The 922746-nt window shown below is 42.7% G+C and carries 621 protein-coding genes, 4 tRNA genes and 29 pseudogenes (2 of these 654 only partly in view); 308 read left to right on the top strand and 346 right to left on the bottom strand.

From position 1 onward, the window contains the following. The 10 genes and pseudogenes from AB9N12_RS05240 to AB9N12_RS05285 form a co-directional block, all read left to right on the top strand. A protein-coding gene (locus tag AB9N12_RS05240; RefSeq protein ID WP_369890292.1) for a fimbrillin family protein crosses the window boundary here: on the top strand, positions 1 to 421 show its 3' end. The gene continues 1190 nt to the left of window position 1, outside the view; only the last 421 of its 1611 coding nucleotides appear in the window; its start codon lies off the left edge, out of view; its stop codon occupies positions 419 to 421. Between the two features lie 81 nt (positions 422 to 502). After that, positions 503 to 1090 (top strand): hypothetical protein, encoded by a 588-nt coding sequence (locus AB9N12_RS05245; protein WP_369890294.1) that lies wholly within the window; start codon positions 503 to 505, stop codon positions 1088 to 1090. After that, a complete protein-coding gene (locus tag AB9N12_RS05250) occupies positions 1077 to 1643 on the top strand; it encodes a PepSY-associated TM helix domain-containing protein (protein ID WP_369890296.1) in 567 nt (188 codons plus the stop codon). Before AB9N12_RS05245 ends, AB9N12_RS05250 begins: the two co-directional genes overlap by 14 nt. Before the next feature lie 22 nt (positions 1644 to 1665). Further along, entirely contained in the window at positions 1666 to 2553 is an 888-nt protein-coding gene (locus AB9N12_RS05255) for an ABC transporter ATP-binding protein (protein WP_369890298.1), read from the top strand. A gap of 24 nt (positions 2554 to 2577) precedes the next feature. Next, entirely contained in the window at positions 2578 to 3246 is a 669-nt protein-coding gene (locus AB9N12_RS05260; protein ID WP_369890300.1) for a hypothetical protein, read from the top strand. Positions 3247 to 3281: 35 nt separating this feature from the next. Next, positions 3282 to 4316 carry a DUF4857 domain-containing protein gene (locus AB9N12_RS05265; protein WP_369890302.1) on the top strand — a complete coding sequence of 345 codons (1035 nt, stop codon included), beginning with the start codon at positions 3282 to 3284 and terminating at the stop codon, positions 4314 to 4316. Between the two features lie 264 nt (positions 4317 to 4580). Continuing rightward, positions 4581 to 5828, top strand: a complete 1248-nt coding sequence (locus tag AB9N12_RS05270) for a lamin tail domain-containing protein (RefSeq protein WP_369890304.1) — start codon at positions 4581 to 4583, stop codon at positions 5826 to 5828. Between the two features lie 77 nt (positions 5829 to 5905). After that, positions 5906 to 8362, top strand: a pseudogene (locus AB9N12_RS05275) (DUF4922 domain-containing protein). A 485-nt stretch (positions 8363 to 8847) separates the two neighbouring features. Continuing rightward, positions 8848 to 9732, top strand: coding sequence for an Rpn family recombination-promoting nuclease/putative transposase (locus tag AB9N12_RS05280; protein ID WP_369890307.1), 885 nt, complete (start codon positions 8848 to 8850; stop codon positions 9730 to 9732). Positions 9733 to 10186: 454 nt separating this feature from the next. Then, positions 10187 to 12622: a glycoside hydrolase N-terminal domain-containing protein gene (locus AB9N12_RS05285; protein WP_369890309.1), complete on the top strand. Its 2436-nt coding sequence runs from the start codon at positions 10187 to 10189 to the stop codon at positions 12620 to 12622. A gap of 133 nt (positions 12623 to 12755) precedes the next feature. Here AB9N12_RS05285 and AB9N12_RS05290 read toward each other — a convergent pair whose 3' ends face one another. From AB9N12_RS05290 to AB9N12_RS05325, 8 genes and pseudogenes are all read right to left on the bottom strand, one after another. Then, on the bottom strand, positions 12756 to 13847 hold the full coding sequence (locus AB9N12_RS05290; RefSeq protein WP_369890311.1) for a thioredoxin family protein: 1092 nt from the start codon (positions 13845 to 13847) through the stop codon (positions 12756 to 12758). Between the two features lie 21 nt (positions 13848 to 13868). After that, the gene (locus AB9N12_RS05295; RefSeq protein WP_369890313.1) at positions 13869 to 15464 is read right to left on the bottom strand and encodes a PKD-like family lipoprotein; all 1596 of its coding nucleotides are present in this window, start codon (positions 15462 to 15464) and stop codon (positions 13869 to 13871) included. Between the two features lie 8 nt (positions 15465 to 15472). After that, positions 15473 to 16387, bottom strand: a complete 915-nt coding sequence (locus tag AB9N12_RS05300; RefSeq protein WP_369890315.1) for a DUF4843 domain-containing protein — start codon at positions 16385 to 16387, stop codon at positions 15473 to 15475. A gap of 19 nt (positions 16388 to 16406) precedes the next feature. Further along, positions 16407 to 17960 (bottom strand): RagB/SusD family nutrient uptake outer membrane protein, encoded by a 1554-nt coding sequence (locus AB9N12_RS05305; protein WP_369890317.1) that lies wholly within the window; start codon positions 17958 to 17960, stop codon positions 16407 to 16409. Between the two features lie 17 nt (positions 17961 to 17977). Further along, complete coding sequence (locus AB9N12_RS05310; RefSeq protein WP_369890319.1) at positions 17978 to 20983, bottom strand: SusC/RagA family TonB-linked outer membrane protein; 3006 nt, start codon at positions 20981 to 20983, stop codon at positions 17978 to 17980. A gap of 556 nt (positions 20984 to 21539) precedes the next feature. Then, positions 21540 to 22106, bottom strand: coding sequence for an FKBP-type peptidyl-prolyl cis-trans isomerase (locus tag AB9N12_RS05315; RefSeq protein WP_369890321.1), 567 nt, complete (start codon positions 22104 to 22106; stop codon positions 21540 to 21542). Positions 22107 to 22117: 11 nt separating this feature from the next. Further along, positions 22118 to 23659 carry a glycine--tRNA ligase gene (locus tag AB9N12_RS05320; RefSeq protein ID WP_369890323.1) on the bottom strand — a complete coding sequence of 514 codons (1542 nt, stop codon included), beginning with the start codon at positions 23657 to 23659 and terminating at the stop codon, positions 22118 to 22120. A gap of 567 nt (positions 23660 to 24226) precedes the next feature. Further along, positions 24227 to 24388 (bottom strand): annotated as a pseudogene (locus AB9N12_RS05325) (DUF6078 family protein); the annotation flags it as partial. A gap of 89 nt (positions 24389 to 24477) precedes the next feature. On the opposite strand from AB9N12_RS05325, the pseudogene AB9N12_RS05330 reads away from it, so the two are divergent. Continuing rightward, positions 24478 to 24663 (top strand): annotated as a pseudogene (locus AB9N12_RS05330) (gfo/Idh/MocA family oxidoreductase); the annotation flags it as partial. A 147-nt stretch (positions 24664 to 24810) separates the two neighbouring features. Here the strand turns inward: AB9N12_RS05330 and AB9N12_RS05335 are convergent. Both AB9N12_RS05335 and AB9N12_RS05340 read right to left on the bottom strand, forming a co-directional pair. Beyond that, positions 24811 to 27765, bottom strand: coding sequence for a hypothetical protein (locus AB9N12_RS05335; RefSeq protein ID WP_369890324.1), 2955 nt, complete (start codon positions 27763 to 27765; stop codon positions 24811 to 24813). A gap of 29 nt (positions 27766 to 27794) precedes the next feature. Then, positions 27795 to 29693, bottom strand: a complete 1899-nt coding sequence (locus AB9N12_RS05340) for a hypothetical protein (protein WP_369890326.1) — start codon at positions 29691 to 29693, stop codon at positions 27795 to 27797. 341 nt (positions 29694 to 30034) lie between these two features. Here AB9N12_RS05340 and AB9N12_RS05345 point away from each other — a divergent pair, with 341 nt between their 5' ends. The 4 genes from AB9N12_RS05345 (at position 30035) to AB9N12_RS05360 (ending at position 34701) form a co-directional block, all read left to right on the top strand. Next, the gene (locus tag AB9N12_RS05345; RefSeq protein WP_369890328.1) at positions 30035 to 32680 is read left to right on the top strand and encodes a DNA gyrase/topoisomerase IV subunit A; all 2646 of its coding nucleotides are present in this window, start codon (positions 30035 to 30037) and stop codon (positions 32678 to 32680) included. Continuing rightward, positions 32680 to 33507: a DUF3316 domain-containing protein gene (locus AB9N12_RS05350; protein ID WP_369890330.1), complete on the top strand. Its 828-nt coding sequence runs from the start codon at positions 32680 to 32682 to the stop codon at positions 33505 to 33507. The genes AB9N12_RS05345 and AB9N12_RS05350 overlap by 1 nt, the downstream gene beginning before the upstream one ends. After that, complete coding sequence (locus AB9N12_RS05355) at positions 33504 to 34547, top strand: S41 family peptidase (protein ID WP_369890332.1); 1044 nt, start codon at positions 33504 to 33506, stop codon at positions 34545 to 34547. Before AB9N12_RS05350 ends, AB9N12_RS05355 begins: the two co-directional genes overlap by 4 nt. A 72-nt stretch (positions 34548 to 34619) precedes the next feature. Further along, positions 34620 to 34701: transfer RNA gene (locus AB9N12_RS05360), tRNA-Leu, on the top strand. An 844-nt stretch (positions 34702 to 35545) separates the two neighbouring features. Here AB9N12_RS05360 and AB9N12_RS05365 read toward each other — a convergent pair. Together AB9N12_RS05365 and AB9N12_RS05370 are read right to left on the bottom strand one after the other, a co-directional pair. Continuing rightward, the gene (locus tag AB9N12_RS05365) at positions 35546 to 35698 is read right to left on the bottom strand and encodes a hypothetical protein (RefSeq protein WP_369890334.1); all 153 of its coding nucleotides are present in this window, start codon (positions 35696 to 35698) and stop codon (positions 35546 to 35548) included. A gap of 1904 nt (positions 35699 to 37602) precedes the next feature. Then, positions 37603 to 38710, bottom strand: a pseudogene (locus tag AB9N12_RS05370) (glycoside hydrolase family 88 protein); the annotation flags it as partial. A gap of 577 nt (positions 38711 to 39287) precedes the next feature. On the opposite strand from AB9N12_RS05370, the gene AB9N12_RS05375 reads away from it, so the two are divergent. The 7 genes from AB9N12_RS05375 (at position 39288) to AB9N12_RS05405 (ending at position 53125) form a co-directional block, all read left to right on the top strand. After that, complete coding sequence (locus AB9N12_RS05375; RefSeq protein ID WP_369890335.1) at positions 39288 to 40724, top strand: alpha-L-fucosidase; 1437 nt, start codon at positions 39288 to 39290, stop codon at positions 40722 to 40724. Between the two features lie 24 nt (positions 40725 to 40748). Further along, a complete protein-coding gene (locus AB9N12_RS05380) occupies positions 40749 to 42857 on the top strand; it encodes a glycoside hydrolase family 2 protein (RefSeq protein ID WP_369890337.1) in 2109 nt (702 codons plus the stop codon). A 270-nt stretch (positions 42858 to 43127) separates the two neighbouring features. Continuing rightward, positions 43128 to 46445 carry a TonB-dependent receptor gene (locus AB9N12_RS05385; RefSeq protein WP_369890339.1) on the top strand — a complete coding sequence of 1106 codons (3318 nt, stop codon included), beginning with the start codon at positions 43128 to 43130 and terminating at the stop codon, positions 46443 to 46445. Positions 46446 to 46474: 29 nt separating this feature from the next. Further along, entirely contained in the window at positions 46475 to 48496 is a 2022-nt protein-coding gene (locus AB9N12_RS05390) for a RagB/SusD family nutrient uptake outer membrane protein (protein WP_369890342.1), read from the top strand. Between the two features lie 144 nt (positions 48497 to 48640). Beyond that, entirely contained in the window at positions 48641 to 51049 is a 2409-nt protein-coding gene (locus tag AB9N12_RS05395) for a M60 family metallopeptidase (protein WP_369890345.1), read from the top strand. A 40-nt stretch (positions 51050 to 51089) separates the two neighbouring features. After that, positions 51090 to 52214: a discoidin domain-containing protein gene (locus AB9N12_RS05400; RefSeq protein ID WP_369890346.1), complete on the top strand. Its 1125-nt coding sequence runs from the start codon at positions 51090 to 51092 to the stop codon at positions 52212 to 52214. Between the two features lie 104 nt (positions 52215 to 52318). Beyond that, the gene (locus AB9N12_RS05405; RefSeq protein WP_369890349.1) at positions 52319 to 53125 is read left to right on the top strand and encodes a DUF1565 domain-containing protein; all 807 of its coding nucleotides are present in this window, start codon (positions 52319 to 52321) and stop codon (positions 53123 to 53125) included. 141 nt (positions 53126 to 53266) lie between these two features. On the opposite strand, the gene AB9N12_RS05410 is transcribed toward AB9N12_RS05405, so the two are convergent. Both AB9N12_RS05410 and AB9N12_RS05415 read right to left on the bottom strand, forming a co-directional pair. Beyond that, the gene (locus AB9N12_RS05410; protein WP_369890351.1) at positions 53267 to 57310 is read right to left on the bottom strand and encodes a two-component regulator propeller domain-containing protein; all 4044 of its coding nucleotides are present in this window, start codon (positions 57308 to 57310) and stop codon (positions 53267 to 53269) included. Positions 57311 to 57388: 78 nt separating this feature from the next. Beyond that, positions 57389 to 59932, bottom strand: a complete 2544-nt coding sequence (locus AB9N12_RS05415) for an outer membrane beta-barrel family protein (RefSeq protein WP_369890353.1) — start codon at positions 59930 to 59932, stop codon at positions 57389 to 57391. Between the two features lie 613 nt (positions 59933 to 60545). Between AB9N12_RS05415 and AB9N12_RS05420 the strand changes: the two genes are divergently transcribed. Then, entirely contained in the window at positions 60546 to 62849 is a 2304-nt protein-coding gene (locus AB9N12_RS05420) for a RecQ family ATP-dependent DNA helicase (protein WP_369890355.1), read from the top strand. Further along, entirely contained in the window at positions 62846 to 63958 is a 1113-nt protein-coding gene (locus AB9N12_RS05425; protein WP_369890357.1) for a DNA-processing protein DprA, read from the top strand. Before AB9N12_RS05420 ends, AB9N12_RS05425 begins: the two co-directional genes overlap by 4 nt. Positions 63959 to 64344: 386 nt before the next feature. Here the strand turns inward: AB9N12_RS05425 and AB9N12_RS05430 are convergent, their stop codons facing one another. The 3 genes from AB9N12_RS05430 to AB9N12_RS05440 all read right to left on the bottom strand — a co-directional run bounded on the left by AB9N12_RS05430 (position 64345) and on the right by AB9N12_RS05440 (position 67205). Further along, on the bottom strand, positions 64345 to 65496 hold the full coding sequence (locus AB9N12_RS05430; protein ID WP_369888970.1) for an IS4 family transposase: 1152 nt from the start codon (positions 65494 to 65496) through the stop codon (positions 64345 to 64347). Between the two features lie 453 nt (positions 65497 to 65949). After that, positions 65950 to 66792 (bottom strand): IS3 family transposase, encoded by an 843-nt coding sequence (locus AB9N12_RS05435; RefSeq protein WP_369889013.1) that lies wholly within the window; start codon positions 66790 to 66792, stop codon positions 65950 to 65952. Positions 66793 to 66827: 35 nt separating this feature from the next. Next, positions 66828 to 67205 (bottom strand): hypothetical protein, encoded by a 378-nt coding sequence (locus AB9N12_RS05440; RefSeq protein ID WP_369889012.1) that lies wholly within the window; start codon positions 67203 to 67205, stop codon positions 66828 to 66830. A 207-nt stretch (positions 67206 to 67412) separates the two neighbouring features. Here AB9N12_RS05440 and AB9N12_RS05445 point away from each other — a divergent pair, with 207 nt between their 5' ends. Beyond that, the gene (locus AB9N12_RS05445; RefSeq protein WP_369890360.1) at positions 67413 to 69524 is read left to right on the top strand and encodes a BT4734/BF3469 family protein; all 2112 of its coding nucleotides are present in this window, start codon (positions 67413 to 67415) and stop codon (positions 69522 to 69524) included. 153 nt (positions 69525 to 69677) lie between these two features. Here AB9N12_RS05445 and AB9N12_RS05450 read toward each other — a convergent pair whose 3' ends face one another. Continuing rightward, the gene (locus AB9N12_RS05450; protein WP_369890361.1) at positions 69678 to 71243 is read right to left on the bottom strand and encodes an ATP-binding protein; all 1566 of its coding nucleotides are present in this window, start codon (positions 71241 to 71243) and stop codon (positions 69678 to 69680) included. A 191-nt stretch (positions 71244 to 71434) separates the two neighbouring features. On the opposite strand from AB9N12_RS05450, the pseudogene AB9N12_RS05455 reads away from it, so the two are divergent. After that, a pseudogene (locus AB9N12_RS05455) lies at positions 71435 to 72800 on the top strand (AAA family ATPase). 73 nt (positions 72801 to 72873) lie between these two features. On the opposite strand, the gene AB9N12_RS05460 reads toward AB9N12_RS05455, so the two are convergent. From AB9N12_RS05460 to AB9N12_RS05475, 4 genes are all read right to left on the bottom strand, one after another. Further along, positions 72874 to 73737, bottom strand: a complete 864-nt coding sequence (locus AB9N12_RS05460; RefSeq protein ID WP_369892812.1) for a DNA/RNA non-specific endonuclease — start codon at positions 73735 to 73737, stop codon at positions 72874 to 72876. An 81-nt stretch (positions 73738 to 73818) separates the two neighbouring features. After that, positions 73819 to 75954 (bottom strand): choice-of-anchor J domain-containing protein, encoded by a 2136-nt coding sequence (locus AB9N12_RS05465; protein WP_369890363.1) that lies wholly within the window; start codon positions 75952 to 75954, stop codon positions 73819 to 73821. A 20-nt stretch (positions 75955 to 75974) separates the two neighbouring features. Further along, positions 75975 to 76817: a DUF5689 domain-containing protein gene (locus AB9N12_RS05470; RefSeq protein WP_369890365.1), complete on the bottom strand. Its 843-nt coding sequence runs from the start codon at positions 76815 to 76817 to the stop codon at positions 75975 to 75977. Between the two features lie 47 nt (positions 76818 to 76864). Beyond that, the gene (locus AB9N12_RS05475; RefSeq protein ID WP_369890367.1) at positions 76865 to 79393 is read right to left on the bottom strand and encodes a TonB-dependent receptor; all 2529 of its coding nucleotides are present in this window, start codon (positions 79391 to 79393) and stop codon (positions 76865 to 76867) included. Positions 79394 to 79593: 200 nt separating this feature from the next. Here AB9N12_RS05475 and AB9N12_RS05480 point away from each other — a divergent pair, with 200 nt between their 5' ends. Then, positions 79594 to 80619: an endonuclease/exonuclease/phosphatase family protein gene (locus AB9N12_RS05480; RefSeq protein ID WP_369890369.1), complete on the top strand. Its 1026-nt coding sequence runs from the start codon at positions 79594 to 79596 to the stop codon at positions 80617 to 80619. Further along, complete coding sequence (locus tag AB9N12_RS05485; protein ID WP_369890370.1) at positions 80616 to 81770, top strand: DNA/RNA non-specific endonuclease; 1155 nt, start codon at positions 80616 to 80618, stop codon at positions 81768 to 81770. The genes AB9N12_RS05480 and AB9N12_RS05485 overlap by 4 nt, the downstream gene beginning before the upstream one ends. A gap of 194 nt (positions 81771 to 81964) precedes the next feature. Here AB9N12_RS05485 and AB9N12_RS05490 read toward each other — a convergent pair whose 3' ends face one another. From AB9N12_RS05490 to AB9N12_RS05510, 5 genes and pseudogenes are all read right to left on the bottom strand, one after another. Next, positions 81965 to 82198 carry a hypothetical protein gene (locus tag AB9N12_RS05490; RefSeq protein WP_369890372.1) on the bottom strand — a complete coding sequence of 78 codons (234 nt, stop codon included), beginning with the start codon at positions 82196 to 82198 and terminating at the stop codon, positions 81965 to 81967. Positions 82199 to 82300: 102 nt separating this feature from the next. Next, positions 82301 to 83593, bottom strand: a complete 1293-nt coding sequence (locus AB9N12_RS05495; protein WP_369892814.1) for an MgtC/SapB family protein — start codon at positions 83591 to 83593, stop codon at positions 82301 to 82303. 58 nt (positions 83594 to 83651) lie between these two features. Further along, the gene (locus AB9N12_RS05500; RefSeq protein ID WP_369890374.1) at positions 83652 to 84119 is read right to left on the bottom strand and encodes a CYTH domain-containing protein; all 468 of its coding nucleotides are present in this window, start codon (positions 84117 to 84119) and stop codon (positions 83652 to 83654) included. Positions 84120 to 84488: 369 nt separating this feature from the next. Further along, positions 84489 to 85605, bottom strand: a protein-coding gene (gene prfB / locus AB9N12_RS05505) for a peptide chain release factor 2 (protein WP_369890376.1) whose coding sequence is annotated in 2 segments (ribosomal slippage) — positions 84489 to 85541 and positions 85543 to 85605 — 1116 coding nt in all. Because the reading frame shifts where the segments join, the coding sequence is not laid out codon by codon here. Positions 85606 to 85666: 61 nt separating this feature from the next. Next, a pseudogene (locus AB9N12_RS05510) lies at positions 85667 to 87473 on the bottom strand (long-chain fatty acid--CoA ligase). A 110-nt stretch (positions 87474 to 87583) separates the two neighbouring features. On the opposite strand from AB9N12_RS05510, the gene AB9N12_RS05515 reads away from it, so the two are divergent. Beyond that, positions 87584 to 88651 carry a M20 family metallo-hydrolase gene (locus AB9N12_RS05515; protein ID WP_369890377.1) on the top strand — a complete coding sequence of 356 codons (1068 nt, stop codon included), beginning with the start codon at positions 87584 to 87586 and terminating at the stop codon, positions 88649 to 88651. Positions 88652 to 88956: 305 nt separating this feature from the next. Here AB9N12_RS05515 and AB9N12_RS05520 read toward each other — a convergent pair whose 3' ends face one another. The 16 genes from AB9N12_RS05520 to AB9N12_RS05595 all read right to left on the bottom strand — a co-directional run bounded on the left by AB9N12_RS05520 (position 88957) and on the right by AB9N12_RS05595 (position 103045). Continuing rightward, a complete protein-coding gene (locus AB9N12_RS05520) occupies positions 88957 to 90108 on the bottom strand; it encodes an IS4 family transposase (RefSeq protein WP_369888970.1) in 1152 nt (383 codons plus the stop codon). A gap of 127 nt (positions 90109 to 90235) precedes the next feature. Continuing rightward, entirely contained in the window at positions 90236 to 90859 is a 624-nt protein-coding gene (locus tag AB9N12_RS05525; protein ID WP_369890379.1) for a DUF2059 domain-containing protein, read from the bottom strand. Positions 90860 to 90913: 54 nt separating this feature from the next. Next, on the bottom strand, positions 90914 to 92101 hold the full coding sequence (locus tag AB9N12_RS05530; protein ID WP_369890381.1) for a redoxin domain-containing protein: 1188 nt from the start codon (positions 92099 to 92101) through the stop codon (positions 90914 to 90916). Between the two features lie 115 nt (positions 92102 to 92216). Then, complete coding sequence (locus tag AB9N12_RS05535; RefSeq protein ID WP_369890383.1) at positions 92217 to 93827, bottom strand: hypothetical protein; 1611 nt, start codon at positions 93825 to 93827, stop codon at positions 92217 to 92219. Positions 93828 to 93848: 21 nt separating this feature from the next. Continuing rightward, on the bottom strand, positions 93849 to 94109 hold the full coding sequence (locus AB9N12_RS05540; RefSeq protein WP_369890385.1) for a hypothetical protein: 261 nt from the start codon (positions 94107 to 94109) through the stop codon (positions 93849 to 93851). 195 nt (positions 94110 to 94304) lie between these two features. Continuing rightward, positions 94305 to 95774 carry an O-antigen ligase family protein gene (locus tag AB9N12_RS05545; protein ID WP_369890387.1) on the bottom strand — a complete coding sequence of 490 codons (1470 nt, stop codon included), beginning with the start codon at positions 95772 to 95774 and terminating at the stop codon, positions 94305 to 94307. A 530-nt stretch (positions 95775 to 96304) separates the two neighbouring features. Beyond that, entirely contained in the window at positions 96305 to 96664 is a 360-nt protein-coding gene (locus AB9N12_RS05550; protein WP_369890389.1) for a hypothetical protein, read from the bottom strand. 1 nt (position 96665) lies between these two features. Further along, positions 96666 to 96968 carry a hypothetical protein gene (locus AB9N12_RS05555; protein WP_369890391.1) on the bottom strand — a complete coding sequence of 101 codons (303 nt, stop codon included), beginning with the start codon at positions 96966 to 96968 and terminating at the stop codon, positions 96666 to 96668. An 11-nt stretch (positions 96969 to 96979) separates the two neighbouring features. Then, positions 96980 to 97939, bottom strand: coding sequence for a hypothetical protein (locus AB9N12_RS05560; protein ID WP_369890393.1), 960 nt, complete (start codon positions 97937 to 97939; stop codon positions 96980 to 96982). An 11-nt stretch (positions 97940 to 97950) separates the two neighbouring features. Further along, positions 97951 to 99018, bottom strand: a complete 1068-nt coding sequence (locus tag AB9N12_RS05565; protein ID WP_369890395.1) for a DUF1573 domain-containing protein — start codon at positions 99016 to 99018, stop codon at positions 97951 to 97953. A 264-nt stretch (positions 99019 to 99282) separates the two neighbouring features. Beyond that, positions 99283 to 99516 carry a hypothetical protein gene (locus AB9N12_RS05570; protein ID WP_369890396.1) on the bottom strand — a complete coding sequence of 78 codons (234 nt, stop codon included), beginning with the start codon at positions 99514 to 99516 and terminating at the stop codon, positions 99283 to 99285. 203 nt (positions 99517 to 99719) lie between these two features. Then, positions 99720 to 100403: a TlpA family protein disulfide reductase gene (locus AB9N12_RS05575; protein ID WP_369890397.1), complete on the bottom strand. Its 684-nt coding sequence runs from the start codon at positions 100401 to 100403 to the stop codon at positions 99720 to 99722. A 75-nt stretch (positions 100404 to 100478) separates the two neighbouring features. Continuing rightward, positions 100479 to 100994 carry a hypothetical protein gene (locus tag AB9N12_RS05580; RefSeq protein ID WP_369890399.1) on the bottom strand — a complete coding sequence of 172 codons (516 nt, stop codon included), beginning with the start codon at positions 100992 to 100994 and terminating at the stop codon, positions 100479 to 100481. Positions 100995 to 100998: 4 nt separating this feature from the next. Continuing rightward, a complete protein-coding gene (locus AB9N12_RS05585) occupies positions 100999 to 101535 on the bottom strand; it encodes a hypothetical protein (RefSeq protein ID WP_369890401.1) in 537 nt (178 codons plus the stop codon). A gap of 84 nt (positions 101536 to 101619) precedes the next feature. After that, complete coding sequence (locus tag AB9N12_RS05590; RefSeq protein ID WP_369890403.1) at positions 101620 to 102654, bottom strand: DUF1573 domain-containing protein; 1035 nt, start codon at positions 102652 to 102654, stop codon at positions 101620 to 101622. Between the two features lie 22 nt (positions 102655 to 102676). After that, positions 102677 to 103045, bottom strand: coding sequence for a DUF1573 domain-containing protein (locus AB9N12_RS05595; protein WP_369890405.1), 369 nt, complete (start codon positions 103043 to 103045; stop codon positions 102677 to 102679). Between the two features lie 488 nt (positions 103046 to 103533). Here AB9N12_RS05595 and AB9N12_RS05600 point away from each other — a divergent pair, with 488 nt between their 5' ends. Continuing rightward, positions 103534 to 104184 carry a hypothetical protein gene (locus tag AB9N12_RS05600; RefSeq protein WP_369890407.1) on the top strand — a complete coding sequence of 217 codons (651 nt, stop codon included), beginning with the start codon at positions 103534 to 103536 and terminating at the stop codon, positions 104182 to 104184. A 275-nt stretch (positions 104185 to 104459) separates the two neighbouring features. Here the strand turns inward: AB9N12_RS05600 and AB9N12_RS05605 are convergent, their stop codons facing one another. The 17 genes and pseudogenes from AB9N12_RS05605 to AB9N12_RS05685 form a co-directional block, all read right to left on the bottom strand. Beyond that, positions 104460 to 105260: a hypothetical protein gene (locus AB9N12_RS05605; RefSeq protein WP_369892815.1), complete on the bottom strand. Its 801-nt coding sequence runs from the start codon at positions 105258 to 105260 to the stop codon at positions 104460 to 104462. Between the two features lie 96 nt (positions 105261 to 105356). Beyond that, positions 105357 to 105992 carry an HU family DNA-binding protein gene (locus tag AB9N12_RS05610; protein ID WP_369890409.1) on the bottom strand — a complete coding sequence of 212 codons (636 nt, stop codon included), beginning with the start codon at positions 105990 to 105992 and terminating at the stop codon, positions 105357 to 105359. Between the two features lie 248 nt (positions 105993 to 106240). Then, on the bottom strand, positions 106241 to 107329 hold the full coding sequence (locus AB9N12_RS05615; protein WP_369890411.1) for an acyltransferase: 1089 nt from the start codon (positions 107327 to 107329) through the stop codon (positions 106241 to 106243). A gap of 26 nt (positions 107330 to 107355) precedes the next feature. After that, entirely contained in the window at positions 107356 to 109410 is a 2055-nt protein-coding gene (locus AB9N12_RS05620) for a beta-L-arabinofuranosidase domain-containing protein (RefSeq protein ID WP_369890413.1), read from the bottom strand. 142 nt (positions 109411 to 109552) lie between these two features. Beyond that, complete coding sequence (locus AB9N12_RS05625; RefSeq protein WP_369890415.1) at positions 109553 to 110683, bottom strand: aldose epimerase family protein; 1131 nt, start codon at positions 110681 to 110683, stop codon at positions 109553 to 109555. Positions 110684 to 110699: 16 nt separating this feature from the next. Then, positions 110700 to 112118: a glycoside hydrolase family 125 protein gene (locus AB9N12_RS05630; protein ID WP_369892816.1), complete on the bottom strand. Its 1419-nt coding sequence runs from the start codon at positions 112116 to 112118 to the stop codon at positions 110700 to 110702. A 47-nt stretch (positions 112119 to 112165) separates the two neighbouring features. Then, on the bottom strand, positions 112166 to 114457 hold the full coding sequence (locus AB9N12_RS05635) for a GH92 family glycosyl hydrolase (RefSeq protein WP_369890417.1): 2292 nt from the start codon (positions 114455 to 114457) through the stop codon (positions 112166 to 112168). A gap of 12 nt (positions 114458 to 114469) precedes the next feature. Further along, entirely contained in the window at positions 114470 to 116947 is a 2478-nt protein-coding gene (locus tag AB9N12_RS05640) for a glutaminase domain-containing protein (RefSeq protein WP_369890419.1), read from the bottom strand. A 57-nt stretch (positions 116948 to 117004) separates the two neighbouring features. After that, positions 117005 to 118264, bottom strand: coding sequence for a glycoside hydrolase family 76 protein (locus AB9N12_RS05645; protein WP_369890421.1), 1260 nt, complete (start codon positions 118262 to 118264; stop codon positions 117005 to 117007). A 230-nt stretch (positions 118265 to 118494) separates the two neighbouring features. Further along, a complete protein-coding gene (locus tag AB9N12_RS05650) occupies positions 118495 to 119961 on the bottom strand; it encodes a DUF4972 domain-containing protein (protein WP_369890423.1) in 1467 nt (488 codons plus the stop codon). A 25-nt stretch (positions 119962 to 119986) separates the two neighbouring features. Continuing rightward, entirely contained in the window at positions 119987 to 121129 is a 1143-nt protein-coding gene (locus AB9N12_RS05655) for a DUF4972 domain-containing protein (protein WP_369890425.1), read from the bottom strand. 24 nt (positions 121130 to 121153) lie between these two features. Then, positions 121154 to 122476 carry a glycoside hydrolase family 76 protein gene (locus tag AB9N12_RS05660; protein WP_369890427.1) on the bottom strand — a complete coding sequence of 441 codons (1323 nt, stop codon included), beginning with the start codon at positions 122474 to 122476 and terminating at the stop codon, positions 121154 to 121156. A 23-nt stretch (positions 122477 to 122499) separates the two neighbouring features. After that, on the bottom strand, positions 122500 to 124422 hold the full coding sequence (locus AB9N12_RS05665) for a RagB/SusD family nutrient uptake outer membrane protein (protein WP_369890430.1): 1923 nt from the start codon (positions 124420 to 124422) through the stop codon (positions 122500 to 122502). A gap of 11 nt (positions 124423 to 124433) precedes the next feature. Further along, positions 124434 to 127865, bottom strand: a pseudogene (locus tag AB9N12_RS05670) (TonB-dependent receptor). 158 nt (positions 127866 to 128023) lie between these two features. Beyond that, positions 128024 to 129232 carry a FecR family protein gene (locus AB9N12_RS05675; protein WP_369892817.1) on the bottom strand — a complete coding sequence of 403 codons (1209 nt, stop codon included), beginning with the start codon at positions 129230 to 129232 and terminating at the stop codon, positions 128024 to 128026. A gap of 102 nt (positions 129233 to 129334) precedes the next feature. Beyond that, on the bottom strand, positions 129335 to 129907 hold the full coding sequence (locus AB9N12_RS05680; protein ID WP_369890432.1) for an RNA polymerase sigma factor: 573 nt from the start codon (positions 129905 to 129907) through the stop codon (positions 129335 to 129337). A 78-nt stretch (positions 129908 to 129985) separates the two neighbouring features. Next, positions 129986 to 131002, bottom strand: a complete 1017-nt coding sequence (locus AB9N12_RS05685; protein WP_369890434.1) for a glycoside hydrolase family 43 protein — start codon at positions 131000 to 131002, stop codon at positions 129986 to 129988. Positions 131003 to 131145: 143 nt separating this feature from the next. On the opposite strand from AB9N12_RS05685, the gene AB9N12_RS05690 reads away from it, so the two are divergent. After that, positions 131146 to 132249: a family 43 glycosylhydrolase gene (locus AB9N12_RS05690; protein ID WP_369890436.1), complete on the top strand. Its 1104-nt coding sequence runs from the start codon at positions 131146 to 131148 to the stop codon at positions 132247 to 132249. A gap of 1 nt (position 132250) precedes the next feature. Here the strand turns inward: AB9N12_RS05690 and AB9N12_RS05695 are convergent, their stop codons facing one another. The 5 genes from AB9N12_RS05695 to AB9N12_RS05715 form a co-directional block, all read right to left on the bottom strand. Beyond that, entirely contained in the window at positions 132251 to 135199 is a 2949-nt protein-coding gene (locus AB9N12_RS05695) for a glycosyl hydrolase 115 family protein (RefSeq protein WP_369890438.1), read from the bottom strand. 27 nt (positions 135200 to 135226) lie between these two features. Further along, the gene (locus tag AB9N12_RS05700) at positions 135227 to 136009 is read right to left on the bottom strand and encodes a sulfatase-like hydrolase/transferase (RefSeq protein ID WP_369890440.1); all 783 of its coding nucleotides are present in this window, start codon (positions 136007 to 136009) and stop codon (positions 135227 to 135229) included. Between the two features lie 333 nt (positions 136010 to 136342). Continuing rightward, on the bottom strand, positions 136343 to 136456 hold the full coding sequence (locus AB9N12_RS05705; RefSeq protein WP_369892818.1) for a hypothetical protein: 114 nt from the start codon (positions 136454 to 136456) through the stop codon (positions 136343 to 136345). 206 nt (positions 136457 to 136662) lie between these two features. Then, positions 136663 to 138738: a glycosyl hydrolase 115 family protein gene (locus tag AB9N12_RS05710; RefSeq protein WP_369892819.1), complete on the bottom strand. Its 2076-nt coding sequence runs from the start codon at positions 138736 to 138738 to the stop codon at positions 136663 to 136665. A gap of 212 nt (positions 138739 to 138950) precedes the next feature. Continuing rightward, a complete protein-coding gene (locus AB9N12_RS05715; protein WP_369890442.1) occupies positions 138951 to 140225 on the bottom strand; it encodes a DUF6377 domain-containing protein in 1275 nt (424 codons plus the stop codon). Between the two features lie 340 nt (positions 140226 to 140565). On the opposite strand from AB9N12_RS05715, the gene AB9N12_RS05720 reads away from it, so the two are divergent. After that, positions 140566 to 142209: a DUF262 domain-containing protein gene (locus AB9N12_RS05720; RefSeq protein ID WP_369890444.1), complete on the top strand. Its 1644-nt coding sequence runs from the start codon at positions 140566 to 140568 to the stop codon at positions 142207 to 142209. Continuing rightward, positions 142202 to 143650: a hypothetical protein gene (locus AB9N12_RS05725; RefSeq protein WP_369890446.1), complete on the top strand. Its 1449-nt coding sequence runs from the start codon at positions 142202 to 142204 to the stop codon at positions 143648 to 143650. The genes AB9N12_RS05720 and AB9N12_RS05725 overlap by 8 nt, the downstream gene beginning before the upstream one ends. Positions 143651 to 143942: 292 nt before the next feature. Here the strand turns inward: AB9N12_RS05725 and AB9N12_RS05730 are convergent, their stop codons facing one another. The 13 genes from AB9N12_RS05730 to AB9N12_RS05790 all read right to left on the bottom strand — a co-directional run bounded on the left by AB9N12_RS05730 (position 143943) and on the right by AB9N12_RS05790 (position 159440). Further along, complete coding sequence (locus tag AB9N12_RS05730) at positions 143943 to 145508, bottom strand: IS66 family transposase (RefSeq protein ID WP_369890448.1); 1566 nt, start codon at positions 145506 to 145508, stop codon at positions 143943 to 143945. 78 nt (positions 145509 to 145586) lie between these two features. Further along, the gene (gene tnpB, locus AB9N12_RS05735; protein WP_369890451.1) at positions 145587 to 145955 is read right to left on the bottom strand and encodes an IS66 family insertion sequence element accessory protein TnpB; all 369 of its coding nucleotides are present in this window, start codon (positions 145953 to 145955) and stop codon (positions 145587 to 145589) included. Next, positions 145942 to 146319 (bottom strand): hypothetical protein, encoded by a 378-nt coding sequence (locus tag AB9N12_RS05740; RefSeq protein ID WP_369890454.1) that lies wholly within the window; start codon positions 146317 to 146319, stop codon positions 145942 to 145944. The genes tnpB and AB9N12_RS05740 overlap by 14 nt, the downstream gene beginning before the upstream one ends. A 68-nt stretch (positions 146320 to 146387) precedes the next feature. Then, complete coding sequence (locus tag AB9N12_RS05745; RefSeq protein ID WP_369890456.1) at positions 146388 to 146672, bottom strand: hypothetical protein; 285 nt, start codon at positions 146670 to 146672, stop codon at positions 146388 to 146390. 3 nt (positions 146673 to 146675) lie between these two features. After that, the gene (locus AB9N12_RS05750) at positions 146676 to 149975 is read right to left on the bottom strand and encodes a DNA methyltransferase (protein WP_369890458.1); all 3300 of its coding nucleotides are present in this window, start codon (positions 149973 to 149975) and stop codon (positions 146676 to 146678) included. A gap of 6 nt (positions 149976 to 149981) precedes the next feature. Beyond that, the gene (locus AB9N12_RS05755; protein ID WP_369890461.1) at positions 149982 to 153377 is read right to left on the bottom strand and encodes a helicase-related protein; all 3396 of its coding nucleotides are present in this window, start codon (positions 153375 to 153377) and stop codon (positions 149982 to 149984) included. 250 nt (positions 153378 to 153627) lie between these two features. Continuing rightward, a complete protein-coding gene (locus tag AB9N12_RS05760; protein ID WP_369888970.1) occupies positions 153628 to 154779 on the bottom strand; it encodes an IS4 family transposase in 1152 nt (383 codons plus the stop codon). Positions 154780 to 154971: 192 nt separating this feature from the next. Continuing rightward, positions 154972 to 156180: a phage integrase SAM-like domain-containing protein gene (locus AB9N12_RS05765; protein WP_369892820.1), complete on the bottom strand. Its 1209-nt coding sequence runs from the start codon at positions 156178 to 156180 to the stop codon at positions 154972 to 154974. A gap of 1 nt (position 156181) precedes the next feature. Further along, the gene (locus tag AB9N12_RS05770; protein WP_369890463.1) at positions 156182 to 156850 is read right to left on the bottom strand and encodes a hypothetical protein; all 669 of its coding nucleotides are present in this window, start codon (positions 156848 to 156850) and stop codon (positions 156182 to 156184) included. A gap of 2 nt (positions 156851 to 156852) precedes the next feature. Continuing rightward, positions 156853 to 157779, bottom strand: a complete 927-nt coding sequence (locus AB9N12_RS05775) for a relaxase/mobilization nuclease domain-containing protein (RefSeq protein WP_369890465.1) — start codon at positions 157777 to 157779, stop codon at positions 156853 to 156855. Further along, positions 157776 to 158153, bottom strand: coding sequence for a plasmid mobilization relaxosome protein MobC (mobC, locus tag AB9N12_RS05780; protein WP_369890467.1), 378 nt, complete (start codon positions 158151 to 158153; stop codon positions 157776 to 157778). Before mobC ends, AB9N12_RS05775 begins: the two co-directional genes overlap by 4 nt. 208 nt (positions 158154 to 158361) lie before the next feature. Further along, on the bottom strand, positions 158362 to 158919 hold the full coding sequence (locus tag AB9N12_RS05785) for a DUF3408 domain-containing protein (RefSeq protein ID WP_369890469.1): 558 nt from the start codon (positions 158917 to 158919) through the stop codon (positions 158362 to 158364). A gap of 227 nt (positions 158920 to 159146) precedes the next feature. After that, the gene (locus AB9N12_RS05790; RefSeq protein ID WP_369890471.1) at positions 159147 to 159440 is read right to left on the bottom strand and encodes a hypothetical protein; all 294 of its coding nucleotides are present in this window, start codon (positions 159438 to 159440) and stop codon (positions 159147 to 159149) included. A 66-nt stretch (positions 159441 to 159506) separates the two neighbouring features. On the opposite strand from AB9N12_RS05790, the gene AB9N12_RS05795 reads away from it, so the two are divergent. Next, on the top strand, positions 159507 to 159818 hold the full coding sequence (locus AB9N12_RS05795) for a helix-turn-helix domain-containing protein (RefSeq protein ID WP_369890473.1): 312 nt from the start codon (positions 159507 to 159509) through the stop codon (positions 159816 to 159818). 48 nt (positions 159819 to 159866) lie between these two features. Beyond that, positions 159867 to 160172, top strand: coding sequence for a helix-turn-helix domain-containing protein (locus tag AB9N12_RS05800; RefSeq protein ID WP_117815081.1), 306 nt, complete (start codon positions 159867 to 159869; stop codon positions 160170 to 160172). A 186-nt stretch (positions 160173 to 160358) separates the two neighbouring features. Here AB9N12_RS05800 and AB9N12_RS05805 read toward each other — a convergent pair whose 3' ends face one another. The 5 genes from AB9N12_RS05805 to AB9N12_RS05825 all read right to left on the bottom strand — a co-directional run bounded on the left by AB9N12_RS05805 (position 160359) and on the right by AB9N12_RS05825 (position 164067). Beyond that, on the bottom strand, positions 160359 to 160538 hold the full coding sequence (locus tag AB9N12_RS05805; protein ID WP_369890476.1) for a hypothetical protein: 180 nt from the start codon (positions 160536 to 160538) through the stop codon (positions 160359 to 160361). Then, positions 160526 to 160900, bottom strand: coding sequence for a hypothetical protein (locus AB9N12_RS05810; protein WP_369890478.1), 375 nt, complete (start codon positions 160898 to 160900; stop codon positions 160526 to 160528). The genes AB9N12_RS05805 and AB9N12_RS05810 overlap by 13 nt, the downstream gene beginning before the upstream one ends. Positions 160901 to 160921: 21 nt before the next feature. Further along, positions 160922 to 162148 (bottom strand): tyrosine-type recombinase/integrase, encoded by a 1227-nt coding sequence (locus AB9N12_RS05815; RefSeq protein WP_369890480.1) that lies wholly within the window; start codon positions 162146 to 162148, stop codon positions 160922 to 160924. 41 nt (positions 162149 to 162189) lie between these two features. Further along, positions 162190 to 163422 (bottom strand): tyrosine-type recombinase/integrase, encoded by a 1233-nt coding sequence (locus AB9N12_RS05820; RefSeq protein WP_369890482.1) that lies wholly within the window; start codon positions 163420 to 163422, stop codon positions 162190 to 162192. Positions 163423 to 163713: 291 nt separating this feature from the next. Then, positions 163714 to 164067 (bottom strand): hypothetical protein, encoded by a 354-nt coding sequence (locus AB9N12_RS05825; RefSeq protein WP_369890485.1) that lies wholly within the window; start codon positions 164065 to 164067, stop codon positions 163714 to 163716. A 349-nt stretch (positions 164068 to 164416) separates the two neighbouring features. Here AB9N12_RS05825 and AB9N12_RS05830 point away from each other — a divergent pair, with 349 nt between their 5' ends. After that, positions 164417 to 166231, top strand: a complete 1815-nt coding sequence (locus AB9N12_RS05830) for a glycoside hydrolase family 2 protein (protein WP_369890487.1) — start codon at positions 164417 to 164419, stop codon at positions 166229 to 166231. A 175-nt stretch (positions 166232 to 166406) separates the two neighbouring features. Here AB9N12_RS05830 and AB9N12_RS05835 read toward each other — a convergent pair whose 3' ends face one another. From AB9N12_RS05835 to AB9N12_RS05850, 4 genes are read right to left on the bottom strand one after another with little or no spacing between them, the layout of a single operon-like run. Then, entirely contained in the window at positions 166407 to 167789 is a 1383-nt protein-coding gene (locus AB9N12_RS05835) for a sulfatase (protein WP_369890489.1), read from the bottom strand. Between the two features lie 34 nt (positions 167790 to 167823). Continuing rightward, the gene (locus AB9N12_RS05840) at positions 167824 to 169200 is read right to left on the bottom strand and encodes an arylsulfatase (protein ID WP_369890491.1); all 1377 of its coding nucleotides are present in this window, start codon (positions 169198 to 169200) and stop codon (positions 167824 to 167826) included. Positions 169201 to 169256: 56 nt separating this feature from the next. Further along, complete coding sequence (locus AB9N12_RS05845; RefSeq protein ID WP_369890493.1) at positions 169257 to 170627, bottom strand: sulfatase; 1371 nt, start codon at positions 170625 to 170627, stop codon at positions 169257 to 169259. Positions 170628 to 170645: 18 nt separating this feature from the next. Then, the gene (locus tag AB9N12_RS05850) at positions 170646 to 172238 is read right to left on the bottom strand and encodes an arylsulfatase (protein ID WP_369890495.1); all 1593 of its coding nucleotides are present in this window, start codon (positions 172236 to 172238) and stop codon (positions 170646 to 170648) included. Positions 172239 to 172467: 229 nt separating this feature from the next. Between AB9N12_RS05850 and AB9N12_RS05855 the strand changes: the two genes are divergently transcribed. Then, positions 172468 to 175029 carry a hypothetical protein gene (locus AB9N12_RS05855; protein WP_369890497.1) on the top strand — a complete coding sequence of 854 codons (2562 nt, stop codon included), beginning with the start codon at positions 172468 to 172470 and terminating at the stop codon, positions 175027 to 175029. Positions 175030 to 175325: 296 nt separating this feature from the next. Here AB9N12_RS05855 and AB9N12_RS05860 read toward each other — a convergent pair whose 3' ends face one another. Genes AB9N12_RS05860 through AB9N12_RS05880 form a run of 5 tightly spaced genes read right to left on the bottom strand, consistent with a single transcriptional unit; the run spans position 175326 to position 185570 of the window. Then, positions 175326 to 176345, bottom strand: coding sequence for a DUF4973 domain-containing protein (locus tag AB9N12_RS05860; RefSeq protein WP_369890499.1), 1020 nt, complete (start codon positions 176343 to 176345; stop codon positions 175326 to 175328). Positions 176346 to 176365: 20 nt separating this feature from the next. Further along, positions 176366 to 178414 (bottom strand): RagB/SusD family nutrient uptake outer membrane protein, encoded by a 2049-nt coding sequence (locus AB9N12_RS05865; protein WP_369890501.1) that lies wholly within the window; start codon positions 178412 to 178414, stop codon positions 176366 to 176368. A gap of 14 nt (positions 178415 to 178428) precedes the next feature. After that, complete coding sequence (locus AB9N12_RS05870) at positions 178429 to 181518, bottom strand: SusC/RagA family TonB-linked outer membrane protein (protein ID WP_369890503.1); 3090 nt, start codon at positions 181516 to 181518, stop codon at positions 178429 to 178431. Positions 181519 to 181530: 12 nt separating this feature from the next. Next, positions 181531 to 183030, bottom strand: coding sequence for an IPT/TIG domain-containing protein (locus AB9N12_RS05875; RefSeq protein WP_369890505.1), 1500 nt, complete (start codon positions 183028 to 183030; stop codon positions 181531 to 181533). A gap of 17 nt (positions 183031 to 183047) precedes the next feature. Further along, positions 183048 to 185570: a glutaminase domain-containing protein gene (locus tag AB9N12_RS05880; protein ID WP_369890507.1), complete on the bottom strand. Its 2523-nt coding sequence runs from the start codon at positions 185568 to 185570 to the stop codon at positions 183048 to 183050. 529 nt (positions 185571 to 186099) lie between these two features. Between AB9N12_RS05880 and AB9N12_RS05885 the strand changes: the two genes are divergently transcribed. From AB9N12_RS05885 to AB9N12_RS05925, 9 genes and pseudogenes are all read left to right on the top strand, one after another. Continuing rightward, positions 186100 to 187383, top strand: a complete 1284-nt coding sequence (locus AB9N12_RS05885; protein ID WP_369890510.1) for a tyrosine-type recombinase/integrase — start codon at positions 186100 to 186102, stop codon at positions 187381 to 187383. A 968-nt stretch (positions 187384 to 188351) separates the two neighbouring features. Continuing rightward, a pseudogene (locus tag AB9N12_RS05890) lies at positions 188352 to 188963 on the top strand (DUF1793 domain-containing protein); the annotation flags it as partial. A 33-nt stretch (positions 188964 to 188996) separates the two neighbouring features. Further along, a complete protein-coding gene (locus AB9N12_RS05895; RefSeq protein ID WP_369890512.1) occupies positions 188997 to 191804 on the top strand; it encodes a SusC/RagA family TonB-linked outer membrane protein in 2808 nt (935 codons plus the stop codon). Between the two features lie 4 nt (positions 191805 to 191808). After that, a complete protein-coding gene (locus AB9N12_RS05900; protein WP_369890515.1) occupies positions 191809 to 193563 on the top strand; it encodes a RagB/SusD family nutrient uptake outer membrane protein in 1755 nt (584 codons plus the stop codon). A 32-nt stretch (positions 193564 to 193595) separates the two neighbouring features. After that, positions 193596 to 196712: a SusC/RagA family TonB-linked outer membrane protein gene (locus AB9N12_RS05905; protein ID WP_369890518.1), complete on the top strand. Its 3117-nt coding sequence runs from the start codon at positions 193596 to 193598 to the stop codon at positions 196710 to 196712. A gap of 19 nt (positions 196713 to 196731) precedes the next feature. Continuing rightward, positions 196732 to 198441, top strand: coding sequence for a RagB/SusD family nutrient uptake outer membrane protein (locus AB9N12_RS05910; protein ID WP_369890520.1), 1710 nt, complete (start codon positions 196732 to 196734; stop codon positions 198439 to 198441). A gap of 34 nt (positions 198442 to 198475) precedes the next feature. After that, a complete protein-coding gene (locus tag AB9N12_RS05915; protein ID WP_369890522.1) occupies positions 198476 to 199417 on the top strand; it encodes a hypothetical protein in 942 nt (313 codons plus the stop codon). A 236-nt stretch (positions 199418 to 199653) separates the two neighbouring features. Beyond that, positions 199654 to 201012, top strand: coding sequence for a sulfatase-like hydrolase/transferase (locus tag AB9N12_RS05920; RefSeq protein WP_369890524.1), 1359 nt, complete (start codon positions 199654 to 199656; stop codon positions 201010 to 201012). A 12-nt stretch (positions 201013 to 201024) separates the two neighbouring features. Next, positions 201025 to 202710: an arylsulfatase gene (locus AB9N12_RS05925; protein ID WP_369890526.1), complete on the top strand. Its 1686-nt coding sequence runs from the start codon at positions 201025 to 201027 to the stop codon at positions 202708 to 202710. A 93-nt stretch (positions 202711 to 202803) separates the two neighbouring features. Here the strand turns inward: AB9N12_RS05925 and AB9N12_RS05930 are convergent, their stop codons facing one another. The 5 genes from AB9N12_RS05930 to dut are packed head-to-tail and all read right to left on the bottom strand — an operon-like array spanning position 202804 to position 210940. Then, on the bottom strand, positions 202804 to 206820 hold the full coding sequence (locus AB9N12_RS05930) for a two-component regulator propeller domain-containing protein (RefSeq protein ID WP_369890528.1): 4017 nt from the start codon (positions 206818 to 206820) through the stop codon (positions 202804 to 202806). Positions 206821 to 206841: 21 nt separating this feature from the next. Continuing rightward, positions 206842 to 208143 carry a murein hydrolase activator EnvC gene (locus tag AB9N12_RS05935; protein ID WP_369890530.1) on the bottom strand — a complete coding sequence of 434 codons (1302 nt, stop codon included), beginning with the start codon at positions 208141 to 208143 and terminating at the stop codon, positions 206842 to 206844. Then, entirely contained in the window at positions 208140 to 208715 is a 576-nt protein-coding gene (locus AB9N12_RS05940) for a DUF4292 domain-containing protein (RefSeq protein ID WP_369890532.1), read from the bottom strand. The genes AB9N12_RS05935 and AB9N12_RS05940 overlap by 4 nt, the downstream gene beginning before the upstream one ends. Further along, complete coding sequence (locus AB9N12_RS05945) at positions 208712 to 210484, bottom strand: tetratricopeptide repeat protein (RefSeq protein WP_369890534.1); 1773 nt, start codon at positions 210482 to 210484, stop codon at positions 208712 to 208714. Before AB9N12_RS05945 ends, AB9N12_RS05940 begins: the two co-directional genes overlap by 4 nt. 24 nt (positions 210485 to 210508) lie before the next feature. After that, the gene (gene dut, locus AB9N12_RS05950) at positions 210509 to 210940 is read right to left on the bottom strand and encodes a dUTP diphosphatase (protein ID WP_369890536.1); all 432 of its coding nucleotides are present in this window, start codon (positions 210938 to 210940) and stop codon (positions 210509 to 210511) included. Between the two features lie 125 nt (positions 210941 to 211065). Here dut and dgt point away from each other — a divergent pair, with 125 nt between their 5' ends. Beyond that, entirely contained in the window at positions 211066 to 212412 is a 1347-nt protein-coding gene (dgt, locus tag AB9N12_RS05955; RefSeq protein WP_369890538.1) for a dGTP triphosphohydrolase, read from the top strand. Here dgt and AB9N12_RS05960 read toward each other — a convergent pair. Next, on the bottom strand, positions 212384 to 213400 hold the full coding sequence (locus AB9N12_RS05960; RefSeq protein ID WP_369890540.1) for a GNAT family N-acetyltransferase: 1017 nt from the start codon (positions 213398 to 213400) through the stop codon (positions 212384 to 212386). The two genes, dgt and AB9N12_RS05960, sit on opposite strands and share 29 nt — an antisense overlap. 26 nt (positions 213401 to 213426) lie before the next feature. After that, positions 213427 to 214245 carry a 1-acyl-sn-glycerol-3-phosphate acyltransferase gene (locus AB9N12_RS05965; RefSeq protein ID WP_369890542.1) on the bottom strand — a complete coding sequence of 273 codons (819 nt, stop codon included), beginning with the start codon at positions 214243 to 214245 and terminating at the stop codon, positions 213427 to 213429. Positions 214246 to 214502: 257 nt separating this feature from the next. Here AB9N12_RS05965 and AB9N12_RS05970 point away from each other — a divergent pair, with 257 nt between their 5' ends. From AB9N12_RS05970 to AB9N12_RS06095, 26 genes are all read left to right on the top strand, one after another. Next, positions 214503 to 215006, top strand: coding sequence for an RNA polymerase sigma factor (locus AB9N12_RS05970; RefSeq protein ID WP_369890544.1), 504 nt, complete (start codon positions 214503 to 214505; stop codon positions 215004 to 215006). Between the two features lie 394 nt (positions 215007 to 215400). Continuing rightward, a complete protein-coding gene (mraZ, locus tag AB9N12_RS05975) occupies positions 215401 to 215871 on the top strand; it encodes a division/cell wall cluster transcriptional repressor MraZ (RefSeq protein ID WP_369890547.1) in 471 nt (156 codons plus the stop codon). Further along, complete coding sequence (gene rsmH / locus AB9N12_RS05980) at positions 215858 to 216772, top strand: 16S rRNA (cytosine(1402)-N(4))-methyltransferase RsmH (RefSeq protein ID WP_369890549.1); 915 nt, start codon at positions 215858 to 215860, stop codon at positions 216770 to 216772. Before mraZ ends, rsmH begins: the two co-directional genes overlap by 14 nt. A 6-nt stretch (positions 216773 to 216778) precedes the next feature. Continuing rightward, complete coding sequence (locus tag AB9N12_RS05985) at positions 216779 to 217132, top strand: FtsL-like putative cell division protein (RefSeq protein ID WP_369890551.1); 354 nt, start codon at positions 216779 to 216781, stop codon at positions 217130 to 217132. 76 nt (positions 217133 to 217208) lie between these two features. Continuing rightward, positions 217209 to 219335 carry a penicillin-binding transpeptidase domain-containing protein gene (locus tag AB9N12_RS05990; protein WP_369892821.1) on the top strand — a complete coding sequence of 709 codons (2127 nt, stop codon included), beginning with the start codon at positions 217209 to 217211 and terminating at the stop codon, positions 219333 to 219335. A gap of 29 nt (positions 219336 to 219364) precedes the next feature. After that, positions 219365 to 220813 carry a UDP-N-acetylmuramoyl-L-alanyl-D-glutamate--2,6-diaminopimelate ligase gene (locus AB9N12_RS05995; protein WP_369892822.1) on the top strand — a complete coding sequence of 483 codons (1449 nt, stop codon included), beginning with the start codon at positions 219365 to 219367 and terminating at the stop codon, positions 220811 to 220813. Between the two features lie 91 nt (positions 220814 to 220904). After that, positions 220905 to 222173: a phospho-N-acetylmuramoyl-pentapeptide-transferase gene (gene mraY, locus AB9N12_RS06000; protein ID WP_369890553.1), complete on the top strand. Its 1269-nt coding sequence runs from the start codon at positions 220905 to 220907 to the stop codon at positions 222171 to 222173. A gap of 114 nt (positions 222174 to 222287) precedes the next feature. Continuing rightward, complete coding sequence (murD, locus tag AB9N12_RS06005; protein WP_369890555.1) at positions 222288 to 223622, top strand: UDP-N-acetylmuramoyl-L-alanine--D-glutamate ligase; 1335 nt, start codon at positions 222288 to 222290, stop codon at positions 223620 to 223622. A gap of 32 nt (positions 223623 to 223654) precedes the next feature. Beyond that, complete coding sequence (locus AB9N12_RS06010; RefSeq protein ID WP_369890557.1) at positions 223655 to 224983, top strand: FtsW/RodA/SpoVE family cell cycle protein; 1329 nt, start codon at positions 223655 to 223657, stop codon at positions 224981 to 224983. Between the two features lie 31 nt (positions 224984 to 225014). Then, a complete protein-coding gene (murG, locus tag AB9N12_RS06015) occupies positions 225015 to 226136 on the top strand; it encodes an undecaprenyldiphospho-muramoylpentapeptide beta-N-acetylglucosaminyltransferase (RefSeq protein WP_369892823.1) in 1122 nt (373 codons plus the stop codon). Positions 226137 to 226220: 84 nt separating this feature from the next. Then, the gene (murC, locus tag AB9N12_RS06020) at positions 226221 to 227606 is read left to right on the top strand and encodes a UDP-N-acetylmuramate--L-alanine ligase (RefSeq protein WP_369890559.1); all 1386 of its coding nucleotides are present in this window, start codon (positions 226221 to 226223) and stop codon (positions 227604 to 227606) included. Positions 227607 to 227661: 55 nt separating this feature from the next. After that, positions 227662 to 228399, top strand: a complete 738-nt coding sequence (locus AB9N12_RS06025; protein WP_369890561.1) for a cell division protein FtsQ/DivIB — start codon at positions 227662 to 227664, stop codon at positions 228397 to 228399. 84 nt (positions 228400 to 228483) lie between these two features. Next, on the top strand, positions 228484 to 229941 hold the full coding sequence (ftsA, locus tag AB9N12_RS06030; RefSeq protein WP_369890563.1) for a cell division protein FtsA: 1458 nt from the start codon (positions 228484 to 228486) through the stop codon (positions 229939 to 229941). Positions 229942 to 229998: 57 nt separating this feature from the next. Beyond that, positions 229999 to 231312 carry a cell division protein FtsZ gene (gene ftsZ / locus AB9N12_RS06035; protein WP_369890565.1) on the top strand — a complete coding sequence of 438 codons (1314 nt, stop codon included), beginning with the start codon at positions 229999 to 230001 and terminating at the stop codon, positions 231310 to 231312. Between the two features lie 73 nt (positions 231313 to 231385). Further along, positions 231386 to 231835: a GatB/YqeY domain-containing protein gene (locus AB9N12_RS06040; protein ID WP_369890567.1), complete on the top strand. Its 450-nt coding sequence runs from the start codon at positions 231386 to 231388 to the stop codon at positions 231833 to 231835. A gap of 590 nt (positions 231836 to 232425) precedes the next feature. Then, the gene (locus AB9N12_RS06045) at positions 232426 to 234120 is read left to right on the top strand and encodes a tetratricopeptide repeat protein (RefSeq protein WP_369890569.1); all 1695 of its coding nucleotides are present in this window, start codon (positions 232426 to 232428) and stop codon (positions 234118 to 234120) included. 159 nt (positions 234121 to 234279) lie between these two features. Continuing rightward, complete coding sequence (locus AB9N12_RS06050; protein ID WP_369890571.1) at positions 234280 to 234657, top strand: DUF3244 domain-containing protein; 378 nt, start codon at positions 234280 to 234282, stop codon at positions 234655 to 234657. A 55-nt stretch (positions 234658 to 234712) separates the two neighbouring features. Then, positions 234713 to 236047, top strand: coding sequence for a hypothetical protein (locus AB9N12_RS06055; protein WP_369890574.1), 1335 nt, complete (start codon positions 234713 to 234715; stop codon positions 236045 to 236047). A 12-nt stretch (positions 236048 to 236059) separates the two neighbouring features. Beyond that, complete coding sequence (locus AB9N12_RS06060; protein ID WP_369890577.1) at positions 236060 to 237709, top strand: MAC/perforin domain-containing protein; 1650 nt, start codon at positions 236060 to 236062, stop codon at positions 237707 to 237709. A gap of 116 nt (positions 237710 to 237825) precedes the next feature. Next, positions 237826 to 238590: a hypothetical protein gene (locus tag AB9N12_RS06065; RefSeq protein ID WP_369890579.1), complete on the top strand. Its 765-nt coding sequence runs from the start codon at positions 237826 to 237828 to the stop codon at positions 238588 to 238590. Then, positions 238565 to 238915 (top strand): hypothetical protein, encoded by a 351-nt coding sequence (locus tag AB9N12_RS06070; RefSeq protein WP_369890582.1) that lies wholly within the window; start codon positions 238565 to 238567, stop codon positions 238913 to 238915. The genes AB9N12_RS06065 and AB9N12_RS06070 overlap by 26 nt, the downstream gene beginning before the upstream one ends. Positions 238916 to 238969: 54 nt before the next feature. Beyond that, positions 238970 to 239548 (top strand): hypothetical protein, encoded by a 579-nt coding sequence (locus tag AB9N12_RS06075; RefSeq protein ID WP_369890584.1) that lies wholly within the window; start codon positions 238970 to 238972, stop codon positions 239546 to 239548. Positions 239549 to 239580: 32 nt separating this feature from the next. Next, positions 239581 to 240306, top strand: coding sequence for a DUF5036 family protein (locus AB9N12_RS06080; protein ID WP_369890586.1), 726 nt, complete (start codon positions 239581 to 239583; stop codon positions 240304 to 240306). 210 nt (positions 240307 to 240516) lie between these two features. Continuing rightward, entirely contained in the window at positions 240517 to 240936 is a 420-nt protein-coding gene (locus tag AB9N12_RS06085) for a hypothetical protein (protein WP_369890587.1), read from the top strand. Positions 240937 to 241013: 77 nt separating this feature from the next. Next, complete coding sequence (locus AB9N12_RS06090) at positions 241014 to 241268, top strand: hypothetical protein (protein WP_369890588.1); 255 nt, start codon at positions 241014 to 241016, stop codon at positions 241266 to 241268. 185 nt (positions 241269 to 241453) lie between these two features. After that, entirely contained in the window at positions 241454 to 243109 is a 1656-nt protein-coding gene (locus tag AB9N12_RS06095) for an IS1182 family transposase (protein WP_369890590.1), read from the top strand. Between the two features lie 53 nt (positions 243110 to 243162). Here AB9N12_RS06095 and AB9N12_RS06100 read toward each other — a convergent pair. From AB9N12_RS06100 to recO, 3 genes and pseudogenes are all read right to left on the bottom strand, one after another. Further along, positions 243163 to 244187 (bottom strand): annotated as a pseudogene (locus tag AB9N12_RS06100) (acyloxyacyl hydrolase). A 7-nt stretch (positions 244188 to 244194) separates the two neighbouring features. Next, a pseudogene (locus AB9N12_RS06105) lies at positions 244195 to 245171 on the bottom strand (hypothetical protein). Between the two features lie 164 nt (positions 245172 to 245335). Further along, complete coding sequence (recO, locus tag AB9N12_RS06110) at positions 245336 to 246064, bottom strand: DNA repair protein RecO (RefSeq protein ID WP_369890591.1); 729 nt, start codon at positions 246062 to 246064, stop codon at positions 245336 to 245338. A 302-nt stretch (positions 246065 to 246366) separates the two neighbouring features. On the opposite strand from recO, the gene AB9N12_RS06115 reads away from it, so the two are divergent. The 6 genes from AB9N12_RS06115 (at position 246367) to AB9N12_RS06140 (ending at position 252186) form a co-directional block, all read left to right on the top strand. After that, positions 246367 to 247590, top strand: coding sequence for a tyrosine-type recombinase/integrase (locus AB9N12_RS06115; RefSeq protein ID WP_369890593.1), 1224 nt, complete (start codon positions 246367 to 246369; stop codon positions 247588 to 247590). Next, on the top strand, positions 247587 to 247976 hold the full coding sequence (locus AB9N12_RS06120; RefSeq protein ID WP_369890595.1) for a hypothetical protein: 390 nt from the start codon (positions 247587 to 247589) through the stop codon (positions 247974 to 247976). Before AB9N12_RS06115 ends, AB9N12_RS06120 begins: the two co-directional genes overlap by 4 nt. A 312-nt stretch (positions 247977 to 248288) precedes the next feature. Continuing rightward, positions 248289 to 249530: a primase-helicase family protein gene (locus tag AB9N12_RS06125; RefSeq protein WP_369890597.1), complete on the top strand. Its 1242-nt coding sequence runs from the start codon at positions 248289 to 248291 to the stop codon at positions 249528 to 249530. A 249-nt stretch (positions 249531 to 249779) separates the two neighbouring features. After that, a complete protein-coding gene (locus AB9N12_RS06130; protein ID WP_369890599.1) occupies positions 249780 to 250718 on the top strand; it encodes a toprim domain-containing protein in 939 nt (312 codons plus the stop codon). 167 nt (positions 250719 to 250885) lie between these two features. Further along, a complete protein-coding gene (locus AB9N12_RS06135) occupies positions 250886 to 251248 on the top strand; it encodes a MobC family plasmid mobilization relaxosome protein (RefSeq protein WP_369890601.1) in 363 nt (120 codons plus the stop codon). After that, positions 251245 to 252186 (top strand): relaxase/mobilization nuclease domain-containing protein, encoded by a 942-nt coding sequence (locus AB9N12_RS06140; RefSeq protein ID WP_369890603.1) that lies wholly within the window; start codon positions 251245 to 251247, stop codon positions 252184 to 252186. Before AB9N12_RS06135 ends, AB9N12_RS06140 begins: the two co-directional genes overlap by 4 nt. A gap of 271 nt (positions 252187 to 252457) precedes the next feature. Here the strand turns inward: AB9N12_RS06140 and AB9N12_RS06145 are convergent, their stop codons facing one another. From AB9N12_RS06145 to AB9N12_RS06200, 12 genes and pseudogenes are all read right to left on the bottom strand, one after another. Next, the gene (locus AB9N12_RS06145; RefSeq protein ID WP_369890605.1) at positions 252458 to 253210 is read right to left on the bottom strand and encodes a hypothetical protein; all 753 of its coding nucleotides are present in this window, start codon (positions 253208 to 253210) and stop codon (positions 252458 to 252460) included. Between the two features lie 75 nt (positions 253211 to 253285). Continuing rightward, positions 253286 to 254002, bottom strand: coding sequence for an ATP-binding protein (locus AB9N12_RS06150; protein WP_369890607.1), 717 nt, complete (start codon positions 254000 to 254002; stop codon positions 253286 to 253288). Further along, on the bottom strand, positions 253960 to 254772 hold the full coding sequence (locus AB9N12_RS06155; RefSeq protein ID WP_369890609.1) for a helix-turn-helix domain-containing protein: 813 nt from the start codon (positions 254770 to 254772) through the stop codon (positions 253960 to 253962). Before AB9N12_RS06155 ends, AB9N12_RS06150 begins: the two co-directional genes overlap by 43 nt. 3 nt (positions 254773 to 254775) lie before the next feature. Then, positions 254776 to 256518: a P-loop NTPase fold protein gene (locus AB9N12_RS06160; protein WP_369890611.1), complete on the bottom strand. Its 1743-nt coding sequence runs from the start codon at positions 256516 to 256518 to the stop codon at positions 254776 to 254778. A 22-nt stretch (positions 256519 to 256540) separates the two neighbouring features. Further along, positions 256541 to 259942 carry a type I restriction endonuclease subunit R gene (locus tag AB9N12_RS06165; RefSeq protein WP_369890613.1) on the bottom strand — a complete coding sequence of 1134 codons (3402 nt, stop codon included), beginning with the start codon at positions 259940 to 259942 and terminating at the stop codon, positions 256541 to 256543. A 3-nt stretch (positions 259943 to 259945) separates the two neighbouring features. Next, positions 259946 to 261070, bottom strand: coding sequence for a restriction endonuclease subunit S (locus AB9N12_RS06170; RefSeq protein ID WP_369890617.1), 1125 nt, complete (start codon positions 261068 to 261070; stop codon positions 259946 to 259948). Then, positions 261057 to 261932, bottom strand: coding sequence for a DNA damage-inducible protein D (dinD, locus tag AB9N12_RS06175; RefSeq protein ID WP_369890619.1), 876 nt, complete (start codon positions 261930 to 261932; stop codon positions 261057 to 261059). The genes AB9N12_RS06170 and dinD overlap by 14 nt, the downstream gene beginning before the upstream one ends. A gap of 10 nt (positions 261933 to 261942) precedes the next feature. Continuing rightward, positions 261943 to 263522, bottom strand: a pseudogene (locus AB9N12_RS06180) (N-6 DNA methylase). A gap of 2 nt (positions 263523 to 263524) precedes the next feature. Continuing rightward, positions 263525 to 263737: a helix-turn-helix transcriptional regulator gene (locus AB9N12_RS06185; protein WP_369890621.1), complete on the bottom strand. Its 213-nt coding sequence runs from the start codon at positions 263735 to 263737 to the stop codon at positions 263525 to 263527. Positions 263738 to 263926: 189 nt separating this feature from the next. Further along, positions 263927 to 265078: an IS4 family transposase gene (locus AB9N12_RS06190; RefSeq protein WP_369890623.1), complete on the bottom strand. Its 1152-nt coding sequence runs from the start codon at positions 265076 to 265078 to the stop codon at positions 263927 to 263929. Between the two features lie 526 nt (positions 265079 to 265604). Next, positions 265605 to 266840 (bottom strand): acyloxyacyl hydrolase, encoded by a 1236-nt coding sequence (locus AB9N12_RS06195; RefSeq protein ID WP_369892824.1) that lies wholly within the window; start codon positions 266838 to 266840, stop codon positions 265605 to 265607. After that, positions 266833 to 267777, bottom strand: coding sequence for a hypothetical protein (locus AB9N12_RS06200; RefSeq protein WP_369890625.1), 945 nt, complete (start codon positions 267775 to 267777; stop codon positions 266833 to 266835). The genes AB9N12_RS06195 and AB9N12_RS06200 overlap by 8 nt, the downstream gene beginning before the upstream one ends. A gap of 516 nt (positions 267778 to 268293) precedes the next feature. On the opposite strand from AB9N12_RS06200, the gene AB9N12_RS06205 reads away from it, so the two are divergent. The 4 genes from AB9N12_RS06205 to AB9N12_RS06220 all read left to right on the top strand — a co-directional run bounded on the left by AB9N12_RS06205 (position 268294) and on the right by AB9N12_RS06220 (position 272623). Beyond that, positions 268294 to 268365, top strand: a tRNA-Glu gene (locus AB9N12_RS06205). A gap of 41 nt (positions 268366 to 268406) precedes the next feature. Further along, a complete protein-coding gene (rpsT, locus tag AB9N12_RS06210) occupies positions 268407 to 268661 on the top strand; it encodes a 30S ribosomal protein S20 (protein WP_369890627.1) in 255 nt (84 codons plus the stop codon). 203 nt (positions 268662 to 268864) lie between these two features. Further along, positions 268865 to 270823, top strand: a complete 1959-nt coding sequence (gyrB, locus tag AB9N12_RS06215) for a DNA topoisomerase (ATP-hydrolyzing) subunit B (protein WP_369890629.1) — start codon at positions 268865 to 268867, stop codon at positions 270821 to 270823. A 441-nt stretch (positions 270824 to 271264) separates the two neighbouring features. Further along, the gene (locus tag AB9N12_RS06220) at positions 271265 to 272623 is read left to right on the top strand and encodes a transposase (RefSeq protein WP_369890631.1); all 1359 of its coding nucleotides are present in this window, start codon (positions 271265 to 271267) and stop codon (positions 272621 to 272623) included. A gap of 171 nt (positions 272624 to 272794) precedes the next feature. On the opposite strand, the gene AB9N12_RS06225 is transcribed toward AB9N12_RS06220, so the two are convergent. The 3 genes from AB9N12_RS06225 to gpmI all read right to left on the bottom strand — a co-directional run bounded on the left by AB9N12_RS06225 (position 272795) and on the right by gpmI (position 276425). Next, positions 272795 to 273946 carry an IS4 family transposase gene (locus AB9N12_RS06225; RefSeq protein WP_369888970.1) on the bottom strand — a complete coding sequence of 384 codons (1152 nt, stop codon included), beginning with the start codon at positions 273944 to 273946 and terminating at the stop codon, positions 272795 to 272797. Between the two features lie 315 nt (positions 273947 to 274261). Then, positions 274262 to 274843 carry a DUF3109 family protein gene (locus tag AB9N12_RS06230; protein ID WP_369890634.1) on the bottom strand — a complete coding sequence of 194 codons (582 nt, stop codon included), beginning with the start codon at positions 274841 to 274843 and terminating at the stop codon, positions 274262 to 274264. Between the two features lie 67 nt (positions 274844 to 274910). Beyond that, positions 274911 to 276425: a 2,3-bisphosphoglycerate-independent phosphoglycerate mutase gene (gene gpmI / locus AB9N12_RS06235; protein ID WP_369890636.1), complete on the bottom strand. Its 1515-nt coding sequence runs from the start codon at positions 276423 to 276425 to the stop codon at positions 274911 to 274913. Positions 276426 to 276598: 173 nt separating this feature from the next. Here gpmI and AB9N12_RS06240 point away from each other — a divergent pair, with 173 nt between their 5' ends. Further along, positions 276599 to 279049, top strand: a complete 2451-nt coding sequence (locus AB9N12_RS06240) for a TlpA family protein disulfide reductase (protein ID WP_369890639.1) — start codon at positions 276599 to 276601, stop codon at positions 279047 to 279049. A gap of 165 nt (positions 279050 to 279214) precedes the next feature. On the opposite strand, the gene AB9N12_RS06245 is transcribed toward AB9N12_RS06240, so the two are convergent. From AB9N12_RS06245 to AB9N12_RS06265, 5 genes are all read right to left on the bottom strand, one after another. Continuing rightward, complete coding sequence (locus tag AB9N12_RS06245; protein WP_369890641.1) at positions 279215 to 280747, bottom strand: DUF5723 family protein; 1533 nt, start codon at positions 280745 to 280747, stop codon at positions 279215 to 279217. A gap of 180 nt (positions 280748 to 280927) precedes the next feature. Continuing rightward, entirely contained in the window at positions 280928 to 281530 is a 603-nt protein-coding gene (locus tag AB9N12_RS06250; RefSeq protein WP_369890644.1) for a ribonuclease HII, read from the bottom strand. A gap of 919 nt (positions 281531 to 282449) precedes the next feature. Then, complete coding sequence (locus AB9N12_RS06255; RefSeq protein ID WP_369890646.1) at positions 282450 to 284009, bottom strand: O-antigen ligase family protein; 1560 nt, start codon at positions 284007 to 284009, stop codon at positions 282450 to 282452. Positions 284010 to 284051: 42 nt separating this feature from the next. Further along, complete coding sequence (locus AB9N12_RS06260) at positions 284052 to 284504, bottom strand: hypothetical protein (protein WP_369890648.1); 453 nt, start codon at positions 284502 to 284504, stop codon at positions 284052 to 284054. 16 nt (positions 284505 to 284520) lie between these two features. Continuing rightward, positions 284521 to 285864, bottom strand: coding sequence for a hypothetical protein (locus AB9N12_RS06265; protein WP_369890650.1), 1344 nt, complete (start codon positions 285862 to 285864; stop codon positions 284521 to 284523). Positions 285865 to 285932: 68 nt separating this feature from the next. Here AB9N12_RS06265 and AB9N12_RS06270 point away from each other — a divergent pair, with 68 nt between their 5' ends. After that, positions 285933 to 287084, top strand: a complete 1152-nt coding sequence (locus tag AB9N12_RS06270) for an IS4 family transposase (RefSeq protein WP_369888970.1) — start codon at positions 285933 to 285935, stop codon at positions 287082 to 287084. Positions 287085 to 287143: 59 nt separating this feature from the next. Here the strand turns inward: AB9N12_RS06270 and AB9N12_RS06275 are convergent, their stop codons facing one another. The 4 genes from AB9N12_RS06275 to AB9N12_RS06290 all read right to left on the bottom strand — a co-directional run bounded on the left by AB9N12_RS06275 (position 287144) and on the right by AB9N12_RS06290 (position 290306). Continuing rightward, on the bottom strand, positions 287144 to 287404 hold the full coding sequence (locus AB9N12_RS06275; RefSeq protein WP_369890652.1) for a hypothetical protein: 261 nt from the start codon (positions 287402 to 287404) through the stop codon (positions 287144 to 287146). Further along, the gene (locus tag AB9N12_RS06280; protein ID WP_369890654.1) at positions 287401 to 288096 is read right to left on the bottom strand and encodes a hypothetical protein; all 696 of its coding nucleotides are present in this window, start codon (positions 288094 to 288096) and stop codon (positions 287401 to 287403) included. The genes AB9N12_RS06275 and AB9N12_RS06280 overlap by 4 nt, the downstream gene beginning before the upstream one ends. Positions 288097 to 288206: 110 nt before the next feature. Continuing rightward, positions 288207 to 288464 carry a hypothetical protein gene (locus AB9N12_RS06285; protein WP_369890656.1) on the bottom strand — a complete coding sequence of 86 codons (258 nt, stop codon included), beginning with the start codon at positions 288462 to 288464 and terminating at the stop codon, positions 288207 to 288209. A 33-nt stretch (positions 288465 to 288497) separates the two neighbouring features. Next, positions 288498 to 290306 carry a transglutaminase domain-containing protein gene (locus tag AB9N12_RS06290; RefSeq protein WP_369890658.1) on the bottom strand — a complete coding sequence of 603 codons (1809 nt, stop codon included), beginning with the start codon at positions 290304 to 290306 and terminating at the stop codon, positions 288498 to 288500. A 219-nt stretch (positions 290307 to 290525) separates the two neighbouring features. On the opposite strand from AB9N12_RS06290, the pseudogene AB9N12_RS06295 reads away from it, so the two are divergent. Together AB9N12_RS06295 and AB9N12_RS06300 are read left to right on the top strand one after the other, a co-directional pair. Further along, positions 290526 to 290754 (top strand): annotated as a pseudogene (locus AB9N12_RS06295) (TonB-dependent receptor); the annotation flags it as partial. Positions 290755 to 290995: 241 nt separating this feature from the next. Further along, a complete protein-coding gene (locus AB9N12_RS06300; protein ID WP_369890659.1) occupies positions 290996 to 293185 on the top strand; it encodes an alpha-galactosidase in 2190 nt (729 codons plus the stop codon). A 224-nt stretch (positions 293186 to 293409) separates the two neighbouring features. Here the strand turns inward: AB9N12_RS06300 and AB9N12_RS06305 are convergent. The 8 genes and pseudogenes from AB9N12_RS06305 to rimP all read right to left on the bottom strand — a co-directional run bounded on the left by AB9N12_RS06305 (position 293410) and on the right by rimP (position 303877). Next, a pseudogene (locus tag AB9N12_RS06305) lies at positions 293410 to 294622 on the bottom strand (aminotransferase class V-fold PLP-dependent enzyme). A gap of 18 nt (positions 294623 to 294640) precedes the next feature. Continuing rightward, a complete protein-coding gene (gene sufD, locus AB9N12_RS06310) occupies positions 294641 to 295984 on the bottom strand; it encodes a Fe-S cluster assembly protein SufD (protein WP_369890661.1) in 1344 nt (447 codons plus the stop codon). 13 nt (positions 295985 to 295997) lie between these two features. Next, positions 295998 to 296750 (bottom strand): Fe-S cluster assembly ATPase SufC, encoded by a 753-nt coding sequence (gene sufC, locus AB9N12_RS06315; protein ID WP_369890663.1) that lies wholly within the window; start codon positions 296748 to 296750, stop codon positions 295998 to 296000. A 43-nt stretch (positions 296751 to 296793) separates the two neighbouring features. Further along, positions 296794 to 298293 (bottom strand): Fe-S cluster assembly protein SufB, encoded by a 1500-nt coding sequence (gene sufB / locus AB9N12_RS06320; protein WP_369890665.1) that lies wholly within the window; start codon positions 298291 to 298293, stop codon positions 296794 to 296796. Then, the gene (locus tag AB9N12_RS06325) at positions 298274 to 298801 is read right to left on the bottom strand and encodes a CvpA family protein (RefSeq protein ID WP_369890667.1); all 528 of its coding nucleotides are present in this window, start codon (positions 298799 to 298801) and stop codon (positions 298274 to 298276) included. Before AB9N12_RS06325 ends, sufB begins: the two co-directional genes overlap by 20 nt. Before the next feature lie 185 nt (positions 298802 to 298986). Further along, positions 298987 to 302025 (bottom strand): translation initiation factor IF-2, encoded by a 3039-nt coding sequence (gene infB / locus AB9N12_RS06330; RefSeq protein WP_369890669.1) that lies wholly within the window; start codon positions 302023 to 302025, stop codon positions 298987 to 298989. Positions 302026 to 302132: 107 nt separating this feature from the next. After that, on the bottom strand, positions 302133 to 303407 hold the full coding sequence (gene nusA, locus AB9N12_RS06335; protein WP_369890671.1) for a transcription termination factor NusA: 1275 nt from the start codon (positions 303405 to 303407) through the stop codon (positions 302133 to 302135). 2 nt (positions 303408 to 303409) lie between these two features. Then, positions 303410 to 303877: a ribosome assembly cofactor RimP gene (gene rimP, locus AB9N12_RS06340; RefSeq protein WP_369890673.1), complete on the bottom strand. Its 468-nt coding sequence runs from the start codon at positions 303875 to 303877 to the stop codon at positions 303410 to 303412. Positions 303878 to 304048: 171 nt separating this feature from the next. Here rimP and AB9N12_RS06345 point away from each other — a divergent pair, with 171 nt between their 5' ends. Continuing rightward, positions 304049 to 304444: a hypothetical protein gene (locus AB9N12_RS06345; protein ID WP_369890675.1), complete on the top strand. Its 396-nt coding sequence runs from the start codon at positions 304049 to 304051 to the stop codon at positions 304442 to 304444. 225 nt (positions 304445 to 304669) lie between these two features. On the opposite strand, the gene AB9N12_RS06350 is transcribed toward AB9N12_RS06345, so the two are convergent. The 9 genes from AB9N12_RS06350 to AB9N12_RS06390 all read right to left on the bottom strand — a co-directional run bounded on the left by AB9N12_RS06350 (position 304670) and on the right by AB9N12_RS06390 (position 315448). After that, positions 304670 to 305368, bottom strand: coding sequence for a SprT family zinc-dependent metalloprotease (locus AB9N12_RS06350; RefSeq protein ID WP_369890676.1), 699 nt, complete (start codon positions 305366 to 305368; stop codon positions 304670 to 304672). Positions 305369 to 305628: 260 nt separating this feature from the next. After that, entirely contained in the window at positions 305629 to 306108 is a 480-nt protein-coding gene (locus tag AB9N12_RS06355; protein WP_369890678.1) for a hypothetical protein, read from the bottom strand. Beyond that, positions 306098 to 306607, bottom strand: coding sequence for an RNA polymerase sigma factor (locus AB9N12_RS06360; RefSeq protein ID WP_369890680.1), 510 nt, complete (start codon positions 306605 to 306607; stop codon positions 306098 to 306100). Before AB9N12_RS06360 ends, AB9N12_RS06355 begins: the two co-directional genes overlap by 11 nt. Before the next feature lie 61 nt (positions 306608 to 306668). After that, the gene (gene argB / locus AB9N12_RS06365) at positions 306669 to 307442 is read right to left on the bottom strand and encodes an acetylglutamate kinase (RefSeq protein ID WP_369890682.1); all 774 of its coding nucleotides are present in this window, start codon (positions 307440 to 307442) and stop codon (positions 306669 to 306671) included. A 56-nt stretch (positions 307443 to 307498) separates the two neighbouring features. Beyond that, positions 307499 to 309391, bottom strand: coding sequence for a biosynthetic arginine decarboxylase (speA, locus tag AB9N12_RS06370; RefSeq protein ID WP_369890684.1), 1893 nt, complete (start codon positions 309389 to 309391; stop codon positions 307499 to 307501). A gap of 68 nt (positions 309392 to 309459) precedes the next feature. Further along, positions 309460 to 310530: a hypothetical protein gene (locus AB9N12_RS06375; protein WP_369890686.1), complete on the bottom strand. Its 1071-nt coding sequence runs from the start codon at positions 310528 to 310530 to the stop codon at positions 309460 to 309462. 9 nt (positions 310531 to 310539) lie between these two features. Next, positions 310540 to 312306, bottom strand: coding sequence for an HSP90 family protein (locus tag AB9N12_RS06380; protein WP_369890688.1), 1767 nt, complete (start codon positions 312304 to 312306; stop codon positions 310540 to 310542). Between the two features lie 9 nt (positions 312307 to 312315). Continuing rightward, the gene (locus AB9N12_RS06385) at positions 312316 to 314814 is read right to left on the bottom strand and encodes a hypothetical protein (RefSeq protein WP_369890690.1); all 2499 of its coding nucleotides are present in this window, start codon (positions 314812 to 314814) and stop codon (positions 312316 to 312318) included. Between the two features lie 106 nt (positions 314815 to 314920). Further along, entirely contained in the window at positions 314921 to 315448 is a 528-nt protein-coding gene (locus tag AB9N12_RS06390) for a shikimate kinase (RefSeq protein WP_369890692.1), read from the bottom strand. 167 nt (positions 315449 to 315615) lie between these two features. Between AB9N12_RS06390 and AB9N12_RS06395 the strand changes: the two genes are divergently transcribed. The 3 genes from AB9N12_RS06395 (at position 315616) to AB9N12_RS06405 (ending at position 319417) form a co-directional block, all read left to right on the top strand. Then, positions 315616 to 316767: an IS4 family transposase gene (locus AB9N12_RS06395; protein WP_369888970.1), complete on the top strand. Its 1152-nt coding sequence runs from the start codon at positions 315616 to 315618 to the stop codon at positions 316765 to 316767. 209 nt (positions 316768 to 316976) lie between these two features. Continuing rightward, a complete protein-coding gene (locus tag AB9N12_RS06400) occupies positions 316977 to 317612 on the top strand; it encodes a viroplasmin family protein (protein ID WP_369890694.1) in 636 nt (211 codons plus the stop codon). 29 nt (positions 317613 to 317641) lie between these two features. Then, positions 317642 to 319417 (top strand): ArnT family glycosyltransferase, encoded by a 1776-nt coding sequence (locus AB9N12_RS06405; protein WP_369890696.1) that lies wholly within the window; start codon positions 317642 to 317644, stop codon positions 319415 to 319417. Here the strand turns inward: AB9N12_RS06405 and AB9N12_RS06410 are convergent. Genes AB9N12_RS06410 through AB9N12_RS06430 form a run of 5 tightly spaced genes read right to left on the bottom strand, consistent with a single transcriptional unit; the run spans position 319404 to position 325439 of the window. Beyond that, positions 319404 to 321383, bottom strand: coding sequence for an LTA synthase family protein (locus tag AB9N12_RS06410; RefSeq protein ID WP_369890698.1), 1980 nt, complete (start codon positions 321381 to 321383; stop codon positions 319404 to 319406). The two genes, AB9N12_RS06405 and AB9N12_RS06410, sit on opposite strands and share 14 nt — an antisense overlap. 46 nt (positions 321384 to 321429) lie before the next feature. After that, entirely contained in the window at positions 321430 to 321849 is a 420-nt protein-coding gene (locus AB9N12_RS06415; RefSeq protein WP_148364179.1) for a GtrA family protein, read from the bottom strand. Then, positions 321833 to 322789, bottom strand: coding sequence for a glycosyltransferase (locus AB9N12_RS06420; protein WP_369890701.1), 957 nt, complete (start codon positions 322787 to 322789; stop codon positions 321833 to 321835). The genes AB9N12_RS06415 and AB9N12_RS06420 overlap by 17 nt, the downstream gene beginning before the upstream one ends. Further along, positions 322786 to 323589, bottom strand: coding sequence for a polysaccharide deacetylase family protein (locus AB9N12_RS06425; protein WP_369890703.1), 804 nt, complete (start codon positions 323587 to 323589; stop codon positions 322786 to 322788). The genes AB9N12_RS06420 and AB9N12_RS06425 overlap by 4 nt, the downstream gene beginning before the upstream one ends. 14 nt (positions 323590 to 323603) lie before the next feature. Next, a complete protein-coding gene (locus AB9N12_RS06430) occupies positions 323604 to 325439 on the bottom strand; it encodes an ABC transporter ATP-binding protein (protein WP_369890705.1) in 1836 nt (611 codons plus the stop codon). A 506-nt stretch (positions 325440 to 325945) separates the two neighbouring features. On the opposite strand from AB9N12_RS06430, the pseudogene AB9N12_RS06435 reads away from it, so the two are divergent. Then, positions 325946 to 327249: pseudogene (locus AB9N12_RS06435) on the top strand (ATP-binding protein). Between the two features lie 154 nt (positions 327250 to 327403). Here AB9N12_RS06435 and AB9N12_RS06440 read toward each other — a convergent pair. Further along, positions 327404 to 329423, bottom strand: a pseudogene (locus AB9N12_RS06440) (BT4734/BF3469 family protein). Between the two features lie 568 nt (positions 329424 to 329991). Here AB9N12_RS06440 and AB9N12_RS06445 point away from each other — a divergent pair. From AB9N12_RS06445 to AB9N12_RS06455, 3 genes are read left to right on the top strand one after another with little or no spacing between them, the layout of a single operon-like run. After that, on the top strand, positions 329992 to 331206 hold the full coding sequence (locus AB9N12_RS06445; RefSeq protein ID WP_369890707.1) for a site-specific integrase: 1215 nt from the start codon (positions 329992 to 329994) through the stop codon (positions 331204 to 331206). 15 nt (positions 331207 to 331221) lie between these two features. Continuing rightward, the gene (locus tag AB9N12_RS06450; protein ID WP_369890708.1) at positions 331222 to 331596 is read left to right on the top strand and encodes a hypothetical protein; all 375 of its coding nucleotides are present in this window, start codon (positions 331222 to 331224) and stop codon (positions 331594 to 331596) included. Beyond that, a complete protein-coding gene (locus AB9N12_RS06455) occupies positions 331584 to 331763 on the top strand; it encodes a hypothetical protein (protein ID WP_369890711.1) in 180 nt (59 codons plus the stop codon). The genes AB9N12_RS06450 and AB9N12_RS06455 overlap by 13 nt, the downstream gene beginning before the upstream one ends. Before the next feature lie 184 nt (positions 331764 to 331947). On the opposite strand, the gene AB9N12_RS06460 is transcribed toward AB9N12_RS06455, so the two are convergent. Further along, entirely contained in the window at positions 331948 to 332253 is a 306-nt protein-coding gene (locus AB9N12_RS06460; RefSeq protein WP_369890713.1) for a helix-turn-helix domain-containing protein, read from the bottom strand. A 48-nt stretch (positions 332254 to 332301) separates the two neighbouring features. After that, positions 332302 to 332613, bottom strand: coding sequence for a helix-turn-helix domain-containing protein (locus AB9N12_RS06465; protein ID WP_369892825.1), 312 nt, complete (start codon positions 332611 to 332613; stop codon positions 332302 to 332304). Between the two features lie 585 nt (positions 332614 to 333198). On the opposite strand from AB9N12_RS06465, the gene AB9N12_RS06470 reads away from it, so the two are divergent. From AB9N12_RS06470 to AB9N12_RS06520, 11 genes are all read left to right on the top strand, one after another. Further along, complete coding sequence (locus tag AB9N12_RS06470; RefSeq protein ID WP_369890715.1) at positions 333199 to 333666, top strand: DUF3408 domain-containing protein; 468 nt, start codon at positions 333199 to 333201, stop codon at positions 333664 to 333666. A 280-nt stretch (positions 333667 to 333946) separates the two neighbouring features. Further along, on the top strand, positions 333947 to 334369 hold the full coding sequence (mobA, locus tag AB9N12_RS06475) for a conjugal transfer protein MobA (RefSeq protein ID WP_369890717.1): 423 nt from the start codon (positions 333947 to 333949) through the stop codon (positions 334367 to 334369). 239 nt (positions 334370 to 334608) lie between these two features. After that, on the top strand, positions 334609 to 334848 hold the full coding sequence (locus AB9N12_RS06480) for a hypothetical protein (protein ID WP_369890718.1): 240 nt from the start codon (positions 334609 to 334611) through the stop codon (positions 334846 to 334848). A 49-nt stretch (positions 334849 to 334897) separates the two neighbouring features. Beyond that, the gene (locus AB9N12_RS06485; RefSeq protein WP_369890720.1) at positions 334898 to 335899 is read left to right on the top strand and encodes a helix-turn-helix transcriptional regulator; all 1002 of its coding nucleotides are present in this window, start codon (positions 334898 to 334900) and stop codon (positions 335897 to 335899) included. Between the two features lie 71 nt (positions 335900 to 335970). Then, complete coding sequence (locus tag AB9N12_RS06490; protein WP_369890722.1) at positions 335971 to 337986, top strand: N-6 DNA methylase; 2016 nt, start codon at positions 335971 to 335973, stop codon at positions 337984 to 337986. A gap of 2 nt (positions 337987 to 337988) precedes the next feature. Continuing rightward, a complete protein-coding gene (locus tag AB9N12_RS06495) occupies positions 337989 to 339005 on the top strand; it encodes a YhcG family protein (protein WP_369890723.1) in 1017 nt (338 codons plus the stop codon). 2 nt (positions 339006 to 339007) lie between these two features. Beyond that, the gene (locus AB9N12_RS06500) at positions 339008 to 340336 is read left to right on the top strand and encodes a restriction endonuclease subunit S (protein WP_369890725.1); all 1329 of its coding nucleotides are present in this window, start codon (positions 339008 to 339010) and stop codon (positions 340334 to 340336) included. Positions 340337 to 340354: 18 nt separating this feature from the next. Then, positions 340355 to 343909: a type I restriction endonuclease subunit R gene (locus AB9N12_RS06505; RefSeq protein ID WP_369890727.1), complete on the top strand. Its 3555-nt coding sequence runs from the start codon at positions 340355 to 340357 to the stop codon at positions 343907 to 343909. A gap of 3 nt (positions 343910 to 343912) precedes the next feature. Next, on the top strand, positions 343913 to 344746 hold the full coding sequence (locus AB9N12_RS06510) for a macro domain-containing protein (RefSeq protein WP_369890729.1): 834 nt from the start codon (positions 343913 to 343915) through the stop codon (positions 344744 to 344746). 1 nt (position 344747) lies between these two features. After that, positions 344748 to 345272: a molecular chaperone Tir gene (locus AB9N12_RS06515; protein ID WP_369890730.1), complete on the top strand. Its 525-nt coding sequence runs from the start codon at positions 344748 to 344750 to the stop codon at positions 345270 to 345272. Positions 345273 to 346272: 1000 nt separating this feature from the next. Further along, on the top strand, positions 346273 to 346884 hold the full coding sequence (locus tag AB9N12_RS06520; RefSeq protein WP_369890732.1) for an HU family DNA-binding protein: 612 nt from the start codon (positions 346273 to 346275) through the stop codon (positions 346882 to 346884). 91 nt (positions 346885 to 346975) lie between these two features. On the opposite strand, the gene AB9N12_RS06525 is transcribed toward AB9N12_RS06520, so the two are convergent. The 3 genes from AB9N12_RS06525 to AB9N12_RS06535 all read right to left on the bottom strand — a co-directional run bounded on the left by AB9N12_RS06525 (position 346976) and on the right by AB9N12_RS06535 (position 349806). Continuing rightward, on the bottom strand, positions 346976 to 348529 hold the full coding sequence (locus AB9N12_RS06525) for an ATP-binding protein (RefSeq protein ID WP_369890734.1): 1554 nt from the start codon (positions 348527 to 348529) through the stop codon (positions 346976 to 346978). Positions 348530 to 348574: 45 nt separating this feature from the next. Beyond that, positions 348575 to 348769, bottom strand: coding sequence for a hypothetical protein (locus tag AB9N12_RS06530; RefSeq protein ID WP_369890736.1), 195 nt, complete (start codon positions 348767 to 348769; stop codon positions 348575 to 348577). A gap of 164 nt (positions 348770 to 348933) precedes the next feature. After that, a complete protein-coding gene (locus tag AB9N12_RS06535) occupies positions 348934 to 349806 on the bottom strand; it encodes a glycosyltransferase (protein ID WP_367745360.1) in 873 nt (290 codons plus the stop codon). 380 nt (positions 349807 to 350186) lie between these two features. On the opposite strand from AB9N12_RS06535, the gene AB9N12_RS06540 reads away from it, so the two are divergent. The 3 genes and pseudogenes from AB9N12_RS06540 (at position 350187) to AB9N12_RS06550 (ending at position 352939) form a co-directional block, all read left to right on the top strand. Then, positions 350187 to 350693 carry a hypothetical protein gene (locus AB9N12_RS06540; RefSeq protein WP_369890739.1) on the top strand — a complete coding sequence of 169 codons (507 nt, stop codon included), beginning with the start codon at positions 350187 to 350189 and terminating at the stop codon, positions 350691 to 350693. A 975-nt stretch (positions 350694 to 351668) separates the two neighbouring features. Then, positions 351669 to 351884: pseudogene (locus tag AB9N12_RS06545) on the top strand (IS66 family transposase); the annotation flags it as partial. A 263-nt stretch (positions 351885 to 352147) separates the two neighbouring features. Next, positions 352148 to 352939, top strand: coding sequence for a family 6 glucosyltransferase (locus tag AB9N12_RS06550; RefSeq protein WP_367745358.1), 792 nt, complete (start codon positions 352148 to 352150; stop codon positions 352937 to 352939). A gap of 20 nt (positions 352940 to 352959) precedes the next feature. Here the strand turns inward: AB9N12_RS06550 and AB9N12_RS06555 are convergent, their stop codons facing one another. The 4 genes from AB9N12_RS06555 to AB9N12_RS06570 all read right to left on the bottom strand — a co-directional run bounded on the left by AB9N12_RS06555 (position 352960) and on the right by AB9N12_RS06570 (position 357392). Then, positions 352960 to 353871 (bottom strand): alpha-1,2-fucosyltransferase, encoded by a 912-nt coding sequence (locus tag AB9N12_RS06555; RefSeq protein ID WP_369890743.1) that lies wholly within the window; start codon positions 353869 to 353871, stop codon positions 352960 to 352962. Between the two features lie 118 nt (positions 353872 to 353989). Beyond that, positions 353990 to 354964: a glycosyltransferase family 2 protein gene (locus AB9N12_RS06560; protein WP_369890746.1), complete on the bottom strand. Its 975-nt coding sequence runs from the start codon at positions 354962 to 354964 to the stop codon at positions 353990 to 353992. Positions 354965 to 354975: 11 nt separating this feature from the next. Then, on the bottom strand, positions 354976 to 355956 hold the full coding sequence (locus AB9N12_RS06565) for a glycosyltransferase family 2 protein (protein ID WP_369890749.1): 981 nt from the start codon (positions 355954 to 355956) through the stop codon (positions 354976 to 354978). 284 nt (positions 355957 to 356240) lie between these two features. Next, positions 356241 to 357392: an IS4 family transposase gene (locus AB9N12_RS06570; protein WP_369888970.1), complete on the bottom strand. Its 1152-nt coding sequence runs from the start codon at positions 357390 to 357392 to the stop codon at positions 356241 to 356243. 185 nt (positions 357393 to 357577) lie between these two features. On the opposite strand from AB9N12_RS06570, the gene AB9N12_RS06575 reads away from it, so the two are divergent. Next, positions 357578 to 358516 (top strand): glycosyltransferase family 2 protein, encoded by a 939-nt coding sequence (locus tag AB9N12_RS06575; protein WP_369890750.1) that lies wholly within the window; start codon positions 357578 to 357580, stop codon positions 358514 to 358516. 96 nt (positions 358517 to 358612) lie between these two features. Here AB9N12_RS06575 and AB9N12_RS06580 read toward each other — a convergent pair whose 3' ends face one another. Further along, positions 358613 to 359617, bottom strand: a complete 1005-nt coding sequence (locus tag AB9N12_RS06580) for a glycosyltransferase (protein ID WP_369890753.1) — start codon at positions 359615 to 359617, stop codon at positions 358613 to 358615. A gap of 293 nt (positions 359618 to 359910) precedes the next feature. On the opposite strand from AB9N12_RS06580, the gene AB9N12_RS06585 reads away from it, so the two are divergent. The 8 genes from AB9N12_RS06585 to AB9N12_RS06620 all read left to right on the top strand — a co-directional run bounded on the left by AB9N12_RS06585 (position 359911) and on the right by AB9N12_RS06620 (position 367940). After that, positions 359911 to 360900: a glycosyltransferase family 2 protein gene (locus tag AB9N12_RS06585; RefSeq protein WP_369890755.1), complete on the top strand. Its 990-nt coding sequence runs from the start codon at positions 359911 to 359913 to the stop codon at positions 360898 to 360900. Between the two features lie 289 nt (positions 360901 to 361189). Next, positions 361190 to 362341, top strand: coding sequence for an IS4 family transposase (locus AB9N12_RS06590; protein WP_369888970.1), 1152 nt, complete (start codon positions 361190 to 361192; stop codon positions 362339 to 362341). A 208-nt stretch (positions 362342 to 362549) separates the two neighbouring features. Then, entirely contained in the window at positions 362550 to 363359 is an 810-nt protein-coding gene (locus tag AB9N12_RS06595; RefSeq protein ID WP_369890757.1) for a glycosyltransferase family 2 protein, read from the top strand. Positions 363360 to 363361: 2 nt separating this feature from the next. Continuing rightward, entirely contained in the window at positions 363362 to 364411 is a 1050-nt protein-coding gene (locus AB9N12_RS06600; protein WP_148364199.1) for a histidinol-phosphate transaminase, read from the top strand. Beyond that, the gene (locus AB9N12_RS06605; protein ID WP_369890760.1) at positions 364408 to 365139 is read left to right on the top strand and encodes an NTP transferase domain-containing protein; all 732 of its coding nucleotides are present in this window, start codon (positions 364408 to 364410) and stop codon (positions 365137 to 365139) included. Before AB9N12_RS06600 ends, AB9N12_RS06605 begins: the two co-directional genes overlap by 4 nt. A gap of 15 nt (positions 365140 to 365154) precedes the next feature. After that, a complete protein-coding gene (locus tag AB9N12_RS06610; RefSeq protein ID WP_369890761.1) occupies positions 365155 to 365967 on the top strand; it encodes a phosphorylcholine transferase LicD in 813 nt (270 codons plus the stop codon). A gap of 30 nt (positions 365968 to 365997) precedes the next feature. Beyond that, positions 365998 to 367131, top strand: coding sequence for a glycosyltransferase family 4 protein (locus AB9N12_RS06615; RefSeq protein ID WP_369890763.1), 1134 nt, complete (start codon positions 365998 to 366000; stop codon positions 367129 to 367131). Beyond that, complete coding sequence (locus AB9N12_RS06620; RefSeq protein WP_148364203.1) at positions 367128 to 367940, top strand: FkbM family methyltransferase; 813 nt, start codon at positions 367128 to 367130, stop codon at positions 367938 to 367940. Before AB9N12_RS06615 ends, AB9N12_RS06620 begins: the two co-directional genes overlap by 4 nt. A 4-nt stretch (positions 367941 to 367944) precedes the next feature. Here AB9N12_RS06620 and AB9N12_RS06625 read toward each other — a convergent pair whose 3' ends face one another. Continuing rightward, positions 367945 to 368856, bottom strand: a complete 912-nt coding sequence (locus AB9N12_RS06625) for a lipopolysaccharide kinase InaA family protein (protein WP_369890766.1) — start codon at positions 368854 to 368856, stop codon at positions 367945 to 367947. Between the two features lie 230 nt (positions 368857 to 369086). Here AB9N12_RS06625 and AB9N12_RS06630 point away from each other — a divergent pair, with 230 nt between their 5' ends. After that, the gene (locus AB9N12_RS06630) at positions 369087 to 370145 is read left to right on the top strand and encodes a glycosyltransferase family 9 protein (RefSeq protein ID WP_369890768.1); all 1059 of its coding nucleotides are present in this window, start codon (positions 369087 to 369089) and stop codon (positions 370143 to 370145) included. Here AB9N12_RS06630 and AB9N12_RS06635 read toward each other — a convergent pair. Genes AB9N12_RS06635 through AB9N12_RS06645 form a run of 3 tightly spaced genes read right to left on the bottom strand, consistent with a single transcriptional unit; the run spans position 370128 to position 372902 of the window. After that, entirely contained in the window at positions 370128 to 371204 is a 1077-nt protein-coding gene (locus AB9N12_RS06635) for a glycosyltransferase family 4 protein (RefSeq protein WP_369890770.1), read from the bottom strand. The two genes, AB9N12_RS06630 and AB9N12_RS06635, sit on opposite strands and share 18 nt — an antisense overlap. 57 nt (positions 371205 to 371261) lie before the next feature. Next, positions 371262 to 372293: a glycosyltransferase family 9 protein gene (locus tag AB9N12_RS06640; RefSeq protein ID WP_369890772.1), complete on the bottom strand. Its 1032-nt coding sequence runs from the start codon at positions 372291 to 372293 to the stop codon at positions 371262 to 371264. 3 nt (positions 372294 to 372296) lie between these two features. Then, positions 372297 to 372902, bottom strand: a complete 606-nt coding sequence (locus AB9N12_RS06645; protein ID WP_369890774.1) for a DUF4254 domain-containing protein — start codon at positions 372900 to 372902, stop codon at positions 372297 to 372299. 118 nt (positions 372903 to 373020) lie between these two features. Here AB9N12_RS06645 and pdxB point away from each other — a divergent pair, with 118 nt between their 5' ends. Then, positions 373021 to 374061 (top strand): 4-phosphoerythronate dehydrogenase PdxB, encoded by a 1041-nt coding sequence (gene pdxB / locus AB9N12_RS06650; protein ID WP_369890776.1) that lies wholly within the window; start codon positions 373021 to 373023, stop codon positions 374059 to 374061. Between the two features lie 72 nt (positions 374062 to 374133). Here the strand turns inward: pdxB and AB9N12_RS06655 are convergent, their stop codons facing one another. After that, a complete protein-coding gene (locus AB9N12_RS06655; protein WP_369890778.1) occupies positions 374134 to 374760 on the bottom strand; it encodes a phosphoribosylglycinamide formyltransferase in 627 nt (208 codons plus the stop codon). A 98-nt stretch (positions 374761 to 374858) separates the two neighbouring features. On the opposite strand from AB9N12_RS06655, the gene AB9N12_RS06660 reads away from it, so the two are divergent. Genes AB9N12_RS06660 through rnc form a run of 3 tightly spaced genes read left to right on the top strand, consistent with a single transcriptional unit; the run spans position 374859 to position 377265 of the window. Beyond that, on the top strand, positions 374859 to 375095 hold the full coding sequence (locus AB9N12_RS06660; RefSeq protein ID WP_004291965.1) for an acyl carrier protein: 237 nt from the start codon (positions 374859 to 374861) through the stop codon (positions 375093 to 375095). A gap of 15 nt (positions 375096 to 375110) precedes the next feature. Further along, positions 375111 to 376373, top strand: a complete 1263-nt coding sequence (gene fabF / locus AB9N12_RS06665) for a beta-ketoacyl-ACP synthase II (protein ID WP_369890782.1) — start codon at positions 375111 to 375113, stop codon at positions 376371 to 376373. After that, positions 376339 to 377265 (top strand): ribonuclease III, encoded by a 927-nt coding sequence (rnc, locus tag AB9N12_RS06670; RefSeq protein WP_369890784.1) that lies wholly within the window; start codon positions 376339 to 376341, stop codon positions 377263 to 377265. Before fabF ends, rnc begins: the two co-directional genes overlap by 35 nt. On the opposite strand, the gene AB9N12_RS06675 is transcribed toward rnc, so the two are convergent. Beyond that, entirely contained in the window at positions 377207 to 378217 is a 1011-nt protein-coding gene (locus tag AB9N12_RS06675; protein WP_369890786.1) for an ATP-dependent 6-phosphofructokinase, read from the bottom strand. The two genes, rnc and AB9N12_RS06675, sit on opposite strands and share 59 nt — an antisense overlap. Before the next feature lie 136 nt (positions 378218 to 378353). On the opposite strand from AB9N12_RS06675, the gene AB9N12_RS06680 reads away from it, so the two are divergent. Beyond that, entirely contained in the window at positions 378354 to 379901 is a 1548-nt protein-coding gene (locus tag AB9N12_RS06680; protein WP_369890789.1) for a GH3 auxin-responsive promoter family protein, read from the top strand. A 157-nt stretch (positions 379902 to 380058) separates the two neighbouring features. Here AB9N12_RS06680 and mnmA read toward each other — a convergent pair whose 3' ends face one another. Next, complete coding sequence (mnmA, locus tag AB9N12_RS06685; protein WP_369890790.1) at positions 380059 to 381216, bottom strand: tRNA 2-thiouridine(34) synthase MnmA; 1158 nt, start codon at positions 381214 to 381216, stop codon at positions 380059 to 380061. Between the two features lie 53 nt (positions 381217 to 381269). Here mnmA and AB9N12_RS06690 point away from each other — a divergent pair, with 53 nt between their 5' ends. The 3 genes from AB9N12_RS06690 to AB9N12_RS06700 all read left to right on the top strand — a co-directional run bounded on the left by AB9N12_RS06690 (position 381270) and on the right by AB9N12_RS06700 (position 389082). Next, positions 381270 to 384314, top strand: coding sequence for a DEAD/DEAH box helicase (locus AB9N12_RS06690; RefSeq protein WP_369890792.1), 3045 nt, complete (start codon positions 381270 to 381272; stop codon positions 384312 to 384314). A gap of 145 nt (positions 384315 to 384459) precedes the next feature. After that, positions 384460 to 387048, top strand: a complete 2589-nt coding sequence (locus AB9N12_RS06695; protein WP_369890795.1) for a DUF4955 domain-containing protein — start codon at positions 384460 to 384462, stop codon at positions 387046 to 387048. 21 nt (positions 387049 to 387069) lie between these two features. Further along, on the top strand, positions 387070 to 389082 hold the full coding sequence (locus AB9N12_RS06700) for a PL29 family lyase N-terminal domain-containing protein (protein WP_369890797.1): 2013 nt from the start codon (positions 387070 to 387072) through the stop codon (positions 389080 to 389082). 225 nt (positions 389083 to 389307) lie between these two features. Here the strand turns inward: AB9N12_RS06700 and AB9N12_RS06705 are convergent. Continuing rightward, a pseudogene (locus tag AB9N12_RS06705) lies at positions 389308 to 389451 on the bottom strand (AAA family ATPase); the annotation flags it as partial. A gap of 611 nt (positions 389452 to 390062) precedes the next feature. On the opposite strand from AB9N12_RS06705, the gene AB9N12_RS06710 reads away from it, so the two are divergent. Both AB9N12_RS06710 and AB9N12_RS06715 read left to right on the top strand, forming a co-directional pair. Further along, on the top strand, positions 390063 to 390440 hold the full coding sequence (locus AB9N12_RS06710; RefSeq protein WP_369889012.1) for a hypothetical protein: 378 nt from the start codon (positions 390063 to 390065) through the stop codon (positions 390438 to 390440). A 35-nt stretch (positions 390441 to 390475) separates the two neighbouring features. Further along, positions 390476 to 391336, top strand: a complete 861-nt coding sequence (locus AB9N12_RS06715) for an IS3 family transposase (protein WP_369890147.1) — start codon at positions 390476 to 390478, stop codon at positions 391334 to 391336. 651 nt (positions 391337 to 391987) lie between these two features. Here the strand turns inward: AB9N12_RS06715 and AB9N12_RS06720 are convergent. Beyond that, positions 391988 to 392287, bottom strand: a complete 300-nt coding sequence (locus tag AB9N12_RS06720; RefSeq protein WP_369890799.1) for an AAA family ATPase — start codon at positions 392285 to 392287, stop codon at positions 391988 to 391990. A gap of 259 nt (positions 392288 to 392546) precedes the next feature. On the opposite strand from AB9N12_RS06720, the gene cysS reads away from it, so the two are divergent. Further along, positions 392547 to 394028: a cysteine--tRNA ligase gene (gene cysS, locus AB9N12_RS06725; RefSeq protein WP_369890800.1), complete on the top strand. Its 1482-nt coding sequence runs from the start codon at positions 392547 to 392549 to the stop codon at positions 394026 to 394028. 153 nt (positions 394029 to 394181) lie between these two features. Here the strand turns inward: cysS and AB9N12_RS06730 are convergent, their stop codons facing one another. From AB9N12_RS06730 to AB9N12_RS06750, 5 genes are all read right to left on the bottom strand, one after another. Next, positions 394182 to 397043 carry a chondroitinase family polysaccharide lyase gene (locus AB9N12_RS06730; RefSeq protein WP_369890801.1) on the bottom strand — a complete coding sequence of 954 codons (2862 nt, stop codon included), beginning with the start codon at positions 397041 to 397043 and terminating at the stop codon, positions 394182 to 394184. A gap of 55 nt (positions 397044 to 397098) precedes the next feature. Further along, entirely contained in the window at positions 397099 to 398649 is a 1551-nt protein-coding gene (locus AB9N12_RS06735) for a sulfatase (RefSeq protein WP_369890802.1), read from the bottom strand. Next, on the bottom strand, positions 398642 to 399847 hold the full coding sequence (locus AB9N12_RS06740) for a glycoside hydrolase family 88 protein (RefSeq protein WP_369890804.1): 1206 nt from the start codon (positions 399845 to 399847) through the stop codon (positions 398642 to 398644). The genes AB9N12_RS06735 and AB9N12_RS06740 overlap by 8 nt, the downstream gene beginning before the upstream one ends. A gap of 180 nt (positions 399848 to 400027) precedes the next feature. Continuing rightward, a complete protein-coding gene (locus tag AB9N12_RS06745; RefSeq protein WP_369890806.1) occupies positions 400028 to 400903 on the bottom strand; it encodes a DUF3108 domain-containing protein in 876 nt (291 codons plus the stop codon). Further along, a complete protein-coding gene (locus AB9N12_RS06750; RefSeq protein WP_369890808.1) occupies positions 400848 to 402770 on the bottom strand; it encodes an Ig-like domain-containing protein in 1923 nt (640 codons plus the stop codon). Before AB9N12_RS06750 ends, AB9N12_RS06745 begins: the two co-directional genes overlap by 56 nt. Positions 402771 to 403109: 339 nt before the next feature. Here AB9N12_RS06750 and AB9N12_RS06755 point away from each other — a divergent pair, with 339 nt between their 5' ends. Continuing rightward, positions 403110 to 403718 carry a DNA-binding protein gene (locus AB9N12_RS06755; RefSeq protein ID WP_369890810.1) on the top strand — a complete coding sequence of 203 codons (609 nt, stop codon included), beginning with the start codon at positions 403110 to 403112 and terminating at the stop codon, positions 403716 to 403718. 210 nt (positions 403719 to 403928) lie between these two features. Here AB9N12_RS06755 and AB9N12_RS06760 read toward each other — a convergent pair whose 3' ends face one another. The 5 genes from AB9N12_RS06760 to AB9N12_RS06780 all read right to left on the bottom strand — a co-directional run bounded on the left by AB9N12_RS06760 (position 403929) and on the right by AB9N12_RS06780 (position 407424). After that, positions 403929 to 404966 carry a hypothetical protein gene (locus AB9N12_RS06760; protein ID WP_369890811.1) on the bottom strand — a complete coding sequence of 346 codons (1038 nt, stop codon included), beginning with the start codon at positions 404964 to 404966 and terminating at the stop codon, positions 403929 to 403931. Continuing rightward, a complete protein-coding gene (locus AB9N12_RS06765) occupies positions 404963 to 405700 on the bottom strand; it encodes an Ig-like domain-containing protein (protein WP_369890814.1) in 738 nt (245 codons plus the stop codon). The genes AB9N12_RS06760 and AB9N12_RS06765 overlap by 4 nt, the downstream gene beginning before the upstream one ends. A gap of 20 nt (positions 405701 to 405720) precedes the next feature. Next, positions 405721 to 406611 carry a hypothetical protein gene (locus AB9N12_RS06770; protein WP_369890816.1) on the bottom strand — a complete coding sequence of 297 codons (891 nt, stop codon included), beginning with the start codon at positions 406609 to 406611 and terminating at the stop codon, positions 405721 to 405723. A gap of 449 nt (positions 406612 to 407060) precedes the next feature. Beyond that, positions 407061 to 407246: a hypothetical protein gene (locus AB9N12_RS06775; protein ID WP_369890818.1), complete on the bottom strand. Its 186-nt coding sequence runs from the start codon at positions 407244 to 407246 to the stop codon at positions 407061 to 407063. A gap of 37 nt (positions 407247 to 407283) precedes the next feature. Further along, positions 407284 to 407424, bottom strand: coding sequence for a hypothetical protein (locus AB9N12_RS06780; protein WP_369890820.1), 141 nt, complete (start codon positions 407422 to 407424; stop codon positions 407284 to 407286). Between the two features lie 228 nt (positions 407425 to 407652). Between AB9N12_RS06780 and AB9N12_RS06785 the strand changes: the two are divergent. Then, a pseudogene (locus tag AB9N12_RS06785) lies at positions 407653 to 407917 on the top strand (hypothetical protein); the annotation flags it as partial. A gap of 277 nt (positions 407918 to 408194) precedes the next feature. Here AB9N12_RS06785 and AB9N12_RS06790 read toward each other — a convergent pair. The 6 genes and pseudogenes from AB9N12_RS06790 to AB9N12_RS06815 form a co-directional block, all read right to left on the bottom strand. Beyond that, complete coding sequence (locus tag AB9N12_RS06790; protein ID WP_369890821.1) at positions 408195 to 408659, bottom strand: RNA polymerase subunit sigma-70; 465 nt, start codon at positions 408657 to 408659, stop codon at positions 408195 to 408197. Positions 408660 to 409141: 482 nt separating this feature from the next. Beyond that, a complete protein-coding gene (locus AB9N12_RS06795) occupies positions 409142 to 410500 on the bottom strand; it encodes an ATP-binding protein (RefSeq protein ID WP_369890823.1) in 1359 nt (452 codons plus the stop codon). A 261-nt stretch (positions 410501 to 410761) separates the two neighbouring features. After that, positions 410762 to 412417 (bottom strand): RagB/SusD family nutrient uptake outer membrane protein, encoded by a 1656-nt coding sequence (locus AB9N12_RS06800; RefSeq protein WP_369890825.1) that lies wholly within the window; start codon positions 412415 to 412417, stop codon positions 410762 to 410764. Between the two features lie 8 nt (positions 412418 to 412425). After that, positions 412426 to 415197: a SusC/RagA family TonB-linked outer membrane protein gene (locus AB9N12_RS06805; RefSeq protein ID WP_369890828.1), complete on the bottom strand. Its 2772-nt coding sequence runs from the start codon at positions 415195 to 415197 to the stop codon at positions 412426 to 412428. Between the two features lie 27 nt (positions 415198 to 415224). Then, a complete protein-coding gene (locus AB9N12_RS06810) occupies positions 415225 to 417021 on the bottom strand; it encodes a RagB/SusD family nutrient uptake outer membrane protein (RefSeq protein WP_369890831.1) in 1797 nt (598 codons plus the stop codon). A gap of 11 nt (positions 417022 to 417032) precedes the next feature. After that, positions 417033 to 420159, bottom strand: a pseudogene (locus AB9N12_RS06815) (SusC/RagA family TonB-linked outer membrane protein). 392 nt (positions 420160 to 420551) lie between these two features. Between AB9N12_RS06815 and AB9N12_RS06820 the strand changes: the two are divergent. The 5 genes from AB9N12_RS06820 (at position 420552) to lpxA (ending at position 430652) form a co-directional block, all read left to right on the top strand. Beyond that, positions 420552 to 423659 carry a glycoside hydrolase family 2 TIM barrel-domain containing protein gene (locus AB9N12_RS06820; RefSeq protein WP_369890834.1) on the top strand — a complete coding sequence of 1036 codons (3108 nt, stop codon included), beginning with the start codon at positions 420552 to 420554 and terminating at the stop codon, positions 423657 to 423659. A 180-nt stretch (positions 423660 to 423839) separates the two neighbouring features. Beyond that, complete coding sequence (locus AB9N12_RS06825) at positions 423840 to 425015, top strand: efflux RND transporter periplasmic adaptor subunit (protein WP_369890836.1); 1176 nt, start codon at positions 423840 to 423842, stop codon at positions 425013 to 425015. A gap of 16 nt (positions 425016 to 425031) precedes the next feature. Further along, positions 425032 to 428460: an efflux RND transporter permease subunit gene (locus AB9N12_RS06830; RefSeq protein WP_369890838.1), complete on the top strand. Its 3429-nt coding sequence runs from the start codon at positions 425032 to 425034 to the stop codon at positions 428458 to 428460. 11 nt (positions 428461 to 428471) lie between these two features. Next, positions 428472 to 429863, top strand: coding sequence for an efflux transporter outer membrane subunit (locus AB9N12_RS06835; RefSeq protein ID WP_369890840.1), 1392 nt, complete (start codon positions 428472 to 428474; stop codon positions 429861 to 429863). 18 nt (positions 429864 to 429881) lie between these two features. Next, positions 429882 to 430652 (top strand): acyl-ACP--UDP-N-acetylglucosamine O-acyltransferase, encoded by a 771-nt coding sequence (gene lpxA, locus AB9N12_RS06840; protein ID WP_369890841.1) that lies wholly within the window; start codon positions 429882 to 429884, stop codon positions 430650 to 430652. A gap of 202 nt (positions 430653 to 430854) precedes the next feature. Here the strand turns inward: lpxA and AB9N12_RS06845 are convergent, their stop codons facing one another. Further along, complete coding sequence (locus AB9N12_RS06845) at positions 430855 to 431496, bottom strand: carbohydrate-binding family 9-like protein (protein ID WP_369890843.1); 642 nt, start codon at positions 431494 to 431496, stop codon at positions 430855 to 430857. 112 nt (positions 431497 to 431608) lie between these two features. On the opposite strand from AB9N12_RS06845, the gene AB9N12_RS06850 reads away from it, so the two are divergent. The 7 genes from AB9N12_RS06850 to AB9N12_RS06880 all read left to right on the top strand — a co-directional run bounded on the left by AB9N12_RS06850 (position 431609) and on the right by AB9N12_RS06880 (position 446163). After that, complete coding sequence (locus AB9N12_RS06850; protein ID WP_369890845.1) at positions 431609 to 435664, top strand: two-component regulator propeller domain-containing protein; 4056 nt, start codon at positions 431609 to 431611, stop codon at positions 435662 to 435664. A gap of 315 nt (positions 435665 to 435979) precedes the next feature. Continuing rightward, positions 435980 to 437515 (top strand): arylsulfatase, encoded by a 1536-nt coding sequence (locus AB9N12_RS06855; protein WP_369890847.1) that lies wholly within the window; start codon positions 435980 to 435982, stop codon positions 437513 to 437515. 157 nt (positions 437516 to 437672) lie between these two features. Further along, positions 437673 to 440831 (top strand): SusC/RagA family TonB-linked outer membrane protein, encoded by a 3159-nt coding sequence (locus AB9N12_RS06860; protein WP_369892826.1) that lies wholly within the window; start codon positions 437673 to 437675, stop codon positions 440829 to 440831. Between the two features lie 27 nt (positions 440832 to 440858). Then, entirely contained in the window at positions 440859 to 442631 is a 1773-nt protein-coding gene (locus AB9N12_RS06865; protein ID WP_369890849.1) for a RagB/SusD family nutrient uptake outer membrane protein, read from the top strand. A gap of 30 nt (positions 442632 to 442661) precedes the next feature. Further along, positions 442662 to 443762: a DUF5017 domain-containing protein gene (locus AB9N12_RS06870; protein ID WP_369890851.1), complete on the top strand. Its 1101-nt coding sequence runs from the start codon at positions 442662 to 442664 to the stop codon at positions 443760 to 443762. 143 nt (positions 443763 to 443905) lie between these two features. After that, on the top strand, positions 443906 to 444850 hold the full coding sequence (locus AB9N12_RS06875; RefSeq protein ID WP_369890853.1) for a tRNA-dihydrouridine synthase family protein: 945 nt from the start codon (positions 443906 to 443908) through the stop codon (positions 444848 to 444850). Between the two features lie 53 nt (positions 444851 to 444903). Further along, positions 444904 to 446163: a DcaP family trimeric outer membrane transporter gene (locus tag AB9N12_RS06880; RefSeq protein WP_369890855.1), complete on the top strand. Its 1260-nt coding sequence runs from the start codon at positions 444904 to 444906 to the stop codon at positions 446161 to 446163. Positions 446164 to 446258: 95 nt separating this feature from the next. On the opposite strand, the gene AB9N12_RS06885 is transcribed toward AB9N12_RS06880, so the two are convergent. The 5 genes from AB9N12_RS06885 to AB9N12_RS06905 form a co-directional block, all read right to left on the bottom strand. Next, complete coding sequence (locus AB9N12_RS06885) at positions 446259 to 449339, bottom strand: chondroitinase family polysaccharide lyase (protein WP_369890857.1); 3081 nt, start codon at positions 449337 to 449339, stop codon at positions 446259 to 446261. A 136-nt stretch (positions 449340 to 449475) separates the two neighbouring features. Beyond that, positions 449476 to 450036 (bottom strand): DUF4348 domain-containing protein, encoded by a 561-nt coding sequence (locus tag AB9N12_RS06890; RefSeq protein WP_369890859.1) that lies wholly within the window; start codon positions 450034 to 450036, stop codon positions 449476 to 449478. 708 nt (positions 450037 to 450744) lie between these two features. Continuing rightward, complete coding sequence (locus tag AB9N12_RS06895) at positions 450745 to 451587, bottom strand: IS3 family transposase (RefSeq protein ID WP_369889013.1); 843 nt, start codon at positions 451585 to 451587, stop codon at positions 450745 to 450747. 35 nt (positions 451588 to 451622) lie between these two features. Continuing rightward, positions 451623 to 452000, bottom strand: coding sequence for a hypothetical protein (locus AB9N12_RS06900; protein ID WP_369889012.1), 378 nt, complete (start codon positions 451998 to 452000; stop codon positions 451623 to 451625). Positions 452001 to 452285: 285 nt separating this feature from the next. After that, positions 452286 to 452459, bottom strand: coding sequence for a DUF6078 family protein (locus tag AB9N12_RS06905; protein ID WP_369892827.1), 174 nt, complete (start codon positions 452457 to 452459; stop codon positions 452286 to 452288). Between the two features lie 180 nt (positions 452460 to 452639). Between AB9N12_RS06905 and AB9N12_RS06910 the strand changes: the two genes are divergently transcribed. Genes AB9N12_RS06910 through AB9N12_RS06935 form a run of 6 tightly spaced genes read left to right on the top strand, consistent with a single transcriptional unit; the run spans position 452640 to position 459670 of the window. Then, a complete protein-coding gene (locus AB9N12_RS06910) occupies positions 452640 to 454445 on the top strand; it encodes a transglutaminase domain-containing protein (protein ID WP_369890861.1) in 1806 nt (601 codons plus the stop codon). A gap of 30 nt (positions 454446 to 454475) precedes the next feature. Further along, positions 454476 to 455528: a hypothetical protein gene (locus tag AB9N12_RS06915; protein ID WP_369890863.1), complete on the top strand. Its 1053-nt coding sequence runs from the start codon at positions 454476 to 454478 to the stop codon at positions 455526 to 455528. Positions 455529 to 455535: 7 nt separating this feature from the next. Then, positions 455536 to 457050 carry a hypothetical protein gene (locus AB9N12_RS06920; protein WP_369890864.1) on the top strand — a complete coding sequence of 505 codons (1515 nt, stop codon included), beginning with the start codon at positions 455536 to 455538 and terminating at the stop codon, positions 457048 to 457050. Between the two features lie 4 nt (positions 457051 to 457054). Beyond that, entirely contained in the window at positions 457055 to 457504 is a 450-nt protein-coding gene (locus tag AB9N12_RS06925; protein ID WP_369890866.1) for a hypothetical protein, read from the top strand. Between the two features lie 5 nt (positions 457505 to 457509). Next, the gene (locus AB9N12_RS06930; protein ID WP_369890868.1) at positions 457510 to 457956 is read left to right on the top strand and encodes a hypothetical protein; all 447 of its coding nucleotides are present in this window, start codon (positions 457510 to 457512) and stop codon (positions 457954 to 457956) included. Positions 457957 to 458005: 49 nt separating this feature from the next. Further along, positions 458006 to 459670, top strand: coding sequence for an O-antigen ligase family protein (locus tag AB9N12_RS06935; protein ID WP_369890871.1), 1665 nt, complete (start codon positions 458006 to 458008; stop codon positions 459668 to 459670). Between the two features lie 32 nt (positions 459671 to 459702). On the opposite strand, the gene AB9N12_RS06940 is transcribed toward AB9N12_RS06935, so the two are convergent. Together AB9N12_RS06940 and AB9N12_RS06945 are read right to left on the bottom strand one after the other, a co-directional pair. Beyond that, positions 459703 to 460131 (bottom strand): transposase, encoded by a 429-nt coding sequence (locus AB9N12_RS06940; protein ID WP_369892828.1) that lies wholly within the window; start codon positions 460129 to 460131, stop codon positions 459703 to 459705. A 6-nt stretch (positions 460132 to 460137) separates the two neighbouring features. After that, positions 460138 to 460458: pseudogene (locus AB9N12_RS06945) on the bottom strand (DUF4348 domain-containing protein); the annotation flags it as partial. A 793-nt stretch (positions 460459 to 461251) separates the two neighbouring features. Between AB9N12_RS06945 and AB9N12_RS06950 the strand changes: the two are divergent. Further along, positions 461252 to 461623, top strand: coding sequence for a hypothetical protein (locus tag AB9N12_RS06950; RefSeq protein WP_369890873.1), 372 nt, complete (start codon positions 461252 to 461254; stop codon positions 461621 to 461623). A gap of 641 nt (positions 461624 to 462264) precedes the next feature. On the opposite strand, the gene AB9N12_RS06955 is transcribed toward AB9N12_RS06950, so the two are convergent. Further along, the gene (locus tag AB9N12_RS06955; RefSeq protein WP_369890875.1) at positions 462265 to 463548 is read right to left on the bottom strand and encodes a DUF2851 family protein; all 1284 of its coding nucleotides are present in this window, start codon (positions 463546 to 463548) and stop codon (positions 462265 to 462267) included. 83 nt (positions 463549 to 463631) lie between these two features. Here AB9N12_RS06955 and dapB point away from each other — a divergent pair, with 83 nt between their 5' ends. The 4 genes from dapB (at position 463632) to AB9N12_RS06975 (ending at position 467614) form a co-directional block, all read left to right on the top strand. Beyond that, complete coding sequence (gene dapB / locus AB9N12_RS06960; RefSeq protein ID WP_369890877.1) at positions 463632 to 464396, top strand: 4-hydroxy-tetrahydrodipicolinate reductase; 765 nt, start codon at positions 463632 to 463634, stop codon at positions 464394 to 464396. 36 nt (positions 464397 to 464432) lie between these two features. Beyond that, complete coding sequence (locus tag AB9N12_RS06965) at positions 464433 to 465917, top strand: S26 family signal peptidase (RefSeq protein WP_369890879.1); 1485 nt, start codon at positions 464433 to 464435, stop codon at positions 465915 to 465917. A gap of 42 nt (positions 465918 to 465959) precedes the next feature. Beyond that, positions 465960 to 466901, top strand: a complete 942-nt coding sequence (gene lepB, locus AB9N12_RS06970; protein WP_369890881.1) for a signal peptidase I — start codon at positions 465960 to 465962, stop codon at positions 466899 to 466901. Between the two features lie 68 nt (positions 466902 to 466969). Further along, positions 466970 to 467614 (top strand): WbqC family protein, encoded by a 645-nt coding sequence (locus tag AB9N12_RS06975; protein ID WP_369890883.1) that lies wholly within the window; start codon positions 466970 to 466972, stop codon positions 467612 to 467614. A gap of 244 nt (positions 467615 to 467858) precedes the next feature. Here the strand turns inward: AB9N12_RS06975 and AB9N12_RS06980 are convergent, their stop codons facing one another. From AB9N12_RS06980 to AB9N12_RS06990, 3 genes are read right to left on the bottom strand one after another with little or no spacing between them, the layout of a single operon-like run. Next, on the bottom strand, positions 467859 to 468491 hold the full coding sequence (locus AB9N12_RS06980; protein ID WP_369890885.1) for a flavodoxin family protein: 633 nt from the start codon (positions 468489 to 468491) through the stop codon (positions 467859 to 467861). A 5-nt stretch (positions 468492 to 468496) separates the two neighbouring features. Beyond that, positions 468497 to 469036 carry a flavodoxin family protein gene (locus AB9N12_RS06985; RefSeq protein WP_369890887.1) on the bottom strand — a complete coding sequence of 180 codons (540 nt, stop codon included), beginning with the start codon at positions 469034 to 469036 and terminating at the stop codon, positions 468497 to 468499. A 12-nt stretch (positions 469037 to 469048) separates the two neighbouring features. Next, positions 469049 to 469432 (bottom strand): nuclear transport factor 2 family protein, encoded by a 384-nt coding sequence (locus AB9N12_RS06990; RefSeq protein WP_369890889.1) that lies wholly within the window; start codon positions 469430 to 469432, stop codon positions 469049 to 469051. A 167-nt stretch (positions 469433 to 469599) separates the two neighbouring features. Here AB9N12_RS06990 and AB9N12_RS06995 point away from each other — a divergent pair, with 167 nt between their 5' ends. Next, positions 469600 to 469953 carry a winged helix-turn-helix transcriptional regulator gene (locus AB9N12_RS06995; protein WP_369890891.1) on the top strand — a complete coding sequence of 118 codons (354 nt, stop codon included), beginning with the start codon at positions 469600 to 469602 and terminating at the stop codon, positions 469951 to 469953. Between the two features lie 114 nt (positions 469954 to 470067). On the opposite strand, the pseudogene AB9N12_RS07000 reads toward AB9N12_RS06995, so the two are convergent. Together AB9N12_RS07000 and AB9N12_RS07005 are read right to left on the bottom strand one after the other, a co-directional pair. Beyond that, positions 470068 to 470216 (bottom strand): annotated as a pseudogene (locus AB9N12_RS07000) (SGNH/GDSL hydrolase N-terminal domain-containing protein); the annotation flags it as partial. Continuing rightward, on the bottom strand, positions 470217 to 471437 hold the full coding sequence (locus AB9N12_RS07005; RefSeq protein ID WP_369890893.1) for a M16 family metallopeptidase: 1221 nt from the start codon (positions 471435 to 471437) through the stop codon (positions 470217 to 470219). Between the two features lie 105 nt (positions 471438 to 471542). Here AB9N12_RS07005 and AB9N12_RS07010 point away from each other — a divergent pair, with 105 nt between their 5' ends. The 5 genes from AB9N12_RS07010 (at position 471543) to AB9N12_RS07030 (ending at position 477425) form a co-directional block, all read left to right on the top strand. Continuing rightward, on the top strand, positions 471543 to 472076 hold the full coding sequence (locus AB9N12_RS07010) for a TIGR00730 family Rossman fold protein (protein ID WP_369890894.1): 534 nt from the start codon (positions 471543 to 471545) through the stop codon (positions 472074 to 472076). Positions 472077 to 472082: 6 nt separating this feature from the next. Continuing rightward, positions 472083 to 472688 carry an SIS domain-containing protein gene (locus AB9N12_RS07015; protein ID WP_369890896.1) on the top strand — a complete coding sequence of 202 codons (606 nt, stop codon included), beginning with the start codon at positions 472083 to 472085 and terminating at the stop codon, positions 472686 to 472688. After that, positions 472676 to 473596 carry a carbohydrate kinase gene (locus AB9N12_RS07020; protein WP_369890898.1) on the top strand — a complete coding sequence of 307 codons (921 nt, stop codon included), beginning with the start codon at positions 472676 to 472678 and terminating at the stop codon, positions 473594 to 473596. Before AB9N12_RS07015 ends, AB9N12_RS07020 begins: the two co-directional genes overlap by 13 nt. A 40-nt stretch (positions 473597 to 473636) precedes the next feature. Then, on the top strand, positions 473637 to 474800 hold the full coding sequence (locus tag AB9N12_RS07025) for a glycoside hydrolase family 76 protein (protein ID WP_369890900.1): 1164 nt from the start codon (positions 473637 to 473639) through the stop codon (positions 474798 to 474800). 696 nt (positions 474801 to 475496) lie between these two features. Continuing rightward, positions 475497 to 477425 carry a DEAD/DEAH box helicase gene (locus tag AB9N12_RS07030; RefSeq protein WP_369890903.1) on the top strand — a complete coding sequence of 643 codons (1929 nt, stop codon included), beginning with the start codon at positions 475497 to 475499 and terminating at the stop codon, positions 477423 to 477425. A 203-nt stretch (positions 477426 to 477628) separates the two neighbouring features. On the opposite strand, the gene AB9N12_RS07035 is transcribed toward AB9N12_RS07030, so the two are convergent. From AB9N12_RS07035 to ruvB, 4 genes are all read right to left on the bottom strand, one after another. Beyond that, positions 477629 to 479770, bottom strand: a complete 2142-nt coding sequence (locus AB9N12_RS07035) for a S46 family peptidase (RefSeq protein ID WP_369890905.1) — start codon at positions 479768 to 479770, stop codon at positions 477629 to 477631. 19 nt (positions 479771 to 479789) lie between these two features. Then, positions 479790 to 481145 (bottom strand): TIGR00341 family protein, encoded by a 1356-nt coding sequence (locus tag AB9N12_RS07040; RefSeq protein ID WP_369890907.1) that lies wholly within the window; start codon positions 481143 to 481145, stop codon positions 479790 to 479792. A 2-nt stretch (positions 481146 to 481147) separates the two neighbouring features. Then, positions 481148 to 482644 (bottom strand): polysaccharide biosynthesis C-terminal domain-containing protein, encoded by a 1497-nt coding sequence (locus tag AB9N12_RS07045; RefSeq protein ID WP_369890909.1) that lies wholly within the window; start codon positions 482642 to 482644, stop codon positions 481148 to 481150. A gap of 65 nt (positions 482645 to 482709) precedes the next feature. Further along, positions 482710 to 483741, bottom strand: coding sequence for a Holliday junction branch migration DNA helicase RuvB (ruvB, locus tag AB9N12_RS07050; protein ID WP_369890911.1), 1032 nt, complete (start codon positions 483739 to 483741; stop codon positions 482710 to 482712). 126 nt (positions 483742 to 483867) lie between these two features. Between ruvB and AB9N12_RS07055 the strand changes: the two genes are divergently transcribed. Further along, positions 483868 to 485100: a nucleoside recognition domain-containing protein gene (locus AB9N12_RS07055; protein WP_369890912.1), complete on the top strand. Its 1233-nt coding sequence runs from the start codon at positions 483868 to 483870 to the stop codon at positions 485098 to 485100. A 16-nt stretch (positions 485101 to 485116) separates the two neighbouring features. After that, the gene (gene ybeY, locus AB9N12_RS07060; protein WP_369890913.1) at positions 485117 to 485536 is read left to right on the top strand and encodes an rRNA maturation RNase YbeY; all 420 of its coding nucleotides are present in this window, start codon (positions 485117 to 485119) and stop codon (positions 485534 to 485536) included. On the opposite strand, the gene AB9N12_RS07065 is transcribed toward ybeY, so the two are convergent. From AB9N12_RS07065 to AB9N12_RS07100, 8 genes are all read right to left on the bottom strand, one after another. After that, positions 485446 to 485700 (bottom strand): hypothetical protein, encoded by a 255-nt coding sequence (locus AB9N12_RS07065; RefSeq protein WP_369890914.1) that lies wholly within the window; start codon positions 485698 to 485700, stop codon positions 485446 to 485448. The two genes, ybeY and AB9N12_RS07065, sit on opposite strands and share 91 nt — an antisense overlap. 59 nt (positions 485701 to 485759) lie before the next feature. After that, on the bottom strand, positions 485760 to 488969 hold the full coding sequence (locus tag AB9N12_RS07070) for a hypothetical protein (protein WP_369890916.1): 3210 nt from the start codon (positions 488967 to 488969) through the stop codon (positions 485760 to 485762). 26 nt (positions 488970 to 488995) lie between these two features. Next, positions 488996 to 491263 (bottom strand): hypothetical protein, encoded by a 2268-nt coding sequence (locus AB9N12_RS07075; RefSeq protein ID WP_369890918.1) that lies wholly within the window; start codon positions 491261 to 491263, stop codon positions 488996 to 488998. 6 nt (positions 491264 to 491269) lie between these two features. Further along, positions 491270 to 492862 carry a fimbrial protein gene (locus tag AB9N12_RS07080; protein WP_369890920.1) on the bottom strand — a complete coding sequence of 531 codons (1593 nt, stop codon included), beginning with the start codon at positions 492860 to 492862 and terminating at the stop codon, positions 491270 to 491272. Positions 492863 to 492874: 12 nt separating this feature from the next. Next, the gene (locus AB9N12_RS07085) at positions 492875 to 493774 is read right to left on the bottom strand and encodes a FimB/Mfa2 family fimbrial subunit (protein ID WP_369890922.1); all 900 of its coding nucleotides are present in this window, start codon (positions 493772 to 493774) and stop codon (positions 492875 to 492877) included. 72 nt (positions 493775 to 493846) lie between these two features. Further along, the gene (locus tag AB9N12_RS07090; protein WP_369890924.1) at positions 493847 to 495004 is read right to left on the bottom strand and encodes a hypothetical protein; all 1158 of its coding nucleotides are present in this window, start codon (positions 495002 to 495004) and stop codon (positions 493847 to 493849) included. A gap of 52 nt (positions 495005 to 495056) precedes the next feature. Continuing rightward, complete coding sequence (locus tag AB9N12_RS07095; RefSeq protein ID WP_369890926.1) at positions 495057 to 496541, bottom strand: DUF3868 domain-containing protein; 1485 nt, start codon at positions 496539 to 496541, stop codon at positions 495057 to 495059. Positions 496542 to 496554: 13 nt separating this feature from the next. Next, the gene (locus AB9N12_RS07100; protein WP_369890928.1) at positions 496555 to 497130 is read right to left on the bottom strand and encodes a DUF3575 domain-containing protein; all 576 of its coding nucleotides are present in this window, start codon (positions 497128 to 497130) and stop codon (positions 496555 to 496557) included. A 2229-nt stretch (positions 497131 to 499359) separates the two neighbouring features. Between AB9N12_RS07100 and mnmG the strand changes: the two genes are divergently transcribed. From mnmG to deoC, 6 genes are all read left to right on the top strand, one after another. Next, entirely contained in the window at positions 499360 to 501246 is a 1887-nt protein-coding gene (gene mnmG, locus AB9N12_RS07105) for a tRNA uridine-5-carboxymethylaminomethyl(34) synthesis enzyme MnmG (protein WP_369890929.1), read from the top strand. A gap of 50 nt (positions 501247 to 501296) precedes the next feature. After that, on the top strand, positions 501297 to 501827 hold the full coding sequence (locus AB9N12_RS07110; RefSeq protein WP_369890931.1) for an adenine phosphoribosyltransferase: 531 nt from the start codon (positions 501297 to 501299) through the stop codon (positions 501825 to 501827). 118 nt (positions 501828 to 501945) lie between these two features. Then, positions 501946 to 503787: an excinuclease ABC subunit UvrC gene (gene uvrC / locus AB9N12_RS07115; protein ID WP_369890933.1), complete on the top strand. Its 1842-nt coding sequence runs from the start codon at positions 501946 to 501948 to the stop codon at positions 503785 to 503787. Positions 503788 to 504003: 216 nt separating this feature from the next. Beyond that, positions 504004 to 504456 (top strand): D-aminoacyl-tRNA deacylase, encoded by a 453-nt coding sequence (dtd, locus tag AB9N12_RS07120; RefSeq protein WP_369890935.1) that lies wholly within the window; start codon positions 504004 to 504006, stop codon positions 504454 to 504456. A gap of 21 nt (positions 504457 to 504477) precedes the next feature. Continuing rightward, entirely contained in the window at positions 504478 to 504816 is a 339-nt protein-coding gene (locus AB9N12_RS07125; protein ID WP_369890936.1) for a nucleotide pyrophosphohydrolase, read from the top strand. Further along, complete coding sequence (gene deoC / locus AB9N12_RS07130) at positions 504803 to 505705, top strand: deoxyribose-phosphate aldolase (protein WP_369890938.1); 903 nt, start codon at positions 504803 to 504805, stop codon at positions 505703 to 505705. The genes AB9N12_RS07125 and deoC overlap by 14 nt, the downstream gene beginning before the upstream one ends. 130 nt (positions 505706 to 505835) lie before the next feature. On the opposite strand, the gene AB9N12_RS07135 is transcribed toward deoC, so the two are convergent. After that, positions 505836 to 506810, bottom strand: coding sequence for a polyprenyl synthetase family protein (locus AB9N12_RS07135; RefSeq protein WP_369890940.1), 975 nt, complete (start codon positions 506808 to 506810; stop codon positions 505836 to 505838). Between the two features lie 88 nt (positions 506811 to 506898). Between AB9N12_RS07135 and polA the strand changes: the two genes are divergently transcribed. The 14 genes from polA to AB9N12_RS07205 all read left to right on the top strand — a co-directional run bounded on the left by polA (position 506899) and on the right by AB9N12_RS07205 (position 527908). After that, complete coding sequence (gene polA, locus AB9N12_RS07140; RefSeq protein WP_369890942.1) at positions 506899 to 509745, top strand: DNA polymerase I; 2847 nt, start codon at positions 506899 to 506901, stop codon at positions 509743 to 509745. A 749-nt stretch (positions 509746 to 510494) separates the two neighbouring features. Continuing rightward, positions 510495 to 511400, top strand: coding sequence for a serine O-acetyltransferase EpsC (gene epsC / locus AB9N12_RS07145; RefSeq protein ID WP_369890944.1), 906 nt, complete (start codon positions 510495 to 510497; stop codon positions 511398 to 511400). Between the two features lie 14 nt (positions 511401 to 511414). After that, the gene (locus tag AB9N12_RS07150; protein ID WP_369890946.1) at positions 511415 to 512728 is read left to right on the top strand and encodes a class I SAM-dependent RNA methyltransferase; all 1314 of its coding nucleotides are present in this window, start codon (positions 511415 to 511417) and stop codon (positions 512726 to 512728) included. Positions 512729 to 512815: 87 nt separating this feature from the next. Then, positions 512816 to 515011 carry a DPP IV N-terminal domain-containing protein gene (locus AB9N12_RS07155; RefSeq protein ID WP_369890948.1) on the top strand — a complete coding sequence of 732 codons (2196 nt, stop codon included), beginning with the start codon at positions 512816 to 512818 and terminating at the stop codon, positions 515009 to 515011. Between the two features lie 59 nt (positions 515012 to 515070). Then, a complete protein-coding gene (gene purD, locus AB9N12_RS07160) occupies positions 515071 to 516345 on the top strand; it encodes a phosphoribosylamine--glycine ligase (RefSeq protein ID WP_369890949.1) in 1275 nt (424 codons plus the stop codon). A gap of 52 nt (positions 516346 to 516397) precedes the next feature. After that, positions 516398 to 517408 (top strand): hypothetical protein, encoded by a 1011-nt coding sequence (locus AB9N12_RS07165; protein WP_369890951.1) that lies wholly within the window; start codon positions 516398 to 516400, stop codon positions 517406 to 517408. Further along, complete coding sequence (locus tag AB9N12_RS07170; protein WP_369890953.1) at positions 517393 to 517872, top strand: YqaA family protein; 480 nt, start codon at positions 517393 to 517395, stop codon at positions 517870 to 517872. Before AB9N12_RS07165 ends, AB9N12_RS07170 begins: the two co-directional genes overlap by 16 nt. 66 nt (positions 517873 to 517938) lie before the next feature. Beyond that, a complete protein-coding gene (mnmD, locus tag AB9N12_RS07175; protein WP_369892829.1) occupies positions 517939 to 518661 on the top strand; it encodes a tRNA (5-methylaminomethyl-2-thiouridine)(34)-methyltransferase MnmD in 723 nt (240 codons plus the stop codon). A 37-nt stretch (positions 518662 to 518698) separates the two neighbouring features. After that, positions 518699 to 519652, top strand: a complete 954-nt coding sequence (locus tag AB9N12_RS07180; RefSeq protein ID WP_369890955.1) for a metal ABC transporter solute-binding protein, Zn/Mn family — start codon at positions 518699 to 518701, stop codon at positions 519650 to 519652. Between the two features lie 238 nt (positions 519653 to 519890). Beyond that, positions 519891 to 520715 carry a metal ABC transporter ATP-binding protein gene (locus AB9N12_RS07185; protein WP_369890959.1) on the top strand — a complete coding sequence of 275 codons (825 nt, stop codon included), beginning with the start codon at positions 519891 to 519893 and terminating at the stop codon, positions 520713 to 520715. 238 nt (positions 520716 to 520953) lie between these two features. Continuing rightward, entirely contained in the window at positions 520954 to 522669 is a 1716-nt protein-coding gene (locus AB9N12_RS07190) for a hypothetical protein (RefSeq protein WP_369890961.1), read from the top strand. Positions 522670 to 522685: 16 nt separating this feature from the next. Further along, positions 522686 to 523225: a hypothetical protein gene (locus tag AB9N12_RS07195; RefSeq protein WP_369890963.1), complete on the top strand. Its 540-nt coding sequence runs from the start codon at positions 522686 to 522688 to the stop codon at positions 523223 to 523225. Between the two features lie 631 nt (positions 523226 to 523856). Next, positions 523857 to 527270, top strand: a complete 3414-nt coding sequence (locus tag AB9N12_RS07200) for a DUF2723 domain-containing protein (RefSeq protein ID WP_369890965.1) — start codon at positions 523857 to 523859, stop codon at positions 527268 to 527270. A gap of 23 nt (positions 527271 to 527293) precedes the next feature. Next, positions 527294 to 527908, top strand: coding sequence for a polysaccharide deacetylase family protein (locus AB9N12_RS07205; RefSeq protein WP_369890966.1), 615 nt, complete (start codon positions 527294 to 527296; stop codon positions 527906 to 527908). A gap of 486 nt (positions 527909 to 528394) precedes the next feature. Here AB9N12_RS07205 and AB9N12_RS07210 read toward each other — a convergent pair whose 3' ends face one another. The 15 genes and pseudogenes from AB9N12_RS07210 to metK form a co-directional block, all read right to left on the bottom strand. After that, complete coding sequence (locus tag AB9N12_RS07210) at positions 528395 to 529693, bottom strand: ATP-binding protein (protein ID WP_369890967.1); 1299 nt, start codon at positions 529691 to 529693, stop codon at positions 528395 to 528397. A 124-nt stretch (positions 529694 to 529817) separates the two neighbouring features. Then, positions 529818 to 531059, bottom strand: coding sequence for a DUF4861 domain-containing protein (locus tag AB9N12_RS07215; protein ID WP_369890969.1), 1242 nt, complete (start codon positions 531057 to 531059; stop codon positions 529818 to 529820). Positions 531060 to 531154: 95 nt separating this feature from the next. Then, positions 531155 to 531958: a gluconate 5-dehydrogenase gene (locus AB9N12_RS07220; protein WP_369890970.1), complete on the bottom strand. Its 804-nt coding sequence runs from the start codon at positions 531956 to 531958 to the stop codon at positions 531155 to 531157. A gap of 40 nt (positions 531959 to 531998) precedes the next feature. Next, complete coding sequence (gene kduI, locus AB9N12_RS07225) at positions 531999 to 532841, bottom strand: 5-dehydro-4-deoxy-D-glucuronate isomerase (protein ID WP_369890972.1); 843 nt, start codon at positions 532839 to 532841, stop codon at positions 531999 to 532001. A 236-nt stretch (positions 532842 to 533077) separates the two neighbouring features. Further along, positions 533078 to 534142 (bottom strand): annotated as a pseudogene (locus tag AB9N12_RS07230) (transposase). Next, positions 534108 to 534494, bottom strand: coding sequence for a hypothetical protein (locus AB9N12_RS07235; protein WP_369890975.1), 387 nt, complete (start codon positions 534492 to 534494; stop codon positions 534108 to 534110). The pseudogene AB9N12_RS07230 and the gene AB9N12_RS07235 overlap by 35 nt, the downstream one beginning before the upstream one ends. 160 nt (positions 534495 to 534654) lie before the next feature. After that, positions 534655 to 534725: transfer RNA gene (locus tag AB9N12_RS07240), tRNA-Gln, on the bottom strand. A gap of 107 nt (positions 534726 to 534832) precedes the next feature. Next, positions 534833 to 536125: a tyrosine--tRNA ligase gene (gene tyrS / locus AB9N12_RS07245; protein ID WP_369890977.1), complete on the bottom strand. Its 1293-nt coding sequence runs from the start codon at positions 536123 to 536125 to the stop codon at positions 534833 to 534835. A gap of 86 nt (positions 536126 to 536211) precedes the next feature. After that, complete coding sequence (locus AB9N12_RS07250; RefSeq protein WP_369890979.1) at positions 536212 to 536889, bottom strand: TatD family hydrolase; 678 nt, start codon at positions 536887 to 536889, stop codon at positions 536212 to 536214. Between the two features lie 17 nt (positions 536890 to 536906). Beyond that, complete coding sequence (yidD, locus tag AB9N12_RS07255) at positions 536907 to 537137, bottom strand: membrane protein insertion efficiency factor YidD (RefSeq protein WP_369892830.1); 231 nt, start codon at positions 537135 to 537137, stop codon at positions 536907 to 536909. A 41-nt stretch (positions 537138 to 537178) separates the two neighbouring features. Next, positions 537179 to 537568 carry a ribonuclease P protein component gene (gene rnpA, locus AB9N12_RS07260; protein WP_369890981.1) on the bottom strand — a complete coding sequence of 130 codons (390 nt, stop codon included), beginning with the start codon at positions 537566 to 537568 and terminating at the stop codon, positions 537179 to 537181. Between the two features lie 5 nt (positions 537569 to 537573). Next, positions 537574 to 538320: a uroporphyrinogen-III synthase gene (locus tag AB9N12_RS07265; RefSeq protein ID WP_369890982.1), complete on the bottom strand. Its 747-nt coding sequence runs from the start codon at positions 538318 to 538320 to the stop codon at positions 537574 to 537576. A gap of 4 nt (positions 538321 to 538324) precedes the next feature. Further along, positions 538325 to 539159, bottom strand: a pseudogene (locus tag AB9N12_RS07270) (DUF4271 domain-containing protein). Further along, on the bottom strand, positions 539156 to 539743 hold the full coding sequence (locus tag AB9N12_RS07275) for a TIGR00730 family Rossman fold protein (RefSeq protein ID WP_369892831.1): 588 nt from the start codon (positions 539741 to 539743) through the stop codon (positions 539156 to 539158). Before AB9N12_RS07275 ends, AB9N12_RS07270 begins: the two are co-directional and overlap by 4 nt. Before the next feature lie 134 nt (positions 539744 to 539877). Next, positions 539878 to 541170, bottom strand: a complete 1293-nt coding sequence (gene metK, locus AB9N12_RS07280; RefSeq protein ID WP_369890984.1) for a methionine adenosyltransferase — start codon at positions 541168 to 541170, stop codon at positions 539878 to 539880. 221 nt (positions 541171 to 541391) lie between these two features. On the opposite strand from metK, the gene AB9N12_RS07285 reads away from it, so the two are divergent. After that, positions 541392 to 541580 carry a hypothetical protein gene (locus AB9N12_RS07285; protein ID WP_369890986.1) on the top strand — a complete coding sequence of 63 codons (189 nt, stop codon included), beginning with the start codon at positions 541392 to 541394 and terminating at the stop codon, positions 541578 to 541580. Here AB9N12_RS07285 and folK read toward each other — a convergent pair. The 20 genes from folK to AB9N12_RS07385 all read right to left on the bottom strand — a co-directional run bounded on the left by folK (position 541555) and on the right by AB9N12_RS07385 (position 561223). Beyond that, the gene (folK, locus tag AB9N12_RS07290; protein ID WP_369890987.1) at positions 541555 to 542040 is read right to left on the bottom strand and encodes a 2-amino-4-hydroxy-6-hydroxymethyldihydropteridine diphosphokinase; all 486 of its coding nucleotides are present in this window, start codon (positions 542038 to 542040) and stop codon (positions 541555 to 541557) included. The two genes, AB9N12_RS07285 and folK, sit on opposite strands and share 26 nt — an antisense overlap. Further along, positions 542040 to 543098, bottom strand: a complete 1059-nt coding sequence (queA, locus tag AB9N12_RS07295; protein ID WP_369890989.1) for a tRNA preQ1(34) S-adenosylmethionine ribosyltransferase-isomerase QueA — start codon at positions 543096 to 543098, stop codon at positions 542040 to 542042. Before queA ends, folK begins: the two co-directional genes overlap by 1 nt. 17 nt (positions 543099 to 543115) lie before the next feature. Next, complete coding sequence (gene truB, locus AB9N12_RS07300) at positions 543116 to 543838, bottom strand: tRNA pseudouridine(55) synthase TruB (RefSeq protein ID WP_369890990.1); 723 nt, start codon at positions 543836 to 543838, stop codon at positions 543116 to 543118. Beyond that, positions 543838 to 544692: an undecaprenyl-diphosphate phosphatase gene (locus AB9N12_RS07305; protein ID WP_369890991.1), complete on the bottom strand. Its 855-nt coding sequence runs from the start codon at positions 544690 to 544692 to the stop codon at positions 543838 to 543840. Before AB9N12_RS07305 ends, truB begins: the two co-directional genes overlap by 1 nt. A 2-nt stretch (positions 544693 to 544694) precedes the next feature. Beyond that, positions 544695 to 544937 carry a DUF3098 domain-containing protein gene (locus AB9N12_RS07310; protein ID WP_369890992.1) on the bottom strand — a complete coding sequence of 81 codons (243 nt, stop codon included), beginning with the start codon at positions 544935 to 544937 and terminating at the stop codon, positions 544695 to 544697. A 111-nt stretch (positions 544938 to 545048) separates the two neighbouring features. Then, the gene (locus AB9N12_RS07315) at positions 545049 to 545930 is read right to left on the bottom strand and encodes a cell division protein FtsX (RefSeq protein ID WP_369890994.1); all 882 of its coding nucleotides are present in this window, start codon (positions 545928 to 545930) and stop codon (positions 545049 to 545051) included. A gap of 3 nt (positions 545931 to 545933) precedes the next feature. Further along, positions 545934 to 546833 carry a methyltransferase domain-containing protein gene (locus AB9N12_RS07320; RefSeq protein ID WP_369890996.1) on the bottom strand — a complete coding sequence of 300 codons (900 nt, stop codon included), beginning with the start codon at positions 546831 to 546833 and terminating at the stop codon, positions 545934 to 545936. Positions 546834 to 547413: 580 nt separating this feature from the next. Beyond that, positions 547414 to 547878: a macro domain-containing protein gene (locus tag AB9N12_RS07325; RefSeq protein WP_369890998.1), complete on the bottom strand. Its 465-nt coding sequence runs from the start codon at positions 547876 to 547878 to the stop codon at positions 547414 to 547416. Between the two features lie 105 nt (positions 547879 to 547983). Further along, positions 547984 to 548505 (bottom strand): HYD1 signature containing ADP-ribosyltransferase family protein, encoded by a 522-nt coding sequence (locus AB9N12_RS07330; RefSeq protein WP_369891000.1) that lies wholly within the window; start codon positions 548503 to 548505, stop codon positions 547984 to 547986. Beyond that, positions 548492 to 550288 (bottom strand): RHS repeat domain-containing protein, encoded by a 1797-nt coding sequence (locus AB9N12_RS07335; protein ID WP_369891002.1) that lies wholly within the window; start codon positions 550286 to 550288, stop codon positions 548492 to 548494. The genes AB9N12_RS07330 and AB9N12_RS07335 overlap by 14 nt, the downstream gene beginning before the upstream one ends. Positions 550289 to 550461: 173 nt before the next feature. Next, positions 550462 to 550887 (bottom strand): barstar family protein, encoded by a 426-nt coding sequence (locus AB9N12_RS07340; protein ID WP_369891004.1) that lies wholly within the window; start codon positions 550885 to 550887, stop codon positions 550462 to 550464. A gap of 15 nt (positions 550888 to 550902) precedes the next feature. Further along, positions 550903 to 551619, bottom strand: coding sequence for a DUF4304 domain-containing protein (locus tag AB9N12_RS07345; RefSeq protein ID WP_369891006.1), 717 nt, complete (start codon positions 551617 to 551619; stop codon positions 550903 to 550905). 130 nt (positions 551620 to 551749) lie between these two features. Next, positions 551750 to 553603, bottom strand: a complete 1854-nt coding sequence (locus AB9N12_RS07350) for an RHS repeat domain-containing protein (protein ID WP_369892832.1) — start codon at positions 553601 to 553603, stop codon at positions 551750 to 551752. A 125-nt stretch (positions 553604 to 553728) separates the two neighbouring features. After that, positions 553729 to 557892 carry an FG-GAP-like repeat-containing protein gene (locus AB9N12_RS07355; RefSeq protein ID WP_369891008.1) on the bottom strand — a complete coding sequence of 1388 codons (4164 nt, stop codon included), beginning with the start codon at positions 557890 to 557892 and terminating at the stop codon, positions 553729 to 553731. Beyond that, a complete protein-coding gene (locus tag AB9N12_RS07360; protein WP_369891010.1) occupies positions 557889 to 558590 on the bottom strand; it encodes a hypothetical protein in 702 nt (233 codons plus the stop codon). Before AB9N12_RS07360 ends, AB9N12_RS07355 begins: the two co-directional genes overlap by 4 nt. Positions 558591 to 558689: 99 nt before the next feature. Continuing rightward, entirely contained in the window at positions 558690 to 558785 is a 96-nt protein-coding gene (locus AB9N12_RS07365) for a smalltalk protein (RefSeq protein WP_005681936.1), read from the bottom strand. Positions 558786 to 558790: 5 nt separating this feature from the next. Next, positions 558791 to 559318: an N-acetylmuramoyl-L-alanine amidase gene (locus AB9N12_RS07370; RefSeq protein WP_369891011.1), complete on the bottom strand. Its 528-nt coding sequence runs from the start codon at positions 559316 to 559318 to the stop codon at positions 558791 to 558793. A gap of 84 nt (positions 559319 to 559402) precedes the next feature. Next, on the bottom strand, positions 559403 to 559903 hold the full coding sequence (locus tag AB9N12_RS07375) for an HU family DNA-binding protein (RefSeq protein ID WP_369891013.1): 501 nt from the start codon (positions 559901 to 559903) through the stop codon (positions 559403 to 559405). Between the two features lie 121 nt (positions 559904 to 560024). Further along, the gene (locus AB9N12_RS07380; RefSeq protein WP_369891015.1) at positions 560025 to 560915 is read right to left on the bottom strand and encodes a DUF4373 domain-containing protein; all 891 of its coding nucleotides are present in this window, start codon (positions 560913 to 560915) and stop codon (positions 560025 to 560027) included. Next, positions 560903 to 561223 (bottom strand): hypothetical protein, encoded by a 321-nt coding sequence (locus AB9N12_RS07385; RefSeq protein ID WP_369891017.1) that lies wholly within the window; start codon positions 561221 to 561223, stop codon positions 560903 to 560905. The genes AB9N12_RS07380 and AB9N12_RS07385 overlap by 13 nt, the downstream gene beginning before the upstream one ends. Before the next feature lie 433 nt (positions 561224 to 561656). On the opposite strand from AB9N12_RS07385, the gene AB9N12_RS07390 reads away from it, so the two are divergent. Continuing rightward, positions 561657 to 562370, top strand: a complete 714-nt coding sequence (locus AB9N12_RS07390) for a helix-turn-helix domain-containing protein (RefSeq protein ID WP_369891018.1) — start codon at positions 561657 to 561659, stop codon at positions 562368 to 562370. Between the two features lie 123 nt (positions 562371 to 562493). Here AB9N12_RS07390 and miaB read toward each other — a convergent pair whose 3' ends face one another. Then, positions 562494 to 563867 carry a tRNA (N6-isopentenyl adenosine(37)-C2)-methylthiotransferase MiaB gene (gene miaB, locus AB9N12_RS07395; protein ID WP_369891019.1) on the bottom strand — a complete coding sequence of 458 codons (1374 nt, stop codon included), beginning with the start codon at positions 563865 to 563867 and terminating at the stop codon, positions 562494 to 562496. Positions 563868 to 564201: 334 nt separating this feature from the next. On the opposite strand from miaB, the gene AB9N12_RS07400 reads away from it, so the two are divergent. Both AB9N12_RS07400 and AB9N12_RS07405 read left to right on the top strand, forming a co-directional pair. Further along, the gene (locus tag AB9N12_RS07400) at positions 564202 to 564615 is read left to right on the top strand and encodes a ferrichrome ABC transporter substrate-binding protein (protein WP_369891020.1); all 414 of its coding nucleotides are present in this window, start codon (positions 564202 to 564204) and stop codon (positions 564613 to 564615) included. An 88-nt stretch (positions 564616 to 564703) separates the two neighbouring features. Then, positions 564704 to 566203 carry an acetyl-CoA hydrolase/transferase family protein gene (locus tag AB9N12_RS07405; protein WP_369891021.1) on the top strand — a complete coding sequence of 500 codons (1500 nt, stop codon included), beginning with the start codon at positions 564704 to 564706 and terminating at the stop codon, positions 566201 to 566203. A 169-nt stretch (positions 566204 to 566372) separates the two neighbouring features. Here the strand turns inward: AB9N12_RS07405 and dacB are convergent, their stop codons facing one another. Continuing rightward, entirely contained in the window at positions 566373 to 567779 is a 1407-nt protein-coding gene (dacB, locus tag AB9N12_RS07410) for a D-alanyl-D-alanine carboxypeptidase/D-alanyl-D-alanine-endopeptidase (RefSeq protein WP_369891023.1), read from the bottom strand. 516 nt (positions 567780 to 568295) lie between these two features. Here dacB and AB9N12_RS07415 point away from each other — a divergent pair. The 8 genes from AB9N12_RS07415 to AB9N12_RS07450 all read left to right on the top strand — a co-directional run bounded on the left by AB9N12_RS07415 (position 568296) and on the right by AB9N12_RS07450 (position 580011). Next, complete coding sequence (locus AB9N12_RS07415) at positions 568296 to 568817, top strand: N-acetyltransferase family protein (RefSeq protein ID WP_369891025.1); 522 nt, start codon at positions 568296 to 568298, stop codon at positions 568815 to 568817. A gap of 349 nt (positions 568818 to 569166) precedes the next feature. Then, positions 569167 to 570540: a hypothetical protein gene (locus AB9N12_RS07420; protein ID WP_369892833.1), complete on the top strand. Its 1374-nt coding sequence runs from the start codon at positions 569167 to 569169 to the stop codon at positions 570538 to 570540. A gap of 90 nt (positions 570541 to 570630) precedes the next feature. Next, positions 570631 to 571203, top strand: coding sequence for an RNA polymerase sigma-70 factor (locus tag AB9N12_RS07425; RefSeq protein WP_369891027.1), 573 nt, complete (start codon positions 570631 to 570633; stop codon positions 571201 to 571203). 105 nt (positions 571204 to 571308) lie between these two features. After that, a complete protein-coding gene (locus tag AB9N12_RS07430; RefSeq protein WP_369891029.1) occupies positions 571309 to 572475 on the top strand; it encodes a FecR family protein in 1167 nt (388 codons plus the stop codon). A gap of 27 nt (positions 572476 to 572502) precedes the next feature. Next, on the top strand, positions 572503 to 575814 hold the full coding sequence (locus tag AB9N12_RS07435; RefSeq protein ID WP_369891031.1) for a SusC/RagA family TonB-linked outer membrane protein: 3312 nt from the start codon (positions 572503 to 572505) through the stop codon (positions 575812 to 575814). A 12-nt stretch (positions 575815 to 575826) separates the two neighbouring features. Next, the gene (locus tag AB9N12_RS07440; RefSeq protein WP_369891033.1) at positions 575827 to 577470 is read left to right on the top strand and encodes a RagB/SusD family nutrient uptake outer membrane protein; all 1644 of its coding nucleotides are present in this window, start codon (positions 575827 to 575829) and stop codon (positions 577468 to 577470) included. Between the two features lie 15 nt (positions 577471 to 577485). After that, positions 577486 to 578307: a DUF4843 domain-containing protein gene (locus AB9N12_RS07445; protein WP_369891035.1), complete on the top strand. Its 822-nt coding sequence runs from the start codon at positions 577486 to 577488 to the stop codon at positions 578305 to 578307. Between the two features lie 36 nt (positions 578308 to 578343). Beyond that, positions 578344 to 580011 carry a PKD-like family lipoprotein gene (locus AB9N12_RS07450; protein WP_369891036.1) on the top strand — a complete coding sequence of 556 codons (1668 nt, stop codon included), beginning with the start codon at positions 578344 to 578346 and terminating at the stop codon, positions 580009 to 580011. A gap of 305 nt (positions 580012 to 580316) precedes the next feature. Here AB9N12_RS07450 and lpdA read toward each other — a convergent pair whose 3' ends face one another. The 4 genes from lpdA to AB9N12_RS07470 form a co-directional block, all read right to left on the bottom strand. Then, positions 580317 to 581660, bottom strand: coding sequence for a dihydrolipoyl dehydrogenase (gene lpdA / locus AB9N12_RS07455; RefSeq protein WP_369891038.1), 1344 nt, complete (start codon positions 581658 to 581660; stop codon positions 580317 to 580319). Positions 581661 to 581861: 201 nt separating this feature from the next. After that, the gene (locus tag AB9N12_RS07460; RefSeq protein WP_369891040.1) at positions 581862 to 582884 is read right to left on the bottom strand and encodes a hypothetical protein; all 1023 of its coding nucleotides are present in this window, start codon (positions 582882 to 582884) and stop codon (positions 581862 to 581864) included. Positions 582885 to 583816: 932 nt separating this feature from the next. Then, a complete protein-coding gene (locus AB9N12_RS07465) occupies positions 583817 to 587845 on the bottom strand; it encodes a two-component regulator propeller domain-containing protein (RefSeq protein WP_369891042.1) in 4029 nt (1342 codons plus the stop codon). An 8-nt stretch (positions 587846 to 587853) separates the two neighbouring features. Next, the gene (locus AB9N12_RS07470) at positions 587854 to 589287 is read right to left on the bottom strand and encodes a sialate O-acetylesterase (protein ID WP_369891045.1); all 1434 of its coding nucleotides are present in this window, start codon (positions 589285 to 589287) and stop codon (positions 587854 to 587856) included. Between the two features lie 266 nt (positions 589288 to 589553). Between AB9N12_RS07470 and AB9N12_RS07475 the strand changes: the two genes are divergently transcribed. Genes AB9N12_RS07475 through AB9N12_RS07505 form a run of 7 tightly spaced genes read left to right on the top strand, consistent with a single transcriptional unit; the run spans position 589554 to position 602226 of the window. Further along, complete coding sequence (locus tag AB9N12_RS07475) at positions 589554 to 592844, top strand: SusC/RagA family TonB-linked outer membrane protein (RefSeq protein WP_369891047.1); 3291 nt, start codon at positions 589554 to 589556, stop codon at positions 592842 to 592844. A gap of 30 nt (positions 592845 to 592874) precedes the next feature. Continuing rightward, the gene (locus AB9N12_RS07480; RefSeq protein ID WP_369891049.1) at positions 592875 to 594686 is read left to right on the top strand and encodes a RagB/SusD family nutrient uptake outer membrane protein; all 1812 of its coding nucleotides are present in this window, start codon (positions 592875 to 592877) and stop codon (positions 594684 to 594686) included. 20 nt (positions 594687 to 594706) lie between these two features. Further along, positions 594707 to 596521: a heparinase II/III family protein gene (locus AB9N12_RS07485; RefSeq protein ID WP_369891050.1), complete on the top strand. Its 1815-nt coding sequence runs from the start codon at positions 594707 to 594709 to the stop codon at positions 596519 to 596521. 21 nt (positions 596522 to 596542) lie between these two features. Continuing rightward, complete coding sequence (locus tag AB9N12_RS07490) at positions 596543 to 598474, top strand: heparinase II/III family protein (RefSeq protein WP_369891052.1); 1932 nt, start codon at positions 596543 to 596545, stop codon at positions 598472 to 598474. Positions 598475 to 598488: 14 nt separating this feature from the next. Further along, positions 598489 to 599670, top strand: coding sequence for a glycoside hydrolase family 88 protein (locus AB9N12_RS07495; RefSeq protein WP_369892834.1), 1182 nt, complete (start codon positions 598489 to 598491; stop codon positions 599668 to 599670). Positions 599671 to 599682: 12 nt separating this feature from the next. Then, positions 599683 to 600156 carry a hypothetical protein gene (locus AB9N12_RS07500; RefSeq protein WP_369891054.1) on the top strand — a complete coding sequence of 158 codons (474 nt, stop codon included), beginning with the start codon at positions 599683 to 599685 and terminating at the stop codon, positions 600154 to 600156. A gap of 30 nt (positions 600157 to 600186) precedes the next feature. Continuing rightward, positions 600187 to 602226 carry a hypothetical protein gene (locus tag AB9N12_RS07505; RefSeq protein WP_369891056.1) on the top strand — a complete coding sequence of 680 codons (2040 nt, stop codon included), beginning with the start codon at positions 600187 to 600189 and terminating at the stop codon, positions 602224 to 602226. Between the two features lie 957 nt (positions 602227 to 603183). Here the strand turns inward: AB9N12_RS07505 and AB9N12_RS07510 are convergent. Then, entirely contained in the window at positions 603184 to 604863 is a 1680-nt protein-coding gene (locus AB9N12_RS07510; RefSeq protein ID WP_369891058.1) for a SulP family inorganic anion transporter, read from the bottom strand. A 223-nt stretch (positions 604864 to 605086) separates the two neighbouring features. On the opposite strand from AB9N12_RS07510, the gene rbr reads away from it, so the two are divergent. Continuing rightward, a complete protein-coding gene (gene rbr, locus AB9N12_RS07515) occupies positions 605087 to 605665 on the top strand; it encodes a rubrerythrin (protein ID WP_369891060.1) in 579 nt (192 codons plus the stop codon). Positions 605666 to 605780: 115 nt separating this feature from the next. Here the strand turns inward: rbr and AB9N12_RS07520 are convergent, their stop codons facing one another. The 7 genes from AB9N12_RS07520 to nadB all read right to left on the bottom strand — a co-directional run bounded on the left by AB9N12_RS07520 (position 605781) and on the right by nadB (position 617726). Next, positions 605781 to 607058 (bottom strand): hypothetical protein, encoded by a 1278-nt coding sequence (locus AB9N12_RS07520; RefSeq protein ID WP_369891062.1) that lies wholly within the window; start codon positions 607056 to 607058, stop codon positions 605781 to 605783. Between the two features lie 28 nt (positions 607059 to 607086). Then, a complete protein-coding gene (locus tag AB9N12_RS07525) occupies positions 607087 to 607305 on the bottom strand; it encodes a hypothetical protein (RefSeq protein WP_369891064.1) in 219 nt (72 codons plus the stop codon). Positions 607306 to 607324: 19 nt separating this feature from the next. Then, positions 607325 to 608731 carry a RagB/SusD family nutrient uptake outer membrane protein gene (locus AB9N12_RS07530; protein ID WP_369891066.1) on the bottom strand — a complete coding sequence of 469 codons (1407 nt, stop codon included), beginning with the start codon at positions 608729 to 608731 and terminating at the stop codon, positions 607325 to 607327. A 13-nt stretch (positions 608732 to 608744) separates the two neighbouring features. Further along, entirely contained in the window at positions 608745 to 612068 is a 3324-nt protein-coding gene (locus AB9N12_RS07535) for a SusC/RagA family TonB-linked outer membrane protein (protein ID WP_369891068.1), read from the bottom strand. Positions 612069 to 612086: 18 nt separating this feature from the next. Beyond that, positions 612087 to 614390, bottom strand: a complete 2304-nt coding sequence (locus AB9N12_RS07540; RefSeq protein ID WP_369891070.1) for a prolyl oligopeptidase family serine peptidase — start codon at positions 614388 to 614390, stop codon at positions 612087 to 612089. Continuing rightward, positions 614387 to 615817, bottom strand: a complete 1431-nt coding sequence (locus AB9N12_RS07545; RefSeq protein WP_369891072.1) for a S8 family serine peptidase — start codon at positions 615815 to 615817, stop codon at positions 614387 to 614389. Before AB9N12_RS07545 ends, AB9N12_RS07540 begins: the two co-directional genes overlap by 4 nt. A gap of 334 nt (positions 615818 to 616151) precedes the next feature. After that, positions 616152 to 617726, bottom strand: coding sequence for an L-aspartate oxidase (gene nadB, locus AB9N12_RS07550; protein ID WP_369891073.1), 1575 nt, complete (start codon positions 617724 to 617726; stop codon positions 616152 to 616154). Positions 617727 to 617832: 106 nt separating this feature from the next. Here nadB and AB9N12_RS07555 point away from each other — a divergent pair, with 106 nt between their 5' ends. From AB9N12_RS07555 to AB9N12_RS07620, 14 genes are all read left to right on the top strand, one after another. Further along, complete coding sequence (locus AB9N12_RS07555; RefSeq protein ID WP_369891075.1) at positions 617833 to 618246, top strand: PH domain-containing protein; 414 nt, start codon at positions 617833 to 617835, stop codon at positions 618244 to 618246. Between the two features lie 44 nt (positions 618247 to 618290). Then, a complete protein-coding gene (locus AB9N12_RS07560) occupies positions 618291 to 618854 on the top strand; it encodes a sigma-70 family RNA polymerase sigma factor (protein ID WP_369892835.1) in 564 nt (187 codons plus the stop codon). Positions 618855 to 618918: 64 nt separating this feature from the next. Then, on the top strand, positions 618919 to 620052 hold the full coding sequence (locus AB9N12_RS07565) for a FecR family protein (RefSeq protein ID WP_369891077.1): 1134 nt from the start codon (positions 618919 to 618921) through the stop codon (positions 620050 to 620052). Between the two features lie 8 nt (positions 620053 to 620060). Further along, a complete protein-coding gene (locus AB9N12_RS07570) occupies positions 620061 to 623645 on the top strand; it encodes a SusC/RagA family TonB-linked outer membrane protein (RefSeq protein ID WP_369891079.1) in 3585 nt (1194 codons plus the stop codon). Positions 623646 to 623658: 13 nt separating this feature from the next. Beyond that, positions 623659 to 625257 (top strand): RagB/SusD family nutrient uptake outer membrane protein, encoded by a 1599-nt coding sequence (locus AB9N12_RS07575; protein WP_369891081.1) that lies wholly within the window; start codon positions 623659 to 623661, stop codon positions 625255 to 625257. Positions 625258 to 625280: 23 nt separating this feature from the next. Next, on the top strand, positions 625281 to 626351 hold the full coding sequence (locus AB9N12_RS07580; protein ID WP_369891083.1) for a hypothetical protein: 1071 nt from the start codon (positions 625281 to 625283) through the stop codon (positions 626349 to 626351). Between the two features lie 13 nt (positions 626352 to 626364). After that, a complete protein-coding gene (locus AB9N12_RS07585; RefSeq protein ID WP_369891085.1) occupies positions 626365 to 627516 on the top strand; it encodes an FISUMP domain-containing protein in 1152 nt (383 codons plus the stop codon). Between the two features lie 9 nt (positions 627517 to 627525). Next, on the top strand, positions 627526 to 628998 hold the full coding sequence (locus AB9N12_RS07590) for a DUF255 domain-containing protein (protein WP_369891087.1): 1473 nt from the start codon (positions 627526 to 627528) through the stop codon (positions 628996 to 628998). A gap of 44 nt (positions 628999 to 629042) precedes the next feature. Further along, on the top strand, positions 629043 to 630119 hold the full coding sequence (locus tag AB9N12_RS07595) for a redoxin domain-containing protein (RefSeq protein ID WP_369891089.1): 1077 nt from the start codon (positions 629043 to 629045) through the stop codon (positions 630117 to 630119). A 397-nt stretch (positions 630120 to 630516) separates the two neighbouring features. Beyond that, complete coding sequence (locus tag AB9N12_RS07600; protein ID WP_369891091.1) at positions 630517 to 630945, top strand: DUF3791 domain-containing protein; 429 nt, start codon at positions 630517 to 630519, stop codon at positions 630943 to 630945. Further along, positions 630942 to 631415 (top strand): DUF3990 domain-containing protein, encoded by a 474-nt coding sequence (locus tag AB9N12_RS07605; protein ID WP_369891093.1) that lies wholly within the window; start codon positions 630942 to 630944, stop codon positions 631413 to 631415. Before AB9N12_RS07600 ends, AB9N12_RS07605 begins: the two co-directional genes overlap by 4 nt. Next, entirely contained in the window at positions 631412 to 631642 is a 231-nt protein-coding gene (locus AB9N12_RS07610; protein ID WP_369891094.1) for a hypothetical protein, read from the top strand. Before AB9N12_RS07605 ends, AB9N12_RS07610 begins: the two co-directional genes overlap by 4 nt. A gap of 192 nt (positions 631643 to 631834) precedes the next feature. Then, entirely contained in the window at positions 631835 to 633208 is a 1374-nt protein-coding gene (locus AB9N12_RS07615; protein ID WP_369891095.1) for an ATP-binding protein, read from the top strand. A 139-nt stretch (positions 633209 to 633347) separates the two neighbouring features. Further along, positions 633348 to 634478, top strand: coding sequence for an ATP-binding protein (locus tag AB9N12_RS07620; RefSeq protein ID WP_369891096.1), 1131 nt, complete (start codon positions 633348 to 633350; stop codon positions 634476 to 634478). A 10-nt stretch (positions 634479 to 634488) separates the two neighbouring features. On the opposite strand, the gene AB9N12_RS07625 is transcribed toward AB9N12_RS07620, so the two are convergent. Continuing rightward, a complete protein-coding gene (locus AB9N12_RS07625) occupies positions 634489 to 635262 on the bottom strand; it encodes a radical SAM protein (protein ID WP_369891097.1) in 774 nt (257 codons plus the stop codon). 124 nt (positions 635263 to 635386) lie between these two features. Continuing rightward, positions 635387 to 637423: a helix-hairpin-helix domain-containing protein gene (locus tag AB9N12_RS07630; RefSeq protein WP_369891098.1), complete on the bottom strand. Its 2037-nt coding sequence runs from the start codon at positions 637421 to 637423 to the stop codon at positions 635387 to 635389. A 144-nt stretch (positions 637424 to 637567) separates the two neighbouring features. On the opposite strand from AB9N12_RS07630, the gene AB9N12_RS07635 reads away from it, so the two are divergent. Continuing rightward, positions 637568 to 638146 (top strand): DUF4294 domain-containing protein, encoded by a 579-nt coding sequence (locus AB9N12_RS07635; RefSeq protein WP_369892836.1) that lies wholly within the window; start codon positions 637568 to 637570, stop codon positions 638144 to 638146. Between the two features lie 97 nt (positions 638147 to 638243). Here the strand turns inward: AB9N12_RS07635 and AB9N12_RS07640 are convergent, their stop codons facing one another. Next, positions 638244 to 638771: an RNA methyltransferase gene (locus tag AB9N12_RS07640; protein ID WP_369891100.1), complete on the bottom strand. Its 528-nt coding sequence runs from the start codon at positions 638769 to 638771 to the stop codon at positions 638244 to 638246. A 500-nt stretch (positions 638772 to 639271) separates the two neighbouring features. Between AB9N12_RS07640 and nadA the strand changes: the two genes are divergently transcribed. The 9 genes and pseudogenes from nadA (at position 639272) to AB9N12_RS07685 (ending at position 657708) form a co-directional block, all read left to right on the top strand. Beyond that, complete coding sequence (gene nadA, locus AB9N12_RS07645; RefSeq protein WP_369891101.1) at positions 639272 to 640210, top strand: quinolinate synthase NadA; 939 nt, start codon at positions 639272 to 639274, stop codon at positions 640208 to 640210. A 446-nt stretch (positions 640211 to 640656) separates the two neighbouring features. Further along, on the top strand, positions 640657 to 643833 hold the full coding sequence (locus AB9N12_RS07650; protein ID WP_369891102.1) for a SusC/RagA family TonB-linked outer membrane protein: 3177 nt from the start codon (positions 640657 to 640659) through the stop codon (positions 643831 to 643833). 16 nt (positions 643834 to 643849) lie between these two features. Continuing rightward, positions 643850 to 645689: pseudogene (locus tag AB9N12_RS07655) on the top strand (RagB/SusD family nutrient uptake outer membrane protein). Positions 645690 to 645732: 43 nt separating this feature from the next. After that, positions 645733 to 648510: a SusC/RagA family TonB-linked outer membrane protein gene (locus AB9N12_RS07660; protein ID WP_369891103.1), complete on the top strand. Its 2778-nt coding sequence runs from the start codon at positions 645733 to 645735 to the stop codon at positions 648508 to 648510. A gap of 14 nt (positions 648511 to 648524) precedes the next feature. Next, positions 648525 to 650213 (top strand): RagB/SusD family nutrient uptake outer membrane protein, encoded by a 1689-nt coding sequence (locus AB9N12_RS07665; RefSeq protein ID WP_369891104.1) that lies wholly within the window; start codon positions 648525 to 648527, stop codon positions 650211 to 650213. 129 nt (positions 650214 to 650342) lie between these two features. Continuing rightward, positions 650343 to 651077 carry a hypothetical protein gene (locus AB9N12_RS07670; protein WP_369891105.1) on the top strand — a complete coding sequence of 245 codons (735 nt, stop codon included), beginning with the start codon at positions 650343 to 650345 and terminating at the stop codon, positions 651075 to 651077. An 18-nt stretch (positions 651078 to 651095) separates the two neighbouring features. Beyond that, positions 651096 to 652181, top strand: a complete 1086-nt coding sequence (locus tag AB9N12_RS07675; RefSeq protein ID WP_369891107.1) for an alginate lyase family protein — start codon at positions 651096 to 651098, stop codon at positions 652179 to 652181. Between the two features lie 23 nt (positions 652182 to 652204). Continuing rightward, positions 652205 to 653587 carry an alpha-L-fucosidase gene (locus tag AB9N12_RS07680; RefSeq protein ID WP_369891108.1) on the top strand — a complete coding sequence of 461 codons (1383 nt, stop codon included), beginning with the start codon at positions 652205 to 652207 and terminating at the stop codon, positions 653585 to 653587. An 86-nt stretch (positions 653588 to 653673) separates the two neighbouring features. Next, positions 653674 to 657708, top strand: a complete 4035-nt coding sequence (locus tag AB9N12_RS07685) for an ATP-binding protein (protein WP_369891110.1) — start codon at positions 653674 to 653676, stop codon at positions 657706 to 657708. Between the two features lies 1 nt (position 657709). Here AB9N12_RS07685 and AB9N12_RS07690 read toward each other — a convergent pair whose 3' ends face one another. Further along, positions 657710 to 659971 carry a glycoside hydrolase family 95-like protein gene (locus tag AB9N12_RS07690; protein WP_369891112.1) on the bottom strand — a complete coding sequence of 754 codons (2262 nt, stop codon included), beginning with the start codon at positions 659969 to 659971 and terminating at the stop codon, positions 657710 to 657712. Between the two features lie 267 nt (positions 659972 to 660238). Here AB9N12_RS07690 and AB9N12_RS07695 point away from each other — a divergent pair, with 267 nt between their 5' ends. Next, positions 660239 to 661477 carry a glycoside hydrolase family 88 protein gene (locus AB9N12_RS07695; protein ID WP_369891115.1) on the top strand — a complete coding sequence of 413 codons (1239 nt, stop codon included), beginning with the start codon at positions 660239 to 660241 and terminating at the stop codon, positions 661475 to 661477. Positions 661478 to 661496: 19 nt separating this feature from the next. On the opposite strand, the pseudogene AB9N12_RS07700 reads toward AB9N12_RS07695, so the two are convergent. From AB9N12_RS07700 to leuS, 5 genes and pseudogenes are all read right to left on the bottom strand, one after another. Then, a pseudogene (locus AB9N12_RS07700) lies at positions 661497 to 661589 on the bottom strand (flagellar motor protein MotB); the annotation flags it as partial. 207 nt (positions 661590 to 661796) lie between these two features. Further along, positions 661797 to 663155, bottom strand: a complete 1359-nt coding sequence (locus AB9N12_RS07705) for a transposase (protein WP_369891117.1) — start codon at positions 663153 to 663155, stop codon at positions 661797 to 661799. Between the two features lie 197 nt (positions 663156 to 663352). Next, the gene (locus AB9N12_RS07710; protein WP_369892837.1) at positions 663353 to 663934 is read right to left on the bottom strand and encodes a non-canonical purine NTP diphosphatase; all 582 of its coding nucleotides are present in this window, start codon (positions 663932 to 663934) and stop codon (positions 663353 to 663355) included. 49 nt (positions 663935 to 663983) lie between these two features. After that, positions 663984 to 664901, bottom strand: a complete 918-nt coding sequence (locus tag AB9N12_RS07715; RefSeq protein ID WP_369891119.1) for a YitT family protein — start codon at positions 664899 to 664901, stop codon at positions 663984 to 663986. Positions 664902 to 664917: 16 nt separating this feature from the next. Further along, positions 664918 to 667752: a leucine--tRNA ligase gene (leuS, locus tag AB9N12_RS07720; RefSeq protein WP_369891121.1), complete on the bottom strand. Its 2835-nt coding sequence runs from the start codon at positions 667750 to 667752 to the stop codon at positions 664918 to 664920. Positions 667753 to 668165: 413 nt separating this feature from the next. Between leuS and AB9N12_RS07725 the strand changes: the two genes are divergently transcribed. From AB9N12_RS07725 to AB9N12_RS07735, 3 genes are all read left to right on the top strand, one after another. Further along, on the top strand, positions 668166 to 670736 hold the full coding sequence (locus tag AB9N12_RS07725; protein WP_369891123.1) for a family 78 glycoside hydrolase catalytic domain: 2571 nt from the start codon (positions 668166 to 668168) through the stop codon (positions 670734 to 670736). A gap of 571 nt (positions 670737 to 671307) precedes the next feature. Further along, on the top strand, positions 671308 to 671685 hold the full coding sequence (locus tag AB9N12_RS07730; RefSeq protein ID WP_369889012.1) for a hypothetical protein: 378 nt from the start codon (positions 671308 to 671310) through the stop codon (positions 671683 to 671685). A 35-nt stretch (positions 671686 to 671720) separates the two neighbouring features. Beyond that, entirely contained in the window at positions 671721 to 672563 is an 843-nt protein-coding gene (locus AB9N12_RS07735; protein ID WP_369889013.1) for an IS3 family transposase, read from the top strand. A 527-nt stretch (positions 672564 to 673090) separates the two neighbouring features. Here AB9N12_RS07735 and AB9N12_RS07740 read toward each other — a convergent pair. Next, positions 673091 to 673933 carry an IS3 family transposase gene (locus AB9N12_RS07740; protein WP_369889013.1) on the bottom strand — a complete coding sequence of 281 codons (843 nt, stop codon included), beginning with the start codon at positions 673931 to 673933 and terminating at the stop codon, positions 673091 to 673093. A gap of 35 nt (positions 673934 to 673968) precedes the next feature. Beyond that, positions 673969 to 674346: a hypothetical protein gene (locus AB9N12_RS07745; protein ID WP_369889012.1), complete on the bottom strand. Its 378-nt coding sequence runs from the start codon at positions 674344 to 674346 to the stop codon at positions 673969 to 673971. A 227-nt stretch (positions 674347 to 674573) separates the two neighbouring features. Between AB9N12_RS07745 and AB9N12_RS07750 the strand changes: the two genes are divergently transcribed. Next, complete coding sequence (locus tag AB9N12_RS07750) at positions 674574 to 675449, top strand: DMT family transporter (protein WP_369891125.1); 876 nt, start codon at positions 674574 to 674576, stop codon at positions 675447 to 675449. A 458-nt stretch (positions 675450 to 675907) separates the two neighbouring features. Then, complete coding sequence (mutS, locus tag AB9N12_RS07755) at positions 675908 to 678496, top strand: DNA mismatch repair protein MutS (RefSeq protein WP_369892838.1); 2589 nt, start codon at positions 675908 to 675910, stop codon at positions 678494 to 678496. A 126-nt stretch (positions 678497 to 678622) separates the two neighbouring features. On the opposite strand, the gene lgt is transcribed toward mutS, so the two are convergent. The 5 genes and pseudogenes from lgt to AB9N12_RS07780 all read right to left on the bottom strand — a co-directional run. Continuing rightward, a complete protein-coding gene (gene lgt, locus AB9N12_RS07760; protein WP_369891127.1) occupies positions 678623 to 679453 on the bottom strand; it encodes a prolipoprotein diacylglyceryl transferase in 831 nt (276 codons plus the stop codon). A 49-nt stretch (positions 679454 to 679502) separates the two neighbouring features. Continuing rightward, entirely contained in the window at positions 679503 to 680411 is a 909-nt protein-coding gene (locus tag AB9N12_RS07765) for a ketopantoate reductase family protein (protein WP_369891128.1), read from the bottom strand. Between the two features lie 47 nt (positions 680412 to 680458). Further along, a complete protein-coding gene (ychF, locus tag AB9N12_RS07770) occupies positions 680459 to 681562 on the bottom strand; it encodes a redox-regulated ATPase YchF (RefSeq protein WP_369891130.1) in 1104 nt (367 codons plus the stop codon). Positions 681563 to 681628: 66 nt separating this feature from the next. Further along, on the bottom strand, positions 681629 to 682771 hold the full coding sequence (gene araJ / locus AB9N12_RS07775) for an MFS transporter AraJ (RefSeq protein WP_369891131.1): 1143 nt from the start codon (positions 682769 to 682771) through the stop codon (positions 681629 to 681631). A 205-nt stretch (positions 682772 to 682976) separates the two neighbouring features. Continuing rightward, positions 682977 to 683633: pseudogene (locus tag AB9N12_RS07780) on the bottom strand (acyl-CoA thioester hydrolase/BAAT C-terminal domain-containing protein); the annotation flags it as partial. A 135-nt stretch (positions 683634 to 683768) separates the two neighbouring features. Between AB9N12_RS07780 and AB9N12_RS07785 the strand changes: the two are divergent. From AB9N12_RS07785 to AB9N12_RS07835, 11 genes are all read left to right on the top strand, one after another. Further along, positions 683769 to 685295 carry a sulfatase-like hydrolase/transferase gene (locus AB9N12_RS07785; protein ID WP_369892839.1) on the top strand — a complete coding sequence of 509 codons (1527 nt, stop codon included), beginning with the start codon at positions 683769 to 683771 and terminating at the stop codon, positions 685293 to 685295. 113 nt (positions 685296 to 685408) lie between these two features. Continuing rightward, positions 685409 to 687079, top strand: a complete 1671-nt coding sequence (locus tag AB9N12_RS07790) for a hypothetical protein (RefSeq protein WP_369891133.1) — start codon at positions 685409 to 685411, stop codon at positions 687077 to 687079. Between the two features lie 12 nt (positions 687080 to 687091). Continuing rightward, positions 687092 to 687496: a hypothetical protein gene (locus tag AB9N12_RS07795; protein ID WP_369891134.1), complete on the top strand. Its 405-nt coding sequence runs from the start codon at positions 687092 to 687094 to the stop codon at positions 687494 to 687496. 19 nt (positions 687497 to 687515) lie between these two features. Next, positions 687516 to 689147 carry a DUF1735 domain-containing protein gene (locus AB9N12_RS07800; RefSeq protein WP_369891136.1) on the top strand — a complete coding sequence of 544 codons (1632 nt, stop codon included), beginning with the start codon at positions 687516 to 687518 and terminating at the stop codon, positions 689145 to 689147. Between the two features lie 35 nt (positions 689148 to 689182). Next, the gene (locus AB9N12_RS07805; protein ID WP_369891138.1) at positions 689183 to 690166 is read left to right on the top strand and encodes a glycoside hydrolase family 43 protein; all 984 of its coding nucleotides are present in this window, start codon (positions 689183 to 689185) and stop codon (positions 690164 to 690166) included. 140 nt (positions 690167 to 690306) lie between these two features. Next, on the top strand, positions 690307 to 693486 hold the full coding sequence (locus AB9N12_RS07810; RefSeq protein ID WP_369891139.1) for a SusC/RagA family TonB-linked outer membrane protein: 3180 nt from the start codon (positions 690307 to 690309) through the stop codon (positions 693484 to 693486). Positions 693487 to 693506: 20 nt separating this feature from the next. Next, on the top strand, positions 693507 to 695393 hold the full coding sequence (locus AB9N12_RS07815; protein WP_369891141.1) for a RagB/SusD family nutrient uptake outer membrane protein: 1887 nt from the start codon (positions 693507 to 693509) through the stop codon (positions 695391 to 695393). Between the two features lie 22 nt (positions 695394 to 695415). Beyond that, complete coding sequence (locus tag AB9N12_RS07820) at positions 695416 to 698499, top strand: SusC/RagA family TonB-linked outer membrane protein (RefSeq protein WP_369891143.1); 3084 nt, start codon at positions 695416 to 695418, stop codon at positions 698497 to 698499. 25 nt (positions 698500 to 698524) lie between these two features. Beyond that, positions 698525 to 700321, top strand: a complete 1797-nt coding sequence (locus AB9N12_RS07825) for a RagB/SusD family nutrient uptake outer membrane protein (protein WP_369891145.1) — start codon at positions 698525 to 698527, stop codon at positions 700319 to 700321. A 29-nt stretch (positions 700322 to 700350) separates the two neighbouring features. Next, complete coding sequence (locus AB9N12_RS07830; protein ID WP_369891147.1) at positions 700351 to 701253, top strand: BT_3987 domain-containing protein; 903 nt, start codon at positions 700351 to 700353, stop codon at positions 701251 to 701253. A 362-nt stretch (positions 701254 to 701615) separates the two neighbouring features. Further along, positions 701616 to 702962, top strand: coding sequence for an ATP-binding protein (locus tag AB9N12_RS07835; RefSeq protein ID WP_369891149.1), 1347 nt, complete (start codon positions 701616 to 701618; stop codon positions 702960 to 702962). A gap of 6 nt (positions 702963 to 702968) precedes the next feature. Here the strand turns inward: AB9N12_RS07835 and AB9N12_RS07840 are convergent, their stop codons facing one another. Next, complete coding sequence (locus AB9N12_RS07840) at positions 702969 to 706982, bottom strand: two-component regulator propeller domain-containing protein (RefSeq protein ID WP_369891150.1); 4014 nt, start codon at positions 706980 to 706982, stop codon at positions 702969 to 702971. Positions 706983 to 707470: 488 nt separating this feature from the next. On the opposite strand from AB9N12_RS07840, the gene AB9N12_RS07845 reads away from it, so the two are divergent. The 4 genes from AB9N12_RS07845 to AB9N12_RS07860 are packed head-to-tail and all read left to right on the top strand — an operon-like array spanning position 707471 to position 714048. Next, positions 707471 to 709018 (top strand): sulfatase, encoded by a 1548-nt coding sequence (locus AB9N12_RS07845; RefSeq protein ID WP_369891151.1) that lies wholly within the window; start codon positions 707471 to 707473, stop codon positions 709016 to 709018. A 25-nt stretch (positions 709019 to 709043) separates the two neighbouring features. Beyond that, a complete protein-coding gene (locus AB9N12_RS07850) occupies positions 709044 to 710174 on the top strand; it encodes a family 43 glycosylhydrolase (RefSeq protein WP_369891153.1) in 1131 nt (376 codons plus the stop codon). Then, positions 710171 to 711838, top strand: a complete 1668-nt coding sequence (locus tag AB9N12_RS07855; protein ID WP_369891154.1) for an arylsulfatase — start codon at positions 710171 to 710173, stop codon at positions 711836 to 711838. Before AB9N12_RS07850 ends, AB9N12_RS07855 begins: the two co-directional genes overlap by 4 nt. A 5-nt stretch (positions 711839 to 711843) precedes the next feature. Beyond that, positions 711844 to 714048 (top strand): glycoside hydrolase family 2 protein, encoded by a 2205-nt coding sequence (locus AB9N12_RS07860; protein ID WP_369891156.1) that lies wholly within the window; start codon positions 711844 to 711846, stop codon positions 714046 to 714048. Between the two features lie 434 nt (positions 714049 to 714482). Here AB9N12_RS07860 and AB9N12_RS07865 read toward each other — a convergent pair whose 3' ends face one another. Further along, positions 714483 to 714764, bottom strand: a complete 282-nt coding sequence (locus AB9N12_RS07865; RefSeq protein ID WP_369891158.1) for a hypothetical protein — start codon at positions 714762 to 714764, stop codon at positions 714483 to 714485. Positions 714765 to 714767: 3 nt separating this feature from the next. Beyond that, on the bottom strand, positions 714768 to 718067 hold the full coding sequence (locus AB9N12_RS07870; protein WP_369891160.1) for a leucine-rich repeat protein: 3300 nt from the start codon (positions 718065 to 718067) through the stop codon (positions 714768 to 714770). Positions 718068 to 718647: 580 nt separating this feature from the next. On the opposite strand from AB9N12_RS07870, the pseudogene AB9N12_RS07875 reads away from it, so the two are divergent. From AB9N12_RS07875 to cysK, 5 genes and pseudogenes are all read left to right on the top strand, one after another. Further along, a pseudogene (locus AB9N12_RS07875) lies at positions 718648 to 719755 on the top strand (IS5 family transposase). Between the two features lie 442 nt (positions 719756 to 720197). Beyond that, positions 720198 to 721520 carry an ATP-binding protein gene (locus AB9N12_RS07880; protein WP_369892840.1) on the top strand — a complete coding sequence of 441 codons (1323 nt, stop codon included), beginning with the start codon at positions 720198 to 720200 and terminating at the stop codon, positions 721518 to 721520. 225 nt (positions 721521 to 721745) lie between these two features. Beyond that, entirely contained in the window at positions 721746 to 722546 is an 801-nt protein-coding gene (locus AB9N12_RS07885) for an alpha/beta hydrolase (RefSeq protein ID WP_369891162.1), read from the top strand. A gap of 29 nt (positions 722547 to 722575) precedes the next feature. After that, a pseudogene (locus AB9N12_RS07890) lies at positions 722576 to 722915 on the top strand (cupin domain-containing protein). A gap of 123 nt (positions 722916 to 723038) precedes the next feature. Then, positions 723039 to 723986, top strand: a complete 948-nt coding sequence (cysK, locus tag AB9N12_RS07895) for a cysteine synthase A (protein ID WP_369891164.1) — start codon at positions 723039 to 723041, stop codon at positions 723984 to 723986. Between the two features lie 176 nt (positions 723987 to 724162). Here the strand turns inward: cysK and AB9N12_RS07900 are convergent, their stop codons facing one another. The 3 genes from AB9N12_RS07900 to AB9N12_RS07910 form a co-directional block, all read right to left on the bottom strand. After that, positions 724163 to 724642 carry a pyridoxamine 5'-phosphate oxidase family protein gene (locus tag AB9N12_RS07900; RefSeq protein ID WP_369891166.1) on the bottom strand — a complete coding sequence of 160 codons (480 nt, stop codon included), beginning with the start codon at positions 724640 to 724642 and terminating at the stop codon, positions 724163 to 724165. A 4-nt stretch (positions 724643 to 724646) separates the two neighbouring features. Next, complete coding sequence (gene rnr / locus AB9N12_RS07905; protein ID WP_369891168.1) at positions 724647 to 726803, bottom strand: ribonuclease R; 2157 nt, start codon at positions 726801 to 726803, stop codon at positions 724647 to 724649. Positions 726804 to 726951: 148 nt separating this feature from the next. Then, positions 726952 to 727839, bottom strand: a complete 888-nt coding sequence (locus AB9N12_RS07910; RefSeq protein WP_369891170.1) for a helix-turn-helix domain-containing protein — start codon at positions 727837 to 727839, stop codon at positions 726952 to 726954. A 241-nt stretch (positions 727840 to 728080) separates the two neighbouring features. Between AB9N12_RS07910 and AB9N12_RS07915 the strand changes: the two genes are divergently transcribed. From AB9N12_RS07915 to AB9N12_RS07935, 5 genes are all read left to right on the top strand, one after another. Next, a complete protein-coding gene (locus tag AB9N12_RS07915; RefSeq protein WP_369891171.1) occupies positions 728081 to 729208 on the top strand; it encodes an efflux RND transporter periplasmic adaptor subunit in 1128 nt (375 codons plus the stop codon). Positions 729209 to 729212: 4 nt separating this feature from the next. After that, positions 729213 to 732356, top strand: a complete 3144-nt coding sequence (locus tag AB9N12_RS07920) for an efflux RND transporter permease subunit (protein ID WP_369891173.1) — start codon at positions 729213 to 729215, stop codon at positions 732354 to 732356. After that, positions 732353 to 733720: an efflux transporter outer membrane subunit gene (locus AB9N12_RS07925; RefSeq protein ID WP_369891175.1), complete on the top strand. Its 1368-nt coding sequence runs from the start codon at positions 732353 to 732355 to the stop codon at positions 733718 to 733720. The genes AB9N12_RS07920 and AB9N12_RS07925 overlap by 4 nt, the downstream gene beginning before the upstream one ends. Positions 733721 to 734261: 541 nt before the next feature. After that, positions 734262 to 735269, top strand: a complete 1008-nt coding sequence (locus AB9N12_RS07930; protein ID WP_369891176.1) for an NAD-dependent epimerase/dehydratase family protein — start codon at positions 734262 to 734264, stop codon at positions 735267 to 735269. Continuing rightward, positions 735260 to 736225, top strand: a complete 966-nt coding sequence (locus tag AB9N12_RS07935) for a phosphatase PAP2 family protein (protein ID WP_369891177.1) — start codon at positions 735260 to 735262, stop codon at positions 736223 to 736225. Before AB9N12_RS07930 ends, AB9N12_RS07935 begins: the two co-directional genes overlap by 10 nt. On the opposite strand, the gene dusB is transcribed toward AB9N12_RS07935, so the two are convergent. After that, positions 736191 to 737192 carry a tRNA dihydrouridine synthase DusB gene (gene dusB / locus AB9N12_RS07940; RefSeq protein WP_369891179.1) on the bottom strand — a complete coding sequence of 334 codons (1002 nt, stop codon included), beginning with the start codon at positions 737190 to 737192 and terminating at the stop codon, positions 736191 to 736193. The genes AB9N12_RS07935 and dusB overlap by 35 nt on opposite strands. A 124-nt stretch (positions 737193 to 737316) precedes the next feature. Here dusB and AB9N12_RS07945 point away from each other — a divergent pair, with 124 nt between their 5' ends. From AB9N12_RS07945 to dprA, 3 genes are read left to right on the top strand one after another with little or no spacing between them, the layout of a single operon-like run. Beyond that, entirely contained in the window at positions 737317 to 738606 is a 1290-nt protein-coding gene (locus AB9N12_RS07945) for a peptidase U32 family protein (RefSeq protein ID WP_369891181.1), read from the top strand. 44 nt (positions 738607 to 738650) lie between these two features. After that, positions 738651 to 739052, top strand: a complete 402-nt coding sequence (locus AB9N12_RS07950) for an acyl-CoA thioesterase (RefSeq protein ID WP_369891183.1) — start codon at positions 738651 to 738653, stop codon at positions 739050 to 739052. Beyond that, positions 739049 to 740173 carry a DNA-processing protein DprA gene (gene dprA, locus AB9N12_RS07955; protein ID WP_369891185.1) on the top strand — a complete coding sequence of 375 codons (1125 nt, stop codon included), beginning with the start codon at positions 739049 to 739051 and terminating at the stop codon, positions 740171 to 740173. Before AB9N12_RS07950 ends, dprA begins: the two co-directional genes overlap by 4 nt. A gap of 596 nt (positions 740174 to 740769) precedes the next feature. Here dprA and AB9N12_RS07960 read toward each other — a convergent pair. Next, on the bottom strand, positions 740770 to 740982 hold the full coding sequence (locus AB9N12_RS07960) for a hypothetical protein (RefSeq protein WP_369891187.1): 213 nt from the start codon (positions 740980 to 740982) through the stop codon (positions 740770 to 740772). 332 nt (positions 740983 to 741314) lie between these two features. Between AB9N12_RS07960 and AB9N12_RS07965 the strand changes: the two genes are divergently transcribed. Further along, entirely contained in the window at positions 741315 to 743090 is a 1776-nt protein-coding gene (locus tag AB9N12_RS07965) for an oxaloacetate decarboxylase (protein ID WP_369892841.1), read from the top strand. 113 nt (positions 743091 to 743203) lie between these two features. On the opposite strand, the gene AB9N12_RS07970 is transcribed toward AB9N12_RS07965, so the two are convergent. The 19 genes from AB9N12_RS07970 to AB9N12_RS08060 form a co-directional block, all read right to left on the bottom strand. After that, positions 743204 to 743959, bottom strand: coding sequence for a succinate dehydrogenase/fumarate reductase iron-sulfur subunit (locus tag AB9N12_RS07970; RefSeq protein ID WP_008761731.1), 756 nt, complete (start codon positions 743957 to 743959; stop codon positions 743204 to 743206). A 36-nt stretch (positions 743960 to 743995) separates the two neighbouring features. Further along, positions 743996 to 745975 carry a fumarate reductase/succinate dehydrogenase flavoprotein subunit gene (locus AB9N12_RS07975; RefSeq protein ID WP_369891190.1) on the bottom strand — a complete coding sequence of 660 codons (1980 nt, stop codon included), beginning with the start codon at positions 745973 to 745975 and terminating at the stop codon, positions 743996 to 743998. 37 nt (positions 745976 to 746012) lie between these two features. Next, complete coding sequence (locus AB9N12_RS07980; RefSeq protein ID WP_369891192.1) at positions 746013 to 746717, bottom strand: succinate dehydrogenase/fumarate reductase cytochrome b subunit; 705 nt, start codon at positions 746715 to 746717, stop codon at positions 746013 to 746015. Between the two features lie 343 nt (positions 746718 to 747060). Beyond that, positions 747061 to 747432 (bottom strand): hypothetical protein, encoded by a 372-nt coding sequence (locus AB9N12_RS07985; protein WP_369891194.1) that lies wholly within the window; start codon positions 747430 to 747432, stop codon positions 747061 to 747063. A 274-nt stretch (positions 747433 to 747706) separates the two neighbouring features. After that, positions 747707 to 749284 carry a S41 family peptidase gene (locus AB9N12_RS07990; RefSeq protein WP_369891196.1) on the bottom strand — a complete coding sequence of 526 codons (1578 nt, stop codon included), beginning with the start codon at positions 749282 to 749284 and terminating at the stop codon, positions 747707 to 747709. 37 nt (positions 749285 to 749321) lie between these two features. Further along, positions 749322 to 749780, bottom strand: coding sequence for a pantetheine-phosphate adenylyltransferase (gene coaD, locus AB9N12_RS07995; RefSeq protein WP_369891198.1), 459 nt, complete (start codon positions 749778 to 749780; stop codon positions 749322 to 749324). Next, entirely contained in the window at positions 749777 to 751678 is a 1902-nt protein-coding gene (locus AB9N12_RS08000) for a DNA topoisomerase IV subunit B (protein ID WP_369891200.1), read from the bottom strand. The genes coaD and AB9N12_RS08000 overlap by 4 nt, the downstream gene beginning before the upstream one ends. Positions 751679 to 751687: 9 nt before the next feature. Continuing rightward, the gene (locus tag AB9N12_RS08005) at positions 751688 to 752824 is read right to left on the bottom strand and encodes a GNAT family N-acetyltransferase (protein WP_369891202.1); all 1137 of its coding nucleotides are present in this window, start codon (positions 752822 to 752824) and stop codon (positions 751688 to 751690) included. 62 nt (positions 752825 to 752886) lie between these two features. After that, complete coding sequence (locus AB9N12_RS08010) at positions 752887 to 753417, bottom strand: peroxiredoxin family protein (RefSeq protein WP_369891204.1); 531 nt, start codon at positions 753415 to 753417, stop codon at positions 752887 to 752889. A 53-nt stretch (positions 753418 to 753470) separates the two neighbouring features. Continuing rightward, positions 753471 to 753974 (bottom strand): HU family DNA-binding protein, encoded by a 504-nt coding sequence (locus AB9N12_RS08015; RefSeq protein ID WP_369891206.1) that lies wholly within the window; start codon positions 753972 to 753974, stop codon positions 753471 to 753473. Between the two features lie 340 nt (positions 753975 to 754314). Beyond that, complete coding sequence (locus AB9N12_RS08020) at positions 754315 to 756723, bottom strand: hypothetical protein (RefSeq protein ID WP_369891208.1); 2409 nt, start codon at positions 756721 to 756723, stop codon at positions 754315 to 754317. Between the two features lie 120 nt (positions 756724 to 756843). Next, entirely contained in the window at positions 756844 to 759207 is a 2364-nt protein-coding gene (locus AB9N12_RS08025; RefSeq protein WP_369891210.1) for a fimbrial protein, read from the bottom strand. Between the two features lie 48 nt (positions 759208 to 759255). Beyond that, a complete protein-coding gene (locus AB9N12_RS08030) occupies positions 759256 to 760191 on the bottom strand; it encodes a FimB/Mfa2 family fimbrial subunit (RefSeq protein WP_369891212.1) in 936 nt (311 codons plus the stop codon). Between the two features lie 312 nt (positions 760192 to 760503). Next, positions 760504 to 761331 carry a hypothetical protein gene (locus tag AB9N12_RS08035; RefSeq protein WP_369891213.1) on the bottom strand — a complete coding sequence of 276 codons (828 nt, stop codon included), beginning with the start codon at positions 761329 to 761331 and terminating at the stop codon, positions 760504 to 760506. Next, positions 761315 to 761680: a hypothetical protein gene (locus AB9N12_RS08040; protein ID WP_369891215.1), complete on the bottom strand. Its 366-nt coding sequence runs from the start codon at positions 761678 to 761680 to the stop codon at positions 761315 to 761317. The genes AB9N12_RS08035 and AB9N12_RS08040 overlap by 17 nt, the downstream gene beginning before the upstream one ends. Positions 761681 to 761723: 43 nt before the next feature. Continuing rightward, positions 761724 to 763514 carry a hypothetical protein gene (locus AB9N12_RS08045; RefSeq protein ID WP_369891217.1) on the bottom strand — a complete coding sequence of 597 codons (1791 nt, stop codon included), beginning with the start codon at positions 763512 to 763514 and terminating at the stop codon, positions 761724 to 761726. 45 nt (positions 763515 to 763559) lie between these two features. Continuing rightward, positions 763560 to 764114, bottom strand: coding sequence for a DUF3575 domain-containing protein (locus AB9N12_RS08050; protein ID WP_369891219.1), 555 nt, complete (start codon positions 764112 to 764114; stop codon positions 763560 to 763562). Positions 764115 to 764496: 382 nt separating this feature from the next. After that, the gene (locus tag AB9N12_RS08055; RefSeq protein WP_369891221.1) at positions 764497 to 765465 is read right to left on the bottom strand and encodes a tyrosine-type recombinase/integrase; all 969 of its coding nucleotides are present in this window, start codon (positions 765463 to 765465) and stop codon (positions 764497 to 764499) included. Between the two features lie 184 nt (positions 765466 to 765649). Continuing rightward, positions 765650 to 766630, bottom strand: coding sequence for a calcium/sodium antiporter (locus AB9N12_RS08060; protein WP_369891223.1), 981 nt, complete (start codon positions 766628 to 766630; stop codon positions 765650 to 765652). A gap of 118 nt (positions 766631 to 766748) precedes the next feature. On the opposite strand from AB9N12_RS08060, the gene AB9N12_RS08065 reads away from it, so the two are divergent. Beyond that, the gene (locus AB9N12_RS08065; protein ID WP_369891225.1) at positions 766749 to 768605 is read left to right on the top strand and encodes a mechanosensitive ion channel family protein; all 1857 of its coding nucleotides are present in this window, start codon (positions 766749 to 766751) and stop codon (positions 768603 to 768605) included. Positions 768606 to 768775: 170 nt separating this feature from the next. Here the strand turns inward: AB9N12_RS08065 and AB9N12_RS08070 are convergent, their stop codons facing one another. The 7 genes from AB9N12_RS08070 to AB9N12_RS08100 all read right to left on the bottom strand — a co-directional run bounded on the left by AB9N12_RS08070 (position 768776) and on the right by AB9N12_RS08100 (position 782155). Next, positions 768776 to 769714 (bottom strand): metallophosphoesterase, encoded by a 939-nt coding sequence (locus tag AB9N12_RS08070; RefSeq protein ID WP_369891227.1) that lies wholly within the window; start codon positions 769712 to 769714, stop codon positions 768776 to 768778. Positions 769715 to 769833: 119 nt separating this feature from the next. Then, entirely contained in the window at positions 769834 to 772644 is a 2811-nt protein-coding gene (locus AB9N12_RS08075) for a TonB-dependent receptor (RefSeq protein ID WP_369891230.1), read from the bottom strand. Between the two features lie 166 nt (positions 772645 to 772810). Then, on the bottom strand, positions 772811 to 774001 hold the full coding sequence (locus tag AB9N12_RS08080) for an SAM-dependent methyltransferase (RefSeq protein WP_369891232.1): 1191 nt from the start codon (positions 773999 to 774001) through the stop codon (positions 772811 to 772813). Positions 774002 to 774069: 68 nt separating this feature from the next. Further along, complete coding sequence (locus tag AB9N12_RS08085) at positions 774070 to 774849, bottom strand: M15 family metallopeptidase (RefSeq protein WP_369891234.1); 780 nt, start codon at positions 774847 to 774849, stop codon at positions 774070 to 774072. 211 nt (positions 774850 to 775060) lie between these two features. Beyond that, the gene (locus AB9N12_RS08090) at positions 775061 to 777937 is read right to left on the bottom strand and encodes a DUF6493 family protein (RefSeq protein ID WP_369891236.1); all 2877 of its coding nucleotides are present in this window, start codon (positions 777935 to 777937) and stop codon (positions 775061 to 775063) included. Positions 777938 to 777950: 13 nt separating this feature from the next. Then, positions 777951 to 780812, bottom strand: a complete 2862-nt coding sequence (locus tag AB9N12_RS08095) for a DUF6493 family protein (protein WP_369891238.1) — start codon at positions 780810 to 780812, stop codon at positions 777951 to 777953. After that, positions 780800 to 782155, bottom strand: a complete 1356-nt coding sequence (locus tag AB9N12_RS08100) for an SWIM zinc finger domain-containing protein (protein ID WP_369891240.1) — start codon at positions 782153 to 782155, stop codon at positions 780800 to 780802. Before AB9N12_RS08100 ends, AB9N12_RS08095 begins: the two co-directional genes overlap by 13 nt. Before the next feature lie 535 nt (positions 782156 to 782690). Here AB9N12_RS08100 and AB9N12_RS08105 point away from each other — a divergent pair. The 20 genes and pseudogenes from AB9N12_RS08105 (at position 782691) to AB9N12_RS08200 (ending at position 819437) form a co-directional block, all read left to right on the top strand. After that, positions 782691 to 783077, top strand: a complete 387-nt coding sequence (locus AB9N12_RS08105) for a hypothetical protein (RefSeq protein WP_369890975.1) — start codon at positions 782691 to 782693, stop codon at positions 783075 to 783077. Further along, positions 783043 to 784026: a transposase gene (locus tag AB9N12_RS08110; RefSeq protein ID WP_369891242.1), complete on the top strand. Its 984-nt coding sequence runs from the start codon at positions 783043 to 783045 to the stop codon at positions 784024 to 784026. The genes AB9N12_RS08105 and AB9N12_RS08110 overlap by 35 nt, the downstream gene beginning before the upstream one ends. 238 nt (positions 784027 to 784264) lie before the next feature. After that, positions 784265 to 784396: pseudogene (locus AB9N12_RS08115) on the top strand (acetate--CoA ligase family protein); the annotation flags it as partial. Positions 784397 to 784495: 99 nt separating this feature from the next. Then, the gene (locus AB9N12_RS08120; RefSeq protein ID WP_369891244.1) at positions 784496 to 788512 is read left to right on the top strand and encodes a two-component regulator propeller domain-containing protein; all 4017 of its coding nucleotides are present in this window, start codon (positions 784496 to 784498) and stop codon (positions 788510 to 788512) included. 503 nt (positions 788513 to 789015) lie between these two features. Continuing rightward, complete coding sequence (locus AB9N12_RS08125; protein ID WP_369891246.1) at positions 789016 to 792210, top strand: SusC/RagA family TonB-linked outer membrane protein; 3195 nt, start codon at positions 789016 to 789018, stop codon at positions 792208 to 792210. Positions 792211 to 792222: 12 nt separating this feature from the next. Further along, positions 792223 to 794145 carry a RagB/SusD family nutrient uptake outer membrane protein gene (locus AB9N12_RS08130; RefSeq protein WP_369891248.1) on the top strand — a complete coding sequence of 641 codons (1923 nt, stop codon included), beginning with the start codon at positions 792223 to 792225 and terminating at the stop codon, positions 794143 to 794145. Between the two features lie 19 nt (positions 794146 to 794164). Continuing rightward, complete coding sequence (locus AB9N12_RS08135; RefSeq protein WP_369891250.1) at positions 794165 to 795379, top strand: DUF5000 domain-containing lipoprotein; 1215 nt, start codon at positions 794165 to 794167, stop codon at positions 795377 to 795379. A 21-nt stretch (positions 795380 to 795400) separates the two neighbouring features. Beyond that, positions 795401 to 796075 carry a DUF4998 domain-containing protein gene (locus AB9N12_RS08140; protein ID WP_369891252.1) on the top strand — a complete coding sequence of 225 codons (675 nt, stop codon included), beginning with the start codon at positions 795401 to 795403 and terminating at the stop codon, positions 796073 to 796075. 275 nt (positions 796076 to 796350) lie between these two features. Continuing rightward, positions 796351 to 798165: a glycoside hydrolase family 2 protein gene (locus AB9N12_RS08145; RefSeq protein ID WP_369891254.1), complete on the top strand. Its 1815-nt coding sequence runs from the start codon at positions 796351 to 796353 to the stop codon at positions 798163 to 798165. A gap of 25 nt (positions 798166 to 798190) precedes the next feature. Further along, complete coding sequence (locus AB9N12_RS08150; protein WP_369891256.1) at positions 798191 to 799267, top strand: glycoside hydrolase family 88 protein; 1077 nt, start codon at positions 798191 to 798193, stop codon at positions 799265 to 799267. A gap of 48 nt (positions 799268 to 799315) precedes the next feature. Then, positions 799316 to 802402 (top strand): SusC/RagA family TonB-linked outer membrane protein, encoded by a 3087-nt coding sequence (locus AB9N12_RS08155; RefSeq protein ID WP_369891258.1) that lies wholly within the window; start codon positions 799316 to 799318, stop codon positions 802400 to 802402. Positions 802403 to 802424: 22 nt separating this feature from the next. Further along, entirely contained in the window at positions 802425 to 804275 is a 1851-nt protein-coding gene (locus tag AB9N12_RS08160; protein ID WP_369891260.1) for a RagB/SusD family nutrient uptake outer membrane protein, read from the top strand. A gap of 68 nt (positions 804276 to 804343) precedes the next feature. Further along, on the top strand, positions 804344 to 805582 hold the full coding sequence (locus AB9N12_RS08165) for a DUF2264 domain-containing protein (protein ID WP_369891262.1): 1239 nt from the start codon (positions 804344 to 804346) through the stop codon (positions 805580 to 805582). Between the two features lie 70 nt (positions 805583 to 805652). Then, positions 805653 to 806627 (top strand): metallophosphoesterase, encoded by a 975-nt coding sequence (locus tag AB9N12_RS08170; RefSeq protein WP_369891264.1) that lies wholly within the window; start codon positions 805653 to 805655, stop codon positions 806625 to 806627. A 29-nt stretch (positions 806628 to 806656) separates the two neighbouring features. Then, positions 806657 to 808087 (top strand): sulfatase, encoded by a 1431-nt coding sequence (locus tag AB9N12_RS08175; protein WP_369891266.1) that lies wholly within the window; start codon positions 806657 to 806659, stop codon positions 808085 to 808087. A gap of 17 nt (positions 808088 to 808104) precedes the next feature. After that, positions 808105 to 809313 carry a glycoside hydrolase family 88 protein gene (locus tag AB9N12_RS08180; RefSeq protein WP_369891268.1) on the top strand — a complete coding sequence of 403 codons (1209 nt, stop codon included), beginning with the start codon at positions 808105 to 808107 and terminating at the stop codon, positions 809311 to 809313. A 14-nt stretch (positions 809314 to 809327) separates the two neighbouring features. Further along, positions 809328 to 813962: a glycosyl hydrolase gene (locus tag AB9N12_RS08185; protein ID WP_369891270.1), complete on the top strand. Its 4635-nt coding sequence runs from the start codon at positions 809328 to 809330 to the stop codon at positions 813960 to 813962. 8 nt (positions 813963 to 813970) lie between these two features. Beyond that, positions 813971 to 815941, top strand: a complete 1971-nt coding sequence (locus tag AB9N12_RS08190) for a beta-L-arabinofuranosidase domain-containing protein (protein ID WP_369892842.1) — start codon at positions 813971 to 813973, stop codon at positions 815939 to 815941. Positions 815942 to 815985: 44 nt separating this feature from the next. Continuing rightward, positions 815986 to 818025 carry a hypothetical protein gene (locus tag AB9N12_RS08195; RefSeq protein ID WP_369891272.1) on the top strand — a complete coding sequence of 680 codons (2040 nt, stop codon included), beginning with the start codon at positions 815986 to 815988 and terminating at the stop codon, positions 818023 to 818025. Positions 818026 to 818045: 20 nt separating this feature from the next. Beyond that, positions 818046 to 819437 (top strand): FAD-dependent oxidoreductase, encoded by a 1392-nt coding sequence (locus tag AB9N12_RS08200; protein ID WP_369891274.1) that lies wholly within the window; start codon positions 818046 to 818048, stop codon positions 819435 to 819437. A 57-nt stretch (positions 819438 to 819494) separates the two neighbouring features. Here AB9N12_RS08200 and AB9N12_RS08205 read toward each other — a convergent pair whose 3' ends face one another. The 14 genes from AB9N12_RS08205 to AB9N12_RS08270 all read right to left on the bottom strand — a co-directional run bounded on the left by AB9N12_RS08205 (position 819495) and on the right by AB9N12_RS08270 (position 845360). Next, positions 819495 to 820922 (bottom strand): sulfatase, encoded by a 1428-nt coding sequence (locus AB9N12_RS08205; RefSeq protein WP_369891276.1) that lies wholly within the window; start codon positions 820920 to 820922, stop codon positions 819495 to 819497. 40 nt (positions 820923 to 820962) lie between these two features. Beyond that, a complete protein-coding gene (locus AB9N12_RS08210; protein WP_369891278.1) occupies positions 820963 to 823569 on the bottom strand; it encodes a DUF4962 domain-containing protein in 2607 nt (868 codons plus the stop codon). Further along, a complete protein-coding gene (locus tag AB9N12_RS08215; protein ID WP_369891280.1) occupies positions 823566 to 824861 on the bottom strand; it encodes a sugar MFS transporter in 1296 nt (431 codons plus the stop codon). Before AB9N12_RS08215 ends, AB9N12_RS08210 begins: the two co-directional genes overlap by 4 nt. A gap of 14 nt (positions 824862 to 824875) precedes the next feature. Then, the gene (locus tag AB9N12_RS08220) at positions 824876 to 825805 is read right to left on the bottom strand and encodes an ROK family protein (protein WP_369891282.1); all 930 of its coding nucleotides are present in this window, start codon (positions 825803 to 825805) and stop codon (positions 824876 to 824878) included. Positions 825806 to 825831: 26 nt separating this feature from the next. Next, positions 825832 to 827460, bottom strand: coding sequence for a Tat pathway signal sequence (locus AB9N12_RS08225; protein ID WP_369891284.1), 1629 nt, complete (start codon positions 827458 to 827460; stop codon positions 825832 to 825834). A 14-nt stretch (positions 827461 to 827474) separates the two neighbouring features. After that, positions 827475 to 829079 (bottom strand): sulfatase, encoded by a 1605-nt coding sequence (locus AB9N12_RS08230; protein WP_369891286.1) that lies wholly within the window; start codon positions 829077 to 829079, stop codon positions 827475 to 827477. 13 nt (positions 829080 to 829092) lie between these two features. Continuing rightward, positions 829093 to 831090, bottom strand: a complete 1998-nt coding sequence (gene hepC / locus AB9N12_RS08235) for a heparin-sulfate lyase HepC (protein ID WP_369891288.1) — start codon at positions 831088 to 831090, stop codon at positions 829093 to 829095. A 16-nt stretch (positions 831091 to 831106) separates the two neighbouring features. Beyond that, entirely contained in the window at positions 831107 to 832396 is a 1290-nt protein-coding gene (locus tag AB9N12_RS08240) for a DUF4995 domain-containing protein (protein WP_369891290.1), read from the bottom strand. 120 nt (positions 832397 to 832516) lie between these two features. Beyond that, on the bottom strand, positions 832517 to 834283 hold the full coding sequence (locus tag AB9N12_RS08245) for a RagB/SusD family nutrient uptake outer membrane protein (protein WP_369891292.1): 1767 nt from the start codon (positions 834281 to 834283) through the stop codon (positions 832517 to 832519). Between the two features lie 24 nt (positions 834284 to 834307). After that, positions 834308 to 837514 (bottom strand): SusC/RagA family TonB-linked outer membrane protein, encoded by a 3207-nt coding sequence (locus tag AB9N12_RS08250; protein WP_369891294.1) that lies wholly within the window; start codon positions 837512 to 837514, stop codon positions 834308 to 834310. 258 nt (positions 837515 to 837772) lie between these two features. Then, positions 837773 to 838216, bottom strand: coding sequence for a cupin domain-containing protein (locus tag AB9N12_RS08255; protein ID WP_369891296.1), 444 nt, complete (start codon positions 838214 to 838216; stop codon positions 837773 to 837775). A gap of 29 nt (positions 838217 to 838245) precedes the next feature. After that, entirely contained in the window at positions 838246 to 839367 is a 1122-nt protein-coding gene (locus AB9N12_RS08260) for an aldose epimerase family protein (RefSeq protein ID WP_369892843.1), read from the bottom strand. Between the two features lie 16 nt (positions 839368 to 839383). Beyond that, positions 839384 to 843424, bottom strand: coding sequence for a two-component regulator propeller domain-containing protein (locus AB9N12_RS08265; RefSeq protein WP_369891298.1), 4041 nt, complete (start codon positions 843422 to 843424; stop codon positions 839384 to 839386). A gap of 37 nt (positions 843425 to 843461) precedes the next feature. After that, complete coding sequence (locus AB9N12_RS08270) at positions 843462 to 845360, bottom strand: hypothetical protein (RefSeq protein WP_369891300.1); 1899 nt, start codon at positions 845358 to 845360, stop codon at positions 843462 to 843464. A 249-nt stretch (positions 845361 to 845609) separates the two neighbouring features. Between AB9N12_RS08270 and AB9N12_RS08275 the strand changes: the two genes are divergently transcribed. Further along, entirely contained in the window at positions 845610 to 847571 is a 1962-nt protein-coding gene (locus tag AB9N12_RS08275) for a sulfatase (protein ID WP_369891302.1), read from the top strand. A gap of 831 nt (positions 847572 to 848402) precedes the next feature. On the opposite strand, the gene AB9N12_RS08280 is transcribed toward AB9N12_RS08275, so the two are convergent. From AB9N12_RS08280 to xerD, 4 genes are all read right to left on the bottom strand, one after another. After that, on the bottom strand, positions 848403 to 849941 hold the full coding sequence (locus tag AB9N12_RS08280; protein WP_369891304.1) for a YifB family Mg chelatase-like AAA ATPase: 1539 nt from the start codon (positions 849939 to 849941) through the stop codon (positions 848403 to 848405). Positions 849942 to 849954: 13 nt separating this feature from the next. Beyond that, positions 849955 to 851028, bottom strand: a complete 1074-nt coding sequence (locus tag AB9N12_RS08285; RefSeq protein ID WP_369891306.1) for a DUF4369 domain-containing protein — start codon at positions 851026 to 851028, stop codon at positions 849955 to 849957. Between the two features lie 110 nt (positions 851029 to 851138). After that, positions 851139 to 852833, bottom strand: coding sequence for a tetratricopeptide repeat protein (locus AB9N12_RS08290; protein WP_369891308.1), 1695 nt, complete (start codon positions 852831 to 852833; stop codon positions 851139 to 851141). A 136-nt stretch (positions 852834 to 852969) separates the two neighbouring features. Further along, positions 852970 to 853929: a site-specific tyrosine recombinase XerD gene (gene xerD / locus AB9N12_RS08295; protein WP_369891310.1), complete on the bottom strand. Its 960-nt coding sequence runs from the start codon at positions 853927 to 853929 to the stop codon at positions 852970 to 852972. 63 nt (positions 853930 to 853992) lie between these two features. Between xerD and aroQ the strand changes: the two genes are divergently transcribed. The 20 genes from aroQ (at position 853993) to AB9N12_RS08395 (ending at position 885500) form a co-directional block, all read left to right on the top strand. After that, positions 853993 to 854412, top strand: coding sequence for a type II 3-dehydroquinate dehydratase (gene aroQ / locus AB9N12_RS08300; RefSeq protein ID WP_369891312.1), 420 nt, complete (start codon positions 853993 to 853995; stop codon positions 854410 to 854412). Between the two features lie 51 nt (positions 854413 to 854463). Then, the gene (gene pyk / locus AB9N12_RS08305; protein ID WP_369891314.1) at positions 854464 to 855921 is read left to right on the top strand and encodes a pyruvate kinase; all 1458 of its coding nucleotides are present in this window, start codon (positions 854464 to 854466) and stop codon (positions 855919 to 855921) included. Positions 855922 to 855939: 18 nt separating this feature from the next. Further along, a complete protein-coding gene (locus AB9N12_RS08310) occupies positions 855940 to 856578 on the top strand; it encodes an O-methyltransferase (RefSeq protein ID WP_369891316.1) in 639 nt (212 codons plus the stop codon). A gap of 12 nt (positions 856579 to 856590) precedes the next feature. Beyond that, positions 856591 to 856923, top strand: coding sequence for a 30S ribosome-binding factor RbfA (gene rbfA, locus AB9N12_RS08315; protein WP_369891318.1), 333 nt, complete (start codon positions 856591 to 856593; stop codon positions 856921 to 856923). Between the two features lie 17 nt (positions 856924 to 856940). After that, entirely contained in the window at positions 856941 to 858167 is a 1227-nt protein-coding gene (locus AB9N12_RS08320; protein WP_369891320.1) for an FtsX-like permease family protein, read from the top strand. A gap of 961 nt (positions 858168 to 859128) precedes the next feature. Beyond that, positions 859129 to 859671 (top strand): RNA polymerase sigma factor, encoded by a 543-nt coding sequence (locus tag AB9N12_RS08325; protein WP_369891322.1) that lies wholly within the window; start codon positions 859129 to 859131, stop codon positions 859669 to 859671. A gap of 143 nt (positions 859672 to 859814) precedes the next feature. Beyond that, positions 859815 to 860741, top strand: coding sequence for a FecR family protein (locus AB9N12_RS08330; RefSeq protein WP_369891324.1), 927 nt, complete (start codon positions 859815 to 859817; stop codon positions 860739 to 860741). Between the two features lie 147 nt (positions 860742 to 860888). Further along, complete coding sequence (locus AB9N12_RS08335; RefSeq protein ID WP_369891326.1) at positions 860889 to 862445, top strand: DUF4832 domain-containing protein; 1557 nt, start codon at positions 860889 to 860891, stop codon at positions 862443 to 862445. A gap of 56 nt (positions 862446 to 862501) precedes the next feature. Beyond that, positions 862502 to 865891 carry a SusC/RagA family TonB-linked outer membrane protein gene (locus AB9N12_RS08340; protein WP_369891328.1) on the top strand — a complete coding sequence of 1130 codons (3390 nt, stop codon included), beginning with the start codon at positions 862502 to 862504 and terminating at the stop codon, positions 865889 to 865891. Between the two features lie 17 nt (positions 865892 to 865908). Next, complete coding sequence (locus AB9N12_RS08345) at positions 865909 to 867633, top strand: RagB/SusD family nutrient uptake outer membrane protein (RefSeq protein WP_369891330.1); 1725 nt, start codon at positions 865909 to 865911, stop codon at positions 867631 to 867633. Positions 867634 to 867653: 20 nt separating this feature from the next. Further along, positions 867654 to 869297, top strand: a complete 1644-nt coding sequence (locus AB9N12_RS08350; RefSeq protein ID WP_369891332.1) for a SusE domain-containing protein — start codon at positions 867654 to 867656, stop codon at positions 869295 to 869297. A gap of 89 nt (positions 869298 to 869386) precedes the next feature. Continuing rightward, the gene (locus AB9N12_RS08355) at positions 869387 to 870985 is read left to right on the top strand and encodes a DUF4832 domain-containing protein (RefSeq protein ID WP_369891334.1); all 1599 of its coding nucleotides are present in this window, start codon (positions 869387 to 869389) and stop codon (positions 870983 to 870985) included. 21 nt (positions 870986 to 871006) lie between these two features. Beyond that, a complete protein-coding gene (locus tag AB9N12_RS08360) occupies positions 871007 to 872875 on the top strand; it encodes an FAD-dependent oxidoreductase (protein ID WP_369891336.1) in 1869 nt (622 codons plus the stop codon). 7 nt (positions 872876 to 872882) lie between these two features. Continuing rightward, on the top strand, positions 872883 to 874949 hold the full coding sequence (locus AB9N12_RS08365) for an alpha-galactosidase (protein WP_369891338.1): 2067 nt from the start codon (positions 872883 to 872885) through the stop codon (positions 874947 to 874949). 25 nt (positions 874950 to 874974) lie between these two features. Continuing rightward, the gene (locus AB9N12_RS08370) at positions 874975 to 876276 is read left to right on the top strand and encodes an acetylxylan esterase (protein WP_369891340.1); all 1302 of its coding nucleotides are present in this window, start codon (positions 874975 to 874977) and stop codon (positions 876274 to 876276) included. 28 nt (positions 876277 to 876304) lie between these two features. Then, positions 876305 to 878101, top strand: coding sequence for a glycoside hydrolase family 2 protein (locus tag AB9N12_RS08375; RefSeq protein ID WP_369891342.1), 1797 nt, complete (start codon positions 876305 to 876307; stop codon positions 878099 to 878101). 2 nt (positions 878102 to 878103) lie between these two features. After that, a complete protein-coding gene (locus AB9N12_RS08380; RefSeq protein ID WP_369891344.1) occupies positions 878104 to 879927 on the top strand; it encodes a DUF4886 domain-containing protein in 1824 nt (607 codons plus the stop codon). Positions 879928 to 879954: 27 nt separating this feature from the next. Continuing rightward, complete coding sequence (locus tag AB9N12_RS08385) at positions 879955 to 880809, top strand: DUF4886 domain-containing protein (RefSeq protein WP_369891346.1); 855 nt, start codon at positions 879955 to 879957, stop codon at positions 880807 to 880809. Positions 880810 to 880824: 15 nt separating this feature from the next. Continuing rightward, entirely contained in the window at positions 880825 to 883032 is a 2208-nt protein-coding gene (locus AB9N12_RS08390; RefSeq protein WP_369891348.1) for a glycoside hydrolase family 3 N-terminal domain-containing protein, read from the top strand. 14 nt (positions 883033 to 883046) lie between these two features. After that, positions 883047 to 885500, top strand: a complete 2454-nt coding sequence (locus AB9N12_RS08395; RefSeq protein ID WP_369891350.1) for a glycoside hydrolase family 3 C-terminal domain-containing protein — start codon at positions 883047 to 883049, stop codon at positions 885498 to 885500. Positions 885501 to 886217: 717 nt separating this feature from the next. Here AB9N12_RS08395 and AB9N12_RS08400 read toward each other — a convergent pair. Together AB9N12_RS08400 and AB9N12_RS08405 are read right to left on the bottom strand one after the other, a co-directional pair. Beyond that, positions 886218 to 887228 carry a 2-oxoacid:ferredoxin oxidoreductase subunit beta gene (locus AB9N12_RS08400; RefSeq protein WP_369891352.1) on the bottom strand — a complete coding sequence of 337 codons (1011 nt, stop codon included), beginning with the start codon at positions 887226 to 887228 and terminating at the stop codon, positions 886218 to 886220. 3 nt (positions 887229 to 887231) lie between these two features. Then, a complete protein-coding gene (locus AB9N12_RS08405) occupies positions 887232 to 889082 on the bottom strand; it encodes a 2-oxoacid:acceptor oxidoreductase subunit alpha (protein WP_369891354.1) in 1851 nt (616 codons plus the stop codon). A 203-nt stretch (positions 889083 to 889285) separates the two neighbouring features. On the opposite strand from AB9N12_RS08405, the gene AB9N12_RS08410 reads away from it, so the two are divergent. Next, a tRNA-Arg gene (locus AB9N12_RS08410) sits at positions 889286 to 889357 on the top strand. 169 nt (positions 889358 to 889526) lie between these two features. Here AB9N12_RS08410 and secDF read toward each other — a convergent pair. The 5 genes from secDF to AB9N12_RS08435 all read right to left on the bottom strand — a co-directional run bounded on the left by secDF (position 889527) and on the right by AB9N12_RS08435 (position 897477). Further along, positions 889527 to 892547 carry a protein translocase subunit SecDF gene (gene secDF / locus AB9N12_RS08415; RefSeq protein ID WP_369891356.1) on the bottom strand — a complete coding sequence of 1007 codons (3021 nt, stop codon included), beginning with the start codon at positions 892545 to 892547 and terminating at the stop codon, positions 889527 to 889529. 165 nt (positions 892548 to 892712) lie between these two features. Continuing rightward, positions 892713 to 894794, bottom strand: a complete 2082-nt coding sequence (locus AB9N12_RS08420; RefSeq protein WP_369892844.1) for a M3 family metallopeptidase — start codon at positions 894792 to 894794, stop codon at positions 892713 to 892715. Positions 894795 to 894826: 32 nt separating this feature from the next. Beyond that, the gene (locus tag AB9N12_RS08425; protein ID WP_369891358.1) at positions 894827 to 895912 is read right to left on the bottom strand and encodes an endonuclease/exonuclease/phosphatase family protein; all 1086 of its coding nucleotides are present in this window, start codon (positions 895910 to 895912) and stop codon (positions 894827 to 894829) included. Positions 895913 to 895916: 4 nt separating this feature from the next. Further along, positions 895917 to 896822, bottom strand: coding sequence for a rhomboid family intramembrane serine protease (locus AB9N12_RS08430; RefSeq protein WP_369891360.1), 906 nt, complete (start codon positions 896820 to 896822; stop codon positions 895917 to 895919). After that, complete coding sequence (locus AB9N12_RS08435; RefSeq protein ID WP_369892845.1) at positions 896803 to 897477, bottom strand: rhomboid family intramembrane serine protease; 675 nt, start codon at positions 897475 to 897477, stop codon at positions 896803 to 896805. The genes AB9N12_RS08430 and AB9N12_RS08435 overlap by 20 nt, the downstream gene beginning before the upstream one ends. A 222-nt stretch (positions 897478 to 897699) precedes the next feature. Between AB9N12_RS08435 and AB9N12_RS08440 the strand changes: the two genes are divergently transcribed. Then, positions 897700 to 897972 (top strand): HU family DNA-binding protein, encoded by a 273-nt coding sequence (locus AB9N12_RS08440; protein ID WP_369891362.1) that lies wholly within the window; start codon positions 897700 to 897702, stop codon positions 897970 to 897972. Between the two features lie 83 nt (positions 897973 to 898055). Next, positions 898056 to 899873, top strand: coding sequence for an arginine--tRNA ligase (gene argS, locus AB9N12_RS08445; protein WP_369891364.1), 1818 nt, complete (start codon positions 898056 to 898058; stop codon positions 899871 to 899873). On the opposite strand, the gene AB9N12_RS08450 is transcribed toward argS, so the two are convergent. The 3 genes from AB9N12_RS08450 to topA all read right to left on the bottom strand — a co-directional run bounded on the left by AB9N12_RS08450 (position 899862) and on the right by topA (position 903810). Beyond that, the gene (locus AB9N12_RS08450) at positions 899862 to 900788 is read right to left on the bottom strand and encodes a DoxX family protein (protein ID WP_369891365.1); all 927 of its coding nucleotides are present in this window, start codon (positions 900786 to 900788) and stop codon (positions 899862 to 899864) included. The genes argS and AB9N12_RS08450 overlap by 12 nt on opposite strands. A 72-nt stretch (positions 900789 to 900860) precedes the next feature. Continuing rightward, a complete protein-coding gene (locus AB9N12_RS08455) occupies positions 900861 to 901115 on the bottom strand; it encodes a hypothetical protein (protein ID WP_369891367.1) in 255 nt (84 codons plus the stop codon). 349 nt (positions 901116 to 901464) lie between these two features. Further along, the gene (gene topA, locus AB9N12_RS08460; RefSeq protein WP_369891369.1) at positions 901465 to 903810 is read right to left on the bottom strand and encodes a type I DNA topoisomerase; all 2346 of its coding nucleotides are present in this window, start codon (positions 903808 to 903810) and stop codon (positions 901465 to 901467) included. Between the two features lie 262 nt (positions 903811 to 904072). On the opposite strand from topA, the gene AB9N12_RS08465 reads away from it, so the two are divergent. After that, a complete protein-coding gene (locus tag AB9N12_RS08465; RefSeq protein WP_369891371.1) occupies positions 904073 to 907990 on the top strand; it encodes a two-component regulator propeller domain-containing protein in 3918 nt (1305 codons plus the stop codon). A gap of 540 nt (positions 907991 to 908530) precedes the next feature. On the opposite strand, the gene AB9N12_RS08470 is transcribed toward AB9N12_RS08465, so the two are convergent. From AB9N12_RS08470 to AB9N12_RS08505, 8 genes are all read right to left on the bottom strand, one after another. Then, the gene (locus AB9N12_RS08470; RefSeq protein WP_369891373.1) at positions 908531 to 909547 is read right to left on the bottom strand and encodes a glycosyl hydrolase family 18 protein; all 1017 of its coding nucleotides are present in this window, start codon (positions 909545 to 909547) and stop codon (positions 908531 to 908533) included. Between the two features lie 125 nt (positions 909548 to 909672). After that, entirely contained in the window at positions 909673 to 910794 is a 1122-nt protein-coding gene (locus AB9N12_RS08475; RefSeq protein ID WP_369891375.1) for a DUF4971 domain-containing protein, read from the bottom strand. 84 nt (positions 910795 to 910878) lie between these two features. Then, the gene (locus AB9N12_RS08480) at positions 910879 to 912360 is read right to left on the bottom strand and encodes a BACON domain-containing protein (protein ID WP_369891377.1); all 1482 of its coding nucleotides are present in this window, start codon (positions 912358 to 912360) and stop codon (positions 910879 to 910881) included. Between the two features lie 25 nt (positions 912361 to 912385). After that, positions 912386 to 913855: a BACON domain-containing protein gene (locus AB9N12_RS08485; RefSeq protein WP_369891379.1), complete on the bottom strand. Its 1470-nt coding sequence runs from the start codon at positions 913853 to 913855 to the stop codon at positions 912386 to 912388. A 31-nt stretch (positions 913856 to 913886) separates the two neighbouring features. Continuing rightward, the gene (locus AB9N12_RS08490; protein WP_369891381.1) at positions 913887 to 915608 is read right to left on the bottom strand and encodes a RagB/SusD family nutrient uptake outer membrane protein; all 1722 of its coding nucleotides are present in this window, start codon (positions 915606 to 915608) and stop codon (positions 913887 to 913889) included. Between the two features lie 22 nt (positions 915609 to 915630). Then, positions 915631 to 918411, bottom strand: a complete 2781-nt coding sequence (locus AB9N12_RS08495) for a SusC/RagA family TonB-linked outer membrane protein (protein ID WP_369891383.1) — start codon at positions 918409 to 918411, stop codon at positions 915631 to 915633. A 29-nt stretch (positions 918412 to 918440) separates the two neighbouring features. Next, positions 918441 to 920198: a RagB/SusD family nutrient uptake outer membrane protein gene (locus AB9N12_RS08500; RefSeq protein ID WP_369891385.1), complete on the bottom strand. Its 1758-nt coding sequence runs from the start codon at positions 920196 to 920198 to the stop codon at positions 918441 to 918443. Between the two features lie 11 nt (positions 920199 to 920209). Further along, a protein-coding gene (locus tag AB9N12_RS08505) for a SusC/RagA family TonB-linked outer membrane protein (RefSeq protein WP_369891387.1) crosses the window boundary here: on the bottom strand, positions 920210 to 922746 show its 3' portion. 637 nt of this gene lie beyond the right edge of the window; 2537 of the gene's 3174 nt are visible here — the last part of the coding sequence; its start codon lies beyond the right edge, outside the window — the gene reads right to left on this strand; it ends in the stop codon at positions 920210 to 920212.

Here is a 922746-nt window from a genome sequence, read left to right on the forward strand (position 1 = left end):
AGGTAATTCCAATGCAGCAGAAGGAGAAACCGGACAGCAATATAAAGAAGATGCACTCTTCTATGATAAGGATTATCAAGCCGCCAAAGTCCAATCATTTATCGATGCAGGATTTAACTATCCGATTTCGGGTGTACGTATGTCCACGGGGTATTCATCCACTCCAAGATATCAAACAGTTACTACGAACAGCACCAATTGCAGCAAAGAAGAATGGTATAACAAATGTACAACAACCTATTACATGACCTCAACAGCCTACAAAGTCGCTAAAAAAGCCGATGTAGTAAGCAATATTCAATATTTTTCACTCATGGGGGCATTTGCGAAGAATAATCCAGAGGGGAAAGTCTCAGTAAGTTTTGCCAGCATACTTTGCGGACAAGCAATTCGTTGCGTAAAAGATCAAGCCGGCAACTAAAGGATTCATATTTGTTTCATGCCGGGAAACGAAAAGAATCAAGAAGGTTATTACCAACTATATAAAAATGAAGCAAGAACAATGAAAACAAAAAAGCTAACAATCGTAATTGCCATCGTGGCAATGACTTTTATCGGAACCTCATGTGGTAACAAACAACAGAAAAGCGTATCAGAAACGACTACAGAACAGGCTGCATTTTCCGCCTTGGGAATCGACTCTCTTCTTGCCAATGCCGAAAGCCTTGTAGGACAAGAAGTGACCATTGAAGGCGTCTGCACACATACCTGTAAACATGGAGCCAAAAAAATCTTCCTGATGGGTAGTGACGATACCCAAATGATCCGTGTAGAAGCGGGAACCTTGGGAGCATTCGACCCTAAATGCATAAACTCCATCGTTCGTGTTACCGGAACACTCAAAGAACAACGCATTGACGAAGCTTATCTCCAGAACTGGGAGGCACAGCTCAAAGCACAAGCTACCGAGAAACACGGAACCGACAAAGCCGGATGCGATTCTGAAAAGAAAGCACGTGGCGAAACAGCCAACACCCCTGAAGCCCGCATTGCAGATTTCCGTGCAAAAATAGCCGACCGCAAGGCTGAAACAGGAAAAGAGTATCTATCTTTCTATTTCATGGAAGCTATCTCGTATGAAGTGGAGTAACAACATCCGTAAGTGGAGTCGACTCATACACCGTGACTTATCATTTTTCTTTTCCGGAATGGTATTGATATATGCCATTTCCGGAATAGTAATGAATCACCGTAATACGATCAACCCGCACTTTTCCATCACACGGAAAGAGTATAAAATAGCAGAAAAGCTACCGGATGAAGCAGATATGAACAAGGAAAAAATACTCCCCCTCCTAGAACCGTTGGGAGAAAGCGGCAACTATACCAAGCATTACTTCCCGAAAACGGACGTAATGAAAGTATTCCTGAAAGGCGGATCCAACCTCCTCGTCAATGTGAAAACGGGGGAAGCGGTCTATGAATCCGTCACCCGCCGTCCGCTTATCGGAGCAATGTCCCGCTTGCATTACAACCCGGGACAATGGTGGACTTACTTTGCGGATATTTTCGCTATCGCTCTTATGATCATTACGCTTTCCGGCATCATCATGCTGAAAGGGAATAAGGGTATAATCGGAAGGGGAGGAATCGAACTAATTGCCGGAATCTTGATTCCCATTCTTTTCCTTTTCTTCTTTTGAATAGAATAACAGATAAAATCAAATGGAGCATATTATCGAATGTAACAACCTGACGCATTATTACGGCAAACGGTTGATTTACAAAAATCTTAGTTTCACAGTACCCAAAGGACGTATCCTGGGACTATTGGGAAAGAACGGTACGGGCAAGACCACCACGATCAATATCTTGAGCGGTTACCTGAAACCCCATTCGGGAGAATGTCGCATTTTCGGACAGGAGATACAGACAATGGCACCGGCTCTGCGCCGCAATATAGGACTGCTCATCGAAGGTCATGTGCAATACCAATTCATGACCATCACCGAGATAGAGAAGTTCTATGCAGCTTTCTATCCCGGACAATGGAAAAAGGAAGCCTATTACGAACTGATGAATAAATTGAAAGTAGCCACCGGACAACGTATCTCGCGTATGTCCTGCGGACAACGTTCACAAGTAGCCCTCGGATTGATTCTCGCACAGAACCCGGAACTTCTCGTACTGGATGATTTCTCTCTCGGACTCGATCCCGGCTATCGTCGCCTGTTTGTCGACTATCTCCGCGACTATGCCCGTTCAGAAGGAAAAACCGTCTTTCTGACCTCGCATATCATTCAGGATATGGAACGGCTTGTTGACGACTGTATCATCATGGACTACGGAAAGATACTGATCCAGAAGCCAATCACCGAACTATTGGAAAAAGGCCGGCGCTATACCTTCACTGTTCCTGAAGGCTACGAACTTCCTGCATCCGATGATTTCTATCATCCTTCTGTCATAAGGAACCGGTTGGAGACCTTCTCCTTCCTTCAACCGGCAGAAACAGAAGCAAAACTAAAATCCATGTCAGTGCCCTACACGAATTTTCATAGTGAACAGGTCAATCTGGAAGATGCATTTATCGGCCTGACAGGCAAATACTAGAATCGTTGATAATTTATAAAAACAATGTACGCTATATTTTATAAAGAATGGATAAAGACACGGTGGTATTTTCTACTAGCCGTGCTCGCCACACTTGGTTTTACCGGCTACTGTATGCTCCGCATCAACCGGGTGATAGAGATGAAAGGGGCTGCTCATGTGTGGGAAGTGATGCTGCAACGAGATGTCATCTTCATTGATATGTTGCAATATATCCCCCTGATTACAGGAGTCTTGATGGCTATTGTACAATTTGTTCCCGAGATGCAGCGCAAATGCCTGAAGCTAACACTTCATCTGCCTTATCCGGAGTTGAAGATGACGGGAAATATGTTGCTTTCGGGGTTAGTATTACTACTTGTCTGCTTCGCTTCCAATTTTCTGTTAATGGAAATATACCTGAACGGAATACTTGCCCATGAACTGAAGAACCACCTATTGCTCACCGCTCTCACCTGGTATCTTGCCGGAATTTCCGGTTACCTGCTTGTGGCATGGATCTGTCTCGAACCGGCATGGAAACGTCGTATTCTGAATCTCATAATCGCAGTATTATTACTCAGAATCTTCTTTCTGTCGTCCACACCGGAAGCATATAACAAGTTCCTCCCTTATTTAGCGGTTTATACGTTGTTGACAGCTTCTTTCTCATGGCTTTCTATCGTACGATTCAAGGCAGGAAAACAGGACTAGGAACAAGTAAAGATTAAAAATAAAAAGATTGAATAATGAGACGTTTCAGTACTATATTATTATATGTAACCATCGCTTTTCTGCTTCTTTGGCAGTTGCCCTGGTGTTACAATTTTTTTGTCGTAAAACCGGAGAAGACTCCTTTTACCCTATACAGTTTCGTGATTGGCGATTTTGCGCAAATGGGACAGGAAGAGGGAAAAGGAACCGTACGTCGCGACCTGGCTGGAAATATTTATTCGGAGGCTGCTTTCGACAGTATCCTGCCGATGTTTTATTTTCGTCAGCTGATGTCCGATGAACGTTTTCCGGATACCATTCAAGGAATTGCAGTAACTCCTAAAATGGTACAGACGGAAAACTTCAACTTCCGTAGTGTGCCTTCGGATATCAATGCGCCTTCTATCGGACTTTATCCTCTGATGGAATCCCTGTCAGGACGTGTAGACCTGAAAATGCCGGACGATGTATTCCGCATCACCTCCCAAGGAATCGAATTTATTGACATGGCCTCCAACTGCGTGAAGGAAGACAAGAGCCACCAGTTTACCGAAGCTATGACTAAAAAAGGTTTCCACTTTCCCGCAACGGCAATTGCAGGAAATCCAACGGTAAAAAAAGAGTATGACGAAGGGTATCTTCTGCTGGATGCCAACCGCCGTCTGTTTCATCTGAAACAGGTGAAAGGGCGTCCGTATGTTCGTGCTATCACCTTGCCTGAAGGAGTGACACCGGAACATCTGTATCTGACAGAATTCAGAAACAAGAAGACACTTGCCTTCATGACCGATGTCAACAAGGCCTTCTATGTACTGCAGAACCGGACATACGAAGTGGTGAAAACAGGCATTCCGGTATTCAATCCCGAAACAGATGCCCTAACCATTATCGGTAATATGTTCGCTTGGACGGTACGCGTGACTACTCCGACCTCTGATAACTATTACGCATTGAATGCCGACGATTATTCATTGATTAAAAAATTAGAAAACAAATCGTCCACTTATTCCATGCCCGGCATTACTTTTACCTCTCATACAGATAAATATGTAATGCCACGTTTCGAATAGTATTCCAATATTGAATGTAACCGTTGCAAAGGGCTATCAAAAGTCAATCTATTAAATAGGACTTCGGATAGCCCTTCACTGTTTTCTTTCCCTACATTGATAAAAAACAAAAAGAATTATCATCTTTTTTCTGTAAGTATGCTCTTTTTCCGGCAAAAAAAATTATCTTTGTCCAATCATTCAACTTTTTAAGCCGCAATTGGTTCTGCATTATACATAAACAAATACGGTAAAATAAGAATAAAAACTAAAAATCAAAGCCGTATGAAAGTTTATAAAGTATTGGGTTCCCTAAGTCTCTTTGTGATGGTATTCTATCATTGTTCACTTCCTGCTGATGACGAAGAAAAAGGAGAAGATACGGCTACTTCCGGGCTTCCTTGGGAAGGAGAAACGGATAAGTTCACCATCAATTCTAAAGAAGGTGTTCATCTGAATGACCCACAACAAGATGCCGGGACGGCTTATCTCACCATACCGTCCACATCGGTGAAGAATACCCGTTGGGAATTTGGAGTGCATCTCACATTCAACCCTTCCGCCAACAATTATGCACGGTTTTATCTGACCTCTTCTTCCAAGGTACTTTCCGGTAAACTAAACGGCTATTATATTCAAATAGGAGGCTCCAAAGATAATATAGCCCTTTACCGCCAGAAGGAAGACGGTACCCAACTGCTGGCTTCAGGCAGAGAACTGATGAAAGGCAATAACTCACCGAAGCTATCCATCAAAGTAGAATGTGACAATAACGGTTACTGGACCTTCTGGACACGTCTCGAATCCGAGAATGAATATGTCAAAGAGGAACAAGTGAAAAATATGGATATACCGACTTCGCTCTGCTGCGGTATATACTGCATCTATACCAAAACCCGCTGTAAAGGATTTACATTTCCTCACATACGGCTATCTCATGACGTGGAAACGACCACCACACCCGACGAAACACCTGAAATACCGGATCATCCGGACACACCCGAATTACCGGAAGATGTGAGAGGCATGCTTCTTTTCAATGAAATAATGTATGACAATGCTACTGATGGCGCAGAATATATAGAAATCTATAATCCGACCGAAACAACGGTCAGCGTACCGGCCCTTTATCTATATAAAATGTATAAAGATGGCACCATATACAGCACTACTACCCTTCAAAATGAGAATACGTCCATCCCTCTTAACATTCCATCCAAAGGATATCTTTGTTTCACCAAATACGGCAACAAGGTAATTCAAAAACATAAAGTCGGAGGAGAAACGCTGATTATAATACCTAACTTTCCTGCTTTAAGCAATAAGGGAGGTTATCTGGCACTCTCAAGTAGTAAAAAGACAGCAGCAGGACATACTTTTGACACTTGCTGTTTCAGAGATGAGATGCATACATCAGAAAAGACAATTGGCATCTCACTCGAAAAGAAATCCCCGGAGCTGACCTCCCTCAATAAGAATTGGCACTCATCCAAACATACAACCGGAGGTACACCCGGAATAAAAAACATGTAAGAGTATGCATATCTATAATAAATTCCCTACATTTGTAGACATCCACTCTATAACAATCCTTTAATAATAAAATCAAGATGAAGAAAAAAATGAATTGCTTCATACCTTTCGGCACCCCGGAAGATACTATGCAGACAGTAAAAGAACTACAAGCATCAGAGCTGGTAAACAAAATCTATTTATTAAGCTCGGATCCCAGTAAGAGAGCTCTTCCGGGTTGTGAATATCTCTTTGTTATAAAGGATTATATTCCACAGACACAATGAGAACAATTGCAGCCAATGCGGACACGGAATATACTCTGCTCTACCTGAAACAAACTCCATTAGAACTGGGGCTATACGCCTTGGAACGCATGGTGCAGATTCTGGAGAGCGACAGAAAGAATGGAATGGTTTATGCCGACCACTACCAGCTGATTAACGGAGAAGTTAAACAAGCACCTGTCATTGACTACCAACTAGGAAGTGTCCGGGATGATTTCGACTTCGGATCCATGCTTCTATTCAGTTCTTCCGCCTTCACTAAAATAGCAGAGGTTGTGCAGGAAGAGTACAAATACGCCGGATTATATGCGATGCGTTTATTCATCTCTTACAAACACTCAATTGTACACATCAATGAATATCTGTATACCGAGATTGAAACAGATACCAGGAAAAGCGGAGAAAAACAATTCGACTATGTAAATCCCCAAAATCGGGAAGTGCAAATGGAGATGGAAGCGGCCTGCACCGAATACCTGAAATGTATTGATGCTTACTTCATGCCTACTTCTTCACGGCCTGTAAATCTTCACAGCGAAAGCTTTGAATTCGAGGCATCTGTCATCATCCCTGTACGTAATCGTGCTCATACAATCCGTGATGCTGTCAATTCGGCTTTGAAGCAACGGACTACTTTCTCTTTTAACATCATTGTCATCGACAATCATTCCACCGATGGAACAACGGAAATACTCCGGGAACTAAGCACTGATAACAGAGTGATCCATCTCATTCCCCAAGAAAATGATTTAGGTATAGGAGGATGTTGGAATAAGGCCATATATCACGAGAAATGTGGAAAGTTTGCTATACAGTTAGATAGTGACGATTTATATAAAGATGAATCCACTCTACAGAAAATTGTAGACACCTTTTACAAGGAAAGTTGCGCAATGGTCATAGGTACCTATCTAATGACCGACTTCCAACTGAACGAAATAGCTCCCGGTATCATCGACCACAAAGAGTGGACACCGGAAAATGGGAAGAATAACGCTCTACGTATCAATGGCCTGGGCGCTCCACGGGCTTTCTACACCCCTATTCTTCGCGATATTAAATTGCCGAATACCAGCTATGGGGAAGATTATGCCATAGGATTAAGAATCTCGCGGGAATATAAAATCGGACGTATCTATGATGTAATATACCTCTGTCGCCGTTGGGAAGGTAACTCTGACGCTGCATTAAGCACAGAAAAAGTCAATCGGAACAACTTCTACAAAGACCGAATCCGCACATGGGAAATGAAGAACAGAATCCAGATGCATACTATCGATCCAGAGTTTCAAGGAGTTGTAGAGGAAATGATAGAGAACCAAAAAGAAAACTGGGAACTTGCGAAAAGGAACTATAAAGCGTTGGAAGAAAATCTGAAAAAGAAAAAAGTATTGAAACTGAAGGAAGAAAATAGAGAGATGAAAGTCCGAATTTTCCCGAATCCCCAACGCATCCTTCTCGACTATGGCAAAAACAGACAGCCACTCCATCCAAGAAAGACCTTGTTTCTTATGCAGGAAAAGCCGCCCTGCAGAGCAAACCTATCTACCCTTCGGACATTACGAGATATGCCTCAACCCCTACCCCATTTTTCAGCGTCACTTGACAATCATCGACAAGGAACATACTCCACAAAGCATGAAAGGACGTTTTGAAGATATGCTTCATTTGGCTGAAAACCTGGATGAGTTCTATATACTCTATAACGGACCGGAGTGCGGTGCTTCCGCCCCTGACCACATGCATTTCCAGGCAGCCGGAAAAGAAGAAGAACTGTTTAACCCTTTTGCGCTGAATTTCATGGCGGATATATTAGAAAACAAAAGCGGCGCGATAACTTATGCAGACAATGTATTCACCACTTGCATAGGTATGACATCAGATCTGAAAGTTAACTTACTGCAACAATTTGAAAAGATCTACGAGAATCTTTCCATCATTTATTCGGATAAGGAACCTTTAATCAACATGATAACCTGGTATGGTCTCGATAAAATAAACCATTTCGGAGGTGATGAAATAGAAGTATGGAACTGCCTCATTTTCCTACGCTCAAAACATCGTCTCGATTGTTATTATGCTCCAAATGAAAAAGGGATATTAATAAGTCCGGCTGTTGCAGAGATGGGTGGTATACTCCCGATTGTCAGAGAAGAAGACATGGGTAAACTAAACACCCAAAAACTCACAGAGATTTACAAGGAGATCAGTTTATCTACCCAACAGTTAAATACTCTATGTGATCAACTATTCAAGAAGAAACAATGATAAAGTAGTACGCAAGTCCCCTGACAAGTGCAGTTTCGTGCCTTGAGACAAAGAGTTTTGTGCCTTGAAACAACGTGTTTCAAGCAATTGAACTGTCTTGTAACAAATCGGGCTCTCAAAAAATAGGCGGTGATAGATGACAGATGAGAGGCTGTCTAACAACCCAAAGTTAGTCAGTCTCCAGCCATTGACATTGAGTCCATCAAGGACAGGCAACTTAATTTGCTTTGAGTTATTTCGAATTCACGTTATTTAAAAATTTTCTAAGGCAAAACAAGGCTATTTTATCGTTTCTAAAAGCCTGCGGACGTTTTGCAAGCGTGCAAAATCGTTTCTAATGCGAATTCGATATATTGAATAAATATATCCCTGAATAAAAGAACTGTTTTAGTTAAAAAAAAGAAACAGGACCGCATGCTTCGGAAAATAGACTATCTTTGTTCCAATCGGATACACATTGTCTCGGATAAACTAAAAAAAATAGAATGGGAAACTTTATCAATCCGTTTACGGATGTAGGATTTAAAAAAATATTCGGGCAGGAGATAACGAAAGACTTGTTGATCGATTTCTTAAACGGATTGCTTGTGAACGAGAAGTGTATCACCGACATAACCTTTCTGGACAAGGAATTGCTTCCGGAATACATGGGAGACAGAGGGGTTATCTATGACATTTATTGTACGACGGAAAACGGTGAACAACTGGTTGTCGAGATGCAGAACAAGCAGCAGACGAACTTTAAGGAGCGTGCCCTTTTTTACCTGTCCCACACCATTGCCCGTCAGGGAGAGCGGGGTATTTTTTGGAAGTTTGACTTAAAAGCGGTGTACGGCGTATTTTTCTTGAACTTCAGCCTGCCTAACGGTTCCCACAAACTGCGTACGGATGTGGTATTGGCCGACCGAGACACGCATGAGACATTCTCAGACAAGTTGCGCTTTATCTTTATCGAACTCCCGTCTTTCAACAAGGAGGAGTCTGAATGTGATACGGATTTTGAACGTTGGATTTATGTATTGAAGAACATGGAAACATTGAAAAGAATGCCTTTCAAGGCACGGAAATCAGTCTTCGAGAAGTTGGAAAAGATTGTCGATATCGCTTCCCTGAGCAAAGAAGAACGCATGAAATACGATGAGAGCATCAAAGTGTTTCGTGACCAACTGGTTACTATTTCGTTTGCGGAAGAGGAAGGCATAAAGAAGGGTATGGAGAAAGGAATGAAGAAAGGCATAGAGAAAGGTCGGAAGGAAGGCATGAAAGAAAAGAGTTTGGAAATTGCCCGTAATCTAAAGAAACTAGGTATTCCCGTTACCACTATCTCGCAGGCTTCCGGACTTTCCATAGACGAGATTGAAAGAATCTGATAGCACTCGATTACCTTCACCTTCCAAACAGATTCACCCCCTATGCTCATCCTAGGAATCGAGGCGATTGGATATTACTATTGTTGTCATAAAGAACGATATTTATAAATTGAAATACAAAAATCAAGAGGCTGTCTAACAGGCCTCAGTAATTAGAAGGAGGGTGTGTCATAATGCCTAAATATAAAGATTCACCCCTGCCACAGATAGCTATAGCAGGGGTAATTTCCTCAAAAAGGGGATTTTGACACACCCTCAATCGTTAAAATAGGACTTGTTAGACAGCCTCGCTCTGTAAATACGATGAATAAAGAGTATCAGGGCGATGGTGATAGGTTGAAAGAGGATTTTCATTTTTATATATGGGGGAGTCGTGCTTCCAAGGTAAATTTAGTAACCGTTTTTTTTCATCTGTATTGGAAAATAAGCTACCTTTGCTACAAATCCATACAATATGAACAGAAACACTTTTTTTGTATTACTTCTATTAATAAGCAACCTTGTTTCAGGACAGGACCTGAAACTGTGGTATAGTCAACCTGCACAAAATTGGTCGGAATCCCTCCCTATCGGCAACTCCCGTCTTGGAGCCATGGTATATGGCGGAATCGAACGCGAAGAATTACAACTCAATGAAGAAACATTTTGGGCAGGTTCTCCCTACAATAATAATAACTCGAATGCCGTACATGTGCTACCGGTTGTACGCAAACTGATTTTCGAAGGAAGAAACAAGGAAGCGCAAAAACTCATTGACGCCAACTTTCTGACTAAACAACACGGTATGAGCTATCTGACATTAGGCAGCCTCTATCTGGAATTCCCGGAACACAAAAACGCATCCGGCTTCTACCGCGATCTGAATTTGGAGAATGCAACGACTACTACCCGTTACCAAGTGGATAACGTCACTTATACCCGCACCACTTTTGCTTCATTTACTGACAATGTCATTATTATGTATATCAAAGCAAGTAAAGCAAACGCACTGAACTTTACTATTGCATATAACTGCCCTTTAGCACATCAGGTGAATGTTCAGAATAATAAGCTGACCGTCACTTGTCAAGGGAAAGAGCAGGAAGGTTTGAAAGCCGCACTACGGGCAGAATGTCAAATCCAAGTAATAACGAATGGCACTCTCCGCCCGGCAGGAAATACGCTCCAAATAAATGAAGGAACAGAAGCCACCCTTTATATATCGGCAGCAACCAACTACGTAAACTACCAGGATGTCAGCGCCGATGAATCCCACCGGGCCAGCGAGTATCTGCAAAGAGTGATACAAACACCTTATGAAAAAGCTCTCAAAAACCATATCGCTTATTATAAAAAACAATTTGACCGTGTACACTTTACATTACCGGCAGGCAAAACGTCCCAACTGGAAACTCCCCAACGAATTGAAAACTTCGGAAATGGGGAAGACATGGCAATGGTAGCTCTACTTTTCCAATATGGACGTTATCTGCTGATTTCTTCTTCGCAACCGGGTGGGCAACCGGCTAATCTGCAAGGCATTTGGAATAACAGTACTCATGCACCTTGGGATAGTAAATATACCATCAATATCAATACAGAAATGAACTATTGGCCTGCAGAAGTCACCAATTTAAGTGAAACACATAGCCCATTATTCTCTATGTTGAAAGATTTATCCGTCACAGGAGCCCAAACCGCCCGAACAATGTATAACTGTCGGGGATGGGTAGCACATCATAATACCGACTTATGGAGAATCTGCGGGGTCGTTGATTTTGCTGCAGCCGGCATGTGGCCTAGCGGTGGTGCCTGGTTGGCTCAACATATCTGGCAACATTATCTTTTCAGCGGAGATAAAGAATTTCTAAAAGAATATTATCCGATACTGAAAGGAACCGCCCAATTCTATATGGACTTTCTGGCGGAACATCCTACCTATAAATGGCTGGTGGTGGCTCCTTCCGTATCCCCGGAACATGGTCCGGTCACCGCCGGATGCACCATGGATAACCAAATTGCCTTTGATGCGCTGTATAATACCTTATTAGCTTCACACATTGCAGGTGAAGCCCCCTCTTTCCAAGATTCTCTCAAACAAACACTAGAGAAGCTGCCACCTATGCAAATAGGCAAACATAACCAACTACAAGAGTGGCTTGACGATGTTGACAACCCCAAAGACAAGCACCGTCATATTTCACATTTGTACGGGCTATATCCGAGCAATCAAATTTCTCCATACTCAACCCCCGAGTTATTCCAGGCAGCAAGAAACACATTACTGCAACGAGGTGATAAAGCTACCGGTTGGAGCATTGGTTGGAAAGTCAATTTCTGGGCACGTATGCTGGACGGGAACCATGCTTTCCAAATCATCAAAAACATGATTCAACTATTGCCAAGTGATGACCTGAAAAAAGAATATCCGAACGGACGTACCTACCCCAATATGCTGGATGCCCATCCACCTTTCCAGATTGACGGAAATTTCGGTTATACAGCCGGAGTGGCAGAAATGTTGCTTCAAAGTCATGACGGTGCCGTACATTTATTGCCGGCATTGCCTGATGCCTGGGAAGAAGGAAGTGTAAAGGGGTTGGTGGCACGTGGAAACTTTACTGTCGATATGGACTGGAAAAACAATCTGTTAAATAAAGCGATCATCCGATCGAATATAGGCGGTACGCTCCGTATCCGGTCTTATACTCCCCTGAAGGGGAAAGGCTTAAAACAAGTGAACGGGAAAGAGTGCTCAAATAGATTCTTCGCCACCACTCCTATCAAGCAACCTCTTGTAGCTAAAGGGGTAAGTGCGCAATCTCCCAAACTGCAGAAGGTTTATGAGTATGACATCGAAACAAAGGCCGGTAAAACCTATGTTGTAAATACTATCAAAGGAGAGCAATAAGATATAAGGAGAGGTTAATCTTTTCTCATAAATGAAGAATCGTTTGCAGGGAGGCAGTCTAACAGGTCCTATTTTAACGATTTCGAGGGTGTGTCATAATGCCTAAAAGGGAATTTTGACACACCCTCGACTTCTATTTCTTGTTCATACGAGATTCAATATCGTCCAATGCACGGCTAGCAACAGAGATGCAGCTCGGTGCCATCTCACGCAAGTGTGTGCGTATGAATTCCGACATTTTCTTCAGGATAGCAGGGTCTTCCGTTTTAATCAAACGGGTTAGGTTCATAATCAACAGGCTACGGTCCAACTCTTCCAAACTATCATATTCCTTTGCACACATGGCTACGTAAGCATCATCGTCGCAGGTTAGTCTGCCTTCAATCAGACGGAACATCGGGGCATACTTGTATTTCTTATCCAAACCCAAGTCGAAGATTTCCTTCTTCAATGCCAGGTACTCCTCTTCCTTATAGAGGTTGGAACGCAACTGATAACCGGAGAAATACGTAACCGCCTTTGCCCGATACAGACGGGAAATTCTGTCTGCGATGTCTTCTTTTACCGATGCATCGAACTCGTTGCGATGCTCTACCATGAAGCGCGACTTCGGTTCGTCGATACTCATTGTATAACGGGTAAACAAGAATACATTGGCTTTATCCAACCGTTGCGCATCAGACAGCGAATTGAAATATCCATCGATAATCTCGAATCCTTCTTTCTCCTTGCGCTGCTCCATCATATGAAATGCATAGTTGTTTACCAGTTCAGGGGTACGTTCGCCTGCCTGATAGCGTTCCGCCATGCGTTCCGGTGAACATTCGGGATTCAGTCCTGCCTTTACCTTCGCTATAAATGTATCGCCATCCATGAATCCTTTCAGGTCTGCCTGCACTTTCTCGTTGGTATCCAGAATCACAAAGGTAGGATATGCCTTTACCTCAAAACGGGCGGCAAGTTCCTTGCCCTCTTTCTCGGCATTCAGTTTGAGGCAGACGAAGTTCTTGTTCATATATTCGCCGACCTTCTTTTGGGGGAATGTCTCGCGTGCCATCTTCTTGCAAGGTCCGCACCAGTCGGTATAAAAATCAATAAACACCATTTTCTGTTCCTGACGTGCCGCATTCACCGCTTCCTGAAAAGAGATGGAGCGGAAATCGGTTTGTGCCGGCACCGACAAAGACAAGCCCAATGCAAAGGCTGCTACTACTAATTTTTTCATTTTATTTTTCATGCTATAGTTTTATAAACTTGAATTACGATATTCTACTTTCACCACTTTCAGATCCGTTTTCCACGGATAACTTTTCGTAAGATAGGTGTGCTCCGTCACGATGATGTCATTCGGATTGTCCTCGATAGTATATTTGCGCACCGTGCCTTTTTTGTCATCGCTATAAGTGGCAACGATGAAATCGGTCGGCTTGTTGCTCGATGTGTGATCCATGGCAAGGTAAGTGATTTCTCCATCCATCGTCAGGACTTTCTTTGCCACATTACTTGTGTAGTTATAAGCCCACAGTTCTGCGCCTACGGCATAAAGCAGTATGGGCTGCATGGAAAAGAAAGCATAATGGCTTGCTTGGTCGAAATTCGTGGCTACAGACTTGTCAATCGTGCGCATCAATTGTTTTACTATTCCTGTCGCACCGTATCTGTTGACTTTGAATTTATAGATATAATAATCACCGTTCTCGTCGTTCATCAACGCATAAGAGTATCCTTGAGCATATCCGTTTTCACCATATACCATCTGACGGACAGGATCATAGTGGTTTTGATCTAACCAGAAAGGCGTTTCGGAATCGTTGCACGCCATAGTATGGGTGACACTATAGTATGCTCTATTCTGAATGGTAAAGCGATGATTGGTCTCGTCAAAGAAAGCCACCGCTGACACGCTAGGTGAATTGGCTTGATAAAATACATAAGGGAACGGTTTGTATAAATCCGGTGAATCGGCATCGTAACGGTTGATCGGATTTCCATAGGATTCTACCGAATACATATTCTTACAGAAGTATATATCTCCTTCAGTCATCAGTACCCTCCAACTGCGGGACCTATTCGTATTAGCCGAACTGTAAGGATGAGGAGCAATGTCGACCAATTTCAACGGGCGTGTCACTTCAACGGTAGGGAACACCATCTTGTCGAGAGAGACATCTTCCAATACTCCGAATTTCTCCAAAGAGGATGAATGTTCTAATGAATACGCTCCATTATCGGAGATCGCCCACAGGTTAACCGTATGGGGTAGTGAATGATAGAAACCGGTGAAGATGATATTCTTAGCCTTTTTCATGCCCACGGTATTGTCGAAAATACCCGCCATCACAGTGGTGTCGCGCCCTTCGATCATGCTCACAAAATCCAGACCGCAGGTGCCGTCCTCTTTATCTCCCCACAAATAAAAACCGCGAACGAACGGACTCAACACGGTCAGCGAAGAGACCTTCTCCCATTGCATGCCGGTCTCTTTGTCCGTAGCACGGAAATAGAGACGGTAGTTTCCGGAAGGGACATTCAAAGGGTAGCTCAAGTCCTTCTCCGTACCAATCACGGTGTGAACGTGTTCATTTTCCGACACCGCTTTGTTGCAAAGATACCACTGATAGTCGAATCGGCTTTCGTCGCTGCCGGATAGACTGCCTTTCAGCGTGACAGGAATCTCCAGTGTCTCCTTGTAACCTACGTTATAATATTCGTCTTCAATGCCGCTGATCTCCAGTTCGTTAATTGGCGACAGTGTATTGCAGCCTTCATCTTCCGCGCACGATGCCAGCCCCAACGCTGCAAACACGGCGCACAATATCTGTATTTTCCTCATTACTATCATATCTTTGTTTATTTAAAATAATCTTCCGGTTTCGTAAAAGCCCGCCAAGCACGGGTCCCCCCCAACGTTCCTACCGCGTCAACAAACATCATTGTACCGTCTTCATCCAGCACCACGGTCTCCCGCGATTTCGCCATCTCCAGCAAATAGATAGCTACCTGTTGTCCGATAGCCTCCGCCCTTGCACTAGGCATTACGGTTTTATTGGCATAATCTGCGACTGTCGTATTCGTCAATTCCATAATCAGACGGAATTTTTTAGGAGAGAAATTGCCGAAGAGCCCCAAACCATTACCGCCTTTATCATTTCCGTACCATCCTCCCGAAGAGGTCAGTCCATCGGCACCGCGAGGCATGGACAGTACGTCATAGAAGAAGAGGTTATGAATGGAAGCATCGTGATTACCCGAAAACGCCACATTGTCTGTCGGATCATACACTCCGGGATGGTCACCGTAGTTGTCATATTTCAAATCGAAATGTTCGTTGGGCAGCAATTGCAACTGCAACTGGAGGGTATCCTCATCCATGTGCCCGGTGCGATGCACGGTGAACTTCACTTCCGTGCTCGAAGCTCCCGCCTTAATGACATATTCGTCTTGCAATCCCGTAAAGTCAGTGCCACTAACGGCAGTCGTACTATCCTTATTGACACACAGACGGAACGAACGGTCGTAATCTTTCAATGTGCCCGAAGCCATCACTTTCAACGACAGTTCCACCTCGTCCTCCACGATAGTTCCAAAAGAGACATCCGTATAAAATTGGTGTCCCCACATAGAAGAAAGGATATGATTAGGTCCCCGGCGCACATCAAAGTAGAGACAGTCTTTTCCTTCGTATCCCATCAGATCTTTTTCACAACTTGCCAGCAGAGAAAGCATCCCCAGCAAAGCGCACCCTATTATCACATATTTTTTCATATAGCTCTTTCTTTTATAGTTATTCAGATGTTACACGTTTATCCATTTCCACTTCAGGCATCGGCCATACGTAATCCTGCATGTCCATCTTTACCGTACTCCGAACTGCATCACCGCTCCACCAGTCTTCTGAAAATCCGTTTCCTGCCAATATTTCAGGCATGGCATGACGCTTGTAATAGAAGAACAACTGGCCTTCGCCAATCACCTCACGCATGAACTCGTTGGTAATGTATTCCTGGATGCTTGCTTTCGTATCACTCTCTGTCAATTGCAGGTTCACACAGTTGCGGGCTGCCCGAATGGCATTCAGATGTCCGATGGCCTCTTCCAGATCGTCTGTACATTCGGCGGCTATCAAATGAATCTCACTCATACGAATCAGCGGAATCATATAGCGATAGGCGGCAGCACTCACTCCTTCGTATTTGTTCAAACACAACACCTTCTGCGAACTTACCGTCCCGCCTTCTTCACCACTTTGGTTGACCTCTTCCACCTTCCACATGCACTCTCTCCGCAGGTCGCCCATGTCATCAAAGTAGGAAGTCAGCTTGGATTCGGCGTTACCCTCTTCGAGCGTGGCACCCTGAAAACTGAGGATGGAATTCAAATTAACCGAACGGTTGAAGAACTGGTCGAACAGTTTCGTGCGCGACGTGTTATAAAGAGAGAATATTACTTCCGTCGAAAAAACACGGTCGGGATTATTCGTTGCTGTAACTGCCGACTTAGCCGTCCAGATGAATATTTCATTCTCTTTGTTCTCGGCTATCAGATCCGTAGCCAGTTGATAAGCCTTTTCTTTGTCACCGATCCACAGGTAGGCTCTTGCCAGCAATGCCTGTACCGCAAAATAGTTCATCCGATACTGGCGATAGCGGAAATTGACACTTTCATTCGGATTGTCCGACTCACCGTTCATGACTCCCTCTGTCCGTATCTTGTCGTCCTTCAGCAAGTCGGATGCCGCCTGTAGGTCGCGAATGATTTTCTCCATCACCGTCTTTGCCGGCAGCAAAGGCTGTATTGCCTTTGAAGAGGTCTCCGCGTAAGGAATAGTGATGGCGCCTGCCGTATTGTCGCGATAGATGGGACCGTAGATACGCATCAGGTCGAAATGCAGGAAGGCACGCAATGCCAGTGCCTCTCCCTTCACGTAGGGATAGTAGAGGGCACTCAAAGCCGAACCCGCTTCGTCGCAATGCTCCAACAGCGTATTCAGGTTGGCGATCAGTCCATACTGCGTAGTCCAAATGGAATTGGAAGTACTCTTAAACTGTTCCGGCTGAAAGTTGGCAAATGCATAATAGGTGTGGGTACTGTTTTTCGACACATCGTAATACTGTGCCATGACATCTATCGCCCCCATGGAGAGCGTCGTCGAGTAGTTCTCGTTCATTTTTGTATACACCCCGTTCAAAGAAGACAAAAAGCCTTCGGTCGACCCATACAGTTGGTCTTCCATGATGGAGTCTTCCATGTCAACGGCAAGCCAATCGGCACACGAAGAGAAAGACGCAGCCACTGCCAACGCCATCACTCCTATTCTAATCTTATTTTTTGTAATCATAACTCTTAATTAAACAGTTAAAAACGTAAGCCCAAAGAAGCGGAAATGCTTCTGGAGAAAGGATAATCGAGTCCGCGTTCCTCCTTGACTGTAGAGAGACGGAATATGTTGTTGGTATAGATACGGAAGGTCACCGATGACAAACCGGCTTTCCGAATCCAATCGGACGTAGTATCTTCGTAGCCCAACGAAATGCTGGCGCACTGCAACGTATTCTCATCGGCAATGAAACGGGAGGAGATTTTCGTTTCCGACGTATCGTTGATACGCTTGAACTTGGCAATGTCACCCGGTTTCTGCCAACGATCGTGCAAGGCACGTCTGTCTTGGTTGTAACGCACTGCCACATCATTGATATTTTCCACTTTGTTCAGCAAGGTCTGGAGAACGGTCTGTCCGCCCAAGCGATAGGTGAAGTTCATGCCGAAGGAGAATCCCTTGTAGCGCACCGTAGTGCCGAAGCTTCCCTGTACCTTCGGTGTAGAATCACCACATACAATTTCTTCCGACGAATCCCACTGGTAGGTATATGTACCATCCTTCTTCTGGAAAACCTCGTTTCCGGTCATCGGATCGATACCCATCGAGCGGATTGCCCACAATGCCGTAGAGCTGGCACCATCGTAATAACGGATCAGGGTTTGGCTTGCCCGTCCTTCCTGATTCAGTTTCTCGAGCAAGTCGCCTATATTATAATAGGTAGTGGTAGTATGCAGCAGATTGGCGGTCACCTTCCACAGCAGATCGCGCTGACGGAGAATGTCGTATCCGATTGTCATGGAGACATTCTTATTCTTGGTGGCACCGATATTCATCGGCACGGAGGAGGTACCGGTAGAGGTAGGTTGTTCTACGGCAATCAGTTCCGGGTCGGACTTACGCAGCGTGTAGTCGAGCGCCAATGACAGTCTGCGGTCGAACAGCGTGGCATTCACACCGATATTGTGCGTCAGCGTGCGTTTCCACTCCAAGTTCTTGTTCCCCCACTTGGTGGCGATAGCTGCCAGCCCGAACGGATTGGGATACTGCGTGTAATAGGTATATTCGTTGTTTGCCAACTTAGCATCCACATTCTGATTACCTGGGTTACCGAACGTATAGCGCAGACGCAATGTATTCACAAGCTTCGACTGACGGAAGAACTTCTCGTTGTGGATGTTCCATGCCACACCCAATGAGTAGGTCGTAGAGAATGGATTGTTCACACCGAAAACGGAAGCACCGTCCGAACGCACATTGAAGTCGAACAGATAACGCATGTCATAGGCATAGTTACCATTCAGATAGAAACTGGCGGAACGTGCCTTGACAACGGAAGAAGAAGGCTTGCTACCGTCGGGATAAGAGTTCGAGAAGTTGGGATTATAGAATTTGTCACTGATGTATCCCTGAGTCAGGTATGCGTCCATCGTGGTATTGTTCTCAGCAAGCTGGGCACCACCCACAAAGTTGTACGTATGCACTCCAATGGCATCACCGTAGCTGACAAGCAGGCTTCCGTCATAGTTGGTGCTGTTATTGTTGGTGTGCGAGTAGGTTCCTCTCTTCAGTTCTTCCGTATTGGCGAAAGAGGAGTCGAACGGTGACTTGAACACCTCCGTTTTCCCACGTGTGGTTGTGAAACCGAACTTTCCAATGATACGTAGCTTGTCGATGGGGCGGTATTCCACATTGAAATTATTATTCAATGTCAACTGGTCGCCTCTGTTGAAGCTCTTCTGTTGAAAATCCCACAAGGGGTTATAGACGTACTCAGTCCCGGTAAAAGTGGGGTACGACTCCAGCACCCTATACACCTCTCCGTTTTCATCGTATTTTCCGTAATAAGGATTCGCTCGTGAGAATTGCGAGAAAGACACGACGTTATTGTCGATCTTCGTATAGTAAACGTTCGTCTGATTCGAGAAGTTGAAACGATCGATACGATACGACAAGTTCACCGTTCCGTCGATGTTCTGTCTGCCCGAGTTCTTCATGACACCTTCGGCATTCTTATAGCGCAACGTCAGTCCATAACGGAATGCTGAGTCACCACCTTCGGCATTCAGACTATGGTCATGCATAAACGCTGTGCGTAGCGGTTCGTTCATCCAATAAGAATCCAGCCCGCCCACGATGTTGCGGTAGCGCGAATAATAGAGTTCGCGATTGACGTCCATCAAGATCTCTCCATTGGCATCAAGTGCGCCATAACGTCCCGACAATTTTTCAAATTCCAGTTTTTCTGCTGCATTCATCAGATTGTAATCGCTCAAATCCGCCCAGCTCACCTGATAGTTGCCATTGTAAGTAAAACGCAACCTGCCTGCCTCCGGTTTCTTGGTTTCCACAACCACCACTCCATTAGCAGCCTTCGAACCGTAGATAGCTGCGGACGCCGCATCTTTTAGGATGGTAATGCTTTCCACGCGGTCCATACTCAAATCGGAAATCCGTTCAAGCGAAGTTTCAAAGCCATCGAGGATGAAAAGTGGCTGGTTGGGGTCAGTGCCGTAGGTATCCGACAGTCCGGTGATGCTTGTCTTTCCGTTGATGCTGATGTCTAACTTGCTGTTGGGGTCGGCACCAGCGAGATTGTTCTCCGTAATCACGAACGAAGGGTCGAGGACACTCAAACTTTGAAGGATATTCTGATTACCAATGGCTTTCAGTTCTTCCACCTTGTATGTGGAGGCAGAACCGGTGAAGCTGTCCATGTTACGAGTATAGATACCGGTCACTACCGTTTCGCCCAACTGATGGGCATCCGCCAACATGCGCACGGTCATCTGTTTTCCCTCGCTCGCACGAACTTCCTGCGTCACCATACCGATGTATGAGAACACCAATATATGTTTTCCTTCCGGAATACTCAATTGAAAACGACCTTGTCCATCCGTAGTGACTCCCACTTGCTTGTTGTCTTTCAAAACTACATTCACACCAACCAACGGTAAATCGTCTTCATCGACTACCACACCTCTGTACACCACCCGATGCGAAGACTGAGTTGTTTTTTCACTCTTCGCCTGCTGGGCGTTCACAGTGTTTGTCGCAAAACTGCCTAACAAAATAAAAATCAAGCAGAAACATTTCATTCGGGCTCCCGAATAGAACGGAGACAAACACTTTACATTTGTTACTATCCGCTTATCTACATTCATAAAATCTAACAATTATATTTAATATAGCACAAAAGTACATATATAATTTTATAATCAAAAGAAATAAATAAAAAAGTTAATTCTGAAAAGTAAATAACATATTGGTATATTTTAAAGATAAGCATTGACATTGTGTCCATCAATACAGACTTTCTAATAAACATTAGTATATTTTCCTTGATCTTTCAGAGAGGGTAATTGCCAAAATAAAGTTTTTTATCTCCCCATGGGACCCCTATTTTACTTTCAAATATAATAGCTGTAATAATAATGGCTATGGAAACATGCAAGTGCTATAAAGTTTTATAATCGAAAAAGAACTCACATGAATGAAGCAGGCAGAATCACCTTGCAAAGTAAGTAGCATAAAAAACAATAGGTGCAGCATCTATACGATACAGCACCTATTTACTTTTATTCCTCTTTAATTATAAGACTATCGCTCTACAATCTTATCTAACTTTACATTATAGACTAATGCAGAATATGCCTGTAAAGATCCATCGTTGCCAGTACCAGAAGCATAACCACTTTGATAAGGAATATACAATGTCCAAAAATCACCAGCTTTCATTTCAACCAATGTATAAGACCAGCCGGAAATTACACCATCTAAAGAAAACTCTGCAGGAGAATCAAACTCTGTCGGCTCTGCCCCCGTAAAATTCTGCTGAACTACATCTCCATTAAAATAAGACATACGATAATGTGCACTTACCGTAGAAGTATATTTAGGAGATTCTTTACCTTCCCCCTTTTTTATCTTCTTTACATATATAGTCTGATTATTCGTCGGATCTGGGAAAGCATAAAGTCTTTCTTTTTCATCCGTCACCGGTATACTGCCATTTTGCTGTCCGACATATACGTTCGCAATAGAATCGATAAAGGCATCGCTACGTGCTTGCCAGTTATCATAGCGCCCTACTTCTTCCGTCTCACTGCAAGCAGTGAACACAAGCGCCAGCAATACTAAGGAGAATAAATAGATCTTTTTACTCATTCGTCAAAGGTTTATTGTAAAGTTTTCAATAGAGAAGTGATACTTACTCTGTCTGCGATGATATTATTCAGTTCAGAGATAGCGACACGTTCCTGCTGCATGGTATCACGGTTACGCAATGTCACGCAGTTGTCTTCTAATGTCTGATGGTCGACTGTTACACAGTACGGAGTACCAATAGCATCCTGACGGCGATAACGCTTACCGATACTATCTTTCTCATCATATTGGCAATGGAAGTGGAACTTCAAGTCATCGATAATCTCACGAGCCTTTTCAGGCAGACCGTCTTTCTTCACCAACGGCATGACAGCCAGTTTCACCGGAGCCAATGCAGCAGGTAATTTCAATACTACGCGGCTTTCACCATTTTCCAGTTGCTCTTCGCAATAAGCTGCGCTCATGATGCTGAGGAACATACGGTCAACGCCAATAGAAGTCTCAATTACATACGGAGTATATGATTCATTCAGTTCAGGATCGAAGTATTTAATACTCTTTCCGGAGAACTTCTCATGCTGTGACAAGTCGAAGTTAGTACGGGAGTGGATACCTTCCACCTCTTTAAATCCGAACGGCATCAGGAATTCGATGTCAGTAGCGGCATTGGCATAATGAGCCAGTTTATCGTGATCGTGATAACGATAACTTGCATCACCGAAGCCGAGCGCCTTATGCCATTTCAGCCGGATTTCCTTCCATTTTTTAAACCAGTCGAGTTCAGTTCCCGGTTTTACGAAGAACTGCATTTCCATCTGTTCGAACTCACGCATACGGAAGATGAACTGGCGAGCAACAATCTCATTACGGAAAGCCTTACCAATCTGTGCAATACCGAAAGGAACTTTCATACGACCTGTTTTCTGCACATTCAGATAGTTTACGAAAATACCTTGTGCCGTTTCCGGACGAAGATAAACCTTCATAGAGCCGTCGGCAGTAGAGCCCATTTCTGTAGAGAACATCAGGTTGAACTGACGAACTTCCGTCCAGTTCTTAGTGCCTGAGATCGGGCATACGATTTCTTCATCAATGATAATTTGGCGTAGTTCCTCCAGATTATTATCGTTCAAAGCCTTTGAGAAACGAGTATGAAGCGCATCGCGCTTTGCCTGATGTTCCAACACACGACCGTTGGTAGAGCGGAATTGAGCCTCATCAAAACTATCGCCGAATCTCTTGGCAGCTTTTGCCACCTCTTTATTGATTTTATCGTCATACTTAGCCAATTGGTCTTCAATCAGCACATCGGCACGATAACGCTTTTTAGAATCTTTATTGTCAATCAAAGGGTCATTGAATGCGTCAACGTGTCCGGAAGCCTTCCAAATAGTAGGGTGCATAAAGATGGCAGAGTCGATTCCGACAATGTTTTCGTGCAACAGCACCATGCTGTCCCACCAATATTTCTTAATGTTGTTTTTCAATTCAACGCCCATCTGACCGTAGTCATACACAGCGCCTAGCCCATCGTAGATATCGCTTGAGGGGAATACAAAACCGTACTCTTTGCAATGCGATACAAGCTTCTTAAAAACGTCTTCTTGTGCCATTTCTTCTATATCTATTAATTTGATTATGCTTTCTTCGTAAAAAGTGCCACAAAGATAGGGATTTATCTTATAAATAAGACAGGTAGGGTATTAATTTATCTTATTCCCGGTCTGTCTTCTTTCTATTTTCCGTCAGCGGACTTTCGGGCATATAATATTAATAAGGTATACAAGTACGTTTCATCTACAAGTGTTGGCTGTAACAAAATATCTACACAAAGTGTTTCGCGCCTTGGAACAAAGTGTTTTGCGCCTTGAAACAAAGTGTTCCACCGTATTGAAACAAAGTGTTCAACGTGTTGAAACAAAGTGTTCCACCATATTGAAACAAAGTGTTCACCATATTGAAACAAAGTGGTTCGCTGAAGTAACAAATACAAAATAACAAAGCATACGAGTTTACTTGTGAGATTGAAAGAGTAGTTTATCATGTTGTCAGACCATCATGAGCTAAAACAGATGTGTTGCAGATACTTGACCTGCAACATATCTGCAACAGGCATCTGCAACGCCATAAGCCATTATATTTCAATTAGATACAACAAAATTGTTGCAGATGGCAGATAATTACCACATATATTCTTCTGTGTAGGAATCGAATGCAGGTTCCTCCGGTATTCCTTTCTGACGAGAAATCCTACGAATATATTCCTGTTGTTCAAGCGACAAATATCTCTCTTTACGGTAAAAGCGGTAATACGTCCCGCATCCGAAAAAGATAATTGACTGACAGACAAACATCAACCAATTACCCGGCTCGCATTGGACCAGATAAGGGGCAGTATGGCTATATTTTTATCTTAAATGAAAAAGCCGTGTCATCCCTAAATTCAGGAATTGTAGATGCCTGTATCAGTGCCCAGTTAGTACAATTAGGCAATATCGCTCAGTGCGTCGGTCATTCATTACAAATCGATCCGGGAAGCGGTCGTATTCTTAATGATTTGGAAGCCAATAAACTTTGGGGAATAGAGTATGAAAAAGGTTGGGAAATACGGGTTTAAATCATTTCTTCAAAAAGAGGCTGTCTAACAGGTCTCAGTAATTAGAAGTCACCCCTGCCAAAGCATATTCTGGCAGGGGTGAAATCGTTAAAATAAGACTTGTTAGACAGCCTCTCTTTCTTACATGCCTCACGGCAAGTCATTACATCAGAAGTACCAAGGATCTTCAAACTGGCAGATCTCCCACGGGCCATAATATGCCTTACGTGCAGAGCCATCTGTGTTCAGCTCCAGTCCACCGGTGGAAAAATCCTTCGTCCTACGGTTACCTACGGTTACGGTATTGGGCTGGAAGATATAATTCAGCACCTTGGACGCATGCCCATCGGCCTCCGTGGTAGGTTTGCCATAATTGATGCGTAGCAGTCCATCACCGATCACGCGCAAGGTAAGGAACGGACCACCTTTGGCTTCATAATTCACGCGCAACACCTTATTAATGACCTTACCGTCTTCCTGCGTATAACTTACAATCACCTTGGAAAGATAGTCGTAAGTGTTGGGGAACGCCGCGAACTGAATGTGCATGAAGTCATTATCGGCTTTGTACTCAAATTCCGTGAACGGATCTCCTTGCATGGCGCGGGTATAGACACGTTTGCTATCGCTGGTGTATAGCACTCTCTGCTCACTTGCATTCATCACAATGCCTCTGTGCGAGGGGAAGAACACCTTTATTTTACTGATGTCGAACTTGATGCTATCGGGTATCCCCAAGAGTTTCCTCGGATTGTAAGCGTCTATTATGATGTCTTGAGTCAATCGTTTCAGACGGTTGTTCACCACCCGGCTTCTATCCAATTCGGCTCCGTCCAACACGGCTACGGAGAGGTAAGTATCCCTGTCGACGGGTTTCACAAAGAGCACATCATCCTTCTTCAATCCGGTTTCTTGGACAACCATGCTCTTAGGGATGTACAAGCTGAACTGTGTGGGGTCGTTCGGATCGGGGTCTTTCATCAACTGGTCCGGTCTCAATTCGGAGAAACAAGCGGAATTGAACACCACAGATGTGTATTGCATGTATTCATTCTTCTTTGCAACAGGTTTGTCCATTACCACTGCCGGATAGGATTTCACGGTCTCCGTGATTGCTTTCTGTCCTTTCTTCACCACCCCCTTTTGTACCAATGTGGTATATTTATCATCAGAATAGCCTTTGAATCCGAACTTGGTCACCAAGTAGATATTACCATCGCTTGCCAACGTAAATTCGTTTCGGGGATCACTTCCCACGCCAAACGGTGTGCCGTCGAATTCATTATAGAAGTAGTTGATGATGTACTTCTCCTTCATATCGATATTCACATCGCGTGTCCACGACTTACCTGTAGTAGTTGTTGCATGGAACACCACTTGGAGGTTGTGATGCTCCACATTGGGCAGCTTGCTCAATGAGGGAGCTTTTACATACACCTTCTTGTTATCCTTGTCTATGCGGTAAGTCCATCCTTCGGGCGCGTTTACGATGAGATTGCTCAGTTCCACAGAGTGGTCGTAAGGTATTTCTATTTCCTCCTCGGCATCGCTGAACTGCAATAGGTTGCTATCGGCGGTGTACTTGTCGGCATTGGCTGCGGGTTCTCCGGGCTTCACTATGAATTCCAGTTCTTCCGCCAAAGGAATCTCCACCTTCTCCAGTCCCTGTATCGTGGTGGTGATGACGAGGTTCTTTCCGTCCTTGCTCTTCTCGATATTCACAATAGGGCTGTTGGCACCATCTTTGCCATCTTTACCATCTTTGCCTTTGGTTCCTGTAGCAGGTATTTTGTTTCCTTGACTATCGGTAATGAACTCTTCGGGGTCGTTTCCAAACTTGATGGTCCAGTAGAAATTTTCATCATTGGGGTTCTTGGGGTCTTTCTGAGCACCTACTACCGGAGTCACGCCATCGGCTCCCTTGGAAGGTTTGCCCGTATCCTTGCCATCGATGAACCAATTACCGTTGTTACCGATAGTGATCACGGGTGTATGCCCATCCTTACCGTCCTTACCATCTTTTCCTCTCCAGGTTTTTCCGGTGTTCACACCGTTGATATACCAAAAGCCATCGTCTTTGGCTTCCACGGTAGGCGTTTCACCATTTGTACCGTTTTCCCCTCTCGAAGGTTTACCGGTATCTTTACCGTTGATGTGCCAGTTACCATTATTACCGATGGTCACGAATACAGGATCTGCATTTTTACCGTCCTTGCCATCTTTGCCGTCTTTACCGCGAGCGGATATGCCCGTATCTTTACCATCGACAAACCAATTGCCGTTATCACCGATGATGACTGAAGGTGTATGCCCGTCCTTACCGTCCTTGCCACGTGCAGGTATGCCGGTATCTACGCAATCAACGTACCAGTTACCGTTTTCACCAACTACCCATACCGGTGCGTCTTTACCGTCTTTTCCATCCTTACCATCTTTTCCATCTTTACCGTCTTTTCCTCTGGCTTGGATGCCGGTATTTTTACCATCGATATACCAATTACCGTTATCACCGATGGTGACCAAAGAGCCGTCTTTTCCGTCCTTACCATCTTTCCCGCGGGCGGGCACACCGGTATTCTCTCCATCGACATACCAGTTGCCATCGGCACCGATGGTCACATTGGGTGTTTTTCCATCCGCACCTTTCGAGGGTTTACCGGAATCTTTGCCATTGATATACCAGTTACCGTTATCGCCAATGGTTACAACCGTAGCTTCGGCATCCTTGCCCTTGGCAGGTACCCCTGTGTCTTGACCGTCAATGAACCAGTTGCCGTTATCGCCAATCATGACTGTCGAACCGTTCTTACCGTTATGTCCGAAAGGAATATAGATGGTTTGCTCGCCGAAGGTGAAACTCGCACCGAGTGTATCTTTCACTCCAGCCTTTTCCACCACCTTATATATAATATTGGAAATAGGTTTGGGGTTTTGCAATATATTGATGATATTTTGCAGATTGTTGATGTCCCCATTTATTTTCTGTATCTGCTCATTCAGGTCTTTGAGGCTGCCTGCCAAAACATATTGCCGACTGTAGAGCACATTGGTATCTTCCTTATAACAAGAGTACAGGGTAGACACAGCCACTACAAGACAGCATAAAATTGATTTTATCTTCATTGTCTGTTGGTTAAGTTATTGATTAATTACTACTTATTGCTTTCCAAGTATTTGGTCAGCAGTTCGAGGTTTCGCCGTGCGTCGGAGTTGGACACGGATGCCTGACGGAACAAGTTGCATGCCTTTTCACCTTCACCTGTCTTGGCATACGCCACACCGAGCATGTTTTGAACGGTTGCACTCTTGGCCTGTACACGTTCAAGTATCGTGATGGCTTGTTCATAATCTGCCTGCTGCATCAGTCGCCCGCCGTTGGCGGCGATGGTCACGTCTTCGTTCGGATAAGTAGCATTCAAGATTTCCATGGTGCGTACACCATCGGGTGTATCCAAACCATAGTTCAATGCTACGGAGTAGATCTCTTCTGCGCTGAGTTTGGTGGGGTCTTTCTTGATCACCTCCTTCGCCTCTTCAGGGTTATAAGAGCGTACTTCATAGTTTACGGTATAGCTACTCAGACGGAGTTTCGGATAGATTTCCGCCAGCAGTGCCGGATAGCCCACCGTACGTTTCAGCGCCTCTTTACGTATTTCAGTATCGGGGTTGGTGTTAAACACATCGAGTAGTTGCTGACGATGTGCAATGGCGCCGTTGTTCTCGAGTTCGTGCTTCAGACCGTCCCAGTTTTCGGTGGTGCGTCCCAATGCAAAGCGATCGTGAGTGAGCGTTGTGCGTTGTACCACATAGTCTATAAGCGATGCGGCACGTCCTTGAGCCAGACGCAGGTTGTTGGCGTAGGGACCTTCGGGCGAAGCGAATCCTTCAATGCGGATACTCTTCACGGTAAAATCCTTGTTGGTGAGGAACGAATCTATCTCGTTATCCAGCTTAGCCAACTCTTTGGGGTTGTTGTGAAGCTCGCGCACAATATAGGTTTTGTTCAACGGATAAGTGAGATAGACCATGGCTGTGTGCTCACGTACCTTGGGTTTGAGCGTCTGAGGTGCCTCGGGCAAGGTAAAGAAAAGTTCGGGGAACACAGCAAGTGCGGGTACAGGCAGTGGGTCAGGCTGCGGCTGAACGGGACAAGCGGGTGCTTTTTTACGGAACTTATAGGTAATGCCTACGGCCGGTGCCCATACAAAACTGTCGTAAGCACGCTTGGCAGAAAGAATACCGTCCATGGCGTGGTCGCGCTGCCATACCAAGCGGTTGGTGAGATCCAACGACCAACGGGGACTCAAGTTGAAGCGCACCGATACATCACTTCCCAATCCGAGTGTAGCTTTACGGTTTACCTTAGGAGCTACACGTGTGCCTTCCTTCACCGTTTCTTTGGTTCGCAGGTTCTGTGCATCCTTGGCGAGTTCGACCTTGGAATCGAAGCGGGTGAGGTAAACACCGGGGCGCACGATGAGTTCCACGGGACGTTCGCTATACAGTGCTTTGGCCGTGAAAAGGCGAGTGAGGTTGAACGAGGCATTCACAGCCAGACGCTTAAAACTCACTTTACTCACAATCTTGTCGAAGCCCACTCCCTCGAGCGTCACATCTTTCTGATTGTGCTTGCCCTGTTCACCAAACAAATCGGTGACCGGATAAGAATAGACAGTACCGTCTATTTCGGTGTACGGATAATAGGTATAAGCATCCTGTGTACCCAATACATAGTCATACTGATATCGGTTAGGAGAGACCTTGTTGGTACCGATGGCGCCCGAAAGCTCCAGTCCGAACAAAGGAGAGAATTGATAACCCACTTTCAAAGTACCGCCTTTTCCGAAATGGAAAGTCTGGCTGTTCCATGAATACAGATCGTCGAAGAACATCGGCGAAAAGAATTCTCCACCCACGTACCAATAATTGGGCTTGTACTTCGGAGTATGCGGACAGGCAGACACCGCCTTTCCATGCACCTCCTTCTTCACCTCTTGGGCATTTAGAGATAATGTCACAAGAGAGATCAATGCGATTAGTAATTTTTGCATATAAAAAATTTAAAAAGATTTCGAAGAAAAAACACTGGAAATACAATAAGTGTTTATCGCCCCCCCCCCGTTAAACATTATTAACATATTTAATTCAAATGAATCCTCGCTCCATCAGGAGAGTGTCTCATTTTTATCCTGCTCAGTTTTGGCCGCTTGATCGAATACATGAACACTGAAAAACTCCTCTTTTATCGAAAATACCTTCTTATGTTTTCCTTTCCGTAAAGCAGATTTATCCCCTTTTAACACACGGAATCTCACTCTTTCTCTTCCTAAATCTCGTTTATTTTTGTATTTTTGCCTGCGTATGCATAAAATCATAGTATATATACAAATTTATGAGTGACGAAATCAACGAGATAACGGAAGGACATTCAGACTACAAACCGGCGGACGCACGGGATGAAAGCGTAAAACATCAACTGACAGGCATGTATCAGAATTGGTTTCTGGACTATGCTTCGTATGTAATTCTCGAACGTGCCGTACCTCACATCAATGACGGTTTGAAGCCTGTACAACGCCGTATCCTGCATTCCATGAAACGTCTGGACGACGGACGATATAACAAAGTTGCCAACATTGTGGGACACACCATGCAGTTCCACCCGCACGGAGATGCTTCTATCGGAGATGCCTTGGTACAGTTGGGACAGAAAGACCTGCTGATCGACTGTCAGGGTAACTGGGGTAATATCCTCACGGGAGACGGTGCCGCTGCTCCCCGTTATATCGAAGCACGCTTGTCCAAGTTTGCACTGGATGTTGTCTTTAATCCCAAAACTACCGAATGGAAACTTTCTTATGACGGACGGAACAAAGAACCTGTCACTCTTCCTGTGAAATTCCCTTTATTGCTGGTACAGGGAGTAGAAGGAATCGCCGTTGGGCTTTCTTCCAAAATATTACCCCATAATTTCAACGAGCTTTGCGACGCATCCATTAGTTACCTGCGTGGGGAAGAGTTCCAACTATACCCCGATTTCCAGACGGGCGGTTCTATCGATGTAGCCAAATACAACGACGGAGAACGTGGCGGAACAGTGAAAGTACGCGCCAAGATCAACAAGATTGATAACAAAACACTTGCTATCACAGAAATTCCGTATGGAAAGACAACTTCAACAGTGATTGACTCTATCCTGAAAGCTGTCGACAAAGGAAAGATCAAAATCCGCAAGGTAGACGATAACACAGCCGCCAATGTAGAAATACTGGTACATCTCGCACCCGGAACCTCATCAGACAAAACAATCGACGCATTATACGCCTTCACCGACTGCGAAGTAAGCATCTCGCCCAACTGTTGTGTGATTGACGACAGCAAACCTCATTTCCTCACTGTCAGCAAAATTTTAAAAAAGTCGACAGACAACACGAAGGATTTGCTGAAACAAGAACTGGAAATCAAAAAGGGAGAGATACTGGAAGCATTACACTTTGCCTCTCTTGAGAAGATATTTATCGAAGAACGTATCTATAAAGATAAAGAATTCGAGCAGTCCAAAGATATGGATGCTGCCTGTGAACATATCGATGAACGTTTAACCCCTTATTACCCGCAATTTGTTCGCGAAGTAACCAAGGAGGATATTCTCAAGCTGATGGAAATCAAGATGGGACGCATCCTGAAATTCAACTCGGACAAAGCGGACGAACAGATCGCCAAGATGAAAGAAGAAGTTGACGAGATTGATAACCATCTGGCTCACATCGTCGATTATACCGTCAACTGGTATCAGACGTTGAAAACCAAATACGGCAAGAAATTTCCACGCCGCACGGAACTGCGCAACTTCGACACCATCGAAGCTACCAAAGTAGTAGAGGCAAACGAGAAACTTTACATCAACCGCGAAGAAGGATTTATCGGTACAGCTTTAAAGAAAGATGAGTTCGTGGCATGTTGTTCGGATATTGATGACATCATTATCTTTTTCCGCGATGGCAAATATATTGTCACCCCCGTTGCCGACAAGAAATTTGTAGGCAAGAACGTTCTTTATGCCAATGTATTCAAAAAGAACGATAAACGTACAATCTACAACGTAGCCTACCGCGATGGAAAAGAAGGAACAACATACATAAAACGTTTCGCCGTAACCTCTGTGGTCCGCGATCGCGAATATGATGTAACACAGGGAACTCCTGATTCACGGATTACCTATTTCAGTGCCAACCCGAATGGGGAGGCCGAAATCATCAAGGTGACATTGAAGCCGAATCCACGTGTACGTCGTATCATCTTCGAACATGATTTCAGCGAAGTCAGCATCAAGGGACGTCAGGCACGAGGTGTGATTCTCACCCGCTTATCGGTGCATAAAATATCCCTGAAACAAAAAGGAGGTTCTACGCTCGGAGGACGCAAAGTATGGTTCGACCGCGACATTCTCCGCCTCAACTATGACGGACGAGGTGAATATCTAGGTGAATTCCAAAGCGATGACAGCATATTGGTTGTCCTGAACAACGGTGATTTCTACACCACTAATTTCGACTTGAGCAACCACTATGAAGACAACGTAAGTATTGTCGAGAAGTTCGACTCCAACAAGATATGGACTGCCGCACTTTATGATGCCGACCAACAGAATTATCCGTACCTGAAACGTTTCTGTTTCGAAGCTTCCAACCGCAAGCAGAACTATCTGGGAGAGAATAAGGATAACCGTCTTATTTTGCTGACCGATGAATACTATCCGCGTCTGGAAGTAATATTCGGTGGACATGACAGTTTCCGCGATCCGTTGAATATTGATGCGGATGAGTTCATTGCCGTCAAAGGTTTCAAAGCCAAAGGAAAACGTATCACCACCTATGCAGTGAATACAATCAACGAGCTTGAACCGACCCGCTTCCCCGAACCTCCACAAAAGCAGCAGGAAGTTCCCGAAGAGGAACCGGAAAACCTCGACCCGGACTGCGACAAGAGTGAAGGTGATATTATTGATGAGATCACCGGACAGATGAAATTATTCTGATGAAAAAAAAACGAATATACCTGGGGCTGGCAGGTTGCATTCTGTTCGCCCTTTGCACAAGATTACATGCACAAATCGACAGTCTGCAAACTCATCGTTATGTAACACGTGCCACCATGTATGGTGTTGGATTTACCAACGTATTCGACACCTATCTTTCACCGCAGGAATATAAAGGAATCGATTTCCGTGTTTCCCGCGAGTTGATTCGGATGACCAAACTGTTCGATGGGAATGTATCTATGCAAAATTTCTGTCAGGCAGATATAGGTTATACACACAACCGAGCAGACAATAACAACACTTTCTCCGGATTGGTGAACTGGAATTTCGGATTACACTACCAATTCCGCCTGACAGAGAAATTCAAGTTATTGGCAGGAGGCTTGATTGACGCCAACGGTGGCTTTGTCTACAATCTCCGGAACACCAACAATCCGGCATCCGCACGGGCCTATGTCAATCTGGATGCCTCTGGAATGGCTATCTGGCACCTGAAAATCAAACGGTATCCGATAATGTTACGCTATCAGGTCAATCTACCGGTTATGGGAGTGATGTTCTCTCCGCACTACGGACAATCTTATTACGAGATATTCTCTTTGGGGAATTCGAGTGGAGTGGTAAAATTCACTTCCCTGCACAATCAACCTTCGCTGCGACAGATGCTCTCTGTCGACCTGCCGATAGGATATGCTAAAATGCGCTTCAGCTACCTGGCTGATTTGCAACAATCCAACGTTAACAATATCAAGACACATACCTACTCACACGTATTTATGGTGGGATTTGTGAGAAACCTATACCGCATCCGAAATAAGAAATGAGAAATAAGATTAGACAAATACTCTGGTTGTGCTGCTGCCTTCCGATACTGGCCGGTTGCATCAAAGAAGACACATACGCCAATGATCCTCAAGGTAACTTCGAGCAACTATGGAAGATCATCGACGAGCAGTATTGCTTTCTGGATACAAAAGGAATTGACTGGGATGCCGTTCATGACCAATATAGCAAACTGATAAATCCGACAATATCCAACGATGACCTGTTCGACATCCTAAGCAATATGCTATATGTCCTGAAAGACGGGCATGTCAATCTTTCATCCGCTAAGCGTACTTCTTTCTACGATGAATGGTATCAGGGGTACGACTGGAATTACCGGGAGGACATTCTCTACCAGACTTACTTAGGTAGCGCCAGTAAAGGCTATTACACATCCGCCGGCCTGAAATATAAGATATTTGATAATAACATAGGATATATCCGTTACGAAAGTTTCAGCTCCGGAGTGGGTGATGGCAATCTGGATGAAGTTCTGCTCTATCTGGCCACCTGCAATGGACTTATCATCGACGTACGTGACAATGGAGGCGGGAATCTGACCAATTCTACCCGCATTGCCGCTCGGTTCACCAACGAAAAAATACTTACCGGATATATACAGCATAAAACCGGACCGGGACATAATGATTTTTCCAAGATGAAGCCGATCTATTTGGAGCCATCAAACAGTATCAGATGGCAGAAAAAAGTAGTCATATTAACCAATCGCCGATGTTATAGTGCTACCAACGATTTTGTCAATGCCATGCGCAGTATAAACAAGGAAAACGACAACATCGAAGACAAGAAAATAGTTCAAATAGGCGACCGGACCGGAGGCGGTTCGGGACTTCCTTTCTCCTCGGAACTACCCAATGGATGGAGCCTCCGTTTTTCTGCCAGCCCGCATTTCGACAGAAACAAACAACCGCTGGAAGAAGGTATAGAGCCAGACATTAAAATTAATATATCTGAATCCGACCAACTTGAAGGCAAAGACACTCTGATTGAAGAAGCATTTAAATTCCTAAGTAAATAACTTTATCGCCGATTTATTTGCCAAATCAGAAAATCTTCCTATCTTTGCACCGCTAAACAAAATGCTACACATGCGGCTGTGGCGTAATTGGTAGCCGCGCCAGACTTAGGATCTGGTGTCGTGAGACGTGTAGGTTCGAGTCCTATCAGCCGCACGAATAGACTAAAGAGGAATTTCCGTAAGGATTTTTCTCTTTTTCTTTTTCATAACTCTCTGTTACTTTTCGTATAAACATACTACTTATGATTTAATGATTAAAAGTTCGTGCTTTCTGTTTGTAAAGATAACGAATCAAAAAACAATATCCAAAAATGGCGATGGACATTTTCAAATTTTATAATACTAATACACAGAGGCTTACAAAGAGAAAATAAAATTTTGATGGACAACGCCAAATTTTATTCATATCCCACGCAGTTCTAAGCTAAAACCTGTTCTTTTCCGCACGGTTTTGAATTAAACAAGGATAGCCTCTGATTCTGATTGATCTCTATAGCCATTCTTTTATAGCCGGTTCCCCATTCAAACTTATTTCATTCGCTACTTTTATTTCGTATGACTATAGTATACTTTGCGTATAACTATAGTCATACGCAAGGGAGACTATAGTTATCCTTGCGGAAGACTATAGTCATACGAAAAAAGAATAACTAACGGAGTTAATCTGATCAGGCAAAAAAAGAAATAAAAATAGTATTTGGCTCCTTTCCGTACGGTTTTGCACAAAATATTCTCTGATACTTCCAACATCTTCCTCTCGGCCTGAGAAACTTTGTATCTGACAAGCAATTATCTAAGCACTGTAAGATTCCGGTAAGTCCAGTTTATTCCTACATTATAATACCAGCTGTTCAAAGAATGAGAGTAATCTTCTGTCGCATTCTCACAAAAAACATAACCTATGCGCCCATATATATTCAGTCTCCTATCGAAAACCGACCAATCACCGCTTGCCTCTACGTTGACCGTATGATCATATTTCCCGTTTCCGTATTGATCTATATTACCAAAGTAGCTAGTTTATGTAGGTGGCAAAGAGTGACAGGAGACAAAATCGTACGCATCAATATATCAATATATTTCTGATACCCGGAGAATGTTTCATCATCCAAGCAAACGGCTGTCAAGCCACAAACAGAATTTGTATCCATACGCCTCCTCCTTGCCAAATTATAAAATATAAATAGTGTTTTTCACAGTATCTTCATTATTACAAATGTTTTGCCTGCATCTTCAACCGGATATATCCTTTCTCCGACTGCTCCTTCAGCGCAATCCCGATGCGGGTATAAGCCGGAGCATTCACTTCGATGGTTTCAGAAGTAAAGGCAACCTTGCCGGATGCTTCGATATTGACAATCATCTGTTCTGTGCCGCTAGTGAGCAAAAGACGTGTATCGTCCAAAACTTTCCAGTCGGCTTGTGTTGTTACGGCTGTTTCGAACCGGATGGGCGTATCGGCTGTAAATTCGTCACTGACGGTAAAGCAGCCTTCACCCTGGCGGTCATAGACGAAAGTACGGGTCAACTTATCCAAATTGGGGGTAGAATAAGCTGATGTATAGTCAATACTGAACAAATCTTTTTCGGCTGTAAATTCTTTTTTGAGTACCATGGCTTTCGCTTTGGCACCGGTAGATTGCATTTTTCCATCTACCACCGGAACAGGATGGCCGAAAGACCCTTTGATTTTATATTTCGCAGGAGCTTCCGCACTAAAATAATCACCGGGATAAGAGAAAGGACCGCCCTGATCGCCAACCATCGTACTCTTTCCCAAAGCAACGGCGTAAGAACCGACATCATTATGATTGTGATTTTCAGCATTATTGCCACCCTTGACCGAGACAGCCATACGGCATGAACTACCCTCGGCAGGACGCGCCACCAAAATTCCCGCCTTCTCGTAATAAGCACGCAAAGAATCGGAACCTTCCTGCAACGCCTGACGGATGTCGTCCGTCATATCCATCTTCCACACCTGATGGGGGAATAGTCCAATAAGGTAAAGAGAGAAGTTATTCCCTGCGGGAAGAATGTATTTCTCTTCCGGCGAAGCAATGCCAAGCGCACGGTCGCAATAATCAAGGATGAACTTATCAGGAGACAGACCGATACGGCAATCGGAATAAGCCGGACATACGCCCTCGTTCATCTGTATTTTCCTACCATATTGGGCAATACGCACAAATTTAGGTTCGCGGAAGAAGTCTATCTTACCTTGTGTGGCACGGCATACTTCCTCACGCAACAAGATGTAAGCACGGAAACCATAATTATAATAACCGACACCTTCACTGCAATAGCCGTCGTCGGCATATCCTTTCATACCATACACATTATATTTTTCGGCTGCGGCCACAAAATAGGCACGTTCTTCCTTATCCGCCAACAAAGTAAGAGCGGCACCCGTGACACCGGCCAGACAAACCGAGTTCCAGTTATTGGTAATCGTGAACCACCAGAAAGGTTTTGTCTCTTCCAGGCAACGGTACACCGGACGAAAGACCTTCTCGCGGAAGGCACACTGCACACGAGCCTTTACTTCGGGAGACAGACGGTCGCCGAGCATAGCGACACACTGCGCAATTCCGTTTCCGGCTGTGGCAACGACCAGATCGACATAATAATCTGTCCCATGATAATTATTCAGATTGCGGTCATGAGCCGGAATCGACCATGCATTCTGGTTGCAGAGAGCAACCAACGCCTTTTCAATAGCAGGGATATAACGTTTTTTGTTTTCCAGACATTCTGCCAATGTCAGCCGAAACAAATAATGGTAACGGGCATTCATCATGTTCTCTCCCGGCAGGCGCACATTGGTTTTGTTCAAATGCAGATACAAGGAGTCAACGAAAGGAGGCATTCCCTTTTTCAGTAACGCGGGCGCCTCTTCTGTCAGCAGTTTTTTTGCTTGACCGCTCTCTTTTACTTTATCCCAGAAAGTACGGTCTTTATAGGTAATACCCATTCCTTCCGGTTTATCGGGCAGCATAGCAGCAATTTCACGAATACGGTCTTGAGAAATATTCGCATTCTGTTTCGGAGTATCCTGTGCCATACGGTAAACTTCCGTACCTGCCAGTAGGAAAGCTCCCGGACCATATACTTCGGTCATATCGGGAGTCACCTTTTTGGGATCGGCACCGATAGGCTGCACATATCCCAGTTTTCCGTCTCTCTCCCACAGCCGACACCAAGGCTCTCCAGCCTTTCTCCACTACAGGCAGAAATTCTTCTTTCGGTAGAAGTCCTTCGTTCACACCATACGCCAGCGCGTACACAAAGAAACCACTGCAACTCGTCTCGGGCGACGGATAAGAAGCAGGGTCGAGCAGACTCGCATGCCAGAAACCGTCTTTATTCTGTAGAGGAGCAATCCGACGACATAACTTCTGGAACAAGTCCAGATAGAACGGACGGTATTTACTCTTGGCAGGGAGTTCACGCAAAAGCTCTACCAGCCCTCCGAGCACCCAACCATTGCCACGTCCCCAGAATACTTTCGCGCCATTGGCTTCCTTCATCGTAAAATAGCGGTGGTCGCGAAAGAAAAGGTTATCTTCTTTATCGAACAGATAATGATAGGTAGCCTTATATTCTTTGTCCATGAAACGGATGAACTTTTTGTCGCCCGTGATACTGTAGAGTTTCATGTAAACAGGGGGAGCCATGAACAGAGCGTCACACCAAGTCCAATGTTCCAATGTGCTGGCATCACCGTAATTCAATTCGAACGAGCCGGAAGAGGGATGGGCAATCACCCATTCGGCACGTGCCTGTGTCGGGATGAGCATCCTCTCTTTCCTGTACTTTTCGTACATATACAGATACATCTGCGAGACACAGATATCATCCGCATGATACATTCGTTGGTCCACCTGCCAGTGGTTGCGGTTTCCCAGCCGCAACAGCCATTTATAATACGAATCGTCTTTGTCCATCCGTTCGGCTATCTCAGCCCAGTGGACAAGTCCCAGATAGAAAGTGGCATTTACCCAGTTGAGGTCACCGTAAATAGCCTTGTTGTAATGAGCAATCTGCCAGTCGGCCACCCGCCTCATCGACTGCTTCACTTCTGTTTTAGTAAATGTCTGCGCAACTGTAGTACACAAATAGCCCATGCATAGGGCAAGGGTTAAAAGAAAATTCTTCATAATACTATAATTTTGTTCAATCCAAAGATAACAAGCCTGAATAGATTAAGTAGAGTTATATTTTCCGTTTAAGCTGCTCTTATCTTCCATCAAAGAAAGAAAAAGCAGCTTTCTGAACAGCTCTATTCACTCACTCAATGACCGAACCCGTACTTGCTTTCTTCCGGTTTATAAATTACATTAAAATCGGATATTAAAAATTTCAGGTAAAAATAGGGAGTATTTCTATACGGAGTGAAACCAAATCTCCCTTTAAAGAGGTATCTACGATTCTGTGGAAAATACAGGCATATATTATGGACAAATTGCGCACACCATCAACACCAAAGAGATATCTCACCCTCCAGGAACTCCCCAACAAATATCCTGACGGATATATTGGTCCATCACGAAGTATATATTCGCACAAACGGAGTAAGAAGCAGCAATATATATACATATATCGTCCAAAGATGATGCATTTATTTTCCACAAAAACTCAAACTCCACCTTATATGACACAGAAGTCACCTCTCATTAATGGATTAGTCATAAGTTTGTGCCACTTCATTATATCAACTATTAATTAAAACAGAAAAGAATGAAAGGCACAAAAAGAATTATTACATTATTCGCACTAATTACTGCCATCTCCTTTTTATCTTCCGCTCAGGAAATAAAAAAAGAGATACCTTTAAAATATGGAGCTACCAATGAAGGTAAACGACAAGATCCGGCCATGCAAAAATTCCGTGATAACCGTTTGGGAGCTTTCATTCATTGGGGATTGTATGCTATTCCAGGTGGCGAATGGAACGGGAAAGTATATGGAGGGGCAGCCGAATGGTTGAAAAGTTGGGCAAAAGTACCTTCTGACGAGTGGATGAAATTGATGGATCAATGGAACCCGACCAAGTTTGACGCAAAGAAATGGGCGAAGATGGCCAAGAAAATGGGAGTCAAATATGTAAAGATAACAACCAAACACCACGAAGGATTCTGTTTGTGGCCGAGCAAATACTCTAAATATACGGTAGCAAACACTCCTTATAAAAAAGATGTGCTGGGTGAAATGGTGAAGGCCTACAATGATGAAGGCATTGATGTACACTTCTATTTCTCGGTCATGGACTGGAGTCATCCGGATTATCGTTATAGCATCAAATCAGCGGAAGATAGTATTGCATTCAGCCGCTTTCTGGAGTTTACGGATAATCAGTTGAAAGAATTGGCTACACGCTATCCGACGGTGAAAGATTTCTGGTTTGACGGTACATGGGATACCAGTATCAAGAAGAATGGTTGGTGGACAGCTCATGCAGAACAGATGTTGAAAGAAATGCTTCCGGGCGTTACTATCAATAGCCGTTTGCGTGCCGATGATAAAGGGAAGCGCCATTTCGACAGCAACGGTCGCCTGATGGGAGACTATGAGTCCGGTTATGAACGCCGGTTGCCTGATCCGGTGAAGGATTTGAAAGTCACTCAATGGGACTGGGAGGCTTGTATGACGGTTCCTGAAAATCAATGGGGATACCACAAAGATTGGTCATTGAGTTATGTAAAGACTCCGATAGAGGTGATTGAGCGTATAGTACATGCTGTTTCCATGGGCGGAAATATGGTTGTGAATTTTGGTCCGCAGGCAGATGGGGACTTCCGTCCGGAAGAAAAAGAGTTGGCTGAGGCTATCGGTAAGTGGATGAGTCGTTATGGTAAAGCTGTCTATGCCTGTGACTATGCAGGATTTGACAAGCAAGGCTGGGGATATTACACACGCGGCAAAAATGGCGAAGTGTATATGATCGTATTTAATCAGCCATATAGCGGTCGTCTGACAGTGAAGACTCCGAAAGGCATCTCGGTTGAAAAGGCTTCTTTATTAGGCACCGGCGAAGAGATTCAAGTTGTCGAGACAACCCGTAACGAGTATAATGTATCTGTACCTGAGAAAAATCCGGGTGAGCCCTATGTTATTCTACTTAAAGTTCGTGCAGCTAAGGGAACAAAAGGTATTTACCGGGATGCTCTGACATAAATCAAAAGAGAATTAGATTATATTATGAAGTTCAAATTTACATTCATTTTGTTCGTACTGATCGGGCAGTTTTTCTCTCTTACTGCCCGTGAAGTGACCTCTTTCAATGAAGGATGGTTGTTCAAGCGGGGTCCTTTTTCAAAAGATCCGGTGAAAGCATCCGCTCAATGGAATGGGAAATGGGATGCCGTAAACCTGCCTCATACCTGGAATGCGAAGGACATGCAGGTCAAAGCAGCTTCTTTTTATGAAGGGGTAGGATATTATAAGAAAAAACAGTTTTTTGGAGAGGAACTGAAAAGGAAGCGTGTATTTCTCCGGTTTGAAGGTGTGGGCGCAAACACCGAGGTGTATGTAAACGGGAAGCTTGTCGGAACCCATAAAGGAGGGTACAGCGCTTTTGCCTTTGAAATCGGAACAGCTTTGAAACTGGGAACTGAGAACGAAATTATGGTAAAGGCCGACAATACCTCACGGCCGGATGTTATTCCGGTGAATCACAATCTTTTCGGTGTGTATGGAGGTATTTATCGTCCGGTATGGCTTATCGTCACTGAACAGAGTAACATTACAGTTACCGATTGTGCTTCTCCGGGAGTTTATATTACTCAGAAGAATGTATCGAAACGGTCTGCTGATATTACTGTTAAAGTAAAATTGGATAATGGCGGTCTTACACCGGCTGATTTGGTGCTTGAAAATTCTCTTTATACACAAGAAGGGAAGAAAGTTCTTTCGCACCGTCTTCCTTTGAAATTAACTCCTCAAGGGATACAGACTTATGCTTCCACTTTTAAATTGAGTAAACCTCACCTTTGGCAAGGGCGTAAAGATCCTTATTTATATAAGGTCGTTTCACGTCTGATATCAGATGGGGAAGTTATCGATGAGGTAATCCAACCATTGGGTGTCCGTAAATACGAGATTGTAGCCGGCAAGGGATTTTATCTGAACGGTGAGAAATATCCGATGTATGGTGTAACCCGTCATCAGGATTGGTGGGTATTGGGAAGTGCCCTTACGAATCAGGAGCACGACTTTGATCTAGCTCAGATCATGGATGTGGGAGCAACAACTGTCCGTTTTGCCCATTATCAACAATCGGATTACTTATACTCCCGTTGTGATTCATTGGGACTGGTAATTTGGGCAGAAATACCTTTTGTAAATCGTGTGACAGGATATGAAGCGGAAAATGCACAGTCTCAGCTCCGTGAGTTGATTCGTCAGAGTTTCAATCACCCCTCTATTTATGTATGGGGATTGCATAATGAGGTATATCAACCTCATGAATATACGGCCGGACTGACACAGGCACTTCATAATCTTGCCAAGACGGAGGATCCGGATCGTTATACGGTAGCTGTCAATGGGTTCGGACATGCCGAGCACGCAGTGAACCAAAATACGGACATTCAGGGAATGAACCGGTATTTCGGATGGTATGAGAGGAAACTACAAGACATTGAACCATGGGTGAAAGGGTTGGAAGAGAAATATCCGTGGCAGAAATTGATGTTGACAGAATATGGTGCGGATGCCAATCTGGAACATCAGACTGAATATCTGGGTGATGCATTGAACTGGGGGAAACCTTTCTATCCGGAGACATTTCAAACCAAAACTCATGAATATCAGTGGAGTGTAATCTCGAAACATCCTTATATCATTGCTTCTTATCTCTGGAATATGTTTGACTTTGGCGTACCGATGTGGAGCCGGGGTGGCGTACCTGCCCGTAATTTGAAGGGACTGATAACTTTTGACCGGAAAATCAAGAAGGACTCTTATTACTGGTATAAAGCCAACTGGAGCGAAGAGCCTGTATTATACCTGACTCAACGCCGAAATACAGACCGTGAACGGAAGCAAACTTCTGTGACAGTCTATTCCAATATCGGCACTCCGACAGTATATCTGAATGGAGAGAAACTAACCAACGTCCGCAATGGATATACCAACGTGCATTACATTTTTGACAACGTCACATTGCGACAAGGAGAAAACATCATCAAAGCCGTCACAACACACAACGGAAAAGAATATACCGATGAAATTAAATGGAACTATACCGGTGAAAAGAGACGAAGTGCAGATTCGCGTGAAAACAAGAATGAACATGCAGGATGGTAATTGCCTGCTTTATGATCTATAGAAATAAAACAAAATGTTAAACCATAAAATATTAAAAGCCTATGTGAAACAGTGATCTTACATCCATTCGAAAAACACTTAGAATCAGAATTTAAAATGTTATAGAATATAAAAACATCTAATTAGTTTATGGAACACAAAAAATTATTTTTTTTAATTGCTGTATGCCTCTTTTCTATTGGGCTATTCGCTCAAAGCGGTACGGAAAAGATTAGCATATCGTTCAGTAAAATACCTTTAAAAGAGGCCATGACAAAAGTAGAAAAGGCTTCGGGATATTTATTCTCTTACGATGCGACTGAAATAAACACAGAGCAACCGGTCAGTTTGAACTGTAAGAACGAAGAAATACGTCTGGCACTTCGTAAAATGTTCGGACCGACTGCTATCACATTCAAATTTCAGAACCGTAAAATTGTGTTGTCGCTTTCTTCTAACGAAGTTTCAACATCTAAGAAAGGAGCGCTCAAAACCGTTACCGGTGTTGTTTCCGATGCAACCGGAGAACCTGTTATCGGAGCCACAGTAATAGTGAAAGGCACTGTCAACGGTGTATTGACCGATATGGATGGTAAATATACCATTAAGGCAAGAGAAGGTGAAGTGTTGGAATTCCGCTATATTGGCTATAACAGTGTTGAGCAGAAAGTGAAGGATAAAAGCGTTATCAACATAGCCATGGCAGAATCAAATGTAAACTTGGACGATGTGGTCGTTATCGGTTATGGTTCACAGAAGAAGGAAAGTGTCGTATCTTCTGTCAACACGATGAAGCCTGCGGAGATTGCCATCCCGACACGCAGCTTGTCAAATACGATTGCCGGTCAGGTGGCAGGTGTGATTGCTATCCAGCGTTCCGGAGAACCGGGAAATGATGATGCTGATTTCTGGATTCGCGGTCAAAGCTCATACGCCGGTGGTACAAGTCCTTTGGTGCTGGTGGACGGTGTTCCCCGTAGTATGAACGATCTTGATACGGACGAAATAGAGACGTTCACTGTTTTGAAAGATGCTGCCGCCACTGCTGTATACGGTTCGGAAGGAGCCAACGGTGTAGTTTTGATAACTACCAAACGTGGTCGCGCGCAAAAAACGATTATCAGTTTCAATGCACAATACAGTATTGCTACTCCTACCCGTATGCCGGAGTTGATGAACTCTTGGGATTACCTGTCAATGTGGAATGAAGCATCTTGGAATGATGCGGGCAATCCTGATTGGGACACCTATTTGCAAAACAATGCCCCATACAGTGCAGAAGCGTTGGCTATGTATCGGGACGGTGTTGATCCGGATTTATACCCGAATTCTATCTGGACAGATCTGTTATCCAACAATACACAGAATCAGCGCTATACGATTAATCTGCGAGGAGGTTCGGAGAAAACAAAATTCTTTGTATCAGGAGCTTACTACAAGGAAAACGGTATGTTCAAATCGAACCCCTTGGACGATTACAATGCCAATATCGGTCTGCAACGTTATAATTTACGTTCCAATGTAGATATGGATATCACTCCGACAACCAAACTTTCCGTGGATATGAGTGGGCAATATAGAACTCAGAATAATCCAGGAAACACTTCTGATCAGATATTCAAGCATATCATACTTTTCCCAACTCATCTGGTTCCTTTTGTCTGGTCAGATGGCACCGCATCTATTTGTGATACGGATGCAGACGGACGTTATAATCCATACAACCTACTGAACTACTCCGGTTATTCCAAGAAGTGGTCTGTAGCTATGCAAACCAAGGCAACCTTGAAGCAAAAACTTGATTTCATTACCAAAGGATTGTCTGTTCAAGGTAGTATCAGTTTTGATGCCGATTTCAGTTCTACCTTAAAACGTTCGATGGAACCGGATAAATATACGGTTACAGGTCGGGATGAGAATGGAGCACTTATTAAAAAGTTAAAAACAGAGGGAAGCCCGCTCGGAGAAGCTACCGCCAGCCAAAGCCGCGGAACGAAAAAGATATACATTGAAGCACAATTGAACTATGAGCGCACTTTCAATAAGAAACATGCGGTTACGGGAACTTTTGTATATAATCAGAAGGAAACTCAATACCAAGGATCTAGAAACTCTAATGGAACACAAGATGTGGGAGGCTTGCAGCTATTGCCTTACCGCAAGCAGAATATTGTGCTGCGTGGAACTTACGCTTATGACAATCGATATGTACTGGAAGCCAGTTTTGGTGCGACCGGTAGTGAGAACTTTGCTCCCGGTAACCGCTGGGGTATTTTCCCGGCAGTAGGTGCTGCTTGGAATGTACATGCCGAGAAATTTATGCAAAAGGAGAATATCATGAATATTCTGAGTAAGTTGCGTTTAAGAGCTTCTTATGGTCTTACGGGTAACGATAATACGGGATCTTCCCGCTTTGTATATAGGGAATTATTGACAAATAGTGGAACACAAAACTTGGGTTTAAGCGCCGGTACAGGTGGAAAGGCCGTGAATGGTATAGGACGTATTTATGAAAACACTTTTGCTGCTCCGTATCTTAGCTGGGAGAAGGAAAAGAAAACCAATTTCGGTATCGATTTAGGTTTATTCCGAGGACGTGTGGATATTACAGCCGATTATTTCAGTAATCGCCGTGAAAATATCCTGATTTCGAGAGTCACTATTCCTACTGCTACCGGTTTCCGTGTAAATCCTTGGCAGAACTTCGGTATTACAACGAATAAAGGTTTTGATGCAAGTGTTACCATCAAACACAATATTGGCAAAGACTGGACCCTTTCGGCCAGAGGTAACATAACCTACGCAGTCAATAAGATTGTTGAAAAAGATGAAATTCCTCAAGCGTATCCGTGGCTTGCTCAAACCGGCACATCTATCGGAACCAATAAGATATATGTTGCGGATGGTCTGTTTACCAATCAGGATTTTATTATCACCCAAAGAAATGACGGAAGTTACAATTATAAATTGAAAGATGGAATCGCATCTTATTCTGCTGACGTAAAACCGGGTGATATCAGATACAAAGATTTGAATAATGATGGGCGTATCACTGACGACGATCAGACTTATTATAGCGGTATTTATCCGAATAACCCGCAGATCGTTTACGGCTTTGGGGTGAATGTACAATATAAAGGTATCTATGCCGGAGCCTTCTTCCAGGGAGTAGGTAGAGCGTCTACCAACCTGAAAGCCAATACGGATTACTTTGTCCCATTTGCCAAAGGAAAAGACCAATCTTCCGCACGTATACAAGCTACCGACCATTGGAGTGCAAGCAACCCCAACAACACGGACGTGTTGTATCCCCGTTTGCATACCAATAATTATAGCAACAATACTTTGAATAGTACATGGTGGTATCGTGATGCCAGCTTCCTTCGTCTGAAGAATGTTGAATTAGGATATCAGTTTGACAAGAAACTGGTACAAAAATGGAAAATGCAGAATCTTCGCATATATGTACAGGGAAGCAATCTTGCCGTATGGGATCATATTAAGATGTGGGATCCGGAAATTGGAAACAGTGGTGCAAGATACCCGATTAATGCGACTTGGACATTTGGTCTTGACGTAACTTTTTAACCATTAATCAATTATAAGAACAATTAATTATGAATATTATAAAAACAGTATGTACGGCAGCGGCTTTTTCATTGGTCGGCATGTTGGCCTCTTGTTCTGATTATTTGGATGTTTCTAAGGAACTTGCCAGAAATCTGGATAAGGAAGAGGTGTTCTCAAAAGCTAAATATATCAAACAGTGGTATGCAGAAATTTACCAAACCTGTCCCAATTATTCGGAAACAGGATATGATGTTCAGAATAGCAACGGTACCGTTAATGCGCAAGCTATCTATTCCGGAGAATTGGTTTGTGCGCATCCCAACGTATTGAAATTCGGGCAAAATACGTATACTCCCAATTCGACAACTCATAATCGTTGGTGGAATTGTTACAAGCAGATTCGTCAGGCAATGATATTCTTAGAGATGGCTCCGGAGAGTATTGGTGATCCGATAGATGTTGAAGGATATATTTCAGCAGAAGAAATGCGCCGTTACAAAGCAGATGTTACTTACCTGCTCGCATATAACTATTTCTTGTTATTTGAGCTTTATGGTCCTACACCTATTATCACAGAGGTTGCCGACCCGTCTAATGAAAATGTTGATTATGAACGTGCTTCTGTTGATGAGATGGTAGGGCATATCGACCAGTTGCTGGCGTCTGTAATAGACGGTGAATATAGAGATGATCTGCCTGAAACCCTAAAGACAGGTACGGCTGAAGATTTTACTCATGACAACAGCGCATATAATCTTCAGGAGATCCTGCGTCCTACAAAAGCTGCCGCTTTGGCGTTGCGTGCCCGTTTATGGGTATATGCCGCTTCCCCGTTATTCAATGGTGGCTATAAAGAAGCATTGAGCTTAACAAACAAGGATGGAAAGCGGCTTTTCCCTGATAAGGATGATGAAAAATGGAAAACAGCGAAAAGACATCTGGAAGCTCTGTTGAGTTTTGCCGATGCACATGGCATGCATTTGTATTACTCTGAGGATAAAGATCCTAATACGTCCATCTATGAACTGTTCCAATACTATAACGATGAGATTCTTTGGGCAAACGGAAACAATGACTATAACAATGCTCTTGGCGGATACAAGATGGAAGACCGTACGACTCCCGGTGATATTCCCGGCGGAATGGGAAACGTCGGTTTCTATCAGAATATCATCGATTTGTTCTTCACGGATAAAGGATTGGATATCAGTGAAGACCCGGATTATAACGAGAATGGATTTAAAGACTGGGTAAATGTTTGCAATGAGAAGGGACATAAAGACAAGCACATTTTTAACATGTATGTAAATCGGGAACCTCGTTTTTATGCCGATGTCACGTATGAAGGCAAAAGTTGGCACATACAGAGAAGTGGATACCCGGATTGGGGAGCATACTTCAGTAAAGGTGGAGCAGGATATAAAGACCAGACAATGCATGCAAGAGCCGGTTATTTGCTGTATAAGTTCAACAATCGTACACTTATGAAAGAGGGCTCAAAGCCGACCACTTGGGGACGTCCTTGGATTTATTTCCGGTTGGCAGACTTCTATTTATATTATGCGGAAGTATGTAATGAAATTAACGAGAATGATCCGAATATTATCAAATATCTGGATTTGGTGCGTGAGCGTGCAGGTATTCCCGGTTATAGAACGCTGGCAGCAGAGGGGAAAAAGAATATTATTGGAAACCAAGATTTGCAGCGCGAAGCTATCTATCGTGAACGCATTATTGAGATGCTGGGAGAAGGAAACTATTACTTCGATATGCACAGATGGATGCGTGCAGGATGGTCACAGGATGAAACGACCGGTGAATGGATTAAAGATTGTGAAGACAAGCTGTTGATACGTTATGGTATGGATATCAGTAAGCCGGCTGTAAAAAAATTCAATAGTGCTAAAAATACAGCTAGCGAGTTTAGTGATGCGATCGGTACCGGTTCATATTACAATCGGATTGTTGTCGACAGATATCCGTGGTCAAAGGCTATGTTGTTGTATCCTATACCTTACAATGAAATGCAGAAGAGTGAGTTGACGGTTCAAAATCCGTTATGGAATTAATCGTTTGATAACCGGACAGACAAAGGTGAAGACAGACTTCCCTGGTATCGGCTTCACCTTTGTTTTATTCACTTATCTAAGATTGTATTACTGTAAACATACTCTGATAATAAAAAAGTCGATGTTAAATAACTGAATAAGGTCATGCAAAACACAGAAATACATATCATAAAAGACCGATGGCACAAGCTGCAGGTAGTTCTTTTATCTCTACTGTGCCTCTACCCAATCTACGCGTGTAGTGATGATGGTGCAGATCCTGCTATTCCGGATGACTGGATTACCATATCTGCCGAATCTGTAAGTTTTCCTTATGAAGGAGGTAGTGAAAGCCGGGAATTTGTACTGGGGCAAGGAGTCGATGTGAATCAAATAGCAGTTAAATTAACTAATAAGAGAGATGATTGGTTATCTGCTAGTATTGAGAATGGAAGAATGACAATTGTATGCGAACGTTCTTTTACAGAGCGAGTAAGAACCTCTGTATTGACTTTGGTATACGATGATAGTCATACGTGCAACATCTCAATTTCGCAAGAAGCAGCTCCCAATTCGGCAGACAAATTAATAAAAGTGATTGGAGGTGAGGCTACTTCTGAAGAAGTGCAAAGTAAAGATGGAGATGGAAACCCATTGACTTTGAAGATGTCTTATGACGGCAATAAGAAAACTTATTTTAATTCTAAGTTCGGGGCCGTTTCATATCCGTTTGTTATCAAATATGAACTGGAGAAGGGGCACACACTGAATAGTATAGTCTATACTCCTCGCACCGACTCAGGGAATAAATGGGGATCGTTCGACCAATTTAGGGTGGAAGCATCTACATCTGAGAAACCGGATGAATTTATTAAAATAGGCGACTATGCAAGAGGAAACGGAGTGCATACTCCATTTACTATAAAATTGTCGAAACCGGTAAAGAATGTCCGATTTATCCGTTTTATCATCAGTAAAGCTTATGAGAACAGGGTTAGTTGCGCTGAAATAGAGTTTTACGAAGCCAGTGATAATAAATTTGATCCAGCCACTATTTTTGCCGATAATATCGGTATGAAACTGAAAGAAGGGGTCACTGAAAAACAGATAAAGCAAATTCCTAATCAATATTTGAAAGAGCTGGGACTAGCTTTGTTGAATGGCAGCTACGAGTCTTCTTATCGGTTGGCGGATTATCGCCCTTATCAACATCCTGAGATAATGGCTAAGATTAATAAAACTTCGAAATATAGTTTGAGAGACAATCCGACAGGTATTTATGCGAAAGCCAATGAGACGTTGCCGATATTTGTGGGCGATGTTTATGAAGGCGGCAAGATTTCCATGCTGATTCAGGACGTGACCGGTGGGTATAATAACTCAAAAACCTACGACTTATCAGAAGGATACAATGAAATAACAGTAGAGGTAGGTGGCTTGATTTATATCTTGAATCATGCAAATGATGACATTCCGCTTCAACTGGAGAATGCCGACAGTAACCAAAAGAAGGCTATTGAAGCCAAAACGGTGAAAGTGCATTTTGCGATGGGAAAAGTGAATGGTTATTTCGATATCCGGAAGAATAAGGAAAGCGATTGGGCTTCTATTCGTGACAATGCCAAGTATCAGGATATTGATGTATTGGGAAAATATTCACATCTGACTTGGAGTGTTTCTGATTTCAAAAAATACGGAACAGAGATAACGAAGACCATTGAAAATCTGGATCGTCTGGTATATCTGGAAGAAGAATTCATGGGACTTGTCAAATACAAAAAGATGTTCAACAACCGAATGCATTTTTGTATAGACTATAAAACAAGTAGTCCGAATGCTTCAGATTATCGCACGGTGTATAATGACGGTAATTACTATGCAGAACCGTTCTGTGATCCTTCCAAATTCCCAACTCGTTGCTGGGGACCTGCACACGAGGTCGGACATTGTAATCAGACGCGTCCGGGTATCAAATGGTCGGGAATGACAGAGGTGACCAATAATATTATGTCGCTTTTTATACAAACATCATTTGGCAGTCCTTGTAAGTTACAGGTGGACGGATGTACGTTGAAGGATGAGAAGAATCAGGTATTGGGGACATACGACAATATCTATCAAGGAGCTACGGCATTGATAGTGGATGGGAAACGTCCTCATTGTCTTCCCGGTATTTCGAATATCACTCGTGAAACGCAATTGGTGCCGTTCTGGCAACTCAAGCTGTACATGATAGATGCGTTAGGGAAAAAAGACTTTTATCATGATTTATACGAGTATTTCCGTACGCATGAAAGTCCGAGTGACAGAGGTGTAAACCAGGGCATGAATCAATTGGATTTTGTACGTCAGGTATGTGCTCTATCCGGTATAAACATGCTTGATTTCTTTGAAAAATGGGGCTTCTTGTATCCGGTCAAAACAACTTTGAATGACTATGGAAATAAGCCCTTTGAGATTACGAAGGAACAAATTGAAGAATTAAAGGAGGAAATTAACGGAAAGGACTATTTAATGCCTCGCCCGGATGTTCACAAGATTACAGAAAGCAATTGGGGCAATTATAAATGGTAAAATTACAACATGAATAATAATCTATAAAAAATTTAAGAAGATGAAGAACTTAATGCATATATTGACAGTGACTCTATCGTTACTTTTTACAGGGTCTCTATTTGTTGCCTGTGATGATGACGAAAAAACAGTGGTCGTACCGGATAATTGGGTGACTGTAAAGACTGATCCGATGAGTATCTCATACGAAGGAGGAACTTTGTCATTGGACTATGAATTGGCCAATGGACTTGATGAGCGTGTAGTATACGTCATTAGCAGTGAAAATTGGTGCTCCGGTTATATTGAAGATGGCAAGATGCAAATCGATGTAGAACCATCGGAAGATATTGACGGGCGTGCTGCAAAGGTGTTTCTGACTTATGATGCAGGCCATCAGGTAGAATTGGTGGTAAACCAGGAGAAGGCTCCGGTGATACTGGTTACCAGTATTGATAAAAGTGCTGTACCGGAAGGCATAAATCTGGAGGAAACGCTGGACTTGAATACGGTGGTAAAGGTATTGCCGGCTAATGCAAGCTATCAGGACTTGAGATTTACTCTTGCTGAAGGCAGTGAGCAATACGTCAGTCTGTCAGCAGCGGGAGTGGTTACAGGGCGTTCTGTGGGTACGGCACAAATCAATGTAAGCACAACCGATGAGAGCGGTGTGAAAGATGTGATAACATTGAAGGTTAAAGGGGATATCATTTTGAACCGCACTGATTGGACTGTGTCTACTTTTGCAAAATACGCTAATGGGCAGAATTATGTGACAGACAATAATACAGGAAAGCCGGAACATATATTGGATGGTAAGCAAAATACTTATTTATCACTGATTAAACCCGGTAAATCAATGAGCGGTTATGTGGGTACGACAGATCCGAATTTTACTGTTGATATGCAGAAAGAACAAACTTTCAATTATTTCTATTGGCAGCATAGAAAACAGAATGATGGCTTTTTGCAGGTGTTATCTGTAGACATTTATGGAAGTCATGACAATCAAACCTTTGAAAAGATAAATAATGCAGTGGTTAGTATTATCCCGAATTTATATGATATTCAATATTTTGATATACCGGAATCAACCTACCGATATGTGAAAGTACAGTATCGATCATACAGTTCAGGAGGATCATCTGCACAGGTTGCTGAATTTGGTCTTGGACGTAAACTCTAATCCGACAGTTTAGAAATAGGTTCTTATACATGGAGGGCATTTTATAAAGTAGTTGCTTGACAAGCCTCATACTTTGAAGATGTCCTCCTTTTTTTATTTGTGATATGCATAAAAGAAAACAACTCCGCATTCTCCTATCCTTAGCATTTATCATTTGCCAATACTTCACACTATCAGCTCAAACCAACTACTTTGTATCTCCCACAGGAAAAGATTCCGGAGATGGCAGTATACGTTCGCCCTTCAAGAGCATCACGAAAGCACTGGAAAAAGCACGTAGCAATAAGAAAGGGACAATAACGATCTATCTGAGAGAAGGTAAATATATCCTGACTCATCCTTTGATCTTCACCCCGGAAGACGGCGGAGTCCAAAAACAACTCATCCTCCGCTCTTACCCCGATGAAAAAGTAATCCTCAGTAGCGGCATCCGGCTAAAATTAAACTGGCAACCTCATGCAAACGGTATTATGAAAGCCACTCTGCCTCCCCCCTTAGTCATGGACATGCTGCTGGTGAATGGTAATATTCGCCCCATGGCACGTTTTCCGAATTTCGATTCTACTGCCATTCGTCTCAACGGCACTTCGGCAGATGCTACTTCCCCGCAACGAATCAAAAAATGGAAAAATCCTGCCGGAGGCTATCTACATGCAATGCATTCGCACGACTGGGGCGATTTTCATTTTCGAATCACCGGAACGGACAAGCAATCCGGCAAGCTGCAACTGGAAGGAGGCTGGCAGAACAATCGCCTGTACGAAACATCTCCTTTCAGGACATCGAATTCACGCAGACCGTCCGCACCTTTATGGAACCTTATGAACCCCTGCTGCGTTCGGACTGGAGAATATACCGGGGAGGCACCATCATCTTTGATGGAAAAGAAATCAATAATCTGGATGACTTAAAAGAAGCTGTCCGGCAAACAGATTTAAATAAACCATTGGAGATTGTTGTCTTCAGAGAGCAAAAAAGCCAATCATTGATTATTCCCCGAAATACCATCAAAAAGAGAATACAATAGTTATATGTATAACAACCAGCATGAACTACTCGCCTTTTTTACTCCTTACCGCTTGTGGAGCAATACCAAAGAACGCCTTGAAGGATTTACTGAAGTAACGAGGCGAAGAAAATCCTAACCGTATGGAAATTTCCGAAATATTCAACTCCGGATGATTATTCAGTAAAAACATCGCTTCATCTAATTTGACCTTGAGAATAAACTCATTCGGTGTCAATCCTGTCACCTGTTTAAATTGCATATAGAGTTTGCTGCGCCCCATACAGAGTGCAGAAGCAAGCGCCGTCACATCAAAATCCTGATTCTCAAAATTCTCTTTGATAATACTGACACATTTTGCCAACAACTCCTTATCACGTTCATTAACAACCTCCGGCACAGGAGACTCTGTTACGGTTTTACCTGTATAATGAGCCATCAGGCGCTTCTTGTTCCTTATGAGATTATTACAACGGGCCAATAATACCTTCACATTAAACGGCTTCGTTACATAGTCATCTGCACCAAACATTAACCCTTCCACAATATACTCAACAGAGGTCAGAGCCGTTAATAGAATAACTGAAATATGAGAAAGTTCGACATTGGTTTTAATCTTATAACACAACTCTTTTCCTGATATCTCGGGCATCATCACATCGCTTATGATCAAATCCGGTTGTATCTGCCGCGCCATTTCCAACCCCTCACGTCCGTTATGTGCAATATAGACCTGATACATGGGCAGAAACACTTCCTGCAACATCGATAACAACTCTTCATTGTCATCCACCAAAAGAATGACAGGCTTATCCTCATCCTTCGCATCCTCTTGCGCAACCATCTTCTCCTCCTTTCCTTCTACCTCCACCATTTGCTCGAAAGGAAGCACGGGAGCCGCTTCGGAGACAATCACAGATTCCCGCCCTTCCGTAGCAGCGATCTCTTCATCACTAAAATGACGACTGCCTAAAGGAAGGGACAACGTGAACTTGGCACCTTTCCCGACAGCACTTTCCACCTCAATCTTTCCATGATGCATATTCATTATTCCCTTAGCCAACGCCAATCCTATCCCCGTTCCTAACGTAAAAGAAGAGGACGAATTGTCTGTCTGATAAAATCTTTCAAAAATCTTCGAAATATGTTCTACCGGAATGCCGACACCCGTATCACACACCGATACAACTGCTTGAGAAGCAATCTTTCTGACCTCTACCGTTATACTCCCTTTATTGGGTGTGTATTTAAAAGCATTCGACAATAAATTAAAAATCACTTTCTGTAACTGGTTTGAATCAAACCAGACAGCGATTGTGTCCTCCACACTATCAAAACGGTAAGTGATTTCTTTTTTCTGTGCATATTCGTAGAAGCACATATAAATCTGTCGGGTAAAAGCAACCAGATTCTGCTCTTCAACCTTCAGTTTCAGATAGCCTTGCTCCTGCTTACGGAAATCAAGCAACTCGCTAATCAGATTCCGCATGTGCCAGGCATTCTTATAGATGCGAAGAATACGATTATAAACAGTTGTACTTAAATCCATCTGCATCAACACCTCAATCTGACCAAGGATAAGTGTCAACGGGGTGCGGAATTCATGAGATATATTAGTAAAGAAACGTAATTTTGCCTGATTCAGTTCTTCGATCCGCTCTTTTTCCTTCCTTTCAAACTCTAAAGAGGATTTCAAGGCAGCCTGACGGGTTTTAAAACGGGTAAATGCGACCATCAACGCAAGTAAACATAAGAAATAGAAAAGATAGGCCCAAGAAGTCGCATAAAAAGGAGCGGAAACGTGTATATTCAAACAAATTTCCTCATTCGGGTCTTCCTTACCGACCAGCGGACGAGCTTTAAGCGTGTAATCACCGGGAGGTAAGTTCGTATAAGTGATTGTTGTGCCGGAAGTCTGAGTCCATACTTTATCAAAACCCTCCAAACAATACTCAAATACACGATTACGATTATTATTGTAATTAAAGGAGGCAAATTCAACAGTTATATTGTTCTGTTTATAGTTCAGATAAATATCCGATGTTTTTGCCAATATATCAGTCAGAATACCGGACGGGTCATTCGGACAGATCTCGTCATTGAAAATAAACAGTTTATCGAAATTCAACAAATACCTGGAAGGTAGGGCATGTAAAGATTGTCTTTGAAACAAAGCCAAACCATTCGTGCCACTAATAAAAAGAGTTCCATTTTTGTCCAAATATAAAGCAGAGCCCTGGCTATAAGTCTGATCAAACAAATGATAAGTATTTTCTACTTCTCCTTTTTCGCTATTAAAAATAGAAAGTCCCTTTCCATGAAGGATAAACAAACGGCGCTCTTCAACAGATTCGCAAATATAATAACAATAATCACTTGGCAGACATTGATTAAAGGTACTGTAAGACTTAAAAGAGCGCTCTTTTTCCTGATATTCGAATACGCCCGATCCTATCGTGCAAAAGTAAATGTCACCCTTACTATCCTCAAAGATATGAACGACCTTAAATCTCCCTATCGCAGATGGATTATTGGCATCCATCGCATACTCGGTTACTTTAGATGAAGGCAAATCTACGCAAATAACCCCTCCGGTAGCCAAAGCCAGCCACATACGTTGCCGACGATCAATCAGGAATGTTTCAAAAGCGTATTCTTTGCTCACCAGCTTCCGAATGTGCATATCATCAGAGAGTGGTGAGAACTTCTCAGTCACCGGATCCATAAAAACAGGACCGCCTTGCGTCAACAGTGCAAGACCATCCTTATACTCTTGAATATCATTCACAATCTCATGCGGCAAAGACGTAGAATCACCCTTTATGTGATGGATGGTATGTCCTTTATTTGATTTTGTATCCAATATAAACAGCCCGCCGAGGTGAGTACCGACATACAAGCGCCCGTTCTCTTTCCGATAAAATATCGATTTTAAATTATTACTACCCACACTACTCATATCCCCCTCACGATGCTGATAACGAGCAAAAGCTCCGGTAGATGTATTATAATAGTTCAAGCCTCCTCCCTCCGTACAAATCCACAAATTTCCTCTGCTATCCTCTGTCATCTTTCCCACAACAGGAAAACTCAAACAATCTTCCTGCAAGGGCTCGGCATAGTAAAAATGATTGCTAAACTTACTGGGATTAAAGACATTTACACCTCCATAATAAGTTCCTACCCAAATATTGCCTTGCATATCCTTATGAAGAGACAAAACCGAATGATGACTCAATGTATTCGGAGAATCACCATAACGTGTATAATGATCCCACTCGCCCGTTACAGCATCATAACAGTCAAGCCCACGAAAAGTACCTATCCAAATATGGTTGAAATCGTCTTCCAAGACACATCGGATCTGATTATCTGACAATTTATTTTCACTTGAAGAACTCGTATAATGTGTCACTTCCCTATTTGCCGAGATCCTGTACAATCCATTCCAAGTACCCACCCAAATGTTACCGGCTTTGTCGCCCGAAATACATTGACAACCTTTATTAAACGGAACTAAGGTCTTCTGCTGATCCGGATTTTTCCGCGAAACGGCCACCAGATGGTTAGTAGCCACCCATATCCAGTCGTCATCAACATATATCATTCCTCCCGCTCCCAATCCTTCCTGCAATTGAGTGACAAAAGTCAAATCCGAATTCTCCGCCGTATAATAATAGATGCCGGATTTGCAACTCACCCACAAGGTATCATTTTTGCAGAAAAGGTCTCTCACATCATTCCGGCGCAGACAAGTAAACCGTTCCTTGTAGAGTTCAAATTTTATCAAATCATTTCCCGAACGTATATATATCCTCCCGTTCCCGTCTCCACAAAGTTTATTGATTTCATTATTCGTCAAACCATCATTTCCTTGTGAAGGACGGAATATTTTTACGTCCTTACCATTATATCTGTTTAGTCCCTCCGATGTCCCCAGCCACACTGCTCCCAGTTCATCCTGATAGATGGAAAAAATACAAACCTGAGACAATCCATCGGAAACTCCCAGATGTTTAAAATAGTGATTTTTAGCATCTATCATCACAAAACCTAAAATACTCAAGAGAAAGATGATATTTCTTTTCATGCACCACATAATTATATTACTAGCTACAAAAATAGCTAATAATACTGAATTATTATTTCAATACATCGTCTTTTTATATCATTTGTTTCCATCTCCTTCGCCGCCCCCTTTCACATCGTCATTGTCGATACTTCGTGCGGTTTTCTTCACACTGGCTTTCAACTCCCCGAACCGATAGCTGACACTAAAGCCAAAATTCCGGTTCGGGTACTTGTTCGAACTTTTCGAGATAAAGTTCACCCCTTCCGTGTGATTATTGTACGTCCTGTATTTCTCTACGATATTGCTACAATAAATATTCAAAGAAAGCCGTTCTTCTTTCAGGAAAGAGCGGCTCAATCCCAAACTGTAATAATTATATCCTGACCCTCTTCCCTGCAAACTGATACGCGGCGTACTCCCCCCTCCGTTCAAGCTCAAACGAATTTTTCCCGGTAAGGTTTGCTGAATTCCTCCATACGCAGAAGCATTCCACCCATAATTATGCAACTCTTGGGCAGGACTCCGCAAATCACTATAATTTCCACGCCCATTAATATAAATCCTCGTTTTAGGAGAAGCATTCCAGTTCAAATAAAAGTTCAATCCTGTTTCCCGGCTTTTACCAATATTATCATACGTGCTATACAAAGCCCCATAAGGAGCTTTATGACCACCTTCGAATATTTCTCCGCCTCTATCAGCAATCAGGCGGCTGACTCTTTCGATTCCATTGTTATTGAAAGAATGGCGCAAAGAGAGATTGATGTTGAACCTAGCCGTAAAACTGCTGTAGGACAAATCAAACGAATGACTCTTCTCACTCTTCAGGTTCGGGTTTCCCTGATTAATGAACATCGGATTCTGATTATTGAAATAAGGATTCAAGTTCCAAATGCCCGGACGCCAGATACGCATATTATATCCACCGAGGAGGTTCTGCGTCTCACCTAGTTTTATTCCTAAGGAGATGGAAGGAACCAAATCACTGAAATTCGAATAAAAGTTTTCACCCGGACCGACCAGATACTTCACCTCTTGTATGGTTTGCTCATAACGCAATCCCGGTTTAAAAGTAAATCCCTTGTATTTCAGCGTATATCCGGCATAAGCGGAGATGATATGATTCAAATGACGGTACTCGCTGCTACGATTTTCATTATATGCATAGTTGTCATCTGCTCCCTCGGCTTCATAAAATCGATTATCACTGGAGTTACGTCGGAAAATATACTTGGCACCGGTTTCAATCGTATGCAGTTTTCCAATCGGAGTAATATAGTCCACCTGGAAAGTCTGTTCCATCATATTGGTCTTTCCGTCCGAATGGAAATTCTTCAATGACAATTCTTTGATGATATCCTGTTTATTCTCATCAGGCTCGATATCCAGATAAGTATTGTATGAATCATTCGTTTGAGGTTGGGTATTGATTTTATACGAAAGGGTAATCATCCGCTCTTTGTTCTTCCGGGAAGTACGCTGATAGTCTATATTCCCGTTGATAGAATACCATGACCCTTTTCCATGATTATCCGTTCTGTAACGGTACGCAAAATTCCGGCGATCAGCTCCGTGCATAATCGTATTTCCGTCACTGTTATTCTTATCACTATCACCATACATACCGAAAGCCATCGTCAGCAGCCTCAACGTATCAATCTCGTAACTGGCTTCCAAATTGCCATGCTGGAAATTTCCTTTCGACTTGGAGCTACTCTCCGATTCCAGGTTTTTCTCATTCTCCTGACCCGGTTCATAATTTTCGCGGTAACTGTCGGAATAGCTCCTCGGACTATTATTATAATTGTAGTTGTAGTTGACAGAAACAGTCAGCTTGCCCTGTTTCACCATCGCGTAAGTACCGGCACCAACACCATTGTTGTCGGCATTTCCCCTGAAAGTAGCCGTGTAGCCTTCAAATCCGGAACCTATGGTGACAATATTCAGAATACCTCCTACACCTTCCGCATCATATTTAGCTCCCGGAGCAGTAATCACCTCAATATATTTAATTGTGTTTGCCGGCATACTTTTCAGCACTTCCTTCGGGTTATTACTCATCATATTATTGGGCTTTCCATTCACATGTATCTTGAAGCTGCTACTGCCGTTCACCTGTACGTTGTCTTCTCCGTCCACCGTCACCAAAGGCACTTTCCGAAGCATCTCCAATATGCTGTTCGATTTTGAGTCGGGATCATCTTCAATATTATATTCAATCTTATCCACCTCTACCTTTACCAAAGGTTTTTGTGCGACTACCTCCACTCCTTTCAATACGTTATTGGCCTCTGAAGAGACCATCGTACCCAAGTCAACCTCCTTCACAGACGGTTTCAGAGTAAATTCCTTTACTATCGGTGATTTACCAATGGAAGAAATGGTGATTATATAACTGCCCGCAGCCACATTCAGTTTTTCTTGAAACCTACCATTCGCCCCAGTCACTGCCATCTTTACCACTTTATCCGGCGTATTTTTGGGAGTAATCTTAATCGTGGCATACGGTTCTCCTTCCTGTGTTAAAGAGTCAACGAGTACTCCTTTCACAGTATAAGAGAGAGCTGTGGATTTTTGTGCCCACCCCATTGCAGATGCAACAAACACGAACAGCAATAGTAATAACAGTCTGTGTCTCATAACTGGAAATATTTAGTTTATGCTTATTAGATACCGGACATTCAAAAATTCTGCAAGATTAAAAGGCAAAAGTAGTTAGTTTATCAACGTTTACGATTTTTTCGGAGTTAAGAATATGAAACGAATGGATAAAAAATCTTATGACACAGTATATTTCCGGTATATCTCCTGCATATTTAAACATTTCCGCTCAGGGGTATCAATATTCCTTTGCTATGCCCAAATACATTGAGCCAAAGAATAGCATTTGAAGGTCGTTTGAACGGAGCAAGGCTACTGTATATGAACTGATTTTTGGACTGGCATTTGGTGGGAGTGCACAACCACGTGTAGGCATAGGTGGAGGTGGTTCCACATCTAAATTATCGTGGAGAGACAAAGATAAGTATCCCAAGAAACAAACGAACATAAAACGACATTAATAGCCTAAAATCTGTTGATTTTTGAGTCAAAGTCCCTGTTTTTCATTCTTTTATCGCATATTTTTGTCCATTTATGCAAGGATCTGCAATTCTTTTTATACCTTCGTAGTCGGAATTTGACAAATCTTTCAGAGAAAAGTCTGTCTTAATAATTACAACCTTTGACGATAACAGTGGAAGAAAAGGAATTTATGTCTTCAAAAGCTGACGCTTCATCGTATAATAGGCGATCGATAGGCACTGGTGCAACGTGTCAAAGTGCAGGATCATATAAAAACATTAATATGACAAGAAGTGAAGCAGAAATTAAACTAAATAAAATATTTGGCATAGGGCATTTCTATGACGAACAATGGAGGGCGATAGAACGTATACTAAAAGGAGAACGCATTCTCATGATTGAACGAACGGGATTTGGGAAATCATTGTGTTATCAATTTCCTGCAACTCAATTTTCTGGTATTACAGTTGTTTTTTCTCCCTTGATTGCACTTATGCGCGACCAAGTACGTAATCTTAATCAACGAGGCATTCCCGCTGCGTATATTAATTCAGAACAATCACCGGAAGACAATACACATGCCATTCACATGGCATTAAATAATAAAATAAAGATTCTATACATAGCTCCAGAGAGACAAGAGAACAAAGAGTGGTTGGATGCAACAAAAAAAATGGACCTGTCAATGGTCGTTATAGATGAAGCGCATACAATTTCAACTTGGGGGCATGATTTCCGACCTGCCTTTAGAAGAATTATAGAACTCGTAAAACTATTACCAGTATCTCTTCCTGTATTGGCAACCACTGCAACAGCAACCAAAAGAGTACAAAGGGATATAGAAAAACAAATAGGAGGTCATCTTACAACTATAAGGGGCAATCTTATTAGAGAAAATCTTTATTTACAAGTTATAAAGGTTAAATCAGAAGAGGAAAAATTGATTTGGCTTGCTGCGAATCTGAATGACATTTCGGGAACTGGATTAATTTATACAGGTACAAGAGTTGATACTGAGATATATTCCAAATGGCTTCAATATGTAGGAATAAATGCCATCGACTATAATGCAGGCTTTGATGCAGCAACTCGTAAAGATATCGAAAACGGATTGATGAACAACAAGTGGAAATGTGTAGTTTCCACAAATGCTTTAGGCATGGGGATTGACAAGCCAGATATTCGCTTCATTATACATACACAAATACCATCGTCTCCAATTCATTACTACCAAGAAATAGGAAGAGCTGGCAGGGATGGTAAACCTACAAGAATAATATTATTCTACAACGAGAGCAAAGATTCCAGAACGAATTATGCTACAGATTACCAGCTGCCTTTATCATTTATAGAAAACGCACGTCCTTCTGTAAGCAAATATTACAACGTTATAGAATTAGTGAAGGATGAGCCTCTTTCTGAACGGGAAATTTTAAAAAGAGCCAACCTTAAACAAAATCAAATTAGAGTTATTAAGTCCGATTTGATAGATCAAGGTATAATTAAAGATGTATTGTATGGAAAGTCCAAGAAATATGAGTACCAATATAATGCAAAAGAATTAGACACGTCGAATTTTAAGGAATTACGTGAGGCCAAAATAAAAGATTTAGACTCTATGGTAAAGTATGTTTATACCAATGAGCCAAGAATGAAATATTTGTGCGATTTTCTTGATAATGAAGTAAAATGCAATTATTCAAACTGTGACAATACTAATATGCCTCAACTGAGCGTAGAACCGGATTTTAGTTTATTGTCTAAGTTGGAAGAATACAGAGAAACTTATTTCCCCGAATTGGATTTGGCCGTATTCACCTACAAGCCCCAAACTGGATATAGAATGAGGATGCCAAAGCCTAACTATATCGAAATCTATAAAGATAACAATGTTTTTGTTTCTTTTGAAACAGATCGTATTGACCTTGGCATTTTTTCTAAAGAAGATAAAGCCATCGTACATGACATCATTGAAAAGCATGTATGTTCTGCTTCTAAACTCACAAACGGATATGCTGCTTCATATTATGGAGTTTCAAATGTTGGAACAGCGTTACATCGTTCAAAATATGAGAATGGAGGCGATTTCCCCAACTTCTTACTTAAAAAGGTCTTGTCTCTTTTGGGAAAGAAATACAGAGGAATAAAATTTGATATCGTATTATATGTTCCTCCAACACGATCAGGGGACTTGGTAAAGAATTTTGCAGAGAAAATAGCACATACAATAAAAGTACCCATTTCACATGATTTAGTGAAAACAAGACAAACTGACGAACAGAAGATTTTTCAAAATTCATACAGTAAACAAGACAATGTTAAAGATGCCTTTACTATAAAAAACAGTATAGTTAAAGGAAAAACAATCCTTTTAGTTGATGATATATATGATAGTGGGGCTACACTTAAAGAAATAGGAAATACATTAACTAATTGTGGAGCTAAATGGATTGTACCAGTAGTAATAGCAAAGACAGTAGGAGGAGCATTATGACAAATCAAGAATTGACATATTGGGTTACGTTGGCATTAATGCCCAAAATATGGACAAAAAGGAAAAATGAAATTTATGTAAATTGTTTTAATCACAATCCTAAAATTTCCATAATAGAATTGTTTGAGGAACCTTCGTATTGGGATGAATTAGGATTAAATGATTCTGAAAAGGAGCTATTCAAGGCGACTTATAGCCAATTGGCTAATAACTCATTTTTAGTAGAAGATATGTTGTCTCAAGGTTATGACATTATTCCACTACATAGCGATAGCTATCCTGCAATTCTTAAGAAAAATCTTAAGATAGCAGCTCCAACTGTTATTTTCACCAAAGGCAATAAGAATATCTTTAGAGAGCATTCTATAGCTATTGTAGGTTCAAGGAAAGCAGATGAAATATCACTTAAGTTTACGGACAATGTGGCAAAAAAAGCTTCTTCTGAAAACAAAATTGTAGTCAGTGGCTTTGCAAAAGGAGTTGACAAACAGGCTCTTGATTCTGCATTAGAGAATGGTGGCAAAAGCATTATAGTCTTGCCTCAGGGAATAATGACCTTCTCGTCAGGATTTAGACAGTACTATAAGGAAATAACACAGGGACGTGTATTAGTTATGAGCACATTTGCACCGCAGGCACCATGGAGAAAGGAATTAGCTATGGCAAGAAATCCAATTATCTATGGTATGGCATCAGATATCTTTGTTGCCCAAAGTGCAAACAATGGAGGTACTTGGTCTGGAGTTATTGACGGACTGAGAAAAAAAAGGAGTATTTATGTAAGATGTCCAGAAACAAATGAAGCGAATGCTAACTCAGAACTCATAAAAAAAGGATCCATACCTGTAGACATACATGGCGACATATGCAAGTACGTAATGGATGAATTAGAAGAGGACAAACAAGATGAAATCATTAAAGCCAAGATAATATCTATATTGTCAGCTGGACCTGTTTCATTAAAAAATATCCTTTTGAAATTAAAACTTGAATGGAGTGATTATAAAATGAAGAAATATTTGGAAATGCAGCAGGGGATTGAGAAATGCAAGATCAAAAATAGAGTATATTATAGCTTAAAATGTGGTCAAATGTCTCTTTTTGAATAAGCAAGAACAGGATCTATCTTAGCTGTACTCTCAGATTTTATAATGACACCGAGTTCACAAGTAATGTATTGATGTCGCTTCATAAAGTGATGAACTTTGTAAAATCAAACACAAAGGGTAATTTTCCAATGTATATTCGGCAAGCTCTCTCATACATAAAAACGAAAATCCTCTTTCATCCTATCACCGTCTTCCTGAAACGCCCTATTCATCGTATTTACAGAGCGGTGATAGGTTGTTACTAACCTATCACCTCATCTATCACCTATCACCGCCTAATTTTTGAAGGTTATGGACAAAGGCAATATTGTCCTAAATAAATTTTGAGCATGAGCTAACTGACTATACTGTTAAGTATAGCCTCGAGAGTTCAAAATCAATCCCCCCTAATCGTTTTCGATGGTTTCGGGAGGTGGTGTAAATGGTTGATCAAGCCATTTTTGGAGGTCGATTTTGGTAAATGTGTTCAGCCGGAGCGTGACCACAAGGTTAGCCAATGCCCATTTGTATCTTGCGATGTGCTTTAGCCATGTCAGAATCAGCATTGTAGTCATAGCAGTCCATATTTGGGTCTCTACGGCATTGCGGGATGTGCCGATAAAGCTCTTGATGCGTAGCAGTTGCTTGAGGTTGCGAAAGAAGATTTCTATGTTCCACCGAGCCTTGTACAGAGCCGCTATGCTTGATGCTGCCAATGTGAAGTTGTTTGTGAGTAACTCAATTTCAAAACCGTGTTCATCGTTCCATACTGCGATGCGACGTAAACGTTTGGGATATTTGGATTTGGCCGCCGAGAGTTCGAACTCGATTATTTCGTCAATAAGTACATTCTGAGCGTGTTTTTCAGGCAAAGGCAACTCCTCTATGGCTTTGTACCGGATATTGTCTTTATGACGCACTACAAAGAACACGTTGCTGCTGTCCCAATTATTCAGCAATGAGTAGTCACAGTAGCCTCGGTCGGCTACTACAATACTATACGGATGTAACTCAATATCAAAAGCAGCTTTGTTGTCGGTGGTTTTGCCATCGGTGATATTCACGAACTCCGGCAAAAGACTGTCATAGTCCAATAGCGTGTGCATCTTGACCGCCCCCTTGGTGGTAGTGTAATGTGCCCAGTCATATATTGACAGAGTCAATGACACCAATGTGGAGTCGAGCAGTTTTATCGGCATCTTGAAACGGAACTTTCTTCGTTGCCATAGGGCTTGCTGTCCGAAATACTGAAACAACGAGTAGAATATGCCGCGAAAAACCGAACTGTCTCGGTTGGCGTTCTGATATGCTACCGTTGACTTGGATGGTGCACGGTTGATTCCCAAATGATTGAGGTTGCCGGTGGCTGATTTCAGCCCGTTTGAGATATCTCTGACTGAATCACATCCTGAGAATTGGCTGAAAATCATGCTAACAAACTGACTCCATGTATTGTAGCCCTTACAATGCTTGTCTGACCCCGAAGATTTTATGATTTTCCTGATATTTTCTTTCGGGAGATGTGATATTACCTGTGCGAAAAGTGTTATATTTGCCATAGGAAGTAGATGAGTTGGTAGCTTGCTACTAAGGTAGTCATTTTACCTTAGTTCTACTTCCTTTTTATTTGTTCCCCCCAATTTATTTAGGACAATATTGGGACAAAGGGCTAATTTTTGCGATTTGTTTCAAGATGTTTCAATTGCTTGAAACACTTTGTTCCAAGGCGCTGAACACTTTGTTCCAAGGCGCTGAAACACTTTGTTTCAAGGCGCTGAACACTTTGTTTCAAGGCGCTAAACACTTTGTTTTGACTTATACTAGAAATGGTTGTCACTTTTAGAGGCTAGTTACTAAATAAGTTGTCACATTCTGTTATTCATAACTAAAACAGTTGTTAGTTTCTTCCCTTTGCTCCTAAGATAGTTGTCATACGTAAAAACAATGGACAAATCTGAGTGTGCTCGGGCTCTCGGTATCGCAAATATAGTATTTATTTATCATATGGAACCTTATTTTTTCCACAATGATTTTCCCGGCACCTCTCCATGATATACGTCCATGGGTTTTTTCATACCTATGCTCATATGTGGTCGTCCATTATTATAGAAGTCAATCATTCGCGTAATCTGCTCCCGTGCCATCTCTTTATCCCTGAACAGCGACATGCCGTATATCCATTCCGTTTTCAGGATGCCATTCATCCTTTCTGCTACCGCATTGTCCGTCGGGTTGTAATCTTCAGTCATGCTCACACGTATATGATGAGTGACCAGTGTGTCGATATAGGCATCGCAGGCATACTGTACCCCCCGGTCGGAATGGTGGATTGTGCCGCAAAGATTGCCACCTCCAGCCTCATTGATGGCCTGTTCCAGTGCCTGTAGCGTATATTCGGCATGCAAACTGGGAGAGAGCACCCATCCTAAAACGGCATGTGAGTACATGTCCGTTACAAGATGGAGGTAGCATACGCCACCTTCAATCCAGATGTAAGTGATGTCACATACCCAGATATGGTTCGGGTATTGTGCCGTTACCCCCTTGATCAGATTCGGATACTTCTTGTAAAGATGGTGGGAGTCCGTCGTATGCCTGGGTTTCTTCGGGGGCAGCATAAGGCGTTCCGAACGCAGCAGATGAAGGAAGGCATCCCGCCCTCCGGTTATCTCGCTTCCATAAAGGGAGCGGAGCTCATGGTATAATTTCAAACCACCGATGCCCGGAGCCTTTGAGCGGTAGAAGAAGACGGCATCCAAGATGGCTGTTCTGATCTGATGACGCGACAAAAGATTTTTTTTCTTTTTGTAATAGGCCTGGGAAGACATGCCAAACAGTCCGCAAAGGGTTTTCACACTGATGTGAGGAAACTCTTCACGAAGGCCGGTGACTATTTGGCACCATCTTTTTTTAAGATGGAAATCCCTTCTTCTCTTTCTGTGAGTTCAATCAGTCTTTCAAAGGCATGGGAACGAAGTTTTTCAAGTTCCAAAGCCTTTCTCAGACGCAAATTTTCCGCTTCAAGAAGTTCTTCTTTAGATTTTGATTTTGGATTCTTTTTCATTTGAAGATCTGACAGAAGTTCGGGGGACAAAGATAAGGAATCCGAATCAATTGCATAACACTTTTGCCAACGCAGAATATAAGTATGGTTGGGTAAACCCCATTTCTTGGCAGTAGCAAACATTGACAAACCGCTACTGAAGTAATCACGGAGAACTTCCAATTTGAAAGTCTCAGAATAAATCTTACGAGATAATTTAGACATAATTTTTCTTTTTTTATGTCTCTAAAAAGGTGTCAACCTAAATCCGTATAAGACATTTCAAGGCGCTAAACACTTTGTTCCAAGCCGCAAAAACACTTTGTTTCAAACTGCAATACTATAATAAACACGAAAAAGCTTGGCAGACCGGATAATAAAGCCTATCTTTATACACCTTTAATAAAAGGCATAAATAATAAACATTTTAACATGAAGATTACTTTGATGCGGGACAACAACGGCACATCAACCATGCGCACGTTGGACATAAACCTACAAATTGAAGCGATGAAGCATGAAACGAAAGCCCGACCGATAAGTAATCTACGGACAAGCATACGTTATGCCTCACCGGACAGTAAATTGGAAGCAGCTCAAAAACTGCCCAAAGTCATTCCTGCGGCTAACTTCCGCAAAACCCCGAATGGTACACAAATGACCGGATATAACGGCATTGTACAAATAGAAGTCAACCATCTGGCAAATCGGACGGAAGTAAACCGTATCAAACAAGAGGCATCGGAACTTACACAGACTTTCGCCGCCTTTATGGGTTCCAGCGGTCATTCCGTTAAAATATGGCTACGCTTCACGCGTCCGGACAAATCACTTCCTAAAGACCGGGAGGAAGCAGAAATATTCCAGGCTCACGCCTACAGAAAAGCCGTCAGCCTTTATCAACCGGCACTCTCCTACTCCATCGAACTAAAAAATCCGACATTGGAGCAATTCTGCCGGCAAACGTGTGATCCGGAACTTTACTATAATCCCGATTCCACCGTCATTTATATGCGTCAGCCACTGGAGATGCCATCGGATACAACCTACAAAGAGTCCGTACAGGCAGAAACCTCTCCTTTCAAACGACTGATTCCCGGTTATGACAGCTTCGAAACGTTATCCGCACTCTTCGAAGCGGCTCTGAACAAGGCTTACCATTCACTAAGCGAACTTCATCCCCACATACATCTACACTCCGATGAAGATCTCAAACCATTATTGGTCCGCCTGGCGGAAAACTGCTTTCAGGCAGGCATACCGGAAGAAGAAACAGCCCGTTGGGCAATCGCTCATTTCTATACTCCAAAGAAAGAATTTCTCATCCGGAAAACCATACAGAACGTATACACAGGAGCCAAGGGATTCGGACAAAAATTACCTTTATCAGCCGAACAGGAACTGGAATTCCGAATGGAAGAGTTTATGCAACGCCGATACGAATTTCGTTATAACACCATGACGACTGTTACGGAATTCCGCGAACGGAACACCTTTTGTTTTTGTTTCCGACCCATCAGCAACCGTATACGCAACAGTATCGCCATGAATGCACGCCTGGAAGGTCTCAACTTATGGGACCGGGACGTGCTTCGTTACCTCGATTCCGACCGCATCCCGATATTCAACCCTATCGAGGATTTTCTTTTCGGAATAGATGTCCGTTGGGACGGACGCGACCGGATTCGTGCACTGGCCTCTCGTGTTCCCTGCAACAACGCCCACTGGCCGGATCTGTTTTACCGTTGGTTTCTAAACATGGTGGCACATTGGCGTCACACGGATCGAAAGTATGCCAATTGTACGGTACCGCTACTTGTCGGTCCGCAAGCTTATCGAAAATCGACTTTCTGCCGGAATTTGTTGCCACCGGAACTACAGATATATTATACCGACCGAATCGATTTCAGTAATAAAAGGGATGCCGAGCTGGCTCTCAATCGTTTTGCACTCATCAACATGGATGAATTCGACCAAAACAGAGTGAGCCAACAGGCTTTTTTGAAACATATCCTGCAAAAGCCGGTGGTTAATATCCGTCGTCCTCACGCCACTGCCACACAAGAGATGCGCCGTTACGCTTCATTCATAGGAACAAGCAACCACAAAGACTTACTGACTGACACATCCGGAAGCCGACGCTACATTGTTGTCAATGTAACCGGTCCGATTGACTGTTCTCCAATCGATTACGAACAACTGTATGCACAAGCCATGCACGATATCTACAAGGGAGAACGCTACTGGTTCGACACTGAAGATGAGAAGGTTATGACCGAAGCCAATCAGGAATTTCAAGTGACCCCCATTGCGGAGCAGTTATTCCACCAGTTTTTCCGGGCTGCCAAAGAAGAGGACGAAGAATATGAGTCACTTCTTGCTATTGAGATACTGGAACAGGTGCAACACGACAGTAGAATTCATATATCCGATTGCAATATTATTCAGTTCGGAAGAATATTGCAAAAGAATCAAGTGCCTTCCACGCACACCAAACGCGGGAATGTTTATAAAGTGGTGCGGATCAAGCCGAAAAGAGCATAAATATACACCTCTCCGGCAGGTGATAGGTGACAGATACAGGTGATAGGTTAGGGATAACCTATCACCACTCCGTAAATACGATGAATAAAGAGTTTCAGAACGATGGTGATAGGTTGAAAGAGGAATTGACGAAATCAATAGGGAGAGAAAGAATCAGGCTTCCTCTACGATTTTCCAATTTCCAATGCTTCTTGTCGCACTATCAAAGTTAACGCCTATTTTCATCACTTTCCGATGATCCGGCTGATAAGGAATAGCATATCCCTTACTATTTATTTGTGCCAGTGCTTCCTCCGGAGTTCCATCTACCTTAAATTCAAAGACATAAATGGCATCTTGCATCTTTACTACTACGTCCGCCCGTCCGATTGCGCTCTTCACCTCCGCATCCACATACTGTCCCATCAAACGAAACAACAAATAGAAGATTGTCTGATAATGCTTTTCCTGCTTATTTTCCAAATCATTGGGAATCGAAGCAAAGAAAGATCTGATTCGTTCCAGACATTCGGTCAATCTGCCGGCACGCAAATCTTTAATAAAAGAAACGACATAAAATGTATTCTCACGGGCAGGTAGATGTACATAAGCAGGCATTAGAGATTCGATGAATCCTTTCCGCACTTCTTTGTTAGGATAAGCCAATGTGTAGAGTTGAAACTCCGGGTCATACCCTTTGATGGTAAGATAACCACTCTGATAAAGAACAGGAAGAGGATCGGTAATAACACTCGTTGGTGCATCAAACTGCTCTGCAGTAGCCGTTGCGCCATCCAACTCGCGAATGTCGAAATTACTCTGCTGCAATAGATTTATCAGGAAAGTAGGCGTCCCGGTAGAAAACCAGAAATTACCATAGCTCTTTTGAGCAAACGCATTAAACAAACTGAAAGGATTGTAAACATCTTCACTGTTTTTACTAAAATGATATCCGTCATATTGTTGTTTCAAATGCATACAGACCTCCTCATAAGTTTCATTATTAGCCTGTGCCATCATTTCAATATCAGTTCTCAATTGCGTATGTAATTCCCGTTCGGTTATACCACAGATAGCACTATAGTCGTCTCTCATGCTGATATTCTGCAAATTATTCAGTTCACTGAAAATACTCATCTGACTGAATTTACTGATACCCGTCATAAGCAGGAAACGAAGATATTCTCCTTGCGCTTTCAAAGGACTGAAGAATTTCCGCATCTCTTCACGAAGTTGATTTTGCAGTTCCGGCAAATGGTTACTGTCTAATAAAGGGGCATCGTATTCATCAATAAGCACAACTACCTGCAAACCGGTTTGCTGATATGCCCTCTCTATTATTCCGGAAAAACGAGCCGCATAACCTTCTTCTTCCGGGTCACTACCATAAATACGTTCCCATTCACGAAGTTGAAGATTCAAGCGTTCTTCCAAATCAGCCATGGCAGTGTATTTTGTCATACTGAAATCAAGGTGCAACACCGGATAAACATTCCACTCTTTCTCCAAACGTTCCATCGCCAACCCTTGAAACAACTCCTTCTTCCCCCGAAAATAAGCATCCAAAGTAGATACCAACAGACTTTTCCCGAAACGACGGGGCCGACTCAAGAAATAAACCTTATTGGTATTAGCCAAACGATAAATCAACTCCGTCTTATCTACATAGACGTTGTTATTATTGCGTAAGTCTTCAAAATTCTGTATCCCTATCGGGTATATTCTGAAAGTAGTATCCATAATGCCAGTCCTTATGAAATTGAAATGTAGACAAATATAGGCATTAAAATATAGACTTCAAACAGTACACACTGTTTTCTACACTTCATTCGGTTAAAAGCAATCGTGCTTATACTTTATTCTTTCTAAAAACAATGAAGTACCCGGGGAATTTATTACCTTTGTGTAGTTGATTTATAAAACCGGAGTATATGAGCACTAAAATTTACCCCATTGGCATACAGAATTTCGAAAAGATTCGTAATGACGGTTATTTCTATATTGATAAAACGGCATTGATGTATCAGATGGTCAAAACCGGTAGTTATTATTTCTTAAGCCGCCCACGCCGCTTCGGGAAGAGCCTGCTCATCTCTACTATGAAAGCCTATTTTCAAGGGAAAAAGGAACTGTTTGCAGGGCTGGCTGTAGAAAAGCTGGAAAAGGACTGGATTAAATATCCGATATTACATCTGGACCTTAATATCGAAAAATATGATGTACCGGAAAGTCTGGATAATATACTCGAAAAATCGTTGACTGCGTGGGAAAAGCTCTATGGTGCCGAGCCTTCCGAACGTTCATTTTCCCTGCGTTTTGCCGGCATCATAGAACGCGCCTGCAAACAGGCAGGGCAACGTGTAGTTATTTTGGTAGATGAATATGATAAGCCCATGTTACAAGCCATCGGCAACGAAGAGTTGCAAAAGCAATTCCGAGATACGTTAAAACCTTTCTATGGGGCACTCAAAACGATGGATGGCTATATAAAGTTTGCATTCCTGACCGGCGTTACAAAGTTCGGCAAAGTCAGTGTGTTTAGCGACTTGAATAATTTGGATGACATATCGATGCGAAAAGATTATGTTGAAATCTGCGGTGTCAGTATTCAGGAGCTTCATAAGAACTTAGATGGCGAACTACATGAGTTTGCAAAAACGCAAGGCTTATCGTATGACAAGCTCTGTGCAAAACTAGAAGAATATTATGACGGCTATCATTTTACACATAATTCTATCGGCATATATAATCCGTTTAGTCTACTTAATGCTTTCAAATATAAGGAATTCGGTAGTTATTGGTTTGAGACGGGTACACCTACCTATCTGGTGAAATTGCTGAAAAAGCATCATTATGATCTGGAACGTATGGCACACGAAGAAACCGATGCGCAAGTATTGAACAGCATCGACTCCGAATCGACCAACCCGATCCCGGTGATTTACCAAAGCGGATATCTCACTATCAAAGGGTACGATGAAGAGTTTGGGATATATCGCTTAGGTTTCCCAAATCGTGAAGTGGAAGAAGGATTTATTCGTTTTCTGCTTCCTTTTTATGCGAATGTGAATGGAATACCACACCAATAACGGACGCATAGACCTCGTCCTGCAGACAGACAAATTCATTTATATTATGGAATTCAAGCTAAACGGAACAGCAGAAGAGGCTTTGCAGCAAATTAACGACAAATGCTATGCGCTGCCTTTCAAAACGGATGGGCGAAAATTATTCAAGATAGGGATTAACTTCAGTGAGAAAACCCGTAATATTGAAAAATGGATAGTAGAATCCTGAAGTATAACCCTCCTTGAATATACCAGTGCCACGCATCCATTGACGATATCCTGAGCTATTATTAACGGAGATCTTATCCCAACCCCGGCCACGCTTTGGCTAAATAGGTAGCCTCGAGCACATTTTCTAAATTATCATTCAGACTCGGAAAGAAATCAATTCCTGTCTTTTCTTCCAGTTCATCTATGGATAATGCATAGTCAACAAGCTTTATTGGTTTTGACGGTTTATTGTCAGTATGTTCCATCCAAAAGGCAATCGCTTTGAAAGATTCTCCCTTTTTAAACAATAAAGCCATATAATAATATTTAGGAACAGGCTTGCTACGGTCACCACCTATATATTCTTTTATTTGTTCTTCCTTATCAATCGTTCCGCCTTTTACCACATATAAGGTATCTGAAGCTGTACAACTACGACCCCATGACTGCACTTGTCCTTCCAAATCCACCCAAATTCCTGTATTAAAATTGTTCCGTTGTGGACTCATATTCGTATAATAAAAGGTCTGGTCGTTGGCTTCTTGCTGATAAAGTCGGTCGGCAGAAGCGCAGAGGTGCCCTCTATCATAACCTTTTCTTCCAAAATCAGCTTGAATACGCTGATATTCCGTATCAAGAGAAGGGTCCGGAATAAATTCATTACCACGAGTTGCCCCATCATGCAGTCTAGTTTGATTATCGAATCTGAATGCAACCCAACGAGAGTGCTTCTTACTCTTATCGTATTCCATACTGAAAGAGGTTACTTTCTGTCCTTTGAAAGTAGTAGAGTGAGTTATTAATACATCGTTTGCACCATTGCGAAGAGCGGGGAGTTCTACAATGCCGGTGGCAAAATTACTGGAGTTATTGTTATTTTCGTCATCGCTATCGCAAGAGATACATACTAAAACATATAATACAACATTCAGCAGATATGCAAATTTATATTTCATCATATAACCATTATATCTATACTAAAAGCACAAAAAGGAAGCCTGTAAACAGGCCTCCTTTTATTACTCAAACTTAATTAATTATTCCATGGTATGAGAACCTAATCCAGATATATCATTCTTAGCTAAGACCTCCCACTCTTCTGTATTAAAGACCGTAGAAGGAGCTTTTACTGTAGCCTTTCTCCTAAAAGTCTTATCCTTTGCAAAATCTGCGACAGCTTGTCCCGGTGTTTCTGAAGATGCGCCAAAAAGATCTATTAGCTTTCCATTCTTAAATAACCCTACAGGGTCATTACCATTAAAATTGATAACATCATTATTAACAATAGCTTCTCCAGCATAAACAGTAGCCTGGCTGTTTTTATATATAATAACAGACTTGGAAGCGAGCGAACCACTTAAAGTAACTTCTTTAGTCCACGTCCCTTTACCATCTTGTTCCAGTTTTAACACATAAGAAGATAAATCGATTGATTGACTAGTTGGATTGTAAATTTCTATATATTTATTATAAGAAGAACCTTCTACATATTCAGAAATAAATAGTTCACCTGTACTTGGTTCCGGTTCAGTTCCACCACCTTCACCTGTACCATATTTCACATTGTCAATTTGGTATGTAGGCAAACTCTTATTTACACCTGTACTTACAACTATATATTGGAATCCAACAAACCCCACTTTACCATTATAACTGCTCAAATCAACATTGATATCTTTCACCCATGCAAAATTAGTTCCCGAAGTAGGAATCTGATTAACTGAGATTTCATTTCTAATAACCTTTCCATTAGCCTCCTTCTGTAAAAAGAAGACTTTCAGTGTCATACCTTCTTTCCAATTTGCTCCGGCACAGTCAAATGTAAATTTATTAGCCGAATTAACAGTAAAGGCAGGAGTGATAAACCATGCCTCCATTGTTACATCAGCAGCTACATTATAAGGGGTTGCTTTAATATATTTATCGCTTTTATAGGTTCCAGTTTGCCAAATATTAGTCGCTTGAATAGCCTTATTAATCCACCCGTCCAAACTATAATTCTGGTTCTGTGTTGTGATGTCTTCAAAGTTCGCTTCAAAAGTTGTTTTAGGGTTAGAAGCATCTAATCCAAACGGGTCATCACCAGCAGGAGCTTCAGTTCCGCCACCTTCGCCATACACAATGTCATCAATTCCATAAGTCTGTACCTCTTCACCTCGTGTTGCTATATACTGGAAACCGATAAAACCATTCTGTCCAGCATAAGTACTTAGAGCTACCTTTAAATCACCTGTCCATTGATACGCACCGGTAGTAGGAATATCAGTAACAGATATTTCATGACGTTCCATTTTACCATCTTTCATCTGCAAGAAGAATACCTTCAAAGACATTGTTTCAGAATACTTATTTACAGTAGCTTTAAAAGTAAATTGCTTTTCCGCACTAACAGTAAAGTAAGGAGTCACAAACCAATATTCTGCTGTCTCACCACTATTTACCCCATAAGTTGAAGCTGCCAAATATTTTTGAGAAGTAAAAATGCTTCCTTGCCATACTCTCGTTCCTTTTACGGCCTTGTTAATCCAACCGACTTTTGAATAATCTTTTTGATGTTCAACATCTGAAAAGTCGTTAGAAAAATCAGTCAACGGAGCTACTGAAGTATCCAATCCCAAAGGATTATTCGGGTCTAGTTCTTCTCCACCGCCTTGTTCTTCACCAATCCCCTTATTATTAAATACTGCTGCTGTCGTATTAATCAATGCTGCCTTACCAAAACCGGCATTCAACTCACCTTGAATCAATAAGACTCCTCCCTGATTTTCAGGATGGTCTTTCAGATTTAAAGCAGTAGACAGAGCACTTCCATTCTTTATTTTTACCGGCAAGCATTTGCTTTCATTAGTTTCATCAGGACTTTCAGCAATGAGCACATTAGATGTGATATTAAAAGGAGCAGTAAAGCTGGCTTTATTGCCTGCAAATTCTCCTTTATCATCATATACATTTTCTATAGCACCCACAATATATCCTTGCACCCAAGCAATAGAACCGTCTTGTTTTTTCTGCGCTGCTTCAATATTATATGGATTCTCTTTTGTACCATCACCCGTCAATCCCGGGACATCACCTTCTCCCAATATATCGTAAGGAGCCGGTACATCACTACATGAACTAAATGTAAACACCGCAAGCAGTGTCAAGAATAAAGCATTTAGAATCTTTTTCATAATTATATGTGTTTATTGAATTAATTATTTCGTTTGATATCGTTCAAAGTGCGGACAATAACCTCCCACTGATTATTGTAACGCAACAGAATACCTGTAATATTTACACTGCCTTGCGGCATCACTTCCAACGAGAAGTTTGCATAAGCACTAGTATAAAGGAATAAGCTACTTCCACTCTGTGTACCGTCGGCATACGTAAAATAACGTTTCACAGAACCTTCATCTCCCGGAGCGTAAGTAGCTGTTCCATCCGCTTCGGAAAGTTTCACATTTTTGAAAGTAACCAATACCGGAGCTTCTTTCAAGTCTATAGCTTTAAGATCGGCAGGAGTGGAAATCTCAATCGGTGTCAGTTCCGGATAGTATAATTTAGGTTCATTAATCAAACGTACATGTTGCTTCCAGACATACTCAGGCATACGGCCTACAGAATTATTATAAACTGTTCCAATCTGTGCCTGTTTACGATAGCTACCTATCTGCAAACCTTTACAGTCGATTACCACTTTCTGTCCTACCGGGCAGAAGGCATACAATCCGGTTGCATTGACACCGATAACGATAGCACCCGTTTCGTCTGCGACCACCAGCTTCTTGTACAGGTTTCCACTTTCGTCATCGCAAGTGATCACTCCTTCAATACGCGTTTCCTCTTCGATAGTCGTATAAGTGTCTTTATCTGTATCAATAAAGTCATTGTATTTCTCTTTCAATGCAGCGATTGAAATCGTGCGCCCTTCCGGAATCGAATTATTGCCATACGCATTTCCCGTCACCGGATCATCATAGTTCTCACAGGAAGTGAGCCCTGCGCCACATAGCAGCAATCCGGCACATAATATAGATAGTAATTTCTTCATAATTGTTTCTTCCTTTCTTATTGTTTTGGATTGATAACTACACATTCTTAAAATCTATAGCCAATGTTCAAGAAAGCATTGAACGGGAATGCGTAGAAATACTTAGAGTTTTTGGAAAACTTGTAAATACGTGCGTCACCGTCTTTGTAATTGTCATCACGGTTCTGCTCGAAACCGCCTGTACGCAAATCTGTATTGTTCAATATATTAGTCAGACTCAAGTTAAGACTAATGCTCTTTCCATTGCGCAAACGGATATATTTTCCAATAGAAGCATCCAACATAAATCCGCCATCCAGTTTCTCCTGACCCGGTATATTGAGAACCGGATTTCCATTAGCATCCACACCGGCACCGCTTTTATCCAAGACACTGCCCAGACGACGATAGCTTGAGAAATCGATATATACACGATCATAATAGTTTCCGGTCAAATTGAAGAACCAGCCATTTACGTTATAATCCAAAGCAAGGCTATAAGCAGAGAGCGGAGTGCCATTCGCACGCATACCTTCAGTATAAACACGGTCGTTCTTTGATTCGTTCTCACTTTCATACGTCATTACAGCATCCGGATTATTGATATACTTAGCCTCGCTCCAAGTACCGATAGCTGTCAATGAAAGTTCACTTGTCAGTTTAAAAGTAGCCGCAGCCTCTATTCCCCAATGTTCCTTTTCAATGCCGTTCATTGACAGATAAGTGAAACGTGCTTCGCTATCATTATAGAAAGCATCCATCTCTACCTGATTCTGGAAACGAGTATAGTAACCTGTCAGACGTCCCATCACCCATGAAGCATTGAAGTTGTAAGTCAAATCACCGCCAATGATACGCTCGGTTTTCAGGTCTCTCACAAAGTCATTCTTAATACGCGGAGCGATAAATGAGTTATAAGCCAACGGTGCACGTTCTTCATATCCGGCGTTCAGTGTAAAAGAATGGTTACCATTAATCGCCCAATTCAAACCGGCTTTTACACCTCCTTCGAGGAACTTCGCCGTACCGCTGCTACCAAGTGATTTCAACGGAGCACGTCCGTTTCTCATCAATCCGTCACGAAACATTTGTGTAGATCCGATCTTACCGGAAACAAAATAATTTAATGATCTGCCATTATTACCCTGATAACGTACCCATGCGCTCTGCTTATTCACATAGATATTATAGTCATAGCCGAATTTATCACCCTCACCGATACGACGGTTAGGATTATCAAGGTCATTCTGCACCATGCCGGAGCTAGCTCCATGGTCACGTACAGCAAACTTATCGACATCCGTATAAAGCTGTCCGCCCAGCAAGTCTTTCATTTTTTTGTAATGCATACCTTTCGTTGTATTCACGGCAATCCCTGCAACGTAACTATTACGTTCATTCCATTGATGATTGAATACAGAACTCAAGTTGAAAGCCAACTGATCTTCATGACGCTCTTCCACATAATAAAGTGTCTCTTTGCCTAATGCATTTGCCTGTTTATTGGCAAAATAAAGAGCATCCCAATCTAACTGACGATAAGCTTTATTGTTCTTCCAATTATTGGTCACCTCATTAAACTGCTGCAGCTCATCGGCAGTAGGAACAGATTCCCACACGTCGAAGATGGAGCTGGGCAACTTTTTATAATAATCCGGGCGCGGATCGGCTGCGTTACCATTCCAACCCAAAGCACTTTTGCCATAATTGGAATATTTGAATCCGGCACTCGTCACTAACTTCTTATTATCATCAATGGTGAAATTCCATGAAGCAATAGCCGATGGCTCGAACTGACGTACAATACGTGCATTTCGTTTTTCTCCATTCTGATATCCCCAGTTCGGATTATAATAATGACTGTTTGCTAAATAATAAGCTTCTTCGGTTGCCGCCATTTGCTGCCCTCTCTCTGTCGGTGTTCCCCAAGTTGCCAAAGAGAGACTATGACGATCGTTGAACACTTTCTCAGCACCGAGGAAATAAGATAGAGAGTTGTACTTGATGCCTTCAATATTTCCCTCGTTACCCCAACGATATCCCAATGAACCGGTAAATGCCCATCCATTATTCATCAGACCTGTAGAATAAGTATATATTCCACGCAAGATATAGTTGCGGTTACTACCTGATAAAGTTAGTTTTGAACCGGCCGCATATTGGCTGGCACGTAAATTGATATTGGAAGCTCCCCCTATAGCTCCGAAAGTAAAGTTGTTAATTTCGAAAGGACCGATCCCTTCCTTATTACGGGTAACATCGTTTAATCCTCCTATTAATCCGTAACTGAACCGTCCTGTTTCTGCATCATTAAACTGCACCCCATTGATATACATGTCACTATACTGGGAATCATATCCCCTCACACGAAATCTCATTGGGCTAAACAGATAACCTACATTTGACAGATAAACATCATTGTTAGAGGTGACCAATGCAGATGTGCTCTGTGCTGCATCATCATCCTCATTCAATTGTGATTCTGTAAACATGAAAGAAGCATTGTCCTCACGAGCGTTTTGCTTTGCTTTTTGCTGTGCAAAAAGTGCTGGCATTAAGCAAATTAGCACGATCGATAACCCTAGTCGTTGTTTCATAATTTAATTTATATTAATGTTAATTGGTCTTTCTAGTTGCAACACAAATGAAATAAGTTTCTATGCAAAATAACAAAGAATTTTATGAATAACAATGTTTCTTACAAAAAAAGTAGCTAGTAAAGGTGATTTTTCCGTTTTCTTTTTAGATATTTGTCATACAAATGACAAATTATCCACTTTTAAAATCAATTTTAAAGATGAAAAAAAGCTTAATGACTTTAGGTGTACTCGCTCTTTTCGTCCTCATGGCCTACGGACAGGAAAAGAAATTTGCCCTCTACAGTGTAGCGTTCTACAATATGGAGAATTTGTTTGATACCATTCACGATGAAGGTAAGAATGACTACGAGTATCTTCCTAACGGTACTAATCAATGGAATACGATGAAGTATAAGGCTAAGCTGAAAAACATGTCGGAAATATTGAGTATGTTAAGTACCGACAAGTTGCCAATGGGGCCTGCCATTATCGGCGTTTCCGAAATCGAAAATTACAAAGTATTGGAAGACATACTGAAACAACCTGCTTTAGCGGACAGAGGTTACCGGTATGTTCACCACGAAGGAGAAGACAAACGGGGTGTGGACTGTGCTTTTTTCTATAACCCCAAACTGTTTGAACTGACAAATAGCAAGCTCGTACCTTATGTATATATCAATGACACAGTACATAAGACGCGCGGCTTCCTAATTGCCAGCGGTAATATGGCAGGAGAGAAGATGCACTTTATCGTCAATCACTGGCCTTCGAGAGCTGCTGCTTCTCCGGCACGTGAACGTGCGGGAGAGCAGGTTAGAGCTATCAAAGACTCACTATTAAGAGAAGACTCCACGGCCAAAATTGTGATCATGGGGGATATGAACGATGATCCGATGAATAAAAGTATGGCTGTATCACTTGGGGCTAAACGGAAGCCTGCTGATGTAGAATCCACAGACTTGTACAATCCTTGGTGGGATACGTTGAAGAAAGGATACGGAACTCTGATGTACAAAGGTAAATGGAATTTGTTCGATCAAATCGTATTTACCGGAAATCTATTAGGCACTGACCGCAACACACTGAAGTTCTACAAACATGAAATCTTCCGCCGCGATTTTATGTTCCAAAAAGAAGGGAAATACAAAGGATATCCTAAACGGACGCAAGCAGGCGGTGTATGGCTAAACGGATATAGCGACCACTTGCCTACTATTATTTATCTAATTAAAGAAGTGAAATGACAAAAGCATTATTTAAACTATTCATCCTGTTCATAACTTGTAGCACAGTAATCTCATGTAGTGAACAGGATCGTCCCGAAATCCCCAATAACCCGGGCAATACGAATCAAGGAATCGCCTCTATTGACCAAACGCAAATCAATGGAAACGGAGGCGGATTTATCATTCGCGTAAAAGCCGATGGTGCATGGCAGGCTTCAAGCAGTGAGACTTGGTGTACATTGAGCAGAACATCCGGCAATGGAAACGGTTCTATCAGCGGATACATAAAAGCAAATACCGGAGCTGAACGAAGTGTCATTATTACAATCATAGCGGGAAAAGAAAAAGCAGAGTTTACACTCAAACAATTAGCCGGCAATGGCTCGAATCCTGATCCTGCTCCAGAACCGGATCCCGAAAAGCCTTCGGGATATGCAGGAAGAATCGAAATTCCTAAACTGAAAGGTGGAAGCATGAACATTTTTCATACCTGGACAACTACAGAGAATGGAAAAAAGACTGTCACTTACAGTTATGAATACGATTGTACGAAAAAACATGTACGTTGGGTAGCATTGACTTTTGACAATGTGACTTCTCAAAAGAATGTGGATCGTAAAGACGATTATAAACCAGATACTAATATTCCGGCACAATACAGGACTGACAAAAAAGACTACTACTCACCGTATAATAGAGGACACATGGTAGCTTCAAGTGACAGATTATATAGCCGTGAAGCAAATAGTCAGACATTCTATTATTCTAATATCAGTCCGCAACTAATAACCGGATTCAACCAAGGTGGAAGTACTTGGGATGCGATAGAGAACAAAGTACAGGAGTGGGCAAAGGTATCAAATCCTCAAGATACAACTTACATTGTGAAAGGAACATCCATAGATTATGCGATACTGGAAACAAGTACGTATGGCGTCAAGATACCTAAATATTACTTCAGTACAATCTTATCTTACAAGAATGGACAGTACAAAGCTATTGGATTTTATATAGAGCACAAAAGCGACAAATCAAAAAATATTAAAGCATGTGCAAAATCTATCGATGAGTTAGAATCCATAACCGGGCTTGATTTCTATCATAATCTACCTGATGAGATCGAGACAACAGTAGAGACAAATTACAAAGAGAGCGACTGGTCTTGGTAAAAAGATACATTCGCTATAAATATTCAGGAAGAAGTATCAAAACACCTGAAAGTCTTTTTTCATAGCACAGATTTTGCAGATTTAGGATCTGCTCATCTGTGCTATTTGCATCTAAAAAAAGAACAGATTAATGGGGCAATTTACTTTTGACCTTACACACTGAGAAGTTTTCTTGCCAACCAATCAGAAACCATTCATTCTTCATCGTCCAACAAACATCTCCACACCGGCACCACCCGAATCGTCTTCTCTCCTTCTACGATGATCTCCTCTTCGTCTCTGGTAATAATACACCAATCATCCACTACCACATTTTCTGCCAGTTTCAGTAATGCGTTTACTTCTCGTTTTCGAGTCTCCGGATCTTTTAAACTATATGATACTTGTATTGCCTTATGCACTTCATCCAGATAAAAATCTATTTTCATCGAATATAGTCGATAGAAACAGTTGTATTTTATCGATTATATTCGATGAAACAACAATTCCTTAGAATTAGAGCCTATGAAAAATAGTTTATCACTTCATCTTTAAAGATAAAAGAACAGTAACAACACAAGATTACAAACAATTACCACCCCGAATCCTCCCAAAATCCAAGGACGGAGTTTACTCCCCTTCCCCGCAAAGAATAAAGCATAGAACATATTAACCAGTATATTGCTGATGATAGCCTGCATACTACAAACCGTAATTATCAAGGCTGCCACACTGCCTGTATTTTGCAACAAGTTTAATATGAAAGGAGTGATGTCACTAAAACCGGATACAAAAGACAGAAGATTCAACCCACCTGTACCTGCATAAACGAGTGTATAATGAGTTAAGAAAGTAAATATCACAAAGAGCACGGCAAAGATCAAAGCAACTTTAAATTCCAACGGGTTACTGCTGTCATCCTCTTCCGATGCTATGGGCTGGCCTTCCGGACGCTTTTGCCGGGAGTGAATAAACCAGGCTACCATAACTGCCACCACTGCCATCGTCAACAGATACGGATAGATAGACAAGAAAATGTCCCTACTGAAAATAAATATCAGTATCATAAAACGTAAAAACATCATACTGACAGCCAACAACATGGCAGCAACATAATCAGTGGCTTCCTGTTCAGAGGCTTTCCGGCTTTTACGAGCAAGCACCGAGATAGTAGCCGTACTGCTATATAATCCGCCAATAATACCGGAGACTAACGTACCGGATTCATGAAATACATATCGCTTTAATAAATAAGAGAGATAAGAAATACCGGATACAACTACCGTTGCCAACCAGATAGAATAAGGAGTCAGGTTAATATCCGGAATCAGATTCTTATGTGGAAGCATCGGCAATATAATACCACTGATAGCCAAGAACTTTGCCAACGTAATCATTTCATCATTCTTCATTCGTTGCGCAAATTCCGTAAAAGTATGTTTGAGTTCGGTCAGCAGAAGTACTGTCACAACCACCATGACATAGAACCAAGAAGGCTGTGTAGCTACAATAGGAGCCATGCAGTAAGTAATCAGAGCAATAATAATAGTAGTTACGCCAAAGACATGAAATTGTGATTGCTTTACATAATAGTTTAATCCCAACAACAATCCCAGCACCGCTCCGCCTCCCATAAACAGACGCATATCCGTAGGGTCTAAAATATAAAGCAAGTAACCCAGTATGCCAATAAAGGTAAACGTACGGTCGGTTCCGAAAAGAGTCGTTTCCCCCTCACGCTTTAAACTAATCCGACGCTGTGAAAGTCCGATTAGTAAAGAAAATAAGGTTACTAAGACAAAAGTAACCAATTCACGCGGCACATAACCGTACAACTGTTCCATATCCATATACTGCTCTCCTTTTTATATAAGAACAAATATACGGTTTATTTGTTAACGCTCACCACGTTTTATACGGCTTTTTCATCAGTTGCGAGTTATAATAACGTATATCACCCGTTACCTCCTCACCGATAAAGTGCGGCTTCACAAAAGCTTCATCCTCTGATTCCAGCTCTACCTCCGCCACTATAAGTCCTTCATTCTCACCATAAAACTCATCAACTTCAAAGACATGCCTGCCACTACGCACCAAGTAACGGATCTTGTCAATGATTCCCGGTTCACAAAGTTTCATCAATTCTTCCGCTTCCGATAAGGGCAGTTCCTTTTCCCATTCATAGCGGCTGGTACCGGAAGCATTAGAGGCTCCCTTTATTGTCAGATAACCTTTATCATCCCGTATACGAACCCGAACAGTACGCCCGCGAGCACTGCTGATATACCCCTGCACAATGTGACTTTGCGCAAAAGCCGAAGATTTGAATTCACCGATAACTAAAAATTTACGTTCTATCTCTTGTGCCATGCCACCCAAGTGATTAAGTACCTACCAAACGGAACATTACCAAACAAAAAGTTCACCACAGATTACGCAGATTAACACAGACCGGCTTCGATATTCATCCTATTCATAGCCAAACAATCTAAGTTAATCGTGTAATTTGTGGTGAACTTATCAGCCGAAAAAGGAGAATGCAATCAACATTATCAGTGCCAAAATAATTAATGAGACGAACACTATTTTGACTACCTTCTGGGCTTGCTCTTCCTCTTTCTTACTAATCGCTACTTTTTTCTTACCCTTACCCATAATAGTTAGCTTTAAAGTTCAACGCAAACAAAGTAAAGACAAATCTTCTAACTTTCCAAAAATAACACTTGCTAATTTTATTTTTTATGCTTCCTGTGAAGAGAACTCCATTAGATAAGCTTTGATAAAACCATCAATTTTGCCATCCATCACACCGTTCACATCGGAAGTCTGGTAGTTGGTACGGTGATCTTTCACACGACGGTCATCAAAAACATAACTTCGAATCTGGGAGCCCCATTCGATTTTCTTCTTACCGGCTTCCACTTTCGCCTGTTCTGCCATCCGATGCTGCAATTCCTTATCATATAAGATAGAACGTAATTGACGCATCGCATTCTCACGGTTCTTCGGTTGGTCACGGGTTTCGGTATTCTCGATCAGAATCTCCTCTTCCTCACCGGTATAAGGGTCTTTGTACTGATAGCGCAAACGGACACCGGATTCCACCTTGTTTACATTCTGTCCACCGGCGCCACCACTTCGGAAAGTATCCCAAGAGATACGGGCAGGCTCGATGTTTACTTCGATACTATCATCTACCAACGGAGTAACAAACACGGAAGCAAAAGAAGTCATACGTTTACCCTGTGCATTATACGGAGAAACGCGGACCAAGCGGTGCACACCGTTCTCTCCCTTCAGATAGCCATAAGCAAAATCACCCTCCATATTAATAGTGCAGGTCTTGATTCCGGCTTCGTCACCTTCCTGAAGATTGGCAATGGTAGCCTTATAACCGTTCGTCTCGGCATAGCGCAGATACATACGCATCAGCATGGAGGCCCAGTCCTGACTTTCCGTACCACCGGCACCTGAATTGATTTTCAGCACACAATCCATCTGGTCGGCTTCATTACGAAGCATATTCTTGAGTTCGAGCGCCTCCACCGCTTCACTGGCTTTTGCATAAGCAACGTCCACATCCTCCTCGGTCACCAGCTCTTCTTTGTAGAAATCAAATGCCAGTTCAAGTTCATCCGTCAGCGTTTTGAGTTCGTTGTAACCTTCAATCCACTTTTGCAGGTCTTTCACCAGTTTCATTTGAGCTTCAGCCCTCTTCTGATCATCCCAGAATCCCGGAGCTTGTGTTCTTAATTGCTCCTCTTCAACTTGAATTTTCTTCCCGTCGATGTCAAAGATACCTCCTCAGCGCATCAGTGCGCTCTTTCACGTCTTTAAGTTGTTCAATAGTAATCATTTGATTTACATTTTATTATTTACAATCTTTCTGTTTCAACGGCAAAGTTACAAAAAGTTAGCTATTCTTCGTACATCTTCTCAATCTGTTCACTATAATTTTTAGCAACAACCGACCGTTTCAGTTTCAGTGTATTAGTCAGTTCTCCCCGTTCCATGCTAAACGGTTCGGGAAGTAAAGTGAAACGTTTAATTTGCTCATAGTGCGCAAACTGCTGTTGAAGTGTATCTATCCGTGCACGGAACAAGCCTATAATCTTCGGATGCAACAACAGATCAGTCATCGTTTTATATTCAATGCCTTTCTCTTTTGCATACTCTTTCACGTATCCATATACAGGAACGATCAAAGCAGAAACAAATTTACGCTGATCGGCAATAATAGCAATCTGATCGATGTAACGATCAATGACCAGTTTCGCTTCCAAAGCTTGCGGAGCAATATACTTGCCGTTCGATGTTTTAAACAAGTCTTTAATGCGTTCCATCAGGAAAAGCTGTCCGTTTTTTAAATAACCGGCATCACCCGTATGGAACCAGCCATCCGGCTCAATAGCAGCCGCTGTAGCTTCCGCCTTCTTATAATACCCTTTTGTAATCGTCTTACCCCGAAGCAGAATTTCATTGTCTTCCCCGATCTTCACCTCAACTCCCGGCAATACAACGCCCACCGAACCGATATCATAGCCAATGGGTAATGTACAAGATACAGTAGCCGTAGACTCTGTCAATCCATATCCGACCACCATGTTAATTCCTACCGAATGAACAAATTCATTGATTTCATCGGGTACAGCAGCACCGGCAGTCGGGAAAAAGTTACCATTCTCAATACCGATTGTTTTTTTCAGCAGAGAATAGATCGTCTTTTCGTAGAATTTATATTTCAATTGATTCATCACCGGAGGAGTCTTTCCCAGACGCAGATAATCCAGATTATGGATCCTGCCTACCCGGATAGCATCCAGCATCAGTGCTTTCTTCAATCCTGTTGCTTCGTTTATTTTTTCCTGTACGCCTGCATACACTTTCTCCCAAAAACGGGGAACACTACACATCAGTGTCGGACGAATTTCCTTAATCGTTGTCTGAATATCCGCCGAACGGAGATTGATACAGATCTGCACACCTTTGTGGATACATAGATAACACCATGCCTTCTCAAATACATGTGTCAACGGAAGGAAGTTCATAGACACATCCTTATCCGACATGGTTGTCAAACGGTCATCATGTACACGAAACTGCTCCAGATAACAGGAATGATGAAGCATTACTCCTTTCGGTTCCCCCGTTGTGCCGGAAGTATAGAGGATATTTGCTAAGTCATCATAAGAAGCACGTCCCGTACGCTCTTCCACCGTATCATTATGCGGCAATCCCTCTCCCATCGCCATAAATTCATCAAAATAGATAGAAGATACATCACGAGGATCTTTCACCACCGAACGGTCAAAAATAATCAGCTGCTGCAGGGAAGCACAGAAGCCGAAAATACTGAAAGCAGCATCATACTGATATTGTTCACCTACAAAAAGGTAACGAATCTGCGCATCATTGATGATATATTGCGCCTGAGCAGGCGAACTGGTTGCATAAAACGGAATAGTAACCACCCGATTGGCAAATGCACCAAAGTCGACATAGAACCATTCGGGTTTGTTCTGTGAAAATATACCGATATTCTCTTGTTCTTCCACTCCCAATGCCACGAAAGCATTAGCTGCCTGCCGTACGGTTCCGGAGAACTGCTTCCATGAAATAGGGACCCATTGAGCTGTTCTCATAGTCACGGTATTTTAACGCTACCCTGTCGCCATATTTTTCGGCCTGACGATGGACCAGGACAGATAAATGATGATAAGTCATACTCTTTAGATTAGTAAATATGGCACAAAGGTATTGGTTTTATTTGAAACTATTGCGCAAAAACGACTATCTTTGTGCAAAGATTAAGATATAGATAAAAGAATTGCACTATGAAATATGATATTCCGTATATGGCAACAGAGGCTGTAAGCTTGCTAAAATCAATAATCAGTATCCCCTCAATCAGCCGGGAAGAAACGCAGGCTGCGGATTTCCTGCAAAACTATATTGAAATGGCAGGCATACAGACCGGACGTAAAGGCAATAATGTATGGTGCTTTAGCCCTATGTTTGATTTGAAAAAGCCGACTATTTTACTTAATTCCCACATAGACACGGTGAAACCCGTTAATGGTTGGCGGAAAGACCCGTTCATCCCCCGCGAGGAAAACGGTAAACTGTACGGTTTGGGAAGCAATGATGCCGGAGCCAGCGTTGTTTCTTTATTACAGGTGTTTATGCAACTATGTCGAACTTCACAAAAATACAACCTGATTTATCTTGCTTCGTGCGAAGAAGAGGTTTCGGGCAAGGACGGAATTGAGAGTATATTGCCTGGACTTCCTCCTGTTTCATTCGCTATCGTAGGAGAACCGACGGAAATGCAACCTGCCATTGCCGAAAAGGGATTAATGGTATTGGACGTTACTGCCACAGGTATGGCGGGACACGCCGCACGCAACGAAGGAGACAATGCGATTTACAAGGTATTGGACGACATTGCCTGGTTCCGCGATTATCGTTTCGAGAAAGAATCACCGTTATTAGGACCTGTGAAGATGAGTGTCACTGTCATCAATGCCGGCACACAACACAATGTCGTTCCCGACAAATGTACGTTCGTTGTCGATATCCGAAGCAACGAACTTTACTCGAACGAAGAACTGTTTGCGGAAATCAAGAAACATATCTCCTGCGAAGCTCAAGCCCGTTCATTCCGCCTCAACTCTTCACGAATCGACGAGAAACATCCGTTTGTTCAAAAAGCTGTGAAGCTGGGACGTGTACCTTTCGGTTCTCCAACCTTGTCCGATCAGGCATTAATGTCCTTTCCATCGGTGAAAATAGGTCCAGGACGTTCGTCACGTTCACACACGGCAGAGGAATATATCATGCTGAAAGAGATAGAAGAGGCTATCGGAATCTATCTGGAATTATTGGACGAGGGTGTGTCATAATGCCTAAATATAAAGATTCACCCCTGCCACAGATAGCTATAGCAGGGGTAATTTCCTCAAAAAGGGGATTTTGACACACCCTCCGCCTCAGACTTAGAAATATACTTTCTTATTTTTCTTTGGAGTCACCAGATAATCCTTCACCTTTATATTAAAATATGATTTAGACTTTCCATCGTCATTAGAAGGCAACTGTTCTTTATCCTTTTCATGCGGCAACTCAATATTGTCCTAAATAAATTTTGAGCATGAGCTAACTGACTATACTGTTAAGTATAGCCTCGAGAGTTCAAAATCAATCCCCCCTAATCGTTTTCGATGGTTTCGGGAGGTGGTGTAAATGGTTGATCAAGCCATTTTTGGAGGTCGATTTTGGTAAATGTGTTCAGCCGGAGCGTGACCACAAGGTTAGCCAATGCCCATTTGTATCTTGCGATGTGCTTTAGCCATGTCAGAATCAGCATTGTAGTCATAGCAGTCCATATTTGGGTCTCTACGGCATTGCGGGATGTGCCGATAAAGCTCTTGATGCGTAGCAGTTGCTTGAGGTTGCGAAAGAAGATTTCTATGTTCCACCGAGCCTTGTACAGAGCCGCTATGCTTGATGCTGCCAATGTGAAGTTGTTTGTGAGTAACTCAATTTCAAAACCGTGTTCATCGTTCCATACTGCGATGCGACGTAAACGTTTGGGATATTTGGATTTGGCCGCCGAGAGTTCGAACTCGATTATTTCGTCAATAAGTACATTCTGAGCGTGTTTTTCAGGCAAAGGCAACTCCTCTATGGCTTTGTACCGGATATTGTCTTTATGACGCACTACAAAGAACACGTTGCTGCTGTCCCAATTATTCAGCAATGAGTAGTCACAGTAGCCTCGGTCGGCTACTACAATACTATACGGATGTAACTCAATATCAAAAGCAGCTTTGTTGTCGGTGGTTTTGCCATCGGTGATATTCACGAACTCCGGCAAAAGACTGTCATAGTCCAATAGCGTGTGCATCTTGACCGCCCCCTTGGTGGTAGTGTAATGTGCCCAGTCATATATTGACAGAGTCAATGACACCAATGTGGAGTCGAGCAGTTTTATCGGCATCTTGAAACGGAACTTTCTTCGTTGCCATAGGGCTTGCTGTCCGAAATACTGAAACAACGAGTAGAATATGCCGCGAAAAACCGAACTGTCTCGGTTGGCGTTCTGATATGCTACCGTTGACTTGGATGGTGCACGGTTGATTCCCAAATGATTGAGGTTGCCGGTGGCTGATTTCAGCCCGTTTGAGATATCTCTGACTGAATCACATCCTGAGAATTGGCTGAAAATCATGCTAACAAACTGACTCCATGTATTGTAGCCCTTGCAATGCTTGTCTGACCCCGAAGATTTTATGATTTTCCTGATATTTTCTTTCGGGAGATGTGATATTACCTGTGCGAAAAGTGTTATATTTGCCATAGGAAGTAGATGAGTTGGTAGCTTGCTACTAAGGTAGTCATTTTACCTTAGTTCTACTTCCTTTTTATTTGTTCCCCCCAATTTATTTAGGACAATATTGGCGGCAACTCAAGAATATCTATTTCTTTCACACGACAGTAGACATTCCGTGCTCGTGCACTCTTCCGGGAACTACCTCGATACTATCTTCCGGAAGCGCGTAAGCCTGCGCACACAATTTCCGGTCACGCTTCTTTCTTTGTTCAGCTTCTTTCTTTGCACGTTCTCCTCCAGCAGTTCTTCTATTCATCTGAGGTTTCAGTTCCTCGAACATTCCCGTTTGAAATTCCTGTACCAATAACGGCATTGCTTCACGCATCACACCTAATGTACTCTCTTTATATCTCTTGCCGACAGGAGAATCATAAAAATCAGCGACAGCCTTCAAGTCTTCCAAAGTCAAATGCTTCTGATAGACAGGCGCACATATTTCAATCACTCTGTTCTCTAATTTTTCTTTCCAGTTTTTAGTAAACTCTTTCCAATAAGCCTCATCTTTTTCCGGAGCATTAAGTTTCATTACGGAGAGCAATTTCGGAAAAAGATCGTCCGTAGTGCCCGAAGTGCCGGAAAGTTCCATAATCTTTTTCAACGCAGACTTATATTCATCTGTCACAGTCTTGTCTTGATTATCTTGTGCAGAAGTTGGTGAAATGAAAGTAAACAATACTATCACACACATGATTACTTTGGGAAGGAAAATGTTTTTCATAATTTTTTATTTTTAAATTGTCTAACGGATACAAAGGTACAATATATAATCTATTTACTTAAACAACTCTGATAATACTTTCTCCAGTTTCTCGCCTCTCAGATTTTTTTCTATGATAGTTCCATCAGGATCTATCAGATAAGTTGTTGGTATATAGGAGACCCCGTATGTTTCGGCAGCATCGACATCCAGCAATTGCGTCCAGATCATTCCAAGTTCTTCAATAGCATCCCTCCAAGGTTTCAGTTTCCGATCTGTGGATATGCTAATCACCTCAAATCCCTTAGAAGCATATTTTTCATAGGCAGCTTTTACATTGGGCATTTCATGCCGGCAAGGTCCGCACCATGAAGCCCAAAAGTCAATCAAGACATATTTTCCCTTTCCTACATAATCGGACAAGAGCTTCATGTTACCTGCATTGTCTTTCACTTTAGCATCCGGGAAACGTTCGCCAATCTTTATTTTTGCATCCATTTCCCGTTTCTTATTTCGATCCTCTAATTGTTCTTTAGACATATTCTTTTTCATCTCTTCTTCTACTCGCTGCTGAAACAGTTTCTTCATTTCAATGATGTCTTTCACTATAATGCTTTGCGAGAAAACAGGCGAAGCTCCCTTCATCAGGACTTCAATATTATCTAAAGAAAACATACTACTACCCCAAAGAAAAAGATATGTTCCAACCATACTATTCTTATAATCATTCACATACTTCATTAAAGATTCTACGTGAAGTCCTGCTTTTCTCCCATATTCCATAATTTTAGCGTTAAAGGCAGTGTCATTCTTCATCTTTTCAAGTCCTCCGTCTTTTAATCCTTGGAGCTCGGTTCTTACCTCTTCATCCATTCTCATCAAGCTATCCATTGTAGGCTTCATTTGGTTGATGGCTATATTTAATGTATCATTCAAAGGTGTCCCCCTCCTTTCATTCTTCTCAATATTCAGTAAGATGCTGCCTTTCTCCAATACTAATGGATAAAATTTTCCATCCATATCTTTTATTATAGCTATACGGGGCATCCGGACCATACCCGAAAAAGAGAATTTCCCTTTTTTCACTGTCGCGCTATCTAAAATAACTTCGTTAGTTTTTACCCCATCATCGAGTAGGCATAAAAACAGTTGCTTTTCATTCAATTCCTTATTGGCTATGCCTTTGACTGCATATTTCTCCTGAGCTGAAGAGCAAATGGCGACTAAGCACAAGAGACACAAAATCATTAATTGTCTTTTCATTGTTTTCTTTATATTCTTTTTTCTATATATCTACTACGAAGACTTTCATCATCTCGAACTCAAAGATAATATGTTTTTATCACCCTATGTACCTTTTATACTGCTAATAATAAAATTAAGGATAAATAAATCTTTGATCACCATTGTTGTCTACATAAAATGGAAGTTCCTCTTTACCACCTGTAATGTTTCTGAGCCAGAAGAATGAGCCGGAATGGGCTTCAATTGCAATATGGTTAAATTTAGGTTGCTGTTCTAAAAGCTTCTCCCATTCTCCATTCTTCCAATAGAACAATTCGTACTGATTACCCGGCACAATACCATTATCAGCATTCAATGGCATCATTCTTACCTTCGTGACATATTGCGGTTTACTCAAATTGAAGCTGATGGTCGGATAAGCACCGGGAGATGTCTGTGGATTACCATCATATTCAGCCTTCCACTTAATCTGTTCCAGAGGTGCATCCATCAGTCTTACATCAAACTTATCTACAGATAAAACATCATCAGGAGATAATACAGGCAAAGGAGAGGCAGGAATTACATTTTTATATCCATATCTGGCATCAGTTATAAATTCCAATTCTGATATAGTAGCATGAGGAAATTCTTTTGTGGTTCTTATTCTATAATATTGATAAGGTCCTTTATTCATATCCAACTTAATATCCTGAAAATAAGGCAACAGTGTTTTTGATATTACTCCAACAGTATCACATTCTTTAAAATTCGGCTCATTGCTTGCCAGAATCACAGTACCAATTAGCCGTTCTGCTTTTTCCGCCAACCAGCGCTTAGCGGGGAATTTACGGATCAGATTTACATTTTTAAGTTTTCCCTCTATATCAACCCTTTCCATTTTACCCTCTTTATTCAGATAAAAAGGATTGCCAAAAGAACGTGATTTGCCAAATGGAGTATAGTAAATAGGGAAATAAAACCTATCCGGTATCACGGACGAGAAAGTAACCCTCTTATCCGAACGGTTAATGCTTCCCCATGTCACCGGAATTAGACCGGTTGGTGTACCACTATTAAATGCAGCAAGATATGCCAAATTATTATTTCCGTATTCTTTGTAAGGAAGAGTCAGGGATACGGTCTTCATTAAATGCGAGGTTACATCTTTTATAAATGGAGAATCTAAAATATCAGGAATATACTCCCCCTCTTTCTCTAAGAAAAAGGGTGTGTCTTTTTGCTCTGAATACATAAAGCGATAGATATTCAGCACATCTTCAGTCTTAAAAGAACTATTATCCTTTTGGGGGCACGAAGATTCCGGATTAAAAGCCAACCATTTTTTGTTTTCATCCAATACTACAGCATGATAATGCCTTCCTTGAAAACTCTTATAACCCACATTAAATTCCACGGCAGAAGGTATGCCACAAGCCTTCAAGATAGTTGCACCATAGTTTGCAATCGGGATGCAATCATGAAAGCCATGAAAAAATAGCTCCTGATAACCAACTTCTTCTTTATAAGGATAAGGCGGAAAGAATTCGCGCGTTCGACCTATTACATAGTTATATCTTCGGACCACTTCCTGCAAAGAATCCTTATTGATAGCCGACAGATATTTATTCATAAACGCGGCATAAACATCCGAAAAATCAATCAAAGAAAAATCCGGTATACTTCGATAAGGGAGAACATATTCATAAAAATCTTCGGTAGGTAACCGCCTTAAGCTGGCGATTTGTTCCTTTAATTCAAACATTTGATCTATATGGCTTATCAATCACTCGGCTTTGATCCAATGCATATCATAATCTTCTTTCCAAAGAATTTTGACAGGCTGTTCCAAAACCTTTACTCCATACCCTACTCTAAATTCAGTACGAATACTATCAATCAGTCTTTGTACATTCTCATTACGAAAGCCATCAGTTGCCAAATAGACCGAATGATATAGAAGAGAATCCGCCATCCTCGTAAGAGAGTCCAGCAATGGATGCTGGCGCTGATTCCTTTCCGAATAATAAGAATGATGATATCTCATATTAGAGATTAAAAACTTTGCAGCTTTCAACTTTTGAGGTTCATGTTTATAATGATTTAAAACAGCCTCCAATTCAGTTCTATTGGACCCGGATATAGACAATACTGTTTCAATCCGTTTGTCTTCCTCGCTTGTGCAGCTAAACAGAAGAAATAGGATAAAGGCAAAAATAAAACAACTTCCTTTCATTATCGGTCAATTTATAGTGTACAATCGCATTTTCTCTCTCATCATCTCTCTTTTCATCATCCGGATGGTTGACGTTTTTATCTTCATAGGCTTATCAATAATCAGATTAGCCATACTGAGCATATTCTTCCGATCCGCATTATCCTTATATAAATGAAATAATTTATAAAATGGAAGGAAGCGGGAAGGGCACATCAATGATGCACTATTGTAATATTTCTCCGCCAATTCTTGTCTACCCAATTCCTGATAGATTTCTCCTATTATAAGTTCCAAATCATAATCCGCCCAATATCTACGGCATTGCAATGCTATTCTCAAGCTCTCTTCATACTGCTTATTTTCTAACAGTATAGCAGTATAATTATAAAGGAAATAAGGATTATCGTAAAATTTCTTTTCCAACTTTTCATAAATGGGAAAAGCTTTGCCGTATGTTCCGCATAGTGCAAGTACAGATGCTTTTCCCCATTCCTTTTCTGCTTTTATGCGTTCTACCAGTTTATACATCCCCCCTAGCGAACAAAGGAGAACAATGATGCATACTGCATATTTTATCTTAGAGTAGGCAAAAATAGTAGTGAGATATTCCTTTGTGATGATAAAAATGCACAGAACGGTAATAATCCATGTAAAAGGATAAGTGAACGGATAAGAAAAGAGAGAGAATATACCTATCGAAACTAAAGAATAAATGGCTGTTTGTTTCTCAATACAAGGCTTCTTTTTATAACAACATGCAAGCAGAACTATTATTGCAAGCAACAAACATAAACCGAAAGCCCCAAAATTTAGGAGAACTCCCACATATTCATTAAAAGGATGTTTCACGTTATCTGCAAGCAATGCATATCGGGTTCCCTCAAATTGCTTTAAATACTCTGCCTGATAATCCATATAATGAGCCTCGAAACTTCCTACACCATGACCAAACCATGGTGCATCTTTTATCATATTCACACTGCTGCTCCATATAAGTAATCTTCCATCGGCAGAGTCTTTTTTCATCCAGTAACATCCTGACAGTAATAAAGCGAGACATACTAAAGAAAGACACTTCATCCATCTTTTATGAAATACCTTCATATTTAAAAGAATGAAACAGATAGAGGCAATGCTCATAATACCCGCTCTTGATTGTGACAGAACCACAGCTACTGCAATTGCGACTCCTACCATCCATCCTCCATACCTGATATATTTATTCTTATCCGGCAATAGGAATCCTACAAAAGGAAAGCCCGCACAGAGACATGCCGCAAACCCCGCAGGATTGTCAAAACTTCCTGTAACCTTAAAAGCAGTGAGCACCTGAAACAAGCCAAAAAACTGAACTACCCCGAACATTGCCTGCGCAAAGCATGAAATAATAATGATAAAACCATATACAGTTCTCCTCGTATCTTTCTGTTCATTCTGCCTGTAAAATAAGATGTTGATTGCTTCATATATTAATATTACTAATAGTATGAACACAACAAAGCCCCATTTTGGAACAATGTACGAGTCCGTAAATTCTCGTGAACAGACAAAAAGGCTGCCTAAACACAATGCAGCAAACAGATAATGAGATGTTCTTATCATTTTACTTCACCCTTACAAATTGTATGATTTAGATATTTGCATTACGCTAAATTATTTATCATTCTATAAATAATCATCAATATCACCAAAGCAATGCAAAACATTGACAAATAAATCCAGATACTTCTTTTTTCTTTACTCAAGTTTATTTTTGCCAATATAAACAACAACATTGCCCATACTGATATACTGCCTAAAAAAGAATACAAAGTGTCTATCTGATAGAAGATATCTACTCCTATGATTATTATGTCAAACAAACATAAAAAACATAATGCAATATAATAACGTTTCATATATTTAGTCTATATTTTATTCTGTTATTGGAGCCATCTCCGTCAGAGCTACCACAACTGGAAATAATAACATTCATACCCAAAATAAAGGAAATACACTCAAACGTGAAATCACTTTCTTCAACTTCACTCACTTATCAGATTCTCATCCTCCAATACTTTTTTCAGCCGATAATAAAGATTCAACTTATGTTCCAAATCCTGCTCATCTATAGCCTCCGATTTCTTTTCAATCAAGCAAGCGTGTTTTTCTTCCGCAACAGGTTTTGAAACGTCCTCGAATTCAGCAACTTCTACCTCTATCACATCTCCAATTTCCAACATTCCACCCTCCCATACCAAGTGCATTTCTTCAGGCATTTTCAAACCACTTAGACTCCAAAACACACCACTATGCCAAGTAATATTAGCAACAAGACCTACTCCACACTGAGGAATACCAGCCTTAAATATTTTATCTTTACATTTTACAATAAGTCCTTTCATACTATATAATCCCTTTTTCCTGAAGCTCTACTTTAAGTTGTTCATATTTTATTTTCAATTCATCTTTATCACAGATTATCTTCATAGCAGGAGATACTTTTGATGCTTCAACTACTTTTATTACAACCTTATCGCCTAATTTCAAGTTCTCATCAACCCAAATAAGGCTACTCAATGTATCTGTTCCTCCTATATAAATATTATCCCCAAAAGAATAATTACAGTTCATTATTACATACGCCACATCATTGGATGTAATAATCACAGGTTCCCGATTATTAATTGTTACTTTAAATCCTATCATAATTTTATATTTTAGTTAGGACGAGGACAATCCCATATCCCTTGTGCTAAACAGTATTCATGGCATCGCCTGCATTCAGAATATCCCCAACCACCAGAATTCGGCTGACTATAATCTTTCCCATCCATACATTCATTATATTTTCTATTACAGTAATCCGTTGTACTATTTTGTTGACTTGCACATGTTACCACTTCATACACATAAACACCAGCAGCAACAACAGTCACAACAGAAGCAACAACCTCACCGATAGGTGTCGGTTCACCAACAGCAATAGTCCAAACTGTTGCTGTAATTTTGCGGCACCATGAACCTATGCTTGCTCCATCCTCTGGTCCTCTTGTTTTAATCTTTGATAATTTAATACTATTATATGGAGTACTTAACATCAAACCTTGACGTTCAAGATAAGATACTTTTTGTGTTCCATAATATAGTACAGCAATAACATTCAACAATCTTTCTTGTTCTATTTCTGGAACTTGTGTACGAATTTCATTATTCAAGGCGACCAATTTAGACAATAAGTCTTGAGAGGATTTACTCTTTTCACACTCACTAATAATCTTGCGAATAAACTCCAACTGGATATCCGTCAACGAATTATACCTTTCCATAAATTCAGTAGCACTCATTGTCATTTCAATTGACTGAACCTCTCCAGCAGCACGACTTCTCGCCATTGCAGAACTCGCATTACACCAATCTTCATAAAACTTCTCACGAAAATCCTTCAAATCAACAATTTCCGAATAATCCATATTCAAATCATTCAATTTTCCTATCGTAGTTTCAATTTCTTTAGCCACAGCTTTCCCATAAGCCTCAACCTGTTTTGGAAAATCAATTTCCTCTTTTAAAATCTCTTTTTCAAAAGCAGACTGTCTATCTACAAAATCATCACTCTGTGAGCAACTTTGCGTAAGCAAAGCAATACTAAATACAATAAAAATTAAGTTCTTCATCATCTTTGACCTTTTTAAATTAATACCCAATATATATTAGCTAATACTTTTATGTATAGAATAGGCTTATTTATCGAATTGGAAGTTATAAAAACATCCCTAGTTACTTCTCCTAATTCTTCCGATCTAAAATTAAATCCGACCATTACAGAGTCGTGAGGAGAGATAATAAATTCCTCCGAGTGGTCTACTAGATTCAAGCAAGAACAACTTGTAAAAATCTTCAATATCTTTAAAGGATACTTTCCATCATTGTGAATAGGAATCACAAAAGATATATTTTTACCAACATTACAATCGGAAAGAGATACCATATTATCGTCTACTCTGATGTTAGGTTCATCATTTATTTCAAAATCCGGATTCAGAACTTTTTTTGCTGTAATAAATTCATTTTTATACAATTGCAAATAATAAGGGGTTTCCAATTCCAACATTGATCTTGCCAATATTTTGGATTCAACGGTATCATTTTCCATTAGTTCTCCTACAATTCCCCAATAAAAGGAGTATGGATATTTTAATGAATCAATTGAATTACTTAGAACCGTTGGAACGTATATTCCCTGATCTAAATCCATCTTACATTCCAAGACTTGGTTTAATAAAGGGATGGCGGTACATTTAGAAAGTTTAAAGCGGTTAGGATAATGATAATTAGTTATTTTTTTATCAGAAATGGCTTTAGCTATATATAAAAAAGTCTCTTTCGTTGCACCTGGAATCAAGTCAACCAGTGTACCATTTTCTGAAAACACACAGGTCAAAGGCAACGACAAAGGACAAAGCCACTTCATATACCATTCATTTGAAGATATATTAATATCTACAAGATTATAAATAGCTTTATTAGTATCTATAAAATCTTTGCTCTTTAAACAATACTCTCGAGACAAATCCTGAGTGGAATCTACTAAGACTATACAAAAAGTTTTTTTATTGCTATATGCAATAGAGCAAATCTTCTCAAATGATTGATTTTTATATATTTTGCATGTATGTTGATTACAGCTAGAAAGAAACAAGCAAATAATCATAGCAAGCAAAAAAAGCAAATTCAGTTTTCCAAGCATATTTCTCATATTATATGTATATTAATTTAAGGGTATAATCATAAAATCATTTATTCAACATTCGAGTTTACAGTACTTCTACAACATACTTTCTTTATTCAATTCGCATCCATATAACTTACGCCATAAAGATACGTCATAAAAATTGTCCTAGCAATAGAACGTCACATCAAGATCCCAGATAAGACATTAATATTCAACATATTGCAACCATACATATTTAAAATAATAGCTATATTGTAACAGCATGACTGCTGTTACTAACGAAAACATTTATTCTGATACCTTTGCGGAAGGTACAAATTCACCTACCCACTGAATGAAGCTGTTTCTTTGCGGATCGAAAGTGCCTGCATCTATATGACACTCAAAGTCTCTTCTTCCATTCAGGCCAACCACAATAGAGCCACCGGAATTATCTAATGCAAGAATGAAATTGAGAATCCCGCCCGGAATTGCAGCAAGTACAACTTCCGCTTCATTAATAATAAATTTAAATCCTTTCATACATATTGGGGTTTTATCAACTGATTAACTCATTAAACCAATCAAGGTAAATCATCAACCACTTCTATCAAGTTTTCATCCTCCAATGCTTTTTTCAATCGATAATAAGTTTCAAGGTAACTACTCAGCTATAAGTGAACAAACAAAAAGGCTGCCTAAGCACAATGCAGCAAACAGATAATGAGATATTCTTATCATTTTATCTATTCCCAACAATCATTTTTAGACGTTCCGCTCAATCTTTCCAATGTTCGTAGCAGTTGTCGTGTATTGCCGCCAACAGTTGCCCCTTGAACAACTCTGTTTTTATCAATAATAACATTTGATGGATACATATAAATATGCAATACATCATTAAATTCGTCTTTATAATCGGGAACAACTGTTATATTTTCCCACACTAAATTCAATCTTTTCATTAACCTCTTCACTTCTCCACTAGAATCAGGCGTTAATGCTACAAATCGAATATCCGGATAATCTTCAGCAAGTATATTTAAAGCTGTAAGTTTCCGTATGCAAGGGCGACAATGCCTGTTCCAAAAACATACAACCGTGACATCGGATTCATCCATTTTAACAGGTTTTCTACTCATATCAGTCAAATTGATCTGAGGAAGCGTCTTACCAATTAAAGTTTCAAGTTTAGGATGTTTATAAGTTAAGTGAATTTCCGTTATTTCATCTGTCCCTTTGATAGAAATAATGTATTTACCTGTTTCTAAAGAGTCGGAATGGGCCTGTCTTGTTATAGATTTTTGCTCTGCGTCAAAATATATAATCGTGTCGCCTTCTACGCTAATCTTATTACTATTAACACGCGTTACCTTTTGGGCATGACAAACACCTATAAAAAGGAATAAGAAAAGGGAAAAATATAGTTTCATATTTCAAGGGTTTTATAGTATATAGTTGAGTCAAACGATGGTTGACCCAACTACAAAACTATTTATTCTAATGCATCATTTTTGCTTTTTCTGTAATTTACAAACACTTCTATCACCTTTTGAACAAAAACATTTGACTCCTTCTTGGGTTTTAGCGACCTCACAATCAGGACATTTTCTGCGATCTTCATTTTTGCACGAATATATTGTCAAGCCATCTGTATCTCCACCTTCGCTTCGTGTTTTCATTCTTTTCATATCTAAACTTCCATCCAATGTTATATTACTTATTATCAAATTACTTGAATGTCCATCGTATGTCATGTATCTAATTTCAGCAATAAATCCCTGATCTGTATCATGATAAATCACATCATTGATTTCTACATCTTTATTTTCACCATATTTTTCCTCTGCTACCTCAGCAACTAAATTAACCAACACGTCAATAGTTGCAGCGATTCTCTGTCCATTAGGCGCTATCAGGTTTATTGATGTCTTACTATTATCTACAAATTCATCCGACTCTTTATCACAACTCCCAAATGCAAATCCTAATATTGCTATTATTAATAGTAAACTATTTTTCATATTCCTAATATTTATATTCATATAAAGCGCAACCTTCGACAAGTCCATCATCACATGCACAGCGTACTTGATTGTGCTTCTTGTCATTTACAACTCGACATTTCTTACATTTATTATTACTCCTTTTTTTACAACTAAAGCTTTCATACCCACCTTCAGAGCCTCCTTCCGTCCTAGTCTTTATTTTTGAGCCAGAAGTTCTCTCTTTTCTCATAAGAATTATATTACTTTCTATTCCATCTTCAGTTACATATTCAATTTCAGCACAAAAGCCTGTTTCCAATGAATCATACTGGATACTTACTATTTCAAAATCCTTATTTTCCCAATTATCTTCTTCAATAATAGGAGACAATAGTCCTTTCAATTTTTCTATATTCTTGGCAATATATTCACCACTAGGAGCTCTCAAGTTTAAATTCTTCTCTTTTGTAGAAACCTCGCCTTCATATGAATATTCATCTGAATTACAGCTACTAAAAACTAAAATAGCAATAAACAAGCTGATGTTTAACAGAGTTATTATTTTCTTCATTTTCATAGAATTAATCATTTAATACACATTCTAAATTTATCTTCATCTCATAATAAACCATTTAACGCATAAAGCTGCTTTTCTTTTAAGTTATGAACTATCTGCAATAATTTTTATTTTATGCATGGGATAAATACCATTAGATTTTAAAATAAGTTCTCGTTCTATTTTTTCATCCTTATCTGCAGTAAATTCAAAATTAATATACTGAGATTCTTGTGGAAGAATAGTATATATTTCATCACCTATAAGTTTTACGCAAGAGCAACTGAGTTGAACTTCTTTAATTTCAAGAGGAGCATTACCCGAATTAAATATTTCAATTTTAAACGATTTTGCAACTCCTTTCTCGCAACGACCCAATTCGATAAGTGTTACACATTCTAAGACGGGTTCAACTTTTGGATTATAACAAGAATCAATAACACCTTTTGCTGCAATAAAAAGTTCCGGATAAATCTCAAGCTCCAAATCACTATCAAAGGTCAATAAGTGTTTGGCTACCAATTGAGCAGTTTCATGTTTACCATACTTATCTAAATTCATCATCCTTAAATAAGCTGTATACGGATAATTAATAGAATCCATTAATTTGTTAATTCGAGGTTCAATATTCAGACCTTTCTCAAGGTCGAGTTTACAGAAAAGGATATCACTCAACAGTGAAATTAATTGCTCTTTATCCATCGAAAAATTGTTATAATATACTAACTTTCGGCACATTTCTCCCGTTTTAACAACTTGCCCTATACAATCAAAGCACTTACGAGACGCTCCGGGTATAATATCTATTAAATTACCAGAGGGAGAGAAAATACATGTAATAGGATCTGATATTGAATATAACCATTGCTGATACCAGTTATTTTGGGGTAAACGTATATCTATCATATTAAATACAGTTTTAATATGATTCCTTTCTAAACGTTCCTTATATATTTTAGAGGTCAAATTGGATGTATCTAAAAGAACTACACAAAAATTCTCATTTCTATTTATAGCAATTTGTTGTATATCATGGAAGTTTCCATTATAAAGGACTTCTAAATGCCTAGAAGAACACCCCGTAGAAATAAAAATTATACCCAATATAGCCATTAAACAAATTCTTTGTATTAATTCCATAATAATAAATTTAACAATAAAACTACAGTGCATTTTTTCTCACATTTCCTTTTATCAAAAGTTCCTCATAAGTATCTTCAGCATTAGAAATAACATAAATTTTCTTATGAAAATATCCTGATATCTTATTTAGATTCAAAACAACTTTTATTTTACCCGATTCTCCTTTCATTATCGGAGTTTTGACATAATCAGCTTCAATGCATCCACAAGATACATCTATTTTATTTATTACTAGAGGTGTTTCTCCTGTATTACTAAACTCAAAAAAGGCACTGACATATCCATTCTCCTCTCTATTAAGGGTTCCCAGGTCAATCTCATTTACCTCAAAAGATATTACAGGATATTTTTCATCAATATCTATTTTAGACATTTCTGCACTTTCCATAGCCCTTTGGTCATTAATACAACCGCATAAGAGGATAGTGATTAGTAATATAAAAGAAGGTTTCATTTATTATAGATATTAAATTCACATAATTCCGTTATAAATATACGAGTGAATTTAAAGCAAAACAATGGAGTGTTACACACTTTCAGCAGCTACTAAAGACTGCAGAGGGTCTCATCACAGTTTTTTATCTATATTTCCTCTATATTGTAACAATGTAAATAGATTCCAATTCTTTCTTAAAGTCAGAATGGTTGTTTTTAGGATAGGAAATATTACGACCGCTCATTAATGTTACACTTACAAAGTCAATATACTAATTCATAAAGAGCTCTCACAACGTTTTCTCTTGTTTCTTCAACACTATATTGTAACAAATATCCCCACATGTAAGACCTATTTTACTACTATTCCGATAAAATTTTATCGTATTATTTGCCTTTTTTTCCTTTCTTTGTATCAATATTAAAAAAAAAAGAAAGGCTATGAACAAGAAAAAAAGAAAGAATAGTTTTTATACAGCAGTAACCATCATTCTTCTATCCATCACATTCGTTATTTACAGTTGCAGTTCCAACGAATACGAATACACAAATGAGTCAAATAAACTTATCGACTCCATTGCCCAATCAGATGAATTTTGGGAGTTTGAAAGGAATAGTAAACTCTTATCAGATAAATTTCAGGCTTACACTTCAACACTGAGTGAAGAAGAATATAATAAACTCATGGTAAAACTGAATGATGATGATTACATAGAAGAGTTTATCAAAAAATCGAATTTAGAACAAGAGCTTCACCTGATGAATGAAGCTAAGGAAAACTTGCTTCTGTACACCGGATTCGCCAGACTAAGCGAAGATGAACGTATAGCACTATTCAGACAGTATGCCGAGAGCCATGAATCTACAGGTAAGACACGCATAAAAACACGCACTGAAGGCGGAGATGCTAATAGCTGCGAAGCAAAAAGACAAGCAGCGTATGCACAGGCAAAAGCGAATTATGATAATGACATTATTAACTGTAGAAAAGAGTCCTCCACAAATAGTTGCTACGCACAGGCATTATCGAGATACGAAAGAAACCAAAGGGCGGCTGAAAGGGAATACAAATCATGTATACAAGGAAATTAATCATATATATAGCTCTCAATAGCTCAATGTGGCTTATCAGTATCGCAATGTGTTATTTAGATCGTTTTATTGATAACTTGAACTACACATTCCAAGATTTCCTAATATTCTTTTTTGAACTTCTTGCGCGGATAACGCTTGTGGTGGGAGCTATCAATCTATTTCCACAAGAGCCATACTCCAATAGGCGAGTATGGTTCTATTATATCATTATGGGTGGAATTTTGGCTACTATCTACACACTTATGAAATTGGCAGACCCTCTGCAAAAGTTATTATTTTAGCTCCGCTCGTAGAAAAACCTCCAACTCCTCATCGCCAAGTCCTAAACGTTTTCGGGCACGAGACCTCATCGTACGATAAGCCCCATCAGCAATGCAAAATATAGACAATATTTCTTCTTTCGTTTTATACATTCGAATAAGCACACATAGTACAATATCCCGCGGTGTAAGCTGCCAGCCTTGTTTCTTCAACCAAATAAAGAATTCGGGATCAATCATTTGACACTCTTCTACCAGTAGAAGATAGTCTTTGGCGGAAAACTGGGCAATAGACCGATTTTCCATAAGTTTACGAACTAAAGTTATATTTTTCTGTTTTGTCGGAGGAGAATCCAGTAATTGCTGTATTTTCTGAGTTTGAAGAATAGTTTGTCGCCGTTCGTCCGACAATTTCTGATACAACGTTATGGAGACTTTAATAGTAGCAGCTATCATTATGCCAACAACGGCCAACACGGGAATGGTATATTCAGATAGAACCGGTGCAGCCTCTATATGGATTTCTCTCGGCATTATCATATAAATCTCATCTGCCGTAATTAAAATAAAAGCAGCTATAAACTGCCAGTCTACTACTTCAGAAATTCCAATACGCTCTCCTTTTGCATGAAATGTCCATAGCAATGCTCCAACGAAAAGGGTCAGCCACATCAATAGATGCATGGAAGATGAAAATGCATCAACATACATTCCAGGGAAGAAGGCCTGAAATATATAGGCGGCCAGCAGAATCAAACAGCAGAGTACACCACCTGACAGTAATTGCTTAAAAGGATAAGTCGGAAATTTCATCACTCACTTTATCTTATGTTCTTGAAACACAAATATAGCGAAAAGAATATTCATATTGACACTCATCTTCAATATTCTTTTCATCGCTTTCACCGCTTACCGCCGCACCACCTCACGAGATACCCCGTAATAACCCGTTGCAGCCACATAAATCGGCTGCATACGTTTACCGATATTTTTCAGTTTGCCTTCTTCCAGTAATCGCCGGAGATGACGGTTCGCCGTAGTCCGTGTCATGCAGCATACTTCCTGAAAATCATAACGAAACATTACATCATGATCGACAAAATATTCCTTCAGCCGCATATCAATCTCTACCTCCGACAAGGATTCCGAGTGACGTGCATACTTGCTCCGGCAGACTTTAGCACCTCTAAGTTCCCCCCGCAAACGAGCATCAGGACGAAAACCGATTGTCTTCAACTCCATTTTCGACCATTTGTTCTTAGTGCTGCGAGTCACTTTCTCCGTGCTTCTCAAGATTGGAGCAAAATAGCCAAGTCCCTCAATATGCACCTCACGTCCCTCGCGCAGTTCTTCACCACAAATTTGGGCAAGCATCTCGAACACATTTTTTACATCACCTACGGAAAGCGAACTGCGCCCGTGAATCATGCGGCACAGTTTATCCGTTTCCACCTTACCATTCAAAAAAATGCGGGGATGCAAACCTTTCTCTTCCGAATCATCGGATTCACCGGGATTCTCATACCAATCGTAAAGTATAGCCATTAGTAGTTAACGGTTTAATAGTGAATACTTTTCATGCAAGACCTTTAGATTCATCAACGAACCACATTTGTGGTTCATTTAAATCACTTTTGTTATTCAATCGAATAACACTTGTCGTTTATTTAAATCACCGAGGTGAATCATTGATAGATCTTCAACAAAGATACGATAAAAAGCAGAGAAAAGGACGATAACAAGTTTAAATAATATTCAATTGACTGCCCGGCAACTGCTCCGTCTTCGGATATTTATCCTACTATCCATTTACTACCCGGTATATACGAGATTATCTTTGTTGTCACAAAACAACTGATAAATGTAACCACTGCAATACATGGTATAGCGGCAACAGTGGGAAGAGCTAACGTGTCCTTGAATACAGATACCCACAATCCGAGCCAGAAGATATGCATAAGATACATACCATAGCTAAGTTTCGAAGTTTCTGTCACCAACTTGGGAGCTTGCGGACGTTTGATACATGTAAACATGAGGAATGTGCCCGTTGTGAGAAGCACACAGTTGATGGTACAGAAAGCCCATCCTATTTCTATTACAGGGGTGGAATGGAGTTCGCCGGGTATAGCCTGAACATAAAATGAATAAATAGTCCATACAGCACCGATCACCATTAAAATGGTTCCTATGATAAAACGTTTGGAACGGTTCCATGTAAGGTGTACACGAATGTAATGTGCCAGAACGAGATAACCCAGATAACCGGAGAAGTACCACAATATATGGTATTCATTCCAGAAACATTGTCCCCACAGTTCACCGCACCAACGATTGAGATACGGCATACAGGTTGACAATACGAACAGTCCAATGAAGAAACGTTCTTCTTTTGCTGTGGCTTTACGCAGCCATGGAGATATAATAGGGATAAACAAGTAGAGACTTATCAGAGGATACATGAACCACAAGTGTCCGGCCAGTGTCGGAAAGTTCAGCAATATTCGCGACAAGTCCTTCACGGATGTTTCTCCGTCTATCTGTCCCCACAGCATGGGTAGGGTGCTGTACAGTATCATGAATATGAAAAACGGTGGCAGGATACGGAGACAGCGCTGACGATAGAATTGCCACATCGTCTGTTCCTCTTTCATCGGTGCAAGCAGGAAGGCGGAGACTATCATGAACAGGGGTACCGCCATACGTGAAAAACCGTCGTATACTGATACCCATAGCCGGTCTGCTTCATTAGCCAAAAAAGATTGAGGCCCTGCCATATCTGTGGATCCGGGAGCACCGTAGAAATTTTCACTGGCATGAACAACCATTACGAGAAAGCATGCAAACACACGGATGTAATCTAAAAAAACGATACGTTTCATTTATTCTAAGTTTTCTAGTTATTAATTTATTCTCTTGTATTCGGGAACGCAGAGATTCTCAACCGTGCTGCACCCATAGGGATCAATGTTATTTCTTCTTTATCACCTTTCACTGCATCTTCTTCCGGCAATACGCCACACAGTCCGGTTTCATCTATTTTCCATTCAGGTACCGGACGACCGATAGCTTTTACTTCTAAAGGTACACTGGCTACTGTGAAAGGATAGTTGTCAGCCGGCCAGGATTTACGGATTACCTTGAATTTCTTCAAAGGTTCTTTCTTATCCAATACCAATGAATAATTCCAGGGGCTATCCGGATAGATTTCAGTAGTAGGCCATTTCTGGGGATCAGCGCCTTTCTGCCATTTAGAATCACCGATAGCAGTCTCGCGGCTGTCTTTCTCTACATATTTCTCTGCAATCTTGAGAGACAAAGTGAGGGGGCCATAATCTACGCTTACGCTATTTTTATTAACCTGCCAGGTACGCATAGACAAAGACATCGGTAACGTCAGTTCCACGCGGTCTCCATTCGCCCATTCCCGATGAAGGCAAAGGTATTTTCCCGCTACAGGAGCTACATTTACCTTCTTACCATTCACGCGCACTTCTGCTCCTTTTGTCCATGAAGGAATTCGGAGATAGAACGGGAAAGTGACCTTTTCACCGGTAGAAACAGAGAAGGCAATGCTTTCCTCAAAAGGATAATTCGTCTCCTCGTGGAGAGTGATTTCCTTTCCGTCGCCCACCTTTACTGTAGCTTTACAAGCTGCATAAATAGCTGTAGCCACTCCGTTGTCGGGAGTTGCCAATACCAGATGTTCGGTAAAGTAAGGCCAGCCTTGTGCATGATTATGCTGGCAACAACGGCTGCTGAAAGGATTCATCGAAAGAAACGGGCCACGATTGTCAATGCCCGGATGATGATTCTTCGAATCACTGATGGCATGATTCGGGCAAGTGATATAGCGCAATGCTTTAAAGTCCGGCATCACGGCAGCAGGATAAGAGTTGAATGCTACTTCTTCACAATGTTCAGCCCACATAGGATCTCCCGTCATACAAAGCATGATTTCATCGGAAGCCATCTGTTCAACCAGTCCGCAGGTTTCTACTCCCTGGCGGGGATCGATGTATCCCAAACGGGCATTCTCATCCGCACCGAACATACCTCCGGGAACCTGACCAAAAGTACGCCGTATCAGATGATGGACATTATAAGAGGCTTTCAGCATCGCAGAATCTCCGGTCTGCATATAATAAGTGGCAGGTTCACGAAAACATTGGGCGATATTGACATTGTGCCAGTTAGGTAAGGAGGTCGATTTCGTCCAATCGGCTGTGTTGCGGTGAATCTTCTCGGCCAGTTCGAGCAGAAAAGCATCTCCGGTATGGTTGTAAAGCCAGTAGATACTGATGATGTTATCACCGCCACGGCTTTTTTCCCAATAATCTTCCAAAAGCTGGTCATCGGGAACGGTCATCTGCCATTTAAAGTAATTTGTCATCAGGTCAATGACACGCTGATCTTGAGAATACTCATAATAAGATTGCAGACACCATAGCATAATCATTTGTGCCCAAAGTTCACGTTTGCCGTTACGTTCATTGACCGGACCGAAATATCCATCCGGCTGACGACTGGCAAATACGCCTTCAATCCAATATTTGGTTTCTTCAATCATCTTCGGGTCATTCAGGATATATGCCAAATTACCATACCCTTTGAGCCAGTAAGGAACTTCTTCCCAACCGTGGTCTCCCCCAGTCGTCAACCAGGCATTATTATCTTTTTCCAGCCAGGCGCTGATCTCTCCCAAGTGTCCGGTCAGACCGTCACGTTGCAACTCCAGATACTTCTTCACCCAACCTTCAGGCTGAATACTACCTATCGGCAACTTTATAAAATTCAACGGACGAAGCGGAGCGCGATATCCGATATAATTGGTATTAATGGACTGTATGTCCGGTCGATCCACTACCGTCACCGTACCACTAGGGGAAGCAGACGCACAAGCTGTAACCGCCACTCCAAGCACTATTGACACAAAAAGTTCTTTCGTTTTATTTTTTTTCATTCCATCCATTTTACAGATTCCGAAAATCATCCTAATTTTGCTGCAAGTCCTATTGATGACCAATGAGCTAAACTAAAATCAAAGAACGGATAATCTCTGATTAGACAACCCGTTCTTCAATAGCATGAACTTACTTTATTACCTATTTATCTACAGAGAATTTGAAAACACATTGGCTTGTATACTTCTCGCCCGGACGAAGTACAGCCGACGGCCATTCCAGCTTGTTCGGTGTATCCGGATATTTCTGCGTCTCAAGACATACGGAAGCACGCTGGTTGTAAGTAATGCCTTTTTTCCCTTTTAGTGAACCATCGAGGAAGTTGCCCGCATATACCTGAATCCCAGGTTCGTTGGTATAAACATCAAGTACGATACCAGTCTTCGGTGATTTCAAAGAAGCACATTTACGGGTTACATCGCCTTTCGTGTTCAATACCCAGTTGTGATCGTAACCGTTACCATTTTTCAGTTGTACAAAATCATAATTGTTAATACGTTCGCCTACCGGAGTCGGTGTACGGAAATCCATCGGAGTTCCTTCTACCGGAACGATCTCGCCAGTCGTCATAAAGGTGCTGTCTACCGGAGTATAGTAGTCCGCATCCACCATCAACAAATGATCGGAATTGTTGCCGGCATCCCCTTCAAGGTTGAAATAGGAATGATTGGTCATATTTACAATCGTCGGTTTGTCTGTTTCCGCTTCGTATTGAATATCGATGGCGTTATCGTCTGTCAGTTTCATCAACACTTTACAGGTGATGTTTCCCGGAAAACCTTCTTCACCGTCTTCTGCGCGGTAAGTCAACCGCAATTCCTGCGGATTCAACAATTCTGCATCAAACACCCGATATTGGAATCCTTTCGGTCCACCGTGCAGACAATGGCCGTAATTATTGCGGGGAAGCTGATATTCTACACCATCCAATGTGAACTGCCCCTGATTGATGCGATTGGCATACCGTCCGATAGTAGCACCGAAATCCGAAGGTTTGCTGATATAATCCTGAATAGAATCGAAACCGAGAACAACATCACGCATTTGTCCGTCTTTGTCGGGAACCATCACTGAAACAATACGTCCACCGAAGTTCGTGATACAAACTTCCATGTTGTTCTTGTTACGCAGAGTGAATAAATCAGTCTTCTTTCCATTTATTTCTGTTTGGAATTTGCTCTGTAATAAACCGGAATCTGTGGCCTTTTCAGCTTTCGGAGTACAAGCTGCCATTAAAAGGGCGGCAACTGCCCATACACATAACTTTTTCATGATACATTTTTTTAGATTACTGTATACTATTCAATAGATCTACCTTTCCTTCATTAATCAACTTCAAAATCAACTCACCGAAAAGAGTGTTCTGCCAAGCAAACCATGCACGGGTAAATTTCTTCGGATTATCCTTATGAAAAGATTCGTGCATAAAACCGGTACCGGCATCTGTGTCCATCAACATCTTGATACATGTCTTGATTTCGGCATCATTCTGACTTGTAAAGGCTTTCATCATAATACTCATCGGCCACACCATATCATAACCGATATGCGGTCCGCCAATTCCTTCGCCTGCCTTGCCTTTGAAGAAATAAGGATTGTCCTCACTCCATACAAAACGGCGGGTATTCTGATAAATCGGATCATTTACATTCACATCACCCAGATAAGGCATTGCAAGCAGACTCGGCACATTGGCATCGTCCATCAGATGATGATTTCCAAAACCATCGACCTCGAATGCATAGATTTTACCATATTTAGGATGATTATACACCGCATATTTCTTTAAAGCTGTTTCCACCTCCTGCGCCAAGTCCTTACATTCTTTAGACAAGACCGTCCTCTTGTTTACCTTCTCCAGGATTTCGGCAGCCTTACGCAAGGAGGATACGGCAAAGAAATTGGAAGGAACCAGGAATTGAAGAGTGGTGGCATCGTCCGAAGGACGGAAGCTGGAAACAATCAAACCGACAGGTTTCACCGGTGCTCCCAGACCGTCATTGCTCACAGTATCCAGTGCACGTTCTGTTTTACGCTGGAATTTATAAGGGCCTACTCCTTCTTTGCGTTGCTGTTCCTTGAAGGTTTTCAGTACGTTAGTGATTGCCTGAATCCATTCTTCGGTGAATATGCTTGCATCTCCGGTAGTCTTCCAGTAGTGGTAAGCCAGACGCAACGGATAACACAGGGAGTCGATCTCCCATTTGCGTTCGTGCAATTCCGGTTTCATATCCGTAAGGTCGCTCATCCAGTGACCGTTAGGAATGGCACCGTCATTAAACGCATTTGCATACGGGTCGATATTGATACATTTGAACTGGCGGAGGATCACTCCTGCCAGCATTTCTTTCAGTTCGGGGTCCGAATTAGCCAGTTGCACGTAAGGCCATACCTGTGCACCGGAGTCACGTAGCCACATGGCATGAATATCTCCCGTATACACGAACGTATCCGGTTTGCCATCACTTCCCTTACGGAAATGTACGGTGGTATCCAGTGTATTCGGGAAACAGTTGGTAAACATCCATGCCAGCTTCGCATTTTTCAAAAGCTTCTGTACACGGAGAATCTCCTTCTCTACCGCATTGGAACGGAACAGGCGGTTAGATATTTCCGGACGATTATCTTTCTGAATAGCATCCGTCAGACATACATACATTTCCGTCATACGGTTAGAGGCTTGTAACTGGCCGCCGCAGAGCAGCATACCTGCCAGCATACCTGCGCTGATATATTTAATTTGTTTCTTCATGATTACTTCTTCTTTTTTAGTTCGTTAGAGAAAGAATAAGGGAAATCGGTTTCTTTTGTACCACGTTGCAGGTTGGGCTTTGTGTCCATCTTGAAAGAAATGCTAGCGCCATTCAGCAGGTCCTGATGAGTCAGGTAGTTTTTGGAATATTCTTTGCCGTTCAATGTCATCGATGAAATGTAACGCTTACTGTCTTCATTATTCGGAGCTGAGATAGTCACCTTCTTTCCGTTTTCCAGATGTAGCTTCATCTCCTTGAAGTAAGGAGTACCCAAAACATATTCATCCGTACCCGGACATACCGGATAGAATCCCATAGCAGAGAATACATACCAGGCGGAAGTCTGACCGTTGTCCTCGTCACCGCAATAACCGTCGGGAGCAGGAGTATAGAGCTTGTCCATCACTTCACGAATCCAGTGTTGTGCTTTCCAGGGTTGGCCGGAATAGTTGTACATATAAAGCATGTGCTGAATCGGTTGGTTGCCGTGTGCATAGTTACCCATATTCATAATCTGCATTTCACGGATTTCATGAATAACACCGCCATAATAGCTGTCATCAAAGATGGGAGGCAGAATAAATACAGAGTCCATCATCTGATTGAAGCCTTCTTTACCACCCATCAGTTCGATCAGACCTTGAGGATCGTGGAATACCGACCAGGTATAATGCCAGCTGTTACCTTCCGTAAAAGCGTCCCCCCATTTCAATGGATTAAACGGAGACTGGAACGTGCCGTCTTCATTCTTACCACGCATCAGTTTGTGCTCGGGGTCATACAAATTCTTATAATTCATCGCTCTCTTTGCGAAGATTTCAATCTCTTTTTTCGGCTTCTTTAAGGCTTTGCCGAGTTGATAGATACACCAGTCATCATAAGCATATTCCAGTGTACGAGCTGCATTCTCGTTAATACCTACATTATAAGGTACGTATCCCAGTTTGTTGTAATATTCATATCCCAGACGTCCGGTAGAACGAACGTTCGGATGCACTGCATTCGCTCCATGCTTCACAGCCTCCCACAACGTCTCGATATCGTATCCTCTCAATCCTTTCAGGTAAGCATCGGTAACGATGGACGCTGAGTTATTTCCAACCATGCAACCTCTATGACCGGGGCTTGCCCATTCCGGCAGGAATCCGCTCTCTTTATAAGTGTTCACCAATCCTTCCTGCATCTTTGCGTTCATGGATGGATACATCAGATTAAGGAATGGAAAAAGACAACGGAACGTATCCCAGAAACCGGTATCGGTAAACATATATCCCGGAAGCACTTCACCGTTATAAGGGCTGTAGTGCATCACGTCTCCTTTGGCATCTATTTCATAGAAGCTCCTGGGGAACAATACCGAACGATACAGGCAGGAGTAGAATGTACGCAAATGGTCGATATCATTGTCTTTCACTTCGATACGTCCCAAAACATCGTTCCACACCTTGCGTCCTTTTGCCGCAATCTGTTCAAAGCTGTCCGTACCCAGCTCTTTCAGGTTCAGTTCGGCCTGTTCAGGGCTGATAAAAGAAGAAGCTACACGCACATTTACCTGTTCGCCCTTGCGCGTTTTGAAACCAATCAGTGCACCGGCATGGTTATCTGTCGCTTCCAGTCTATTGGTATCAATCACCCCGCTGGCTACGGAAGCCGTATAAGTAAACGGTTTGTCGAATACCAGTACAAAGTAGTTTTTAAAGTTTGCAGGAACACCACCGCTGTTTTTAGTGGTATAACCGATAATCTTGTTCTCCGAAGGGATCACCTTCACAAACGAACCTTTGTCGAAGGCATCCACTACTATGTAAGAGTGGTCGTTTTCGGGAAAAGTGAAACGGAAAACTGCCGCTCTCTCTGTCGGAGCAATTTCGGTCATAACGTCATGATCGGCAAGATATACTTTATAATAATAAGGGGTAGCCGTTTCAGCTTTGTGAGAGAACCAGCTGGCACGCTGATCCTGATCGAATACCGCCTTGCCGGTGACCGGCATAATAGCAAATTGACCGTAATCATTGATCCAGGGACTTGGCTGATGGGTTTGTTTGAATCCTCTGATCTTGTCAGCGTCATACGTATACGCCCATCCATCGCCCATTTTACCTGTCTGCGGAACCCAAAAATTCATTCCCCAGGGGAGGGCAATAGCGGGGTAAGTATTTCCGGTAGATAATGCGTGCTTTGACTGCGTACCAACCAGCGGACTAACATAGTCCACCGGTCCGGTAATTGTTTTTGCAGTCATACTCCATGCACTAAATAACGTAAAAGCGAATAGAGCTAGTTTCTTCATGATATTCTTGTTTTATTTAGTAAGTTTTCCTTCAAGCATCTTGATAAAATATCCACCTACAACGGAACGTGCCTGAAAACCTCTTTGATTCGGTTCATCTGTAAATACCCAATCGGACATCGGAACACGGTTAGGTGTCACATTCATAAACAGATATACCGGTTCGACGAATTTCTCAAAGGTAGCCTTATCATTTGCCAATGTAGCTGTCCACATGATCCAGTCGGTTTTTGTGTATGTTTCACGATTATCCAACGGAAGACCATATTTATTTTGCTTCGAAAGATAGTAAGCTATTTCCGTTTCTGCAACATTTTTAGGGAAGATTTGCAGATTCAACAGTTTATCCCACACCAAGTTGTACTTCTGACTCCATGTTCCCGGCTTGTCAAATGTCAGACGATAGTGGTCACCATCATCTGCCATCTTCACCCACTCGGCAGCCATTTCTTTCGCTTTCTGTGTGTACTTCTCAGCCACCTCTTTCTTGCCCAACATATCTGCCAGATAACCGTATGAAGCGACACCCATGATCGCTTTGATAGAAAGGTTTGCATTGTGTGCAAAGTGACCTGCAAAATCATCGGTACAAAGTTGGTTAGCCGGATCAAGTCCGTTCTCTACCAGATAGTCTGTCCATGTGGTCAAGGATTCCCAATGCTTCTGTGCGTAATCAGCATTGCCTTCCATCTTTGCAATGGCAGCTGCCAGCACTACCATATTACCCGACTCCTCTACCGGCATATCACCGCCATAGGTCTGACCGTTAGCCAATGGATAAGTACCGACATCGTGTGCAGCAAATGGTTTCGCCCATTTTCCGCTTTCGCTATAATAGAAGATATGATTCATAGTAGCCTTTACCAATTCCGGATTGTAGTACAAAAGCAACGGAGCTCCCGGATAAGTCAGGTCGACTGTTCCGATGGAACCATTACTGAAATTCTCCTTAGAAAGAAATACTAAGTCACCGTTCGGAGCCTGTACCAATTTATGTGCAGCCAATGCCTGACGATAAGCCAATGCACAAAGTTCGGCATATTTGCGTCCACCGGCAGCAGTAGCTTGTGCCATCAGATTCTTGTCAAAAGCAGCACTATTCTTCATTTGTGTCTTGTATTCTTTCTCTGCTTTCTGGAATTGGGCAACAATCGTTTCATTGCCCTCACGGTTCCAGTAAGGACGCAGGTTATCACCAAAGTATTGAATGGAATAAATATCATCATATCCAATCAACAGGTGACCATCAGCTTTTTGTATTTCGCCCAATGAACGGACTAAAGCCAGTTTGTCATAACCGTTTGTGGCAGAAGCTTCTAACTTGTTATCAATAAAGCTCTTACGAAGTTCTCTGCCGCCACCGATCGCATAAGTACTGCTTTCCTTCTCAGCAGCCAGATAAAAATGTCCCCAGTCAATACGAACATCGTCACCCTTTTTCTTCAGAATATCCTGATTGCGGCTTCCGGTACGAAGGAATAACAAATCACCGTCAGTAAAGCTATCAGCAACAGATTCCTGGTGAGGTTGGTCAATTGCCCATTGCGGAGATGCCTCGAAATACAACTCAACCTGATGCTTCTGACCATCGTTGGAAGCTACTTCATAAGAAATGTAGTTAACCGGACGTGACAACAAGTCCAGATTATCCATAAACATAGGAGCGGTAAATGTAAGTTTCAAATCTACCGGACCGCAAGTAAAGGTATAATAGGTCTGCATGGGTTGTACATCTACAGAAGTTTGTTGTGCTGTTTGATGGAAAAAACGATAACCATCCAATTCTACCAGTAATCCGAAATCCAGCAGTCCGTTTCCTACCCGGTTATGACAATAACCTGCAATCAGATTTTCACCCGGTTTCAAAGATGCCACCACTTCTTCAGACAATTTCACCCATTCGTTCTTTTTACAAGCATTACCCGTATCTACAACCTTAATACCGTTGATATAGATAATAGCATCATCGTCATGAGAGAATTCCAAGTATACATTCTTTCCTGTCAAATCTTCCTGAATATCAGCTACCCGGCGTACCCAGATAAATTCTTCACCCCATTGAGTCTTGGCAGTATGTTCATTCTCCATTGTCCCGAAAGCAGCTTCGCCTTCTTTCCAGGCTTTATCATTGAATCCAACATTCTGCCATCCGTCAGCAGGCTGTTCAGTGGTATACTTTCCCGTCCAGTTACCTTGTTCGGATGTTTTCACCAAAGGTCTTAGTTCCAGCTCTTCCGTTCCCATGAAACGGTAGTTTTGTCCGTCTACTTTCGCAACTCCAAGCAAAGGAAAGTCCTTGCCCGTCCAATGTTTCACAGAGCTGTCATACAGATTGTCAGTAGTAGACCATGCACTAGTGTAAGGGTCAATCGTCACCAGTGGGTATGCCGGAGCACGTAATTCATTCTTCTCGTGCTGCTCTATCCGATTCTCACAGCTACAAAAAACAAAAGCTGTTCCCAGCAACAGCATCATCAGTTGTTGTTTCATAATTTAAATCACCTGTTTTATTTAATCTATGTTTACGCAAATTTCGTCATTTTCGATTTACTTCTTAGGCGGAAATAAAAGCATCAATGCCGGTATACCGGAAGCAGAATAGCTATCGATCTCCGAACCTGCCGGCAACTTTTTATGATATTCACCTCCGCATACATTCCGTGTCTTATCTCTGTTTGCCCAACCTGTTTGGATGGTACGTTTCAGGAACGAGAGATATTGGGTTTGTCCGCAATCATACACCAACCATGCCATATATTCCGCAAAGATAGCAGTATAGATACCCTGTTCAATACCAACTTCGAAAGGTAGCACTTTATGTTCTGCAGACATATCTTTCACTATATAGTCTGCTGCCAGAATAGCATTATCCAAATAACGCTTCTCTCCGGTCGCTTTATAAAGCAGTATGGATGCACCGATAAAGGTTGCCTGATTATAGACATGTGCCTTCCAGGCGGGATTGCCATTTCCATGACGACTATCAGCAATCCTTCCTGTTGCTTTATCCAACAGATTTTCCACTCCCCATTCGTAGATTTCTTTGCCTTTGGCAAGATATTGAGCTTTCGTCTGATAATCCGGCCGTTTGTCAGTCGATTCCTTTCTATTGTCAGGCACGTTATTGTAGAGGGTCAACGCAGCAACAACAGTCGGGAAGTTAATACAGGCCATTTTTCCATCACCGAACTTATTCGGTTTCGGATGATGAATGGGTTGCCATTGCCAGAACATACCTCCATTTTCTTTGTCATACGAACCTGTATCACCCACTTTTTCCGATCCATACCATACACGTTTGAAACTGGCTTCCGAGAGTTTCAGATATTCATCCACTCCAAAAAGCTCGTAGCCACGTGCCAGACTGATAGTCCACCACATGATGTCATCATAAATGAACCAGCCGGTGTTTTCGTTATTATCATCAAAATCAAATTGACAATATTGTGCTTTATTTCCTGCGAATATTTTCTCGCAAAGTGTTTTATAATAGCGTATCTTCTTTCCGTCTTTCTGTGCCTTTGCCAGTTTATAAGCATTCATCGCCATATCCCAATAAATAGGCTGACACCAGATAGCCGCTGCTCCATTGCCACGATCAACAGCACTCGGATAAGAGGAATTTGTTTTATAAATATATTTATTAGAGTCCAGTAATGTATTGTTAAATCCTTCATAAGCCGCCCATACATCTTTGTTCGTATATGCGTGCTTCTTCTGGTTTGCTTGTCCTAAATTGCCGACTGCCCATATAGTTGTTGATGCTCCCAACAACAACGTCAGGGTCAAAAGAATTTTGCCTTTCATGATTGTTTATAAGTTAATAGTATTTTTCCTGTTACAAAGATTGCAGAAATAGCTGAAAAAAAACGATAATATTTATTCAATAAAGAACAAATACAGACCAAAACGCTTTTCTACAATAAAAACATAGGATTAATAAAGGGATTATTGAAGAATAATTTCCCCTTATTCTGCCTTACGACAGAGATAAGGGGTATATAATCTACCTATTGAAAACTCATCCTGGTAAACAATTATTTATTATCTGCAATATCTGTGGATTCAATCCATTGCCAGTTATCCCCAACTAATGTTGCTGTATGCCCTTTTAAACCTGTTATTGTCCTGGTAGCACTTTGAGTAGGCCGCTCACCTTTCACTTCAAAATCCCAGGCTTCTACCAAATTCGGATTATCCGCACTTACACCTTCTTCATTACCCATATAAGAAGCATATACCTGATTTTCTGTCCGGTTTGTTTTCCAGATACGTATCTTCTTTATGTAGCCGGAGAACCATTCGTTACGATTTCTATTATTATCCATCATACAGAATCCGGTCATGTGAATTTGATTGGCTATGGATTGTTTATTGATATACGTTCTCCAAGGTTCACCCACACGAATGATTTCACCTTGTCTCGTACCGTCAATCATAGAATAACACTTCACATCTGTTGGAGTATCAAATCCCGGCAGTCCCTTATCCCTGAACAGGAACGCATAATGCACCCAACGATCTTTGGTCCAGTTGTCCGACTTCTTCCATCCCGGTTCCCATTCTTGCGGATTTGTGTGATTATTATCTTGCCAGTGAGCAACCATTGTTCTTAATAATCCCTTCGTACGATCCTGGGCACACCATCCGCTCCAATAAGGGGCGTTGGTCATGGTAGAAAGGAAAGTACAGTTGTCTTCTCCCTGTTTATTGCAATATTCTTTAATATTCACCCAAAGTTCAATCGTGAATGCCTGATTGTCATCCTCTCCAAACTTCACATAATCCTCGCTATAACCAAAGTCTATATAAGACCCGGCATTTCCGTCTACAAACAGATTCCAAGTTATTTGACTGTTATCCGGCCATGCAGAATCTTCTACTTCTTCTACTTTCTTATCGGCAGTAGCAATAGCCTCATCATAAATCTCCTGCGTCATATTTGTGATGGAACCGGATTTGATTCTTTCAGCCAGACCTTCCAAGTCTTTAGCTGCACTCTCCAAAACCGACTTATTTTCTACCGAATATTGTCCCTGATGATTTCCCCATTTCGTTTCATCGTTAACGATCGCGAGTATTTCATTCGCCTTAGCCAGCAAATTATTGATATACTGCTGTGCTTCCGAAGACAGATTGTAATATTTTGAATTTTTAAACTCATCAATCGCTTGATTTACCTTTGCTACAGCAGCTTCCAAAGTTGTTTCATCCAGTTCCTCACCAGCTTCTACCCGTGTTATCAGTGCATCCAACTCAGTAATAGCGGCATTTAATATATCCTTTCCGGTTTCAGGATATGTCCCGGGAGCAGTTCCGTAGGTTGAATTTTTCAATAAATAGTTCAATGACACACGGCTTTCCTGCAGAATACTTAATTGTGTATCTGTTATATACTTGTCCTCAATATCGTCACAAGCGGTAAATATCCCTGCCAGACTATAAATCAGGAAGAAAGAGAGGAGCATTGCTTCCTCCCTCCATTTATTAGTTAAACATTTCATGTTTTTCATCGTTTTTACATTATTATTATTCAACAATACGTTGCCACTCGTAAGTACCGATAATTTTAGCAGTATGACGACCTGTCAAATCTATTACTTCATTACCTGAACCGGAAGGTTTGGTCATGAAATCCCATGCTGCCGCCAAATCAGTTTCTTTACCCGTCACTTCAGCCATGCCATTATAAGAATTCTGAACGTATTCGTTATCCTTTGCGCTTTTCCAGATGCGGATTTTCTTCATATAACCGCCAAAGCCTTCTTCAAACAGATTATCACTGGTACGCATATAACGTCCGAAAGCAGTCATCGGTGTATTGTAGTTGGCATAGTTGCTTGAATTATAGAACCTGTTACCCACGCCTCCCTCGGTTGTTTTCACTTCTCCGTTCACATACAATTTCGCACGAAGTTCCGGATTGCCCGGCAATCCTTTATCACTGTACACAAACAAGAAATGTTGCCATTTTCCATCTTCCGGTGCCTTTAGTGACGGTTCACAGATATTTCCTCCTGTTTCGCCCCAAGTTGCACGATAAATACCACCATCCACATTGCGCCAGTACATCATCCAGCCATTACGCCATCCGTCACCGCCCATGTAAGTTGACAGGAACACATTTTGGTCTTTTCCACCACCTTTGGTTACTTTCACCCAGAATTCAATAGTAAAGGCTTGGTTTCCTTTAGTTCCGAAATTGACATATTCTTCACTACGTCCGAAATCGATATAAGAACCACCATCACCACGTCCGTCCACAAACAGTTCAGCCGGTGTTGTTTCAGCGTCTTCTATACGGATCGTACTCTTGAACTGTTCTATAGACTCCTTGGCTTTTGCCACATAGCGTTGTTTCTCACTTTCCGACGGAGAGGGTTGCTGATATTTGATTAAAAGTACCGAACGATTAGCATCATCTATCGCATCTGTCAGAATTGCCCGGCTTTCGGTAGGGTACTGTCCTTTCCTATCTCCGTAGTCTGAATTTTGCTGCAAATCAGTCATCTCAGCAATTAATGCATCCAGTTGGTCGATATAAATATTTTCTATTTCAGGAGCCGCAGTATACTCGTCATGAGTTTCTTCAGAACAAGCCGCCAATTGAATTGTTAGCACCATACATAACACATAACACCACATTTTCCAATTTGAATATTTCGTATTCATTATTCTTCTTTTTATAGGTTACAATTATTTATCTGCCGGAAACAACAACATCAATGCCGGTATTCCGGATGCACTATAGCTGTCAATAGTAGCGCCTTCTATCTGTGCCTTATAATATTCGCCACCACATAAATTACGCGTCTGGTCACGATTAGCCCAGCCATAATTAATGTTACGTTTCAAGAACGGTACGTACTGGGTCTGGCCACAATCATTCACCAGCATAGCCATGTATTCCGCAAAGATAGCAGTATAAATACCCTGTTCCACACCACTCTCGAACGGCAGTAAATCGTACGTTTCGGACATGACATTCATTGTATAGTCAGCTCCTAAAATTGCATTGTCCAAATATGTTTTCTCACCGGTAGCTTTATAAAGCAATAACGAAGCTCCGATAAAAGTGGCCTGATTGTATACATGGTCCGACCATGCTGGATTGCCTTCACCATGCTTGCTGTCGGCAACCTCTCCGGTATTACTGTCTACCAAATTCTTCACAGCCCATTCATAGATTTCTTTTCCTTTTGCCAGATAAGCTTCCCTCGTTTCATAATGCGGACGGGTAAAATCACCGTACTTATTACTCCAGCTTTCCGGATTCGGATCTGCCACACGATCGGCAGGAACATTGTTATAAAGGGTCAATGCAGCTATCACAGTCGGGAAATTGATACAAGCCATCTTACCATCGCCGGCTGCATTTTCATTCGGATTGCCGATAGGCTGCCATTGCCAGAACATACCTCCACCCAAACTCTTTTCAGGATCTGCATAAGAACCCGTATCACCTACCCGAGGAGAACCGTACCATACACGTGCAAAACTCGCTTCTGCCAGACTGCGATACTCTTCCACTCTAAATAATTCGTAAGCACGTGCCAAAGCAATGGTCCACCACTGTATATCATCATAGATAAACCAGCCGGTATTCTCATTATTATTGTCGAAATCAAAGTTTACATAATGCGCTTTATTTCCGGCAAACAAATCATCACACAACTGCCTGTATTTGCTTTCTCTTTCCGTATCTCCTTCCGCTTTTGCACGTTTATATGCGTTCATAGCCATATCCCAATAGATCGGCTGACACCAGATAGCGGCAGCTCCGTTATTACGGTCTGTAGCAGCGGTATAAGCGGTACTTATTTTATAAATGTTCTTTTCGGGGTCCAGCAAGTTATCATTAAATGATTCATAGGCATTCCAGGTATCCGCATTGGTATACTCCGATACAATCTCGTAATCGGGAGTATATGGCTTTGCCTGTTTATCCTCATTGCAAGAGGACATACAAAGGACACCGGACATGAGACAAACTGCAGAGAAAATATATTGTTTCATCATAATTTCTATTTTATAATCAGTATTTAGAATCCTGTATTCTGAACCAGGTTTTTATCAATATCAATTTCGCCCTGTGGTATGGGGAAGAAGTACTGACGGTCAAAAACACGTTTCACAATCTCCGTACGTTTGAAGAATTCATTTCCGTCATAATTGACATTCATACCGTGAATTGCCTTGTTGAAATATTCATTTACCAATCCCCAGCGACGTACATCAAAATAACGGCAGTTTTCAAAACTCAATTCAATGCGTTTCTCCTTACGAATCAGCTCCATGACTTCTTCCGTTGTAGTCGGTTTAGGCAGATTGACTGTTTCACCGTATCCCGGAATACCCGCACGCTTACGGATCATGTTCATATACGTCCAGATGTCTTCATGAGTCGGACTGACATGCGCAAGCGCTTCGATATAGTCAAAATAAATATTAGTCAGACGCAAGAGCACACAAACCAAGTTTTGGTTACGGTCGCCGGAATCCATTCCTTTACGCACCAAATAACCTGTACTTGTATAGTCATTGCTACCTTGTTCTTTACCACAACTTCCGCTATAAGTGAAATCTACGATATAATCGCCTTCTGTTCCATCAAACCATTTTGAATTACTAAAGGTAATGTCTACATAGAAACGAGGTTCACGATTAACATACATCATTCTGGTTCCTGCCGGTGCATATAAAGTACCATCTGTTCCTTTGTATTCTGTTGTAGAAACTCCTTCTTCTACATCATAATCGGATTTTTCGTTGATAATCGGAGTGACTCCATCAGCAGTATAACCGGAAATAGGAGACTCTCCGTTTGACATGAAATAGGCATCTACCATTTCTTGAGTTGCTCCCAACAAACTACCACCCCTATAGTTGGTCGTATTACCAGATCTATTTGGCATACGGTCGTACTGCATGGTTCCGGCAGCATTATCCAAACGATAGAAAATCATCTCTTTATTATTACCCATTTCAGAAAACAATGTTCTTACTGCACGGCGATAAGATTCCGTCGGGCTGAAGCCTTCCGAGTCCGGACCGGAAACAGAAACACCGTCCTTATTGGTATACATCAGATGATAACGACTTCCATAACTAGAAAAGAAAGTGTTACATTCATTAATCACTTTCTGCCAATTGGCACGTTTGGCAGCTTCGTCCGGTTTGTTAGGGAACAGTTTTGTTCCGTCCGTATTAGCCAAGTCAGAATAGTAATTGCACTCTCCATTAAACAACCAGCTGGCACGATAAGTTAATGCCTCGATGATAAACGCCTGTGCAATCGCCTTATCAATACGGCCATATCCGGACACTTTGTCGGTAGAAGCATCATCCAGTAAACCATCTTTTTGCGCACCTTTCAGTTCTGATACGATAAAATCGAAACACTCGTCTACCGTATTACGCGGGAGTTGCAACTCATCGCTCGGAGTATCCATCGGGAAGTCCTTTTCAAGCAAAGGAACCGGGCCATAAGTACGTACTAAATAAAAATAGTAGATCGCCTGCAAAGCTCTTGCTTCCGCTTTCCATTGATTTCTTTCTGTAACAGTTATCGGTGCCTGATCTACATTTTCTGTAAATACTGCCGCTTCATGAATACCTGAAAACCAGCTCTTCCAGCGATACAATACCATCGTTCCTTCGGTAGCATCGATTGAATTGTTATTTATCAACTTCCCTTTATTGTCATTTGTCCACTCTGCTTCGTCACTGGAGCCTGTCCAAGGACCGGGAGTACGGTACAGACTTGTTTCATGCACCTGACGTTGGTTAAATTCATCCGGTAAGAATGTGTATACGTTCGAAAGATACCGCAAGGCTCCATCTCTGGTTTTGAAAATCTCCTTGAGTGATAAACGGTCATCAGGTACCTGATTAAAATAGTCATTACAAGATGTCGTCAAGAGACACGCCAGCAAACTAACGATTATATAATTATATTTTTTCATTATCTTTTTGTTTAGAATGTGAAATTAATACCAACTGAATAAGAAGTCGTATTCGGATAAGAAGCACCATTATCGGTATTCAACTCCGGATCCCACAATTTGAAACGACTCAAAGTGAACAGGTTAGTTCCCATTACATATACAGCCGCATTCTTCAGATGAACTTTATCCACCCAGGGTTTAGGCAGATTATAAGAGATCTGCAATGTCTTCAAACGCAGGAAGTTCATGTTACGCACCCACCAGGTACTTTTCTGGAAGTTATTAATATTACTGGTTGTTTCGCTTCCATAAGACAAACGCGGATAAAAGGCATTCTGATCCGGATCTTCCTCTGTCCAATGGTCGCCAATGTTAGAGTAGAGGTTACCACTACCACCACCGCCATTAAACGGATTAACACTGCTACCGTTCAAAACACGCTCGGCTCCTGCTACGCCCTGGAACATCATACCCACAGACAACTCTTTCCAACCTACTGTAAATCCGAAACCATAGACAGTTGTCGGCACATCCCCACGAGAAATGTAAGTCTGGTCGTATGCGTCTATCTGACCGTCATTGTTTAAGTCCTTGTATTTGATATCTCCGGCTTTCACTGTTCCAAACTGTGATGCAAACGGTTTGGGAGTAATGGCTTTATTGGCATCCGACAAAGATTCCCAGCGTGCCATATCATCTATTTCAGCTTGAGTGAACAGCCCCTCGGCAACATATCCTTTCACTCCATTGATGTTATGTCCATATTGGTTCATCCATTGGTATTTCTGTTCCGGCAGTTCTCCCTGAATCCATTTATCCTTATTAAAGGTGACATTGCCACGAAGCGCAATTACCCAGTCTTTATTGATACGCTTGTTATACTCGATGGTTCCATCAAATCCCTTATTTTCTATGATACCGATGTTTCCGTAAGGAGCAGATGTGTTGTATCCCAAGAATGAAGGTATAGAATGTTCACGCTTCAACAGGATGTTTTCACGACGTTCTTTAAACAAGTCAAATACAATAGACAGATCGTCATTAAATAGCTTAAGATCAATACCCAGGTCTTGTTTGCGAGACTCTTCCCAAATCAGGTCAACAGCCATATTCACTGTTTCATAACCGGACCACTTAGTTCCATTCGGTCCGAATTTATAACCATAGTCTCCATTTTCTTTCATCTGATCCAGATACATGAAACGACGATCGGAAACTTCGCTATTACCCACTTTACCATCCGTATAACGTATCTTCAAGAAAGAAACCGCCTTCGACAGAGGTTCCCAAAATTTCTCATTTGAAACAACCCATCCTACACCAAATGCAGGGAAAGTTCCGAAACGATGTTTAGGCGAAAAGTTCTCTGCACCGTTATAACCGATGTTGAACTCTGCGAAGTAACGGTCTTTCCATGAATAAGTGGCACGACCGGCAATACCCATCATACGATACGGAATCGCATCTTCCAATGTCCCTTTCGGATATAATAGTTTGGATTGCTGATTGAACAGGAATAACGCACTAACACGATGATCGTTGTTGAATGTCCGGTCATAGTTCAAGGAAGCCTCCAAATAGGTCTTTTTGTTACCACTCGTTTCCTGTTTATAGCTTAACACGTTACTTCCTTCATAAATACGTTGCAAAATAGGTTGTCTATTCATATCGTAAGGAACACTAGCGTCCAGGAAGTTGTAGGTAGACTCCGCACGATCCTGATGTACATGTATCTCATTGTATACGTCGAATGCATACATAGCAGTCAGCTTCAGCCCTTTCGTGAGCATATCCAAATCCTGTGTGACGCGCAAATTAGAGTAAATCTGATTTTTCGTCAGGTTGTCATAACCACGACGTGTAGCCTGTGAATAAGGGTTATTAAAGTTGTTATTGGTTGAAGTTCCCGGCACATAGGCTTCTCCGTTAACAAAGAACATCTTCGGATATTCAACCGGTGAGATAGACATTGCCGCATTATACAAATCGGCAGAAGAGATGGCCGGATAGTTTCCTTCTCCCAGATAACCTTACGCACCGATCTCGACCTTAGTAGTAGGAGTTACGTCGAGATTCAAATTGGTAGTAAAGTTATAACGGCTATATTTCATTTTGGAATCATAGGTGTTGATATTCTTATCAGTCACCGTCATACCTGTCTCATTAAAGTAGCTGACTGATGCATAATAAGCGACTTTCTCGCTACCACCGCGTACATTTACATTCACACGGCGATTATGTCCCCAATCATTAAAGATTTTTTTCAACCAATCCACATTCGGATATAGATAAGGATCCTTACCGGCAATCGTGTTACATATCTGATCTTCTGTATATTTCGTAGCAATACCGTCGTTACGCATTGCCTCGTTGGCTGCATTCATATAAGTGATACCATCTGCCAAATCGACCATCTTCGTGAAGCGGGTAAACGATTCATAATAATCCGCGCTCACTGTCGGTTTTCCTACCTTTCCCGGTTTGGTTTTAATCAAAATTACGCCATTGGCACCACGTACACCATACACAGCTGTTGCTGATGCATCTTTCAGCGTTGTCAACGATTCAATATCTTCCGAATCGATGTCATTGAATGAACGTTCCACTCCATCCACCAATACCAGCGGAGAAGAAGTGTTGGGAGTGGAAATACCACGAATCCAGATATCAGCAGCATCTTTTCCCGGTTCTCCTGTACGCTGTACAGCCACAACACCCGCCAAACGACCTGCCAATGTAGTTGTTAAACTGGCAGAAGGCGTCTTAATATCTTCCATCTTCATGGAAGACTGTGCACCGATATTACTTATTTTACGCTGGGTACCATACCCCACAATAACAGTCTCTTCCAATTCGTTGACCTGTTCTTCCAAGGTGATATCATAAATGTTGGTGGAGGCATTGGTTCGTATTTCAGAAGTTTTAAACCCGATATAGGTAAATTTAAGCACTACGCTCTTCTTGGTTACGAATATCTCATACAAACCATCCATGTTCGTAATCGAACCGTTTGCATCTCCATCCACAGTAACATTCACCCCAATAAGCGGCTCTCCTTTTATATCAGTGACACGTCCGGATATTTTCCGCTTATTCTGTTGCTGTTCGGTTGAAGCAGGGGCTTTTCCGGAAATAAATATTTGCCTGTCAGAGATCCGATAAGTACACGAAGTACCTTCGAAAAGTTCAGAAAGGATTTCTTCTATATTTTTATTCTTACTGTCGATAGATACCTTACGTTCTAAGTTGACAGCGTCATCTAAATAGAAGAAAACAAATTGACTACTTTTCTCTATTGTTTTAAGCACTTCTCTCAATGTCGAGTTACTCATGCTGACCGAAAGGGTCTTAATTTGAGAATAATTGTTGTAACTTGCGAAAGAGTAGTCTATTCCGAGAAGTAAAAAGCACAGGAATACCCCGAGAACCTTACTCTTTCGTTCTCTAATTGCATTTTTCATATTAAACATGTTAAAATTTTCTCATAATATTATTTTCTGTATCTAAACATTCATGGGCACACAAACCCCATCTGGATGATAGTTTTCATCATCCACTCTCTTTAATAATTACCATAAAATTAAGGAGTTAGATTAGTTTATTATCTTATTTTTTATATCTATTTCTTTATTACTCGATACGTTTTATATTGTTCATCATAGGCGTAAGAAATTGGTGCAACAAAGGTTAATCCATTAATAACTGTTTCAAAGCTGTCTTTCAAATCAATTTTTCCGGAACATTTTATTTTACTTAGCGCTGGGTCAAATTCTACATTCACACCATAATAGGTAGACAGGCGTTGCAATACCATTCCCAAATCGGCACTTTGGAAACAATAGAGTCCATTTATCCACGATATTGCCTGTTCTACATCTACTTGTGATATATTTTCCTTTCCATCGGCAGAGCTGAACATCTGATTAGGAGCCAAAATCGCTTTCGGAGTCCGGACTGTCTCTACCTGAACACATCCTTGCGCCAGCACTACACTTCTAATTGTTTCCGATTCATACGCCGTTACATTAAATTTAGTACCAAGCACCCTGACATTCATATCTTTGGTCCGCACATAGAAAGGGCGGTTCTCATCTCTGACTACTTCTATGTAGATTTCTCCATCCACATAGATTTCACGTTTATCTTTTTCAAACTCTACCGGATAAATCACTCTCGTGCCGGCATTCACCCAGACTTTAGATCCATCGGCAAACGTCAATACCGATCGCTTTCCACGCGGAATGACCAATTGATTGTAAGCTGCTGATTTTTCCTTTTGTATACTTTCCTGATTTGTTTTGATTTCTACGGAATCATACGTAATCTCCGTTTCTTTTTCTTTCAGGCTCACTACGTTATCTTCCGCCAAAATCAACAGTGTTTCTTCCGTCAGAGGCAAATCAGCTTTGGTATTCACTGCAAAAGTGGCAATATCCGGCTCCAGCACCGAAGAATAACTCTTTAATAAGAAGAAACATCCCACAAGAATAGCAACACTGGCAGCCGAGCTCAATCCTATTAAGAAATAGTTCTTACGTTTCGCCTTCTCCTTATTTATATTGGTTGCCTGTATACGAGTCCATAAATCATCCGTTTCCTCGTTTGAAAGTACTTCTTCTTTCTCTTTTGAAAAAACCTCCATATATCTTTTTGCTGCTATATATTCATCTATATTAGAAGGATTCAACCATTCAAATTCATCCCAAAACTTCTTTGTTTCTTCCGTAGGATGATTCATAGAAGAAATAAAGAAATCATTCTGAAGAAATTCTTCAAAAGTATATAGGGAAAAATCTGTATGTTTTTGTTCAGAGTTCATCAATTTCATTGTCTTTACGTATGAATAACAGTTGTACTTTCCTTTTATACTCACTTTTTCCGAAGTTTTTTCCACTTTTTTTATAGGAGGAAAATAGCTGATTATTCTCTCTTATTTTCTCTTAAATAAGTCCCGGATACGTCCCAAAGCCCGTTGAATAGAGTTAGAAACAGATTGATTATTCATGTCTGTCACCTTACTGATTTCATCAATACTCATCTCTTTGATGTATCGATAATAAATAATTTCACGCTGTCTGTCCGTCAATACAGACATCATAGTATGCACGGTTGCCTGAACTTGTTTTTCCTGTTCATTATTAATATATATAGTTTCTGGAGTGGAGGAGGGGTTGTCAACCGTCTCTTCCCTCTCACCTATTTCATCAAACGAAAGAGAATCTGTTGTTTTTTTTAGCGCATTAAAAAGAGTGTTTTTCAACGCTACCGTCAAATAAGCTGCAATATTATCTGTTGGGGCTAACTTTGCACGATTCATGTGGATTTTCACAAACACATCATGTATGCAATCTTTAATTAATTCTTTGTCTGAAGTATATAATAGTCCGAATCGAAACAGATCTTGCACCGTTCGATTATAGATTTGGGTATACGCACTCGAATCTCCCTCGAGAAACCTTTTCCACAAAAGGGAGTCGGAAAGAGTGTGTATATTTGAGTTCATTATAATAAGTATGTTTGATTTACAAGGACAAAAATAAAACAATAAATAAAAAAAAGCCCATCTTTATTAAAATATTAATTACGGATGGGCTGAACTTTTCAGATTTTCCTTCAATGGGCTTGCCTCTACTCCCTCGAAAGTCATCTTTATGGGTTTTATTTTTCCATCTTTGTCAAAGTACATACGGTCAACGCAGGTCACACGAGCATTTCCATCCGTTTCACCCAATGGATGACGATGATAGATGATGTACCATTCATCCTCTCCCGGCCCTTTTACAACTGAATGATGGCCGGCACCTGTTCCAATATTGGGATCTCTCTGTAATATTTTTGCTTCTCTTTTGAAAGGTCCGAACGGTGAGTCGGCAATGGCATAAGCAACACAATAATCCGGTCCGGTCCAACCGCCTTCTGACCACATAAAATAGTATTTTCCGTTACGTTTCAACATAAAAGGTCCCTCTACATATTTTTCGGGGGTTACTTCCTTATAAAGGGTACCATCTTCAAACGGTACGATACTCAACAAGTCCGGGGTCAGTTTCACCATATTACAATGTCCCCAGCCACCATAATACATATAATACTGTCCGTCATCGTCTTTGTAAACAAACTGATCGATCGGTTGCGCACCATTTACAAATTTATCAATCAGAGGTTTGCCTAACGCATCTTTAAATGGTCCGGCAGGATTGTCGGCCACAGCTACACCAATACCGCCTAGTTCATTATTGCTTTGAATATCATTCGCACCAAAGAATATATAATATTTATCATTCGCATGAATCACGGCAGGTGCCCACAAAGCACGTTTAAACCAACTAATATTCTCTTTTGATAACACTTTCGGGTGCTTTGTCCAGTTCACCAGGTCTTTAGACGAGAAGGCATCCATGAAAGTCTGTTCGTCATAAGGCGCCGAATACGTAGGATAAATCCAGTATTCATCCTCAAATACAATTCCTTCCGGATCGGCATACCATCCCGGAAATACAGGATTGCCACTCGTCTTCGGTTGTTGATTGGCTTTTTGTCCAAATACAGACTGGAAACAGCAAATAACACTAAGAAGAATAAGGTGCTTCAGTTTCATACAATATCAATTTTAAAGTTCGTGCCACAAAGATGAGAAAAAACAACTAGAAATTCAATAAATACAAACCAATCTGCAAAAAAAGATGATTTATCAGGATTTTGTGCTTTCTTTGTAGTGTCATTATTAAATGAAAAAACATCATGAAAAGCAGATTGTTATTACCATTCGTATTTTTAGTCATTATTTGTGCATCCTGTCAACCCAAGAAGAAAACAGAGCCGGAAAAGGAAGCCGTAACAGGAGCTACTTACACAAATCCGCTACATGAAAGAGGAGCAGAGCCATGGGCAGTTTTTTATAAAGGGAAATATTATTATACGCAAGGCTCTGAAAACAGAATCATACTTTGGGAAACTGATGACATAACAAATTTAAAAGACAGTCTTAAAAAGCCCGTATGGATACCCACCGACCCAAGTAACTCGCACCACTTATGGGCTCCCGAGTTACATCGGATCAATAATAAATGGTATATCTATTTTGCGGCAGACGATGGTAACATGGACAATCACCAGATTTATGTAATTGAAAACGAGGCTGATATTCCTACAGAAGGTAAGTTTGTCATGAAAGGGCGCATACCGACTGACAAAGATAACAACTGGGCGATTCATGCAAGCACTTTTGAACATGACGGACAACGTTACATGATTTGGTGCGGATGGCAAAAACGAAGAATCGACAGTGAGACACAATGTATTTACATCGCTTCGATGAAAAATCCGTGGGCTCTTTCTTCTGATAGAGTCCTGATTTCCCAACCTGAATATGAATGGGAGTGTCAATGGGTCAATCCCGATGGCAGTAAAACGGCCTATCCTATTCATGTGAACGAGGCACCTCATTTCTTCCAACCGAAGAATAAAGACAAAGTATGCATTTTTTATTCTGCCAGCGGTAGCTGGACACCTTATTATTGTGTAGGACTACTAACAGCAGATGCCAATGCTGACCTGCTGGACCCTATTTCCTGGAAGAAACACCCGACCCCTGTATTTCAGCAAAAACCTGAGAATGAAGTTTTTGGCCCCGGCGGCAGCTCTTTCATCCAGTCACCGGATGGAAAGGAATGTTATATGCTTTATCATGCCCGTCAGATACCGAATGATGCTCCGGGCGCAATGGACTCACGTACTCCCCGCTTGCAAAAAATAGAATGGGACAAAGAGGGAATGCCTGTACTGGGAGTACCACAAAAAGAAGGAGAACCCATGGCAAAGCCATCTGGTTCTCCAATCAATTAGACTAATTACATTTTGTACTTTCAGGTCCAAGGTATGAACGTTTTAATCCTCCCATGTCGATGACTATTTTTTGAATAACGACTCCAGGATCACCACAACGTATCTGTAGGGTGTGTTTGCCCGGCTTTTTCACATACAAAGTAGATTTATTCACTCTACAGTTCTTCAGTACACTATCATACCAAACTTGAGAATACTCAACAGCAGAAGTAGAAGGGGTAGAAATAGAACCATCATCTATACGGACACTATACTTTGTGTCCGAATTAGTATGTTCCGGCAATTTATAGTCTCGCTCTGCGTGCAAAGGGAATGTAGGAAGAACATAGGTATACACATCATAAATCCCAGCATTAAATGTATAAAAATCATATTCCACTCTAGGTACATCACCAGCACGATACATCTGCAAAGGAGATATAGGATTCCCTAATTGCAAAGCATACCCTTCAACCCCAATCCCGGGAAGAATATTCATTTTTATGTCATTACTCTCAAATTTACGATGAAACCCTGCAGCCGGAATAGAAACATACCCATTTTCTTCCATATACACTCCTTGCATCTCATCACGCACAGGAAACATCGGATTAAAAACAGAAACTAATACACACTCTTTTTGATCATTAGAACTAAACTCCACAGAACCTTTAATACTCTCTCCAACCGGAACTTTCTCCCAATCAACAGATACCCTGATTCGGTCTTCTGTCGGAGTTTTCCCAGTTTTTTGAGACACTATAATCCAATCGTCCGAGGGCTTTGCAGTCCAACTCAAAATTCCACTCCCTTGATTATACACATCGATCCAATGGCTTTTACGGGAAAAAGTGCTATAAACAGGCAAACTATGATAACTTGTACCTCCTTTATCCAAGTTCTCACTTTCTGCCTGAAGAGCTAATTTAGGAGCACCGACAGGTGTATAACTTTCTTCCATCAACGGAAGCATAAAGTAAGAACTGGAACCTTCATAATTCTGTTTCAAAGACATCATATATTTCCATTTCCCGTTCAACAATGAATTATAACCTTCAGTTATGATTTGCAGACTATCATGGTAGTTCTTTATCTTCTCCTTTATCAAATTGGCAGCGGCACGTTGCTGACGAACATACTGCCGATAATATTGTCCTTTTATAGTCATGTGGTTCATCAGTTCAGCACCTTTCACGGGGTAGTATAATAACTGATAAAAAGCCGGCTGACTGTCTTTATCCAAAGATGCCAAAAGACTTTCCGCTTTCTTCCCAATGCGGCTATATTCGTTCAGACGATTTTCTGCTTCATTATAATTGGCAAAAGAGAACTCCGTATCCGTACGTTTCTCTCCTCCGCCCCAATAATTATTCCAATATCCCCAACCCATATATTCCGGTTTCCGGGAAAAGGCCAGATTGATATGCGAAGAAGTGATATCTTCAAATACACTATAATACTGCTCCCCAAACATCTTTGCCAACCAACGGGCGGGATAGGTAACCACATTATTCGCATTAAAGCTATCTATATCATAAGCCATATCAAGGAATAAAGAGACTTGCATTTCGGCTCCTTTTAAATCACCGCAATTAGCCAGCCAAATACGGTCCGCCATCGTATCATAAGCTTTCCGGAGTTCCTCATACATCAGAGCCGGGGGAGTAGTGCTGTACCACAAATAGCTATGGGGAACTCCCAGATAAGAGACATGGTAGTAAACACCTGCACGCCCGGAACGTTTTTGTTCATGCGGGCCACTTAAGCGCTTCATGTAGCCGAAGTTATCATCCGGCCAAATAATGGTTACATCATCCGGCAATTCCAATCCATTCGAATAGATTTCCAACACCTCCTTGTATGGAGTAAATGCCTGTGGAATTGTTTCAACCGGTCGATCAAAATGTTCTGCAATCAAATTACGTTGGTCTTTCAACGCACTCTCCAGCATTTTGACCTTTTCTTTCATGGGGACATCACCTCCTCCCATTGCCGCATCATGCAATCCTCTCAAAGCCAAGGTATATACATTCTCATAAGCACAGTTTTCCTTTACACGATTTCCTAGAACTTCATTAATTTTATCCTTATTTTTACCATAATCCCAGGGCCCCATCGTTTTTGAATTCCATTCACTAGCTGTATTTAACAATAATGGTTCGCAATGACTGGACCCCATTACAATAGCAAAAGTATCTGCCACCAACTTATTTTCAGGTATCTTATAAAATGCGGTCGACACCGGATGCATGGCAGGAGCCAGATGATTGGCTTTCAACCGTAACAACAATTCGCATATTTTGGCATAAGTACGGGGACCTATATTGCCACGCTCTTTCTCAAAAGTCTTGGCGGCCCAAGGTTTCAGTCCCCAATCTTCATCATTCAGAAAAACACCTCTATATTTCACGGAAGGGGTCTTGGAAACAGTGATGGGAGCATCCACATAAAGTGTTTTATATTTCTTCACAGGGACATCCGCCCACCAATACCAAGGAGACACACCTGCCATTTCCGAAAGAGAAAACAAACCGTAAGAAGCTCCTCGCCTGTCACTTCCAGCTACAATCAGCGCTTTATCTACTCCTGGAAAAGGATGATTAACTGTCTGAATCAGATAACGTTCCCATGCTCCTTCTAAAGGAGATATATCTATTTTTCCATTGGAGGCTAGCTGACGAATTGCCTGATTCTTTTCAATAGTACCGACAATCACCACTGTTCTTCCTTTTTTCCATTCATCTGCCAATTTTAGTCTCTGTCCTGTGACATTTTCAATATCAGACACAAACAGTTCGGCAACCTTCTTTACAACCGGGTAATCATTGACATCATAACACACGGTCGCCTTTATTTTCGATGCGACTAATGGGAAAGTATATTTACTATGTTTTACATTCTCATTCACAACCACTTGTGATTGCAGGGCAGATGCCACTACCAATAATATTAATAGCGAAAAGATTCTCATTGATACAGTAGTTCTAGTTATTCAGTTCTATTTCTTTTTATCTTCAAAATGATAGTTATATGGATTCCGCTTAAAATGATAACGATTTCTTGGCACCGGCAATGGGTGTTGTACACGCAGTTCCCAAGTCATCAATTCTTCCAGCAATTCCATTTGTTTGGAGGCATATTTCTTTTTATTATAAAGATTATTAATCTCGGAAGGATCGGCTTTCAAGTTATACAGTTCACCACGACCATAATTGTCGAGTACCAGCTTCCAGTCATCTTTGCGAACCATACGTTCAGTTCCACTTTGTGTCCAGGTATTCAGTTCGTCAAAATGAACTATTTTATTGGGTTGCAAAGCCCCCTCTTTAGCAAATGTCAACGGTTCATCCCGGGTGAAATCTTCACTACAATAATCAAAATCTTTCCCTTTCACATGTGCATGATTCTTTCCCACTAATGCCGTCTTATATCTTTGTTCTTTAAACACTTCGAGCATATCTTTCTTATAATACATATCGGGAGTATTATGGTTAGTATGGACATGCGTAGCAGGCCAGTAACATCCTGTAAACATGGAACAACGGGCAGGCATACTAGCAGGAGCTACCGTATACGCTTTATCAAAGCATACATTGCTCAAGGCCAAAGAATCGGCAAAAGGAAGCACAGCCATCGGAAAACCTTCGCGACCACACAAATCAGCTCGCTGTTGGTCATCCATGATGATAACCACATTGGGGTTGGGTGTTTTTGCAGACATTGGGATGATATTTATCATACCGGAAACAGCAGAGATTAAGAATAAAACTATCCTATTCATAATATAGCATCATAATAAGTTAGTAACAAGAAGTGTATGAATTACTCACACCCAAAATTCGGCAATCTTTCCGATAAATTACGAAAATAACCATTCAATAAAGGACAAAAAATAACCATTTTCACATAAAACTCATCCAATACAGATTTTGCTTATAAAGATAAAAAATGAATAGCAACATTGTAATATGTTTCAACATCTCTCCGTTCTTTCAAAAGACTTTCCATTACCTCTGCAAATCTCCGGGAATCAATCTTATGACGAAGTGATTTCCAAAGCCAAATATTTCTATTAACTTGTTCTATTCTCAGTTTCAAATTAGCGGTTAATTCTTCAACCGGATTTCATTCTATGCTCCCACAGTACATTATGAAAACAGAGCAAATACAGTTCAGGGCACAGATTTATATCATTAAAGATTAAACGATTAGGCCCCCAATATAAGATACATAATCAGAGCCATTGACAGTACGATCATTACCAATACTTTCTTTACTAAATTTCCACTCTTCATTGGCACGTATTCCGAACCCTGCTTTATAACAACATTTTACCTAAGTAGGAGAACCAGCATCAGCAGACGAAATACATTCGTACCAAAGTCTAAATTTCCCATAAATTAGATTCAATTAGGTAATTAATATAAATTGTTACTAAAGTTCTTTGTGCAGTTTATTTAATAATTTGAGTTGCTGTGGAATATTGAATTTACCATTCATGGAATCACCTATATACCAAGTGGAAAATACCCCTTCCTGCGTTGCATACAGGGCATCACGCGCCTCTTCCAATTCCTGGATAGCAACTCCCAGATGTTTAGTCCGTTTACTGCGGTCCTTTTCTTTATAAGCAGATACAAAATGATATAATGAATAACTCAATGCTGCCATATAATGGCAAGGAGCAGCCAAGTTATCTCTAAAGAACCGTTGATTTTGTTTTGGCAAAGATTTGAGAAAATCTTCACAATGTCGTGAAACCTCCTCAAAACGTACAGCTGTCTTTTTCATCCCCGCAATCAATGAATCAACCTGATTATTTCCGTCAATGCGGAATGAACGACCGGACACCCGTTCAAATCCGATCTCATACAAAGGATTCGGAGAAAAGTTATCAAAACGTTTTCCGATTTGCTCAAAAACACGAGAATAGCGTAAATCCTGAAAGATAAACTGACGTTCCATCCCCGGAAACTCTGAAGGCTTCTGCTGCCAATAAGCATAGTAATAATCATGATAAAGTTTGGCAGCCTCTGCTGCATGTTCCTTTCCAAAATATTGAGTACAGAAATCAATCAGGAATGAATCTGTATTATATGCCTGCATATCCCACATCATACGGGCATTAGCCGACATTTCCATGACAAACTCTCTTAAGTTTCCAGCATTAACCACCGAGAAAGTCAGCGGACCGCGTGTATTCACATAACGATAGTTTGCTTCCATCTTCCATGGACCTTCTGCAGGAGCCAGATGAGCACCGGTCGAAGTAAATTGGAGATTCATATAATACCCCAGTTTCACTTGCTTTGTCGTATCGAATACAACCAAATCATCGTAAGGATAGTGATCTCTCCGCCCGGCAACAAAAGTCCAAAGCATATTCTTGCCCGTCGGAGGTTGTAAATAGCCTTTAGCCAACAAATCAGAAAGTTCATCGTAGAAAGTCATTCGTACAAAAGGAGCATTCTCGCCAGTAGCTTTTTTTATCATATCCAATTGTATACGGATCATACGGTTAATCACCTCTGCACGTTCCTTATCACCCTCCGGAGCATCGGCAAAAGCAGCCCAAAAAGGCTGGTCGTTTACACCACGAAAAGCAATCTGCCACAGATTTTCCTGTTTATCACGACACACCGTTTCTATGCTATATTGCCAAAACTCAACAAGAGCTTTTTCATTCGATAAAAGTAACTCCGGTGCTTTCATGCCGCGCACTCGTCGCCAGTATCCTTCCCAGTTTTTCAGATTATTGTTGCAGGCTACGTGATGATGAGAAGTAAGTACCAGTCCGTATTTACGTAATAAAGCAGCCTGACCATTCAGTTTATAATCCGGATATGTAACCGTAGCTTCCAATTCGACAGTATTAAGCTTCAACCGTAACATAGTCTCCAGCCACAATTCGTTGTTCTCTTTCGACAAGCGTCTCCAGGGACTGAATAAATCGGTATCATTAGGGAACCAAGCGCGATACCTGACTTGTGGCGACTTCTGAAAATAATCAAAGTCCGATTGTATCTCCACCTGTTTCTTATACTGCGGTTCCCAAGAAGAAAAATACCACAACGGAGGCACTTCAAGAAATAATTCACTAAAAGCATAAATAGCATATATAGCACCACGCATATCTTTTCCATGAAGATAAATACGTTTCTCATCGGGACTACAATATACCCTATGAGATTCGAAACCATCCAAAGGACGAATGAATCGAGGCTGAAGCAAAGAACCGCCCGTCGCTTCGTTAATGATAACAATATCAATACTATTTGCCTCATCAATCGTTTGTGATATTACAGGTTTGTAATGCATTACCTTCTCAAAGTCTTTAGATAAAGTTTCTGCCGCCAGCTTTACAGGTCCTACTTCATGGCCGGATAACAAAATCCGAAAATTACCTTTCTCCAATTTTAAAGAAGAAGTGGAATTTATTGCCAGAGACGAAGCGGAAAGAAAAAATAAAGCAATTAGATTCAATAAAAATAATCGGTTGTAGTCCTTCATACTTTTCACGGTTCTTTTTGATTTAAGTCGTTTATACTCTTTGTTAATCGAAGCATAGGCAAAATTAAGAATTACCAACCGGAAAAAGAGGGGATATATCCGCCATATAACAAAAATATAGGGGTTCCAAACAGATATTTTATTAATAATCAAATAATTGCAAAAACAAAAACAGGCAAAAATATAGGGATTTATACGTACTTATATAACGGTTACAGACCTATTTTTTTAATATTTTTTTCAAAATTAGCAGGATCAACAGCTTTGTTTCGAGTGCGAACTCTATAATTATAAACGGTGTTCACGGAATACCCCAGAATTTCTGATATTTGTTCAGACTCTGTAATTCCCAACCGGATCAAGGCAAAAATACGTAAGGTAGAGTTTAACGCATCTTTATTCTCCAAAGCAAATTTATCATTCGGTTGAAGTAATGAATTGAAATTTTCAACAAATGTTGGAAATAAAGATAAGAATGTCCTGTCAAAATCAGCAAAAGCACTTTTCCTGTTAAAATCCGAATTCAAATTCTGAATCATCGAAGAAAGAGAATCATACTGCTTATTCTCCAACTTTTGCTGTCCTACCAATACAAAATTATCAAGCTGATTAACTAACTTAAAAGTAGCATCCAGATAGTGTCCTATATACGAATTCTTAATACGGTTTGCTTCCGACAATTTCAAGTTCAGCTTTTCCAACAATTGACGGGAATGGCGCAAGTGCTTCATCTGTACCAGAATATAAATGATGGCCACTATTAATATAATCGCAAAAATAGAAGTCAAGATAAGACCATCCTGAAAAGTCTGCCGCTTAACCTGCTCTATATCAAGTTTCTCCCCGACAAATACAGGTAATAAAGTTCCGATGACATTAATCCTGTGACGGGTTCCATAAAAAGTTGCATCTTCAAATGCCTCATTTATATATTCGGAAGCAAGATTCACATCATTTTTATAGTAGTATAGCATAGTTGCCAGTCCTCTCATAGACACTGATTCTTTTGTGGCACTACGGATATCATTTACAGCCGCCTTCACATAATAGTGAATAGCCTCATCATTCAGTTCCAACCTACGGTCGATAAACGCCAAAGTCGACAAGAGTACTGAAAGTGTTTCCGTATCAGTAGTATCACATAATTCTAAGGCCTGCCTATAGAGTTGTTTAGACTCTGCTACCTTATCTTCTTTAAGTGCTATTTTTCCCTTTACATAATAGATTGTTGACGAATCAGAGAGGTAGGACAGACTTTCCATCAAAAGTTCATTTCCTATTTGGTTATACGTGGATGAAAACATATCGTCCTTTGCATAATCCGCCAGATCATGATAAACACGCCCAAAGCTAATATAATAGTCCGCCAACACTTGAGCAGGCAATGTTTCTTTCTCAATCCGGATAGAAGAAAGTGAATCTATAGCCTCTTTAAAAAAACCTCCACGTGCTAAAATATATCCCAACCGAGTTTTGGCATTTACCATATATGAAGCCATTGCGGATTCTCTTTCTTACTAAAACACAGCGTATTGCAAAAGATTCCAGCTTAATAGGTAACGATTTAGAAACCAGAGTATTTCAATATTCTACCCAATATTGCATAATCCTTAAAGAACGCTTTTATTGCCACAAAGATACAAAATAAATTTCATCAAATGAAGGGATACTACCTTAAAAACATTTAAGTTTTTCTCGATCCTCCCCCAACTCTTAGCATAGCTCACTTGCTTACTAATTCCGGAGAAAATATATTTAGAATCATATTGCTTTCATATACAAAAAAATAGTTGTACCTTTGTACACAAATTATCAAGCTATTATAATATGGCATTATCTCTTTCTGCAGAACAAAAGAACCTAAGAGCATTATTTATTAATGATGATAGATATGTGGTGCCCTCCTTTCAAAGACCATATCGATGGACAAAGAAAGAAGCAAAACAATTGTTTGACGACATAACCCAAGCATACAATGCTGATGAGGATTATTTTGTTGGTAATATTGTTATTGCTCGTGGGAATGAAGATAAGGCTAGACCACAGATAGTTGATGGACAACAACGCATTCTAACATTGTGGATGTTTCTAAAAGCTCTCACCATTTTAACAAATGTTTCCCGATTAGAAGAAATGCTATCAATCCGTGATTGGGAGGATAATAGTGTGCTGTCTAAAATTGACTCGTTAGTATTTGAAGAAGCTGATCAGATTGGCATTGATAATTTATTAAACTGGAATGTTGATGATTTTAATAAAGGAATCAAAGAAATATCTAAATTAGGACTTATACAATATAATGCTATCCAAATATATCGCTGGCTTCAAGAATTTCTCAATAGAATCTCAGAAAGTGAAAAAACGAAATTTTGGAAATATTTTATAGATAGAATTTATTTGCTACCAATAGTTTTAGATGGAAAAGATATATCAGAAGCAACGTCTCGTGCTCTTACTATTTTTGAAACAATTAATAATCGCGGTCTAGATTTGGCAGATGCAGATATCTTAAAAGCAAAACTGTATGAAATGGCTTGTGCAGGGAATGAGGGGAACAAATTTATATCTCAATGGAAAGATTTAGGTCAAAAATGCCTAGAATTAAATGCTTCTGTTAATGATGTGTTCAGATATTATTTACGCATATTACGTGCTAAAAATAATCAAACTACATCTGAACCAAATTTGAGAAATTTCTTTTTGAATAATTCAGTTTCTCCATTTAAAACGAGAAATTGGCAATATATTATGGATGACTTAGTGTTGATTGTTGATGTATTGGAGAGAATTGATTCATTGCAATATACTTCCAATAAAACGGCATTGTTATATCAAGTTCTTAAAGTTCATTCAAGTGCCATTCCTTTTTCTGCTATGGTTGCATTTGTATATAGCATTAAAGGTCAAGATGATTTACAACAAGAGAATGAAATCCTTCATTTTTTGGAGTTACTCATAAAAATATGTTATTCTCATGATCCTGCTCAAGATATTAAATATGTAATATTTGATCTCAATGTCAGAATAATGAATAATAAGGCAATACAATTAAAGCCAATTAATGTATCTGATGACTTCTTTAATGAGAGGCGTCGATTAAGAAGTGGCTTCGTCATGTTATATCATTATTTAAAAGAAAATGATTGGACAAAGAACAAATTGAGCGGTAGTTTAAACATAGAACGCATTGCAAAACAAAATGATATGCCATCGCATATTGATTGGCCTACAAATACGCTCTCTGATGATTTAGAGAGTATGGCGAATTTTTCAATTATTGATTTTCCTAAAACTTATAAATCACTTTTAGAACGAAGTTCTTCGTTCAATTCATCTTCGCTCAGTTCAGTGGCTTGCATTTTAGGTGGAAAAAACTACTATTCCTATGCTGATTTTTTGAGCAGGAAAGAAGATATGCAAGCTACTATTTCTGCATTTCTTTCATCTAATTGCCAAATAGATTGTGAATAATATAATTATTTCTAATTTCAAAGGAATTGAACACTCTATAGAATTAGATTTTTCTATCCTAAAAGACGGAATAAGTATTCCCTCAAATAATATGGTGTTGTACTCAGAGAATGGAGGTGGAAAAACATCAATAGCAGAAGCAATACGTTTAATGGCATTTCGTACAGAATTTGAGAATAGTAAAATTGCCCCTTATATTGTTGGAGAGGAAAGAGAAGCTGCAAAAAGAGATTGGCTGAATAATTTTTTACACAATCAATCAACAGAATCATTTGAAATAGAAATTGATGGGATGAAGTTTTCAGATTGGCAACCAGATATAATTTCAAATGTATTGATACTAGGTAGGTCTCAACTTATACCAACATCAAAAATTAATCTTGCGGAAATTCTTGATACATCATATTTTGGATCTTCACATAACCTCTCCGAATTGCTATCTGCAGATGCAGTAACCCTTATATTAGATGAAGTTAATGAAATCTTGAACACTGATTTCAAGGAGCAAATTTCATTAGCATTGCCAGAAACAGGAGAAAATATTGTCGGAATAAACGGGGTGATAGATGGTCTTTTAACTGAAAATATTGATGAAAAATTGAATGAAGCTCAACAAAATTTGATAAAGATACTACTCTTTTTAAATTATATCAAATTGTTACCCAGACTAGATATGGGTAAAAAATACTTCATTGTGATAGATGATATAATGTCTAGTTTAGATTTGGCAAATAGAATTATATTAGCCCGTTTTTTAACTAAACTTGGATTAGATAATCAAATGCTAATAATGACTCACAATGTAGGGTTTTATAACCTCATGAAACATCTCGTTTGTGTTGAGAATTCAACTGAAAAATGGTCATTCAAATCATTATATAAGATAGATGGCAAACATACCATTTGCCCATCCAATGATGAATGTACGGTAGATGAGCTGGTTAAACGATTTGATGGGCACATTCTACCAAATAATGATTTGGCCATAAATGCGATGCGTAGAAAATTTGAAAAATTACTACATGAATTTGGGAAAATTCTTATTCTTGGAGTGCAAGATGAAACAATTAATATCATTCAAAAAATAAGTAGTATTGGAAATGAGTATTATTGTAATATCGAAGGGAATAAAATTAAGACTCATATTGATTTACTACGGGAACTTTCATCAATTATTGACGTTTGTCCACAAGAACAACTACAATCTAAAATTAGGAAGTTATTTCTTCGGTATGATAATGGTAATAATATGCCTTGGATTGCTGATGTTATAAAACATTTACACACCTTCCAAAAAGTCATATTTCATCAAGGTTCCCATGATCAAATTGGTATTCAACCAGTCATTTCTGCAAAAGAAATAACAATGTCGCTTGAACTTATGAAACGTTTAGAACTAATTGTGAATAGGAGTTCTTCTAATTACCCATACTTTATGTAAAGTTGTTATATTCTAACTATTTATAATATAACTATATTCTCACAATTTAGGGAAAGAATAAACAGAGAGGAGGTTTCGCTGACAGAAGCGAAAACAAGAGAATCTGCAATATCGGCGATATAGTGGTTGCGGATGGTAGCATTTGCAGCGGAAGGGCGAGTTGTCTTTTCTGAGGTCATGGATATGAAAAGGATGCGATTTGAATCGTAAGCATTCGGTAAACCACGTTGCAATTTTTGTGAAATTAGTTCCGAATCGGTGCTATTCGTAGTCGATTCGGAACTAATAGTATCTATTCGGAACAAGTTTGATTGGATTTTACCCAATTACGTGGTAGAAGTTCTTCCATATTCTTCTCATCCCTTTCATAATATGGAATTTTGCTCAGGACATCTTCCATCCAGATTCTGGGGTCTACTTCTGCTGATTTGCAGGTTGAAATCAGTGAGTATACGATGGCAGCCCTGTATGCTGATGCATCGTTTCCGCAGAGCAGATAGTTCTTTCTTCCCAAAGCCAAAGGTCTTATGGCATTTTCTATACGGTTGTCATCAATTTCGATTCTTCCGTCGTTTACGTATCTGGAAAGTCTTGGAAGGAGCGTGTACGTATATTCGATGGCTTTACCCATACGGCTTTTAGGAAGCACTCTAAGATAGGTGTCCTGCAGCCACTTTTCAAATTCAAGTATCAGCGGATAGGCCTCACTGATACGTTTTTCCTTACGCTCTTCAGCTGTGAGCCCTGCATCATTGGCTTCAGATTCTATCTTGTACAACTTGCCGATGTAGTGTATTGCCTGTGTGGCCAGGGTCCTGTTCTCTTCCAGGGCATCCACGTACTTCCTTCTGACATGTGCCCAACAGCCGACCATAGTGATTCCTTTCACCTGCTCAAACTGTTCGTAAGCTGCATAGCCGTCACATTGCACAATGCCATGGTAACATCCCAGCAGTTCACGGGCTACAGTCCCCGAACGGCTGCCACGGTCATAATGGAACATGACGTCCCCCGTGATGCCGTCGCGTACGCACCACTCATACCCCTTTTTCGCCTTATGTTTCTCATTGTCCAGCACAGGAATGACACTCTCGTCCACTTGTATATACTCACTGGAGAGTATCTTCTGTTTGAGCAGGTTGTACAGCAACCTGAGTTTCTCCACCGCCATTTCATACCATCCGCACATGGTAGATTCGCTTATGCTGATTCCTGATTCGCGATACTGCTGTATCAGACGATAGAACGGGAGATGATACATGAACTTGCCGATGATAATGTCTGTCAGGACCGAGGCGCCTGCCATACATTTACTGACCGGAACAAGAGGTAGAGGGTGAATCAGGATCTGCCTTTCCTCGGGGTATTTCTCCATATCGGACTTACTTATCACTTTGTGACGGACAGTCTTCAGGATATACAATTTTGCCGGAACACGTTCCAGGCGTGAACTCTCTTCCTTTCCGATTTCAATGAAATCATCCTTAAGCCTGCCTTCCTCGTCTGTTGTCCCTTCGGGGTAAAGATCAACAACCTCTACCGCAAGAGAAGATGTATCCAAGGGCTTGCGGGCCGGCTTCTCCTTGACTTTTATGGTTCTGGTGATTTCTTCATCGCTTTTGCGGACTTCCTCCTCCATCCGGGATATTTCCATGGAGGACATTTCAGCTTTTGAGAACAGGAACAGTTGGTTGGGATCAAGCGGAAGATTCTTCTCGCTCATCCGGCCAAAGACTTTTTTCCGAAGCCAGTACAGCGACTGTTCCAGTGAGGAAACCCTGCTGATAAGCGCCGCTTTATCCTGACGGAGCTGCTCTAGTTCTTCCAATAAGGCTTTTTCCTGTTCCTCCGTAAGCATCTGCATCTCATTTTTTCACAATGTAAATATACTAAAATCCAATGACATACAAAAGCAAGCAGAGTAAAAAATCCGATACTATTTTCGAAGTTTCTGCAGGTTTTCAAGTCTCGTGCGACGGGAGTCACGGGCTTCCATGATACCCTCCACTATCATGACAAGTTCCCGCCATTCTATATTTGTACAGACCTCATCGTCGTTGGCAGAATCAGGTTTACCTAAGGTTCCGGCTTCCAGAAGTTTGGAATATAACACCATGCCGCCAGGCTCCCAATGCAGGAGTTTTATACGGTCACGGGCACGGTTTATGAAGATATACACGTTGCCGTTACAGGGGTCCTGACCCATGGCGTCGGTGATGATACCGCTGAGGGTATGGAAGCTTTTGCGCATATCAGTCGGGCGGTTATACAACAGATAGCGCATACTGTCATTAAGGCTGAACATGGCTGCAGGCCCGGATGATTGAAAACAGTTCCTTTTCATTTAGCTCACCACAAATGCGTATGGCACTACCGGCCGGTGTACGTATTTCTATCTCTTTCAATCCGCTTGGCGTGGTCGGTGTACTTTTCTGTTTCCGTCCGGTTGTACCGGCAAATGAAGGAACCGGAACAAAAAATCCGCTATGCGGAAGCTCGATAAACTCACCTTGAGCCGTTTTACCAGATGATTGCTCGGCGGCATAACGGGATTTGCTGTCATAAAACCGCCATACAGGGATATTGAGTTCCTCTAATCTTGACTTATAAGTCACTTTGTGCTCTTTGCAGTAGTTCATTATTTCTACTACTTCTTCTCGTGTCATCATAACTTGGCTTTTTGGACGTAAAGTTAATGATGGAAGGTGGAGACGAAAATACGTGGTTTACCGAATGCTTACTTTGAATCGAATGCCGGACGTAGATTGAGTGGAATTTGACGATAAAGGCGGCGGTTAAGGACGTAGATGATGCTGCATGTGCCTTTGAGGGCGATTTCAAGAACTTCGTGTTCGAGTGTGGATTGAAAGCCGCTGACTATGGCTATTTCATGATTACGACTTACTTCATTTGCCCAATTAATAGTTGGTATCACAGAAGATGGATTGACCTTCCGTGAGGCGAGAAATCCTACCTTGCGCAGGGGCAATAAGTCCATATTTCCGAGATACTGCGGTTCCATCGTTTATTCCTCACAGTTCAGTTCATCACCCATACGATATTTGATGTCGTAGTTGATGATAAAGTCAAGTTCTTCTTCTGTAAATCCGTAATGTCTCGCCAAAACCTTGTCGATTTCGTCAATATATTTTTTAGATTTCCCAATTTTATATTCTTTGAATTGTGAAACATTGTAATTAGATGAGTTTTCTGATGAACGTATATTCGCATTATTTTCTATACTATGAACATAACGCTTATATATCCTATCAATAACATAATATTCTGTAACTGCAGGAATAGGTGTCGCTTCAATTTCAGTCCCTTTCCAATTTAGATTATCTGAGAGGATTTGATATATAAGAAATGAAAGGTTACTACTAAGTACGGCAGCAATAAAACTTTGTTTGTTTTTGTCAACATAGATAGTCCTTTCTGCTGAAGAATTATTTGTGAAAGTGGTAATAAGTTTAAAATAGCGTCCTCCTGCAAATTTGTAAACAATAGGTGCACCATAACTTACAAGAAATGAGCTTAATGTTTTACAGCCATTGATCTTCTCAAGTATATTCATTTCTATATCAAGACTGATTTTGGGAATACGATTACGAAAATTGAATTGTATAACATTGATGTATTTAATTGTACTAAATATCAAATGTAATTCATTCCCTTCTGACCTGCGATAGATATGAGTAGAGTATAGAGATTTACATTTTTTACTGTCATTGTTAAGCCGAATGATGCAGGTATTAACCATTGCATTCTCAAATAAAGGTTTTGGGCGGACTGCAAAACTTGCAACATGAATATTAGAACACCTATTTCGTATAATGTTTTGTATCGCAGTAGTAGCATCTGATGCGATGAATCCAATTGGTACAATAAAACTTAGAGGGGCATTGTTATGCAATAAAGACATACATCGTTCTATACATAGAACATAGGTATCATTACTTCCTTTGATGTTCTGGATTTTATTGGATTTAGTACAATTATACCGCTGTTTATAATAATCTAATATTTGTCGTTCAACCTTTGCTCCATACGGCGGGTTCCCTATAATCACATCAAAACCACCATTTCCATGAATGATGTCATAGAACTCAGCTACCCAATTGAAGGGTTGGTGGGTGCTGAGCCATTCTTCGAAAGGAATACCCGATGCCGTAGCATTATAGAGGTAATGATTCAGGGTATCGTTAAGTGTAGTCAGAAGGTCACGGAGCTGGCGTTTGGCAGCAATGAATTCTTCATGATGCTCCGATTCCTGTGTAAGCTGCAAGTGCTTGAATAATTTGAATGTCCGAGCCACTTTATCCATCTCACCAGCCACATTTTCTTCAAAATCGTGTTTTGCAAACATATCACCATTATGGTCTCTGACTATGCTTTCGGCATTGGCATAGCCCACGAGAGTATTGCCACACCGAATGTTAAAGTCGATGTCCGGCAGCGGGTCAAGACCAAGATTATCGGCAAGCGGTTGCACATCCACTACAGCCACCATTTTAAGGAACAGGCGCAGTTTGGCTATCTCCGTGGCTTCAGCCATTATATCGACCCCGTAGAGATTGCGGAGAATGATAGACTTATAGATGAAGTAATGGATATTGGAACGATACTTGCTCTTGATTTCGTCAAGGGCTTTTTGCGTATCGGGTGACTTCCGTTCAATACTTTCAAGCCGCATGATACAATCATAGTAAAGAGGTTCAAGTATATTCATTGCCGCAAAAAGGAATGCACCGGAACCGCAAGTCGGGTCAAGGATAGTCACCGATCGGAGAGCGTTGTAGAAATTGTAGATAAATGCCTGCGAGGCATTGCCTGCGTTTATAAGGTCGGAGGCAAATTGGCGAATGTCAAGGTTGTAAGTTATGAAATCGTTGATGGATGTAACCTCTCCATTCTTGATTTTACCCAGAATATCCTCGCAACGCTGCAAACGTTCGATGGTTTCCCGCCAAATTTCCGTTGGCAGGGCGAATGGTTCGGGAGTCTTTGTGTTCCAATCTTTACGGCGTTCCAAAAGGTCGGGCGTGGTAGTGTCAAGACCGATAAAGATATTTTCAGGAATGCGCTCGCGCCAATCGGGGGTATAGCCTTGCTTCACCGCATCAAAAATGTAGCGGTCACCACTTTGCCGGAGTTGTTGCCATATCCAACCATCGGGAGCAAAAAGTTCTGCCATAGATTTGGATGCTGTGCTTACTTTGTCAAACAGGAATGGCAGGATGGTATTGCGCCCAATATATTCTGTTATGTCCTCTTTGGTATAGTAAGCCCCCATTTGGGCACGGTCGTTGATGTACTGTTCGAAGATATAGCCAAGCACATCAGGGTTTATGTCCTTGCCGGATGCTGTTACGCGAGTGTCAAGATGCCACTGCCATTTATCGAAGAAAGCAAAGAGTGAGACGAAGGCATCGTCGGCGATGTCAATGTCGTCATATTCACGTTCTATCTTGTGGCTGTCAAACATGCCGCCATTCAGATAAGGGATACGTCCGAATTGCTGCTTAAACTCTCTGTCATGGTTGGGCTTGTTCAGCCCGTCAGAAAAGAGACGGGTCAGGAAGCCACGATAAAAGGTGGAGAAAAAACGGTCTTCGCCACGCTCCTTGCGGCACCAGTCCAGCTTATCACGAAGGTAGTTGGCATTACTGTCCAAAAAACCTTTCTTTTGAATGAAGTAGCAAAACATCAGGCGGTTGAGCATTACGGACGCATACCACTGTTTGTTGCGGTTGTCTTTTTCGGGCAGTTGGTCGTCTATGCCTGTAATGAATTTGGCAAAAGCCTTATGCTCTTTGCGGAAGCCGGCATAAAAATCCTTGGTAATCTTCTCAGCATTGACGGAAAAGGCGCGGTGTACAGCCTCTTTTACATCAACAATCGTAGTCTTTTCTGCAGGGTCAAACTCTAAGTCCTGCATCTTCGAAAAAAGGAAATCCGCCTTCTCCGGAGATTCATACTCGATGCTTACGAGGTCGCGCTTATCCACATTCTTTACCGGAATAATCCATTGGTGATGTCCGGGCTTATTACGGAGGATGTAAATGGCAATATAATCCTGGGCTTGTTTGCGAAGCTGTGAATCAATTCTCCGAGAAAGTGATGTTTTGGGCAGTTCGTCAACCTCTGCTACAACTACTTGCAGTCCGCTGCGGTCGGTAACGGTATGGAATTGGTAATCTGTATCATCTATGATTATTGGCAGAAGTTCCGCCCGAACCTTCCACTTGTTCCAGCCCAATTCACAGACAAAAAGGTTCCGGAAATCTCCATCTTGGAGCAACTGTTGAAATATACGTTTATTCACGGTGTGTTATTCTTTGCGAAGCCCCATAGAGCAGATTATTTGATTCTCCTTGTCATTGATGTCCTCGTCAGCCATGATGCATAGTTGGTTGTTGCGGCGAAGTTCAAGCACATATTCCACGATGTCGTCATCGGCTTGTTTCCCTGTCTTTTTGAGCATACGACCAAGGTGGAACTTGGAAGTTTCCTGAAGCGGATAGTTGTAAATATCATCAATGGCATATTTCAATTCCTCGCGACGGTCGGCATTGAAGAACAGGTTTTCTCCTTGGTCATAATATTGTTCAAGAAGCTGCACAATGCGGTAACGGGTGGAAAAACGGTTGCCAAGCATGCCGCCTATGTTGCTGACAGCTTGTTCGCGGATAATCTCTACAGCCTTGCCGACAAGTTCATGATGATTGTCGAGAGGTTGCTGTGCCTGAGTATCAGGATGGCAAGCGAGAGCCTGAAGTATGCGCTGCTGGCTTTGCGATATGATATTGCCCTCTTTGTCAAGCCATGTGAGCACATCAAAGTCATTAGCGGTGCGTGCATAGGTCACAACACCCTCAATGCCGTTCTCGTCGGTAAGGCGTGTTGAATAGACCATATTCTGCATTTGCGGAATGATGTCTTTGAGTTTCTTGTCGGCTTTGACGGCATTGCTCCATATCTGGAATGCTTGCGAAGCAAGGTCAACATCATTGTCATCATCGGCATCGTCAAGCACTCCGGCTTTCTCATTGAACATATCCCGAAGATTCTTCTCGTTCCCCTCAAAAAACACTTCATCAGAGCCTACGATATTAGCGTTGGCATTAATACGGTCGTTCAACCGGCTGCGAAGATTGATGATGTCTTCAATGCCATCGGCAGGAAAGAAAGAGTAGCAGTAAATCTTGTCGGCTTGCTGACCGATACGGTCCACACGTCCGGCACGTTGAATCAGGCGGATAATAGCCCACGGCAAGTCATAGTTTACGATAACATGTGCATCCTGAAGGTTATGTCCTTCGGAAAGCACATCGGTGGCAATGAGAATGCGGGTCTGTTCATCGGGTGCATATTTACCTGCGGCATCATTACTGTCCGGCGAAAACCGCTCAACAATAGCTGTGGGATTGTCCCGGTTGCCTGTGGCGTAGTCTACATTCGTGAAGCCACGTTTACGGAGTTGATAATAGATATAACGTGCCGTGTCTGAGAATTGTGTGAACACTACAACTTTGTCATTGCGGTGCGCATTACCACGAAGAAGGGTTTCCAGCTCATTGAGTTTCTGGTCTTTCTCCTGTTCCCATTTCCCGCACAGTCTAATCATGGAAAGAATGGTTTCACAATCCTTTTTGAGTTTCTGTTTAAGAGTACGTTTGAAGTATTTGGTGTCGAGCCACGAGAGGTTGGACTTGTTGGCAATGATGTTATAATACTCTCCGGCTTTCCTCATATATACAGCTATGTCGGTGGGTATATTCAAAGAGGCATCAACCGTCGTGTCGGAATCATGCTGCCCAAAGATGCCAGTGCCATTATCTTCGTCCTCCGTGTAATCTTCAGGCAGATTGTTGTCGTCACCGATAGGCACAGGCAACTTATTGTCGAGCGCATAAAGGTAAACGCAATTACGAAGTATGTGACGATAAAGCGTGAGAAGGAAAGCAAAGCCGCTCGAATCCATACGCTTGAAAAACGTGGATTTGCAAAACCCCATCATTCTTGACCCGGCACGGGATAGGTTTTCAATTAACGCAGAAATATGTTTGGGCACATCGGCTGTTTCTTTTTCACTGATATACAGGCTCAAACCGTAGCGTGGAAGGGCGAGTTCCTCCATCAGGGCAATCATATCCTCGGAGTAAAGGCGGGTATATTGGTCTCCGGATTCGGTTTTGAACTTGATAGATTTCGGAATGCGGTCAGGAAAATAAGAGCGGTCGCCATTGGGAAATTCCAGATATTTCCTGCCATTGCCATCATCGGTTTTAGCAAAATTCTCACGGATAAACGAACGTGTACGGCGGACAAGGAACAGTTTCATCAGTTCATTCCAGTCTTCCACGTTCTCGCTTTGGTTGAATGCTCTGATGGTGCGGATATGCACGTCACCATGACGCTGCATGAACCCCCGCTCTCCGCCGAGGCTTTCAATGTAACGTTCCGGACGAATGCCGAGGTCTTGGTCGTCATTGATGAAAAGTCGGAGTTGGTTGCTGAGGTCGCTGTAATGTTTGTTATATGGAGTGGCGGTCAGGAGCAACACACGGCTTGATTGACGCTCTATAAGTTGACGGATTTGGTTGTAACGTTTACCGGCGTTGCGAAGGTTATGGCTTTCATCCACGATTATCAAGCGGAAATAGCGCATATTGTCGATGTCCATCACTTTTGACATTGACATAACTTCGGCTTTGAGGTCGTATTTCTTGATATACTTTCGCCACATTTCCTGAAGATTTGCCGGGCAAATAATCAGGGTGCTTGTGGCGTATGTCATTTCATATATCTTGGCAACTGCACAAGCCGTAATGGTTTTACCGAGACCTACCACATCGCCAATCATAGCACCGCGCCGTCTATCGTTATTGAGGTGGCGTGCTACAATTTTGACAGCGTTCTGCTGGAAATCAAAAAGTTCCCTCTGAAATATCGGTGGCAGTGTAAACTCCTTTATTCCGTTACGTGCCTCTTCGCTGAGATGGTAAGCAATTTTGAGATAAATATGGTAAGGTGGAATCAGTTTGTCCGCCGCCCAACTTTCATCTATAGCCTTGACAAGCTCATCGGTAATGTCAACGCAGAAACGGTCGTTCCAGCGGTCGTTAAACCATATATTGAATTTTTCCGCCTGGTCTCGGTCGCCAAATTCAGCATTGAGTTCTCCCTGTTTGGTAAGTCCTGAATAAGTGAGGTTGCTACTGCCCATTATAGCTTGAATGGGATTTGAACGGTCATCAGGACGGTATGCAAGATATAGTTTGGCGTGAAGCGGCTCACGAACGGATAGTTTTACTACAACTTTCTTGGACTTGAGTTGTGCCGAAAGTTGGCGCAGTGCCCATTCATCTTGTTTTGTGGGGATTCCTATAAGAAGTTGGTGGCGAAAATCCCGTGCAATCTGCCGCTTAGCTTTCTGTACCATGTCTGCATCAGGCGTATTGTCATCTTGACCATAAAGTATTTTCACCAATTCTGCCGGAGGTTGGTGCATACCTATAAGTAACCGGCAGGTTCGGTGGATACTTTCAGAGCCTTCAATGACAAAATCTCCATCCAACTGCTCAACTTGTCGCACGACTTTTGTCCATCCGCGCAGATTGAAATATCCTACGCAAAAGTCCACTCGTTTTACACCAAGATTGTTGATGATATCATTGAGACCATCTTCAAATTTTATTTCAATATTATCGTATATACGAGCCATAACTGTCTATTAAAAAATTCCTCTCTTGCCAAGAGACAGATAAGTCACTCTATCTTGTTGATATTAAACTGTTTTATCGCATTTGTACGGATAAATTTGCTAAACATCCAATATTTCTCGCAAAACAAATACACGGCAACAAATAAGATTTTTAGCGTTTTAGAACCAATATTGTCCTAAATAAATTTTGAGCATGAGCTAACTGACTATACTGTTAAGTATAGCCTCGAGAGTTCAAAATCAATCCCCCCTAATCGTTTTCGATGGTTTCGGGAGGTGGTGTAAATGGTTGATCAAGCCATTTTTGGAGGTCGATTTTGGTAAATGTGTTCAGCCGGAGCGTGACCACAAGGTTAGCCAATGCCCATTTGTATCTTGCGATGTGCTTTAGCCATGTCAGAATCAGCATTGTAGTCATAGCAGTCCATATTTGGGTCTCTACGGCATTGCGGGATGTGCCGATAAAGCTCTTGATGCGTAGCAGTTGCTTGAGGTTGCGAAAGAAGATTTCTATGTTCCACCGAGCCTTGTACAGAGCCGCTATGCTTGATGCTGCCAATGTGAAGTTGTTTGTGAGTAACTCAATTTCAAAACCGTGTTCATCGTTCCATACTGCGATGCGACGTAAACGTTTGGGATATTTGGATTTGGCCGCCGAGAGTTCGAACTCGATTATTTCGTCAATAAGTACATTCTGAGCGTGTTTTTCAGGCAAAGGCAACTCCTCTATGGCTTTGTACCGGATATTGTCTTTATGACGCACTACAAAGAACACGTTGCTGCTGTCCCAATTATTCAGCAATGAGTAGTCACAGTAGCCTCGGTCGGCTACTACAATACTATACGGATGTAACTCAATATCAAAAGCAGCTTTGTTGTCGGTGGTTTTGCCATCGGTGATATTCACGAACTCCGGCAAAAGACTGTCATAGTCCAATAGCGTGTGCATCTTGACCGCCCCCTTGGTGGTAGTGTAATGTGCCCAGTCATATATTGACAGAGTCAATGACACCAATGTGGAGTCGAGCAGTTTTATCGGCATCTTGAAACGGAACTTTCTTCGTTGCCATAGGGCTTGCTGTCCGAAATACTGAAACAACGAGTAGAATATGCCGCGAAAAACCGAACTGTCTCGGTTGGCGTTCTGATATGCTACCGTTGACTTGGATGGTGCACGGTTGATTCCCAAATGATTGAGGTTGCCGGTGGCTGATTTCAGCCCGTTTGAGATATCTCTGACTGAATCACATCCTGAGAATTGGCTGAAAATCATGCTAACAAACTGACTCCATGTATTGTAGCCCTTACAATGCTTGTCTGACCCCGAAGATTTTATGATTTTCCTGATATTTTCTTTCGGGAGATGTGATATTACCTGTGCGAAAAGTGTTATATTTGCCATAGGAAGTAGATGAGTTGGTGGCTCGCTACTAAGGTAGTCATTTTACCTTAGTTCTACTTCCTTTTTATTTGTTCTCCCAATTTATTTAGGACAATATTGTTTTAGAACCTAAAAATCATAATTTTGCGTAACTTTGCGTTATAATATCCGTCTCTTGGCAAGTGTCGGACAGATTCGCTAAACATTCATGGCTTACAGCAAATCCAGTATTTTCTTGTTGGCTTTGTCCACCACGGAAGTATCAAGCGATGCAAGATAAATCTGCGTGGTGTTTTCCGAATCATGCCCCATGCCCTCGCTGATGACAGCGATAGGCACATTGCGGCTTTTGGCGATGCTTGCCCATGAGTGGCGACCGACATACATTGTCAAGGGGATAGGCAAATCCAGCTGTTTTCCGATTTTCTTCAGCAAATGGTTCACACGGTGAAGTTCGTTGGCGTATTGTTTCCGATAGTCTTCATCCCGTACTGTAATGATAGGCAAGAGGTATTCCGTTTCATTTACCGGATATTTGTCAAGTATCTCCTGCATACACCTTTCCCATTTGATGAACAGTTGTTGCCCCGTTTTACGCCTACGGTAAGAAAGGATGCCGTTCTGCAAATCCTTCTTCCTCAGATATGCCATGTCGATGAACGACATACCTCTTGTATAGAAACAGAACAGGAACATATCACGGGCAAAATTAAGGTTGGACTTCAATGACAAGTCCAGCCCTTTGATGCGCTTGATGTCGTTCAGTGAAATGGCTCGCTTCAAGGTCTTTTCCACTCCGGTATAAACAAACCTGAAAGGATGCCGTTGTTCGGTCAGCCCGTTTTCCACCGCACGGTTATAGACCGCTTTCAGAATGCGCATATAGAACGATATGGTATTGGGTGAATTCCCCCTGCCTTTCAGATAAGCCTCGTATTCCGCACACAAATCGGTGTTAAGTTGGTCAAACAAGACCTCGTGGTCATTCATGAAACCGCTGAAACTTCGGAGTGCGGCTGTATAGGTTTCCGAAGTGCGTACCTTTCCCAAGCGTTTCAACCTCGCTATCTGTTGGCGGATATAAGCGTTGAATGACAGCTCTTGCCTGTTGTCATGAAACGGCATGACAATCTCATCAGCTGTGAAAGAACCGGATTGGCTCAATGTGTGTATAATCTTATTCAGCCTGTCTTTGTCCCACTTGATGCGTGAACTTATCGAAAGAAGATAGTTATTCCGTTCTTGCTCATTCGGGATATGGTGTAGGATAACCGCTTCGGAATGGCTGTCCCATTCCGAAGCGAAAAGTTTATAGTCTGTATTTATCTGCCTTACCACACGGTTATGAATCACCTGATAGTATAGCGTACCTTCCTTGCCGTTCACGGTGGACGGGCGAAACTTGACCTTTACCGATGCCATATCAATCGGATTTAGGGTTGTTGGCATTGGACTTGAATTTGCTTTTCAAGTCCTCCTGCATCAGGCTGTCTGAAACGGCTTTCAGGGATGTGTCATACCCGTCTGCCTGCTTCCGCACCCATTTGATGGCTTTCTCGTCCCGTTGGATGTCGAACACCTCATTTAGCCAAAGCAGACGGTCTGCATCGCATCCGCCCCATGAGCGGATGGCACGGAACTTCAACGCATCGTCGGCATATTGCCGTTTGGACTGCCATTGCTCGATGTTGCCCCACAGGGATAGGGCGCATACCACGCCAAGCCCCACAACGAAAGAGAAGACCTTGCTTGACTTGATGTCGAAACTATGCTTGTGGATATGTTCCTGCGGTTGCAACTCTTGTTCTTCCCCTTGTTCTTCCTGCGTCTTGATTGCATCGAGTTTGTGCAGGGTCAGGGTGGAAAGTTGCGAGTATGCTTTCCACTGCCTTGCCAGCAAACCCTTAATCTCTTCGAATTGGGCTTTTACCGTTTCCGCTACCGCATCCTTAATCGGGGACAAATCCGGCTTGTCATTTCCGGTTTGTGGTTGCTTGGTTATCACTCTTGGAAGTTCTTCCAACTTACCGTTTATGCCTTTCAAGGCTGTTTTGATTTCCTCAAAGAGGATGAATACATTGTTATCTGCCATAGTTACCAGTTGATTTTACGTTGTTTTTTCTTTTTCTTGTTTCTCAGGTACGGGTCGTAAGGCGGCTGTTCCTCCGGTTGATTACTTGGAGTGAACAAGCCTAACGAGCCGTTAATAAGGTCGCTTCCGCTGTTTGAGATTGGGCTTATTTCTTCCCGATTAGCTTGTTGTTGATTGGCTTGTATCTGCCTTCCCTCATGATTATTGCGCTTTAACGCCGCATCAATCTTGGAATAACTGAGCCGTCTGTCCACTTTAGAGCCGTTGAAACGGTAGCCGTTCATGGAGAATACGACACCTTGGATTTCATTTGTCTGTCCCTTGTACTTGAACTCTACATCAATACCTTGCCGTTTCAAGTTATTGACAAGCACATTCCAGTTACCACACCTGCCAACCTCCGTTTTAAGAATCTGATACAGTTCATACTTCGTTTTGTCCGGCTCGCGTAGTCGGTCAATCTTCACCTGTTCCTTGCCGTTGGCAAAGTGAAGCCCGTACTTCTTGGTCAGCTCCTTGCAGATGCGCTCGCTTCGGAAACGGTCGTTCCTGTCGGAAATGGTCTTGCCGTTGTTGTCAATGCGGTTGAACGCTATATGAACGTGCGGATGCTCCCTGTCGAAGTGCCGCCCGATGATGTACTGCGTATCCCTGATGCCCATCCTCTCCATATACTCACGGGCTATCTGCGCCATGGCGGCATTGTTCAGGCGTGGTGCATCTTCTTTGGAGAAGCTCAACGCGATATGCCCGACAGCCTTTGTCACCCTCGGATTCATCTGTGCCTGTCCGATGAATCCCTGCGCTATCGTGTCGTTATTTTCTAAAAACAAGCCGTCCGCACCTATGATTTTAGTGCCTTTTTCATCGTTCAGGATGTAGTAAACCACGCCCCTGAAGTCCGAGCCTTTCATGATTTTGGCTATCATAGGCGTATCAGGTTTACAAGGTTGTCCATCTCTATCATCAGCGTGCGGCAGGGCATGAACACGGAGGCATACCCTTCCGCATTCGCCTTCCGTGCAAGCTGGTTCAGATTGTTCGCCATGCCGCACAGTTTGCGGATAAGGTCGCCATGCTCCTTTGTCAGCCGTTCCTTCACGCCTCCCTCCGTGATACATCCACGGATGAACTCGCTGGCTGAAACTCCTGCCGACTTCGCCTTGGACTTCAACAGGTAGTAGTCCTCCGTTGCCATCTTCACGGTGATGCGGTACTTCAATTTCTCGGCAGCACCCTTGACGGGACGGCCGCCTTTTCCTGCCCGTTCCCGTCCGTTATTCTTTATTTTTTCGCTTTGCATGATTCTCATTTTTTGTTTTGTCTAATGGTTACAATGATTACACAGGATATAGACCAACGGGATGTGCCTTCCCTGCGAGGTTTGGAGCGGGGCAAGTGGTTTCGGTCTGCCCGAAACATAAACTTGCCTCCTCCAAACTTCGTTACAGATGATTTAGAGCAACTCTGAAAGATACCCCAAAGACACCCAGTTGATATTGCCTTAATTCCTACAATTTACGCCATTGGTCAATATCGTTCCCGTAAGCGGCAAGGTGCTGCCGGGCGAGGTTCTCGACCAGTCCCGACACGCTCATGCCCCTGCCTCCAAGACAGCGGACAATCCTGTCCAATTCGTCACGCACCTCACGGCTGACGAACACGGGCTTGCGGTCGGCAATCTTGGGGACTTGCAGGTAGGTGGTGCGGTACTCCTCCAACGACAGCCTGCGCTGCTTGCTGCTGATGCGTCTGACTATCGTCCGTTCCGCAGGAGCATCCGTTTTGGTAACAGCTGCCTCCACTTCTTCGTCGGCATCATCGGAATCAGTTTTCCATACCTCCGGCTTGTCCTGTCGGATTGCTTTGGATACCGCCTCCTGTATAGAGGATGTGTCTGGCTCATCCATCGGCGGGAAGAGGGCTGTCTCTTCCTCCCCGGTAGCTTCTTGTCCCGAAACGGAAGTATCTGCCTTCGGCTCACGTCTGTTCATGGAAGGCAGGTAGTCTTCCAACTTGAAGTTCTTGAACTCTTCATCGTTCTCGATGTTTTTGAATTTTTTTCTCATTGTTTTTTTCTTGTTAAAGTGAATACTCGTTGGTCTTTATGCGCATAGTTGACCGTTTGTCGGGAGCAAAATAACTGCCTATAATTCAGTCCGTCAAGCACTTGGATTCTGTTCGGCAATTTTGTATGGTTTTGCGATATGACGGTAGAAATATCGGTGCAGACTTCACCAATTTGCCGGATGTGAATAGCCTGAAGGGCAACGGCGCGATTGCAGCCGAGTTTGGATTAAGCCCTTATTCCCGCTCTTGCTACCTTCCTAATTTTCGGAGTTAAGATGATAAACGCTACCTCCAACCGATGCCAACCTCTACCACCCTGTGCCACATGCTGCCGGTAATAGTAAAGTCCATTGTTAGGTGACGGATTCTGTTTTTCTTTGCGGCAAAAGAAATAATGACAGCTAAAAAAGGTGGTGAAGGAATCATGGCACATTGGCTTGCCCACAGGTAACCGGCAAGCAACAATCCGGACAGCCACTACCATATCGGTGCCAAATGCTGCCAGTTCCAGAGAAGCCATTGTTTTATAGAATTTAGCCCTTTTTTTTGCAGCAAAAAGAGAAATAACAACAAAAAATTAATGTATATGGAAATCGTATCTATCGAAAAAAGAACCTTTGAGGCGATGGTCGCCAAGTTCGACCGCTTCGTCCACCGCATGGATGCCATCTGCCATCGGCATGGAGAAAAGAAAATGAACGAGTGGATGGACAATCAGGACGTGTGCCAAATGCTCAACATCAGCCCGCGCACGTTGCAGACACTGCGGGATAATGGAACTTTGGCATACAGCCAAATCAACCACAAGACCTATTACCGTCCCGAAGACGTGCAACGTATCGTGGCGGTTGTCGAGGACAGGCGGAAGGAAGCCAAGTTCAAAGGCAGGACAATATGAATAGAGTAAACAGAATATAATGACAATAACCGCTAAATCCGAAGTAATATGAACGAATTGATTACCAAAAACAGTGAGTGGATAATCCACTTCATGAGCAACCTCGACCGCCTGTTGGACGGCTTCGAGCACCTGACAGCCAACTACCGCCCGACTTTGGGCGGAGAACGGTTCTTTACCGACAAGGAGGTGTCGGCACGCTTGAAAGTGAGCCGCCGGACGCTTCAGGACTACCGCAACGAAGGACGGATACCCTACATCCAGTTGGGCGGCAAAATCCTTTACCGGGAATCCGACATCGAGCGGATGCTGTCGGACAGCTACCGCCCCGCATACCGATTGACGGGCACCTGATTTTCTTGAAGGAGCGAAGTTTGCCGTCTGCCCACAATTTGCGGCAGCAATAGTCCAATCGACGGAAAAAGAAAGAAACGGCTTACGGATGAAGCATCCAAATTCCGCTTCGTCTGTAAGCCATTCCTTTCTTTTCGTTTCTTCTGATTTCCCGTCAGTCGCTTGTTTCCGTTGCCGGATGCCTTTTCAGTGCGTGGCAGGCAGCGGCAAGGTTTTCGGGCTGAATACGCTCAAACCTGTTTGAGGAAGATTCTGCCCGGAACGGCTTTGCCGCCAGACCTTGCGGCAGCCACCCAAGCCACGCACTACCTTTGCATCCGTGCATCGGAAACGGGCGACAGGCGGGATGAAGCTCAACAATACCATAGGTTGTTTCCTCTGCCACAAGAAACGAACAGCATGGCTTGTGTTCCTTTTATCCTTGCACAGGTTCTATCCATTACAAACCGCCTGAACGCCATACTCTCCTTACTGCATATCCTGAATGCAACGGCTACAACCATTTCAAGACTGTAAACATCATAGCTGATGCCATTGGCTTGCTTGACATACTTCATCGTTTCAGCTGCGTTCAATACCTTGTTCTTGTAGATAGCATGAATAGCTTTTCGGATGTCACACGAAAATACCCCGAACAGGTCGGCTATCTCAAACTGGGTCATCCATACGGGTGCGGTAGGAATTGTGAACACACCCGTTTCACTGATTGTGATTATTCCTCTTTCCATAATACACTTATTTGCCATTGTTTATTTGCTGCTCTTCTTTCTCTTTTCACCGGTAGATTCTAATTTCCTGCGCTCCATGAGTTTGTCCATATCCTTGGAAATCTTGTCATCCGTGATTTTTGCATAAATTTGGGAACTGGTGATGTTCGTGTGCCCCATCATCTTGGCGATGCTCTCAATCGAAATGCCTGCGGAAATCAACAGGGTCCCGAATGTGTGCCGACTTTGGTGATGGGAGAGATTCTCCTCGAACTCCAGCGCGTTGCCGATGGAATGCACCTCATGCCAAAGGATGTCACGGATGGGCAAAGGGAACACGGGCTTCGTGTCGTCCGTGGTGTTGTAGAGGGACAGTATCCGTTCCGCCACGGGGTGCAACGGAATGAACGCCTCCACATTCGTCTTGCCGCGTTTCTTTCGGATAAACTTCCGCCCGTCCGCTGTCTCCCCAACATGATGCGGATAGAGCTTGTACACGTCCACATACGCCAAGCCGGTGAAGCTCGAAAAGATGAACATTCGCCGTGCAAGCTCCATCTTCTTGTCCTCGAACGGTGTCGCCATCAGCCGTTTCAGCTCGTTGCGGCTGATGTGCTTCAACCGTGGAGGGTTCTTCTTTTCGTATTCCACGTCCTCTATCGGGTTGGCACGCAATATCTCTCTGTCCACGGAAAGATACAGCAGCCTGTTGAGCCAGCACAGGCACTTGTTCATCTTGTCCGTGCTACATCCCAGCTCTTTCAAGAGGAATGTCTTGTAATCCCTGCCGAACTGCTCCGTTATATCCTCCAGCGGCATATCCGCCATGCCGTATGAGGATTCAATATATTGCCTGAGGCAGTCCTGAAAGAGGACGGACTGCCGGTAGGTGGAGCGTGACCCTATCTTGACGGAACGCTTCTCCAACCGCTCCAGTTCATGCCTGCCCGTCTCCAACAAGGTGGTTGGCAGGGAACTCTCCGCAATGATGGTATTCTTCAGCAGTTCCGCGCTGATGACACCCTGCTCCTTGAGTATGGTATTGTATGTGTTCTCGATATGCAAGCGATAGCGTGTCAATAGTCCGTTTGTCCTTGCATCCCTGATTTCGCCTTTCCTGCCGTTCCAGTCGTCGGGACGGCAATAGATGCCGGTGGACAGCACCGCCTGTTTGCCGTCAATGGAAATTCTACACCAGACGGCTGTCGTTCCGTCTGTCTTCACCTTGTTTCGGTTGATGTAATAGAGTTGTTTGAATGTACTTCGCATAATGGGTTATTTTAATGATTCCAAAATATAGACTAATTCATTCAGAGCACAAGTTCCAAATCCTCTGTCGCCTCTATGAACTTGTCCATGTCCTCAAAGAGCCTTTTAGGGGTCACGCGGGCATAAATCTGGGTAGTCTGGATATTGGTATGTCCCAACATCCGGCTGATGGTCTCAATAGGCACACCCTCTTCGAGCGTAATGAGGCTTGCGAAGCTATGCCGACCGACATGATAGACGATATCAGTCTTGATTCCAGCCAGTACACGGAGGCTTTTCATGTTGGCTCTCAGCACGCTGTATTCCTGCACGGGCAACAAAGTCTCCCGTGAATCATCCTTGTATTTCTCCAGCAGGGCTATCGCTTCGGGGAGCAGTTTTACACGGGCGAGGTACTCGTTCTTCTTCCGGTGGTATTTCAGCCACAGGTTGCCGTCGTCATCGGTACAGAGATTGTCCCGTGTGATGGAAACGGTATCCGCATATGCGGTTCCCGTATAGCAGGCAAACAAGAACAGGTCATGGGTGAGGGCGAGCGACGGTCGGCGGCGCACGGAGATTTCCACGTCACGCACTTTCACGAACTCCTCCCGTGTGAGTGCCTTCGGTGCGCTCAGCTCCTGTTTGGGCAGCTTGAAATTGCAGAAGAAGTTGCGTTCGGAATGCCCTTCCTTGTAGGCGGTGCGGCATACTTTCTTCAGGAGGGCAAGGTAATGACGCACGGATTGCAGGGACTGTTTCTTCTCATCCAGCACATAATCCTGAAATTCCCAGATGAACCGTTCGTAAAGCTGTCCGAAGGCGATGTCCTCCGTCTTGAACTTCCAACGGACGAACTCGGCGAGAATCTGCCGGGTATAGTAATATTTGGAATAGGTTCCCTCGGCACGGTCGATGCCGACACGCGACTTCAGTTCCTCGTTGATGAGGTCAAACTGTTTCAGCAGGGTCATCTGCTTTTCCATGCTTCCCTGAAACATGTCCTTGACCGCAGCCGCGTCAAACTCGTGTTTGCGCTCCAGTAAGGAATCGAATGCGGAATTGACGGCGAGCAGCAGCTTTTCAATCTTCTCATTGGTCTCTACCGCCTCCTTGCTCTTGCCGTTCAGCCGGCTTTCACGGGGATTCCACAATCCGGGCGTGCAGGAGAGCTTGCATCCGAATTGCGCCACCGTGCGGTTCACGGTGATGCGTCCCATGATGGGAGCTTTGCCCGACTTGTCCAGTCCGCTCTTTTTAAGGTAGAGCAGCACCTTGAATTTTTCTACTTTCATACGCTTATATTTTTATGTGCAAATTTACTTGCCATATAAGCGTTCCTTGATATGCAAAACACTGTGTATGAGTGCAAACAAAACGGTAAGGACTTCTTTTCATTGCCGACCGTTACCTATTTCCGTTTCGGTAACTGGACGGCTAACGGTTTGGTAACTGAATAACCTCAATATTCCGTTATCTTTTGCATTTTCCCTACTTGGCAAAATACTGAAACCTCGCTCATTTCAAACGGTTTACGTTTTATCTTCACCTATCCGCTTTTCCTTGCTTTGCCGTGTATATTCCATTCAGCCAGCACTATCTATGCTACTAGCTATCTTGCACAACTGCGTGGCATAATGAAAGGCAGAATCGAAAGAATAGAGTTTAAATTCATTATATAAGTTTGCATTGATCTGAAACTTTTCTTCGTCTGTCATCTCTTTTTCATTCACATTCAACAAGTTTCGAATAGAATCGATACGATCCAGTTTCTTTTGGCAAGACATATCCTTCTGTTGTAGAGCAAGCGACATTTGCCCAGCTATTTCCTCTTTATTTCCGAAAGTTTTTTCACCTGAACAACCCATGTAAAATATAGAAGTAATAACAAAGGCTATTATCCCAAAGCCCCCAATATATTTTTGTTTATGTCCCTGCATAAATATCAGATAAAATATAAATAAGCTACCACAATCGTTATTGCAAAAATATATAAAATTTCACATAAAGAAAATTTTTGAAGTTATTATATTTTCGTTACCCGATATTGGCATTACAAAGGTGTACATAATTTCCAATATCGCATGAAACTAGCGGTTCAATAAAGAATAAAAATTAGTCAATAGTCCGTTTTATTAGCAAAAAAACTCATTACTTGATCAAAAAGAAGAAAATTTATTGTTTTTTGAACGGCAAATTTCATTTATTATCTTTTAATTCCCCTTTCTTTGCAATATCCTTTTAATGGAATTTATATCTAATAACTAACTATATTTTTATACCATGAACATGAAAAAGAATTTTCTAATAATGTTGCTTGCATTGGCTCTATGCTGTTCAGCTTTTGCTCAATGGAAACCTGCCGGTGACAAAATCAAGACATCGTGGGGAGAACAACTCGATCCTAAAAATGTATTGCCGGAATATCCGCGTCCTATCATGGAACGCAATGACTGGAAAAACCTGAACGGGCTTTGGAAATATGCTATTACAAAGAAGGGTACCACTGCGCCCGCTACTTACCAAGGTGATATTCTTGTTCCTTTTGCCGTAGAATCGTCTCTATCGGGCGTAGGCAAAATGATAAATGAGAAAGAGGAACTGTGGTACCACCGCACTTTCGACGTACCTTCCAACTGGCGTGGCAAACAAGTCCTGTTGCACTTCGGAGCAGTGGACTGGAAAGCAGAAGTTTGGGTGAATGATGTAAAAGTAGGCGAACACACAGGCGGATTTACTCCTTTCTATTTCGATATCACTTCCGTACTTAATAAAGGAAATAATGACCTGGTAGTAAAAGTATGGGACCCTTCGGACCGTGGCGAACAACCCAGAGGAAAACAAATAGCAAACCCACATGGCATTTGGTACACTCCGGTCACAGGTATCTGGCAAACAGTGTGGTTGGAACCGGTAGCAGCACAATACATCGCTAATCTGAAAACAACTCCTGATATTGACAATAATTCCGTTAAGGTAGAAGTTGTCGCCAATACGGCTTCTGCTGATAAAGTGGAAGTAAAAGTATTCGATGGTAAAAGCCTTGTAGCCAAAGGTGCAGCGTTGAATGGAGTACCCGTTGAACTGGCAATGCCTGCTAATGCTAAACTGTGGTCTCCGGACTCTCCTTTCCTCTACAATATGGAAGTGACTCTGTATAAAAACGGAAAAGCAATAGACCAAGTAAAGAGCTATACGGCTATGCGTAAATATTCTATCCGCAAAGGTCAGAATGGCATCACTCGTCTGCAATTGAACAACAAGGACTACTTCCAATTCGGTCCGCTCGACCAAGGATGGTGGCCTGACGGTTTATATACCGCACCGACAGACGAAGCACTAGTTTACGACTTGAAGAAGACAAAAGACTTCGGCTACAACATGGTACGTAAACACGTTAAAGTAGAACCTGCGCGCTGGTACACTCATTGTGACCAGTTGGGATTGATCGTATGGCAAGATATGCCGAGCGGTGGTCCCAGTCCACAGTGGCAAGCCCGCAACTATTTCAACGGTACAGAAATGACTCGCTCTACTGCTTCCGAAGCAAACTACCGCAAAGAATGGAAAGAAATCATCGACTACCTGTATTCTTATCCGAGTATCGCTGTATGGGTACCTTTCAACGAAGCATGGGGACAATTCAAGACTCCGGAAATCGTAGCATGGACCAAAGAATACGATCCCAGCCGCTTGGTAAATCCTGCCAGTGGCGGTAACCATTACACTTGTGGCGATATTCTCGACCTTCACCACTATCCGGGTCCGAACATGTTCCTTTACGATCCGAGACGTGCTACCGTATTGGGCGAATATGGAGGTATCGGCCTCGTAATAGAAAGAAACACTTGGGTGAATGACAAGAAAAACTGGGGCTATGTGAAGTTCAATACATCGGACGCAGTAACCAACGAATACATTAAATATGGCAACCATCTGTTGGAATTAATCCAAAAAGGATTCTCTGCTGCCGTATATACCCAGACAACAGACGTAGAAGGTGAAATCAACGGTCTGATGACTTATGATCGGAAAGTAATCAAAATGAATGAAGCCAAGATCAGAGAAATCAACCGGAAAATCTGCAACTCTCTGAATAAATAATTAAAATAATACTCTTTTCTTTATGAACCTAAAAACAGCACCTCTGACAGTCTATTCAGGGTGCTGTTTTTCCATTTTGACATCTCTTTCATTCCACTCTAGTGAACACTTTCATTCCCATGAACAGATCATACCACTTCAGTGGAACGATCGGAATGACCTATCAAAATGCAAATTACTGCAAATGAAACTTTTTCTTCTGCTTATTCTTAAGAGTACGTGGACGGTCTTTATCAGCTCCAGAATCATTTTGTTGCTTCATCCATTTTTGCAATTCCATCGTCAGTTCGGCTTTTTTCTTACTATATTTCTTCACATCTGCCAGATTATTCATCTCAAACGGATCTTTCTTTATATCATATAACTCGAATTCGGGACGGTTCTTATAACGGTTCATGATCTTGTGTGCCTGATCCGTGTCCTGTGCTTTCCAGGAGAGATACCATTCTGCCCTTTCAATATGCTTTTCTACGTATGTTTCCTCAGGAGTCAAGTTCCAAATTAGACGATAATGTCCGTCTGAAATAGAACGGATCGGATACGCCGGACCTTCAGGAACATTGTTGTGGACATGGTAAGCATATTTATGGTGTGTCTTTGTTTTCCCCTGAAACACATCCAGCAAACTCTTTCCGTCTATCACATCAGGAATCTCTCCGCCTGCAACATCGATAAACGTAGGAAGAAGGTCTTCATATTGCACGATGACAGAAGTTTCTGTACCAGGTCTAATAATACCGGGCCAAGAAGCAATCATTGCCGACTTAACACCTGCACTCCAATTGGTCCATTTAGCTCCAGCAAATTGCGTACCCTGTTCAGAAATGAAAATGACAAGGGTGTTCTGCAATAAATTCTTATCTTTCAGAATCTGCATAGCGTCGCCCACCTGTTGGTCAAGCAAACCGACTTCCGCCAAATATCTGGCATAGTATTCACGTGTTACTTCCGTGTCAATAAACTGTGCCGGCAACTGAAGTTTCTTCCGGTCGAAGACAGAAGCGTCACCGCCTGTCCAGGGAGCATGCGAATTGATAGAGGCTAAGACAAGACAGAAAGGTTGGGAAGCATCACGTTCCATAAACTTTTCGATACCTTTGGTATGATAGTCAGTGTTTGTACTTGTACATCCTTCAGGAAATCCCGGTACTTTTTCGAAGGGGAAGTTAGCCAAAGGCCTGATATGCCATTTTCCGGCCAATCCAACCCGATAGCCAAGTTTTCCCAGATAAGTGGGAAGAGACTTTACATCAGCATTGACCGAACTATGGTTTGCATAACCTCCATGATGCATCGGATACATACCTGTATAAACACAATGCCGGGTAGGCGTACTCATCGAAACAGAATTATACGCACTGTTGAACTTTATCCCCTGTTGAGCCAATGCGTCTATATGAGGAGTCTTGTTGTTGACAGCTCCGAAACAGCCTATATCGTAATAGGAACAGTCATCGGCTATGATTAATAATATATTAGGCTTCAAAGGAGTTTGGGCAACCCCGTTCCCTATCGCCAATCCGCCTAAGAGACACATGCTAATCATTGATTTTTCCATCTTGTATTATATTCAAATTATAGGGTTAACAGATTCAACGTACTACTTTCCATTCTTTAGGAGCCCTGAATCCGTCACGACCTTTACCGTATGGAACCTCCGGTATACAAGGAGTAATGGTATCATATTTTACGGCAACCTGATGCAGGGCCTTTACAATCTTCTCATTTCCTGCACTGGCGTTTTTCTTTTCGTAAGGATCAGTTTTATAATCAACCAGGAAATCCTGTTTCAAATCCAGCCCCGGTTTCATACCTTTTCTTATCAGTTTATAATCTTTATTGACTACTGCTCCGTGTCCCAGATAAAAATCGCGGTCGATACAGGTCTTTTTACCGTTTAATACAGGAAGGATGCTGATACCGTCATATTCGCGTTTCGGACGACTGTTATCCCCGACCAAGTCTTTCAATGTAGGAACAAGGTCAACAAAACCCGTCACTTGTGAACTCAAGTTCTTATATTGCTTCTCCGCCTTCTTCCAGTAGAGAACAGCCGGTGCATGCACCCCTCCGTCCCACTCGTCAAATTTATGTCCGCGTAAAGATCCCGATGAGGATCCCGGAACACCGGCAGTACCGTTATCACTAAAGAAGATAAAGAATGTGTTATCCATAATTCCTTTCTTCTTCAAGGCATCTACAATAGCACCGATCCCCCTGTCCATACAGGAAACCATTGCACTGTAAGTCACTTTTTTCTGTTCTCTCGGTGTCAGGTTGTCGAAGTTATCACAATAAAGTTTGATATCTTTTTCCTGTGCTTGTAGGGGAGTATGAGGCGCGTTGTAGGCTACATATAACATAAATGGCCCTTCTTTCTCGTAAGCATCGATGCAGCGGATGGCTTCTTTGGTAATCAGTTCGGTGGAATATCCTTTATCATAGCAGGTTTCCCAGTCGTTGTGCCAATCTAACTCGCCTTCACGCGTCAAGTCGAAATAATCTATCGCACCATTCAGATGACCATAAAAATGTGAAAAGCCTCTATTCATCGGATAATGTACTTTCTTGGAATGTCCCAAATGCCATTTACCAATAATGGCTCTGTTCTTATATCCATTACGTGCCAGCATATCAGCCATCGTTTCTTCATTCTCATCCAGACCGTCTTCACGCCAGGGCGGAATAACAGCCGAACGGACACCAAACCGGTTCGGGTAACGCCCCGTCATCAGCCCCGCACGAGTAGGCGTACTGATGGGGGAAGTGTAAAATCGTTTGAGTTCAACGCCTTCGCCCACCAAAGCATCCAAATAGGGAGTCTTGATTTCACTACCATGAAAGCCTACATCTCCCCAACCTAAATCATCGGCCAATACAATCACAATATTAGGACGCTCTGTCTGCGCATGAAGAAATGCCGGAAGCAGAGTACATCCACAAAGCAAACCCAAAAACTCTTTTTTCATAATATACGATTTGTAAACAACATTCTATGTTTTTATTCATATTGATGTGTGACGACTTATTTTCTCTTTCCCGGCATGTGTTCGAAGGCACGCATTTCGGTAGGTTGTCCTTCGTCTCCACAATCCTTCATCCAGCGTTTCAGCTCTTTAGCCAGGCGGCTGATAGTAGAAGCTTGTTTCGCGTCTTCCGCCAAACTATTCATGCAGTACGGGTCGTTCTTCACATCATACAATTCGATTGCAGGACGATGCTGGTATTTAGTTGTCACCGCTTTTGCATGATTATCTGTTTCTGCCAAACTTTTCCACTCTTTAAACAGAGGTGATTTCGTTTCAACGTTCCGGAAAGTAGCTTCCGGGGTGAGATTGACAATATATCTGTATCGACCATCGTATACCGAACGGATTCCATAATAAGGCGATCCGGCATTGATGCCTCTCGTGGTCTGAAGGGAGAAAGAATATTTTTTGTGTGCTTTCTTCTTGCCTGTCAGCACAGGTTTGAAGCTTTCGCCATCTACTTTCGCCTGCGGTTTTCCTCCTGCTATGTCAACAAAAGTTGGGACAATATCTATATATTCCACCAATGCGTCACTTACGCTTCCAGGCTTAACGACTCCCGGCCAGCGAACGATACAGGCAGAGTGTACCCCCGCATCATAACAAGTCCATTTGGCAAAAGGCAGGCTGTTGCCTTGCTCGCTCAAATAAACAACAATCGATTTATCTGTCATTTTTTCCTGATCCAGGATAGAAAGGACGTTGCCGAATTCCTGATCCATAAAATTGATCTCTGCCAGATAATGAGTAAACAACTCGCGTGTCTGGGGAATATCTACATACATAGGAGGCAGCGTCAGTTTGTCCGCATTAAATTGGGAGGCATCTCCTTTATTCCAGGGAGTATGCGGTTGATTGGAGGCTACAAACAGACAGAAAGGTTCGCCTTTCACCTTGCAATCGGAAATAAATTTCTGAATTGCTTCAAAATTCAACTCCCCACCTTTCAAAGAAGGTACATAAAGGTCGAAAGGAAATACTGATTTCGGGGCAATATGCGATTTTCCGATCAATGCGACTTTATAACCCAACGGTTGCAGGTGATGTATAACGCTCAATGTTCCTTCATTGGCACAAGTATGATTGGGGTAAGCTCCGCTGCGTACAGGCCATACGCCTGTATATAAATTATGCCGGGTAGGCGATGACATCGGAACAGCCTGATAGGCTTGCGTGAAACGTACTCCCTGTGTGGCAAAGTGGTCGATATTCGGAGTTTTCGAATCGACACTTCCATAACAGCCCAAATCATAATGAGAACAGTCGTCAGCTATAAACAAAACAAAGTTAGTTTTTTTCGTTTGCTGCGCAAAAGACAGGCTGGTAACTCCCCAAACTAAGGAAGCACTTAATAACAATTTATTCATGTTGTATTCCTCCCTTATTTATTTCTTCGGACGCTTAGGTAATACAAAGTTGGCATTCGCCCATCTCTCCCATTCAGTAACCAGTTTCGTAAGTACTTCAGGGTGCTGTTCCGCCAGATTCGTACGTTCAGTCCGGTCTTTAACCACATCATACAGTTCCCATTCTTTTCCTTTCTCGTCGCGAATCGCTTTCCAGTTACCCCAGCGGATCGCTCTATTGTTTTGATGTTCCCAATACATATATTCATGCAAAGAGTCTGTTGTTTTCCGAATAGCAGGAAAAAGGCTGCTGCCTACCAATGGATATATTTTGTTCCCACCATGATAAGTTTCCGGATAGGCGGCTCCTGTAGCTTCCAGAATTGTCGGCATGATGTCCGGCAGATAACCGGGAACACGACACCATTCTCCTTTTTTGTTCTTCAGATTGCTTTTCCACGACACGATGAGAGGAGTGGAAATACCCCCTTCATAAGAACGGCATTTATATTTCCGGAACGGAGTATTGGATACCTGTGCCCATGCTCTTCCGTAAGAAGGGAATACGCTACAAGCCGGATCGTTGATTTCAGAAACTTTTCCGCCTCCCAATTCAGCATAAGGTTCGGCACAAGCACCGTTGTCGGATAGAAACATGACAAGTGTGTTATCCAGTTTACGATTCTTTTTCAAGTAATCCAGCAATTTTCCTACATTATAATCTACACAATGCACCTGTGCCGCATAAACTGCCATCCGATAGGCTACTTTATCTTTCTCCTGTTCCGTCAATTCATCCCATTTCCGATTTTCCCATTCGGCAAACTCTGTATTCAGTTCGATAATACCCAGCTTGATCATTCGTTTCCGTCTCGCTTCACGAATTTCATCCCACCCTTTCTCACGATAGATCTTCGTGAACTTTTGAATGTCTTCTTCTTTTGCCTGCAACGGCCAGTGGGGAGCGTTAAAGGCTAAATAAAGGAAGAATGGTTTGTCGTCTTTCTGTTCATCAACGAAGCGGATTGCATAATCAGTAAATGCGTCCGTTGTATAATAAGGAGCTTCCGGTACCGGAAGTTTCGTGTTATCAAGAGTCAAGCCCCGTCCTCCCGATGGGCGGAGATAACTGCAAGCACCAGCCAAAATCCCATAAAACCGTTCAAATCCCCGTTGCAAGGGCCACTTTTCTTTTCCATGCATTCCCAAATGCCATTTACCAGCCATATAAGTATGATAACCGCTTTCTTTCAGCACTTCAGCTATCGTGACGCAGTTCCGGTTCAAAAACCCTTTATATCCCGGCACTCCCCAGTCGTTCGGGCTCTTTTGATTGGGTTGATTAAACGGATCTTCGGACATCTGCCCGATACCCGCCTGGTGCTGATATAATCCTGTCATTAAACTAGCTCGAGCGGGACAAGAACGCGAAGTGTTATAGAATTGTGTAAAACGCACTCCTTTGGATGCCAACGCATCAATATTAGGAGTTAATATTTCTCCACCATAGCAGCCGATATCGGAATAACCCATATCATCTACCATAATCAATACGACATTCGGTTTCTCTTGTGCCGAACAAAACGATGCCATCAATAAGGGGGCAGTCATTAAGACGTTCTGCTTTATCATAGTATTATCAATTATCTGAAAACAAAAGTAGAAAAGTTTATGGAAAAGGAAGGAAAAATGCTAATCAATAAAGGACAAAATCAGGTATATATGATACAAAATGAACGTACAACGCTTCCACAAACATTTATTTCTGTCCTGAATAAATTCTTTCCTTTATTGAACAATAAGTTCTCTATTTTTAAGTCAACATATTCTAACTTTGTATTCTAGTTAAAAACCTACTGAAATGAAAAACAAACGAGTTCCCATTTTTCTTTCTTTTTGCTTATCATTGGCAATAGCATGGGGAGAAGTTCCTCCTGCCAAAGTTGTATTCCGGCAATACATGAATCAGGCACAAACATTTGCCAACAACTTTCCGCGGGAGAAAGCATATTTGCATTTTGACAACACGAGTTATTATGTCGGTGACACTATCTGGTTTAAAGCTTATGTCACTCTTGCCGAACAGCAGACTTTCAGTCTGATCAGTCGTCCTCTGTACGTGGAATTAGTAGATCAAACAGGAAATATAACAGATAAACAAATCATCAAACTGACGCAAGGAAAAGGAAACGGACAATTCGTTCTTCCCCGTTCTATGCTATCCGGCTATTATGAGGTACGTGCCTATACCCGCTGGATGCTTGCTTTCAATGAGCCGCAGTATTTCTCACGTACTTTCCCTATTTATCAACTGACGAATAGTGATAAGCCGGAACGTAGTATCACGACTTACGAACTTAGTTCGTCGATGGAGAACCGTCCGTCGGAAACAAAGGAGAAGTTGAGTGTGCGTTTTTTCCCCGAAGGAGGACAATTAGTGGAAGGAGTGACTTCACAAGTGGCTTTCAAGGCGGAGAGTAAAAATGAAGGGAATATAGAATTAACAGGAACGATCTATACCAAAGAAGGAACAGAAATCACTTCTTTCGAAACTTTACACGATGGAATGGGGCATTTTAAATATACGCCTTCTGCACAACCGGCTATTGCCAAAGTCAACTTCCAAGGAAAAAAATATGAATTTACTCTTCCACAGGCGTTGCCTAACGGGTATGTATTGAGCACTGTCAACAATGCCGGCGCCCTTTTAGTAAAAGTATCCTGTAATGCCGCTACTCCTCAAGATACATTGGCTGTATTTATCAGCCATCAAGGGCGGCCGTATGTTCATCAATTGATTAATTGCCAGGCAGACACTCCACAGGAGTTTATTCTGCCTACCCGTAAACTACCGGCAGGCGTACTGCAAGTCAGCCTCATCAATCGGGCCGGCAATACATTATGCGAACGTTTTGTCTTTTCTTATCCACGTGCTCCTCTGCAACTATCTGCGGAAGGATTGAAAGAAGTGTATGCTCCTTACGCTCCTATTCGTTGTGAATTACAGGTAAAGAATGCCAAAGGAGAACCGATATCGGGAGACGTATCGGTCAGTATCCGGGATGCCGTCCGGTCAGATTATCTGGAGTATGACAATAATATCTTCACTGATTTGCTGTTAACATCTGATTTAAAAGGATATATCCATCAGCCCGGTTATTATTTTGCATCACCGTCTCCCCGGAAGCAAACGGAATTGGATATTTTATTGATGGTGCACGGATGGCGTAAATATGATATGAGCCAAGTCATTTCTACTGCCCCTTTCACTCCGTTGCAGTTACCGGAGGCTCAATTAGTGTTGAACGGGCAGGTGAAATCAACGATCCTCAAAAATAAGCTGAAAGATATAGCGCTTAGTGTGCTAGTGAAGAAAGATGACCAATTTATTACCGGAGGAACCGTGACCGATGAAAATGGCCGTTTCAGCATTCCGGTAGAAGACTTTGAAGGAATCACGGAAGCAGTGATCCAAACCCGGAAAGTCGGTAAAGAGCGCAACAAGGATGCATCCATTCTGATCGACCGTAATTTTTCACCTGCCCCCCGAGCCTATAGTTACAAAGAACTTCACCCTGAATGGAGAGACCTGACTTACTGGCAACAGAAAGCTGAAAATTTTGATTCTCTCTATATGGATTCCATTCGGAAGGTAGAAGGACTTTATGTCTTGGATGAAGTGGAAATAAAAAGTAAACGTCGGCAAAGCAGTAACATGGCTACTAAAATCAATGAAAAGAGCATTGACGCTTATTACGATGTACGCCGTTCTGTAGATTTATTACGTGACAACGGAAAGATTGTCACAACGATTCCGGAATTAATGGAAAAGTTAAGCCCACAATTTGATTGGGACCGTAGCAACGACAAGCTTACATATCGGCAGAAACCGATCTGCTATATCATGGATAATCACATTTTGTCCGAAACAGAAACTCAAATGATGCTGACCGAAGTGGATGGATTAGCTTCTATCATCATCAGCAAAGGAACCGGAGGTGTTGATGACGATATTATCCAAAACACCAAAATGTCCGAAGTTACGGATAGTGCAGGAGTTGACATCAGCAAACTGGATAAATACAGTGTCTTCTACCTGATTCCTCTACCCAGACGTGATGTTTTAAACAAAAGCCAAAGTGCCGTACTCGGTACCCGGCAAACAGTTATTCAGGGATATACGCATGCACTGGAACATTATTCGCCCGCCTACCCGACCCAAGAATTGTATATGGACAAAGTAGACAAAAGGCGGACACTATACTGGAATCCGGCTGTACGGACAGATGAAAATGGGAAAGCTGTGATTGAATGTTATAATAACCAATATTCCACTCCTGTGATTATTCAGGCGGAAACAATGAGTAAGGATGGGCAAATAGGAAGTGTGAAATATTCTACAATCGGACAAACGGAACAATAGCTCTTATTGTAGCGTAGCCCTATACATCCGGTAATATATAGCTTACACACTAAAAAGCACGTGAGATTGACAGAGCTTGATCGTTTTGCTCACACTTCTTATTAGCTGCTTTTTCCATTAAAAAAGGAAACAGGTAAATAAAGATCGGAGCAGTTAATCACAATCTATTATAAGCAAATGAGGCTGTCTAACAAGTCCTATTTTCACGACTTCATCCCTGCCAGAATATGGTTTGGCAGGGATGACTTCTAAATACTGAGATCTGTTAGACAGCCCCATTTCTATTTATTATAGAATTACCATTCAATTTGCTGATCCTCATCCGGAATCTGGGTATTAATATTCCGTTGCAACGTCATGCTTCCTTCTACCCTATATTTGATAGGAATGACTTCCGCAGCACTTCCACCATAGGTAAAATCTTGGAAATCATATTCAAACATAATTTGAACGTAGCGACGTTCCAAATATGGACGTGTAGCATCCATAATCGATGTCTTGCTATAGATAGGCACCCCTATCAGTTTGAACTGCATTTCGTTATTGGGATCGTCCGGCTTCATATCCAATGTCCCATCTTCTTTGAAGCGTACATTGATTTTGTATTTCTTACGTATATCCTTATCCATGTCTTCATTAATCAGACCAGCATAAAAGAATACGGAATTGTTATCTATCACATATGCTGTACGCTTATTCGTCGTTCTTGCATTAGTATCAGGCTTACCATTTATATAAGTGTACACTTTCATAGAAGAAGCCGTGTACGAACCGGAATAATCATTAAAAGGTACTACCTTCAACAAAGCTTTTGCATAGTTCTTGCGTGGATGTCTTTGATAATCAGATGGTTCATCATCAATAACAGTTAATGGTAAAACCCACTTTTCCAACATATCAATACCTTGTAAATTGAAATCTATATTTAATTGTTCTACACACGAACCGGCAGGAATATGTACTGTTTCAGGGAATTCATATTTGTCTTCCTCCATTTCCGTATACCACAATTCCGGACGATAAAGACTAAAACGTTCGATATTCAGCGTTTTCAATGTGTCTTTATCCACTGCTATATGTATATCTCTATCTTGTCCATTCACTGTAGAGCCACTGACAATGATAGGTAACTGATAAGTCACCTTTCCATTGTCCTTATATCTGACATAAATGGTAGTAACCCCATCGCCTCCTGAAGTGATAGGGGCTTTGAAAGATACATATTGTTCATACTGCTCATCTTCCCACTCATTATTACAAGCGGTTCCCAAAACGACGACAGCCAATAAACTGAAATAAATATATATACTCTTCATATCATATTCTTATTAGGAGATTAATCATTGTACGTCCATCCCGGGTTCTGCGTTAACCGTTTATTACGTTTCAACTCATCGTGGCTGATAGGCCAAAAATAGAGTTTACGCGAGAAAGCAGTTGGCAAGTCTGCAATTTCAATTGGCGTATAGAATTGTTCTCTCTGTTCCTCTGTATCCGACATATAGAAATTGCATCCATAATTTTTCTTGGATTCTTCCACTTCTGCATCTTTCCATCTACGTAAATCGAAATAACGCTGCCCTTCACCCATAAATTCAATCTGACGTTCACGTTTCAATTTCTTACGAAATACATCCCGGTCTTGATATTCTGCCATTGTATAATCGGGAACACCTGCACGACGACGTACATCCCTGATACCTTTTTTCATTTCATTAATGTCACGCCTAATAGTATAACTAGTAGAGCCATCCCATGATGGAATGTCGTATGAAGCTCCATCTTCCAGTTCATTCAAAGCTTCAGCGTAGATCAACAGAATTTCGGCAAAACGAATGGCAGGTTCTGCTTTCGCTTTGATTTCCTTACGATTCGTATCGTCCGGATGCACATACTTCATGATACCGATCCCAGATCGCAAATAAACACCAGTACCAGAGAAACCGTCAGTATTGATACCATAATAATAGTTGACTTGTTTCTCAACGTCATTCTTATAATCAACCGTCTCTGCATTTTTCAGTAAAGGCCATACGCAACCATTAAACGAAACAGAAGCGTAGAAACGAGGCTCACGCCATGCATACTCTTTCCACACCCCCTTCTTTAAATGAGGATACGTTCCTGCTTCTCCTTCCTTCTTGGTCACAAAACGTTTTCCAACCTGACAGGTATCCAAAAAGGTTTGGCGGTTAAACTCCGAGCCATCATACATATAGTAAGCGTCACACATCTTTAATGTCATACCATAAGCGTTGCTTCCATTACCCAATGTTCTCGGCATTTGAAGTCTCACCATTTCAACCAGACTGTTCCCCCCTTGGTTACGTCCACGGCTGAAAATCAATTCCGGATTCTGATACATCGCTAATGCACCGTTGAAAACCGATCGATAAGATTCGTAAGGATCGATATCGCTATAACCACCTTCGTTCCATGTCTTTTTTGAAAAGTCGCCATCCTGATAAGGAGGAATGGTAGCAGGATAGCCGGGTTCGGCAATGTTAGTAGCCTTTTTGTAATAAAGTTCATAACGATGTCCGTTATTTTCTCCCGGTAGTTCCATTACATCTCTGGCCGCTGCCGCTGCTTTTGCCCACTTATATTCATTGTACTCTTGAGACATTAAACAATTTCCATCGTAGTCTACCATATCCGAAAACTTATCAGCATCATCCGGACGTGGATTATTGATAGGACTTGCCGAATACAACAACGCCCTGGCACGAGCCGCCAATGCCGCTCCGCGTGTAGGACGCGCCCCCTGATTAATAGCCCGAATCAAAGGCAAGTCCTTGGCAGCTAAAAGCATTTCCGACTCAATGTATTCCACACATTTATCATATGAACTACGCTGAATGGCCAAATCATCATAACTAGAAGTATAATCCACTCCCTCATCGGGCAGCAAAGGTACAGGACCGTATTTGCGCAACAATAACCAATAATAATAAGCACGAACAAAACGTGCTTGTGCCTTCAAATCCGCCCTCTCCTCTTCGGTAAACTCCGTGTTCATATCAATATTTTGAATGAAGATAGAGGCCTGGCGGATACCTTTATAACTTTCATTCCACGAATGTCGGTAGCCTTCATCATAAGTACCGGTTTTGAATGTCTTATACTCATCCAGACTATTACCTCCGAAGTAGATATCATCAGCAAAATTAGTAATGGTATTCAACATCATAGATACTTCTAAATTGTATCCATTCAAAAAGGAGTAGGCATGTGCCAACCATTCTTCTGTGTTTTCCTTATCAGTGAACACATCCTCCAAAGACCGACGATCTTTGAAATATTTGTCTGAGTCGAGTTTATCCGTACAAGCGACAGTAATCACACTCAACACAACGCCAATATACAGTTTATATATATTTCTCATCTTCATGTATTTAATTAGATATTTACAGTCAATCCTAAAGTAAATGTCTTGGCAAGCGGATACTTCTCTCCGTTAGTACTTCCCATTTCCGGATCCCATTCTTTAAATTTGGCAAACGTCAAGAGGTTTGTACCGATAAAAAATACGCGTATTTTGCTAAACCGCATCTTGCTCACGATTGATTTCGGTAAGGTATAACCAACTTCCAATGTTTTCAAGCGCAAATAAGAACCGTCTCTGAGCCAGAAAGTGGAAGCTCTATAGTTATTATCATTTCCTCCATAGCTAAGTCTCGGATACGAAGCGTTCGGATTCTCATTGGCCGGAATGCCCAATGTGACTGCAGTTTCCGCATCAACATAGCGATCTCGCACCAAATTCGTCAGAACATTTCCCCACTGACTACCACTAAAGGCATATACAGTAGGACCATCAATAAAAAACGAAGACTTGCCTGCCCCTTGGAAATGTGCATTGAAATCGACACCTTTCCATTGTGCAGAGATACCAAAACCATAAATTAAATTCGGCTTAGTTGTCGCACCAACAGCCACTCTGTCTCCGTCATTAACAACACCATCTCCATTGACATCTTTATATTTGATATCACCCGGTTGTACTTTTCCCCATACAGTCTGCTGAGGACTATTGCGTATATCATCGTAATCCTTGAACAGTCCCACAGCAATTAGCCCCTTTGCCTGATTCACCCGGTACCCAGCCTCCTTTTGATAAGGGTAAACCGCATTCATTTCATCTTTCTCCAAAATCTCGTTTTTGCTGTAAGTAAAATTACCGCGAACTGTCAGATTGACCTTTCCTATCTTTTGCTTGTAAGCAAAGTTACCGTCAAAACCTTTCGACAGAACACTGCCGACATTGGCTTTCGGATTACTATTCACTCCCACAATACCCGGTAGATATTTACGTTCCATATAGATGCCATCACGCTGCTCATGGAAATAGTCTACAGTAGCCGTAACTTTATCATTGAATAAGGATAGGTCCACACCCGCATCGTGCTTGGTTGCAATTTCCCAAGTGACATTGTTGGAGGCCAACTGCGTATACATCATTCCCGTATATACATTGTCCGGAGAGCCATAATCACTCCAAGTCCAGCCACTCCCATCATCCTTGATAGTATACAAGTAAGGGAAACGTACGTCCATCTTATCATTACCAACCTTACCATAGGAGTAACGTAATTTGAACATATTCATCCATTTCAGATGTTTCTTAACAAACTTCTCTTCCGCTATGTTCCAAGCCAAAGAAAAAGCGGGGAAAAAGCCGAAACGATGTCCGTCAGCAAAATTTTCTGAACCATTATAGCCAAAATTGAAGTCGGCAAAATAACGATAATTCCAGTTATAACTAGCACGCCCCGCCAATCCCATGTGACGCTTGGCAATACCATTTTTTACGTCTGTTCCAATATCGACTGTAGTTCGGTAAGCATCCTGACTATATTTCAATGTCCCACCTATATGATGTGCATGAAATGCACGATTATATTGCAGATAGGCTTCTAAAAATTCACGGCGCTCACCGGTAGAGGAACTAGTCTGTTCCATCGGTTTCTCGGCACTTTGTTGCTTGAAGATCAGGTTTCCGGCATCATCGCGTTCTCTTTGGGCGCGCCAGGTTTCCGGCATTCTTATCCGGTTTATTTCACTCTGATTGTTCGTATCAAATCCAAAGCGACCTTCAAAACGCAAACCTTTGGTAATAAAGTCCAGCTTTTGCTCCAAAGATATATTTGTCTGAATTTTATTATTCCAGATTTCTTTATATCCAGTCTGTGTGGCAAGTACCCAAGGATTCTTACGATTATCTTCTACCCCGTGTGCAGGAATATAACCATTAGAATACATGACAGGAATACTGACCGGATTCTGCCCCATTAATGAAGTCCATACATTAGAACCTTGTCCCGGTGCATTACGCTTCTTTAATGAACCGGATACACCCACTTTTACAAGAGTAGTCTTTGTTACATCAATATCTGTATTCAAACGATAATTCCAACGCTGACTGCTAGGATTAGTATTATAATCCTCACGCATAGCATCATCCGTTTTGTACATTCCTTCTTCATTCACATAACTCAACGATACGAAATAACGTGCTGTACTACCACCGCCACTCATATTCAAATTGGCACGATAAGTCATGGCTCCGTCTTTCAACAACACATCCATCCAGTCTACATTCGGATATAAATCCGGATCAAGTCCCAATCGCAGGAGTTCCATTTCATCATCTTGATAAATTCTCTCTTGATTACGAGTAATCTGTGCTTCATTCATCAACATGGCGTAACTATAGCCGTCCGCAAATTCCGGTGTAATAGTACGTGCATTATAAGAGGTCTCCACTTTAGCATTGATCTTGATCTTACCTTCTTTACCATGTTTAGTAGTAATCAACACTACACCATTAGCACCACGAGGACCATAAATAGCTGTTGTAGAAGCATCTTTCAACACAGTAAAAGATTCAATATCTTCAATATTGATTTCATCCAAATCGCGTTCGAAACCATCAACGAGAACCAATGCAGAGCTGTTAGCACCAAAAGTAGATATACCACGGATCCAGAATTCTGAAGTATTCACACCTGGTTGTCCGGAAGTCTGCATAGCAAGAACACCTGATACATTTCCAGCTAATGCATTAGAAAGATTTGCTGAAGGATTTGACTTTAGTACTTCTACATCTACATTCGTCACTGCACCTGTCACTGTCAATTTTCTCTGTGCTCCAGTTCCTGTAATTACAACCTCATCAATTTCCCTAGCCTCCGTTTCTTTCATCGATATATTTACCAAACTCTGGCGTTTCACCAACATCTCTTGCGTATCAAAACCAATATACGAAAATACCAAACGAGAAAATTCCTCAATTTTAATTTTGTAACGCCCGTTGATATCTGTTATCGCTCCCAAACCTGGTTTATCTTTCACTGTTACATTGACACCAACCAATGGTTCTTTATTCGTGTCCGTCACGACTCCTGTTACCTCAATCGTCTTCTCTTGAGCAAAAAGGGAAACAGAGACTAATAACAGGCAAATCGTAATAAATTCTTTTATTCTCATGTGTTCTTCTTTTTATTGATTTTCTTGGTGCTGATTATCATTGGATTCTTCTCCGCCTAAATCATCAGGAGCCTGTTCTTTAGCAATCTTCCGAATCTTATAATTCCCCGAATCACCTACATAGAAAGTCTTTGTTTCCTCATCGTAAGCCAAAGCCACCGGTTGATTAAAACGTGCCCTCTCACGTACTTCTCCATTTTGCTTACCCCATTTATAGCTACTTGCGGAAGCAGAACCGCGCCCGGCAAACGTAGAAACTACCCCATCCGGAGTCAATATTCGAATACAATGATTTTCTTTATCTGCAAAATAAAAGTCATACCAATCATCTTTATTAGCTGCCTTATACTCTTCATTGAGCACAAAGACACCTTGACCAGGCTTATTGATACGTGCATTGATACCTACAAGATCCTTATAATCAGCCTGACCGGATTGTCCACATACAATATACGGAGTTACCAACTTTTTAGTTTCTTCATCATAATTGGAACGAAGTATATAATGCGATTCATGCATGATGATATAAACATATTTACCTGTTGGATGAGGAACCATGCTAAAGTCAACCGTTTGATTAGGTACACTAAATGCCAAGAATTCATTCAACCCTGATCCACCAGGAACCTCCGGATTGTTATTATAGCCGTTTTTTTCAAAATTATATCTGTACACATTGCCTGTTGCACGATGATTGAAATAAAGTTCTCCCGTTTGTGGAAGCACCATAGACCCATTGCAAGCATTACCACGTGCCAAAGCTACCCAACTGGATTCTCTGAAATCTTGTCCGTCTGTACTATTCTCGCGCTTTAAAATAATATTGTTTCTATTCTTAGCGCCACCATTTTGGGGGGCAGCCAATATCATATCACCATCATTAGTCCATGTAATAGTAGTTGCACGATTAATATTATCCAGTTTCTTGGTATAGATCATTTTTTGTTCTAGATCCAACACTCTCAAAAGCCCATTATTCTGAGACAAATAAAGGATATTAGGATGTTGAGGATCGAAAGAGAACCAAAAAGGATAATCAATCTTTCCGCAATTGTCAAACGGTCCAGTCTCTACAATATCGGCCTTACCCAATTCGTCCACGTCACCACACAAGTCCGTTACCACCATCTGCGGTTCATACTGATATTTTTCAGGCAATACTACAGTTTGTTCACCGACCTTCACCTCTATAGTCCCTTCGAAACAACTTTCCGGCGTAGAACAATAAATGCTGGTACCTTTGGCGCTGATAACAATCGCATCCTTTCCACCGACCTTAACAGAAACAATGGAACAATCTGTCCCGAAGTTTCTTCCATAAATAATCATCTTCTTTTTTCCACCTCCCGATTTAGGTGTGAAATCCGTCACCTCTATCGGTTGGCTCGGATCATAAGGCACTGATGTCTCGTCTTTACTATCTTTGCAGCAGCTAAAACAAACTGCAAAGATAAATGCCAACATCATGTACTGTAGCCCTATGCTCCCACGTTTCATAGTTTTACATTTCATAATACTTTAGATTTAAATTATTGATTATTCTGAGCTTTATCCATCAGCACCTTCATCCAGTATCCTCCAATCACTGAACGTGCTCTGAAACCAACCCACTTACCACTGTCTGTATGATGCCAGTCACTGATAGGTACACGAGATACTGTTTCATTGATATATTTATAAACAGGATCTGAGAATTTCCGGAACGTCGCCTTATCCGGTGACATAGCCGCCGTCCACATGATCCAGTCGGATTTGGTGTATTCTTTGCGAGAGTCCAAAGGAAGTCCGTAAGGGTTCTGTTTTGTCAAATAGTAGTTAATCTCTTTCCCGATTACATTGTTAGGGAATAAATTCAAATTCCATAACTTGTCCCAAACCATATTATACTTTTGACTCCAGGTGTCCTTTCGGTCAAAAGCCAAACGGTAATGGTTACCTTCATTGGCCATTTCTTCCCATTTCACCGCCATTTTCTTAGCTATCGCTGCATATTTGTCAGCTACATCATTCAGGCCGAGCATACGAGCCATCTCACTGTATCCGGCTACGCCCATGATGGCTTTTACTGAAAGATTGGCATTATGAGCCCAATGTCCGGCGAAGTCATCCGTGCAGAGTTGGTTCTCCGGGTCCTGTCCATACTCTACTAAATAATTGGTCCATGTTGTCAAAATGTCCCAATATTTCTTAGCATAATCTGCATTACCTTCAATTTTGGAAATGGCTGCTGTTAGAATCACCATGTTACCACTCTCTTCAATCGGCATATCACCACCATAAACTTGTCCGTTCGCTATTGGATAAGTTCCAAGATCATGTGCTGCGAAAGGTTTATTCCAACGACCACTAGCGCTATATTCGAAGATGCTAGTCATCATTGCCTTCTCTAAATCAGGATTATAGATCAAAAATAGAGGAGCGGACGGATAAGTCAGATCGACGGTATTGATACAGCCATTACTATTGTTTTCTTTAGAGAACCACATCAGGTTGCCCTCTTTATCCGTGAACAGCTTATGTGCAGAAATGACCTGACGATAGGCAGCAGAACATATCTCTGCATATTTCTTACCACCAGCTTTTTCTGCATCGCTATAAATAAGTTCATCAAGTGCACGGCAACGCTCCATAATGGAGTGATAGTTATCTCTCAACTTTTCGAAAGCATCAAAAATAGTTACTTTACCATCATGTTTCCAATAGCCCATGCGTTTTTCATACATGTATTCGATAGAATAAATGTCATCATAACCAATCATCATGAAACCATCCTTACCATCTTTTGCAACAGTTCCCAAATTATGAACATAAGCCATTGCGGGAGTATTTTCCTCTTTACGAGTAATCCATTTGGTTTTACTTGAAGCTAATGTTCCATTTTTAACAAAAGATTCTTTCATTCCGCTATAGTCACCCAAGCTTACAGATTTTCCGGTTCCATTTACACTACCAAGATAAACATATCCCCAATCTGCGCAGATCAAATCACCTTTGCGATCACAAATTGGTTGATTTATGGTACCCGCTTCTACGTAACTAATACCGTTTTTCGATAATGTACGTGCAACAGTAGGCTGAGTAGTTTCATTTACCGCCAGCACCGGGGTGGTTTCCATATAGAATTGAACATCATGCTCTTTTTTATCGAGAGGACGCACACGATAGGATATATAATTAATAGGAGTTGACAGCAAATCCAAATCATCAATCAGTTGAGGTGCTGTAAATACAAGATCTAATTCGACTGGTCCACAAGCGAATGTATAATAAGTAGAAGTTGCTAACACATCTACGGACTTTTGTATGGCTTCATTATCGAATGTAACCGCATCTTTCTTTTCCCGGTACAGTCCGAAATCCACATAAGAACCTCCGGTCGTGTTATGACAATGCACTGCTATCACATTTTTTCCCTTACGAAGTTTTTTCTTGGCTTCATCTGAAAGCTTCAGGTTTACATTATCCCTCCATACGAGACCTGTACTAACCAATTTTTCTCCATTCAAATACAGTTCGAATACATCATCATGAGAATAAATAAGGTGAATATTCTCCGATATATCCAAATCATTAAGTTCAAATGTACGTCGGATATAAATATCCGTATTATCTCCTTTCCATTCTGTGCGAATACGTGGCATATCGCGACTACCGAAAGCTGCTTTACCTTTTTTCCAATTGCTATCATCAAACTGGAATTCTTGCCATCCATTTGCAGGTTGACTGTTAGTATATGCAGCCTCCCAACGTTCTATATTTGTCATGGGAGCAATAGGCAGTAAAGTCACTTGATCTTTACCTAGGAAGCGATACACTTTACCGTCTACACGCAAGGCCCCAACTAAGGGCTTCTTAGCTGCAGTCCAATGTTCGGTACTTCCCTCCATCAATTTATCATAAGGAGACCAAATAGAGAAGTAAGGATCTGAAACGATGATAGGTACTGACGGAGTACGCAACGCTACTTCCTTTACCGGTTTAAAAAAGTGGTCGGTTTGAGCATTAGCGAATAAACCGACTGAAAAGGCCATTACTGTTAGTAGTTTCTTCATAACTATTTTCTAATTAATCTACAATTTAAAGGTTACCCATCTACAATCTTGTTTACCAATAAAGAAAAACTACCCCTATGTTCTTTTTCTCTTTTTACTTGGTTACTATTACGTTTTTAGAATACAATCTTACCTTTTATTATCGCTATACCTATTAGTATATTAAAATCAGTACTGTCGAATATTATATAAATGTCGGGGAAAGTTCATATAGAATTGTGCGCTTCAAACAGCCCTGTGTGGCATACAAATCTTATCTGTTTCCCATGGTATTTCATATGTGACGTTACAAAATAATTGAATTAATACTAAATATCAGGAAAATAAGTGTTCAAGAAAGGACAAAATCTATCCTTTTTTCATATTCCGGATGCTTTTTCTTATAAAAAAAGTCTGTTATAGCACGCTCTGAATAGCTTTTGTCCTATTGGTCAATATTTATCCGTCTTCTTTAGTATAGCATAATACGCTTGACGAATTTTAGCTTTTAATAATTTGATATTGCTCATTTCAGATTGCTTTTATAACTTTGCAATACGAATGCAATACAGATTTTACTATCGCAAAATATACTCCATATATTAAACCCAGGTACGTCACTCGGGAAGGGACTACCGTCCTTTATGTTCGATATAACTACAATCGAACTAAGCGTACGCTTATCTCTACCGGCTATAGCATTAAACCGAAACATTGGGATGCTAAAAAGAGATGGATTAAGCGTGCATGTCCAAACTATGATGAGATCGATGCTTGTCTGATCAAAATTACATCTAAGCTTGGAGAAATTCTTACATACGCTAAAATAAACGGAATAAATCCAACTGTTGAATTTGTTTTACTTGAACTAAAAAAGAACAGGGAATATGAGTTACGGCCTAATCGAGTAGATATATTTGACACATTAGAAAGATATATTATAGAAAAAGCTCCAGTTGTTTCCGCAGACCAAATAAAAGACTACCGAACGCTACGTAAACATCTGATTGCTTTCAGAGAATATTCATCACAACCAATTACTTTTCATCATTTGAATCTCATATTCTACAATGAATTTATGGACTATTTGTTCTATAAAGTAATCAAGCCTGATGGAAGCATTGGTTTACTTACTAATTCTGCAGGAAAAATAGTACGCTTATTAAAAGGTTTTGTTAATTACCAAATAGATAAAGGGGTTATTCCTCCAATTGATCTGAAATATTTTAAGGTTGTGGAAGAAGAAACTGATGCTATTTATCTGAGTGAGAAAGAACTGTCAACAATATATGAGTTAGACTTGTCCGACGACAAGCAACTGGAAGAGATCAGAGATGTTTTTATTACCGGATGCTATACTGGGTTACGTTATAGCGACCTTTCTACATTAGGGCCAGAACATATTGACTTAGATAATGGAAATATAAATCTTAAACAGAGGAAAGTACATAAAGCAGTCGTAATCCCTATGATTGATTACGTGCCGGAAATACTCAAAAAATATAACTATGATTTGCCTAAAATACCTAGATACATATTTAATGAGAGAGTCAAAGAGCTGGGACAAAGAGCAAAATTAAAACAAAAGATTGAAGTTGTCCGCAAGAAAGGTAAGGAACGAGAAAAAAAAGTATATGAAAAGTGGGAGATGATCTCTTCTCATACTTGTCGACGATCGTTTTGCACAAATATGTATTTATCCGGTTTTCCTGCAGGAGAACTTATGCGTATATCCGGGCATAAAAGTCCATCTGCATTCATGCGATATATAAAGGTCGATAATCTACAGGCTGCAAAAAGACTAAAAGAGCTTCGAGCTAAACTAGCCAAGTAAAGATTGAAATATTTTATCTTGATTATTTTAAATAATGTTCCATTGTTCATGAACAAATTACATGTATATGAAGTGGTTCAACCTATTTACTGAAGCAAGTCGAATCATGTGCTTGAGTTGCTCAAGCCGCCTACATCATTTCATTGAGTGTAGTACTTGTTACAGTCAAATCTCCTACTTGTTACAGTCAAATTTCCTGCTAACTATTAGAATAGAAAAAATGATCTTCAGCCTTCAGTTCTTCAAAAAAGTCCCTTTTCATCGGCATTTCTTCCTGAAAGCACTCCTGAAAGCGAACATGTATAACCATAACTTCTTTCTCTATATTTACTTTCAATAGAGCCTCTGTTTCATCCAAATAGAGGCTCTGTTTTGTCCGAATACAAGCTCTGTTTCATCCGAATACAGGCTCTGTTTTGTTCAGCCTACGTGGTGAATCTATCTATCCGATGTGATACACATTATAGAACGAGTATAGTAAGTATATATACCCACTGCGTTGAATAGATCGTTTTACCGGCAAAACAAAAAAGCTGAAAGCGCTGAAAGCACTACCCCTTGCCTACAGTACCTTCCTGCAAGGGTCAATATTTTCCGGTTTCAGCCGCTATCTCCTTCCTGCAAGGCGTTTGCGGATAAAACTGAAACCGCTGAAGGCAGATTATAGTATGAAAATTCAATGAGAGGGTTTGGGCAGGTTTAAATCAGATAGTTGGATTTTTAATTCATTTCCGTACAGAAATTACATAGATAAATGAAAAAGAGAGAAAGAGAAAATATCCATTTTTTCAGATTAGCCCATTTCTCATCTTAGACTACCCTACATTTATTCCTTAATTTTTTATTTATTAAAAGCTTGCTTATGAGTTAGAATTTTGTATTCCATTTTAATAGTCAGAACAATACAAAGACAACACAATACAGAAATAACAACCTGGATTTCAGTTTATTATCTAACACTATTTTAGTATGGACAGGACCCGGAGAACCAACTCTGCACGGATGACTTCGCCGGACATTGGGCTCATAATGCCAATCTTTCAGTAAAAGCCATCATGGGCGTAGCCGGATACAGTGAGATGGCTCGTATGCTCGGCCTGAATGATGTAGCTGACAAATATGCAGCGATAGCTAAGAAAATGGCGGTGAAATGGGAAGAAATGGCCAATGAAGGTAACCATTACCGTTTGGCTTTTGACCGAAAGGACACCTGGAGTCAAAAGTATAATATGGTTTGGGACAAGTTATGGAATTTGAATTTATTCCCTAACAATGTAATCGGGAAAGAGATTAACTACTATTTGACAAAACAGAACCCTTACGGACTTCCTTTGGACTCTCGCAAAGAATACACCAAATCCGACTGGATCATGTGGACGGCGGCTATGTCACCGGATAAGGCGACGTTCCGGAAATTCTCAGATCCTGTCTATAAATATATCAATGAAACAGTATCTCGTGTACCCATCAGTGACTGGCATCATACAGACAGTGGTAAATGGGTTGGTTTCAGAGCACGTTCGGTGATCGGAGGATACTGGATGAAGGTGCTGATGGATAAAGCTCAAAATAATCAATAAAGCTACTATAATGTTAACTCAAAATTTATACGTATGAAGTTCTTAAGAGAAATTTTGTTAATTGGGCTATTACCTGGTTTTCTTATAAGCCAAGCACAAAACGTCCAAAACAAAGAAGATGTACCTTTAGATTTAGGTTATCGTGTACTCCCTATGGGAGATTATAACGGTTCAGCCTACACCATCTCGGGTAAACAGTTACGCAATCTACCTGTCACAAATCTTTCGGCAGTATTAGCCGGACTGGTACCTGGTTATTTTGCCCGACAAGTGCAAGGTGGCGGATTAGTGAATGAACAGAATTCATTTTGGATAAGAGGGCAAAGAAGTAATTCATCCAATGCGCTAGTACTAGTTGATGGACAAGAACGGGATTTTACTGTTTTGTCATCACACGAAGTAGAATCAATTACCGTATTGAAAGATGCTGCAGCAACAGCTTTATATGGAATGCGTGCAGGCAGTGGAGCTATTCTGGTTACAACTCGTAAAGGAATAAAAGGGAAACCACAGGTTGAATTAACAGCTCAAATAATAGCTCAACAGCCACTTAAAAAGTTAGAGTCATTAAATGCAGCCGATTACGCAAGACAATATAATATAGCCCGCCACAATGACAGTATGGATCCACTGTATTCCAACTATGACATTATGAATTATGCAAAGAATGCCCCTAATTCCATATTGTATCCCAATGTAGATTGGGTTGATAAATACTTGAAGGATACCCGATGGAGCCAACGCTATAATCTTAACATCCAAGGAGGGACAGAAAAAAGTACATATTTCGTGAATGCAATGTATACTCGTAACAATGGCTACTTCAATACGGATGATTCACATGATTATAGTACCAATCACTCTGCCGAACGGTTTAATATTCGTTCCAATATAGATTTTGCCGTAACCCGTACCACTCAGCTGGATGTAAACTTGTATGGCTGGTATCAAAGCCAGAATGGACCGGGTAGCGGAGCTGAAAATATTTACAGAAACTTAGTTACATTACCACAAGGGATCTTTCCAGAGTGGTACAATGATCAAGGGTATACAGATCAATACGGCAATATTATCAATGCAGAAGATGGAAAAATTGTAGCAGGAAATGCATTCCGTGAAAATGCATGGGCAATGCTAAATCGATCCGGTTACTTTCAGGACAAACAATTGTATGGTTCTTTCCGTACGAAACTCTCACAGGATCTTTCCTTCATAACAGAGGGATTAAAAGCTTCTATTGCTTTATCTATGGATTCACGTACAGTTTCTTCTATCAGACGTACAATAACTTTCGCATATTACGAAAAGGACGCCACGAATGAGAACGTTCTCCGCCGGACCCGCGAGGATGACTCAATGATAAACAAAGTAGATAATACCAATTCTTTCCGCCGAACCGGTATCGTGGCTCAGTTAGATTATAACCGTACCTTTGGAAAACATAGAATTTCGGCTTTAGCTTTCTATGAACAATATGAAAGCAATGATGAAATGGTATTGCCAACCCGATTCCAAAGCGCAAATGGTTGGTTCGGCTATAATTATGATAAAAGATATGGCATCGATGTTATCGGAGCTTATCAGGGATCTCACAAATTTGGGCCGGGACACAAATTCGGTTTCTTCCCTACAATATCTGCCGGATGGACTGTTTCTAACGAATCTTTCTGGAAAGATGCAAAAAAAATAGTGCCCTACCTAAAACTAAAAGCATCTTATGGACAAGTCGGCAACTCATCCGGCGTAGATGCCTTTTATTACAGGGGACGCATGTGGCCGCAAAACGAAGTCTATATCACAGGGGTAAATATGGGAACAAAGCTTGGAGGATACATTCAGGATATACTTCCAAATCCCGGATTGACTTGGGAGAAAGCTAGAATTCTGAATATCGGAATAGATACCCAACTATTTTCAGACCGATTATCTGTTACAGCAGAATTTTTTAAAGACAACCGTCATGATATGTACGTCGTAAATAACAAAATCAGTTCTCTTGTCGGCAATGTAAAGGAATTTAAGCAGAATATAGGCAAGATTAATAGCCATGGAGTAGACTTATCTGCCACGTGGAATTCAAATATTGCAGACTGGGGCTATTTCATAGGTAGTACATTCTCTTATTCTACGAATAAAGTGATTGCAAATGGTGAAGTAGACCAGCCATATGATTGGTTGAAGAATCAGGGACGTCCTCTAGGAGAAAATCGAGGATACATTGCAAAAGGCTTTTTCAAATCTTGGGAAGAAATAGCAGCCTCTCCTGTACAAACATTCTCCGATGTCCAACCAGGTGATGTACGTTATGAAGATATAAACAAAGACGGACAGATTGATGTAAACGATATGATACCTATCGGTTACGGAGACATTCCTAGAATCATGTATGGTATTAACTTAGGGGTCGGTTACAAAGGATTTTCGATCACAGCATTGTTTCAGGGAGCAGCAAAAGTCTCTCATCAATATTCGGACATCGTAATGAATCCTTTTACAGACAACGGAACCATATTTGAGCATCAACTTGATTACTGGACACCCGAACACCAGAATGCAGCATTCCCACGTTTGACAACACTGGACAATGCTAATCTTAATAATAGGCAGGTAAGTACATTAAATGTAAAAGATGCTGATTTCTTAAGATTGAAAACATTGGAAGTTTCTTATGACTTTCCTGTAAAAATGATACAGAAAATCCATCTTAAGGGATTGAGACTTTTCCTTAGCGGAACGAATCTGATTACCTGGACAAAATATAAATGGGTTGATCCTGAAGCGCCTTCACTGGCGGCTCCTTTGACGAGAAACATGAGTATAGGTTGTTCCTTAAAATTCTGATAGAATGAAAAAATCGATAATTTATTTAGCAATAAGCACAACACTTACATTTTCCAGTTGTGACTATTTGGATGACATGCCCTATGACTGGGCACAACCTGATGATATTTTTACGAATGAGCAGAATTATCTGAAACCTATCAATCAGGTTTATGCATATATTCCCGAAGGCTTCAACCATGTAGGAAATGCCTTTTTAGATGCAGCTACCAATGATGGAATAAGCACAATCATAGATTCGGATATCCATAAATTGTCTCGTGGATATATCACTTCTTCAAATCCGATTGAAGAATGCTGGAATAATTCATATAAGGGAATTCGACAAGCAATTTTTGCCCGCAAATATTTGCGTGAAGCCGACTTGGTGTTACAAAACAAGACAGAAGAAGATATTCAAGCATTCAAGGATACTTATTGTGCGGAAACCGAATGTTTACAGGCCTTATTTGAGTTTAACCTGTTAAGACACTACGGAGGTTTTCCTATTGTCGATCGTATTTATGAAGTCGATGATCCTGAACTGCAGACAAAAGCAAGAGACTCTTTCAAAGACTGTGTCAATCACATCGTACAGTTGTGTGAGAGTGCTGCCGCTGTATTGAAAGTTAATCCGGAAGGCGGGAATGGTTCTTATGGCCGCATGACTAAAGGGATGGCACTCGCTATTAAAGCCAAGACGTTACTCTACGCCGCAAGCCCACTCTATAACAGAACAGATAACAATGACCCTGTACTAGGGTATACTGATGGATCGGATGTAGCAGAACGCTGGCAACTTGCCGCCAAAGCTTGTGCAGACGTAATCAACCTGAATGTGGATGGCACTATAGCCCCGAATGGAAATAAGAAATATAGTCTGATAACTCTTACTGCTGCTAAAACGTATGATAAGATCTTTATCCATGCTAACCCTAATTCGGAATATATCTTGTTCTACACAGCTACCAAGAACAATACTTTAGAAAACAGGCATTATCCCCCTACAATTTCAAAAGACCAAGGAGGAGGTACAGTACCTTCACAGCAATTGATCGATGCATTTACCATGAAAGACGGAAGTGATTATACCCATTCTTCTGATGGTAGGAACATGTATAAAAACAGAGACCCGCGTTTGGCAGCAATTATTGGATATGACGGTTCTGTTTATGGAAAGAATACCATTTATACGCGAATTAGTGATAATACAACCATAGACGGACTCAACCAAGTGAAAAACCGTTCGACCAATACAGGATATTATTTAGCTAAGTTTCTGGACAAAACCCTGAAGTTCGGACAGGCTAATGTAGGCACTGTTTTCCACTTATTCCCGATGATTCGTTTATCTGACATCCTACTTTCTTACGCAGAAGCCATGCATCATGCTTATGACATGAATGCGGATCCTGAAGGCTACGGTTTGACAGCAGTAGAAGCCGTACAGAAAATACGTTCCAGAGCCGGATTCGGAACAGATGATAAATTTCTTAATGGGGTGACAGATGACAACTTCTTGGAAAAGGTGAAACAAGAACGTCGTATCGAACTCTGTTTTGAAGAACATCGTTACTTTGATTTGCGACGTTGGATGGATGGCAATCAACTAAGAGAGCCTATTGTCGGAATGAAAATAGAAGAAAATGCTTCCGGATTTCATTATACTCGCTTTACGGTAGATGAAGCACGCAATTTTAAGGATTACATGTATTATCATCCCATTCCTCTGAAAGTAATAAAGGAAAACCCTTCCATTCAACAAAATCCGGGTTGGTAATGGGGAGCAAAACTATTTAATAGATAGAAAACATGAAAAAGATAATAATATTATTCATATGCTTAACCAGCTCCATCTGGCATATCTATCCACAAACCAAAGTTAGCGGAATTGTCAAAGATGCCCAAGGAATGGAGATAATTGGTGCTACCGTCCTTCAGAAAGGGACTAATAATGGAATAGTGACTGGAGTGGATGGCAAATTTACTCTTACATTGTCCAACGAAGCAGAACAGACAGTTCTTATCTCAATGATTGGCTTTATAGAACAATCTATTGCCATAAAAAAGAATCATCCTTTTATCAATGTCACTTTGGAAGAAGACATTGCACAATTGGATGAAGTGGTTGTGGTAGGATATGGGACACAGAAAAAAGTATCTCTGACAGGTTCCATTTCTAATGTCGGGACACAAGATTTGAAAAGTATGCCTGTATCAAGTGTTACAAATGCTTTAGGAGGCCGCATCCCGGGACTGGTAACCCGACAAGAGAGCGGACGTCCCGGCGGTGATCAGGCTACAATGTTTATTCGTGGTCGCGCTTCATTGAACGATTCTAGTCCTTTGGTACTGATTGACGGAGTAGAACGCCCCATGGCACAAATTGATCCTGATGATATTGAAACGGTTTCCGTATTAAAAGATGCTTCCGCAACAGCAGTATACGGGGTACGGGGAGCTAACGGCGTGATTCTGGTAACTACCCGCCGGGGACGTGAAGGAGAAACTCGAATTTCTTTCTCGTCTGAATTCGGTGTTACTTCCTTTAATCGTATATCTCAAACTCTAAATTCCGAGTACGTTTCAAGATTTATGCGTGAGGGTGCTATCAATGATGGCTTTGACCCATCTGATACCGGCAATACCCGTGGTATTTTCCTGTCAGAGTATGATAACTATCTCTATCGTACCCAGAAAAGTCCATTTACACATCCGGACAATAACTTTGTAGATATGTTTACGAAAAATGGTCTCCAACAAAAATACAATGTAAACTTGTCCGGCGGAAACAAGACAGTGCGCTACTTTGTCTCTGTGGGATACTTCACTCAAACTGGTATGTTTGAGACAGATGTGGACAAAATTAAAGAACACGAAACGATACAAACTCTTTTAGCAGCCTCACCTGATGTAGCAAAGGGTCTGTACAAAGCAGGTTATAATTCGGAATATAAGTATAGCAGGCTCACCACCCGTTCGAATATCGATATTAACCTGACTGAAGATTTCAAGGTATCCGTAAATCTTGCTTATCGTTTCGGAAGTCAGAACCGCCCCTATGGTTATGATTCTGACGGGCAGGAAGCACTACGCTTGTTCGGTATGTTCTACCGCAATTCTCCTCAAGCATTCCCGATCTTAAATGCCAATGGTACCTATGCTGCTGCCGATGGCATATGGAGACAAAATCCGCTCGTAACATTATGTTATACAGGTTTTTTCCTCAACTTCAACAATAAACTTGAAACAGACTTTACCTTCAAATATAATTTGAAGAAACTATTGAAGGGATTGAGTATAGACGGGAAGTTCTCTTACGATGCCGGCTGGAGTAATAACCGAAGCATACAGCAGCGTCCCAATATCTATCAATATAACCCTGTAAACGGAACTTATAAACAAGGTCTTGAAATGGTATTACCAACAAAGGCCACCAACAAAACGGCAGCTACACACCGTAAGTATATCGAAGCAGCAGTCCGCTATAAACAGTCCTTCTCCGGACATAATGTATCCGGATTGGTACTTTATAATATGAGTTACACCTCCACTCCCGGCGGACGTTATTCTTACGTACCTCATATCTATCAAGCTTTAGTAGGACGTGTAAACTATGATTATGAGAATCGCTATCTGTTTGAAGTTAATGCAGGTTATAACGGTTCAAACCGTTTTGCGGAAGGACACCGTTATCAGCTCTTCCCTGCAGCATCAATGGGTTGGGTACTGACTAATGAACCTTTCTTTAAAGAAAACCCTATCTTAAGCTTTACTAAACTACGCTTCTCTTATGGTGAAGTTGGTAATGACAAACTGGGAGGCTTCTCCTACTATTATCGTTCAGGATATGACGATGGATTGGGGTACACTTTTGGAGAGACACATAATCCTGCGATTAAAGGTCTGATTCAAGGAAAAAGTGCCAATGAAAACATCACATGGGAAGTTGCACGGAAATACAACTTAGGACTTGAGACAAAATGGATGAAAGACAAAATATCTGCCAGTATCGACTTTTTTAAAGAACGTCGTAGTAACATCTTATGTGAACCGGAAAGATATTCTCAGGCAGCCGGTTCAAACGGACTGGCTCCCATAAACTATGGTGTCGTAACAAATCAGGGATATGATCTGGAAATAGGATATCAAGATCAAAAAGGAGACTTTGGATATTCCGTAAAAGGGATTTACGGATATGCCCACAATGAAATTGTAGAGAAAAGTGAATCTGTGAAACCCTATTCCTATATGTCACAAACCGGCAATCCTATCGGACAATTTATCGGCTATATTTCTGACGACTTCTTCAGCTCTTATGAAGACATAGCAAGTTCTCCCATTCAATTCGGACAAGTAAGCCGGCCAGGAGATATAAAATACAAAGATCTGAATCATGACGGAGTGATCGATTCCAACGATCAGGCTCCCATCGGCTATAATCCGGTACCCGAGATGACTTTCTCTCTTGCCGCCGGTTTGAACTGGAAAGGATTTGATTTTAGCCTATTACTTCAGGGAGCTGCCCGTTCCTCCATTTACCTGCAACAGGATATCGCATGGGATAATTTCTGGGGGAATTATTACGAAGAGCATATCGGAAGATGGACACCGGAGACAGCGGCAACAGCTACATATCCACGTTTCACAAAAGCAGCCACTGCCGCACATCCTAATTATTATAAATCCGACTATTGGTTGAAAGACTCCAAATACTTGCGTCTGAAAAACATTCAGTTAGGTTACACTATACCTCGTAAACTATTGAAAAGGTTCGGAGTACGTTCACTTAGAGTATATGCAAATGCCTACAATCTCTTTACATGGGATAACGTAAAAAAGGTAGACCCTGAATCATCGAACAATAGCAATGGACAATTCTATCCACAACAAAAAGTAATAAATTTTGGTATCAACCTGAATTTCTAATGTTTGAAATGAATAATTTATGAGAAAACTATTTATATCCTTTGTAACGGTTGTCCTGCTTACCAGTTGTAGTGCAGATAGCCTGATGAAAGAAACCGAACTGGATCTTACAGATACAGAGAAAGTTTATTCGGACATTACCTTGACCCGCAAAGTCGTATACGACTTGTATGCACGTATGCGCATGGGGAGAGACCGACTTGGTAGCTTTGGCTTTTTGGCAAACATTGGTGGTTCACCTTGTATGCTTGACAACGCAACAGACGATGGAGCTGGAAATACAACCCGTGCCGGAGGTGCAGTCATTCCCGAACTCGAAAAATTTATCAAGGGGGGAATCGATGCTTCCAAAGGCTTGATTGGCAGTGACCACCCATGGACATTCTACTATAAAGCCATTCGTTCTGCGAATACATTCCTGAACAACGTAGACCGTTCACCATTGGAAGATGCAGAGAAGATTTCCTTGAAAAACCAGGTACGCTTTCTGCGTGCATTGTATCACCACGAACTGTTTCGTTTCTACGGAGCATTAGTAATCGGAGACAAAGAACTCGATCCGTTGCTTTATGATGAAATCAAACGTGAATCGTTAGAGACCACCGTCCGTTGGATTGCTAATGAATTCAAAGAACTTGCAGAACCGGGAGTATTACCAGACAAATACGATGCGGCAGACTACGGAAGAGCTACCCGGGGAGCAGCGCTAGGCTATCTGGCACGCACATTACTTTATGCAGCAAGTCCCTTACACAATGCGTCCGGAGTGACCTGGAGAGAAGCGGCTGATGCGGCCTACGATATGATCAAATATTCTGACAACGGAGATTTCTATCGTTTATATGAAGATCCGACCAATCCGGGAAAGAGCTACACACGATTATTTAATACTCGTGCCAATGGTGAGGTAGTCATGGGATTTCTCCGCGCACCGGCAAATGATCTTTACGGGATGATGCCTGCTTTTGATCCTTGGAACGTAAATAAGGAGCTACTGACTTGCCCGGACCAATGGCTGGTAGATTGTTATGATATGCTAGACGGTTCACAACCCATTCTCGGTTACGAATCAAATACGAAAGCGATCATCAACCCGAACTCCGGTTACAATGAAAATTCGCCTTATGCTAACAGGGATCCCCGTTTGGCGCAAAGCATTTTATGTGATGGCGCTACCTGGCCTTTAGTCAATGGTAAGCCAGCTACAATAGACCTGTCAAAATCATATAGATGGGGAAGCGGTTACTTCCTGACAAAGTTTCTGGATGACCGTATCGATCATCGAAAAGGTGGTACCACTTACATGGACTTTCCAATGATGAGATATGCTGAAATCCTACTTGATTATGCAGAAGCCGAGAATGAGGCTGAAGATACGCACACAGCCAGAGAGAAAGCAATAGCCCAGCTTAACAGGATACGTCGCCGTGCCGGTATCACGACAGACTTACTGGCCGCAGATTATAATCAGACAACCCTTCGGGAACGCATACGCAAAGAACGCCGTGTAGAACTTTGTTTTGAAGATCATCGATTCTTTGATATAAGAAGATGGCTGATAGCAAAAGATGTTATGAGATTACCGGCCGTCGGAATAAAAAAAATCAACGGTAAATATCAACGGGTAACTTTAGATACACGTAATTATAACGAGCGCATGAACTTGGCTCCAATACCACAGGATGAAGTTAATAACTGCCCGAATATCTATCAGAATCCGGGATACTAATCTAAATAGAATGTTTACTTAAAAAAATAAAGTCATGAAAACAAATAGTATAATAGCATTAATTCTGTCAATCAGTTTATTTGGATTATTCGGTTGTGCAGATAAATATGAAGTTGATTATGAAGCACCTGTTAAAATAGAATTTACAGGTGTCGATCAGAATAATAGAGTATTATTAGAGAAAGGAGTTGCAGAATACACGGCAACTGTCAAAGTACAGGGAGAAATCATGAGTTTTGAAATCTACCAAGCAGATTCCAAAACCGGAATGCAAGGAAATCTGATAGAAGAAACTGCCCAGTCATTTACAGACGGAACCACTAATTACGAAACAACTTACAAGTTTACTTCTTTAAAAGAAAATGCCTGTATTACAGTAGTTGTTCTAGGTGCCAACGGTCATACGTACCAACGCAACTTATTGGTAGAGATTACTCCTTCCGTTTTATTCGCCGATCCGGATTACGGAAAAGATGGAGAAATAGTAGAGACAGCCTCGGCCTACTATGGTTGTTATTATGCAACATGGCTTCTTGGACGCACCTATATGGCTGCTGATGCCATGAAATATGCAAACGAAGTAGATTTCTCACTCGGAGATGTTATCTTGTCTTCGGGAAGTGAAGCAGTACCTGCTTTTGTTTCACCAGCTAAAAGAAGTGAATATGGTTTGATGACAATTAACGGTTTGCAACATACATTATTTGCTGAAACCTCTTTATCACAGGCGGAATTTAATGCAATCTCCCTGGTAGACTCAACTCCAATAGAAAATCTGGCAGATCCGACCTCCGAAGTTTTAGCTATTCAAGCAAATAAAGTTTACCTGTTCAAAACAGCCAATAGAAAGAAAGGATTGATTTGCATACAAAAAATAACAGCAAAAACTGGCACAATCGAAGTGTCACCAGATAATTGGGCAGAAAACACTAAATACTCATGGGTACAATTACTGACAAAAACCGTGGCGAAGTAAGGCTTCCATTCAAGATACTTTCTCCAATGATAGTATCATAGAATAATTAGAAGAATAGAGAAGTTTTCAGTTTCTACAAGCTTCTCTATTCCAGTTTTCTCAATAGAAGAAAGAAGAAACCGATCATTCTACCATTTTTTTTCCTTTATTGATTAGTATTTTTCCTTCCTTCTCTAATATCTTCCCTACTTTTGTGCAGCATCATGAAAAACATAGTTAATTAAATCACAATAATTATGAACCTAAAAAAACATTTACCCTGGCTGGGAGCTCTACTACCCATTACCAACACACAAGCGGAAATAAAACCCAATGTAGTAATTATTTATATCGATGATATGGGCATCGGTGATATCGGTTGTTATGGAGGTAAGTTCGTTCCTACTCCCAATATCGATAAATTAGCACAGGACGGACTATTATTCAATCAATATTATTCTTCTGCACCGGTTAGCTCCCCATCCCGCTGCGGACTGACGACAGGTCTCTTTCCACTTGAAGTGGGCATCAACACTTTCCTGAACGACAAAGCAGCCAATAAAAGATGCGAACAACGTAATTTTCTGGATGATAAGTTGCCTTCAATGGCACGTGCCTTCCAAAACGCAGGTTACTCAACAGGACACATCGGGAAATGGCACATGGGAGGCGGACGTGACGTGCACAATGCTCCATCTATCAAGAATTACGGTTTTGACGAATACATATCAACCTACGAAAGTCCGGATCCGAACCCGGCAATCACTGCAACCAAGTGGATATGGTCGGATAAAGACAGTGTAAAACGTTGGAGACGTACCGAATACTTTGTAGATAAAAGTATTGAGTTTGTCAAACGTCACAAAGATAAGCCCTTCTTTCTGAACCTTTGGCCGGATGATATGCATACCCCTTGGGTACCGGAATTTAAACAAAAGGAAAGAAAAAGCTGGGAAACACAAGAAGCATTTGCTCCTGTGCTTGCAGAAATGGACAAACAACTTGGACGTTTTATCAAAGCCTTGGATGAGCTGGGAGTGGGAGAAAATACAATCATTATTTTCACTAGCGACAATGGTCCTGCACCTAGCTTTAAATCTGTACGTTCCGCTTATTTGAGAGGTACTAAAAATAGTCTTTATGAAGGGGGGATCCGTATGCCATTCATCGTTAGATATCCAAAGAAAATTAAAGCCGGACAAGTAAATAACGAGTCTGTATTATGCGCTGTAGATTTATATCCGACTCTGTGTTCTGTAGCCGGAATCAAAACAGAAAAAGGTTACAAAGGCGATGGACAAAATTACAAAAAAGTTCTTCTCGGGAAATCGAAAGCCAAACGCAAAACCGATTTAATGTGGGACTTCGGACGAAACAAACATTTTGGCTTTCCAAGAAACCCTTATGACAGAAGCCCCCATTTAGCTATACGCAGTGGAAAATGGAAATTATTAGTGAATGGTGACGGAAGTGATGCGCAACTATACGACATGGAAAAGGATAAATTCGAAAAGAATAATATCGCAAATGAGTATCCTGATTTGGTTACCAAGTTGAGCAAGAAAGTACGTAAATGGTATGCAGAAAACCGAGACCAAGGATTACAAACTAATTAAACAATCATATTCATGAATTCTAAAGCTTTTCTTCTGCCGGCAGCACTGATAATAACCGGCAACACTGCTGCAAATGCCAAAGGGAAAAAATCCGATCAAAGACCTAATATCCTGATAATTCTTGCAGATGACCTTGGCTATTCCGACCTGGGATGCTACGGTAGTGAAATTCACACACCCAATCTGGACAAACTGGCAAAACAAGGAGTCCGTTTCAATCATTTCTATAACACTAGCCGTAGTTGTCCGACGCGTGCTTCCCTGCTGACAGGACTTTATCAACACCAGGCGGGAATCGGACGTATGACTTTCGATGACCATCTGCCCGGATACCGAGGTACACTGTCACGAAATGCAGTTACCATTGCCGAAGTATTGAAAGAATCAGGATACGCAACCAGCATGGTAGGTAAATGGCACATCGCAGAAACTCCGCTACGCAAAGACCAACGTGAATGGCTCGCACATCACGTATATCACGAAACATATTCCGACCTCTGTCATTATCCTGTAAACCGTGGATTTGACACTCACTACGGAACAATCTACGGAGTGGTGGACTATTTTGATCCATTTAGCTTGGTAGAAGGAGAAGTTCCCGTAAAAGAAGTACCCGATGGATACTATATCACACAGGCACTTTCAGATCGTGCTGTGAAAGAAGTGAAAGAGTATGCGGAAAACGATAAACCATTCTTTATGTATTTGGCCTACACAGCACCACACTGGCCATTGCATGCACTGCCTGAAGATATTGAAAAATATAAGGATACCTATAAAGTAGGCTGGGAAGCTATCCGTAATGCCCGTTACGAACGTCAGAAACAACTAGGCATATTCTCTGGTATGGATAATTTCTTGTCTGACAGACAGTTCAAAGATAAATGGGAGAACAACCCGCATGCGGAATGGGATGCACGCGCCATGGCTGTTCATGCAGCGATGATCGACCGTATGGACCAAGGAATAGGACAAGTTATCGATGCCCTAGAAAAGACCGGACAACTTGAAAACACGCTGATTCTATTCCTTTCCGACAACGGATGCAGCAATGAAAATTGTCAGAATTACTCTCCAGGAGAAAATGACCGACCTGATATGACACGTAAAGGAGAGAAAATGGTTTATCCTCATAACAAAGAAGTACTGCCCGGACCGGAAACAACTTATGCATCACTGGGAGCACGCTGGGCGAATGTAGCCAATACACCGTTCCGCTTCTGGAAAGCAAAATCCTATGAAGGAGGAATCTGTACTCCGATGATTGCTCACTGGCCGAAAGGAATCAAGAAAAACATAGGAAAGATGACGCCCGAAATCGGACATGTAATGGACATCATGGCTACTTGTATCGATATAGCAGGAGCTACTTATCCTACCCAATATAAAGGACATGATATCCTCCCATTGGAAGGGAAGAGCCTGGTTCCTATTTTCAAGAACGGACATCGCGAAGGACACGACTACCTAGGATTCGAACACTACAACGAACGTGCATTCCTTTCTAAGGACGGTTGGAAACTGGTTCGTCCGGGGGAAAATGCACAATGGGAGCTATACAATCTGAATGAAGACCGGAGCGAAATGTATAATCAGGCAACACAATACCCTGAAAAAGTAGCCGAAATGACAAAGGCTTACGAAGCATGGGCTAAACGCTGTATGGTAGAGCCTTATCCGGGGCAGAAAAAGAAATAAAAAGAGTTCGATCAATTATTTATATTTTACTCCTGCCGGGAAATATCTTACGATATTACATGGCAGGAGTTTTTATATGTCTTTGTCTGTTTATCATGCCTCATCCGAAACCGGAGGCTGACCTGCATATTCTTTAGGAAGTACCCCATATTGGGCTTTAAAGCACTTCGCAAAATAAGAAGAAGAAGTAAACCCAACCTGTGCAGCAACCTCTGCAATGCGAATACCACTCATTATCAATTCGGCCGCCTTATTCATACGAAGTGTCTTCAAATAATCATTGGGCGACATTCCGGACAAAGCTTTTATCTTCCGATAGAAATTGGAACGGCTCATGTTCATTTGTTCAGCAAGAGTATCTATAGAAAAATTCTCATCTGCCAATTGTCCTGCGATCACCCCTTGTATCTTTGTTACAAACTCACAATCTTTCTGAGACATTGCAAAGTCTGTTGTAGAAACAGTAACCGTATCCCCAGCCAAGCTCACCATTAATTTATGGAAAGACTGCCTCAACTTCAACAGGTTCTCAATCTGCATACGAAGCTGCTTGACAGAGAAAGGTTTCTCAATATATACATCCGCCCCACATGCAAGCCCTTCAACTTTAGCCTCTAAAGTGGTCTTCGCCGTTAATAAAATGACCGGAATATGTGAATAAGATATTTCAGATTTCACCTTGCAGCAAAGTTCCAGACCATCCATCTCCGGCATCATAACGTCACTCACTATTACATCCACATTTTCCTGCGCAAGCACTTCAAGTGCTTCACGACCATTAGAAGCCCTCAACACACGGAACCATTCTGTCAATGACTCACGAATCAAATTCAACAAATCAACATTATCCTCAACCAACAGAACCGTAAACTTCTTTCCCGAATACTCCGAAGAAACGCTATCAGAAACATTCGTATGCTCCGAATGTATATTTACAATATCAGCAGTCTTTCCCGTTTCCCATTCTGTCATCGGAAGAGACAATATAAAAGAAGAACCACCCCCAACATTATCTTTCAGATACAACTCTCCCTGATGGGCCTCTGCCAAGGTTTTCGCATATGCCAATCCGATCCCTGTACCTACTGCTGTAGCTGTTTTATCGTCAGGCAATTGATAAAAAGGTTCAAATATCTTCAGTTTTTGCCCGTCCGGTATCCCGGGACCATCATCATTCACTCGTATCTCATACCCCCCATCAGTAAGCAACAATTTCAAGTCGATACGCGCATGGGCATATTTAATGGCATTTCCCATCAAGTTGACCAAAATCTTACTTAATTTTTCCCGATCCACTGCTGATGTCAGTTCTTGTTCAGGTAGAATAAGCTGTAAATCAATACCTTTTAGTTCAGCAGGACTCGTAAACTGATTATAAACGTCGTTAACCAATTCTTTAATATCACTATTCTTCAGATTCAGGTGCAAGGTACCGCTCTCCATTTTCTGGAAATCAAGCAACTCATTAGTTATACTCAACAAATAGTTTACATTCTTATCTATCACAGATAGATACTTGACATCCTTTCCTTCGCGTTCCTTCTCCAGCAGTTTTTCCAAAGGAAGGCATATCAAACTAAGCGGAGTACGTATCTCATGTACAAGATTGATGAAAAAACTGATCTTTGATTTATAAACCTCTTGTTCTTTAGCAATCTGATATTTTTCCATTCGTCGTTTATATTTGCGTTTAACACGAAGGTTCCATCTCCAAGCCATCCAGACGATCCATCCCAATAGCAAAAGAACATAAACCACATAAGCAAAAGTACTACGCCACCAGGGAGGAGTAATCACCACCTTTAAAGTGGTAGTATTCTCATTCCACTGGCAATCATTATTAGAGCCTCTGACTTCAAACAGATACTCACCGGGAGGTAAATTGGTGTAAGAGGCTATATTGTTATCGGTATTCATAATCCACTCCTTGTCTACTCCCCGAAGTATATAAGAATACCGATTCTTCCCCGGATCTTCAAAGCTAAGAGCGACAAAACGGATGGAGAAACTATTGTTTTCATAAGATAAAGTCACCTTATCAGCCAGATAAAGCGGTTTATCCAATTGAAGCAGTTTCTTCACCTCCTGAACTTCTGTTTGATAAGGCAACCGGATATCAGTCACATAAACCGGAGGAATGTATTCATTATCAACAAACTGTTCCGGCTGAAATACATTAAAGCCATTTATGCCACCAAAATAAATTTTCCCTTCAGATGATTTCAATGAAGAACGGGCTATAAACTGATTTCCTTGCAAGCCATCATTAATTGTAAATTGACGAGAATGTTCTTTAGTGACAGGATTAATCTTAAAAATTCCGGCATTACTGGATATCCAGAAATCACCTCCCTGATCTTGCTCAATAGCATAAATAACCTTGTTGGGTAATAAAGTATTATGCGGATCAAACTCAATGAATCTTTTCTCTTTAGCATCAAAAGAACATAACCCTCCCCCATTGGTACCAAACCACATGGTTCCTTTCGCATCTTCAAACAAAGTGATGACCGAATTACTGGTAATAGTAGTCGAATCTTCTCGCTCATGCCGATAATGTCTCCAGTGAGCATTCATTGTATTACAAGAAAACACACCACTATTGGAAGTTGCGATCCAGAGATGATTGTACATATCCTCATATATATCGACAACAGAAACCATTGAACCGATACTTGTGATGGTCATAAAGTTATCTTCCACAGGATTATAACGGCACAACCCCCAACCTGTACCTACATAGATATCTCCTTTCCGTCCTTTATAGATACACAACACATCGTTACTACAAATGGTATTGGGGATTCCACGCGAGTGAGTATAGGACTTTACTGCTCCTGTACGCAAATTGACAACCCGTATTCCTCCAGCATAAGTACCGACCCATAAATAGTCACCATCCAACATTAAAGAACGAATATCATACTTTTGATTTTTATCTCCTCCAATAGCATAAGGAGAAAGCTCCCGGGTAGTGGCATTGAAAAAATACAAACCACTTTGAGTTCCAATCCAAATATTCCCATCTTTATTCTCACAGAAAGGAGCAACCACTTCCCCAGCTCCCAATACCCCAGCCAGGTAAGCTGGCGAATAATAATCAAAACGTTTAGTTTGCTTCGACATATAGTTGATTCCCCCTAGGTTGGTCAACACCCAAAGAGCTCCTTCAACATCCCACATCATTCCATTGATCGTTTGATCACTCAAGCTTCTCGGATCCGCCGGATTATCCGCCCGTCGGAATGTGTTCGTATCCTGATTGAACAGATAAAGCCCATTATCAGTCCCGACCAACAACTCTTTATCCGTATACTTCAACAAACAATGGACTGCTCCGAAATTAAACACCGAACCACTATAGTTGTCTATAGCTCCGGTCCGTTCATCCAAACGACTCAGTAAATTGTTTCCTGCACCAATCCAGATTTCTCCATCGACATTCAGGATACAGTTCACTCTATAACTATCAGAGGCATCTGTTTCCAATGAAATTTCGTATGTCCGGAGAAACTTCCCATTCTCATCAAAGCACAACAATCCTTCTTGTAAAGAAGAAATATATACCCTCTTTTGATTGACACTCTGACAGAGATCCCAAACAAAAGAAGTTTGAATACTATTTTGAGTTAAGGCCTCAGTTTTCGGATCATAAATAAAAAATCCCTGTCCCAAAGTGGCAATCCAAATAAGACCGTTTTCCGTCTTTATAATCTTTTTAATCTCACTACTGATACACACACCGTACTGCGTAGTTTTATCGAAATAAGAAAAACAATCGGTGTCACGATCATAAATATAAAGCCCGGAATTTGTTCCAACCCAGATATTATGGTCCACCTCTATCAAGGCTTCCACAAAATTGTTTTCTAATGAGAACTTTTCGTTGAGAACATTCCGGTACACTTTATTTCCCCGCCCGTCATAACGGTTCAATCCATCACTGGTACCCAACCAGACAAAGCCATAACTATCTTGAAGAGCACACCATACAGTATTATGAGATAATCCATCCTCTACCTGATATTTCTTGAATGAAAAATAAGGAGACGCGAATAATGTTCCTGTCCAAAATCCAAGCAAACATATTAGTACTTTAGTTAACTTCATTCTACGTTTTTTTTTATTCAACTATCGGTTCAGCCAAGGTTCAGGATTCAACTTTTCTTTCTCCCTACGCAACTGGAAATGCAATACCGTCCGCCCATTATCCGTACCGTCGGAAAAGACCTGGCCAATGGATTGTTTCGTCTTCACCGCATCACCAGCCTTAACGGAGGCAGAAGAAAGATTGCAATAAACTGAAATATAATTACCATGACGAATGAGAACATTAAATAATCCGTTCAATTGGAATACAGCCGCCACTTTTCCATCAAAAATGGCACGCGCCTGTGCACCCGGTTTTCCCTGAATATCCATACCCTTGTTATCCAGTTTCACGTTACGCAAACCCTCTACGGCATATTGTCCGTAATGGCTAGTGATAATATAAGCACCAGATATAGGCATTGGCAATTTTCCACGATTCGCAACAAAGTTACCCGATAATTCCCGATCCGCCTTACTCATGGTATAAACTTCAAGAGGTTTCGATTTAGCAGCCGTTTCCGTTGCAGGAGTTTTTCCCTCCTTACTTTCCTCTTTCTTACGAGCAGTGGCTTCACGACGGGCTTCTTCCTGTGCACGCTTACGGGCACGTTCTATTTCTTCCGCAATTAATTTATCGATACGAGCATTCAGTTGATTAGCTTCCTTGCGTTTTTTATCAATCTCATACTGCAACCCTTTCTGTTTCTTTTGCAAATTAGCCACTAACATACGTTTCTCTTTTTCCTGCTCTTCCAACTTCACCTTTTCGTTTTCACGTTCTTTTAACAGGTTCTCTTTGGCAGCTTTCACCTGTTGAAGTTCAGCTTTCTTCTTGCGTATCTGTTCTTGTTTCTTCAGGATTTCTTCTCCTTGCAGACGTTGATAAGTGGCATATTCACGAACGTATCGCATACGCCGATAAGTCTGTTCGAGATTCTTTGCCGAAAAAATAAACATTAGCTTCTCCTCTATCGACTTATTCTTATACAAATACTGGACAGAAGCTTCATATTTCTTCTTTTTATCTTTCAAATCCTTCTCCAGCCCTCTCAACTGCCGCTCCAATAAAGTTAATTCACGCAGGATAGCCTCCACATCATTGTTGATAGCTATAATATAGCGCTTCCGTTCTTCAATCTGTCCAGTCAACATAGCTAGATTATTCAACTGACTTCCCACATTTTTCTTTGTATTCTTCAATATAGATTCCGATTCGGCAATCTGTTTTTGTAGCACACCGCGTTTACTTTCCAACTCACGAATCAACTTATTCGATTGAGCGAAAAGAGGAACTGCCAACCAAAGGCAACTGATTAGAATAACAAAGAAACGTTTCATCATAATAAAGCTACCAGCATTTTTACTAATTCTTCCAAAGGAACTTGGTTATACTTAGACGTCAGTTCCGTTGGATTCATTGAAAACTCTTGTGTAGAAAACTCATAAAGTTGAACTTTAGCCTTTTCCAATGAAGGAATTCCTATATCTTTTCCTGTCAGCTCTGTCTTTCCACCGGGAAGAGAAGCATCTATCAAAATCTTTTCCAGACGGGAGAATTCCACATTCTTTGAGAACACATTCTTTAAATCAGTTTTAGTGGCACGAACAAAACGTTTATTCATCCTGTCTACCAATAAAATTTCATCGGGAGTAACTTCTATACGTGCCACTTCCATACGCAGAATAGGCATCAATAAGGAGACTTGTACCCGTTCATGAGTTTTCATCTTCATGGTCCCCCCTACAGACATACTTCCCTTCTTGCCGGGAATGGTTAACTGAAGCTTGGAAGCCAGATAACTGGATGTCGGAGCCTTTGTCGAAGTCTTAGTTTCCGAGGTAGCTAAATGCTTCGAACCCTTACAGCCTGCCAGCACTACTACCAACAGTAATAGATAAACTATTCTTTTCATTCCGCAATATATTTCTTCTTTTCTATTTTTTGTTTCAACAGTTTCGACTCACTACCCATTTCCTGTGCTTTCTCCCAGTACTTCAACGCACCTTCCACATCTCCAGTCATAAAATAAATATCCCCGCAATGCTCCACAACCACATCACTTTTCTCACCATCGTTTTTCATCGCATTATCAATATAGATACGGGCTTCAGCATAGTTTCCCTTTTCAAAAAGAATCCATGCATAAGTATCAAGATAGGTCGAATTATTAGGTTCGGCTTTCACCGTTTTATAACTCATCTCTTCCGCTTTGTCCAAGTCACGACGTTCCACAGACAAATAATAAGCATAGTTATTCAATACTCCAACATTGGAAGGATTGTATACCAAAGCTGAATCATAAGCAGCATAGGCCTCTGCCATCTGCTTCTTGGTATGATAAATATCCCCCATAATGGAATAGAAATCTGAAATGACTTCTTTTTTGGTATCAGCGGTTATATGTTCCAATGCTCTATTGCAGACACTCAATACACTATCTATTTGTTCTGCCTGATGATAAGCAATGGCCAAATAATAATAAAGTTCCAATGCATCGGGCGTGGCTTCAATACCCGGTTCGCAAACTTTGATAATTTGCTTGTAGTCTTCCTGCTTCACCGCCGCACTAACCAGCATCAGACGAGCCGCCTTATTGGCAGGATCCAAATCTACCACCTGCTCCAAAACTGGGACAGCTTCCTTTTCCATATTCTTCGACAACAGGTATTGAGAATAAAGCATCGGTATCTGCGGGTCATCTACATCCTGCTTCATCATCCGGTCAAACAGAGCAATTACTTGAGTGCTATCTTTAGCGGCCGACTGTTCATTTTCCACAATCACCTGTCTCATGACATTGATTTTAATATCCGGAGTCACCTTTTTATTCAGCAATAAGGTATCCAGTTGCTGTTGATACAACTCTTTCTGCCCGGTCTGTTCATAATAAGAAGCCATAGAGAAGAGAGCCATCGGATTGTCAGGCTCTACAGCCAGCACCTTCTGGTATGCATCATAAGCTTCCTGCTTTTTCCCGTTTTGAAGGTATACATCCCCTAGTATCACCTGATAACGCATATCCATCGGATATTCCTGTACCAGACTTTCTATTTCCTGAAATGCCTTCTTATCATCTTTCATCTGAAGATAGATACGGAATTTCTCCATAGACAACTGTTCATTCTTACCCAATCGTTTCTCTAAACGGTTCAATGTCGAAATAACATCATTATATTTCTCCTGACGACCGTAAATATCAAGAAGAGTGAGCAAAGGGTCCTGCTTTGACGGGAAACGGGCTACCATCTTCTCAAGCAAAGCCGCAGCCTTATCCAATTCATTTTGTTGCTGATACAGACTAACCAATCCCTGACTATACCAATAGTTATCAGGCTCAAAAGCTACAGCCTGTTCCAGAGCAACCTGACCTTGCGGTACTTGGCGAAGGAACATATAATATTGGGATATTTCATAAAGCGCAGAAGAGGCAGAAGGATTGATATCCAAACAATGCTGTAACAAGCAAAATGCCGCATCATACTCTTTCTTTTCTTTCATCCGCATGGCTTCCAAAAAGAAGTAGTCATACTTACGCTGTTTCTCAGCAGGAATCAAAAACTCCTTCACCACAGAAGCTCCACTTGCTTTCGCTACAGTTTTTTCTGTACGCACAGAACGGATGCCTCCACACGAAGTGAGCATCAATATCGTCACCAACAACCATCCTATTTTTATTCTCATTCTATTTTCCCAATTAAACATTCATCATACTCCGGTATGTCCGAAACCACCAGCTCCCCGTTCTGTTTCATCCAGCACTTCCACTTCCTGCCATGCAGGCTGTTCGTGCTTCGCTATTACCATCTGCGCAATACGTTCACCATCTTCAATCACAAATGCTTCAGATGAGAGATTGACTAAAATGATACAAATCTCTCCACGATAGTCCGCATCAACCGTACCCGGAGAATTGAGCACTGTAATACCTTTCTTTATCGCCAATCCGCTACGTGGACGAATTTGAGCTTCAAAACCCTTCGGCAAGGCGATATATAATCCTGTCGGTACCAGACAACGTTGCAACGGTTCCAGTGTGATAGGTTCAGAAAGATTAGCACGGATATCCATTCCTGCGGATAATTCAGTGGCATAGGCCGGAAGCGGATGCTTCGATTTATTGACAACTTGAATATTCATAAATGCATATTTACTATTTAAAGGGCGAAAATACACATTTTGAACTGAAAAATAGTTAAGTTTGCAGTTAAATAATGTACCTGCAGCCAATTTGCGAATGGTAAATACTAAAAAATACAATTAAAATGATGAATTGGAACCAATTAATATCAGCTAAACGTTTCGGAATGGAAGAATTCCATGAGGAACGACAAGAAAACCGCTCCGAATTCCAACGGGACTATGACCGTCTTATATTCTCGGCTCCTTTCCGCAGATTACAGAACAAAACGCAAGTATTCCCCCTACCAGGCAGCGTTTTTGTACACAATCGCCTTACGCACAGTCTAGAAGTCGCTAGCGTTGGCCGCTCACTCGGGGACGATGTTGCCAAAGCGATTCTGAAACGCCAACCGGAGCTTCAGGATTCTTTCCTCCCGGAGATCGGTTCCATCGTTTCGGCTGCTTGCTTGGCACACGATTTAGGCAATCCGCCTTTCGGTCACTCAGGCGAAAAAGCTATTTCCACATTCTTCTCTGAAGGGAAAGGAGTTCGTCTGAAAGAGAAACAACCTGACGGAGAACAACTTTCTCCGATGGAATGGGAAGATTTGACGCATTTTGAAGGAAATGCAAATGCCTTCCGGATACTAACGCATCAGTTCGAGGGACGTCGCAAAGGCGGATTCGTACTAACATACACCACCTTGGCTTCTATCGTAAAATACCCCTTTTCATCGAGCCTTGCAGGAACTAAATCCAAGTTTGGTTTTTTCGTTAGTGAAGAAGAAGGTTTCCACAAAATTGCAACAGAATTAGGACTGACATTACTCAACGAATATCCCCTGAAGTATGCACGCCATCCACTAGTTTATTTGGTTGAAGCAGCAGACGACATTTGTTATCAGATGATGGATATCGAGGATGCCTATAAGCTGAAGATTCTCACCACAGAAGAAACGAAAGAGCTATTAATGGCCTATTTCAGTGAAGAACGGCAGGAACATCTTCGGAAAACATTCCTGATCGTCAACGATGTCAACGAGCAAATCGCTTACCTGCGTTCTTCTGCTATCGGTTTACTGATCCGGGAGTGCACCCGTGTCTTTTTAAACCATGAGCAAGAGATACTGTCCGGCACATTCGAGGGATCACTTATCAAGCGCATAGCCGAACGTCCGGCAGCTGCCTATAAACACAGCGTTGAAGTATCTATCAATAAAATCTACCGTTCACGGGACGTACTGGATATTGAGCTGGCGGGGTTCCGCATCATCAGCACCTTACTAGAATTAATGATAGACGCCATAACTTCCCCCGAAAAGGCTTATTCCAAAATCCTGATCGACCGGGTTTCCAGCCAATATCATATAAAATCGCCCGTACTCTATGAAAGAATACAGGCGGTACTTGATTATATATCGGGAATGACCGATGTTTTTGCTCTTGATCTTTATCGCAAAATTAACGGGAACAGTCTGCCTGCGGTGTAACCACTTTAGGAGTAAACACTTCTCCACCTCCGCAAGAAGACAACCTCAGCGCATCCGGATGACCTTCAATAAACGTTTGGATGTGTCGAATCCGTTTATCTTCGAGAATCTCGTCTACAGCAATCAGAATACCAGTCTCTTCCACATCGCCGAACTCGTAATTGATTGCTGTTCCGAACATACGCATAGTAGGACTTAGACTCATATATGCGTTTACCAGTGGAGGAATATTATATCCCAGTTTACGGATTTCACCGTTCAATATTTTATAGTCCTCCTTAAAGGAATGCTTGCAAAACAGCGCATTCAACTCTTCTTCGGAAGTTTCAATTTTCAAAGGCTCGATCGGAGTAACAAGCTTCTCTTTGTCATAAAAATGCTTCTTGAGGAAATGAAGAATCATATCACGGCCACGACGATGATAGCTTGGATACATGGTCACTTTACCAAAAAAATATTTTACATTTGGCATAACCACAGTCAACGCCCCCAATCCATCCCACAAGTTATCCAACGCAAACAAGCCTTTACTTCCGGCACGGGTAGACTGATATTCAAGCGTAACAAACGAACGTCCTAGCTCAATAGTCTGCGGCAGGTATTCTTTAATAAAAGTATCAGAGAAATGAAACATATGGGAAGTAGCCAGAATCGGGGCACCCTTTTCATCAAAACGCACGTCCGTACCCAACAAATACCGGTAACCACCCAGAATTTCTTCCGCTTCCGGATTCCATACAATCAACTGCTTGTAGGGGTGTTCCATCGTATCATATTCATCGATATCCATTGACAGACCCGTACCTCCACCAGCAGCACGGAAAGCTATCTCACGCAAACGACCAATCTCTCTCATCACATTAGGGGCATTCCGATGAGTAATAATATAAATCTGATTATTACTCTTATTCGTCATTCGTAAGCGCCTGTCTTCCGTCAATTCTGCTTTTAGCAGTTCTTTGCTTACCGGTTTAATAATCTCTTCCATATTCCTTGTTATAGTTGTTCTATCAGTTACAATTTATAAACAATATCCTTTACGTATTCAGCCCACTGCACAGGAGTTTTCGATTTATCAAAAGTCTGCCAGGGTATGGGCTTTCCAAAAGTGACAGTAAAAGTTTTGTGGCGATTCCTAAACATTTCATCTGCAAGATATAACATAGCAACATTAAACTTAATACCCAGCGCCTTGCAAACGTTCGCCAGATTGTAAAAGAAATCAGAATTCCTGCCTCCAAAATGCACAGGTATTACATCACGTTTTGCTTGTATGCTCTTTACTACAAATGCCTTTTTCCATTCCAAGTCACGAATAACCCCGTTTCGACGGCGCGAGCACAATCCGGCAGGAAACATAATCAGCTGATCATCGGACTGGAATCCGGCTTCCACGATCTTCGGGAAGTCCTTTGTTTGCTTGCCGGTTTTATTAATAGGTATGCAAAGGGGAGCTAACCCGTGTAAATTCATCAACAAATCATTCACCAAATATTTTACTTTCCCATCATAGTGTTTTCCTAACACATAACCAAGCGCAACACCATCCTGTCCGCCCAGCGGATGATTGGAAACAAAAGTATACAGACCATCCTTAGGCAAATTCTCAATGCCTTTCACATCCACTTTCACATCCAGAAAATCCATACATGCTTCCAGAAAGTCCACTCCCAGTTTACCTTTCGACTCATCCAAAAATACATTAATCTCATCTTGATGAATAATTTTCTTCAAGTAAGAAATCACAAACTTAGGGACATACTTATAATGCTTCGGAGCCTTTGTCCGGAGTATTTTATCGACATCGATCAAAAATAAAGAGTCATCAGTCATTCTTTTCAAATAAAAATGATGGCACAAAATTAACGGTTCTTTTTTATTAATCGCAATAAATTGGTAGAAAATGCAGGATTTAAGTTCAGAACATAAAAAAAATACCACCCAAAAACTATCAGAAATGACCTAAAAACTATCTGAGGATAGTTTTTAGGTAAAAAAAGTCAGATTTCCCCCTATCGGGCATCAGAAAATCATGTAAACTTGCAACATCAAAAGAACAAACGAATATTCACTTTAAAAAGCAACACATTATGAATAGTTTAAGCTTCAGAAAAGACTTAATAGGAGTACAAGATGAATTACTACGCTTCGCTTATAAACTAACAACTGACCCTGAAGAAGCAAATGATTTGCTACAGGAAACATCACTAAAAGCTTTAGATAATGAAGATAAATATACCCCTGATACAAATTTCAAAGGATGGATGTATACCATCATGCGTAATATATTCATAAATAACTATCGCAAGGTAGTCCGTGACCAGACATTCATCGACCAAACTGATAATCTTTATCATCTGAATTTGCCACAGGATAGAAGTTCTGAAAACACAGAAAGGGCATACGACCTGCAAGAGATGCACCGTGTAGTCAACAAACTCCCCAAAGAATACAGAGTTCCGTTCGCAATGCACGTTTCAGGATTCAAATACCGTGAAATTGCGGAAAAACTAAACCTCCCGTTAGGCACAGTGAAAAGTCGTATCTTCTTCACGCGCCAAAAATTACAGGAAGAATTGAAAGAATTCCGCTAAACCTTAACAATATAAGACTTAACGATTTTGAGTCATATATTTCCTTAATGTAGATTTTTAGTTTTGATAATGATTAAAAGGCAGAAATACTCCGGTATATTCTGTCTTTTACTTTATAACTAAGATTAGTTGCACGACATCGGGGAGTCGTACAAGTTCCCATTGCATCAAAAGAAATCTCCGCCACCACATTATTTAAGGTTTCCTATACAGACATTATTTTCGTTTTACCGTCACGATCTCCCCTCCAGTAAAGCATTTCCAAAGCCACTTCATTTTCAAGCAAATAAGCATTTAACATCCTGTTGAAAACTTTCCCAAAAGTTTTTAGTGGAAAGTTGTGGGGAATTGTGGGGAATTTCATACTTTTACAGTCGCTTATTATAATAAGGAAATGATACGTTTTTTAGGAAATATAGAAGCCAGGGCAGACGCCAAAGGAAGGGTGTTCATACCCGCCACCTTCAGGAAGCAATTGCAAGCTGCCTCCGAAGAGAGGCTTATTATGCGTAAAGACGTATTCCAAGACTGTTTGACCCTATACCCAGAAAGCGTGTGGAATGAGGAGTTGAACGAGCTTCGCAGCAGACTGAACAAATGGAACAGTAAACACCAACTCATTTTCAGGCAGTTTGTGAGCGATGTTGAAGTGGTAACACCTGACAACAACGGACGTATATTAATCCCGAAACGATATTTACAGATTTGTAGTATTCTAGGGGATATACGCTTTATCGGTATCGACAACAAGATAGAGATCTGGGCGAAAGAGCGGGCAGAACAGCCTTTCATGTCACCCGAAAAGTTCGGTGCGGCATTAGAAGAAATTATGAACGACGATAATAGACAAGATGGGGAAAGATGAATTGACATATCACACACCGGTATTGTTGAAAGAAAGCATTGACGGGATGAACATTCGTCCGGATGGAACGTATGTAGACGTTACATTCGGAGGAGCAGGACATTCGCGCGAAATCCTTTCACGGCTCGGAGAAGGCGGACATCTGCTGGGATTCGACCAGGACGAGGACGCAGAACGGAACATTGTCAACGACACTCACTTCACCTTTGTACGCAGCAACTTCCGTTACCTGCACAATTTCCTGCGCTATCACGGTATCGAACAAGTAGATGCGATTCTGGCCGATCTCGGCGTATCTTCCCATCATTTCGATGATAGTGAACGCGGCTTTTCCTTCCGTTTTGAAGGAGCACTGGATATGCGTATGAACAAGCGTGCCGGAATGACAGCAGCAGATATCGTAAACACTTATGAGGAGGAACGTCTTGCAAACATTCTCTATCTGTACGGGGAACTAAAGAACAGCCGCAAACTGGCTTCCGCTATCGCTAAAGCCAGAAGCGGACAGTACATCCGAACCATTGGCGAGTTTCTGGAAATCATCAAACCGCTTTTCGGTCGTGAACGTGAAAAAAAAGAGCTGGCAAAAGTATTTCAGGCACTGCGGATCGAAGTAAACCAAGAAATGGAAGCACTGAAGGAGATGTTGCAGACTGCCACGGAAGCATTAAAGCCGGGCGGTAGATTGGTGGTAATCACTTATCATTCATTGGAAGACCGCATGGTGAAAAACATCATGAAAACAGGTAATGTAGAAGGGAAAACAGAAACCGACTTCTTCGGGAATTTACAAACGCCTTTCCGCCTTATCAATAATAAGGTGATCGTTCCCGATGAAGCGGAAATAGAACGAAACCCACGGTCGAGAAGTGCCAAATTACGAATTGCAGAAAAGAAATAGGGAAATATGGAAGAAGTAGTAGTAAATAAGAAAACAGAAGAGGGTAAGAAGAAACGCACCTCACTGAAAAGCATTTTGGGTGGAGACATTCTGGCTACCGATTTTTTCCGCCGCCAAACGAAGTTGCTGGTACTTATTATGGTACTCATCATCTTCTACATTCACAATCGTTATGCCAGTCAACAGCAACAGATCGAGATAGACCGGTTGAAAAAAGAATTGATAGACATTAAATACAACGCACTCACGCGCAGCTCGGAACTGATGGAGAAGAGCCGCCAGTCACGCATTGAAGATTATATATCGAGTAAGGAAAGCGATTTGCAAACCTCTACCCAACCTCCTTACCTTATTAAATAGGTGAGAGCAGATAATTGATAAATGATAGTTAAGTGTTTAAAAGACAAGTACTGTGGCAGTTAACAAAAAAAGCATAATGACCCGTTACTTCTTCGTTATTCTGTTGATGGCGTTGATAGGAATAGCTATTGTTGTGAAAGCAGGCATCACCATGTTTGCCGAACGACAATACTGGCAGGATGTAGCTGATCGTTTCGTAAAAGAGAATGTGACGGTGAAGCCTAACCGTGGAAACATTATTTCTTCTGACGGTAAATTAATGGCCAGTTCTCTGCCCGAATACAGAATATATATGGACTTCATGTCCGGTGAAAAGGACGAAAAACGCAGACGAAAAGATCAGGCACGTCGGGACTCTATCCTCAACGCCAATATGGACTCTATCTGTGTCGGACTTCATAAGATATTCCCGGATAAAACTGCGGCACAATTCAAGGCACATCTCAAGAAAGGACGCCAGGCAAAAAGTCGCAATTATCTGATTTATCCCAAACGTATCTCCTACATACAATATAAAGAGGTTAAGAAACTACCTGTATTCTGCCTGAACCGGTATAAAGGCGGATTCAAAGAATTAGCATACAATCAACGTAAGAAACCATTCGGTTCACTGGCTGCCCGTACGCTGGGAGATGTGTATGCAGATACTGCCAAAGGAGCCAAAAATGGTATTGAGCTTGCTTTTGATACCCTCCTGAAAGGGCGGGACGGATTGACACACCGCCAGAAGGTGATGAACAAATTCCTGAACATTATCGATATACCGCCGGTTGACGGTTGCGATCTGATTACTACCATCGACGTAGGTATGCAGGATATCTGTGAGAAAGCATTAGTGGATAAGCTGAAAGAGCTGAATGCCAGTGTGGGCGTAGTAGTATTGATGGAAGTAGCTACCGGAGAAGTGAAAGCTATCGTCAACATGATGCAGGGCAAAGACGGCGAATATTACGAAATGCGCAACAACGCCATCAGTGACATGCTTGAACCGGGGTCTACTTTCAAGACGGCATCCATTATGGTAGCTCTTGAAGACGGTAAGATCACCCCAGACTATGTGGTAGACACCGGCAACGGACAGATGCCGATGTACGGACGTGTCATGAAAGACCACAACTGGCACCGTGGAGGATATGGGAAGCTGACTGTTACAGAAATTCTAGGAGTTTCGTCCAACATTGGTACTTCTTATATTATAGATCATTTCTATGGCAGTAATCCACAGAAGTTCGTAGACGGGTTGAAACGGATGAGTATCGACCAGCCGTTACATCTGCAGATTGCGGGAGAAGGAAAGCCGAATATCCGCGGTCCGAAAGAACGCTATTTTGCAAAGACAACTTTGCCGTGGATGAGTATCGGCTATGAGACACAGGTTCCGCCAATCAATATTCTTACGTTCTACAACGGAATAGCCAATAATGGAGTCACTGTGCGTCCGAAATTTGTTAAAGCCGCGATGAAAGATGGTGAAATCGTGAAAGAATATCCTACGGAAATTATCAATCCTAAGATTTGTTCGGATAAGACTCTGACACAGATTCGTGAAATACTCCGGAAAGTGGTCAGTGAAGGACTTGCCAAGCCTGCGGGAAGTAAACAGTTCCACGTTTCAGGTAAAACGGGAACGGCACAAATTTCACAAGGAGCAGCTGGATACAAAACGGGAAGAACAAATTATCTGGTTAGTTTCTGCGGGTATTTCCCATCAGAGGTACCTAAATATAGTATGATTGTCTCTATCCAAAAACCGGGATTGCCGGCTTCGGGAGGTTTGATGGCAGGTAGTGTGTTCAGTAAGATTGCAGAAAGAGTGTATGCCAAAGATCTGCGGCTACCGCTTACCAACGCAATTGACACCAATTCTGTAGTTATTCCGCATGTAAAAGCCGGAGAAATGCGCGAAGCGCAACGGGTGTTGGAAGAACTGGGAATTAATATACAGGGTAAAATAGCCGATTCGGGAAAAGAAGTGTGGGGGAATACACACGCTGCCCCGCAGGCTGTAGTTCTTGAAAGCCGGAGCAATATGCGGAATTTTGTGCCGAGTGTAATAGGAATGGGAGCGAAAGATGCAGTATACTTGTTGGAAAGCAAAGGATTAAAAGTCAATCTGGTCGGAGTGGGCAAAGTAAAAAGCCAATCCATAGCCAACGGGAGCATCGTAAAAAAGGGGCAGACGGTGACGCTGACGCTAAATTAAAAATTAAAGATTAAAAATTAAATAGAGTGATGTTATTAAAGGAGTTATTAAAAGCGATCCAACCGGTAGAGGTAGTCGGAGATTCAAACATAAAAATCACCGGAGTCAATATCGACTCCCGCCTAGTAGAAGCCGGGCAACTGTTCATGGCAATGCGCGGCACACAAGCCGACGGGCATGCCTACATACCTGCTGCCATAACTAAAGGAGCTATCGCTATTCTTTGCGAGGATATGCCGGAAGAGACTGTTGCGGGAATCACTTATATACAAGTAAAAGATAGTGAAGATGCGGTAGGAAAGATTGCTACTACCTTTTATGGTGACCCGACTTCCAAGATAAAATTGGTTGGCGTTACCGGAACGAACGGAAAAACAACAATCGCGACCTTATTATATAATACATTTCGCTATTTCGGATATAAGGTAGGATTGATTTCTACCGTTTGCAACTATATCGATAATGAGCCGATTCCGACAGAGCATACCACACCTGATCCCATCACATTGAACCGTTTATTGGGACGAATGGCGGATGAAGGATGCAAATATGCTTTCATGGAAGTCAGTTCACACTCCATTGCGCAGAAACGTATCAGTGGACTAAAGTTTGCAGGAGGTATCTTTACCAATCTGACCCGCGACCATCTTGACTATCATAAAACAGTAGAGAATTATCTGAAAGCCAAGAAGAAATTCTTTGACGAACTGCCCCCAAATGCATTCAGTCTGACCAACCTTGACGATAAGAACGGACTGGTAATGACACAGAACACACGTTCTAAAGTCTATACTTATTCATTGAGAAGTCTTTGCGACTTTAAAGGGCGGGTATTGGAGTCTCATTTTGAAGGAATGTTACTCGACTTCAATAACCATGAGTTAGCAGTTCAGTTTATCGGTAAGTTCAATGCTTCCAATTTGCTGGCAGTATTCGGTGCAGCCGTTCTGTTAGGCAAGAAAGAAGAAGAGGTACTTGTGGCCCTTAGCACGCTTCATCCGGTAGCCGGACGCTTCGATGCAGTGCGTTCACCACAGGGAATTACAGCAATTGTAGATTATGCACATACTCCGGATGCTCTCATTAATGTATTGAATGCCATACATGGAGTACTTGAAGGAAAAGGGAAAGTAATTACAGTAGTAGGTGCCGGCGGTAACCGTGACAAAGGTAAACGCCCCATCATGGCAAAGGAAGCAGCCAAAGCCAGCGACCGCGTCATCATTACTTCAGACAACCCTCGCTTCGAAGAGCCACAAGACATCATCAACGATATGCTTACCGGACTGGATACGGAAGATATGAAGAAAACGCTCAGCATTGTCGACCGTAAAGAAGCGATTCGCACAGCTTGCATGCTAGCAGAAAAAGGCGATGTGATCCTCGTTGCCGGAAAAGGGCACGAGAATTACCAAGAGATAAAAGGAGTAAAACATCATTTTGACGATAAAGAAATACTCAAAGAAATTTTTAAATAATGAATAGATGATGCTAATATGCCGACTGGTTCTCCGATATTCATCCGCCAGAAACGGCATGGTAACACATCAATAAATTGCCAAGTTATTTATGTTATATTATCTATTTGAATGGCTGCATAAGCTCAATTTTCCAGGAGCGGGAATGTTCGGATATACTTCCTTCCGTGCTTTGATGGCGGTTATCCTCGCGTTACTTATTTCAAGTATCTGGGGAGATAAATTCATCAACCTACTCAAAAGGAAACAAATCACAGAAACGCAGCGTGATGCTAAAACAGACCCATTCGGTGTGAACAAAGTAGGCGTACCGAGCATGGGAGGTGTTATCATCATTGTAGCTATCCTGATTCCTTGCCTGTTATTGGGTAAACTGCATAACATATACATGATACTGATGTTGATAACTACTGTATGGTTGGGATCGCTCGGATTCGCAGATGACTATATCAAAATCTTCAAAAAAGACAAAGAGGGTTTACATGGCAAGTTCAAGATTATCGGTCAGGTAGGTTTAGGTTTAATTGTCGGAATGACCCTGTATCTAAGTCCGGACGTAGTAATCCGTGAGAATATCGAAGTTCATAATCCGGGACAGGAAATGGAAGTGATACACGGAACCAATGATTTGAAATCGACCCAAACAACGATTCCTTTTTTCAAGAACAACAACCTTGACTATGCCGATTTGGTTTCTTTCATGGGTGAACATGCGCAAACAGTCGGATGGATATTGTTCGTCATTGTCACAATTATTGTCGTTACCGCCGTATCAAACGGTGCCAACCTAAATGATGGCATGGACGGAATGGCGGCCGGGAACTCGGCCATTATCGGTGCAACACTGGGGATATTGGCATATGTATCATCACATATCGAGTTCGCAAGCTATCTGAACATCATGTATATTCCGGGATCGGAAGAACTGGTAATCTTTATCTGTGCCTTCATTGGTGCGCTGATCGGTTTCTTATGGTATAACGCTTATCCGGCACAAGTATTTATGGGAGACACTGGCAGTCTTACTATTGGCGGTATTATCGCAGTGTTTGCCATCATCATCCACAAAGAATTGCTGATACCGATTCTTTGCGGTGTATTTCTGGTAGAAAATCTGTCGGTAATCCTGCAACGGGCTTATTACAAAGCGGGAAAGCAGAAAGGTGTAAAACAACGTTTGTTCAAGCGCACACCTATTCATGACCATTTCCGTACTTCGATGAGCCTGATTGAGCCGGGTTGTACGGTGAAATTTACCAAACCCGACCAATTGTTCCACGAATCAAAGATTACCGTCCGTTTCTGGATTGTAACAATTGTATTGGCAGCAATAACAATTATAACGCTAAAGATAAGATAGAACGAAGGCTTAATTAAAAATATAGAGAGTATTAACCCGATTATTAACTTTTAAAAGATGTGCGCATCTAATAGACAAATCAGTCGATTAGAAAAAAAGAGCACATTATCGTAGATGAAAAGAATAGTAATTTTAGGAGCTGGCGAAAGCGGTGCAGGTGCAGCCGTACTCGCAAAAGTCAAAGGATTTGAGACGTTTGTTTCGGACATGTCCGCCATCAAGGATAAATATAAGGAACTTCTTGACAACCATCATATTGCCTGGGAAGAAGGACACCATACAGAAGAACTCATACTGAATGCCGATGAGGTTATTAAAAGCCCCGGTATCCCGAATGACGCTCCGATCATCCTGAAACTGAAAGCTCAAGGCACGCCGATTATCTCCGAAATTGAGTTTGCCGGACGCTATACTGATGCCAAAATGATCTGTATTACAGGTTCTAACGGGAAGACAACAACGACTTCCCTGATCTATCATATTTTCAAAAGCGCAGGTCTGAACGTAGGATTGGCAGGCAACATCGGCAAAAGCCTTGCGTTGCAGGTAGCCGAGGATTACCATGACTATTATATTATCGAACTTAGCTCTTTCCAACTGGATAATATGTATAACTTCCGTGCGAACATCGCTGTATTGATGAACATCACTCCGGACCATCTTGATCGCTACGGTCATTGTATGCAGAATTACATCGATGCCAAATTCCGCATCACCCAAAACCAAACTCCGGACGATGCCTTCATCTTCTGGAATGACGACCCGATCATCAAACAGGAACTGGCGAAACATGGTCTGAAAGCCCATCTGTATCCTTTCGCCGCAGTAAAAGAAGACGGAGCCATCGCATACGTAGAAGATAACGAAGTGAAAATCACCGAACCGATTGCCTTCAACATGGAACAGGAGGAACTGGCCCTGACAGGTCAGCATAACCTGTACAACTCTTTAGCCGCCGGTATATCGGCAAACCTTGCCGGCATCACCAAAGAAAATATCCGAAAAGCCCTCTCTGACTTCAAGGGAGTGGAACATCGGTTGGAAAAGGTGGCACGTGTACGCGGAATTGATTTTATCAACGACTCTAAAGCCACGAATGTCAACTCCTGCTGGTATGCCCTGCAAAGCATGACTACCCAAACGGTATTGATTCTCGGTGGTAAAGATAAAGGAAACGACTATACCGAAATTGAAGACCTGATACGCAAAAAGTGTTCAGCATTGGTATATCTAGGACTCCATAACGAAAAGCTTCACGAGTTCTTCGACCGTTTCGGCCTGCCGGTAGCCGATGTGCAAACCGGCATGAAAGATGCCGTAGAAGCAGCCTACAAATTGGCAAAGAAAGGTGAAACGGTATTATTGAGTCCTTGCTGCGCTTCTTTCGACCTCTTCAAGAGCTACGAAGACCGCGGTAACCAATTTAAAGAATGTGTCCGTGCCCTTTAATTTCTAATTATTAATCTTTAAATTTTGCAAGATTGGATTTATTAAAGAACATATTCAAAGGTGACAAGGTAATCTGGATTATCTTCCTCTGCCTCTGTCTCATCTCGATCATCGAGGTGTTTTCGGCAGCATCGACACTAACTTACAAAAGTGGCGATCATTGGGGACCGATTACGCAACACTCCATCATTCTGATGGTAGGAGCTGTGGTAGTCATATTTCTGCACAATGTTCCCTACAAATGGTTTCAGGTATTTCCGGTCTTTCTGTATCCGATCTCTCTGGTTCTACTGGCATTCGTTACGCTAATGGGAATAATCACGGGAGACCGTGTCAACGGGGCAGCCCGCTGGATGACCTTTATGGGATTACAGTTCCAGCCTTCGGAATTGGCAAAGATGGCGGTGATCATTGCCGTCTCATTCATCCTGTCGAAAAAACAGGACGAATACGGAGCTAACCCGAATGCCTTCAAACATATCATGATTCTCACCGGACTGGTATTCCTGCTCATCGCACCGGAAAACCTTTCGACAGCGATGCTACTCTTCGGAGTGGTATGCATGATGATGTTTATCGGACGGGTATCTGCCAAAAAGCTATTCGGGATGTTGGGGATATTGGGCGTTGTGGGCGTTGTTGTCGTAGGTATACTGATGGCTATTCCCGCCAAAACACTGCATAACACTCCGGGACTTCACCGTTTCGAAACGTGGCAGAACCGTTTTTCCGGTTTCTTTGAGAAGGAGGAAGTACCGGCCGCTAAATTTGATATTGACAAAGACGCACAGGTGGCGCATGCACACATCGCCATTGCTACCAGCCACGTAATCGGCAAAGGTCCGGGAAACTCGGTACAGCGTGACTTTCTTAGTCAGGCATTCTCCGATTTTATCTTTGCGATTGTAATTGAAGAAATGGGATTGATAGGAGGAATATTTGTGGTGTTCCTCTATCTATGGCTGTTGATGCGAGCCGGCCGAATCGCCCAGAAATGCGAGCGAACCTTCCCTGCCTTTCTCGTCATGGGTATCGCTCTGCTGTTGGTATCGCAGGCAATACTGAATATGATGGTCGCCGTCGGACTATTTCCCGTCACCGGACAACCCCTGCCCCTGATCAGCAAAGGAGGTACAAGTACGTTAATCAACTGCGCTTACATTGGTATGATACTAAGCGTAAGTCGATATACCGCTCATCTGGAGGAACAGAAAATGCACGATGCACAGATCCAACTGCAAATAGAGGCGGATGCAGTCACAGACTCCGAGGCACAGACTGCAGCCGAACCGACAGCACAGATCCTGAACAGCGATGCCAAGTTTGAGGATGAGCATGACAGCAGTAACAATGAACGGTAAATGCCGGGAAAGGACAGAAAAAAACAGCATGATGGAACAAAAACTTAAAATTATCATCAGCGGTGGAGGAACAGGAGGACATATCTTCCCTGCCGTTTCTATCGCAAACGCTATAATAGAGCTACGCCCCGACACTGAAATCCTCTTTGTAGGCGCTGAAGGACGTATGGAGATGCAACGGGTTCCCGATGCAGGCTACCGGATTATCGGACTTCCGATAGCCGGATTCGATCGCAAATGCTTATGGAAAAATGTAGCTGTATTGATTAAACTGATGCGCAGCCAGTGGAAAGCCCGCAAAGTAATCAAAGACTTCCGTCCACAAGTGGCGGTAGGTGTAGGCGGATATGCAAGCGGACCGACACTAAAGACTGCCGGAATGATGGGAGTACCGACATTAATCCAGGAACAAAACTCTTATGCCGGGGTTACCAATAAACTCCTGGCAAAGAAAGCTTGTAAGATTTGTGTAGCTTACGACGGAATGGAAAAGTTCTTCCCTGCCGACAAGATTATCGTGACGGGAAATCCTGTCCGCCAAAATCTGACAAAAGATAGACCGTCTAAAGAAGAAGCATTGCGTTCTTTCAACTTGCAATCCGGCAAAAAGACGATTCTGATTGTAGGTGGCAGCTTGGGTGCACGCACCATCAACAACACGCTGACAGCCGAACTGACAACCATCAAAGAAAATACGGACATACAATTCATCTGGCAAACGGGCAAATACTATTACCCGCAAGTGAAAGAAGCCGTGAAAGCTGTAGGAGAACTTCCGAACTTATATGTAACAGATTTCATCAAAGACATGGCAGCCGCTTATGCAGCAGCCGATCTCGTGATCTCCCGTGCGGGAGCGGGTTCCATTTCAGAATTCTGCCTGTTACATAAACCTGTTATTTTAGTGCCTTCACCCAATGTGGCAGAAGATCACCAAACAAAGAATGCCTTAGCATTGGTAAACAAGCAGGCAGCTGTCTACGTTAAAGACAGTGAAGCGGAAACGACCCTGATGAATGTGGCATTATCCACCGTCAATGACGAACAAAAACTGAAAGCACTGACAGAAAATATCGCCAAGCTGGCTTTGCCTGATTCTGCGAGAATCATCGCACAGGAGGTCATCAAACTGGCAGAAACTAAGAACAGATAAATAGATTATCGGATTGCACGATGTGAAGTAGCGGCATAGCCAGGAATCAAACGATGTAATCCGTACTAAATAAAAATAAAAGGAATGAATATAGAAACGATAAAATCAGTCTATTTCGTAGGTGCCGGTGGCATCGGTATGAGTGCACTTGTACGCTACTTTCTTTTCAAAGGAAAGGTAGTGGCCGGATATGACCGTACTCCTACTCCATTGACAGAAACACTGATCGCTGAAGGCGCACAAATACATTATGAAGAAAATGTCGACCTGATTCCCGAAGCCTGCAAAGACAAGGAAAGCACGTTAGTCATATACACGCCCGCCGTTCCGCAGGAACACGAAGAAATCGTTTATTTCCGCAACAACGGATTCGAAATACAAAAACGAGCCCAAGTATTGGGAACTATTACCCATTCGAGCAAAGGTCTGTGCGTAGCAGGCACTCACGGTAAAACAACCACATCGACCATGACAGCCCATCTGCTCCATCAGTCGCACGTGGAATGTACCGCTTTTCTCGGAGGAATCTCAAAGAATTACAGCACCAACCTGCTGCTCTCTCAAGCAAGCCCTTACACAGTGATTGAAGCGGATGAATTTGACCGTTCTTTCCACTGGCTGTCACCTTATATGAGCGTAATTACATCTACCGATCCCGACCATTTGGACATCTACGGCACAGAACAAGCCTACTTGGAAAGTTTCGAGCATTATACCACGCTTATCCAACCGGGTGGCACACTGATTATCCGCAAAGGTATCTCCCTGCAACCGAAAGTGCAGCCGGGCGTTCGTGTCTACACTTACTCACGTGACGAAGGCGATTTCCATGCAGACAACATCCGCATCGGAAACGGGGATATATTCATCGACTTTGTTGCTCCGGACACCCGTATCGACAACATCCAACTGGGAGTTCCGGTTAGCATCAACATAGAAAACAGCGTAGCCGCCATAGCATTGGCACACCTTAATGGAGTGACCGATGAAGAAATTAAAAGAGGTATGGCTAGTTTCCGCGGAGTAGACCGCCGGTTCGACTTCAAGATCAAGAACGACCGAATTGTCTTTTTGAGTGACTATGCCCACCATCCCTCTGAAATTAAACAGAGTGTGTTGTCTATACGCGAACTGTACAAGGATAAGAAGATCACAGCCATCTTCCAGCCACATCTTTATACTCGTACCCGCGACTTTTATCAGGATTTTGCCGATAGCCTGTCGCTACTGGACGAAGTGATTCTGGTAGACATCTATCCGGCACGTGAAACACCAATTCCTGGCGTCACCAGCAAACTGATTTATGATAATCTCCGTCCGGGCATTGAAAAAAGTATGTGCAAAAAGGAAGATATCCTGAACATTCTGAAAGATAAAAACATGGAAGTATTAATCACTTTGGGAGCTGGAGACATCGACAACTATGTCCCTGAAATAAAGAAACTATTAGAAAATAAAATGAATAAATAATAACCCGGCCATCTGTCCGAAACAGTGCAGCCATTTTAATCTTTAATTTTTAATTATGATTAAAAGAATTCTTCTATCCATCGTCATGCTGGTGCTTATAGCCTACCTCACCGTAGCTATCACCGCATTCAACCGCAAGCCTGCCGACCAGACCTGCCGTGACATGGAATTGGTTATCAAAGATACCGCATACGCCGGCTTCATCACCAAAGAAGAGCTGAAAGGTATCCTTCAGCACAAAGGGATCTACCCCATCGGGAAGAAGATGGAGCGCATCTCTACCAAGTCACTGGAGCGGGAACTAAGCAAACATCCATTGATTGACGAAACCGAATGTTACAAAACACCCAGCGGCAAAGTATGCGTGGAAGTGACACAACGTATTCCTATTCTTCGGGTGATGAGTTCCAACGGTCAGAATTACTACCTTGACAACAAAGGAACTGTCATGCCACCGGAAGCAAAATGCGTCGCTCACCGGGTAATTGTCACCGGAAACGTAGAAAAGTCGTTTGCAATGAGGGATTTATATAAGTTTGGTGTATTTTTGCATAATAATAAATTCTGGGATGCCCAGATAGAACAGATTCACGTGTTGCCCGACCAAAGCATCGAATTGGTGCCGCGTGTGGGAAACCATCTCGTCTATCTCGGAAAACTGGAAAACTTTGAAGATAAACTGGCACGTTTGAAAGAGTTCTACAAGAAAGGACTTAATCGGGTAGGCTGGAATAAATATTCGCGCATCAATCTCGAATTCAATAACCAGATTATCTGCACTAAACGAGAATAGATAATAAATGATAGTTGATAATAGATAGTTGAAAGATGATGAGTGAACAATCTTTTTTCAATTGTAAATCGTAAATAAATATATATGGCAACAACAGAATTTATCGCCGCTATTGAACTTGGTTCATCGAAGATAACCGGTGTGGCCGGAAGAAAGAACAGTGACGGAAGCATGCAGGTATTAGCCTATGCCCAAGAAGACTCTTCTACGTTCATTCGTAAAGGAGTTATTTTCAATCTGGACAAAACGGCGCAAAGCCTGACTTCAATCATCAACAGACTGGAAGGTGAGTTGAAAAACTCAATTGCCAAGGTATATGTAGGCATCGGCGGACAATCACTCCGCACCGTCCGCAATGTAGTAAGCCGTGACCTGGAGGAAGAAGCTATCATATCCGAAGAGCTTGTTAGCGCTATCGGTGATGAGAACATTGCCGTCCCGGTGGTCGATATGGATATATTGGATGTAGCTCCACAAGAATATAAAGTAGGCAATAACCTGCAAGCCAATCCGGTAGGTCTGGTCGGAAGCCACATCGAAGGACGTTTTCTCAATATCGTTGCCCGTGCTTCCGTGCGCAAGAACCTGGAACATTGTTTCCAGCAGGCTAAAATCGACATTGCCGACCAGTTGATCGCCCCGTTAGTAACAGCTAACGCCGTACTGACAGAAAGCGAACGCCGTTCAGGTTGTGCACTGATCGACTTCGGAGCCGATACGACTACTATCTCTGTATATAAGAATAACATTCTCCGCTTCCTCACCGTATTGCCGTTGGGAGGCAATAGCATCACACGTGACATCACCACCCTGCAAATGGAGGAAGAAGAAGCCGAACGCCTGAAAAAAGCCTATGGTGACGTCCTTTACGAAGAAGACCCCGAACAAGAGAAAGAAGCTACTTGCAAACTGGATGATGATAACCGTATCATCAAAGTGGCAGATCTTAATAATATCATCGAAGCCCGTGCCGAAGAAATCGTTGCCAACGTATGGAACCAGATTCAGCTATCCGGCTACGAAGACAAACTGCTGGCAGGACTTATCCTGACAGGAGGAGCCGCCAACCTGAAAAACTTGGACAAGACCTTGCGCAAACGCAGCAAGATAGAGAAGATACGGATGGCGAAACTTCCACGTAATACGGTTCATGCACCCGGCAATATACTAAGAAAAGACGGTTCACAGAACACATTGTTCGGTCTCCTATTTGAAGGAAACCAAAACTGTTGCCTGATAGAAACCGCTCCACAAACTGCTGCACCTACACCGTCAGTCTCCAAACCGGAGCCGGAAGTGCATAAGACGGCAGATATATTTGAAGACGATCAGGAACTGAAGGAACAGACCCGCCTCGCCCGCCTCAAGAAAGAGGAAGAAGAGCGTGAAGCCAAGTTGGCTGCCAAAGAAGCGGAAAAACTTCGCAAGCAAAAGGAAAAGGAAGAGAAGGAAAGACAAAAAAGAGAAGCCGGTCCGAGCTGGATTCAGCGCAAGATCGCCTCGTTGACGCAAGAAATCTTTTCCGACGACGATATGAAGTAACCGTCATCGGCTTGTTAATCAATATTCATCATTCGTAATTCATAATTCAATCAAGATATGGACGAGATAGTACAATTCGATTTCCCGACAGATTCACCGAAGATCATCAAAGTGATTGGTGTAGGTGGTGGTGGTGGTAACGCTGTAAACCACATGTATCGGGAAGGCATCCATGATGTAACGTTCGTTCTTTGCAACACGGACAACCAGGCATTGGCCGAATCACCTGTCCCGGTGAAACTGCAATTGGGCCGTAGCATCACACAAGGACTTGGAGCCGGCAACCGTCCCGAACGGGCACGCGATGCTGCCGAAGAGAGTATAGAAGATATCAGAAACCAACTGAACGATGGCACCAAGATGGTATTCATCACTGCCGGAATGGGAGGAGGAACCGGAACAGGAGCTGCACCGGTCATCGCTCGCATTGCAAAGGAAATGGATATTCTGACGGTCGGCATCGTCACCATCCCCTTTATCTTCGAAGGAGAAAAGAAAATCATACAGGCACTGGACGGTGTAGAACGTATCGCCCAGCATGTTGATGCCCTATTGGTTATCAATAACGAACGCCTGCGCGAAATATATGCCGACCTAACCTTTATGAATGCTTTCGGTAAAGCTGATGACACTCTTTCCATCGCAGCCAAGAGCATTGCCGAGATTATCACCATGCGTGGTACGGTTAACCTCGACTTTGCTGATGTGAAGACCATCCTAAAAGATGGCGGAGTGGCTATCATGAGTACCGGATTCGGTGAAGGAGAAAATCGTGTGACAAAAGCAATCGACGATGCACTGCACTCTCCACTGCTCAACAACAACGATATTTTCAACGCTAAAAAGGTTATGTTGAATGTTTCTTTCTGCCCGTCATCCGAGCTGATGATGGAGGAGATGAACGAGATACACGAGTTCATGAGCAAATTCCGTGAAGGAGTGGAAGTGATCTGGGGGGTTGCCATCGACAACTCGCTGGATACAAAAGTAAAGATCACCGTATTAGCAACCGGATTCGGTGTAGAAGACGTCCCCGGAATGGACAGCCTGCATGCTGCCCGCAGCCAGGAAGAGGAAGAACGCCAACTGCAACTGGAGGAGGAAAAAGAGAAGAACAAAGAACGCATCCGCAAGGCATACGGCGAAAGCGCCAGCAATATCGGAAGCAAAAACCTCCGCAAACGCCGCCACATCTATCTTTTCAACACGGAAGATTTGGACAACGACGATATCATAGCCATGGTAGAAGATTCTCCTACGTATATGCGTGATAAGACAACTCTCACCAGAATCCGGACGAAAGCCGCATTAGAAGAGGAAATCGCTACGGAAGATGCTACGGATAACAACGGTGTGATTACATTCTCTTAAGAACAAAAATTATAGACTCGCAGAATCAGGCTTCAGATCTAATTTTTAATCTTTAATTTTTAATTATAATAGTATGGATTTATTCGATCAAGTCAGCGAAGACATTAAAAACGCAATGAAGGCGAAAGATAAAGTAGCCCTTGAAACTTTGAGAAATATAAAGAAGTTCTTCCTTGAAGCCAAAACCGCTCCGGGAGCTAACGATACACTGACGGATGATGCTGCTCTGAAGATTATCCAAAAACTTGTAAAACAAGGCAAAGATTCTGCTGAAATCTATATCGGACAGGGGCGTCAGGATTTGGCTGATGTAGAATTGGGGCAGGTAGCCGTTATGGAAAAATACCTGCCGAAACAAATGACTGCCGAAGAACTGGAAGCCGCATTGAAGGAAATTATCGCAGAGACAGGTGCTACGAGCGGTAAAGATATGGGTAAGGTAATGGGAGTTGCCTCCAAGAAGTTGGCAGGACTTGCAGAAGGACGTGCCATTTCTGCAAAAGTAAAAGAACTTTTGGGATAACTTCCGGAACTTTCACGATACCGTTGCAGATGTGTGCAAGATATTTTATCTTACACACATCTGCAACTTTCTTTAAATACGGCATTCACCACCTTCACCACTCTGAAACATCAATGAATAAAAGGATTTCGGGTGAAGGGCTGCCTTTCACATAGGTTCCACCCGATTCACCGCATTTTTTGCAAGATTGAAATAAACTGCCTTATGGTTTTCTCATAGTCAGATACCATCCCTTTTCTTGGTTCAAGATAAGCATTCGTTCTGATTGTCCCATTATATTATGGGAAAGTATTCCCATATATTTAGGGAATTTGTTCCCACAAAATGAGGGAATACTCTCCCAATTAACTGGGAACCTTTTCCCACAATATATGGGAAAAAGGAAATATATAATGAAAGCCAAGCGGAGGATAAGTTTAATCCATTTCCGTACTGAAAGAAAAGAGGTGAAAGCTATATTTGAAATAAAGATCATGTATGATGACGAACATTAATAATCTTCATCCCTCAAATTAAAATAATCTCCTATCAAAAGACACGAAATAAAGAAAATGATTACTTTTGCAACAAAACTAAACCACAACAAACAAATGAAAAAAAACATTGGCATAATTATAACATCTATATTAGTGTTATCAGGATGCAACAAACAACAATCCGTATCTGACAGACTGCTAAATGAAGTAGAAAAAGCCATTGCCATAAATCCTGACAGCGCATCCAATCTACTAAAAAGCATATCATCTCCTGAAAAACTAGACGACAAAACTTTTGCACGCTGGTGTATGCTATCAGGTAAGATTACAGACGAAATTTTTAATAGCATCCTACCAACTTACCAATTAGAAAGAGCTTATGACTGGTATTCCTCGCATGGTAGTCCTGATGAACAAGTGCAAATCTTGATTTATTTAGGTCGATCCTTTTTTGCAGATGGAGATTATGATAAAGCAATGTCAATATATACTAATGCTTTGGATATTGCAGAAAAAAACAAGCTCAATAACCTCATTGGATATACCTATGACTATATAGGCGACCTATATCGAGAAAAATTCATGCGAACAGAGGCTATCAAAAGATATGAGATTGCAGCCGAATACTTCAAAAAAGAAAAGAATACAGATAGTTATGCTTGTGCATTAAGAGATATTGGACGTGAATATGCACAAATGGATTCATTATCACAGGCCCTAAATATTCTAACTATAGCTGATTCTGTAGCTACTAATACTAGCAATATTAACGTTACTGCATCAATAAGTAATGCTTTAGGAAATATCTATTCTATGCAGGACAAATACGATAAAGCTGAAAAATTCTTTCTCAAAGCATTGGTTGGAAAAAATAAAATGCCTAATTATATTGCGCTGATTGACCTATACACTACATCTGATTCAATAGATAAAGCTAAAAAGTTATTATTTAGCATACCAAAAGATAATCCAGAATACACATGTAGCATTAAATATTTATATTATCAAATCTATAATGAGGAGAAAAATTATAAAGAAGCTCTTACTAACTTAGAAGAATATGTTAACATGTTAGATTCTATTGTATATGCCGACAACCAATCCAGAATATTAAATATAGAGTCAAAATATAATCACCTAAAAATTAGTCAAGAAATAGATAAATTAAAGATTAAGCAACAAGGCTACATTATAGTTTCAGCTATCTGCATAGCCTCCTTATTATTGATAATAATAGGGTATCTCCTATATCGAAAAAAAACGAAAAAAAAAATCCAAAGACAAGGAGATGAATTAAATCAAATAAAAACAAATTTACTCTATGTTTCATTAGAACTGGAAAAGAAAAGAAGATTGTTAGATACATTTAAAGAAAAAAATGAAAACTATAATAAAATGCGGGAAGAAATTAATCTTCTAACTGCCAATTACAAAGAATTACAAAATAAATCTCTAGAGAACTCACCTCTATTCAAAGAACTAACATATCTAGCCAACCAAAATAAACCAAGAAATAATAAGCCATTAATAACAGAAAAACAATGGAAACTTATCACAGATGAAATAACACATATCTATCCAAGTCTTCATAAATACATATATCGTCTATGCCCGGATTTATCAGAACAAGACTTTCAATATTGCTGTCTTTACATGTATGGGTTCGACACTAACACTGAAGCAAAATTATTAAATATAACAGTTGATTCAGTAAGAAAAAGACGCCTTAGACTTAGAAGAAAATTAGCTATCACATTACCCGATAATAATGCTACATTATATGAATACTTAATCGAAAATATGCACTAATAATCATGTTTTCAGAAGAAACAATCTATAGCATAAGATAATGTCCACGCAAAAAATCGTAAACAACTGATTTTCAGTCCCTATTTGTCCACGTTCAAAAACGTACTTTACTTGCTTCCCCCCTCATCTCTCTGTAAATTTGCAAAAACAATTAAATATATGAGGAAACTAAGTATTGTACTATTATTAATTAGTATTTCATTCATGACAATGAAAGCTAACAATCTATCAGAACATAAATCTAAGTATTTAGTTCTCAAAAGATGGGATTATCCACAAAGAGCACTTGTTCCTATTCCAATAGAAGCTATCCAAAAAGAAAACTCTATTGAAATTCGTTTTCTTGAAAACATTGACAATCAAGTTACTTTCCAAGTAAAAGATCAACAAGGAAATATCATGTTCCAAGATGTGATAATAACTCCTAATGAGCAAAAAACTTATAAAATTGATTTAAAAGGCTACAAAGCTGGCCATTATAAGCTTCTTTATATAGAAGAAGACATGACTTTAGTTGGAGAGTTTGAAATTGAATAATCAACGATAAATAATAAAAACATCATACTTTATAAACTCTATAAAACTAATAATTATGGGAAACATTTTCAAATTCTTATTAGTGGTGTCTTGCATCACATTGTTATTATGCTCTTGCGAAAGTGAGATTGAAAATGAGATTCAGGCATCTACAGAAAAACTGAACTTATCAAGATTGGAATCGGACAGCCTTCAATTAGGAAGTTATGAATTGTCTAAAATGACAGATGAGCTAAAAGCGTTAAAGGAAAGGATGGATGAACTAAAGAAAACGAAGACACGATCAGTAGCTTCAAGTAACTATAGCCAATATTTTTCTGGAAACATGTGGGCTATTAGAGAGTTACCCTTCACACTTAGCACTGGAGGTGGATATTTATCATGCACTGGTTGGGGACAGAGAGTGACTTATGAGGGATATAATCCTGGCTCTTATGGTAAATTCTATGTCCAAATTCCCTCATCAATTACCGGCATACCCTATTTAATTTATTCAAACTACTCGAAAACTCGTCTAGCTGTAGGACATTACACTAGTAATCCAGAATCAAAAATATTACTTGCAATGAACAGTAATTCTACTACAGGAGCCATGGATTCTTGGGACATTATACCTGCTACTAATAATCCAGGAACTTATATCCTCCAAAATGAATTATATATTGGTCAAGGAAGTAGTGGTTCATGGTGGGATGTATTCAATTATGTGGTAGATATACAAGCTAATAATGTTGGTTTCAGCCAATATACACAAAGAACCCAACAGGAATTTACTATCACTCCTGATGCTGTATTCACACTGAAAAGCCTGGAATTTATCAATCCATATTCCGCAACTGTAACCCAAAGGGACAATGTCTCTATCAAACGAGCCATAACAAACTCTTCATCCCAATTTATACGAGAAAACCTCGTATTTGAAAAGACTGTGCAAGAGGACTCCTATTTTAAAGAAGAAAAGGGAATAGCATTTAAGGTTCCAGCCTCAGATACGCTATTTGCACGACCTACAGTTACATTAGGCGAAATAGATCTTGTTCCTAATGCAAGTATACCAACTGATACAAAATACCAGCCCAATGTACGCAGGGTATTAGAAAATACATTAAAACATATAGAACCCGTCAAAGTTTCGCCACGTACAAAACTTACAGTAACCTATTATTTTAAAGAATATGATGTATCAGTAGACTATGTAGCCACAATTGAATATAAAGAAGACGGTAAAGATGCTAGAATAGCCAAATTGCCTGGACGTTGGAGCGGAAGGATTCATGTAGATGAAATATCTGATGTTGATTTTGAAGAGACAAACTTGGATACTCAACAAAGTGTAAAAGGAAAAGTGAACATCAGAAATGCAAGCCAATCATCACCAATCATATTTTAAAAATATACCTATATGAGAAAATCTACTATATTTTCATTTATCATACTGTTTGCAATAGCATCATGTAACAATGAAGACGAAATAAGTTATGCTGATTCGCTAAACAATCAGGATGATTCAACATCAGAAATCATCTTGCAAGAACGTGACCCAAACCTACCAAAAGTTTGGTCTAAAAAAATAGCACCCAGACCCAATACTAGGGCATCACTTACCGATGCTACAGATTTTCTTGGAAATTCTTATGCCATAGAAAACGGAACATCAATTATCGGAGATTTCTCCAATGCTAGATTTCCAATTATTAATATGGAAAAGCTACTTGAAAGATATCCTTCATACAGAGTTGCTAAAGAGTTGAGGACAACCTCAACACAAGCTATGTCATACGCTAGCTTTGAACGCTTAGAAACTACTTCATCGTTTACTAAAACAGTCAAATCAGGATTCTCACTAAACGTTGGTCCATTCAAATTTGGAAGAACGAAAACTGTAACCGATATTTTCAAGCATAATACCAATGATTCCGAACAAGCAGTACATGGAGAGCTTAGTGTTGAGGTTGTCAATACAATGATATCTCTACAAACCGCTCCTAGTGCACTGAAAAAAATTTCAGCAGATTATTTAGACGAATTATTTGTGGATGCCCTTTATAATTCATCAATGGTTGAATTAATGCAAAGCTATGGAGAGTTTGTCTTAACATCTTACTACACAGGCGGACGAGCATCGGCTTTATACTATGGCCTTGACAAGCAGAGTACAGATTTCAAAAGTAAAGAACGTGATATGGATAAATCAATAAATGCGTCCTACTCATGGGATAAAAACTCAGCATCAGGAGATTTCTCTATTGGAACAAAAGATGGCAATTCTTCCACAGCAAACGAATCTTTTTCAGAACTGCGCGTCTCTATTAAAACATTGGGTGGAGCCTATGGATATAATGTTGCAACACCTCCTTATGACGTTAAAAACACATCCATTAATTTAACAAGTTGGCTTCAATCATTAAACGATTCAAGAACACATACAATGATTGACATCCAAGATGGCGGGCTTTATCCTATATCGGATTTTATTTTGGAAGAAAACTTTAAGCAAAGATATAACGACACCCACATGGATTTTCAGCACCAAGAACAACTTGAAGAACCGTATATAGAAATAATGAAAGTATACGTCCGCAAAAGTAGCTCGGGAGAGAAATTATATGATATTGTACCTGTACTAAGCACAAGACAAGGAGATAAGCTCATTTTCTCAAATTCAAGTGCAGCAAGTCAATCCGATGCAGAATTAAAAGCGAACAGTGTTGCCACAACCTTTACCGAAAAAAGTAATGCTATAAAAAATGAAAAGAGCAAATATTATAAACTAGCTATCAAAGCTAATCCGAATAAAGTAATAAATCCTATCCTACAAACCACATTATCATTTTCGATAAACGATGTAGAGGAGGTTGGAATGTATAAGTTTAAAAATGCAAATACCAATATTTGGTATATCTACAATCCGACATCGTTATATTGTTTTGCATACTACGACGACGATTATATTCTTGATGCATACGGAATCTTAGATTGGGTAAACAGTATACCTGTAAAATCAGTTTCAATGACGACTTTATATCAACGATATAGAATATTCGGTTTGTAATGAAGAGTACTAATAGATATTCACCAATAAAAAAGACAATCCTTTTAAGAAAGAGGTAAAATACGTTTCATTTATTAATTCAAATTATTCGCTTATGAAAAAAATTATTCTTACCTTTGACTATTCTACTGTTCTTCGGATTAGTCGTATCATCATGTTCTTCAGACGATATACTTCAAAGAGAAAACAACGAACAGCCAAACATTGTAAAAAGAAACAATGAAAAAGCTCGTGAGGCTGGCATAAGATTATTAGAATCATTTGGAATGACAAAAAGTCGTTCATTAAGTACCAGTGACTATCCGGACTATTATGGAGGAAGTTATATTAACGGGGATGGTAAACTTGTTGTTTTTCTTAAAGGAGAAATAGAAAGCACCAAAGCTACTCTTATAAGATTAATAGGCGAAAATGATGTCATATATACGCAAGGCAATTATTCTTATACGGAGTTGAATAATATTCTAACCAAAATAACTTCATTTATTAGTAGTAATAAAGATTCTCAAATTGCTAAGAATATAAAATACTATTATCTAAATGATTTTGAGAATAATGTCGTGGTGGAACTTAACAGATTTAATGAAATGGAAATAAAAGAATTTAAATCAGAAATAGTGAACTTTTCAGGAATTGTATTTAAACAATGCACAAGAGAATTTCAAGACCACTCATTATCTCCAGAAAGTTCTATAGGCATACCTAAAGGCACTGCGTCAATGGGATATAGAGCTACTAGATTTAACACTGACGGTTTTGTTACTGCAGGACATGCTTATAATACTGGTGCTCCAGCATATTATAATAACACACTAATCGGCAGTTGTGATTTTTCAATTCAAGGAGGTTCTGTTGATGCAGCATTCATTAGGTATAACTAATTTCTCCATCGTTCCCAATAATGGAAATCTTACCGGAGAAGAATATAATATTTGGGCAGGAGATAATGTAACCAAGTTAGGAGAGACTATAGCTCAATCTGAAGGTTATATTACGAGTACCAATGCAAATGTAAATGCCGGAGGAATAAGTTATACAGACATGGGAGAAGCTACATATTTGAGTGCTTCCGGTGATAGCGGAGGTCCAGTATATCTGACAAATAGTAAAAAAGTAATAGGCATACATAAAGGAAGCACAGCTTTTACATCTATATTTGTTAAGGTTGATAATATAGCATCAAAACTAAATGCTCATTTTAACTAATATTCATCAATGGATTGGATAAGTAACTTATCCAATTCATTTCATATTTAGCTTATGTTCAAATTAATATCTATTTTGATAACCAATGGAATTGTTTTATTCATGCTAATCAGTTGTCATAATAAAACAAATAATTCAAGAAACGCTATAAACCTTGATTATGAGAATAGTATCGACTCTCTCAATTCACATGAAATGAACACAGCACATTTCATTCATTCCATCGAACCCGGAGAAACGATTGTAGAAGAAAAACAAATGAAAGGGAAAGAATTGATTACAAGAAAAAATGAGAATATAAAAGTCTACTTTTTATTACAAAACTCTTGTTCAAAAGACGGATTCTTGAATACTGAAATTACAAATGATACCATTTTTTATATGAACGATCTCTTTTCATACTATAAGGAAAGTAATGATTCATGGCTTCCTCTCGTTTATCCAAGTAATTATGTAAAAAATGATATTGAATATTCAATACCTTCTCAAAAGAGCATCCAAATCAAGTTCTTTTTACCTCCTCAAAAAGAATACCCTAAGGGGAAATACAAACTACAATTGCTATTTCATAACGCTTCGAAAGATACTTACTATTATATTAATAAATTTTTTCTAAGTAACGCATCAAAATAAGTTATTAATTAATCAATCCATTTTTTATTATTATGAATACGAAAAAAATTATTGGAATTTCTTTATTATCCCTTTGCATTACATTCTTCATGAGTTGTAGTGATGATGACACTCCAAATGATCCGGCAGACACCATCATACTCAATATGCTTAATGAGCACAATGGAAAAACTTATTTAGGCCAATCAGGAACTTATATCAATGAAGCTAATAACTTCGTCACATCTTCTAATTTCATTTCTGACGTAGGAAATGGCGCAGGAGTTGGAGCAAATATTCTACCCTCACTAACCAACCTCACACACGAAGTAGCGGTTACGCCGGGGCATATTTATCAGATTTTTGATAAAAATACACTTATAGATTTTCCGTCAGGTAATCGTGCTATTCAAGTAGAAGCAAGTTATTACCAAGCCTATGTTGTATCTAAAATATTAAATAGCGACATAACTATCGGTGCAATTGTAAAATACATACCAGTTGTCCCTGACAATAATGAACTGCCTGCATATAGGTATAATATTGGAAGCCTTCACTACATAGGTGAAACGGTTGAATTAGCATTACCCCAAAATATAGAGTTTTTCTTGAAAGAACATAGCGCAGGAAAAAAAGGATTAAATGTAACATCTGCCAATAACAAATTAAGAATAACCCTAACTAAAGCACCTGACATAGTCAACGGACCTTATGGAACATTCGACCTTTATATCCGTTCAAATAATGTCTTTACAGTCGTAGAAGTGAATGTGAAATAAGAGCTTTATTATCCAGTAGAACTAAGGGAAAAGGAGAGGAATAAACATCTCTTTAGTTTCTGAATCAAAGAAAATAAACAATCTTGTTGTTATGTCCATGTAATCAGACATAACCATCAGATTATCACAATCTGTAGGTCTACGTCCAAAACATTTTTTACTTGCATGATCTTTCATATTGCCACATATTTACAGAAAATATTTAAAAATATGAAAATTGGTAGATTTTTACTATTCGTATTATTACTGGTATCTTCATACAGTTGTTCTGAAGAGCAGTCGTACGAACCTGAAAAGAAATCAATTTCTATATGGGAAGGAGACACATGGCATGTCATTATAGAAACAGATTTAACAGAGCACAACTATAAGTTAGAATTAGAAGATCAAGAAATTGCGACTGCTATTCTTGACGAAACGAGCGTATGCATCACTACCTACAAAAGTGGAAGCACCATGATACGACTTATCGATACTGACAATAATAAGATAGCATGTGAAATCTCCGTATATGTCAAATACTTCAAAAGTCCAGAAATTGTCAATTGGGGGATTCCGTTAAAATGCAACCCCGATTATCTGGGAGTAATAATAAAAGCAGTGGATCTAAGAATCCCCCCCCAGAAATAGAAATAGAGTTATGAGAAGAAGATAAGCCATCCATCGGTGCTACTTATACATTCAATCAGAAAACCAAAAAGTTCACAATGAAAACTGATTCGGGAATATTCAGAGAAGGCACATACGAATGGAATATTACCTCTTTAACCCTAATGTATGACGATAAAATAGAGAAATTCGGTTTTAAATTTGCTACAAAAATATCACACGGATATATTCTACAGAGTGATAAAACAGCAGAATATCAGCAACGATATCCTGACGCTGGTATCACAGAAGTAAAAGTGAATCATGTTTGGAAGGACAATGGGGTAATCCAATTAGGAGGACTTACATTTTAATTAAATTGAAAAAGGAGGTTATTAACAAACGAAGATTGCCCTTTCATCGTTTGTCATGGAATCTATATCCAAGAAGGTGTGTCAAAATGTGCACCTTCTTTTTTTGCCCAAAGCCCCGACTTTCACAAGCAGGGGCTTTGTTATTACCTAAAGATTTTGTATCTTTAAGCATAATATTTCATACTATGACAAAGATACATTTTCGTCCTTACATTCCCAACCAAACAGTGCTTTTTCCTGAGAGAATCGATGAGGATATTTCAGAAAACGATCCGGTTCGCATGGTTGACGTTCTGGTTGAAAGCCTGAATCTTGAAGGTTTCAGAAAGTTATACAAGGAATGCGGCCGTAGTGCTTACCATCCCCGAATGATGCTCAAGGTTATTCTGTATGCCTACATGAACAACATCTACTCCTGCCGGAAAATAGAAAAGCTACTCCATCGTGATATCCATTATATATGGCTGGCCGGATACGAGAAACCGGATTTCATTACCATCAACCGATTCCGCAACCGGGTGAAGAAGGAAATCAACGAGGTGTTTACCCAAACCGTACTTCTGCTTTCTTCCAAAGGTTTCATCAGCCTGAATGTGGAATACATTGACGGTACAAAAATCGAATCCAAGGCAAACAAGTACACTTTCGTCTGGAGAAAAACGGTCGAACGGAACCGTGAACGCCTGATGAAGAAAATACATGTACTATTAGGTCAGATAGACGAGTTCATCGCTCAGGAGAAATCATCAGAGACCAATGAGGGGATAGAGTTTACTCTGACTATGCTGACCGAAATGGCGGGAGAATTACGTAATGCACTTGCACAGGCTCCCGATCCTTGCACGAAAGAGGAAAAGACTGCACTGAAAAAGAAACGCAAACAGCTCAAGGAGCTGGAAGAACACAGAGATAAACTGCAGGAATACGACGATCATCTGGAAAATCTGCAAGCTCGCAACTCCTATTCCAAGACAGACAAGGATGCCACTTTTATGAGGATGAAGGAGGACGCCATGCGTAACGGGCAGACAAAACCCGGCTACAACCTTCAGATCGGTACCGAGAACCAATTCATTACCGACTTCGCTCTTTTCTCCAATCCTACGGATACACTGACCATGATACCTTTCCTGCAATCCTTTTCAGGCAGATACGACAGATTGGCCCATATGGTGGTTGCCGACTCCGGATATGGTTCTGAGGAAAATTACCGTTTCATGTCTGAAAACGATATGGAAGCCTACGTCAAATACAACTACTTCCACATGGAACAGCGACCCGGATTCAAACCGAATCCGTTCAAGGCCGAAAACTTCTATTACAATGAAGAACATGACTATTGCATCTGCCCCATGGGACAAAAGATGCGGAGGACAGGAACCGGGCATGTGAAAACTGCATCCGGATATGTAAGCGAAAATGCCAGCTACAGAGCCGTCAGATGTGAAGGGTGTCCGTTGAGATGTCTATGTTTTAAGACAAAGGGAAACAGGACAATAGAACTGAATCACAGACTCAGGAAATACAGGCAGAAAGCCAAAGAATTACTATGTTCCGAAGAAGGACTGAAACACAGAGGGCAAAGATGTATAGAACCGGAAGCTGTGTTCGGGCAAATAAAATATAATATGAACTACAAACGTTTCCGCCATTTTGGAAAGGAGAAGGTCTTTATGGACTTCGCATTCTTGGCCATTGCCTTCAATATAAAAAAGATGTGTGCAAAAATGAGAAAAGAAGGTATAGACTGGATGATTAAACTGTTTTATAAACTTGTACCCGCTCTTTTCAGATGGGGGGAACACATTTATCAAACAAATCTTCAAAAGAGCGCAGCTTGAAGAAGGTTTACTGATTCTTTATAGGTGATGAAAAAAAGAAGGCGTATCGTTCATTACGACACACCTTCTTTAAACTTGCTCAACTGATATCCCACATGCAAAAACAAATGCCGGGTGACATAAGTTTTGAGAACCAGAATCTGGTAGAACCCTTTTGTATCATCCCCACTGTATATCAAGTTCCGACCGATGCCAACATTGATAGAGAAAACAGACATCACCAGTTCTGCCTGCCCGAAGAGATAACCCCATGGCAAATTACTTACGGAAAGGAGGACGATGAAACTTCAAATCACCCGAGTAAAACTCGCCCACTCTATACTCCTTAAGATTGGCACTCTCATCATATTGCGCATCTGCAGAAAGCCCTGTCCGAAAATATTTATTGAAATTATACATCGGAGCGAAATTGATGCCCGCCACGCCGAATGAACCGGAAATCAGACTCGACACATCGCCTCCAATCAGTCCTCTTTTGCGGGTGGCTCCGCAAATCACCAAGTCATAGCTGACGTGAGGCTTTATAAAGAGCCGTCCGGGAGTGATGGAACCGGGCACCTCATCCGCACCCAAAACACGTACAATACCGATTCCTCCTCCAATAACATTAAGACCGCCATTAGGATAATGCGTATTTCCATTGGAGAATGGGTGAGATCTACGCCTGCCGCCAGTTTCCAATACCTGTGAACTTGCCAGTTCAGCAAAAAGCTGAGATTGATGTATGCATTGATCTTGGAGCCAATCAACACGTTTTGCGGATTGGATAGTTCATCATATTTCTTCCAGCCCAAAGAAGCTCCGAAGTTCCATTCGTAATCGAACGATAGATGGGGCAACAGTTGCGCGATACGTGACTTTTCTTTTGTTGCGCATTGTCTCCTTGCAGAAAACTATGGGTGGAGACGATATAGCCCGGACGGATGTCAAAGCCGAGCTGATGGGGGATCAAGGGATGGCTGACGCTGTCGTTCCGTTGTCCGATGATTGTCTGGGCTTCCAGATTTACGTTGATTGCCGAATGTACCAGGAGGCAAAGGAGGCACAGCAACCGTATGGTGTTCCTATTTCTAATCATTGATATGCTAGTTATTGAAAGGGATATCCTTGTGTATTATGTTATATTTTACAGGCATTCTGCTTTGTAACGTGCCGGTTACGATTCGTTGTTTCTTGGATTTGGAGTGAGAAACATAGAGGGTATATCTGGTTTCCAGCCAGTCATACATCATCAATAAGGTGTAGTATCGAGAAGTTCGGGGAAGAATTATGTCTTCTTTCTGTTCCATATTGGAGGAAAGCAACATTTGTTGCTCAGAAATGAATGGCACCCGTTTGCCGTTCATCACTAAATATCCGTCTTTCATACTTGGTATTTCCCCTGTCAGACTGGCTTCGCCCAGTAGCTGAAAAGCTTCGGGCACATCGCTTTTGAATTTTATAAAATGATAAAAAGACTCGAAAGGAAAAAACGTATATGTAGACGAAACACCTGTTAAGTTATGAAAGGAGACGCCTTCTTTTTTCTCTATCTTGTTTTCCGGATCGTAAGAATATGCATCCAAAGAATAAATAATACTATCCATCACATATCTGTCTGCCGGAGAGATCTCGATGTGTATCTCCTGCCACTCATACTCGTTGCTTGCCGTGAGCTGAAATTGAAAAGAAGCGGACAGGGCATTCTCGCCCACCGTTATCTTCACTTCTTCGGGATGAACACGTTCGATAGTGAAAATCAATCATCTCCCCGACACACACAATCTTGCCTAATCCGTTCAGCAATGGACCTTGATCATTTGTTGCCAGGCGATTGTCCGCATCATATACTTTATATTGAAAGGGAAAACCGGAAGCTGTATACATTGTTAACCAATCCCAATTGGCAGCTGCAAATTGAATAGTGGCAACATCCCCGTTCCCGTCCAACATCAGTTCGGAATCGGAAGGACGGAAGTCGTCGACAAACACGTCTCCGTTACAACCATAAAACTCCCCCAGGATGAGAAGACAGATTGTCAGGTATAGGAATCTTTTTCATATTGTTTTCTCTCTTGTTCATGCTCTTTTATTCGTTACGGACAAAAGTAACATATATTTTCAGGAACAGCATACAAACCCGCATTAAGAAGTGTTATTATTACCTGATTAATTACCATATACAGTGGCGGACGCTAAAACGGAGCTAAAACAATATATAGCAAGCAGATGGAGAGAAGTTACTAATTAATCAAACAGCTCTTTCAACACCTCCAATGATTTCAATGTAGGAAAGTCCGGCAGATGTAAGCGATAATAATCATTCATAATCGTCAAACACCTGGTACGCTCCGCACGACTCATACCCAAAAGATGCATTGTCTCATAGTTCATGCGCATCAGTTGACGGAGACGGGCAGCCTCTTCGGGATTGATATAAGAAGAATGTAGCTGGGGGCGGATGGAAGTGAAACAAGCATTCAATAAATCAAAGTAATCGCCGGTATGATAATCTTCCAGATTCGGATAAAGTCCCAAGAAACGGGAAAGACGCATCAGAAAAACCAAATGAAAATTAGTAAAACTGCCTCTACACTCGTCCAACCAAATGATGGAATGTTGCAGATAGGCAAATAACGGACGGTTCTCCGCTTCTTCACGGACAGCCCGATAAAGAAATTCAGCCAGGAAAAGTGCCATCGCAGACTTGTACGGGTCATAAGGAATGGACGAAAAAGGATAAAAAGATTTCGCCTCCTTCACCCGATAGAGTGTAGTGTTCGGCCTGTAATCCGCTTCAAATTCAATAAAAGACAGTGGTTGGAACAAGACGGACTTCACCGCCGCCTTTCGCGAACGAGGCAGTGCCACAAGGAAAGAAGCCCTACCGGACAACTCCGTGTACATATCTACAATAATAGACATATCATTGTATTTCAACGTATGAAGAACAATTCCTTTCGTTTTTTGCAACATGACAGACTACCTCATGATCAATCCGGCACAAAATTACAAAAAATCTCTGGAATAAACGAATAAAACGGAAGAAATGGCACTGAATGGCTTAGTGGAAAGGCATTTGCGAAGCCAAAGGGTGACAGCGGCAAAAATCGGGTAACGCAAAGGAAAGCGGAATTATGAAGCAGAACGGTTTTCAAATCGTTACCCGCTGGAAAGTGATTTTTAACACATGGCACCGAAACTGGCAGCTTGTGGCTTCGGTTGGCTTACATGGTCTAACTCGTTGATATTTAACTTTGCAATCAAAAAAAACGAGTATGGCAAGAAGCACATTCAAAGTGCTGTTCTACGTGAACGGCAGCAAGGAGAAAAACGGCATTGTCCCCATCATGGGACGGGTTACAATCAACGGGACTGTGGCGCAGTTCAGTTGCAAACAGAGCATTCCCAAGACGCTTTGGGACGTGAAAGGCAACAAGGCGAAAGGGAAGAGCCGCGAGGCACGGGATATCAACCTTGCGCTTGACAACATCAAGGCGCAAATCATCAAGCATTACCAGCGCATTTCCGACCGAGAGGCATTCGTGACAGCGGAAATGGTGCGCAATGCCTATCAGGGTATCGGCATGGAATACGAGACTCTGCTCAAGGCTTTTGACAGGGAAAACGAGGTGTTCAAAAAACGTGTTGGGAAAGACCGTGTGATGGCAACCTACCGTTCCCGTGTGGTTGCAAGAAACTATGTGGCGGCATTTATCAAATCGTTTTACAAACGGAACGATATGTCGATGCTGGAACTTACCCCTGACTTCATCAAGGAGTTCGCCGCATACCTTTCAACGGAAGCCGGGTTGCACAATGGGACAATATGGGAAAAGTGTATGTGGCTCAAAGGCGTGGTGATGCGTGCCCACTTCAATGGGCTGATACCGAGGAATCCGTTTGCGCAGTTCCACATCAGCCCGAATGTGAAGGAACGTGAGTTCCTTACGGAAGATGAATTGAAAGTGTTGATGACACATGAGTTCGAGGACAGCAAACTCGCATATATCCGAGATATATTCATCTTTGCCAGCCTTACGGCGTTGTCGTTCGTGGACGTGCAGGAGCTGACAAACGATAATATCGTCGAGGTGAACGGCGAGAAATGGATATTGTCAAAACGTCACAAGACGAAAGTGCCGTTCCAAGTAAAACTGCTGGATATCCCGTTGCAGATAATCGAACGCTACCGACCGATGCAGAAAGACAACCTCGTGTTTCCCGGATTGAACTACTGGTCTATCTGTAAACCGTTGAAAAAGATGATAAAAGAGTGCGGAATCAACAAGGACATTAGCTTTCATTGCGCAAGACATGGATTCGCAACGCTGGCTTTATGTAAGGGTATGCCAATCGAAAGTGTGAGCAGGATTTTAGGGCACACGAACATTGTCACGACCCAAATCTACGCGAAGATAACCACGCAGAAACTCGACAATGACCTGACGATGTTCGGGAACAAACTGAGCAAGGCGTTTAACGGCATAACAATGGCATGAGTATGAAAAGAGGTATCCTTGCAATGGGTGAATCCGGCAATATCACCATGCCGGAGATTGTCACCGACATTTGGATGAGTGAACCGGAACTTGTGGAGCTATTCGGGGTAATCGTCCCGACGCTCCGTGCCGCAGTCAGAGCCGTGTATAAAAGCGGTGTCCTGAAAGAATACGAGGTACAGAAATATGTGAGGCTGGAGAACGGATATTATGCCGAAGTGTTCGGCTTCCCGATGATAGCGGCACTTGCTTTCCGTATCAATTCATTCGGTGCGGAGCAGGTGCGCAATGCCATTCTTGAAAGGCTGTACTTGCGAAAAGAGAAAACAAGCATCTTCTTTTCGCTGGGTATAAACAATATGAAAAGTCCTAAGTATCAAGCATGAGACATCTCAATGTGACGACATGAAGTAATGAAACCTATGCGTATTCCCTTTGCCAACAATGTATTTATACGGATAATCGTATAAGTGCATCGTCATTTATACAGATGAATACCAAACCCCGAAGGAACAACCATTAGAGTGGTGCTTCTTCGGGTCTGTTTTTGTTCCCACATCCGTTTTTGCGACCCGAAGCATTGAATTTCCTGTTCCAAAGCATTTTATTCCCCATTCTGCTGCGTTTTGCGTATCAACCTATCCGATAAATGATTATACTTTTGTGGCTGACATTTTACCAAACTAAAATCGAATGAAATGACAGCCAAAGAATCAAAAGACAGCCACCGACCGCCATCAGATGGCGGCGTGGCAAGAGAGGAGTTTATCCGTGTCGGCACCACACTCTACAAGATTGTGGAACAACCGAGATTAAACGGAGGGTATGTAAGGAAGCGCATCGCATGGAACAACGAGACCCTGCGCCAAGACTATAGCAAGGACTACATCGGCAGCGTCCCAAAGTATGACGGCTTCTGCACCGTACCCGAACACGTCAGGTATCAGCCCGTAATCGGCAAGTTCCTTAACCTCTACGAGCCGATAGACCACCGACCTATACAGGGCGAGTTTCCCTGTATTCGGTCATTGGTACGGCATATCTTCGGGGAACAATACGAGTTGGGGATGGACTATCTTCAACTGCTCTATCTGCAACCCGTACAGAAGCTGCCTATCCTGCTGTTGGTGTCGGAGGAACGCAACACGGGCAAAAGCACGTTCCTGAACTTTCTGAAAGCCCTATTTCAGAACAACGTAACATTCAACACCAACGAGGATTTTAGAAGCCAGTTCAATTCCGACTGGGCAGGGAAGCTGCTTATCCTTGTGGACGAGGTGCTGCTCAACCGCAGGGAGGACAGCGAGCGGTTGAAGAACCTCAGCACCACACTTTCCTACAAAGTGGAAGCAAAAGGCAAAGACCGTGACGAGATAGCTTTCTTCGCCAAATTCGTACTGTGCTCCAACAACGAGTATCTGCCTGTCATCATAGATGCTGGGGAAACACGCTATTGGGTACGGAAGATAGACCGCTTGCAATCCGATGATACCGATTTCCTGCAAAAGCTGAAAGAGGAGATACCCACCTTTCTTCATTTCCTACAACACAGAAGCCTCTCCACCGAAAAGGAGAGCCGGATGTGGTTTGCACCCTCGCTGCTGCATACCGAAGCCTTGCAGAAGATAATCCGCAGCAACCGCAATCGATTGGAGATAGAGATGCACGAGCTTATACTTGACATCATGGAGAGTGTAGGCACGGACACTTTCTCCTTTTGCCCGAATGACATCCTTGTGCTATTGGTAAACACGCAGGTCAAGGCGGAAAAGTACCAAGTGAGAAAGGTGTTGCAGGAGTGCTGGAAACTTGCACCTGCACAGAACGGGCTGACATATACCACCTACCAACTGAACTACAACCGGGAATGTCGGTATGAGCCGATAAGGAGGGTTGGACGCTATTATACCATCACAAGGGAACAGCTTGAATCCCTGTAATTCCATCAAATTTTGTTGAATTGATGAATATGAGTATAACTATACTGATAATAAACGATATATGCTCTCAACAAAATTTCAACACACCAAAAGAGAAGTTGAGCGTAAAGCATCGACCGACTGTTGATTTCTCTTTTGGCGAGTGGTTTGTTGAGAAATCGTTGAGGGAGTATAGCACTGTATATAAGGATATTAAACTATCCATTCATCAAATCAACAGATTTTCATCAACATTAAAACCGTAATAATATGACTACACAAGAAGCAAAACAAATCAGGATTGCAGACTATCTGCAAAGTCTGGGTTACACACCCGTAACGCAACAGGGCAACAGCCTTTGGTACAAATCACCGCTGAGAGAGGAAGCCGAAGCCTCGTTTAAGGTAAACACCGAACTCAACAGGTGGTACGACTTCGGTATCGGCAAGGGCGGCAACATCATCGCACTGGCACAGGAACTCTATTCCTCTGACTATGTGCCTTACCTGCTCAACAGGATAGCGGAACAGGCTCCACACGTCCGTCCCGTGTCTTTCTCTTTTCGCCAACAGGCATCCGAGCCATGTTTCCAACAGTTGGAGGTACGAGAACTCACGCATCCGGCATTGCTCCGCTACTTGCAAGAGCGTGGAATAGACACCGCATTGGCAAAACAGGAATGTAAAGAACTGCGCTTCGTCCATAATGGCAAACCCTATTTCGCCATCGGCTTCCCGAATGTCGCAGGAGGTTATGAGGTGCGCAACCAATTTTTCAAGGGCTGTATCGCACCGAAGGACATCAGCCACATCCGGCATCCGGGAGAACCGAGGGAAAAATGTATGGTATTCGAGGGCATGACGGACTATCTCTCCTTCCTCACGTTGAGGATAAGGAACTGCCCGACCATGCCCAACCTTGACAGGCAGGATTACGTCATCCTCAATTCGATTGCCAATGTTTCCAAAGCCATAGATGTGCTGCACGGATATGAGCGCATCCACTGCCTGCTCGACAATGACGAGGCAGGAAGAAAAGCGTATCATAATTTGGAAATTGAGTTTGCCGGAAGCATCCGGGACTTCTCCCACAACTATCACGGGTATAAAGACCTGAACGATTACCTGTGCGGAAAGCGGCAGAATTTAGTCGTCAATCCACCGCCGCGAACCATCGTTAAACCCAAGAAAAAAGGGTTGGGATTATGACATCACGACCGGAAAAAACGGGAGATGCTCGAAATTCATCCTCCGGGAATCGTGGGGTAGCAAGTTTGTGTTTCGGGACACCCGAAACCACTTGCTACCCACTCCCCGAATCGCAGGGAGCGGCATCCCGTTGGTCTATACATTAACTGCAATAACAACACTTGAAAATGGAACATAAGGAAGATAAAAAGCGTAACAAGGGCGGTCGCCCGAAGAAAGGGACTACCGATAAAATGACATACCGTGTCGCCGTGAAGATGACGGCGGCAGACTACTTCCGTCTGCTGACACGGGCGCATGAGGCAGGTGTGTCGCCGAGCGGATACATGAGGGAATGTTTCCAAAACGGTCATGTGAAGGAACGGCTGTCGAAAGAACACTCCGAGCATGTGCGCAAGCTCTGCGGCATGGCGAACAACCTCAATCAGCTTGCACGCAAGGCAAATGCCGGAGGGTTTTACGATACTCATTGGGATTGCAAGGTGGCGGTGGCAAGGATTCATGAACTTATCAGCAAGATTGGTATATGATGGCGAAGATTGTAAAGGGGAGCGACTTCAAGGGTGTGGTGGACTACATCCTTGACAAGAACAAGGGTACAAAGACAGTGGCATGCGATGGCTTGTTCATGGAGAACAAGGACACCATTGCCATGAGTTTCAATGTCCAGTCACAGATGAACAGCAAGGTGGCAAAACCTGTCGGGCATATCGCCCTGAGTTTCTCCAAAGAGGATGAGCCACGCCTTACAGACCGTGCAATGGCAGGCATCGCACTTGAATATATGGAGCGGATGGGTATCCGGAACACGCAGTATCTCATCGACCGGCATTTCGACAAGGAACATCCGCATGTGCATATCGCTTTCAACCGTATCGACAATGACGGCAATACCATTTCAGACCGGAACGAACGTTTGCGCAGTACCCGTGTATGCAAGGAACTTACTTTGAAATACGGCTTGTATATGTCAAACGGAAAAGAAAACGTCAAGCGCAACCGCCTGAAAGAGCCGGACAAGACGAAATATGAGCTGTACGACATTCTCAAAACAGAAGTCGGCAGGTGCGGCAACTGGAACGTGCTTGTCTCCAATCTGAAGCGGCAGGACGTGGATGTGCATTTCAGACACAAGGGACAGACCAACGAGGTGCAGGGTGTGGTTTTCACCAAGAACGGCTACCACTTCAACGGCTCCAAAGTGGACAGGCGTTTCAGCTATTCCAAGATTGACGCTGCCATGCAGCGCAACAGGAACGAGGAGCGCATGAGGTTGATGCCAAACGGCTATGGTGCAGATGCGCAAAACGTACCGTCAGACACAGCCAAGGGCGAACTGTTCAGCGGTTCATTGGGATTGCTGAACGGCAACGCTGCGTTCTACAACGCCGCTGATGCGGAAGCCAATCAGGAGATGGCCGAGATGCTTCGCAGGAAGAAGAAACGCAAACGGGGAATGAGGTTATAATTATTTGTGATATACTACAGATGGTGTTCGAATAGGGGGTGTACTTGATTATTGTGCACTGACGGTGCTATTGTAAACCTAATTCGTCCTTTAGTTTTAAGATACGCTCGTTTAATCGTTTCTCTGTAAACTCTTTAGAGGACATACAGTAAACTTGCATATTTCCACAAATTAGAAAGCAAACTTGCCCGATGAATACCGTAATATGATGCAATGTTCTGTCATCGAAGACGTATTCAGCTGACCGTTTTATTCCATGTGCAAGTTTGCCTCAATAAGCAAAAAGAAGTTTAAGAATACTTGTTAATGAAAACGCCCTATACTCATCTATAATCTTAGATTGAATCCAATTATATGCTTCATTATATTGTTTATTGAACGTATTTAGAGTATCCAACAAAGCAAATCTCAGTCTAATGCTTTTCTCAAATTCTTCTATTTGGTCCTTTTGCCGTGTTCTCCCATTTGAGAAACAGAACTCTAACAGCATATAAAAATGCAGATATGCCTGACGATATTGTTCATTATGAAGATACTCATTGGCTTCTCTAAAATAATTATATGGAATTAAAGCGTCTGGAATTAGTCTTTCGAGAAGTAAAATGCTTGACAGGTTAGATTGAGATAACAGTTTCTTTTTAGGCGATTTATATTGTTTCTTCATGGAATAAACGATGTTTAAATCTTGAAAAATATCTTTTCCTGTATACCATGTCAATTCAACTGTTTCTCTATACAAAATCTTAGTTATTCCATAGTGAAAACCACCTAAAGCTTCAATCTGCTGGAGTTGTTTAATATAATCTCGATAAACAGACTCATCTGGAGCAATGGGATAGGATGAATCATTCTTATATCGAATTTGCAAAGGGCTTCCATTTGGCAATAGTTTAATTAATGATATTTTGTATGTTCCATCTTCTATGAAAATAGATACTTGATAACCATCTGAGTAACTACAAATGGGACATTGAAGCACAAAATCACCTAAGATAACAGCTTTTACTCCGAAATATATACTCATAAGTTTTTATATGTAATAACTATAAATGATATCAAATACATTTTCACATGTATTTTAGTCCGTTCTATCAGATAATTATTTTTGTGATTTATTAGTTTCCCAATCTTTTGCGACCTCCGTCAATCCATATTTTTGCTTGGGATGGTTGGGCTGGTCGGGATATAGCCGTTCTAAAGTTCCATCAGCTAATGCCGGAAGAATATAATTCTCTCGGAAACGTTTAAGGCTCTTCAATCCGCATAACTCCATTATTTCTTTCATATCTGCATAGCCATCAGGCATAATTTCTATGAGCTTACGTACTTGGGTCGTACTTGGGTCGTACTTAAGTCGTACTTGGGTCCTGCTTGGGTCGTCGTTAGACATTTCATCTGTTGGGCGTTTGAACGTGACAATCACGAAGCCGCCGTCCCATCGCCATATGGGTTCTTCCACGCCTTGTTCTCGACAGGCATCCATGATGCGCTTGGCTCCCGATCCCCAATTTTCCAGATAGGTGGATTTGTAGAGGGCTTCGGCAATCTTCAGATTGTATGGATATGACTCATGTGGCTCTTTGATGGACTCGGGTGTAATCTGTGGAGGGAATATTCCCGGATTCGCAATTTCTATGCGGTCATCGTAGATTGCAATGCTGTTAGTCAGGTTATACTTCTCCCATTGACGGTGGCAAAGCGAGTTTATAAGAGCTTCCCTCAAAGCCTTGTATGGTACTTCAAGATGTTCCTCTCGCTGTAAGCTATGATTAGTTATCTTGCCTCCGAGATTAAGATGTTTGAAGAAGAACGCCATTCCTGCATCGAGGAGGTCGAAAAAGCCTCCCTCAACACGCTGATTGTCGATAAACTCATTTTATCAGTTCCCACAAAACGAGCCATCCTCAACCTGAACTGAGGGAATTCATCTATATTATCGGAAAACAACATCGCGGCACCATTGGTCGGCACATCGTTTTTCAAAAGCTTCCATTTAGCCAAAGTATCCTCAATTGAATCACTCATGGCACTTGCCGGAATACGTCCACCCTCTACACCAAGACGTATGCAGCCTCGGATATGTTTTTCATTCAAATCCGCAAGAGTGATACTATCTGCCATTTGACTTTCCCATGAATAAATCTGAGGCTGATGCGCACGAATACGCTCGTCATACATATCCTGCGGCATGACTTTCGTAGTGCTCTCGACTTTATAATAAGGACACCCATGAAAGGTATGCGGACGCTCACCCCATACCCAGCCGTCAAAGTGCATTGCAATGACCTTATTACCAGGATACTCCGGGACATCAACATACTCGACATGAACATCAACAGCCGGCTCCAATCCCGCCAAAGCCTGTGCTATCTCCTGCTGTGTCTTGTCAGTCACTTCCTGTCCGATAACCTTCAAAGATTTTGGAGCAACTCCAAATATCAGCCAACCGCCCTCAGTGTTGAGAAACGCACACGCCGAGTGCATACCGTCTTTCAACTCACCGGTAGTCTTCTTCAGCTCCAGAGTCCGCGACTCGTCGGAAGCAATGAGTTTCTTTATATCGTCAATCGTCATAGTTGTATTCATTATTTAATATGGCACTGCCATCTCAATAATATCTCCTAATGCTTGATTAGGCTTATCATCTCCATTTCCTGTCAAAGATTTAAGAAGTAAATCGTTAATTAACTTTTCAGTCAAGACAACCCCACGTTTTGAAGCGAGATTATTAGCGAAAAGAAGTTGATAGTACATAATTCTCAACTTCCGAGGGGTTATATTATGTGTTATATTCCTTTCTATAAATTTACTAATAATTGCATACAGTTCCACATCAGATAGAGTAATAGGGGACTCTTGGGATTTAGCTACATATAAGGCTCCCTCCTGTATATCTATATTAAACAGAGTTTCACTAATCACTTCAATTTTATCTGAATCATTGAAGGATATCATTTTTTGAAGATACTCTTTAAGTTGAGACGTACCAAGTTTGGCTAAACCCATTCCAAAAATAAATACTTTGTCTATTTGCTCTCTAATATTATCGGTATTTAAATCTGTGCCATTATCTCTATATACAGCCTTATATCCATCCATGAGCTTATCAATATCAATGCTGCAAATAACTATCAAGCGCTCTCTGATTTTCTCATTTTCAAGCACTGTACGCAAAGAATCTACTATGCTAACCATTTTCTCTGTAGAGCTTCTATCAATATCATCTACGCATAATAAAACTTTGTCTTTCCTCCATTTAAGTATCCTCAACAAAACCTCAAGGTCGGACTCTATTGCGTTCTGAATCCCCAAACATTCATTGTATGATTTTCTTTTAGTGTATTTCTGAATAATCTTTAAGGCAGAAATAGGATTGTCTCTAAGTGTCAAGATAAAGGAGATTATAACCGAAACAATAGAGCCTATGCCACCTATTGTTACGAAATTACTCATGTCAGCTATTATTTGTGGCTTCGTATTAAATATCATTCCAAAGCCACAAGATAACGAAATTAGTAATAACAATACAAAAATCTTATATGAAATAACATATTTTGTTATATAAAGCCAGCCTTTTTGCCACCAAGAGGTATGTTGATATATGGTTTCATATAAATATGCCCATATCGCAGGTGTATCCTGATATTTCCATGCGTTAAACTTGATGACTTTATATCGTTTAGTATCAGACTCTCTCCAAACTTTAAGTCTGCCAGGCCATTTAAGATTGCGCTTCTCTAATTGTTGAAATACAAAGTTTAGGAAATAGCTTTTCCCTCGCCCCCATGGGGCAAAGACTCCAATCATGGGGATATTCTCAGACTTACTTTCAACAATTTTATCAAGCTGCATAATAAAGCAGTCCGCTATATCTCCAATTGAAAAACAAGGTTCTACATCTAAGTCTTTAATGATTTTTACATTTTCTTGTGGTTTAAAGACATTGATGAAATCTATGCCCACAGTAGTGTTATCTTCTGTTGGTTTTTCATTAGTATCATCAATTTTAAGTGACCCATTTTGAACAAGTTTTGATGTATCCTGTAAACCATCTATCACTAAATCTTCTTGGCTCAGTAGATTCTCTTCTACATACTCAATACCATCAGCTGTAAGCATCATAACGATACCATCACCACCTTCAAAAAAGGTAACATTGATATAACCAGAATCTTTTAAGCTCTGAGCGGCAGAAGATAGTTGTGATAATGAATCGTATATAATTCCACGTTCTTTACATAATTCGGTTAGCTGGATTGCACCAGTTCTGTTTTCCTTATATCTATTGTAAAGCGAAACCAACAGATTTGCTTTTAATTCTTTTATTGTCATGGCTAACTATATATTACTTAACTTACGGCTCTGCCGCTATTAATGGTGCATCATACGGATCATCATATCCGCGTGGAACACTATACGAGTTCTCTTTGAAATTCTCTACCTGTTCAAGCACTTTGTCAAAGACGAGGCCATCCCATTCTGGCGGATAACCGTTTTTCCAGAAAAGTTTTGTCAATTGGTTGGCAAGACGGTCGCGAACTTTCGAGTTGTTGAGCCAGTCAGCGTAAAGTGATGAGTCATCAACAAGCTCCTTTATCTTTTTAGCGAGTTCAAGACACTTTTCATTGGGATATTCAAAAGGAGGTTCGGCATTATCCCTCACCTCAATTAGAATGTCGTAGAAAGCTTTTTCTTGGAAAGAGATGCCGAGTTTCTTAAACTCCATCTTGTCGGTCTGGAGTTCGCCGAACAATGATTTTAGTTTATCGGTAAGAGTCCTGATGCGGTCTTCAACCATACCAACCGTAGAATTTACGGCCTGACCGGTCACTTGATTGACGTATGTGAGTCGGTCACGGTTATGGTATTCCTCAATAGTGGCTTGAAGGAGCTTGTAGAAGTGCTCGGCACGGCTCTTGTTTGTTTTCTTATACTCCTTGATAGCTTTGCGAAGGAGCTTGACAAGAAGTTCAAATTTCGTGCATGGCATCTTCACGTCTTCAAGCTCCTTAAGGAAATCATCGCCATAAATATCAATCTCGCCTTTCATGTCGAAGATGGTTTCAACGCTACTGCACGAGATAGCCTCTTTTACCATTTGTTCCACATGGCGGTTCATACTCTCCACATCGTGATGGCTGTCGGTAATCTTGATGAGGTATGAATATACACCCATCAGTAACTGCGCCCATGTCACTTCTTCATCGGACAACACACCGGCGGGATTACAAATGTTGTAAGCCGCTTTAAGCCGCTTGACGTGTGACTTAAATGCCGTCGTTGCTTTTACGTTACCTTCATATTCCACGCCTTTGGTTTCTTCCATAAGAAGAAATTCCACCGCACTTTGCAAGCATTGGAGTCTGGCGAGAGCATTGTCGCCGAAGAAATCGGAGAAGTCGAAGCCATGCGTAATCTGACGCAGGATTTTAAGCTCGTTACGGAACGCATCAAGTGCAAGGTTTACATTGCCTACTTCTCCCGGCTCGTCTCCACCATACTTTTTCATAGCTTGTTGAAGATTGGAGTGGATGCCGAGATAGTCAATGATGATGCCGTTTTTCTTCGTATCACCACTAATGCGGTTGCCGTCTTCATCAAGCACGACATTCGAGAACTTGCGGTTTACCCGGCTGATAGTCTGAATAAGAGTATGCTTTTGCAAAGGCTTGTCGTTGAAAAGCATATTAAGGCTTGGCACATCGAAGCCCGTAATCCACATATCAACAACTATCGCGATTCGGAAGTTACTTCGTTCGTCTTTGAACAACCGGTCGAGGTCTTTGCGATGCTGTTTGTCCCCAAGAAGCTTGTACATAGCCTTGTTATCGTTCTTGTCGCGGGTGGCAACAACATTCACAAATGGCACGGCCTCCATTGAGTGGAGTTCATCTTCCGAATACCACGACTCATCAAGTGCCTTGACTGACTTGCCCCATTCCGGTCGCAACATTATTATAGCATTGTATAGGTCATAGGCAATCGTGCGCTCATTGCATACAATCATTGCCTTTTGAAGCAATTCCGGCTGGTCTTCTGTGCGCTTGTCGTAATACGCGATGATATCACGCGCCATACGTTCAAGACGGTCGGGGTTGCCAAGAATGACGTTAAGGCTCAACATTGCACGTTTACTTGTGTCTATGTCATCGGTCTTCGCACCTTCTTCCTCACAGGTTTTATAGTATTGCTCTATAAGATTGCTTTGCTCCTTGTCAAGATTCACATGAACAAGCCGAGGTTCATAACTGATATCAACGGTAATATCATCTTCCCGAGCCTGACGCATGGAATAGCTGTCCACAATACCACCGAAAACATGAATGGTTTCGTCAATGGGAGTTCCGGTAAATCCCACGTATGTGGCATTTGGGAGTGCATCACGCAGATACTTTGCAAAGCCGTATGTGATAAATGCGCCAAGTTTGCTGTCGTCAGTCGGGCAGACAGCTTCTTTGTCGTCTTTCTTACGGTCTATGATGCGGAGCTTTGAACCTGTATTGTTTTGAGTACGGTGTGCCTCGTCGGATATGCAGATGATGTTGCTGCGATTGCTCAAAAGTCCGGTTTCCGACGAGAATTTCTGAATAGTGGTAATATAAACGCCGCCCTGTTCACGCATGGAAAGTTCCTTTCCCAAATCCTCGCGGCTGTCGAAAGTCCTGACCGCGCCATTGCTAAGGAATTTCACGGAGTTTGCAAACAGTTTCCCCGTCTGGGTTTCGAGGTCTTCGCGGTCAACGATGATGAGAACCGTAGGACTACCGACTTTGTCCTTGCAGCGGAGAGCAAGCTGGCGGGCGAGGAAAAGCATGGTGTAGGTCTTGCCACAACCGGTAGCGCCAAAGTAGGTGCCGCCCTTGCCGTCACCGCCATGCGAGCGGAGATGAAGCATAATGTTGTCACGAAGCCTGCGTGTCGCGAAGAATTGCGGATAACGGCACACCACCTCTATTTCTTTCCCCTCGTTTTCCTTCTGCATGGCATATTCCTTATCGGGGAAATAAACAAAATCGCGGATAATGCTTACAATACGCTTGGGAGCAAGTGCGCCCTTAATCAAGGAGCGCAACTCGTCCACTCCTTTTGCGGGCTTATCTTCGTTATTAACTTTCTTCCAAGCGTAGAAAAATTCGTAGTCGGCAAACACGTTGCCGATGCGCGAATTAGAGCCGTCTGAAATAATCGCAAGCGAGCAGTATTTCAGCAGATTCATAATGTCCCGGCGATAACGCACGGTGATTTGCGAGTGGGCATCGCGGATGGTAGCGTTGGCGTCAATAGGATTTTTCAATTCGAGAATGGCAACAGGAATACCATTGATGAAAAGCATCACATCGGGTATTCGGGTCTCTTGCCCTTGGTGCATCTCAAACTGATTGACTACACGAAAGATATTGTTATCCCAACATTCGAAGTCGATATAGTCGAAATGGAAAGCGCTTTTGCGCCCGTCCGGATATGAAAAGTCGAAGCCGTCACGATAAAGTTCAACCGCGTTGAAAGTGGCCTCGTAGTCGGTAACACCGCCGATGTTGCGTAGGCGGGCAACGACGGTATGAATCTCATCATCGGTAAGCCCTTGGTCGGCATAGCGAAATTTGATGAAGTCCCGTAAATCGTCTTCGATAAGGGCTTCATCGACACGGCGGTTGTGAACCTGTTCGCCGTGAGTGTACTGCCACCCTTCAGCTTGGAGCAGTTCCACTACCGCTCTTTCGTATTCGCTCTCGTAATATTTTCCGTTTCGTGGCATAGGCTATGAATGTATGATGTGCTGCATCAGGGCAGGACAGATTGATTTAAGTTGTTGTGTCGCTTCCTCGGCTATTTCCTTGGCTCGTCGGGCACAATGGTACAGATCGATAAGAGCTTGTTGAATATGTATGGGTGGGACAGGTACTTCAATTTGAGAAATGTCAGCGACTCTGCAATATTCACGAGCAGACCCCCAACCTAAAAATTCACAATGACGAGCAAATTCATCTCGTTTTATGAAGATATTGAGAAGTTCAGGATAGATATAATCATTTATAATTTCAAAGATTTCATATAAAGAAGAACATATACCTTTATCTATATCAGTGTTAAGAGCGATAGAGTTAACTTCCATACGAGCAGGATTAAATACGAAATCGTTTTTATAAAACACGTTATATTTTGAAAGGTCTGCGTCTTTTTGTTTAGGGTTAATGAATCCTTCACGAGAAACGCCACGAATAGGCAAAACAGCATCGCCATCATATTTTTCTCTGCGTTGTCGTATAAATTCGCCCATTTTCTTTTTGGGCATCGAGTGCTTCAATTCATCCATTTTGGCTTGGCAGATGTCGAGGAGTGGTTGCGCGATTGCTTCGTTCTCCTCTTTAAGACGGCGAAGCCCCTGCCAAATATCCACTATTTCCTGCTGACGCTCGATATCCGGCTCTCCATTCTTATAGGGTACAGGGATTTTAATGTCGCAAAATGTATTCCAAGAAAGTGTCTCTCGTGCACTTCCCCACGAATGGAAGCGAGCAAACCGATTAAAATCTTGCCTTGTAAACCAAAGGAATAAATATTCTGGAGTAATATTGTTCCTAAATATGTGGAAAGTTGTGTAAATTGATGAAATAAGATAAGATTCCTTTGAGTCATTGAATGCTAATGCAATCTTATCTCCACGACGAGAAGTATCGGGAACATACGCAAATTCCTTAGGCTTAACAATTTTATAGGATGTCAATGATATGCCCTCAAGATTCGCTTTCGTTGGTGTGAATACTTTATCCACGCTAATCCCTCTGACATTCTTCTCTGTCAAAGTATTGGTACGATTCCTGTCATCCAATTGCTGAATGAAATCGCCAAGCCTAACCCATCGTATTTCCTTACTCTGCGTCATTAGTCGGATGTTTAGGAAGTTTTGCAGAGTTGCGTTCAATTTTCTTCTCATTAGACGCGACTCTGCGCTCAATTTTCTTGATGTCTTCGGCGGGTGGAAGCTCTTCCGGACGAATACCGCGCTGTCCGAGCATGGAACGAACACTGCGATTGTTGCCGCAATGTTCCTCGGTAATAGAAGCCTCACCGTGTAAATCCTTTTGCTCAACATTGTAGTTGGTCATTTCGGTAGCGAGGTTCTTGGCTGCAATTGTCAGAGTCGGTAGATAGTCGGCAAGGGCACCGGACTTAACGCCTAAACGCCTTTTCATCATTTCGGTGGTAAATCCGCCGAAAAGCACCGTATCACCTTTTGAGCGTATGCGCCCGAAACCTTTGTCATCAACGCCACGCTCGTAGATATTCTGCGAGAGTTGCTTCTCGGAAGCACGAAGTCTGTCTCGAGCCTCAATTCGTGCTATATGGTTGATATGCTCGGCAATCAATTCTGCCCTGCGAGTTTGCACGGCGAAATAGCCTTGCGCGAATGCGACTTCCTCTTTCTTCGGGTCTCCGTTTTGAGCTATCAGATAACAGGCAAAACGAGTAAGCATGAAGTCTTGTATGTTTCGCTTCGCTCCACTGCCAAGAGTGACCATTTTCGTGACCTCACGAAAATGGTCATCAATGTTGATATTCTGCGATTTGCATGATTCGATAGCCCGATTGATGGCTACTTGGAAATTCTCCCATCTGGCATAGCCGAGAAGTGGCTGAAGGTCGCGTGCAAACCATACTTCCATGTCGTTACCCTCGTCGTCTTTGATGATTTGGGTAATGCCATTGAACGTTGATGTATGTTGGGTTACTTTGATTAAGTCCATGGTATCAGAATTATTTGACGCTATAGCCTATGGCATTGAATGCGTTGATTAAAGATTGGCGGTTCTCCTCCTGACGGGCGAGAAGGTCTTTTACTTTTGCCCCGGCATCAGCAAGCACTGCATTGAAGTCAAGTTCGTTATCCCGGTCAACAAACTCAATGTAGCGACTTGGTACGAGGCTCCAGCCGTTTTCTTCGATGGTTGTTGAGGAAACAGAACGATATAACTCCGGCTGTTCGTAGTTGCACGGCTCAGCCGTTGTCTGCCAGTCGGTATAAATCTTATGCGCTGCCGCTATCTGTTCAGGTGACAGCTTGACGAATCTCTTTTCGTAGATATTATTGTTCCAAGAGCGCAAGTCCACGAAAAGGACTTCTCCCTTGCGGTCACGCAGTTTGCGGCCATTCTCTATGCCGCCTCCTTTATTCTCGTTCAGAATCCAAAGAGTAACAGATATGTCAGTGGCGTAGAACATTTCGCGGGGCAGGACGATAACGGCTTCAATCTTGTCATTACGTATAAGGTTCTCACGAATTTTGACCGTGTCTTCATCATCGAGAGCACCATTGGCAAGGAGAAAACCGGCACGGCCTTTACCCGGTTTCAGTTTGGAAAGCATGTGCAGAATCCAAGCAAGTTAGCATTGCTTTCGGGAGGAGTGCCATAATCTTTCCAACGCAAGTCGTTCTCAAGGCTCGAATCGTACCACTTCTTGAGGTTGAACGGTGGGTTTGCCATGATGTAGTCGAAAGTGCGACCACGATGCTGATCATTGGTGAAAGTAGAAGCGTGGCGGTCGCCAAGATTATAGGATAGACCACGGACTGCCAAATTCATCTTTGCGAGGCGGTAAGTTGTCGGGTCGGACTCCTGGCCATAGACATTTATGCCAAGAGTGTTTCCTCCATGCTGTTCCACAAATTTGGCACACTGAACAAACATACCGCCGGAGCCGCAACAGGGATCATAAAGAGTGCCGTCGAAAGGTTCAATAAGGGTTGCTATCAATTCAACAATGGATTGAGGGGTATAAAATTCGCCGTCCTCCTTATTTGCATTGATGGCAAAAGCTTGCAAGAAGTATTCATACACATGACCAATCAAGTCGCGCTCCTTAAATTTTTTATGTGATATCTTGTCGATTTCGTCCATCACCTGCTTAATGACGTTGCCTTCCGTACCTGAGTTTACAAACAGGGCAGAAGGCAGGGCGTTTTTAAGCTGAGATTCAGAATCCATCAATTTTGTTGTAGCATCGTCGAGAGCAACTGCGATACTCTTAGGCTCAATCAATTTAAGCGACTCCCAATCGGTTTGTGTAGTAAGCATAAACACACCTTTCTCACCGAAAGCAGACCGTTTGGAAGTGATAAGCATTTCGGCAAATTCCGGGTCATCCTCATTCTCCTTGCGAATCTCATCGCATCGGTCGTGATAGCGTTCTGAAATGAATTTGAGGAACACAAGCGTAAGAAGCATATCACGCTTGTCTGTAAGCGAGGCACGACCGCGCAGGGAGTCGCGACAACTGAACAATATATCTTCGAGGACTTCCTCTTTATTTTTCTTCGTAATAGCTTTCTTTGCCATAATCAGTCATTGTTACCGCCATTTATCAGTTGGCGTGGATCAATTTTTAAAAGTTCTGCAATCTTCACAAGCATATCAAGGGAGGGCTGCATTCGGTTGGAGCACCATCGGGAAACTGTGGCCTCGTTTTTCCCTACTTGTTCGGCCAACCACTTCCCGGTTTTTCCGTTCTCGACTAATACAACCTTAATCCTGTTGATTTTTCGCGATTCCATATCACTTAGCTTGTTGATGAATTACAATACTTTGACATTGAACGCAAAAGTACAAATTTAATTTGAGATATACGCCTTTGATACTCAAAAAAAGTGGCTTAAACGCAATATTGTCCTAAATAAATTTTGAGCATGAGCTAACTGACTATACTGTTAAGTATAGCCTCGAGAGTTCAAAATCAATCCCCCCTAATCGTTTTCGATGGTTTCGGGAGGTGGTGTAAATGGTTGATCAAGCCATTTTTGGAGGTCGATTTTGGTAAATGTGTTCAGCCGGAGCGTGACCACAAGGTTAGCCAATGCCCATTTGTATCTTGCGATGTGCTTTAGCCATGTCAGAATCAGCATTGTAGTCATAGCAGTCCATATTTGGGTCTCTACGGCATTGCGGGATGTGCCGATAAAGCCCTTGATGCGTAGCAGTTGCTTGAGGTTGCGAAAGAAGATTTCTATGTTCCACCGAGCCTTGTACAGAGCCGCTATGCTTGATGCTGCCAATGTGAAGTTGTTTGTGAGTAACTCAATTTCAAAACCGTGTTCATCGTTCCATACTGCGATGCGACGTAAACGTTTGGGATATTTGGATTTGGCCGCCGAGAGTTCGAACTCGATTATTTCGTCAATAAGTACATTCTGAGCGTGTTTTTCAGGCAAAGGCAACTCCTCTATGGATTTGTACCGGATATTGTCTTTATGACGCACTACAAAGAACACGTTGCTGCTGTCCCAATTATTCAGCAATGAGTAGTCACAGTAGCCTCGGTCGGCTACTACAATACTATACGGATGTAACTCAATATCAAAAGCAGCTTTGTTGTCGGTGGTTTTGCCATCGGTGATATTCACGAACTCCGGCAAAAGACTGTCATAGTCCAATAGCGTGTGCATCTTGACCGCCCCCTTGGTGGTAGTGTAATGTGCCCAGTCATATATTGACAGAGTCAATGACACCAATGTGGAGTCGAGCAGTTTTATCGGCATCTTGAAACGGAACTTTCTTCGTTGCCATAGGGCTTGCTGTCCGAAATACTGAAACAACGAGTAGAATATGCCGCGAAAAACCGAACTGTCTCGGTTGGCGTTCTGATATGCTACCGTTGACTTGGATGGTGCACGATTGATTCCCAAATGATTGAGGTTGCCGGTGGCTGATTTCAGCCCGTTTGAGATATCTCTGACTGAATCACATCCTGAGAATTGGCTGAAAATCATGCTAACAAACTGACTCCATGTATTGTAGCCCTTACAATGCTTGTCTGACCCCGAAGATTTTATGATTTTCCTGATATTTTCTTTCGGGAGATGTGATATTACCTGTGCGAAAAGTGTTATATTTGCCATAGGAAGTAGATGAGTTGGTAGCTCGCTACTAAGGTAGTCATTTTACCTTAGTTCTACTTCCTTTTTATTTGTTCTCCCAATTTATTTAGGACAATATTGGCTTAAACGGCAAAATTTATCCGTTTTGTCCATTCTTCTGTATTACGAAAGACATGGTATGCTTCTCTTTTGTGCGTTTGCCTTGTTCGACTGTTATTGACCACTCTATTGAGAGATAAGAGAAAAATCTATAGACCTTATAATTGCGTTTTGGATTTTTATTGCTACTTTTGCACCAAGACGATAGGTCGTGTTAAGCAACTTGCAGCAAAGCGCAGAAATAGACACGGTTGCCAATTCGTTATCCAAATTTCTGCCGTTCTTCCGAACCTCCTATGCTTAAAGAGGTTATAAGATTCTTCCAGAATTACACAAAAATTACATGGCAATCGGAGAGTTTTCATATAAATCCGGGAAAAACAGACGTGCCGCTTTACAAGAATGATAGGTTTCAAGAAGTACAAAAACGATGCGTACAAGAAAAATTTCACCGTTTGTCATGGAATCTATAGCCAAAGCCCAGCATCAAATTATTGGGATCTTTAAACTTGCTCAACTGGTATCCTACGTGCAGAAATAAATGGCGCGTAACGTAAGTTTTGAGAGCGAGAATTTGGTAGAAACCCTTCGTATCATCTCCACTGCATATCAGGTTTCGCCCAAGTCCGGCATTGATTGAGAAAATAGGCATCACCAGTTCCGCCCGAAGGGACAGCCCCACAGCAAATTGCTTCCGGAAAGGAGGATGATGAAACTTTAATCCATCCGAATAAGTTCCTTCCAATTTATAATCTTTGATATTAGCACTCTCGTCATACTGCGCATCCACGGAGAGTCCCGCCCGGAAATAGTTGTTGAGATTGTACATCGGAGCAAAATTGAGACCTACAATACCAAATGAACCGGGAACCAAACTCGGCACATTGTCTTTGACGAATCCTTTTTTGCGGGTGGCACCATATACTACCAAATCATAGCTGACATGCGGCTCTATAAAAAGCCGTTTGGAGTCCACTGCTCCTGATGCGCCATCTGCAGCGTCAAAGATACGTACGACGCCGACTCTTCCCCCAATCACATTGAGTCCACCATTGGGATAATGTGTATTCCCGTTGGAAAAATGAGTTAAATCCACACCTGCCGCAAGCTTCCATTGCGGATGAAGTTGCCAATTCAGAAAAAATCCCAGATTGATGTATGCATTGATTTCAGAACCGATTGCCATATTCCTTTGGTTGTATAGTTCGTCATATTTCCTCCAACCGAAAGAAGCTCCGAAATTCCACTCATAGTCTAACGAAAGACGACGGGAAAGCTGCATAAGAGGCGCACCCTGAAATACATACACATTCACCGGATTTCCCAGTTCATCAGGACGGGAAAAAGTATTATATGAAACACCGACACCCTGATAAGCATGAGAATACAGCTTGCCCAAATAGGAATTTGGGCTGAACCGGAAAGTGTACTTCAGATGTAGGGAAAGTGATTGGTCGATGGCTTTCTGCTGCGCATTGTCTCCCGCGAGGAAACTGTTCGTCGGAGCCACATAGCCCGGACGGATTTCAAAACCAATCTGATGGATTAGTGCATGATTCGCACTGTCATTCCGTTGGCTGACAGGCTCCGAGACAGTCTGAGCATTCAGTATCCCGTCAACAGCCGGAAGCGCCAGTAAACAAATAATGTACAATAAGCGTCTGGTATTCATATTTCTATTTATGGATATTTTCGCGTGTCACCTTATGATTTACAGGCATTTTGCTTTCCAGCATACCAGTTATGATCCGCTGTTTCCCGGTCTTGGGATGAGTGGCATAAAGGGTGTATTCCGTTTCAAACCATTCATAAACTATCAGCAAGCTGATACGCTGAGTGGAAAAAGGCGGAATAGGAATCTCTATCTGCTCCGTATTTGGGAAAGGCAACATTTGCTGTGTAGAAGTATATTGCGCCTGCTTACCGTGCATTGCCAATTCTTCGTTCTCAATGCTTGGTATCTCTACTGTCGGGATATCTCCTCCCAGTAGCTGAAAAGCCTCGGGCTTATAGCTTTTGAATGCCACCTTATAATTAACATTCTCGTAAGGTTTCAACGAGTATGAAAAATCAATATCCCAACCGTTATTTTGCACAAAACTCTGTACCATCTCTATTTTCTGCGCATAAGAATATCCATTTAAAGAATAAGTGATACGATCGAGCACATATCTGTCTGATGGTGAGATATTGACGGATATTTCCTGTGCCTCATACTCGTTGCCCGCTATAAGTATGAGATGAAAATGAGCAGGACGGATATTTTCGCCCACTATAATTTTCAGTTCTTTGGGATTGCTGCGTTCGATGATGAAATCGGTCAGATTCTCATCACACACAATCTTGCCCAATCCTTTCAAGCACGGAATTTGTTCTTTCGCTATCAAGTTATTATCCGCATCGTAAACTTTATATTGACAGGAAAAGCTACTATCATAAGTATGTACTTCTAACAAATCCCAATTGGAGGATGCAAATTGAATAATTGCGGCATCACCGTTTCCGTCTAAAGCCAGTTCGGAATCGGAAGAACGGAAGTCGTCGACAAATACGTCACCGTTACAACTATAAAATACCAATGGAATAAGAAGATATACCATTAAGTCTATGCACTTTTTCATGCCATTGTCCTTTTGTTATTTTTGTCAAGAACAAAAGTAGTATATAAAATTAAAAACTCAACACTCTGTATTCAATTAATATTCAATTCTAATCAAAGAATCTCTTCTAAATAAAAATTGGTGATCGATGCTAAAAAACAATTGGAAAGGTATGTAACAAATGAATGGATCCCGCAAAATAAAGGAACAACAGAACTGAAGAGTATCGTATTGTCCTTTAAAGACAGGAAACTGATAAAAGCAGAAAAGGTATAAGGTCCCCTATATATAACCAAGGTATATCGAAAACATCTTTCCCGCTCTTCTTTCAACAGAGAGAAAAAATCGCTCAAAATAAGTGACACTATATTGTTGATAATCAACATACAACAAAATAACCACGAAATAAATGCGAAAAAATATCCTATTTTTTTCGCGAATTGTTTGTCAGTTTTAAAAAAGTTCCTACCTTTGCATCCGCAATCAAGAAACAAATACAGTTCAAGAAAGCAAAACGCAGAAATGCAACAATAGGATGGCCCGTTCGTCTATCGGTTAGGACGCAAGATTTTCATTCTTGAAAGGGGGGTTCGATTCCCCCACGGGCTACAAGTAAAAAGAATAAAGAACTAAAAAACAGATTAGTCGAGATGGCAAATCATAAATCATCACTGAAAAGAATCAGACAAGAAGAGACAAGAAGACTTCATAACAGATATTATGCTAAGACCATGAGAAATGCTGTTAGGAAGCTTCGTGCAACTACTGATAAAGCAGAAGCAGTTGCAATGTACCCAGGCATTACGAAGATGTTGGATAAGTTGGCTAAGGTGAATATCATTCACAAAAACAAAGCTAACAATCTGAAATCCAAGTTAGCTCTTTATATTAATAAGCTCGCTTAATAAAGCGATATTCAATATTTTTTAATTTATACTTTTGGGCTGAACTATCAAGTTCGGCCTTTCTCGTTTATAATCCACTGATCATTAAAACCATCAAGAATAGAGAGAAACCACCCGTTTTCTTTATTTTTTCACTGATTATTCTTCGTCAGGTCGACATTTTTCACTATATTTGCTCTGTTATTAAAGTTAGAAAGACAATTATGAGCGAAGAACAAATCACTCCCAATAACGGGTCTTATTCTGCGGATAGTATCCAAGTATTGGAAGGTCTTGAAGCAGTAAGAAAACGCCCTGCGATGTACATTGGCGACATCAGCATCAAGGGACTTCACCACTTGGTATATGAGATCGTTGACAACTCTATCGATGAGGCATTGGCCGGCTACTGCGACCATATCGAAGTAACAATCAACGAAGACAATTCAATCACAGTACAGGACAACGGACGTGGTATTCCGGTAGACTATCACGAGAAAGAAAAGAAGTCAGCACTGGAAGTTGCCATGACTGTATTGCACGCCGGAGGTAAATTCGACAAAGGATCTTACAAGGTATCCGGAGGTTTGCACGGTGTAGGTATGTCTTGCGTGAACGCACTGTCTACCCACATGACCACGCAAGTATTCCGTAATGGGAAAATCTACCAACAGGAATACGAGATCGGCAAGCCGCTTTATTCTGTAAAGGAAGTCGGTACAGCCGACATTACAGGAACTCGCCAACAATTCTGGCCCGATGCCACCATCTTTACCGAAACAGTATACGATTACAAGATTCTAGCCTCACGTCTGCGCGAATTGGCTTATCTAAACGCAGGTTTGCGTATCTCTTTGACTGATCGTCGAGTTGTGAACGAAGACGGAAGTTTCAAAGGTGAACAGTTCTATTCAGAAGAAGGATTGAGAGAGTTCGTACGTTTTATCGAGTCTTCACGCGAACATCTGATTAACGATGTCATCTACCTGAACTCAGAAAAACAAGGAATTCCTATCGAAGTGGCTATCATGTATAATACGGGATTCTCCGAGAATGTCCACTCATACGTTAACAATATCAACACTATTGAAGGTGGTACGCACCTGGCCGGTTTCCGCCGTGCGCTGACTCGTACACTGAAGAAATACGCTGAAGACAGCAAGATGCTGGAAAAGGTGAAAGTTGAAATCTCGGGAGATGACTTCCGTGAAGGTTTGACTGCCGTTATTTCCGTAAAAGTGGCTGAACCACAGTTTGAAGGACAGACCAAAACAAAATTGGGTAACAACGAAGTGATGGGTGCTGTCGACCAAGCCGTAGGTGAAGTATTGTCATACTATCTGGAAGAACATCCGAAGGAAGCAAAAGCAATTGTCGACAAGGTAATTCTTGCCGCTACCGCACGTCACGCTGCAAGGAAAGCCCGTGAAATGGTACAACGTAAGTCACCGATGTCAGGTGGTGGCCTGCCGGGTAAGTTGGCCGACTGTTCGGATAAGGATCCTTCAAAATGTGAACTGTTCCTCGTCGAGGGAGACTCGGCAGGTGGTACAGCCAAACAGGGACGTAACCGTATGTTCCAGGCTATCCTCCCATTACGCGGTAAGATTCTAAATGTGGAAAAAGCCATGTATCACAAGGCTTTGGAAAGTGATGAAATCCGCAATATCTACACAGCGCTCGGTGTCACAATCGGAACCGAAGATGATAGCAAGGAGGCGAATATAGAAAAGCTGCGTTATCACAAGATTATCATCATGACCGATGCCGATGTCGATGGTTCTCACATCGACACACTGATCATGACGTTCTTCTTCCGTTATATGCCGCAGATTATTCAGAACGGTTATCTGTACATCGCCACTCCCCCGCTCTACCTCTGCAAAAAGGGTAAAGTAGAAGAGTATTGCTGGACAGACGCACAACGCCAGAAGTTTATCGACACTTACGGAGGCGGTTCGGAAAATGCAATTCATACACAGCGCTACAAAGGTTTGGGTGAAATGAACGCCCAGCAGTTATGGGAAACAACCATGGACCCCGAGAACCGTATGTTGAAACAAGTAAATATTGAAAACGCTGCAGAAGCCGACTATATCTTCTCCATGTTAATGGGCGAAGATGTGGGACCACGCCGCGAGTTTATTGAAGAAAATGCAACGTATGCAAATATCGATGCATAATTTTTATATTACGTTTTTATAAACCAACCTCACATCTTACAACGAGGAAACGCCGATGGCGAAGGAACCTCCTTCGATCGGCGTTTTTCTTTTGTCTGAAAAAGCTTTCATGTTCGAACAGTCAACCGTCTATCTCTTAATAAAACATAACTAGAGAAACGTTTTCCATACAAAATCACTATATTGCATGAAAAGCAAAGAAAACATGAAAACTATCACCTCCAATCCGTTATTCGCAAAGATCAGATTATTTCTTATAGTACTGACTTCCTGCGTGATCGCGACCTGCATCTTCTTGAGGGACATTCATTAAATATTATAAAATGAGCCAACTAATTCATACACAAATTATTGCGAATTAGTTGGCTTTTTAGTATCTTTAGGTATTCCCCCGAAAACAAGGTTTGACGGCCCAAACGGGGGAAATTCCCCAACTAAGATATGGCTAAGATACAAAAAATTTCAGAAATCCACCCAACTTTGGGCTTTACAGAATTTGATATTCTGGAAAAATACCGCAAGAGTTTTCATGAGAGTGAGCTTGGCAGGCTTCATTCGGTCTTTCCATTTGATCGTATGGCAAAAGCCGCAGGCCTGTCTGAACAACGTTGGGGCCGCAGGAACATATTCAGTCCTTCCGCAAAGATCGCCCTTATGGTCCTGAAGGCATACACCGGATTCTCCGACAGGAAACTGGTGGAACATCTGAACGGGAACATACACTACCAGATGTTCTGTGGAATCATGATCCCCCCGTCCCTTCCCATAACCAACTTCAAGATAATCAGTGCCATCCGTAATGAGATAGCATCCCGCCTTGACATTGATTCCTTCCAGGAGATCCTGGCTTCACACTGGAAACCTTATCTTGATAACCTTCACGTCTGCATGACCGATGCCACATGCTATGAGAGCCACATGCGTTTTCCTACGGACATGAAACTCCTTTGGGAAAGCATCGAATGGCTCTACAGTCATATATGTCGGCATTGCAGGGATCTGGGCATAAGGCGTCCGCGCAACAAATACAGGAATGTGGCGGAATCCTATCTGTCCTACTGCAAGAAAAGAAAGAGGAGAGCTTCAAGGACAAGAATGCTTAAGCGCCGTATGATCAAGCTTCTTGAAAAGCTCCTCAGTCAAAGGGATGGGCTCCATAGCGAGTACGGTGCTTTACTCCGATATACACAGGATTACCATAAGCGTCTTTCCATCATCAGAAAGGTGCTTGTACAGGAAAAGGAAATGTTTGAAGGGAGAAAAGTCAGTGACCGCATCATCAGCATCGACCGTCATTATGTACGTCCCATCGTCAGAGGCAAGGAAACCAAGTCCGTCGAGTTCGGTGCAAAGGTCAATAATATACAGATAGACGGCATATCGTTCATCGAACACCTCTCGTTCAAGGCTTTCAATGAGGGGATACGCTTGAAGGACTGTATCCGTATGCAGCAGAAGCTGATGAATGTAAGGGTAAGATGTGTGGCTGCCGATTCCATATATGCCAATAATGCCAACAGAAAGTTCTGTACTAAATATGGGATATCCACATCCTTTGTGCGCAAGGGAAGGGAGGGCAAAGATGAGCCTTTGAGGAAGCTGCTTAGAAGCGAACTCTCAAAAGAAAGGGCCACACGGCTTGAAGGAAGCTTCGGCACTCAAAAGCAACATTACTCGCTCCCAAGGATAAAGGCAAGGAACAAGAAGACGGAAATCCTGTGGATTTTCTTCGGAATACATACAGCAAATGCCATACTGATGATTGACAAGATCAGGAACAGAACGGGGAAAGCTGCATGATATGAGTTTACTGAAAGAATCAGAAGAGGTCAGAAGACTTCTTCCGGAACTTAATGTCTTGTCAGATAAGAGTATATGAGAATATACCAATATTGTCCTAAATAAATTTTGAGCATGAGCTAACTGACTATACTGTTAAGTATAGCCTCGAGAGTTCAAAATCAATCCCCCCTAATCGTTTTCGATGGTTTCGGGAGGTGGTGTAAATGGTTGATCAAGCCATTTTTGGAGGTCGATTTTGGTAAATGTGTTCAGCCGGAGCGTGACCACAAGGTTAGCCAATGCCCATTTGTATCTTGCGATGTGCTTTAGCCATGTCAGAATCAGCATTGTAGTCATAGCAGTCCATATTTGGGTCTCTACGGCATTGCGGGATGTGCCGATAAAGCTCTTGATGCGTAGCAGTTGCTTGAGGTTGCGAAAGAAGATTTCTATGTTCCACCGAGCCTTGTACAGAGCCGCTATGCTTGATGCTGCCAATGTGAAGTTGTTTGTGAGTAACTCAATTTCAAAACCGTGTTCATCGTTCCATACTGCGATGCGACGTAAACGTTTGGGATATTTGGATTTGGCCGCCGAGAGTTCGAACTCGATTATTTCGTCAATAAGTACATTCTGAGCGTGTTTTTCAGGCAAAGGCAACTCCTCTATGGCTTTGTACCGGATATTGTCTTTATGACGCACTACAAAGAACACGTTGCTGCTGTCCCAATTATTCAGCAATGAGTAGTCACAGTAGCCTCGGTCGGCTACTACAATACTATACGGATGTAACTCAATATCAAAAGCAGCTTTGTTGTCGGTGGTTTTGCCATCGGTGATATTCACGAACTCCGGCAAAAGACTGTCATAGTCCAATAGCGTGTGCATCTTGACCGCCCCCTTGGTGGTAGTGTAATGTGCCCAGTCATATATTGACAGAGTCAATGACACCAATGTGGAGTCGAGCAGTTTTATCGGCATCTTGAAACGGAACTTTCTTCGTTGCCATAGGGCTTGCTGTCCGAAATACTGAAACAACGAGTAGAATATGCCGCGAAAAACCGAACTGTCTCGGTTGGCGTTCTGATATGCTACCGTTGACTTGGATGGTGCACGGTTGATTCCCAAATGATTGAGGTTGCCGGTGGCTGATTTCAGCCCGTTTGAGATATCTCTGACTGAATCACATCCTGAGAATTGGCTGAAAATCATGCTAACAAACTGACTCCATGTATTGTAGCCCTTGCAATGCTTGTCTGACCCCGAAGATTTTATGATTTTCCTGATATTTTCTTTCGGGAGATGTGATATTACCTGTGCGAAAAGTGTTATATTTGCCATAGGAAGTAGATGAGTTGGTAGCTTGCTACTAAGGTAGTCATTTTACCTTAGTTCTACTTCCTTTTTATTTGTTCCCCCCAATTTATTTAGGACAATATTGAGAATATACAGAAAAATGACAATAATAATGGCATATGAAGTGATTATACTCTATCATCTTCATATGCCATGGTATTTGGGGGGAACATTTACTGAATATTCCTTCTTGATCATTATCCATCCGGAAGCATGGGGTATGCCAACATGCGGAATTATAATCGCAGTGTGCATTTTGCTATATCAGCTATATTGCATACGCAAGAACCGGAAGAGAAATTAAATATATCGCTGCTTTTTCAGTTCTTCAGCAACAGCTGCCAACTCCTGGTACCATTCTTCACCGAACTTACGGATTAAAGGCTCTTTCAAAAACTGATATACAGGAAGATCCTCTTTTTTCCCTAGCAAAACCGCTGCTTTGCATACGTCCCAACGATGATAATTCACCGCTTTATAAGGTCCGTAATCTCCAATTCGGATCGGATAAAGATGACAGGATATCGGTTTATAAAAGTCTGTTTTACCTTCCCGATACGCTTTCTCAATAGCACAATAGCAGCATCCTTTCTCATCATAACAGGTAAATACGCAATCCTTATTATTTACAATCGAGGTTACCAAATCACCTTCTTCATCTGTATATACCACTCCCTGTTTCTCTATAATCGAACGGGCTTCGGGTGCCAGTTCACCCCAAATAACAGGCAACACTTCTTCCAGCTTCTCCACTTCATCCAGTTCCACAGGCGCACCTGCATCTCCCTCAATGCAACACTCCCCTTTACAAGCATTCAGGTTACAAAGGAACTTTTCCTTAAATACATCAAGAGACACTACTACATCACCAATCTGTATCATACTCAAAACTTATGCGAGACAAAAAAGGCGGAGTCCTACTCCGCCCTCCCAGTTATAGAAATCTAAATTACTTAATCAATACGTTTCCGTTCATTTCTGCTGGAACTTCCAGTCCCATAATTGTCAGAATCGTCGGAGCAACGTCTGCCAGACGACCATCTTCCACTTTTGCCCCCTTGTTCTCTGTCACGTAAATGCAAGGGACAGGATTCAAAGAGTGAGCAGTATTCGGAGTACCGTCTTCGTTCAAAGCATGATCAGCATTACCATGATCGGCAATGATAATTGCTTCGTAATCCTGTGCTTTTGCTGCTTCGATTACATCTTTCACGCAAGCATCTACAGCGACAACAGCCTTCTCGATTGCCTCATAAACACCGGTATGACCTACCATGTCACCATTGGCAAAGTTTACCACAATGAAATCATATTTATTCTCGTTGATGGCAGCCACCAGTTTATCTTTTACTTCAAAAGCACTCATTTCCGGCTTCAAGTCGTAAGTTGCCACTTTGGGAGAAGGAACGAGAATACGATCTTCTTTTTCAAATGGAGTTTCACGCCCACCATTGAAGAAGAATGTTACATGAGCATACTTCTCTGTTTCAGCGATATGAAGTTGGTTCAAGCCTTTGGAAGCAAGATATTCGCCCAATGTGTTAGGCACGTTTTCTTTGTCAAACAAGATATGAACACCTTTGAAAGAAGCATCATACGGAGTCATACAGTAATATTGCAGACCCGGGATGGTATGCATGCCAGCTTCCGGCATATCTTGTTGAGTCAATACGACGGTCAACTCTTTTGCACGGTCGTTACGGTAGTTAAAGAAGATAACCACATCACCCTCTTTGATTGTTCCGTCGCAATTAGCGTTTACAATCGGTTTGATGAATTCGTCTGTCACACCTTCGTTGTAAGATTCCTGCATGGCCTGAACCATATCAGTAGTTTTCTTGCCTACACCACTTACCAGCAGGTCGTATGCTTCTTTTACACGCTCCCAACGTTTGTCACGGTCCATAGCGTAATAACGGCCGATGATAGAAGCAATCTTGCCTGCAGATTTCTCGCAGTGTGCAGAAAGTTCTTCGATAAAGCCTTTACCGCTTTTCGGGTCAGTGTCACGACCATCCATGAAGCAGTGGATAAATGTATTGTTGATGTTGTATTCTTTCGCGATATCGCAAAGTTTAAAGAGATGAACGAGTGAGCTGTGTACCCCCCCATTAGAAGTCAGCCCCATAAAGTGAACATTCTTTCCGTTTTCTTTTGCATAAGAGAAAGCAGAAACAATCTCAGGATTTTTCAGGATACTGTTGTCGGCACATGCACGATTGATTTTCACTAAATCCTGATAAACTACGCGTCCGGCACCGATATTCAAGTGACCCACTTCCGAGTTACCCATCTGTCCGTCGGGCAAACCTACGTTTTCACCGCTTGCCTGAAGTTGGGAGTGAGGATAAGTGCTCATCAGATAATCCCAATAAGGAGTGGGAGTATTGAAGATTACATCGTCTTTCTTTTGGTCACCTAATCCCCAACCATCGAGGATCATTAAAAGGGCTTTCTTACTCATAATATTTCAATATTTAAATTATCATACTGATTTTCGGGCGCAAAGGTACAAAAAAGATGGTTACGTAAAGATTTAATCTATGTTAAGTTACGGAACTGAGGTATATCAGGCCATGGATATTTTTCTTACTTTGCAAAAGTATTTTCAACATGCCTATCAAAACTATTATTATTATGAAAACAGCTTTATTTTGTATCTTACTTTTGTTATCGGGTATCATATCCGCACAGACAATCGACAATCCTCCTTTCAAAGCCAGATCAGGAAATATTTACAACATCACCCGCATAGAACGTACTCCCGAAAATACAAGAGTATATATTCATGCCATCTTCCGCCCGCATTGGTGGATCATGGAGAATGGAAATACCTGTCTGGAAGATGCCGCAACCGGAAAGAAATATATGCTTAAAAGCGCTGAAGGAATCGAGCTCAAAAAAGAAGTCTATATGCCGGCTTCAGGCACAATGGATTATGTTCTCCTTTTCGAACCGTTGCCGTCAGAAATACAGACCATTCATTTTCTCAATCCTACTGGTTCCGAAGGCAATATTTATGACATATCGCTAGTCCCGCAAAAGAAGAAAGATTATTCTCCACTAGCCGTCATTAAAGGTAATTGGTTCAAAACGGACGGTTCCGGTTCATGGGAATACGGAGTTTACGACTCCATCAGCATTCTGAATAACCGGATATACACCAATGAAAATATCCGGAAAAAGGGAAAGCGGATTGAAATGACTTTAAGAGACAAACAGAGTCACGAGGAAATAGCTTTATCATTCACTCCGCAGAAAGACGGAACGTGTAAGATTCAACAGAAAGGAACAGAAGAATCTGTGTACAGCAAGGAAAGAACTCCGGTGACACTTGTTAATGCGGAAGATGACTTTCAGCAGTTCTTCCGTCAGGATTCAGCTTACCTGCAAGGGTATATAGACGGATACGATCCCCGCTTAGGATTCGATACCGGTCTTATTTTCCTGTCAAACGAACTCACCCGCGAAGATTATCCGACCGTTATTCCAATAGCTCCCGACGGTAGTTTCAGTTGTCATTTTACGATTAATCATCCGGTAGAATCATCGGTAGTACTGGGCAACAACTGGATTCCATTCTATATTGAGCCCGGACAAACGCTTACCATGTATATCGATTGGGAAGCGGTAATGGCACGCAGCCGTGCACGCGACCAGTACTTCCCTATCAGGAACACGGCCTATATGGGACCATCCGCACCTCTCTCCTACTTACTGAAAGACTTCGATAACCGGATCACCTATCGCTATGCAGATCTCACTAAAGCACAAAAGAGACTGACTCCGAACCAATATAAGGAACACATGAAACCTATCATCGCGCAATGGAAGCAGGTTGCAGACTCTGTAAGCCAAATCTACCAGCCCTCTCTCAAGGCAGTTCATCTGATAAAGAACAAAGTAGATTTGCAGGCCGGAAGTATGTTTTTTGATTTCTTGATGAGCCGGGATTATTACGCAAAGCAGGATAGTGCCAATCCGGCGTTGAAAGTAAAGGAAGACGATACCTATTACAGTTTCTTGAAAGATATGCCACTCAACGATGTAGCCGTACTTGCCAACACAAACGCAGGCATATTTATCAATCGTTTCGAATACATGGACCTGTTCCGGAAAGCGTATGCCGGTCCATCTTTTTCTCCATCAGACAGCATTGAGCGTACTTATCCGAAGAAACCTCTATTGACTTTCCTTAAAGAAAAAGGAGTGAAACTTAACAAGGAGCAGGAAGCGATAAGAGTTAAGCAGGAAAAGTTGGCAGGGAGTACGATCAAAGTTATAATGAAAGAATTGATGGATGAGAACAAGAAGATGGCATCGCTCTATGAAAAAGAACCAAAACTCATAGAAGAATATACGGCATTATATTCCCCCAAAAAGGAAGTCTCCCAGCAGGATGAGGATAGAATCTTTATAAGAATGAACCAAAGGCATAACTTCAAGAAAGATTCCATTATTGCACAATTATATCCTCTCCCCAACCCTCTGCTTTGGCAAATAGCCAAAGTCCGGAGCCTTAATTTCAACTTAGGGAATATCAAAGACAGCCAAGTAGCCCATGAATATGTAGACAGTATCAAACAAACACTCACCGAACCGTTTCTCGTAGCGGAAGCTGAACGAATGTTGGAAAAGACACACCCGGCAGATAGGACGAAATCTTATCAGCTGCCTGAAGGGAAAGCTACTGAAATATTCCGTAACATCATAAAGAATCATTCAGGCAAGGTTTTGTTTGTCGATTTTTGGGCAACTACTTGTGGTCCTTGTCGTGCAGGGATAGAGGCAACTGCCGACTTGCGCAAGAAATACAAAAACCATCCGGAGTTTCAGTTCATCTATATCACAAGTCAGAAAGACTCGCCGGAGAAAGCCTACAAAGAATATGTAGAAAAAAATCTAAAAGGAGAAGCCTCTTATTATGTTTCGGAGACAGAATTCAATTATCTGCGTCAGCTATTCCAATTCAACGGAATTCCACACTACGAACTTGTTGAAAAAGATGGCAGCATATCCAAAGAGCGTTTAAGCAGTTACAATATCAGGAAATATCTGGATAATCATTTCGAAATAAAAGCAGAATAGTATCAGCGCCTTTAAAAATAAAGACCACGAATAAAACCATATAAAAACAGCTTACCATCTGTAATCCTTTAGGAGGATTCTAAGAAGGTAAGCTGTAATTTATACGTTTTTATTCTATAGAGAATTAATTAAAAGAGAATGTTTAGAGAGAGAATTTATAATATCTTATCCTTCTTTGTTTACTTTTCTTTTATTCAATGGAATAGAAATTCCCAAGAATCCATTCACCGAGTTTGAATTCTTTCCTAAGAACATATAGTCGGTTCCGACAAATAACGGACCTAACTTAACAGCAAGACCGAACGACTTACCGGCGCTCTGAATCATTGAATAGCTCACCGCCAGATTGAAGTAGTTTTTCGGACGGTAATTGGCAGAGAGCGTCAACTCTGTCATCGCCTTCGGCTGTAAGAAACGAGTGGTAGACAATGCACCGACAGCCAGTTTGTTGTTGAAGAATCCGTATTCCGCACCCAGTACCAATGTAGCAGCCAAACGGGATTTGCGATTCTCTGAGGCATCGCCCACGCGCATCTGCAAGAGGTCGTAGTCCAACACATCCCCACCGGTCACACGATCCATATAGCCTTCGGCGTCTTTCTGAAACTCATTCACCACATCCATAATTGAGTTTGGATTATTGACATCTATTCTATTCGTATAATCACTGCCCTTCATGTTCAAGTCGGAAGCCGAAGCCGAAGCGATCTTTGTTGCATCTTTCTTCCACGACATAAAGCCTAAGTCGATCACAGACGCAGATACCGTCAGATTGTCCAAAATCTTATAAGAAGCCCCGAGGTCGATACCAAATCCATATCCGGCAATTCCCATATCCTTGGATTCAAAATCAAAATCATCAATATAACCATCTTGGTTCTCCACCAGATTCAATCCCTTGAAAGAGCTCTCCAACGCAACATCCAAATCTATTTGAGCCTGATAAGCGTCAAACTCTTTCTTCAATTCGTTAATCTTTGCCGGAGTATTATAATTACTCATCAAATAATTCTGATCTTGCAATTGGTTTATACGGGCATCCGATGGCAAATTGGCATTCATATAGACCCTATTCAGCTTCAACTGCATATTGCCTATCCCCAACAACGCCTTCACACGTCCGCCCACCGTCAAACGGTCATTGATTTGGCGGGAAAGCCCCAGTCCTATTTCCGTATAAGCTTGTATATGGAGTTCCTGTCCGCCAACGTCATAACGGCTGTTTCGCCAATTATCCTCAATACCATCCATCTCATTGAGGAACGTGAACAGATTCTTAGTCAAATTTGCACCAATATCCGTACGAAGACCAACGTTGAACGACCAGAAATTCTTTCCCTTATACCATCCGGCAGAAAGAATCTCCGTATTCAGGTTCAGGTTTAATGTATTGTTATCTTTCAGACGTCCCAAGAAATCCTGATTCCGATAAAACTCACCGTTGTCATCGATGATATCCACAATATCCTGATAGCCCAACGATGTGGAACTTACCGAAGCATTGAAAGCTCCAATCACGGGAATATTGACATACCCGCGTCCCGGTGCTAAAGCCGGATTCAGTTGTTGACGATAGTGCGTACCTTCCATGAAATAGGAAGTACGTAAGAACTGTGCATTTGCAGAAAGAGTGCAAACCAACATAATAAAAAATACCCCAGTGAGCCTAAAAGAGCATAATAGCTTGTTCGTTGTCATGATTTTAAACTTTTTAATTCTTATTATTGTTCGCAAAGATATAGCATTTCAATAACAAATAAAAGCATTAGGCAACTCTTTTTCAGCATAAATGGAACATTTTTACGATTACATAATACCAAATCGCGCATATTTTGCAAAAATATGTGAATAATGCACGTAAAATGAAACAAAACTATTTCAGAAGTCCAAAGTCAGCTGTCCGTCTCCAAGCAAATTGAATGTCATGCGATGGTAAGGAGTAGTACCACGTTCGGCAATAGCGGCACGATGTTTTTTAGTCGGATAACCTTTATTGCGATCCCAACCGTAATATGGAAACTCTTCGTGAAGACGATTCATATAATCGTCCCGGTATGTTTTGGCTAAGATAGAAGCTGCTGCTATAGAAAGATATTTTCCATCTCCTTTCACTACTGTGGTATGGGGAACACCGGGATACTTAGTGAAACGATTACCGTCGATCAACAAATGTTGGGGACGGGGGGTCAGTTGATCCACCGCACGATGCATCGCCAGAAAAGAAGCCCGCAGGATATTTATTTCATCGATTTCTTCCGGTGACACAATGCCAACCGCCCAGGCTATCGCTTCTTTCTCTATGACCTCGCGCAATGCATAACGTTGCTTTTCCGTCAGTTGTTTGGAGTCATTCAACAGTTCGTTCTTAAAATCCTTCGGTAGAATAACCGCAGCGGCGTATACCGCTCCCGCCAAACACCCACGGCCTGCCTCATCACATCCGGCCTCAATCAAGTTCTCGTTTAAATAAGGTAATAGCATAATTTTGATTGCTTCTATTTGGACACAAAGGTAATTCAAATAAGAACAAGGAGACCTTTTTGTCTCCTTTTTCTTATTTCTTCTCCGCTTCTTTTCAGAATAAGCTCCAAACTATAGTAAGTCCTGCCATCACAATGGCTACCATACTCATAAGCTTTATCCTATTCCCTTATCTCCGCACGGTAAGGAACAAATTACACATATATGAATTTGTTCGGCCCAGTACTGAAGCAGGTCGAATCATGTGCTTGAGTTACTCAAGTCTCCTACGTCATTTCATTGAGTGTAATACTTGTTTCGGTCAATTCTTCTGCTAACTATTTAAATAGAAAAACCGCCTTCAGCCTTCAGCTCTTCACCAAAGTCCTTGTTCATCGGCGTTTGGGCCTGAAAGCACTCCTGAAAGCAAATGTGTATAACTCCGGCTCCTTCTATACTTACTTCCAACAGAGGCTCTATTATTGCAAAACAAAGCCTGCATTTCATTGTAACAGAGGCGCTGTTATAACCAAACAGAGCCTACATTCACCTCACAATAGATAGTTCTACCGGCAAGTCTGAAAAAGGCTGAAAGCACTACCCCCCTGCCTACAATACCTTCCTGCAAGGGTCAATATGTTCCGCTTTCAGCCGCTATCTCCTTCTAGCAAGGCGTTTGCGGATAAAACTGAAACGGCTGAAAGCGGATTATAGTATGAAAATTCAATAAGAGGGTTTGGACCGGTTTCAATCACTGCTCTTTCCATTAAAAAAAGTGGAAAAATTTCGAAGTGTTTGACAATTAGACTTTTGATAAATCCACACTTTACACCATCAGAGTGGAAGAATACATATCAGCAAAGTGGCTTCTTACTGATTCCAAACACTATCATTATTACTGCCACGAGATGAAATGAATAAAGAAAAGTCACCATTATTCTTAATTAGAGTATTCCAAGGTTCTTTTAATATCCCCTTTAATTCGTAGTGCTTTAGTATTTGGTACTTTTATTTTAATTAATAATGTTTTATGCCCGATTTCATGCATTTTGACAGAATCACCTGCATCACGATAAAGACAAAATAACTTATATTTTGGCAATAATCGAATAGGGATCATATTTTCTGCTAAACTATAACAGTTTTGTGCTTTCCCTATTTGTCCCTGTTTCTTGTAAATATCTCCTAAATCGCAATATAATTCAGCACTTGGAATAACTTCTGCAGCCCGTCTTAATATAGTAAGACTCTTAATGGATGGTAAATTCTGATAACAATATTGGGCGTATATATCAAATAAGCGTGGTGTAGCTTCCAATCTTTTCTGGTGTTTCTCAATATATGCTTCTGCTTTTTTGCGATGTTGGAATGAAGACGAATGAAGTTGTCTAATGCTCTTTTCTAAACGATAGTAATTATGTCCATTCTTAACAATAATGACTAAACATATTATACCTATTATCCCCTCTATTAATTGTATTTTACAGTTAGTGGATATACATATAGCTTTCTTATATTGCATTCCACCTAATAGCAAGGGAATTAACAACCATAACAATAATACATCAAATGGATATGAGAACAAGGAAAAAGTAATCAAAGAAATGAATGCTCCTAAATAAATATTATTGTATTTCTGATAAGATGTATATCTGAATAAAATTAATATAATACCTAAAATTAGAATTATTCCTATTACTCCTTGCTCTACTCCTATACGTAAAAATTCATTATAGGGATAAGCTACATTATCTGCAAGGTTTTCATATTTTGAATGAGGATGAGTTTTAAAGTATTCTGCTTGATAATACATATATTTCTTTTCAAATGTTCCGATACCATGCCCTGTTAAAGGAGCATCAGCTATTATTTCGATTGAAACACGCCATATTAATAAACGTCCATCTGCAGAATCCTTTTTATAATAATAGATAAATGAAATGAATAGACATATTGGTATGATGATACCTATTTTTTGCATTAAAGTAAATGAACGTCTTCCTCCTTTTCTATTAAAAAGAAACAAACTAATTGAAGCTATTAATACCGACAACCACCCAGCTCGGGATTCTGTAAATATTATAGTAAAAGATAAAAGTATAAAAACTATAAATAAGATCCATTTTAGTCGAGTAGATTTTCGATGTTCCCAATAAAGACCTAGTACTACAGTTATTGCTATGGATAAGTACCCCCCTAATGGCCCCGGGTTATTAAATGTGCCTGTCATCTCAAATGTTGAATGCGAACAATCTATCCAATGATTTTTTTGGCAGAAGCAAATTACTACTTCTATTACTCCTAACGTGATAATTCCCCATAAAACCCACTGTTTTTGAGTGATCTTTTTTGCTATAGTATAGCATAAAATAAATGCGCATAATTTAGAGATTTCCCACAGATTCGTCTCATGTTGAGAAGTTACATAGAAATAGCATCCTGCTATTGTAATATAGCACAATAACAGGATGTCTATTATATTTAGATGAATTTTCTGCATGCTTATTTTTAAGAACAATAGCTCATATAGAAACTAAATGATTTATTGCAGATAATCCTTTACAATATCCGGTCCTATCTCTAATTTTATATTATGTTTCTGTAACTCTTCTATAATCTCTTTTAGATCAGAGTGATGAACGCAACCTAATCCATATCGACACGATATTTTTTTATGAGTAACAACACGAATATATATTGCTTTTTTACCTGTATCGTCTTTGAATATAATTTTTTCAATGTCTTTGTATAAAAAAGTACTACTCCCCCAAAAGTAGAATGAGTTTTTTAATGTAATACGATTATTATCTAAAATTATATAGTTAAATCCTGTAGCTGCAATTAATGACATAATTCCTAAAAATAACAGGAAAAATATTACATACAAATTAAATGAACCGTGGCTTATTCTTTGATAAATAAAAAAAATGGTAAGAGGAATGGCACATCCCCAAACTACATAATGTTTGAATATATTTTTTCGATAGACTTTCATTGTTTTAATAATTTAGTTATGCATATGAACAATCTTGAGATGACATATAAATATAGATATTGGCTCCATTTTCTAACTCTATTTCCAATAAAGTTGGAATATCTGATGTCGTCATTGTTGATATTAATCCCAAAACACAGCTAGTAACTCCAACAACTCCTACAATAGGTGCGGAAATCGGACAAAATATAGCAATGACTCCGACTGCACTTAACGCTGTGGAAACAGCTCCTACAATATCCGCATTTGATATATCCCCATCTGTAAATGCAACATATGTTTGATATGCTCCTACTCCAAATCCAACTCCCCCCAAAGAATTTCCAAATTTTGTTGCCAATTTGTCAACATTAGATTCATTTAAAAAGTTTAAGCAGGAAGTTAAAATTCCATTAGTGTTTAAGCCTACGCTTGCAGCTGTGAGCACAGCTTGCCCTTGACTCATTTTCACTTGTTGCACTTTTACATTACCATTTTTAAGGTCTGTACGAATTTTCTCAAGTCCTTCTCTTCCTAGCTCTGTGTAATCGGTCTCTTCATTGTCAGCCCACCAATCATCTCCTTCACCCCATTCCCACCACGGGTTATCATTGGAATCATCTGTGTTATCGTCCGGATCGGGGTCTGGTTCGGGAAAAGGATCAGGATCCGGTTCATTCGGTGTAACGTCTACTTCTGGTAGCCACACCGACTCAGGATTTCCATCTCCGTCATAGTCAACGAGAAATTGATCATTATTTGGATCATAATATAATCCATCTCCAACTACCCAATAATCATCGTATTGCCAATTATCGCTATCATCATAATTATTGTCATAGTCATCATTATAATTATAGTCATCTTCAAAACTACGAGTTTTGATTGAAGTACTTCTTTTTAAATGAATCCCTCCCAATATTGATTTGATTGTGGCAATTCGTTCTTGTGGAGTTTTGCTTTTATCTAATAATGAAGCTCCTTTCTTTTTTATGCCATTTTCATAACGATTTGCTCTGATTATTAAATCAGTCTGCGGCATTGAATAAATAGCAACGCCTGTAAATGTCCCCTTATCAGCACAATTTATAAATTTGTCACATACCTGGTCTTTATTTTTTCTTTCGTATTCTTTGTCAGGAATAAGAGTCAGAATATATTGTCCCAATAATTTCGTATGAGTATCTTTGACAATCAATAACTTCTGATAAGTTCTTACTACATTTATTGTTGCCTGTCCCAATTCATATGTTACATATATTGCTTTATATCGGAATCCTGCATCTATAGGTATGTCATAACATACTAAATTCTTTTGTGAAGAAGCTATAGCATTATCCCATTTAGGGCAATATTGTCCTAAATAAATTGGGGGGAACAAATAAAAAGGAAGTAGAACTAAGGTAAAATGACTACCTTAGTAGCAAGCTACCAACTCATCTACTTCCTATGGCAAATATAACACTTTTCGCACAGGTAATATCACATCTCCCGAAAGAAAATATCAGGAAAATCATAAAATCTTCGGGGTCAGACAAGCATTGCAAGGGCTACAATACATGGAGTCAGTTTGTTAGCATGATTTTCAGCCAATTCTCAGGATGTGATTCAGTCAGAGATATCTCAAACGGGCTGAAATCAGCCACCGGCAACCTCAATCATTTGGGAATCAACCGTGCACCATCCAAGTCAACGGTAGCATATCAGAACGCCAACCGAGACAGTTCGGTTTTTCGCGGCATATTCTACTCGTTGTTTCAGTATTTCGGACAGCAAGCCCTATGGCAACGAAGAAAGTTCCGTTTCAAGATGCCGATAAAACTGCTCGACTCCACATTGGTGTCATTGACTCTGTCAATATATGACTGGGCACATTACACTACCACCAAGGGGGCGGTCAAGATGCACACGCTATTGGACTATGACAGTCTTTTGCCGGAGTTCGTGAATATCACCGATGGCAAAACCACCGACAACAAAGCTGCTTTTGATATTGAGTTACATCCGTATAGTATTGTAGTAGCCGACCGAGGCTACTGTGACTACTCATTGCTGAATAATTGGGACAGCAGCAACGTGTTCTTTGTAGTGCGTCATAAAGACAATATCCGGTACAAAGCCATAGAGGAGTTGCCTTTGCCTGAAAAACACGCTCAGAATGTACTTATTGACGAAATAATCGAGTTCGAACTCTCGGCGGCCAAATCCAAATATCCCAAACGTTTACGTCGCATCGCAGTATGGAACGATGAACACGGTTTTGAAATTGAGTTACTCACAAACAACTTCACATTGGCAGCATCAAGCATAGCGGCTCTGTACAAGGCTCGGTGGAACATAGAAATCTTCTTTCGCAACCTCAAGCAACTGCTACGCATCAAGAGCTTTATCGGCACATCCCGCAATGCCGTAGAGACCCAAATATGGACTGCTATGACTACAATGCTGATTCTGACATGGCTAAAGCACATCGCAAGATACAAATGGGCATTGGCTAACCTTGTGGTCACGCTCCGGCTGAACACATTTACCAAAATCGACCTCCAAAAATGGCTTGATCAACCATTTACACCACCTCCCGAAACCATCGAAAACGATTAGGGGGGATTGATTTTGAACTCTCGAGGCTATACTTAACAGTATAGTCAGTTAGCTCATGCTCAAAATTTATTTAGGACAATATTGCATTTAGGGATAAAGTCACCTGGTGTTAGTCTTTTTCCTGCCTCTTTTATAGAACGAGTAGACATATAATGTTGCTCCATCTGTTCTTCAAAAAAAGATTTTGCTTCTTCTAAACTAAAAAATTCACTTTCATGTTGTTCTTTAGTATCTGAAAATTCAGAGTCTGTGCAGCTCCAAATAATAAAAAACATAAGGGATATACATAAACTGCTATAAATATATATAGTTTTCTTCATAATGTATTATTGTTTAATTTTCGTTCTATTCTTTGTTTGAAATCATGAGTCCGTTTTCCTTCCCATTTTTTATACGAACTGTCTTTGAATAATGGCCGCACCTTTCTACTGAATGCATTATTGGCATTTCTTAACAAATTAACTTTTTCTGAAGTGGACAGTTTTTTTTGATCATGAATAATTTTATATTCTTCAATAGCATATGTATTGTATGCATTTTTAAACTGAATAATTTGTGATTTACTCAATCCATACCGCTTAGTAAGCAAATATTCTAAATGAGAATTATTGATAGATATCCATCTTTCTGATATCTGCGTTGAAACTGCCTTTTTAATTGCATTTAATTTGTTTTCTTCAATTGCCTGTAGTTTTTCATTCCGGTTTTTGGGATGATCCTCCCATATTTTTTTGCGTTGTTTTGCATAATCAATTTCAATTTGCGCTATTTGGTAACCTTCATTATATGTTGCCCCATATTTATCCATATTGTCAAGTGCTCTAATCCCTAGTTCTTTATATGTAATATACCAATTCCCATTCTCTATGCCTAATACTTGCAATATTTGCATATTTAAATTCTTCAGCATATTTACCGTGTTTTCCACTTTCTTATATTCTTCATCAGTTCCTATTAACATTTGATCGCGTTTCTTCTCCCATTCACTTTCTATTTTATATAATGCACGCATTTTTTCTCGGGATATGAATTTAGTTTCACTCAATATATGATAGCGTTCTAATTCTTGTGTGCAGGAACTCCATGCTTTGTTTCTGCCTTTACTGAATATTTGACTGATTATTATTCCATATTTCTTGTAGATTTTTTTTGCTCATCTTTGAACTTGGCAGAACTAATTTTCAGTTTCTTCAACTTTTCGTTCTCGCGCTCCAAAGATGGGAGAATTTCCAGTTCATACTTTTCAGCTTTTAGCCGATGAATTTTGTAGGTTTTCATCATGTATTCTTGACGTTTACTAATATCTACGTCAGAAATACTCTGTGAATTAGCAGTACTTCCTATAAGAAGTAAAACTAAAGAGAAAATAATTTTCTTCATAAATTTGTATTGTTGAATAATAAAAAGATATTGTTACCACCATATTTGCTGTCCATTCTCAAATGTAAACGGACGTTCCTCTCTGCCTTTAGTCAAATCACGAAGCCATAATAATGCGTCCTTGGGAACATTATTGAAAATAATCTGATTTTCTGTTGATGTCTTTTTTCCTAAACTGTTCCATTGACCATCCCAATAAAACAACTCGTATGTATCTGTTGGAACTATAGAATTATCATCATTGCGTGGAGCAAAACCTATTAGACCGATCTTTACAGCTTTACCTAAATCTCCTCCTATCCACATATCAATGCCACCGTCAACCTGATAATATGTAAGTGGGTCTTGGTCAAATATCATTTTTCTATTACTATCTTTTTGGATTGCTTCACAAGATATTGGGGAAAATGATAAAGAAGTACCATCTGGGCAAAATAAAGAAAATTCTGCAATACTAAAAGTTCCCTTTGGTTTTCTATAGCGTATATACCTATATTTCTTGCTGGTAGATACTTTCACTTTTTGCATTCGGCTCTTTGGAGTTTCAGTAATTATGTATATCGCTTCTGCATCTGAAAAATCAGCATAATTAGCTCCCTCGAACATACCACCGATCATATTACTTGCAAATTTTACAATTCTTTTATTTAATGGATATTTACGATTTAGTATTACAGTTTCTTTATGAAGAGTGTCAGGATATAGCTGTTTAATACCATCATCTGAGACAATAATAGGATTTGATTGAGGAATTATTTTACAATTTAAGAAAGTAGATGGTAAATACAAAATCCCATTACCTAAATTTAAGGCTTCTTCAGATTCCTCTTTTCCTTTTAAAGTACCGGTTCCAATATATTTAAATTCTTCATCATAGCTCATCGCAACTGGAATCCATGCATTAGGAGAAAAAACTGATAAATAAATAGGTCTATCCCTTACATAATTAGCAACAGGCACAGTTATAGAACCTATATGATGTATTCCCGTTACATCAATAATATCACAATTTGCAAATAATTCAGGACATTCTTTTTGTGTATTATCGAAAGTTTGTCTAGGTATTATAGTATAGATTTTCCGATATATTTTAGGCATTTTCCGAATAGGTAAAGTATTATTGTCATTTTTATTATCATTCTGGAAGGATACGACTCCGCCATTAGGTAGTATCATTGTTGCAAAAGAATGCCCATTATTACTACTTCCCCAATACGGTACTAATTCAAATGCAGCAGGGATACCTGCTGATCGTAGAGCCATCACAACTAATGTACTTCTATCATCACATTTGCCATATCCCGATTGTACGATAGATGTATATGTCTTTAATGTATCTTTATAAAATTCAGGTGATAATTCTATTTTGATTTGTGAGTTTATATTTTGTGCTGCATTAATAATATTATTGTTATTTCCATCTCCAAACCGTTTCACACAATCCCATTTCCAATAGTATTGTAATGGTTCATTTGCAACTCGGTATGGTAGAATGTATTCGCAGAATTGTTCAAAGGTATATTCTTTTAAATAAGGGCTTTTCTTTTTCAGATAGAAAGAATATTCTAATGATAAAATGAGAGAATCAGCCTTTACAATATCTATATCGTATATTTTCTGTCCTTTCCTATTAAAGGAATATTTATTGGGCATATTTTCAACAAGAAAACAAGCTGCTTTATATTTAGTTTTATCATTATTGTTTTTATAGTATTTTAAAAAATTGGTGAGTTCTTTTCTATTCGTTTTAGATTGATTTGCGATTTCCCATGCTGTTTTTTCACTCAATGAACTGCAACTCGCTAAAAAAACACATAGAATTATTTTAAAAATCGTTTTCATAATATTATTTATCTGTAAGATATTGTTTATTCACATGGTGCAAAGATGCGTATAAAATAAGATACACATGTGTATCATAAAATACAATATTACAACGAAATCGTACATTTACTCTATTTCCCCATTTTTTGTGTTTTGATAAATGGATGAAAAGAGGAAAGTATGTGGATGGGATGAGAAAGAGAGTCTCCCGGCGGAAGCTGGCATAAGACGCAGTCTGGGAGAAGATCTCCCTCCGAATCAGCCATCACTACCGGTAACACGCTTACTCCGTCAACTCCTTCAGCAAACTGGGACAAAAGATTTTCAAGGTATCTTCAACTACCGGACCAATCATTTCGGGATGCAGAACTTCGATCCAGAAAGCTTCGACCTCAAATTTACGAACTACACAGACCGCACCGAAATCTATCATATCGGTCTGCCCCACCTCTTCAACAACGGACAGGAGCAGAAACCAGTTTACAAGAACTATAATGCAAGTCACATTCAACAACGATTCGGAACTGATTACCAAAGAAGAAGTTGCCCTGTATGCCGGCAACTATATGAGTGGAAATTATTTATGCCCATTTACCGAAGAAATTAACGCAAGCATTAAATTTTAATTCATTTCTATCTCATTATGATTATCTTTGTGGCATTATATGCCCACAAACTAACTAATACCTAATTAATCATTAAAAATCATGAAGAAACTTTTCGTATTACTTATGGCATTGTTTACCTTGGCACCAGTGAATGCTCAGGAAAAGAACGTTATCCGCATCGCAACGGACAACACAGACTTAATCCTACAAGTAGCTCCCAACGGACGACTTTATCAGGCTTATCTAGGCGATAAGTTACTGAACGAGAAAGACATCAACCTCTTTTCTCCATACGTGAAAGGAGGAAGCGACGGTAGTGCTCCCCCTCGCGGATGGGAAGTATATCCGGGTTCCGGCGCCGAAGATTATTTCGAACCGGCCATAGCTATCACGCACAATGACGGAAACCCGAGTACGATTCTCCGCTATCTATCCTCCGAGCAGAAGGCTGTGGAGGGCGGAACGGAAACGATCATCCGACTGAAAGATGATCAGTACCCGGTGGAAGTCACCCTGCATTACATCGCTTATCCGAAAGAAAACGTTATCAAGACGTGGAGCGAAATCAAACATGCGGAGAAAAAGCCCGTGACCATCTGGCGGTATGCCTCTACCATGCTTTATTTCTCCGGAAACAACTATTATCTGACCGAATTCAGCAGCGACTGGGCCAAAGAAGCACAAATGAGCACACAGCCTCTGCTGTTCGGCAAAAAGGTGATCGACACCAAACTGGGAAGCCGTGCCGCCATACACACCCATCCGTTCTTTGAGCTTGGCTTTGAACAACCGGCACAGGAGGCACAAGGACGTACCATGCTGGGTACTATCGGATGGACAGGTAACTTCCGGTTCACTTTCGAAGTGGACAACCTTGGCAATCTCCGTGTAATCCCCGCCATCAATCCTTACGCTTCCGATTATGAACTGAAACCGAACGAAATATTCACGACACCCGAATTCATCTTTACTTTCAGCAACAACGGTACGGGTGAAGCCAGCCGCAACCTTCACGCATGGGCACGCAACCACCAACTGAAAGACGGGCAAGGCGACCGCATGACTTTATTAAACAACTGGGAGAATACCTATTTCACATTCAATGAGGAATTGCTTGCCGAACTGATGAAGGAAGCCAAACATATCGGTGTGGATATGTTCCTGTTGGATGACGGCTGGTTCGGCAACAAGCATCCGCGCAACAACGACCATGCCGGACTGGGCGACTGGGAGGTGATGAAATCCAAACTGCCGGGCGGTATCCCTGCCCTTATACGGTTTGCCAAGGAAGCCGGCGTGAAATTCGGAATCTGGATTGAACCGGAAATGGTCAACCCTAAAAGTGAGTTGTTCGAAAAGCATCCCGACTGGACTATCCGACTGCCCAACCGCGAAACATACTATTACCGTAACCAGCTGGTGCTCGACCTCAGCAATCCGGAAGTACAAGACTTTGTCTATGGCGTAGTGGATCGTATCCTGAGAGAGAATCCGGAAGTGGCTTTCTTCAAATGGGACTGCAACTCTCCGATTACGAATATTTATTCCCCCTATCTGAAGAACAAACAGGGACAGCTGTATATCGACCATGTACGGGGTATATACAATGTATTGAAACGTGTCAAAGACAACTATCCGAACGTACCCATGATGCTCTGCTCCGGCGGTGGCGCCCGTTGCGACTACGAAGCACTGAAATATTTCACGGAATTCTGGTGCAGCGACAACACAGACCCGATAGAGCGTCTGTTTATCCAGTGGGGATTCTCACACATCTTTCCGGCAAAGGCCATGTGCGCGCACGTCACCAGCTGGAATAAGAGAACAAGCGTGAAATTCCGTACAGATGTGGCAAGCATGTGCAAACTGGGCTTTGACATCGGACTGAAAGAACTGAACGCGGACGAACAGACCTTCTGCCAAAATGCGGTTGCCAACTGGACACGTCTGAAAAAAGTGATTCTGGACGGCAACCAATACAGACTGGTTTCGCCCTACGAAGGCAATCACATGTCTGTCATGTATACCTCGCCGGATCAGAACAAGGCGGTGCTGTATACCTACGATATCCACCCGCGTTTCTGTGAGAAAGTGCTTCCGGTAAAACTTCAGGGATTGGATGCGAGAAAAATGTATAAGATCAAAGAAATCAACCTGATGCCAAATTCCCAATCAAATCTGGCTGCCAACGGGAAGAGTTATTCAGGAGATTATCTGATGAAGGTAGGAATCAATGCCTTCACAACGAATCCGGCTTTCAGTCGCGTAATTGAGCTGACTGCCGAATAAAAAAGTTGCAGCTATACCGCAACATTTCACGGTATAGCTGCGATTAATGTTAAAGAGAGAGAATTTATATAATATAAGAATGGTCTCACGACCCTCCTGATATTCAATGAACATTCTGTTTCTTTATCTATTAGACGCACGGAAACTCAAATCACTGCACCTCAGGTCCTCCTTTTTTGTTAAATAATAAAAACGCTCTTCCAAAGGAATAGCAGCTCATATCCTTAAAACATCTTACTGACACGTTCAATCCCTTCCACCAATGTGTCTATTTCCGATTTCGTATTGTACATAGCAAACGAAGCACGTACAGTTCCTTCTATGCCAAGACGTTGCATAAGAGGTTGTGCACAATGGTGTCCCGTCCTCACGGCAATGCCTAAACGATCCAACAATGTGCCGAGATCGAAAGGATGGATATCTCCCACGAGGGAAGGAAATGACTGCTCCCCGTTCGGCTGCTTCACCGAATATACGCATATGGGGAATCTCCTTCAGACGTTGCAAAGCATAAGCTGTCAGTTCATGTTCATGGACAGCTATCCGTTCAATACCATATCCATTCACATAATCAAGGGCTTTTGCCAGTCCGGTCGTTCCGATATAGTCGGGCGTACCGGCTTCAAACTTGAAAGGCAGTTCATTAAAAGTGGTCTTCTCGAAAGAGACATGCTGAATCATCTCTCCCCCTCCCTGATAAGGCGGAAGACGATCTAACCATTCTTCCTTTCCATAAAATACTCCGACACCTGTCGGACCATATATCTTATGAGCGGAGAACACCAGAAAATCGGCATCCAACTCCTGAACATCCACTTTCATGTGCGGGATAGATTGTGCAGCATCTATCAAGCAAGGTACACCATGCGCATGAGCTGTCGCGATCATCTCCTTCACCGGATTCACTGTGCCCAATACGTTCGAGACATGAACTACACTGACTATTTTCGTACGTTCAGAAAATAATTTTTCATATTCATCCAGCAGAAGTTCACCTTTGTCGTTCATCGGAATCACTTTAATGGCAACTCCTTTGCGGGCAGCCAACAGTTGCCAGGGAACGATGTTACTATGATGCTCCATCACAGAAACAATCACTTCATCCCCCTCTTCCATAAACTCGTCACCAAAGCTGGAAACAAGCAGGTTGATACTTTCTGTTGTTCCGCGTGTAAAGACAACCTCATTCGTGCTACGGGCATTGATAAACTGACGTACGGTTTCACGGGAAGCCTCATGCAGTTCCGTAGCTTGCTGTGAAAGATAATGTACACCGCGATGCACATTGGCATTTACGGAATAATATTCATCCACCAGCGCATCAACCACCAGACGGGGTTTCTGCGTTGTCGCACCGTTATCGAAATAAACCAAAGGTTTACCGTAAACCGTACGGCTCAATATCGGAAAATCTTCACGTATCTTTTGAATATCCACGTTCATTATTTTTAGTGGTTACTTACAAATAGCACAACCCTGGCATCTATTCAACTCGCCACGGAAACGCTTCTCTACCAATAAATGCAACCGATCTTTCAGTGCCTCCAAACGGATGGTATCAATCACTTCGTTAACAAATGCGAACATCAACAGCAAACGGGCTTCTTTCTCTGCAATACCGCGTGAACGCATGTAGAATAATGCACCTTCATCCAACTGCCCTACTGTCGCTCCATGCGAACATTTCACATCATCCGCATAAATCTCCAATTGAGGCTGTGTATACATTCTGGCATCACGCGTAGCACAAAGATTCCGATTAGTCTGTTGGGAATTCGTATGCTGTGCATCAGGACGCACGAGTACCAATCCGGCAAACGCACCTACCGACTGGTCATCGAGTACATACTTAAACAGCTCATTACTGGTACAGTTGGGTACGGCATGATCAATACTTGTATGATTGTCCACGTGCTGGTTCTTATCGGCAATTGCCATACCACAGAGGTTTATTTCGGCTCCTTCTCCTGCCAGCAACACTTCGGTAGTGTTGCGGGTAGTACCATTATGCAGCGTCATTCCATTCAACAATACATTGCTGTTGGCCTCCTGCTTTACATACAAGTTACTGATACGAACGGTGCTTGTATGTGTTTCCTCCAGTTCATACATGTCGAATACGGTGTTCTCACCTGCAAATACTTCAATGACCTGTGTAGTCAGGAAGTTCACGTTATCCATTGCATGGTCACAAATCAGCAAACGGGCCTGCGCACCATCCTCCAAGATAATCAGTACGCGGCGATTCACCATAAAGTTAACATCTGCACGCAAGATATTTACCAGCTGGATCGTTTTCTCTACCACTACATTCTTCGGTACATAAAGCACAACTCCGTCTTGCGCAAAAGCTGTATTAAAAGCAGTCACTCCATCTTTGGAAGTATCTGCCAGCCGACCGTAATACTTCTTCACCAGCTCCGGATGCTGCTCGGCCACTTCTTTCAAACTGCCCAAAATCACACCTTCCGGCAGATTAACTTTGGGAAGTGCTCTATTATAAAATGCATCATTTACCACAAAATACAGGGCGGTACTCATATTCGGCACATCACACTTAAACACCTCATACGGATTGACCGGAATAGCCAGACGATTCAAGTTCAAACCATAATCCGGTTCAAAGTACTTGCTTACATCCGTGTATTTATACTTCTCCATCTTACAGGTCGGAAATCCAAGGCGCTCAAAATCGGCAAATGCAGCTGCACGAGGTGCATTCAGCACTTCGGCACTATGCTTGCAGATCATCGCTTCCGTCTGTGAGAAGAGTTCTATATATTGTTGTTCAACCATCATCGTTTTATATTTGTCATTCTCCTACTTCTTTCTTGATCCAATCGTATCCTTTTTCTTCCAGCTCCAGCGCAAGTTCCGGTCCGGCAGTTTTTACGATACGGCCTTTATAAAGGACATGTACAATATCAGGCTTGATATAATCGAGCAAACGTTGATAGTGAGTGATGACAATCGTGCTTGTCTCAGGAGTTTTCAGTTTGTTCACCCCTTCCGCAACAATACGGAGGGCATCAATGTCCAAACCGGAGTTTGTCTCATCGAGGATGCTCAACCGCGGTTCCAACATGGCCATCTGGAAGATCTCGTTCCGTTTCTTCTCACCGCCCGAAAAGCCTTCATTCACCGAACGGTTAGCCAATTTATTATCCAACTCTACCACCGCACGTTTCTCACGCATCAGTTTCAGAAACTCGCTGGCCGTCAGTGCAGGCAGACCTTTATATTTGCGTTGCTCATTCACAGCGGCACGCATAAAGTTGACCATGCTCACACCCGGAATTTCTACCGGATACTGAAAACTAAGGAAGATTCCTTCATGGCTACGATCTTCAGGACTCAACTCCAACAGGTTCTTTCCATAAAAAGTGACCGAACCCTTTGTTACCTCAAAAGCCGGATTACCCACCAATACGGAAGAAAGCGTACTTTTACCGGAACCATTCGGCCCCATGATAGCGTGCACCTCACCGGGATTCACCGTCAGGTTAATGCCTTTCAATATCTCTTTGCCATTAATGCTGGCATGCAGGTCTTTTATTTCTAACATGATATATTTACGATTTTACAATTTGCCATTTTAAAAGTCAACATCACCCCACGCTTCCTTCCAATGAGATAGTAAGCAGCTTCTGTGCTTCTACCGCGAACTCCATCGGAAGTTTATTCAATACCTCCTTTGCATATCCGTTCACAATAAGTCCGATAGCATCTTCTGTCGCGATGCCGCGCTGGTTGCAATAAAATATCTGGTCCTCACTAATCTTGCTCGTCGTAGCTTCATGCTCCACCACAGCTGTCTCATTGTGAATATCCATATAGGGGAAGGTATGTGCACCACACTTATCTCCCAGTAACAGAGAGTCGCACTGACTATAATTACGGGCATTGTCCGCTTTCCCGGCCACGCGTACCAGCCCACGATAGGAGTTTTCACTATGTCCGGCAGAGATACCTTTACTTACAATCGTACTACGGGTGTTCTTACCCAGATGAATCATCTTCGTCCCGGTATCTGCCTGCTGATGGTTGTTTGTCACAGCTACGGAATAAAACTCAGCAGTCGAGTTATCGCCCGTCAGGATACAAGAAGGATATTTCCAAGTGATTGCCGAACCGGTTTCCACTTGTGTCCAGGATAATTTACTGTCCACTCCTTTACAGTTACCGCGTTTGGTGACAAAGTTGTACACCCCGCCCTTGCCTTCCGCATCTCCCGGATACCAGTTTTGAACAGTACTGTATTTTACCTCTGCACGGTCATGTACAACAATCTCAACGATAGCGGCATGCAGCTGATTTTCATCCCGCATCGGAGCCGTACACCCTTCCAGATAAGAGACATACGAATCATCATCCGCCACAATCAGCGTACGTTCAAACTGTCCCGTGTTACGGGCATTGATACGGAAATAAGTGGAAAGCTCCATCGGACAACGTACCCCTTTCGGAATATACACGAAAGAGCCGTCAGAGAACACTGCTGAGTTCAATGCTGCAAAGAAATTGTCTCGATAGCCCACTACCGATCCCATGTATTTCTTCACCAGATCCGGATGCTCCCGCACAGCTTCACTAAATGAACAGAATATAATCCCTTTCTCCATCAGCGTTTCCTTAAAAGTAGTCTTTACAGAAACAGAGTCCATAACGGCATCCACAGCCATTCCGCTAAGAGCCATTTGCTCTTCCAAAGGAATGCCCAGTTTATTAAACGTCTTTATCAATTCAGGATCGACTTCCTCCATGCTCTTCGGTCCTTCTTTCTTCTGAGTCGGATCAGCATAATAAGAAATCGCCTGATAATCAATTTCAGGAATACGGAGATGTGCCCAATTAGGCATTTCCAATGTCAGCCAATGACGATACGCTTTCAGTCGAAACTCCAGCAACCACTCCGGTTCGTTCTTTTTCGATGAAATCAGACGAATGACATCTTCATTAAGTCCACGCTCAATGATGTCCGTATGCACCTCTGTGGTGAAGCCGTATTTATATTTCTCCTCCGCAAATTTCCGGACAAACTCATTATCAGTCCTCTTTTCAAGTTCATCTTTCTGATTGAGTTTCATTTTATTGGGTTCTTGTTGCATCTTTATTCTCTAATATATATTGTTGCGTCATATTTTTCGCAGCAGGGAAAAAGATCCCCGCAAACGTTTCCATCGGATAATATAACAAAGATTCTTTCTTTTTTGTTGCACTGATTAACTTATTATCGTTGTCCACAAACTCTATCGCACCAATCACTACACTCGTCAACAGCAGAAATTTAAGTGCCCCCAGCCCACTTCCTAACCAGCGATTCAGCCAGTTCAGCGAAATTGCCTGCATGGCTTTTGTCAATAACGAGGCGATCAATACAAAGAGCAACGGTACGGCAATCCAAATCATGACAAAAGCCAACACTTGTGCAACTGTCATCGAGTCTGTCACTGTCGGGCAAAGCTTTTCCGCCAAAGAGGCATACAGAACTTTCGCGGCCAACAGACCGACTATCACCCCTAAAAGAGAAGCCAACTGACGAATGAAGCCTTTTACAAAACCTACCACCGCTCCGGCCCCTATTACAATAAAAATAATTATATCAATCGTTGCCACATTTATAATGTTATAAGCTATAAACCAACAAGTCGTATATAAGCCGATTATAATGCGCAAGGTGCCGAATGATAAAAAAGGTGGTAAGGTGGTGTTCTGCAAACAGTACCACATTACCACCTCTTTACCATGTCATAACCTCTGCTATATTATAACATTATAATACACTTATAACCTTACTACATTTACAGCGTCTGTTTCACTTCTATTTCTTCGAATGTCTCGATCATATCGCCTACCTTCATGTCGTTGCAGTTCACCAGGCTGATACCACACTCGAAGTTGGTACCTACTTCCTTCACATCGTCCTTGAAGCGTTTCAATGCATTGATGTTTCCGGTAAAGATTACGATACCATCGCGGATCAAACGAGCCTTGTCGCTTCGTTTCACCTTTCCGGTCTTCACCATTGCACCGGCTACCAGGCCTACCTTGGTGATATTGAACACTTCGCGGATTTCGACAGTTGCCGTAATCTGTTCCTTCAATTCCGGAGCCAACATACCCTCCATAGCAGACTTCACCTCTTCGATTGCATCGTAGATGACAGAGTACTTACGGATATCGACACCTTCCTGTTCGGCCATCTTAGCGGCAGCCCCCGAAGGACGTACCTGGAATCCGACGATAATTGCATCCGAAGCGGCAGCCAGAGAAACATCAGACTCGGAGATTGCTCCCACACCCTTATGGATGACATTTACCTGAATTTGTTCCGTAGACAACTTAATCAACGAGTCGCTCAATGCCTCAACAGAACCGTCCACGTCACCCTTAACGATAATATTCAATTCCTGGAAGTTACCCAAAGCGATACGACGACCCAACTCATCCAGAGTAAGAATCTTCTGCGTACGCAAGCCTTGTTCGCGAGCCAACTGTTCACGTTTATTGGTAATCTCACGAGCTTCCTGATCGCTTTCAACCACATGGAATGTGTCGCCGGCAGCAGGAGCACCGTTCAATCCCAATACCAAAGCCGGTTCGGAAGGTCCTGCTTCCTTGATGCGTTGGTTACGTTCGTTGAACATAGCCTTCACACGTCCGTAGCTGGTTCCTGCCAGTATGATGTCTCCCACTTTCAACGTACCGTTAGATACCAATACAGTAGCCACATATCCACGACCCTTATCCAGGGAAGATTCGATGATAGACCCCGTAGCATTACGATTCGGATTTGCCTTCAGCTCAAGCATTTCAGCTTCGAGCAATACTTTTTCCAGCAAGTCTTCCACCCCCACACCTTTCTTGGCAGAGATATCTTGTGACTGATATTTACCACCCCATTCTTCAACAAGGTAATTCATTGCAGCCAGTTCTTCTTTAATCTTATCCGGATTTGCAGTCGGTTTATCGACCTTATTGATTGCAAAGACAATAGGCACACCGGCAGCCATCGCATGATTGATCGCTTCCTTCGTCTGCGGCATCACGTTATCATCGGCAGCCACAATAATAATAGCGATATCCGTTACTTTGGCACCACGTGCACGCATAGCGGTAAACGCTTCATGCCCCGGAGTATCGAGGAAAGTTATACGGCGACCGTCTTCCAATTTCACATTATAAGCACCGATATGCTGGGTAATACCTCCCGCTTCACCTGCAATTACATTCGCCTTACGGATATAGTCGAGCAAAGAAGTCTTACCGTGGTCAACGTGTCCCATCACCGTTACAATCGGAGCGCGCGGTTGCAAATCCTCGGGAGCATCTTCTTCCTCAACGATGGCTTGTGCCACTTCCGCACTTACATATTCAGTTTTGAATCCGAACTCTTCAGCCACCAGATTGATGGTTTCCGCATCCAAACGCTGGTTGATGGAAACCATGATACCAATACTCATACAAGTAGCAATAACTTGGTTAACAGAAACATCCATCATCGTTGCCAATTCATTAGCCGTAACGAACTCGGTCAACTTCAATACCTTGCTGTCCGCCATTTCCTGATCTTCCCGTTCCTGCATACGGTTGGAAGCCATTTCACGTTTCTCTTTACGGTATTTGGACGCTTTATTCTTACCCTTGGTTGTCAGACGTGCAAGAGTTTCTTTTACCTGTTTTGCTACGTCTTCCTCGCTCACCTCCTGTTTGATAACCGGCTTCTTGAAGCGATCTTTATTGTTACTATTTCTTCTGTTGTTATTTCCTTGACCGCCAGCCTGACCGCCCTGACCGTTACCATTGCCACCCTTACCCTGCGCATTAGGTCTCGGAGCAGTAAAGTTGGAAGTTGCAACATTGTTGACATCCACCTTCTCTTTATTGATACGGTTCCGTTTCTTCTTGTTAGCAGATGCTTCCGCACCATCCTTAGGCCCGTTCTTCGACAATTTGGAATCATCTTTACGGATTTCCCTGATGATAGCCTCCTTCATCAACTTCTTCTGATCCTGCCGGATTTTCTCCTTTTCTTCACGTTCGCGACGTTTCTCTTCCTTCGATTTCTTTTTGGGGCGAGTAGACTGATTCAATGCAGCCAAGTCAATCTGACCGATCACATTAATCTTCGCACCTAATTCCGGTTGACGGATTTTGAAAACACCATCATCCTCCGGAGCCTTTTCTGCTGCCGGGGTTATTTCAGTCTGTGTAGTTTCCACCTCTTCTTCTTTATGCTCTTCCACTGCCACAGGTGCAGTTGCTACTACTTCCACTACTTTTTCAACTTCTACCGGCTTCGTCTCCACTACAGGTTCCGGCACTACTACGGGCTCAACCACCACTGAAGTAGGCTCTACAACAGCAACAGGAGGTGTCACCTCCTCTTCCTTCTCCACCTCGGGTTTAACGACAGGCTGTTCTACCACCGGCTCTTCCTGTTTCTGTTCCGGTTCCTTCTCCACCTTTTCAGGTTTACGCCCATTTAAATTTTCCAAATCAATTTTTCCGACAGGTTTAAACTTCGGACGTACATCCTCAGGTATGACTGTCTTAATCACATCTTCCGACTTAGGTTTTTCGGGCTGCTGTTCGAAGCCTTCAATCGATACCGACACCTTATTACGATCCTTATTCTGACGTTTCTGTATGAAACGCTCCGATTCAAGTCTAAGGTTCTTATCTGTACTGAACTCCTTTACGAGTATAGCGTATTGCTCCTCGCTAATTTTGGTATTAGGATTAGCCTCAACGGTATGCCCTTTTTTCTGCAGGAACTCAACTACCGTCGCGATTCCTACGTTCAAATCTCTTGTAACTTTGTTTAACCTTATCGTCATATTTTAAAATTAATGAATAAATGGAGCTTTAAGAAGTGGATAGTGACAGCTGATCATTGATAGTTGGTTTACCAGATATGGCGCAACCAACTATCAATGATCAATGATTAATTATCAGCTGAATTATCTTCTTCAAACTCCGATTTCAAAATGCGTATTACCTCGTCCACTGTCTCTTCTTCCAGGTCCGTCTTTTCAATCAACATCTCACGAGGAGCATTCAACACAGACTTCGCCGTATCGATGCCGATAGCTTTGATAGCGTCGATCACCCATCCGTCTATTTCATCTCTGAACTCGTCGAGATAAATATCTTCGTCAGCTACGTTCTCATCCAACTCACGGAACACGTCGATAGTGTATTCAGTTAACATACTGGCCAGTTTAATATTCAAACCGCCTTTACCGATAGCCAGCGAAACCTCTTCCGGTTTGAGGAATACCTCAGCCTTCTTCTCTTCCTCGTTCAGACGAATAGAAGAAATCTTAGCCGGACTTAAAGCGCGCTGTATAAACAATGAGATGTTCGATGTGTAATTGATTACGTCGATATTCTCATTGCGAAGTTCACGAACAATGCCATGAATACGACTACCCTTTACACCTACGCAGGCTCCTACAGGGTCGATTCTGTCATCGTAAGATTCCACCGCGATCTTGGCACGTTCGCCGGGGATACGGGCAATCTTCTTGATGGTAATCAAGCCATCACTAATTTCGGGTACTTCCAACTCGAACAGGCGTTGCAGGAAAACGGGAGAGGTGCGTGACAAGATAATCTTAGGATTATTATTCTTATTATCCACGCGGGCAACTACTGCACGGGCCGTTTCACCTTTACGATAAAAGTCGCTCGGGATCTGTTCGGTCTTAGGCAACAACAATTCGTTTCCTTCATCGTCTAAAAGCAACATCTCTTTCTTCCAGATCTGATATACTTCTGCATTGATGATAGTACCTACCTTATCTATATATTTGTTATAAATACTGTCTTTTTCGAGTTCCAGAATCTTGGAAGCCAATGTCTGACGGAGATTCAGGATAGCGCGACGTCCGAACTTGGCAAAGATAACTTCGTCTGTCACCTCTTCGCCTTCTTCGTAAGAAGCATCGATTTTCTGTGCTTCGCTCAACGAAATCTGCATATTCGGATTGGTCAAATCCTCATCGGCCACAACTTCACGATTACGCCATATCTCGAAATCACCCTTGTCCGGGTTCACGATCACGTCGTAATTTTCATCGGTACCAAACATTTTCGCGATTACACTACGGAACGACTCTTCGAGCACGCTAACCATCGTCGTTCTATCGATATTCTTCAGTTCCTTAAATTCCGAAAATGTATCAATCAAGCTGATTGTTTCTTCTTTTTTGGCCATAACTATTTAAAGCTAATTAAGTATTTAGTATATTTTATTTGCTCATAAGTGAAGGTTTCATCCTCTTCCACCAGTTTCGGACGCTTTGCTCCTTCGGGTTTCACTTTCTTTTGTACGCCTACCGTAAACTTCTCCTCATCGGCATCTTTCAGTATACCTGCCAGCTTCCGTCCGTCTCCGGTCAGCACTTCCACCTCTTGTCCGATGTGGATATAATACTGCTGCAGAACCTTAAAGGGTTGTCCGATACCGGCCGACCCTACTTCCAGTTCATAATCTTCCTCTTCGCGGTTCAGTTTTGATTCTATAAAGCGACTAAGCTCCACACAATCTTCAATCCAAACACCTTCTGCATGTTCTATTTCAACCACAATCTTGTCATCCGGGCTCACGGTCACCTCTACTAAAAAATAGTCTTTTCCTTCCAGCCACTCTTCTACAATCTGACAAACAGTTTTCTTTTCTATCATTTATTAGCTATATAAGAACAAAAAAAGGAGCTTAATCGCCCCTCCACCTTTCATCCGTTTCGGTTGCAAAGATATAAATAATCTGTTCGACTACAAAACATTAAAGAAAAAAAGTATGAATTAACAGTGCTATATTCGTATCTTTACACCGTAATTCAAAAAATAACGACTATGGCACATCGTCTCAACACTAACAAACAGTTCATGGTAGGCAACGGAATCCTTGCTTTTGCCGTCATCTTTGTTGTAGTTATTTTTGTCTATATGAGCATGCGGCTGCAACAGAAGAAACAAGAAGAACGTCATTTTATCGAAAGCTATACGATCAGCCTGGTTAAGGGGTTTGCCGGAGATTCCATCTCTTTGTTTGTCAACGACAGCCTTATCTCCAATACAACCATATCAGAAGAGCCCTACACGGTAGAAGTGGGACGTTTTGCCGAGCAGAGCGCATTGCTGATTGTGGATAACAGCACAGAGTTGGTGTCCACGTTTGATCTTAGCGAAAAAGGCGGGACTTATCAATTCGAAAAAGAACCGGACGGGATTAAACAATTAGCCAGATAATAAGGGCATATTCTCCATATCACATATTATAACCGACAATCAATAGGAAGCATAAGATTTAATAGCCGACAGCCGGAGATAGTACCGTAAGGTCTTCCACAAAATAGCATTATCTAAATTTGTGCCACCACGATGGCACAACTATGCCATCGCACTGGCACAACTGTGCCAATACGGTGGCACAAGTGTGACAATACCATGGAATTAGTCTGGCAATGAAACATATTAGATTTCCGTACGGTACTTTCTCAATTCTCCCCTTAAAGCCAAAGCTTTCCCTCCTGTAAGCTGATTTAGTAATGCCCAAAATCGTTCGCTATGATTCATCTCACGCGTATGGCATAATTCGTGCAACAACACATAGTCTATTAAATGAGAAGGCAGTAAAACCAGATAATAGGACAAGTTAATATCTTTTCGAGCCGAACAACTTCCCCATCGACCTTGACTGGAGTTTATTTTCACACTTGAATAAGGAAGTCCGCACTGCTTGGACAAAGAAGCCAAACGTGAAGGAAGGATACTTTTCGCATTCCGCCTCAGCGATTCTTCAATTACCTTATGCAACCAGCTTTGCAGTTTCTCATCTGTAAAATCTGCATGAGGCGGACAAATAATTTCCATAACCCCCAACCGGGAATTAGCCAGGAATTGTTCCTTTTCACCGGGCACCAAGGACAATTTAAAGTGTTCCGCATCAATCTTATAATTCAAATCAATCAATGGTCGGGCTAGTTTTTGACGGGAAACCAGAAGTTTCCCACGCAGATTCTCGATCGCCCGCTTCACTTCTTTCAACGTAGTGCCGGGAGGAACCGAAACATAAACAGCATCACTCTTTGTACGAAACACAAGACTCCTCGCACGTGAATTAACGCGCACTATCAGACGTCCCAATTCGTCATCTTCTATGATCTTATCCATTATAATCCTCCTATCAACAGCCACAAAAGTAATAAAAAAGAATGTAGAAACCTATGTAAGATGCCCCACGGAAAACATACGGCAAATCAAATAAAGAGAGTCTAAAATGTATAAAAGGGCTACTGCATCGCGCGGTAGCCCATTTATTTAGTTAGTTTTAATCTAAAAATTTGAGAGAATTGAAAACTTCACAGCTTCCTTCGTTGTTGTTTTAATTAAGCACACTAACTATATTATATGTTTAAAGCAAATGAAAATGTCTATTCGTTTATAACCTGCACCTTGTGGTTGATCTTCGCCAAACTATCGGCTAAAACCTGTTCCGCTTTCACATCATTAGAGATAGCGACCGACGGTGCAGTTACCTGTTTACCAATGGTATCCGTTGCCAATACACTTCCGTCATCTCCGGAGAAAGAATGTTGTGCCACATTCCCCAAAGAAAGGATGATTGCAATCACGGCAGCAGCTTTGAACAGAGGAATAAAACGACCGACCAGCGTCAAGCGTTTCGCTTTTACAACCGTAGGCTCCACCTCTGCCAGCATACGTACATCAAAATCTTCGCCCAGTCCTACTTCCTGCTGAACCTGTTGATACACAAACAGGTTTTTGTAGCGAAGCAAATGAGCCGGAACCTCCTCCTTGGCGAAAAAGTCGCGCAATGCTGTCTCCTCCTCAACGGAAGTTTCGCATTGCCAATATCGCTCCAGAAGCTGTTCTATATCTTTATAATCCATATTCGTCAATTTCTAAGTACCTTTGTTTTACTTTTTGTCTGGCTCTGAAGAGGTTCACTTTAACTTGTTCCTCTGTCAGATTCAGCACCTTTGCAATTTTCTTATAGCTTTCACCTTCAATGTCCCTCAGTTGCATGATGAGCCGCTGTTTTTCGGGCAGTTCGTTTACCAGTCTATTAATAATGTTCATTCTTTCATCATGAATCATCCGGTCATACGGACTGTTTGCATCAGGTTCTTCCTCCATTTCGGGAGTGAGTTCCACATTTTGAGCTTCTTTCTTCTGACTTCGATCTATCGCCAGATTCTTTGCCACTGTCAGGCAATAGGCTTCGACCGATTCAAATTGAGACCACTCATCACGCATCTTCCACACTCTGATCATAGTTTCCTGAACGACATCCTCAGCTTCGGCTCTATCCAAAGTGATTCTGAGAGCCAATCGAAAGAGTTTATCCTTCAACGGCAAAATATCGTTTCGGAAGCTGATTTCTTGCATCTCTATAATAATGACGGGCTAGGATATGAAAAGTTACAGTCGCCCACTACTTTTTTTTGAATTATTTTTTTATTCTGGTTCCACCGGCATCGTTAATCGCTGACGCTAAAGTGATTACCACTTCAGAAACTCCGGCATCTATTGCTTCAAAAGAATTCTCCAACTTGGGAATCATTCCTCCCTGAATAATGCCGTCAGCTACATATTGTTCGAATTCTGCACGAGTAATTTGGGGAATCACACTATCGTCATCATTCTCGTCACGCAACACGCCTTTCTTCTCAAAACAGTATACCAATGTCACATCAAACAGAGCCGACAACGCTTTCGCTGTTTCCCCGGCAATGGTATCTGCGTTCGTATTCAGCATATTACCGTGTCCGTCATGTGTCAACGGAGCCATTACCGGAACCACTCCCTTATGTATCAAATCCGATAACAAAGTAGCGTCCACCGTTTCCACATCACCCACAAAACCGTAGTCTACCTCTTTCACCGGACGTTTCACCGAACGGATCACATTCATATCCGCTCCGGTCAATCCGAGTGCATTGACTCCGCGCAGTTGCAGACCGGCTACAATCTTTTTATTCACTAATCCGCCGTATACCATCGTTACAACCTTCAAGGTTTCGGCATCGGTAATCCGACGACCATTTACCATTTTGCTTTCAATACCCAGTTGTGCGGCAATCTTTGTAGCCGAACGGCCGCCGCCATGAACCAATACTTTATGTCCGGCGATAGCGGCAAAGTCATTTAACAACCGACGAAGGGTGGCTTCCTCTTCTACGATTTTGCCACCCACCTTAATAACTGTTAGTTTTTCTCTCATTTCCTGATTTCTAATAAGTTCACCGAATGGAGAATCCGGATCCGGCACCTTGCCGGTTATTCCAAATAAGTATATCCGTAAAGCCCCGAACGATAGTTGGAAAGGAATTCTTTTCCTTCTTCCAAAGAGATTTTTCCTTCTTTCACAGACTTCGTCACCCAAGTTTCCAATGTACGTACCAGTTTTTTCGGATTATACTGCACATAGTCCAATACCTCCGCCACCGTTTCTCCGTCAATAATCTGTTCGATATTATATCCTTTATCGTTCACCGAAACATGCACGGCATTCGTGTCGCCGAACAAATTGTGCATATCTCCCAAAATCTCCTGATAAGCCCCCACCAGGAACACAGCCACATAATAAGGTTCTGTTTTCTTCAGTGCATGTACAGGCAGATAATGAGCAACGTTACGTGTAGAAATAAAATTGGCAATTTTACCATCCGAATCACAGGTTATATCTTGTAAAGTGGCCGAACGTTCCGGTTTCTCATCCAATCGCTGAATAGGCATAATCGGGAATATCTGGTCGATTGCCCAAGAGTCGGGAAGCGACTGAAACAATGAGAAGTTACAGAAATATTTATCGGCAAGCAATTTGGATAGTCCGCGGAATTCATCAGGCGCATGCTTCAAACCTCCGGCAATCTGATTGATTTCACGTGTAATCGACCAATACAGCCGCTCGATTTGTGCACGGGTTTTCAAATCCACAATTCCATGACTGAACAGGTCCAATGCCTCCTCCCTGATCTGCTGCGCATCGTGCCATGCTTCCAACATCTTGTTCTGATTCAATGTATCCCAGATACCGTACAGTTCCTGCACCAGTTCATGAGCATCCGGAGCAATCTCTTCTTCATCATCCCATTCGGGTAAGGTAGCGGTTTCAAGTACCTCAAAGATAAGAACGGAATGATGTGCCGTCAATGCACGTCCACTTTCCGTTATGATATTCGGATGCGGGATACCATTTTTATCACTCACGTCTACCAAAGTAGAAATTGAGTCGTTTACATACTCCTGAATGGAATAGTTTACGCTACCTTCACTATTTGATGAGCGGGTTCCGTCATAATCCACTCCCAATCCGCCACCAATATCGACAAATTCGACATTGAATCCCATCGAATGCAGCTGCACATAGAATTGCGAAGCCTCACGCAAAGCCGTTTTAATACGCCGTATCTTCGTTACCTGACTGCCGATATGGAAATGAATCAGTTTCAGACAATCCTTCATTCCTTTGCTCTCCAAGAAGTCGAGTGCTTCAAGAAGTTCACTGGAGGTCAAGCCGAACTTGCTGGCATCCCCTCCCGACTCTTCCCACTTTCCGCTACCGGAAGAAGCAAGTTTGATACGTATACCGACGTTAGGCTGCACATTCAGCTGTTTGGCCATTTTCGCAATCAGCTTCAATTCGTTCATCTTCTCCACGACAAGGAAGATACGTTTCCCCATCTTCTGGGCAAGCAGAGCCAATTCAATATAACTTTCGTCTTTATATCCGTTACAAACAATTAATGAGTCAGAATCCGTATTGACGGCGATCACCGCGTGAAGTTCCGGTTTGGAACCGGCTTCCAGTCCGAGATTGAACTTCTTTCCGTGGCTGATAATCTCTTCCACCACCGGACGCATCTGGTTGACCTTAATCGGATAAATAATAAAGTTCTCGCCTTTATATCCATATTCTTCGGCCGCCTGTTTAAAGCAAGACGACATCTTTTCAATACGGTTGTCCAAAATATCCGGAAAACGCACCAGCATGGGAGCTGTCACATCACGCAATTGCAACTCATCGACCAGTTCTTTCAGATCGACAGACACTCCGTCTTTACGAGGTGTAACAACAACATGACCCTTGTCATTAATACCAAAGTACGAGGTGCCCCAACCTGTGATGTTGTAGAGTTCCTCAGAATCTTCAATACGCCACTTTCTCATTTTCTGTCATTCAGTGTTTTAGTAAATAATTGGACGACAAAAATACGGATTAATCTACATGTTGGCAATTAATTAGGCATTAATTCTTTCAAACGGTCCAGATAACCGCTATTTCCGTTACGGGCGTCATAGCGATGTGCCAGTTCCTCCGCCTGTTGATAGAAATAATTGCGCAGTTCGTTTACCCGATAAATTCCATCCGGACGATAAAGAGGAAACTCTTCCGGCAAAGACAACGAGACTTCCGGACGAGTCTCATACTTCAAAGTCTCTACCATATCACAAGAGAAACGATACCTCTTCACCGTATTCGTACGCAAACTCCAACCGATACACCGTTCGACATATTCCCAAGCTCTTTCCGGCTTTGTCATCATATTATAGGCAACAAACAATCCCAGATAGAGCAGAAGACATTCATCTTTCTCCCTTCCTGCCAACGCTTCTTCGGCACGTGCACACATATCAGCGGCAATCTCCGGTTTACCAGCTTTCTGCGCATAATAAGAAAGCTTCAAGTAGGCCCGCAGATTGGCTTCATAACAAGTGACCTGCTTATTTATCAACGGTTGCGCCCTGCTGTAGGCCTCATCAAACTGCCCTGTTTCCAAATAATAATCCAGCATGAAGTTCAAATCACAAGCCTCACACGACTGATCGTCCATCTTCTCATTCAACATTTTATCCATGTATTCTTTCGCCTTATCATACTGCCGCATCCTGATACATTCCACAAACCAGCGTTGATAATAGCTCCGCAAAGAATATCCATTCCGGAGGATACGTTTTTTATAATCCTCCCCGACTGCCTGCACCTGTTCCATCGGAATCTCCGGAAGATCGAACGTACAAGACCATATCCACTTATACTTCCACAACAAGTCATCTTCCTTGATCACATCCTTGTGATTCTCGTAATCATCCAGAATTTTAGAAAACACTGCAATCTCTTCAGCATCCGCCGAGAAAAGATTCAGTTCATAAATAAGATCCAGCCTCATCTCCGTAGCCCATTCCACATCTTCGTTCTCATCAGCGATACGGATGGCTTCTTTCAACAGATTGGCTTTTTCGCGAGGATGCAGGTTATTATTCTGTGCCTGCAACAACAACTTTTGTATTTCAAGTGTGTATCTCATACCTTTTTTTTAATTCAGGAAATTTATAAAATCATTCATTTTTGAAGTCATCAGCTCACTTAGCGAATGGTTGAATAGCTCCATTTCCTCGCTGTTTACCGGATATTTACCTTGCAGAAGCGACTGTACATACAATATATACACCACATGCTGAAACAGTTTATTATCTCCTTGTATTTGCAATAAGGTCTGCACCATTTCATTATCCGCATTGAAAGTGAGTGTCGGAGGAATCTGCTTTGCAGTATTCACAACCCCCAACACAGCCGCCAACGGATTATTAGCACTTTTAGCGGCATTTTCCTTTTCCTCCGCCACAAAAATAACCGGAATATCCACCGGAGTAAAATGCTTCAGACGACAGACACAGCCAAACCGTTTCAACAATTCGTTCGTTTTCACCTCAAAAGTCTGAAATTCCCGTTTCGCCTCCACTTCACCAAACTGCTCCAGCAACCGTGAAGGAGATATTTCATCCAAAGTAAGTTCCGGATTCAGACGGACATACTTTTTCAATAAAGTCTCATCAAACGTATAAGCAGCATTCACGACCAGCCAGCCCTGTGCTCCGGCTATACGCCGCACTTGCCGAAAATCCTCCAGATTTTTGGTATAACATATCACATTGCTTGCCGAGCGAATATTTCCAAAGCTACGCAATCCCTTATTGGTTTCAAAAGGAAGATAATCCATAAACAAACGGAGCAATTCATTGTCCTCCGAAGCAATCGCCTTGATATGAAAGTGATGGACATCCAGAATCCGGTTGAACATGGCACGGTCATTCTGCACCAATCCCCGTAGATAATCCTTGATAGCTACTCCGATTTCTTTCCGGGCATCCTTCAGCTGATCGTTGCTTACCAAAGACTCCCGGGAAGCAGTAGACAGTAACCCGTCCGCATTCACCAGACAACGAATAAAGAAAGCCCACGACGGCAACAGATTACAATCATCCTCACTCAATAGCATACGCTTGAGATAGACCTTATGGGAGTTGCGCACCGAAAATTGAGTACGGAAAGGCAGAACATAAAGCACTCCTTCCACTTTACCGCTTTCAGTATAGATCCGGAAAGCATCGAGAGCAGACGACTGAAACACTTTCGCTCCATAATCCAGCAACTCCTTACGAGTCGCCTTCGGGTCAAGCCATACAGGCGAAGGCGTATTTACCAACTCCTCTTCCCCCTGATAATGCAGATAGATAGGATACGGCAATACTTCCCCATAACTCACCAGTATCTTCTTAAATATTTCATATTCAAAAAGATGCATCCATTCTCCTTTCGGGTGCAATACCACCTGTGACCCGATGGGTCGTTCTTCGTCTGATAAGGTCAGTTGATACGTCCCATCCACTTTTCCACACCAGCAAACAGGTGGACCGCCCATTGCCGAACGGCTCTCCACGGTGATCTCATTGGTCACCACAAAACAAGATAACAATCCGATACCGAACCTTCCGATAAAATCATCCGCGTCGGGAGTATCCCGCTTCGAACTCTCTCCGATAACAGTCAGAAAACGATAAACCTCCTCCTCTTTCAGTCCGATACCATTGTCCTGGAATACCACTGTTCTGTCCTCATTCAGAAAAACATCGATGCGACCTTTATAATTCTCGTCAATATTGCGTAGTGCCGTGATGGCATCTACGCAATTCTGCAACAGTTCGCGAACAAAAGTATTCGGGTTACTATAAATGTGCTCTGACAACAAGGCAATCATGCCTTTAAGATTGACCTGAAACAGATTATTCCCTTCTTTTTCCATGTTCCTCTTTTACTTCCTCCTCCTTCCAGTGATTTTAAGAGCTTTCTCATTGCCATTCTCTGCAGCCCTTTCGAACCACTCCATGGCTATTTCATCGTTTTCTTCCACACCATTTCCTGTCAGATAAGCATTTCCAAGTTCAAATTGTGCTTTATCGCTATTTTTATCGGCAGCTTTCAGCAACCATTGCACCGCAGCTTCCGGATCAGGGTCACAACCTTCACCGTACATCATCATCTTACCCAGATAATAAGCTGCTGCGATATTCTCATGCCCCGCTGCATCCGTGAACCAACGATAGGCTTCGGCATAATTCTGTTTCACACCTACTCCATTATAATAACAAAGTCCGGTACGATACATACCCATCGTATTCCCATCATCCGCAGCCAATGTATAATATTTAAAAGCCTCCGTTTCATTATCTTCCACTCCGATACCCATTTCGTAGCAGATGCCCAGTCCTTCACTGTACCATTCATACTCGGCAGCTTTCTTGAAATAAGCAAAAGCCTTTTCCGACTCATTCAGGTTGTCATAGTCATACAGATAATACTCACCCATACGCAACATAGCCATCGGAACCTCATTAGCCACCGCCTTGTCATACCATTCCACAGCCATTTTATTATCTACCAGACAGGGACCGCAACCGAAGAAATAATAATCTCCCATCTTAAACTGAGCATAACCATAGTTCTGTTCAGCAGCCTTCATCATATACTCCACAGCCTTTTGTGGATTCTCTTCCACGCCATTGCCGTTCTCATAAGCCATCCCGAGTTCCGTCAGACAACGGGCTTCATTCTTTTCCGCCCCTTTACTAAACCATTCGAGTGCCTTATCCCAGTTTTCTTCCGTCCCGATACCTGCTTTATAGCAACGTCCCAAAGCAAAGATCGCATCATTATCGTCCGCTTCAGCCGCCTTTGTATACCAAGCAAAAGCCTCTTCCGGTTTTACTTCGCCAAGAACCCCCTTTTCCAAATAAAGTCCTACACGGAACATTGCATAAGGATACCCCTGTTCGGCAGCCTTGCTAATCAGCTCAAATGACTTTTCATAGTTCTTCTCCACTCCGTCGCCACTCTCATATAAGAATGCCAGTTCCACAAGGGCAAAGCAAGCACCCAGTTCGGCCGCTTTTTCATAATATTCCCTTGATTTTACTGGGTCCTTCACACCGTTATATCCATTAGCCAGATAATAAGCCACACGGCAATACCCATCGGCATTATTCAGTGAAGCCGCCTTTTCATAATACTCTAAAGCCTTCACATAATCCGTTTCTTCAGACAAGAAGCCACGTTCATACATCCAGCCCAAACGATAAGCTGCACTTCCCGAACCCAATTCAATGGCTTTCTCCAACAACTCTTTCGCACGATTCATGTCTTCCGGCACCAGATCACCGTTGAAATAGATATTGGCCAATCCTTCGATACCTTGTATGTAATCATCCTCCACGCAGCGATTCAGACACATCAATCCACGTTCCACGTCCTTATATTCATCATTATACAGGTAGATCAATGACAATTCATACGCACTGTATGGTTCACAATAAAGCATACCCTTCTCCAGCCATTCAATCGCCTTAGGCATATCCAGCCATTCTTCTTCCTGATAGTTATATCCCAGGAAATTGGCAGCAGACCACACACCGGCATGCCAGGCCTTTTCCCAAAGTTCAAAGCTCAGTTCTTTCGGTTTATTCAGTTCCGGATAACGGAAATAAAGCGTAGCCAGATTTTTAAGACTATAAAAATTGGGAACAATTTCCAGAGACTTTTCGTAGTAAGCAGCCTCCTCTGCCACGTTACCTTCCGCCCTGTCTAGTGCATCTCCCAACGATGCATACACATGAGCACGCAAACGTTCGTCTTCAGGCAGTTCGGCAAGCAGTTCATTCCGTATCTGTAATGCCTTTGCTTTATCTCCTGCAAATTCTTCAACAAAAGCACGATAATACTTTCCCCACCAAATAGCTTCGGGAGAAGTGAGAGCGGCAAAGCGCCGTTCCCCCTCTTCTTTATCTTGTTCACAATAAAATCCCATGTATCGCCAATAGGCAACAGTGGCTTCCGCTTCAGCCCACCCCATATCGGCAGCCTTCTCGTAGTACGGAAACAAATAACTCATATCCCGTTTTCCATAACGGGCTTCAGAATATTGTGCACCTTTCTGCGCCCATCCCGCACCGCTAAACTCTGCTACACGGTCACATACCTGTATCACCTTTTCCCACCAGAATTCATATTCTTCCGCGTTGAGATCGACCTCTACGTTACAGTCAAAAGCACTGAATATCAGTTCAAAAAAATCTTCTGTTAATTTCTCGTCTTCTTTTGTGTACAAAGCATATTCACATACAGCCAATGCTTCCCACCAGTTTTCCGCACTTGATAATGAAGCCGGTGTATACTGCGGAAACCATACCCTTGCAGGCTGTCCGGATACTTTAATTTTAGCAGATAACTCTCCAAATTTCTCTTTCAAAGTTTTCATGATATAGACTTTACCTTAAATTTTGTATCACTAGTCAATAAAAATCTCATAACGAGCGCAAGGTACAAATATTGACCGAATGGACAAAAAAGAGTCTCTTTTATTTTTATAACTCCAAAAGTTGTCGTAACCGTTGCACCGATGTTTCAATCTGCCAACGGTCTTCCAATTCGTCTGCATTAAAGATATATTGAGCCTGGTGATAAAAAGGAGCCCGCTTCTCCAGTGCCTGAATAATGAACGCTTTCAGTTCTTCATCCTCTTTCCCTTGAAGAATAGGACGTTGCTGTTTAGCCACACGCAAACGCCTGAACAGCACACCCGGATGCACATCGAGAAAAACCGTTTTCCCGGTCCGGTTCATAAACTCCATATTATCAAAAAAACAAGGCGCTCCACCTCCCGTTGAGATGACCACATTCTCAAACTCAGCTACTTCATGAAGCATATTTCTCTCCAGCTCCCTGAATCCTGTTTCACCTCGTTCTGTGAATAATTCTCCAACGGTTTTGTGAAAACGCTCTTCGATATACCAGTCCAGATCAACGAACGATATACCCATCTGCCGGGTAAAAGCTTTACCCAATGTCGTTTTTCCGGCACCCATATAGCCGGTAAGGAAGATACGAACCATAAATGATCAATTTTACTCACAAAATTAATCATTTAATGAAAAATAATAGCTTCTTTCTTATTTATATTCAATATTGTCCTAAATAAATTGGGGGAACAAATAAAAAGGAAGTAGAACTAAGGTAAAATGACTACCTTAGTAGCGAGCCACCAACTCATCTACTTCCTATGGCAAATATAACACTTTTCGCACAAGTAATATCACATCTCCCGAAAGAAAATATCAGGAAAATCATAAAATCTTCGGGGTCAGACAAGCATTGTAAGGGCTACAATACATGGAGTCAGTTTGTTAGCATGATTTTCAGCCAATTCTCAGGATGTGATTCAGTCAGAGATATCTCAAACGGGCTGAAATCAGCCACCGGCAACCTCAATCATTTGGGAATCAACCGTGCACCATCCAAGTCAACGGTAGCATATCAGAACGCCAACCGAGACAGTTCGGTTTTTCGAGGCATATTCTACTCGTTGTTTCAGTATTTCGGACAGCAAGCCCTATGGCAACGAAGAAAGTTCCGTTTCAAGATGCCGATAAAACTGCTCGACTCCACATTGGTGTCATTGACTCTGTCAATATATGACTGGGCACATTACACTACCACCAAGGGGGCGGTCAAGATGCACACGCTATTGGACTATGACAGTCTTTTGCCGGAGTTCGTGAATATCACCGATGGCAAAACCACCGACAACAAAGCTGCTTTTGATATTGAGTTACATCCGTATAGTATTGTAGTAGCCGACCGAGGCTACTGTGACTACTCATTGTTGAATAATTGGGACAGCAGCAACGTGTTCTTTGTAGTGCGTCATAAAGACAATATCCGGTACAAAGCCATAGAGGAGTTGCCTTTGCCTGAAAAACACGCTCAGAATGTACTTATTGACGAAATAATCGAGTTCGAACTCTCGGCGGCCAAATCCAAATATCCCAAACGTTTACGTCGCATCGCAGTATGGAACGATGAACACGGTTTTGAAATTGAGTTACTCACAAACAACTTCACATTGGCAGCATCAAGCATAGCGGCTCTGTACAAGGCTCGGTGGAACATAGAAATCTTCTTTCGCAACCTCAAGCAACTGCTACGCATCAAGAGCTTTATCGGCACATCCCGCAATGCCGTAGAGACCCAAATATGGACTGCTATGACTACAATGCTGATTCTGACATGGCTAAAGCACATCGCAAGATACAAATGGGCATTGGCTAACCTTGTGGTCACGCTCCGGCTGAACACATTTACCAAAATCGACCTCCAAAAATGGCTTGATCAACCATTTACACCACCTCCCGAAACCATCGAAAACGATTAGGGGGGATTGATTTTGAACTCTCGAGGCTATACTTAACAGTATAGTCAGTTAGCTCATGCTCAAAATTTATTTAGGACAATATTGATTTATATTCTTAAAAAATCTCTTTTTCTTATCACAAGTAGCTCCTCCAACTTGCTCAGTTAGGGAATATATTTGTACCTTCGCAGCGTCAATTCATTGACTATCCAAAATTATCGTCGGAAAAAATGGCTAAACAAAAATTTTACGTTGTATGGGAAGGTGTCACACCCGGAATTTATACTTCCTGGACAGACTGCCAACTTCAAATCAAAGGATATGAAGCAGCCAAATACAAATCATTTGACACGCGCGAAGAAGCGGAACGCGCGTTGACAATGTCTCCCTATGCTTATATCGGCAAGAACGCAAAGGCTAAATCAGGAGGCCCCAAACCTTCTTCAGATACTTTACCTTCTTGTGTGATCGACAATAGTCTGGCTGTCGATGCAGCCTGTAGCGGTAATCCGGGACCGATGGAATATCGCGGCGTACACATTGCCAGCCGTCAGGAGATTTTTCATTTCGGCCCGATGAAAGGCACAAACAATATCGGTGAGTTTCTAGCCATCGTACACGGCTTGGCGTTGCTGAAAAAGAAAGGTTTCGATATGCCCATTTACAGTGACAGCGTGAATGCCATCAGCTGGGTACAACAGAAGAAGTGTAAGACCAAACTCCCCCGGACCCCGGAGACAGAAGAACTGTTTCTATTGATTGAACGGGCGGAAAAATGGTTGCAAGGAAACACCTATACTACCCGTATCCTGAAATGGGAAACCAAAGAATGGGGAGAAATTCCGGCCGACTTCGGCAGAAAATAAAAGAACATAAATTTCAATATAAGAAAAAGATGAAAACATTGACTTCAAGCAAAGCTTTCTGGCTGTTACTAGTCATTTGCGTAATTACCATCCTGCCTTTCCTCGGCTTATCGGAGTACCACACCAAAGGGGAGCCTCGTGAATCTATCGTCTCCTACTCCATGCTGGATAGCGGGAACTGGATTTTACCCAGAAACAACGGAGGAGAAATGCCTTACAAACCGCCTTTCTTCCACTGGAGCATTGCTGCTGTCTCGGCAGCAGTAAACGGAGGGCAAGTCACAGAAATGACCTCCCGCTTGCCGTCTGCCATCGCCTTGATTACCATGACTCTCTGCGGCTTTCTGTTCTTTGCCAAAAGAAAAGGAATAGAACTGGCGCTGTTAGCCGCCTTTATTACTCTGACTAATTTTGAACTGCATCGAGCCGGAGCAAACTGCCGGGTAGACATGGCATTGACAGCTCTCACCGTTGGCGCTCTTTATTGTCTCTACAAATGGTATGAGAAGGGGCTTAAAGGTATTCCCTGGCTAGCCATTCTCCTGATGAGCTGCGGCACACTGACTAAAGGACCGGTAGGCACTATCATTCCATGTTTGGTTGTAGGCATCTTTTTATTACTCCGGGGTGTCAACTTCTTCAAAGCATTCCTGTTACTTTCCGCCTGGGCCATTCTTTCACTCATCCTGCCTTTCTGCTGGTATGTCGCTGCTTACCAACAAGGCGGAGAAGAATTTCTGGCATTGGTTATGGAAGAAAATCTCGGTCGTATGACCAATACCATGAGTTATGATTCATGTGTGAACCCCTGGCATTATAATTTTGTGACCTTGTTTGCAGGATACGTTCCCTGGACACTGTTAGTCGTGCTCTCCCTGTTCAGCCTGACTTACCATAAATTCAGCATCCAATCTGCCGCGTGGTGGAAACGTTTCACCACATGGATAAAGAATATGGACCCGGTGGATTTATTCTCTTTCACTAGCATCGTCGTAATCTTCGTCTTCTACTGTATCCCGCAGAGCAAACGTAGTGTATATCTGATGCCGATCTATCCTTTCATTGCTTATTTCCTTGCCAAATATCTATTCTATCTGGTTAAGAAACAATCCAAAGTCATCAAGGTATACGGAAGTATTCTTGCAGTAATCAGCCTGTTACTGTTCACCTGCTTCATCGTATTAAAATACGGACTCATCCCCGAAACGATTTTCCACGGTCGCCACACACAAGACAACATTATTTTCATGCGTGCCATACAGAATATCAACGGAGCAAGAGCTTTGATACTGATTGCCATTCCTACCATTCTCGGCATCTACTGGTGGTTCTATCAACGGAAAAATGCATTAAGCAACCGCTTCCTGTATGCCCTCGTTGTGCTTACAATGGGATTATACCTTGCACTGGACGGTGCTTACCAACCGGCAGCATTAAATTCGAAATCGGTGAAATTCATCGCTGCAGAAATAGAAAAGGTTGCGCCGGAAAACGAAGGGACTATGTATGAGTTCATTGAAGAAAGTCTGCATGCAGCAGGTGACCCTGTACATTACTTCGAACTCAACTTCTATCTGCGCAACCGCCTCGACAACTTCTACCGGAAACGTCCTTCGGAAGGCTTCCTGTTAATCGGCACGAATGATGCAGAGAAATATCTTCCCGAATTCGAGAAAGAAGGGTATCAGTTTGAGCAGGTGTATGAATCTCCCAAACGAGTACTCCGGCAAATAGCCAAGGTATACAAGTTCGTTAAAAACCAACAGCCTGAAAATACCGAAACGACTACTCCTATTGTTGAGTGAAAGGTATAGAATTAAGCGTTTTTCCATGCTTCACAAGGAACTCCGCCGATTGGAGCATGGAAAAACTATATTCTTTCAAAGGCAAAAAGCTATCATCCATCGGAACAGCATTCAATTTGCCGTTACCTATATGATAAGTAAGTTCCTGCTGAGTCTCGTAATTATAAAGATAGAGTAACGTATCATTACGTCCCACCACCATATTGTCAGCAGTATAGAACATACAGGGACGTTCTTCCTTCAGCAAGTCTACCCCAAAATTATTCTGTAAATAATCAATATTCAACAACCCTAATATCGTTGGCTGTATATCTACCTGACCGCCAAATGTAGTTTTCTCTTCCGGCTGAATACGGCTAGAGTAAATCATCAGCGGAATATGGTTATAAGACTCCGGCAATTCACATTCGGCATCTCCCACCAATTTGCCATGATCCCCTTCCAATACGAATATCGTATTATCAAACCAGGGTTGTTTACGCGCCTCCTCAAAGAACTGGCGCAAAGCCCAATCCGCATACTCAACGATCTGCGTCTCCGGTTCACTTGTTTTCGGATAGAAGAAGGGAGGTATCACATACGGCGGATGATTACTGATGGACAGTAAAGTAGCAAAAAACGGTTGTCCGGTGGCAGCCCGCTGATTCAATATCGGAATTGCGTAGTCATACAAGAAATCATCCTGCACTCCAAAGCTATTCACCACCTTATCAGCCGGATAGTTTTCTTGTGAGAACACTTCATCATAGCCGTTTGTCCGGAAGAAAGCGTTCATATTATCATACTGCCCTTCATGCGTCATAAAGAAAAGGTTGTAATAGCCGTTTTCTTTCAATACGGTAGGCAGCCCCGAATAGCGGGGAATGACAGAGCCTTTCATCAGGTTCCGTTTCATCATGGCCGGAAAAGAATACAAGGTAGCATACAAACCGTGGTTCGTATGGATTCCTGCGGAATAGAAATTGCGGAAACTGATAGAACGGGTATACAGGCTATCCAGAAAAGGGGTCAAGGTCTCCGATTGCCCGAAATGCTTCATAAACTTACAGGACATAGACTCCATCATAATCAATACAACATTAGGACGGTGCCGTTGTACGCTATCCGCCATCGAAGGATGCCTATAAACAGCCAGCGGTGACACATTCGCTTCCCCCGGCCGGTTGAGCAGAGCCTGCGCCTTAGTGATTGCTTCCTGTTCATCCATCAGATGCAAGTATTTATTTTCAGGCCGCATATCATCCATCACGCTCGTCAGCAGATTAAAGGTAGGGCTTACTCCCAGTTGATTGAGAAAAGCGTCCTGACAGAAATATGCCGCACTCACTTTGATCGGATTATACCCTGTACGTCCCCGGATTCCAAAGATGCAGAGTCCGATTAAACAGGCTCCGATCAGAACCGCCCCTCCTCGCTTCCAATAAGGAAACGGAGCGGAAATGGTAAGGCTACGATGATGGAAATAACGCGCCAGATAGATAAGCCAAGCTACGAATCCGCCCAGAAGGAGAAGAAATAATCCGATGGACAGATAATAGGCACTTTCACCCAATATCATTCCGGCGGTAGTTCCCGCATAACCGAACCATTCGAATATGGAAGAATTGATATGTTTAAAGAAATAGGCAAAATAAGGAATGTCTGACGCACTGATTAAATAAACCAATCCATAAAAGACACTGAAAAAGATCGTAAAGAAACGGAACAACGCTTTCCCATAATAGTTGCAAACTCCACACACCACTGCAACTACCAGAGGCAACAGAAGTATGTAACAGCCTATCACATTGTCAAACCAGACACCATGCACAAAAGCAAGCATCGAAAGTGTCTTATCCGACAAGGCTTCAGAGGTCAACAGATGATAAGATGAGATGAAAAGTACCAGGCGAAACAGTCCTGCGACCAGCAAAGCCGAAACATGTATGGCAAGTATATATATAACAAGATTTAGAAAACGTTTCATAATAGCCTTTTCTTTTTATGAATTAAATAAAAGGGGTTGAATAGTGTTATTTCCTCCCTTTATAGATATAAACGAAATGAAGAATCAGGAAATTGACAGGCACCACGATAATCATTACCAGTATCGGTGCAAGCAGTTCACCCGCGCCTATCCAAAGGAAGAGATTCAGCAAACCGATCTCAAGCAGGTAATTAATCAGATGACTAAAACCAAAGCCAATCGCATTATGCGAGGATGGCTTGGAACGAAAGGTAAAGAAAGTAGTCAGGAAGTAGTTGCAGACAAATCCCACAGCATAACCGGCCGTAAAGGAGATATTGGCATTCGCAACCAACAAGACTAGGCAATATACGCCGTAATGAATGGCCGAAGATATAGTGCCGACAACTCCAAAACGAACGAACTGCCAGAACTTATCCCGCCAATCCGGATGCTTCTCAAGTATAGCCTTACTTATTCTGATCATCGTACAACACTTCTTCCACGTTATAGAGCGGACGACGTTTTACCTCTTTATAAATCTTGCCAATATACAATCCGACAGCTCCTATGGATAATAAAACAACTCCGCCAACAAACCAGATTGATAACATCAAAGAAGCCCAGCCATGTTCCGCAGTACCCGAAATCAATGCGTAAAGAACATAGATTCCAATCAAAATACTGATAAAAACAAAGATACCTCCCAGATAAACAATTCCGTAAATAGGCTTTACCGAGAAAGAGGTTATCCCGTCCAAAGCCAGACTGAACATCTTTCTCACTGTATATTTGGAAGTTCCGGCTGTCCGTTCCCGGATCACATCATCTACCGTAGTAGAAGGGAAGCCGAGCAACGGGATAATACCACGCAGATAGACATTGCGTTCCTGATAATGAGACAACTGTTCCAACACTCTCCGGCTTAGAAAACGAAAGTCCGCATGGTTGTAGATTGTCTCTACTCCCATCCGATGCTGTAATTTATAAAAAGCTGTTGCGGAAAGACGTTTCAGCATCGGGTCTGCCTGACGAGATACTTTCACTCCGTATACGACATCATATCCTTCCGTATAGGCATCGATCATCTCCTCAACCGCATTCAGGTCATCCTGCAAATCGGCATCAATGGTAATAACCGCATCACTCCACTCTTTAGCAGTCATCATACCCGCCATGATAGCATACTGATGTCCCACGTTCCGTGCCAGATTCATTCCTTTTATATAAGGATTCGTCCCGTGCAGTTTCTTAATGATGCTCCATGTACGATCTTTACTGCCATCATTTACAAAGAACACAAAGCTGTCGGCACTGATCTTTTCTTTTGCCACCAACTCATCAAACAAAGCTGTCAAACGAGCGGCCGAATCTTCCAACACTTCCTCCTCATTATAACAAGGGGATACAATAGCCAATTTTATCATTTTTCGTCCGGTTTATTTAGTTCAGCCAGTTTTATCTGTACAAATTCCGAGTAAGTCATAAAAGCATATCCTTTTTCTTTCAGTTTGCGGATCAGCCTATCCAACCGTTCCTCCATTCCTTTACCGGAATGATTGCGGATAATAAAAGGCATCTTATATTCAGGATATTCACCCAACGGATAGAATTCCCACGGGTGGAAATAAGTCACAAAATATCCGTCATGCTTCAATACCCGGTTTACCAGGAGTTGATACAACCACATCGGCAGGTTATGACAAGACAACCAAAACAGCGGAAAGCGGACCCATGGAGTTACAGAAGCCGGGATTTGAAGTAATTTACCTGTCATAAAGCAAGTACGCGGCTCCGACAAATGCATATATCTCCCGGGAATAAATGCCGGATTCAATGAAGAGTTATATACATACCCCACCCGTTCAAGTTCCGTATCTGATACGGGGAACATACGTGGCTGGCGATAGCCTTGTATCGTCCTGCCGGTAAGACGTTCCAGAATTTCTTTGGAACGACTGACATCCGAAGCCTGTGGCCGCCAATGGTCACATCCATGAGCAGCAACTTCATGCCCTTCGTCCATTATGCGTCGCATTACTTCCGGCGCATTCTCTGCAAAATTACTTGTACAAAAGAAAGTAGCTTTCACCCCGTTGTTTTTCAGGCAGTCCAGTATCCGGTTCGTACCATAGACTGACACTTTCATTGCTTCATCCAGCGGAAAGTCTACACCATGCTCACGAGGTACATCAAATTCTTCCGTATCAAAACTTAATAATATCATTGCAATATCAAGAATTACAACTGCTGCATATCATGCAGACGTTTATAGTAACCGTTTAACTCAATAAGTTCTTCATGCTTACCACGTTCCACAATCTCACCCTCATACAGCACACAGATTTCATCTGCATTCTTAATTGTAGAAAGACGGTGGGCAATAGCAATCGTCGTACGTGTTTTCATCAAACGTTCCAACGCTTCCTGCACAAGACGTTCTGATTCGGTATCCAAAGCAGAAGTAGCCTCATCAAGAATCAGAATCGGAGGATTCTTCAGAATAGCACGCGCGATACTGATACGCTGGCGCTGGCCACCGGACAATTTTCCACCACGGTCACCGATATTCATATTATATCCTTCCGGTTTCTCCATGATGAAATCATGCGCATTGGCTATCTTTGCCGCTTCTACAACTTGTTCCATTGTCGCATTCTCCACACCAAAAGCAATGTTATTGAAGAATGTATCATTAAACAGAATAGCCTCTTGGTTTACATTACCAATCAAACTGCGCAAATCTGCAATACGTACATCACGAATACTTGTTCCGTCAATGGTAATATCACCCTCCTGCACATCGTGATAACGCGGCAATAAATCGACTAATGTAGATTTACCGGATCCCGATTGTCCAACCAGTGCAATCGTCTTCCCTTTAGGAACTGTCAGGTTTACATGTTTCAGCACCTCTCTCTTACCATCATAGCTGAAAGAGATATCTTTAAATTCTATTTTATCAGACAGACCTTTCAACGGTTTCGGATTCGGAATTTCCTTAATCTTATTCTCTGCCTTCAGGATTTTATCAACACGTTCCATGGAAGCCAAACCTTTCGGAATGTTGTATCCAGCTTTTGCAAAGTCTTTCAACGGATTGATTACACTATATAAGATAACCATATAGAAGATGAATGTAGGAGCATCGATGCTTGCATTCTGTCCCAAAATCAATGTACCTCCAAACCACAATACAGCTACAATCAGGATTGTTCCTAAAAACTCACTCATCGGATGAGCCATAGCCTGACGTATGGCAACCTTGTTTGTCGCATCCCGGAGCTCGTTGCTACATTTGGTGAAGCGGTTAATCATTTTATCTTCCGCAATAAAAGCCTTGATGATGCGCAAGCCTCCCAGTGTTTCTTCCAATTGCGACATCGTATCACTCCATTTCGACTGCGCCTCCAATGATTGGCGTTTCAGTTTTCTTCCGACTACTCCCATCAGCCAACCCATTCCCGGCAATACAACGATAGTAAAGAGTGTCAACTGCCAACTAACCGTAACCAATGTCACAAAATATATAATAATCAGAATTGGACTTTTCATCAACATATCCAATGAACTAGTGATGGAATTTTCCACTTCCCCCACATCACCACTCATACGAGCTATAATATCTCCCTTTCTTTCTTCCGAAAAGAAAGACATCGGCAGACGCATAACCTTAGCATACACCATAATACGAATATCACGTACCACTCCTGTACGCAATGGAATCATCACGGCTGAAGAAGCAAAGTAACAACCAGTTTTAAACAATGTCATTACCATCAGGAACAGTCCCAAGAATATAAGAGCCATAGTGGGACCATTATCCACGATCATCTGAGATATGTAATAATAGAAGTTATTCTTGGCAACATCCGCTAAATCTCCACTACCCCATTCCATAAAATGGTACACTTTATCCGCTCCTTCTGTTTTAAACAGAATACTCAAGATAGGAATCAAAAAAGTAAATGAGAATACATTGAATACAGCAGACAAAATATTCAGCAAAACAGCCCAGCCGATATACTTCTTATAAGGCGACACAAAACGTCGCATTAGTTGTAGAAATTCCTTCATTATTTACCATTAAAAAAGTTAAGACCGCAAAGATACAATAAAACTGATTAGCAGACAGCAGTTTCAGCTAATTATTAACGCGATTTATCGAAAAATGCCCTTCCCACATGATTCCTTTGAAAACAATAATCTGATTAATTTTCCCCAATTACATATCTTCATCCTTTTCCTTTTCGAAACATTTATTAGTTCCCAACTTAGTTTATTTAGTCAGTCCACAGTATAATTGCGTAAGATAATCATTAAAATATAAATATCCAATAAACACATTCAAACTCTTTCATGTCTAAATAAAAATTCTGATATTAGCCGAAAAAGAAATAGTTATGGAACATACAATAGGAATAAATGTCACGATTCATCCAACTGCCATTTTAGAAGACTGAATTGAAATAGGTGACAACACAATAATCGAAACCATGTCCCACTTGCTGAATTCTAGTTGCAAATGCGACATCTCCTTATTTCATAAATTCGAGTTTTATTAGCTGTAATAATTTTCAAGTATGGTTGGAATAATTAATTCTATAAGAAAGTATAACTATTGGGATGGAAAACCTGTCGAATCAGGATACCCACGCACATTATACACCGATAAAATCGAACAGTACATTGGCAACAAATTAGTCAAGGTGCTGGTTGGGCAGCATCGTGTGGGTAAGAGCTATATCCTGCGTCAAATAGCATCCAAGCTCATAATACAAGGAGTAAAAAGCGAAAATATACTCTATGTCAACAAAGAATATATGGAGTTGATAACACTTCGCAATGCCATTGAGCTGGAAGAATTATACAAAGCCTACCGTAAAGTATTAAAGCCTAAGGGAAAAGTATATCTTTTTATAGATGAGATACAGTATATCGATGAGTGGGAGCGATTTGTAAATTCCCACTCACAAGACTTTGCCAAGCCTTGCGAACTGTTCATTAGTGGCTCAAACTCCAACTTGTTATCCGGCGAATTGGCAACCCTTTTGTCGGGACGTTATGTTGAATTTGAAGTATTTTCGTTTAGTTATAGCGAGTATTGCGGAATAACAGAACAGTCCAACGGCAGCGATAGTTATAAAAAATACCTTCAAAGCGGCGCATTGCCCGAACTATTCAACTTGCCAAATGAAGAAATGAAACAAAACTATGTATCTTCAATTAAAGATACGGTAATGCTTAGAGATATTGTTGGCAGATACAAAGTGAAAGATGTAAAATTACTCGATGATCTGTTTGTCTATTTGACAAACAGTGCCGCAAACATTATATCTATGACAAACATCATCCATTTTTCGCTTCGAAGAAAAGAAAGACTAACTACGAGACACTATCAACTTATATAAATTACCTTGAAAATTCTTTCCTGATTCATCGTGCCGAAAGGTACAACATCAAAGGCAAAGACTCTATTTCGGGCAATTGCAAATACTATCTGAATGATTTAAGTTATCGCAATTATCTCTATTCCGGATATGGCTATGGGCTTGGATATCTCTTAGAGAACGCAGTCTATCTAAGTTTGAAGCGTGCCGGTTACCAGGTTTACATGGGAACGATAAAAGATACAGAAGTAGACTTTGTGGCAATAAAAGGCGACAAGAAGCTCTATTTGCAAGTCACACTTCAACTGGCAGAGGAACAAACTTTTGAGAGAGAATATAGATCACTAAAACTCATAGATGACAATTTCAATAAATATGTAGTGAGCATGGACGACTATAAAATTCCAACAAACGAGGGGATCGAACATATCTCGGCATGGAATTTAGAGGAAGCATTAGCAGATGACCATCACCTCAAAATCGGTAATTACGTTTAAAAGACACGTTAATTGCCATTAAATAGAACAATACAGGGCAAACTGCCGAATAAAATCAGCAAGATTCGAGAAAATTGCAGGTTCCATTCGGCTATTTGAATCTAATTTTATAAGCATCTCTACTAAAATGTAAGAAAACTTATCAGTTTAGGCATCACTCCACAGACACCACATGATAATAGACCCACGCGTTTTCCTGAACGACTTTACCCCCAATCTCTGCAAGATACGCCCGAAATAATTAACTTGTCCGGAAGAAAACTTCATTTTACTTGCCTTTTGTATACGCTGAAGGATATCTGCAGCAAGCAACCACTCTCCCTCCTCTTCCTCTTCCGCTGCCCGGTAATATACCTGAAACAATTGTTCAATCGCCGGAGACTGCTCAAATTCCCGATTAGCTTCCGTCATGATAGCCTCTTCCTTCTCATCAAACCAGTAGCGTTCATTACTACGCAGCAGTGCCATTGCCTGCGCATACAATTGTTCATAATCAATAGGGTGGACCACATCAATCACTCCCGTCACCTTGACACCGATAAAACGACGACTGCCGGAAGTATCCGTCAGCAAATCTTTATGATTACTCGTACCTATAAAAGAAGTGTACCGGCGAAGCTCCTCCACTGCTGAAGCATTCGGACGTCGCGTATTGACAACAAGCTTTTGCAGAATATGCTTGAGAAAAGACTGCTGATTGATGCCAATCTGATCAAACTCATCCATATTAATCAATAGAAAACGATTCAAATACAGTTCGGCATCCCGTTTCCGGCTGAAATCAATACTGTCCGTATAATACGCCTGCAAACACGGGAGCAAGATCAATTGGCAAAATGTAGATTTACGATAGGCTTGCGGACCGATTAATATTGGCGAAGTACTGTTCGCGTGATTCTTACCTATCCCACGACAGTGTGCAACCATACTAAGAAACCAGCGACGAAACAATTGAGTCCAATAAGGATGATCACAAGGAACCCGTTTGGCAAGATTACCAATATAATCTTTGCCGTTCCAGCGAGGAAGGTCATAAAGAAATTCTTCGACTGGCTGATAGAGCGGCACATGATCCGAATTCAGGTAACGCACGACATCTTTATCCCAAAGTTTAAGTCCCTCATATTGTGCATTCATTGTAATGCTTGCCATCAACCGTTTATCCACCGGACGAAAATAAAAATTAAAGCTATTCCGTTCGCGACATTCCACTTGTGATGTCAGTTGGTTGAAACGAAAATCATAACGCCGTTTCATAAACTCGTCCATCTGCATGACAAATAATTGTTCCGGCAAGAGACTACTCTTACTCGCAAATCCCTCACAAGTGCGGTATACATTTCGTACGGTTTCCCGGACCAATGTATCGTCCTTCGGCAAGCGATAATGGGCACGAGACCATCGTACTGTATCTTCTTCAGGAATACCGGCACGGAAACAATGTCCCGCAAGGTTAATCAAAAGCGATTGTTTGTCTCCTTCCGGTTGATAATCAGTCTCTTCATCCAGCGCACGTGCAAAAGCAGCTTCGAAAAGTACAGAAAGCGCATTACATTTTTCATATCCCGGCGCAAGCCGTTGCAACGGCGAAGTTTCCGTTTGCACCCGTTCGCGATAAGTCACCTCACCCGGCATAGCCGCAGGCTGCTTCATATAAATAGGCATTGCATTGGGATTAAAATACAAGTTCGGGTCAAAAGTTAAACGACAATATTGCTCCAACGAAGGCACTTTCAGTTCAATATCATAAGGGAGTTGTGGCTGATAATATTTCACTGCCAACCGATAGGCATGCGCATGAAAAAGCTCTGCTTCCTCACTAGTTGTCGGCAGAAGATCATTGGGATAAGTAAAACGTACCCATACTTTCACAGACTTTCCGGAAGAACCGGTGAAAGCTAAGTAAGTCTGCGGAAGTTCCTTTACCCGTTCTTTCACTTCATCCGCTTCCATGTGCCCAGACAAGTTGTTGACCAGAATCATCACAATGCCATTATATTCACTCATCGTCGTTATGCCGCCTTTGCAAAAAAAGCGGCTGCGGGTATCAACTTCGGTACATTCTGTACATAGTCATTTTTATCACCCGGAAGCATAAAAGGCAGGACTTCTCTCATTTTTGAGACAGGCTGTGCTTTGGTTTCCACTTTCATTTGCTCCACGAGCTGTTCAATTCTTCACGTACGCATAGTGTTCAGCTTGCCATCGTCTCTTACCAGTGTTATTCTCATTACTTCATTTATTTGTCCTGCATGTGTTTGTAGGGCGATTATTATGATACAAAGATACTGTAAATATTACATACAAACAACTTTTCCGGAAATACTTACTCCACCTCTCTACTAGAAAAGATTTTTCAATTTCATTTCTCATATTCTCATAGATTTAAGATAAAGCATATATAATCAAAGAAGTACATTATGAGAAACGTTTTTAAAATAGGCATTTCTCATACTGCCCTCATCGATTTTCTTCAAAAATCATCGACAAAAAAGCAAAAAGATGAGATAAAGGGAAATATAACTGACCCATAGGTAATTAGGCAGTGGTTGGCACAGGTCGTCCATAGTACCGAAGACATGGTTTTGACGGAATACTGCGGGAGTTAGGTTTTCAAATCATTACCCGGCGTTATCTGCAAGTTCAAAACCAACGGTTTATTTATCAGCGATTTGCGCCATTCTGCTTACAGACAAATGACTCTCATGAACTTAATTTTGCAACCAGTAAAAAATGTAAGTTATGAGATCAACATTCAAGGTGCTGTTCTACGTGAACGGCAGTAAGGAGAAAGACGGCATAGTGCCGATTATGGGACGCATCACCATCAACGGGTCGGTGGCGCAGTTCAGTTGTAAACGAACCATTCCGAAAACACTTTGGGATGCCAAAGGGAACAGGATCAAAGGAAAGAGCAAGGAGGCTATCGAGACCAACTACGCGCTTGAGAACATCAAGGCGCAGATCATCAAGCATTACCAGCGGATTTCCGACCGTGAGGCGTTTGTTTCGGCAGAGATGGTGCGCAACGCCTTTCAGGGAATCGGCACGGAATATGAGATGCTGATGCGTGCTTTTGACAAGGAGGTTGCAGACTTCTCCAAACGTGTGGGCAAAGACCGTTCAGACCGGACGTACCGCAAATACAAGACAGTCCGCAACCATGTGGCCGCGTTCCTTATGTCGCATTACAGGCGGAAGGATATTTCCATGAACGAGCTGACAGAGGAATTCATCAGGGACTTCGCCCTTTACCTGAGCAATGAGGCGGGATTGTCGCAGTCTTCCATCTGGATTTACCTGATGCCGCTGAAACATCTTGTGACAACGGCTCATTACAATGGAAAGATCGCCCGTAACCCGTTTGCGCAGTTCCATGTAAGTCCGAACATACGGGAGCGCGAGTTCCTGACCGATGATGAGCTGAACATCGTCATCAACCACAGGTTCACGAAACCCCACCTCTCGCTTGCCCGGGACATCTTCGTGTTCAGCTGCCTGACTGGAATCTCGTTCATAGACATAAAGAATCTGACCACGGAGAATATCGTGGAAATCGGTGGCAACAAATGGATTGTAGCCAAGCGGCAAAAGACCGGTATCCCTTATCAGATACGGCTTCTGGACATCCCCCTGATGATAATCGAGAAATACAAGACCCTGAAAGGGGATAACCGTCTGCTTCCGATAGGCTGTAATTCCGTCATCAACCGAAACCTGAAGCTGATTATGAAAGAGTGCGGCATTGAGAAGCATATCTCATTTCACGCCGGTCGTCATTCCTTTGCCGTATGTGCTTTGAGCAACGGTATGCCGATAGAAAGCGTGAGCCGTATTCTCGGGCATACGAATATAACCACCACGCAGATTTATGCAAAGATTACAGATGCAAAACTTGACAGGGATATCGCATCATTTGCGGACAAGATAAGCGGGAAAATTTCTTATGTGCAGTAATCTATGGCTTGCAATATGAACAGAGGAATAATCACAATCAGTGAAACGGGTGTATTCACGATACCGACCGCGCCCGTATGGATGACGCAATTTGAGATTGCCGACCTGTTCGGGGTATTCTCGTATGACATCCGCAAGGCGATTCATGTTATCTACAAGAATAAGGAGCTGAGCGAGGTTGAGACGATGAAGTATGTCAAGCAAACTAACGGCATCAGTTATGACGTTTACAGCCTTGAAGTGGTTATAGCCGTTGCATTCAGGATATGCAGTAAGGAGAGTATGGCGTTCAGGCGGTTTGTAATGGATAGAACCTGTGCAAGGATAAAAGGGACACAAGCCATGCTGTTCGTTTCTTGTGGCAGAGGAAACAACCTATGGTATTGTTGAGCTTCATCCCGCCTGTCACCCGTTTCCGATGCACGGATGCAAAGGTAGCGCGTGGCTTGGGTGGCAGCCGCAAGGTCGGGCGGCAAAGCCGTTCCGGGCAGAATCTTCCTCAAACAAGTTTGAGCGTATTCAGCCCGAAAACCTTGCCGCTGCCTGCCACGCACTGAAAAGGCATCCGGCAACGGAAACGAGCGACTGACGGGAAATCAGAAGAAACAAAAAGAAGGAGCGGCATACAGACGAAGCGGGATTTTGATGCTTCCTCCGTAAGCCGTTCTTTCTTTTTTCGTTGAATAGACTATTGCAGCCGCAAATTGTAGACAGACGGCAAACTTCGCTCCTTCAAGAAAATCAGGTGCCTGTCAATCGGTAAGCGGGGCGGTAGCTGTCCGACAGCATACGCTCGATGTCGGATTCCCGGTAAAGGATTTTGCCGCCCAACTGGATATAGGGTATCCGCCCCTCATTACGGTAGTCCTGAAGCGTCCGGCGGCTCACTTTCAAGCGTGCCGACACCTCCTTGTCGGTAAAGAAACGTTCTCCGCCCAAAGTCGGGCGGTAGTTGGCTGTCAGGTGCTCGAAGCTGTCCAACAGGCGGTCAATGTTGCTCATGAAGTGGATTATCCACTCGCTGTTCTTGGTAATCAGTTCGTTCATATTACTTCGGATTTAGTGGTTATTGTCATTATACTCTGGTTACTACATTCATATAGTCCTGCCTTTGAACTTGGCTTCCTTCCGCCTGTCCTCGACTATTGACACGATACGTTGCACATCTTCGGGGCGGTAATAGGTCTTGTGGTTTATCTGCGAATAAGCCAGCGTGCCGTTGTCGCACAGGGTCTGCAACGTGCGCGGGCTGATGTTGAGCATCTGGCACACGTCCTGATTGTCCATCCACTTGCCCATCGTTTTTTCTCCATGCCGATGGCAGATGGCATCCATGCGGCGGACGAAACGGTCGAACTTGGCGACCAGCTCCTCAAAGGTCTTTTTTTCAATAGATACGATTTCCATATACATTATTTTTTGTTGTTATTTCTCTTTCGCTGCAAAGAAAAGGGCAAAAATCTATAAAGCAAAGGCTTTTCTGGAACTGGCAGCATTTGGCACCGGTATGGTAGCGGTTGTCCGGGTTACATCATCCCGGTTACCTATGGGCAAGCCAATGTACCGTGATTCTTTCACCACCTTTTTTAGCTGTCATTATTCCTTTTGACGCAAAGAAAAACAGAATCCGTCACCAGACAATGGACTTTACTATTACCGGTAGCATGTGGCACAGGGTGGTAGAGGTTGGCATCGGTTGGAGGTGGCGTTTATCTTCTTAACTCCGGAAATTAGGAAGGAGGAAAGAGTGAGAATGAGGGCTTAATTCAAACTCGGCTGCAATCGCACCGTTGTCCTTCCGGCTACTCACATCCGGCAAATTGGTGAAGTCTGCACCGATGTTTCTATCGTCATATAGCAAAACCACACAAAATTGCCGAACAGAACCCAAGTTCTTGACCGGCTGGATTATAGCCACTTACTTTGCTTGCGATAATCGGTCGAGGCACTTGCCAAGACCACAGTCAATAACTTAATAAAATTGTAGTATCAATGAAAAGAGAACCAAACATCAGTGAGCAGGAAGCTCGTGAAATCGTGGAAAGAATGGGACGCAGGGAATCCTACAGCCCCAAGTCGATGGATGACTTCTACAGGAACATCGGTCTGGATCCGGCTGAACTGGAACAGCCCGTCAAGACCGTCAAGGAAGAAGCGGAGACCGCTATGGCGAATAAACCGTCAGATGGGGTGACAGAGGAAGCGGCAGTGCCGCAGAAACGCATCAGCGGCAAACAACGCAGGCTGTCGCTGGAAGAGTACCGCACGACCTATCTCCAAGTCCCGAAGATTATCAACCGCAAGCCCGTGTTCGTTAGTGAGACAGTGCGTGACGAGCTGGACAGGGTTGTCCGCTACCTCGGAGGAAAGGGCATGAGCGCATCGGGGCTAATCGAAAACCTTGTCCGCCTGCACCTCGACGCCTACCGGAATGACATAGAGCAGTGGCGCAAACTCTGAGGAGATTGCAGAGAAGTCGGTTCAGCCGGTCGATACACTTCATCGGCTGAACCGATACCCCAAGTAATTTATTGTACCCGGAAACCAATCCGACAGGCGGAGGATTCTTGTGTCCTCAAAGACACAGCAAGGTATATTTTCAGTTACCCGAATTATTCTAAGTAACTGAAAATCCTTGCACCGCCGTGGGCAGAATTATCCTCCGCAGTCGGATAATTTCGATGTTTTTTAATCGGAGATTAGACAATGGACGAGCCATTAAATTAAAAGAATAAGAAGTATGAAAAAGAAGAGCAAGTACGGGAGAAATCCCAAGTTGGACCCGAAGACGCACTGCGTGATGGTGCGCTTCGATGATGTGGAATGGAACAAGTTTCTCGCGATGTACGAGGAATCACAGGTGTATGCGAAAGCCGTCTTTCTCAAGGCGCATTTCTTCGGGCAGAAGTTCAAGGTGCTGAAGGTGGACAAGACACTGGTGGATTACTGCACTAAGCTGTCCGACTTCCATGCTCAGTTCCGCGCCATCGGCACAAACTACAACCAAGTCGTGAAGGAATTGCGTTGCCACTTTTCGGAGAAGAAGGCAATGGCGTTGCTCTACAAGTTGGAGCAATGCACCATCGACCTTGTGAGGGTAAGCCGGGAAATCGTGGAACTTTCAAGGGAGATGCAGACTAAGTGGGAACAAAGAGTAGAATAATTATTCTATTTGTGAGAAATTTGGGGCAGAGGTGTGAAAAAGTTATATTTGGATTTGCGTAATGTCAATGAAGTGGCTTTTTGTGAGAGCGTAAATATTACAAATACCGGATTGCTTACCTATGCCGAACTGCTGATGTTCGGCAAATTACCTTACGTTTTGCGCTATGTACCAATATTTTTCTCATCTATACTATAACACACATAATAGATTAGGGCTTCGCAGGTAAGCAACGCCTTATGCCGTTCTTCAACCGCTCCAACAATGAAGACCTTATCCTCGCTATCCAGTCTGCTGGTGTCAGCCGTGGATGCAACGGCTTCCGCAAGGACAAATCCGGCGAAAAGCTCGCCGAGCCCAAGGAAGAACTACTCGAACACAGCACTGACGGCTCGAACGCTTTCGACACATTATATATTGGCTGCGAGAAATTCCCGTACCACGACAGTTTTTCTTTATCAACATCGGGGGGTGTCTAAAAATTTTGTAAATTTGTGGCATTATACCCTCAATAAAAATGAGTCTATTATGCAGATAAATAAAGGCGGTTTAATCCGCAGACAGGTTTTGGACGGTTGCTTAAGCAGCAATGGCAACTACACGTTGCTCGCCTTGATGGATAAATGCAATGAGGCTTTACGCGAACATGGACTTAAAACTGTAAGTTCCGAGAATACCATTCGCACCGATTTACAGCAGATACAAGAACAATACCCGGAGGCGAGTGTGATTTCTATCCGCAATGGTCGCAACATATTTTACAGATATAAAAACAAGGACTTCTCCATATACAAGAAGCCTCTTACAGATACCGAAATTCTCGGCCTGACCCAAGCTCTTTCTACTCTCAGCCGTTTTGAGGGGATGCCCGGTTTTGAGTGGCTTGAAAAACTCATAGAACGCTTCAAACCAATAATAAATATTGATACTTCCGTAGGACACGTTGTAAGCTTCGATGAGAATATAGACCTTAAAGGACGTGAATACTTCTCTATTCTTCTTCAATCAATCGTGTCCCGACAGGTGTTGCTTATACGCTATTTTAGTTATCGGACACAACATGAATTTACAGCTATTATCCACCCCTATTACTTGAAGCAGTATAATAATCGTTGGTTCTTGTTTGGCCTGAATGATGAACGGCGCGAAATCTCAAACCTTGCGTTCGACCGTATTCGGGAAATAACTCCTATCCCCAAGACATATATAACTAATGAATCGGTTGACTTCTTCGAGTTTTTCGATAATATGATAGGTGTATCTCGTTCCATTGGCGATACACCGCAGGAAGTGCGGTTATTTGTCTCGCAATCCCAACTTCCTTATATTCTTTCAAAACCGCTTCATGGTACACAACGCATAGTCGAAAAAAATCAATTTGGCGCAATTATCTCTATCAAGGTAATTCTGAACTATGAATTGGAGCAAATGATTTTAGGTTTTGGAGAAACAGTAAAAGTCTTATCTCCAAACAGTTTAGTTCATAAAATCTGTGAACGTCTCCATTCCGCGAGTGCTTTTTATCAATAGACGCAGAAAAATTGAGCCTATTATTGGAATTTTATGCTTAACTTTGCGGCATAACTTCAAAATATAATGTTATGACCGCCCAACAGCTTGCCGCCCTTATATGGGATATTAAAGACATCATCCGAGATGTGTACGAAGACCCGGAAGTGGAAAATGTGATTTTGCCCTTCACGCTTCTGCGTCGTATGGATTGTGTGCTTCACGATAAAAAGAAAATTATTGATGAAGAACTGGAAAAGGTTCCTGAATCTATGCGGAAGATACAGCTTGACATCCTGATGCGCAAGTATAATCTTTCTTTCTATAATACCTCTAAATTCACGTTATCCAACTTGTTGGCCGCTCCCAAAGAGATTGCCGACAACTTCAAGATTTACCTTGAAGGCTTTACAGACAACGTAAAGGATATTCTAAACAACTTCACTCACGAGGACAGCGAAGCTGGCGACCTTACGCGCATATATACGCGTCTCGACCGCGCCGGGCTTCTGTTTGCGGTGACACAGGCATTTGTTACCAAAGCCGACCTGCGTCCTGAAGTTGTGGATAATGCCATGATGGGTACGGCATTTGAAACAGTCATCCGTTGGTCTAAAGAATCGTCCAACACAATGGCCGGACAATTTTACACACCCAAAGATATTGTCCGCTTGTTGGTTTCCCTCGTGATGTGCGGCAAAGAAAAAGAAATCAACACCATCGGTCAACACTTTTCTATATACGACCCCTGCTGTGGCACCGGCGGTATGCTCACTGTTGCAAAAGAATTTCTCGAAAAATCTACCGACCGAACAGACATGAAAGTATATCTGTTCGGCCAAGAGAAAAACGAGAAGACATACGCCATTTGTAAAAGTGACATTCTACTGATGGGTGATGCCGCAGCCAATAAAGATGGCCAAATCGCTGTCGGAAATACATTGACCGACGACCATTTCGCAGGTAAAACTTTCAACTATATGCTCGCTAATCCACCATTCGGCGTTAAATGGAAGATGTTCGAGACACCAATCAAAGAGGAAGCCGAGCGAGAGAATGGCCGCTTTTCCGCCGGACTCCCAAGCACATCTGACGGCTCTCTGCTGTTCTTGCAGCACATGATTAGCAAAATGGACGGCAGCGGCTCTCGCATCGGTATTATCCTCAACGGCTCTCCGCTATTCAATGGCGATGCCGAGAGCGGTTGGAGCAATATACGTAAGATGTTGCTTGACCGAGACATCCTCGATGCTATCATAGCCATACCCAAAAACCTCTTTTACAGTACAGACATCCAAACCTATCTTTGGATTCTCGACAACAAAAAACCGGCATCCCACCGTGGCAAGGTATTGTTCATCAATGGCTATCAAGAGCCGTACCAATCGCTGCTACAACGCAACCTCGGCAAGAAACGCTACGAAATCAGCGAGCGTGGTGCTTGTGAAATACTTAGTCTATATCGCAATTACACAAGTGCGCAGACCGAGATTAACGGTGAGATTGTAGAAGTTGCAAAACTCCTCGACCGCGAAGACTTCCTCTATACCAAAGTAACCGTTGAGCGTCCGTTGCGACTTGTATTTGAGCGTACAGGCGAGAAACTTTTGGAAGCCATAGCACAAAAGACTTTTGCAAAGAAAGATATGCCATTCTTCGCACAAGTCGCAGCAATAAAAGGGATTGACGCTCGTAGGAATGATGCAGACTTCTTTGCGTTCCTCGCTAAGGAGCTTGGCTCGACAAAGATTCAAAAGGGCTACATCAAGAAACTTCGCTCATTCGCCGATACTAACGAAAATGCGCCTGAGGTTTATGAGATTCCCGGCAAGCCGTCATCAGGCCGTATTCCCGACCCGGCTCTGCGTGACACCGAAAACATACCGTTCAAGACCGACATTGACACATATTTTCAAGAAGAAGTGTTGCGCTTTGTTCCCGATGCGTGGATGGACCGCTCCAAAGACAAAATCGGCTGCGAGTTCCCATTTTCAAAACTATTCTACGTCTATACTCCGCTGCGCAACCGCTCGGAAATCCTCGATAAGCTCTTCGCCCTCGACCGCGAACTCGACGCTGAACTCAAAGAACTTAAAACCGAAGAATGATTATGAGCAATATTATCAAACAGCGTGACGACATAACTGCACAATTTGCTGAAGTTACCCGGCTTATCAGCAATGCTCGTAACCAAGTGCTACGTCTGGCTAATACCGCCCTTATAGACCTATATTGGAATGTCGGACGCTATATCTCTGAAAGAATAGCGTCGGCGGAATGGGGCGACGGCGTTGTGAAGCAGTTGGCCGATTATATCTCTACTACTGCCCCTGACCTAAAAGGCTTCTCCGATAAAAACCTTTGGCGGATGAAGCAATTTTATGAAACATACGTCAACGAGCCAAAACTCTCACCACTGGTGAGAGAAATCAGTTGGACGAATAATCTTATACTCCTTAGCCGGACGAGAACTCCCGAGGAGAAGCACTTTTATCTCACAAAATGTATCGCTGAGCGTTACTCAAAACGAGAACTTGAACGACAGATAAACAGCGCACTTTATGAGCGGTCATTATCCGACACCAAAATTCTCTCGCCGGTGGTGAGAGAATTGGCGCCCGAGGCAGAATCCGTGTTTAGAGATAATTATGTTTTTGAATTTGTTGCCGGCAAGACCATCAGAAATGAGGACTCACTTCGAGCTGCCTTGATAAGCCAGATGAAGGATTTTATATTGGAGATTGGCAAAGACTTTATCTACATTGATCAGGAATACCGGCTGCAAGTGGGGCAAAGCGATTTCAGAATAGACCTGCTGTTCTATCACCGCGAATTGCAATGCCTTGTCGCATTTGAGCTGAAAATGGAGAAATTCAAGCCCGAACATTTGGGACAGTTAAATTTCTATCTTGAGGCACTTGACCGTGATGTTAAGAAACCTAAGGAGAATCCGAGCATCGGAGTCCTGCTCTGTAAAGATAAGGATAATGATGTAGTTGAATATGCTTTGAGCCGCTCTCTTTCCCCTACGCTTGTGGCGGAATACCAACTTTGTATGCCGGATAAGAAACTCCTGCAACAAAAGATGAAAGAAATTGAGGACAACCAAACATCAGAGGAGGATTGACCATGAAGCAATACGCATCTTATAAGCCATCGGGTACTCCGTGGATTGGCGATATGCCAAGTCATTGGGAGAAGAAAAGACTTCGGTTTGTTTGTGAATTTAGAAATGGATATACTCCATCTAAAGCAAATCAAGATTTCTGGACTGACGGAACAATTCCATGGTATCGCATGGAAGACATTCGAGACTCCGGCCGATTTTTGAATGAAGCCAAGCAATATGTAACAGAGGAAGCTGTAAAAGGACAGGGGCTTTTTGAAGCCGGCAGCTTTATTCTTGCGACAACAGCGACTATTGGAGAGCATGCAATGCTAATTGTTGATTCGCTTGCGAATCAACGATTTACGAATCTAAAGATTCGTAAATCGTTGGGGCATAGCTGTCTCAAGGAGTTTTTCTTCTACTATCTTTTCTTGATAGATGAATTTTGCAAGTCATCAACTCGAACCGCAACATTCCCTGCGATGAATATGGAAGACTTGCGAAATTTTGATGTTGCTATTCCACCTCTTGCCGAACAGGAAGCCATTGCTGCATATCTTGACAGAAAGTGCGACAGCATTGATAAGGTTATTGCCACCCAAGAGCGGCGAATCGTTCTGCTCTCGGAGCTGAAACAGAGCATCATTACCGAAGCAGTAACTCGCGGTCTCAATCCCGATGTTCCGCTCAAAGATTCCGGCATCGACTGGATAGGCAAAATCCCCGAACACTGGGAGGCGATGCCTCTAAAATATACAGCGAATAAAGAAGGATGTTGCTTTATTGATGGAGATTGGATTGAAAGCGATGTAATTACTGAAGATGGCATTCGCTATATTACTACGGGTAATGTGGGCGTGTTGGAATATAAGGAACAAGGTGCGGGATATATCAGTGAAGAAACTTTTCATGAGCTCGGATGTACAGAGGTATTCTCAGGAGATATTCTTATCTCAAGATTGAATGAACCTATTGGACGAGCCTGTATATTACCGGACTTAAATAGCCGTGTTATTACTTCAGTTGATAATGTGATTTTCAGGCCTGATACTGAACTATATGATAAATCATATCTCGTATATTATCTGAATAACAGTCGGTTTACTGAACATGCTAATTTGGAGGCTCGCGGTGCCACAATGCACCGTATGAGTAGGACAATGTTAGGTCATCAACAGATAGTTGTACCACATATTACAGAACAACGAGCAATATCAGACTATCTCGAAAAAAAATGTTCTCGCATTGACTCTGCTATTGCCAAGGCTAAACGCGCGATAGAACTGCTCCGAGAGTTCAAACAATCAGTTATCACCGAAGCCGTAACAGGCAAAATCAAAGTTTGCTAACCTCAAATTCAAATCGAAATGAGTGTACTGAACGAAACATTTTTTGAAAAGCATATTGCCGACTATCTTGCCGATAGCCCCCTATACAACCAACGCACTGCTGCCGATTTCGATATTGACGCACTTTGCGACCGTGACATGTTGCGCCGATTCATAGAGGCGCAGACACCAAAATGGCAACGTCTTGTGCAGCGCTTTGGTAGTGAGGACGCTGCCTTTGAAGCTGTTGTCAAGGAGTATAACAACCGTATTGACAAAGGCGCGAAGCTCTCGCATTTACTCATCAAGGGATTGAACATACAGGGCATCAAACTGAAGCTCGTGCAATTCAAGCCTGAATATGACGACGCAGAAAGCGAGTTTCAGCAGCTATATATGCAAAACCGTTTTTCGGTAGTGCGTCAGATGCGTTACAGCAACATGCCGCCCGACAATAAAAACGAGATAGACCTTGCAATACTTGTCAACGGCATACCCATCATCACCGCCGAGTTGAAAAATGAGCAGACCGACCAAACGTATGTAAACGCCATACACCAGTATCGCACCGACCGCAATCCGCAAAACAGGCTGCTCAAAACCATACTTGTGCATTTTGCCGTAGATAACAACTATGCGTTTATGACAACAACGCTGCGTGGCGAGGCTACGACATTTCTGCCGTTCAATATCAACAGCAAGAATCCGGCTGTTGAGAGCGACTATCCTACCTGTTATATGTGGAAAGAGATATGGCAAGCCGATAGCTTGCTGAATATCTTGCAGCACTTTATCAAACAATACAAGGAACGCGACGAGAAAACCGGCAAGGAAAAAGATGTAACCATCTTTCCCCGTTATCATCAGTTGCGGGCGGTTCGAAACCTGTGTAACTGGGCGAGAGAAAACGGAGCAGGTAAAAATTACCTGATTGAACACGCGGCAGGAAGTGGTAAAACCAAGTCAATGGCATGGCTCGCACATCAGCTTGCCAACATTACCGACCGCGATACACGGTCTATTTTCGACAGCATCATTATGGTAACAGACCGAATAGTGCTTAATGCGAATATGGCCGAGGATGTAAACCACTTCGAGACAGAAGCCGGTACGGTGGCCGACATCCGCCGTGGCTCGCGCAAACTCGCTGACGCTATCAATGACGGCAACCGAATCATTGTCAGCACGGTTCAGAAATTCGGTTATGCTCTTGACCACCTTAAACGTGACAAGGCGCGTCGCTACGCTATCATCGTGGATGAAGCACACACGGCAATCGGCAACGAGAGTGCCAAAGACCTTGTAAATGCACTCTCCACCGACGAGGAATTGCGCAACTATGCAGAGCGTTTCGGGGCGGATGACTACGCAAGCGAAATGGATGCCATGCTTGCCTTTTTACAGGCTATGCGTCAGGAAATGTCGCATATCTCGTATTTCGCATTTACAGCCACCCCCAAAGATAAGACCTATGCACTTTTCGGCTATAAAAACACCGAGGGTAAATGGCGCGCGCATGACTACTATTCGATGAAACAAGCCATCGAAGAAAAATTCATACTTGATGTGTTGCAGAATTACACCACCTACGACACAATGTATGAGTACATTGCCAAGAGTGGCCTCCCTGAAGATGAAGCCTCTAAAGAGTATGAGGAGCGTAAAGCTGTCCGGCTGATTCTCCAAGCCTTGAACAAAGACCCCTACAATATGGAGAAGAAAGCTCGCGTCATGCTCGCACACTTCTTCAGCAGCTCCATCCATAAAATAGGCGGTCAGGCAAAAGCTATGGTTGTCAGCGATTCTAGGCTGTCGGCAGTCCGCTATAAGCAAATCATTGACAAGATAATAGCCGAGGACTACAACGGAGTAATCAAAACCCTTGTTGCTTTTTCCGGCACCGTTGAGCTTGACGGTGTCAGCTACACCGAGGACAAGATGAACGGCTACGGTATCAAAGACAACCGCATCCGCGACATCTTTAACGAACCGGAATATAGGATACTCATTGTCGCTGATAAATTCCAGACCGGCTTCGACCAAAAGTTACTGCATACGATGTATGTTGACAAAATGCTTGGCGGAATCCAATGTATTCAAACTCTCAGCCGTCTGAACCGTTGCTTCCCTCCGCTTAAAGAGGACACAATGGTTCTTGACTTCCGTAATCGCGCCGACGATGTTCTGAAAGCATTCCAGCGGTATTATAAAGAAACTGAATTGCAGGGCGACGTTGATGTGCAACGCCTCTATTCATTTGTCAATGAGATAGAGCAGTATAAGGTCTATAACGACGCAGAAGAAGAAAATATCGTCAGGGCATTGCTTAACAGGACTACTGCCGCCTCAGTACCCTCAATGGTTAAGCGCATAGTCGATGAGCGTGTCGAGCCGATGGCTGATGCCGACAAAGACAAGTTTCGCAAACTTATTAACCGCTATATTCGCAGTTATGGCTTCATGGCTCAACTTATGAAGTTCATTGACCCTGACCTCGAGCGTCACTACGTTTTCTATAAGGTCTTGTATAAGGCTTTGCCTTACACCAAAGAGACATTGCCGATGGAAATACTTGAAAAGGTTGACCTTAACAAGTTCCGTCTGCAAATGAGCTTCGAGGGTAATTTACAGCTCGAAGACGAGGACACGACCTTGCAATCTTCACGCATCGGAGACATCAACACTCCTCGCGCTGATGAAACCAAAACGCTCCAAGAGCTTCTAAACATCGTTAATGAACCCTGGGAGGGATATCTTGATGAAAACGACAAGATAATCCGCAATATCGTAGATGAATTGCAGGTAGATACAGACTTGATAAACGCTTTCCGTGCAAATAACAGCCCGGAATCACTCTCGCGCCTTATTATTGATAAGATTATGACTAAGGCCGGAGGGCAAATAGACAAATTCTTCTCCCTGCTTACAGAAGTACACGCCGGCTCGAATTTCTCCAAAGAATTTGTCAGAGGCGTTGCCGACCTGCTTGCACGAAACACACAGGCCGACCGAAATCTGCCACTCGACATAAATGCTCTGCATCAGGCAATATGCAACGTGATGGACGGCACATTTGCCGAATTGTATCGCTACATCCGCCCACTCGCAGAAGTCGTGTCAACACTGCTGAAAGTTATTCAGGCACCGTCAATTTCAAACCTTGACGGTATCAATGATATTGTGATGGATTCACTCAATCAAGTGTACCGCGCACAGAACCTGCGCTTGGTTGACCGTCGCCGACATTTTAACAGCCTTGTAAGCCACTACGAACCGTTCCTCAAAAAGTTATACTATCTGATGAACGGACAGCAGATTGAGGCACCGGAAGAAGGCCGCAACGCCACTTTCAAGGATGCTGTCTTTGCGTTCCGCGCTCTCCGAGGACTGCGAAATAATCCGCAACCGGTTTATCAGCAGTTCAGCCAGTATCTCGAAAACCTACGCCAATGGCGCAATACGGAGGCACACGAAGCCAACACCGCCACCGAACAAGACCTGATCGGTGCCACCCACATCGTAGTAGCGATGTACATATACATCGTTTCGCAAGTTACCACCGAACTCGAAATGTCAGAATATTATAATAATTGAGCGATGATAAAGTTCCATTGGTTAAATAGTAAACTTCGTTGGAAAGATAGTGTTACTGTCAGTCTTGCGTTATTGACAACTCTACAAACCATAGCAGAGGTCTCTGGGTTTCTTGACCTTGATTGCGTTAACAGTATTCCTTGGTTGTGGAAATTGGCTATTATTTTCGCCATATTTATATTCTTGACGGTGTGTACTTTTATATCAAAGCATTTACTTGTTCACAAAGGACTAAAATTGAGTATTGGCGACAATGAGGTTAAAATAAAGCAAGCTGATATCTTCGAGCAAGATGGGTGGCGTTTAATTCCGTTCAACGAAATGTTTGATACCGTAGTTGACGATATAATAATAGCTCATCGTTCACTTAATGGGTATTTCATTGATACATACGTTAAGGATGACTTAAAAAAACTTGAACAATGTATCGAAACTGCTTCGGATGTCAAGGGTTTAAACCCAACGTCAAAACAGGGTAGAAAGAAATTTCCACTCGGCAGAATAATCCCATACAACAACGAGTATCTTCTTCTTGCTTTTACTCACTTTGACGATAATAACAATGCTTTTTTATCTCATGCCGACTTCGAGAAATGTTTAATAACTATGTGGAAAGAGATAAACAGAGTTTATGCAAATCGACCTATATACATTCCCTTACTCGGCTCTGGGATTACTCGGTTTACTGACACTCCACATAAAGATAATCTCTCGCTCGCTAAATGTTTACTGTGTACTTTGAAAATGAGTGGAGTCCACATTAAGCAGCCTATAACAATATGCCTCATGCCCGAGATAATGAATAGTATGAACATTTATGAACTAAAATCAAAGTAATATGACGTACAGAACTCGTACTTACATCGCCGGAGATTGGACCGGCGATAAAGATGCCATTGACCAATTGTATAAATGGAATGATAGCAAATATTGGGGACTCCATTTTACGAACGCTCACGATTTGCATCAATCCAACGATGGCAGCAAGAATTGTTCCATCAAAAAAAGTCTGTGTCTTAGGATGGATGCTTCTAAAACATTTGTTTTAGTCGTTGGTGCTAAAACAAAATCTCTGACAGCGGGTAGTTGTCAACATTGTAGTTCCTATTCAAGTTATTGGAGTTCATGTAATTCCGGCAACAGTGTTAGTCTTAAAAGTTATATTGAATACGAGTGCGATAAGGCTGTGCGTGATGGCTTAAAAATAATCGTATTGTACAATAGTACCTCGGTTAATCGTAATCTCTGTCCTGAATCTGTGCGTTGGACAGGAGTCCACGCAACCATGCAGAAGTGGGAAAATGGCACATTATACTGGGATTACAAAAGTGTTAAAGACGCCTTTGATAAAGCCAATCAATAGTATTCTGATCTGAACCATCAGAGCATTACCTTGACATACGCCCCTTCGGACTTCGAGGGGGCTTGTTGTGTTTATACCCCTGCGGCACCGCGTAGAGAGAGCGGCAGGGAGCGGTAGGCGGTGATGGATTGCGCCGGATTATAGGTTGCCAGGGTGATGTGTTCTTGCGTGAGGGTGCGGCTACCTGACTGCCTGAAAGCGGGGTGTGGTCTGCATGGGAATGTCGGCTGCACAGCGGCAGATGTGCCATGTCTGCGCTTGGGCTTCCATTTTCATATTCTGCTTTGGCCGTTGGGAATAACCTCACGGCGTAGATGATTGAAGGCATTGGCAGCGTACCACTCCATGGCAACGGAATAGCGGGTTACATATGACAGGATTTTGAGCAAGCGCGTTTGGAGAGGGACTTTACTTGTGAACACACGGAGGCACATTATATACATTTCTCGTAAACATTGGGCATTCCCAATTTTGTCAATTCTCAGAATAGTATTACCTTTGCAGGTGAAGAGTTGTTTGAATGTAATGCATTGCAAAATGCTGAAATAAGAACTGTTGCCTTGTCATTACCCTCTTTTTGCCTTCCTTGTTGAACTTGTTGATTCTAAATATCCTGCAATTATTTGCACGTTTTTTTCAAAAAAAAAACGCTATTTCTCATACTATTTCAGGGTATTTCTCATAGTCAGTTACAGCTATTCTCCTATTTATCCACCAAGCTTATCTTACCAAATATCTAGCTATTTCTTTCATGTAAACAACTAGTTAATTACTTGTTTTTCATCTAATAATGTCGTATCTTTGAAAGAGCATACCAACCGTTCCACTACAGTGCACAGGCCTATTCACTACAGTAAAAAGATATGTCTACTAGAGTGAAAAGAACCGTTCACTGTAGTGGAACAATCAGGATGGCGGTTGAATAATAAAAGAATAAAGGCAAGATGTGATAAGCGCATCAGGTATATAACATATAAACAACCATTAAATTAGAACAAAGATGGCAATACAATTCGAGTTTTATAAGAATCCCCAACCGGAGAAAGAAGGAGAAGAACCTAGTTATCACCCGCGGGTGGTTAATTTTCAACATGTGACCACTCAAAAGCTGGCAAGAGAAATCCATATGGCAACTACTTTCGGGAAAGCGGAAGTAGAAGCCATGCTAATGGAATTGAGCAGATGTATGGGAAACCACCTACGTGAAGGAGAACGAATACATCTGGATGGAATCGGCTATTTCCAAATTACATTACAGGCTACCGAACCTGTACATTCGCTTGCCACTCGCGCAGACAAAGTGAAGCTAAAATCTATTAACTTCCAGGCCGACAGAGATTTAAAAAGTTTATGTATGAGTACTCACTTACGACGTTCGAAATACAAGCCACATTCGGCGTCCCTTTCAGAAGAAGAGATTGACAAGAAACTCACTGCCTATTTTGCAACCCATCCTGTATTGACCCGTAGTAATATGCAGTCACTCTGTTGTTTTACCCAAAGCATGGCCAGCAGACAGATTCGTCGTCTGAAAGCACAGGGTAACTTACAGAATATCGGCAAACCCACACAGCCTATTTATGTACCAGCTCCGGGGCATTATGAGAAATGAGTTCAACGGGCATGAGAAATAAGCCAAATTAAGGCCTATTCGCGAATGAAACTATGAGAAATGAATATTTTATATCCATTTCGGAGGCGTGTCAATTCTCCACCAACCACTTTTCTATATTTCTTGTTTCAGCACTAAAGTTCACACCAATCTTGAAAAGCTTTCGTGAATCCGTTGCAAACGGACGAGCATAATGTTTATCCTCTATCTGCTGCAAAGCTTCTTCCGCCGTACCATTCAATTTAAATTCCATGATATAGATGAATTTATCGGTCTGCAATACCATATCCACACGACCCTCACTCGTATGGTATTCTGCTTTTACATAAAAACCAACCAGTTTACACACGATATAAAGCACATTCTGATAATGTAACTCCAGTTCGCGTGCAAGCTCATAGGGAATATCCGAAAAGAAACTTTGCAGGCGACAGAAAAAAGATTCATAATCACCGGCACGCACCTCACGAACAAATTTTTGAATTTCAAAGGGAGATTCCACTTTATTGACGTTCGCGTAATAAGGAAGGAGAAAACGGACAAACCCTTCTTCTACTTCACGATTAGGAAAACCTAAACGATAAATACCAAATTCTTCATCATATCCTTTAATGGTGAGGTATCCGCTCTGATAAATCACCGGAATAGGATTGGTAGATTCAGAATCTATACTGTTCAGTACCTGTTCATCGGTTTCTTCATGGGCCATTCGGTGTAGATCATAATGATGCTTCTTCAGCAACTCCACTAAATAAGTGGGAGTACCTGTTTCAAACCAGTAGCTTTTAAACTCATTCCTATCAAAAGCTAAAAGCAGACTGAAAGGATTGTACATTCCTTTGGAATTGTGAGTGAAATGATAGCCATCATACATTTCTTTCAACCGGACACATATCTCTTCATACGTCACTCCCTGCACATTGGCAAATTCATGAAGTTCGGCATCCTGATTATCGTATAGTTCCTGTTCGCTCACACCACAAATATCTATATATTTATTCCACATTGAAATATCATTCAGATTATTCAAATCACAGAATACACTGACTTTACCGAACTTGGTAACTCCCGTCAACAAAGCAAACTTAATACAGCCATCCTGACTTTTCAATGCGCCATAAAAAGCTTTCAATGTATTACGGAAACTCTTTTGCAAAGCATCATCACCAATAGCCTGTAGCATTGGTTTATCATACTCGTCCACTAGGATCACCACACTTTGCCCCTCTTGCCGACAAGCACGCTTAATAATCCCCTCAAAACGCATAGCCAAGGATTTCTCCGATGGCTCCGCACCATATATCTTCTCCCATTCCACCAACGCCCCATTCAGTTTATTCTCCAAGCTTTCCGGAGTATCATATTTTTCGGTATTCAGATCAAGATGTAATACGGGATACGTTATCCACTCTTTTTCCAGCTTCTCCATAGCCAGTCCTTCAAAGAGTTCCCGTTTTCCTTGAAAGTAGGCTTCAAGCGTAGAAATAAGCAGACTTTTGCCAAAACGGCGCGGACGACTCAGGAAATAGTAGCTCCCGGTTTTCACCAATTGATAAATCAATGCAGTTTTATCAATATAGAAATAGCCACCTTTACGAATTTTTTCAAAGTTCTGTATGCCGATAGGGTAAATCTTGCCACTCATATTTCAATCTGTTTAAGTTCATATCGTACAAATACATATACCATCTCAATATAAAAAACCAAATGTCCAAAGAGGAACCACATTACGCATTCCATACTCAATATCATCTTTCACAACATACGCATTCTCTACATCATGCACCTGCTTCTGCGATTTATTCTTTCCACCTACTTCAAAGGTATAACCACCTACCGTAAAATCAGAAACGTCTGATGTAGTTACCGGACATACAACTCGCAAAGTAGAAAAAAATTAAAAAATGAACGATAAGAAGAAACACCTAAGGCGATGCTTCCGCATCGCAGCACACGAATATAAGGATTTTTACTACAATAACAAGCGATAAACAATATTTCTTAAATGAAAAAGCCGTGCTCCACTCAACATAAAGTGACACATTTTACCTAATAGATTAGTGACTGAAGCATTTTTTTATCACAGCAGTATCGCAATAAATATAGCTTCTCTGAGAATTTATAATAACGACTAGGCTTTTGATTATTCTCATTAATAATATAATTCATAGTTTGAAGATTGTTCTTTTCTAATACTCTTCTTTCTTTTGCTGACACTGGATAATTTACTATCGGCAGACAGTCCTTCCATTTTGTGAAAAATATTCGTGCATTAGTCAACCATTCATTATCTAGTTTTGAATTACTAATGTGCTCTATTAGGATATCATACACACATAATGATTTCAGCCCCAGCATATAAACCTGCAATGAGATATCAATATCGTAAAAATGAAATCCTCTGTAATTTATTTCATCAAATCTTATTTTATCAAAAACAGATTTCCTCATGCAAAAAAAACATCCATCCACTGCTACCACTTCTATGGCTTTCGCATCTGCAATGGGTTTAAAACAAGTATTATAAGTAATGGTTGGATCAGCCCTATTAGTATCAATAGAATACTGGCAAATTGCATCCTTTCCTGCATCTGTACTTCCAGGTCCCCACCAAATACCCGGTATTTGACTAATAAAACGTGGTCCAGAAATTCCAATAAGCCCTACTTTCAAATCTCTGAAATGATTTATCAGAAGCTTTCCCCAATCACTAGTGTAATGTAAAATATCTTCATGCATAAAACATAAAAGTGGATATTGACTCCTTTTGACCCCTTCGTTATAAGCACTAAATATATCATATTGACTTTTGCTGTTATCAATACATATAATCTCATGAATAACCCCAACCGTATTCTCAATATTATCCTTCAATTCCTTAGAGATGGATTGAAACCTACTGCATATTATAATAGAAATCATATTTATTCAAATCAATTTTATATATCAAGATACTTTTATACGAATATCTCTAACTCATAAAAAATAGTTCACAAAACTAAGAATAAAATCCTATAAGGACAAACTTAGATTTAAAAAAATAAAAAAACTCCAGACTTCCAAAGCTAACAGATAAATATAGAATACGTCCATCATTAACTCTTCGAATTCAATTCTCCAGAAAAGAAAATCCTAACATATCACAATTATTTATCAAAACTTCTTAGTAAAAGTTTTTTTTGTTTATTTTTTGTAAGATACAATACAATTCTAACAGTTTGGCGAGGACTATTGTATAACTTACAGTTATGATAGCTTTGCGAAACATATTAGTGTAAATTATTTTACATGTTTTATAAATTATGAAATGCTATATTTGTTTGACAGACCCTATTGTCAATAGAAAAGATTACTTTAGCATGTTAAAGGTTACCTTAATTAGTGCTCGTACAAACACATCTCTTCGATTAATTTGCCTATATGATGGTAAAATTGGAGATCCTGTTTACAACCTACTTAAAAGATTTAAAGTTGAAATCATTATTCATGAATTACCATATAAAAAGGAACTAATGGAAATATATTCTCACGAATGGATGGAAACAGAACTTGGAAAAGATATAGAATATAGTCGAATATTCGGCACATTCATGAGAATGGAGGTTCCTATAATAGAAAAAGAAGATGAATATGTATTATACACCGATATGGACATAATCTTTAATGATGATATATTGCTAAAAGATCTACCTCGTCCTGCTTATTTAGCTGCTGCTCCCGAATTTGAACGTGATACAAAAAGAATGAGTTATTTCAATGCTGGAATATTAGTCATGAACATCCAAGGAATGAGAGTCAAATATCAGTAATTTGTAGAGATGATGAAAAAAAGCAAAGATCTACTGCAGGACTTTTTGATCAAGGGTACTTAAACGAGTTGTGTTTCGAGGACATGGAAATTCTACCTATTGAATATAACTGGAAACCGTACTGGGGAATTAATGGGAATGCTAAGCTTATCCATTTCCATGGAATGAAACCATGCAGCAATCTCGAAGAAGCAGGATTTGACACCAGAGAATCATTCTTTCGGACGATATTTGACAATAACAGTCAAGGCTATGCAGGGTATATATACTATTTTATTCTCTTTTTTAATTACCTAGGTCAAAAACAAGACCAATGGTTATGCTATCATTTACAATACATCCTTGACCTATATAAAAAACCTTTAATAGCCCTTGCACAAAAAACAGACTATAAACCAAAATACAGAAAATACAAACGTTTATACTCAATATTCGTAAGTATTTCTATACTACTAGCAATACTACTACTTACTGCTTTATTTTTAGTATAATCAATATAAATAACACTCTCAAATAGACAAAACCGAAGGTCTAAAATTAAAACAATACACATGGGAATTGATATATTATATGTTTGCACTGGGAATATGATATGTTCTGGAAGGATTTTTATTTAAGTGTTAAACGCTACGCAAGCACTCGGTGCCCCCGTTTTTCCCTGCTTTTTTGCGTACCACCTTTGCCCAAAAAAGTTATGTGGAATCTCAAATCGTTTGAAGTTATCTATTCCCGTTACGAGAGTAGCGGTTTGAAAGCTCGTGATTTTTGGTACCCCTTCGGTAAATCCCGTCTACTCCAAAAGCTATAATCCCGAACTCAGGTTAATAAGTTAATAGTGATTCTCTGTTTATAATATGCTTTTCATTAGAGTATTGTTAGATTTCTTTGGATTTTCTCTGTTTCCAGTAATTGGGTAGCAACTCTTTTAGGCCTTTCCCCTTATCTCTTGCGCAATATGGCAACCAAACTCTGAAAAGAAAGAATTATTTATTCTGTGGCAATGACGATGCGACCGAGAGTGCCGCAGTGATTTATTCGTTGATGGGATGCTGTAAAGCGGATGAGGTAAACTTCCGTAAGTGGCTCGTATACGTTCTGGAGAATATACACGCCTATGACAACGATTATAGTAAAGATTTAGCAGAACTCCTACCTCACAACTGGAAAGTAAATAAATCTCAGAAACTCTAAACCGTCTCTGAATGGTTTGCAAGTTTCCCAAAGAAAAACTGACAAAATTGCAAAGATACAGAGTAAGAACTATAGAAAAAAGACGGAGTTCACCGAATGCTTACTACCCATTTGCAAGACACTCATGATCAAAAACAAATAGAATTTACTTTAAAAGAGCTCCTGCTACTGGTAATTCACAGAAAATAAAAACACCTCAAACAAATAATATAGAATAAATCTTTATATATTTGCCAATAATATGAATCAAAACAATAAATAAAATGAGAATTGGTATATTATATATCTGTACTGGCAAATATGACATTTTTTGGAAAGACTTTTATCTAAGCGCAGAACGTTATTTCATGCAAGACCAATCTTTCATTATCGAGTATTATGTATTTACTGATAGTCCGCAACTATACGACGAAGAGAATAATGAGCATATTCACCGGATCAAACAAAAGAATTTAGGATGGCCTGACAATACATTAAAACGTTTTCATACATTCCTTCGCATCAAGGAACAATTGGAGCGAGAAACCGACTATCTATTTTTCTTCAATGCTAATCTGTTATTCACCTGTCCCATTGGCAAAGAAATGCTACCATCCTCGGATAGCAACGGATTACTAGGAACTATACATCCTGGATTCTACAATAAACCCAACTCCGAATTTACATACGAACGAAGAGTTATTTCTACCGCCTATATTCCAGAAGGGAAAGGTCTATATTATTATGCAGGAGGCCTTTCGGGTGGATGTACAGAATCCTATCTGCAGCTCTGTACAACAATTTGTTCATGGGTTGACAAGGATGCCGCAAACCATATAATACCAATTTGGCACGACGAATCTCTAATCAATAAATATTTCTTAGATAATCCACCAGCCATTACATTGCCGCCCGCATATCTATACCCCGAAGGCTGGTCCCTTCCCTTTGAACCAATTATTCTCATTCGAGACAAAAACAAACCTGAATATGGCGGACACGAATTCTTGCGAAGAAAAAATTCTTTATGGGTAAAGCTTAAGCTAATCTGCCAAAAAATTAAATTAGCCGATTAGTCGCTCAATTTACCTCTATATTATAGAAATATAGAATTATGGAAAACTCCTTTCCACTGATATTCAACTTTATCATCACAAAGAATCACAATTTTATCTGAACTATCTCTCAATAAAGCACCATACTTCCCCAAAGTACCTTTACTTGTTATCTGATGCTTGCAATAAGCTATCAAAAACAAATCCATATACCCCTTATCTGAACCATTTATATCCACCACCTTATAATTCTCATTTGCAAATTCAAGATAGGGAATAAGTTCTGATGCCACCCATTCCGGCTCATCTGAGAAGAAGTAAAAAAAAGGCGTAACAGTCTCTTTTTCCATATAATCAACAGCCCTTTTAAAATAGCTCACAGAGGCAGGCTTCCCATACGCTCGAACTTCAACACTTAAATCACCCCGTCGAACATGCACTGCTACAGGATTGATATTCTGTTTTATTTCTGACATTAACATTTTGCTACCCTCATCAAATATATCAGATGAGATCCTATAAGTAGACCTAAATGCGGGCACCCAAATTTTTATCGGCAAATGATAATATCCACCTAGATAAATAGGAGGATTTTTCTCCAAAAATGAAAAATCATCTATCCATTCCGATGTATTATTCCCAACATAATAAAAATGTCTCTTATAATAGGAAATTTCGAACTCTGTTGCAATTGTTAGCCCCAAATAAGGAAACACTTTCAACAAATCAAAGTTGCGAGCAAATTTATAATCCATGTCACTTCCCCATTCCTTATAAAAGGATAGATCATACACAACCTTACATCCACGCTTTCTAAAAAATTCTCCCAACAAATATTGGAGCATTTGAGAACAAATACCACCATCCATCAACACTACAACCTTAGGAGTAACTAAGCGAGCCTTCAACATTCTTTTGTAACAACTTCTTTGCCACTTTCTAATAATACTCATTTCTTTATATCTTATTTTACCAACTTACCGCAACAGATTCAAATACCCCAACCTGCTAGATTATAAACGATAAACAATATATGCTTTATCTCTCAACATCTTAATTTATCTTAACACATTACAGTTTATGGCGCATATTATAATATCTAAGTTTCAAATCTCCCCAGAGACCTGATACTCTATAAGCATTCACAATCTTACGTTCTCTTTTTGACAAGCTATTTATTAAACAAGGATAGGATTCTATTTCATTAACAAGCCGTTTCATTTCCTTCCTAATATTGGCAAAACGTTTCCAATAAATTCTTCTAAAAGCATTTTCAAGATGAAAATGAGCAAGTGCTTCCTTCATCTCTTCCCTCAACCCCTTTTTATCAATATAATTCTCAATCCATATTGTATAATTCACAAAGTCCCTATACTTTTTATCATCAAAATTCGCGGGATGTGACATTGACGTATTGGTAAAATTATAGTCAATTATTATATAATCAACTGAAACGACTTTTTGTAAGTATAGCAATAATTGTGTGGAAAGAACAACATCTTCACCAAATGATATATCTGGTCTTTCTATCTCATTCTGATATAATGATCGAAGATGAAATTTTGACCATACACACCAATAAGCCTTTTTTAAAAGAATATTTTTCAAAAACTCCACACCTGACAACTCTACAAAATCAAAAAAAGTTGATTTATGCAACTCTCCATCATAGCAAAACATAAAAGGGGCCACTACCATATCCGCTTGCGTTTCCTCTGCTTTAGTAACCAGCCTATTTATTGCATCCACATGCATAATATCATCACTATCTAAATATTGGATATATTTGCCAGTAGCAATATCTATACCCGATTTACGCGCCTGCACTAATCCCTCGTTTTGTTTATTAAATACAACAATCCGGGGATCTTCAGCCGCATACGTCTTTATTATATCTAAACTATCATCTGTACTTCCATCATTTACTACAACAATTTCAAGATTATTATACGTTTGATTAATAACACTCTGCAACGTTTTAGCTATCGAATTATGCGCATTATAAACAGGAATAATAACCGAAACTAAAGGGTATTCTTTTTCCATTATATCATTTTTTAATTCTTTTTCTTGGCAAAGTGAGTCCAATAATAAATCGGCCAAAAATAAGTTATTTTACGTAATCGTTTATAATATTTAGAAGACAATTCTTTTCTTGATAAAAAACGCCATCTACCCAACTTATTCCTCATATCTTTAATTTCAACAGGATACAATCGATGATTAGGATCTTTCATAAAATCTTGAAAATGATTAAAACAATTTTCCACAATCATATTGACAGCATCAAACCAATCTCTGCCTTCAAATAACCGCCGCTCCTTTGCAAACTCCAATCTTGGATATTCAGCCAAGAAATAATGATAACGTTTTATAGAATTGATTGTATGGCAAATACTATCACCTCTCTGTATATAGTGATAATAAGCAGCATCAATCCAAACTATTTTATCGCAAATACTTATCCAGCGATAAATAGTCGCATGATCCTCAAAAAACATACCTACAGGAAAACGATAAGAATCAAAAAAAATCTTATCAAAAAGTTTGGTACAGGCTGAACTACTTACTCTCTCAAAAATAATATCTCGCTGAACGTCTTGACTAGTACGTACATACACATCACCTGTATTAGGATACATTTGTTCTATACGGCCATCTTCATACTCAAAGTAAAAGTTACAATATACCATATAAACTTTGTTCTGTACCATGACTGACAACATATTTTCATACATTGTCGGTTCAATATAATCATCGCTATCTATAAACCCAATATATGGAGCAGTCGCTATTTCAATTCCTGCATTACGAGCTATGGACAAACCTGCCTCATCAAGATGTAACACTTTTACTCTAGAATCAATATTAGCATATTCATTACAAATAGAAGGAGAATCATCGGTCGACGAATTATCCACTAATATGATTTCTATATCTTTCAACGTCTGATTACGTACAGACTCTATACAACGTCGCAAATACGGAGCTGTATTATGAACTGGAATGATAACGCTAACCAAGTATTGAGATTCCATATTTGAATATTCATTTTCTATTTACAAAAGTAAGGAATAATATCCATAGGAAGTATCTAAAAAGAGATTGTTTACAAATAGAGCAGAATTTCACGCCTACAATTAACCATTATTAATAATACATACAGATAATCTGAAAAGACAAAAGAGAAATTCAATGGGTTATTTTGCAATCAGCAACTTACTAGTATAGTTTTCCACAATATTGTCCTAAATAAATTTTGAGCATGAGCTAACTGACTATACTGTTAAGTATAGCCTCGAGAGTTCAAAATCAATCCCCCCTAATCGTTTTCGATGGTTTCGGGAGGTGGTGTAAATGGTTGATCAAGCCATTTTTGGAGGTCGATTTTGGTAAATGTGTTCAGCCGGAGCGTGACCACAAGGTTAGCCAATGCCCATTTGTATCTTGCGATGTGCTTTAGCCATGTCAGAATCAGCATTGTAGTCATAGCAGTCCATATTTGGGTCTCTACGGCATTGCGGGATGTGCCGATAAAGCTCTTGATGCGTAGCAGTTGCTTGAGGTTGCGAAAGAAGATTTCTATGTTCCACCGAGCCTTGTACAGAGCCGCTATGCTTGATGCTGCCAATGTGAAGTTGTTTGTGAGTAACTCAATTTCAAAACCGTGTTCATCGTTCCATACTGCGATGCGACGTAAACGTTTGGGATATTTGGATTTGGCCGCCGAGAGTTCGAACTCGATTATTTCGTCAATAAGTACATTCTGAGCGTGTTTTTCAGGCAAAGGCAACTCCTCTATGGCTTTGTACCGGATATTGTCTTTATGACGCACTACAAAGAACACGTTGCTGCTGTCCCAATTATTCAGCAATGAGTAGTCACAGTAGCCTCGGTCGGCTACTACAATACTATACGGATGTAACTCAATATCAAAAGCAGCTTTGTTGTCGGTGGTTTTGCCATCGGTGATATTCACGAACTCCGGCAAAAGACTGTCATAGTCCAATAGCGTGTGCATCTTGACCGCCCCCTTGGTGGTAGTGTAATGTGCCCAGTCATATATTGACAGAGTCAATGACACCAATGTGGAGTCGAGCAGTTTTATCGGCATCTTGAAACGGAACTTTCTTCGTTGCCATAGGGCTTGCTGTCCGAAATACTGAAACAACGAGTAGAATATGCCGCGAAAAACCGAACTGTCTCGGTTGGCGTTCTGATATGCTACCGTTGACTTGGATGGTGCACGGTTGATTCCCAAATGATTGAGGTTGCCGGTGGCTGATTTCAGCCCGTTTGAGATATCTCTGACTGAATCACATCCTGAGAATTGGCTGAAAATCATGCTAACAAACTGACTCCATGTATTGTAGCCCTTGCAATGCTTGTCTGACCCCGAAGATTTTATGATTTTCCTGATATTTTCTTTCGGGAGATGTGATATTACCTGTGCGAAAAGTGTTATATTTGCCATAGGAAGTAGATGAGTTGGTAGCTTGCTACTAAGGTAGTCATTTTACCTTAGTTCTACTTCCTTTTTATTTGTTCCCCCCAATTTATTTAGGACAATATTGAGTTTTCCATTACAAAAGTTTGCAAATACAATATTTAAACAAACTGAATGTGTATATTTGCAGAACCTAATTGATAGCAATAAAAATGAAAAAATTAGCAATTATCATACCAGCTTATAAACCACGTTTTTTGCAAGAAACACTTGATTCTATCGCTAAACAAAACAATCACGAATTTACCGTATATATTGGTGATGATGCAAGCCCCTACCCATTAGAGACCATAGTAGATTGTTACAAGAACAAATTTGACATTATATATCATCGTTTTGAACAAAATATGGGTAAAAAAGACCTACCCGGTCATTGGGAACGATGCATATTATTGTCAGAAGAAGAACTTATATGGCTTTTTTCAGATGACGACTTAATGCCCTTTGATGGAGTAGCACGTGTAATTCAAGCCTCACAAAAACATTCTGATGGAAAATATATATTCCATTTCCCTTTAGAAGTCGTTGACGAGTATGGTAAACTAAAATATAAAAACCCTCCTTTTAAAACCGATTTAACTTCTGGATATGAATTTTTATTAGATAAATTATCTGGAAAAATTAGTTCTGCCGCCTGTGAGTATGTATTTAGCCGAACAGTATGGGAACAAACAGGAGGATTTATTAAGTTCCCTCTGGCTTGGTGCACCGATGATGCAACATGGGCTAAATTTGCAGAATTTACAGGAGGAATCATATCTTTACCAGGTAATCCCGTCAGTTGGAGAAATGCTGAAGGAGAGAATATATCAAACTCCACTCATTTCAACAAAGAAAAGATTAGAGCAACAATACTTTTCATAGAATGGATTGGTATAAACTACCATTCTCACCTTAACGAAAGAAAATTCAAAAAAGCAATCAAACGTTATATATATAAATTCTTACAGCATTCGCTAAAGAACGACTTTAGCTTACACGACCTTTTACTTTTATACAATGCTCTAAAAAAACTCACACTAAATGTGTCTTTGCAAGTTTTAGTTCATCATGTTTGGAAGAAAATAAAAAGGCAATTAGCTAGCAATTAATAAGTTGCCTTATATTTTCGAATTTAAAGAATACCCTTACTAACAATGTCCTTTAAGAATTTTACTACAACAACTATAAACGACTATACTCTTCAATTATTCCAATAGAGATGACAAGCTAACACAATAATTATCGATAGAAAACTGCTGCGCTTTTCTCAAAGACATTTTTTTTAACGAATTGAGCAACTCTCGATCATTTGCTAAGATCATAAGACTCTTTATAAAATCATCGGGAGAAGAACAGAAACATGCGTTGGTCTCATCGCAATAGTCTCGTATAGATCCAACATCACTAACCACCATCGCTAATCCTGTTGCCATTGAAGTACAAATTACATTACTTCCAATAGTGTCCTTCATCACATTTAATGAAATATCAGAATCATTCATATAATGCTTTAATTCCGCCTCAGGAACATACCCCACCAATGTTACATTCTTTAAGCCTGAAAACAAATAATCAATTTTCTCCCGCCCTTTGCATATATAAAAATGAATTTGCGGAAGTCTTGAAACAATATAAGCTATCTGCTCAAAATCACGTGCCAAGGCACCCATTACTATTACCTTGACATCATCACCTCTGTTATATAGATTTGTAGAAGGAGTATAATAATTATTATCGACATAATGAAATGAAGTATAAACATTCTCTATTCCTAAATTATTAAGATAGCATGTCAAACTACTTCCCAACGTTACAATTTCTGTAACAAATCGTGAACTCTTCTTTATTTGTGCTTTCGAATATCGCCTTTCCAATTTTTCAGGAACAAGATGCACCATAGCATATATAGGTGCTTTAGGACATATAAAGCGTATTATTTTTGCAAACAATATTTGATATGAATCTCTATGCAAATATTCAGTGAGAATAAATTTATCTCCCGATTTATATGCCATTGCTAATTTGAGTGCCGTAAAAAGAACAGAGATTTTCTTCCCCTTTTTCCCCTTATCCAAAAAACGCCTCCCCATATTGAAAGTATACATTTTATACAATTCAGGATTTCTTTTTTGAATATATTCATAAAGATACCTCATTCCTGTATGATTACCAGATGTTGAAGGCCAATCATAACAAATAATATATATCATATTATTAAAATTTAAATTAAAGAACAATAGTCTTAAACAATAGAGGAATTGCAGAATTTACATCAGTCCTATTATTTAGACAAACATAATATTCAGAACAAAGGTAATGAAAATAATCCAAAGTTTTATTCTAATGAAATTATTCTTTTCTATTATAGCGCAAGCTCGGGATAAGAAATCAATAAAAAACGAAATAACTTTCATCATTAAGAATATTAAAGTAACTTTGTAATCACCTAATATTATTGTGTCATAATGAATTAAAGAAAAGTATGTGCTTAATAACTCTCTCAATGCCTATTTATAATGTAGAAAAATACATTAAACGTGCCTTGTTATCTGCATTAAACCAAACTTATCAAAAATTAGAGATTTTGATAGTAGACGATTTAGGACATGATAACAGTATGAATATAGTCCACCAACTTAAAAGCACACATCCTAGAGGTAACTGCATCCGTATAATTACGCATAAAAAAAATCTCGGTTTGGGAGGAACGAGAAACACAGCAATTGAATTTGCTCGAGGAAAATATCTATACTTTATGGATAGCGACGATGCTATTGTTCCTGATTGCATTGAAACCTTATATAATGTTATTTCACAAGAAAAAGTAGACTTTGTTGCAGCTGGAATCAATCAAATTGATGAAAATGAAAATTCACTCAAAATTACTAACTACCCTAATATAACACGAAAAGGTAAATTATGCATGGCTCAATATTTTTATGAAGAAAAAAATGATATATGGGTAACTACATGGAATAAATTATATAATCTTTCTTTTTTAAAAGAATTTCATATTCATTTTTTGGAACACGTGTACCACGAAGACATAGTAATGCATGCTATGCTCGCTTTAAATACCAGATCATTTACCTTAACTAACCGAACAACTTATCTTTATAATTGCAAGAGAGAAGATTCTATTACAAATATGGGGCAAGGCTACACCTTAAAGCATCTAAATGATCTTACCATAGTTTTTAGTGAAATCAGGAGATTAATACAAGCAGACAACAACCTTAGCAAACATCTTCAAAAAGAAATAAACTTATATTATTTATTTGAAATTTATCATCGATACCTACCAGCGATGTACTCGAACATAAAAAAGGTTGACTTAATAAAAGGATTAGCAAGGCTCTCTCAAAACTGTATCCCTCCTATTTTGGAAACCCGACTAACCCTCAAATCTATAAAACGCTTTTTGTTCCTAAAGCTTCCCTTTAGCATTCAGTATCTAATTAAAAGTCATAAATACAAAAATGACAGAACCTAGGCGGGAAAACTATCAACAAACAGTATATTATAAGAAGTTTCTTAGAAAACATCATTTTCATTTACTAAATTTACAGTCCTATACCTCTTGAAGACGTGGAAAAGACATCTCTTTATTCCTAATTTATCTTAGTTATTATAATAAACTGATAGCAAAGATACGGATATTATTCTTAAAAAGGATGCTAACCCAATATTGTCCTAAATAAATTGGGGGAACAAATAAAAAGGAAGTAGAACTAAGGTAAAATGACTACCTTAGTAGCGAGCTACCAACTCATCTACTTCCTATGGCAAATATAACACTTTTCGCACAGGTAATATCACATCTCCCGAAAGAAAATATCAGGAAAATCATAAAATCTTCGGGGTCAGACAAGCATTGTAAGGGCTACAATACATGGAGTCAGTTTGTTAGCATGATTTTCAGCCAATTCTCAGGATGTGATTCAGTCAGAGATATCTCAAACGGGCTGAAATCAGCCACCGGCAACCTCAATCATTTGGGAATCAACCGTGCACCATCCAAGTCAACGGTAGCATATCAGAACGCCAACCGAGACAGTTCGGTTTTTCGCGGCATATTCTACTCGTTGTTTCAGTATTTCGGACAGCAAGCCCTATGGCAACGAAGAAAGTTCCGTTTCAAGATGCCGATAAAACTGCTCGACTCCACATTGGTGTCATTGACTCTGTCAATATATGACTGGGCACATTACACTACCACCAAGGGGGCGGTCAAGATGCACACGCTATTGGACTATGACAGTCTTTTGCCGGAGTTCGTGAATATCACCGATGGCAAAACCACCGACAACAAAGCTGCTTTTGATATTGAGTTACATCCGTATAGTATTGTAGTAGCCGACCGAGGCTACTGTGACTACTCATTGTTGAATAATTGGGACAGCAGCAACGTGTTCTTTGTAGTGCGTCATAAAGACAATATCCGGTACAAAGCCATAGAGGAGTTGCCTTTGCCTGAAAAACACGCTCAGAATGTACTTATTGACGAAATAATCGAGTTCGAACTCTCGGCGGCCAAATCCAAATATCCCAAACGTTTACGTCGCATCGCAGTATGGAACGATGAACACGGTTTTGAAATTGAGTTACTCACAAACAACTTCACATTGGCAGCATCAAGCATAGCGGCTCTGTACAAGGCTCGGTGGAACATAGAAATCTTCTTTCGCAACCTCAAGCAACTGCTACGCATCAAGAGCTTTATCGGCACATCCCGCAATGCCGTAGAGACCCAAATATGGACTGCTATGACTACAATGCTGATTCTGACATGGCTAAAGCACATCGCAAGATACAAATGGGCATTGGCTAACCTTGTGGTCACGCTCCGGCTGAACACATTTACCAAAATCGACCTCCAAAAATGGCTTGATCAACCATTTACACCACCTCCCGAAACCATCGAAAACGATTAGGGGGGATTGATTTTGAACTCTCGAGGCTATACTTAACAGTATAGTCAGTTAGCTCATGCTCAAAATTTATTTAGGACAATATTGATGCTAACCCTCTAATGTTTAGCAAAAAAGCCTTTAACGCTTGTCACAACCAAATAAAATGTATACATTTGTAGAATTTTAGTGCAAGCCCCCTTAACTATTTAACTAACTTAGTAATAATTATATGAATAAACCAATGGCGAGCAACATAAGTACATCGCTAATTATATCCACCTATAATAGAAGCGACGCATTAGAATTATGCGTTAAAAGCGTGCTACGTCAATCTCTCCTTCCTAATGAAATCATCATTGCCGATGATGGTTCTAAAGAAGATACAAGAGAACTAATTCATCAATTGGCTGTTTCTTCCGAAGTCCCCATTATTCATGTTTGGCATGAAGATTTAGGTTTCAGACTGGCCTCCATCCGCAACAAAGCTATTGCGAAAGCATCTAAAGAATATATCATACAAATTGACGGAGATATCGTCTTACACAAAGATTTCGTCAAAGATCATGTACATTTTGCTAAAAAAGGCAGTTTCGTAACCGGTAGCCGTGTATTAATCCGGGAAGGTTTAACCCAAAAGATGCTAGCAGAAAGGAACTGTATTATCTCTATTCACGACAAAGGTACTAAGAATGCAATCAACGGAGTACATTTGCCTTGGCTAAGCCCATTACTTCAGCATTATCGCCAATGGGATATTTCATATTCCAGAGGATGCAATATGGCTTTCTGGAAAGAGGATTTATTAAAAGTCAATGGGTACAATGAAGCTATTACCGGATGGGGAAGCGAAGATCATGAATTAGTGTGCCGCCTTATCAACAGCGGTGTACGCAAGCGTACCATCAAATTTGCGGGAATTGTGTTCCATCTTCATCACGAACTACATGGAACAGATAATTTGAGCAACAACCGCAGCATTTTGAACGAAACGAAAGTCAGGAAACTAACCTGGTGCGATAAAGGAATCATACAAAACTAATAATGGAAAAGAATTTGAACTTTTTAGATCGAAACGAATTTAACTACAGTCCATCAAAAGAAGTAGTAGAAGCTTTAAAAAACTTCGATATAAATAAACTTTGTTTTTATACCCGCATTTATGATGAAGGAAAGAAAAGTATATTATCTGTTTTCTTATCCGAACTTTACGATATAGATGAAACACAAGTCTTATTAGGATACGGCGGAGAAGATATTCTGAAACAAGCTGTACACTACTTCCTGACTCAAGAAGATGGAAATAAAACGATGTTGATTCCCAAGTTCTCATGGTGGTATTATAAATCAATTGCAGATGAGGTGAATGGACATACTTTGCAATATCCTCTCTACGAAGACGGAAATACTTTTAAATATGACTTTGAGACGCTAAAAGATATGATTCGGAAAGAGAATCCGAAGATTCTTTTACTAGCTTCTCCCAATAACCCTACCGGCAATGGTTTGACTCCGAAAGAATTGGATGAACTACTTGCAGAAGTACCCGGCCAAACAGTAGTATTGATAGACGAAGCATACGCTTCTTTTGTTTCAACCGATACCAGTTATATCAAAAAGCTGGTTAATAAATATCCGAATTTGATTATTTCCCGTACCTTATCTAAATTTTATGGATTGCCGGGTTTACGTATGGGATTCGGATTTATGAGTAAGGAGCTGGAAAAATTCAGCAGATACAGCAATAAATATCTGGGATACAACCGGATATCCGAAGATATCGCCATTGCGGCTCTTAAATCGGACGCACACTACCGAAACATCGCAAAACTGATGAACGAAGACCGTGAGCGTTACGAAAAGGAAATCGGCGTGTTGCCCGGATTCAAAGTATATGAATCGGTTGCCAACTTTATTTTAATCAAATACCCGATAGAGCTGAAAGAGGCTTTACAAAAGGCTTTTGCTGAACAGAGTTATAAAGTGAAATTTATGAATGAACCGGATATCAATACTCATTTGCGTATCACATTGGGTCGCCCAGAGCAGAACCGGATCGTTATAGATACAATCAAAGAAATCGCATCCAAATGAAAGCAATAATATTAGCCGCAGGAATAGCTTCACGCTTACGCCCGCTGACCGATACGACGCCCAAATGTCTTCTCAAGATAGGAGAACGATGCCTTTTGGAAAGGGCTTTTGATGCTCTGATACAAAACGGATTTGATGAATTCATCATTGTCACCGGGTATCGCCAGCAGCAAATCGTTGATTTCCTACAGGCACATTATCCAACCCAAGATATTACTTTCATCTATAATGACAGGTATGAATCAACCAACAATATCTATTCATTATGGCTCACCCGCCCATATACGGATGGGGAGGAAATTCTGTTATTAGACAGCGACATTGTATTCGATCCGCAGATTGTAGAGAAGCTGCTTCATTCGGATAAGGACGACATATTGGCACTGAATCGCCATGAGCTCGGAGCAGAAGAAATAAAAGTCATCGTGGACGACGCACAAAAGGTCGTGGAAATCAGCAAAGTCTGTTCGATATCCGATGCTATCGGAGAGTCCATCGGTATCGAAAAGATATCAGCTGAATATACCAAGGCGCTATTCCGTGAACTGGAAATTATGATTACTACCGAAGGACTGGATAATATATTCTACGAACGGGCTTTTGAGAGACTGATTCCACAAGGATATAGTCTTTACGTTATGGACACCACCGAGTTCTTCTCGGCCGAACTGGACACAGTAGAGGACTTTCAACAGGCACAGAAGCTGATTCCATCCAGTCTTTATTAATTAAAATCAGATAAAATGGCTAATTACGATATCCGCCCTCTACAGCTTCGCATATTAAAGAACTTATTAGCTGTTGACAAAGTTTGCAAAGAACATAATCTGCGATATTACATCATGGCAGGCACCATGTTGGGAGCTGTACGCCACAAAGGATTCATCCCCTGGGATGATGACTTGGATATCGGAATGCCAAGAGCTGATTATGATTTACTAATGACTAATGCCAAAGAATGGTTACCGGAACCTTACGAAGCGGTATGCGCCGAGAATGATAAGGAATATCCTCTTCCGTTCGCAAAGGTGCAGGATGCCAATACAACCTTAATCGAGCGTATGCATCTCAAATATCTGGGAGGTGTATATATTGATATATTTCCACTGGATGGAGTTCCGGAAAGCCGCATGGCGCAAAGAATGCATTTTGCGAAGTATGAGTTCTACAAACGAATACTTTACCTGATTCATCGTGATCCATACAAACATGGAAAAGGTCCCAGTTCATGGATACCGCTATTATGCAGAAAGTTTTTCACCCTTACCGGAACACAGGAAAGCATCAGGAAGGTAATGAAGAAATACGATTTCGACCAATACGCATTAGTCTGCGATTATGATGACGGAATGAAAGGAATCATGTCGAAGGACATTCTGGGCACTCCTACTCCCATCCGGTTTGAAGATGAAGAAGTATGGGGAGTACAGAAATACGACACTTATCTGTCACAGAAATATGGAGATTACATGACCATACCTAAACAAGGTGGACAAAGACAACACAATTTCCATTATTTAGACTTGAATAAACCTTATCGGAATTTTGAAGTCTAAATTATAATCATATAAAGGTAAGAAGTAGAAATGAGAATAGGTTTTGACGGAAAACGTGCAGTACAGAATTTCACCGGTCTGGGTAATTATAGCCGCTATATAGTGGATATTCTATGCCAATTCGGCCCGGAGAATGAATATGTGCTGTATGCCCCCAAGAAACGGGAAAACAAGAGGCTGGACAAATTAACGAAGCAGTATCAGCAACTACAGCTTTCTTATCCCACTACTTCTTCCTGGAAAAAGTTAAGTTCATTGTGGCGAGTATGGGGAGTCACCCACCAATTGGAAAAAGAAAAAATCGATATATTCCACGGGCTTAGTAATGAGCTGCCCCTGAATATTCATCAAAGCGAGGTAAAAAGTATTGTAACGATCCACGATCTGATCTTTCTGCGCTATCCGCAGTATTACCATTCGATCGACAGGAAAATATACACATACAAATTCTGTAAAGCCTGCGAAAATGCCGATAAAATCATTGCTATCAGCGAATGTACCAAGCGTGATATTATTGAGTTTTTCAGGATTCCCGCCGATAAGATAGAAGTTGTTTATCAGGGATGTGACCCTTCATTCATGCATCCTGTAGCAGAAGAGAATAAAAGAGAAGTCCGAGCTAAATATCAGCTACCGGATCACTATATCCTTAACGTAGGAAGTATTGAAGAACGCAAGAACGCCCTTTCAGCGGTGCAGGCACTAATGATGCTTCCTGAACAAATTCATCTCGTCATCGTAGGACGCCATACGGAATACACTGATAAGGTTGAACATTTCATTAAGGAGAATAAGCAGGAAGAAAGAGTGCATATCATCAGTAATGTTCCTTTTGATGATCTACCGGCTTTTTATCAGTTAGCAGAAATTTTTGTATACCCTTCCCGTTTTGAAGGTTTTGGTATTCCCATCATAGAAGCTCTGTACTCCGGTATTCCGGTAGTGGCCACTACAGGATCTTGTCTGGAAGAAGCGGGAGGTCCCGATTCTATCTATGTACATCCTGACGATATCAAAGGAATGGCCGATGCCTTCAAACAGATATACGCAGATCCCGAGAGAAAAAAGAACATGATTGAAAAGGGGCATTCTTTTGCCAAAAGATTCTCTGAAGAAAAGCAAGCGGAAGAGATCTTAAACATCTACAAGAAACTAATGAAATGAACGTACTCAAACATACAATAAAGAAATTTATATATGGCACTCTTCCATATTATTTCATGAAAGGGTATAAACCTGATTCACCCTATCTGAAATATTATGAGTATATAAAAAAACACGGGTATTCAAGACATTTGTATGAATTCAAAGATGAATATACAAATATGCCTGTCAATGTACAAAAGGATGAGAAAAAAGGCTTATACTATGTACAACAAGAAAAGAAACGGCTATATTTCAGAAAGAGTACTCCACCCAAGAAAATTCAAAAGTACTACAGGGCTTTGAGTATGGAGCAGGACAAGCGATCACCGCACCATTATTTCGATAGTGTAAAAGATGTCACAGGAAAAGTTTTTGTGGACATTGGCTGTGCCGAAGGATATTCTTCACTGGAAATCGTAGAAGAAGCCAAGCATATCTATTTGTTTGAGCAGGACGAACAATGGCTGGAGGCTATCAGAGCTACTTTCGAACCATGGCAGGATAAAGTTACAATCATACAGAAGTATGTGAGCGACCATAATTCTTCGAGAGAACAAACTCTTGATGATTTCTTCAATAACCAGACAGATGAACATCTGTTTCTTAAAATGGATATAGAAGGAGCCGAACGGCACGCATTGACCGGATGCAAGAACTTATTTCAAAATTGCCAAAAGCTGGATTTTGCTATTTGCACATACCACTTGCGTGATGACGAAGAAGTTATCTCTACATTCCTGAACAAACACAACTGCGCATATATTAATCAAAAAGGTTTTTTCAGGCATAGAATCCGCAGTGTAGTGATGCGCGGAAGTAAGAGGTAATCAATCATTGATAATCAGCAGAAAGCAATTCACAATAATCATACTTGCACAAGTATGTATCATAGATATGCTTTTCCTTTTTCAATAAGAAACGTGAGATATGCGGCTCCCAAGAAAAGAATTTACGTACGGAACGGTATAAACGGAAGAATAAAATCAGGGATACAATATGCTTTTCTTTTTCTTTCCGTGCCGCACGACGATAAATGTAATGAGTAAAGAACTGATCGCTGTAACGAAGAGCCAGACTGACCGTAGATTCGATGTCCCATCCACGCAAAGAAGCATATTCTGTCATGATGTAAGTCAGTACCTCACGCGAAATACACAAACGGCACATATTACGGCATACTGTATCACAATCAATTTTCGATAGCAACTGCATGCGATTCACATCGACCAAGGAGAAACTGTATTCATTCGTTTCATTCTGATGGATCAGTATATTACCGGGAGAATAGTCTAAATGGAGGATACCTGCCTGATGCAAAGCAGCAGTGTAGCGTGCAAAAGCTGAAAGTTTGTCTTCATTCCCCTCCACTTTTCCATCCATCAGGGAACGGACAGTTTCGCCGCCATCATAACAACAAATGTAATAGCTATGCGAGAGAAGACCATCTTGAAATTGCTCGATCATAGCCACTGGCTCCGGAGTGTCAAAACCATGCTGTTGGATCTCCATAGAATAAATATAGGAACGTTCTGCCTTCGACTGGCGGAAAAACGAATATACAACACGATTGATGATGTGAGGCTTTTTAAAGCTCTTCACCACAACATCAATGCTGCCCAAACTAATCCGTTTCAGAACATTACGACCATCGTACACCACATCTCCTTCGTTCTGGAAGGACCTCGGAACTTCTTCTATCTTCTTCTGCAAATGTGCGTACTTGGGACTTACAATCATTCTCATTACACTCTCCTATATAATCCTAATTACAAAGATTGAGCAAAGATAAAGAAATTAGGCCATATTCCGACTATATTTTTCTCTTTTCTCACAAAGATTGGCTAACTCTCTCCACATATAAGCACCATCACGGTGGCTTTAATCATTTTTTTCTTTTTTCTTTTCATTTATATTTAGACATAAATGCTTTTTAGTTATGTTTGCACGGTAAAAAGCATAAAAAAGTTTAAGGCATGAAACCAATCAAAAGAATTCTGATTATTCGATTTAGACAAATAGGGGACTCTATTCTGGCTGTTGCATTGTGCAGCACACTGAAAAAAAGCTTTCCCGATGCAGAGATACACTTCGTGCTTAATAAAAATATTGCTCCACTCTATGAGGGGCATCCGGACATAGACAAAGTCATTACATTTGACAAGAATGAGAATAAGCCGTTCACTGCATATATAAAAAAAATATGGCAGGTAATGCACCAAAATAAATACGATGTAATCATCGATATGCGTTCTACCATCCGGACTCTTTTTTTCTCTCTTTTCTCATTAAAAACTCCTTTTCGGATAGGACGTATCAAAGGATATACCCGTTTTCTACTGAACTACCGCACAGATACTTACAGCAAGAATCTGACAACTGATATGGTACAACGCAACCTGTTACTTGCAGCACCATTAGAGAAGATCAGACCTATTCAATACACAAAAGAATTCAAGTTATATCTGACTGACCGGGAGAAAGAAGATTTCCGATATTATATGGAAAAGGAAGGGATTGATTTTACACACCCTTTGTTATTAATAGGAGTCACAACCAAACTCATCCATAAGAAATGGAATACAGAGTTCATGATAGCCACACTGAAAAGAATATTAGAGGAACACAAGGACCTACAAATGATCTTCAACTACGCACCGGGGTACGAAGAAGAAGATGCCAGAAATATCTACAAGGAATTAGGATGTCCGAAACGCATCAAGATTGATATACAAGCTTCTTCATTACGACAACTGGCAGCACTTTGTGCCAACTGTTCATTTTACTTCGGGAACGAAGGAGGAGCCAGACACATCGCCCAGGCCCTTGGAGTTCCTTCATTTGCCATTTATTCACCAAGTGCGTCAAAATCAATGTGGTTACCCGCCAATTCCGTACTTGCCGAAGGAATTAGTCCTGACGACATTCTTCCGCCGGAACAGCAGGCAACATTAACCTATGAGGAGCGTTTTGCATTAATTACTCCCGAAAAGGTATACGGGCAATTGACTTCAATACTAAGGCAATTGAGCTAACTCCCGATATAAATCAAGGTAGGCTTGTATATGCTTCTCGTAACTGAATGAAGCGGCATGTTCCTTGATTTTCTCCAGACGCTCCTTGTCTTTATAAAAATCAGGCAGATGCTCCCGGATACTTTGTACCATAGATTCTGTATCCAAATGCTCCCACATGATAGCGTGTCCATTACAAACTTCCGGCAAACTAGTGCGATTAGCGGCAAATACAGCCTTCCCAAATTGCATAGCTTCCACCACTGGCAATCCAAAGCCTTCTCCCTCACTAGGAAATAGGAATGCCTCACAGTTCCGATATAACCATATCTTCTCGTTTTGAGAGATAACATCCGTCAAGAAGACATTAGTAAGCTGATTCTCACGAATCAGATTGCGCACTTCTTCAGCATAAGCAAAATGAGCATCTCCACAAATATATAGATCATATTCCGGAAAATGACGCATTACGTCAACCAAAAGATGGAAGTTCTTTTTTCTACGGATTTGTCCAATCGTAAAAAAGAAAGGACGCCCTGTAGCAAACGACGGTTTTGTTCCTTCCAGTGTATCAATCCTCTCCACGCCATTATAGATGACCCGTACCTCTTTCCCTTTCAAATCTACATACTGTCGAATGACATCTGCCACATAATGAGAGATCGTAGTCACGACCGCTGCCTTATTGACCTTATTCTGCATCCGGTGAAGATACATTTTCGCCTTCCAGGGCTTTTTCTCGGTCAAAAAATTAAAGTCGTGTATAGTAAAGATAAACTTTGTACCGCCGGCAATACGCAACAACTTGCGCTGTTGATTCACTGCATGCCATACATCTACCTTGGGAAGGGTAAAAGGAAGAAACTTATTGATACGACGTACCGGAACAGAGGTCACATTCGGGCCAAATTCCTGCATATATTTCTGCCGCAATAAATATACAAAATGAAGATCTTCTACCGGCATAGACGAAAAGGCGGTTGCATAGTTGGCCGCAATCTGCCCGAAGCCGGCTGTGAGACTACCATAATTCGTAAGATCTATCAGTACTTTTTTCTTTCGTTGTATCTCTTTCATCATTATTTGATTCTACGCTCTTTCGGCTCAATAAACAGCTAATTTGAACTTCAGCAAGGATTAATCTACAATCCCTTCTATTTTCGCAATGACCTGCTCCGGTTTTATATCCCTCAGGCAGGCATAATCACCTCGCCAGCAAGGCTTCTGTCCATATACAGAACAGGGGCGGCATGACAAATCGAGTTGTACGGTATTGACCGGCAATTGTTTCCAGCCCATAAAACCGGCATAAGGATGGGTGGCTCCCCAAATAGAGACAACCGGAATATTGACCAAGGATGCCAAATGCATGTTGGCAGAATCCATTGAAAGCATCACATCCAGATGGCTCATCAGATTCAGCTCGGTACGCATATTCAGTTTACCGATCATTGAAACAACAGAAGGATATTTAGCAATCCATGCATCAAATACGTCCTGTTCGTTTTTACCACCTCCAAAAAGGAAAACCTTTACTTTGGGGTTGGCAGCAAAATGTACTATAACTTGCTCTTGCAGTTCTAACGGATAAATCTTACCTGCATGTTTGGCAAAAGGAGCTATACCAATCCACTTCTGGTCTTCTTTAGGTCCTGTGACTGGTTCTATTTCCGCAAAGTTTCCTTTTCCTTCGCCATAAATGGAAGAGAAATTTAATAGCACCGGTAAACCTAGCTTCTCAAGTACATCGGCATAACGACGAAAAGAACTCTTCTGATTCTCCATCACCTTATCATGACGGCGAACCAGCTTCTTTTTGCCTGCCCTTCCTTTACAAATGGAAGCTACCGGTTTATTGGCAAGACGGAATCGCAAACATAAATACTTAGAACGAAGTACATGATGAAAATCAGCAATGTAATCAAAATGCATCGCTTTTAATTCCGAATAAAGGCTATTCAAGCCCCAAAATCCCTTGTGTTTGCCAGTTAAATCAGCTCCGACAAAACCCACATTGGCAAGCAACCCCTGAAAGAGCGGCTGCCATACAGCACGACTTAACACTGTTATTTCGTGCTGCGGGTATTGCACAGCCAGCGAATGTATTACCGGGATTGTCATGGCTACATCGCCGAGAGCAGAAAAACGAATAATAAGAATACGCGCCATTCGTTATTTTTTCGCATAAAGCACCGGATTTAAAGCCGGATCATTATACATCTTCATCTGTTTATATACTTTCATGTATTTTTTTCCGGCTTCGATATCAGCCAACAGCTGCTCAATCGCTGTAGAAAGGTCTTTTCGCTGTTCCAACAGGATATTCAACTTAGTCTGGCATTGGGAACGGTGTTCTTCAGTAGTATCCGTACGCTCCACCTCCTGCTGCATGTGGTAAATTTTCAATGCAAGAATTGACAAGCGGTCAATTGCCCATGCAGGGCTTTCCGTATTGATCGTTGCGTCAGAGAGAGGTTCTACCTCTTTATATTTGTCTAAAAAGTAGCTATCAATTAATTCCACCAGATCCGTGCGGTCCTGATTTGATTTATCAATTCTTCTTTTCAAGACCAATGCTTCTACCGGATCAATCTGCGGATCACGGATAATATCCTCAAAATGCCATTGCACAGCATCAATCCAGTTTTTTAGATATAAATAATACTCAATAGTTTTCAACTCGTAAGGATTGTTCATCGGAGCATCCACACTATCCGTCACATGGTAATCTATTGTCGATTTCCAAAAAATCTCGTTGCAAAGGTTACTAAATGTCATAATCTTAACTAGCTAATAGATATATAATAGGGCAAATCTATGTAATATTTTTCAGACAAACAACCGTTTTCTTACTTTTTTATTTATTACCTTTGTGGGTACAAAAGATAAATAGTATATGAAAATTATTATCGACAATAAAATACCTTATATAAAAGAGGCCGTTCAGAAAATAGCCGATGAGGTGGTTTATGCCCCGGGAAAGGATTTCACCCCGGAGCTCGTACGGAATGCGGATGCTCTTATTGTCCGTACTCGTACACATTGTAACCGGAATTTATTGGAGGGTAGTCAAGTAAGATTCATAGCGACTGCCACTATTGGCTTCGATCACATCGATACGGAATATTGCAAACAGGCCGGTATAGAATGGACCAATGCCCCGGGATGCAATTCGGCTTCTGTCGCCCAATATATACAGTCATCGCTTCTGGTGTGGAAATCTTGCAGAGACAAAAAGCTAAACGAACTGACAATCGGAATCATAGGAGTAGGAAACGTCGGGAGTAAGGTAGCTAAAATTGCCCAGGATTTTGGTATGCGTGTTTTATTGAATGATTTGCCACGAGAAGAAAAAGAAGGTACCGAACAATTCTCTTCACTGGAGAAAATAGCGGAAGAGTGTGATATCATTACTTTCCACGTACCTTTATATAAAGAAGGAAGATATAAAACATTCCACCTGGCAAATGAAGAGTTCTTTCAGTCACTCAAACGAAAGCCTGTCGTCATAAATACCTCACGAGGAGAAGTCGTCCACACCGATGCTCTTCTAAAAGCCTTGAACAGCCGGATGATTTCGGATGCCATCATCGACGTATGGGAGCATGAACCGGAAATCAATCGTGATCTACTGGAGAAAGCATTCATCGGAACTCCTCACATTGCAGGTTACTCTGCAGATGGAAAAGCAAATGCCACACGTATGTCATTGGATGCCATCTGCAATTTTTTCCAACTAAAAGGGGATTATGAAATTAACGCACCTGCACCCACCTCTCTTGTTATTCACGCTAAAAACCATGAAGAAGCAATCCTCCAAATATATAACCCAACCGAAGACAGTATCCGGCTAAAGACTCAACCGGAGTTATTCGAAACTCTACGCGGAGACTATCCTTTGCGACGAGAAGAAAAAGCATACATTATTAAGTATTAAGGAATAAGTATTAACCGTAGTGACCGAAAACTTCAAAAATTCCGTCAAACGATTATCCGCATGGAACAATACCTAATATTTAATACTCAATACCTGTTCTATGATTTTCGGGAAGTATTCATATTCCAAAGCATGTACTTTCTTAGCCACATCATCCGGAGAATCGGTCGGGAGGACAGAGCAAGTAGCTTGGAAGATTGTATTTCCTTCATCGTAATGCTCATTTATATAATGTATAGTGATGCCGCTTTCTTTTTCACCGGCAGCGACCACTGCTTCATGAACCCGGTCGCCATACATTCCCTTACCTCCGAACTTTGGCAGAAGAGCAGGATGTATATTTATAATTTTATTGGGATAAGCATGCAAAAGCAAATCCGGCACACGAACCAGAAAACCAGCCAGCACGACAAGATCAATGCGGTACTCCTGCAAAATAGCCAAAATTTCATCTCCGACTATCCAATCCTCTTTTGGGAATGTGTTGAAAGGCACCCCCAAGCGACGCGCACGTTCCAAAACATATGCATCACTTTTATTAGAAAGTATCAACGAAACCTGAATGGAATCGTTTTCTTGGAAATACCGGATAATATTCTCGGCGTTTGAACCGGAACCGGAAGCAAAAATTGCGATATTTTTCTTCATAACTTTCATATTCGATGCACAAAACAGTGAAAAATGTGCAAAACATTGCATTTATTTAATCAAATATTTGCGCAAAACGATAAATATTCATTCCTTTGCACCGCAAATTTAAAGAAATAAAACTAATTATTAATTAAAAACTTAAAGTTATGTCTGAAATTGCATCAAGAGTAAAAGCGATTATCGTTGATAAATTAGGCGTAGAAGAATCAGAAGTTACTAACGAAGCAAGCTTCACTAACGACCTGGGAGCAGATTCTCTTGACACTGTAGAACTTATCATGGAATTCGAAAAAGAATTCGGTATCTCTATTCCTGATGACCAAGCAGAAAAGATTGGTACTGTAGGTGATGCTGTATCTTATATCGAAGAACACGCTAAGTAATTCGATTTCGTCAATATGGAATTAAAAAGAGTGGTAGTAACAGGTCTTGGCGCCATTACTCCCGTTGGTAATAGTGTTTCCGAATTTTGGGAAAGCATTGTGAACGGGGTTAGTGGAGCAGGGCCTATTACTCATTTTGACGCGTCGTTATTCAAGACCCAATTCGCGTGCGAAGTGAAAAACTTCGATGCAACGAAATACATAGATCGCAAAGAAGCAAGAAAGATGGATTTGTATACTCAATATGCCATCGTTGTTGCTAAAGAAGCGGTAAACGATTCCGGTCTTGATATCGAGAAAGAAGATTTGAACAAAATCGGTGTTATTTTTGGCGCCGGTATTGGTGGTATACATACATTTGAAGAAGAGGTAGGTAACTACTACACTCGTCAGGAAATGGGTCCGAAGTTTAATCCGTTCTTCATTCCAAAGATGATTTCGGATATTGCAGCCGGACAAATTTCTATCATGTATGGTTTCCATGGCCCTAACTACGCGACTTGTTCAGCATGTGCAACTTCAACCAATGCCATTGCAGATGCTTTCAACCTGATTCGTTTGGGTAAAGCAAATGTAATTGTATCCGGTGGTTCGGAAGCAGCTATCTTCCCGGCAGGTGTAGGCGGTTTCAACGCTATGCACGCCTTGTCAACACGCAACGATGAAGCTGCAAAAGCTTCACGTCCGTTTAGCGCAAGCCGCGATGGTTTCGTGATGGGCGAAGGTGGCGGTTGCTTGATTCTGGAAGAGCTGGAACACGCTAAAGCCCGTGGTGCAAAAATTTATGCAGAAGTTGCCGGTGTAGGTATGTCTGCTGATGCACATCACTTGACTGCTTCTCATCCGGAAGGTCTGGGAGCAAAATTGGTGATGAAAAATGCACTTGAAGATGCGGAAATGGATCCGAAAGAAGTAGATTACATCAACGTACATGGTACATCTACTCCGGTTGGTGATATTTCAGAAGCCAAAGCAATCAAGGAAATATTCGGTGATCATGCGTTCGAGTTGAACATCAGCTCAACCAAATCAATGACAGGTCACTTGCTGGGAGCTGCCGGTGCGGTAGAATCTATTGTAAGTATCCTTGCCATCAAGAACGATATTGTTCCTCCGACTATCAACCACGAAGAAGGTGACAACGACGAGAATATTGACTATAACCTTAATTTCACGTTCAACAAAGCACAGAAACGCGAAGTTAATGTTGCCCTGTCCAACACATTCGGATTTGGCGGTCACAATGCGTGCGTTATCTTCAAGAAATACGCAGAGTAATATCGTGTTACGTGACAAAATAAATAAGATAAGGCTCTTGTTCCGTAAGAATAGAGAGTCTTATCTTTGTTTTTACCGGATACTCGGGTTCTACCCACACAACATTCAGCTTTATGAGCAGGCCCTTCTGCACAAATCGACTTCTATCCGCTCCGACAAAGGACGTCCCCTCAACAATGAACGGCTGGAATTTCTAGGCGACGCCATCCTTGACGCCATTGTGGGAGATATTGTCTACAAACGTTTCGAAGGGAAACGGGAAGGTTTCCTAACCAATACACGTTCCAAGATTGTACAACGGGAAACATTGAACAAATTGGCTGTTGAAATCGGTTTGGACAAGCTCATCAAGTATTCTACCCGCTCCTCCTCTCATAACAGCTATATGTACGGAAATGCTTTTGAAGCATTTATCGGAGCTATTTATCTGGATCAGGGATATGAACGTTGTAAGCAGTTTATGGAGCAACGGATCATCAACCACTATATCGATCTGGAGAAAATATCCCGAAAAGAGGTCAATTTCAAATCCAAGCTCATCGAGTGGAGCCAAAAAAATAAGATGGAGGTTTCCTTTGAATTAATTGAGCAGTTTTTCGACCCTGAAAGCAACCCGGTATTCCAAACTGAAGTACGCATCGAAGGAGTTCCGGCAGGAACGGGTACGGGGTATTCCAAGAAAGAATCTCAACAGAATGCTGCCCAAATGGCTATAAAGAAGGTAAAAGAACCTGCATTTATGTCAACCATCGAAGAGATCAAAGCACAACATTCTGCAACGGTTACTGAAACGGAAACAGAAATGGAGGTTAAACCTGCAGAAACTCCGGAAACTAACCAAAGCAAATCCCCATACGACGCCCCTGAACCACCAAATCGTGATCTTCAGTGACTAACTTCAGCTTTCCTGCAACTTCTTCAAGAGGGATAGATGCTATATCATCCCCTTTTAAAGTCACCATACGACCGAATTGACCATTAGCAATCAATTCTGTTGCATGCCCGCCCATACGGGTAGAAAGATTACGGTCGAAAGGAGTAGGTGAACCGCCACGCTGAATATACCCCAAAACAGTTTCACGGGTTTCTATGCCGGTTTCATATTCAATTTCCTGTGCGATATATTCTGCAGCACGTTTACGCCCATCTGTCTGAATACCTTCTGCTACCACTACAATAGAATAGGGTTTGCCTTTCTTTAGTCTTCCTAGAATCGTATTGCCGATATTCTTAATGTCATAAGCGATTTCAGGAACGAGAATCACATCCCCTCCTCCTGCCATACCGGAATACAAAGCAATCCAACCCGCTTTATGCCCCATCACTTCAATCACCATCACCCTTTTGTGCGAACTTGCGGTGGAGTGTAAACGGTCAATAGCATCGGTAGCAATACTCACCGCCGAATCGAAGCCAAAAGAAATGTCTGTGCCCCAAATATCGTTATCAATAGTCTTGGGAACAGACACGATATTAACTCCCATTGCAGCAAACTTGGCCGCAGTCTTCTGTGTCCCATTTCCACCGATACAAACAACACAATCCAGTCCCATCTCCCGGATATTCTGAGAGATTAAAGACGGTTTGTCAACATCCGAGACAACCCCTCCTTTCTTGAAAGGCTTCTCACGGGAAGTTCCTAATACCGTTCCACCCAAATTCAGCAGGCCGGAAAGCGACTTATCTGTAATAGATTCGACATCCTTAGTCAACAAGCCCTGAAAACCGCTGTGAATGCCTATTACTTCCATCCCATAATAATTGATAGCAGTCTTACACACGCCACGAATGGTGGCATTGATACCGGGACAGTCCCCGCCGGATGTTAAGATTCCAATTCTCATTGCGCATTTTTTAGTCTAAAACTCAGGTATTCTATGAAAGTCATCCATTTTTAACGATTATTTCCGTCGTAAAGATAGAAAAAAAAGATAAATAAGTTACTTTTGCACGACTAAACATTATTATGTTAAAGCAGAAATGAATATTACAAAAATTATTAGCAAGACTTTCGATTCCCGTTTAAAACAGATAGACCTCTATGCAAGTCAGGCTAGTGAGATACAACATCGTGTGTTAAGCCGGTTAACACATCAGGCCGCCCAAACAGAATGGGGGAGAAAGTACGATTATTCCTCTATTCGTAACTATGAAGATTTCCGCAAACGTGTTCCTATCCAGACATACGAAGAAATCAAACCTTATGTAGAACGTTTGCGAGCCGGGGAGCAGAATCTGCTTTGGCCATCGGAGATACGCTGGTTTGCCAAATCATCCGGAACGACTAATGATAAAAGTAAATTCCTTCCCGTCAGCAAAGAGTCACTGGAAGATATTCATTACAGAGGGGGAAAAGATGCGGTAGCTCTTTATTTCCGCATCAATCCGAATAGCCATTTTTTCTCTGGCAAGGGATTGATTCTTGGAGGTAGCCATAGCCCGAACCTCAACTCCAACCATAGTTTGGTAGGAGATTTATCCGCTATTCTGATTCAAAATGTGAATCCGCTTATCAATTTCATTCGTGTACCCAGCAAGAAAATTGCATTGATGAGCGAATGGGAAACTAAAATTGAAGCAATCACCAACAGTACTATTCCGGTAAATGTGACAAGCTTGTCCGGTGTACCTTCATGGATGCTGGTGCTTATCAAACGGGTTCTTGAGAAAACAGGGAAACAGACTTTGGAAGAAGTATGGCCCAATCTGGAAGTATTTTTCCACGGTGGAGTGGCTTTCACTCCTTATCGTGAGCAATATAAGCAGGTGATTCAAACACCGAAGATGCATTATGTAGAGACTTATAATGCTTCGGAAGGATATTTCGGAACTCAAAACGATCTTTCCGATCCTGCCATGTTATTAATGATTGACTACGGAATTTTCTACGAATTTGTTCCGTTAGAGGAAGTGGGTAAAGAAAATCCACGGGCTTACTGTCTTGAAGAAGTCGAGCTCAACAAGAACTATGCAATGGTTATTTCTACTTCTTGCGGTTTATGGAGATACATGATTGGTGATACGGTGAAGTTTACCAGAAAGAATCCCTATAAGTTTATCATCACAGGAAGAACGAAGCATTTCATCAACGCATTTGGTGAAGAGCTGATTGTCGATAACGCTGAAAAAGGATTGGCAAAGGCTTGTTCCGAAACCGGAGCACAAATTAGTGAATACACCGCGGCACCTGTGTTTATGGATGAGAATGCAAAATGTCGGCACCAGTGGTTAATTGAGTTCGCTAAGATGCCGGATTCAGTAGAAAGATTTGCAGCGATACTTGATGCCAGACTGAAAGAGGTTAACTCCGATTATGAGGCCAAACGTTGGAAAGACATAGCTTTACAACCGCTAGAAGTGATCGTTGCCCGTGAGGGATTATTCCATGATTGGCTAGCACAGAAAGGAAAGCTGGGAGGACAACATAAAGTCCCCAGATTAAGTAATACGCGCGAATATATAGAAACAATGTTAGCGCTGAATAATAGTATTCCTTCGAAAGAACAACCCCAACCAAGACATCACTGACACCAGTTTTCTTTATAACAAAGATTACTTGTACAAGGAGAATATTCGAAACACCTCTCTTAATTCTTTCAGGCACGGATTATACGAATTAACACGGAAAGAAAATAAACTTTATTCATGTAATTCGTATCATTCGTGCCTAAATGATATCAGCTAATTACCGGGCGTTGGCAATGATTCCTCCTCCCAATAATAAACCGTCTTTATAGAATGCGGCAGCCTGTCCCGGAGCAATGGCAGTTAAAGGCTCGTGAAGTTGCACATGTAGTAAATGATCCGGTGTAATGGTAATCGTACCGTGGTTTTCCTGTTTGCGATACCGTATTTTCACAATGACGTCAGGATGCCCCAAAGTACGCTCCGGATTAACAAGATTCCAGTCTACCAACCACATTTCTGTTTTCTCCAAAGCTGAAAGAGAAGCCAATACGACTTCATTCTTTTCTGGATTAATCTCTTTCACAAATATAGGACGGTTTAAATGAATGCCCAAGCCACGTCTTTGTCCAATGGTATAAAAGGGATATCCCTCATGCCAGGCAATAAAATCGCCCTTCTCATCGACAAATCTTCCTCGTTTTATTTGATTGAGTCTTACCTGATTGCCTCCAACCAATCTCTGACAATCTTCAACCCATGATTGACTCTCCTCCAGCATCTGCCCTTCCCTTGCCAATGCCTCACCATTTTGAGCCAACCGTTTTTTCAGAAAAGTCCGATAGTCCATTGGACAAAAACAAACGCCTATACTGTCCTTCTTGGTTGCTACCTTATGGAACCCATGTTCGGCAGCCCAAGCACGGGCTTCCACTTTTGTAATATTTCCCATTGGCAACAACATCCGACAAAGAATATCTTGTTTCAACCCCCATAGAAAAAAGGTTTGATCCTTATCCGAATCAGCAGCATAAGTGATGTAAAAGGTATTATTCAGTTGTATATTCTGTGCATAGTGACCGGTAGCAATATAGAAAACGCCCATTTCATCGGCAATTTTAGCAAGCAAAGGCCATTTTAAGTAATTATTACACAATGTACAAGGGACTGGAGTCCGCCCTGCCAAATACTCCTGCACAAAATATTCAATAATCCGCTTACTGAATATTTCACGGGCATCGTATGTTATATGCCGTATTCCTAACCGTTCTGCCAGATTACGGGCATCTTCCAGATACTCTGTCGAACCATCCAATTCATAAAAACGAAAGGTTACTCCGATTACTTCATAACCGGCGTCCAGCAATCGCATAGCAGCCACAGAACTATCTGTACCACCGCTCATTCCAAGTAATACTCGTTTGTTTTCCTCCATCATGCTGCAAATTTAAGTATTTTCCCGTATCTTTGTCTATTAAATCCACAAAGAGAATGAAAGAGAGACCAACTAACGGACAAGTCATAATCGTTTTCACAGAGCATCCTATACTCGGAATATTGCTGATGCCCTATATTGCTAAAAAACTGGACAATGGAACCTTACAGTTGGTAGAACAAGCATTTCACGCCTCTCCCGAAGTGATGAGCAAGATGAGTGAGGCAGAAAGACAAGCGATCAAAATTGCTTCCTTTTATACAGAGAAATATTTAATGAGCGTTTATTCCCGTGAAAAGAACGTAGCACACTTTCTACACAAACTATCCGAGGATCCCAAGCGGATGTCGGGCTATGTCCGCCCGTTCATCGAGAAAAAGCTATGGGAAATGCTAGCATTAATCCGGGAACACAGACTGCCCTTTTTTCAGAAACAAGCCGGCAGCAAAATACTGTATACCCATCATGCCTATCAGATACACTCTCACGACGTCAGGATTCATTTCTCCTTTTACGCTGACAGCCACATTTTCCGCTATCAATTGCAAGCCAGCTACGAAGGGGAACCATTATCCCTCTGCAAGCAGAAACCTGTTGTGATGCTAACTTCCACACCGGTCACTTTACTACTAGGTATGCATTTATACTTCTTCCCACATATCGAGAGCATAAGACTTCTGCCTTTTACCAAAAGGGAATCCATCAGTGTGGATATCACCCAATTGGAAAAATACATAGACAATATTGTTATTCCGATAGCCCGTTATCATGAAATTGACATCAAAGGAATCGACATCAAAGAAGAGAAACGAGCATGCGAGATAATGCTGTCAACCGAAGATACCATCTATAACCAAAAATTATTGCGTCTAGGTTTCCGCTACGGAGATCAAACGTTTGCTCCCGACAATACAAACAATGTAAAAAGAATCTTTTATCGAGCTCCCTCCGGACAAATTGCGTTTTTCCAACGGGATATCGCTTCCGAAAAGAAAGTATTCCGCTATCTGACCGATGCAGGATTGCAATCTGTTAGTGATATACACTTTAAGCTATCGCCCCATGCAACCGAAAAAAACATATTCGAATGGATTCATCGTCACCGACAAATGTTACAGTCCGACTTTCAACTGACTCTTCAAATAGGAAATCACCCGTATTGTTCGGATGAAATACGCATTGAACAAAGCTATGACAACGGAGTTGACTGGTTCGAGCTACATATTACCGTTATCATCGGTGACTTACACATCCCTTTCTCACACTTCCGCAAACATATTCTCGAAGAAAAAAGAGAATATCTGCTGCCTGACGGACGCCTCATTCTTCTACCGGAAGAATGGTTCAGCAAATATGCTGATTTGCTCACCATGGGAGTCGCAACCGAAAAGGGAATCCGATTGAAACATACATTCATAGGTGCCGTACAGACAGTTCTGAATGACTTTAAAGATAAAAATTGCCCGAATATCAGCCCAATAAAAACAATTCCTGTACCGAAAAAGCTAAAAGCGACTTTGCGTCCTTATCAACAGAAAGGATTCTCATGGATGGTTCATCTGCGCGAGCAGAAATTCGGTGGTTGCTTGACTGACGATATGGGACTGGGGAAAACACTCCAGACACTTACTCTACTACAATATGTGTACGATGCAACCGACCCTGAAGAAGAAAACGAACCGACAGAAAAGGAGACATTTGCTATCTGCTCCTTGTCCGGACAGACGAACAAAGAACAGATAATCGAATCTGACGGACAACTTACTTTGTTTTCATCCTTTTCGGAAGACGGATTGTTACCACCAACGAATCAAATAAGAAAAAGAAATGTCACTCACATGACTTCCTCACCGACACAGAAAAAAAGTCGGAAACCCGCAACATTGATTATCGTCCCGACCTCACTGCTACACAACTGGAAACGGGAAACACGACACTTCACAACTCTTTCAATAGCAGAATATAACAGTACAACAGCCATTAATAATAAGCATCCGGAAAGATTTTTCGAACGTTTTCATCTGATATTCACCACGTATGGCATGATGCGGAACAACATTGATGTTCTCCGTACTTACTTGTTCGAATACATCATACTCGATGAAAGCCAAAATATCAAAAATAGTGAATCGCTCACCTTCCGGTCGGCAATTCAACTGCAAGGCAAATATCGGCTTGCACTTACAGGCACTCCTATAGAGAACTCACTAAAGGATCTATGGGCTCAATTTCACTTTATTCAACCAGATTTACTAGGCACAGAAAACTCTTTCCAAAAACAGTTCGCCATGCCAATCCGTCAGGGAAACACCCGCATAGAAAACCAATTGCAACAACTGATTGCCCCATTTATCCTCCGTAGAAGCAAGAAAGAAGTGGCTCCGGAACTTCCTGAACTTACCGAAGAGACAATCTACTGCGGTATGACCGAAGAGCAAAAAACTTGTTATGAGCATGAGAAAAACAGTCTGCGCAACAGCCTTCTTCAACAGCCTCAACATACTGACTGCCTCCATTCGTTTAGTGTATTAAATGGTATTTTACGTTTACGACAACTATCTTGCCACCCACAGCTTATCCTTCCCGACTATACCGGAACATCCGGAAAAACGGCACAGATAATCGAAACATTCGATACGTTACAGAGTGAAGGCCACAAGGTTTTAATTTTCTCTTCATTCGTAAGACATCTGGAGATACTGGCCGAAGCTTTCCACGAACAGGGTTGGAAATATGCCTTATTAACAGGAGCGACCCACAATCGTCCTTCCGAAATCGCCCATTTCACCGAACAAAAGGATGTCCAAGCATTCCTGATCTCACTAAAAGCAGGAGGTGTGGGACTTAATCTGACTCAAGCCGACTATGTATTTATCATAGACCCTTGGTGGAACCCCGCCGCCGAATCGCAAGCAATCGCCCGCGCCCATCGCATCGGGCAAGACAAACAAGTGATTGCTTACCGCTTCATTACTCAAAACAGTATCGAAGAAAAGATTCTTCATCTGCAAGATGAGAAACGGAAACTGGCGGAAACATTTGTTGCCGATAGTGAACCATTGCCTATGTTAAGCAACGAACAATGGGCAGACCTGCTCTAATAATATATAAAGCCACAATCTATCACAGAGCTGTGTAAAATGTATGATTTCACCGTATTCCTGAATTTTTTTATCCATATACTCTTATTTTATCCGGTTATCTTTGCGACTGTGAAAATTATAAATAACCCGAAATAATAAATGTATGAAAAACAGGAGCATTACCTACTTATTTCTATTTGGTATTTGCAGCATGTTGGCAATCATGCAATCGTGCAAAAAAACAGATGATCTGGAAGCAGACATCAATTCTCTAAAAGACCGTGTCGCTGCTTTGGAAAAAGCAACGGAAGGACTGAATACTTCATTTGCCAGTCTGCAAACCCTTATGCAGAAAAACAAAATCATTATCGGAATTACTCCCACGAAGGATGGTCTGGGATATTTGCTGGAACTTAGTGACGGAACAAGCATTAAAGTTATGGAAAGTGAAGTAGTACAGACGTCTGTCCCTGAGTTTTCCGTGGATAAAGAAGGTTATTGGATATATAAAACAAGTAGTGACACCGATTTCAAATACCTACCAGGAGCCGATGGAGAGAAAGTATCAGCATGGCCACGTGATGAAGAAGGCAATGTGGTGGCAACTCCGTTAATCAACGTATCTTCCGATGGATATTGGCAAGTAAGCTACGATAATGGACAAACGTACACAAGCTTAGGAACTAAAGCCGAAGGAGGAAGTCAGGGAGGAACCAGTATATTCAGTAAAGTAGAATATAATGAAGCAAACCATACTTTCTCATTCACATTGTCCGATGGAGGAAAAACATATACTTTTCCGGTAGATGACACCTTTGGACTGATCATTTATGGTCTCAATGACGCCAACAGCAAACAAGCTGTACAGGTTTTCGCCCCCAATGAGAACCATAAGGAATATAAAGTAGAACAGAATGACGTACAGCAAGCCGTTGTTCAAGCTCCTAAAGGATGGAATGTTCTTTTGTCCGAGAATTTATTAACGATCACACCGCAAGCAACTGTGACAAAGGATGTGGAAGAAACCATTAAAATTGTACTGACTTCATCCAAGAATTATATCCGTATTGTATCTATTGAAGTTAAACAACTTTCCAGCGAAGCCGGAGCAGAAGCCTGGCGGCAGTTTGTCAACGCTGACCAACAGAATGTGTTATTAGACTTTTCATACGCCGGATATAAGTATGGTGAAATGGCTCCTCCCGAAACAGAAACGCTAACAGCGCAAGGATATAAAGTATACGATGTTACAGATCCTAAATATGGAGCGATCCCCAACGATGGTAAATCTGACAGAGCAGCTTTTATGAAGGTCTTGGAAGAGATAGCGAATCAAACAAAACAAGAAGACAACAAGATGACAGACCGGTATATCAAGGAAAATGCCAAAGCTATTATCTACTTTCCTGAAGGAAATTATATCCTGCAAGATGAAGAGTCTAAAAACCGTAAGATTCGTATATCAATGAGTGATATCGTTTTAAAGGGAGCAGGAAGAAACAAAACAACCCTCGAAATGACAGTTGCAAACAGATCTCCTAAACCCACCGAAGAGATGTGGAATGCTCCTGTCATGATGGAGTTCAAACACAATACGGGATTAGGAAATCCTGTCGGTACCATCACCGAAGATGCTCCGATAGGCAGCAAAACCATAACGGCTAGTTTAACAGGAGTAAGCGGAGGTAGCTGGGTATGTCTTGTATTGGAGAATACGGATGACAATGTGATTAACTCCGAATTATATCCACACAAATGGAAAGATATTAAGATACAGCAAGGCGGTACTCCCAATATCAAGACAAAAGGGATTCAGATATACGAATATCATCAGATTGAGAAAATCAGCGGTAACAATGTTACCCTCAAAGAGCCGATCATGCACGCCATCCATAAAGACTGGGGATGGAAAGTACACAAGTTTGCAAACTATGCCAATGTTGGTATAGAAGACCTTACCTTCAAAGGACATGCTAAAGAGAAGTTTATTCATCACGGCTCTGACATTGACGATGGTGGTTTTAAGCTCATCGATTTTGTGCGTCTGACCAATTCATGGATACGCCGGGTTAATTTTGAAAGTGTCAGTGAGGCCATGTCAATCACCAGTTCTGCCAACTGTTCTGCTTACGACATCACTATCGGCGGCAATCGTGGACATGCTTCTATCCGTTCACAGGCCTCTTCCCGTATTTTTATTGGAAAAGTAACAGAAAACAGCAATGGTTACATACTTAGAAAAGGAGAAGGTGAAGGCACATTGATGGAATATAAGACGAACGTTGGACAATATCACGCTTGCGGCGTTTCAAAGCAAAGTATGGGTGCTGTTATATGGAATGTCAGATGGGGGGACGACTCTTGCTTTGAATCACATGCCACACAGCCACGTGCAACATTAATTGACTGCTGTTCCGGTGGTTTCATGCATTGGAGACAAGGAGGAGACTCTGCCCAAATGCCTAATCACATGGAGAATCTGACCCTATGGAATTTCTGCGCAACAAATGCACAAACAGATCAGGACATCGATACTGGAGGTAAATTTATCTGGTGGGATGGTAATGGCTTTTGGTGGAAATTTATGCCTCCTATCATTGTCGGTTTCCACGGAAGTCCTTTAAATTTTGATGAGACTCAAATGAAGCGACTCGAAAGCAACGGAACCGCTGTGGAACCATATTCACTCTATGAGGCTCAATTACGTAAACGTTTGGGATATGTTCCTTCCTGGCTATCCTCTTTAAAATAAAAACTTTAAAACAATATAATCATGAAAAAAGTATGGAGTATGTTCATGTTATTGGCTGTATGCCTGGTAGCATGTACCAACATTGACGATTTGGAAGATGATGTAGACGCACTGAAAAAGCGTGTTACCGCACTCGAGACACAAGTACGTGATATAAATAGTAATACAGAAGCTCTTCGCGAACTCTATAATGAAGGAACGTTTATTACTAATATAGAAGAGAAGTCAGATTCCTACATACTCACCTTGAGCAATGGAAAGACAGTAAATCTATATATGAAGAACGATAACAATCTGTTATGTCCTATCATCGGTATCGATTCAGAAGGCTACTGGACTGTTCTTTATAACAAAAATGAAACTCCGGAACGTCTGACTGTAAACGGACAACCGGTGAAAGCTAATGGAGAGAGTGGCAAGACTCCTACATTCGGTGTAGATAGTGAAGGTTACTGGCAGGTCAGTTATGACGAAGGAAAGAATTACAGTTATATATACAAAGAAGGAACTACTGACAAAGTCAGTGCAACCGGTGCCGGCTCTGATCCGGCAGAAGACAAAAACTTCCAGAGTGTAACAGTAGCAAACAACGAACTGGTCTTAGTACTTGCAGGTGAGGATGCTCCAACCATACGTATCCCTATCGTTCGTGATTTCGAATGTAGCTTTGCAGCCGAAGATTTAAAACAAGTACAAGAGTTTTCTGCAGGTGAAGTGAAAGAGTTTACCATGACCGTGAGAGGAGTAGAAAATACAATGATTACTGCTCCGGAAGGATGGAATGCTACATTCTCTAAGGAAGCTGGGAAAGAAAACGTATTAGTTGTGACTGCCCCTGCATCAGGTACTGTCCCTGCAAGTGCAAAGATGACAACTCGTGCAACAGCCGATAACGGTGCGGATATTGCGGTATTGGCAACAAGTGGAAAGTATGCTATGATTGCAAAGATTCAGGTTAGTATCAAGAATCGTACGGATTATAAGGCTGATTTTGATAATGGTAAAAACATTACGATCGGCGGAATCACCATCAACAACCAAATTTATTCAGATGCTGACATACAAGTATTGGATGCAACAGATGCTGATGTAGCACTTGACAACTACTTTAATGCCACAATGAGCAAACCTGTAATATTGTTCCTCACAGGTACAGCGCACCATTTTACCACAACCGGAGTAAAATCAATCAGTAATGATGTTATAATCATCGGTCAATATGGTGACGAGCAAGTAACACTCCATCCTGCAAATTGCTGGAAATCATGCAAAGGGAAACTGCTTTTCAAGAATTTGAAAATAGACTTAAGTAACATCAATGGAGTCGGTAACAATACTGGTTACTTCATAAACAATGCCGGTGTTGCCAGCAGTGGAGATTTCACAGACATACGCTTTGACAACTGTATGATTACCAACGTATTGAAATCCATTTATTACGATGCAGCACAAGCGAAATACTTTGGTATAAACAACATCTCTATTCAAGACTCCCGCATTGAGGTCAACGCAATAAAAATTGCCTTGATAAATATATATAAAGGTTTCAATTTAGGTGATTATAAAACTTTCAGCTTCAAAAACAATATGGTGTATAGCCAGAATCCTCAAGAAGGCGTACAAATATTAAATTGGGTTACCGGTAACACTCCCAAATCTGATGGTGTACTTTCTGCCGAGATTATAAATAATACTTTTGTCAACATAATAGGTAGTAATATATTCTTCAGATACCAAAAAGGAACATCGTTAACTATAAGCAAGAATATCTTTGACGTAAGTCCAAATGCAGAATTTGGTTCCTACTTTTATTCTTTCTTAGAAAGTTGTACGCCTCAGATAGATGTCACCGATAATATCGTATATGGATTAACCAAGAATTGGAATTATTATCCTACAAATTCCCAAGTTAAAGAACCGGCAAGCAATAATATAACCAAGCACGCAACAGCTCCTATCACTCAATATGATTATGCAAATGGTGTATTTACATTAGCTAGCGATGTAGCCGGCTATGGAGCAACAATCAAATAAGTTCTCTTTTGCCAGTTTAATAATAAGGGGGTGTCCGAAAAGGGTACCCCCTTTTATTTATCTGAATATGAGAACCTAATATCATCCTTCACCACAAATCCGTTCTGTACATCCTGAATTTGTTTTTGTCTCTTTTTCTTTCCTCCACCTCAAATGTCATATCATCAATCAAGAAATCAGAAACAGGAGAAGCGACTACATCCGAAAAAACACGGGTCTGGTTCAGAAAGAAAGTCCCGCCATCTGATACATGACAGCGCGGCGACTCAAATCTGAAGCACCTTTATTAATATCCAATACAGATGAACCTGTAAAAACAATATTCAACTCTGAATGATAATCGTAAATCAACTTAAGTTCTTTCGACCACTACGGCTCTTTCCATTTAAGATAAAAATATAGCCATACTGCCCCTTATTTGGTATAATGCGAGCCGGGTAATTGGTTGATGTTTGTCTGTCAGTCAATTATCTTTATCGGACGCGGGACGTATTACCGCTTTTACCGTAAAAAGAGATATTTGTCGCTTGAACAATAGGAATATATTCGTAGGATTTTTCGTCAGAAAGGAATACCGGAGGAACCTACATCCGATTCCTACACAAAAGAATATATTTAGGGTAATTATCTGCCATCTGCAACAATTTCGTTGTATCTAATTGTGATATAAGGGGTTATAGTGTTGCAGATACCTGTTGCAGATGTGTTGCAGGTCAAGTATCTGCAACATATCTGTTTTAGCTCATGATGGTCTGACAACATGATAAACTACTCTTTCAATCTCACAAGTAAGCTCGTATGTTTTACTATTTTGTATTTGTTGTTACTTCAGCAAGCACTCTGTTTCAACACGGTGAACTTTGTTTCAACACGGTGAACACTTTGTTCCAATATGGTTGAACACTTTGTTTCAATACGGTTGAACTGTCTTATACGGATTTAGGTTGACACCTTTTTAGAGACATAAAAAAAGAAAAATTATGTCTAAATTATCTCGTAAGATTTATTCTGAGACTTTCAAATTGGAAGTTCTCCGTGATTACTTCAGTAGCGGTTTGTCAATGTTTGCTACTGCCAAGAAATGGGGTTTACCCAACCATACTTATATTCTGCGTTGGCAAAAGTGTTATGCAATTGATTCGGATTCCTTATCTTTGTCCCCCGAACTTCTGTCAGATCTTCAAATGAAAAAGAATCCAAAATCAAAATCTAAAGAAGAACTTCTTGAAGCGGAAAATTTGCGTCTGAGAAAGGCTTTGGAACTTGAAAAACTTCGTTCCCATGCCTTTGAAAGACTGATTGAACTCACAGAAAGAGAAGAAGGGATTTCCATCTTAAAAAAAGATGGTGCCAAATAGTCACCGGCCTTCGTGAAGAGTTTCCTCACATCAGTGTGAAAACCCTTTGCGGACTGTTTGGCATGTCTTCCCAGGCCTATTACAAAAAGAAAAAAAATCTTTTGTCGCGTCATCAGATCAGAACAGCCATCTTGGATGCCGTCTTCTTCTACCGCTCAAAGGCTCCGGGCATCGGTGGTTTGAAATTATACCATGAGCTCCGCTCCCTTTATGGAAGCGAGATAACCGGAGGGCGGGATGCCTTCCTTCATCTGCTGCGTTCGGAACGCCTTATGCTGCCCCCGAAGAAACCCAGGCATACGACGGACTCCCACCATCTTTACAAGAAGTATCCGAATCTGATCAAGGGGGTAACGGCACAATACCCGAACCATATCTGGGTATGTGACATCACTTACATCTGGATTGAAGGTGGCGTATGCTACCTCCATCTTGTAACGGACATGTACTCACATGCCGTTTTAGGATGGGTGCTCTCTCCCAGTTTGCATGCCGAATATACGCTACAGGCACTGGAACAGGCCATCAATGAGGCCGGAGGTGGCAATCTTTGCGGCACAATCCACCATTCCGACCGGGGGGTACAGTATGCCTGCGATGCCTATATCGACACACTGGTCACTCATCATATACGTGTGAGCATGACTGAAGATTACAACCCGACGGACAATGCGGTAGCAGAAAGGATGAATGGCATCCTGAAAACGGAATGGATATACGGCATGTCGCTGTTCAGGGATAAAGAGATGGCACGGGAGCAGATTACGCGAATGATTGACTTCTATAATAATGGACGACCGCATATGAGCATAGGTATGAAAAAACCCATGGACGTATATCATGGAGAGGTGCCGGGAAAATCATTGTGGAAAAATAAGGTTCCATATGATAAATAAATACTATATTTGCGATACCGAGAACCCGGGACATGACGGTTTAAGCCATTGTCTCACAAAAGCCAATAGGGTGTCGAACCCTATTGACTTTTACCGAGAGCCCGAGCACACTCAGATTTGTCCATTGTTTTTACGTATGACAACTATCTTAGGAGCAAAGGGAAGAAACTAACAACTGTTTTAGTTATGAATAACAGAATGTGACAACTTATTTAGTAACTAGCCTCTAAAAGTGACAACCATTTCTAGTATAAGTCAAACACTTTGTTTCAATACGGTTGAACACTTTGTTTCAAGGCGCTGAACACTTTGTTTCAATACGGTGAACACTTTGTTTCAAGGCGCTGAACACTTTGTTTTATAGGTTTGAATACTTGTTTGCATTACATTGTGCGGTGTGTAGGCAAACTGTACTAATCCGGTATTTGAATGATATGTTGCAGATAACTTTATCTGCAACCATCTGCAACAGGTATCTGCAACAGCATAAGTCTCTTGTGTTCATCGATTTAGCATGAATTTGTTGCAGATGGCAGATGTTTTGTGCTTTTCAAACATAGAGAGGAATTCCCGGTATGATGTCTTTCTGCATCGACATGGTGTCGGCTGTGGCCCATAAAATAAGACCATTTTTGAGAGAACAAAACAGTTTTAAATGAAAGAGCCGTGTTTCGACCAATCTTTATATTTATGTATTTCATCGATAAACAAGTACTTGCCCTCCGTCTTTACAAAAGCATCTGCCAAATCGAGCAAACGATGGTTGGCAAAATAAAAATCCTCGGCCGTCACATATAAAGAGTCATCCAATTTCAGATTTTCTTTAATGTGTTGTAACACAAGAGTTTTCTTCCCTACTCTTCTAGGTCCCCTAAGCCCTATCATGCGACTATTCCAATTTATTCTGGAATAAATATACCGGTGAAACTCAATATTAGTCTCCCGTATCATCTTGTGAGAATACTCAAATAACTTATCCTTATAGCATTGGTCTACAGGCAAAGACACGATTATTTGCACTATAACAGTGCAAATAGCAAAACAAATTGCACTATAATAGTGCAATTCCAGTTAAAGCCACCCCTTTTCACCACTACCTCACAGAAAAACTCTTTTAAATTATCTTTTTAAAATCAACCGATTAAAGATAGGGCGCATATTCAGATTTTATACTAACTTTGCGATTCCAATAAAACAAATATAAAATGTTATGGAACATCAACTTACCATTTACAACACCTTAGATAGAAAGAAAGAGTTGTTTGTGCCGCTTCATGCACCTCATGTAGGCATGTATGTGTGCGGACCGACCGTTTACGGAGATGCCCATTTGGGACACGCCCGTCCGGCTATAACCTTCGATGTGTTATTCCGCTATCTCACCCACCTAGGATATAAAGTACGCTACGTACGAAATATTACCGACGTAGGTCATCTGGAACACGATGCCGATGACGGAGAAGACAAGATTGCCAAGAAAGCACGTTTGGAAGAGTTGGAACCGATGGAGGTTGTTCAATATTTCCTGAACCGCTATCATAAGACAATGGAAGCGTTGAATGTACTTTCTCCAAGCATCGAGCCACATGCTTCCGGACATATCATTGAACAAATCCAACTGGTACAGAAGATTTTGGATGCCGGATACGCCTATGAAAGCGAAGGCTCCGTTTACTTCGATGTAGCCAAATACAATAAAGATTACCACTACGGAAAGCTTTCCGGACGTAATCTGGACGACGTACTGAATACCACCCGTGACCTCGACGGACAAAGCGAGAAACGCAATCCCGCCGACTTCGCCCTTTGGAAAAAGGCACAACCGGAGCATATCATGCGCTGGCCTTCTCCGTGGAGCGACGGCTTCCCCGGATGGCACGCCGAATGTACTGCCATGGGACGCAAATACCTGGGGGAACACTTCGATATCCACGGAGGAGGAATGGACTTGATTTTCCCTCACCACGAATGTGAAATCGCACAATCGGTAGCCTCGCAAGGGGATGACATGGTTCACTACTGGATGCACAATAACATGATTACCATCAACGGAACAAAGATGGGTAAATCACTTGGCAACTTCATCACTCTGGACGAATTCTTCACGGGTACTCATAAGCTGCTGGCACAAGCCTACACACCCATGACAATCCGTTTCTTCATCCTGCAAGCTCATTACCGCAGCACGGTAGACTTCAGCAATGAAGCACTGCAAGCATCCGAGAAGGGTCTGCAACGTCTGATGGAAGCTATTGACGCATTGGATAAGATTACTCCCGCATCGGCAACTTCAGAGGGAATCAACGTGAAAGAACTGCGTGCTAAATGCTACGCCGCAATGAATGACGACTTGAATACGCCGATTGTCATCGCACAGCTTTTCGAAGGTGCCCGTATTATTAACCATATCATAGCCGGTAAGGCCACCATCTCCGCCGAAGACCTGAAAGACCTGAAAGAAACATTCCACTTGTTCAGTTTCGACATCATGGGATTGAAAGAAGAAAAAGGCTCTTCGGATGGTCGTGAAGCTGCTTACGGCAAGGTAGTGGATATGCTACTGGAACAACGTATGAAAGCAAAGGCCAACAAAGACTGGGCTACTTCCGATGAAATCCGCAACACACTGACAGCACTCGGATTTGAAATCAAAGATACCAAAGATGGTTTCGAATGGAGACTGAATAAGTAATAAAGGAAAGTGCCCAATGCACCGTATAGATACAAAGAAGAGGGTGTGTCATAATGCCTAAATATAAAGATTTACCCCTGCCACAGATAGCTATAGCAGGGGTAAATTCCTCAAAAAGGGAATTTTGACACACCCTCTTATCGTATTCACAAATTATTTATTTTCCATGAGCATCTCAACCGGCTGTCCATGCTGACAGATTACCGTCAGTACGGTCTGATCTCCCTGCCGCTCCAACCGGACATTTTCCATCGGACTCGTCAATCTCCAGTGTCCCTTAAGCCGTATCTCCTTAGTAATTGGACGACTAGGTTCTTTCGTTGTATATGTCTTTTCTTCTATATTCAGATTCGGATCACAGACACTCAAACGAACACTCTTATCAGACTCCTTTACATACATCACCATTGTTTCCGCAGGAATGGCAACGAACACTTTATCACCGGTGGGCTGATAAGCTTCAAAAGCAGCATACGCCGTAATACCTGTCTTTTTATCATAAACAACGTGAGCCGTTTGGTCGCGTTGCAGTACTTCGTATGCAGGAGTTTTACGCAATTCATCGAGATCGGAAACAGAAGGCTGTATGAATACCATATATTCATAAGTCCCCTCTTTCGGTGCCTTGCCATGTTCAATCCAGGCGGAAGAGAATTTTCCTTTAGTCACCTCCCTTGTCTTTTCATGACGCGATTCCTGCTCCGCCACCTGCGAACGAACGGTTCCGTCGACAACATGATAATAATTATCGTAACCATCATGCAGCCAATAGTTATCCTCTCCTACTTTAGGCTCCTTACCATTGTATTTTGTCTGGAAAAGAGTGGTTTCCGTAGGATAGTCCGCATTCGAGTTTGAAATACCTGTTCCCAGGCAAACCATCCGGTTATCAAAACAAAAGACAGATTTACGGGCAACAAAGTCCGGCGTGAAGTTCTCATAATCCCGTTCTGCCAACTTCATAGCGAACATTCCATTTTTACCATCCAACGAACTGCTTCCGGAGAAATTCTCCTTGGAGTGTGCCATGGTCGTCCCTTTCAATGGGCTATCGAGCAACTCAAAAGGCAAATGAATGGTCGTTGTACCCGGCAAACGGTTCCAGTCCCATCCCTCCTGCACGAAGCCGCTTCCGGCACGTGACACCGGATTTCCTTTCCCCATAATCTGCACGGAGCCATAACTTTGATAGCGTCCGTAACGATTATCTTTCGCATAAATTTCAGCCCCCCATACGTCAGTGGTATATCCTTTCAATGTCACCATCCAGTCCGCACGACGGAAAATACCTGCCGAACCATAGTTATAAACGAAGAATCCCTGTGGAGCCTGTGCCGGTTGAATACCTTCCTTCTTGAAGAAACGTGCATTCGGAGTATCACTATCGCGTACCAGACGTAGATAGTCAGCAGCCAAACCACGATCAAATGTATTTCCCTGACCGGACAAATCACCGGACAAAGCGATATTGGCAAATGCTTCGATATCATCACTTCCCATCTTCCCTCCAAAAGGATGGCGTCCGCTGATTCCCATGCCCCACTCATACAAATTGCAGTAATTGCGCATGGCAATAAAAGCCGATTTCATGTGTTTGCGCGCATCTTCTGTCAGTTCAAAGCCGGTGCCATTGGTAAATGCAATATACTCTCCCACAGTTGCAAGTACTCCAGTGGTATATCCCGGATAGAAACCACCATGATGGAAAGTCGTACCGTCTACCTTTATACCACCGATCGTCCCCGGAGTGTAACGCAAAGAAGAAGATAACCAACGCGACAAGCCGCTCAAAGCTTGCACTTGCTCCCTTGCATCGGGAAACATCATAGCGGAAATAAACTTCGCCGTCAATAACGTATGCCAAGAATCCAACAATTCGTCACGCGTTGGAGAACATGGCCGACGGGGTTCTTGCAGAGCCGCCCAAAAACGCAGTGTGGAAAGATAAGCATCCCGATGAGGATGTTTATAGATTGCATCACGCATCAGCCAGGCAGTCGTATATATCTTACGCACCTGATAACCATAATGATGATTGGTGCCCATACCACTACCATAGGCAAATCCCTGATCGATGGCATAGTCGAATGCGGTAAAGTAGTTTTTCTTTGATGTTTCGTTCCGATTATAATAAGCATCATAGGCAAAACCGGAAAGCATCGTTTCAATATCATTCCATGACATTTCTCCTTTCTTCTTGTCCTGTTCGTCAGGAGCAACGATAGGAGTTCCTACAAACCCCGTCCCGGCGACGGATGGACTGATTGCAGCTTTCTCAAATGTTTTATAGGCAGCATTAATCGGTCCTTGCGGTACCTTTTTTACTTCCAGGAAATCGGTCAAACGTTGTTCGATAGTCTTCAGATCCTTCTTTTGCTCACTTGTTAATTTAGAAGGCAGAGGGATATCATACGACTGTTGTTCCCATTTCCACACGAGACACCAATGCCACAGGTCGCGATTAGACAGCCCATTATTGGTTGGCAACTGCTGGTCGGGAGTGGTACGAAGATTCATTTTCTTTTCCGGGAAAATCAGACGGTCGAGAAAGATACGTCCCTTCCGTTGCGGAGCAACCAGCCGATAGGCTACGATCTTCTTATCTTTCTTGTCACCCTGCATATACTCAAAGGAGATCCAGCAAGCCCGCCAACCTGCTGCCTGCAAACGATAAGAGAACCAATAAGAGACTTCTCCCTCCTTATTCAGAAACTCAAAACGAATCGAATCCTGCTGTGGTTTCTCATTATAAATCCACAAAGTAATGCCGAATTGTTTCTCTTTTCTTGCATTCAACGATAACGGACCCATTTGAACATCCAGTACAGAACCGGGCTGAAAGTCCCATTCCAGACATCTTTCACCCTCCTTGTAAAAAAGAGAAGAGATTTTCGCTTCTCCCTTTCCGGAAACTTTAAATGCTTCGGGCACTCCCTCTTCAAATCCGATGAGTTGGGCGAAAGCCGAAGGAATGATTCCCAAAAGAAATAATACTATAAAACAACTATTTTTCATTCAACTGCATATCGAAGTAAACAATCATTTTTCATTTAGGCTTAACAACGAGCCGTTAATAGGAAATCCAATCCGATAAAATCCTTTCTGTATACCAAGGATCGTCAATCTCCTTCAGCATAGCTCCCATTTCACCGCAAAGTTGTGCCACGATCTCCTTATTTTCTTCCAAAGGCAGGTTATGCAATTGATAGGGATCTTTTACATCATCGAATAAGAGGCTTTTCTTCAATTGCTTCGTATCGCGGTCGATATAGAAAGCCAATGTATACTGAGCCGTTTTGATGCCTCTTGAGGAAGGGAAATAAGTCTGCACCAATCCATTTTCATCTTTATCACCATCGACATTCTGAATATACAGTGCACCTGTAGGCCGGACAATTTCAGCCTTTTCATCGAAGAAAAGAGGAGCGAAATTACGTCCCTGCACTTCTGCCGGAATAGAATCGCCCAGTCCGCACAAGCCAAGTACCGTAGGCATAATATCAGGAGCCGAGAGCAATAAATCATCCACCCTCGGCTGAATCTTACCGGGGAAACGAACCAGGAACGGAATATTCATGGATTCCGAATAAGGGGAATTCTTCGGATCGTCCGTACGCTGGCTACACATCGTCTCCCCATGATCGGAAGCAAAGATTACGATTGTATTCTTATCCAATCCCAGTTCTTTCAATGTCGTCAAAATCTGTCCGAAAGCACGGTCCACTCCGGTTACGGAAGCGAAATAATAACGTGCGGATTCTGCTTTCTTCATCTTCAAATCGACATTCGGACGAATCAACAGACTATCCAGAGGCTGGTCTTTATAAAGATTGAAATCCTGCTCTTCACAGTCATTCAAAGAGCGGTATGGACTGTGGGGAGGATTCATACCCACCATTATAAAGAAAGGTTTCCGGGTATCACGTACATTACCGTCATTTTTCAGATAAGAAATGACTTTACCCGATTCGTGCAAAGGCGACCATTCCTTCGGATCGTGTCTCTTACCATCCGTATCCCAATAATGCGGGTTCTTGTGTTCATCAAATGTACCGTAAGCATACCAGTAGTTAAATCCGTGCCGACGTTCTTTCGGTGTATAGGCATCCCATACCGGACGTTTTTCTTCCACATACTGTCCCGGATGTTCGGGATCATTCGGAGTCGGGAAGTCAGCATGAAGCTTGCCAAAATAAGCACAGTCGTAGCCTGCTTTGCTGAATACATCACCGATACATTCCGCATCCTCTCGTAAGGAACTGATCGGACGTGTGGAGTTACAATTCAATGGTACACCGCTTTTGTTCGGATACATACCGGTCAGTAACATTCCACGGTGAGGGCTACTCAACGGACAGTTACTCTGTGCAGACGACAAGACCATGGATTCACGTGCAAAAGCGTCCAGATTAGGAGTATGCACCGGATCTCCTTCAAAGTTTACTTTATCCCGAAACCCGTCCTGACTCCAGAAGCCCATCGCCTGATTACGGTATTGATCGGGAAATACATAGATTATATTAGGATGTTCCGCTTGTTGGGACGCTTGCTTCGGAGCCTTGCAACCTTGCGCGGCAAACAGCGTCAAGCCTCCTACAAGGAGGTTAATAGGTTTATTCATGATTTTCCCAGTTTTTTTTACGCATGAGTCCTTCCAGGAAGTAATAGTCAGCATAGTTCAGAGGAACGTCAATTTCCTGACCATGGGGAATGCTGCCAACCGAATGCATCAGGATAAAGTGGCCGTTTGTTCCAACCTTTGCACGATAAGCCGGCGAGCCTAAACTTTCCATAATCTTATCAGCAGTCTCCTTGCAATGGTTGCCCGGCAGATAGCCATCCAGTTCGTAAAGAGCTGAGGCCGTACAAGCTGCTGCAGAAGCATCGCGCGGTTCGTTCGGAATATTCGGAGCATCGTAATCCCAGTAGGGAACGAGGTCCTCCGGCAAGTTCTTATGATTAAATATGAAGTTATAGACCTTTTGTGCCTGATCGAGGTATTTCTGATCTTTCGTATAACGATAGCAGGTAGTATACCCGTAGAGAGCCCAAGCCTGTCCACGCGCCCAAGCGGATTCGTCGGCATATCCCTGTGCCGTTTGTTTCTTACGTACTTCTCCTGTCTCCGGATCATAATCTACCACATGATAGCAGCTATTGTCAGGACGGAAATGGTGAGCCATCGTTGTATCGGCATGTTTCACTGCAATGTGATAGAAGGTAGAATCTCCGGAAAGAGCCGTTGCTTCAAACAGAAGTTCGAGATTCATCATATTATCAATAATCACCGGACATTTCCAGCCACGTGTTCCCTGCCAGCCTCTATCAGCATCCCATGACTGGATAACGCCTGCATTCGGACGAAAACGGGTAGATAGCGACTTGGCGGTTTCAATAATCACATCTTTATATGCAGTCTTGTTTGCAAAACGATATCCGTTCAGATAACTGCAACCGATCATAAAACCTACGTCATGATGCCATTTCAGATATTTTACCGAATCGAGAGCCTCCGTGTATTTTTCGGCCAATGCCAACCATTTCTGATCTCCGGTCAAGTTATATGTCAGCCACATACTGCCGGGGAAGAAACCGGAACACCAGTCATCGATCGGTATATAGGATATACTACCGTCTTTGTTGATGGTTCTCGGATTCAGGATTTTACCAGATTTCTCAATGATATCCGTTTGAATCGTGTTTTGTGCAACTGCGTTGTCGATGTTGTCCTGAATAAAATCTACTTCAGCCTTTTTTTGTCCACCGCAACTCGTAAAGATTAGAAGAGAAAGCCCTAATGCGCTAAGAATTGTTTTCATAATACAGGGATTATTTGTTAAGTAATCAATTTTCTTGGTGACAAAAATAGTGCTTTTAAATAGAATTGACCGACCTAAATAATTCAAATGAGGGATAATTTTGGTACATTTACAAAAGAATATCGGCTGAAAGCGCACCTTTTCAGGTAGCTTCCAGCCCTCTCTGTTTGGTCTCTTTATCTATTTAACGATGGAAGTCAGCGGATGCCGATTACCCGTCACATTATTCAGGAATGCTTTTGCCGAACCGAAATTCAGGAACAAATCCAGACGAATAGGAAGATGATTCAAATCGTCCGTCACAAAGAAAGTAATCACCTCCTTTTCCTTTCCTTTCTTATCATATTCAACCAACGAGAAAACCAGGCAACGGTAAGTCACTCCATTTTCTGCCTTTACATTTTTTTTACCGCGATAAATAAGCGTCTGTTCTTCCACTTTACGGCCTGTAGCCATGGGAAACTTGATCTTATCTCCCTCCTTATAATCTGCCGGATCATAAGAACGTGCCTGCGCCAGAATACTCAACATGTCATATATACAGCGGCTATCGCTAGCTTCAGATTCATCACACGCCCCATCCCGATAAGTACGCTTCTGATTGACCAGACAAAGCCCGTCCTTATAAGAGAACCAAGCCTCATCGACCGTATAACGTTTTCCCTCTTCGGCACCTTTACGGAAATAGCGCGGCTCCAGTTTTTCTCCAATCACACAAGTCAGTGTATCGCGCATCTTGAAAAAGAAGTCCGCCCGTTTACTGCCCAAGGCAAGCAGGTTAATCCGGTAGGCCGGTTGTGAATGATAAGTAGTCGCGTTCGTCGTCAAACTGGCAAGTCCGGCTCTCACCCAGACAAACTTCCAGTTAAAGTATAAATCATACATTACGTGTTCACCGGATTGAAACGCATCATTCTTCACTTCACATTGGGCACTGGCGGGGAGGGCGAAAGCTCCCATCAACAAGGTCACTAATCCGATTATAAAATTGCATCGAACGCTAACGACGGCGGTTCTGCCTATCTCGTTCCCGATCCTTTTTCTTCTTGTCTTCATCCGGTTTTTGTTTTTTAAGTTCATCCAGCTTTTGCTTGTCCAACGAAATGGCATGGATATTCCAACGTTGTTCTAAATCCCAGTTGGCTTTCGGCTCTACGATCTGATTATAATAATACACTTCTTCGGGCTGCACCCCTTTTTCAAAATTGCCGATATCCCATTCACCGTTTCCATTCCGGTCGTTAATCAACCGGGCAGAGTATTTACCCGGATTTAAGAAATAAAAGTCGACATAGCCTCCTTCTTCCACTCTTCTCCGACGTACCACTTTATCCTGCGCATCCAGCAGTTCGACAAAAGCATTAGACTCCGCTCCCGTCACCACAAATGTGATTCTGGCATACTCTTCCAAGCTACGCACCTTGAAGCCTTGTTTTATTTTATCGGTAAACAACCCGTATATACCATGGAAGGCAGTCGAGTCTACCTCAAATTCATATTCCAACGCCGGCTCCCAATCATAATACAGATTAAACCTCTTCAGATTCACGGAGTCCTGTTCAAATTCAAATGGTATATCTTTCCAAAGCGTATCCACCTTTTGCCGCAGATGGATGGCCGCCGTATCGAAACGGGCTATCGGTTCTTCAAAACTCAAAGAAATAGAGCCATATACATCCATCGACGAAGAAGCCCCCACATTTACCGACAAGAATTTCGTCGGTTCGGGTTCATCCTCCTCCCCTTTCTTTTTCTTCTTTTTCTTTTTGTCCTTATCCTTATCCGGTTCCTCTTTCTTATATTTCTGTTTCGAAACGAGATGAAGCGTATCTGTACGCGGTACCAACTGATTCAACGTATCCGTATAAAGATAAGTCAGACTCATAGCCAGCGTATCCTGCTTAAAGAGCAGAGAGTCCTTTACCCAATAATGAATGGTATCGTTCCGCTGATTCTTTTCGATGACAAAAGCATCCTTTTCATCGAAGTTCAAGCCTTTCAACACAGGCAAAGTGTCCGCCTTACCGGCAAAATAAAAAGTAAACTTATGAGGAACCAGTCTTTCCGACTTGATCAGGTATTGCGAATAGTTGAACTCCTTAAAGGCACGGAGGATGATATCATCCGGCAAATAATGCATATATTTCTTTTCAACAATCGTGTCGTAGGTCAACGAGTCCACCCAAGCCGTATCCATGCGGACACGTTCTTCCATACGAGGGATAATCAGCGAATCATGAAAAGCAATCACCTCGCTCTTCTGATTAAAAGCAAAATTCTGGTCGGCATCCATCAAACCGTAGATACGATACTTACCGGGAGCTATCCCCCGGATAGAGAAACGTCCACGGCTATCCGTGCGTGCCACACGTTCGAAAGGCAATTTGTTGAAAGCCGAATCATTCAGGTTGGAATGTAGTCCGACCAGGATGCCTTTGATAGGTTCCAAATTAGAAGCATCAAGTACTGTTCCCGCTACTTCCATCGTATCGATCTGTGTACCGGTAGAGAACGTAAATGCAAAATTTCCTAACGGATTACCCTCATTATTATCGACAATGGCATCCGAGAAATCAATCGTGTAAGTAGTATTCGGTTTCAAAGAGTCGAGCAGGTTCACCTGTATCCTCTTGCCGGAAGCCTTGATTTCCGGTTGCTGTATCTGAGGTGGGGAAATGACCACCTTTTCCGTCGCTTTCTCCAGCTTGATAAACTCATCAAACAGCAAAGAAACTTTCGTCCTTTTATTATTCAGAGCACCTGCAGCAGGAGTACTACCGATAAAACGGGGTGGCGTCTCATCATAAGGACCTCCATCCGGCCGGCCGATACTGGCACAAGAATATAACATAACTCCCAGCGTTACTACCGGAAGCACCTTGCGAACTATTTGCTTTATCTTTTGATTCTCAAATTGTAACATGCTGCAAAAATAAGGGTTCTTATTCAATAAATACCATACTTTCTAGCTAATTTATTCAAAAAAGGGAAGGTGGCTTGAGCTAATAAACAATCTCGATGAGATTTTTATTTCTTTTTTCTACCAATATAATTAGTTTTATTGCCGAAAGTGATTACCTTTGTTACCTAACATTTTTTCGTATAACTATAGTTATTCGCAAAGTAGACTATAGTTATCCTTGCGCATAACTATAGTCATCCGCAAGGGAAACTATAGTCAAACGAAATAAAAGTAGCGAACGAAGTACAACCGGGCAGGCAAACGGATATATAAATATGCCGATACAAATCAATAACGAATATGAGCCTACATTACGACCTCTACGAAACACCTGATATCCAACAAACAGGTGAACAACAGCCCCTCCACCCCCGCGTGGTTTTCAAGGGTACCATCAACCAGGAAGAATTCCTGGACCGTGTACACAAATTCACCGGAATAAGCCGCAGTTTATTGGCAGGTGCCATGCAGTCTTTCCAAAACGAACTAAGGGATTTACTTGCCGGCGGATGGGTTGTGGAGCTGGGAGACATCGGTTACTTTTCTGTTTCCCTGCAAGGACCACCCGTCATGAAGAAAGAGGAAGTACATGCGCAATCTATCAAATTAAAGAATATCAATTTCCGACCGGGTACTCAATTTAAGAAGGAAGTGGGCTGGCAAATGAGACCGGAACGTGGAGAATCTTTCACCCGTCCTCATGGAAAAGGACGCAGTGAAGAAGAATGCCTGACCATAATCGATGAGCATCTCAAAAAATATCCCTGCATAACTCGTGCCGATTATTGCCGATTGACAGGGCATGACAAACAGCGGGCACTCGGAGAGCTGAATGCTTTTATCAAACAAGGAGTGCTGATTCGTTACGGAGCGGGCAAACTGATAGTGTATGCAAAGAAAACAAAATGATGCAATGGAACAAAAAGATAATTTGTTACACGCTAAGTTTGAGATAATGAGATTAACGACCATTCTGTTTGCCGCCTTCTGGTTCCCTTTACTTTAATTATAAAGAATTGCAGATAAAAAGAGATTTGTGACAAATCCTTTTCATCTGCAATTAGATAGCATTTTTAGTTGCTCAATATCGGATAATACTTATTCCGTTTAGGAAAAAATTTATTTATCTTGTACAGGTCTTATTGCACAACCAAAATTCTTAAATGGATAAGCCAAACCAGAAACCGATGTTGTGTTAAGCCCTTTATTTGCTTTATCAAAGTTTAGAACGTATGGATACGGACTTGTACCTGTTCGCATAGTGCCTGTCCAATAATATCCCTTATCAATACTATAGCATGAAAAACCTCTTCTATATCCTGTAATTGGAAGAAATATACTGTTCCCATTTGGACCAGTGATTTTATATCCATAATAACCATTCTTTCCTTCCCAAGTCCATATACAAGCTGAGATTAGTTCTTGGAATTCACTTTGGGTGGCAATTCTCCATTTGCCTCCCCATTTTGCTTTGGCAACATCATATATTGTGCCGCTTATTGAACTGGTTTTAGGATAATCGTTTTCATTTTCACTTTTCTTTATGCCAGTAGGATCTCCCCAACCAATTAATCCATTAAAACACCTTGTCACATCGTCTTGGATGTTTTCAGGGGTCAATGCTGCACAATCAGCATATCCCATATCTAAATTTACGTCTGCCCATTTTACACTTAGGCCTAAGTCTACAGCATTTGCCATATCAAGACCGTATTGACTCCAGCTTATAATGTAAAAACCGTCGCCATTCTCAATTTCGGCGATTGTATTAGATTTTTCATCTAAATAAACAAGGGTGTCATATTGGCTTAATAATGTGTAGCCCTTAAAAGCTAACAAGATTTCGTCCAATGACAATGTTGCTTTTGGAATAACAACGATTGTATTCAACTTGTTGTTTTTAAACCCATAGGCAATAGTTTCACCTTCGGATTGATAGCATAGCGTATTATCTTCATCCAATAAAACGTCACAACCAGCCATTTTTGAAGATATCTGCAATTTAGGGCTGCCCCATTCTACGTAAGGCTTAAAAAATAGATATTGTGGATCGGTGCTATCGGCGTCTTCTCCTTCATCACTACATGAGAAAAAAGAAAAACAAGCTAACGCCGTTAAAGATAGGATGAAAAGTTTTATTTTATTCATATTCATCATTTTTTATTATGTTGTTGTATAGCTTTATTTCGAAGTGCATCCATTCTCCTTTTTGAAATTTGGTAATAATAGTCCACTTCGTCATAATTAGTGCTGCTTTGCGCATTATCACCATTATTGTCACCACTATTTTCACTACCACTTCCCTCCTTCTTTACTGTTACGGTGCAAGAAGCACTAAGCCCGTTACTTGCAGTTGCAGTCACTATAGCAGTGCCGTATCCATTAGCTCCAAGAATATTATTGGAATTAACAAATGCAACGGAAGAATTGGACGACGACCAAGTTACATTTTGCTTTGCATTAGAAGGTAAAATTGTAACGCTCATTCTATAAGTTTCGCCATAATTCAGTGCGATATTAGTAGGACTAATTTCTATACTTTTAATCTCCGTTTCTTCAACAAACACATTATAATCAACGTAACCGGAGCGTTGATATATATATTGTCCTGTAGTTGGGTCCAGTTCTCTATAATAATACAAGCAGTGTATGGTAGCGTATCCGCTAAATGACTTAACGGCTTCTATCTTGCAAGAGTACATAGTTGTTGAAACAATCTTAACATCATTCGGTCGAGAGGAAGTCCATGCTGGTTGCCCCGCAAGCACTTTTGTTGGCAAGACAGTTGGAGAAAGCGTTTTTGTATCTCCAACTGTCATATAAACTGTTTCTGCGCATATATTTGAAATACAGATCAATGAAAGCAATAATAAAAAGAAGATTTTTCTCATATGTATTCAAAATTTAATGATTATTTAGCCCACAGACGTATAAGTTCAAGGTTGCCTTTGCTTATCTCATCCCTCCATTCCGGGAAGGTCTTATCCATGATGTTGAATTCTTTATCACTGACCGTCCCGAATGAATAGCTCCACGAAGATCCGATAAGTTTTTTCACAAAGTAGGTTGTTTCCAGCCCTTGGGATGTAGCAAAATTTTCTGAAAAAGAATAAATCAAATAACACCCGATAGTAAATAACGTATTTTCCTCCGAATATTCTTTGATGCTTCCACTTTCTACATCACTAAATTTATATGAGAGACAAGCATTCCATTTTTGTTTTCCGATGCCGACTTCTCTATAATAGAATAAATTGCCCAATGCCTTTTCACTCCCCGGAGTCAATATCGGTATATCTTCGAGAAGAACGGAACTTTTGGGAGGTACAGAAACCATTCGTTGCGCATAAGTTGTTGTCGTGACGGAAGAACTTTTGCTGCCTCCTATATTAACTCCATTCAAAGCTGTACCTACCATGCCGCCTATTCCTACGGCATCGGCTATGGCTCCTGCATTCACACCGACACCAACAGTTTGTCCTGTCATTCTCGATGTTATAGTGGGAGTATAAATAACAAAGGCTACATCGTTCTTTTTCAAATATGAAGTTCCTAAATCTATAAAAATGATTTTATCACTTTTATTTGTTACTTTAATTCTCATTGTAGGATAAGGGGCTTGCCCATAATCCTCATTTGCATATTTGGTGTATATTCCATACTGCACGCTGATATTTTCGTCTTGCGTAACGGACGAACTTGCTTTTTCAAGAAAATACCAAACAGCATTGGCTTTCTTTGCACAAATAGTATTGGATATAGCCAATACAAGCATAATAAAAACTAGACTTTTTTTCATCATTCTATTTAACAGATAGTTCGTTTGTTGAAATTAAAAAGGCGTGCAACCATTCCTTAACTTGCTACTCATTCGGTTACCGCCAAGTGACCTGTTCACGCAAGCGACAGAATAGTCCACGCCCTATGAGCGTGAACTTCCCATTCACTTGTCCTCGTGTAACGAATATTGGCGGTATTCAATGAGTAGAGAACAAGAGCTGTGAAGCTCAATATCTATATGTTCATTTCAAATGTTTTAAATGGAAGCGCTTCCTTCGGTTTATTTTTGTCACACATTCCATGTAACATTTTATAACTCAAATCTGCGTAATGTCATTTTTCCAAATGTACAAAACTCCTTAATGTCAATAACATTTCGGATGCGTTCCCCTCGTTCTGTGTCTGTTTCCTAACCTCCTTTTTTAACATTATTACTGTCTATTGATAATACTATGCAAAAGTAACTCCTTTTTATGAAAAATGAGAATGCTTGATGTAGAAAATATTCAAATCTGTAAATTGCAATCTGGATAAACTACGCTCCGTCATCAATTCATAGATACGGTTAGAAATGGTAAATTCCAAAGACACCTCTTGCTGGATAGCCGAAGAGGTACTTGCCAACATTTCATCAAAAGACGTCTTTATCGTTTTCATATATCAAAGGTATTTTTTGTTTCTATTGTATTTTCTGTCACCAATATAGTCCCATTTTTCCTTCCGGACGGAAGAAACGCTCAAATGCGCCAAAGTCCGCTATGCGCCCGATTATATTCAAAGAACGTTCAAATTCTCTCTCGGCTGCCTTTACCAATCTTAATTCAGCTTCACTCATATTCTTTATTTTTTCCTGTACAAAGGTACAAGACGTTATCCACAAGTTTAGAAACAACGGTTTATTTATCAGTGATTTGCATCATTCTGCTTACCTGCAAATGACTCTCATAAACTTAATTCTGTAACCTGTAAAAAAGTAAGTTGTGAGATCAACATTTAAGATGCTGTTCTATGTGAACGGCAGTAAGGAGAAAGACCGTTCAGACCGGACGTATCGAAAATACAGGACATCCGCAAGGCAATCCACGCTATCTATAAAAACAAAGACATTGAACGAAACTGAAACGATGAAATATGTCAAACAAACCAATGACATCAACCATGATGTTTACAGCCTTGAAACGGTTATACCTGTTGCATTCAGGGTATGCAGTAGAGAGAGTATGGCGTTCAGATGGTTTGTAATAAGTGAAATCTGCGCCACCAAGAAAGGAAGCCCGGTCACATTGTTCTTTTCTTGTGGCAAGGGCGGCAACCTATGGTATAACTGACGCTCTTGGGGCATCCGGCAACGGAAACAAGCGACTGACGGAAAATCAGGCATTTTACATTTGAGCTAACAATCCACAAAATAAAGCTACGCCAAAACTTAAGAACGTTCCAGCAAGGACATATTCGGTTTTTGCTGTATCTGTTTCCTTAAAACGGAGCAATGACTTTGCTGCGATAATAAAGCCGATGGCTTCATATTGTCCCAAGAGGACAAAGACAATGGTTAGGATGCGCTCCAATATGTGGAATGTTCGTTTACGCTGGATTGCTTAATGCCTATTTTTTTGCAATATCTACTTCTTTCATGGACAACAGCTTGTAATATACGACTTCGCTCTGCCGTTTAGTGCAGTTATTTATCAAAGCATTTGTAAGAGTGCCTACAGTTTTAAGCGATGCGGATAGCCTCTCATTCTCGATGACAATTAACAATGTTCCTTTATTGGGAGTTCCAAGCTTTTCAAGGTTCCGTCCCGAAAGGTATATGGCTTCTCCATCCATGATTCCCTGTTCCCGGTCTACAATTCGCATATCTCCGACGCCTATTGCCATACGCACCCCATACATCTGAAAACCTTTTGTATGTTTGTTTTCTGTTACATCGAATGATTTAATGCAGGATTTTATCAGTAAAGCTATACGGAGAGCTTTTGACACATCCGTAGTCAAGCACTCAATATAATCACCTTTAATCTGTCTGCCCCAGAAATCCGGATATAATGTTTTAAATAATCGAAACAAATCGGAAATTCTTTGCTTCAATCTGATTGTATCCTCTTTTGATATGGCCGTAGAGGATACTATATCTGCGGAAATGGCCGCATACATATATTTATACTTAAGTCAGGTAGAAGATTTTACCGCCCAACTGTATATAGGGTATCCGCCCTCGTTGCGGTAGTCTTGAAGTGTCCGGCGAGTCCATTATGAGTCGAATGGCAGTGAAACGTTTATGAAGCGTTTGATTCGAGCGTATTTCGATTGATAATAAATGACTTATGTTTTATTTTTATTGAATCAGCCTCAAATTTTGGAACATTCGTGAAACGTTTACCATCTACCCCAAAGGGGGCAACTTTTCATTCTCATGCAATTCAAAACAGTCACAATCTTCATTTCCTCGAAATTGCAGAGTAAAAGTGTACGCATAACATCAAGGATGGTTTTTACTGATACTTCTTTTGAGTCCGCATTTTCAACAATCCTTTACTGCAAATTAAAGACTAGTCTAAGAATTCCTCTACCACATTGGAAATGTTCTGGAAGAACATAACATAGTAAATAGGCATATATATAATCCCATTCTCTATATAGACTTTCTGCTCATTCGATAATACATAAGCCTTTTTAATATTATACTCATCATTTGACATGAATTTATCCAATGCACTATGAACTGTATAATCTTTGCCTGACTTCACCTCAATGGGAATATTTGACAAGTTGTCTGCATCATCTATTAAATAGTCAACCTCTCCGTTTTTCTTGTTATCGTAGTAATATAAATCATATCCGTGAGCCTTTAACTCCTGAGCCACCACAGTCTCATAGACTGAGCCGAGGTTTATACTCTTTATATCCGACATCACAGCCTTGATATTATTGCGATAGAATATTCCCGATAAGATGCCTGCATCATTCAAATAGAGTTTTAACAGGTTCTTACCGCTATTCTCTATCAAAGGATATGCAGGGGTACTGATTGCCTTTACTTCCAATGCTATACCCGCAGAAATGAGGTAGTCAAACTCATCCAAATAGTCATTAGTTCTTTTCCATTTCTTATCCTCAATATCCTTAATGACAACCCTTTTCTTTTTATTTTCAAGGTTTGATGGTATCATATCGAAAATACGGCGTATTTTCAATTTTTTATCATGTTCTTCCTCATATTTAGAAGCGTCAACACCGTATAAATCGTGAGCCTCTTTCTGAATAGAACGGAATTCAACCACATTACGACTCTCTACGAATATCTCAACGGCCTTTGGCAGACCGCCAACCAATAAATATTTCCTAAAGAGATCCATCATCTTATCATGCATCGTATCAGACAATGCCTGACTGTTCTTGAAACTCTCTCTCATAGCGTCAATAGCAACTTCTCCTACACCATTAGCATATAGAAACTCTTCAAAATCCATTGGATACATATGTTGTACATCCAAACTTCCGACAGGAACAGATTGTGTATTCTTCAATGTCACTCCAAGCAGAGAGCCACTAGCAATATAGGTAAATCTCTTCTCTTTCATCAAAAACTTAACAAGAGTAAGAAGATGGTCGTAGGCTTGTATCTCATCAATGAACACAAGGGTATTTTCCTTTTCCTTCATTTTGTCGCCTGCAACAACACTCAAAGCCATATAGAAATCCTTTGTGGTTTTAGCTTCTGCGAAAATTCGGTCACCCAATTTATCCTCTTCCATATTTATTTCAATATAGTTAGAGAACATCTTTTCTCCCACATGGCGGACAATGTATGACTTACCTATCTGTCGGGCACCATCAATCAACAGCATCCTATCAGAATCTGATGAGAGATATTCTTCAATCCGTTTTGTGATTTTTCTGTGTAACATATTACTTCCTTTTTGTTAGTGCAAAGATAATACATTTTTCGGTACGAGGTGCGTTTTCCTATGAAAAGCCACTACGAAAAACAGCGTTTTCGCATAAATGCGCATAGTAAAAAGGTGCGTTTTCTGCAACATCCTCATCGGTTCTTCCGGGAAAAAGCACTGGTTGGTTGGGAGTGTAAGGACGAAAATAAAAGAAGGTGCGTAATTTTGAACACACACTCGTGCAGTTCAATTTGACACACCCTCTTCACTTATTCATAATTACCAGCCTTTATTCTGACCTAAATTAGGATTCTTATAATACTCTGCCTGTGGTATAGGATATAAGTACATCTTATCATCCCAATTACGTGTTTCAAGCAATTCTTTCTTATAAACGGGCAAGCCGTTTTCCATGGTGATCTTGATACAGTAAATAGCTTTGGTTTTATCACCGATCTTCCAACGGCGGATATCCCAGAACCTATGGTCTTCGAATGCAAGTTCCACTCGTCTTTCACGACGAATACTTTCCGTAAACGCCTCGCCGTTTGTTGTAATGGCAGGCATATCGGCAGCAGCACGCACCTGATTCAGTGCCTCACGTGCAGACAGCGGATGATCATTATCCTTATAATCGGCGTCTTTCCAAGCATCCATTGCTTCCGCATAGTTCAAGAGAATCTCCGCATAACGGAATATAATAAAATGATGCGGTTTCTTTTTCTCATTGGAAGGAGATAGAGAGACAGTCTCATTCATATACTTCTTCAAATAATAACCTGTGGTAGTTGCTCCGGCTTTTCCGGCACCGTCTTTTCCTCCTTCATAAGACTGGATGGTCGAGTTCATCCATGTATCACCGTTACAAAGCACTGTTTTATAAAATCTCGGGTCCCTGCCTTCATACGGATTCTGCCCTGGTGTAATGTGTTCCCAGTCAAAGTCTTTTCCATCAGTCATCTGGAAGGCATCCACCAAATTCTGGGTGGGCACGTTGCCCGTATTACCCTTTTCATAACTGATAGGTAAATTGTTTGCTTCAAAATCAAAGCTTTCCCCATTTCTACGTTCAAAAATCAATTGCGGAGATTTCAATACATCGTTTCCACCATTCTTGTCATACAGAGGATCGGCATTCGTCTTCGGCAAGCTGTACCAATTCTCTTTTATGATAGCATAAGCCGCATCGGCAGCCGCTTTCCATTTATCGGCATCCCGGGAGGGATTATGCAACAAACTCGCCGCATAAAGCAGAGCGCGGGATTTCAATGCCAACGCTGTACCTTTAGTCACACGCCCCGTCTCCGCCCAAAAGTCTTGATGACTGACAGGCAGTGTCCTGGCCGCATCATTACATTCGTCGCAGATATACTTTATCACGTCATTGAAAGAACTCTTTTCCACACCGTTAATTTCATCCAATGTATACGTGCGTGTCAAGAGCGGAATATCACCGTACCGTTTAGCCAGTTCAAACAGATAGAAAGCCCGCAACACCCGTAACTCTTCACGATACATGGTAGCCTTGGCAATGTCTTCTTCATACGTATCGTTCCAGCGGAAACGCTCCAATTTTTCCTGTGAATAGTTTTCAAGAAATGAATTGACGGAACGGATGGCTCCGTAGCATTTCGACCACATATTATCGACCGCATTGCTGGGACTCCAGGCATTGTTATAAAAGTCGTGAACATTATTATCACTCCAGACATAAACAGAATTATCCGTCGCAGACTCCCTCAAAGCACCATTGAGCACTCCGAGATCTCCGGGCAACTGGCTATAAACATAGGTAGCCAAACCTTTCACATTGCTAAAGTAGGAATAGGCCTCTTCCCTGTCCAAGCCTGTCGATTCGTCCAGTTCGAGCAAACTACACCCCGATACAGATAGCAGCAAACCTGTATATAGTATGATATATTTTCTCATGGTCATCTCACATTTTAAAAGTTAATATTCAACCCGAAATAAACGGAAACCATATCCGGATAATTGATTTTCAGATCCTCACAGTTCATATACTTCACATGATCGAGCGAAAAAAGATTATTAGCTCTCGCATATACCTGAATCTTTTCCATTTTCATTTTCTTCACCCAAGAGGAAGGAAGGTTATAGTAAACATTCAAGTTGCGAAGTTTGAAATAGCTCCCGTTTTCCAACCACTGTGTACTGTTTCTAAAGTTATTGGCATTATCCAGCGTGGTCAGGCGGGGAACATTGGCGATATCTTTCGTTTCTTCCGTCCAGCGGATTCTATCGTTCAGATACCAGCTGGAAATATTCGTGTTGTTCCTCAACGGCCAATATACGCTAGCGGTATTCAACATCACACTATAATGGCCTACTCCTTGGAACAAAGCATCCACGCCGAAACCTTTATATTCAAATCCCAAGTTAATGCCATAATAAATCTCCGGTATGGCAGTGGAATATCCTATCGCCTTCTGGTCATTGTTGTCAATCACGTTATCACCATTCAGATCCCTGTACTTGACATCACCCGGACGTACTTCCGAGAATTTCTGTACCGGACTGCTCTTAATGTCCGCCTCATCTCTGAAATAACCGATAGCCTCCCAACCAAAACATTGTCCGATAGGGTAACCTTTTTTAGACAAATAGCCATACGGCTGATATCCCTCACCATTTTCTATGACTTTACTTTTGGCATAGGAGAAGTTGGCTCCGATATAGTAGTTGAAGTCCTTGTATTCCTTTTTCCACATAGCAGAGAGTTCCGTTCCTTTTGTTTCCACTTTCCCTGCATTCATTTGGGGAATAGTAACACCGATTGCAGATGAAATCAGACCACTTCCGTCAATCAGGATATTGGTACGCTTGTCATAAAAACCGTCAATAGAAAAAGTCAGTCCCTTGAACAGGCTCATATCCAAACCGATATTATATTTATCCGCAACTTCCAGGTCCAGTTGTTCCATGGCAAGCACTCCTTCCTTCAGACTGCTTCCGGCAGAAGTATTTCCGGCCTGAAAATAGTAAGAACCGCTTCCTATCCAATACTGCTTATCCATGTCATAATCATAAATATCATATCCGGAGCGTCCGTAAGAAGCGCGAAGTTTCAGATAATCGAAAGCAGAAACTTCTTTCATGAAATTCTCGTTCGAAAGTATCCAGGAGGCAGATATGGCGGGATATGCACGATACTTGTCGTTCTTCCCCAACACACTGCTGCCAAAACAGTTGGCTACGATATCCACCATATAACGGTTGTCAAAATTATAACCTGCGGTTCCGATGATGTATTGACGGTAACGACTGTTATTAGCTCCTGTCAACGTCATTGATTCCTGGCGGAACATAGCACTGGCCGTAAAATCATGTTTATTCCATGTCCGGTGATAATTGACCTTCGCTTCAAAATTGGCGTGTATGTATTGATTGGCCAAACCTTTATTGCTGATTTCCAGTTCATCGTTAGGATTACCGTAGTTTGTATAAACCGGCTCTCCGTCTGTACCTTTTTCAATGGTCTGGTACATAAAACTTTTCTTGGCTGTTTCCTGATAGGTCGCGTTATTATCATAAGCAATGGCGAGTTCCGCACTCAATCCGCGAGTCAATACAGACAAGTCCTGCACCAACCGCAAGTCCGCCTGCAACATACGCTGATTCAGTTTATAATAGCCTACGTCCGCCAGATTGGCTATCGGGTTTGTTTTCAGCACATTGTTACTACCCCAGAATCCATTCTGTGTCTGTACGGGAAATGCAGCAGACGGGGTGTTGAAAATCTGTTCAAACAAAGTCGCTTCCGATGTGGTGGGACGCTTGCTTTCTCGCAGCATACCGAGCATACTCAATTTCAATTTCGTCGCGTCTGTGATATCCACATCCAGATTCATACGAAGATTGAGGAAGTATTTCTTCATCTGGGAATTATAACGATCCGTATAATCGGTATACTTGCTATTCAGCAGTCCCATATCATTTTTGTAATTGAGGACACTGAAATAACGAAGCCGCTCTCCACCTCCGCGGAAAGTAAGGTCCAGTTGATGACTGGTCGTATGATTGCGTAACGCTTCTTCCTGCCAGTCCACATTCGGATAAAGATCGCTATTGGCTCCGGGCAGGAAAGAGGCCTCATCCATATCCGGTTGCAAGCCATCGTATCTCAACGCTTCATTACGGGCTTTGGCATAGGTATAAGCATCGGCAAATTCCGGCTGATTAACAGGCAAGCCTAAACCGAACTTGTAATCTACTTTGATATCTTTCTTGTTATATATACCGCGTTTGGTAGTTATCAATACTACTCCGTTAGCACCTCTACCTCCCCAGAGAGCAGTAGCAGCACCGTCTTTCAAAACAGATATCGATTCTATCTCCGAAAGGTTGATATATTCAAGAGGCCGTGCAAAACCGTCTACTACAAATAAAGGTGTATCTCCATTCAGAGAACCGCGCCCCCGCACGTTAAGACGAGATTTATCTGTTCCCCAACTGGTGTTCTGCATCACATTCAATCCCGGTAACAGACCATAAATGGCATTGTAAGGACTAGTGGTGGCATTTTTATCTAATTCATCCGAATAAATGGTAGATACAGCCTGTGTCTTCCGTAATTCGGTTGTCGTCTGCGTGCCCAAATCGATTACCTTATCTTGTCCTTCATTATTTTGTGCTATACCCGTAGTGGCAAATACCAACGAGAAAGCCATGATATAAAGTGATTTATTCATAATCATTCTTCTTATTATTCAACGATTTGATTATTACCAACCCGGATTCTGAATCAATCCGTATTTCTTGTTTATCTCATCTACAGGCAGAGGTAACAGGAAATACTTGTCGCTCCACTTCTCAGGTTTCGCATACTGGCGTGTTTCCGCCATTGCATGAGATATGGTATAAGAAAAGCCGCTTGGCTCACCGGGCGCTTTTTTTATAATCAGACGTGATAATTGTCTAGTAAATATATCTGCGCGTTTCCAACGTACCAGATCGAAATAACGTACTTCTTCATAGCCGAACTCAATGGCTCTTTCGCGTAATATCGCTTCACGCAACGGTTTGCCGGCCGGCACATCTGCTGACGAAATCGCAGGCATACCTGCACGCAGTCTGGTTTTATTCAAATAATCATAAGCAGTATTGCCAAACTCATCACGGACTTCCGCCTTATTCAATTCGTTCATCGCTTCGGCTATATTCAGGTAAACCTCCGGAAGGCGAATCAACGGGCAAGAATAAAATTTACCATTCACTTCATCTTTGAAGTTCCGTATAAATTTTCTCATGGCAAGCCCATTGTAGCTCATTCGTCCGTCTTTATAAGGCGACTGGGTGGCTCCTTGATAAATCTGCACTTTTTGAGCACCCGTAAACTTATCTCCATTCACTGCCACTGTTTCATACAGGCGGATATCCCTTCTGGGGTTTCCGTCCTTATCAAAGAAGGGGAATTTATGATGATCCGGATTGTTCCAGTCGAATTCCGTTCCATCTTTCATCTGAAACATATCGACATAGGTCAATGTAGGAGAAGCGACCCCGTAACGTACTTGGGCAAACGGAAGCTTTCCCGTAGCATAAGTGGTGAATCTTCTGGAAGAAATCAAGACTTCACCGTTATGACGATTGAAATATCCTGCTGCAAAATCATCGCGGGGATTACCTGTATTCACCAGCTGATATGCGTCCGAGTTCTTTTTATTAGCCCGCATGAACTCTAATCCGGCATCCAACGCCTTCTGCCATCTGTCCGGTGAATAGTTGCCATACCAAGTAAGGAATTGAGACGAAGCGTCTCCTTCCAGATAAGGTTTATCAGCATTAAATAAAGGACTCGCTACAAACTGAAGCACTCTGGACTTTAACGCTAAAGCAGAAGCAGCCGTCATGTGTCCGTCATGATCTGCATCCACCTGCCAAGGCAGTACAGCGGCTGCCGCATCCAATAGTCCAACGATCTTCTGTACAGTTTCTTCCACTGTCATACGAGGAAATTTCATCGCATCTTCTGCCGTATATGCATGGTCTATCCACGGCATACCGCCATAATAACGGAGCATTTGAGAATAATGATAGGCAATGATTACTTGTGCTTCCGCTTTTCCTATCGCTTTCTCATCCGCAGTCATGTCCGACACTCTATCCACATTTTCAATGTAGATATAGGCTTTCCGGATACCATAAATCGGTCCTACTCCGATTGTAGTACTGGCAACATCCAACCGATATGGAAGATGTTCCTGATAGGCATTTGTTCCGTCCACCGTTCCTGTATAAAATTTAGGTGCCCCCTTTTTCGTCCAGTCACCCAGATCGGTAAGCATTTCCAAGACACCATATCCCAGGCGTCCTTGCATCGGCAGATAATCCGGCAGAGAATGATAAGTTTCCGCCAACGCCTGCTCAGCATATACCTTTTTGTTAAAAACAGAATCGATATTCTGTTCGTTACTTATCGGCTTATCCAGGAATTTCTCTCCAAACTTAAGATCTTCACACCCTATCAGTGTCAATACAAAGAGAAAAAGACAGCCTATATACTTTTTATAGTTTTTCATTGTCAGCACTATTAAAAGGTTAGATTAATACCTAAATTATATATTTTAATGATCGGATAAGAATCCGCATTATTCGGATTACATTCAGGATCCATGATATCAAACTTATCAAAGGTCAGCAGGTTATAACCCGTCAGTTTTATACCCAACTGCTGAATACCCAGCTTCTTCAATATCTTCTTATCCGTGAAGTTATATCCTATCGTCACATTCTTCAGCTTCAAATAAGAGCCGTCTCGCACCCACAAAGAGGAGGAACGCATATTATAAACTGAATTTGTCTCTGTAAACCGCGGCGTAGTAGCTGTGTTAGCGGTTTCCGGTGTCCAGCGCGTATCTGCATGGAACTGCATCAAACCACGGATTTTACCATTTCCAAAAGGTTCTTCTGAAAGCCCCGTCCAGCAACAAAGAACGCTGTGCGGCACCCGTCCAGTTCATCGTCAGGAAAAAGCCTTTGTAATTAATACCATAATTCAAACCGAAGGTATAGGCCGGACGAGTCGGGTTTCCAATAATAGTCTGGTCATCGGAAGTAATTTCTTCATCACCGTTCAAATCGCGGTATTTCACATCACCCGGCTTCACAGACACACCCGGATCGGGCAGACCTTCCGACAGTTTGCCGTTCTCCCCGAAATCCGCCTCTGTATAAAAACCGTCCGCTACATATCCGAAGAGCGTTCCGACCGGATTTCCTGTCCGCCACATATAAGGCTCATTAGGCTCCACCTCGTCTTGGAAAATAATTTTATTCTTTGAGTAAGACACATTTGCCTGAACATTATACTGAACCTGCCCGATCTTGTCGTTCCACTTCACTTCTACTTCATATCCATGATTTTTCACTTTACCCATATTTACAGCAGGTAGAATGGATGAAGTCAACCCCGTTAATAAAGGTATTGTCTTACGATTGATAAGAATATCTTTACGTTCTTCGAGGAAATAATCCAAAGAGATTTTCAGACGACTTTTCAAAAAATGAACGTCCAATCCGTAATTCTGTTTCAGCGCAGTTTCCCAAGTCACGTTCGGATTGCCCAAACGCTTCTCCAATGCACCCAGAATCAACGCCTTACTGTTATAACCGAAGTTGAATCCATACTTATTGTTATTCCACCCGTCTACTCCGCTCAGATTCACATCGTAAGAATCCGGCAGGAACAAGAAGCGGTTATTTCCAAGATTGTCATTTCCGACCAAGCCGACAGAAGCACGGAATTTCAAATAATCAACCACCTTCTGCTTTTTCATAAAGGGCTCTTCCGACAGAATATAACCGATGGAGCCGGCAGGAAACGCACCGAATCTCTTACCCGGAGCAAAATTCTCAGAACCGTTATAACCGAAGTTAACTTCTGCCATATAGCGGGATTTATAATCATACGTCAGACGCCCTACAAAACCGATGTAAGCAGACGGTACTCCCACCCATTGAGCGGGATAGTATTTCTTGCTCTGATTGTATAAGAACAATCCCCCGACATTATGAAAACCAAATTTACGGTTATATCTCAGACTTGCTTCCAGATACCAGTCTCGTGCCCGCGAAGAAGTTTCCTCATATTGCAAGCTCTTGTTCTCTCCTTTGATTTTATAAACAATATTCTTGTTAAAATCCGGCGAATCATAACCAAGCGACGGATCCTCCAAAGAAGACTGATAGAAAGGCATCAATTGTTCCACTTGCCCTTTACGCTTTTTGGTAAAACCATAACTCGTATTATAAGCACCTTTTATTTCCGCCGACAGCCCTTTGGTTATGAAGTCCAACTTCTGATTCACCAGAAGATCCAGATTCATCGTATTATTAATAGCAGTTGAGTAACCCGTCCCATAACATTTAGGCAAAGCACTGTTGCCCAGATTAATTTTATTATCAAACCGTTCTTCGGGGGTAACTATGAGTTGTCCGTCAATTACACCCGGACTGCTAAACGGAGTTGTCTGATTAATCAGTGTCCAGATCGAATTAGTCGCATCATTGATCATCGGTTCATTCCGGTTACCCACAATACCGCCGATGCTCATCTTCAGTGTGGTAGTCTTAGTTGCATTAAAGTCTAAATTCGCACGGTAATTGTATCTTTTGTATTTATAATTGTTATCATACCCCACTCCTTCAAACTGTTTCAGCAAACCATTCTGATATAAAAAACCTAAAGATATAAAGTAACGTATATCCTTTGTTCCTCCGGAAATATTCAGGTTATGCTGTGTTTGCACAGACGTTTTATTAAGCAGATACTTTCTCCAGTCGATACTGGGATACATAATAGGTTCATCATTCAACCTGAACCGTTCAATTGCATAATTATCGAACACCAAATCGTTTTCGGTAGCATTCGGCTTGTCATTCGTGATAATCTCGTTTCTTAAAGTAGCATATGTATAGCTGTCTGCCATTTCAAGCATACGGGTAGGCATCTGGATACCGACCGAAGAATTCACGGAGATTTTCGCTTTGCCTTCCTTACCACGACGTGTAGTCACCAAAATTACGCCATTTGCACCACGCACACCGAACACGGCAGTAGCGGAAGCATCTTTCAGAACCGTCACATTCTCTATCTCATTCGGGTCCATTTGATAAAACGAACGTTCTATGCCATCCACCAAAATCAAAGGAGAGGAAGCACTTTCTGTCAAAGACCCTACTCCGCGAATAAACACCTTAGGGTCCTCCTTCCCCGGCTGACCGCTAGTCTGGACAGATGAGAGTCCTGTAATCTGACCCGCCAGTGAATTGGCCACACTTGCATTTGGCGAACGTATCAGTGCCTCATTGTTTACAGCGGAAATGGCTCCTGTCAGAGTTTCTTTTTTTTGTGTACCATAGGCCACAACGGTAACTTCCTGAAGTTCATTTGCCGTCTCTTTCAACACAATCTTCAGTTGTTTGCGTCCATTTAATGGCACTTCTCGAGGTTCATATCCTATGAACGAAATCTGCAGAACAGCCTTTTGAGGATTGCTTACTTTTAAATGGAAAACACCATTCATGTCGGTAATAGCACCATTAGCAGCGCCTTTCTCCTTCACATTGGCACCAATCACTTCTAAACCGGATTCATCCAATACAGTTCCCGTTACAGTATTTTGTGCCCATACCAGGAGCGAACAACACATAAGCATTAACGTACTGATGCACCTCTTGCATCTTTTTAGTCTCGTCAATTTATTCATAATAAATTTAAGAATTAAAATAGGTTTATTAAAAAATTGTTGCAAATTAAATGAATACGATGTTTTTTAGTATACAATTATCATACTAAAAAGATACAAAATAATACATAACATGAAATGTCAAGCGTTAAATTTAGCTGTATTATCCATCGTATCAGGGTGTCCCGCTAAAAAAATAAATCTATGCCAACTCCACATATCATTATCAGACTCCATTGGATAGTTCATAAATAAATCAAAAATGAAGTATTGCCATACCTAATTAGACTTATTATTCTCCTTTATTAATCAAATTATTGCGTATCTTTGACTCCAGAAATTCAAACCTAAAACAAAAGCCCATGAAGAAACAACTACTCTCTTGCTGCTTGGCTGCATTGGGACTGACAGCAATTCAAGCACAAAGCTTCAATGAGTGGAAAGATCCGGAAGTGAATTCCGTAAACCGTTCCGCCATGCACACTAATTACTTTGCTTATGCATCGGCTGATGAAGCTAAAGCCGGTATCAAAGAAAAATCAACGAATTTCATGACCCTGAACGGTCTTTGGAAATTCAACTGGGTGAGACACGCAGATGCACGTCCCACCGACTTTTACCAGATGAATTTCAACGACAAAGGTTGGGACGACCTCCAAGTCCCCGGCGTCTGGGAATTGAACGGCTACGGTGATCCTATCTATGTCAACGTAGGATATGCCTGGAGAAATCAATTCAAAAACAATCCTCCGCAAGTGCCGACAGAAAACAACCACGTAGGCTCTTACCGCAAAGAAATCATCCTTCCTGCCGACTGGAAAGGCAAAGAGATTTTTGCACATTTCGGCTCGGTAACTTCCAATATGTACCTTTGGGTGAACGGACGCTACGTAGGATATAGCGAAGACAGTAAACTGGAAGCTGAATTCAACCTGACCAACTATCTGAAACCGGGCAAAAACATAATTGCTTTTCAAGTATTCCGCTGGTGCGACGGTAGTTATCTGGAAGATCAGGACTTCTTCCGCTACTCCGGTGTAGGACGTGATTGTTATCTCTACGCACGCGACAAAAAATACATCCAAGATATTCGCCTCACTCCCGATCTGGACAGCCAATATAAAGACGGTACGCTGGACATAGCCGTTGACCTGAAAGGAAGCGGTACAGTAGCTTTGGACTTGACAGATGCACAAGGCAACAGTGTAGCAACTGCCGACCTGAAAGGCTCGGGCAAATTAAACACGACCCTATCCGTCTCCAATCCGGCTAAATGGAGTGCCGAAACGCCTAATCTCTACACGCTGACCGCTACACTGAAAAACGGTAACAGCGTAGTAGAAGTAATCCCCATCAAAGTAGGATTCCGTAAGATTGAACTGAAAGGCGGACAGATACTTGTCAACGGACAACCGGTACTCTTCAAAGGAGCCGACCGTCACGAAATGGACCCGGACGGTGGTTATGTCGTTTCCATCGAACGTATGTTGCAGGATATCAAAGTGATGAAAAAGTTGAATATCAATGCTGTACGTACCTGCCATTATCCGGATGACAACCGTTGGTATGACCTTTGCGACCAATATGGCCTGTATGTAGTAGCCGAAGCTAACATAGAATCTCACGGTATGGGTTACGGCGACCAAACACTGGCGAAGAACCCAAGTTACGCCAAAGCTCACATGGAGCGCAACCAACGCAACGTACAACGTGGTTACAACCATCCGTCCATCATCTTCTGGTCACTGGGTAACGAAGCCGGCATGGGACCGAACTTTGAGAAATGCTACACTTGGATCAAGAATGAGGACAAGACACGTGCCGTACAGTACGAACAGGCAGGAACCAGCGAATTCACCGATATTTTCTGCCCGATGTACTATGGCTACGATGCTTGCATCAAATATAGTGAAGGCAATATCCAAAAGCCGTTAATCCAATGTGAATACGCGCACGCTATGGGTAACTCCGAAGGCGGATTCAAAGAATATTGGGACATTATCCGCAAATATCCGAAATATCAGGGCGGATTTATCTGGGACTTCGTAGACCAGTCCTGCCACTGGAAAAACAAAAACGGAGTGAGTATCTATGGTTATGGCGGTGACTTCAACAAATACGATGCCTCGGATAATAACTTCAACGACAACGGTTTAATCAGCCCCGACCGCGTGCCTAATCCACATGCTTATGAAGTTGCTTATTTCTATCAGGATATATGGACTACTCCTGCGGATCTTGCCAAAGGTGAAGTCAATATCTTCAATGAGAAATTCTTCCGTGACCTCTCTGCATACTATATGGAATGGCAATTGCTGGCTAACGGAGAAGTAGTACAAACCGGCATCGTATCCGACCTGAAAGCAGCCCCCCAACAAACTGTCAAGATACAAATTCCATTTGACACCAAAAAGATCTGCCCTTGCAAAGAATTGTTGCTAAACGTGAGCTATAAACTGAAAGCTGCCGAAACACTGCTGCCGGCAGGAACGACTGTCGCTTATGACCAGTTAAGCATTCGTGACTACAAAGCACCGGAACTGAAACTGGAAAACCAACAGGCCTCCAACATACCGGTTATCGTGCCCAATATTTTGGATAACGACTACAATTATCTGATTGTGAAAGGTGAAAACTTCTCCATGGACTTTGATAAGCACAATGGTTACCTTTGTCGCTACGACGTCAACGGCATGCAACTGATGGAAGATGGCAGCGCACTGACTCCTAACTTCTGGCGTGCACCGACCGACAATGACTTCGGAGCCGGACTGCAACACAAATACGCTGCATGGAAGAATCCGGAACTGAAACTGACTTCCCTGAAACACGCAATTGAAAACGATCAGGCAGTAGTTCGTGCCGAATATGACATGAAGTCGATAGGTGGAACACTGTCGCTAACCTATACCATTAATAATAAAGGTGCAGTGAAAGTTACCCAAAAGATGACAGCAGACAAGAGCAAGAAAGTTTCTGACATGTTCCGCTTCGGTATGCAAATGCGTATGCCTCTTCAGTTCTACAAGATCGAATACTACGGCCGTGGCCCGGGAGAAAACTATGCCGATCGTAACCACGCAGCCATGTTAGGCAAATATCACCAGACAGTGGAAGAGCAATTCTATCCTTACATCCGCCCGCAAGAAACCGGAACAAAAACGGATATCCGCTGGTGGAGACTTCTGAACATCAGTGGCAACGGCTTGCAATTCATATCGGATGCTCCTTTCTCTGCTTCTGCCCTGAATTATACTATCGAATCATTAGATGATGGGCACAGTAAAGACCAGCGTCACTCGCCGGAAGTAGAAAAGGCAGACTTCACCAATTTCTGCATCGACAAGGTGCAAGCCGGTCTTGCCTGTGTGAACAGTTGGGGAGCTATCCCACTGGAAAAATACCGTCTTCCTTACCATGATTATGAGTTAAGTTTTATTATGACTCCTGTATATCATAAACTAAAGTAAAAAACATCGTTAAAAAACACGGTATCAGAGAACAAGAATACCGAATTTAAAGTACTTTTGCAGTTGGAAACTAATTTGAATGAATTAGTTTCCAACTTTTCTTCCTTAAAACCCTTGACTATATAAATGAACAGCACACTGAAAACAAACGTATTAAATAAAAAACAGATATTTATAAGTATGAAAAGTAGAATTGTTTTATTTGCATTTTGCGTAGCCTTCTTGTCTAGCTGCAGCAATAAGGGCAATGGAACAGGAAAGGTTCCTGAATATGCAGTACAAGAGTTACAAAAGACGACTGCTCATTTAACGACTGCCTATCCGGCTACAATCAAAGGTAAACAAGACGTGGAAATTCGTCCGCAGGTATCGGGTTTTATCACGAAACTATGCGTGGATGAAGGAGCAACAGTTTGTAAGGGACAAGTGTTGTTCATTATTGACCCTACACAATACGAAGCAGCAGTACACACGGCAAAAGCTGCCGTTGCTACAGCCGAAGCTGCTGTCCGTACCCAACAAATGACAGTAGACAATAAGCGTGAACTTAACAAGAAGAATATCATCAGCGATTACGACTTGTCAATGGCAGAGAACACGCTGGCACAGGCCCAGGCACAATTGGCACAGTCACAGGCACAGCTTACCACAGCACAACAGAATCTCTCTTTCACCCGGGTGAAGAGTCCTTCTGACGGTGTAATCAACGATATTCCATATCGTCTGGGAGCCTTGGTAAGCCCTTCCATCTCTACTCCGATGACCACCGTTTCTGAGATTGATGAAGTATATGTATATTTCTCCATGACAGAAAAAGAGCTGTTGGCTATGACTAAAACCGGAAGTACTATCAAAGAAGAAATCAGCAAAATTCCAGCTATCAAATTGCAGCTGATCGATGGAACCGAGTACAGCATCGAAGGTAAAGTAGACGCCATTACAGGAGTAATCGACCAGTCAACAGGTTCGGTAAGCATGCGTGCCCTTTTCCCGAACAAAGAACACATCTTACGTAGTGGCGGAACGGCAAACGTACAGATTCCCTACACGATGGAAAATGTGATTACGATACCACAATCAGCAACAGTAGAGATCCAGGATAAGAAGTTCGTTTACGTTTTGCAACCGGATAACACTGTGAAATATACAGAAATCAAAATCTTCAACCTGGACAACGGAAAAGAATACCTCGTCACTTCGGGTTTGAACCCTGAAGATAAGATTGTAATCGAAGGCGTGCAGAATCTGAAGGATGGTCAAATCATACAGCCCATCACACCTGCTCAAAAAGAAGCAAACTATCAACAGCATTTGAAAGACCAGCACGATGGTAATTTAGCTACAGCTTTCAATTAATCATTCAGATAATCATATGAAATTAGATAAATTTATTAACCGTCCGGTACTATCAACGGTTATTTCTATTTTGATAGTCATTCTGGGTGTTATCGGACTGACAACACTGCCAATCACCCAGTATCCGGACATTGCGCCTCCTACCGTATCGGTAAGGGCCACTTACACGGGCGCCAGCGCATCAACCGTATTGAATTCTGTGATTGCCCCGCTAGAGGAACAAATCAACGGTGTGGAAAACATGATGTATATGACCTCCAACGCATCCAACACCGGTGCAGGTGATATATCCATCTATTTCAAACAGGGAACAGACCCGGATATGGCTGCCGTTAACGTGCAGAACCGCGTTTCTATGGCACAGGGATTACTGCCTGCCGAAGTAACCAAAGTCGGTGTGACCACCCAGAAACGCCAGACTTCCATGCTAGTAGTATTCTCTCTTTACGACGAAAGTGATACATACGCAGAATCATTCATCGAAAACTATGCAAAGATCAACCTGATTCCGCAAGTTCAGCGTGTACCGGGTGTGGGTGATGCCACAGTGATGGGATATGACTACTCTATGCGTATTTGGCTGCGTCCGGACGTAATGGCGCAATACAAGCTGGTTCCGGGCGACATATCCGCAGCCTTGGCTGAACAGAACGTGGAAGCTGCTCCGGGACAATTCGGTGAACGCAGCAACCAAACATTCCAATATACCATCCGCTACAAAGGACGTCTGCAACAGCCGGAAGAGTTCGAGAATATTGTCATCAAGTCTTTGCCCGACGGTGAAGTACTTCGTCTGAACGATATTGCCGAAATCCAGCTGGACCGTCTGGGGTACAGCTTTACCAACCGTGTAAACGGACATAAGGCTGTGACCTGTATCGTTTATCAGATGGCGGGAACAAATGCGACACAAACCATCAGCCATATTCAGACGTTATTGGATGAAGCGTCCCAATCACTGCCTGCCGGTTTGAAGATAAACGTATCCATGAATGCCAACGATTTCTTGTTCGCTTCTATCCATGAAGTATTGAAAACATTGATCGAGGCATTTATCTTGGTATTTATTGTAGTATATATCTTCTTACAGGACCTACGTTCCACATTGATTCCGACTATCGCCATTCCGGTAGCCCTTATCGGTACATTCTTCATTCTGTCCTTAGTAGGGTTCAGCTTGAACTTGCTAACTTTATGTGCACTTGTACTCGCCATTGCAATTGTTGTCGATGATGCCATTGTGGTCGTTGAGGGTGTACACGCCAAACTAGACCAAGGCTACACTTCCGCCCGACTGGCTTCCATCGACGCGATGAACGAATTGGGTGGTGCAATCGTATCCATTACATTGGTTATGATGGCCGTGTTTATCCCGGTAAGCTTCATGGGTGGAACGGCAGGAACATTCTATCGCCAATTCGGTATGACCATGGCCATCGCCATCGGTCTGTCCGCCCTGAATGCCTTGACATTAAGCCCCGCCTTGTGTGCCGTTCTTCTGAAACCGCACAAACAGGAAGGAGCCGAAGAGGTTCCCCCGTTGAAGGAGCGTATGAAAACAGCCTATAAGGCAGCTCATACAACAATGATCAAAAGGTATACCGAAGCAATCGGAAAGATGTTGCATCCGGGAATCACACTAACATTCACACTAATTGCCATTCTCGGTATGATTTTCGGATTCTTCAGTATCAATCCGGTGATTACCGTCCTCCTCATACTGCTTAGTATTTTGGCACTGATCGGGATGAGCACGAACAAATTCAAGAACAGATTCAACGAGACTTATGAATCCATCCTGAAAAAATATAAGAAACAAGTACTGTTCTTTATCCAAAAGAAATGGTTGTCCATGGGACTGGTCATTGTTTCTATAGCATTGCTTATCCTCTTCATGAACACCACTCCGACAGGTATGGTGCCCAACGAAGATACGGGTACACTGATGGGAGCTGTGACTTTGCCGCCGGGCACATCACAAGACCGTTCGGAGAAAATTTTGGCACGTGTAGACAGCCTGATTGCGGCTGACCCGGCCGTATCTTCGCGCACATTGATTTCCGGTTTCGGTTTCATCGGTGGCCAGGGACCTTCCTACGGTTCTTTCATTATCAAATTGAAAGATTGGGATGAACGTTCGATGATACAAAACTCTGACGTTGTAGTAGGGTCCTTATACATGCGTGCACAGAAAATCATCAAGGAAGCACAGGTTTTATTCTTTGCTCCGCCGATGATTCCGGGTTATTCGGCATCTACGGATATTGAGGTGAATATGCAGGATAAGACGGGTGGTGACCTGAACAAGTTCTTCGATGTAGTCAACGACTATACCGCCGCACTGGAAGCCCGCCCAGAAATCAATTCGGCCAAAACTTCGTTTAACCCGAACTTCCCGCAATATATGATTGATATTGACGCGGCAGCTTGTAAGAAGGCAGGCATCAGCCCGAGCGACATTCTTATCACGATGCAAGGATATTATGGAGGTCTGTATGCCTCCAACTTCAACCGTTTCGGTAAGATGTATCGTGTGATGATTCAGGCGGACCCGTTATCACGCAAAAACTTGGAATCTCTGAAAAATATCAAGGTTCGCAACAATGCCGGTGAAATGGCTCCTATCTCTCAATTCATTACGGTGGACAAAGTGTATGGCCCGGACATCATCAGCCGCTTCAACCTTTACACTTCCATGAAAGTAATGGTAGCTCCCGCCAGCGGTTATACATCCGGACAAGCATTGGCTGCGCTGGCGGAAGTAGCCAGCCAGAATCTTCCGACCGGTTACACCTACGAGCTGGGTGGTATGGCACGTGAAGAAGCTCAAACCAGTGGAAGTGCTACCGGATTGATTTTCATCCTCTGCTTTGTCTTCGTTTACCTGTTGCTGAGTGCGCAATACGAAAGTTACCTACTTCCATTGGCCGTGTTACTGTCCGTTCCATTCGGTCTGCTAGGCAGCTTCCTGTTTGTAAACGGAGTAAGTGCTATCGGTAATATCTCGATGTTGAAGATGATTCTGGGCACAATGTCCAACAACATCTATATGCAGATTGCGTTGATCATGTTGATGGGTCTGTTGGCGAAAAATGCCATCCTGATTGTAGAGTTCGCCCTTGACCGCCGTAAGATGGGCATGAGCATCACATGGGCAGCCGTATTGGGCGCTGGTGCCCGTCTCCGCCCGATCTTGATGACATCATTGGCAATGGTAGTCGGATTGCTTCCGTTGATGTTTGCCTTTGGTGTAGGTGCTCACGGTAACCGTACATTGGGTACTGCTTCTATCGGTGGTATGTTAATCGGTATGATTTGCCAGATTTTCATCGTTCCTGCCTTGTTCGTAATCTTCGAATATCTGCAAGAGAAAGTGAAACCGATGGAATGGGAAGATATTGACAATACAGATGCCGTAACAGAGATTGAACAATACGCTAAATAATGAAATTCGATATGAAGAAACAGATTCTATATATGCTGTGTGCAACTGCTCTCTTGAGCAGCTGCCACATCTATAAGTCGTATGACAGACCCGAAGATATCACCACTTACGGCCTGTATCGCAATCCGGTAGCGAATAATGATACACTGGCATCGGATACGGCCAACTTCGGTAACCTGCCGTGGAGAGAAGTCTTCACCGACCCACAACTCCAGTCCCTCATCGAAACGGGACTGAAACAAAATACTGACCTTTTGTCCGCTGCCCAGAAAGTGAAAGCGGCAGAAGCATCCCTGATGTCGGCACGTCTGGCTTATGCCCCGTCACTGGGATTATCACCGCAAGGAACAATCAGTAGTTTTGATAAAAATGCAGCCACAAAAACGTACTCATTACCTGTTACGGCAAGCTGGCAGATCGACCTGTTCGGACAGTTGCTCAACTCCAAACGAAATGCGCAAGTTACTCTGAGACAGACGAAAGCTTACCGTCAGGCTGTGCAGACACAGGTTGTCTCCAACATCGCCAATATGTATTATACATTAATGATGTTAGACCGCCAGCTGGAAATAACCCAAGCCACGGCTGAAATCTTGAAACAGAATGCCGAAACAATGGAAGCGATGAAAAATTCCGCTATGTACAACATCACGTCAGCCGGTGTAGAACAGAGCAAGGCTGCTTACGCTCAGGTACTTGCCACTATTCCGGACATTGAACAAAGCATACGTGAGACGGAAAATGCCCTGTCCACTTTCTTGGGAGAAGCTCCGCACGCCATCAAACGTGGCGTATTGGAGGAACAAGTACTTCCAACGGAACTTTCCGCAGGTGTACCTATCCAGTTGCTATCCAACCGTCCGGATGTAAAAGCGGCTGAAATGTCGTTGGCAAGCTGTTATTACAATACGAATTCGGCACGTGCCGCATTCTATCCGCAAATCACACTCAGCGGCTCTGCCGGATGGACCAACAGTGCAGGTGGCGCAATTATCAATCCGGGTAAGTTGTTGGCTTCCGCTATTGGTTCACTTACGCAGCCCCTCTTTTACCGGGGACAGAATATTGCCCGGCTGAAAGCTGCGAAAGCACAGGAGGAACAAGCAAAACTATCCTTCCAACAAACACTTCTGAATGCCGGTAGTGAAGTCAGCAATGCGCTAAGTTTATACCAAAGAACCAGTGAAAAAGTGGAATCACGCCAAATGCAGGTAGAATCTGCCAAGAAAGCTTCGGAAGATACAAAAGAATTGTTTAATCTAGGAACCTCAACCTATCTGGAAGTACTGTCAGCACAACAGTCTTACCTGAGTGCACAAATCTCTCAGGTTTCCGATTGCTTTGATCAGATGCAGGCCGTAGTAAGCCTTTATCAGGCATTGGGTGGCGGAAGAGAAGAATAACTTTAAACATATACTATTATGATTAGTCCGTTAGCTTATGTAGACCCTGAAGCAAAGTTAGGCAAGAATGTAACAGTCCTGCCTTTTGCCTACATTGAAAAGAATGTGGAAATCGGAGATGACTGTATCATCATGCCCTACGCCAGTATCCTGAAAGGTACTAAAATGGGAAAAGGGAACAAGGTACATCAGAACGCTGTCTTAGGAGCGGAACCACAAGATTTCCACTATACCGGAGAAGACAGTAGACTGATTATCGGTGACCACAACGATATTCGCGAGAATGTGGTAATCAGCCGCGCCACGTTTGCCGGTAATGCTACCCAAATCGGAAACGAAAACTACCTGATGGATAAAGTACATCTCTGCCATGATGTACAAATCAACAATAACTGTGTAATAGGTATAGGTAGTACCATCGCAGGAGAATGTACCTTAGATGACAGCGTTATTCTAAGCGGTAATGTAACTTTGCACCAATATTGTCACATAGGTAGCTGGGCGCTGGTACAAAGTGGGTGCCGCATATCTAAAGATGTACCTCCTTATGTTATTATGTCCGGAAATCCTGTAATATATCACGGTGTGAACGCCGTAGTTCTTTCCCAACATCACAACACATCGGAAAGAATCCTCCGACACATCGCCAACGCATACCGCTTGATTTATCACGGCAATTTCAGTATTCAGGATGCTGTACAGAAGATCATCGATCAGGTTCCTATGAGTGAAGAGATCGAGAACATTGTAAATTTCGTGAAGAGCTCGAAGAGAGGAATCGTGAAATAGACAAAAGAGAACTTGCTAAAAAGAAAGAGACTGTCTAACAGGACTCAGTAAATAGAAGTCGAAGGTGTGTCATAATGCCTAAATATAAAGATTCACCCCTGCCACAGATAGCTATAGCAGGGGTGATTTCCTCAAAAAGGGGATTTTGACACACCCTCTAAATCGTTAAAACAGGACTTGTCAGACAGCCTCTCTTCTTATATTATTCAAATTCCAAAGTACCGAAGAAATCAGGACGATGAAAATCCGGCTGTTGAATCTCTATCGGATTCCATGAAAGGAAATGAGGAGTCCGCAACTCATCGCCACACTTATAGAAATTAGCTTTTATCTCCTTCCCGTCAAGTGATTCGATCTGGTGCTTAAAGAACACAGAATACGGAATGATAAGAGCAACTTCCCAGTCTGTCTTCTCGACACGTTCTGCAAAAGGCTGATTACCCAAACTAGACCAGCGTTGTACGAGAGCAGTCACTTCTTTCGGTGCATGTTTCCGGTTGTTGCGGGCAGGACCGACACCCACCAAGATCGTCCCGATGCAATTGCATTCTATATTATAATAAATTCCGTCACCTGCGGGTATAGAAAAGAATTCCACGCAAGAGTCAGTCCACACAGCATCGTTATCCTCACTATACTTGGCACGTACACTCTCCTCTCTCACTTTAAAATGTAGCAAAACAGAGTCCTGTGTATGAGCCATACGGAAATCGACTTTAGGCTTGTAAAGATATTCAGTCCAATTGACGCACTGAATCGGCTGAAAATCTATTTTTTCTTCATCAAATAATTTAGGAAGCGAACAAGCCTCCACGTTAGCCGCACTAATTTTCTTTACTTTCATATATCTTTCGTTTGAATGATACAAATATAGTTACTTTCTTTTAATAAGATTCATTGAAATCGAATAAAAATAATATATTTGCATAGATGTAAACACCTTAAAATACAAATTAGTGAGAAAAGCAATCTTTTTATTTCTGCTATTTTTAAGCGTAGTCGCAGTCCGTACACAAGGTCAAAACATCACATTTGGCCATTTGACCACGGACGACGGTCTTTCCCAGTTCTCTGTTAATAGCCTTTATATTGACGAACGAGGAATTATATGGATCGGCACGCGTGAAGGACTTAACCAGTATAACGGCAACGATATAAAGAGTTTTAAACTTAAGAAAAACGATCCGAACAGCCTGTTCAGCAACACGGTGTTGCGCATCACCGGGAACAAAAACGGGAAAGTATACTTGCTCTGTACGGACGGAGTAGCAGAGTTTGATCTGACTACGCAAAAATTCAAAACGTTGTTACAAGGGAATGTAGACGCCATTTACTTCAATGAAAAATTATATATCGGCAAAAGGGAAGAGATCTTTGTATATAATGAAAATACGGGTAACTTCGATCTCTACTATCATCTCGCCGGAAAGGAGATCACCCTCTCCTGCCTCCACTTGGACAAAAAGAAAAACCTGTGGATGGGAACTACCAATAACGGACTTTACTGTTTGTCGGAAGACAAAACAAAAATTTCCCAACCCGTCACCAAAGGTAATATTAGCAGTATTTATGAAGATTCTGCCAAAGAGTTATGGATAGGCAGCTGGGAAGAAGGACTCTACCATGTAAGAAGAGACGGAAGTATCGAGAACTTTCGACACGATCCTAAAAGCCCGGACAGCCTCTGTTCCAATTTTGTAAGAAGCTGTTGTGAAGACAACACTGGTAACCTGTGGATAGGAACATTTCACGGTCTGAACCGATACGAGAAAAGCACTGGTAAATTTTATCTATATACAGCCCATAATAATAAACCCGACGGACTCACCCACTCCTCTATCTGGTGCATCGTCAAAGATGAGCAAGGAACACTCTGGCTGGGTACCTATTTCGGAGGTGTCAACTATTTCAATCCGGAATATGAAATCTATACCCGCTACAAGACGGGAGATACAGAGAAAGAAGGTCTAAGCAGCCCGATTGTCGGCAGAATGACAGAAGATAAAGACGGGAACTTATGGATTTGTACTGAAGGCGGTGGAGTGAATGTGTACGACCGGAAAAATAATACCTATCGGTGGTATCGCCACGAAGAGGGCAAAAACAGTATTTCCCACAACAATGTCAAAGCAATCTACTACGACCGGATGAATGAAATTATGTGGATAGGTACACACCTGGGAGGTTTGAACAAACTCGACCTGCGTACCAACCGTTTCACAGCCTACCGGATGAAAGCGGGAGATCCAAACTCACTGCCTTCGGATATTGTCCGAGACATTGTACCTTATAAGGATAAACTGGTTGTCGCTACACAAAACGGTGTTTGTCTTTTCAACCCGGCAACAGGCACTTGCCAACAGCTCTTCAAAGAGACGAAAGAAGGAAGAAGTATTGACATGGTAGCCAGTCTTTGCATTGATAAAGACAGCACATTGTGGATTGCAGCTACCGGGAAGGGTGTTTATTCTTACCGGTTCGACAGCCATAAACTCACTAATTATCCGCACAATCCTGCCAATCCGAACAGTCTTAGCAACAACAATATCAACAGTATCATGCAGGACAGTAACGGAAATCTGTGGTTCTGCACCTCCGGAAGCGGTCTTGACCGTTACCGTAAGGCAAGCGATGACTTTGAAAACTTCGATGTACAGAAAGATGGTTTATCCAGCGACTGTATCTACGAAGTATGCGAATCATCCATACAGAAAGGAGACTTACTGCTGATTACCAATCAAGGATTTTCACAGTTCGACTATCCAAGCAAGACATTCTATAATTATGGCACGGAAAACGGATTCCCGCTGACTGCGGTTAATGAAAACGCACTATTTGTGACACACAGTGGAGAAGTATTCCTTGGCGGTATTCAGGGGATGATTTCTTTCTGGGAAAAGAAGCTACACTTCACCCCAAAATCGTATAATATCCTTCTTTCCCGCCTGTTTGTCAACGGAAAAGAAGTAGTTCCGGGAGATGAAAGTGGTATTCTCAAACAATCGATCTGCCACACTCCGGCAATTAATCTGAAAGCGAATCAATCGATGTTTAGCATCGAATATGCCACTTCCAACTTCATCCCTGCCAACAGAGATGAAATACTTTATCGTCTGGAAGGCTTCTCGGACGAGTGGAACCATACTTACCGGAAGCAAACGCTGATTACTTATACCAACCTGAATCCGGGAAAGTATACCCTTGTCGTCAAATCACAAAGGGAAGGAATAAAAGAGGCCAGATTACAGATTATTGTACTCCCTTCATGGTATGAGACATGGTGGGCTTACCTGATTTATACCATTGTCACGATCAGTCTGTTATGGTATCTTATTCAGAACTATAATTCGCGCATCAAACTCCGTGAGTCTTTGAAGTACGAGAAGAAGCATATTGAAGACCTTGAAGCATTGAACCAGTCGAAACTCCGTTTCTTCACTAACATCTCGCACGAGTTCCGCACACCGTTAACGCTGATCGTAGGACAAGTAGAGACCTTGTTGCAAGTGCAGACATTTACCCCCAACATATATAATAAGGTGTTGGGAATCTACAAGAACAGCCTCCAATTGCGGGAACTGATTACGGAGCTACTCGATTTCCGGAAACAGGAACAAGGACACATGAAGATCAAAGTGCGCCGGCATAATCTGGTTAACTTCCTGTATGAAAATTATCTGCTCTTCCTCGAATATGCCAGTAGCAAACAAATCAACTTCAAGTTCAACAAACAGAAGGATGACATTGAAGTGTGGTATGACCAAAAGCAGATGCAGAAAGTGATAAACAACTTATTATCAAACGCAGTAAAACATACCAAAGCTGAAGATACGATTTCGATTCACGTATCGCAGGAAGAAGATCACGCCATTATTGAAATAAAAGATACCGGTACAGGTATCGCTGCTGCCGAGATCGATAAGATATTCGACCGCTTTTATCAGACCGAGCAATTCAACTCGTTGGATACCGGAGCCGGTACCGGGATCGGTCTGGCATTGACGAAAGGTATTGTAGAACTTCATCACGGCACCATTCGGGTGGAAAGTGAACTGGGTAAAGGAAGCAGTTTTATTATCACCCTCCAATTGGGCAATGAATGCTTTACAGAAGAGCAAATAGCAAAGGAGGATATGGAAACCATCCAACAAACAGAGGCCATTGTTCCTTCGGTAGAGATCATCTCTGATTTGGAATGGAAAGAAGAAGACAACAAACGTATCGAGGATGCCAAGATGCTGATAGTGGAAGACAATGAGTCTATCAGGCAGATGTTGGCCGGGATTTTCGAAACATTCTATCAGGTCAGTACGGCCTCCGACGGAGTAGAAGCATTAGAGATGATACAGAAGGATATGCCGAGCATCATTTTAAGTGATGTCGTGATGCCACGCATGTCGGGTACGGAACTTTGCAAACAGATCAAGACAGACTTTAATACCTGCCATATTCCGGTAGTATTATTAACTGCACGCACTGCCATAGAGCATAATATCGAAGGATTGAAGATCGGTGCGGATGATTATATCACGAAACCGTTTAATACCAATCTCCTAATTTCCCGCTGCAATAACCTGGTTAATTCCCGACGACTATTGCAAGAGAAGTTCAGCAAACAACCGCAGGCTTTTGCCCAAATGTTGGCTACCAACCCAATGGATAAGGAGATGCTCGACCGTGCAATTGCCATTATCGAACGCCATCTGGATAATACAGACTTCAACATCAACATCTTCGCTCGCGAAATGGGTATGGCACGCACGAGCCTATTTACCAAACTGAAAGCAGTCACAGGCCAGACTCCCAATGACTTCATCCTAAGCATACGTCTCAAAAAAAGCGCTGTCATGCTACGGAATAACCCGGAACTGAATATCACAGAGATTTCTGACCGGATTGGATTCTCTTCCTCCCGCTATTTCAGTAAATGCTTCAAGGAGATTTATCACGTCAGTCCACTGGCCTACCGCAAAGGGAAAGAAAGCGAAGAAGACGAGGAAGAAACAGAATAATAGGTAATCAGTTTGCCGAACCATCGGTAACAGTTCATATTCTAAAGAACAGGAGTTGAACAAAAACTCCAATGCCAATGGAATGCCACTATACTGGCACAGTTGTGCCACTGCGATGGCACAACCGTGCCATCGAAGTGGCACAACATTCATCATATAGTACTTGAATCAAGCCCCCCCTTTCTCATCCTGAAGAAAGGAAGTTAATTTCTCTAATGTACTATTTTGTACTTCACTTGTACATTACTACTCATTCATCTTTTTTCTGAACGTTTATCTTTGTGCACATAATATCATTTCCTAAAAAACAGCATTATGAAAAACGTATCACGTCTGCTTCCACTGTTGCCCGGCATCGTCACGCTGTCAGGATGCAATCATGCACCCCAGAAGAGCAATAGACAGAATAATCCCAAGCCTAACATTATCTTTATATTTGCAGATGATCTCGGCATTGGTGATTTGAGCTGTTATGGAGCAACGAAAGTGAGCACCCCCAACATCGACCGGTTGGCAGGACAAGGAGTACAATTCACCAATGCCTATGCGACTTCTGCCACCAGCACCCCTTCTCGTTTCGGACTCCTGACAGGTATGTATCCCTGGAGACAAGAAAATACAGGAATCGCTCCCGGCAACTCCGAACTCATTATCGATACCACCTGCGTCACCATGGCAGATATGCTGAAAGATGCTGGATATGCAACCGGTGCAGTAGGAAAATGGCACCTGGGACTCGGTCCGAAAGGTGGAACCGACTTTAATAACCGGATTACCCCTAACGCGCAAAGCATCGGTTTTGACTACGAATTTATTATTCCGGCTACCGTAGACCGTGTACCCTGTGTATTTGTAGAAAACGGACATGTCGTAGGACTTGACCCCCATGATCCCATCACCGTAAGTTATGACCACAAAGTGGGCAACTGGCCTACGGGAGAAGAGAACCCGGAGCTCGTCACTTTAAAGCCCAGCCAAGGACATAATAATACGATTATTAATGGTATTCCCCGTATTGGCTGGATGACCGGAGGAGAATCCGCCCTTTGGAAGGATGAAGACATAGCCGATATCATCACCTATAAGGCCAAGAATTTCATTGCATCCCATCAGGAAGAACCCTTCTTCTTATATATGGGTACGCAAGACGTACATGTACCCCGCATCCCCCACCCACGTTTTGCAGGCAAAAGCGGACTCGGCACCCGTGGCGATGTCATCCTGCAACTGGACTGGACCATCGGTGAAATCATGCATACCCTGGATAGCCTCCAGATCGCAGACAACACCCTCCTGATCTTTACCAGCGATAACGGTCCTGTTATCGACGACGGTTATCAAGACCAAGCTTACGAACTTCTCAACGGACATACTCCGATGGGTATCTACCGTGGCGGAAAATACAGTGCTTACGAAGCAGGCACACGCATTCCATTGATCGTCCGTTGGCCTGCCCGGGTAAAACCGAACAAGCAACAAGCTCTTTTCTCTCAGATAGATGTGTATGCATCACTCGCCTCCCTTTTGGACCAACCTTTACGTAAAGGAGCTGCTCCCGACAGTCAAGAACATCCGAACGTACTCCTCGGCAAAAATAATACCAGCCGTGAGTATGTCGTTCAACAAAATCTCAATAACACACTTGCCATCATAAAAGGCCAATGGAAATACATTGAACCGAGCGATGCCCCCGCTATCGAATATTGGACGAAAATGGAATTAGGCAACGATCAACAACCTCAACTTTATGACTTATTCTCCGATCCATCAGAGAAAACGGATGTATCAAAACAACATCCCGACATAGTGAAAGAGTTATCAGAATTACTAGAATCCATAAAAAAGAAATAGTTTATGAGAACAGAAAAATTGTATAATTTTGCACCAATCCTGAATAATTCTATCCATACAGAAGTATTCAATCCATCTATCTTTGCAAACGTAGATTCAATAAAATCAATTAATTTATAATATGGAAAAACACTTATCCACTCAAACTGGAAAAAGGATGCTCTCCTCCATCGGACTGATCCTGTTTTCTGTTTCTTTTGTACTGGCACAAGTATTTGTTAGAGGTACAGTGAAGGACAACTTAGGAGAAGGAGTGCCGGGAGCCAGTGTGCAGATAAAAGGTACTTCACAAGGAACAATCACTGACCTTGACGGTAAATTTGCTTTTAACGTACCCAATAAGAATTCAATATTGGTTATCTCTTTCATCGGTTATGTCACTGTAGAGATAAAAGCGGACACTCAAAAGCCAATGGTTATCACATTGAAGGAAGACACAAAGACATTGGACGAAGTGGTAGTAGTCGGCTATCAGGAAATACGCAAGAGAGACCTGACAGGTTCGGTTGCCAAAGCCAGCATGGCAGACCTGCTTAGCACTCCAACCGCTTCTTTCAGCGAGACATTAGGCGGACGTATTGCCGGTGTCAACGTAAGCTCGGGTGAAGGTATGCCGGGCGGACAAATGAACATCGTCATCCGTGGTAACAACTCATTGACACAAGACAACTCTCCTCTTTATGTCATTGACGGTTTCCCGGTGGAAGATCTTTCCATAGCCGCAGCCATCAATCAGAACGATATCGAGTCACTCGACTTCCTGAAAGATGCCTCTGCTACCGCTATCTACGGTGCCCGTGGTGCTAATGGCGTTGTGATGATTACCACCAAGAAAGGAACCATCGGTCAGCCTAAAATCAAATATGACGGTAGTTTCGGTGTTCAACATATCACCAAAACGATTCCGATGATGGATGCATACGAGTTCGTCAAGCTGCAGGCGGAACGTAGTCCCAAAGATATGGAAACGACCTACTTCATGAATAAGGACGGCAAGAAATGGGAACTGGAAGATTATAGGAATATCCCGCAATATAACTGGCAGGATGAAATCTTCCGCAGCGCATGGATGCAAAGCCACAATGTGAGCCTGACCGGTGGTTCGGAAGGAGTGCGCTACAATGCTTCTTTATCTTATTATGACCAGGACGGTATCTTGTTGAGATCAAACTACAAGCGTGTACAAGGCCGTATGGGCACTACCATTCAAAAGAAGAAACTGAAAATCTATCTGACCACCAACTATTCAAGCACTACAACTACCGGTGGCTCTCCTTCGCAGAACTCATACAGTGGTATGAATAACCTGTTCTATAGCGTCTGGGGATATCGCCCTGTGACGGAACCGGACAGACCCTTAAGTTCATTGATGGATAACATCATGGACGATGCGATAAACAATACCAACGACTATCGTATCAACCCTATCATGTCCTTGAAAAACGAATATCGCAAGACGTATACCAACTATATCCAGTTCAACGGATTCGCAGAATATGAATTTATCAAAGGATTGAAGTTGAAAATTTCCGGCGGTTACACATTCGATACCCGCAAAGGGGAAACATTCAACAACTCGAAGAGCCGTTATGGCAATCCGAAATCATCCGATAAGGTAAATGCGGAGATCTACCATTCTCAACGTGCAACGTGGTTGAATGAAAATATTCTGACCTATCAGACCAACATCAAACAGAAGCATTTCTTCAAGAGCATGGCAGGTGTAACCCTGCAGAACTCCGACTATGAATACTATTCATACAAAACGGTACAGATTCCCAACGAAGCACTCGGCATGGCGGGAATGAGTGAAGGAACTCCCAGTACGACCCAATCATTAAAAAATTCCTGGTCTATACTTTCTTTCTTGGGACGTTTGGACTATAACTATCAATCATTGTATTATGCAACGGTTTCTTTCCGTTCCGACGGTTCTTCCAAATTCCGTGGCGATAACCGTTTCGGCTACTTCCCTTCCGGTTCATTGGCATGGGGATTCATGGAGGAGGATTTCATGAAACCATTGAAACCTGTTGTTTCTTCCGGTAAATTAAGGGCAAGCTGGGGATTGACCGGAAACAACCGCGTAGGCGAATATGATACGTATGCTTTATATCAGATATTGAAAGATAGAGTCGGAGACTTCATTTCGATCGGCAGCCTCCCCAGTGGTGTATATCCGTTCGAAAACAGTCTGACGAGTGTAGGTACAGTGCCTACTTCCTTAAGAAACAGAAAACTGAAATGGGAAACTACCGAACAATGGAATCTGGGTCTGGATTTGGGTTTCTTGGATGAACGTATCGGATTAACCGTAGACTGGTATCGTAAAACAACTCGTGATTTGTTGCTGAATACGGCACTTCCCACCTCTTCCGGTTATTTCAGTGCCATGAAGAATGTAGGAAAGGTACGCAACCAAGGTCTCGAGTTCACATTGAACACAACGAATATCAAGAATCGTCATTTCTCATGGACTACCAATTTTAATATCGCATTCAACAAGAACAAAGTATTAGAATTGGCAGAGAACCAATCTTCTCTGTTGAGTGCAGCCAAATTTGACCAGAACTATAACTCCCAATACAGCTACATGGCCAAAGTGGGTTATCCGATGGGAATGATGTACGGATTCATCTACGAGGGTACATACAAATACGAAGATTTCGAAAAAGCGGGTGATACCTATACACTGAAACGCAATGTCCCGTATTTCTCTTCCGAAAGCAATACACAACCGGGTATGCCGAAATACGCAGACCTGAATGGTGATGGCATTATCGACGATAACGACCGTACCATGATCGGTAACGGTATGCCGAAGCATACAGGTGGATTTACCAATAATTTCGAGTACAAAGGATTTGACTTGAGCATCTTCTTCCAATGGTCGTATGGAAACGATGTGTTGAATGCCAACCGCCTGTTCTTCGAGAACAGCAATAAGACACGTGACTTGAACCAATACGCAAGTTATGCAGACCGTTGGACACCGGAAAACCCGGAAAGTAATATTCCGAGAGCTACCAACTCCGGCTCCAACAAAGTATTCTCTACACGTATTATCGAAGATGGTTCTTTCCTTCGTCTGAAGACCGTATCTTTAGGATATACACTGCCGAAACAACTGACCAAGAAATGGAAGATAGACCATGCACGTGTATTCGTTGCCGGTCAGAATCTATGGACATGTACAGGATATTCCGGTTATGACCCGGAAGTATCTATCCGTGAAGGCGCACTGACTCCGGGACTGGACTTCTCCGCTTATCCGAGAGCCTACTCCATCAGTTTGGGCATAAACTTAGGTTTCTAATCGATCATCCTTCAAACAATTACGTATATGAAAACAATAAAAATAATCATCATATCACTTCTTGTCGGACTGAACCTGACTTCCTGCGATTTCCTGGAAAAGGACCCGACATACACTACTCCAGAAAACTTTTTCAAGAATGAAGCGGACGCCGCCTCTTGGCTAACAGGAACCTATGCCATTCTAGGACAAAGTCCTTTCTACGGAAATGAATTCTTATACCTTGTAGGAGGTGACGACCTGGGGCACTATGGTGGTGCCAACCGCGGACCTAACAAAACCGGGCTGATCTGCAACAATGCCAATACAAGCGATCCGGCCGTTGCAGCATTGTGGTACACATTATACTCCGGCATCAACAGAGCCAATATTTTTCTGGAAAACATTGATGCAGTGCCCGATATGAACGACAACACCCGCAAACAGTACAAAGCGGAAGCCCGCTTCTTACGCGCATTCTATTATTTCACTTTGGTGGAATGTTGGGGTGATGTACCTTTCAAAACCAGTTCTACAGAAGATGCTTATAACCTCTCTATTCCGCGTACGGACAAACAGACGATTTATGATTTTATCATTAAAGAGATGTATGGCTCTGCCGAAGATCTCAAATCCGCTCAAGATTTGAACTATATGCCGGGACGTGTTTCCAAATCGGCAGCTTGGGGAATGTTGGCGCGTGTATATATGTTCAGGGCCGGTGAACCTAAACGTGACAAAGAAGTGGGTTTGGCCAATAACATGACCAGTGCCGAGATCACAGAATATTTCAAAAAAGCAAGTTACTATGCACAGTTAGTCAGGAACGAAGGTCATTCACTGACTGCCAAATATTGGGATTTCTTTATCGACATTTGTTCTGATAAGTATAACACAGCTCTCAATAAGGAGGGTGCCAAGGCTAATGAAAGTATTTGGGAGGTAGAATTTGCAGGTAACCGTTCAACGGATGTACGTGCAGAAGGAAGAATTGGCAATATCATTGGAATTCAGGGGAAAGATCTTTCTTCCAAAGCATCCATCATCGGTAAAGGTGATCCGGGTTATGCATACGCTTTTATCTGGAATACTCCCAAACTACTCGAGCTGTATGAAGCAAACGGTGACATTGACCGTTGCAACTGGAACATCGCCCCATTCACTTACACCCAGTCGGCAGGAGAAGGTACCCCTGTAGACGGTCGTGAATTTGTGAAAGGAAAAAGAGATGAAGTAGAACATCAATATTGGGACAAATCCTTCAGCTATGGTAAAACAGAGCCGGGTTCCACTTACGGTGATCGTGAATCGAAGAACGATGCCAACAAGAACCGCAACAGGGCTGCCGCCAAATACCGTAGAGAATATGAAGCAGACAAGAAGAGCAAGAACGATACTTCCATCAACTTCCCCCTTCTCCGCTACTCGGACATTCTGCTAATGATTGCAGAAGCAGAGAATGAGGTCAACCATGGCCCTAACGCTCTGGCTTATGAATGTATCAACGCAGTAAGAGAGCGTGCAGGAATCAACAAGCTTGCTGCAAATCTGGATGAAGCCGACTTCCGGGAAGCGATCAAAGACGAACGTGCCATGGAACTCTGCTTCGAATATACACGTCGTTTCGACCTGATCCGTTGGGGAGATTATTATAAACTGATGCAGGAACAAGTGGACAAGGCACAGAGTGACGAATCCTGGAAATTCGGAATCAATGTATATACTTACTTCGATATTCCGAAGTCGTACAACTATTTCCCGATTCCTGCTAATGAAATAGGATCAAACGGTGCTATCAAAACGAATAATCCGGGTTGGTAAATCGCTTATTAACTTTAAAAAGAAAAGGATATGAAGACAATATATAAAAGTTTGATGACTATCGCTTTTGCCGGACTATGTCTCGCTTCATGCGACAAGGAATTAAAAGAAGAAACAGCCATGGAAGTGGGTGTGGTGACAGACAGCAATGTCAGCTTCGATGGCCAAACGGTGACTGTAAAGAAAGGGAGTCCGGTAACGTTCAGCTTCGATGGCAACCCTGACTTTATCAGTTTCTTCAGCGGAGAAATAGGACACGAGTACAAACACCGGAACAGAATTGAAATGCAACCGGAAGACGTAGAAAGATGTGAAATCAACTTCTCCGTAGTATATGACTATGGCAGTCCGAAAACCATCGAAGGTTCTACTCACATATTAATATCTGATCAATTCAGAGGAATTAGTGGCAACAATGTAGAGAAAGACAAAGAAGCTGTTACCAACTGTAACTGGACGGAACTTGTCAGCCAGAAGGATCTTCCCAAAGCGACCAAAGTTTCTAAAGACTATTCTTGCCCATTGACTTCTTACTTGGGCAAGGAAATCAGCATTGCTTTCCGCCTTAATCCTCTTGATAATAGCAGCACCATGCCTGTCGTACATATTAAGAACTTACAGCTTAACCTGGAGTTCAACAATGGAAAATCAACTACAATTAATGCGAAGAACTTCGAATTCTCGGCTTTAAATGTAACCTATAATTTAGACGATCTTTCAAAAAACAACTCTCATCTTACCAAGTTGAAGGAAGCATTAGGTAACAAAAAACTCACACTTGAAGAGATGAAAAGCGCAGAATATGAAGGCCCAATAGCATACGCTACTGTAGACGGCAATATTCCTTATTTCTGGAGAATTAGCCAGCCGAACGATTTCTTAACCAGTGGAGGAGGAGCAGGATATACCCAAGGGGACAGTTGGCTTATCTCCCATCCGATCCTACTCAATGGTTCCTGCAATCCTGACGCCGGTGTGGCCATCAAGAATATCTCACAATCATTAGAGATATACTCGCATACCTATGAAGAGACCGGTACATATACCGCTACCTTCGTAGCCAACAATGCAAACTACGTCCATCAAGGTGGTCAAGTAATACGTGAACTGACTATAAACGTTGTAGAATAAAAGCATATCCCCCAATTTTTCTAACCTTCAATCATAGAAAACGTTTATAAAAATCAGACTTTGATCAATTTAACATCAGAAAGAGAGGGACTGCGAGGTTCCTCTCTTTTACTTTTCGCTATCTTTGCACAAAAAGAATGATAATGCCAAAGATTCTTCCTATTCATTTTGCCCCGTTACAAGGTTATACTGAAGTATTTTACCGTAATGCTCATGCCGCCTGCTTCGGAGGTATAGATACTTATTACACCCCATTTGTACGACTCGAAAAAGGCGGATTCCGCCATAGAGATGTCCGAGGAATCGACCTCGAGAATAATCAGGTTCCCCATCTGATTCCCCAACTGATAGCCCCTTCTTCTGAGAAGGCAGAAAAAATCTTATCCCTATTCATTGAAAAGGGCTATAAGGAAGTCGATATCAATATGGGATGTCCTTTTCCCATGCTGGCTAAACGCCACAATGGTTCCGGCATTCTTCCTTATCCCGAAGAAGTGCAGGCATTACTTAGCCTGATTACAAAATATCCGCAAATAAGTTTCTCCATCAAAATGAGGTTGGGCTGGGAAGATCCGGAAGAATGCCTTAAACTGGCTCCGATTATCAATGAGCTACCTCTACGACAAGTGGTTATGCATCCCCGCTTGGGAAAACAGCAATACAAAGGAGAAGTAGACCTTAAAGCATTTGAGACTTTTCAGAGAGCCTGCAAACATCCTCTTATCTATAATGGGGATATCAATAGCGTGAAAGATATTCACCGTATTCAGGTACAGTTTCCCGGATTAGCCGGAATGATGATCGGACGAGGCTTACTTGCCAACCCGGCATTAGCTTTGGAGTATAGGCAAAACCGTACACTCGAGTTCAATGAAATGAAAGAAAAATTGCAATCTATGCACAAATGCGTATACAATCAATATGCAGAACAGTTAGAAGGAGGAGAGAAACAGCTTCTGAACAAAATGAAAACTTTCTGGGAATATTTAATGCCGCAAGCAGACAAAAAATTACTGAAAGCAATTCATAAAAGCACCGACCTCAACAAATATAATCAGGCAGTCCTTGCCTTTTTTAATCAGCAATAAACTAATAACCGGTAATTTTACGTAATTTTGCACCCGTTTACAAACATGCAATAATGAAAAAGTACATTCTCTTATTTCTTTGCCTGATCATCGTATCGGGTAGTTTCGCACAAATGCAGGATTTCAAGTTCAAATTCTACGGACAGATTCGCACTGACTTTTATTATAATAGTCGTGCTAATGAAGAAACCGTAGACGGATTGTTTTATATGTATCCGAAAGATAAGGCACATGATCCGGACGGAAACGATTTAAACTCAACATCCAACAGTAATTTCTATACCTTATACTCACGTCTCGGAGTAGACGTTGCCGGTCCCCAACTGGGAACAGCCAAGACATCTGCCAAAGTAGAAGTTGACTTTCGCGGTACAGGTACTTCTTATTCAGTCATTCGACTCCGCCATGCTTATTTGAATCTGGATTGGGGAAAATCAGCTTTATTGCTCGGACAAAACTGTCATCCATTATTTGGAGATGTGTCTCCACAGATTCTCAACCTCTCTGTGGGAGCACCGTTCCAACCCTTCAGCCGTGCACCACAAATTCGTTATCGCTATACAAACCAGAATTTCCAACTTACCGGAGCTGCAGTGTGGCAATCACAATATACTTCGCAAGGCATCAATCCCGACAAACCGAAAGAGAGCAAAAAAAGTCATGAATACTTAAAAAACGGTTGCATCCCAGAGATATATGTAGGGGCTGACTACAAGAAAGACGGCTTATTGGCGGGTATCGGCATTGAATTGTTATCATTAAAGCCACGCACCTATGCCTTGGGGGCAAACGGAGATAAATATAAAATAGACGAACGCATCACCACCCTTTCTTACGAGGCCCATGCGAAATATACCTGTAAAAACTGGTTTATTGCCGCAAAGAGCGTATTGGGTTCCAACCTTACACAGGCTTCCGGATTAGGCGGATTCGGCATTAAGTCAGTCAACGAGCACACCGGAGAACAAAAATATACTCCAATACGTTTCTCCAGCTCTTGGTTGAATATGGTCTACGGACAGAAATGGAAATCCGGTATTTTTGTGGGTTACGCTAAAAATCTGGGAACAAGCGATGCATTATATGCTCCCAATGGAACTGACGTTCAAGTGTATGGAACAGGAACAAGCCTCGACCAGTTGGTAACAGCAGGAGCAGAACTAACCTATAATGTTCCCCACTGGAAATTCGGATTGGAATATACCTTAAGCTCTGCATGGTATGGCTCACTCAATGCCTCCAATGGAAAAATCAGAGATACTCATACCGTATGTAACAACCGCATTGTCGCCGTTGCCCTGTTTATGTTCTAACGCATTGGTTTCAACGGCATGAAAAACGGTGGTTTCTCCAAGAGAAGCTACCGTTCTCTGTCAGGGAAAGCAAATGGCCTCTTGTTGTCAGACTTTTATCTCCTTAACTCCACTTCAAAGCTAGCGCCATCTTTGCAATTGAACTGCAAAACAGTTTGCTTTTCATCAGAAGAAAGCAGCTTGCAAAACGAAGTTTCTGCCACATTCCATCTCCCCTTTATCGTTACAGTAACAGGTATTTCACCACTGGCATTTCCAATCCATGGTCGTGAATAGATACTACGTTCGATGCGTTTCCCATCTTTATCAAATGCTTCATCACTCGGACCACGATACAAAGCCAGATCCGGTTGTGCCACCGTCAGCTTAATCTGATCAGCAGATTCTTTATGAGCCATCACCAGGCAGGAAGTATCCACACGTTGCAATAACCCACCCGGCAATGTGTTTTCAGGGGTTTCAAACAACACATAAGAAATGACCTGTTTGGAGGCGGACTCTACAATATGTGCATTCCGGTCTTGCTGTAGTACTTTATAATCGGGCTTCTTCGCAAAATTCTTCATCACGGCTTCATTCGTCTGTGGGAGAACAGCGTATTCATACCTTCCGCTTTTCGGTGCCTTTCCATGATCTACAACCAAAGAAACCCAATCACCCTTTGTTTCCTTTCCCGTGTTTTGCATTCGCGAGTATTGAGGAAAGTTCTTCTCCAACCGAACGGGAGTCGGGACATAATAACCCGTTCCGAGATGGTCTACCCATACGTTCTTATCTTCTTGGTCATTTTTCCAATAATCATGTCCTGCTTTATCAGTGACCGCCAATTGGAAGATAGTCGTTTCTGTCGGGAACTCCGTATTTGTATTTTCGATATCCGAACCCAGACAGACAATCATTCCATCGATGAAATGGTATGATTTACGTGCCCGATGTGATCCGTTGTACTTATCATGCTCATGCAACTTCATTCCGAAATTACCATTCATCTTCTGTTGAGACAAACCACCGGCAAAAGCCTCATCGGAGTAAAGCATCTCTTCCATCCCGGAATAGCTGTCTACATTGAGCACGTTAGCCTGCAATTGCTCCCATGGCAAATGGATAGAGGTCACTCCCGGAATACGGTTCCAGTCAAACCCTTCCTGCTGCCAGCCGCTTGTGGCAGGAGTTACTGTCTGTCCCGGTGCAGCAGTCAATAGCTGCAAACTGCCGTGCGCCAGATAACGCCCATATAGATTTGCTCCAAGGTAATGCTCTGCTGCCCAGAGATAACGGGAATGTCCGCGTGCCACAGCCGACCAGTTACTACGACGTTGAACAGAGATGCAACCATATCCCAGCGCTCTATTGCCCTGCGGATCCGGCTCCGGGCGAAAACCTTTCTCTACAAGAAGTTTTGCCACCTTACGTTCTTCGGCACTTGAAACCTTAGGCATATATTCAGGCAAATCATTTTCAACACTTGAGTCTGAAATCAGACGAAGGTAAGAAGAAGCCATCTCACTATCATATTCCTCCTTGCCATCGGGAGAACCGGCTAAAGCCATCATTGCAAAATGCATAGGAATCAGTTTACCTTTTCCATCCGGATGACGACCGGACATGGAAAGAGGAAAGTTCAGCTTATTGCAGTAGAAACGCATAGTCAACAGTACATTTTTCACTGTTTCATGAGCTAACTCGGAAACAGCAAATTCCGTCCGGCTGAAAAGATAGATCATATTAGTTGCTCCATCGAGTCCACCCACAGCATAAGCCGGATAGTTATTGCGATGATGGAAAGCACCTCCGTCTACTTTAAACGAACCGGATAATCCCAATGCAGGACGACAACCAAAATCAATCCAACGCGAGAAAGACCGGAGATATTGTAGTTTTTCCGGTGTATCTTCCATCATTAAAATGCTGGCAATACGACCTGTAGTCTGTGTGTTGAAAGAGTCCATATCAATTCCGTTGACTTCCGGTTTAGGATATACTTCGTTAGTAATCGCATACCAACGCAATGTACGTTCGGCCTCCTGAAGTTTACCGGCTTCCCTAAGCACATCTTTCATCAGAAAATATGCCAGATACAGACCGCGAACACTATAGCCGTAATGATGGATATTCCCCCAACAACTACCATAAGCAACTCCCTGATCGGTGATATGATCATACATTGCTAAAAACTTCTTCTTCATTTCTTCCCGAATCACCGGGTTCACCGCATTATTATAAGCAACGGCAATTCTTTTCATCAGGTCGAAATAAGCACGCATCTCCACTCCCATTTTAGTCAGCATGTCTTTATCCCAGTTCGGTATGATCCGTTCATAAGCTTCCGAAGCACGTACCATATAAATAGGTACTCCCGATACTTGACCGTTCTTGTAAGTTATCTGATAGAAATCATACTTCTTGCGGATGGTCTCCACTTCTTTATCAGTAGTTTTCCCTTTCGTGTAGATCATATCACGAAAACGCTTTTCCAACAGTTGCATTTCAGCCCTTTGCTTATCATTCACAGGGGTCAATTCAATATCCGGTTTCAAAAGCGAGTGTTGATAGACGACCAGCCAATGGTTGGTAGTTCCGGCATTGACAAAAGGAACCTGCGGATCGGCCGTCTGTTGACGTGCATCAACCTTGGTAGCCGTAATCAGATGATCGATGAAAAGGCTTCCTTTTGAATTTGGAGCAATCATCCGAAGCTCATTCATGCCTTCTTCCGGTGTGCCTTGCATATCACGTTCATAGCAGACCCATGCGGCACGCCAACCACTGAAATTAATGCCGAAAGGAAAAGAGGTACATTTTTTGCCGTCTTTCAGAAACTGAAACTCAATGGTCGAATCCTGAGGAATTTCATTATAAACCCACACAATAAAGGCCGAAAGGTATAAATCCCTGCCAGTCGGATCCTTTTTTTCAAACCTCAAGTCCTTCTTGAGTTCTAAGATACCTCCCGGTTCAAATGTCCATTCCAACGAATGTTTTCCATCTTTATAATGCCAATCAGATAGTGACAAGCGGGAACGGATAGCGGTGATGCAATCCGGAATTTGCGGTTCTTCAAAAGAAAACATCCGTTCATCTGTTACGACTTGCGCATGAAGGAATGTTGAACACAAAAGAAAGAACAGAGTGGATACTCCTAATTTAGTAAGCAAAGAATGAGATGCATCTTCCATTTTCCTATTCGTTTAAAATTATTCTTTCGAATACAAAGAAACCCCTCTTTTCGGAAAAAGAGAGGTCCAAATTGTACAAAATATCTCAAATAACGTACCAAGTATCAAGCCTCAAATAACTGACTAATACTTGATACTAAGGATGCATTTGTTTGAATGTGGCATTTTCCTCTTTTACATTCTGAATCGTCTGCTTCAGTTCTCCAATCGGCAAGTCATATCCATACCAACCTGTATAGCAATCTACCACATACCATTTCCCGTCAGACTGCAATTCGAACTCGACACGCAAATCCACTTCAGACTCTTCATAGCCTGCCTCAAAGATTTTGTGTTTCGGTTCATTCAGCGTAAACTTAGAGACATAAACTCCTCCTTCTTCCTGGGTGATACGTTCTTCCTTCATGGTTTCACTATCCAACAACGGCCATTTCTCCTGAGTGAAAGGGAATGTCTTCTCTGTTTCGCCGTCATCTGCCAATAAAATAATCGGAGTCTTTAATGGGAACTTGATACGGGTATATTGGAAGGCTGCACTGGAAGTAAATTGTTCCAGAAACGATTTGAAATCTTCACCGTCTTGCGTAGTCAGTTCACCATCAGCTTTTGTTCTGGAACTATTACCGCAGGAAATCAGAGAAACACCTGCAAGCAACATCATAGCCAGCAAGCAGCATACAAACTTTTTAGCTCTCATAACACGATATAAATTAAGAGTTTAATCGACACCGCAAAGATAGTAACAAGTTTGGTTCTGCAATACTTTTATACATTAAAATTGGTCCAAATCACACGGCTCTTTCCATTTAAACCTGTTTTGTTCTCTCAAAGATGCAGAAAGACATCATACCGGGAGTTCTTCTCTATGTTTGAAAGGCACAAAACATCTGCCATCTGCAACAAAATCATGCTAAATCGATGAACACAAGAGACTTATGCTGTTGCAGATACATGTTGCAGATGGTTGCAGATAAAGTTATCTGCAACATATTATTCAAATACCGGATTAGTACAGTTGCCTACACACCGCACAATGTTTATGTAGTGCAAAACAAGTATTCAAACACTTTGCGCCTTGAAAACAAAGTGTTTCGCGCCTTGAAACAAAGTGTTCAGCGCCTTGAAACAAAGTGTTCACCGTGTTGAAACAAAGTGTTCCACCATATTGAAACAAAGTGTTCCACCGTATTGAAACAAAGTGTTCTGACTTATACTAGAAATGGTTGTCACTTTTAGAGGCTAGTTACTAAATAAGTTGTCACATTCTGTTATTCATAACTAAAACAGTTGTTAGTTTCTTCCCTTTGCTCCTAAGATAGTTGTCATACGTAAAAACAATGGACAAATCTGAGTGTGCTCGGGCTCTCGGTATCGCAAATATAGTATTTATTTATCATATGGAACCTTATTTTTTCCACAATGATTTTCCCGGCACCTCTCCATGATATACGTCCATGGGTTTTTTCATACCTATGCTCATATGTGGTCGTCCATTATTATAGAAGTCAATCATTCGCGTAATCTGCTCCCGTGCCATCTCTTTATCCCTGAACAGCGACATGCCGTATATCCATTCCGTTTTCAGGATGCCATTCATCCTTTCTGCTACCGCATTGTCCGTCGGGTTGTAATCTTCAGTCATGCTCACACGTATATGATGAGTGACCAGTGTGTCGATATAGGCATCGCAGGCATACTGTACCCCCCGGTCGGAATGGTGGATTGTGCCGCAAAGATTGCCACCTCCGGCCTCATTGATGGCCTGTTCCAGTGCCTGTAGCGTATATTCGGCATGCAAACTGGGAGAGAGCACCCATCCTAAAACGGCATGTGAGTACATGTCCGTTACAAGATGGAGGTAGCATACGCCACCTTCAATCCAGATGTAAGTGATGTCACATACCCAGATATGGTTCGGGTATTGTGCCGTTACCCCCTTGATCAGATTCGGATACTTCTTGTAAAGATGGTGGGAGTCCGTCGTATGCCTGGGTTTCTTCGGGGGTAGCATAAGGCGTTCCGAACGCAGCAGATGAAGGAAGGCATCCCGCCCTCCGGTTATCTCGCTTCCATAAAGGGAGCGGAGCTCATGGTATAATTTCAAACCACCGATGCCCGGAGCCTTTGAGCGGTAGAAGAAGACGGCATCCAAGATGGCTGTTCTGATCTGATGACGCGACAAAAGATTTTTTTTCTTTTTGTAATAGGCCTGGGAAGACATGCCAAACAGTCCGCAAAGGGTTTTCACACTGATGTGAGGAAACTCTTCACGAAGGCCGGTGACTATTTGGCACCATCTTTTTTTAAGATGGAAATCCCTTCTTCTCTTTCTGTGAGTTCAATCAGTCTTTCAAAGGCATGGGAACGAAGTTTTTCAAGTTCCAAAGCCTTTCTCAGACGCAAATTTTCCGCTTCAAGAAGTTCTTCTTTAGATTTTGATTTTGGATTCTTTTTCATTTGAAGATCTGACAGAAGTTCGGGGGACAAAGATAAGGAATCCGAATCAATTGCATAACACTTTTGCCAACGCAGAATATAAGTATGGTTGGGTAAACCCCATTTCTTGGCAGTAGCAAACATTGACAAACCGCTACTGAAGTAATCACGGAGAACTTCCAATTTGAAAGTCTCAGAATAAATCTTACGAGATAATTTAGACATAATTTTTCTTTTTTTATGTCTCTAAAAAGGTGTCAACCTAAATCCGTATAAGACATTCACCATATTGAAGCAGAGTGGTTTGCTGAAGTAACAACAAATACAAAATAGCATACGAGCTTACTTGTGAGATTGAAAGAGTAGTTTATCATGTTGTCAGACCATCATGAGCTAAAACAGATATGTTGCAGATACTTGACCTGCAACATATCTGCAACAGGTATCTGCAACGCCATAAGCCATTATATTTCAATTAGATACAACGAAATTGTTGCAGATGGCAGATAATTACCACATATATTCTTCTATGTAGGAATCGAATGCAGATTCCTCCGCTATTCCTTTCTGACGAAAAATCCTACGAATATATTCCTGTTGTTCAAGCGACAAATATCTCTCTTTACGGTAAAAGCGGTAATACGTCCCGCGTCCGATAAAGATAATTGACTGACAGACAAACATCAACCAATTACCCGGCTCGCATTGGACCAAATAAGGGGCAGTATGGCTATATTTTTATCTTAAATGGAAAGAGCCGTGTGCTAACAGACAACATTCTTTCATCATTTTGCTCTCACTTTCGTTTCTTTATCGTATCTTTGCAACAAATAAACAAACAATATCCTTTAATAGTATAATACGATGAAAACAATTTGCTCCGTATTTTTACTTCTCTTGTTACTCGGCTGTACATCATCCAGTGAAAAACTAGCATGGAAAATAGCGAACAATTCCCAAACAAATAAAAAGGAACTTACTCGCTTTTTAGAACATTATAAAACAAATAAGGATAAAGATAAATATAAAGCAGCTTGCTTTCTGATAGAAAATATGCCTAACAAATATTCTATCAATGGAAAAGAACAGAAAATATATGATATTGATATAGTAAAAGCTGACTCTCTCATAAAATCACTAGAGCATTCATTCTTTTTAAAAGAAAAGAGCCCTTATTTGAAAAATTATACTTTCGAACAATTCTGCGAATATATTTTACCATATAGAGTCGCAGATGAACCATTACAATATTATTGGAAATGGGATTGTAATAGAAAAATTGAAAAACAATATACCAACGATATTATTCAAACAGCACAGAATATAAATACTCAAATTAAAATAAAGTTATCTCCTGATTTTTACAAAGATACATTAAAAACATATTCATCTATAATACAGAGTGGATATGGTAAATGTGACGATAGAACTGCATTAGTCACGATGGTCTTGCGGTCAGTAGGAATTCCTGCCGCATTTGAATTTGTACCTTATTGGGGAAGCAATAACAATGGACATTCTTTTGTTTCAATCATATTGCCAGATAACAAAATATATCCACTTCAAAACACAGACAAACAAGCAAATGGAGATTATTACCTATCACGTAAAACCCCCAAAATATATCGTAAGATGTATTCAATACAAGATTTAGCCAAACACGTCGATAATATTCCCGAATTATTTCGTCACAACGACATATTGGATGTTACAAAATTACACAACATCGGCTCTTGTGATGTTACAGTCTCGGCTAATGTAAACAAAGAAAAAGAATTTTTCTTATCTGTATTCTCTCCCCGAAGATGGGTACCTGTTGCTTTTTCCTCTTCTCAAACATTCCATAACATTGGGACTGGAAATAGATACGATGTTGATCGAAATAAAGAAGCTATTGATTTAGGCGATGGCATAGTTTACCTCCCAACTCATTGGGTAAATGAAGAAGCCATTCCAACAGGAAACCCAATAATAGTATCGGAAGATTCAGTAAGAGAAATAAAACCAGACACCAAACATTTTGAAAGAATAGTATGTAAACGCAAATTTCCATTGAATACACGAATTGTTGATTTTTCAAAATTAATGATTATGGGAGTTTTTGAAGGGGCGAATAAAGCAGATTTTTCAGATGCAACGGAACTTTATAAAATAACAAAAACTCCGGAAAGCAGGATGCAAAAGATTGAAATATCTGCAGAGAAATTCTATCGCTACATACGTTATAGGAAACCCAAAGGGACCTTTAGTATAGCAGAATTTTGTTTATATCAATCTGATGAAAAGCTTCTACCATTCTACCCTATAGCTTGTGATGCTATATACGAGGACAGTACTATGCTTAATATTTTCGATGAACAACCACTTACCTATTATCAAGTGAGTGGTGGCATAGACTTATGGGTTGGTATGGATTTATATAAACCTGTGAGGATTTCAAAAATAGGATTTGCTCCACGCAATGACGATAATGCAATAGTTTCAACAGATACTTATGAACTGTTTTATTGGCAGGATCAATGGATCAGTTTAGGGCGGAAAAGACCAGCAGGTGATAGTATCGTTTATGATAACGTTCCTCAAAAGGCTCTGTTATGGTTGCATAATTTGACTAAGGGTCGTGAAGAACGTCCATTCACTTATGAAAATAAAAAACAGATATGGTGGTAAAATTATTTCCAATTATTAAATAATAAAATCATGAAAAAATTCACTTTATTTTTGTCCTTACTTTTAATAGGAAGTGTGGGCTTTTCACAAATTATTCCGGGTGTAAACACCAGTAAACGCAAGGAATATATGATGAGAACGTATAAAATTGATAATCAAAAGGCAAATGAATACGAGCGTTTTTTATTTTCCTTACAGAAAGAAAATGATCAGCTAAAGAACCGGAAAATTAGCTCTACTCAATTTAAAGCGGAACAAAAGAAACTTTATAAAAAATATGGTACAATAATCAGCCAAACATTTTTTGGAGGAAAATATAAAAAATGGAGTTCTTGTACCCAAGAAATGGAACGCTACCAAGTACTAAGTGAAAACAAATTTATTCCATATGAAAAAATGCGTGCTTTGTATAAGGCCGAATCGGAATGGGTAAAAGAACGAGATAAAATGTATAAAGATACTGGAGAATCATGGGAAAAATATGAAAACAGTGATACTATGGTATCCGAGCTAAATATTAAAATAAAACAAATACTAGGAACTGAAAATGGATCTTGGTATATCGAATATAAGAGATTGTCCTTCCGAGCACTTGACAATATGGATAAATATGGAATTACATACAAAGATGCCTTTACCATAGCAAAAATAGAAGATACGTATAAACAAAAACGTGCAAACATACTCAATAGCAATAAAAAAAATGCCGAAAGAGAAGTGGAACTGATGGCTAATGATGATGAGATGGCAAAAGAAATAGCCAAGACTGTTCCGTCTGCTTCTGTAAAATGGAAAAAAGTAAATAATGCAGCATTGGATCATACCTTGAAATCAAAATATGGATTAAATCAGGAGCAAATTAACAAATTCAAGACAGCTTATAATAAGTATGCAATCGAAGAATATAAGATTCTCAATCAAAAAAAATTGCCCGATACCGATAAATACAACCAGCTTTCCCAATTAGGTGAAACCTTCTGTAAGACAGTCAATCCTTTATTTAAGACTGATAGTTATAAAAAATGGTATGGTTGGTGGAAATACGATTTTGAAAGAAAAATGAAAAGAAAAGGATTAAAATGATTATTTTATGAAAAAATCAACTTATATTTATACTGTTTTATGTATAATTGTAATTGCCATTACTATAGTAAATTGCAAAGATGAAGATTTGCTAGAATCAAGTTTACAAACTGACATGAAAGATTTTAGTTTGCAAGAAGCTAAAAACTTTTTTCAAACTCAAGCTCATGCTAATTTAACATTAAGTCGCTCATTGGATAACAAAAGGAATAAAACAGTTTCCCCCGGTGATTTCGTACCTAACTGGGATGCAGCAGTCGGTTCTACCAACAACGGACTCGCTTGCTATGATATTCCTATAACTCCGACTTATCACTTTAAAGCAATTTATGTAGATGAAAGAAATGGCAAACCTTCTGCAGGAAAAGTCAATGTATATCAGAAACTAGTGATAGTAAAAGATGTAAAGAGCAATAGAATGGATCAATACATCTTAACTTTGATACCCTCCCAATTATATGATAGTAGAAATGGTGCACAAACTTGTAACAACTTTATAAATTGTGCAGACAAAGGTGGTTTTACAGGCGTAGCATTATATTCCTGTGTATATTCACAAGTAACAGCACGGATAAGTACTTTTAAGAACGGAGTAAAAACGAGAGGAGTATTTTTATTGAATGCTTCAGGGAAAACCAATTTGTCTAATAAGAATGAGCAGGCTCGTGCATTAGCATCTACTGTATATATTCAAAAGAAAAAGATAGTTTTGACTCGTGGAGAAGATGACTATGATTATACTTATGATGGTGGATGGTTTGATGATGTTATCGTCACTCCAGAACCCGATTACAGTGAGTGGGGAGACAAGGATATGGAAGATTGGTTAAATTCTTCAAGACCAGATACCACGCCAATAGATCCAGAACCGACAGAACCGGAATCGCCAAGTCAGGAAGATGATACTGTGACAGAAAATAATAATGGAGACCAAAATCCTGATGAAAAATCGATTCCTTTATCTACAACTGAAAAAGAAACTGTAAATAGACTTTTAGTCCAACTAGAAAAGCTTAAGAATATTGATCGAACGAAATATACAATTGAAAAACAAAACTATTGTCGTTCAACTGCACGTACAAATAAGGATGGAATTCTTCAACTATGTCAGTTATTTTTTAGCTCGGAAAATCTAACAGAAATAGATAGAATAGCCACAATATGGCATGAGATGTACCATATTGACCATAGGCATTATGGGAAACTTGAAATGACGATTCTAGAAAAAGCGATTGTCCTAAATCCTCCACCACATATTGAAAAGATATTGAATGAAAGATTGGATGTAATGTACGGTAAATATACAATAACTCCCGAAACAAGAGAAGCTGATTTTAAGCAAGAATTAATTATTGATCGCTATGGAACAGTTGAATATTATAAAAATGAATTAGAGACGCATAAAGCAGAACGCGAAAACTTTCCAGAGGTATCACATTATTATGAAAATGAAAGAACTTGGCTAGAGTGGACTTATGAACAACTTCTAATAATTGCTAGAGAACAATCATCAAATAAATAAAATTATGAATACAATTAAATCTTTTTTTACAGGTATATTATTGTGTATGTCAATTCTTAGCAAGGGACAAACACAGGATTTAGAAATTGCTTTTACTTATAACAGACAAGACAATGCTTTGATTCTAAAACTTTACAATAATACAGATAAAGAAATAATAGTATTGAATCAAAGTCTATTGAATGAATCATCTGGAAGTTGCATTATTTTAACTGAAGAACATGATAATGGACAAAGTGATCTAATCATCTCACTATATGACTATGAAGATGGGCAGTGGATCCGCTCAAAAACAATAAGTCCTAACGAAAGATTAGAACTTTTTTATTTATTTAAAGCTATCCCTGCAAATAATGTTATAAGAGCTAGATTATTCCTCTCCACATACTTTAGAGATAGGAAGACAGGAAAATTAGTTAGCAGAAGATACAAAAATGATTTACGCATAGAATAAATTAAATGATAACAAGTAAACATTTATTCATTAGTATTGCGCTTTTGGATATTTCTACTTTTTGCACTGTCCACGAAGTGGAAATTAATTTTTCTTATGATAAACCGAATAATTCTTTAACCCTTATACTTACTAATAATACAGACAAAGAGATTTTAGTTATGAATCAGGGGCAGTTAAGTGAATTTAGTGGGAGCCATATTGTTTTAACAGAATCTTCTAATGAGAAGAGTGCGGATTTGACGATTTGTCTATTCACTCTTGAAAGCGGAAAATGGATATTACACAAGAGGTTATCTTCCAAAAGAAGAATGGAACTCTTCTATCCTTTAGATTCTATCCCAACCAATAATGTAACAAGGGCACATTTGTTTCTTTCAACATATTCTAATGATGAAAAAACTGGAAAACTAACTCCTAAAAAATATGAGAAGAATTTATATATAGATTAAGAAGCTTTATTACACAATACTGTTCTATAAAAATTAGTGCCGATCGATTATGAAAATTATTATTTTCCAGCATTCTTTGCATAAAACAAGACCAAGAGTGCTAGAAAATTTAGAGCGTAGTATGAAAAACTATTCTATTGTAACTATCAGAATACAAGATATATTACTTATATCAATATGCATATTACTGTTCTTAAATAGAGCTGTACCTATTGACTACTCATCAATTTGGCGAGTGGCTGTATTATGCCTTATATATATTTGTATACGCATTATATCAAAACAATATCGCAATTACCTATTGCACATGGTCTATATTTGGGGAATTACCGAAGTCATCATTTCAATACTTCAAAAAGCGAATTATTTAGAGAGCAATCATCATGATTTTGGAATCACAGGAACGTTTGGAAATCCAGGACCATTAGGTGGATTATTAGCAGTATGCTGGATAGTATCTATTTTTTTCATTGATGAAAACATACAAAATAAGCATCGTATATTAACATTGTCATTTTGCATGATAGCCTGTTTTATTTTATATGGTTTACTATTATCTGGTTCACGCGCCGGATGGACAGCCGCATTGGCAGGAAGCATGATATTCCTATGGCAATGGTTAAAAAGGAAACATACAATCAAAGTCAAACCAACTCTTTTGAAATCAGGTTTTCTGCTTATCATCACCGTTTTTATCATATCAATCTACTTTATAAGAAGAGATTCGGCAGATGGCCGATTGCTAATATGGTATAACACTATAAAGATGATAGAAGATTATCCTCTATTCGGTATTGGGACCGGAGGTTGGCAAGCTAATTATATGCTTTATCAGGCTGAATATTTCCTACAAAACCCAAATTCTCCATACATATTATTAGCTGACAATATTTTTTACACGTACAACGAATTCTTACATATAACAGCTGAACAGGGAATAGTTGGATTAGTTGTTGTTTCATGGTTGTTTTATGCATTATTTAGTCATAAAGACAAGAATAATACTGACCTTTGCCTGAAATCCGCCTTAATCACTTTTCTAATCTTCTCTTTTTTTTCTTATCCTAGCGAGATTTTTCCATTAGAAATATTATTCATCAGCATAATAGGAATGATGAGAAGTAACACCATAAAAGTGTTTACAATATCAATTTATACCAAATACATCATTAGAAGTATAGTCTCCATCTCTATTGTATGTATATCAATCTGGTCCTATCATATTTACCATAAAACTTTTACCACAATTATCAGGATAGTTGATAAAAATAAAATATCCGAAGAAGCCCATTCTCAACTATCCACATTATACCCATTATTTTGTTATAATCCACAGTTAATGTACATCTACTCAAAAAGTAGTTTAGAAGATTATCCTTTAAATACAAAACTACAAATATTACAAACAGCTGCCCGAATTGCTCCTAATAGTGAACTATATATCAAGATGGGAGATTTTTGGAAACAAAAAAGAGATTATGCTCAAGCTGAAGCATGCTATCAAACGGCAGCTGCCATGATTCCACATCATATTACCCCTTCGTACAAACTGTTCCAGCTTCATATAGAGGAAGGGAATATAAATGCAGCTATCAATATGGGAAATAACCTTTTAAAACAACCGATAAAGAAAAAAGGAACAAAAGCTTTACGAATGGAAGCTGAAGTTTTAGAGTTTCTTCATAAAGAAAAGAATATAAAGAGAACACAATAAGTATTTAAGTAAGTCGTAAAAATTAAATTATACTAAGCAGTATGGGTAAAATTTATATAGAGTTCCGTACCAACTGCAGCCAAGGCTCTATTAGTGGCATCCATCAGGGTTTGTGTGGAGAAATAATCCGTCGGCCTGAGCCATTTGCCCTTGAGGATACGCCACAGTGTCTCAGCAATGTTTAGATGCGGGCTGTATGGTGGCAGAAAGAACAGAAAAAGACCGCGCTTCTCCCATATCGGTCTGAGTTCAGAAATGAGTTTGCACCGATGTACCTTGGCATTGTCCAGAACAACGAATGTTTTCTTACCAATGCGAAAGGAAAGTTGGTCGAGAAAGTCGGCAACCTTATCTGCTGTTATGCTTTCACTTGTGGAGAATCCATCATAACGGTTGTTTCGGTCAATCATGCCGAAGATGTTGTGTTTCGGTTCATTCAGCGTAAACCTAGAGACATAAATTCCTCATTCTTCCTGGGTGATACGTTCTTCCTTCATGGTTTCACTATCCAACAACGGCCATTCTTCCTGAGTGAAAGGAAATGTCTTCTCTGTTTCTCCATCATCTGCCAATAAAGTAATCGGAGTCTTTAATGGGAACTTGATACGAGTATATTGGAAGGCTGCACTGGAAGTAAATTGTTCCAGAAACAATTTGAAATCTTCACCGTCTTGCATAGTCAGTTCACCATCAACTTTTGCCCTGGAACTATTACCGCAGGAAATCAGAGAAACACCTGCAAGCAACCTCATAGCCAGCAAGCAGCATACAAACTTTTTAGTTCTCATAACACGATATAATTTAAGAGTTTAATCGACACCGCAATGATAGTAACAAGTTTGGTTCTGCAATACTTTTATACATTAAATTACTGCCAATCAAGTTGCAAAAGGAACTTCGTTATCACGTTCAATATAAAGACTTTTAGAAAAATATCTGATTCCATTCGTTTACGTCCAAACCTACCAAACACTATAATTTAGAATAATGTACGTTTTCATCCTAATAATGTACTATTTATTCATACCTAAATACTTATTTCTCCTGTCCTTTGTAACAGATAAACAAACAATATCCTTTAATAGTATAATACGATGAAAACAATTTGCTCCGTATTTTTACTTCTCTTGTTACTCGGCTGTACATCATCCAGTGAAAAACTAGCATGGGAAATAGCAAACAATTCATCTATAATACAGAATGGATATGGTAAATGTGACGATAGAACTGCATTAGTCACTATGGCCTTACAGCCAGTAGGAATTCCTGTCGCATTTGAATTTGTACTTTATTGGAGAAGCAACAACAATGGACATTCTTTGGTTTCAATCATATTACCAGACAACAAAATATATCTTTCAAAACAGAGACAAACAAGCAAACGGAGATTATTACTTATCACGTACCTCCCCCCCCAAAAAAAATATATCGTAAGATGTATTCAGTAAGAGAAATACAACCAGACAGCAAACATCTTGAAAAAATAGTATAAATATGAAAGGAATATTATTAGTTTTAGCACTATCTTGCATCTTTGCTTGCTCGTGTCCTCACTATTTTAAAAGAAATAAGGTGTCAACGATGGATTTACTGACTCGAAAGAGTTGGTATTTAACGAAAGGAACATCACCCAATATTATATATAAAGTAACATATAATAAACAAATGACCAAGTCACGCCTCTGGTTCAAAAATACTAATCCTAAAAAATACCCTAATGTCGAAAGAAACTTCACCGGTTCAGTCAAGTATTATTTGTCAGACTCAATAGAAAGTATTTTTAAACCTGACAAAGTAGGACAAAAAAAGTATGGGAATTATATCATACATGAGAATGGAAGCGTTACAGAAATAGTAAAGCTAAATTGTGACACGTTGATTACAAAAGGTATTCATCCTGATACAGCGATTTACATTGGATATGGCCCATTGCTATACATTACAAAACCATAAAAACGATGTGACTATAATTGTTCTATGCTAAGAGTACAACTTAACATAATAGATATGAGGGTGTGTCAAAATTCCCTTTTTGAAGAAATGACCCCTGCTATAGCTATCTGTGGCAGGGGTAAATCTTTATATTCAGGCATTATGACACACCCTCATTCTATTTGGTACCAGAGAATAAATTCAACTTTTTGAAGTTATCCAATGGAGTGCATATTGTTTATGTTATTGGATAGCAAGAATATTTTCACAAAAACAACAATGGTGCTGGTTTCCTTATCTTCCTCAGAAAAGAATACATGCATTATCAAGCACAATATTTCAGGTTACATACACATTCGCCGTATGCAATGTCAGCGGATAACATCACTTATCCGCATAACTATTCACTAGAACTACAAGAAAGTGAAAAAGCAGAAATATATTTGGAGAAACATCAGGCAGAATTACAACCAGTGCCAGGGCTATTAGATGTGTATGCTCAATATTATCACCTTCACTTTTCATCTTGTGTAAATCTATCTGTCTTAAAACAAGCTGCATTCATTCTTCCAAGTTCAGAATTGTACTGTGATTTAGAAGATTCCAATAAAAAGCTTAATCAAACAAACGAAGCAATTGCATGTTACGTTTTAGCTGGTGAACTACTTTTTCCTCAAATACTCATACCCAAATCGGCAGTACAGACACTTTCGCTTATCACAGTACTCTTTTCGCAATTGTATCAACGCCTGACTATCCGCCGCACTGAATACCGGAAGCCCGGCATCACTCCACGAACGGATGATATGATTATTCTCCGCTTTCAATTCTTCCAAAAAGCGTCCGGCACGTTCACACATTCGTTCATCCGCTTTGTGCAAACCGTAAGTATAAAGAAAAGGGACCACCGTATTAATGATTATCAGATCCTTGGAACGCTCTCCCATCGTCTTTATCTTTTGTGAAGAAAGTCGCCCGAATAAATAATGATTCTCCCAATAGGGAGACGTACGTGTATCCAATAAAGTTCTCACATCCGTCAAAGTATCCGCCTCCAATAAACGTGAAAACAACTTATCCCCTTTCTGATAGAGATAGGCCAACTGTGCCAGACGAATATGCGGAAAGTTTTCCGGACGAAGCCGAAGAAAACGCCATAAGGTGGCATCCATCCCCTGCCCGATTTCAAACTTCCGCTGCAAATAATGGAACTCTCTGCAGAGACGAAGACTATACTCGTCTTCCTGTCCTTTTTTCAAGAATGTCTCTTCCAGCAACCCTGCCAAGCCATAGAAAAAAGCCTCTATCTGAAACAAATTATTCCGGTGCTTATCCATCGCACGAAACGGCAGCAAGCCCGCCCACGTTTCAAAAGCTTCTCCATTCAAGCCGAAACCGAAATTACGGGCAAGAGTGATAAAGAAAGCATCTTCCCAATTACGGTTACATCGCTCGAGGCGCTGTGCTATCAATTGTGCTTTCTGCTCTAAACGTTCCGTTTGCAAAGCAGTCAGCCAGGAATGAACGGTCAGTTTAGGAAGAGAGGCAAGGATGGGATAACAAGCCGGATACTGATCGGATACACAAAGTTCATGGTAATGTAGCTGCACATTTTCCGGACAAGTCAGCAATAGTTGTGGTATTTGCTCACCGTTGGTACGGGTTACTTCCGTATCCACCTCGCTCACCACATGGAGAATCACAGAATCGTAGGCTTTGTCACAATGATGCCTGTGGCGGAACCAGTCGGAAGAATATGTATGTATTTCGATATTTCCCACCCATACGATGCCGTCAATCTTCAGTTTCGCGTTGAAAAAGTCGGGACCGGCATTGGGATTTTGCAGACCGGCATCAATCACTTCTACCGGTAAGCCATGGGTGGTTTGCAGTACTTTCAGGGGAAATAATTTATGTTTCCACACGTAGTGGAGAAGATGTTCCATGTTAACAAGACGTTAATGTACACTGCAAATATAATAAAAATCTTATCTTTGCGACTATTATTTTGAATATAAGTCAGAAAACAATGAAAATAGCACTGATCGGTTACGGAAAAATGGGCAAAGAGATAGAAAAGGTTGCCCGGAATCGCGGACATGAAATCGTCTGCATCATTGATATCAATAATCAGGATGACTTCGAATCGGAAGCTTTTAAATCGGCCGATGTAGCCATTGAGTTTACCAATCCGATGGCGGCTTACAGCAATTATATGAAAACGTTCAAGGCAGGCGTGAAACTGGTATCCGGAAGCACCGGATGGATGGCCGAACATGGTGAAGAAATCAAGAAGCTCTGCACGGAAGAGGGTAAAACACTCTTCTGGTCGTCCAACTTCAGCCTGGGAGTCAGCATATTCTCTGCTGTCAACAAGTATCTGGCTAAGATTATGAACCAGTTCCCCACTTATGATATCACCATGAGCGAGACACATCATATTCATAAACTGGATGCCCCTAGCGGAACAGCCATCACATTGGCAGAAGGCATTCTGGAAAAGATGGACCGTAAGGACAAATGGGTGAAAGGAACTTTCCTTGCACCGGACGGAACCATTAGCGGAACCAACGATTGCGCGCCTAATGAACTTCCTATCGCCTCTATCCGCGAAGGAGAGGTATTCGGGCTCCATACCATTCGCTATGAATCTGATGTAGACAGCATCACTATCACGCATGACGCCAAAAGTCGTGGCGGATTTGTATTGGGAGCCGTATTAGCTGCCGAATATACCGCCACACACGAGGGTTTTTTGGGCATGAGTGATTTATTCCCATTTTTGAACGACTAAGATTTCAAGAACCTAGTTCCAAACAAATATAAGATTATGAAACAAGCCACACGCGCACAATGGATCAAATTCACCATTGTTATTCTACTTTATCTCGTCTTCCTACTCTGGGTACGGAGTTGGTGGGGATTGATTGTTGTTCCTTTCATTTTCGATATTTATATCACAAAGAAAATACCCTGGTCTTTTTGGAAAAAGTCGAAGAATCCGGTTGTCCGTAGTGTGATGAGTTGGGTGGATGCCATCGTTTTTGCATTGGTTGCTGTCTACTTCGTCAATATCTACATCTTCCAGAATTACCAGATTCCTTCCTCTTCGCTGGAAAAATCATTGCTGGTAGGCGATTTCCTGTATGTAAGCAAGATGAGCTACGGTCCCCGCGTACCGAATACTCCGCTTTCTATGCCGTTGGCACAACACACGCTGCCTGTCTTCAATACCAAATCGTATATCGAGTGGCCACAATGGAAATACAAAAGGGTACCGGGTTTCGGCAAAGTGAAACTGAATGACATTGTTGTCTTCAATTTCCCGGCAGGAGACACGGTGGCAGTAAACTTCCAACAGACAACGGACTTCTATACGCTGGCTTACGGTGAAGGACAACGTATCTACTCCAAACAGATTGAAATGGATAGCCTGACACGTTCACAGCAACGCGCGATCTACGATCTCTACTACGCTGCCGGACGTAAACAGATTCTGAACAATCCGCGTACTTACGGTAAAGTACTATGGCGTCCGGTAGACCGTCGCGAGAATTATGTGAAACGTTGTGTCGGCTTGCCCGGTGATACATTGCAAATTGTAGAAGGACAGGTGATGATTGACGGTAAGGCGATTGAGAACCCCGAAAACCTGCAATTCAACTACTTCGTACAGACTACCGGCCCGTACATTCCGGAAGATATGCTCCGTGAATTAGGTATCAGCAAAGATGACACCATGCTGATAGAAGACTCCGGCTGGGAAAACGGATTGCTGGAAATGGGACTGGATAGCCGAAATGCACAAGGTAAACTGAATCCGGTATATCATCTTCCATTGACTAAAAAGATGTATGACACCCTCCTTGGCAATAAAAAGCTAATCAGCAAAATAGTAATGGAGCCGGAAGAATATGCCGGACAGATGTACCCGCTGAACCTTTATACCCAATGGAACCGCAACAATTACGGTCCGGTCTGGATTCCTGCCAAAGGAGCTACCATCACCCTCACAGAAGACAACCTGCCTATCTATGAGCGTTGCATCGTAGCCTACGAAGGCAACAAACTGGAAGTGAAATCGGACGGCATCTACATCAACAGTGAAAAGACCAATGAATATACCTTCAAAATGGATTATTACTGGATGATGGGTGACAACCGCCACAACTCCGCCGACTCCCGTTACTGGGGTTTTGTACCCGAAGATCACGTAGTGGGCAAACCGATTGTCGCATGGCTGTCGCTTGACAAAGACCGTGGATGGTTCGACGGCAAGATTCGCTGGAACCGCCTCTTCAAGTGGGTAGACTGATAAATGTACGGATAGCATAGAGTGATAAGGTGATAAAAGTCGATGAACATTCGTAAATTCAAATGGATATTAGCAATTGTCGGAGCAGTAGTCGTAGTACTTCTGCTCCGGGGATTTGCTTTTACGTCCTGTCTTATCCCTTCCATCGGTATGGAGAATTCCATTTTTCAGGGTGAACGCATCCTGGTCAACAAATGGAGTTACGGGCTGCGGATTCCTTTCATGTCGCTTTTCTCTTATCACCGCTGGTGCGAGAGCCCTGTACGCCGGCAAGATATTGTAGTGTTCAATAATCCTGCCGGAATCCGGCAACCTGTCATCGACCGCCGGGAAATCTATATCAGCCGTTGTCTCGGAGTTCCGGGAGATACGTTACTGGTAGATTCCCTTTTCTCTGTTATTTCTCCGGAGGTGCAGTTTAATCCGGATAAGAAAAGACTTTATTCGTATCCCGCTTCAAAAGAAAACCTAATGACATCACTCATGCACACTCTTTCCATCACCAACGACGGATTGATGGGAAGTAATGACACTATCCATGTGCGCAGTTTCAGCCGTTACGAATATTATCTGTTGGAACAAGCTATAAGTGGAAAAGAGAGTTTTATCCAGCCTTTGTCAAGCAAGGAAGATGCTGAGCCGAATCCGCTGATTGTTCCCGGGAAAGGGAAATTTATCCGGGTATATCCCTGGAACATAACTTTGTTGCGGAATACTCTCGTAATGCACGAAGGCAAACAGGCAGAAATCAAAGACGACACTCTTTATGTGGACGGCAAACCAACACAACACTGTTATTTCACCCAAAATTATTATTGGATGGGCTCTAACAATGCCATGAACCTGACCGATTCACGGCTCTTCGGATTTGTTCCGCAAGACCATATCATTGGAAAAGCTTCCATCATTTGGTTCTCTAAAGAAAAAGGGACAGGCTTGTTTGACGGATATCGATGGAACCGTTTCTTCAGAACGGTGAAATAATCTTCCGGATCATAAAGAACAAACCCTCCACAATATCCTTAATAATAGAACCTCCTAAACGAATTAAAATGAAAGAAATGAACATAGCTTATTTATCTTCAGCCTATCTCGCTCCCATCGAATATTATACCAAACTACTGGCTTATGATAAAGTGTTTGTAGAACAATACGACCATTATATAAAACAAACCTACCGCAACCGGTGCACCATTGCCGGTCCATCGGGTGAATTAGTTCTTTCCATCCCGACCGTAAAGCCCGATACATTGAAGTGTCCAATGAAAGATATCCGCATCTCCGACCACGGCAACTGGCGACATCTGCATTGGAATGCCATCGAATCGGCCTATAACAGTACCCCTTTTTTCGAATATTACAAGGACGATTTCCGTCCCTTCTACGAAAAGAAATATGTTTTTTTAATCGATTTCAACGAAGAACTCTGCCGGATGATCTGTGAATTGATCGATATTCACCCCACCATTGAGCGTACTTCCGAATATAAGATGGAGTTTGCTCCCGGAGAATTCGATTTTCGGGAAGTCATTCATCCGAAAAAGGATTTCAGGGAAATGGATACAGAGTTTGTTCCACAATCTTACTATCAGGTTTTTGAGTCCAAACTGGGTTTCCTGCCTAATTTGAGTATCATAGACTTGTTGTTCAATATGGGACCGGAAAGTCTGTTGGTACTAAGCAAGCATGACAAATGAGGATAATTGTTGATACAAATCTATGGATTTCACTCATGCTAGGACGCAAGATTGCAACGATGTGTACACTGGTAAGTGTCTCCGCGATTCTATATAGTGTGCTAAAACAAACAAATAACCGCACTACAAATTTGGGCAGAGAGTAGTGAATCAGCTGTAGCAGTGTTCATTACACTCGCCATTCTTGAAAGACTGTCCTCCCGTTAGTCAAACGTATTCGGTTTTATAAGATTTTTGTTTGCGATCATTCATACTTGTCTTGTATAAAGTTGGTTCGTTCTCTTGCTTCATATTTCGGTTGCTCTATTCCGTTCCGCTTGCCACTTTCAATACACTTCAGTAGCCATGCCATGTTCTGCCCCAATACACGCATGGTTTGCAGTCCTTCTTTGTCCTTTCGCACATCTTCAGGAGTAAACCCATGTACCGAATTCCAATATTGGGAAGAAACAATCGGCATGTTGCAGATGGTGAAATATTGATTCAGTTGTTCGAAAGTGGCAGAAGCCCCTCCACGACGACATGAAACCACTGCCGCACCGACTTTCCCCGCCATTCGATTTTCAGTGGCATAAAATATCCGGTTCAGAAAAGATACAAGTTGGCCTGTTGGTCCGCTGTAATAGACAGGCGAACCAATAACGATGCCGTCAAACTCCTCCAACCGTTCTTGTATATCTTTCACCAAATCATCACGGAAGCAATGTCCTGTTTTCATACAGATTCCGCAAGCAATGCAACCTGCTATCGGTTTCTTGCCCAAATAGAGCAACTCCGTTTCAATACCGTTCGCCTGCAAGGTCATTTCCAATTCATGCAAGGCAGTATAAGTGCAGCCCTCTTTATTAGGGCTGCCATTGATAAGCAATACTTTCATTGGGCTTAAAATTTATGAGCCAGTTCTGCCGCTTGTTTGCAACCGTCTGTCTTGTCAATGTCACCTGCTTCCAGTACACCTGGTACAAGCACTTCTCCCACCATTTCCCATTTGAGCAGGGCAGCAGAGCGTTGAAGTGGTATACGGACACCATCCATTACCGTCAAATCATCTTCTTCGCAGCAAGTTATCAAACCATATTTCTTACCGGAAATCTCTTTGCCGGCTATGCAGAATGAATAAATACGATCTATCACTCCTTTTATCTGTGCCGGAATAGAGTACCAATAGACAGGCATGGTAAATACTACTACATCAGCTTCAAGAATGGAAGGCGCAATAAGGTTAAAATCATCGTCAAAAGAACACGCCTTGCCTGTTTTGAAGCAAGTTTGGCAGGCATGGCAACCACCTATCTTCATAAACGCGGCATCAAATCGCTTTACCGTATGTCCACATTGCTCGGCTTCCCGAATAAAAGCATCCGTCATGGCAAAACTGTTGCCATGCTTACGCGGGCTTCCTGTAACAACCACTATTTTCATCTTTCTCCTCACTTATTTTTGTATCGTATTAGAGTTCTGATTATAGGCTTTTGCTACACATTTCCATACCCCGTCCATCTTCATTAGCAGAAGATAATCGGTAAAATCAATGCGCCCACCCCATTTTTCTTCCAACACACGAACAACGGCAAGGGTTTCCTCTACATCTACCACATCAACACGTGCCTTAAAGCCATCTCCCGCACCGACCGTATCTACATTCCTATAGAATTGCTCGATGCTTCCATGCTCCAACTTGCCGTCCAAATAGCCGAACAGCACGGCTTCGTCAATGAACAGTTCCTTGGCATACTTGCTATTGCCTTCTGCCACGCTTTTCACGAATTTCAAAGCAGCCTCTTCCACCGCCTTATATTCCTCAATACACGCTCTCATAATTATTTATTGTTTAATATGTTATTAATTGTTGCAAAGCTACCAGATAGTTTCCATACGTACAAGTACTGAAAAATTATTCATATACTGAAAAATTATTCGGTATATTACAGTTTAGAGTTATTATCACTATCTTTGTATTATAATAGTTTAAAAACGGAAAGTTTATGTACGAAAGAAAGATACCTGTTGATTTGGATTGTCCTTTACGGATGACCATGAGCTTGATAGACTCGAAATGGAAGTCTTGTATATTGGATGAATTACGCCACAAGCCGTTACGCCCAAGCGAACTCCACAAACAATTTCCCGAAGCCACGCCCCGTGTGCTTGACCTCCAACTGAAAGAATTGGTGGAAGACGGATTGGTTTCCAAGACAATCTATCCTGAACTGCCACCCCGTTCAGAGTATGCCATTACCCCTTTGGGAATTACGTTAATCCCAATCATAGATGCAATGATTGAATGGGGTAACAAAAATACGGAACTGTTTGAAAAGAAATATGGTAAACAGGTATAATATTCAGAGAGTTCTACAATATATTTAGAGAGAGTTATTTAACATTTTTTCTTTCGAAACACTTCTACCTGTTCAGCGATAGCTTCGTTCTGGTATATCCACGAGATGGATAAACCCTACCCAAGCAAATTGCCATTCCCCGTCCCGTTTGATATACAAATCCAAGCCTTTTGGGGCTAATCTGGTCAAGTTTGGCAATTGGTAATTGTCAGGAACGTCCATTTAGCTTTTATCACTGAACTGTTCGTTGTGAAAGAAAAAGATTATTTATAAATCAATGTGGATAAATATTCCTCTGCAAACATCTCATTGGCCACTTCCAACAATATCTCAGCTGTTAGCTCCTCAATACGCTTAAAGACAACCTCGGATGATTCATACTTATGGTAATGCAGGAACGTTTTCGCCATCCCTAACGCATTATTCTCAAAGTTATCGGACGCCACTCCGATTTGTCCAATCAATTGCTTCTTCGCTGCTGCCAACTGGGAGGAAGTCATCTTTGTATCGCGCATCCGCTTTAACTCCTTATAGGTCAATTTCAGACAAGTATCCATGTCATCCACATCCGTCCCGAAATAAATACAGAAAGCTCCCGTATCCGTATAGGAAGTCAGGTTGGATTCGACAGTATAAACCAGTCCTCTGCGTTCACGAAGGGACACATTCAGTTTACTATTCATTCCGGGACCTCCAAGAACATTATTCAGCAAATAGAGTGCAGTACGCTTGTCATCATACGCATTATAGCCACGACTACCGATCATGACATGTGCCTGATGTGTATCTTTGGAGACTGTCAAATGTTCCGGCACATACAGGGATGGAGGTGTACGATGATTCTCGACCTTCACACCAGGAATATCCGACAGGTATTTTTCTACCAAACGAATGATTTTCTTGAAATCATACTGTCCCTGAACAAAAAACACCATATTTCCCGGTTGGTAAAAACGACGGGTAAACGATAGAACATCTTCCGTGCGGAAAGTCCGCAGAAGTTCCGGTTTACCAAGAATATTTCTTCCCAGTGGATGATTGCGGAAGATCATGTCTTCGAAATCATCAAATATCAGTTCCGACGGAGTATCTTCATACGACTGGATTTCATCGATAATGACCTCTGTTTCCTTTTCTATCTCATGCTGCGGAAAGGTTGAATGAAATACAATATCCCCCAACAATTCAAGCGCACGTTCGAGATGTTCTTTCAGGAAAGCGGCATAGACAACAGTCTCTTCCTTATTTGTATATGCATTCAGATCACCACCTACATTCTCCATCCGGTTAAGGATATGCCAGGCTTTCCGTTTCTCCGTTCCCTTAAAAATCAGATGTTCGACAAAATGGGCCATTCCCTGCTCATTCTCCGCCTCATCACGGGTTCCGGCATCAATCGCAAAGCCACAATAAGCAACTTTTGAGAGGGTTGGTTCATGAATAATACGCAATCCGTTGGGCAATGTATATTCGTTACCTTGCATCGTTTTATACTTCCTTATTGAATTAATGCCACAAAAATACAATAAAACTTATTGCTGTTTATAGAAAATTGCAGATATTTGTAGACTATAACAGCAACAACGTATATGGAAAAGATAGGAATATTCTGTTCTGCCTCCGACAACATTGACAAAATGTATTTCGAAAGCGCCAGCCAGATAGGCAAATGGATGGGGCAGACAGGCAAAACCTTGATATATGGAGGAGCCAGTCTCGGATTAATGGAATGCCTAGCCCATGCCGTGAAAGAAAATGGCGGTAAAGTCATTGGAGTAGTTCCTGCCAAACTGGAAGAGAATGGCAAGGTAAGCACTCTGTTAGATGAAGAAATTCATACCCGTAACTTAAGTGACCGCAAGGATATTATAACGGAGAAATCGGAGGTATTGGTTGCACTTCCCGGAGGCATCGGTACCCTTGATGAGATTTTCCACGTAATAGCCGCTGCCTCTATCGGATATCACCGGAAAAAGGTCATTTTCTACAATGAACATGGTTTTTACAACGAGCTATTAAAAGCACTCCACACTTTGGAAGACAAAGGTTTTGCACGACAGCCTTTCTCAACCTATTACGAAGTAGCAAACACATTGAATGAATTAAAAGAAAAAATAAACTGATCCTATATGATAGACTCCATTAAACAACTTTTGCAACAGGAAGCACAAGCTGTGCTCAACATCCCTGTAACAGATGCTTATGAAAAAGCCGTACAACTGATTGTAGAACAAATACATCAGAAAAAGGGAAAACTGGTAACTTCCGGTATGGGAAAAGCCGGACAGATTGCAATGAACATTGCTACGACTTTCTGTTCCACCGGTATTCCATCCGTCTTTCTGCACCCCAGTGAAGCGCAACACGGGGATTTGGGTATCCTACAAGAAAACGATCTACTTCTGCTGATCTCTAACTCTGGCAAGACACGTGAAATTGTGGAATTAACCCGCCTGGCTCATAATCTGGACCCGGATTTGAAGTTTATCGTCATCACCGGAAATCCGGACAGTCCGTTGGCAAAAGAAGCTGATGTCTGCCTAAGTACCGGCAAGCCTGCAGAAGTCTGTGCGTTAGGGATGACTCCCACTACATCTACCACCGCCATGACAGTGATCGGAGATATATTGGTAGTGCAGACCATGAAGAAAACCCAATTTACCATAGAAGAATACTCAAAACGCCACCACGGCGGTTATCTGGGAGAAAAATCAAGATCACTATGCGAAAAGTAATCGGCATCGGAGAGACAATCCTTGATATCATCTTTCGAGGTGACCAGCCTTCCGTTGCCGTACCGGGAGGTTCTGTATTCAACGGCATTGTCTCATTGGGACGAATGGGGATAAACGTCGGTTTCATCAGTGAAACCGGAAATGACCGTGTAGGCAATATCATCCTGCAGTTTATGAATGAGAATCATATCCCGACTGATCATGTGAATGTATTTCCGGATGGGAAATCACCCGTGTCTTTAGCATTCCTGAACGAGCAGAGTGATGCTGAATACATCTTCTATAAAGACTATCCGAAGCAACGTCTGGATGTTCTGTTTCCAAAACTTGAGGAAGATGACATTGTTATGATAGGTTCTTATTACGCACTGAATCCGGTTCTACGGGAGAAGATTCTCGAATTACTCGACCTGGCACGTGAAAAGAAAGCCATTATCTACTATGACCCGAATTTCCGTTCTTCACACAAGGACGAAGCCATGAAGCTGGCCCCGACCATTATTGAGAATCTGGAATATGCGGATATCGTACGTGGTTCTTTAGAAGATTTCCTCTATATGTACAACATGCAGGATATAGATAAGATATACAAGGATAAAATCAAGTTCTATTGCCCCCGGTTCATCTGTACTGCAGGTGGAGAAAAGGTAGCATTGCGCACCAATATAGTCAACAAAGATTATCCGGTAGAACCGTTACAGGCGGTCAGCACCATTGGAGTCGGTGACAATTTTAATGCAGGACTGATCTATGGATTCATTAAATATGATGTCCGATACCGCGATCTAAATAACTTGAATGAAGAAATCTGGGATAAAATAATCCAATGCGGAAAAGACTTTGCAGCGGAGGTTTGTGGAAGTTTCAGCAATTCGGTATCCGTGGAGTTTGCACAGAAATACAAGTGACATTACAAATAAGAATTTGAATACTTAAAGAAAAAAAATCATGAATAGTCTATTGCTTAATATTATTTGTGCTTTTGCCATTGCAAATGCAAATCCCAATACGGAAAAAGCACAGCAAACGCTGGATGCTCTGTACCAAAACTATGCGGCACCCAACACCTGTCTTTTACGTGAAAATTATCCTTTTGACCATCATAATGAAGTAACTTACCTGGCATCACAAGAGCAGGCAAAAAGACAAAATGAATACTCTTACCTCTGGCCATACTCAGGTACATTCTCTGCCGTGAACGCATTACTGGAAACAACAGGAAATAAGAAGTATAAAAAACTTCTGGAAAACAGAGTACTGCCCGGATTGGAAGAATACTTCGACAAAAAAAGAGAACCATTCGCCTACTCTTCTTATATAAGCAATCAACCGGCTTCCGACCGTTTCTATGATGACAACGTCTGGTTAGGAATCGATTTTACAGATTCATATCGCATAACAAAGAAACAGGCATATCTGGAAAAAGCCAAACTCATTTGGGAGTTCATCCTTAGTGGAAAAGACGATGTACTTGGCGGAGGAATCTACTGGTGTGAACAAAAGAAAGAATCCAAAAATACTTGTTCCAATGCACCGGGAGCTGTATTTGCTCTCAAGCTATTTCAGGCAACTCAAGACAAGACCTATTTAAAGCAAGGGAAAGAATTATATGAATGGACTAAAAAGAACTTGGAAGATCCGAAAGATCATCTATATTTCGACAACATCGCACTCAATAAGAAAATCGGCCGTGCCAAATTTGCCTATAACAGTGGACAAATGATGCAAGCAGCCGCCCTGCTCTACCAAATTACCAAACAGAAAAATTATCTGGAAGATGCTCAGAACATAGCAAAAGCGTGTCATAGATACTTTTTCACGCATTTTACCTCTCCGGATGGACAAACATTCCAATTACTGAAAAAGGGGAATATCTGGTTCACGGCAGTTATGCTTAGAGGTTTCATTGAACTTTATCAGATAGACCATAACAAGACTTATCTAACCGATTTTCAAAAAAGCCTCGACTATGCATGGGATCATGCCAGAGATGAACGGGGACTATTTCATACAGACTGGAGTGGAACAGATAAAAGCGAAAAGAAATGGCTTCTGACACAAGCTGCTTTCGTAGAAATGTATGGAAGATTAGGCAGAATCGATTTACAATAACCGCCTTTAATATTCCTCTTAGAGTGATCCTCTCCCTAGTAATTTCGTCAAATCCTCTTTCAACCTATCACCATTGTCTTGAAACGCTTTATTCATCGTGTTTGCAGAGCGGTGATAGGTTGTCACTAACCTATCACCTCATCTGTCACCTATCACCACCTATTTTTTGAAAGCCCGATTTGTTTCAAGATGTTTCAATTGCTTGAAACACTTTGTTCCAAGGCGCTGAACACTTTGTTCCAAGGCGCTGAACACTTTGTTTCAAAGCGCTGAACACTTTGTTTCAACACGCTGAACACTTTGTTTCAATAAGGTGGAACACTTTGTTTCAATCCTTAGCCAAGTGTTACACTACGGGAAACAAAATGTTGTGGGCAACAAGTATTCGAAAAGAGTATAAATATACACTCTTCGCTCAGGTGATAGGTGACAGATACGGGTGATAGGTTAGTGACAACCTATCACCGCTCTGTAAATACGATAAATAGGGAGTTTCAGGAAGTCGGTGATAGGTTGAAAGAGGATTTTCATTTTTATCTATGAGAGAATTGTGATTCCATCTCATAAATTGAGAGAACAAACACTCTTTAAATGAAGAAGCCGTGGTATCCTGCTGGAATAAATCGCAAATCGTAATTCGTAATTCGTAATTATTCGCTATCTTTGCGCTCGAAATAAAAGATATACAGAGATTTAATGAAGACATTTGAAGAGCTTGGTGTTTCTCCGGAGATACGTAGAGCAATTGAAGAAATGGGATACGAGAATCCCATGCCGGTACAAGAGGAAGTGATTCCGTACCTTTTAGGAGAAAATAATGATGTAGTAGCTCTTGCACAGACAGGAACAGGTAAAACAGCCGCATTCGGTCTGCCCCTGATCCAACAGATTGACGTAAAGAACCGAGTCCCCCAATCACTTATCCTCTGCCCCACCCGCGAGCTTTGCCTCCAGATCGCAGGAGATTTGAACGACTATTCCAAGTATGTTGACGGATTGAAAGTACTACCAGTTTACGGCGGCTCTTCCATTGACAGCCAGATACGCAGCCTGAAACGCGGTGTACATATCATTGTGGCTACTCCCGGACGTTTACTGGACTTGATGGAACGGAAAACCGTATCCCTGTCTACTATCCGCAACGTAGTGATGGACGAAGCGGACGAAATGCTGAACATGGGATTTACAGATAGTATCAATGCCATTTTAGCGGATGTTCCACAAGAACGCAACACTTTGCTGTTCTCGGCAACGATGAGTCCGGAAATTGCACGCATATCTAAAAAATACCTGCGTAATGCGAAGGAAATTACGATCGGTCGCAAGAACGAAAGCACCAGTAATGTGAAGCACGTCTCTTACACCGTACAAGCCAAAGATAAATTCGAAGCACTGAAACGCATCGTCGACTATTATCCGCAAATTTATGGTATCATCTTCTGCCGCACCCGGAAAGAGACACAGGAAATTGCAGATAAGCTGATGCAGGAAGGCTACAATGCCGATTCCCTGCATGGAGAACTTTCACAAGCGCAGCGCGACGCAGTGATGCAAAAGTTCCGCATCCGCAACCTGCAACTTCTCGTTGCTACTGACGTGGCTGCCCGCGGACTGGACGTAGACGATCTTACCCACGTTATCAACTACGGACTGCCGGACGATACGGAAAGTTACACGCACCGTAGCGGACGTACCGGACGTGCCGGAAAAACAGGAACCTCTATCGCCATCATCAATCTTCGTGAAAAAGGAAAGCTTCGCGAAATAGAGCGTGTCATCGGCAAGAAATTCACTCCCGGAGAGATGCCGACTGCGGCAGGCATTTGCCGGAAGCAGTTGATTAAGGTCATTGACGATCTCGAAAAAGTAAAAGTAAACGAAGAAGAAATCTCCGAGTTTATGCCGGAAATCTATCGCAAGCTGGAATGGTTGAGCAAGGAAGACCTGATAAAACGAATGGTTTCGCACGAATTCAACCGTTTCTCAGAATATTACCGCAACCGCCCGGAAATAGAACAACCGACCATTGAAAGCCGTGGTGAACGTACCGGAAGAGGTGCCCGCAAAGAAGGAGGCTTCGAAAAGAGAAGTCGGAAAGCTGCTCCGGGCTTCAACCGCCTGTTTATCAATTTGGGTAAAACAGACAGCTTCTTTCCCAGCGACCTTATCGGCCTGCTGAACAACAACACGCGCGGACGCATCGAGCTTGGACGCATTGATATGATGCAGAACTTCTCTTTCTTCGAAGTGCCCGAGAAAGAGGCAACCAACGTCATAAAGGCTCTAAGTCGTACCAAATGGAATAACCGCAAAGTGGTAGTGGAAGTATCCAATGAGGAGGGCGGAAAAGGACGTGAGAACGGTTCGGGTGAACGCAAAGGCGGTAAACGCTCCGGCAAAGGAGAAGAGCATGCGCCACGCAATGAGCATAAGGACGGAAAATCTAAGGATGCGTCTGCGAAAGGTCCAAAATCCGGCAAGAAGGAAAAACCAAGCCGTGCAGAGCGGGGATATACCAATGCCCGCGGTCCGAAAAAAGAGACGACTGGCAGAAATTCTTCCAGCAGGAAGAGCCCGACTTCAGTGAAGAGGGATGGGCACGCAGAAAACCGAAGAAGTAAATAAAAAGCAAGTAACCGATAGGATGTGTCAAACGCATTATGACACATCCTCATTTTTCTAATTACCGCTATTTTTCTAAGCTGTTCTCCTAAAAGTTTTACTTCCGGTCCTATCAGGGTGCATTGAATTTTTCCTTATCAATACTCCATCCATCACCACGGTAGCATATCGTTTTAATTACTATTTTTCATTACCATCTCTTGGTTTTATCTGGCTATTTTCAGTTCTTGTACAAGGTTGCCTGCCTTACCGTATTTCTCCATAATAAAAAGCATATACCGCACATCCACTCCGATGCACCGCTGCAAGTCTGGTTCAAAAACAATGTCACTGCTCATTGCTTCCCAGTTGCCATCGAAAGCCAGCCCAAGTAATTCTCCTTTGGCATTGAACATGGCACTGCCGGAATTGCCTCCTGTAATGTCGTTATTAGAAATGAAGCATACATTCATGTCTCCCTGCGTATTGGCATACCTGCCGAAGTCACCGGAAGAGAGCAAGTCCAACAACTCCGGCTGGACGGCAAAGTCAATATCACCCGCATGCTCCTTCACCTTCTCAAAGATGCCTTTCACAGTCGTGTAATAGCCATAAGTAGCTCCATCAAAAGGAGTATATCCCCCCACCGTTCCAAAACTCAGACGCATGGTGGAATTAGCATCCGGATAGAAATTACGATCGGCATACATACGACGCATGGCAGCATTGAACAAGCGTTCTCCCTGCTCTATCTGCTCGGAAGCTTCGGAAATGCTCTGATTCATCTCATAATATTTCACGATCAGGTCCAGACTTAAGGATACGGCAGGGTCTTCGAACAAATTATACGTTGTATCCCGCTCCAGGAAACGTTTCAAACCTTTCGGAGAAGTAATTTGAGACGTTGCATACAAAGAGTCCACATAAGCCTGAATATTTCCGTTGTAGAGCGTATCTATCTTTTCATACATAGCAGGCAGAAACTTTTTATCCACTTTCGTCTGATACTCTTTGAGCATGGCAGCAAAAACCTCCTTATCTATGGAAAGATCGAGATTATCATATTTCTCCAATAACTTCTTCATGCGGGCAATCACCAACTTCTCTTCAGCCTCAAAGTCGAAATTGAGAATTTCAATGGCAAGTTGCACCAACTCGGGACCATTGATAAACGATTCACCGAAATACGCTAACGCACGATTGGTTTCCCGACGATTGCCATAGCCCAACTCCAGAGAAGAGAATAAATGGATCAATTTTTCCCTCTCTTCCGGACGAGACAGAATCCAATCACGGAGCACAGTTTCCGCCGCCCTTTTCTTATCCAGCACTTTCAGGTGCCTGATGGCTTTATTTGTTCCGATGCTATTTTTCCAATAATTGGAGCTTTCGTCGTATTTGGAAGCATATTTGATACGAATATCCGGACGACGGTCCATCTCCCGCTTCCATATCGCTTGTTTCACTCCCCGTACATCAATCATCGCCTGATTGATTCCATTCATCATTTCTTCAATACCATACGAGGAAAGGGATCGTTCCGTACTTCCCGGATAGCCGAGTGTCATACAAAACGAACCTTCTTTGTATCCATCCAAAGAGATGGGAGCTACATATTCAGGGTGGTAAGGGACGTTTTCCGGAGAATAATCCGCCGGTTCGTTCTTGGTGTTGGCATAGATACGAAACACACAGAAATCGCCCGTATGACGCGGCCACATCCAATTATCCGTATCCCATCCGAATTTCCCGACAGAAGAAGGAGGGGCAAAAACCAGACGGACATCATTATAATCACGGTAAACGGAAAGCCAAAACTCATTACCTGCATAGTAAGCATCTACAATACCGGTCAGCGTAGAGTCTTTTTCGGAAACTTCCATGCCAATCACATTCATAATCGAATCGACAGCCACCCGACGCTCCGCTTCCGTTTTAGCATACTTGGCGGCAGACAATACCCGTTTAGTAACATCTTCCGTACGAAGCAGGAAACGAACATACAACTCCGGATTGGGCAGTTCTTCGTCGAGGCTACGCGCAAAGAAACCATCTTTCAGATAATCATGTTCCACTGAAGAATGTTGTTGAATACTGCTGAAACCACAATGATGATTGGTAAACACCAAACCGTCTTCGGAAACAACCACTCCCGAGCAGAAACCTCCGAAGCTCACAACAGCATCTGCCAGACATGGTCTCTTCGGATTATATATTTTATTTACAGGCATCCGCAAACCAAGTTCCTTCATCACCCGGTCCGTCTGTTTATTCTTTCGAAGATTTCCCAACAGCCACATTCCCTCATCGGCAAACACATTCGACAGACAGAGGGAAAAGACTATCAAGGCAGTTAGTCTGAATTTCATGCTATTATTTTTAGATTCATTATTCAGTAATCAGCCTCAACTTTTTCGCACCGACACGGGCTTTCAGCCATTCGCTTATTTTCTCTTTTTCGGCAACAAACGGATGTCTGGCGAATTTCAAAACAGCCAATGTCACGGTATCCGTCTTCATCGAGTCAACCCGTACTTCGAGCGAACGAGTGATGGAAAGCGTAGTGACAGAAGGATAAAGCACCTTCAATTCGGGCACCAATGTACGGCTCATAGCATCGTACGTTTTATATTGCTCCAGTGTTGTTTCCAGTTGGGCAATCTTTACGCCCTGCTGCTGAAGTCGTCGCTCACTGTTTTTATAGAAGTCTTCCATCACCATGGCACGGATAGAAGACACGTCTACCGCTTCATTGTTCATACCCTGCAATACAATCAGTTTCGTATCTTCCAGCTTATAGTCTTTCATCTTGCTACGGGCAATGGAGATCGAGGCTTCGGGTACTTCAGCACCAATCAGAACCACCCGTACTTCCTTATGTTCATAACTGATTTTTTTATCAAGCACCTGCGTATTATCGAAGTCCAACTGCTCGTTTACAAAACGATTGGCCGCCGCTTCATAAAAGGTACTTTTTATGATTCCAAAAGTCAGATAAACAGCAGGGCACATGGTGAGTACGGCAATCAGAACAATGTATTTGCGTACAGTCTTCTCGCGGGTTTTGTCTACAAACTCTTTCCGTTGGAAATGCATCACGCGAACTCCGAGAAAGGTAGCCAGACTGATAAATACGGAATTGATGAAGTAAAGATAAAAAGCTCCCAGAAAATAAATAAGATTACCGGATGCCAGTCCGTAACCTGCCGTACAAAGCGGAGGCATCAATGCAGTAGCAATGGCAACACCCGGAATCACATTTCCTTTTTCCTTGGTAGAGAGAGCCACCACACCAGCCAATCCACCAAAAAGTGCGATGAACACATCATAAATAGTGGGCGATGTGCGTGCCAGCAACTCCGACTGTGAACCGGCAATAGGGGCAAGAAGGAAAAAGATGGTTGCCGTCGTCACACTGAAAGCGGTGGTTATGAGAAAGCTCTTTAAAGAGCGTTTCATTAAATCAAAGTCATTCAGCCCGACAGACAGTCCCACTCCCATAATAGGTCCCATCAACGGAGAAATCAACATGGCACCGATAATAACGGCAGTAGAGTTCACATTCAAGCCAAGTGACGCCATAAATATGGCAAAAATCAGAATCCACAAATTGGCACCTTTGAACTCTACCCCCTTACGGATAGAATCCACTGTGGCCAGTTCGTTATCCTTATCTTTTCTCAAGTCCAGATATTCTCTCAGGAAGGACTTGATAGCAAACTTATTACGTTCATCTGTCTTCATATTCATTTCTTCTTTATAAATCGATTGATAACAGGAATCTGACTCAATGGCAAATCCTTTTTGATAATATAAGCTATAAATAGCAATAAGAGTACGGTACGGAAAGCAAGACGGATCACTATATTAGATATAGGAGCCTGCTCTCCAATAACGTAGAGTACAGCTGCCAGCAGAACATAAAGTCCGAGGCTCTTCAAATCATACCGAATCGGATATTCTTTCTGTCCTATCCAGTAAGATAGCAACAAGATGACTGCATAGCCTGCAACAGAAGCCCATGCCGAAGCAAGGTAACCGTAAATCGGAACAAACAGGATGTTCAACACGACAATAATAACACAACCAATCACCGAGAAGTAGGCTCCCCAATAGGTCTTATCTGTCAGTTTATACCAAAAGGAAAGATTGAAATAGATCCCTTTACAGATCTCTGCAAGCATTACAATAGCTACGACTCCCAGACCTTCCCAGTAGCCCCTTGCCACCAGATAACGCAACAAATCGAGATAGAACATGACAGCAAGGAAGGCCAGCAAGGAAAATATAAGAAAATACTTCATCGCAGCGGCATACATCTCCCGGTTGTCTCCTTCACGGTCTTTGCCAAAGACAAACGGTTCGTAGGCATACCGGAAAGCTTGCGTAAACATTGCCATTACCATCGCAATCTTGCTGGTTGCGGCATAGATACCCAATTGCACCAACCCTTCCTGCCGGTCTTCATAAAGAAACGGATATATCATCTTATCCACAGTCTGGTTTAGAATACCTACCAAACCCAAGACTAATACCGGGAAAGAATATACGACCATTCGTTTCAGCAATCCTCGATCCAACTGATAAGCAAAACCCGTCAATTCCGGGATAAAGAAGAACATCTGGACAACCGAGACAATCAGATTACTAATAAAGATATAGCCCACTAAATAATCCGGATCATAAAACCAGGAGATGGTCGACGGACAATGTACATTCAGCCACGGGCACACCAGCAGGAAAAATAAATTCAAGCCGATGCCACCAACGATAGAAAGCAGTTTGATGACTGCAAACTTGATGGGCCGTTTTTTATACCGTAAATAAGCAAAAGGGATGCATTGGAAAGAGTCTAAAGCTACCACAACAGCCATCATCGCTATGAACTCCGGATGATCGCCATAATCCAGTAAATCGGAAATAGGTTGCAGGAATAACAGGCAAAGGAGAACAAAAATCAAAGAGACCCCTCCTACCGATAACAAGGAGTTGGCATATACTTTCATCGGGTCTTCTCCCGATTTATTGGCAAAACGGAAGAATCCCGTTTCCATACCGAACGTAAGCAGTACAAGCATCAAGGCTGTAAATGCATAAACGTTTGATACCACTCCATAACCTCCGGTGGAAGCCGGCAATACTGCTGTATACAAGGGTACCAGCATATAGTTGAGGAATCGTCCGACAATACTACTCAACCCATAAATTGCAGTATCTTTAGCTAATGATTTTAGTCCAGCCATGTTTATTAATGATTATAGCTTCATCATCCGACTATGCTTTATAAAATTCTTTTATACCGTTTTTATCAGTCACTAAACAGTGTTTTCTGGCTGTTATAAAGACTTTTGCCCAAATGTTTATAGGCAAGTTCGGTCACTTCCCGTCCACGGGGAGTACGCTTCATAAACCCTTCTTTTATCAGGAAAGGTTCGTAAACTTCTTCAATGGTTCCCGCATCTTCTCCCAAAGCCGTAGCAATGGTAGTGATACCTACCGGACCACCTTTAAACTTGTCTATAATGGTGCAAAGTATCTTGTTGTCTATTTCATCCAGACCGTATTTATCGATATTCAGTGCTTCCAATGCAAACTGAGCGATCTCCGTATCGATAGAACCGGAGCCTTTCACCTGCGCAAAGTCACGTACCCGACGGAGCAAGGCATTGGCAATACGAGGCGTTCCCCGACTACGGGAAGCAATTTCCGATGCTGCACGTAGCGAACAAGGCACATCCAGTATGGATGCAGAGCGACGGATGATATTGCTCAAAATATCGTCATCATAGTACTCCAAATGAAGATTAATGCCAAAACGTGCACGAAGCGGAGCCGTCAGCAGACCGCTACGCGTAGTTGCGCCAACCAGCGTAAAAGGATTCAAATCGATCTGGATACTGCGTGCCGAAGGTCCTTTATCAATCATAATATCGATGCGGTAATCTTCCATGGCCGAATAAAGATACTCCTCCACCACGGGTGACAACCGATGAATTTCATCGATAAAAAGCACATCATTCGGTTCGAGGCTGGTTAACACTCCTGCCAGATCACCCGGTTTATCGAGTACCGGACCGGAAGTTACTTTAAAGCCAACTCCCAATTCGTTGGCGATAATATTCGAAAGAGTTGTTTTTCCTAATCCGGGAGGGCCGTGCAACAGCACATGGTCGAGTGCTTCGCCACGCAAACGTGCCGCCTTCACAAAAATGCGAAGGTTTTCCACCACCTTGTCCTGCCCGCTAAAGTCTTCAAAGCTTAACGGACGGAGTGCATTCTCGAAATCCCGTTCTTTTGAAGTAAGCTGATGTTCGCGTATGTTAAAATCTTCCTGTTCCATCTATTTCTTGAAAGTAGGGGACAAAGATAGAGATTTACATTCATTTTCAGTATAAGAAAGACGAAGATTTAGTTTATTTGAAACGTAATAACTACTTTTGCACTATCTATATACACGTTATCAACTATGGTTCTAAATTACATTTGGATAGGATTCTTCGTCATTGCCTTCATCATCGCTCTTATAAAAGTGATTGTTTGGGGAGACACGGAGATATTTACGGCTATCATGAACTCTACATTCGACTCCTCCAAAACGGCATTCGAAATATCGCTGGGACTCACAGGCGTACTGGCTCTTTGGCTGGGCATCATGAAAATCGGAGAAAACAGCGGACTGATCAATACACTGGCGCGCTTTCTCAGTCCGGTGCTTTGCCGACTGTTTCCGGATATTCCGAAAGGGCATCCGGTGTTAGGATCAATCTTCATGAATATGTCTGCCAATATGCTTGGCCTTGATAATGCAGCCACCCCATTGGGGCTGAAAGCGATGAAAGAACTGCAGGAACTGAATCCGAAAAAGGACACTGCTTCCAACCCGATGATTATGTTTTTGGTGATTAATACCTCCGGGCTCATCATTATTCCGATCAGTATCATGGTGTATCGTGCGCAAATGGGGGCTGCACAGCCTACGGATGTATTCATCCCTATTCTGATAAGTACTTTCCTTTCCACGCTGGTAGGAGTCATAGCAGTGAGCATCGCTCAAAAGATAAACTTAATCAATAGACCAATTCTCATTTTAATGGGTGTTATCTGCCTTTTCTTTTCAGGATTGATCTATCTGTTCCTAAGTGTATCACGGGAGGATATGGGCACTTACTCTACACTGATAGCGAATATTCTGTTGTTCAGTGTCATCATCCTGTTTATTTTGACGGGAGTCAGAAAGAAAATCAATGTATACGATTCGTTTGTAGAAGGAGCTAAAGAGGGGTTTACAACGGCTGTACGCATCATCCCTTATCTGGTTGCTTTTCTTGTAGGAATTGCAGTGTTCCGCACTTCGGGAGCAATGGATTTTCTGGTGGGAGGCATCGGCTATATAGTAGGATTATGCGGGGTTGACACGAGCTTTGTCGGAGCCTTACCTACTGCACTGATGAAATCACTGAGTGGCAGTGGTGCAAATGGTCTGATGATCGATACGATGAAAGAGCTGGGACCGGATTCGTTTGTAGGACGTATGAGTTGTGTCGTTCGTGGAGCTTCAGATACCACATTCTACATTCTGGCCGTTTATTTCGGTAGTGTGGGAATTGCCAAAACCCGTAATGCGGTAACCTGCGGCCTGATTGCAGATTTCTCGGGTATCATAGCCGCTATCTTAATCAGTTATTTATTTTTCTTTTAAATCATCACATTCAATTATGGCTGTAACTTATCAAACAGAAGGCGTAAAAATGCCTGATATCAAGAAACGTGAGACTACGGAATGGATAAAGACCATAGCTGCTTCTTATGGGAAAAGAGTCGGTGAAATCGCTTATATCTTCTGCTCGGACGAAAAGATTCTGGAAGTAAACCGCCAATATCTGCAACATGACTACTACACGGATATCATTACTTTCGATTATTGTGAAGGCGACCGTTTATCAGGTGACCTATTCATTAGCCTGGACACAATACGCACTAATGCAGAGCAATTTGGCACTTCATACGAAGAGGAACTGCACCGCGTCATTATCCACGGGATTCTTCACCTGTGCGGCATCAATGATAAAGGTCCCGGAGAACGGGAGATGATGGAAGCGGCTGAAAACAAGGCATTATCAATACGAAACGTGTAAGCAAGCCTCCACTCATTCCGCAACGGAACGAAGTACAACAGTCGGTCATATATCTCGCATTCCTTCTTTCCGGATAAGCCACGTTTCAACAGGTAGAGCGTGGGCTGCGCCTTCGGGGTGTAGGGCAGTATGCTGATGAAATCGACGAATGCCTGCTCGGTCATCTCCGGCCGATCGATCAGTACCGTGTCGGCAAAGTCGATTTCACATTGTTGTCGATGAATCAGTTCTCCGACAGAAGTACGACTTCATCCCCCTTCTGTTGTGCGGCAAACATTTCAGCCAAAGAGTTGTATCTGGCGTGGTAAACGCGTCCATCCCGTTCATAGTGGAATGCCACCGGGTACCCATACCAGTTCAGGGGGTATTCCTTGCGCAAGCGCAATTCGTACTGCCCGACGGAAGGGATGTTCACGGCACCGATGCGGTTGCTGTTGGTAGTACGCTCGAAAGCCACGAACGCATTGTCAGGTACCTCCTTCAGCGTACCGTCGTCGTCATCTCTGTATTTGATCGTTCCCTTGATCGATTCGTTGGTCACGCGGAACGTCTTGGCGTAGAACACCACCTTCTCCTCGTTGGAGGAGATGACAATGTCGCCCGCACTCACAATGCTGTTAACGATAAACGGCAGAGTTTTGCGTTCGCCGGTCTGGTCTGCCAACCCGCTATCGTCTTTGTTCGCTACATCGTCCGTACCGTACTGCCGTTCAGTATCCCGATTGATATCTGCCGTGTAAATGAAACGACCGAGAACCGAAGGGTCGGCTTTCAGCTTGGTTCCGTTCAGTTTATTTTCCGCCAGGCGCGACTCGTCGATCTTCAGCATCGGCGCATCGATGTAGATTTCGAAATGTTCTCCTCTGTCGAGATTGCCGAAAGAATCGGCAAATGGATGGACGGATACGGATTTACCGTTAAATCCCCTGTGATGAAAACTTGTCACATCTATGGCAATGTCCACTTTCTGTTCGGGCTGGTAGGTCCATGTAAGGGGCGTAATCTTCTCCGGGATGTCGTTTCTGGTCGAAATACGGTCGGGTTCCTCGGCAGCCCCCGCCCAATCCTTGTCGGCATACTTCACCCGTGCACCGAATCGGAACGGATTGTAGTTATACAGCTCGAATGTCGTGCTTCGGTAAATCTCACCTTTATACAGGCCTGCCTCGTTGGCATCATCCGGAGCAACCGCGGGATAATGGTTCAAGTTGGAAGCGATACGGACCACCTCGGCACTCTTGGCCCGGTTGGTGTACATGTCAAGGCGGTATTTACCCGTCCCGCCACTCGAGGACGATGGATTTTGTGGTTTGAACATCAGCATACGCCCGCCCTCCGGATTGTTCGCCTGCATCCACGCATCGGCCAGGGAATTATATTTCGAAAAGAGACAGTCGGGGGCAGTGATTTCACCGATTTCATAATTGTAATTGTTCAGATGCTGCGTGTAGAACAGGAACTCGTCATTCGCTTTGGCATTGATCGCTTTACCCTGCACGTCGCCCATCTCGTCTCCTACTTTCGTCCGCAGCTGCATGTCGAACTGCACGTGGGCGTATTTTTTCTGCGGCACAACGCAATAATACACGTATTCATCTTTTGCCAAATCGTTGGTGCTCGCAATCGCCGTGTATTTATCCAGATTTTCCACCGTTATGGAGTTGCGGGTGTCCGAGAATACGTAGGTACGCTTCATCGTCTCAAAATGTTCAGCCTCGATATAAAGCGTCCCCTCGTACCCCGAAGACTGCGTCAGGATATTCTCGAAATAGACACGCTGCACGCCGGGAGATTCGACCCTGTAGACAAACTTGTAGTCCGGAGCCTGCGGGATGACGCCGCTACTGTACCACTCCGTGTCACCCTTGCGGACTATGGGCAATAACATGCCCGATGCGGCACGTATATCCAGCTCGCTGGCGGTGATGTATACATTCATCGGGAAGAGCTCCTCGGGACAGGTCTCGGGTATAGTAAACATCAGCGATACGTGGGGACGGTCGGTCTTCGGATCGTCCGAATTTAGTCCTCCGTACACCGCCGTGCCGACCCACGAAGGGGCGAACGACTGTTTCTTGAGCAGAACGATCTTGATTTTACGTTGCAGCAGCCCGTGTTTCACGAGTAACGTCCCCTCCTGTTTCTCGTTACCCCCCAGAGAACGCAACGAGATGATGATCGTACCTTTACCGACACCGTTCTCGATTTTGAACCCGCCACCGATGCCTTGTGCCGCCACCGAGTTGTCCAGCCAGCTGATTTCGGGCTTGTCGGCTTCCGTTATCTCCGTTCCATTCTTGCCTGCAACGGTGTAGACAAACGTCCTCGTTCTTTCGCTTCCGATGTTGCTATCATCAAACACCTCATAGGTTTTATCAACCGTCAGGATGTAGTTTGTATCCTCCACTTCGTTCACGTCGTCGGAAATGGAGATCCAGACGTTGTTCGTGGCTGCTGCTGTCAAGGCGTCCTCGAAGGTAGGCTGTCCGAAGGAGAGCGCACCCGCGATGTGCAATATGTAGCGATGGTTTCTTCGCACCAGTATCTGGTCACCTTTTTCATCGACCAACATCACACGGTAGTACTTGTCGTCGGTCTCGCTTCCACCCGGGGCGTATCCGCGAATGATGATACTGACCGGATCATCGGAACGATTCTCCTGTTCGAAGATGTACTGGCTCGTGGCTGTGGTTACGTCCATGATATCGCTTTCCTTGGCATCCTTCTGCGGAAGCGTGACGAAGTCGTCGTTCATCCACTCGTCCAAAGTGAATGTGAAGCCCTTTTCCGGATGGTAAGGAGCCACCGTACCGAAAGCATTGATGTTGTAGGCCGCCATTCCCGTTACCACGATAGCACCGTTAGTCGGATTGTCGATGGTAATCAACGCATGGTTGCGGAGCATCGTTATCTTGTTTCCTTTATCCGCCATCTGGCTGGCAATAGTCGTTTTCGTACCCTCCGCATCCGGTGTGCAGGCGAAACGTGCCCAGTAGATCATGTGACCCGCCGAACCTTCGAGAAGAGCCATCACCTCAGACTCCGATTTGTTGCGGAAGTGGTCTTCCTTGAAGTCGTTCATGTTCTGGTTGGCGACGAAATGCACTCTCCGGGTATTTTCGGGTACTTCGGCAGTAAATGTACCCGCCATGTTACCGGTCGATGAAACAGTTGCCGAAACTGTCGTGGTGAAGAGTCCGTAGCCATCGAAACAGAACAGCGTCATGTTCTGCACGCCACCCCCGTCGGGATCGACCGCACGTGTCGAGACACTCTGTACCTCCGGAACCGGAATATCAGCATTGAACCGGAGCGCCACGTATCCTTTGCGGGCCTCGGGCAGCGTTTCCTGCCAATCGTCCTGCTGACAAGAGACAGACAACACTGCCACGGCGAGCAAGGATATCACTGTATGTATCGCTTTTTTTATCATATTCTTATTCGTTTTATCTGTTCTCCTTACTGATTAGCAGGCGTCTTGCCGTCGTAGGCATCGCGGATGCAGCGGATGGCAGGAGTTGCATTTGGATCTGCTGTGAGGATGGGTTTAAGTATGGGACCCGATGCAGACCAATAGCGATCACCACTAAGAACTTTATCCATGGACGCCGATTCATCCTGATATTTATAAATGATGTTTATTTCGGCTGCGGTCGGCAAGCGCCAGTCATCATAGATTACTCCGTTTCGTGAAACTTCTACATATTTTTCACAATGTTCTGCCACATCATTTACATTCATATCGGAATTTGCAAACACCCCTCCCAACTGCGATGCGATCATAAATGACGGAGACACTAACTGTGCGTTATCGGCATTTGGATCGGTTTTACCCTCCGTAATACGAGGACGTCCCAAAGTGTAATTATTGGATGTGGCAGTTATGAATACATGATACATACGATGATTTTTCATGCTCGCCCAGTCTTCTTCTGCGTATGTGTCATATCTATACTGCCGCTGCCTACCATATTCTCTAGATGTTTCTCGCCAATAATAATAGTCAACAGAGCACAAACCGTCATCTGTGAAGCCTTGCGCAACCTTGGAACCGAAAAAAATTCCATTATAATCGTTTGTACCATTGTAGTATTCGTTGCTTTTCCATGAATAGCTGCATCTCCAATTATTTGAGGGAACTTGTCGACTGGAATACCATTGCCCCTTAGTAATCTTCTTTCCTGCAAGCAATTCCCACGTGGTAACGCCACGGTTTCCGTCAGAAGCCTCGCTCACAAAGTCATCACGATAAGAATACCAGCCTTCGATATTCGTGATATATACAAGCGGATATTGGTCGACTTTCACCGTACGCATCATGCCGTCATCATTCTTAACCTCGATGTCGATGTAACGTATCGTATTATTCTCCGGCACAGGGCTGTATATTTCGATGCCCCCATTCAGACCCGCTTCGGGCGTGAGCGTTATCTCTATCTTGTTGCGAATGGTTTGGCTTACCTCCTGCTCCTTTCCGAATTTGTCTATATAATATGCCCTCGTGACCTTAGCAGTGACATCCGATGACGACACAAACCGCAGGGTCGTGTTATCGGTCGCGATGTTGTGCATCTCCATTTGAGTCCTGTTAAGTGTCAGATATGCCGGACGATCGCCCTCGCCACCAATATTGATAGTCCTTTCGGACCACTCCTGCACGTCGTACGCTATATTCTCCAGTTTGGCCGGAGCCGACGGAGCGGTACCTCCGGGCACGTTGAGCGTCAAAGAGACCTGGTAGCAGGTATTACGCTTCAGCTCACTGCCCTCACAGACCGGGATCTGATAATAGTTGCTCTCACATAGTACGGCATCTCCGTCAGGATTACCGTCCGCATCCAGAGGAGTGTAAGTTATCGGGATATTCACGATCAGACGTATCTCCTTTTCCAATGCACTCAGGTTTTCCCACGAGTGAGCATAGGCATACGCCGTTACGGTAATCTGGTTCTCGGTCCATTTGAAATAGGAAGTGTTAGTCTCTATAGTCGTCCGTAACTTCGCCTCACCGTCCACACCTGCCATCACGGAAGTAGAATAAGGCATGTTGCGCAGGTAGTAACTGGCACCGGAGGAATTGTTGAACGTTACGGATTCGCCCTTGTTGATCCGGATCACGAGTTTAGCAGCAGCCCGGCGCAACGTAACTTTCAGCTTCGTATCGTCCGACTTGTTCCCGTTGTTCAAAACTACCGTCCCGGCATCCGACGGTTCCGATTCGCCTTCAGGGTAGGCCGCACCATCCATCAAAAAGGTTTGAGGAATAGTAAGCCCCTCTAATTTCAGCCCCGTTACGTGTATGTATCGGTCTTCCTGCTTCATCGCCCGCAACTTTTCCCTATCGAAATCTTCAGCAGCGAACTCCTCCTCGGCAACGGTGCTGTTAGCGATCAAGTAGACCCAGTATCTTGCGTCCATATCAAAACTGCTCCTTTTAGCCTTCAGAGCAATCGTTCCGCTACCGGTCTCACTTCCACCGATCCGTTCGTGCCACTTTTTGCCACCACCCTCATCGAAGATCAGCACATCGATATGGTCCACTCTGACTTCCGCTCCCGTGGCCTCCACACCCCGGCTCACGGGCAGTGACCCCGACGAGAGGTGAAGGATGATGCTGTTGCCATCCCCTCCCGTGTTATCACCGGAAATGTCACACTCCTTATCGCAAGCGGCAAAAAACAGCACCGCCGAGCAACAGGCCATTATATATAAAATTATCTTTTTCATTGCTCATCAGTCATTTATGGTGGATACATCCGTCTGTTTGATTACAATAACCTCGGGAAGGGTACTACCACTCCATTTCAGCTTGTCGGACAAACCGTTGATAAGCAGCAAGGCACTGCCGGCGGAACTCCACTCTCGCGTGTAGGCTATGCCCAGCCCCACTTCTTTGTTCACGTTATCACTTTTCAAAGCCTTCACCGTGATATAATACGGGTCGGAGGAAGCTACGGGTTTTTCGATGTATTTTTTCGTCCCGTCGGACTGGAACTGATATACCTTCACCTCGAAGTTATCAGGCGTACCCAATTGCCCTACCAGCGTAGGAGTCCATTCCTGCCCGGTCGGGCCTTTGATCTCGAACCGGAACGTGTAGCTTCCCTCGTCGGAACTCCCGTCCGTATTGTACCATACTGTCGGTTGGGAATATTGTCCTCCGCTTCCCGGTGTAACGGCGACACTCCCCGGCTGTATCGGGTTCGTGTAATCCGGATAGTTGAACTCGATTACGTATTCGGGAGTTTCATTCCAATCGGCGACGCTGTACTCGACCGTTATCCTGCCATCGTTGTGCATCAGGCAACAGACCGCATAATAATGGTTCCTCTCAATCTTCGGCATGTAGACATAACCGGTACGTGCCTCCCCGTCGAAGACATAGTCGATTTTAAGGACATACTCCTTACCGACACCCGGCATGTTCCAACTGCCGCCGTTGCCCCACGGATTTTCGAAGGGATAGAACGGTTCGGCCATCACGGGTGTGTAGTTGGCGGGATTCCTTCTCTCATCTGCGGTGATACCTTCCGCCAGTTCACGCGTCACATCCCCCCCGATAACGGCAATGGGAATGTCGTCTGTGAAGTTTATGATCCCCTCCAACATGGTCTGCGTCGGTGTCATCAGGTAGTTGCGTGCCCGTGCACCCTGCATGGTGAGTCCCGTTACGCGCAGCATACCGGTTTCGCCGGCAGGCTTGGCTGCGAACACACCGATTTTAGCTACGGGCCGTTTTAGCTCGAATACAATGTCCGCATAGTCGAGCCATGCATGCCCTTCGTGTCCGGAGGCGGTCGGGGATTCCTGTTTCACCTTTGTGAAGTCGAGCGTTACCGAAGTCTTATCACAGAACATCGGCAGACCTTTCGCTTCCAGATCGGTCCTTAACAGATTGGAGAACCAGAAGTTTTTCAGCTGTTCCTCCGTCGTGTTCGCTGACAACACTGCGGGAGCACCCGAACCCGATGCCGACATCGCCGCCTCGTTGGCAACGGTGTAGAAATCCACCGTCTGCTCACCGTCCGAGTAGAAAACGAGGTCCATGAAGAACGTGTGCGGAACCGCCGCCACATTATCGGTGAAATAATGTCCTGCCGCCTTTCCGTTGACAAAAGCATACACGCGAAGCGTATGGATCGCTTTCTCGACATCGGTCGGTGCACCGTCGGCTTCGCTGACAGCACGTGTCCCCACGCTCAGCCGCACCGCTACATCGTGTCGCTCACCGAGTGTAGCGACGTCATCCTTAGCACACCCGAACAGCAGCGAGCCGCAGCATACCACCGCGACAGCCATGTAAAGTATCTTTCTTATATTCCGCATATTCTTTCGGTCTTAAAATTCGGGTTTCACATGTTCGATGTACCATTCGGGTACGCTTACCGTGATCTCTCCCGACTTGAATTCGATGCGTATCGGGATGAGCACCTCGTGTTTGGAACAGTCTATGACGGGATTGTCGGCAAGGAACTTCGCGAGGTTGACTTCCGCCAGCAACTCACCACCGGGAGCGGAACGCAGGTAGACATTCACGTTCTCGTGGTCCTTATGCCGCATTATATTGGTACGGGCCGTTAGCAATCCGGCCTTGTATTCGGTTTCAAGCAAATAATCGGTCGCCTCTCCGTAGGCACGGTTTTCGAAATCGGTGCAGGGCGAGACTCCGCATATTTCCAGCACAGGCATCATGCCTGCGCGGTTTCCCGTGGCGGGAACTCCGGCCACTTCCACCAGCAGGTCGTAGTGAGAGCTGGCGAACTCTATAATTTGAGTCTGGTCGTCCTCTTCACGACCATTGTATGGCAGCACGGTGTAAGAGGTGGTAGCATAATAGAGCGAATCATTGCCGCTGACCTGCTTCCGGTCGAAATAATCACCGGCGGCGAAGAGCATCCGGTCGTAATCGCCCGTAGCGAGACCCTCGACCTTCGTGTCATGGGTGTTCCCCAGACAGATAATCCGGTAATCACCGGGAGTCAGCGGGGGAAGCGTAGCCGTGCGGCTCTCAACTTGTTCCTTGGGTAAGATACTCGAATTGACGCATCGATTCTCTGCATCGAAAACGAACATCTCCACCCGGCAGATCTTGTCGGGGAATATCTCCGTAGTACCGTCACCCTTGTAGCTGAGCAGCAACCGGTTGGTGCTCAAACAGTCGTCCAGATCCTCACGGATGCAGGAAGTGGCGACTCCCGCGAGCAACGTCAGGCAGAAAACAATATTCGTCAATTTCATATAAACGTGATTGATAGGATTAAAGTCTGTTGTGTGGCGAAGGTCTCGTCACACAACAGATTGGGTTATTAATTAAAATTCGGGAGTAACGGGAACGACCGTCCAGTTTGCAACCTTCACGTTCAGTTCCACGCAACGCTCGGGCTGCGAAAGATTTTCATCATCGAACGTAAAGAATACCCGGTAAATCTTGCCCGACACAAAAGGATCTTTGCTCGTAAATTTACCGTGCAGGTAAAGAGGTGTAGAAGCATTGTCTGCGGTATTGCCACGCAATGCCAGCAGCAACTCGGGGTTGTTAGTACTGCTCTCTACGTGCGCCAAACCGTAAGTGATAATTCCGGTAGCCTCTTCTCCATCCTCATTAGGATCGGTAATGGTCGTACCGTCCACGAACTTCTTATCTCCGGGCTCTAGTGACAAATTGAGGGCATCACACCAATCAGTACGATTTTCGATCCATGTCCATGCAGTTTCTTTCGTAGGATTATCCCAAACCTTACCGTCCTCCTCAGGAGTCTTAGTCACGAAATCATATTGCGTGTAATAGTGGTTCAACGCAATCTTCTCCAATGCAACAGAAGTGTACTTGTTCGTGGCAGGAGCTGTTGCCTGCTGATACTCGAATCCGTAGATTTCGAAACGAGATACACGCGGTTCCAGTGTTACGGTTGCCGTATAAACATTCTCATGATTGGCAACATCTTGCTTCGGTTCAGTAGTTTTCTCTGTAAGTTCACTATCACCGTACAGAGAGTAGGTAGGATGTCCGGCTTCGGTATCATTCGGTACAGCTTCAGTTTTGGCTGCAAGAGTAGAGTATTCCACATTACCGATGTTACCCACTACAACTACTTTAGAAGTTGCGGCAGGGAGAAAGTGGTAGGTAATGTCCTTCCCTTGTTCCCCTATTGCTGACCATGAACCGTCGGTAGCGTCACTGCTGAAATAAGTCTGCTGCTCGCTACCTTCATATTTGGGAACCGTCTGTACATTGCCGTTAGCATCCACGAAGAATACCTTGAAATTTTTCAGCTCTACTTGTGAGTTGTTAGCCATCGCGTCACCCGTGGAACGTACGCTCGGGGTCTTTTGGATATTAGGCAACTTGATCGTCACGCTTTTGGGCATCTTGTCCGAATTCGGATTGTCCAGATTCTCGCTTTTGTCACAAGCGACAAGCGTCATTGAGGCTGCAAAAGCCGTCAAAAGAAAACTTTTAATGTTCATAAGACTTTTTGTTTAAGTGAAAAAATGTATTTATTAGCTCTATTTGTATGGTTTATAGTTGGTCAATGACCCGACGCACCGCTTCGAGGTTATGACGGGCAGTTTCGGACCCAGCCTCCGAAGCCTTCCGGAACGTTTCCTCCGCCTTGCCATATTCTCCGGCTTCGGCGTATGCCACGCCCAAGGTATTGAGCAGTACCGCTGTTCGTGCAGTAACTTCCGCCTTTTCGAGCAACTCAATCGCCACGGTGTACTTTTGGTGGAAGATGGCGTTTACGGCATTCTCGTTCAACGCGGCAGGTGAAGAAGGGAAGCAGCGCATAGCCACCCCCATCACCTTATCATATTCGGGTGTACCTTTGCCGTAAGAGGAGGCCACCTTGTACATCTCAGTCAGGCTCAACAGGTCGGGACGCTCGTCGACCATGCGGCGAGCCTCTTCGAGGTTGAAGTTGCGCACGTTATACTCCACGCGATACTCATTGCGACGTAGCACGGGATATATTTCGGTGAGCAATTGATGATAGATGGTTGACGGGGCGAGCTTCCGAAATTGCTGCTCGCAGAAATCCCGCCGGTTCGGGTAGCGCTCGATGAGTTCGTACACCTCGTCACGTTTCGGCAGTTCCGGGCAATCACCGAGTATATGGATGAACCCTTCCCAGTCCTCGCCCTTCCAGTCCACATGCAGTATGTCTGCCGCGATGGCGTCGTGACGACGGATATAGTCCGCCAGTGCTTTGGCGCGGTTCTCCGACAACGTCATGTTATGTGCCTCGCTACCCTCGGGAGAGGCGTACCCGGTAATGTAAATACCGATAATCTTGACATCGGAGTTTTTCTTTACCAGTTCAATCGAATTCGATACCGTGTCCAGTTCGGCACGGTTATTCTTGAAATCGGGCAGAATCTTGTAGCTGTCCTGCCGGAACTGTAAACGCGCGGTACGGGTTTCGGCACGCACTTTCACAGGTTCGGGTTCCGGGGCAATAGTGTCGATCTTGTAGTCGGGGACATAGGCAGGCAGCACACCGGTCCACAAGTCCCGTTCGGATTTACCCTCGCCGCAGTTCGTGCAGCCATGTACCTCCTCACGGATTTCGACCCGCCCGTCGAGCATCCAACGCTCGTAGGGCACCGATGCGGTGTAGTCGTAATCCTGCTGTTTGCCGTTGCGGCGGCGAATGATTACCCGTGCCGCATCATCATGATAAGGGGGAAGCTCCACGCTTTCGAGACGTCGGGCACGCAGGTAAACTTTGTTGCGGGTTTTCCCGTCGATCACTATCGGGGGAAAGGCTACCTCACGGTCACCGTTCGCGGAGACAAGTACGGGTGTCAGCGCCACGGTATGTTGCGTGCGGATGTTCGCATTGCTCAAATCGACGTTCATCGTCAGCTCTACCTTGCGACCCTGCTTGACGACACCTCCTTGACGAATTCCGATCGAAGAGAGGTAACTTGGTTGGTTTTCGGCATGTAACGCTATGGGGCTACAAGCCAATATCAGTAATAATATGGTATATATGCGTTTCATTGTCTTTCCGTTGTTATTTAATAATGTATATCAGAGATACTCCCGCCTTGGTCGGTCCGAAGTAGTGCTTGTCGTTATTACCCTTGAACTTACCGCAAGTGGCGCACTCGTACTTATCGTAATTCGTGTAGATATAACCCAACCCGAGGGTCGCCTCGAGGCTCCAGCGTTCGCCTAAAATCCACGAATACCCGTACGAAAGTCCGACACCCGTAGCCCAGCCTTGATAACGATGTTCTTTCGTGGATTTGTCCTGGAACAGGACTCTCACGCCACTGATATTGTAGAAAGCATAGCCGCTATGCAGACCGAAAAAGTGGCCGTTATAGCGTTCGCAGAGCCAGTAGCGAAATTCCGGCATGACCAGCCAGTGCTTGATTTTCTTGTTACTGTCCTTGTTCAGCGTCCATGGGTTGTAGGCTCCCGTGAGATCGAGGGTCGTGTGTTTGCCCAACCCGAATTCAAGACTCAAGTTAGGCGTGGTACTTGACCAATATAACAGATTGGTCTTTGCTGCGATATCCTGCGCGTTGGCGGTGCCTGCACACCAGCAAACGGCAAGGAAAACACCGAGGATGATTCTTTTCATATCTTCTTCTTTCTTGTTATCTCATTAAAACCGGCAAAGCCAACGATACCATTATGTATAAAGGGGATTTATCGTCCTGTCGTTTTTTACGCTTCGGGAGATACTTCACACTCTCCCGATTTTATACTTCTCTCTGTAAGAGATATATATCAGGAAAAATCAAGTCATAATTAGCTAATAAACAGTAGTAGAATAGATTATCCGAAGTAGGAATTTGTTCAACATTTGATGCATAACTTCGAATAAAGTCGAAAATAATTATAAAAAATAGCCTATTTTTACGCCTTATTTCCAATATTTTTTGTAATTTCGCAAATAATATATATCTCTTACAGAGAGAACGAAGTTTCTACTCAACAGATATTCCGTTCTTGTCATTTCTCTTTCTATGAGAAATAAACAGCACTTACTTTTCTATAAATCAATATATTACATAAACAAAGAATTTGGTTTACTCAGCATTTTCTCTTATTTCGTAGTCTCATGTTTTTGCATAGAAAGGGAGACTTGTTATGTTGCAGGCTTTCTGACTGTAAACATTTATCAGTTCAGTAGAAAATTAGTGGTGATAAATTCTGTCTTAATCTGAAAAATTGGAGATGGTAAGGCATCCAATAATATGTATATGAATTGTTCGATCCGGTACTGAAGCAATCCGAATCCTCCTACTAATTACAGTCAAATCTCCCACTAACTATTAAAAAGAAAAACCGCCTTCAGCCTTCAGTTCTTCACCAAAGTCCCTGTTCATCGGCGTTTGAGCCTGAAAGCACTCCTGAAAGCTAATGTGTATAACTCCGGCTCCTTCTATACTTATTTCCAACAGAGGCTCTATTATAGCAAAACAAAGCCTGCATTTCATGGTAACAGAGCCTCTGTTATAACCAAACAGAGCCTACATTTCACCTCACAATAGATAGGTCTACCGGCAAGTCTGAAAAAAAAGCTGAAGGCAGATTATAGTATGAAAATTTAATAAGAATATGATTAGATCTATATTAATGTCGGAATTAAAAACCTTAAATTCTCAACACAAATAACAGATCGCAATGAACTTATCTATTTCAACTGATAATTGGATTTGCCCTGGTATTATTCACGCACTCTTCCTGATGGCTAAACCCGAACAAAGGGGATGCTGCTAACACTGAAGCAACGCTTGCTACCCCCCCTGCTCCCACTCCATACTGATTTAGGTGTCTCGTTGACGAATTCGCAAAATGATCTGACATCCGCAAGCAAATGTCAGAGAATTCAGTCAATGAGTACACGTCTCTCTCATACAAAAAAACGAAAATCCTCTTTCAACCTATCACCGTCTTCCTGAAACTCCTTATTCATCGTATTTACAGAGCGGTGATAGGTTGTCACTAACCTATCACCTCATCTATCACCTATCACCGCCTATTTTCCTATAGTAAACAGTCATTTAAAACATTTTGTGTCTTGAACAAAGTGTTCCACCGTGTTGAAACAAAGTGTTCAGCGCTTTGAAACAAAGTGTTCCACCGTGTTGGAACAAAGTGTTCAGCGCCTTGGAACAAAGTGTTTCAAGCTATTGAAACATCTTGAAACAAATCGCATTCTCTGCAAAAAGGCACAAAAAAAGAGCGAATCATTCCGCTCCACCTTTAAAGAATCCCCTTAATGGGATTCTTTTTTTCATCTTTCATTTACTCGTTACCTGAAAACTACTTTCTACTAATACCTAATCAAAACAATCTTTTTCTTAAAAACTAATCTTAAAATCTAATACCTTAATTTTATAAACTAATACCTTTCGTATATTACCTTTTTTCTAATACCTAAAAATCTTAGTAGTTTCATTATTACGCTGCAAAGTTATAGCTGTTTCAAAAAAAAGACAAGGGCTATGATCGAAAAAATCAAATTTCAACCTGCTTTTTTGATTTATGTCAAGACAAAAGACAAATTTAACACTTATCGTTCTAGTTTCATTCGTACTCCGGTCGATTTTCAACTAACAAAAAGCAAGTATAATCCCCCTATTTTAAAACAAAAACATGCATTTTAAAAGAGAACAGAGACATATAGATTCAATAAAGTCCACAAACGCCGAACAGCCTGCACATTTTCGAACCGAAATTACGACGATTTTTCAAAGAAGTCGGACAGCTCCTCGGATTTTCAGAAGCAAAAAGAGCATGGAGATATATTTCTCGCAACTTTTCCGTAACTTTGCACCGTTTGATAATAAATAAGACAGGAATGGATTTTAAGTACGATGTAATTGTAATTGGTGCCGGACATGCTGGTTGCGAAGCAGCGGCCGCTGCTGCAAATTTAGGTTCCAAGACTTGCCTCATCACGATGGATATGAACAAGATTGGACAAATGAGTTGCAACCCTGCCGTAGGCGGAATTGCGAAAGGACAAATAGTACGCGAAATAGATGCACTGGGCGGACAGATGGGATTGGTGACGGACGAAACAGCCATCCAGTTTCGAATACTGAACCGTTCGAAAGGTCCCGCCATGTGGAGCCCCCGTGCCCAATGCGACCGCGCCAAGTTTATCTGGTCCTGGCGGGAAAAATTGGAGAATACGCCCAATCTTCATATCTGGCAAGATACGGTATGCGAACTTCTCGTTGAAAACGGTATAGTGACCGGACTGGTTACCGTGTGGGGGGTTACTTTCAGGGCAAAATGTGTTGTCCTCACCGCAGGAACTTTCCTTAACGGATTGATGCACGTAGGACGATACCAGTTGCCGGGAGGAAGAATGGCAGAACCGGCTTCTTACAAATTAACCGAATCCATCGCTCGCCATGGCATCACTTACGGAAGAATGAAAACCGGAACCCCGGTACGAATCGATGCGCGCAGCGTTCATTTCGACCAGATGGAAACGCAGGACGGAGAATGTGACTTCCATAAGTTCTCCTTCATGAACACAAGTGTGCGCCACTTGAAGCAACTGCAATGCTGGACTTGCTATACGAACGAAGAGGTACACCAGATTCTACGTGACGGATTGCCGGATTCCCCCCTATTCAACGGGCAAATTCAAAGCATCGGTCCACGTTATTGCCCGAGCATCGAAACAAAGATTGTGACCTTCCCTGACAAGGCCCAGCATCAATTGTTCCTCGAACCGGAAGGTGAAACAACGCAGGAATTATATCTCAACGGATTTTCCTCTTCACTTCCGATGAACATACAAATTGACGCTTTAAAGAAAATTCCCGCTTTCAAAGATTTGGTGATCTATCGCCCGGGATATGCAATTGAATATGATTATTTCGATCCGACGCAGCTAAAGCATACGCTGGAATCGAAAATTATCGGCAACTTATTCTTTGCCGGACAGGTAAATGGTACTACCGGATACGAAGAAGCAGGCGGACAAGGATTGATAGCCGGAATCAATGCGCACATCAATTGTCACGGAGGTAAATCCTTCACACTGGCACGCGATGAAGCATATATTGGCGTATTAATCGACGATTTGGTAACCAAAGGTGTCGATGAGCCTTATCGGATGTTTACTTCACGTGCAGAGTATCGTATATTGCTCCGGATGGACGATGCCGATATGCGCCTGACTGAACGTGCTTATAAACTCGGACTGGCTAAGGAGAACCGATATCAATTAATGAAAAGCAAGAAAGAAGCGGTGGAACAGATCATTTCTTTCACCCATGATTATTCGATGAAACCGGCATTAATTAATGATGCACTCGAAAAGATAGGGACTACCCCCCTACGTCAAGGATGCAAACTGATAGAAATTCTGAACCGCCCACAAGTGACGATTGAAAATATCTCGAAATATGTTCCGGCATTTCAACGCGAACTGGATAAAGCTACCGATTCCAACCAGGACCGTAAAGAGGAGATTCTGGAAGCTGCCGAAATTCTAATCAAATATCAAGGATATATCGATAGAGAACGAATGATAGCAGAAAAACTGGCAAGACTTGAAAGCATCAGAATCAAAGGTAAATTTGATTATGCTTCCATCCAGTCGTTATCGACAGAAGCCCGACAAAAACTAATAAAGATAGATCCGGAAACAATTGCTCAAGCGAGCAGAATCCCGGGAGTATCGCCAAGCGATATCAACGTACTACTGGTACTTTCCGGGCGATAATCGGCAACGTTTCACGTGAAACAATACATTTAAAGAAACGATATAAATCAATGATTATGAGCAAAGAAACGCTAATTAAAAGTATCCGGAAAATACCGGATTTCCCCATTCCCGGAATTCTGTTCTACGATGTCACCACTCTATTCAAAGACCCGTGGTGCCTGCAGGAATTATCAAACATCATGTATGAAATGTACAAGGATAAAGGCATCACCAAAGTAGTAGGTATAGAATCAAGAGGTTTTATCATGGGACCTATCCTGGCTACCCGACTGAATGCCGGTTTCATTCCTATCCGCAAGCCGGGCAAACTTCCCGCTGAGACACTTGAGGAGAGCTATGACAAAGAATACGGGAAAGACACCATACAAATTCATAAAGATGCGTTGGATGAAAACGACGTAGTTCTGCTACACGATGACTTACTGGCAACGGGCGGAACGATGAAAGCAGCATGCGAACTGGTAGGGAAATTGCGACCCAAGAAAGTATATGTAAACTTCATCATCGAACTGAAGGACCTGAATGGAAAGTCTGTATTTGGAGATGATGTAGAAGTCGAATCCGTATTGTCTTTATAATTGTCTGTCATTGTCTTTATAAAGGATTTGATTATATTTGCAGGAGGATGTGTCATAGCTCTCAAGAGGAGTTTTGGCACCCTCTTTTTATTTTAGACATCTCCCGGTCCTAACGATTATGAATACAGAAACGAACAGCAACGTCAATGAATATTTAAAAGGGATTGTAGCCAACCTCCCCGAAAAGCCCGGTATTTACCAATACCTGAACGCGGAAGGGACCATTATATACGTTGGAAAGGCTAAAAATCTAAAGAAAAGAGTCTACTCCTACTTCAGCAAAGAGCATGAACCGGGAAAGACACGGGTGCTGGTGAGCAAAATCGCCGATATTCGTTACATTGTAGTCAACACGGAAGAAGATGCGTTATTGCTGGAGAATAATCTGATAAAGAAATATAAGCCGCGCTACAACGTTCTATTAAAGGACGACAAGACCTATCCTTCCATTTGTGTACAAAACGAGTATTTTCCCAGAGTCTTCAAAACAAGGAAGATTATCAGGAACGGTTCTTCCTATTATGGACCGTATAGCCACATTCCGTCGATGTATGCAGTACTGGATCTGATAAAGCACTTATATCCTTTGCGTACCTGTAGTCTGAACCTAACTCCGGAAAATATACGGGCAGGCAAGTTCAATGTATGCCTGGAATATCATATAAAAAATTGTGCGGGACCGTGCATCGGCCTGCAATCGCAGGAAGATTATCTTAAAAACATTGATGAAATCAAGGAGATTCTGAAAGGGAATACCCAAGAAATCAGCCGTATGCTACTGGAAAAGATGCAATCATTGGCCGACGAGATGAAGTTTGAAGAGGCACAGAAAGTCAAGGAAAAATATCTCCTAATAGAAAACTACCGCTCCAAATCGGAGGTAGTAAGTGCTGTATTACATAATATTGACGTATTTTCCATCGAAGAGGGAGACTCCAATTCCGTTTTCATCAACTATTTGCATATTACAAACGGTGCCATCAATCAAGCATTTACATTCGAATATAAAAAGAGGCTGAATGAATCAAAAGAGGAGCTTTTGACACTGGGTATTATCGAAATGCGGGAACGTTACAAGAGCCAATCCAGAGAGATCATAGTGCCTTTTGAACTTGATTTGGAGCTAAATAACATCGTATTCACCGTTCCACAGCGAGGAGATAAGAAAAAACTGCTGGATCTTTCGATTCTAAACGTAAAACAATACAAGGCCGACCGCCTAAAACAAGCGGAAAAGCTGAATCCGGAGCAAAGAAGTATGCGGTTAATGAAAGAAATACAGCAAGAGCTACATCTGGATAGACCTCCTTTGCAAATTGAATGCTTTGACAATTCAAACATACAGGGTTCCGATGCTGTGGCCGCTTGTGTTGTTTTCAAAAAGGCCAAACCATCTAAGAAAGATTATCGGAAATACAATATAAAAACGGTTGTAGGGCCTGACGACTATGCATCCATGAAAGAGGTTGTCAAAAGGCGTTACCAACGTGCTATTGAAGAGAATTCCCCCCTACCCGACCTGATTATCACCGATGGCGGAAAAGGCCAAATGGAAGTCGTTAGAGAGGTAATTGAAGACGAATTGAATCTGACAATCCCCATCGCCGGACTGGCAAAGGATAATCGGCATCGCACATCAGAACTGCTTTTCGGATTTCCTCCGAAGACCATCGGCATCCAACAGCAAAGTCCGTTATTCCGTTTACTGACACAGATTCAGGACGAGGTGCACCGTTTTGCCATCAGTTTCCATCGTGATAAACGTAGCAAACGGCAGGTTGCATCGGCATTAGACAATATCAAAGGGGTTGGAGAAAAGACAAAAAGAGCGCTTCTGAAAGAATTTAAGAGCGTAAAACGGATAAAAGAAGCCTCTTTTGAGGAAATTGCCGCTGTCATCGGAGAAGCAAAAGCCAAGACTGTAAAAGCTGGATTGAGCGATGAATCGGCAGAAAATTAATAAAAGGCGGAGTAGAACCAGCTATCTTTTTATCACTTTTAGGCACGGATTTCACAGTTGAATTACCCTAAACGCACAATCTGTGAAATCCGTGCCTAGATAATAAATCAATCAAGTTTTCGACAAAACCTTATAATATTTTCCAATCAATACACCATTTTCTCTTCTGAATTTTGTAAATTTGCCTTTCCTAATCATGAAATAGAATAAAGAACAATGAGAATAGTCATACAACGGGTAACCCATGCGTCAGTAACCATTGAAGGACACTGCAAGTCTTCCATCGGGAAAGGGATGCTGGTATTAGTCGGCATTGAAGAAGCAGACGGGCAGGAAGATATCGACTGGCTCTGCAAGAAGATTGTAAATCTACGTATCTTCGATGATGAGAATGGCGTAATGAACAAATCTATTTTAGAAGATGGAGGTGAGATCCTGGTTATCAGCCAGTTCACGTTACACGCTTCTACCAAGAAGGGAAATCGTCCTTCCTATATCAAAGCCGCCAAACCGGATGTTTCTATCCCACTCTACGAACAATTCTGCAAAGATTTAAGCAGTGCGTTGGGAAAAGAAATAGGCACAGGAACCTTTGGAGCAGACATGAAAGTCGAACTTCTAAACGACGGCCCTGTCACTATATGTATGGATACGAAAAACAAAGAATAATAACCCAAACCATTAACAATTATGACTCTGGAAGAAGCACAAAAACAAGTGGACCAATGGATAAAAACATACGGCGTCCGTTACTTCAGCGAGTTGACCAACATGGCAGTTCTGACGGAAGAAGTAGGAGAACTGGCGCGTGTCATGGCACGCAAATATGGCGACCAGTCCTTCAAAGAAGGAGAAAAAGAGAATATAGATGAAGAGATAGCAGACGTTTTATGGGTGCTTCTCTGCATCGCCAACCAGACAGGTGTGGACATCACCACTGCTTTCCGGAAAAGCATAGAGAAGAAAACGAAACGAGATAATAAAAGACATATCAACAACCCAAAACTGAAAGATCATGGAAGAGAATAACTCACAGCTCAACAAATTCGATGCCGCATTGGCAAAGTACAATACCAATCTGAGCGATGCAGATATTCAAGCTCGCGTAGCTGAATTGATAGAGAAAAAAGTACCGGAGAACAACACGGAAGAGGTTAAGAAGTTCCTGTTCAACTGCATCGACCTGACCACCCTGAATAGTACGGACAGCGACGAAAGCGTGATGCACTTTACCGAGAAAGTCAATCAGTTTGACGACGAATATCCTGATCTGAAAAATGTTGCAGCCATCTGTGTATATCCCAATTTTGCTGCCATCGTTAAAAACACATTGGAGGTAGACGGGATCAATATTGCTTGTGTATCAGGAGGATTCCCTTCTTCGCAAACCTTCATTGAAGTAAAAGTGGCAGAAACAGCATTGGCAATCGCAGAAGGTGCAGATGAAATAGATATTGTCATTTCCGTCGGTAAATTCCTAAACGGAGACTACAAAGGTATGTGCGAAGAAATACAGGAATTAAAGGAGGTTTGCAAGGAACGCCACCTCAAAGTGATCCTCGAAACAGGTGCACTCAAGAGTGCTTCCAACATCAAGAAAGCCTCTATCCTATCCATGTATTCGGGTGCAGACTTTATCAAGACTTCCACCGGTAAGCAACAGCCTGCCGCTACTCCGGAAGCCGCTTATGTGATGTGTGAGGCCATCAAAGAATACCACCAGAAGACCGGAATCAAGATTGGATTCAAACCGGCAGGTGGCATCAGCACAGTGAATGATGCGATTATTTACTACACAATTGTAAAAGAGCTATTAGGTGAAGAATGGCTGGATAACCGACTGTTCCGATTGGGAACCAGCCGTTTAGCCAATCTCCTCCTTTCTGACATTAAAGGGGAAGAAATCAAGTTCTTCTAAAAGCTAAAGGCTACATTAGCAATCAAATACGCCTTACCGCGCGATTCCCGTACTCCGAGAACCGACGCGGTATTTTTTATTTATGAAAAAACTAAAGAAAATCCGGAGATCCAAATAAGTACCGGAAGAATCATTTTTCCCGGTCTACCACATAATCCAGATAAGACCGGAGAGCTACGCAAACATCTGAATCCGGCAAAGAAGCCAGCAGGTTGAAGGCTTTCTGCTTATATCCATTCATAGTCTGAACCGCATATTCAATTCCCCCGTTTTCTTTAATAAACAAAATCAAACGGGCTATTTCATCAAGAGTAGCCGTACCCTCCTTTACCTTGATAGCAATTTCGTGTGCTTCATCGTCTTGTGTCGTGTTCAGCACATACAAAGCAGGTAAGGTCAGTTTGCCTTCAAGCATATCATTACCCGTAGGTTTACCAAGCTCCTTATTATCAAAGTAATCGAAAATATCATCCTTTATCTGGAAACAGATACCAATATATTCACCCAGCAAACGGGCAAGTTCAGCTTCCTCCTCGCCCACACCTACCGAGAAAGCGGCAGCCTTTGTGCATGCAGCAAAAAGAGCGGCAGTTTTCTTGCGGATGACATCAAAATAAACGTCCTCGGAAAAAGTACGATTGCTTACGTTTGAAAGCTGGAGCAGCTCACCGTCGGCAAGATCCTGTCCAAGAGTAGACACCAGTTGGATAATGCGATGGCTGTTTGTCAATTCGGCATGTACGAGACTGGTTGCCAATAAATAGTCACCCGTCAACACAGCTACTTTATTATTAAAAATGGCATTTACCGAGAGCTGTCCACGGCGTTCAGTGCTTTCATCCACTACGTCATCATGTACCAGACTGGCCGTATGAAGGAGTTCCAGAGAAACAGCCGCATGAAGAGTGGATGGACATATAGCACCATAAAGACGTGCCACGAGCAAAACAAGGATAGGTCGCATCATCTTACCACTCCTCTGCCGTATGTGGGATACGACGCTATCGAGCAATGCATTTGAACTGGAGAGAGAACTATCAAAAAGTTTTTTGAAGTCGCCCAGTTCCGCTTCAATCGGAGTTCTGATAAGTGAGATACTGTCCATTTATTACACAATTTGAGCACAAAAGTAATAATAAAACGCTTAATACCGTATTTTTTTGTACTTTTACCATGAAAAATTAATAAAATCTATGGATTCAGGTAATAAATTATTTCTTTTAGATGCTTATGCATTGATATATCGGGCGTATTACGCCTTTATTAAGAACCCGAGAATCAATTCCAAAGGATTCAATACTTCAGCCATACTGGGTTTTGTGAATACCCTCGAAGAAGTATTGAAAAAAGAGAATCCCACTCATATAGGAGTAGCCTTCGACCCTGCAGGTCCCACCTTCCGCCACGAAGCTTTTGAACAATATAAAGCACAGCGCGAAGAAACTCCGGAGGCAATCCGTCTTTCCGTACCTGTTATAAAGGAGATTATACGTGCTTACCGCATCCCTATCCTGGAAGTCGCAGGCTACGAAGCCGATGATGTGATAGGTACACTTGCCACCGAAGCCGGTCGCCAAGGCATCACGACCTATATGATGACTCCCGACAAAGATTACGGACAGTTGGTCAGTGACAAAGTATTTATGTATCGCCCCAAACATACAGGAGGCTTCGAAGTGATGGGCGTCGAGGAAGTAAAAGCCAAATTTGGCATTCAAGCTCCGCTACAGGTGATCGATATGCTCGGACTGATGGGCGACTCCTCGGATAATATCCCCGGATGTCCGGGAGTAGGAGAAAAGACTGCTCAAAAACTGATCTCCGAATTCGGGAGTATCGAGAACTTATTAGAACATACCGACCAACTGAAAGGAGCATTGAAAACAAAAGTGGAAACCAACCGGGAAATGATTATGTTTTCGAAATTTCTCGCCACGATTAAAATTGATGTCCCCATCCAACTTGAAATGGATTCTCTTGTCCGCGAAAAAGCAGATGAAAATTCACTCCGTAGCATTTTCGAGGAATTGGAATTCAGAACGCTCATTGACCGGATACTCAAAAAAAACAGTCCCGAAAACGAAATAACCTCTGCCACCGGAAACAAAGTTGGCACTCGGAAAAGCACCCCCTCTCCTCTTCCACTTTTTCCCGAAGAAGAAGGAATGCAAGGCGATTTATTTGCGAATTTCACGCCCGATGAACCGAGTGAAGCAAAAAAATCGAAGCTACAGACGTTAGAATCGATCCATTACGATTACCAACTCATTGATACAGAAGAGAAAATAGAGAAAATTATTCAAAAGTTACTTACATCGAAAATTCTCTCGTTAGATACAGAAACCACCGGAACCGAACCAATGGATGCCGAATTAGTCGGGATGAGCTTTTCGATTGCAGAAAATGAAGCTTTTTATGTTCCCGTACCATCAGACCAAGACGAAGCGTTGAAAATCGTACATAAATTCCGCCCGGTCTTCGAAAATGAACATTCGTTAAAAGTCGGACAAAATATCAAGTACGATATGATTGTTCTCCAAAATTATGGCGCAACAGTAAAAGGTCCGCTTTTTGATACAATGATCGCTCATTACGTTCTTCAACCGGAACTTCGTCACGGCATGGATTACCTTGCAGAAATTTACCTACACTACCAGACCATCCACATTGAAGAACTGATAGGTCCTAAAGGAAAAAACCAAAAAAACATGCGCAACCTCGACCCGAAAGAGGTATATCTATATGCCTGCGAAGACGCAGACGTGACTCTGAAACTGAAAAACATATTGGAGAAAGAGCTGAAAGAGAATGACGCAGAGCGTTTGTTCTATGACATAGAAATGCCACTAGTTCCGGTATTGGTTCATATAGAACGGAACGGAGTATTGCTGGATACGGAAGCCTTGAAGCAGTCGTCCGCCCATTTCACCGCCCAAATGGAACAAATCGAAAAAGAGATTTACGAACTGGCTGGTGAGACTTTCAACATCGCCTCACCCAAGCAAGTCGGGGAGGTACTGTTTGACAAACTGAAAATTATAGAAAAGGCGAAAAAGACCAAGAAAGGACAGTACGTCACCTCGGAAGAAGTGCTCGAAAGCCTCCGCCACAAACACCCGGTAGTAGAAAAGATTCTGGAACATCGCGGACTGAAAAAGCTACTAGGCACGTATATCGATGCACTTCCCCAGCTTATCAATCCACGTACAGGAAGGGTACACACCTCTTTCAACCAGACTGTAACCGCTACGGGACGCCTTAGTTCAAGCAATCCGAACTTACAAAATATCCCTATCCGCGATGAAAATGGAAAGGAAATCCGCAAGGCTTTCATCCCCGATGAAGGCTGTCTCTTCTTCTCTGCCGACTATTCACAGATCGAATTGCGCATCATGGCACATCTTAGCGAGGATAAGAATATGATCGATGCTTTCCTTAGTAATCACGATATTCATGCTGCCACTGCTGCCAAAATTTATAAAATCGACCTAAAAGAGGTAGACTCCGACATGCGCCGTAAAGCCAAGACCGCCAACTTCGGTATCATCTACGGTATATCTGTATTCGGTCTTGCCGAACGGATGAATGTAGACCGCAAAGAAGCCAAAGAGCTGATCGACGGTTACTTTGAGACTTATCCGAGAGTGAAAGCATATATGGATAAAAGCATTCAGGTAGCTCAGGAAAAAGGCTATGTAGAAACAATTTTCCACCGGAAGCGCTTCTTGCCAGACATCAATTCCCGAAATGCCGTTGTACGCGGCTATGCGGAGCGAAATGCCATCAATGCCCCTATCCAGGGAAGTGCGGCAGATATTATAAAAGTGGCGATGGCACGTATCTATCAACGATTCCAGGTCGAAGGAATACAAGCCAAAATGATCCTACAAGTGCATGATGAATTAAATTTTAGCGTTCCTGTCAATGAAAAAGAGCGTGTAGAAGAAATCGTCATCGAAGAAATGGAGAAAGCATACCGCATGCACGTCCCTTTGAAAGCAGATTGCGGATGGGGCAAAAACTGGCTTGAGGCACATTAAATCATAAAGTGAATCACATTAAATCATAAAATGAATCAAAGAGACCTAAATAAGGAATTGCCATCTCTTAGACACTGATTATACAGGGAACCTCCATCTTATCCGGAGCCCTGTTTACAAAATAGCAGCAAGTATAAGTAACAACATTATTTAACTATACATCCAGAAAGCTAGAAAAAAGATTCCTTTTCCGACGAAGTGATTCATTCTATATCCGACAGATTGACTGCCGGATATTTTTTTATCATCTATCTTGGCAAAAAGCAAGTTATATTCCACCTGAGTATTTAACATTTTGACAATATTTTATTTTCCAAAACGCATAAAGTTCAAATTAATATGTAGATTTGCAACGAAAAATCAACAATATAGTAGACAAATGAAAGTATAGTCCAAAATACTTAAATACAAATATGTAACACAAACTCTCTCTCATTCTAATATTCTAACAAAAAAGATACGCCGCTCCTGTTGAAGAAGTGGCGTATTTATTATAAGAGGATTCCAATCTCCAACGCAAAGCATCAACTGCTGTGCATCCATCGTCAACAATAACTACTTTATACATTCCTTCCGTATCCGTCATAAATCATAAGAAAATAGTCTCATAGCACTCCCTTTATTCGTCAGTCCCCTTATACAACTCATGTTTTGAATGTGATGAAAATACATTATTTATCCTGAACCCCAACGAATTTTATTATTTTTTTAATACCTTTGTCCCCATATAAATATGAGCAACTGACCTAATGAGTCCACTGAACTTCACCCACATTTTGACACAGGCAGTCGATGAGCTATCGGAAAGCGAATCTTATAAAGGACTGTTTCATCAACACAAAGATGGCGAACCACTGCCCTCTGCCAAAGTTTTGCATGAAATCATTGAGCTTTCACGCTCCATTCTTTTCCCCGGATATTATGGAAATTCTACTATCAACAGCCGGACCATCAATTATCACATCGGTGTAAACATTGAAAAATTGTTTGATTTACTTTGTGAGCAAATCCTGTCCGGATTATGTTTTAGTGCTTCCATAGAGGGGACATGCAATACCTGCTCCGACTCGAAACGGGAAGAAGCTGCACACCTTGCCGCTAAATTCATCAGTAAGTTACCCGCCATGAGGAAGATACTGGCAACGGATGTGGAAGCCGCCTACAACGGTGACCCGGCTGCCGAAAGCTATGGAGAAGTCATATTCTGTTATCCGGCCATTAAAGCGATCAGCAATTACCGCATCGCGCATGAATTGCTGGAGCTGGGTGTTCCTCTGATTCCCCGTATCATCACAGAGATGGCGCATAGCGAAACGGGAATCGATATCCATCCGGCCGCAAAGATTGGCACCCACTTCACCATCGACCATGGTACGGGTGTGGTAATCGGTGCCACGAGTATCATCGGAAACAACGTCAAATTATATCAAGGTGTCACACTGGGAGCCAAGAGTTTCCCGCTGGATGCCGACGGAAAACCAATCAAGGGAATCCCCCGCCATCCGATCCTGGAAGACAATGTGATTGTCTATTCCAACGCCACTATTCTGGGAAGAATCACCATCGGGCGTGATGCAACCGTAGGTGGTAATATCTGGGTAACGGAAAACGTTCCCGCAGGATCAAAAATCGTACAAACTAAAGCCAAAAAATAAAATCAAAAATCTATATGAGCGAACAATTCGAGATGATAGCCAAGACTTTCCAGGGACTGGAAGAGACACTTGCAGAAGAACTGACAGCATTAGGAGCCAACGACATTCAAATAGGACGTCGTATGGTTTCATTCACAGGAGATAAACGTATGATGTACAAGGCAAATTTCTGTCTACGCACCGCTATCCGTATCCTGAAACCCATCAAGCACTTTACGGCCCAAAATGCTGACGAGGTTTACAATCAAATACAGGCTATTCCATGGGAAGAATATCTCGATGTGAACAAGACATTTGCTATCGATGCAGTAGTATTCAGCGATGAGTTCCGCCATTCGAAATTCGTTTCGTATAAGGTGAAAGATGCAATTGTGGACTACTTCCGCGAGAAAACGGGCGAGCGTCCATCGGTACGTATTAACAATCCGGATGTACTTTTAAACATTCATATTGCACAGACTACCTGCACCTTGTCTTTGGATTCATCCGGAGAATCACTTCACCGCCGCGGTTATCGCCAGGAAGCGGTAGAAGCTCCGTTGAACGAGGTACTGGCTGCCGGCATGATTTTAATGACCGGATGGCGTGGAGAATGTGATCTGATCGATCCGATGTGTGGTTCGGGCACCATCCCTATAGAAGCTACCCTGATTGCTAAGAATATCGCTCCGGGAGTATTCCGCAAAGGATTTGCTTTCGAAAAATGGATGGATTTCGATGCGGATATGTTCGATGAGATTTATAATGACGATAGTCAGGAGCGTGAGTTTACTCATAAGATTTATGGGTATGACAACAATCCGAAAGCGAATGAGATTGCAACTCACAATATAAAAGCTGCCGGTGTATCGAAAGATATCGTGCTGAAACTGCAACCGTTCCAGCAGTTCGAGCAGCCGAAAGAAAAATCAATCATCATTACCAACCCGCCATACGGTGAACGTATCTCGACAAATGACCTGTTGGGACTTTACCAAATGATCGGTGAACGTCTGAAACATGCGTTTGTAGGTAACGAAGCATGGGTGCTTTCTTATCGGGAAGAGTGTTTCGACCAGATTGGCTTGAAGGCAAGCCAAAAGGTTCCCTTGTTCAATGGACCGTTGGAGTGTGAATTCCGCAAATATGAGATTTTTGACGGAAAGTACAAAGAGTTCAAGAGCCAGGAAGAGGGTGAATTCAAGCCACACAGAGAAGGTGGTAACTTCAAAGGCAGCGACAGAGATAGAAAGCCACGGGGAGAATTCCGCGGAGGAAGAGATTCGAGAGGTCCAAGAGAATTTAGGGGGAACCGGGAACCGAGGATTCCGAAGAAGGAAGAGGATTGAGTTGAGTGCTGCCATTCAAATTAAGCAGACTCCCTTGGGCAGAGTAAAAATAGAAGGATTTAAAAACTAATAATAAAGAAAAGAGCAATGAGTAAAATTGGAAAAAGAGCCATTCTGTTATTGTTGGCACTACCAATCGGATTCAATGTTATGGCACAAGAAACCAAAAAACCGACACTGGAAGAGTTGATTCCGGGTGGCGAGAGTTACCGCTATGCAGACAACCTATACGGACTGCAATGGTGGGGTGATGAATGTATGAAACCGAGTGTGGATACGCTCTATTCGATTCACCCCCAAACAGGGAAAGAGACAATGGTCATCACCCGTGAACAAATCAACAAAGTACTTGCTGAGAACGAAGCAGGGAGATTGTCACACCTATACTCCATCCGCTTCCCGTGGGCAGACAAACCTCAAATGCTATTCACCATAGCAGGAAAGTTTGTCATATATGACTTTAAGGACAACCGCATTGTCAGTACCCTCAAATTAAGAGAAAAGGCTAATAACGAGGATTATTGTGCAGCCAATGGCAACGTAGCTTACACAATAGGCAACAATTTGTATGTAAACGAACAAGCAGTAACCAACGAACCCGAAGGTATCGTTTGCGGGCAATCCGTACATCGCAATGAGTTCGGTATCAACAAAGGAACTTTCTGGAGTCCGAAAGGCAGTCTGCTCGCTTTCTACCGCATGGATGAAAGCATGGTCACACAATACCCGCTCGTAGACATCACCGCACGTGTGGGAAAAGTGAACAATATCCGTTACCCGATGGCAGGGATGACCAGCCACCAGGTAAAAGTAGGCATCTACAACCCCGCAACAGGCAAGAGCATCTACCTGAATACAGGCGACCCCACCGACCGTTATTTCACGAACATCAGTTGGACACCGGACGAAAAGAGTCTCTATCTCATAGAGTTGAACCGTGACCAGAATCACGCCAAACTCTGCCAATACAACGCAGAGACAGGCGAGCCAATCGATGTATTATATGAAGAAACTCATTCCAAATATGTAGAGCCGCAGCATCCAATTATATTCCTGCCATGGGATGATTCCAAGTTTATCTACCAAAGCCAACGTGACGGATACAACCACCTCTATTTGTTCGACACACATACTAAGGTATATCCCGAGACTCACTCCACTCCTATCGGTGGTACCTATCGCCAATCTTACAAAGTGAAACAACTGACCAAAGGCGACTGGCTGGTCAGTGAAATTCTGGGATTCAATGCAAAACGTAAAGAGATTATCTTCACAGCCGTAGAAGGCTTGAGAAGCGGACATTTCGCTGTAAACGTAAGAAATGGAAAGATAAGCCAACCGTTCGAAAGCTGCAAAGAAAGCGAACATAACGGCATACTTAACGCTTCCGGGACTTATCTTATCGACCGTTATTCCACCAAAGACCAACCTCGCATCATCAACCTGGTAGAGACTAAAAACTTCAAAGAAACAGCCAATCTGCTGACTGCTGAAAACCCTTACGAAGGCTATCAGATGCCAAGCATCGAAACCGGAACAATCAAAGCGGCAGACGACACCACCGACCTGCATTACCGCCTGATGAAGCCGGCAGACTTCGACCCGGCAAAGAAATATCCCGTCATCGTATACGTCTATGGAGGTCCTCACGCACAATGTGTCACCGGAGGATGGCAGAACGGTGCACGCGGATGGGACACTTACATGGCAGGCAAAGGCTATATCATGTTCACCATCGACAATCGCGGTAGCAGCAACCGTGGACTGACATTTGAAAATGCCACCTTCCGCCACCTCGGCATCGAAGAAGGCAAAGACCAGGTAAAAGGCATTGAATTTCTGAAATCCCTCCCCTACATAGACAGCGAGCGCATCGGCGTACACGGATGGAGCTTCGGAGGTCACATGACTACCGCCCTGCTGCTCCGTTACCCGGAGATATTCAAAGTAGGCGTTGCCGGAGGCCCGGTAATCGACTGGGGGTATTATGAAGTGATGTACGGCGAACGCTATATGGACACACCCCAAAGCAATCCGGAAGGCTACAAAGAATGCAACCTGAAGAATCTGGCCGGTCAGCTGAAAGGACACCTGCTGATTATTCACGACGACCATGACGATACCTGCGTACCACAACACACCCTGTCGTTCATGAAAGCCTGTGTAGATGCCCGCACTTATCCCGATCTGTTTATCTACCCGTGCCACAAGCACAACGTAATAGGTCGTGACCGTGTACATCTGCACGAGAAAATCACCCGGTACTTTGAACAGAATTTATAAAACCGTCCACCGCACCCATACGAATCATAGATAACAGTATAACTTATAATAGCACAAAGATGAAGATATTATTACTAGGCTCGGGCGGCCGCGAACATGCACTGGCATGGAAAATTGCCCAAAGTCCGAAAGTTGAAAAACTATACATTGCTCCGGGAAATGCCGGAACAACTGCCGTAGGCGAGAATGTCAACATCAAAGCAACCGATTTTGAAGCCATCAGTGCTTTCGTCCTGAAAGAGAACATTCAAATGGTAGTGGTAGGCCCCGAAGATCCGTTGGTAAGAGGAATCTACGACTACTTCCAAAACCGACCGGAGCTAAAGCACATTGCCGTGATCGGTCCTTCCGCTCAAGGAGCACAACTGGAAGGCAGCAAGGAGTTTGCCAAAGGCTTCATGATGCGCCACAACATCCCGACAGCCCGTTACAAAAGCATCACTTCCGAAAACATCGAAGAAGGTCTTGCTTTCCTCGAAACGCTGGAAGCTCCCTACGTATTGAAAGCCGATGGCCTTTGTGCCGGAAAAGGAGTGCTCATCCTCCCTACGCTTGACGAAGCTAAGAAAGAACTGAAAGAAATGCTGGGCGGAATGTTCGGATCCGCGTCGGCAACCGTTGTCATCGAAGAGTTCTTGAGCGGTATCGAATGTTCTGTATTCGTACTGACAGACGGAGACAACTACAAAATCCTCCCTGTAGCCAAAGACTACAAGCGCATCGGTGAAGGCGATAAAGGACTGAACACAGGTGGTATGGGTAGCGTAACCCCTGTTCCGTTTGCCGATGAAGTGTTTATGGAGAAAGTACGCACACGCATCATCGAGCCGACCATCAACGGCCTGAAAGAAGAAAATATCACCTACAAAGGTTTCATCTTCCTCGGTCTTATCAAGGTGAAAGGCGAACCGATGGTAATCGAATACAACGTCCGCATGGGTGATCCGGAAACAGAAAGCGTGATGCTCCGTATCCAAAGCGACTTGGTAGAACTGCTTGAAGGCGCTTCCGCAGGCAATCTGAACGAAAAAACACTGGTGATGGACCCACGTTCAGCAGGCTGTGTGATCCTTGTCAGCGGAGGTTATCCCGAAGCTTACGAAAAAGGATTCCCCATCAGCGGACTGGAACAGGCGGCCGCTACCGGTAGCATCATTTTCCATGCTGGAACAGCCATGAAAGACGGACAAATCGTAACAAACGGAGGACGGGTGATTGCCGTTTGCTCTTACGGTGCAACGAAAGAAGAGGCACTGGCACAGAGCTACAAAGTGGCAGACATGATCGACTTCGACAAGAAGTACTTCCGCCGCGATATCGGATTCGATTTGTAACCGCCCAAGCGATGATATATGCTCACCGAGCGACAAAAGAACGAATGGAAAAATGAGAAATAAGAGACTACAAAGTCAAGTGACGGCAGGACGGTGGACTCTGCCTGCCGTTATCTTTATCTGCGCCCTGTGCTGGGTGTTGACTTACTTTTTATTTCCCGGTTCCACAGCCTCAATCGTACTCGAAGGCAGCCCTTCCGCCTGGCACCCCACCCACGATTTTCTGCTTCCGGGATGGGCAGACCGGATTATCAGCTTCCTGATTTATGCAACTATCGGCTACTTTCTGATAGAGCTGAACAATCAGTTCAGCATTATCCGTATGAGGGCATCCATGCAGACAGCTATTTATTTCCTGCTGGTCACCGTTTGCCCGAAAATGCATTTCCTACATACAGGAGATATTGTTGCCTTGTGCTTTCTCATCTCCATTTATTTTCTGTTTAAAAGTTATCAGCAAACCCAAGCTGTGGGTTATTTATTCAATTCCTTCTTCTTTATCGGAGCAGGAAGTATTCTATTCCCACAGTTCACCATCCTCTCGGTACTTTGGTTGCTCGAAGCCTACCGTTTCCAGTCGCTCACCCTGCGTAGTTTCTGCGGTGCGCTGATCGGATGGATACTGCCATACTGGATGCTGTTCGGACACGCCTTCTTCTACAACGAGATGGAGTTGTTCTATCGCCCTTTCAATCAGCTATTAACTTTCGGGGAATTCTTCAACCTGCCAATCCTCCAGCCTTGGGAACTGGCCATACTCGGCTATCTGCTGGTGATGTTCATTGTCAGTGCGGTCCACTGCATCGCTGCGGGATTTGAGGATAAGATACGCACACGGGCCTATCTCCAATTCCTGATAGACCTGACGATATTCCTGTTCCTGTTGATTGCCCTGCAACCGATATATTGCAGTACCCTATTGCCTTTGCTTATCATAAGTAACAGCATCCTGATCGGACATTTCTTTGTACTGACCAATAGTAAAAGTTCGAATGTCTTTTTTAGCATTTCATTGGCCGGTCTCATCCTCTTATTTGCTTTTAATATATGGACGCTTTTATAAATTCAACGATACAACTCCTGATAGAATGGGGACTCCCGGGATTATTCATCTCGGCTTTGTTGGCCGGAAGCATCGTGCCTTTCAGTTCCGAACTGGTACTGGTGGCACTGGTGAAACTCGGTCTGCCCCCGATAGCCTGTCTGGTCTCCGCCACTCTGGGTAACACTGCAGGAGGAATGACCTGCTACTCTATGGGGCGTCTGGGCAAAATCAGCTGGATTGAGAAATACTTCAAGGTAAAGAAAGAGAAAGTAGACAAGATGGTGAAATTCCTGCAAGGGAAAGGAGCATTGATGGCCTTCTTTACCTTCCTTCCCGCCATTGGGGAAGTAATAGCCATTGCATTGGGATTTATGCGAAGCAACACATGGCTCACCATCATTTCCATGTTTGTCGGCAAACTGATACGTTATATCCTTCTCCTGTATGCACTTGAAAGTGCCTGGAACGCTATAGCAGGATAAGGATTTGGGGTATCAACCGGTAGCTATAAATAGTAGATTCAGGTAGTAAGTATTAGAGATTGCATGATGGAAAGAATAATTGAGAGAACTGATGACGGAAGCGCTACGCTGTTTGTTCCGGAATTGAATGAGCATTATCACTCGACAAAAGGAGCACGCACGGAGTCACAACATATTTTCATCGATATGGGGCTGAAAGCTTCTTCTGCCGCCTCTCCACGCATTCTTGAAATCGGTTTCGGGACAGGACTAAACGCCTGGCTCACCCTCAAAGAAGCAGAGAGAAGCGGACGGAATATACACTATACAGGGTTAGAACTCTACCCGCTGGACTGGCAGACAGTAGAACAACTAAGCTATATCTCCGGTGATGAGCAGCTTACCATACATCGGAAGCAATCAGTAACCGATGAGCCATCTACCTCGAATGGAGAACAACAACCGGCTATCGAATTGTTTAAACAGCTTCATACATCACCCTGGGGAAAAGACGTGCAGCTGACGTCCCACTTCACCTTACGGAAAATAGAAACAGACGTGAATCAATGGATAACGGAAAAGCGATTTGATACCATCTATTTCGATGCCTTCGCTCCGGAAAAGCAACCGGAAATGTGGTCGCAAGAACTATTCAACCGTCTCTACGTTTTATTAGATAAAGGCGGAATACTGACTACTTACTGTGCCAAAGGTATCGTCCGCCGAATGTTACAGTCAGCCGGATTCACGGTAGAACGCCTCCCCGGCCCCCCGGGTGGTAAACGGGAAATATTACGAGCCCGGAAATAAGAATAGAAAGAAGATAAAAAACGAAATAGAAGAAGTCATGAAAAAACAACTGAAAGATATGAGAACCCTTCTCCTCCTTAGCACCTGCCTCCTAATGGTAGCCTGCACAGGACGATCCTCCCAAGCAAGCAATGATGACGAAGCAAAACCAACGTTAACCGTCACCCTGGAACCGCAACGTTATTTCACGGAAGCTATTGCCGGAGATAAATTCAACGTAGTCAGCATGGTTCCCAAAGGCTCCAGCCCGGAAACTTATGATCCTGTCCCCCAACAACTGGTTTCTCTGGGAGACAGCAAAGCCTATTTCCGCATCGGATACATCGGTTTCGAACAGACCTGGATGGACCGTCTGATGAACAATACTCCCCATATCCGAGTATTCGACACCTCCAAAGGGATCGACCTCATACTCAATAACGATGATCACGATCACGACCACGTCCACGGACGTAACAGCCACGCAAGGCATATCCACGCTGTAGAGCCGCACGTATGGAATTCCACGGGTAATGCTTTAATCATTGCCGGGAACATCTACAAAGCCCTTAGCCAACTGGATAAAGCAAACGAAGCGTACTATAGGAACCGTTACGATTCACTCTGCCAACGCATCCAGCATACCGACAGTCTGATCCGCCGTCAACTCTCCGCTCCCGAAGCAGCCAAAGCCTTCATGATTTATCATCCGGCCCTCTCCTACTTCGCCCGCGACTACGGATTGCATCAGATTTCTATCGAAGAGGGTGGCAAAGAGCCTTCTCCCGCCCATCTGAAAGCTCTGATAGACCTCTGCAAAGAAGAAGATGTACGGGTAATATTCATCCAACCGGAATTTGACAAACGCAATGCGGAAACCATCGCGCAGCAAACCGGAACGAAAGTGGTCCCCATCAATCCGCTAAGCTACGATTGGGAAGAAGAGATGCTGAATGTAGCACGGGCACTGGCCTCCGGCAATGAAAGAAGCCATGCATACATAGAAAAATAAAGATCTTTCTTTTTGTTTTCTATTACAAAAAAAACGACCTTTGCCCTGAAAAAAAATAAAATTTAGAGTCAAATGATAAGGGATAACATTCGATGGATCGCAGGAGGATGGGTATGCTTATTTTTGCTCATTACGCATGCACAGACGATGATTTAGACGATCTGAATTACCAATGATTACCTATTAAACCCGTATCAATGAAACAGTTAATCAACAAAACCGAAGACATAGTAAAATCATGCCATATCCTATCATCGAAATAAAGAATCTCTCCGCCGGATACGACGGACGCACAGTGTTGCATGATATCAACCTCACCGTTTACGAACGTGACTTTCTCGGTATCATCGGCCCTAACGGAGGGGGAAAGACAACACTCGTCAAATGCATTCTCGGACTGTTGAAACCCACCGCAGGCGAAATCATTTTCCACACCTTGTCTCAGGAGGTACAAAAAGAGCGGACACCGCAAATGTCACAAATGTCACAAAAGAAACAAGCGAACGCAAACGGACGCCCCTCGTTGGGGTATCTGCCGCAATACAGCAGCATAGACCGGAAGTTCCCCATTTCCGTGGAAGAAGTGATCCTGTCCGGATTGAGCATACAGAAGTCGCTCACCTCCCGATTCACTTCCGAACAGAGAGAGAAAGGCAGACAGATCATTGCCCGTATGGGGCTCGAAGGACTGGAACACCGATCCATCGGTCAGCTGAGCGGCGGGCAGTTACAACGCGCCCTCCTGGGACGTGCCGTCATTTCCGACCCCTCGGTGCTCATCCTCGATGAACCCAGCACGTACATCGACAAACGTTTTGAAGCGCGCCTTTACGAATTGCTGGCTGAAATCAATAAGGAGTGTGCCATCATTCTCGTCAGCCACGACATCGGCACTGTGCTGCAACAGGTGAAATCCATCGCTTGTGTCAATGAAACACTGGATTATCATCCGGACACGGGCGTCACTACCGAATGGCTGGAAAGGAACTTCAACTGCCCTATCGAGCTGCTCGGACACGGGACATTGCCTCATCGGGTTTTAGGGGAACATCATCACCACTGACAAGCTATAGCGAAGGTGAATTCAAAACTATCCCCTATCTCTTACGTAGTCACCAAATGATACCTATATCCTCAATAAACATGTTTTTCATCACAATTTCTCATTTTTCACAAACGAATTGATACAACATTTATTTTTATTACTATCTTTAGGGCAATGTAACTTGCAAGTATTACAAAGGACGTGATTCATTGACATCACTTCCATTATTATTAACCTCACTAATACAAATTTGCCTATGAAAGTTGAACGCTTGTTGTTCGTTTGTTTTATGCTTATCAGTTTGACAACCTGTACAAAAGATGAATCTTTGGCAGAAGCCAACCTTCCTTCCCCCAATGAAGTCAACTCTTTGGTGGGTAACCTGTTTATCAAACAAATGCGCTCACAAATAGGTAGGAGCGAATGTTTTACAAGAAGTCTTGGTGGCACCCCCTTGTATGAATACACCATTTTGGCCGTTGGATACAATTGGGGACTCCATTATGCGATTCCTTATACTGACGAAAATGGAATAATAAATGGATGTTTGATTTTTCCAGTTGATGAATCGCTGCCAACAGAGGAGAAAAGTCCGGAGGGAACGCTGGGTACTCCTATTCGATTGGACGAAACATTATTGGCGCAGACCCCTATTACATCACTATATGTTTGTATGGCTCCCTTTCTGAATTGGAAAAATAAAGGACTTACTGTGAAATCATACTTGATAGATAAGGCAGAATTATTAGAAAAATGCGTTCGAATAGTAGATGATGAAAACAGCCAAACACGCAGTAGTGTATCAATCCTTTCAGGCAATAGTTGGGAAGAGGGCGATGCTGTTAATATTACTTTACAAATATATAGCGAAGCCATTGTGGATGTCGATGCAAAAGGCTATAATTACACAATAGTAAATTTAAACAGGATAGAGGATTTAATGCGTGACCGGTTCCGCAATCCTGAGAAGCCTGGTTTTATTGCATATTCACAACACTATAATCATTACCAAGATGGAAATCGAAGAGGAATAAGCAAGGCAGAGATACAATTTTTCCGGGTTATATACGGATTAATAATGCAACAAGAAATTGATGATTTTTTAAAATATCTGATTAATCGTGAATATAGAAAATTCCATCTTTCCATACAATATTCTTATCATATGAAACATGGAATGTTTTACAGAGGAAAGCCTAGCAGACCTGGCAGTGGAGGAACCGGCACAGGAGGAGTCAGCACAGGAGGAACTAGCTCCAATAATGGTGAAACGTCATCCCCCCAAACCCCTAATACAGATAAAATAGTTGAAGATACAAGTGGTTTAACACCTGAACAATTAGGGAAATTAGAAGATGCATTGAGCGAACTTAACGACAAGTTCTGCTTTGCAGGGAAAATCATAGATTATTTAGCAGAGAAAAACTATAAATACACCTCTGTTAAAATTGATTCAACGATGTTTGGCAGTGCAGGAGCAGGAATTTTATGGAAGGATGGAAAAGTAGTGGGCGTTAATTTGAAATTTCAAACAAAAGAAGATATTGATTTTCAAGCAGTAGGGCATGAATTGATTCATCTACTCCAAGTAGAACAAGGTGTATATTCAGGACAGGAAGTCCGTGGTATGATGGAATATGAACGAGTCTTGATTGATGATATATTATATTATGCCCATGTAACAACAGAGCAACTTTTTAACGGTGTTAATGGAGGCTCGTGGGGTTACATCTCGAACGAGAAAAGAGACAAATGGAAAAGTTTGTCTAAGGAATATAACAGTTGGCTAGAAAAAACAATATCAAAAGGATTACCGGAATCTATTTCGGCTGACGATTTTAAGAAATGGGCCGATCTGTTTGCAATAAGCAAAAACGGTTATCTAGCAGATGGTGGCTACAATTATAACATAGATTATGCACCCAAGGCCTTACAGAAAGTTCTAAACCTATCAAAAGGATGTATCAAATAATTAAACACTTACAATTATGAAAGCAACGATTCTTTTATTATTCCTGTTTCTGAGCCTGAACGCTTCAGCGTATGTGAAAGACACTACATTTGTAGTTAATACGGCTGAAAATACGTATGAGGTAAGTTTTTTCTCTCAACATGTCAGAATTGATAACGTAAAAATCCGCAATTTCCCATCCAATGATGCAGATGAGCGAGAACATACTATTAGAAAAATATCTATTGGCAATGAAAGCATCGGAGCCTGCATCCGGAAATATTGCAAAATTCCTTTAATGAACGTGTCGTTTGAAAAGTACGATAGCATGAGAATCGGAATCAAATATGATTTGCAAGGAAAGCCATTCTGCACCTGTTTCAGTTATCCTGCCAAATTGATGATACCCATTGAGACCATCGAGCAGCTTGAAAAGGTGTTGATGGAAAAGGTAAAAATAACGGTTAAACTTACAGGGTCGTCTTCTTGCAAAAGAATCTACGGAGTGGAAGTAAAGATTGTTCTTAATTTACCTAAATTGCAGCAAGGAATAGATACAGAAGAACGGGTATGGTAATGTACCTACTCCATAACATTCCATTCAAACACTTGCAATTACTTTTGTGCTAAAGCAAAGTAAACACAAAGGGCTGAATCCCGAATAGGTGACAGCCCTAATTTTTCATCGCCTCTTTTTTTATCGGACAGCAACCCGAGTATTAACACCCGAAATCTCAACCATTAACACCTAACGGCCAGGATATTAATAGAAAACTCCCGTTGTCTTGATAGCAAACTTACTCTTCCCTAACAGGAAAGTTATGCTTGACTAAGGATAATCTATAAACGCAAGTTGCGTTTATAAAATTGCAAGCTTTGTTTTTATAATTGCAAGCTTCATTTATAAAAACAAAACTTGCAATTATAGTTTATGACGAATGAAAAGAAAGTTTGTAATTAAGGCAAAAGATGTTGACTAACAGGATAAAGGAAGTTTATCCTTAATACATCAGAGCTTATTCATTAAAGGGCTAAAAACAAATTCCTCACTTGCCAACACACAAGTCCCCGCCTTCCGGAAAAGGAAAGAGATAGTAAATCAGCCTTCCGTTACTTAATATTTCTTACTTTCTTCCTCATTATCCTTACAAATCACTATCTTTGCGACCTCATAATTTGTTTTTAACGAATAAACTACGATAGTGCTGATGAAACAATACAGAACCGTAAACAACCTTATGGGTTGGCTTGCATTTATCATTGCGGCAACCGTCTACTGCCTGACAATAGAACCGACGGCAAGTTTCTGGGATTGCCCGGAGTTCATAACTACCGGCTATAAACTGGAAGTCGGACACCCGCCCGGCGCGCCTTTCTTCATGCTGATGGCTAACTTGTTCACCCAATTTGCTTCCGATGTGACTACCGTAGCAAAAATGGTGAATTACATGAGTGCCCTGATGAGTGGCGCCTGTATCCTGTTTCTTTTCTGGAGCATCACCCATCTGGTACGCAAACTGATTATCACTGATGAAAACAATATCACCAAAGGACAGCTTATCACGGTGATGGGTAGCGGACTGATCGGTGCACTGGTCTATACATTCAGTGACACGTTCTGGTTCTCGGCCGTAGAAGGTGAAGTATATGCCTTCTCCTCCCTGTTTACCGCTGTCGTTTTCTGGTTGATCCTGAAATGGGAAGACGTGGCCGACCAACCGCATAGCGACCGCTGGCTCATCCTCATCGCCTATCTGACGGGATTGAGTATCGGTGTCCATTTGCTGAACTTGCTTTGTCTACCCGCCATCGTGCTGGTTTACTACTATAAGAAAACTCCGAACACCACTGCAAAAGGCTCGCTGCTGGCACTCATCGGTTCCGGTGTATTGGTAGCTGCCGTTCTCTACGGTATCGTACCGGGTATTGTGAAAGTAGGCGGCTGGTTTGAACTGCTGTTTGTCAACGGACTTGGCATGTCGTTCAACTCCGGCGTAGTAGTTTATATCTTCCTTCTTGCAGCCACTCTGATCTGGGGTGTGTACGAAAGCTATACCGAAAAGAACAAGATGCGCATGGCCATCTCCTTTATCCTGACGATTGCCTTACTGGGTATCCCGTTCTACGGACACGGAGCCAGCAGTATCATCATCGGTATTTTGGTTATCGCTGTACTGGGACTTTACCTCGCTCCGAGTGTCCAGACTAAGATCAAAGAAAGATGGCGTATCACCGCCCGCACCATGAACACGGCTTTGCTGTGCACCATGATGATCGTAATCGGATATTCTTCTTATGCACTGATTGTTATCCGCTCCACTGCCAACACTCCGATGGACCAGAATTCACCGGAAGATATATTCACACTGGGCGAATACCTCGGTCGTGAACAATACGGAACCCGCCCGCTTTTCTACGGTCCCGCCTTCTCTTCGAAAGTGGCGCTCGACGTAAAAGACGGATATTGCATTCCGCGTCAGTCGGAAACAGGAAGCAAGTATGTCCGTAAGGAAAAGACCTCTCCCGACGAAAAAGACTCTTACATCGAACTTCCCGGACGTGTAGAATACGAATATGCACAGAACATGCTTTTCCCGCGTATGTACAGCTCGTCACACGCTCCGTACTACAAGCAATGGGTGGACATCAAGGGATATGATGTTCCTTACGACCAGTGTGGAGAAATGGTAATGGTAAATATGCCTACCCAATGGGAGAATATCAAGTTCTTCTTCTCCTACCAGTTGAATTTCATGTACTGGCGTTATTTTATGTGGAACTTTGCCGGACGGCAGAATGATATGCAAGGTAGCGGAGAAATCGAGCACGGCAACTGGATCACCGGTATTCCGTTTATCGATAACCTGCTGGTAGGTAATCAGGAATTACTCCCGCAAGATCTCAAAAACAATAAAGGTCACAATGTATTCTACTGTCTGCCACTGATTCTCGGTCTGATCGGACTTTTCTGGCAGGCTTATCATAGCCAACGAGGAATCCAACAATTCTGGGTGGTCTTCTTCCTGTTCTTTATGACAGGTATCGCCATTGTACTCTACCTCAACCAGACTCCTACACAACCTCGTGAACGAGACTATGCATACGCCGGATCGTTCTATGCCTTTGCCATCTGGGTAGGTATGGGAGTGACGGGCATCATCCGCATGTTGCGAGATTACTGTAAAATGCAGGAACTCCCGGCAGCCGTATTGGCTTCTGTGCTCTGTTTATTCGTTCCCATCCAGATGGCGGGACAGACGTGGGATGACCACGACCGCAGCGGACGCTTTGTTGCCCGTGACTTCGGACAGAACTACCTGATGACCTTACAGGAGAAAGGGAATCCGATCATCTATACCAATGGCGATAATGATACTTTCCCATTGTGGTACAACCAGGAAACGGAAGGTTTCCGTACAGATGCCCGCACCTGTAACCTGAGCTACCTGCAAACAGACTGGTATATCGACCAGATGAAACGTCCTGCATACGATTCTCCATCACTTCCTATCAACTGGAATCGTGTGGAATATGTGGAAGGACAAAACGAATATATTCCTGTCCGACCGGAAATGAAGGCCCTCATCGACAGCTATTTCAAACAGGCAAACGAACTGGCAGCACAGGGAGACACTACCATATTGTCCCTCGTTCATTCCATCTTCGGTGAGAATCCATACGAACTGAAGGAGATCATCAACCGCTGGATGCTCGGCAAGAACGACCAGCTGAAAGAGCTTCTTAAAAAGACAGGAAAAGATATCCAACTGCCGCTTATCCCTACGGACAGCATCGTAATGAAGGTGGACGAAGAAGCTGTACGCCGCTCCGGCATGAAGATACCGGAAGCTTTGGGCGACTCTATCCCCGAATACATGACAATCACCCTCAGAGACACCAACGGCAACCCGAAACGCGCCCTCTACAAGAGTGAACTGATGATGCTCGAAATGCTTGCCAATGCTAACTGGGAACGTCCTATCTATATGGCAATCACCGTAGGAAGCGACAATCATCTGGGTATGGACAACCACTTTATGCAGGAAGGTCTTGCCTACCGTTTCACTCCGTTCGATACGGACAAGCTGGACAGCAAGATCGACAGTGAAAAGATGTATGACAACCTGATGAACAAGTTCAAGTTCGGCGGTATCGACCAGCCGGATATCTACATCGACGAGAACGTGATGCGCATGTGCTACACACACCGCCGTATCTTCACGCAACTCGTAGGCCAGCTCATCAAAGAAGGCAAAAAGGACAAGGCACTCGCCGCGCTCGATTACGCTGAAAAGATGATTCCGGTATACAACGTACCGTATGACTGGGCAAACGGCGCCTTCCAAATGGCAGAATCTTACTATCAACTGGAGCAGAAGGAGAAAGCCGACAAGATCATCGACGAGCTTGCCAATAAGTCGCTCGAATACATGACCTGGTATCTTAGCCTGAATGATAACCAGCTTGCTATCGCCGGTGAAAACTTCGTATACAACGCCAGCTTGCTCGATGCCGAAGTCCGCCTAATGAGAAAATACAAATCGGAAGAACTCGTGAAACATTACTCTACGCAACTCGAACGGCTGTACAACGAGTACGCAACGAGAATGGAAGGGAAATAAATAGTAAGTATCAACAGACTCTCATGTTTATAGAACAACCACCTTGGCTTTTCCGGATGTTGTATCCACAAGCCATTTTCCGAATGGACCCGAATGAGCCGGCAGTCTATCTGACTTTCGATGACGGTCCCATTCCCGAAGTGACTCCCTGGGTACTGGAAATACTGGAGAAGCATCATATTAAAGCTACCTTTTTCATGGTAGGCGATAATATACGCAAACATCCGGATGAATACCGAATGGTGGTAGAGCACGGACACCGCATTGGCAACCATACTTTCAACCACATCCGTGGATTTGAATATTCCAATCCGGACTACCTTGCAAACGCCCAAAAGGTAGACGAAATCATTCATTCCGAGCTCTTCCGTCCGCCACACGGACACATGGGATTCAGGCAGTATTATACGTTACGCCATCATTACCGCATCATTATGTGGGATCTCGTGACTCGCGATTACAGTAAGCGGATGCGCCCGGAACAAGTGCTGGACAATGTGAAACGCTATGTACGAAACGGTTCTATCATCACTTTTCACGATTCGCTCAAGTCATGGAACAACGGTAACCTGCAATACGCACTTCCCCGTGCCATCGAATTCCTGAAAGAGGAAGGTTATGAATTCAAGGTTTTATAATTAAGAACCTTTGAGAAAACAGAAACTTCGAAAAGGACAAAAAGTCATGATGGAAAAAGAAGGGCTCTGATGAATAAAAAAAGTTCCCTGACAAGCGAAAAAATATAAGGCTGTCTAACAAGTCCTATTTTAACGATTTTACCCCTGCCAGAATATGCTTTGGCAGGGGTGACTTTTAATTACTGATACCTGTTAGACAGTCTTTTGTCGTATAAGCCCCGTTTTTTGCCCAAATTTGAAAGATTCCTTCTCTTTCTTATAAGATATCAGCGCAACCGCATTTCGCCCGGTAAAGGGCAAAAAGAGGGAAAAACAACCTACATTCAGAAAGTTTCTGATTCACACCACGATTACAGTAGTAGGTTATCCCGGTATCTTCGTCAACTGGCATTCTACCACCCAGGACGATTACGAACAACGCGCTTTTACGAGATAACCCAAGGGCATTATAACGCAAAGAATGAGGAGAGCAGACAATTTGCGCCCTCATTTCAACATCCATTTCCAAGCAGGAAGCACGCGGATAACCATATCCTGTTCCTGCCATTCAGTTTCCATATCCATCGTTACAATAACAAGTTCCCGGCAGTCTGTTGCCTGAGCAGCCTCCAGCAGTCCATCTACTTCCCGCTTACGAGTTTCCTCATCGTTCATCTGATAACTAACCTGAATCAACCGGGTCACTTTGTCATATTCTACAACCACAAAATCACATTCCTTCTTGCCTTTATAATAATGCAATTCTTCCTGAATCCGCAAATTTCTCCGCAGGTAAAGAAAAACAGCATTCTCCAAAAGCTTTCCATGATCCTCACTCTGTGGGTTCAGAAGTACGGAACGCAAACCATTATCAATGCAATAATATTTTTTATCTCCTGTATTCTCTTTCACAAGTGACGGGTCATACTTTGTCAGAGAGAAGAAGAGATAAACAGACTCGGTCTGAACAATCACATCATACAATGTATTCTTCCCAATACTGATTCCCTGCGACTTTAATTCATTATAAATCCGATTGATAGAAGTAGGTTTAGTCAAGTTACTCATCACTCTTTTAATGAAATAACGTATCGGTTCCGGATTCTTTATCTCATATCTCTCCACAAGATCTTTGTAGAGCATCACAAAGAAGTACTCTTGTAAAATTCGATCTTTATATAACGGAGCTGCCAATACAACTTCCGGAAAACCTCCTCCATGCAAATATGCTTTAAACGCATTGATAAGTCTGGCTCGATTTTCAGGCACATAATGATTTGTATCCACTTCAGTGAAGCTGCAAAATTCGTTGAACGACAATGGAAATTCTTCATATTGCAATGTCCGTCCACGCAGAGAAGTTGCCAGCTCTGAAGAAAGCATCCGGGAGTTACTCCCTGTTAGAAAGAGATGTTTGCATTCATGTTCGTAAACTCTCCGCACAAAAGGTTGCCAATCGTCTGCCATTTGCACTTCGTCAAAGAACATATACACTTCTTTCAATGGAATGGCAGGGTAAAGTTCTCGGTATGCTTGAAGAATTTCATCCAAATTATCTGCATTCAGATGCAAGCGTTCATCATCAAAATTCAGAAATAAGATCTGTTCCTTAGTTATAACCTGCTCACTAACAAGTTGATTGATTATCAACAGGAAAAGAGAAGACTTACCGCATCTTCTCACGCCAGGCACTGTTATGATCTTCCCGCTATCAACAGGCAGAGTGAGCTCACGAGGACGTACCTCTACTGGTAGTGAGGCTTGAAATCCTGCAATCAGTTGCTTTAATAGTTCTTTCTTTCCCATAAAGACGCATTCTTTATTATCTTTCTTTTTCAGAAAGACAAAAATAAGCAAAAGTTTCTTTTTATCAAAGAAACTTTTGCTTATTCTATTTGAAAGGACCAATGATATTCAATAATTCAACACATTAATACGCCACCGCCAGCGGAGTACGCAATTTCTGCGCATATTCAGCCATGTATTTATTCCAGGCATCCGGAGTCTTGATAGCCGCCTTATCCCAGGCAGATCCCCAGTAATAAGTATATTCGGAACCCGGCTCATATTCGCTGATAGCCAGCACATGACCATCGGCGCCGCCACGCTCTTTTTTCTCATCTTCCGAGAAAAGAATAGTTTTGGCATCTTTTACCTGTACAGGGAATGCGGCACCGACAAATATCTTACCGTTTCCACCTGCCCTGTCGGTTGTAGGATCAACGTAAGTGATATAACCGTTTGCGGCATCTGCTACAACCGCACCGTCCGGTTCACGCAGGACGATTCCTGTAACTACGGGCATTGCCTCTTTCAGACTGGTATATGAAATGACTGCTTTATTAAGATACGATCCTGCATCCAGAGATATAACACGTGTTTCCACTACATTAGAATCGCCACGGACTACCAGCGGGGTAAATTCCAGCTTTACAGTAAAGCGTAATGGACCGTTATCAAGAATTTCCTGAGTGCGATAGCAATAAGGGTAGATAATCGTATCGCCTGCCATCAAAGCAGCCGTACCGCCACCCAATGTAGGACCTACAGCATAACAGTCCATTCCGTACCCATGATCAATATGATAAGAAATGGCACGCCCCAATTCGGCAGCCGCTTTCGGGTCTGTCTTTTTCAGTTCGGCTATCTTAGCACGCTTCTCCTTATTCAGCTCTTCAGCATACATACTTTCCAAAACAGGCTCGGTAGTATTATACTTCGTGAAGATATCGTAGCCAAAGCCACGCTCGTTTCTTGCCTGCAAAGCAGGGCCATACGCACGGAAACCTACGAGGTCGTTCTCCCAGGCAACATCGTCCAAGCGTTCAGGATAATATTTGCCGCAGGCTATTACATTAAAAGGAGCCGGAGTGCCCGGCTGGATAGTATAAATAGCTGTACCGTTTGCCTTTACCATAACCGGGAAAATGACTTTTTCGTCATATGTCATTTGGTAAGGTACTTGTTGACCGTCAGCGTCAAGTACTACAATCTGTGCTGTATCTGCCAGTTTCAGCTTGGCAACTACATCGCTCATCGGTACTTCAACCATCTCTCCTGCGCATTCTAAAGCCAATGGATTGGTCACCGTAACCGTCATTGCCTGTTTACTGTCGACACAGGAGGCAAAAGCCGTCAAAGCAACAGCAAGCAGAATAAATATCTTTTTCATGATTGGTTCTTATTAAATAAAAAAATAAGGTGACAGATGAAAAGAGGATGCTCTTTGCCATTCTATCACCTTAGCGAAATCTCTTCTATTATCTATTATTTCGGTTGTTTTCCGATATAAGCAAGAATACCACCATCTACGTAGAGAATGTGACCGTTAACAGCGTTAGAAGCTTCAGAAGCAAGGAACACGGCAGGGCCAGTCAGTTCTTGCGGATCCAACCAACGACCGGCAGGAGTCTTAGCGCAGATGAATGAATCGAATGGATGACGGCTTCCGTCTGCCTGCGGCTCACGAAGAGGAGCAGTTTGCGGAGTAGCGATATAACCCGGGCCGATACCATTACACTGGATGTTGTATTCACCATATTCAGAACAGATATTGCGAGTCAGCATCTTCAAACCACCCTTAGCAGCAGCGTAAGCAGATACTGTTTCACGGCCCAATTCAGACATCATAGAACAGATGTTAATGATCTTACCTGCACGCTTTTCCATCATAGCCGGCAAAACGGCCTTAGCAACGATAAAAGGAGCATTCAAGTCGATGTCGACTACACGACGGAAATCAGCAGCATCCATCTCGTGCATAGGAATACGACGAATAATACCTGCATTATTCACAAGGATATCAATGGTACCTACTTCTTTTGCAATCGTAGCAACCATCGCCTGAACAGCCGATTCGTCTGTCACGTCGCATACGTAACCGTGAGCTTTGATACCTTTTGCAGTATAAGCAGCCATACCTTTGTCTACCAACTCTTGATTGATGTCGTTAAAACAAATTTTAGCGCCTTGTTCTGCAAATGCAGAAGCAATAGCAAATCCGATACCATAAGAAGCACCTGTAACGAGAGCTACCTTACCTTCCAAAGAAAAATTCAAAAACTGATTCATAATTCTTTTTGTTATTAAATTAGGAAAACTATTGTAGTTGTTATTTCAAATCTGTTATTAATGAGAAGTCCTGGTCACCGTAGTCGAGGTTCTCACCACCCATACCCCAGATAAAGGTATAGTTGTGGGTAGCGGCAGCCGAGTGGATAGACCATTCGGGAGAAAGAACCGCTTGGTCGCCTTTCATCCAGATGTGACGCGTTTCGCCTACCTCACCCATAAAGTGGCAGATGGCATGATCTTCGGGAATCTCGAAATAGAAGTAAGCTTCCATACGACGACTGTGTACATGGGCCGGCATCGTGTTCCACACACTTCCCGGAGCCAGTTCCGTCATACCCATCTGCAACTGGCAAGTTGGCAATACCTGATTCACCAGCATCTTATTGATGTTGCGGTGATTGGAACCTTCCAAAGACCCCATTTCGGCCACTACAGCATCGGCTTTCGCCACCTTGCGGTTGGGATAGTTGCGGTGTGCAGTCAGCGAGTTGAAGTAGAATTTGGCAGGATGAGCAGCGTCTTTGCTTTCGAAAGTCACTTCGCGGTCGCCCGAACCCAGATAAAGAGCTTCTTTATAGTCCAGTTCGAACTCTGCGTCGCCTGCTTTCACAATACCGGGACCGCCGACATTGTAGATACCCATTTCACGACGGGTGAGGAAGAACGGAGCTTTCAGCGGATCAATCGCTTCAAGCGTCAGCACCTCTCCTACCGGCAGCGCGCCACCTACTACCATACGGTCGTACATGGAATATACCATATTTACTTCATTGGGAACAAATATGTTTTCGATTAAGAAATCTCTGCGGATTCTTGCTGTATCATAACTTTTGGCATCTTCCGGATGCGCAGCATAGCGAATTTCATAGTTCGTCTTCATACCTTATTTATTTATAGTTATTGAATAAGCTCTCTTTCTAGGTGCACTTCGTTTACGTACACGATGCAAAAATAGCAAAAGAAAACGGGTTTACCTTGCAATTTCGTTCCAATTATCCACCAAAAATGTCCAGAATCTGTGTTATGTACACTTTTTTAACGAACTATAATACGTTTGGGGAGAGATTTCGGGTCACCGGTAAAGTCTTGTGGGGTCATCGATAAAATCCTGTGGTTTTATGCATAAATTTTAGTTAGTCTATACAAGAAAAAGGGTATGTCTATAACCCCTCTAAGTTGTGCTCTGAACTGTTTAACTTTCGCATTAAATGATTCTGCTGCAGCATTTGATGCCCTATTAATATAGAAGTTTAGTATCTCCTCACTTCTGTCATATAATGTAGCAGCTATTGTGCTAAACGAGTCAAATCCAGATTGCTCTACTTCTTGATACCACTTCGCTAAATTGGTTCTTGCTCCTGCCTTTATCGATCGTTTATTAAAAAGAGGGTGTGTCATAATGCCTGAATATAAAGATTTACCCCTGCCACAGATAGCTATAGCAGGGGGAATTTCCTCAAAAAGGGAATTTTGACACACCCTCCTAAGTGAATATGCCCGTTTAATATCCGGATATTCTCTGAATAAGACTGTAGCTCTGAGCTTCTGTGCCTCAGTCTATTTTTCAGCAGATTTGAAAAGCAGATACCGGCTCCTTGCCAATAATTCCTTGCGTGTATCACCATTCTCAAAGGTAAAAGGGGTATATTTCTTTTTCAGACCTTTAGCTTCCTGCCTGACATCAGTCTCTTCTTGTATAGCTTCCCAACGGTGTCCGATTCTAATTTCCTGTACAGCATCACACGCCAGCTTTTGAATATGGAAGCGATCTATCACACGGATAGCCGAGGTGAAACATCTGCGAACGATCTTGCGCATACTTTCTGACAAATCAAGAGTGACCTCCCGCACCATCCGAAGTGCTTCTTCAGGGATTTGTTCTAGCACAGCTATGACATCGTCAGCCTTGGTACCCTTGACAATAGCCACGATAGCACCTTTACCACCGTGTGCCTCTCTGTTGATGATTATAGTATATAACTCACCATTAGAAAGGGAAGTTTCATCAATACTCAAGTACGGTCCCAGGTTCTCGGAAAACAGCAGCCAGTTTGCGGCATGGGACAGTTGATCCCACATGCGGTAGTCACTTAGATACTCTTTATATTGCCGCTCAAACTGATCACCGTCAATATGATAATAACGTTCAAGAGAGCGGGCCGTAATCGGGTATTTCTCCAAGCAATCCTTTTAAAAAAGACGCGAATTCTTTTGAATGTCGCGTTCCCTGAGCGGTAAGCTCAAAAGTGTTACAGATGATAGAACCAGTTTCCTTGTCGAGCCATTTACAACGCCGTACACATAAGCTTACCTTACGGTCACGGATAGGAAAATCACGAATATAAACCGGAGGAAGAAAACCTTTGGACTCTAAAGAGTGAACCCTAGAGGACAAGGGAGGAAGATTTTGCTCATCTAAATGAATGGTTAACATTTCAGCGGTGTTCTCTATTTTAACAATATCAAAACACTCCAACAGGTCAGCTGGGAGTATGAAGCGAGCAAGAACTAAAAGAGTATCGTAACTAGTCATAAGAGTTTTTTGAAGGCAAAGATAAGAATTGGAGAGAAGAAGACCACATGATTTTACCGGTGAACCGAGATTTCTACCGAATGAAGTTCTTAATAAGCGACTTTGCATCCATCCAAAACAAAGAAATCTCCGAAAGATATCTCTTTCGGGGATTTCTTTGTTGGACTACCAAGATTCGAACTTGGACAAACAGAACCAAAACCTGTTGTGCTACCATTACACCATAGTCCAAACTTATGCGCTTTCTGTTAAAAAGCGGTGCAAAGATAGAGGTTTGCAAGCAAACCTCCAAATATTTCGTTCACTTTTTTACAATCTATCGAGTGAATTGCACATTATTATTTTGCAATCAGTAGATAATAGTTCTTTTTACCGCGTTGAACAAGCAGATATTTATCATCGAGCAGATCGGCTGCTGTAATCACCTGATCAAAGGCCGCCATTTTCTCCTTATTCAACGAAACGCCACCGCCCTGAACCAACTTACGCATTTCACCTTTCGATGCAAATACAGACGCATTATCCACGAATAAATCGACTGCCTTCACTCCTTCTGCCAGTGCGTCACGGGAAATCTCAAATTGAGGCACTCCCTCGAATACAGCAAGCAGCGTATCTTCATCCAGCTTGCGCAAAGCTTCCGAAGTCGCATTGCCGAACAAAATATTCGATGCATCTACCGCTGCGTTATAATCATCTTCAGAGTGCACCATCACAGTCACTTCCTTGGCCAGGCGTTTCTGAAGGAGACGCAAGTGGGGAGCTGCCCGATGTTCGGCAATCAATGCTTCAATTTCTTCTTTTTCGATAGAAGTGAAGATTTTGATATAACGTTCGGCATCGGAGTCGCTTACATTCAGCCAGAACTGATAGAACTTGTAAGGTGAAGTATAACGGGCGTCCAACCAGATATTTCCGGATTCTGTCTTACCAAATTTACCGCCGTCAGCTTTCGTAATCAACGGGCAAGTCAATGCGAACACCTCTCCCCCACTGGTACGGCGGATCAATTCGGCACCGGTAGTAATGTTTCCCCACTGGTCGGAACCTCCCATCTGAAGCTTACAGCCCTTCGTTTCATACAAATGAAGGAAGTCATATCCTTGAAGCAACTGATAAGTAAACTCGGTAAATGACAATCCATCACGCGCTTCACCATTCAAACGACGTTTCACAGAGTCTTTCGCCATCATATAGTTTACGGTGATATGCTTACCTACTTCGCGGGCAAAATCAAGGAAAGTAAAGTCTTTCATCCAGTCGTAATTGTTCACCAGTTCGGCACGGTTAGGTACATCCGACTCGAAGTCGAGGAATTTGGCAAGTTGATTCTTGATACATGCCTGATTGTGACGCAATGTCTCTTCGTCCAGCAGGTTACGTTCTGCCGATTTACCGGAAGGGTCACCAATCATACCTGTAGCGCCACCAATCAGTGCCAACGGCTTATGACCGCAGCGTTGGAAATGACGAAGGATCATCACTCCACAAAGATGACCAATGTGTAGCGAATCGGCAGTCGGGTCGATACCCAAATAGGCAGTCACCTGCTCTTTGCTTAACAACTCTTCCGTCCCCGGCATGATGTCCTGCAACATGCCACGCCATCTCAATTCTTCTACAAAATTCATCGTATTACTCTTTAATTATTTGGTTTTTATTGTATTTCAATTCCATGTGCGACAAAAGTACGACTCTTTCTCGGAAGATACAACTCTTACGCCTTAAAAAAGACATTTTGGATATTCCGGCGAATCACCTCACGCAACACGATCACTTCCACCCCACGCACCTTGGCTGCCCGGCACAAAATATTTTCAATATCAAGCAAACTGTTGTCCGTCTCCAGAAATAAATCCTCATCGGGGATTATCTGCATCGTCTCATCGGAATAATATTCCCCGAAAGAGAGATAAAACCCTTTTTTCAACAACTGCATCGCCTGCTCCGGCTTTCCACGAAAGCCGTGCCATATCCAAGGTTGTTGGGGACAATATTCTTTTTTCACCGCCAGCAGCTCCTCCATTGCTTTCACGCAGTGGATAATCAACGGCAAACCGCACTTTTCCGACAACTTTACCTGTTCTTTAAACACCTCCAACTGAAGCTCCATCGAAGCTGCCGCCAATTTATCCAGCCCCGCCTCCCCTACGGCTACGAATCGCTTCACCCGCAACAGCTGCCGGAGAAGTCCCAATTGTTGCCTCACATTATGCTCTCTCAGCTCCCAAGGGTGAATGCCGACAGAATAAAAAGATCTTCTCTCAGTTCCCGCCAGAGGCATATACAATGAAGAACCGGTCAATAAAGGATAATTGATGATGGATTTTCCCAGAGAATCAACCTCCTGTTTATGGGTATGAATATCCAAAATATCAATCACATTCTTTTTCATCTCTCGTTTCAGTTATTTCAAGGTACGGGATCATAACCGGAGCCCCCCCAGGGATGGCACCGCAGAATACGCCGCACAGCAAGATAAAGCCCCTTTATAGGACCATGTTTCTTGATTGCTTCGAGCGCATACGCCGAGCAAGTAGGTGTGAACCGACAAGAAGGAGGGGTAAGAGGTGAAATACAAGCCCGGTAAAAATAGATGGGAACAAGCAGCAAGAAGGACAATACCTTCCTCAAAATTCCCATAACGAATACCCACACGGCAGATATCCGGAAGTTATAGGGTTTCATGAGGATAATTTTTCAGAAATGCGCGCAAGCGCTATTTTCATCTTCTCTTCCAGCTCGACAGTAGTAACAAGTTCGTCTGACAGATAAATAAAAGCAACAGCTAACCGCTGCTCCCGACGCTGCAGTTCGTCCACCAAAAGAGACTTGTTTTTCCGGTAGGCTTCGCGTATCTGACGTTTCACCCGGTTGCGCTTCACCGCCCGTTTAAAACGGCGTTTCGATACACTGATTAATATAGAAGCAGGAGCCTCTCCCTGCCCGACAGGCATATATACAACACGTATCGGAAAGATGGAAAACGATTTTGAGACGCCGCCTTCAAACATCTTTCCGATCAGAATTTTACTATTCAGCCTCTCAGCTTTACACAAAGTATATATACCCACTTTGTCTATTTATTGTTTTCCTTGATAAACATGTCAAGCGCGGCAGTCATCGACGGAGCCTGTACCGTAGGCGCCTCAAGATCCAGACGGAGACCTGCATCACGCACAGCCTGCGCAGTAGTAGATCCAAATGTTCCGATCTTAATCTCTTTCTGATTAAAATCAGGGAAGTTCTTCTTCAAAGAAGTCACTCCGGCAGGACTGAAGAACACTAACATATCATAATCGAATTCCTCGTCCGGTGTAAAGTCATTGCTCACCGTACGGTACATCACCGCTTCCGTATGCTGAATATTATTCTTGTCGAGCAGGTTTTTCACATCGTCATTGTGCACATCAGACATCGGAACGAGATATTTCTCCATTTTATGCTTCACGATGGAAGGAATCAGGTCTTCAATCTTTCCGGTAGTTCCGAAAAAGATCTTACGTTTGCGGTATTGCACATATTTCTGGATATACAATGCAACAGCTTCCGTCACACAGAAATATTTCATCGTTTCGGGAATAGTCACGCGCAATTCTGTACACAAAGTGAAAAAATGGTCAATAGCATGACGCGAAGTGAATATTACGGCAGTGTGGTCGAGAATCGAAATTTTCTGTTGCCGAAATTCTTTCGCCGAAAGACTTTCAACCTTAATAAACGGCCGGAAATCTATTTTAACGCCATACTTTTCAGCAATGTCGTAATAGGGAGATTTCTCTGATGCAGGCTTAGGCTGCGACACTAGTACTTTTTTAATTTTCAACGTCCTAAAATTTTATTAGCAAAATATTGTTCACTTGAATCAGACCCTGATACAGTAAAAGACAAGGCACTATTTCAAGAGCGCAAAAGTACAAAATTAATAGGAAAAGCCCGCTAAACCGATAGAAAAAAAGCTTTATCCACTTATAAAACATCAGTATTTTAGTGAAAATTAGAATAATCGACCCGATTATAACCAAATTCGTGAAACTCAAATCAAAATAAACAAGGAAAAGAACCAACGGAAACAGAGCAAATCCGACATAATATATGAGTGCAGAATAGGATTCTAACCATAAATTTGTTCTCATTTTTATCAAAAAACGTCCACCCCAGAAACATATAAAGCAACCATTTTAGAATGAAATAAGCGAGACAAAAACCGACATAAATACCCAGCAGAAGGAGGGAAGGTACACGGTTCATCAGAGCGGGACATATATCATGAAAATAATTGAAGAATGTGATGCCCGACAGGACACAGGTCTGTAACACAAGCACAAGAAGATAACGCACATCAGCTGCCGTAGAACTATCAAAAATGCTCGTCCGTTCGCGATGCAACACAAAATCCTTCACCTGTTGGGAAAGAAATTTCTTTCCGCGTGCTAAGGCAATGGAGGAAAGAAAGAAACAAGCCAGCAATGTCAGTGCAATGGCATCGTCCGTACGGGGGGAGTAGGAGATAGGAGTTCCTTCAAAACCGGAATCAATCTCTTGTACAGCATGAAGGCCTTCCAATTGCAGGCTATCACAGCCAGCCTTTACCGGACTAATCAGTTTCTGCCGGAGAAGAGTCAAGGTATCCGTGTTTGGAAGACTTAGTGTGTCGCCTATCATATCGCTGCGAATTTACGAATGGAAATATCCCACACAGGAGTCTCATAAAGCAACCGAACCGCTTCCTCCGGTACCTGTGCCACTTTCCAGATATCAGCGTGTTGCCGACGCATAAAGTTCTCATCAATGGCCTTTTCAAGCATCTCGAGCAACGGGTCAAAGAATCCGTTTGTATTGAGAATTATAATCGGATTGAGGTATAACCCCAATTGTTTCCAGGTAATAATTTCAAGTAACTCTTCAAGTGTACCGCATCCACCCGGCAAAGCGATGATACCGTCACTCAGATTCGCCATCTTCTGCTTGCGTTCGTGCATAGATTCCACCTCTATCAACTCTGTCAATCCGGTATGATGCCAGTTTTGTTCCACCATGAAGCGGGGAATCACTCCGGTCACTTCACCACCATTTTTCAATACAGCATCTGCCACAGAATACATCAAACCGATACCTCCGGCTCCATTTATCAAACGGATATGGTGCTCGGCAAGCAATCGTCCGAGAGTCTCGGCTGCTTGGAAGTAAACAGCATCTATTTGGGTACTGGAAGCGCTATATACGCATACGGAGTTTATCTGATTCATCTTCATCACTATCCATTATTATATTGAGGAAGCAAAATTACGAAAAAAAAATCAAGAGCCACAACCTCATATCTACTAAAAGGAGTTGAGATGGTGACTCTTACCGAATGAGCCAAGCTTGCTTTCAGGCTATTCTACAGACCAAAAGCAGGCTTAATTTTATCTACGTAGTCAAGTTTCTCCCATGTAAAGAGCTCTACCTCCACAGTTTTGTTTCCTTCGTAGCGAGAGAAGAATTTCTTCGTTATCACTTGTGGTTCACGTCCCATGTGACCGTAAGCGGCTGTTTCCTGATAAATAGGATTACGAAGTTTCAGACGCTCTTCGATTGCTTTCGGACGAAGATCGAACAATTGGTCGATAACACGTGCAATCTCACCATCAGTCATATTGACATGAGAACGACCGTAAGTATCTACAAAGATATTGATCGGACGAGCCACACCAATCGCATAGCTCACCTGTACAAGCATTTCATCTGCTACGCCTGCCGCAACCATATTCTTAGCGATGTGACGGGCAGCATAAGCAGCACTACGGTCCACCTTGCTAGGATCTTTTCCGGAGAAAGCACCACCACCGTGAGCACCCTTACCACCATAAGTATCAACGATAATCTTACGACCTGTCAAACCGGTATCTCCGTGAGGGCCACCAATGACAAACTTGCCCGTAGGATTCACATGATAAATGATTTTATCATTAAACAGCGCCAACACTTTATCATGATGGATAGAAGCAATGACACGAGGCATCAGAATCTCGATCACATCACGGCGGATAATAGACAGCATTTCCTCATCAGCTTTCAGCTGGGCAGCTTGAGAATCATCTGCCGGTTGAATAAAGTCATCATGTTGTGTAGAAACAACGATCGTATCGATACGAACAGGCGTTCCGTTGTCATCATATTCGATAGTAACCTGGCTTTTGGCATCGGGACGGAGGTAAGTCATTACCTTTCCTTCACGACGAATGTCGGCCAGCACTTGCAGAATACGGTGTGCCAGATCAAGAGAAAGCGGCATGTAGTTTTCCGTTTCATTGGTAGCATAGCCAAACATCATTCCCTGATCACCTGCACCCTGTTCCATCGGGTCCTGACGCTCTACACCACGGTTGATATCGGGACTTTGCTCATGAATAGCAGAAAGTACGCCACAAGAGTTACTTTCGAACATATACTCTCCTTTGGTATAACCGATTTTCTTAATCACTTCGCGTGTGATGAGCTGGAGGTCAACATACGCTTTAGTTTTCACTTCACCCGCTAGCACCACTTGTCCGGTAGTCACTAGTGTTTCGCAAGCTACTTTCGAACTGGGGTCGTAAGCCAACAGTTTGTCAAGCACGGCATCCGATATTTGATCGGCTACCTTGTCGGGGTGTCCTTCTGACACCGATTCGGATGTAAATAAGTATCCCATCTTTTTAAATTTAGAATTTAGAACTAAAAAATGAAGAGGGTAGGAGAAGCTGTGCTACGAAGGATAAGCCAAAAGGCGTCAATCAGACGTATTTTAGCATTTTTTTCCGTGGTTGCAAGCTACTCAAATCTGTCCACACTTTCATTTCGGCTACAAAGATAAAGAGATTTCGGAGATAATAAGTATCTTTACCCCGTATTTAACACATAAATAGATTGATAATGATTCCAAGCAAGAAATTAAAAACGCTTTTGGTACTGGCACTGTATATCGGCTTCACGATTGCCATCTATGCCATTGTCTGCCATTTCATCGATAAGCCGTTCCAAGAGATTCATTTACTGTATGCAATATTGATAGGATGCATTGCCTATCTGCCGGTGTTTATTGCGGAGAAAAAGAAGAAATAAGTTCCTTCATCGTTTTTCCAAGTACCGGATGCACTAATCCGGGGGCAATTTCTGCCAGCGGTTTCATGACGAAGTCACGTTCTGCCATCAACGGATGGGGGAGGATTAACTTTGCTCCGGAGGGAGAAGTAGTGGAAAGTATCAAATCATCATAAAGCAGCAGATCAATATCAATCAGACGGTCACTGTATATACCGTTGACTGATTTCTTCGTACGCCCCAATTCCTGCTCAATCGCCTGTGTTCTCTGTAAAACGTCTATAGGAGTCAATCCGGTATCTACACAGACTGCCGCATTCAGGAAACTGTTTTCGGAAGAAAACCCCCAAGGAGCAGTTATATAAAAAGCAGACAGAGAAACGATGTTCCCTACCTGCTCTTCTATTTTTTGCACGGCAGTCCGGAGATTTTGTTCTTTATCTCCGAGGTTAGTGCCGAGTCCCAAATAAACTTTTGCCATTATTTATCCAAAATCAACATGGCATCTCCATACGTGCCGAAACGATAACCTTCCTTCAATGCCACATGATAAGCATCCATCACCTGGTCATAACCACCAAAAGCGGCTACAATCATCAGTAAGGTAGAAAGCGGCATGTGGAAATTGGAAATCATTGAATTGGCTACGGTAAATTCATACGGAGGGAAGATAAATTTGTTAGTCCATCCTTCAAATTCTTTCAGATGTCCATCGGTACTGACTGCGCTTTCAATAGCACGCATCACTGTCGTACCTACCGCACATACATTTCTACCGTTATCTTTGGCACGATTCACTGTTTTCACCGCCATTTCGTTTACGAACATTTGTTCCGAATCCATCTTATGCTTGGTCAAGTCCTCTACGTCAATATCGCGGAAATTACCCAGACCGGCGTGCAAAGTAATATATGCAAAGTCCACACCTTTGATTTCCAGACGTTTCATCAACTCACGGCTGAAGTGCAGACTAGCAGTCGGAGCAGTCACCGCGCCCTCATTCTTGGCAAAAATAGACTGGAAGCGTTCAGCATCTTCCGGTTCTACAGGACGGTTGATGATAGAGTGGGGGAGCGGAGTCTCACCCAAAGCATACAATGCCTTTTTAAACTCGTCATGAGGTCCGTCGTAAAGGAAACGGAGCGTACGCCCACGAGAAGTGGTGTTGTCTATTACTTCAGCCACCATTGAATCATCCGGCCCAAAATACAACTTGTTACCGATACGTATCTTACGTGCCGGATCAACCAATACATCCCATAAACGAAGTTCTTCATTCAACTCACGCAACAAGAATACCTCGATACGAGCACCCGTCTTCTCCTTGTTACCGTACAAGCGGGCAGGAAACACCTTCGTATCATTGAATATAAACACATCTTTATCATCAAAGTAATCCAACACATCTTTGAACATCTTGTGTTCAATCTTACCTGTATTACGATGCAATACCATCAGACGCGACTCATCTCTATACTTTGTTGGATGTAAAGCGATTTTATCCTCCGGTAACTTAAATTTGAATTGTGATAATTTCATATCTATTCTTTATTACGTTAATTATTTTCTTCCTCATTTTCTATCTCCTGCCCGTCGATCCACTCTTTAAAGTGTTCGGGGTTCAGACAATCTTCCAACCGGACGTCACCTACACGAGTGCGGATCAATCCTGTCAGATAAGCTCCGCTATGGAGCGCTTCACCAATATCACGCGCCAAAGCACGAATATATGTTCCTTTGCTGCATACGACACGGATTTGAATCATCGGTTCCGGATCGTCCAAGCGACATTCCAACAATTCAATCTCATCGATAACAAGCTGCTTTGCTTTTAGTTCGACTTCCTCTCCTTTCCTAGCCAGTTCGTAGGCACGCTTGCCATCTACCATACAGGCAGAGAAGGCAGGAGGTACCTGATCGATGGCACCGATAAAGTGCGTCAACGCTTCTTCTACCAATTCCCTTGTGATATGCTCGGTAGGGTAGGTGGCATCTATCTCATGTTCCAAATCGTATGACGGGGTAGTAGCACCCAAACGCAACGTTGCGACGTACTCCTTCGTATGATATTGAAACTCTTCGATTCGTTTGGTAGCCTTGCCTGTGCATACAATCATCACCCCTGTTGCAAGAGGATCCAGTGTCCCGGCATGGCCGACTTTTAGTTTTTTCACTCCGATCCGACGGCAAATATGATAGCGTACATGCCCTACTACCTTAAACGAAGTCCATCCGAAGGGTTTATTGAAAAACAGTACTTCTCCTTTTTTAAAATTCATCAGCCAATTTCTAAGTTGTATCCAAGCAACAGCATTACCAAAATGGTTCCACCAACAATAATTCTGTACCAGCCAAATGCCTTAAAACCATATTTCGTAACAAAGCTGATAAAGAACTTGATAGCCAGCAAAGCGACGATAAAAGCTACTACATTGCCTATAATAAGTGCCGGCATATTGTTGACAAGAATCTCGGTTCCACCATCCAGGAAGAGTTTCAAGACTTTATAGCCGGTTGCTGCAAACATAGTTGGCACGGCAAGAAAGAACGAAAACTCGGCAGCATCCTTGCGAGTCAACTTCTGAGCCATACCTCCGACGATGGTAGCCATCGACCGGGATACACCTGGTATCATAGCAATACATTGAAACAAACCGATATTGATTGCCTTTTTTTCTGTCAGCACGGTCTCTTCGCTTCCTTTCGAGAAAATCTTATCGCAGAACAGCATGAATATACCACCGATAACCAGCATCACTGCCACTACCACTACACTTTCCAGCAGTTCGTCTATCTTATCGCTAAACAGAAAACCCAAAATTGCAGCAGGAATAAAGGCAACCAGCAACTTCCAGTAAAAATCGAATTTATGCAGAAAACATTTCAAAGCGGAAGTTCCTGCAGGAACCGGTGTATGATTCAACCGGAAAAAACGCTTCCAGTAAAGGCAGACAACCGAAAGAATCGCGCCAAACTGGATAATAACAGTAAACGCTTTTACAAATTCAGTACTTTCTACTCCTAAAATATTTTGCGTAATAATCATGTGCCCTGTAGAAGAAACCGGAAGAAACTCTGTCAATCCTTCTACAATAGCAATAATAATCGTCTCAAGTGTCGTTAAATCACCCATTTTTATTCTCCTGTTTTTTGTGTTTTAGGTCTTCGCAATACGGCATAAATCATAGATAAGAAGCCAAACAGGCAAACGACCGGCGCTACCTTGATTCTACGCACACTGAAAATATCAGGTTCAAAAGAGGTTTCGGACGATGTAGGTCCCGTCATCAATATAAAACCGATAATAACAATCGCCATCCCTATCGCGAGCAAGATAAAGTTCACTTTATCAAAGGCAAATTTCTGCTTGTCAGACATAGTTTATTTAATTACAAATTACTAATTACAATCATTCCCATCATCTATCAGTCGGGCGTTACGGATGCTAATCATACAAACACAAGTTTGTAACCAGCCGTTCGCAATCCGCTAAATATAGTACAGACTGTTGGCTTTCATTCTCAAATATTTATTCATGGAGAAATAAGCACATAGCCACGTTATTACAATTCCAAAAGCCAATACACTTGCACAGACAATCAACATGACTCCGGGCGTGATGACCTGAAGCAATTCCTGTTCATACGTCACTGCCCAATAGGCGGTTCCCATCAATACGGAATCGGCAACGATGGCTGCCAGTATTCCGCTCCATACATTCTTTCGAAGGAATGGTCCCCGGATGAATCCCCAACTCGCCCCCACCAGTTTCATCGTATGAATGAGGAAGCGTTTCGAGTAGATGGCCAACCTTATCGTATTGTTTATCAAGGCAAAAGAAATAAATGTGAGCACCACTGCCAGAGCGAGTAGCACCAGACTGATATTTCGTATATTGTCATTCACCGCGTCAATCAGTTCCTTTCGATAGAGCACATCTTGTATGTTGGTATTCTTTGTAATCATTTTCTCTATCTTCGCAATGCTGTCGGAATTAGCATAGTCGGAATGGAGCTTGATTTCGATAGAAGCGGTAAAGGGGTTATAGCCCAGAAAATCTTCCGGGTCGGTTCCCATCGCCTCCGTCTGCTCTTTCAATGCTTGTTTTTTAGAGATGTATTCGGATTGTTTCACGAAAGGTTCCTGATTCAGTTTCTTCTGAAGTTTCAGTATATCCGCCTCTTTCATATCGTCACTGATAAGAACGGAGAAACTGATATTCTCGCGGACGTATACAGAAAGATTGTGCGCCGTCAATACGAAAAAGACAACCAGCCCTAACAGCAGCAACACCAGTGTCGTACTGATACTGGACGTGATGAACTGCATATCGAAGATCGAACCTGACTTATATTTTTTTTGATTTCCCATGCGTTATCTTTTTTTTCGAAATACATAAATCATGGAACTACTGCGTTCTTTACGTCCTAAAGCATTCAACCATGCTAATATCCCGGCAAACATCCCTTTCAGGAAACTGCATGAACTGCCACGATGTTTTTCGCTCAGCATGGATACGTAAAACGCATCGAACGGCATCGGATGACGAGCCGCCATAATAAAACCATGACGGGAAGCCAGCTGTTGTATAGTGCCCGGAGTGAAATGCCAAAGATGACGGGGAACGTCATAAGCCGCCCAATATTCACCGTAGCGTTTGGCATCATAAGAAGAGCAATTGGGCACTGCCACAATCAGTACTCCTTTTTCAGTCAGTAACTCATGAAGTCGCTGCCAGACTTCACCAAGGTGTTCCAAATGCTCCATCACATGCCAAAGGGTAATAACATCAAAGCTACCGGGCACAAACTCCTCCAAAGCAGATTCGGGCTTTACGTCCAGATCAAAATGCAGCTTCGCAAACTCACGCGCCTGCGGACTTTTCTCCACCGCCTCCACTTTCCAGCCCCGACGAATCATCGTATCGGGAAAGTAACCGGTTCCCGTACCTATATCAAGCAAACGCCCTGTTTTACGATGCGCTTCCTTCGCTACCAAGCGCGCTTTGCGGCCCAGCATATAGGAACGTACATAATGGTAGATGCTATTCATCGCACCCTTGCGCGTATCAGTGTGAGAGATATAGTCGGGAGCCTCATAATACTTGCCTATCTCCGCCTCCACGGGAACTCCTTGTGTGAATGTAAATCCACAGTCCTCACACGAATACAGTTCAAACTGTTCGCCCGAAGCATAAAAATCCGTACAAGTCATGACGCGTTTCAAATGCGCGCCGCCACACACCGGACAAGCATTTATACTGAGTTTCTCCATTAATTTCTAAGCAAAATTAAGTGCTGCCTCGAATGACAAGATAACACTATACCCGAATTTGGTGCAAAGAAACAAATAAAAAGTGATGGATTGGGGTTTCATTAAGGACTTTTAATAGAAGAGTTGTCTTGATGCAGACTCAAACATCTTCCAAACAGAATTTCGTATTGCATCTGGAATCGCTTTCATTTTTCAAAGAAAAGACATCCTTCCCGAAGCGATATTCTGTCCAGTCCAAAAATTTTGTCCGTCAAAGCGAACTTGCGATGTACGAACTTCCCGCTTTAAGTAGTCGTAATACGTTTTTGTTACGGGCTTACCTGTTTTAGCAATGGCTACGAAGTACTATCCCGATTCTTCTTCATTACTCCAAGCAACAATCTGCCCCTCCACTTTTCCATCACGATAGAGATTTCCCGCCAAGTGTCTCCAAACAGTATACTCATCTCATACGAATACCCTCCCTTTTTATGAACGGTGCAGCTCTGAAGCAAATCAATTGATGCATCGTGAAAAAAATCTCAGATAAAAATACCCCGATATAAATTGACATTCAATCAAATTATATCAGGGTAAAATACTAAATTCTGTTTACTTGTTGATAGTTCTCCACAACAATAATATCTACATCTGGAAAATGCAGAGCAGCCGTTTCAAGTATATACTTAACATCTTCCCAAACCAATCCACCTAATCCAGCACCAATTTTGGGCATCGCTATTGCTGTAATATTTTGTTTTGTTGCAGACTCAAGCATCTTCCAAACAGAGTTTCTCAAAGCATCCAGGGTTGCTTTCGTTTTCCAATCTTTCTGCGTACCTAAATTATATACATATTCATCGTTTAATCTATATTCAAAAATATCTCCTAATTTAAATACTCCATCTTTACATAACTTTTTGTACTGAAGATACATATTAGGATACCTATGTTTAAATTGCAATGCGATTCCTTTCCCCATTGCACCAGCACAATTACAACCATGTGCATAACAGTGCACATCAGGTAACGCGAAAATATCCCCATATTTTATATAATTAATCATATTCTAAAATTTTAAATAGTACTTTAATATTTCATTTCCCGAATAGAATTTCTATCCCGTAAAAGTAAATTTTTCTATTTGTTATTCAAAAAAATTCCTCTTTATTTAGAATTTAACCTTAAAAATGGTTATTCCACTTTCGATTATTCTATTACTAATATCTAAAGCCTGATTATTTGGAATTAAATAATTGTATGAAGCATTTCTTACAACATTTAGCCCTGTCACATCAACCTTAATATAATGAGTTAGATGGCTAGTATTCCAAGGAACTCTATATAACCTTCTGGATAATTGACCTGCTGTATAATCTAATGAGTTTAAATCTGTCAAATACTGACCATCACCAAATCTAGCATGTATATTACCTGTAGAAGGTAATAACTGTTTTGTTTCCATTATGCTTTTGTACCCTTGTTCTGTAGTATAATGTGTTAAAGTGGTTTGCGACTCCGGTACAACTGACGATGTAGGATTATCCAATAACGCAATATCAGGAATATTATCAAAGGAGATAGCATTTGGATGCTCAACCGTATTTATTGGTGTATTCTTCAAAGAGAACGCATTCCTTCCCGGAGCGATATTCTGTCCAGTCCAAAAATTTTGTCCTTTAATGAAAGACATACCACCACCAATCAATCCACCCCCCCACAGTACCTGTGATAGAACCATAAAATGCACCATTAAGACCATTGGAAAAAGCATCAGAGATATTTCCTCCATCTACTAACGTATTGCCGAAACCAAGCGTGAAACCGGATGTCGCACCACCGACAAAGCCACCGATAGCACCACCTATAAAACCTGCACCACCGGCTACGCCACCGGTAGCAGCACCAATAGCACCGGCAGCTGCACCAATTCCAAAATAAGCCAAACCTTGCCCGAAGTTATCTATGCTTTTCCAATGGGTTGCCACATTGATTGCTCCGCCAATAACAGCAGCACCTATTACAAACCAAATAAACTCTCCATTCTCATCCACATAACACAGCGGACTATTCATACAATAACTATAACGGTTGAAAGCCTGCGTATAATCAAGTATCTGTACATAAGGGTCAGGGCTCAGAAAACGTCCTAATACAGGATCATACAAACGGGCATTCATATTTATCAGCCCGAACATCGGCAAATGTTCATGTCCTGTAAAACCTCTACCCAGCATCAATTCCGGAGCACTCTCATTCGCATATGCCTCATGAGTCAAAGGATTACGCCTACAACCCCAGGCATCAAAGTTGTTTTCTTCCACCACATTTCCTTGCGTATCTGTTATTTGCAGAATACTACCCAAGTAATCACGGTGGATGAAATAAATAGAAGTACGACCACTTTGCTTTACCAGTACAGCAGGGGCATCGTAATAATCACCACCTAAGTATAACCTTTCCTGCGTACCCGTACTGTCAATATCCAATTCATAATTACCTCCCAAATAATAGCGTGACAACTGCATCGAATCATTTACAGAAAACTGCATACGGATGCGGTTGTGGTTGGCATTATATGTCAACACGGCTTTCTTCTTATCTTGCATGATGACAGAAGGACGCTCACCGGCAGTATAGGTGATGTTAAGTTCAGACTTCACCGGATTGTCTCCAACAGGAGCCAAACCCGTCACGGCATAAGGACGGTTCGGATTGGTATAAACCAGTTCCCCGGCATCACCTTTCCAACGAATATTACCATAATTATCATAAAGAACGGTTTTATTACCGTAAGAACACAAACGGTTCAAGGTATCATAATCAAAATCCTCAGACAAGTTTCTGATTCCATCCGTACGATTTTCAAGATTGTTATTCGCCACATTGAAACGGTAGCTGTGGTCGAACATTACACTCCCATCCGCACGGGTGATGCTGCGTCTTACAGGCAGGCCCCATTCATTAAACTCATAGGTACGCTGCATTCCGCCCGAAGTAAGCTTCGTCAACTGTCCCAGTGAATTCTCTTCATCGTGACGATAGACCAACGTTCCGTCCGCAAGACGAACTTCTGTCAGGAAGCCGTTCTGATAAGACAACTGCTCTGTAGCTAATATACCATTTTGCGAAAAATAAGCGATAGACGCAGGTAATCCATCAGCTGTATAGCTGTACACTTTTTCAAGCCATTTGCCATCCGGAGCTTCTTCGCGCTGCGTTTGCAGTCTGCCATACTCATCGTAAGTATTGTGCAGAGCGCTGCCATTGCTTGACACTGCGGAAAGCAACAGGTTTTCCGTATCGTCATAGGTATAGACAGTTGTCAAGTCAGGCGTAATTTGCTTCACTACACGTCCATAGCGGTCGTATTCTTTCACTAATTCACGCCCATCGGCATCAGTTTCTTTGCAAATATGGCGGATACCATTTTCAATAATAGCATCGCTCAAAGCACCGTAGTCGCAAGAAACCAAATTACCCTGATATAAATTGGTTTTTAGTCAATCTGTATCAGGGTAAGACAATTTAAATTTGTTGATAAGGAGTAAATCCCGTACTAGGATTATTCTTGACTCCAAATGAATAGGTTGCTTTAGCCAACTTAAATCAGGACAAGACACTCAGTCTAACAACTAAAACTCTATGATTATAAGTCTTCTATTTTTAAACGAAACTCAAAAACACAGGTTTGCATACATTCATGTATTATATCTACAATCTTTCTTTTCTCACTTTTTGGAAAAACATATAGAAGAGTATGAGGATCATTCAAGTAATGGTTCCAAAAGTCTATGCTATTTACTATAATCCCGATATATGTTTTAAGATCATTTAAAGACAGCTCTGATAAATCATTATGAACAATTACAATCTCCTCATCTTCAATCCAATTAAAATCGCGATAAAGTTCGTCTAATGCATCCCAATTCTTTCCAAAATAAGATGGAAATTGGAGAATATTAGACAATTCAGTGTATAGTTCTCTTTCTGTAGCTACAGAAGATACGTATCCAATATAAGCATTAGAAAAGAAATCCTTATTCCATTCATCTGTAAATATTATATGTTTCATTGAATTAATTATAGCCTATTTATCCACCACACTATCATCTTTATGTACTCCTACCATTTTCTTAAAATTATCAATGAATTCAAGATAATACTCTGGCACATTATTGTCATCTACATAAACCTCTCCATTGTCTGACGCTAGTTTCTTTAGTATTTCTACTTCATATTCTTCCAAACCAGAAACCGAAAACTTTTTTATATTCTCGTCTATACATTCAAAAGCACGGTTAATATCACCATTCAGATAGTGAAACACTGGTAGCATGGTTCCATCCAAATCAGAGTATTTGCCTATTTCTAAGCCATAGATTAAATTATTCATATCTGATAACTCTTCCAAATAAGGGAGTCCATATTTTATGATAGCATCTGCCATTTTATTCGCTTCACTAGCTACATCCTCATTTTTTGAGAAACGCCATTCGATATAAGTTTTTTCAGGCATTAAATAACCAACAGGCATACCAATTCTGCCGCCAACATAGCCAGGAGTATCTGATTTTATCCCTCTTAATTTCATCTCTATATCATTTTCATCTTTATATAAAACTGCAACATTGGGATTCAAGTTAAATACTCCCAAAGAACCGTGAGAAACACCGAAACCTATGGTATATATGAGATTATCATTTACTTCCTTTATGAAAACATCATAAGTTTTTTTTCTTTCAAATCCGTATTCAATGAATCTTGTATCCAACAAAGACATTATTCTTTTTATCATTTCTTTCATTTTCTGAATTAATATTCAATTCCGATCTCAAAGTTAACAACTTTATGAGATCTCTAAAAATATTCGTCTATTAAAAACAAATTCAGCGGATAATCAACCCTCTGAATTTGTTTTCAATTTATTCTTTCATTTAAAAATAATGTTTATAAACTACAACAAAACCCTTCTGAGATGTGTATGGTTTATTCACCCAAGGCTTCAGAAAAGGTGATTTTAAGGCATTTCCTCCTCTGAATATGAATGACGTTTTACTCATTAACTTAGGCAAATTAATTTGTTGATTAGGAGTGAAACCCGCAGTACTACCATTTTTGACTTCGAACAAATGCAATTTCCCATTCAATTCACCAACAAAATCAAACCTGTTACGAATCATACCACCCGTACCGTCAGGCACATCTACAGAGACTTCTGTTTGATATACAGTTCCTCCTTCTGCTCTAAATTCTCTCATCGCTTCATTTACTCCCAATTGACCTTTATCATAAGGAGTCATCTGAGTATTATTCATATTATTGAGCAAGGGGTCTTTAGACAACACAGAAAGCCCGTCATCTATAGAAAAATTCAACGCTTCAGGATGTTCAACTGTATTTATCGGTGTGTTTTTTAGCGAAAAAGCGCCACGTCCTTGAGCTATCTCCTGACCAGTCCACACATTCTGTCCTTTGACGAAAGACAAGCCACCACCAATCAATCCACCCGCCACAGTACCTGTAGCAGAACCATATAATGCACCATAAAGACCGTTAGACCAAGCATCTCCAATATTTCCTCCGCCCACTAACGTATTCCCAAAACCTAGAGTAAAGCCAGATGTTGCACCACCTACAAATCCTCCTATCGCACCACCTACAAAACCCCCTAAACCAGTCACTGCAGTTGCTGCACCACCAGTCACAGCACCAATAGCACCTGCTGCCGCACCAACTCCGAAATAAGCCAAGCCTTGCCCAAAATTATCTATGCTGTCCCAATGAGTCGCCACATTAATCGCTCCACCTATTACGGCTGCCGCAATCAACCACCAGAACTCCCCATTCTCATCCACATAACACAGCGGACTATTCATACAATAACTATAACGGTTGAAAGCCTGCGTATAATCAAGTATCTGTACATAAGGGTCAGGGCTCAGAAAACGTCCTAATACAGGATCATATAAACGGGCATTCATATTAATGAGCCCGAACATCGGTAAATGTTCATGTCCTGTAAAGCCTCTACCCAGCATCAATTCCGGAGCACTCCCGTCAGCGTACACCTCATGTGTCAAAGAATTACGCCTGCATCCCCAGGCATCAAAACTGTTTTCTTCTACCACACTTCCTTGCACATCTGTTATTTGCAAGATGCTACCCAGATAATCACGATGAATGAAGTAAACAGATGAACCATCACTTTGCTTCACCAACACAGCAGGAGCATCATAATACCCCCCACCTAAGTATAATCTTTCCTGTATACCCGTACTGTCAATATCCAATTCATAGTTACCACCCAGATAATAGCGTGTCAATTGAGTCAAATCATTTACCGAGAGCTGCATACGTATACGGTCATGATTAGCATTATATACCAACACAGCCTTCTTCGTATCTTGCGTGATGACAGAAGGACGCTCGCCGGCGGTATATGTAATGTCAAGACCGGGCTTCACAATATTGTCTTCCACAGGGGTCAGACCTGTCACAGCATATGGGCGGTTAGGATCAGTGTAGACCAACTGTCCTGCATCACCCTTCCAGCGAATATTACCATAATTATCATAAAGAACGGTATTATTACCATAAGCACACAAACGATTCAATTCATCATAACCAAAATCCTCCGACATTCTTCGAATTTCATTCGTACGTCTCTCAAGATTATTCTTTTCTACATTAAAATGGTAACTATAATCGGATATGACTGTTTTATCCGCACGAATAACACTTCGTCTTGCAGGCAACCCCCAATCATCAAATGCATAATTACGTTGCATTTCACCGCATGTAAGCTTGGTCAATTGTCCCTGTGAATTCTCTTCATCATACCGATAGACCAGTGTTCCGTCCGCAAGACGAACTTCTGTCAGGAAACCGTGGTGGTAAGACAACTCTTCTGTGGTCAAAGCACCGTTTTGAGAGGTATAAGCAATGGATTCAGGCAATCCGTCAACTGTATAACCATACGTTTTCTGCAACCATTTACCATCTGGAGCTTCTTCACGCTGCGTTTCCAGTCTGCCATACTCATCGTAGGTATTACGTAGAGCACTACCATTACTTGACACTGCGGAAAGCAAGAGGTTTCCGTGTCATCGTAGGTATAAACCGTTGTTAAATCCGGTGTTACTTGTTTCGTGACACGGCCATAGCGGTCATACTCTTTCACAATCTCACGACCGTCAGCATCGGTTTCTTTGCAAATATTTCCGGCTTCATCATATTCTGTCCGCCGGATTCCTGCACTAGGATCTTTAATAGCAGTACGACGACCATATTTATCATAATAAAAACGGGTTTGTATATTTCCCGAAATTATTGTCACCACCGGTTGACCATCGGGACGGTAATAGTAAGCAATACTTCCTGCAGCGTCCGTCGCCTGTGTCATCAGTCCGGTTTCGTCATACTTGCGGATATGGCGGATACCATTTTCAATAATAGTATCAGTTAAGGCACCATAAGCACAAGAATCTACTTTCCCCGAAGCATAGCGGGTGGAAGTACGGCGGCCAAACTTATCATACACCAGACTATTCCAACGTGAGGGCAGACTATCCGTAGTGGATAACGATTCTTTTTCAAGTAATCCAGTTTTGACATTATATACTTTATCCGTTTTCATTTCCCTTCCGTCGAAGCGAACCTGTGATGTACGTACTTCCCGTTTAAGATAGTCATAATGCGTTTTTGTTACAGGTTTACCTGTTTCAGTAACGATTGCAACATACAACCCCGGTTCTCTTTCGCTACTCCACGCAGTCGATAATTGTTTCACGCGTCCATCAGGATAGCGGGTTTTGATAAGATGTCCCCATGTATCATACTCATAATGGATGATACGCCCCTTATGATCGGTACTGTTCTGCAAAAGTCCGGTTTCCAAATCATAAACGTAATTGATATACAATCCCATAGGATCAGATTCTTTCAACAAGCGCCCATCCCGACTATATTCAAATACTTTAGTCAGTTTATCTGCTGAGTCATAGGAACGCTGCTCCTGCTTGACCAATTGCAGTTTGTCGTTATACTCGTAAAGTTCTTGGGAAGTGATATTCCCGTTGACAAACTTTGTTTTACGGACAGGAAGATACCGGTTGTCATAATCCGTCCTTATTTCCTGAATAATAGTCGAATCATTACGAGAACTTTGCGTCCATGAGAAAAGCGGAAGCCCCAACAGATACCAGTCGTTGTTTTCTACATTCTGATAACCGAATGATTTTGCTTCCGTATAATGAGCACCATAGGAAGTAGACATACCGGTTGCCTGTCCGTAGTCGTTATACTCATACGTGATAACCTTTTCCGTACCATTCAGAGCATCCTTCACAGTCTCTTTCTTCAATTTCAGAAGAACAGTTTTATCCTGCGCCCTCTCCAATACATATTTACGCACAACTGTATCAGTAGGAGTTTCTTTTTTTACCTCTGTACTCAACAGCTCCGGATCGAACACAGAAGCCATCGTACGTTTATTCACCACATCTTCTGTCTCAATCTTCCGGAAACCACGGAAACCCAGACCTGTACGATGGAACACGGCATTGGTGTACTTGTAATATTCCCATGAAAGCTGCTCGTTCCCTTTCGTTTTTTTCAACCATGCGGGTACATACAAATGGGGATTCATTATCGTATAAGGATAACTGATATATCCCAATGAAATATCCGGCCGGCTCACATAACCATTCTCAGATGTTTCCATTATATCCATATAATAGTGGTTTGAGGTCACTCCATAACTGTCTGTAAAATCCCGCAGCATACGTTCTTTCGACTCGTTGTGATTGTATTTATACACATGAAGCTTCTCATTATCCACGCAAATCAGACTTCCTGACCAATAGTAGGGCTGCGCCACATTCGCCACGGCAAATTGTGCCGACAGGTTATCCATCTGTAAAACCGAACGGTAATTATAATGCTGGCTTATCTTTCCGTTTTCGTTCAGATGAACATAGATTTTCCCGCGAACATTGCGCAACAGATCAGGCAACCCGTCATTATCCACATCTAGCAACATGAAATTCAGCCCCACTGTCTCATGAAAACAATAGAATAATTCTTCCGTATGCACCTTAAATCCCGAATTAACGGCACTATAAGATGAATTGCCCGTAGAAATCAAAAATGTCCAACGCTTGCCGTTCTCCACATTCCAATCAAAGACCACAAGGTCACGCTGGGATACACTCGGATCGACCGTACATTCCTGACCCGAATAAGAATGTACATAATGTTTATACCCACTGGCACTGGTACTTTTCAAGTTACTTTCACTATTACATGCACCATGACAAATTCCGTCTCCCAAATGCTTGAAACCATCCTTGCAATGCACACGGCGAGGTCCCAGAATAATATCCATATTTCCGTCACCGTTCATATCAGTCACCATCAGCTCCCGGTCTTTGATGGTGGCGCTTTCGAAATTGAAATGCATGATATTAATTGCACCAGAGTATGCCAACTGCCTGAACCCGCTACCGGTGAACTCATAAACATAAAGCCCGTTTATATTAATCAGACAGATATCTGTCTTGCCATCACCATTATAGTCCATAGGAATCAGGCGATCGGCGTACAACGCCCTGCTATCCACCTGATGCAATGTAAAGTCGAAACACGCTCCGTCATAAATTGCCTTCCGATAATTCAAATCTACCAACAAGGCACGTGAAGGATATTTGTTTTTATCCGAATTATAACAACTCGATATAGCCAGCAACTCAACTTTACCATCCCCATTGAAATCACCGGTTATCACCTGTCGTTCATGAATATATCCATCCCACTCCGAATATATGTAATCCGAATGCCGATTGGGATCGACATCATTCGTATACACCGATACCACCAATTTGTCATCACAATAATTTACTTTTACCGGCTCTTCCAGACCGTCTCCGTTTACATCTAACGCTTCCAGTTGTTTGAAACCTTTTCCGGCTGTAAATACGACAGGAGAGACATTTGAGCCCGACAAATCTTTGTAGACCAATAAATGTTGTGTCTCAGTATACTCACCGAGCACCGGATATGAAATCAAACCGTCACTTTTCAATGCCCTATTGAATTTTCCGCGTGATAAAGCAAGGGATCTATGAGAATTGGGACCCTGAACTGAGTTCTGGAAATACCTCTGTAAATAAATCGTACTTCCACTGAGAAACTCGATACTCCTTCCGTCTCCATATCTGAATTGCAGAGGATTAAGCTTGCCATTTTTCGTTTCACACGCTAACTGTATTGGCAGGTTCACACCCCTGTTCTGATAAGAAAGCAAATATCGCCGCCACAGTTTACCTTTATAAAACGATTCAACCTTCTCCAGCAAACGACTGTATTTTAAAGGTTTTCCATCTGTATAACGAGTGATAGCAGCATTCACGTTGCGATAAGTAAACACTACGGAATCATTATATGCACCTTCGACTTCTCCATACAGTACCTTATGGATATAAGGCAAATTATCCGCCTGTGTATAGACATATTTTACAGATCGGCCTTTACGATTTGTATACAATGTCATCACATAACAGAAAGGAGCTTGTGAAGAAGTCTCGAACTTTGCCGTATTCCCATCCGGATAACGAGCTACTAATGTACCGTCCGCTTGCTTCTTCACTTTTATAAACCCTTGTTCGCTTTGCCATTCGTCCGTACCGGTCTTCAACAAACGCATGCCATCTAACATCAGCTTGTCTTCATTCAAGGAAAGAGGGGATGATTTTCCATCATAATAAATTGTCCCAGACACATGGGTAATACCGGACAGCCCGCCAATATTCCATCCATATCCCATTGCACTTTCACGCTGCTGGCTATTATAACCAAACGACAAACGGGGATGAAATTCCTCAGGGTCAGGATGAATATCCATTGGCACCTGATATGTAACTGCCCCGGTAGGAGTAAGAGCATATTGAACAGGGATTTCGCCTACATCATATGCGGAATTGCTTTCTTCTGGCACTACAGCTCCCTGCTGTGCCTTTGTTGAAATAGCTATCAATAAAGCGATCCCTAAAATAATTATTTTTTGTATGATATTTCTCATAATCTTTGTTGTTTTTTAATAGTTCTGATTCGATTACCCGACTGATCGTATTGGTATTGTACAGGGCTGTCATTCGGTTCCTCCGGCAGAATTTCCGGTTCATCAGGAATGCCAGGTGATAAATCGGCTATAATATTTATTCTCAATTCTCCGTTGGGAACGGAAGCATTCGAATATTTATAACCCGCAGTGATAATAAAATAGGTACCAGCGGACAAGTTCTTCAAATGTAAATAAGCAAGCCCAGGAGAAACACCTTCAGGAATACCAAGATCCTCTGGATCGAAATCTGGAGACAGAAAGTCTCCTTCTTCAAAAGTTGCTACCTCTTCTATGTTTACATTGCTATCTGGCTGAAGCTCAGAAAGGAGCCGATATACAAACAAGGAACTGAACCCCATGCGTGAGTTCCAGTTATGGACAATTACATCTCCCGAGGTCGGAATCTCCATCCGATAAAAAACGGCATTCCCTTGAGTCTTCTGATAATGACTGCTCCCTCTAGGCATGTAAATGAAGCTATTATACCAAGGTGGCACTTTCCGTGTATCGCGTACATCCGTAAATGTCATTTTTCCAATGTCGAATGTCACTGGTATTGCGTCATAATAATAGGTACCATTTTTTTCTACGGTTTGCGCCTGCAGTCCCAATCCAAAAAATACTGCTAATAATATGAATATAATTCGTTTAGTCATTGTGTTTATTGTTATAATTCACTATTGGATAATTCTACAAAGCCCCGCCATGCCAAACTGGCGCGCACAATTTTGCATAGTGGGGATTATTCTCTTTTTTTACAAATTCATCGCATTAGCGCCCAAAACGCCTGCCAAAGCCGAAGCCACTGCGATAACCACTTTCAGGATCATATCCCATACCGATTTCTTCATTGCCATTATTTACCTCCTTTCTGTTCTTTAATATGTTGTTTCACTCTGCGTACTTCCGTATTTGTTGTTTTGATAGCAAACTCCTCAAGTTCCTTGAATTCCTTTGCCACCTCAAAACACGGGCACGATTTAACCCACTCTTCCGGTTCGATCTCACCGTTTCCATTCAAGTCCGGAGAAAGATCCCGATGTCCGCATACCCGGCAGCCGGGAAATTTTTCCTGTAGCTGCCCGACGAGTTTCCGGAGCGCAGCCCGCTGTGCCGGAGTCCGGGTATCTGCCGGGCGTCCCCGGCAGTCCAGACCACCTTCATAACAGATACTTATTGAATGATCATTGAAACCTTTAGCATGTGCTCCGATGCGTTCAAGCGGGCGGGTGAGATACACTGTTCCATCCTTGCGGATGTAGTAGTGATAGCCTGTCCCGTTGAATCCGCGACGTCGGTGCAACCGGTCCAAATCTTCCGGAGAGAGCGTACAATTCCTCCGCGTGGCACTGCAATGCACCACGATTAAATTGATGATTCGCATGTTAATGGATAATTTAGTTTACTAGTTTAGTTAAAAGCTCTGTTTAGTCAGTCATTCGTGTTTGTGTTAGGTCCTACAGACAGACTATGATGCCGGATCCGGTGATTCTTCACCACCTTCATCGGAACCACCACCAGGTTTACCACTATCTCCGCCACCCGAAACCGAAGTGTCGGCAAGGTCGAAACGGACACACTTGGCACCTGTCACCAAAGAACGGGTGGCAGTGGTACGGTCGGGGTTCTTGGTATAGTTGGGCAGGAAACGGACGGTAAGGGAAGCCTGGGCAGCCGATACTTTTTCCGGCAGTTCAACCCCTTTGCCGTTGGACTTCATCACCATACGAAAAGTCCCGAAGCCATCGAGCGTCACACTTTCCGATGCTTGCAGGTGCTGGGCAACCACTGTCACCAGGTTATCAATCGTGTTCTTCACGTCACCTGTGGAAAGAGACGAGTAAGCGGCTATCTCTTTGGCGAGTTGGGTGGTCGACACGTTGCCCGTGTATATCACACGGGGATGAAATAGTTTCTTTTTGTTCTTGTCTTCCAGAACCGACTGGAACGGTTTGTACAATATAGGCATAATTGTAATAGTTTTTTGTGTTAATAAATTAGTTTAGTTTTGTCCTCAAGCTTAATGACACTGTAAAGATACAGGTATTATTCAAACTGCCCCAATCATTTTTTCAAAGTGCGTTCATAAATTAATTAATTACGCTCAAAAGATAATGTCCCGGCAATTTGATTTTACCATTACTCCCTCGGATGTTGCTGAAGCCCTTCCATACAGGGTTTCCGATAGCTCCAAAATTGCTTTTCAGAATAATGGCGTATTGCTCGGAAGGTGGAATCTTGTAAGAGCGAAGGTTCTCCAGCAATCCTCCGAAATTACGCTGCATGCCATCGCACGGTGGTTGCATATTGTCGATGTATTCTTGCGTCATCACCTTCCTTCTTTTCAAATTTTTTCCTCCTCCATCCTCTCCTTGAGGAGAGTCAGAGAGGTGGTTTAATTTATTTTGATTTATTTTTGTTTGTTTTTCTTTGTTTTGTGTACCCGATGTCGCAAATTCAGCTTCCATTGTTACAGAACAAGTACTTGATGTTACAGAATCAGTAGTCGATGTTACATCATAGGCTGTTTTGTTATTGGCATTACCCGCACTGTTTTTGTTGCTTTGAGAAGATTGGTAGGATCCAAGCTCTTCCGCTCCCAACAGGCAGTAAGCAGGTTCTATCAGCGAACTGCTGCGACGCTTGGTGATAAAGAGATACTGCCGCTGAATGTCGGCGGAAGTCAGGATGTCATATTGCCGGTAAAGCCCGGCATCAAACAGCCCACATTCCACAGAAAGAGCGATGATACGTTTCACATCATCCATGTCCGTACTGTAAAGGGCGTCCGTCAGTTCGTCGTAAAACTCATCATTGACAGAAATGTAATATCCTTTTCCGCCATAGATGTACGAGAGCGTTTCTACCAATGTGGCAAAAGCGGCGTCACCTTCACGTTTCATGACACGACGCACCATGCGGTCGTGCATGAAACTGGTGCTCATGGGAAAATAATCCAGTCCCCGTTTTATTCTTCCCATAGTGCGCGTAGTTTTTCCTTTTCCTGTTTCCGACGGATACTGTCCGCTACTACCTGCAGGGCATGGCGGATGAGGAACATACGTAAAGCGTCATCCTTCACCTCGGTTATCACCGGATAAGAAAGGGGTTTGTTTTCAAATAATATACTTTTATCCTGATTGCGATACCTACGTGCGTTTGCCTTACGGCATTCTTTACAGTAGTTGTCTATAGTCCGGGTACGCCGGTTCATATAAAAGGCTTCCTGCAGAAGCTCCCGCTTGCAACATCCGCAGATGTGCAGAGATTGATTCATCAAAGTTTCCATACTGTTTTTCTATTTTATAGTTTTCATATTTAAAATTTTTATCTTGGAGATATATAGCTTGCGCGCAGGACATATAGTTGCTATATATTGGAGATATATCGGCTGCACATTAAATATATAGATGCTACACGCAAGATATATAGATGCTGTAAGCGGACTTTATATTGCTTCCGTCCATCCGGCACGGCTTCTTAAAAGGCGGCGGATGAGGTTTTTTGCAACCTTTCGTAAACTTTATACGGTTTCTCATGGTCTTTCCATTTTAAATTTATAATTTTGAAACAGAATTCTGATTTATTTGCTACAAAGATAAAATAGTTTTCAAAAAGAAAATAGAAGTTTTAGAAATTAATTTTCAAAAAGAAGATAACAGATTATCAATGAGCAATTAACAAGTTCATGAATTTTTACATCAAAATTAAACAATAATAAAATGGATACATTTCTGGATGTTACAGGAATCGTGAAGCGTGCCAAACAGGCTCTGAACTTCAAGAACGACAGCGAATTAGCTGAATATTTAGGTGTTTCACGTGGCACAGTATCCAATTGGTGCGCACGAAACAGCATAGATTTCCGCCTACTACTCAACAAATTGGGAAACACGGTAGATTACAACTGGCTTCTTTTGGGAAAAGGAAATCCGAAGCATCAGCCAAGATTCTGCGAAAGCGAACTGGCACAGGGAGAAGTGGAGATTATACACAATCCTAAAACAGCGGAACGGGTAGACGACCGGAGTGTGACGCTATACGACATTACAGCGGCTGCAAATCTGAAGACATTATTCGTTAACAAGCAGCAGTACGAACTGGGGAAGATATTGATTCCGAATATCTCCGTTTGTGACGGGGCGGTTTATGTAAACGGAGACAGCATGTATCCCATACTGAAATCGGGGGATATCATCGGATACAAAGAAATCAGCAGTTTCGACAACGTTATTTACGGAGAAATATACCTAGTGTCGTTTATGATTGACGGAGACGAGTATCTGGCAGTGAAATATGCAAACCGGTCGGAGAAAGAAGGGTGTATCAAATTGGTGAGTTACAATACGCATCATGAGCCGATGGATATTCCATTCGCATCCATCAATGCGATGGCAATCGTGAAGTTCTCGATTCGCAGGCACATGATGCTATAAGATTCACCACAGAGGACACAGAACAAAGAATCGACTCCCTCTATGCACAACAAGGCTAGGCCGACAGAACCTAACAGAATATAATAAAAAAACGTTGTATCCTCTGCGTCCTCTGTGGTGAAATTAAACTTCTTCCCCTTTCAGTGTAGCCGAGCTGGCTTCCGTGATACGTACGTTGACAAAATCACCGATACGATGCGTACCTCTGTCGAACACCACCACCCGGTTTTGTTCCGTACGCCCGAACAGTTGATCGCGCGAACGCTTGGAAACACCTTCCACAAGCACTTCATACGTCTTTCCGATGCAACGCTGGTTGGACTCGGCAGACAGACGGTTCTGCAAAGCGATAATCTCATTCAGACGACGGATTTTCACGTCTTCCGGCACGTTGTCCTCAAGATGTTTCGAAGCATAGGTTCCCGGACGCTCGGAATATTTGAACATGAAAGCGGCATCGTATCCGCACTCTTCCATCAGGGAGAGGGACAGGGCATGGTCTTCTTCCGTTTCAGAATGAAAACCGGAGAATATGTCCGTTGTCAGCCCGCAGTCGGGGATGATGCGTTTGATAGCGGCCACACGGTCCAAATACCATTCGCGGGTATATTTGCGGTTCATCAGTTTGAGGATGCGGGAACTGCCACTCTGCACAGGAAGGTGGATATGCTTGCATACGTTGGGTACTTGCGCAATTACTTCCAGTGTTTCGTCACTCATATCCTTCGGATGGGAAGTCGTGAAACGAATACGCACCCTCGGAGCTGCTTCAGCCACCGTTCGGAGCAGCATCGGGAAGGTAACCACTTCGCCTGTCGGCTTCTCGAAATGATAGGAATTGACATTTTGTCCCAACAGGGTAACTTCTTTATAACCTTTTGCTACCAAGTCTGCCACTTCATTAAGGATGCTTTCCACATCGCGGCTGCGCTCACGTCCACGAGTATAGGGGACGATGCAATAGGTGCAGAAATTGTTACAGCCACGCATGATGGATACAAAGCCGGAAATATGATTGCCGCAGATACGCGACGGAATCACATCCCGATAAGTTTCGGTAGTAGAAAGCTCTACATTAATCGCCTTCTCACCGGCTTCAACGGCGGCAATCAGGTCGGGCAAGGTCATGTAAGCGTCCGGCCCCACTACAAGGTCAACATGATGATTCGTAATCAAATCATCCTTCACCCGTTCAGCCATACAACCCAGCACACCCACAATCAGATGTTTCTTCTTTTTCTTCAGTGAGTGGAAGAATTCCAGGCGGTTCAGAATCTTCTGCTCCGCATTATCGCGGATCGAACAGGTGTTCATAAACACAGCATCAGCCTCTTCGAGCGTTTCAGCTACAGAGTAACCCGCCATTTGCATTACGGAGGCAATCACCTCACTATCGGCCACGTTCATCTGGCAGCCATAGGTTTCGATAAACAACTTCTTGTTGTCATCAGTCATTTCAGTTGCGGATTTAAAGTCCGCTTCCGTCCATTCGTTCATAACAGATTATTATTTAATTTTCGCCTGCAAAGATACGGCTTCACTTTCAATAAGTAGTGAATTGACACAGAAATAACGCTAAAACTTATGATTTAGCAAGCAATGTTGTAATTAATGTTAAGAGAATAAATATTTCTCATCAATATACTTGGCAAATTTAAATTTATCTTTCACATTTGTACAATGAAAGAAACATTAGATTTTTTCATAGTTAAGGTTTAGGTTAAAAAAATTAAGGGGAGCTGTGAAGCTGCCCTTTTTTCATGCCCAAATGTTAGTTTAAACCAGATAAAATACCTATCTTTGGCGGATAACTATTTAGATGTGAAGCACAATGGAAGATTTTCTTAGATTTCTCTTGATAGCAGGCGTCATTCTTGTGGGAATATTCAAAGAGGTGAATAAAAGCAGCAAGGCGAAAAAAGCCCGACGCCCCGTTCCCCCAATGCCATCTCCGGTTGAAGCAACCCCCGATAGCATCCCTATGCCCGAAGCTTGGGGAAGGCCCCAGTTAGCGGACGAACTACCCCAGCCGATCCCCCGCAAACAACCGGCTGACAAACCATCTTCCAAACAACAGTATTCGAAGCAGAAAACGCCGAAACAACAAAAGAAAAAAGGAGAAGTATCCGTGGCCACATCCCTTGCGAGCAGTGCCGCCGACAATAAAGATGATTTCGCAATTCATTCAGCGGAAGAAGCACGCCGGGCCATTATCTGGGGAGAAATACTTCACCGGAAATACTGAGGAACGTTGTAAAGACATATCAAGGAAGGATAATAGAACTATTAACTTATTAAATATCAACTGCATTTTAACACGAAATTTACTCTTTATGTCACTCAATCGTATTTCGGCAGCAGAAGCTGCAAGCCTGATCAAACATGGCTACAACATCGGCCTAAGCGGATTTACTCCCGCCGGAACGGCCAAGGCTGTAACAGCCGAACTCGCAAAAATTGCAGAAGCAGAACACGCGAAAGGAAATCCGTTTCAAGTAGGAATTTTCACAGGTGCATCTACAGGAGAGTCCTGCGACGGCGTGCTATCACGTGTCAAAGCGATCCGCTACCGCGCCCCTTATACTACCAATGCTGATTTCCGAAAAGCTGTGAACAACGGAGAGATTGCCTACAACGATATACATCTCTCACAAATGGCACAGGAAGTGCGCTACGGATTCATGGGGAAAGTAAACATAGCCATCATCGAAGCCTGCGAAGTGACCCCGGACGGAAAGATTTATCTGACTGCCGCCGGTGGTATCGCTCCCACCATCTGTCGTCTTGCCGACCAGATTATCGTAGAGTTGAACAGCGCACATAGCAAATCAGGTATGGGCATGCACGACGTGTACGAACCGCTCGACCCGCCTTACCGTCGCGAAATACCTATTTACAAACCGAGTGACCGTATCGGGGTACCTTACGTCCAGGTAGACCCGAAAAAGATTATTGGCGTAGTAGAAACCAACTGGCCGGACGAAGCCCGTTCTTTCGCCGCTGCCGACCCGTTGACCGATAAAATCGGACAGAATGTTGCCGACTTCCTTGCTGCCGACATGAAACGCGGTATCATCCCGTCCACGTTCTTACCCTTGCAATCGGGTGTAGGAAACATTGCCAATGCTGTGCTTGGTGCATTAGGACGTGATAAGACGATCCCTCCATTCGAAATGTACACAGAGGTAATCCAAAACTCTGTGATCGGATTGATCCGCGAAGGACGTATTAAATTCGGTAGTGCCTGTTCACTGACTGTAACAAACGACTGTCTGGAAGGCATTTACAACGATATGGATTTCTTCCGCGATAAGCTTGTTCTCCGTCCTTCGGAAATCTCAAACAGCCCGGAAATAATACGCCGCCTCGGTGTCATTTCGATCAATACGGCTATCGAAGTTGACCTGTACGGCAATGTAAACTCTACCCATATCGGCGGAACAAAAATGATGAACGGTATCGGTGGTTCGGGCGACTTTACCCGCAACGCTTACATCTCCATCTTCACTTGTCCGTCTGTGGCCAAAGAAGGTAAAATCAGTGCGATCGTACCGATGGTATCCCACCACGACCACACAGAGCACGATGTCAATGTTGTTATCACCGAACAAGGTGTAGCCGATCTCCGTGGCAAGAGTCCGAAAGAACGCGCACAAGCCATCATCGAGAACTGTGCCCACCCTGACTACAAAGAGTTGCTTTGGGATTACACGAAGCTGGCAGGTGACAAACATCAGACTCCACACGCTATTCAGGCTGCGCTCGGCATGCACGCAGAATTGGCTAAGAGTGGTGATATGAGAAATACAAACTGGGCTGGATATGCGAAGTAAATAGAAACAGGATTTACAATATTGATTCTAACTCCATATAATTGTATTCTCTGGTAAACAAAATCCAACAATTTTTATTTATTAGGGAATACAATTTTTTATCCGTCCGTTCAAAACACGAATCCGCCAACGTAGCCGGCAACCGACGCAAAGGAATTGACACGATCAATTATCGCCCGATTATCACCTCACACACCTTATCCTGAAACGCTCTCGCCTTAGCAGCCGAAAGCACATTCTGGTTCATAATGGCAAAGGCCACTTCATGCCCGTTCTTCATTTTCAGATAGCCAGCCAATGCATTTATTGCCGTAAACGACCCTGTCTTGGCATGCACATTCCGAAATGCAGGAGCGCTTTTCATCCGGAATTTTAAAGTTCCGTCCACCCCGCCAACAGGAAGTGATTTATACAACATCCGAAACAATTCTGTCTGCGAATACGCATATTTCAGAAAGTCCACCAGCAGGGCAGGAGAGAGGTAATTATAATTGGAAAGTCCACAGCCATCAGCAATCTTATAGTCTTTCGGATCATGTCCCAAGCGACGGATCAGTTTCATAATCTCTACAATACCATCTTCAGCGGCTATCTGCTTCTTTCCCGTGGCCTGCGCCCCCAGACGACAGAGAAAAGCTTCCGCATTAAGGTTATCACTCTCTTTCATCAACTGGTTCAGCACTTTCTGCACGGGAGTATTCCAGCAAGCCATCCGCTCCACTTTCACGCTGTCGCGAGGTAATTCGGCAAAGCCATACGACTGGGGAGTAGTGATTCCTTTCCCACGAAGGCGTTCCAGAAATGTATGCATAAAGAAACGGGAAGAATCGTAGATGTTAACATCATCCTTTCGGATCGAAGTGACATTGCCCGAAACAAGGAGATTATTACCATTCGTCAGCCAATCTCGTGTGAAAGAGAACTTTCCGGCAGAGGAAGTACGTGTTTTGGTCCGGTTCGTCACTGTATAATAGGAAGATACAGGATGACAAGAGACAGTGGCCGTATCGCCCTGTACCGTAGAAGGAACAACAGAGACCTGTACAGTCCCCTTGTTGAACATTAACGGAGACAGATAAGGCTGATAGCCCGCAGGCGTATCGTCCCACGCCCATCCACTTCCCCAATAAAGGGAGTCTTTCATCGAGACATCGCCATACACCTGCCCGTTAATCACAGAAAAAGGGAAAGTGAGCACTTCTTCTATCAACGAATCCATCGACCCACTGTCAAATTCCGGATCGAAACCACCCACTACATACAGATTACCTTGCAACGTATCGTGTTCTATCACCCCGTCGTGCCACACTTCTGTACGAAAAGGCTCATTGCCGTCAGGGCGGGAGAGAGCGGTAATAGCTGTCAACAGCTTCATGGTGGAGGCAGGACGGGAAAGTTTCTCCGCACGATAATTATAAAGTAATTTCTTAGCCGTCAGGTTGTAAACGGATACGCCAACCTCCGATGCTTCGGGGAGCATCTTCTTGATAAGCGAATCTATCTGAAGCACCGATCCTTGCCCCCATAAAAAGGGGAAACAGGCTGACATGATAATGATCAGAAAAGTTTTTTTCATCTCCAATTAGCATTCATTGATTGACACACGTTACACATAATTTAAATGATACTCTTCCATTGAATCGGATCTGCAAATATAAAACTTTCCTACTGAAATCCACTCAGATCAACAACGCAAAACTAACTCATCGTTAAATCATGCAAACAGCCAATGGATTGTGCCCATGTTCGGTCTCTGTCGCCACACTGCCTGCATGGCGCTAAGCCTCGTCGTAACCTATGGGGCGAAACAGCTTTTGGTCTTCGCTATATACATGACCGTGGTTGTGGAGGTGGGTCTTGATGTACAAACATAGTGCCAAACTCGGCTTACACGTATTTTAGTTTTGCCTCGCAGTGGCGACCCATGCAGGCATTGTCGAAAGGCGTAAATCATGGTAAATAAACTCAAAACCGGTTGGAGTCTTACCTTAATTGTTGTAACTTTGCAAAGACCACGGGCATGGAGACTGCTACGACGAAAGCATGGCAAATGCCCGACAGGCTATAATAACATCAGAAATCAAGATACCCTATGGAAGAAATCATGATCCGAAAAGCCACAACCGATGATGTGGCCTTGCTGCAGGAGATAGGCAGACAGACTTTTTTTGAGACCTTTGCACTACATAATAGTGAGGAGGATATGCGGAAATATCTGCAAACAGGATTTGCAGACGACAAAATGAGGAGCGAGCTGAGCGACAGCCTATCAGACATATATTTTGCAATGGATGGCAGCCGGGTGATAGGCTATTTGAAGTTGAATTTCGGCGAATCGCAAACCGAACTGCAAGACAGCAGGTCGATCGAGATCGAGAGGATCTATGTGCTACGGGCCTATCATGGCAAAAAGGTCGGTCAAATGCTCTACGACAAGGCTGTAGAAGTGGGGTTGGCGCATGCACTCGACTACGTGTGGCTGGGCGTATGGGAGAAAAACGAACGCGCCATCGCTTTCTACACTAAAAACGGATTTACGGCTTTCGACAAGCATATCTTTGTGCTTGGCGACGACAGACAGACAGATATACTGATGAAACGCCCGCTGAAATAGTTGTTGGAGGCTCCTACTACGTGGACCACCTCATGAACGGTGGCACCGGTGTATATACCCATGGCACCGGCATCGAGCGCAAAGATGCCCGCCTTGTAAAGCAGGGGGGAAAGAAACGGCACAAGCAAGAAGTGACATAAGAGCCGTGAAGAATGAACACCTCTTGGATAAGTCTGCAAAAGAAAAAAGATTCCCAAAAGTTTCGCATTCCAAAGTAAATCTATACATTTGCCGCAGCCAATCTTCAAGACAGGAGTTGATAAAAAATAACAAAAACTCTCGAACAGGCAACGGGACAGACGGAAAAACAAATTAAAAATCATTATATAAACATGACACAATGAAAGCAATGAATGTTATGCAGAATGCCGCTATATGCGGTCTGTTCCTCTGCTTAGGAACAAAAGGAAACGATGCCATTGCAGCTAATGGCACCACGGACAAAGACAACACCACGCTTGTCAGTCATTTCTCCGCCTATCTGGCATCACCGGACAAGAATTTCATGTTCGAGAAAGGGAAACGACTCAATCTTTCAAAGATCGAACAATACCGCCAATCCGTGTGGGACGCATGGAAAACAGCCAACAACCAGTCGGAAGAGGAAAAACTAATCCCGCTTCAATCTTTATCTGACAAGACACGCGGACAATGGAACCTACCCGCTGAATTGGAACCGAAAGCTGTGATGCATTACTATTGGGGAACTAAAGGCAATGCAAAACCTGATAAAGGTTATCCGCTGTTTCTTTATACTCACGGCTCAGGACCGAAAGCTATGGAATGGGTTACAGGACTGAAAATCTGCCGGGATTTTGATGATGCACCGTCTGCCTATTTCATCCCACAAATACCCAACGAGGGCGAATATTACCGCTGGTGGCAAAAATCCAAACAATACGCATGGGAAAAACTCCTTCGCCAGTCACTCGCTTCGGAACAAATCAACCCCGACAAAATATATATCTTCGGCATCTCCGAAGGAGGATATGGTAGCCAACGCCTTGCATCTTTCTATGCCGATTATCTTGCCGGAGCAGGTCCGATGGCAGGTGGCGAGCCTCTGAAAAACGCACCTGCAGAAAACTGCGCAAACATTGCGTTCTCATTACGTACGGGAGCCGTAGACAGAGGATTCTACCGCAACATGCTGACAGGCTACATAAAAGAAGAATTCGAGAAACTGCAAAAGGAGCATCCCGGACTTTTTACCCATCGTGTGGAACTGATTCCTAACATGGGCCATCATATTGACTATCGTCCTACCACTCCATGGTTGAAGCAATACACTCGCAATCCTTATCCGAAATATGTTCTCTGGGAAGACTTTGAAATGGATGGCCGTCGTCGCAAGGGATTTTACAATCTCGCCATCAAGGAACGCCCTGATGAAAATGCACGCACTCGTTATGAAATGACCATTGAAAACAATCATATCACTCTGAATGTGGACAATGTAACGTACGAAACCATCCAGAAAGATCCACAGTGGGGAATCGAACTGAAATTTAAGAAAAGCTACACCCCTGCCGCAACAGGAAAAATACTTATTTATCTCAACAGCGAACTGATAAACCTGAAACAAAAAGTCACCTTGACGGTAAACGGCAAACAAGTGTTTCAAGGCAAAGTAAAACCCGACCTGAAGCACATGGTGAACAGCTGCGCCACCTTCTTCGACCCGCAACGGATTTATCCGGCAGCCATAGAAGCGGTGTGGTAATCTATAAACAATGATACAAAGGGAAAGAAAAAACTATCAAAAAGTTCTTTCAAGCAAAAAATATCGCTATTTTTGTAGAATAAATCCCTTATGAATAGAATAAAGCAAGACAATAACACTCATCCGGCAAGCAAAGGAGTAACTAGCAAAAAAGAATTCAATCTCTTTTTTGCAAAATATTATGCTACATTCATCTCCTTTGCTTGTCGGTATTGCTTGAATGAAGAAGAAGCACGCGACATCGTTCAAGACGTATTTGTCAGTTTCTGGGAGCAGAGAACCAAGTTCAACTCGCTGCTCACAATCAAAGCTTTCTTTTACCGTTCCATTTCCAACCGCATCCTCAACTACCTGAAACATGAAGATGTAAAAAAACGATACGCCAGCGACCAACTACAAAAAATACAAAGCGAAGAGTTCATCATAGAGAATGTTATTCAAGAAGAAGTGTCTTCCATCATTCATATGAAAATCAAAGAACTCACTCCGAGTGAACAAAAAATCATCTTGCTCTCGTTACAGAACAAATCCAACCAAGAAATTGCGGAATTGTTACAAATATCTATCACCACTGTAAAGACTCACAAGATGCACGCTTATGCTAAATTGCGTGTCGAATTAAAAGAACTACGTTATCTGTTGATTTTCTTAATAGCTCAATAATACTAAAAACAAGACAAAAACAAAATAAAACAAGAAATAAGCCATTTTCATATCATACTCATCTTAGACAAAGTTGTTTAATATAGCAAAGAAGCAATATATTAAATGACTGAAAACAAACTAAAAGAAAGCATACAGATAGCAGAAGAAATCGCCCGTGAGTTATACACAGGAGAAAAGTCTGATTCCGCCCTATTAAAAGAGTGGAAAAAAAAGTCGCCAGACCTGTACAGAAATATCTGCCAGCAACAAAAGCTAACGGATGAAATCAAATTTCGCGATGCTATCGAACTTGAGAGTGCTTTGCGCCAGGTACAACGGAGACTTTCACTCGTTCCACGCAAACACACCCAAGTATACTACATGCGATTTATCAGCATGGCAGCCTGTCTGTGTGCCCTTTTATGCATCAGCTATCTTTTATACACCACATCAAATAAGCAACCGATACCACAATGGGCGTCAGCCATTCCCGGTAACGAAAAAGCATTCATCTCCACCAATAACGATACGGTAACGTTAAACGAGAAAAAATGGATCGTTGTCGGAGACCGGCTCATTAACAATACGAACGACGGGAAAAAGGAAGTCGCTATCCGACTGCCGCAGGAGCAAAAATTCATCAGACTCGTCGTGCCTGCAGGAGGAGAGCAGAAACTGACACTGGAAGACGGAACAGGAATACAGGTTAATACAGATTCGGAACTACTGTTTCCCGCTCATTTCGAAGCAGATACTCGCCAAGTGAGACTGCACGGAGAAGCTTATTTCGACGTGACAACCAATAAAGAAAAACCTTTCATTGTACAATTGGAAGAGTTGACAGTAGAAGCTACCGGAACCGCCTTCAACATCAAAAGTTATCAGGAAGAAGATGAAACAAGCATCACACTCGTAAAAGGCAGTGTGACTATCTACAAAGAAAAGCAACCACTTGTGACATTGATTCCCGGACAACTGTTCACTTATCATCAACAGACCCATACATACGATGTGACAGACCCTGTATTGTCCACTATCACCGACTGGACCAATGGAGAGTTCGTGTTTCACAACGAAACCATCCACAACATCATGCGTAAACTCTCTCGCTGGTATAACGTGAACATCGTTATAGACGATGACATCAAGCACATGCGATACACGGGCATACTTTCACGCAAGCAGCCTCTTATGGAGACGTTGGAAGCGCTTCGGATGACCAACGAGCTTGACTTTCACCTCCAACAGGAAAAGAAAATAGAAGTTCGAAAGAAAGAAAATCAACATTAAGTCTAATCATATATAAAAATGCACAAGATGAAAGTAAGATTTATCTCACGAGGACTGATGATGCTATTGGCATTTATCCTGTCCTTCTCAGCTCCGGAAGTGCACGCACAAAACGTACGAAAGGAAGCAATCACAATGACGGCCAACAAGAAACCGTTGGCGGAGGTACTGGAAAAACTGAGCAAGCAATACAAGTATCAGCTTTTCTACAACACAGCACTGACGAAAGGTATCCGCGTGTCGGCCTCTTTTAAGAATGCAGACATCGATCAGGTCATGAAAAAACTGCTTACAGGCACCGGGCTGTCGTACAGCATCAAAGGGAAAACCATTGTTATTACCTCGGCCGATGGTAAAAAAACAGCCAATACAACCTTACTGAAAGGACGCGTGCTGGACAAAGAAGGTCTGGGGATTCCGGGAGTCAACATTTTCACACAAGACAAAAGTCAGGGAGCAGTCAGCGACATTGACGGAAATTTCGCTTTTGCCAAACCACTGGCTCATGGAACAGTGCTGAACTTCACATCCATCGGAATGAAAACACAAAACGTGGTGTACAGTGGAGAAAGCACGCTGAAAATAGTCATGGTAGAGAATGTCAACGAACTGGATGCAGTGGTAGTCACCGGTGTCATCAACAAAATGAAAGAGAGCTTTACCGGTTCTGCTTCTACCTTCACTACCGATGAGCTGAAAGCGGTGGGAACAACCAACGCCATTGCCAGCTTGAAAACACTGGACCCCTCATTCAATGTCTTGGAAAACAGTTCATTCGGATCCGACCCGAACCGAATGCCTGACATTGAGATACGCGGTAAATCCAGCCTTATCAGTACGCGAGACGAACTGGCAGAGGATCCCAACCAACCCTTGTTCATTCTCGACGGATTCGAAACAACCCTGGAAACTATCTACAATATGGATATGAACCGTATCGCATCCATCACCATCCTGAAAGACGCCGCTTCAACAGCCATTTACGGTTCGAAAGCATCCAACGGAGTAGTAGTGGTAGAAACCATACGGCCCAAATCAGGTAAACTCCATCTGTCATACAACGGCTCCGCCAACATCTCCTGGGCAGACCTGACCAGCTACAACCTGATGAACGCTCGAGAAAAACTGGAATTCGAGAAGCTCGTGGGAAGGTACAACTCGTCCGATCCGGTACAGGAACTGCTATTACAACAATCGTACAATAACAAACTGAACGACATTACGCGAGGAGTAGATACATACTGGCTTTCCGATCCGTTACGTACCGGAATCAACCACCGCCATTCCGTCTATGCCGATGGTGGAGAAGGTGCTTTCATGTTCGGACTGGGATTATCCTACAATGGCATCACAGGTGTGATGAAAGAGTCAGACCGTAATAATATCAGTGGAAATATCGACTTGACTTACCGATTGGACAAACTACAGTTCACCAATAAATTCTATCTCGATAGAACCGACAGCAAGAACCCAACGGTAGGATTCTCCGAATATGCCAAGGCCAATCCTTATTATACGAAATATAATGAAGACGGAGAAGTGGAAAGATGGCTAGAATACAATAAATACATACAGGCAGCCAACCCATTGTACAACGCAGCACAGAACAGCTATAACAAAAATAAAGGATTCTCGATCTCCGACAAATTCATCGCCGAATACACTCCGATCGAATCGATGAAAATACGTGCACGTTTCGGAATCACGCACTCCAACAGCAATTCGGAAGCATTCGCTTCACCTCTCAACACCAGGTTCTTCGAAACGGAATACACCAAACGGGGTTCATACAACTATGGAGAGACTGAAAGTAACAAATACGAAGGAGAGCTCACCTTCACGTATGGTAAATTGCTGAAAGAAAAGCATCTCTTCAACGTTGCATTAGGAGGTTACCTGTCACAACTCGATTCCAAGACATACGGCTATTCAGCCATCGGCTTCCCGACAGGCGACTACACGCTGCCGTCGTTTGCCAACCGTTATCCCGATGGAGGAAAGCCCAACTATTACGAAAGCACCAACCGTTCGGTCAGTGCATACGCGATCGGAAACTACTCGTATGACAACCGTTACCTGCTCGACTTCAGTTATCGCGTCAACGGGGCGTCCGTATTCGGCACCAACAAACACTACATCGGAACATGGGCAGTGGGACTCGCATGGAATCTGCACCGGGAGAAGTTTATTTCCGACAACTTCGACGGAATATCCATGCTGAAACTACGAGCCTCCATCGGTAATCCGGGCAACCAGAATTTCTCTTCATCGCCCACCATCACGACATTCCGCTACAACTTCAACTCATTCAATTACTTCGGAATGACCACCTCGCTCAATCAGTTGGGTAATCCCGACCTGAAATGGCAGACCACCATCGACCGCAACATCGGTTTTGATATTACCATTCTCAATAATCGCCTGACTATCGTTGGCGACTATTACTACAAGACAACCGACCCATTGCTCATCGGCATCTACATGCCTGCTTCTTCGGGAGCCACCAACAACATGATATACAAGAATTTCGGTAAACAGACCTCGAAAGGTTTCACGGCACAAGCCACCTATTATATCTTCCGCAACATGGAAGACCGTTTCTGGTGGTCGGTCAGAGGAACATTGCGTCACGGTTCCAACAAACTATCAGGCATCGGCAATCGACTGGAAGCCTTCAACTCACAGCAGCGAGAAGGAGACGATGAAGGAAAGAACCGTTCGACCAAACGTTATTACGACGGTGCCGATCCGGATGACATCTGGGCAGTACAATCGGCGGGCATCGACCCTGCCACCGGTCGGGAACTTTTCATCAAGAAGAATGGAGAACTGACGTACGACTTCTCCTACGATGATGAAATGGTGATTGCCAACAGCCGCCCGAAAGTAGAAGGTGTCATAGGAAGCAGCTTTGCATGGAAAGGATTCTCAGTGAATCTTGACTTCCGTTATCGCATGGGCGGATACTCATTCAACTCCGTCCTGTTTGAAAAAGTGGAAAATGTAAGTGCCAGACAAATGATTTACAACCTTGACAAACGTGCCTTCTACGACAGATGGCAAAAACCGGGCGACAAGGCACAGTTCAAGAACATTGCCAATTCAACCTCCACTCCGATGTCGTCCCGTTTCATTCAAAAAGACAACTCTCTGTCACTCGAGTCTCTGCGCATCGGCTATGAATTCTCACCTGAAATCGCCCGAAGAATGGGTGTCAGTTCATTGAGACTGAATGCATACATGAACGATATCTTCCGTTTGACTACTATCAAACAGGAACGTGGAACCGATTATCCTTTTGCACGGAGCGTATCTTTCGCTCTCTCTTTAACTCTCTAAAAAAATACTACTATGAAACTGAAACAATACATTTCATTACTTTTGGTTCTGTTGTCGGCAGGAATGACCAGCAGCTGCACCGACTGGTTGGACGAACAACCGAAAGACAAACAAAGCGAACTGCAACAGTTTGCCACCAAAGAAGGCTTCCAAGCTGCCGTGAACGGCATCTATAACCGGATGAGCGGAAGTTCGCTTTACGGCTCCACTCTTTCTTACAGCATGATCGACCTGCTGGGACAACGCTACACCGTCGAGCAGGCATCCGAAGAGAGCTACTATAAATACCTACGGGCATTGACCGAATGGAATTATTCCGACGAGACGGTCATCGCCACTCTCGGCTCTACCTGGGGGGAAGCATACCAAACGATTATGAACATCAACGTTATCCTGGAAAACCTCGAGAAGGATGCCGCCGAGCAACATACGCTTCCGCAAACAGAGTACAAAATGCTCAAAGGCGAGATGCTGGCAGCGCGTGCCATGCTTCATTTCGACATGCTGCGTCTGTTTGGTCCCATCTATAGCAAACATCCCGAAGAAAGAGGCGTCCCCTACAACCAAAGTACGAAAACAGAGATTCTGCCCATCCTGACAGCCGAGGATGTACTCAGCAACTACATCCTGCGCGATCTCACCGAAGCGGAAAAACTGTTGCTCGACTCGGATCCCGTAATCACCGAAGGACCGAGAGCCGTATATGACGAAATTACCATGGACAACTCCATGCGCTACAGGCAGTTGCGGTTGAACTATTACGCCACCGTATTGCTGACCGCACGCGCCTATCTTTGGAAAGGAGACTACACCAATGCCCTCACAGAAGCCAAGAAGCTGACAGACGACCCGAAAGTAAGGACTTTCTTCCCGAAAGTAAATCCGGGTACCCTGCTGGGTAACTCATCCGATCCGGACCGCATGTTTTCTACCGAATCACTGTTCGGCTTTTACAACGCCGACCGCAAGCTGATTTATAATTATACCTTCGGAGGAGAAGACACCGGCAAGCGACTGTTGATTCCGCGCCCCAACTACGTGAAGGCACTCTTATTCAACGGTGAGACACAAGACTACCGCTGCCAGTCGCAATGGGATAATGGAACGACATTGGACGGAACTCCATCCGACAGATTCACCAAATTCAAAGAGATCACAGATAATCAACAAAAAGACGATACCGAAGACATCGATGGAACCGCCGCACTGAGAAAGCAGAAGTTCTATGCAACGTTCTGCTCACTTATCAAATTGAGCGAAGCGTATTACATCGCTGCCGAAGCAATGGGAAACAGCACGTCACCGGAATACAACCTTACCGCGGCATGGAATTATCTCAATACGATACGCGCAGATAGAGGAATACCTGCCAAATCAGGAAATGAAAGCCAACTGACCGATCTCATCACCAAAGAATACATACGCGAGTTTATCGGCGAAGGACAAATATTCTTCTACTTCAAACGTCTGAACAAAGGATTCGACAACGATTACAATGGAAGGCAGGAAATGAAAGTGATGACTGCCCCGGAAGTAGAGATATTCCCCGGTTGGGTCATCCCGGCAGAATACAGCTATAAAGACGATGCCACCGATGAAGAAAAAGAGAAGAGATTCGTATTGCCATTGCCTAAAAATGAATTGGATAACCGTTAAAACAACGAAAGAATCATGAAAAATAAATGGATATTAGCAGCGATGGGGCTATCTGCCCTTTTCGTTTCCTGTCAGCAGGAAAAAATAGACGCATACGAAATGGATGAAAGCAAGATCTATTTCCAGACCCACTCTTTCTCCGGTGCCAATGGAGCGGAGGGATACTCAACAACTACCTCTTTCTCCTTCATGAGCTATCCGCTGAGTTTTCAAGACGTAGTTTTTCGAGGCACAGTGCAACTGCTGGGCGAAGTGAAAGATTACGATCGCTCCATACGGGTCGTAGTAGACGAAGAGGAAACGACCATGGCGCCAGAAGGGTACGAAATCGATCTGGATACGCTGAAAATTAAGGCAGGAACCAATAAAGGAGAGGTCGGTGTACGTTTCTTCCGCACGGAAAGTATTCTGGAAAAGCCGGATACTTTGGTATTGCGGCTCGAAGAAAACGAACACTTCCATGTGTTGCAAACATATAAATCGAGCAACGTATGGGACAATACCACTGCCGGAAACCTCGATGGAAGCCGTTATACATTCGTTATCAGTGAAGTCTATACACGTCCCAATAGCTGGAGCCAGGTGCAAGCCTATTTCGGTGACTGGTCCCGTGTCCGCCATTCGTTCATCGACAGTTTCTTCGGATTCAGTAAGAATGATTGGGACTTTTGGGGAAGCGGCACAATGTCTGCCGGAAAAATGCCTTTTTACGCGCGCGAACTACAGAAAGAACTGCAAAGACGAGCCGATGCCGGTGAACCCGTTTACGATGGAGTGGATGAGGAAGGCAACCCACGTCCTATGCAACTGCCGCCCGCCTACCGCGTGAATTATTAAAACTGACGTATGACAACCATAAAAATCATAGAGAAAATGAATAAATTACAATACATAGCCCGAAACATCGCAGCATGTCTGTGCCTATTGCCGATGCTGCTTGCCTGTTCCGATGACAAGGGAAACTATACCTATCAAGAGAAGACCCTCATCACGATAGAAGGCATTCCCGAACAGAAAGAGTATCTGTCGGGGGTCGACTATCTCGACCTGAAACCCATCATCACTTCCAACATAGAAGGAGAGATCACCGGAGACAACCCCAACTTCGAATTTCTCTACCAGAAAAAAGATTCGGAAGGTAACTGGAAAAACATCTGCGGAGAGAAAGACCTCCACATGCTGATGAATTTCGCGTCAGGCTCACATATCTGCCGTTACATTGTAACAGATAAACGAACGGGAGTGCAGACTTTGCAACTATTCTACGTCAGCTCGCAAACCATCACATCCGAAGGATGGATGGTGCTCTGCAACGAAGGCGAAGAGGAACGTGTACGCCTGGATATGCTCTCACAGATCTCGGCGGGACGCGTCATTCCCACGCACGATATTGCTCTAAAAGGGGAAGATGTTCCCGAAATGTATCACGCTACCCAACTGGGGTATTTCAACAGTAATTGGGACGGAAATGTTATCGCTCTTCTATCCCAAACGGATGCTTATACCATCAAAACATCCGATGAGAAGGGAAGAAACGAATTTATAACAATTCAAGATCTTCACAAACTGACCAACGCGCACTTCCTAAGTGCAGTTTCCGATCCTATCGTTTATCTTTCATCTGTAGTAGGTACAGGCACCGCTCGACGTCCAGATGCAGCCATCTGCATATCAGACAAAGGAAACGCATATGCGTGGAATACTTCTATGCAATACACAGGTTTCGAATCTCTCATCAACACCTCTGTACGCGGTGGTAATGCAGAATTCCATGTGGCTCCGTTTGTCGGAAGCAGCCCACTACGTCCTACCGGACAAACTGTTGCTGTCGCCCTACTATACGACATCGACAATTGCCGCTTTATCGGCTGGGTGGGAGACAGCGAAGCAAACAAACAAGTATGTAGACCACTCGAAGACCCTGCGAACAAGCTGTTCAACTTCAACACAGGTGGTATGCAGTTAGTATGCATGCTCAATGTGCCCACTTCAAACGGTATGACCTATTGCATCATGCAGGACGGAACCAAACGCCATTTGTATTGCATCAATGTCTCTACTAAGGAGTTTACACAAGAAAGATGTTGTGAGAACATCCAAGCACCAAATTTCGACAAAGCAACTTGTTTTGCGGCAAATCTCTATCCGGTGATTTATTACGGCTATCGCAACAAGGTATATGCTTACAACTACGCCACCGAAGAAACCAAAGAAATCATCACGCTTGATGCGAACGAGGAGGTGACGATGCTTAAATTCAACCGTTTCGACTATCCGCCGGGCATAGATGGATTTAGCTCAAGGGGTAGTGAGATGAAAGCCATCTACAAAGAACGAGAGAAAGAACTGATTGTCGGCTCATATAATAACGCTGCCACCGACAATAATGGTGGAACACTCAGTTTCTACACGGTGGATGACAGTAACAGCGGTATGACAGTGACTCTGAAGAAAGACGTAGATGAGGATGGAGCAGAACGTATCTGGAAATACGGTGGTTATGCAAAGATAAAAGATGTACGCTATAAGGAACCTCAATAAGCAGAGGGATATTCTCAAAATAAAAATGAGTACTCTAAAAGAGGCTGTCTAACAGATCTCAGTAATTAGAAGTCACCCCTGCCAAAGTATATTCTGGCAGGGGTGAAATCGTTAAAATAGGACTTGTTAGACAGCCTCGCTAATCTTAAAAGGAGGGTGTGTCATAATGCCTGAATATAAAGATTTACCCCTGCCACAGATAGCTATAGCAGGGGTCATTTCTTCAAAAAGGGAATTTTGACACACCCTCCTTTTTTTGTCCTTTTTAGGATATCCTTCTTGCTAGCGGGTTTTAAGACAACCGACTACAGCACTTCACGGAATATCTCACCCACCGTAGGATGCGGGAAGACGATTTTCTTCCATTGTGTGGCTGTCAATCCCAGTTCAATGGCAGTTCCTGCAAGAGTGATAATCTCCGAAGCGGGATTACCCAACACATGAGCTCCAATCACCCGCTCCCGCTCATCCACCAACACTTTGCAGACACCGTTCACGCCTTCATTCTCTGCCACAAAACGACCGGAGTAAGCCATCGGAAGCTTCCTCACTTGATAAGTAATACCTTTGGCAGAAGCCGACTCTTCCGTTTCGCCCACTCCCGCAATCTCCGGATTGGTATAGACAACGCCCGGAATGGCACGATAACTCATGGCATCTTCTTTTCCGAGAATAGTCTGTACGGCAACCTCGGCTTCGCGGATGGCTGTATGGGCCAACAAGGAGAAACCTGTCAAATCACCACAGACATAGACGCCGGGCACAGAAGTCCGCATCTTCTCATTCACTTTGATGGCACCACGCTCCGTCTTCTCCAAATTCAAGTTTTCAAGTCCGAAACCTTTCGTCACAGGACGACGACCGACACTCATCAGCAACTGCTCCGCTGCCACACTTCCACTTCCTTCTGCATTTTCATAAGAAACAACGACACCTTCTTCCGTTTGCGACAAGCCGACCACTTTCGTGCTAAGCAAGAATTCAACGCCTCGATTCGTATAATCCGCACGCAGCAAAGCGGAAAGCTCCTTATCCATTCCACCCAGAATTTCATCCATCATCTCAATTACCGTCACCTGCACTCCCAGGCTATTGAAGAACGATGCAAATTCCATTCCAATCACTCCGCCGCCGACAATCACCAAAGAAGCAGGCAGTTTTTTATTCTCCAACGCCTCCCTGTGTGTCCAGTAATTTACCGTGTCTATTCCCGGAATGGGAGGAATAAAGGTTTCCGAACCTGTACACAAAATCAGATTCTCTCCTTCGTAAATCTCCTCACCGCAACGAACCGTATTTTTATCGATAATCTGTGCTTCTCCCGATACAACCGTAACATTGCCGGCGGTCAACTTCGCTTTCACTCCCAGCACCAATTTACGCACCACCTTACTCTTACGAGCTATTATCTTTGCCAAATCGAAAGAAACTTCCGGTACATGAACCGCATACTTCAACGCATGCTTTGCGCTGTCATAAGTCTTCGCCGAATACAACAACGTCTTTGTGGGAATGCATCCTTCATTCAAACAAACCCCACCCAAACTATTCTTCTCGATAAGCAATACGCTCAAACCGGCTTTACCGGCAGCTTCGGCAGCTGTATATCCCGCAGGACCGCCACCGATAACAATCACCTGATATTTCATAGTAATTCTTTGTTTTAAGTCTTTGGCAAACTTACGGAAAATCCACGAGTTTTACACCGACAGAATAAAAAATTTCCTTTTCCTTTAGAGAGAAAGTAAATAACATCGATAAGACAGGTAAATGCCGAAGGAGTTGATGAATAAGAGTAGCTTACCGCTACTTTTATAACGTTTGTATCTTTATCGGAGGAGAATAATATATTAATCAATGTATTTTTTGATTTGCTCCACTGGTATTGACAATTGTTTGGATATCTCTTCAATCGATGTTCCATTGTTACAGAGCATCTTAACCATTGAACGAATCACCTGCTTATTCTGCTCAATCACCTGTTCTTTCTGCTCAATCACTTGTTCTTTCTGCTCAATCACCTGCTTATTCTGCTCAATCACCTGCTCTTTCTGCTCAATTTCCTGCTCTTTCTGCTCAATCACCTGCTCTTTCTGTTCAATTTCCTTATTCTTCATCATAATTGTTGTATCCCTGTCCTCTATTTCAGAAAGAATCTCGTCTTCTATCTCCATGGCACGACGCACGTTGGGTGCGGCAGCAGCCTTCAGCAGGCGGTGGACAACACACTTCACCTCATCATCAAGATGCTCATCGTTAATTTCCAGATAGTGTTCGCTATCAGCCTGACGGTATTCCTGATCGAATACACTCAGTAGACGTTCGAGGCGGTTACGGGTTCGTCCGGTGAGGAAAGGAATCTGTACGATGATGCTGTCATGGGTCAGGCTCTCGATGAAGGGGTCGGGAGAAGGAAGAGGATTGTCATCATAATCCAGATAGCGGCGGCGTACGTAAACCACCGGTTCGGTAAGGTCACCCAAGGGATGCCCCAAAATGTAGATAGAGATGATGGGCAACCCATACGTACGCCTTTGCCCATGCTCGTTCTTTTCTTCGATGATATTCTCCTTGTTGAGATACTGAGTGCCCAGATACTGGCGGAAGCGTAAGGTTTCAGTGATGAGCCAGGTCTTTTGCAGTTCGATGAGGACAAGATGTTCCGAACCGTCATTCTCACGAATCTTTGCAGAAAAGTCTATACGAAAGAGTGAGATGCGCGTATGTTCCATGGAAGTATACTCGTGCCGACGCATTTCAAGGTCTATGATATCCTTTTTGAGCAATGCGGAAAGTAATATCTTGGCGACTTTCTTATCTTCCATCAAGAATTTGAAGACGGCGTCGTAAATGGGATTGGCGATGATGGTCATATTGCTTACAGTTTAATAATGAAGCAAATATACTTCTTTTATTTGATTAATGAGAGGATGGAAGGGTTAAATTCTCCTATCAGGAAGAATTTATGGCATTCTAAGTTAAATCTATTGACTCCCCATATTCCAGAATTAAAGAAGTATCAGTCTTGTTGCTCCATATACACGCCGAACTAAATGATAAATTTAATGTGTTCATTCTTATGCGGTAAGGAGTAAAATTATACGTATATGATTTTCTTCGACCTGTACCGGAACAAACCGAATCATGTGCTTGAGTTACTCAATTCTCCCACGAACTATTATCATAGAAAAACCGCCTTCAGCCTTCAGTTCTTCAAAAAAGCCCCTTTTCATCGATGTTTTTTCCTGAAGGCACTCCTGAAAGCAAAAGTGTATAACTTCAGCTTTACTTTCAACCAGAGGATCTGTCATCATCAAACGAAGCCTGCATTTCATTGCAACAGAGGCTCTATTATAACCAAACGAAGCCTCTATTTCATTGTAAAAGAGCCTCTGTTTGATCCGAATACAGGCTCTATTTGATTCAGCCCACATGTTGGTTTGTTCCAACCCACGTGGTGAATCTATTTATCCGACGTAATGGACATACAGAACCGGCATGTTGAGTATATATACCCACCACGCTGAATAAATAGTTCTACCGGCAAACTTGAAAAAAAGCTGAAAGCCCTGAAAGCACTCCCCCTTGCCTACAGTACCTTCCTGCAAGGGTCTATATTTTCCGGTTTCAGCCGCTATCTCCTTCTGACAAGGCGTTTGCGGATAAAGCTGAAACCGCTGAAAGCGAATTATAGCATGAAAATTCAATAGGAGAGTTTGAACAGGTTTCAATGCAGATAGCTGGAAATTTAATTCATTCGGGATCCCAAAGCGGAACCTGGAACGCAAATACTCGTCGACCAACCCTACCGCAAGGTATCCTTCCTTACACTGGAGGATAAGGATGACCCATCTCCATGAGTTATACCCCCACCTTTCACATAATCTCTCGGCAATATTCCGAACTGCTTCTGAAAGCAATGGGCGAAATACGAAGGATTATTAAATCCCACGATGTAACAGACTTCATTGATCCGGTATTCTCCTTTACGCAGAAGTTCTCCGGCAGTCTTGAGACGTATCAACCGGATATAGTCATTGGGTGGCATTCCGGTCAGTCCTTTCAATTTGCGCTGTAAGTTGGAACGGCTGATTGCCATTTCTTCTGCCATTTTGTCGATGGTAAATTCTTCATTGGTGAAATTCCGGGTAATGATTTCATTAATCGTGTTCAGCCATTTCACGTCTGTTTTGTTCATTAATGTCTGGTCGTATGACATATTCGGAACGGTTGTAAAGTGGTTGAACAGCATGCGTCGGTTTTCCAGCAGATTATTGATGGTGGCTTTCATGTGACTTAGAGAGAAAGGCTTTTCTATATAAGCGTCCGCACCATAGTCAAGACCTGCAATTTTCGAATCGATGCTGTCGAGTGCCGAAAGCAGGATAAACGGGATATGGCAAAGCATGTTGTCGGAACGGATGGACTTTAGTAATTCAAATCCGTCCATGTGAGGCATGACGATGTCGCTGATAATAAGATCTACGGTCGTTGTCTCCAGACATTCCAACGCCTCCTTGCCATTGGTGGCTGTATGGATGGTATAGGTATTCCCCAGATTCTTAGCCAGAAACTCCAGCATATCCGTCGTGTCTTCCGCTATCAGGAGAGAGTAACCGGTGGGTTCTCCCTCTTCTTCCAAAGCGGGAGCCTTGTCGGGCATAGAGGTGATGGAAGGGCTGACAGAGATGCTTTTCTCTAAATATGGAATTTCCACACATACTTCGCATCCTTCCGTATAGTGGGGATTGATATAAACCTTTCCTTTATGCTTCTCCACCAACAATTTGACGAGACTCAATCCTATTCCTACTCCCGATCCGTTATTATTGGCGTTCCCCATCTGGTAAAACGGTTCGAAAACCTTGCTGCCCTCTTCTTGTGGAATACCCGGACCATCGTCACGTACACACAGGGAGAGCGTGCGTCCTTCGGTAGACAAATGTTCGTCTATAATTACCATAATGCGGGTACGGGCATATTTCATGGCATTCGTCAGCAGGTTACTGACTATTTTAGTCAGTGCCTCCTGGTCTACATTATATTGCAGATGTTCTTTCGGCAGAGAGACACTGAAAGAGATTCCGGTCAGGGAGATGGCACGGAAATGGTCGATGATGTCCTCTATCATCCGGTTGATATCTACCTCATTGAATGAAAGCGTGTAACCTTCCTTGTCCACTTTGCGGAAGTCGAGCAATTGTTTGATAAGTTCCATCAGCCGGTTGGTGTTCTTCCGTATCACAGACAGGTTGTTTTCTACGTCACTGTTCCATTCGTGTGTTTCCAAAATAGCTTCCAGTGGAGCTTTGATGAGGCTTACCGGAGTCTTGATTTCATGCGCCACTTGAGTGAAGAATGTTATTTTCGATTGGAACAACTCCTGATTCTTGATTTGTTCCATCTCTTTCATCTTTCTTACTTTCACAGCCTGCTGTTTACGCAAGTAAAGCTTTATCAGGAAATATGCGAGACCACACGCAATTAGTAAATAGAGAATCTTGGCATAAATAGTCTTCCAGGGTGGAGGAAGAATTCTAATATGCAGGCAACAGTCGTCATTGCTCCAATATTCATCGTTGTTGCTCGCTTTCACACGGAAAGTATATTCACCCGGAGGCAGATTAAGAAAAGATACGTTATGCTTATTCGTATATATCCATTCTTTGTGAATGCCATCCAATTTGTAGGCATATAAATTTTTGCTGGGAGCCACATAACTAAGGCTTTCAAATGCGATGTCGAATGACACCACCTGATAAGGAATCGTTACCTGTCCGCTAAGGGCAGGTATACGCTTGCTAAGGCTTACTTTGTCGTCGGGGCTGTGCATATATACCGCCGAGATAGATGCCGTAGGTTTTACCTTATTGATGGATAATTTGAACGGATAGAAACTGTTGAACCCGTTCACCCCACCGAAATAGAATTTCCCGTCACTGGCTTGTAGGGAAGAACGGAAATTAAACTGGTTGCTTTGCAATCCATCCTCGATGGTGTAGATCTGCGCCCGTTTGTTCTGCGGTTCATACCGGATCAGTCCCCTGTTGGAAGAAAGCCAATAGTTACCTGATTGATCGTCCAGTATACCATAGATAATATTGTTCGGCAGATTCTCTTTGGTAGAGAAGTTTTCAAAACGGTCCTCCTGATAGTGATACCGGCAGATACCACCACCTTCGGTACAGAACCACAGATGCTGTTTATGATCGATATACACACGGATGATCCAGTTGCTACAGGGAGAATCAGGATTCGTCGGGTCGTTGCGATAGTTATAAAACTTACCGGTTTGACGGTTGTAACGCCAGATACCCTCCATTTTACTTGCCAGCCACAAATCTCCGTATGCGTCTTCAATCATATCGTAGATAAAGACATGGCTTAAAGGTTCCAATGTCCGGAAAGAATCACTTTGGGGGTCATACTGACAGAATCCGAAAAGCGTGCCCAGATAAATGTTACCATCCTTTGTTTGATAGATGGAGTAGATATGATCGTTAGGAATTGAATGTGGGTTTGCGGGGTTATGGCGATAGTTTTTCATTTCTTTTGTTTGAATATCCAGAATATATAACCCCCGGGAGAAACTGCCAATCCACAATTTTCCTTCATTGTAGAGCAGTGCATGGATATTGTGATAACCGATATTAGGGTTACTGCTTCTCAACAGATGGTTTTTAAACTTCTTCGTGCGGGGATCAAAGAGATTCAGTCCTCCGTCTTCGGTAGCAATCCAAATGTTGCCGTCGGGGTCTTCGCAGAATTGGCTGATTACATTTCCCGAAAGAGAATTTTCCGTACCATTGGGATAATACCACTCGATATCCTTATGCTTGGGAGACAGGTAACTCACTCCACTGAAATACGTCCCGATCCAGATTCCCCCTTCCCTGTCCTGATAACAGGCATAGATGCTTTCTTTGCTTTGTTCATCGTCAGTCGGCAGACACTCTCCTGTGGCGGTGTTGAATGTGTAAAGTCCGTCATCGGAGCCGAGATAGAAAGAATTGGCGGTCCGTTGAAACAAGGTGCGGATGCGCGGGATGGTAAGCGTGTCCCCTTCTCCGAAATAATAGCGGAATTGCCCTGTCTCTTTATTGAAACGTGCCAGTCCTCCATACCATGTACCTGCCCATAATACTCCCTGCGAACTTTCCATCAAAGAGATAATCTCGTTACAGGCGGGACGTCCGAAAGAGGTCTCCTCGGATATATATCTTGTGAAGTTGTCCGTGCGCTGGTTGTATTTCGCCAGACCATTCCGTGTGCCTATCCAGATTGTTCCGAACGAGTCGTTGTATACAACCCATATATGGTTATTGGGTAATGAATAAGGATCGGAAAGAGAATGTAGATACTGCCTCAACGTACCTTTCTTTTCGTTGTAGACAAACAATCCGTTGCCTGTTCCGATCCATAACTGCCCGTCATTGTCATAAGCCATTCCGAAAACATTGTTGACTGTCACCCCGTCTTCCGTCTGTTTATCGAATACGGAGAACTTCTCCTCCCATGAGTCGAATAAATATAGTTTCTCCGTACTGGCCACCCAAATCTGATTGTTATCCTGATGACGACAGATCGTTACTATATTCATATAGCTGTTTCCACCGTTTTCTGACGAATGTCTGTAGTTGGTAAATTCAATACCGTTGAAACGATTCAACCCGTCCTGTGTTGCAAACCACATATATCCGATGCTATCCTGAAGGATGCTTCGGACACAATTACCCGACAACCCAGATCTAACGTCATATCTCTTGTAGATATTGGCGAAGACCAGAGAAACCGATGCCAGCAATATACATACGGATAAGATGGATCGTTTCATAATTATCTTTACTTCACGTCATCCCATGTATCTGTGCGGAACGGGAAAGCACTCAATCCGAAAGTATTCCGCAAAGTGATATTTCCCACATAATTACGAAAAGCATAGCGCACGGCAACCGGCCGGACTACCTCTTCACTCCACACTTCTACCGTGTTGGTGCGTCCTACAATCTTTGCCTTCGCCGGATAGAATTTCTTGTCGGCTCCCGCTATCTCGAACCCCTCTAGTTCGGAGAAAGTGGGGAACAATCCGGCAGGAGCGTTATTGAATGTCACTGTTGCCTTGTTGCCGGAATAATCCACTTTGGTCATCATCGGACCGGTAGACGGCAGCCTGCGCACACCGTAAGTCTGGGTCAGGGCAAGTGTAGCCAGTCGAAGTCCCACGACATCCTTTTGTGGCGGGTGGATACAGTACTCATCACCAATATCCGTAGTGGGCACCATGCCCGAATTGGGAATTGTTTTCAATGCTTCCATCTGTGCTTCACGCAATAAAGCGGCACCCGTATCGCTGCTGTTTTCATATTTGTAAGGAGCAATCTGTACATAATAGAAAGGCATATCGGGAGCTTCCCATACATTTCTCCATAGCTGTACCATAGCAGTCATCATCGGAGCATAGAATGGATAGTTGGATATGTTCGATTCTCCCTGATACCAAAGGAAACCACGTGCCGTAAAGTTCTTAACAGGCCATAACATCGAGTTGTACAGACATTCCAAACGCTGGTGTACCCCTTTTTTAGGATTTTTGGCAGCTTCCATGTTCACACCTTCAACGGTTTTCAATGTCGGTTCATCCATCCATGCTTCGATTGCCGAACCTCCCCAACTGTTGATAACCAGTCCTATCGGGAGATGAAGACTTTCAGTCAGTTGTCTGGCAAAAAAATAGGCGGCGGCACTGCAATCAATACTTGTTTCGGGTGACGATACTTCCCATTTTCTTTTCTCGAAATCCGTGCGGCGTTCTGTGTCGTTGGTTCTTGGTACGGTAATAAAACGGATGCGGTCGCGATAATTTCCCGAGTTTAGCAGTGTTTCAAGCGAGTTGTCAACGGGTTGCGCCGCATTTCCCATCATGCGCATTTCCATGTTCGACTGTCCGGAGCAGATCCACACCTCCCCTATCAGTATATCCGAAAGAGTGACCGGAGTTCCGTCACTGATAGTAATGGAATAAGGAGTGTTACCTCCTTCAGGAGTGTCTACTTTCACCAGCCAGGCCCCGTCTTTATCTGTAGATGTCTGATAAGTACGATTGTTCCATGAAGTGGTGACAGTTACTTTTTTGCCGTCTGCCCACCCCCATAACTTAACGGAGCTGTTCTGTTGAAGTACCATGTGATTTCCCATCATTGCAGGGAGTTTTACTTTGCCTTGCGTAATCGGCAGGAATAAAAGTGATAAAATAAGAAGTAGAAAAATCTTTTTCATACTGGTTTTTATTAGATATTCGACGAATAGATATCAGGTATCAGGCAAAAATACAACCTATTTTTTAATATGGAATAAAATGATCTAATCATTTTCTGATAAAAGCTAGTCGAAATCTTAAAAGCTTGTCTTTCCTTTCCATTCTCGACCGCATTTTCTTAATTAGTGGCATCAATCGCCTAAGCAGTATTATTAGATTGGTTAAATATCCCATTTCTTTGCACTGTGAGTATTTAAAACCTAATTGTTTCATTAAATCTAATCAAATGAAAAAGAAGCATTACTTATTATTTTTATGGGCTTCGCTCTTTTTACTGACAGATGTGGTGTGGGCACAGACATCTGTCACAGTAAGTGGAGTAGTGATCGATGAGAATGGAGAGACCCTGACAGGTGTTTCCGTCGTCGAGGTAGGTACAACGAACGGTGTCTTGACAGACTTGAACGGACATTACACCTTAAAAACAACTTCTGCCAAACCTTCCGTTTCTTTCAGTTACATTGGTTATCAGTCCACCACGCTTCCCCTGAACGGACGTACGAAACTCGATGTACAGATGAAAGTGGAAACGAAAGTGTTGGATGAAGTAGTGGTAGTGGGCTACGGGGTACAGAAGAAAGTGAACCTGACCGGCTCCGTGACTTCCATCAACTTTGCCGACCAGACGGAAGGCCGACCCATCATGAGTGTTTCTTCTGCCCTTTCGGGACTTGCCGCCGGCATGAACGTCACGCAGGCTTCGGGACAACCCGGCTCGGACGGTGCCACTATCCGCGTACGTGGTAACGGTACGTTCAATACCAACTCGCCATTGGTTCTGGTGGACGGTATCGAGTGGAGCATGGACAATGTGAACCCCAACGACATCGAAAGCATCTCCGTACTGAAAGACGCTGCCTCCACAGCTATTTATGGTACGCGCGCCGCCAACGGAGTGATCCTTATCACCACCAAAAACGGAAAAGGTAAACCGCAAATCTCCTATTCTTATTCGGGAGTCGTGCAGATGCCTTACAATAAACTCTCTTTCGTTAGCGATTATGCTCGTTATATGGAACTGGTGAACGAGGCTTGCGACAATGTGAACACCAAAGGCATCTTCTCACAGGAAAGTATCGACCGTTGGAGGGCGGCTTCTGCCGATCCGAACGGATTGAACGAGTACGGAGTACCCAATTACGTGGCCTATCCCAATACCGACTGGTTCGATGAAGTATTTGATACCGGATATTCGCAAGAGCACAACCTATCTGTAGCGGGCAGTTCGGAGAAAGTGAAATACATGCTTTCATTGGGTTATCTCGACAATCAGGGAGTCATGAACCGCTGGAACCTCGATTCAAGTACGCAGAAAATCAATTTCCGTACCAACCTGGAAGCCAAGATTGTGAAATGGATAACCGTCGGCACCCGCCTTTACGGGCAAAAGCAGGATTATGGGATGGCTAATATCAGCAACGGATTCAAGTATCTCTATCAGACCACTCCGGGTGTATATCCCGGTGAGCCGAACTATTGGGGACGTGCCGCACTGGCCAGTGAAGAATCTTCCAATGCCAATAATATCTTCGGTCAGATGGCGGGAGCTACCGGTTTCAATACCGTATGGCGTCTCAACGCTTCAGTCTACGGAATTATCACTCCCTATAAAGGTCTCAACATTGAAGGTACATTCAATTATTCACCGACATTCACCGACAAGTCTTCTTATAGTCGCCAAAATGGTTATTGGGACTACGTGACCGACCAGCGTGTCAGTGAAAGTGCATTGGAAAACGCTTCCATCACCAATACGAGCGCACGCACCTGGCGTCAGAGTGCTGAAATACTGATACGCTATCATACGACCATTAAGAAAGACCACGATCTGGGTGCACTGCTCGGATATTCCGCACAGGAATATTACAGCAAGAACTTTGCCGTTTCCCGTAAAGGCGCTACGGACTGGACGCTGAACGAACTAAGCACCTATGAGACGCTTGTCAGCTCTTCCAGCTCGGCACCCGCCAAATGGGGACTGCTCTCTTATTTCGGCCGCGTCAATTACGGATATAAAGGACGTTATCTTTTAGAAGCCAACCTCCGTGCCGATGCCTCTTCTCGTTTCGGAGTGAACCAGCGCTGGGGATATTTTCCTTCGTTCTCCGGTGGATGGCGTATCTCGGAAGAATCATTCATGCAAGGAGCATCGGACTATCTCTCCAACCTGAAACTGCGTGTTTCCTGGGGAAAGACCGGTAACAACTCTACGGGCAACTACGACTGGCAGGCAAACTATGCCACAGGCAATGTCGTCATCAACGGTGAAGGGACCAAAGGACTGGTACGTAAAAAACTAAGTAACGATAAACTGCACTGGGAGAGTACCACCACTACCGACATCGGACTTGATTTCGGCTTCTTCAACAACCGCCTGACGGGTGAAATAGACTATTATAATAAATATACTTCGGACATTCTCTATCATCCCGAGCTCTATCTTTCGATGGGTGTCATAGGCTCTGCTCCCGAAAACTTGGGTGAAGTGCGCAACCGCGGTGTTGAATTTACCCTGAACTGGAACGACCGTATCGGAAAAGATTTTGAATACCGGGTAGGCATGAACTTCTCTTTCAACGCCAATAAGGTGATGAAATTTAAAGGCGAACTCCAGAAATATTGGACGTATGATGAGCAGGGAAATAAAGTCGGCTATGTCAATAACTTCAGCGATGTGTCCGAATCCAGTGATGCGTCCAAATCCGGTTTCGGAGGATATATCTGCGAAGGTTGCCAGCTGGGTGAAACTTATATGTATCAGGTGTACAGAGGTTCCGGCGAAGGCTATACCGGAGGTGCGGTGGATATCCATGCAGGACCGAAGGACGGAATGATACGCACGAAGGAAGATATGATATGGGTACAAGCGATGATTGACTCCGGTTATTCATTCGGAGGAATGAAGATGATTGCCAAAGACCAGCTTTGGTATGGCGACATTCTCTATGCCGACAGCAATGGGGATATGAACTACGGTGATACCAACGACCGGGATTTCTCCGGTCATACCAATGTACCGAAATTCAATCTGGGCTTCAACTGTGCTTTCTCTTACAAGAACATTGATTTCTCCATGTTATGGTCGGGAGCTTTCGGACATTACCTCAACTGGAATACGGATTACTATAACTCGACACTGGTCAGCCACGGATATGGCATTATCGAACATATCGCCGATAACCATTACTTCTTCGATCCTTCCAACCCGGACGATCCGCGCACTAACCAGTCGGGCAAATATCCCCGTCTGACCTATGGTACTACCTATAATAATAGAATCCAGAGCAACTGGAACGAATATAAGGGCGACTATTTCAAGCTGAAGAATATCCAGATCGGCTATACGTTGCCACAACGGATTTCCGGTAAGTTCTTTGTTAGCAAGCTTCGTGCTTTCGTGTCGATGGACAATATCCTGACAATTACCGGCTATCCGGGATTGGATCCGGAGATAGGAACTGCCATCGGTTATCCGTTGATGCGTCAGATCTCTTTTGGCGGACAGATTACCTTTTAATGATATAGAACTAAAAAAACAGAATCTGATATGAAAAAGATAGTAATGATTTTAACGATGGCGCTGGCCGCTACCTCCTGCATGGATATTCTCGATGTGGCGCCGGAAGACCAGATAGCAAGTGAAAACATGTGGACCACGGAGGAGCTTGCCGACAAGGGAATGGCAGGACTCTACTATCCATTCTATGCTACCCAACTCTCTTCCACCCAGCTTCGCCGTGCCGACGGACTGAACCGTCAGGGAATCGAAGCCATGAGCTTTGCGACTGATTATTATTCCAATAATTATCCGGTTGAACTGCTTTCGCTGGCTACCAAGCCAGCTAATGACTTTCAGGTGTGGTATGAGTGGAAGTTTTGTTACACCATTATCCACGCGTGTAACGATGCGATTGCCAATTTGCATAAAGCGGACATGAGCGCTGATAAACTGGCACGTTACCAATGCGAAGCCCGCTTCCTTCGTGCTTGGGCGTACAATCGTCTGAATATGCTTTATCAGGGAGTTCCCGTTTATCTGGAACCAATCAATAACGAAGAATGTACGCGTGCTCAGTCGTCAGCGGATGAGGTCTGGCAAGTAATTCTGGATGATTTGACATATTGTATCAATAATCCCGACTTCCCCAATAACACGCTGAATGAAAACTACGGTCGTCCCTCTAAAGGAGCCGCTTATGCCCTGCGTGGTATGGTGTATATGTGGAAGAAGCAATACAAGGAGGCAGGCAACGATTTCAAAGAAGTGGAAACGTGCGGTTATGGCTTGTGGACAGGCGAATATGCCGACTTCTTCAAATATGAAAACGAGAAAGACAAAGAGATGATTTTCTCGCTCCAGTTCAGCGAAGAAACCGGTTATTGTGATAACATTCAGCAAATGACCGGTGCCCGGGATACGTATGATGGCTGGACGGAAATGAAACCTTCCGCAGATTTTGTGGACTACTATAAGAACGCTGATGGATCGGACTTCAAATGGTCGGAAGTAGACGGTCTGGAAGACTGGGACTTGCTGACTCCGAAACAGCGTGAAATCTTCTTCTGTCGTGACGGGCTGGAATCCATGTCTTCACAGAAGAATGCGCTCATCAAACGGGTCGGCGAAGCTGTTTATCAGAAATATTACCTGAACAGCGGCAATGAAGCCCGTATCAAAAAGGCGTATGACAATCGTGACCCGCGTCTGCAACAGACTGTCGTCACTCCTTATGTGCCGGTGGACTGCTACAAGCCTAATTATGCAGGAGATGCCAACCAGATCGGTAAACAGCTCCGCTGGCCATTAAAGGAACAGGGTACGAATGGCGGAGATTTCTGGCTCGATAAACGTACTTCTGCATTCTACTGCTATCGCAAATACAATGAGTTTGAGAAAGGTCGTCTGATTGACCGGAGGCGTTGTCATACCGACTGGCCGTTGATCCGATATACCGATGTATTGTTACAGTATGCCGAAGCATTGGCGCAGACCGACCGGATAGGGGAAGCCATCCGTTTGGTGAATAAAGTACGTACCCGCGCCCATATGCCTGTATTGACAGAGGGGGGAAGCGGTCCGTGCGCAGTGAACGGAAAAGAAGACATGCTCGAAAGGATACGCTACGAACGTCGCGTGGAATTCTGCCTGGAAGGAATCAACTTCTTCGACGAAGTACGTTGGGGAACCTATAAAGAAACCAAATTCCAGGGAAAAGATGTCAATGGCGGCAAATCCTGGTGGGGTGAACCGGTAGAGTATAACTGGTATTACACTGAATCTATGTGGCCGTGGACTGCTCCTATCTCTGAAACACAAAAGAATCCGAACCTGACTAAACGAAGCGGTTGGGCGTATTAATCATTAAGATTTGAATAAGGATGAAAAAAATACTTTTACTGTTACTCATTTGGATATCCGGTTGTACAGGTGTATTTGCACAACAGTTTGATTATGAAAACATAGCGCCTCATCCCCGTCTGTTATTGCCCAAGGGAGGAGAAGAAGCTATTAAGAAAGCGATTGCGGAGTATCCTCCGCTGGCAACTGTTCACCAACGGATCATGGAACTTTGTGACCGGACACTTACGGAACAGCCTGTGGAACGTATTAAGGAGGGCAAACGCCTGTTGGCGATTTCGCGCATCGCACTGAAGCGTATCTATTACCTCTCATACGCTTACCGTATGACGGGAGATAAGAAATACGCCCATCGTGCGGAACAAGAGATGCTGGCTGTCAGTCGTTTCACAGACTGGAACCCGACTCATTTTTTGGATGTGGGAGAGATGGTAATGGCATTGGCTATCGGTTACGACTGGCTCTATGATTCTTTGCAGCCCGACACCCGCCGGGTAGTATGTGAAGCAATCATTGAAAAAGGGTTTGATGCGGCAAAGAACACTCGTCATGCCTGGTTCTACACTGCTAAGAATAACTGGAATTCCGTATGTAATAGTGGATTGGCGTATGGTGCACTGGCTCTTTTCGAAGAGATTCCGGAGATCTCGAAAGGTATTATCGAGAAATGCATGGAAACAAACCCAAAAGCGATGGTAGGCTATGGTCCCGACGGAGGTTATCCCGAAGGATTCGGATATTGGGGGTACGGGACGAGTTTTCAGGTAATGCTCATTGCTGCGCTCGAAAGTGCTTTCGGTACAGACAATGGGCTTTCCCAAGCCCCCGGCTTTAGGAAGTCTGCCCGTTTCATGCAGTATATGACCGCTCCGAGTGGGAACTGCTTCTGTTTCTCGGATTCTCCGGTGGAGGCGGAATGTAACATGATGATGTTTTGGTTTGCGGGCAAGGAGAAAGACCTCTCCTTGCTGTGGCTCGAACGTCAGTATCTCGACCGCCCGGATATGCCGTTTGCTGAAGACCGTTTACTCCCCAGCCTGCTGGTGTTCTGTTCGCAGCTCGATCTGAATCATATCGGTAAGCCGAAGAAAAACTTCTGGTTCAATCGTGGAGATACGCCTGTATTTATCTACCGTGGCGGATGGGACAGCAAGAAAGACACCTATCTGGGAGTGAAAGGAGGTTCGCCCTCTACCTCTCATGCACACATGGATGCCGGTTCGTTTATCTTCGAGAGAGACGGAGTGTGTTGGGCAATGGACTTAGGGATGCAAAGTTATATCACACTCGAAAGTAAGGGAGTAGACCTGTGGAATATGTCGCAGAACGGACAACGCTGGGATGTATTCCGGCTAAGCAATATCGCTCATAATACGCTGACGATTAACGGAGAGCGCCATTTGGTAGAAAGTAATGCCCCCATCACCCGTACTTTCGAGTCGAAGAAACAGAAAGGGGCGGAAGTAGACTTATCAAGTGTGTTTGCCAACAGTGTGAAGAGAGCTGTCCGCACTGTGATACTGGACCGGAAAGACCATTTGGAAGTAACTGACCGATTGGAGACGGGTGATAAGGAAGCTGCCGTATCTTGGATGATGGTCACTCCGGCAGAAGCCAAAATTACGGGCAAGAATCGGATTGAATTGACCAAAGACGACCGGCGGATGCTGCTGGCTGTAGATACCGATACGGAAGTAGATATGAAAATCTGGTCCAACGTACCCCCGCATGAATATGATTTCCGCAATCCGGGGACCATCCGTGTTGGCTTTGAAACGGTAGTTCCTGCCAATCGTGCCTCGCAACTGAAAGTACGGCTTATTCCTTTGAAGTAATACAAATAAATTCATTGAACCATGAAAACGATTCTTTTTAAAACAATCATTATAGCTTTCTTCGTGGGAACAGCCGTTAGTTGTTCCGATGAGGATGAGAACAGATTCCGTCCGGGATCTACCCATGAGAAACCGAATCTTACGGAACCGGAGGGTGGACCGGATTATTCCAGACTGACTGCGGATAACCATCCCCGCCTGTTGATGAATGCTGAGGCTTTCACTGCATTGAAAGCCAAAGTGGATGCCAATACGAGTGCTAATCTGACATTGTTACATAACACCATTATGGGGGTGTGCAACAGCAAAGGGATGAATGCAACGGCGCTGACTTATAAGCTGGATGCCAGCAACAAACGTATTCTCGATGTTTCCCGTGATGCTCTATTGCGTATTTTCACCTGCGCTTATGCCTACCGGATGACTGGAGATGTCAAATATCTGACTAAAGCAGAAACCGATATCAATGCCGTATGTAACTTCCCCGACTGGAACTCGAGACGCCACTTTCTCGATGTGGGCGAAATGGCCACGGCCGTTGCTTTCGGCTACGATTGGCTTTATAACGAACTAAGTGCCTCCACCCGTAAGAAAGCAGCCAACGCATTGTTGAAGTTTGCTTTCCAACAGGCACAGAACGAGAACTGGAACCTGAATTTCTATGAAGCCACTAACAACTGGAACCAGGTTTGTAATGGCGGATTGGTCTGTGCGGCACTGGCTTCTTATGAAGACAACCCTTCCGAAGCAAAGGATATGATTGAAAAGGCTTTGACATCCAATAAACCTGCATTGGAAGTGATGTATTCTCCCGACGGCAACTATCCGGAGGGCAGCGGTTATTGGTGTTACGGCACGCTTTATCAAGTATTGATGCTTGCAGCCCTTGATAGTACGCTTGGCACGGATAACGGACTTTCCGATACACCGGGATTTTCCAAAACGGCAGAATATATGCTGTATATGACAGGCTTGAACAGTAAGTTCTTTAATTATTCCGACTGTGCTCCTTCCTCTACTGCGGCACTGGCTTCGTGGTGGTTTGCCGATAAATACAGTAATCCATCCTTATTATATAATGAGTTGAGAATGCTGAAGAACGGTGAATACGCTTCTTGCGCCGAAAACCGCCTGTTGCCGATGATTATGGCTTTCGCCAATCATCTGGATCTGGATGCAATCTCCGCTCCTTCCAACAAGCTATGGAGTGGAAAAGGGGAAACGCCTGTGGTGATGGTACATACCGACTGGACATACACGGATACGGATAAATACCTCGGAATCAAAGGTGGTAAGGCTGGTTCGAGCCACGGACACATGGATGCCGGTTCATTTGTATACGATGCGTATGGAGTGCGTTGGTCGATGGATTTCGGTCTGCAAAGTTATACAACACTCGAATCAAAATTGTCAGCTTTGGGTGGTAATCTTTGGGATATGGGACAGAATTCGATGCGTTGGGATGTATTCCGTTTGAATAACTTGAATCACAGCACGATTTCAATCAATGATGCCCGTCACCGGGTAAATGGAGCGGCTACCCTGACCACTACCATTCATACCGCTACGGAACTGGGGGCTACTTTTGATCTGACAGCGGTAGTATCGGATCAGGCTGCATCCGCTACCCGTACCGTGAAAATCGTGAACGATAAAGATTTAGTGGTCATGGATGAGATAAAGGCAAGAACGGATAAATCCGCTAAAGTACGCTGGTGTATGGTGACGCCTGCCGTCCCGACGGTGGAGAGTAACCGCATCGTACTAACTAGTGGAAGCAAAGTGATGTATCTCACAACCAACGGCACCGTGAAGCCTACCTACAAAACATGGAGTACCACCAGTGAGAACTCTTATGACCAAGCTAATCCGGGTACTTATATGGTTGGCTTTGAGGCAACGGTCACGGCTAACCAGACCGCCACATTTACCACAACTCTGTCCCCCAAATAAAAAGCATGGAACGTATGAGAATCCTATTAGTATCTATACTCGGACTCTTGATATTGGCCTCCTGCACGAAGCAGGAGCCGATGGAAGCATTGATTGACCGTGTGTTTACCGTTGCAGAACAGCAATACACGGCTATGGACACCCGCTTGACGAAAAAGACACTTCCCCGTACGTTCTCTGCCAACGGTGAGTTTGTCCCTTCGAACATCTATTGGTGGTGCAGCGGGTTCTATCCCGGCTCCCTTTGGTATATCTACGAATATACCCGGAACGATGCCGTGAAGGCGCTGGCCGAGAAGAATACGCTGAAACTCGACTCCATACAGTATGTGACCGGAGATCATGATGTAGGTTTCCAGTTGAACTGCAGTTATGGGAATGCTTTCCGGCTGACGGGCAATGAGGCTTATAAACAGGTGCTCTATCAGGGAGCCAAATCCCTGTCGACCCGTTTCGAACCTACCGCCGGCGTAATCCGCAGCTGGGACTTTGTGCGTGAGGGTTGTGATTGGAAGTTTCCGGTGATTATTGACAATATGATGAATCTGGAATTACTGTTATCCATGTCCAAGACTTATGCCGATGATTCTTTGCAGAACATAGCCTGCACGCATGCCAATACCACTATCCTGAATCATTTCCGCGATGATTACTCTACATATCATCTGGTGGATTACGATCCTGAAACCGGAGAGGTGCGCGGCAAACAGACAGTGCAGGGCTTCTCGGACGATTCCTCCTGGAGCCGCGGACAGGCATGGGCTTTGTATAGCTATACGATGATGTTCCGCATGACGGGTTATCAGAATTATCTGTTGCAAGCCGGACACATTGCCGATATGCTGCTCCGTCGTCTGCCTGCGGACGGTATTCCTTACTGGGATTTGGATGCTCCGGTAGAGGAACATACCTATCGGGATGCTTCTGCTGCCGCTATCATGGCCTCTGCCTTTATCGAGCTAAGCCGTTATATTCCCGGAACGGAAGCCAAGGAATCCTATCTTGCCATGGCGGAAAAGCAGCTCCGCACGCTTGCCTCGAAAGAGTATCTGGCAGAACCGGACACGAACGGGAACTTCATCCTGAAGCATAGCGTGGGCGCACTTCCTGATAAAAGCGAAGTAGATGTCCCCCTGACGTATGCCGATTATTACTTTTTAGAAGCATTACTACGGTATAAGAATCTACAAAAATAAAACTAATACAATATGATTATGAAGAATTTACATATAAGCATGGCATTTATCTTCGTATTACTGCTGATAACTGCCTCCTGTTCGGACAAGGATGATTCGGCTCCGCGTGTCATTCCCACCATGAACCTGACAGTTTCGGAGATTGCAGACAAAACGGCTCTGATTACTTCCGAGCAGCAAACGGGTACTACGTTCGGAGCGAAGGTCATAGATTTTTATCCGGTGGCCGACATCGGCTTTGATTACAACATTGAAGTGAAGCTGGTGAAATTTGTAGAAGAAAACGGGGAACCGGTATCTCTGCCTTATACTCACAAAATAGTCGAAGGGCTAAGACCGGGAGTCAATTATATCAGTGCGATCATCGCCTATAATGCCGAAGGGCGTGCCGTGTGTTCCGCTTTTCAAACCTGGAAGGCGGCAGGAACAGAAGGCGCATGGAGTGATGGCGGTTCTGCCGGTGATTTGGAAGAGAATGAATGGTAAACGAGGATGTAACCCAAAAGAATGAATGGTATGAAAAATAAATTATATGCAATAGGTGTAACGATTCTGATGATGACAAGTTGCACACAGAACGAGCTTGTTCCGTCCGATAACGGTCAGGAACGGGCAACGGCAGGTTCATGTTTGACACTGGTCGGACTCTCGTCTCCGCAGACGCGTGTTTCTATCGGTGACAAAACCGGTGATGTTTATCCGGTGCTTTGGAGTGAAGGGGACGCTTTGGGAGTTTTCTCTCGTACGGCAGGAGCTGACATTCACAATGTGCAGTCTTTGTTAAGTGATGAGTCGATCGGACAGAATTCCGGTGTCTTTACTTCGGATGACGTGAAGATGGCGGAAGAGGGAGCTACGGAACTTCTTATCTATTACCCGTACCGGGCAAATACGGCATTGGCCGAAGATGGGAACAAGATTACTTCTTCCTTGTCTGTAGAGCAGGAACAAAGTCGTCCGGGTGATAGCCATCATATTGGAAAGTACGGGTTTGCTTTTGCCAAAGCAACGGTCAGTGGTCCGGATATGCTTGCCCAATTTACGCTGAATCATGCGATGGCTTATGTGAAGTTCAGCATCTCGTCTCAGGAGCTTTCCACGTACAGACTAAAGAGTGTTTCCTTGTACGACAAGGAGACGAAAACGCCTCTTTCCGGTACGTTCACTGCGAATCTGGATACGGACGAACTGACCTACGGGACAGATATGAAGCCGTATGCCACTGTTTCACTGGCTACTCCCGAGTTGCTGGCTTCCGCACAGGATCTGTATCTGACTACATATCCTGCCGATTTAAGTGGTAAAGAAGTGTACATTGTCATCACTTTGGAGAATGACCGACAGACTGTAACCATTCCTATTCTCAAAGAAGGAAAGCAGCTGAAAGCCAATGCTCTCAATACGATTGTCATCAATAACCTGAAACTTTCGGATAATTCCTGCGAATGGTATGAGCCGGTAGAGACACGTCTGCTGGTAGGAGGATGGGCTTATGGTGAGTCCAACTGTCTGATGACGAATATTTCGACCAGTGGTGTGAGCCATACGATTAGTGTGAAGGCACGTGGTAACTTTATGGAAGTGGAAGAACCTAAGTATGCAAAGACTATTCTAGGCTGCGATTTGAATGCTAATCATAAGATGGTTGCCGTGAATGGTTCTACTACGGATATCACTCCTATTGGCAGTGACTACAATATCACGATCAATACCTATAAAATAAGTGGAGGCTATGACGGCGGTTGCGGTCAGGTGGCTATCTATGGAGAGGATCAGACTACTGTTATCTGGAGCTTTATTATCTGGATGACCCCTACTCCGGCAGAACACCCTTATGGTAATACGGGATATGTAGTGTTGGATCGTAATTTGGGTACTTACATGACAGGCGAAGGAGACAACTGGAAGCAAAACGGCGTTTACTTCCAATGGGGACGTCCTACGCCGGTGGGTTGGTCGGCAACCGCGGGGACTAATATACCTACCGAAGCCACTAACGTCCGTTTCTCTATCGAAAATCCTCGTGCATTACTTTATACCAATAATGTGGACAATACAAAATCCGACTGGTATCTGGGTGCATGGACCGGTGCACGTACCGATCGTAAAGATGACTTCTGGGGCAACCCGAACGAATCAAGCACTTATCTCAATCCTTCTGACGGTCATAAATCTATCTATGATCCTTGTCCGAAAGGTTATCGGGTTGTATCTCCCCGTGTATTGGATGAGATAGAGCAGAAAGCTGAATTTGTGAAACAGAAATCAACTGCGGTATTCAAATATTGCTATGACGGCACGAATTATGCTTATTGGCCGTTGGCTGGTTGTAAGTGGGGCTCTAATGGTGGGAATAGTGGCAATAATACCGGACTGAATACCAGTAAGAGTGCCGCTTGTTATTGGTCTAACTCATCGGCTAGCAGTTATGGAAATGATAAAGATCAGGGAGCTTCTTCCTTATATTATAAAGTCTCCGATAAGACGTGGACTCATTCATCCGGTCGTTCTCATGCTTTCTCTGTACGGTGTATGAAAGATACCGAGAATCGTTAGGCTTATGAGGATGTATGAGGCAATAGGGTTTCCATATTATTCTATTTTTAAGATTTAGAAGAAAAACGGAATCAGACAAAAGGACCCAATAGAAGAAAAAGTGCATATCCAATTGCGAGAATATGCGCTTTTTCTTTTTCATTTAAACCTGTTTTGTTCTTTCAAAATAGTCTATTTATAGGTCACATCCGACGCCATGTCGATGCAGAAAGACATCATACCGAGAGTTTCTCTCTATGTTTGAAAGGTACAAAACATCTGCCATCTGCAACAAAATCAGGATAAATCAATGAATACAAGGGACTTATACTGTTGCAGATACCTGTTGCAGATGGTTGCAGATAAAGTTATCTGCAACATACCATTCAAATACCGGATTAGTACGGTTTGCCTTCACCCGTACTATGTTTATGTAGTACAAACAAGTGTTCAACCGTATTGGAACAAAGTGTTCAACCATATTGGAACAAAGTGTTCAACCGTATTGGAACAAAGTGTTCAACCGTATTGGAACAAAGTGTTCACCGTATTGAAACAAAGTGTTCACCGTATTGAAACAAAGTGTTCACCATATTGAAACAAAGTGTTCACCATATTGAAATAGACAAAGCATACGAATTTACTTGTGAGATTGAAAGAGTATGGCTATCTTAGGTGTTGCAGATACTTGACCTGCAACACATCTGCAACAGGTATCTGCAACACTATAACCCCTTATATCACAATTAGATACAACGAAATTGTTGCAGATGGCAGATAATTACCATAAATATATTCCTGTTGTTCAGGCGACAAATACATCTGACATTACCCGGATCGCATTGGACCGGGTAAGGGGCAGTATAGCTATATTTTTATCTTAAAAAAGAAGGGCTGCAGGAGAAGTAATTCTGTAGCAGCCCTTCATGTTATAATTTGTTTTTGTGTAATGCGTCTTTTAGGATTTCAGTAGATCATTTATTTTACCAGACTCTTCGCCCTCTCTAACGCTACATTGATATTCGGACAGATATTCTCTTTTCCCAGCAACTCGTAGAATCCTGCTTTTTCAAGTACGTTATGCACGTTTTCGTTTACCCCGGAAAGAATGACGGTGGTCTTTTCCTTCTGTGACATCTCGCAGAGGGTAGTCAGATTATGAATACCTGTGGAGTCGATGAACGGAACCTTACGCATACGGATGATACGTACTTTCGGGCGGTCTCCCAGTTGTGTCATGGTCTCTTCAAACTTGGTAGCGATACCGAAAAAATAAGGACCGTTGATTTCGTATACCTCTATGCCTTTGGGAATCATCAGGTTTTCTTCGTGTACGGCAATATCCGATTCTTTATTAGGGTCAATCTCGTCGGTAATCACCGAGATTTCAGTAGTCTCCATGACACGCTTCATGAAGAGGACACAGGCAATTACCAATCCTATCTCGATAGCGACAGTCAAGTCGAAGATAACGGTCAGGAAGAAAGTGATCAGCAATACGGTGACATCCGATTTCGGGTTTTTCAATAAAGCTCTGAACACACGCCATCCGCTCATGTTATAAGAAACGATGACCAGTACCCCGGCAAGGCACGCCATCGGGATATATTGTGCGAGGGGCATCAGGAAGAGCAGAATCAGAAGCAGTATCACTGCGTGGATAATTCCGGCTATCGGTGTTTTACCTCCGTTGTTGATATTCGTCATGGTACGGGCAATGGCTCCGGTAGCGGGAATACCTCCGAACAAAGGGACTATGATATTGGCTGCTCCCTGGGCGATCAGTTCAGTATTGGAATCGTGGCGATCGCCTATCACACCGTCGGCTACAGTAGCGGACAGTAGGGATTCGATGGCTCCCAGTACAGCGATGGTGATGGCTACCGGAAACAATTCTCTGATAGCTTCCCAATTCAGTGCAGGCACAGCGGCATCAGGCAATTCCGATTTGATGGTGAAACGGTCGCCGATGGTCTGGATGCAGTCGATTCCACCGAAAGTTTTCATCAGATAAACAGCAACAGTGACAACAATGATTGCGATCAATGAGCCGGGAATTTTCTTTGAGAATTTCGGAGTAATAGCAATGATGATGATGCTGGCAATACTTACAATGGTATTCCACCAGTTGATGGTATCGAAATGTCGGAAATAGATCATCCACTTTCCGACGAAGTCCCCCGGCACTTTCTCGTCTCCGAAAGACAGCCCGAAAATATCGGCAATCTGGGTAGTGAAAATAGTGACAGCAATACCACTGGTGAAACCGACGATGATAGGATAAGGGATGAATTTGATGACTGCTCCGAGCTTGAACACTCCTAATAACACAAGGATTACACCCGCCATGAGCGTGGCTACAATCAGTCCGGTTTCTCCATATTGCTGGATAATGCCGTAGATGATGACGATGAAAGCTCCCGTCGGACCACCGATTTGGACTTTGCTTCCTCCCAACAGGGAAATGATAAATCCGGCAATGATAGCGGTAATAATACCTTTTTCGGGCGATACCCCCGAAGCAATACCGAAGGCAATGGCTAGTGGCAGCGCAACGATACCTACGATGATACCTGCCATCAAGTCGGCCATGAATGTTTCTTTTGAGTAATTCTTTAAACAAGAAACCAGTTTGGGTTTAAATTCAAATAGCTTCATTATTATTAATTGTTATGTATATATTCAGTCCTTTTGTAAAGTAGAGGTTGCAAAATTATATAAAATAATCGAAAGAAGTATGTTTTTCAACATACTATTTATTCGTTGACAGGTTTTATCGATGAGTTGATATTTATTATTAATGAACAAATTTCGTATATTTGTGTTATAATGCTACGACAAGTTACGTATGGGAATCAACCAATTTTAAATAGATAGAATTATGGCTAAGAGTATTAAAGGAACTCAGACAGAGAAGAATCTGCTGACTTCATTCGCTGGAGAATCACAGGCAAGAATGCGTTACACTTATTTTGCAAGTGTAGCAAAGAAAGAAGGTTACGAACAAATCGCTGCCATTTTCACAGAAACAGCTGATCAGGAAAAAGAACATGCAAAACGTATGTTTAAGTTCCTTGAAGGCGGCATGGTAGAAATCACTGCCAGCTATCCGGCTGGTGTAATCGGTAATACGCTTGAAAATCTTCGTGCTGCAGCAGCCGGTGAACACGAAGAATGGTCACAGGACTATCCTCACTTTGCAGATGTGGCAGAACAGGAAGGTTTTCCAATGATCGCTGCTATGTACCGCAATATCTCCATCGCTGAGAAAGGTCACGAGGAAAGATATCTCGCATTTGTGAACAACATCGAAAATATGTCTGTATTCGCTAAAGAAGGTGAAGTGGTATGGCAATGCCGCAACTGCGGTTATATTACTGTAGGCAAGGAAGCTCCTGAAGCCTGTCCTGCCTGTCTGCATCCGCAGGCTTACTTCGAGGTGAAGAAGGAAAACTATTGATCTGTTTTCAGAAATAAGCAAATAGTTTTTTAGGGGGATGCCTAAAAAGTAAAAACACAAGACAACTAATTTGCAATGAATTAGTTGTCTTGTGTTTTGTTGTAGTAGTGGCTTGCTACTTCACACGAGTGAAGTGAATCCGGATAGGATTACTAAGCATGGCAGGATCTTCTGCCATGTCTTTCATCCACCCTTCCCACTCGTCAGTTAGAAAGTCAGTAGGAATAAAATCATCGATAGTGCATTCCAATATTTCTTCACCTTCTACTGTTATATTTCGGAAACTAACAATTGCCGGGCGAACCTCGGAAGCAGTAGCAGAAAACTTTATATTGATGTCAGGGAATGTATATACACTTACATTGATGGGTACAGACTGCCTTTGAGCAACTGATTCTTCCCAAAGTTCTTTTGTAACTTCGTTTTCGAATGTTACTTTTCTTTCGGAAGTACCGAAATAATTCTTTAAACTACCATTCAAACTTGGAATGAAAGTATATTCGGTATAAGAGTTTCCTTTGAAAGTAATTTTATCGGTGGAAGTTCCGGTTGGGAAAGTTGATATATCTGCCGCCATATTCTCTTTCCAGTAATTTAAATTGGATATTTTTTTGAAAGCCCAAGCTCCATCCAGATTGCACGCTCCTTGTAGAGTGATGGTTATCGTTTCATTATTTCCGTAAGCATATCCGGCTCTCTTTGATAAACGTAGTACCAATTTATCCTTGCCTGATTCTTTCTTTAGGAAATTGATAGAAACAGTACCGTTGCTTTTCTTTTTGGCAATGGTCACATATCTCTTTCCATCGGTAAATTCAAAATGGATGCCTTCTACAGCAGTGGATGAGGGGTCTACTTCGACATTTAAATGGGTAATCTCGGTTACCTTGTAGCCGGATCCGCTCATGTTAGTCAGGGTTACCTTGTAATTGGATTGAAGTGTTAGTATATCAGATGTGTTGGCAAAAGACATGATAACGCCATTTTTGCTTAGTAATGTTACTGTGGTGTAATTCATGAGTCCAATGGTATATCCGGAAGGTGCCTTGCCTAAGTTTACGGTTAAAGATAAGTTATCGTCACCTACACTGTCGGCTATACGTGTCAGTGTGATAATGGCTTCTGTTTCTCCGGCTTTTAATATAAATTCTTTTGCAGAAGTGGTAAAATCCGTTCCTTCTGTAGCACGTCCGAAGAATGTTACAGGAATACTCATGTCAGATGCGGCGGGCGCGTCGGCTATCAATTTGATATCTACAGTGCCTGAAGCCAATATATAGTTTGACTTCTCAAGACTCAATTGCGGCATTTCGCTTTTGTTGTCATCATCTGATGAACAAGCGGTGAACATTACTGCGAATAGTGCGAATAGTGAATAAAATAACTTCTTCATTGTTCTTTTTTTCCTGCTAGATTAAGACTTATTGTGAAATGCTCTCGTTATATTCTGCTTTGATTTTATCTATGATGGCCGTCTCGTCAGCGTTGAGTACTACTGGGTCAGGTACTTTATAGTATGCCCTGGTAACATTGGATTCTGTGCGTTCAGGCATCTCATCAACCTTTTCACAAGCTGTAAAAATACTGCCTGAGATGATTGTCAAGGTGGCAGTTACCCATATATATAAGTTCTTTTTCATTTTATCTCTCCGTTTTATATTAATAACTTATTTCCGTATACCCTTCGTTTTGTTCCAATCCGTCCACTAATAATATATCGTGTGCAGGGATAGGGAATGTATACATGAATTTTTGTGTTGTATATTTTTGTCCGTTGTAAGCAGTCCAGAATTCAGGTGAACCGTTACGTTTTAGTTCAAAAAAGCGGTCTCCTTCTAAGAATAGTTCCTTACGGCGTTCGTTCAAGATTAATCCCATCAATGGAGTTAGGGCATTTCCGTTGGTATCTGTGGTGATTCTTTCTTTCTCGGATAAAGCAGGTAGATTGCTTTCTGTCAGGTTACTATAGTTATCAATGCGATGAGCTCTTAATTCATTGATTGATTGCAATGCTTTGTCCTGCTTTCCTAGGTGATAATAACATTCGGCTTCTATCAGTTTGAATTCAGCAGAACGCATACCGCAAAAGAATGTCTTTTTGGCCATGCGTTTGTTATTCACCCACAACCTGTATCGTATATCAGTCGTTTTCTCTTCTTCCGTAAACAGACTTAAAAAACGTTGACTTACAGGACGATATTGCAAAAGAGTGTTGGCACTAGACAATGCATTCTCTCCACTAGTATCAGCAGCCCTGTAGGATTTGATTAATTGATTGCCCGCCAAGTCATAGGCAGTGGTCATCATTTTTTCGTATGCGGCTCCTTTTAATAGCGGATATTTGTTAAGTAACTCTTGAACTATCGGCAATGCCTTGTCCCATTGTTTGGTCCAAAAATAGAGGCGGGCTTGATAGCCTTTGATTACATCTTCCGTGAAACGATAGATGCTCTTAGAAGAATGATAAGATATGGCTTTTCTGAAATCATCTTCTATCAGGTCAATTGCTTCTTGCATAGTGCTGCGTGTGGGGCGTTCTTCCATGTCAAACGTCATGACAAGTGGTATTCCCTGTTGGTTGTTGAGATTACCAGTTTGAGGTACTGTACAAAATAATCTGAGTAACTGGTAGTAGCATACACCACGCATACCATGCGCGGTGGCGCGTATAGTATTGGCTTCAGTTGTGTTACTTTCTTCCATTTCGTTGAGTACTATATTGCAGTTACGTATTGACTGGTATAGATTATTGTAATAGTTCTGACTGGAATTTGATATAATTGTTCCAACATAAACCCCTAAAGAGCGGCCACCGGTGGTGGTAAGACAGGTTTCGAAGTCATCACCGCATTGTGCATCCCATGTAAGCCACTGCGATGCGTTGCCTATTATGTAAGAGTCCGTTCCTGCATCAATGTTATTTAATTGTTCGTGGAGCAGAGCGGAAAACTCTTCTGCTGTTTTCGGAATAGTGCGTCCGTAAGGTTTGATATCCAGATAATTGCTGCATGACACACACAACAATGTTGTCAATACAGATAATAAAGTTATTCTTATTCTCTTCATATATTTCTTCTTTTTAAAATCCGACAGATAATCCGATTGAGAACGTACGGGGTGTGGGGTAAACAGCACCCGGTGTTTCAGGATCAATGCCGGAATAATTAGTTATCGTAAACAGGTTAGTCATGCCGAGTGATACTCCCAAAGAAGTGATGTGAGCTTTCTGTAACCATCTCATTCCGTCAAAGTTATAGCTTAGCATTAGTGAGTTGAGTTTGAAATAGGATACATTCTCCAACATGGAAGCGTCTGTAATATTACTGCTGGTCACCATATAATCGTTTAATCCCAGATATTCACCGTATGCATCAATGATGCGAGGATGAGCATTGGTAATGGGGTTACGAGGCGTCCAGCGATTTACGACATCCTTTGTTGCATTTAGGAAATTGACATAGAGATCATTTTCCTGTGTCGGGATTTTCTCGTTGGTGCTTTTGTCTAAAGTGCTATAGCTTACCGGACAGATAATATTGTTCTTGATCTTGCCGCCAAGTGAGTAGGATCCCCCTAAACTTAGTGTGAGTTTTTGGTAGGATAAAGTGAACGAATACCCTCCATTGACAGGAGCATTGCTAGTACCCAAATAGTAAGCGTAGTTTTCCGCTTTACTACGGTCGGCAGCGGTTTCCATTTTGGAGTCGGGACGCACTTCATAGCTATAGATACCCAATTTTTTATTTATTCTTTGTACCTTTCCGCTAAAAATGGCTCCAAGAGGATAACCCACGTTCGTGCTTTCGAACATATTAGGATTGGATGCTTTATATTTGAGTAGTTTATTGCGATTGTAAGCCAGATTAGCACTTATTGATGCACTCCAGTCCTTTATTTTCAGGACTTGTGCACTTACAGTCAGTTCAGCTCCCTGATTCAACAGTTCGGAAGTATTGTAGCTTTGGTATGGAAATCCGGTAGTGTAGGGTACGGGAACACTGGTTACCGCATCGCGGGTACGACGATCGTAAAGTTCACCTTGTAAGCGTAAGCGGTCATTAAAGAATCCGATATCCACTGATACTTTCATATCCCGGGTCTTTTCCCAGCGCAGAGTCGGGTTGGGAGCATTCTTTATATATCCCCTACGGTAATTGTCGTTATCTGCTTTGCGGAAGAAAGTGGAATAGTCCATTACTAATTGCGGGTAGACACTTTTGTTAATGTTTCCTGTGTAGCCGAATGCCGAGCGGATGGAAAGACTGCTGATAATGGGTTTCAATGGCTGCATGAATGTTTCCTGGTCCACATTCCACGAAAGACCGATAGAACCGGTAGGATTGAACTGTTCGTTACTGCCAAAGTTATTTGAGCCATCGGTCCGGCCAGTCAGACTAAGGATATACCGTTGTTTAAAGACGTAGTCGAGTGAGAAATAGAAAGAAGCAAAGGCATCTTCTATAATGCTTTGTCCAGAAAGTTGGTCCATAATGGAAGCATAGAAAACGAGTTTGCTATATTCCAGATTCGAACCTTCCGGATAGACAGGCATGGATGAATTGCCGGATATCGGATCATATCCATAGCGTTTTTCATAGATACTTTTTGCATATTGACCACGTATTTCCGATCCTAGTAGGGCACTGATATAATGGTCTTTGGCAAAAGTATTGAAGTAATGCAGTTGCCCACGTAGATTATAGTTTGTATTGTAAGCTGAAGTTTGGGTAATAGACCCGTAAGTGCGTGTAGAAGCATCATTACTGGAGTCAAAGGGACGGTCTATCCATGCGGCATAGGTATTCTTGCCATTGATATTGTCCGATATATTTGTCACGTAACCATAAGACGCCAGTCCCTCAAAAGAAAGATTTTCGAGAATATTGATGCTCATGGTAGCTATCAGTGAAGCGGACAGATTTTTAGTTTTATTAGATGTTTCATTGATTTCCCGAAAGATGTTATAGCCATCCTCCGGCAATCGGGTGTCATAACTGCCATTGGCATGTCGCATGGCATAATAAGTGCCGTCTGCTGCATAGGATCCGTCTTCATGGTATATCTGTTCGTAAGGATTGGCAAAATAAGCATATTTAAATGGATCTACGCTTAGTGATGGTGAGTTGGAGTGTTGCATACTCATGTCGGCGGTAAAACCTACCTTTACTCGCCGGTTAGGTTTCATATCGAGCTTGGCACTGACATTGTAGCGGTCATAATCCGTCTTTTTCACTAATCCGTTATTTTTTGAATATCCCATCGAAACATAGTAGGAGTTTTTGTTTGTACCTCCGGAAAGTGACAGATTATGGCTTTGTGAAATGGAGTTTTGAAATAACTCCTTGAACCAATCCGTGCTGTGTGCACCCAGGCGTTCTATTTCTGCATTTTGTTCGGTAGTGCTCATGCCGGCATATTTTCCATAACCGGATCGAATCATGCCCACAGCTCCAATCACCGGATAGTGACCGCCTGAGGTATATCCTGCTGCAGAGAACTCATCCCATAATTCCTGTTCCCATGCCAGCTTCTCTTTGGAATTCATTAGATTGGCATGGTGTGGAGGGCTGGCAACTACTGAAACATTCGTAGAATAATTGACGCGCATTTTTCCTTCCTGTCCTCGTTTGGTTGTTACTACGATGACACCACCTGCAGCACGCGAGCCGTAAATGGCTGCTGCTGAAGCATCTTTTAGTATAGTTATTGATTCTATATCACTTGGGTTAATCCCCGCAATACCGGTAGAGAAAATATCATTAAAGTCTCCAGCTTTGATACGGTTGGTTTCAATATTGGGTATATCTCGTTGCAAAGGTACACCGTCTACTACCCATAGAGGTTCTGCGTTGCCTGTGATCGTATTCGTTCCACGAATACGTATTTTTGCCGATTCTCCCGGACGTCCGGAAATTGCTTTTATGTCCACTCCGGCCACTTTGCCTTGCATTAACATATCCAGATTGGCTGTCGGAGCTCCCTTCAAGTCTTTGGCTGTCAATGTTGCAAGAGAACCGGTAGTGCGGCGTTTAGTTGTACGTTGATATCCTGTAACTACGACTTGATCCAGTTCAGAAGTCTCCTCTTCCAGGATAATGTAGCCTGTCAGTGGCTTATTTATCCGCATAAATAATGGCTTCATGCCCACATACTTAAATTCAATCTGTGTGTTCCGGTCTACCCATAGTGAGACCTCGCCTTGTTCGTTAGCTACCACTCCCTGTGCTTTGCCAGTTACTTTCACTGTTGCACCGGGAAGCGGATTTTTGTCTGTGTCTACAATGGTCACTTCTACCAGAATCGTCGCATTGCCTTGGGGCTTTTGGGCGAGCAGGGTGGTAGCCATGCAGTAGAAGCAGAGACAAAACGACATGAATGTTTTGAATGTTTTCTGATACTTCATAAGCTTTTTGAGTTAGGATTAATTATGATTGATGATATCAATATGTCGCTTTATCGGTTGAATCAGATTTTCTACAAAATAATAGCGGATGAGATTCTGGTAATAAGGACACATTACTCCATGGTCTTTGCCTGGTAGGATGAACATATCGAAACGTTTGTTGGCTTTTATCAGGGCATCTGCCAGACGGTAAGTAGACGAAGGTGGTACGTTCTTGTCTACATCACCCGTAATGAGCATCAGCCGTCCTTTCAGATTACCTGCCAATTCCATATTAGTAGGTATTTTTGTGGAGAATACAGTTTTCCCCGTTTTAGGATCGGTTTTCTCTGTTAATCCGTGGAACGTTTCTCCCCACCATTGGATGTAGATATTATTGTCATGGTTACCTGAAGCTGCTATCGCCACTTTATAAAAATCGGGATAGGTGAGGATAGCGGCTACTGCCTGAAATGCTCCTCCGGAATGTCCGTAAATACCTACACGGTCAAGGTCTATGAACGGATATTCATGTGCTAATTGGTTGATGACATTTTTATCATCCGCTAGAGGATAATCGCGGAGGTTACCATAACCGAAATTGTAGAAGTCGTGTCCGCGTAAGGGAGAACTGCCCCGGGGGGCTACGTTAATAACTATAAAGCCGAGTTCGGCCAGCGACTGGTTGCCATTGTCGTCAAGTGTGAATGACTGTGGGACTTGGTCGTCTTGTGGACCTGGATATACATTACTGATAATAGGGTATTTTTTTGTTTTGTCCAGTTGGGATGGAAGGTACATTAAACCATAGAGATCGGTTTTTCCATCTGCAGCTTTCAATTTTAGTAATACGGGGGGCTGCCATCCTGCTCTTCTTAATTTGCTGTCGTCCATGCGGGCTACTTCAAACCGCCGGTTAGGGCGGTCAATAGACAGTACATTCATTACAGGTGCCAAATCCATACGTGAATACTGGTCGATGGCATATCGCCGGTCATCGGAAAGAGTCAGTTCATGGTTGCCGTTTCCCGGAGTGAGTAGCATTTGTCGCTTTCCATCGAGGCTAGCCTTATAATAAAAGGTGTAATAAGGATTAATCCCAGGTTCCTGGCCATATCCGGCAAATATGATATTCCTTTGTAAAGTATCTACATGAACGATGTTACCTGCTATGAGGTTATCACCTTGTGTGATGCGATTAAGTAATTGTCCGTTGCTGTCGTAAAGGTAATAGTTGCCTTTTCCTGTACGTTCCGACCACCAAATGAAATATTTTCCTTTTTCCACAATACGATAGTCGGACAATGTCAGGTTGATATGTGGGGTACATTCTTCAGAGATGAGTTCGGTAACCGTACCATCAATCAGGTTGATACGGCAAAAGTCGATTTTGTCAGCCTTGCGGCTCCGACGGGTCAGGAAGAGAGATTCAGGAGAGCGGAAGTGGTCCAAAGCCACGACCTGATCGGGATACTTGTCGATGGGTAGCATCTTTCCTTGTTCATGGTCGGCATCATACCAATAAAGGCGGTATTGACGTACTCCGGCGTCACCGGGCATGGGCATTTTAAATGTTTTTGTTGTCGGACGCTGGTGTGTAAGGGAGTTGATCAGACTGATTTCTTTTACTTCACTCATATCCTGCATCAGGTAGATGTAGCGATGCCCCAGCCAAAAACCTCTACTGTTGTCTTCTATTGTGTCTTTCGTACAACGATAGGTGTAGGAGGCGTTCTCTTTTCCGTCTGTTGTAAGACGCCGCACGTTTCCTGTACGGTTGTTCCGTATATATAGGTCATATCCGCATCCCAGCATTGTGAAAAGCGAGTCGGTACTATGGTATACTTGTTTGATGATAGGACATTCCTGCTTTTTATTTTCCGGTTTAACTTGCGTCAGCATTCCGGTTTGCATGTCATACATGATGGACTTACCTTTTTTGTCAAGGTAAAAACGGTTGAAGTCATTTTTCTTGAAACGAAAGCCATACAGCTGTATGTTTGAGGCATCGAGCGTATCACCGATAATTTTAGCGTATTGACGAACAAATTGTTCATTATCTTTTATCATAGCCCGCTTCTTTCCATTTTTGGAATTGACCAGATAGTAAAGAATACCATTATCTTCTTTTACATTATAGTAGAAGTAATAACTGCCTTCGACCCAAGTAGGATAAGGTCTTTTACCTTTCACATATAAATCTAGTGAGTCTGCGGAAAATTTCTCGGCTCGTGTCCAATCAGCTTTCTCTACTACGTTGTAAAATGGTGCAGAGGTTCCTTGTGCTTGTATGTATAAACATGACAACAAGCCTATAAAACATGCGATGCTGTTTTTTTTCATCTCTTTTTATTATATTCGGTTGCTAATTTGGCTGCTTGTAATGCATCTATGATTCCTCCGCTTGTGCAACGGTCTTTTAATTCGCTGACGGGGCGTACGCTTTTTATCAATATCTCTTTTATTTGTGCCGCTGTCAACTTTGGAAAGTATGCTCGCAACATAGCTGCTACACCGCTTACTACGGGAGTAGCTATACTAGTTCCTTGTGACACCATATATTGATTGCCTACAGTCACTGAGGTGATTTCTTCGCCCGGGGCATAAACGTCTACCTCTTTGATTCCATAGTTGGAGAATTCGCTCGGTTGTCCTTTTTTATTTGAGGAGCCTATCCTTAAATAATTGCCAAATGTTTTTCCTTTTGAATCTTTTGCTGAAGGAAAATACGCAGTATAGTCAATGTTTCGTTTGTTGTTGCCTGCAGCCTGAATAATGAGCACGTCTTTTTTAAGAGCGTAAGCAATGGCATCGTTTACCATTGTGGCATCGGGTGAGGTATATTTGCCTAAACTCATATTAACAACTTTGGCTCCGTTGTCTGCGGCATAGCGGATAGCGCTGGAAATGTCTTTGTCGTATTCGTCACCATCAGGTACAGCACGGATAATCATTAATCGGGCTTGAGGCCAAACACCTGTTATGGTATTGTCGTTTATTCCTTGACCGGCAATTACTCCGGCTACAAAAGTTCCATGTTCACATCCTTCGGCTTGTAGTAGTGGATTTCCGTAAAAACGGTCTGAAGAATCTTTCAGGTTATCTCCCATCAGTAGTCGTTTATCGGCATCGTGTTCAATTCCGTCCAATCGTTTGAGCATCAAAGCAAATGTATTACGGTGTTCTTGATATACATCTTTCCACAGTGTCTGCTTTCCTTTTTTGAGGAGGTCAACAGACAATGTTTGGCAAGCATTGTTCCATATTTCGTTTTCGATGGGAAGATGAATTAACCTATCGATGGTTAATGTGTCTATATTCATTCCGGGGATGGTTGCCAGTACTGAATCTACCAGTTGGTAAGCTTTGTCTTTTATGGCTGTGTAGTTAACAAATTTGATGTAGCTCATGATACCAGCTTTCTTTTTCATCCTTTCATAGTAGGCGTATTCAGCAGTATCCTGTATCGTTTCCAGTTTTACATTTTTATATATGGGATATAAGCGTTTGAATTCACGGTATTCTTCCGTTCCGGCACTAATCATGCTGAATGAACCGTCTTGGATTCCGAGGAAGTTCCATCCGTGCACATCATCCACATATCCGTTTTTATCATTGTCTTTTCCGTCGTTTTTTTCTTTTGAATTACGCCAAAGAGCGGGAACTAAATCAATGGATGTAGTGTCTATGCCTGAATCAATAATGCCTACGATGATTTGCTGCCGTGGCTTTAATTTTTTGACTTGCAGGAAATGTAAAGCTGCTTCCATATTTACGCCCTGCATTGTGTCATTATACATTTTATACCAACTTGGATATGTGATTGTTTGTCCTTTGAGGTAATTTGTGGATATCCCTAGAAAGAAAAACAGAAAAAGTAGTAATTTAGAATTTTTCATATCGTTATGTTTTGTTCTTGATATGTCTAATGACATTATAGTGCAAAAATACAATATTATCTGAAAAAAGCAACAAATTACGCACCGATTTGATAAAAATTACCCTTGCTACGGATAGTTGTAACAAGGGTAATTTCGATAAAAGAGGAGTTTGGACCCCTTCAGCAGATTTTACTTATATATTTTGATGTGAAGCAATATCACTTCATTGTTTTTTGGCATGCGGATAATCAATCGTATAATGCAATCCGCGGCTTTCTTTGCGTTCCATTGCCTGACGCATAATCAGATAACCCACATTCACCATATTGCGCAATTCGCAGATTTCTTTGGATGCTACGCTGCGTTTGAACAGACTTTCGGTCTCTTCATAAATAATATCGAGTCTGTCCCAGGCACGTTTCAGACGGAGATCGCTGCGGACAATACCCACATACGTACTCATAATCTGGTTCACTTCCTTCATGCTCTGTGTAATGAGCACCATTTCTTCCGGAGAACGGGTTCCTTCATCGTTCCATTCGGGGATATCTTCATTATAAGAATATTGATCGATAACTTGTAGACTGTGTTTGGCGGCAGCATCTGCATATACCACTGCTTCAATCAGTGAGTTGGAAGCCAGGCGGTTACCACCATGTAATCCGGTGCAGGAACATTCTCCCACGGCATAAAGACGTTCGATGGAAGATTGTCCGTTCAAGTCGACAAGGATACCTCCGCAGAGATAGTGGGCGGCCGGAGCTACGGGGATATAATCTTTTGTGATGTCGATACCCAGACTCTGGCATTTCTCGTAGATATTGGGGAAATGTTTCTTTGTCTCTTCAGGATCTTTATGCGTGACGTCCAGGTATACATGATCATCCCCACGGTTCTTCATTTCATTGTCAATGGCACGCGCTACAATGTCACGAGGAGCGAGTGAAAGACGGGGATCGTATTTCTGCATGAATTCTTTGCCATCCAGTGTGCGTAATACACCTCCGTAACCGCGCATCGCTTCCGTTATCAGGAAAGAAGGACGGTCCCCCGGATGATACAAGGCGGTAGGATGGAACTGTACAAACTCCATATCCTTCACCGTACCTTTGGCACGATAAACCATGGCGATACCGTCTCCGGTAGCGACTAACGGGTTAGTGGTCGTTTTATAAACGGCTCCTACTCCACCGGTAGCCATCAACGTCACTTTGGCAAGATACGTATCCACTTTTCCCGTTTGGGGATCGAGGATATAAGCACCGTAGCATTTAATATCCGGTGTCTGACGCGTAACAGTTATACCCAGATGATGCTGTGTCAGGATTTCAATGGCAAATTTGTTTTCGATGACCGTGATATTCGGATGCTGCTGTACCGCTTTAATCAGGCTATCCTGAATTTCGGCTCCCGTGTTATCTTTATGGTGAAGAATACGGAACTCCGAGTGTCCTCCTTCGCGGTGCAAGTCAAATTCGCCTTTCTCGTTTTTGTCAAAGTCCACTCCCCATTTAATCAGTTCTTTAATTTGTGCGGGAGCTTCGCGTACTACCTTTTCTACTGCGGCGCGGTTGCTGATCCAGTCACCGGCAATCATTGTGTCTTCAATGTGTTTGTCGAAATTATCCACCAGAAGGTTGGTGACGGAGGCTACACCTCCTTGGGCGAAGTATGTATTGGCTTCTTCCAGCCCACTTTTACAGATAAGAGCAACTTTACCTTTGTGCGCTACTTTCAGCGCAAAACTCATACCGGCAATTCCGGAACCGATAACGAGGAAATCGAATTTTCTTACCATAATCTTGTTATTTCTCACCGCAAATCTACAAAATAAGTTACTTCGTTGTACTTTTCGTTGTCATTAATTCATAAAATTGCTACCTTGCAAGCAAAAATCTGACTAAATGAATCGAATTTTCCATGCTCGCGTTGCCTGGTACCAGTATTTCCTGTTGGTGGTGCTTACTCTGAATGCCGTTGGTGCATTGTGGTGTAAATATATCTTAGTAGCAGTACTGTTCATGCTTATGCTGATTGTTGTAATCGAACAGATTATACATACCGTTTATACGCTGACTACGGACGGTAATCTCGAAATATCCCGTGGCCGTTTTATTCGCAAGAAAGTAATTCCGATTTCAGAGATCACCGCTATACAGAAATGTCATTCCATGCGGTTAGGGCGTTTCTCGGTGACGGATTATCTATTGATAGAATATGGGAAAGGTCGGTTCGTTTCTGTGACACTTGTTAAGGAACGGGAGTTTGTCGAAATGATAGAAAAAATGTCCAAATGTACCATAAATCTAATAAAATAGGTATTTTTGCTCTGTAAATAGAAAAAAAGGAAATTTTAGGAGTGATGAAGTGCCTGATGGATGAAGAGAAAAATGATTGGATAGACTTATCCGATATAAATGTATTTCAGCAGCAATACCGTCTGAACTGTTGTCGGTTGAAATATTTTGGTATCCAATATTTGCCGGATGAAGAGGTCATTTCCGACCTGATTCAGGATATCTGGTTGAAAATATGGGAGAGAAAGGAGACGTACGTGAATGAACAGGCATTCAAGAAATATCTTTTTCGTTCCCTTTACCGGGCTATTCTTAATTATATCAAGCACAAGAATATTATGAAAGAATATGAGGAAGATGTTTTAAATCAGGAAGAGGAATCGGATCAGGAGATAACCTACAAGATCATTGAGTCTGAGATTTATCAATGTGTCAACCAAGTGTTTGATGAATTGCCTGCTTCCTGCCGCAGCGTATATGTAGCCAGTCTGAGTGGAAAATCACAGAAAGAAATCTCGGAGGAGCTTTCGATCTCTATCAATACCGTCAAGAAACACATTAATAACGCGAATCATTACATGAAAAAACGGATCAAGGATATCTTGTTTGCAATTCTTATTTTTCGTTAAAAAAATAATTTGTTCATTACACCAGCGTTATATTTAGTTGTCTTTTATTAAAGATTAACTATTTATGGCTAGTGACATTCATATAGAAAAGGCTAAGAAATGGCTCCTGAAAAAAATAGCGGGAACTATTGACGATCGGGAAGAAAAGCTGTTGCAGGAGTGGATACGTAGGTCTCCACGCAACAAGGCACTGGCCGATCGGGTCCTCTCTGAAGAGTTTCTGACATCCGCCATAACTACCGATAGTAAGGCGTTCTACAAAACATCCTGGCAGAAATTGTATCATCAGATCGGGTATCGTCAATCACATGCTTTGTCGAGGTGGATGGCAGCTGCTGTTGTGATCGGCTTTGTGGCAAGCGTTTATTTCTTTTCCCAAAATTGGGAAGTCACGATTGTTCCGGGGACTTCTAAAGCCACCTTTCACGATGTTTTCCCGGCTGTTACCTATCCGTTGACGGAGGGGGAAGGAAAAGTCTTGAATTATTCACGTTACATTAGTCAACTCTCGGAAAAGAACCCCGTTCAGTTATCTCCGGATTTGCACCGGACCATAGCCGTTCCACAAGGTGGCGAATATCGGGTGTTGTTGGAGGATAGTTCGCTGATACATTTGGGGCCGGGATCTTCCTTGTCGATTCCCGTAGATTTTTCCGCAATCAACCGAACGGTAAACCTCTCGGGAGAGGCTTATTTCATCATCCATAAAGATTCCTTGCATCCGTTCATCATTCGGACGGAGAAAGTGAATGTACGGGCACTGGGTACGAAACTGAATATAGAGGCTTATGATGAGGAGAAATATACCAAAGTCACGTTGGAAGAGGGAAAAGTGGAACTTCAATCAGCCACAGAGACGCGCGCTCTTCCGGTGGGGTGTACAGCCTTGATTGAGGAGGATAAAGCGATTGAGATGTCGAAGGCGAATATGCTCGAATGTGTGGCGTGGCACCGCAATCGCCTTGTCTTCGATAATCAGCCGATGGAAAATATTATGAGAAAGCTCGCTCGCTGGTATGATGTGGAGGTTGCCTTCAGCACCGATCGGGTCCGTAACTTACATATAACGATGGATGTGGACAAATACGAAACATTCAATAAGTTGGCGGATGCTTTGGAAAAAACGGACGAACTACAAATTCGAATTAAGAGAAATAAAGTTGTATTAATATCCGAAAGGAATCTAAATCAAGAATGAGAGTACTTATGAAATCGAAAACGAAAAACGGAAAGAACAGATTGTATCTGTGCTTGTTGATTTTGATGTGTTGTTGTCTGCATATAGAGGCACAAACCAACAAGCCTGTAACTGTCCGCTTGCAGAATGCTTCCATCCGAGAAGTGTTTCAGGAGATAAAGAAGCAAGCGAATGTGGGATTTATGTACAGTAACAGTGTCATTAGCACGTTACCGGAGAAGGATTACAATTTTGTGAATGCGCCTATCTCGCGCGTGTTGACTCACGCTCTTGCGGGAAGTAATCTGACTTTTGAAATTGAAGGGGAACGGAATATCATCATTAAGCGGAAGAAGGCAGAGAGGGATATTACAGGAAAGGTGCTGGATGCCGACGGAATTCCGTTGATCGGGGTTTCTATCATGGAGAAAGGAACCGCCAACGGGACCACGACAAACAATGACGGACTTTTCTCTTTGGCTTCCAATGGAAAGAAGGAGGTGAAGCTGGTCATTTCATTTGTCGGGATGAAGAAACAGGAAGTGACATGGAACGGAAAGAAATTGAATATCCTGTTGGAGAATGATGCGAAGGCGATCGATGAGGTGGTTATCACCGGTTATCAGCGGATTGACCGGCGGAAAAGTACCGTCGCCACGACATCGGTAAAGATGGAGGATATCCTGATGCCTAACATGACGACTATCGATCAGGCATTGGAAGGCCGCATTCCAGACTTGATGTTTATGCAGAATTCCGGTGAGGTGGGTGCGACCGCACGTCTGCGTGTCCGGGGTACTTCTACGCTGATCGGTAACCGTGAGCCGTTGTGGGTACTGGATGGATTCGTACTGACCGACCCGGTCGATGTGAGTACGGACCAATTGAACGACCCTGACTATATCAACTATATCGGTAATGCGATTCAGGGTATTAACCCGCAGGATATCGAACGTATAGACGTGTTGAAGGATGCCGCAGCTACGGCACTCTACGGTACGCGCGCAGCGAACGGAGTGATTGTGGTAACTACCAAAAAAGGACAGGTAGGACCGCCCAGTGTCCGCTACTCCAATCAGACCAAGCTGACTTTGCGCCCTCGTTATTCCAACCGCAACGTTAATCTGATGAACTCGCAGGCGCGTGTGCAGTTCGGAAGGGATTTGTGCGACCTGCACTACAAATTTTCCGATACGATGCCGATGGTAGGATATGAAGGCGCTTACTACCGTTACCAAAGCGGACAGACATCGTATGCGGAATTCTTGAATGAAGTGAGAAATTACGAGACAGTGAACACCGACTGGTTTGATCTGTTGACGCAAGATGCCATCACGCATGCACATACCGTAAGTGTATCCGGAGGTTCGGAGAAAACCCGCTATTACACATCTGTCGGTTACACGCGGGAGAATGGAACGATCAGAACCCAGTATCTGGACCGTTATACAGCCAACATGAGCCTGACAAGTGATATCACTTCTAACTTCCAGGCAAAAATCTCGGTCAACGGAAACATCCAGAAGAAAAACCACTTGCCCAACGAAGTAGGGGTATTGGATTATGCCTATCAGACTACGCGTGCGTTGCCTGCTTACAATCCGGACGGTTCACTATATTATTACAAGAATCGGGGATACGGTATCGGAAATAGTAATAAGGCGAATAATTTGTATAATTACAACATCTTGAATGAGATGAACAACACCTCCAGCGATTATTCCGGTAACACATTCATGACCATGGGTGATTTCTCATACAATTTGAAGAACATCCTTACCGTGACTGCTTCTGCCGCCTATACACGTAGCTCTACGCAGCAGAGTACCTGGTTTGGTGAGAATACCAACTATGTGGCTATGTTGAAGAACGGTGAAGCGGATGCCAAACCGATTGCCGGTGAAGCAGGCTATTGCGAGTTGCCGTATGGAGGTGTGTATAACCTGGACAATACATACACGGAGAGTTTCATCGGACGTATGCAGGCCAACTATAACCAAAGTCTTGGAAAAAATAAGATACACAATCTTTCCGCTACTCTGGGATATGAAGTCAATACTTCCCGGAATAACAGTAACGTGGAAAAAACGCGTGGATATTACAAGAACAGGGGAATGAAATATGCACAGCTTACTTCCGAAGAGCTGGATGATTTTCCGCTTTATAAACAATGGGTGGCAGAAAACTGCGTGGCGCTGACTGCCGGTAAATCGAATACACTCAGTGGATATGCCACGGTGGGCTACGATTATGATGATTATTTCACTTTGGGAGCCAGTATGCGTTTCGATGCCTCCAATGAGTTTGGAAAGAGCAGTAACAAGAAGTTCCTTCCGGTGTGGTCGTTATCCGGTAGATGGAACGTATTGAAGTCGCTGTTTACTACTCCGAATAAGGTAATCGACAGATGGAACATCCGTATGTCGTATGGTAAGACGGGAAATATACCGAATGCGACTCCCAACCTGCAACTGCGTCAAGGAACGATGGATGCATTCTACGGTGAATATATTTCCACCGTATCCCAGCTTCCCAATCCGAACCTGCGTTGGGAACAGACATCGAGCACCAATCTGGGTATGGATCTCTCTATATGGCAAGGACGGTTGAACATCAGCGGTGATATCTGGTGGAAGCATACAAAAGATGCTTGTATCGACCTGCCGGTATCTTCTGTCAACGGTTTCACAAGCCATCGGATGAACGGTAGTTCCGTCGATAATAAAGGAGGTTCTATCACCATCATGGGAGTTCCGTTGCAGACCAAGGATTGGAGACTCTACCTCAGCGTGATGTCTTCGTGGAGTTCCAACAACGTGTCAAGTATTGCCGACCAGACTTATACGTTGAGTGATTACCTCAATGGTACCGCAATTATCGATGGCAAAGCTGTCAATACATTCTATTCCTACAAATTCCTGGGCTTGAATCCGGACAACGGTACGCCGATGTTTGATGATTACAGAGACCGTCAGAATTTGCTGGAAGGCAAATCTTTGTCGGAAATCGTTCCGATGGTCATGGTAGAGAGCGGTAACCGCGAACCGAAGGTCACCGGAAGTATGACTGCGTCACTGACTTGGAAACAATTGACGATGAACCTGAATTTCAACTACCGTATCGGTTCCAAGATGCGTCTGTTTGATTTGTACAAGCCGGTTGTCAACGGTGTTTCTGCCGACAAGAATGTCCGCAAGGAGTTCCTGAACAGATGGCAACGTCCGGGGGATGAACAGGTGACTAATATTCCGGCACTGCTCAGCCCGTCAGACCCGTTGTATTATAACAACACCAGCCATTGGTCCAAAACACAGGTGTCGGGAAAGATTCCTGCGTTTGCGGAAAGTATCTGGGATATGTATGACGACTCCGACTTGCGGGTGGTTCCGGGGGATTATTTGAAGCTGAGTACGATGTCTTTCCGATATTCCTTCCCTAATCGAATTCTGGAAAAGACATGTGTGAAGATGCTTCAACTCAGTCTGACTGCAAGCAATGTATTTACAATCGCATCCGGCAAGCTGGACGGACAAGATCCTACACAGGCAAGTTCCACTTCTATCAACCTGTCCGCACGCCCGGCTATAACATTTGGTATAGACATAACATTTTAATTAGATGAAAACGATGAAAAGATTATCTATATTTCCGGTTTTACTTGCAGCGTTGTTACTGACTTCCTGCAGCGACTTTCTGGAAGAGTATTCTCAAGATAAAATAACTGCGACGGAAGTATCGCACTTGGACGAAGTATTGTTGGGAAGTGTTTATCTGCCCAGTATCAAACTAGACGGACCGTCTTCCTCCTATTTCGGTTTCTTGAATTTATTGGACGATGATGTGAATACCGGCAGAAGCAACCAGACATCCGGTGATCTTTGGAAAGTATGGCAACCTTATGTTAGCGGACTTTTTGGATATTATGCCTGGCAGTTGGAGGTTGGAAAGGATTATGAAAGCGGTAAGGTAGCGGGTGATGATGGGTCATGGAAAGATTTTTATACCCGTATCAATGTGACCAATGTTATCCTGGATGAGATTCAGGATATGCCGCACGAGACGGACGAGGATGACGCCACGTTCTACAGAGTACAGGGAGAAGCCCTGTTCCTGCGCGCTCAGTTCTATTTTATGCTGGCTAATCTTTACGGTAAGGCGTATGACCCCCAAAGCTGTGCCACGGATTTGTGTGTACCGCTTAAGCTGACTCCCTATGTACAGACCGAGAAATTCGAGAGGTCTACGGTGAAGGAGGTGTATGACCAGATTGTTGCCGATTTGGAAATGGCGGAACAGTATTTGTCGCAAAGTCCCCAGTTGGAAGCACGGCGCGGATATCGTGCTTCTTTGGAGGCGGTAAACTTGTTACAGAGCCGTGTTTACCTTTATATGCAGCAATGGGCGAAAGCTGAAGAGAAAGCGCAGGCTGTGATTGACAGTCCGAACAACAGTCTGGCTACCATCGATATGTTGGCTGACGATGCGGACTTCCTGACTGAAAACAATTCGGATGTCATTTTCTCTCAAGGCTCCAACTTCATTTCCGGTGCCAGCATATTCACCGGTATGGTGGGGGATTATTGTGTGACGAACGAGCTTTACTCCCTTTATGAGGAGAACGACAAGCGGAAAGAAGCCTTTTTCGAGCATCACCGCCAAATCAATGGGCTGTTGGCAGATAGCTTGGGACTGCACAGAAAATATCACCGGGAAGACAGCTATCGTGCGCACGTGTCCGATGTATATACGTTGCGGGTATCCGAAGCCTATCTGAACAAGGCGGAAGCGTGTGCCATGCAGAATAAGGAGGGAGAGGCATGCAACGCTTTCAATGCATTGCGTAAAAACCGTATTTCCGATTACAGTGACGAGACTTATACCGGTGAAGAACTGATGAAGCAAATCCGCGATGAACGCCGCAGAGAGCTGTGTTTTGAAGGACAACGGTGGTTCGACCTTCGTCGTTATGCCGTCAATCCTACCTATCCGTTTACCAAGAAGATCCTGCATATTCTGAATACGATTACAGATAAAGGGGTATACAGACTGACAAGAGGCTATGTGCTGGAGGAACGCGATGATGCTTATACATTCCCGATACCTCGATCCGTCGTAGATTTTGATGAAATAAAGAACAATAATCCTCGTGTAAAGAGATTGCCTGCTTTCACATCTATCATTTCGGATGGAAGAGAAGATGAAAACGAGAAAGATGATAAAGAATAATCAATAATATTTAGAAGCAGATTATGAAAAAATTAGTATACTGTATAAGCTTGATAAGTTTATTGTTGTCCTGTAGCGAAGAATCGTTGGAGAACGAGATCGATTTTTCCACTCCATACGAAATTCAGGATGACCCCAACGATCCGATACAGCATCGTTGTTATGAGTTGTATAGGGACTATGGAGTATGCGTGTTTTTTAAAGATACCATACAGGCTAATTACATAGGGACCGACCGTTTGGGCAACCCGGTTTACCGATATGAAACATTGGATCTTAACTGGGACTTTACCAGTCATAACGGGAAAACTGTAACGTATAAATTTGATTATCTGGAAGAGGATGAAGAAAAGGAGAAAGCACTCAGATTTGCAGATAGTTACCTGAAACAGGCAAGTCCTTCCATGCGTCCTTTCTGCATCTTTTTGCCTAAGCAGATAAGACAATATGTGGATGACAAAATAACTACTCCGGAACGGCATTCCACCTTCCGTGTCTTGGCGATCAATGCGGAGGAGTCGAAACTATTGGAATCCAGCGATGAGGAAATAAACGAAATGTGCTTATCTATTATCAGTGAGACGGTGTTGTCGAGAGTGAAACAAAACAGTGACCTGACTGCCCGTTTCTACTCTATCTCGGATAAAGAGGGATATTATGGTAAGTACTGGAAGGAGGATTTAGGGTATGATTTGCCATATGCGGCAGAACCGGAAGGGGCAAATTTTGGACCGAATTCTATATTTAATGAGGACGCTTTTACAAAGTCATGCAGTCCAAATCCATATTCTATTTTGTATCCGGGTAATGGCTGGACACTTGAAAAGTTTGAAGAAACACGTGTGGGAATCATCAAGAAAATCGGAGAGTTCGGATTTATTAGCGGAGAATCCGATGCAGGAGGAATACCGATGTCTCATATGAAGAGTCCTAAGCAGGCAGACGACTTGGAATTTTTTGTTACTACGATGCTTGATTTAGGTGAAAGCAAATTCAAAGAACGTTATGGTGGAAGCCCTTTGGTCATGAAAAAATATACTATGCTGGCGGAATACATCATTAATACGTTGAAAGTGGAATTGAATAAACAATAAAACAAGAAAGAATATGAAAAAGATATATTATCTGATATTATCATTTGTGGCTGCGATCTCTTTTCCCGGTTGTAGCAATGATGACGATGTGGCGGTAGATGCTATCGATTCTTCTCTCTTTGCAAAAGCAGAGGATTTCACCGACCCGAGGGATGGACACGTCTACAAATGCATCAAAGTGGGAAACCAGATATGGATGGCGGAAAACTTGGCGTATTATGTCGAAGGGGGATCTACTGTGGGATGCTTTACATGGGATGAGGAGCCGTATGTTGCACCGGAGGGTGGTATTCCTTTGGATGATGAGGAACAGAAAGAGGCGATGATTGATTTTGCGGATAACACGGAGCCATATAGTGCAGGTATATTGAATTATGACTGGTTTGCTGGTACTTATATAACTCAGCACATGGGCGAAGCATTTGCTCAATATGAGTCGTGGGGAATGCCTGTGCAGCAGATAATAGAAAGCTTCTTGGAAGAATATAGTCAATGGGTAACTACTTACCCAAATTTTAGAAGTGATTGGATGGCTGTTTTAAAAGCAAAGATGGAAGAAAAGACACAAAAAATGACTTTTACATACGCTAAAGAGCAATCTACTAATGCCGATGAAGAGAACGGCAACTACTCCCAAAAGTACGGTTACTTATATTCCTTGGATGCTGCCCGAAAAGCAGTTCCCGACGGGTGGCGTCTGCCTTCCGATGAAGACTGGAAGAAGCTGGAACGTGCTTTGGGCATGTCGGAATCCGAAGTGGAACGTACTAATGCATGGCGTGGCATCAATGCCGGTGATTACTTGAAAGAGGGCGGTATCAGCATGTTTGAGGCAAAACTTGCCGGATGTAACGCTTATGATGTCAATGCAGCCAGTGGACAGAATTACATTAACCTGAAAGAGGGAGGATATTTCTGGACGAACGAGGAGACGGTGACTGAAACGAACGGGCATGTGCTTCCGACTGATGAGGATAACAAAGAGAACGAAGCAGGAAACGACACCGATGACAGTGACGAGAATAAAGACGATGGTCTTATCAGGGAAGGTGTGTATCGCTTCGTTACGGTCTATTCATCGCAGATATGGCGTGGAGTAACCCGGTTGGATAATGGCAACAGGGAGATGACGTATAGTGTGCGTTGCGTGAAAGATATTAATTAATGGAAAGATATGAGAAAAAAAAATCTTAGAGGAATCATAACAGTATTTACGATTTTGTGTACGGTGCTTTGCGGCCGTGCACAAACGTTGAGCGAAACTTACGGAGATCGTTTCAAGGCAGATGTCAAAATGAATTATGTCCGTTCGATGGACGAGGCATTGCGGCTTGCCAAGGAACAGAATAAATTGGTATTCTTCAATTGTTTTGCCGATTGGGCCGTTCCTTGTCATGTCATGAATGTCGAGGTATTCAGCAATCAGGAGTTTTGCGATTATATGAATCGCACCTTTGTCAACCTGATTATCGACATGCCGAGCGCGGAAGGGAAAAAGTTTGCTGAGAAATACGGTGTGTATAAGTATGCTTGCTATTTGATTCTGGATAGCGAGGGGAATGTGGTACAACGCATTGCCGGCAGTCACATGCTTCCCGAATTTAAGGAGTATATAGACTTGTCGTTAACTCCCAAAACCTCGCTGGCGGGAACGCGGAAGAAATACGAAAGCGGTAAATACTCGCGGAAGGATTTCTACAACTACCTGCGCGCACTCGATGCTGCCAACGACTCTTTATTCGCTCCGCTGGCGGAGAAATATACGGCTGAGATGAAGCCGAAGGATTATACCAAACCGGAAAACTGGCTTTTTGTATTCCATGCCATCAAGAAAAAAGACAATGCGCTCTATCCCTATATGCTGGCAAACAAGGCTTTGTTTGTGAAGAGTGTGGGGGAAGCGAAGGTAAACAGCATGCTGGAATATAAAATCTATCCGAAAATACTGGGGTATACTACCGGTGATATTGCTTATGACGGAGAGAAGATGGCGGAAATCAGCCGGGAAGTGGAACAGGCCGACCTTCCTGACACCTGCGTGACTCGCGTTGCACACCGCATCTCCTTGTTGAGGGGAGAGAAGAAGTATCATGACCTGCTGCAGTATATGGAGCAATATGGGAAGTATCTGTATATATACAGAAGTAACATCGAGATGTCACTGAAATTACCGGATATAAACGATGCCGACCGTAAGGAGCTGATTGCCTATCTGAACAAAGCGGCGGAACGTGAGAAAGAATCACCGATGGGAAAGCATTTGCTCGGGCTGGCGAAGCAGATAGCAGGCGGTGAAACGGGTATCAAGTTCGACATGTTGGAATATCAAGCGTTGCTGGATAAAGCGCGGAAAGAGAAAAAACTGGTTTTTATAGACTGCTATACCGTATGGTGCGGACCGTGTCGGATGATGTCCGTCAATGTGTTCAGCCGGCAGGATGTGGGTGATTATTTTAATGACCATTATGTCTGTGCCAAGTTTGATATGGAGAAAGGAGAAGGACCGACGCTGGCGAAGAAATATGAAGTCAGCGCTTATCCTACATTGCTTTTCTTGGATGCCGATGGAAATGTGTTGAAGAAAGTTGTAGGCGGGCTCTCTCCGTGGGATTTTTTGAAGGTTGCCCGGACGATAGCAGAGCCATGATGTTGAGTGACGAATAAAGACAATATCTATTAATATTATTATTTATGAGAAGATTATTATTATTAGCCTGTATGGCAGGAAGTTTCTGGAATATTTCCGCTCAGTCGGCATTTGTTATCAACGGTAGCACCGAGAATCTGATAGAGGGTAAGAAAGTGTATTTGATAAAGCCGGATATCAGTGATTTTCCCACAGACAGTACCGTTGTCCGGAACGGAAGTTTTCGTTTTGAGGGAAATGTGGATATGCCTATGTTTGCCTATCTGTCTGCCCAAGGGGGAGGAGGCGTACATGTGATTCTGGAAAAGGGTGACATCAATGTTTCATTGGCCAGCGGACGGTTGAGCGGTACGCCGCTGAATGACAAATGGAATGCTTATCAGGAGAAAATAGCACCGCTGAATAAACGGATGTATGAGATTCAAAAAGAAGCGCGGAATCTGTCTGCCGGTGATTCCATTCAACGTGGGAAGTTGCAGGAGGAGATGAATGCTGTTTACAAGAAAGCGGAAGTGGTGTCCAGGGCATTTATTCTGGACAACTTGGACAACGTGCTTCCTGCTCCATTGGTGAGACATTATATGCCTTCTTTCACAGAAGAGGAGGTAGAGCGGATTTTCACTACCGCTTCTCCGGCGCTCAAGGCTAACCGTATCTTCCAACAGCTTGTGATGGAGAGAGAGGCGAAGTCAAAGACGGCGGTAGGTAAGAAATTTACGGACTTTACCGCACAGGATATGGAGGGTAAAGAGGTTTCGTTGTCTGACTATGCGGGCAAAGGAAAGTATGTGTTGGTTGATTTTTGGGCTTCCTGGTGCGGACCATGCCGTGCAGAGATGCCTGTCATCAAAGCTACCTACGAAAAATTCAAGGACAAGGGACTGGAGATTGTAGGGATTTCTTTAGACAACAATAAGGAAGCATGGACGAAATCGGTAGCTTCTCTGGGGCTCCCATGGCCGCAAATGTCCGATCTGAAAGGAATTGAAAGCGTGGCTGCCTTGCTTTATGGTGTTAAAAGTATCCCGTTTATCATGTTGATTGATCCGGATGGAACCATTGTGGCAAACAAATTGCGCGGGAAAGGAATAGAAGAGACGTTAGGTCAGTATTTGAAGTAATTTCATTTGATAGTGAATAAATCTTTATAGACTTGTTATCGCCTGTTAACCAGGAACAGAGTCATTAAAATTGCATGATTGAAGGTGTGTCGTAATGAACGATGCACCTTCTTTTTTGTTTTCTATTGCGAATATTTACTTTCCGATGCAGTATAGCAAACTATTGTTGAATCAAGGAATTACAGTTTAAAAGGTTCAAACTCAATTTCTGTAAGTAACTGAAAGTAAAACCATTGTCCTTTCGTTTTCCCGAAGACTGTCTCAGTCTCCATTTTCAAGCCACTTTGGGCTTGTTGCTTTCGACTACAAGATTAGTGATTTTTGAAGACATGACCCAATTTTAATCCAAAATGTTTCATTTATGGGAAACATTTTATAACTTTGCAAAAAGAATTATATGAAAGATAAATTTGAAAAAATCGGTAAGCTTTTCGGGCAGAGAAGAGTTGAATTGGGCCTGACACAGGCTGATGTCGGGGAAAGAATCGGTGTGGGTCGTGCAACTATATCCAAAATCGAGAGTGGAAAGGGGCTGACATTTGATACTATCAATCGTGTGGCTAATGCGCTTGACGCTGAGGTGACTGTTACTCTCACGCCAAAAGTCAATCATGATAAGGAGGTGATCGAATATATAGTCACAGCAATCAGTGAATTTGCTAAAAGAAATTTCCTTACATTAAAAGAAGCTTCTAATTATCTTTTGCGTTTCAAGGGAATAGATTTTCTCGAGCAGTGTTATGCTGCTGAGCATACACTGTCAGTAAACGACTGGGTAGATGATATTACAGCAGTTTGCAAACGTAATGGAGGGAGAATCGGATGAAACTTTATCACGGATCTAATGTAATGATTGATCAGGTTGATTTTTACAAATGTCATCCTTTTAAGGATTTTGGATGCGGTTTCTACCTGACGGATAATATTAAACATGCCCGGAATATGGCCTTCCGACGCTGTATGCGCACAGGCGGAGAAGAATGTATAACTGAGTACGAATTCAATTTCGAGGGGGCTATACAGGATTTGAAGGTTAAGATTTTCGATAAGCCTTCCGAGGAATGGGCTGAGTTTGTGATGATGAATAGAAACGAAACTATCACACATCCGGCACAGGATTATGATCTTGTAATTGGCCCGATAGCAGATGATTCGGTAGTTGTGTCTTTCCGTCTTTTTCAGGATGGATATATCTCTATATCCGAATTGGTGAAACGCTTGGAATATAAAGAGCTGAGTATCCAGTATTTCTTTCACAATGCTAAAGCTATAAGTTATTTAACCCGTGTATTATGACTAAAGAAAAGAATTTCCAATTTCTTCTTGAAGCAATATCTACCGACATAATTGGATGGCTGATTAGAGATAACGGACTTTCTCTAAGTGAGGCTATTTCAACTTGGTATAATTCCGAAACTTTTGAAAAAGTATCTGAGCCCAATACTGGAATGTACATAGAGAGCTCGGCATACAACTATGATTTTTTGAAACGCGAACTTATGTCCGGCCGATTTCAGGTATAGAACCGGCTTGATTGATGAGGAGAATTGCCAATATCGGTTATGGTGGGAACGCAAAAAGGGAAAGAGCCGTGTAAAACACATATTTCCCTATACATAAATCGAAAATGGTTCTATTAGGATAAAAAACAAGACTTGAAATTTTATATTATGCTGTAAAATCATTATGTTTGTATTACATAATAAATAAGGTATATGAAATTCGTTGATAGAATAGATGAAGCAGCACGTTTGAAGAATGCTCTTGCGAGAGAGAAGTCCTCGTTAGTCGTTATGTATGGTCGCAGACGATTAGGTAAGTCAACGCTTATCAAAAGAGTGTTGTCGGACAATGATGTTTATTTTCTTGCCGACCGTTCCGAAGGCCAACATCAGAGAGCGTTGCTTGCTAAAGTAATAGCACAAGTGTTTCCAGATTTCGATAAGCTTGCATATCCGGATTGGGAGTCCATGTTTCGTGCGGTCAATTATCGAACAGACAAACGTTTTACTCTATGCTTGGATGAATTTCCGTATCTTGTGGAACAATCTCCAGATCTGCCGTCTGTTTTGCAGAAACTTGTTGATGAGAAGCAACTGAAGTATAATCTTGTGCTTTGTGGTTCTTCGCAAAACATGATGTATGGGCTGTTCCTTGATTCTACTGCGCCTCTATATGGTCGTGCTGATGAGATAATGAAGCTTGCACCGATACGTTTGACGTATATTCAGGAGGCTTTGAGTCTTGATGCGATGAATGCCATTGAAGAGTATTCCGTATGGAGCGGTGTACCACGCTATTGGGAACTAAGGGAAAACAGAAATTCGCTTGACGATGCATTGTGGCACAATATCCTTTCTGTAAATGGCACTCTTTACGAAGAACCTATAAAACTGTTTCAAGATGATGTTAAGGATATTGTCAAGACTTCGACAATAATGTCTTATATCGGTACTGGTGCCAATCGTCTTTCTGAGATTGCTGCACGATGTAATGAACCAGCAACAAATCTATCACGACCATTAAAGAAACTTATCGATCTCGGATTCTTGGAAAAAGATGTTCCGTTCGGGATTGATGAAAAGAATGCGAAAAAGAGCCTTTATAAGATAGCCGATCCGTTTATGGCATTCTACTATCAGTTTGTTGTCCCGAATCGTTCGTTCATTGAACTTGGGCGTCGTCTTCCCATAGAACAGGCTTTAAACGCCCATTTTTCGGAATATGTGAGTATGCAATGGGAAAAACTGTGCCGGGATGCTGTAACAGGTAATCTTGTCAATGGAGTAGTTTATGGTAGGGCAAAACGCTGGTGGGGTTCTGTTCTCAATGAGGATAAGAAGCCGGAACAAGTCGAGTTTGATGTGATGGCCGAATCACTTGATAAAAAGTATCTGTTGGTTGGCGAATGCAAATGGACAACTCAAGAGAATAGCAAACAGCTGACTACCGAACTTCTCCGTAAAGCTAATTTGTTGCCATTTGCCAAGAACTATTCCATCGTTCCGATACTGTTTCTTAAGAATGCTCCGAAAGAGGATATAGGGAATGCAATGCTTCCAGAAAATGTTGTCGAGTTAATGAGATAAAAAAATAACAAATTCGTGATTTGCAGATGTTGGATTTTAGAAATGAAAGAGCCGTGCGGTTATAATAATTTTATTAGTAATAATAATATTAGTAATAACAATATTTCATACCTTTGCACTTGAATAAGATTTGAAGATTATGGAGAACAAGCCTTTTATATTCGGCGTTGCCACATCGGGTGATAATTTTACCGACCGGGAGAAAGAAACAGAGCATCTGTTGATGAATTTCCGGTATGGTGTTAATACCGTACTGATTTCGCCTCGTCGTTGGGGTAAGACCTCGTTGGTGCAGAAAGTGTGTCGTTTGGCGCAATCCGACAAACTAAAAGTCGTATATCTCGATATTTTCTCGTGTCGCAGTGATAAGGATTTCTATGATGCATTTGCGGCTGCTGTCCTCAAACAAACATCTTCTAAATTGGATGAGTGGTTGGAAAATGCAAAATTATTTCTGTCTCGTATCAGCCCGAAAATCTCAATGGGCACAGATCCGATGACGGATTTCTCCATTTCACTTGATATGAACCCAAAGAGCAACGATGTGGATGAAATTTTGCAGCTTCCGGAAAAAATAGCGCAGAAGAAAGGCTGCAATATCGTTGTGTGTATCGACGAGTTCCAGCAGATTGCCGAGTTCAAGGATTCCAAGACATTTCAAAAACGCTTGCGTACTGTGTGGCAACTGCAAAAATCGGTATCCTATTGTCTGTTCGGCAGCAAGAAGCATTTGATGAATGAACTGTTCGAGAAAAAGAGTCTGCCATTCTATAAATTCGGCGATGCCATTTATTTACCGAAAATCGGAACATCGGATTGGGTAGGTTATATATGCAGTCGTTTTGAAGCTACGGGCAAGCAGATCTCAAGAGAGTTGGCCGAAAGAATATGTCAAATAGCGGATAACCACTCGTCTTATGTGCAGCAGTTGGCGTGGTTGGTATGGATTCATACGGATGGAACTGCTACCGAACAGGATTTTGAGGCGGCATATCAGGATATCATCGATCAGAATACCCCATTGTTCGAGAAGCAGACCGAAAGTCTTACTACCTATCAGATGAATTTTCTGCGAGCTGTCATAGACGGGGTTCATTGTGAATTTACCACACAAGAGGTTTTACAAAAATACCACCTCGGTTCATCCGCAAATGTAAGTATCGTGAAAAGAGCATTAGTCAAAAAGGAACTTATAGAGATTGAGAAACGACAAGTTGTCATTCCCGATCCGGTGATGAAAGTGTGGTTAAAAAGAGAGTTGGGAATATAATAGTCCCATACTAATAAGAAGCTGTTGCCGAAATACCCTCTTTTTCCAATAAAGCCACGATACGATCTAACTCTTCACGGGTAGCTTTCTGTAAATCGTGGTCGGGAGTTTCCCGGTCAATCGTGTATATCATTACCTGACGGGGAGCAATTTCCTTTACCGCTTCTATCCAAGGAAGCACATACTTGTCAGATGTATTATCCATGTCTTTTCCCTGATAGCCTCCTTTCAGGAACATCGTCTGCACGATACAGTTTCCTTTGAACTCTTTCATCTTTTCGATGATCTTCTTAACAGAATATTTTCCGTTAGGACGGTCCAACAGATGAATATATTCTTCATCCACCGTATCCAATTTCAGAATATTGTTATCTATCTTGTTCAGCGCTTCGAATACGGCAGGACGGTCGATAAAGGTAGAGTTGCTCAATACACTTACTTTCGCTTTTGGGAAATATTTGTCACGGAGCGCAAGCGTATCTTCTATGATTTCCGGGAAATGGGGATGTGCAGTCGGTTCACCGTTTCCGGCAAATGTCAACACATCGGGAGCGGGACCGTTCACCTGCATATCTTTCAGTTTCTCTTCGAGAGCCGCACGGACCTCTTCACGGGTAGGAAGAGATTTCTTCGTACGACGTTCGGCATTGAAACCACACTCGCAATAAATGCAGTCGAATGAACAAACCTTACCGTCATCCGGTAATAAATTGATTCCCAAAGAAACGCCCAAACGGCGGGAATGGATAGGGCCGAAGATGGGTGAAGGAAAAATAATAGTCATCTTTTTCTAATTTTATCATTTACAATTTACTACTTTATCAACTACTAATTCTTAGGTAATGCCACAAAATTAAACTGCTGACTTTGTTTACTGATTTCTCCAATTAGCTCCGCACAAAGATAGCCTAAAACTTGATACGCAGTTGCATCTGTACATCTGATTTTTTATTTCCATAGATTAAATCATTGCCGGAACCAATCTCATTCCGGTCCAAGTAAACGGTTTCTCCGAACTTGGTTATGAACAACCAATGTTTATTCAGTTCATATCTCAAACGGATACTACACCGGAATCCATGCCCTTGAAACGACGGGGTATAGAATGTATAAAGCAATCCTTTCTCGGATGCATATACGCGCGAATCATAACCGTCTGTAAAAAAGTAACTACCCTGGACGTCAGCAAACAATCTGGTCCAAGGTAGTTTGTAGGATATCATTTGTGTTATCTGATATCCTTTATTAGCAGCTTTGTCCTGAGAATGAAAGTGATTGTAATCTAAAGTTGTACGACTACTTAACACATCTCCCCAAAAATAGTTCAAACGGTAACGAAATTGATGATGAAAAATAGGAAGTGTCAGTACTCCTTTACTACCTGTCCAATCTCGTTCTTTTTGTTTATAGCGGTACTTCAAATACATGGATATATGGTTGCGTGGAGTGAAAGTAGCCTGAATCAATCCATCCGTTCCACGAGACGGCTTACTGACTCTATACTTTTTCCACGGGAAAGAGAATAAATCGAATGAAGCAAAGAATTTCCAATAAGCAAAAGGGGAAGTCTCCAAGCCGATATAACATCCTTGTTCGTTTTGAGTCATACTTCCTTCTCCAAAAGAGTGGGCAAACATAGCCCAATAGTTATAAGAATAAAACCGGTGTATCAACATAATTTGAGTGTTTTGAACCGGTGAATATTGCAGACGGTTCAAAGAAGCCCAACCTTGTTTTCCGATTGCTGTTTCTCCCTGAAAAGAAAAACGACGCCAACGATAAGCATAATCCACTCCCAGATTATAAAAGTTATTTCCATATAGATTGTATTTGGAATAGCCTGTTAATTCCGGTTCGTATGTTCGGTTGAAAAGATAGTAAATACCGGTAATACCCAACCGGATACGGTTATGTTGATAACTCACATTGCCACCTGTCAATTGCATAATAAACAGGTTCTTTTTATCTGCTTCTTTTTGACTCCTGTGCAGTCCGGTTTTGTAGATAGAGGTGATGGATCCATCAGTGATTACTCCATCTAACGAACGGTATGAATAGAAACCGGAAATATTCCAATCTTTAGATAAGGCAACAGTGGCAGCCACTCCTTGAAAATAATTGTATTCGTCAGTTGAAGAGTGTTTCTTTATCCCGCTGCTACGACTGTTGAAAGAAGAAGCATAAATTGTCTTTCCCATCAGATAATCCGTACTAATCACCAGTCCCTGACCGAAACTGAGGCGATAGTTGCCAACAGCTAACGCTTTTAACCGTCCGCAGTTTTTCAACAGTAGATAAAAGGAATAATAATCGTAGCCATAGCGATTGTGTAAAGCTCCCAAAGGTTCTCCGGCATCTTTTTCAGCAACGACTCCTGCGTAAAGTCGGTCACTATACCGGAAACTGTATTTCACAGAGTTATAAACAGAAGGTCCTAAATAAGTATGTTCATAACCTTTCCGCTTATAAAAAGGTATATCAAAGCGAGTTAATATTTCATTCTTTCCATACTTTGCTGCGTTTTTCAACATAGTTTTCCACTGAAAAGAAGATTCATTGTTAATAGCTTTTATACAAACGAAAGGTAGTAAATACTGAATTGTTTGCTTGTCCATCTCTTCTACTAATTGAAGTTCATAGGTAGTTTTCATCTGTCCGTTTATATAGATGTAAGCCAACAGATGTTCAATCTGAATATTACTCAAGAAAGGAAACTGTTCAAGTTGTTCACGGGTAGCAGTATTCAAATTAATAGGTTCTTGCAGACGATTGGAAAGTTCTTCCAATTCATTTTCCCAATTCAAGGCATTAACAGAGTTATTAACAGATAAATCTTCAAGAATATCTTCTAAAAGACTTTCAGAGGGGTTTTGAGCACTACAAGCAGGAATTATTAACAGGCTGTTTATAATACTTATCAACCATAAAAGTTGAATAGTTTTCATCCATAAAATGTTTTATTCTTCCTGCTTTTCCGCAGATAAGACTACAAAGATACTTTAAATAGGTTAACATCAAAGAGAAATGCCTGAATAATAAAATTTTAATTCTATTTTTGTATCGTGAAAGGAAAGCTTAACATAGTAGTAATGACACTGTTTGCTATTGTTTACTGTTCATCGTATTCGAAGGCACAGGAAAAACAAAGCATCAATGGATATTTGGTACCGATGTGTATCTACAACGGAGATACGATCCCATCTATCCAGTTGCCGACTGTGTATATCTTTAAACCTCTAAAATTCAAAAATGCAAAAGAACGCCAGGAATATTACCGGTTGATTCGCAACGTGAAGAAAGTATATCCTATCTCCAAGGAAATTAGACAGGCTATTATTGAAACTTATGAATATCTTCAGACATTACCCAATGAGAAAGCTCGCCAAAAACATATCAAACGGGTTGAAAAAGGCTTGAAAGATCAATATACTCCCCGAATGAAGAAACTCTCTTTTACACAAGGGAAACTGTTGATTAAATTAATAGACCGCCAAAGCAATTCTACGAGCTATGAACTGGTGAAAGCATTTATGGGATCTTTCAAAGCAGGGTTTTATCAAGCCTTTGCTGCACTGTTCGGTGCCAGCCTCAAAAAAGAATATGATCCACAAGGTGAGGACAAACTAACGGAACGGGTGGTGTTGATGGTGGAAAGCGGACAAATCTAAATACAAGAGATATAGATGTTACTCGCAGGAACTATATGTCCAACGTGCAGCGTATATATACCCTATAAATAGCATCTTATATATCCTGCTCCTGCTGCTAACGTAGCTTTTTGAACAAATCCCAAATTACAATACCGGTAGTTACGGAAACATTCAATGAATGTTTCGTTCCATATTGAGGAATCTCTATGCAGCCATCCGAATGGTCAATAACCTCCTGCTGTACCCCTTTCACTTCATTTCCCATTACAATAGCGTATTTCTTATTCTTATCCAGTTCAAGTTCGTCCAGCATGATGCTTCCTTCCGCCTGTTCTACAGAATAAACGATGTATCCCTCTTTTCGGAGATTATCAACAGCATCAACAGCGTTATTAACATACTTCCAGTCGACAGTAAACTCTGCACCCAACGCAGTCTTATGCATTTCAGGGTGTGGCGGAGTAGCCGTTATGCCACACAGATAGATACATTCGATACGGAAGGCGTCCGAAGTGCGAAATACAGAACCTATATTGTGCAAACTACGAATATTGTCCAACACTACTACTAAAGAGAGTTTTTCAGCCTGTTTGAACTCTTCGGCACTGATACGGTTCAGCTCTGTTATTTTCAGTTTACGCATACCTCTTTTCTTTTATTATATTCTTTGTATGCAAAGGTAATCCTTTTCAGTTAACAAGGTGTTGATAACGGTTTAAAACCTGTCAAAACTATCGGCAAAGATTTTGAAAAATAATTCTTGTATTATTCAAAAGAAAATATAAGAGCACTCCGTTATGAACATTTCAAAAAAAACAATTAAAACTTTCCATGCAAACATAAACATATTTTTCAGTACTTATCTGCCCGTTTATATCCATAAAGTTTTTAACTTTGCACTTTATCAACAGGGAGTTAATAGTAAACTTCCATTTGATGGCATTTAACAATGCTTTCATTGATAATGAAGCAAGTAAGATAATATATCTTGTCCTGTAGACCAGTTCATAACATATTCATAAAACAGAAGTATGAACTAATAACTTATCCGACAAGAAAAATCGTATTTATTTGCTAACATTATTAACAGGCTATCATCACTAACAGAGGATTTTTAAAAAAGAAAGAAATAAGAATATTATTATGAATGAACTCATAAAGGCTATTAACGAGCTGAAGAAAGAAAAGAATGCAATCATTCTGGGTCACTATTACCAGAAGGGCGAAATACAAGACATTGCCGATTACGTTGGCGACAGTTTGGCATTGGCTCAATGGGCAGCCAAGACAGAAGCGGATATTATTGTGATGTGTGGCGTTCATTTTATGGGGGAAACGGCAAAGGTGCTTTGTCCGGACAAGAAAGTGCTGGTGCCCGACATAGAAGCGGGCTGTTCGTTGGCGGACAGTTGTCCGGCGGATAAGTTTGCGCAGTTTGTCAAAGAGCATCCGGGGCACACTGTTATTTCGTACGTCAATACGACGGCTGCGGTGAAAGCGGTGACAGATGTGGTGGTAACTTCCACCAATGCGAAGCAGATTGTGGAAAGCTTTCCCAAAGATGAGAAAATAATCTTTGGTCCGGACAGAAATTTGGGTAATTATATCAACTCGGTTACGAACAGGAATATGCTTCTGTGGGACGGAGCTTGTCACGTGCACGAACAGTTCTCGGTTGAAAAGATTGTGGAACTGAAAGCGCAGTATCCGAAAGCGTTGGTATTGGCTCACCCCGAGTGTAAGAGTGTGGTATTGAAACTGGCTGACGTAGTAGGTTCTACGGCTGCTTTGCTGAAGTATGCCGTGAGCCATCCCGAGAACACCTATATTGTGGCTACCGAATCGGGAATCTTGCATGAGATGCAAAAGAAGTGTCCGCAGACAACGTTTATCCCTGCTCCTCCGAATGATAGTACATGCGGATGTAACGAATGTAGTTTTATGCGGTTGAATACACTGGAGAAGCTTTATGAGTGTCTGAAGAACGAGTCGCCGGAAATTACGGTAGATCCGGAAATAGCAAAGAAGGCAGTTAAACCGATTCAACGGATGTTGGAGATTTCGGAGAAATTGGGATTATAAGATTCTTCTGAAACGTTTTCATTGTATTTGCAAAGCGAGGCTGTCTAACAGGTCTCAGTAATAAAAAGTCACCCCTGTCAAAGTATATTTTGGCAGGGGTAAAATCGTTAAAATAGGACTTGTTAGACAGCCTCCTATCTATCACCTGTCACTATCACGTATCTCAAAACGATATCGGGATATTTCACATAATATATCTCGAATGGATCATAGATGATTCTATAATATACATAATTTGTCCACATACAATTTGTGCAGTTATTCAGGAAGATTTTTATATTTAAATATATGTATAGCTCTTAATTTTGCGTTAATAAATTATTTGTTAAATCTTATATGCATGAAAATAATCGGCTTTTAATCAGTTTCCTTTCAGGTTAGAAAGGTGTTACTTGTCTTTTTATTATTTAACACGTATACTTATTAACCATTAAAATTGCAAACGTATGAGAAAAAAGAGAGTCATTTCTATGAAGATTCCTTGTAGGATATGGCTATTGGCTGCGACATTGTCTATAGGACAGACAGCTTTTTCATTGGGAGTAGAATCCGTTCCTATGAATGAGGAATTGGCACAACAGCGAAAAGTCATTGAAGTTTCAGGTACGGTTACTGACAGTTCAGGACCCGTTATTGGAGCGACTGTTGCTGTGAAAGGTACGAGTACGGGAGTAATTACCGATATAGACGGTAATTTTAAGTTAAAAGTTCCGGTAGGAGCTACTATAACAGTTTCTTATATTGGATATCAAAGCAAAGAAATCCAATATAAAGGAGAAAGAAATCTGAAAATCCAATTGAATGAAAATGTGCAGGAACTTCAGGAAGTACAGGTGATTGCGTACGGTTCTCAGAAAAAAGTAACTGTTACCGGTGCTCTTTCTTCTATTAATAATGAAGAATTGTTGAAATCACCGGTTGCGAGTATGGCGAATGCACTGACCGGTAAGGTTACCGGTCTCGCCAGTGTACAGTCCAGTGGTCAGCCGGGTGCCGATGATGCTACGTTGTATGTACGTGGTGTCGGTTCATTAAGTACTGATTTGTCACAACCGTTAATGTTAGTTGACGGTGTGGAACGTTCATTCTTCCAGTTAGACCCGAATGAAGTGGAAAGTATCACTGTTTTGAAAGATGCTTCCGCTACAGCCGTATTTGGTGTACGTGGTGCCAATGGTGTTATTTTGGTCACTACCAAACGTGGTACACAAGGAAAGGCAAAGGTGAACTTCTCCACTACTTTTGCTTGGCAGATGCCGTCGCGTGTACCTGAATTTGCCGGCAGTTACGATTATGCCACTGCTTACAACAATGCTCAGTTACACGATGGAGTGGCAGAGTCTCAGTTGGCATTTTCACCGGAGATTGTGGAGAAGTTCCGCACCAATAGCGATCCCTTGGTATATCCGAGTACTAATTGGACAGATATGTTGATAAAGAACTCTGCTTTGCAGACACAACATAACTTTAATATATCAGGAGGTTCGGAACGAGTGAAATATTTTGCATCGTTGGGTGTATTTACGCAGAATGGTCTGTTCAACACGTTCGAAGAAAACGGTAATGATAAAGGATTTAAATACAATCGTTATAACTATCGTATTAACATGGATGTGGATGTCACTAAAACAACTTCCATGCAAGTGAATTTGGGAGGATATTTGAACGACAAGCAGGAACCTAACTATAATAATGGTACGTATACAAATCTTGCATATCTCTTCCGCGATGTTTACACGGCCGTTCCGTTTGCAGGTGCCGGAGTTGTGGACGGAAAATGGGTAATTTCCGATCAGGATCTTTTCTCGGTAGGTAATTATGCGGACGGATTGAATGTATATTATGGTAAAGGGTATAATAACCGGACACAAAATACTTTGAATTTCGACTTTAAGTTAGAGCAAAAGCTTGACTTTCTGACTAAAGGTTTGAAAGCTCATGTGAAAGGTGCTTACAACAGTGGAGTTACTATCACCAAACGTCGTGAAGGGCGTGCCAACCGATATGAGGCGGTATATGATACCGATGGTAAGTTGATTTACAGAAAGACACAGGATTATCAAAAATTGGATTATAAGGAGTCTACAGGGCAATCCAGAAACTGGTATCTCGAGGCAGCTTTGAATTACAAACGTGATTTTGGTCATCATCACGTTTCAGCATTAGCTATGTATAATCAGTCGATGACTTATTATCCTTTTGAAGGAAAAAGTCCAAGTGAATTTATTGGCATTCCGAGAAGTTATGTTGGTTTGGTAGGTCGTGCTACGTATGATTACAAAACCAGATACTTGTTGGATGTAAGTGTTGGCTATAACGGTTCGGAAAACTTTGCTGAGGGGCAACGCTTTGGTTTGTTCCCTGCCGGTTCTCTCGGTTGGATTATTTCGGAAGAAAAATTCTTTCAGCCGGTTAAAAAGTTTGTTACTTATTTGAAATTCCGTGGTTCTTATGGTATTGTGGGTAATGACCGTGTGAGTGATTATTCCCGTTTTCTTTATTTACCTGATAAATATTTGGTTAGTTCAGGTAATTATAGCTTCGGTACTAATACGTCAACTCTTATTGCAGGTGCTACGGAATCTAAGAAAGGTAATCCGAAAGTAACATGGGAAACATCGGAAAAGCAAAACTATGGTATTGACGCTAAATTCCTGAAGGACCGTCTGAGTGTTAATTTCGACTACTTTATCGAGCATCGTAAGAATATCCTTAAATCTCGTACGATATCTCCCGGATACCTTGCTGTCAGTCTTCCTATTGCCAATATTGGTAAGGTAGATAATAAAGGATACGAAATCAACGTGAAATGGGACGATCGTATCAATGAAGTACGTTATTATGTAGGAGCCAATCTGTCGTATGCCAAGAATAAAGTTGTATTCATTGACGAAATCCGCTATCCTTATGAATGGATGCAGACTGAGGGTAAGCCGGTAGGACAGCAGTTCGGTTACGTATTCGACGGGTATTTTACGGAAGAAGAAGCAGCCAATTATGAAAGTCTGAAAGGCAAGGAAGGTGGCATTGCCGATCAAGGATCCGGTTACATACCTCTTGCCGGTGATGTAAAATATAAGGATTTGAACGATGATGGACGAATTGACGAGAAAGATGTTCGTGACATCGGTTATCCTAAATATCCTTTATATACAGCAGGTGTGAATATGGGCCTTTCATGGAAAGGATTTGATTTTAGCATGACGTGGGCAGGAGCATTCAAAACTTCGCGTTTGCTGAGTTCAATGTATCGTATTCCTTATGGAGAGAGCAACAACTCAGCTATTATGAAATATATGATTGAAGATGCTTGGACGCCGGAAAAAGGAGATGCAGCAAAAGCACCGGCACTCTCGTTTAGAAGTAAGTCTCATAATTACCAGGATTCAGACCTTTGGCTGAGAGATGCTTCTTACGTTCGTTTGAAGAATATAGAACTGGGATATTCATTCCCAAGTGCTTTACTGAAGAAAGCACATATCGGTTCACTTCGTATATTCCTGTCCGGATACAATTTGTTGACGTTCGACAATTTCAAGGTATCCGATCCGGAAAGTGATCCGAGCGGAAGTACTTATCCATTGATTAAAGTGGTGAATGTGGGATTAAAAGTTGGTTTCTAATTAATTAGTTAAAGTCATGAAATCATTGAGAAAACTATTATATACTATCCTTTTGACGGGAAGTTTGTTTGCAACTGTTTCTTGTGAAGATTTGGCGTTCGGTGACAAATTTTTGCAAAAACCGCCAAGTTCGGATGTAACTATTGATACTATATTTTCTTCGGCAGAATATGCACGGCGTATCTTGTTGAAGAGTTATCAGTCGCTTCCGTATGGAATGGAAACTTCCGGTTACTGGACACAAATGTGGCTTGGAACTTTGGAAGGTCTAACGGATTTAAACTATGATAATGTGGGATATTCAGGTGTAATGAAAGTATATTATAGTGGTAACTATAATGCTTCTACCGAGGATACCCCTAGAGGTAAGTATATGGCGACAAAAATTCGTTTCAACAACGATGAAAGTGGTATGTGGGGAGCCATTCGTCATGCATGGCTGTTTTGTGAGAATGTAGACCGTGTACCGGATATGGACGCTGCGGAAAAATCACGGTTGAAAGCAGAAGCTAAGATGATTGTTGCCGTTTACTATTCTCACATGTTGCGTCATTATGGCGGTTTGCCGATTGTGGATCATGCTATTGATCCTGAAGATACTAATCTGCCGGGGCGTGCTACACTACAGGCTACCGTGGATTTTATCATTGGTTTGTTGAACGACGCCATCAATTGTCCTGAATTTCCATGGAGAATCTCTGAAGAAGATTTAGGTAATTGGGATGGACGTATGTGTAAGGCGGGTGCTATGGCGCTGAAAGCACGAGTACTTTTATTTGTTGCCAGTCCGTTGTTCAATAACGATACTCCTTATTGTCAGGGAGAGGCTTCTTCGCAGTTGATGACATGGTTGGGCGGTTATAGCAAAGAGCGTTGGAAACTTGCCATTGACGCTTGCGAAGAGTTTTTCACAGCTCTCAATGCGAATGGTTATTATAAAATGGTGGAAGTAGGAGATGAGGGCACGAATAGTTTCGGTGAAGCATTTACGAGTGGTTATTTTGATCGTGGAACCACTGAGACACTTATTTCTGTCAGAAGAAATATTTATAGCCAGAAAAATAATTCCATATTGAGTAATTCTATTCGTTGGGGAGGTTATTGTCCTACATTGGAATATTTCAATATGTTCCAAATGGAAGACGGTACGGATTTTGATTGGGAAAATCCTGTACATGCCAAGAATCCGTTTATCAATCGTGATCCGCGTTTGTATGAGACTTTTATTTTGGATGGTCAACCATTTAATGGAGGTGTTGCAGGCCTGACGGAACCTAAAGGAGAAGATTATCCGGCAGGAAAAGACTGGAAGGTTGGAATGATACATCAGTTGTCTACTGCCACAGGACTTGTCTGCCGCAAGTGGGGGTTAGACCGTAATAGTGCATGGTCAAATCGTCCTATCCAGTGGCCTTTCCTTCGTCTGCCGGAGATATACCTGAGTTATGCAGAAGCATTGAATGAATATAATAACGGTCCTGATTCGAAAGCATACAATGCTGTAGACAAAGTACGTGCCCGTGTCGGTATGCCGGGACTTAAAAAAGGAATGAGCCGTGATGATTTCCGCGAAGCTTTGTTGCGTGAACGAGCTTGTGAGTTTGGTTATGAAGAGGTTCGTTTCTTTGACCTGATCCGTTGGAAGAAGTACAATGTATTCGAACAAAAACTTCATGGTTTGCATGTGTACAAACACAAAGATACGGGTGAATATTTGTTGGAACCGTTTGATTTGACTAAGTATCCGCGTACTTGGTGGACCGGTGGTTTTGCCCCAAAATGGTGTTCTGAGTGCATTCCCTTCTAAAGAAGTCAATAAAGGATACGGTCTTGTACAAAATCCGGGTTGGGAATAATTAAACAATGGTATTAATAGAAAATAGAAATAACAATATACTCATGAAAAAAAGTATCAAGTTATTAGTAGCGTGTATGTTGTGTTCACCGACAGCCATTATGGCTCAAGAACAGGACAGTTTGTTTGCACGCAAAAGTAAAGTGGCTATAGAGTATGGACGTGGCATTTCTTTCGATTTGAAAGAATCGACTACGGCAACTGCGGTAGCCAATGAGGAAGAACTTTCGCACAAAAAGAGTATCAATAACTCTAATATGCTTTATGGGTTGATTCCCGGACTTCAAGTGTTGCAAAATGCCGATAATGCCTGGAATGATGCTGCGACATTGAGAGTACGCGGATATGGAACCAGCAGTTCTACTACTCCGTTGGTATTGGTAGACGGTTTCGAGCGCTCACTCGATCAGATAAGTGCCGATGAAATAGAGTCTGTCACTGTTCTTAAAGATGCGGCTTCTACGGCTCTCTACGGGATGAAAGGTGCTAACGGTGTTATTTTGGTGAAAACGAAGCGTGGAAAGATGGGCAAACCGGAGATTAATTTCTCTTACCAGTTTAATATGGCTACACCGCAACGTTTGCCGGAATTTGTTGACGGATACACCTATGCGGAAGCGTTAAATGAAGGATTGACCAATGACGGATTGTCGGCACGTTACTCTGCTGAAGAATTGGAAGCCTTCAGAACTCAAAGTAATCCGGATGTATATCCGAATGTAGACTGGTGGGGCGAGGCATTGCGCGATCATAGTTACGGAAACAATGTGACCTTCTCGGCTAGAGGTGGTGGAAATTTTGTGCGCTATTTCACTCAGTTGAATTATCTGAATGATAATGGTATCTTGAAACCGACAAGCGATAATGACGGTTACTCCACCCAGTTTAAATATTCAAAACTGAACATTCGTACTAATTTGGATATCACCGTCAGCCCTACAACTACCGTGCAACTGAATTTGTTTGGGAACTTCTCCGAACACAATCGTCCGGGAGAAACTACATCGGATATTTTCAGTGCGTTGTATCAAGTGCCTTCAGGAGCATTTCCTGTTAAAACTTCCCGTAACACATGGGGAGGAACTACTGTATATTCTAATAATCCGATTGCAAGTATTTCCGGCACAGGTTATGCGCGTTCTCAAACCCGTAATATGTATGCAGACATGAAATTGAATCAGGATTTGAGTGCTTTTGTGAAGGGATTATCGATTGGTTTTCAAGTAGGATTGGACAACAGTGCTTCTTATTGGGATAACAATATCATGAAATTCGGATATGAACAGGCTACAATAGATGGGGAAACCGGAGAAACTGTTTATAACACTTTGCGTAATGAAAGTTCTCTTTCGTTCAGTAAGAGTGTCGGATCTTCGATCAATCATTTCAATTTCGGGGCGTATGCCAACTATGCTAAAGATTGGAATAAACACAGTCTGGTTGCAACTTTGCAATACAATATGGATAAAACAAATGCCAAGGGACAGAATAAATCGAAAGCATTTATGGATGTAGTGGCACAAGCTCACTATGTTTATGACCATCGTTATGTGCTGGATGCATCTTTATCCGGTTCCGCTGCCAGCATTTTGGAACCGGGCCATAGATGGGGAATCTTTCCGTCAGTGGGTGCCGCATGGATTATGTCAGAAGAGACTGCTTTGAAGAGCGACTGGTTGAACCTGTTGAAACTTCGTGCATCTTATGGTATTGCCGGACGTGCTGATTACGATACCGATCTTTATCTCGATGTGTACGGAACCGGAGGAAGTTATTTATTTGGAAAAAATCCGGCGAGCATCAATGGTATGAAAATCACTCAACTGGGGATTACCGACATGACTTACGAAAAGTCACATAAATTGAATGTAGGATTTGATTTTATGGCTTTCAACAAATTATCTGTTGCCATTGACGGTTTTTACGATCACCGCACGGATATTTTAGTAAGTGGGGATAATGCCGTATCCTCTATATTTGGCTTGACAGCTCCTAAAATAAATAATGGAGTTGTGAATAGTTATGGAGTAGAAACAAGTGTACGCTGGGCGGATAAAATCGGTGATTTTAATTATCAAATTGGTGGTATGCTCACTTTCAACCGTAACAAGATTATTAATCAGAACGAAGAATATCGTCCTCATGATTACTTGAAACGTACAGGTAAGCGTTTAGGACAGTTCTTTGGTTATGAAGTGGAAGGCATTTATCAGAATCAGGATGAAATTGACAACCGTGGTGTTAAACAGAATCTGTCAGATGTTCGTCCGGGTGATTTGAAATATAAAGACCAGAATAATGATGGGGTGATTGATACGTATGACCAGGTAGCTTTGGGATATAGTGTTATGCCGGAAATTTATTACTCATTCGACTTGAATCTGGAATACAAAGGATTCGGTATCTACGCCTTGTTCCAGGGAACGGGAAATCAGAGTCGTCTTTTGAATACTTCAAGTGTGTATTGGCCTTTGATTGGTAATAGTACTATCTCTACCGAATATTATAATAATCGGTGGACTCCGGATACTCCGAACGCTAAATACCCGCGTCTGACTTCAGAAGGTTCTGCCAATAACTATGTGACCAACTCCTTGTGGCTGGGCGATGCATCTTATATGAAGTTGCGTACACTGGAACTTTATTATAATTTCTCACAGGAAATGATGAAGAAGAGTAAATTCATCAAGAGTGCCAAAGTCTTTGCACGTGGTCATGATCTCTTCTGTATAGATAAGATTAAAGTATTGGATCCTGAAAACATCGGAACAAATCATCCGACCATGACTCAGTATACTTTGGGTGTTAACTTATCATTCTAAAAAGTAAAATGAACATGAAGTATTTTAAAATCAAACATATAGCCTTGTTGCTTGCGGTTGCATCCGCTCCTCTGTATACAGCTTGTGATTTTATGGATTGCAGTGAAACAGATTACTATTCAAAGCAACAAATTCTGGATAACATGGAACGTGTGGAACAATTGGCTACACAGGTATATAGTTATTTGCCACATGACTTCTGCAATACATCGGGAGCTATGCAGGATGCTGCTACGGACGATGCTGTCCATATTTACGAATCATCTGCCATCCAACGGTTTGTCAATGGTACGTGGTCGGCCAATTATACTGTCGATGATGTGTTCGGCACTTACTACAATGCCATCCATGATGCTAATTTTTATCTCGAAAACTGTGTAGGACTGACATTTGACGAGTGGAAGTATTCTGATGGTTTTGAAAATGATTTTAAGAGTTATCAGAATTATGAGCATGAAGTGCGCTTTTTGCGTGCATTTTATTATTTTGAATTGGTAAAACGTTATCAGAATATACCTTTGATAACCAAAACGCTGACTCAGGAAGAAGCCAATGAAGCGGAACCTGTAGATGCAGCTACCATTTTGAACTTCATCATCAGTGAATGTACTGATTTGGCGAATGGTAAATTGCCGGTAAATTACAATAATATGCCTGGTGGAACAGGTAATTTGCAACGCGCTACCAAAGGTATGGCCCTTGCATTGAAGTCTCGCGCTTCTCTGTATCTTGCCAGTCCTTTGTATTCTGCTGATGATACGCAGAAGTGGAAGAATGCCGCTCAGGCAGCCTATGACCTTATCAACGAGGCAGCTACCTTAGGGTATGGCTTGGATTCCAAATATTCCAATCTGTTTGGTGCCACTAATAACCAAAGTAAAGAAGTTATCATGTGTCGTCCTACAGGTGCAAGCACAAATTTTGAATCTGCCAATTTCCCGATGGGGGTTACTAATGGTTCTACTACAACTTGTCCTACGGAAAACTTGGTAAGTGCTTATGAAATGAAAACCGGTGAAGATTTTAGCTGGGATGATCCGGAAATGGCAAAAAATCCGTATGCAAATCGTGACCCGCGTTTGGGAATGACAGTTGTGTATAATGGTATGGCATGGCCTAAAACGACTCCGGTAGAGGTGTTTGAAGGAGGTAAGAACGGTCAACCTATAAAAAATGCCACAACTACCGGATATTACTTAAGAAAATATGTGAATAACAATGTCACTTTCGAACCGGGTGAAACTACTACGAGCCAACAGCATAACTGGATTTTATTCCGTTATGCGGAAATCCTGTTAAACTATGCAGAAGCGATGGTGAATGCCTATGGTGACCCAGATGAAAAAGGCCCCTATAGTTTGAGTGCCCGCGAAGCTGTCAATCAGGTACGTGATCGTGGAGATGTGAAGATGCCGGCTTATCCTGTCATGAGTAAAGATGATTTCTTGAAACGATTGAAAAACGAACGTCGGGTGGAATTTGCATTTGAAGGACAACGCTTCTGGGATCTCCGCCGTTGGAAAGAATTAGATGATATGCAGAATATTTATAAAGTGAAAGTAATCAAGCAAGCCGACGGAACGATTCGATATACCAAAGAAAAGCTTGCCACTTATACTATTCAGGATAAGATGTATTTCTATCCGATTGCGAACACTGAACTTTTCAAGAACCATAAGTTGGTACAGAACACAGGTTGGTAAACTCGGAATGAGGCAAACAATATTGTAAAGATGGGGGGATGTTAAAATAGGTTTCTGATAGTATCTTTTTGACATGCCCCCATTCTGTTTAAAGTAATGAATTCTGATATTAATTAAAATGTAAAGTGAATGATGAGATGTAGGCATATTGTATTTTTCATTGTATTATACGGGCTTTGTATAACCTGCTCGAGTGATGGACCTACTGATGATTCTAAAAGGGGAGAGGATGGAAAAGAAGAACCCCTTTCCGATAAGGGAATCTTATTTGCTGACTTCGAGACATATAGTACCACTCCCTATTTCTTCCGGTATGGCAACTCGGGTGGTAGTAAAATGAACAATTATTATCCGCGTTGGATTTACTCTCATGTGGTAACAGACAATCCGGTAAAGAACGAAGAAAATCCATCATCTAAAGTATTGGAATATACTTCAATGGAAGCTCGGAACTATGGATTGAAATTTCGTTTTTCTAAAGCGGCAGACATCAATGACGTAAGAGGTATTCGCTTAAAAATCTACCAACCCGCCAATGTAATAGAAAAAGAAACTTGGAAAGGTACCTCTAAAGCTACTTCCCAACAATTAGGTGTGAAACTGATAGGAAGATTTAATTCTGTAAATGATTACAAACAGGAAGAAGGGATTTTGTTAACCAATTCATTGGTCGATTTCAAAGAAGAAGGAGTATGGAAAACATATACGTTTACTTTCAGTAAAAGTGAATACGGTGTTGCCGCTATACAGATGAAGAATGGCATAGCGGGTATGGTTATTCTACCTACGTATGGTTCGGGAGTCACTTTGACTGAAGAGAACAAATATAAATGTTATATAGATGATATTGAAATTTTAGAATAGCGGAAGGAGAGTAAAAAGATGAAAAATAAATGGTTCTTACTATATATATTACTATGGGGAATATCTTGTGTAAATGCACAAACTTCGGACGTGGATAAAATGTTTCCGAACGCTGTGCTCACGCGTGAAAGCTATGATAAAGTAAAAGTGGCATTGGAGAAGGGCGATAATACTACTTTCCCGAAGAATTGGTATATCAAACAGATAGAAACTCCGGCAAAGAATATTGTAGAGAGCGGTCGGAAAACCACTCCTGTTAAATCTATTGACGAAAATCCGGATAAGGTAGACATCAGTAAGGAAATGAAATCCATTCATCAGCTATGTCTTGCGTATGCTTTTACACAAGATAAGGTCTATCTGAATAAAGCGGTCGAATATCTGAAAGCATGGTCTGAAATCAATGTTGCTTTGTCGAAAAGAAATATTCATGAAGAATCATATAATATTGCCGTGGAAGGCTATTCGTTGATTCGTAAGGTTATCGGCCAGTCCGACCGGGAACTGATTGATACCTGGATACGTAAGAGGGCAGAGGTGTTTGTTAAAGACAATGATTTGAGGGTCAATAACTGGGGGACTTGTCTGTTGTATCAGTTCTATCTGTTTGGCACGGTATTGGAAGACGAAGCAATAGTTGATAAATTCCGTTCTTCGTATGACAATTGGGTGAAAGGTAATCTGTTCCCTAATGGGACAACGACAGATTTGCTCGGTCGTGACGCTTTTGCTTATCATGCCTATGATTTGCTGTTTTTCGCGCGCATTTGTCATCTGAAAGCAATGCATGAAGGTTATGCTGCTGCTGAAGTCTTTTATAGGAAAGATATACATTGGGGAGCTTCTATCCGGAATAGTGTAGTTTTCTGGAAACCATTTCTGTTGGATCCTAAAAAATATACTCACATTGAATTTGTAGGAACAGAATATGAACCGGATAAAAAACGTTCGGATTACAACAAGACTTACAATCCGTCGGGAACCTTATATGTAATTGATGAATTGTATGAAATAGATAAGGAACTTAAAGAGGTATTAGATCATTATAAACGTAATCCGGATATTTCTTTGAAATTGGGATTAAGCTCTTTACGTTGGTATTGATGGTTGCATAAAAAAAGTTTTATATGAAAAGAATCTCTATAGTAATTGTTCTTTTGACAGTTATAATTAATTATTCTACGGCTGCTACCGGAGATAATCTGAACTGGTTCAAAGATGCGAAATTTGGTTTATTTATACATTGGGGATTATATTCTCAGACAGCGGGTGAATGGAAAGGTCATCCAACCGAAGGTGGTGAACATTTTATGCTTTATGAGCGTATTCCATTAAAAGAATATGCAGCAATAGCCAAAGATTTTAATCCGCTAAAGTTTGATGCGAAGAAATGGGTACAGGCTGCCAAGCACGCAGGGATGAAATATCTGGTATATACGACTAAACATCATGACGGATTTGCCATGTATAATTCAGCTTGTAGTGATTATAATATAGTGAGATGTACTCCTTTTGGCAAAGATCCTTTGAAGGAATTGGCGGAAGCTTGCAAAAAGGAGGGAATCAAACTGGGACTTTATTATTCATTGGGGCGTGATTGGGAAGACCCGGATGTACCTACTAACTGGCCTGTAAAAGCAGGTCGCAGCAATACTTGGGATTATCCGGATGAAGATAGTAAACAGTTACCGGCTTATATTGAACGTAAAGTGAAACCACAGTTAAAGGAATTGCTTACTAATTACGGTGAAATAGCGGTTGTCTGGTTCGATACGCCCGAGTTGGTTACCAAACAACAGAGTAAGGAGTTGCGTGACTTGATTCATTCGTTACAGCCGGGGTGTTTAATCAATGGTCGTATTGGAAACGGGTTAGGGGATTATTCCATTATTGAACAGAAGCTTTCCAACGGTATAAATAACAAACCCTGGGAAGCTTGTCTGACGATGGGTAAGAACTGGGGATACAATCGTTATGATACTGTCTATAAGAAGCCGGATGTATTAATCAGAAACTTTGTAGACATTGTCAGCAAAGGAGGAAATTTATTGCTGAATGTGGGACCGGACCAACTCGGATGTTTTCCGGAGCAAACGGATGTCATATTGAATACTTTTCATAAATGGATGGAAAATAACGGTGAGGCTATCTATGGGACAACTCCTTGGCGTGTCTTTGGAGAAAATTTTACGGTAAATAGAGCTGAAGAGTCGGAGCAGAAGCCTTTTCATGATGCAGTATATGATGGAACTCCTAAGGATATTGTACCTGATGTTCGTTTCACCATGAAAGATAAAAATGTATATATTATTATACGTCATGTTACCACTACTTCTTACACATTACATTCATTTTCTTCGGGAGTTGACAAAATCAAAAAAGTTACATTATTGGAAAATCATAAGAAAGTAAATTGGAAATTGGATGATGATGGGTTGAAAATCAGTAATATACGTCGTTCAGCTAAAGACTCTTTTCCTGTTTATGTATTAAAAGTAGAATATTTCTGATACATTCATCTATAAAATGTTGTTTATGTTTGGTATTTTTGCGAATATTGCAGATGATTAATCTGGAATTAACAGAAAAGCACCAAATGAAAAATAATATGAAGTTACGGCATTTATTACTGTTGTTTATTTCTTTTTTCTCTATTTCGCCATTATATGCTGAATATTTTAAACATATAGGTTTGTCGGAAGGGCTTGCTCAACCTTCTGTAATGGCTATTTATCAGGATAGGTTAGGTAGAATGTGGTTCGGGACGAAGGAAGGGATAAGTCAATATGATGGAAACCGTGTAAAAGTATTCAAAGGATGGATAAAATCTGTAGGTGAAGAATCGCCTGTATGGTTGGGAAATGAAGTTTCGTTTATCGTTGGTGATAGTTTGGATAATATCTATTTTTTGATTGATAAGAATTTAATTAGATATGACATACAGACAGAGAAATTCACCCGACTTACGAATGAAGGTATTATCACTGCGCTCGCTTCTTCCGATGGACAGGTGTGGTATATGAAACACGATTCTTTATTTTGCCTGGAAGCAGATAAAGAACCTGTTTTTGTATTGAAAACGAATATTACTTCACGTATTTGCTGCCTCACTATGATGGATGATGAGATTGGTATCGGAACATATAACGGAGTTTATCTGATCGACCGCCGTTCTTATCGACAGAAACAACTATTGGAAGGGGTGGAAATTTATCGTATATTCGAAAGTTCTCAAAAAGAACGATGGATTGGTACCCGTATGCATGGGTTATATCGGATGAACGACAAACAGCAGCTGACGAAAATCCCTTATTTGCCGGGAACTCGGGAAGGTATCAGCAGCGAACAGATACGTGATTTTGTAGAAGATAACGAAGGGAATATATGGTTTGGTACTTTTGACGGACTTCATCGGTATAGTGTTAGTAGCAATCAGTATTTTCTTATTCAAATTCCTCAATATGCGGGTGGACTGAATCATCCTTCTATCTTTGCATTGTATAAAGATGTTGCTGGAACGATCTGGGTGGGTAGCTACTATGGAGGAGTTAATTATTTTAATCCTCAACATGAAACCTTTGTACATTATGATTATGGAAGAAACGTAAATTCATATTATTCTTATATCGGAGAAATTGTTATTGATAAGAATGAACATTTATGGCTCAGTACAGATGGTGGCGGCATCACTTGCGTAGATAAGAAATGGAATACGCTTCAGCAGTTTACGGCCGGTGGAAGAAACTCTATTCCTCATAATAATGTTAAAAGTATTTGTTATGATGAGAAGAAAAACTGTTTGTATATAGGGACCTATTTGGGTGGATTGTCACGTTATGATCTGAATACAGGATATTTCTACAATTATTGGAAAGAAGAAACTCACTCTTCCGATATGCCTGATGAAATTATTTTTCATGTAAAGATGTGGAGAGATCAGGTATATGTATCTGCTCATAATGGCTTTTTCCGGTTAGATACTCAGACACAGAAATTTCATAAAATCAACACTCCTTTTACGTTTTATGAGCATTTTGATATTGATGCGGAAGGTAATTTGTATATGGTGGGGTGGAAAAATGTTTTGTGTACCCATGTAGAACATCCCGAATCTATAACCTACATTTTACAGCCGGAGGGAGGTAGTAAAGCGACTCCTACCCGTGTGCTTGCTACTGCCGGAGGTGTTTATATCGGTACATTGGGAATGGGACTCTTTTTTTATGATAGGCAGACACATAACATGATTCACTACACTTCCCGAAACAGTCAATTACCGGGTGATTTCTGCTATAATCTTTGTCAGACTCGGGATGGAAAGATCTTGATTACCGGTGATAAGGGAGTTACCTGCTTTGTTCCTTCCGAGAATACTTTTACTACCATTGATTTGATGAGTAATTTCCCTTCAACCCATATTATCAATGGGTGTGGAATTTTGGTATCCGGAGAAGGGAATATTTATGTCGGAGATACAAAAGGGGTAACTGTATTCTCTGAAAATGAGTTTAACAGAACCGGTATTGCTAATGAAAATTCTACTTTTTATTTCTCAGAACTTTGGGTTGATAATAGGATGATTGTTCCGGGAGATGATACAGGTATATTATCTCGGTCACTTCCATACACGCGTGAGCTCAAACTTAATTATGATCAGGATAACCTTATTATTCATTTTGCTTTGTCTGATTATGGGCAGCAACTTTCGGAGAAGTGGTTTCAATATAAGCTTGAGGGGCTGGACAATAATTGGATTAAGACTAAACAGATGGAATTGTATTACACCAACCTGGATCCGGGAAAATATACCTTGCACGTAGCTTCTATCAATGAAAAGAGTGGGCAAAGGTTGAAAGAAATAACGATGCAGCTTGTCATTGCTTCTCCATGGTATAATACATGGTGGGCATGGACAATCTATGTGATAGTTTTTATATCATGTGTATTCTACTATGTGTATAGTAAGATAGCGAAACGTACATTAGCTCTTTCACTGGAAAAGGAGCGCTTTGAGAAACAACAGATAAAGCAGCTTAACCAGGAAAAGCTAGTTTTCTTTACGAATGTGAGTCATGAATTCCGGACTCCTCTTACTTTAATTATCAGTCATATTGATATACTATTACAAAAATATTCACTGAATCCTTCCATATACAATCAGATAACGAAGATAAGGAAGAATGCGCAACAAATGAATAAGTTGATTTCCGAGTTGCTTGAATTTAGAAAACTAGAACAGAACTATGGAACGATACAGATACAACAACAGGATATAGTTCTATTTCTGAAAGAAATTTATCTTTCTTTTGTCGACTATGCACAGCAAAGACATATAATTTATGAATTTAAAGTACCGGAACTGCCTGTCTTATGTTGGTTTGAGCCGCAATTGATGGAAAAAGTATTCTTTAATCTTCTGTCCAATGCTTTCAAATATACTTCCGACAAAGGAAATATAATTCTGTCGGGGGAGATAACGAATAGTGATATAAAAATAAATATTACGGATACTGGTATTGGTATTTCAGAACAAGATAAAGATAAAATATTTGCACGATTCTTTCAGGCTAACAATCAGGAGAAGAAAGGAAGTCTGTTTAGCGGAACCGGTATCGGATTGGCATTGACCAGAACAATTGTGGAAAAGCATCATGGAGAGATAACTGTGAAAAGTGTTGTTGGCGAGGGGAGTACATTTACAGTACGACTGCCTCGTCGGAAGGAGGTATTCCTGAACGATAAGAATGTACAATTTTATGTTCAAGATTCTGAAAGTGATATTATACCCGACTCAATGCCTGTATTTGTCGGTGATGAGAAGCCATCCATAGAAGTCGTTGAGACTGAAGATACGGAAAATAAAACTTATACAGTGCTTCTTGTAGAAGACAATGATGAATTACTTCAAATTTTGAAGGAGCTTTTCGACCCCTTCTATAAGGTAATTTGTGCCCATGACGGTAAAGAGGGGTTAAGTCAAATTTATGAGAGTTCACCTGATTTAGTTATCAGTGACGTTATGATGCCCGAAATGACCGGAACAGAAATGTGTCTGCAAATAAAGAATAATATAGATTTATGTCATATACCGGTGATACTGTTGACTGCGCTTAATTCTATTGAGCAAAATATTGAGGGGCTCAGTCGTGGTGCCGATGATTATATTACGAAACCCTTTCATGCGCAATTATTATTGGCACGTGCCAATAACCTGATACGAAGCCGCCTGCTGATGCAGCATCAATTTGATACGAAGCCGATGTCCGAGATTGATTTGACTAGTATTAATCCTTTGGATAAAGACCTGCTGAAACGCGCCTCACAAGTGATTGAACAACATATTGATGATACAGAGTTTGATATTCCGGCTCTTTGTAAAGAAGTAGGTGTCGGCCGGTCATTACTTTATACTAAATTCAAAGCTTTAACCGGCATGACACCTAATAATTTCCTGTTAAATTACCGCTTGAAGCATGCAGCTACTTTATTGAAGCAATATCCTGATCTTCCTATTGCAGAGGTTAGTGACCGTAGCGGATTTAACGCACCCGTATATTTCAGTCGTTGTTTTAAAAAACAGTTCGGTTGCACTCCTCAAAATTACCGGAAAGAAAAGAGACAGGCAGACTGAGTTAGGACTGTATCTTTTTTCCAAAACAATTCGTTCTGTTATTTTTTACAGGACGAATTGTGAAGTCCGATTGGGTACCTTTGGAATAAATAATGACTTCTTCATCTTTCCGTAAATCTATCTTATACATGTTTTCGGATAAAATTGTGACTTTCATGTTACGTTTTCCTTTAAATACAGGTGAAGATATGTCAGTTACTACAGTACAGGGTTCACCTGCAAGGCTTTTGATAGCGATAAATTCAGTTTTGCCGTTTTTTCGGCTGGCAGTAATAAGGAAAGCCCCTTCAGCCCGAAAATCTTTATAGGCGATCTCTTTCCAACAGTCGGGAACAGCGGGAAAGATACGTAATTTTCCACCCCAACTTTGAAGTAACATATCGTGAATGGATTGGGCGGCGGACAGTGGTGTTTCAATGACCGGACCCGATTCACGATAAAGTGTGTTGACTGATAAGAATTTGGTAAACAACTTGTTAAGGTATGTGAGTGCTTCATTGCCATGACCCAAAGCAGATGATATGGAAGAGGCTCCGGTGCATGAATATCCCTGATGTGCTCCGGATTTGCTTTGCCAGTAAAGGAGAGATTTTTCTATGAGCTTATATTCTGCGGGATTCTCTTTATTAATGAGATATAAAGGATAGGCAGCCAGCAAATGCGAATAGTGGTGATGAGAGAAAGCATAAGGAACATCCCGTCCTATCATAAGTCCGTTTGTCGGGTCTGCAGGGAATGGGGTGAGTTCTTCCAAAATTGTTTTCCAACGGGGAATAAGAGGGTCGTCTATTTTTAACCGGTCGGTAATGTCAAGTAATGTCCGACAACCCCAACGCAGCAATGCCAAGTCGAAGTTGCAATCTTCCGCACTGCCATATTCAGGAGAGTATGTTCGGGGGAGATGTATCTTACCGTCTTTTTCTTTGTAGGTAAAGTGCAGGTAGTAATTGATTGATTGTTTAAGTACGGGAAAAAGTTTGTTCAGTAATAGCTCATCATCCATTTTATGGCGGTAAATCAGCCATAGACTGTGGCATACCCAAGGTAAAAGTCCTACTTCCGGAACTTTGTCCACACCGGGGATACCGACTTCGCCGGATTCGCATAGCAGGTTTGACGAACGTCCTATTGCCAATGCGTCTGAGCGGTAGGCTTCCGGTACGTTCTTTTGAAGGTTTTCTATGTTATTGTAAATGGCATTTTCTAAGGATGCCGCCAAATCGAGATGATTGGAGGTATTGAGTGCCCAATAGGTGAGTTGTACATTCAAATTCCACCATGCATTGGGCCATGGAGTGACGGTAAGCCACGGGCCGGTGTTGTCTATCAGTGCACGATCGCCGCGTGTGGCACTGGCTAGTTTGTACAACTGTATCCAGTAGAAGTTTTCTTTCATCCCATCCGGCAGAGTAAGAAAACTGCTTGGATAGTAGTGATTCCACCAGGAGCGGTGCTGTTTCTTTAATTTTCCGATTCCTGTTGCCAGTGCATTATTCAAAATCCGAACGGCATCCTTTTCTGCGGTAGCTTCGGGATAGGAGTGGGTTACGGTAATCCAATAGGTACGTTCATTCTTTTTGTTTTTCGTTTCTTTCCATGCAACGGCCGTTTCACCTCCTGCCTGTAACTTTTGGACGGATATTCCCGGCTTTACTTCCGGGGTGGGATTCAGAGAATAGTCTTCGGGTACTTTTATCCACTTTCCTTCTCCCTTTGCGTATAGATAACGCGGGCTTTGGGCAGATGCGGGTATCCATTCCCAACGAAAGTTTTTCTCACCGTCGGTAGCGGTAGTCTGAACCAGCATTACCATATCATTGGCGTGTACATAAGCGTGCAATCGTATGGTTCCTCGAGTCGTTGTTATTTCTGCATTTGTTTCTGCATTCCAGATGTCAAGATGCATTGTTCCGTCTACTATTTTACCTTCGGGGTGTAAGGCAAAATGTCCGGTTAGTAGCCGGGGGATGGCATATAAGTCTGTTCCCGCTCTATGGTCATGTACAGAACAGTTGCCGGTTTCAAACCGGATATAGTTCTGTTCCGGTTCCTTATAAATCATAAGTCCCAGCATGCCATTACCCATATAAGCCGATTCATACCAGTATTCGGGTAGTGTTTCCCAAATCAGATCTTGTTTCTGCATAAAAACAGGCCAGTCTATGTCAGTTTTTACTTTTTCTGTTCGGGCGGATGCAGGTATATATCCTGTTACTGACAGACAAAGGTATAAAATAAAAATGCGTATTTTAATGTTGTTCATGATGTTGTATGATTATTATGTTGCAAGCAAAGATGAAGATTATATCTGTATTAATCAATATATTCTCGGTCGATTTGGGAGATTTGGAAAATAGATGCAATTATTGAGGACAATTTAGTCAGATAAGATAAAAATAAATGGTGCTATTTTGCCGTATATTAATATATTAGTTTAATAACAGTATATTTGTATTCTCATAGTTTTATACAAATATATACTTGTTTATTCAGAAAAGAAATTATTTATTTACCATAAGAAGTATATAACATGAAATTGAAAAGCTTTATTCTTGCAGGATGTACCGCTCTTTTTGTTGCTGCATCTTGCAGCCAAAGAGCAGTCGAGAAACAAACATGGGTTGAAAAAGCTATTGAAAACGCATGCGCTCAAATCGGATTGGAAATTGATACTATCGAAAGCAGTGGTAAATTTATGAATCCGGTGACACTGAACGATAAGGGCGGTGTCTATTACTGCGGATACGCTGACTGGCGGAGTGGCTTTTTCCCCGGTAGCGTGTGGTATCTGTATGAATTGACAGGTGACACAACTTTGCTCCCGCTTGCTCAAAAATATACGGAAGCTATTAGCGAAGCGCAAAATCTTACCTGGCATCATGATATAGGCTTTATCATTCATTGCAGTTTCGGCAACGGATTGCGTCTGACAAACAAGCCAGGTTATAAGGAGGTAATGATTCAGGCTGCAAAATCTCTTTGTACCCGTTTTCGTGAAAAACCGCAAGTGATTCAAAGTTGGGATGTGAAAGGAAATAGCTGGCAGTCGAAACGTGGTTGGGAGTGTCCTGTTATTATAGATAATATGATGAATCTCGAATTACTCTTTGAGGCAACCAGACTTTCGGGTGATTCTACTTTCTATAAAGTAGCGGTGATGCATGCTGATCGTACTTTGAAGGAACAATTCCGTCCTGACGGAAGCTGTTATCACGTTGTTGATTATAGTATTGAAGATGGCACCGTACGGCATCGTCAGACAGCACAAGGCTATGCTGACGAGTCTGTCTGGTCCAGAGGACAAGCATGGGCTATCTATGGATATACCGTATGCTATAGAGAGACACTCAATCGTACTTATCTTGACCAGGCAGTCAAGACTTTCGAATTCATGAAAAATCTTAAGAATATGCCGGCAGATTGTATTCCGTACTGGGATATGGATGCTCCTGACGTTCCTGCCGCACCGCGGGATGCTTCCTCGGCTGCTGTCATCGCCTCCGCTTTGTATGAAATGAGTACTTATGATATACCGTCTGCCGCTGCTTGCAAGGTGTATGCCGATAAAATAATGGAATCGCTTGCATCGGAGGTCTATACGGCTAGATTGGGTGAGAACGGGCGGTTTATCCTGATGCATAGTGTAGGCAGTATTCCTCATAACAGTGAAGTGGATGTTCCGCTAAATTATGCGGATTATTATTACCTGGAAGCCTTGAAACGTAAAACGGATATTGAAAAAACACTTTTGAAAGAAGAACGACTCTGAAAATGAAAGTTGTTTTATTTATATGTTCACCACGTCCGCTAGGCTGTATCTCCAAGGGATTCACATGATAATTCTTAATCAGGATACGCACGACAGAGGTAGCACGAATCACACAATAATAACGTAAGGAGAGTAAATAGGAATATTCAGTAAATGTTCCCCCCAAATACCATGGCATATGAAGATGATAGAGTATAATCACTTCATATGCCATTATTATTGTCATTTTTCTGTATATTCTCATATACTCTTATCTGACAAGACATGAAGTTCCGGAAGAAGTCTTCTGACCTCTTCTGATTCTTTCAGTAAACTCATATCATGCAGCTTTCCCCGTTCTGTTCCTGATCTTGTCAATCATCAGTATGGCATTTGCTGTATGTATTCCGAAGAAAATCCACAGTATTTCCGTCTTCTTGTTCCTTGCCTTTATCCTTGCGAGCGAGTAATGTTGCTTTTGAGTGCCGAAGCTTCCTTCAAGCCGTGTGGCCCTTTCTTTTGAGAGTTCGCTTCTAAGCACCTTCCTCAAAGGCTCATCTTTGCCCGCCCTTCCCTTGCGCACAAAGGATGTGGATATCCCATATTTAGTACAGAACTTTCTGTTGGCATTATTGGCATATATGGAATCGGCAGCCACACATCTTACCCTTACATTCATCAGCTTCTGCTGCATACGGATACAGTCCTTCAAGCGTATCCCCTCATTGAAAGCCTTGAACGAGAGGTGTTCGATGAACGATATGCCGTCTATCTGTATATTATTGACCTTTGCACCGAACTCGACGGACTTGGTTTCCTTGCCTCTGACGATGGGACGTACATAATGACGGTCGATGCTGATGATGCGGTCACTGACTTTTCGCCCTTCAAACATTTCCTTTTCCTGTACAAGCACCTTTCTGATGATGGAAAGACGCTTATGGTAATCCTGCGTATATCGGAGTAAAGCACCGTACTCGCTATGGAGCCCATCCCTTTGACTGAGGAGCTTTTCAAGAAGCTTGATCATACGGCGCTTAAGCATTCCTGTCCTTGAAGCTCTCCTCTTTCTTTTCTTGCAGTAGGACAGATAGGATTCCGCCACATTCCTGTATTTGTTGCGCGGACGCCTTATGCCCAGATCCCTGCAATGCCGGCATATATGCCTGTAGAGCCATTCGATGCTTTCCCAAAGGAGTTTCATGTCCGTAGGAAAACGCATGTGGCTCTCATAGCATGTGGCATCGGTCATGCAGACGTGAAGGTTATCAAGATAAGGTTTCCAGTGTGAAGCCAGGATCTCCTGGAAGGAATCAATGTCAAGGCGGGATGCTATCTCATTACGGATGGCACTGACTATCTTGAAGTTGGTTATGGGAAGGGACGGGGGGATCATGATTCCACAGAACATCTGGTAGTGTATGTTCCCGTTCAGATGTTCCACCAGTTTCCTGTCGGAGAATCCGGTGTATGCCTTCAGGACCATAAGGGCGATCTTTGCGGAAGGACTGAATATGTTCCTGCGGCCCAAACGTTGTTCAGACAGGCCTGCGGCTTTTGCCATACGATCAAATGGAAAGACCGAATGAAGCCTGCCAAGCTCACTCTCATGAAAACTCTTGCGGTATTTTTCCAGAATATCAAATTCTGTAAAGCCCAAAGTTGGGTGGATTTCTGAAATTTTTTGTATCTTAGCCATATCTTAGTTGGGGAATTTCCCCCGTTTGGGCCGTCAAACCTTGTTTTCGGGGGAATACCTAAAGATACTAAAAAGCCAACTAATTCGCAATAATTTGTGTATGAATTAGTTGGCTCATTTTATAATATTTAATGAATGTCCCTAAATAAAGTAGTTTTCTTCATTGTGTTTTATGTTTTTATTGAGTATGGATAATATTAACGTTGCAGGAATTCGCAGAGCTTCTGCACAGCCACCGCACGATGGCTAATTTTATTTTTTATCTCATTTCCTAGTTCAGCGAAAGTCTTGTTATAACCTTCCGGTTTGAAAATAGGATCGTAGCCAAACCCCGAATCGCCACGTTTCTCTTTGATTATTTCACCTTTTATCACTCCTTCGAAAAGATATTCCTTTCCATCCAGTATCAGTGAAATAGCAGTGCGGAATTGTGCTTTACGGTTTTCCTCTCCTTCCAGTTCGTGAAGAAGTTTGAGCATATTGGCTTGGGCGTTGTGTCCTTCACCTCCTGCATAACGGGCAGAATAGACTCCGGGAGCTCCATCTAAAGCTTCCACTTCCAATCCCGTATCATCGGCAAAACAATCCAGATGATAGTTTTTAAAGATATAGGAAGCTTTTAATAGCGCATTTCCTTCCAGTGTTTCAGCTGTTTCGGGAATATCCGTTTGGCAACCGATATCGTTGAGACTTAGCAATTCTACTTTATCTCCCAAGATAGCGGCTACTTCTTTCAGTTTATGGGCATTATTGGTAGCAAATACAAGTTTGCGTTTCATCATTTATTTTTTGTTTTAACAGGGGTATTCAATATTTATCAACCGGTTATTATTTCACTTTCAGCTTATCGAATCCTTCACCATATACACCGATAACGGAACTTTGAGAGATAAAAGCATTCGGGTCAATACGTTTTACCAAACGGAAGATGTCGAGTGATTGGCGTTTCTTGGCAAGTACTACCAGCACTTTCACATTTTTTTTGCTGTACCATCCTGTACCGTCGAGTACCGTTACTCCTCGGTCGGCATCTTTTATGATGCTATCGGCTATTTCATCATATTTCTTTGAGAAGATAAAGAATTGAACCGATTGACGGGCACTGTTGATAATCCAGTCGAGTACAACGCCGATGATGAACAGAGTGACAAAACCGAAAATAACCCGGCGCCAATCATGAAATATAAAGTAACAGGAACTGATAATGAATACATCACAAATCATAATCATTCGTCCGAGTGATACATCTTTGTATTTATTGACGATGGCAGCGATAATATCTGTTCCACCCGTACTTCCATTGTAGTTGAAAGTAATACCCAAACCTACACCGCACATGGCTGCACCGATAATACAGGCCATGAAGTCCTGTCCTGTACCGAGTAATAACGGTTTACCGTCCGGTGTCATATCCGGTGCTTTTACATAATTATTCACTACCAATTGGAACAACCAAAGTAGAAAAGTCAGTATAAGAATAGCATAAGTGGTTTTTATACTAAATCTTGGACCTAATATCCGGATTGCAAAGGTCATTAGAACTGCATTAATGATGAAGTATGACCATTGGATTGGAAATCCTGTTGCATAATAGATAATAGCTCCGATACCGGTGGTTCCTCCGGTAGTTATCTGATAAGGTAACAGGAATGCGGCCCATCCCAAAGAATAACTTATTAATCCGAGAGTGATGTAGATATAATCTTTCACTTCTCTCATTACTTCTGCTTTTGTTAGTTTATACATAAGATCTATAATTATGTTATACTACAACGTTTACAATCTTCTTCGGAACGACAATGATCTTCTTCGGAGTCTTGCCGTCAATCCATTTCTGCGAACGTTCGTCGGCCAATACAGCTGTTTGGATAGCATCCGAAGTCGCATCTGCTGCAAATTCCATATTGAAACGTGCTTTTCCGTTGAAAGAGATTGTGTAGTTGACGGTGTCCTCTTTCAGGTATTCTTCGTTGTATGCAGGCCATTTTGCATCGCATACGGAAGTTTTGTGTCCCAATACGTTCCACAACTCTTCACAGACGTGTGGTGCGAAAGGAGCAAGGATAATAATAAGTTGTTCCAGAATCTCCTTTTTGCTGCATTTAAGGTTGAAGAGTTCGTTCACACAGATCATAAATGCACTGACAGAAGTATTGTAAGAGAACTGTTCAATATCACCTGTCACCTTTTTTATCAACTTGTGAAGGCTTTTCAATTCTTCTTTCGTTGCAGGCCCGTCTTTTACCATATATTCGTCTGTACGGCTGTAGAACAACGACCAGAATTTACGGATAAAACGGTGCACACCGTCGATACCGTTTGTATCCCATGGTTTGGACTGTTCTACCGGTCCGAGGAACATTTCATACATACGAAGTGTATCCGCACCGTATTTTTCCACAATCATGTCCGGATTGACTACGTTGAACATGGATTTGCTCATCTTTTCAACTGCCCATCCGCAAACGTATTTTCCGTCTTCGAGGATAAACTCGGCAGTTTTGTATTCAGGACGCCATGCTTTGAATGCTTCCAGATCCAGTATATCATTCGATACGATATTTACATCTACATGAAGCGGAGTAACCTCGTATTGATCTTTCAGGTTCAGAGAAACGAAAGTATTGGTATCTTTAATACGATATACAAAATTGCTGCGACCTTGAATCATTCCTTGATTTACTAATTTTTGGAATGGTTCTTCCATTGTAGATATACCCATGTCGTACAGGAATTTATTCCAGAAACGAGAGTAGATCAAGTGTCCTGTTGCATGTTCGGTACCACCCACATAAAGGTCTACGTTTTTCCAGTACTGGTCAATTTTCGGATCAACCAATGCCTCATGATTGTGTGGGTCCATATAGCGGAGATAGTAAGCCGATGAACCGGCGAATCCCGGCATTGTGTTCAACTCCAGCGGGAAGATGGTTACATGGTCAATCTTTTCATTTTCTACGACACATTTGTTCACTGTGTCCCAAGCCCATTTGGTGGCGTGTCCCAATGGAGGTTCACCTGTTTCGGTAGGCAGGAATTTGGCCACCTCCGGAAGTTCCAGCGGCAGACAACTTTCATCAATCATGTAAGGCATTCCGTCTTTGTAGTAGACAGGGAACGGTTCGCCCCAGTAACGCTGGCGTGAGAAGATGGCGTCGCGCAGACGGTAGTTCACTTTCACACGGCCCAGATTGTGTTCTTTTACATATTTCTTGGTTGTTTCTATCGCTTCTTTGATAGTCAATCCGTTCAACGAAAGATCACAGTAAGGAGTGACATCCGGGCGCGGAGAGTTACAAACAATACCTTCTTTGGCATCGAAACTTTCTTTGCTTACATCACAACCTTCTACCAACGGGCGGATTTCCAGTCCGAAATGTTTGGCGAATGCATAGTCGCGGCTATCGTGGGCAGGTACGGCCATGATGGCACCTGTTCCGTATCCGGCCAGTACGTAATCGCTGATCCAGATAGGCACTGCTTCACCCGTGAATGGATTGATGGCATACGAACCACTGAATACACCGGTAACACTACGGTCAGCGATACGTTCGCGTTCCGTACGTTTTTTGGTACGATCGAGGTAAGCATCTACTTCTGCTTTCTGTTCAGGCGTTGTTAATTGTGCTACCAATTCGCTTTCCGGAGCCAATACCATAAAGGTAACGCCAAACATAGTATCTGCACGAGTGGTGAAAATAGTGAATTCGAGATCACTGTCTTTTACTTTGAATTGCACTTCAGCACCTTCCGAACGTCCGATCCAGTTTCTTTGGGTTTCTTTCAGAGAATCCGTCCAGTCGATTGTGTCCAGTCCGTCGAGCAGACGCTGTGCGTAAGCGGATACACGCAGACACCATTGGCGCATTTTCTTTTGAACAACAGGAAAACCACCGCGTTCGCTGACTCCGTCCACTACCTCGTCGTTTGCCAGTACAGTTCCTAATTCGGCGCACCAGTTTACCATTGTTTCACCCAGATAAGCGATACGATAGTTCATCAGGATCTCTTGCTTTTCTTTTTCGCTTTTGGCATTCCATTCTTCGGCGGTAAAGCTGATCTCTTCGTTACAAGCGGCATTGAGTCCTTTGTTTCCGCAGATGGTGAAGGCTTTTTCCAGCTCTTCGATAGGACGGGCTTTCTGTTCATCGTTGCAATAATAGCTGTTGAACATTTTTTGGAAGGCCCATTGTGTCCAGTGGTAATATTCAGGGTCGCAAGTACGGATTTCCCGGTTCCAGTCGAAAGAGAAACCTATTTTATCCAACTGTTCGCGATAGCGGTTGATATTGTTGACGGTAGTGATAGCAGGATGCTGTCCGGTTTGGATGGCATATTGCTCGGCGGGCAGGCCGTAAGCGTCATATCCCATCGGGTTGAGTACATTGAAGCCTTGCAGTCGTTTGTAACGGGCGTAAATGTCCGAAGCAATGTATCCCAGCGGGTGTCCTACGTGTAGACCGGCTCCTGACGGATAAGGGAACATGTTTAGGACATAAAATTTTTGTTTCGAATCATCTTCCCTAACTTGGTAGGTTTTCTCTTCCACCCACCTTTTCTGCCACTTCTTTTCAATTTCTCTGAAGTTGTACTCCATAGTGATAAAGTTTTTATTTATAGTGATTTATATTGTTATTTCTAATTCGAGGCACAAATTTACGTGTTTATTTTCAGATAATCACGTTTTCCCTATTGACTTTCTTGTTTTTATTTCGTATATTTGAGGTCAATAATAATAAATAAGTAATAATGAAATATATAAATATTATAACATAAGTTCAATAGGTGAATGTGTAAAATTGCATAAAGAGGATAACGAATGGGTAAGAAACTGTGAAGGTTCTTGCCCATTTTTATTGAAATAATTTTATTTCAGGTATTGAAAGTTTCAAAAAAATGCAGAAATCGTCTGTTATATCATAATAATTCTGTAATTTTGTTGTGCAAGTTCCGTAAATTTAAAACAGTGCTTCTAAGTTAATTTTTTGATACTAAAAAATACATATAAGTATGAAAATGAATTTCCATTGTTTTGCGAATCTTATTCCGGTAATGATTCTCGCCCTTTTCTCGAATAGCGGACTGATAAACGCAACCGAAGTAGGAAAACGTACTAACGCATTGGAAGCGTCGACTTGGAACGAATCCAAATGGATTTCAGCAGTAGACGCTCCTGTAGTGAAAGGACATAACAACGGTCGTGCAGCCGATGGTGCCAGTTGGTTTGTGTCCACCGTGAAAAATGAAAAGAAAGTCATCTCTGCCAAGTGGATGACCGCAGGACTAGGAGTTTACGAGTTGTATGTGAATGGGAAACCCGTAGGCGGGGAATTCCTGAAACCGGGCTTCACACACTATGCCAAGACCAAACGTTCTTTTACCTATGATATCACAGATGTCATCCGCACCAAGCCAAACGCCGAAAACATGCTCTCCGTACAGGTGACACCGGGATGGTGGGCTGACAAAATCATAACCCCCGGAGGATATGACGGCATGATAGGCAAAAAGTGTGCCTTCCGTGGTGTGTTGGAACTGACTTTTTCTGACGGAACGAAGAAGTGCTACGGTACCGACCTTAAAAACTGGAAAGCAGGAATTGCCGGTCCGGTGAAACATGCCGGTATCTTTGACGGAGAAGCGTATGATGCACGCGAACCGATGGGTTATGAATGTGTGGACAAACTCTCCACACCCGAAGAGAATACCGAATTTTCCGGTGACATTTTGCCTTCGGACGGAGCTGAAGTCTATCTGCGCACCGATCTCGCCCTTGCTCCTGTCAGGGCATACGTTTGGAAGAATGTAGAGGGAGCGAAAGAGAATGAGTTCGGTAAAGTGGTTATTGTCCGTGAGTTCGCACCGAGCACGGAGATGACCGTAAGTCCGGGAGAGACGTTAGTGGTGGATTTCGGGCAAAACTGTGCCGCCGTACCCTCTTTCGTGTTCAAAGCTGCGGAGGGAACAGTGCTGACCTGCCTTCCCGCAGAGTTGCTCAATGACGGCAACGGTGCCAAGATTCGTGGCATGGATGGTCCGGAAGGGAGCTGCCACCGTGAAAACCTACGTATCCCCCACACCGGCATCCATTTGGACTATACCTTTGCTGCCGGAGGCGACTATGTGCCTTACTATCCTCACTGTACCTTCTTCGGCTACCGCTACGTTTCCATAACTGCCACCGGGAATGTAGCCATCAAGTCGTTGAAATCCATTCCCGTCACTTCCATCGCAAAGGAACTGGAAACCGGTACTATCACCACAGGCAATGACCTTGTGAACAAACTCATCTCTAACACTTATTGGGGACAGCTATCCAACTACCTGTCTGTACCCACCGACTGTCCGCAGCGTGACGAGCGCTTGGGCTGGACAGCAGATACACAAGTGTTTGCAGAAACCGGTACGTTCTTTGCTAACACCATGAAGTTCTTTCACAAGTGGATGCGTGACATGCGCGACACTCAGAATAGTTTGGGCGGATTCCCCGGAGTAGCTCCTTTGGCACAATACGGCGATGAGAAAATGCGTCTGGGCTGGGCAGATGCCGGAATCATCGTACCTTGGACGGTGTGGAAACAATTCGGAGATACGCAAATCATTGAGGAGAACTGGGACGCCATGGACCTGTTTATGAATCACATCAACGACACCAAGTATAATCACGAGACTCTTCGCGGTGAGAACGGCAACTACCAATGGGCCGACTGGTTGAGCTACGAACCGCTGGAAAGCTGTAGCGGATTGGCTTTCTCTCCCCAAGGTCCGCTTCCTGATGCCATTAGCTACTGGAACTATCTGAGCGCTTCCTACTGGGTGATAGATGCTTTCATGATGCGTGACATGGCTACCGCCACCGGTCGCAATGCTGCCAAGTACCAGCAAATGGGCGACTTGGCAAAAGCATACATCAAAGAGAACTTCCTCAACGAAGACGGTACCTTCAAAACTGCCATTCTCAACACCATGCAAACTCCTGCTCTGTTCGCCTTGAAAAACCGGCTTGTGGAAGGCGAAGCCAAAACGAAGATGATAGAGCGCCTGCGCAAAAACTTCGCACAACACGATCTTTGTTTGCAGACCGGATTTCTGGGCACATCTATCCTCATGCCTACCCTCACGGAGAATGGCATGGAGGATATTGCCTATGAACTCCTCTTCCAACGTAAGAACCCAAGTTGGCTGTACTCTGTCGACAATGGAGCTACCACCATTTGGGAACGGTGGAACAGCTATATGATAGATAAGGGAATGGGACCACGCGGTATGAACAGCTTCAATCATTATGCCTATGGATGCGTATGTGAATGGATTTGGGAAACTGTTGCCGGCATCGCAGCCGATCCCGCTACCCCCGGCTTCAAGCATGTCATTATGAAACCTATTCCAGACAAGCGATTGGGACATGTAACTGCCGAATACCGTTCTGCTGCCGGAATCATCAAGAGTGCCTGGAAATACAAGGGTGACACTTGGATTTGGGAATTCACCATTCCTAAAGGTGTTACCGCTACCGTAACCCTTCCCGGGGAAAGGGAGTCAAAGGTTTATGGAAGTGGAACTTACAAGGTGAGCAAATAGTTTTTCATGTAGGCTCTTCTCCGATACCCTTGTTTTTTACCTGGCTAAAGCATCGCTTTAGCCGGTCTAAAGCTATGCTTTTTATTCCCTAAAGCAATGCTTTAGAGAGCTATATCAGAAATACATTCATTCCGAAAGTTTACAGAGTAATCTTGACATCCGAGAGTTGGATGGTACCATGGCTACTGCAAAGTAGTTTGATGCACCAACGAGTGTTATTACCGCTCCTCTCCCTATTGATTTCGTCAATTCCTCTTTCAACCTATCACCACCGTCCTGAAACTCTTTATTCATCGTATTTACAGAGCGGTGATAGGTTGTGGTTAACCTATCACCTCATCTGTCACCTATCACCACCTATTTTTTGAAAGCCTATAGCAAACAGTCATTTTTAATAAGGGCTAATTTTTGCTTCACACTGATGAAACATTTTGTTTCAAGGCACTGAAACACTTTGTTTCAAGGCGCTGAACACTTTGTTTCAAAGCGCTGAACACTTTGTTTCAAGGCGCTGAATGTCTTATACGGATTTAGGTTGACACCTTTTTAGAGACATAAAAAAAGAAAAATTATGTCTAAATTATCTCGTAAGATTTATTCTGAGACTTTCAAATTGGAAGTTCTCCGTGATTACTTCAGTAGCGGTTTGTCAATGTTTGCTACTGCCAAGAAATGGGGTTTACCCAACCATACTTATATTCTGCGTTGGCAAAAGTGTTATGCAATTGATTCGGATTCCTTATCTTTGTCCCCCGAACTTCTGTCAGATCTTCAAATGAAAAAGAATCCAAAATCAAAATCTAAAGAAGAACTTCTTGAAGCGGAAAATTTGCGTCTGAGAAAGGCTTTGGAACTTGAAAAACTTCGTTCCCATGCCTTTGAAAGACTGATTGAACTCACAGAAAGAGAAGAAGGGATTTCCATCTTAAAAAAAGATGGTGCCAAATAGTCACCGGCCTTCGTGAAGAGTTTCCTCACATCAGTGTGAAAACCCTTTGCGGACTGTTTGGCATGTCTTCCCAGGCCTATTACAAAAAGAAAAAAAATCTTTTGTCGCGTCATCAGATCAGAACAGCCATCTTGGATGCCGTCTTCTTCTACCGCTCAAAGGCTCCGGGCATCGGTGGTTTGAAATTATACCATGAGCTCCGCTCCCTTTATGGAAGCGAGATAACCGGAGGGCGGGATGCCTTCCTTCATCTGCTGCGTTCGGAACGCCTTATGCTGCCCCCGAAGAAACCCAGGCATACGACGGACTCCCACCATCTTTACAAGAAGTATCCGAATCTGATCAAGGGGGTAACGGCACAATACCCGAACCATATCTGGGTATGTGACATCACTTACATCTGGATTGAAGGTGGCGTATGCTACCTCCATCTTGTAACGGACATGTACTCACATGCCGTTTTAGGATGGGTGCTCTCTCCCAGTTTGCATGCCGAATATACGCTACAGGCACTGGAACAGGCCATCAATGAGGCTGGAGGTGGCAATCTTTGCGGCACAATCCACCATTCCGACCGGGGGGTACAGTATGCCTGCGATGCCTATATCGACACACTGGTCACTCATCATATACGTGTGAGCATGACTGAAGATTACAACCCGACGGACAATGCGGTAGCAGAAAGGATGAATGGCATCCTGAAAACGGAATGGATATACGGCATGTCGCTGTTCAGGGATAAAGAGATGGCACGGGAGCAGATTACGCGAATGATTGACTTCTATAATAATGGACGACCGCATATGAGCATAGGTATGAAAAAACCCATGGACGTATATCATGGAGAGGTGCCGGGAAAATCATTGTGGAAAAAATAAGGTTCCATATGATAAATAAATACTATATTTGCGATACCGAGAGCCCGAGCACACTCAGATTTGTCCATTGTTTTTACGTATGACAACTATCTTAGGAGCAAAGGGAAGAAACTAACAACTGTTTTAGTTATGAATAACAGAATGTGACAACTTATTTAGTAACTAGCCTCTAAAAGTGACAACCATTTCTAGTATAAGTCAGAACACTTTGTTCCAAGGCGCTGAAACACTTTGTTTCAAGGCGCTGAACACTTTGTTTCAAGGCGCTGAACACTTTGTTCCAAGCCGCTGAAACACTTTGTTCTAAGGCGTAAAAACACTTTGTTTGACTTATACTAGAAATGGTTGTCACTTTTAGAGGCTAGTTACTAAATAAGTTGTCACATTCTGTTATTCATAACTAAAACAGTTGTTAGTTTCTTCCCTTTGCTCCTAAGATAGTTGTCATACGTAAAAACAATGGACAAATCTGAGTGTGCTCGGGCTCTCGGTATCGCAAATATAGTATTTATTTATCATATGGAACCTTATTTTTTCCACAATGATTTTCCCGGCACCTCTCCATGATATACGTCCATGGGTTTTTTCATACCTATGCTCATATGTGGTCGTCCATTATTATAGAAGTCAATCATTCGCGTAATCTGCTCCCGTGCCATCTCTTTATCCCTGAACAGCGACATGCCGTATATCCATTCCGTTTTCAGGATGCCATTCATCCTTTCTGCTACCGCATTGTCCGTCGGGTTGTAATCTTCAGTCATGCTCACACGTATATGATGAGTGACCAGTGTGTCGATATAGGCATCGCAGGCATACTGTACCCCCCGGTCGGAATGGTGGATTGTGCCGCAAAGATTGCCACCTCCGGCCTCATTGATGGCCTGTTCCAGTGCCTGTAGCGTATATTCGGCATGCAAACTGGGAGAGAGCACCCATCCTAAAACGGCATGTGAGTACATGTCCGTTACAAGATGGAGGTAGCATACGCCACCTTCAATCCAGATGTAAGTGATGTCACATACCCAGATATGGTTCGGGTATTGTGCCGTTACCCCCTTGATCAGATTCGGATACTTCTTGTAAAGATGGTGGGAGTCCGTCGTATGCCTGGGTTTCTTCGGGGGTAGCATAAGGCGTTCCGAACGCAGCAGATGAAGGAAGGCATCCCGCCCTCCGGTTATCTCGCTTCCATAAAGGGAGCGGAGCTCATGGTATAATTTCAAACCACCGATGCCCGGAGCCTTTGAGCGGTAGAAGAAGACGGCATCCAAGATGGCTGTTCTGATCTGATGACGCGACAAAAGATTTTTTTTCTTTTTGTAATAGGCCTGGGAAGACATGCCAAACAGTCCGCAAAGGGTTTTCACACTGATGTGAGGAAACTCTTCACGAAGGCCGGTGACTATTTGGCACCATCTTTTTTTAAGATGGAAATCCCTTCTTCTCTTTCTGTGAGTTCAATCAGTCTTTCAAAGGCATGGGAACGAAGTTTTTCAAGTTCCAAAGCCTTTCTCAGACGCAAATTTTCCGCTTCAAGAAGTTCTTCTTTAGATTTTGATTTTGGATTCTTTTTCATTTGAAGATCTGACAGAAGTTCGGGGGACAAAGATAAGGAATCCGAATCAATTGCATAACACTTTTGCCAACGCAGAATATAAGTATGGTTGGGTAAACCCCATTTCTTGGCAGTAGCAAACATTGACAAACCGCTACTGAAGTAATCACGGAGAACTTCCAATTTGAAAGTCTCAGAATAAATCTTACGAGATAATTTAGACATAATTTTTCTTTTTTTATGTCTCTAAAAAGGTGTCAACCTAAATCCGTATAAGACAGTTCAAGCAATTGAAACATCTTGAAATCGCCTTTTGGGTTTTGTCTTCATAACAGTCTGTCGCAGCAGATTACTGCAAGTTAATCATGCAGCATGGGATACGTTTTCTGTTCGGTGCTATATTTCTCCATAACTTCTCCGTATCTTTGTATCATTGTTAAAAAAGTATATGTATGAAATTGACGCAGAGATACTATCATTTGATAGCCATATTGACCGTTGCCATTTGGGGACTGACTTTTATTGCAACGAAAGTATTGATTAATCATGGACTCACCCCTCAGGAGATATTCTTTTATCGTTTTTTGATTGCCTATTTGGGCATTTGGGCTATTTCGCCCAAGCGTCTGTTTGCAGGTAATTGGAAAGATGAACTTTGGTTGATGGCAGGAGGTCTTTTCGGTGGCTCACTCTATTTCTTTACAGAAAATACAGCTTTGGGAATTACACAAGCATCCAATGTAGCTTTCATCATTTGCACAGCTCCTTTGCTTACCACCATCCTTTCCCTTCTCTTTTATAAAAATGAAAAGGCTGCCAAAGGTTTGATTTATGGTTCCATATTGGCTTTAATCGGAGTGGGATTAGTGGTTTTCAACGGTAGTTTTGTGCTTAAATTATCTCCGGTAGGGGATTTGCTGACTTTACTTGCCGCTCTGTCATGGGCTTTTTATAGTCTAGTCATAAAGAAAATGACGGGGCGTTACTCCACTGTATTTATCACCCGCAAAATATTCTTTTATGGGGTATTGACCATATTTCCCGCCTTTCTTCTTCATCCGTTGCAACCGGATCTTGATATACTTTTAAAACCGATTGTATTATCCAATCTTTTGTTTCTAGCTGTTCTGGCTTCCTTGATATGTTATGTCCTCTGGAATGTGGTCTTAAAACAGTTGGGAACCGTCAGGGCTTCTAATTATATCTATCTCAATCCATTGGTGACAATGGTGGCGTCCGTAATCATTCTTCACGAACAAATCACGTGGATTACATTGTTGGGGGCCGGTTGCATTATATTGGGGGTTTATCAGGCAGAAAAGAAATAAGGAAGATATCTTTGAATCGAATCTCTAAGATTTCAGGTTGTGCCCAAAGAATCTGATGATTGAAAATAGAGAGATCTGGTGGTTTATATCAGATAGGCAGGAGCTAATGAGCAAAAAAAAAGGAGCAACGCCTTGCTCCAACCTTTGTTAACCTTAAATCTAATACTATGAAAAACACATTGCAAAGATACGGACTATTGGGAAATTAGCAAATTATCCAAGAAAAATAGCATGTTTTATAACATGTTTTAGTGTTTTTGTTCTACTTGTTAAGAAATCACTCCTCCTTTTTTCAAAGTGTGCAACATTTATTTTGAAAATTGAATCGGAGCACACCGTTGATTCTCTGCTGAAAAACCGCTATCTTTGCAAGGATAATTACATTATATACTCAAAATATACTCAAACAAAAAGAAAAGGAGACACCTGTGAACGAAGAAGAGATTGTCCTCACCCCGATGATGAAACAGTTTCTGGATTTGAAGGCAAAAAATCCGGATGCAGTGATGCTGTTTCGTTGCGGTGACTTTTATGAAACATATTCTACGGATGCCGTCGTTGCATCCGAAATTTTAGGGATCACACTGACAAAACGTGCCAACGGGAAAGGAAAAACTATCGAGATGGCAGGTTTTCCTCATCATGCCCTTGATACCTATCTTCCGAAACTGGTTCGCGCCGGGAAACGTGTCGCTATCTGTGACCAGCTGGAAGATCCGAAAACAACGAAGAAGTTGGTGAAGCGTGGCATTACCGAATTGGTGACTCCGGGTGTTTCCATCAATGATAATGTACTGAACTATAAGGAGAATAACTTCCTGGCTGCCGTTCATTTCGGCAAAGCTTCCTGTGGGGTTGCCTTTCTCGATATATCTACCGGTGAGTTTCTTACTGCAGAAGGGCCTTTTGACCATGTGGACAAACTGCTGAATAACTTCGCTCCGAAAGAAATTCTTTTTGAGCGGGGCAAGCGCCTGATGTTTGAGGGAAATTTCGGCAGTAAGTTCTTTACCTTCGAGCTGGACGACTGGGTGTTTACGGAGACTACTGCCCGTGAGAAGTTGCTGAAACATTTTGAAACGAAGAATCTGAAAGGTTTCGGAGTGGAGCATTTGAAGAATGGTATCATTGCTTCCGGTGCTATCTTGCAATACCTGACGATGACGCAGCATACACAGATTGGGCATATCACTTCGCTGGCCCGTATTGAAGAAGACAAATATGTCCGTCTGGATAAGTTTACGGTGCGCAGCCTTGAGTTGATAGGCAATATGAATGATGGCGGAAGCAGTTTGCTCAATGTCATCGACCGGACAATCAGCCCGATGGGAGCACGTCTGCTGAAACGCTGGATGGTCTTTCCTTTGAAGGATAAGAAACCGATTGACGAGCGGTTGAATGTAGTAGAGTATTTCTTCCGTCAGCCGGACTTTAAAGGATTGATTGAAGAACAGTTGCATCTGATAGGGGATTTGGAGCGTATCATTTCCAAAGTAGCTGTTGGACGTGTATCACCTCGTGAGGTGGTGCAGCTAAAGGTGGCTTTGCAGGCTATCGAGCCGATAAAGCTGGCGTGTCTGCAGGCTGATAACGCAAGCTTGAATCAGATAGGAGAGCAGTTGAATCTCTGTGTCACTATTCGCGACCGGATTGCCAAGGAGATTAAGAATGATCCGCCGTTGGCTGTCAATAAGGGTGGAGTGATTCAAGATGGTGTGAATGAGGACTTGGACGAGTTGCGCCGGATTTCGTATTCGGGAAAGGATTATCTGCTTCAAATACAGCAGCGTGAGAGTGAAGAGACGGGTATCCCGAGTTTGAAAGTGGCTTATAATAACGTATTCGGTTATTATATCGAAGTCCGTAATGTTCACAAAGATAAAGTTCCTAAAGAGTGGATTCGTAAACAGACGTTAGTCAACGCAGAACGTTATATCACTCAGGAACTAAAGGTATACGAAGAAAAGATTCTCGGAGCGGAAGATAAGATTCTGGTTCTGGAAACGCAACTATATACGGATTTAGTACAGGCTTTGATGGAATTTATTCCACAGATACAGATTAATGCGAATCAGATTGCCCGTCTGGACTGTCTGTTGTCATTTGCCAACGTGGCCCGTGAGAATCGTTATATCCGTCCGATTATTGAGGATAATGACGTATTGGATATTCGTCAGGGACGTCATCCGGTAATAGAAAAACAGCTTCCGATAGGTGAGAAGTATATTGCCAATGATGTGATGCTGGACAGTACTACGCAGCAGATTATCATTATAACCGGTCCCAACATGGCGGGTAAGTCGGCGCTTTTGCGTCAGACTGCATTGATTACACTGCTGGCACAAATCGGTTCGTTCGTTCCTGCGGAAAGTGCGCATATCGGACTGGTAGATAAGATATTTACTCGTGTAGGAGCGAGTGATAATATCTCCGTTGGTGAGTCTACATTCATGGTGGAGATGAATGAAGCGGCGGATATTCTGAACAATGTTTCTTCCCGAAGTCTGGTGCTGTTTGACGAATTGGGACGCGGTACGTCTACGTATGACGGTATCTCTATTGCTTGGGCGATTGTGGAATATATCCATGAGCATTCGAAAGCGAAAGCGCGCACGTTATTTGCCACGCACTATCATGAACTGAACGAGATGGAGAAATCTTTCAAACGTATCAAGAACTATAATGTATCGGTGAAAGAGGTGGATAACAAGGTAATCTTCCTTCGTAAGCTGGAGCGTGGCGGTAGTGAGCACTCTTTCGGTATCCATGTGGCAAAGATGGCAGGTATGCCGAAGAGCATTGTAAAGCGTGCGAATGAGATATTGAAACAACTTGAATCCGATAATCGTCAACAGGGAATAGCAGCCAAGCCGTTGGCGGAAGTAAGCGAGAATCGTGGCGGTATGCAGTTGAGCTTCTTCCAGTTGGATGATCCGGTTCTCTGTCAGATTCGCGATGAAATATTGAATCTTGATGTGAATAATCTCACTCCGATTGAGGCGTTGAATAAGCTGAATGATATAAAGAAGATAGTCAGGGGGAAATAAAACGAGAATGTATATAATGTCTTAGGATATGTTTTCGATGGTTGTCCTGATATTGGATGGTATTTGTTTTTATTGATAAAAAAGAGGGATTAGTGATGTCTGAACCGCTAATCCCTCTTTTTTGATTTAGGCTATTTTCTTTTTCTTGTTATAGAAGAATATAAAATAGACACCTATTATTATGAATGGAACGCTTAGCCATTGTCCCATATTGAACATCATGCTATTTTCAAAATCTTCCTGGTTTTCTTTCAGGAATTCGATGAAGAAGCGGAAAGTGAAGATATACGTCAGACAGAGACCGAAGAAGAAGCCGCGGTACAGTTTCTTGCTGTAATTTTTATATAAATAAATCATGATGAAGAATAGGATAAGATAGGCGATGGCTTCATAGAGCTGTCCCGGATGGCGGGGTTGCATATCTACACGCTCGAAAACAAATGCCCAGGGTACATCAGACGGTTTGCCGATGATTTCGGAATTCATCAGGTTGGCAAGGCGGATGAAACAGGCGGTGATTGGAGTAGCTACGGCAATTATATCCAGCACATCCATATAATGAAGCTTCGTCTTTCGGCAATACAGCCAAAGGGCGATTATCAGTCCTAATGTACCGCCATGACTGGCAAGTCCTTCATATCCGGTGAATTTCCAGTTTCCGTCCGGCATGAATTTGATGGGAAGAATCATTTCCCAAAAATGAGACAGGTAGTATCCCGGGTCATAGAACAGGCAGTGTCCCAAGCGGGCACCGATCAAAATACCAAAGAAACAGTAGAAGAAAAGCGGGTCAAACTTTTTTTCCTCTATCTTTTTGTCCCGGTATTGGTAGTGAACAATAACATAAGCAAAAAATATTCCTACTGCCCACAATAATCCGTAATAACGGATAGAGATACCGAACAGATTGAATAGTTCGGGGTTCGGGTTCCAGGTGATGTTGAGAAGTGAATACATAGGTTTGGTAGTATTATTTATTTAATAGGTTTCATTCTTTCTCTAGTGGCTATTTTTTGAATTTCTCCGCAACCATCCGGTAGGTCGGTATGTCAATACCTTGTTCTTCGGCTGCTGCAATCATATCGAAAAGCAGTCCCTGTATCTCGGATTCGTGTCCGCGTGCCAGATCTTTCTGCATGGAAGCGGTGCTTTCGGGAGCCAGTTTATCAATGACTTTCAGATTGTAAGTGACAGGGTCTTCCGGGAATTCAATGCCCAACTTCTTGCCTAATGCGGCGCTCTCCGTAGAAAGTCCGATAAATGTATCCCGTATTTTTCCCGGTTTCTGTACTTCTCCCATCGGAACGTCGTAATAAGCGCCTGTTACAGCCATTGCAGAAATGAACGACCATTTGATGAACGTATCCCGGTTGATGTCCGGCGACAGGTCTGCCTTTATGCCTGATTCCTGCAAATCCTGCCGGATAGCTTCCAGCAATCCGGATTTTACAACCGTGCCGCGATGGGCACCATATACCAGTCGGAATATCTTTCCCATTTGAGTGATTTCTCCTGTGCCGGAAACGAAACCTACGATGTAGATGCAACCATCCAGAACTGTGACACCCGGGACAAGTTTCTGTATGCGCGGTCCTGTGCCATATACATTCAGAATAGGGATGACAACTGTGTCTTTGTGTGCAGCCCTCTTTATCAGGTCTACGATGGAATCGACCGAATAACCTTTCACACATACAAATATCACATCTGCTTTTCCACTGAATGCTTCAGCGGTAGTAGCCGGAATCCGGAGCGTATGTTCGCCCTTCAAATGCGACTTCAGTTTCAAACCGTTCGTTTGAATCGACTGCAAATGAGCTCCACGGGCAATACAGGTTACATCTTTGTTTGCCAGCGCCAAAAATCCTGCGATACTGCCGCCTACACCTCCAGTTCCTGCGATGAGATACTTCATATTAGTAGCGAATTAGTAATTGATAAGTCGTCGGTGATTGTCAATAATCACACGTTGAAACGGAAATGCATGATGTCGCCATCCTGCACTACATATTCCTTTCCTTCTACACCCAGCTTTCCGGCTTCTTTTACAGCTGCTTCCGAGCCGTATTGAATATAGTCCTCGTATTTGATAACCTCGGCACGGATAAAACCTTTTTCAAAGTCGGTATGGATAACACCTGCACATTGAGGAGCTTTCCATCCCTTTTCGTAAGTCCAGGCACGTACTTCCTGCGGACCGGCTGTGAAATAGGTTTCAAGATTCAATAGCTTATAAGCCAATTTGATAAGGCGTGCTACACCTGATTCTTCCAAGCCAACTTCGGCAAGGAACATCTGACGGTCTTCGTATGTTTCTAGTTCGGCAATGTCCGCTTCTGTCTTGGCTGCAACAATCAGGATTTGGGCATCCTCGTCTTTTACAGCTTCACGCACCATATCTACGTATTTGTTGCCGCCCACTGCACTTGCTTCATCAACGTTGCAAACGTACATCACCGGTTTGCTGGTCAATAAGAACAGGTCGTGAGCAATCTTTTGTTCGTCTTTCGTTTCGAAAGTCACTGTACGTGCCGATTTACCCTGTTCCAGAGCATTTTTGTATTGGACAAGTACATCATAAGCCAACTTTGCAGCTTTGTCTCCACCCGTCTGCGCCTGTTTCTGTACTTTCTGGATACGGCTTTCGATCGTTTCCAAGTCCTTCAATTGAAGTTCGTAGTCGATGATTTCTTTGTCACGGACGGGGTTTACGCTACCGTCTACATGTGTCACGTTGTCGTCATCGAAACAACGGAGCACGTGGATGATTGCATCTGTTTCACGGATATTGGCTAGGAACTTGTTGCCCAGTCCTTCACCTTTGCTTGCGCCTTTCACCAGCCCGGCGATATCTACGATTTCTACAGTTGTAGGAACAATTCGTTGGGGATGTACCAATTCAGCCAATGCGTTCAGACGTTCGTCAGGAACGGTGATTACACCTACATTCGGTTCAATTGTACAGAAAGGGAAGTTTGCCGCTTGTGCCTTTGCATTCGACAAACAGTTGAAAAGTGTCGATTTACCCACGTTCGGTAGTCCGACAATACCACATTGCAATGCCATTTATCTATTTCGTTTTTATTTAGTTATCGATAATCTGGCTGCAAAGATAGGCATTTTGATAGAGTTTTAGTATTTTGCCTGATATTTCTTATAAAAAATCAAGAACAAAGTGAATCCGATCAAGGCAAACGGTACACCTGTCAGGGCAGGATAACGGTATCCGCCACTAACAGCCAGTCCGCCTGCATAGGCACCGATGGCGTTTCCGAGATTGAACGCAACCTGTACGCAGGCTGCTCCTAACATTTCTCCTCCTTTTGCCACACGGATAATCAGTATCTGTTCCGGACTGGATACAGCAAACAGTCCAGCCGTACAAAGGCACATTAACAGGGCGGCTGCCCATTTGTATGGAGAAAGGAAGAAAATAAGCAATAACATCATGCAGATGAGTCCTTGTGCGGCAGTTCCCACCTTTCCAGGAGTGTAACGGTCGGAGAGACGTCCGCTAATCAGGTTTCCCACCACCATACCGAAGCCGGCAAGAAGCATTAAAGGCGTAATGCTTTCTGCGGAGAAGCCGGATACATTGGTAAGCATCGGATTGATGTAGCTGTACCAACAGAATACACCGCCATTGCCTAGTGCCGTAGCACCCAAAATCAACCACGGAGCCGGAGTTTTAAGAAAGCGGAATTGCCCTTTAAAACCGGTATCCTGTAAACCTTCTACATGAGGAACCCATCGCCAGATATAATATAGGATAACAATTCCCCAGATACCGACCAGCAGGAAAGTGGCACGCCAGGAAAGCATGGTACTTAAGGAAGTGCCCAAAGGTACGCCGAACAGGTTGGCAATGGTCATTCCTGCAATCATGATGGAGACGGCTTCCGAACCTTTACCCTTGTCGGCTAGTTTTTCGGCAACAATAGAGCCTACTCCGAAGTAGGCGCCATGAGGCAAGCCGGAGATAAAGCGGGCAGCGAGCAATACCCAGTAGTTGGGAGCCACAGCCGCACAGATATTACCTATCATAATTAAGGTAATTAATACTAACAGAATATGTTTTAGTCGATATTTGCGAGCCAATGTCAATACAGGTGCACCGACACAGACGCCTAGTGCATAAGCAGAAATGAAATGCCCTGCGGTAGGAATACTAATACCTAAATCTTCTGCCACATCGGGCAAAATTCCCATCATTACAAATTCGGCAATACCTAATCCCAGGGTACCGAACGCCAATGCAATAAGACTCTTTTTCATACAAAACTTAACCTTGATACCTGTTACTTTTTACCTTATTGTTATTATTTACCGCTTATTTATTTTCGGCTGCAAAGGTAAAACAAAATCTTTCAGGGTGTGTTCGATGAGATGGATTTTGATTTAAATCAATTTATACAATATCGGTATGCAGTCTGTTCTAAAAAAGATCTTCTTATTTGATGATAGATTCTTGCTTCAAAGATTATTCGGTTTGTTTCTTTATCCATTCAATGATATCTTTCAAGACTTCCGGATTGATTGTTTCTTCCAGTTGCCCGTATTCGGCCAATGTCCCTTTTTCGCAAGTCTGAAACAGATGATTCAAGTTCGGATAGGCTTTGATTGTTACATTTTTGTTTCCATTTCCGGTGATTTTTTCCTGAATGGCAGTCAGGTTCATAGTGGCATCCACTTGAATATCCTTTTCTCCGTTCAGAGCCAAAACTGGACATTTTAGTTTCTCTAAATCCTGGCTCGGGTCATATCTCATAAAATGAAGATACCACGGAGAAGTCATCGATTTGATTTGCGCAGATAGTTGCTGGATGGCGTTTCGGTCTTTTAATTGTTCGGGAGACATTGTTTTTGTAACATCTGAATACAGTTCTTTCTGCAACTCTTCGGAAGTTTTGCCTGTTTGTTGCAGTATGGCATATTTGTTGCGTATCGAAGGTTTCATCCCTTGCCAAACGGCATCCGGCATTCCCTGGGACTTAGATATTAGTTCTACCTGCTTCAACATCAGACTGTCACCTTTCACACCGCCCCCTGCCAATGAAACGACAAATGCGATCGATGGATCTTTTTTTGCAACGATGAATGCAATGGTTCCGCCCGCACTATGTCCGATGATACCGATTAAATCTTATGGTAAGCTGTGTTAGGTAAGGATAATTTCTTTTTCTTGAGACATGACTCCCCATTATTAAACATTTGTTCTATATAAATAGATAAGCGCTGACTAAATTTGCATCGTTATTAACAGCATAATATGATGAAAAAATTAATCTATCTTGTTCCTACATTGTCTTTGGTAGGTTGTACCTCGCAGCAAGTAGAAGAAAAACCGAATGTGATTGTGATTCTTGCCGACGATCTGGGATTTGGCGATGTCAGCGCTTATGGATCGACTACCATTCATACCCCGAATATCGACAGTCTGGCTCATGGAGGAGTCTGTTTTACGAATGGATATGCTACTTCGGCGACGTCTACTCCCAGCCGTTATGCCTTAATGACTGGAATGTATCCCTGGAAAAACAAGGATGCAAAAATTCTGCCCGGGGATGCTCCTCTTATCATCAATGAGCATCAGTTCACTTTGCCAAAGATGATGCAGCAATGTGGTTATGTGACCGGAGCTATCGGAAAGTGGCATTTGGGTATGGGCGACGGGAATGTTAACTGGAATGAAACCGTCAAACCGGGTGCCAGGGAAGTCGGGTTCGATTACTCTTGCCTGATTGCGGCAACCAATGACCGTGTGCCGACCGTTTACGTGGAAAACGGCGATGTCGTGGGACTTGATCCGGCCGATCCTATCGAAGTGAGTTACGAGAAGAATTTTGAGGGAGAGCCGACTGCCATCTCTCATCCGGAGATGTTGAAGATGCAGTGGGCACACGGACACAATAATTCCATAGTAAACGGAATACCCCGTATCGGTTATATGAAAGGTGGCCACAAAGCTCGTTGGAAAGACGAGGACATGCCCGACTATTTTGTAGATAAGGTGAAGAATTTTATAACCGAACACAAAGATGCTCCCTTCTTCTTGTACTACGGCCTGCACGAACCTCATGTACCCCGCGCTCCCCACCAGCGTTTTGTCGGCAAAACAACCATGGGACCCCGTGGTGACGCTATCGTTGAGGCGGACTGGTGTGTTGGTGAATTGCTTGCTCACCTGGAGAAAGAGGGATTGTTGGGAAACACACTGATTATCTTCTCCAGTGATAACGGTCCTGTATTGAATGACGGCTACAAAGACGGTGCTCCAGAGTTGGTAGGCAATCATCTTCCTGCAGGGGGACTTCGCGGAGGCAAGTACAGTCTGTTTGACGGCGGTACGCATATTCCTTTGTTTGTTTATTGGAAAGGAAAGATTCAGCCGGTTGTATCCGATGCGCTGGTTTGCCAGGTGGATATCCTTGCTTCTTTGGGTTCAATGGTACATGCCGATTTGCCGGAGGGGCTGGATAGCCGGAATCACCTCGATGCCTTTTTCGGAAAAGCTTCAACTGCCCGCGAAGAGGTAGTATTGGAAGCACAAGGACGTATGGCTTACCGTTCGGGCAACTGGATCATGATGCCTCCTTATAAAGGTTCTGAACGCAACCTGACCGGAAATGAATTAGGTAATCTGGGTGAATACGGATTGTTCAATGTAAAAGCCGACCGAACTCAACATCAGAACGAAGCGGCCCAACACCCCGAACTTCTGGATTCTCTGAAACGGAATTTCTTTGCCGAAGTGGATGATTATTATCGCAGTGAAGTAGAAGAAGAACCATTAAAATAAGGTCAAATGTTTATTCTGAACATAAATCCCGTTGATAAAACAATCGTTCTATTCTACCGGGATTTATTTCTCTACCTTTGTTCTGTTTGATGTCGGACAATTAACCTTGAAGTATGTATATGAAAATGAAAGTTTTTTTAATGTTTGTATTGCTGTTCTTATGTTCAATGGGAACAAAGGCGCAGAATTTGGGGGCGAACTATAATGAAAATATAGACTACCCGATTACGGAAATAGAGATGCTGAAGAAATCGAAAGTGACTTGGGTGAGAGGATTTATCAATATCCCCAATCTGTTTCTTCAAAATGAAAATGGAAAGATTGTAGGCGTGAAAGAAGAAGCCATCAAGACACATATTCCCACACTGAAATTTATCCAGGCCAAGAAAGCGTTGGGCGACCGTGTGAAATTCATCTTGAGTCTGAAAATACCTTTTGAATTATATACCGATACGGTTCCTAAAGTAGGGACGAAGGAGATGGAGTACATATTCCGGGCAACGGAAGTGTTATTGCAAACTTATCAGATGGCGCAGAACATTGACATCTTGGTTATGGGTAACGAACCGGAGTGGGAGAATACATTGGATACCGATCTTTGTCATGCGGATGGTGAAGATTATCGGGCATTTCTGAATGAGTTTGCCAATCGGCTGACTACTTGGAAGCAGGCTAATGGTTGGACATTTGATATTTATGCTGGAGCATTGAACCGTGTTTCCGAGTTACCGAAGAGCGAAACGGTACCAGCAGTAGTCTCTGTGGTCAATGACAATCCTAATGTGGTAGGGCTCGACCTGCACGTTCACGCATTGAAAATCAATCAGGCGGAAGATGATTTTCGGATTATCCGCAATAAATATGGTGTAACCAAAAAACTGATTTGCACGGAATTCTCTATGGTACGTGCTTTGAATCCTCATGTGGCAGATCCGCTGGGAGAATGGGGAACGAAGAATGGTTACACAGCCGGAATGAAAATCTACGAATATCTTAATCTGATAGCTGAAAAGGCGAATGCTGGTACACCGGTTAGTGCTGCCGAGTTCAAGAGTCTTTTTGAGAGTTATGCCTGGTATCCGAAGAATTGGTATAAGACTTTTTATGAGGTATTCAAGAAATATGATACGTATGCCATTACCGGACGTTTTAGCGTGGTTCCCGGTGGTGCAAGAGCTGTTTATGATGCGAAGACTGAAATGTGGGAACTTGGAGGTATTTATTTTTCCCGTTATTTAGGACTGGATGCAGATGGATTCTACAATCCCAATCCGTTATTATATCCTGATTTTATCGCTGCCCGGGATGGATTGGCTGTTTCCAGTCTTGTTGGAGGACAACGGGAATTGTTCATTAGTTGGGGTAATGGAGCCGATAAAACAGGCATACTGTCAGTAACAAATGAAGAGGGAACAGAGGTGGTGCGTCAGTCGCTTGATTCGGAGAATGACTATACATTGGTTGAAGATCTTGTTCCTGGGACGACTTATCATGTAGCACTACTGAAATCAGATGATGATACCGTGTTGTGGAAGGATGATGTTAAGACCAAGTCTGTAACAGGAAAGTTTCCTTTGTTGAAATATCAACAAGTGGATGAATATATGTTAGTGCAACTGCTAAATTTGCCGGCTGATGTATCTTCTTATAAAGTAAAGCTGGATGGACAGGAAATCAATATAGTGAATAAGAACCTGAATGGACAGATACTTGCCGTTGAAGTGACTTATCAGGATGGATCGGTAGAAATGTTGTCGACAACAATTAGAAAGAAATTACCTTAAATTTATTCGCTTATGAAAGTAATATATGTAATGTTGGTATGTTTGTGGGTTTTCATCTCTTGTGCGGAGACGGAATATGCCGAAAACGGGATTGATAAAAAGAATATAACGGGATATACCGAAGTTGGGTTTTATAGTTTGGATGGAATTTGTGCTTTTACAGAGCAGGAACAACTTCAGTTTGCAATTAATCCTAAACGGCTGACTTATCGCCTGCAAAATTCGGATCAAAGCAAATACATTCATGTGAAGTTTGACGGGAAGCCCACAACTGTTGGCCAAAAGATAAAGACTGAATTCTCATTTCAAGGAGTTTCTTTCCTCAAAGAAAGGATGGAGATGGAAGTAGTTTGTATAGACGGAGATAAAGTTTGGTTGTCAGGCGACAATGTTGGTGTGATTGTTCCTGTTTTTTAATCATTAAAAGAATTGAATTATGAAAAGATATATTCCTATTGCCCTGTTGTTAATGGTGTTTTCGTTGATCTCATGTGGAGAAGTCATGGATCTGGCACAGCCGGAAAAGGCTGAAGTTACCTATTCGGATATAACCTTGTCACTTTATCAGACTGGTAAGTATGAGTTGTATCTGGATGAGTCGGAATATGAATATACTATTATGGTAGAAAAGAGTCATTGCGAAAAGGAGGCGAAAGCGGAATTTGCAGTAATTGATGCTCACTCATTTGGAGAGGAATACACGCTATTGCCTGCGGCTAACTACGACCTTGATGTCAATAGTCTCGATTTCAAGGGCGATGATGTGTTACATACTGTCGGGTTGCGTTTTCACGATTTGGGCACACTTGATGGTTCAAAGAAATATGTACTTGGTTTGAAGTTGGTTTCCGATGATCTTATGGTTGATAAAGAGAAAAGTTCTATGACTTTCTTTTTGCAACAAAAACAAGGAGGAATTGACAATCCTTATATCCTAACAACTGCTAGCGATCTGATAGCCCTCGGAGATAAACTTAAAGATGGTAAAACAATTTATGCAAAGATGCAGAATGATATTGATTTGCAAGGTATAGACTGGCAACCGATAGAGACCTCGGTTTCTCGACAAATGGTGTTGGATGGTAACGGCCATACTATTCGTAATCTGAAAGTGACGACTTCATCTTCCGCTTATCAGGGCTTCTTTGGTATGCTGGTTGGTAAGTGTTCGAATCTAGTTTTTGAAAATGCACAGATTACAGCTAATCAAAAGTTGACAGGAGTTCTTGCCGGACATGTTGGAAATATTTCAGGGGCGGGAGTTGTTGAGAATGTACGGGTATTTGGTACGATAAATCTGACTTCGGGAACAGGACCGACTGCTTGGGAGAATGGACAAGCCGGTGGTATATGCGGAAGGATTCAAGGAGCGGAAAGTAAAATCTATCAATGTTCTTCAGAGATGAGCATTAATGCCACATGGTCTGCTGGTGGTATTTGTGGAGAAGCAAAAGGAGGCGCTACTATTACTCAATGTTATTTTGTAGGAGATATTACCACAAAGTCATGTGTCGGTGGTATTGTAAGCAGGATGTTTCAGGGTACTGTTACTCATTGTTATTCATCAGGATCGGCTAAGTCCTATCCCAATGTCACACCTCCGAACTCCGGGGCCGGCATTGCAGGACTTGTAGAGCCGACCCCAACAGCACTCATCTCGCATTGTTACTCTGAATGTGAAATTGCTGCTCAAAATCAAGTAGGAGGCATTTTGGGACTTGCCAATAAAAGAACAGGAGTAACAGTGACGCGTTGTGTGGCTTGGAATTCTTCCTTATATTCGAATGGTGCACCAAAATCAGGAAGAGTATGCGGACGTTTTGATAAAAATGAGGCAAATAATTGTTATGCCAATCCGGATATGGAGTGCCGTTTTTCAGCTAATACGCCTGCAATAGCAGATGAGGCAGTTCCAAATTATTCGACAACGGTTAATGGAGCTGACCGTTATAATGGACTTTCTACCATACCCACTCTTATGGCAGCAGTAAAGGCTCTTCAATGGGATGAGTCTATTTGGGATCTTTTAGGAGAGAAGCCTCGTTTGGTTTGGGAATTGGTTCAATAAATGGTCTTATAAAATAAATCATAAGAAATATGTTTATGAATGAATGCAAGATTATCCAAAAAGTAATTTTCATATTAGTGGTGATATGTGTATCTATCACCCGATCATGGGCGGATTCATGGAAAGAAATATCTTTTGCCGATCCCACTATCTTTGTGGAGAACGGAAAGTATTATCTCACTGGTACGCGCAACCAGGAACCGCTGGGCTTTTCCATCCTCGAATCGACCGATTTGAAGCATTGGACGGTTCCCGATGGCAGTTTCCTGCAACTGATTCTTCGGAAAGGTGACCGTACGTATGGTGAAAAAGGTTTTTGGGCACCTCAATATTTTAAGGAGAAAGGAACTTATTATTTCACTTATACCGCCAATGAGCAAACGGTGATTGCTTCCTCAAAATCGGTATTCGGTCCTTTTCGTCAGAAGGAAGTCAAGCCGATAGATGCTTCTGCTAAGAATATAGACTCTTTCCTGTTCAAGGATGACAATGGAAAATATTACCTGTATCATGTCCGCTTTAATAAAGGAAATTACCTTTGGGTAGCCGAGTTTGACATAAAGAAGGGAAGTCTCAAACCGGAAACATTGAAACAATGTATGGATTGTACGGACCCTTGGGAAAAGACGTCGAACTATAAGTCCGCACCGGTAATGGAAGGACCGACTGTTATGAAGTGGGACGGGGTATATTACCTCTTCTATTCTGCCAATCATTTTATGAATATTGACTACTCGGTAGGCTATGCCACTGCTTCTTCCCCTTTGGGTCCGTGGAAGAAGCATCCGAACAGTCCGATCATTCATCGTAGTCTTGTAGGAGAAAACGGATCAGGGCATGGAGATGTATTTAAAGGGTTGGATGGAAAATATTACTATGTTTACCACGTTCACCATTCGGACTCCATTGTACAGCCTCGTAAAACACGTATTGTTCCACTCATCCTGAAGAAAGGAAACGATGGCATATACAACGTTGCTGTAGACAAAGAGCACGTCATAAAGCCAATGTGGAAATGATTTGTTCAGAAATGTAGTAGAGAATTCTATTTTGCACATTTGTACGGGTTTTAAGGAGATTCTTCCCTATCATTTGAAGATTTTCCCGCTTAATTTGTGTCTTGAGATAAAGAATTTGTTAACAGTTAAAAATAATGTTTATGAAAAGAGACAGACTTTATTTTTCTTTCTTATGTCTTTGTTGCTTTTTGTTTTGTGCGCTGGACGTGCAGGCACAACAAGGCTATTGGAAGGGACAAGTGAAGGATGCAGTATCCGGTGAACCGATGATTGGCGTCAGTGTTCGTGTGAAAGGTACGGGAAGAGGTACGATTACTGATTTTGACGGTAATTTTACTGTGAAGGCATCGAAAGGAGACATACTTGTCATTTCTTATGTGGGTTATAAAACTTTGGAACTGGACTTAAAGAATAAAACGACTTTAGGAGTTATCTCTTTAGGAGAAGATACGGAGACATTGGAAGAAGTGGTAGTGGTTGGATACGGTGTACAGAAAAAGGTATCCAGTGTCGGTTCCATTGCCACAGCAAAAGGAGATGATTTATTAAAGATAGGTAGCGTGAACTCCGTTTCCGAAGCTTTGCAAGGTCAGATGCCTGGTGTGGTTGCCATTAACTCCACCTCAAAGCCGGGAGCTGATAAGGCTTCTTTGTTGATTCGTGGTAAGTCCACTTGGGGAGAAGCTGCTCCGTTAGTATTGGTAGACGGTATCGAACGCGATTTTAACGATGTTGACGTGAATGAAATTGAATCTATCTCCGTATTGAAAGATGCTTCGGCAACTGCGGTTTACGGTGTGAAAGGCGCGAACGGTGTGATCCTGTTAACAACCAAACGCGGACTCGAACAGAAACCGGAAATATCATTCACTGCAAACTTTGGTTTTAAACAACCTTCTGCTGCTCCTGAATGGTCTGACTATGTGACCTCTATGAAACAGCATAACAGAGCACAGGCTAACGATGGTAACTGGGGAGCAATGGTTCCCGAATCTACCATTGCCGCATGGGAAAATGCGTATGCTACCGGAAATTATGGTCCGTATAACGATGTCTTTCCCGAAGTGGACTGGTGGAAAGAACTGGTAAAGAATGTCGGTTATGAACAGGCTTATAATCTTAATGTACGCGGTGGCACGAAGAGAATGAGCTATTTCGTATCTTTGGGTTATTTACATGACGGAGATATTTTTAATACTACCAAACAAGAGGATTTCGACCCTTCCTTCTCCTACCGTCGTTATAACTGGCGTAGTAATTTCGATTTCAATATTACAAGTACCACTAAACTGTCGTTCAATGTGGCCGGTAAGATGGGTTATCAGAACCAACCGTCTTATTATGAGAATGTAGATTCTCCGGATGAGCGCTTTTTTAAAACGTTTTTTACAGCTCCAAGTAATGAATTTCCGATTAAATATAGCAATGGAATATGGGGAGACGGGTTAAGTTCCGATCAGAATATAGCTTGTTTGATGAACGAAGGAGGTAGTCGTAATATTAAACAGCATCAAGGTTTCTACGATGTAATCCTGAATCAGAAGCTGGACTTCATTACAAAGGGGTTATCATTGAAGGCATCCTTGTCTTATACGACTTCTTCATCATGGACTACCCAGTTGATGCCGGGTAAGATTTTGGGTAAAGATGATCTGGTTGCCCAGCGTACGCATATTCGTATCAATCGTGTGTATGATTACGTCAATCCTATTTACAATGCTGATGGAACCATTACTTATAATTATACAGAGAAGCGTTATCCGGATGAAAATGCTCCCGGAGATTTACCTGTCGGTGGTGTTTATGACGGTTTCAAGGCTTACGGACGTAAACTTTATTACGAATTAGCATTGAATTACAACCACCAGTTTGGCGATCACGATGTAAGTGCCTTGTTTGTGTTTAACCGTAAGATGAATGAATCGACTAATCAGAATGTGATGAACTTTCCGGCTTACGAAGAAGATTGGGTAGGTCGTGTGACTTACAACTTCAAAGAGCGTTATCTTGCCGAGTTTAACGGTGCTTATACCGGTTCGGAGAAGTTTGCTCCGGGGCGTCGTTTTGGTTTCTTTCCGTCCGCTTCTATCGGTTGGCGTATCAGTGAAGAACCATGGGTGAAGAAATGGACCAAAGGAATACTGACGAATTTGAAAGTACGTTATTCGTATGGGGTGGTTGGCAATGATAAAGGTGCTACCCGTTTTAACTATATCCAGAAATTTGAGCAACTATCTGCCAATGCGCAGTTTGGTAAGTATCAGACCAGTAATTGGGGACCTTTATACAAAGAAGGAAAACTGGCCGACCCCGATGCTACCTGGGAAGAATCTATCAAGCAAAATATCGGTATCGAAATAGGTTTGTGGGGCAAACTAAACTTTACTGTGGATTTGTTCGATGAAAAACGTAATAACATTCTGATGGCACGTAATACAATTCCGTCATGGGCCGATAGTGGTATTGATTTCCCGCAGGTGAATCTCGGTAAGACTAAAAATCACGGTCTTGAATTGGATATTGCCTGGAACGACCGTATCGGAAAGTTTAATTATTACGCGAAATTTAATTTTGCAACCAGTGAGAACCGTGTCGTCTTTATCGATGACCCGAAGAATCAGAGCGAATATTTGAAAAAAGCTGGAAAGTCAATCGGATATGTGAACAAATACCTGGCAACAGGAAACTTCCAGTCGTTGGATGATATTTATAACTCGGCGCAGTCTACTATTGCCAATGGTACACACAATACACTGATTCCAGGAGACTTGTACTACATCGATTATAATGGAGACGGTATGATTGACAGTAAAGATATGGTTCCGATGAAGGATTTGAATTATCCTGTAACTACACTCGGATTCACGTTGGGAGGATCTTACAAGGGAGTTGGATTCAATATGTTGTGGTACAGTGCCTTGGATGTTTATAAAGAAGCAATTCCTTCCTATTTATGGGACTTCCCGGAAGGTAATATCAAAGCTCAACCGAATACGTTGAATACATGGACAGCTGATGCTCCGATTCAAAGTGGTCCGGTTCGTCCCAGTATTCATGTTCAGAGAAGTTATAATTCGGTGGCCAGTACATACACATACACCAATCATGCTTATCTACGTCTGAAGAATCTGGAAGTGAATTATCAGATTCCGAAGCGTTGGTTGCAGCCTTTACGTCTGACAAAACTGCAAGTATATGTCAACGGTACCAATTTGTTGACGTTCTCAAAAGGCGATTCTCGTCGTGACCCCGAACATTCGGGACAGAATGTTTATCCGATGGTGAGACGTTATAATATTGGTTTTAGATTAGGATTATGAGACACTTTAAATTTACTGATATGAGAAGACATAAGTTGAATTGGATATGGATCATTCTATTGGGGCTGTTTGTTGGAAGCTGTGAGGACTATCTGGATCGCTCTCCTGATGACGGACTTTCCGAAGATGATGTTTATAAAGATTATAGCAGTTTGTTAGGGTTCATGGACCGCATCTTTCAAAATGATGATATCTTAATCTTTACACATGGTATCAACTCTTATTCGAATGCATACGTAACGGTAGGAAATTTATCGGATGAATATGCATCCGTTCGCGATAATGATCCGTCGAAGTTTGTCAATGCAGGCAACTGGCTGGAGAATGCCGGTACACGTTTCGAAATAGGAAGTAAAAGTGATGGGAAGAATTTTAAAAGTGCTATTTCTCGTGCCTATACCGGACTTCGCATCGTGAACCGTGTGATTAGCGGAGTAGATCAAGTGAAATCCATTACAGACGACCAAAGGAGAAAACTGTTGGGACAGGCTTATTTCCTGCGTGCCTACTTCTATTTTGAGATTATCAAACGATATGGTGGGATGCCTATCTTTGATCAACTATGGGGAGCATCGGACGACTTTGACTTTCCCCGTAAAACTTATCAGGAATCCAATGCGTGGATGCAGACTGACTTGGATAAGGCCATTGAATTTTTACCCATAAGCTGGCCTGATGAAGAACATGGACGACCTGACCGGGTGAGTGCTATGGCATTAAAAGCAATGACACAGCTTTATGCGGCCAGTCCTTTGATGCAGAACGACCTGAATACCATTGAAAACAAAGGATATGGAAAAGAAATGGCTGCCGAGGCTGCCCGCAGTGCACAGAAGGCTATCAACGCTATCGAAAGCCACGAATATTATCGTCTGATGAATCATGACGAATACCGCAGTATTCAGTTAATGCCTAATTCCAACCAGTTCGCACAGCCGGAATATTTATGGTTCCTGCGTTGGCATCACGGCAACTGGTCTGCCTTCGTCAGAGCACAATGGCTGACACAACCCTACGATAATAAAACCGGTGCCGAAGGTACTCCTTATAATGCTCCGACACAAAATGCGGTAGATATGTACGAACGCAAGGGAGCTGATGGGAAATACTATCCGATCACTGATCCGCGTTCCGGTTATGATGCGGTAAAGACTACCAATCCTTATTCGGATAGAGACCCCCGCTTCACTAATAATATCCTCGTGCCCGGTGAGCAATGGGGAAAAAATTTACAAGGTGTTCCCCATTATCTGACTACTTATTCGGGCGGTTATTCCGAGAACTTCATTTCTACCAACCAGTTTACGAGAGGTTCTCAACAGACTGGATATATGTGTAAGAAGTTCATTTGGCCGGAAGCAAGTGTTCCTCTGTTTGGCGAAGCTGGTTTTCAATTATATCGTCTGGTGGCTGTGTACATTCGTGTTTCACAAGTCTATCTGGATATGGCAGAGGCTTCATACGAAGCGACAGGTGATCCGGATGCAGTTGTTACAGGTTGTACGATGTCGGCCCGTCAGGCTTTGAATAAAATCCGTGTAAGAGCCGGAATCGGTGAGTTGCCGGATGGAGTGGACTTTAGAGAAGCTTATCGTCGGGAACGTGGTGTGGAATTGATGTTCGAAGGACATCGCTGGTATGATATCCGCCGCTGGATGATTGCTGAAGACTTGTTCAAGGGTGAATATCCGATTATGGGTGTCAAAGCAACTCCGATCAATCATTCTTATACGGCCGACCAGTTGAAAGTGGAAAAAGCTTGCACTTATAAGCTGACCGACTTTACTTACGAGTATGTTCCGGTGAGGACAGCCGTGCGTACGTTTAATAAGCGTAATTATTGGTATCCGCTGCCTATGGATGAAGTGGCAGCTTTGGATAATCTTCAACAGAATCCCGGATGGTGATACCTAAAATAAAGAAAAGTATATGAGAAACAAGATTAGATATATAAGACTGATAGGGTTCATATTTGTCCTTATCGTTGGCTCTAGCCTGACTTTCGCACAGAATAAATCAAAGAGAAAGTCGATGAAGAAGCCTTTGGTGGAAATAGTTTCTATTGTTACCGACGAGAAAGGTAGCCCGTTGAAGAATGTTTCTATCATTTGTGGAGAAGGCGCAGTTGTTCTGTATACAGATGCAAAGGGAAGTTTTCAGACGAAGGTCGAGAATGACGCAACCGTCATGGTAGAGGCTTTGGGATATGAAGATAAAGTGTATAAGTTGACAGGCAGCAATATCGTTCCTGAAAAGATTGTACTGAAGAAAGAGCCTCTGTTCCTGACCGAAGAAGCGTTAGTGAACAGAGCCGATGGTGGCAAGACGTATAAAGGGAATGAAGTAGGCGCAACGAGCGTACTGGAGAACGGAAAGTTCGGAACGTTCCCAGATTTGACGCTGACTAATATGCTGCAAGGTAAAATGTTAGGTTTACAGGTCCGTTCTACGGTCAGCGGATTGGGGAATAATACACCTGATTTATTTATCCGTGGCCAGCATGGTATGTCGGACAATACGGCTATCGTTATTATTGACGGTGTCGAACGTCCGGTAGCGGATCTGATTCCTGAAGAAATCGAGCGTATCGAGTTGCTGAAAGATGCCACTGCCAAGATTCTTTACGGAGCACGTGCTGCGAATGGGGTACTTTGGGTGACTACCCGCAGAGGAAAGGCCAACCGCCGCATTTATAATGCAACCGCTGAAGCGGGTGTGATACAGATGACGCGTACTCCTGATTTCCTGAATTCTTATCAGTATGCTAATCTGTATAATGAAGCGCGTGCAAACGACGGACTGACTCCTTACTATAATCAGAAACAACTGGAAGGATATAAAAACTCCAAAGGAGCCAATGACCTATTGTATCCGAACGTTGATCTGTACGATCAGTTGTTGAACAAGAATGCCAACTATCGGAAAGTATCGTTCGATATGACGGGGGGTACCGACAGAGTGCGTTATGCTTTGATTGCCGGATATGTAGGAGGTAGCGGATTTGAAGACGTTACCTATACTCCGCAACTGCACCGCCTGACTCTTCGCGGAAACCTCGATTTCAATGTAACGGATTTTCTGGCTATATCCGCAGATGTTGCCGGACGTATGGAGATGCGTAAATGGGGACAATTGGATTGTGGTCAGGTATTCACGGCTTTGTCTACGCATCGTCCGAATGAATACCCGCTGACTATGTCACCGGAAGAAACCGGACTGGCCAGTTCGGACGGAATTCCATTGTTCGGTGCAAGTCTGTTGCGTCCGATGAATGCATACGCGGAAACGATGTACGGAGGATATACGGATGAACGTTATACACGCAGCCAGACCAATATCGGTTTGAAATTCGATCTTGATATGCTGATAAAAGGCTTGAAAGCCGGTGCTTTCCTTTCTTTCGACAACTATGATTACTTGCAACTCTCTTTGAGCAAAGTCTATCCGACGTATGCCATCAAGACATATCGTGACTTTGCCGGTGAGGAACAAATCATGTATACTCAGATGAAGAAAACAGATGTAGCTACTTCACAAAGCAGGAAGTCAACTACCTTGCAACAGACATTGGGGTGGAACGCCTTTGCTGCATACGAGAATACATTCAACCAAAAGCACGATGTATCGGCACGGTTGACTTATATGTACTCGAAAACAACGAGTCAGGGAGTGGCTCAGGACATTATCAATGCCAACTATGCATTGCGTCTGAACTATATGTATGACCATCGCTATGTTGTGGAAGCGGATATGGCATTGATGGGAAGCAACCGCTTTAAACCGGGAAATAAATACTTCTTCTCTGCAGCAGGCGGTCTTGCCTGGATTCTAAGTAATGAAGATTTCTTGAAAGACAATGAATACGTGAACTTTCTGAAACTGAAAACCAGTGCCGGTGTTTTGGGATATGACAGAAGTACGGAACATTTATTGTATGAACGTGCCTGGGTACAAGACGGCAACTTCCGCTTTGGAACGACGAATAATGGTGCTACGGCTTACTATTCTACTTTTGTCCGTGCCGGTAATCCGAACCTGAAATGGGAAAAGGTGGCAGAATGGAACATCGGTGTGGAAGGTCTGTTCCTGAACAACCGCTTATATACCGAAATGAACTATTTTCGTGAGAAACATACGGACATCATTGGTTCTGTCGATGCCTCTTACGGGGATTATACAGGCAACTTTACCTACCAGGATAATATGGGTTCCGTCTTGAATCACGGTATAGAAGGAATATTCACCTGGAGTGACCGTGTCAACGACTGGTCTTATTCGGTAGGAGCCAATTTCGTATGGTCAAAGAATAAAGTATTGAAATGGAACCAGGTGAAACATGGGGAGGAATATCGCTATACAGTGGGGCGTTCTACCGATGCTATGATGGGACTGGCTGCCGAAGGATTATTGGGCAAAGATATAGACATTAACGGACATGCAGTCCAGACGTTTGCCGATTATCAGGAAGGCGACATCGCCTACAAAGACCTGAACGGCGATAAGATCATTGACGGTCGTGACGTAAAGGAACTCGGCAATTCATTCCCGCGTACCACATTGGGTATCGACTTCAATGTAAATTACAAGGGCTGGGGATTGTATCTTCAGGGATATTCCGAATTGGGTGTTCACACCTGGGCAACGAATGCCTATTACTGGAACAATGGAGAAGGTAAATACTCCAAACTGGCATTAGACCGTTATCATCCGGTAAACAACCCGACCGGAAGTTATCCGCGCCTGACAACTACTGCCGGTGCGAACAATTTCCGCAATTCTTCTTTCTGGTTGAAGAATACAAGCTTCTTCCGTATGAAGAATGTTGAATTGAGCTACACGTTCAATCAGTTCTCCTCGAGTTCGGTAGTGAAGAAGATGAAGATTTTTGCTCGTGGTGCAAACTTGTTCGTGCTTTCTTCCGTGAAGGATTTGGATCCTGAATTGCTGAATGCCGGTGTGACAAACTATCCGGTGACGCGTACTTTTACAGGCGGAGTCTCTTTTGTATTTTAATTTTAAACAATTAATAGATGGCAATATGAAATATATATTAGGAAGTTGCGTTTTAGCAGGTCTGTTTCTCTTTTGTGCTTGTGACGACACATTGGATACAAAGGTGACATGGCAGATCGGAGACTCTGATACTTGGAGAGTGCCGGAACTTGCTCAAGGCGTACTATATAAAGCTTATAATGGCATAGCCAACCGTCCGGATTGTTTTGACAATAACTTTCTGGATTGTGCTACTGATAATGCAGTGACTAATTTGCGCAGCTCTTCTGTCTATAAATTAAGTATGGGCGGTATGACGGCGTTTAACAACCCGATCGGAAACTGGAGCAATGCGTACAACATGCTGAACTATGTAAACTCTTTCCTCGAAAACGGCCTGACCGACCAAGTTCAGTACAACTGCGCTGATCCGGAAGTGGATAAGCAAATCAAGCTGCGTCTGAAAGGTGAATCGTATTTCCTGCGTGCATGGTGGCATTTTGAGCTATTGAAGATGTACGGTGGAAAGGCGAAGAATGGAAAAGCGTTGGGTATTCCGTTGGCAGATCATTTTATTTCGCAGGATGAGGCCGCACAAAACGGTGAGTTTCTCCGTCCTACTTATCAGGCAACAATCGATTTTATCATTAACGATTTGGATAATGCCATCGAATTATTGCCGAACGTATATCAGGGAGATGACCTAGAGTTTGGTAATACACAAATCGGCCGTGCTACGAAAGCGGCGGCAGCTGTTCTGAAAAGTCGCGCGCTTTTATATAGCGCAAGCCCTGCCATGCAGGATGATGACGTAACGAAAATCACCGGCATGGGACAATTCGAAATACTGAATCCTACGGTTTATCAGGCAAAATGGGAAGCGGTAGCCAAAGAGATCAATAAGATTTTGGGCATGGAAGGTTTCGGAACTTATGTTCCTGTTACGGCTTCCTCCATTGCCGATGTGAAGACCGAAAGTTCCGATTATGCTTTCCGCAAATATTTTAATAGTAATCTACTGGAAGGTCTTCATTTCCCACCGTTCTACTACGGAAGTGCCCGTGCCACTCCTTCTCATAATCTGGTAAAGGCTTTTTATGCGAAGAATGGCTATCCGGCAACCGATGTTCGTTCCGGTGTCGATCTGTCTGATCCAGATTTCGATCTGACACAGCTCTATGCCGTGCTGGATAATCGTTTTGCACTGAATGTCTATTATCATAGTGCTATATTTGGCGATTCCGGCCAGCCGTTGGATATGTCCGAGGGTGGAAAAGATTCTCCTTCGTTTAGTGAGAATGCTACACGTACCGGTTATTACCTGGCTAAATTTGTTTCCAAGAAATCGGCTATGCTGAATCCGATTCAGACATTAAACTCGGTTCATTACAATCCTTTGTTACGGAAATCGGAAGTTCTTCTTAACTTTGCCGAAGCTGCCAATGAGGCTTGGGGCAACCCGACGGTGAAAGCCGAAGGATGTCTGTATTCTGCATACGAAATATTGAAAACAATCCGTTCGCAAGCCGGGGGTATCAACTTTGATCTTTATCTGGATGAAATGGCTCAAAGTAAGGACTCGTTCAGAAAGCTGATTCAGAACGAACGTCGCTTGGAATTTACTTTTGAGAATCATCGTTATTTTGATATGCGTCGCTGGGTATTGCCATTGAACGAAGAGGTGGAGGGAGTGGCCGTTACCCGCAATGAGGACGGTACATTCAGCTTCAAAGTACAGAAAGTGGAACAACGGAAATATGAAGTGAAAAACTATTTCATGCCGCTACCGTATGCAGAGCTGGAAAAGAATAAGAATCTAATGAATAATCAGGGTTGGGAATGATATGCTGTTGATATAAATACTTATTTACAATGAAAAGACTAAATATATTATGGATAGGGCTGATAAGCGTTCTGATGACTGCTTGTTATGACGATTATGAAAAGGACTACGATAAGAGTTCTGTGTACTTTGCTTCGCAAAAACCTTTGCGGACACTGGTAGCCGACACAGATATGTCGATAAAGGTGGGAGTGGCTATTGGTGGTAAAAGGGAGGTGCATACCGATGATTGGGTTACGTTCGAGATCGATCCGTCTTTACTGGATGGTACGGGCTTGACACTGATGCCGGAAAACTATTATCAGTTGGCTAATCCGAACAAGATGACAATTAGCAATCCGAATCTGGCAATAGCAGATGTGAAAGTGACTTTCTCTGATGCCTTCTATAATGACAATGCCGCTTTGAATAAGCACTATGCAATCCCTTTCCGTTTGGTCGATCACAATCAGGATGGAGTAACCACCGATGTGAATGGCAATTTGAAGGATTACAGTATTGTAGTAGTCAAGTTCGTCAGTCAGTATCACGGCACCTACTTTGTGAAAGGGAAAGTTACCAACTTATCCACCCAGCAGGTGACTGAATACAATAACAAGGATTTGAGTCAGAATATGACCCGCGACTTTGTTTCATTAGGCAGAAACAAGGTACGCAGACCGGGCTTCGGACAAACGTTGGAAAACAATGAATCAGTGATTCTGACAGTCAATTCAGATGGAAGTGTTACTATCGAGGCTGGGGGAAGTGTCGCTATCGAAGATGCATCCGCCACATTAGATCCTTCAGCTGAATCGCTGGATTTTGTAGGGAAACAGCCTAAGTTTACGCTTTCTTATAAATATACGAAAGGCGGTGTTACTTATCAGGTCAATGAAGAACTGATTCGTCGTCAGAATCCGGAAGCCGATTTACGCTTCCAGGAATGGTAAAAGAGGAGCAATAAAAGTTGATAAAATAGGTATTAATCAATTTATAAGTGTCCACAGTTGCAGTTTTAGATACAAACACGAACCAGTGTAGTGCTGCGACAAATTTTTCGCAAGATGTTTTTGGGCACGGATTACACGGATTTCGCGGTTTTAAGAAATCAACTAATTAAAAACCATGTTAATCTGTGTAATCCGTGCCCAAAATATATTCCTTTCTTAGATGGCAAACAGCCGAGTTTGCCAAAGAATTAGTGGATATCGGCAAATCTATATAAAAACATTTGGTGGATAACGGCATTTTGGCTTAAAACATTTGGTGGAATCGAATTCAAGGAGTATATTTGCTATTAAAATTGTAATCAATGGGAGATAATACAATCTATTTCAAGAGAAAAATGTACGACGCCATGCTAAAATGGAAATCCGAGCGTAATGGTGATACTGCTTTACTGATACAAGGAGCACGCCGTATAGGTAAATCTACAATAGCGGAGGAATTTGCCCGTAATGAGTATAAATCATACATTTTGATAGACTTTTCAAAAGTATCTGAGGAGGTAAGTGATTTATTCAATGATATTTCAGATTTGAATTATCTGTTCCTTAGATTGCAATTTATTTACCAAGTGCATTTACATGAAAGAGAATCGGTAATTATATTTGATGAGGTGCAGTTGCAACCTCTCGCAAGACAAGCTATCAAACATTTGGTGAAAGATCATCGATATGATTATATTGAAACAGGTTCATTGATATCCGTCCGCTCGAAGAGTCGCAATATAATCATCCCAAGTGAAGAGACAAAAGTTAATATGTACCCTATGGATTATGAGGAGTTTAGATGGGCCCTTGGTGATACAACGACCATTCCATTATTACGTACTACTTTTGAAAAGAAGATGCCATTAGGAGATGCTGTTCATCGCAAACTTATGCGAGATTTTCGTCTGTATATGCTTGTGGGAGGGATGCCACAAGCTGTAGCGGCATATATTAAAACGAATAATTTTTCAGATGTTGATTTGGCAAAGCGAGATATCATTGCTCTATATGAAGAAGATTTTGGGAAAATTGATGATTCAGGAAGAGCTAAAGCGATGTATGATGCAATACCTGCCCAGTTAAGCAGGAATACATTACGCTACCAGGTAGGCAAAGCTATTCCGGATGAAAAAGTAGAAAGGGTAATAAACATCGTAAAGGATATGGAGGATTCGATGACAACTAACATTGCATTCCATACAGATGACCCGAACGCAGGCTTAGCTCTGACAAAAAATGAAGAATACTTCAAGATGTACGCATCAGATACAGGTTTGTTTGTTACGCTTGCATTTATGGATAGCAATTATACAGAAAATATTATATATAATAAGTTACTAAACGATAAACTTAGTACTAATTTAGGATATGTATACGAGAATGTCATCGCCCAAATGTTAAAGGCTGCAGGAAAGAATTTATTCTATCATACAATTCCATACGCCGAAGGAAAGAAGTATTATGAGGTTGATTTTATCATTGCTGATAAGCATAAGATATCCCCTATTGAGGTGAAATCCTCGGGGTACAAGTCTCACAAATCATTAGACGAGTTCTGCATTAAATTCTCTGATCGTATAATGAATAAGTATTTGATATATACAAAAGATTTAAAAAGGGGAAATGGCATTGATTATATTCCGGTCTACATGACAATGTTTTTATAGCAGCAATTATAACTTTAGCTGTTTGAGAAACTCGGTCGGAGTGATATTAAATTCCTTTTTGAAACATTTTGTAAAGTAGTTCGGGTCTGATATACCGACAGCGAATGAAGCTTCGGAAACATTCATGCCGTTCAGTAAATGGGTTTTAGCTTCCTTCATCTTGATGGTACGTATAAACTGTGTGATGGAGCATCCCGTGAGCGATTTCAGTTTCATGTGCAGCAGGCTACGGCTGATACGAAGATGAGCTGTGATTTCGGTTACTCCGAAGTCTTCCTTGGTTAGGTTCGCCATAATAAGCTCCACCAGTTCTTTCATAAATACCTCATCTCTTGGATTGTTGGTGATTTGTTTGATGTTCAGTTCCTCCGCCTGTTTGAAGTGTTCGATATTCTGCTTCCGGCTCTTTTGAATATTCTGTACCAGCAACTCCAGATTCTTGGCGTTGAAAGGTTTGGTGATATACGCATCGGCTCCCCGCAGGTAACCTTCCGTATGGTCGTTTTCATCCGTCTTGGCAGTCAGGAGGATGACGGGGATATGGCTGGTCGCTACGTCTTGCTTGACACGTTCCGTGAATTCCAAGCCGTCCATCACCGGCATCATTATATCCGATATAATGAGATTAGGCAGCTGTTTGGCTATCTTCTTGCAGGCTTCCGCACCGTTATACACCCGTATAATATCATATTTCTCACTGAATATGCTGGCGAGATAATCATTCATCTCTTTATTGTCCTCCACAATCATGATAGATTCCCTGCAGGAGTCTTTCTCTTTGTTGGTCAGCTTTTCGGGGATGAGTTCGATGGTTTCCTTGATTCGCTGGTTATATTTCTGTATTTCTTCGGTCGTGATGTTTTCGGACGAGCGTTCATCGGGGCTATAAGCATCTTCCGATACATTCAGAGTAACAATAAAGTCCGAACCTTCGTTGACTTCGCTTTCTACCCGGATTTCACCTTTGTGCATGTGTATGAGCGAACGCGTAAGCGATAATCCCAGTCCGAATCCTTCGCGATGGTCGCGCTTCTCAACTTGGTAATAACTTTCAAATATTTGTTCTTGAGCTTCTTTAGGAATCCCCCTGCCATTGTCTTTTACAGAAATTTGCACAAATGTCCCTTTCTCTTCTTTTGTCAGTTTGGCACTCAACTTGACGTATCCGCCGGACTGGGTATATTTAAATGCGTTTGAGAGCAAGTTATAAAGAATCCGTTCCAGCTTGGAGGGAGAGAACCATACTTCCTCTTCGGTGTCTTCCAGATTGATGATAAAGTCAATTTCCCGTTCTCCGGCTACAATGTCGAAGATGTGCGACAGTTCTTCCAGGAAGTGCATGATGTCTCCTTTCCGGACGCTGATACGCATTTGTTTCATCTCGATTTTACTGAATGTCAATAGTTCGTTAATCAGATAATTCATCCGGTTGGCATTGCGATAGACGACTTCCAGTTTTTCTTTATCGTTGTTGCTGATTTGTGGCTGCTGGATCAACCGTTGCAGAGGTGATAAAATCAGGGTTAGCGGAGTTTTCAGATCATGAGAAATGTATGTGAAGAAATTGATTTTCTGTCGATTCATATTTTCTATGTTGACGCGCTGTTCATGCTCTGTTTTCAGTCGCATGAGCAGGATGATACGCGTTTTGGTATATCTGTATGCGGCGTAAATGATGAATAGAAGGAGTAGTACATAAATTAAATATGCTTCCGGAGAGAGCCACCAGGGAGGAAGGATGCTGATGGTAAGGTTCTTTTGCCCCGTTTCGTCCCAGTAGATACCGTCTTTGCTGGCTTTGATCTTTAAGATATATCTTCCCGAAGGCAGATTGGAGAAGCGTACCTGATGCTGGTTGCCTACAAACTGCCAGTCCTTGTCGATGCCTTCCATTTTCATCGCATATTGAGTGTTGTCGGTATATTGATAATTCAATCCGGAATATTCGAGACGCAGGGATTGGGCTTGTTCGTGCGTCAGGGTGATTTCTGTCAGTTCGGAGACGGAGGAAGGGATGGACGCCTTCTTATTGTTGGGTGACATATATTCGCTGTTGCTCCAAATGGCGGTTAGTGCAATGTTGAAATGTGGATTGACGGAGTGTACCTGTTCCGGATAGAAAGAAATCATACCGTTGATGGTTCCGAAATATAGTTCTCCGTCAGGCTTTTTGCAGGCGGAGGAGTAGTTAAATTGATTGATGGGCAATCCGTCGGCCGTGGTATATCGGTCAATGCTTCCTGTTGAGGAATTGATACAACAAAGTCCATTTCCGGTACCTACCCAGATATTACTCATTTCATCTTCTATGATGCCTTTAATGGCATTGGAGCCCAACTGCTCTTTGCTGTAAGAAGCGATGATATTTCCATTGCGGTCTGATACATAAAGCCCGTTGTTGTCTGTTCCTATCCATATCCGTTGATGTGAATCGGGGTAGATATAGGTTATGTAGAGATCGGTGTACGGCAAGATAGGGAGCGAGGTAACTTTCAGTGTATGGGTGTTTATCTGGAACATACTGCCTTTTCGCGTTCCTGCCCAAAGTATGCTGTCATTGAATTGTACCAAGTTAAATACACGTAGCGGTGAAATCTTTTCCGGACGGGCATTGGCTTTTTTCTTGTCGATCAGGAATAAGCCTGAAGGACCTCCATACCAAACGTGGTCATTCTTGTCTCCGATGATGCAGAAGCCGGACGAAACTTGCTCCGATAATAGATTATAGTTCACCGTGCGGTTCAGATGCGGTATATAGTGAAGAGCTCCTTTCAGGAACAATCCGAGCCATAGGCTGTTATCTTTGTCGAGCCATAGAGAGTGTATGTTCTTGGCGTATATTTGCATCTGTTTGTGAAGCCGTTCGGCGCGGGTAATCTCTTTTTTACTGTTCAGGTAATTCAGTCCGCCATCCTCTGTGGCGATGTACAAACCGTTGTCCGGCGCATTGATAATCTGGCGGACTGCTTTTCCGCTCAAATGATTGAAGCTGCTTCCGTAAGGATAGATCCGGAACTGGTCGGAGCCGAATATATAATAGTTGACTCCTCCGAAATAGGTTCCCACCCACATATTGTGGGCCTTATCCTGATAAAGACTGTAAATAGGAGAATCGTTCAAAGCACTTAAATCCCGTTCGGATTGTTCGTAATGTGCAATCAGTTGGTAGAGTTTGTTGAACACGAAGATGCCATACTCCGTTCCTACCCATATATTTCCGGTATAGTCGGTTGACGTACACCGGAAATCTTTCACTTCGAGGTCTTTTGAGAGATTACACAGGGTGTTGCTTTGTATGTGGTAGACGAAGAAATCACTATTGGTATTCAACAAAAGCTGGTTGGACGAGATCAGGACAGCTTTGTTACATTGTTGTGCAAAAGGCTGGATGAGAGTAGGGAGGGAAACGAACTGTTTCTTCTCCAGACTATATCGCATCAGTCCTTTGTTGGTGTCTATCCACAGGGTCTTGTCTCCGTCCTCTGCGAAGTATCTCACATGGGACTTCTCTTCATTGAGCAGGAAAGGAACGAACAGGCTATCTTTTTCATTGTAACGGTAGAGTCCGTTGCTGCAGGCCGCCAGGAGCGTCCCGTTGCTGGTGTTCAGGAAACAAACATCATCTTTGGTGTTACCTTTCAACCGGTAACGGCTGAAATCTTCTGTCTCGTAGTCATAGCTGCAGATGCCCTGATCGGTAGAGATCCATAAAACATTGCGGAGTGAGTCATTGTACAGACGGGTGATGAAGTCATGGCAGAGTGAAGTGCTGTCGGCTTCATTGTGCGCGAACAGGTTGATATTATAACCGTCAAACCGGCACAAACCATTACGTGTGCCAAACCAGATGAATCCGTGATTGTCCTGTGTGATTGCATTAATGGTATTATGCGGAAGTCCTTCGGTTATGCTTAACTGTTTGAAGCGTATATTATTATATTGTATCTGTCCCGTCAACAGGCATGTATTTAAGAGCACGAAACTGAATAAGAGTATGAATTTAACTAAGGTGGTTCTCATGGCTTCACGGATTTAATTTCACGACCTAAAGATACGTCTTTTTTTGTTTGGAACAGTCGTAGGATTGTTCAAACGGGCAGCACTCATGTTTAAATTATTGTCCGGTAGCTGATTTTTATACATGATTGCAGGTATTAAGCATTATTTTTCTGTTTTTCTTGGATAGAAAAGACCACATTTGCAATGTGAAACTCTAAAAACACAATGCTATGAATCATCCGACATTCAAATCCCTTACGTTGGGTATCGGCCTGTTTTTCATATTACCTCTGGTATATGCGAATAGTTCTTTTCCGTCTTTAGACGTCCTGTTAAGGCTCATAAAACAAGCTTGGTATTGGCTTCGGGAAAGGAAAACACACCGTTTACCCCGAATGAAGTCCAACCGATAGAGACTGAAGTTGTGCTGGACTTGAACCAGCCGCTTGAGCTGGAGGCCGCTTCTATGGTTGTATATCGTTTTAAATAGGATTTTTAAATAAGCAAATATGAGAAATACAGTCTTTTGTATCACAGGACTTGCCATACAAGGGTTGATCGTATCAGCCCAAGCACAAACCGGCAAACCGAATATTGTGGTTATTATGACCGATCAGCAGCGTGCCGATTTGTGTGGCAGGGAAGGTTTTCCGCTGGAAGTGACTCCTTTTGTCGACCGATTGGCGCAGGAGAATGTATGGTTTAATAAGGCATACACTGTGATGCCGGCCAGCTCTCCGGCCCGTTGCTCCATGTTCACAGGGCGTTTCCCTTCCGCCATTCACGTACGTACGAATCACAATATCTCCGACATCTCCTATCAACAGGATTTGGTGGGCGTGTTGAAAGAAAACGGGTATAAAACAGCATTGGTCGGTAAGAATCACGCTTACCTGAAACCTGCCGACCTCGATTTCTGGTCTGAATACGGACACTGGGGAAAGCACAAAAAGACGACTCCCGCCGAAAAGGAGACTGCCCGTTTCCTGAATCAGCAAGCTAGAGGGCAATGGCTGGAGCCATCTCCCATCTCGCTGGAGGAGCAGCATCCCACCAAAATCGTGAACGAAGCACTGGCATGGATTGAGCAGCAGAAAGAAAATCCTTTCTTCGTATGGGTTTCTTTTCCGGAACCTCACAACCCTTATCAGGTATGTGAACCTTATTACTCTATGTTCTCTCCCGATAAGCTCCCTGTCTTAAAGACCTCCCGAAAGGATTTGGCTAAGAAAGGAGAGAAATACCGTATTCTGGCGCAACTGGAAGATGCGTCCTGTCCCAACCTGGAACAGGACTTGCCTCGAATCCGTGCTAACTATATCGGAATGATCCGGTTGATAGACGATCAGATCAGGAGACTGATCGAATCGTTGAAAGCCAGCGGACAATATGAAAATACCATCTTTGTCGTACTCTCCGACCACGGTGACTACTGGGGAGAATACGGATTGATCCGTAAAGGAGCCGGACTTTCCGAAAGTCTGGCACGTATTCCGATGGTATGGGCAGGCTATCACATCAAGAACCAGCCTACCCCTATGGATGGTCATGTGTCGATAGCCGACCTTTTCCCTACCTTCTGCTCCGCCATCGGTGCTGAAATACCGGTAGGAGTCCAGGGCCGTAGCTTGTGGCCGATGCTGACCGGAAAAGCTTACCCTGAAGAAGAGTTCTCAAGCATAGTCGTACAACAAGGTTTCGGAGGAGCCGATGTTGAATTGGATGCCTTTCTGACTTTTGAACAGGAGGGGGCATTGACTCCCGGCAAAATTGCCCACTTCGACGAACTGAACACCTGGACGCAAAGCGGTACTTCACGCATGATAAGAAAGGATGACTGGAAACTGGTTATGAATCATTATGGCAACGGAGAACTTTATAATTTGAAGAAAGATCCTTCGGAAATTCATAATCTGTTTGGCGAGAAGAAATATTGTGAAATTCAAACGGAACTTCTGACCCGCTTGCTGGCATGGGAATTACGCCTGCAGGACCCACTGCCTCTTCCGCAAAGACGCTATCATTTTAAACAGAATTCGTTTAATTATCTTAAATAGGAAGAATAACATAAAACAGGAATATATGAACTTGATTTTACGATTAGGATTAGTTTTGCTTATAGAATTTATTTCCATCTGTACAGCATCAGCGCAGTTATATGGAACGGCAGATACAAATGCTCCGGAACTACGTGTCCCGACATCTGTAAAACCGGCATTTGATTATTGGATGAGGGACACTTGGGCTACGCTAGGTCCCGACGGTTATTATTATATCACAGGAACGACCTCTACCCCCGATCGTTATTTTCCGGGACAGAGACATTGCTGGGACTGGAACGACGGGTTGTATCTGTGGCGTTCCAAAGATATGAAGTCTTGGGAAGCCAGAGGACAAATATGGTCGATGGAAAAAGACGGCACTTGGCAAAAGAAGCCGAAAGTATATAAAGCAGGAGAGAAATATCAGAAGAAATCCATCAACGGTGATCCGATGGACAACCGCTTTCATGCAGTCTGGGCTCCGGAAATGCACTATATCAAGAGTGCGAAGAACTGGTTTATCGTAGCCTGCATGAATGAGTCGGCAGGCGGGAGAGGTTCTTTCATTTTGCGCAGTAAGACCGGAAGACCGGAAGGACCGTACGAGAATATCGAAGGTAACCAAGAGAAAGCCATCTTCCCGAACATAGACGGAAGTTTGTTTGAAGATACGGACGGTACTGTTTACTTTGTCGGGCACAACCATTATATCGCCCGTATGAAACCGGATATGAGCGGATTTGCCGAGGAACTGAAAACATTGAAAGAGCAAAAATTTAATCCGGAACCGTATATTGAGGGAGCATTTATCTTCAAATACGATAACAAGTATCATCTCGTACAGGCTATATGGTCGCACCGTACATCGGAGGGAGATACCTATATCGAGAAAAAGGGAGTAACCTCACCAAAGACACGTTATAGTTATGATTGCATCATATCGACAGCCGATCATGTGTACGGTCCCTATAGTGAACGTTACAATGCCATTACGGGAGGCGGACACAATAATCTTTTTCAAGATAAGGATGGAAACTGGTGGGCTACCATGTTCTTCAATCCGCGTGGGGCACAGGCGGCAGAGTATAAAATAACGTGTCGTCCCGGATTGATTCCGATGACCTATGAGAATGGTAAATTTAAACCCAACTTTAATTATAATACCAAATGAAAACTTCTTTATTGATAGCAGGCAGCCTGGCTTTGGTCCCGATGACATATGCGCAGGACAAACCGAACATTATTATCATATTGGCGGACGATTTGGGATTTTCCGATCTCGGTTGTTTCGGTGGTGAGATTCATACACCGGTATTGGATAAACTGGCGAAGAATGGCATCCGTATGACACAGATGTATAACAGTGCACGCAGTTGCCCGTCGCGTGCCAATCTACTGACGGGACTTTATCCCCATCAGACGGGATTGGGACACATGGATGGCAGTCATCCTGCCTGGCCGAAAGGATATTCGGGCTTTCGTTCCAATTCGGATAACGTCACGATTGCGGAAGTCTTGAAAGATGCCGGATATTTTACGGCTATGTCGGGAAAGTGGCATTTGGGGAACAAGTCGAATCCTATTCTTCGTGGCTTTCAAGAGTATTACGGTTTACTGGGCGGATTCAATTCTTTCTGGAATCCGGCAGTATATACCCGTTTGCCGAAAGACCGTACGCCCAGACACTATGAAGAAGGGACTTTTTATGCAACGAATGTGATAACGGATTATGCGATTGACTTTATCGACCAGGCACATCAGGAAAAGAAACCTTTGTTCCTGTATCTGGCTTATAACGCTCCCCATTTTCCTCTACACGCACCGAAAGAAGTGACCGATAAATATATGTCGCTCTATATGCAGGGATGGGACAAGATTCGTGACGCACGTTGGAAACGGATTGTTGAACGGAAACTTATGCAAGGTAAGCCGGAACTCAGTCCGCGTGGCGTGGTTCCTGAAAGTTTGTTTGAAGATGAAACGCATCCGTTGCCGGCATGGGACTCATTGACAAAAGATCAGCAGACCGACTTGGCACGCCGTATGTCCATTTTTGCAGCGATGGTGGATGTAATGGATGCGGATATCGGCCGGGTGGTAGATGAATTGGAGAAGAACGGTGAGTTGGACAATACGTTTATCATGTTTATGTCTGATAACGGAGCTTGTGCCGAATGGCATGAATTGGGTTTCGACAAACAGACCGGAGTCGAATATCATACACATACGGGAGCCGAACTCGATCAGATGGGCTTGCCCGGAACTTATCATCATTACGGCACAGGCTGGGCGAATGTTTGTTGCACGCCGTTCACGCTGTATAAACATTATGCTCACGAAGGAGGTATCTCAACTCCATGTATCATTTCCTGGGGCAATCATGTGAAGAATAAAGGCGGACTGGATCATCAGCCTGCACAATTCTCCGATATCATGTCTACCTGTGTGGAACTGGCAGGAACCACTTATCCGAAAGAATATCGGGGAAGAGCGATTCTGCCTACGGCAGGTCAGTCCATTCTTCCGATTGTGAAAGGAAAGAAGATGCCCGAAAGATACATCTATGCGGAACATGAAGGCAACCGCATGGTGCGTAAAGGTGACTGGAAGCTGGTTTCTGCCAACTTCAAAGGAGATGAATGGGAATTGTACAACATCAAGGAGGACCGTACCGAACAGCACAATCTGATCGGTAAATATCCTGAAATGGCAAAAAAATTGGAAACAGCCTATTTCGAATGGGCGGACAAGAGTGATGTCCTCTATTTCCCAAAAATGTGGAATACCTACAATAAGAATCGACGGAAAGATTTTAAAGAATATAAAACCCGCTAATGCTTATGGATAAGAGAATCTTACTTACTCTGGTTTTAGGAGCCGTGTCGCAGGTGTTTATCTATGCATGGGAGCCTAAAGGAGATAAAATCAAAACAGTATGGGCTGAACAGGTGACGCCGGAAAATGTGTGGCAAAGTTATCCCAGGCTACAGTTGCAACGGGCGGAATGGATCAATCTGAACGGATTGTGGAAATATGCCGTAACGGATCAGAACACGCCTCGGAAGAATGTTTCCTTTGAGGGGGAAATCCTTGTTCCGTTTGCGATTGAATCGTCTCTGTCCGGAGTGCAGAACACATTTCTTCCGACAGATAAACTGTGGTATCAACGTGAGTTCATCGTAGATCCTTCCTGGAAAAATAAATCTGTTATCCTGCATTTCGGAGCAGTGGATTATGAATGTCAGGTGTGGGTGAATAACCGGTGGGTCGGCACGCATAAAGGAGGAAACAACCCGTTCTCGTTCGATATTACTAAATATCTGAAGAAGAGCGGCCCTCAAAGTCTTGAAGTAGCAGTTACCGACCCGACGGACACGGAATCCATTTCCCGAGGGAAACAGCAACTTAATCAGGAAGGTATCTGGTACACGCCTGTATCGGGCATTTGGCAAACTGTGTGGCTGGAAGCGGTGAATAAAACCTATATCCGTCAGGTGCTTCCTTCCACTGATATTGAAAAGGAGTCCGTAAAGCTGAATTTTGATGTAGTCGGAGCGAAAGGTCATGAAGAGGTAAAAATAGAAGTATTGGATGATGGCAAAGTAATCAAGACGGTGAAACAGAAGTTGTGTGATGTAATGAAGATAGATGTTCCGAATGCTGTTCTATGGTCTCCCGAATTTCCGAAACTGTATCATCTGAATATTGTCTTATCCGATGGAGGACGTGTTTTAGACCGGGTAAAAAGTTACTTTGCCTTGAGAAAAGTAGATGTCCGTAAAGATGAGTGCGGATATAATCGTATTTGCCTGAATAACCAACCCATCTTCCAATACGGTCCGCTCGATCAAGGCTGGTGGCCCGACGGACTGTTGACCCCTCCTTCCGAGGAAGCGATGTTGTGGGATATGGTGCAGTTGAAGAAGATGGGATTCAATATGATCCGTAAGCATATCAAAGTAGAACCGGAACAATATTATTATTACGCCGATTCTCTCGGTCTGATGATGTGGCAGGATATGGTATCCGGTTTTGCTACATCAAGGAAGAAAGAGGAACACGTTAGTCCGTCGGCTACTGCCGATTGGAATGCTCCCGAAGAACATACCCGCCAATGGCAAAAAGAAATGTTCGAGATGATCGACCGTCTCCGTTTTTATCCTTGCATCACTACCTGGGTGGTATTCAATGAAGGATGGGGACAGCACAATACGGTGGAAATCGTGAATAAAGTGATTAAGTACGACGATACACGTCTGATAAACGGGGTGACCGGATGGAAGGATAGAGGCGTAGGTGATATGTACGATGTACATAATTATCCTGTCACTTCCATGATTCTGCCGGAGAACAATGGCAACCGCATCTCCGTACTGGGAGAATTCGGTGGCTATGGATGGGCAATCAAAGAGCATATCTGGAATCCGAAAATGAGGAACTGGGGATATAAGAATATAGACGGAGCAATGGCATTGATTGATAGCTACGGTCGCCTGTTATATGATTTGGAAACGCTGATTGCTCAGGGATTGAGTGCGGCAGTCTATACACAAACCACCGATGTGGAAGGGGAAGTGAACGGCTTGATTACTTACGACCGGAAAGTAACTAAAATACCGGAAGGCTTGTTGCACCTGATGCACAACCGTTTGTATGAAATCACTCCCGTGAAGGCGGTCACTTTGATTGCAGACAGTCAGACCGGAAGGAGGAATACCCGCCTTGTCAGTGTGAATGGTCAGGAATTGAAAATGACTTCTTTGCCTTTCGAATGTTCTCCTCGTTCCACAATAGTATCTGAAGCTACTTTTAAGGTAGATAAGGATTTCAATCACCTGTCTTTGTGGCTCAATGTTGCCGGAAAAGCAAAAGTGTGGTTGAATGGTGTAGAAGTCTTTGCACAGGAGGCAAAACAGACCAGGCAATATAATCAATACAATATCAGTGACTACAGCTGTTGCTTGAGGAAAGGAAACAATCTGTTGAAAATTGAAGTGAAAGATAGCAAGAAGATGAGATTCGATTATGGGTTGAGAGCTTATTAATAGAGTTGTTTTTCTTTTTTTTTGCCTGATCAGATTAACTCTGTTAGTTATTCTTTTTTCGTATGACTATAGTCTTCCGCAAGGATAACTATAGTCTCCCTTGCGTATGACTATAGTTATACGCAAAGTACACTATAGTCATACGAAATAAAAGTAGCGAATGAAATAAGTTTGAATGGGGAGCCGGCTATAAAAGAATAGCTATAGAGATCAATTAAGAATCAGGGACTATCCTATATTGAAAGATATGCGGATTGCAGCAACGAAACATAGTACAAAGAAAAATACTTCCATACAAGATTTCAGCTTTTTTGTTTCTAACTAATTCATCTGTTCTATTCATGTTGATTTATGTAATCCTCCTTTGGAGGTTGCAGCTACCGCACAGGAGGTAGCGGTAGCTGTCGGTTCTCGAGAAACCTTTTTCTATTTATTCATTTCAGTTTTTTCTTTCTTTTAAGATAGCTAAGGGTGCGAACAAGATTTTCCAATGAGTTTCTTAGTCCTATGGATTGAATGTATTCATCAGTCTTTCCATACTTTTCTTTTACTTTATCAAAAAATGTGTCATAATCTATATTTCCATTATGATTCATCACACTTTCATAAGCGATGTCTATTAAACAATAATAATCTGTATTATGACTTAAACTTTTTAATTCATAATCAGGTACATGATTACAAAAAGCATCCATGAGTTGATTCATCTTTTCCATAAATTATTCCTCCATTTCTATGATATCACTGAATGCATTTCCCCATTCTGAAAGATAGTAAGGATTGTATGTTCCTTTGGGTATATGCAGTTTTGTGCTTTTTTCTACTTTTCCCCAAAAACTGTTCTCGTTTATAGCAGGTGGAGTTAATGCACGATTGATAACATTTATAAGGAATTTCTGTTTTCCATATTTTTCTCCTTCGTAGACAAAAGCGCTAAAACCAATAAATTTCACCCCTGTTCCTAAATCGATGTTCTCTAAATTGAAGCAGTCATAAAAAGCTCTATCAGCAATGGTTCTGACACTGTTGGGGATTATAATTGAATATATACTGTCACAATCTTCAAATGCACTTTCACCAATTGATTTTATGGAATTGGGAATGGAAATGTTTTCCAGTTTCCGGCACCCTCTGAATAGTTCGGCTTGTATACTGTCTAATTGGGCGGGTAGGGTGACTTGTTTCAAGTTGTCGCATTCTTTGAAAGCTTCCATTCCTATTTTTTTTACGTTATTTGGGACTGATATTTTTGCCAATTGCTTACAGCTCAAAAAGGCACCTCTTCCGATTTGAGTAACATTTGAGGGAATCGTTATTGTCTGTAATCCGGAAAATGCAAACGAAGCAAAACCAATTTCTGTTATAGATGCGGGAAGAGACAAACTGTTGAGGGAACTACATCCGTAGAAAGCTCCTGAACCTATAGTCTTTACGGAAGTTGGGATAGAAATGCTACTTAGAGATTTGCAATTATAAAATGCTGTTTCTCCTATTGACAATAAGTTGTTTGGAAGAGTAACTTTATAGAGTTCTTGGCATTTAAAGAACAAACTATCTGATACGGAAGTTAGTCCGCTTGGTAATTTGACTTCAACTAACGAACTTTCAGCAAAAGCATTAGACGCTATTTCTGTAACTCCACTCGGAATATCAATGAGATTGAGTTTAGAACACCTCATAAACAAATGACTTCCCATCTGTTTCAATTTTGCAGGAAGAGAGATATTGGTGAGTTCTCCACATTTATAGAAAATACATGATCCTAAGGTTGTCAGTTCAGGAGGAAGAACAATTTTCTGAATGTTCGAATATTCGTTGAATACATAAGAAGCAAGTGTGCCTTTGGGAGTATCCTTCCAACCGTGAATACGGTTTCCTGTTCTATCATAGAGAGTCACTTGGTGCCCTGTGATGTTAGTCACGCTTTTGGGTAATACTAAATATTTCAGTGAAGAAGGAAACATTTGCCCTACAATACTATTTGCTTTTGTGTATAAATCAAATGCCGGGACAAAATCCCCTGCGTAATTACCTCCTATCTGATCAGAATGGTAATAAGCGGCACCTCCTTCTACTATGTTAGCTTCAGACAAATCCAGATTTTCTAATTGGGACATACCTTTCATAAAGGAGAAATCTGTACCATTTAGATTTCCGGTTAACTTCATTTCTTTGATATTCTCCTTTCTGCTATCTGCAATCAGTGTGTTCAGCGAACCGGCGGGTTCGACATTTAGAACTAATGCCGGAACATTGGATTTTCCTTTTTGGATAACTTCTACTGTGTCTTTTACTGTTGCAGAATAAGCTGAATAGCCGTCGGTATAAAATACAATTTTTCCTTTTCGCTCAGCATATTCTTCATTGGGCTTGATGATAAAGTATGTAAGAGTATCCCTCAAGGCTTTTGTTTTGACAGGAATATACTGGCTTATCCAATTTCTTTCGGAATAGTCGATCTCTATTTTCATCTCTTTGTTTATTCCGATTTTAATGGAGATTGTATCTCCCTCCGCATTTGCTATGATTTGCTTTTCTTCGGCAATTATGGCAGATTTGGCATCTTGGTTGATTGTTATTTCTGCTGTAGTTCCTTCTATTCCTTTTAGGATGACCTTACCTGTTCGAGGTTCAATGGAAGAATTGGGTGCTATTAACAAATTTACATAAGAAGAGGATGTTGAGTTATTCGTAATCCAATCAATTTCGGACAATACAACTTCATATTCTACATTGGACTGAACATTGATTGAAATATTGCATCCATTTTGTTTTACATTATATTCATTTTGTGATGGCTTGATATAGCCATATTTAAGTTGGGTAATGGTCAGGGTATCGCTGACCGTATTTTCTGCATTTTTGAAGATTACTTTTGCAATCCTGTCTTTGGATGTGGTGTTTTCTTCGATAGAAAGATATTTGTAACTCTTAGTCAAAGCCCGTGTAGCGGTCTCTTTTATCCAGCTTACGTTAGGAAGAACCATATCATAGTTGATATTGGACTCTAATTTTACTTCGATTGTTTCTCCTTTACTTTTTACTGTAACGGATTTATTAGAAATAACAATAGCGTCTTTTTGTACCTGAACTATGGTAAGCGTATCTGCTTTTTGGGGATTATTCTTAGCGAAATAAATAATCTCTGCTTTTCGGCTGTCGTAAGTACTGTTGGCATCTATGGTATAATATAAGGTATGGCTTGATAAGGCGCGAGTGGATTTTTCATGTATCCAGTCCACTTTCGGCATTTCCACTTTATACTCGCAGTTACTTTTTAGCTCTACAGTTATTTCTTCACCGAATGCGCTTACATTATACTCGTCTTTACTCAACAAGATTATCTCTCCCCCTGCCTGATAGACATGCACGGTCTCCGTCAGTGTTCCGTCCGTAAAGGTGATGGTGCCTTCCCGCTTCTCACTCTCCTCGTTGGCGGCAATGGTATAGACCTTGGTCGTGGTGGAGAGGGCGCGGGTGCCGCTTCCTTCTTTGATCCACTCCTTGCTGGTTTCGCCGATGGTGGCGGTGTAGTTTACGTTGGCTTTCACTTCCACTTGGATGGTGCCGCCTTTTTGTTCCACTTCAAATTTGTCGGAAGTGAGCAGCAGGGCATTCTTCTGTTTCTGTGTCACCACGAATTGCTTGCTTTCGTTTCCGGCTTTCAGGGTGACGGTGACACTGCGGTCATCATGGCCCTCATTCTCGGTTACATTGACGACAACGGTTTGTTTGCCTGCTTTACCGCTGGCGGGAGAGAGGATGCACCAGGCTTCGCCACCTGTGGGAGCGGACGAAATCGTCCAGTCTGCGTTGGCGGTGAAAGTGAAGGTTTTGCTGTCCGCCTGTTCGGTAAAATCCAGATTCCCTTGTTTGAAGTCTTCGATGGCTGGTTTTGACGGTTCCGGCGTGGGGTTGGGTTCGTCTTTTCCGCCGTCGCTACAGGCGGTGAATACTACACACAACGCTTGTAACCACATCAGAAAGGAAAGCGTCCGATTGAAATACACTTTTCTCATATGCAATGTTTCTTTAGTACCTGATAGCTTCCCCGGACAGGTGGTAAAAAAAGAATGGATTATCATAAAAATGAAAAGGCGCGGGAAACTGTACCTGTCACTCGTCCCGCGATTCGAGGCCTTCGCATTGCCCATTGTAGCTGAACGAGCAACGCAGAAGCCCACGCCGATATGTATATATGAAAAACCTTCTGCACCCCTTCGGTTGGAAAGGGTACAATAAGGGTATAAACATATCCCGCAGACATCTACCGTTGCTTTGCTTTAGCTACAATTACAGAGTTTGCGAAGTTCCGAATCGCCAAAGACAAAAACGTGGTAAACGTCTTTTCTTAATATATGTCTGTTCCCCGCCGAATTTCCCAATGTGGGCTTCTGCGCAAGAAACTGGACAAATGTAGTTATTATTTTTCTAAAGACAAAAAAATGTGCTAAAAGGGCACTGAAAAAGATGTAAAATTTGGCATTTACCCTCTGAAAACGCTAAAGGTATATCCTATAATTAACTATTTAATAACCAACTGTTTATTCGTATATTTGCTTTAAAAGTGGTACCTTAGTGTAAAAATCCGATAGAACCATGCAGAAAACTGCAATATACCGCAAGCCAATGGGGGAAAGCCTGTTCGAGGATGAGTTCACTATTGAAGCTCTCTCCCGGATGGTTAATCCTCTTGAGCAACTTGTTTCATTGGTCGATTTTGAGCTGTTCCGTCCCACCCTTGAAGTTGTGCTGGTCAAGAAGGACTGTAAGACGCCTGCCGGACGTCCACAAATTGATGTTGTTTTTATGTTCAAGATCATATTTTCTTCAGCGTTACTATGGTTTGGGCGACCACCAAATACAGTACCAGATTATTGACCGTACCAGTTTCCGCCGGTTCCTTGGCATTCATACAGTGGCATAGGTTCCTGATGAGAAGACGGTTTGGGCCTGCAAGAACAAGCTTGCGAAGGATGGCACCTTCGACCGTCTGTTTGATGAGTTCCGGGCCTTTCTTGACAGCAAGGGGTTTTCCTTCAATGAGGGCAAGATTATTGATGCGACCTTCGTGGAAGCTCTCCGTCAGAGGAACACCAGGGGCGAGAACAAGCAGATTAAGGATGGCAACGGCAAAGACCTGTGGAATCCAGAGGATGGTGACACCGATGAGGTGAAGAAGCATAAGGAGAACAAGGAATCCCATAAGGATGTTGATGCCCGCTGGACAAAGAAGCGCGGTGAGAATCACTATGGTTACAAGAATCATGTCAAAGCTGACAAGAAGACGAAATTCATAGAGAAGTACTGCACCACTGGTGCAAGCGTCCATGATTCCAATGTCATTGAACCTCTCATTGATGAGGAGAAAGACAAAGGTCAGGACTTGTTCCTTGATGCTGGTTACGAATCAAAGGATGGCGTTATTAGGAAAATGGGAATGAACCCCGTCATCTGTGAGAAAGGACATCGAAACAATCCCCTGACTGACGGGCAGAAGCAAAACAACCGTATCAAGTCTAAAGGCAGATGCAGGATTGAGCACATATTCGGTTTCGTTGAAGGAGCGATGAACGGTTCGCTTGTACGCAGCATAGGAATGATGCGCGCAAAGGCTGCCAATGCTCTCACCAACCTTGTCTATAACATATTCCGATATGTACAGATCAACTATTACTCGCCACAGCTTATCACCTGCAAGGGGTAACTGTGCACATACGTGGAAAATCGTCAAAAACAATATGTCAATGAGTGGATAAACAATCACTATTGATAGCCGATCCTCTAATGAGTGACTAAACTCCGAAAGATTAATTCTGACGGAACGGCTTCCGCTCGAATTTATGAATTAATAGAACCTACCTTAATTCAAAACCGTGCGGTTATGAACAAAATTCACCTCTGCCTCCTTTCCGTTGTGAGAATTTGGCTCTCCCCCGATAGAAAGTTTTATTTTATTCCGTATTTATTCTGCGAAAGTTCCGAAGAAGTAACGGTTAAAGGAAAAAATAGAGAAGGCCAAACCGGAACGGTTGGAAGAAGATTTAGAGTTTTTCTTTCGTTTTAAATGGATAATGTGTATATTCGCACGAAACTCATATCAGAAATGTGTAATGAATCACATTTCTGATATCAAAAATGTGATCATGATGTTCGAAAGAGATATTATCAGGCAATTGTTGGCATGGAAAGTAAACGTGAACAGGAAGCCGCTCGTTATTTACGGGGCTCGTCAAGTAGGAAAAACATGGGTTTTGAAATATTTCGGGAAGGAATATTTCGAGGATGTCGCCTATTTTAGTTTGGATAAGGATGAAAGCGGGCTTTGTGATATCTTTAAAACGACCAAAGACCCTAAGCGAATTATTCAGCAATTGTCTTTTTTGCATGGAAGGAAAATCAATTCTCAAACAACTTTACTCATATTGGATGAGATTCAGGAGTGTAATGAGGCACTGAATGCATTGAAATATTTTTGTGAGGAAGCTCCTGAGTATGCGGTAGCTTGTGCCGGCTCTTTATTAGGTATTTATTTGAATCATATAGGCAATTCTTTTCCGGTGGGAAAGGTGAATCATCTGTTCATGTATCCTCTTACTTTTACGGAATTTCTGAAAATAAAAGACTCGAACATGTATGAGTATATGTGTTCCATTAAGGAGATAGCGCCTCTTCCTCAGATATTTTTCGATAAGTTGAGGGAGGCATTTATTGCCTATTCCATTTGTGGTGGTATGCCCGAGCCTGCTACTTTAATGATTGACTTCAATAATATGGAGAAAGTGGATTCGGCACTTCGGGATATCTTGAATGATTATGCATTGGACTTTGTAAAACATACTACGCCGGCATTGGCTCCTCGCATCAATTATGTCTGGAATTCCCTGCCTTCACAACTGGCGAAGGAGAACCGTAAATTTGTTTATCAATTGGTGCGTCCCGGCGCCCGTGCTCGTGAGTATGAAGAGGCTATTCTGTGGCTGGAGCAGGCGGGACTTATCAATAAGGTTGTATTGAGCAAGTCACCCAAGTTGCCATTGAAAGCGTATGATGATTTGAGTGCATTTAAGCTTTACGCATTAGATGTAGGATTGTCAAGACAGTTGTCGGAACTGGACGCAAGTGTTTTACTTCTGTCTACTCCCGGGTATACGGAATATAAGGGAGCGTTGGCAGAAAATTATGTATTGCAGAGTCTTACGGTGCAGTTCCAGACATCTTTCAGGTATTGGACTTCCGGTAATAAGGCTGAGGTAGACTTTTTACTTCAATATGGCAATCATATTTATCCGATAGAAGTGAAAGCAGACCAAAACATAACAGGTAAAAGTCTGATTCAGTATGAGAAACTTTTTCAGCCCGCTTGTCGAATTCGGTACTCAATGCTGAATTTGAAACAAGATGGTAATTTGATTAATATTCCTCTGTTTTTGGCAGATAAGACAAAAGAACTATTGAAGGATAAAAGTTGAAAGTGTCTTTTGAAGAAATCAGTAGCTTAAAAAGGAATATTTACTCATTGGAGAAGGACTATTTTTAATTAGAATTTCGTAATATTGCATTTTAAAAGAAACATGAATAGCCGGATATAAGGTAGTTGCCAGCTGATGTTTTATGTGAGATGATGAGTCCGGACAGTAAATGGGTTGGATACCGCTTATTGGGAAAGAATACGAAATACTGAAATAAATAAGATCATGAAAAAGATTTGCTTTCTTCTCATTTTGCTTTGTACTTGCATTGTTCAAGCACAAAATGTTTATCACACGGACAAGGATATATCTTATGTCTCCGGTTCCGAAACGGATACCTATCGTCTGGAACGTTGTAAACTGGATATTTATTATCCTGAAAACAAGAAGGATTTCGCAACTGTTGTCTGGTTTCACGGTGGTGGTATGGAGGGTGGAAATAAATTTATCCCCAAAGAACTGAGAGAACAAGGGTTTGCAGTAGTGGCGGTGAATTATCGTTTGAGTCCGAAGGCAAAGAATCCGGCTTACATTGAAGATGCGGCTGAAGCTGTGGCATGGGTTTTCAAGAATATTGATAAATATGGTGGCTGTAAAGATCGTATTTTTGTTTCCGGCCATTCTGCGGGAGGTTATCTTTCGTTGATTCTGGCGATGGATAAAAAGTACATGGCAGCATACGGAGCAGATGCCGATAGTGTGGCTGCCTATCTTCCGGTTAGTGGTCAGACGGTGACACATTTCACTATTCGTAAGGAACGTGGTTTACCTGACGGTATTCCGGTGGTTGATGAGTATGCTCCGGTAAATAAGGCTCGCAAGGAAACGGCTCCTCTTGTGCTGATTACAGGGGATAAACATTTGGAGATGGCGGCAAGATATGAAGAAAATGCGCTGCTGGAAGCTGTCTTGAAAAGTATAGGTAACAAGAGAGTGACTTTATACGAAATGCAAGGATTCGATCATGGTCAAGTACTCGGTCCGGCATGTTATCTGATTGCAGATTATGTGAAGAAGTTCAAATAATATAGTTATAAATAAGAATAGATTGAAAGATGAAAACACGCAGTGATGCTTTTCTGTTTGAGAACGAATTGGATTGGGAGAAACCGGCTCCGGGAATCCGCCGCCAGATAATGGGGTATGACGGTCAACTGATGATGGTGAAAGTGGAATTTGAGAAAGGGGCCGTAGGTTCTATGCATCAACATTATCATAGCCAGGCTACTTATGTCGCAAGCGGTAAGTTTGAATTGACCATTGGCGACCGGAAAGAAATTCTCTCTACAGGTGATGGGTATTATGTAGAGCCTGACCAGCCTCATGGATGTTTGTCTGGAAGCAGGTGTATTGATTGATACATTCACTCCTATGAGAGCTGATTTCTTGGCATAATATCTGGCAGGAAGTCAGACAGATGTGGTATGAATTTACCACATCTGTGGTATTTATCCTGAATAGAATCCGCACTATCTTTGTCACAGATTAAAAAATGAGAGAAATTTAAAACCGATATATATGGAAAAGATAGCAAGAAAATTGACGGATTTGGTAGGCAACACTCCGCTATTGGAACTTAGTAACTATAATACAAGTAACGAATTGAAAGCTCGTCTGATTGTAAAGATTGAATCTTTTAATCCGGCTGGAAGCGTGAAGGACCGTATAGCATTGGCTATGATTGAGGATGCAGAAACGAAAGGTATTTTGCATCCCGGAGCAACAATCATTGAACCGACCAGCGGAAATACCGGTGTGGGATTGGCTTTTGTTTCAGCCGCTAAAGGCTATAAACTGATTCTGACGATGCCTGATACCATGAGTATCGAACGGCGTAATCTTTTGAAGGCTTTAGGGGCGGAATTAGTGCTGACTCCCGGTGCGGATGGCATGAAAGGAGCCATTGCCAAAGCTGAAGAACTGAAAGCGGTCACTCCGGGAGCGGTTATCTTACAACAATTTGAGAATCCTGCTAATCCTGCCATGCATTTACGAACTACCGGTCTGGAAATATGGAGAGATACCGAGGGGAAAGTTGATATCTTTGTGGCCGGAGTGGGTACTGGCGGGACAGTTAGCGGTGTAGGTGAAGCGTTGAAGATGCGTGATCCGAGCGTAAAGATCGTGGCGGTAGAACCCTCTGATTCTCCGGTACTGTCGGGAGGAAAACCTGGTCCTCATAAGATTCAGGGGATCGGTGCAGGATTTGTTCCTAAAACGTACAAGGCTTCTGTCGTAGATGAAATTATTCAGGTGCAGAATGATGATGCCATTCGTACGAGTCGTGAACTGGCCAAACAGGAAGGTTTATTGGTGGGTATATCTTCGGGAGCAGCTGTATATGCCGCTACGGAACTGGCGAAGCGACCGGAAAATGTGGGGAAGATGATCGTTGCTCTGCTTCCTGATACTGGAGAACGTTACCTGTCTACCATTTTGTATGCCTTTGAGGAATATCCTTTGTAATGGATCTCATCTAATTCGTTTATATAATAAATTTAGGCACGGATTGTACGGATCTACGTAATTACAGTGCTAGCCAAATGTGCCTATCCAAAGTTCTTTTTCAGTTTATCGCAGAATAGTGTTTGGGTAGATTCGTCCGGTGTGGTCGTAGGCCGAACCATATTCCGGAAACCGTTTCATGGCTTTTCGTTGGCTCGCAAACCGAAGACTTTTCCCGTCATCTGCTCGATGGGCACTTTCCATACTCTGACATTGAGTACCGCAGGATCGGAATAGTTGAACTCATTATCCGTGTAATGATGCATGATAATGTCCAATGCACGGCGTTTATGGTCCATTTCTTCGATGAATTCCACTTGCCCGCGACACATCGCACTTTCGGAACGCATACTGTAACTGCAGGCTACTTTTTCGTGCTGGTAAACGAGCTTATGACCGACGCTGAAAGTGATGCATACATTATTATTATGTTCCAACATCTCCAACTTGCTGCCTTCAGGACCCGAATGAAGGTATATGATGCCATTCTCATAACCGAAGTTCATCGGAACTACGTAGGGATTACCTTTTAAATCCGTGATGCCTACAAAACAGACATCGCAACGGAGAATAATGGATTCGATTCGTTGTTTATCTTCGATAATGACAGTCTTCATACCTTTACTTTTCTATTAATTCAAAGTCCAATTGTTTCTTTTCCAAATTGGCACGAGCTATACGGACAGTGATAGCGTCTCCCAAACTATATATCTTGTTTTTGCGGCGTCCGCGAAGGCAATAGTTCTTCTCGTCGAATTCATAATAATCATCATCCAGGTCACGGACAGGAACCAGACCTTCACATTTGTTTTCGTTCAGTTCTACATAGAGTCCCCATTCGGTGACACCGGAGACTACACCATCATAAATTTGCCCCAGACGTTCGCTCATGAATTCCACCTGTTTGTATTTGATGGAAGCGCGTTCGGCATTGGCTGCGATTTGTTCCATGTTCGAGCTGTGGTCGCAGAGGTCTTCGTATTTTGCTTCGGATACACTGCGTCCTCCGTCCATATACTTCGTTACCAGACGGTGTACCATCATGTCCGGGAAACGGCGGATGGGTGAAGTAAAGTGGGTGTAATATTCGAATGCCAGTCCGTAGTGACCGATATTGTGGGTTGAATAACGTGCTTTTTGCATGGCACGGATAGATACCGTTTCAATCAGGTTCTCTTCTTTCTTTCCATGAATATCATCCAATAAGTGATTGATGGATTTTGAGATATCAGTCTTTGTTCCGCTTGTACGGATTTTGTAGCCGAAGCGGGCGATGAACTGTGACAAGTTCTCCAACTTCTCCGGATCGGGAAGGTCGTGGATACGGTAAGGAAGTACTTTGGGCTTTTTATTTTTGGGAACTTTACCGACGAATTCTGCTACTGTTTTATTAGCAAGCAACATGAACTCTTCTACCAGTTTATTGGCATCTTTTGATTCCTTGAAGTAAACGCTGATTGGTTTTCCTTTCTCGTCAATTTGGAACTTCACTTCGTAGCGGTCGAAATTGATGGCTCCTGCAGAGAAACGTTTGTCGCGCAGTGCTTTGGCAATCGTATCTAATGTGAGCACTTCTTCTTTGAAGTCTCCCTCTTTTGTTTCAATGATTTGTTGTGCCTCTTCGTAGGTGAAGCGGCGGTCGGAGTTGATTACTGTATGTACGATGCGTGAGTCTTTGACTTCTCCTTTTTCTGTAATATCGAAGATGACGGAGAAGGCTAGTTTTTCCTCGTTCGGTCGGAGTGAACAAATGAAGTTACACAGCCGTTCGGGAAGCATCGGGATGGTACGGTCTACTAAATAGACGGAAGTTGCCCGTTTTTCCGCTTCTTTGTCGATGATTCCTCCCTCTTTTACGTAATGTGTCACATCGGCGATGTGTACACCCACTTCCCACAATCCGTTTTTCAGCTTGCGAATGGAAAGTGCATCGTCAAAGTCTTTTGCATCTTTCGGGTCGATAGTGAAAGTCGTTACCTTACGGAAATCCTCACGTTTGGCAATCTCTTCTGCAGAAATCTCGGCAGGAATTTTGTCTGCTGCTGTCTCTACAGATTTCGGATATACATACGGCAGACCGAATTCAGCAAGAATAGCGTGCATCTCGGTAGTGTTGTCGCCAGCCTGACCTAATATATCTATCACTTGTCCGATAGGATTCTTTGCCTTGTCCGGCCATTCGGTTATTTTTACGATCGCTTTATCTCCGGTCTTTCCGCCTTTCAGCTTATCTTTCGGAATGAAGATATCATTGGCAAGCGTACGGTTCTCCGTCACCAGAAAGGCATAGGACTTGGCTACTTCCAGTGTGCCGACAAAAGTATCATTAGCACGTTCCAGTATTTCTATTACTTCTCCTTCAGCTTCTCTGTTCTTCCGTTTAGCATAAAAAGCAATCTTTACTTTGTCATTGTTCATGGCGTGTGCCGAATTGCGTTCAGCCACAAATATCGGTTCGCCTCCTCCTTCAGGGATAAAGGAATTCTTGCCATTGCTTTTCCGTTGGAAAATGCCTGTCATCTCCGTTCCATGATTGTTGAGGCGGAACTTCCCTTTTTCTACTTCGGAAATATAATCGTCAGCTGAAAGGTCATGTAATATATCGATGCATAACATTTTTTGCGGGTGGGTAGTGAGACGCAGTTCCGAGAAAATATATTTCATACTTAAGGTCTCGCTGGATTTGGCATGGAAAAAGTCTATTAATAACGCTGCCAGCTCTTTCTTACTCATTCTTTTGCCGGCCTTCTTCTCTTTCTTTTCTTTCTTTTTCGCCATAATATATGGAATTTATTAGTAGTTCAATCATTGATGGGATACAAAGTAAACAAATTTTTGGTTAGTTTGTTGTTAAGGTCTGTTTATTTTTTCATTTGCTTTTGGGCGAAGCATTAATTTGATAGAGATATATCGCTTTGGAAGATTTTTATTTTACTGCTAAATTCTTACGATATTCACTCAATGAATAGCCTGTTTGCCGTTTAAAGAATTTAGTTAGTGTAACTTGGTCCGGGAAATTGAGGTTGTTCGCTATCTGTTGCATTGTATCATTCGTATTTTCCAATTGCTTGGCTATCTCACCCACAAGAGAAAGACAAATCCAATCATAAGCGGTTTTGTCTGTTTGACATTTCACTATGCGATTCAAATACTGAGGAGTGATACATAATTTCGACGCATAGAACCCCACAGAGTGTTCCCGGCAGATGTACATGGTCAGCAACTTCATAAACGTGATAAAGATTTCTTTTTTTCGTCCTCCGGTCTGCATCTTCCTGTTTTTTGCTTCTCTACGAATGTGTATATCAGCAAGATCCATAAGAAACAACCAGATCGAGCATTTTATCATCTCATTACGGAAAATATGTTCCTCATTCAAACTCGCCTTTTCCAAACAATCCATACGGTATTTGAATATCGGCATGATGTCGGGTTCCAATACATTGACTGGTTGCTCGTGTGCCTTTTCAGTAAGGGTAAAAGGTATTGGCGGACTATTTTTGAGAAGAGCGGCAATATAAGGATCCGTGCAAGCCATCAGATGGGCTTTGATATTACCGGATGCCGATAAAAGCTCTATGGATGGTTCGCTGATGAAATGTCCGTAAGCATTTTGAACCAAGTGGAATAGTTTGCCCTTGAATTTCACATCGAGGGCTCCTTCTTCCACCAGTATATGGACAACCATTCGGGAATCTCCTTCGGACAGTTCACATGGTTTGAATAGTTCCTCGGGAGTTATTTTCCAAATCAGAAACCCGTTTTCTGCTACATGGCAATATTTCCTTATGTGTGCAAAATCGTTGAAATTCATATTTGTTTATTTTAGCCAAATGCAAAGTAACTACATTTTATTGTGAATCAATAGCAAATACCGACAATAATAGTAAAATCAACGCATTTGTTTCAGAATAGCCAAGCCCTGTTTCAGAATAACTAAGGGGTATGTTTTTTTTTTCTGACTGTTTCAGATTTGACAAACACTGTACACTTGAAAATAGATGTCCCGATTGATTGTTCTCTTAATTTTGCAGCCAAAAACAAGAAACATTAATATGAAGAAGAAACATTTTATGGCAATCGTATTGTGTCTGTCATTGCTGACTGCCTGCAAACAAGATCCGGACGGAACCAAAAGAGAGGAATCGTATCCGTTACTGACATTGAAACCTGAAAACAGGGAACTGACGGTAAAATATTCTGCCGTCATTGAAGGAAGGCAAGACGTAGAAGTGCGTCCGCAGGTATCGGGCACAATTACACGGGTATGTGTAGAGGAAGGAGCATGTGTTCACAAAGGACAGGTGTTGTTTATCATTGACCAAGTGCCTTATCATGCCGCCTTGCAGAAAGCCGAGGCATCTGTTGCCTCAGCTGAAGCGAACGAGGCAATTGCCAGACAGACATTGGAAGGTAAAGAGACTTTGTATCGAGACAAGGTGATATCCGACTTTGAATTGCGCACAGCGCAGAACAATTATAAAAGTGCTCGGGCTGCACTCAGACAAGCACAGGCTGAACGGACGGAAGCCGCAAACAACCTCTCTTACACGGAAGTGAAAAGTCCGGTGGACGGATATGCGGGTATGACTTCCTATCGCATCGGAGCATTGGTCGGTCCGACAATGACTAAACCGCTGATTACCGTATCGGACAATTCGGAGATGTATGCCTATTTCTCTATGACAGAGAAACAAATGTTGAATCTGACGGCGCAGCATGGCTCACTGGACAAGGCACTTGCTGCTTTCCCGGAGGTGTCATTGGTGCTTAACGACGGAAGCACTTACGAATGTAAGGGAAAAGTCGATGTAATCAGCGGCATCATCGACAAAACAACAGGAAGCATCGGTACCCGGGCCTCTTTCCCCAATCCCGGCAAACGGTTGATGAGTGGCGGTACGGTAAACGTGTCAATTCCTTATCGGAAAGAGAATTGTATTGTCATTCCGCAGGGAGCAACCTACGAGATACAGAATCGCATCTTTGCCTACAAAGTAGTAGATGGGAAAGCCGTATCGACCGCTATACAAGTATTTGAAATCAACGACGGGCGGGAGTATATCGTGGAGAGCGGTTTGCAAACCGGAGACGTCATCGTCGCCGAAGGTGCCGGACTGCTGAAAGAAGGAATAGTAGTGACAGCTGCCAATAACAACACCAAACAAGGAAAGGGGGAATAAGATTATGAGACTGCAACATTTCATCGACCGTCCCATTCTCTCTATCGTTATCTCGGTGGTTATCGTCGTGGCGGGATTGATCGGACTTTACGCCCTTTCCGTCGAGCAGTATCCGGACATTGCCCCGCCTACTATCCGTGTGTCCACCACTTACAGCGGAGCAAATGCCGAAACGGTGCAGAAAAGTGTTATTGTTCCGTTGGAAGAGGCCATCAATGGAGTGGAAAACATGACCTATATGACCTCTACCGCCAGCAATACAGGCAGTGCCGAGATTACGGTTTATTTCAAGCAGGGCAGCGATCCAGACATGGCTGCCGTGAATGTACAAAATAAGGTTTCTACAGCCACCTCTCTTTTACCTGCCGAAGTGACGAAGGTGGGCGTGACCACCATGAAGCGTCAAAGCAGTATGCTGAAAATCTTCGGACTTTACAGCCCGAACGGAACGTATGACGAGACCTTCCTGTCCAATTATCTGACCATCAACGTAAAGCCTCAGTTGCAACGCATTTCCGGCATCGGAGAGGTAAACATAATGGGCGGTGACTATGCCATGCGTATTTGGCTGAAACCCGATGTGATGGCGCAATACGGACTGATACCTGCCGATGTGGAATCCGCACTGTCCAGCCAAAACATCGAAGCCTCCGCCGGCTCTGTCGGTGAGGATTCCAAGAACGTTTATCAATACACGCTGAAATACCGTGGAAGATTGGAAACGGAACAGGAGTTCGAGGAAATGGTCATCAAAGCGACCGATGACGGCCGGATACTCCGCCTGAAAGACATCGCCACAGTGGAACTTGGCGCACAGAGTTATACTTATACGGGGACGGTCAATGCGGCACCGGGAACTTGCTGCATGATTAACCAGACCGCAGGAACGAATGCCAATGAAATCATCACGCAGATCGACAGATATTTGAATGAACTCCGGGAAACGCTTCCCGAAGACATTGAGATAGCAGACTTGATGAACACTAAGAACTTTCTCGATGCTTCCATTGATGAAGTGATCAAAACATTGTTGGAAGCTATCATACTGGTTGTATTGGTTGTTTATTTCTTCTTGCAGAATCCACGTTCCACGCTTATCCCGACAATAAGCATTTTAGTTTCTTTGGTTGGAACATTTGCTATCCTTTATGTGGGCGGATTCAGCATCAATCTGCTGACACTTTTTGCCTTGGTACTTGCCATCGGTACGATTGTGGATGATGCCATCATCGTAGTGGAGGCGGTACAGGCGCGTTTCGATGAAGGCTACCGCTCATCATACCGGGCTTCCGTCGATGCAATGAACGGCATTACTTCAGCCATTGTCACCTCAACGCTGGTCTTCATGGCTGTATTTGTTCCGGTATCGTTCATGGGAGGGACATCGGGTGTGTTCTATACGCAGTTCGGAATTACGATGGCGGCTGCCGTGGGAATTTCAGCCATCAATGCACTGACCCTTTCTCCCGCCCTTTGTGCGCTGATATTGCGACCAAACGAGGTACTTACAGAGGGCAAACGCCCGGAATTCTCCACTCGTTTCCGCATGGCTTTCGATTCATCTTTTCGACGTATTGTATCGAAATACAAAGCAGGTGTGAAATTTATCATTAGGCGGAAATGGCTGGCATGGGCTTCATTGGGGTGCGCTGTTGTGTCGCTTTTTTACATGATGAATGCGACAAAGACAGGGCTCGTTCCGTCGGAAGACACCGGTTCCATCTTTGTCAGCCTCGATGCGCCTGCCGGCAGCACGCTGGCAGAGACGGCCGGGATTATGAGCAAGGTGGAAAAAGAGTTGAAAGAGATTCCACAGATAGACAATTTCACCAATATCGCAGGCTTCGGGATGGGTTCCGGCAATGGATCTTCCCACGGAATGTTCATCATCAAATTGAAACATTGGGATGAGCGACGGGATGCAGAAAGCAGTGTAAATGCCATCAGCAACGAAATCTATCGCCGCACGGCACACATCAAGAATGCCAATATTTTCGTATTTTCACCACCCATGATTGCAGGCTACGGCACGGGCAACAACTTCGAGGTCTATCTGCAAGACCGTTCCGGCAAGGGGATCGAAGCGCTGAACAAGGTAACCGGCGATTTCTTGGTGGAACTCAACAAACGTCCGGAGGTACAGATGGCTTACACGTCGTTCAGTGCCAACTTTCCGCAATACCGCATCGACATCGACGAGGCGCAGTGTCTGCGCGCAGGGACAACCACAAGCGAGGTGCTCGATGTCCTTTCCGGCTATTTAGGCAGTGTGTATGCTTCCAATTTCAACCGCTTCACCAAACTCTACCGTGTCATCCTTCAAGCCCCGTCGGACAGTCGCAGCAGTGTGCAGTCACTGGACAATATTTTTGTACGAACCAAAGGCGGCATGACACCTGTCAGCCAATTCGCCAGACTGACCAAGACATACGGGGCGGAATCCTTATCCCGCTTCAATATGTTTTCTTCCATCAATGTGTCGGGAATGCCTGCCGACGGTTACAGTTCGGGCGATGTCATCAATGCCATTGCAGAAGTGGCGAGACAAACACTTCCCACAGGCTACGGTTATGAATTTTCCGGCATGACCCGAGAGGAGGAACAGATGGCAAACTCCCACGATACGGTCATCATATACGGGGTCTGCATCCTGTTCATCTACCTGATACTTTGCGCACTTTACGAAAGCCTGTTTATCCCGATGGCAGTCATCCTCTCCGTACCGTTCGGTCTTATGGGCAGCTTCCTCTTCGCCCGTATCTGGGGAGTGGAGAACAATATTTATCTGCAAACGGGGCTGATTATGCTTATCGGTCTGCTGTCCAAGACTGCCATCCTGCTGACCGAATATGCCTCGGAGCGGCGCAAGGCAGGGCTGTCGCTCACACAGGCGGCTATGGCGGCTGCCGGTATCCGTCTGCGGCCTATCCTTATGACGGCACTCACGATGATATTCGGCCTGCTGCCGCTGATGTTCGCATCGGGGGTAGGAGCCAACGGGAATGTGTCACTCGGCGTGGGAGCCGTAGGCGGTATGCTGATAGGAACCGTTGCGCTGTTGTTTGTAACGCCCGCCTTCTTCATCACTTTCCAGTGGATGGAAGAGCGGGTAATGGGTAACCGTAAAAAAGAAAGGGAAAACGCATGAAACGAATCATATATGGCATCATCTGTATCGCGATGTTAAGCGGTTGTTCCGTCTATCGCAATTACCGGCGTCCGCAGGACTTGCCGACCGAGGACCTCTATCGTGACGTACAGGAAGCATCGGCAGACACTGCATCTTTGGGCAATCTCTCGTGGCAGGAAGTGTTCCGGGACACACTGTTGCAGCACCTGATTAATTATGGGTTGGAAAACAATACCGACATACAGGTGGCACTATTGCGTGTGGACCAGGCAAAGGCGCAACTGAAAGCTGCCAAGCTTGCCTTTCTCCCCTCGCTTGCCTTCTCCCCGCAAGGCGCACTGAACAGCATTGATGGAGGAAAGGCCGCAAAGACATACGAACTGCCCATAGAGGCAAGTTGGGAAATCGACCTTTTCGGAAAGTTACGCAATGCCAAGAAAGGGGCGCAAGCCGGTTTGCTCGGACAGGAAGCCTACCGTCGGGCAGTGCAATCCGCATTGATAGCCGGCATAGCCAACAGCTATTATACCCTGCTGATGCTTGACGAACAGATTGCCATCAGTGCCTCGACGCTCGACCTCTGGAAAGAACAGGTGCGCACCATGGAATCCAAGCTGAAAGTCGGGGAAGAAACGGAAAATGCCGTCACCTCGGCACGGGCGGGTTTCTATGAACTGGAAGTGACGTACAACGACCTTCTGCGTCAGATGCGGGAGACGGAAAATGCGCTTTGTACCTTATTGGGCATGACTTCGCGCCCCATCGAGCGTGGTGTCTTGGGTGAACAAACCTTGCCCGAGAACCTGAATGCCGGAATCCCTTTGCGCCTGCTGTCCCGTCGCCCCGATGTGATACAAGCGGAAATGGCCTTGGCAAATGCCTATTATACGACGAATCAAGCCCGTGCGGCATTTTATCCCGCTCTCACCCTGTCGGGCAGTGTCGGCTGGACCAATTCTTTAGGGCAAGTGATTACCAACCCCGGCGGCTGGATAGCCTCGGCACTCGCCTCGCTGGCGCAACCCCTCTTCAACCGGGGCAAACTGGCATCCAACCTGCGCGTGTCCAAGGACGAGGAACAGATTGCCTTGCTCGACTACAAGCAAGCCCTGCTCGATGCGGGACAGGAGGTGAACGACGCACTCTATGCCGCCGAAGCCGCCCGACGCAACCTGAACAGCCATCGCAAGCAATGCGACGAACTGGAGCGCACGGTGCAGACCTCGGAAGCTCTTTACCGCACCGGCAACACCACCTACCTTGAACTGCTCACAGCCCGGCAGTCGTTGCTCAACGCCCGGATGAATGTGGTGGCAGACACTTTCACCCGGTTGCAGGCGGTTATCAGTCTGTACAATGCTTTGGGCGGAGGTGCGGAATAGCTACGAGGATGATGAGCAGATTTTAGCATATCGGTCGGTTATGCTTCAACAAAACGCCCGTCGAGCCCTTCAACCGAAGGCAAAACAGGCAAGAAACGTGGTTTCCTGCCTCGCCCGGCAGTCAGACAAGCCGGAATCGCCCTTCACAAGCCCCGCCTGCTGCTCCGGCAAAGAAGAAACACGGTATTTTGTGCGAATTCGTTCAAAAAGAGGCGATAATCGGCCGATGATGGTTATATCCGCCCATGAAATACGTCGGATACCTTGTTTCCTGCTTCTTTTCGAACGGAAACAGGCTAAAAACAGCGCCCTCCAGCTTGTTTCACCGGGAAAACAACCTGGAAACGCCGTATCTTGCCGCCCCGCCCCGCAGGGCAACGCCCTGAAACAAGCCTTCTTTTGCTTTTGAATCTCATGCGCTTTTAAATGGAAAGAACCGTGTGCGCTATGCTCTATTTTGCAATTCTGCTATCTGTTTATTTTATATTTATTGTATCTTTGTGGCATCATATTTTTCAATTAATATGGCTAGGAAGTTATCATGGAGAGTGTTTTAATTACAGGCGCAAGCGGCTTTATAGGGAGTTTCATTGTGGAGGAAGCGTTGAAACGAAAATTGGGTGTGTGGGCCGGGATTCGTTCCACAAGTAGCAAACGGTATTTGAAGGACCAGAAAATTCACTTTCTGGAGTTGGACTTTGCACATCCCGATAAACTTCGTGCACAACTCTCCGGGCATAAAGGAACTTACAGTAAGTTTGATTATATCATCCATTGCGCTGGTGTGACAAAGTGTTCTGATAAAAAGACCTTTGATGATGTGAATTATCTTCAGACTAAATATTTTATAGACACGCTGAAAGAACTGAATATGGTTCCGAAGCAGTTTATCTATATCAGTACATTGAGCGTATTCGGACCTGTACGTGAGAAGGATTATACTCCGATAAGCGGAGAAGATGCTCCGATGCCTAATACAGCCTATGGATTGAGTAAATGGAAAGCGGAATTATATATTCAGAGTATTCCCGGTTTTCCTTATGTCATTTATCGTCCTACAGGCGTCTATGGTCCCCGCGAATCAGACTATTTCCTGATGGCCAAGTCCATTCAGAAGCATGTTGACTTTTCGGTAGGTTTCCGACGTCAGGACTTGACTTTTGTTTATGTGAAAGACATTGTGCAGGCGATTTTTCTGGGGATGGAGAAAAAAGTCGTTCAAAAGGCGTATTTCCTGAGTGATGGGAAAGTCTATAAAAGTCGTGCCTTTTCGGATCTGATACAAAAAGAATTGGGTAACCCGTTTGTTCTTCACTTGAAATGTCCATTAATTGTTCTAAAAGTTATATCTTTGTTGGCCGAATTCATTGCTACACGTTCCGGGAGGAGCAGTACCCTGAATTCGGATAAGTATAAGATAATGAAACAACGCAACTGGCAATGTGATATAAGCCCGACAATGAATGAACTGGGGTATGTACCCGAATATGATTTGGAAAAAGGAGTTCGGGAAACCATTGCCTGGTATAAAAATGAAGGATGGCTTTAGACTTATTTAAGCGCATAGAAACCCGGAGAGGGTTGTTTGCTGTGGAAAAGATTACATTGATTTATAATCTGTTGACTTCCATATTGATTCTGTTCCTGTTTCAGCGGATGGATCATCCATGGCGCATGTTGTTGGATAGGGCTATGATCGCGGCTATGACTTTTTTATTGATGTATCTTTATCGTCTTGCTCCCTGTAAGTTTTCGGCGTTTGTGCGTATTGTCATTCAGATGAGTCTGTTGTCTTACTGGTATCCGGATACTTTCGAGTTCAATCGTTTCTTTCCGAATTTAGATCATGTATTTGCAATTACCGAACAGTTTATTTTCAATGGTCAACCTGCTATTTGGTTCTGTCATACGTTTCCACATCTTATAGTCAGTGAGGCATTCAATATGGGATATTTCTTTTATTATCCGATGATACTGATTGTGGCTCTATTTTATTTCATATATAAGTTTGAGTGGTTCGAAAAGATGTCTTTTGTGCTTGTCACATCTTTCTTTATTTACTATCTGATTTATATATTCGTTCCTGTTGCAGGGCCTCAATTTTATTTTCCTGCCATTGGTATTGATAATGTATCTAAAGGTATTTTTCCTGCTATCGGTGATTATTTCAATCATCATCAGGAGTTGCTTCCCGGGCCGGGCTATCAGCACGGATTCTTTTATAGCTTGGTGGAAGGTTCACAGCAAGTAGGCGAACGTCCTACGGCGGCATTCCCCAGTTCGCACGTTGGTATTTCTACTATTTTGATGATTATGGCATGGCGTGGCAGTAAGAAATTGTTTGCTTGTCTTATACCTTTCTATATGTTGCTTTGCGGGGCTACCGTATATATTCAGGCACATTATGTGATTGATGCCATTGTCGGTTTCTTCTCTGCATTCCTGTTGTATGTAGTCGTAACCTGGATGTTCAAGAAGTGGTTTGCGCAGCCGATGTTTGAATAGCCGGTATGTCATCAAATATCCGGAAAAGCTCTTCTTTTGTTTCTGCCCGTAACATAGCAATACGGGTGTTGCGGAAGTTCGGGATTCCCTTGAATAGTGGGCTTGCGGCCAAATGACGGCGTACATGCAAAATACCTCTGCGCTCATCGAGCAGATTGACGCTGTCTATCACTTCCTGTCGAAGCACTTCCATACACCATTCAAAATTAAGTGTCGGTAATTCTTCACCTGTTTCCAGATAGTGTTTTATTTCCTTGAATATCCATGGACGACCGAAACTGGCGCGACCGATCATTACAGCATCTACTCCATAACGGTCGAAACACTCTTTGCAGCGTTGAGGGCTCGTTACGTCTCCATTACCGATAATGGGAATATGCATTCTCGGATTATTCTTCACTTCACCTATGAGTGTCCAATCCGCTTCTCCGGTATACATTTGTGCGCGGGTACGACCATGTATAGTCAATGCAGCGATGCCACAATCTTGCAACTGTTCCGCTAATTCTACAATCACTTTATTGTTTGCATCCCATCCCAAACGAGTCTTCACTGTTACAGGTATTCTCACTGCATCTACTACAGCGCGGGTAATCTCCAGCATCTTGGGGATATTCTGTAACATACCCGCTCCTGCTCCTTTTCCGGCTACTCTTTTTACCGGGCATCCGAAATTGATATCCAGAATATCAGGTTGTGCCTGTTCCACAATTTTGGCAGCTTCCACCATCGTTTCCGTATCTTTCCCGTATATCTGGATGGCAACAGGGCGTTCGGCATTACTGATACTTAGTTTCTGAGCGGTCTTGCTGACAGCACGAATCAGTGCGTCGCTTGATACAAACTCAGTGTATACCATATCTGCCCCGAATTTCTTGCACATCAGGCGGAAAGCCGGATCAGTCACATCCTCCATGGGAGCAAGAAAGATGGGATATCTGCCCAGATCTATTTGGCCTATCTTCATATATCAATCTGATATTTACTGTTTATGATTGAAGTAACTTCTTGTTTTCGCTGCAAAAATACGGAAAAAAGCCTATCTTTGTACGCATTCATTTGCTTAACTGATACAAATAAGTATATATTCTATGAATCTTAGTTTGAAAGATTTTGAAATAATGGCTCCTGTAGGTTCGCGCGAATCTCTTGCTGCGGCCATTCAGGCAGGTGCCGATTCTATCTATTTCGGTATAGAAAACCTAAACATGCGTGCCCGTTCGGCCAATACGTTTACGATTGATGATTTGCGGGAGATCGCCCGCACATGTGATGAACACGGGATGAAAAGTTATCTGACGGTCAACACGATTATCTATGATAAAGATATTGCATTGATGCACACCATTGTCGATGCAGCCAAGGAGGCAGGTATTTCTGCTGTGATTGCTGCTGATGTAGCAGTAATGGATTATGCCCGTCAGATAGGGCAGGAGGTACACCTTTCCACACAGTTGAATATCTCCAATGCGGAGGCTTTGAAATTCTACGCACAATTCGCAGACGTCGTTGTTTTGGCCCGTGAGTTGAATCTGGAGCAGGTAGCCGAAATCTATCGTCGGATTCAGGAAGAACATATTTGTGGGCCGAGTGGTGAACAGATTCGCATTGAGATGTTCTGTCACGGTGCGCTTTGTATGGCTGTATCGGGTAAATGTTATCTCTCTTTGCATGAGATGAACCATTCTGCCAACCGCGGTGCTTGTATGCAGGTGTGTCGTCGTTCCTATACTGTTCGTGACAAAGAGACCGGTGTGGAACTGGACATTGATAACGAATATATCATGTCGCCGAAAGATTTAAAGACCATTCACTTTATGAATAAGATGTTGGATGCCGGTGTGCGTGTATTCAAAATTGAAGGCCGTGCCCGTGGACCTGAATATGTACGTACTGTGGTAGAGTGTTACAAAGAGGCGATCAAGGCTTATTTGGATGGAACATTTACCGATGAAAAGATTGCAGCTTGGGACGAACGTCTGAAAACTGTATTCAACCGTGGCTTTTGGGATGGTTACTATTTGGGACAGCGTTTAGGAGAATGGACCAGAAACTATGGCTCGGCAGCTACGGAACGTAAGATATATGTAGGTAAAGGTGTCAAATATTTCTCTAACATCGGAGTTTCCGAATTTCTGGTAGAAGCAGCGGAAGTCAGCGTAGGCGATAAGCTTCTGATTACCGGACCGACTACCGGTGCTTTGTTTATGACTTTGGAAGAGGCCCGTGTTGATTTGGAACCTGTGCAGACTGTGAAGAAGGGGCAGCACTTCTCCATGAAATCAGATAAGATACGCCCGAGTGACAAACTGTATAAACTGGTATCGACCGAAGAACTGAAGAAGTTCAAAGGACTTGATATTGAGCAGAAAAGAGGCTAACTGTTGTTTCTATTTTTAATCTTCAATTTTTTAATTTTTAATTGATGAACTATATCTATGAATTGGAAATGAAGGTGCGCGATTACGAGTGCGACCTTCAAGGAATTGTTAATAATGCGAACTATCAGCATTATCTGGAACATACCCGTCATGAATTTCTGATATCGGTCGGTGTCAGCTTTGCTGCACTTCACGAACAGGGAGTCGACCCGGTAGTGGCACGCATTAATATGGCATTTAAAACGCCGTTGAAAAGCGGAGACGAGTTTGTTTCTAAACTCTATATGAAGAAGGAAGGTATCAAATATGTGTTTTATCAGGATATTTTCCGTAAGAGTGATTATAAAGTAGTAGTGAAATCCACTGTTGAAACGGTATGTGTGGTAAACGGACGTTTGAGTGACAGCGAATTGTTCGATAGTGTCTTTGCCCCTTACCTGCAATGAACAGCTCCGAAGAAGAACAAATTTATAGTATCGCCTTGACAATGGTGCCTGGTATCGGGCACATAGGTGCGAAACGCTTGATAGACGGAATGGGCAATGCTGTGGATGTCTTCCGTCTGCGTAAAGAAATACCGGAACGTATTCCTGAAGTGAGTCAACGAGTGATAGAGGCGTTGGATTGTCCTCAAGCTGTGATTCGCGCCGAATTGGAATATGAGTTTATACGGAAGAACCGTATCTCCTGTCTGACTTTCCATGATGAGGCTTTCCCTTCCCGTTTGAGGGAATGTGAAGATGCTCCTATCGTCCTTTTCTTTAAAGGAAATGCCGATTTGAATTCCCTGCATATCATAAATATGGTAGGTACCCGTAATGCCACTGATTATGGTACCCGGATCTGTGCCTCTTTCTTGCGCGAGCTGAAAGTTCTTTGTCCTGATGTATTGGTTGTCAGCGGACTTGCTTATGGGATTGATATCCATGCACATCGTGAATCGCTGGTCAATGACCTGTCTACGGTAGGTGTTCTTGCGCACGGTATGGATCGTATTTATCCTTATGTCCATCGGAAAACAGCCATTGAAATGTGCGAAAGAGGTGGACTGCTTACTGAGTTTATGTCCGGAACAAATCCCGACAAGCATAATTTCGTCAGTCGTAACCGTATTGTCGCGGGTATGTGTGATGCTACGGTTGTCATTGAATCGGGAGAAAAAGGAGGCTCATTAATTACTGCTGAACTTGCTGAAGGTTATCACCGCGATTGTTTTGCTTTTCCTGGTCGGATAAATGATGAATATTCAAAGGGGTGTAATCGCTTAATTAGAGATAACAGGGCTTCCTTATTGTTATCAGCCGAAGATCTTGTACAGGCGATGGGATGGAATATTTCGTCAACTTCTTCCGAGAAAGTAAATGTGCAGCGTAGCCTTTTTCCCGACTTATCCGAAGAAGAACAAAAGATTGTCTCTATTCTGGAGAAACTGGGAAGTTTACAGATTAACTCTCTGATAGTAGAAGCAGATATCCCTGTAAATAAGATAAATGCTGTTCTTTTTGAACTGGAAATGAAAGGGGTGATTCGTGTATTGGCAGGAGGTATGTATCAGCTATTAAATTAATACACATGGATTAATCTTACCTATAGATATAAAAAAAGGAGCAACGCCTTGCTCCAACCTTTGTTAACCTTAAATCTAATACTATGAAAAAAATCACATGACAAATATAAGCCTTCATCACGTTCTCTCCAAATAATTCTCTCGTATTTGTTTCTCTTTTGAATTCTTTCACTGATTTTCACTGTTATCGTGCACGATGTACTTTTAAAGGCTAGAGTGGGATGCTTTTAGGATAGATGAAAATTCTCTTTCAACCTATCACCGCTCCGTAAATACGATGAATAAAGAGTTTCAGAATGATGGTGATAGGTTGCAAGAGGAATTGATGAAATTAGCAGGGAGAGGGTCGGTAATAACACTCGTTGGTGCATCAAATTGCTTTGTAGTAGCCATACCATCTAGCTGTATAAAGAACGAATGAAGAGGTTAACTCTCAAAAGAAGGTGTCACATATTATATATCAAGAAGTATATCAATCTGATTTTCAAAGAAGAAGTCTGCTTATTACTAACAATGGGTAACAAAATAGTAACATTTAATTCATAATTCAACCAACAGGTTAAGTTTATAAAGATTAATCATACTGTCTATTTGTTTTAAAATTGTGATGGATCTTCGATCCCGTTAATAAGTCCCATACCTATATTGATAAGGTAATCATAATATAGATGTACATTGGTATCACCAAAAGTTCTTATATAGGATATGGCATCTCCCAAATCTGCCGAGATCCAAGGGTATTCTTGGATCTGAGCATGATGTAATTGCAAGGCGAGTTCCCTTAGTTCTTTTTCATAATCTGTATTCATGATATCTGAAGTTAAATTGATAAATATAAGTTGTTCCCAATGACTCAAAGATACGAAATTTAAAGGCAAATCACAACATCCGAATGATGACTTTGAAAAGCGATTATCGTGCAAACCTCAGTATGAATGGACTTTGTAAAACGCTTGGCTCTTTAAAGGATATATCTGAATACTTCATTAGTGCGCATGCAAGGATAGATTGCTTTCATTATGATGTAAAACATCTGTTTTTACCTGTTTTTTAAAGGAAGTTTTTGACTATATGTCAAAACAAACCTTTATATTTGTATATGTGAAGTTAACCGAAGGAAAATCACTTATTATTGGCTATGATGAAAAAGGAAATCAAATTCAGTCTTGTTTATCGGGATATGTGGCAATCTTCCGGTAAATATCAACCTCGGGTTGATCAGCTTGTCCGTATCGCTCCTTTGATTATTGAGATGGGATGTTTTGCCAGAGTTGAAACAAACGGTGGTGCTTTTGAGCAAGTGAATCTGTTGTACGGCGAAAATCCTAATAAGGCTGTCCGTGCTTTTACTGCACCCTTTAGAGAAGCGGGCATTCAAACGCACATGCTCGATCGTGGTTTGAATGCATTGCGTATGTATCCGGTTCCGGCGGATGTGCGTAAATTGATGTATAAAGTCAAGCATGCACAAGGGGTGGATATCACACGTATATTCTGTGGATTGAATGAGACGAGAAACATAATTCCTTCCATTAAATATGCTTTGGAAGCAGGCATGATTCCGCAGGCAACTCTTTGTATCACCTATTCTCCCGTACACACTGTTGAGTATTATGCCCGAATTGCCGAGCAGTTGATTGAGGCCGGTGCACCTGAAATATGCTTGAAAGATATGGCGGGTATCGGTCGTCCGGGTATGTTAGGAGAATTGGTCAGGACCATCAAGGAGAAGCATCCGGATATATTGATTCAATATCATGGCCATAGCGGGCCGGGGTTGTCTATGGCTTCTATTCTTGAGGTTTGCGAAAATGGTGCAGACATCATTGATGTGGCTATGGAGCCCATGTCCTGGGGCAAAGTTCATCCGGATGTAATCTCCGTGCAGACTATGTTGAAAGATTTAGGCTTCCAGGTTCCCGACATAAATATGAAAGCATATATGAAAGCTCGTGCTATGACGCAAGAGTTCATGGATGATTTTCTAGGTTATTTTATGGATCCTACCAATAAATATATGTCATCACTTTTACTGAAATGTGGTTTGCCGGGTGGTATGATGGGATCTATGATGGCGGATTTGAAAGGGGTACATTCCGGTATCAATATGATATTAAGGAGTAAGAATGAGCCGGAACTTAGTTTGGATGATTTGCTTGTGATGCTTTTTGATGAAGTAGAATATGTATGGCCTAAGCTAGGTTATCCTCCTTTGGTAACTCCTTTCAGCCAGTATGTGAAGAATGTTGCATTAATGAATCTGATGCAACAGGTGAAAGGGGAAGAACGCTGGACAATGATAGATAATCATACTTGGGATATGATTCTGGGTAAAAGTGGACGTCTGCCGGGTACACTTGCTCCGGAGATTGTAGAGTTGGCGAAATCTAAAGGATATGAATTTGTCGATGTCGATCCGCAGTTGAACTATCCGGACGCTTTGGATGCTTATCGCAAGGAAATGGATGAGAATGGCTGGGAATATGGTGAGGATGGCGAAGAACTTTTCGAGTTGGCTATGCATGATCGTCAGTATCGTGATTATAAGTCGGGTGTTGCCAAGAAACGTTTTGAAGATGATTTACAACGTGCCAAGGATGCGGCCATGGTAAAGAGTGGCTATTCCGAGGAAGAAATTAAGAAGCTAAAGCGTGCCAAGGCAGATCCGGTTATTGCTCCCTGTAACGGGCAAGTGCTTTGGGAAGTTTCCGTAGAAGGACCGTCCATTGCACCATTTATCGGGCGTAAATATCAGCATGACGAAGTATTTTGTTATCTCTCTACTCCATGGGGAGAATATGAAAAGATTCTGACCGGATTTACCGGACGGGTGGTAGAGATATGTGCACAGCAAGGTGCTACCGTACGTAAGGGAGAGGTCATCGGTTATATTCTGCGAAGCGATATCTTTGCGTAAGATTTATAGTCATCGTGTTCCATTCATACATAAAGAAATCCCCTGTCGGACTGACCGGCAGGGGATTCTGTCATTAATCAAATTAAGCTCTCGCTATTGAAATCTAGCAATTTCTAGTCTTTTAATTTTGCGATGATGAAGTCACGGTTCAAGCGGGCGATGTTGCTGATAGAAATGTTCTTCGGACATTCAGCCTCACAAGCACGAGTGTTTGTACAGTTACCGAATCCCAGTTCATCCATCTTTGACAACATAGCTTTGGCACGACGCAAGGCTTCCGGTTTACCTTGCGGCAGCAAGTTCAACTGACTGACTTTTGCAGAAACGAACAACATGGCAGAACCATTCTTACATGCAGCTACACAAGCACCGCAACCGATACAAGAAGCTGCATCCATAGCTTCGTCAGCAATAGGCTTCGGAATCAGGATAGCGTTGGCATCCTGAGGAGCACCTGTACGGACACTTACGTAACCGCCAGCCTGCATAATCTTATCGTATGCAGTGCGGTCGACCATCAAGTCCTTGATAACCGGGAAACCGGCCGAACGCCAAGGTTCAACAGTAATCGTGTCACCGTCGTTGAAACGACGCATGTAAATCTGGCAAGTAGTAGCACCTGTTGCAGGACCGTGCGGGTGTCCGTTGATGTAAAGAGAACACATACCGCAGATACCTTCGCGGCAGTCGTGGTCGAATACTACCGGTTCTTTTCTTTCGCTGATGAGCTGTTCATTCAGAATATCCAGCATCTCGAGGAAGGAAGTATCGCCGGGGATATCTTTCATTTGGTAGGTTTCAAAAGCACCTTTAGCTTTCGGACCAGCTTGGCGCCATACCTTCAGTGTAAATGATATATTTTTATCCATTTTCTTCTAATTCTTTTAAATGTTTAACTTCACCGATTAGCTCTTGTAGTTACGGGTTTGAACCTTGATGGCTTCGTATACCAGTGGTTCTTTGTGCAATACCGGAGCCTTTTCATCGTCACCCTGATATTCCCAGCATGCTACATAGAAGAAGTTTTCGTCATCACGTTTGGCCTCTCCTTCTTCGGTCTGGTATTCTTCACGGAAGTGACCACCACAACTTTCGTTACGGTTCAATGCATCGTAAGCAACAAGCTCACCCATAGTGATGAAGTCATACAGACGGATGGCTTTGTCAAGCTCTACGTTCATACCTTCTTTAGAACCGGGAATAAACAGATTCGTTTCAAATTCCTTGCGGATTTCTTTCAGTTCGGCAAGACCTTTCTTCAGGCCTTCGGCCGTACGTCCCATACCTACATATTCCCACATGACATGACCCAGTTTCTTGTGGATAGAATCAACAGATTCTTTACCTTGGATACTCATGAGCTTGTCGATCTTAGCTTGAACTGCCTTTTCTGCTTCAACAAATTCAGGAAGATCGGTAGAGAAACGAGGAACAGTGATTTGATCTGCCAGATAATTCTGGATTGTATAAGGTAATACGAAGTAACCGTCAGCCAAGCCTTGCATCAATGCAGAAGCACCGAGGCGGTTTGCACCGTGGTCGGAGAAGTTACATTCACCGATAGCGAACAGCCCCTTGATAGTAGTTTGCAGTTCGTAGTCTACCCAGATACCACCCATTGTATAGTGGATAGCCGGATAAATCATCATCGGGTTGTAATATTTCATTCCATTGATTTCTTTTGCCAGTTCGCCCGGATTGACGTCGGTGATTTCTTCGTACATATCGAAGAGGTTACCGTAACGTTGAAGAACGATGTCAATACCCAACCGGTTGATAGCTTCGGAGAAATCGAGGAATACAGCCAAACCGGTGTTGTTTACACCGAAGCCTGCGTCGCAACGCTCTTTAGCGGCACGGCTGGCAACGTCACGCGGAACCAAGTTACCGAATGCCGGATAGCGGCGTTCCAAGTAATAGTCGCGGTCTTCTTCCGGAATGTCACTTCCTTTGATTTCGCCTTTCTGAAGTTTCACAGCATCTTCTTTCTTCTTCGGAACCCAGATACGACCGTCGTTACGGAGAGATTCGGACATCAAAGTCAGTTTTGACTGCTTGTCACCGTGTACGGGGATGCAAGTCGGGTGAATCTGAACGTATGCGGGGTTGGCAAATACAGCACCCTTGCGGTAGCAAGAGATGGCAGCTGTACAGTTACAACCCATAGCGTTAGTAGACAGGAAGTAAGTGTTACCATAACCACCGGTAGCGATTACTACAGCGTGAGCGGCGAAACGTTCCAGCTTACCTGTTACAAGATTTTTAGCGATGATACCGCGGGCACGTCCGTCAATGATGACGATATCCTGCATTTCATAGCGAGTGTACAGTTTAACAGTACCTGCGTTTACCTGACGGCTCAGTGCAGAATAAGCACCCAGCAACAACTGCTGGCCTGTCTGTCCTTTAGCGTAGAAAGTACGGGATACCTGTGCGCCACCGAAAGAGCGGTTGTCCAGTGTGCCACCATATTCGCGGGCGAAAGGAACACCTTGAGCTACACATTGGTCGATGATAGCGTTGGAGACTTCAGCCAGACGGTATACGTTTGCTTCACGAGCACGATAGTCACCGCCTTTCACTGTATCGTAAAACAGACGGTAAATGGAGTCACCATCATTTTGATAATTCTTTGCAGCATTGATACCACCCTGTGCAGCAATAGAGTGTGCACGACGAGGAGAATCCTGAATGCAGAAATTGAATACTCTGAAACCCATTTCACCAAGTGAAGCAGCAGCAGAAGCACCTGCCAGACCCGTACCCACAACGATGATGTCCAAACGACGTTTATTAGCGGGATTCACCAATTTCTGGTGAGCTTTATAGTTGGTCCATTTCTCAGCCACCGGGCCTTCTGGAATTTTTGAATCTATCTTGATCATAATATTATTTACAATTTAATCATTTACAATTTACTATTTAGCAAGCATCGCCACAAATCAGTGTTTTTACGAAGAATACCACTACTACCAGTGCGAAACCGAGTACAATAATCGTAGAATAGATGTTAGAAATACATTTCCAACGATTGATCCATACTTTGTTGTTCCATCCCAGTGATTGCATGGAGCTCCAGAAACCATGAGTCAGGTGAAACCACAGCGCAAATAGCCAGACGAGGTAAAGAACCACGTAAACCGGACAAGAGAAAGTCTGCTGGATGTGATAAGCGCCGTTAGCGGCATAAGCCAGCGTCAGTGTGTCAGCGTGCATACCCATGTTGTGCATCAGTTCCGGCAACTGCATTTTTGCCCAGAAGTTAAAGAGGTGCAAACCAAGACCTACGATGACGATCAGACCCAGTACCAACATGTTTTGAGATGCCCATTCTACAGTTTTCGGTTTGTCAACCACTGCATATCGTTCGCTACCACGCGCTTTGCGATTCTGCATTGTCAGCCAGAAAGCGTAGATGATGTGAATCACGAAAAGAGCAGCTAGTCCTGCGGTAGCCACTAACGCATACCAGTTTGCTCCCAGGAATTCACAAATCATGTTATAACCATCAGCCGAGATGATTGCAACCAAGTTCATCGCCATGTGAAATGTTAGAAACAGGACAAGGGCGATACCGGTAACGCTCATCACCACTTTCCTTCCTACAGATGAATTACTTAACCACATAAATGATTGAATTTAAATTATTTAATTGTTAGAACTAAAATTTAGACGCTTTATACCTCTTACAGTTTGCAAAAATACGGGAAATAGATTGATTGAGCAAGGAATTAAAGAAATAATTCTTTAATGATGAATCAATGCGCTAATGTGTTTTCGATTGTATCTTTTTGATTTTCTTACCATTTGCCACTCTTTTGTGTAAAGCGTGCGCTGCTGATCGACATGGACGGTTGGGCAAACCTGCCCGAATCTTGCGACCACCTTCTTATTATGTAGCGCACCTTCTTGGTGAACTCTTCTTAAAGAGGGGTTGCTTCTAGGGAATAACCTCATACTCGGTTTCCATCTAATGTCGGAAGACCCATACCGCAAATGCGGTTGTGGCAGCAAGATAAATACTTATGACTACCTTCCATCGCAGGGGATGTTGCGACATTGCCTGACGCACTTCTTTTTCAGTGCGGTTGTAGTTCCTGCCAGATGAAAAATGCAGAATATAAATCCCATTCAATGCCCAAGCCGCTATTGCGCCACAACAAACAGTCTTTTCCAGTGTGTTGTCAAAATGCACATATCCGTCAGCTCCGGTGAAAATATACATTATAGAGTAAAGTAGCACTAGCTTTGGTAGTATAGCACCCATAAATCCCGCTCTATCCGGGTATCGTGCCCGATAGAACAGACGGAATAAATATACATAGATTATCTTGTCAATCATACCATTTGCAAAATTAGTGGTTTTGCAGAAGATGGAGGATCGGAGTGATTATGTTTTTTGACATAATATGGTGACTGATTGGACAGAAAGTTTTATTTTTGTAAAGTGAATCACGGCTGTCGGCTTATGGTAACGAAATGCTTGCAAATATTATTGTCATCAACCGCACAGGTTTTCATGGTTGCCGGATGTGGTTGAGCAATTGCCCGACACCATAGTTTCAAGTGTTTCTATTATGCATTATTGCACCGGTTGGTCTATCGGGCCGAGTAGTTTATTTCAGCTTCTTCTGATACTCATCCGAATTCAATATCTCCAATGCCTTCTGCACACTCTCATTCGTGGTATTCATCACTTGGAAATATTCGTTCATATCCCAAAGGTCACGTGCAATCAATGCTTTGAGTTGGGTTTTGATGAGTGGCAATGACGTTTCATATTGTTTCTCGTTGAACTTCACACCCGCTGTCTCGCCCATTTCACGTAAAGTAACCAGCATATCGTCGTCGATGACAAACTTATCATTGAATGACTCGAATTTCTTGTATTTATTAGCCAGCTCTTTCCGGTGTCCTTCGATGAACTTCATGGTAAATTTGATGATGACTCCTTTGGCTACCAGATTCCGGTGGTAATCCGTATAAAGGGTGGTATCAATAGGCACGAAATAATCCGGCATGATGCCCCCTCCACCGTAAACGGTACGGCCGAGCTTCTTGGTTTGCGTCTTCAATGAATCAGGGAAGTGGATGCTGTCGGCATTCATCAGTTCACCGTGGTTGAAACGTTCTATCAGGTCTTTGTTATAATCGGTCGAACTATCATAAGGCTTTTGGATGCAGCGGCCCGACGGAGTATAATAGCGGGCAATCGTCAGGCGAATCATAGAACCGTCCGGCAAGTCGATAGGACGTTGCACCAGCCCTTTGCCGAAAGAGCGGCGGCCTACGATAATTCCTCTGTCCCAGTCCTGCACTGCTCCGCTGACGATTTCGCTGGCGGAGGCTGTATATTCGTCAACCAGTACGATGAGTCGGCCGTTGCGGAATTCTCCGTTGCCTTTGGCGTAGAAATCACTGCGTTTGGCAGTCCGCCCTTCGGTGTAGACGATTAGTTCCTTTTGCTCCAGAAACTCGTTGGCGAGGTCGATGGCGGCGTTGAGGTAGCCTCCGCCGTTGCCTTGCAGGTCAAGAATCATATCCTTCATCCCTTGCTTCTGCAGGGATTTCATTGCTTTCTTGAATTCTTCGGCGGTTGTCGCTCCGAAACGGTTGATGCGGATATAACCCGTTTTAGGTTGAATCATATAAGAGGCGTCGAGGCTGAGAATAGGTATCTTGTCTCTTTTCACAGTAAATAAGAGAGGATCCTGCACGCCACGGCGAATGATAGTCAGATTGACTTTAGAACCTTTCGGACCACGCAGACGCTTCATGATATTTTCCGTACTCATTTTCACTCCCGCAATAGCACTGTCGTTCACGGCAATGATACGGTCACCGGCAAGGATACCGACTTTCTCGGAAGGACCGTTGCTGACAGGCTGCACCACCAGCAGCGTGTCTTCTATCATTTGGAATTGCACCCCGATACCCTCGAAGTTGCCTTGGAGCGGTTCGTTCATCTTCTTCACTTCCTCTGCATCCGAGTAAGTAGAGTGTGGATCAAGTTGTGCCAGCATCTTGATGATGGCTTCTTCCACCAACTTGTTTTCATCTACTTTGTCCACATAGAAATTGGAGATTGCAAACTCTGCCATTTGTAATTTTCGCATGGCTTTGGAACCGAAGTTCTGGGCTTGTGCGACAACTGCCCACAAGCAAACGGATAGTATAATCGTTAGTTTCTTCATCTTCTTTTCCGACTTACCGCTTATTCTCTAACGAGTGTTATTCACTCATTTTCATTCCTTTAGGAATAAACCGGCTGATATCTTTATGATAGGTTAATAACTCGCGTACAATGGTAGAACTGACACAAGTCAGTTCCGGTTCTGTGAAGAGCAGGATGGTCTCAATCCCCGCCAGTTTGCGGTTAATGTCCGCAATGGTCTCTTCATACTCGAAATCCTTCACCGTGCGAATGCCGCGGACAATGAACCTGGCCCCTACTTCCTGTGCAAAATCAATGGTCAGACAATCGTAGGACATTACTTGGATACGAGGGTTGTCCTTGTAGAGTTCCCGAATCATTTCCTCTCTTTTCTCGATGGGGAAATAGGTATTTTTGTTCTCATTGATACCGATTCCTATCACGATTTCGTCCATAAAGGTAAGTGCACGCTCCACTACCGAATAATGTCCGATGGTGAAGGGGTCGAATGTGCCCGGGAATATTGCTTTTCTCATGATGCCAAGTCTTCTTCTATAACCAGATTGTCTATAATGAAGTTCTGCCGTTCCATGGTATTTTTACCCATGTAGAACTCGAGTAGTTCTTTTACCGCATCCGTTTTGCGCAGCGTCACCTGTTCCAGACGCATATCCTTGCCGATGAAGTGTTTGAACTCGTCCGGTGAGATTTCTCCCAAACCTTTGAATCGCGTGATTTCCGGATTCGGGCTTAATTCGTTGATGGCGTTGATACGCTCTTCCTCGCTGTAGCAATAAACTGTCTTTTTCTTGTTGCGCACGCGGAACAAGGGAGTTTGCAGGATATATACATGCCCCTTTTTGATAAGGTCTGGGAAGAATTGCAGGAAGAACGTAATCAGCAGCAGGCGGATGTGCATACCGTCCACATCGGCATCGGTTGCTACGATCACTTTGTTGTAGCGCAGACCATCCAAACCATCTTCTATATTCAGGGCTGCTTGGAGCAGGTTGAATTCTTCGTTCTCGTAAACCACCTTTTTCGTCAGTCCGAAAGAGTTCAACGGTTTACCACGGAGGCTGAATACCGCCTGAGTGTTTACGTCACGACTCTTGGTGATGGAACCGCTTGCAGAGTCTCCCTCGGTGATAAAGATGCAGGAGTCTTCTTCCAGCCCTTTCCCTTTCGGGTCGTTGAAGTGGATGCGGCAGTCGCGTAATTTACGGTTATGCAGGTTCGCCTTCTTGGCGCGTTCACGAGCAAGTTTCGTTACACCTGCAATGGCTTTACGTTCTTTTTCGGATTCCTGTATTTTCTGCTGCATCACCTCCGCCACATCAGCGTTCTTATGGAGGAAGTTGTCGACCTCCTGCTTGATGAAGTCGCCCACAAACTTGTTGATGGTGGGACCGGCCTGCTTATCCTCCTGTGGATTGGCGGGCCACATGTTGGTCGACCCCAGCTTCGTCTTGGTCTGGCTCTCGAAGATCGGTTCCTCCACATTGACGGCAATGGCAGCCACCAATCCGTTGCGGATATCGGTGTAATCCATGTTCTTGTTGAAGAACTCCTTGATGGTGCGGGCAATGTGCTCCTTGAAGGCACTTTGATGTGTACCCCCCTGAGTCGTATGCTGTCCGTTGACAAACGAGTAGTACTCTTCTCCGTACTGTCCCGTATGGGTGAAGGCTATTTCGATGTCCTCCCCTTTCAGATGGATGATCGGGTAAAGTCCGGTTGCCGTCATGTTGTCATTCAACAGGTCTACCAGACCGTTGCGTGACAAGATACGGTGTCCGTTATACATAATGGCAAGCCCTGTATTAAGGTACGTGTAATTACGTAGCATTGTTTCAATAAATTCGGGCTTGAAGCTGTAATTCAGGAACAGTGTATTATCCGGCTCGAAGAAGATGTATGTTCCGTTTTCTTCCTCGGTGTTCTGTGTCTCATCGGTCAGCAGGTTACCTTTTGAGAAAACAGCGATACGTACTTTGCCGTCGCGGTAACTGCGTACCTCGAAACGGGAGCTTAGCGCATTGACGGCTTTCACACCGACACCATTCAGTCCGACACTTTTCTTAAATGCTTTACTGTCGTATTTACCACCGGTATTCAGCACGCTGACTGCTTCGATGAGTTTTCCTTGCGGGATGCCTCGTCCGTAGTCGCGTACGCTGACACGAAGGTTTTCTTCAACGGTAATTTCGATTTTCTTACCGGCTTGCATTTTGAACTCGTCAATACTGTTGTCAATCACTTCTTTCAGGAGGACATAGATTCCGTCTTCGGCATGTGCACCGTCGCCCAGCCTTCCGATATACATACCGGGTCGTGTGCGCACATGCTCCATGTCGCTCAGGTGGCGGATGTTGTCGTCAGTGTACTCTACTGCATTGTTGTTATCTACAGGTATCAATTCGTTCTCTTCCATAGCTGTTTTTTATTTTATCTCTTTGATGAACGCACGGCGGCGCTTATGTTGTTGAGTCTCAAAGTAATCCCATTGTGCCTGGACTTTTCCGTTCAGTTCCAGTTCGGGATTGCTTTCCGCAAAGATAAAACCTAATTTTTGATAAACCGGAATTAAATCGGAAAATAACAAAGCATTAACACCTTTATTTTGGTATTCCGGTTTCACTGCAACAAGTAGCAGGTCAAGCATTTTGGCACGACGTTTCATGAATAGTGCTTTCAGCAGATAGAACCATCCGAGCGGTAACAGACGTCCGTGTGATTTTTGCAGTGCCTCGGCAAGGGATGGCATGGAGATACCTACGCAAACCAGCTCGTCGTTGGCATTGGTGATCAGGGTAACCATCCGTAAGTCAAGGATGGGGAGGTACATTTTCACATACTGGTCGATCTGTCGCTGTGTCAATGGAGAATAGCCGTAGAGCGGGCTGTATGCTTCGTTCATCAGTTCGAAAATCTTCTGTCCGTAGTCTTTGGCTATTTTTCTTCCGGAGGTGTATTTCTTTATTTTGAGGTTATATTTTCGTTGGATCAGTTCGGAGATTCGTTGGTGCTTGTCGGGAATGCTATCCGGTATATAGATTTTGTATTCCACCCAGTCGGCGTCTTTCTCAAAGCCCAGCTTCTCCATGTGCGCGGGATAGTAAGGATAGTTGTAGATAGTGGCCATGGTGCTCAGTTGGTCGAATCCTTCAATCAACATTCCTTCGGCATCAAAATCGGTAAACCCGAGAGGACCTACAATGTGGGTCATACCCCGTTCTTTTCCCCATTCTTCCACTGTTTGGATGAGTGCGGACGACACTTCGGGATCGTCGATGAAATCTATCCATCCGAAACGGACGTTCTTACATTCCCATTTTGCGTTCGCCCGACTGTTGATGATTGCAGCTACACGTCCTACTATTTTATCGTCCCGGTATGCGAGGAAATAATCTGCTTCACAGAATTCGAATGCCGCGTTCTTTTTCTTGTTGAAAGTGTTGAGCATATCGTCATAAAGATCAGGCACAGAGTAAGGATTATCCTTGTACATTCTGTAATTGAAACGGATAAATTTCTTAAGCTCTCTCTTTGTAGAGACTTTCTTGATTGTAACAGTCATATCTCGTATTTATGATTTGAGGAGGCAAAGATACGTGATAATCTTTAAATTACAACGTGCTGTCAGTAAAAACTGCGGAGCAGACCGGTTTCTTTGAGTGTGCCGTATGATCCGGCCACCCGCCCGTCCGGATTCACAAGGACAAGGGTCGGGGTAACCGTCACGCCGTAGGCTTCGAAGTCGGGACTGTAGAAACCTCGGGAGTCGTGCCATTTCGTCGCCCAGGGAAAGGCGGCGGCACGGGAGGAGAAGACGGATTGGTCCTTGTCACAGGAGATGGAGACGATGCGTACATTTCTCTCCTGCAGGGTGGGGTAGAATCCGCGCAGGTCACGCAGGACGGACTCGCACGTCTCGCAGTCCGTCCGATAGAAAACCAGCAGCGTGACACCTCCCGGCACCGACGGATCGGTGCGGGACAGCCGGGGCGCCTTCTTGCCCACAAGCGGCGGACGGTTGGGCAGGCGGGTGGCCCGGTGGCAGACAACGGCGGTGGGGCGGGTGGGGTCGGCATCCTTGCCTCGGCATCCGCACAGGGCGGACAGGAGGGCGGATAGGAGAAAGAGGGCGGGAAGGGTGTGTTGTTTGTTCATAGGTCTTTTATGGTTGGAGATTTCTTGCAGGATTGCACTTTGCGTCCTGCCTTTTATGCGCTCGGGTTGGGGGCCTCGCCGGGCTTGCCGGAGCCTTGTCCGGGTGAGGAAGTGTCGCCGCCATTTTCGGTTCCCGGCTTTTTCTTCACCGTCTTTCCCTGCCACTCGGTGAAGCTGATGTCGCTCACCAGTGCGCGGGTGTATCCCGTTCCGAGGTCCTTTCGTTCACGCGCGGGGGTGAATCGCACGCGAATCCCTCTGAAAAGGTCTCCGTTCACCTCCTCGGGGCGGTCCACGGTTTTGCCTACTACGCCCGTGTAGCGGAACGAGCCCAGTCCGTCGAGGCTTACGCTTCGTCCTTCGGACATGATGCGCGACATGACGTCGGGTAGAGCACGGATCACCGCGTGCACATCAGCGGGAGAGAGAGTGCTTTCTCGGGCAATCCATCGTGCCACTTCCTGTGTGTCAGCGGCTTTGCCTACGGTAACTACCAGCGGATAATACTTCACCGGCCTGTCTTTGAGCTGTGATTTCTGTTTTTTGTAGAATAACATTGTAATAAATTGTTGAAGGGTTTGACAATAGCCTGCCTTTGTCTCCGGACATGCTCCTGAGAGGGTTTGCCGAGAGTGGACTCTCGACCATGCCGAGGTCGGACTCTTGGCATCGTCTAAGTCGGACTTTGATGTTGTCTGAGTTGGACCTTGACGTTGCCTTTGCAGGAAACGGGCGGGCGGGTATTTTAGTTTGTAATGAGAATTGGCATAGTTCGTTCTTTTTTTGATTAAGCGACAATGATGTCTTTTGCTTCGCAACAAGCCCCCCTCTTCACTTATGGTGAGGGAGAAGGAAATTAGGCCTGTCGGATGGTCAAGACGGCAATACGCCGTCTTATTATTCCCGGGCGAACAGGCGGACGGCGAATCCGCTGCCCTTGGTGGTGCTGCTTTCTCCGTACGAGTTCGCGCGGTAATCGTTGAAGAACGCATGGTGTGAATAGGAATCGTAGCGGCGCTCCGTGCCCGACCAATAGTAACCGTGGTAGCCCCGGAGGCCGAGCTTACCCGAAGAACCGGACACAAGAGCGGGCCAAATTGACCCGGTGGCAGGGAAGATACGGGTGACTGTCTCGGAAGCACGGGCATTCCACCAAGAATCATTACTGATAGTACTGATGGGGATGGAAGCCCTGGCCTCGCCTAAGTAAACGCATTCGACTTTCAGATGAGAAGTAAGATTTTGGGTGTTGAGAAACGAACCGACTATAGTATAACGATAAGCGCAAAGCATACTGTTATCGGTGGCTTGGGGGAAGTCCGACAACAGGGAAGAACCATCATTTATAGGGCTACCCGTAGCTTTCTTGAAACGCAGAGCATAACAAATTCTAGGACGGCGGGAAGATCTATAATCGGCACCGAAAGTCTTCTTGACACCACCGAACTCAATAGCCTCGTTAGTATTGTAATCAGCGCCAGAGGGATTGTAGTTATTCACACTACTATAAGCGAAAACACCCGTTAGTTCTTGGAGGGAAGGCAAATGGTAACCCTTACCCGCACCGGTGGTGAAGAAAGAATCATTGAAGAGGTTCTTGCCTGCCGGGTTGTATGTGCCTTGGGTTATACCCTTGAGTACGTACCAATTATAATAACCGCTTTGGTCGTTATTATGGTTTGTAGCCCAACGGAGGGCGTTATCGGTCTGTGCAGTGGTGGGAGTAATAACACCCGTAGGACTATAAGCAGTTCTGAAAGGGTTGAAAGAAGAACCATACTGGAAACCGCCCGCAAGGTTGTATTCGGCAACGTATTCCAAAGGAAGCTTGCCGAGCTTTACCTTGATGTCCATCTGCGCATTGCCGGCCTTGAGCTTGAAAGTTCCGTTATTGATGGCATCGGTACCTCTTGATTTTACGGTAATGACACCGGTACCGTCGGTAGTGCTTGACGTTGGCGAGACGGTAAGCCACGAGGGGATGTCGGTGATCGTCCATCCTCCCGTATTCTCGGTGGTGACGGTCAGCGTTTTGCCTGTGGTGGCAGCCGAAGCACCGCTTAACCGGATGCTGCGCTTATCCACCGTCAGCCGTTTGTTGCCCGGCACAACCACCTCTTCCCGCACTTCGTTCCACGGGACGATGCGGCATTTGAACCTGTAACTTCCTCGGATGGCTTCCTCTTCGGTGGCGGCACCGGGAGTATTGATCGTACCGCCATTGGTCATTTCTATCACGTAATGTCGGTTGCGCAGGATATCGTAGTATTCCCCTGTGTTATAGTTCATCAGGTCTACGCGATACCAGAAACTTCCGGCTTGGAAGTTGCTAGCCTTGATGGTAAAGAAACTGTTTGACAGCTTATTGTCGGAGGCTTTTGTACGGTTGTCCGACTCGAACAGGAAGAATGATGCATCCCCAAAGGAGGAAGTCGCAGGCGAATAGTCCACGTATGGCCTCGTCGTGATATTCCAGGGATCTACCGTAGGCATACCCGCCGTATTGTTCGGGACGATGCGTCCGGCATCATAGCCATGGTAGTAGTGGAGCGCATAGATATGTTCGACGCCCACCTTGAAAGTCACCTTCGCCACCATACGTTCCAGTGTCACCACAGGAGCTGTTGACTGTGTTTGAGCGTAATTCCCATCCACTGACTGTGCGGTTAGCTCGCCCCACATGGGCATGCCGTCAGCCGGGTTTATATTGATTTGGCTTGTTGTCGCATCGGAGGAGAGCGTCAAGCGTCTCATCACCAACTCCCTCATCTCACCGTAGAAGGCACCCAGCCCTTCCACCTGCTTGCGGGCATTTACCAGCACCACGAGCGTCTGCTTCTCGGCACTGCTCACGAGCTGCACACGGACGTAACCTTGTCCGCCGGATGTCTCGTAACGTCCACGGACGCGGTAGAAGAACGTGCCTGCCGTCATATTCGTCGGATCCGACGGGTCTACCTTAAACGAAAGCACGTCCACCGTCTTGATGTCGTCTTCCAAACCGGCACGGGTCATCGGTGTACGGGTGACTCCTCCGACATCCATTGTGAGCGGGGCATCGGCATATACCGTGAGCGGAGTATCGGTGGAAAAACTGTCTGTACCCTTGAGCTGCGTTGGGGATGACTCGGTCGCCGGTCCCTGCTGCTTGAAGACAAGTTGCAAGGTTGCCGTATGGTCGGGTACGGGTGACGAGGTTTGCTCGCTGTCAGCGCAGGCAGACAGCAACACGCCTGCCACGAAAAGAATTCTCGCCATCGGCGACAGGATAACTTTAAATGTTTTGTGATAAATAGATATTTCCATTATAGATACGTTTTTTGCTTATTGTCTTTTTCTTGTGAGCGTTTCCGTTTTTTCTCTTACCGACTCTCACTGGACATCAATCGCCCGGAGGTGATGGAATGGGGCAATACGTCGTCTTGGTCATTCATTGGCGAACAGGCGGACGGGGAACCAGTAGCCCGTGTAGTAGCTGTTGTACGCGCTCGCGTAGTTCGAGTTGAAGTTCGCGTTCCATGCGATGGAACCGCCGCTCTTCGTGCCCGACCAATAGTAACCGTTGTCGCCCCGGTTGCCGAGCGAACCCGAACTGTGCATCGCGGCGGAAATATACCCGGCGGCAGGGAAGGTACGGGTGACGGTCTCGGAAGCATGGTCATTCCACCAAGTATCATTACTGATATCAGAAACGGAAATAGAAGCCCCGGCCTCGCCCAAGTAAACGCAGTCGACTTTCAGTTGGGCAGTGAGGTTATTATCGTTGGCAAAAGTTCCCTCACGGGTGTAACGGTAAGCGCAAAGCATACTGTTATCGGTAGCTTTGGGAAAATCAGAAAGCAAAAAACCACCGCTAGGATTACCGGTACCCGGTTGGAAGCGTAAACAATAACAAACGTTGGTACCCATACAATTATACGCGTTCAAATAAGTCTTTTTAATACCCCCGAACTCTATCGCTTCATTTATAGGCGGTATGAATGCAGATGTATTGAATCTTATTTGACCATCGTAAGAGAAGACACCCGCTAGCTCCCAACGGGAAGGCAGGTGGTAACCCTTGCCCGCACCGGTGGTGAAGAAAGAATCATCGAACAAGTTTTTACCGCTCGGGTTGTATGTGCCTTCGGTTATGCCTTTGAGCACGTACCAATTATAATAACCGCTCTGGTCATTGGCATGGCTCGTAGCCCAACGGAGGACGTTATCGGTCTGGGCAGTGGTGGGAGTAGCACCCGCAGGAAAGGAAGAATTGAAAGAAGAACCATAATACTGGAACCCGCCGGCGAGGTTATACTCCGCTACATACTCCAGCGGCAACTTCCAAATCTGCTCTACATTCACTTTGGTGTACAGTCGCCCGGCACATATCTCTAAGTAGCCTTTCAGCTTTCCCACGCCGTTGGTTATAGCTTGCACGGTTTGTTTGCTGTTTGCAGCACCGGTGCTTACGCTCGGCTTTAGCCAACCACCGGTAGGCACTTCCGCACCGTTCTCGTTGAACGCCTGTACTTGGAAACCGCTCGTAACATTGGTAAATACTTCCACCTTGTTGTCCATGCTTGCTATGGTTTTCTTTCCCTTGAGCGTCATCGCCGTGCGGGTCACGGCAAGGAAGTATCCCTCGTCGGTAAACGTCACGTCCGTGAACGCCTCGTCCACCACGACGGGTGTCACCACGATGTTGTGGTGGTTGGTATGGTTTTCCGGGCTTTGTAACGCCTCTCTCAAAGTAAGGAATCCCGGTCCTTTCACTTCCTTGATGTTGAAGATATAACGGTGGTTGCGTAGGATAGGCATGGGCTTTCCCTTTTCATAAGGAGGCACTCCGCCGCCCTTGATGCCGTCCCAAGTATAGTCCATGCGGTAGTAGTATTGTCTTCCCTGATAGGCAAGAATCATCACGATGCAGGGGCGGTTGTTGCCGGAGGTGGTGAGGGTGGTAGAAGTGGCAGGCTGCTCGTTCAAGTAATACGTTATGACCTGAACTCCGAGGTCTCCCGCTCCCAAAAGAGGATCGCTGCCATTGGCTTTTTGAAGTGTGCCGGGCAGTGTAGGGGACATGTATCCCGACTGCGGATTGCTTGTGTTGTAGGAGACGGGATCGACCCAAACGCGCCCGTTTCTCGCGGGGTTGACGAAGTAGACTTGTCCTACTGTAGTGGCTCCCGAAGTTGCCGGATTGATGATGTCCACACGTGCCAGCATGCGGATAAGCTGTAACGCCTGCGCAATGGTTCGCGACACGCCTGCTTCCAGCTTGATACCCTCAGTCGGCGCATACTCGCCGTACATGGGGATGTAGCTGTCCGGTTCCGTTCCTCCCTTTTGTCCGAATTTGCCTGTGGCTTCCACTTGTTTCAGGGCATCGTAGGTAGAACCTACATTGATTCCGGATAGTTCCGTTTCGGCATTGGCTACGAGAACTATACGTTTGTATATTCCTGGGGTGACGGGTGTGCTGAAGATTTTCGTATCCGGAGCACCGCCGTCAAGGAGCGAGGCGTAGGGGATATTCTTTTTCACCTTGACTTTCTCCGTACCGCTTTCTTCGGCGAACATCAGCACGGTAATCTTGTCTATTTTTTCCTCATGTACTCCCGCACGGGTATTTGCTGCCCGGAAATCGGGAATGTGGAGGGCAAGCGTCACCTTCGCCGTTTCACCTTTGCCGGGCGTAGGGGGAGCAGGAAGAATGGGGTCGTCTTGCCGACACGAGAGTACGAACGGCAAGAATAACAAGACCGATAACAGGTTGCGAAATGGTATGATGATTGAACTACTTTGCATAATATATTGTTTTTATAATTTGCGTTTCATGATTGCCTGACGTGCTTTTCACACTCCTCCCGGCTTCACGTTCTGGCTTTCCCAGTCCTTGATCGTAATCTTCGCGTGTCCGTTGGTAAATGTAATTTCGATGGGGATTACGATTTCGTTTTCTTCCCCTATCTGTATGTTGTACTTTCGGATCAGTTCGGCTATCGAAACGGGGGGTGCGATGAGGTTGCCCGCGTTGTCTTTCAGGTTCAGCACGGCGGGCGTGTCCGCCCCGAACCGGGGCACGTCCATTATGGCCGCGGCCTCTTTCTTCGTCCCGTCGTATTCCACTGCCGGAACGTATGTCTTTCCCTGCTCCACCGGAAGCACTTTCCATTCTCCCGTGTCATTATCCTTTACGGGGTGCAGGGCGGACGCCAATCCGTCCGTTGTTATCTTGGGTTTCAGGCTTATTCCTTTCAGCAGCACTTTCAAGCAGATGGTCTTGGTGCTGAAGTTGACTTCGGTTGCCACACCCGCGTTCCGCTCGTTCACGCTCAGGCTCGCCGTGGCGAACAGCAGTTTGTCGAGAGTGGGGATCTCCTGAGAGGTTTGCGCCTGCGGATGCTCGAGGAATAAATCGGTGATGGTTTCCCCCTTCCGGAATCCTCCGAGCTTGCTGTTTTCTGCCGTGGCATTCGCCCAGCAGACCACTGTGTACTCTCCTTGGGGAAGGTAGAGTTCCGCTCCCTGGAGTTGGGAAAGTTCGGTGCTTTCCAGTGTTTGCGTGTGCTCTATACTACCGTCGGGACGATATACACACAGTGTCACTCGTTGCACACGTTGCCCGAACAGATCGGAAGTGGTACCGTCGGGCTTATAGGTGAATTTCAGCAGGGCATCCAGCGGACACCCCTCCAAAGACTCTCTGATACACCCTGACAAGCATATAGGTAAAAGCACAGGAAGTATCAGACAGCATACAACTTGATGGATTTTGATGTGTAATGTCATTTTGAATGAAGTTTTTTGAGCGACAACGTCATATTTTTTTGTTATAGGCCTGCGGCTATACCTCTATTGTGATTATGGCCGGACCGGAGTTTCAAATTCAGTTTCTTTGTAAAGGCAGGCGTGCGGAATAGGGGTGAACCGCCGCCTGCCTATGCTCCCATGGGATAAAAAGTAAATGAATAGAAATAGAATTAACCCTATTACACGGGGAGCATATCTTAATATATAACAGCAATCAATCGATTGGTAGGATCGGGAGCCGTGGTTGATCACAAGGGGTGTTTTACCTATCCCGATCCTACTTTTCCATGGTTACAGGTTAGGTTTAACGTTTACAACCTCCCAGGGCTTCACCGTTACTTTCAACCAAACGCCTACGGCATTGGTGTTAGGAACAGTGGTCAGGTTGCTTTCGTTGAATGTGAAGTCGGATTTGGACACCGTATAGATCTTACCCTTTTGTATTTCCACAAGTTGACCGCTACTGTTCTTAAAGCCTCTTACCGTCAAGAACTGAGGGCTGGGGATGGTTGCACTGGGCTGCAAATTTTCCAATTTGAATATCAGCTGTAACTGATCGTTGGCATCTGTGGCACCGTTTTCATATATGTGGTAAACCCAACGCTTATCGGCACCACCGGCAGGACTGACTGCCAACGGGCTACCTGTAGCAGAATAGACAGGAGTGAACTCATCGAACAGTTTCTCTTTGTTTATGCCAGTGAAAAGACCTTGACCTAAGGCATAATTGGCTGGATTGATTCCATAATCCTTCTTATCGTCGGAACTTCCATCTCCCATTTTCAACTTTGTGAAGAAATTGTTCTGATAGATACCTTTCAAGTCGAAGCCGGTAATGGCGGTAACGGTTGTTGTCTGCAAACCCTCGAACTCGATACGGGCTACAGCAGGCTCCAACTCAACCTCAGCGTACTTGTCGCCATCGATAGCAGTTGTAACTGTACCGAAGATGTTAGGATCACCGGTATGCCATTCCGAAAGATTTTTGGCAATATGTCCCAACAAGATGTTGTTTTTGTCATTCTGAGTTGTGATATCGACCATCAAGTTTTCAACGGCGGAGATAGGTCCGTTTGCAGGTAACACAACGGAAGCGGGCACATTACCGCGTACCAACACCTTGTTCTGCTGCCGAAGGAATTTCGGTAAGTCGAGCTCCGTTGGTAAGGTCGGTGATAGAAGGTGTGGTAGTAGATGAGATTGTCAAATGCTTCTGGATGTTTCCACTTCCTCCCTCGTAGAAGAATATGTCTAATTGGTTTACCGGAACTTTGGCATCGGCTGGGACTGCTGGATCAAGCTTATCTTCCGTGGCTCTCGTCTGCGGTTTTAAATCCAGCTTCATGAACACCGTTTTCTTTTCTCCCTTTTTCACCTCGGGAACTTCATTCCCCTCATTGCTGCATGCCGCAAATATTGCTCCCAGCGCACACATAGTCAATGCACTCTTAAATAGATTCTTTTTCATAATCATAAAAATTAAATTAATAAATAATTAGTTAGAAACTCTCTTATATATCTTGTCTGTTTTCGGCTTTATCTTCCATTTTCCCCGATGCTATCCTGTCCAGTTCCTCCTTCAGTCCCACGAATTGTGGAACCAAATCCGAAAGCTCGGGGTCCAAGTTTACTCTCAGCACCATGTCCGGGTCTCTGCGGCAAGCTTCCAGTAGGTGGTCTACGGCCTCATATGCGTTTTGAAGTCTTGCGCATACCACTGCATGGATGTATTCCCTCCTTGCGCTTTTGGGTAATTGGGAGAGCAGGTCTGCCGCTTCGCTGTGGTAACCCAGGCAGGTGAGGCACAAAGCCGTGTTGTAGTCGGGGTATTTCTCCAATATTTTCAATGCAGCCCTGTATTCGCGTTCCTGCAAAAGCCGTATCCCTTCGGCGTATTCCTTGCCTTCCGGGGTATAGGAAGGTTCGCTTTCCAAGCTGTCAGGAAGCGATTCTATCCCGGAGGATGCCACGATGAAGCGTTCCAGAGCGGAACGGTCGAGCAGGTCGCTGATCGAGGCGATCACAAACACAAGGGTGTCTGAGGGGGCGGGTGTCCAGGTGCTCATGTCGTTCGCTTCAACGATGCCGCCCAGGCGCAGTTGCAGTTTCTTCATCCCTTCGGTGACCGGCAGGTTAATCTTGTACGTGTATGTGTAATCTTTACCCGGAATGCTGGTTTCGCGTACTGCCACCGAGTCTATGTAGGGGTATCTGATCATCCGTCTGCGTATCTCGTCACGGTTGCGATCGTTCATCTCGTTGCGGGCAATCTCGTCGAAGAAGTACCGGTTGCGTGAGATGTCGGTGGAGTCTCCTGTGGTGAAAGCGTAATTTTTTATGTCCGCGAGTGTACGTCCCCCGGTATATAAATCTCTGTATCTCCCCGGTACACGTGCCGCGGTGAGTTCCCTGTGCATTTTGTACATGGGCCAGAAGTTTGCTAGCCTTTGGTATTTGCGGTAGTAGGCATGTCCGAGTCCCGCAGTGTCTTTTCCCGTGATATATCGCCGGACGTTCTGTTCGATGCGTTTGCGATCCAAGCGGTGGCGCAGCTTGGTCCGGTTGGCCTCGATGCGCATGTTGAAAAAGTTCTGCCTCTCCAGTGTCTTCTTTTTCCATTTTTCGTATGCCAGTTGCTTGTCGCGTTCTTTGCCATACAATCCGTAATAGAGCTTCTGCCTTTTGCGGATGTCCCGGGCGATGCCTCTCCGGTCGAGGAATATGCTGTCGTAAGCTGACGGGTCGATGATGCCTTTGAGAAACAGGTCGTACGACTGATAGTCCGCCGCCTGCATGCGGGCAAACTCACTGCCCGACAGGACCACGGGGTGGAGCGCTGTTTCAATTGTATCGTTGCTCTTGAGCAGGGGGGTGAGGGTGATTCTCCAGCAACTGTCTATCAAAGCTCCGGGGACTTTTACATTGAATTCGAGTCTTACCGACCCTTGTCTGACGGAAACCTGCTTGACAACTTTACGGGGTGCTACGATATCCACCCTGTCCAGCTCCACGCTCCTCCAAATGTCGGCCGTGCTGTCTTGATCTTCGGAAACATGTTCCGCAACGGTATCGGGTCGCTGTTCGAAACTTACCTGCTCGGAAAGAATCCCGGAGTGTCTTCCCTCCTTATGAGGTAGCTCTATGTTGACACGTTGGGATTGCATGAACAGGCGCATGGTTTTCGGTTCCCGATAAGACGAGCATGAAAACAGTGTCCCTCCCATGACGACCGCGCAGGCGGCGACCATGTAGAAACTGTCGGGAAACAACTTATTCTTCTTATTCTTTATATCTTTCATCATTATATGTGAACTGTTGGAATAATATCGTTAGAATGAACAGGCGGATTAAAACAAATATACCAGATTGATTGCCGTGCGTGTGGGCACCAGGCGTACACCCTTCCCCTTGCCGACTCTTTTTCCGCAATGTACGCACTGAAAACGCTCCCAGTCGGTCCATACAATGCCGCCGCCGAGTTCGAACTCGAGGTTCCATCTTCTCGAAAGGGGGCGGACCCATCCTGCGGAAATGCCTCCGCCCCATGCACTTCCCTCGTAGCGGTAACGGTGTCTGAAAACCCCTCCGGCATTATACAGGGAAAATATGCCGTGCAGCCCGAAGAAATAACCGCCTGCATAAGATTCTCTCGCCCAATAGCGGATGCCCGGAGCAAGGGTGATATTTTTCAGCTTGGCGTCTCTCCAAAGGTTGAATGGGTTATATTGTATGGGGAGATGGGCAGACCATCGCATCGAAAAAAGCATGGAACCTTCCATGTTCAGATTGCCGGTTGCCAACCCCGCTAAATTGGTACGTACCGAATAGGATTGTGCCATGGAGCATTTGGGAACAAGCAGGCACAACAGGAATACAAGTAGAAAAAAGTTCTTTTTATTCATGAGGTTCAACATTTGGAGCAGGAAAAATTCCGCCCGTTACCTATTACTTATGTCTATGTATGTTCGGGAAAACTCCGTTACTTAGTAGGTAACGGAGCAGGATAAAAAGAATGCGCAAGGAGAGAGCTCCTAGCGCTTTTTTCGAAAGGAATGCGGGATTCCGCTCGACAAGGGCAGAACCGATTGGTTTGCCGTATCCTTCCAATAGGATACGGACCGTTTTGTTACATCTAAATAATTAAGGTGCGTGAGCCGATTCGCTTCGGTAATAGTTAATAAGTCATAATATATAGTCTTTTTCAAACAAGTTATTACAAGAGATTTAAATTAATATTTATCTTTGCCCCGAAAACGGAAATCCGTTACCTACTAAGTAACGGAATTATATTTCCCTGCTTGTCAGTAGTTTACCATACATTTTCCCGCTTCTCTTCTTACCGGTTTCACTTACATACAAAATAATTTCCCGGTTCATCCGGGCAATCTCTTCATCGTTGTAACGTTGGAAATAGGTTTCGGTGACTTTGACAGACGAGTGCCCCATGGCATTGCTGATCATGCTCTTGTCGTAATGGCGGAAATTGGCAATGGTAGCCCAACTGTGGCGGGCACAGTAGGACGAGAGTTTCACTTCAAGTCCCAAAAACGCCGAGAGCCGCTTGAGTTGCTTATTGAATAGACGAAGCGCACTCTGGTATTGCCGGTAGCTCGCTTTGCCTTGGGCGCGGACAAAGGGGAAGAGGTAGGGACTGTCGGTTTCACGGGATATATACTCCCGAAGAATGTCCGAAGCCTCCGGTTCGACATCTATGCAAAGCGGACGCCCTGTTTTGCGGCGGCAATAGAATATCCGGTTGCTTTGCAGGTCGGTCGGCCGCATGTATGCCAGATCGACGAAACAAAGTCCGCGGAGCAGGAACAGCAGGACGAAGCACCGGCGTACGGCTTCCAAATCCCCGGGGAGTTCTTTTTGAGGATTGAGGATGCTGTGAATCGTATCGGTGGAGAGCGCACGGCTGCAACCGGGACGGCTTCCCGTATGCATCCGGCGGAACAGCAGAGGGTCGAACGGGATAAAATGCTGTGCTGCGGCCCGGTTGTACATGGCACGTAGCATGCGCATATAAGTGGAAATAGTATTGAAACTCTTTCCCTGACGGTAAAGGTAGTTTTCGAGAGCTTTCAACCACATACGTGTAAGCGACTGAAAAGGGAAAAACGTGCGTCCTCCCTCAAATTCACGGATACGGTTCAGTGTGCTTCGGTACACATGTGCCGTACCATAACGTCCCTCGTCCTCAAGCTGCCGGATAACCGTATTCATAAAACAGAATAAATCTTTTTCTTTCATATAATTGACGCGTTAAAGATGGATTGATGTTGGAGACCGGCATAAAGAACAGGATCATGTTCATGCGGAACAAAACCATGTATTACATCGGATAAAGATATGCTTTTTCCGGTAAAAACGGAGTTCGGATATTATTTCCCTATAAGCGCACCAATTGAATCCGAACTTGGGGAACAGAGTTTTTTTATGTATTATAAATCAATACCACTGTGTATGCCACATAACAAAGTATCATAATTCCTCCTTCCACTCTCGTAATTGTCCTTTTGGCAAAGAACAGTCCGAATAACCAAAGCAGAACTCCGGAACCTACTAACGTAAACAGGTCGAAGTTGGTGATTCCGCAAAGGTGGAGAGGCGTGATGCTCGCGCTACACCCTAGTACAAAGAAAATATTGAAGAGGTTACTACCGATCACATTTCCGATGGCGATCTCCGGGTTTTTCTTTAATGCGGCAACGATAGACGTAGCCAGTTCCGGAAGAGAAGTACCTCCTGCCACCAGAGTCAGTCCGATAATTGATTCGCTGACACCCAAGTTGCGGGCGATGCCTGTGGCACCGTCGACAAACATTTGACCTCCATAAATAAGTGCAGCCAAACCTCCGATGATATAAAGAATGGATTTCCACCAAGGTAGTGATTTGATCTCTGTCTCCTCTTCTATGACGGGATGTTCTGTTTGTTCCGTTGTGGCAGGTTTGGAAGCGATGGCGAAAGTGTAACCCATGAAAATGGCAAAGAAGCAAAGTAATAGCAAACCGTCTGCTCTGTTCAGGATATTCTCTGAAGCTCTATCCAAAAAGACGTCATTGGCACAGATCAGCAGGACAATGGAAGAAAGTATGCAGAGTGGTATCTCTTTTCTGAGTGTATTGCGGGTGGTGACAATCGGGGCGAATAATGCCGTGCAGCCCACAATCATCAATGTATTGAAAATGTTGCTTCCCATTACGTTGCCTATGGCAATATCTGCACTGCCTTTGAGAGCAGAAGATACACTGACCGTCAGTTCAGGGGCGGAAGTGCCGAATGCAACAATGGTAAGACCGATTACGATGGGAGGAATACGGAAACGCTTGGCTACTGAGGCAGCACCATCTGTCAATCCGTTAGCTCCTAGAAGAATGAGGATTAATCCCCCGATGAGTAACAATATATTCATGGTATTTCTTTTTTGGTGGCAAAGATAATCAATTTGGAAATGGTAATATCAAAAACAATCCGTATGTTTGCTCTGTTTTTAATGAAAAGTTCGATTCATCTTACTATAAGCAAGGAATATGAGGTATGGAAAAAATAAAATAAAGCGGTCGTTACTGGTGTTGTTCCTTTCTTTTCTGGCGATCGGGGCGCAAGCGCAGCTGGAACAGGCTGTCAAGAAGATATTTGCCGGAGATACAATAACGAACGGAGATGTTCCTTTGAAACGGGATTCGGATTCTATCCATCTGGCGAATATGCAGAAATTATTGGAAGAGGCCCGGCTCAACGAGGCGAATATGCGGATGGAAATGGAACAGATGAGGCTACAGATGGCTTCTGCCGATTCCGTAAAATATGCACAGCAGAGACAGCTTATCGACTCTTTACGCCAGTTTACTAAAGGAGTACCGGTGGTAGTGGACGGTGATACCTTATTTTACCTTTTCACCAAACGCGGAGGATATACTTCCCAACAACGTGCTCAAATGACCGGTGCGGCGATTGAAGAAATAGGAAGGCGTTTTAATCTCCGGCCCGATTCTGTTTTGATCGATCATTCGGACATTGTTTCCGATTTGATGTACGACAGTAAAGTGTTGCTTTCTCTTACCGATCAGGATGCTTTGTGGGAAGGAATTTCACGTGATTCGCTGGCCAGAGAAAGACAACGGAATGTCATTACGAAACTGCACGAGATGAAAGCGGAGCATGGATTTTGGCGAATGGCAAAGCGTGTGCTCTATTTTGTTTTGGTGATTGTGGGACAGTATTTCCTGTTCCGCTTGACCAACGGGTTATTCCGTAAACTGAAAGCGCGTATCCTACGTCTGAAAGATACGAAGATAAAACCGGTATCTATTCAGGGATATGAATTACTGGATGCGCAGAAACAAGCGAATCTGTTGGTATTCTTGTCCAGTATCGGACGGTATATACTGATGGGATTGCAGCTACTGTTTAGCGTGCCGTTAATTTTCATCATTTTCCCGCAGACAGAAGGACTGGCATATCAACTGTTAGGGTATATATGGAATCCGATTCGCGGTATTTTGGTAGGGATTATCGACTATGTTCCCAAGTTGTTCACCATCATCGTTATCTGGTATGCCGTGAAGTATCTGGTGCGTCTCGTTCTGTATCTGGCGCGTGAAGTGGAAGCAGGACGACTCAAAATCAACGGATTCTACCCGGATTGGGCAATGCCTACTTTCCATATCGTCCGTTTCCTGCTCTATGCATTTATGATTGCGATGATTTATCCTTATCTGCCGGGCTCCGATTCCGGAGTGTTCCAAGGCATTTCGGTATTCGTCGGATTGATCGTTTCATTGGGATCAAGCACGGTGATCGGTAATATTATCGCCGGACTGGTGATTACTTATATGCGTCCGTTCAAGATGGGCGACCGGATCAAGTTGAATGATACCACGGGAGATATTATCGAAAAGACTCCTCTTGTTACCCGTATCCGGACACCCAAGAATGAGGTAGTGACCGTTCCCAATTCATTTATCATGTCGTCTCATACGGTAAATTATAGTACTTCGGCACGTGAATATGGATTGATTATTCACTCGGAAGTATCTATCGGTTATGATATTCCTTGGCGACAGGTTAATCAGATTCTGATTGATGCGGCATTGAATACTCCCGGAGTGGTAGATGATCCGCGTCCGTTTGTGTTGGAAACCTCTTTAAGCGACTGGTATCCGGTCTATCAGATCAATGCATATATCAGGGAGGCGGATAAAATGGCGCAGATTTATTCGGATTTGCATCAGAATATCCAGGATAAGTTTAATGAGGCTGGCATTGAAATCATGTCACCGCATTATATGGCTGTGCGGGATGGAAATGAGGTGACAATTCCCAAAGATGATTTTAGAAACTGTACTCCTCCGGGCAAAGCGGGAGAACGCAGTAAATCCGAATAGTCATTATTTATGTTCGTATCTCACTATAGACTGTTCATGGAACTTTTATATAAATTAGTGTAATCAGTAAGAGGTGGATAAATAATTAAGGGTGTCCCTTTCGTCACGAGAGAGACACCCTTTGTTGTGTGTTTTTCTACTGAGAGTAGAATCTATATCATCAAGAGAGTTTATTTCTTTCGGGTAACCGTATAAAGTATATTCCCTTTTTTATCTATCATGCGAAGATTGAGCTCTTTTTTGTCGATGGAACAAACGGAGAATCCCGGTTCGGAACTACAGAACTTCGTGCCTTCGATAGGTTTCACCTTGCGTGCCAGTGAGGCGGCGGAGTTGACAATATAGTCGATGTCGCTTTCCGGAACACGGATATGCTGGAAGTTATGGATATGTCCGCAGATATACATATCTACCTTATGTTTGCGTAAGATGGGATCAACCCGTTTTTGCATGTCCAGCCGTTCACTTTCTTCTTTAGGGGTATAAGCGTAGATGGGATGGTGTCCGGCTACGATAATCCAGTCTTCTTTGGCATTGGCAAGCACAGATTCCAGCCATGACAGTTGTTTGTTGACATCCTGTTTACAGGCATCGGGATATTTGTCACTTTCCTTGCGGTATTTCTCGATCAGAGGAGTGGTATCGATCCAGATGATGCGGATGGTGGCACCTTTCTCTTCGAATGTCCGGGTGTAATAACGGTCGGGCATTGTCCAGCGGCGGCTGATGTTGGTGTAATCCAATACGGCTTGTGTGTTTCCACGATATTCATGGTTTCCCAGGATGGGGAACCAGTCAATCATCAGTTCCGGATGTGAATAAATTAATTCATAGTTGGTCATCCACAAGGGGTCGTTTACGCTGCGGACTCCTTCAAAGTGATGAACGTCTCCGGTAGCCAGAACAAATTCAGGTCCTATCTCTTCCCCCATCGTACCCATTAATTCGGCAATTGGCTTCTGGTCGTAATAGCCGTTACGCCCTAAATCGTTCGCTACATAGAAGTTAAACTTTTTGTCAAATATGGAGTAATCCGCCAACTGTGCCTGAACAAATGTGCAGACGAAGAGCAGGGAGAGAATCGATAAACTTTTAATCTTTTTATTCATATTCTGTTGTATATTAGTGATTTATAAATGAATGTAATAACTTCGGCTTTGGGGGCTTGTTGGTTTAAAAGGAACGATCTCTTCCTTTTAAAGAAATAAATCCTGTGACTTAGTTCGTATCAGAAGTTTATTTTTACACCGGCATTTATCTTTACGCCATAGTGCTCTGACTGCATGGTACGCTCTTTAGTGCCTTGATAATAACGTAAAGGTTGATTCAATAGATTGGTGGCGTCTGCATAGAATGTTGTTTTGAACTTTTTGCCGAATGTATAGCTTGCGTTCAGGTCCATGTAATTTACGGCATCGTAGTAACGGTCCAGTGCGGCAACTTCTCCCATTTCATCGATGAAGCTGGATGCAAAGTTGTAGGATAGACGAACGTTGAACCCTTTTTTCTCAAAGTAGAGCGATGCGTTTGCCGTGTGTTCGGGAGAACCGGGTAAGGAAAGATCTTTCTCATTTTCGCGTCCTTCGAAGTTGAAGTTATTCACTTTGGTGTGAGTGTAGGTGTATGTACCGTAGAATCCTACGCATTTCAATGCGGGAGCAATGAAGCTGAAATCGCGTTGATAGGCAAGTTCCACACCAAGTAAGTCGGCATCACCTGCGTTCTTGGGTTGGGTGAATTTCTTGTATTCGTTATTCTGGTAGGTATAATCACTAATCACCTGATCGACAATAAAGTCATTGATCTTCTTATAGAAGATACCTGCGCTGACCAGACCGACACTCTTGAAATAGTAATCGGCACTTAAATCGAAGTTGTATGAAATAGTGGGAGTCAGGTCGGAGTTACCCATCACCAGTTCGTTATCGCTGCGGTTGATATTGACGCACGGAATTAATGCGGAATATTTGGGACGGCTCAATGTCTCTGTGAAAGATGCGCGGACTTTGAAGTCATCGGTTACATCATATTTCAATAAAACACTGGGGAGCCAGTTGGTATAATTGTTCTTATGATTCCCGGTCGGTTGAAGCGTTTCATTTTCGTCTTCATCCACCAGCCAGTTCCAGCCGTTGTATTTGATACGAGTGGCTTCCATACGGAGTCCCAGCATCATTTTTAGTCTCTTTCCCAGGATCTGGTCGAAGCGGAAGAAAGCGGAAGTGACATTTTCTTCGGCGTGATAGTTGCTGGAAGATTCTTCAAGCACTTGTTCGCCTTCCATGTTTTTCAGGTCGAGCGAACCCAGGTATTCTTTCGATACGAAATCAGTGGCTTTATACTGATTGCCCGGCATGAAACCGTCACGAATATGGCTTGTGAGATTGTCCATGTATGCTGTCTGGTAGGTATCTTTGTATGCATCTGCGTAGTCGTAGCAGGTCACATCGCGATTTTTAGTCTTGGATGTGTATTTGGCTCCGAATTTCAGGCTGTTTCCATAGATTCCGTTAACCAGCGGCAGTTCGAAGTCAACTTTGAATTTCAAGTCTTTTTCGTAGATTTCCTGATTGCTCTCAGTCAGTTCTTTCACTTTCCATTTACCTCTTTCGCCGTCCACTTTTCCGTTGTGCAGACTTACGTCTGTTGTCACATACGGGAAACGGCCGCCTGCATCTACGATATTAAATCCCAGAAAATCCTGTTTCAGATTGAAATATCTTTCGTTCGGGCGGTCTTCACTGGCACGTGCGTAAGAAGCTCCCCAGTTCATGGACAGTTTACCGAACTGATGTTCTCCGTCCAGACTGAAATCCATTGTCTGTTGCAGTTCCAGACGGGCATTTCTGTTGTTGGGGCTACCCCCCTTGGTCTCTATTTGGGCAGATTGTTGCATTTCGCCTTCATCGTCCAGTCCTGTTTTGTCCAAGTCCTTGTAGGTAACGCGATAGCGGTTTTCCCAGTCGTGACGGCGGTTGTAGATGCCTTGCAGCGTCAGTCGGTGGTTCGGATGTATTGCGTAGTCGAAGGCGAGTGAGTAGCTTTGGCGTTCACGTGTCACGTAGTATTGGCGTTTTTGTGCTTCCACCATTACGACCTCTCCTTTCTTGTTGACATCGTATTCAAATTCTACATCATCCGAACCTACCGGAGCATTTTGATAAGAAACGGCTGCCATCATTCCCAGTTTGTTGTTAAAGAAACGGTCACCATAAGTGAAACCCAGGTTCAATTGGGCTTTCTTGCTGATCCAGTTGTATCCTGTTCCTGCTGTAGCACTGATAACTCTCTTGTAAGGAGTACTTTTAGTGACCAGATTGATAGAACCACCGATGGCGTCTCCATCCATATCCGAAGTAACTACTTTGTTTACTTCGATGGTCTGTATCATGTCAGCGGGGATAAGGTCGAGCTGGACGTTACGTGTGTCGCCTTCGGCAGAAGGGAGGCGGTTGCCGTTGATTGTAACGGAACTAAGATCGGGTGAAGTGCCACGCACTTGTCCGAAGCGGGCTTCTCCCTGATCGTATTGTACATTGATACCATTGATACGTTTCAATGCATCCCCGATATTGGAATCGGGAAATTTACCTACCTGGTCGGCTGAAACGACATTGGTGATTCCCAGCTTGTTCTTCTGCGAATTGATGGCGCGGCGTTGACCCTGGAAAGCTCCGCCTACTACCACCTCTTGCAACTCGAGTCCTTCATTCAAGACTACGTCTTTCTCAAGTGTCTTTCCAGCCGGAATGGTGATTTTCATTTCGACGGGTGAGTAGCCTACGTAGCTGACTTTGATGGTATATGTGCCTGGAGTAAGATTGGCGAAAGTATAATAACCGTTAACATCACTCGTCACTCCGGTGTGTAATTTTTCGATGTAAATGGACGCTCCCGGGAGGGTTTGTTGGGAACTATCTACAATGCGTCCGCGGATAGTGCCTTGTCTGACTATGCTCACTTTTTCTTCTGCGAAAGTGTTACCGCTTGTGCTCATGACTAAAAGAGCGAAGGGGATAAATTTGAGAAATCGTTTCATAAATGTTAGCGTGCGTTAATTATTTGCTGCAAAAGTAGCGGGGAGACGTTTCTTACTCTTTACAGCCGGTTGAAGAACGCGTAACAATTATGCTACGTTTATATTACAGCGTCCTTTTATCCGGAAGCTTCCGGAAAGGGCGGGTTGCTGTTGTTATAGAAATAGTTCAGACTTTCTCACAGCGAATCAGTACTTTTTGTCCATTATTTAATGTACTGGCAAATAAGTAGGTATCTCCTCCTTCAGCCAGATGGATTCGTTTGCGGAGTTCGGCTACTGTAGCGGGGAAGTTACGGACAGTTACATTGGCTTTTTTCAGGTCTACCAGATTTTTCTTTACCTCTTTTTTATTGAAACTGCACCGGTTGACAATACGGAATATTCTTCCGGGGAAGTTTTCTATGAAAGTATCGGAAGTATACAGATGACTGTTGGGATGCAGTTTACGGACAGGATAGGCTGCGGTAATGCTGCGAAAAGCACCGGCTTTCAGAAGGGAGGCATTCGGTTCGTAAAGATAGGTTTCTAAAGAATCCGTATAGATACATTCGCTGCATTGCTCCTGTTCGCGGGTAAATACAAAGTGTTGTTCTTCTTGAAGCCCTTTCGTGGAGAGGTTCACACAATGAATGGAGATTTCGGTTGGTGGGGTCTGTCCGAGTAGGATGAGTAGTTCCTTACATTCGTTGTTGACGGATAGAATATGCACTTCCTGTGTCTGTTGCAGCTCTTTCAGTGCCAATGAAAGATCAAGCATGGGCGAGAGTTTTATCATTACCCGGTTGGCTTTGTGAAGTAAAAGCTCTTCCAGTTCGGCTACGTTTGGTTCGCAGTCGGAGATGGCAACCGTTTTTCCACCGTGCTCATTGCGGCGAGCGGGGTCGAGAAAAATACAATCTACGGGGGACATGGTTTGCAGATAGGCTACTCCATCTTCGTTTCTTATGTTTATATGGTTTAGATTCAGTATGGTAAAGTTGTGTGCAGCTATTTCGCAGAGTTCCTCCTGACGTTCTACGTAAGTGGCGGACTTGAATCCGGTGGCAAGAAAAGAACAGTCAATGCCGAAGCCTCCGGTGAGATCGGTCAGAGACTCTCCCTGCAAAAGACGCGCTTTGTAGCGGGCGGTGATTTCAGAAGAGCATTGCTCCAGCGACAAATGTTTCGGATACCATATTTTTTCTATCTTCCACCATGAGGGAATCTTTTCGGCGGCAACCTTCCTTCCCGCAATTTGAGTGATGGCGGTCGGCATATCTATGTCCGGGTACTTTTTAGCTTGTAAAGCCAGTTCACGTACATCGTCTGATGAATGTTCGCAAATGAAAAGTAGGGTTTCGGGGGAGATTTGCATCATGGCGTTATTGCGTTATAGGATGTTACAATGAATCATCGGGCTCTGATTATGGGGTTGTTGAGTGTCGGTTATGGTATTAACCTATACTTCCGTTTGGCTACGTCCCGGCTGCAAAAATTGAAATGCCACCATTCGCCGGGTAATGCACGGAATCCGGCCTCTTTCATCACCTTTCGCAGCAGTAGCCGGTTCCGACGCTCCGTTTCACTTATTTTTCCATTACGTACCAGTTCGATCTCGTCTGTGATATGGGCTTCCACGCCTAAGTGGTCTACTTGGGTTCCCATAGGCAGGGGCTGTCCCGAAGAGTCCTGAATACTGATGTCTACTGCCAGTCCGTAGTTGTGTAACCCGCCTCCGCGGTTGGGGTTGGAGACATATTTATATTTGGACGTTCCTTTCACTACGTCCCACATCTTTTTCTGTACCGACATTGGACGTGCCGCATCGTAAATGATAAGGCTGTAAGACGGGTGCAGTCGCTTCAATGCTTTCTGTGCCTCTATCAGGGCGTATGCCGCATCCGGATGCAGGTAGGCTTCCGTTAAGTTATCGTAAAGCACTTCGCCCGTGAAATTATCAGCCTGTGTATACATTAACTTGACAACGAGGCTGCTATCCAGATCGGTTATGTTGACGAGTCCCAATGAGTCCATGTAGAGAGCCATTGCGCTTCGCTCCGGCGGTGGCGGTGAGATGGTGGCACATTCTTCACCGGATCGCATATCGTCCGGTGTATATCCGTATTCCGCCGGGGTGGGAATCTCCTTCTCCTTTGGACCGGAAAAGAAGGAGCATCCTGTCAGCAACAAACAGAAGACGGTTAGACTATATTTTAGAATGGTCATTCAAACTTTGTTATTTAGTGTGCCAAAGATACTTCTTTTTGGCTTTAACTCCAATAAGCTATCCTTAAATTCGGATTGTTTAAGTGTCAGGCCATGCCAACATATTGGCACAGTTGTGCCAATGCGATGGCACAATCTTGCCACTTCGATGGCACAGCTGTGCCAATACGGTGGCACAACTCAAGAGATTAAGTAACTACGACCGTTCCTCTTAATGTTGGATATTATCCACCGCTTTCTTCAGGTTGGCTACCCCTTTCCAAATGTCCAACAGATGCAAGACCTGTTCGTCTTCGGCTTTGCTGTTGTTGACGGACAACAGTTCCGCATATATCTCCAGCAACTTCTTCAAATCTTTGACCGGCTTTTCCGGAAGTTCCGCCAGCATTGCCGCGATGAGTGTCTCCAGTTCCCGGTTGTGCAGGGGACTGACATTCATCATTTGTCGCTCCATCAGGTCGGTGAGTCTTTTCAACGGTCCCCAGCCGGTATGTTGATGTGAACCTAATATTTTGCCTATGCGCTTGCTGTCCATGCACCCTTTGCCTACACGATCTATCCAGATTTCAGCGGCATAAGAACGGGAAGTCTTATCCGCTACCAACATGCAAGTGGCTTCCAGCAGATAAGACACTTCGTGCCAAGCATGCCTTAACTGATGAAGTGCCTCGATGGCGGTCCGGGTGATGTCTGTCTCCCGAACCTCGGCTACCCTCGGATCGTATATGGCACTGCGGATACACCATACAAATAAGGGTTCCGGCATATTGGGAGTTAACCATGCCAAACGCGGCAAGTCATTTAGTATATCGTCGAAACGTTCTATCAGCGGATACATTTCGACCACTAACGGATGTGAATCGCATGAATGGTAGTTGATTCTCTCATCAAATGTATCTTTGTTGACGACATGAGCGTTTTTGCTTTCCGGAATGTCGAAAGCAAGAATCGGGGTGGTCCATTCTACGACTTTCTTGTTGTAATCGGTATATGAGTGCGTTTTCAGATAGGTCCTCCACGTAAAGTTTCCGGTCAGGAACTCGCGCGGCCCTTTATTGTATGAGAAATCTTTGAATTCGGCGTAGATTGTCTCGGGCGACTTGATGAGTCCTGCCGTCATCCACCAGGAAGGATGGGTGAAGGGCGCTTGGGGGCGTGCGTCGTCCGCTCCCAGCAAGAAAGCCAGCAAGCGTCGGTATTCTCCCTCTAAGCCTTGAAGGAGGATGGGGAGTTCTTGTGACGAATCATCCAATGCCACTCGCGAGAGTGCGATTTGCATATCCATATCGTCCGGCTCGGCGTTTGCCTGCCGGTATTGCTTCAACCGTTCCACCAAGGTTGCCGGTTCGATAAACATTGGAGCATGGGTGGGAGTGGACAATAGGGGTAAAGGTCTCTCCTTGCTTTCCAGAAGGTCCAATGTCCGGCATAACAGCTGCCTGTAAACGTGGAATTTCTCTTCTTTGCCCGTTTTCTGACGGATGGTGAGTTCCTGCAGATTGCGATAGCCCCAGTTACCTTTCTTCAGTTCGTCCTTCCGTACCATTTCCCGATGCAGGTCGCTTAGCTCTTTCGTTTCTTTAGGGAAACGTTTAACCAGCAGCTTCGCATAATCAAGGAGGAAAGTCGCCATGAGTTGGTCTAACAGGCTGCTTCGCGAACTTCCTCCGTCTATCAGTACTTTGTAGGCGCGTTGAAGGATGGGTGCCCATTGTGAGATTTGTTCCGCTTTCTGCCGACGGTCTTCTTGCAATAAGGCGCCGAGTAACAGGTCGAAGTGATAGATTTCGTTCACATCCAATACTTGTCCGGCAAGAAATATCAGGTCTTCGGTGGAAGCGATTTCCTCTATCCGGTTGTCCTCACGGATAAGGGGGAGTATCGGTTCATGCACGAAAGAGGCGGAATCGTTGCCGGACTGTCCGGAGTGGGCGGGAGTCGCCTCATTATGCTCCAGATAAGCCCTCAGCTCTTTTTTAGTGTTTGCCAACATCGTTTCCGTATATGCGGAGAGCGCTTCCCTTAATGCCGCGGATTCCGTCTCTCCATACGTCAGAATCAGTTTGGCTACCTTGCTTTGAGTGGATTCTTCCCGGCTCATCAATCCTTGTGCGGCAACACGACAGATGGCATCGCGAAAATCCCTTCTTTCTTTTGCCAGCTTGTCAAGTACGGCCAGTGTGTTTTGATGGACAGCCTTCACGTCTGAAGCGAAAAGCACGGAAGCCTGACTTAGAAACTCTTCAACCCGGAATTGCGGGTGAACGCATAGGTTCTTCAGCAGTCCGAGTATGATATTTGTCGGGCGGCTGTGAGGGGCGGACAGGACGGCGAATATTTCCGGTTGCAACGCGAGCTGCTCTTCCATGGCGGGGGCAAGTGCGGCAAACATGCCCGCAAACCAGCCGCATAGGTTCTTGTTCAGATTCCGGTTGACGGCAAGCAGAGATTCTTTTAATACACGCATACGATCCAGTTGACCGTGTTCTACGAAGTATCTGAAAGAGAAATAAGGTTGTCCGCCATTCCTGCCATCCACCCGGTTTTGCCCGCAGTCGTATTGGAACAGATACCAAATATGCTCTTTGAGTGTGATTGCCCGCTTTTGCAGGAAATCGGTATTATCCAGTTCGTTCACCAGATACCCCGCGATGGTTTGTGGAGAGGGCGTTAGGGTGAGCACTCCCTGTTCCATCCAATCCATCAGGATTTCGTAATTCATTCCGTAGAAACCGCTGAACTCTTTGCCCTCACCCTCTTTGAAGAAGCTGTCGAGCCAGGAAGGGACATGCCATGGAATCAATTCGTTCAAATGCGCGGTGTAGATTCCCCATTCATATTTGCGGAATTCTTTCAGGGAATAGATAACGAGAGCCGTAAGGTTGATGATGCGCTGCTGTTCGGGAGTTCCCCGTTTGCCGTACGTCCTCTCGTCAAGTTTCATGAATCTATTGTAGTATTCTTCCAGTCTGTTCAGGCAGGGTATCAGGCTCTTTCGTTCTTCCCGAGTGAGTCCTTGCAGAAAGGGGATGATGGCATCACCCAGTTGCTTTTCCACTATTTCATTGAGGCGTTCTTCCGGAGTCATAATCATGAATTTGTTATAGGTTGTTGAGTGAAATCGTCACTTTCTTCAGGTTGCTGTTCGCGCCCCATTCTTGCAGGCGCTGCAGGAGCTGTTCGTCCGTAGCCTTGCTGCGGTTGACGGTCAGCAGCTCCAGGTATAGTTCAAGCAGTTGTTTGAGTCCGGTGACGGGTTTGTCGGGCAATCCGCCGATGAAGACGGTGAGCAGCTCTTCCAGTTGGCGGTTGTGGAAGGCACTGCGCTTGTACATGCTTTCGTACACCTGTGTGGTGAAGCGTTTGAGCGGGGCGACTTCCATACCAATCAGCCGGGCGAGGATTTCTCCTACCCGGCGGTTGTTCATTCTCCCCGCGGATAGCCCTTCCACCCATAATTCGGCCGCATAGGAACGGACTGTTTGGTCTGCGAAAAGCAGCGAACCGCTCAACAGGAGCAGACTCATCTCTTTGAGCGGGCAGTGGAAAGACAACAGCATGCGCAAGGCACAGGCGAGGGTGCGTTTGCTGTCTTCCTGCGGAGTGCCGAGAGCCATGTAATGGGAGATAATCCGGGCTATCAACGGTTCCGGGCGGTTGGGGAAGCAGCATAACAGAGGTTCCATGTAACGGGAATCATCTATGTTATATTTGCTGTTGATAATCAGATGTTCCTGCCACAACTGATGGCTGTTGCATTCGGCATATGTATGCCATTTGTAGAACTCGAGTTGGAGCAGACGCCTGTCCGGTTCGTATGATTTCTCTTTGGGTTGTACCCCTTTCCACTCGTAGTCTCCCGTCAGATAATTATGCGGCAATGTGTTACATGCGAAAGGCTTGAATGCTTCAAATTCCGTCTCCGGCGCTTTTACCAGTCCGGCGGCCATCCAGGCGGTCGGATGGTTGTAGGGCGGTTCGGGTTGTACGTTTTCATCCAACAGGAACAGACAGAGATGCAGGTATTCATCTTGCAACAGCTGCCGGGCGGTGGCGATGGCTTCTTCCTTGTCTTCCATGGCACAACGGGCAACAGCCAGTTGGAAATCCCACGAACAGGGTTTCTTTCCCGCTTCCTGATATGCGGCAAGCCGGCGTATCAGTTCGGTGGCCTGCAGGTATGCCGGGGTATGGGTGGGAGTGGAAAGCAGCGGCAATGTATTTTCTTTTTTGATTTGGCGAATCACATTCAGCCATAATTGTTTGATGGGTGTGAAACAGGTCACGTTGCTGTAGCAGGGTTGCCAGTCGGCAAGTCGTTTGAAAGAGCGCTCGTCATAAACTCCCCTGTTTTCATCTATTCCTTTCAGCCTTTCTTCCAATCGGGTGAACATATTTCTCAAAATTCCGGTGTCGGAGGCATCTTTCTGTACCCATAAGCGCCGGTATTCCAACAGAAAAGTGGCAAGAAGCCCTTCGTATGGCCTGAAACCATTGGCAACGATATCGGCTGCCCGTTGGAAAACGGGTTCCATCCGGCCGAGGTCTTCCTTATCCAATTGGGGATGGAAGGCAATGATGGCGGCAATGGTTGTTTCTATCTCCCAACTTTCCTCCATGTCGAACAAACGGCTGATCAGGAACAGGAAGTCTTCTTTGTCGGCGGGGGATGGGATACGATTGTCTTCCCGGCAGATGCGTACCGTTTCTCCCGCATTTGCATCGGGTTCATGGGCTTCTTCCGCAGGCTGTGGCTTGAAAGATGCGAGTACCGCTTGCACGCTTTGAAACATCTCCGGTTGATAAGACCGTAGCGTTTCCCGGAGATTGGGCGAAGAGGCGTCTCCGTGTCTTGAAACAAAGTCGGCGGCTTTCTTTTGCAGGCTTTCGTCCTTTCTCAGGAAGAGTTGGCAGAGCGTGACGCAACAAGGCTCTTTCATCTCGGGATGCCGGGCAACGATCTTTTCAAAGATGGAGCAGATGGTTAATAGCGAGTTCTTGGCACCGGAGAAGAAAAGGGGCGTTGCCCGTTCGATGAATTCCCGATAACGGAATCCTTCTTCGTCCGCGATGCTCTTCAACTGTTGCAACATCACGTTCACCGGCTTGGTGTAGGAAGAAGTGAATGTTTGCATCATCTCTTCTTGCAAGGACAACAACTCTCCGGGGGTCGGTCGCAGCGTTTCAAGGAACCCGGCAAACCATCCTGCCATGTCTTTCTTGAAATTCCGGTGAAAAGTGGTGAGTGTGGCTTTAAGCAGCCGTTCCCTGTCCAGACTGCCGTCTAACGAGAAGCGGTAGAGAGCGGCACTGAAACTTTCATCCCGTGCGGTAATTCCTTTTTTATAAGCCTCTTTGGCGCGATCATCCTGAGAGCCGATGGACGATTCGTATTCAAAAAGCGTCCAGATGTGCTCTTTCAGGGTGATGTCATGCTCAAGTAACAGCTCACTGTTGAAAGTATCGTCTCCTTTGTCTCCCTTCTTGCTAATGACGGTAGCCCGGGGAAGCAGATGCGCTACCCGGTTTGGCGAGAATTCTTTGAGGTATCCCATATCCATGAGCCGCATCAGCTGTTCGTAATTGAGCTCGAAATTAAACCAAGTCTTGTCATCGTTGATAAAGTCGGTCAGCCAGGCGGGGTTGTAAAGCGGGAGTAGTTTGCAAAGCATGTCAAACTTCACGTGATATGCCATATCCATTCCCCGCTTGTCGGCACATACAAACTGTACGGCCGATAGAAAATGTGCCCACGCTGAACAGACGTTTGTCACAAAGCTGATACCGAAGGACTTGCTTTTTATTCGTTGTAACTCCCGGATCACCGGCAGCAGCTTCCGCCTGTCCTTCATTGGCAACTCCAATACTCTCTTGATAAAAGGGATTAATATCCTCTCTTCATTCTCCGGAGTATCCACATAGGTTTCGGATAACTCTTCCAGTTCCTTTTTCAGTTCTTCCATTTCGATAGTTTCTTTACTGCCAGAATATGTTTGCAAGCGCCGCGTTCGCCCTGATTGCCGCTGAACCAGGTGCAGGTGCAACGCTCTTTTCCGCTCTTTCTGTCCAGAATGACGGTATGCCTCACCCCTCCGCTTCCCGCCACACGGGCTTCCGTCCGGTCACCGTCGTTCGAGATGATTTCCACTTTGCCTTCTTCAACCAGCTTTTCAGCCGCCATCATTCGGGGGTTGAGGCCGAGGATGCGTTCGGTTTTGAAAGGCAGGCGGCGGTAGAAGAAACGATTCTCATCCAAATCAAATCCCAGCAAGCCCATTGCCGCCAATCGTGCCGAGAGAGAATCCACCTTTTCCAAGTCAATCTGTTCCTCTATGGCGAACAGAGTGGGATTGAACTGTTGGTTGGCATAACAGTATTTGTCCATCGCGTCTACCCACCTTTCGGGTACGTCCTCGAGCAGGGATTCCAGCGCGGCGCCTTCTCCGGAAAATCCTCTCCAACATTCGCGGGAAAGAGAAAGGCTGAAGCGGACCGGACCGAAATAAAGTTGCCAGATGGTGGATTGCATGCCGGGATGCGCGAATACCCTCAATTCATCGGCAAAGGGAAGCAAAGGCTCGAGCAAGCGCAAACGGTGCAGCCCGCCGATGCAGACGGCATTCACGCTTTTCACCGGTGAGAAGGCGGGGCTCTGACCGCGCACCACTAAATAATAGTCGCATTTCACACTGCTTTTCGGCAGTGTCCGGAAGAGTTGCAGGGCTTGTATGCGGTTGAAGGAGAAGCGCTTTTCGGCAAGGGACTGATAAATCTGTACGGTAGTCAGCCCCTTTATCCATTTCACGGGCAGGGGAACTTTCCGCTCCACCACTTTCTCGCCTCCGCGATAAAGCCCCACCTCCTTGGGACCGACCGACATCACCACATTCTCCCGTCTGCCTATTCCTCCTAAGGCGGAAATCATTCCGGGGTTAAAATCGACATTCGTGGTCCCGTTTTCCGGGAACTCCCCGTCGTGCCCGTCGGGCAGTACGTCCACCCGGGCATATACACCCGCACAATTGGAAAACCCCTCAAAGCGCAGGCGATTATTTCCCGCCGTTACAATCGGGTCTTTCAGCAAGGAAAGCTGTGCGGGCGTCAGATTGAAACCGGACTGCACAACGTTGGACAACGCGATGAGGCAACGCGCCGTTATATAAGGTTGCGTCAGCTTCCCCCAAAAGAAGCAGGGGGCTTCTTTCTTCTCTATCTCGCTGTATTTGGCAAGAAACAGCTCATCTCCTCCGCCGGCTTGCCGCAGAACGGATGGGGCGGCATAGTGATAAGATAGTGTGTCGGTCATGGATAACAAATTGGTATTTGGTTGTACATTGCCCAAATATAGAAATTAATTCTTACGTGAAAAAAGAAGTAGGATAATTTACATCACTTTGGAGTGAGTGTGTGAAATTATACAATATCGTCGAAAGACTAATTGATGCCTCTTATTATACTGGCTATGAGATATAACCTTTTATAGTCTGACACATTTTTTATGCACAAAAGCGTTATTTTTTATAAATATTCTTAAATAGTATGTTCATTTTTTCCAGAAAATAATACTTTTGTGCCCATGATTAGTATGTTTTAGCAACTAATCTAAATTAAATCTTATGAATTTTTAAAGATGAAAAAGACAGCTGTTTGTGAAAATCGCTAATATTGTTTGTTTTGTTTGTGTTATCCCATTTTGAGTCAGGTGTGACTTCAAAATGGGATTTTTTGCGTAATGGTTTCTTTTTATTGTTGAAAGTGTGCCAATGATCGGTTACGGTTCACCGGTAAAATCATGTGGTCTTCTTCTCTCCAATTCTTATCTTTGCCTTCAAAAAACTCTTATGACTAGTTACGATACTCTTTTAGTTCTTGCTCGCTTCATACTCCCAGCTGACCTGTTGGAGTGTTTTGATATTGTTAAAATAGAGAACACCGCTGAAATGTTAACCATTCATTTAGATGAGCAAAATCTTCCTCCCTTGTCCTCTAGGGTTCACTCTTTAGAGTCCAAAGGTTTTCTTCCTCCGGTTTATATTCGTGATTTTCCTATCCGTGACCGTAAGGTAAGCTTATGTGTACGGCGTTGTAAATGGCTCGACAAGGAAACTGGTTCTATCATCTGTAACACTTTTGAGCTTACCGCTCAGGGAACGCGACATTCAAAAGAATTCGCGTCTTTTTTAAAAGGATTGCTTGGAGAAATACCCGATTACGGCCCGCTCTCTTGAACGTTATTATCATATTGACGGTGATCAGTTTGAGCGGCAATATAAAGAGTATCTAAGTGACTACCGCATGTGGGATCAACTGTCCCATGCCGCAAACTGGCTGCTGTTTTCCGAGAACCTGGGACCGTACTTGAGTATTGATGAAACTTCCCTTTCTAATGGTGAGTTATATACTATAATCATCAACAGAGAGGCACACGGTGGTAAAGGTGCTATCGTGGCTATTGTCAAGGGTACCAAGGCTGACGATGTCATAGCTGTGCTAGAACAAATCCCTGAAGAAGCACTTCGGATGGTGCGGGAGGTCACTCTTGATTTGTCAGAAAGTATGCGCAAGATCGTTCGCAGATGTTTCACCTCGGCTATCCGTGTGATAGATCGCTTCCATATTCAAAAGCTGGCGTGTGATGCTGTACAGGAAATTAGAATCGGACACCGTTGGGAAGCTATACAAGAAGAGACTGATGTCAGGCAGGAAGCTAAAGGTCTGAAAAAGAAATATACCCCTTTTATCTTTGAGAATGGTGATACACGCAAGGAATTATTGGCAAGGAGCCGGTATCTGCTTTTTAAATCTGCTGAAAAATGGACTGAAGCACAGAAGCTCAGAGCTACAGTCTTATTCAGAGAATATCCGGATATTAAACGGGCATATTCACTTAGTCATTCTTTAAGAATGATTTTTAATAAACGATCGATAAAGGCAGGAGCAAGAACCAATTTAGCGAAGTGGTATCAAGAAGTAGAGCAATCTGGATTTGACTCGTTTAACACAATAGCTGCTACATTATATGACAGAAGTGAGCAGATACTAAACTTCTATATTAATAGGGCATCAAATGCTGCTGCAGAATCATTTAATGCGAAAGTTAAACAGTTCAGAGCACAACTTAGAGGGGTTATAGACATACCCTTTTTCTTGTATAGACTAACTAAAATTTATGCATAAAACCACAGGATTTTATCGATGACCCCACAAGACTTTACCGGTGACCCCGGTTACAACTATCATTGGGCAAATAATAGCAGCATTGGGAGATTCTTTATCCCAAACAAAAGACGCAGACTTAATCTTTTTCTTTTTTATAGTCTGTTTCTATAAATCTTCTCTTTTTCTCATAAGAAAGAATATATTTGTATTCAAGTTAAACGAAAATTAAAATATGATAACAAGCCAGTTGCTTCGTTCTGAAATGATTGTCCGTTTGTCTACCTTGCTCCGGTTTGTAACGGATATCAAAGAAATGGATATCAATCCGCTTCTCGCAACGGAAAAGGCTGTTGTGCCCGTGAATGCACATATTAAAATAGAGAAATAAGACTATTTTTTCATTCATTGGGACATATTTACTATCTTCCCGCTGTGATTTTGCGTACATTTGGTAAGTTGAATAAAAGAAGTTTTATAAACCGAATATATGAAAAAAATTATAATAACGTTTATTTCTTTAATAATTGGAATTCTTAGTCGTGCACAAACGGTTAATGAACATTACTATTTTAAGAATCTTAGTAGTAAGAATGGGTTGTCACAAAATACTGTAAGTGCTATCTTGCAGGACTCGAAAGGTTTTATGTGGTTTGGTACGAAAGATGGATTAGATCGATATGATGGGGTGTCTTTTCGGCATTTTAGGTACGATAGAAACAATCCGAGGAGCCTGGGCAATAATTTTGTGACTTCTCTTTATGAAGATATCGAAGGTAATATTTGGGTAGGAACTGATGTGGGAGTCTATATCTATTATCCGGAAAAAGATACTTTTCGTCATTTTGTAGAACAGAGTGACAAAAACACGAGGGTGGAACGAGCCGTTGCTATGATTTCAGGAGATAGTCAGGGAAGGGTTTGGATAGCTGCAGAGGCGCAAAACTTGTTTTGTTATGATTTGAAAAAACAGACCTTGCGAAACTATGTTTTGACCGATCATCCATTGGTTTCTACCAATGTGAAATGCCTGACAGTTGATTATAGTGGTACTATCTGGATTGGTTTCTACGGTGACGGATTGTTTTATTCGGAAGATGACTTGAAAACTCTTCATCCTTATTTATCACCTGTTGATAATGAGGAAACTTTCAATAATGACGTTGTGAGCGAAATACTCCTGGGAGCATACAATTGTTTATATATTGGTTCTTTAAAGGGAGGAGTGAAAGAATTGAATCTGACTTCGGGTAGATTACGGGATTTGTTGTTGAAAGATGAAGATAATGAATCCATTTATTGTCGGACATTGCTTTTTGCTACGGATAATGAGTTATGGATAGGTACAGAAAGCGGAGCCTATATTTATAATCTCCGTACGGGGAAGTATACGCATTTGCGTAGTTCTGAGTATGATCCCTACTCTTTATCTGATAACGCAATTTATTCGTTTTGTAAAGACCGTGAAGATGGCATATGGATCGGTTCGTATTTTGGCGGAGTAAACTATTATCCGCGTTTGTATACCCATTTTGAGAAATATTATCCCAAGGGAGAGGAAAAGAGTCTGCATGGTAAACGAGTACGTGAATTTTGTCGTGATAACTATGGTGTGTTATGGATTGGTACGGAAGATGGTGGGCTGAACCGTTTTAATTTGAATACAAAAGAGTTTTCTTTTTTTGCTCCTAGTGCAGGGTTTACCAATATACATGGACTATGCTTAGTGGATGATAAGCTTTGGGTTGGTACATTCTCTAAAGGATTGAAGATTATAGATACTCGTACAGGGACTGTCTTAAAGAGCTATCAGAAGAACAGTTCTCCCCGTTCTTTGATTGATAATAGTATTTTTGCAATTTGTAGAACTGCTACAGGCGATATCTACTTAGGAACTATGTTCGGGCTGGTAAGATATAATAAACAATCGGATGATTTTGACCACATACCGGAATTGAATGGAAAATTTGTATATGATATAAAAGAAGATTCTGGAGGTAATATCTGGTTGGCAACTTATGCTAATGGTGCCTATTGTTATGATGTAAACGATCGGAAATGGAAAAACTATGTGCATGATGAAAAAGATACCACAAGTCTTCCATATAATAAGGTTTCGAGCATTTTTGAAGATTCCTATCACCGGATTTGGTTAACAACTCAGGGAGGAGGTTTTTGCTTATTTCATCCGGAGTCAGAGACGTTTACTAGTTATAATTCAACCGATGGCCTACCTAGTGATGTTGTTTATCAGATTGTGGAGGATAAAGATGGTCAGCTGTGGCTAACAACTAACAATGGGCTTGTCTATTTTCAGCCAAAAACTGAAACGATGAAAGTATATACTACCGCAAATGGTCTGTTGGGCGATCAGTTTAACTATCGGTCTAGTTTTGAAGATGAGAATGGAATGATTTATTTGGGTGGAATTGATGGCTTTATAGCTTTTAATCCTAAAAATTTCTCAGAAAATAAGAATCTTCCCACAGTAGTAATTACAGATTTCCTATTGTTTAATAAAGAGGTGTATGCAGGTGAACCTAATTCGCCTTTGGAAAAGAATATCACTTTTTCTGATAAGATAGTACTCCGGGCCGATCAGAATTCATTTTCTTTCCGTATCTCGGCTCTTGGTTATCAAGCTTCCGGAATGAATAAGCTGATGTATAAATTGGAAGGTTTTGATAATGAGTGGTTATCTATCGGTGAGAGTCCGTTGATAACCTATGCTAATCTGCATTATGGTGATTATGTATTCCGGGTGAAAGCTGCAAATGACAATGGTGTTTGGAATAATAATGAAAGTTTATTGAGTATCAGGATTTTGCCTCCTTTCTATCTGTCAATTTGGGCTTGTTGCATTTATATACTTTTGATTATTGGATGTTCCATTTATTTGATTCTTTATTTAAAACGCCGCAGTAATAGAAAGCATTATCGGCAAATGGAGAAATTTGAGCAAGAGAAGGAACGTGAAATATATTATGCGAAAATAGATTTCTTTACGAATGTAGCTCATGAGATACGTACTCCTTTGACGTTGATTAATGGTCCTCTAGAGAATATTCTTCTGAAAAAGACTGTGGATCCTGCGATACGGGAGGATTTGAATATAATGAAACAAAATGCGGAACGGTTGTTAAGTCTGACGAACCAGTTGCTGGATTTCCGTAAAACAGAAAGTCAGGGATTCCGCTTAAACTTTGCTGAATGTAATGTTACTGAGATACTGAAAGAGACTTATAACCGTTTTACATCTTTGGCGAGGCAGAGAGAACTGGACTTTGTATTGAATGTAGTCGAACAGGATTTCTATGCGCATGTCAATAAGGAAGCATTTATTAAGATTGTTAGTAATTTGTTGAATAATGCTGTGAAATATGCAGAAACATATGTGTATGTGTTTTTGGAAATGAACGGGATAGGAGAAAAGAGTATGTTTTATATTCGTACAGTGAATGATGGTGTTATCATCCCGAATGAAATGAAAGAGGAAATCTTTAAACCTTTTGTTCGTTTCAATGAAAAAGAAGATGGTAAGGTTACTACAGGAACAGGAATTGGATTAGCTCTTTCGCGTTCATTAGCTGAATTGCATCAGGGAAGTTTGATGATGTTGGAAGGTGAAGAGGCAAATGTTTTCTGTCTGTCACTTCCTGTAAAGCAGGATAGTGTAATAAAGCTGACTTCAGAACATAAATCTGTGGAGGAGGGTAATATAGTGGATCGGCGAATGGGAATAATAGAGAGTAGAGGGGACAGACCGATAGTACTAGTAGTGGATGATAATCCGGATATGTTGTCTTTTATCGTTCGTCAATTGGAAGGTAATTATGCAGTTTTGACTGCCAATGATGGGGTGGAAGCGTTGAAAGTATTGGATAATCAGGAGGTCATGCTGATAGTAAGTGATGTTGTTATGCCTCGTATGGATGGATTTGAATTGTGTAAGATGATAAAATCTAAACTGGATTATAGCCATATTCCAGTGATTTTATTAACTGCTAAAACGAATATTCAATCGAAGATAGAAGGGCTGGAATTAGGGGCAGATGCATATATTGAGAAACCTTTCTCTGTTGAGTATTTGCAGGCTTGTATCACTAATCTGATTAATAGTCGTGAGAAGTTGCGACAAGCTTTTGCACAATCTCCTTTTGTTACAGCTAATACGATGGCTTTGACAAAAGCTGATGAGGAGTTTATGAAAAAGTTGAATGAAATCATTCAGAATAATTTGCATAATCCGGATTTTAGTATGGATGATATAGTGGATTCTTTAAATATGAGTCGTTCTAATTTTTATAGGAAAATTAAAGGTGTACTTGATTTGAGTCCGAATGAATATTTACGGTTGGAAAGATTGAAACGGGCTGCCCAGTTATTGAAAGAGGGAAATGGGCGAGTAAATGAAATTTGTTATATGGTAGGCTTTAATTCTCCTTCTTATTTCTCTAAATGTTTTCAGAAGCAATTTGGAGTGCTCCCTAAGGAGTTTGCCGGTTAAGCCTGCTACCTGGCTTTCACGAAAATCTTGGCGTTTTTTATAAGATATTTGTTGGGTACATATCCTGCAAATAGCATATTATATGCTTGACAAATAGAGAGATTTATATGTTTGAGGGGCTTATGTCTTTTTCTAGGAAAATAAGCTATAAGATAATCTATACAATATTTGTTTCATTTCTGTCTCATTTGAAACGAATTTGCTATTCTTTCTTTTGTTTGAGACTGTATTGCGATTTATTGGGATATTTATTTTATCAGGAAATTCTTTCATCCGTTAATTTTGCCAATGTTAATCAATAGAAAATAATATGATAAAACAATTGCATCAATGAAAAACTTTTTATTCTTTTCTTAGTTACTGCTGAAACAGTGGAAACCTGCATGAAGTAAAATCATACATTCTTTTGATAGAAGAATGAATATGGAAAATGTTCTGTCGTGATCTTTTTATTGATTGATGCCGGGAATGTTTATAATGAAATAACCTTTTTATTAATAATTATGAGAACAAAAATGAAAGATCTAAGCGCATGCTTAAAAAGGCGGTTGTGGATTGTAGGTGTATGTCTGACAACCTTTTCTTTTCTTTCTGTATCTGTTGCATATGCCATTAGTGATAACGTGGCTGTTCAACAGCAAAAAAAAGGAATGATGATTAAAGGTAAGGTTTTGGGTACAGATGGTGAACCTATTATCGGTGCATCTGTATTCGTAAAAGGCTCTACTACTGGAGTTGTGACTGATTTGGACGGTAACTATACACTGGCTAACGTTTCTAAAGGAGCCATTTTGGAATTTAGTTATGTAGGTTATGTAAAGCTGACTAAAACCGTAGGAAATGAAACAACCATAAATGCGATTCTGTATGAGGATTCTCAGATATTGGAGGGAGTTGAAGTTGTGGCTTTTGGTACACAGAAAAAGGAGAGTGTTATTGGGGCTATTTCAACTGTGAAAGTCGCAGAATTGAAAACGCCGTCCAGTAATCTTACGAATGCACTTGCAGGGCGCATTGCAGGAGTGATTTCTTATCAAAGAACAGGTGAACCGGGAGTGGATGACGCCTCTTTTTTTGTTCGTGGTGTTACGACTTTTGGATATAAAAAAGATCCGTTGATTTTGATTGATGGCATTGAGTTAACTTCTACTGATCTGGCTCGTTTGCAACCAGATGACATCGCCAGTTTTTCTATTATGAAAGATGCTACTGCTACCGCTCTTTACGGTGCCCGTGGTGCAAATGGTGTGATTTTGGTAAAAACCAAAGAAGGTCAGAAGGGAAAAGCACGGTTAAGTTTAAGAGTTGAAAATTCAATATCCACTCCGACTCAAGAAATAGAATTGGCAGATCCAGTTACTTATATGCGTCTGCACAATGAGGCCTATTTAACTCGTAATCCGTTGGCACCGTTGATGTATTCTGAGGAAAAAATAGACAATACTGTACCAGGGATGGGATCTGTAATTTATCCGGCTACGGATTGGAGAAAGGAATTATTGAAAGATTTTACGATGAACCAGCGTATCAACTTGAATATTACAGGTGGTGGTGATATCGCACGTTATTATGTGGCAGCTTCGTATAGTCAAGACAATGGTATTCTGGAGGTTGATAAGAACAGTAATTTTAATAATAATATCAAACAGAGAGTTTATACTCTTCGTTCTAATGTAAATATCAACGCTACCAAAACAACAGAATTGATTGTCCGTCTAAGTGGTGTGTTCGATGATTATAACGGACCGTTATATGGTGGTTCGGCTATGTACAATCTGATTATGAAGAGTAATCCGGTATTGTTTCCCGCCAAATATCCCAAAGATGAAGCTCATGCATACACGAAACATACTTTATTTGGTAATGCTGAAAATGGACAATATTTGAATCCGTATGCAGAAATGGTAAGAGGATATAAAGAATCCGGACGTTCTAATTTGAGTGCGCAGTTTGAAGTGAAACAGGATCTGAAATTCTTGACGGAAGGTTTATCGGCACGTTTGTTGTTTAATACTTCCCGTATCTCCAGTTATGATGTTTCACGGAAACTGAATCCGTATTATTATAAGATGACTAATTATGATTATCTGACCGGTGATTATGCTATTGATATCATTAATCCGGATGACGGTTCGGAATATCTGATTTATGATCCGGGTGGTAAGAGTATTACGGCCAATATGTATATAGAGGCTGCATTGAATTATAATCGTGATTTCGGAAAACATGGAGTAGGCGGATTATTAGTCTATCAATTGAGAAATAACCTTCAGCCGAATGCAGGCTCGCTTCAAGCATCTCTTCCTTACCGCAATGTCGGTTTATCAGGGCGTTTCACTTATGCATATAATAATCGTTATTTTGCAGAGTTCAACTTTGGTTATAATGGTTCCGAACGCTTCCATAAAAGTAAACGGTTCGGTTTCTTCCCTTCTGCCGGTTTGGCATGGGTTATTTCTAATGAATCTTTTTGGAATCCATTTAAAAATGTAGTATCCAAGTTGAAATTGAGAGCGTCTTATGGTATTGTCGGTAATGATGCTATCGGAAGCGGGCGTTTCCTATATTTGTCAGATATCAATATGAATGATAGTAAGTATGGGGCAAACTTCGGATATAATTATGATTATCATCGGGATGGTATTTCGGTAAAGCGTTATTCTGATCCTGAAATTACATGGGAAAAGTCTGCTAAAACGAATTTTGCACTCGAGTTTACTCTATTTAATGATTTGAATGTAACAGCAGAGTATTATACGGAACGCCGTAAGAGTATTTTGCAGCAACGAACTTCGATCCCGGCATCCATGGGACTTTGGGTACAACCTTATGCAAACTTAGGAGAGGCCAAAGGGAACGGAATTGACTTATCGTTAGATTATAATAAGTATTTCGCCAATAAATCATGGTTACAACTGAGAGGTAACTTTACTTATGCGACAAGTGAATATATGGTATATGAGGATTATGAATATCCGGGAGCATGGTGGAAACAGAAAGTGGGTTATCCAACCAATCAGACTTGGGGATATATAGCAGAAGGTCTATTTGTTGACGACAATGAAGTGGCTAATTCTCCTGTGCAATTTGGAGAATATGGTGCAGGTGATATTAAGTATCGTGATGTGAACAAAGATGGTAAGATTACTGATCTCGACCAAGTACCTATCGGATATCCGAAAGAACCGGAAATTGTATATGGTTTTGGTGCCTCTTATGGATATAAGAATTGGGATATATCAGTGTTTTTTCAAGGGTTGGACAGAGAATCATTTTGGATTGACTATAATAATGTATCTCCATTTTTTAACACGGTTGATACAAAAGTTGTAGGTAATAGAGTTGGGCATAATGCACTTGCAAAGTTTATTGCAGATAGTCATTGGTCGGAGGATAATAGAAATGCTTATGCGGTATGGCCGAGATTAAGCCCGACTTCTATTGAGAATAACAGTAAAACGAGTACTTGGTTTATGCGTGATGGTTCGTTCTTGCGTTTAAAACAATTGGAGATTGGTTATACTATTCCGGAGAAAGTGACTAATAAAGTAGGAATCAAAAACCTTCGATTCTATGTTACAGGAAACAACCTATTATGTTTTAGTAAATTTAAACTTTGGGATCCTGAGATGGCTGGTTCCGGTTTAGGTTATCCTGTACAGCGTGTGTATAATATAGGACTAAATTTAACTTTCTAAATTTGATATAAAATGAAAAAGATACAACTGTTTATATTAAATTGTTTGATTATCGCTTTATCTTCATGTGATTCATTCTTGGATATCGTTCCGGATGATATTGCTACAATCGATAATGCATTTACAATGAGGGCACAGGCGGAGAAATATTTGTTTACCTGTTATTATTACCTTCCGGCTCATGGTCTGTTGGAGGCAAATCCGGCAATTGCCGGTGGTGACGAACTGTATATTACGGAGTCTTTTCGTAGTGCAGCACATGTACATGCATGGTATATTTCACATAATATGCAGAGTTCGGCAAGACCACGCTGTGATTATTGGACCGGAGCCGATCAACAGAATAATAAATCATTGTATCAAGGAATCAGTGACTGTAATATCTTTCTGGAAAATATTCAGAAGGTACCTGATATGACACAAGCAGAGAAAGACCGTTGGGCGGCAGAAGTTCGTTTTTTGAAAGTTTATTATCATTATTGGCTGATTAGAATGTATGGACCAATTCCTATTATGGATCGGAATATTCCGGTAAATGCGAGCGAGGATGAAGTAAAGGTTTTTAGAAGTACTATAGACGAATGTTTTGATTATGTAATCAATTCTTTAACTGAGATTATCAACAGCAACCATTTGCCTGATAAGATAATGAATGAGGCTGAAGAGCTGGGACGAATAACTCAAGGAATTGCAATGGCAATAAAAGCCGAAGTGATGGTAACTGCTGCCAGTCCTTTATTTAATGGGAATGCTGATTATAAAGGATATACTGATTCCAGAGGTATTGAACTATTCAATCCGAATAAGTCGGAACAGGCTAAAAAACAGCGTTGGATAGATGCTGCGGAAGCTTGTAGGCAGGCTATTGATTTTCTGAAAGCTCAAGGACATGATTTATATAAATATACTTCTCTTGAATACACGATATCCGATCAGACCCGTGCGAAAATGAATATTCGTAACATTGTGACGGAAAAGTGGAATCAAGAAATTATTTGGGCTAATTCAAATAGTATTATTGGGCAGTTACAGGACCATGCTATTCCACGTGGACTAGAACCCGGAAAAGAAGGAAATGCGAGTGTTGGTGGCAATTTGGCTGTTCCTCTTAAAATAGCAGATTTATTTTATACAAAAAATGGAGTTCCTATTACAGAAGATAAGACATGGAATTATGATGGGCGTTTTGAATTGAGAAAAGCAACTGCTAATGATAAGTACTTTATCAAGGAAGGGTATACAACAGCTAATCTGAATTTTGATAGAGAAGTGCGCTATTACGCAAGTTTAGGATTTGATGGTGCAGTCTGGTTCGGGCAGGGAGTGACAGATGAGACGAAGCCGATTTATGTGCAATGTAAACAAGGACAGTCTGCTGCCAATCAGATTGCGAACTCATGGAATGAAACAGGTATATGGCCTAAAAAACTGGTTCATTTTAAGAGTGTGGTAGGGCAGACTAGCGGTTTTACTAAGATTACATATCCGTTTCCGGTGATGAGATTAGGCAATTTATATCTGTTGTATGCTGAAGCTTTGAATGAAAGTGGTGCTACTAAAACTGATGTTCTGACTTGGGTCGATTTGATCAGGGAAAGAGCAGGATTGAAAGGCGTAGAAGAAAGCTGGGATACATATACGAATAATAAGAAATATGAAACAATAGATGGCCGACGTGAGATTATACAACAAGAACGTGGAATTGAACTAGCATTTGAAGCACAGAGATTTTGGGATTTGCGCAGATGGAAATTGGCATTTCAGGAACAGAATAAGCCGATAACCGGATGGAATACTCAGTATAGTACAAATGAAGATTACTATACAGAACAATTGATTTATACCCAAGAGTTCAGAATAAGAAACTATTTCTGGCCGATTTTAGATAAGGAATTATATTCGAATAAAAACCTGGTACAGAATTATGGTTGGTAAACTTTAAAATAAAAACGTTATGAAGAATAAATTTTATAAATATGGGTTGTTTTATATAGGAGTTGCTTTGACTGCTTGTGCCGACAATGCTGATCTGAACGAACCTGCGGGAAGTATGACACCACCGTCACAGGTGTTGAATGCAACGGTAAAGAATCTGTCTGGTGCAGCAATTATCTATTATGATTTGCCGGATGATCAAAATTTAAAATATGTTCGGGCTAGCTATAAGGTTGATAATATGATTCGTACAGTTAATGCTTCTTTCTATACAGATTCTTTGGTAGTAGAAGGATTCCCTACTAAGGGAGAGTATGACGTTGAACTTTATTCTGTTAGTTACGGTGAGGCTGTATCTGCTCCGCTTGTGGTAAAAGTAAGTCCGGATACTCCTCCTTATCAAAAAGTGCGTGGAACATTAATGTCAGCTGAAACATTTGGTGGTATTAAAGTGAATTTTGATAACCCAGAAAAGGCTAAACTGGGACTGGGGGTCATAAAAAAACAAGCAGAAGGTATTTGGACACAGGTATATATGTATTATACTGAGGCTAAGGGAGGTGATTTTTATGTACGTGGTTTGGATGCTGTTACTACAGATTTTGGTATTTTTGTTAGAGATAGATGGGGGCATCTTTCAGATACATTGTATGTCACCGAGACTCCTTTGTATGAAGAACAATGCGATAAGTCTTTGTTCAGGAAGATGGCTTTACCGACTGACTCTTATGAGTGTCATTCGTGGAATGCAGTAACGAAAGGGAATGATATGACGCGGCTTTGGGATGGTATTACAGATACAGATCCTTGTTTTCAAACCAAGACGACAACAGTAATGCCACAGTGGTTTACTTTTGATATGGGGGAAAGGTATAAATTGAGCCGATTTGTGATGGTTTCACGTTATTATCCGGGTAAGTATGGTAATACATTTAAAGCAGGACATCCGAAGCATTTTGAACTTTGGGGTAGCAATAATCCAAATTCGGATGGTAGCTTTGATGATTCTTGGGTATTACTTTCTGAATATGAATCGGTGAAGCCTTCAGGTGGTGGTGTAAATGATGCTCTTACAGCAGAGGATCAGGAAGCCGCAAAAAATGGTGAGAATTTTATTATTCCCGATAATGCCCCGGCTGTACGTTATATTCGTTTTAAAACGAATGACACATGGGGGAGAACACGTTATATGCATCTTCACGAACTTACTTTTTTCGGTGCAAGGCATAATTAGTAACAAGTAAAAAATAATGCTATGAGACTATTTAAAAAACTGATTTTTATATTTTTAAGTATAGGTACCTTGATCTCTTGTGATGGTATGGATGCCACGTATAAAGAGTTTATAGAAGAAGGACCTATTGTATATATTGGAAAAGTAGATTCATTGAAAGCTTATGCAGGACGTAATAGGGTTATGCTCGAATGGCAGAAATTACTTGATCCTCGTGCTAAAACGGCAAAAATATTTTGGGAAAACAGAACGAAGTCTACCGAATTACCATTGACAGATAAAGCTGCTCTTACTCAAGTTGTAGTAGAGGATTTAGCGGAAGGTTCGTATGTCTTTGAAGTCTGTACATACGATACATATGGTAATTCTTCTATTATGTCGGAGGTTCCCTGTGCAGTGTATGGTGATGTTTATGAGAAATTGTTGTTCAATACAAAGGTAAAGACGGCGGTTTTAAAGAATAGTATATTGACTGTTACTTTTGCAGCTTCGCTTGAACCAACTTACTTCGCTTCTGAAATCACTTATATGAGTTCTGAGGGGAAAAATAAAACTGTGCTTTTGAAAGCTCCCGCAACACAGATGAAGATAGATGATTTTGTAGGAGATCATATTACTTATCGTTCTGTTTATTTGCCGGAAGAAGCGGCTATAGATTATTTTTATAGTGAGTTGGATAAGCTTGAAATCAATTAAAAGAAATAATAGAGATAACAAAATAAATTTATAAGGTTATTTTTCTCACAATAGAATTATATGAAAGTCTTGTATCTTTTGTAATAAAACTAATACTATAGATGGTACAAGGCTTTTTTATGTTATATCAATTATCCCATTCATGTTTCATTTGTCTATATCATTTTACTTTGAGACATTTTTGTGATTTATTGGGATGTTTATATCATTTATATATTGTACAAACTTCTAATTTTGTCTGTGTTGATTACTGCAAATGATAAAACTGGTTATATATGATAAAACAATTATTTTCAATAGGAATAGCTCTGTCATTATTTTCTCAAATGTTATGGGCGCAATGGACTCCTGCAGGAGATAGGATCAAAACTTCTTGGGCGGAGCAGATAGATGTGAATAATGTATTGCCGGAATATCCACGTCCTATTATGGAGCGTTCTGAGTGGTCTAATTTGAATGGTTTATGGAAGTATGCTGTTTTACCATTAGGAAAATCAATTCCGGATTCTTTTGAAGGTGATATATTAGTGCCGTTTGCTGTCGAATCCAGTCTTTCGGGAGTTGGAAGAACATTGGGAGAAGATAAAGAATTATGGTATCAGCGTGAGTTTGTTATACCCTCTAAATGGAAAGGAAAAAGAATTTTGCTTCATTTTGGAGCTGTTGATTGGAAAACTGAGGTATGGGTTAACAATATCAAAGTAGGAGAACATACAGGAGGATTTACTCCGTTTACATTTGATATAACCCAGGCTTTGAAGAACTCAGAAAATAATTTAGTCGTCAAAGTGTGGGACCCGACAGAAAAAGGTACGCAGCCACGCGGGAAGCAAGTGAGTAATCCTCATGGTATCTGGTATACACCGGTGAGTGGTATCTGGCAGACTGTATGGTTGGAACCGGTGTCTGAACATTATATTACAAATATAAAAACAACACCTGACATAGATTTGAATAAGGTTAAAGTAAAGGTTGATACAGATGACAATAGATATTCAGATAAATTTGAGGTAAAAGTGTTTGAAGGAGGGTGCCTGGTGGCTGTGGGAACGTCAATTAATGGGTTACCTGTTGAGGTTTCTATGCCGACTGATGTCAAACTTTGGTCACCGGATGAACCATTCTTATATCAGATGGAAGTTTCTTTATTTGAGGGAGGAAAGCGAGTAGACTGTGTAAGGAGCTATATGGCGATGCGTAAGTACTCTATGAAAAGAGATAAAAAAGGCATTGTGCGTTTGCAATTAAACAATAAAGATCTGTTTCAATTTGGCCCGTTAGATCAGGGTTGGTGGCCGGATGGATTATATACAGCTCCTACGGATGAGGCATTGTGTTATGATATCAAGAAAACGAAGGATATGGGTTTTAATATGATAAGAAAACATGTAAAAGTAGAGCCTGCACGTTGGTATACATACTGTGATCAGATGGGAGTAATTGTTTGGCAAGATATGCCTAATGGTGATAAAACCTTGGAGTGGCAGAGAAAGAAGTATTTTGATGGAATGGAACTGGCACGTTCTCCTGAATCTGAAGCTACTTATCGTAAGGAATGGAAAGAAATTATTGATTATCTCTATTCTTATCCTTGTATTGGGACTTGGGTGCCCTTTAATGAGGCTTGGGGACAATTTAAGACAAGTGAGATTGCAGAATGGACCAAACAATATGACCCTACACGTTTGGTCAATCCAGCAAGTGGTGGAAATCATTATACTTGCGGTGATATGCTTGATTTACATAATTATCCAGGGCCGGAAATGTATTTGTATGATGCACAACGTGCTACGGTACTAGGAGAATATGGGGGGATTGGTTTAGTTTTGAAGAATCATCTTTGGGAACCCAATCGGAATTGGGGATATATCCAGTTTAATACATTTATGGAAGCTACTGCTGAATATCTGAAGTATGCAGAAACACTGAAAGAATTGATAAAGCAAGGCTTTTCTGCAGCTGTTTACACACAAACGACAGATGTAGAAGTAGAAGTGAATGGACTGATGACTTATGACCGTAAAGTAATAAAGCTGGATGAAGTAGTATTAAAGAAGATCAATAATGAGATTTGCGAAACATTAAAATAACAAATATAGAGATTTTATATTTACCATGAGAAAAATACTTATTTTGGTTTTTAGTCTTTTTTCGATATATTCTACAGTAGAAGCGAAAAGTAGGAAGGAACAAGATCGTGTGCTAATTGACAAAGTTGCCATGTGGCAGGTAAATCATCAGTCAAAGGTTAAACATCATGATTTGGCGTGGACAAACGGAGTTTTGTTCCGGGGGATGGTAGAATGGGCAGATTATACTCAAGACTCCCGTTATTATGATTTTCTGATGCAAATAGGGGGGAAACATCATTGGGGGTTCTTGAAACGCCTCTATCATGCGGACGATCTTGTTATAGCACAGATGTATATTCGTATGTATGAGAAATACCATGATCCTGCAATGATTCAGCCTACAATTGCTCGTGTAGATTCTGTCGTTGCTAAACCTTCGAAAGCCCGTTTGTGGCTCGGAGCAAAGAATTGGTCGGAACGTTGGTCGTGGTGTGATGCGTTATTTATGGCTCCACCAGTATACGGGTTGTTGAATAAGCTTTATCCGGAGAAAAACTATTTGGCATTTATGGATAGGGAATTTAAAGAAGCTACAGATTCTTTATATGATTCGGATGCTAAGTTATACTATCGTGATAGAAGATATATTCCCAAAAGAGAGAAGAATGGTAAGAAAGTATTTTGGGGAAGAGGTAATGGTTGGGTGTTTGCAGGAATACCTTTGTTATTGCAAACTTTGCCTAAAGATCATCCTACCTATAATTATTATCTGAACATTTATAAAGAAATGGCTTCTGCTATAGTTCAGTGTCAGGATAAGAATGGTTCTTGGCATGCCAGCATGCTTGATCCGGATTCATATCCTTCCCCAGAAAATAGTGCTTCCGGATTTTTTGTTTATGGTTTGGGCTGGGGAGTGAATCAAGGAATTTTGAAAGATAGAAAATATAAAAAAGCTGCCCGTAAGGGTTGGAAGGCTTTGAAAAGCTATGTTCATGAAGATGGCATGCTTGGATATGTTCAACCGGTTAGTGCTGCTCCTGAACAAGTGACTCAGAATATGACTGAGGTATATGGGGTTGGAGCATTCTTGATGGCAGGAATTGAGATGCTAAAATAGCCTTTTAATAATAAATTAAACTTATACGAAATGGAAAGACATTGTTTTATGAAAGTGAGAATTTTATGGTTAATCGCTTTTTTGTCGTTTACCATTCAACTGTTTGCTCAACAAAAAGTAACAGTGAAAGGTAAGATAACTGATGAACATAATGAGCCTGTTATTGGGGCTAATATAATGGAGAAAGGTACAACGAATGGAGTTATTTCTGATTTTGACGGATTTTTTACTTTAAATGTGTCTTCCGGAGCTACTCTTGTTGTATCATATATAGGATTTGTTCAGCAAGAAATTCCTGTCAAAGACAAACGTGATTTTGTGATTCGTTTGGCAGAAGACTCGGAAATTTTGAATGAAGTCGTTGTGATTGGCTATGGTAGTGCTCGTAAAAGAGACTTGACTGGTGCGGTAATGCAAGTAAAATCTGCACAGCTGGAAAATGAAAGTCCTTCCTCTATGCAAGATTTATTAAGAGCGAATGTTCCAGGATTGAGTGTTGGCTTTAGTGCAGGTCCCAAACCGGGTGGAAGTCTTTTGATTCGTGGAAAGAACTCAATTAATGCTGGAACTAATCCGTTGATTGTATTGGATGGAGTTATATATCCGGGTGACTTGGCCGATATTAATCCGAATGATATAGAACAAATCGATGTGTTGAAGGATGCTAGTTCTGCTGCTATTTACGGAGCGCGTTCTGCTAGTGGAGTTATTATCATAACTACAAAGATGGGTAAAAGTGAAAAACCGACAATTAGTTTTGATGTTTCTATAGGTGTAGCTACTCAGGCTATAGTTCCCGAAGTATATCAGGGAGATGAATTTACTGCTTGGAGGACGGATGTCTTTAATAGTGCAAATCCGAACCATAGGCCTTATGAATTTAATGACCCTCGTAAATTGCCCGCAGATATTTCTATTGAAGATTGGATGAAATATGATAATTCGACGGGAGATCCTGTAGAGACTTGGTTGCGTCGAATTGGCTTTAAAAACTTGGAAATACAGAATTATTTGGATGGTAAATCTGTAGATTGGGCCGATATGGTTTTTCAGAATGCTCTTCGTCAGGATTATAATGCAAGTATCTCAGGAAAGACAAAAGGGGTAAATTATTATTGGTCTATGGGATGGACAGATAATGAGGGCATTATTGTAAATAACGGATATAAATCATTTAAGACTCGTTTAAACTTGGATGCCAAAATAAGTAAGTTTTTGACTGTGGGATTAAATGCGCAATTTGTACAACGTGATGCCAGTGCTATTGGAGCGGATTGGGTTCAGTTCCAAAAACTGACCCCTTATGGAAGTCCTACCAATGAAGATGGATCAATGAAACTGAATCCGGGAGATGATACATCAGCGAAACATCCTTTGATCGATTCTTATTATACAGATAAGAGAAATGTGATAAATAATTTGAATGCTAATATTTATGCTAAGGTGTCTTTGCCCTTTAATATATCTTATCAGATGAATTTCTCTCCACGATATGAGTGGGCTACAGATTATGTACATAAATCCTCGGAACATCCAAGTTGGAAAGATTTTAGAGGTTCTGCCTCACGAACTTTTAGAAATGATTTTCTATGGCAACTTGACAACATAGTAAAGTGGAAACAAACTTTCGCTAAAGTACATGACGTGGATTTCACTTTTTTATTTAATGCGGAGAAGTTTCAAAGATGGAGTGATGACATGAATAATGAAGGGTTTGATCCTAATGATGATCTTGGATATCATTATATGAAAGGTGGAATATTGCCTACAATTAGTAGTAATGATGAATATAGAACCGGTGATGCATTGATGGCTCGTTTGTTTTATTCGTATGACAACCATTATATGATTACCAGTACAGTTCGGAGAGATGGTTATTCTGCATTTGGACAAAAAAATCCTCGGGCGGTATTCCCCTCAGTTGCTGTCGGATGGGTATTCTCTGATGAGTCCTTTTTGAAGAAGTTAAATTGGTTGGATTATGGAAAGTTAAGATTTTCATGGGGATTAAATGGTAACAGAGACATTGGGGTTTATAGGGCTTTAGCCAGAATGGGTAATAGTAAATATATGTATGTAAGTCCGGATGGAAAGGTTTATAATGGGTCCTATCTATATGTGAATTCTTTGGCTAATAAAGAATTAAAATGGGAACATACGGCTTCATTCAACTTAGGATTGGATTTTTCTATATTTAATGAACGATTAAAAGGAAATATCGATATTTATAAAGCTAACACGAAAGACCTTCTTATTGAGCGTACACTACCCGACTTGATCGGATTCAGTTCAGTGATGTCCAATTTAGGTGAAGTGGAGAATAAAGGTATTGAACTAAGCCTGACATCGAAGAATATTGATACAAAAAATTTTGCATGGAGTTCAACATTCAATTTTACTTTGAACAAAAATAAGATTGTTCACCTATACGGAGATATGGTTGATGTTTTAGATGAGAATGGGAACGTAGTAGGACAGAAAGAGGCTGACGATATTAAGAATAAATGGTTTATAGGTAAGTCTTTGGATGAAATATGGGGATTAGAAGTTATTGGAGTTTGGCAGCAGGATGAAACGGAAGAAGCAAAAAAGTATGGTGTGGCTCCTGGTGATTTTAAGTTGAGGGATGTTGATGGAAACGGACAGTATACAGATGAGGATAAAGTATTCCAAGGGACAACTAGCCCGAAATTTACATGGACATTGCGCAATGATTTCAAGATATATAAGAATATAGATGTTTCTTTCATGTTGTATTCTCTTTGGGGACATAAAGGTACATATGATGTAGCTAAGCATAGTGGAACCACGGTATATAATGATAGACAGAATGCTTACAAGTTACCATACTGGACTCCGGAAAATCCGACCAATGAGTGGGCAAGAATTGATTCTAGTACAGGAGGAAACAGTTTCTCTGTGTATCGAAAAAAATCATTTATTCGATTGGATAATATATCTATCGGATACAATGTTCCATCACGTTGGATTACTAAATTGGGATTAGGCTCATTGAGAGTTTATGCTAATGTAAGAAATGTAGCGGTTTGGGCTCCAGATTTTAAACTTTGGGATCCGGAAAATAGTAGTCCTACTCCTCGTACGTATACTTTTGGTATTAATGTGACTATGTAATTAACTTTTAAGAATTAATGTTATGAATAATATTTGCAAATTAGTGATAATAGGATCTGTTGCGATAACTCTCTCGAGTTGTGAGGACAGCTGGTTGGAACCTAAACCTCTTTCGTTTTATTCTCCGGAAAATACTCTGGTGGATGCTAAAGGTATGTGGGCTGCACTTGGTACTTGTGAGAAAAGGATTAAAGCGGAGTTTTATGGAGATGGACCTGCCATTATTACTGAACATATTTTTTCTGAGGTAGCTATTGAAGGAACTACGGACAAAACAAGTGTTGCCCAAGATCTAAATGCGGTTATTACGCCTGATAAAAATTTGAATAGTCCTAATGCCAATAGAGTAGGATGGTATTGGAATGAAGCGTATGATAATATTAGGTATGCTAATACTGTGATTACACGTATTGATGAAGCAACTTACTCGTCTGAACAGGAGAAGAACGAGATATTGGCTACTGCTTATTTCTTTAGAGCTTATCACTATTACCGTTTGATAAATCAATTTGGTGATGTGCCTTTACTATTGAAAGAATTTACAGAAGCGAAACTCGACTTTTATACAACGAAGCGTGAGGTTATTTTAAATAAAATGATAGATGATATGAAGTTTGCTTGTCAATGGATGCCTGAGGTGGTCGATAGAGGAAAAGCTCCACGTGCAGCAGGCTATCATTTGTTGGCTAAGTTATATTTGGCTGCCGGTTTGTTTGATGAAGCCATAACAGTAGCTACGGCTGTAATAAGTGATCCGCGTTATGAATTGATGAAAAATAGATTCGGAGCAGAAAAGGCTGATGCTACTAAAAATGTGATTTGGGATTTACATCGCCCTGAAAATAAGGCATTGGTAGAAAATAAAGAGACTATTTTGTTGGTTATTGACAGATATCTTGTAGAAGGAAGCCAAGGCGATGGAATTAGAACGATGAGAAATGCAGTTCCTTATTATGGAAATACGAAGAATGCTATATTAACTCCTGATGGTAAACAGGGAGTAACAGATAAAAAAGATCCCAAAGGAACAGTCAAAATTTCACTAGTTAAAAAGTATGGACGTGGAATCGGACGCTGTCGGGGAACTGCTTATTCTACCCAGTATATTTGGGATGATCCGAATGATTTACGTCATGCAAAAGGAAATTGGATGAATATGGAGGATTTAATATATAATGAACCTAAGTTGGAAGGGAAAAATAAATATTATGGTAAACCTTTGCAGCTTTATGGAGAGACTGGACAGCTGTTGTGTAAAGATACAATTCGTAGTTGGTTTGGCTGGCCGCATTACAAGTTGTTTATACCGGATCCGGACAGAGTAGAACAACCGGAAGGTGGTAATACAGACTGGTATGTATATCGTTTGGCGGAAACTTATTTGTTGCGTGCAGAGGCTTATTGTTGGAAAGGCGATGCTGCCAGTTTGCAGAAAGCGGCAGATGATGTGAATGAAGTAAGAAATAGAGCGGGTGCGGGTGATTTGGCGGCATCTGATGTGAATATTGGAACAATCTTGGATGAACGTGCGAGAGAGTTATATTATGAAGAACCTAGAAAAACAGAGTTGACTCGTATTGCTTATATTTTTGCACAAACGGGAAAACCCTCTTATACAGGTAAGGTCTATAAGATGGATAATTTCTCAGAAGATAATTTCTTTTATGATAGAATTATGGAGTCTACCGATTTTTATAATAAAGGAGTTAAAACTATCTCTAATGTGGAATTTACAATGAGTCCGTATCATGTCTTATGGCCTATTCCTGCATCTACGATTAATTCTAATACCAAAGGGCATATTAATCAGAATAAGGGATATGCAGGATCTGAAAATAATATTCCTCCTTTGGAAACAATAGAAGCTAATTAATTTATTTAGATAAAATCTCAGTATCTTTGGTGTGACTGAAGATACTGAGATCTAATAATTATAAAATTATGAATAATAGAAATCATAGAATATTCCTCTTTTTTCTGGCATTTTCTCTTTGGGTAAATGAAGGTAATGCTTTTGCAAAGAAAAGTAAGGATCGTGAGTATTGGGTGCAAACAATGATTAAGATCATTGATCCGCTATATACAAATTTAAGTCAGAATACTTTGAGGAAAAACATGCCTGTTGAAACTTTTGATGGATTAAACAATGGCAATACAAGAAAGAATGTGACGCATTTGGAAGCTTTAGGACGTTCTTTTAATGGTATTTCTGCATGGTTGAATTTACCTCCTGATGATACGGAAGAAGGTCAGCTTCGTGCTAAATATACCAATTTAGTAGTGAAATCTATAGCTAATGCTGTAAACCCAGAATCACCTGATTATATGCGTTTTGATGGGCCTGGAGGACAGCCGTTGGTTGATGCTGCGTTTTTTGCACAAGGCTTGTTACGTTCTAAGGATCAGATTTGGCCGAAGTTAGATAAAATGACCCAAGAGAGAATTATTAAGGAATTGAAAGCTTCGCGTAGAATCAAGGCTTCAGAGTCTAATTGGTTGATGTTCTCTGCTACTATTGAGGCGGCCTTATTGGAGTTTACGGGTGAATGTGAATTGAAACCAATTCATTATGCGTTAAAAAGACATAAAGAATGGTATAAAGGAGATGGCTGGTATGGTGACGGGCGTAATTTTCATTTGGATTATTACAACAGTTATGTGATTCAACCCATGTTGATAGATGTACTGGCGGTCATGAAAAAACATAAAGTGGAAGGGGCTGATTTTTATGATGTACAGTTACAACGACTGATCCGTTATGCTGATCAACAAGAAAAGATGATATCTCCGGAAGGAACTTATCCTGTATTGGGAAGATCAATGGGGTATCGTTTTGGGGCTTTTCAGGTATTAGCTCAGGTGTCTTGGATGAAATTATTGCCTGAACATATCAAACCGGCACAAGTGCGTTGCGCTCTAACTAAGGTTATGAAAAGACAATTAGCCAGAGGTACATTTGATAAGGATGGATGGCTGAATTTGGGATTCTGTGGGCATCAGCCCGAGATTGCCGACAGATATGTATCTACTGGCAGTAATTATTTGTGTACTTTTATTTTCTTGCCTTTGGGTTTACAGGTGGATGATGAATTCTGGACAGCCAAGCCTGAGAAATGGTCTTCGGTTAAAATATGGAGCGGAAGTCGTGATATAAAGAAAGATGGTTCTATTAGAAACTAGAATTAAATCTCGAAGGTATGTTCTATTTAAGCAAAAATAGCGCGACATACCTTCAAATGAGTTGAATATTATGAGAAAACATTTGAGATTGACAGCTTTATTGGTTACAACAATTCTGGTATTGTCAAGTTGCAGTACACAGAAACAGGTCAGATTGGTTTTATTGCCGGATATACAAACTTATTCACGACTTTATCCGGACATTCTGAGGTCGCAGATCCAGTGGGCGGTGGAACATGCAGATAGTATTGATTTTGTTTTGCAGCAAGGGGATATGACGGATCACAATATTGATAAAGAGTGGACGGTGGCAGCTTCTACCTTGAATATGATGGATGATAAAGTTCCTTATGTTTTTGTTATGGGAAATCACGATTTGGGAAAAAATTCGAATAAAAGAGATTCCCAGCTGTTTAATAAATATTTCCCTTATGCAAAATACAGTAAGATGAAGAATTTTGGAGGTGCATTTGAAGAAGGGAAAATGGATAATGTATGGTATACTTTCAAGGCTGCCGGAATAAAATGGTTAATTCTTTGTTTGGAGTTTGGACCTCGTAATAATGTACTTGATTGGGCCGGAGAGGTTGCGAAGAAACATCCGCACCATAAGGTGATTATTAATACGCATGCGTATATGTATTCAGACGATACACGTATGGGAGAAGGAGACCGTTGGTTGCCTCAGAAATATGGTTTGGGAAAGGATATCGGTGAGAATGCGGTGAATAATGGTGAGCAAATGTGGGATAAGTTGGTGAGTAAATATCCCAATATTCTCTTTGTCTTTAGTGGACATGTTTTGAATAGCGGTGTTGGAACGTTGGTTAGTATAGGTGAACAAGGTAATAAGGTATATCAGATGTTGGCTAACTTTCAGGATGGAGTGAAAGGAACGAATAGAGGACAAACCGGTTTTTTACGTATTGTAGATATAGATGTGAAAAAGAAACAGGTAAAAGTGGACACTTATTCTCCTTATTTGAAAGAATATAAGACTGATGCTAAGAATAGATTCTCATTTGAGAGAGTTGATTTTAAATAATCTGGTTTTACATTCCAAAGGATATAGCCATGAGCAGCATTCAATCATTTTATTTTGTATGTGTGATTACTTTGCTTTCTTCTGCCCGTGTTTATGGACAGAAGAAGGGCAAGATGAATGTTTTATTTATCATTGCTGATGATATGCGGCCTGAATTGGGGTGTTACGGAATAGAGGATATTGTGACTCCTCACATTGATAGATTGGCAGAGCAGGCTACGGTCTTTCAAAATGCATATTGTAATATTCCTGTGAGCGGGGCTTCCAGAGCGAGTCTATTTACAGGAGTATATCCTTGTTATCCGGAACGTTTTACTGCTTTCGATGCTAATGCAGAGAAAGATTGTCCAAATGCACTTTCGCTTCCGGAGTGTTTTAAGAAAAGTGGATATTATGTTATTTCTAATGGAAAAGTTTTCCATAATATAACCGATCATGCCCGTAGTTGGTCAGAATATCCGTGGAGAGTATATCCTGATGGTTACGGTAAGGATTGGGCTGAATATAATAAGTGGGAATTGTGGCAGAACGAAGAGTCTTCCCGTTATATCCACCCTAAGACTTTGCGAGGACCGTTCTGTGAATTGGCTGATGTTTCGGATACAACTTATATTGATGGTAGAGTAGCGCAGAAGACGATTGCAGATTTAAGGAGATTGAAAGAGATGAAAGTACCTTTCTTCTTGGCATGTGGTTTCTGGAAGCCACATTTGCCGTTCAATGCTCCTAAGAAATATTGGGATTTATATCAAAGGGAGAAGATTCAGTTGGCATCGAATTCTTATCGATCGAAAGCATTGCCGAAGCAGGTTACTTCCTCCGGTGAGATTCGTGGATATGGGAAATTTACGACAACAAAGGATGAGGCTTTTCAGCGAGAGGCAAAGCACGGTTATTATGCATGTGTGAGTTACATAGATGCGCAGATCGGTTTAGTACTTGATGAACTTGAACGTTTGGGATTGGCAGAGAGTACGATATTAGTGATATTAGGAGATCATGGCTGGCATTTGGGTGAACATGGTTTCTGGGGAAAACATAACCTGATGAATCATGCGACCCGTGCTCCATTGATTGTCCGTGTGCCTCATTGTAAAGGTGGAAAAGCTGGGGGAGTTGTAGAATTTGTGGATATTTATCCCACATTGTGTGAGTTGTGTAAAGTTCCGGTTCCTGAGGGGCAATTACAGGGAAAAAGCTTTGTTCCTATTCTGCAGGATAGTGAGAAGAGGATAAAAGAATACGCTTTTGTTCAATGGCAAGGTGGGTATAATATTGTTTCGGAGCGATATAGCAGTGCTATATGGTTGAAAGGTGATTCTGTTGTAGGCCGGATGGTGTTTGAACGCCAATCGGATGTTGCAGAGAATGAAAACAAAGTGGGTTCTGCCCCATTAAGTGAAGAGATAAAAGAACTGGAAACTCAGATAAGAATAAAAAAACGTCAATTAGAAAAATAATTTTAAAGAATATATAAATGAAAGTAGGTTCATCTATTATTGCATTTGGGGGACTGATGGCAGTTTGTAGTTGTTCGATTCCCAAAAGCGAAATGAGTACTCTTGTGAATAATAGTTTGCAAATAGCGACTGTTCAATCAAAGTTTATGGCTGAGAATTTATTGAATGAAGAGGAGAAACTGCCACGTACTATTGGTAAGGATGGTAAACTGATGACTTCAAAGGCCAAATGGTGGACAAGTGGTTTTTTCCCTGGGGTATTATGGTATTTGTATGAGGTGAATCAAGATAATTCCTTGAAAATGTATGCAGAAAACTATACCAAAAGGATAGAAAATGAGAAATACACAACAGATAATCACGATGTGGGATTTATGTTGTATTGCAGTTTTGGTAATGGATTGCGTCTGACAAGCAATGATGAGTATAAACAGGTATTGTTGCAAGGAGCGGAATCATTGAGTACTCGTTTTCGTCCACAAGTCGGTTGCATACGTTCATGGGACTGGAATCAGAAAGTGTGGGAATATCCGGTAATTATTGATAATATGATGAATTTAGAGATGCTGATGTGGGCTTCCAAGAATTCCGATAATCCGAAATTTGCGGAAATAGCCAAGTCACATGCAGATGTGACGATGAAGCATCATTTCCGTCCGGATTATAGCTCATACCATGTGATTTCTTATGATACGATCTCGGGACAGCCTGAAAAGAAAAACACTTGTCAGGGATATGCTCATGAATCATGTTGGGCACGTGGTCAGGGCTGGGCATTATATGGCTATACAATGATGTATCGTGAGACCGGGGAAGAGAAATATCTGCAACATGCTACCAATGTGGCTAAATTTATTATGAATCATCCCCGTTTGCCTGAAGATAAAATTCCATATTGGGATTTTGATGCTCCTGATATTCCCAATGAACTTCGTGATGCTTCTGCAGGAGCATTAATGGCTTCGGCTTTCATCGAACTTAGCCAGTATACTGAAGGTGACTTCTCAAAACAATGCCTTTCTGTAGCCGAAATGCAGTTGAAGACTTTATCATCACCGGAATATTTGGCTGAGCCTGGTACAAATTGTAATTTTATTCTGAAACATTCAGTAGGTAATAATCCGGGTAAGGCAGAGGTTGATGTACCGTTAACTTACGCTGATTATTATTATGTTGAAGCTTTAGTACGTTATAAAAGAGATATTTTAAAAGAAAAACTTCATTAAAAACTTCATTTTAAATGATACAAAGATTATCTTTCTGGATAATGATGATTGTCTGTTCGGTGATGGTGAGTGGGCAAGAATATGACGGATATTACACAAATCCTATCCTGCCTTCGGGTGCTGATCCTTGGGTTGTAAAACATGAAGGATGGTATTATTATTGCTGCGGAGTGCCGGGTGGCATCGGAGTTTCCCGCTCTCGTGATTTGCATAAGATAAATCCTCCTGTACGTGTTTGGAAGGCACCGGAAAAAGGACAATGGAATTCGACTTGCATTTGGGCGCCCGAACTTCATTTCTGGAAAGGTAAATGGTATATTTTTTATGCGGGCGGATATAGCGGTCCTCCTTTTATTCACCAAAAGACAGGCGTGTTGGAGTCTGTTACATCAGACGCAATGGGCGAGTATATCGACAAAGGAATGCTGTTTACGGGGGATGTTTTGGGAGACTGGAAAAACAATCGCTGGGCGATTGATATGACTTTGTTGGAGCATAAAGGACAATTGTATGCTGTCTGGTCCGGTTGGGAGAATAGTGAACCGACTGACAAAACTCAGCAACATCTTTATATCGCAAAAATGGAGAATCCTTGGACAATGGCTTCCGGAAGAGTAAAAATATCGTCACCGGACCGCTATTATGAACAAGGAGAGTTGCCATTGAATGAGGGACCGCAGATTTTAAAACACGAGAAAGATGTATTTGTTGTTTATTCCTGCGGGCAATCATGGCTGGATACATATAAACTTTCTTATTTGCGTCTGAAGGATCCGAACGCAGATTTGTTAGATCCGAAAAGCTGGATTAAAAGTGATAAACCTGTATTTGAAGGTACCGATCAAGTATTTGGGGTAGGGCATGCCAGTTTTACAACTTCTCATGATGACAAGGAACATTATATTTATTACCATACAAAAAAAGAGAGAAAACCCGGTTGGCAACGGGATATTCGTCTTCAGAAGTTTACTTTTGATGCATCTGGCGTTCCATGTTTTGGGAAACCGCTTCCGGTAAGCGAGAAACTTCCTTTACCTTCGGGCACTGCTCATCCTGTAAAAGTTAGGCCGATGAGTGAGCTGGAAAAAGACTTTACCCAATTGTCTTCGACTGCCCGGCCTTATACATATTGGTTCTGGATGAATGGAAATATCACAAAGGAAGGCATTACAAAGGATCTGGAGGCGATGCATCGTATTGGGATAGGTGGTGTTTTCAATCTGGAAGGGGGAACTGGAATTCCGAAGGGGCCTGTTACTTACTTAAGTCCGGAGTGGTCGGAATTAAAAGCGCATGCTATAAAAGAAGCAGCTCGTTTAGGTATTGATTATGTGATGCATAATTGTCCGGGTTGGTCGTCAAGTGGTGGTCCTTGGATTACTCCTGAGTATTCAATGCAAAAGTTGACTTGGAGTGAGACTGAGGTGGCAGGTGGTAAACGGGTGGATACTTTATTACTTCGGCCGGCAACGGAATTAGGATATTATAGAGATATAGCTGTGTTAGCTTTCCCCTCTTTCAAGAATGGCAAACCTGTGGGTTTTTCTGATTGGCAGTTATTGAATAACAGTGTTTTTAATCATAGAGGGAAGATCTGTATACAAACGTATGACAAAGAACAAGTTATTTGCTTGGAAGATATTATTAACTTGACGAATCAGGTTGATTCTTTGGGACATCTGAATTGGGAGGCACCTTTGGGAGACTGGACAGTCATCCGTTTGGGACATACTTCTACCGGAAGAAAAAACTGTGCAGCTCCGGATACAGGCGTGGGGCTTGAATGCGATAAGTTTAGCAAACAGGCGATTCAGCTTCATTTTAATAAAATGATGGATTTATTGTATCCACTAATCAAACCTTATGTTCATCAGATTCAGATAGGTCTGGAGATAGATAGCTGGGAAGTCGGTATGCAAAACTGGACATCCGGATTTGAAGGTGAGTTTTGTGAAAGGACCGGATATGATTTAATTAAATATTTGCCGGCTATGACAGGTAAGATTGTAGGAAGTAAAGAAATGACAGAACGTTTCTTATGGGATATTCGTCGTGTACAGGCTGATTTGCTGGCAGATAATTATTATGGTGAATTTCGGAATTTATGTAATCAATATGGGCTGGTATCATATTGCGAACCTTATGATCGAGGGCCAATGGAAGAATTACAAATAGGTTCACGGGTAGATGGGGTTATGGGAGAGTTTTGGAATGGGTTATCTGCTATTTTCCAGAACAATTTGATGATGCGGCGTACTACAAAATTGGCGTCTTCGATAGCTCATATCAACGGTCAGAAAGTGGTGGGTGCCGAGGCATATACTTCTGAACCTGAGTCGGGAAGATGGCAGGAATATCCATTTTCTTTGAAGGCTGTTGGTGATAAGGCGTTTACAGAGGGGATTAATCGGATGGTGATTCATCGTTATGCAATGCAACCTCATCCGAATGCTGTCCCCGCTATGACTTTAGGTCCTTGGGGGATACATTTTGACAGAACTAATACCTGGTGGGAGCCGGGGCGTGCCTGGATAGATTATCTAAACCGTTGTCAAACTCTATTGCAAGAGGGATTATTCGTAGCTGATCTTGCATACTTTACAGGTGATAAGATTATAGGATACACGAAGGTGCATAGAAGAGATTTGAATCCGATACCACCGGAAGGATATGATTACGATTTGATAAATACGGAAACGTTATTGAATAGAGCTTGGGTAGAACGTGGGCATTTAAGGCTTCCGGACGGAATGAATTATCGTGTATTAGTTTTACAGGAACAATCACATATTACGTTGAGTTTATTGAGGAAACTGCGGGATATGGTGGAACAGGGATTGATAATTGTCGGTGCCCGTCCGCAACAGACTGTGGGGTTGCAATCTTATTCTGTTGTTGAAGAAAAAGAGTTTGAGCAACTTTGTGACGAACTGTGGGGAAAGGCTGTAACCACAGTGGTGGATCATAGCGTAGGGAAAGGTCGAATTTTTTGGGAAACCTCTTTAAACTTGAAACAAGTACTTGAGAAGATTCAGTTAAGACCTGACTTTGAAGTGAGTACAGATCCAATTAGTGCCCCAATACGCTATATTCATAGGCAGGTAGGAGAGTCGGATATTTATTTTGTTGCTAACCAGCAACGGACTTCGAAAGAGGTTATTTGTAACTTTCGTGTGAAAGGAAAGATTCCTGAGTTTTGGAATCCTATATCAGGTGAAAGAACACGGGCTATGGTATATCAAACGAATGAAGAAACCATATCGGTGCCTATTCAACTGGAAGCGTATGGTTCTGTGTTCGTTGTCTTTCGTTCTGATCTTCCTGAACAGGAGGCTATTCGTTCTATTCATAAAGATGGGAAGTGTCTGATAGATGCTTCTGCTATATCAACCGAAGAATGGAATCAGGCGGCATATCCTGATATAAGAGACAATTTCTCAATCTCATTGTGGGTGAAACCGGAATCAGATGCCATGTTGAATATAGATAACCCTATGGGATATATACCATACCCTTGGACGGAATATTATGCAATCTATCCGTCGGGCGGTGAACTGTTATATGGCGTAGGACATGCCACTTGTGGACTGGCTGTAGGTAGAAATGGAGTTGCGGTATGGGAGAATGAGAAAGGATACCCTGAGTTTAAAATGGGAGTGGAAAAACCTATTTCCGGTTGGAGTCATATTTGTCTGGTTTATAGGGAAGGGGCTCCGCATATTTATATCAATGGAGAGCATATAGCTTATAAGACGAAGTCTTTGCAAACAATTCATCCTGGATTGAATTTCACTACTTTAAAAGAAGGAGCTTCCTATTATAATGGGGATATGTCTGTTCCGGTATTGTTTTCTAGAGTATTGTCAGATAAGGAGATTTCTCAATTGGTAGCCAAAGGATATACAAGAAATACTGATGAGCGTATATTGGACTGGATACCTTATGCGGATACCCGCGTTCTGTTGGCATGGAGTGATGGAAATTATGAGTTTGTTACATCGGACGGTATAAAAAGAGAGGTGAAGATTGAAAAAACAGGAAGTCCGGTGATCATAAATCAGAAATGGGAGGTTAGTTTCCCGAAAGGGTTGGGAGCACCGGAAAAAATAAGTTTGCCCCAATTGTGCTCTTTGCATAAACACGAAGATGAAGGCGTTAAATATTTTTCTGGTACAGCTACTTATAAGACTAACTTTGTCGTGAAGCCTTCTATGTTGTCCGAGGATAGAGTTATTTCCCTTGATTTGGGCGCAGTAGAGGTGATGGCGGAGGTGATTGTTAATGGAGTAAATAAAGGAATCCTTTGGTCTCGTCCGTATTTAATTGATGTCACTGATGTGCTGAAACAGGGTGAAAATATATTGGAAATTAAGGTGACTAATCAATGGACGAATCGTCTGATTGGAGATGAACAGTTGCTAGAGGAGAATGAGTATGTGCCTGGAGGTGGAGTAAATGGAATTGCTGCCTTGAGCCGTGGAGCTATCAGAAAGCTACCGGAATGGTATAAAAATGGAGTAAATAAACCGGAAGTCGGAAGAGTAGCATTCACTACTTGGAAACACTACCGGAAAGACTCGCCATTGATAGAATCGGGTTTGATAGGACCTGTCCGGCTGATTCCAGCGAAAAAAATAGAATTTAAATAGTAGATATGATGGTGTGTGAGCGTATAGTGGTCAAGACATCCGTAAGAATGCTATTGAGCTTATTGCTAATCTTTGGCTCAGTGAATCCTGCTATGTCTGTGTTACGAAAAGGGAATACATTGATTGGTACGTCTTTTGAAAGTTATTTTCCATTGAAAGAAATACGTTTATTGGATGGTCCTTTTCTTGATTTGCAACAGAAAGGCAAAGAATATCTTCTTTGGTTGAATCCTGACTCTTTGCTTCATTTTTATCGGATTGAATCGGGGTTGTCATCGAAAGCTGGACCTTATGCCGGCTGGGAGTCGCAAGACGTATGGGGAGCAGGACCACTTCGGGGTGGATTTCTCGGGTTCTATCTTTCTTCTGTATCGATGATGTATCAATCTACGAGCGATAGAGAATTGCTGAGACGATTGAAATATGTGCTGAAAGAATTGAAGCTATGTCAGGAAGCCGGTAAAGATGGATTTTTGTTAGGAGTGAAAGGGGGCAGAAAACTATTCCGGGAAGTGACCTCAGGAAAGATTAAAACGGATAATCCTACGGTCAATGGTGTCTGGGCACCTGTTTATCTGATTAATAAAATGCTACTCGGGCTTTCTGCTGCTTATACACAGTGTGACTTGAAAGAAGCGTTGCCGATATTAGTTCGGTTGGCCGATTGGTTTGGTTATCAGGTATTGGATAAGCTGACTGATGAACAGATTCAGCAATTATTGATTTGTGAACATGGTTCGATTAATGAATCTTACGTTGAGGCTTATGAGTTGACGGGACAAAAGCGTTTCCTTGACTGGGCTCGCCGTTTAAATGATCGGGCTATGTGGGTTCCTCTGTCCGAGGGAAAAGATATTTTATTTGGTTGGCACGCCAATACGCAGATTCCGAAATTTACAGGTTTTCATAAGTACTATATGTTTACCGATGATCAACGTTTTCTTACCGCAGCTACTAATTTTTGGGATATTGTGATGCAAAACCATACTTGGGTGATAGGGGGAAACAGTACTGGAGAGCATTTCTTTTCTAAGAAAGAATTTATAGAGAGAATGTTCCATATTAGCGGGCCGGAAACATGCAATTCTGTGAATATGTTGCGTTTGACCGAATCTCTGTTCAGTTTGCAGCCGAATGCGACTAAAGCGGCATACTATGAAAGAACTTTGTTCAATCATATTTTGTCGGCGTATGATCCAGTGAAAGGTATGTGCTGTTATTTTACTTCCATGCGACCGGGGCATTATCGTATCTATGCTTCACGAGACAGTTCTTTTTGGTGTTGTGGACATACCGGTCTGGAAAGTCCAGCGAAATTGGGTAAGTTTATTTACAGTCATAAAGTGACGAATACTCATGAAGAAAGAGAGATCAGGGTGAATTTGTTCATTCCTTCGGTTCTCTTCTGGAAGGAAGGTGGAGTTGAACTCATTCAGCGAAACCGGATTCCGGAGTCCGAAAAGGTCGACTTTGCGTTGAATTTAAAGAAAAAACAGAAGCTAGTTCTCCGCGTTCGCAAGCCGGGTTGGACTGATAAAGCTACTTTCATAATTAATGGAAAAGAAGAACAGCCCCTGCTTGGCAGTGATGGATATTGGATTATAGACAGAATGTGGGAGCGGAAGAATGTGATTACACTACGACTTCCGATGCATATATATACAGAGAACTTAACAGGTACCGACCGTTATGTCGCATTGCTATATGGACCTTACGTACTTGCCGGGCGTATGGGAAAGGAAAATCTTCCTACTACTTTTTGGGGGAAGATGAACAATACAGCTATGAATAAGATGGACGTGGCAAAAGTTCCAGTATTCAGAGAGCTTGTAGAACAGATTCCAACTCACGTGGAGGCTGTTTCAGGAGAACCATTGAAGTTTGGCATAAACTTAAAAGGTTTTGAGCATATAGTGCTGGAACCTTTTTATAAAGTTCATTTTGAACGTTATGCGGTATATTGGCCGATAATTCATTAGATTTTGAATGGAAATGAAGGTATAATAGGACATAGATAAGAAGTATGGGAACGATATTAAGGACATTTATGGGTTGTACAGCGATTTTATTTGGTACAACTTGTATGGGAGCAGTGAAGTATATTCCTGAGAATATGAAGGTAGAACTATCTTTAAAGGTTCCAGGTAATAATGCTGTGAATTATAAGCTACATCCGAATAAGTTGGAGAATAGCTATTTTGATTATGCGTGGTATTCGGATAATAAATTGCCGATAACGGTTTTTCATAAAGTTGAAGAACGAGATAGTTGTATACGATTGACTGTACAGCTTATCGCTGCACAGGATGTTTACTTCAACTATCGTCAATTGTTGAGTACGGGTTATTGCCATGATAACTGTCAGTTTTACATGCCGGGATTTTGGTATCGGCGTAATCTGCGTTCGCCCAAAGAAGCACCTTCGTTCCATACATCGGATAGTTGGATTGTTAGCGAAGACAGGTTGAGTGCGCCTCTCACAGGGATTTACTGTGAGAAGAAACAACAGTTTATGACTGTCTGCAGGCTGGATAAGTTTGTAAACAATGCATTGGCTACGCATCGCGAAGGGGAGATAATTCTTTCTGATAAGACTTCTTTGGGACATACCGGATTTGAAAATAAAAGCGGTGTCGCCACTCTTTCTTTCGGTTTCCCTTATCGGGAAGCTCCTAAAAGCTATATTCGTAAGTTGACATTAGCTCCGGCTGTAACGGCTTATCAACATTTGAAAAAGGGAGAAACGATTTTGTTGACTTGGCAAATTACCGAAGGTGAGGCTAAGGAGTATTCTGATTTTGTTCGCCATACTTGGGAATATTGTTATGATACATATTCGCCCGAACCTCTTGACACTTCTTATTCAATTGAATATATGAAGCAGACTCTTAGCCAATTCTTTGTAAGTAGTTTGGTGGATAAATATCCGTTGGTATACAATTCGGGTATACATCTTAGAACGGATGCATGTACAAGTAATGGACAGGCTGAGGTAGGTTTTATTGGACGTGTTCTTCTTAATGCATTCAATGCCTGGGAATATGGTTGGCAATGTAATCGGGAGGATTTGAAAGCTAACAGTACTAAAATATTTGATAGTTATCTGAAGAATGGCTTCACGGAAGCGGGCTTTTTCAAGGAATCGGTAAATTTTGATAGGAATTTTGAAGATCCTGTTCATAGTATCCGCCGCCAGTCGGAAGGGCTTTATGCAATTTTCCATTTTCTGGCTTATGAAAAAGAGAGGGGTCGCAAACATCCGGAATGGGAACAACGGTTGAGAAAAATGTTGGACATGTTCCTGCAACTGCAAAATGCCGACGGTAGTTTCCCGCGGAAGTTCCGTGATGATTTCTCCATCGTCGATAAAAGTGGAGGAAGCACACCTTCTGCTACATTGCCTTTGGTAATGGGATATAAGTACTTTAAAGATAAACGTTATCTGGATAGTGCCAAGCGGACTGCGGATTATCTGGAGAAAGAACTGATTTCTAAAGCAGATTATTTTTCATCTACTCTTGACGCGAATTGTGAGGATAAGGAAGCGTCGCTTTATGCCGCAACTGCCACTTATTATCTTTCATTGGTTACTAAAGGGGAGGAACATAAGCATTATGCTGATCTGACAAAGCAAGCCTCTTATTTTGCACTATCATGGTATTATTTGTGGGATGTTCCTTTTGCACCCGGACAAATGTTGGGTGATATTGGTCTGAAAACGCGTGGCTGGGGAAATGTTTCAGTAGAAAACAACCATATCGATGTATTTGTGTTTGAATTTGCTGATGTACTTCGCTGGTTGTCAAACCAATATAAAGAATCCCGTTTTTCGAATTTCGCAGAAGTGATTTCAACTTCAATGAGACAGTTGTTGCCTTACGAAGGTCACATGTGTGGTGTTGCCAAGGTCGGTTATTATCCGGAAGTTGTTCAACATGCTTGTTGGGATTACGGAAAGAACGGTAAAGGATACTACAACGATATTTTTGCACCCGGATGGACTGTCGCTTCTTTATGGGAACTGTTTACACCAGGACGCGCGGAAAGATTTATGGAAAAGTAACTATAATAAATGAATTTGTAATGACGTCTAGAAGAGATTTCCTCAAAAAAGCGGGGTTGCTTAGTGCTGCTTTTGCAGTTCCTGCTCTTAATGTGAATGGCGATACTCCACAGTCTAAAATACGGCTGAAGAATGCTAAGATTGCGGTAGACGATCGATGGGATGTTATTGTAATCGGTGGCGGTCCTGGCGGATGTACCGCTGCAATTTCTGCAGCTAGGGAAGGTGCCAAGACTTTACTGATTGAGGCCATGGGGCAACTTGGCGGTATGGGAACTGCAGGTATGGTTCCCGCATGGTGCCCGTTTTCGGATGGTGAGAAAATCATTTATAGGGGATTGGCGGAAAAGATATTCGAGGCATCGAAAAAAGGAGTGCCTCATGAGAGAAAACAGAAGTTGAACTGGGTGAACATAAATCCTGAATACCTGATGCAGGTTTATGATCAAATGGTCGCTGATTCGGGAGCTCAAGTTCTTTTCTTTTCGAGGGTTGCAGCCGTTGAAATGTCAGCTAATGATACAATAGACGCTATCATCGTGGCAAATAAATCCGGACTTGTCGCATTTAAAGCGAAAGTCTTTATTGATGCGACAGGGGATGGAGATGTGGCTGCTTGGGCAGGTGCTTCATTTAAAAAGGGGGGTGAGGATGGTATGCTGCAAAGTTCTACTTTGTGTTTCTCGTTTGCCAATGTCGATAGCTATAATTACAATCTCATAGGTCCTTCATTACATACGAGTAACAAGAATAGTCCTATTTATGATGTGATTAAGTCCGGAAAATATCCATTGATAGATAAGCATTTCAATAGTAACCTGATTGGTCCGGACGTGGTACAGTTTAACGCCGGACATATTGATAATGTTGATTCGACCAATCCATGGGCCACTACGCGGGCAATGGCTACTGGCAGGCAAATCGCAGAGCAATATTTGGAAGCACTGAAAGAAGTGCAGCCTAAGGCTTTTGGTAGTGCTTTTGTGGTAAAGACTGCCTCCTTGTTGGGAGTCAGAGATAGTCGTCGGATTGAAGGGGATTATACGTTTACTTTTCAGGACTGGTTGGATCGCAAAACGTTTGAAGATGAAATTGGACGTAACTGTTACTATATTGATGTCCATAAGCCGGGGCATAAAGAGACGCGTTATAAAAAAGGGGAGTCACATGGAATTCCTTATCGTTGCCTGACACCGAAAGGATTAAAGAATCTGTTAACTGCGGGTCGTTGCATTTCTACAGATGAAGAGGCTTTCGGAAGTTTGCGGGTAATGCCTCCTTGTCTGGTGACGGGTGAAGCTGCCGGAATGGCTGCGGTGCATGCCATCAAACAGACAAAGAATGATGTCCATAAAATTGATACTGTTCTTTTGCGTAAAAGATTAAAAGAAGAGGGACAATACTTTTTATAAATGTATAAAGGAAGGTTTTATTGGGTATGCCTATTGAGCCCCTCTTCTGTGCCATGCCTATGGCACAACTATGCCACTTCGTTGGCACAACTGTGCCATAGGCATGGCACAAATTTTTAGTTTTTTCCCAGGAACATCATGCAGTTTGGGACGAGTCGGACGAATATTATTGGCATTCATCCAATTCTCAAGTATATCACGCAGTTTTTGCAATTCCTGGTTGTATTTATTTTCCATTACCAGGTTTCTTGTTTCCCCTCTGTCATTCTGTATGTCAAACAGTTGTTCACGATACCTTCCTTTATCGTAGAGCACATATTTATAACGTTCGTTGCGCACCGCCCAACCTCTTGTCCTGCTGCCGTCAAACCGCGTTTCGGTGATGATGTATTCTTGGTGCAAAGCTTGCGGATTTCCTTCCTCTGCAATTTCCCGGAAAGACTTTCCGGCTGCCCCTTTCGGCAACTCGATGCCTGCCCAGGCGCATACGGAAGCAAAGAAATCCACCCCATTGCTGATGAGTTGGGGCAATACCTTGCCCGCATGTTTTTTTCCGGGTAAAGTCACGATAAGAGGAATGTTGATAACCTCTTCATATAAGGCTGATTTCTGATTCCAATGATGAGCGCCTATCCCATCGCCGTGGTCGCTGGAAAAGATTACTACAGTATTTTCCCAAAGGTTATTCTGGTCGATGGCATCAATAATTTTTCCTATTTCCCTGTCTACTTTTTCTACCAGTCGATAATAAGTATAGCGGTACATACGCCAGTTTTCGGGAGTAAAATCGGCGGTTGGATATACATTGTAGTTATGAACTCTTTCGCTTTCAATGACATCGGCATCGTACGGGTTTTTGGCAAAATTGGCAGGCAATCCCGGACAATCCCGTATATCGGGGGTGTCCATATTTCCATAGGGTAAGTTCTGGCTACGCACATATTCGCAGATATTATGCGGGTTGTCATAGGAAGCTACCAGGAAAAACGGCTTTTTATGTTTACGCGAGAGATATTCGGCACAAGCTTCTGCCAGTCCGTCGTCACTATGCTTATGTATGTTATCGAAACCATATTCTTTGTCGGGGACATCGAGTAGGGGAAGGTGCCATTTACCTCCATAGGCACAATCATATCCGGCATTTTTCATTAAAGTGCCCAGTGTCTGTGTTTTAAGAGAGTCGGGCATCGGTGAACCGTTGACAGACAATCCTACTGCATCCGGATAGTGGCCTGTGAACATGGCTCCACGTGAAGGGCCACTGAGTGGAGCTGTGCAATAAGCGTTATTGAACAGTATACCAGCCGCTGCCAGGCGGTCGAGATTGGGAGTATGCAGATCTGTATTTCCGGTGCAACTCATGGCACTGGCCGTATGTTGGTCGGTGAAGATATAGATGATGTTGGGACGTTCGGTGGCAGAGGCCATCGAAGAGCATAGCAACGAAAAACATGCCAGATGCCTCATTGAGATTTCTTTTGCCATATTACTAGTTTTAATAATTTGATTTTGCTTTAAAATGACATTATATTTCAAGTTCCGGTAAGGAATCAACCAGCTTTTTCTTTATTATTTTTCCGTCTACCCGATCTATAATGGTTGTGGCACCTTTGTTCGAGTCATAATTGAAGTCCAGCGAAACTCCGCTTTGTTCATTCTTTATATGCAGGAATGCATCACCTTCACTTTCCAGATTACATTCGATAATCCATCCTTCTACTGTTATGCGGTTCCCTTCATGATTAACCATAGCATCGGCACGGTTGTTTCCATGCACATCAATCACATTGAGAAAACATACCTTGCTGCAAGGAGTTGTTGTTGCTGTGAAATGATAATGATTGGAGAGAGTTTTGCCAAGTCGTTTTTTCCAATCGACAGCAGCTACGAAAAAGGTGTCTGTTTGCGCATAAGTCATTTTTTGTGAAGAGAACAGATGAGCTATGGATATTCCGTCTGCTTTGTTCTTTCCTAAAATGCGCAATCCGCCTTTCTCCTCAGTGACTTCCATAGGTAGCTCTACCGTATGCAGCAGGTAATCCCATTTCACCGGCTCTTTACCAACCATTTCATCGTAAACGACAAACAATCCCGAACGTCCCAGCTGAACAATATGCCTTCGGAAGAAATCCAGTTTATTCTCATCCCAGCCTTTTTCCGGTGTATACTGAGTACCGGACAAAAGTCCGCGTTTCAGCCACAACGGAGAAACCACTTTTCCATAAGCATTGGAAGCATCGCCTACGACGTAGGAGATTTCTTCTCCTTCATAATAACGAGGAATCCATCCATAACCTTCCGTTCCTATTTTTTGTCCCATACCATTCATCAATATGGAATTATGGGCGCGGGTATTCCGATAGGCATACATACAATGGTCATCTGTAAATCCGGTACGATGTCCACTGCTATAGAAAATCGCCTTTCCGCCAAAGAAGGTATTGAAGGCGTTTTGATTAGCTAAAGCATGGGAAGTGCTACCATAGGGACTGCTACGGAAAGAGAGCATGGCATTGTTGACGTGATGCCCTATGTCGGTGTGCATCAGTGCAGTGCCTGTCTGGCTGAAAACTTTGGATTGAGGCAGTTCCGACAGATGAGCGCTATAAGCAGGTCTTTCCTTCTTTGTTGTACAACGATACCAAGTCAAATCCGCAGGTTTAGCTTCGAATGCTTTCGACAGAATGTCAGGGTCTTCCTGCATAATTTCGTGCACATAAGCTGCCGCCCACGGATTGTTGCATTCGCGTGCCAGCGCATCGGCATATCCCACGCGACCTCCATTTGGAGTGCGCTGCCCCTCATGTGAGTTACCATGTCCTCCGGATTTAGAGAAGGGAGGTTGTTGGTAAATGACGTATAAAACATTGTTGTTATACCACGGATCGGCAAAGAAGTTGAAGCCGGATATGCGTGAGAAAAAGGCCGGTATCTCTATCAGTGTGCGTATATTTACGTGAAAATAAGAGTCTCCATTATGCCAGGCGCCATCCTCATTCAGTCCTGGAAGACGGGAAATCCATTCATTATAGCAATAATCCGTCCACACGGATGCTTCCGGAATTTCACCGACTGTGGCGAAGGCTGCCATTGTCAGAATACGGAAAGTCATTTGCCATACATGGTTATCTGCAATACGGTTCTCCAGATGATTAACGTATTCATGATAGAATTTATTTCCAATATTCCGGATGTTGTCTAATAGTAATTGTTTTTCTGACGGAGACAGCAGGTTGTAGAACCCGTCGTACGCTGATGTACTCATAGACAGTAAGGTGGATAGATTGAAGTCACCTGCAAAGTATTTGCTTGTTTGCCAAGAAAGAATTTTACTCAACCGATTGATGCCTTCCCGATAATACTTTTCATCTTTTGTCAGCAGATAGGCACGTACCAATGCTTCCACATTGGCTTCTTCTCTGTCCACAATCTTACGGCTCTCGCGGATAAGGGCTGATTTACGTTGTACGGCATTGGTTAATGTAACTACATTTGTTGTATCTATCTCCTCCTGAAGATGCTTCAATGGATGAGAAATGCACCGGGAAGCCATGTTCATATAGGCCTGAGCTTCCGGATTATTCTTATTCTTCGTTATAATTTCCTCCCAGTCATTCGCATCCAATAATACGCGTGGGTGGTGAGAAGGGTATTTTGCCAGGACTTTTTCTAATGCGGGGGGATTAAATTCCGGTGTGTCTTTACCTATATAAAATTGATAAACCGGTGACCATTCTTCTTTGCCTTCAGGAGTGACGTAAGCATGTTGCCAGTACCATTTTCCCTGAGCCAGGCACTGGAAGGGATTGAAAAAGGCCCAGGGGCGTTCCCCGGTCAACACTTCTTTTTGAAAGTTCTTGTCCTGGGAGATACGAATCCGATAGACTACCTTCGGCTTTTTATCCACTTGTCCCGGAACTCCATCCAATACCGGACCTAAATGCGGGAACTTGTCTGGCCACATAAAACGCGGCGGATTTACCTTGACGTAGGTACCATTTGCGGGAGAGGGAGTTGCACGAACTTCGTGCATCAATGTTTCATCAGAAGTTTTTATGACGGCAGATTGATTAGAACTACCGCATGCCATCAACAGGTAAAAGGCTGGTAAGCCCAATAATATCTTTTTCATTTCAGTCTTTTATTTTTGTTTTTGAAACCAATCAGTTCTTTCAGGCTGACTGTTTTATTGTTAACCAGCGGGTGTGCCCAAAAGCCGATAAACGTAATATATCCCATGAAAACTAGAATAAGGAGCATTCCCGTGTGTAATGAAGTGGCATCGGATACCAGGCTGACAAGTAGCGGGCCGCCTGCACCTCCCACAATTCCAGAGCAAAGAATACCGGCAAAAGAACCGTGATTCTGGGTTACTGTATTCAGAGCTAATGAGAATACAATGGAGTACATCATTGAAATGCAGAAACCGATTGCCGGAAATGCCCATATCGCAACTTTTGCAGGACCGAACAATGCCATCAACAGTAAACTCATGGAAAGTAGTCCTGATATTTGCAGGAGACGTTTACTGTCTATCAGCTTCAGCAAGAACATGCCAAACAGGCAACCAACAGTCATCGACCCCCAGAAATAGCTAATGCTTTGTGCACCGACAGTCTTTGGATCAATGTCATGATACTGTTCCAAGAATGTGCTCATAAAAATAGAGACACTCTGTTCTGTACTGACATAGCAGAAGATTCCCAAAAAGAAAAGCCATACGTATTTTTGATGGAACAATTGCTTATAGGAGGAAGAGGAACTGCTACGTTCATCATCTTTCAGTTCAATGTGCGGAAAATGAACGAATAATACAATGAGTAACATAGCCAGCAGCAGTGCTGTAAATATCCAATACAGGGAAACCCAGGGGAGAGTGACCGGAGTAATTTTTGCCAGGATATCCAGTAAGAAATTCTGTCCCTGCTGATAAACTTCCGGTTTTAGTGCATGTATCAGCCAGGTGTAAACCAAAGGACTGATAAAAGAGGCTACTCCGAAAACAAACTGTGCCAACTCTGCTATAAATGCATAATTCTCTTCTCCGCCGACAACACGTTGCAGAGGATTGATTACAGTCTGCAACATGGCCATTCCCAAACCAATGATAAAGGAAGACAGAAGCAGTATCGGATAAAAAGGAAAACATGCAAACAGGATAGTACCTATAAATGGTATTAGGAAGCCGGTAAATAGCACGGGTTTTTCTCCATATTTATCGATTAATACGCCTGCAGGTATCGACATGATGGCATAAGCCAGGAAAAAAGAGGTCGGTATAAACCCTGCCATTGCCAGATTTTTCAGTTCAAAGTTATGGATAATCTCAGGGATTAGCGGCCCGAGAATATTCGTAATGAATGAAATGGTAAACCAGAACATCATGATTGATGTCAGCATACCCCATTTCTTGTTATTTTTCATGATATATCGTTCGTTTATAGAATTAATGATGCGGCTCCGATAAGTCCGGCTTTATTACCTAATGATGCGGCTACAATTTCTGTATGTAAGGCACAATCTGTTATAACATGTTCCCGAACCACTTCCCTTATCTTCTCTAAGTAAAAAGTGCCGGATTCTGCAACACCTCCTCCTATTACGAACCGTTGGGGGCTGAATATGTTGACAAATCCAGCGATTCCTCTTCCCAGATAGTAGAAGTGTTCATTCATGCATTTAACAGCTATCGGAAAATCTTCATGATACAGGCGGACAATTAGTTCTCCGTTTATTTCCGTATCAAAGCTCAGGTTCTGCTCTTTAGCCAACGTGCTGAAACGTCTTACCAAAGCGGAAGTCGAGGCATAATGTTCCAGACAGCCAACCGCTCCGCAAGCACAACGTTCACCGTTGGCTATCAACGGCACGTGTCCCAGCTCCGTTCCCCGGTTGGCATAACCGTTGAATAATTTGCCATCAATAATGACGGCTCCGCCAATACCGGTTCCTACAGTCAGAAACACCACGTGGGTATAACCTCTTCCTGCACCATATTTCGTTTCTCCCAACCCCATCAGGTTGGCATCATTTCCAACGACTACCGGTATTTTCATCTGTTCTTCCAGAAGAGATGCCACATCTATGTTTTCCCAACCAATAATATTTTCCGCACCTCCCAGTACGATACGGTTCGTCTCATCTACAATCCCAGGTGTACCAATTCCGATGCCGAGTATAGTCCAGTTTTGTTTGACAGCTTCATCTTTTAACAACATGGCAGCTTTTGTCAACTGTTCGATTACTTTTGCAGCTGAAACAGAAGCAAAAGAGGGTAATTTTCCCTCAAAGAAAGAATTACCCGTTTTATCTACCAAAGCATATTTTATAGATGTGCCACCTAAGTCAATACCAATCGCATATTCCATAGTTTGCTGTATCAAATAAGGAAACATTATGTTCTTTCTACCCATATAGGAGAACTCCATGCCCATTGCTGGTCACGTTGGCGGACTCTGACATAGTAATAGTCTGTATCTCTTTCGGGTTGGGTATCTTCCATATAATGTTCAACCGTAAAGCAACTTTCCGGCATTGCACGGTTGAAGAGAATAGCTTCGCTGAGCCATCCTATCATGAAATGTGAATGGGAACCTTCCAAAAGTTCACCCAACGAATGTTCAAATTTCTTGCCATTGAATTCGGCTGTAATCATGCCGTCTTTAGGCATAGTCACATCCAAAATGACAGCTTGCATGGCAGGAGTGGTTGTGTTTGGGTTCTTGGAACTGTACATATCCAACTCTGTATCTTTGTCCGTAACAGACACAATACGGTTTACTTTTGTTTCGAACTCAGCTTCTCCAGGTTGCGGAGAGGTGAAGGCAGCGCCACGGAAGCAAGGTTCCACGGCATTGATATTCCCTTTATTTATGGACAGCTTTCCTTGCCAATGTACATACTGCTCTTCACGATTCCACCCAAAATCAATCTTTACCTTGCAACGTACCATATCTCCTTCCGGTATTTCGGGCAACAACGGGCCGCTTAAACGGGCAATGCACTTTCTATTTTTGATGATGTCAATATAATCAATACAGCTGCCTCCCTCCACATTCAGATAAATACGGCGGCTGTTTCCCCGTACTACATCACCCGGAAACGCGTCATTCAGACGGAAATCTATATTGATCTTATCACCTGTGGCACAGCAGACGTGACGGTTCTTCATGGCATCCCAGATTTTATCACGAGTCAATGACTCTGCAAGGATACCTATGCGACCGTCACCGTAGCTGCCTGGATAACCAGCATGTTGGTCGGTCGAACCCATAATGCCGAATTTCTTACCTTGTTCCAATCCGTATTGAATGGTACCTTCCCATTGGCGAGGACCCATATCATGCAGATAATTATAGTCTCCCTGATCGCTCTCTGCCAATCCATGACGGGAATACATCTCTACAAATGGAGTCTGGTCTCCTTCAGTAAAGAAATTCCAGTTATATCCGCGATACCCGGTCTGATAACCCATGTGATGCGGTGTGATAAAAACCTTATGTCCGCGTGCTTTCTGCTTCCAATCTTCAATGGATGTACACTCCACCAGCGGAGCATCCAAATCGTAATTCAAAGCTACATGATCGCCATGTTCCATGCTATGGGCTTCGTAGCCGACAAAGGTCAGGAATTCTCCCTCCTTGTTGTATTCATTGGTCATAGCTACGTACTTCTCATACCCGCCTTCGCGCAACCGCTTGAAAGCACCGGTATGGTAATCAATCACCCATTTCAGGCGAGGATCGTCCGAGCCCGGAATATCGGGCCACATGGCATGAGGAGTGACGGATACAAAATCCAATTGTTCCTTGGCTGCTTCAAATGCAGAACGCATGTCGCCATGACCATAGGTTATATTACAATGGTTGTGCAAATCTCCCCAGAAATACTTCAGATTACTGGCAGAGGGCATGACTTTCTTTCCTGCGGCAGTTCCTTGCTGACATGCAGATAATAAATTGCTGGAAGCGGCCAATCCGATAAGGGACCAGCCTGTATGCTTTAAAAATTTTCTTCTATCCATGGTATTTATTTAGATTATCTATTTTTCATTAACCGCCTGTCGCCTTTGAACAGTTCGTTTACCTTTTCATCAGGGTCATCATCCTTATACTGTTGCTGGGTTTCTTTCAGCAGTGATATAAGTTCCGCTCGTTTGTCGGCATATTCCGGTTTGTCAAACACATTAGTTAGTTCACTCGGATCGTTCTTTAAGTCGTACATTTCCCACTCGTCCACATCATTATAGAAGTGAATCAGCTTGAAGTCTGTGGTGCGAATGCCATAATGCCTTTTGACCGAATGCTCTGCCGGATATTCATAATAGTGGTAATAGGCAGCTTTCCTCCAGTCTGCCGGAGTTTTCCCCTCATTGTTCAAAATTGGTTTGAGAGACTTTCCTTGAATATCTGCCGGTATATCTACTCCCGCAAAATCCAACAATGTAGGAGCGAAATCCACATTCATGGCAATGGCACTCGATACACTACCCGCCTTGATTGCTTTCGGATAGCGGATAACCAGTGGCATACGCTGGCATTCTTCATACATAAAGCGTTTGTCAAACCAGCCATGTTCGCCCAAGAAGAATCCTTGATCCGAAGTATAGATAATGATCGTATTGTCCAGCTCACCGTTTTTTTCCAGATAACTGAGTAGTCTTCCTATGTTTTCGTCCACGGCTACAATAGTTGCCAGATAATCGCGCATATATTGCTGGTACTTCCAACTAATCAGTTCTTTTCCTTTTAAGTTGTCGTTGCGGTATTCTGAAATACGTTGGGCGTATGCTGAATCCCACTTATCCTGTACATCAGCCGGCATACGCTTGTAAACTTGATAGAGGCGATTCGTTGTATCCTTCAGCATTTCTTCACGGGTCAGCAGTTTCAAATCCCAGTCATTGGTCAGTGTATGTTCAATGGACATATCCTGTTCTCTGGCAGCAGAACCTCTGCCTTCGTATGTATCGAAAAGTGTGACAGGTTCGGGGAATACCGTGTTGTTGAACATTCCCAAATGGCGGGGGGCAGGCATCCAGTTACGGTGCGGGGCTTTCTGGTGATACATCATACAGAAAGGTTTGCTTTTATCTCGATGTTCCAGATATTCGATGGCCTTGTCTGTGATAATATCGGTTGTATATCCCTGCTCTACAATTTGCTTCCCGTTCTCATTAAAATCGGGGTTGTAATAATCGCCTTGTTCATGCTGTCCTGTCAGGATGCACCAGTAGTCAAACCCTTGCGGTTCGGTAATCAGATGCCATTTACCGATAATGGAAGTCTGGTAACCGGCAGCTTGCAACAATTTGGGGAAGGTTTGTTGACTGCCGTCAAAAGTGCTGGCATTGTCTGTGAATCCGTTGATATGGCTGAATTTGCCCGTCAAGATACAAGCCCTTGACGGACCGGATAAAGCATTGACCGCATAACAATTGTCCATACGAATACCTTCATTGGCAATCCTGTCCATGTTGGGAGTCTGAAGAAGACGTCCACCGTAACATGAAATGGCTTGCGTAGTATGGTCGTCCGTCATCATAAAGATTATATTCGGACGTTTCGCTTCCTCTTTGCCGGAACTGCAAGCGGACATCCCGATGGCAGTCAAAGGCAGAAATATGTATGATAAACGATTCATTATAAAAGTTTTCTTATAATTTATATTCCAATTGACGTTTCTTTCCATCAACAGAAACTTCTATTCTCACCCCATTTTCGTCAAATGCCTTGTTCAGGAACGTAGCTTTGAGTACAGGGAAGGAAGCTGCATTTTTCGACGGATAAAGAATGGTTATGTAGCGTACGGCATCTGAATCTTTTTTATCTATATCAAAAGAAACGGCTGTACGAGGTACACGCACACGATAGGCCGTTGAACGCCAGCCTTCTTTCTCTTTCATTGAAACTTTCTTTTCGGCAAAGCATTGCAGTTTCACGTTGCTTGGTCCTTCATAGGCTGTAGTCAGCATATTATTCTTTCTGTCTATGTTTACAGTACCTTCACACAAATGATAGTTTAGGTTCACTGTCCCTTTCGCATTTCCTACGGCTTCATCTACAATTACAAAATAAGATTGGTCTACAAAGAAGACGGAGCGTCTGTGTTTCAAACCATCATAATGCGGATTCTCAGTCACCAGGATTTGCTCATTGCCTTCGGGCTTCCAAAGTTTAGTGACAGATTGGGTTGTTTGCAGATTTTTTTCATCCAATGTCAACGTATTGTGAGAACTTGTCCGGCGGAACCAGTTACGAAGTTTCATAACTTCATCATCACCGGCATAAACGTAGGAACCGCTATCCGGGAAGAGATTCCGGCCATTGAACCAAAATTCAAAAGTTCCATTATCCGGTTGGCAGTGCCATTCCCCTTTAGGACCAGCCTTTACAACCATGACGGTAGCATCTTGCTTCCAACCGTTTCTGAAAGTGAAGAAACCGGAAGTCAGCGCACCATGAGATAGGTTGGGCAAGGGAACGCCTTCACGGCCTTCTGTGGCATAATAACGAATCCATTCACAATCCGGAAATAATTTGAGCCAATCTTTGTAATTACGGATTTCTGACGGACGGCTTCCTAACTTGGCATCACTGAAGCAGGGATTGCTGTAATCCGGGAAACAGATATTAGTATAAAATTCAATCATATTCTTGATTGTATTTACGTATTCGACAGGGAATTCCTGACGGAAACCATTGACATCCGCCATGCGCAAGGCTTTGCAAAAAATATTGATTGCCGCCAGATGATAATGTGGGTCCAGTTCATATTGGCCACCATCCGGATAAACTTGTTTCTTTATTTCGCGGTTCAATATGTTTATACCGCTTTTTCTCCATCCGGCTGCTTCCCTGAATTCGGGAAAAAATGCACCTGCATATACCATTCGTTGAGCTTCAAACAGTAAATGATTACCCTGATCTGAGTAATTACCAAGAATGTGCAAGGCATGCCGATGATAATTAATCAGAAATTCAGTCAGAAACTCCGGACTGAAAGCCTTTGAAGGAATGAACAACAGGAATTGCAGCGTTTGATCCTGTAAACGGTTACTCACCTCCAGAGGACGCCATGCAAAGCGTACATTTTCCGCTTTTCCTTTTACTTCACCTGCGCTGACCAGTTCGTATTCTTCTTTCTCTACTGCTGTCAAAGGATTCTTTTTAATCCAATCCATATACTGAAATGCCCATTCTTTGGCATATTTTTCATCTCCGGAGATTCGGTACGCCTTGCCCATTGGCGTGAACCATTTGTGGCGGTGCAATTGCCAGCGCAACTCATTATCCTGTACTGGCCAATATTGCCAGTTGATATCTTTGCCATAATTATAGGAAGGCTGATATCCCTTGTGTACAAAAAATGTATGTTCCAAGGCATCATCTGCCCATTTCTGTTCTTCTTTGGAGATTTTGATATTTTTCATATCGATATCGGGATGCCCTATACCAGTACGTTGACGGTAATAGTCCAATAAAGCTTTGGCTGCTTCGTCCCATTGTTGTTGGTCACATGCAGCTTTTACCTTTTCCAATCCCGGATAATCCAGATTCAACAAGCTAAAAGCTTCTTTCCTCAGTTGCTGTGCTTCCGTGCATAGGGCAACCAGCAAAAAAGTAAAACTAAGAATATACTTTGTTATTTTCATGGTATATTAATATCCTTTAGAGTGATTTGTAGTCAAGTTTTTTAACTTTCATATATCGGGCTAAAGCTTCCAAATAATAATAATCGGCATAATTGATAGGCGTATCAATTTCAGAACCATTAGGCAATGAGCCTGTAGAATGCATCAGGATAAATCCTTGGTTAGTGCCGACCTTTGCCAAGTAAGCATTGGAGGAGAGAGACTTGAGCAGTTTCTCGGCATAATCGAAATATATCTGTCCATCCTCTACCAAAGTGCTGAGTTCTATCAAAGCAGAAGCTGTGATAGAGGCAGCTGATGCATCACGAGGCGTTTCCGGTGTAACCGGGGCATCATAGTCCCATGAAGGAATCGCATCGTCAGTCTTTACACGTGCCATGATCAACGCTGCAATATTTTGGGCTTGCTGTAAGAAAGCTGTATCTTTTGATTCACGATAGCAGGATGTATATCCATATACTCCCCAGGCTTGTCCACGCGCCCATGAGGAATCATCATTTTTCCCCTGATGCGTACATTTTATCTCTACACTGCCATCGTTGTTGTAGCTTACTACGTGATAAGATGAATGATCGTTTCTGAAATGGTTCTTCATTGTTGTCTCAGCATGTTTCAGTGCGATTTCTTTATACTTCGGATTATGGGTCAAGTGATTGACGTAAAATAATAGATCCAGATTCATCATATTATCAATAATCACAGGAAAATTCCATTTCCCGAAATCCCAAGAACGAATACAGCCTATGATCGAATCAAAACGGCTACACAAATTATCAGCAGTCTGTACCAATATTTGACGGATAGAATCAGCAGGGGCCAAGCGATATGCATTGCCATAACTGCAATTCATCATGAAGCCGATGTCGTGTGTACCTTTATAATCTTTCACCGGGTACAGGTAATTCGTAAATTTCACAGCATCTTTTTTCAACTCTTCAATGCCGGTCAGCTGGTATGCGTACCACAAGTTTCCGGGGAAAAAACCACTTGTCCAATCATAAATGGAATTGCAATATCTACGGCTTCCCAGAGCATCTTTCATAGGTTTTACCCGCAAGGAGTCTTTGAACGTTGCAGGATCTCTTTGTAGCTGACTACAGAGAAAATCCATATCGTATCCCGTCCAAATGGAACGGGGTAACAAGACTGAATCTCCTATATCGGCCACTGTTTCTTCCAGTTGTTGCACAGAAGTATCTATTGCGTTTTTCAACCAGCTGTAATCTTCTTTGGATCGACTGGGTGAACAGCTGGAGAGCCCTTGTAGTGTAGCAACTGCGTAACAAAATAGTAGAAATTTTTTCATATATGTGTCTATTCTATTGGTTATATCTGCTCAAATTATCATCCTTGCATTATGAGGATGGAGAAATAATAAGAGTTTATACTTATTTCTCCATCCATTGTCAGTTCATACAAAATGAAATTACTCAAATCCCGGATTGTTTTCTCCGTTCAAAGCTGCATTCGATTGGATTTCGGCCAATGGAATGGGATAGAGTTCATGCTTGCCTTTGGTAAAGTTGTGGCCAGCTACGTAGTTGGACTTAGCCCATTTCACCGGATTCCAATCATTACGTGCAGCATTCGTTATATATTCATCCGGTCCTGGAATCCATGATTCCATATAGTTCTGAGCAGCTTCTAAAGATTCTTTCAAGATACCCCAGCGTAGTAGATCATATTTACGTTGACCTTCGTAGCAAAGTTCAAAAGCGCGTTCCCAATACAAGGCTGTACGGAATTTGCCGGCATCGTCACCATCCGGAATGAATGGTAAATCATACAATTTCGGAGCCTTCAACAAGCTTGAATAATTGCTGGCGCTTATAGGAGTAGCACCGGCACGGACACGGACGTCATTTAATAATTTCCATGCTTCAGTGGTATTATCGGTTTCGTTATAAGCTTCAGCTGCCATCAGAACAGCATCGGCATAACGCAACGGAGCATAGTTGACGCCTGTATTGTTGGGGTCCACAAAACCCGGAGCCATCCATTCTCTACGCCATTTACCCGGATATCTGTACAGATTTTTGCTGATTTCGTTAGAAGTATACTTTTTTTCCTGGATTTCTTTATTCTTGTTCCACTTGATAGCATAGTCCACAAAATTCACGTCACGACGTATATCTTTTATGCTTCCATCTTCATTTGATTCATAGAAAGACTTCCAATATGGCAATACCAGAAAGAAAGCATTGGCGCGTCCCATATAACTGCTTGTACCGGGGTACTTTCCCGGAGCATCTACAAGTGGTCCGTTGTAAGTAGCCCATACACCGGCATTGTCTTTCTGACCCTGGTTGGGTTCAAAAGCAATTTCCCAAAGAGATTCTTGATTGTTCAATATCAGTTGAGAATAGTTTTTGAACAGTTGCTCATAACCCTCTGCGTAAAAATTATGATAGCCTTCAGCCTTCAGAGCTTCCCATTCCTTAATCACTGCTTTAAAATATTCCTTTCGGGTAGTATCGTCCGGACGGGTCAATTGACGTGATGAACGGTTCAGACTATAGCCGGCGCGTTGCAAATAGACACGCATCAGTAACGTACGGGCAGCACCGCTACAAGGTATTTCAGAAGAGGCTACTTCACGACCGGATTTCAAATGTGTTTTTGCATAGTTCAAATCTTCGATGATTTGGTCATAAATCAGTTCACGGTCGGTACGAGGTTTGGATGTATTGCCAAAGCTATTCGTATATTCCGTGCTAAACGGTACGTCACCAAAGAATTTCACCAGGTCAAAAGCTATGTAAGCACGGAGGAATCGAGCTTGCCCGTCAATTTCCTGCAGGTTTTTGTTTTCTGCAAAACCTGACATAGCTTCGATGCCGGCAATAGCTACGTTGGCACGGTCGAGAGCTTGATAAGCACATCTCCATACACTGGCAATCCAGGTATTGGAAGAGTTGTACAGATAGTGGGATATGTCACGGCGAGTTCCGTCCGAACCGGTTCCACGTACCATGAACATATCGTCCGATCCAAAGAACGGCATGATATTTTGTCCATAATAGTCTGTAGTTTCAAGACAGTCATAGATTCCGACTACAGCCATCTGGGCTTTTTCTTCTGTCACAAAATAAGTATCTTTATCGTAGAATGAGCTGGGCTTTTCAGTCAGGTCACAGGAAGTAACCCCTACAAGCATCATTGCGCCAAGCGCATATATCATTTTATTTTTCATTTTATTTTTCCTTTTAAATTCTAATTAAAATGCTACGTTCACACCAAAAACGAAAGAGCGACTTCTGGGGTAAGCACCGAAATCAACACCAGGAGTTAATGAGCTGCTCATGGTAGATACTTCCGGATCGAAACCGGTATAAGGGGTCCATGTGAATAAGTTATTACCCGTTGCATACAAGCGTAGTTTAGTCAGACCGATTTTATTGATCACTTTCTTGGGGAAGGTATATCCTAAAGTGATATTACTCAACTTCAAATAAGAAGCATCTTCAATGGCCCAGGAGTGAATGTAGGTGTTGTTTGAACCGTTGTCACCGAAATGAGCTACGGTTTTGCCTTGGTTCACTGCTGCCAGTTCTTCAGGATTCGTAATCAATTCTCCATTGGCATTGATGGTCACCCAACGATGGGCTTCATCGGCCACCGATAAAACGTTTTTGTTGGTAAGGGCGGTTTTGGTATTGGTCAACTTGGTAGCATTCAGTACTTCTGCACCATAGCTATAAGTAAAGAAGATGCTCAGGTCGAAATTCTTCCAATTAAAAGTATTGTTGATACCGCCATAGAAATCAGGCAGGGCATTACCGATAATGGTCTTATCGCTTTCGGTAATTTGGTTGTCTTCACTACCGTCTACGTTCTTAAATTTCCAGTAACCCGGTTGGATATTTTTCTTGTCGCCATGATAAGGTATACCATCTTTCAATGTATACGTTTTGGTGGTAGCATCATAATTGAAGTCTTCCACCTGATACAATCCGTCAGTCACATAACCGTAGAATTGTCCCAACGGTTGGTCTACCCCAATCTGGTGAGATGCCCCTGCACCGTTATAACCAAAGTTAGCCAGATACAACTGTACTTTTTCACCTGTCAGTTTCTTCACCTTGTTTTTGTTGTGGGAGAAAGTAACTGAAGTGTTCCAAGTAAAATCTTTGGATACAATGTTTGCCGTATTGATAGTCAAATCCACACCCATGTTTTCAGTTTCGCCTGCGTTGATAACCATACTGGTGTAACCGGAAGAGTTCGGTAATTTGGCATTCAGCAGCAGGTTGCTACTGCGATTGATGTAGAATTCAGGAGTGAATGTGATACGCTGGTTCAAGAAACCAAAATCCATTCCTACGTTAAATGTCTTGTTTGCCTCCCATTTCAGATCGGAATTAGTTATTTGGCTGGAAGCATAACCGGCCTGTGCACCATTGCCATTGGCAGCAGTAACAGACCCCATAAGAGCAAGACTTTGATAACTGTCAATACGGTTGTTACCTGCCAGACCATAACCGATACGGAATTTTAAGTCGGAGAAGATTCCCAAATCCTTGATAAATGCTTCTTCGCCTATACGCCATGCAGCTGAGAAAGCCGGGAAGTAACCCCACTTGTTGTTCTTACCGAACTTGGAAGAACCGTCGGCACGAATCGAAGCAGTGAAGAGATATTTCTCCATTAGGTTGTAGTTTATACGTCCGAAGAAGGAGAGCAATTTGTCATCGTAGTTTTCAGTGGAAGTGGGAACTCCCGGAATACCCAGTGAGAGGTCTCCCAAACCTATTTCATCATTCGGGAACTGGTTGGCACTTGCAGAAAAACTGCGTGACCATCTTTCCACATATTCATGTCCGGCAATGGCTGTAAAGTCATGAATTTTGTTTTTCCAAGAATAGGTCAAAACATTGGAAGTCTGGAAACTGCTATTTTCCAGATTGGTAATTGAACCTTGAATACTGGAACGCTTACCTGTAATAGACTCATCTCCATAGAATATATCATTGCGACGAGTCTGATAGCGCATACCTACCGTACTACGGAAAGAGAGTCCTTTCAGCAGTTTGATGGTAGCACCACCATTGGCTTGGAAAGTGCGCCATTCTTTGTTTTTAAGTTCTTCTGCTGCCGAAATCAGCGGATTCTGCATCACATTGCCATTATCATCTGCCAACAGCGGGTCTTCACCGTGTAGTAAATCTTCATCTACCCCTATAATACCTACTGTAGGGCGGTACTGCAAGATGTGCTGCATTTTGTTGAAGCGGTCACCGCCTTCCGATGTACCCATGCCTTCCACGCGCATTTGGTCGTAGCTGATACGTGAATTTACTGTCAACCATTTATTTATCTCATGGTTCATGTTGAATGAGATGTTATGTTTTTTGCTACCGCTGTATACCATAGCACCCTCTTCGTTGTAGTATGAATAAGCCAGACTGTAACTCATTTTCTCCGTCTTTCCGGATACACCTACCCGATAGTTCTGGGTAATGGCATTGCGCCCTAAGGCTTCATCTTGCCAATCGATACCCTTGCGACCGTTATATATGGAAGCAAAATCGCTGAACTTGCCATATCTTTCTTCCCATTTGGTTATACCATCCGCACCGGAATCTCCCGTACCCATTCTCCACAATGTACGTTCGTAATCCAGTCTGGCAAATTCACCGGCATTAAGTACATCCAACTTGTTTGCAATCTTTTTGACACCTACATAACTGTCGAAAGTCACTGTAGCCTTGCCACCTGATTTACTGCCATTCTTTGTCGTAATAACAACTACACCATTAGCGCCACGAGCACCATAGATGGCAGTGGCCGAAGCATCCTTCAACACGTCGATGGTTTCAATTTCAGCGGGGTCGAGGGTAGACATACCGTCTTCACTGGGGAAACCGTCAATAATGTAAAGGGGTTCGTTACTTTGTGTGATAGAGATACCTCCACGTACACGTACGGAAATAGCGGCACCCGGAGTTCCTTCACTTTGTTGCACCATCACACCTGCCATGCGCCCGGTTAAAGCTTGTGTCACATCACTTACCGGTACTTTAGCAAGTTCTTTGCTGCTAACAGAGGTTACCGAGCTGGTCAAATCTCTACGAGGAACAGCGGCATAACCGATAATTACAATGTCTTCCAGTAATACGGCATCAGCTTGTAGAGTCACGTTTATTACACTTCGATTATTGACTTTCACTTCTTGCGAAGTCATGCCTACATAAGAGAAAACCAATACATCTTTGGATGCATTATTCACTTTCAGAGTGTAGTTACCATTTGCATCGGTAACTGTTCCAACACCGGTAACTCCTTTAATAGTTACGCTACCTCCAATTACTTCATATCCTTCGCTATCAACCACCTTACCGGTTACTGTCAAACTCTGTGCGTATGTAAGCATGTTGACAAAAGCGAGAATAAACATTAAAATACATTTTTTTAACCTGTACATAATAAATAAATCTAAGGTTTAATTTTAGAATTTTTTCAGAAGGCAAACATACGACAAGGAATAAAAAAAGTGTAAAAGAATTGTTTTTGTTACTCTTACTTTTACACTTTTCCCATACTAATATTGTTCACTACACATCGTTTTTGTGCAAAAATGACTTTACGGATGGCTGGAAGCGGGTGATTACCCGATTAAGCAGTAGTTTTTATTAGCTTGGATTGCACAAAAAACGGATTGTACAAAGCCTCTTTTCAGAATTTATTTTAAAAAATCTGCTCTCATCGGTGCAAAACAGTCGATCAAGACTCCGGCTTCCAGGCAAACACATCCATGCAAAATGTCCGGTTCGATATAAATACCGTCTCCGGCTTTCACGATTTTCTTCTCATTGCCTACCGTAAATTCAAATTTACCGCTTGCCACGTAAGTGGTCTGCGTATGATAGTGCGTGTGTGAAGTTCCTACAGCTCCCTTTTCAAACTTCACTTTCACTAACATCACCTGTCCGTCGTAGCCCATGATTTGTCGGGTCACCCCTTCACCGGCAGGTTCCCACGCTTTATCTTTCTCACAAATAAAAGTGGTGCTTCTGGTCTTTTTTACAGGATTATCATTCATTTTGGTTTGGGCATTTAAATTTGTTACAGCAAAAAGAGCTACTCCGATCATACATACACATCTTTTCCATGTTTTCATTTTCATAATTCATAAATTTTAGTTGGTTTAATACATTATTCTGATATTGTTTCAAATTTATACATCGTAACCTGCCGATATGTTTCTCCCGGGAACAGACTTGTAGCAGGAAATTGAGGATGATTGGGCGCATCGGGGAAATGCTGCATTTCAAGGCAGAAGCCATAATATCGGCCGTATTTTCTGCTGTCGTGGCCATTCAGGTAACCCATGTTCGAATGCGGAATATAAAATTGCATACCCGGTTCGGTGGTATATGCCTTCAGGAGTCTGCCTGAAACAGAATCTGCAACCACTGCTGCCAGCTTCAAAGTATCGGGAGACCCATTCAGCTTATAATTAATATCATACCCTTTGCCCATTTCTCGTACTCTTTTTTCCACCGGTTGTGGAGAAGTATAATCATATACGGTACCCGTCACTGACATTAACTCTCCAGTAGGAATACCCGTAGAGTCTACAGGAGTTATGGAATCCGAGTAAATCCTATAAATATGATTCAATACGTCTCTTTTGCAGCCTGTCAGATTAAAATAACTATGATTTGTAAGGTTAACCACCGTGGGTTTATCCGTAGTAGCTGTATATTCCAGAACAACCTCATTATGATTAGTCAGTTTATAAGCCATTGAAAGTTCCAGATTGCCGGGAAATCCGCCTTCTAAGTGAGCACTTTTGTATTTGAAAACCACGATAGCTGTATCTTTTACAGCATAAAATGTGTCTGTTTTAAAGACCTGACGATTGAACCCGTTTGTCCCACCATGAATGGAATGTCCTTTATTATTTTTCTCCAAATGATAAGTGTGTCCATCCAGACTGAACTCTGCATTTCTAATGCGATTGGCAAACCTTCCTACGGTGGCTCCAAACTTAGGATGTCTTCCCAGATAAGATTTCAGACTGTCAAATCCTAAAACTACATGCTCAAACCGTCCTTGTCTGTCTGGGACGAAAACGTCAGTCAGCGAAGCGGCATAATTCGTCACTTTGACAGACATTCCGTTCCCATTGGTCAAGGTGAACCTCTCTATCACATCACTTCCGTTCCGGATGCTATCATCTTTAAACACAGATGGGCGGCATAAATCCGTTTGCTTGCACGAGACTGACAACCCCAGGATGGCTATCAATGCTCCAATCATACGCATCTTCATAACCTGATGATTTATACTATTTTTTTCCATATTCTGTAGGCAAACAACCGATATACTTCTTGAAACGTGCTGCAAAATAAGAAGGGGTGTTATATCCCACCATAAAACTGATTTCTGAAACAGTATACTTCCCTTCTTTCAATAACTGGCATGCCCGGTTAAACCGTATTTTATGGATAAAATCAATAGCCGATTTTCCCGTTATCGCTTTTAATTTCAAATGAAGATTTGAACGGCTCATATTCATTTCACGCGCAAACTGCTCGGTGGAAAATTCAACATTGTCCATATTCCTTTCAACAACAGCAATGGCTTTCCGTAACAATTCCTCGTCCATCGTATTGTTCGTAAGCTTTTCCGGTTCTATTTTCGTCATTTGGGAATATCGCTCAAAAATACGATAACGCGTACGCAACATATTCAAAATTTTAGCTCTCAATACTTCCATCGAAAAAGGCTTGGCTATGTAATCGTCTGCTCCGACCTGTAAACCTTCCAGCTGGTTCTTTACATCTGTTTTTGCAGATAACATATAGACCGGGATGTGGCAAGTACGGAGGTTCTGTTTTAACAATTTGCACAATTTCACACCGTCCATTACGGGCATCATGACATCCGTAATAATCAGGTCGGCTTCCTGAACTTTCAATATTTCCAACGCCCTTTGACCGTTCTCAGCCTCCAGCAGGTTGCAGAAAGCAGAAAGACCTTTTACCATGTATTGCCTCAACTCCCGATTATCCTCTACCACCAAGACAGTGCCGCGTTTGCCTCTTTCATCCTCTGTATCCTCTTCCTCCTTCAGTTCTTCCTCATCACCGATATAAACATCATTGGCGTTGGTAGAATATACCCGTTGTTCTACGGCATCTCCACTACTTCCAAGCAACTCTTCCTGTGTATATACAGATTCATCTTGCGGTAGATAAATCGTAAAGGTCGAACCCTTACCGACTTCACTCTGCAGGACAATTCGCCCATGATGTAATTCCACCAGACGTTGAACCAATGAAAGTCCGATGCCACTCCCCTCATGTCCATTTTCCACTTGGTAGAAACGTTCGAAAATCTTTTCCTGTTTTTCCGGCGGGATGCCGATTCCTGTATCGATCACTTGCAAAACCAGGTTAAGGTCTTCTATGTAAAGTTTCACAGTGATGCTTTCGCCTACTTCGGTGTATTTAAAGGCATTCGAGAGCAGATTATTTACAATGAGATCCAGATAGTTTTCATCGAAAAGCACATTTTTATCCTGTAGCTCCGTGTAGAAGTTATAGTCTATATCCTTTCTTTTAGACAAGCTTTCATAATTCATAAAGCAATTCAGCACCTGTTTGTAAGCATTGGAGTACACTGCTCTCAACTCAAATATCCCCAGCTCAGCACGCCGGAAATCCATCAACTGATTGACCAAATGCAACAGGCGGTTGGTATTCCGCTGCACATAAAGCAACTGTTCATGCTCCCAATGCCCGCTGACACGGCTAAGTAACTCCTGCAAAGGCGCGACAATCAGAGTCAATGGAGTTCGTAACTCGTGCGAGATGTTCACATAAAAACGGATTTTCATCTGATTGATTTCTTCCCGTTTTTCTTTATCAAGCCGCTCCATACGAATTTCAGCCTGCATGCTCTTGCGCAACCAGAAGAACCGTACGATACCGAACACCAGCAAGGCAAACGACAAAGCAAATAAAGAAAGCGCCCACCAAGTAGCATACCAAACCGGCAATATGCGTATGTGAAGCATGGCAGGCTCCTCATTCCATTTGCCATCATTGTTCGCTGCTTTTACACAGAAGGTATAATCCCCTGCCGGCAAATTAGAGTAAGAGACAAGGCTGATATCATTTTGCCTGTACCATACGTCGTTATACCCTTCCAGTTTGTAAGCAAATGTATTATGTTTACCCGCGATATAATTGGAAACGACAAAAGAAATGGCGAATGAATTCTGAGAAGAGGATAAGGTTATATGATCTACATAAGCAATGCTTTCCTTCAAAATACCGGTTTCATCATCCGGCAATACCTCTTTGTTATAAACAAACAGTTTATTGATAATAGGTTTAGGGGTATAAGGATTATCAACCAGCGTTTCAGGACGGAATGAAGTCATACCGTTAACTCCGCCAAACAACATGTAGCCGTTTTCTTTCCGGCAATAAGCTCCGGCATTGAACTGATTGCCCTGCAGTCCGTCCATGATGGTGAAATTACGGAATTTGCCGCTCTCCGGATTCAGGCAACTCAGCCCTTGGTTCGTACTGATCCATAGTCGCTTGTAAGCATCTTCCAAAATCCCATAGATGACATTGCTGGGCAGACCGTTTGCTGTGGTATACTGCAGAAACTGCTTGTCATTCTCTTTTAAGGCAAACAATCCGTTGCGTGTACCAATCCACATATATCCGGAGGTTTCATAGAAACAGTTTACAAACGCTTGCTTCAATGCAGGAGTGATTTGAAAATCCGTATTGGCGAGCAAAGAGGTACCTGTCTGATTGAAAACGGAAATTCCCATTTCTCCTCCGGCCCATATACGTTGCTTGGAGTCGCGGAACAGCAAGCGGTTGTATTGCTTTAATTGATCTCCGTCTTTATCTTCATTCACAATCGTAAAACTATGGCTGTTCGCATCAAAATGTAACAGATATTCCAGCGAGGCCACCCAGAGCCCTCCATTACCGTCTGAAATAATAGAATAGATGTTATTGCTTGGCAAGTTGCTGTTATGACGATTGTAATATTCGATACGACCGGATTTACGGTGCAAAGCCATCATCCCTTCGGCGTGTGCTCCCACATATACTTTGTCTTGTGCCTCATCCACATACACTGTCTTGATATCTTTGAAAGGCACATGCTGGTTGTCCGGATCGGACAGGTAATTTTTATATAGTTGGGAGGCATTATCATAGTAATTCAAACCGCCATTGCTTGTGCCAATCCACAAATTATGCTTATTATCCTCCACAATACAACTGACCACATTATCGCTGAGTGAATTCAGAAACGGAACATGTTTGATTCGCTGGAAACGGTTACACAAAGGATGGTAATAGTTCAGTCCACCCCAATAAGTGCCCAGCCACATGCCACCTTGCGAATCTCTAAAGATGCTCCGAACCGAATTCTGCGACAAACTGCCTTCCTGAATCTCCGAACTTTTAAAGGATAGAAAGTTGTCCGTTCCCTCTTTATAGATATTCAGTCCGCCATAGGTACCTACCCATAGGCGATTTTCCGTATCTAACGCCAAAGAACGCACATAGTTTGAGTTTAATCCGGATTTGCCATCTTCATAATGATAATTTTTCAGTTCTTTTGTCTTCACGTTGTACAAATAAAGTCCATCTCCTTCCGTAGCCAGCCATATTCGATTAAACATCTGGCACAGGATGGAATGTACTTTAATCCCTGCCGGTATATCCACCAGTTTCTCCAAAATACCGTTCGACAAAGTATAGATATATACACCTCCCTCAGCACCTATATAGATACAATCGTCCTGACGTACCAGCACAATCGGTTGCAATCCATGTAAAGAAGAGGATAAGGTATCTGAAAGGAAACACTCTTTCTGTACGTCAAAAAGCAAGATTCCTTCGGAAGTCCCCAACATCAACCAGTCTTTCTTTATCGGGACGATACTGGTCACGGCTACGTTCAAACCGTTTTTCTTATAATAGTAATTGGAGAACATATCCTTATGATGATTATAAAGAGACAACCCCTCGCGGGTGCCTACCCAGATTCTGTCCGAATCATCTACCGTGATGCAACGGGATATGTCGCTGGCAATGCTATTGGGATTGGTATATTGATGGCGATATACAGTAAAGTTATAACCGTCATATTTATTCACACCATCGTACGTCGCAAACCATAAATTCCCCTCTTTATCCTGATTGATTGAGAAAATCGTGCTATGCGACAATCCTTCTTCCAAGCCTATGTGGGAAAAGTGAATATCTTCTGTTACATCGGCATGCAGCATGTAACATGTAGGAAATAATGCTCCTAAAAACACTAACAAATATTGCAATATTTTCATTGTCGTAATCGATTACAATGCAAATTAACAAAATATATTAGCGGAAATAAATAGCAACTTGTATTTTTTTGCCTATACCTTCTGGTATGATTTGCAAAGGTAGCAAAGAAAACCCGGGAACCGGATTAAAGATCCGTCCATCGCTGTCTGTGGGTGCAACATTTATACGTCCTGCTTCGCAAGCGATGTACAATGTTCCTTTGTCTTTCTTGATGCAAGCTTCTCGTTCACTTATCTTCACCACTTCTTCAGGCGACGAGATAATCGGTAGCATAAGGCAGGCTGATTCATGGCAACGTTCCACGGTGATGCTCACTCCTTGTTCCGAAAAGGTATAATTCATCTCTACAGGTACTTCTCCCTGCTTGGGAGCGTGTTGATTGACATCCACCAAATGGGTGTTCACATTGAACCGACAGCATCCGTTTTCCATAAGACAAGTAATGTCTGTATCCAAATCATCCAGATTGCTATACACAACGTCCTCCTGAGACCATTCGACTCGGGGAGTTCCTCCCATCAAATAGTTACGGGCATTGCTCTGCATATTGGGAGCCTCAATCAGTTGATACCGGTTCATCGTCGCAGCAAATACAGGTCCTGCCTGAGCATGCCACAACAACGAAAGGGCGCCTCCCATAGGATGAGTTCCTTTCACTTTATATTCAGCGTCATATCCGGTAAATGTGGCACGCCAATCCCCTTGGGATAAAAGCCACGTACGAATATCCTTAAAATGCTTCACGCCGTAAACCGAGTCACGGGGAAGCTTCTTCAAAGCATTCGTTTTGACAGGAGGTTGTTCCAAAAAAGAGGCCAATGCTTTGGCATGCCCAAACGTATGATGAATACAGGGAGGGACACCGGATACGAAATAGTGCATTCCCCCATGAAGAAGCCCATCGTGGGTAGCCCTACGCAGCAAACGGATATTGCGGCGAATGGCTTCCGGATAGTTCGGATGATGAGCGCTCATCAGATAGTAACCTCCCATGAAACCATCACTCGTACGTCCGCCCCAATAGGTCCATTTAAAGCTTCGTGTTCCCCAACTGTTGTCCCAAGCGCCATCGGGCAACATAAACTCAAGATGGGTTTCCATGGAACGTTCTACAAGTGAGAGCAGTGTCGTGTCGTTTGCCATCACTGCATAGTAGGCCATATTGGGTAGCGATTCTTCTACGTTGTAGAGCAAATCCACCGGACGACAGCCATTTTTGGTTTCGGTGGTGATATTAGGTCCCTCGCCATACAGGAAACAGTCATTCGCGGTAAAATATTTCTTTAATCCGGCAGCAATCTCTCCGGCTTCCTTTTTAAACTCAGGGCGGTTGCACATTTCACCGATAGCGTATAGCGCATAGGTTGCCGAAGCGGAGTAGTTTACATTCATATTTCTCATGCCTTCCCGCTTCCGGCTATAAATGAAAGGGTTGTTCATCATAAATTCACCGGCCTCCACCAATCGCCGTTTCCAATGATTACGGGTTGAATCATCCAATAGATGTCCGTGATAATGCAAAGCTTCGTAAAGGGCAATCGCCGCAAATACCGTCGTACCGTTCCAATCCGAGACGTGTACATCGTTCATCCATGAACCATCCGGACGATGCACATTTTCCATCCACGCCATCAGTCGCTTGGCTCCAAGCAGATACTTGGGGTTTCCGGTCTTTTCAGCCAAGTACATCAATGGAAGTACGGCATCTCCTATACGTCCGTGCATACGGGCACATGCAGGGCACAAGACACCTCCGTCAAGTGCGGGATCGGAATAGGTACACTGATGAGCCAGAAAAGCATCCATCCATTCGGTCAACAACTTATTCGCTTCATTGCGTAATGAATCATTCGAAGAGTTATCACTTACCTTCCGTACTTGTCCTGACAAAGATGATACGCAAAACAGTACCATCATAAACAACCAGTTTTTCATATTTCTCTATATGGTTAATTTTAATAGTCAAAATTAGTCCTTTATTGTCGGTATTTTATTCTTTTTTATTCAATATCATGTCAATGAGCGTTTAAGCCTCTCGTAATATTGTTGAATCGATGCCAATATTGTTGAAAACTTACTTATTAAAACAATATTGGCACACTTTTACACATAAGAAAGTCGCTGTTAAGCACAAACGGACTACTTTAGCTGCAGGAAACAAATATCCTTAATTCTTAACGTTTTATGAGACACCTATCTTTATTTATGTGTACCGCTTTCTGCGGATTGTATTCCGCACAGACAAAGGCGGCAGACACCCAAAACGAAAAGCCCAATATTCTTTGGCTCACCTTTGAGGACACCAGTGCATACGAATTCGGTTGCTACGGCAACAGAGGAGTACATACTCCCCATGCGGACAGCCTTGCTTCCCGCGGCATACAGTTTATGAACGCATGGTCCGTAGCTCCTCAGAGTTCGGCCGCCCGTTCTTCGCTGATTACCGGATGCTATTCAACTACCTACGGTATGGACATCCATCCCGTGCCTTATGATACACCTGCTGACATCTTCTTTCCACAGAAATTACGCGAAGCCGGGTATTACTGCACAAACAATAGCAAGACGCACTATAATTCTACCACCGACCATAAAATATGTTGGGACGAATGCAATAATAAAGCTTCATACAATAGTCCCAAACGAAGAAAGGACCAACCGTTCTTCGCCGTATTCAACACGGTAACCTCGCACATGGGGCGCATCCGTACCTTCCATACCGACGGACGCAGAGACTACACGCAGGAAGGCATATACCCGGCATTACTTTCATTGCCTGCTTATGTCCCCGACTTGCCGGAAGTACGTTCCGACTATGCCGGTCATCTGGAAGCGGTACAAGACGTAGATACCTGGCTGGGATTCTTCCTAAAAGACCTGAAGGAGAAAGGACTGGATGAAAATACGATTATATTTTTCTTCAGTGACCACGGTGGTTGTGTGCCTCGTGGTAAAGGATATCTGTACGAAAGCGGTCTGCGAGTGCCTCTGATCGCTTATTTCCCTCCCAAATGGCAACATTTGGCCAATCAGGCTTCAGGCAAAGAGTACGGCTTGGTCAACTTCACGGATCTGGGACCTACCGTACTTAGTCTTGCAGGAGTAAAACCACCCAAACAGATGCAGGGCAAAGCACTTTACGGCAAGTATGCAAACAAAGAAAAACGTGAAATGCAATTCGCATTAGCTGCCAACCAACTGCACCATTTCATGCCGGTACGCGCCGTTACCGATGGGCGTTTCAAATATATCCGCAGTTACATCCCTTACCGTCAGTTTGCCCTGCGCAATTATTATCAATGGGGAATGCCTTCCAACAAAGCATGGGATAAACTGGTATTGGGAGGACACAATACCAACCCCGACTGGAAACTGACTTTCGAAGCCCATCCGGCAGAAATGCTGTTTGACCTTGAAAAAGATCCGGGCGAGCTGCACGACTTATCCGGTATTCCGGAATATGCAGAGACTTTGTCCAAGATGCGCCAAGCACTATCCAACCATATTCGCGCCACCGTTGATTTGGGATTCTTCCTTCCCACCTCGCGCACCGGTCACATTCTTTACGATAAAGTGCGCGAAGAGAAATACCCTCTGAACGAACTTTATACGCTTGTTGAAACGGCAGGAACAGCAACCGCTGCCTCTTTGCCTGTGTTGGAAAAAGCAATGGCCAGTCCGCTACCTGAAATGAGATTCTGGGGAGTGGTAGGATGTGCCAAACTTGCCAGGGAAAAGCAAATATCTTCCTGCCCGCAAGTCTTGTCGGCACTCCTCCAAGACAGTAATCCTTACATCGCTTCCGAAGCCGCTTATGCCGCAGCCTATCTGGGTAAAAGTCAGGAAGGTGTTGCCCGCCTGATTACTCCCGCAAAGGAAGAGGATAGAAAAATAGGGTACTCTTCACTGGAATGCCTCTCTTTAGATCCTGACATGCGTGACTGTATCCGTCCTTTCCTGCCGGAGCTGAGGAAAGCCGCAGAGACCCTGCCACGCCTTGAAAATGAAGATGCCGGACTCATGGCACGGGGTATCCTCGTGAACTTGGGCGAAATGGATATCCAAGATCTGCATGGTCCCGAAGTTTATAAAAAAGGGTTGAAACTTAACTACGGTCGCAGAGCAATGGTGCCCTTGCCCAACTAAAAGACTATATGTCCGGTTATGATCAGAAAGTAATTGATATGGTCGCAGAGCAATGGTGTCCCTGCCCGACTCACAGGACGGAGCAGAGGACAGCTCTCAGCCGGAAAACCTCCATCGGTACGGAAAAAGCAGATAGAAGGGTGGATTTTGGTAGACCTGATGTCGATAACATGCTATAATGGCCGGAATGACCCCCCATTAAGGAATGTGTGAATGTACAGACCGATTCTCTGAAAGATTCCGGGTCCCGGACAGTCTCGCGAAACGGTTGCTGTAAATTCGCGGACGTTTAACATGCTTGTGACATCGTTTCTTTTATCTCTGCGGACATTTACATGCTTTTGAAATCGTTTCTTTTATCTCTGCGGACATTTACATGCTTTTGAAATCGTTTCTTTTATCTCTGCGGACATTTACATGCTTTTGAAACCGTTTCTTTTATCTCTGCAGGCATTTACATGCTTTTGAAATCGTTTCTTTTATCTCTGCGGACGTTTACATGCTTTTGAAATCGTTTCTTTTATCTCTGCGGGCATTTACACGCTTTTGAAACCGTTTCTTTTATCTCTGCGGGCATTTACACGCTTTTGACATCGTTTCTTTTATCTCTGCGGGCATTTAGATGCTTTTGAAATCGTTTCTTTTATCTCTGCGGGCATTTACATGCTTTTGACATCGTTTCTTTTATCTCTGCGGGCATTTACATGCTTTTGAAATCGTTTTTGAAAAGTCTGCGAGAGTAAAGAGATGCAAAATCTCCGAAATAAACGAATAAAACGGTAGAAATGGCATCAGGATAAACCATTCTCATTTGTTTTAGATTCATGGTGGTTATCCCGCCCAGTTCTCTCTGTCGAGATTTCGATAACTGATGGCTTCTGCCAAATGACCGGGAAGTATTTGTTCCGTTCCTTCCAAATCGGCAATTGTGCGAGCCACTTTTAAAATCCGGTCATAGGCGCGGGCAGATAAATTGAGTCGCTCCATGGCATTTTTTAATAATGCAAGTCCTTCATCATCCGGTTGGGCATACATCGCCAGTAACCTGCCGCTCATCTGTGCATTGCAATAAATGCCCGCACATTCGGCATACCGTCTCTCCTGTATCTGGCGGGCTTTTATCACTCGCTGCCGGATGACACTGCTCGGCTCTCCCGGTCTTTGATCGGATATCTTGTCAAAAGGTACGGGAATGATCTCTATTTGGATGTCTATACGGTCTAATAACGGACCGGATATCTTATTCAGGTACTTTTGCACTTGCCCAGGACTGCATACGCATGCTTTTGTCGGGTGATTGTAGTATCCACATGGGCATGGGTTCATAGATGCGATAAGCATCAGGTTGGCCGGATAACTAATGGTGCTTTTGATACGGGAAATGGTGATGTGCCGGTCTTCCAGCGGTTGACGCAATACCTCCAGTACGCCCCTGTTGAACTCGGGTAACTCGTCCAGAAATAGGACCCCGTTATGTGCCAGACTGATTTCTCCCGGTTGTGGGAAACTGCCTCCACCCACCATTGCTACTTGCGAGATCGTGTGATGAGGGTCACGGAATGGACGTTGGACAATCAATGAGGAGCCGCGTTGCAGCTTCCCGGCAACCGAGTGTATCTTGGTCGTTTCCAGGCTTTCTCCCAGTGAAAGAGGAGGAAGAATGGATGGAAGCCGTTTAGCCATCATTGATTTGCCGCTGCCCGGAGCGCCTATCATGATTAAATTGTGCCCTCCGGCCGCTGCAACTTCCAAGGCTCTTTTCACATTTTCTTGCCCTTTTACGTCTGCAAAGTCCAGCTCACTATGATTCTGTTGTTGATAAAAATCTTCCCGGGTATTGACAATGGTCGGCTCCAGTTCACGTTCGTTGTTGAAGAACTCGATAACTTCTTTGATATTGCTGACTCCGTAAACTTTCAATTGATTGACCACAGCGGCTTCCTGTGCATTCTGTTGCGGGATGATTAATCCTTCGAATCCCTCCTCACGCGCTTTGATGGCGATAGGAAGTGCTCCCTTGATGGGTTGGATGCTTCCGTCCAGACTTAGTTCTCCCATAAGTAAATAGCGGGAGAATTTCTCGGAAGAGATGGTCTCATTGGACCCGAGCAGTCCGATGGCAAGCGGTAAATCATAGGCCGAACCTTCTTTGCGGATGTCGGCCGGTGCCATATTGACCACCAAGTTGCTGGTCGGCATCTTGTAGCCATTGACTTGCAGTGCGGAAATAATACGCTGATGGCTTTCTTTGACCGCAGAATCCGGAAGGCCGACGAGATAGAACATACAGCCACGCGAGCTGTTTACTTCAATTGTGATGAGGGTTGCGTCAATCCCTTGAACTGCCGCTCCGAATACTTTTATTAACACGTTTGATTACTGGTTATTTTTTTCTTTTGTTGGCCTGCGCCTCTTTCTCTTCTGCTGCGGAAACGACTTCCTCGATTTTCTTTTTCAACTCTTCTCCACGGAGATTTTTAGCTAAGATCTTGCCCTCTGCAGATAGGAGAATGTTAGTCGGTAGCTGTTTGACGGAGTATTGCTTGGCAACTTCCGAGTGAAGCCCGCCGAAGTCACATACTTGTTCCCAATCCAGTGTGTCACGTTTGATGGCGTCTTTCCATTGTTCTTTGTCTACATCGAGTGAAATGCCAAGCATGCCTATATACTTATTCTTTTTGTATTTCTTATAGAGTTCTTTTAGCTCGCTGTTACTGCGATCATTGGAAGCACTGTCACTCCAGGAAGCCCAAAAATTGATGAGTAGATTTTTCTTTTTGAAATCTTCGGATGAACGGGTGATATGTACTCCTTTTATATTAGGCAGGCTGAAAAACGGTGCGTATTTGCCTATTTCCGTTTTTTCCGCCTGTGAGATGCTTTCGTTCAATTGTTCAATATAAAGTTTATCTTGTAATATACCTGTCATGGTTCCAATCAGCTTCTTGATCTTATTGAAATCGGGGGACTCCTTTTGGACAAAGTATTTGTCTAAAAGGTAGAGACTGACAAAGGAGGAAGGGTGCTGTTTTATAAATTCTTCCGCTTTCTGTTCCAATGCTTGTTCGGACGGGGTATCCGGGTCATTCAGCTCTTTCTGGAAGGCTGTAAATTCTTGATTGTATATGTTTCCGTCAATAGTCAGGACTTCGGGGGCGCTGATATCTCCTTTAATTTTGATCTTGTTTCCTTTGTCGAGGAATATAGGGTATTCAGTGTGATTCCTGATGAGAAGAAAAGCGGAAGTAATCGTATCTATCGGGGTTGAATAAGAGAACTTATCGTCTTTCACAAAAATAGTATCTATATGGTCGTGTCTCTCGTCCATTCCATATAGATAAAGTGTATCTGTACCCAATCCTTTGATTTCTCCGGTTATGCTCACTTCGTTTTGGGGAGTTTTGCTGCAACCGAATAAGCAAATGACTATAAGGATTAAAATGCTGTTCTTTTTCATTGCGTTGAATTCTTTTCTGCGAAAGTACGGTTTTTACGGATAAAAAAAAAGCATTGCCCGTTTATAATGGACAGGCAATGCTTAATATTTAAAATAGAGTGGTAATTCTATTATTTAGCGATGCTCATGAAATCTGCATTCGTGAAGTATTTTGCAAATTCCAGGTCGGTAGCTGCCTTCTTAGCCAATGAAGGATCTTTAGCAACTGCGCTCTTCAGGCTCTTGGTTACCATAGAAGAGTTGTTGGTTCTGGCGCCTAAAACTGCCATCAGGTAGTCAGTGTAAGCATCCGGTCTTTCTACATTAGCCAATGTGTTTTTAGCCTTGTTGTAGTCCTTTGCAAGGATTTGAGCCAAAGCTGCACTGTTGGTCTTAGCGTCGCCGAATGAGTTAACTGCTCTTTCATATTGACCTTGAGCGATGTAGAGGTTACCCATAGATTCGCCAAGTTCTTTGGTGCCGGCAGCTTTACCGAATGATGCTTCAGCAGCAGCTTTGTCACCCTTTATCAAAGAAACCAAACCTAAGTTCATGTTAACTTCAGGAGTAGCGTTAACGCTGGCAGCTTTTTTGAAGTAAGATTCTGCTTTGTCAACGTTACCGGCCTGGTAAGCCAATTTACCTAAGTTGTTGTAACCACGGTAATCGTTCGGGAATTGTTTGGTAGCTTGAGCATAGATCGCTTCTTGTTTAGCAGGATCGTTAGTCAGCGTAGCAGCATACAGCAATTCTTCTACATTCAGTTCGGAAGGCTTGGAAGAAGCCAGCTTAGCGATTTCTTCGTCAGACTTACCGATGATTTCGTAGTTCAAAGTCAAACGAGAACGACGCAACTGAGGAAGGATTTCGTCAGCCAGAGTTTTGTAAACTGAAGAGATGTTTTTGATTTCTTGTTCTCTTTGTGCAGGATCTTGATACATTGACAGTACGCGGAGAATCAACTCTTTGTCTTGGATGTTAGATTTTGAAACCAGTTCCTGGAAACCTTCCCAGTCCTGTGCAGTATATTTGGCATCGATCGGAGCGTCGATTTTGGCTTTCTTCAGGTCTTTGCTCAACAACTTGGTTGTGTTGTTTTCGCGGTTCTCGGCAAGCGTAGTGTTCAAGCTTACACCACCATCAGGAGAAGCGTATGCAGATACTTCGATGTTGCTGATCTTCTTGTTGGCAGCTTCGTTTACATTAGCTACCTCTTTGTTGAATTCTTTAGCAGTCTTCAACTCACTGGAACGAATGTTAGCTTGCTGGATCAAGAACATGATGTTAGCATCGTGTTTTTCTTTGATGATACGTTGGAAAGCGTCTTCGCCCAATGCAGGGTTTGCATTACCTAATGTATTGTTAACTAATTCAGAAGTAGAAATGACACCATCAGCTACTTTCACAGCAGGGATCGTAATCACTTTCTTACCGATAGTAGCTTTAAATTCGAGGTACAGTTCAGACTTAGCCATTTCAGGAACATAGTCGAAGGAAGTTTTCATGGTGTAGCTACCGCCCATCTTGTAAGAGATAGTCTGGTCGTTACCTTCCACTCTTTCACCTTGGAAAGTAGCTGGTTGGCCTTTAGCTTCGCCACCGTTCCATTTTAAAACCGGAGTTACTTCAACAACCGCTTTTTTGTTAAAATACTTTTCAGGGAATTTTCCATTGATGGTTGCAGGGACTTTGCCACCTACTGCCTCCAGCACTTGCGGAGTAACAGTGAAGTAGTCAGCTGATAATTCACCCATTTTTTTGCTGCAAGAAGAGAATAATGCAACAACCATTGCCATGAGTAAAGGCAAGTACAACTTCTTAGTCATTTTAGGTATAAATTAAATGTTTATAATTGAAATATCGTCTATTCGCCAACCTTCTTCCACTCAATGCAGAAAAAGTAACGCAAAGATATTAATTCTTAAAATAAATATATAGATAAAGGGGCGATTTTATTATAATTTAATGAAATAGTTTCTCTTTTTCTTTCCGGTACTTGATATTTCGTGGGTGATGCTCAATAATCTCACTGCGAAGCATGTTGCGATCGATGTGTGTATAGATTTCTGTTGTTGCAATAGATTCATGTCCGAGCATGCATTGAATGGCTCGTAGATTGGCTCCACCTTCCAATAGATGAGTGGCAAAGGAATGCCGGAAAGTGTGCGGACTGATGTTTTTGGTAATACCCGCTTTCTCCGCTAATTCTTTTATCATGTGAAAGATCATAATTCGGGAAAGACCTTTACCTCTTCGTTGACTGACGAAAACGAAATCTTCATACCCTTTTTTCACTTCAATTTGATTGCGGTCTGGTATGTAAAGTCTTATCTCTTTGATGGCCCGCGGAGAAATGGGGACGAGTCGCTGCTTGCTTCCCTTTCCTTCTACTTTGATAAAACCTTCATCAAAATAAAGATCGGACAGCTTGAGGGTGACAAGCTCCGATACGCGAAGCCCGCAACTGTATAATGTCTCTAAAATAGCTCTGTTTCGCTGTCCCTCGGCTTTGCTGAGGTCGACGGCAGAGATAATCCGGTCAATTTCCTCCACAGTCAGTACTTCGGGAAGCTTAAAGCCAATCTTTGGTCCTTCTAATAGCTCACTGGGGTCTGCTTCCAAGTAGTCTTCAATGATAAGAAAACGGAAGAATGATTTGATTCCTGATAAGATGCGGGCTTGTGAACGGGGATGAATACCGATGTCATGTAATCCGGCCGCAAAACGTTGAAGATCGGACAGGCATACGTCTAATACGTTAATCCCTTCCAATGTCAGAAAGCTCATCAGTTTGTCCAGATCCGTAAGGTAGGCATCCAGCGTATTAAGAGATAAAGACTTTTCCAGTTTGAGATATTGCTGATACTTTCTGATTATCAGCTCTTGTTGCTCCTTCTTATGCTTTTTTTCGTTGATTTCCATTTCTTTTTTCTACCTTTGCACATCCTTTCAGATACAAAGGTATAAAAAAAACAGGATTGCGCGATGAAGATACAAATTATTAATGGCCCGAATATTAATCTGTTGGGTAAGCGTGAACCTTCCATTTACGGAAGCGTTACATTTGAAGATTACTTGGCTGATCTTCGTAAAAGATACGTTGACGTGGAGATCGGCTATTTTCAATCGAACATTGAGGGGGAGATGATAGATTGCATACAGCAGGTGGGATTTGATGCGGATGGTATCATCTTGAATGCGGGTGCGTATACACATACTTCCATAGCTTTGCAGGATGCCATTCGTTCTGTGACATCTCCGGTGATTGAGGTACATATTTCCAATGTGCATAGTCGCGAGTCTTTCCGGCATGTGTCGATGATTGCTTGTGCTTGTAAGGGAGTGATTTGTGGCTTTGGACTAAATTCGTACCGCTTGGCTTTGGAAGCTTTATTGGATAGGTAATGAATTGGATAGGTAATAAATAAGGTAATAATATAAATAGGTAAAAAGATTATGTTGTTGAAACAGACTAAGATTGTGGCTTCCATCTCGGATAGACGTTGTGATGTGGATTTTATCAAACAGTTGTTTGAAGCTGGGATGAATGTTGTGCGTATGAATACAGCGCACGCTAGTCGTGAAGGTTTTGAAGCTTTGATTGCAAATGTACGTGCTGTGTCTAACCGTATTGCGATTTTGATGGATACAAAAGGTCCGGAGGTTCGCACAACGGCTAATGCGGAGCCGATTCTCTATAAAATAGGAGAGAAAGTAAAGATTGTAGGTAATCCGGATTTGGAAACAACTCGTGAATGTATTGCTGTTTCATATTCGAACTTTGTGTCTGACTTGAATATCGGTGGTACGATTTTGATTGATGATGGCGAACTGGAACTGGAAGTTATTGATAAGACTGCTGATTATCTGCTTTGTGAAGTGAAGAACGAAGCTGCTTTGGGCAGTCGCAAAAGCGTGAATGTGCCGGGGGTTCGGATCAATCTTCCTTCGTTAACGGAGAAAGACCGTAATAATATCCTCTATGCTATCGAGAAGGATATCGACTTTATTGCTCATTCTTTTGTGCGTAATCGCCGGGATGTACTTGATATCCGTGAAATTCTGGATGCTCACAACAGTGATATCAAGATTATTGCTAAGATAGAGAACCAGGAAGGGGTGGATAATATTGATGAAATTCTGGAAGTGGCAGATGGCGTAATGGTTGCCCGTGGTGACTTGGGGATCGAAGTGCCTCAGGAACGTATCCCGGGAATCCAGCGTGTATTGATCCGGAAATGTATCCTTGCCAAGAAACCGGTAATCGTTGCTACTCAGATGCTCCATACAATGATAAATAATCCTCGTCCGACTCGTGCGGAAGTGACTGATATTGCCAATGCAATCTATTATCGTACGGATGCTTTGATGTTGAGCGGTGAGACTGCTTATGGAAAATATCCGGTGGATGCGGTAAAAACGATGACTAAAATCGCAGCCCAGGCTGAAAAGGATAAACTGCAAGAGAATGACATTCGTATCCCATTGGATGAGAATAGTAATGATGTAACAGCGTTCCTTGCCAAACAGGCTGTGAAAGCTACCTCTAAATTGAAGATACGTGCTATCATAACTGACAGTTATAGTGGGCGTACTGCCCGTAATTTGGCTGCTTTCCGTGGAAAATATCCGGTGTTGGCTATCTGCTATAAGGAAAAGACAATGCGTCATTTGGCTCTTTCTTACGGAGTGGAGGCTATCTATATGCCGGAATTGGCAAACGGACAGGAATATTATTTTGCAGCATTGCGCCGATTGTTGAAAGAGGGTCGCCTGCAGCCAACTGACATGGTAGGGTATTTGAGTAGTGGTAAAGCGGGTACAAAGACTTCATTCCTCGAAATCAATGTAGTAGAGGATGCGTTAAAGCATGCGGAGGATACTGTACTACCGAACAACAACCGCTATCTGTAATTGTAGGAGATAAGTTTTATGCAGGAAACCGAATCGATAGACGAATATATTTTGCAGCATATTGATCCCGAGAGCGATTATTTGAAATCGCTCTATCGGGATACACATGTAAAGCTTCTTCGGCCTCGGATGGCTTCCGGACATTTGCAGGGACGAATGTTGAAAATGTTTGTAGAGATGATTCGGCCCCGTCAGATATTGGAGATCGGAACGTATAGCGGATATTCCGCTCTTTGTCTGGCGGAAGGATTGTCGGAGGGTGGAATGTTGCATACGTTCGAAATAAATGATGAGCAAGAAGACTTTACCCGTCCGTGGTTGGAGAAATCGTTGTATGCAGATAAGATTCGTTTCTATATTGGTGATGCCTTAGAGCTTGTTCCCAATTTAGGTGTTATCTTTGATATGGCTTTTATCGATGGTGATAAGCGTAAGTATATCGAATATTATGAAATGACGCTGGCACATCTTTCCGAAGGTGGGTATATCATTGCCGATAACACGCTTTGGGATGGTCATGTGTTGGAACAGCCTCGTAGCAGTGATGCCCAGACAATTGGAATAAAGGCTTTCAATGATCTTGTTGCCGAAGATAAACGAGTGGAGAAAGTGATATTACCCTTGCGTGATGGGTTAACAATTATAAGAAAAAAATAAAGGAGTAGATTTATGGAAACAACAAGACAGAATAAGATCTCTCGCCTGTTGCAAAAGGAACTAAGCGAGATATTCCTGCTTCAGACAAAAGCAATGCCGGGTGTGTTGGTATCCGTTAGCGCGGTGCGTATCAGCCCTGATATGAGTATTGCCCGTGTTTACCTCAGTGTTTTTCCGTCGGAGAAAGCGGAAGAAATAGTGAAGAATATCAATGGCAATATGAAATCCATCCGTTATGAATTGGGCACTCGTGTACGTCATCAACTACGTATTATCCCCGAACTGAAATTTTTCGTGGATGATTCATTGGATTATATCGAGAAGATTGATTCATTGCTGAAGTAAAATAACTCATAGCAGAGGTGAATTTTCCCTTCTATATAGCACGGCGTTATCTTTTTTCAAAAAAGAAGCATAATGCTATTAATATCATATCCGGCATTTCTGTGTGCGGAGTAGCTCTTGCTACACTTGCATTGGTTTGTACCCTTTCCGTTTTTAATGGGTTTCAGGATATGGTGGCCAGTTTCTTTACCGCATTTGATCCGCAACTGAAAATTACTGTCCGTGAGGGTAAAGTCTTTGACGGGCAGGACGAGCGGATTCGTGCTGTCTGTGCGCTTCCCGAAATCGATGTCTTTACGGAGACACTTGAAGAGAATGCGATGGTGCAGTATAAAGACCGCCAAGCTATGGTTGTGTTGAAGGGGGTAGAAGATAATTTTGAAGAATTGACAGCCATTGATAGTATTCTCTATGGTGCCGGTGAATTCCTTCTGCACGACTCAATTGTGAACTATGGAGTGATGGGAGTAGAGTTAGTATCGACTTTGGGTACAGGTTTGCAATTTGTCGATCCTCTCCAAGTTTATCTCCCCAAACGGGATATCAAAGTAAACATGGCAAATCCCGGTGCTTCCTTTAATCGTGATTATCTGTATTCTCCCGGTGTCGTATTTGTAGTAAACCAGCAGGAGTATGATGGGAAGTATATTCTGACTTCTCTTGATTTCCTCCGTCAGCTTCTGGATTATACAACAGAAGTCTCTGCAATGGAATTGAAATTGAAGCCTAATGTCAATATTTCATCTGTACAATCCAAAATAGAGAATATATTAGGCGATGATTTTGTAGTTCAAGACCGTTATCAGCAGCAGGCGGATGTTTTCCGTATCATGGAAATAGAGAAATTTATTTCCTATTTATTTCTGACCTTTATCTTAATGATTGCCTGTTTCAATGTGATCGGTTCTCTTTCTATGTTGATTTTGGATAAGAAAGAGGATGTTGTGACTTTACGTAATCTTGGAGCTGACGACAAACTTATTTCCCGTATCTTTTTATTTGAAGGTCGGCTTATTTCTCTCTTCGGTGCCGTTTCCGGAATTATTCTAGGTCTGATACTATGTTTTATCCAGCAGAGGTTTGGGATAATATCGCTTGGTGGAGATGGTGGGACTTTTGTAGTGGACGCCTATCCGGTTAGTGTTCATGTTTGGGATGTAGTGCTTGTCTTTGTAACAGTTTTGGCTGTTGGCTTCCTTTCCGTATGGTATCCGGTGCGCTATTTAAGTAAGCGGCTTTTGTAATCGGGTATTGTTGTATCTGTTATATAAACTTTTCTATGATTGATGGCGTTTTATTCGGCCTTTATTTTTCATTTCCTGATTTTATATTGAACTTACGTTATTTTAGCTTTGTCAGTAATGCGATATCCGATGACAATGTTTCGGATTCTCATATTTTCGAAATAATATTTCTCTCCTACCTCAAATATGCGTTTCCCAATCAAATCATACCGCTCTACCCGGTGGATAAGGGAAGCATTGTTTAAATATTCTGTATAGCTTTGTATTTGGTTAACTGATATGTTGGTATGTTGTGATTTTAAATAATCACTGATATTCTTTGCCGAAAAGAGGAACAAAGTATTGCGTAGCTTGTATCTACTGACAACATTACGAAATACAATCGTGGAATATACACTCTTCAAATATTCATTAACCGTTTCATCTTCGAGAGAGGTTTAGTAAATATAGGAGTCCGCCGTAACGGCTATATAGCTCATAGCTCGTTTCACTTTCTATTAGTCCGTGGAATTCAAGAAATTCAGAATAGGAGAGACTATATATTTTGAATTCGATATATCTGAGGCCGTCTAACAAGTTTAATCTGCCTCTATTGTTGGAAAAGAATAATTTCATAGAAAACATACTAAAATTAGAAATAATCAGTAAAACGAATATTTTCGTGGCATAAATATTTCTGTGTTTCCTTATTTTCAATACATTTGTGGCATGCATGAATTTATTTTATCATACCTTGTGTAATTGAAAAAATATCGCGATAACTTAATGGATAGAATCTTGATGAAATAAGTTTTTTAGGGAATGGCCAGGTAACTCCACATTATTTTTTAATATTTGTTGAAAGATAAGTCATTTGAAAGTGTTCATTAATCGATTGAAAATGTTAATGTAATATAATGTACCTATATAATACATGAAGTTTAGGTGTCAATATATAAAGTAGTAATCTAATATATCTTAAATGGAAGACCTGGAAAGAGAACTTTTGTTGATTTCCAAAGGGGATGAACTGGCTTTTAACAGTTTCATGAACCGATATTCGAAGAGGTTATACTATCACGCTTTTGGTATTCTTGGTAATAAAGAGATGGCAGAAGAAGTGGTCGGTGATGTTTTCTTTGAAGTGTGGAAACTACGTAGTACGCTTTTGGAAATTGCCAGCATGCTGAGTTGGTTGAATACAATTGTTTATCGTAAATCAATTTCTTATTTGCGCAAAGAGGCAAAGAGTAATCAGGAAATTTCTTTTGAGGAACTTCAAAATTTCTCTTTCCCTGATATGCAGACTCCGATGGATGATATGCTTTCGCGCGAGGAAATACAGGGATTGAATAAAGCGATCGATAGTTTGCCACCCAAATGCAAGCATGTATTCTTCCTGGCAAAACTCGAACAAATGCCTTATGCGGAAATTGCGGATATGTTGCAAATCTCACTTCCTACAGTGAACTACCATATAGGATATGCTATGAATGCCTTACGGAAGAAACTTGTGGACGGGTAATCCGAAAAAACAGCATTGGAAGAAAAAAAGTGGGAGTTTGACCTATAGATAAATCCGGCCCCTGCGTCTTTATATATAGAAAGAAGTTTTGGGTGAAAAGATTGTTAGCAGGAAAAATATTGAAAGGATTAAAAAAATTGAAGATGGATAAAGATATTAATGATTATAAGTATGGTGATTTGCCGGACGACATCAAATTGAAGTCGTTCATACAACATAGCACTCCAGCCGATATAGATATTTCCGGCATCAAGAAAAGAGTTTTTTTGAAAATGCACCAGCAGGAACGCAAATCCAGGCAGCGACGCATTATGATGCATATTGGTTCGGTGGCTGCTACGCTACTTCTTTTAATAGGTATTAAATATATAGTCGGGGAGAATACAACAGACGGTTTGCATCGTACGGAAGTTATGGAATTGATGGCTGATGCTTACGATGAAGAAGTAGAAGTGCCTGTTGGCGAAAAGATGACGTTGATTTTAGCTGATGGTACCAGAATTATCGCCAACTCACGTACCGTTGTCCGTTATCCCAAACGTTTTGATGGTGAGTTCCGTGAGGTGTACGTGAAAGGTGAAGCCTACTTCGATGTGGCACATGATGCGGAACATCCCTTTTTAGTCAATTCTGATAACTTTAAAGTGAAGGTACTTGGAACCAAATTTAATGTGAACAATTATGATGTTTCAGATTCACAAGTTGTGTTGGTTCAGGGTTCGGTAGAGCTAAAAACGTCCAACAATGACAGAGTTCGTATGAAACCGAATGAACTGGTGAATTTGCAAGAGGGTGGTTTTGCTGAAAAACGATTAGTGAATACTGACGAATATACTTGCTGGATGCAAGGGATGATAAATCTTGTCGGTGAAAGTGTAAAGTCTGTATCCCAACGGATCAGTCATTATTACGGGGTGACTATTTTGTTTGATGATAAGATATCGGCAAATAAATTGTATGGCAAACTGGTACTTGGCAATCAGGTAAAGGACGTCTTGAAAGTCATTGAAACCATGACACAAACCCGAATGAAAATTCATGGTGATACAATCTACTTGGTGAAGGAGTAATTACTTTTGTAACTGATTATTCCCGAATAAAATAATTACATAGAAACTTCTTATTAACCAATTTGTAATACCTTCATAGCAAGGTATAGGAGATTCACACCCTTTTTTCGAAAGGAAATCTCTATTCCATTAATACCATTGAAAAAGATGAAAAGACATACTCTATTACACACATTTATGCTTTTTATAGCAGCTCTAATACTCTGTGGATGGTTTTCGGCGCTTACACAACCTATTATGACAAAAGGAGTAAAGACTCCTACTCAAACAGTACGTTTTGAGCCGGATACTCTTTCGGTACTCAAAAATCCCCTAACAGGTTGGGTGATGTATTTGGGACGTGCATGGGATGAAAACTTTTGGCAAACTCACCATTATGATGCTATGCCCGTAAATGGTGGGGATTCCACTGTTCGCGTGAGCGATTACGCCGGTACATGTTATATTCGCATCAATTGGAATATGCTTGAGAGTAAAGAGGGAGATTATGTATGGAACGATCCGGACTCACGTATCTATAAATTGCTTGCTTCGGTGCGTGAACGTGGCATGCGACTGGCTTTCCGTATCAATGTAGACAGCCGCGACCAAGGACAGAACACACCTCTTTATGTAAAGGAAGCCGGTGCGAAAGGTTTTCAAGATCCTAATAATCCCCAAATATGGTCGCCTTATCCTGACGATGCTGTGTTTCAACAGAAATACGAAAAGTTCCTTCAAGCCTTTGCTGTTGCTTTTGACGATCCCGATAAAGTAGATTTTATTGATGCTTATGGGCTTGGTAAATGGGGAGAAGCACATGGCGTGAAGTATAATAACTACTCAAATAAAGTAGAAGTATTCGAGTGGATTACCGATACCTATGCAAAAGCTTTCAAACGTGTGCCATTGGTGATAAACTACCATCGTTTGGTGGGAGATACCATCAGCTGGGCAGAACCACACCCTGATAGTAAAAGATTGCTCGAAAGAGCCATTGCCAAAGGATACACCATTCGTCACGACGCTTTTGGCATGACTGGTTACTACGAACAGTGGGAAAAAGATTTTGCTCGTGCTTACCGCTTTCGCTTGCCCATCATTATGGAGGGAGGATGGATTACCGGAGCGCACCACCGTTACTGGATTGATCCTAGTGGCAAGTATCGCCAGGGGCATTCGGAAGATGTGCGGTGGGGCGAGTACGAAGAAAGCCGTAATGCCCATGTCAATATGATGGATCTTCGCATTGGTGATGAAGTAGCCTCGTGGTTTAATACCTCTTTCGATTTGGTGAAGCGTTTCGAACGTGAGGGAGGATACCGGCTCTATCCCACTGAGGTAAGTTTTGTTAATAAAGCCCGTTCAGGCGAGCGTGTGAGCGTGCAACACAATTGGCGCAATCTGGGTTGGGGATACTGTCCTACCAATATTCCTCAATGGAAAGGAAAATATAAAGTCTGCATCGCTTTGATGGATGACAATCATAACATTGTGAAAAAACAGCTTGCAGATGAGGCTGATCTCTCAACTTGGTTACAAGGGCGTGATGGTCATTATACCACAACTGTCAATTTGGATGGACTTCAAAAGGGAAACTACACTTGGCTTATTGGTTTGGTTGATACAACCAAAGCATGCCAGCCGGGCTTGAAAATGGCGGTCGACAAGAATCTTCTATTTGAGGGATGGTGCAAAGTCGGTAAACTTAAAATCAACAACTAACTGGTAGATTACTCATAAATCGTTATGCAATAAATATTAATTATTAATCTTATATTATGAATCGAAAAACAATCACAACTACGGTGGTAAGCTTAGCAAAAGCTTTCTGTTTGGCTGGACTACTGTCTGTGCCCGCTTATTCTAGCGCGTCGACTGTTTCGTTCGAAAAGGTAAATGGAATGTATATCCTTAAAGCCGAAGATTCGACAGTGAAACAAGTGTTCGACTACATTGAAAAACATAGCCAATATGTTTTTGTCTATGATCAACCTGTAAAAGATCGTCTCAACAACAAAGTGAACATCGAGTTGAAAGGAAAGTCGATCGATGCTATTTTGACGGAAGTATGTCGGCTAGCCGATTTGAAATATACCATTCAGAACCGTCAAGTAACCATCACTGCTAATCCTTCTAAAAAGGCTACTACTCAAGTGAAAAAGGCGAAGCGCATTTCTGGTCAGGTAGTCGATGCAACTGATCTTCCGATGATTGGTGCTACGGTTCGTGTGAAAGGTAGTGATGCAGCTACTATTACCGACCTTGACGGCAAGTTTCAGATAGATGTTCCTGAGGGTAGCGAACTGCTCATCAGCTATGTCGGTTATAATGACAAAACCGTGCGGATAGACAGCAAGAACATGTATGCTGTTGTTATGGAAGAAGCCTGTAAAGCACTTAATGAAGTTGTGGTTATCGGTTACGGTGCGGTGAAGAAGAAAGACCTTACCGGTGCCGTGGCAGCCGTGAAAGGAGAAGAACTGGTGAACAAGCGTACAGCCATGCTTTCCAATGCTTTGCAAGGTTCACTCTCGGGAGTGATGGTGACACGTGATAACTCGGCTCCCGGTTCAGGTGCCGCATCTATCCGTGTGCGTGGTATTACTACTATGGGTGAATCGAGTCCGTTGATAATTGTCGACGGTGTACAAAGCTCGCTCGATTATGTGAACTCTAACGATGTCGAGAGTATCTCAGTACTGAAAGATGCTGCCGCTGCCAGTATTTACGGTTCGAAAGCTGCTGCCGGTGTTATCTTGGTTACTACCAAGCGCGGTAACGATAGCGGTAAAATCAACTTGAAGTACAATGCTGAATTTGGTTGGGAAATCCCTACCAAACAACCCAGCATGGTAGGAGTCACCCGTTACTTGGAGATGAGTAACGAGTTGAAGTACAACGATAATCCTACCGGCGGTTTTTTTCAGGAATACACGGCCGACCAAACAAAGAATTGGGTAAAGTATAATGCTACCGATCCCAACAACTACCCTATTACCGACTGGACTGACTTGATTTTGAAGTCAAGCGCTCCCCGTATGACTCACACTCTCTCCGTATCGGGCGGTAACAAAGCGGTAAAGTCGGTAGCTACTCTTTCGTATGACGAGGTGGACGGACTTTACGATGGTCGTGGATTCCAACGTTATATGTTTCGTTCGAACAACGACTTTAATATCAACGACAAACTTAGTGCCCAAATAGACGTGAATATCCGTCATGCTAAGAGTAGTACTAAAAATTTTGATCCTTTCGATACCATGCGTAAGATGCCTGCTATCTATCCCGCTACTTGGGACGATGGTCGCCTGGCTTCAGGTAAGAGTGGCGCGAACCCCTACGGGTTGCTTGTAGCCGGTGGTAACTCAGTGGCTCACAGTACCCAGGTGGCTGGTAAAGGTTCGCTGACTTTCAAGCCCATCAAGGGATTAAGCATCTCAGGTATCGTATCTCCTTTTATCAATTATCAAAAGAAGAAAGCGTTTAAAAACTCATGCGGATATACTCTCGCTGATGACCCCAAAACTTTTGGCGGTTATTTCGACTCTGGCAGCACGTGGACTACCAATTCGCTTGAGGAAACCCGTAAGGATAATTATCATGTTACCAGCCAGCTTATTGCTAATTATATGGGAACCTTTGGCAAGCATAATCTCACAGTGATGGCAGGTTTTGAGAACTACTACATGAAGGACGAAGAACTGACTGCTGCTCGTGATAAATACGAGCTTACCGGTTATCCTTACCTCAATATTGGTTCGGAAGATTTCCAGACCAATAGCGGTAAAGGCAATGAGTATACTTCTAATTCAGTTTTCGGCCGTGTTATCTATTCATACGCCGATCGTTACCTGTTTCAGGCTAATGTACGCCACGATGGTAGTTCGCGTTTTGCCAAAGGCTATCGTTGGGGTACCTTTCCTTCATTCTCGGCAGGTTGGGTAATGAGCGAAGAAAAATTCATGAAGAACCTCAATTGGGACTGGCTTTCATTCTTGAAGTTGCGCGGTTCATGGGGTATGTTGGGTAACGAACGTATTGGTGACAATTATTTCCCCTACATTGCTTTGATGAGTTTTGGTAATTCACTATTCTATATGGCCGACGGAAGCGTTGTTTCTGATAAGACAGCCCGCCCTGCCGTGTTGGCTGTAGAAGATATTACTTGGGAAACTACTACCAGTACCGACATCGGTTTGGATGCCAACTTCTTCAATAACCGTCTACAGTTCCACTTTGATTATTATTGGAAGCAGACTAAGGATATGTTGCTGAATATCGAGATCCCTTACTTCATGGGATACAATAATCCCAGTACAAATGCGGGTAAGATGTCTACCCATGGTTATGATATTGAACTGGCGTGGAACGACCGGATAGGAGACTTCAAGTATGGAGTGAATGTGAATTTCTCTGACTTTCTCTCAAAAATTGACTATATGAATGATGGCGAGCAAATCAGCAATGGTAAGATTAAGCGTGCCGGTGTTCTTTTCAATGAATATTATGGGTATGTGTGCGATGGCATCTATCAGACTCAGGAAGAAGTGAACAATTCGGCCCGTACGAGTACTACCGTAACGATGGGTGACTTGAAATATCGTGATATCAGTGGTCCTGATGGTGTACCCGATGGTATCATCAGCCCCGAGTACGACCGTGTCCCCTTGGGTAACTCGCTTCCTCGCTTCCAGTATGGCGGTACATTCAATGCTTCCTACAAAGGGATTGACTTCAGCATTGCTTTCCAGGGTATCGGCAAACAGAATTCGTACCTTTCTACTGCCATGGTGCAACCTTTGCGTGATAACTTTGGTAACGTGCCGTCAATTCTCGAAGGTAACTATTGGAGTCCCTTCAATACCGCTGAAGAGAATCTGTCAGCCAAATATCCCCGCCTTTCGAACGTATCGAAGAGCAATAACTACGCCACATCTAGCTTTTGGATGTTCAACGGTTCATATTTCCGTTTGAAAAACCTCACATTGGGTTATACCCTGCCTGAGACTTGGACGCAAAAGGCTGGCATAAATCGTGTCCGTTTCTATGTGAGCGGTAGTGACCTTTTCTGTTTGAGTAATTTCCCCGATGGTTGGGATCCTGAAATGAACTACAAAGCTTATCCGATTACCACTTCTTTAGTAATGGGTCTGCAAGTTAACTTTTAAATAAATAGGAGTAGAATATGAAAACAAAGATATTATTATTAGCCGGAATGTGCCTGGGGCTTGTTGCTTGTGAGAGTATGGACCTGGTACCCAAATCACAAGGTAATACCGAATCATGGTACACAACCGAAACAGAATTGCGCCTGGCTTCCAATGACTTTTACATTTTGGGTTATTGGCAAGAACCTCTTAGTTCGTCCGAACAATGGTCGGATAACACTACCTATCGTCAGACGAACCGTAATCCGGGAAGTGGCGGAACCATACTTGATGGAACCATGAACGGTCAGCAGTACGAAGTATATGCTTTGTGGCAACAATCATTCAAACTCATTGCCCGCGCCAACACAATGCTTGAGAATATTCACAAGGCACAGGGCTCTGTGACTCAGGAAGTGTACGACCGCTATGCCGGTGAGGCCTACTTCTGCCGTGCCTGTAAATATGCCGAATTGATTTTCTTTTATGGTGATGTACCCTATCAAGAGGAGACTATTACCATTTCCGAAGCTTTGCAGCGTGGTCGTAAGCCTAAAGCAGAAGTGATTCCTTTGGTATACGCTGATTTCGATAAAGCGATAGCCGGTTTGCCCGAAAGCTATGGACAGGGTGAGAATATCCATGCCACCAAAGGCGCGGCATTGGCTATGAAAGCACGTTTTGCCCTCTATATGGGCGACTATGAAATAGCTGCTCAAGCTGCCAAAGCTTGTATGGATCTCAAACTTTATTCTTTGGAGCCCGACTATGCCAAGCTTTTCAAGCAGAGCACCAAACTGAATGATGAGAAAGTGTTTGTGATACCTCGCTCTATTGAAAACAGTGTGATACTCGACTCTTGGATTGTGAAGAACGGTCTTCCCCGTAATGCCGGAGGATATGGTTCATATAATCCTTCATGGGACCTCTTCGCTTCATACCTCTGTACTGACGGACTGCCTATCGATGAATCCCAGTTGTTCGACCCTCGCAACCCCTTCAAGAACCGCGACCCGCGTTGTGCGATGACTATTGTTGAGTTCAACACCGAGCACTGTGGCTTCGAGTACGACCCCAGTCCGGCAGCTAAAACTGTGATGAACTACACCACAGGTAAAATGCAAAGCAACCAGGACACCCGTATCGTAAATCAATATAGCTCATATACGGGATTGTTATGGAAGAAAGGTATTGATGCTTCCTGGACAGTAGACCAGAAGGTAGAGCAGGACTACATTATCATGCGTTACGCAGACGTACTGTTGATTTATGCCGAAGCCATGATAGAACTGAACCGGATTGACGACAGCGTGTTGAAAGCTATCAATATGGTACGTGCCCGCGCTTATGGCGTAAATGTAACGGCAACGGACAGCTATCCTGCCGTGACCACTACCGACCAGACAGAGTTGCGCCGTGCCCTGCGTATAGAACGCCGTATGGAGTTTGCCATGGAGAACCAACGTCTGCAAGACTTGATGCGTTGGAAATTGGCAGGAAAAGCATTGAACGGTTATAACTATATCATGCTAATCAATCCTACGGAACTGCTGAATAATGTAGTGAATAAGAATCTCTGGTTCTGGGGAATGACCCCTCAAATCGACGAAGATGGTTTGGCTGATTTTTCGGCTCTCTTCAATGCCGGTTATTGTTCGCAGGGTGCTAAACGCATCTTCCCCGAACGCGAATACTTGTGGCCACTGCCTACACATGACGTGGAATTGTGTCCCAACTTATTGCCCAACAATCCGGGTTATTAATCCTATAAACTATTACGAACATGAAAACAATGCATTTATATAGAAGCCTTGGGGTGGTGGCTGTGGGAATGATGAGCATGCTTGCTACCTCGTGCGAAGAAGATATAGATAATACCGCTTCACGCAACCGGTCGGAGATCGAGCTGGCTCCTTCGGGTGAATATATCAAGCTCGATGAGAGCAAACCCAACGAAACTGCTGTCACTCTGAAGTGGAGTGCCGCTCACGATTTTGGTGAAGATTATATCACGACTTACAAATACGAGATGCAGCTCATCGGTAGTGAGGCTACGAATATCAAGGAGTTTGATGACGATGGAGAATTCTTTCGCTCGTATACCAACGAGGAGATGCAGAAAATACTGGTCGACCATTTCGGACTCACTACCAGTACCATTGGCGAAGTACTGTTTACTGTAACAGCCAACTTTGAAGGTCCCCGTCTGATGGTGCCTGATATTGCTACGGCTACATTAAAGATAAAAACGTATGGTCCTAAACAGTACAAAGCCGATAATCTCTATGTCGGAGGTTCCGCAGTGGGTGAAGACAATATAAAATTGACGTTGAAAGACGAGGTAAACAAGATTTATAGTTATGAAGGTGCTTTGGTAGCCGGTAAGATAAACTTCCCTGTTGATTATGCCGATGAGTTGAATGCCATTGGGCCGGAAACTGCCGATGCTCCTATAACCACTGGTGAAATGACAGGTGTTATATCCGATTGTGCCGAAGCTCATTCGTGGGTGATTCCGTCAGCGGCTACTTATCGCATCACTGTGAATATGAGCAAGCAGACTGTGAAGATAGTAGAAGCCGGTGCGGTAGTTGAGGCTGAGCAAATGTTCTTGGCGGGTACTGCTGTAGGTGAAGAGCAAATTGAGATAGCTCAAACTCTCGAAAATGATCGACTTTATGCTTGGCGCGGTGAATTGAAAGCCGGTAGACTTTATATACCGCTCACTTTCGAAGGCGAACAATCGATGGCTATTGTGCCGGAAGTTGCAGATAATCATGATATCGAAGATGGTCAGTTGGCAACGTTCAGGCAAGCACTCATTAACAAAGTAGACAGGCAGTATTGGACTATCCCGTCTGATGGCACTTATCGTATTGTATTGAATAAGGAGGAAAAGACCATTACCATCTATTCGGCGGCTACTGATTTGAAACCGCTTAGAGTATCGTTCAATAATACCGAATTGGGGAAAAATCCTTGGGAACAAGATGTCAATGTGTTGCACATGTATGGTGGTTTCAACGGTTTTGCTTACGATGCAGGTACTGACGAAGAAACCGGAAAGTCTCTTAAATACTGTCAAGTGAAGTATGACCTTATTCAGAGTCTTGCTAATCCGAAAGTGTTTGTTTATAAGGGTGATGTTTTGCCTCGCACAAAATATACTGATAATTATGGTAAGGCTAATGCCGGTTGGGTGAATTTCAGTACGCTGCGATATGCTAATAACGGATGGTTCGTTGGTTCTACAGCTGCTGCTGAACGGAATAAATATAACGGTTATAAAGAAGTCGAGACTGGTAAGATAGAGGGGGCTGTAGTTGGTCAGAGTCATAACCGCTACGCTTACTTCCTCATCCCTGAAGGCTGTAACTATGTGGTAGTGAATATAGAGAATAACACTGTACTCTTTGATATTAAATAAATCCAAAATTGAATAGGATAAGGGGGGAAGTTTTAATCACTTCACTTCTTATTCTATCTTTAAACAATAACAATTAAGACATATATTCTATGAACAAAATAATAAAAAATGGCATCAAAGCCTTGTCGATGTGTCTGCTGGCTACTACGGCTTTCATAGGTACTGCTTGTTCAGATGATGACCTTACAACCGACTATAGTTGGAACATTGAAGGCAATACTACCGTCAGTATTAAGCCCGAACGCTACAAACTACTGCGTAACCCCATGAGTGGGTGGGTTATCTACTCAGGTATCGGAAGTGGTATGATGATGGATTTTTGGAATCTCTACGACAATTTTGAGTCGTCCGATGGTATTGTGAAGGTATCCGACTATGGCAATACTCTCTATGTACGTGGTCTTTGGAGTCATTTCAATCCTGAGAGAGGTAAATATGTATGGGATGAAACTTTGCAGACTGAACCGGCGAAGCGCTTCCGCATGTTGGTGGAAGGAGCTAAAGAACGAAACTTGAAACTCGCCTTCACCTTTGTGTGTGACAGTCGTGACAAGCATGAAAATGCCTGTCCCGAGTATGTGAGAGAAGCCGGTGCCGAAGGATTCACCACTACTACCGGTAGTGTGGACGTATGGACGCCTTATCCTGACGACCCCATCTTTCAGAAAGAGTATGAAGCGTTCCTCACCGCTTTTGCTGCCAAATACAATGACCCCGATGTCACTCAATTTGTAAGCGGCTTTGGATTGGGCAAATGGGGGGAAACTCACACACTGAAATACTCGACAGGTGATGAGAGCCCCAGACAAGCTGTATTCGAATGGATTACCGACGTAATGTCTCGCCTTTTCACCAAAGTGCCTATCATGATAAACTATCACCGATGCCTGCTTTCTACCAAAGAATCTGGTGATGTTGATACCGGTATATCTGCCGATTTGGTGAAACGTGCTGTAGCCAAAGGCTTCTGCCTGCGTCACGATGCTTTTGGTATGAAGCAATATTATAAGGATTGGGAGCGTGGTATCGCTGCAGCTTATCGTGGCATTGTACCTATCACTATGGAAGGTGGTTGGGTGGAATCATCTCACGGTGGTTCTATTGCCGGTGACGGTTATAAGAATTTTGCCGAAGTGCGCCAGGGAGAATATGATGAAGCTAAGGGTGGTTATGTCAATATGATGGACCTTCGCTTTGATACCAACGTGAACACCGGTGAAACGCACTCTTGGTTTAACACCGCTTTCCATCTGGTAAAGGAATTTATATCCGAAGGAGGTTACCGTCTCTACCCCGATCGTCTGTCTATTCCTACTACAGCCCGTAGCGGTAGCAACGTATCGCTTACTCACCGCTGGTCGAACTTAGGCTGGGGGTACTGTCCTACCAATCTGCCGCAGTACGGTGACAAATACAAACTGGCTATCGCTTTGCTTGATAAGAGCACGGAAGAGCCTGCCCGCATCTATATAGAAGAGAAAGCGGATATTGCTACCTGGATGAGCGGAAAACCCAAAACTTACACTACCAACATCAAACTCACCGATGTATCCGCAGGTACTTACACTTGGGCGGTGGGATTGGTAGATACTACCAAAGAGAACGCTATCGGTATCTTACTCTCTGCCCGCGATGAGTACCAAACCGCCAAAGGTTGGGTGAAAGTGGGAGATATAACTATTCAATAATCATAAAAACGCTGTGCTGTGATGAAAAAAATCTTACTGACATGCATAGCCGTAGCCTGTAGCCTTGTGGCTGTAGCCGGAGAACTGCTCATTGAAGCAGAAAGCTTCAGCCAGCGAGGCGGCTGGGTGCTTGACCAGCAGTTCATGGATCAGATGGGTTCGCCCTATCTCATGGCACATGGCATGGGCATCCCTGTGGCGGATGCTAAGGCAGAAATCAACATTCCCCAAGCGGGCACTTACTACGTATATGCCCGTACTTACAACTGGACTTCACCTTGGACCTATGCCGAAGGTCCCGGAAAGTTCCGCCTGGCTTTAGGCGGCAAATTGCTGAAAACGACGTTAGGACATACTGGTAATTCCTGGCAATGGCAATTTGCCGGAAAGGCAGTATTGAAAGCAGGGACTACCACCCTTGCCCTGAAAGACCTCACCGGTTTCGACGGTCGTTGCGATGCCATTTACTTTACGACCGATGTGAATACGCAGCCCGCTACCTGGGATACGGCAGAGACAGCCGCACTTCGTGCCCGCTTGCGACAACAGCAGACGGTGCCCACTCATCAATACGACTTTGTGGTAGTAGGAGGGGGAATAGCTGGTATATGTGCCGCCGCATCGGCTTCCCGGTTAGGTTGCAAGGTAGCTTTAGTGAACGACCGTCCTGTGCTGGGCGGCAATAACTCGTCGGAAATACGTGTACACCTCGGCGGTATCATTGAAATGGGACCTAACGAAGGATTGGGCCGTATGATACGCGAGTTCGGTCATACACGTTCCGGCAATGCCCAACCAGGCGACTACTATGAAGACCAAAAAAAGGAAGATTTTATCGCTGCCGAAAAGAACATCACCCTCTATGCCTCTCAGCATGCTGTAGCCGTGAAGATGCAGGGTGGCCGCATAGCGTCAGTCACTATCCAGCACATCGAGACGGGTGAACAAACCGAACTGACCGCTCCTCTCTTCAGCGACTGCACAGGCGATGCTACCATAGGCTATTTGGCAGGTGCCGATTGGACGATGGGACGCGAAGGCCGTGATGAGTATGGCGAGAGCCTTGCTCCCGAACAGCCCGACTCATTGGTGATGGGCGCCTCTATACAATGGTATAGTAAGGATATGAAAAAGAAAACCTCATTCCCTCATTTTGAATATGGCGTGCGTTTTGACGCTGAAAACTGTGAGCCTGTAAACATGGGCGAGTGGAAATGGGAAACAGGTATGAACCGTAATCAGGTCAGTGAGGCTGAACGTGTACGCGACTATGGGCTTTTGGTGATATATTCCAACTGGAGTTATCTGAAGAATCACTATAAAGACCATAAGAAGTACGCCAACCGTTCCCTCGACTGGGTGGCGTATGTTTCAGGCAAACGCGAATCACGCCGTCTCTTGGGCGACTACGTACTGTCACAGGACGATATAGATAAGAATGTGGCGCATGAGGATGCTTCGTTCACCACTACTTGGAGCATCGACCTTCACTTCCCCGACAGCGTGAACAGTGTCCGCTTTCCCGGCAATGAATTCAAGTCGGCTACGGTGCATCGTTGGATTCATCCTTATGCCGTTCCTTATCGCTGTCTCTATTCTCGCAATGTGGACAACCTCTTTATGGCAGGCCGTAATATGAGCTGCACCCATGTAGCCTTGGGTACGGTACGTGTGATGCGTACTACCGGCATGATGGGTGAAGTAGTAGGTATGGCAGCCGGACTCTGCCACAAGCATAGGGTAGAGCCGCGCGACATCTATCATCATCACCTGCCCGAACTGAAGCAACTTATGCAAGCGGGCCTGGGCAAACGCGATGTGCCCGATAACCAACGCTTCAACGAACCCAACGAATTGTTGGAAGTTCCGGGAGCTTACGTCAAACCGTAGACAAACTATGAGCAAAAAAAATATTATCACGATATTTCTATCGGCAATATGGACCTTGCCGCTTTGGGGAGGACAACAGTATTACGCTTTTCTGAAAGGTGACACACTACGTATGGGCAATAACTATATGGAACGCGCCATGCTGTGGAATAACGGTGCACCTGTTACCATCAGCCTTACTGACAAGCAGCACGGAAAAACCATTCCGGCACAGGGCAAACAACCCGATTTCTCGATTGTGAAAGGTATCCCTACGGATGCTGCGCTCACCGTGAACGAGATACCAACGAATGGCATCCACGCCAGTTATCTGCAGGCTACCGTGGCTTGCACTATCGGTTCGCTGAATATAGAGCGTCGCTATCGCATTTATGCAGACTGTCCCGCCATTGCTTGCGACACCTATCTGAAAGGGCAAGTGGAACTTTATCAGAACAAGGAGAATAACCGCTCTAACGCTGACCGCAAAAATATAGAACACACGGCTGATATGGTTACGGGGGTGAAAACTCCCACGCTCGACAGGTTGCAACTATCCGGCAATCATTGGAGTGCCCGCACAATAGAGTTTTTCGACTACACCGATTGGAACGACAATCTGGTGACCGGGCGTACCTGGCTTCCTTACCGTCGCAATACGTATCGTGGTAATTTGCTTTTTGCTCATGACGTAGTTACACGGCAAGGCTTCTTTTTCTTGAAAGAGGCTCCTAGCAGCAGTACCCAATTACATTATCCGGGTTCTGACTTCGTGGCGGACTTTAGCGATTTTATGGTAGTGGGGCTGGGCATTGCGTCTCATGATGTAAAGCCGGATAGCTGGACTCGCGTTTATGGATGCGTCACCGGCATCTATACCGGCGGCGAACAAGAAGCGCTTACTGCCCTGCGCCTTTATCAGAAACAACTGCGCCACCACACCGCTGCACAGGATGAGATGATTATGCTCAATACCTGGGGCGACCGTAGTCAGGATTCCAAAATAGATGAGGCTTTCTGCCTGACAGAACTAGACCGTGCCGCACGCATGGGCATCACCCTCTTTCAACTGGACGATGGCTGGCAGAGCGGAAAAAGCCCTAACTCGAAAACTACTGGAGGTAGTTTTAAGGATATCTGGAAAAGTGGCGATTACTGGACGCCCAACCCCACAAAGTTCCCTCATGGACTGAAACCTATTGTAGAAAAAGGCAAGAAATTGGGTATTCGCATCGGATTATGGTTCAATCCCAGCACACAGAATGATTTTGCCGATTGGCAAAAAGATGCGCAAGCCATTATCGGACTTTATAAGAAGTACGGCATCTGCTGTTTCAAGATAGACGGTTTGCAGATACCTACCAAGACAGCCGAACAGAACCTGCGCCGACTGTTTGATACCGTGTTGGAACAAACCAACCATGAAGTGATTTTCAACCTTGATGCCACTGCCGGTCGTCGCGGCGGATACCACTATATGAACGAGTACGGCAACATCTTCTTGGAAAACCGCTATACCGATTGGGGTAACTATTACCCTTATCGCACCTTGCGCAACCTCTGGATGTTGTCCCGCTATGTACCGGCGGAGAAGATGCAGATAGAGTTCCTTAATAAATGGCGCAATGCCGACAAGTATGACGCTGCCGACCCTTTTGCCCCCGCCCGTTACAGTTTCGATTACCTCTTTGCCATTACCTTGGCGGCACAGCCGTTGGCTTGGATGGAAGCTTCGAACCTGCCCGAAGAGGCCTATGCTACGGCATCTCTACTCAAGAAATACCAACCTTTGCAACTCCGGTTTCATCAAGGCGTCATACTGCCCGTTGGTGAAGAACCTTCAGGACGCTCGTGGACCGGATTCCAATCGACCGTCTCCAGCACGCAAGGATATCTTGTTGTTTACCGCGAAGATAATGAGCAAACTGAAGGGACTATTGACACCTGGCTTCCCGAGGGTAAGAAAGTTACTTTTACCCCTGTAATGGGAAGTGGTAAGAAGTTTGCCGCTAAAATCGGCGCACAGGGTAAAGTCAGTTTCGAACTGAATGATAAGAACTCTTTCGCGCTTTATCAATATGAAGTGAAACCATGAAAAGACTATTAACAATAACGGAATTATGATAAAAAGTTTGCGTTTTGTTTTTCTTGCTTTGTTTGTTGCCTTGCAATTCGTTGCATACGGGCAACCGGCAGAAAGACTGACTCAAGTGCAGGTCACTCCCGACCACGCCAATTGGCTGTATAAACCGGGAGAAAAAGTGAAATTCAAAGTGGAGGTATTGAAATGTAATATCCCACAAGATAACCTGGAAGTGCGCTATGAGATTTCGGAAGACATGATGAAACCTCATCAGACAGGCAAACAGCCTTTGAAGAACGAAAAGCTTGAGATTAATGCAGGGACGATGAAAAAAGAAGGGTTCCTGCGTTGCCGTGCTTTTGTCACTTGCCAAGGGCGTGAGTATGAAGGTGTGGCTACCGTCGGCTTTTCTCCTGAGAATTTGCAACCGACCACTCCGTTGCCCGCCGACTTTCTGGAGTTTTGGAAAAGCACCAAGGAAGCCGCAGAAAAGTGGACACTGGAACCGATAATGACTTTACTGCCGGAAAGGTGTACGGATAAAGTGAACGTATATCATGTCTCTTTTGCGAACAATGACTATGCATCCCGTATGTACGGCATCCTTTGTATCCCGAAGGCTTCTGGGAAATATCCGGCGATTCTGAAAGTGCCGGGTGCAGGCATCCGTGCCTATAACGGAGAAGCCGAACGTGCCGGAAAGGGTTTCATCATATTGGAAATCGGAATTCACGGCATCCCGGTCAATATAGAGGGGGATGTCTATTATCGCCTTTATAACGGAGCTTTGAAGAATTACCACTCGTTCAATATGGACAATCGGGACAAGTATTATTACAAGCGGGTCTATACCGGCTGTGTGAGAGCCATTGATTTCATTTACACACTTCCCGAGTTCAATGGCAATCTGGCGACCTTTGGAGGAAGCCAGGGCGGTGCGCTTTCTATTGTAATTGCCGGACTGGATGCTCGTGTCAAAGGATTGGTTTCTTTCTATCCAGCCTTGTGTGATATGGCGGGCTATGCCCACGGTCGTGCGGGCGGTTGGCCGCATATGTTGAAGGATGAGAAGAACCGGACACCGGAAAAGATGAAAACTATTCAGTATTTTGATGTAGTCAACTTTGCCCGTCAGGTTAAAGTGCCGGGATTTTATACTTTTGGCTATAATGATATGGTTTGTCCGCCTACCACCACTTATTCCGCTTATAACGTGATTAATGCTCCGAAAGAACTGTTTGTAGCTGAGACGACCGCCCATTATGCCTATGCCGAACAGTGGAGTGCAGCTTGGAACTGGGTAATGAATTTCCTGAAAAATGAGTCGAAAAACGAATAATATACTAATACCATAAACTAATAGATAAATGAAAACAGGTAAGAAATTAAACCTATGTTTATTGTTGCTGATTGCTTTTGCTGGAAGCGTTGTGGCACAAGAGCTGATAACGAATGTGTATGGTCGTGACATCCATTCATTGAATGGTAAATGGAATGCCATCATCGACCTGTACGACCAGGGACAACGAATGAAAATCTATGAGAACCAGCAACCGAAAAGAAATATTGATTTCTACGAATACGCGTTTGAAGGCGGGTTGCGTCTTAACGTTCCGGGAGACTGGAACTCCCAATCGCCCGAACTGAAATATTACGAAGGCACTGTATGGTATGCCCGTCACTTTGATGCTAAACGCCTGGCAGACAAACGCCAGTTCCTTTATTTCGGCGCTGTCAGCTATCGTAGCAAAGTCTACTTGAACGGAAAAGAGATAGCAGAACACGAAGGCGGCTTCACCCCTTTCCAAGTGGAAGTGACAGACCTGTTGAAAGACGGTGACAACTTCCTGGCAGTAGAAGTGAACAACCGCCGTACCAAAGACGCTATTCCCGCTTTGGCATTCGACTGGTGGAACTATGGCGGCATCACAAGAGATGTGCTGCTGGTGAAAACTCCCCGGACATTTATAGAAGATTATTTCGTCCAACTGGATAAAAATGCTCCCGACCGCATCATCGCCCGCGTGCGTCTTTCTGATAAAAAAGCAGGTGAGAAAGTAACAGTTACCATTCCTGAACTCAAAATCAATGTGGAGCTCACTACTGATGCAGAAGGAAAGGCGGAAACCGTATTGAACGCGAAGAAGCTGCAACGCTGGTCGCCGGAAGAACCGAAACTCTATGGTGTGACTGTTTCTTCAAGAATCGACCGCGTGGAAGAGCAAATCGGCTTCCGTAACATCACCGTGAAAGGAACAGATATTTACTTGAACGGGAAACCGACATTTATGTGCTGCATCTCTTTCCATGAAGAAATTCCCCAACGCATGGGACGTGCTTTCTCAGAAGCCGATGCAGCCATGCTGTTGAATGAAGCGAAAGCGCTTGGCGTGAACATGATTCGCCTGGCGCATTATCCACAAAATGAACACACAGTACGCCTGGCGGAAAAGATGGGCTTCCTTCTCTGGCAGGAGATTCCCATTTGGCAGGGTATTGACTTTACAGACAATGACACCCGTCAGAAAGCGCAGAGAATGCTTTCTGAAATGATTAAGCGCGATCAGAACCGCTGTGCGGTAGGTTATTGGGGCGTTGCCAATGAAACACAGCCTTCCAAAGAACGGAACGAATTCCTTACTTCCCTGCTCGAAACGGGAAAGCAACTGGACACTACCCGCCTGTATGTTGCCGCTTTTGACCTCGTACGCTTTAACAGTGAGAAACAACGTTTTGTAATGGAAGACTCTTTTACTTCCCAACTGGACGTTGTAGCTGTCAATAAATATATGGGCTGGTATCATTCGTGGCCTGTAGAGCCGAAAGATGCTATCTGGGAAGTAGTGACGGACAAACCGTTGATTATCTCGGAATTTGGCGGCGAAGCATTGTACGGTCAGTCCGGTGATGAGAACGTGGTCAGCTCCTGGAGTGAAGAATACCAGGCGCGTCTGTATAGAGACAATATCCGTATGTTCGACAATATCCCGAACCTGCGCGGCGTATCTCCGTGGATTCTGTTCGACTTCCGTTCCCCGTTCCGCTTCCACCCCACCAATCAGGATGGCTGGAACCGCAAAGGACTCATATCCGACCAGGGTATGCGTAAGAAATCGTGGTATCTGATGAGAGATTATTACATGAAAAAGAGAAACAATAACTAATAATGAATATGAGAACCATAAAATGGAGAAATAACTTCCTGTTGGCAGGATTATTATTTATAGTGTCACTATTCTCTGTCGGAGGAGTATTGGTATCCTGTTCCGAATCGGAGAAAATAGTGACGCAGATTGAAGAGAAAATCGTTTATGTGAACGGCAAATGGATGGTGGTAGCTTCCAAAGAAGTTACTGTTACCACAGGCGAAACGGTTACATTGAATGTATCGGTAGGCGGTGACGAGAATCTGAAGCCTGAATATACCTGTATTTCCGAAAATCCAAACATAGCTACCGTAGCGGTAGATGCAGACGGTAAGCATGTCACAATCACAGGTGTATCTGCCGGAAACACGTCCATAACTATCGAATGCCCTACGGATACCAAACCGCTTGTTGCTACGATTCCCGTTACGGTGGAGCAAGGGGCAATCCGGATTCTTGCCATCGGCAACAGTTTCTCTCAAGATGCGGTAGAGCAATACCTGTATGAATTGGGTGCAGCCACTGGACATGATTTTATTATTGGCAATATGTATATCGGCGGATGCGATTTGGACAAGCATCTGGCTAATTTACAGTCGGATGCCGAGGCGTATGAATACCGCAAAGTGGTAGATGGCGAGAAAGTGCTGAAAAACAAATATAAGTTGTCTCAGGCATTGGTCGATGAAAGCTGGGATTATATCAGCTTGCAACAGGCGAGCGGAAAATCCGGTAAATATGATACGTACACAGCGCTTGCCGATTTGATTGCCAGTATACAGGCGCGTTGCCCGCAGGCTAAATTGATGTGGCATCAGACTTGGGCATACGCTTCTAGTTCCACTCATGAAAGTTTCCCGGATTATGACAGCAATCAGATGACTATGTACAATGCCATTGTGTCCGCTGCCCGACAGGCGGTGACGAATCATACGGCACTGAACCTGCTGATTCCTTCGGGCACTGCCATCCAGAATGGTCGTACCTCTTTCTTGGGTGACGCGTTCAATCGCGACGGCTATCATTTGGAAGTTACTTATGGGCGTTATACCGCTGCCTGCACCTGGTTTGAGATGATTACAGGACAAAACGTTGTAGGCAACCCGTGTGCTCCCGAAACGATTGACCCGCAGGTAGTGAAGATTGCACAAAATGCTGCCCATTACGCTGTGCAGAAACCCGATGAAGTGACTGATATGGTTAACTTCAAGGAGCCGGAAATAGCTGGCACCGATTTGAAAGCTCCCATCTATATTGATTTCGGTCCGACTGCACTCTCTGCCACTCCGTGGAATAATGTAACCTCGTATCTGGAAAGTTCAACCACCAGTTGGATAAAAGATGCGGAAAACAATTATACGAATATTGGCGTCAGAGTGCTTGGCGGATTTACTGCGAATTATGCCGGAGTCGGTGGCGAACCGGCCAGCCTGGTAACGGTGGATGGCGTGGAATTTCCGCTGACTGCATGGAAAGACGGTTTGTTAGTGGGAGGAGAGAAAAATATGGGTGAAGTAGGCCCGGGAAGAATAGAAATCTCTCAACTGGATGCATCCCGGAAATATAATTTCACTATCTTAGCCATCCGTTTCAATGGAAGCAAAGACGCCCGTATCTCTTCTTATCACTTGGTAGGTAAAACGGAGAGCGAGGTTAAAGAAATGAAAACTGGTATTAAGGATGTTGCTGCATTTAATGCCGCAAACTTCGAGGAGTACATTGCCAAGTTTGAGAGTGTAGAACCGGATTTGGAGGGTAAGGTCATTGTCGAGGTGAAAGGGATTGATACCGGTAGTGCTGCGGAAGGACATATCAATGCACTATGCATTAGTCTGGTGAAATAAAGTCTGGTTTTTATCATATTGATTACAATGAAGCGATATAAAAATGTAGTGATTTGTATGTGTATACTGTTCCTTCTTGCCGGAGGAGCATATGCGCAGCAGAAAATGGTCAGAATACTTGCCATTGGCAACAGCTTTTCCCAAGATGCTGTGGAGCAATATCTGCATGAACTTGCAGAAGCCGAAGGCATTTCAACCATAATCGGCAATATGTATATTGGTGGCTGTTCCCTGGAACGTCATGTGAAAAATGCTCGTGACAATGCTCCTGCCTATGCCTACCGGAAAATCGGTACGGATGGAAAGAAACGGGAAAAGGGCAAGATGTCTTTGGAAGCGGTGTTGGCAGATGAAGACTGGGATTACGTCAGCCTGCAACAGGCAAGTCCTTTTTCGGGAATGTATGAGACGTATGAAGCCTCTCTGCCGGAACTTATAGAATATGTGAAAGTACGCTTACCCAAGAAAACAAAGCTGATGCTGCACCAAACTTGGGCGTATGCGTCTACTTCCAAGCATAGTGGTTTTAAAAACTATAACAGCAATCAACTGACCATGTATCAGGCCATTGCCGATGCTGTGAAGAAAGCTGCTAAGGTGAACAAGATAAAGATTGTTATCCCTTCGGGCACTGCCATCCAGAACGCCCGTACCTCTTTCATCGGCGACCATCTGAACCGGGACGGCTATCATCTGGATGTGAAGGTAGGTCGATATACCGCTGCCTGCACTTGGTTCGAACGCATCTTCAAACATAATGTAGTCGGGAATCCTTATGCTCCGGAAGGGCTGGATGAGGCACGGAAAGCTATTGCTCAGCAAGCTGCCCATGCGGCAGTAAAGCATCCGTATAAGGTAACCGACCTGTCTATTGCTAACTAACCGACGAAAATACGAATGAGAAAAAGAGTATTAGTTTATGTCTTGTGTCTGCTAGGTGCCGTATCTGCCCTTTTAGCAAAAGATAAAAAAGATGTTGCACTATATAAAGATCCGAAGGCTCCAATTGAGAAACGCGTAAATGATCTCCTATCCCGCATGACTTTGGAAGAGAAAGTGATGCAGCTCAATCAATATACCCTGGGACGGAACAATAATGTGAATAATGTAGGCGAAGAGGTAAAGAAAGTGCCGGCGGAAATCGGTTCCCTGATTTATTTCGAGACAAATCCCGAACTGCGCAATAATATGCAGAAGAAAGCAATGGAAGAATCCCGCCTGGGTATTCCTATTATTTTCGGTTATGACGCGATTCATGGATTCCGTACCGTGTATCCTATTTCGTTGGCGCAGGCTTGTTCCTGGAACCCGGATTTGGTGGAGCAGGCGTGTGCCGTATCTGCGCAGGAAGCACGTATGTCGGGAGTGGATTGGACGTTCTCGCCGATGATTGACGTGGCACGTGACCCTCGTTGGGGACGTGTGGCGGAAGGTTATGGTGAAGACCCTTATGCAAACGGAGTGTTCGGAGCGGCTTCTGTCAGAGGGTATCAAGGTGCTAATATGTCGGCAGAAAACCGTGTGGCAGCTTGTCTGAAACATTATGTAGGCTACGGGGCATCCGAAGCCGGACGTGATTATGTATATACTGAAATCTCCGGACAAACTCTTTGGGACACTTATCTGCTCCCTTATGAAATGGGCGTGAAAGCCGGTGCGGCAACTCTGATGAGTTCTTTTAATGATATCAGCGGTGTACCGGGCTCGGCGAACCCTTATACGATGACCGAGATATTAAAGAACCGTTGGCGGCATGACGGTTTTATCGTTTCCGACTGGGGAGCTATCGAACAGCTAAAAAATCAGGGATTGGCAGCGACCAAAAAGGAAGCAGCCCGGCATGCGTTTACCGCCGGTCTTGAAATGGATATGATGTCTCATGCTTATGACCGTCATTTGAAGGAGTTGGTAGAAGAAGGCAAGGTATCAATGGCTCAAGTGGATGAGGCTGTCCGCCGTGTCTTGCTTCTGAAATTCCGTCTCGGTTTGTTCGAACGCCCTTATACTCCGGTTACAACTGAGAAAGAACGTTTCTTACGTCCGCAAAGCATGGATATTGCCGCCCGTCTTGCGGCCGAATCCATGGTATTGCTGAAAAACGAAAACAACGTTTTACCGCTGACAGATAAAAAGAAGATTGCAGTAATAGGCCCTATGGCAAAAAATGGCTGGGACTTGTTAGGCTCCTGGCGTGGTCACGGAAAGGATACCGATGTGGCAATGCTTTATGACGGTCTGGCTGCTGAATTTGCAGGAAAAGCCGAACTGCGTTACGCATTAGGTTGCAATACACAAGGAGATAACCGCGAAGGATTTGCAGAAGCATTGGAAGCTGCACGTTGGTCTGACGTTGTTGTTCTTTGCTTGGGCGAGATGATGACTTGGAGCGGTGAGAATGCTTCCCGTTCTTCCATCGCACTACCGCAGATGCAGGAAGAACTGGCAAAAGAACTGAAGAAAGCCGGCAAGCCTGTCGTACTGGTATTGGTAAACGGTCGTCCGTTGGAATTGAACCGTCTGGAACCGGTTTCTGATGCCATACTGGAAATCTGGCAACCGGGTGTGAATGGTGCGCTGCCGATGGCGGGGATATTGTCAGGACGTATTAATCCTTCCGGTAAACTTGCCATGACTTTCCCTTATTCAACGGGGCAGATTCCTATCTATTACAACCATCGTAAGAGCGGACGCGGGCATCAAGGATTCTATAAGGACATTACAAGTGAACCGTTATATCCTTTCGGTCACGGGCTGAGCTACACTGAATTCAAGTATGGCACTGTTACCCCTTCTGCCACTAAAGTGAAGCGTGGTGAGAAGCTTTCGGCGGAAGTGACTGTCACCAACATCGGTGTCCGTGACGGAGCAGAGACTGTCCATTGGTTTATCTCCGACCCGTATTGCTCAATCACGCGTCCTGTAAAAGAACTGAAACACTTTGAAAAGCAGCTTATCAAAGCTGGAGAAACGAAAACTTTCCGTTTCGACATGGACCTGGAACGTGATTTCGGATTTGTCAATGAGGACGGTAAACGATTCCTCGAAACTGGAGAATACAATATTCACGTACTGGGACAGGCCGTTAAAATAGAATTGATAGATTAAAACACATGACCACCATGAAAAAGAAAACAGGCATTATCGGTCTATGTATGCTCGTATGCAGCATTCTGACTAGTGCACAGACAATTACTTCTCAAGTAGAGCAACGCGCAAAGGAGATTGTATCAAAAATGACTTTGCAAGAGAAAATAGATTATATCTCCGGATATACGAGTTTTTCCTTACGTGCGATTCCCCGTTTGGGAATCCCTGAAATCAAGTTGGCCGACGGGCCGCAGGGAGTCCGCAATCATGCTCCGAAGAGTACCCTTTATCCGTCGGGCATCCTGTCTGCTTCTACCTGGAACCGGGAATTGCTTTATAAGTTAGGTCAAGGCTTGGGACAGGACGCCAAGGCACGGGGAGTTAGTATCCTGTTGGGGCCGGGCGTGAATATCTATCGTGCTCCGTTGTGCGGCCGTAACTTTGAATACTTCGGTGAAGACCCTTACTTGACGGGTGAAACGGCCAAGCAATATATCCTCGGTGTGCAATCGGAAGGAGTCATTGCGACCATCAAGCACTTTGCCGGCAACAACCAGGAATGGAGCCGCCATCATGCGAGTTCGGACATAGACGAGCGTACTTTGCATGAAATTTATTTTCCGGCTTTCCGCAAGGCTGTACAGGAAGCGAACGTGAGTGCTGTGATGAACAGCTACAATCTCTTGAACGGTGTCCATGCGACCGAACACAAATGGCTGAATATTGATGTCTTGCGCAATCTTTGGGGCTTCAAAGGTATTCTGATGTCGGACTGGACTTCGGTATATTCCGCTATCGGAGCAGCTAACGCCGGCCTTGACCTCGAAATGCCCAAAGGGCATTTCATGAATGCCGACAATCTTATCCCCGCCATCAAAACCGGTACAGTGACCGAAGAAACCATCAACTTGAAAGTACAACATATCTTGCAGACATTGATTGCTTATGGGATGTTGGATAAGGAACAGAAGGATGCTGATATTCCATCGGATAATCCCTTCTCTCGCCAGACAGCTTTAGAGCTGGCACGCGAAGGTGTGGTATTGTTGAAGAATGAAGCAAACCTGCTTCCGCTGAAAGGAAAAACAGCCGTTATGGGTCCTAATGCCGATTTGATTCCTACCGGTGGCGGCAGTGGTTTTGTCACTCCTTTTTCTACTGTCTCAGTGGCTCAAGGCTTGAAGGAACTTAAGAAAAAGAATCTGGTATTATTGACGGACGATGTGATTTATGAAGATATTGTTAATGAGTTTTATACTGACGCTAATCGTCAGGTGAAAGGCTTCAAGGCTGAATACTTTAAGAACAAGACGCTTTCGGGACAGCCGGAAGTTGTACGTACGGAATCATCAGTTGATTATGATTGGGGCTATGGCGCACCGTTGGACAGTTTTCCGACAGATGGCTTTTCAGTCCGTTGGACAGCCTGTTATGTACCACAGGCAGATGGTCAGTTGAAACTCCACATAGGTGGTGATGACGGTTACCGTCTGTTTGTGAACGATAAGCATATTACGGGCGACTGGGGTAATCATTCTTATTCCAGCCGTGAGGTTGAACTGCCGGTTAAGGGTGGTAAGGAATACCGTTTCCGGATTGAATTCTTTGATAATATTTCTTCGGCCATCATCCGTTTCAATGCTTATAGCCTTAATGAGACTAAACTTCGTCAAGGACTGGCAAAAGTGGACAATGTGGTGTTCTGCACAGGCTTCAACAGTAACACGGAAGGCGAAGGCTTTGACCGTTCGTTTGCATTACTTCGCTATCAGGAATTGTTTATCAGGAAGATTGCATCCATGCATCCCAATGTCGTGGTTGTGCTGAACGCCGGTGGCGGTGTGGATTTCACCAACTGGTATGATGCCGCAAAAGCCATTCTTATGGCATGGTATCCGGGACAGGAAGGCGGCCGGGCGATAGCTGAAATCCTGACCGGCAAGATTTCCCCAAGCGGAAAGCTGCCGATTTCTATCGAGAAGACATGGGAGGATAATCCAGTGCACGGCAGTTATTATGAGAACTTGAAAGCTGAGATTAAGCGTGTAGATTATTCCGAGGGTGTCTTTGTCGGTTATCGTGGATATGACCGTTCGGGAAAAGAACCTTTCTATCCGTTTGGCTATGGTTTGTCCTATACCACTTTTATTTATAGCAATATGGCTGCGGAGAAAACGGGTGAGCACGAGGCTACCGTTAGCTTTGATATAGAGAATACAGGCAAGATGGACGCTTTGGAAGTGGCACAGGTGTATGTGCATGATGTACAATCCTCCGTCCCCCGTCCCTTAAAAGAACTGAAAGGATATGAAAAGGTCTTCTTGAAGAAAGGGGAGAAGAAGCGGGTTTCTGTAGTGCTGAATGAGGATGCATTCGCTTATTACGATATGAATCTGCACCGCTTTGTAGTGGAAAAAGGGGAGTTTGAGATTCTTGTCGGTCCAGCTTCTAATCGTTTGCCTCTGAAAGTTATGGTCAGATGGTAGTATGCGATTTCTGCATAAATGGCATAATAATGAGTTGTAGATGACTTGACTTAAATGTTAATCCAGCACGCCAAAGGATATTTGGTTTCCTATGGAAGCCCGGCGGTGTGCTGTATTTATTTTTCGTAAATCGTATGGTTTACTCCATAAAGAACTGGTGTATAGGACAATGGCGTATGCTCTCGTAGCTATTTCCACTGAATGTATCCCTAAAATTTCTTCAATAAGTTGGTAAAGAGGAAACTTTTGCCTACACGGCGTTATCCTGTTAACATCTTGGCTACAGATTTTTGCATAAAGGTTTTATCCGGTCAATATAGCCTTTCCTTTTTTTGAGGATTCGAGGAAGGTTCATGAGGCTGAAAGTTTTAATTATACCTTAAGTTTTCGGAGATTTAATGGAATGTTTTAATCATACTTCAAACTTACTTTTACTATTTAGTAGTAGAATTGACCGGGATAAGTATTACACTCAGTGAAATGGTGTAGGAGACTTGAGTAAGTTCAGTATATCGTAATTTGTGGGGTGACGACCAGTATGCTTGGGATGACCGAAGATGACCTTTAAGAGAACTTGAGATGTATTTATAATGAAGAGAGTGTGTTATAATGCCTAAATATAAAGATTTACCCCTGCCACAGATAGCTATAGCAGGGGTAATGTCTTCAAAAAGGGAATTTTGATACACCCTTCTTATGTTATTGGCGAGCAGTGAATTATTTCACTTCCCAAGTCTCATTAGTCATCAACAGCTCCTGGAAATTGTGATATTTCTTCTTGCCTTTGATTTCTTCGATTTGTTCTGCAACTGCATCGTTATACGTCGGAGCATCCACATCACGGATTACACCCAGTGCAATCGGGAAGTCAGGACCTTCCATTAACGCCAGTTTTAGTTGCAGTGTATTGTCCTGGCAGTGTGCATCGTGGATAAGGATATCTTTTTCTGTGATACCATTCTCACCAAGTTTCACTACTTTCAGTCCGAAACCTTCCTGCATCAATCCGAATTCTTTGTTTTCACCGAACAACATCGGTTTACCATGTTCCAGATAGATGGCATTCTTGGCGCGTCCTTCTTTGGTGGCAACGCTGGCGTGAGTTCCGTCGTTGAAGATAACGCAGTTTTGCAGAACTTCTACCACAGAAGCGCCTTTGTGATTAGCTGCAGCTTTTAACACTTCTACAGAAGCAGCACCATCCACAGCAATGCAGCGTGCGAAGAAGCGTCCGCGAGCACCGAATGCCAATTCTGCCGGATGGAATGGGTCTTCTACTGTTCCGTAAGGAGATGATTTGCTGACGAATCCACGTTCTGAAGTCGGTGAATATTGTCCCTTTGTCAAACCATAGATACGGTTGTTCAACAGAATCATGTTCAGGTCAATGTTACGGCGGACGGCGTGGATGAAATGGTTACCGCCAATTGCTAGACCGTCACCGTCACCGGAAATTTGCCAGATCGTCAAATTGGGGTTGACCACTTTTGCACCTGTTGCAATAGCAGCAGCACGTCCGTGAATCGTGTGGAAGCCATATGTATTTACATAGTAGGGCAGGCGGGAAGAACAACCGATACCGGAAATGACGGCAATATTGTGTGGAGCTACTCCCAGTTCAGCCATAGCTTTGTGCAGTGAGTTCAGGAAGGCGTGGTCACCGCATCCCGGACACCAGCGAGGTTGGCCTGATTTATAATCTTGTACGGTATATACTTTATTGCTCATCTTTTATTCCTCCAATAATTTAGTGAATGCATCTATCAATTCTCTCGTAACGAAAGGCTGTCCTTTCACTTGGTTGAACTGGCTGATGTTTAATCCGGGTATCTTAATCCGCAAATAACCTGCGAATTGTCCCAAATTCTGTTCAGCTACTACGATCTTCTTGTATTTACGCAATACATCGGCTGTATTCTTTGGCAGCGGGTTGATATACTGGAAGTGGGCGAAAGCCACTTTCTTTCCATGATCGCGCATAAAGTCCATAGCCAGACGGAGATGACCGTAAGTACCGCCCCAGCCGACAATCAGTAAATCTGCATCTTCATCACCCAGTACCTCGAGTTCGGGGATATAGTCTGCAATCTTATCCACTTTAGCTTGGCGGAGATGAACCATCTTATTGTGGTTTTCAGGTTCGGTAGAGATCGCACCTGTTTCATTGCTCTTTTCAAGACCACCGATGCGGTGCATGAATCCTTCAGTTCCCGGAATCGCCCAATAACGTGCACCGGTTTCTTCATTGCGTTGGTATGGAGTCCAGTTACCAGCCATGTCCGGAGTCACGTATGGAGGATTGATGGCAGGATATTCGTTTAAGTCAGGAAGTTTCCAGGCAGCCGAGCCGTTAGCTACGAAAGCATCAGTCAGCAATATAACCGGGGTCATGTGTTCCAAAGCAATCTTGCATGCCATATATGCAGCATCGAAACAGTTGGTCGGTGAAGTTGCGGCAATCACCGGCATCGGACTTTCACCATTACGTCCGTAAAGAGCCTGTAACAGGTCTGTCTGTTCTGATTTAGTAGGCAAACCTGTTGACGGACCGCCACGTTGCACATCCACAATTACCAATGGAAGCTCACCAATTACAGCAAGGTTCATAGCCTCACTCTTCAAACAAATACCGGGACCGGAAGTGGTTGTAACAGCCAAAGCACCGGCAAAAGCGGCACCAACAGCAGAAGCGCAACCTGCGATTTCATCTTCGCACTGTACGGTTTTTACTCCCAATGATTTATGTTTGGCTAATTCGTGCAGAATATCAGTGGCCGGAGTGATAGGATAAGAACCCAAGTAGAGTTCCAGACCTGCTTTTTCAGCTGCGGCAATCAGTCCGTAAGCGGTTGCTTTATTTCCGTTGATATCTGTATAAAGTCCTTTTGATTTCGGAGCTTTGCTCTCAATCTTATAAGTAGAAGTAGAAGCATGTGTATTGGCGCCATAGTTGAAACCATCGTTCAATACCTTAATATTAGCTTCTGCAATTTCGGGTTTCTTGGCAAATTTCTCACGCAGCATTTTTTCAGCAGCGGCAAGGTTACGGTTGAACAACCAGCAAACCAATCCCAGTGCGAACATGTTTTTGCAACGAAGAATAGATTTGTTATCCAGTCCGGAGTCTTTCAGGCTCTCTTTGCACATAGAAGAGATCGGAACTTCCAGCACTTCCTGTTTTACTCCTAATTCTTCAAAAGGATTGTCCGTTTTAAATTGTGCCTTTTCCAAATCTCTGGCTTCGAACGAGTCGGAGTCGGTAATGATAAGCCCTTGCGGTTTACAGAATTTGATTTGTGTTTTCAAAGCGGAGGGGTTCATAGCCACCAATACGTGGCAACGGTCTCCGGGCGTGTAAACTTGTCCGGCACCGATGTGGACTTGGAAACCGGAAACACCGGTTAGCGAACCTTGCGGGGCACGGATGTCTGCCGGATAGTCAGGGAAGGTGCAGATGTCATTTCCCACCGTAGCCGACATGTTCGAGAAGATGTTACCGGCCAGCTGCATACCATCACCGGAGTCGCCGGAGAAACGTACTACTACTTCCTCCAATTCTTTAACCATCATTTCGTCTGCCATAATTTTAATTACTATATTTAATTTAAAAACTAGTTTTACTTTCAATTTGTGAGCGTAAAGGTCGTGAAGTTAATCGAATTATGAAAATAAATCGTACTTTATTGTCCTATTGACGCTAATTATTTGAAATATCTGAAAGGAACCTGTATTTTTATTCTTGTTAAATCGACAGAAACCGTTATCTTTGCAAACAAATTTGAAGCGGCCTTGTAGTTCAACGGATAGAATAGAAGTTTCCTAAACTTTAGATAGGGGTTCGATTCCCCTCGGGGCTACTACGAAGAATCTATGGGAAGTTGTTTTGTTTTCATATTGTATCTGGTTTTAAGTTTAACAACAGCTTCTTTTAAGATGAACGTCTTATAGCTTCTATTTGTTTTAATAATCAATAGAAAAAGCCTCTACCGAATGTTCAGAAGAGGCTTTTTCTATTTCTGGAACTTATTATTCTTCTGTCGTTGCTGCTACGGCTTTTTTGTTCTTCAGCATGTTGTGTGCAATCGGAGATGCAATAAACAGTGATGACAATGTACCGATGACAACACCCAGGATCATTGCGAATGCAAAGCTGCGGATGGAATCACCACCAAGGATGAAGATACAAAGCAATACAATTAATGTACTCAATGATGTATTGATCGTACGCGCAAGTGTAGTATTCAATGAATCGTTGAACAACTGACGTTTGTCACGTTTCGGATACAGGCCGAAGAACTCACGCACACGGTCGAAGATTACCACCTTATCATTGATAGAGTAACCGATAGCTGTCAGGATAGCACCGATGAATGTCTGGTCGATTTCCAGAGAGAACGGCAGGATACCCCAGAACAGTGAGTAGGCACCGATAATCATAATAGTGTCACTTGTCAAAGCTACGATAGAACCTACACTGTAGGCTATGTTGCGGAAACGGATTAAGATGTATAAGCCGATTGCAATCAATGCCAATACTACAGAGTAGATAGCGCCTGTCTTTATATCGTCTGCGATGCTCGGACCTACTTTCTGCGAACTTACGATACTACCACCTGTGTGATTGTCGCGGTCAATGAAAGTCTCCAATGTAATGTTCTGAGTCAGTACCGGTTTCAATGTCTCGTACAGATATGCTTCGATTTCCGAGTCCACATTGTTACCTGCATCTTCGATGCGGTAGTTCGTGCTGATACGTACTGTCTTCTTGTCTGTACCGATAGCGATTACACTGACGTTGGCATCGCCGAACTTGCTGGAGATCAGTTCGCGCACCTGTTCCGGTTCAACCGGGTTTTCGAACTGTACCTTGAAATTACGTCCACCGGTGAAGTCGATACTTTGGCTCAAACCGCGGATAGCAAACGAACCGATGCAAATAATGATAACTGCACTGACGATAATCATGGACTTCTTGTTGGTTCCCATGAAGTCGAAATGCGTATTGGTCATCAGGTTCTTTGAAATCTTGGTTGTAAATGTCTGGTTTAACCACTTGTCTTTGTTCATGAAGTGTTCGTAAACCAGACGAGTGATGAATACGGCAGTAAAGAAGGATACGAGGATACCGATAATCAATGTCGTAGCAAAACCACGGATCGGACCTGTACCGAAGTTGAACAGGATAATACCTGTGATGATAGATGTCAAGTTAGAGTCGAAAATAGCGGAGAATGCATTGGAATAACCGTCAGCAAGTGCTTTCTTCACTCCCTTGCCTGCACGAAGCTCTTCTTTGGTACGTTCATAGATAAGTACGTTCGCATCCACTGCCATACCCAGTGACAATACCATACCGGCAATACCTGACATTGTCAATGCAGCCTGAAAGGATGAAAGGATACCCAGCGTGAAGAAGAAGTTGAGAATCAATGCGCAGTTGGCAACCATACCCGGGATGAAACCGTACATGGAGCACATATAAATCATCAACAGTATCAGAGCTACAATGAATGAGAAAATACCTGCGTTGATTGATTCCTGACCCAGTGACGGACCAACGATATCTTCTTGTACGATATGAGCCGGAGCCGGCATCTTACCTGATTTCAATACGTTTGCCAAGTCTTTTGCCTGTTCAGGAGTGAAATGACCTGTAATCTGTGAACGTCCACCTGTAATTTCAGAGTTTACGTTTGGTGCTGAATATACATAATTATCAAGAACGATAGCGATAGAACGGCCGATGTTCTGCTTGGTCAACTGAGCCCAGCGACGTGCACCGTCAGAGTTCATAGTCATGCTTACAGCCGGTTTGCTGTATTGGTCGAACTCATCTTTCGCATCTGTTACTACGTCACCTTCCAACGGAGCTTTACCGTTACGTTCGGTAGACTTGATGGCATACAATTCGAAAGTCTGTCCTTTCTTGTCAAATTCAGCAGGAGAAACACCCCACTTCAAGCGAAGGTCTTTCGGGAGTTCAGCTTTGACTTCCGGCATAGTTAGGTACTTGTTGATATCGGCAGTGTCTTTGTAGTTGGCATAACCAATAACAGGACCCTGTCCGCTAGAATTCAACTGAAGCATAGACAACAGAGGATATTGCTTTTTGATTTCTTCCATGTTGGCAGCTGCTTTGTTCTCAGCGGCTGCATCACCTTTCAGGGCGGCTGCAAGGCTGTCGGCAGCGCTTACGGCTTTTTTCTCGACCGGAGTGGCTTCGGCTTCGGTGAGGAGTGCTGCCTCGATTGTATCTCCGTCAGCAGTTGTCTCTTCAGCCAATATCGTACGCAATTTTGCGTCTGCAGATTGCATGGCAGGAAGGACTTCTCTGGCTGCATAAGTTTCCCAGAATTCCAGATTGGCAGAACCTTGGAGAAGTTTTCTCACACGTTCCGGTTCTTTGATACCCGGCAGTTCCACCATGATACGTCCCATTTTGTCTTCCAAGCTCTGGATGTTCGGCTGAACAACACCGAAACGGTCGATACGGGTACGGAGTACGTTGTATGAGTTTTCAACTGCAGCTTTTACTTCTGCTCTCAGCACTTTTTCAACCTCGGCATCTGTTGATTTCTGGTTTACTTTGTCTTTCAACTGTTGTGTTGCGAAGAGTTCGGAAAGTTTTGCATCCGGAGCAATTTTGTGGTATTCTCTGACAAACAGGGTGATGATGTCATCCTGGCTGTTGACAGCTTGCTTTGCAGCTTCCGCCAGTGCCTTGTTGAAAGCTTCATCCGGCTTGTTGTCTGCCAATGCTTTGATAACATCAGGTACGGAAACTTCAAGGATAACGTTCATACCACCTTTCAGGTCCAAACCTAAACTAATCTCCATTTCACGACAATCTTTCAGCGTCCAGTTACCCAACCACACTTTCTCATTGGCGAGAGAGTCGAGGTAGTCTTGTTCCACTTTCGGGTCACCGTTCGCAATTTCTTTCGCCTTGTTGGTATAATGGCGTGTTACGAAGGAGAAGGAGAGATAGAACACACATACCAGTGTGAGTAATACCGCAAAAACCTTTACAAATCCTTTGTTTTGCATTTTACTTTTAATTTATGATGATTACTTTTTTAATTTAATTTTCAGTTAAATTCTGTCGTACACAAGTTCTTTTTGCCGTATACAAGGCTGCAAATATAGTTTTTTTTTCACATTCATGTGTAATAAGCCTTCAAATATTTGATGTTTAAGGGCTTTTTTGCTGAATTATTTCATTCCTCTGTTTTTCAGTAGCGGTTCCAGGCTTGGTTCCGCTCCACGGAAATTCTTATAAAGCACCATCGGGTCTTCGCTGTCTCCCTTCTCCAATACATTGTAGCGGAACAGGTCGGCAGTATTCTTATCAAAGATTCCATGTTCTTTGAAGGCTTCGAAAGCATCATTGTCCAATACGTTGGCCCATAGGTAACTATAGTATCCGGCTGCATATCCGCCGATGATATGGTTGAAGTAAGTCACGCGATAACGCGGTGCTATTTCGGGAATCAGATTCAGCTTGTCCATCGCTTCTTTTTCGAAGGCAAGCATATCCAGATTTTTTATATCTGTTATTGTGTGCAAGTTCATGTCGAGGATGGCGGCAGCCAGTAATTCGGTGGTCATAAAGCCCTGATTAAAAGTTTTCTGTTGCTGTATCTTCTCGATGATTTCATCGGGTATCACTTCTCCAGTCTGATAATGTTTGGCATACATTTTCAATACTTCAGGTTCAGTTGCCCAGTGTTCGTTGATTTGAGAAGGAAGTTCAACAAAGTCGCGTACTACATTGGTGCCTGATGTTCCTTTATACTCACATTTTGTCAGTAGTCCGTGCAGAGCATGACCAAATTCGTGGAATAAAGTTTCTACTTCGTCCATTGTTAGCAGGGAAGGAGTATCGCCTACCGGCTTGGTAAAGCTGCAGACATTGCATACCAGCGGGCGGGTTGTTCCGTGTTGTTCACGATAGTTACTCATCCATGCCCCACCGCTTTTTCCGGAACGTGGGAAATAGTCTACATAGAAGATACCGAGTTGGGAACCGTCTGTGTCTTTCACTTCAAAGACTTCTACATCTGGGTGATAAGTCGGTATGCCTTCCAGTTTGCGCAGAGTGATGCCATATAATTGGTTGGCTACGGCGAAAGCACCATTGCGTACGTTTTCCAGTTTGAAGTAAGGTTTTGTGTCTTCTTCAGACAGATTGTATTTTTGTTTCCTTAGTTTTTCGGTGTAATACCACCAATCCCATGCTTCCAGTTTTTCTCCTTTTCCTTCCTTGTCCATTAACTTTTGGAGTTCGCCAGCTTCTGCTTTCGCTTTGGGCAGTGCATAACTCCAAAGGTTATTCAGAAGGTTCATTACGTTGTTGGCATTTTTTGCCATCGTTTCGTCCAGAACGAAGTTTGCATAGCAGTCGAAACCTAATAATGCAGCTTTTTCCAAACGGAGAAGAACGATCTTGCGGATGTTTTCCTTGTTATCATTTCCGTCGTTGTTGTTGCCGCGGTTGATGTAAGCTTTGTATATTTGTTCCCGGAGCGGGCGATTTTCTGAATATTGCAGGAAAGGCAGACGACTGGCGTTGTGCAGGGTGAACAGCCATTTCCCGGGTTGTCCGGCTGCTTTTGCTTCTTCGGCGGCACTTTGGCGGAACCATTCGGGCAATCCTGCCAAATCTTCTTTATCAACGAAAAGTTTGAAAGCATTATTCTCATTCAATACATTGTTACTGAAAGTGATGCTGAGTGTAGAAAGCTCTTTGTTGATTACGCGGAGGAGGGCTTGGTCTTGGGATTTAAGGTTTGCTCCGGAACGGATAAATCTTTTATAAGTCTTGTCCAGCAGGCGTTTTTGTTCCGATGTCAGGTTTAATGAATCTTTCTTTTGGTAGACGGTGTTTACACGCTTAAATAGTTTCTTATTCAGGGAGATATTGTCATCATGTTCCGAAAGAACCGGTGCCAGTTTGATGGAAAGCGCAGTCAGTGAATCAGTCGTTTCCGCATCTGTCATATTGAAGAAAATGGCGCTTACCCGGTCTAAGATAGGTGCACTGTTATCCAAAGCCACAATCGTATTCTCGAATGTCGGAATTTCCGGACATTCGATGATCGCTTCGATATTTTGATTCTGCTCTTCCATACCTTTCAGGAAGGCAGGTTCATAGTGTTCTAATTTAATCTTGTCGAAAGGAGGAACACCATACTGGGTTTGAAATTCTGTAAAGAAAGGATTGCTTTCTGTTTTCGTAGCACAGGAGTACATCATACAACTTACTGCTAAAATGGTTAGTGTTTTTTTAATCATCATAAGTGTTTTTTTATTAGAATTTTCAGATCTCATCGTTTACTGATATAGCACCAGATCGGGTAGTGGTCTGATGCTTTGATAGACTGGTCTACAGTGCAATTGTAGGCCTTCAGGTTGGGGCTGATCAAGATATTGTCTATGCGGAAGTAGAACTTATTTTGATTGTAGGAGATTCCCAACCCTTTACCGGACTGTGTGAATGCATCATTAAGCTTTTGGGTCAGGATACGGTGTGTATACGAAATGGAGCCGTCGTTGAAATCACCGCATACAATGGTGGTCGGATATTTACTTTCAGCAATGGCTTTAGCCACCGAATCTGCTTGTGAAGCTCGGATGGCTGATGCTTCCGTCAGTTTTCTTATCAATTGCCTAAGTCCGGTTTTTACTTTTTGGGCATTCGGGTCTTTAATCATATCCTCATACATACCTCTGTCTTCTTTGGTAAGTTTGTTAGATTCCAAGTGATTGTTGATTAATGTAAGAGTGTCGTTGTTTACATTCAGTACATATTTTATGGAACCGTTATAATCACTTTTATATTTGATGGGATGTATCGAAAGTATGGGGAATTTGGAGAAACAGGCAAGTTGCGCATTTCCTTTCCTTTGTTGGTGGATGGATTGGTAAGGATATGCTTTCAATGCTTTTTTTATGTCTTGTTCCGTCAGGTATTTCTTGTTGGTAGCAGTGCTATATTCTTGCAGACAGATGATATCGGCATTGCTATTTGCAAGATAAGACAATACCGGATTTTTCCCATCTTCCTTCTTCAGATTGCTAAAACTCATCACGTTATAGGATAGGATTTTGATGCTTCCTTCCGGAATTGTTTTAGTGGTGGAGTTAAAAGGAATATAAGTCCGTATCTGTGGAATACAAATCAGAAAACCGAGTGCAGGCAAGAGCGTATATCGGTAATTGACGAATGCCCAGAAGCCGATAAAAATCAGATTAATAGTCAGGAATATCGGAAATGCAAGTCCCAAACTGGAAGCAAGCGGATTTATTTTCGGGTTAAGATAAGGACTATAAGCGCTTAAGATCAATGTTCCCACGAAGAGAGCGTTGACAGCGAGTATCAGATATGCGACAAATTTGCCAATATGTTCCATTGTATTATCTTTTGCTTGCGTCGAACAAGCTTTTCTTTTCTTCTGTTGTCAGGCTGTCGTAGCCGGATTTTTTCAGCTTTTCCAGAATCCGGTCCACTTCTTCAGACTGTGCTTTTTTACGGGCATTGTAATCATAATCTTTCTCACGACCGGTAGCACTGTTGCCATAGTGTACTTTCATTTTCGGTTTCCGTTTCCATGTTTTCTTCTGAAACAGAGAGAGGAAGCCATCCAGCATCCGGTTGATCCAGGACGTTAAATCAGTTCCTTTGCCTAGGCTGACAGCAAACCAAAGTCCTGCAAGGGCACCGCCTAAGTGGGCGATATGTCCTCCGGCATTGCTTGAAGTAATGGACAATACATCAATTCCGATAACGATCAGTGCCAGGTATTTGAGGGGGATGGCACCGACAAGAAAAAGTTGTACCCTGTAGTTAGGTTCACGATAGGCCGTGGCAGTTACAATGGCTAACACGGAGGCTGATGCTCCTATTAATGTTACCCCCATTACTTGCGAACTGAATAAAGGAAATACATTGTAGGCGGCCATATATAGCAAACCTCCACAAATTCCTCCCAGTACATATAAACCTCTTAAATGCTTTGCCGAGAAAAAGTAGAGAAACAAGCTTCCGAACCAATAGAGCCAAAGCATATTGAATAGAATATGCAGGATGCCGGCATGCATAAACATATAAGTAAATAACGACCAGGGCTGATGAATAAATCCGTTCAAGGATGCCGGTAAGGCAAATATACCGAATATATCGGGGGTACTTACTTCAAACAGTCGCAAGAAAATATGGATCAACGTGCCGATCACAAAGATGCCTGCGTTGACATAAATCAGTTGGATAAAAATAGTTCCTCTTCTGAATGTCTCCTTTAAATCAGCTATAATATGTCCCATTGTTATTGCTTTTTTTTCTCCAGTATAAAATCAGGATCAGTCCGAACAGCATTCCTCCCAAATGAGCAAAGTGAGCGACATTGTCTCCAACGCTATTGGCAAGTCCTGACCATAATTCAATGACAGCATATCCTATAACGAAGAATTTCGCTTTGATAGGAAAAGGTAGTGGGAAGACAAACAGCTGGTTATTGGGAAATAACATACCGAATGCCAGCAATATGGCGTAAACGGCTCCCGAAGCACCTACGGTGGTCATCATGTTCAGATACTCTTCCATGGGGATAATACCTGTACCTATATTCACTTGCGCGTAGTGGCTAAGTTCTGTTACATACTGAATATACTGTACCCCCTCCTGAATTAGTCCCGCACCGATACCGCAGAGAATATAGTAGAGGAGGAAGCGTTTGGGACCCCAGGTTTGTTCGAGAATCGATCCGAACATAAAAACGGCAAACATATTGAAGAAAATGTGGCTGAATCCGCCATGCATGAACATATAAGTGATTAGCTGCGCCGGATTGAAGTCATTTGCAAGGAAAAAATGCAATCCCAGATAATTCGTTAAATCCAGGCCGTAACGTTGGGCTACAAACGTTCCAAAAAATACCAGTACATTGATAATTATCAGGTTCTTAGTTACAGTTGGCATCATTTTATTTTCTGAATATTTTAGATAATAGACGCAAAAGTACGAATAAATTCTGTTTTAAAGCATGAAAAGTGCTTCCTATTAGCTCTTTTTCAATAATTTGCTGCGTTTTTTTTATGTTTTTATTTGATATGTTGTTTTGTTCGGCTATATTTGTGGAATCAATCCATTGTGGGATAATCTTTTGTGTAACATATATATTAATTAATCATTTTACGTATTATGAATAAGTCTGATCTTATTAGCGCAATGGCTGCAGAAGCTCAAATGAGCAAAGCCGATGCCAAAAAAGCACTTAATGCTTTCATCACTTCAGTTACTAATGCTATGAAAGCTGGCGAAAAAGTATCCCTCGTTGGTTTTGGTACTTTCTCTGTAGGCGAAAGAGCTGAAAGAACTGGTATTAACCCTTCTACAAAGGCAGCTATTACTATTCCTGCAAAGAAAGTAGCTAAGTTTAAAGCCGGTGCTGAATTGTCTGCAGCTGTTGAATAAGATAGATAGTTGAAAGAATTTAGAAAGAGGAGGCGTGACACGTCTCCTTTTTTTGTATCTTTGCGCGCAAGAAACAATTGATTATGAAGATAGAAGATAAACTTGTAGCGTCCGTCATTAGCGGACTGAAGGCACTCTACGGTCAGGAAATCCCTGAAAAAATGGTGCAGATTCAAAAGACCAAGAAAGAATTTGAAGGACATTTGACACTGGTCGTGTTCCCTTTTCTGAAGATGTCGAGAAAAGGTCCGGAACAGACGGCGCAGGAGGTTGGCGAATATCTGAAGGCTAACGAACCGGCAGTAGCTGCTTTTAATGTGATAAAAGGTTTTTTGAACCTGACTATCGCATCAGCTACGTGGATTCAGTTGCTGAATGAGATTCATGCTGACGAACAATATGGCTTGGTAAAGGCTACCGAAGGTGCTCCGTTGGTGATGATTGAGTATTCTTCTCCGAATACGAACAAACCGCTTCACCTGGGACACGTGCGTAACAACCTTTTGGGGAATGCATTGGCAAATATTGTGGCGGCAAATGGCAATAAGGTGGTAAAGACTAATATCGTAAACGACCGTGGTATCCATATCTGTAAATCCATGCTGGCATGGAAGAAATATGGAAACGGTGAAACTCCGGAGACTTCCGGGAAGAAAGGCGACCATTTGGTAGGCGATTATTATGTCTCTTTCGATAAGCATTATAAAGCAGAAGTAAAGGAGCTGACGGCCCAATTTACAGCGCAGGGAATGAGTGGCGATGAAGCTAAAGCAAAGGCAGAAGCTGAATCTCCATTGATGCAAGAGGCCCGGGGAATGCTGGTGAAGTGGGAAGCCGGCGATCCGGAGGTACGCGGATTGTGGGAAATGATGAACAACTGGGTATATGCCGGATTCGATGAAACCTATCAGAAGATGGGCGTTAGCTTCGACAAGATATATTATGAATCCAATACCTATCTCGAAGGCAAAGAAAAGGTACTGGAAGGATTGGAAAAAGGTTTCTTCTACAAGAAGGAGGACGGTTCCGTATGGGCCGACCTGACTGCCGAAGGACTGGATCATAAACTTCTTCTTCGTAGTGACGGTACTTCTGTCTATATGACGCAGGATATCGGTACGGCTAAACTTCGTTTTGCCGATTATCCGATTAATAAGATGATTTATGTAGTGGGTAACGAACAGAACTATCACTTCCAAGTACTGTCTATCTTGCTCGATAAGCTCGGTTTCGAATGGGGCAAGAGCCTGGTGCACTTCTCTTACGGAATGGTGGAACTGCCGGAAGGTAAGATGAAATCCCGTGAAGGTACGGTAGTTGATGCTGACGACTTGATGGAGGAAATGATTGCCACTGCTAAAGAAACTTCACAAGAACTTGGTAAACTGGATGGTTTGACACAGGAAGAAGCGGATGATATTGCCCGTATTGTCGGCCTGGGTGCGTTGAAATATTTCATTCTGAAAGTCGATGCCCGTAAGAATATGACATTCAATCCGAAAGAATCTATCGACTTCAACGGCAATACAGGACCGTTCATTCAATATACTTATGCACGTATCCAGTCCGTACTTCGCAAAGCTGCCGAATCGGGTATTGTCATTCCCGAACAGATTCCGGCCGGTATTGAATTGAGTGAGAAGGAAGAAGGGCTGATTCAGATGGTGGCCGATTTTGCTGCGGTTGTAAAACAAGCCGGTGAAGATTACAGCCCCTCTATTATCGCTAATTATACCTATGACCTGGTGAAAGAATACAACCAGTTCTATCACGACTTCAGCATTTTGCATGAAGAGAATGAGGCGGTGAAAGTATTCCGTATCGCTCTGTCTGCCAATGTAGCCAAAGTGGTTCGTTTAGGAATGAATCTGCTGGGTATTGAAGTTCCTTCACGGATGTAATGCTTTCTTTTGTTTTTGTAATACATAAGCGCATGGGAGTTCACCTCTGACTCTCATGCGTACCGTATCGCTTGAGATATAATAAGAGACGGGAAAAGTATCCGTGATTTTCATCAATTGTTGCGCTGTGCCGTGTTGTATTTGAAACGAGGGATGAAATATCCGGGAGAAACGTGCGACTTGTGCCGTATCTGTTATGAAAGATAGTCCGATGACTTTATTTGCGATTTGGGATGTTTCGTATTCTTTTAAATTTTCGATAGAGTTATAACAATGAGGGCATCCATAAGAGAATACAAACACAAAGTAAGTAGAATCTTTTGAAGTCGTGATAAGTTCTTTTAATGGTGTTTGGCAGACGGGTTTGCCTACATAATTTTCTGTATATTCCTTTGGATGGTGAAATTTGAATTTGTAATGTGCTGTGTAGCCAGATAAATAGATCACACAGCTCATGACGGTGAGGATAAATGCAGCCTTTATCAATCGTGTTGAAGATAAAGAGGGCTCGGATGGTATCTGATGGCTGTTTTTGAAAATAATAATAAGTAGAATAGCAAGAACGACATTGCGGATAAGTGTTGCAATTGACGAAGAATTGAGTACGGAGAATGCTCCAAAACATCCGCAGTCTTCCACCTCACGGAATAGATAGCCGTACATAAATACCAATGTAATGCTTGCCAATACCATGAGGGCAGTGAAGGCTGTTTCCCGCAGGCGGATTCTGAAAATCAGAAATAGTCCTAATGCTACTTCCACCCATGTCAGAATGGGGATGGTGAAAGCAATATCAGGTAAGCCGTATTGAGAGAATATTTTCTCAAATTCTGTGATATCTATTGCTTTTCCGATACCTGAAAGGCAAAAGAAAAGACCTGTGAAAAGTGTACAAATACAAATAACGTTTTTCATAAATAATGAGAGATAAAGAAAAAAGAGAGCAATGTGTTTCATTGTTTACACATTCTCTCTTTTACTATTCGGTTATAAATTGGTACAAGTAACGTCGATTAATTCATCGTCCCATTCAGATATTATTCTTTCTAGATCTTTGCAACTGTTGGCACCTTCTTTGCGTGCGTCGTCGGCAGTGATATTTTCTCTTTCCTCACCATCACTATATTCGGCTATGCATTGGCAACCTTTCCAATCATCGTCATCATCTTTACAAGAAGAAATCGCAGCAACAGTGCCCAATAATAATGTCGCACAAGTTAAATAGGCAAATAATTTTTTCATAATATACATGATTTTGCGCCCTTGGGGGCATTAAACAATAATTAGGTATTGTCCTTTGTCTGTTTGGAGTACGCACATAAAAAAAGCGCGGACAAAACTCTGCAATTTGTTCTTGAGGTCTTCGACTACCTAACAACCAAATATACGAGTAAAGCCCACGCCGTATGGCGTGAGCGTCATCGCTTTACTCTTGGTTGTTAATTGAAATTGTCGAAGTTTCAAGAACAAGAATGCAAGCTAAACGCTTTTCCCAAAATGTTTTATAATGTGCGTACAAATACGCTGTTTTTATTTCATAGGCATCATTTTTTATTTTGCAACAAATATAGACATAATTTCTGTTAGAGGCTTATTTTTTTCTTTTAAATTTTCCTTTAGACGTAGATGTTGTTGCTTTTTCGTCTTGTATCCTAACTAGTTCCAAACAACTATTCAGACTTAAATCCTGTGGAACAATATCCTTAGGAATTTTATAGTTATTACCTTTATAAGTAATATAAGGTCCGTAACGTCCGTTCAGAATCTCAAGTTCGGGTTCCTCTTCAAATTTCTTGATGTGGCGTTCCGCTTCTTTCTGACGTTTCTCCAGAATCAGCTGTTCTGCCTCTTCCAAAGTAATTTCCATCGGGTCAAGTGTTTTCGGGAGCGATACATATACCTTATTGTGCAGGACATACGGACCGAAACGACCGACCCCTACACTGACTGATTTTCCTTCATATTCGCCCAGTGTACGAGGTAATTTGAATAATTCCAGCGCTTCTTCCAATGTAATGGTCTCCATAGATTGACCTTTTTTCATTGGTGCAAAGCGTGGTTTTTCTTCATCTTCCACCGTACCAATCTGTACAACAGGACCGAAGCGCCCAATCTTAACGGAAATGGGTTTGCCTGTCTCCGGGTCTTCTCCCAGAATGCGTTCGCCTACTTTATGCTCTGTCTTAATAGCCAATGTGTTTTCTACAGACGGATGGAACTTGTCATAGAAGTTCTTCATGATAGAGGTCCATTTCACTTCTCCTTCTGCTATTTCGTCGAATTCCTTTTCTACGGTGGCGGTAAAGTTGAAATCCAGAATGTCCGGGAAATATTCGGTCAGGAAATCATTTACCACAGTGCCGGTATCCGTTGGAAATAACTTCGCCTTTTCTGCACCTGTAATTTCAGTATGATTTTCGTCTTCTATCTGACCATCTTTCAATGTCATGACATTAAACTGACGTTCTTCACCGTCTTTATTGCCCTTCTCCACATATTCACGTTGCTGGATGGTAGAGATGGTAGGCGCATACGTAGACGGGCGTCCGATACCCAGTTCTTCCAACTTACGTACAAGGCTTGCTTCCGTATAGCGTGGAGGGCGTTGAGTGAAACGTTCCGTTGCGATAATAGGTCCATGCTCCAACTGCTGACCTTTTTTCAAAGGAGGAAGCAGACGACTCTCATCTTCCTGTTCATTATCGTCATCATAAGATTCACGGTATACACGCAGGAATCCGTCGAACTTAATCACCTCACCGATAGCTGTAAAGACATCACTGCTGCCACTTATGGTGATGGTAGCAGTCGTCTTTTCCAGTTCCGCATCTGCCATTTGTGAGGCAATGGTGCGTTTCCATATCAAGTCGTATAGCTTTTTCTCCTGTGGTGTCCCTTCAATAGTCTGGTTTTCTATATAAGTAGGACGGATGGCCTCGTGGGCTTCTTGCGCCCCCTTGGTCTTAGTCTCAAAATGGCGGGGATGTACGTAGCGGTCACCCATCATTTTGATGATAGCGTCTTTGCTGCCCACCGTTGCAAATTCCGAGAGGTTGACAGAGTCCGTACGCATGTAAGTGATGAATCCCGATTCGTATAAACGCTGCGCGAGCATCATGGTCTGCGCTACGGTATATCCCAGTTTGCGTGCGGCTTCCTGTTGCAAAGTAGACGTTGTGAACGGAGCAGGAGGCGTTTTCTTAATCGGGCGGGTTGTAATATCATTGATTGCAAAGCTGGCTCCCTGACAAATAGCGAGGAAAGCCTTTGCTTCTTTTTTGGTTTTGATACGGCGAGCCAGTTCGGCTTTCATCTCCACCGGTTTTCCATCCGTGTCCGGGACGAGGAATACGGCAGTGATGCGATAAGCGGCTTCCGTTTGGAAAGCATGTATTTCACGTTCGCGTTCAACGATCAGGCGGACGGCAACAGACTGAACACGTCCGGCAGAGAGTGCCGGTTTCACTTTTCTCCAAAGCACGGGAGAGAGTTCGAAACCTACGATACGGTCCAGAATCCGTCGTGCCTGCTGTGCGTTTACGAGGTTGAGGTCAATGTCGCGTGGTTGTTCAATTGCTTTTAAGATAGCGCTTTTTGTAATTTCATGAAATACGATTCGTTTGGTGTTTTCCGGTTTTAGTTTTAATACCTCATACAGATGCCAGGCAATCGCCTCTCCCTCGCGGTCCTCATCGGATGCGAGCCATACGGTTTCTGCCCCTTTGGCTTCTGCCTTCAGTGTGTTGACCAGCGCCTTCTTGTCTGCCGGGATTTCGTAGCTGGGTTTAAAATCCTTCTCTACGTCGATACTGAATTCTTTTTTCTTCAGATCGCGTATGTGACCGTAACTAGAAAGGACTTTAAAATCTTTCCCAAGAAACTTTTCAATCGTTTTTGCTTTTGCCGGAGACTCGACTATGACAAGGTTTTTCTGCATAATTCTTTCTTTTATAATGGTTTGTACCACAATATTCGGGGACAAAAGTAAAAAAAAAGATTCTCCCTACCTTATAATATAAGGAGAAACTAATATTTTTTTGGAAAAAAATAGGTTTTGAGTAAATCTGCATTTCTTTTGTATGTGCAAGTATTATTAAAGAAATGTTCTATATATAATTAAGGGGAAATTAATATAAAACAGTTTTATTTAAATAGAATTTCCTATATTTACACCTTTGTACAGTATTATATGGCTATTTATGAGAAAGATTCTATTTAAAATATATCTATTGTTTTTCTTTGTAGGTATTGCACAACCTATATTGAGCCAGTCTCCTTATTATTATTACAAACAACTCGGAATAAAGGAAGGACTCTCACGGTCTAAAGTACAATGTGTTCTGAATGATCATCGGGGATATCTTTGGATTGGTACGGAATCCGGTTTGAATTGTTATGACCGTGACCATCTGAAGCAATATCTGCATCGGCCGGGAGATGAAAGAACACTGCCTTCCAACAATATCACTTTTATCGCCGAGGACTCTTTATGCAATCTATGGGTAGCTACGATGAATGGCATTTGCCTTTACGACAGAGGGAGTGATAGTTTCAGGACTTTATCGAATAATGGTAAACCGATCTATGTTGCTTCCTATTTATTGGTTGAAGGAGGAATCTTACTGGGAGGATCAGGAGCTATATACAAATATGTCTATGCCACTAATAAGCTGGAACCTTTGTATTATGCGCAAGACCCTGTTTATTACAATCCCTTTTGGCAGATGATACGTTATGATGAAGAGAATATCCTGCTCAATTCACGTTGGCACGGCATATATTCCTTCAATATGAAGACGTATGAAGTGAAGAAAATAGAGTCGTTTACAGAAAATAACTATACCAGTATCTATCTGGACTCCTACAAGCGTCTGTGGGTAAGTGTTTATGGTAACGGACTGTATTGCTATCAGGGAGACCAGCTGATAAAACACTTTACGGCGTCAAATTCTCCTTTGACGTATGATGTCATTCATGATATTATAGAGAGAGATAATCAGCTTTGGGTAGCCACTGATGGTGGTGGAATCAATATAATCTCTTTAGATGATTTCTCATTTACTAATATTCAGCAAAAACAGGATGATGTTCATTCCTTTCCAGCCAATACTATATACCGCCTCTATCTGGACCCGGCCAATAATATGTGGGCAGGCAGTATCAGAAAAGGGTTGATTGGTATAAAGAATGTGTATGCCTGTTCTTATCAGAACGTTCCTTTTGGCAATCTGTACGGATTAAGCAACCAGACTATTAATAGTTTCTTTCAGGATAGTGACGGAATAGTCTGGGTGGGAACCGATGGGGGAGGTATCAACCGGTTTGATCCGGTATCGGGTACCTTCAAACATTATCCTGCCACCAAATATGAGAAAGTTGTTTCCATTGTGGAATATACTCCTGACGAACTGTTGTTCTTCTCCTTTAATAAAGGACTCTTTATCTTTCATAAGCAAACGGGGCAGATACGTCCCTTTATGCTGATTGACAAGGAAATGAATGATCAGACCTGTATCAATGGTTTTTCTGTCAATATCCAGCGGATAACGAAGACTAAAATTCTTTTCAGTGCCCAGCATATTTTTATATATGATATGGTCACCCGTAAATTTGATATAGTGGCTACTATGGGAGAAGAGTACGAGCGTCATTCTCCACTGATAATAGCTACGAAAGGTGCAAAGACATACCTTTCCGATCTGAAGAATATTTGTGAGTATGATTCTTCGGAAGGGACTTTCCGGACGATTTATCAAGGACAATACACTATCAATGACGCCTCTATGGATCAGGATGGTATTTTTTGGCTGGCTTCTACCGAAGGTTTGGTGCGTTATGATCCACGGACAGGGAAGAGTGAACTGATAAATACAAGCTTGTTTCAGGATGTAGCTTCTGTTATTGCCGATAATCAATATCGAATCTGGATAGGAACGAGAAGTCATTTATTTGTTTATTCTTCCCGTATCCATAATTTTACTACCTTGGAGGAAGTAGATGGAGTTTTGCCTAACGAATTCATCTTTCATGCTACTCTTCTGACCAAAAACGGAGATATTTTTGTCGGTGGAACTACAGGTATGACGGTGATAAATTCTGCCGTTCATTTTGATACAGATGCGGATTATACGGTCGAACTGCTGGATGTATTATTAAACGGTCTGCCTGTTTCGTTATCCGAAGAGCGGCATGAAGCGGCTGAAACAATTCAAATTCCCTGGAACTTTTCTTCCCTGCAACTGAAAGTTCTGCTGAATGAAAGCGATGTGTTCCGCAAGAATTTCTTTCGTTTCAATATAGAGGGGCTCGATCAGGAATTGGCGAGTTCCAATTCAAACTCTTTGGTTATCAATTATCTGCCGATAGGGGAGTATACGATTACCGCTTCTTATTATACCCGTGACGGAGGGTGGAGTATGAAACAACCCATTCTGCATGTTGTGGTTGCTCCGCCTTGGTGGAAGACCAGTTGGTTCTATGTGGGATTATATATATTGTTGGGAGCAGTGGCTTATAGCATTGTCTACTACTTCTATCGCAAGAAGAAAGCCAAACAGAAGCGGGAGATTATGCGTCTGAAGAATAAGATGTATGAAGAAAAGATTAACTTCCTGACGAACATCAGTCATGAACTTCGTACTCCTCTTACACTGATTTGTGCACCATTGAAGCGTATTATCAATCAGGAGTCGGACAAGCAGGATGTGGAAAAGTTGTTGGTTCCGATCTATAAGCAGGCATACCAGATGAAGAATATTATTGATATGGTACTTGATGTAAGGAAGCTGGAAGAAGGAAAAGATATGCTGCATATATTGCCGCATCCTTTGAATGAGTGGGTGTGCTCTGTGGGAGATAAGTTCATCAATGAGTTTTATGTGAAAGGCATCAGACTCGAATATGAGTTGGACGAACAGATAAAAGGGGTACCTTTCGATCAGGATAAGTGTGAATTCGTTCTTTCCAACTTCCTGATGAATGCGTTGAAGTTTAGCGAATCGGGCACCACTACTACACTGATTACCACCTTGTCACAAGAGAAAGACTGGGTTCGGATCTCTGTCAGGGATGAAGGGATGGGACTGAATATGGTAGACACAGACTCTCTTTTCTCCAGTTTCTATCAGGGGGGACATGAAAAAGGAGGAAGCGGCATCGGATTATCCTATGCGAAGAGTCTCATCACACACCATAAAGGAAGAGTGGGCGCTTCGAATTCAGCGGGAAAAGGGGCAATCTTTTATTTTGAACTACCCTTATTCACGGATACTTGCGGACAGCTGGAACCGGCTTCTGTGGAAGCAGCTACAGGCGTGGAAGTGAATGAACCAGATAGAATCGATTATACCTTCCTGAAAAAATATTCAGTGATGGTGGTAGAAGATACTCCCGAACTGCGAAGTTATCTGAAAGAAACGCTGAGTAATTATTTTGCCCGTGTATATGTTGCCAAGGATGGTAAAGAGGGATTGGAACAGATCAAAGACCGATTGCCAGATATTATCATCAGTGATGTCATGATGCCCCGGATGAATGGGTTTGAACTTTGTCGGGAAGTGAAGACTAATCTGGATATCAGCCATATTCCTTTTGTCTTATTGACCGCCTATCATAATTCTCAGAATATGTATACCGGTTATAAGACCGGAGCGGATGCCTTTTTGCCGAAACCTTTCGAAATAGACGGTTTGCTGGCATTGATTCATAATCAGTTGAGGCAGCGCGAACAGATACGGGCAAGATATAAAGATGATAAGCTCTTGACGCATAAGGAAGTGAGCTTTAGTAATGCGGATGAGACTTTCCTGCTGAAATTGAATACATTGATTGCGGATAATATGAGTAATCCGGATCTGGATGTTGCGTTTATAGCTACTAATATGTGTATCAGTCGTTCGTTATTATTCAATAAAGTGAAGGCCATCACGGGTATGGGGATTGTAGACTATGTGAATAAGCAGCGCATTGAGCAGTCAATCGTGTTACTTACTACTACTACCATGAACATTACTGAAATCTCCGAAGTGGTCGGCTTCTCTTCTTTGCGTTATTTCAGTAAGGTTTTCAAGTCTATTAAAGGAGAGATTCCTTCCGCTTATAGGAAGCAGGATAAGTAAATCGCATTGATAACTTGAACTTAGGAACATATACTAGAAATAAAAAAATAAATATTAGTCTCATACTCTCATTCTATATGAGGTAAATAGCATATAATCAGTGTGATATACAATGAGAGATACTTCTTCTATAAGGTATCTCTCATTGTTTTCTACGCAAAATGCCTTCAATTTAGCTTATCTCTCATCCTTTTTCAGAGCATCTCTCATTCCCTTTCCTTGCGTAAGTAGGTAAAACTGTCTACCTTTTGAGGGGTAATATCTCATATATCAGTTTCAAATAACAGGAACTTTGTAGCTCGGATACCTTATATCTTTGCCATATCAAGCCTATATACTTATGTTTTCTTACCGACATCTTTATCGTTCCACCCGGGTGAAACGATCGTGTCACCAGAGTGGAGAGATCTGTTCACTACAGTGATGAGATCAGACCACTTGGGTGGAACGATGAAGATGTCCTATTAAAAATCTGATAACAATAGGTGAAAAGTACGACAGAATAGGTTCTTCTGCATAAGAGAAAGCGGTAAAGCTCGTCTATCCCATCATTTCTCTGCCTACAACGTTTATGAGCTTTAAGTCATAGTTATCATCGTGGGCATCTTGGAATAATTGCCAGATCATCACGCCGGCATAGTCGTTTTCTTTGATGAACTTACATTTGTTGGCTATAGTAGGGCGGCCGTTATAATAAGTCTTGCCTATATTATCCTTGTCCGCTGCTTCGTTTCCAAGATGTTTGAGTATGCCGCTATAACGGATTCCACGAACGGCATCCACTGCGCCTTGCAGACTTTCCTCCCAGGAATATCCATAAAAAGGAAGCCCTCCCACTATTTTACTTTTGGATGCCCGGCATTGTTCATTCCAGTATTTGAGGTCTTTCACAAAGTCATCGTATGAAGCATGCTGGACCGTTTTATCGGTAAACGCTCCCCGATCATAGCTCATCAGGTTGATATAGTCGAAGTATTGCTCCCATTCGGTTCCGTAATTAAGCCAGCGGCTGTTGACGGCACAGGTCATCAGCATATTTTTCTCTTTTGCCAGGTATAAACCTCTGGCAAAAACCAATAATGAGGGGAAATTCTTATCCCAGTTGTCATATTCCTCATAATCGATGTCGAAGCCGTCCAGTTTATATTCTTTAGTGAATGCAATAATCTGCTGTATCAGTTCTTTTCTGGCTTTCGGATCATTGATGGCGGTAGTGAATTCTCCCGGACTGTTCTTATGCTTGTGAGCCGTTTCACGTACACTTTCAATCCTCTTCCGGACAGGATCGATGTTTAATGTGCCGTCTGCTTTTACCCTTGCAAAGCTGGCATTGATATGCGTCAGATACTTCCATTCTATTGTAGGAAATAAATTTTCAAACTCCCAGTCATCAAGCGCAAGGTAGCCGATAATTACTTTCTGGGTGACTTCCGGTTGGGACTGAGGCTGCGGTTGAGGCACATTGGGCTCCTGTGGGGTGTTGGTATTGGAAGAGGGTCCGCAACTAGTGAATAAAATGCTTACAGCCGTTAATAATACGTATAATAAATGTTTCATGTTTAATAAGTAAAAAAGATTTAATACCCGAAAACAAATAGAGGAATGAAAGTTTTGAATAGTCTCTATACTTCCATTCCTCCTTCTTTAGAAGTTCCTAAAAAACTTTGCTCCTACCTTAAAACCTATTTATCTAACTTGGTTATTTTTACCCAGTCAATTTCCATGATGGCAGGTAAGTTGGCATCATCGATAGGACCTGCCCATGAGCCCGGTCTGTCTCCTCCTAATCCCATGTTCAGGATAAGATAGAATGAAGAATCTTTTGTGAACGGCCATTGCTTCATTTCTGCTTCATTCTCCAGTTTCAGGTTTGAATAAGAGAAAGTCTCCTGTCCATTGACGAAGAAAGTCAGTTTGTCTTCGCTCCATTCTAAAGCGTAGATGTTCCAGTCCTGATAATTGCAAGTTACTTGTGTAGTGTTGGACGGATCTTTGATGTTCAAATCATACGTGTAGTGAGTATGTATCGTATGATGGATCGCAGATTCCTGTTTCACATGTTCCATGATATCGATTTCTCCGCAATTAGGCCATCCGTCATAGATATATTTCTTCGGCATCATCCAGATAGCGGGGAATGCGCCGTTGGGGTAACTGGTGATTTTGGCTTTTACTTCCACCCGTCCGAAGGTGAAGTCAAACTTGCCTTGTGTCTTGATACCTCCGGCTTTGTATTCGTCACCTATTTTTTCAGCTTTGAGTATCAGTCTGCCGTCTTTTACGTAAGCCTGATCATAACTTTCGGACATTTCGTCGTTCCAGTCAGAGCCTGCTTTCTGGCAGAGTACCCATTTGGTCGGGTCCGGATTGCCGTCCACGTCAAACTCGTCCATGAAGAGAACGTCCTTCATGGTGTCGTCAAACTTGGTCAGTACGATAGTATAGGTCGTTGTTTGATTGTCTTCGGTGGTGACGGTCACTGTCTGTTCTTTTTTCCAGTTGTGTACAAATGTTGCCGGGTCCGGTGAGATGGTGGCTCCATCGCTCATTAGCGTATAGTCTACGCCGGTGATGGTATTGGCATCCTCGATCGTACCGATTTCCACTCTGTGGGTTGTCTGGTCTATCTTCCCATGATAATAGGAAGTCGTATTCGCTGACACATTATTTACTGCTACAGCAAAAGCGGTGAGCGGATATTTCTTTTCCGGAGTGAAGTAATTGGTCTCATCATCCGAACAGGCAGCAGTGGAAAATCCGATGATTGCCATGTTCAGTATAAGTAATATTTTTCTTTTCATCATACTCTTTTCTTTTTATTGATTTTTGAGTTTGTTAGAAGCGATTGCCTGATTGGGGGAGTTCAGGCAATCACTATCTTTAGAGAATTAGTCTCCCCATACTAGTGGAGCGATGTATTCCCATTTAGTCAGTGTGGCACTGCCGCCGGAAATTGTCATCGAGAAATTACCACCATCTTTGGTATCCGAGAATGGTACTTTGTAAGTATCACTTGTACCGTTAGCGTCTATCACACCGTCGCTGGTTGCTTTTCCTATGACTGTACCGTTGAGAATCCATTCCGAGTAGATCCATGATTGAGTTGGATCATTGGCATCTATAGCTTCGCGTATCTCGAATGATAATACGTTTGGCTTGCTGGTATCTACATCACGGCCGCTGTTCTCATTGTATACGTCACCGTTCCACGGTCTTGTACTTAATTGAGTCCGTTTGTTCAGAATATGGAAGCGAAGTTCTACGTCTCCTCCGTCAAATGCTTTTCCGCTCCAAGAGAAGAAAGTAGTCAGACTGGCGTCGCCAAGCGGTTCCCAATAGAAGCTGTAATGACCCGGCATTAAACCACCCGGTCCGTAGTAAGCACCGCTGATGGATCTGTTTACTTCAGTAACCACAGGTCTTTGCGGATTCGCTTGTTTAATCTTGATTGTCTTCATAAGCGGAGTAGCGCCTTCGGCAGCTTTGGTGCTCAGTACGATAATTCCGGTACGGACAGAAGAGCCTTCGTGTGCGTCTACGTTAATCACGATGTCGGCAGAACCGTCGAATGAAGTCTTTTCGAAGTGATACCAGGTATCATCCGCTTCGTTTTCTTTGGATACTTCCCATTCTGCATTCGATTCTACGTGGATGGTGAATTGCTGAGCCTGTTCATACATAGCAAACCACTTACCGTTTTCCGGTGTATCTGGTGTCAGCAATACACCGTCTTGTATACATTGTACTTCTCTGGCTATTTTCCCGTGCCGGTCATAGATGGTTACAATACCGGTACGTTGTTCGCCTGTATTCGGTGAAGCGGTGACAGTAATTTCTCCGTTCATTTCGCCCGATGCTCCGGATTGGATGGAGAGCCAAACATCACCGTCTGTTACTTTAGCAGTCCATTTCTGATTGCTGAGTACGCTGAATGTTTCGCTGTTTCCTTCCTGGTCGATCATATCCACGCCTTCTACATTCAGGTAAGCAGTACCTTTCTGGGTCAGAACGAATCTTTTTCCGGTCCAGTAGTCACTTTTAATGTTGAGCGTGTCTATACGGTCGTCCAATTCAGTGTTTTCTTTGCAGGTAACAGTTACGGTGTAGGTCTCACCTGCCTCACCTGTACTGGGTGAGATGGTGTACCAATCATATTTTCCGAATACTTCCCACGGGTCAGTTGACTTGACCTGGAAGGAGACTGGTTCCGGATTTTTCGCTTCAACCAGATAGGAGTCTTCTACTCTATAGCGCAGGTCTACCCATTTCTCTGCTTCACTGTCATCGCAACTCTGCAATAAAGAGAATGCAGGTAGCAATGTAGCGAGAGAAATGCCTGTAATTATTGATTTTCTGATATTTAATCTCATACTCTTGAATTTTAGGGTTCGGTTATTATTCTACTGGTTCCCATGTGATAGACTTCACGGTGAAATTGGAAGCTTTATTTGTGGTATGCATCCTGAAGTATACAGGTGCTCCCGGTTCGGTTGCATAAGGATCGGTTATGTTATTATCTAATACGGCAACCTCAACACCATCAATAATCAGTTTAAGAACTAATGCGTTCGAACCTTCTTCTTTGTTGACAACAAGGAATTCGATCTTCTTTACTACATTCGTTTGTTCTGATGTCCAGGTAAATGTTTTCTGAGTCCAGTTTAAGCCTGAACCTCCACAAGTGAAGTTACTTTTTTTATTTGCGTAGAAATGCAAATGGAAGTTTGTATTTCCTGAGTTGGGCCACATATTAAACTCAATCCAATCTTCTCCGGTTAAATTGATAGATTCGAAATCGAATGCGAGACGTCCTTTTTTGAATAAATAGTTGGTGACTATTCCACTGCCATAGAGTGTCATGTAACCGGTTTCCTCATCCACAGCATAGTTATCTGCTCCTCCTTCTCTCCAGAAAGCAGTACCCTGACTGATGTCGAACGTAATGCCGTCAAATCCGTCGATGACTTCTTTGGTCTTCATAATGATGTGGCCGACACGGTTTACCATCAGATTATTAGTCGTTGTTGTCGTTACTTTCAACTCTGTTTCACTCAGTGCCTCAGCTTTCAGCCAACTCTGATATTCCTTAGGAACTTCAACTTTCCATTCTTTGTTTGCGCGAATCAGTACAGTCTTTTCCATACCACTGCCTGTTCCAGGCATGCTGATTGTTGTACTTTCGGGATCTTCTTCCAGTTCAATGATCACTCCATTTTGAGTAATGGTAAAGGTGTATTCTTCAAACTCAGTTTTTACAGTCAGTGTGCCTGCTCTCTTGGCGCCTGCATTGGCAGGCAGCGTCACGGTTACGGTTTCTGCTATGGCATCTTCATTACCTGTACCGGATGTTTTGTCGATATTGGAAAGGAAAGCGGTGGAAGGAATGATTTCCCAAGCTTTGTTGGAAGCAATGGTAAAGGTGATGCTGCCGCCTTCTGTCGGTACCAGTTCATCGTAAGGAACCACCACCAGGTCTTCTTTCGAAGCCTGCTCGATAGTAACTACCTTGGTGCCTTCAACGCCTTCTGCCTTGATAGTCAGTTTGGCTGTACGTGCTTTCTTTCCTGTATTGTTTTCCATTGTCACCACAATCTCCGATACAAGTGAGCTGGCTGCACTCATCGAAGGAGTCGGCTTGCACCACTGCTGGTCACTTTCGATCGTCCATGGAGTGTTGGAGCTGATATTGAACACTACATTGCTTGGAGAAGTTGCCAAAGCAGTGTAAGACTCCAGAGCATCTATCTGGATATTGAGAGGACCTTCCGGCTGTGAGTCGATGTCAAACTCCTGGCATGCTACAAAACTGAATGTGCACAGTGCAAGAATCAGTTGCATTAACGTATTGCTATATAACTTTTTCATATATCTTTTAAATATTAGATTAGACAATTAATTACCATCCTGTGTTTTGAGGATTTAAGTTTGTATTTTTGTATAGTTCGCTTTGAGGGATCGGATACAGATACATGCAATCTCTCCAGTTACGGGTTTCGTAAAGGTTCTTGTAGAAGTTGAACGTACCGTCCGCCTGCTTCTCGATCTTTACTCCGTATAGTTCCCGCTGGGTAGTATCGGCAATCTTCCATCTCCGTACATCCCAGAAACGATGATCTTCGAAAGCAAACTCTACACGCCATTCATTGTACAGGCGTTCCATGAATTCATCTTTTCCTATGGAAGGAATCAACGGCATATCGGCATTCTTTCTCACTTCATTGATAGCCCACAGAGCAGAATACTTATAAGTCTCATCTGTGTAATTGACATCATTGAAAGCGTTGACCATAGATTCCGCATACGTTAGTAATGTTTCCGCATAGCGGTAAATCACCCAATGATGCTTGCTGACAGCTTCTTTACCCGGTTCAAAGCTGGTAGCTTCCTGAATGTACTTGCGCAGGAAGTATCCTGTCGGTGAACCGCCTTGTGATACAATCCCGTCGTCGGCGCCACCTTTGAAGGTTTCAATGGTGTAGTCTTTAAACGACATTCCATTGGCAAGAATAGCGCGGTAGAAACGTTTGTCACGATTCTCATAAGGTGATTGCGGGTCAAATGCAGGGTCTTCGCAAACCCATCCTGTGTTTTCTAGGGTTACTTTGTAACCGTTGACTGTCTCGAATGCGTCCACAAGGTTTTGTGATGGGTAATTGCCGTATGGGATAAGACTGGAAGTGCGTGTTCCCGCAGTCATGCGAAGCGGGAGATTAAACATTTCAAAGTTCGAATCATCACCATTGATCCTCATCAGTACAACTTCTTTTGAGTCGAGGTTGTTGGCACTCTCCTGGGGGTCGAGAGAGTAAAGCCCTGTGTTGATAATATCTATTGCTGCTTTGGCAGACTTTTTCCACAATTCGGTATCCATAGAAGGATTATGTAGCTTACTGGCAGCATATAGCAGTGCTTTTGACTTTACTGCCATTGCAAAGCCTTTGGTCACTCTGCCGATTTCTGCTCCCGGTTCGTTTACATAGCTGTCTGGCAAGTTATTGGCAGCGTCGTCGCATTCACTGACAATGAAGCTGATAACTTCGCTGAATGGTGTCTTGCCGATTGTATTGGCTTCCTCTTCAGTCAGTACTTCCAATGGCATGGCGATGTCACCGTAGCGGCGTGCCAGTTCAAAGAAGTAGTGTGCCCGCAGCACTCTGGCTTCGTAAGGGAAATATTTCAGCTGCTTCATCCAGTTTGTATATTGTCCGTCGTGCTCGTAGCGTGTGAAGTCCACTTGGGCCATCTCTGCTATAAAGCTGTTGGCAGCACGTATACCACGATACAGGGTCCATGAATCGTCATAAGTTTTAATAGGCGACCAGTTACCGTTATTGGTATTCTGGATATTATCTGCATAGGCTCCGAATTCGCCGTCATCACTGGCACAGTCGCGCATGGAATATCTGTCTTCGGTGAAAATTCCGCCGGAGGTCGCAAACAGTTGGTAGCCTTGTGGCATGTATGAGTATACGTGAGTAAGCATTGATTTGCTTGTACCGAAATACTTGTACATGTCTTCTTTTGTCTTCAGGTTGTTCGTTTCATTAAAGTCAAGGTAGTTGCACGAAGCAAAGACCAATGAAGACAAAATGGTTAAGAGTATGTATTTGGTTCTCATAATGTTCATTTGTTACTTTGCATTAAAAATTAAGTTTGATACCTGCCCAATAACTTCTTGTCGACGGATAAGCGATGCCAAGTTGTTCCGGGTCGGCAAAATGGATATTGTCTAATGAGAACAGATTGGTGCCTTGTACGAATACTTTCAGGTCGGCAAAGCGAGTCTGCGATTTCGGGAAAGTGTAAGCTACCAATAGGTTACGCAGTTTCAGGAATGAACCGTCACGGTACCACAGAGAGCTGGCGCGATAGTTATTCAAGTTTTCTTGAGTAGTCAGTCTCGGCATGGTTGCATTGGTCTTATTCTCCGGTGTCCAGCTTATTTCTTCATTCAGGAATGTATTTGAAATGTTGCCATTGCTTACAAGTGGACTATAAAGCGGACTGTTGAGCAATGAAACAGTGACTCCGGTCATTCCTTGGAAATCGGCGGAAAGCTCCAGTCTCTTGTATGAGAAGTTCAGATTGAATCCGAAATAGAAGCGTGGAACAGATGAACCGAACATTTTCACAACGTCTTTCTCGTCAATGCGGTTGTCACCGTTCTGATCTTTGTATTTCACGTCACCGGGAGCTACGTCCGAGAAGGTTTGTTGCGGACTGTTGTTGATTTCCTGCTGGCTGTTGAAGAAGCCGATAGCTTCCAGGCCATACATTTGTCCGATACGATTGCCCTTGGTGTACAAGTAGTCATATTCCTGGTATGCCTGATTTACATTGACTACCTCTGTATTCAGATATGACATGCTAGCGCCAATACCATAATGGAAATCACCGATCTTATCATTCCAACTCAAAGAAGCATCTAGTCCTTTGTATTTATAGATTCCTTCGTTCACCTGACCTACTGTGATACCGATAATACCGGAAGTAGAATTGGCACCTGACACAAGTATATCCGAACGTTTTTCGTAGAAACCTTCTACTGTTGCATTCAAACGATTATCAAAAGCAGCGAGATCAAATCCGAAAGTCGCTTTCTGTGATTTTTCCGCTACCAGGCCGATAACCGGCAGATCGCCTTCACTGCCACCGGAGTGTCCTCCGGCATTCACTCCGAAGTTATAACCGGCACCGCTGCTGCCATAAGACTGACGCCATAGTTCGTGGCTCAGATTGCCGTCCCATCCGGACAGACCGTAAGAGGCGCGAATCTTAAAGAGATTGATCGGTGTCACCTTTTCCATAAATGCTTCGTTGGAGACGATCCATGCAGCAGAAACGGCAGGATAGTTCGAGTATTTGTCTCCGTCGGGCAGGTAAGCTGATCCCGAACGGTTGAATACGGCATTGAGGCTGTAACGGTTGTCGTAAGTATATGTGGCGTTCACCAGCACAGACTGATTCTTCTGAGAGTTGTTTCTGCCGTTTTTGACAACAGACTGCATATCATAAATCAATGCTCCTCCCACCTGATGTTTGCCAAAAGTGCGGTTATAATCCACCTTTGCCTGGAAATCGCTGCGTAGCATCAGCCTTTCGAAAGGCTGTGTATGTCCCAGTATTTCGGAGTCTGTACCATAAATAGCAGGAGTTGTCACCAGTGTACCATCGCTGGTGATACTTGCATTGCTGTTCATGTAACGATACTCTTTATTGGTGGTTTCATTCATTCCTCCGATATTATCGAAAGAGACGGATGCTTCGGCTGCCAGTCCTTTGGTCAACGCACTTAAATCCTGACGGATGCTCAGGTCGGCGAGTAGTGTTCCGTATACGTTACGGATGTGTCCGTAGTCTTTCAACAGAGCTACCGGATTACCGGTTCCGTACACAGAGCTACCTCCATAAATGCCATTCTCATAACGAATGGGGAATGCAGCAGATGGAATGCCATAGATTTTATTGAAAATAGTGTTGCGTCCATAGCGGGTACCTCTGAATTCTTTCAGTCTGCCCACAATACCGGCTTTCAGCAATGTGCTTTCCGTCACTTTTACGTCCAGATTGGTACGTACGGTCAGACGTGTGTCTGTAGGTGTAGTGTCGAAACGTGTATCTTCCGTGTTTTTCTTCAACATGGAGCGATCCCGGTAATAGTCAACTACCGTGTAAAAACGGAACTTGTCACTACCTCCGCTGAAAGACATTTTCAGGTTGTGGGTCAATCCTGTGTTGTTCAGCGTTTCATTCCACCAGTCTACATTCGGATAATCATACGGATAGATTCCTGTCCGGAAAGCATCCAGTTCCTGTGCATTGTAGCGTGCAGGCAGACCGTCTCCGCTTAATGCGGTGTTAAGAGCGTTCGCATACGTATAGGCATCTGCGAAGTCCGGAGAACGGAATTGGGTATTGACACCGAAATTATAGTCCACATTTACCTTCAGACCATTGCTTGTTCCGCGTTTAGTCGTAATCAGTACTACTCCATTCGCACCACGCATACCGTAGAGAGCAGCGGCTGCCGCATCTTTCAGAACGTAGCATGATTCGATTTCCATCGAAGTGATGTCACTGATATCACGTGGGAAACCATCAATTAATACTAGCGGGGCATTTCCGTGTATAGAAAGGGTGGATACGTTATCGGCTGACGAGCCTGTACCCTGATATACATTCAGACCTGCCACTTTTCCATACAAAGCTTTGCTGATATCTATGTACGGGGATTTTTCGAATGCGGAAGCATTGACTCCGTTGATAGAGTAACTGCTGGTCTGGGAAGATACGTTCATCTGGTAGCCGATGCTCAGTGTATCTGCCAGCTGCATTTCCGAAGCAGCTTTCGATGTCTGTGCATTCAGGGATACCGAACCTCCCAGGAGCAGAGTGATTAATATATAATTTATTTTATTCATTGTTCAAACGATATTAGTTAACGTGTCATTTACCAGCCCGGGTTTTGGGTCATTCCATATTGCTTGTTGATTTCCTCCTGAGGAATCGGAGCCAGATACCACTTGGTATCCCAGTTGGTAGCCCAGTAATGGTCTCCCAGTTCAATCTTCTCGAAGGTGAACTCAGTCGGATTGTTCAGGTCGTTACCCCTGCTTCTGAGTCCGTACAACTTCTTTTTGAAGTCGTTCTGACGGTCTCTGCGAACAAGGTCGAACCAGCGTACTTCTTCGAATCCTAATTCCAGTGCCCTTTCTCTCAATACAGCTTCCAGGAACTGATCGTGATTCATCGTCTTGGGAAGTTCGGGCAGGCCTACTCTCTTTCGTACATCGTTTATCATTTTATAAGCTTCGTCGGTAGGGCGTCCGTTGACTTCGTTGAGTACTTCTGCATATCCCAGCATAATCTCCGCCAGACGGGTGTGTGACCATTGTACCGGACCGCTGCGATCGCTGTTTTCCTGTAGGATATACTTCATGATCAAGAATCCGCTGCCATCTTTGTAGTCGGCATGATTGATATAAACAGGGGCGGTTGTTCCATTACAATAAGTGTCTCCGGGACAGGCAACGTTTTCATACAGACGCGGATCGCGTGTAGGTACCATATCGCCTTTCGTAAAGAACGGTTGCTTAGAGGGTGACTTCCAGTCGAAATCTGCCGGGAAATCAGTTCCATCTTCCCACGGGAACATATCTACATAGTTCAATGTAGGGCCACTGTAATAACGTTGGCCGATAAAACTGCTGTGAACGTCGGAGTTATACCCTTGACGCGTAGAGATTAATATTTCTGTTCCGCCACGGTTGTAGTAGGCCTTACGATAGGCCAAGCGTCTTGCCCGGTGCGTCTCTTCCGCAGGTTGAATCAGTTCATATTCGTGCCGTTTTTGTAATTCCGCGAAGAAGGCTGCACCTGCTTCGGCGGCGTCTTTCCAGCGTTGGTCGCTGTAATTTCCATAACAGGTATATTCATTTGCTTCCGGATGCCATTGAGTATTGGAATTGAAAGTCGGACTGGCCGCCCATTGCAGTACCTTGAATTTTAATGCCATCGCTCCTGCCAGGGTCATACGGCCGTCATCTGCTTTCTCGGCTTTCCAAGGCAGGTTGGAGTTAATGGCTTCGTTGAGCAATCCGACGATTTTCTCTACCGTTTCGGCAAAAGTGATACGGGGGAAATTCATTGTTTCGTTTACGTCTACATAGTGGTCCAGCCATGTCACACCGCCTACATATCTCAGCATTTCGAAATAGCAGAGGGAGATCAAAACTTTGGCTTCCGCGATCCGTTCACTTTTCTCGCTGGCTGTCATGTCGGGCACTTTCTCTACGTTCTCGATATATAACCAAGCGTAACGGATGGTGGTCCAGTCGGACTTGCTTCCATAACGGTAAGCAGAATTCTTTGGGACGTTGTTGGCACTGAGTGCTCCGTTGTAATAGAGCTTGACAGGTCCATCACTGATATTGTCACGGAAACTGTAACATAAGTCTGTGATTGATTCAAGTATGTTCACACCCAATTTGTAGTCAGAGCCGGTCGGTAGCCCATAAGGTAATCCGGTATATGCTTTGGTCAGCACCTTTTCGGCATTTATTTTCGAAGAGAACATTTCTTCGGTAGTCGCTCCGGAACTCTCAGGCTGGTCGCCCAGAAATTTATCCCCGAAGCTGATTTCAGAACAGGAGGAGGCTATCAGTACGCAACCTAATGCTATTCCGAGTCCTTTTATTATTCTATTCATACAGTCGTTTTTTAGAAGTTAAGATTTAAACCGAAGCTATATACTTTGATCAGCGGATAATCTCCGAATCGGTTAGGATCACTTTCCGGATCAAGATATTTAAGCGGTGAGAAGGTCAGCAGGTTGTAGCCGCTGAAGTTTAATCCGAGTGAGTTGAGCCCCAGTTTCTTCAGGAATTTCTTTCCGGTGATGGTATAACCGAAGCTCAGGCTCTTCAAGCGGAGATAGGAAGCATCCACCAACCAGAGGGTAGAGGGTTCGGAATTCCAGCTTTCCGATTCTTCCGACGGACGTGGATAAACAGCTCCCAGTTGGTTTTCCGGAGTCCAGCAACCATCGTAGAAGTAAGTCAGCAAACCACGCTTTCCGGCATTCGTATAGGGGATACGGTATTCGATGTCATACATTCTGTTAACGTTCTTGGAACCCACCCATTGCATGGTGAAGTTGAATCCTTTCCAGTCGAATCCCATGTTCATACCGAAAACGTATTCCGGACGGGTAGCATAACCTGCTACGCTCTTGTCATTACCGTCCACGATATGGTCTCCATTGAGGTCGGCGTACATGGCGTCACCCGGATATACCTTCTGATAAGGCTGAGGCAGTTCCGGCTTTAAGGTCAGTTCGCCGTCGGCTCCGGTGATGAAGTCGCTGTACTGATAGAGACGGATGTAGTTGTATACTCCGGTCTGGCGTCCGGTAGAGCCACCGGTCTGGTTCATATAAGAGAATTGCTTGGGCACTTCGTCCATATAGAGGATTTTGTTGCGTGCGAAAGAGACGTTGGCATCCACATTATAGGTGAAATCCTTTCCGATCTTATCGCGCCAGCCGAGAGAAACTTCGTAACCGTGGTTGTCTACCTTACCAATGTTCAGGTTAGGCAGTGCAGTTGCGATGATGCTTGGAGTCGATTCCGGAGAGATCAGAATACCTGTGCGGTGTTCGATAAAGTAGTCAAAGGTAGCGGACAGGCGGCTGTTGAAGAACTTAAGATCAATACCGTAGTTCTGCTTGTCGGCTGTTTCCCATGTTACTGCCGGGTTACCCATACGTGAGATGGCTGCTGCCGATTGGGAAATCGGATTGTCCACACCGAAGCTGTAACTGCCCGATGATCCCCATACGGCAGGCATGTACATAAAGCGTGAGTCTACTCCCTTGTCGTTACCTACACGTCCCCAGGATGCTCTGAGTTTCAGGTAGTCTACGATTTTCTGGTTTTCCATAAACTTCTCGGCAGTTGCGATCCATCCGGCAGAGAAGGAAGGGAATACACCGAAACGTGTGCTGCCCGGAGCAAAGTTCTCCGAGCCGTTGTAGCCGACGTTTACGTCGAGCAGATATTTACTTTGATAGGCATAAGTAGCACGTCCTACCAATCCTACGTAGTTACGGGGCAGATAAGTGTAGCTGTCCGGATAATAGTTACGCGACTGATTGTAAAGGAACAGACCGGATATTCTGTGGTCGCCGAATGTACGGTCATAGTTGATACGTCCTTCCAGATACCAGTTCTGTCCGCGTCCGCTGCTTTCCGAGTAAGTGAGCGGAGTATCGCTGCCGCTGGGTACATAGATAAGTGATTTATCGTAGTCGGGATCGGTCTGTGACATCGTACCGTTGGTGTCAAAGTATGATTTGTAGTACACAGTCTGCGCTTCGATGGCGCCTCCCGTACGTACTTTTTCCAGTTTGAATTTATTGTCGTAAGCACCTTTCACGGAAACGCTCAGTCCCGGAGTGATAAAGTCCAGTTTCTGTGTGATGTCCAAATCCAGATTCAATGTCGTGTCATACGTTTGATTGTAACCTTGTCCGTAGAATACGAACATACCGTCACGCATCACTTCTCCCAGCGGAACCATATCTTTAGGAATTAGTGTACGTACTCCGTTGATAAATCCCGGTCCGGCAAACGGATGTGACCAGATCTGTGCGATTACCCAAGGATTCTGGTCTTCTCCTGTACCCGAAACGACGCTGCGCGGTTCCTGTATCTTACCTAAAACACCACCGACACCGAGTTTCATTGAAGTGGTCTTGGTCAGATTGGCATCGATATTGGCGCGGTAGTTATAGCGGTTGTAACGATAGTTATTGTCGTACATTTGTCCGGGAAGTTTTTTCAGAAGTCCGTTCTGATAAGTATAACCTACTGAGATGAAGTATCGTACATTATCACTACCGCCGGAGACATTTAGGTTGTTCTGGCTTTGAAGATAGATATTATTAAAAATATACTTCTTCCAGTCCATACTGGGATACATGATGGGGTCTGAGCCGGTGCGATAGGCTTCTACCTGTTCCGGAGTGAAGTATAACTTAGGATTCGTAACGTGGTCCATCTCCTGCTTCATATTCCAGAAGCGTGCGAACTCGTAACTTCCGGTCTGCTCTACCAGTGAGATGGGTTGTTGCAGACCCAGTTTGGTGCTGGCGGAAATCTGCGTTTTGCCTGCTTTACCTCTTCGGGTGGTGATCAATACAACGCCATTAGCACCTCTTACTCCGAATACAGCGGTGGAAGAGGCGTCTTTCAATA

It is taken from the genome of Bacteroides sp. AN502(2024) (assembly GCF_041227145.1).
Taxonomy (GTDB): Bacteria; Bacteroidota; Bacteroidia; order Bacteroidales; family Bacteroidaceae; genus Bacteroides.

Bases quoted from the DNA above. Each gene is read 5' to 3' on its own strand.
- AB9N12_RS06250 (WP_369890644.1), bottom strand. From the start codon at position 281,530: ATGCTATTACCTTATTTAAACGAGAACTTGATTGAGGCCGGATGTGAT.
- AB9N12_RS05790 (WP_369890471.1), bottom strand. From the start codon at position 159,440: ATGGCTTCTCTGGAACTGGCAGCATTTGGCACCGATATGGTAGTGGCT.
- rbfA (WP_369891318.1), top strand. From the start codon at position 856,591: ATGGAAACAACAAGACAGAATAAGATCTCTCGCCTGTTGCAAAAGGAA.
- AB9N12_RS06550 (WP_367745358.1), top strand. From the start codon at position 352,148: ATGAGAATTGGTATATTATATATCTGTACTGGCAAATATGACATTTTT.
- AB9N12_RS07990 (WP_369891196.1), bottom strand. From the start codon at position 749,284: ATGAAGAAACTAACGATTATACTATCCGTTTGCTTGTGGGCAGTTGTC.
- cysK (WP_369891164.1), top strand. From the start codon at position 723,039: ATGGAAAAGATAGCAAGAAAATTGACGGATTTGGTAGGCAACACTCCG.
- AB9N12_RS07450 (WP_369891036.1), top strand. From the start codon at position 578,344: ATGAATAAATTACAATACATAGCCCGAAACATCGCAGCATGTCTGTGC.
- AB9N12_RS08425 (WP_369891358.1), bottom strand. From the start codon at position 895,912: ATGGAACATATTGGCAAATTTGTCGCATATCTGATACTCGCTGTCAAC.
- AB9N12_RS05800 (WP_117815081.1), top strand. From the start codon at position 159,867: ATGAACGAATTGATTACCAAAAACAGTGAGTGGATAATCCACTTCATG.
- nusA (WP_369890671.1), bottom strand. From the start codon at position 303,407: ATGGCCAAAAAAGAAGAAACAATCAGCTTGATTGATACATTTTCGGAA.
- AB9N12_RS08085 (WP_369891234.1), bottom strand. From the start codon at position 774,849: ATGACCATTCTAAAATATAGTCTAACCGTCTTCTGTTTGTTGCTGACA.
- AB9N12_RS07605 (WP_369891093.1), top strand. From the start codon at position 630,942: ATGAAACTTTATCACGGATCTAATGTAATGATTGATCAGGTTGATTTT.
- AB9N12_RS05580 (WP_369890399.1), bottom strand. From the start codon at position 100,994: ATGAAAAATAGTTTACTATTAATAATAGCAATATTAGGATTTGCATTT.
- AB9N12_RS05615 (WP_369890411.1), bottom strand. From the start codon at position 107,329: ATGAAACGTATCGTTTTTTTAGATTACATCCGTGTGTTTGCATGCTTT.
- AB9N12_RS07580 (WP_369891083.1), top strand. From the start codon at position 625,281: ATGAAAAAATTAGTATACTGTATAAGCTTGATAAGTTTATTGTTGTCC.
- AB9N12_RS07030 (WP_369890903.1), top strand. From the start codon at position 475,497: ATGAAGACATTTGAAGAGCTTGGTGTTTCTCCGGAGATACGTAGAGCA.
- AB9N12_RS07545 (WP_369891072.1), bottom strand. From the start codon at position 615,817: ATGGAAGCAGCTTTACATTTCCTGCAAGTCAAAAAATTAAAGCCACGG.
- AB9N12_RS07040 (WP_369890907.1), bottom strand. From the start codon at position 481,145: ATGAAGACAGATGAACGTAATAAGTTTGCTATCAAGTCCTTCCTGAGA.
- AB9N12_RS07390 (WP_369891018.1), top strand. From the start codon at position 561,657: ATGGATACATTTCTGGATGTTACAGGAATCGTGAAGCGTGCCAAACAG.
- AB9N12_RS07615 (WP_369891095.1), top strand. From the start codon at position 631,835: ATGAAATTCGTTGATAGAATAGATGAAGCAGCACGTTTGAAGAATGCT.
- AB9N12_RS05460 (WP_369892812.1), bottom strand. From the start codon at position 73,737: ATGAAATATAAATTTGCATATCTGCTGAATGTTGTATTATATGTTTTA.
- AB9N12_RS05740 (WP_369890454.1), bottom strand. From the start codon at position 146,319: ATGATGACACGAGAAGAAGTAGTAGAAATAATGAACTACTGCAAAGAG.
- AB9N12_RS06635 (WP_369890770.1), bottom strand. From the start codon at position 371,204: ATGATGAAAGAGATACAACGAAAGAAAAAAGTACTGATAGATCTTACG.
- AB9N12_RS07710 (WP_369892837.1), bottom strand. From the start codon at position 663,934: ATGAAACGCAAACTTGTATTTGCTACCAATAATGCCCATAAACTGAAA.
- argS (WP_369891364.1), top strand. From the start codon at position 898,056: ATGAAGATAGAAGATAAACTTGTAGCGTCCGTCATTAGCGGACTGAAG.
- AB9N12_RS06775 (WP_369890818.1), bottom strand. From the start codon at position 407,246: ATGAAAACGATAAAGACGTCTTTTGATGAAATGTTGGCAAGTACCTCT.
- AB9N12_RS07275 (WP_369892831.1), bottom strand. From the start codon at position 539,743: ATGAATCAGATAAACTCCGTATGCGTATATAGCGCTTCCAGTACCCAA.
- mraY (WP_369890553.1), top strand. From the start codon at position 220,905: ATGTTATATTATCTATTTGAATGGCTGCATAAGCTCAATTTTCCAGGA.
- AB9N12_RS06915 (WP_369890863.1), top strand. From the start codon at position 454,476: ATGAAAAAATTCACTTTATTTTTGTCCTTACTTTTAATAGGAAGTGTG.
- AB9N12_RS08420 (WP_369892844.1), bottom strand. From the start codon at position 894,794: ATGATTAAAAAAACACTAACCATTTTAGCAGTAAGTTGTATGATGTAC.
- AB9N12_RS06795 (WP_369890823.1), bottom strand. From the start codon at position 410,500: ATGTTACACAGAAAAATCACAAAACGGATTGAAGAATATCTCTCATCA.
- AB9N12_RS05675 (WP_369892817.1), bottom strand. From the start codon at position 129,232: ATGAAATTGATGAACTCTGAACAAAAACATACAGATTTTTCCCTATAT.
- AB9N12_RS06615 (WP_369890763.1), top strand. From the start codon at position 365,998: ATGAGAATAGGTTTTGACGGAAAACGTGCAGTACAGAATTTCACCGGT.
- AB9N12_RS05410 (WP_369890351.1), bottom strand. From the start codon at position 57,310: ATGAAAAGAAATATCATCTTTCTCTTGAGTATTTTAGGTTTTGTGATG.
- AB9N12_RS07860 (WP_369891156.1), top strand. From the start codon at position 711,844: ATGGATAAGAGAATCTTACTTACTCTGGTTTTAGGAGCCGTGTCGCAG.
- AB9N12_RS07285 (WP_369890986.1), top strand. From the start codon at position 541,392: ATGATTCCAAGCAAGAAATTAAAAACGCTTTTGGTACTGGCACTGTAT.
- AB9N12_RS07500 (WP_369891054.1), top strand. From the start codon at position 599,683: ATGATTATGAAGAATTTACATATAAGCATGGCATTTATCTTCGTATTA.
- AB9N12_RS05710 (WP_369892819.1), bottom strand. From the start codon at position 138,738: ATGAAGGACTACAACCGATTATTTTTATTGAATCTAATTGCTTTATTT.
- AB9N12_RS05260 (WP_369890300.1), top strand. From the start codon at position 2,578: ATGTACGCTATATTTTATAAAGAATGGATAAAGACACGGTGGTATTTT.
- AB9N12_RS05285 (WP_369890309.1), top strand. From the start codon at position 10,187: ATGAACAGAAACACTTTTTTTGTATTACTTCTATTAATAAGCAACCTT.
- sufB (WP_369890665.1), bottom strand. From the start codon at position 298,293: ATGCAACAAGAACCCAATAAAATGAAACTCAATCAGAAAGATGAACTT.
- AB9N12_RS05940 (WP_369890532.1), bottom strand. From the start codon at position 208,715: ATGAAAAGAATAGTTTATCTATTACTGTTGGTAGTAGTGCTGGCAGGC.
- AB9N12_RS05825 (WP_369890485.1), bottom strand. From the start codon at position 164,067: ATGCAGGGACATAAACAAAAATATATTGGGGGCTTTGGGATAATAGCC.
- AB9N12_RS06730 (WP_369890801.1), bottom strand. From the start codon at position 397,043: ATGAAAAATAGTTGTTTTATAGTATTATTTCTTTTGGGAATCATTCCT.
- AB9N12_RS06560 (WP_369890746.1), bottom strand. From the start codon at position 354,964: ATGGAAAAAGAATACCCTTTAGTTTCGGTTATTATTCCTGTTTATAAT.
- AB9N12_RS06125 (WP_369890597.1), top strand. From the start codon at position 248,289: ATGACAGCCAAAGAATCAAAAGACAGCCACCGACCGCCATCAGATGGC.
- AB9N12_RS06160 (WP_369890611.1), bottom strand. From the start codon at position 256,518: ATGACAATAAAAGAATTAAAAGCAAATCTGTTGGTTTCGCTTTACAAT.
- AB9N12_RS07365 (WP_005681936.1), bottom strand. From the start codon at position 558,785: ATGAAGAAATCGGTATGGGATATGATCCTGAAAGTGGTTATCGCAGTG.
- AB9N12_RS08065 (WP_369891225.1), top strand. From the start codon at position 766,749: ATGAGGTATGGAAAAAATAAAATAAAGCGGTCGTTACTGGTGTTGTTC.
- AB9N12_RS08335 (WP_369891326.1), top strand. From the start codon at position 860,889: ATGAAAAGACATACTCTATTACACACATTTATGCTTTTTATAGCAGCT.
- AB9N12_RS05920 (WP_369890524.1), top strand. From the start codon at position 199,654: ATGAACCTAAAAAAACATTTACCCTGGCTGGGAGCTCTACTACCCATT.
- AB9N12_RS08455 (WP_369891367.1), bottom strand. From the start codon at position 901,115: ATGAAAAAATTATTTGCCTATTTAACTTGTGCGACATTATTATTGGGC.
- AB9N12_RS07585 (WP_369891085.1), top strand. From the start codon at position 626,365: ATGAAAAAGATATATTATCTGATATTATCATTTGTGGCTGCGATCTCT.
- AB9N12_RS07535 (WP_369891068.1), bottom strand. From the start codon at position 612,068: ATGAAGTATCAGAAAACATTCAAAACATTCATGTCGTTTTGTCTCTGC.
- AB9N12_RS07625 (WP_369891097.1), bottom strand. From the start codon at position 635,262: ATGACTATTATTTTTCCTTCACCCATCTTCGGCCCTATCCATTCCCGC.
- AB9N12_RS08395 (WP_369891350.1), top strand. From the start codon at position 883,047: ATGAAAAAGAAAACAGGCATTATCGGTCTATGTATGCTCGTATGCAGC.
- AB9N12_RS07425 (WP_369891027.1), top strand. From the start codon at position 570,631: ATGAATAGAATAAAGCAAGACAATAACACTCATCCGGCAAGCAAAGGA.
- AB9N12_RS08060 (WP_369891223.1), bottom strand. From the start codon at position 766,630: ATGAATATATTGTTACTCATCGGGGGATTAATCCTCATTCTTCTAGGA.
- AB9N12_RS05415 (WP_369890353.1), bottom strand. From the start codon at position 59,932: ATGAGACACAGACTGTTATTACTATTGCTGTTCGTGTTTGTTGCATCT.
- AB9N12_RS07460 (WP_369891040.1), bottom strand. From the start codon at position 582,884: ATGACCATCATCGCCAATCCCATTTACGACGCCGTCTTCAAATTCTTG.
- AB9N12_RS06695 (WP_369890795.1), top strand. From the start codon at position 384,460: ATGAAAAACAGGAGCATTACCTACTTATTTCTATTTGGTATTTGCAGC.
- AB9N12_RS08350 (WP_369891332.1), top strand. From the start codon at position 867,654: ATGAAAACAATGCATTTATATAGAAGCCTTGGGGTGGTGGCTGTGGGA.
- queA (WP_369890989.1), bottom strand. From the start codon at position 543,098: ATGAAATTATCACAATTCAAATTTAAGTTACCGGAGGATAAAATCGCT.
- AB9N12_RS06165 (WP_369890613.1), bottom strand. From the start codon at position 259,942: ATGCCACGAAACGGAAAATATTACGAGAGCGAATACGAAAGAGCGGTA.
- AB9N12_RS07630 (WP_369891098.1), bottom strand. From the start codon at position 637,423: ATGAAAACTATTCAACTTTTATGGTTGATAAGTATTATAAACAGCCTG.
- AB9N12_RS08230 (WP_369891286.1), bottom strand. From the start codon at position 829,079: ATGAATCGTTTATCATACATATTTCTGCCTTTGACTGCCATCGGGATG.
- AB9N12_RS08145 (WP_369891254.1), top strand. From the start codon at position 796,351: ATGATAAAACAATTATTTTCAATAGGAATAGCTCTGTCATTATTTTCT.
- AB9N12_RS08370 (WP_369891340.1), top strand. From the start codon at position 874,975: ATGATAAAAAGTTTGCGTTTTGTTTTTCTTGCTTTGTTTGTTGCCTTG.
- AB9N12_RS06905 (WP_369892827.1), bottom strand. From the start codon at position 452,459: ATGTTTGTCTGTCAGTCAATTATCTTTATCGGACGCGGGACGTATTAC.
- AB9N12_RS06985 (WP_369890887.1), bottom strand. From the start codon at position 469,036: ATGAAAATAGTGGTTGTTACAGGAAGCCCGCGTAAGCATGGCAACAGT.
- AB9N12_RS08490 (WP_369891381.1), bottom strand. From the start codon at position 915,608: ATGAGAACCAAATACATACTCTTAACCATTTTGTCTTCATTGGTCTTT.
- AB9N12_RS05730 (WP_369890448.1), bottom strand. From the start codon at position 145,508: ATGCTTACGGAGGAACAGGAAAAAGCCTTATTGGAAGAACTAGAGCAG.
- murD (WP_369890555.1), top strand. From the start codon at position 222,288: ATGAAAAGAATAGTAATTTTAGGAGCTGGCGAAAGCGGTGCAGGTGCA.
- AB9N12_RS07095 (WP_369890926.1), bottom strand. From the start codon at position 496,541: ATGAAACGCATATATACCATATTATTACTGATATTGGCTTGTAGCCCC.
- AB9N12_RS07415 (WP_369891025.1), top strand. From the start codon at position 568,296: ATGGAAGAAATCATGATCCGAAAAGCCACAACCGATGATGTGGCCTTG.
- AB9N12_RS07570 (WP_369891079.1), top strand. From the start codon at position 620,061: ATGAAATCGAAAACGAAAAACGGAAAGAACAGATTGTATCTGTGCTTG.
- AB9N12_RS07135 (WP_369890940.1), bottom strand. From the start codon at position 506,810: ATGGACAGTATCTCACTTATCAGAACTCCGATTGAAGCGGAACTGGGC.
- AB9N12_RS05315 (WP_369890321.1), bottom strand. From the start codon at position 22,106: ATGAGTAAAAAGATCTATTTATTCTCCTTAGTATTGCTGGCGCTTGTG.
- AB9N12_RS07055 (WP_369890912.1), top strand. From the start codon at position 483,868: ATGGTTCTAAATTACATTTGGATAGGATTCTTCGTCATTGCCTTCATC.
- AB9N12_RS05875 (WP_369890505.1), bottom strand. From the start codon at position 183,030: ATGAAATGTAAAACTATGAAACGTGGGAGCATAGGGCTACAGTACATG.
- AB9N12_RS06965 (WP_369890879.1), top strand. From the start codon at position 464,433: ATGAAACAAGCCACACGCGCACAATGGATCAAATTCACCATTGTTATT.
- AB9N12_RS06805 (WP_369890828.1), bottom strand. From the start codon at position 415,197: ATGATTATGAATAAATCACTTTATATCATGGCTTTCTCGTTGGTATTT.
- AB9N12_RS05600 (WP_369890407.1), top strand. From the start codon at position 103,534: ATGAACAAGAAAAAAAGAAAGAATAGTTTTTATACAGCAGTAACCATC.
- AB9N12_RS07880 (WP_369892840.1), top strand. From the start codon at position 720,198: ATGTTCGAAAGAGATATTATCAGGCAATTGTTGGCATGGAAAGTAAAC.
- AB9N12_RS06465 (WP_369892825.1), bottom strand. From the start codon at position 332,613: ATGGAAATCGTATCTATTGAAAAAAAGACCTTTGAGGAGCTGGTCGCC.
- AB9N12_RS06845 (WP_369890843.1), bottom strand. From the start codon at position 431,496: ATGAAAGTAAAGAAAATTAGTGCGGCTAACGTGGAGGCTTGTTCGCTT.
- mutS (WP_369892838.1), top strand. From the start codon at position 675,908: ATGATGAAACAGTTTCTGGATTTGAAGGCAAAAAATCCGGATGCAGTG.
- AB9N12_RS07520 (WP_369891062.1), bottom strand. From the start codon at position 607,058: ATGAAGAAGTTATTTTATTCACTATTCGCACTATTCGCAGTAATGTTC.
- AB9N12_RS07685 (WP_369891110.1), top strand. From the start codon at position 653,674: ATGAAAAATAATATGAAGTTACGGCATTTATTACTGTTGTTTATTTCT.
- AB9N12_RS07540 (WP_369891070.1), bottom strand. From the start codon at position 614,390: ATGAAAAAAAACAGCATCGCATGTTTTATAGGCTTGTTGTCATGTTTA.
- AB9N12_RS06810 (WP_369890831.1), bottom strand. From the start codon at position 417,021: ATGAAAAACTATAAAAAGTATATAGGCTGTCTTTTTCTCTTTGTATTG.
- AB9N12_RS08470 (WP_369891373.1), bottom strand. From the start codon at position 909,547: ATGAAACATTTATTATACGTATTATTAACGGCTGTAAGCATTTTATTC.
- AB9N12_RS06500 (WP_369890725.1), top strand. From the start codon at position 339,008: ATGAAGCAATACGCATCTTATAAGCCATCGGGTACTCCGTGGATTGGC.
- sufD (WP_369890661.1), bottom strand. From the start codon at position 295,984: ATGATGGTTGAACAACAATATATAGAACTCTTCTCACAGACGGAAGCG.
- AB9N12_RS06630 (WP_369890768.1), top strand. From the start codon at position 369,087: ATGAAACCAATCAAAAGAATTCTGATTATTCGATTTAGACAAATAGGG.
- gyrB (WP_369890629.1), top strand. From the start codon at position 268,865: ATGAGCGAAGAACAAATCACTCCCAATAACGGGTCTTATTCTGCGGAT.
- nadA (WP_369891101.1), top strand. From the start codon at position 639,272: ATGAATGAACTCATAAAGGCTATTAACGAGCTGAAGAAAGAAAAGAAT.
- argB (WP_369890682.1), bottom strand. From the start codon at position 307,442: ATGAGAGAAAAACTAACAGTTATTAAGGTGGGTGGCAAAATCGTAGAA.
- AB9N12_RS08430 (WP_369891360.1), bottom strand. From the start codon at position 896,822: ATGGGACATATTATAGCTGATTTAAAGGAGACATTCAGAAGAGGAACT.
- AB9N12_RS05405 (WP_369890349.1), top strand. From the start codon at position 52,319: ATGCATAAAAGAAAACAACTCCGCATTCTCCTATCCTTAGCATTTATC.
- AB9N12_RS06680 (WP_369890789.1), top strand. From the start codon at position 378,354: ATGAATATTACAAAAATTATTAGCAAGACTTTCGATTCCCGTTTAAAA.
- AB9N12_RS06185 (WP_369890621.1), bottom strand. From the start codon at position 263,737: ATGGAATCGCGAAAAATCAACAGGATTAAGGTTGTATTAGTCGAGAAC.
- AB9N12_RS07935 (WP_369891177.1), top strand. From the start codon at position 735,260: ATGGCTTTAGACTTATTTAAGCGCATAGAAACCCGGAGAGGGTTGTTT.
- AB9N12_RS07015 (WP_369890896.1), top strand. From the start codon at position 472,083: ATGATAGACTCCATTAAACAACTTTTGCAACAGGAAGCACAAGCTGTG.
- AB9N12_RS07675 (WP_369891107.1), top strand. From the start codon at position 651,096: ATGAAAAATAAATGGTTCTTACTATATATATTACTATGGGGAATATCT.
- AB9N12_RS06095 (WP_369890590.1), top strand. From the start codon at position 241,454: ATGACAAAGATACATTTTCGTCCTTACATTCCCAACCAAACAGTGCTT.
- AB9N12_RS05850 (WP_369890495.1), bottom strand. From the start codon at position 172,238: ATGATAAAGCAGAACGTCTTAATGACTGCCCCCTTATTGATGGCATCG.
- AB9N12_RS08155 (WP_369891258.1), top strand. From the start codon at position 799,316: ATGAAAGTGAGAATTTTATGGTTAATCGCTTTTTTGTCGTTTACCATT.
- AB9N12_RS06825 (WP_369890836.1), top strand. From the start codon at position 423,840: ATGAAAAGTAGAATTGTTTTATTTGCATTTTGCGTAGCCTTCTTGTCT.
- AB9N12_RS06400 (WP_369890694.1), top strand. From the start codon at position 316,977: ATGGCTAAACAAAAATTTTACGTTGTATGGGAAGGTGTCACACCCGGA.
- AB9N12_RS07165 (WP_369890951.1), top strand. From the start codon at position 516,398: ATGAGAAATAAGAGACTACAAAGTCAAGTGACGGCAGGACGGTGGACT.
- AB9N12_RS05700 (WP_369890440.1), bottom strand. From the start codon at position 136,009: ATGAATAGGATAGTTTTATTCTTAATCTCTGCTGTTTCCGGTATGATA.
- AB9N12_RS07170 (WP_369890953.1), top strand. From the start codon at position 517,393: ATGGACGCTTTTATAAATTCAACGATACAACTCCTGATAGAATGGGGA.
- AB9N12_RS06555 (WP_369890743.1), bottom strand. From the start codon at position 353,871: ATGAGTATTATTAGAAAGTGGCAAAGAAGTTGTTACAAAAGAATGTTG.
- AB9N12_RS08400 (WP_369891352.1), bottom strand. From the start codon at position 887,228: ATGAGCAATAAAGTATATACCGTACAAGATTATAAATCAGGCCAACCT.
- AB9N12_RS07190 (WP_369890961.1), top strand. From the start codon at position 520,954: ATGAAAGTTGAACGCTTGTTGTTCGTTTGTTTTATGCTTATCAGTTTG.
- AB9N12_RS08365 (WP_369891338.1), top strand. From the start codon at position 872,883: ATGAGCAAAAAAAATATTATCACGATATTTCTATCGGCAATATGGACC.
- dtd (WP_369890935.1), top strand. From the start codon at position 504,004: ATGAGAATAGTCATACAACGGGTAACCCATGCGTCAGTAACCATTGAA.
- AB9N12_RS07915 (WP_369891171.1), top strand. From the start codon at position 728,081: ATGAAGAAGAAACATTTTATGGCAATCGTATTGTGTCTGTCATTGCTG.
- AB9N12_RS05265 (WP_369890302.1), top strand. From the start codon at position 3,282: ATGAGACGTTTCAGTACTATATTATTATATGTAACCATCGCTTTTCTG.
- AB9N12_RS07305 (WP_369890991.1), bottom strand. From the start codon at position 544,692: ATGGGTGATTTAACGACACTTGAGACGATTATTATTGCTATTGTAGAA.
- AB9N12_RS06115 (WP_369890593.1), top strand. From the start codon at position 246,367: ATGGCAAGAAGCACATTCAAAGTGCTGTTCTACGTGAACGGCAGCAAG.
- epsC (WP_369890944.1), top strand. From the start codon at position 510,495: ATGAGTCCACTGAACTTCACCCACATTTTGACACAGGCAGTCGATGAG.
- AB9N12_RS05355 (WP_369890332.1), top strand. From the start codon at position 33,504: ATGAGAAATAAGATTAGACAAATACTCTGGTTGTGCTGCTGCCTTCCG.
- AB9N12_RS05365 (WP_369890334.1), bottom strand. From the start codon at position 35,698: ATGGATACAAATTCTGTTTGTGGCTTGACAGCCGTTTGCTTGGATGAT.
- AB9N12_RS08485 (WP_369891379.1), bottom strand. From the start codon at position 913,855: ATGAAAAAGTTATATAGCAATACGTTAATGCAACTGATTCTTGCACTG.
- AB9N12_RS06460 (WP_369890713.1), bottom strand. From the start codon at position 332,253: ATGAACGAACTGATTACCAAGAACAGCGAGTGGATAATCCACTTCATG.
- AB9N12_RS07370 (WP_369891011.1), bottom strand. From the start codon at position 559,318: ATGCGAATCATCAATTTAATCGTGGTGCATTGCAGTGCCACGCGGAGG.
- AB9N12_RS06595 (WP_369890757.1), top strand. From the start codon at position 362,550: ATGAATAAACCAATGGCGAGCAACATAAGTACATCGCTAATTATATCC.
- AB9N12_RS08375 (WP_369891342.1), top strand. From the start codon at position 876,305: ATGAAAACAGGTAAGAAATTAAACCTATGTTTATTGTTGCTGATTGCT.
- AB9N12_RS05810 (WP_369890478.1), bottom strand. From the start codon at position 160,900: ATGGAAAGAGGAATAATCACAATCAGTGAAACGGGTGTGTTCACAATT.
- AB9N12_RS05605 (WP_369892815.1), bottom strand. From the start codon at position 105,260: ATGAAATTTCCGACTTATCCTTTTAAGCAATTACTGTCAGGTGGTGTA.
- AB9N12_RS05995 (WP_369892822.1), top strand. From the start codon at position 219,365: ATGTTATTAAAGGAGTTATTAAAAGCGATCCAACCGGTAGAGGTAGTC.
- araJ (WP_369891131.1), bottom strand. From the start codon at position 682,771: ATGAAAAAGAGTCTTATTGCATTGGCGTTCGGTACCCTGGGATTAGGT.
- AB9N12_RS07085 (WP_369890922.1), bottom strand. From the start codon at position 493,774: ATGAAATTGACGAATATTGTTTTCTGCCTGACGTTGCTCGCGGGAGTC.
- AB9N12_RS06720 (WP_369890799.1), bottom strand. From the start codon at position 392,287: ATGATACGGGAGACTAATATTGAGTTTCACCGGTATATTTATTCCAGA.
- AB9N12_RS06770 (WP_369890816.1), bottom strand. From the start codon at position 406,611: ATGATGAAAAAAAGTCTAGTTTTTATTATGCTTGTATTGGCTATATCC.
- AB9N12_RS06925 (WP_369890866.1), top strand. From the start codon at position 457,055: ATGAATACAATTAAATCTTTTTTTACAGGTATATTATTGTGTATGTCA.
- AB9N12_RS05420 (WP_369890355.1), top strand. From the start codon at position 60,546: ATGTCTTCAAAAGCTGACGCTTCATCGTATAATAGGCGATCGATAGGC.
- AB9N12_RS06415 (WP_148364179.1), bottom strand. From the start codon at position 321,849: ATGATCAGAATAAGTAAGGCTATACTTGAGAAGCATCCGGATTGGCGG.
- AB9N12_RS06380 (WP_369890688.1), bottom strand. From the start codon at position 312,306: ATGGAAAAAGAAGGGAATAATCTGTTTCAGGTCAATCTTAAAGGCATG.
- AB9N12_RS08435 (WP_369892845.1), bottom strand. From the start codon at position 897,477: ATGCCAACTGTAACTAAGAACCTGATAATTATCAATGTACTGGTATTT.
- AB9N12_RS05760 (WP_369888970.1), bottom strand. From the start codon at position 154,779: ATGGCAAATATAACACTTTTCGCACAGGTAATATCACATCTCCCGAAA.
- AB9N12_RS08075 (WP_369891230.1), bottom strand. From the start codon at position 772,644: ATGAAACGATTTCTCAAATTTATCCCCTTCGCTCTTTTAGTCATGAGC.
- AB9N12_RS07215 (WP_369890969.1), bottom strand. From the start codon at position 531,059: ATGAAAAAGATATTTATTCTGCTTGCTGTTGCTTTGACGGCTTTTGCC.
- AB9N12_RS08245 (WP_369891292.1), bottom strand. From the start codon at position 834,283: ATGAAAAATAAAATGATATATGCGCTTGGCGCAATGATGCTTGTAGGG.
- AB9N12_RS06510 (WP_369890729.1), top strand. From the start codon at position 343,913: ATGATAAAGTTCCATTGGTTAAATAGTAAACTTCGTTGGAAAGATAGT.
- AB9N12_RS05525 (WP_369890379.1), bottom strand. From the start codon at position 90,859: ATGAAAAACATTTTCCTTCCCAAAGTAATCATGTGTGTGATAGTATTG.
- AB9N12_RS05395 (WP_369890345.1), top strand. From the start codon at position 48,641: ATGCAAAACACAGAAATACATATCATAAAAGACCGATGGCACAAGCTG.
- AB9N12_RS06300 (WP_369890659.1), top strand. From the start codon at position 290,996: ATGAAGAAACTTTTCGTATTACTTATGGCATTGTTTACCTTGGCACCA.
- AB9N12_RS08465 (WP_369891371.1), top strand. From the start codon at position 904,073: ATGAGAAAGATTCTATTTAAAATATATCTATTGTTTTTCTTTGTAGGT.
- AB9N12_RS05795 (WP_369890473.1), top strand. From the start codon at position 159,507: ATGGAAATCGTATCTATCGAAAAAAGAACCTTTGAGGCGATGGTCGCC.
- AB9N12_RS06505 (WP_369890727.1), top strand. From the start codon at position 340,355: ATGAGTGTACTGAACGAAACATTTTTTGAAAAGCATATTGCCGACTAT.
- AB9N12_RS06910 (WP_369890861.1), top strand. From the start codon at position 452,640: ATGAAAACAATTTGCTCCGTATTTTTACTTCTCTTGTTACTCGGCTGT.
- AB9N12_RS05660 (WP_369890427.1), bottom strand. From the start codon at position 122,476: ATGATGAAACAATATATTTTCTCTGCAGTTTGTCTCATGTCCGGTGTC.
- ychF (WP_369891130.1), bottom strand. From the start codon at position 681,562: ATGGCATTGCAATGTGGTATTGTCGGACTACCGAACGTGGGTAAATCG.
- AB9N12_RS07665 (WP_369891104.1), top strand. From the start codon at position 648,525: ATGAAGTATTTTAAAATCAAACATATAGCCTTGTTGCTTGCGGTTGCA.
- AB9N12_RS05630 (WP_369892816.1), bottom strand. From the start codon at position 112,118: ATGCTGCTCTGCGGCGGCCAGTTACAAGCCTCTAACCGTATGACGGAA.
- AB9N12_RS08475 (WP_369891375.1), bottom strand. From the start codon at position 910,794: ATGATGAAAAGAAAAATATTACTTATACTGAACATGGCAATCATCGGA.
- AB9N12_RS06430 (WP_369890705.1), bottom strand. From the start codon at position 325,439: ATGAAGGAATTTCTACAACTAATGCGACGTTTTGTGTCGCCTTATAAG.
- recO (WP_369890591.1), bottom strand. From the start codon at position 246,064: ATGTTGCAAAAAACGAAAGGAATTGTTCTTCATACGTTGAAATACAAT.
- AB9N12_RS05530 (WP_369890381.1), bottom strand. From the start codon at position 92,101: ATGAAAAGACAATTAATGATTTTGTGTCTCTTGTGCTTAGTCGCCATT.
- AB9N12_RS06220 (WP_369890631.1), top strand. From the start codon at position 271,265: ATGGCTAAGATACAAAAAATTTCAGAAATCCACCCAACTTTGGGCTTT.
- AB9N12_RS06260 (WP_369890648.1), bottom strand. From the start codon at position 284,504: ATGAAAGTCTATCGAAAAAATATATTCAAACATTATGTAGTTTGGGGA.
- AB9N12_RS05880 (WP_369890507.1), bottom strand. From the start codon at position 185,570: ATGAAGAAACTACTAACAGTAATGGCCTTTTCAGTCGGTTTATTCGCT.
- AB9N12_RS08040 (WP_369891215.1), bottom strand. From the start codon at position 761,680: ATGAAAAAGAATCTATTTAAGAGTGCATTGACTATGTGTGCGCTGGGA.
- AB9N12_RS08380 (WP_369891344.1), top strand. From the start codon at position 878,104: ATGAATATGAGAACCATAAAATGGAGAAATAACTTCCTGTTGGCAGGA.
- AB9N12_RS06625 (WP_369890766.1), bottom strand. From the start codon at position 368,856: ATGAGAATGATTGTAAGTCCCAAGTACGCACATTTGCAGAAGAAGATA.
- murG (WP_369892823.1), top strand. From the start codon at position 225,015: ATGGAACAAAAACTTAAAATTATCATCAGCGGTGGAGGAACAGGAGGA.
- AB9N12_RS05645 (WP_369890421.1), bottom strand. From the start codon at position 118,264: ATGAAAGGCAAAATTCTTTTGACCCTGACGTTGTTGTTGGGAGCATCA.
- AB9N12_RS06620 (WP_148364203.1), top strand. From the start codon at position 367,128: ATGAACGTACTCAAACATACAATAAAGAAATTTATATATGGCACTCTT.
- AB9N12_RS08180 (WP_369891268.1), top strand. From the start codon at position 808,105: ATGAAAGTAGGTTCATCTATTATTGCATTTGGGGGACTGATGGCAGTT.
- AB9N12_RS07340 (WP_369891004.1), bottom strand. From the start codon at position 550,887: ATGAAACATATAATATTTACAGATGAATGGAATAAGGATTTCTTTTCT.
- AB9N12_RS07620 (WP_369891096.1), top strand. From the start codon at position 633,348: ATGGAGAACAAGCCTTTTATATTCGGCGTTGCCACATCGGGTGATAAT.
- AB9N12_RS06225 (WP_369888970.1), bottom strand. From the start codon at position 273,946: ATGGCAAATATAACACTTTTCGCACAGGTAATATCACATCTCCCGAAA.
- fabF (WP_369890782.1), top strand. From the start codon at position 375,111: ATGGAATTAAAAAGAGTGGTAGTAACAGGTCTTGGCGCCATTACTCCC.
- AB9N12_RS08120 (WP_369891244.1), top strand. From the start codon at position 784,496: ATGAAAAAAATTATAATAACGTTTATTTCTTTAATAATTGGAATTCTT.
- mobA (WP_369890717.1), top strand. From the start codon at position 333,947: ATGAAAAAGAAGAGCAAGTACGGGAGAAATCCCAAGTTGGACCCGAAG.
- AB9N12_RS05985 (WP_369890551.1), top strand. From the start codon at position 216,779: ATGGAAGAAGTAGTAGTAAATAAGAAAACAGAAGAGGGTAAGAAGAAA.
- AB9N12_RS06150 (WP_369890607.1), bottom strand. From the start codon at position 254,002: ATGGCGTTCTTCTTCAAACATCTTAATCTCGGAGGCAAGATAACTAAT.
- yidD (WP_369892830.1), bottom strand. From the start codon at position 537,137: ATGGGAATTTTGAGGAAGGTATTGTCCTTCTTGCTGCTTGTTCCCATC.
- AB9N12_RS05745 (WP_369890456.1), bottom strand. From the start codon at position 146,672: ATGGAACCGCAGTATCTCGGAAATATGGACTTATTGCCCCTGCGCAAG.
- AB9N12_RS07310 (WP_369890992.1), bottom strand. From the start codon at position 544,937: ATGTCTGACAAGCAGAAATTTGCCTTTGATAAAGTGAACTTTATCTTG.
- AB9N12_RS06800 (WP_369890825.1), bottom strand. From the start codon at position 412,417: ATGACCATGAGAAAATATATCATACTATATACAGGTTTGCTGCTATCT.
- AB9N12_RS06520 (WP_369890732.1), top strand. From the start codon at position 346,273: ATGGCAATACAATTCGAGTTTTATAAGAATCCCCAACCGGAGAAAGAA.
- AB9N12_RS08030 (WP_369891212.1), bottom strand. From the start codon at position 760,191: ATGACATTACACATCAAAATCCATCAAGTTGTATGCTGTCTGATACTT.
- AB9N12_RS07715 (WP_369891119.1), bottom strand. From the start codon at position 664,901: ATGTATAAACTAACAAAAGCAGAAGTAATGAGAGAAGTGAAAGATTAT.
- AB9N12_RS05625 (WP_369890415.1), bottom strand. From the start codon at position 110,683: ATGAAAAAGTTATGTGTATGGGCAGTTGCCGCCCTTTTAATGGCAGCT.
- mnmG (WP_369890929.1), top strand. From the start codon at position 499,360: ATGGATTTTAAGTACGATGTAATTGTAATTGGTGCCGGACATGCTGGT.
- AB9N12_RS05270 (WP_369890304.1), top strand. From the start codon at position 4,581: ATGAAAGTTTATAAAGTATTGGGTTCCCTAAGTCTCTTTGTGATGGTA.
- AB9N12_RS08450 (WP_369891365.1), bottom strand. From the start codon at position 900,788: ATGAAAAACGTTATTTGTATTTGTACACTTTTCACAGGTCTTTTCTTT.
- AB9N12_RS07960 (WP_369891187.1), bottom strand. From the start codon at position 740,982: ATGAATACAGATTATGAAAAAGAACTAAGGGAACTCGCCTTGCAATTA.
- AB9N12_RS05300 (WP_369890315.1), bottom strand. From the start codon at position 16,387: ATGAAAAAATATGTGATAATAGGGTGCGCTTTGCTGGGGATGCTTTCT.
- AB9N12_RS08010 (WP_369891204.1), bottom strand. From the start codon at position 753,417: ATGAACAAACAACACACCCTTCCCGCCCTCTTTCTCCTATCCGCCCTC.
- dgt (WP_369890538.1), top strand. From the start codon at position 211,066: ATGATGAATTGGAACCAATTAATATCAGCTAAACGTTTCGGAATGGAA.
- AB9N12_RS08055 (WP_369891221.1), bottom strand. From the start codon at position 765,465: ATGAAAGAAAAAGATTTATTCTGTTTTATGAATACGGTTATCCGGCAG.
- AB9N12_RS08255 (WP_369891296.1), bottom strand. From the start codon at position 838,216: ATGAAAATGAAAACATGGAAAAGATGTGTATGTATGATCGGAGTAGCT.
- AB9N12_RS07445 (WP_369891035.1), top strand. From the start codon at position 577,486: ATGAAAAATAAATGGATATTAGCAGCGATGGGGCTATCTGCCCTTTTC.
- rimP (WP_369890673.1), bottom strand. From the start codon at position 303,877: ATGATAGAAAAGAAAACTGTTTGTCAGATTGTAGAAGAGTGGCTGGAA.
- AB9N12_RS06350 (WP_369890676.1), bottom strand. From the start codon at position 305,368: ATGGATAAGATCATAGAAGATGACGAATTGGGACGTCTGATAGTGCGC.
- AB9N12_RS07400 (WP_369891020.1), top strand. From the start codon at position 564,202: ATGGAAGATTTTCTTAGATTTCTCTTGATAGCAGGCGTCATTCTTGTG.
- AB9N12_RS06980 (WP_369890885.1), bottom strand. From the start codon at position 468,491: ATGAAAGTATTGCTTATCAATGGCAGCCCTAATAAAGAGGGCTGCACT.
- AB9N12_RS07680 (WP_369891108.1), top strand. From the start codon at position 652,205: ATGAAAAGAATCTCTATAGTAATTGTTCTTTTGACAGTTATAATTAAT.
- AB9N12_RS06975 (WP_369890883.1), top strand. From the start codon at position 466,970: ATGAAAGAAATGAACATAGCTTATTTATCTTCAGCCTATCTCGCTCCC.
- AB9N12_RS05900 (WP_369890515.1), top strand. From the start codon at position 191,809: ATGAAAAAATCGATAATTTATTTAGCAATAAGCACAACACTTACATTT.
- AB9N12_RS07840 (WP_369891150.1), bottom strand. From the start codon at position 706,982: ATGAGAACCACCTTAGTTAAATTCATACTCTTATTCAGTTTCGTGCTC.
- ybeY (WP_369890913.1), top strand. From the start codon at position 485,117: ATGGCTGTAACTTATCAAACAGAAGGCGTAAAAATGCCTGATATCAAG.
- AB9N12_RS06660 (WP_004291965.1), top strand. From the start codon at position 374,859: ATGTCTGAAATTGCATCAAGAGTAAAAGCGATTATCGTTGATAAATTA.
- AB9N12_RS07695 (WP_369891115.1), top strand. From the start codon at position 660,239: ATGAAATTGAAAAGCTTTATTCTTGCAGGATGTACCGCTCTTTTTGTT.
- AB9N12_RS08355 (WP_369891334.1), top strand. From the start codon at position 869,387: ATGAACAAAATAATAAAAAATGGCATCAAAGCCTTGTCGATGTGTCTG.
- AB9N12_RS07380 (WP_369891015.1), bottom strand. From the start codon at position 560,915: ATGGGAAGAATAAAACGGGGACTGGATTATTTTCCCATGAGCACCAGT.
- AB9N12_RS07745 (WP_369889012.1), bottom strand. From the start codon at position 674,346: ATGTCTAAATTATCTCGTAAGATTTATTCTGAGACTTTCAAATTGGAA.
- AB9N12_RS06445 (WP_369890707.1), top strand. From the start codon at position 329,992: ATGAGATCAACATTCAAGGTGCTGTTCTACGTGAACGGCAGTAAGGAG.
- AB9N12_RS08405 (WP_369891354.1), bottom strand. From the start codon at position 889,082: ATGGCAGACGAAATGATGGTTAAAGAATTGGAGGAAGTAGTAGTACGT.
- AB9N12_RS08325 (WP_369891322.1), top strand. From the start codon at position 859,129: ATGGAAGACCTGGAAAGAGAACTTTTGTTGATTTCCAAAGGGGATGAA.
- AB9N12_RS06865 (WP_369890849.1), top strand. From the start codon at position 440,859: ATGAAAACAATAAAAATAATCATCATATCACTTCTTGTCGGACTGAAC.
- AB9N12_RS06170 (WP_369890617.1), bottom strand. From the start codon at position 261,070: ATGACGCAGAGTAAGGAAATACGATGGGTTAGGCTTGGCGATTTCATT.
- AB9N12_RS06385 (WP_369890690.1), bottom strand. From the start codon at position 314,814: ATGAAAACTTTGAAAGAGAAATTTGGAGAGTTATCTGCTAAAATTAAA.
- AB9N12_RS07575 (WP_369891081.1), top strand. From the start codon at position 623,659: ATGAAAAGATTATCTATATTTCCGGTTTTACTTGCAGCGTTGTTACTG.
- AB9N12_RS05335 (WP_369890324.1), bottom strand. From the start codon at position 27,765: ATGAAGATAAAATCAATTTTATGCTGTCTTGTAGTGGCTGTGTCTACC.
- AB9N12_RS06285 (WP_369890656.1), bottom strand. From the start codon at position 288,464: ATGAAGAAAATTATTTTCTCTTTAGTTTTACTTCTTATAGGAAGTACT.
- AB9N12_RS05685 (WP_369890434.1), bottom strand. From the start codon at position 131,002: ATGAAACTGAAGCACCTTATTCTTCTTAGTGTTATTTGCTGTTTCCAG.
- pyk (WP_369891314.1), top strand. From the start codon at position 854,464: ATGTTGTTGAAACAGACTAAGATTGTGGCTTCCATCTCGGATAGACGT.
- AB9N12_RS08025 (WP_369891210.1), bottom strand. From the start codon at position 759,207: ATGCAAAGTAGTTCAATCATCATACCATTTCGCAACCTGTTATCGGTC.
- AB9N12_RS08160 (WP_369891260.1), top strand. From the start codon at position 802,425: ATGAATAATATTTGCAAATTAGTGATAATAGGATCTGTTGCGATAACT.
- AB9N12_RS05425 (WP_369890357.1), top strand. From the start codon at position 62,846: ATGACAAATCAAGAATTGACATATTGGGTTACGTTGGCATTAATGCCC.
- AB9N12_RS08195 (WP_369891272.1), top strand. From the start codon at position 815,986: ATGGGAACGATATTAAGGACATTTATGGGTTGTACAGCGATTTTATTT.
- AB9N12_RS08220 (WP_369891282.1), bottom strand. From the start codon at position 825,805: ATGGAATATGCGATTGGTATTGACTTAGGTGGCACATCTATAAAATAT.
- AB9N12_RS06525 (WP_369890734.1), bottom strand. From the start codon at position 348,529: ATGAGTGGCAAGATTTACCCTATCGGCATACAGAACTTTGAAAAAATT.
- AB9N12_RS07640 (WP_369891100.1), bottom strand. From the start codon at position 638,771: ATGCGTAAACTGAAAATAACAGAGCTGAACCGTATCAGTGCCGAAGAG.
- AB9N12_RS07325 (WP_369890998.1), bottom strand. From the start codon at position 547,878: ATGATTAATTATATAAAATATGGGGATATTTTCGCGTTACCTGATGTG.
- AB9N12_RS05570 (WP_369890396.1), bottom strand. From the start codon at position 99,516: ATGAAAGGATTTAAATTTATTATTAATGAAGCGGAAGTTGTACTTGCT.
- AB9N12_RS05610 (WP_369890409.1), bottom strand. From the start codon at position 105,992: ATGGCTATACTTTACGATTGGTATGAGAATCCCGGTGAATCCGATGAT.
- AB9N12_RS05775 (WP_369890465.1), bottom strand. From the start codon at position 157,779: ATGATAGCCAAAATCATGAAAGGCTCGGACTTCAGGGGCGTGGTTTAC.
- AB9N12_RS07430 (WP_369891029.1), top strand. From the start codon at position 571,309: ATGACTGAAAACAAACTAAAAGAAAGCATACAGATAGCAGAAGAAATC.
- AB9N12_RS06995 (WP_369890891.1), top strand. From the start codon at position 469,600: ATGTACGAAAGAAAGATACCTGTTGATTTGGATTGTCCTTTACGGATG.
- AB9N12_RS05925 (WP_369890526.1), top strand. From the start codon at position 201,025: ATGAATTCTAAAGCTTTTCTTCTGCCGGCAGCACTGATAATAACCGGC.
- AB9N12_RS05305 (WP_369890317.1), bottom strand. From the start codon at position 17,960: ATGATTACAAAAAATAAGATTAGAATAGGAGTGATGGCGTTGGCAGTG.
- AB9N12_RS07800 (WP_369891136.1), top strand. From the start codon at position 687,516: ATGAAAAGATATATTCCTATTGCCCTGTTGTTAATGGTGTTTTCGTTG.
- AB9N12_RS07345 (WP_369891006.1), bottom strand. From the start codon at position 551,619: ATGAAAGAAATGATAAAAAGAATAATGTCTTTGTTGGATACAAGATTC.
- AB9N12_RS06155 (WP_369890609.1), bottom strand. From the start codon at position 254,772: ATGAATACAACTATGACGATTGACGATATAAAGAAACTCATTGCTTCC.
- AB9N12_RS07660 (WP_369891103.1), top strand. From the start codon at position 645,733: ATGAAAAAAAGTATCAAGTTATTAGTAGCGTGTATGTTGTGTTCACCG.
- AB9N12_RS06585 (WP_369890755.1), top strand. From the start codon at position 359,911: ATGCCTATTTATAATGTAGAAAAATACATTAAACGTGCCTTGTTATCT.
- rnr (WP_369891168.1), bottom strand. From the start codon at position 726,803: ATGGCGAAAAAGAAAGAAAAGAAAGAGAAGAAGGCCGGCAAAAGAATG.
- AB9N12_RS05715 (WP_369890442.1), bottom strand. From the start codon at position 140,225: ATGGTAAATGCCAAAACTCGGTTGGGATATATTTTAGCACGTGGAGGT.
- AB9N12_RS06710 (WP_369889012.1), top strand. From the start codon at position 390,063: ATGTCTAAATTATCTCGTAAGATTTATTCTGAGACTTTCAAATTGGAA.
- AB9N12_RS05430 (WP_369888970.1), bottom strand. From the start codon at position 65,496: ATGGCAAATATAACACTTTTCGCACAGGTAATATCACATCTCCCGAAA.
- AB9N12_RS07375 (WP_369891013.1), bottom strand. From the start codon at position 559,903: ATGCCTATATTGTACAAACCGTTCCAGTCGGTTCTGGAAGACAAGAAC.
- AB9N12_RS08265 (WP_369891298.1), bottom strand. From the start codon at position 843,424: ATGAAAATATTGCAATATTTGTTAGTGTTTTTAGGAGCATTATTTCCT.
- AB9N12_RS06390 (WP_369890692.1), bottom strand. From the start codon at position 315,448: ATGGTTCGTATCTTCCTTACCGGCTATATGGGTGCCGGAAAAACGACA.
- AB9N12_RS08215 (WP_369891280.1), bottom strand. From the start codon at position 824,861: ATGAAAAATAACAAGAAATGGGGTATGCTGACATCAATCATGATGTTC.
- AB9N12_RS07155 (WP_369890948.1), top strand. From the start codon at position 512,816: ATGAGTAAAATTGGAAAAAGAGCCATTCTGTTATTGTTGGCACTACCA.
- AB9N12_RS07785 (WP_369892839.1), top strand. From the start codon at position 683,769: ATGAAAAAATTAATCTATCTTGTTCCTACATTGTCTTTGGTAGGTTGT.
- AB9N12_RS06760 (WP_369890811.1), bottom strand. From the start codon at position 404,966: ATGATGAATATGAATAAAATAAAACTTTTCATCCTATCTTTAACGGCG.
- rpsT (WP_369890627.1), top strand. From the start codon at position 268,407: ATGGCAAATCATAAATCATCACTGAAAAGAATCAGACAAGAAGAGACA.
- AB9N12_RS06470 (WP_369890715.1), top strand. From the start codon at position 333,199: ATGAAAAGAGAACCAAACATCAGTGAGCAGGAAGCTCGTGAAATCGTG.
- AB9N12_RS07690 (WP_369891112.1), bottom strand. From the start codon at position 659,971: ATGAACAACATTAAAATACGCATTTTTATTTTATACCTTTGTCTGTCA.
- AB9N12_RS08185 (WP_369891270.1), top strand. From the start codon at position 809,328: ATGATACAAAGATTATCTTTCTGGATAATGATGATTGTCTGTTCGGTG.
- AB9N12_RS05485 (WP_369890370.1), top strand. From the start codon at position 80,616: ATGACAAAAGCATTATTTAAACTATTCATCCTGTTCATAACTTGTAGC.
- AB9N12_RS05465 (WP_369890363.1), bottom strand. From the start codon at position 75,954: ATGAAAAAGATTCTAAATGCTTTATTCTTGACACTGCTTGCGGTGTTT.
- AB9N12_RS06075 (WP_369890584.1), top strand. From the start codon at position 238,970: ATGTTCAAATTAATATCTATTTTGATAACCAATGGAATTGTTTTATTC.
- tyrS (WP_369890977.1), bottom strand. From the start codon at position 536,125: ATGAATTTTGTAGAAGAATTGAGATGGCGTGGCATGTTGCAGGACATC.
- AB9N12_RS06820 (WP_369890834.1), top strand. From the start codon at position 420,552: ATGAAGAAACAACTACTCTCTTGCTGCTTGGCTGCATTGGGACTGACA.
- AB9N12_RS06935 (WP_369890871.1), top strand. From the start codon at position 458,006: ATGAAAATTATTATTTTCCAGCATTCTTTGCATAAAACAAGACCAAGA.
- AB9N12_RS05840 (WP_369890491.1), bottom strand. From the start codon at position 169,200: ATGAAAAAAGAGTTTTTGGGTTTGCTTTGTGGATGTACTCTGCTTCCG.
- AB9N12_RS06675 (WP_369890786.1), bottom strand. From the start codon at position 378,217: ATGAGAATTGGAATCTTAACATCCGGCGGGGACTGTCCCGGTATCAAT.
- AB9N12_RS06990 (WP_369890889.1), bottom strand. From the start codon at position 469,432: ATGAGAGCGTGTATTGAGGAATATAAGGCGGTGGAAGAGGCTGCTTTG.
- AB9N12_RS07950 (WP_369891183.1), top strand. From the start codon at position 738,651: ATGAACTATATCTATGAATTGGAAATGAAGGTGCGCGATTACGAGTGC.
- AB9N12_RS06605 (WP_369890760.1), top strand. From the start codon at position 364,408: ATGAAAGCAATAATATTAGCCGCAGGAATAGCTTCACGCTTACGCCCG.
- AB9N12_RS05245 (WP_369890294.1), top strand. From the start codon at position 503: ATGAAAACAAAAAAGCTAACAATCGTAATTGCCATCGTGGCAATGACT.
- AB9N12_RS05535 (WP_369890383.1), bottom strand. From the start codon at position 93,827: ATGTTTGAATTAAAGGAACAAATCGCCAGCTTAAGGCGGTTACCTACC.
- AB9N12_RS08005 (WP_369891202.1), bottom strand. From the start codon at position 752,824: ATGACTGTTACAATCAAGAAAGTCTCTACAAAGAGAGAGCTTAAGAAA.
- AB9N12_RS06045 (WP_369890569.1), top strand. From the start codon at position 232,426: ATGAAAAAAAACATTGGCATAATTATAACATCTATATTAGTGTTATCA.
- AB9N12_RS07475 (WP_369891047.1), top strand. From the start codon at position 589,554: ATGAAAAAGAAGCATTACTTATTATTTTTATGGGCTTCGCTCTTTTTA.
- AB9N12_RS07025 (WP_369890900.1), top strand. From the start codon at position 473,637: ATGAATAGTCTATTGCTTAATATTATTTGTGCTTTTGCCATTGCAAAT.
- AB9N12_RS07435 (WP_369891031.1), top strand. From the start codon at position 572,503: ATGAAAGTAAGATTTATCTCACGAGGACTGATGATGCTATTGGCATTT.
- AB9N12_RS07100 (WP_369890928.1), bottom strand. From the start codon at position 497,130: ATGAAAAGAATCATCCTCGGTGTTTTCCTTGCCGTTTGCTGGTGTGCA.
- uvrC (WP_369890933.1), top strand. From the start codon at position 501,946: ATGAATACAGAAACGAACAGCAACGTCAATGAATATTTAAAAGGGATT.
- mnmD (WP_369892829.1), top strand. From the start codon at position 517,939: ATGGAAAGAATAATTGAGAGAACTGATGACGGAAGCGCTACGCTGTTT.
- gpmI (WP_369890636.1), bottom strand. From the start codon at position 276,425: ATGAGTAAGAAAGCCCTTTTAATGATCCTCGATGGTTGGGGATTAGGT.
- AB9N12_RS05450 (WP_369890361.1), bottom strand. From the start codon at position 71,243: ATGGATACTACTTTCAGAATATACCCGATAGGGATACAGAATTTTGAA.
- AB9N12_RS08080 (WP_369891232.1), bottom strand. From the start codon at position 774,001: ATGATGCAAATCTCCCCCGAAACCCTACTTTTCATTTGCGAACATTCA.
- AB9N12_RS05550 (WP_369890389.1), bottom strand. From the start codon at position 96,664: ATGAAAGGACTTATTGTAAAATGTAAAGATAAAATATTTAAGGCTGGT.
- AB9N12_RS07870 (WP_369891160.1), bottom strand. From the start codon at position 718,067: ATGAGAAAAGTGTATTTCAATCGGACGCTTTCCTTTCTGATGTGGTTA.
- topA (WP_369891369.1), bottom strand. From the start codon at position 903,810: ATGCAGAAAAACCTTGTCATAGTCGAGTCTCCGGCAAAAGCAAAAACG.
- AB9N12_RS08095 (WP_369891238.1), bottom strand. From the start codon at position 780,812: ATGGAAGAACTGAAAAAGGAACTGGAAGAGTTATCCGAAACCTATGTG.
- AB9N12_RS06765 (WP_369890814.1), bottom strand. From the start codon at position 405,700: ATGAGAAAAATCTTCTTTTTATTATTGCTTTCATTGATCTGTATTTCA.
- rsmH (WP_369890549.1), top strand. From the start codon at position 215,858: ATGGGGAAAGATGAATTGACATATCACACACCGGTATTGTTGAAAGAA.
- polA (WP_369890942.1), top strand. From the start codon at position 506,899: ATGGATTCAGGTAATAAATTATTTCTTTTAGATGCTTATGCATTGATA.
- truB (WP_369890990.1), bottom strand. From the start codon at position 543,838: ATGAATTTTAAAAAAGGAGAAGTACTGTTTTTCAATAAACCCTTCGGA.
- sufC (WP_369890663.1), bottom strand. From the start codon at position 296,750: ATGTTAGAAATAAAAGACCTGCATGCCAGCATTAATGGCAAAGAGATA.
- AB9N12_RS05665 (WP_369890430.1), bottom strand. From the start codon at position 124,422: ATGAAAAAATATAATTATATAATCGTTAGTTTGCTGGCGTGTCTCTTG.
- AB9N12_RS06200 (WP_369890625.1), bottom strand. From the start codon at position 267,777: ATGAAAAAGTGCATAGACTTAATGGTATATCTTCTTATTCCATTGGTA.
- AB9N12_RS07075 (WP_369890918.1), bottom strand. From the start codon at position 491,263: ATGAAAAAGATAATTTTATATATAATGGCCTGTTGCTCGGCGGTGCTG.
- AB9N12_RS07750 (WP_369891125.1), top strand. From the start codon at position 674,574: ATGAAATTGACGCAGAGATACTATCATTTGATAGCCATATTGACCGTT.
- AB9N12_RS08345 (WP_369891330.1), top strand. From the start codon at position 865,909: ATGAAAACAAAGATATTATTATTAGCCGGAATGTGCCTGGGGCTTGTT.
- AB9N12_RS07825 (WP_369891145.1), top strand. From the start codon at position 698,525: ATGAAATATATATTAGGAAGTTGCGTTTTAGCAGGTCTGTTTCTCTTT.
- AB9N12_RS06655 (WP_369890778.1), bottom strand. From the start codon at position 374,760: ATGCAATGTTTTGCACATTTTTCACTGTTTTGTGCATCGAATATGAAA.
- AB9N12_RS06535 (WP_367745360.1), bottom strand. From the start codon at position 349,806: ATGATTTCTATTATAATATGCAGTAGGTTTCAATCCATCTCTAAGGAA.
- AB9N12_RS05590 (WP_369890403.1), bottom strand. From the start codon at position 102,654: ATGGAATTAATACAAAGAATTTGTTTAATGGCTATATTGGGTATAATT.
- AB9N12_RS07810 (WP_369891139.1), top strand. From the start codon at position 690,307: ATGAAAAGAGACAGACTTTATTTTTCTTTCTTATGTCTTTGTTGCTTT.
- AB9N12_RS07790 (WP_369891133.1), top strand. From the start codon at position 685,409: ATGTATATGAAAATGAAAGTTTTTTTAATGTTTGTATTGCTGTTCTTA.
- AB9N12_RS06515 (WP_369890730.1), top strand. From the start codon at position 344,748: ATGACGTACAGAACTCGTACTTACATCGCCGGAGATTGGACCGGCGAT.
- AB9N12_RS07510 (WP_369891058.1), bottom strand. From the start codon at position 604,863: ATGAAGCTATTTGAATTTAAACCCAAACTGGTTTCTTGTTTAAAGAAT.
- AB9N12_RS06060 (WP_369890577.1), top strand. From the start codon at position 236,060: ATGAGAAAATCTACTATATTTTCATTTATCATACTGTTTGCAATAGCA.
- AB9N12_RS06860 (WP_369892826.1), top strand. From the start codon at position 437,673: ATGCTCTCCTCCATCGGACTGATCCTGTTTTCTGTTTCTTTTGTACTG.
- AB9N12_RS07530 (WP_369891066.1), bottom strand. From the start codon at position 608,731: ATGAAGAGAATAAGAATAACTTTATTATCTGTATTGACAACATTGTTG.
- AB9N12_RS07590 (WP_369891087.1), top strand. From the start codon at position 627,526: ATGAGAAAAAAAAATCTTAGAGGAATCATAACAGTATTTACGATTTTG.
- AB9N12_RS06485 (WP_369890720.1), top strand. From the start codon at position 334,898: ATGCAGATAAATAAAGGCGGTTTAATCCGCAGACAGGTTTTGGACGGT.
- AB9N12_RS06495 (WP_369890723.1), top strand. From the start codon at position 337,989: ATGAGCAATATTATCAAACAGCGTGACGACATAACTGCACAATTTGCT.
- AB9N12_RS05620 (WP_369890413.1), bottom strand. From the start codon at position 109,410: ATGAAAAAAAATAAAACGAAAGAACTTTTTGTGTCAATAGTGCTTGGA.
- nadB (WP_369891073.1), bottom strand. From the start codon at position 617,726: ATGGTAAGAAAATTCGATTTCCTCGTTATCGGTTCCGGAATTGCCGGT.
- AB9N12_RS06740 (WP_369890804.1), bottom strand. From the start codon at position 399,847: ATGAAAACAATTCTTAGCGCATTAGGGCTTTCTCTTCTAATCTTTACG.
- AB9N12_RS05870 (WP_369890503.1), bottom strand. From the start codon at position 181,518: ATGAGAATAAAAGAATTTATTACGATTTGCCTGTTATTAGTCTCTGTT.
- AB9N12_RS05640 (WP_369890419.1), bottom strand. From the start codon at position 116,947: ATGAAACAACAACTGATGATGCTGTTGCTGGGAACAGCTTTTGTTTTT.
- aroQ (WP_369891312.1), top strand. From the start codon at position 853,993: ATGAAGATACAAATTATTAATGGCCCGAATATTAATCTGTTGGGTAAG.
- AB9N12_RS06360 (WP_369890680.1), bottom strand. From the start codon at position 306,607: ATGCAAGAAATCAGCTTCCGAAACGATATTTTGCCGTTGAAGGATAAA.
- AB9N12_RS05540 (WP_369890385.1), bottom strand. From the start codon at position 94,109: ATGAGATATCATCATTCTTATTATTCGGAAAGGAATCAGCGCCAGCAT.
- AB9N12_RS08050 (WP_369891219.1), bottom strand. From the start codon at position 764,114: ATGAATAAAAAGAACTTTTTTCTACTTGTATTCCTGTTGTGCCTGCTT.
- AB9N12_RS08440 (WP_369891362.1), top strand. From the start codon at position 897,700: ATGAATAAGTCTGATCTTATTAGCGCAATGGCTGCAGAAGCTCAAATG.
- AB9N12_RS05380 (WP_369890337.1), top strand. From the start codon at position 40,749: ATGAAGTTCAAATTTACATTCATTTTGTTCGTACTGATCGGGCAGTTT.
- AB9N12_RS05475 (WP_369890367.1), bottom strand. From the start codon at position 79,393: ATGAAACAACGACTAGGGTTATCGATCGTGCTAATTTGCTTAATGCCA.
- murC (WP_369890559.1), top strand. From the start codon at position 226,221: ATGAATATAGAAACGATAAAATCAGTCTATTTCGTAGGTGCCGGTGGC.
- AB9N12_RS08135 (WP_369891250.1), top strand. From the start codon at position 794,165: ATGAAGAATAAATTTTATAAATATGGGTTGTTTTATATAGGAGTTGCT.
- xerD (WP_369891310.1), bottom strand. From the start codon at position 853,929: ATGGAAATCAACGAAAAAAAGCATAAGAAGGAGCAACAAGAGCTGATA.
- AB9N12_RS05350 (WP_369890330.1), top strand. From the start codon at position 32,680: ATGAAAAAAAAACGAATATACCTGGGGCTGGCAGGTTGCATTCTGTTC.
- AB9N12_RS05565 (WP_369890395.1), bottom strand. From the start codon at position 99,018: ATGAGAAATATGCTTGGAAAACTGAATTTGCTTTTTTTGCTTGCTATG.
- AB9N12_RS05990 (WP_369892821.1), top strand. From the start codon at position 217,209: ATGACCCGTTACTTCTTCGTTATTCTGTTGATGGCGTTGATAGGAATA.
- AB9N12_RS08105 (WP_369890975.1), top strand. From the start codon at position 782,691: ATGACTAGTTACGATACTCTTTTAGTTCTTGCTCGCTTCATACTCCCA.
- AB9N12_RS05690 (WP_369890436.1), top strand. From the start codon at position 131,146: ATGAAAAGCAGATTGTTATTACCATTCGTATTTTTAGTCATTATTTGT.
- AB9N12_RS05865 (WP_369890501.1), bottom strand. From the start codon at position 178,414: ATGAGAAATATATATAAACTGTATATTGGCGTTGTGTTGAGTGTGATT.
- AB9N12_RS06135 (WP_369890601.1), top strand. From the start codon at position 250,886: ATGGAACATAAGGAAGATAAAAAGCGTAACAAGGGCGGTCGCCCGAAG.
- AB9N12_RS05515 (WP_369890377.1), top strand. From the start codon at position 87,584: ATGAAATATGATATTCCGTATATGGCAACAGAGGCTGTAAGCTTGCTA.
- AB9N12_RS06275 (WP_369890652.1), bottom strand. From the start codon at position 287,404: ATGAAGAAAACTATATATATTTATAGCAGTTTATGTATATCCCTTATG.
- AB9N12_RS05765 (WP_369892820.1), bottom strand. From the start codon at position 156,180: ATGGCATCGGTAAAGGTCAAGTTTCGCCCGTCCACCGTGAACGGCAAG.
- AB9N12_RS06450 (WP_369890708.1), top strand. From the start codon at position 331,222: ATGAACAGAGGAATAATCACAATCAGTGAAACGGGTGTATTCACGATA.
- AB9N12_RS06645 (WP_369890774.1), bottom strand. From the start codon at position 372,902: ATGACATTTAGTAACCTTTGCAACGAGATTTTTTGGAAATCGACAATA.
- AB9N12_RS07150 (WP_369890946.1), top strand. From the start codon at position 511,415: ATGAGCGAACAATTCGAGATGATAGCCAAGACTTTCCAGGGACTGGAA.
- AB9N12_RS06890 (WP_369890859.1), bottom strand. From the start codon at position 450,036: ATGAGAGCTAAAAAGTTTGTATGCTGCTTGCTGGCTATGATGTTGCTT.
- AB9N12_RS06080 (WP_369890586.1), top strand. From the start codon at position 239,581: ATGAATACGAAAAAAATTATTGGAATTTCTTTATTATCCCTTTGCATT.
- AB9N12_RS05965 (WP_369890542.1), bottom strand. From the start codon at position 214,245: ATGACTGATGACTCTTTATTTTTGATCGATGTCGATAAAATACTCCGG.
- AB9N12_RS05680 (WP_369890432.1), bottom strand. From the start codon at position 129,907: ATGAACTCAAATATACACACTCTTTCCGACTCCCTTTTGTGGAAAAGG.
- AB9N12_RS06540 (WP_369890739.1), top strand. From the start codon at position 350,187: ATGAAATGCTATATTTGTTTGACAGACCCTATTGTCAATAGAAAAGAT.
- AB9N12_RS07900 (WP_369891166.1), bottom strand. From the start codon at position 724,642: ATGAAGACTGTCATTATCGAAGATAAACAACGAATCGAATCCATTATT.
- AB9N12_RS07035 (WP_369890905.1), bottom strand. From the start codon at position 479,770: ATGAAATTCAGACTAACTGCCTTGATAGTCTTTTCCCTCTGTCTGTCG.
- AB9N12_RS06480 (WP_369890718.1), top strand. From the start codon at position 334,609: ATGCCGTTCTTCAACCGCTCCAACAATGAAGACCTTATCCTCGCTATC.
- AB9N12_RS05585 (WP_369890401.1), bottom strand. From the start codon at position 101,535: ATGAAAATGAAGAAAATAATAACTCTGTTAAACATCAGCTTGTTTATT.
- AB9N12_RS06920 (WP_369890864.1), top strand. From the start codon at position 455,536: ATGAAAAAATCAACTTATATTTATACTGTTTTATGTATAATTGTAATT.
- AB9N12_RS05830 (WP_369890487.1), top strand. From the start codon at position 164,417: ATGAAAAAGAATTTTCTAATAATGTTGCTTGCATTGGCTCTATGCTGT.
- AB9N12_RS06425 (WP_369890703.1), bottom strand. From the start codon at position 323,589: ATGATATTATTAAGTTTTGATACGGAAGAATTTGATGTACCTCGTGAG.
- AB9N12_RS06455 (WP_369890711.1), top strand. From the start codon at position 331,584: ATGGTATTGTTGAGCTTCATCCCGCCTGTCACCCGTTTCCGATGCACG.
- AB9N12_RS07845 (WP_369891151.1), top strand. From the start codon at position 707,471: ATGAGAAATACAGTCTTTTGTATCACAGGACTTGCCATACAAGGGTTG.
- AB9N12_RS05555 (WP_369890391.1), bottom strand. From the start codon at position 96,968: ATGATAGGATTTAAAGTAACAATTAATAATCGGGAACCTGTGATTATT.
- AB9N12_RS08020 (WP_369891208.1), bottom strand. From the start codon at position 756,723: ATGGAAATATCTATTTATCACAAAACATTTAAAGTTATCCTGTCGCCG.
- ruvB (WP_369890911.1), bottom strand. From the start codon at position 483,741: ATGGAACAGGAAGATTTTAACATACGCGAACATCAGCTTACTTCAAAA.
- AB9N12_RS07405 (WP_369891021.1), top strand. From the start codon at position 564,704: ATGTCACTCAATCGTATTTCGGCAGCAGAAGCTGCAAGCCTGATCAAA.
- hepC (WP_369891288.1), bottom strand. From the start codon at position 831,090: ATGAAAATAACAAAGTATATTCTTAGTTTTACTTTTTTGCTGGTTGCC.
- AB9N12_RS07330 (WP_369891000.1), bottom strand. From the start codon at position 548,505: ATGTCTTTCATTAAAGGACAAAATTTTTGGACTGGACAGAATATCGCT.
- AB9N12_RS08330 (WP_369891324.1), top strand. From the start codon at position 859,815: ATGGATAAAGATATTAATGATTATAAGTATGGTGATTTGCCGGACGAC.
- AB9N12_RS07555 (WP_369891075.1), top strand. From the start codon at position 617,833: ATGAATCGAATTTTCCATGCTCGCGTTGCCTGGTACCAGTATTTCCTG.
- AB9N12_RS06780 (WP_369890820.1), bottom strand. From the start codon at position 407,424: ATGAGTGAAGCTGAATTAAGATTGGTAAAGGCAGCCGAGAGAGAATTT.
- AB9N12_RS06735 (WP_369890802.1), bottom strand. From the start codon at position 398,649: ATGAATAAACCTATTAACCTCCTTGTAGGAGGCTTGACGCTGTTTGCC.
- AB9N12_RS06885 (WP_369890857.1), bottom strand. From the start codon at position 449,339: ATGGAAGATGCATCTCATTCTTTGCTTACTAAATTAGGAGTATCCACT.
- AB9N12_RS07635 (WP_369892836.1), top strand. From the start codon at position 637,568: ATGACACTGTTTGCTATTGTTTACTGTTCATCGTATTCGAAGGCACAG.
- AB9N12_RS07600 (WP_369891091.1), top strand. From the start codon at position 630,517: ATGAAAGATAAATTTGAAAAAATCGGTAAGCTTTTCGGGCAGAGAAGA.
- AB9N12_RS08100 (WP_369891240.1), bottom strand. From the start codon at position 782,155: ATGACCGACACACTATCTTATCACTATGCCGCCCCATCCGTTCTGCGG.
- rnc (WP_369890784.1), top strand. From the start codon at position 376,339: ATGCGTGCGTTATCTTCAAGAAATACGCAGAGTAATATCGTGTTACGT.
- speA (WP_369890684.1), bottom strand. From the start codon at position 309,391: ATGAGAAAGTGGCGTATTGAAGATTCTGAGGAACTCTACAACATCACA.
- AB9N12_RS06640 (WP_369890772.1), bottom strand. From the start codon at position 372,293: ATGGCGCGTATTCTTATTATTCGTTTTTCTGCTCTCGGCGATGTAGCC.
- AB9N12_RS06255 (WP_369890646.1), bottom strand. From the start codon at position 284,009: ATGCAGAAAATTCATCTAAATATAATAGACATCCTGTTATTGTGCTAT.
- AB9N12_RS07020 (WP_369890898.1), top strand. From the start codon at position 472,676: ATGCGAAAAGTAATCGGCATCGGAGAGACAATCCTTGATATCATCTTT.
- AB9N12_RS05805 (WP_369890476.1), bottom strand. From the start codon at position 160,538: ATGGTATTGTTGAGCTTCATCCCGCCTGTCGCCCGTTTCCGATGCACG.
- AB9N12_RS06955 (WP_369890875.1), bottom strand. From the start codon at position 463,548: ATGGAACATCTTCTCCACTACGTGTGGAAACATAAATTATTTCCCCTG.
- AB9N12_RS08200 (WP_369891274.1), top strand. From the start codon at position 818,046: ATGACGTCTAGAAGAGATTTCCTCAAAAAAGCGGGGTTGCTTAGTGCT.
- AB9N12_RS07440 (WP_369891033.1), top strand. From the start codon at position 575,827: ATGAAACTGAAACAATACATTTCATTACTTTTGGTTCTGTTGTCGGCA.
- AB9N12_RS06875 (WP_369890853.1), top strand. From the start codon at position 443,906: ATGCCAAAGATTCTTCCTATTCATTTTGCCCCGTTACAAGGTTATACT.
- rbr (WP_369891060.1), top strand. From the start codon at position 605,087: ATGGCTAAGAGTATTAAAGGAACTCAGACAGAGAAGAATCTGCTGACT.
- dapB (WP_369890877.1), top strand. From the start codon at position 463,632: ATGAAAATAGCACTGATCGGTTACGGAAAAATGGGCAAAGAGATAGAA.
- tnpB (WP_369890451.1), bottom strand. From the start codon at position 145,955: ATGTTCAGCCTTAATGACAGTATGCGCTATCTGTTGTATAACCGCCCG.
- ftsZ (WP_369890565.1), top strand. From the start codon at position 229,999: ATGGACGAGATAGTACAATTCGATTTCCCGACAGATTCACCGAAGATC.
- miaB (WP_369891019.1), bottom strand. From the start codon at position 563,867: ATGAACGAATGGACGGAAGCGGACTTTAAATCCGCAACTGAAATGACT.
- AB9N12_RS06600 (WP_148364199.1), top strand. From the start codon at position 363,362: ATGGAAAAGAATTTGAACTTTTTAGATCGAAACGAATTTAACTACAGT.
- AB9N12_RS05970 (WP_369890544.1), top strand. From the start codon at position 214,503: ATGAATAGTTTAAGCTTCAGAAAAGACTTAATAGGAGTACAAGATGAA.
- lpxA (WP_369890841.1), top strand. From the start codon at position 429,882: ATGATTAGTCCGTTAGCTTATGTAGACCCTGAAGCAAAGTTAGGCAAG.
- AB9N12_RS08150 (WP_369891256.1), top strand. From the start codon at position 798,191: ATGAGAAAAATACTTATTTTGGTTTTTAGTCTTTTTTCGATATATTCT.
- AB9N12_RS07815 (WP_369891141.1), top strand. From the start codon at position 693,507: ATGAGAAGACATAAGTTGAATTGGATATGGATCATTCTATTGGGGCTG.
- AB9N12_RS06835 (WP_369890840.1), top strand. From the start codon at position 428,472: ATGAAGAAACAGATTCTATATATGCTGTGTGCAACTGCTCTCTTGAGC.
- AB9N12_RS05785 (WP_369890469.1), bottom strand. From the start codon at position 158,919: ATGAGAAAAAAATTCAAAAACATCGAGAACGATGAAGAGTTCAAGAAC.
- AB9N12_RS08250 (WP_369891294.1), bottom strand. From the start codon at position 837,514: ATGTACAGGTTAAAAAAATGTATTTTAATGTTTATTCTCGCTTTTGTC.
- AB9N12_RS07235 (WP_369890975.1), bottom strand. From the start codon at position 534,494: ATGACTAGTTACGATACTCTTTTAGTTCTTGCTCGCTTCATACTCCCA.
- AB9N12_RS05835 (WP_369890489.1), bottom strand. From the start codon at position 167,789: ATGGAAAAATCAATGATTAGCATGTGTCTCTTAGGCGGATTGGCGATA.
- AB9N12_RS08205 (WP_369891276.1), bottom strand. From the start codon at position 820,922: ATGGCAAAAGAAATCTCAATGAGGCATCTGGCATGTTTTTCGTTGCTA.
- lgt (WP_369891127.1), bottom strand. From the start codon at position 679,453: ATGTATTCACTTCTCAACATCACCTGGAACCCGAACCCCGAACTATTC.
- AB9N12_RS07185 (WP_369890959.1), top strand. From the start codon at position 519,891: ATGCCATATCCTATCATCGAAATAAAGAATCTCTCCGCCGGATACGAC.
- dprA (WP_369891185.1), top strand. From the start codon at position 739,049: ATGAACAGCTCCGAAGAAGAACAAATTTATAGTATCGCCTTGACAATG.
- AB9N12_RS08260 (WP_369892843.1), bottom strand. From the start codon at position 839,367: ATGAAGATGCGTATGATTGGAGCATTGATAGCCATCCTGGGGTTGTCA.
- dut (WP_369890536.1), bottom strand. From the start codon at position 210,940: ATGAATATTCAAGTTGTCAATAAATCGAAGCATCCGCTTCCGGCCTAT.
- AB9N12_RS06290 (WP_369890658.1), bottom strand. From the start codon at position 290,306: ATGAAAACGATTTTTAAAATAATTCTATGTGTTTTTTTAGCGAGTTGC.
- AB9N12_RS05575 (WP_369890397.1), bottom strand. From the start codon at position 100,403: ATGAAACTATATTTTTCCCTTTTCTTATTCCTTTTTATAGGTGTTTGT.
- AB9N12_RS05470 (WP_369890365.1), bottom strand. From the start codon at position 76,817: ATGAAGAAATTACTATCTATATTATGTGCCGGATTGCTGCTATGTGGC.
- AB9N12_RS05560 (WP_369890393.1), bottom strand. From the start codon at position 97,939: ATGATGAAGAACTTAATTTTTATTGTATTTAGTATTGCTTTGCTTACG.
- AB9N12_RS07670 (WP_369891105.1), top strand. From the start codon at position 650,343: ATGATGAGATGTAGGCATATTGTATTTTTCATTGTATTATACGGGCTT.
- AB9N12_RS07865 (WP_369891158.1), bottom strand. From the start codon at position 714,764: ATGGAAAAGATGAATCAACTCATGGATGCTTTTTGTAATCATGTACCT.
- AB9N12_RS07355 (WP_369891008.1), bottom strand. From the start codon at position 557,892: ATGAGAAATATCATACAAAAAATAATTATTTTAGGGATCGCTTTATTG.
- AB9N12_RS07985 (WP_369891194.1), bottom strand. From the start codon at position 747,432: ATGATTGACAAGATAATCTATGTATATTTATTCCGTCTGTTCTATCGG.
- AB9N12_RS08000 (WP_369891200.1), bottom strand. From the start codon at position 751,678: ATGGAAGAGAACGAATTGATACCTGTAGATAACAACAATGCAGTAGAG.
- AB9N12_RS07920 (WP_369891173.1), top strand. From the start codon at position 729,213: ATGAGACTGCAACATTTCATCGACCGTCCCATTCTCTCTATCGTTATC.
- AB9N12_RS06900 (WP_369889012.1), bottom strand. From the start codon at position 452,000: ATGTCTAAATTATCTCGTAAGATTTATTCTGAGACTTTCAAATTGGAA.
- AB9N12_RS05280 (WP_369890307.1), top strand. From the start codon at position 8,848: ATGGGAAACTTTATCAATCCGTTTACGGATGTAGGATTTAAAAAAATA.
- AB9N12_RS05375 (WP_369890335.1), top strand. From the start codon at position 39,288: ATGAAAGGCACAAAAAGAATTATTACATTATTCGCACTAATTACTGCC.
- coaD (WP_369891198.1), bottom strand. From the start codon at position 749,780: ATGAGAAAAGCAATATTCCCGGGCACATTCGACCCCTTCACCATCGGA.
- AB9N12_RS08495 (WP_369891383.1), bottom strand. From the start codon at position 918,411: ATGAATAAAATAAATTATATATTAATCACTCTGCTCCTGGGAGGTTCG.
- AB9N12_RS05345 (WP_369890328.1), top strand. From the start codon at position 30,035: ATGAGTGACGAAATCAACGAGATAACGGAAGGACATTCAGACTACAAA.
- AB9N12_RS06580 (WP_369890753.1), bottom strand. From the start codon at position 359,617: ATGATATATATTATTTGTTATGATTGGCCTTCAACATCTGGTAATCAT.
- AB9N12_RS07765 (WP_369891128.1), bottom strand. From the start codon at position 680,411: ATGAAGTATCTCATCGCAGGAACTGGAGGTGTAGGCGGCAGTATCGCA.
- AB9N12_RS07420 (WP_369892833.1), top strand. From the start codon at position 569,167: ATGAATGTTATGCAGAATGCCGCTATATGCGGTCTGTTCCTCTGCTTA.
- AB9N12_RS07110 (WP_369890931.1), top strand. From the start codon at position 501,297: ATGATTATGAGCAAAGAAACGCTAATTAAAAGTATCCGGAAAATACCG.
- AB9N12_RS06700 (WP_369890797.1), top strand. From the start codon at position 387,070: ATGAAAAAAGTATGGAGTATGTTCATGTTATTGGCTGTATGCCTGGTA.
- AB9N12_RS07505 (WP_369891056.1), top strand. From the start codon at position 600,187: ATGAAAAATAAATTATATGCAATAGGTGTAACGATTCTGATGATGACA.
- AB9N12_RS08210 (WP_369891278.1), bottom strand. From the start codon at position 823,569: ATGAAAAAGATATTATTGGGCTTACCAGCCTTTTACCTGTTGATGGCA.
- AB9N12_RS06145 (WP_369890605.1), bottom strand. From the start codon at position 253,210: ATGAGTATATATTTCGGAGTAAAAGCTGTTATCTTAGGTGATTTTGTG.
- AB9N12_RS07560 (WP_369892835.1), top strand. From the start codon at position 618,291: ATGAAGTGCCTGATGGATGAAGAGAAAAATGATTGGATAGACTTATCC.
- AB9N12_RS07910 (WP_369891170.1), bottom strand. From the start codon at position 727,839: ATGAATTTCAACGATTTTGCACACATAAGGAAATATTGCCATGTAGCA.
- AB9N12_RS05340 (WP_369890326.1), bottom strand. From the start codon at position 29,693: ATGCAAAAATTACTAATCGCATTGATCTCTCTTGTGACATTATCTCTA.
- leuS (WP_369891121.1), bottom strand. From the start codon at position 667,752: ATGGAGTACAACTTCAGAGAAATTGAAAAGAAGTGGCAGAAAAGGTGG.
- AB9N12_RS05905 (WP_369890518.1), top strand. From the start codon at position 193,596: ATGAAAAAGATAATAATATTATTCATATGCTTAACCAGCTCCATCTGG.
- AB9N12_RS06950 (WP_369890873.1), top strand. From the start codon at position 461,252: ATGGATTTACTGACTCGAAAGAGTTGGTATTTAACGAAAGGAACATCA.
- AB9N12_RS07220 (WP_369890970.1), bottom strand. From the start codon at position 531,958: ATGAATCAGTTTTTGAATTTTTCTTTGGAAGGTAAGGTAGCTCTCGTT.
- AB9N12_RS08340 (WP_369891328.1), top strand. From the start codon at position 862,502: ATGAATCGAAAAACAATCACAACTACGGTGGTAAGCTTAGCAAAAGCT.
- AB9N12_RS05695 (WP_369890438.1), bottom strand. From the start codon at position 135,199: ATGAGAATCTTTTCGCTATTAATATTATTGGTAGTGGCATCTGCCCTG.
- AB9N12_RS07925 (WP_369891175.1), top strand. From the start codon at position 732,353: ATGAAACGAATCATATATGGCATCATCTGTATCGCGATGTTAAGCGGT.
- AB9N12_RS08385 (WP_369891346.1), top strand. From the start codon at position 879,955: ATGAAGCGATATAAAAATGTAGTGATTTGTATGTGTATACTGTTCCTT.
- AB9N12_RS05400 (WP_369890346.1), top strand. From the start codon at position 51,090: ATGAAGAACTTAATGCATATATTGACAGTGACTCTATCGTTACTTTTT.
- AB9N12_RS08070 (WP_369891227.1), bottom strand. From the start codon at position 769,714: ATGAATAAAAAGATTAAAAGTTTATCGATTCTCTCCCTGCTCTTCGTC.
- AB9N12_RS07525 (WP_369891064.1), bottom strand. From the start codon at position 607,305: ATGAAAAAGAACTTATATATATGGGTAACTGCCACCTTGACAATCATC.
- AB9N12_RS05495 (WP_369892814.1), bottom strand. From the start codon at position 83,593: ATGGAACAGTTGTACGGTTATGTGCCGCGTGAATTGGTTACTTTTGTC.
- AB9N12_RS06355 (WP_369890678.1), bottom strand. From the start codon at position 306,108: ATGGATTATAAAGATATAGAACAGCTTCTGGAGCGATATTGGCAATGC.
- AB9N12_RS06025 (WP_369890561.1), top strand. From the start codon at position 227,662: ATGATTAAAAGAATTCTTCTATCCATCGTCATGCTGGTGCTTATAGCC.
- AB9N12_RS06755 (WP_369890810.1), top strand. From the start codon at position 403,110: ATGAGCCTACATTACGACCTCTACGAAACACCTGATATCCAACAAACA.
- AB9N12_RS08190 (WP_369892842.1), top strand. From the start codon at position 813,971: ATGGTGTGTGAGCGTATAGTGGTCAAGACATCCGTAAGAATGCTATTG.
- AB9N12_RS05295 (WP_369890313.1), bottom strand. From the start codon at position 15,464: ATGATAGTAATGAGGAAAATACAGATATTGTGCGCCGTGTTTGCAGCG.
- AB9N12_RS05935 (WP_369890530.1), bottom strand. From the start codon at position 208,143: ATGATGAAACGTTTCTTTGTTATTCTAATCAGTTGCCTTTGGTTGGCA.
- AB9N12_RS07495 (WP_369892834.1), top strand. From the start codon at position 598,489: ATGAGAATCCTATTAGTATCTATACTCGGACTCTTGATATTGGCCTCC.
- lpdA (WP_369891038.1), bottom strand. From the start codon at position 581,660: ATGAAATATCAGGTGATTGTTATCGGTGGCGGTCCTGCGGGATATACA.
- deoC (WP_369890938.1), top strand. From the start codon at position 504,803: ATGGAAGAGAATAACTCACAGCTCAACAAATTCGATGCCGCATTGGCA.
- AB9N12_RS07320 (WP_369890996.1), bottom strand. From the start codon at position 546,833: ATGGAGAAACTCAGTATAAATGCTTGTCCGGTGTGTGGCGGCGCGCAT.
- AB9N12_RS07005 (WP_369890893.1), bottom strand. From the start codon at position 471,437: ATGCAAGGTAACGAATATACATTGCCCAACGGATTGCGTATTATTCAT.
- AB9N12_RS05390 (WP_369890342.1), top strand. From the start codon at position 46,475: ATGAATATTATAAAAACAGTATGTACGGCAGCGGCTTTTTCATTGGTC.
- ftsA (WP_369890563.1), top strand. From the start codon at position 228,484: ATGGCAACAACAGAATTTATCGCCGCTATTGAACTTGGTTCATCGAAG.
- AB9N12_RS07835 (WP_369891149.1), top strand. From the start codon at position 701,616: ATGGGAGATAATACAATCTATTTCAAGAGAAAAATGTACGACGCCATG.
- AB9N12_RS07565 (WP_369891077.1), top strand. From the start codon at position 618,919: ATGGCTAGTGACATTCATATAGAAAAGGCTAAGAAATGGCTCCTGAAA.
- AB9N12_RS06140 (WP_369890603.1), top strand. From the start codon at position 251,245: ATGATGGCGAAGATTGTAAAGGGGAGCGACTTCAAGGGTGTGGTGGAC.
- AB9N12_RS07705 (WP_369891117.1), bottom strand. From the start codon at position 663,155: ATGGCTAAGATACAAAAAATTTCAGAAATCCACCCAACTTTGGGCTTT.
- AB9N12_RS05770 (WP_369890463.1), bottom strand. From the start codon at position 156,850: ATGGCAGATAACAATGTATTCATCCTCTTTGAGGAAATCAAAACAGCC.
- AB9N12_RS05720 (WP_369890444.1), top strand. From the start codon at position 140,566: ATGGCATTATCTCTTTCTGCAGAACAAAAGAACCTAAGAGCATTATTT.
- AB9N12_RS05480 (WP_369890369.1), top strand. From the start codon at position 79,594: ATGAAAAAAAGCTTAATGACTTTAGGTGTACTCGCTCTTTTCGTCCTC.
- AB9N12_RS07980 (WP_369891192.1), bottom strand. From the start codon at position 746,717: ATGTGGTTAAGTAATTCATCTGTAGGAAGGAAAGTGGTGATGAGCGTT.
- AB9N12_RS06070 (WP_369890582.1), top strand. From the start codon at position 238,565: ATGCAGCATTCATTAGGTATAACTAATTTCTCCATCGTTCCCAATAAT.
- AB9N12_RS05945 (WP_369890534.1), bottom strand. From the start codon at position 210,484: ATGAGAATAAAAATAGGATGGTTGTTGGTGACGATATTGATGCTCACT.
- mnmA (WP_369890790.1), bottom strand. From the start codon at position 381,216: ATGATGGAGGAAAACAAACGAGTATTACTTGGAATGAGCGGTGGTACA.
- AB9N12_RS07820 (WP_369891143.1), top strand. From the start codon at position 695,416: ATGAGAAACAAGATTAGATATATAAGACTGATAGGGTTCATATTTGTC.
- AB9N12_RS07090 (WP_369890924.1), bottom strand. From the start codon at position 495,004: ATGAACATTAAAAGTTTTCTTTTGACGGCTTTTGCAGCCTCAATGACG.
- folK (WP_369890987.1), bottom strand. From the start codon at position 542,040: ATGGCAAAAGTTTATTTGGGACTCGGCACTAACCTCGGAGATAAAGAA.
- AB9N12_RS06590 (WP_369888970.1), top strand. From the start codon at position 361,190: ATGGCAAATATAACACTTTTCGCACAGGTAATATCACATCTCCCGAAA.
- AB9N12_RS06085 (WP_369890587.1), top strand. From the start codon at position 240,517: ATGAAAATTGGTAGATTTTTACTATTCGTATTATTACTGGTATCTTCA.
- AB9N12_RS05815 (WP_369890480.1), bottom strand. From the start codon at position 162,148: ATGCGAAGTACATTCAAACAACTCTATTACATCAACCGAAACAAGGTG.
- AB9N12_RS06120 (WP_369890595.1), top strand. From the start codon at position 247,587: ATGAGTATGAAAAGAGGTATCCTTGCAATGGGTGAATCCGGCAATATC.
- AB9N12_RS06870 (WP_369890851.1), top strand. From the start codon at position 442,662: ATGAAGACAATATATAAAAGTTTGATGACTATCGCTTTTGCCGGACTA.
- AB9N12_RS06690 (WP_369890792.1), top strand. From the start codon at position 381,270: ATGAAAGAGAGACCAACTAACGGACAAGTCATAATCGTTTTCACAGAG.
- AB9N12_RS05385 (WP_369890339.1), top strand. From the start codon at position 43,128: ATGACAAAAGTAGAAAAGGCTTCGGGATATTTATTCTCTTACGATGCG.
- AB9N12_RS07595 (WP_369891089.1), top strand. From the start codon at position 629,043: ATGAGAAGATTATTATTATTAGCCTGTATGGCAGGAAGTTTCTGGAAT.
- AB9N12_RS06565 (WP_369890749.1), bottom strand. From the start codon at position 355,956: ATGGAATCTCAATACTTGGTTAGCGTTATCATTCCAGTTCATAATACA.
- AB9N12_RS08290 (WP_369891308.1), bottom strand. From the start codon at position 852,833: ATGACTAAGAAGTTGTACTTGCCTTTACTCATGGCAATGGTTGTTGCA.
- AB9N12_RS07470 (WP_369891045.1), bottom strand. From the start codon at position 589,287: ATGAAAAAGATTTTTCTACTTCTTATTTTATCACTTTTATTCCTGCCG.
- lepB (WP_369890881.1), top strand. From the start codon at position 465,960: ATGAACATTCGTAAATTCAAATGGATATTAGCAATTGTCGGAGCAGTA.
- AB9N12_RS06245 (WP_369890641.1), bottom strand. From the start codon at position 280,747: ATGACAACGAACAAGCTATTATGCTCTTTTAGGCTCACTGGGGTATTT.
- AB9N12_RS07360 (WP_369891010.1), bottom strand. From the start codon at position 558,590: ATGACTAAACGAATTATATTCATATTATTAGCAGTATTTTTTGGATTG.
- kduI (WP_369890972.1), bottom strand. From the start codon at position 532,841: ATGAAGACGAACTATGAAATTCGCTATGCTGCGCATCCGGAAGATGCC.
- AB9N12_RS05520 (WP_369888970.1), bottom strand. From the start codon at position 90,108: ATGGCAAATATAACACTTTTCGCACAGGTAATATCACATCTCCCGAAA.
- AB9N12_RS08125 (WP_369891246.1), top strand. From the start codon at position 789,016: ATGAGAACAAAAATGAAAGATCTAAGCGCATGCTTAAAAAGGCGGTTG.
- AB9N12_RS06570 (WP_369888970.1), bottom strand. From the start codon at position 357,392: ATGGCAAATATAACACTTTTCGCACAGGTAATATCACATCTCCCGAAA.
- pdxB (WP_369890776.1), top strand. From the start codon at position 373,021: ATGAAAATTATTATCGACAATAAAATACCTTATATAAAAGAGGCCGTT.
- cysS (WP_369890800.1), top strand. From the start codon at position 392,547: ATGGAACATCAACTTACCATTTACAACACCTTAGATAGAAAGAAAGAG.
- AB9N12_RS05915 (WP_369890522.1), top strand. From the start codon at position 198,476: ATGAAAACAAATAGTATAATAGCATTAATTCTGTCAATCAGTTTATTT.
- AB9N12_RS07070 (WP_369890916.1), bottom strand. From the start codon at position 488,969: ATGATAAAAAAAGCGATACATACAGTGATATCCTTGCTCGCCGTGGCA.
- AB9N12_RS08240 (WP_369891290.1), bottom strand. From the start codon at position 832,396: ATGAAAAAATTTCTACTATTTTGTTACGCAGTTGCTACACTACAAGGG.
- AB9N12_RS07850 (WP_369891153.1), top strand. From the start codon at position 709,044: ATGAACTTGATTTTACGATTAGGATTAGTTTTGCTTATAGAATTTATT.
- AB9N12_RS06040 (WP_369890567.1), top strand. From the start codon at position 231,386: ATGGATTTATTCGATCAAGTCAGCGAAGACATTAAAAACGCAATGAAG.
- AB9N12_RS07885 (WP_369891162.1), top strand. From the start codon at position 721,746: ATGAAAAAGATTTGCTTTCTTCTCATTTTGCTTTGTACTTGCATTGTT.
- AB9N12_RS07480 (WP_369891049.1), top strand. From the start codon at position 592,875: ATGAAAAAGATAGTAATGATTTTAACGATGGCGCTGGCCGCTACCTCC.
- AB9N12_RS06055 (WP_369890574.1), top strand. From the start codon at position 234,713: ATGGGAAACATTTTCAAATTCTTATTAGTGGTGTCTTGCATCACATTG.
- AB9N12_RS06240 (WP_369890639.1), top strand. From the start codon at position 276,599: ATGAAAACAGCTTTATTTTGTATCTTACTTTTGTTATCGGGTATCATA.
- AB9N12_RS07930 (WP_369891176.1), top strand. From the start codon at position 734,262: ATGGAGAGTGTTTTAATTACAGGCGCAAGCGGCTTTATAGGGAGTTTC.
- AB9N12_RS06745 (WP_369890806.1), bottom strand. From the start codon at position 400,903: ATGAAGACAAGAAGAAAAAGGATCGGGAACGAGATAGGCAGAACCGCC.
- AB9N12_RS08165 (WP_369891262.1), top strand. From the start codon at position 804,344: ATGAATAATAGAAATCATAGAATATTCCTCTTTTTTCTGGCATTTTCT.
- AB9N12_RS07795 (WP_369891134.1), top strand. From the start codon at position 687,092: ATGAAAGTAATATATGTAATGTTGGTATGTTTGTGGGTTTTCATCTCT.
- AB9N12_RS06490 (WP_369890722.1), top strand. From the start codon at position 335,971: ATGACCGCCCAACAGCTTGCCGCCCTTATATGGGATATTAAAGACATC.
- AB9N12_RS08170 (WP_369891264.1), top strand. From the start codon at position 805,653: ATGAGAAAACATTTGAGATTGACAGCTTTATTGGTTACAACAATTCTG.
- AB9N12_RS05755 (WP_369890461.1), bottom strand. From the start codon at position 153,377: ATGGCTCGTATATACGATAATATTGAAATAAAATTTGAAGATGGTCTC.
- AB9N12_RS08140 (WP_369891252.1), top strand. From the start codon at position 795,401: ATGAGACTATTTAAAAAACTGATTTTTATATTTTTAAGTATAGGTACC.
- AB9N12_RS07385 (WP_369891017.1), bottom strand. From the start codon at position 561,223: ATGGAAACTTTGATGAATCAATCTCTGCACATCTGCGGATGTTGCAAG.
- AB9N12_RS07490 (WP_369891052.1), top strand. From the start codon at position 596,543: ATGAAAACGATTCTTTTTAAAACAATCATTATAGCTTTCTTCGTGGGA.
- AB9N12_RS05855 (WP_369890497.1), top strand. From the start codon at position 172,468: ATGAAAAACAAACGAGTTCCCATTTTTCTTTCTTTTTGCTTATCATTG.
- AB9N12_RS08310 (WP_369891316.1), top strand. From the start codon at position 855,940: ATGCAGGAAACCGAATCGATAGACGAATATATTTTGCAGCATATTGAT.
- AB9N12_RS05320 (WP_369890323.1), bottom strand. From the start codon at position 23,659: ATGGCACAAGAAGACGTTTTTAAGAAGCTTGTATCGCATTGCAAAGAG.
- metK (WP_369890984.1), bottom strand. From the start codon at position 541,170: ATGGGATACTTATTTACATCCGAATCGGTGTCAGAAGGACACCCCGAC.
- AB9N12_RS05255 (WP_369890298.1), top strand. From the start codon at position 1,666: ATGGAGCATATTATCGAATGTAACAACCTGACGCATTATTACGGCAAA.
- AB9N12_RS06090 (WP_369890588.1), top strand. From the start codon at position 241,014: ATGAAAACTGATTCGGGAATATTCAGAGAAGGCACATACGAATGGAAT.
- AB9N12_RS08390 (WP_369891348.1), top strand. From the start codon at position 880,825: ATGAGAAAAAGAGTATTAGTTTATGTCTTGTGTCTGCTAGGTGCCGTA.
- AB9N12_RS07855 (WP_369891154.1), top strand. From the start codon at position 710,171: ATGAAAACTTCTTTATTGATAGCAGGCAGCCTGGCTTTGGTCCCGATG.
- AB9N12_RS07045 (WP_369890909.1), bottom strand. From the start codon at position 482,644: ATGGCTGGACTAAAATCATTAGCTAAAGATACTGCAATTTATGGGTTG.
- AB9N12_RS05960 (WP_369890540.1), bottom strand. From the start codon at position 213,400: ATGGAAGAGATTATTAAACCGGTAAGCAAAGAACTGCTAAAAGCAGAA.
- AB9N12_RS06930 (WP_369890868.1), top strand. From the start codon at position 457,510: ATGATAACAAGTAAACATTTATTCATTAGTATTGCGCTTTTGGATATT.
- AB9N12_RS05445 (WP_369890360.1), top strand. From the start codon at position 67,413: ATGAAGATTACTTTGATGCGGGACAACAACGGCACATCAACCATGCGC.
- AB9N12_RS08270 (WP_369891300.1), bottom strand. From the start codon at position 845,360: ATGAAAAACTGGTTGTTTATGATGGTACTGTTTTGCGTATCATCTTTG.
- AB9N12_RS07805 (WP_369891138.1), top strand. From the start codon at position 689,183: ATGAATGAATGCAAGATTATCCAAAAAGTAATTTTCATATTAGTGGTG.
- AB9N12_RS05290 (WP_369890311.1), bottom strand. From the start codon at position 13,847: ATGAAAAAATTAGTAGTAGCAGCCTTTGCATTGGGCTTGTCTTTGTCG.
- AB9N12_RS08360 (WP_369891336.1), top strand. From the start codon at position 871,007: ATGAAAAAAATCTTACTGACATGCATAGCCGTAGCCTGTAGCCTTGTG.
- AB9N12_RS06280 (WP_369890654.1), bottom strand. From the start codon at position 288,096: ATGCGTGCATTATATAAAATAGAAAGTGAATGGGAGAAGAAACGCGAT.
- AB9N12_RS07180 (WP_369890955.1), top strand. From the start codon at position 518,699: ATGAAAAAACAACTGAAAGATATGAGAACCCTTCTCCTCCTTAGCACC.
- AB9N12_RS05910 (WP_369890520.1), top strand. From the start codon at position 196,732: ATGAGAAAACTATTTATATCCTTTGTAACGGTTGTCCTGCTTACCAGT.
- AB9N12_RS05650 (WP_369890423.1), bottom strand. From the start codon at position 119,961: ATGAAATGTTTAACTAATAAATGGAGGGAGGAAGCAATGCTCCTCTCT.
- AB9N12_RS06610 (WP_369890761.1), top strand. From the start codon at position 365,155: ATGGCTAATTACGATATCCGCCCTCTACAGCTTCGCATATTAAAGAAC.
- AB9N12_RS06855 (WP_369890847.1), top strand. From the start codon at position 435,980: ATGAAAAACGTATCACGTCTGCTTCCACTGTTGCCCGGCATCGTCACG.
- AB9N12_RS07830 (WP_369891147.1), top strand. From the start codon at position 700,351: ATGAAAAGACTAAATATATTATGGATAGGGCTGATAAGCGTTCTGATG.
- AB9N12_RS05500 (WP_369890374.1), bottom strand. From the start codon at position 84,119: ATGGCACAAGAGATAGAACGTAAATTTTTAGTTATCGGTGAATTCAAA.
- AB9N12_RS07650 (WP_369891102.1), top strand. From the start codon at position 640,657: ATGAGAAAAAAGAGAGTCATTTCTATGAAGATTCCTTGTAGGATATGG.
- AB9N12_RS07210 (WP_369890967.1), bottom strand. From the start codon at position 529,693: ATGGGAAAGAAAGAACTATTAAAGCAACTGATTGCAGGATTTCAAGCC.
- AB9N12_RS05595 (WP_369890405.1), bottom strand. From the start codon at position 103,045: ATGGAAAGTGCAGAAATGTCTAAAATAGATATTGATGAAAAATATCCT.
- AB9N12_RS06190 (WP_369890623.1), bottom strand. From the start codon at position 265,078: ATGGCAAATATAACACTTTTCGCACAGGTAATATCACATCTCCCGAAA.
- AB9N12_RS05930 (WP_369890528.1), bottom strand. From the start codon at position 206,820: ATGAAGTTAACTAAAGTACTAATATGTTTGCTTGGATTTTGGACAGGA.
- AB9N12_RS06405 (WP_369890696.1), top strand. From the start codon at position 317,642: ATGAAAACATTGACTTCAAGCAAAGCTTTCTGGCTGTTACTAGTCATT.
- dusB (WP_369891179.1), bottom strand. From the start codon at position 737,192: ATGAAGATAGGCCAAATAGATCTGGGCAGATATCCCATCTTTCTTGCT.
- AB9N12_RS07195 (WP_369890963.1), top strand. From the start codon at position 522,686: ATGAAAGCAACGATTCTTTTATTATTCCTGTTTCTGAGCCTGAACGCT.
- AB9N12_RS06880 (WP_369890855.1), top strand. From the start codon at position 444,904: ATGAAAAAGTACATTCTCTTATTTCTTTGCCTGATCATCGTATCGGGT.
- AB9N12_RS06750 (WP_369890808.1), bottom strand. From the start codon at position 402,770: ATGTTACAATTTGAGAATCAAAAGATAAAGCAAATAGTTCGCAAGGTG.
- AB9N12_RS07730 (WP_369889012.1), top strand. From the start codon at position 671,308: ATGTCTAAATTATCTCGTAAGATTTATTCTGAGACTTTCAAATTGGAA.
- AB9N12_RS08500 (WP_369891385.1), bottom strand. From the start codon at position 920,198: ATGAATAGAATAATAAAAGGACTCGGAATAGCATTAGGTTGCGTACTG.
- AB9N12_RS07200 (WP_369890965.1), top strand. From the start codon at position 523,857: ATGAAACAATACAGAACCGTAAACAACCTTATGGGTTGGCTTGCATTT.
- mobC (WP_369890467.1), bottom strand. From the start codon at position 158,153: ATGCAAAGCGAAAAAATAAAGAATAACGGACGGGAACGGGCAGGAAAA.
- AB9N12_RS05820 (WP_369890482.1), bottom strand. From the start codon at position 163,422: ATGAAAGTAGAAAAATTCAAGGTGCTGCTCTACCTTAAAAAGAGCGGA.
- AB9N12_RS06575 (WP_369890750.1), top strand. From the start codon at position 357,578: ATGAAAAAATTAGCAATTATCATACCAGCTTATAAACCACGTTTTTTG.
- AB9N12_RS08015 (WP_369891206.1), bottom strand. From the start codon at position 753,974: ATGTTATTCTACAAAAAACAGAAATCACAGCTCAAAGACAGGCCGGTG.
- AB9N12_RS05655 (WP_369890425.1), bottom strand. From the start codon at position 121,129: ATGAATACGAAATATTCAAATTGGAAAATGTGGTGTTATGTGTTATGT.
- dinD (WP_369890619.1), bottom strand. From the start codon at position 261,932: ATGGACTTAATCAAAGTAACCCAACATACATCAACGTTCAATGGCATT.
- AB9N12_RS08285 (WP_369891306.1), bottom strand. From the start codon at position 851,028: ATGAAAAAGAACAGCATTTTAATCCTTATAGTCATTTGCTTATTCGGT.
- AB9N12_RS07465 (WP_369891042.1), bottom strand. From the start codon at position 587,845: ATGAAACGATCCATCTTATCCGTATGTATATTGCTGGCATCGGTTTCT.
- purD (WP_369890949.1), top strand. From the start codon at position 515,071: ATGAAGATATTATTACTAGGCTCGGGCGGCCGCGAACATGCACTGGCA.
- AB9N12_RS08130 (WP_369891248.1), top strand. From the start codon at position 792,223: ATGAAAAAGATACAACTGTTTATATTAAATTGTTTGATTATCGCTTTA.
- secDF (WP_369891356.1), bottom strand. From the start codon at position 892,547: ATGCAAAACAAAGGATTTGTAAAGGTTTTTGCGGTATTACTCACACTG.
- AB9N12_RS06375 (WP_369890686.1), bottom strand. From the start codon at position 310,530: ATGAGATACACACTTGAAATACAAAAGTTGTTGTTGCAGGCACAGAAT.
- AB9N12_RS05440 (WP_369889012.1), bottom strand. From the start codon at position 67,205: ATGTCTAAATTATCTCGTAAGATTTATTCTGAGACTTTCAAATTGGAA.
- AB9N12_RS05845 (WP_369890493.1), bottom strand. From the start codon at position 170,627: ATGAATAAATTGTTATTAAGTGCTTCCTTAGTTTGGGGAGTTACCAGC.
- AB9N12_RS08480 (WP_369891377.1), bottom strand. From the start codon at position 912,360: ATGAGATTAAATATCAGAAAATCAATAATTACAGGCATTTCTCTCGCT.
- AB9N12_RS05490 (WP_369890372.1), bottom strand. From the start codon at position 82,198: ATGAAAATAGATTTTTATCTGGATGAAGTGCATAAGGCAATACAAGTA.
- AB9N12_RS07080 (WP_369890920.1), bottom strand. From the start codon at position 492,862: ATGCGGAATATAAGAAAGATACTTTACATGGCTGTCGCGGTGGTATGC.
- AB9N12_RS08275 (WP_369891302.1), top strand. From the start codon at position 845,610: ATGAGACACCTATCTTTATTTATGTGTACCGCTTTCTGCGGATTGTAT.
- AB9N12_RS06395 (WP_369888970.1), top strand. From the start codon at position 315,616: ATGGCAAATATAACACTTTTCGCACAAGTAATATCACATCTCCCGAAA.
- AB9N12_RS08090 (WP_369891236.1), bottom strand. From the start codon at position 777,937: ATGACTCCGGAAGAACGCCTCAATGAAATAGTGGAAAAGCAACTGGGT.
- AB9N12_RS05250 (WP_369890296.1), top strand. From the start codon at position 1,077: ATGAAGTGGAGTAACAACATCCGTAAGTGGAGTCGACTCATACACCGT.
- AB9N12_RS06230 (WP_369890634.1), bottom strand. From the start codon at position 274,843: ATGATACAGATTGGTGATGTAGTAGTGTCTCTTGATGTATTTAAGGAA.
- AB9N12_RS07965 (WP_369892841.1), top strand. From the start codon at position 741,315: ATGAAAAAGGAAATCAAATTCAGTCTTGTTTATCGGGATATGTGGCAA.
- AB9N12_RS07485 (WP_369891050.1), top strand. From the start codon at position 594,707: ATGAAAAAAATACTTTTACTGTTACTCATTTGGATATCCGGTTGTACA.
- AB9N12_RS06050 (WP_369890571.1), top strand. From the start codon at position 234,280: ATGAGGAAACTAAGTATTGTACTATTATTAATTAGTATTTCATTCATG.
- AB9N12_RS06410 (WP_369890698.1), bottom strand. From the start codon at position 321,383: ATGAAACGTTTTCTAAATCTTGTTATATATATACTTGCCATACATGTT.
- mraZ (WP_369890547.1), top strand. From the start codon at position 215,401: ATGATACGTTTTTTAGGAAATATAGAAGCCAGGGCAGACGCCAAAGGA.
- AB9N12_RS08175 (WP_369891266.1), top strand. From the start codon at position 806,657: ATGAGCAGCATTCAATCATTTTATTTTGTATGTGTGATTACTTTGCTT.
- infB (WP_369890669.1), bottom strand. From the start codon at position 302,025: ATGACGATAAGGTTAAACAAAGTTACAAGAGATTTGAACGTAGGAATC.
- AB9N12_RS07610 (WP_369891094.1), top strand. From the start codon at position 631,412: ATGACTAAAGAAAAGAATTTCCAATTTCTTCTTGAAGCAATATCTACC.
- AB9N12_RS07250 (WP_369890979.1), bottom strand. From the start codon at position 536,889: ATGAAAAAGAATGTGATTGATATTTTGGATATTCATACCCATAAACAG.
- AB9N12_RS07975 (WP_369891190.1), bottom strand. From the start codon at position 745,975: ATGATCAAGATAGATTCAAAAATTCCAGAAGGCCCGGTGGCTGAGAAA.
- AB9N12_RS07350 (WP_369892832.1), bottom strand. From the start codon at position 553,603: ATGCAACGTAATTATGCATTTGATGATTGGGGGTTGCCTGCAAGACGA.
- AB9N12_RS06830 (WP_369890838.1), top strand. From the start codon at position 425,032: ATGAAATTAGATAAATTTATTAACCGTCCGGTACTATCAACGGTTATT.
- AB9N12_RS07205 (WP_369890966.1), top strand. From the start codon at position 527,294: ATGTTTATAGAACAACCACCTTGGCTTTTCCGGATGTTGTATCCACAA.
- AB9N12_RS08045 (WP_369891217.1), bottom strand. From the start codon at position 763,514: ATGATGAAAGATATAAAGAATAAGAAGAATAAGTTGTTTCCCGACAGT.
- AB9N12_RS07945 (WP_369891181.1), top strand. From the start codon at position 737,317: ATGAATCTTAGTTTGAAAGATTTTGAAATAATGGCTCCTGTAGGTTCG.
- AB9N12_RS08225 (WP_369891284.1), bottom strand. From the start codon at position 827,460: ATGGATAGAAGAAAATTTTTAAAGCATACAGGCTGGTCCCTTATCGGA.
- AB9N12_RS07315 (WP_369890994.1), bottom strand. From the start codon at position 545,930: ATGGGAAATCAAAAAAAATATAAGTCAGGTTCGATCTTCGATATGCAG.
- AB9N12_RS06130 (WP_369890599.1), top strand. From the start codon at position 249,780: ATGACTACACAAGAAGCAAAACAAATCAGGATTGCAGACTATCTGCAA.
- AB9N12_RS07970 (WP_008761731.1), bottom strand. From the start codon at position 743,959: ATGGATAAAAATATATCATTTACACTGAAGGTATGGCGCCAAGCTGGT.
- AB9N12_RS06270 (WP_369888970.1), top strand. From the start codon at position 285,933: ATGGCAAATATAACACTTTTCGCACAGGTAATATCACATCTCCCGAAA.
- AB9N12_RS07125 (WP_369890936.1), top strand. From the start codon at position 504,478: ATGACTCTGGAAGAAGCACAAAAACAAGTGGACCAATGGATAAAAACA.
- AB9N12_RS05860 (WP_369890499.1), bottom strand. From the start codon at position 176,345: ATGAAGAGTATATATATTTATTTCAGTTTATTGGCTGTCGTCGTTTTG.
- AB9N12_RS07010 (WP_369890894.1), top strand. From the start codon at position 471,543: ATGGAAAAGATAGGAATATTCTGTTCTGCCTCCGACAACATTGACAAA.
- AB9N12_RS07725 (WP_369891123.1), top strand. From the start codon at position 668,166: ATGAAAATGAATTTCCATTGTTTTGCGAATCTTATTCCGGTAATGATT.
- AB9N12_RS06420 (WP_369890701.1), bottom strand. From the start codon at position 322,789: ATGATAAAATTGGCTATTGTATCCCCTTGTTATAATGAGGAGGAAGTG.
- dacB (WP_369891023.1), bottom strand. From the start codon at position 567,779: ATGAAAAAAACTTTTCTGATCATTATCATGTCAGCCTGTTTCCCCTTT.
- AB9N12_RS07065 (WP_369890914.1), bottom strand. From the start codon at position 485,700: ATGACCGAGCAGGCATTCGTCGATTTCATCAGCATACTGCCCTACACC.
- AB9N12_RS05635 (WP_369890417.1), bottom strand. From the start codon at position 114,457: ATGAAGAAACTAGCTCTATTCGCTTTTACGTTATTTAGTGCATGGAGT.
- AB9N12_RS06345 (WP_369890675.1), top strand. From the start codon at position 304,049: ATGGCACATCGTCTCAACACTAACAAACAGTTCATGGTAGGCAACGGA.
- AB9N12_RS05895 (WP_369890512.1), top strand. From the start codon at position 188,997: ATGAAGTTCTTAAGAGAAATTTTGTTAATTGGGCTATTACCTGGTTTT.